The organism is Flavobacterium sp. CFS9 (assembly GCF_041154745.1).
Lineage (GTDB): Bacteria > Bacteroidota > Bacteroidia > Flavobacteriales > Flavobacteriaceae > Flavobacterium.
The window spans coordinates 2,650,888-3,573,633 of the sequence record NZ_AP031573.1 but is presented as its reverse complement, the minus strand read 5'-3'; the positions used below and the strand labels follow the sequence as shown (position 1 = coordinate 3,573,633).

At 35.4% G+C, this 922,746-nt stretch carries 712 protein-coding genes, 17 tRNA genes, 3 rRNA genes and 5 pseudogenes (1 of these 737 only partly in view); 363 read left to right on the top strand and 374 right to left on the bottom strand.

Annotated elements, in window-relative coordinates:
• Positions 1 to 489 precede the first annotated feature (489 nt).
• Both ACAM30_RS15080 and ACAM30_RS15075 read left to right on the top strand, forming a co-directional pair.
• Positions 490 to 897 (top strand): T9SS type A sorting domain-containing protein, encoded by a 408-nt coding sequence (locus tag ACAM30_RS15080; RefSeq protein WP_369615422.1) that lies wholly within the window; start codon positions 490 to 492, stop codon positions 895 to 897.
• 361 nt (positions 898 to 1,258) lie between these two features.
• Positions 1,259 to 1,645 (top strand): T9SS type A sorting domain-containing protein, encoded by a 387-nt coding sequence (locus ACAM30_RS15075; RefSeq protein ID WP_369615421.1) that lies wholly within the window; start codon positions 1,259 to 1,261, stop codon positions 1,643 to 1,645.
• 51 nt (positions 1,646 to 1,696) lie between these two features.
• On the opposite strand, the gene ACAM30_RS15070 is transcribed toward ACAM30_RS15075, so the two are convergent.
• The gene (locus ACAM30_RS15070) at positions 1,697 to 2,164 is read right to left on the bottom strand and encodes a type ISP restriction/modification enzyme (protein ID WP_369615420.1); all 468 of its coding nucleotides are present in this window, start codon (positions 2,162 to 2,164) and stop codon (positions 1,697 to 1,699) included.
• 296 nt (positions 2,165 to 2,460) lie between these two features.
• Between ACAM30_RS15070 and ACAM30_RS15065 the strand changes: the two genes are divergently transcribed.
• Positions 2,461 to 2,847 carry a flagellar motor protein MotB gene (locus tag ACAM30_RS15065; RefSeq protein WP_369615419.1) on the top strand — a complete coding sequence of 129 codons (387 nt, stop codon included), beginning with the start codon at positions 2,461 to 2,463 and terminating at the stop codon, positions 2,845 to 2,847.
• A 627-nt stretch (positions 2,848 to 3,474) separates the two neighbouring features.
• Here the strand turns inward: ACAM30_RS15065 and ACAM30_RS15060 are convergent.
• Both ACAM30_RS15060 and ACAM30_RS15055 read right to left on the bottom strand, forming a co-directional pair.
• Positions 3,475 to 4,431, bottom strand: coding sequence for a hypothetical protein (locus ACAM30_RS15060; protein ID WP_369615418.1), 957 nt, complete (start codon positions 4,429 to 4,431; stop codon positions 3,475 to 3,477).
• Positions 4,432 to 4,443: 12 nt separating this feature from the next.
• Positions 4,444 to 7,902 carry a methylmalonyl-CoA mutase family protein gene (locus ACAM30_RS15055; RefSeq protein WP_369615417.1) on the bottom strand — a complete coding sequence of 1,153 codons (3,459 nt, stop codon included), beginning with the start codon at positions 7,900 to 7,902 and terminating at the stop codon, positions 4,444 to 4,446.
• A gap of 303 nt (positions 7,903 to 8,205) precedes the next feature.
• On the opposite strand from ACAM30_RS15055, the gene ACAM30_RS15050 reads away from it, so the two are divergent.
• The 5 genes from ACAM30_RS15050 to purU all read left to right on the top strand — a co-directional run bounded on the left by ACAM30_RS15050 (position 8,206) and on the right by purU (position 12,944).
• Positions 8,206 to 9,780: a L,D-transpeptidase family protein gene (locus ACAM30_RS15050; RefSeq protein ID WP_369615416.1), complete on the top strand. Its 1,575-nt coding sequence runs from the start codon at positions 8,206 to 8,208 to the stop codon at positions 9,778 to 9,780.
• A 153-nt stretch (positions 9,781 to 9,933) separates the two neighbouring features.
• A complete protein-coding gene (locus ACAM30_RS15045) occupies positions 9,934 to 10,353 on the top strand; it encodes a cytochrome c oxidase assembly factor Coa1 family protein (protein WP_369615415.1) in 420 nt (139 codons plus the stop codon).
• Positions 10,354 to 10,405: 52 nt separating this feature from the next.
• A complete protein-coding gene (locus ACAM30_RS15040) occupies positions 10,406 to 11,026 on the top strand; it encodes a hypothetical protein (protein WP_369615414.1) in 621 nt (206 codons plus the stop codon).
• A 249-nt stretch (positions 11,027 to 11,275) separates the two neighbouring features.
• Positions 11,276 to 12,001 (top strand): DUF4197 domain-containing protein, encoded by a 726-nt coding sequence (locus ACAM30_RS15035; RefSeq protein ID WP_369615413.1) that lies wholly within the window; start codon positions 11,276 to 11,278, stop codon positions 11,999 to 12,001.
• A gap of 88 nt (positions 12,002 to 12,089) precedes the next feature.
• Entirely contained in the window at positions 12,090 to 12,944 is an 855-nt protein-coding gene (gene purU, locus ACAM30_RS15030; RefSeq protein WP_369615412.1) for a formyltetrahydrofolate deformylase, read from the top strand.
• A gap of 129 nt (positions 12,945 to 13,073) precedes the next feature.
• On the opposite strand, the gene katG is transcribed toward purU, so the two are convergent.
• The 4 genes from katG to ACAM30_RS15010 all read right to left on the bottom strand — a co-directional run bounded on the left by katG (position 13,074) and on the right by ACAM30_RS15010 (position 19,970).
• The gene (gene katG / locus ACAM30_RS15025; protein ID WP_369615411.1) at positions 13,074 to 15,275 is read right to left on the bottom strand and encodes a catalase/peroxidase HPI; all 2,202 of its coding nucleotides are present in this window, start codon (positions 15,273 to 15,275) and stop codon (positions 13,074 to 13,076) included.
• A gap of 674 nt (positions 15,276 to 15,949) precedes the next feature.
• Positions 15,950 to 16,750, bottom strand: coding sequence for an ABC transporter substrate-binding protein (locus ACAM30_RS15020; protein ID WP_369615410.1), 801 nt, complete (start codon positions 16,748 to 16,750; stop codon positions 15,950 to 15,952).
• 102 nt (positions 16,751 to 16,852) lie between these two features.
• Positions 16,853 to 17,671, bottom strand: coding sequence for an orotidine-5'-phosphate decarboxylase (gene pyrF, locus ACAM30_RS15015; protein WP_369615409.1), 819 nt, complete (start codon positions 17,669 to 17,671; stop codon positions 16,853 to 16,855).
• Positions 17,672 to 17,786: 115 nt separating this feature from the next.
• Positions 17,787 to 19,970: a DUF5723 family protein gene (locus ACAM30_RS15010; RefSeq protein WP_369615408.1), complete on the bottom strand. Its 2,184-nt coding sequence runs from the start codon at positions 19,968 to 19,970 to the stop codon at positions 17,787 to 17,789.
• Between the two features lie 324 nt (positions 19,971 to 20,294).
• On the opposite strand from ACAM30_RS15010, the gene ACAM30_RS15005 reads away from it, so the two are divergent.
• The 10 genes from ACAM30_RS15005 (at position 20,295) to ACAM30_RS14960 (ending at position 26,141) form a co-directional block, all read left to right on the top strand.
• Positions 20,295 to 20,441 (top strand): general stress protein CsbD, encoded by a 147-nt coding sequence (locus tag ACAM30_RS15005; RefSeq protein WP_369615407.1) that lies wholly within the window; start codon positions 20,295 to 20,297, stop codon positions 20,439 to 20,441.
• Between the two features lie 201 nt (positions 20,442 to 20,642).
• On the top strand, positions 20,643 to 21,194 hold the full coding sequence (locus tag ACAM30_RS15000) for an AraC family transcriptional regulator (protein ID WP_017498551.1): 552 nt from the start codon (positions 20,643 to 20,645) through the stop codon (positions 21,192 to 21,194).
• A gap of 21 nt (positions 21,195 to 21,215) precedes the next feature.
• Positions 21,216 to 21,665 (top strand): response regulator, encoded by a 450-nt coding sequence (locus ACAM30_RS14995; protein WP_369615406.1) that lies wholly within the window; start codon positions 21,216 to 21,218, stop codon positions 21,663 to 21,665.
• A gap of 10 nt (positions 21,666 to 21,675) precedes the next feature.
• Positions 21,676 to 23,460: a CHASE3 domain-containing protein gene (locus tag ACAM30_RS14990; protein WP_369615405.1), complete on the top strand. Its 1,785-nt coding sequence runs from the start codon at positions 21,676 to 21,678 to the stop codon at positions 23,458 to 23,460.
• 143 nt (positions 23,461 to 23,603) lie between these two features.
• A complete protein-coding gene (locus ACAM30_RS14985; RefSeq protein WP_369615404.1) occupies positions 23,604 to 24,170 on the top strand; it encodes a DUF4142 domain-containing protein in 567 nt (188 codons plus the stop codon).
• Positions 24,171 to 24,208: 38 nt separating this feature from the next.
• Entirely contained in the window at positions 24,209 to 24,850 is a 642-nt protein-coding gene (locus ACAM30_RS14980; RefSeq protein WP_369615403.1) for a porin family protein, read from the top strand.
• A gap of 34 nt (positions 24,851 to 24,884) precedes the next feature.
• Positions 24,885 to 25,037 carry a lmo0937 family membrane protein gene (locus ACAM30_RS14975; protein ID WP_123923494.1) on the top strand — a complete coding sequence of 51 codons (153 nt, stop codon included), beginning with the start codon at positions 24,885 to 24,887 and terminating at the stop codon, positions 25,035 to 25,037.
• Between the two features lie 50 nt (positions 25,038 to 25,087).
• Positions 25,088 to 25,372 (top strand): YtxH domain-containing protein, encoded by a 285-nt coding sequence (locus tag ACAM30_RS14970; protein WP_369615402.1) that lies wholly within the window; start codon positions 25,088 to 25,090, stop codon positions 25,370 to 25,372.
• A 35-nt stretch (positions 25,373 to 25,407) separates the two neighbouring features.
• Positions 25,408 to 25,800, top strand: coding sequence for a hypothetical protein (locus tag ACAM30_RS14965; protein ID WP_369615401.1), 393 nt, complete (start codon positions 25,408 to 25,410; stop codon positions 25,798 to 25,800).
• A gap of 11 nt (positions 25,801 to 25,811) precedes the next feature.
• Positions 25,812 to 26,141, top strand: a complete 330-nt coding sequence (locus tag ACAM30_RS14960) for a hypothetical protein (RefSeq protein ID WP_369615400.1) — start codon at positions 25,812 to 25,814, stop codon at positions 26,139 to 26,141.
• A 308-nt stretch (positions 26,142 to 26,449) separates the two neighbouring features.
• Here ACAM30_RS14960 and prfA read toward each other — a convergent pair whose 3' ends face one another.
• Positions 26,450 to 27,526, bottom strand: a complete 1,077-nt coding sequence (gene prfA, locus ACAM30_RS14955) for a peptide chain release factor 1 (RefSeq protein ID WP_369615399.1) — start codon at positions 27,524 to 27,526, stop codon at positions 26,450 to 26,452.
• A 385-nt stretch (positions 27,527 to 27,911) separates the two neighbouring features.
• Between prfA and ACAM30_RS14950 the strand changes: the two genes are divergently transcribed.
• The 3 genes from ACAM30_RS14950 to ACAM30_RS14940 all read left to right on the top strand — a co-directional run bounded on the left by ACAM30_RS14950 (position 27,912) and on the right by ACAM30_RS14940 (position 32,989).
• Positions 27,912 to 28,532 carry a hypothetical protein gene (locus tag ACAM30_RS14950; RefSeq protein WP_369615398.1) on the top strand — a complete coding sequence of 207 codons (621 nt, stop codon included), beginning with the start codon at positions 27,912 to 27,914 and terminating at the stop codon, positions 28,530 to 28,532.
• Between the two features lie 30 nt (positions 28,533 to 28,562).
• Positions 28,563 to 32,411, top strand: coding sequence for a hypothetical protein (locus ACAM30_RS14945; RefSeq protein ID WP_369615397.1), 3,849 nt, complete (start codon positions 28,563 to 28,565; stop codon positions 32,409 to 32,411).
• 143 nt (positions 32,412 to 32,554) lie between these two features.
• A complete protein-coding gene (locus tag ACAM30_RS14940; RefSeq protein ID WP_369615396.1) occupies positions 32,555 to 32,989 on the top strand; it encodes a RidA family protein in 435 nt (144 codons plus the stop codon).
• 1,068 nt (positions 32,990 to 34,057) lie between these two features.
• Here ACAM30_RS14940 and ACAM30_RS14935 read toward each other — a convergent pair.
• Entirely contained in the window at positions 34,058 to 34,471 is a 414-nt protein-coding gene (locus ACAM30_RS14935; RefSeq protein ID WP_369615395.1) for a helix-turn-helix domain-containing protein, read from the bottom strand.
• 164 nt (positions 34,472 to 34,635) lie between these two features.
• Here ACAM30_RS14935 and ACAM30_RS14930 point away from each other — a divergent pair, with 164 nt between their 5' ends.
• The 5 genes from ACAM30_RS14930 (at position 34,636) to ACAM30_RS14910 (ending at position 38,727) form a co-directional block, all read left to right on the top strand.
• Positions 34,636 to 34,932 (top strand): hypothetical protein, encoded by a 297-nt coding sequence (locus ACAM30_RS14930; RefSeq protein ID WP_369615394.1) that lies wholly within the window; start codon positions 34,636 to 34,638, stop codon positions 34,930 to 34,932.
• Between the two features lie 337 nt (positions 34,933 to 35,269).
• Positions 35,270 to 36,259 carry a hypothetical protein gene (locus tag ACAM30_RS14925; RefSeq protein WP_369615393.1) on the top strand — a complete coding sequence of 330 codons (990 nt, stop codon included), beginning with the start codon at positions 35,270 to 35,272 and terminating at the stop codon, positions 36,257 to 36,259.
• Positions 36,260 to 36,646: 387 nt separating this feature from the next.
• Positions 36,647 to 37,132 carry a hypothetical protein gene (locus tag ACAM30_RS14920; RefSeq protein ID WP_369615392.1) on the top strand — a complete coding sequence of 162 codons (486 nt, stop codon included), beginning with the start codon at positions 36,647 to 36,649 and terminating at the stop codon, positions 37,130 to 37,132.
• Between the two features lie 92 nt (positions 37,133 to 37,224).
• Positions 37,225 to 38,133 (top strand): hypothetical protein, encoded by a 909-nt coding sequence (locus ACAM30_RS14915; RefSeq protein ID WP_369615391.1) that lies wholly within the window; start codon positions 37,225 to 37,227, stop codon positions 38,131 to 38,133.
• Positions 38,134 to 38,181: 48 nt separating this feature from the next.
• Entirely contained in the window at positions 38,182 to 38,727 is a 546-nt protein-coding gene (locus tag ACAM30_RS14910) for a hypothetical protein (RefSeq protein WP_369615390.1), read from the top strand.
• Between the two features lie 233 nt (positions 38,728 to 38,960).
• Here ACAM30_RS14910 and ACAM30_RS14905 read toward each other — a convergent pair whose 3' ends face one another.
• Positions 38,961 to 39,083 (bottom strand): hypothetical protein, encoded by a 123-nt coding sequence (locus tag ACAM30_RS14905; RefSeq protein ID WP_369615389.1) that lies wholly within the window; start codon positions 39,081 to 39,083, stop codon positions 38,961 to 38,963.
• A gap of 274 nt (positions 39,084 to 39,357) precedes the next feature.
• On the opposite strand from ACAM30_RS14905, the gene ACAM30_RS14900 reads away from it, so the two are divergent.
• The gene (locus ACAM30_RS14900) at positions 39,358 to 41,046 is read left to right on the top strand and encodes a right-handed parallel beta-helix repeat-containing protein (protein WP_369615388.1); all 1,689 of its coding nucleotides are present in this window, start codon (positions 39,358 to 39,360) and stop codon (positions 41,044 to 41,046) included.
• A gap of 491 nt (positions 41,047 to 41,537) precedes the next feature.
• On the top strand, positions 41,538 to 41,762 hold the full coding sequence (locus ACAM30_RS14895; RefSeq protein ID WP_369615387.1) for a hypothetical protein: 225 nt from the start codon (positions 41,538 to 41,540) through the stop codon (positions 41,760 to 41,762).
• Between the two features lie 107 nt (positions 41,763 to 41,869).
• Here ACAM30_RS14895 and ACAM30_RS14890 read toward each other — a convergent pair whose 3' ends face one another.
• On the bottom strand, positions 41,870 to 42,661 hold the full coding sequence (locus ACAM30_RS14890) for a DUF5995 family protein (protein ID WP_369615386.1): 792 nt from the start codon (positions 42,659 to 42,661) through the stop codon (positions 41,870 to 41,872).
• A gap of 322 nt (positions 42,662 to 42,983) precedes the next feature.
• Here ACAM30_RS14890 and ACAM30_RS14885 point away from each other — a divergent pair, with 322 nt between their 5' ends.
• The 3 genes from ACAM30_RS14885 to ACAM30_RS14875 all read left to right on the top strand — a co-directional run bounded on the left by ACAM30_RS14885 (position 42,984) and on the right by ACAM30_RS14875 (position 47,676).
• Positions 42,984 to 44,426, top strand: a complete 1,443-nt coding sequence (locus tag ACAM30_RS14885; RefSeq protein WP_369615385.1) for a hypothetical protein — start codon at positions 42,984 to 42,986, stop codon at positions 44,424 to 44,426.
• 329 nt (positions 44,427 to 44,755) lie between these two features.
• A complete protein-coding gene (locus tag ACAM30_RS14880) occupies positions 44,756 to 47,059 on the top strand; it encodes a DNA topoisomerase 3 (protein WP_369615384.1) in 2,304 nt (767 codons plus the stop codon).
• A gap of 137 nt (positions 47,060 to 47,196) precedes the next feature.
• Positions 47,197 to 47,676, top strand: coding sequence for a DUF6265 family protein (locus ACAM30_RS14875; protein WP_369615383.1), 480 nt, complete (start codon positions 47,197 to 47,199; stop codon positions 47,674 to 47,676).
• Positions 47,677 to 47,915: 239 nt separating this feature from the next.
• Here ACAM30_RS14875 and ACAM30_RS14870 read toward each other — a convergent pair whose 3' ends face one another.
• Positions 47,916 to 49,076 (bottom strand): MFS transporter, encoded by a 1,161-nt coding sequence (locus tag ACAM30_RS14870; protein ID WP_369615382.1) that lies wholly within the window; start codon positions 49,074 to 49,076, stop codon positions 47,916 to 47,918.
• Positions 49,077 to 49,322: 246 nt separating this feature from the next.
• Here ACAM30_RS14870 and ACAM30_RS14865 point away from each other — a divergent pair, with 246 nt between their 5' ends.
• From ACAM30_RS14865 to ACAM30_RS14850, 4 genes are all read left to right on the top strand, one after another.
• Positions 49,323 to 50,048, top strand: a complete 726-nt coding sequence (locus tag ACAM30_RS14865; protein WP_369615381.1) for a hypothetical protein — start codon at positions 49,323 to 49,325, stop codon at positions 50,046 to 50,048.
• A 255-nt stretch (positions 50,049 to 50,303) separates the two neighbouring features.
• A complete protein-coding gene (locus ACAM30_RS14860) occupies positions 50,304 to 52,646 on the top strand; it encodes a TonB-dependent siderophore receptor (protein ID WP_369615380.1) in 2,343 nt (780 codons plus the stop codon).
• A 186-nt stretch (positions 52,647 to 52,832) separates the two neighbouring features.
• On the top strand, positions 52,833 to 54,146 hold the full coding sequence (locus tag ACAM30_RS14855) for an APC family permease (protein WP_369615379.1): 1,314 nt from the start codon (positions 52,833 to 52,835) through the stop codon (positions 54,144 to 54,146).
• 161 nt (positions 54,147 to 54,307) lie between these two features.
• Positions 54,308 to 54,931, top strand: a complete 624-nt coding sequence (locus ACAM30_RS14850; RefSeq protein WP_369615378.1) for a GyrI-like domain-containing protein — start codon at positions 54,308 to 54,310, stop codon at positions 54,929 to 54,931.
• Between the two features lie 154 nt (positions 54,932 to 55,085).
• On the opposite strand, the gene ACAM30_RS14845 is transcribed toward ACAM30_RS14850, so the two are convergent.
• A complete protein-coding gene (locus ACAM30_RS14845; protein ID WP_369615377.1) occupies positions 55,086 to 57,719 on the bottom strand; it encodes a valine--tRNA ligase in 2,634 nt (877 codons plus the stop codon).
• Between the two features lie 251 nt (positions 57,720 to 57,970).
• On the opposite strand from ACAM30_RS14845, the gene ACAM30_RS14840 reads away from it, so the two are divergent.
• Positions 57,971 to 58,351 (top strand): DUF1573 domain-containing protein, encoded by a 381-nt coding sequence (locus ACAM30_RS14840; protein ID WP_264529430.1) that lies wholly within the window; start codon positions 57,971 to 57,973, stop codon positions 58,349 to 58,351.
• A gap of 121 nt (positions 58,352 to 58,472) precedes the next feature.
• Here the strand turns inward: ACAM30_RS14840 and ACAM30_RS14835 are convergent, their stop codons facing one another.
• From ACAM30_RS14835 to ACAM30_RS14815, 5 genes are all read right to left on the bottom strand, one after another.
• Complete coding sequence (locus ACAM30_RS14835) at positions 58,473 to 58,961, bottom strand: hypothetical protein (RefSeq protein WP_369615376.1); 489 nt, start codon at positions 58,959 to 58,961, stop codon at positions 58,473 to 58,475.
• A 139-nt stretch (positions 58,962 to 59,100) separates the two neighbouring features.
• A complete protein-coding gene (locus tag ACAM30_RS14830) occupies positions 59,101 to 61,275 on the bottom strand; it encodes an OmpA family protein (RefSeq protein WP_369615375.1) in 2,175 nt (724 codons plus the stop codon).
• Between the two features lies 1 nt (position 61,276).
• Positions 61,277 to 62,212: a type IX secretion system membrane protein PorP/SprF gene (locus ACAM30_RS14825; protein WP_369615374.1), complete on the bottom strand. Its 936-nt coding sequence runs from the start codon at positions 62,210 to 62,212 to the stop codon at positions 61,277 to 61,279.
• Between the two features lie 32 nt (positions 62,213 to 62,244).
• Positions 62,245 to 64,884: a gliding motility-associated C-terminal domain-containing protein gene (locus tag ACAM30_RS14820; protein ID WP_369615373.1), complete on the bottom strand. Its 2,640-nt coding sequence runs from the start codon at positions 64,882 to 64,884 to the stop codon at positions 62,245 to 62,247.
• A gap of 121 nt (positions 64,885 to 65,005) precedes the next feature.
• Positions 65,006 to 66,331 (bottom strand): PDZ domain-containing protein, encoded by a 1,326-nt coding sequence (locus tag ACAM30_RS14815; RefSeq protein ID WP_369615372.1) that lies wholly within the window; start codon positions 66,329 to 66,331, stop codon positions 65,006 to 65,008.
• A 123-nt stretch (positions 66,332 to 66,454) separates the two neighbouring features.
• Between ACAM30_RS14815 and ACAM30_RS14810 the strand changes: the two genes are divergently transcribed.
• From ACAM30_RS14810 to lgt, 6 genes are all read left to right on the top strand, one after another.
• Entirely contained in the window at positions 66,455 to 67,651 is a 1,197-nt protein-coding gene (locus ACAM30_RS14810) for a pyridoxal phosphate-dependent aminotransferase (RefSeq protein WP_369615371.1), read from the top strand.
• 202 nt (positions 67,652 to 67,853) lie between these two features.
• Positions 67,854 to 68,525 carry a GTP cyclohydrolase I FolE gene (folE, locus tag ACAM30_RS14805; RefSeq protein WP_369615370.1) on the top strand — a complete coding sequence of 224 codons (672 nt, stop codon included), beginning with the start codon at positions 67,854 to 67,856 and terminating at the stop codon, positions 68,523 to 68,525.
• A gap of 36 nt (positions 68,526 to 68,561) precedes the next feature.
• The gene (locus ACAM30_RS14800) at positions 68,562 to 68,951 is read left to right on the top strand and encodes a four helix bundle protein (RefSeq protein WP_369615369.1); all 390 of its coding nucleotides are present in this window, start codon (positions 68,562 to 68,564) and stop codon (positions 68,949 to 68,951) included.
• Between the two features lie 55 nt (positions 68,952 to 69,006).
• Positions 69,007 to 70,485, top strand: coding sequence for a cysteine--tRNA ligase (gene cysS, locus ACAM30_RS14795; protein ID WP_369615368.1), 1,479 nt, complete (start codon positions 69,007 to 69,009; stop codon positions 70,483 to 70,485).
• Positions 70,486 to 70,507: 22 nt separating this feature from the next.
• Complete coding sequence (gene yidD / locus ACAM30_RS14790; protein WP_369615367.1) at positions 70,508 to 70,747, top strand: membrane protein insertion efficiency factor YidD; 240 nt, start codon at positions 70,508 to 70,510, stop codon at positions 70,745 to 70,747.
• 66 nt (positions 70,748 to 70,813) lie between these two features.
• Positions 70,814 to 71,746, top strand: a complete 933-nt coding sequence (gene lgt / locus ACAM30_RS14785; protein WP_369615366.1) for a prolipoprotein diacylglyceryl transferase — start codon at positions 70,814 to 70,816, stop codon at positions 71,744 to 71,746.
• 384 nt (positions 71,747 to 72,130) lie between these two features.
• On the opposite strand, the gene ACAM30_RS14780 is transcribed toward lgt, so the two are convergent.
• From ACAM30_RS14780 to ACAM30_RS14710, 15 genes are all read right to left on the bottom strand, one after another.
• A complete protein-coding gene (locus tag ACAM30_RS14780) occupies positions 72,131 to 72,745 on the bottom strand; it encodes an acyloxyacyl hydrolase (RefSeq protein ID WP_369615365.1) in 615 nt (204 codons plus the stop codon).
• Positions 72,746 to 73,003: 258 nt separating this feature from the next.
• The gene (locus ACAM30_RS14775; protein ID WP_369615364.1) at positions 73,004 to 73,153 is read right to left on the bottom strand and encodes a hypothetical protein; all 150 of its coding nucleotides are present in this window, start codon (positions 73,151 to 73,153) and stop codon (positions 73,004 to 73,006) included.
• 15 nt (positions 73,154 to 73,168) lie between these two features.
• Positions 73,169 to 73,339 (bottom strand): hypothetical protein, encoded by a 171-nt coding sequence (locus tag ACAM30_RS14770; protein ID WP_369615363.1) that lies wholly within the window; start codon positions 73,337 to 73,339, stop codon positions 73,169 to 73,171.
• Between the two features lie 266 nt (positions 73,340 to 73,605).
• Positions 73,606 to 76,584, bottom strand: a complete 2,979-nt coding sequence (secDF, locus tag ACAM30_RS14765) for a protein translocase subunit SecDF (RefSeq protein WP_369615362.1) — start codon at positions 76,582 to 76,584, stop codon at positions 73,606 to 73,608.
• 227 nt (positions 76,585 to 76,811) lie between these two features.
• Complete coding sequence (gene mdh / locus ACAM30_RS14760) at positions 76,812 to 77,747, bottom strand: malate dehydrogenase (protein ID WP_017495355.1); 936 nt, start codon at positions 77,745 to 77,747, stop codon at positions 76,812 to 76,814.
• Positions 77,748 to 77,856: 109 nt separating this feature from the next.
• Positions 77,857 to 79,797, bottom strand: a complete 1,941-nt coding sequence (gene gyrB / locus ACAM30_RS14755; protein ID WP_369615361.1) for a DNA topoisomerase (ATP-hydrolyzing) subunit B — start codon at positions 79,795 to 79,797, stop codon at positions 77,857 to 77,859.
• Between the two features lie 361 nt (positions 79,798 to 80,158).
• Entirely contained in the window at positions 80,159 to 82,894 is a 2,736-nt protein-coding gene (locus ACAM30_RS14750) for a M16 family metallopeptidase (protein WP_369615360.1), read from the bottom strand.
• Positions 82,895 to 83,232: 338 nt separating this feature from the next.
• Complete coding sequence (gene asnB, locus ACAM30_RS14745; protein WP_369615359.1) at positions 83,233 to 84,849, bottom strand: asparagine synthase B; 1,617 nt, start codon at positions 84,847 to 84,849, stop codon at positions 83,233 to 83,235.
• A 312-nt stretch (positions 84,850 to 85,161) separates the two neighbouring features.
• Positions 85,162 to 86,838 (bottom strand): asparagine synthase B, encoded by a 1,677-nt coding sequence (gene asnB, locus ACAM30_RS14740; RefSeq protein ID WP_070906979.1) that lies wholly within the window; start codon positions 86,836 to 86,838, stop codon positions 85,162 to 85,164.
• Between the two features lie 795 nt (positions 86,839 to 87,633).
• Positions 87,634 to 88,083 (bottom strand): hypothetical protein, encoded by a 450-nt coding sequence (locus tag ACAM30_RS14735; protein WP_369615358.1) that lies wholly within the window; start codon positions 88,081 to 88,083, stop codon positions 87,634 to 87,636.
• A gap of 218 nt (positions 88,084 to 88,301) precedes the next feature.
• Positions 88,302 to 88,649 (bottom strand): SH3 domain-containing protein, encoded by a 348-nt coding sequence (locus tag ACAM30_RS14730; protein ID WP_369615357.1) that lies wholly within the window; start codon positions 88,647 to 88,649, stop codon positions 88,302 to 88,304.
• Positions 88,650 to 88,739: 90 nt separating this feature from the next.
• Positions 88,740 to 89,270, bottom strand: a complete 531-nt coding sequence (locus ACAM30_RS14725; RefSeq protein WP_369615356.1) for a GNAT family N-acetyltransferase — start codon at positions 89,268 to 89,270, stop codon at positions 88,740 to 88,742.
• A gap of 173 nt (positions 89,271 to 89,443) precedes the next feature.
• On the bottom strand, positions 89,444 to 91,195 hold the full coding sequence (locus tag ACAM30_RS14720) for a TonB-dependent receptor (RefSeq protein ID WP_369615355.1): 1,752 nt from the start codon (positions 91,193 to 91,195) through the stop codon (positions 89,444 to 89,446).
• Positions 91,196 to 91,313: 118 nt separating this feature from the next.
• Positions 91,314 to 92,177 (bottom strand): PhzF family phenazine biosynthesis protein, encoded by an 864-nt coding sequence (locus tag ACAM30_RS14715; RefSeq protein ID WP_369615354.1) that lies wholly within the window; start codon positions 92,175 to 92,177, stop codon positions 91,314 to 91,316.
• A gap of 306 nt (positions 92,178 to 92,483) precedes the next feature.
• Positions 92,484 to 95,498, bottom strand: a complete 3,015-nt coding sequence (locus ACAM30_RS14710; RefSeq protein ID WP_369615353.1) for a tetratricopeptide repeat protein — start codon at positions 95,496 to 95,498, stop codon at positions 92,484 to 92,486.
• A 361-nt stretch (positions 95,499 to 95,859) separates the two neighbouring features.
• Here ACAM30_RS14710 and ACAM30_RS14705 point away from each other — a divergent pair, with 361 nt between their 5' ends.
• Complete coding sequence (locus ACAM30_RS14705) at positions 95,860 to 96,543, top strand: cell division ATP-binding protein FtsE (protein WP_026109865.1); 684 nt, start codon at positions 95,860 to 95,862, stop codon at positions 96,541 to 96,543.
• The gene (locus tag ACAM30_RS14700; protein WP_369615352.1) at positions 96,543 to 97,424 is read left to right on the top strand and encodes a glycosyltransferase family 2 protein; all 882 of its coding nucleotides are present in this window, start codon (positions 96,543 to 96,545) and stop codon (positions 97,422 to 97,424) included. The genes ACAM30_RS14705 and ACAM30_RS14700 overlap by 1 nt, the downstream gene beginning before the upstream one ends.
• On the opposite strand, the gene ACAM30_RS14695 is transcribed toward ACAM30_RS14700, so the two are convergent.
• Both ACAM30_RS14695 and ACAM30_RS14690 read right to left on the bottom strand, forming a co-directional pair.
• Entirely contained in the window at positions 97,421 to 98,512 is a 1,092-nt protein-coding gene (locus ACAM30_RS14695; RefSeq protein WP_369615351.1) for a glycosyltransferase family 4 protein, read from the bottom strand. The two genes, ACAM30_RS14700 and ACAM30_RS14695, sit on opposite strands and share 4 nt — an antisense overlap.
• Entirely contained in the window at positions 98,509 to 98,901 is a 393-nt protein-coding gene (locus ACAM30_RS14690) for an FdtA/QdtA family cupin domain-containing protein (RefSeq protein ID WP_369615350.1), read from the bottom strand. The genes ACAM30_RS14695 and ACAM30_RS14690 overlap by 4 nt, the downstream gene beginning before the upstream one ends.
• 86 nt (positions 98,902 to 98,987) lie before the next feature.
• On the opposite strand from ACAM30_RS14690, the gene ACAM30_RS14685 reads away from it, so the two are divergent.
• Positions 98,988 to 99,893: a glycosyltransferase gene (locus ACAM30_RS14685; protein WP_369615349.1), complete on the top strand. Its 906-nt coding sequence runs from the start codon at positions 98,988 to 98,990 to the stop codon at positions 99,891 to 99,893.
• A gap of 261 nt (positions 99,894 to 100,154) precedes the next feature.
• On the opposite strand, the gene ACAM30_RS14680 is transcribed toward ACAM30_RS14685, so the two are convergent.
• The 12 genes from ACAM30_RS14680 to ACAM30_RS14625 all read right to left on the bottom strand — a co-directional run bounded on the left by ACAM30_RS14680 (position 100,155) and on the right by ACAM30_RS14625 (position 117,708).
• The gene (locus tag ACAM30_RS14680) at positions 100,155 to 100,670 is read right to left on the bottom strand and encodes a hypothetical protein (RefSeq protein ID WP_369615348.1); all 516 of its coding nucleotides are present in this window, start codon (positions 100,668 to 100,670) and stop codon (positions 100,155 to 100,157) included.
• A 137-nt stretch (positions 100,671 to 100,807) separates the two neighbouring features.
• Positions 100,808 to 101,470, bottom strand: a complete 663-nt coding sequence (locus tag ACAM30_RS14675; protein WP_369615347.1) for a hypothetical protein — start codon at positions 101,468 to 101,470, stop codon at positions 100,808 to 100,810.
• A gap of 10 nt (positions 101,471 to 101,480) precedes the next feature.
• A complete protein-coding gene (locus ACAM30_RS14670; RefSeq protein WP_369615346.1) occupies positions 101,481 to 108,284 on the bottom strand; it encodes an RHS repeat-associated core domain-containing protein in 6,804 nt (2,267 codons plus the stop codon).
• Positions 108,285 to 108,291: 7 nt separating this feature from the next.
• On the bottom strand, positions 108,292 to 108,738 hold the full coding sequence (locus ACAM30_RS14665) for a T9SS type A sorting domain-containing protein (protein ID WP_369615345.1): 447 nt from the start codon (positions 108,736 to 108,738) through the stop codon (positions 108,292 to 108,294).
• A 29-nt stretch (positions 108,739 to 108,767) separates the two neighbouring features.
• Positions 108,768 to 109,763, bottom strand: coding sequence for a hypothetical protein (locus ACAM30_RS14660; RefSeq protein WP_369615344.1), 996 nt, complete (start codon positions 109,761 to 109,763; stop codon positions 108,768 to 108,770).
• A 314-nt stretch (positions 109,764 to 110,077) separates the two neighbouring features.
• Positions 110,078 to 111,535, bottom strand: coding sequence for a lipopolysaccharide biosynthesis protein (locus ACAM30_RS14655; protein WP_369615343.1), 1,458 nt, complete (start codon positions 111,533 to 111,535; stop codon positions 110,078 to 110,080).
• Between the two features lie 37 nt (positions 111,536 to 111,572).
• Positions 111,573 to 112,886, bottom strand: coding sequence for a CDP-glycerol glycerophosphotransferase family protein (locus tag ACAM30_RS14650; protein WP_369615342.1), 1,314 nt, complete (start codon positions 112,884 to 112,886; stop codon positions 111,573 to 111,575).
• A 17-nt stretch (positions 112,887 to 112,903) separates the two neighbouring features.
• A complete protein-coding gene (locus tag ACAM30_RS14645; RefSeq protein ID WP_369615341.1) occupies positions 112,904 to 114,058 on the bottom strand; it encodes a DegT/DnrJ/EryC1/StrS family aminotransferase in 1,155 nt (384 codons plus the stop codon).
• Positions 114,059 to 114,073: 15 nt separating this feature from the next.
• The gene (locus ACAM30_RS14640) at positions 114,074 to 115,045 is read right to left on the bottom strand and encodes a GNAT family N-acetyltransferase (RefSeq protein WP_369615340.1); all 972 of its coding nucleotides are present in this window, start codon (positions 115,043 to 115,045) and stop codon (positions 114,074 to 114,076) included.
• A gap of 171 nt (positions 115,046 to 115,216) precedes the next feature.
• Positions 115,217 to 115,819, bottom strand: a complete 603-nt coding sequence (locus ACAM30_RS14635) for a trimeric intracellular cation channel family protein (RefSeq protein WP_369615339.1) — start codon at positions 115,817 to 115,819, stop codon at positions 115,217 to 115,219.
• A gap of 92 nt (positions 115,820 to 115,911) precedes the next feature.
• Positions 115,912 to 116,775, bottom strand: a complete 864-nt coding sequence (locus tag ACAM30_RS14630) for a hypothetical protein (RefSeq protein ID WP_369615338.1) — start codon at positions 116,773 to 116,775, stop codon at positions 115,912 to 115,914.
• A gap of 189 nt (positions 116,776 to 116,964) precedes the next feature.
• On the bottom strand, positions 116,965 to 117,708 hold the full coding sequence (locus ACAM30_RS14625; protein WP_369615337.1) for an RDD family protein: 744 nt from the start codon (positions 117,706 to 117,708) through the stop codon (positions 116,965 to 116,967).
• Between the two features lie 20 nt (positions 117,709 to 117,728).
• Between ACAM30_RS14625 and ACAM30_RS14620 the strand changes: the two genes are divergently transcribed.
• The 18 genes from ACAM30_RS14620 (at position 117,729) to ACAM30_RS14535 (ending at position 139,045) form a co-directional block, all read left to right on the top strand.
• Positions 117,729 to 118,694 (top strand): stage II sporulation protein M, encoded by a 966-nt coding sequence (locus ACAM30_RS14620; protein WP_369615336.1) that lies wholly within the window; start codon positions 117,729 to 117,731, stop codon positions 118,692 to 118,694.
• The gene (locus ACAM30_RS14615; RefSeq protein ID WP_369615335.1) at positions 118,694 to 119,644 is read left to right on the top strand and encodes a hypothetical protein; all 951 of its coding nucleotides are present in this window, start codon (positions 118,694 to 118,696) and stop codon (positions 119,642 to 119,644) included. The genes ACAM30_RS14620 and ACAM30_RS14615 overlap by 1 nt, the downstream gene beginning before the upstream one ends.
• Positions 119,637 to 120,413, top strand: a complete 777-nt coding sequence (locus tag ACAM30_RS14610) for a DUF4129 domain-containing protein (RefSeq protein ID WP_369615334.1) — start codon at positions 119,637 to 119,639, stop codon at positions 120,411 to 120,413. Before ACAM30_RS14615 ends, ACAM30_RS14610 begins: the two co-directional genes overlap by 8 nt.
• A complete protein-coding gene (locus tag ACAM30_RS14605; protein ID WP_369615333.1) occupies positions 120,406 to 121,617 on the top strand; it encodes a DUF4350 domain-containing protein in 1,212 nt (403 codons plus the stop codon). Before ACAM30_RS14610 ends, ACAM30_RS14605 begins: the two co-directional genes overlap by 8 nt.
• Positions 121,618 to 121,686: 69 nt before the next feature.
• Positions 121,687 to 122,697, top strand: coding sequence for an AAA family ATPase (locus ACAM30_RS14600; RefSeq protein WP_369615332.1), 1,011 nt, complete (start codon positions 121,687 to 121,689; stop codon positions 122,695 to 122,697).
• A 56-nt stretch (positions 122,698 to 122,753) separates the two neighbouring features.
• Positions 122,754 to 123,368, top strand: coding sequence for a hypothetical protein (locus ACAM30_RS14595; RefSeq protein WP_369615331.1), 615 nt, complete (start codon positions 122,754 to 122,756; stop codon positions 123,366 to 123,368).
• Positions 123,369 to 123,399: 31 nt separating this feature from the next.
• Positions 123,400 to 124,731, top strand: coding sequence for a DUF58 domain-containing protein (locus ACAM30_RS14590; protein WP_369615330.1), 1,332 nt, complete (start codon positions 123,400 to 123,402; stop codon positions 124,729 to 124,731).
• Positions 124,732 to 125,002: 271 nt separating this feature from the next.
• Positions 125,003 to 126,088 carry a phosphoglyceromutase gene (locus ACAM30_RS14585; RefSeq protein WP_369615329.1) on the top strand — a complete coding sequence of 362 codons (1,086 nt, stop codon included), beginning with the start codon at positions 125,003 to 125,005 and terminating at the stop codon, positions 126,086 to 126,088.
• 293 nt (positions 126,089 to 126,381) lie between these two features.
• The gene (locus ACAM30_RS14580; protein ID WP_369615328.1) at positions 126,382 to 127,173 is read left to right on the top strand and encodes a TrmH family RNA methyltransferase; all 792 of its coding nucleotides are present in this window, start codon (positions 126,382 to 126,384) and stop codon (positions 127,171 to 127,173) included.
• A 16-nt stretch (positions 127,174 to 127,189) separates the two neighbouring features.
• Positions 127,190 to 128,728: a serine hydrolase gene (locus ACAM30_RS14575; RefSeq protein ID WP_369615327.1), complete on the top strand. Its 1,539-nt coding sequence runs from the start codon at positions 127,190 to 127,192 to the stop codon at positions 128,726 to 128,728.
• Between the two features lie 269 nt (positions 128,729 to 128,997).
• Complete coding sequence (locus ACAM30_RS14570) at positions 128,998 to 131,220, top strand: bifunctional (p)ppGpp synthetase/guanosine-3',5'-bis(diphosphate) 3'-pyrophosphohydrolase (RefSeq protein WP_369615326.1); 2,223 nt, start codon at positions 128,998 to 129,000, stop codon at positions 131,218 to 131,220.
• 188 nt (positions 131,221 to 131,408) lie between these two features.
• Positions 131,409 to 131,867, top strand: a complete 459-nt coding sequence (locus tag ACAM30_RS14565; RefSeq protein WP_017495397.1) for a Fur family transcriptional regulator — start codon at positions 131,409 to 131,411, stop codon at positions 131,865 to 131,867.
• 95 nt (positions 131,868 to 131,962) lie between these two features.
• Positions 131,963 to 133,234 carry an adenylosuccinate synthase gene (locus tag ACAM30_RS14560; RefSeq protein WP_017495398.1) on the top strand — a complete coding sequence of 424 codons (1,272 nt, stop codon included), beginning with the start codon at positions 131,963 to 131,965 and terminating at the stop codon, positions 133,232 to 133,234.
• 56 nt (positions 133,235 to 133,290) lie between these two features.
• Positions 133,291 to 133,872: an NUDIX domain-containing protein gene (locus tag ACAM30_RS14555; protein ID WP_369618655.1), complete on the top strand. Its 582-nt coding sequence runs from the start codon at positions 133,291 to 133,293 to the stop codon at positions 133,870 to 133,872.
• 39 nt (positions 133,873 to 133,911) lie between these two features.
• Positions 133,912 to 135,405, top strand: coding sequence for a S41 family peptidase (locus ACAM30_RS14550; protein WP_369615325.1), 1,494 nt, complete (start codon positions 133,912 to 133,914; stop codon positions 135,403 to 135,405).
• 86 nt (positions 135,406 to 135,491) lie between these two features.
• Positions 135,492 to 136,367, top strand: a complete 876-nt coding sequence (locus ACAM30_RS14545) for a L,D-transpeptidase (RefSeq protein WP_369615324.1) — start codon at positions 135,492 to 135,494, stop codon at positions 136,365 to 136,367.
• Between the two features lie 219 nt (positions 136,368 to 136,586).
• Positions 136,587 to 137,729 (top strand): FAD-dependent oxidoreductase, encoded by a 1,143-nt coding sequence (locus ACAM30_RS14540; RefSeq protein ID WP_369615323.1) that lies wholly within the window; start codon positions 136,587 to 136,589, stop codon positions 137,727 to 137,729.
• A 116-nt stretch (positions 137,730 to 137,845) separates the two neighbouring features.
• Positions 137,846 to 139,045: a hypothetical protein gene (locus ACAM30_RS14535; protein ID WP_369615322.1), complete on the top strand. Its 1,200-nt coding sequence runs from the start codon at positions 137,846 to 137,848 to the stop codon at positions 139,043 to 139,045.
• 73 nt (positions 139,046 to 139,118) lie between these two features.
• Here the strand turns inward: ACAM30_RS14535 and guaB are convergent, their stop codons facing one another.
• The 4 genes from guaB to ACAM30_RS14515 all read right to left on the bottom strand — a co-directional run bounded on the left by guaB (position 139,119) and on the right by ACAM30_RS14515 (position 143,707).
• Positions 139,119 to 140,591 carry an IMP dehydrogenase gene (guaB, locus tag ACAM30_RS14530; protein WP_264529384.1) on the bottom strand — a complete coding sequence of 491 codons (1,473 nt, stop codon included), beginning with the start codon at positions 140,589 to 140,591 and terminating at the stop codon, positions 139,119 to 139,121.
• Between the two features lie 216 nt (positions 140,592 to 140,807).
• Entirely contained in the window at positions 140,808 to 142,211 is a 1,404-nt protein-coding gene (locus ACAM30_RS14525; protein WP_369615321.1) for a DUF5723 family protein, read from the bottom strand.
• Positions 142,208 to 142,762 carry a hypothetical protein gene (locus tag ACAM30_RS14520; protein ID WP_369615320.1) on the bottom strand — a complete coding sequence of 185 codons (555 nt, stop codon included), beginning with the start codon at positions 142,760 to 142,762 and terminating at the stop codon, positions 142,208 to 142,210. Before ACAM30_RS14520 ends, ACAM30_RS14525 begins: the two co-directional genes overlap by 4 nt.
• Positions 142,763 to 142,840: 78 nt before the next feature.
• Positions 142,841 to 143,707 (bottom strand): hydroxymethylglutaryl-CoA lyase, encoded by an 867-nt coding sequence (locus tag ACAM30_RS14515; RefSeq protein WP_369615319.1) that lies wholly within the window; start codon positions 143,705 to 143,707, stop codon positions 142,841 to 142,843.
• Between the two features lie 208 nt (positions 143,708 to 143,915).
• On the opposite strand from ACAM30_RS14515, the gene ACAM30_RS14510 reads away from it, so the two are divergent.
• Together ACAM30_RS14510 and ACAM30_RS14505 are read left to right on the top strand one after the other, a co-directional pair.
• Complete coding sequence (locus ACAM30_RS14510) at positions 143,916 to 144,530, top strand: SatD family protein (RefSeq protein ID WP_369615318.1); 615 nt, start codon at positions 143,916 to 143,918, stop codon at positions 144,528 to 144,530.
• On the top strand, positions 144,527 to 145,243 hold the full coding sequence (locus ACAM30_RS14505; protein WP_369615317.1) for a DUF3307 domain-containing protein: 717 nt from the start codon (positions 144,527 to 144,529) through the stop codon (positions 145,241 to 145,243). The genes ACAM30_RS14510 and ACAM30_RS14505 overlap by 4 nt, the downstream gene beginning before the upstream one ends.
• Here ACAM30_RS14505 and ACAM30_RS14500 read toward each other — a convergent pair.
• Positions 145,229 to 146,263, bottom strand: a complete 1,035-nt coding sequence (locus ACAM30_RS14500) for a quinone-dependent dihydroorotate dehydrogenase (protein WP_369615316.1) — start codon at positions 146,261 to 146,263, stop codon at positions 145,229 to 145,231. The two genes, ACAM30_RS14505 and ACAM30_RS14500, sit on opposite strands and share 15 nt — an antisense overlap.
• Positions 146,264 to 146,629: 366 nt before the next feature.
• On the opposite strand from ACAM30_RS14500, the gene ACAM30_RS14495 reads away from it, so the two are divergent.
• The 3 genes and pseudogenes from ACAM30_RS14495 to ACAM30_RS14485 all read left to right on the top strand — a co-directional run bounded on the left by ACAM30_RS14495 (position 146,630) and on the right by ACAM30_RS14485 (position 149,842).
• The gene (locus tag ACAM30_RS14495) at positions 146,630 to 147,760 is read left to right on the top strand and encodes a formylglycine-generating enzyme family protein (RefSeq protein ID WP_369615315.1); all 1,131 of its coding nucleotides are present in this window, start codon (positions 146,630 to 146,632) and stop codon (positions 147,758 to 147,760) included.
• A gap of 212 nt (positions 147,761 to 147,972) precedes the next feature.
• The gene (pepT, locus tag ACAM30_RS14490) at positions 147,973 to 149,250 is read left to right on the top strand and encodes a peptidase T (protein WP_369615314.1); all 1,278 of its coding nucleotides are present in this window, start codon (positions 147,973 to 147,975) and stop codon (positions 149,248 to 149,250) included.
• Positions 149,251 to 149,264: 14 nt separating this feature from the next.
• Positions 149,265 to 149,842: pseudogene (locus tag ACAM30_RS14485) on the top strand (YdeI family protein).
• Positions 149,843 to 150,168: 326 nt separating this feature from the next.
• Here ACAM30_RS14485 and yajC read toward each other — a convergent pair.
• The 3 genes from yajC to ACAM30_RS14470 all read right to left on the bottom strand — a co-directional run bounded on the left by yajC (position 150,169) and on the right by ACAM30_RS14470 (position 152,811).
• Entirely contained in the window at positions 150,169 to 150,444 is a 276-nt protein-coding gene (gene yajC, locus ACAM30_RS14480) for a preprotein translocase subunit YajC (RefSeq protein WP_369615313.1), read from the bottom strand.
• Between the two features lie 113 nt (positions 150,445 to 150,557).
• Positions 150,558 to 151,469, bottom strand: coding sequence for a transcription antitermination factor NusB (gene nusB / locus ACAM30_RS14475; protein WP_369615312.1), 912 nt, complete (start codon positions 151,467 to 151,469; stop codon positions 150,558 to 150,560).
• Positions 151,470 to 151,701: 232 nt separating this feature from the next.
• On the bottom strand, positions 151,702 to 152,811 hold the full coding sequence (locus tag ACAM30_RS14470) for a Glu/Leu/Phe/Val dehydrogenase (protein ID WP_369615311.1): 1,110 nt from the start codon (positions 152,809 to 152,811) through the stop codon (positions 151,702 to 151,704).
• Positions 152,812 to 153,016: 205 nt separating this feature from the next.
• On the opposite strand from ACAM30_RS14470, the gene ACAM30_RS14465 reads away from it, so the two are divergent.
• From ACAM30_RS14465 to ACAM30_RS14455, 3 genes are all read left to right on the top strand, one after another.
• On the top strand, positions 153,017 to 154,795 hold the full coding sequence (locus ACAM30_RS14465; protein ID WP_369615310.1) for an ABC transporter ATP-binding protein: 1,779 nt from the start codon (positions 153,017 to 153,019) through the stop codon (positions 154,793 to 154,795).
• A 68-nt stretch (positions 154,796 to 154,863) separates the two neighbouring features.
• Complete coding sequence (locus ACAM30_RS14460; RefSeq protein WP_017495419.1) at positions 154,864 to 155,232, top strand: PUR family DNA/RNA-binding protein; 369 nt, start codon at positions 154,864 to 154,866, stop codon at positions 155,230 to 155,232.
• 145 nt (positions 155,233 to 155,377) lie between these two features.
• Positions 155,378 to 155,923 carry an RBBP9/YdeN family alpha/beta hydrolase gene (locus tag ACAM30_RS14455; RefSeq protein WP_369615309.1) on the top strand — a complete coding sequence of 182 codons (546 nt, stop codon included), beginning with the start codon at positions 155,378 to 155,380 and terminating at the stop codon, positions 155,921 to 155,923.
• 74 nt (positions 155,924 to 155,997) lie between these two features.
• On the opposite strand, the gene ACAM30_RS14450 is transcribed toward ACAM30_RS14455, so the two are convergent.
• The gene (locus ACAM30_RS14450; RefSeq protein WP_369615308.1) at positions 155,998 to 156,333 is read right to left on the bottom strand and encodes a tRNA-binding protein; all 336 of its coding nucleotides are present in this window, start codon (positions 156,331 to 156,333) and stop codon (positions 155,998 to 156,000) included.
• 216 nt (positions 156,334 to 156,549) lie between these two features.
• Between ACAM30_RS14450 and ACAM30_RS14445 the strand changes: the two genes are divergently transcribed.
• Complete coding sequence (locus ACAM30_RS14445) at positions 156,550 to 157,113, top strand: thioredoxin family protein (RefSeq protein ID WP_369615307.1); 564 nt, start codon at positions 156,550 to 156,552, stop codon at positions 157,111 to 157,113.
• Positions 157,114 to 157,444: 331 nt separating this feature from the next.
• Positions 157,445 to 157,840, top strand: a complete 396-nt coding sequence (locus tag ACAM30_RS14440; protein ID WP_369615306.1) for a GreA/GreB family elongation factor — start codon at positions 157,445 to 157,447, stop codon at positions 157,838 to 157,840.
• A gap of 110 nt (positions 157,841 to 157,950) precedes the next feature.
• On the opposite strand, the gene ACAM30_RS14435 is transcribed toward ACAM30_RS14440, so the two are convergent.
• From ACAM30_RS14435 to ACAM30_RS14415, 5 genes are all read right to left on the bottom strand, one after another.
• Positions 157,951 to 158,265: a cytochrome c gene (locus ACAM30_RS14435; protein WP_369615305.1), complete on the bottom strand. Its 315-nt coding sequence runs from the start codon at positions 158,263 to 158,265 to the stop codon at positions 157,951 to 157,953.
• Between the two features lie 92 nt (positions 158,266 to 158,357).
• Positions 158,358 to 159,290 carry a peptidylprolyl isomerase gene (locus ACAM30_RS14430; protein WP_369615304.1) on the bottom strand — a complete coding sequence of 311 codons (933 nt, stop codon included), beginning with the start codon at positions 159,288 to 159,290 and terminating at the stop codon, positions 158,358 to 158,360.
• A 51-nt stretch (positions 159,291 to 159,341) separates the two neighbouring features.
• Positions 159,342 to 160,517: an MFS transporter gene (locus ACAM30_RS14425; protein ID WP_369615303.1), complete on the bottom strand. Its 1,176-nt coding sequence runs from the start codon at positions 160,515 to 160,517 to the stop codon at positions 159,342 to 159,344.
• Between the two features lie 115 nt (positions 160,518 to 160,632).
• Complete coding sequence (locus tag ACAM30_RS14420; protein ID WP_369615302.1) at positions 160,633 to 160,971, bottom strand: cupin domain-containing protein; 339 nt, start codon at positions 160,969 to 160,971, stop codon at positions 160,633 to 160,635.
• A gap of 212 nt (positions 160,972 to 161,183) precedes the next feature.
• Positions 161,184 to 161,513 carry a hypothetical protein gene (locus tag ACAM30_RS14415; protein WP_369615301.1) on the bottom strand — a complete coding sequence of 110 codons (330 nt, stop codon included), beginning with the start codon at positions 161,511 to 161,513 and terminating at the stop codon, positions 161,184 to 161,186.
• Between the two features lie 259 nt (positions 161,514 to 161,772).
• On the opposite strand from ACAM30_RS14415, the gene trmD reads away from it, so the two are divergent.
• From trmD to rplS, 4 genes are all read left to right on the top strand, one after another.
• Positions 161,773 to 162,453 (top strand): tRNA (guanosine(37)-N1)-methyltransferase TrmD, encoded by a 681-nt coding sequence (trmD, locus tag ACAM30_RS14410; RefSeq protein WP_017495431.1) that lies wholly within the window; start codon positions 161,773 to 161,775, stop codon positions 162,451 to 162,453.
• Positions 162,454 to 162,555: 102 nt separating this feature from the next.
• A complete protein-coding gene (locus ACAM30_RS14405) occupies positions 162,556 to 163,380 on the top strand; it encodes a GyrI-like domain-containing protein (protein ID WP_369615300.1) in 825 nt (274 codons plus the stop codon).
• A gap of 114 nt (positions 163,381 to 163,494) precedes the next feature.
• Positions 163,495 to 164,625, top strand: coding sequence for an agmatine/peptidylarginine deiminase (locus ACAM30_RS14400; RefSeq protein WP_369615299.1), 1,131 nt, complete (start codon positions 163,495 to 163,497; stop codon positions 164,623 to 164,625).
• A gap of 302 nt (positions 164,626 to 164,927) precedes the next feature.
• Entirely contained in the window at positions 164,928 to 165,278 is a 351-nt protein-coding gene (gene rplS / locus ACAM30_RS14395) for a 50S ribosomal protein L19 (RefSeq protein WP_017495434.1), read from the top strand.
• A 715-nt stretch (positions 165,279 to 165,993) separates the two neighbouring features.
• On the opposite strand, the gene ACAM30_RS14390 is transcribed toward rplS, so the two are convergent.
• Positions 165,994 to 166,404: a helix-turn-helix domain-containing protein gene (locus ACAM30_RS14390; RefSeq protein ID WP_369615298.1), complete on the bottom strand. Its 411-nt coding sequence runs from the start codon at positions 166,402 to 166,404 to the stop codon at positions 165,994 to 165,996.
• 399 nt (positions 166,405 to 166,803) lie between these two features.
• Here ACAM30_RS14390 and ACAM30_RS14385 point away from each other — a divergent pair, with 399 nt between their 5' ends.
• The 12 genes from ACAM30_RS14385 to ACAM30_RS14330 all read left to right on the top strand — a co-directional run bounded on the left by ACAM30_RS14385 (position 166,804) and on the right by ACAM30_RS14330 (position 185,921).
• Positions 166,804 to 169,026, top strand: a complete 2,223-nt coding sequence (locus ACAM30_RS14385; protein WP_369615297.1) for an NADP-dependent isocitrate dehydrogenase — start codon at positions 166,804 to 166,806, stop codon at positions 169,024 to 169,026.
• Positions 169,027 to 169,241: 215 nt separating this feature from the next.
• Positions 169,242 to 171,623 (top strand): TonB-dependent receptor, encoded by a 2,382-nt coding sequence (locus tag ACAM30_RS14380; RefSeq protein ID WP_369615296.1) that lies wholly within the window; start codon positions 169,242 to 169,244, stop codon positions 171,621 to 171,623.
• 38 nt (positions 171,624 to 171,661) lie between these two features.
• Positions 171,662 to 172,483 carry a DUF4249 domain-containing protein gene (locus ACAM30_RS14375; RefSeq protein ID WP_369615295.1) on the top strand — a complete coding sequence of 274 codons (822 nt, stop codon included), beginning with the start codon at positions 171,662 to 171,664 and terminating at the stop codon, positions 172,481 to 172,483.
• A gap of 10 nt (positions 172,484 to 172,493) precedes the next feature.
• Positions 172,494 to 172,976, top strand: coding sequence for a GyrI-like domain-containing protein (locus ACAM30_RS14370; RefSeq protein WP_369615294.1), 483 nt, complete (start codon positions 172,494 to 172,496; stop codon positions 172,974 to 172,976).
• Positions 172,977 to 172,980: 4 nt separating this feature from the next.
• Positions 172,981 to 173,421 carry a DinB family protein gene (locus tag ACAM30_RS14365; RefSeq protein WP_369615293.1) on the top strand — a complete coding sequence of 147 codons (441 nt, stop codon included), beginning with the start codon at positions 172,981 to 172,983 and terminating at the stop codon, positions 173,419 to 173,421.
• Positions 173,422 to 173,517: 96 nt separating this feature from the next.
• Positions 173,518 to 176,061 (top strand): T9SS type A sorting domain-containing protein, encoded by a 2,544-nt coding sequence (locus ACAM30_RS14360; protein WP_369615292.1) that lies wholly within the window; start codon positions 173,518 to 173,520, stop codon positions 176,059 to 176,061.
• Between the two features lie 141 nt (positions 176,062 to 176,202).
• Positions 176,203 to 176,865: a thiamine diphosphokinase gene (locus tag ACAM30_RS14355; RefSeq protein ID WP_369615291.1), complete on the top strand. Its 663-nt coding sequence runs from the start codon at positions 176,203 to 176,205 to the stop codon at positions 176,863 to 176,865.
• A gap of 112 nt (positions 176,866 to 176,977) precedes the next feature.
• Entirely contained in the window at positions 176,978 to 177,937 is a 960-nt protein-coding gene (gene rlmF / locus ACAM30_RS14350) for a 23S rRNA (adenine(1618)-N(6))-methyltransferase RlmF (protein ID WP_369615290.1), read from the top strand.
• Between the two features lie 89 nt (positions 177,938 to 178,026).
• Positions 178,027 to 178,989 (top strand): alpha/beta fold hydrolase, encoded by a 963-nt coding sequence (locus ACAM30_RS14345; RefSeq protein ID WP_369615289.1) that lies wholly within the window; start codon positions 178,027 to 178,029, stop codon positions 178,987 to 178,989.
• A gap of 340 nt (positions 178,990 to 179,329) precedes the next feature.
• On the top strand, positions 179,330 to 182,449 hold the full coding sequence (locus tag ACAM30_RS14340) for a TonB-dependent receptor (RefSeq protein ID WP_369615288.1): 3,120 nt from the start codon (positions 179,330 to 179,332) through the stop codon (positions 182,447 to 182,449).
• A gap of 124 nt (positions 182,450 to 182,573) precedes the next feature.
• Positions 182,574 to 184,568, top strand: coding sequence for an excinuclease ABC subunit UvrB (gene uvrB, locus ACAM30_RS14335; protein WP_369615287.1), 1,995 nt, complete (start codon positions 182,574 to 182,576; stop codon positions 184,566 to 184,568).
• A gap of 123 nt (positions 184,569 to 184,691) precedes the next feature.
• Positions 184,692 to 185,921: a hypothetical protein gene (locus ACAM30_RS14330; protein WP_369615286.1), complete on the top strand. Its 1,230-nt coding sequence runs from the start codon at positions 184,692 to 184,694 to the stop codon at positions 185,919 to 185,921.
• A 24-nt stretch (positions 185,922 to 185,945) separates the two neighbouring features.
• Here the strand turns inward: ACAM30_RS14330 and ACAM30_RS14325 are convergent, their stop codons facing one another.
• Entirely contained in the window at positions 185,946 to 186,347 is a 402-nt protein-coding gene (locus tag ACAM30_RS14325) for an excinuclease ABC subunit B (protein WP_369615285.1), read from the bottom strand.
• 56 nt (positions 186,348 to 186,403) lie between these two features.
• On the opposite strand from ACAM30_RS14325, the gene ACAM30_RS14320 reads away from it, so the two are divergent.
• From ACAM30_RS14320 to ACAM30_RS14310, 3 genes are read left to right on the top strand one after another with little or no spacing between them, the layout of a single operon-like run.
• Positions 186,404 to 187,207 carry an alpha/beta hydrolase gene (locus ACAM30_RS14320; protein WP_369615284.1) on the top strand — a complete coding sequence of 268 codons (804 nt, stop codon included), beginning with the start codon at positions 186,404 to 186,406 and terminating at the stop codon, positions 187,205 to 187,207.
• Positions 187,208 to 187,222: 15 nt separating this feature from the next.
• Positions 187,223 to 188,233, top strand: coding sequence for a dipeptide epimerase (locus tag ACAM30_RS14315; protein WP_369615283.1), 1,011 nt, complete (start codon positions 187,223 to 187,225; stop codon positions 188,231 to 188,233).
• A gap of 5 nt (positions 188,234 to 188,238) precedes the next feature.
• Positions 188,239 to 189,270: an aminotransferase class I/II-fold pyridoxal phosphate-dependent enzyme gene (locus ACAM30_RS14310; RefSeq protein ID WP_369615282.1), complete on the top strand. Its 1,032-nt coding sequence runs from the start codon at positions 188,239 to 188,241 to the stop codon at positions 189,268 to 189,270.
• A 39-nt stretch (positions 189,271 to 189,309) separates the two neighbouring features.
• Here the strand turns inward: ACAM30_RS14310 and ACAM30_RS14305 are convergent, their stop codons facing one another.
• A complete protein-coding gene (locus ACAM30_RS14305) occupies positions 189,310 to 190,842 on the bottom strand; it encodes a SusD/RagB family nutrient-binding outer membrane lipoprotein (protein ID WP_369615281.1) in 1,533 nt (510 codons plus the stop codon).
• Between the two features lie 10 nt (positions 190,843 to 190,852).
• Positions 190,853 to 193,984, bottom strand: a complete 3,132-nt coding sequence (locus tag ACAM30_RS14300) for a SusC/RagA family TonB-linked outer membrane protein (RefSeq protein ID WP_369615280.1) — start codon at positions 193,982 to 193,984, stop codon at positions 190,853 to 190,855.
• A 517-nt stretch (positions 193,985 to 194,501) separates the two neighbouring features.
• On the opposite strand from ACAM30_RS14300, the gene ACAM30_RS14295 reads away from it, so the two are divergent.
• Positions 194,502 to 194,966, top strand: a complete 465-nt coding sequence (locus ACAM30_RS14295; protein WP_369615279.1) for a DUF1456 family protein — start codon at positions 194,502 to 194,504, stop codon at positions 194,964 to 194,966.
• A gap of 400 nt (positions 194,967 to 195,366) precedes the next feature.
• Here the strand turns inward: ACAM30_RS14295 and ACAM30_RS14290 are convergent, their stop codons facing one another.
• A complete protein-coding gene (locus tag ACAM30_RS14290; RefSeq protein ID WP_369615278.1) occupies positions 195,367 to 196,071 on the bottom strand; it encodes a LytR/AlgR family response regulator transcription factor in 705 nt (234 codons plus the stop codon).
• A gap of 1 nt (position 196,072) precedes the next feature.
• The gene (locus ACAM30_RS14285; protein WP_369615277.1) at positions 196,073 to 197,113 is read right to left on the bottom strand and encodes a sensor histidine kinase; all 1,041 of its coding nucleotides are present in this window, start codon (positions 197,111 to 197,113) and stop codon (positions 196,073 to 196,075) included.
• 221 nt (positions 197,114 to 197,334) lie between these two features.
• Here ACAM30_RS14285 and ACAM30_RS14280 point away from each other — a divergent pair, with 221 nt between their 5' ends.
• Positions 197,335 to 198,138 (top strand): DUF5694 domain-containing protein, encoded by an 804-nt coding sequence (locus ACAM30_RS14280; RefSeq protein ID WP_369615276.1) that lies wholly within the window; start codon positions 197,335 to 197,337, stop codon positions 198,136 to 198,138.
• Between the two features lie 273 nt (positions 198,139 to 198,411).
• Here the strand turns inward: ACAM30_RS14280 and sucC are convergent, their stop codons facing one another.
• Entirely contained in the window at positions 198,412 to 199,605 is a 1,194-nt protein-coding gene (gene sucC / locus ACAM30_RS14275) for an ADP-forming succinate--CoA ligase subunit beta (RefSeq protein ID WP_369615275.1), read from the bottom strand.
• Between the two features lie 415 nt (positions 199,606 to 200,020).
• Here sucC and gltB point away from each other — a divergent pair, with 415 nt between their 5' ends.
• Together gltB and ACAM30_RS14265 are read left to right on the top strand one after the other, a co-directional pair.
• Positions 200,021 to 204,538, top strand: a complete 4,518-nt coding sequence (gltB, locus tag ACAM30_RS14270) for a glutamate synthase large subunit (protein WP_369615274.1) — start codon at positions 200,021 to 200,023, stop codon at positions 204,536 to 204,538.
• A 129-nt stretch (positions 204,539 to 204,667) separates the two neighbouring features.
• On the top strand, positions 204,668 to 206,122 hold the full coding sequence (locus ACAM30_RS14265; protein WP_369615273.1) for a glutamate synthase subunit beta: 1,455 nt from the start codon (positions 204,668 to 204,670) through the stop codon (positions 206,120 to 206,122).
• Positions 206,123 to 206,513: 391 nt separating this feature from the next.
• On the opposite strand, the gene ACAM30_RS14260 is transcribed toward ACAM30_RS14265, so the two are convergent.
• On the bottom strand, positions 206,514 to 208,646 hold the full coding sequence (locus tag ACAM30_RS14260; protein ID WP_369615272.1) for a TonB-dependent receptor: 2,133 nt from the start codon (positions 208,644 to 208,646) through the stop codon (positions 206,514 to 206,516).
• Between the two features lie 122 nt (positions 208,647 to 208,768).
• Between ACAM30_RS14260 and lysA the strand changes: the two genes are divergently transcribed.
• The 15 genes from lysA (at position 208,769) to ACAM30_RS14185 (ending at position 221,256) form a co-directional block, all read left to right on the top strand.
• Positions 208,769 to 210,061, top strand: a complete 1,293-nt coding sequence (gene lysA, locus ACAM30_RS14255; RefSeq protein WP_369615271.1) for a diaminopimelate decarboxylase — start codon at positions 208,769 to 208,771, stop codon at positions 210,059 to 210,061.
• 265 nt (positions 210,062 to 210,326) lie between these two features.
• Positions 210,327 to 210,641: a GIY-YIG nuclease family protein gene (locus ACAM30_RS14250; RefSeq protein ID WP_369615270.1), complete on the top strand. Its 315-nt coding sequence runs from the start codon at positions 210,327 to 210,329 to the stop codon at positions 210,639 to 210,641.
• A gap of 270 nt (positions 210,642 to 210,911) precedes the next feature.
• Positions 210,912 to 211,361, top strand: a complete 450-nt coding sequence (locus ACAM30_RS14245; RefSeq protein WP_369615269.1) for a hypothetical protein — start codon at positions 210,912 to 210,914, stop codon at positions 211,359 to 211,361.
• Between the two features lie 21 nt (positions 211,362 to 211,382).
• Complete coding sequence (locus ACAM30_RS14240; RefSeq protein WP_369615268.1) at positions 211,383 to 211,859, top strand: DinB family protein; 477 nt, start codon at positions 211,383 to 211,385, stop codon at positions 211,857 to 211,859.
• 46 nt (positions 211,860 to 211,905) lie between these two features.
• Complete coding sequence (locus ACAM30_RS14235) at positions 211,906 to 212,289, top strand: VOC family protein (protein WP_369615267.1); 384 nt, start codon at positions 211,906 to 211,908, stop codon at positions 212,287 to 212,289.
• Positions 212,290 to 212,354: 65 nt separating this feature from the next.
• Positions 212,355 to 212,714 carry a hypothetical protein gene (locus ACAM30_RS14230; RefSeq protein WP_249967322.1) on the top strand — a complete coding sequence of 120 codons (360 nt, stop codon included), beginning with the start codon at positions 212,355 to 212,357 and terminating at the stop codon, positions 212,712 to 212,714.
• A gap of 93 nt (positions 212,715 to 212,807) precedes the next feature.
• Positions 212,808 to 213,362 carry a hypothetical protein gene (locus ACAM30_RS14225; protein ID WP_369615266.1) on the top strand — a complete coding sequence of 185 codons (555 nt, stop codon included), beginning with the start codon at positions 212,808 to 212,810 and terminating at the stop codon, positions 213,360 to 213,362.
• A gap of 34 nt (positions 213,363 to 213,396) precedes the next feature.
• On the top strand, positions 213,397 to 213,864 hold the full coding sequence (locus ACAM30_RS14220) for a DUF1572 domain-containing protein (protein ID WP_369615265.1): 468 nt from the start codon (positions 213,397 to 213,399) through the stop codon (positions 213,862 to 213,864).
• 106 nt (positions 213,865 to 213,970) lie between these two features.
• Entirely contained in the window at positions 213,971 to 215,158 is a 1,188-nt protein-coding gene (locus tag ACAM30_RS14215; protein WP_369615264.1) for a hypothetical protein, read from the top strand.
• 69 nt (positions 215,159 to 215,227) lie between these two features.
• Positions 215,228 to 215,824 carry a rhodanese-like domain-containing protein gene (locus ACAM30_RS14210; RefSeq protein WP_369615263.1) on the top strand — a complete coding sequence of 199 codons (597 nt, stop codon included), beginning with the start codon at positions 215,228 to 215,230 and terminating at the stop codon, positions 215,822 to 215,824.
• Between the two features lie 229 nt (positions 215,825 to 216,053).
• Positions 216,054 to 217,283 (top strand): outer membrane beta-barrel protein, encoded by a 1,230-nt coding sequence (locus ACAM30_RS14205; protein ID WP_369615262.1) that lies wholly within the window; start codon positions 216,054 to 216,056, stop codon positions 217,281 to 217,283.
• A 196-nt stretch (positions 217,284 to 217,479) separates the two neighbouring features.
• On the top strand, positions 217,480 to 218,349 hold the full coding sequence (locus ACAM30_RS14200; RefSeq protein ID WP_369615261.1) for an alpha/beta hydrolase: 870 nt from the start codon (positions 217,480 to 217,482) through the stop codon (positions 218,347 to 218,349).
• 47 nt (positions 218,350 to 218,396) lie between these two features.
• Positions 218,397 to 219,083 (top strand): GNAT family N-acetyltransferase, encoded by a 687-nt coding sequence (locus tag ACAM30_RS14195; protein ID WP_369615260.1) that lies wholly within the window; start codon positions 218,397 to 218,399, stop codon positions 219,081 to 219,083.
• Between the two features lie 62 nt (positions 219,084 to 219,145).
• Positions 219,146 to 219,514, top strand: a complete 369-nt coding sequence (locus ACAM30_RS14190) for a nuclear transport factor 2 family protein (protein WP_369615259.1) — start codon at positions 219,146 to 219,148, stop codon at positions 219,512 to 219,514.
• Positions 219,515 to 219,666: 152 nt separating this feature from the next.
• On the top strand, positions 219,667 to 221,256 hold the full coding sequence (locus ACAM30_RS14185; RefSeq protein ID WP_369615258.1) for an ABC-F family ATP-binding cassette domain-containing protein: 1,590 nt from the start codon (positions 219,667 to 219,669) through the stop codon (positions 221,254 to 221,256).
• A 47-nt stretch (positions 221,257 to 221,303) separates the two neighbouring features.
• On the opposite strand, the pseudogene ACAM30_RS14180 reads toward ACAM30_RS14185, so the two are convergent.
• Positions 221,304 to 221,414, bottom strand: a pseudogene (locus tag ACAM30_RS14180) (ATP-binding protein); the annotation flags it as partial.
• 63 nt (positions 221,415 to 221,477) lie between these two features.
• On the opposite strand from ACAM30_RS14180, the gene ACAM30_RS14175 reads away from it, so the two are divergent.
• Complete coding sequence (locus ACAM30_RS14175; RefSeq protein WP_369615257.1) at positions 221,478 to 222,986, top strand: recombinase family protein; 1,509 nt, start codon at positions 221,478 to 221,480, stop codon at positions 222,984 to 222,986.
• A 106-nt stretch (positions 222,987 to 223,092) separates the two neighbouring features.
• Here the strand turns inward: ACAM30_RS14175 and ACAM30_RS14170 are convergent, their stop codons facing one another.
• A complete protein-coding gene (locus ACAM30_RS14170) occupies positions 223,093 to 223,353 on the bottom strand; it encodes a helix-turn-helix domain-containing protein (RefSeq protein ID WP_369615256.1) in 261 nt (86 codons plus the stop codon).
• Between the two features lie 131 nt (positions 223,354 to 223,484).
• On the opposite strand from ACAM30_RS14170, the gene ACAM30_RS14165 reads away from it, so the two are divergent.
• Positions 223,485 to 223,943 (top strand): hypothetical protein, encoded by a 459-nt coding sequence (locus ACAM30_RS14165; RefSeq protein WP_369615255.1) that lies wholly within the window; start codon positions 223,485 to 223,487, stop codon positions 223,941 to 223,943.
• Positions 223,944 to 224,144: 201 nt separating this feature from the next.
• On the opposite strand, the gene ACAM30_RS14160 is transcribed toward ACAM30_RS14165, so the two are convergent.
• The 10 genes and pseudogenes from ACAM30_RS14160 to ACAM30_RS14115 all read right to left on the bottom strand — a co-directional run.
• On the bottom strand, positions 224,145 to 224,843 hold the full coding sequence (locus ACAM30_RS14160; protein ID WP_369615254.1) for a hypothetical protein: 699 nt from the start codon (positions 224,841 to 224,843) through the stop codon (positions 224,145 to 224,147).
• 78 nt (positions 224,844 to 224,921) lie between these two features.
• Entirely contained in the window at positions 224,922 to 225,365 is a 444-nt protein-coding gene (locus tag ACAM30_RS14155; RefSeq protein ID WP_369615253.1) for a hypothetical protein, read from the bottom strand.
• A 46-nt stretch (positions 225,366 to 225,411) separates the two neighbouring features.
• Positions 225,412 to 225,720 (bottom strand): hypothetical protein, encoded by a 309-nt coding sequence (locus ACAM30_RS14150; RefSeq protein ID WP_369615252.1) that lies wholly within the window; start codon positions 225,718 to 225,720, stop codon positions 225,412 to 225,414.
• 241 nt (positions 225,721 to 225,961) lie between these two features.
• The gene (locus ACAM30_RS14145) at positions 225,962 to 226,360 is read right to left on the bottom strand and encodes a recombinase family protein (protein ID WP_369615251.1); all 399 of its coding nucleotides are present in this window, start codon (positions 226,358 to 226,360) and stop codon (positions 225,962 to 225,964) included.
• A gap of 425 nt (positions 226,361 to 226,785) precedes the next feature.
• Positions 226,786 to 227,439 carry a hypothetical protein gene (locus tag ACAM30_RS14140; protein ID WP_369615250.1) on the bottom strand — a complete coding sequence of 218 codons (654 nt, stop codon included), beginning with the start codon at positions 227,437 to 227,439 and terminating at the stop codon, positions 226,786 to 226,788.
• Positions 227,440 to 227,452: 13 nt separating this feature from the next.
• Positions 227,453 to 231,577, bottom strand: coding sequence for a DUF6531 domain-containing protein (locus tag ACAM30_RS14135; protein WP_369615249.1), 4,125 nt, complete (start codon positions 231,575 to 231,577; stop codon positions 227,453 to 227,455).
• Between the two features lie 478 nt (positions 231,578 to 232,055).
• Entirely contained in the window at positions 232,056 to 233,384 is a 1,329-nt protein-coding gene (locus tag ACAM30_RS14130) for a hypothetical protein (RefSeq protein ID WP_369615248.1), read from the bottom strand.
• 504 nt (positions 233,385 to 233,888) lie between these two features.
• On the bottom strand, positions 233,889 to 235,049 hold the full coding sequence (locus tag ACAM30_RS14125; protein WP_369615247.1) for an IS3 family transposase: 1,161 nt from the start codon (positions 235,047 to 235,049) through the stop codon (positions 233,889 to 233,891).
• A gap of 35 nt (positions 235,050 to 235,084) precedes the next feature.
• On the bottom strand, positions 235,085 to 236,227 hold the full coding sequence (locus ACAM30_RS14120) for an IS3 family transposase (protein ID WP_369615246.1): 1,143 nt from the start codon (positions 236,225 to 236,227) through the stop codon (positions 235,085 to 235,087).
• 169 nt (positions 236,228 to 236,396) lie between these two features.
• Positions 236,397 to 236,969, bottom strand: a pseudogene (locus ACAM30_RS14115) (ATP-binding protein); the annotation flags it as partial.
• A gap of 114 nt (positions 236,970 to 237,083) precedes the next feature.
• Between ACAM30_RS14115 and ACAM30_RS14110 the strand changes: the two are divergent.
• The 4 genes from ACAM30_RS14110 to ACAM30_RS14095 are packed head-to-tail and all read left to right on the top strand — an operon-like array spanning position 237,084 to position 241,434.
• The gene (locus ACAM30_RS14110; protein ID WP_369615245.1) at positions 237,084 to 237,737 is read left to right on the top strand and encodes a TnsA endonuclease N-terminal domain-containing protein; all 654 of its coding nucleotides are present in this window, start codon (positions 237,084 to 237,086) and stop codon (positions 237,735 to 237,737) included.
• A gap of 1 nt (position 237,738) precedes the next feature.
• The gene (locus ACAM30_RS14105) at positions 237,739 to 239,562 is read left to right on the top strand and encodes a Mu transposase C-terminal domain-containing protein (RefSeq protein WP_369615244.1); all 1,824 of its coding nucleotides are present in this window, start codon (positions 237,739 to 237,741) and stop codon (positions 239,560 to 239,562) included.
• Positions 239,562 to 240,446 carry a TniB family NTP-binding protein gene (locus ACAM30_RS14100; RefSeq protein ID WP_369615243.1) on the top strand — a complete coding sequence of 295 codons (885 nt, stop codon included), beginning with the start codon at positions 239,562 to 239,564 and terminating at the stop codon, positions 240,444 to 240,446. The genes ACAM30_RS14105 and ACAM30_RS14100 overlap by 1 nt, the downstream gene beginning before the upstream one ends.
• Before the next feature lie 7 nt (positions 240,447 to 240,453).
• Entirely contained in the window at positions 240,454 to 241,434 is a 981-nt protein-coding gene (locus ACAM30_RS14095; protein ID WP_369615242.1) for a TniQ family protein, read from the top strand.
• Here ACAM30_RS14095 and ACAM30_RS14090 read toward each other — a convergent pair.
• Complete coding sequence (locus ACAM30_RS14090) at positions 241,427 to 243,181, bottom strand: hypothetical protein (protein ID WP_369615241.1); 1,755 nt, start codon at positions 243,179 to 243,181, stop codon at positions 241,427 to 241,429. The two genes, ACAM30_RS14095 and ACAM30_RS14090, sit on opposite strands and share 8 nt — an antisense overlap.
• A gap of 205 nt (positions 243,182 to 243,386) precedes the next feature.
• On the opposite strand from ACAM30_RS14090, the gene ACAM30_RS14085 reads away from it, so the two are divergent.
• Positions 243,387 to 243,989 carry a recombinase family protein gene (locus ACAM30_RS14085; protein ID WP_369615240.1) on the top strand — a complete coding sequence of 201 codons (603 nt, stop codon included), beginning with the start codon at positions 243,387 to 243,389 and terminating at the stop codon, positions 243,987 to 243,989.
• Positions 243,990 to 244,029: 40 nt separating this feature from the next.
• Positions 244,030 to 244,524, top strand: a complete 495-nt coding sequence (locus tag ACAM30_RS14080) for a hypothetical protein (RefSeq protein ID WP_369615239.1) — start codon at positions 244,030 to 244,032, stop codon at positions 244,522 to 244,524.
• 137 nt (positions 244,525 to 244,661) lie between these two features.
• Here the strand turns inward: ACAM30_RS14080 and ACAM30_RS14075 are convergent, their stop codons facing one another.
• Genes ACAM30_RS14075 through ACAM30_RS14060 form a run of 4 tightly spaced genes read right to left on the bottom strand, consistent with a single transcriptional unit; the run spans position 244,662 to position 246,990 of the window.
• Positions 244,662 to 244,808 (bottom strand): DUF2188 domain-containing protein, encoded by a 147-nt coding sequence (locus ACAM30_RS14075; protein WP_369615238.1) that lies wholly within the window; start codon positions 244,806 to 244,808, stop codon positions 244,662 to 244,664.
• Positions 244,809 to 244,826: 18 nt separating this feature from the next.
• Positions 244,827 to 245,501 (bottom strand): YecA family protein, encoded by a 675-nt coding sequence (locus ACAM30_RS14070; RefSeq protein WP_369615237.1) that lies wholly within the window; start codon positions 245,499 to 245,501, stop codon positions 244,827 to 244,829.
• Positions 245,479 to 246,486: an adenylate/guanylate cyclase domain-containing protein gene (locus tag ACAM30_RS14065; RefSeq protein ID WP_369615236.1), complete on the bottom strand. Its 1,008-nt coding sequence runs from the start codon at positions 246,484 to 246,486 to the stop codon at positions 245,479 to 245,481. The genes ACAM30_RS14070 and ACAM30_RS14065 overlap by 23 nt, the downstream gene beginning before the upstream one ends.
• 3 nt (positions 246,487 to 246,489) lie before the next feature.
• Positions 246,490 to 246,990, bottom strand: coding sequence for a Pycsar system effector family protein (locus ACAM30_RS14060; protein ID WP_369615235.1), 501 nt, complete (start codon positions 246,988 to 246,990; stop codon positions 246,490 to 246,492).
• 119 nt (positions 246,991 to 247,109) lie between these two features.
• Here ACAM30_RS14060 and ACAM30_RS14055 point away from each other — a divergent pair, with 119 nt between their 5' ends.
• The 6 genes from ACAM30_RS14055 to ACAM30_RS14030 all read left to right on the top strand — a co-directional run bounded on the left by ACAM30_RS14055 (position 247,110) and on the right by ACAM30_RS14030 (position 251,759).
• Positions 247,110 to 247,796 (top strand): RNA polymerase subunit sigma, encoded by a 687-nt coding sequence (locus tag ACAM30_RS14055; RefSeq protein ID WP_369615234.1) that lies wholly within the window; start codon positions 247,110 to 247,112, stop codon positions 247,794 to 247,796.
• Positions 247,783 to 248,118 carry a hypothetical protein gene (locus tag ACAM30_RS14050; protein ID WP_369615233.1) on the top strand — a complete coding sequence of 112 codons (336 nt, stop codon included), beginning with the start codon at positions 247,783 to 247,785 and terminating at the stop codon, positions 248,116 to 248,118. Before ACAM30_RS14055 ends, ACAM30_RS14050 begins: the two co-directional genes overlap by 14 nt.
• Complete coding sequence (locus ACAM30_RS14045; protein WP_369615232.1) at positions 248,081 to 248,896, top strand: ImmA/IrrE family metallo-endopeptidase; 816 nt, start codon at positions 248,081 to 248,083, stop codon at positions 248,894 to 248,896. Before ACAM30_RS14050 ends, ACAM30_RS14045 begins: the two co-directional genes overlap by 38 nt.
• Before the next feature lie 195 nt (positions 248,897 to 249,091).
• Complete coding sequence (locus ACAM30_RS14040; protein WP_369615231.1) at positions 249,092 to 249,304, top strand: antitoxin Xre/MbcA/ParS toxin-binding domain-containing protein; 213 nt, start codon at positions 249,092 to 249,094, stop codon at positions 249,302 to 249,304.
• A gap of 159 nt (positions 249,305 to 249,463) precedes the next feature.
• Positions 249,464 to 250,561, top strand: a complete 1,098-nt coding sequence (locus tag ACAM30_RS14035; RefSeq protein WP_369615230.1) for an IS3 family transposase — start codon at positions 249,464 to 249,466, stop codon at positions 250,559 to 250,561.
• Positions 250,562 to 250,598: 37 nt separating this feature from the next.
• Positions 250,599 to 251,759, top strand: coding sequence for an IS3 family transposase (locus ACAM30_RS14030; RefSeq protein ID WP_369615229.1), 1,161 nt, complete (start codon positions 250,599 to 250,601; stop codon positions 251,757 to 251,759).
• Positions 251,760 to 251,832: 73 nt separating this feature from the next.
• On the opposite strand, the pseudogene ACAM30_RS14025 reads toward ACAM30_RS14030, so the two are convergent.
• Positions 251,833 to 252,597: pseudogene (locus ACAM30_RS14025) on the bottom strand (YifB family Mg chelatase-like AAA ATPase); the annotation flags it as partial.
• A 398-nt stretch (positions 252,598 to 252,995) separates the two neighbouring features.
• Here ACAM30_RS14025 and ACAM30_RS14020 point away from each other — a divergent pair.
• The 3 genes from ACAM30_RS14020 (at position 252,996) to ACAM30_RS14010 (ending at position 258,984) form a co-directional block, all read left to right on the top strand.
• Entirely contained in the window at positions 252,996 to 255,992 is a 2,997-nt protein-coding gene (locus tag ACAM30_RS14020) for an amidohydrolase family protein (RefSeq protein WP_369615228.1), read from the top strand.
• Positions 255,993 to 256,032: 40 nt separating this feature from the next.
• Positions 256,033 to 257,340 (top strand): amidohydrolase family protein, encoded by a 1,308-nt coding sequence (locus ACAM30_RS14015; protein WP_369615227.1) that lies wholly within the window; start codon positions 256,033 to 256,035, stop codon positions 257,338 to 257,340.
• A gap of 327 nt (positions 257,341 to 257,667) precedes the next feature.
• Entirely contained in the window at positions 257,668 to 258,984 is a 1,317-nt protein-coding gene (locus ACAM30_RS14010; RefSeq protein WP_369615226.1) for an ammonium transporter, read from the top strand.
• A 191-nt stretch (positions 258,985 to 259,175) separates the two neighbouring features.
• Here the strand turns inward: ACAM30_RS14010 and ACAM30_RS14005 are convergent, their stop codons facing one another.
• From ACAM30_RS14005 to ACAM30_RS13995, 3 genes are all read right to left on the bottom strand, one after another.
• Positions 259,176 to 261,278: a cytochrome c biogenesis protein CcdA gene (locus ACAM30_RS14005; RefSeq protein ID WP_369615225.1), complete on the bottom strand. Its 2,103-nt coding sequence runs from the start codon at positions 261,276 to 261,278 to the stop codon at positions 259,176 to 259,178.
• Positions 261,278 to 262,588: a tRNA lysidine(34) synthetase TilS gene (gene tilS, locus ACAM30_RS14000; protein ID WP_369615224.1), complete on the bottom strand. Its 1,311-nt coding sequence runs from the start codon at positions 262,586 to 262,588 to the stop codon at positions 261,278 to 261,280. The genes ACAM30_RS14005 and tilS overlap by 1 nt, the downstream gene beginning before the upstream one ends.
• Before the next feature lie 158 nt (positions 262,589 to 262,746).
• Positions 262,747 to 264,033: an anthranilate synthase component I family protein gene (locus tag ACAM30_RS13995; RefSeq protein WP_369615223.1), complete on the bottom strand. Its 1,287-nt coding sequence runs from the start codon at positions 264,031 to 264,033 to the stop codon at positions 262,747 to 262,749.
• Positions 264,034 to 264,309: 276 nt separating this feature from the next.
• Between ACAM30_RS13995 and ACAM30_RS13990 the strand changes: the two genes are divergently transcribed.
• The 3 genes from ACAM30_RS13990 to ACAM30_RS13980 all read left to right on the top strand — a co-directional run bounded on the left by ACAM30_RS13990 (position 264,310) and on the right by ACAM30_RS13980 (position 267,026).
• A complete protein-coding gene (locus tag ACAM30_RS13990; RefSeq protein ID WP_369615222.1) occupies positions 264,310 to 265,206 on the top strand; it encodes a DUF4349 domain-containing protein in 897 nt (298 codons plus the stop codon).
• A gap of 207 nt (positions 265,207 to 265,413) precedes the next feature.
• Positions 265,414 to 265,788: a DoxX family membrane protein gene (locus ACAM30_RS13985; protein WP_369615221.1), complete on the top strand. Its 375-nt coding sequence runs from the start codon at positions 265,414 to 265,416 to the stop codon at positions 265,786 to 265,788.
• 584 nt (positions 265,789 to 266,372) lie between these two features.
• Positions 266,373 to 267,026, top strand: a complete 654-nt coding sequence (locus ACAM30_RS13980; RefSeq protein ID WP_369615220.1) for a hypothetical protein — start codon at positions 266,373 to 266,375, stop codon at positions 267,024 to 267,026.
• Positions 267,027 to 267,078: 52 nt separating this feature from the next.
• Here ACAM30_RS13980 and lpdA read toward each other — a convergent pair whose 3' ends face one another.
• The 3 genes from lpdA to ACAM30_RS13965 all read right to left on the bottom strand — a co-directional run bounded on the left by lpdA (position 267,079) and on the right by ACAM30_RS13965 (position 269,209).
• Entirely contained in the window at positions 267,079 to 268,482 is a 1,404-nt protein-coding gene (lpdA, locus tag ACAM30_RS13975) for a dihydrolipoyl dehydrogenase (RefSeq protein ID WP_369615219.1), read from the bottom strand.
• Positions 268,483 to 268,677: 195 nt separating this feature from the next.
• Entirely contained in the window at positions 268,678 to 268,932 is a 255-nt protein-coding gene (locus ACAM30_RS13970; RefSeq protein ID WP_369618654.1) for a type II toxin-antitoxin system RelE/ParE family toxin, read from the bottom strand.
• A 31-nt stretch (positions 268,933 to 268,963) separates the two neighbouring features.
• On the bottom strand, positions 268,964 to 269,209 hold the full coding sequence (locus tag ACAM30_RS13965) for a hypothetical protein (RefSeq protein WP_369615218.1): 246 nt from the start codon (positions 269,207 to 269,209) through the stop codon (positions 268,964 to 268,966).
• Between the two features lie 233 nt (positions 269,210 to 269,442).
• Between ACAM30_RS13965 and ACAM30_RS13960 the strand changes: the two genes are divergently transcribed.
• Complete coding sequence (locus ACAM30_RS13960) at positions 269,443 to 269,901, top strand: SRPBCC domain-containing protein (RefSeq protein WP_369615217.1); 459 nt, start codon at positions 269,443 to 269,445, stop codon at positions 269,899 to 269,901.
• 53 nt (positions 269,902 to 269,954) lie between these two features.
• Here ACAM30_RS13960 and ACAM30_RS13955 read toward each other — a convergent pair whose 3' ends face one another.
• The gene (locus tag ACAM30_RS13955; RefSeq protein ID WP_369615216.1) at positions 269,955 to 270,413 is read right to left on the bottom strand and encodes an Lrp/AsnC family transcriptional regulator; all 459 of its coding nucleotides are present in this window, start codon (positions 270,411 to 270,413) and stop codon (positions 269,955 to 269,957) included.
• A gap of 316 nt (positions 270,414 to 270,729) precedes the next feature.
• Here ACAM30_RS13955 and ACAM30_RS13950 point away from each other — a divergent pair, with 316 nt between their 5' ends.
• Positions 270,730 to 271,956: an aminotransferase class I/II-fold pyridoxal phosphate-dependent enzyme gene (locus ACAM30_RS13950; protein ID WP_369615215.1), complete on the top strand. Its 1,227-nt coding sequence runs from the start codon at positions 270,730 to 270,732 to the stop codon at positions 271,954 to 271,956.
• Positions 271,957 to 272,342: 386 nt separating this feature from the next.
• Here ACAM30_RS13950 and ACAM30_RS13945 read toward each other — a convergent pair whose 3' ends face one another.
• From ACAM30_RS13945 to ACAM30_RS13925, 5 genes are all read right to left on the bottom strand, one after another.
• Positions 272,343 to 274,283, bottom strand: a complete 1,941-nt coding sequence (locus tag ACAM30_RS13945) for an amino acid permease (protein ID WP_369615214.1) — start codon at positions 274,281 to 274,283, stop codon at positions 272,343 to 272,345.
• 282 nt (positions 274,284 to 274,565) lie between these two features.
• Positions 274,566 to 277,472 carry an FAD-binding and (Fe-S)-binding domain-containing protein gene (locus tag ACAM30_RS13940; RefSeq protein WP_369615213.1) on the bottom strand — a complete coding sequence of 969 codons (2,907 nt, stop codon included), beginning with the start codon at positions 277,470 to 277,472 and terminating at the stop codon, positions 274,566 to 274,568.
• Positions 277,473 to 277,914: 442 nt separating this feature from the next.
• Positions 277,915 to 278,289 carry a hypothetical protein gene (locus ACAM30_RS13935; RefSeq protein WP_369615212.1) on the bottom strand — a complete coding sequence of 125 codons (375 nt, stop codon included), beginning with the start codon at positions 278,287 to 278,289 and terminating at the stop codon, positions 277,915 to 277,917.
• Positions 278,290 to 278,333: 44 nt separating this feature from the next.
• Positions 278,334 to 278,771, bottom strand: a complete 438-nt coding sequence (locus ACAM30_RS13930; RefSeq protein ID WP_369615211.1) for a hypothetical protein — start codon at positions 278,769 to 278,771, stop codon at positions 278,334 to 278,336.
• Between the two features lie 74 nt (positions 278,772 to 278,845).
• The gene (locus ACAM30_RS13925; protein ID WP_070907075.1) at positions 278,846 to 279,082 is read right to left on the bottom strand and encodes a helix-turn-helix domain-containing protein; all 237 of its coding nucleotides are present in this window, start codon (positions 279,080 to 279,082) and stop codon (positions 278,846 to 278,848) included.
• Between the two features lie 152 nt (positions 279,083 to 279,234).
• Here ACAM30_RS13925 and ACAM30_RS13920 point away from each other — a divergent pair, with 152 nt between their 5' ends.
• Positions 279,235 to 279,468 (top strand): hypothetical protein, encoded by a 234-nt coding sequence (locus ACAM30_RS13920; protein ID WP_369615210.1) that lies wholly within the window; start codon positions 279,235 to 279,237, stop codon positions 279,466 to 279,468.
• A 79-nt stretch (positions 279,469 to 279,547) separates the two neighbouring features.
• On the opposite strand, the gene ACAM30_RS13915 is transcribed toward ACAM30_RS13920, so the two are convergent.
• From ACAM30_RS13915 to ACAM30_RS13905, 3 genes are all read right to left on the bottom strand, one after another.
• Positions 279,548 to 280,111, bottom strand: coding sequence for a hypothetical protein (locus tag ACAM30_RS13915; protein ID WP_369615209.1), 564 nt, complete (start codon positions 280,109 to 280,111; stop codon positions 279,548 to 279,550).
• A 21-nt stretch (positions 280,112 to 280,132) separates the two neighbouring features.
• Positions 280,133 to 282,313, bottom strand: coding sequence for a hypothetical protein (locus ACAM30_RS13910; protein WP_369615208.1), 2,181 nt, complete (start codon positions 282,311 to 282,313; stop codon positions 280,133 to 280,135).
• Between the two features lie 226 nt (positions 282,314 to 282,539).
• Positions 282,540 to 283,289, bottom strand: coding sequence for a DeoR/GlpR family DNA-binding transcription regulator (locus ACAM30_RS13905; protein ID WP_369615207.1), 750 nt, complete (start codon positions 283,287 to 283,289; stop codon positions 282,540 to 282,542).
• Positions 283,290 to 283,514: 225 nt separating this feature from the next.
• Between ACAM30_RS13905 and ACAM30_RS13900 the strand changes: the two genes are divergently transcribed.
• Positions 283,515 to 286,574 carry a SusC/RagA family TonB-linked outer membrane protein gene (locus tag ACAM30_RS13900; protein WP_369615206.1) on the top strand — a complete coding sequence of 1,020 codons (3,060 nt, stop codon included), beginning with the start codon at positions 283,515 to 283,517 and terminating at the stop codon, positions 286,572 to 286,574.
• 15 nt (positions 286,575 to 286,589) lie between these two features.
• Positions 286,590 to 287,867, top strand: a complete 1,278-nt coding sequence (locus tag ACAM30_RS13895) for a carbohydrate-binding protein SusD (RefSeq protein ID WP_369615205.1) — start codon at positions 286,590 to 286,592, stop codon at positions 287,865 to 287,867.
• Positions 287,868 to 287,939: 72 nt separating this feature from the next.
• Here the strand turns inward: ACAM30_RS13895 and ACAM30_RS13890 are convergent, their stop codons facing one another.
• Entirely contained in the window at positions 287,940 to 288,122 is a 183-nt protein-coding gene (locus tag ACAM30_RS13890) for a hypothetical protein (protein WP_369615204.1), read from the bottom strand.
• Positions 288,123 to 288,232: 110 nt separating this feature from the next.
• On the opposite strand from ACAM30_RS13890, the gene murQ reads away from it, so the two are divergent.
• The 21 genes from murQ to ACAM30_RS13785 all read left to right on the top strand — a co-directional run bounded on the left by murQ (position 288,233) and on the right by ACAM30_RS13785 (position 310,262).
• On the top strand, positions 288,233 to 289,054 hold the full coding sequence (murQ, locus tag ACAM30_RS13885) for an N-acetylmuramic acid 6-phosphate etherase (protein WP_369615203.1): 822 nt from the start codon (positions 288,233 to 288,235) through the stop codon (positions 289,052 to 289,054).
• A gap of 245 nt (positions 289,055 to 289,299) precedes the next feature.
• Positions 289,300 to 290,805, top strand: coding sequence for a sodium:solute symporter (locus tag ACAM30_RS13880; RefSeq protein WP_369615202.1), 1,506 nt, complete (start codon positions 289,300 to 289,302; stop codon positions 290,803 to 290,805).
• 228 nt (positions 290,806 to 291,033) lie between these two features.
• Complete coding sequence (locus ACAM30_RS13875; RefSeq protein ID WP_369615201.1) at positions 291,034 to 292,242, top strand: anhydro-N-acetylmuramic acid kinase; 1,209 nt, start codon at positions 291,034 to 291,036, stop codon at positions 292,240 to 292,242.
• A gap of 18 nt (positions 292,243 to 292,260) precedes the next feature.
• Complete coding sequence (locus ACAM30_RS13870) at positions 292,261 to 293,529, top strand: acyltransferase family protein (protein WP_369615200.1); 1,269 nt, start codon at positions 292,261 to 292,263, stop codon at positions 293,527 to 293,529.
• Between the two features lie 389 nt (positions 293,530 to 293,918).
• Positions 293,919 to 295,490: a glycoside hydrolase family 10 protein gene (locus ACAM30_RS13865; protein WP_369615199.1), complete on the top strand. Its 1,572-nt coding sequence runs from the start codon at positions 293,919 to 293,921 to the stop codon at positions 295,488 to 295,490.
• Positions 295,477 to 296,799 carry an MFS transporter gene (locus ACAM30_RS13860; RefSeq protein ID WP_369615198.1) on the top strand — a complete coding sequence of 441 codons (1,323 nt, stop codon included), beginning with the start codon at positions 295,477 to 295,479 and terminating at the stop codon, positions 296,797 to 296,799. The genes ACAM30_RS13865 and ACAM30_RS13860 overlap by 14 nt, the downstream gene beginning before the upstream one ends.
• A 22-nt stretch (positions 296,800 to 296,821) precedes the next feature.
• Positions 296,822 to 297,163, top strand: a complete 342-nt coding sequence (locus ACAM30_RS13855) for a hypothetical protein (RefSeq protein ID WP_369615197.1) — start codon at positions 296,822 to 296,824, stop codon at positions 297,161 to 297,163.
• Between the two features lie 145 nt (positions 297,164 to 297,308).
• The gene (locus ACAM30_RS13850; RefSeq protein WP_369615196.1) at positions 297,309 to 297,758 is read left to right on the top strand and encodes a GNAT family N-acetyltransferase; all 450 of its coding nucleotides are present in this window, start codon (positions 297,309 to 297,311) and stop codon (positions 297,756 to 297,758) included.
• Positions 297,759 to 297,866: 108 nt separating this feature from the next.
• Positions 297,867 to 299,480 (top strand): glycoside hydrolase family 3 protein, encoded by a 1,614-nt coding sequence (locus tag ACAM30_RS13845; RefSeq protein WP_369615195.1) that lies wholly within the window; start codon positions 297,867 to 297,869, stop codon positions 299,478 to 299,480.
• A 137-nt stretch (positions 299,481 to 299,617) separates the two neighbouring features.
• Positions 299,618 to 300,256, top strand: a complete 639-nt coding sequence (locus tag ACAM30_RS13840; RefSeq protein WP_369615194.1) for a peroxiredoxin — start codon at positions 299,618 to 299,620, stop codon at positions 300,254 to 300,256.
• A gap of 228 nt (positions 300,257 to 300,484) precedes the next feature.
• Positions 300,485 to 300,793 carry a co-chaperone YbbN gene (locus ACAM30_RS13835; RefSeq protein ID WP_007805605.1) on the top strand — a complete coding sequence of 103 codons (309 nt, stop codon included), beginning with the start codon at positions 300,485 to 300,487 and terminating at the stop codon, positions 300,791 to 300,793.
• A gap of 84 nt (positions 300,794 to 300,877) precedes the next feature.
• Positions 300,878 to 301,135, top strand: coding sequence for a hypothetical protein (locus ACAM30_RS13830; RefSeq protein ID WP_017495510.1), 258 nt, complete (start codon positions 300,878 to 300,880; stop codon positions 301,133 to 301,135).
• 347 nt (positions 301,136 to 301,482) lie between these two features.
• Entirely contained in the window at positions 301,483 to 301,980 is a 498-nt protein-coding gene (gene tpx / locus ACAM30_RS13825; RefSeq protein ID WP_369615193.1) for a thiol peroxidase, read from the top strand.
• Between the two features lie 9 nt (positions 301,981 to 301,989).
• Positions 301,990 to 302,364, top strand: coding sequence for a diacylglycerol kinase family protein (locus ACAM30_RS13820; RefSeq protein WP_369615192.1), 375 nt, complete (start codon positions 301,990 to 301,992; stop codon positions 302,362 to 302,364).
• A gap of 18 nt (positions 302,365 to 302,382) precedes the next feature.
• Complete coding sequence (locus ACAM30_RS13815) at positions 302,383 to 304,836, top strand: DNA translocase FtsK 4TM domain-containing protein (RefSeq protein WP_369615191.1); 2,454 nt, start codon at positions 302,383 to 302,385, stop codon at positions 304,834 to 304,836.
• 7 nt (positions 304,837 to 304,843) lie between these two features.
• On the top strand, positions 304,844 to 305,536 hold the full coding sequence (locus ACAM30_RS13810) for an outer membrane lipoprotein carrier protein LolA (RefSeq protein ID WP_369615190.1): 693 nt from the start codon (positions 304,844 to 304,846) through the stop codon (positions 305,534 to 305,536).
• 8 nt (positions 305,537 to 305,544) lie between these two features.
• On the top strand, positions 305,545 to 307,002 hold the full coding sequence (locus tag ACAM30_RS13805; RefSeq protein ID WP_369615189.1) for an LptF/LptG family permease: 1,458 nt from the start codon (positions 305,545 to 305,547) through the stop codon (positions 307,000 to 307,002).
• A gap of 2 nt (positions 307,003 to 307,004) precedes the next feature.
• Positions 307,005 to 308,138 (top strand): 3,4-dihydroxy-2-butanone-4-phosphate synthase, encoded by a 1,134-nt coding sequence (gene ribB / locus ACAM30_RS13800; RefSeq protein ID WP_369615188.1) that lies wholly within the window; start codon positions 307,005 to 307,007, stop codon positions 308,136 to 308,138.
• A gap of 3 nt (positions 308,139 to 308,141) precedes the next feature.
• Complete coding sequence (locus tag ACAM30_RS13795; protein WP_017495517.1) at positions 308,142 to 308,540, top strand: acyl-CoA thioesterase; 399 nt, start codon at positions 308,142 to 308,144, stop codon at positions 308,538 to 308,540.
• A gap of 151 nt (positions 308,541 to 308,691) precedes the next feature.
• Positions 308,692 to 308,779: transfer RNA gene (locus tag ACAM30_RS13790), tRNA-Ser, on the top strand.
• Positions 308,780 to 309,038: 259 nt separating this feature from the next.
• Positions 309,039 to 310,262, top strand: coding sequence for a phage integrase SAM-like domain-containing protein (locus ACAM30_RS13785; protein ID WP_369615187.1), 1,224 nt, complete (start codon positions 309,039 to 309,041; stop codon positions 310,260 to 310,262).
• Between the two features lie 475 nt (positions 310,263 to 310,737).
• Here the strand turns inward: ACAM30_RS13785 and ACAM30_RS13780 are convergent, their stop codons facing one another.
• The 3 genes from ACAM30_RS13780 to ACAM30_RS13770 all read right to left on the bottom strand — a co-directional run bounded on the left by ACAM30_RS13780 (position 310,738) and on the right by ACAM30_RS13770 (position 318,102).
• Positions 310,738 to 311,760, bottom strand: coding sequence for a YhcG family protein (locus ACAM30_RS13780; protein WP_369615186.1), 1,023 nt, complete (start codon positions 311,758 to 311,760; stop codon positions 310,738 to 310,740).
• 782 nt (positions 311,761 to 312,542) lie between these two features.
• On the bottom strand, positions 312,543 to 313,721 hold the full coding sequence (locus tag ACAM30_RS13775) for an HNH endonuclease (protein WP_369615185.1): 1,179 nt from the start codon (positions 313,719 to 313,721) through the stop codon (positions 312,543 to 312,545).
• Positions 313,722 to 313,782: 61 nt separating this feature from the next.
• Positions 313,783 to 318,102, bottom strand: coding sequence for a hypothetical protein (locus ACAM30_RS13770; protein ID WP_369615184.1), 4,320 nt, complete (start codon positions 318,100 to 318,102; stop codon positions 313,783 to 313,785).
• Positions 318,103 to 319,108: 1,006 nt separating this feature from the next.
• On the opposite strand from ACAM30_RS13770, the gene ACAM30_RS13765 reads away from it, so the two are divergent.
• Both ACAM30_RS13765 and ACAM30_RS13760 read left to right on the top strand, forming a co-directional pair.
• Positions 319,109 to 322,444 (top strand): hypothetical protein, encoded by a 3,336-nt coding sequence (locus ACAM30_RS13765; RefSeq protein ID WP_369615183.1) that lies wholly within the window; start codon positions 319,109 to 319,111, stop codon positions 322,442 to 322,444.
• A complete protein-coding gene (locus ACAM30_RS13760) occupies positions 322,444 to 323,592 on the top strand; it encodes a serine protease (RefSeq protein ID WP_369615182.1) in 1,149 nt (382 codons plus the stop codon). Before ACAM30_RS13765 ends, ACAM30_RS13760 begins: the two co-directional genes overlap by 1 nt.
• Here the strand turns inward: ACAM30_RS13760 and ACAM30_RS13755 are convergent.
• Positions 323,573 to 324,376, bottom strand: coding sequence for a M43 family zinc metalloprotease (locus ACAM30_RS13755; RefSeq protein ID WP_369615181.1), 804 nt, complete (start codon positions 324,374 to 324,376; stop codon positions 323,573 to 323,575). The genes ACAM30_RS13760 and ACAM30_RS13755 overlap by 20 nt on opposite strands.
• A 373-nt stretch (positions 324,377 to 324,749) precedes the next feature.
• Here ACAM30_RS13755 and ACAM30_RS13750 point away from each other — a divergent pair.
• A tRNA-Ser gene (locus ACAM30_RS13750) sits at positions 324,750 to 324,837 on the top strand.
• A 161-nt stretch (positions 324,838 to 324,998) separates the two neighbouring features.
• Here ACAM30_RS13750 and ACAM30_RS13745 read toward each other — a convergent pair.
• From ACAM30_RS13745 to ACAM30_RS13725, 5 genes are all read right to left on the bottom strand, one after another.
• Positions 324,999 to 325,289: a DNA-binding protein gene (locus tag ACAM30_RS13745; RefSeq protein WP_369615180.1), complete on the bottom strand. Its 291-nt coding sequence runs from the start codon at positions 325,287 to 325,289 to the stop codon at positions 324,999 to 325,001.
• A 44-nt stretch (positions 325,290 to 325,333) separates the two neighbouring features.
• On the bottom strand, positions 325,334 to 325,762 hold the full coding sequence (locus ACAM30_RS13740; RefSeq protein WP_369615179.1) for a hypothetical protein: 429 nt from the start codon (positions 325,760 to 325,762) through the stop codon (positions 325,334 to 325,336).
• A gap of 682 nt (positions 325,763 to 326,444) precedes the next feature.
• A complete protein-coding gene (locus tag ACAM30_RS13735; protein WP_369615178.1) occupies positions 326,445 to 326,735 on the bottom strand; it encodes a hypothetical protein in 291 nt (96 codons plus the stop codon).
• Positions 326,722 to 327,558 carry a hypothetical protein gene (locus tag ACAM30_RS13730; RefSeq protein WP_369615177.1) on the bottom strand — a complete coding sequence of 279 codons (837 nt, stop codon included), beginning with the start codon at positions 327,556 to 327,558 and terminating at the stop codon, positions 326,722 to 326,724. Before ACAM30_RS13730 ends, ACAM30_RS13735 begins: the two co-directional genes overlap by 14 nt.
• Before the next feature lie 11 nt (positions 327,559 to 327,569).
• Positions 327,570 to 329,294, bottom strand: coding sequence for a hypothetical protein (locus ACAM30_RS13725; RefSeq protein WP_369615176.1), 1,725 nt, complete (start codon positions 329,292 to 329,294; stop codon positions 327,570 to 327,572).
• 173 nt (positions 329,295 to 329,467) lie between these two features.
• On the opposite strand from ACAM30_RS13725, the gene ACAM30_RS13720 reads away from it, so the two are divergent.
• Entirely contained in the window at positions 329,468 to 329,875 is a 408-nt protein-coding gene (locus ACAM30_RS13720) for a helix-turn-helix domain-containing protein (RefSeq protein WP_369615175.1), read from the top strand.
• Positions 329,876 to 329,990: 115 nt separating this feature from the next.
• Here the strand turns inward: ACAM30_RS13720 and ACAM30_RS13715 are convergent, their stop codons facing one another.
• The gene (locus tag ACAM30_RS13715; RefSeq protein WP_369615174.1) at positions 329,991 to 330,668 is read right to left on the bottom strand and encodes a hypothetical protein; all 678 of its coding nucleotides are present in this window, start codon (positions 330,666 to 330,668) and stop codon (positions 329,991 to 329,993) included.
• 605 nt (positions 330,669 to 331,273) lie between these two features.
• Here ACAM30_RS13715 and mobC point away from each other — a divergent pair.
• From mobC to ACAM30_RS13660, 11 genes are all read left to right on the top strand, one after another.
• Entirely contained in the window at positions 331,274 to 331,666 is a 393-nt protein-coding gene (gene mobC, locus ACAM30_RS13710) for a plasmid mobilization relaxosome protein MobC (protein ID WP_369615173.1), read from the top strand.
• The gene (locus ACAM30_RS13705; protein ID WP_369615172.1) at positions 331,654 to 332,898 is read left to right on the top strand and encodes a relaxase/mobilization nuclease domain-containing protein; all 1,245 of its coding nucleotides are present in this window, start codon (positions 331,654 to 331,656) and stop codon (positions 332,896 to 332,898) included. Before mobC ends, ACAM30_RS13705 begins: the two co-directional genes overlap by 13 nt.
• A gap of 341 nt (positions 332,899 to 333,239) precedes the next feature.
• Positions 333,240 to 334,235 (top strand): type IV toxin-antitoxin system AbiEi family antitoxin, encoded by a 996-nt coding sequence (locus tag ACAM30_RS13700; RefSeq protein WP_369615171.1) that lies wholly within the window; start codon positions 333,240 to 333,242, stop codon positions 334,233 to 334,235.
• On the top strand, positions 334,225 to 335,073 hold the full coding sequence (locus ACAM30_RS13695; RefSeq protein ID WP_369615170.1) for a nucleotidyl transferase AbiEii/AbiGii toxin family protein: 849 nt from the start codon (positions 334,225 to 334,227) through the stop codon (positions 335,071 to 335,073). Before ACAM30_RS13700 ends, ACAM30_RS13695 begins: the two co-directional genes overlap by 11 nt.
• Before the next feature lie 11 nt (positions 335,074 to 335,084).
• On the top strand, positions 335,085 to 337,088 hold the full coding sequence (locus ACAM30_RS13690; protein WP_369615169.1) for a class I SAM-dependent DNA methyltransferase: 2,004 nt from the start codon (positions 335,085 to 335,087) through the stop codon (positions 337,086 to 337,088).
• Between the two features lie 5 nt (positions 337,089 to 337,093).
• A complete protein-coding gene (locus ACAM30_RS13685) occupies positions 337,094 to 338,503 on the top strand; it encodes a restriction endonuclease subunit S (RefSeq protein WP_369615168.1) in 1,410 nt (469 codons plus the stop codon).
• Positions 338,494 to 342,966: a protein kinase gene (locus ACAM30_RS13680; RefSeq protein ID WP_369615167.1), complete on the top strand. Its 4,473-nt coding sequence runs from the start codon at positions 338,494 to 338,496 to the stop codon at positions 342,964 to 342,966. The genes ACAM30_RS13685 and ACAM30_RS13680 overlap by 10 nt, the downstream gene beginning before the upstream one ends.
• A 2-nt stretch (positions 342,967 to 342,968) precedes the next feature.
• Complete coding sequence (locus ACAM30_RS13675) at positions 342,969 to 344,525, top strand: hypothetical protein (RefSeq protein WP_369615166.1); 1,557 nt, start codon at positions 342,969 to 342,971, stop codon at positions 344,523 to 344,525.
• 11 nt (positions 344,526 to 344,536) lie between these two features.
• Positions 344,537 to 350,011 carry an ATP-binding protein gene (locus tag ACAM30_RS13670; RefSeq protein WP_369615165.1) on the top strand — a complete coding sequence of 1,825 codons (5,475 nt, stop codon included), beginning with the start codon at positions 344,537 to 344,539 and terminating at the stop codon, positions 350,009 to 350,011.
• Positions 350,004 to 350,681: a PP2C family serine/threonine-protein phosphatase gene (locus ACAM30_RS13665; protein WP_369615164.1), complete on the top strand. Its 678-nt coding sequence runs from the start codon at positions 350,004 to 350,006 to the stop codon at positions 350,679 to 350,681. The genes ACAM30_RS13670 and ACAM30_RS13665 overlap by 8 nt, the downstream gene beginning before the upstream one ends.
• A gap of 400 nt (positions 350,682 to 351,081) precedes the next feature.
• Entirely contained in the window at positions 351,082 to 351,546 is a 465-nt protein-coding gene (locus ACAM30_RS13660) for a RadC family protein (protein WP_369615163.1), read from the top strand.
• Positions 351,547 to 351,553: 7 nt separating this feature from the next.
• On the opposite strand, the gene ACAM30_RS13655 is transcribed toward ACAM30_RS13660, so the two are convergent.
• Complete coding sequence (locus ACAM30_RS13655) at positions 351,554 to 352,645, bottom strand: hypothetical protein (protein WP_369615162.1); 1,092 nt, start codon at positions 352,643 to 352,645, stop codon at positions 351,554 to 351,556.
• Between the two features lie 538 nt (positions 352,646 to 353,183).
• Here ACAM30_RS13655 and ACAM30_RS13650 point away from each other — a divergent pair.
• Together ACAM30_RS13650 and ACAM30_RS13645 are read left to right on the top strand one after the other, a co-directional pair.
• Complete coding sequence (locus ACAM30_RS13650) at positions 353,184 to 354,176, top strand: HNH endonuclease signature motif containing protein (protein ID WP_369615161.1); 993 nt, start codon at positions 353,184 to 353,186, stop codon at positions 354,174 to 354,176.
• 136 nt (positions 354,177 to 354,312) lie between these two features.
• On the top strand, positions 354,313 to 355,449 hold the full coding sequence (locus ACAM30_RS13645) for a hypothetical protein (RefSeq protein WP_369615160.1): 1,137 nt from the start codon (positions 354,313 to 354,315) through the stop codon (positions 355,447 to 355,449).
• Between the two features lie 921 nt (positions 355,450 to 356,370).
• Here the strand turns inward: ACAM30_RS13645 and ACAM30_RS13640 are convergent.
• From ACAM30_RS13640 to ACAM30_RS13615, 6 genes are all read right to left on the bottom strand, one after another.
• Entirely contained in the window at positions 356,371 to 357,423 is a 1,053-nt protein-coding gene (locus ACAM30_RS13640) for a serine hydrolase domain-containing protein (RefSeq protein ID WP_369615159.1), read from the bottom strand.
• 199 nt (positions 357,424 to 357,622) lie between these two features.
• Positions 357,623 to 358,756, bottom strand: coding sequence for a nuclear transport factor 2 family protein (locus tag ACAM30_RS13635; RefSeq protein WP_369615158.1), 1,134 nt, complete (start codon positions 358,754 to 358,756; stop codon positions 357,623 to 357,625).
• Between the two features lie 43 nt (positions 358,757 to 358,799).
• Entirely contained in the window at positions 358,800 to 359,261 is a 462-nt protein-coding gene (locus tag ACAM30_RS13630) for a nuclear transport factor 2 family protein (RefSeq protein ID WP_369615157.1), read from the bottom strand.
• Between the two features lie 104 nt (positions 359,262 to 359,365).
• Positions 359,366 to 360,397, bottom strand: coding sequence for a helix-turn-helix domain-containing protein (locus ACAM30_RS13625; RefSeq protein WP_369615156.1), 1,032 nt, complete (start codon positions 360,395 to 360,397; stop codon positions 359,366 to 359,368).
• A gap of 397 nt (positions 360,398 to 360,794) precedes the next feature.
• Complete coding sequence (ccrA, locus tag ACAM30_RS13620) at positions 360,795 to 362,045, bottom strand: crotonyl-CoA carboxylase/reductase (RefSeq protein WP_369615155.1); 1,251 nt, start codon at positions 362,043 to 362,045, stop codon at positions 360,795 to 360,797.
• A gap of 115 nt (positions 362,046 to 362,160) precedes the next feature.
• Positions 362,161 to 362,862 carry a 4'-phosphopantetheinyl transferase superfamily protein gene (locus tag ACAM30_RS13615; protein ID WP_369615154.1) on the bottom strand — a complete coding sequence of 234 codons (702 nt, stop codon included), beginning with the start codon at positions 362,860 to 362,862 and terminating at the stop codon, positions 362,161 to 362,163.
• A gap of 243 nt (positions 362,863 to 363,105) precedes the next feature.
• Between ACAM30_RS13615 and ACAM30_RS13610 the strand changes: the two genes are divergently transcribed.
• Positions 363,106 to 363,357 (top strand): hypothetical protein, encoded by a 252-nt coding sequence (locus tag ACAM30_RS13610; protein WP_369615153.1) that lies wholly within the window; start codon positions 363,106 to 363,108, stop codon positions 363,355 to 363,357.
• Between the two features lie 199 nt (positions 363,358 to 363,556).
• Here ACAM30_RS13610 and ACAM30_RS13605 read toward each other — a convergent pair whose 3' ends face one another.
• From ACAM30_RS13605 to ACAM30_RS13535, 15 genes are all read right to left on the bottom strand, one after another.
• A complete protein-coding gene (locus ACAM30_RS13605) occupies positions 363,557 to 363,928 on the bottom strand; it encodes a hypothetical protein (protein WP_369615152.1) in 372 nt (123 codons plus the stop codon).
• Positions 363,928 to 366,303 carry a penicillin acylase family protein gene (locus ACAM30_RS13600; RefSeq protein ID WP_369615151.1) on the bottom strand — a complete coding sequence of 792 codons (2,376 nt, stop codon included), beginning with the start codon at positions 366,301 to 366,303 and terminating at the stop codon, positions 363,928 to 363,930. The genes ACAM30_RS13605 and ACAM30_RS13600 overlap by 1 nt, the downstream gene beginning before the upstream one ends.
• 165 nt (positions 366,304 to 366,468) lie before the next feature.
• Positions 366,469 to 368,121: a cyclic peptide export ABC transporter gene (locus ACAM30_RS13595; protein WP_369615150.1), complete on the bottom strand. Its 1,653-nt coding sequence runs from the start codon at positions 368,119 to 368,121 to the stop codon at positions 366,469 to 366,471.
• Between the two features lie 177 nt (positions 368,122 to 368,298).
• Entirely contained in the window at positions 368,299 to 369,021 is a 723-nt protein-coding gene (locus tag ACAM30_RS13590; protein ID WP_369615149.1) for a thioesterase II family protein, read from the bottom strand.
• A gap of 36 nt (positions 369,022 to 369,057) precedes the next feature.
• On the bottom strand, positions 369,058 to 371,433 hold the full coding sequence (locus ACAM30_RS13585) for a TonB-dependent receptor (protein WP_369615148.1): 2,376 nt from the start codon (positions 371,431 to 371,433) through the stop codon (positions 369,058 to 369,060).
• Positions 371,434 to 371,491: 58 nt separating this feature from the next.
• Positions 371,492 to 373,117 (bottom strand): MBL fold metallo-hydrolase, encoded by a 1,626-nt coding sequence (locus ACAM30_RS13580; protein WP_369615147.1) that lies wholly within the window; start codon positions 373,115 to 373,117, stop codon positions 371,492 to 371,494.
• Between the two features lie 152 nt (positions 373,118 to 373,269).
• A complete protein-coding gene (locus ACAM30_RS13575; protein WP_369615146.1) occupies positions 373,270 to 379,203 on the bottom strand; it encodes an amino acid adenylation domain-containing protein in 5,934 nt (1,977 codons plus the stop codon).
• 100 nt (positions 379,204 to 379,303) lie between these two features.
• Complete coding sequence (locus ACAM30_RS13570) at positions 379,304 to 382,366, bottom strand: beta-ketoacyl synthase N-terminal-like domain-containing protein (protein WP_369615145.1); 3,063 nt, start codon at positions 382,364 to 382,366, stop codon at positions 379,304 to 379,306.
• A 20-nt stretch (positions 382,367 to 382,386) separates the two neighbouring features.
• Positions 382,387 to 388,680, bottom strand: a complete 6,294-nt coding sequence (locus ACAM30_RS13565) for an amino acid adenylation domain-containing protein (protein WP_369615144.1) — start codon at positions 388,678 to 388,680, stop codon at positions 382,387 to 382,389.
• Between the two features lie 87 nt (positions 388,681 to 388,767).
• Complete coding sequence (locus tag ACAM30_RS13560; RefSeq protein ID WP_035746294.1) at positions 388,768 to 389,760, bottom strand: TauD/TfdA family dioxygenase; 993 nt, start codon at positions 389,758 to 389,760, stop codon at positions 388,768 to 388,770.
• Between the two features lie 178 nt (positions 389,761 to 389,938).
• Positions 389,939 to 394,729, bottom strand: coding sequence for an amino acid adenylation domain-containing protein (locus ACAM30_RS13555; RefSeq protein ID WP_369615143.1), 4,791 nt, complete (start codon positions 394,727 to 394,729; stop codon positions 389,939 to 389,941).
• 79 nt (positions 394,730 to 394,808) lie between these two features.
• On the bottom strand, positions 394,809 to 396,074 hold the full coding sequence (locus tag ACAM30_RS13550; RefSeq protein ID WP_369615142.1) for a condensation domain-containing protein: 1,266 nt from the start codon (positions 396,072 to 396,074) through the stop codon (positions 394,809 to 394,811).
• Positions 396,075 to 396,119: 45 nt separating this feature from the next.
• Positions 396,120 to 407,240, bottom strand: a complete 11,121-nt coding sequence (locus ACAM30_RS13545) for an amino acid adenylation domain-containing protein (RefSeq protein WP_369615141.1) — start codon at positions 407,238 to 407,240, stop codon at positions 396,120 to 396,122.
• 260 nt (positions 407,241 to 407,500) lie between these two features.
• Positions 407,501 to 408,034 (bottom strand): UpxY family transcription antiterminator, encoded by a 534-nt coding sequence (locus ACAM30_RS13540; RefSeq protein ID WP_369615140.1) that lies wholly within the window; start codon positions 408,032 to 408,034, stop codon positions 407,501 to 407,503.
• Between the two features lie 250 nt (positions 408,035 to 408,284).
• A complete protein-coding gene (locus ACAM30_RS13535) occupies positions 408,285 to 408,971 on the bottom strand; it encodes a hypothetical protein (RefSeq protein WP_369615139.1) in 687 nt (228 codons plus the stop codon).
• A gap of 253 nt (positions 408,972 to 409,224) precedes the next feature.
• On the opposite strand from ACAM30_RS13535, the gene ACAM30_RS13530 reads away from it, so the two are divergent.
• Positions 409,225 to 409,983: a response regulator transcription factor gene (locus ACAM30_RS13530; RefSeq protein WP_369615132.1), complete on the top strand. Its 759-nt coding sequence runs from the start codon at positions 409,225 to 409,227 to the stop codon at positions 409,981 to 409,983.
• A 427-nt stretch (positions 409,984 to 410,410) separates the two neighbouring features.
• Here ACAM30_RS13530 and ACAM30_RS13525 read toward each other — a convergent pair whose 3' ends face one another.
• From ACAM30_RS13525 to ACAM30_RS13500, 6 genes are all read right to left on the bottom strand, one after another.
• On the bottom strand, positions 410,411 to 411,172 hold the full coding sequence (locus tag ACAM30_RS13525) for a ThiF family adenylyltransferase (RefSeq protein ID WP_369615138.1): 762 nt from the start codon (positions 411,170 to 411,172) through the stop codon (positions 410,411 to 410,413).
• Positions 411,173 to 411,468: 296 nt separating this feature from the next.
• Positions 411,469 to 414,777, bottom strand: a complete 3,309-nt coding sequence (locus ACAM30_RS13520) for an amino acid adenylation domain-containing protein (protein WP_369615137.1) — start codon at positions 414,775 to 414,777, stop codon at positions 411,469 to 411,471.
• 106 nt (positions 414,778 to 414,883) lie between these two features.
• Entirely contained in the window at positions 414,884 to 418,192 is a 3,309-nt protein-coding gene (locus ACAM30_RS13515; RefSeq protein ID WP_369615136.1) for an amino acid adenylation domain-containing protein, read from the bottom strand.
• A gap of 170 nt (positions 418,193 to 418,362) precedes the next feature.
• Positions 418,363 to 427,701: an amino acid adenylation domain-containing protein gene (locus ACAM30_RS13510; protein WP_369615135.1), complete on the bottom strand. Its 9,339-nt coding sequence runs from the start codon at positions 427,699 to 427,701 to the stop codon at positions 418,363 to 418,365.
• A 177-nt stretch (positions 427,702 to 427,878) separates the two neighbouring features.
• Complete coding sequence (locus tag ACAM30_RS13505) at positions 427,879 to 428,412, bottom strand: UpxY family transcription antiterminator (protein ID WP_369615134.1); 534 nt, start codon at positions 428,410 to 428,412, stop codon at positions 427,879 to 427,881.
• Positions 428,413 to 428,662: 250 nt separating this feature from the next.
• Positions 428,663 to 429,349, bottom strand: a complete 687-nt coding sequence (locus ACAM30_RS13500; RefSeq protein WP_369615133.1) for a hypothetical protein — start codon at positions 429,347 to 429,349, stop codon at positions 428,663 to 428,665.
• Positions 429,350 to 429,601: 252 nt separating this feature from the next.
• On the opposite strand from ACAM30_RS13500, the gene ACAM30_RS13495 reads away from it, so the two are divergent.
• Positions 429,602 to 430,360, top strand: coding sequence for a response regulator transcription factor (locus ACAM30_RS13495; protein WP_369615132.1), 759 nt, complete (start codon positions 429,602 to 429,604; stop codon positions 430,358 to 430,360).
• Positions 430,361 to 430,656: 296 nt separating this feature from the next.
• Here ACAM30_RS13495 and ACAM30_RS13490 read toward each other — a convergent pair whose 3' ends face one another.
• Together ACAM30_RS13490 and ACAM30_RS13485 are read right to left on the bottom strand one after the other, a co-directional pair.
• On the bottom strand, positions 430,657 to 431,202 hold the full coding sequence (locus ACAM30_RS13490) for a YbhB/YbcL family Raf kinase inhibitor-like protein (RefSeq protein WP_369615131.1): 546 nt from the start codon (positions 431,200 to 431,202) through the stop codon (positions 430,657 to 430,659).
• Positions 431,203 to 431,289: 87 nt separating this feature from the next.
• Complete coding sequence (locus ACAM30_RS13485; RefSeq protein WP_369615130.1) at positions 431,290 to 432,126, bottom strand: helix-turn-helix domain-containing protein; 837 nt, start codon at positions 432,124 to 432,126, stop codon at positions 431,290 to 431,292.
• 261 nt (positions 432,127 to 432,387) lie between these two features.
• Between ACAM30_RS13485 and ACAM30_RS13480 the strand changes: the two genes are divergently transcribed.
• Positions 432,388 to 433,410, top strand: a complete 1,023-nt coding sequence (locus ACAM30_RS13480) for a proline-specific peptidase family protein (protein ID WP_369615129.1) — start codon at positions 432,388 to 432,390, stop codon at positions 433,408 to 433,410.
• Between the two features lie 639 nt (positions 433,411 to 434,049).
• On the opposite strand, the gene rrf is transcribed toward ACAM30_RS13480, so the two are convergent.
• The 6 genes from rrf to ACAM30_RS13450 form a co-directional block, all read right to left on the bottom strand.
• Positions 434,050 to 434,159 (bottom strand): 5S ribosomal RNA (gene rrf, locus ACAM30_RS13475).
• 175 nt (positions 434,160 to 434,334) lie between these two features.
• A 23S ribosomal RNA gene (locus tag ACAM30_RS13470) occupies positions 434,335 to 437,216 on the bottom strand.
• 187 nt (positions 437,217 to 437,403) lie between these two features.
• Positions 437,404 to 437,477 (bottom strand) — tRNA-Ala (locus ACAM30_RS13465).
• Between the two features lie 142 nt (positions 437,478 to 437,619).
• Positions 437,620 to 437,693 (bottom strand) — tRNA-Ile (locus ACAM30_RS13460).
• Positions 437,694 to 437,821: 128 nt separating this feature from the next.
• Positions 437,822 to 439,335: ribosomal RNA gene (locus ACAM30_RS13455) — 16S ribosomal RNA — on the bottom strand.
• Together the 16S, 23S and 5S rRNA genes with 2 tRNA genes alongside form the textbook arrangement of a ribosomal RNA operon.
• Positions 439,336 to 440,187: 852 nt before the next feature.
• Positions 440,188 to 441,189 (bottom strand): LLM class flavin-dependent oxidoreductase, encoded by a 1,002-nt coding sequence (locus ACAM30_RS13450; protein WP_369615128.1) that lies wholly within the window; start codon positions 441,187 to 441,189, stop codon positions 440,188 to 440,190.
• Between the two features lie 325 nt (positions 441,190 to 441,514).
• Here ACAM30_RS13450 and ACAM30_RS13445 point away from each other — a divergent pair, with 325 nt between their 5' ends.
• From ACAM30_RS13445 to ACAM30_RS13400, 10 genes are all read left to right on the top strand, one after another.
• A complete protein-coding gene (locus tag ACAM30_RS13445) occupies positions 441,515 to 442,858 on the top strand; it encodes a sigma-54-dependent transcriptional regulator (RefSeq protein ID WP_369615127.1) in 1,344 nt (447 codons plus the stop codon).
• Positions 442,859 to 443,141: 283 nt separating this feature from the next.
• On the top strand, positions 443,142 to 443,423 hold the full coding sequence (locus ACAM30_RS13440) for a hypothetical protein (RefSeq protein WP_369615126.1): 282 nt from the start codon (positions 443,142 to 443,144) through the stop codon (positions 443,421 to 443,423).
• A gap of 224 nt (positions 443,424 to 443,647) precedes the next feature.
• Entirely contained in the window at positions 443,648 to 443,725 is a 78-nt protein-coding gene (kdpF, locus tag ACAM30_RS13435; protein ID WP_072975519.1) for a K(+)-transporting ATPase subunit F, read from the top strand.
• 217 nt (positions 443,726 to 443,942) lie between these two features.
• On the top strand, positions 443,943 to 445,661 hold the full coding sequence (gene kdpA / locus ACAM30_RS13430) for a potassium-transporting ATPase subunit KdpA (RefSeq protein WP_369615125.1): 1,719 nt from the start codon (positions 443,943 to 443,945) through the stop codon (positions 445,659 to 445,661).
• 113 nt (positions 445,662 to 445,774) lie between these two features.
• Positions 445,775 to 447,808, top strand: coding sequence for a potassium-transporting ATPase subunit KdpB (kdpB, locus tag ACAM30_RS13425; RefSeq protein WP_369615124.1), 2,034 nt, complete (start codon positions 445,775 to 445,777; stop codon positions 447,806 to 447,808).
• A gap of 95 nt (positions 447,809 to 447,903) precedes the next feature.
• Entirely contained in the window at positions 447,904 to 448,455 is a 552-nt protein-coding gene (locus tag ACAM30_RS13420) for a K(+)-transporting ATPase subunit C (protein ID WP_369615123.1), read from the top strand.
• A 385-nt stretch (positions 448,456 to 448,840) separates the two neighbouring features.
• The gene (locus tag ACAM30_RS13415) at positions 448,841 to 449,917 is read left to right on the top strand and encodes a porin (RefSeq protein WP_369615122.1); all 1,077 of its coding nucleotides are present in this window, start codon (positions 448,841 to 448,843) and stop codon (positions 449,915 to 449,917) included.
• Between the two features lie 71 nt (positions 449,918 to 449,988).
• Entirely contained in the window at positions 449,989 to 451,110 is a 1,122-nt protein-coding gene (locus tag ACAM30_RS13410) for a sensor protein KdpD (RefSeq protein ID WP_369615121.1), read from the top strand.
• An 88-nt stretch (positions 451,111 to 451,198) separates the two neighbouring features.
• Complete coding sequence (locus tag ACAM30_RS13405) at positions 451,199 to 452,920, top strand: ATP-binding protein (protein WP_369615120.1); 1,722 nt, start codon at positions 451,199 to 451,201, stop codon at positions 452,918 to 452,920.
• A 382-nt stretch (positions 452,921 to 453,302) separates the two neighbouring features.
• Entirely contained in the window at positions 453,303 to 454,064 is a 762-nt protein-coding gene (locus ACAM30_RS13400; protein ID WP_369615119.1) for a phosphatase PAP2 family protein, read from the top strand.
• 466 nt (positions 454,065 to 454,530) lie between these two features.
• On the opposite strand, the gene ACAM30_RS13395 is transcribed toward ACAM30_RS13400, so the two are convergent.
• Positions 454,531 to 455,304 (bottom strand): LexA family transcriptional regulator, encoded by a 774-nt coding sequence (locus ACAM30_RS13395; protein WP_026110019.1) that lies wholly within the window; start codon positions 455,302 to 455,304, stop codon positions 454,531 to 454,533.
• Positions 455,305 to 455,389: 85 nt separating this feature from the next.
• Here ACAM30_RS13395 and dinB point away from each other — a divergent pair, with 85 nt between their 5' ends.
• From dinB to ACAM30_RS13370, 5 genes are all read left to right on the top strand, one after another.
• Complete coding sequence (gene dinB, locus ACAM30_RS13390; protein WP_369615118.1) at positions 455,390 to 456,571, top strand: DNA polymerase IV; 1,182 nt, start codon at positions 455,390 to 455,392, stop codon at positions 456,569 to 456,571.
• Positions 456,571 to 459,624 (top strand): DNA polymerase III subunit alpha, encoded by a 3,054-nt coding sequence (locus ACAM30_RS13385; RefSeq protein WP_369615117.1) that lies wholly within the window; start codon positions 456,571 to 456,573, stop codon positions 459,622 to 459,624. The genes dinB and ACAM30_RS13385 overlap by 1 nt, the downstream gene beginning before the upstream one ends.
• A gap of 102 nt (positions 459,625 to 459,726) precedes the next feature.
• A complete protein-coding gene (locus tag ACAM30_RS13380; RefSeq protein WP_369615116.1) occupies positions 459,727 to 461,115 on the top strand; it encodes an exonuclease domain-containing protein in 1,389 nt (462 codons plus the stop codon).
• Between the two features lie 49 nt (positions 461,116 to 461,164).
• Positions 461,165 to 461,791, top strand: a complete 627-nt coding sequence (locus ACAM30_RS13375) for an alpha-ketoglutarate-dependent dioxygenase AlkB (protein ID WP_369615115.1) — start codon at positions 461,165 to 461,167, stop codon at positions 461,789 to 461,791.
• Positions 461,792 to 461,965: 174 nt separating this feature from the next.
• Complete coding sequence (locus tag ACAM30_RS13370; protein WP_369615114.1) at positions 461,966 to 462,427, top strand: DUF1810 domain-containing protein; 462 nt, start codon at positions 461,966 to 461,968, stop codon at positions 462,425 to 462,427.
• A gap of 467 nt (positions 462,428 to 462,894) precedes the next feature.
• Here ACAM30_RS13370 and ACAM30_RS13365 read toward each other — a convergent pair whose 3' ends face one another.
• The gene (locus ACAM30_RS13365; protein ID WP_369615113.1) at positions 462,895 to 464,307 is read right to left on the bottom strand and encodes an APC family permease; all 1,413 of its coding nucleotides are present in this window, start codon (positions 464,305 to 464,307) and stop codon (positions 462,895 to 462,897) included.
• Positions 464,308 to 464,776: 469 nt separating this feature from the next.
• Here ACAM30_RS13365 and ACAM30_RS13360 point away from each other — a divergent pair, with 469 nt between their 5' ends.
• The 4 genes from ACAM30_RS13360 to ACAM30_RS13345 all read left to right on the top strand — a co-directional run bounded on the left by ACAM30_RS13360 (position 464,777) and on the right by ACAM30_RS13345 (position 468,044).
• On the top strand, positions 464,777 to 465,190 hold the full coding sequence (locus ACAM30_RS13360; protein WP_369615112.1) for a hypothetical protein: 414 nt from the start codon (positions 464,777 to 464,779) through the stop codon (positions 465,188 to 465,190).
• A gap of 160 nt (positions 465,191 to 465,350) precedes the next feature.
• Entirely contained in the window at positions 465,351 to 465,752 is a 402-nt protein-coding gene (locus ACAM30_RS13355) for a DUF5958 family protein (RefSeq protein ID WP_369615111.1), read from the top strand.
• Between the two features lie 488 nt (positions 465,753 to 466,240).
• The gene (locus tag ACAM30_RS13350; RefSeq protein ID WP_369615110.1) at positions 466,241 to 467,665 is read left to right on the top strand and encodes a sensor histidine kinase; all 1,425 of its coding nucleotides are present in this window, start codon (positions 466,241 to 466,243) and stop codon (positions 467,663 to 467,665) included.
• The gene (locus ACAM30_RS13345) at positions 467,655 to 468,044 is read left to right on the top strand and encodes a response regulator (protein ID WP_369615109.1); all 390 of its coding nucleotides are present in this window, start codon (positions 467,655 to 467,657) and stop codon (positions 468,042 to 468,044) included. Before ACAM30_RS13350 ends, ACAM30_RS13345 begins: the two co-directional genes overlap by 11 nt.
• Before the next feature lie 3 nt (positions 468,045 to 468,047).
• Here ACAM30_RS13345 and ACAM30_RS13340 read toward each other — a convergent pair whose 3' ends face one another.
• On the bottom strand, positions 468,048 to 469,199 hold the full coding sequence (locus ACAM30_RS13340; protein WP_369615108.1) for an NlpC/P60 family protein: 1,152 nt from the start codon (positions 469,197 to 469,199) through the stop codon (positions 468,048 to 468,050).
• A gap of 254 nt (positions 469,200 to 469,453) precedes the next feature.
• Here ACAM30_RS13340 and ACAM30_RS13335 point away from each other — a divergent pair, with 254 nt between their 5' ends.
• On the top strand, positions 469,454 to 470,833 hold the full coding sequence (locus tag ACAM30_RS13335) for a carboxypeptidase-like regulatory domain-containing protein (protein ID WP_369615107.1): 1,380 nt from the start codon (positions 469,454 to 469,456) through the stop codon (positions 470,831 to 470,833).
• Positions 470,834 to 471,081: 248 nt separating this feature from the next.
• Here ACAM30_RS13335 and ACAM30_RS13330 read toward each other — a convergent pair whose 3' ends face one another.
• Complete coding sequence (locus tag ACAM30_RS13330; RefSeq protein ID WP_369615106.1) at positions 471,082 to 473,346, bottom strand: aconitate hydratase; 2,265 nt, start codon at positions 473,344 to 473,346, stop codon at positions 471,082 to 471,084.
• Positions 473,347 to 473,473: 127 nt separating this feature from the next.
• Complete coding sequence (locus tag ACAM30_RS13325; protein WP_369615105.1) at positions 473,474 to 476,245, bottom strand: bifunctional aconitate hydratase 2/2-methylisocitrate dehydratase; 2,772 nt, start codon at positions 476,243 to 476,245, stop codon at positions 473,474 to 473,476.
• 443 nt (positions 476,246 to 476,688) lie between these two features.
• Here ACAM30_RS13325 and ACAM30_RS13320 point away from each other — a divergent pair, with 443 nt between their 5' ends.
• Together ACAM30_RS13320 and xrtN are read left to right on the top strand one after the other, a co-directional pair.
• Positions 476,689 to 479,187 (top strand): XrtN system VIT domain-containing protein, encoded by a 2,499-nt coding sequence (locus ACAM30_RS13320; RefSeq protein WP_369615104.1) that lies wholly within the window; start codon positions 476,689 to 476,691, stop codon positions 479,185 to 479,187.
• Entirely contained in the window at positions 479,187 to 480,422 is a 1,236-nt protein-coding gene (gene xrtN, locus ACAM30_RS13315) for an exosortase N (protein ID WP_369615103.1), read from the top strand. Before ACAM30_RS13320 ends, xrtN begins: the two co-directional genes overlap by 1 nt.
• A 60-nt stretch (positions 480,423 to 480,482) precedes the next feature.
• Here the strand turns inward: xrtN and ACAM30_RS13310 are convergent, their stop codons facing one another.
• Both ACAM30_RS13310 and ACAM30_RS13305 read right to left on the bottom strand, forming a co-directional pair.
• Entirely contained in the window at positions 480,483 to 481,436 is a 954-nt protein-coding gene (locus tag ACAM30_RS13310; RefSeq protein ID WP_369615102.1) for an AAA family ATPase, read from the bottom strand.
• Between the two features lie 78 nt (positions 481,437 to 481,514).
• Positions 481,515 to 482,948, bottom strand: coding sequence for a peptidylprolyl isomerase (locus tag ACAM30_RS13305; RefSeq protein ID WP_369615101.1), 1,434 nt, complete (start codon positions 482,946 to 482,948; stop codon positions 481,515 to 481,517).
• Positions 482,949 to 483,487: 539 nt separating this feature from the next.
• Between ACAM30_RS13305 and ACAM30_RS13300 the strand changes: the two genes are divergently transcribed.
• Together ACAM30_RS13300 and ACAM30_RS13295 are read left to right on the top strand one after the other, a co-directional pair.
• Positions 483,488 to 484,930, top strand: a complete 1,443-nt coding sequence (locus ACAM30_RS13300) for an alpha-amylase (RefSeq protein ID WP_369615100.1) — start codon at positions 483,488 to 483,490, stop codon at positions 484,928 to 484,930.
• Positions 484,931 to 485,327: 397 nt separating this feature from the next.
• Positions 485,328 to 486,920 carry a peptide chain release factor 3 gene (locus ACAM30_RS13295; protein ID WP_369615099.1) on the top strand — a complete coding sequence of 531 codons (1,593 nt, stop codon included), beginning with the start codon at positions 485,328 to 485,330 and terminating at the stop codon, positions 486,918 to 486,920.
• A gap of 332 nt (positions 486,921 to 487,252) precedes the next feature.
• On the opposite strand, the gene ACAM30_RS13290 is transcribed toward ACAM30_RS13295, so the two are convergent.
• From ACAM30_RS13290 to ACAM30_RS13200, 19 genes are all read right to left on the bottom strand, one after another.
• A complete protein-coding gene (locus tag ACAM30_RS13290; RefSeq protein ID WP_017496730.1) occupies positions 487,253 to 487,564 on the bottom strand; it encodes a DUF3467 domain-containing protein in 312 nt (103 codons plus the stop codon).
• Positions 487,565 to 487,576: 12 nt separating this feature from the next.
• Entirely contained in the window at positions 487,577 to 491,884 is a 4,308-nt protein-coding gene (gene rpoC, locus ACAM30_RS13285; RefSeq protein ID WP_026110014.1) for a DNA-directed RNA polymerase subunit beta', read from the bottom strand.
• 285 nt (positions 491,885 to 492,169) lie between these two features.
• Positions 492,170 to 495,982: a DNA-directed RNA polymerase subunit beta gene (gene rpoB, locus ACAM30_RS13280; protein ID WP_369615098.1), complete on the bottom strand. Its 3,813-nt coding sequence runs from the start codon at positions 495,980 to 495,982 to the stop codon at positions 492,170 to 492,172.
• A 264-nt stretch (positions 495,983 to 496,246) separates the two neighbouring features.
• Entirely contained in the window at positions 496,247 to 496,618 is a 372-nt protein-coding gene (rplL, locus tag ACAM30_RS13275) for a 50S ribosomal protein L7/L12 (RefSeq protein WP_223710056.1), read from the bottom strand.
• A gap of 92 nt (positions 496,619 to 496,710) precedes the next feature.
• Entirely contained in the window at positions 496,711 to 497,217 is a 507-nt protein-coding gene (gene rplJ, locus ACAM30_RS13270; protein WP_369615097.1) for a 50S ribosomal protein L10, read from the bottom strand.
• 22 nt (positions 497,218 to 497,239) lie between these two features.
• Positions 497,240 to 497,929, bottom strand: a complete 690-nt coding sequence (gene rplA / locus ACAM30_RS13265) for a 50S ribosomal protein L1 (protein WP_369615096.1) — start codon at positions 497,927 to 497,929, stop codon at positions 497,240 to 497,242.
• A 13-nt stretch (positions 497,930 to 497,942) separates the two neighbouring features.
• Complete coding sequence (gene rplK / locus ACAM30_RS13260) at positions 497,943 to 498,380, bottom strand: 50S ribosomal protein L11 (protein WP_008466923.1); 438 nt, start codon at positions 498,378 to 498,380, stop codon at positions 497,943 to 497,945.
• A 67-nt stretch (positions 498,381 to 498,447) separates the two neighbouring features.
• Positions 498,448 to 498,999 (bottom strand): transcription termination/antitermination protein NusG, encoded by a 552-nt coding sequence (nusG, locus tag ACAM30_RS13255; RefSeq protein ID WP_369615095.1) that lies wholly within the window; start codon positions 498,997 to 498,999, stop codon positions 498,448 to 498,450.
• Between the two features lie 10 nt (positions 499,000 to 499,009).
• The gene (secE, locus tag ACAM30_RS13250) at positions 499,010 to 499,207 is read right to left on the bottom strand and encodes a preprotein translocase subunit SecE (protein ID WP_008466927.1); all 198 of its coding nucleotides are present in this window, start codon (positions 499,205 to 499,207) and stop codon (positions 499,010 to 499,012) included.
• Positions 499,208 to 499,226: 19 nt separating this feature from the next.
• A tRNA-Trp gene (locus ACAM30_RS13245) sits at positions 499,227 to 499,297 on the bottom strand.
• 60 nt (positions 499,298 to 499,357) lie between these two features.
• Complete coding sequence (tuf, locus tag ACAM30_RS13240) at positions 499,358 to 500,545, bottom strand: elongation factor Tu (RefSeq protein ID WP_369615094.1); 1,188 nt, start codon at positions 500,543 to 500,545, stop codon at positions 499,358 to 499,360.
• Between the two features lie 55 nt (positions 500,546 to 500,600).
• Positions 500,601 to 500,672: transfer RNA gene (locus tag ACAM30_RS13235), tRNA-Thr, on the bottom strand.
• A gap of 82 nt (positions 500,673 to 500,754) precedes the next feature.
• Positions 500,755 to 500,835: transfer RNA gene (locus tag ACAM30_RS13230), tRNA-Tyr, on the bottom strand.
• A 121-nt stretch (positions 500,836 to 500,956) separates the two neighbouring features.
• Positions 500,957 to 501,030, bottom strand: a tRNA-Thr gene (locus ACAM30_RS13225).
• 90 nt (positions 501,031 to 501,120) lie between these two features.
• Positions 501,121 to 501,423: a ribosome-associated translation inhibitor RaiA gene (gene raiA / locus ACAM30_RS13220; protein WP_017496722.1), complete on the bottom strand. Its 303-nt coding sequence runs from the start codon at positions 501,421 to 501,423 to the stop codon at positions 501,121 to 501,123.
• A gap of 31 nt (positions 501,424 to 501,454) precedes the next feature.
• Complete coding sequence (locus ACAM30_RS13215; protein WP_369615093.1) at positions 501,455 to 502,351, bottom strand: tyrosine-type recombinase/integrase; 897 nt, start codon at positions 502,349 to 502,351, stop codon at positions 501,455 to 501,457.
• Between the two features lie 138 nt (positions 502,352 to 502,489).
• Complete coding sequence (gene rpsU / locus ACAM30_RS13210) at positions 502,490 to 502,684, bottom strand: 30S ribosomal protein S21 (RefSeq protein WP_070905495.1); 195 nt, start codon at positions 502,682 to 502,684, stop codon at positions 502,490 to 502,492.
• 164 nt (positions 502,685 to 502,848) lie between these two features.
• Entirely contained in the window at positions 502,849 to 503,991 is a 1,143-nt protein-coding gene (locus ACAM30_RS13205; RefSeq protein ID WP_369615092.1) for an acyl-CoA dehydrogenase family protein, read from the bottom strand.
• A 17-nt stretch (positions 503,992 to 504,008) separates the two neighbouring features.
• Positions 504,009 to 504,896, bottom strand: a complete 888-nt coding sequence (locus ACAM30_RS13200; protein ID WP_369615091.1) for a ComEA family DNA-binding protein — start codon at positions 504,894 to 504,896, stop codon at positions 504,009 to 504,011.
• A gap of 273 nt (positions 504,897 to 505,169) precedes the next feature.
• Between ACAM30_RS13200 and ACAM30_RS13195 the strand changes: the two genes are divergently transcribed.
• Positions 505,170 to 506,636 carry an APC family permease gene (locus ACAM30_RS13195; protein ID WP_369615090.1) on the top strand — a complete coding sequence of 489 codons (1,467 nt, stop codon included), beginning with the start codon at positions 505,170 to 505,172 and terminating at the stop codon, positions 506,634 to 506,636.
• Between the two features lie 53 nt (positions 506,637 to 506,689).
• Here ACAM30_RS13195 and ACAM30_RS13190 read toward each other — a convergent pair whose 3' ends face one another.
• The 6 genes from ACAM30_RS13190 to ACAM30_RS13165 form a co-directional block, all read right to left on the bottom strand.
• Positions 506,690 to 506,917: a PspC family transcriptional regulator gene (locus ACAM30_RS13190; protein WP_026985787.1), complete on the bottom strand. Its 228-nt coding sequence runs from the start codon at positions 506,915 to 506,917 to the stop codon at positions 506,690 to 506,692.
• A gap of 106 nt (positions 506,918 to 507,023) precedes the next feature.
• On the bottom strand, positions 507,024 to 508,292 hold the full coding sequence (locus ACAM30_RS13185; protein ID WP_369615089.1) for a DUF2851 family protein: 1,269 nt from the start codon (positions 508,290 to 508,292) through the stop codon (positions 507,024 to 507,026).
• A 190-nt stretch (positions 508,293 to 508,482) separates the two neighbouring features.
• Complete coding sequence (locus ACAM30_RS13180) at positions 508,483 to 509,844, bottom strand: pyridoxal-phosphate dependent enzyme (RefSeq protein WP_369615088.1); 1,362 nt, start codon at positions 509,842 to 509,844, stop codon at positions 508,483 to 508,485.
• 49 nt (positions 509,845 to 509,893) lie between these two features.
• Entirely contained in the window at positions 509,894 to 511,864 is a 1,971-nt protein-coding gene (locus ACAM30_RS13175; RefSeq protein WP_369615087.1) for a putative porin, read from the bottom strand.
• Positions 511,865 to 512,041: 177 nt separating this feature from the next.
• Entirely contained in the window at positions 512,042 to 513,643 is a 1,602-nt protein-coding gene (locus ACAM30_RS13170; protein ID WP_369615086.1) for a RagB/SusD family nutrient uptake outer membrane protein, read from the bottom strand.
• A 9-nt stretch (positions 513,644 to 513,652) separates the two neighbouring features.
• On the bottom strand, positions 513,653 to 516,757 hold the full coding sequence (locus tag ACAM30_RS13165) for a SusC/RagA family TonB-linked outer membrane protein (RefSeq protein ID WP_369615085.1): 3,105 nt from the start codon (positions 516,755 to 516,757) through the stop codon (positions 513,653 to 513,655).
• A gap of 385 nt (positions 516,758 to 517,142) precedes the next feature.
• Here ACAM30_RS13165 and ACAM30_RS13160 point away from each other — a divergent pair, with 385 nt between their 5' ends.
• Entirely contained in the window at positions 517,143 to 517,799 is a 657-nt protein-coding gene (locus ACAM30_RS13160; RefSeq protein WP_369615084.1) for a ribonuclease HII, read from the top strand.
• A gap of 128 nt (positions 517,800 to 517,927) precedes the next feature.
• Positions 517,928 to 518,938, top strand: coding sequence for an OmpA family protein (locus ACAM30_RS13155; protein WP_369615083.1), 1,011 nt, complete (start codon positions 517,928 to 517,930; stop codon positions 518,936 to 518,938).
• Between the two features lie 106 nt (positions 518,939 to 519,044).
• On the opposite strand, the gene ACAM30_RS13150 is transcribed toward ACAM30_RS13155, so the two are convergent.
• The 6 genes from ACAM30_RS13150 to ACAM30_RS13125 all read right to left on the bottom strand — a co-directional run bounded on the left by ACAM30_RS13150 (position 519,045) and on the right by ACAM30_RS13125 (position 525,146).
• Positions 519,045 to 521,420, bottom strand: a complete 2,376-nt coding sequence (locus ACAM30_RS13150; RefSeq protein WP_369615082.1) for a carboxypeptidase-like regulatory domain-containing protein — start codon at positions 521,418 to 521,420, stop codon at positions 519,045 to 519,047.
• Positions 521,421 to 521,487: 67 nt separating this feature from the next.
• Entirely contained in the window at positions 521,488 to 522,069 is a 582-nt protein-coding gene (locus ACAM30_RS13145; RefSeq protein ID WP_369615081.1) for a Crp/Fnr family transcriptional regulator, read from the bottom strand.
• Between the two features lie 94 nt (positions 522,070 to 522,163).
• Positions 522,164 to 522,754 carry an NAD(P)H-dependent oxidoreductase gene (locus ACAM30_RS13140; protein ID WP_369615080.1) on the bottom strand — a complete coding sequence of 197 codons (591 nt, stop codon included), beginning with the start codon at positions 522,752 to 522,754 and terminating at the stop codon, positions 522,164 to 522,166.
• 82 nt (positions 522,755 to 522,836) lie between these two features.
• Positions 522,837 to 523,658, bottom strand: coding sequence for an AraC family transcriptional regulator (locus ACAM30_RS13135; protein ID WP_369615079.1), 822 nt, complete (start codon positions 523,656 to 523,658; stop codon positions 522,837 to 522,839).
• Between the two features lie 28 nt (positions 523,659 to 523,686).
• A complete protein-coding gene (gene lipB, locus ACAM30_RS13130) occupies positions 523,687 to 524,385 on the bottom strand; it encodes a lipoyl(octanoyl) transferase LipB (RefSeq protein ID WP_369615078.1) in 699 nt (232 codons plus the stop codon).
• A 5-nt stretch (positions 524,386 to 524,390) separates the two neighbouring features.
• Entirely contained in the window at positions 524,391 to 525,146 is a 756-nt protein-coding gene (locus tag ACAM30_RS13125; protein WP_369615077.1) for a hypothetical protein, read from the bottom strand.
• Between the two features lie 271 nt (positions 525,147 to 525,417).
• Between ACAM30_RS13125 and lysS the strand changes: the two genes are divergently transcribed.
• Positions 525,418 to 527,121, top strand: a complete 1,704-nt coding sequence (gene lysS, locus ACAM30_RS13120) for a lysine--tRNA ligase (protein ID WP_369615076.1) — start codon at positions 525,418 to 525,420, stop codon at positions 527,119 to 527,121.
• 110 nt (positions 527,122 to 527,231) lie between these two features.
• On the opposite strand, the gene ACAM30_RS13115 is transcribed toward lysS, so the two are convergent.
• From ACAM30_RS13115 to ACAM30_RS13105, 3 genes are all read right to left on the bottom strand, one after another.
• Entirely contained in the window at positions 527,232 to 527,834 is a 603-nt protein-coding gene (locus ACAM30_RS13115; protein WP_369615075.1) for a hypothetical protein, read from the bottom strand.
• A gap of 74 nt (positions 527,835 to 527,908) precedes the next feature.
• The gene (locus ACAM30_RS13110; RefSeq protein ID WP_369615074.1) at positions 527,909 to 528,934 is read right to left on the bottom strand and encodes a 2-hydroxyacid dehydrogenase; all 1,026 of its coding nucleotides are present in this window, start codon (positions 528,932 to 528,934) and stop codon (positions 527,909 to 527,911) included.
• A gap of 97 nt (positions 528,935 to 529,031) precedes the next feature.
• A complete protein-coding gene (locus ACAM30_RS13105; RefSeq protein ID WP_369615073.1) occupies positions 529,032 to 529,955 on the bottom strand; it encodes a DUF4274 domain-containing protein in 924 nt (307 codons plus the stop codon).
• A gap of 243 nt (positions 529,956 to 530,198) precedes the next feature.
• Between ACAM30_RS13105 and ACAM30_RS13100 the strand changes: the two genes are divergently transcribed.
• Positions 530,199 to 530,633 (top strand): hypothetical protein, encoded by a 435-nt coding sequence (locus ACAM30_RS13100; protein WP_369615072.1) that lies wholly within the window; start codon positions 530,199 to 530,201, stop codon positions 530,631 to 530,633.
• 48 nt (positions 530,634 to 530,681) lie between these two features.
• On the opposite strand, the gene ACAM30_RS13095 is transcribed toward ACAM30_RS13100, so the two are convergent.
• The 5 genes from ACAM30_RS13095 to ACAM30_RS13075 form a co-directional block, all read right to left on the bottom strand.
• Entirely contained in the window at positions 530,682 to 533,156 is a 2,475-nt protein-coding gene (locus ACAM30_RS13095) for a zinc-dependent metalloprotease (protein WP_369615071.1), read from the bottom strand.
• 308 nt (positions 533,157 to 533,464) lie between these two features.
• The gene (gene hemL / locus ACAM30_RS13090) at positions 533,465 to 534,751 is read right to left on the bottom strand and encodes a glutamate-1-semialdehyde 2,1-aminomutase (RefSeq protein ID WP_369615070.1); all 1,287 of its coding nucleotides are present in this window, start codon (positions 534,749 to 534,751) and stop codon (positions 533,465 to 533,467) included.
• An 81-nt stretch (positions 534,752 to 534,832) separates the two neighbouring features.
• The gene (locus ACAM30_RS13085; RefSeq protein ID WP_369615069.1) at positions 534,833 to 535,729 is read right to left on the bottom strand and encodes a glucosaminidase domain-containing protein; all 897 of its coding nucleotides are present in this window, start codon (positions 535,727 to 535,729) and stop codon (positions 534,833 to 534,835) included.
• Entirely contained in the window at positions 535,722 to 536,618 is an 897-nt protein-coding gene (locus tag ACAM30_RS13080; RefSeq protein WP_369615068.1) for a 1-aminocyclopropane-1-carboxylate deaminase/D-cysteine desulfhydrase, read from the bottom strand. The genes ACAM30_RS13085 and ACAM30_RS13080 overlap by 8 nt, the downstream gene beginning before the upstream one ends.
• Positions 536,619 to 536,621: 3 nt before the next feature.
• Complete coding sequence (locus tag ACAM30_RS13075; protein ID WP_369615067.1) at positions 536,622 to 536,963, bottom strand: hypothetical protein; 342 nt, start codon at positions 536,961 to 536,963, stop codon at positions 536,622 to 536,624.
• A gap of 112 nt (positions 536,964 to 537,075) precedes the next feature.
• On the opposite strand from ACAM30_RS13075, the gene ACAM30_RS13070 reads away from it, so the two are divergent.
• From ACAM30_RS13070 to ilvA, 5 genes are all read left to right on the top strand, one after another.
• On the top strand, positions 537,076 to 537,252 hold the full coding sequence (locus ACAM30_RS13070) for a DUF5522 domain-containing protein (RefSeq protein ID WP_369615066.1): 177 nt from the start codon (positions 537,076 to 537,078) through the stop codon (positions 537,250 to 537,252).
• Between the two features lie 287 nt (positions 537,253 to 537,539).
• Complete coding sequence (locus ACAM30_RS13065) at positions 537,540 to 537,686, top strand: hypothetical protein (RefSeq protein ID WP_369615065.1); 147 nt, start codon at positions 537,540 to 537,542, stop codon at positions 537,684 to 537,686.
• Between the two features lie 133 nt (positions 537,687 to 537,819).
• Positions 537,820 to 539,796 (top strand): urocanate hydratase, encoded by a 1,977-nt coding sequence (locus ACAM30_RS13060; protein WP_369615064.1) that lies wholly within the window; start codon positions 537,820 to 537,822, stop codon positions 539,794 to 539,796.
• Between the two features lie 174 nt (positions 539,797 to 539,970).
• Complete coding sequence (locus ACAM30_RS13055) at positions 539,971 to 540,510, top strand: DUF4136 domain-containing protein (protein WP_369615063.1); 540 nt, start codon at positions 539,971 to 539,973, stop codon at positions 540,508 to 540,510.
• 287 nt (positions 540,511 to 540,797) lie between these two features.
• Positions 540,798 to 542,042 carry a threonine ammonia-lyase IlvA gene (gene ilvA / locus ACAM30_RS13050; RefSeq protein WP_369615062.1) on the top strand — a complete coding sequence of 415 codons (1,245 nt, stop codon included), beginning with the start codon at positions 540,798 to 540,800 and terminating at the stop codon, positions 542,040 to 542,042.
• A 264-nt stretch (positions 542,043 to 542,306) separates the two neighbouring features.
• On the opposite strand, the gene ACAM30_RS13045 is transcribed toward ilvA, so the two are convergent.
• A complete protein-coding gene (locus ACAM30_RS13045) occupies positions 542,307 to 542,474 on the bottom strand; it encodes a hypothetical protein (RefSeq protein ID WP_369615061.1) in 168 nt (55 codons plus the stop codon).
• Positions 542,475 to 542,533: 59 nt separating this feature from the next.
• A complete protein-coding gene (locus ACAM30_RS13040; RefSeq protein ID WP_369615060.1) occupies positions 542,534 to 544,117 on the bottom strand; it encodes a vitamin K epoxide reductase family protein in 1,584 nt (527 codons plus the stop codon).
• A 350-nt stretch (positions 544,118 to 544,467) separates the two neighbouring features.
• On the opposite strand from ACAM30_RS13040, the gene ACAM30_RS13035 reads away from it, so the two are divergent.
• The 3 genes from ACAM30_RS13035 to ACAM30_RS13025 all read left to right on the top strand — a co-directional run bounded on the left by ACAM30_RS13035 (position 544,468) and on the right by ACAM30_RS13025 (position 547,300).
• The gene (locus tag ACAM30_RS13035; protein ID WP_369615059.1) at positions 544,468 to 544,854 is read left to right on the top strand and encodes a group III truncated hemoglobin; all 387 of its coding nucleotides are present in this window, start codon (positions 544,468 to 544,470) and stop codon (positions 544,852 to 544,854) included.
• Positions 544,855 to 544,961: 107 nt separating this feature from the next.
• Positions 544,962 to 545,402 (top strand): hypothetical protein, encoded by a 441-nt coding sequence (locus ACAM30_RS13030; protein ID WP_369615058.1) that lies wholly within the window; start codon positions 544,962 to 544,964, stop codon positions 545,400 to 545,402.
• Between the two features lie 140 nt (positions 545,403 to 545,542).
• Positions 545,543 to 547,300, top strand: a complete 1,758-nt coding sequence (locus ACAM30_RS13025) for an aromatic amino acid hydroxylase (RefSeq protein WP_369615057.1) — start codon at positions 545,543 to 545,545, stop codon at positions 547,298 to 547,300.
• Positions 547,301 to 547,551: 251 nt separating this feature from the next.
• Here ACAM30_RS13025 and ACAM30_RS13020 read toward each other — a convergent pair whose 3' ends face one another.
• Positions 547,552 to 548,181 carry a DUF4230 domain-containing protein gene (locus tag ACAM30_RS13020; protein ID WP_369615056.1) on the bottom strand — a complete coding sequence of 210 codons (630 nt, stop codon included), beginning with the start codon at positions 548,179 to 548,181 and terminating at the stop codon, positions 547,552 to 547,554.
• Between the two features lie 547 nt (positions 548,182 to 548,728).
• On the opposite strand from ACAM30_RS13020, the gene ACAM30_RS13015 reads away from it, so the two are divergent.
• From ACAM30_RS13015 to ACAM30_RS13005, 3 genes are read left to right on the top strand one after another with little or no spacing between them, the layout of a single operon-like run.
• Positions 548,729 to 553,777 (top strand): gliding motility-associated C-terminal domain-containing protein, encoded by a 5,049-nt coding sequence (locus tag ACAM30_RS13015; RefSeq protein WP_369615055.1) that lies wholly within the window; start codon positions 548,729 to 548,731, stop codon positions 553,775 to 553,777.
• 59 nt (positions 553,778 to 553,836) lie between these two features.
• On the top strand, positions 553,837 to 554,760 hold the full coding sequence (locus ACAM30_RS13010) for a type IX secretion system membrane protein PorP/SprF (protein WP_369615054.1): 924 nt from the start codon (positions 553,837 to 553,839) through the stop codon (positions 554,758 to 554,760).
• Between the two features lie 11 nt (positions 554,761 to 554,771).
• The gene (locus ACAM30_RS13005; RefSeq protein WP_369615053.1) at positions 554,772 to 556,709 is read left to right on the top strand and encodes an OmpA family protein; all 1,938 of its coding nucleotides are present in this window, start codon (positions 554,772 to 554,774) and stop codon (positions 556,707 to 556,709) included.
• An 82-nt stretch (positions 556,710 to 556,791) separates the two neighbouring features.
• Here ACAM30_RS13005 and ACAM30_RS13000 read toward each other — a convergent pair whose 3' ends face one another.
• The 4 genes from ACAM30_RS13000 to ACAM30_RS12985 all read right to left on the bottom strand — a co-directional run bounded on the left by ACAM30_RS13000 (position 556,792) and on the right by ACAM30_RS12985 (position 566,783).
• The gene (locus ACAM30_RS13000) at positions 556,792 to 559,107 is read right to left on the bottom strand and encodes a BamA/TamA family outer membrane protein (protein WP_369615052.1); all 2,316 of its coding nucleotides are present in this window, start codon (positions 559,105 to 559,107) and stop codon (positions 556,792 to 556,794) included.
• A complete protein-coding gene (locus ACAM30_RS12995; RefSeq protein WP_369615051.1) occupies positions 559,091 to 564,181 on the bottom strand; it encodes a translocation/assembly module TamB domain-containing protein in 5,091 nt (1,696 codons plus the stop codon). The genes ACAM30_RS13000 and ACAM30_RS12995 overlap by 17 nt, the downstream gene beginning before the upstream one ends.
• A gap of 251 nt (positions 564,182 to 564,432) precedes the next feature.
• Positions 564,433 to 565,389 (bottom strand): GSCFA domain-containing protein, encoded by a 957-nt coding sequence (locus ACAM30_RS12990; protein WP_369615050.1) that lies wholly within the window; start codon positions 565,387 to 565,389, stop codon positions 564,433 to 564,435.
• A 638-nt stretch (positions 565,390 to 566,027) separates the two neighbouring features.
• Positions 566,028 to 566,783 (bottom strand): hypothetical protein, encoded by a 756-nt coding sequence (locus ACAM30_RS12985; RefSeq protein WP_369615049.1) that lies wholly within the window; start codon positions 566,781 to 566,783, stop codon positions 566,028 to 566,030.
• A gap of 377 nt (positions 566,784 to 567,160) precedes the next feature.
• On the opposite strand from ACAM30_RS12985, the gene ACAM30_RS12980 reads away from it, so the two are divergent.
• Complete coding sequence (locus tag ACAM30_RS12980) at positions 567,161 to 568,906, top strand: ABC transporter ATP-binding protein (RefSeq protein ID WP_369615048.1); 1,746 nt, start codon at positions 567,161 to 567,163, stop codon at positions 568,904 to 568,906.
• 215 nt (positions 568,907 to 569,121) lie between these two features.
• On the opposite strand, the gene ACAM30_RS12975 is transcribed toward ACAM30_RS12980, so the two are convergent.
• Together ACAM30_RS12975 and alaS are read right to left on the bottom strand one after the other, a co-directional pair.
• Positions 569,122 to 569,874, bottom strand: a complete 753-nt coding sequence (locus tag ACAM30_RS12975) for a hypothetical protein (protein ID WP_369615047.1) — start codon at positions 569,872 to 569,874, stop codon at positions 569,122 to 569,124.
• Between the two features lie 275 nt (positions 569,875 to 570,149).
• Positions 570,150 to 572,786: an alanine--tRNA ligase gene (gene alaS / locus ACAM30_RS12970; RefSeq protein WP_369615046.1), complete on the bottom strand. Its 2,637-nt coding sequence runs from the start codon at positions 572,784 to 572,786 to the stop codon at positions 570,150 to 570,152.
• Between the two features lie 263 nt (positions 572,787 to 573,049).
• On the opposite strand from alaS, the gene ACAM30_RS12965 reads away from it, so the two are divergent.
• The 8 genes from ACAM30_RS12965 to ACAM30_RS12930 all read left to right on the top strand — a co-directional run bounded on the left by ACAM30_RS12965 (position 573,050) and on the right by ACAM30_RS12930 (position 580,767).
• A complete protein-coding gene (locus ACAM30_RS12965) occupies positions 573,050 to 574,027 on the top strand; it encodes a M23 family metallopeptidase (RefSeq protein ID WP_369615045.1) in 978 nt (325 codons plus the stop codon).
• A gap of 49 nt (positions 574,028 to 574,076) precedes the next feature.
• Entirely contained in the window at positions 574,077 to 574,409 is a 333-nt protein-coding gene (locus ACAM30_RS12960) for a MerR family transcriptional regulator (protein WP_369615044.1), read from the top strand.
• A 41-nt stretch (positions 574,410 to 574,450) separates the two neighbouring features.
• Positions 574,451 to 575,035 (top strand): LemA family protein, encoded by a 585-nt coding sequence (locus ACAM30_RS12955; RefSeq protein ID WP_369615043.1) that lies wholly within the window; start codon positions 574,451 to 574,453, stop codon positions 575,033 to 575,035.
• A 56-nt stretch (positions 575,036 to 575,091) separates the two neighbouring features.
• Positions 575,092 to 575,529 (top strand): TPM domain-containing protein, encoded by a 438-nt coding sequence (locus tag ACAM30_RS12950; protein ID WP_369615042.1) that lies wholly within the window; start codon positions 575,092 to 575,094, stop codon positions 575,527 to 575,529.
• A gap of 3 nt (positions 575,530 to 575,532) precedes the next feature.
• Positions 575,533 to 576,360 (top strand): YgcG family protein, encoded by an 828-nt coding sequence (locus ACAM30_RS12945; protein WP_369615041.1) that lies wholly within the window; start codon positions 575,533 to 575,535, stop codon positions 576,358 to 576,360.
• Positions 576,361 to 576,631: 271 nt separating this feature from the next.
• On the top strand, positions 576,632 to 577,045 hold the full coding sequence (locus tag ACAM30_RS12940; protein WP_070908800.1) for an Rrf2 family transcriptional regulator: 414 nt from the start codon (positions 576,632 to 576,634) through the stop codon (positions 577,043 to 577,045).
• Between the two features lie 252 nt (positions 577,046 to 577,297).
• Entirely contained in the window at positions 577,298 to 579,844 is a 2,547-nt protein-coding gene (locus ACAM30_RS12935) for a TonB-dependent receptor (protein ID WP_369615040.1), read from the top strand.
• A 179-nt stretch (positions 579,845 to 580,023) separates the two neighbouring features.
• Positions 580,024 to 580,767 carry a DUF2490 domain-containing protein gene (locus tag ACAM30_RS12930; protein WP_369615039.1) on the top strand — a complete coding sequence of 248 codons (744 nt, stop codon included), beginning with the start codon at positions 580,024 to 580,026 and terminating at the stop codon, positions 580,765 to 580,767.
• 70 nt (positions 580,768 to 580,837) lie between these two features.
• Here the strand turns inward: ACAM30_RS12930 and ACAM30_RS12925 are convergent, their stop codons facing one another.
• From ACAM30_RS12925 to era, 3 genes are all read right to left on the bottom strand, one after another.
• A complete protein-coding gene (locus tag ACAM30_RS12925) occupies positions 580,838 to 583,588 on the bottom strand; it encodes an outer membrane beta-barrel protein (protein WP_369615038.1) in 2,751 nt (916 codons plus the stop codon).
• A 147-nt stretch (positions 583,589 to 583,735) separates the two neighbouring features.
• Entirely contained in the window at positions 583,736 to 585,043 is a 1,308-nt protein-coding gene (gene der, locus ACAM30_RS12920) for a ribosome biogenesis GTPase Der (RefSeq protein ID WP_369615037.1), read from the bottom strand.
• 317 nt (positions 585,044 to 585,360) lie between these two features.
• Entirely contained in the window at positions 585,361 to 586,242 is an 882-nt protein-coding gene (gene era, locus ACAM30_RS12915) for a GTPase Era (RefSeq protein WP_369615036.1), read from the bottom strand.
• 149 nt (positions 586,243 to 586,391) lie between these two features.
• On the opposite strand from era, the gene ACAM30_RS12910 reads away from it, so the two are divergent.
• Both ACAM30_RS12910 and ACAM30_RS12905 read left to right on the top strand, forming a co-directional pair.
• Positions 586,392 to 586,464 (top strand) — tRNA-Met (locus tag ACAM30_RS12910).
• Between the two features lie 57 nt (positions 586,465 to 586,521).
• Entirely contained in the window at positions 586,522 to 586,776 is a 255-nt protein-coding gene (locus tag ACAM30_RS12905) for a GIY-YIG nuclease family protein (protein ID WP_369615035.1), read from the top strand.
• 137 nt (positions 586,777 to 586,913) lie between these two features.
• On the opposite strand, the gene ACAM30_RS12900 is transcribed toward ACAM30_RS12905, so the two are convergent.
• The 6 genes from ACAM30_RS12900 to ACAM30_RS12875 all read right to left on the bottom strand — a co-directional run bounded on the left by ACAM30_RS12900 (position 586,914) and on the right by ACAM30_RS12875 (position 591,201).
• On the bottom strand, positions 586,914 to 587,477 hold the full coding sequence (locus ACAM30_RS12900; RefSeq protein WP_369615034.1) for a hypothetical protein: 564 nt from the start codon (positions 587,475 to 587,477) through the stop codon (positions 586,914 to 586,916).
• A 347-nt stretch (positions 587,478 to 587,824) separates the two neighbouring features.
• Positions 587,825 to 588,145 (bottom strand): DUF1493 family protein, encoded by a 321-nt coding sequence (locus tag ACAM30_RS12895; protein WP_369615033.1) that lies wholly within the window; start codon positions 588,143 to 588,145, stop codon positions 587,825 to 587,827.
• 384 nt (positions 588,146 to 588,529) lie between these two features.
• Positions 588,530 to 589,132 carry a hypothetical protein gene (locus tag ACAM30_RS12890; RefSeq protein ID WP_369615032.1) on the bottom strand — a complete coding sequence of 201 codons (603 nt, stop codon included), beginning with the start codon at positions 589,130 to 589,132 and terminating at the stop codon, positions 588,530 to 588,532.
• The gene (locus tag ACAM30_RS12885) at positions 589,129 to 589,476 is read right to left on the bottom strand and encodes a hypothetical protein (RefSeq protein WP_369615031.1); all 348 of its coding nucleotides are present in this window, start codon (positions 589,474 to 589,476) and stop codon (positions 589,129 to 589,131) included. The genes ACAM30_RS12890 and ACAM30_RS12885 overlap by 4 nt, the downstream gene beginning before the upstream one ends.
• A gap of 458 nt (positions 589,477 to 589,934) precedes the next feature.
• A complete protein-coding gene (locus ACAM30_RS12880; RefSeq protein WP_369615030.1) occupies positions 589,935 to 590,543 on the bottom strand; it encodes a hypothetical protein in 609 nt (202 codons plus the stop codon).
• A 178-nt stretch (positions 590,544 to 590,721) separates the two neighbouring features.
• Complete coding sequence (locus ACAM30_RS12875) at positions 590,722 to 591,201, bottom strand: hypothetical protein (RefSeq protein WP_369615029.1); 480 nt, start codon at positions 591,199 to 591,201, stop codon at positions 590,722 to 590,724.
• A gap of 407 nt (positions 591,202 to 591,608) precedes the next feature.
• Here ACAM30_RS12875 and ACAM30_RS12870 point away from each other — a divergent pair, with 407 nt between their 5' ends.
• Both ACAM30_RS12870 and ACAM30_RS12865 read left to right on the top strand, forming a co-directional pair.
• Positions 591,609 to 592,109, top strand: coding sequence for a GNAT family N-acetyltransferase (locus ACAM30_RS12870; RefSeq protein ID WP_369615028.1), 501 nt, complete (start codon positions 591,609 to 591,611; stop codon positions 592,107 to 592,109).
• A 170-nt stretch (positions 592,110 to 592,279) separates the two neighbouring features.
• The gene (locus ACAM30_RS12865; protein WP_369615027.1) at positions 592,280 to 593,593 is read left to right on the top strand and encodes a M20/M25/M40 family metallo-hydrolase; all 1,314 of its coding nucleotides are present in this window, start codon (positions 592,280 to 592,282) and stop codon (positions 593,591 to 593,593) included.
• Between the two features lie 166 nt (positions 593,594 to 593,759).
• Here the strand turns inward: ACAM30_RS12865 and ACAM30_RS12860 are convergent, their stop codons facing one another.
• Both ACAM30_RS12860 and ACAM30_RS12855 read right to left on the bottom strand, forming a co-directional pair.
• On the bottom strand, positions 593,760 to 594,254 hold the full coding sequence (locus tag ACAM30_RS12860; protein ID WP_369615026.1) for a hypothetical protein: 495 nt from the start codon (positions 594,252 to 594,254) through the stop codon (positions 593,760 to 593,762).
• Between the two features lie 25 nt (positions 594,255 to 594,279).
• Complete coding sequence (locus tag ACAM30_RS12855) at positions 594,280 to 594,657, bottom strand: hypothetical protein (RefSeq protein WP_369615025.1); 378 nt, start codon at positions 594,655 to 594,657, stop codon at positions 594,280 to 594,282.
• A gap of 18 nt (positions 594,658 to 594,675) precedes the next feature.
• Between ACAM30_RS12855 and ACAM30_RS12850 the strand changes: the two genes are divergently transcribed.
• The 6 genes from ACAM30_RS12850 (at position 594,676) to ACAM30_RS12825 (ending at position 599,958) form a co-directional block, all read left to right on the top strand.
• On the top strand, positions 594,676 to 594,843 hold the full coding sequence (locus ACAM30_RS12850; protein WP_369615024.1) for a hypothetical protein: 168 nt from the start codon (positions 594,676 to 594,678) through the stop codon (positions 594,841 to 594,843).
• Between the two features lie 145 nt (positions 594,844 to 594,988).
• A complete protein-coding gene (locus tag ACAM30_RS12845; RefSeq protein WP_369615023.1) occupies positions 594,989 to 595,441 on the top strand; it encodes a hypothetical protein in 453 nt (150 codons plus the stop codon).
• 403 nt (positions 595,442 to 595,844) lie between these two features.
• A complete protein-coding gene (locus ACAM30_RS12840) occupies positions 595,845 to 597,524 on the top strand; it encodes a T6SS effector amidase Tae4 family protein (RefSeq protein WP_369615022.1) in 1,680 nt (559 codons plus the stop codon).
• A gap of 11 nt (positions 597,525 to 597,535) precedes the next feature.
• Positions 597,536 to 598,015: a hypothetical protein gene (locus tag ACAM30_RS12835; RefSeq protein WP_369615021.1), complete on the top strand. Its 480-nt coding sequence runs from the start codon at positions 597,536 to 597,538 to the stop codon at positions 598,013 to 598,015.
• Positions 598,016 to 598,991: 976 nt separating this feature from the next.
• On the top strand, positions 598,992 to 599,372 hold the full coding sequence (locus ACAM30_RS12830; protein WP_369618653.1) for an AHH domain-containing protein: 381 nt from the start codon (positions 598,992 to 598,994) through the stop codon (positions 599,370 to 599,372).
• Positions 599,338 to 599,958 carry a hypothetical protein gene (locus ACAM30_RS12825; protein WP_369615020.1) on the top strand — a complete coding sequence of 207 codons (621 nt, stop codon included), beginning with the start codon at positions 599,338 to 599,340 and terminating at the stop codon, positions 599,956 to 599,958. The genes ACAM30_RS12830 and ACAM30_RS12825 overlap by 35 nt, the downstream gene beginning before the upstream one ends.
• A gap of 337 nt (positions 599,959 to 600,295) precedes the next feature.
• Here ACAM30_RS12825 and ACAM30_RS12820 read toward each other — a convergent pair whose 3' ends face one another.
• Complete coding sequence (locus ACAM30_RS12820) at positions 600,296 to 601,456, bottom strand: histidine decarboxylase (RefSeq protein ID WP_369615019.1); 1,161 nt, start codon at positions 601,454 to 601,456, stop codon at positions 600,296 to 600,298.
• A gap of 152 nt (positions 601,457 to 601,608) precedes the next feature.
• On the opposite strand from ACAM30_RS12820, the gene ACAM30_RS12815 reads away from it, so the two are divergent.
• The 3 genes from ACAM30_RS12815 to ACAM30_RS12805 all read left to right on the top strand — a co-directional run bounded on the left by ACAM30_RS12815 (position 601,609) and on the right by ACAM30_RS12805 (position 604,719).
• Positions 601,609 to 602,061, top strand: coding sequence for an Lrp/AsnC family transcriptional regulator (locus tag ACAM30_RS12815; protein WP_369615018.1), 453 nt, complete (start codon positions 601,609 to 601,611; stop codon positions 602,059 to 602,061).
• Positions 602,062 to 602,471: 410 nt separating this feature from the next.
• Positions 602,472 to 602,543, top strand: a tRNA-Glu gene (locus ACAM30_RS12810).
• A gap of 619 nt (positions 602,544 to 603,162) precedes the next feature.
• Positions 603,163 to 604,719, top strand: a complete 1,557-nt coding sequence (locus ACAM30_RS12805; RefSeq protein ID WP_369615017.1) for a S41 family peptidase — start codon at positions 603,163 to 603,165, stop codon at positions 604,717 to 604,719.
• Positions 604,720 to 605,043: 324 nt separating this feature from the next.
• On the opposite strand, the gene ACAM30_RS12800 is transcribed toward ACAM30_RS12805, so the two are convergent.
• Positions 605,044 to 607,038 carry a hypothetical protein gene (locus ACAM30_RS12800; protein WP_369615016.1) on the bottom strand — a complete coding sequence of 665 codons (1,995 nt, stop codon included), beginning with the start codon at positions 607,036 to 607,038 and terminating at the stop codon, positions 605,044 to 605,046.
• Between the two features lie 44 nt (positions 607,039 to 607,082).
• Positions 607,083 to 608,801, bottom strand: a complete 1,719-nt coding sequence (locus tag ACAM30_RS12795; protein ID WP_369615015.1) for an alpha-keto acid decarboxylase family protein — start codon at positions 608,799 to 608,801, stop codon at positions 607,083 to 607,085.
• A gap of 750 nt (positions 608,802 to 609,551) precedes the next feature.
• Between ACAM30_RS12795 and ACAM30_RS12790 the strand changes: the two genes are divergently transcribed.
• The 22 genes from ACAM30_RS12790 to ACAM30_RS12685 all read left to right on the top strand — a co-directional run bounded on the left by ACAM30_RS12790 (position 609,552) and on the right by ACAM30_RS12685 (position 642,076).
• Positions 609,552 to 610,154, top strand: a complete 603-nt coding sequence (locus ACAM30_RS12790) for a DUF4255 domain-containing protein (protein WP_369615014.1) — start codon at positions 609,552 to 609,554, stop codon at positions 610,152 to 610,154.
• Positions 610,151 to 610,993 (top strand): hypothetical protein, encoded by an 843-nt coding sequence (locus tag ACAM30_RS12785; RefSeq protein ID WP_369615013.1) that lies wholly within the window; start codon positions 610,151 to 610,153, stop codon positions 610,991 to 610,993. The genes ACAM30_RS12790 and ACAM30_RS12785 overlap by 4 nt, the downstream gene beginning before the upstream one ends.
• Before the next feature lie 19 nt (positions 610,994 to 611,012).
• Positions 611,013 to 613,109 (top strand): phage tail sheath C-terminal domain-containing protein, encoded by a 2,097-nt coding sequence (locus tag ACAM30_RS12780; RefSeq protein WP_369615012.1) that lies wholly within the window; start codon positions 611,013 to 611,015, stop codon positions 613,107 to 613,109.
• Positions 613,110 to 613,139: 30 nt separating this feature from the next.
• On the top strand, positions 613,140 to 613,568 hold the full coding sequence (locus ACAM30_RS12775; RefSeq protein ID WP_202702187.1) for a phage tail protein: 429 nt from the start codon (positions 613,140 to 613,142) through the stop codon (positions 613,566 to 613,568).
• Between the two features lie 2 nt (positions 613,569 to 613,570).
• Positions 613,571 to 614,017, top strand: coding sequence for a phage tail protein (locus tag ACAM30_RS12770; RefSeq protein ID WP_017497867.1), 447 nt, complete (start codon positions 613,571 to 613,573; stop codon positions 614,015 to 614,017).
• A 2-nt stretch (positions 614,018 to 614,019) separates the two neighbouring features.
• Positions 614,020 to 614,178: a DUF5908 family protein gene (locus ACAM30_RS12765; RefSeq protein WP_369615011.1), complete on the top strand. Its 159-nt coding sequence runs from the start codon at positions 614,020 to 614,022 to the stop codon at positions 614,176 to 614,178.
• A gap of 2 nt (positions 614,179 to 614,180) precedes the next feature.
• Positions 614,181 to 614,864, top strand: coding sequence for a LysM peptidoglycan-binding domain-containing protein (locus ACAM30_RS12760; protein ID WP_369615010.1), 684 nt, complete (start codon positions 614,181 to 614,183; stop codon positions 614,862 to 614,864).
• Positions 614,864 to 616,609, top strand: coding sequence for a type VI secretion system tip protein VgrG (gene vgrG, locus ACAM30_RS12755; protein WP_369615009.1), 1,746 nt, complete (start codon positions 614,864 to 614,866; stop codon positions 616,607 to 616,609). Before ACAM30_RS12760 ends, vgrG begins: the two co-directional genes overlap by 1 nt.
• Before the next feature lie 4 nt (positions 616,610 to 616,613).
• Positions 616,614 to 616,904: a PAAR domain-containing protein gene (locus ACAM30_RS12750; protein WP_017497863.1), complete on the top strand. Its 291-nt coding sequence runs from the start codon at positions 616,614 to 616,616 to the stop codon at positions 616,902 to 616,904.
• 2 nt (positions 616,905 to 616,906) lie between these two features.
• A complete protein-coding gene (locus tag ACAM30_RS12745) occupies positions 616,907 to 617,317 on the top strand; it encodes a GPW/gp25 family protein (protein WP_369615008.1) in 411 nt (136 codons plus the stop codon).
• 114 nt (positions 617,318 to 617,431) lie between these two features.
• Positions 617,432 to 620,770 (top strand): baseplate J/gp47 family protein, encoded by a 3,339-nt coding sequence (locus tag ACAM30_RS12740; RefSeq protein ID WP_369615007.1) that lies wholly within the window; start codon positions 617,432 to 617,434, stop codon positions 620,768 to 620,770.
• Positions 620,758 to 623,460 carry a hypothetical protein gene (locus tag ACAM30_RS12735; protein WP_369615006.1) on the top strand — a complete coding sequence of 901 codons (2,703 nt, stop codon included), beginning with the start codon at positions 620,758 to 620,760 and terminating at the stop codon, positions 623,458 to 623,460. The genes ACAM30_RS12740 and ACAM30_RS12735 overlap by 13 nt, the downstream gene beginning before the upstream one ends.
• 12 nt (positions 623,461 to 623,472) lie before the next feature.
• The gene (locus tag ACAM30_RS12730) at positions 623,473 to 626,931 is read left to right on the top strand and encodes a PKD domain-containing protein (RefSeq protein ID WP_369615005.1); all 3,459 of its coding nucleotides are present in this window, start codon (positions 623,473 to 623,475) and stop codon (positions 626,929 to 626,931) included.
• Positions 626,932 to 628,743 carry a contractile injection system tape measure protein gene (locus tag ACAM30_RS12725; protein ID WP_369615004.1) on the top strand — a complete coding sequence of 604 codons (1,812 nt, stop codon included), beginning with the start codon at positions 626,932 to 626,934 and terminating at the stop codon, positions 628,741 to 628,743.
• 11 nt (positions 628,744 to 628,754) lie between these two features.
• Positions 628,755 to 629,342, top strand: coding sequence for a hypothetical protein (locus ACAM30_RS12720; RefSeq protein ID WP_369615003.1), 588 nt, complete (start codon positions 628,755 to 628,757; stop codon positions 629,340 to 629,342).
• Entirely contained in the window at positions 629,324 to 630,199 is an 876-nt protein-coding gene (locus tag ACAM30_RS12715) for a DUF6734 family protein (RefSeq protein ID WP_369615002.1), read from the top strand. The genes ACAM30_RS12720 and ACAM30_RS12715 overlap by 19 nt, the downstream gene beginning before the upstream one ends.
• Positions 630,200 to 630,277: 78 nt before the next feature.
• On the top strand, positions 630,278 to 631,798 hold the full coding sequence (locus ACAM30_RS12710) for a DUF4157 domain-containing protein (protein WP_369615001.1): 1,521 nt from the start codon (positions 630,278 to 630,280) through the stop codon (positions 631,796 to 631,798).
• Between the two features lie 18 nt (positions 631,799 to 631,816).
• Positions 631,817 to 634,681: a DUF4157 domain-containing protein gene (locus ACAM30_RS12705; protein ID WP_369615000.1), complete on the top strand. Its 2,865-nt coding sequence runs from the start codon at positions 631,817 to 631,819 to the stop codon at positions 634,679 to 634,681.
• Between the two features lie 3 nt (positions 634,682 to 634,684).
• The gene (locus tag ACAM30_RS12700) at positions 634,685 to 635,170 is read left to right on the top strand and encodes an ankyrin repeat domain-containing protein (RefSeq protein ID WP_369614999.1); all 486 of its coding nucleotides are present in this window, start codon (positions 634,685 to 634,687) and stop codon (positions 635,168 to 635,170) included.
• A 91-nt stretch (positions 635,171 to 635,261) separates the two neighbouring features.
• Positions 635,262 to 639,488: a DUF4157 domain-containing protein gene (locus ACAM30_RS12695; protein ID WP_369614998.1), complete on the top strand. Its 4,227-nt coding sequence runs from the start codon at positions 635,262 to 635,264 to the stop codon at positions 639,486 to 639,488.
• 3 nt (positions 639,489 to 639,491) lie between these two features.
• Positions 639,492 to 640,718, top strand: coding sequence for a hypothetical protein (locus ACAM30_RS12690; RefSeq protein WP_369614997.1), 1,227 nt, complete (start codon positions 639,492 to 639,494; stop codon positions 640,716 to 640,718).
• A 53-nt stretch (positions 640,719 to 640,771) separates the two neighbouring features.
• Positions 640,772 to 642,076 (top strand): ATP-binding protein, encoded by a 1,305-nt coding sequence (locus ACAM30_RS12685; protein ID WP_369614996.1) that lies wholly within the window; start codon positions 640,772 to 640,774, stop codon positions 642,074 to 642,076.
• A 38-nt stretch (positions 642,077 to 642,114) separates the two neighbouring features.
• On the opposite strand, the gene ACAM30_RS12680 is transcribed toward ACAM30_RS12685, so the two are convergent.
• Positions 642,115 to 642,804, bottom strand: a complete 690-nt coding sequence (locus tag ACAM30_RS12680; protein WP_369614995.1) for a LytR/AlgR family response regulator transcription factor — start codon at positions 642,802 to 642,804, stop codon at positions 642,115 to 642,117.
• Entirely contained in the window at positions 642,801 to 643,823 is a 1,023-nt protein-coding gene (locus ACAM30_RS12675) for a sensor histidine kinase (protein WP_369614994.1), read from the bottom strand. The genes ACAM30_RS12680 and ACAM30_RS12675 overlap by 4 nt, the downstream gene beginning before the upstream one ends.
• Positions 643,824 to 643,963: 140 nt before the next feature.
• Here ACAM30_RS12675 and ACAM30_RS12670 point away from each other — a divergent pair, with 140 nt between their 5' ends.
• A complete protein-coding gene (locus tag ACAM30_RS12670) occupies positions 643,964 to 646,354 on the top strand; it encodes a TonB-dependent receptor (RefSeq protein WP_369614993.1) in 2,391 nt (796 codons plus the stop codon).
• Between the two features lie 76 nt (positions 646,355 to 646,430).
• On the opposite strand, the gene gwsS is transcribed toward ACAM30_RS12670, so the two are convergent.
• The 6 genes from gwsS to ACAM30_RS12640 form a co-directional block, all read right to left on the bottom strand.
• On the bottom strand, positions 646,431 to 647,504 hold the full coding sequence (gene gwsS / locus ACAM30_RS12665; protein WP_369614992.1) for a grasp-with-spasm system SPASM domain peptide maturase: 1,074 nt from the start codon (positions 647,502 to 647,504) through the stop codon (positions 646,431 to 646,433).
• Positions 647,505 to 647,662: 158 nt separating this feature from the next.
• Complete coding sequence (locus tag ACAM30_RS12660; RefSeq protein ID WP_369614991.1) at positions 647,663 to 648,589, bottom strand: hypothetical protein; 927 nt, start codon at positions 648,587 to 648,589, stop codon at positions 647,663 to 647,665.
• Positions 648,590 to 648,594: 5 nt separating this feature from the next.
• A complete protein-coding gene (locus tag ACAM30_RS12655; RefSeq protein ID WP_369614990.1) occupies positions 648,595 to 650,355 on the bottom strand; it encodes a hypothetical protein in 1,761 nt (586 codons plus the stop codon).
• Between the two features lie 88 nt (positions 650,356 to 650,443).
• Positions 650,444 to 650,719: a hypothetical protein gene (locus ACAM30_RS12650; protein ID WP_369614989.1), complete on the bottom strand. Its 276-nt coding sequence runs from the start codon at positions 650,717 to 650,719 to the stop codon at positions 650,444 to 650,446.
• A gap of 142 nt (positions 650,720 to 650,861) precedes the next feature.
• A complete protein-coding gene (locus tag ACAM30_RS12645; protein ID WP_369614988.1) occupies positions 650,862 to 652,610 on the bottom strand; it encodes a hypothetical protein in 1,749 nt (582 codons plus the stop codon).
• A gap of 109 nt (positions 652,611 to 652,719) precedes the next feature.
• Complete coding sequence (locus tag ACAM30_RS12640; protein WP_369614987.1) at positions 652,720 to 652,977, bottom strand: hypothetical protein; 258 nt, start codon at positions 652,975 to 652,977, stop codon at positions 652,720 to 652,722.
• A gap of 207 nt (positions 652,978 to 653,184) precedes the next feature.
• Between ACAM30_RS12640 and ACAM30_RS12635 the strand changes: the two genes are divergently transcribed.
• The 5 genes from ACAM30_RS12635 (at position 653,185) to ACAM30_RS12615 (ending at position 656,230) form a co-directional block, all read left to right on the top strand.
• Entirely contained in the window at positions 653,185 to 654,711 is a 1,527-nt protein-coding gene (locus tag ACAM30_RS12635) for an ArnT family glycosyltransferase (RefSeq protein ID WP_369614986.1), read from the top strand.
• Positions 654,708 to 655,232: a DUF4269 domain-containing protein gene (locus ACAM30_RS12630; RefSeq protein WP_369614985.1), complete on the top strand. Its 525-nt coding sequence runs from the start codon at positions 654,708 to 654,710 to the stop codon at positions 655,230 to 655,232. The genes ACAM30_RS12635 and ACAM30_RS12630 overlap by 4 nt, the downstream gene beginning before the upstream one ends.
• Positions 655,233 to 655,359: 127 nt before the next feature.
• A tRNA-Met gene (locus tag ACAM30_RS12625) sits at positions 655,360 to 655,432 on the top strand.
• 168 nt (positions 655,433 to 655,600) lie between these two features.
• Complete coding sequence (locus ACAM30_RS12620) at positions 655,601 to 655,855, top strand: GIY-YIG nuclease family protein (RefSeq protein ID WP_369614984.1); 255 nt, start codon at positions 655,601 to 655,603, stop codon at positions 655,853 to 655,855.
• Between the two features lie 120 nt (positions 655,856 to 655,975).
• Complete coding sequence (locus ACAM30_RS12615; RefSeq protein ID WP_369614984.1) at positions 655,976 to 656,230, top strand: GIY-YIG nuclease family protein; 255 nt, start codon at positions 655,976 to 655,978, stop codon at positions 656,228 to 656,230.
• Positions 656,231 to 656,444: 214 nt separating this feature from the next.
• Here the strand turns inward: ACAM30_RS12615 and ACAM30_RS12610 are convergent, their stop codons facing one another.
• The 5 genes from ACAM30_RS12610 to ACAM30_RS12590 form a co-directional block, all read right to left on the bottom strand.
• A complete protein-coding gene (locus ACAM30_RS12610; protein WP_369614983.1) occupies positions 656,445 to 656,918 on the bottom strand; it encodes a hypothetical protein in 474 nt (157 codons plus the stop codon).
• A gap of 1 nt (position 656,919) precedes the next feature.
• Positions 656,920 to 657,747 carry a GDSL-type esterase/lipase family protein gene (locus ACAM30_RS12605; protein WP_369614982.1) on the bottom strand — a complete coding sequence of 276 codons (828 nt, stop codon included), beginning with the start codon at positions 657,745 to 657,747 and terminating at the stop codon, positions 656,920 to 656,922.
• Between the two features lie 150 nt (positions 657,748 to 657,897).
• Positions 657,898 to 658,191, bottom strand: a complete 294-nt coding sequence (locus ACAM30_RS12600) for a transcriptional regulator (protein ID WP_017497826.1) — start codon at positions 658,189 to 658,191, stop codon at positions 657,898 to 657,900.
• Positions 658,192 to 658,195: 4 nt separating this feature from the next.
• The gene (locus tag ACAM30_RS12595) at positions 658,196 to 658,759 is read right to left on the bottom strand and encodes a hypothetical protein (protein ID WP_369614981.1); all 564 of its coding nucleotides are present in this window, start codon (positions 658,757 to 658,759) and stop codon (positions 658,196 to 658,198) included.
• Between the two features lie 514 nt (positions 658,760 to 659,273).
• Positions 659,274 to 659,822: a hypothetical protein gene (locus ACAM30_RS12590; RefSeq protein ID WP_369614980.1), complete on the bottom strand. Its 549-nt coding sequence runs from the start codon at positions 659,820 to 659,822 to the stop codon at positions 659,274 to 659,276.
• A gap of 137 nt (positions 659,823 to 659,959) precedes the next feature.
• On the opposite strand from ACAM30_RS12590, the gene ACAM30_RS12585 reads away from it, so the two are divergent.
• Both ACAM30_RS12585 and ACAM30_RS12580 read left to right on the top strand, forming a co-directional pair.
• Positions 659,960 to 660,850 carry a winged helix-turn-helix domain-containing protein gene (locus ACAM30_RS12585; protein WP_369614979.1) on the top strand — a complete coding sequence of 297 codons (891 nt, stop codon included), beginning with the start codon at positions 659,960 to 659,962 and terminating at the stop codon, positions 660,848 to 660,850.
• A gap of 117 nt (positions 660,851 to 660,967) precedes the next feature.
• Entirely contained in the window at positions 660,968 to 661,372 is a 405-nt protein-coding gene (locus tag ACAM30_RS12580; protein ID WP_369614978.1) for an XRE family transcriptional regulator, read from the top strand.
• Positions 661,373 to 661,533: 161 nt separating this feature from the next.
• On the opposite strand, the gene ACAM30_RS12575 is transcribed toward ACAM30_RS12580, so the two are convergent.
• The 4 genes from ACAM30_RS12575 to ACAM30_RS12560 form a co-directional block, all read right to left on the bottom strand.
• A complete protein-coding gene (locus ACAM30_RS12575) occupies positions 661,534 to 662,469 on the bottom strand; it encodes a hypothetical protein (RefSeq protein ID WP_369614977.1) in 936 nt (311 codons plus the stop codon).
• 119 nt (positions 662,470 to 662,588) lie between these two features.
• The gene (locus ACAM30_RS12570; protein ID WP_369614976.1) at positions 662,589 to 663,062 is read right to left on the bottom strand and encodes a hypothetical protein; all 474 of its coding nucleotides are present in this window, start codon (positions 663,060 to 663,062) and stop codon (positions 662,589 to 662,591) included.
• A 268-nt stretch (positions 663,063 to 663,330) separates the two neighbouring features.
• Positions 663,331 to 665,343 (bottom strand): M13 family metallopeptidase, encoded by a 2,013-nt coding sequence (locus tag ACAM30_RS12565; RefSeq protein WP_369614975.1) that lies wholly within the window; start codon positions 665,341 to 665,343, stop codon positions 663,331 to 663,333.
• 196 nt (positions 665,344 to 665,539) lie between these two features.
• Positions 665,540 to 666,274 (bottom strand): class I SAM-dependent methyltransferase, encoded by a 735-nt coding sequence (locus ACAM30_RS12560; RefSeq protein WP_369614974.1) that lies wholly within the window; start codon positions 666,272 to 666,274, stop codon positions 665,540 to 665,542.
• A 520-nt stretch (positions 666,275 to 666,794) separates the two neighbouring features.
• Between ACAM30_RS12560 and ACAM30_RS12555 the strand changes: the two genes are divergently transcribed.
• Positions 666,795 to 667,892, top strand: coding sequence for an exopolyphosphatase (locus tag ACAM30_RS12555; RefSeq protein ID WP_369614973.1), 1,098 nt, complete (start codon positions 666,795 to 666,797; stop codon positions 667,890 to 667,892).
• Between the two features lie 100 nt (positions 667,893 to 667,992).
• Here ACAM30_RS12555 and ACAM30_RS12550 read toward each other — a convergent pair whose 3' ends face one another.
• Positions 667,993 to 669,942 carry an outer membrane beta-barrel protein gene (locus ACAM30_RS12550; protein ID WP_369614972.1) on the bottom strand — a complete coding sequence of 650 codons (1,950 nt, stop codon included), beginning with the start codon at positions 669,940 to 669,942 and terminating at the stop codon, positions 667,993 to 667,995.
• A gap of 329 nt (positions 669,943 to 670,271) precedes the next feature.
• The gene (locus ACAM30_RS12545) at positions 670,272 to 671,978 is read right to left on the bottom strand and encodes a hypothetical protein (RefSeq protein ID WP_369614971.1); all 1,707 of its coding nucleotides are present in this window, start codon (positions 671,976 to 671,978) and stop codon (positions 670,272 to 670,274) included.
• A gap of 254 nt (positions 671,979 to 672,232) precedes the next feature.
• Here ACAM30_RS12545 and ACAM30_RS12540 point away from each other — a divergent pair, with 254 nt between their 5' ends.
• Positions 672,233 to 672,949 carry a helix-turn-helix transcriptional regulator gene (locus ACAM30_RS12540; RefSeq protein WP_369614970.1) on the top strand — a complete coding sequence of 239 codons (717 nt, stop codon included), beginning with the start codon at positions 672,233 to 672,235 and terminating at the stop codon, positions 672,947 to 672,949.
• Between the two features lie 124 nt (positions 672,950 to 673,073).
• Positions 673,074 to 673,622 carry a DUF4494 domain-containing protein gene (locus tag ACAM30_RS12535; RefSeq protein WP_264532406.1) on the top strand — a complete coding sequence of 183 codons (549 nt, stop codon included), beginning with the start codon at positions 673,074 to 673,076 and terminating at the stop codon, positions 673,620 to 673,622.
• A 149-nt stretch (positions 673,623 to 673,771) separates the two neighbouring features.
• On the opposite strand, the gene ACAM30_RS12530 is transcribed toward ACAM30_RS12535, so the two are convergent.
• The 13 genes from ACAM30_RS12530 to ACAM30_RS12470 form a co-directional block, all read right to left on the bottom strand.
• A complete protein-coding gene (locus ACAM30_RS12530; RefSeq protein WP_369614969.1) occupies positions 673,772 to 674,776 on the bottom strand; it encodes an isoaspartyl peptidase/L-asparaginase family protein in 1,005 nt (334 codons plus the stop codon).
• Positions 674,777 to 674,885: 109 nt separating this feature from the next.
• A complete protein-coding gene (locus ACAM30_RS12525; protein WP_369614968.1) occupies positions 674,886 to 675,788 on the bottom strand; it encodes an ROK family protein in 903 nt (300 codons plus the stop codon).
• A 159-nt stretch (positions 675,789 to 675,947) separates the two neighbouring features.
• Entirely contained in the window at positions 675,948 to 677,408 is a 1,461-nt protein-coding gene (locus ACAM30_RS12520) for a glycoside hydrolase family 125 protein (protein ID WP_089077755.1), read from the bottom strand.
• A 4-nt stretch (positions 677,409 to 677,412) separates the two neighbouring features.
• Positions 677,413 to 679,698, bottom strand: coding sequence for a GH92 family glycosyl hydrolase (locus ACAM30_RS12515; RefSeq protein WP_369614967.1), 2,286 nt, complete (start codon positions 679,696 to 679,698; stop codon positions 677,413 to 677,415).
• 75 nt (positions 679,699 to 679,773) lie between these two features.
• Entirely contained in the window at positions 679,774 to 682,050 is a 2,277-nt protein-coding gene (locus tag ACAM30_RS12510) for a GH92 family glycosyl hydrolase (RefSeq protein WP_369614966.1), read from the bottom strand.
• A gap of 174 nt (positions 682,051 to 682,224) precedes the next feature.
• Complete coding sequence (locus ACAM30_RS12505; protein WP_369614965.1) at positions 682,225 to 684,213, bottom strand: glycoside hydrolase family 2 protein; 1,989 nt, start codon at positions 684,211 to 684,213, stop codon at positions 682,225 to 682,227.
• Positions 684,214 to 684,762: 549 nt separating this feature from the next.
• The gene (locus ACAM30_RS12500) at positions 684,763 to 686,280 is read right to left on the bottom strand and encodes a SusD/RagB family nutrient-binding outer membrane lipoprotein (protein ID WP_369614964.1); all 1,518 of its coding nucleotides are present in this window, start codon (positions 686,278 to 686,280) and stop codon (positions 684,763 to 684,765) included.
• 15 nt (positions 686,281 to 686,295) lie between these two features.
• Complete coding sequence (locus ACAM30_RS12495) at positions 686,296 to 689,385, bottom strand: SusC/RagA family TonB-linked outer membrane protein (RefSeq protein WP_369614963.1); 3,090 nt, start codon at positions 689,383 to 689,385, stop codon at positions 686,296 to 686,298.
• 311 nt (positions 689,386 to 689,696) lie between these two features.
• Positions 689,697 to 690,707, bottom strand: a complete 1,011-nt coding sequence (locus tag ACAM30_RS12490) for a LacI family DNA-binding transcriptional regulator (RefSeq protein ID WP_369614962.1) — start codon at positions 690,705 to 690,707, stop codon at positions 689,697 to 689,699.
• 311 nt (positions 690,708 to 691,018) lie between these two features.
• Positions 691,019 to 691,987, bottom strand: coding sequence for a type I phosphomannose isomerase catalytic subunit (locus ACAM30_RS12485; RefSeq protein WP_369614961.1), 969 nt, complete (start codon positions 691,985 to 691,987; stop codon positions 691,019 to 691,021).
• Positions 691,988 to 692,214: 227 nt separating this feature from the next.
• On the bottom strand, positions 692,215 to 694,317 hold the full coding sequence (locus tag ACAM30_RS12480) for a glycoside hydrolase family 97 protein (RefSeq protein ID WP_369614960.1): 2,103 nt from the start codon (positions 694,315 to 694,317) through the stop codon (positions 692,215 to 692,217).
• 188 nt (positions 694,318 to 694,505) lie between these two features.
• Positions 694,506 to 694,811, bottom strand: a complete 306-nt coding sequence (locus ACAM30_RS12475) for a hypothetical protein (protein ID WP_369614959.1) — start codon at positions 694,809 to 694,811, stop codon at positions 694,506 to 694,508.
• Between the two features lie 246 nt (positions 694,812 to 695,057).
• Complete coding sequence (locus ACAM30_RS12470; protein WP_369614958.1) at positions 695,058 to 695,771, bottom strand: Two component regulator three Y domain protein; 714 nt, start codon at positions 695,769 to 695,771, stop codon at positions 695,058 to 695,060.
• A 179-nt stretch (positions 695,772 to 695,950) separates the two neighbouring features.
• On the opposite strand from ACAM30_RS12470, the gene ACAM30_RS12465 reads away from it, so the two are divergent.
• Positions 695,951 to 696,439, top strand: a complete 489-nt coding sequence (locus ACAM30_RS12465) for a DUF1761 domain-containing protein (protein WP_230000036.1) — start codon at positions 695,951 to 695,953, stop codon at positions 696,437 to 696,439.
• Positions 696,440 to 696,556: 117 nt separating this feature from the next.
• Positions 696,557 to 697,702, top strand: coding sequence for a peptidogalycan biosysnthesis protein (locus ACAM30_RS12460; RefSeq protein ID WP_369614957.1), 1,146 nt, complete (start codon positions 696,557 to 696,559; stop codon positions 697,700 to 697,702).
• A gap of 176 nt (positions 697,703 to 697,878) precedes the next feature.
• On the opposite strand, the gene ACAM30_RS12455 is transcribed toward ACAM30_RS12460, so the two are convergent.
• On the bottom strand, positions 697,879 to 698,748 hold the full coding sequence (locus tag ACAM30_RS12455) for a diacylglycerol kinase family protein (protein WP_369614956.1): 870 nt from the start codon (positions 698,746 to 698,748) through the stop codon (positions 697,879 to 697,881).
• A gap of 62 nt (positions 698,749 to 698,810) precedes the next feature.
• Here ACAM30_RS12455 and ACAM30_RS12450 point away from each other — a divergent pair, with 62 nt between their 5' ends.
• The gene (locus tag ACAM30_RS12450; protein ID WP_369614955.1) at positions 698,811 to 699,773 is read left to right on the top strand and encodes an App1 family protein; all 963 of its coding nucleotides are present in this window, start codon (positions 698,811 to 698,813) and stop codon (positions 699,771 to 699,773) included.
• 167 nt (positions 699,774 to 699,940) lie between these two features.
• Here the strand turns inward: ACAM30_RS12450 and ACAM30_RS12445 are convergent, their stop codons facing one another.
• The 10 genes from ACAM30_RS12445 to ACAM30_RS12400 form a co-directional block, all read right to left on the bottom strand.
• On the bottom strand, positions 699,941 to 701,854 hold the full coding sequence (locus tag ACAM30_RS12445) for an ABC-F family ATP-binding cassette domain-containing protein (protein ID WP_369614954.1): 1,914 nt from the start codon (positions 701,852 to 701,854) through the stop codon (positions 699,941 to 699,943).
• A 251-nt stretch (positions 701,855 to 702,105) separates the two neighbouring features.
• Positions 702,106 to 703,104: a TerC/Alx family metal homeostasis membrane protein gene (locus tag ACAM30_RS12440; RefSeq protein ID WP_369614953.1), complete on the bottom strand. Its 999-nt coding sequence runs from the start codon at positions 703,102 to 703,104 to the stop codon at positions 702,106 to 702,108.
• 409 nt (positions 703,105 to 703,513) lie between these two features.
• A complete protein-coding gene (locus ACAM30_RS12435) occupies positions 703,514 to 704,173 on the bottom strand; it encodes a TerD family protein (RefSeq protein WP_369614952.1) in 660 nt (219 codons plus the stop codon).
• 13 nt (positions 704,174 to 704,186) lie between these two features.
• Entirely contained in the window at positions 704,187 to 704,738 is a 552-nt protein-coding gene (locus ACAM30_RS12430; protein ID WP_369614951.1) for a TerD family protein, read from the bottom strand.
• An 11-nt stretch (positions 704,739 to 704,749) separates the two neighbouring features.
• Positions 704,750 to 705,715: a hypothetical protein gene (locus ACAM30_RS12425; RefSeq protein ID WP_369614950.1), complete on the bottom strand. Its 966-nt coding sequence runs from the start codon at positions 705,713 to 705,715 to the stop codon at positions 704,750 to 704,752.
• A 19-nt stretch (positions 705,716 to 705,734) separates the two neighbouring features.
• Positions 705,735 to 706,823 carry a toxic anion resistance protein gene (locus ACAM30_RS12420; RefSeq protein ID WP_369614949.1) on the bottom strand — a complete coding sequence of 363 codons (1,089 nt, stop codon included), beginning with the start codon at positions 706,821 to 706,823 and terminating at the stop codon, positions 705,735 to 705,737.
• A 7-nt stretch (positions 706,824 to 706,830) separates the two neighbouring features.
• Positions 706,831 to 707,439: a TerD family protein gene (locus ACAM30_RS12415; protein WP_369614948.1), complete on the bottom strand. Its 609-nt coding sequence runs from the start codon at positions 707,437 to 707,439 to the stop codon at positions 706,831 to 706,833.
• Positions 707,440 to 707,444: 5 nt separating this feature from the next.
• Positions 707,445 to 707,999 carry a TerD family protein gene (locus ACAM30_RS12410; protein ID WP_369614947.1) on the bottom strand — a complete coding sequence of 185 codons (555 nt, stop codon included), beginning with the start codon at positions 707,997 to 707,999 and terminating at the stop codon, positions 707,445 to 707,447.
• Positions 708,000 to 708,003: 4 nt separating this feature from the next.
• The gene (locus tag ACAM30_RS12405; RefSeq protein WP_369614946.1) at positions 708,004 to 708,810 is read right to left on the bottom strand and encodes a phosphoribosyltransferase family protein; all 807 of its coding nucleotides are present in this window, start codon (positions 708,808 to 708,810) and stop codon (positions 708,004 to 708,006) included.
• A 2-nt stretch (positions 708,811 to 708,812) separates the two neighbouring features.
• Entirely contained in the window at positions 708,813 to 709,478 is a 666-nt protein-coding gene (locus tag ACAM30_RS12400) for an HAD family hydrolase (protein WP_369614945.1), read from the bottom strand.
• 300 nt (positions 709,479 to 709,778) lie between these two features.
• Between ACAM30_RS12400 and ACAM30_RS12395 the strand changes: the two genes are divergently transcribed.
• On the top strand, positions 709,779 to 710,162 hold the full coding sequence (locus ACAM30_RS12395; RefSeq protein ID WP_369614944.1) for a DUF983 domain-containing protein: 384 nt from the start codon (positions 709,779 to 709,781) through the stop codon (positions 710,160 to 710,162).
• A gap of 2 nt (positions 710,163 to 710,164) precedes the next feature.
• Here the strand turns inward: ACAM30_RS12395 and ACAM30_RS12390 are convergent, their stop codons facing one another.
• The 8 genes from ACAM30_RS12390 to topA form a co-directional block, all read right to left on the bottom strand.
• Positions 710,165 to 711,214: an NAD(P)/FAD-dependent oxidoreductase gene (locus ACAM30_RS12390; RefSeq protein ID WP_369614943.1), complete on the bottom strand. Its 1,050-nt coding sequence runs from the start codon at positions 711,212 to 711,214 to the stop codon at positions 710,165 to 710,167.
• Between the two features lie 72 nt (positions 711,215 to 711,286).
• Positions 711,287 to 712,276, bottom strand: coding sequence for a gliding motility protein GldN (gene gldN, locus ACAM30_RS12385; RefSeq protein WP_369614942.1), 990 nt, complete (start codon positions 712,274 to 712,276; stop codon positions 711,287 to 711,289).
• Positions 712,277 to 712,493: 217 nt separating this feature from the next.
• The gene (gldN, locus tag ACAM30_RS12380; RefSeq protein ID WP_017496989.1) at positions 712,494 to 713,483 is read right to left on the bottom strand and encodes a gliding motility protein GldN; all 990 of its coding nucleotides are present in this window, start codon (positions 713,481 to 713,483) and stop codon (positions 712,494 to 712,496) included.
• A gap of 43 nt (positions 713,484 to 713,526) precedes the next feature.
• Complete coding sequence (gldM, locus tag ACAM30_RS12375) at positions 713,527 to 715,068, bottom strand: gliding motility protein GldM (RefSeq protein WP_369614941.1); 1,542 nt, start codon at positions 715,066 to 715,068, stop codon at positions 713,527 to 713,529.
• A gap of 51 nt (positions 715,069 to 715,119) precedes the next feature.
• Positions 715,120 to 715,767 carry a gliding motility protein GldL gene (gene gldL / locus ACAM30_RS12370; protein WP_369614940.1) on the bottom strand — a complete coding sequence of 216 codons (648 nt, stop codon included), beginning with the start codon at positions 715,765 to 715,767 and terminating at the stop codon, positions 715,120 to 715,122.
• A 78-nt stretch (positions 715,768 to 715,845) separates the two neighbouring features.
• Entirely contained in the window at positions 715,846 to 717,249 is a 1,404-nt protein-coding gene (gene gldK, locus ACAM30_RS12365; RefSeq protein WP_369614939.1) for a gliding motility lipoprotein GldK, read from the bottom strand.
• Between the two features lie 263 nt (positions 717,250 to 717,512).
• Positions 717,513 to 718,664: a formimidoylglutamase gene (locus ACAM30_RS12360; protein WP_369614938.1), complete on the bottom strand. Its 1,152-nt coding sequence runs from the start codon at positions 718,662 to 718,664 to the stop codon at positions 717,513 to 717,515.
• 3 nt (positions 718,665 to 718,667) lie between these two features.
• Positions 718,668 to 721,202: a type I DNA topoisomerase gene (gene topA, locus ACAM30_RS12355; RefSeq protein WP_369614937.1), complete on the bottom strand. Its 2,535-nt coding sequence runs from the start codon at positions 721,200 to 721,202 to the stop codon at positions 718,668 to 718,670.
• Positions 721,203 to 721,540: 338 nt separating this feature from the next.
• On the opposite strand from topA, the gene miaB reads away from it, so the two are divergent.
• The 8 genes from miaB to ACAM30_RS12315 all read left to right on the top strand — a co-directional run bounded on the left by miaB (position 721,541) and on the right by ACAM30_RS12315 (position 730,442).
• Positions 721,541 to 722,986, top strand: coding sequence for a tRNA (N6-isopentenyl adenosine(37)-C2)-methylthiotransferase MiaB (gene miaB, locus ACAM30_RS12350; protein ID WP_017496995.1), 1,446 nt, complete (start codon positions 721,541 to 721,543; stop codon positions 722,984 to 722,986).
• Between the two features lie 101 nt (positions 722,987 to 723,087).
• Positions 723,088 to 724,341, top strand: coding sequence for a sigma-54 interaction domain-containing protein (locus tag ACAM30_RS12345; protein WP_369614936.1), 1,254 nt, complete (start codon positions 723,088 to 723,090; stop codon positions 724,339 to 724,341).
• Positions 724,342 to 724,526: 185 nt separating this feature from the next.
• Entirely contained in the window at positions 724,527 to 725,030 is a 504-nt protein-coding gene (locus tag ACAM30_RS12340; RefSeq protein ID WP_369614935.1) for an LptE family protein, read from the top strand.
• 89 nt (positions 725,031 to 725,119) lie between these two features.
• On the top strand, positions 725,120 to 726,466 hold the full coding sequence (locus tag ACAM30_RS12335; protein ID WP_369614934.1) for a hypothetical protein: 1,347 nt from the start codon (positions 725,120 to 725,122) through the stop codon (positions 726,464 to 726,466).
• Between the two features lie 3 nt (positions 726,467 to 726,469).
• Entirely contained in the window at positions 726,470 to 726,808 is a 339-nt protein-coding gene (gene secG, locus ACAM30_RS12330; protein WP_026110045.1) for a preprotein translocase subunit SecG, read from the top strand.
• A gap of 144 nt (positions 726,809 to 726,952) precedes the next feature.
• Entirely contained in the window at positions 726,953 to 727,228 is a 276-nt protein-coding gene (gene groES, locus ACAM30_RS12325; RefSeq protein WP_012023920.1) for a co-chaperone GroES, read from the top strand.
• 89 nt (positions 727,229 to 727,317) lie between these two features.
• Entirely contained in the window at positions 727,318 to 728,949 is a 1,632-nt protein-coding gene (gene groL / locus ACAM30_RS12320) for a chaperonin GroEL (protein ID WP_369614933.1), read from the top strand.
• A 293-nt stretch (positions 728,950 to 729,242) separates the two neighbouring features.
• A complete protein-coding gene (locus ACAM30_RS12315) occupies positions 729,243 to 730,442 on the top strand; it encodes an ectonucleotide pyrophosphatase/phosphodiesterase (protein WP_369614932.1) in 1,200 nt (399 codons plus the stop codon).
• A gap of 24 nt (positions 730,443 to 730,466) precedes the next feature.
• On the opposite strand, the gene ACAM30_RS12310 is transcribed toward ACAM30_RS12315, so the two are convergent.
• Positions 730,467 to 731,996 (bottom strand): SulP family inorganic anion transporter, encoded by a 1,530-nt coding sequence (locus ACAM30_RS12310; protein WP_369614931.1) that lies wholly within the window; start codon positions 731,994 to 731,996, stop codon positions 730,467 to 730,469.
• 126 nt (positions 731,997 to 732,122) lie between these two features.
• On the bottom strand, positions 732,123 to 732,335 hold the full coding sequence (locus ACAM30_RS12305; protein ID WP_369614930.1) for a hypothetical protein: 213 nt from the start codon (positions 732,333 to 732,335) through the stop codon (positions 732,123 to 732,125).
• A 565-nt stretch (positions 732,336 to 732,900) separates the two neighbouring features.
• Between ACAM30_RS12305 and ACAM30_RS12300 the strand changes: the two genes are divergently transcribed.
• Positions 732,901 to 733,368 (top strand): hypothetical protein, encoded by a 468-nt coding sequence (locus tag ACAM30_RS12300; protein ID WP_369614929.1) that lies wholly within the window; start codon positions 732,901 to 732,903, stop codon positions 733,366 to 733,368.
• A 407-nt stretch (positions 733,369 to 733,775) separates the two neighbouring features.
• Entirely contained in the window at positions 733,776 to 735,026 is a 1,251-nt protein-coding gene (locus ACAM30_RS12295; protein WP_369614928.1) for a TMEM143 family protein, read from the top strand.
• Here the strand turns inward: ACAM30_RS12295 and ACAM30_RS12290 are convergent.
• On the bottom strand, positions 734,996 to 735,259 hold the full coding sequence (locus ACAM30_RS12290) for a hypothetical protein (RefSeq protein ID WP_369614927.1): 264 nt from the start codon (positions 735,257 to 735,259) through the stop codon (positions 734,996 to 734,998). The two genes, ACAM30_RS12295 and ACAM30_RS12290, sit on opposite strands and share 31 nt — an antisense overlap.
• A 326-nt stretch (positions 735,260 to 735,585) precedes the next feature.
• Here ACAM30_RS12290 and ACAM30_RS12285 point away from each other — a divergent pair, with 326 nt between their 5' ends.
• From ACAM30_RS12285 to ACAM30_RS12275, 3 genes are all read left to right on the top strand, one after another.
• Positions 735,586 to 736,050 carry a DUF962 domain-containing protein gene (locus tag ACAM30_RS12285; RefSeq protein ID WP_369614926.1) on the top strand — a complete coding sequence of 155 codons (465 nt, stop codon included), beginning with the start codon at positions 735,586 to 735,588 and terminating at the stop codon, positions 736,048 to 736,050.
• 305 nt (positions 736,051 to 736,355) lie between these two features.
• Positions 736,356 to 737,072 carry a DUF3667 domain-containing protein gene (locus ACAM30_RS12280; protein ID WP_369614925.1) on the top strand — a complete coding sequence of 239 codons (717 nt, stop codon included), beginning with the start codon at positions 736,356 to 736,358 and terminating at the stop codon, positions 737,070 to 737,072.
• A gap of 4 nt (positions 737,073 to 737,076) precedes the next feature.
• On the top strand, positions 737,077 to 737,268 hold the full coding sequence (locus ACAM30_RS12275; protein ID WP_369614924.1) for a hypothetical protein: 192 nt from the start codon (positions 737,077 to 737,079) through the stop codon (positions 737,266 to 737,268).
• A 274-nt stretch (positions 737,269 to 737,542) separates the two neighbouring features.
• Here ACAM30_RS12275 and ACAM30_RS12270 read toward each other — a convergent pair whose 3' ends face one another.
• Entirely contained in the window at positions 737,543 to 738,484 is a 942-nt protein-coding gene (locus tag ACAM30_RS12270) for a GyrI-like domain-containing protein (RefSeq protein WP_369614923.1), read from the bottom strand.
• Between the two features lie 155 nt (positions 738,485 to 738,639).
• On the opposite strand from ACAM30_RS12270, the gene ACAM30_RS12265 reads away from it, so the two are divergent.
• From ACAM30_RS12265 to ACAM30_RS12255, 3 genes are all read left to right on the top strand, one after another.
• Positions 738,640 to 739,380: a hypothetical protein gene (locus tag ACAM30_RS12265; protein ID WP_369614922.1), complete on the top strand. Its 741-nt coding sequence runs from the start codon at positions 738,640 to 738,642 to the stop codon at positions 739,378 to 739,380.
• Positions 739,381 to 739,548: 168 nt separating this feature from the next.
• Positions 739,549 to 740,103 (top strand): hypothetical protein, encoded by a 555-nt coding sequence (locus tag ACAM30_RS12260; RefSeq protein WP_369614921.1) that lies wholly within the window; start codon positions 739,549 to 739,551, stop codon positions 740,101 to 740,103.
• Positions 740,104 to 740,303: 200 nt separating this feature from the next.
• The gene (locus ACAM30_RS12255) at positions 740,304 to 741,305 is read left to right on the top strand and encodes a phosphotransferase (RefSeq protein ID WP_369614920.1); all 1,002 of its coding nucleotides are present in this window, start codon (positions 740,304 to 740,306) and stop codon (positions 741,303 to 741,305) included.
• Positions 741,306 to 741,666: 361 nt separating this feature from the next.
• Here ACAM30_RS12255 and ACAM30_RS12250 read toward each other — a convergent pair.
• From ACAM30_RS12250 to mraZ, 15 genes are all read right to left on the bottom strand, one after another.
• Positions 741,667 to 741,740: transfer RNA gene (locus ACAM30_RS12250), tRNA-Arg, on the bottom strand.
• A gap of 83 nt (positions 741,741 to 741,823) precedes the next feature.
• Positions 741,824 to 742,273: a GatB/YqeY domain-containing protein gene (locus tag ACAM30_RS12245; RefSeq protein WP_369614919.1), complete on the bottom strand. Its 450-nt coding sequence runs from the start codon at positions 742,271 to 742,273 to the stop codon at positions 741,824 to 741,826.
• Between the two features lie 205 nt (positions 742,274 to 742,478).
• Positions 742,479 to 744,491, bottom strand: coding sequence for a cell division protein FtsZ (ftsZ, locus tag ACAM30_RS12240; RefSeq protein WP_369614918.1), 2,013 nt, complete (start codon positions 744,489 to 744,491; stop codon positions 742,479 to 742,481).
• Positions 744,492 to 744,575: 84 nt separating this feature from the next.
• Complete coding sequence (gene ftsA, locus ACAM30_RS12235; protein WP_369614917.1) at positions 744,576 to 746,009, bottom strand: cell division protein FtsA; 1,434 nt, start codon at positions 746,007 to 746,009, stop codon at positions 744,576 to 744,578.
• 6 nt (positions 746,010 to 746,015) lie between these two features.
• The gene (locus ACAM30_RS12230) at positions 746,016 to 746,738 is read right to left on the bottom strand and encodes a cell division protein FtsQ/DivIB (protein ID WP_369614916.1); all 723 of its coding nucleotides are present in this window, start codon (positions 746,736 to 746,738) and stop codon (positions 746,016 to 746,018) included.
• Entirely contained in the window at positions 746,725 to 748,074 is a 1,350-nt protein-coding gene (murC, locus tag ACAM30_RS12225; protein WP_369614915.1) for a UDP-N-acetylmuramate--L-alanine ligase, read from the bottom strand. The genes ACAM30_RS12230 and murC overlap by 14 nt, the downstream gene beginning before the upstream one ends.
• Positions 748,075 to 748,215: 141 nt before the next feature.
• On the bottom strand, positions 748,216 to 749,301 hold the full coding sequence (gene murG, locus ACAM30_RS12220) for an undecaprenyldiphospho-muramoylpentapeptide beta-N-acetylglucosaminyltransferase (RefSeq protein ID WP_369614914.1): 1,086 nt from the start codon (positions 749,299 to 749,301) through the stop codon (positions 748,216 to 748,218).
• A 125-nt stretch (positions 749,302 to 749,426) separates the two neighbouring features.
• Positions 749,427 to 750,740 (bottom strand): FtsW/RodA/SpoVE family cell cycle protein, encoded by a 1,314-nt coding sequence (locus ACAM30_RS12215; protein WP_369614913.1) that lies wholly within the window; start codon positions 750,738 to 750,740, stop codon positions 749,427 to 749,429.
• 87 nt (positions 750,741 to 750,827) lie between these two features.
• Positions 750,828 to 752,159: a UDP-N-acetylmuramoyl-L-alanine--D-glutamate ligase gene (gene murD / locus ACAM30_RS12210; RefSeq protein WP_369614912.1), complete on the bottom strand. Its 1,332-nt coding sequence runs from the start codon at positions 752,157 to 752,159 to the stop codon at positions 750,828 to 750,830.
• A gap of 92 nt (positions 752,160 to 752,251) precedes the next feature.
• On the bottom strand, positions 752,252 to 753,487 hold the full coding sequence (gene mraY, locus ACAM30_RS12205; RefSeq protein ID WP_202703053.1) for a phospho-N-acetylmuramoyl-pentapeptide-transferase: 1,236 nt from the start codon (positions 753,485 to 753,487) through the stop codon (positions 752,252 to 752,254).
• Between the two features lie 100 nt (positions 753,488 to 753,587).
• Positions 753,588 to 755,051 carry a UDP-N-acetylmuramoyl-L-alanyl-D-glutamate--2,6-diaminopimelate ligase gene (locus tag ACAM30_RS12200; RefSeq protein WP_369614911.1) on the bottom strand — a complete coding sequence of 488 codons (1,464 nt, stop codon included), beginning with the start codon at positions 755,049 to 755,051 and terminating at the stop codon, positions 753,588 to 753,590.
• Entirely contained in the window at positions 755,048 to 757,057 is a 2,010-nt protein-coding gene (locus ACAM30_RS12195; RefSeq protein ID WP_369614910.1) for a penicillin-binding protein, read from the bottom strand. Before ACAM30_RS12195 ends, ACAM30_RS12200 begins: the two co-directional genes overlap by 4 nt.
• A complete protein-coding gene (locus tag ACAM30_RS12190) occupies positions 757,048 to 757,395 on the bottom strand; it encodes an FtsL-like putative cell division protein (RefSeq protein ID WP_369614909.1) in 348 nt (115 codons plus the stop codon). The genes ACAM30_RS12195 and ACAM30_RS12190 overlap by 10 nt, the downstream gene beginning before the upstream one ends.
• 115 nt (positions 757,396 to 757,510) lie before the next feature.
• A complete protein-coding gene (rsmH, locus tag ACAM30_RS12185) occupies positions 757,511 to 758,419 on the bottom strand; it encodes a 16S rRNA (cytosine(1402)-N(4))-methyltransferase RsmH (protein WP_369614908.1) in 909 nt (302 codons plus the stop codon).
• Entirely contained in the window at positions 758,394 to 758,867 is a 474-nt protein-coding gene (gene mraZ, locus ACAM30_RS12180; protein WP_017497025.1) for a division/cell wall cluster transcriptional repressor MraZ, read from the bottom strand. Before mraZ ends, rsmH begins: the two co-directional genes overlap by 26 nt.
• A 377-nt stretch (positions 758,868 to 759,244) precedes the next feature.
• Here mraZ and ACAM30_RS12175 point away from each other — a divergent pair, with 377 nt between their 5' ends.
• Both ACAM30_RS12175 and yihA read left to right on the top strand, forming a co-directional pair.
• Positions 759,245 to 760,009, top strand: a complete 765-nt coding sequence (locus tag ACAM30_RS12175; RefSeq protein WP_369614907.1) for an alpha/beta fold hydrolase — start codon at positions 759,245 to 759,247, stop codon at positions 760,007 to 760,009.
• 42 nt (positions 760,010 to 760,051) lie between these two features.
• Complete coding sequence (gene yihA / locus ACAM30_RS12170; protein WP_369614906.1) at positions 760,052 to 760,672, top strand: ribosome biogenesis GTP-binding protein YihA/YsxC; 621 nt, start codon at positions 760,052 to 760,054, stop codon at positions 760,670 to 760,672.
• Positions 760,673 to 760,787: 115 nt separating this feature from the next.
• Here yihA and gldC read toward each other — a convergent pair whose 3' ends face one another.
• Complete coding sequence (gene gldC, locus ACAM30_RS12165) at positions 760,788 to 761,123, bottom strand: gliding motility protein GldC (protein WP_017497028.1); 336 nt, start codon at positions 761,121 to 761,123, stop codon at positions 760,788 to 760,790.
• Complete coding sequence (gene gldB, locus ACAM30_RS12160; protein WP_369614905.1) at positions 761,123 to 762,079, bottom strand: gliding motility lipoprotein GldB; 957 nt, start codon at positions 762,077 to 762,079, stop codon at positions 761,123 to 761,125. Before gldB ends, gldC begins: the two co-directional genes overlap by 1 nt.
• Positions 762,080 to 762,177: 98 nt before the next feature.
• On the opposite strand from gldB, the gene nadE reads away from it, so the two are divergent.
• Together nadE and ACAM30_RS12150 are read left to right on the top strand one after the other, a co-directional pair.
• Entirely contained in the window at positions 762,178 to 762,984 is an 807-nt protein-coding gene (gene nadE, locus ACAM30_RS12155; protein WP_369614904.1) for an NAD(+) synthase, read from the top strand.
• Positions 762,985 to 763,077: 93 nt separating this feature from the next.
• Positions 763,078 to 763,707 (top strand): response regulator transcription factor, encoded by a 630-nt coding sequence (locus ACAM30_RS12150; protein ID WP_017497031.1) that lies wholly within the window; start codon positions 763,078 to 763,080, stop codon positions 763,705 to 763,707.
• Here the strand turns inward: ACAM30_RS12150 and dnaG are convergent.
• From dnaG to ACAM30_RS12125, 5 genes are all read right to left on the bottom strand, one after another.
• Positions 763,704 to 765,770, bottom strand: a complete 2,067-nt coding sequence (dnaG, locus tag ACAM30_RS12145) for a DNA primase (protein ID WP_369614903.1) — start codon at positions 765,768 to 765,770, stop codon at positions 763,704 to 763,706. The two genes, ACAM30_RS12150 and dnaG, sit on opposite strands and share 4 nt — an antisense overlap.
• Before the next feature lie 127 nt (positions 765,771 to 765,897).
• The gene (locus ACAM30_RS12140; protein WP_369614902.1) at positions 765,898 to 766,953 is read right to left on the bottom strand and encodes a hypothetical protein; all 1,056 of its coding nucleotides are present in this window, start codon (positions 766,951 to 766,953) and stop codon (positions 765,898 to 765,900) included.
• A gap of 230 nt (positions 766,954 to 767,183) precedes the next feature.
• Positions 767,184 to 767,921, bottom strand: coding sequence for a hypothetical protein (locus ACAM30_RS12135; protein WP_369614901.1), 738 nt, complete (start codon positions 767,919 to 767,921; stop codon positions 767,184 to 767,186).
• The gene (locus ACAM30_RS12130) at positions 767,908 to 768,468 is read right to left on the bottom strand and encodes an RNA polymerase sigma factor (RefSeq protein WP_017497035.1); all 561 of its coding nucleotides are present in this window, start codon (positions 768,466 to 768,468) and stop codon (positions 767,908 to 767,910) included. The genes ACAM30_RS12135 and ACAM30_RS12130 overlap by 14 nt, the downstream gene beginning before the upstream one ends.
• Positions 768,469 to 768,667: 199 nt before the next feature.
• On the bottom strand, positions 768,668 to 769,645 hold the full coding sequence (locus tag ACAM30_RS12125; protein ID WP_369614900.1) for a polyprenyl synthetase family protein: 978 nt from the start codon (positions 769,643 to 769,645) through the stop codon (positions 768,668 to 768,670).
• 163 nt (positions 769,646 to 769,808) lie between these two features.
• On the opposite strand from ACAM30_RS12125, the gene ACAM30_RS12120 reads away from it, so the two are divergent.
• Positions 769,809 to 770,669 carry a hypothetical protein gene (locus tag ACAM30_RS12120; RefSeq protein WP_369614899.1) on the top strand — a complete coding sequence of 287 codons (861 nt, stop codon included), beginning with the start codon at positions 769,809 to 769,811 and terminating at the stop codon, positions 770,667 to 770,669.
• 247 nt (positions 770,670 to 770,916) lie between these two features.
• Here ACAM30_RS12120 and rlmN read toward each other — a convergent pair whose 3' ends face one another.
• Positions 770,917 to 771,960, bottom strand: a complete 1,044-nt coding sequence (gene rlmN, locus ACAM30_RS12115; RefSeq protein WP_369614898.1) for a 23S rRNA (adenine(2503)-C(2))-methyltransferase RlmN — start codon at positions 771,958 to 771,960, stop codon at positions 770,917 to 770,919.
• 211 nt (positions 771,961 to 772,171) lie between these two features.
• Between rlmN and ACAM30_RS12110 the strand changes: the two genes are divergently transcribed.
• The 3 genes from ACAM30_RS12110 (at position 772,172) to ACAM30_RS12100 (ending at position 774,082) form a co-directional block, all read left to right on the top strand.
• Entirely contained in the window at positions 772,172 to 772,765 is a 594-nt protein-coding gene (locus ACAM30_RS12110) for a YceI family protein (protein WP_369614897.1), read from the top strand.
• A gap of 227 nt (positions 772,766 to 772,992) precedes the next feature.
• Entirely contained in the window at positions 772,993 to 773,325 is a 333-nt protein-coding gene (locus tag ACAM30_RS12105) for a hypothetical protein (RefSeq protein WP_017497039.1), read from the top strand.
• Between the two features lie 115 nt (positions 773,326 to 773,440).
• On the top strand, positions 773,441 to 774,082 hold the full coding sequence (locus ACAM30_RS12100) for an O-methyltransferase (RefSeq protein WP_369614896.1): 642 nt from the start codon (positions 773,441 to 773,443) through the stop codon (positions 774,080 to 774,082).
• Between the two features lie 116 nt (positions 774,083 to 774,198).
• On the opposite strand, the gene ACAM30_RS12095 is transcribed toward ACAM30_RS12100, so the two are convergent.
• Both ACAM30_RS12095 and ACAM30_RS12090 read right to left on the bottom strand, forming a co-directional pair.
• On the bottom strand, positions 774,199 to 775,995 hold the full coding sequence (locus tag ACAM30_RS12095; protein ID WP_369614895.1) for a zinc-dependent metalloprotease: 1,797 nt from the start codon (positions 775,993 to 775,995) through the stop codon (positions 774,199 to 774,201).
• A gap of 90 nt (positions 775,996 to 776,085) precedes the next feature.
• Positions 776,086 to 777,108 carry a hypothetical protein gene (locus tag ACAM30_RS12090; protein WP_369614894.1) on the bottom strand — a complete coding sequence of 341 codons (1,023 nt, stop codon included), beginning with the start codon at positions 777,106 to 777,108 and terminating at the stop codon, positions 776,086 to 776,088.
• Positions 777,109 to 777,506: 398 nt separating this feature from the next.
• On the opposite strand from ACAM30_RS12090, the pseudogene ACAM30_RS12085 reads away from it, so the two are divergent.
• Positions 777,507 to 777,724, top strand: a pseudogene (locus tag ACAM30_RS12085) (O-methyltransferase); the annotation flags it as partial.
• A gap of 281 nt (positions 777,725 to 778,005) precedes the next feature.
• Here ACAM30_RS12085 and ACAM30_RS12080 read toward each other — a convergent pair.
• The 7 genes from ACAM30_RS12080 to ACAM30_RS12050 all read right to left on the bottom strand — a co-directional run bounded on the left by ACAM30_RS12080 (position 778,006) and on the right by ACAM30_RS12050 (position 784,203).
• Complete coding sequence (locus ACAM30_RS12080) at positions 778,006 to 778,569, bottom strand: phosphatase PAP2 family protein (protein WP_369614893.1); 564 nt, start codon at positions 778,567 to 778,569, stop codon at positions 778,006 to 778,008.
• Between the two features lies 1 nt (position 778,570).
• The gene (locus ACAM30_RS12075; RefSeq protein ID WP_369614892.1) at positions 778,571 to 778,918 is read right to left on the bottom strand and encodes a twin-arginine translocase TatA/TatE family subunit; all 348 of its coding nucleotides are present in this window, start codon (positions 778,916 to 778,918) and stop codon (positions 778,571 to 778,573) included.
• 253 nt (positions 778,919 to 779,171) lie between these two features.
• Positions 779,172 to 781,412 (bottom strand): M1 family metallopeptidase, encoded by a 2,241-nt coding sequence (locus ACAM30_RS12070; protein ID WP_369614891.1) that lies wholly within the window; start codon positions 781,410 to 781,412, stop codon positions 779,172 to 779,174.
• A 66-nt stretch (positions 781,413 to 781,478) separates the two neighbouring features.
• Positions 781,479 to 781,985: a DUF6702 family protein gene (locus ACAM30_RS12065; protein WP_369614890.1), complete on the bottom strand. Its 507-nt coding sequence runs from the start codon at positions 781,983 to 781,985 to the stop codon at positions 781,479 to 781,481.
• On the bottom strand, positions 781,985 to 782,734 hold the full coding sequence (locus ACAM30_RS12060; protein ID WP_369614889.1) for a hypothetical protein: 750 nt from the start codon (positions 782,732 to 782,734) through the stop codon (positions 781,985 to 781,987). The genes ACAM30_RS12065 and ACAM30_RS12060 overlap by 1 nt, the downstream gene beginning before the upstream one ends.
• Positions 782,724 to 783,452 (bottom strand): carboxypeptidase-like regulatory domain-containing protein, encoded by a 729-nt coding sequence (locus ACAM30_RS12055; RefSeq protein WP_369614888.1) that lies wholly within the window; start codon positions 783,450 to 783,452, stop codon positions 782,724 to 782,726. The genes ACAM30_RS12060 and ACAM30_RS12055 overlap by 11 nt, the downstream gene beginning before the upstream one ends.
• The gene (locus ACAM30_RS12050) at positions 783,439 to 784,203 is read right to left on the bottom strand and encodes a hypothetical protein (RefSeq protein ID WP_369614887.1); all 765 of its coding nucleotides are present in this window, start codon (positions 784,201 to 784,203) and stop codon (positions 783,439 to 783,441) included. Before ACAM30_RS12050 ends, ACAM30_RS12055 begins: the two co-directional genes overlap by 14 nt.
• 166 nt (positions 784,204 to 784,369) lie before the next feature.
• On the opposite strand from ACAM30_RS12050, the gene pepE reads away from it, so the two are divergent.
• Positions 784,370 to 785,077: a dipeptidase PepE gene (gene pepE / locus ACAM30_RS12045; protein WP_369614886.1), complete on the top strand. Its 708-nt coding sequence runs from the start codon at positions 784,370 to 784,372 to the stop codon at positions 785,075 to 785,077.
• Positions 785,078 to 785,473: 396 nt separating this feature from the next.
• Here the strand turns inward: pepE and ACAM30_RS12040 are convergent.
• From ACAM30_RS12040 to ACAM30_RS12030, 3 genes are all read right to left on the bottom strand, one after another.
• Positions 785,474 to 785,546: transfer RNA gene (locus ACAM30_RS12040), tRNA-Gly, on the bottom strand.
• Between the two features lie 88 nt (positions 785,547 to 785,634).
• Positions 785,635 to 785,707: transfer RNA gene (locus tag ACAM30_RS12035), tRNA-Gly, on the bottom strand.
• 106 nt (positions 785,708 to 785,813) lie between these two features.
• Positions 785,814 to 785,886, bottom strand: a tRNA-Gly gene (locus ACAM30_RS12030).
• 721 nt (positions 785,887 to 786,607) lie between these two features.
• Here ACAM30_RS12030 and ACAM30_RS12025 point away from each other — a divergent pair.
• Positions 786,608 to 788,191, top strand: a complete 1,584-nt coding sequence (locus tag ACAM30_RS12025; RefSeq protein ID WP_369614885.1) for a murein L,D-transpeptidase — start codon at positions 786,608 to 786,610, stop codon at positions 788,189 to 788,191.
• On the opposite strand, the gene ACAM30_RS12020 is transcribed toward ACAM30_RS12025, so the two are convergent.
• Positions 788,180 to 788,902 carry a murein L,D-transpeptidase catalytic domain family protein gene (locus ACAM30_RS12020; RefSeq protein ID WP_369614884.1) on the bottom strand — a complete coding sequence of 241 codons (723 nt, stop codon included), beginning with the start codon at positions 788,900 to 788,902 and terminating at the stop codon, positions 788,180 to 788,182. The two genes, ACAM30_RS12025 and ACAM30_RS12020, sit on opposite strands and share 12 nt — an antisense overlap.
• Before the next feature lie 317 nt (positions 788,903 to 789,219).
• On the opposite strand from ACAM30_RS12020, the gene ACAM30_RS12015 reads away from it, so the two are divergent.
• From ACAM30_RS12015 to ACAM30_RS11990, 6 genes are all read left to right on the top strand, one after another.
• Positions 789,220 to 791,646, top strand: a complete 2,427-nt coding sequence (locus ACAM30_RS12015; RefSeq protein ID WP_369614883.1) for a DUF5916 domain-containing protein — start codon at positions 789,220 to 789,222, stop codon at positions 791,644 to 791,646.
• Positions 791,647 to 791,785: 139 nt separating this feature from the next.
• Positions 791,786 to 793,303, top strand: a complete 1,518-nt coding sequence (gene gpmI, locus ACAM30_RS12010) for a 2,3-bisphosphoglycerate-independent phosphoglycerate mutase (protein WP_369614882.1) — start codon at positions 791,786 to 791,788, stop codon at positions 793,301 to 793,303.
• A 257-nt stretch (positions 793,304 to 793,560) separates the two neighbouring features.
• Complete coding sequence (locus tag ACAM30_RS12005) at positions 793,561 to 794,232, top strand: TetR/AcrR family transcriptional regulator (protein ID WP_369614881.1); 672 nt, start codon at positions 793,561 to 793,563, stop codon at positions 794,230 to 794,232.
• Between the two features lie 16 nt (positions 794,233 to 794,248).
• The gene (locus tag ACAM30_RS12000; protein ID WP_369614880.1) at positions 794,249 to 795,916 is read left to right on the top strand and encodes a peptidase domain-containing ABC transporter; all 1,668 of its coding nucleotides are present in this window, start codon (positions 794,249 to 794,251) and stop codon (positions 795,914 to 795,916) included.
• Positions 795,917 to 795,919: 3 nt separating this feature from the next.
• Positions 795,920 to 797,266: an HlyD family secretion protein gene (locus ACAM30_RS11995; protein ID WP_369614879.1), complete on the top strand. Its 1,347-nt coding sequence runs from the start codon at positions 795,920 to 795,922 to the stop codon at positions 797,264 to 797,266.
• Positions 797,266 to 798,654, top strand: coding sequence for a TolC family protein (locus tag ACAM30_RS11990; RefSeq protein ID WP_369614878.1), 1,389 nt, complete (start codon positions 797,266 to 797,268; stop codon positions 798,652 to 798,654). The genes ACAM30_RS11995 and ACAM30_RS11990 overlap by 1 nt, the downstream gene beginning before the upstream one ends.
• Positions 798,655 to 798,967: 313 nt before the next feature.
• Here the strand turns inward: ACAM30_RS11990 and ACAM30_RS11985 are convergent, their stop codons facing one another.
• Positions 798,968 to 800,224, bottom strand: a complete 1,257-nt coding sequence (locus ACAM30_RS11985; protein ID WP_369614877.1) for a DUF445 domain-containing protein — start codon at positions 800,222 to 800,224, stop codon at positions 798,968 to 798,970.
• Between the two features lie 256 nt (positions 800,225 to 800,480).
• Here ACAM30_RS11985 and map point away from each other — a divergent pair, with 256 nt between their 5' ends.
• The 7 genes from map to pruA all read left to right on the top strand — a co-directional run bounded on the left by map (position 800,481) and on the right by pruA (position 809,248).
• Positions 800,481 to 801,299, top strand: a complete 819-nt coding sequence (gene map, locus ACAM30_RS11980; protein WP_369614876.1) for a type I methionyl aminopeptidase — start codon at positions 800,481 to 800,483, stop codon at positions 801,297 to 801,299.
• Positions 801,300 to 801,363: 64 nt separating this feature from the next.
• Complete coding sequence (locus ACAM30_RS11975) at positions 801,364 to 801,696, top strand: GxxExxY protein (protein ID WP_369614875.1); 333 nt, start codon at positions 801,364 to 801,366, stop codon at positions 801,694 to 801,696.
• Positions 801,697 to 801,822: 126 nt separating this feature from the next.
• Positions 801,823 to 802,596, top strand: a complete 774-nt coding sequence (locus ACAM30_RS11970; RefSeq protein ID WP_369614874.1) for a class I SAM-dependent methyltransferase — start codon at positions 801,823 to 801,825, stop codon at positions 802,594 to 802,596.
• A 154-nt stretch (positions 802,597 to 802,750) separates the two neighbouring features.
• Positions 802,751 to 805,657, top strand: coding sequence for a DEAD/DEAH box helicase (locus ACAM30_RS11965; RefSeq protein ID WP_369614873.1), 2,907 nt, complete (start codon positions 802,751 to 802,753; stop codon positions 805,655 to 805,657).
• A gap of 82 nt (positions 805,658 to 805,739) precedes the next feature.
• Positions 805,740 to 807,002, top strand: a complete 1,263-nt coding sequence (locus ACAM30_RS11960) for a DUF5103 domain-containing protein (protein WP_369614872.1) — start codon at positions 805,740 to 805,742, stop codon at positions 807,000 to 807,002.
• 79 nt (positions 807,003 to 807,081) lie between these two features.
• Positions 807,082 to 807,468, top strand: a complete 387-nt coding sequence (gene apaG, locus ACAM30_RS11955; protein WP_041517556.1) for a Co2+/Mg2+ efflux protein ApaG — start codon at positions 807,082 to 807,084, stop codon at positions 807,466 to 807,468.
• Positions 807,469 to 807,622: 154 nt separating this feature from the next.
• Positions 807,623 to 809,248 (top strand): L-glutamate gamma-semialdehyde dehydrogenase, encoded by a 1,626-nt coding sequence (pruA, locus tag ACAM30_RS11950; protein ID WP_369614871.1) that lies wholly within the window; start codon positions 807,623 to 807,625, stop codon positions 809,246 to 809,248.
• A gap of 106 nt (positions 809,249 to 809,354) precedes the next feature.
• Here pruA and ACAM30_RS11945 read toward each other — a convergent pair whose 3' ends face one another.
• A complete protein-coding gene (locus ACAM30_RS11945) occupies positions 809,355 to 810,428 on the bottom strand; it encodes a hypothetical protein (protein WP_369614870.1) in 1,074 nt (357 codons plus the stop codon).
• A gap of 307 nt (positions 810,429 to 810,735) precedes the next feature.
• On the opposite strand from ACAM30_RS11945, the gene ACAM30_RS11940 reads away from it, so the two are divergent.
• Both ACAM30_RS11940 and ACAM30_RS11935 read left to right on the top strand, forming a co-directional pair.
• On the top strand, positions 810,736 to 811,788 hold the full coding sequence (locus tag ACAM30_RS11940) for a sensor histidine kinase (RefSeq protein ID WP_369614869.1): 1,053 nt from the start codon (positions 810,736 to 810,738) through the stop codon (positions 811,786 to 811,788).
• A gap of 101 nt (positions 811,789 to 811,889) precedes the next feature.
• On the top strand, positions 811,890 to 812,594 hold the full coding sequence (locus ACAM30_RS11935) for a LytR/AlgR family response regulator transcription factor (RefSeq protein ID WP_369614868.1): 705 nt from the start codon (positions 811,890 to 811,892) through the stop codon (positions 812,592 to 812,594).
• Positions 812,595 to 812,635: 41 nt separating this feature from the next.
• On the opposite strand, the gene ACAM30_RS11930 is transcribed toward ACAM30_RS11935, so the two are convergent.
• From ACAM30_RS11930 to ACAM30_RS11920, 3 genes are all read right to left on the bottom strand, one after another.
• Entirely contained in the window at positions 812,636 to 814,384 is a 1,749-nt protein-coding gene (locus ACAM30_RS11930; protein WP_369614867.1) for a CocE/NonD family hydrolase, read from the bottom strand.
• Between the two features lie 210 nt (positions 814,385 to 814,594).
• Positions 814,595 to 815,314, bottom strand: coding sequence for a LytR/AlgR family response regulator transcription factor (locus tag ACAM30_RS11925; protein ID WP_369614866.1), 720 nt, complete (start codon positions 815,312 to 815,314; stop codon positions 814,595 to 814,597).
• On the bottom strand, positions 815,311 to 816,366 hold the full coding sequence (locus ACAM30_RS11920; protein WP_369614865.1) for a sensor histidine kinase: 1,056 nt from the start codon (positions 816,364 to 816,366) through the stop codon (positions 815,311 to 815,313). Before ACAM30_RS11920 ends, ACAM30_RS11925 begins: the two co-directional genes overlap by 4 nt.
• 488 nt (positions 816,367 to 816,854) lie before the next feature.
• On the opposite strand from ACAM30_RS11920, the gene ACAM30_RS11915 reads away from it, so the two are divergent.
• Positions 816,855 to 817,586 (top strand): hypothetical protein, encoded by a 732-nt coding sequence (locus ACAM30_RS11915; RefSeq protein ID WP_369614864.1) that lies wholly within the window; start codon positions 816,855 to 816,857, stop codon positions 817,584 to 817,586.
• Positions 817,587 to 817,672: 86 nt separating this feature from the next.
• On the opposite strand, the gene rsmG is transcribed toward ACAM30_RS11915, so the two are convergent.
• Positions 817,673 to 818,302 carry a 16S rRNA (guanine(527)-N(7))-methyltransferase RsmG gene (gene rsmG / locus ACAM30_RS11910; RefSeq protein WP_369614863.1) on the bottom strand — a complete coding sequence of 210 codons (630 nt, stop codon included), beginning with the start codon at positions 818,300 to 818,302 and terminating at the stop codon, positions 817,673 to 817,675.
• 107 nt (positions 818,303 to 818,409) lie between these two features.
• On the opposite strand from rsmG, the gene ACAM30_RS11905 reads away from it, so the two are divergent.
• Complete coding sequence (locus tag ACAM30_RS11905) at positions 818,410 to 819,504, top strand: fatty acid desaturase (protein WP_369614862.1); 1,095 nt, start codon at positions 818,410 to 818,412, stop codon at positions 819,502 to 819,504.
• A 69-nt stretch (positions 819,505 to 819,573) separates the two neighbouring features.
• Positions 819,574 to 820,764: a pyridoxal phosphate-dependent aminotransferase gene (locus ACAM30_RS11900; protein ID WP_369614861.1), complete on the top strand. Its 1,191-nt coding sequence runs from the start codon at positions 819,574 to 819,576 to the stop codon at positions 820,762 to 820,764.
• A 56-nt stretch (positions 820,765 to 820,820) separates the two neighbouring features.
• Here the strand turns inward: ACAM30_RS11900 and ACAM30_RS11895 are convergent, their stop codons facing one another.
• Entirely contained in the window at positions 820,821 to 821,879 is a 1,059-nt protein-coding gene (locus ACAM30_RS11895) for a serine hydrolase domain-containing protein (protein ID WP_369614860.1), read from the bottom strand.
• A 174-nt stretch (positions 821,880 to 822,053) separates the two neighbouring features.
• Here ACAM30_RS11895 and ACAM30_RS11890 point away from each other — a divergent pair, with 174 nt between their 5' ends.
• From ACAM30_RS11890 to ACAM30_RS11870, 5 genes are all read left to right on the top strand, one after another.
• Positions 822,054 to 822,599: a dihydrofolate reductase family protein gene (locus ACAM30_RS11890; protein WP_369614859.1), complete on the top strand. Its 546-nt coding sequence runs from the start codon at positions 822,054 to 822,056 to the stop codon at positions 822,597 to 822,599.
• Positions 822,600 to 822,734: 135 nt separating this feature from the next.
• Positions 822,735 to 824,609 carry a U32 family peptidase gene (locus ACAM30_RS11885; RefSeq protein WP_369614858.1) on the top strand — a complete coding sequence of 625 codons (1,875 nt, stop codon included), beginning with the start codon at positions 822,735 to 822,737 and terminating at the stop codon, positions 824,607 to 824,609.
• Positions 824,610 to 824,794: 185 nt separating this feature from the next.
• Positions 824,795 to 825,955, top strand: a complete 1,161-nt coding sequence (gene purT / locus ACAM30_RS11880; RefSeq protein WP_369614857.1) for a formate-dependent phosphoribosylglycinamide formyltransferase — start codon at positions 824,795 to 824,797, stop codon at positions 825,953 to 825,955.
• A 3-nt stretch (positions 825,956 to 825,958) separates the two neighbouring features.
• On the top strand, positions 825,959 to 826,276 hold the full coding sequence (locus ACAM30_RS11875; protein ID WP_369614856.1) for a DUF6370 family protein: 318 nt from the start codon (positions 825,959 to 825,961) through the stop codon (positions 826,274 to 826,276).
• Positions 826,276 to 826,851, top strand: a complete 576-nt coding sequence (locus tag ACAM30_RS11870) for a Crp/Fnr family transcriptional regulator (RefSeq protein ID WP_017497778.1) — start codon at positions 826,276 to 826,278, stop codon at positions 826,849 to 826,851. Before ACAM30_RS11875 ends, ACAM30_RS11870 begins: the two co-directional genes overlap by 1 nt.
• A gap of 108 nt (positions 826,852 to 826,959) precedes the next feature.
• On the opposite strand, the gene aceA is transcribed toward ACAM30_RS11870, so the two are convergent.
• Both aceA and aceB read right to left on the bottom strand, forming a co-directional pair.
• On the bottom strand, positions 826,960 to 828,240 hold the full coding sequence (aceA, locus tag ACAM30_RS11865) for an isocitrate lyase (RefSeq protein WP_369614855.1): 1,281 nt from the start codon (positions 828,238 to 828,240) through the stop codon (positions 826,960 to 826,962).
• A gap of 123 nt (positions 828,241 to 828,363) precedes the next feature.
• On the bottom strand, positions 828,364 to 829,965 hold the full coding sequence (aceB, locus tag ACAM30_RS11860; protein ID WP_369614854.1) for a malate synthase A: 1,602 nt from the start codon (positions 829,963 to 829,965) through the stop codon (positions 828,364 to 828,366).
• 197 nt (positions 829,966 to 830,162) lie between these two features.
• Here aceB and ACAM30_RS11855 point away from each other — a divergent pair, with 197 nt between their 5' ends.
• From ACAM30_RS11855 to ACAM30_RS11840, 4 genes are all read left to right on the top strand, one after another.
• Entirely contained in the window at positions 830,163 to 831,644 is a 1,482-nt protein-coding gene (locus ACAM30_RS11855; RefSeq protein ID WP_369614853.1) for a helix-turn-helix domain-containing protein, read from the top strand.
• Between the two features lie 299 nt (positions 831,645 to 831,943).
• The gene (locus ACAM30_RS11850) at positions 831,944 to 832,660 is read left to right on the top strand and encodes a pirin family protein (protein WP_369614852.1); all 717 of its coding nucleotides are present in this window, start codon (positions 831,944 to 831,946) and stop codon (positions 832,658 to 832,660) included.
• Between the two features lie 170 nt (positions 832,661 to 832,830).
• Positions 832,831 to 833,061 carry a (4Fe-4S)-binding protein gene (locus ACAM30_RS11845; RefSeq protein WP_369614851.1) on the top strand — a complete coding sequence of 77 codons (231 nt, stop codon included), beginning with the start codon at positions 832,831 to 832,833 and terminating at the stop codon, positions 833,059 to 833,061.
• A 237-nt stretch (positions 833,062 to 833,298) separates the two neighbouring features.
• Positions 833,299 to 833,832, top strand: a complete 534-nt coding sequence (locus tag ACAM30_RS11840) for a YceI family protein (protein ID WP_369614850.1) — start codon at positions 833,299 to 833,301, stop codon at positions 833,830 to 833,832.
• Positions 833,833 to 833,968: 136 nt separating this feature from the next.
• Here ACAM30_RS11840 and ACAM30_RS11835 read toward each other — a convergent pair whose 3' ends face one another.
• A complete protein-coding gene (locus tag ACAM30_RS11835; protein ID WP_369614849.1) occupies positions 833,969 to 834,832 on the bottom strand; it encodes a helix-turn-helix domain-containing protein in 864 nt (287 codons plus the stop codon).
• A 173-nt stretch (positions 834,833 to 835,005) separates the two neighbouring features.
• Between ACAM30_RS11835 and ACAM30_RS11830 the strand changes: the two genes are divergently transcribed.
• Together ACAM30_RS11830 and fabD are read left to right on the top strand one after the other, a co-directional pair.
• Complete coding sequence (locus ACAM30_RS11830; RefSeq protein WP_369614848.1) at positions 835,006 to 835,368, top strand: DUF983 domain-containing protein; 363 nt, start codon at positions 835,006 to 835,008, stop codon at positions 835,366 to 835,368.
• Positions 835,369 to 835,439: 71 nt separating this feature from the next.
• A complete protein-coding gene (gene fabD / locus ACAM30_RS11825) occupies positions 835,440 to 836,315 on the top strand; it encodes an ACP S-malonyltransferase (RefSeq protein WP_369614847.1) in 876 nt (291 codons plus the stop codon).
• A 105-nt stretch (positions 836,316 to 836,420) separates the two neighbouring features.
• Here the strand turns inward: fabD and ACAM30_RS11820 are convergent, their stop codons facing one another.
• The 3 genes from ACAM30_RS11820 to ACAM30_RS11810 all read right to left on the bottom strand — a co-directional run bounded on the left by ACAM30_RS11820 (position 836,421) and on the right by ACAM30_RS11810 (position 839,006).
• Positions 836,421 to 836,618, bottom strand: coding sequence for a hypothetical protein (locus tag ACAM30_RS11820; RefSeq protein ID WP_369614846.1), 198 nt, complete (start codon positions 836,616 to 836,618; stop codon positions 836,421 to 836,423).
• 197 nt (positions 836,619 to 836,815) lie between these two features.
• Positions 836,816 to 837,829, bottom strand: coding sequence for a UDP-glucose 4-epimerase GalE (gene galE / locus ACAM30_RS11815; RefSeq protein ID WP_369614845.1), 1,014 nt, complete (start codon positions 837,827 to 837,829; stop codon positions 836,816 to 836,818).
• Positions 837,830 to 837,872: 43 nt separating this feature from the next.
• The gene (locus ACAM30_RS11810; RefSeq protein WP_369614844.1) at positions 837,873 to 839,006 is read right to left on the bottom strand and encodes a DegT/DnrJ/EryC1/StrS family aminotransferase; all 1,134 of its coding nucleotides are present in this window, start codon (positions 839,004 to 839,006) and stop codon (positions 837,873 to 837,875) included.
• A 135-nt stretch (positions 839,007 to 839,141) separates the two neighbouring features.
• On the opposite strand from ACAM30_RS11810, the gene ACAM30_RS11805 reads away from it, so the two are divergent.
• Both ACAM30_RS11805 and ACAM30_RS11800 read left to right on the top strand, forming a co-directional pair.
• The gene (locus ACAM30_RS11805) at positions 839,142 to 840,371 is read left to right on the top strand and encodes a 3-deoxy-D-manno-octulosonic acid transferase (protein ID WP_369614843.1); all 1,230 of its coding nucleotides are present in this window, start codon (positions 839,142 to 839,144) and stop codon (positions 840,369 to 840,371) included.
• 347 nt (positions 840,372 to 840,718) lie between these two features.
• A complete protein-coding gene (locus ACAM30_RS11800; protein ID WP_166920555.1) occupies positions 840,719 to 840,943 on the top strand; it encodes a hypothetical protein in 225 nt (74 codons plus the stop codon).
• A 181-nt stretch (positions 840,944 to 841,124) separates the two neighbouring features.
• On the opposite strand, the gene ACAM30_RS11795 is transcribed toward ACAM30_RS11800, so the two are convergent.
• From ACAM30_RS11795 to mutS, 4 genes are all read right to left on the bottom strand, one after another.
• Positions 841,125 to 841,505 (bottom strand): DUF1508 domain-containing protein, encoded by a 381-nt coding sequence (locus ACAM30_RS11795; protein WP_369614842.1) that lies wholly within the window; start codon positions 841,503 to 841,505, stop codon positions 841,125 to 841,127.
• A 148-nt stretch (positions 841,506 to 841,653) separates the two neighbouring features.
• A tRNA-Leu gene (locus ACAM30_RS11790) sits at positions 841,654 to 841,739 on the bottom strand.
• A 14-nt stretch (positions 841,740 to 841,753) separates the two neighbouring features.
• A tRNA-Gly gene (locus ACAM30_RS11785) sits at positions 841,754 to 841,826 on the bottom strand.
• A 151-nt stretch (positions 841,827 to 841,977) separates the two neighbouring features.
• A complete protein-coding gene (mutS, locus tag ACAM30_RS11780; RefSeq protein ID WP_369614841.1) occupies positions 841,978 to 844,584 on the bottom strand; it encodes a DNA mismatch repair protein MutS in 2,607 nt (868 codons plus the stop codon).
• Positions 844,585 to 844,742: 158 nt separating this feature from the next.
• On the opposite strand from mutS, the gene ACAM30_RS11775 reads away from it, so the two are divergent.
• Together ACAM30_RS11775 and ACAM30_RS11770 are read left to right on the top strand one after the other, a co-directional pair.
• On the top strand, positions 844,743 to 845,165 hold the full coding sequence (locus ACAM30_RS11775; RefSeq protein ID WP_369614840.1) for a DUF1573 domain-containing protein: 423 nt from the start codon (positions 844,743 to 844,745) through the stop codon (positions 845,163 to 845,165).
• Between the two features lie 76 nt (positions 845,166 to 845,241).
• Complete coding sequence (locus ACAM30_RS11770; RefSeq protein WP_229999898.1) at positions 845,242 to 845,778, top strand: RNA methyltransferase; 537 nt, start codon at positions 845,242 to 845,244, stop codon at positions 845,776 to 845,778.
• Positions 845,779 to 845,872: 94 nt separating this feature from the next.
• Here ACAM30_RS11770 and folK read toward each other — a convergent pair whose 3' ends face one another.
• Positions 845,873 to 847,009 carry a 2-amino-4-hydroxy-6-hydroxymethyldihydropteridine diphosphokinase gene (folK, locus tag ACAM30_RS11765; RefSeq protein WP_369614839.1) on the bottom strand — a complete coding sequence of 379 codons (1,137 nt, stop codon included), beginning with the start codon at positions 847,007 to 847,009 and terminating at the stop codon, positions 845,873 to 845,875.
• A 58-nt stretch (positions 847,010 to 847,067) separates the two neighbouring features.
• Positions 847,068 to 848,255 carry a carboxypeptidase-like regulatory domain-containing protein gene (locus tag ACAM30_RS11760; protein WP_369614838.1) on the bottom strand — a complete coding sequence of 396 codons (1,188 nt, stop codon included), beginning with the start codon at positions 848,253 to 848,255 and terminating at the stop codon, positions 847,068 to 847,070.
• A 204-nt stretch (positions 848,256 to 848,459) separates the two neighbouring features.
• Here ACAM30_RS11760 and sppA point away from each other — a divergent pair, with 204 nt between their 5' ends.
• The 3 genes from sppA to ACAM30_RS11745 all read left to right on the top strand — a co-directional run bounded on the left by sppA (position 848,460) and on the right by ACAM30_RS11745 (position 853,948).
• Entirely contained in the window at positions 848,460 to 850,217 is a 1,758-nt protein-coding gene (sppA, locus tag ACAM30_RS11755) for a signal peptide peptidase SppA (protein ID WP_369614837.1), read from the top strand.
• 13 nt (positions 850,218 to 850,230) lie between these two features.
• The gene (locus ACAM30_RS11750; protein WP_369614836.1) at positions 850,231 to 851,178 is read left to right on the top strand and encodes an alpha/beta hydrolase; all 948 of its coding nucleotides are present in this window, start codon (positions 850,231 to 850,233) and stop codon (positions 851,176 to 851,178) included.
• Positions 851,179 to 851,353: 175 nt separating this feature from the next.
• Entirely contained in the window at positions 851,354 to 853,948 is a 2,595-nt protein-coding gene (locus ACAM30_RS11745; protein WP_369614835.1) for an AsmA-like C-terminal region-containing protein, read from the top strand.
• Positions 853,949 to 853,993: 45 nt separating this feature from the next.
• Here ACAM30_RS11745 and ACAM30_RS11740 read toward each other — a convergent pair whose 3' ends face one another.
• Both ACAM30_RS11740 and ACAM30_RS11735 read right to left on the bottom strand, forming a co-directional pair.
• Complete coding sequence (locus tag ACAM30_RS11740) at positions 853,994 to 855,073, bottom strand: glycosyltransferase family 9 protein (RefSeq protein WP_369614834.1); 1,080 nt, start codon at positions 855,071 to 855,073, stop codon at positions 853,994 to 853,996.
• Between the two features lie 242 nt (positions 855,074 to 855,315).
• The gene (locus ACAM30_RS11735) at positions 855,316 to 856,110 is read right to left on the bottom strand and encodes a DUF2797 domain-containing protein (protein WP_369614833.1); all 795 of its coding nucleotides are present in this window, start codon (positions 856,108 to 856,110) and stop codon (positions 855,316 to 855,318) included.
• A gap of 249 nt (positions 856,111 to 856,359) precedes the next feature.
• Here ACAM30_RS11735 and ACAM30_RS11730 point away from each other — a divergent pair, with 249 nt between their 5' ends.
• From ACAM30_RS11730 to ACAM30_RS11715, 4 genes are read left to right on the top strand one after another with little or no spacing between them, the layout of a single operon-like run.
• The gene (locus tag ACAM30_RS11730) at positions 856,360 to 857,868 is read left to right on the top strand and encodes a GH3 auxin-responsive promoter family protein (protein WP_249967040.1); all 1,509 of its coding nucleotides are present in this window, start codon (positions 856,360 to 856,362) and stop codon (positions 857,866 to 857,868) included.
• Positions 857,869 to 857,907: 39 nt separating this feature from the next.
• A complete protein-coding gene (locus tag ACAM30_RS11725; RefSeq protein WP_369614832.1) occupies positions 857,908 to 858,513 on the top strand; it encodes a hypothetical protein in 606 nt (201 codons plus the stop codon).
• Positions 858,510 to 859,100, top strand: coding sequence for a Zn-dependent protease (locus ACAM30_RS11720; protein ID WP_369614831.1), 591 nt, complete (start codon positions 858,510 to 858,512; stop codon positions 859,098 to 859,100). The genes ACAM30_RS11725 and ACAM30_RS11720 overlap by 4 nt, the downstream gene beginning before the upstream one ends.
• Positions 859,101 to 859,142: 42 nt before the next feature.
• On the top strand, positions 859,143 to 859,394 hold the full coding sequence (locus ACAM30_RS11715) for a redox-active disulfide protein 2 (protein WP_369614830.1): 252 nt from the start codon (positions 859,143 to 859,145) through the stop codon (positions 859,392 to 859,394).
• Between the two features lie 225 nt (positions 859,395 to 859,619).
• Here ACAM30_RS11715 and serB read toward each other — a convergent pair whose 3' ends face one another.
• The 5 genes from serB to ACAM30_RS11690 all read right to left on the bottom strand — a co-directional run bounded on the left by serB (position 859,620) and on the right by ACAM30_RS11690 (position 862,958).
• The gene (gene serB / locus ACAM30_RS11710; protein ID WP_369614829.1) at positions 859,620 to 860,849 is read right to left on the bottom strand and encodes a phosphoserine phosphatase SerB; all 1,230 of its coding nucleotides are present in this window, start codon (positions 860,847 to 860,849) and stop codon (positions 859,620 to 859,622) included.
• Positions 860,850 to 861,101: 252 nt separating this feature from the next.
• Positions 861,102 to 861,545, bottom strand: coding sequence for a VOC family protein (locus ACAM30_RS11705; RefSeq protein ID WP_369614828.1), 444 nt, complete (start codon positions 861,543 to 861,545; stop codon positions 861,102 to 861,104).
• Between the two features lie 31 nt (positions 861,546 to 861,576).
• Positions 861,577 to 862,014, bottom strand: coding sequence for an SRPBCC domain-containing protein (locus tag ACAM30_RS11700; protein WP_369614827.1), 438 nt, complete (start codon positions 862,012 to 862,014; stop codon positions 861,577 to 861,579).
• 2 nt (positions 862,015 to 862,016) lie between these two features.
• Positions 862,017 to 862,424, bottom strand: a complete 408-nt coding sequence (locus ACAM30_RS11695) for a VOC family protein (protein ID WP_369614826.1) — start codon at positions 862,422 to 862,424, stop codon at positions 862,017 to 862,019.
• Positions 862,425 to 862,553: 129 nt separating this feature from the next.
• On the bottom strand, positions 862,554 to 862,958 hold the full coding sequence (locus ACAM30_RS11690) for an SRPBCC family protein (protein ID WP_369614825.1): 405 nt from the start codon (positions 862,956 to 862,958) through the stop codon (positions 862,554 to 862,556).
• Between the two features lie 207 nt (positions 862,959 to 863,165).
• On the opposite strand from ACAM30_RS11690, the gene ACAM30_RS11685 reads away from it, so the two are divergent.
• Positions 863,166 to 864,131: a GlxA family transcriptional regulator gene (locus tag ACAM30_RS11685; protein ID WP_369614824.1), complete on the top strand. Its 966-nt coding sequence runs from the start codon at positions 863,166 to 863,168 to the stop codon at positions 864,129 to 864,131.
• 63 nt (positions 864,132 to 864,194) lie between these two features.
• On the opposite strand, the gene ACAM30_RS11680 is transcribed toward ACAM30_RS11685, so the two are convergent.
• From ACAM30_RS11680 to ACAM30_RS11630, 11 genes are all read right to left on the bottom strand, one after another.
• The gene (locus ACAM30_RS11680; RefSeq protein ID WP_369614823.1) at positions 864,195 to 864,377 is read right to left on the bottom strand and encodes a hypothetical protein; all 183 of its coding nucleotides are present in this window, start codon (positions 864,375 to 864,377) and stop codon (positions 864,195 to 864,197) included.
• Between the two features lie 328 nt (positions 864,378 to 864,705).
• A complete protein-coding gene (locus ACAM30_RS11675) occupies positions 864,706 to 865,281 on the bottom strand; it encodes a hypothetical protein (protein ID WP_369614822.1) in 576 nt (191 codons plus the stop codon).
• A 361-nt stretch (positions 865,282 to 865,642) separates the two neighbouring features.
• Positions 865,643 to 865,963 carry a hypothetical protein gene (locus tag ACAM30_RS11670; protein ID WP_369614821.1) on the bottom strand — a complete coding sequence of 107 codons (321 nt, stop codon included), beginning with the start codon at positions 865,961 to 865,963 and terminating at the stop codon, positions 865,643 to 865,645.
• A 336-nt stretch (positions 865,964 to 866,299) separates the two neighbouring features.
• Positions 866,300 to 866,893: a hypothetical protein gene (locus ACAM30_RS11665; protein WP_369614820.1), complete on the bottom strand. Its 594-nt coding sequence runs from the start codon at positions 866,891 to 866,893 to the stop codon at positions 866,300 to 866,302.
• Between the two features lie 18 nt (positions 866,894 to 866,911).
• Positions 866,912 to 868,099: a hypothetical protein gene (locus tag ACAM30_RS11660; protein ID WP_369614819.1), complete on the bottom strand. Its 1,188-nt coding sequence runs from the start codon at positions 868,097 to 868,099 to the stop codon at positions 866,912 to 866,914.
• Between the two features lie 134 nt (positions 868,100 to 868,233).
• Positions 868,234 to 869,466 carry an ATP-dependent Clp protease ATP-binding subunit ClpX gene (gene clpX / locus ACAM30_RS11655; protein ID WP_369614818.1) on the bottom strand — a complete coding sequence of 411 codons (1,233 nt, stop codon included), beginning with the start codon at positions 869,464 to 869,466 and terminating at the stop codon, positions 868,234 to 868,236.
• A gap of 170 nt (positions 869,467 to 869,636) precedes the next feature.
• Positions 869,637 to 870,311 (bottom strand): ATP-dependent Clp endopeptidase proteolytic subunit ClpP, encoded by a 675-nt coding sequence (gene clpP / locus ACAM30_RS11650; RefSeq protein ID WP_264522764.1) that lies wholly within the window; start codon positions 870,309 to 870,311, stop codon positions 869,637 to 869,639.
• A gap of 241 nt (positions 870,312 to 870,552) precedes the next feature.
• On the bottom strand, positions 870,553 to 871,875 hold the full coding sequence (locus ACAM30_RS11645) for a trigger factor (RefSeq protein ID WP_369614817.1): 1,323 nt from the start codon (positions 871,873 to 871,875) through the stop codon (positions 870,553 to 870,555).
• 120 nt (positions 871,876 to 871,995) lie between these two features.
• Entirely contained in the window at positions 871,996 to 872,340 is a 345-nt protein-coding gene (locus ACAM30_RS11640) for a phage holin family protein (RefSeq protein ID WP_369614816.1), read from the bottom strand.
• Between the two features lie 40 nt (positions 872,341 to 872,380).
• The gene (locus tag ACAM30_RS11635; protein ID WP_369614815.1) at positions 872,381 to 872,869 is read right to left on the bottom strand and encodes a YdcF family protein; all 489 of its coding nucleotides are present in this window, start codon (positions 872,867 to 872,869) and stop codon (positions 872,381 to 872,383) included.
• Between the two features lie 39 nt (positions 872,870 to 872,908).
• Positions 872,909 to 873,673: an alpha/beta fold hydrolase gene (locus tag ACAM30_RS11630; RefSeq protein ID WP_369614814.1), complete on the bottom strand. Its 765-nt coding sequence runs from the start codon at positions 873,671 to 873,673 to the stop codon at positions 872,909 to 872,911.
• A 197-nt stretch (positions 873,674 to 873,870) separates the two neighbouring features.
• On the opposite strand from ACAM30_RS11630, the gene ACAM30_RS11625 reads away from it, so the two are divergent.
• Positions 873,871 to 875,247 (top strand): hypothetical protein, encoded by a 1,377-nt coding sequence (locus ACAM30_RS11625; RefSeq protein ID WP_369614813.1) that lies wholly within the window; start codon positions 873,871 to 873,873, stop codon positions 875,245 to 875,247.
• Between the two features lie 42 nt (positions 875,248 to 875,289).
• Here the strand turns inward: ACAM30_RS11625 and ACAM30_RS11620 are convergent, their stop codons facing one another.
• From ACAM30_RS11620 to ACAM30_RS11610, 3 genes are all read right to left on the bottom strand, one after another.
• Positions 875,290 to 876,150, bottom strand: coding sequence for a DUF4249 domain-containing protein (locus ACAM30_RS11620; RefSeq protein WP_369614812.1), 861 nt, complete (start codon positions 876,148 to 876,150; stop codon positions 875,290 to 875,292).
• Positions 876,151 to 876,154: 4 nt separating this feature from the next.
• A complete protein-coding gene (locus tag ACAM30_RS11615; RefSeq protein WP_369614811.1) occupies positions 876,155 to 878,434 on the bottom strand; it encodes a TonB-dependent receptor plug domain-containing protein in 2,280 nt (759 codons plus the stop codon).
• Positions 878,435 to 878,687: 253 nt separating this feature from the next.
• The gene (locus tag ACAM30_RS11610) at positions 878,688 to 879,401 is read right to left on the bottom strand and encodes a pyridoxine 5'-phosphate synthase (protein ID WP_369614810.1); all 714 of its coding nucleotides are present in this window, start codon (positions 879,399 to 879,401) and stop codon (positions 878,688 to 878,690) included.
• A 116-nt stretch (positions 879,402 to 879,517) separates the two neighbouring features.
• On the opposite strand from ACAM30_RS11610, the gene ACAM30_RS11605 reads away from it, so the two are divergent.
• The 8 genes from ACAM30_RS11605 to murI all read left to right on the top strand — a co-directional run bounded on the left by ACAM30_RS11605 (position 879,518) and on the right by murI (position 888,230).
• On the top strand, positions 879,518 to 880,177 hold the full coding sequence (locus ACAM30_RS11605) for a CBS domain-containing protein (protein ID WP_369614809.1): 660 nt from the start codon (positions 879,518 to 879,520) through the stop codon (positions 880,175 to 880,177).
• 82 nt (positions 880,178 to 880,259) lie between these two features.
• Positions 880,260 to 881,147, top strand: a complete 888-nt coding sequence (locus tag ACAM30_RS11600; protein ID WP_017497923.1) for an NAD kinase — start codon at positions 880,260 to 880,262, stop codon at positions 881,145 to 881,147.
• 173 nt (positions 881,148 to 881,320) lie between these two features.
• Complete coding sequence (locus tag ACAM30_RS11595; protein ID WP_369614808.1) at positions 881,321 to 882,010, top strand: DUF6089 family protein; 690 nt, start codon at positions 881,321 to 881,323, stop codon at positions 882,008 to 882,010.
• A gap of 5 nt (positions 882,011 to 882,015) precedes the next feature.
• Positions 882,016 to 882,756, top strand: coding sequence for an isoprenyl transferase (locus ACAM30_RS11590; RefSeq protein WP_369614807.1), 741 nt, complete (start codon positions 882,016 to 882,018; stop codon positions 882,754 to 882,756).
• Positions 882,689 to 885,436, top strand: a complete 2,748-nt coding sequence (locus ACAM30_RS11585; protein WP_369614806.1) for an outer membrane protein assembly factor — start codon at positions 882,689 to 882,691, stop codon at positions 885,434 to 885,436. Before ACAM30_RS11590 ends, ACAM30_RS11585 begins: the two co-directional genes overlap by 68 nt.
• 42 nt (positions 885,437 to 885,478) lie before the next feature.
• On the top strand, positions 885,479 to 886,492 hold the full coding sequence (locus tag ACAM30_RS11580) for an OmpH family outer membrane protein (RefSeq protein WP_369614805.1): 1,014 nt from the start codon (positions 885,479 to 885,481) through the stop codon (positions 886,490 to 886,492).
• Positions 886,493 to 886,507: 15 nt separating this feature from the next.
• Entirely contained in the window at positions 886,508 to 887,011 is a 504-nt protein-coding gene (locus ACAM30_RS11575; protein ID WP_017497918.1) for an OmpH family outer membrane protein, read from the top strand.
• Between the two features lie 442 nt (positions 887,012 to 887,453).
• Positions 887,454 to 888,230, top strand: coding sequence for a glutamate racemase (gene murI / locus ACAM30_RS11570; protein ID WP_369614804.1), 777 nt, complete (start codon positions 887,454 to 887,456; stop codon positions 888,228 to 888,230).
• 4 nt (positions 888,231 to 888,234) lie between these two features.
• Here the strand turns inward: murI and ACAM30_RS11565 are convergent, their stop codons facing one another.
• Entirely contained in the window at positions 888,235 to 889,470 is a 1,236-nt protein-coding gene (locus ACAM30_RS11565; RefSeq protein ID WP_369618629.1) for an aromatic hydrocarbon degradation protein, read from the bottom strand.
• Positions 889,471 to 890,799, bottom strand: a complete 1,329-nt coding sequence (locus ACAM30_RS11560) for a DUF4270 family protein (RefSeq protein WP_369618628.1) — start codon at positions 890,797 to 890,799, stop codon at positions 889,471 to 889,473.
• Between the two features lie 231 nt (positions 890,800 to 891,030).
• Between ACAM30_RS11560 and ACAM30_RS11555 the strand changes: the two genes are divergently transcribed.
• The 5 genes from ACAM30_RS11555 to ACAM30_RS11535 all read left to right on the top strand — a co-directional run bounded on the left by ACAM30_RS11555 (position 891,031) and on the right by ACAM30_RS11535 (position 895,177).
• The gene (locus ACAM30_RS11555; RefSeq protein ID WP_369618627.1) at positions 891,031 to 891,873 is read left to right on the top strand and encodes a DUF6268 family outer membrane beta-barrel protein; all 843 of its coding nucleotides are present in this window, start codon (positions 891,031 to 891,033) and stop codon (positions 891,871 to 891,873) included.
• Positions 891,874 to 891,889: 16 nt separating this feature from the next.
• Positions 891,890 to 892,894, top strand: coding sequence for a Kelch repeat-containing protein (locus ACAM30_RS11550; protein WP_369618626.1), 1,005 nt, complete (start codon positions 891,890 to 891,892; stop codon positions 892,892 to 892,894).
• Complete coding sequence (locus ACAM30_RS11545; RefSeq protein WP_369618625.1) at positions 892,884 to 893,216, top strand: DUF4907 domain-containing protein; 333 nt, start codon at positions 892,884 to 892,886, stop codon at positions 893,214 to 893,216. The genes ACAM30_RS11550 and ACAM30_RS11545 overlap by 11 nt, the downstream gene beginning before the upstream one ends.
• Complete coding sequence (locus ACAM30_RS11540) at positions 893,217 to 894,323, top strand: sensor histidine kinase (protein ID WP_369618624.1); 1,107 nt, start codon at positions 893,217 to 893,219, stop codon at positions 894,321 to 894,323. It begins immediately after the preceding gene.
• A 137-nt stretch (positions 894,324 to 894,460) separates the two neighbouring features.
• Complete coding sequence (locus ACAM30_RS11535; RefSeq protein ID WP_369618623.1) at positions 894,461 to 895,177, top strand: LytR/AlgR family response regulator transcription factor; 717 nt, start codon at positions 894,461 to 894,463, stop codon at positions 895,175 to 895,177.
• Between the two features lie 76 nt (positions 895,178 to 895,253).
• On the opposite strand, the gene ACAM30_RS11530 is transcribed toward ACAM30_RS11535, so the two are convergent.
• Both ACAM30_RS11530 and ACAM30_RS11525 read right to left on the bottom strand, forming a co-directional pair.
• On the bottom strand, positions 895,254 to 895,778 hold the full coding sequence (locus ACAM30_RS11530) for a gamma carbonic anhydrase family protein (protein WP_369618622.1): 525 nt from the start codon (positions 895,776 to 895,778) through the stop codon (positions 895,254 to 895,256).
• A 9-nt stretch (positions 895,779 to 895,787) separates the two neighbouring features.
• The gene (locus tag ACAM30_RS11525) at positions 895,788 to 896,777 is read right to left on the bottom strand and encodes a type IX secretion system membrane protein PorP/SprF (RefSeq protein WP_369618621.1); all 990 of its coding nucleotides are present in this window, start codon (positions 896,775 to 896,777) and stop codon (positions 895,788 to 895,790) included.
• Positions 896,778 to 896,921: 144 nt separating this feature from the next.
• Between ACAM30_RS11525 and ACAM30_RS11520 the strand changes: the two genes are divergently transcribed.
• The 3 genes from ACAM30_RS11520 to ACAM30_RS11510 all read left to right on the top strand — a co-directional run bounded on the left by ACAM30_RS11520 (position 896,922) and on the right by ACAM30_RS11510 (position 899,290).
• Entirely contained in the window at positions 896,922 to 897,821 is a 900-nt protein-coding gene (locus ACAM30_RS11520; protein WP_369618620.1) for a NifU family protein, read from the top strand.
• A gap of 160 nt (positions 897,822 to 897,981) precedes the next feature.
• Positions 897,982 to 898,389, top strand: a complete 408-nt coding sequence (locus tag ACAM30_RS11515; protein WP_369618619.1) for a YtxH domain-containing protein — start codon at positions 897,982 to 897,984, stop codon at positions 898,387 to 898,389.
• 88 nt (positions 898,390 to 898,477) lie between these two features.
• Positions 898,478 to 899,290: a mechanosensitive ion channel family protein gene (locus ACAM30_RS11510; protein ID WP_369618618.1), complete on the top strand. Its 813-nt coding sequence runs from the start codon at positions 898,478 to 898,480 to the stop codon at positions 899,288 to 899,290.
• 6 nt (positions 899,291 to 899,296) lie between these two features.
• Here ACAM30_RS11510 and tsaB read toward each other — a convergent pair whose 3' ends face one another.
• The 8 genes from tsaB to ACAM30_RS11470 all read right to left on the bottom strand — a co-directional run bounded on the left by tsaB (position 899,297) and on the right by ACAM30_RS11470 (position 907,391).
• A complete protein-coding gene (gene tsaB / locus ACAM30_RS11505) occupies positions 899,297 to 899,971 on the bottom strand; it encodes a tRNA (adenosine(37)-N6)-threonylcarbamoyltransferase complex dimerization subunit type 1 TsaB (RefSeq protein ID WP_369618617.1) in 675 nt (224 codons plus the stop codon).
• Between the two features lie 22 nt (positions 899,972 to 899,993).
• Positions 899,994 to 900,266: a hypothetical protein gene (locus ACAM30_RS11500; protein ID WP_369618616.1), complete on the bottom strand. Its 273-nt coding sequence runs from the start codon at positions 900,264 to 900,266 to the stop codon at positions 899,994 to 899,996.
• Between the two features lie 10 nt (positions 900,267 to 900,276).
• A complete protein-coding gene (locus tag ACAM30_RS11495; protein ID WP_369618615.1) occupies positions 900,277 to 901,569 on the bottom strand; it encodes an efflux RND transporter periplasmic adaptor subunit in 1,293 nt (430 codons plus the stop codon).
• Positions 901,570 to 901,575: 6 nt separating this feature from the next.
• The gene (locus ACAM30_RS11490; RefSeq protein ID WP_369618614.1) at positions 901,576 to 902,949 is read right to left on the bottom strand and encodes a TolC family protein; all 1,374 of its coding nucleotides are present in this window, start codon (positions 902,947 to 902,949) and stop codon (positions 901,576 to 901,578) included.
• Positions 902,950 to 903,028: 79 nt separating this feature from the next.
• Complete coding sequence (locus ACAM30_RS11485; RefSeq protein ID WP_369618613.1) at positions 903,029 to 904,144, bottom strand: efflux RND transporter periplasmic adaptor subunit; 1,116 nt, start codon at positions 904,142 to 904,144, stop codon at positions 903,029 to 903,031.
• A gap of 40 nt (positions 904,145 to 904,184) precedes the next feature.
• The gene (locus ACAM30_RS11480) at positions 904,185 to 905,450 is read right to left on the bottom strand and encodes an ABC transporter permease (RefSeq protein ID WP_369618612.1); all 1,266 of its coding nucleotides are present in this window, start codon (positions 905,448 to 905,450) and stop codon (positions 904,185 to 904,187) included.
• 2 nt (positions 905,451 to 905,452) lie between these two features.
• Entirely contained in the window at positions 905,453 to 906,697 is a 1,245-nt protein-coding gene (locus ACAM30_RS11475; protein ID WP_369618611.1) for an ABC transporter permease, read from the bottom strand.
• A complete protein-coding gene (locus ACAM30_RS11470) occupies positions 906,690 to 907,391 on the bottom strand; it encodes an ABC transporter ATP-binding protein (protein WP_135223155.1) in 702 nt (233 codons plus the stop codon). The genes ACAM30_RS11475 and ACAM30_RS11470 overlap by 8 nt, the downstream gene beginning before the upstream one ends.
• Before the next feature lie 179 nt (positions 907,392 to 907,570).
• On the opposite strand from ACAM30_RS11470, the gene ACAM30_RS11465 reads away from it, so the two are divergent.
• Entirely contained in the window at positions 907,571 to 908,977 is a 1,407-nt protein-coding gene (locus ACAM30_RS11465) for a DUF4403 family protein (protein ID WP_369618610.1), read from the top strand.
• An 88-nt stretch (positions 908,978 to 909,065) separates the two neighbouring features.
• On the opposite strand, the gene ACAM30_RS11460 is transcribed toward ACAM30_RS11465, so the two are convergent.
• From ACAM30_RS11460 to sprA, 13 genes are all read right to left on the bottom strand, one after another.
• Positions 909,066 to 909,368: a hypothetical protein gene (locus ACAM30_RS11460; protein ID WP_369618609.1), complete on the bottom strand. Its 303-nt coding sequence runs from the start codon at positions 909,366 to 909,368 to the stop codon at positions 909,066 to 909,068.
• Positions 909,361 to 909,900 carry a DUF420 domain-containing protein gene (locus tag ACAM30_RS11455; RefSeq protein WP_369618608.1) on the bottom strand — a complete coding sequence of 180 codons (540 nt, stop codon included), beginning with the start codon at positions 909,898 to 909,900 and terminating at the stop codon, positions 909,361 to 909,363. The genes ACAM30_RS11460 and ACAM30_RS11455 overlap by 8 nt, the downstream gene beginning before the upstream one ends.
• 2 nt (positions 909,901 to 909,902) lie before the next feature.
• On the bottom strand, positions 909,903 to 910,592 hold the full coding sequence (locus ACAM30_RS11450) for an SCO family protein (RefSeq protein WP_369618607.1): 690 nt from the start codon (positions 910,590 to 910,592) through the stop codon (positions 909,903 to 909,905).
• A gap of 10 nt (positions 910,593 to 910,602) precedes the next feature.
• Positions 910,603 to 911,244, bottom strand: a complete 642-nt coding sequence (locus tag ACAM30_RS11445; RefSeq protein ID WP_369618606.1) for a hypothetical protein — start codon at positions 911,242 to 911,244, stop codon at positions 910,603 to 910,605.
• 78 nt (positions 911,245 to 911,322) lie between these two features.
• On the bottom strand, positions 911,323 to 911,673 hold the full coding sequence (locus ACAM30_RS11440) for a cytochrome C oxidase subunit IV family protein (protein WP_369618605.1): 351 nt from the start codon (positions 911,671 to 911,673) through the stop codon (positions 911,323 to 911,325).
• An 18-nt stretch (positions 911,674 to 911,691) separates the two neighbouring features.
• Positions 911,692 to 912,678 carry a cytochrome c oxidase subunit 3 gene (locus tag ACAM30_RS11435; RefSeq protein WP_369618604.1) on the bottom strand — a complete coding sequence of 329 codons (987 nt, stop codon included), beginning with the start codon at positions 912,676 to 912,678 and terminating at the stop codon, positions 911,692 to 911,694.
• A gap of 42 nt (positions 912,679 to 912,720) precedes the next feature.
• Positions 912,721 to 913,320, bottom strand: coding sequence for a heme-copper oxidase subunit III (locus ACAM30_RS11430; RefSeq protein WP_369618603.1), 600 nt, complete (start codon positions 913,318 to 913,320; stop codon positions 912,721 to 912,723).
• A 2-nt stretch (positions 913,321 to 913,322) separates the two neighbouring features.
• Positions 913,323 to 914,225: a heme o synthase gene (cyoE, locus tag ACAM30_RS11425; RefSeq protein WP_369618602.1), complete on the bottom strand. Its 903-nt coding sequence runs from the start codon at positions 914,223 to 914,225 to the stop codon at positions 913,323 to 913,325.
• 159 nt (positions 914,226 to 914,384) lie between these two features.
• Positions 914,385 to 916,508 carry an energy transducer TonB gene (locus ACAM30_RS11420; RefSeq protein ID WP_369618601.1) on the bottom strand — a complete coding sequence of 708 codons (2,124 nt, stop codon included), beginning with the start codon at positions 916,506 to 916,508 and terminating at the stop codon, positions 914,385 to 914,387.
• 18 nt (positions 916,509 to 916,526) lie between these two features.
• A complete protein-coding gene (deoC, locus tag ACAM30_RS11415) occupies positions 916,527 to 917,270 on the bottom strand; it encodes a deoxyribose-phosphate aldolase (protein WP_369618600.1) in 744 nt (247 codons plus the stop codon).
• A 283-nt stretch (positions 917,271 to 917,553) separates the two neighbouring features.
• The gene (locus ACAM30_RS11410; protein ID WP_369618599.1) at positions 917,554 to 917,925 is read right to left on the bottom strand and encodes a VanZ family protein; all 372 of its coding nucleotides are present in this window, start codon (positions 917,923 to 917,925) and stop codon (positions 917,554 to 917,556) included.
• 4 nt (positions 917,926 to 917,929) lie between these two features.
• Positions 917,930 to 918,310: a glycine cleavage system protein GcvH gene (gene gcvH / locus ACAM30_RS11405; protein WP_369618598.1), complete on the bottom strand. Its 381-nt coding sequence runs from the start codon at positions 918,308 to 918,310 to the stop codon at positions 917,930 to 917,932.
• 88 nt (positions 918,311 to 918,398) lie between these two features.
• On the bottom strand, positions 918,399 to 922,746 hold the 3' portion of the coding sequence (gene sprA, locus ACAM30_RS11400; protein WP_369618597.1) for a cell surface protein SprA. The gene runs 2,876 nt beyond the window's last position; the window shows 4,348 of its 7,224 coding nt (coding positions 2,877-7,224); the start codon falls outside the window, past its right edge — the gene reads right to left on this strand; the stop codon is at positions 918,399 to 918,401.

Below are 922,746 nucleotides of genomic sequence, written 5' to 3'. Positions count from 1 at the left end.
TTTCATAAAGTATAAAAATGAGGTTAGATAGTTAGTAAAGTTAAAAACGTGATTGTTTTAAAACAGCTCTTTGTGGTTATTGAGCTGTTTTTTTTGTTTGTAAACTAATGGTTTAACTGCAAGGTGCGCAAGGTTTTTTATCAAAGATTATTTTTAACTATCGCAAAGTACGCAAAGGTTTATCAATATTTAGCCTTGCGTACTTTGCGGTTACTACACGTAATGTATAATAAAAAAAACCTTGCGCGCCTTGCGGTTATTTTTTTGTAAGAAACACAACTAAATCAACATTATCACAATTTAAGCAAACATTAAAAAATCACAATCAAATTAACAATAGCACTGGATAAAATCTAAATTTTAACCTATAACGGTTTCGTAAATGAGAATATAGCATAGAAATAAGAAAACAGAGTTGTGAGAAAATCACCATGCACTAAGTAATTTAGCATCAGATAATTAGAACTATTAATCTAAAAACTAAAAGTCATGAAAAAGATTTTAAAATTAAGTTTAGTATGTGCAGTACTTTTCACAGGAATGAGTACCTATGCAATTGACGGGAATGAAGATTTTAATCTTCATGTATTAAAAGCCAACGGAAAGCTAATTTCATTTGCCCTTAACAAAGTGCAAAAAGCAAACCTGGCAATTTATGATAAAGACGGCAGCACACTTTACACTGAAAATGCTTCAGGTAAAGATGGAATATTGAGAACTTTTAATCTGGAAGAACTCCCAGCAGGAACCTACTTTCTGGAAGTTGAGGATAACATCAAAAAAGTAAGACATGAAATTACCATAACCGATGCTACAACAGTATTGTCCAGAAAAGCAATTTCATCGAGTTATAAAGCAGGTTTTTCTGCCAAAAAATCAAGTGTCGCAGCACGTTAAAATTTTACCCCTTTACCCAAAAAAGCGAATTTATTTAGTTAGTGAAAATAGTACGTTTTAAACAGCTCTTTGTCGTTATTGAGCTGTTTTTTTGTGTCCTTCCCTCATCTCAAACAACTGATTTTTATATTTTTAGAAAAATATTCTTAATAATTATAAAAGAGTAATTTACACACTCAAAAAAAAACTCAAAATAAAAACATCCGTTATCCCAGTAAATACGTACATAGTTCACGTAAAACACAGAAACATCTTTAATTCAGCAATTTAGGCATTGAAAAAAGTGAGTTTTTTGTATAAAATTAAATTTCTATTTGTAGTTTTACGCGTTTCGAAAATAGTAATAAACAATTAAAAAAAAATGACAAATTTAACGAAGGTGGGCTTAGTTGTTGCCGTATTTTTAACAACAATCTTTACGTATGCAATTGATGGAAAAGGAGATTATATTTTAAATATAAAAACCGGAAATGGAAAAGTAGTTAGTTTTACTTTAAACTCTGTTGAGAAATCAGTTTTTACTATCTATGACGAAAACAATAATTTGGTTTACACAGGAGAAACTTCTTCAAACCAGTTAGAAACGTCAAAAACTTTAAGTTTAGAGGCATATCCTGCCGGAACTTACATCCTGGAAGTAAAAGAAAATGGTAAAGTTGCCAAACATGAAATTACGGTTTCTGCTAAGAAATCAAAAACTGTAAAGATGGACGAATCAGTGAACAAAAGCCCTGCTTTCCGTCGCTAATTGTTTTTACTTGAAATTGAAAAGCATCAGCGGGGCTGATGCTTTTTTTGTTTATTCCTTTTCTTTCCCTCGTAATTCCTCTCCTATTTGAACTAGTTTCCAAAATACAGCAACATCTTGTGGTATAGGAATTTTTAGTTCGCCTACTTTTAAATCTTCGCTATAAAGTGACGAATGCAAAATAGCATAACTTAAATCTAAAACATCAATTGCCGTAAAGCTTTGTTTAAACTCAGGTCGTAATTCCGGACTGTGCACAAAACAAACATTTCCGGTTTCTTTCTCATCCATAAACAGCAAACCGTAACAATTGGCAATAAATTGAAAAATTTCAGGATTTAATGTCACACTAGTATTGTCTGCTTTTTGAAAAAGCATCTCCAGCCTGAAATAGCTTTGACTACTCTCTAACGCTGTTTTTAAAATAAGCTCTTCCAACTCAGCATTAACACGAAGCCCAACTCTATTTTCTACAAGAAGCAAATTATTTATTTTATTTAAATAGTCTTCCATTCTCATACTGCCGTCTTCTAAATCTTTATAAAGTTAGATTATTTTTTATCGCAACTAAAATAATTTCAAGCCTTAAACGTTTTTATATCCATAAGAAATTATTTACCAGACAAGATTTTACTATTGTTTTCGACTCTAATTTTATCGATAAAGTCAAAAAAACATCGTCAAAATGCATGTTATATTACTGATTTAGATATATTTGCAAAAAACACAATCAGCTAATATTAAATAATTCTCTTGCTTTTAAATTGTTCCAAAAAAATAAAAATAATATCAAGTCCCCATTTAAATCTATTTGCATGAAAGAAAAATTAGCTATTGTAATGCTATTGACTCTGTTTTCTATTCGTGTCTCCGCTCAAAGTGAAAAATTGTATCAAACCGATAAAGTAAGTGACAAATATGCCTACGTTGATGTGATGAAAACTTACGAAAGGGTTGCAGCAAAAGGCTATAAATCTGTTGATTTATTTCAAAAACTGGGAAATTCCTGCTATGCCAAATGTAATCTTGATAAAGCAGCCAAATGGTACCGCGAACTTTTCGCCCTCACCACCGATTTAGAACCCGAATATTATTACCGATACGCAGAATCGCTGCGATCGCTTTCCCTAAATCAGGAAGCAGATGATCTTATAGCAAAATTACAGCAGAAGAGCAAAATACCAGTAAAAACAAAAGCTTAACAGAACTTAAATCGATACAAATAAACCTCTCATTTTTGGGAGGTTTTCTTTTTTACCTTTTATAAGATTCTGCACAATCTTGTCATTTCGACGGAGGAGAAAGTTCTAACCTCAGAATCTCGCAAAGACGCTAAGTCGCAAAGTTTTTACGCAATCTTGTCATTTCGACGGAGGAGAAATCCTCGCAAGTAGCTTCCCAACAGTGCGTGCTCACCGTACGAAGATTTCTCCTTACGTCGAAATGACAAACAGAGCAAGGCAGGGATGCAAAGGAGAAAGTTCAAACCTAGAATCTCGCAAAGGAGCTAAATCGCAAAGTTTTTACGCAATCTTGTCATTTCGACGGAGGAGAAATCTTCACCAGTAGCTCCCCAACATTGCGTGCTCAGCGTACGAAGATTTCTCCTTCCAGTCGAAATGACAAACAGGGGAAGACAGGGATGCAAAGGAGAAAGTTCAAACCTAGAATCTCGCAAAGACGCTAAGTCGCAAAGTTTTTACGCAATCTTATCATTTCGACGCAAGGAGAAATCTTAGCAAGTAGCTCCCCAACAGTGCGTGTTCAGCGTACGAAGATTTCTCCTTGCGTCGAAATGACAAACTGTATGAGATCCTTATTGTTTAATACTAATTCACTACTATATTCCCTTGCGTATCATAAACAAATGTCCAGCTCGTTTTTTTCGTTGAAACCTCCCCATAGTGATCAATAGTCTCGCTATATTTTCTAAAATTATTTCTGGAAAGCGAACGATAAAAATATTCTTCCAATAATTGCATTCTCTTATATGGATTATAAGAAGTATCATAATCTTCAAAAGTCCTTACGATTTTTTCTCCCTCGCTCTTTCCATTGTGCAACTCTGTACTTTCTGTCTTTGTCAAATTATTATTGGCATCATAATAAAATTTCTCCGAGAATGTCAATACAAAATCAGTAGGATCATTTGCATAGTATTTCATATTGGGATAACTCGTTATGATCTCAGTAAGTTTCCCATCTGAATATTTATAAACTAACTTTCTTGAATTATTAGCAATCGTATTGGGTATTTCTTTTTCTACAATCAGATTTGCACTGTTTAAAGTATAATAAAGGGTACTTTTTGCAACTGTATAAATATCTGAATCATAAAAATTCTCAACAGTAACCTTATTATCATTATAAACCAATGATGTACATACCTTATCTGAAAAATATCTGTCATAACCTGTAGTAGGAGCGACTGCTAAATAACCTCCTACTTTTTTGATTAATCTTTTGCTATTGTCATATTCGAAATTAAATTTTATCTCACTTGGATAAACGGGCAAACCTGTAAAATTAGCTCCTTCAAAATTTATTTGTTTTACCAACGGATCATTATTATTATTTGATGAGTCCTCATCGGCATTACTACAGGAAACCAAAGAAATTCCGGCAATTAAAATTGTAAATAAATGTTTCAATCTTTTTAACATATGGGCTATTATTTTTAGCAAGGTAACAATTAGCTCCATAAATATGCTTTGTAAAAACAAAAAAACCTCCCAAAAATCTTGAGAGGTTTCAATATTGCTTAAACGTCCGATAATTTCGGACATTTGAAATGTTTTTTACATATTCCTTCTATACTGTCCGCCAACTTCAAACAAGGCCGAAGTAATCTGCCCCAGCGAACAAACCTTAGTCGCTTCCATTAAATGGGCGAATAAGTTTTCGTTTTTAATGGCGGCTTCCTGTAGTTGGCGCAAGTGCTCGCTTACTTTTGTTTCGTGGAACTGGTGTAAGTTATCCAGCATCGTAATTTGATATTGTTTTTCTTCTTCGGTGGCACGAATTACCTCAGCCGGAATTACCGTTGGCGAACCTTTTGAACTTAAGAAGGTGTTTACCCCCACAATTGGGAAATCTCCGTTGTGTTTCAAGGTTTCGTAATACAGACTTTCTTCCTGAATTTTAGAACGCTGGTACATCGTTTCCATTGCACCTAATACTCCGCCACGCTCTGTGATTCGGTCGAATTCCTGTAAAACGGCTTCTTCTACCAAATCGGTTAATTCTTCGATGATGAACGATCCCTGGATTGGGTTTTCGTTTTTCGCCAGACCTAATTCTTTATTGATAATCAACTGAATCGCCATGGCTCTACGCACTGATTCTTCGGTTGGTGTGGTAATCGCTTCGTCATAAGCATTGGTATGCAATGAATTACAGTTGTCGTAAATCGCATACAAAGCCTGTAATGTGGTACGAATATCATTGAAATCAATCTCCTGAGCGTGTAACGAACGTCCGGAAGTTTGAATATGGTATTTCAACATCTGTGCTCTTTCGTTGGCTCCGTATTTGTTTTTCATGGCTTTTGCCCAAATTTTACGTGCCACACGTCCAATTACCGAATATTCAGGATCTACTCCGTTCGAGAAGAAGAACGACAAGTTTGGTCCAAAATCGTTGATGTTCATGCCACGGCTTAAGTAATATTCCACGTAAGTGAAACCATTTGAAAGCGTGAAAGCCAATTGGGTAATTGGGTTTGCTCCAGCCTCGGCAATATGATATCCTGAAATCGAAACAGAATAGAAATTACGAACGTTTTGCGTAATAAAATATTCCTGAACGTCACCCATTAATCGCAGTGCAAACTCCGTAGAGAAAATACAGGTGTTTTGTGCCTGATCTTCTTTTAAAATATCGGCCTGAACGGTTCCACGAACTTGCGATAAGGTTTTTACTTTGATATCGTTATAAACCTCCAAAGGTAAAACCTGATCTCCGGTAACACCCAAAAGCATTAATCCCAGACCGTTGTTTCCTGCCGGAAGATCGCCCTGATATTTCGGACGTTCTGTTCCTTTTTCTTTGTATATTTTATTGATTTTAGCTTCAACTTCTTTTTCTAAATCATTGGCTTTAATGTACAATTCACATTGCTGATCGATAGCCGCATTCATAAAGAAACCTAACAGCATCGGCGCCGGTCCGTTGATGGTCATACTTACCGAAGTCAGGGCATGAACCAAATCAAAACCTGAGTACAGTTTTTTCGCATCGTCCAGACAACAGATCGAAACTCCGGCATTACCAATTTTTCCATAAATATCAGGACGTAAATCCGGATCGTTTCCGTATAAAGTCACACTATCAAAGGCAGTTGAAAGTCGTTTTGCCGGTAATCCCGCACTTACGTAGTGAAAACGCTTGTTGGTTCTTTCCGGTCCACCCTCGCCCGCAAACATTCTTGACGGATCTTCGCCCTCACGTTTGAACGGATACAATCCTGACGCAAACGGAAATTCTCCCGGAACGTTTTCCTGTAAATTCCAACGTAAAACATCGCCCCAAGCTTCGTACTTAGGTAAAGCAATTTTTGGAATTTGCAAATGCGACAAACTTTCAGAATGGGTCGCGATTTTAATTTCTTTATCACGCACCTTAAACGAGTAAACCGGATTTTTATATTTGGCTACTTTTTCGTCCCAATTCAAAATAATTTCCCAGTTGTATGGATCTAAATCCATTTTTACCTTATCAAACTGATTGAGTAACAGGTTTAAAAAGATTCTGTTTTCGTCGTGCGTTTCGGCTGCTTTCAGTCCTTCGACTCCGCTCAGGAAGACACTTGTGTCATCTATTCCGGCTTTATTGATTTGCGGAGTTTTCCCTGAAACCGATTCGATGGTTTTAAAAATTCCGTATAATTTTTGAGCTACTTTTTGCTGTGAAGCTGCGATTTCATCATAAGATCTGTTATTCTCTGCGATTTCAGATAAATAACGGGTTCTGTGTGGCGGAATCACGAAGATTTTCTCGCTCATTTCTTTCGTAATTTCAAAAGTCGATTTCAGCTCCGATTGTGTTTTCTCTACAATCTTGTCCATGATCGCTTTATAAAGCGTATTCATTCCCGGATCGTTAAACTGAGAAGCGATAGTTCCGAAAACCGGCATTTCATCAGGATTTTTATCCCACAGATTATGATTGCGCTGGTATTGTTTTTTAACGTCACGAATAGCGTCTAATGCTCCTCTTTTGTCAAACTTGTTCAAAGCTACCAAATCGGCAAAATCAAGCATGTCGATTTTCTCCAATTGTGTTGCAGCACCAAATTCCGGTGTCATTACATATAAAGACACATCCGAATGATCCATAATCTCGGTGTCGGATTGTCCGATTCCTGAAGTTTCCAGAATGATCAAATCGTATTTTGCTGCTTTTAAAACCTGAATGGCTTCGGCAACATATTTGGATAAGGCCAAATTCGACTGACGTGTTGCCAGCGAACGCATATAAACACGAGGATTATTGATCGCATTCATACGGATTCTGTCTCCCAGTAATGCTCCTCCCGTTTTTCTTTTTGACGGATCGACAGAAATCAATCCGATAGTTTTTTCAGGAAAATCAATTAAAAAGCGACGAACCAGTTCATCTACTAAAGATGATTTTCCGGCTCCACCTGTTCCGGTAATTCCAAGTACAGGAATTTTAGAATCGGTGTTGCTTTCGTGAATTTTATCAAAAACCGGTTTTGCAATTTCAGGGAAGTTTTCTGCTGCTGAAATCAAACGTGCAATTGCGGTTGGAATTTTATTTTCGATATGATCGATTTCTCCGTTTAACTGATCTCCAATAGGATAATCTGAACGTTGAACCAAATCATTAATCATTCCCTGTAAACCTAAAGAACGACCATCATCCGGAGAATAAATTCTTGTAATACCATATTCATGTAATTCTGAAATTTCGCTTGGAAGAATTACTCCGCCTCCGCCTCCAAAAATTCTAATGTGCCCCGCTCCCTTTTCTTTCAGCAGGTCATACATGTATTTAAAATATTCATTATGCCCTCCCTGATACGATGTCATAGCAATCGCATTCGCATCTTCCTGAATAGCGGTATTGACCACTTCCTCAACACTACGGTCGTGCCCAAGGTGAATTACCTCAACTCCGGTTGACTGAATAATACGACGCATAATGTTTATCGCTGCATCATGTCCGTCAAAAAGAGACGCTGCGGTTACAATTCTTACTTTATTTTTAGGAATATATGGTATTTGTTGTTCCATTTTATGAATATGATAATTTTAAGGGAGCAATTTACAAAATATTACAACATTCGATCATGCTAATATCTTTTTGTTAACAAAAAAAAAGAATCTTTTTTTATTCGGAGGGGTAACAATTTGAATACTAAGTTGATTTATCCTATATAAGTCTTATAAAAATGTTAACAACATGGAAATCTTGAAATATTTAAACAAAATACAAGAACCTGTAAATCAATACCATAAAGTAATTTAGTAGTACAAAAAATCCCCAAATTTTTACCTAAAACTACCTACAAAAGTAAAAACGTAAAAATTTAAAAAATGAAAACATTATATCCACTCAGCCTAATTATAGTACTAAGTTTTTTTGTTTCTTCTTTTGCCAAAACTGATCATAAGAACGTTTCTTATAAAAAAACTTCAACTGTCGCACCCGTTTACAAGAATTCAGGTTCTGATAATGTAAACGAAATTTCAAATGACTTCTTTAAAAGATATTCTGATTTGAAAAAATATAAATCTGACGTCATGTCATTATACAAAAACAGAACTCCGGGAACTATTTGGTTTGATGAAGATACTATCAATGAGTTTGGCTCTGCATTATATCAAAAAGCTAAAAAAACGAATGATTTGATTGTTCCTTATCAAAAAGAAATCGATGCTCTTTTTTCTTCTTCAGCAACAAAGCTGTCTAAAACAGATGCAGATATGCTTTTGAGTTCTTTATATATTGCTTACGCCAAAAAAACGAATGCCGATGCCGGGAAAAAAATCTCGTATGATGCTATGCTGAAAGATTTTTTAAATTACAGCACTATTGAAGAAGCTACTACTTCGTCCACTGAAAATATTAAAGTAGCATATGATCAATATTACAAATTACAGGACGTTCTGAAAAAATATAAAAAACTAGACCGTTCTAATAAATGGAAGCCTATTGTTCCGGAAGAAACACCTTATAAAGATTTACGTCCGGATGCTGTTTCAAATACTATCGCCCAAGTCAGAACGCGTTTATACTTATTAGGAGATTTAAAAAATGATTCTAAAAGTAACGTTTACGACCGTGAATTAATGGATGCTGTAATGAAGTATAAAGTTCGTAACGGTTTCAAACCTAACTATATTTTAGCAGAAGAACACATTAAAGAAATGAATGTTCCTCTGGCCGATAAAATAGAGACCCTAAAACTTAACATGGAGAGATGTCGTACTATTTCGGATCAGATGGCCGGTTGCGATGAGTATGTTTTAGTCAACGTTCCTTCCTACGAATTGATTTATGTAAAAAATGGGAAGGTGCAACTGTCTTCGAGTGTCTTTGTTGGAGCACCATTAACTAAAACAACCATTTTTAATGGCGAAATTGAAAGAATCGTTTTTAGCCCTTACTGGACCGTTCCGCAAAGTATTGTAAACAATGAGTTGAAAAGTAAAATCGCTGAGGATAAAAATTATTTAGCCAAAAAGAATATGGAAATAGTAAATGGTCAGGTGAGACAAAAACCGGGTCCTGAAAACTCATTAGGATTAGTAAAATTTATGTTTCCGAACCCTGATGACATCTATATGCATGATACTCCATCTAAAACTTTATTCGATTTTGAAAAAAGAACGTTCAGCCATGGTTGTATAAACGTAAAAATGGCTAAAGAATTAGCTACTGCCATGCTTAAAGATTATCCTGAATGGACACCCGATAAAATAGATAAAGCTATGGCGGGCAAAGTAGAAAACAGTTTTAAACTAACTAAAAAAGTACCTATTTATATTACTTATTTTACCTCGCTGGTCAATGAAAATGGAGAAATTGGTTTCTTTCAGGATGTTTATGAGCGAGATGCTGAATTAAACAAAACGGTTTCTCCTCAGACGGGAGTAGTATCTAACTAAAAAGAACGCTAATTATAACTTTAAAAAAGGGTTGAGGGGAATATTATTTAATTGGGGAATTTCAGATTGGGTAATTTTAGATTTGAATTTAGAGTTTAGAAGAATAATACTATCTTTATTAACTCAAATGCAACTCTAAAATTACCCTTTTTTATGGAAGACGATTATACTGAAGTTCGAAAAAGCTGGTGGGACAGAAACTGGAAATGGTTTGTTCCAACCGGATGTTTAAGTCTTGTGGTGCTGTTTGGCTTATTTATAGCCGCACTTGTCTTTGGAGTTACCACCATGCTCAAAGAATCTGATTCTTATAAATCTGCCATGAACGAAGCGCAGCATAATGCAATAGTGCTGGAGAAACTGGGTAGTCCTATTGAAGACAACGGAGTTGCCTCAGGCAGTGTTAATTCAAGCAATAGTGTAGAGCATTGCAACTTGCAAATTCCAATCAGAGGCTCAAAAAGCAGGGGAACTTTATTTGTAGTGGGAACCAAAAACGGAACATGGAAATACGACGAAATGAGTCTTTATGTAGAAGACACTAAAGAAAAAATTGATTTGCTAAAAAAATAAAATACTCTTACAAAATACTTTCCTCCCTTATACTTTTTTACACTATCGCACTATGAGCCTACGTTTGCTTTTTTTAACCTTAGCTTTAAGTTTCAATTATTCCGTTTTCTCACAAACTAACGAACCTCACAATATAAACCAAAAACCTGATAACAAAACCGTTCCGCCCCAAACTGATTATATCAAAATACTTTGGTTAAATAAGCAAGGTGTTCTTCAGCTTAACGAAGACTACATTAAAACTTTAACCGATCCACAGCGGGCTGCACTTGGATTTGTTACTACTGGTGTCGACCATGACTGTTACTGGGATGGTGATAAAAAAAAAGACGAAAGCAACTTAAAATGTAAGTTCCTTTGGGCTCTGAATCTGGGATATCAGTGCTCTGAAACACATTTGATTTTTTTAAAAAAATGGTTTAAAGAAGATCCCGAAGTTTTAGACAGACTGCAATATTGTTCTAAAAATGAGACTACACCCAAAAATAAGGAATTCTTTCTTTGGCTGAAAATGGCTACCACCGACAATAACATCAAAATTATCTACTCGGCAGCTGGCATAGACAGTGATACTAATTCCAATTGGAAATGGACGGAAGCATCCAGCTATTCTTATACCAATACCGGAATTAAACAAATATCCCGAAAAAATCTTGATGGAGGTTTTTTCTAGAAAAAATACTGAAGCTCTGAAATCCTGAGTTACTAAGGTGCTAAGTTTTATTTTTAGAAGAAATAGTTTGATTCTAAAAAACTACCTAGAACCATTATTCAATTCAAATAAAACCTTTGCATCTCTGCACCTTAGAACCTCCCAAAAAACTGTTAAGTATCCAACAAATTGGTTTCTTCTCCAAAAATAAAATTGTGGCTTTATTTTTGAATAAGTAGTATTTTTGAAAACTTATAAAATTACACTTTAATGAAAAAGATTCTACTTCTGTTACTTACGCTTACATTTTCTTTCACTTCTAATGCTCAGATCCAAAAAACTTTAGATCAGCTATCGCAATTGTCGTCAAAGATTAATGGCACCGGAAATGTTGATATTGCTTCGGGATTAAAGGAAGCTTTGAACAAAGGAATTACACAGCAAGTAAGCAAACTAACCGCTGTTGACGGCTTCTATAAAAATGAAGCGGTAAAAATCCTAATGCCGGAAGAATTACAAAAGGTTGACGCTACTTTACGAAGAGTAGGATTATCCTCTCTTGCCGATGAAGGTATAAAAGCTATGAATCGTGCTGCTGAAGATGCTGTTAAAGAAGCTACACCAATTTTTGTTTCTGCGGTTAAAAACATGTCGTTTACCGATGCCAAAAATATTTTGTTGGGCAACGAAAGTGCGGCAACCAGTTATTTACAAAACAGTACGACAACCGCTTTGTACAGTAAATTCAATCCGGTAATCAAAACTTCTTTTGAAAAAGTAGGCGCTGATGTAATCTGGACACAAATCATTAAGAAATACAACACCATTCCTTTAGTTAGAAAAGTAAACCCGGATCTAACTGATTACACAACCAATCAGGCTCTGGCAGGTGTATTTAAAATGATTGCCGTAGAAGAAAAAGACATCCGTACTAACATTAATGCAAGAACATCTCCTTTATTGAAGAAAGTATTTGCGATGCAGGACAAAAAATAGCTTTTATTGTTTAATTGTTGATTTGTTAAATCGTTTAATAGAATTAAGGAATCAACAATTAACCGATTAACCAATAACCTAAACCAAAATGCAAAAAATAACCATTCTGATGCACTGCAAAGATCAAAAAGGAATCATTGCCGCAGTGACCACTTTTATTGCTAAAGTAGAAGGAAATATTACCTATATTGATCAGCATGTTGATGTAGAGCAAAATGTCTTTTTTATGCGACTGGAATGCGAACTTACCAATCAGCATGTGAGTGCCGAATCGATAAAAGAAAATTTTTCAAAAACGATTGCCACCGACTTTAATATGTCGTGGGAATTGTATAATCAGGAACATAAACCTAAAATGGCTTTGTTTGTCTCTAAATACGATCACTGTCTGTTTGACATTCTTGGTCGCTACAGTGCCAACGAATTAAATATAGAAATCCCTGTCATCATCAGCAATCATAACGATTTGCGATCAGTTGCTGAACGATTTAATATTCCTTTTCACTGTATTCCATTTACAAAAGACAATAAAGAAGAAGGCGAAGCCAAACAAATTGAACTGTTAAAAAAATACCAGATTAACTTCATTGTCCTGGCGCGTTATATGCAGATTGTCACACCTAATTTGATTTCGCTTTACGAGAATAAAATCATTAATATCCATCATTCGTTTTTACCGGCCTTCCCGGGTGCCAAACCGTATCACTCGGCTTTTAAGCGAGGGGTGAAAATTATTGGAGCAACCAGCCACTACGTGACAGAACAACTGGATGAAGGACCAATCATTGAACAGGATATTACAAGAGTTTCACACATACATTCTGTTGAGGATTTTATTATGAAAGGGCGTGATTTAGAACGTATCGTTTTAGCCAGAGCGATAAAATTACATGCCGAAAGAAAAACAATAGTTTACAGTAACAAAACCGTTGTTTTTTCTTAGGTACAAAGAGACAGAGGTTCAAAGGGACAAAGTTTTCAACCTATATTTTAAAAAAGTAAACCCGACAGGTTTTTGAAATCTGTCGGGTTTGTTCGTATAAAAGAGAAACCTTTGTCCCTCAGAACCTTTTTACACATCAAAACGGTCCAGATTCATTACTTTAGTCCATGCTGAAACAAAATCTTTAACAAATTTCCCTTTGGCATCACTGCTTGCGTAAACCTCAGCTAAAGCACGAAGTTCAGAATTAGAACCAAATATAAGATCGGCACGGGTTGCGGTCCATTTTACTTCTCCCGTAGTACGATTACGTCCTTCAAAAACTTCACCGGTTTCATCACTGGCTTTCCAGGCTGTTCTCAAATCTAATAAATTCACAAAGAAATCATTACTCAATGTTTCTTTATTTACGGTAAACACACCATGTTTAGAACCGTCATAATTCGCATTCAACACTCTCAGACCACCCACTAACACTGTCATTTCAGGTGCAGACAGGGTTAACAATTGTGCTTTGTCTATTAAAAGTTCTTCGGTAATCGCTCCCGTTTTGGCACTTTTATAGTTTCGGAATCCATCTGCTTTTGGCTCTAATACCTGAAACGAATGTACATCCGTTTGCTCTAAAGTAGCATCACCTCTTCCCTGAGTAAAAGGAACATCAACAGATAAACCTGCATTTGATGCCGCTTTTTCAATAGCTGCAGATCCTCCTAAAACAATTAAATCGGCAATCGATACTGATTTTCCGGAATTAGCAAAATCATTTTGTATGGCTTCTAAAGCAGCCAATACCTTTTTTACCTGTCCTCCTCCATTCACTTCCCAGCTAATTTGAGGTTCAAAACGAATACGGGCGCCATTAGCTCCTCCTCGTTTATCAGAACCACGGAATGTAGAAGCTGATGCCCAGGCCGTATTTACCAATTCTGAAATCGAAAGTCCGCTGGAAAGAATTTTATCTTTTAAAGCGGCAATATCATTATAACTCAACTCGCTTTGAGCTGCAGGAATCGGGTCTTGCCAAATCAATATTTCACTTGGAACTTCTGGCCCCAGATAACGTGAAACAGGTCCCAAATCTCTGTGTGTTAATTTGTACCATGCTCTCGCAAAAGCATCGGCAAACTTGTCGAAATTCTCGTAATAGTCTCTTGAAATTGGTTCGTAAATAGGATCTAATTTCAATGCCATATCGGCTGTTGTCATCATCGGAGCATGTCGTTTGGACGGATCGTGAGCATCTACTACAGTTGTAGCAGCGCTTTCATCTGTTGGTGTCCATTGATGTGCTCCTGCAGGACTTTTGCTCAGTTTCCAATCGTACTTAAACAAAGTTTCAAAAAAACCATTATCCCAGGTAGTCGGATTCGGTTTCCAGGCTCCTTCAATTCCACTGGTAATAGCGTCTCCACCTACTCCGGTACCGAAACTGCTTTTCCATCCCATTCCCATTTGTTCTATGCTGGCACCTTCCGGCTCAGCTCCTACTAATGCTGCATCACCGGCACCATGCGCTTTTCCGAAAGTATGACCTCCCGCAACCAGAGCAACCGTTTCCGCATCATCCATCGCCATTCTTGCAAAAGTCTCTCTAATATCTCTACCGGAACCTAGTGGATCAGGATTACCATCCGGGCCTTCAGGATTTACATATATTAACCCCATTTGCACAGCAGCAAGCGGATTCTCAAGATTTCTGTCACCAGTATATCTGCTAAATGGTTTATCGCTGGTAGCCAGCCATTCTATTTCCGAACCCCAGTTCACATCCTGTTCCGGTTCCCAAACATCTTCTCTTCCGCCAGCAAATCCAAAAGTCTTGAATCCCATAGATTCTAAAGCGCAGTTACCTGCCAGGATCATCAAATCGGCCCAGGAGATTTTGTTACCATATTTCTGTTTGATTGGCCAAAGTAAAAAACGTGCTTTATCTAAATTCCCATTGTCCGGCCAGCTGTTAAGAGGAGCAAAACGCTGATTCCCCGAACTTGCACCTCCACGACCGTCTGAGATACGATACGTTCCGGCACTGTGCCACGCCATACGAATAAATAAAGGACCATAATGACCATAATCTGCTGGCCACCAATCCTGCGAATCTTTCATCAGATCAAAAAGATCTTTTTTGACCGCATTCAGATCTAAAGTTTTAAATGCCTCAGCATAGTTAAAATCTTTTTCCATTGGATCCGACAAACTAGAATGCTGGCGTAATATGTTTAAATTTAAACGATTTGGCCACCAATCTTTATTAGAGGTTCCTGTACCAGCAGTTTCTTTCATTTGTCCGTTATGAAAAGGACATTTACTTACGTTTGAATCACTCATTGTTTTCTGTTTTTTTTGATTAGAATTAACTGTTTTATATCAAATGCTAATTTTTTTAAGAAATCACACCTCATTGATATCTAACACTTTATCAAATATACAAACTTATCTTTGCGATATTAATAAACAAAATTGATTGTTTTTATATTTTAATAATCAAAAATTATTTAACACCACAGAAAGCTCAAAACAGCAGTTTGAAGAATCTTAACTTATGTCCAACAAAGTAATAACAAAACCTTAACAGCAAAACATCCATATAAGTTGGATCTTTGTAGTGTAATAAACTGGTTATTTATTATTTTGGTTTTGGTTAGTTAAATGATGCCGGCGTCTTCGAGATGCCGGCATTTTTTTTGGACTAAATTCTAATACTTTTTGAATAAATTCCAATAAAAAAAATCCAAATTCCAATTTACATCGAACTTGGAATTTGGATTTTGGATTTTATTTTTTTGTTGTTTTGTTTTAGGTTATCAGATTGTGTATCTAACCGCAAAGTCCGCAAAGATTTTTCGCAAAGTTCGCAAAGTTTTTATATTGATAAAGCTTTGTGAACTTTGCACTTTTTATAAAACCATGTACAAAAAACTTTTGCGGACTTTGCGGTTAAATTATGTTCAAAACATAGCAACCTGAAACTTGAAACCTGAAACAAAAAAAGAAAAGAAAAACTAATTCTTCAATCTTTCATGCAGCAATTTAAAGTATGGAAAAGCCTTTAATAATCGGCTTCCGTGCCAGGAGAACATTTCGCCATCGACGAAAATAGTCTTGGCATGATGCGTAAAACGTCCTATTTCAAAAGCATCTTCTTCTTTGAACGGATAAGGCTCTGAAGAAAGAAAAACCAAATCAGGATCGCCTTCCAGACGCATTTTTCTAAGTTCTATTTCGGGATAACGGCCTTTATCACCATAAATATTCTTAAAGTGATTCAGTTTTAACAACTCATTAATATAAGTATTATTTCCTGCTACCATATAAGGATTCTTCCAAATAAAGTAAGCCGTTTTTTTCTCAGGAATGTCCTGAACATATTTTTTAAAATCGTCTAAAGCAAAAAGCAGTTTATTGTTCCATTTCTGAGCTTCGGTTCTGCAATTGAAAAGCTGTCCGAAATCAGAAATCATTTGAAAATTATCCTCAATTGAAACAATATTGGTCACCCAAACGGGACAAACAGCACTTAACTGTGCTACAATTTCGGGAGTATTTTCTTCTTTGTTACAAATGATAATATCGGGTTGGAGCAGTTTTATTTTTTCAAAATGAATCTTCTTGGTTCCTCCGACCATTTTTTTAGTCGACTTAAAATGATACGGATGCACGCAGAACTTGGTTATCCCAACTATTTTTTCTTCTAAACCTAAATCGTATAGTAATTCGGTCTGAGAAGGAACTAACGAAATAATTCGCTTTGGAGCTGTTTCGAAAGTATGTAAAGTACCGATCTGGTCTACTATTTGTTTCATTTTTTTGGATTCGAGATTCTAATTTTCAGTCGCAGTCGCAGTATTCAATCACAATAAGCACCGAGACTGTAAACTGTACACTGCGACTGTAAACTTAAAACTTTATTTATCACCTAAAATTACTGCCATTTCTTTTTGAACTTTCAAAGCTTCTTCTCTCGCTTTTTCAGCGAAGTCTGTTCCTTTTGAAGCGTAGATAATGACTCTTGCCGAATTGACTAACAAGCCTACTTTATCGTTCATTCCGTATTTGCAAACTTCAGATAAACTTCCGCCCTGAGCTCCAATTCCAGGAACCAACAAGAAACTGTCCGGAACAATTTTTCTGATTTCGGTAAAGTATTCTGCTTTTGTAGCGCCAACAACATACATAAGGTTGTGGCTATTTTTCCAGGTTTTAGACGTTTCCAAAACTTGCTTGTATAATTCCTTTCCGTTTGTCGTCAAAGTTTGAAAATCAAATGCTCCTTCGTTTGACGTTAAGGCTAACATTATGGTATGTTTGTTTTCAAAAGCCAAAAAAGGTTCTACAGAATCTTTCCCCATATAAGGAGCAACGGTTACACTGTCGAAATTCAAATCTTCAAAAAAAGCTTTGGCATACATACTTGATGTATTACCAATGTCTCCACGTTTTGCATCGGCAATGGTAAACATTTCCGGAAAATTCTCGTTGATGTAGTTAATGGTTTTCTGAAGCGAAAGCCATCCCTTTAATCCGTAAGCCTCAAAAAAAGCAGTATTTGGCTTGAATCCTACCGCTAAATCGTGCGTGGCATCAATTATTGCTTTATTAAACTCAAAAATAGGATCTTCGGTTTCTAATAAATGTGGCGGAATTTTAGTCAGATCAGGATCTAATCCAACGCATAAAAATGATTTTTTTAAAAGAATTTGTTCGTGTAGTTGTTGTGTTGTCATTCTTGATTTTTTAGTTCTCCAAACAGAGTAGAAATAATTCTATTTTAGAAGTATGCAAAAATAAAAAAAGCCATTCAATTACGAATGGCTTTTTGGTTTTATATTCTATGCAGGTTTACAAATTACCTAAATATACAATTTCTGTTCTTCTGTTTTCTGCTCTTCCTTTAGCTGTTTTATTAGACTGCACCGGTTTTGCAGATCCAAATCCTTGTGAACTTAAGTTAGCCGGATTTACTCCTTTTTCAATCAAAGCATCCATTACTACTTTTGCTCTGGCTTCAGATAATTTCTTGTTAGCTTTTGGATTCCCGGTGTTATCCGTATGTCCGTTGATTGCAAACTTAGCATTTGGATAGTTTTTCAGAATCTCTTTGATAGCTTCTAATCTACCTGAGTTCTCTCCTTTTTTAGCATCGCTTAAAGTTGCTTTTCCACTTGTAAAGAAGATCGATTTCGCTTCTACTTTCAATTGTGCTAATGTTTCTTTTGTAACTTTAGGACAACCGTTATTTTCGGCAGGACCATAAACTAACGGACAAGCATCATCTTTATCCAAAACTCCGTCTTTATCAGCATCTAAAACAGGGCATCCTTTATTTTCTGCAGGACCAGCAACATCCGGACAAGCGTCGTCTTTGTCTAAAATTCCATCTTTATCTGTATCCGGCCAAGGACAACCTTTATTTTCTACCGGACCGGCAACTGCAGGACAAGCATCTACATTGTCTAATAAAGTATCGCCATCGCTATCTTTCCAAGGACATCCTTTATTTTCTACGGGACCTGCAACACTTGGACAAACATCGTCTTTATCAAAAACTTTGTCTCCATCTGTATCCGGCCACGGACAACCGTTATTTTCTGCAGGACCTGCAACTTTTCTACAAGAGTCTTCTTTATCGATTACTCCGTCTTCATCCGTATCTTTGAATTTCTTCTGATAAACCGGAATTTTTACCCCAAGGTGAAAATCAGCCGCTTTGGATTCTTTTGAAACCAGATTCGTCAAAACAGAACCTGAACCAATAAAGAATGCTCCTAAACGAATTCCTGATCCTACCTGCATTCCGCTGTATTCCATCCAGGTCATTGGCACATAAAAACTAAACCATCTGCTTTCGTAACGAGGCGTTAAACTCACACGATTAGCAATACTGCTTCCGTTTAATTTAGAGTCACTCACCATAATGATGTCTCCATTTAAATTCAAATAGAACTTTTTGTACATGTTCCAGTCTACATCAGCATGAATTGCTGTTGGTAAATTGGTTCTAACTCCTTTTGAAGTCGAAACTTTTGTATAATGCTCGTTTAGGAAATCATACAAGTTATCGGCATCGTTGATCATTTTCTCTGTTACCACTCCGGTAACATTATAGGTGTCTAATTTTGAGTTCTTATAATTGATTGAACCAATATCGGTAACCGATAAACCAAAACGTAACTTGTATTTATTCAAATTACGAAAGTTATTGTCTGCTTTCGTTGCTTTGTTTACATCGTACTTTTCGTATTCAGGCCTCCATTCGTAAACAAGTCCGAAATCAAAACCAAAACCATTTGAATTAGCATCAAACTTATAATCTTCATTTGCTTCAAAGTCCTGACTCGCTCCTACGGTTACTTCTCCCTCAGAAAAAAGTGTACTGGCTCTAGGATTCGCTTTGTTTTCTACAAATGCTACTTTCACACCTCTACCCTGAGCATAACCGTTTACACCTCCCTGAAGATACTTTACTGTTAAACCTCCTTTTAAGAAATGCTGATTATTTTGCCATAAAACGGCAGCATACGAAACACCAAGCTCTCCCCATGAATGCGAAACTGCATTTGGATTACCTAAGTTAAAATTAAAGTTACTGGCATGATCTAAACCATCTTTCACTTCATTTACAAGGCTACCATTAACATTATAAGCATTAGTAACAGATCTCGCTCTTGTAAAAACAGCAATGGTATGTTTTGGAGCAATATTAAACATAAAAGAAGGCCCCATGATATCAAAATTAATCAAACCATTGTTTGAGTTAGCCGGTGTCATGATCGACTGCTTGTCAAAATCATATCCTTTTTTATACACGTCAAAAAGGCGCACACCGTAAAGATCATTTGCTACTGTTCCACTGATTGAAAACAGATTCACATCGGTTTTAAAACGAGAATCGGCAATAGAAGCCGGATTAAAAAGAACACTTTGAACACCTGCATAATTATCATGCGTATATCCCAAATAAGACTGAGATTTGGCTGAAAAAGTAATCGCAATAAGTAATAAACTGAGTAAAGTTTTTTTCATTAAAATTTGTTTTGTTTTAGGTAAATTCGGCGGCAAAACTACACTATTTGAATTACAAACAGGTTACGTAAACATTGATTTCCCGTAACTTTTTTAACATTTTTTTTACATGAATCTAAAGACTTTCTACTCGCTTTTCATAAGTACCATTTAATCAAATAATTATAACATTATAGATCAAATTCCTTTATCAGGCATAAAAATCCAAAATGTGAATTATGCAATACTTCATTAAATGGATGTAACAGAAAACCAACCAATAATTTGCAATTTTACATTATTATTACTGCTTAATGATTTTGCAGGAATAGCACAAAAAAAGGAATGAGTTTAAGAAGGAATACTGAAGCAAAATACGCAACTCTGAAACATGATGATTTGGTGTTTGCCGGAGATAAAATGGATAGTAATCTTCAGCAAAAGCAGGGAAAAGTAGAAGAAGAATTTCATCAAATCTTTTCAGATTTGTAACCCTTTCTGGCTCAATCGGGATACCGTCTAGTAATACTTATTAGACGGTATTTTTTTTACTAAAAACTATGTTTCTGTGTGTCGAAAATTATTTTTCCGAATTACACTCAACGGGTTACTGTAAATATTAGTAAATTTCTAACAATTGTTAAACGATATAACCAAAATTAAATTAAGTATCTTTAACCAAATTTCCATTAAATGAAGCTATTTATAAAGTTCGACATTAACACCATTTGTTCGCTTTTTTTAAAACACAATCTGGACCAGCACAATGTAAGCTTTACCACTTTGGGTTTTGGCGAAATTGAGCTTAATAACAACCTTGATGCTGAGGCACTCGAGGCCTTAAAAGAAAAACTGAGCCCTTGTGGTTTTGAAGTGGTAGAAAACCAAAAAAGTGTTTTGGTACAGAAAATAAAGGATGCTATTATTGAACTTGTCTTTATGGAAGACAGTAACAATTACAAAAGTTCTGTATTTTTGGCCGAAAAACTCAATCATAGCTATGGGTATCTGTCGAATGTATTTTCGGAAGTAACTTATTCGTCTATCGAGAATTTTATTATTTTACAAAAAATTGAAAGAGCAAAACAATTAATTATCATCAACGAAATGAGCCTGACCGAAATTGCTTTTTTACTCAACTATTCAAGTGTAGCACACCTGAGTACACAGTTTAAAAACACGACCGGAATTACGCCATCGGCCTTTCAGCGAATTATTAAGAAACGAAGAGAGAATTTAAAATAAAATACAAATACCTATATTAAAATGCAAAAAAACGCATTACACATTTTATTGGCTGACGATGATGAGGACGATCGCCTTTTTTTTAAAGATGCTTTTGAAGAGATAAAGATTCAGACTAAAGTAGAATTTGCGCATGACGGAATGCAATTAATGGACCATTTGATGAATCCTGAGAATGCTTTACCTGATATTTTATTTCTGGATTTGAACATGCCGAAAAAAACCGGAAAAGAATGCCTGATCGAGATTAAAAAAACAGAGCGTTTAAAAGATATTATTATCGCCATCTACTCTACTTCCTCTTCCGAAGAAGATATTGAAGATACTTTTATTCAGGGCGCCAATATTTACATTAAAAAACCAAGTGATTTTAACAATCTGAAAAAAATAATTAATGAAGTCGTTACGGTAAACTGGCACTATCATACCTCAGGGTTAAATCGTGATAATTTTCTGTTGCGGCTAAAATAGTAGGAAATCAATGAAGTGGATCCCAAATTTTAATTCCTCAAACTCATTGAGAGTTATTTTTGTAATCGCTGTTTTCATTCTGTTATTTCTTTCTTCTATTGCTCACAAGCACAATCAGGACCTTAATGAGTCCAGTAAGCTGGTGATGCATACGTATGAAATTAACATTCAGTTAGAACGGTTAATGTCGGCTATTAAAGATGCCGAAACGGGGCAGCGCGGCTATATCATAACCCGCAATGCCCGTTTCCTGACTCCTTACATCTATTCGCGCGACAAGGTAAACACTTCCTTCATTAATTTAAAAAAGCTAACAAAAGACAACCCGCGACAGCAGAAAAATCTTCAAAACTTATTCAAGCTCATCATTCAGCGTTTTGTTTCGTTTGAAAATTGCCTTAAATACAGCGATCCTAAAACCTACGACAAACGAAAACTCGACAATCATTTGTTTGGAGGACGAATTTTGATGGAAAACATTCGTTTTAAAGTAGACGAAATGAATGACATCGAAAAAACGGATCTGGCCAAAAGACTAAAAATCTACGATGCCGAAATTTCCCTGAGCCCGCTTTTTTCTATTTCACTGTTTCTGGTTGCTTTAAGCTTTATTCTTTTGGCTTACCGACAAATTAGTCGTGATTTCGAACGTCTGAAAATCTTCAACAAACAGCTTTTGATTTCCGGAAAACTGATGGCCGAATCTGAAACTATTGGTAAATTTAGTACCTGGCAATGGGATTTAGACACCAACAAAATAGACTATTCCGACAATCAATTTCGTTTGTTGGGCTATGAACCCAATGCTTTTGTTCCCGAAAAAGGTACCTTTCTAAGCTTTGTTCATCCCGATGATAAAGAAATAGTCGCAAAGTCGATGAGAGGAATTCTGGATTATAAACAATTGCCTTTTGTTTACTATAAAATTATACTTCCGACACAAGAAGTAAGGCATTTTAAAACCACAGGAAAATTATTGACTGACGAGCAGGGAAGCAAAATTTTACTGGGAATCAACTTTGACATTACCGACGAGCATTTACTCAACATAGAACTTCAGGCACGTAACGTCGAACTGGAAAACAGTAATAAAGAACTGGCTTCTTTCAACCACGTTGCGAGTCACGATTTACAGGAACCTCTTCGAAAAATTCAGACTTTTATCTCCCGAATTTCAGATGCCGACAAAGCAGCTATGTCTCAGAACGCCAATGATTATATTGCAAAAATTGAGATTTCGGCCAAAAGAATGCGCGTTCTAATTGATGATTTATTGTTGTTCTCCAGAACCAATACCACCAAAAAAGAATTCATTAAATCAAATTTAAATGAATTGCTTAAAAATGCCGAAGCGGAATTAACCGAAATGATCGACGAGAAAAAAGCGGTGATTACGTCTACAAAATTGCCTAAACTGGCCGTTATTCCGTATCAAATCGAACAGCTTTTTATCAATCTTATTGGAAATTCTTTAAAGTACAACCGTCCGGATGTGGCTCCTGAAATTAACATTGAAAGTCAAAAAGTATTTTCGGTAGATTATCGCGAACTATTAGACCAGAATGTAAAAAAATACCACAAAATAACTTTTACAGATAACGGAATGGGCTTTGACCCTCAATTTAAGGAAACTATTTTTGTATTGTTTCAGCGCTTACATTCTAAAACCGATTATCCGGGAACAGGAATTGGCCTGGCCATCTGCAAAAAAATTGTCGACAATCACAAAGGATATATCATGGCCGACAGTCAGCCTGATCAGGGTTCCGTATTTACCATTTTTCTTCCGGATTAACCCCTCAAAAAAATCTTTAAAATCCACATAACAAACGTTATATAAATCTTTTATGGGAATTATATAACGTTTCTTTTTTTTGTTGTAAAGCAAAATCTGCCATTCGTTGCCATCTTTGTAAAGTAATACTTTATGAAGTAATAATGAAAACAATTCCCCGAGTAAAAGCTTTTTTTTTAAGAACGATATTTCTATTGTGTGTAATAGTTTTTGTCTCCTCCTGTAAAAAAAACTATCCAATAGCCACTTCTTTAAAAAATGAAACTTTTACAAAGAATGAAAAAGAAGAAATTGAAGCCTTTTTTTTTATCGCGGCGGCAAATGTAAGTCAAACCATTATTTCTAAAAGTCAAATTGCACAGCAAAAAAGTTCTGACAACAATATACTGGAAGTAAGCAAACAAATCGAAATCAATCAAAATCAGCTGTTACAGGAAATTACAAATCTGGCGAATAAAAAGCTGATCATTATTACCGAAATCAATGCCACCCATAAGCGGGATTTATACGATTTAATTGATGCCAGCGAAACCAATTTCAACGCGGCTTATCTGGATTCGATGAATGCCTCTTTAGAAGAACAAATCCGATTACTCGAATCGATTTCAAAGGAAACGAACGATCAGATTATTTTAGAAATGGTGCTACAATACCTGCCAAAACAATATGAGTTTGTCAGAGAAATTCAAAAATCAAGAATAGTAATCTAAACGCCTATATACGCTATTATTAACTAAACTATTTAACTATGAAAATGTACCCAAATTTTTTATGCGCCTTAGCCCTTTTCTTAACAGCATCGTTTGGAATGCTGAACGCTCAGAACAATAATGTAAATCCCGAGTACGGAATCAAAGGAGGATTCAATATGTCGAATTTGTACTCTAGTGATGCCAATGACGAAAACGTATTATACGGTTTCAATGCTGGTCTTTACGCCACTTTACCAATCTCAGATTTCATAGCCATTCAGCCTGAAATCCTGTTCACGACAAAAGGAGCCAAACTGGAATACAATAATGTTTTTGCCAGCGGAGATTCAAAATTCAGACTCAACTACATCGAAGTTCCTTTACTGGTTAGAGTAAATATCACCCCTAACTTTAACGTTCATGCCGGTGGTTATGCTTCTTATTTGGTAAGCTCAAAAGTAACCGGCAGAGGTGACTTTAACTTCGAGCAGGAAATCGACACTGATGATCTGAACAAGTTTGACGCCGGTTTATCAGCAGGTGTTGGAGTCGATTTTGATCCAGTAAGCATCGGATTACGTTACAACTACGGACTAACTACTATTGGAAAAGAAAGGACTGTAGCCGGAACAACATACACTTTTCCGGATGCAAAAAACAGCAACCTTACTTTATACCTTTCGTATAAGTTAAACTAAGAAAAAGATTCAATTAAACCTAAATACAAAAATCATGTCAAATCTACTATACACAATCGCGTTGGTACTGGTCATTCTTTGGGCATTGGGCTTTTTTGTTTACAGCCTCGGAAGTATCATTCATATTTTACTGGTCATTGCAGTTATTGCCATATTATTAAGGCTCATTAAAGGCCGTGAAATTTAAAAAGAAGAAACACTATTAAGCACTATATATTAATTACTAAATCGAATATTATGAAAACGAGCACCACAATTTTAGGAATATTAGGAGCCGCAGCAGCGGGAGCAGTTTTAGGAGTTTTATTTGCACCGGACAAAGGATCAAATACCAGAAAAAAAATATCAGACAAGTCTAAAGATTACGGAGATAATATAAAAACCAAGTTCAACGGAGTCGTTAGCACCATTAAGTCAAACGGAAAAGAAATTATCGAAGAGGGAAAAGCAAAATTCAGTCAGGCAAAAGAGGACTTCAACACCCTTAAGGATGAAGCCAAAGCTGTAAAATCCAACTATTAAAAAGGTGAATTTTAAAACCTAAATACCCCTCTATTATGGAATCAAATGCAACAACAAACGAGAACTTAAATCTTTACGAGAAAGCAGAGAACTATACCAAAACGAGTTTAGAATTAATCAAACTCAAAACAGTATCAGCATCGGCAGATGTTTTATCAACATTGACCTCCAGGATCGCGGTTGGCGCTGTTGTTGCATTTTTTACTTTGTTCCTTAATATTGGAATCAGTTTATGGATTGGAAAAAAACTTGGCGAAAACTATTACGGTTTTTTTATACTGGCCCTGTTTTACTTAATTGTTGCCATTGTACTGCACAAATCGCATCACAAACTCATTAAAACCCCTATCGGAAACATGATTGTTTCCAGCATATTGAAAGAAACTAAAGCAGAAGCTCATTGTGACTCAAGTCAATCAAAAAACTAAAAAAGACTGTTATGGAAACTATTTATACCCTTGATTCACTAGACCGGAAAATTCAGCTTTTAGAAAACCAACAAAATGCCGAATGGTGCGCCATTAAAGACGAAATCGATGAAATTAAAGAGCATCTAAAACCTCTTAACCTGATTCGCAGCACCGTTGAAGAAATCAACGAAACGGTTGGATTTAAGAGCGATCTCGCACAGTCGGCTATTAGTATCGGAATTGGTTATCTCGCCAAAAGATTTGTAGTGGGCAAAAGCACCTCGACTTTCAAAAATATTTTCGGGTCTGTGTTACAGCTTTTTGTGACCAATGTGGTTTCGAAATCGGGGAATTCCTAAGATACTGAGGTTCTGAGATGCTAAGATGCTAAGATCTGTGACCTATAATTTTAGATCCAAAGGAACAAAGGTTTTTTGGATGTGTTTGCATCCTTCACGAAAAATGCTGAGAGATTTAGAAAACCTAATTTTTAGCTAAATTCCACAAATTATTTCATTTTACAGCAACCGTTTTTTCAGCTGTAATCCATATAAACAATAAAAAAAGGAGTGTTTCAAACAATGAAACACTCCTTTTTCATATATCTATTTTCAGAAATCTTTGAACCTAAACTCTCAGAACCTCAGTACCTAAGAACCTTAGCAACTTAAAAAACCTCCGACGCTTCCTTCAATTTCTCCATATTGTTTACCAATTGAAGCTCGGCAACAATTTTCTGAATATCACCATTCATGATGTTTCCTAAATCGTATAACGTTAATCCCACACGGTGATCGGTTACACGACCTTGTGCGTAGTTGTACGTACGAATCTTAGCCGAACGGTCACCCGAACTTACCTGAGAACTACGTTTTGTAGCGTCTTCCTCTTGTTTTTTAGCCAATTCCATTTCGTACAAACGAGAACGTAAAACCGTTAACGCTTTATCTTTATTTTTATGCTGCGATTTCTGATCCTGACACTGTGCCACCAATCCCGTAGGAATGTGCGTTAAACGTACAGCCGATTTCGTTGTATTTACCGACTGTCCTCCAGGTCCTGACGAACAGAAGAAATCTACACGAACATCGTTCATATCGATTTGTACATCAAACTCTTCCGCTTCCGGTAAAACCATTACCGTTGCTGCCGAAGTATGCACACGACCTTGAGTTTCGGTTTGCGGAACACGCTGTACACGATGCACACCTGCTTCAAATTTCAGGGTTCCGTACACATCTTCTCCGGTAACTTCAAAAATAACCTCTTTGAAACCTCCCGAAGTACCTTCGTTCATATCCACCACAGAAGTTCTCCAACCTTGTGACTCACAGTATTTCGTATACATTCTGAACAAATCCCCTGCAAAAATACTCGCTTCGTCCCCACCCGTTCCGGCACGGATCTCCACCATGACATTTTTAGCATCTTCAGGATCTTTAGGAATCAACATAAATTTGATTTCCTCCTCCAGTTGCGGCAAGCGTTCTTTTGCTTCTTCCAGCTGCATTTTGGCCATTTCAACCATATCTGCATCGCTTCCGTCAGCAATAATTTCGTTTGCTTCGTCAATATTTGCTAAAACAAGAATGTATTCTTCTCTTTTTTCAACCAAAGCTTTGATGCTTTTATATTCCTGGTTGAGTTGCACATAACGCTTTTGATCCGCAATAACATCCGGCTGAATAATCAAATCCGAAATCTCATCAAAACGCTGCTTTACATATTGAAGTCTATCTAACATTTTCTAATTCCTTTTATTGGAGGGCAAAATTACAAAAATTTTACCGAAAATTCTAGTGTTGTTTTTTTGTGTTTTTTGAGATCAAAATTTAGCCGAACTATAATAAGTTTTAGGAGCTTGTTCCTGCTATCCACTCTATCTTTTTAGGCAGAAGTTTTACGGTTTAATATTCATCTTTCCGTTTGCCTAAAAAGGATGCCGCTGCTATCAGGGCTAGGGGTCTTGGTCTTTTTATTAGCTTTTATGGATTTCCGTAAAATCAGTCACTTAAAAGAATCTACTTTTATCAAAAATCAGGTGTTTTTACGTGGTTGTAAATTTAAATTAAAGACGATGTTTGTTACAGTAAAAACAATAATTAATTATAAAACTACAATCATCTCATATGAAAAACGGTCCAATCTACTTTATTTTTAACATCTTTATAGAAGGCTTAAAATATATCTCATTAGTTGAATTTTTTAAATTTTTAGCTGTTTATTTTTTTTACCGTAATGATAGTGATGATAAAAAAAGTATAGCTAGAAGATGGGCAGTAGATTTTTTCATTTTAGCTAAATGGATATTAATTATTTATGCAATGAATATTAGTTTAACAAATACTTACTTCACAATATTAATCTGGTATTTAATTTTCACGAACCTCTATACTTATTTTTATTATCATATTTGGCATAAAAATGCGATGAATACAGAATCTTTTCTAATAGATAGAGTACGTCGTAGATTCATAACATTAATACTTTCAATTGGTTTTTCCAATCTTTGTTTTGCCTACTTCATACGTTATCCATACAATACAGATTTTGTATGGACTGACAAAAAACTTAGTACTATTCAAGCAATTTGTTTTAGTTGTGCTAATTCATTAACTGCTGACTATCCTAAAATTAATGCTTCAACAAATATTGGTTTCCAAATAACCATAGTACAATTAATAATTAGTTTTGTGTTTTTAACCTTAATTCTCGGCAAAACTTTACCTCAAACGACTTCAACAACATAATCTATTAGGTTTTAATTTCACTATAAAAAAATGCAAATAAAAATTTTTTTTTCTTGGCAACTCACCACTCAAGCAAAATATAATAAAGATTTCATATTGGCATCCTTAAATGAGGCAATCACTGAACTACATATTAGAGAAGACTTCAAAAATATTGAATACATAATTGAAGAAGGTACAAATGGAATCCCTGGTTCGCCATCTATTCCTCATAAAATAATGGATGAGAGAATCCCTAATTGCGATATTTTTATTGCAGATTTATCAATTGTTAATCATACTTCTAGATTTGTAAAATTTATAAAACGAACATTTGAAAATCAAAAGCATAAACCAGCACATAATGACAATGTGTTAATTGAATATGGAGTAGCTTATGATTCAATTGGAACGGAAAGAATTATAGGAATTTTAAATTCTTATTATGGATCACCAAATGAGGACAACTCAAATATTACATTTGATATTAGGCATTTGAAATTTCCTATTGAATATTCTTACAGCAAGAAAAACAAGGATAGTAATAAAATTAAAAGTCAGTTAGTAGGAGCAATTACGAACAAAATTGAAGAAGCCACTTTATATATATTAAAAAATCAAAAGGATAAATATAGACCTTTTAAAAATTGGAATACATGGAATTTAGAATTTGATAGCTCCCAAAGATTTCATCATAACAACTTTATCGATAATCTCTCAAATACTATAACTAATTCCATAAATCAAAAAAAAGAAAGCATAAGACTAATTGGTCTTTCAGGGCTTGGAAAAACAAGAATTTTGTTCGAAATTTTTAAACCCATAGAAGAAAACCATGAAAGCTTGTTATTATCAAGTCGTATTCTTTATTATGATTTTAAAGAAAAATCTCCATTAGATTTAATACAATTTATCATAAATCTTCAAAACAAAAATGAAGATAAAATAATTATATTAGACAACTGCGATATATCTGATCATAGAATGTTGTTAAAATACTTAAATAAACCAAACAATAAACTTTTTCTAGTAACAATTGATTCCAATCCTGAAGAATTAGATTCAAGTAAACATGCAAATATAAATTATTTACACATTAAGCAGGAAAACTTAGCTGATGTGGTTAAAGAAATAATTGAAGAAGACTTTTCATATTTAAGTAATGAAGATACCGAAAAAATAAAAGAATTCTCACAAGGAATTCCATTAATGGTTACACTTTTAACTGATAGTGCTAAGCAAGGAAATCCAATGACTGGTAAATTAGATGACAAAGAATTATTGGATAAATTATTAGGAGCACAGGGAAATGATGGTGTAAATAGAAATATTCTTCGATCTTGCTCATTGTTTAACCACATAGGTTTTGAAGATGAATTTAGGAAAGAACTAGAATACATTGCAAAAAATAGAAATTTAACAAGTGTTGATATCCAGAATAATGATGTGCTTGTTAATACATTTACTCAAACTTGCAATCACTTTTTAAAAAGGGAAATTTTTGAAAGGAGAGGTAGATACATCAGTATGAGGCCATTTCCCTTAGCTATGCAATTAGCCAGCGAATGGCTTGAAACATGTACTTCTGAAAAAATGTCTGATATAATTGATTATATTTCTAACATTGAAGAAGATATACATAAAAAAAATATTTCTGATTCATTTGCAAAACGAATGAAATACTTAAATTTTAATGCAAAAGCAGTGCAAATTACAGATAAATTAGTAGACAAATTCGGCCCTTTTCATGATGCGAAAGTTTTAAATACAGAATTGGGTTCACGCCTCTTTCGCTCATTTGTAGAAGTGAACCCTGTAGCTACAGCTAATGCCCTTTGGGATATTTTCGGCAAAATGCCTAAAAGTGAATTATTAAAAATTAATGAAGGTAGAAGAAATTTAGTTTGGTCTCTAGAAAAATTATGCTTTGACAATCGAGCGTTTCAACAGAGTGCAAAAACATTATTTTTGTTTGCTCGTGCTGAAAATGAAAGTTGGTCAAACAATGCAACAGGAGTATTTATACATCTATTTAAAATTTTGCTACCTGGAACAGAAGCGAATTTAATAGATCGATTTGATGTACTAAAATGGTGTTTCGCCTTCGAAGATGAGCATTCTAAGAATCTAGCTTTAGCTGGCATTAAATCAGCTTTAGATGCATCTCACTTTTCAAGAATGATGGGGTCTGAACAACAAGGTCAGATCAAACTAGAAGATTATAATCCATCTCCTCAGGAAATATCTACTTATTGGAAAGAGATATTGAATTTAATAATTATACCGATACTCAATAATAACTTAATAGCTGATACTTGTATAAATATAATCTTAGATTCATTACGTTCAATAACTAGATTTGGAGAGTTTGATATATTAAAAAGCTATTTAGAAATAATCTTTGAAGTTAAAAATTGGGATTTTGATAAAGGTCTTTTAGCTTTAAAACAAGTAAGAAAGTATGATCAACAGTTTCTTTCGACAGATAATTTAGAAGAGATTGATAGTTTTATAAAAAAAATATCAAAGGATGATTTTAAAAGTAGATTTTTAAATGCCGATAATCATTTTTATTTAGATAATATTGATTTTGGAAGTGATTCATTTGAAAAATACCGAAAGCATTTCGAGAATTTAGCTACTGAATTTATAAAAGACAATTATTCTTGGGAAGAATATTTACCAATATTTTATTCTACTAAACCAGAATATACATATTATTTTGGTCGCAAAATATCTGAATTATTAAAATTGAAGGAAGATAGAAAAAGAAAATTTATTAATTTATCAATAAAAGTTCTAGAAGAAATCAATGAGAAAAAAAGAAATTACACATTGCTTGCCGGCTTTATAAGTTGCTCTAATAAAATTGATAAGGAATTGGTTTATGAAAAAATAAATCAAAATTTTACTCTTCAAAAATCATTATTTTACTTTATAAGCAATGATTCTGATGGTAGCAATTATTTTGAATACTTATATAATATCTTAGATAAAAATCCAGAAGATATTAATGTTCTATTTAAATACACATATAATCAAGCGATCTTAAGCACATCAATTGACAAGAAATTAGAATTTTATAAAAATATTTTAGCAAGAAACAGAAACTCATATCAATTTATTATTGAGTCAATTTTTAGTAATACATATAACAGTGAAATTTTAGATTTTAAACTAATAAACTATACTAAAAATCTAGTTATTGAATTTGGGTCAGAATTTAATTTTAGCGATTACAAAATTTCACAACTATTAATAAAAATATTAAATTATGATAATGATATTGAGTTAGCTCAAATCATAAATCGGACTATAATTGCAAAAATTTCTTGGGGGAATAGTTATCATTTAGATAATCAAGTACAGAAAATTTATGAAATTTTAATTGAAAAATATTTTGATGCAATTTGGGATGAATTAAGCGTTAATTTAATCGCAATAAATGACAATTATAGTAAATTTCAAGGATTAAAATACATATTAGGCTCACATATTGGTGGTGTTGGTAGAACAACTGGCTTACTATTTAATGGAAATATTGATATCATTTTCGATTGGGCACAACAAAACAAAGATATCGCTCCTGAAAGATTAGCTCAATTAATACCAATCTATGCAGATGACAATACTAATTACAATAGTCTAAATCCATTGGCAATAAAATTACTTGATAATTTTGGTAATATTGAGCAAGTTATAAGAAGTTTTAGTTCAAATATGGGTTCTTATTCATGGACTGGTTCAATCGTTCCTCTTTTAAAAGCTAAAAAAGAAATTTTCATGTATTTATCCAACCATAAATTTGAAACTGTTAGGTCTTGGGCAAATATGAGATTAAGTTACATTGATAAAGAAATAGAGAATGAAAAGAATAGAGATGAGGAAATGTACTTATAATTTAGCCCCTCCGCTAGCGCGAACGTCACGCTCGTGCATCCAAATTCAGATAAAACTAACAATAAAACCACCACGATTGAGACACTCGTTCTGACAAGAAAAATAAAGCCTTAAAACCAACTTCAATTAAATAACAAATCCTTATGAAACATTTCCTTTTACTTACTTTTTTATTCGTTTTCAATATCAATTTTGCACAAGAAACCAAAATAAAAAAGGAAAAATGGCATTGGAACAATGGCCCCAAACAAGATACCGTTATTGGTTATGCGCAGGTTTTAAAAGTCGACAATGTACTTTACATTTCGGGTGCTGTAACAACGGAATTAACTCCGGCAGGAATCACAACGGTCTATAACGATTTAAAAGCGTCACTAGCGAGTTATGGTGCCACATTTGCAAATGTGGTAAAAGAAAATTTATACACAACAGATATTGAGACCATGAAAAAGTACAACAACGTTAGAAAAAAATTCTATAATGGTGACTTTCCTGCCGCTACATGGGTGCAAATAGTACAATTATACATGCCAACCGCAAAATTAGAGGTGGAATTGGTTGCTCATTTACCAAAATAATTGGATGCAATTGGGTATAACCACAAAGCTTGTCATTTCGACCGAAGGGAGAAAACTCACGCGGGATTCGACAAAGATTGGCGACATTCTGTGTCGAGTTTCTAATGTGATTTCTCCCTTCGGTCGAAATGACATAAAATGAGAAAAAAATCTTTGTACACTTTGCGTACTTTCTTTTCTAGTCTTCTCTTGAAAAGAGTTTGCTTCTTTACACTTCATCCTAAAAAGATTTACAAGGAAATTTTTGCTGTGACAAAATGAAAACAAAAAATTATTTTGTCACACTTTCTGTAACAAAATAAAAATAAATCAAAATTTGTTACAACTTCTGTAACAAAATGAAAATAAATTAAAATTTGTTACAACTTTTGTGGCAAAACAAAAATAAAAATCAAATTTGCCTCAAGAATATAATAGGGCTTTCCTGCGGCTACATGGGTATAAATAGCACAATTATACCTGCCAACCGGAAAATTAGAGGTTGAATTGGTCGCACATCTGCCTAAATAATTGGGATCAATTGGCTATAACCACAAAGCTTGTCATTTCGACGTGAGGAGGCTCGAGCGATAGCGAACAGGCGAAGCAAATCGCATTAGAAACTTGACACAGAATATCGCCAATCTTTGTCGAATCTCGCGTGTGATTTCTCCCTTCGGTCGAAATGACATAAAATGAGAAAAAAATCTTTGGACACTTTAAGTACTTTCTTTTCTAGTCTTCTCTTGAAAAGTGTTTGCTTCTTTACACTTCATCCTAAAAAGATTTACAAGGATTTTTTTGCTGTGACAAAATGAAAACAAAAAATTATTTTGTCACACTTTCTGTAACAAAATAAAAATAAATTCAAATTTGTTACAGCTTTTGTAACAAAATGAAAATAAATTAAAAATTGTTACAACTTTTGTGGCAAAACAAAAATAAAAATCAAATTTGCCACAAGAATTTAATATGCTTCTTCTCGACAAAGTGAGTACAAAAGTAACTGGCTATTAAAACAAAAAATGCTCAAATGTCTAAACAAGACATTTGAGCATTTTTATTATAAAAACTCTCTCTGTGAGACTGTTACTTTTCTTTCAGTACTTTTTCTAAATACTCTACTTTTTCTTTTTCGGCCTTCACCAATTCTTTTTCAGCCAGTACCAATCGTTCGTAAAGTTCAACTACTTTATCTAAAGGGTTGAAAGTACAAGTACTTTGAGGACCAAAATTACTATTCGAAACTGTTTCATTAAAAGTATTGAAATAATTAAAAACTGCTTCTTCCGAAAAATTTTTAATCGCTTCTACACTTACTTCAAGCGCTTTTGCAATTTCTACCAGTTTACTTTCCTCCACATTTTCACTGGCTTCAAGATTAGAAACTGTTTGTTGGGTTACTCCAATTGCCATAGCCAAAGCTTCTTGTTTCATTCCTTTTAGCTCTCTAATTCGGCTAATGTTTCTTCCTATATGTTTTGGTTTTGCTGTTGTACTCATAAATCAAAGATATTTAAAATTTGTAAAGAAAAATAGGTTTTTGTAAAAAACAAAGTGCATTTGTCGCTTACAAACCTGAATATTTTTATATCATGCCATCTCTGGCGTACTTGCCAAATATTTCTCAAAAGTAAGATTTTTACATCAATTTAAAACTATTCACCATGAAAGAAGATCGTACAGTACAAGCAATCCAACTTTTAAACCTAGTCTCTAAAATGAACTTTTTTACAAGTCTGAAATCCGAACAGCAGAATGATTCGGTTACGTCTCATCTGAAAATAGCCAGTTACAACGAACTCAATCTAACTATTTCGTCTTTACTGCGAACCTGTATTCAAACGCTCAAAAATGACCCATCGGAGACTGACATCGATATCATAAACTTACTCGAAATCGCATTACAGCTATTACCTACTGACGAAATGGAATTGCTGGATGAGCTACATAAAATTCTATAAACTAAATCCCACTCTGTGAAGTATTAACGCATAAAAGTACGGTTTGGAACCTATAAAAACGACAAATATGTGCCGTTCCTATGGAACTCTGGAAACACAAAATCATTCTTTTCAACTGATTAAAATCCGTTGCTACAAAATATTTCATTCCTAGCGGAATTAAAAACTAGTATTTTTTTATAAGAAATTAGAAAAAGAATAATTCCCCCCTTTGCTTATTGATATTAATTTATATTCTTTGCATACACAAATAGGGATGCTCAAACCAAAGCTCTCAATAGAATTTCCGCATTATAAATCCTAATAGTAAACAGTTAATACAATCAATAAAATAAACATGAAAAAAGAAATTTTAACCAGTCTAGCTCTATTTAGTTTCATTTTGACAGCTAACGCACAATGGAGCGGAATAAGTCCTCTTTCTACAGATGCTTCTGTGGGTATTGGAACAAGTTCTGTCACTTCTCCTTTAACAATTAGTAAACCGACATGGAATTTAATCCCTACGGTTGAAATAAAACACATTTCCGGGAATCTGGGTTGCGACGGCTGTTTAAATGTAGCACAAAAAATTTCAGTTTTAGACGATCAGGGAAGTAACAAAAGTAATATTGGGCTTTGGGTTACTGCTAAAAATGCATTAAATAATTATGCCGCAATATTCGAAAATGGATCTGTTGGAATCGGGACAACTGCCCCTACCGCAAAACTGCATATAAACAACGGTGCCAATACAGATGCTGCTGTATTAGCAACCAGTTCAGAAAATAATAAATTGGTAGTTAGTAGTGGTGTGACCCAACCTATAAACGTACCAACCTTTACCATAACTCAAGAGTTTGCAAACAATCGAAGTAATGGCTATATCAGTTTTCATAGAGGGCATTCTGTAAATGGTGGCTTTTTAACATTTGGCTCTTCTGGGCAAGAGAGGCTGCGAATAGACAGTGACGGGAACGTAGGAATTGGAATAGCAGTACCTGGATACAGATTAGATGTTTGTGGAACAATAAGAGCAAAAGAAGTAAAAGTTGATTTACAAGGAACTTGTGTTCCTGATTTTGTATTCAAAAAAGATTATAAATTAATGAACTTAAACGAACTTGAAAAATTTGTAACAACCAACCAACACCTTCCTGAGATCGCACCTGAAAAAGAAATGCTTGAAAATGGGCTCGATATGAAAGATTTTCAAATGAAATTGCTACAAAAAATGGAAGAAATGACACTCTATATTATCGACCAAAATAAAAAGAATGAGAAGCAGGAACAAGAAATAAAATTACTTAAAGCCGAAATTAAGAAAATAAAAACAGCTAAAAAGTAACTGCTATTATTCAACAAACTCACTCTGCGAAATCTTAATTCATTAAAGTCAGAAGACTTCGCAAAGCGAATAATAACTTGCAGCTTTCTAAAACAATATCGTTTTACCCAATTTGGATAGGTCGTTTATAAAAAAGAATCATCAGTTCAAAATCAATAAAAACGACAAAAATGTGCCGTTCCTACGGAACTTTACAAACGAAAATCCTTTTTTCAACGGATTGAAATCCGTTGCTACAAAATATTCCATTCCTGGCGGAATTAAATTGATACAAGAGCGAGGGTGCGATGTTTAAATCGTAAGAGAAAAACTTAAATAGACGGAAAAAAAAATTTCATTGTGGAATACTTTTTGTCTAATCAATTGAAATATCAATTTAAAAGAACCATGGAAAATAAAATAACTGTACCAAAACCTTGTAATGAAAACTGGAACTCAATGTCACCCCATAAAAACGGGAGATTTTGTAGTTCGTGTAGTAAAACTGTAGTTGATTTTACAAAAATGACTACCACTGAAATTCAGAGCTATTTTGTCGAAAATTCAGGTAAAGAAAGTATCTGTGGGCATTTTAAATCTACTCAAATAGAAACTGAAAAAGATACTAAATACGATCACTTAAAAAATCGATTTAACCGAATTAGAATCAAACCAATTAAAAAAATGGCTCTTTTTTCTTTGAGTTTAGTTTTCTCCTTAACCAGTTGCATGGGAAAAGCCATGGTAGAAGGTGAACCTGCGATAATCAATAATGACACAATAAATGAATCCGAAGTAACTAAGCTGGAAGACACCATAAAACAAAAAGATTCTATAAAATCTGGAAACAATAGGTTAAAAGAAAAAAACAATACCTCTTCAACAAATCAATAGTTTGATACAATTAAAAATTTAATTAACATTTTTGATTGAGATCCTTTTTACAAAAAGCAATTGTAATATATTACTTTTGGAAGAAACTACAAATGAGAATATTCTTCTTTATACTTACCTCTTTTGTTTTACAGAAAATGTATGCTGATCAACCAAGGACCAGATACTCTTTTAAAAGTCTAAACTCTAGATATGAATTAAAGCCTTCTGACACTCTATTTTCGGATAATAAAATTTATACAGACTCTATTTATGATAGTGAGACTGAAACGTATTATAAAACTTCTTATTCCTATCCTGATAGGTATTATTGGGGGTTGTATGATACACAAACGAAACAAAAACTTTATACGATAAAAAATGATAGTTTATTCATCGAATTTAAAACCGCAGTAATCTCAGATGATGGACAAAACATAGTCATTGTTGATGATTATAGCGCAGGATTTGGTTATAAAAGATTTGAAGTTATGACATTTTATGAAAAAGATAAACTAATAAAGCGTCTTAAACTTGGTGACATAATTCAAAATATGTGCGCTTTGAGTTATTCTGTAAGCCATATGACTTGGTGTTCAACTGATTTTGATTTCAATGATAGGAATGAAATAAAAATAAAAACACATGAGTTTTATAATTATACATTCAACAAAAATGGAGAGCTACTTAATAAAGAGAGTGACGAATTGATTCAACGAAATGATATACTGACTGTTGGAAAAATAAAAAGAAAAAGCCGAAATAAATACTTAGTCGAAATTAAATTTTGCATCAGAGGAAATTTAAAAGCCAGTGAAATTCTAGAATTAAAATGCAAGGACAGTCAAATGAAGAAAGTTTACGGACACCTATATGGCTTCCTAAAATCAAAAAAGAAGGCAATGAAAAAGGAGTTTACCCGAACTATTTTGATACGAAATTCTAAAATTCATAATATAAATTTTGCAATACCAATTTATAATTCTGACGAAAGTTGTAATGATCTAAATTTAATAGAATAAGCAAAACTGTCAGCTGAAAAATAGCTTTCCCGAACAAAATACATGATCATGCATTTGAATATAAATAAGAACATTGAAGAGCAGATAGAAAATCTAACAATAAGATTACTTGAGATGGTAAATCTTTATTGTTGGAATGATATATCAGAAAATCTCGTTTATATTCTTTCAGATATTTCAAAAGTAGAAAGCGAAAACTTTTTTATTCAACGCAGGAATAGAAATAAACTCAATAAAAAGAAAAGACCTAAAAGTTTTAACGAAGCCATTTCAGATCTTGAAGAAATTTACGATTCAATTTATGACATTAATCTATATGTTTATAAATCAGAAAAACATCAAACAATTATTGACATCAGGTACTTTCTTAAAAGTGATCTTGGATCTGAATTTGACAAAACAATAGCTAACAACCCGCCAATGTTACATTGCAAAATAACATTGCCTCCTTATCGCAAAAATGATAAAAGTAAATTTGATATTAACTGGGAATTAGGCGGTTTCAGATACAACTGGAATATGTTTTGGTGGAAAACAGTCTACAGATACAATCGTCTCACCTATTCCATTGTTAAACATAGAATTAATTCCTAACGGAATTAAAAACACATCATCAAAATAAAGAGCCAGAGGCTCGATCAATATTCTAGGATTGGATTTTAATCCAATTTGAACATATGCGATTACAATAAAGAACCAGCGGTTCTACACCTATAAAAACGACAAATATGTACCATTCCTATGGAACTTTGGGAACCCAAAATCTTTCTTTTTCAACGGATTAAAATCCGTTGCTACAAAATATTTCATTCCTAGCGAAATTAAAATTATAAAAAATGCAGGCGCAAAATTCCTGCCATCAAAGGAATTAAAAAAACACCACTCTCTCTCTTTTTATCAAAACTTAGCTCAAAAGTATTTTCTACTCTAAAATTATAATGTTTTTGCATTATCATCTCAATTAGGGATTTCCGTTAAATGAGTCACGTAAAAGCCTTGAGTTTTGAATAACTAATTTTTACACGATTTCTGATACCGATTCCTATACACCAAATCGATAATGACCAATTTTAATGAAATAAACAAAACTATCATGTCTGTTTCAGATACATTAGGGCCGTAAATAGTCTTTCAAAATATTCAAAACAAGCTGTTTTTTTATTTTATCTCTCTAATTATACATATATTTGATGAAGTTTACTACAAATTAATCCAAAACCATTTATGATTAAAAAATTACCTCTTCTATTTTTTTCTTTCTTATTTGTCTTTCTTAGTGGAAACATTCTAAATGCAAAAGCAATTAAAATTGTTGCAGGCCCAACTCCGGATGCAGAGGGTATTTTATATGTAAAAACAGGAGGCACCGGCGATGGCTCTTCGTGGAATAATGCGCTGGGAGAATTTAGAACCGCAATAGAAAGTACCAATCCTGCAATTTTTCAGATTTGGGTAGGGGCCGGAACTTATACTCCAATGTACGGCAAAACTTTTGTTTTAAAAAGAGATGTAAAAATTTATGGTGGCTTTAAAGGAACCGAAAATAATATTCAGCAACGTGATCTGAAAACCAACATCAGCATTTTAAAAGGCCTCTCGAACACAATAATTAAAACCGAGAGATTAACCGAAGACTCCGTTTTAGATGGTTTCACGATGATCGACGGATTTACAGACTCTAACACAAATGGTACATCGGGATTTGGTGGCGCAATTAATAATCTTAGCTCCTCTCTTACGATATCAAATTGTATTTTTAAAGATAATAAAGCATCGTTTGGCGCAGGAATCTATAGTTTTAGTGGTTATCCAAAAATTAAAAACTGTACTTTCGTTAATAATAAAAGTAATGCTATTTACAATTCTTCAAATTCAGCTTTAATAACAGATTGTACTTTTGATAAAAATGTGTCCCTAAGCAGTGCAATCGAAAACAACCAATCTGAAGTTGTAATAACCAATTGCAATTTTACAGAAAACAAAGGTGAAGATGGTGGTGCAGTTTACAATGAAAGATCAACGGTTACATTTACCAATTGCAATTTTTCTAATAATATATCTTCTTACGGAAGTAGTGGAAATAATGGTGGAGGTGCGATTTTTAACATCTGGAACAGCAAAATAAAAATCTATAATTGCAGCTTTGTAAAAAATACTGCTTCACGTCATGGTGGTGCTATGGTAAGCAATAATTATTGCAATGTACTTATTGTAAACAGTCTTTTTGCTAATAATTCGGCTAAAACAACGGCAAACGAAATTTACAGTACCTACAACAACACGCTTAATATCATCAACAGTACTTTTGTTAATGTCGGTGAAGATGCAATCACTCTGGACAGTGGAAGTGTGAATTTTTCAAATTGCATTGTTTGGACAGATATCAACATTGCTCATAGTTCTACTTACACTTCAAAAAATTCAATAATTTTTGGCAAAATAGATAATACTAATGGAAATCTTGATGCGACAGGAATTATTGATACTCAAATTTTTAAAAATCCTTCTGCAGAAAACTATACACCTCTCGAAGCAGGAATTGCCATAAATAAAGGTAACAATGCATTGTACGATTCTTCAATCTACGGTACATCAGACTTAGCCGGAAAGTCCCGAATTAACGAAACGGTTATTGATTTGGGAGCTTATGAATCTTTAAACGGTTCACTGGGTATCGAACGTGCAGCCAAACCAACTTTTATAGCGTATCCAAATCCTGTAAAAGACGGTATTTTTTCGATCGAAAATTCCACCAAAGATGGAGTCGCAGTACTTTATGACATCTCAGGAAAACAGGTGAAAATGGTAAAAATAGAGAATGGAAAAGCTGAGGTTAATGTAACTAATTTGCCTGGTGGAACCTATTTACTCCAAGCTTTTGATGGAAAAGTTTTCAAAATTGTAGTGGAATAAAAATTCTTTTTTTGATTAAAAAAACCGATCACACAGAGTTTTACAAAGAATCGCTGCGCGAACTTACAACCTGTTTCGTGAAATCGGCTAAAAAGTAAGCCTCCTCATTCAGCAACTTTATTTCCGGCTCTGCGAAGTCTTAAATTATCAAAGCCACGTGACTTCGCAAAGCAAATATAAACTCGTAGACTACAAACAACATAATTTTAATACAATTTAAATAGATACGTTTATAAAAAAATCATCGGTTCAAAATCCATAAAGACAATAAATATGTACCGTTCCTATGGAACTTTGGAAACCCAAAATCTTTTCTTCAACGGATTAAAATCCGTTGCTACAAAATATTCTATTCCTGGCGGAATTAAATTGATATAATAGCAAGAGCGAAATGTGCACATCGCAAGAGAAAAAACCTAAAGAGGCGGAAAAACATTCTCATTCTGGAATAATTTTTGTCTACCCAATTGAAATATCAATTTAAAACAACCATGGAAAATAAAATAACTGTACCAAAACCCTGTAATGAAAACTGGAACTCAATGTCGCCCAATAAAAATGGTAGATTTTGTGGTTCGTGTAGTAAAACTGTAGTTGATTTCACAAAAATGACTACAACTGAAATTCAGAACTATTTTGTCGAAAATTCAGGTAAAGAAAATATCTGTGGGCATTTTAAATCTACTCAAATAGAAACTGAGATTCGGAATGTATAAATATGGCAAATAAATGTCATTTCTATTGAACTTCTCGAACCTAAAATCTTTTTCAACGGATTAAAATCCGTTGCTGTAAAAATGGGGTATTCCTAACGGAATTACTATTATGCAACAGCACATTGCATACTTTTTTGTTCAACGATCTGCATGTCAATTATTTTTTGAGCAACTGTTCCTCTTTCAAACAAACGAATAAATTTGAAAACAGCACTCACAAAATAACCCGGGTTTGAAACTAAGCGGGCGATTTCTGTTATTCTTACGTCTCTTTCATGGGTACAGGTTTCTCTTTTATCCTCGGGAACCGCTACAAATTCATTGGCAAATTTCCAGGCACCATCTCTGGCGGTTTCCATGCTAAAGTCAATAAAAAAGGTGTCTGCTTTACCAGTTAATTTTAATATCCAGGTAAGCGTTGGCCAAATTTTAATCAAACATTTTTCTACGCTTCCTACGAGACTGCTTAAAATGGTATTTATTTTGTCGAAATCAGCTTTTAAACTCTCTATATCTTCTACTGTACTAATTTCGGCAGCAGCTATACCCAAGTCCAGATTGATATGAGCATTCATTCCGAGTAGTAAATGTTGCAGCACTATTGGCCAAAACTTTTCGGCTTGTTCGAAGGCAAAACCCCAGCATTCTGATGGTTTTTCTTTGGCTTTATATTCGTAATAGGCCTTTAAGTAGCGATTAGCAAAAATAACATCCAGTTTCTCCATTCGCTCTCCGTTTTGAAAAGCTCCATTTTGAATGCCTTCCTTTACCTTTACCGTAACTTCACGATAGAGCATTGCAAATAAACCTATATTGCTCTGTTCTATTTTTGATAACTCGATTATTTCATCTAATAGCTGAATGACTTCACCTATAGTTGCAGCTTGTTTCACACTCATGGTAGTTGTCTTTGGTTGAATTAGTTACAAGCGAATATAATTATTTTAATCGTTAAAAAAAGAATATTTTGAAGTAATTATCTTGTTATTTTTTTTGTAATTTAGTCTCAGAAAAAAAATAATCTGTAAAACTTTGTTCAGAAACTCTCTGGCAAGTCACCCGAACCATAATGGCTGTACTATTTTATTAATGCAGCTTTTTCCTGGCTTTATACCTAAATATAGAAGCCTTAAGACATTTTTTAAGAAGCCGGTTTCTTAATTACCTACTTTCAACCATTCAAAAAGAAATAACTACAAAAACGAACTAAAGACCCCAACTATGAAAACTACAAAAAAAGTATTGCTTTTAGTCACCCTGATCGCACTCTGTGCCTGTAAAAAGGATCCAAAGACCGAAAAAGACAGTTACACAACTGTCAATAAAAGTGCCGCTGCTTCTACCTGTTTAGCTCCTGCTAATTGGTTTACCATGGTAAACAACACTCGTCAGACTCCTCCGCCAAATGAGGGCCCAACAAGCGCTTTTGCTAATAATGCAACCGTAACGAATTGTGACTTTCATCAATGGTCGTGGCAAAAGTTTCTTTGGCTCACCAATGACGTCAATGGACTGCCATTATTTATGCGTAAATTAATTCAGGTGACTGCGGAAGGTAAAAGAGTAGATACAAGTGAAGGAATTGTTGTTCTAAGAGATACCGCTCAGGCAAGTTCTAAACTTGATATTTTAAAAACTCCAAAGTATACATCAGGTGTTCCTAAACCTACTACGGTTTATTATTCTATTTTCATGGACAACCTTATGTACTCCACCATGCTAAAATATGGGCCACTAGCAAAAAATGATCCTGCTAAAATAAAAGACATCACTTTTCCTGTAGGCTCATTAGAACTTAAAACCTCCTGGATTGATGCGAGTGCTCTTAAAGATCCTTCTTCTTATTTTATTACTCAGGGTACAATCAATGGAGTAAAAAAAAGAGTAGCACTTTTAGGAATGCATGTCGTTGGAGTTGTACAAAATCACCCCGAATTTGTATGGGCTACATTTGAACATGAAAATCTTGCACCTGCTTACGATTGGTCTAAAGCTACACCAACCACTGATGCACCGGTGACCAGCACAGTTGACTATCCATTTTTTAATAAAAGCAGCACCGCAACGGTTAAAAATATAACTACACAAAACGGAATTTATACCGATATCTTTTCTCTTTACAAATATGGTGTTCCTGTTGAAAAAGTAATGAAAGGTTCTCATAATGTTCAGGTTTATATGAAAACGAGTCAAAATGGCTCACAAAACTTCAATAATATTCGTACTATCAATCAAAGTGTTAAAACACAGCTGAAAGGTATCTGGAACAATTATTTTTACAATGGTTCATTATGGATTAATACAGAAGGATACGATACTACTCAGGCTCAAGCGGCCTTATTAAACACGTTAGCTGATACGCTTTCAGATTCTAACCCTGGAAAATTAACCAGAGGTTCCGTTGCAGCCTACAATATTACAATGGAAACCTATGTACAGGCAGGATTTAGTCCAACAGCAATAAACAAAACTTCTGTGAACGATCTTGTTAATTGCTTCTTTTGCCATAATACATCTCATAAAGGAGTTGTTTCTCCCCTTAATATAAGCCATGTTTTTACAGGATATGTAGGCAGTCTGAAGGGGCTTAACAGACAACAAATCAAACAAGAACATGTTAATGAATTTTTGCGAGAATCCAATTTGCGTCTAAAATTAAAATAACCCAATAACAAGTCTTTTGCTTTAAGGCAAAGCTGAAATTTATAATTACAAAAACCACAAGCTTCTGTTTGTGGTTTTTATGTTTTACAAACGGACAATAAGATTAAAAATATCAAAAGCTTTTTCATGCAGATTCCACAGATTAAAGCAGATTCAACATAATTTCTATAAATTACTCTGAATAAGTCTGCTCAAATACCTTCTGAATCTATGGAAAACAAAAAACCTTTGTCACTTTGCAACTTTGTGCCTTTGCAACTTTGCTACATTATAATTTCAATACCACTTTTTAAATTCTTAATTTCGCTTTTCGAATAAGAAAGAGAAAAATGAAGGTCTGTATTGCTGAGAAACCAAGTGTCGCACGTGAAATCGCATCCGTTTTGGGAGCCAATACCAAACACGATGGTTATTTTGAAGGCAATGGTTATGCTGTAACCTACACTTTCGGGCATTTATGTACCTTAAAAGAACCCAACGATTACAAACCGCACTGGAAAAGCTGGGATTTGAACAACTTACCCATGCTTCCTGAGAAATTTGAAACCAAAGTAGTTCAAAATTCAGGAATTGAAAAGCAATTTAAAATCGTAAAAAGTCTGTTCGACAAAGCCGAAGTAGTCATTAACTGCGGGGATGCCGGACAAGAAGGAGAACTCATCCAGCGTTGGGTGATGAATGAGGCACATTACAAAGGCGAAGTGCAGCGCTTATGGATTTCGTCGTTAACTACCGAAGCCATCAAAGAAGGTTTTGAAAATCTGAAACCCTCTGAAAACTACGACAATTTATTCTATGCCGGATTCTCAAGAGCCATTGGCGACTGGTTACTCGGAATGAATGCTACTCGTTTGTATACCGTAAAACATGGCGGTTACAAACAAGTATTGTCTATCGGACGTGTACAAACACCTACATTGGCCATGGTAGTGGACCGATTTAAAGAAATCGAAAACTTCAAACCTCAGCCGTATTGGGAATTACAGACTTTATACCGAGAAACTCTTTTTAGTTATGAAGAAGGACGTTTCCTGAAAAAAGAAGACGGAGAACTTCTGGCCAATAAAGTCAAAGAAAGCGAATTCGAAATTGTTTCGGTTGAAAAAAAGAATGGAAACGAATACGCTCCAAAACTATTTGACTTAACAGGTCTGCAAGTATACTGCAATACCAAGTTTGGATTTTCGGCAGATGAAACGCTTAAAATCGTACAAACTTTATACGAACAAAAAGTAGTCACGTATCCCAGAGTTGATACCACCTTTTTACCAAATGATATTTATCCAAAAGTACCCGGAATTCTGCAAAAATTAACCAAATATGCCGAATTGACCCAACCTCTTTTAGAGAAAAAAATAAAAAAATCGCCAAAGGTTTTCAACGATAAAAAAGTTACAGATCACCATGCGATTATCCCAACCGGAATAGAAGCTCATTTGCAATTCAACCAGCAACAGGTCTATGACATTATTACCAGACGTTTCATCGCTGTATTTTATGATGATTGTCTGGTAGCCAATACCACCGTGATTGGTAAAGCAGCTGACGTAACTTTCAGAACCACCGGAAAAGAAATCTTAAAAAAAGGTTTTCGCATCGTTTTTGAAGATCCAAATGCTAAAGAAAAAGAGGCTGATTTACTGCCAAGTTTTGTGGTGGGAGAAAAAGGTCCGCATGAACCATCTTTTCTGCAAAAAGAAACCAAACCACCCAACCAGTTCACCGAAGCGACTTTACTCCGTGCTATGGAAACTGCCGGAAAACAAGTTGATGATGAAGATTTACGTGAACTCATGAAGGAAAACGGTATCGGTCGTCCGTCAACAAGGGCGAATATTATCGAAACGCTTTTCAAACGTCAGTACATCGTTCGAAACAAAAAACAGGTTTTGCCAACCCTTACTGGAATTCAGCTTATTGATACGATTCAGAACGAACTTATCAAATCGGCTGAGCTAACTGGTTCCTGGGAAAAGCAGCTGAAAGATATTGAGAAAGGAACTTATACTGCCGGAGCTTTTATTAAAAACATGAAACGCATGGTCGAAGCTTTAGTTACCGAAGTACGAAGCGAAACCAGACATGCTAACATTTCACATGCCGCAACGGTTGAAAAACCAGTGGTAAAAGCGGAGAAAAAGAAAGCTGCGGGAATTTTAGCCGAAACCTGTCCGAAATGCCAAAAAGCAACTTTGATAAAAGGAAAATCTGCTTTTGGATGTGGTAACTATAAATCGGGCTGTGATTTTCTGTTGCCTTATACTTTTGCGGAGAAAAAAATATCAGAAAACCAATATTTAAGATTGGTTCAGAAAGGATCTACCGTAAATATAAAGGGGTTTAAAACCGAAAAAGGAACTGTTGAAGGTTTGATTCGCTTTGAAGAAAATTACAAACTTAAATTGGAACCAAAGAAAACCGAACCAAAAAAAGCTAAACAAGAAACATCAGATTCCTTAACGTGTCCGAAATGTAAAAAAGGAACCATCCTCAAAGGAAAAACAGCCTATGGCTGCAGTGAATATAAATCAGGCTGTGATTTTAAAGTTACTTTTGACGATGTCCGAGCCAAATTAAACGATCAGAAACCAACGAAAGAATTAGTGTACTCGATACTTTGTGAATTTTGTTAGATGTGGGACGTTAAATATGAGATGCGTTACCATTTTACTTTTTACAACTTACATTCTACATTTTACATTTCCCAATTCACAACCAACCATTCTTTTTCATACTTTAGCTTTTCCATTTAACACCAAAACTTATACCTATGTTTCAAAAAATTACCCTTTCAGTACTTTTAATTGCCGCTGTTTCCTGTCAGAAGAAAAACTCGGTTGAGAAAGATAAAATCAAAGTTGCAGACTGGTTAATCGGAAACTGGGAAAATAAATCTGCAGACGGTGTTCTGACTGAAAACTGGCAAAAACTAAATGACAGTACTTTTAGTGGGGCTTCTTATTTTATTAAAGAAAAAGATACCATTCATTTCGAAAACATCGTATTATCTCAAAAAGAAGAAACTTTAACTTATTTTGCTACCGTAAAAGGTCAGAATGATGATAAACCGGTCGCTTTTCAATCAATTGCTGAATCAGACAAACAATTAGTTTTTGAAAATCCTAAACACGATTATCCACAAAAAATAACGTATACAAAAGGAGCGAACAATACTTTAACTGCTGAGATTTCCGGAAATTTAAACGGAAAACCAAGTTCGGAGAAATTTGTGATGACGAAGAAAAAATAATCATTGTAAGATAGGCCGTTCCGACGGATCTTGTTATTTATCCATTGCATTAAATTTCAACGGATTAAAATCCGTTGCTACAACATATTTCATTCCTACGGAATTTACAACGTTGTGTTTTATTTTTTTCAAAGTAAAATTTAATACTTTATAAATTTTGAATCTTGATCATATAACAAAAAATTAAAATTTAAAACCTTCTCAACAAATACCTCAGTACCTTAGCCCCTCAAAAAGAATCACTCCTCCTCCCCGATCTTATTGACCATAAAAATCATCAATACTCCCAAAAGTGCCATTACTAAAAATGCCCATTTCATGCTTAAATAATCAGAGATAAAACCCACCATAGGCGGAACCAATAAAAATCCAAGATAACCAATAGTAGAGATAGAGGTTAAAGCTGAACCACTACTTAATTTGGATGATCTTCCGGCAATACTAAATACAAGGGGAACCACACAGGAAACTCCAAATCCAATCAGGACATAACCAAAAATTGTTGAATAAGCATACGGCAGGGCAAAACAAATTGCAAAGCCCGATGTGATTAAAACCCCGCTGTAAAACAGAATTCGTTTTGTACCAAATTTCATTACGCCATAATCCCCAAACAGACGTCCTAAGGTTACTGCTGTTGCAAAAAACACAAAGGCGGCGCTGGTTAGTTTTGGAGAAGCTTTTAGTATGTTTTTGAAATAAATACCACTCCAATCGTACATGGTATTTTCACAAGCCATAGACACAAAACAGATCAGGGCAAACTTGACCAGATTTTTTTCGGGCATCGAAAAGAACTTCTTTTTAACCGGTACAGGCTCATTGTGAATACTCATCGGATAAAAACAAGCTGTAAGCGCCATCATAAAAACACTTACCCCGAGTAAATGATGAATCGGTGCAATATGTTGTGTCACCATTACATAACCCAAACCTGCTCCCGAAAAAACGGCTATACTCCAAACGGCATGAAAACGCGTTATTATTGATTTTGGATACAATTTCTGCACCTCCAGTGATTGTGCATTAATCGATAAATTGAAAATATTTCTTGAAGCTCCAAAAATTAAAAGTATGACCACCAACTGCCATACAAAAGCTGCTAAACCTGGTAATGCCAGAGCAATATTAAACATGATGGCTCCCAACAACATAACATAACGGCTGCTGTATTTATTTAACAGCATCCCTGTAAAAGGCATGGTCAGCATCAGGCCAATCGGAAAGGCGAATAAAACAGCTCCAAACTCAGCTTCAGACAGATGCAATTGCGCTTGTATATGTGGAATACGGGAAACCCAGGAAGAATATCCAAATCCCGAAAGGAAAAAAAATACAGTATTGGCCAAACGGAATCCCTTAGGAGAATGCTGCAGTTTTTTCAAAAAAGGTAAAATCATGAGGAGGGTTTCAATTTTGGATACAAAAATAGGCTATTCAAAATGTAATTTCTGTCTTATATCATTTTTTTACTGACATTGAGGGTTTAACTAAAAAAACACTGGTCTTATTTTTTTGAAACATTTATCAATTTAAAAACAGTCCTTGTAAAAATATTATTCATAATTATTCTAAATAAATATTGTCAGACTAATATTAAACTTTACATTTGCTATACGAAATTATTAACTCATTAATTGCATATTATGAAATCTAAAACTTTACAATCAATAACATTTTTACTTTTAATGTTAATAGCCAGCCCTGCTCTATTTGCTCATGCCTTGTGGATCGAAACTAAAGCGGTGGGAACTAAAGGAAAAGCTCAGGAAATATCTGTTTTCTTTGGAGAATTTTCAGATAATGATATTACAGCTTCAGCAAAATGGTTTTCAGATTTAAAAGATTTTTCACTGATCGTAATTAGTCCGTCAAAAAAAGAAACAAAACTTACTGCTACAGCCTTAGAAAATAAATATCAGGCCTTTTTTACACCGGATGAGGATGGTGTTTATACGGTAGTGATGCATCACACCGTAAAAGATGTGTACGGAACTATGAAATTAGATTACAACTCAAGCGCGACGGTTACCGTTGGGAATGCTTCAAAAGGAAATGATGCTGCCGCGAATACAAACATCATTAGTGTTTTCGCTAAAGAAGTGACCGCTGCCAAACAAAAAACAGTACTAAACATTAATGCTTTGTACGAAGGGGTTGCGGCTAAAAAACAAAAAATAAAAGTAATCGCGCCAAATGGCTGGGAAAAAGAATTATGGAGCAATGACAAAGGAGAAATCTCTTTTACACCACTTTGGTCAGGAAATTATATGGTAGAATTTGCTTATACCGAAAAAGCTGCCGGAGAGCATAATGGTAAAAATTACAACGAAATCTGGAAGATGGCAACTTATTTAATTGCCGTTAAATAATATGTCCATTCATTATTTGATCATTTTATAGTTAGTTAAGGCCTTGTTCGTAATGAACAAGGCTTTTTTTAACCCAAAATCTCGTTTACACCCTCTGATCTTTACTTAATAAAATTCAAAAAAGCAAAATCTTAAGCAAATCTTAAGACTATTCTAATGAAATTTTAATTTAGAAAAACTCTAAAAACTTTGTTAAGACCGTATCTCGATATTACATTTGCAAAAATTTATTTTTATTAAATCTAAATAAGCAACATGAAATATAATTTACTACTTGCATTATCCTTTATAAGTTTTGCTTCTTACAGTCAGAACTATTCAAGTGATGAGGCAGCCTCAACTGCCAATGACACGGTAAAAAACAAAAAAGGAGAAATACTAAATGAAGTATTAATCAAAACCAATAGAGAGCCTAAACCGGTTACTGCTGTTCGTTCAGGATTAAAACCAATGGACAATCCGCAAAGTATACAGGTTATTAGTTCTGATGTAATCGAACAACAACAAGCCATTCGTTTAAGTGAAGTTATTAAAAATGCTAATGGTGTTTATGTAAGTTCTGCTCGTGGTGGTGCACAGGAGTCTTTTTTCTCAAGAGGATATGACATGTCTGCCAACAATATGTTTAAAAACGGATTTCGTTACAATTCAGGTTCCATTCCTGATGTTTCCGGTCTGGAAAAAGTTGAATTCTTAAAAGGAGGTTCGGCTTTATTGTTCGGAAACGTTGCACCGGGAGGTATCTTAAACCTGGTAACCAAAACGCCTTCATTTAAATCAGGCGGTGAGGTATCGATGCAAATTGGAAGTTATGCGTTCTATAAACCTGCTTTCGATTTTTATGGTCCTCTTAGCAAGTCAATTGCTTTCAGAATAAACGGTTCTTACGAGAACTCTGAAAGCTTTAGAGATGTAGTAAAAAACGAACGTGTATACGTAAACCCGTCTTTACTTTTTATCATTAATCCAAAAACACAAATTACGGTACAAGGAGATTATTTAACAGCAGACTGGACTCCTGATTTTGGAACAGGACTTATCGGAAAACAAATTCTTGACCTGCCTCGTAATGCATTCTACGGATCACTTTGGTCTAATGGTACTACAAAATCAGCGAGTGCTTCGGTTTTATTAAACCATGATTTCAATAAAAACTGGAAACTTAACTTCAATAGTTCTTACCAAACCTATGATAGAGGTCAAAAATCGACTGCTCAAATGTCAGGTTTAGATGACACTAAATTATACCCAATTCCTGGCTTCTGGAACAGAGGATTGACTCAAACTAAAAACCTGGAGCAAATATTGGGAGACCAATTAAGCCTACAAGGAAATTTCAATACCGGATCAGTAAAACATCAAATATACACAGGTGTTGATTGGGAAAACTCTTTTGCAACGGGATACACTTTTGCTTTTAACGAAAAGAAATTTGTAACAAGCAAAAACCCTGACGGAAGTCCAAAAACATACGATCCAAATATTTACGATACTATCAATCTTTTCAACTTTGATCCTTCAACGCAAAGAAATGATATTCCTAATGCCAGAGCGACTCAAATTGCAAAAACAGAAACCAATCGTTTTGGTGCCTACTTTCAGGATTTAATTTCGGTTACAGAAAAAATCAAAGTATTAGCCGGTATCCGTTGGTCTTGGCAAGAAGGTGAAGCTACTACTTATAAAGAAACTTACGACACCGCTAAGGAAACTCAGACTGTCGCTCCAAAAAATGCAAAAGCTGAAGTTGGTTCTAAAAAGTTAGACAATGCTTTCTCTCCAAAAGTAGGCCTTATCTACCAACCAACAAAAAGCATGTCATTATTCGCCAGCTACTCGAACTCGTTTACACCAAATACCGGGTTTACTGTTGATGGACAAACTATCGAAGCATCGATCATTGACCAATACGAGGCAGGTATTAAAAAAGAATTCTTTGATGGTTTGCTAAGCACGAACTTAACGGTTTACCAAATCTCAAACAGCAATTTAGCTCAAACTGCACCATTCCTAGCGGACGGTGTTACTGAAAATGTGAATTCAAACATTAAAGTACTAGGTGGAGCTACTAAAAGTAAAGGAATTGAAATTGACGTTACTGCAACACCTGTTGAAGGACTTAATATTATTGCCGGTTATAGCTATAATGATATGCGTTATACTAAAACTTCCGGAACAAGTGGAAGTTTTGTAGCAGGAGATCAGGTGGTGAGAACACCAAAAAATACAGCCAACCTAAGCTTCTTCTATAAGGTACCGGAAGGAATATTTAAAGGAGTTTCATTTGGAGCAATCGCTAACTATATTGGTAACCGTTTAGGAGGTTGGAACGATGATTATCTATGGACAGCTGTTAAACCTACTCCTACCAATCCAAAACCAAATCCTGCTTATATTGTTACAATAAGAGACAGAGATATTCCGATTGAAGGTTACACTACTATTGATGCTTCTATAGGTTACGAGTGGAGAAAATTCTCAGTTCTATGTAAATTATCTAATATTACAAACGAATTGAACTATACTGTTCACGAAAATTACAGTATTAACCCAATTGCACCTCGTCAGGTTATGACAAGCTTAAAATATAAATTCTAAATTTTGAATTAGATTTTTACCCTCCAAACTTTTGCTGTATTTCCATAACGAAAACAAAAAAAGTTTGGTTTTAAACAGAAAACCTCATCTCACAACAGATGAGGTTTTTTGTTTTCACTAAAGAAAGTAATCCGATTGTATTACTTTTGTTCCACAAAAATTATCACCAAAACAAAACTCCGATATATGTCAGATTCCAAAAAAAATAAATTGCAAAAAAGTCTTGGCTTAAGTTTTAATATTGCTGTATTAATCGGAGGAACGATTGGCGTTGGAATTCTTCGCACACCCGGTAGCATTGCTTCCTTGCTCGATAATTATTGGTTTATTATTGCTTCATGGCTCTTTGGAGGCTTTTATGTTTTGTTAGGAGCCAACTCCTATGCAGAATTGGCTACAATGTTACCCAAAGCAGGAGGTTCTTACAACTATATTAAAAGAGCATTTGGCGAATACGCAGGCTTCCTTTCCGGTTGGTTTGATTTTATTGTCAATGTTACCCCTCCGGCTTTTTATTGCATCGTAATTAGTGAGTATATCATTATTTTGTTTCCTGTACTCTCAAACTATTCTACTGTGATGGCAATTTCATTATTACTTGCTTTTGTACTCATTCATTTAAGTGGTGTAAAAAACGGAAGCATCATTCAGCAAATTACCAGTTTCTTAAAAGTAATCTGTTTTGTAGCCTTGGTCATAGCCTGTTTTATGTACACAGGCACTGAAGTTCCTAAAATTGAAACAGACAATTCTTTCTTTCAAATTGGACTAATCTTTGGCTTTTTCAAATCATTGCAGTTGATCATCGGGACTTATAACGGCTGGAACAGCGTTTGCTTTTTTGCTGAAGAAAACGATAACCCCAACAAAAATATTCCCAAATCATTGTACAGCGGTGTCTTTTTGGTTGTCGCTATTTATGTTTTGGTGAACGCTGCCTTCTTTCATGTTCTGCCAATTGAAACTTTAGCAAAATCAAATTTAGCGGCAGCTGATGTGGCCAAGATTCTGTTTGGAGAAAACGGAGCTATTGTAGTAACGGTAATTTCTATTTTTTCATTAATCAGTATACTCAATGCTTTTATGATGATTCCGCCAAGAATTCTTTACGGATTAAGCCGTGACGGGTTCTTTTTCAAACAAGGGACAAATGTTAATAAGGGCGGTACACCAATCGTAGCGCTTTTAGTTTCATCACTTTTCAGTTTGTTTTTAATTTGTATCGGCTCTTTTGAAGTATTATTCTCTTTCGCAGCCTTTATCTCTATTATCGTTTGGGGATTGGCTTATCTTTCTCTCTTAAAATTAAGAGCTACCGAACCTAATTTACCACGCCCCTACCATTCCTTTTGGTATCCGTGGACTACAATATTTGCCTTTGCAGCCTCAATTGCTTTGTTAATAGGATTTATTTTCAGCGATCCAAAAGGTTTCGCCATAATCGTTGTTCTCACTTTGATTTCGTATCCAGTATTTTTGATTTTGAGAAAGAAAAAGTAATGACTTATTTTTAATAGCCACGAATGCACGAATTTTATTTTTTTACTATCTGTGAAAACACATAATTCGTGAATTCGGGGCGATTTTTTTTAGATGCAATCTACTTCTGCTGACATACCGTTGTCACCTTCTGTGATTTAATTTGCAACAAAACTAAAAAGATGAGCAAACTAGATTTAACAAAAACCGATAAAGTATACTACACTGCTAAAATTAATCCCAAAATAGTGTACATTGAAAAAACAAATTACATATCGATTACAGGAAAAGGTGATCCTTCGGGACAAGAATTCTCAGAAAACATACAGGCCATGTATGCCACTGCTTATGCCATTAAATTCATGCAGAAAGCCGTAAATAATGATTTTGTTGTTCCCAAACTGGAAGCCTTATGGAGTTTTGATGCTGAAAAATACAAAGACATTTCTATGGATGAAGCTCCGCTAAAAATACCCCGAAGTGAATGGGATTACAGAATTATGATCAGAATGCCGGATTTCGTAACTAAAGAACAAACAGAAGAAGCCATTCAAAATACTGCCACTAAAAAACAAATAGAACGCGCGAAATCAATTGAATTCTATGAAATGGCTGAAGGCAAAGTGATACAGGTTCTTCATATCGGGCCTTTTGAAAATGAACCGCAAACGCTGAAAAAAATACAGGAGTTTTCTACAACACACCAACTGCAACAAAATGGTCTACACCATGAAATTTATTTATCAGACTTTCGAAAAACAGCTTCTGAGAAATTGAGAACAATACTTAGAGAACCTGTAAAATAGAATATTTTTAATCACCACGAATTCTCGAATTTTATTTTTTACTATCTGTAAGCAAAGGAGTAATTTGAGAATTCGTGGCCAAAAAAACTAATCACAAAAAAACCGACAGACTTTCAAAAATCTGTCGGTTTTAAATATATAATCGTAAAGCTGATTATTTCAAACCAGCAATACTCTGCTCGATTGTAGCGATTTTTGCTAATGCATCAGCTTCTTTTTGCTTTTCATTAGCCAAAACTTTCTCAGGTGCTCCGGCAACAAATTTTTCGTTAGATAATTTTGCCTGAACCGATTTTAAGAAACCTTGGGTGTATACCAACTCTGCAGTCAGTTTAGCGATTTCTTCTTCGACATTGATGTTTCCTGAAATCGGAATGAAATACTCATTTGATTTTACGCGGAAAGACAATGCTCCGTCCACTTTAGTGGTAACATATTCAAAAGCTGAAATGTTCCCTAACTTCGTAACAATAGAGTCAAAATACGTCGTGATATTCTCACTGTTGATGGCTTTTAATTCAATAGCATCTTTAAACGGAATATTTTTATCCTTACGAATCGTTCTGATTCCTGAAATCACTTCAATAGTACTTTCAAAATCTGAAATTAAATTAGCATTGAAAGGTTTTAATTCCGGCCAGGTCGAAACGATTAAAGCTTCTTCCGGAGTTCTGTCAGCAAGTAAATGCCAAATTTCTTCGGTTAAGAAAGGCATAAACGGATGTAGCAATTTCAGATTACTTTCTAACATTTCGATCGCTTTATCAAACGTCGCCTTATCAATTGGCTGCTGATAGGCCGGTTTAATCATTTCTAAGAACCATGAACAGAAGTCATCCCAAACCAATTTGTAAATGGCCATCAATGAATCTGAAATTCTGTATTTTTCGAAGTTATCCTCAATATCAACTAAAGTTTGCTGTAATTTTGCTTCATACCATTCGATGGCTACTTTTGAAGATTCCGGCTGTGGAATAGTTTCAGAAACTTCCCATCCCTTAATCAATTTAAAGGCATTCCAGATTTTATTCGAAAATGCTTTCCCCTGATTACACAATTCTTCATCAAACATAATATCGTTTCCGGCAGAAGCACTCAAAAGCAATCCTACACGAACTCCGTCTGCACTAAATTTATCGATTAAATCTAAAGGATCTGGTGAATTTCCTAGCGATTTAGACATTTTACGACGTTGTTTATCACGAACTAAACCGGTTAAATACACATTCGTAAATGGTTTTTCGCCTGCGTACTCATAACCTGCAATGATCATTCTGGCTACCCAGAAAAATAAAATATCCGGACCTGTTACCAAGTCATTTGTTGGATAGTAATATTTATAATCTGCACTTTCCGGATCCATTATTCCACCAAAAACTGACATTGGCCATAACCAGGAAGAAAACCAGGTATCTAGAGCGTCAACATCCTGTTTTAAGTCAGATGTTGTAAGCGAGTTGTTAGCTGTTTTCTCTTTAGCTAAAACTAAAGCATCTTCAATATTTTCTGCTACTACGAAATCTTCTTTTCCGTCTCCATAATAATAAGCCGGAATTTGCTGTCCCCACCATAATTGACGTGAGATATTCCAATCACGGATGTTATTTAGCCAGTGCGCATAAGTGTTTTCAAAACGTTTTGGGTGCAATTTAATGTCTCCCGTTTCTAAAACTGACTCAATTGCCGGTTTTACCAACTCTTCCATTTTCAAAAACCATTGATCAGATAATCTTGGTTCGATTACCGCTTTGGTTCTTTCAGAAGTTCCCACTTTATTCAAATGGATTTCGGTTTTAGCCAAAGCTCCGATTTCTTCTAACTCTTTTGCGATTTCAGCACGAACTACGAAACGGTCTTTGCCCTGATAATGCAATCCGAAACTATTTAATGTAGCATCTTCATTAAAAATATCAACGATTTCAAGATTGTGCTTCTCTCCTAACGTTTTATCGTTCATATCGTGTGCCGGAGTCACTTTCAAACATCCGGTTCCGAATTCAACATCTACATATTCGTCTTCAATAATCGGAATAACTCTTCCACAGATTGGAACGATAGCTTTTTTTCCTTTTAAATGTGCAAAACGCTCATCATTCGGGTTGATACAGATTGCAGTGTCTCCAAAAATAGTTTCAGGACGCGTAGTTGCGATCGTAAGAAAATCTTCCGAACCTTCAATTTTATACTTTAAGAAAAACAATTTCCCTTGTTGTTCTTCGTAGATTACTTCTTCGTCAGAAAGCGTTGTTTTTGCTTCCGGATCCCAGTTTACCATTCGGTATCCTCTGTAAATTAATCCTTTATTGTACAAATCTACAAACGAGCGAATTACAGATGCTGACATATCAGGATCCATTGTAAATTTAGTTCTTTCCCAATCGCAGGAAGCTCCTAATTTTTTAAGCTGTTCAAGGATTGTCCCGCCATATTTATCAGTCCATTCCCAGGCATGCTTAAGGAATTCCTCACGGGTTAAATCATTCTTGTTGATTCCTTCCGCTTTTAATTTCTGTACTACTTTTGCCTCTGTCGCGATAGAAGCATGATCCGTTCCCGGAACCCAGCAGGCGTTAAAGCCTTTAAGACGCGCTCTACGAATTAAAACATCCTGAATAGTATTGTTCAGCATATGCCCCATGTGAAGGACTCCTGTGACGTTTGGTGGCGGAATTACAATTGTATACGGTGTTCTGTGATCAGGTTCTGAATGAAAATAGTTGTTCTTCATCCAGTAATCATACCATTTGCTCTCGATCGTCTTAGCGTCAAATTGTGCTGGAATTGTCATTTACTAGGGTTGTTTAATCGTTAATTTGTTTATTTGTCTAATCGTTTGGTTACTGTAATTACAGCTTTTGCTAATCATCAATCGATGAAGCAGATACACGGTCAAACAATTAAACAGAAAAACTGGTTCAATTTTTGTACTAATTATTGACAGCAAAAGTAAATAATTAAGTACACTATAAAAAGCGAATTAATAATTTGTGTGTTAATTAAAAGAATGTATATTTACTTACAACTTAAAAAAAATTTGAAATGAAAAATGTAGCCTCTTTTATTGCAGTCGTATTGTTTAGTACAATAAGTTATGCACAAAACGGCCCAAAAATTGAATTTGAAGCCCAAGACAATACAATTGATTATGGAAAAATTTCGAAAAGTGACAATGGAGTTCGCTCTTTTGAATTTACCAATACAGGTGATGCCCCGCTTTTGATTACTGGTGCTGAATCTACCGTAAGTTCTATAGTTGTTACCAAACCCGCAGCAGCAATTATGCCAGGAAAAAAAGGTAAAATTGACGTAAAATATAACATGGTTTCCGGTCCGATTCGTAAAACAATTACTGTTGAAACTAATGCCGTAAACTACCCTGACGGCAGAGTAGCCTTAAAAATCAAAGGTGAAGTTTTATAACGAATAAAAATCTAAAAAATAGCAAAGCCGCTTCTTACTCAAGGAGCGGCTTTTTTTATCTGTATTTTCAATCTAATCCGACAGATTTAAAAAACCTGTCGGATTTGTTTTTTAGAGGTTATTATTTAGACTTCTCAGTACATTCGACAGCATCAAATTTATATTTTACACGGTCAAAATCGATTGGTTTGTCTTTTACCAGATAAGTAACTCCCATAGTGGTCTGCATCGTCCCGTTGCCTAAAATAAGTCTTTTGTCTTTTTTTAAGAATGCCATTGGGTTTTTAAAAGTTTTATTCTTATTGGTTACCTCTTGAAAAGTATAATCGGCAAATAAGGTGTCTCCGTGAAATTCTCCTGCTAATTCTCCCACTCTTTCTGTTGCTGCGGAAACTTTCATCGTCATGTTACCACTTATCTTTCCATTTTTTAGTGTGTTTAGTTTTAAATCGATAATATCTTTTTCATATATAGCTTTATAACATTCTGTACTTACGATGGTCTCAGCATCTGCTTTAGCTGCTTCAGCCGCCTTCTGATCTTCATTATTTTTACAGCTTTGAAGTCCGATACACGTCACAAGCAAGCAGGATACAACTAGGTTTTTCATAATTATTTTTTTTTTAAAATCGTTGTTATTTTATAAAATTAAATAAAAAAGAAGCCATAAAAAAGGCTTCTATACTATTTTTTTAAAACATCAAACCCAACAGATTTTAAAAATCTATTGGGTTGACCCACATTCGTGTTTATAAATCCTTAATTACAAATTCACTTCTTCTGTTCAATTCATGTTCTTCTTCAGAACAGGCTTCATCTGGGTTGCATTTTACTATAGGTACTGATTCCCCATATCCTTTTGCCGTAACTCTTTTAGCATTAATACCAGATTCTAATATAAAATCTCTGGTTGAACTGGCTCTTTTCTGAGATAAATTGGCATTAAACTTTTCATTTCCTCTTGAATCGGTATGTGATCCAATTTCGATTACCATGTCAGGATATTTCTGCATTAATTCCACCACACGTCCCAATACTACTTTGGATTCTTTTCGGATGTACCATAAATTATAATCAAAGTAAATCGGATCGGTTTTAATGATTAACCTCCCTTTATTGTCTTTTATTACATCTTTCTCCTGCGCAAGAATCTGAGTTGTTTTCTCTTTCTTTCTAATTTCTTTTGCTATAATTTCGTCTGCCTTTGCTTTTTTATCTGCTTCTTTTAAAGCAATAGCAGCCAATGCTTCTCTTTCTTTTCTTCGTTTCGTATCAATTTCTTCTTCCTGCCTTTTCTTTTCTGCAAGCTGCTGCTCTTCCTGTCTTTTCTTTTCAGCTGTTTGTAACTCTTCTTGTTTTATAACCTCCAAAGATCTTAGTGCCATCGAAGCATCATGGCTTGCATCTCTGGTTTTTCCGGAAGATATGACTCTCGATGCGCTTGTATACTTTTCTTTGGAACTTAAAACAGTAAACAAACTTTCGCAATCAACAGTAAAACTGAACTTTCCATCTGCTGAAGTAATAATTGAGTTTAGCACCTTTTGATCTGAATTCTGTAAAGTCACTGTCGCATTTTCTAAAGGCAGCTTGGTATCGACATCTGTAATAATTCCTGCAATGAATTGTTTACAGTCTTCTACAATTAGATCTTTGATTTCTTTAATCTGATAAATATCATCACTTCCTTTTCCGCCCTCTCTATTGGAAGCAAAATAACCTTCTTTGGTATCAGCATCGATATTGAAAGAGAAATCATCTCCATTTGAATTCAAAGGTTGTCCCACATTCACAGGTTTGCTGTATTCGTTTCCTTTAATATCTGAAACAAAAACATCAAGCGATCCATAACCCAAATGTCCGTCAGAAGAAAAATAAAGTTTTTGATCTGTTGAGACAAAAGGAAACTGCTCTCTTTTGTCGGTATTAATGGTTGGTCCTAAATTTCGGGGTGTATCAAATGCTCCTTTATTGATGTTAACTGAATAGATATCAAACGAACCCAAAGTTCCGGGCATATCTGATGCAAAGTACAACACTTTTTCATCCGGACTCAATGCAGGATGTTCGACTGAATATTCTGAACTGTTAAACGGAAGTGACGTTACATTTTTCCATTTCCCTTCGACCAGTTCGGCTTTAAAGATCTGAAGATTCGAAATTTTCTGCTCGTTTGTTTTCTTGCTTTTATTTTTGGAATTATTACGCGTAAAATAAATCGTTTTACCGTCTTTCGTAAAAACCGCGTTTGCCTCGTGCATCCCGCTTTTTAACTCTTTGGCAAAATAATGAACTATAGAATCCGCGGAATTACTGTTTTTAAGAGGAATCGTCACTAAATTCAAATATGTTTTATTGTCCCATTTGAATTTCTTATCCAATAATCCGGGTTTTAATTTTACTCCTGCAAAAACCAGATTTTCATTGTATTTTACTGCTCCAAACTCTGAATTAGGGGTGTTGATTGCCAAATTTTTAAGTTCATATCGTTTCCCAATTGCCGAAACATTCTCCAAAGTTTTCAACTCTTTCTCAAAATTAGAAACCGCATCACTATTATCTGATTTTGAATAATACTCTTTTAAGGCTGCATTGGCGTCGTCATAACTATTGCTTGCTTTTAAAGTCTGTGCATATCTGAAATAATAATTCCGGTCTAAATCATTGCCATAATTTTGAATCAAAAGTCGGTAATATCGCTGGGCTTTTATCAGATCGTTGGTATAAAAATAAGAATCCGCCAGATTTTTAATTACTTCCTGCGATGGCTTATTTTCTGCTAATTTTTCATATAAAGTAATGGCTTCAGCATAATGCGTTTTATCAAAAAAACGCTTGGCTCTGGCCAATTCAAAATCCTGAGCCTGCAAAAACTGTATTAAAAATACGAATACAATAACGAGTAGTTTTTTCCTATTTTTCATTTTAAAAGAATCTTGGGGATTTATCGTATCCTTTTCCTAATAAGTCTAAATCAAAAAGCAGCATAATTTCGTGTGTTCCGGAATTAAACCTGCCCATATTCGATAGCGTATGATCGTAAGCATAGCCTACTCTTAAAGTTGGCGTTACATTTATATTCATTAAAGCACTCACGGCATCGTTTACTCTATAGGCTGCCCCAAATTCGAATTTATTATTGTACAAAACATTGGCTGTCAGGTCTAAATTAACCGGCGCTCCCGGAACAAATCTTGACATAATAGCAGGTTTTAGTTTAACCTTATCATTGAGTTGAAAAACATATCCTGCCGTTAAAAAAGTATGAATGGCTTCTGATCCGTAAGCGTTGATTCCGGATTTTTCTTCGATATGTTTGGTGCTCAACAAATTTGGTACGGATAAACCAACATAAAAATTGTCTCTGAAATAATAGGCCCCCACCCCAATATTAGGTTTGGTGACGTTTACATTTTGGGCGAAAGCCAAATCACTGGCTGCATCTCCACTTTCTAATTTAAACCCGTTGAAATTACTTTGAAGCGAGGTATAACCAGCTTTTAGTCCAAGTGAAAGTTTATTTTTTCTACCCAGATTTAAGACATAGGCAAAATCAGCGTAGAAATTATTTTCTTTTTTGGCTCCGTCACCAATATCATCTGAAACCAATGAAAGCCCAACCTCTATTTTATCACTTAAAGCTGTATGTCCGAAAAAGGTGAAAGTTTTAGGTGCTCCAACGGCTCCAACCCATTGCGTTCTGTACAATCCTCCAAAATTCATCATCGCGGGAACTCCTGTCGCATAAGCAGGATTAACTACACTCATGTTGTACATATAATGGGTGTACTCAGGATCCTGTTGGGCCGAAGCTGATGTGATACAAAAGAGGAAACTTATAAAAAGTAGTACTTTTTTCATTTGAAACTTATCTTAAATGCTATAAAAGAAAATTATCTGTTCAGGTAAAGTCGGCCTTGTTGCGGACGTCTGTTATTTTTATTAAAATTGATCACATAAAAATAGACTCCATTTGCCGCAATTCCGTCACCAAAACCGACTGATTCAGAATTTCTTCCATCCCAATTGGGTTTATTTCTATCTCCTTTAAACATCACATTTCCATATCTGTTGAAAATTTCAAGAGTATAATCCGGGTACAAAAATTCTATATCCGGAATTCTGAAAGTATCGTTTACGTTATCTCCGTTTGGTGAAAATCCGTCCGGAATAAAAAAGGCATATTCATCCGGATTACAATCGAATAAAGAAACTGTAACTCCTAAATAATTATCAGAAATACAACTGGTTACAACCGAAAGATCGAAACCGTAATAAGTTGCCTTATCTCGAAGCAAAGTTGTTGAAGTCAACAAATTGCCATCATTCTCGGCATCATACCAGGCAACTGTCGAAGATACATTGGTCGCTTTGGATAAATCTCCAATGGTAGGATTTTTTAAACCGCAAAAATTCTCCCCTCCAGAATTCAGAGTTGGAGCCGGTGTATCGTTTACCACCACCGAAACCTGAGTTGGTGCAGAACTACAATTTGCAGCAGAAACTTCTCTCACATAAAGCTGCTCTGTTTTTAAAACATACGTATCAGCAAGTGGTGCTGTTGCCGTTGCCGAACTATACCATTTGTACTGAGCTCCACGCGGTGTTAGATTTGTAATTACCGCTCCTTCCACTTTACAAAAAATCTGCGGGCTAGCCGCAAGCGGAGCGCCAGGAATTGAATTTATTATAAAAGTATCCGACACATTAACCAAATCAATATCACAGGATGTCACATTGTTTTTCACATTTAGAACCTTAATTCTTGTCGAACCTGTATTTAAAAGCAGTTCTGCAGGAATAACAAAAGCAACTTTTCCGTTTGTAACCGCTAAAACAACGGTCTGTAATGCAGATGAGTTACTGTCAGAAAGCGTGTAAGAGAGTGTAATGTCCGTTAAATTTCCTAATCCGGAAACCGCAACAGGAACTGGCTCTCCAAAACAAAAATTTTCGACCTGTACCACAACAGTTGTTCCATCCGGCAAAGGATTGATAACCTGGTTTCCTTTTACATTGGCCGCATTCGAACATTGGGGAGACGGATTTGTAATGTTTGTGATACCAGTTATTGTAATTGCTGACGATCCGCTTTTTACATTTAAACTCGCCGGAATTACAAAGTTTGCACTGCCGCCGGAAACTGCAATATTTGCTGTTCTACCGGTAACAACATTATCACCCGTCAGATTATACGTAATTCTGTAAGTTCCATTAGCCAACAACGAAGCATTTGAAATTTGAACTACTGCTGCCTCATTTTGACAAACTGGAATAGTTGTTAAAACGGCTCCGTCTAAACGCGGCAAAGGACTAATAATTAAATCGTCTGATAAATTATTAATTATATTGGTACACAATCTTTTACTGGATGTGGCTATAATGCTGGTAACAGTAAGCGTAAATGTACCTATTTGTTTAAAATAATTAGAATTAAGCGGAAATATCAATACCCCATTAGTAAAATTAGCCTTTACAGTTGCTGATGCAACGGTAGGCCCTGTAATAGTATACTGAACTTCATATTCTCCGTCCGGGATAGCTTGAGCCCCTCGCGTAATTCGTGCGGTATACGATGCTGTTGCCATTTTATCTTCACAAATATCCGAGTTAACCACCAGCTTTGCGCCGGTAAAATCTAATCTCTTTTCCAGTGTAATTTTTATCGTTTCAACATCATTTTCACAGATATTCTGATCCGGAACCGCAAAAACAGTGTAGGTATAAATGTACTCTCCTGGTCCGGATGTAGCAAACAATGTCTGAAGATTAACGGTATAGCCTGTTGACGCGATAATACCGGGACCACTCCACTTACCTCCCATATCTTCCCCTGAAAGCAGGTCGTGCAGGTCAAAATTAGCATAAGGTCCCAAATCAGTCGTACCGCATAATTCTTTATCTGTTGGATCTCCGGCTTCCGGCTTCCTTACAACCGTTATCTTCACTGCCGAGGTAAGTGGTACCGATTCGCATGCCAGTACAGGCGGCACTGTGTAAGTAAAATTATAAGTGGTCTTCACTTGTACCTTTGGTACCGTGAACGTAGATCTTACAATCCTACCGCTACTATCCCTCCATGTTCCGTTGGAATGCGGTCCCATAATAACACTATTAAATGCTGTAAAAAGATTATACTCTCCTCTGTCATTACAGATTGTAGCTTCAGTTCCAATTCCTGAATATGCGCCAATAGTTAAGGTTACGGTCGCTTTATTTACAACACATCCCGGCGTTGTTACAGTATAGGTGTATTGGTAAGTTCCCCCACTTGAAATAAGCTGTGCGTTTAACATTCCTGTAGAAGTATCTAAGCCTCTTAAATTATTATTATCCGTCCACGTTCCTCCGGGAGCCGGGGTACCTCCCAATAACGAAAACAAAGAGATTGATTGATTGACCGGATCTTCAATATCACAAATTATTTTTTGCGCATCAGTTCCCGCACACTGCGCCTGAAGTTTTGAAGCACTAACCAATAAGACCATAAAAAACAATGCGAATTGCAAGAAACTAGTGTAATTTTTCACCATAGACTTCCGGTTATTTTTTTACAAACATAACGAAATAATAATGTTTATTAAACAATTAAAGCTTACTTTAATAATTAAATTTTTACAAAAAAATTATACAAAAAAATAACGTTAAAGCCTACTACAACTCATCTTCCAGTTTAAATCTAAATTTTAAAAGAAGACTATTTCTTTCTACTTCTAAATCTATCCAAACATCTTCTTCCGACTTTAAAAGTGAATTAATTTGCTGTAAGGTATATTTGTACGGAAGCGTATGATTAATTCGAACAATGACATCTCCTGTTTTCAATCCACAACGTTCTGCGGCTGAGTTTTTACGGATATTTACAATTTCATAAATTGGTTTTAGTGAAAACTTATATCTGAAATTGTTATCTTTTTTAGCAGTATAACCCGCTTCCTGAACTGAATTAACAACCTGCACAGTCTCCAAATGAACCGTCTCCTGAACCCATTGAAGCCCGTTGTGCTGCACAGTAATTCCACTCTTATTATAAGTAAAAGGCTCTGAAAATTTACTGTTTTTCCTGAGATACAATGTTTTATCCGCATAATCCAGTACAACTGTAAATCGTTTTAAAACTTCTCCACCGACAGAACCAATTCGTCCCGGCACCATCTTCACATTTCGAATCGAAGTTGAATCCGGAAAAGCCACGATAGGGTTATTAAAATCAAACTCACCTATAGAAAACTTTTCAATTTTGGCACGATGTCCTTCTATATCACCACTGAAACCTTTCCCTAAAAAATCGGGAAAATTTTTATTCGGAAGTTTTATAATATCATTCTTAAAAATCCAAAAAGCATCACTATTACCAATATCAATTAACATTTTTGCGGGAACAGCAGCATTGTCTACAAATGCGGTTGTGTACAGATACGGTTTAGATCTTTCGATCGTAATAGGAACTGCTTTAAATTTTTTATTCAGTCTTTTAAGAGTCTCTTCATTATTCTGATGAACAACAATCTTCTTCTTTTGATAGTTTAACTCAACGAGGTTGTTTTTGAAAAATTTATATCCGATAATACCATTCACCGGAATTCCAATGTGCGATGACAGATTAAAAGTTTGATCCAGAATAACATAAAGCAAATGGTTGCTTGATTTTAAACCATGAGTTTCTAAAACATTATTGGTCGATTTCAAACCTTCAATTTCGTTGTCACTTCCTAAACCTCTCAGCTTAATTTTCTGAACATTTTTAAAACTAACTTCCTGCATTTCTTCCATACTGAACAAAATGGTTTCTTCAACACCAGAATCCAGTAAGAAATTCAGTTCTACTCCATTTACTTTTATAGGAATAAAAACCAGATTGTTAATTAATGTAAAAGGTATCGTAACCTTAGAGGCACGATTTCCTATTTGAAAATCTTCCTGCGCCTGAAGTGTAAAAGCTGTGAAAAGCCCAAGAAACAACATGAAATGTTTTCTCATTGATAAAATTTTAAGATAAAATTACTAAAAATATCGATAATTACTACAAATTAATAAGTACCTGTAATGTTTACGTTAAATTCGAAAAAAAAATGCAAATTTGCACTTCAATAAAATAAAACCATGCCAACAATCTCACACAAAGGCAGAAACATGCCCGAATCACCGATACGTAAACTTGCTCCTTTTGCTGATTTAGCAAAGAAAAAAGGACACAAAGTGTATCATTTAAACATTGGTCAACCGGATATCAAGACACCCGAAGTGGCCATCGAGGCGGTAAAAAATATTGACTTAACCCTTATAGAATATAGTCCGTCAGCCGGATATGAAAGCTATAGAAAAAAATTAGCTCAATTTTACCAGCGTCAAAATGTAAACGTTAACACAGAAGACATCATTGTTACAACCGGTGGTTCTGAAGCCTTACTATTTGCGCTGGCCACAATTACAGATCCGGGAGATGAAATCATCATTCCGGAACCTTTTTATGCTAATTACCATGCATTTGCATCTTCAACAAGTGCAACTGTTGTTCCTTTGGTTTCTACTATTGAAACTGCATTTGCTTTACCAAGTATTGAAGAAGTTGAAAAACTCATTACTACAAAAACAAAAGCCATATTAATCTGTAATCCCGGAAATCCAACCGGATATTTATACTCTGAAGAAGAAATCAGACAACTGGCAGCCTTAATCAAAAAACACGATTTATACCTGATTGCTGACGAAGTCTATCGCGAGTTTTTATACGACGGAGACGACAAACATTTTTCTGTAATGAATCTGGAAGATGTTCAGCAAAACGTAATCATGGTCGATTCGGTTTCTAAACGTTATAGCATGTGTGGCGCCAGAATTGGATGTCTGGTAACCAAAAATAAAGAAGTACTGGCCACTGTAATGAAATTTGCACAGGCACGTCTGAGCCCCCCTACAATCGAGCAGATTGCATGTGAAGCAGCAATAGATACTCCGCAAAGTTATTTTGACGAGGTAATTTCCGAATACAAAGAACGTCGTGATACTTTAATTGCCGAATTAAATAAAATTGAAGGCGTTATTGTAACGAAACCAAAAGGAGCATTTTACTGCATCGCACAATTACCTATAGAGAATTCTGAAGATTTTGCGCAATGGCTTTTAGAAAGTTACGACCTCAATGGTGAAACGGTTATGGTTGCTCCTGCTGCCGGATTTTACTCAACACCAAGAATGGGACTGAATCAGGTTCGAATTGCCTATGTTTTAAACAAAAAAGATTTAATAACTGCCGTAAACATTTTAAAAGAAGCACTTTTGACTTACAATAAAAAATAAGGTCAGTATTTACAATATTTCTAGAGACAATAACATACCGTGTTATTGTCTTTTGCTTTTAAAAGAAATCTCATTTTACCCGCAATTTGCATTTTATGACAAAAGCCGCAATTAAATAGTAAAAACCATAGAAAAGGTTTACCATTTATTAATTATCTTTACCGCCTTAAAAAGAAATACCCATACTAATAGTAAGTTTTTAATGATAAATAACGAAGATTTTTTAGACGAAATAGGAGACAATCACTTTAGCAGTAACGCAAAAAATCCTTTAAGAGCGGATGCTTTTGACTTAAGTGACGACGAAAAAATAGAAAAAATAAAAAAAGATGTTGAAAACATCCTTCAAACTCTGGGAATGGATTTGACGGATGACAGCATCAAAGGTACTCCAAACCGAGTAGCCAAAATGTTTGTAAAAGAAATTTTTGGAGGTCTTAATCCTTCAAAACAGCCAAAAGCTTCTACTTTTGACAACAACTACAAATACGGTGAAATGCTGGTAGAAAAAAACATTACGGTTTATTCTACTTGTGAGCACCATTTACTGCCAATTATTGGAAGAGCTCACGTAGCATATATCTCTAACGGAAGAGTTATTGGTTTATCCAAAATGAACCGTATTGTAGAATATTATGCTAAAAGACCTCAGGTTCAGGAGCGTCTAACCATGCAAATTGTTCAGGAATTACAAAAAGCCCTTGGAACCGAAGACGTAGCCTGCGTGATTGACGCGAAACACCTTTGCGTAAATTCAAGAGGAATCAAAGATATCGAAAGCAGTACGGTAACCTCTGAATTTGGCGGCAGATTTAAAGATCCGCAAATTAAAAGAGAACTTTTGGATTATATTAAATTGGATACGCCGTTTTAAAAGTTTGTTGTTTTTGGTTGATAGTTTGTTGTTTTTATGGCAAAAATAGAGAAATTTGAAGATCTGGAAATCTGGAGACTTGCCAGAGAAATTTGTCAGCAAATTGAGTATTTAATTCAAAACACCAACTTAAAAACTAATTATTCACTAACAAACCAAATTGACAGAAGCTCAGGTTCAATCATGGATAATATTACCGAAGGTTTTGAACGAAATGGAAACAGAGAATTCATCATTTTTTTAAGTATCGCAAAAGGTTCAGCCGGAGAAGTAAAATCACAATCCTATAGAGCGTTCGACAAAAAACTGATTACTGAAGAACAGTATTTAGAACTAAATGAAAAAGTTGAACTGGTAAAAAATAAAATTGGGGCCATGATGAATTATTTAAATAAATGTGAAATCAAAGGCCTCAAATTCAAATAACATTTTTTCACCAAACAACAAACAATAAACAAATAAACGATTAAACGACAAAAAAATGCCTTTATACACAGCTCAACATCTAAAAATATACAATTCACTTTCGGGTGAAAAAGAAAGTTTCAACCCTATACATGAAGGAAACGTTGGAATGTATGTTTGCGGACCTACGGTTTATAGCAATGTACACTTAGGAAATGTTAGAACTTTCATGTCTTTTGACATGATATTCAGGTATTTTTTACATCTTGATTACAAAGTGCGCTATGTACGTAACATTACCGATGTGGGACATATTGTAGACGATATTGATGAAGGTGAAGATAAGATTGCTAAAAAAGCACGATTGGAACAATTAGAACCTATGGAAATCGTTCAGCGCTATACCGTTGATTTTCATAACATATTGAAATCCTTCAACTTCTTACCGCCAAGTATTGAACCAACTGCTACCGGACACATTATTGAGCAGATCGAAATCGTCAAAAAAATTATCGATACCGGAATTGGCTACGAAGCTAACGGATCGGTTTATTTTGACGTTGTGAAATACAACGAAACTAATAATTACGGAATTTTAAGTGGTAGAAATATCGAAGATATGCTGGCGAATACCCGCGATCTTGACGGACAATCTGACAAAAGAAACCCTCAGGATTTCGCACTTTGGAAAAAAGCAGAACCGGAACACATTATGAGATGGCCTTCGCCATGGAGCGATGGCTTCCCGGGCTGGCATTTAGAATGTACTGCCATGAGTACCAAATATCTTGGAAATCATTTTGACATTCACGGAGGTGGAATGGATCTCAAGTTCCCACACCACGAATGTGAAATCGCGCAAAACGAAGCATGTACAGGTCAGTCTCCGGTAAACTACTGGATGCACACCAATATGCTGACTTTAAACGGAAAGAAAATGGCAAAATCGACCGGAAATAACATTTTACCGGGAGAAATTTTAAGCGGAGACAACAACATTCTAAGCAAAGCTTTTTCAGCATCTGTAACGCGTTTTTTCATGTTACAGGCACATTACCGAAGCATTCTGGATTTTTCTGATGATGCCATTGTGGCTGCCGAAAAAGGCTTTAAAAGATTGATGGAAGCTGTAGAAGGATTACCAACAATTGCAGCAAGTACAACAAGTTCTATAAACATTGCATCATGGAAACAATTGTGCTACGATGCTATGAACGACGACTTCAACACGCCAATTCTGATTGCACAATTGTTTGAAGCGGTTCGTTACATCAATTTATTAAAAGAAGGAAAAGAAACCCTTACAGCTGAGGATTTACACACTTTTACAACTGCAGTTAACGTTTTTGTTTTTGATGTTTTAGGTTTAGTCAATGACAAAGCTGCCGATGGAAACAGCGACAAGCTGGAAGGAACTGTGAACATGCTTATCGCTATGAGAAATCAGGCCAGAGCCGATAAAAACTTTGCCCTTTCAGATCAGATTCGCGATCAGTTGATTGGCTTGGGAATTCAGTTGAAAGATGGAAAAGAAGGAACAAGCTTCTCTATATAAATCACTCATTTTCTAATAAATCATGAAAGTAATCACTCCATTTGTTTTATTAGTCCGCTTTTATCAATCTGCAATATCGCCTTTTACTCCGGCGAGTTGCAGATTCGAACCTACCTGCTCCACTTACATGATTCAGGCCCTGCAGACTCATGGTTTGTTTTATGGCGGATATCTGGGTGTGAAAAGAATCTTAAGCTGTCACCCCTGGGGAAGAACCGGTTATGATCCTGTTCCTGAGAAGAAATGTTCACACAAACATTAACTTTTTATAAAGAGCAACACTATTTTAAATTTCTATTTTTACAAAATACAAAAAAAACAACTGCACATGACACAGCCCTTAAATATCGTTTGGAATCCTTCAGAAGGAATCGATCTAGGATTTTTTATGATTCGTTATTACAGCTTAATGTTCGTAATTGCTTTCGGACTAGGATGGTTTTTAATGAAAAAGATCTTCGAACGTGAAAATGAATCTATCGACAAGCTAGATTCTTTATTTGTCTGGACTGTTTTAGCTACCTTAATAGGTGCCCGATTAGGACATGTTTTATTTTACGATTGGGAATATTTCAGAAATCATTTACTTGAGATATTCTTACCGGTTAGATTCGAACCTAAATTTGAATTTACCGGATTCCAGGGATTAGCGAGTCATGGTGCAGCTATTGCCATCATCGTTGCCATGTATTATTACAGCAAAATGATCCTAAAACGTCCTTTATTATGGATTTTAGATCGTGTTGTAATTCCGGTTGCCAGCGGTGCTATTTTTGTTCGTTTAGGAAACTTTTTCAATTCTGAGATTATCGGACATGAAACAAAATCTGCCTTTGGAATTCGTTTTTTACACGATCAATTCAGTAAAAATGAAGCGGTAAACGCAACTCAAATTGCAGATCCAAAAGCAGCGTACACTGCTATCGCAACAGATCCTAAATTTGCCGATTTACTAGCTCAGGTTCCGGCAAAACACCCAACACAATTGTACGAAGCGATCAGTTATGTATTTGTTTTTGCGATTTTGTTTTTCTTATACTGGAAAACGAACGCAAGACTAAAATCAGGATTATTATTCGGACTGTTTCTGGTACTTTTATTTGCAGTACGTTTTGTGGTAGAATTTGTAAAAGAAAGTCAGGGTGGATTTGAAAACGAGCTAGGCCTTTTCTCTACGGGACAATGGCTAAGTATTCCGTTTATCATTATTGGACTTTTCTTTGTCATCAGAGCTCAAAAAAATCCTTTGGCAGAATCTTAGTTCATTCGATAAAAAACTATAAAAAAGCGTCCGATAATTCAATTTATCGGACGCTTTTTTTTGGATAACGAACAAAAGTTGGAAAAGAAAAGGACTGAAAGTCCAAAAAACAACAGCATAGTGCCAGGCACTGTGAGCTGGATTAAGGTATAAAATTGCCCTGAAAGGGCAAAAGCAATTTTCGTCTCTAAATCTCAACAAAAAAAATATTCACACTCTTAGAGAATCACACACAAAATATGCCGGATGCCTTTCTTTGCTCTCAGGCTTTTGCCTTTTCAGGGCCGTAACCCATAATGGCCATTATCATTCATAGTGCTACGCACTATACTATTGCCAGAGTTCTTTCAGAGCATAATCCAATTTCATAGATTCGTTTTTTATTTACAGGAAATACGAAATACCTAATTCAATATTTCTGGTGTTATATCCCGCATTTTCGCTATTTAGCCCTCCATTTGAAACGTGCCGAATGTTACCGCGAGCATCCAACTGTAAGCGATCTATTTTAACCGAAAAGCCCATCGCAAAAACATCTGCAAAAGCAAAACCTTTCGACATTCTTTCTGTTTCTGTATCTGTAATCATAGGCCCAATACTTCCTAAAGCATAAACAGAGAAAACTTTACCAATTGGTTTCCTGACCAAAAAACCAAGATTCAACACATACTCATGTACATCCTTCAATCTTGTATATTCTTCTCTCTTTTCAAGATAATCAGGTTCGTCCGGCTTTACAAAATAAAAATTCATCAATTGATGTCTTCCAAAATTAACTTCCGGCTGGACTAAAACCTCATAATTAAAATGCTTTGATTCCTTAACCCGGTAACGCAATTCTATCTTATAAAAATGATTGGTAAAGGTGTAGTTTCTATTGTTAAATTCGCTCCCAAAACCATAATTGATTCCTATGGCCAGCTTTTCATTTTTAACCTGCCCTAAGGCTTTAAATGTGCAAGAAATAACCATTAGGGTCAATAGTAATTTTCTCCTCATAAATACTTTTTTGATTACTCTAAATATAACAAAAAAAAGATCCAGCTTTCACTGAATCTTTTTTCAAATATTAATTACATTTTACAATAATTTTCTTCTATAACAAAATTTAATCCTTTAGAATTGAACCACCTGACTTGTTAACCTTAATTTGCAGGTCATGTTTAGCACATCTCCCTCCTAAATAAAAAGCTACCGAAATACAAAAAAGTACCAGAATAAATAATCGTATAATTTTTTTTCTTCCATTTTAACAATTTATAAATTATGCCTTGCATCATATGCAGCACAAGCAGCTTCAAGTTCATAACAACACCATACAGCGGCTAAACCAAGTGATAGAATCCCACTGATTCCTCCATTAATATCCTTTACTTCTTCATCTGATAATTCTATTACATTTTCCATAATCCAATTTCTTTTTTATGAATTTAAATGATATCCTAACATAAATACGCCTAAACCAAATGGACCACATACCAAATAACATCCTAACCCAACTAAATAAGTTGTTTTAGACACCCCTCCTTCAATTTCATTCATTTCCTGAACATTGAGCACTACTACCGCTAAATTTTCTAATTGTTTTTCCATGATTTCATTTTTTTCAAATTAATAAATTTTTCAACAAAAACATCCTATCGAAATCTTTTTCTTACAACAAATTTAACCAACTTCCGTCCAATAACCTTGGACGGAAGTCTTGCTCATTTACTTTTAACAAATATTTTATTAAAAAAATACAGTCTTCCTACAGACAAATCTAACTGCTCTTAAAACTCTAATACAACTTACCCATTTTAATGCAAAAAAAAAGATCCAGCTTTCACTGGATCTTTTCTATATCTTAAGCATTTTGATTATGCTGCTTTATTGTGCTTGTCTTCGATGGTGTGTTTATCATCACTTGAAATCGTATCAACCAATACCGGTGTAGCAATAAATAATGATGAATAAGTTCCTACCACAATACCAATTAACATGGCAAAGATAAATCCTCTGATAGATTCTCCACCAAAGATAAACATCGTTAATAATACAATGATCATCATTAATGAAGTATTCAACGTTCTTGATAATGTAGTATTAATAGAAGCATTTACGATATCTTCAAAACTTCCCTTACGGTTTCCGATAATGAACTCTCTAATTCTGTCGAATACAATTACAGTATCGTTCATAGAGTAACCAATTACGGTAAGGATAGCCGCAATAAAGTGCTGATCCATTTCCATGTGGAAAGGCATGAATTTGTAGCATAAAGAGTAGATTCCTAATACAAAGATAACGTCGTGCGCTACTGCTGCAATCGCACCTAATGAATATTGCCATTTACGGAAAGAGATCATTAAGTATAAGAAAATAACTGCCATTGCACCTAATACAGCCCAGTAAGAGTTCGTTTTGATATCTTCAGAAATAGAAGCTCCAACTTTAGATTGCTGTACAACACCAATCTTTTTACCATCAAATGAGTTGATGAATTTTTCGTAAGAAGTGTTAGGGAAATATTTCGTTAACGACTTGTACAATATTTGGTTCACTTCTTCATCGATAGCTACACCGTCTTCTTTAATTTTGTATTTAGTAGTGATTTTCAACTGATCGTCATCTCCTAAAATTTTAGCTTCAACCGGAGTACCGAAAGCAGCAGACAATTCATCTGAAACTACAGTAGCATCAACAGGTTTTTCAAATTTCACCTGGAATGTTCTTCCTCCAACAAAATCAACACCTTCGTCTAATCCGTTTACGAAGAAGATAGAAACTAAGCTCACAACAACTACAATTGAAGAGAAGATGTATGTGAATTTTTTGATTTTGATAAAGTCAAAGTGGAAGTTTGTAAACCAGTTTTTAGTAATATTTGTAGAGAAAGTTAAATCTCCTTTTCCGGCAATGTTTCTGTCAATAAAAATTCTTGCGATAAAGATTGATGTAAACAATGATGTTACGATACCAATCAATAATGTTAATGCGAAACCTTTGATTGGTCCTGTACCAAAGATAAACAAGATCGCTCCGGTTAAAACGTGCGTTACGTTTGCATCAATAATAGAACGCATTGCTCCGTGCCATCCGTAAGAAGCTACAACCGCCTCAGACAATGATTTACCTTCACGTAATTCCTCTTTTGCTCTTTCATAAATAATAATGTTCGCATCTACCGCAGTACCTAATGTTAATACGATACCAGCAATACCCGGTAATGTTAATACAAAACCAAAACTTGCCATAATTCCGAAAAGGAAAAGTAAGTTCAATAATAACGCTAAGTTAGCATACCAACCCGCTTTACCATAATAGAATACCATCCATAAACAAACCAATAAAAATCCTAATACAGAAGAAATCGTACCTGCATCAATCGCTGCCTGACCTAAAGATGGCCCTACTACTGTTGATTGAATAATATCAGCAGAAGCCGGTAATTTACCTGCATTTAATACGTTAGCTAAATCTTTAGTTTCAGCAACATCAAAAGATCCGGTGATCTCAGATCTACCTCCTGCAATTGGTCCGCTTGTAACACCAGGTGCAGAGTAAACAATATTATCCAAAACGATAGCAATGTATCCTTTTTGAGAGAAAGCTCTTCCTGTTAATTCTTCCCAAACTTTAGCTCCCTGGCTGTTCATTTGCATAGAAACAGCTGGTTTCCCTAATTGATCAAAAGTATCTTTTGCATCTGTAACAACTCCACCGCTCATCGCAGGAACGTTGTCTCTGTTTCCTTTTAAAGCATATAATTCAACTGCTTCAATATCTTTCCCTTTTGCATCTTTAATTGTAGTTGGTTTACTCCAAACAAATTTTGCATTGTGTTGGTCAGCACCCAATAAAACTCTGATATCTGCTCTTTTAAAGTAAGCATTTACAGCAGCAGTATCTTTAGGAGCAAAATATCCTAAAACCGGTCCACCACCCTGACCTAACATTTTGTCAAATAATGGGTTGTTTCCTTTTTTAGTATCAACTGAATCTTTAGCATTATCCGTTAATAAAGCATTCAATGAATCTTTAGCAACAGCTTTAGTTTCTGTTTTTTTGATTTCAGTCTTTTTCAAAGCCTCGTTAGAAGCTACTAAGAAGTTACCAATTTCTTCGATTTTAAAAGTTTCCCAAAACTCTAATTGAGCTTTTCCACCTAATAATTTCTTAATTCTGTCTACATCCTTAGCACCCGGAAGCTCCACTAAGATTCTTCCTGTTTCTCCTAATTTTTGGATGTTTGGCTGAGTTACACCAAATTTGTCGATACGCTCTCTCAATACTTTGTAAGCACTTTCGATAGATTCGTCAACTTTTTTCTTAATTACTTTTTGAACTTGCGCATCAGACATTTGAAAATCTACACCACCTTCTCCTTGTAAACTTCTGTTTGCAAAAATATCAGGTGAAGCTAATTTTACTGATCCTTTTGAGTTAGCCTCAAAAGCTTCAAAGAACTTATTTAAATAGGTTTTGTTTCCTTCTAAATTTGCAGTTGCATCAGCTAACGATTTATTAAATACCGGATTTTTAGAATTGTTTGCTAATCCTTTCAAAACGTCTTTAACAGAAATTTGAAGAATCACGTTGATTCCTCCTTCTAAGTCAAGACCTTTATTAAGTTGCTTGTTTTTTACTTCGTTATAAGTAAAATCAGTAAAACCAAGGTTCAACACTTTTTCTTTTCCAATAGAATCTAAGTATTTTAATTCTTTGTCAGGATTATCTCCTGCAAAAGCTTTAGCTTCACTTTTGACGCTATTGGCCACAAAAGTGAACGAGAGTTGGTAAATACTTACCAATGCAAATAGAATTGCGAAAAATTTAATAAGTCCTTTATTCTGCATTATTACTAAAAATTAATTATTTTTTATTGTTTGTTTTTGTTTTAAAGTCCCATAGAATAAGCCCTGATATGATTTTTTAGCACTAAAAAATCAAGATCACGAATTACAACATTTTTTTTAACCCGAGCAAATATATAATTAACGAAAAGATTAACCAATTTATTTATTAATTAATCTCAAAAAAAAGACTGCAAAAGTGCAGCCTTTTCCTCTTTTTACGAAAATCGTTATACTAAAATCGATTTTAAAGCGTCATTCATGCTTCTCACCGCATCTGCACTTTTTGCAAATAAGGCTTTTTCATGATCGTTTAACTGAATGTCTAGTATTTCTTCCACTCCGTTTTTACCAATTATACAAGGTACACCTATACAGATATCATTTTGCCCATACTCTCCTTCAACAAAAACAGAGCAGGCGATCATTTTTTTCTGATCATTCAAAATACTATCTACCAGATAAGCCACTGAAGCCCCTGGTGCATACCATGCTGATGTTCCCAAAAGACCTGTAAGCGTTGCACCGCCCACCATCGTGTCTGCAGCTACTTTTTGCAATACCTCTTCTGAAAGAAATTCAGTTACCGGAATCCCGTTATAAGATGCCAGACGGGTTAACGGAATCATAGTAGTATCACCATGCCCTCCAATAACCATTGCTGAGATATCGTTTGCCGGTTTATCTAAAGCTAATGAAAGATAGGTTCTGAAACGAGAGCTGTCTAACGCTCCACCCATACCAATAATTCTGTTTTTTGGCACTCCGGTAGATTTCAAAGCCAAATACGTCATCGTATCCATTGGATTAGAAACTACTACTATTATAGTGTCCGGAGAATATTTCAGTACGTTTTCGGCAACTGTTTTTACAATTCCTGCATTTATACCTATTAATTCTTCACGGGTCATTCCTGGCTTTCTTGGAATTCCGGATGTAATAACAACTACATCACTTCCGGCAGTTTTAGAATAATCATTGGTCACCCCAGATACTTTGGTATTAAAACCTGTATTTGTGGCACATTGCATAATATCCAACGCTTTCCCTTCGGCAAAACCTTCTTTAATATCCAACAACACTACTTCGCTTGCAATTCCTCTATAAGAAATAACATCTGCACAGGTAGCTCCAACATTTCCTGCTCCTACAATGGTAACTTTCATATTTTATACTTTATCGGTTATTAATTAATTTGTTTGTTTGATAAATCGACAATTCGTTTAATCGTTTAAGTAAATTTAAACAATTAAACGAATTGATGATTAAAATTTATTACGCATCGATATTAGCGTAAACTGCATTTTTCTCGATAAATTCACGACGTGGTGGCACCTCATCTCCCATCAGCATTGAGAACACTCTATCTGCTTCAGCCAAACTATCAATGGTTACCTGACGTAAAGTTCTAAATTCCGGATCCATCGTTGTTTCCCACAACTGCTCCGCGTTCATCTCTCCAAGACCTTTATAACGCTGAATGTTAGCACTTCCTCCCATTCTCTCGTTGGCCTGATCGCGCTGAACATCATTCCACGCATATTCTTTTTTATTTCCTTTTTTAACTAAGTACAAAGGCGGTGCAGCGATATAAACGTGACCTTCTTCGATCAATTCTTTCATGAAGCGGAAGAAGAACGTTAATATTAAGGTAGAAATGTGACTACCATCGACATCCGCATCACACATGATGATTACTTTGTGGTATCTTAATTTTTCAATATTTAAAGCTTTGCTGTCTTCTGCGGTACCAACTGTAACTCCTAAAGCGGTAAAGATATTTCGAATCTCTTCGTTTTCGAATACTTTATGATGCATCGCTTTCTCCACATTCAGAATCTTACCACGCAAGGGTAAAATTGCCTGAAAATTTCTGTCACGACCTTGTTTGGCAGTTCCACCCGCCGAGTCTCCCTCGACAAGGTAAACTTCACATCTTGCAGGATCCTGCTCTGAACAATCTGAAAGTTTTCCCGGTAATCCTCCACCGCCCATAACGGTTTTACGCTGCACCATTTCACGGGCTTTTTTAGCCGCGTGACGTGCCTGAGCTGCCAAAATTACTTTTTGAATAATGACTCTGGCATCATTTGGATTTTCTTCCAAATAATTCTCCAACATCTCTCCAACAGCCTGAGAAACCGGAGAAACTACTTCCCTGTTTCCTAGTTTTGTTTTGGTCTGACCTTCGAATTGAGGCTCAGCCACTTTTACCGAGATAATAGCGGTTAATCCCTCACGGAAATCATCTCCCGCAATTTCGAATTTCAATTTATCCAACATTCCGGATGCATCAGCATATTTTTTAAGGGTTCTTGTCAAACCACTTCTAAAACCTTGTAAATGCGTTCCTCCTTCATGTGTATTGATGTTATTTACGTAAGAAAAAATATTCTCTGTGTAACTGGTATTGTAAATCAACGCTACCTCAACAGGAATTTCTCCTTTATCATGATCCATACTGATTACATGCGAAACAATTGGCTCACGGTTACCATCTAAGTAACGAATATATTCTTTTAATCCTTCTGTAGAATGAAAAACTTCGCTTCTGAACTCTCCTTTATCATCTACTTCTCTTTTGTCCGTAAAAGTGATTGTAATTCCTTTGTTCAGGAAAGAAAGCTCACGCATACGAGCAGACAAAGTATCATATGAAAACTCTGTAGTCTGTGTAAAGATCGTATTATCAGGGTAAAAAGTCTGACGCGTACCTCTTTTTTCTGTTTCTCCAATTTGTTTTACCGGATATAATGATTTCCCTCTTTCGTACTCTTGTTCGTAGATTTTTCCTTCTCTAAAAACAGTAGATTTCATATGAACAGAAAGGGCATTTACAACCGAAACCCCTACTCCGTGCAAACCTCCGGAAACTTTATAAGAATCTTTATCAAATTTACCTCCGGCTCCAATTTTAGTCATTACAACTTCAAGTGCCGAAACGCCTTCTTTTTTATGTAAATCAACCGGAATACCACGGCCATTATCCTCAACTGTTACTGATCCGTCTTCGTTTATTGCAACACTGATAGCATCACAATGTCCTCCCATTGCCTCATCAATAGAGTTATCTACAACTTCATAAACCAAATGATGAAGCCCTCGAACTCCCACATCACCAATATACATCGATGGACGCATTCTTACGTGCTCCATTCCTTCTAATGCCTGAATACTATCTGCTGAATAATTGTTCTTCTTGATTTCTTCGCTCATATAATTTATTCTAAAAAATGTATTTATTGTCTAACACGCAAATATATAAAAACGCAAATTATATACCCATAAAATTCCAATTTAAAGCACTTAAGTTATCAACACAATTGTCTGAAAAACCTAAAAATACATCTAAAAGAAGACTTAAATTCCAATTTTCTTAAATTCCAAATTGCAAAAATTCAGAATGAAGTAAAAAAACAATTAATTTTATAAAGCCTAAATTGTAAAACCCTTATTTTTTTAAACGGCATAAAAAAACCGAAATAACATTATAAAAATGCATTTCGGTTTCTATCAATTTAAAACTCCTTAAATTGGAATTTGGGTTTTAGAACTTTTATACTAATTTTTCTAAATTTTATTGTTTTTTATTAAAATCTCCGGCATAAATAGAAGTCATTTTATCTAAGCTCAGATACTTTTTCACTACTGCATTTACCTCTTCAATTTTTAAGGCTTTCACTTTAGTTTCAAGAGTATCAAAATCTTCCAAAGGAACTCCATATTGCAGGTAAGTATTTGTCAATTCCATTAAAGTTCCGTCATCACCCAGTCGGGTTTTTCTTTCATTAAGCCAGCTCACAAGATTTGATTTTAACTCTTCTGCTGTAAAACCGTCTTTTAATGCTTTTGCAATTTCTTCTTTTGCAGCAATCTCAACGGCATTTTTCTTCGTTGGATTTAAAAATGCATAATAAGCCCAGTACGCCACATCATTGGTAATGGGTATATTAACAAATGATCCCGCTCCATAGCTGATTCCTTCTTTTTCTCTCAATCGCATTGGTATTCTTGCACTTAAAAAACCTCCGCTTCCCAACATTTCATTGGCCATCACAAAAGCAGGATAATCTGCATCTTTCTGAGTCATTTTAAAGCTGATTTTACCTACCGCAACGGCATTTTCTTTATCAGGGGTAATGTACTCTTTATCGGCTTTCTGTGTTTCAAAATAAGTCGGTATTGCTCTTTCATATTTTGATTTGGAATTCCATTTACCAAAAGTACTCTCTAAAATCTGAGCTGTAGATTTAGCATCTAAATCCCCCACTACAGTTCCCACTCCATTATTTCCTCCTAAGATATTTTTATAGAAATCAACAATTTCGGGCTGTTTTATCTTTTTGTAAGCATCTATTTGCTCCTGAACGGTCGCAGTGTAGAAAATACTCTCTTTTGGATATTTAGAGGTTTGTTTGGAAAGCTCGATAAATGCCAGAGAATTAGGATCATTTAAATTCGATTCTAAGTAGGTATTATACTCACTGATGGTTTTGGTTAACTCATTTTGCGGAAAAGTAGCATTAGTCAATAAATCTCCTAAAATTTCCATTACTTCCTTAAAACTCTCTTTGTAAGTACTAACATTCACCGTTAAGATTTGCCCTGAAAAACCAAATGATACACTTGATTTCAGAAGATCTAAACGATCACTAATTTGTTCTTTCGTACGTGTAGTTGTACCGGTCTTTAACAATTGAGCCAAAATAGCCCCAACATCTGATTTTCCGGATAAATCCTTCTCATTACTTACCGGAAATTTAAACGCTGCCTGAACTTTTCCTCCTTTGATTTCTTTTTTAATCAAACCGTATTTCGCACCATTGCTTAACTTTCCTTCTACAAAATTTTGTTTCAGATTTTTAATAGAAGCTTCAAACGGAGCCGCTTCTTTTTCAAGTGCTTTTCCCTTGTAATCTTTAGTAAAAGCTACTAACTGCTCATCCGTATATTCTGTCGGCCTAACTCTTTGTTCGTCTTTTGAAGGAATAAATACTCCGACAGTTCTATTGTTGCTTTTAAAATACTTTTCCGCAACTCTTTGTATGTCTTCTTTTGTCAGTTTTTCAATTGCATCTCTATACAGGAAACCTAATCTGTAATCACCCGCGCCAATGATTTCGGTAAGATTTATAGCAAACGAAATAGTATTATTTTTAATCCCATCAATTTGCTTGATAATTTTGGCTTTAGCCCTGCTTACATCTTCATCCGTGTACTTGGTTGATCCAATTTTATCCAACTCAGTTCTTACCAGTTCTTTTGTTGCTATTACATCTTTATCATTAGGAACAGCTACTCCGAAATACACAAAACTGGCATCTCTTGTGGTTGGCTGCCAATAATAAACACTGGAAACTTTTTGTGTTTCTACCAATGATTTATACAAATAACCTGATGGATCGGCTGTTAAAATTTCGCCCAGAGCATCAATTGCTGCGTAATCTTTATCGGCATAAGCCGCTGTGTGATACAATGCCCCTATATTTTTACTGTCTCCGGCTCTTTTCAACTCTACATACTTCTCACCATCCTGTGCCGGCTCTATTGTATACGTTTTATCCAAAACTCTTTTAGGCCTTGGAATGGTTCCAAAATATTGACCTACATATTGTAATGCTTTTTTCTCATCAAATTTTCCGGCAATGATTAAGGTCGAATTGTCCGGCTGATAATACTTTTCATAGAAAACTCTTAGCGTTTTTGCTTTTACGCGTTCAATATCTTCTTTACTTCCAATGGTACTTTTTCCATAATTGTGCCACAAATAGGCTGCAGAAAGAACTCTTTCCTGCAAAACACCGTCAGGATTGTTTTCTCCAATTTCGAACTCGTTTCTAACTACTGAGAACTCTTTGTCTAAATCGGTTTGTAAAATAGTTGCATTGATCATACGATCGGCCTCCATTTCAATACTCCATTTTAGATTCTCATCATTCGATGGAAAAACTTCATAATAATTGGTACGATCCAGCCAGGTAGTTCCATTAGCAGATCCTCCTTTTTCAGAGAGCATTTTTTTGATATCCCCTAAGTTTTTGGTACTTTTAAAAAGCATATGCTCTAATAAATGAGCCATTCCTTTTTCTCCGTAACCTTCGTTTCTGGAACCCACATTATAGACAATATTTACCACCATATTACTTTGGGAAGCGTCCGGAATCAAAAGCACTTTCAATCCGTTATTCAGGGAATATTCTTTTACTCCTTCAACATTTTTAATATATTTTGGCACATCAGTTTTTTGTGCGTACACAGGATTTAACGAAGCTAGTGAGCAGCACAAAACACTGCTAAGCAATAAGTTTTTCATAAATAAAGTTTAAAATGGTTAGTTGTTAATGGTAACCAAATATAATATTTTTCTTAAACAAGGTGAGCGACAATTAACTTAGTTTTTAGAAATGTTCAAGAATTCAAATCTTAATTTTCAAATTCTAAATTCTAAATTCTAAATTCCAAAACCTGAAACCTGAAACTTGGAATTTGGAATTTGAATTTTAGCTTTTAGGTTTTAGCAACTAAAAGTTTTTCTTCTTTTAAATCATAAAAAAATCCGGAACTACATTTGACATGTCTTTCCGGATTTTTTTTAACTTATTTTCAATTATAATCCTGTTCCCTCTATCAAGAAGCAACGCTCCTTATATTTTAAGCAATGATTCCTGCTTTCGAAGCCTCAACCCCTGCTTTGACGTGCGCTGCATTAGCTCTCCCGCTTGGATCCTGATTTTCCTGCCATTTCGGTATCCATTTTCTAACGGTTTGTGCTGAACTAACTTCCGGATAGAACTTATGAAAAATTGATCTGTACAGATAAGCTTCCTTGGTTGTCGGTGAATTGTATGGAAATTCAGTACTTGCTCCTGCAAGCTGTTCGTCTGAAACCTGTCCGGCGCAGAATTCAATCAATTCATCTACCCAGTTGTATCCCACTCCATCCGAAAACTGCTCTTTCTGTCTCCATAAAACTTCCTCCGGCAAATAAGGATCTTCCGGTGTATCAAACGCTTTTCTTAAAATGTATTTTTCAATTCCATCGTATGTTTTGGGCTGCTTTTCTATGGTTTTAATTCGGATTGACGCTTCTAAAAACTCTTTGTCCAAAAATGGAATCCTTGCTTCTAATCCATGCGCCATTGGTATTTTATCGGCACGCAGTAAATCGGCGGTAAACAATTTTTGCACTCTTTCGATCGTTTCATCTTGAAATTCCTCTGCTGATGGTGCATTTCTAAAATACAAATGTCCCCCAAAAACCTCATCGGCACCTTCACCGGAAAGAATTACTTTTATTCCTTTATCAGCAATTACCTTTGACAACAAATACAATGGCACTCCTGATCGTACCGAGATAATATCGTAAGTTTCGATATGGTAGATTACTTTTTCTAAAACTTCGATCCCTTCTTCTACTGTAAAATAGATTTCGTGATGCTCTGTCCCTAAAAATGCTGCCGCAGCTCTTGCCGCTTTATTATCAGGTGCATCGGCATCTAATCCGATCGAAAACGAATGCAGTTTTTCTCCGCTCTCTTTCAATAATCGAGCAGCAATTGCTGACGTTAATGAAGAATCTAGTCCTCCTGAGAGCAATACCCCCACAGGAACTTCGCTCATTAAACGTTTACGGGTTGCTTCAATTAAAGTATTACGAATTAAATCTAAATCTAATTTTTGATTGGCTTTGGCGTGGTCTTCATACTCAGGATTGTAATATTTTACAAAACCGGTTTTACCTGTATAGTAATGCCCCGGAGGAAAAGTTGAAAAAGATTTACACTGATCTGAAATAGATTTCATTTCTGACGAAAAGTAAATTCTCCCTCTCTCATCTAGTCCATAATACAACGGTTTTACACCAACTGCATCTCTGGCTGCTATATAATTATCTCCATCCACAATTACAAAAGCAAAGTCTCCATCCAGCATATGACAAAACTTATGTCCAAATTCTTCGTACAGATGCACGATAACTTCTGAATCTGATTTTGTTCGGAAGGTATGTTCTTTTAAAACTGTATCTTTTAGTTCCTGATAATTGTAAATCTCTCCGTCATGCACCATCCAGGCCTTATTAGTTCCCTGAATAGGCTGCTTACCTGATTTTAAATCAATAATCGACAAACTTTCATGGCACATGATACTGCCATTTTCCATAATATGCAAATCACTTTCATCAGGACCACGATGCGACATTCTTGCAGAAAGCTCTTTTACGAGTTGTGGGTCTTTACCTTTACCTATAACAGCTAATAATCCGGACATACTGTTCTTTATTTTTTATTATTCTCTTTATTTTTCAATATTAAATACGTTAATCCAACATTTAATATTTTTCTAATGTTTGGCTAAGCTAAATATTATTTCTGAATTTTATGTACTTATTCAGCTACATTTTCAGTTCTTATCATTTTTATTTCAGCAAATGTCAAATATAAAAAAGTAAAATCAGATCATTGCCTGAAAAAACTTTTAACTAACTGAAATAATACAATTTAACATTCTAAGACAAGAAAAACGTTCCCAGTACTGAGAACGTCTTTCGGAAATATATATACTAATTCTAAAAATACTTTTTTATGCTTTCGCGTATGCATCATCATGGACACTCGCTACAGCTCTTCCTGAAGGATCATTCATGTTTTTGAAAGCCTCATCCCATTCTAACGCAATTTTTGTACTACAAGCGACACTAGCTTCCTGAGGTACGCATAATGCAGCGGCGTCACTTGGAAAATGTTCTGCAAAAATGGAACGATAATAATATTCTTCTTTAGACGTCGGTGTCTGCAATGGGAATTTATATTTTGCATTCGCCAATTGTTCGTCTGAAACTTCCTGGGCTACCACTTCTTTCAAAGTGTCAATCCAGCTGTATCCAACACCGTCTGAAAATTGTTCTTTTTGTCTCCAGGCAACACTTTCAGGCAGCATGTCTTCAAATGCTTTACGAACTACCCATTTTTCCATTGGATGCTCTTTGTTGATCATTTTATCCTGTGGGTTAATTCTCATGGCAACATCCATAAATTCTTTATCCAAAAACGGAACACGTCCTTCAATTCCCCAGGCTGCTAAGCTCTTATTGGCACGTAAACAGTCGTACATGTGTAATTTACCTAATTTACGAACGTTTTCTTCGTGGAATTCTCTCGCATTTGGTGCTTTATGGAAATACAAATACCCTCCGAACAGCTCGTCTGCACCTTCTCCTGACAATACCATTTTGATTCCCATTGACTTGATCACTCTTGCCATTAACCACATTGGTGTCGAGGCTCTAACAGTTGTTACATCATAAGTTTCCAAGTTATAAATCACGTCACGAACGGCGTCCAGTCCTTCCTGAATGGTAAATTTAATTTCATGGTGAATGGTTCCGATGTGTTTTGCTACAACCTGCGCTGCTGCTAAATCAGGTGATCCTTCTAAACCAACTGAAAAAGAGTGCAATTGTGGGTACCAAGCATCTGTGGTATCATCTGACTCGATACGTTTTTGTGCAAATTTTTTGGCTACAGCCGAAGTAATAGACGAGTCTAAACCTCCAGAAAGCAAAACCCCGTAAGGAACATCACTCATTAATTGTCTGTGAACTGCTGCTTCAAGTGCTTTTTTGATTTCAGGAATACTGGTTTCATTATCTTTTACAGCTTCATATTCTGTCCAGTCTCTTTTGTACCATTGTACAAATTCGCCATCTTTACTAGTCATATAATGTCCCGGAGGAAACAACTGAATTTTTGTACAGTATCCTTCAAGAGCTTTTAATTCCGAAGCAACATAGAATGTTCCGTGTTGATCCCAGCCAATGTACAGTGGAATAATCCCCATGTGATCACGAGCTATAAAATACTCATCTTTCTCTACATCATAAATTGCAAATCCAAAGATTCCATTCATCTCATCTACAAAATGAGGCCCCTTTTCTCTGTAAAGTGCTAAGATTACTTCGCAGTCACTTTCAGTCTGAAAGTTGTATTTTCCCTGAAATTGTTTGCGTAATTCTCTGTGGTTGTAAATTTCACCATTTGCAGCTAAAACCAGTTTTTTATCCTCGGTAAATAATGGCTGTTTTCCTGAAGCCGGATCTACAATTGCCAGACGCTCGTGTGATAAAATTGCTTTATCATTACTATATATTCCACTCCAGTCCGGTCCGCGGTGACGGATAATTTTAGACATTTCCAAAACCTGAGGTCTTAGAGTTTCAGCTTTTTGTTTTAGGTCGAAGGCACATACAATTCCACACATAACTATATATTTTAAATTACATTATTTTAATTTGATGAAGCAAAGATGCGATATCAGTTATAATTGAAAAACACATAACCAATTTTTAGTTATAATTTAAAACCAAAAATTGATTTTTACATGTAAAACATAAAATTTAAGTATAAAAAAAAGGTCTCAACTTAAAATTTTTAATTTCGGACTTAAACTATGGAGAAAATGCAATATTCTAAACGAATAGTTTGTATTAAAAATGGAATTACATTAAAAATGATACAAAATTCACAACAAGAAGTACAAAGACTTTTCCTAAATTGTTCTTTTTATCAATACTGGTATTTTGGAGACTAAGAGAATTATTCAAACGGCAGATTATTTACCAAAAAAATGGGTAAATTTTACAGGTATCGTTCCTAAGGAACTTTGTATGGCGTCTTTGCTCAATTTTCGACGGATTAAAATCCGTTGCTACAATATATGGCGAGCCTAAGGCTCTTTTAAAAAATTCCAAAGGAATATCTATTTTGTAAAAACGGATTTTAATCCATTGATGAGATCACGATTATCAAAACATAGTCCGGAGGAATGAAACATTTTAATGAAAAAATATTAAGGAAAAGCTTTGAAAAAATAACCTAATCCAATCATAATGATCATTACTATTATCATCCAATTTTTAAAAGACTGAAAATTAATCTGAAATTTATATTGATCCTTTTTTTCAATTGCATCCTTTAACCAAAGCTTGTGAAGTTTATAAAAAGCAAAAGCAGCTCCAAATAGAGAAAAGCTGCATATTAAACTTAAATAATCCATTTAACTAATTTCCTGAATTAGGTATTTTGTACTGTTAACTTCAAAAGTAAATCCTACTTTATTACCCATCAAATGTGCTCCCAAAGGAGATTGAGGCGAAAGAGCAATAACATTTGTGCCTTCAATATTAATTTTAGGAAGCGCCACACTTACATACAAAAAGATTCCATTGGCTTTTACCAAACTTCCTGAAATGATATTTTCGGTTGTTTTCAAAGCGTCAATTTTGTCTAAAATTGCTTTTTGAGTCATTGCTTCTTTCAATTTATTCGTCAATTTCTCCTGCTCGATATGCATCATCGACAAAGCGGTTTCGTGCTTGTCTCCGGCAGAACCCTTTGCATCGTTTTTAGAATCTTCGGTCAGAGTCGAAATCATGTCTCTAAAAACATCTATTCGATCCTGAACCATCTGCTGGTAATGTGTGTGTATTTTTTGTTTGAAAGTCATTTTTTTGGAGATACTGAGGTTCTTAGTTGCAAAGATGCAAAGGTTTTATACAGTCTCAAAAAAGATAGCCACAAATTCATAAAAAATATTCGTGCATTTGTGGCTTAAAAACTTTATATCCTTTTATCCCCCGAATCTTTTCTAAAAACCAAACTTACGGTTTCCCTCAACTACTAAAGATTCTGAGAGGCAAAGGTTAAAAGAAAAAAAAAGTACTTTCAACCTATTATTTCATCGGGAATCCATCCTTCATCATCACTTATAATTTTCCTTACCCATGTCCAACCGTTTAAACTTTTAATTTTAAAAATCTCATCCCCCTTATCAACGTCGAGCTCTTTGGCGGTGTAATACTCTAAAACTTTAGCTTCTTTGTTATCCTCAGAAATTTCAAGTATCTGAATGGGCACCCAGCCTTTATTAATTCCGTTTTCTGCCCAGATCCACCCTTTCCATTTTTCTTCCGTTTCTTCTTCTCCTAATTTTATAATCTCACCCTTATCGAGAGTAATAGGATTTTCATATTGTGTTTTATAGGTTCCAAGAATTTTAAATACTTCTGTCATTATACAGCTCTTTTAATGAAATGAGTTTTTTTGGAGGTACTGAGGTTCTGAGATGCTAAGGTGCTAAGTTTTTTCTCTTTGTCTAATTTTTTATTCAAAGAAAGCAGTCGGATAAACTACTTTTCCGTTTACTCCTGATAATCCATTTTCAGTTAAAGCAATCACCATGCAATTTTCTGCCGGAACATCGAAAGGCATTTCGATATTGTATTTTTTACAAAGTTCATAACCAAATCTAGGGTAATAATCATGATGTCCTAATAAGATAACTGATTTATATCCTAATTCTTTCGCTATTTCATGAGCGTGCACGATAAGTTTTGAACCAATTCCCTTTCCCTGAAATTTTGGTAATACCGAAACGGGAGCCAATGCCAAAGATTCAAAAGATTCTGTATCGTTTTTAATTTCTAATTTCGTCAATAAGATATGTCCTGCGATTTCATTCTCCACTTCGGCAACAATAGATAATTCCGGAATAAAAGCAGCTGATTTTCTTAACCTTTCAACCAAAAACTGTTCTTTATGATCGCTGTATTCTTCCTTTTCAAAAGCTTTTTCAATTAAGTCAAAAACACTTTTGTGGTCCTTTTCATTTTCTTGTCTGAGTTTAATTTTCATTTTTTTTAAGGTACTGAGGTTCTGAGATGCAAAGATGCAAAGGTTTTTATCATGAATCGCGCTTAGCAACCGCAAAGTTCGCAAAGCTTTATGTTGAAATAGCTTTGCGAACTTTGTATTTTATCTGCGTAACGCAAAATAAAAAACTTTTGCGTGCTTTGCGGTTAAAAAACTTAAAAATCGAATTTGTAGTTTGCTCCAACTACTACCTGGAATCCTTGTACCGGGTAGTTCATCCATTTTTCGTAGGCTTGATTCCCTATATTATTCAATTTCAGGAAACAGGTCAAACGCTCGTTGTATTTATAACCTAAATGTGCATTGGCGTCAAAATAGCTTTTTAGAGTTGTAATCACCGGATCGGTTCCTAAGTTTAGATTCGACTGCATATCTTTTCGTTCTCCCACAAAGAAAACATTTAGTCCCGCATACCATTGTTTGGTAATATTTACATCCAGATTAGAACTCAATTTCATAGACGGTAAATTCCACGCTTCTATACCATCATATTTATAACTATTGAAGGTTCCATTGATTCCGAAAGAAACATTTTGCGAAAAATCAGCTTTTAATTCTCCATAAAAACGGAAGGTTCTGATATCGTCATAAATCACTCCGAAAGAGTTTCCAAAACCATAATTCTGATTAGAGAAGTCTTCTGTATAATCATTGCTTCTGTACAAGGCTTTATCCTTCTCATTTAAATAAGAACCGGTAAGATTATAACTAACATTGTTAGCCAATTTCCCTTTTAAACCTGCAAAAACAGTGTATTGATTATTGGTTGGTTTCACTAAAAGTGTTGGAGATAAAAACGGATTTTCAGTCACAAAATCAGCATAGGAATTTTGATTTAAACCTCCATTCACTCCTGTATAAAAAATCATCAAATCACCTACCAGTTTATAGGATGCGTTTACTTTTGGATAAATATAAAACTTGTTTCCGCTGTTTTCAGAATCCAAACCATAAAACAAGCCCGCTCCCAACTCCAGGGTCCAGTCATTTTCTAACATTACAAAGCTTGGTTCAATTCCAAAATTAGTCAGACTGTATTTCAAGGGCTTTGTATTATCATACGCATAATTATGTTCGAAAGAGCCGCTTACGTGGTCAACGATGATATTAGTATTGATAGCCTGGTCCATTATATCTACCTTAAAAGTAGGTTTTACATAAAAACGATTTTCTGATGACGAAAAACTATCCGAAAAATGCGTAAACTTTGTCGAAATCTTACTGAAAACACCTTCTGTAAAAGCTACGTTACCGCCTAAAGAAATGGTATTATAGGAATGATTTGGATTAATTCCTCTTATTAAATCATCACGCATTTGTCCAGCCAGAGTTGACCCAAAATCAGCCGGTAAACCGTACCAGTTGTACAATTGATTCTGATAACCAAGATCGACATTCCATGACATATCACGATTGTTTACGCCATATCCTACATTCAATGCTGTATCGTAAAACTCATCGTTTAATTCTACGCCTTTAATTCCTCCCTGAGAAGAATGGTGACGAAACATACCCGCCACATAATCGTTGTTTCCTAAATCCTGATTGACAAACAATTCGGCATTAAGAGTTCCATAATTCCCTACTCCTAAAGTGGCATAATTGTTAAATAATTTTTCTTTTTTAGATTTCTCAACGCCTTCTGCTTTTCCTTTTGAAGGTGTAAAGGTTGAGGCTACAGGAACGGATAAAATACTATACTTTATGGTTTCTTTCGGCTGATTTCCGCTATCGTCAAGCGAAGGAGTTTCCTTTACTTTAAAAGCATCTGAAATCGTTGGCGAATAGGGTTTTACTACGTTTACTGTCTCTGTACCGATTGTTTCGTTCTTCTTTTGCGCAAACGAAAGCTGGACGACAAACATTACTAGTAAGATGATAATTTTATTTTGGCAATTCATTTTCATATCTTTTTTTTGAGAGGAAAGAGAATAGAATAAAGAGTACAGACTTCCCTCCTTTTCTTAATTTTCTTTTTACTCTATAATTCTACCTTCTTTATTCTATTCTCTTTACTCTATTTTCTTAAACTTCCCACTCTCCTTTTGCGACAAACTGGGCTTTCCCTCCTATTTTGATGTCAAATTGATTTTCGGCTAATTTCCCTTTAAAATAAATTTGAGACGGACGATTGATATAATCTCCCTGATGATTTATCAACTCAATTTCCGGAGCATGATATTTTAGAAGATAAGCCTGCAAACAAGTACTCGCACTTCCGGTTGCCGCATCTTCCACCAGTTGATTGTGTTCAACGCACAGCATTCTGCTAAACAATTTTGAATCTTCCAGATAATAAAAATACAAGGCTCTATGATCGGTTTTGCAATGCTTTTTAAGCCACCCGTCTGTTTTATCTTTATCTAAAACCAAATTCTCCAAAGCTCGTTTACTGTTTAGTGGTACCATCACAAAAGCACTTCCTGTCGTAACTTCCTGAATAAGATACTGATTATCAAAATCATCAATGGTCAGATTACTGAAAGACGGAAAATCTTCTTTGGCAAAAACATCCCAAAATTTCGGCTGTGCCGCTTTTAACCAAATTAAATCTTCTGTTTTATGAATTGCAATTGGTCCAATAGGAACTTCTAATGTGATATTCTCAGGGGAATGATCAAATATTTTGTTGATCAAAACCCAGGAAGTTCCAATTATGGGATGTCCCGCAAACTGCATTTCATGAGCAGGGGTAAATATTCTGATCTCTGCTTTATTTTTTTCTCTGTCAAGCTTGGTTATAAAGGTGCTTTCTGCAAAATTAATCTCGCGCGCCATCTGCTGCATTTCTTCGGTACTTAGATTCCCTGCTTCCGTAAAAACGGCTAACTGATTTCCGGTATATTTTTTATCTGCAAAAACATCAACTATATAAAATGGTAAACTCATAACTTGTAAAATGTGATTTGTTAAATATGAAATGTGAGATGTTTTTTGTAAAATGTGAAATGTATTTTCTATAAATTCCATTTCGCAGATAACATCTTACTTTTCACTAAATAAATTAAATTGTAAAATGTGTTTTGTGAGACGTAAAATGTATTTTGTGTTATTTGTATTTCACAGATAACATCTCAATTCTCACTAAATAAATTAAATTGTAAAATGTGCTTTGTGAAATGTAAAATGTATTTTCAGTAATTTGCATTTCACAGATAACATCTCACATTTCACAAATAACATTTCAGATAAAAACTACTTACTAATAGACGAATTCGTTTTCGATTCTTCTAATTTTATGGCATTTAATTCTTTCTTCGCTTCTTCAACAACATCCGGATAATCGGTAAAATTGTTAATGACGTTGTCTAAAATATAAGTCGCCTGATAACTGTCTTTTAATCCGTAAAAATTCTTTGCCATTAGCACTAAACTTTTCGCTCCATAATATTTATAAGCCGAATAATTTTTAGCCAGCTTTTGCACTGAAACATTCGAAGCATCAAATTTTCCTTCTTTGGTTTTAAAATAAGCATCATAATACAATGCTTCCGCTGCCAATTCTCCTTTCGAAGTTGCCGATAATTTAGCATAGGCCGTTTTAGCTTTGTCTTCATTTCCGGTTTGCATTGCTGCACGAGCCACGATAATCTGTGCATCGGCTTTTACATTGGCATCGGCTTTTGCGTTTTGCAATACTTTATCAGCGTACACTACAGCATTGTCATACTCTTTTTTGTCGTAGTAACATTTCATCAGGTTGGCCTGCGCAAAGTTTTTATTCTGAGGGAAATCAGCCTCATTTTCTAAACGTACTAAAACCGGAACCGACTGATCACAATCTTTTGCTTTAAGGAAAATCTGTGCGAGTCTGCTTAACGATTGCTCTGTAAATTCACTTCTTGGCTGATCAATAACATATTGGTAATTTGCCACTGATTTAGTTTCTGATCCTTCAGCAAAATACAATTGCGCTAAATAAAAGTTAGCTTCCAGTGCATGCATTCCTTTCGAAAATTTATTCACATAACCTGTAAACCCAGTTATAGCTTGCTTACTGTTGTTCTGACTGTATTGTTTGAAAGCCGCATCATAAGTATCATTATCCAATTCGGCATCGGTAACCGCCACAAAATCTAATGTACGTACCCAGGTCGCATATTCATCCACCTTTCCTGAGTCTACATAAATCAATCTGGCTGTTGAAACGGCTTCTAAAGCTTCGGGAGTTTTAGGAAACTCCGCTGCTACTTTCTTAAACTTCACCAAAGCCTGATCATCACGATCTGAATTGTAATAAATCAATCCTTGTTTTAAAATTGCTTTCGAAGTAAACGACCCGTTTTTAAATTCTGAAATCAACTGATCATAGGTTTTAAGCGCCTGATCGTTCTTTTTCTCTGTTACATAAGTATTCCCTAATTCGTATAAAGCATCGTCTCGATAAGAGGACTTTTTATACATCTGAAGGAAATGGCTCAACTCATCGGCTTTCTTATCGTTTTTGGACATAAATCCATAAGAAATTGCTTTTTGGAATTGTGCATAATCAGCGTCAACACCTTTTGCTTCAATCGCTTTGGAGTAGGCTTCATTTGCCGCACTGTACTTTGAACTCACAAATCGGCAATCGCCTAAACGCAAATATGAATCGTTTAAACGCACTTTATCTTCTTTCGAATTATCAATTTGCGCCTGAAAAGAATTACCAGCCTGATCGTATTCTTTTTGTTTAAAATAAGCATAACCAATATTGTAATTGATGTTTTTATACTCATTAGTAGTTTTTGCTGCAGCTAATCCTGCAAATTGTTTATAGGTAAGTAAAGCATTCTGAAAATCATCAGTCATATATTCTGTTTCGGCTTTCCAGAATGTCGCACGGGCTGTAAATTCAGGAGTTTTTTGTTCGCTGACAGCACTTTTGAACATTTTCCCGGCTTCCTGATAATTAGATTCATTGTACAATTCTACACCTCTGTAAAAAAGTACTTTTTGGTAAGCAGCTTTATTCTCAGCCGATCTGTTTTTTTCTAATAATGAAAGCGCTTCTTTGTAGTTTTTAGAAGAAATATAAGAATCAACCAATAATTTTTCTACTTCAGATCTGCTTGAATTGTTTGGATATTTCTTTAAAAAATCAAGTAAAATTCCAGGTACCGTTTGATAGGCATTACCTATCTCATAACTCAGTTTTGCATAATTCAACGCAGCATCTTCCTGAATTTGCGCATTAAAATCCATTTCAGAAGCATTTTTAAACGCATTTAAAGCTTCCTGTTTTTTACCTGTGTTTAAATACGCTAAACCTAAATGATAATACGCATTCTGAGCTACAAAGTCCTTTCCTTCTATAATTTTATTGAATTGGGAAATTGCTTTTTCATACTCTTTTTGTTCGTAATAGGCATATCCTAACTGATAGAAATCGGTATTATTCCACTTCCCTTTTTTACCCGCGTATTGTTCTAAAAACGGAATCGCTTTACCATATTGCTTTAAATTGAAATAACTTTCTCCAATAATTTTGTTCAGCTCTGACTTTTCCAAATCATTAGATTTACTCATAGCTTTTTGCCCCAAATCAATTGCTTTTTGAAAGCTTCCCAACTTAAAATTCATGTCGGCTTGATAATACGAAAGCTTTTCTTTGTATTTTTCTTCGCCTGAAACTTCATCAAAATATTTCGTTGCTTCTTTATAATCGTCCCCTTCATACGCCATAAATCCAAGGTAATATTTGGCCTGAGAACCAAAATCAGGAGAATTCACCACTTTGTTAAAATAAGTAGTTGCTTCTTTTTTCTTTTTAGCGCTGAAATAACTGTATCCTTTCTGAAAATTAAATTTATCCGAGTCTGATTTGCTCATGTAACTTTCGTCCACTTTATCAAACCATTGTAATGCTTTCGGGTAATTTCCCTGTTCAAAAAAATACTGAGCAACTTCAATATACGCCTGATTTTGTTTTGTACTTGTCGGATAATCGTGTACAAATTTTTCCATCAGCGCATCGGCATTTACTTTATTCGTTCGAATGGCGCAATTGGCAATATAATAGGCACAATCCGACTGAACTTCTTCTGTCGTGGCATTATTTTTTACATATTCGAAAATAAGTTGAGCCGAAGCATATTGTTTGTCATTGTATAAAGCCAGTGCTTTGTCGAAATCCTTTAAGTCGTAAGTATAAATAGCTGATTTTTGTGCCGAAACTATGGTTGAGAAAAGGATTATAGGGAGTAAAAAGAACCAGGGAAGTTTACGCATTTTAATTATATTTAGTATTCAAATGTATCATTTTATACCGTTTATAACGAAACGTTTCTTGAATTTATTATAACTGAATATTTTAATCACAATTATTAAACCGTATAATAAACGCCAAAAGATTGGTTCTCAAACTTTACCAAAATATTTTTCTGTTTTACATTTAAAAGTACAATTCTACTATGCTTGCCACAGATTTCGGAGATTCTCACAGATTGAAAATAAACTTTTGCAAAAAGAATAAAATCATTCTAATTCTTTAATCTGTGGCTATTTTTTGAAATTCCTCACAGAAATGATTAAAATTTATTTTGAATCCAAGCGTTATCTTATTACTTTTACCATTCAAATTAATTTTATTATGTCGCAAACCGTACTGTCTCTTAAAGAAGTCACTATATATCAGGAAGGAAAGAAAATTTTATCTCACATTAATTTAGATGTTCAGCACGGTGAATTCATCTACATCATTGGAAAGACAGGTTCCGGAAAGAGTAGTTTCATGAAAACACTTTATGGTGATTTGCCTTTAACGGAGGGTGAAGGACATATCGTTGAATTTGATCTTGCGACTTTAAAAGAAAGCGAAATCCCTTATTTGAGACGTAAAATCGGAATTGTGTTTCAGGATTTTAAGTTACTTCCGGATCGTTCCGTAAAAGACAATATGCTTTTTGTTTTAAAAGCCACCGGCTGGTCTGAAAAAGAAGCCATGGAGCATAAAATTGATGAAGTTCTGGATAAGGTAGGTATGAAAGAGTTCTTAAACAAGATGCCACACCAACTTTCGGGAGGTGAACAGCAGCGTGTTGCCATTGCAAGAGCGTTACTGAATGATCCTGAATTTATCTTAGCCGATGAGCCAACCGGAAATCTTGATCCGCAAACCAGCTCAGAGGTTCTTGAAGTACTTAAAAAAATCAATGCCAACGGTAAAACAGTAATCATGGTAACTCACGATTATGCTTTACTGATGAAATTCCCGTCTAAAACCCTAAAATGTGAAGACGAAAGAATTTTTGAAGTGGTACAACGCAGCGTATAGTGCTTTCTATTTTAATTCCGGTTTATAATTATGATGTTGTTTCATTAGTTAAAAAACTTCATGAACAAGCCTTGGAGTTAAATATCACTTTTGAAATTATCTGTATGGATGATGCTTCAAATCTTTTTACAAATGAAAACCAACAAATTAATCAATTTAAAAATAGTTCATTTGTAATACTTAAGAAAAACATTGGACGAAGTGCCATCCGAAATTTGTTAGCAGAGAAAGCCGCTTATCAAAACTTACTATTTCTCGATGCTGATACATTTCCTGTTCATGAAAATTTTCTTTTGAACTATATTTCAAAAATAGATAATCGTGAAAAAATCATTTATGGAGGTATTTTGTATGAAAAATCAAAACCATCCAAAGACCAAATTCTACGATGGGTTTATGGCACAAAAAGAGAAGCCTTAAGTGTTTCTGACCGGGATAAAAATGTGCATCTCTCTTTCCTGACTTTAAACTTTTTAATTCAAAAAAGTATCTTTTCCAAAGTCAATTTTAACGAAAGCATCCCCAATCTAAGACATGAAGATACGCTGTTTTCGTATGAATTAATGCAAAACAAAATTGAAATAACACATTTAGAAAATCCGGTTTACCATTTAGGGATTGAAGACAGTAAAACATTTTTAAAAAAATCTGAAGAAGCCGTTTTAGGATTAAAAAATCTAGTAGATTCAGATTTAATTTCCAAAGATTACGTTAAGCTTTCTTACTATTTTGTAATCATAAAAAAAATCCGCCTTCGATCTTTAGTTTCTTTTGGTTTTAAAATCTTAAAACCTTTATTCAAAAAGCAGTTGTTGAGTAAAAATCCTTCTCTTTTTCTTTTTGACCTTTATCGATTAGGGTATTATTGCAGTATAAATTAAACTTTTACAATTGAGTCAAATAATTCTTTCCACTGTGTCATAATAGAATGTAAATTATACTTTTCTACACTTTTTATTGCTTCCTCACTCATTCTCGAACGTAAGTCTTTATCTTCTATCAAAAGACTTAACTTTTCAATATAAGAGCCCTGATTACCATCTTCTATAAGAAATCCGTTTTTATTGTTTTTTATAATTGCTTTTGGTCCAACCGGGCAATCATACGCTATACAAGGCAAGCCACAAGCCATTGCTTCAATCAATACCATAGGCAATGCTTCGTTTCTGGAAGTCATTACAAGTATTGATGCTTCTGTATATTTTCGCTGTATATTTTCTACCGGATTACAAAAAACTACACGCTCTTCGATTTTTAACTTTCTTGCTAAATTTCGCAAGCCTAAAGCTTCATTTTCTTTGCCATAAATTTCCAATATCCAATCCGAATGTTTTTCTACTATGGATTTCCATATTTGAAGTAATCTGTCAATCCCCTTTTCATGTGAATGCCGTGCTACAGCAATAACTTTTTTTGCTTCTAAATCTGAAAAAGATTTTCTTTCAATCCATAACGGATTAGAAATTACATGACTGTTTTTAACTGACCATTCACTCAAACTTTCTTCAGATAATGCTATAAAAAGCGCAAACCGAGAAGCACAATAATTTCGATAATTGTATTTAAACTTGCTGCTAAATCTAAAAAGACCAGCACTCTTGTATTCATTAAATCTTGAACCATGTGCTTCAAAAACAATAGGGACTTTTGTGCTTATGAGTAATGGAATTGAAAATGATTTTAAGGCAAAATCACAAACAATAATACAATCGGGCTGTATTCTTTTTATATACTCTTCTAATTTTCTTTTATATTGAAGCAGGTTAAATCCTTTGTTACTTTTTAATGATATATCGTAAAAATCAATTCGTTTATTAAACTCAAAAAAAAGATTTTCATTCCCTTCATTTTGAGTAACAATACTAACTTCATAATCAAATTTTTCAATCAAATAATTAGTTTTTACCGCAAGTACTCTTTGTACTCCTCCTTCTTCGTCTGCTCTTTGTGTAATATAGAGTAATTTCATTTTTTTGATATCAAAAAATCATCGTAATTCCTTATATAATCCTCTTCTTCAAAAACTTCCGATGCTAAAACCAAACATACAGCTCCGGACGAAAAATTTTCGAGCTCACGCCATATATTATTCTTAATCAACAAACCTTTATCCGGTTTATTTAAAACTACTGTTTTTTCAATTTCGCCATCTTTTAAGACTACATCAAAACTCCCTGAAATTGCGATTAAGATTTGCTGCAGCTTTTTATGAGAATGACCTCCTCTTGTAGAAGAACTTGGAATATCGTATAAATAATAAACTCTTTTTATCTCGAAAGGAATTGTATTCTTTTCAATTACTGCAATATTACCTAAGATATTTTCAATTTTTGGAAAATCAATCATTACTATATCCATACTCTAACTATCAGCTTTATATTTTATTAGGTAATATCATTATCGATTTCTTATTTTCGTATCAAATATATAACTCTTTAAAAACAATGCAAGATAAATTATTAGTCACTGTTATTTGCTTGTGCTATAACCACGAAAATTTTGTGGTAGAGAGTTTATTTTCCGTGATACAACAAGATTATCCGTTTATCGAATTGATAATCATCGATGATTGCAGTACTGATAATTCAAAAAGTGTAATTAAAAGGTGGCTCCCGGATTACCCTGAAGTTAAATTTCTTATTAATGAAAGTAACTTAGGAATCACCAAATCATTTAATAAGGCTCTAAAATTGGCTAAAGGAGATTATATCATTGATTTGGCTGCAGATGACGTTTTAGTCCCTAATTGTGTTTCTTTGCAAATTGAAACTTTTAAGAAAAGTACCTTTACAAATCTTGGTGTTGTATACGGAAATGCTGAACTGATTACAGAAAAAGGTGAATTTGATTCTTATTATTTCCCTGTAGATCATAATCATAAAACTATCAAGAAAAAACAAAATGGTGATATTTATAAGAGCGTCCTCTCAGGTTTAGACAGCATTTGTTCCGTTTCTTCCATGACAAAAAAAACTGTTTATGATGCATTAAATGGGTATGATGAAACACTTGCTTATGAAGATTTAGATTTTTGGATTAGAGCCTCTCGTGTCTATGAATTTGACTTTATTGACGAAATTTTGGTTAAAAAAAGAATTTCCGATAATTCATTAACTTCTAGTTTCTACGACAATAAAAAGTTAACGTTTCGGAAAATGAATTTATCAACTTATTTAATTCTTAAAAAAGCCATTCATTTAAACCAAACTAAAAAAGAAGATCTTGCAATTCAGAAAAGAGTGCATCATGAGATTGTACATACTTTTCAAATCAAAGATTATAATTTATTTTTTAAAAACGTCGGCTTACGATTCTGGTTGCTCTGGAGGACTACTTTTAAAAAGTATTAGAAACTATTTTCGCTTCCACTGCTACTTAATATCAAAAACATCTCTGTTTAAAAATTGACATAAACTAGTTTTTCAGTTAAAATAACCGTGTCCTAAGTTTATTTTTGATAATTAATTACAGCTGTCCTAAATACTCTTGTTTCATAAACACCTGTAGCCGTTGTTTCAGGTTTATTAATTTGATGTACAAAATGATTCTATCCGAAAACTACAGGTCCTGTAACTGCCCCTTGCCAGAAATTGTCTTCTATAAAAAAACCTTTAAAATTCAATTCTAACTCCTATTTGATTACCACTTGCTACTAAAGTGGTTTTAGTCCCTGGTTTATAATTTTCTACCAGACCTTCATTATATTTCGCAATGGCAGATTTAATCTTTCTGGTATACCCTATTTTAATGGGGATAGAGGCGATAATCATGGCTCCTCCAATAATCGCAGCTGTAAAACTGGTAGGTTCAGACTTAACTGTAGGTCCGTAACCATTACTCGCATAGGACACCGTGGTATTATCCTGAGTTAAACCCACTATTAAATTGGCAACCACAAGGCCGCTACCTCCATAGAAAAGTACATTGCCCCATGTTTTTTTGTTACGCCCCGCATTATAAAGTGACAATGCTTCCGCATTAGTGTCCAAATAGGCACGAACCACATTGGATGATAGCTTTTTGTTTTCAGTCTCGTTGTAAACAACTCCTCCGCTTCTGTAACTGAGTTGTTGCGAGAACACTGATACGGATACTACTAAAAATAAGGTGGTAATTATTGATTTCATGATTCTAGATTCTACTATTTATTATTACTTTTTTGTCCCAATATGGCAAACATATAAAAACATCCTTAAACAAAAACTGTCACATGTTAGACATTACATGTGATACAAAATGATTCCCCCATTTAAACCTGTCACATCTATTCTAAAACCTTTACTGGAACACTATTTTTACTTTCAATTATTCCATGATAAACCTTATAACCATTTTCTCTAATTGTTTTAAGTATTGGCCTAGACAAGATTTTTCTAAAATTAGTACTATCACTATAAATCAACATTTTAAAAAAATATTTTTTATTCTTATCAAGATTTACTGATGAATAATTAGATTCTGGAAAATAGTATAGAATCTCAAAATATTTAGATTCGCCTTGTTTAAGGAAAAAATTATTTTTATCAATCAATTTTTTATAATCCGGAGAAATTGAATAATTTAATTCCTTTATCTCCTTCTCTTCCATTGTATAATTTATTTGTTTACAAGTACTAAATTCTTCAGTAGGTAAATATTCCTTGCTATTGTATTCAGCATGATTACCATTTTTATCTAAAATTTGAAAGAAAACATTACTAGGTTGTAAACCTTTTATCTTCCATGTTAACTTTGAAAGACTGTATGAATTAAAATAATAATCAGACAAGGTATTATTAGTAATTTTATAGGTAATAATATTTTTCATTCTACCGTTTTCAAGTTTTGAAAACTCTATTTTAGTAGAAATTATTTCTAATTCAATATTATCTTTACTTCCAGAGCAAGAATAAATAAACAAAACAAAAAGAATAAAATATGTTTTCATATTATTAAAATTATTTACCTTCAAAATATTTTTTCATTAAATCTCTTTGTCCAAAAATAAAACCATCAACTTCACCACCAACATTTATTTGATAATTGTACGCATCCCATTCTATTAAAGCTCTTAGTTTAGAATACACCCCTTCTGGTCCTAATGGTCCATAAATATTCTGAGCTCTCGAATAAAAATGAGTAACGATTTGGTAAGCATGTCTATACTCATGAAATAATGAACTCACTAAACGATATATACTCTTAGCGTTTTTTTCATATATGGTTATTCTGTTAGTACTTGACAAATTATGTTCAGCTACATTCTCACTTGTTCCATCAGAAAATATAAAACTTGGTTTACCGCCAGCCTCATACGAGGTTTGAAGTCCTTCTACTTTTGGATTCAATGTTTCAGTGATAAATTCCGATGTCATTTCCGGTTTAGCATCGGGATTTAGTCCACCATTTTCAATCTTTTGTCGCAAACTTGTACTTTCTTTAATCTCATGCACAAAATGATTCAGCCCACTAACCACTAACCCTGTTACAGCCCCTTGCCAGAAATTGCCTCCTGTAAGTGCTGCACCAGTTCCTCCTGAAACAGTTCCAAAAGCAATCATACCCAATCCCGAATTTGCAAAACTTCCTCCAAGGCCGCTCATTCCGGTATTCGCTACTGCAGCACCATTTTTACCTACTTCACTCATACTTGATCCTCCACTCCAAAGGCTAGAAGCAACACTACTTAGGGCTCCGGCAGCAAAACCACTCCAGAATTTACCTCCTGAAATTGCGGTCATGCTTCCCTGAAAGGTACCATGAGCTACTGCCTGAAATGCCGCTCGTGAAAAGAAGTTAGTAAACAATTCTGTTGAAGCACTACCAATTCCAAAGGTCACTGCTGCACTTGCCGCACCAATAAAAGTAGACTTAACCAAACCTCCTACGCTAAATGGCACATCGGCTAGCAAGGCTGTTAAAGTGTAAGTTACGGCTGCTATAGCTGCCCCAATACCTACTGCCGCTAAAAATCCTATTTCAGCATATTCTCCACTCGGATCTGTATACTTCAATGGGTTATTGAGTACATAACCATAACGATTGTAGTTTTGGGTATTGGATGGATCCTGTATAAAATTATCCGGCTGTAGGAAACGATGCAATTTTGGATCGTACAAACGACCGTTCATATTGATAATCCCTATGCTCTGCAAATGCTCATGCCCAGTATATCCACGATCTAAAACAGTCAACAATCCTAAATCTGTACCAACTCCGTTTTGCACTTTCAAAATGGCTCCCCAGGCATCAAAGAGTCGCTTTTCGATTATTGTTCCACTGTTATCGGTTACTGCCAAGATAGTGCCCTGATAATCTCTATGTAAATATAAATAATTTTGTGCTGTGCCATCACTTTTTACTACAAGGGGAGCACTATAACCATCACCCCCTATGTAGGTTACAAATTCTATAACACCGGTAGTTCTGTTTTCTTTGATTTCCATAGTCCCGTCACCCGAGTAATGTTTTCTAAGCGGGCGAAACAATTTATCTTCTTGCCCTCCTCCATAAAACATCGTACTGCGATCGTTACCATCATTATACGTGAAACTAAGATACTCGATATAATTTCCATCACGTCCACGTTCCTTAATTGTTGCAGGGCTCTTAAATGTATTATAAGCAATATCTAAATCAAGCTTTGGAGCTGAATTGGCTCCTGTACCTCTGTTTTTATAATAATCTAATGCCTGAGTAGATAATGTAATCGAGTTGTTTTGATATGTTTTTCCGGTTACAGTATAATTATAAGTCCCCAAATTGTTTTGGGTAATTTTACCTTTTGCATCGTAAGTCTGTGTTTCTTGCTGACCCTGTGCATTATTATAGGTCAGTAATCGGTCTAATTCATCATATGTAAAGTTTTCATTCCAATTAAACAGGTTATTCGTTCTATTGGTCAGATTCCCTCTTTTAGGTTCAAAAGCGGTTGTCAGAGTCATTACGTTCCCCGGATTGGTAACCGTTCTATCCCACTTAAACTGTGAGGCATAACCATATTGATCGTAATTGTTATTTACGGCAATTCCGTTTCCTAAACTTGCATTTGTTAACTGCCCTCTTTCGTTTAGCGAATTGGTCTGCCACAATACCTGTTGCGTAGCGTCGTCTACAATTTGCCATGGAAAGCTATTCTGATAGGTATGTTTTAACTTCTTTGAACTTGATTTACCTCCTATAGCTGCTGTTGCTGTTTCTTTATCTGCACGTCCAAATGTATCATAAGTAATTTCTTTGGTGAAAGTAGCATAAGGGGTATTTTCTATTGTTTTACTGACTCTTTTATAACTATCATATTCAAATGAATTGGTAATCGAATTGCCCTCCAGATTATTAACAAAAGTGCTTGTCGTTATTAAATTGGTAGCCGGATTATAAGCATAAGTCGTCTTACTGTTGGTATTATTCCCAACTATTGTTTTTTCAATTGTTTTTCCTGCGGTATCATACACGTAAGCAGTTGTTCCATTAGGTGTGGTCTCCGTTTTAATTTGTCCGAAAGCATCATAAGAGTAGGTATACGTTCCGGCACTTGGATCAGTCATGCCAACTTTATTACCCCAGCCGTCTATCGATATTGATACTTTGTTGCCCTGATAGTCTGACTCCTTTAATTGCCCGTTGGCGTAATATATAAAATTGACAGCTCCACCCGGATCTGTAGTCTGTGTTTTATTCCCTAAAGCATCAACTGTAATGGTTGTTACCTTACCATCATCGTTACTAGTTGTTGTTAATCCTGAATAGGATAAACTTTGAACTTTTCCGGTAGGTGATGTTATTTTTTCTGGACGCATTAAATAGTCATACTCATAAACTGTCCATTGACCTGGGGATGAAAAATAAGGTTCACTTTCTTTGGTTTTTCTGCCTAATCCATCATAAACAACCTGCTTCGAAACCATAGTACCTACTGCAAAGCCTTTAGTTGTTGTAACCACAGCCCTGCCTAATACATCATACTGTGTTATGGTTTTACCATCAGTATTAGTTGTAGTAGTGGTGGTATAACCGCCGTCAGACAACTTGGTATAAACTATAGCACTCGTTAAAGGTGTTGCTGCTGTATTTTGTGTAGTCGTGTTAGTTACTTTCCCCCAGTTGTCGTAGATGTAATCGTTGACAACTCCTAAATAATCTGTTGATTTAGTAACCTGCCCTAATGCATTGTATTCAAAATTCGTTACAAAGCCCTGATGGTCTGTTTTTTTGACTACAAATCGTTTCGTACTTTCGTATTCATCTGTAATAGTTCTTGCTGCCGGTGGAGACGGTGCTCCCGGAGCACTTACTGTTTTTGTCAATAAATTCCCCAATGAATCATAACTCATATCCTCTATAATTGGATAGGTATTATGTCCTTTCTTTTCAGTTCTTGTTAAGTTTGATCCGGTGTAAGTATACTTTTCCTCAGAGGTACGATTATCACCTGTATAAACCGTCTTCGAAGAATTGATCTTTTTAGGACGTCCTACGTAATAAGCATTGCCAACTCCTGTAGGATTATTATCGTATTCGGTATCCACCGTAGTAGTTCCCTGCAAAGTGGCCCCGCTATACTGCTTTGAAACATTTCTAACTTCTAAACCAAAGTAATTCGTACTTTGAACTGTTCCGTCATAAGTAAAAGAAGTTTCATTCTTCACCCCTGTCAAATGATCAACAGTAGTTTGTTTGGTAAGCAAAACATTATAAACACTCCCGTTTGAATTTGGAGCACTTCCACCCTGAGAAGCAGCCACAGGAGAAGCTGTAAACTTGTTGTTATTATTGGCACTGGCAATAAATCCAGGTTTTAGGATTATTTCAGGTGCCTGATAAACAACTGCTACATCATCATTTACTTTTGACAAGGCAATTATAGAACCGCTGGCTTTATAAGTCTGCCCGACGGTAACAGGATCTTGTATCGTAATTGTATTTGGAATGGTACGCGACGAGACAGCATCGCCGCCACCTTCTGTATAAACTGCGAATTCATTTGTCTTTGTACTCAGTAAATTACTTGGTGCACTATTAAACACAGTGCTTCCGTCAGTACTAGTCCAGGTAATGGTATTGGCTCCCTTTAGAGCAACATCATTAAACTGTGTCGTCCATATTTTGGCATCGCCGCTATTTAAGTACCAGCTGCTTCTGGTGGTTTTAACAAAACCAACTGTTCCAAAATTGAAATTAGACACATATCCTCTATACCTAAAATCCTGATACTTCGATACACCATTGATCTTTGCCGTAAGTTTAGAAACCAAATAAGCTCCCGGATTTCTTATAATTTCGATATTAGGATAGGTCACTCCATTCTCTGAAGAATAAAAATCAGTTGAAGAATTTCCTAAGCCGCTGTCTGCAGCCTCCATTGGTTTGTATTCGATGGTCTGTTTTATGTTTCCATTTGATTCTGTTACGCTTATTAATCTGTTTTCGGCATCAACATTTTTATTGAATTGATAATATTCAATTTTATTGTAATGCCCTCTGACAAAAACAAGATCTGTGTTGGCTCCGTTGTATTTAAAATTAGAATTAATAGGAATTGGAACATCCGGAGAATTTGAATGTATTACACCAGAATCATACGTTAAATTAAAAACTGTACCGTTTACCGTACCAATATTATTAGCAAAGCCGGTAACCTGCCATTCGGTATCATGATTATTTATAGTCCAGGATTCCTTATAAAACTTTCTCCACACTCTAACAAGATCAGACTTCCCATCTTTATTGATATCCATTGCATAATAATTACTCCAATGTCTTTGAGTATTATAATGCGTTTTTGTATCCGGCCAGTATTCTACAATATTTAAATTTTCCTTTGTGAAAAACTCTCCTCCAGAAGTATTTCCATTACTATAATAAATATTCCAATTTATATCACCAGAACCACCTTCACTGGTAGGAAGCATGACATCAACTTTACCGTCTCCATTAAAATCTCCCAAAGGCATTTGTTTTGTATCACTAAACTGATCCAAATTTCCCGTACCAATTACTTCAACAGCTGCCCAAGGTGCAACCGTTAATTGACGAATAGAAACAATACGATAATTCTTAGTTGTCTTATTAACGATTAAAATATCCGCTTTCCCATCTCCATTAAAGTCTCCGATAAATCGCTTTTCAGTCTCATTACAAAAAGTAAATTCCGGTAAAGAGACAAAATCTTTTGTATTAAACTCTGTTGAAGCGTTTGGATTTAAATTTACAAAATAAGCTCTGCTAATACAACTGCCTATACTTGTGCTTTTCAAAATACAATTACAATTCAAAGCTTCTCCACCAGGCCCAATACAAGGGCTATCCATTCCATAATGGTCAACTTGGTGAAATTGAAGAACTATAACATCTGAAATTCCATCACCGTTAAAGTCTCCTTCAATGTACTGATTGTTTAAATTAACCAGCGTTGGGAATTCAGTAGTTGTATTACTACTTTTGCTCATTCGACTTGTTTCTCCTCCGCCGCCTCCTGTACTGCACTGAATTTCATTGATTACAATATTCGAAATTGCAACTGATTTAGAATGAACCAAATTTACTGAACCACCAACAAGATTATAATATTTAAAAGTCACATAATCGAGATTTTCTTCAGGATCGATTATGCTGTTAAACTGATTTATTTTATTATCAGTTAAGGTAGTAGCGGCAAATGTTTTTCCAGATGATGCATAAAAAGGCATTGTTATAGGTGTATTTCCACTATTCCCTTCAAACAATTTAGTAAACATTTTTCGATCTACAATAAAATCCAATCTGCCATCCCCATCAAAATCCCCCGCTAAATCTGTTTTATCAAATTCCAGATTATTCGTGTATTCTTTTTCTGTTCTCTCTTGATTTACCGGACTGGAATCGTACTTGAACTCTACCGGATTCGATTCTTCATTCTGTGCATTTATTTCTTTTATGCTTGATACTCGTTCATACCCCAATTGTCCATCTTCTGTATGAGTAAGTTTGTATGTTCTAAAAATACCATTGTTTGCATAAACTTGTATATTATCAAGTATTTGAGTTGCATAAACTGGAACTCCCTTTAGATAATCCCTCTCAATACGCTTCGAATTTCTATAATTAAAACTGATTTTATTCTGTGCAGCAATTCCTGCAGCTGTATTTCCACTAAAAGCTATATTGTCAATGTACAATTGATTGGAACTATTATAAGTAACTGTTTTATAATTATAGTCAATAAAATTGCCGTTTACATCTTCAAAGTGAACAATATACCAGGCGTTTAACGAAACTGAATTTTGCAAACTCCCGGAACTTTTAGAACCATACCAGCTTCGTGATCCGTCAGGAGCTGTCACAATAAAATAAGTAATTGAACCTTCTATTTTTAGTTCAATTTTTGTATTGTTTTTATACTCCGTCTCATAAGTAGAACCATTTGCCCAATATGTTCCTGTTTTTATCAATAAACGCTGTCCGTCTAATGCTAATTTGTCATTATCATCGAAATCAACTCCATCAACAAAACCATCAATGTCACGTCGTGTAGCTATACGGCTAATGGCCGAAATGCTGTTTATACTCCACCCTTGTCCTGCAATACCTCCTCTAATACCGCTGCTATAAGTAAGATTAATTATAGGGGCAACGCTTTTTATACTTGGTGGTGTAGCAATAGGTAAAGTGTAAATGGCTGTTCCTGATGCAGAAATTTGTAATTCTCCTTTGGTATCTGTGAAATTTTGAGAAAAAGTTAAATTCGTAATTATAATTAAAATGAAAAGGTAAAATTGCCTCATATGATTTTTATTGCTTGATGATTTTAATCGATTTCTCTCCTCCGTCTTTATAGGAAAGCAAAACAAGATAAACGCCTCCAGGGTAATTCTGAAAAGGAATATTTAAACTATTTGTTCTCTCGTTAGTACTATAGTTTTGTAAAACCTGGCCCGATATTGAATAAATCGCAACCGATGTTACATAATTATTGTTGGTTAATTGCCATTGTAGATACAGCTCTTCTTTTACTGGATTGGGATAATATGAAATTACATCCTCCGGTGAAAATTTAAGCAGGTCGCCTTCCACCAACTCATCGATTTCTTTTACCTGCTTTGCAGATTGTGAACAACCTGACAAACACAATTCTCTAAGAATTTGATTCCCTGCAGCATCATAATTAAATTGTATTTTTGTTTGTGCCTGAGACAGAAAAGAAAGCCCCAGTAGTAATAATGTAATGTAATATTTCATAAACGGGATTGTATTAAGAAGCGAGTTGGCTACTGTTTTTTTGTTGCCAGTAATAGTTTTACCTGAGATTTTAGTTCTTCTATTTCCTTATTTTGCTGAATCATGTAAAGAGTAAGTTCCTCTATTTTTTCCTGCTGAATTTTTGACATTTCACCAAGTTCAAGCCCCTTTTCTGTAATTTCTTTAGCAGAAGGTACATTGGGTAAATGACCATTTTTTACAATATAATTTTCAACTTCTTTTAAACTTGGCAGTATATAAGTTGGTGCAAAAACATAATCCGCCCAGGTATTGTACACTTTAACCTCTTCGGCTCTAATTTTTCCTTTTACGGAGAGTTTATAAGTAGCTGCTCCATCTGTAAAATTTGAAGTTCCTATGCCAATATTAGAATCCGTTAAGATATTCCCTTCTATTTTTGCACTTCCTGAAACTACAAATTTATGTTCCGGCAAATAATTACCCCAATTTCCAATAACAACTCTAGAATTGGCTTTAGGAAAATGTACAAATACATTTTCATTCCCATCGTCATAAATTTTCATTATCTCCGCTTTGCTTTTGTCAGATACTAACATTTGTGTAAAGCCACCAGTTATAGCAGAGAATCTATACCTCTCATTATTGGCCCTATCATTAATAACTAAATATAAAAGAGACTTTGCATCCAAATTTGATTGCGGAAAATCATAAAAACGAAACATTCTAATATTTGAATTGGGATTTCCATCTAGTGAACCTCCCCCGGAAAACACTAAACTCTTTTCACTTCTCTCATCGTAAGAAGAAAAAATTGATCCATTTGGCATACTATTAGTAAATACTCCTGCTTTAGCTTTAATATTACCATTAACTTCTAATGCCGATGTTGGATTAGTCGTTCCAATCCCTACATTCGTATTTGAAGTTGGGTTATTGGGTAATATACTCACAGCCCCTCCTGCACCTGTACTAATTTGTGCATGAGCAGCTAATACAATTAAAAAACAAAATACTGAATACGTTTTTCTTTTATTATTTTTCATTATATTTTTTTAGAAAGTTAATCTATAGCTTTCAAATATAAATAAAACATTACAAAAAAAACATCAATGTTGTTAAAAAAAAGTTAACAGTAATAATGAATAAACTGATGAAATAAATCCAGGGAGCAAAATATTTAATATATGAAGCATAGCTCTTTGTGTGTAAAAAAAAACACATTTATCCTTTACAATACTATAGACTATATATAAAAAGAAAACTCTTATTTTTCAATTAGAAAATTTATCGCTTTTACAATCTAAGAAGGATCATTTTTACGAATTATACCTAAGGGTCTATAGACTAATATCACTAATCAGAATTTTAGAATCTTACTTTTCAAACTCAAAAATAACTGTAAAACTTCCTTTAGTTCCTCCAACTTTAACAACCAACAAGTAAATAAATAAGTTGCAGTTCCAAAGACAACTCCAAGAAGCAATTGTAATATTAGATTATTCACAAAATATGTTATGGTAAATACCAAAATTGCCATTCCGAGAGCTGCTAAAAAAAAAGAGGACATGTCTTTCAGTTGTTTTATTGCTCCGTATCCATAAAATTTGCCCGGTAAGTAGGCATTTATAATGAACGATAATCCCGAAGTAATAACGTGACCAATTATAATAGCTTTTACACCTAATGGAATTGTAATTATCATCGCTAATATCGTTAAAGGTAATTTTGACAAATCAACTTTTAAGAATAAATCTGAACGACCTACTGCGTTTAATAAGTTCATATTAATTGCGCTCATCGGAAGAAAAATACGGGCAAAAACCATCCACTGCAAAAGCGGGATCAGAGAAATCCATTTTTCAGTAAGCAATACTATCACAATTGGTTTTGCCAGTAAAGCAATAAGTGTCATTAGCGGAATAATAAAAAAAGCTGACATACGAATCATTCTGCTATAAATAGAAACCAATCTTTCTCTGTCATTTTGAACCGTGGTAAGGACAGGAAACGTGGCTTGCTGAACGATGCTAACAATAGTTCCTGCTGATAAATCGGCAAAACTTTTAGCTCTTGTATAATATCCTAATGATGCAGGAGAATAAAATTTTCCCAGACAAATATTATAGGTATTATTAAGAATTTGAGCATACAGACCTGCCATTAACAAGCTTGAACCATAACCAAATAATGACCTGAATGATTTTTTTGAAAAGGAAACAGAAGGCACCCAATTACTTAAAAACCATAAAGATAAAGACGTACTAAAAGTCCCTAAAAGCATTTGGATAACCAATGACCAGACTCCATAACCGTTTATGGCTGCTGCTACTCCACAAACTCCTCCAATAATCATACCTATTACATTGCTTTTGGCTATGGATTTGAAATCAATTGCAATTGTCAATTTTGTTCGCTGAACTACTGCAAAAGCATTTAAAATTAGAGTTAAACCGAATACTCGTAGTAAATTAATTAATTGCGGCTGATTAAAAAATGTCGATATATAAGGCGCTGAAAAAAATAACAATGCATAGAAAAAACAACTAATCACTAAATTAAAAACAAATACAGTCGAAAAATCAAGATCTGTTCTATCCTGACGCTGAATTAAACCTGTTCCCAAACCACTTTCTACAAAAGTCTGTGACAGGGCTATAAAAATGGCTAACATTCCAATTACTCCAAAATCTTCCGGCAATAAAATTCGGGCAAGCAATATACCTACAATAAATTGCCCAAACTGAATGGCAAACTTATCAACTGCCGACCAAAAGATTCCTTTTATTGCGGTTGATTTTAAAGAGGAGTTGTGCATTTATAAAAATAAATTTTAATTATGTTTCAATTCAAAATTATTCAAAAATTTGATTTTCAAGGTATTTCAGAATATTTTCAGATGCACTTGAATTGTTTTTCGGAATTAAAGTATTTTGAACAAAATCGCAACGTTTATCTTTCATCCAATCATTCCCCTTAAGAACAACATTCTCAATGAAGTCAATTATTTGTTTTTTGTTTCTCGACTGATAATGTCCTGCCATCGCTTGATCACCAAAAGTATTCCAATAGTCCATAATTGATTCATCCCGAATCATAAAAAGAGAGGGCTTTCCTGTAATAAGATATTCTGCCATAAACGAACCACTATCATGTATTAGTGCGTCTGATGTCAAAAAAAGATCGATATAATAACCATCTCCAAACTGACCATTTTCAAGATTTATCCATTTATCGAAGTAAGTATCGGTTTTTTCTTTGCCCCAATTTGGGTCATTTTCCAATTTAACTCTTAATAAAGGATGCGGATTGAATGTAATTTGCAATTTATCCTTATAATTAACCGCCAATTCTAAAAAAAAATCGTAATACTCTAAAAAATTAGACACTTTACTTAATTCATTCATTAAATGATGTGGTGACCATATAATTTTTTTTAAGGCAGGATTCTTATTTTTCCAAACTTCTTTTGGCTGTTTATTTATCAAAAGCGGGTCGAATCCGGGATATCCGGTTACAATTCTATTTATGGCTTTATTCCTTTGTTTTTCAGACGCCATTTTTTGATGAATATCCGTTTCTGAAAAAATTTTCCAAACTAAATTATGAAAATTCAGATTATAGGTAAAGTTATAACTAACCGTTGGAATACTATAAGGCACATAACAGGTTAAAGTTTTTGAAAACTCTTTTATGTAGTATCTATAATCCACTAAACCTTCATAAGGGTTAGTAAAAAAAACAAGATCGGGTGAAAATGTCTTTTTTATATCTAAATATTCGTCTGTAGCGGTATCATAAGTTCTAACAACATCATACCCTCTATTCTTAAAGGCATTATAAGCTTTATCCATTTCGAAAAGCATATTTTCTTTTCCAAAGTTCACTATGGGGCAAACAAATATTTGAGGCTCAAATCGGGGATGCTGGAGCATTAAATCAAATAACAGATCATATTTCCAAACCGATTCATGAGTCAGAAAAAAAGCCACTTTAACCTTTTCTTTCTTCCTCACGATCTCAAGTGCTTTTTGATGTTTTTTAGGTGCCTGTCTAATTCTATACTCATCCCGTAGTGCGCGTAATTTTGCAAAATTATACACTTTAATCAGCGACATCCAAATTTTCTCAGGAACGTAGGGTTTAATAGCTAATTTTAATTCTCTCATTTCTATCGCAATTAAAACTAAAACCTATTTAAAACCTCAACAATAAAATCAACCTCAGTCTCCGTCAAAACAGGACTGATTGGCAAGCTTAAAACTTCCTGATGAATCTTTTCTGTAACAGGCAATGACAAATTATTCCATTCAGGAAGTGCTTTTTGCTGATGTGGCGGAATTGGATAATGAATTACAGTTTGTATGCTGTTTTGGACTAAATAAGCCTGTAGCGCTTCACGATTTGACGTACGTATCACAAACAAATGAAAAACGTGGTTATTTGAAAAATCCCAAAACGGAAGTACTATTTTTTCATTTTTTATTTCTGTCAAATATCGTTTGGCAATTTTGCGTCGCCTATCGTTATCGGCATCTAAATGAGGTAATTTCAGACTTAAAAAAGCGGCCTGAAGTTCATCTAATCTTGAGTTCACCCCAATATAATCATTGTGATATTTTACTTCTGAACCATAATTGCGAAGTGCAAAAAGTACTTTGGCCAGCTCTGCATCATTTGTTGTAATCGCACCGCCGTCACCTAAAGCACCAAGATTCTTTCCGGGATAAAAACTATACGCTGCACTTGATTTCAGATTGTTGATTTTAGATTTTAAACTGATGATCGATCCGTCTCCCGAATCTGGAATTTGGAATTTAGAATTATTGGAATTTTCAAATGCACCATGCGATTGGGCTGCATCTTCAACAAGTAATAGATTATTACGATTTGCAATTTCCTTTATTTGGTCCATTTCGGCCAGTTGTCCGTAAAGATGAACGGCTAAAATAGCTTTAGTTTTCGGAGTGATTTTTTCCTCAATTAAATCGGGATTGAGATTGTATGTTTCCAATCTTGGTTCCACTAAAACCGGAACTAAATCTGCCTGCAATACAGCGAGAATACTAGCAATATAAGTATTGGCAGGAACGATCACCTCATCTCCTTTTTGCAGTTTCCCTAACGCTATATAGCCCTTAAAAATCAAAGTTAAAGCATCCAGACCATTTCCTGTTCCGATGCAGTAATCGGCTTTGCAGTATTTTGCAAAAGCGGTTTCAAATGTTTCTACTTCTTTCCCTAAAATGTACCAGCCATTCTCTAAAACCGTTTTCAGTTTTTCCTGAAAAGCGGTTTCATAAGGTTTGTTTATTTTCTTCAGGTCCAGAAATGATATCATTTTCTTTTTTTCTATTTAAACAAAAATACCATTTAACTTCTTATAATTTGCCGTTTCCAGTTCGTAGAAGTCATGAACTATCGTGCCCGCTCCAAAACTTTCTTTCCAGTACGACAAACCTTCATTCAGGTTCTTTCCCTGATTTTCATTCGAAATTCCAAAATCAAAAAATCGCTTTTGTGCAAATCGTTTCTGAATCAGATAATGATATAAATAATCCAGGCTTCCTAAGTCTTCCTTTTCATTCTTCGAAATATACTGACAATGCACTGTCGTTTCAGTTTCAAAAATGGTGGTTCCGGCCACAATTTTATCTTCTAAATAAACATTAAACTGATGAATATTTTGAGGAAAATGTCTCTGCAGATCATACATTTCTTCTGCTGAGTGCACCGGATTTGCATTGTGTCTTTTATTCAAATTGGGAATTAAAACTTCATCCCAAAACACTTCAAAATCAACCTCTTCTTTGATGATCAATTGATTCGAAACTCCTTTTTGATAACCTCTTTTCCTAATTTTTGATACCACATTTTCCTGCGATAAATCGATTACCGAAAGTGAATCACGGCGTACCAGTTTTGCATCAGCCAAAAACAGAGCATACAAAATTTCTTCTGCAGGTTTTAGACGATAAATAGAAGGAAGGGTTTTATAATGCAGTTTCAGAATTTCATTCTCGTTCAGAAAGAACAAAACTGCCTGAAAAATTTCAATAACGTCAGCTTGTTTTGTTTTTTCGCTATAGACCAAGCCTCCGTAAGTCAATCCTTGATGTGAGTAAACCAAATTTCCGACTTTGTTCGCTGGTAAAATTGCTTTTAATTTATCATCCTTGAAAACCAAAAGTGAGAAATCTTTAAATCGGTCTTCGTGGTACTCCATAAAATCACGGTAAAACAGGAATGTTGCATTTTTAGCCTGCGCCACAAATGCATTCCATATTTCGTAATCGTTTTTATGATAATTCCTTACGGTATATTTCATTCCGCTTTCTGTAGTAATTTTATAGTTCTCTTTTGAGTTCTGTTGAAACAAACTTATAAAAAAGTTTACCGCGAATTCACAAATTTAATTTTTATTGTCTAACAAAAATTTAAATTCTGTTTGTGAATTCGCGGCTCTTAATTTTTCAACACACTGCTATTGTTTAAAATCTTACTTGTGTTCAAATGCTGGTAAATACCATTTGTATTTTACGGCTAATAAACGTGTAACAATCATTACGACCGAAGTTACTAAATACAAAACATCGTCTTCTAAATTCAGTTTTTTCAGGATAAAAAATACGATTCCTCCAAAAATACAGATGGTTGCATAAATCTCTCTTCTAAAAATGGTTGGAATTTCGTTACACAAAATATCCCGAATCACACCGCCAAAACAAGCCGTCATGGTCCCTAATGCAATACAAATAACCGGATGCAAACCAATCAGAATTCCTTTCTCGAGTCCAATTAAGGTAAAAACACCTAATCCGATCGTATCAAACAAGAACAGCGAAGTACGCAGTCTGTCGAACTTTTTTCTGAAAAGAATGGCAAATCCAAACCCGAGGATGATTACATATACATATTGCAAATCCAGCATCCATCCTACAGGTGTTCTGCCAATCAGCACATCACGAAGCGTTCCTCCACCAACAGCCGTCACAAAAGCAATGATAAAAACACCAAACGGATCCAGCTTTTTATGCATCGCTGTTAAAGCACCCGACATGGCAAAAGCCATTGTACCAATAATATCTAATAAATGAAACATTTTTTATTTTTTAGCTGCAAAGATGCAGAGGCGCAAAGATACAAAGGTTGAAGCTGTTTTTCTTTATGCTAACTTTCCTTCTTTTCCGTAATTTATTTTTTTACATAAATCGGACTTCTTTTCAACAAATAAGAAACAGAATCCATCCAACTGTCTTTTATGTTCAGGAATGGCTTACGGGTTTGTGAGTAAATCTTCGTTCCGTTTTTGTACATATCAAAATAAACCATGTAATTGTAGTAGGTTTGTGTACTTGACGTTGTAGTCGAAATATCGTTTGTTTTAACTTTTTTATTGTTGTCACTCACTTTAGCGTTTCCGCTGTTATAAGTTGAAGCTACTGAACCCTCAGTTACAGTATACGACACTTTTGTTGCGATGACGTTATCCACTCCTAAAATTTGCTGAAGATCTTCGATTGGAGTTTCATCGATATTTTTATAGTCTATACCTGCTTTGTGCAATAAACTGTTGGTTACTCTTAGATCCTGAACGGTTAACGGAAAAATATTTGACGATTTATCCAGTAATTTATTGTACAAATCATTCTGGGCAAATTTTGCCATTTCTTCTGAACTTTCTAAAGTGCCTGAGTTTACATAAGGCACCGGCAGCACAGCTATAGTATTGGGTTTCATTCCTGCGGCAGCAATCACCTGTCCTGAATTACCTGAACTCGTATTGTTTGACACTACAGTATTGGCAGATACATCAAAAGTTTGAGAACGCCCGCTGGCAAAATCAATTCTCGCAATCTGAGATACATCAAGTGAAATTTGCAGTGTTTCTCCCGGTAAGGAATACTCGACCGTTTTATCCGACATTTTTGCAATGGTACATTCAATAATCTGGTAATCTCTCTTTATAATTTTATCCAGTTTCTTGCTTCCGGTCTGAGCAAAGTTAGTAACGGATATAAGTAACATTATAATTGCAAAAATCTTTGTAATTTTCATAATTTCAATAATTTAAATGATCCTACTCTGGAGGCTTTTCGGTAACGCCTTTCTAAAATCAATAACTACCACGATAATACAACTTAAAAACCAATACTACGGTAAGTTGATTTTAGTATTAGTAAAACTACAAAAATTATAAACTTGATAAAATGACATTTATCATCATTTTTTTAGCCCATTTAAATGCTACATATTCTGTGTATAAAAATTATAATCCTTGAGGATAACCCTCAAAAAGTCACTATTATTACCCGACTGATTTTTAATTCCGGTAACACTCTCTATTTTGGCAACCAGCTTATAAATGATTTCATGATCGTTTTTGGCCAATGCACTTTGAAAAGTCTCTTTGATAATTCTCATATCGTTGTCCGATAATTTAATCACCAAAGGATAAGTCGGGACATAAGCATCACCAATTTCCTCCAGAATAGTGTGGCTGATGTTGATTTTATTTTTTAACGTAATCACAGCTGTTCCGGCAACCATATCACCCAATCGCTGTCCTTTTTGACTCGAAATTATGGAGATCAGTCCCACGATTCCTCCAAGTACGGAAATATCAACTAATCTGAAAAACCATCGCATTAAATAATCACCGAATCCCGCCTGATAACCGTCAATTTTTACCACTTTTATTTTTACTAATTTCTTGCCAATTGTCTGTCCTTCAAAAATGCTTTCTAAGGTTATGGTATAAATGATAAATGGAAAATACATTAATAAAATTATAGACATTCTCGACCAGTTGTCTAAGGTGTTCAGCACTTTATCGAAATTTAATCCGTAAAAAAATATCAGAGAAATTACAGTCACATAAGCCACTTTAATAGCTAAATCAATGAAATAAGAACCTATTCTTTCTCCTATCGTTGCGGCGATAAAATTTATTTTGACATTTTGTGTCGTATTTATAGATAATTCTGACATATTTTATATTTTAGCCTGCAATGAGAGAAGTCGCCTTCATAAAACAAAATAAAGAAAAATGGCTGGAATTTGAGCTAGCTATTTTTGGTAAAGCTAAAAAAAATCCTGACGAGTTAGCTAATTTGTACATTCAAATGATGAATGATTTGTCGTATGCCCAAACGTATTATCCGAAGAGCAAAACCGTTATTTACCTCAATCATCTCGCTTCACAAATTTATCAGAAAATTTATAAAACAAAACGAACGGAAAAAAATAAGTTTCTGGAATTCTTTGTTACTGAAGTTCCCTTGCTGATGTACGAATACAAACGCTATTTACTGTATGCTTTTGCGCTGTTTTTTCTGACGGTGGGAATTGGAGTTGTTTCTGCCCGATACGATCAGGATTTTGTTCGTCTTATTCTGGGTGATTCTTATGTGAACATGACTTTGGAAAATATCAAAAAAGGAAATCCAATGGCTGTATACGGCTCCGGAAGTAACTGGGGAAGTTTTATTGGCATTACCATGAACAACCTTTATGTAGGTGCGAGATGTTACATTTATGGAATTTTTGGAGGTCTGGGTACCTTTTACATTTTCCTTCAAAACTGTATCATGCTGGGCTCTTTTCAGTATTTCTTTTACGAACAGGGTGTTTTCTGGAAAAGTGTACGTGGTATCTGGATTCACGGTTCCATGGAGATTTTTACGATTGTAATCGAAACAACTGCGGGCTTTATTTTGGGGGCTTCGATCCTGTTTCCTAAAACTTTCTCGAGAATGAGTTCTTTTAAAATAGGCTTCAAAAATAGTTTCAAAATATTCCTGAGTACTTTTCCGTTTACCATCAGTGCGGGTTTTCTCGAAGGGTTTATCACACGATATTCCATTGACATGCCCAATTGGCTAAGCAGTTTTATCATTTTACTTACTTTAGCTATAATTTCATTTTATTATTTGATTTACCCTTTTATTGTTCACAAAAAAACAACTTTATCCTAATGTTTGAACTTTACAAAAAACGACAGCTGGGCGATTACATCATCGATACTTTTTCCTTTTTTAAAACTTTCGGGAAACACTTTTTTAAGATCTTTTTCCTCATCAACGGGGCCTTTCTTCTCATCGTAGGGGCTTTGGTCTTTTTCTTTTTAAAAAGTAATTTTCAGGCGGTATTTAATGACAGTCTAGATCATCCGAATTCCGACAACCTTGCTGCGTATTTTAATGATAATTTTGGTCTTTTAATAGGCTTTATCGTTGTCTTTTTTATTGCTGTGATTGTGTTGTCGCTCTTCAATTCGACTTATCCTATCCTGTATTTAAAACTGATCGGACAAAAAAATACCAATAATTTTAAAACCGAAGATATTGTAGCGATCTTTAGACAGAACCTCTGGAAAATCATCAAATTTTGTATTGGACTTACATTTCTGGTTGTTCCGGTATTGTTAATCGTTATCATTATACTCTTCTTTTTATGCTTTCTGATTGTTGGGATTCCCCTTCTGCTGATTGCCATCCCTGCATTATTTACCTGGGTAAATTTTAGTTTTTATGCTTATCTGACAGAAGATAAAAGCTTCTTTCAATCCTTAAACCATGCTTATCTTTTGATGAAAGAAGATTTCTGGACTTCAATTGGAGCTACTTTTTTAGTCATCATCATGATTCAGATGATTCAGGGGTCGATTACCATGTTTTTCTATTTCGTCGGAATATTTATGTTTTTCCTGACGGCTATGGGAAGTTCCAATTATAACCCGGAAGCTATGAGTGATTCCCCGCTCTTACTACTATTTCTAACGCTGATTTTCATTCTCATATTTACCCTGAGTAATATTTTCAACAACATGATTATGATCAATCAGGGAATTATGTACTACAGTCTGGGAGCAAAAGATAAAATTTCAAATCGCGACATTGATTTAATCGGAACCGATAATGAATAAAATCTTCCTATTCCTTTTATCTTTTTTTATTTTCTCCGGCATTGTTCAGGCGCAGGATACTTTGGCTACAGCCGAACCTCCGAAAATAACAGCTGTAAAATACACTGAAAAAGATATTCGGGTAGATTCCGGTACCATAGAAATTAAGACTTTCCCTAAAAATTTCAAAAAAAGGTATACCGGTTCCAGTTTTGTTTATGAATTTAAAGCTCCTGAAAAAGGTTTGTGGCAGCGTTTTAAGGAATGGCTGGCCAGTGTTTTAGGAGACTGGTTCGATTTTGAAACCCCGGAAAGCTCCATTAATTTTGTTTCGGTTCTGATAAAAGTAATCGCCGTTCTCATCATCATTTTTGTCATCTATTTAATTGTAAAAGCCATCATTAATAAAGAAGGACAATGGATTTTTGGAAAGAACTCTAAGAAAAAAAACATTATCTATTCTGAAATCGAAAAAAACATTCACCTTTTAGATTTTGATAAACTGATTAGAGAAAGCATACAATCCGGTGAAAAAAGAGCTGCCGTCAGATACTACTATCTATGGCTTTTGAAGGTTATGGCACAGAATAATTATATCGAATGGGACATCGAAAAAACCAACTCCGATTATTTATACGAACTTCAAAAACCTGCACACAAAGAAGAGTTTACTTACTTGTCTTATCTGTACAATTACATCTGGTATGGTGAGTTTGAAATTGATGAAACCACTTTCAGAAAAGCCGAAAACCGATTCAAGAATGCCTTAAAAACCTTTAGCAATGAGTAAAACACTTAAAATTTATATTGCTGTACTGGTTCTTATTCTGGCTTTAATTCTGATCGCAGATCGGGAACAGCCAAAACCTATTGACTGGACACCCACCTATTCTGTCAATGACAAAATCCCTTTCGGGCTTTACGTTTTCAACAACGAAATCAATGATTTTTTTAAGAATCATATTGTAGAACGAATTTCAGACCTAACTCCTTATGAGTATCTGAACTCCAAATATGACAATGACAGTCTCGTAGAAAATTACAAAATAAAAGGAACTTTTCTAAACATCTCCGAATCCAATACCATTGATGAAGAATCTGTAAACGAACTTCTTTATTTTGTATCGCGTGGAAACAATGCTTTTTTGAGCATGAAAGAATTTCCTCAATATCTGTTAGACAGTTTAAAAGTAGATGTAAATGCTGATTATCTCAATTCAGGCAGCACCACTGTTTGGCTGGCTAATCCACAACTGAAGAACAAAAAATATGAATTTGTACAGACCTTAGAAGGTTATTTTTCTAAAATTGATACCGCCAAAACCACGGTGCTGGGTTATCAGATCTCTTCGGTCAAGAAAGCAAAAAAGCATATCAATTTTATAAAAATTCCTTATTATCAAGGGCATTTTTACCTGCACACTCAGCCTGTCGCTTTTACAAACTACAACTTACTGAAGGGAGACCATTTTCAATATACAGAAAATGTGTTATCCTGTTTACCTGAAGGAGATATTTTTTGGTACACCAAAGGGCAAAACAACGAGCGTATTTCCGAATCGCCTTTGCGGTTCATTTTAAGTCAGCCCGGTTTAAAATGGGCCTGGTATTTCTTTCTGTTTGGAATGCTGATTTTTATTATTTTTAATGCCAAGCGTAAACAGCGAATTGTTCCGATACTAAAACCTTTGCCTAATTTAACCGTTGATTTCACGAAGACTATTGGAAACTTATATTATCAGGAAGGCGATCACGCTAACATTATTGATAAAAAGATCATTTACTTTTTAGAGAAAATCAGGAATGAATATTTAATCGATACCACGAAACTGGACGATCATTTTATTCAAAAACTGCATCATAAAACAGGTAAAAATGTAACGGATATTCAGGAACTCGTATTTTTGATTAACGAACATCGAAAGAGTTATCACGGCAGTCTTGAAGAAGATCTGATCCGAATTAACAATGCCATAGAAAAGATTTTACATTAGAAATAAATACAATTTCTTGTCAGAAATGACAAAAAAAGTAGCCAAACCATAAAAGAAAAACTGACCATCATGGACGATATCAATACAACATCTCAAATCACCAATGAAAATGTGAATTTTGAAACCAGAATAAACTTAGCGCCTCTTTTAGATCACGTTAGCGCAATCAAAAAAGAACTCGAAACTGTAATTGTCGGACAGCACAAAATGGTCGATCAGCTTTTGGTGGCTATTTTATCCAACGGACATGTTTTACTGGAAGGAGTTCCGGGTGTTGCCAAAACCATTACCGCCAAACTATTGTCTAAAACCCTGAACATTGGCTTTAGCCGAATACAATTCACACCGGATTTAATGCCATCTGATATCTTAGGAACCTCGATTTTTAATTTAAAAACATCCGAATTTGAATTCAAACAAGGTCCGATTTTCTCCAATTTAATCTTAATCGACGAAATAAATCGTGCCCCTGCCAAAACACAGGCCGCACTTTTTGAAGTAATGGAAGAACGTCAGATTACCATTGACGGATCGGCTTATCAGCTTGAAACTCCATTTCTGGTCATTGCCACTCAAAACCCAATTGAACAGGAAGGAACCTATCGTTTGCCGGAGGCACAATTGGATCGTTTTTTATTCAAAATCACCATCGATTATCCAAAACTCGATGAAGAAATTTTAATCATTCAAAGAGAACATTTACTACAAAATCACGGAAAATTAGAAGCTGTTAAAACAATACTTTCTGCTAAGGAAATAAAAGAATACCAGGCTTTGGTAAAACAAATCAGAGTCGAGCAAAATCTGTTGGAATACATTGCACGAATTGTAGTCAATACCCGTGAAAATGCGTTCTTATATCTGGGAGCCTCTCCACGTGCTTCAATTGCCATTTTGAATGCCGCCAAAGGTTTTGCTGCCATCCGCGGACGTGATTTTGTTACTCCTGAAGACATTAAAGATGCTGCCATTCCGGTTTTACAGCATCGTGTAATTGTAGCTCCTGAGCGTGAAATGGAAGGCATCACAAGTTCAGAAATCATCAGACAAATTATTGAAACTGTCGAAATTCCAAGATAATTTTCAGTCGCAGTACACAGTTTTCAATACTATGCTTAATAACAAACCCCTTTTTAATGAAATTTTCTAAAGTATTCTTTTTATCCTTTGTATGCCTTTCGTTGGTAAGTTTTAAATCAATGCATGCTAAGCCTTTGAAAAATACCAATAGGTCTGTTTATTTTTTAACGGACAAACAACAAATTGAAACGTTAATAAGAAAAACCTATGAATGGATCGAAACCAAAAAAACAGAAGGCGACTTTGATGTTATCGAAAATAAAAAGGGAGATAAATATGTAGCATTAAATACAAAAGCGCATAATAAAATAATAACCGAGCTTAAAAACTCTACTTTTTTTGCACAGCAATTTATCGACAATTATAACAAAATTGCGCTGAAAATTGGGGAGAATCTTAAAAGCGGTAAGATTGAATATTGGGTTGGAGAATTACCTCCATACGGTAACGATAGCAACCCCTGGTGTGATTGTCAGGATAATCCGGAATCTTATTGGAAAACATTAAAAGTAAACGACTTAAAAATCCAAAACAACAAAGCAACATTTTACTGGACCTGGACAGAATGGAAAGATAGTCCAAAATATAAAGTAACAGCAGTGAAAGAAAATGGAATCTGGAAAATAGCCACCTTAGACGGTTTTGATTATAAAAGCTTTACTAAAATATAGTAAAAAACCTTTAACCCTAATTTTATTAAAATTGAAATTCATCAAAAGCTTATATCTCAATAACTTTTTCTTCTATGTGCTTTTAGGCATTATTGGAGCATTTGTCTGTGCTTTTATTTTTCCTAATTTGTACAATGCGGTTTGGTTTGTAGTTTTAATTTTAATTACTTTTTCAGGGCTTGACATACTTCTTTTATATCTAAGTAAAACAGGCATTGAAGCAGAAAGAACCACACCGGAAAAACTTTCAAACGGAGATTTGAATCCTGTAACGATCACAATTAAAAACCATTATACCTTTAAAATTTCAATTAAGATCATCGACGAAATTCCGTTTCAGTTTCAGGTACGTGATTTCAAAATTATAAAAACCGTTAAAGCTGCTGAGCAAAAAGAAATTGGCTACGAATTACGACCTACAGAACGTGGCGAATATTACTTTGGCTATCTGAACGTTTATGTTTCGTCACCGCTAAGATTAATTTCCAGAAGATTTTCTTTCGATAAAGACAAAATGGTTCCCACCTATCCGTCTTATATTCAGCTGCGAAAATACGATCTATTGGCTTTTTCAAATAATTTGTACCAGTACGGAATCAAAAAAATCCGTAGAATTGGTCATACCATGGAATTCGAGCAAATTAAAGAATATGTTCAGGGTGACGACCTTCGAACTTTAAACTGGAAAGCCACAGCCAAGAAAAATGCTTTAATGGTCAATCAGTTTCAGGACGAAAAATCACAGGCCGTTTACATGGCAATCGATAAAGGCCGTTCCATGCAAATGCCTTTTAACGGATTGAGTTTACTGGATTATGCCATAAATTCGACCCTGGTTTTATCGAACGTTATTCTGAAAAAACAGGACAAAGCAGGGATTTTTTCATTCTCCAAAAAAGTAGAAAACCGTGTTTTTGCCGAAAAAAGGGCTTCTCAAATGCAAAAAATTCTCGAGACCTTATACAATATCAAAACCGATTTTTTCGAAAGCGACTACAGCCGTTTGTATGTCGACATCAAAAAAAACATCAATCAAAGAAGTTTAATCATTTTGTACACTAACTTTGAAACGATGGACGGTTTAAACCGACAATTGCCTTATTTAAAAGGAATTGCAAAAAGTCATTTACTGGTAGTTGTCTTTTTCAGTAATACCGAACTAAATGCCATCATCAACAAAAAAACAGACACCATTCAGGAGATTTACGACAAAGTGATCGCTGAAAAATTCATGTTCGAAAAACGTTTAATTGCCAACGAACTCAAAAAATACGGAATACACTCTGTTCTAACACAGCCCGAAAATCTGACGCTCGATGCGATCAATAAATATCTGGAAATTAAAGCCCGAGGGATTTTGTAGAAGTGAGAAATATTTTTTTTTTTGTAAAAAGTGATTTGTGAGAAGTGAAATGCCACAAACTACTTTTTTCAAAATATTATACCATTTTTATTTATATTTCATCCAAATTCTTTTGGTATAATACCGATGTAATATGAAAATAGGACAATGCAATTGACTATATTGAATATACAATCGGTGTTATTAAAACATCAAGTTCTTTATAAAAATTAAGATTAGTCAAAAAATCGTTGAACCTTTGTTCTTTTGAACCTTTGTAATTTCTAAGAAAATGAAAAAACTACTTGTACTTGTATTCGTTTTTACAAGCTTTATGTCTCATGCACAAAAAACCGAGAACATTATTATCATTACCACAGACGGCTTTAGATGGCAGGAAGTGTTTAAAGGAATGGACCCTGCTATTGCCAATGATAAAAAATTCAATCAGGGAGACAGTACCTATATTTACAAGAATTATGCAAGTGCTGATTCCAAGGAAAGCCGAAAAAAAATCATGCCTTTTTTATGGTCAGAAATTGCTTCGAAAGGACAAATTTATGGCAATCGTGACTTAGGAAGCAAAGTTGATGTTTCCAACCCGTACTGGTTCAGTTATCCCGGATACAGCGAAATTATGACCGGAAATGTTGACGTTGCCATTAACTCCAATCATTACAAAAACAACCCAAATGTAAATGTTCTGGAATTTTTAAACCAGCAATCCAAACTAAAAGGAAAAGTGGCCGCTTTTGGCGCCTGGGATGCTTTTGATCGAATCTTGAATGAGAAAAGAAGCGGTTTTCCCGTAATTTCTGCCTTCGATAATGTGGGAGGAGACAAACCGACAGAAACTCATAAGTTATTGAATGAAATGCGCAATAACTCGTTTAAACCTTTTCATCAGGATGAGTGTTTGGATGTTTTTACACACTATCAGGCTTTAAACGAACTTAAAACCAAAAAGCCAAAAGTACTTTACATCGCCTACGGAGAAACCGATGAATGGGCACATGCCGGGCACTACAGATCGTACCTTGACGCTGCAAATCAGGTAGACAAATGGATTAAAGAAATCTGGAATTTTGTACAAAATGATCCGCAATACAAAAACAAAACTACTTTGGTAATCACTGTAGATCACGGTCGTGGTGACAAAACAAAAGCACAATGGACAGACCATGGTGCTGACGTTGAAGGTGCCTCCCAAATTTGGTTTGCTGCAATGGGCCCTGAAATTGCACCAAAAGGAGAAATCAAAACAGATTCTCAACTGTATCAAAAACAGATAGCGCAAACCATCGCAAAAATCATGGGATATACTTTCACCGCTCCACATCCGGTAGCGAACGAAATTTCAGAAGTACTTCAGAAATAAGAATATTTTTTTTTTGCCACAGATTAAAGGATTAAAAAGATTATAATCCTTTAATCTGTGGCAAACTCTTTTTACGATTCTAAAGCCTAAATACCTCCAGGAAAAAACCTCTGAACCTTTGTAGCTCTGAACCTTTGCAACTTTTCAAAAAAATATCAGCACCTTAGTCCCTCAGAACCTAAGTACCTTCAAAAAAACGTCAGAACCTTAGCACCTCCAAAAAAAAGCCTTTGCAACTTTTAAAAAAAATCTCAGTACCTTAGCCCCTCAGAACCTAAGTACCTTTAAAAAAAATGAAACAAATTACTTCAGTACAAAATCCGTTTATAAAATCACTTGTTTTACTACAGGAAAAGGCCAAAGCCCGCAAACAAACCGGAACATTTTTGATTGAAGGCTTACGTGAAATTTCACTGGCAATAAAAGGAGGTTACGAAATCGAAACTGTTTTATTTTTACCCGAATTGGTTACTGAAAATCAGATTCATAAATTGGTCAACAGTACCGTTCAACTTATTGAAATCAATAAAGAAGTTTATCAGAAACTGGCTTATCGTGATACCACCGAAGGCGTTCTGGCCATCGCTAAAACCAAATCAATGCTTTTATCAGATCTAAAACTATCTGATAATCCTTTAATTATAGTTGCCGAAGCACCTGAAAAACCGGGAAACATTGGCGCTCTTTTACGAACAGCAGATGCTGCCAATCTTGACGCCGTATTGATTGCCAATCCAAAAAGCGATTTATACAATCCGAATATTGTGCGCTCCAGTGTTGGCTGTTTGTTCACCAATCAGATTGCAACAGGAACGACGGCTGAAATCATAGCCTTTTTAAAAGAAAAGAAGATCGATTTTTACTGTGCAACACTACAAAACTCTACTTCGTATCATACGCAGGACTTCACCACCCCAACTGCTCTGGTTGTGGGTACAGAAGCTACCGGCTTAACACAAGACTGGCGAGATGCTGCCACTCAGAATATCATCATTCCGATGCAGGGCGAAATCGACAGCATGAATGTCTCGGTGGCCGCCGCAATTTTAATTTTCGAAGCCAAACGTCAACGCGGATTTAACTAAACCAAAACATACCGTCATGAACTACAAATTATCACTTTTAGCCTTATTATTTAGCTTTACCCTTTCAGCACAAATAACCAATCCGGAAGTAGATGATCTGGTCAACCGTACCCTAAAAGCATTTGATGTGCCCGGAATTGCAGTTGCCATTGTAAAAGACGGAAAAGTAGTTTTGGCAAAAGGTTATGGTGTAAAATCAATCGCAACACAGCAAAAAGTGGATGCCAATACCCTTTTCGGGATTGCCTCCAACAGTAAAGCTTTTACTTCGGGAGCACTGGCGATGCTGGTTGACGAAGGTAAAATAAAATGGGACGACAGAGTGGTAAAATACCTTCCCGATTTTAAAATGTACGACGATTATGTAACCCGTGAATTCACGATCCGTGACCTGTTAACCCACAGAAGCGGACTTGGACTTGGAGCCGGTGATTTGATGATCTGGCCGGATGGAAGCGATTTCAAAGCGCAGGATATTATTCACAATCTAAGGTATTTAAAACCTGTTTCCGATTTTAGAACCAAATACGATTACGACAACTTACTATACATCGTTGCAGGTGAAATTGTACACGTAGTAAGTGGTAAAACCTGGGCTGAATTTGTGGAAGAACGCATGATGAAACCTCTTGAAATGAACAATAGTGTCGCTTCAGTAAAACGTTTAAAAGATACCACAAATGTCATCACACCTCATGTTCCGGTTGACGGAAAACTCAAAACCATAAAACGTTATGAAAATCCGCTTTTTGACGGAGCAGCCGGAATTTATTCCAGTGTAAACGATTTGAGTAAATGGGCTATACTGCAACTGAATAACGGAAAATACGCCGATAATAAACAGCTGTTTTCAGAAAAAGAACACAATGAAATGTGGCAATTGCAAACCATTATTCCGGCAAAAACAAGACCACCGTACAACACTCATTTCTCCGGCTATGGTTTAGGCTGGTTCCTGAGTGACGTAAAAGGATACAAACAGGTTTCCCATACAGGAGGACTGGAAGGAAATGTAACTCAAACCACTTTGATTCCGGAATTAGAATTAGGTATTATTGTTTTAACCAATCAGCAGTCAGGAGCAGCATTTAGCGCAATTACCAATACGATAAAAGACAGTTATTTGGGCATTAAATCAGATGACTATGTAACGATTTACAGCAGCCGAATGAAAGACAGCGAAGCATCGGCCGATAAAGTAACTGATGAAGTTTGGGCAACGGTTGCCAAAAACAAAAAAGACAAACTAAAAACTGATTTTTCTAAAATCACCGGAACTTACAAAGACAACTGGTTTGGTGAAATTACCATTACCGAGAAAAAAGGAAAGGTATATTTTGCTTCTAAGCGCTCGCCTCAACTGGCCGGAGAAGTATTTTTCTATAAAGACGGAAATTACGTTGTGAAATGGAACAATGCCTTCTTTCATGCTGATGCCCATCTGCTTTTTAAATACGACGAAAATGGCAAAGTCCTTAACTTAAAAATGCTTCCAATTTCTGAATTAACTGACTTTAGTTATGATTTCCAGGATCTGGATTTTTCTAAAGAATAGTTTTTTTCAGTTTTCAGTCGCAGTCGCAGTTTACAATTTGGATAATGAAACAAGAACTGAAAAACTAATCTTTGTCTGATTGAGCGAAGCCGAAGTCAGACTAAGCGAAGCCGAAGTCCTTTTTTATTACAAAAAAATCTCGACTCCGCTCGATTTGACCTCTCAAAATCTACAGCATAAAATCAAAAATCTACAATCCAAAATCAACCCTTCATTCCCTTGCGTATATTCAAACTTATTCTTATTTTTAGTACTTGAACTATGCCGTTATGATAGAAATAGATATTGAAAAAGAAAATAAAGCGATTGCACAAGAGTATAAAGAATTACTTCGAATCAGTTATCAGACTTTAAGTCCAGCCGACAAAAAACTTATCCGCCATGCATTTGATGTTGCTGTTGATGCACACAAAGAACAAAGACGTAAATCCGGAGAAGCGTATATCTTTCATCCTATTGCAGTTGCGAAAATTGTTGCCTCCGAAATTGGTTTGGGAGCGACCTCTATCGCTGCGGCCCTGTTGCATGATGTTGTTGAAGATACTCCGATAACCGTAGAAGATATTGAACGTTTGTTCAATCCGAAAGTTGCACAATTAGTAGAAGGTCTAACTAAGATTTCATTGGTTCAGAGGGATTTAAATGCCTCTATGCAGGCCGAAAATTTCCGAAAAATGATCCTGACACTGAACGATGACGTTCGTGTTATTTTGATCAAACTTGCCGATCGTCTGCACAATATGCAAACGATGGATTCGATGGCGGAATACAAACAGACCAAAATCGCCTCAGAAACGCTTTACATCTACGCTCCTCTTGCCCACCGTTTGGGACTTTACAATATCAAAACCAAACTAGAGGATTTAGGATTAAAATATACAGAACCGGCAGTTTACAACGACATTGTAAGCAAAATCAGAGAGACAAAAGAAGAACAGGATGCTTATATCAAAGACATTTCAGATGTTTTAAAGAAATCTTTAGACAGTGAAGGCGTCGATTATGTCATCAAAGGACGTCCGAAATCTATTTACTCGATTCGTCGAAAAATGCGTGCTCAAAATGTGAGTTTTGACGAAGTGTATGACAAATTTGCCTTAAGAATTGTCTACAAATCAGATCAGCATGATGAGAAATTTATAGCCTGGAAAATCTATTCCATCGTTACAGATCATTACAGACCAAGCCCGAGTCGTTTGCGCGACTGGATTTCCTCACCAAAATCAACCGGTTACGAAGCCCTGCACATTACTGTTATGGGACCAAAAGGCCGCTGGGTTGAAGTACAAGTTCGAAGCGAACGTATGGATGAAATTGCCGAAAAAGGATATGCAGCCCATTACAAATACAAAAACGGTGCAACCGAAGAAAGCGGTTTGGATGTATGGCTGAATTTACTTCGTGAAGCATTAGAAAATCAGGAAACCAATGCTGTAGATTTTGTCGAAGATTTTAAAATGAATTTATATTCCAAAGAAATCTTCGTCTTTACACCAAAAGGAGAAATCAAATCACTGCCAAAAGGAGCCACATCGCTTGATTTTGCCTTTAGCATCCACTCCGAAATTGGAATAAAAACCAGAGGAACACGCGTCAATGGACGATTAGTTCCTTTAAATCACGAATTGAAAAGCGGCGATCAGGTAGAAGTTATCACCTCTCCTAATCAAAAACCAACTGTAAACTGGTTGGAATATGTGACAACTTCGCGTGCGAAAACCAAAATTAAAAATGTTCTGAACGAGAACACTAAAAAAATCGCCGAAGAAGGAAAAGAACTCCTTACCCGAAAATTAAAACATCTTAAAATCACCATTAACGAACAAGTTATCAATGAGTTGGTAAACTTTTTCAAACTTAAAACGAGTTTAGATTTATTTTACAGAGTGGGTATTGGCGCGATCGAAAATCAACAATTAAAAGATTATGCGGCGCAAAAAAGCAATACGTTTATCAATTTCTTCAAAAATAAAATCAAGCGAAACAAAGAGAATACCGCTTCAGAAGACATTCACAAACCAATCATCAGCAGTAACTACGACATGCTGGTTTTTGGAACGGAACATGACAAACTTGATTATAAACTCTCCCCATGCTGTAACCCCATTCCGGGAGATGATGTTTTTGGATTTGTAACCATCAATGAAGGAATTAAAGTCCATAAAAAAGACTGTCCGAATGCAATTGGCATGCAGTCGAACTATGCTTACCGAATCATGAGTGCCAAATGGATTGACTCTTCTCAGGAAGAATTCAAAGCCATTATCAACATAACAGGAATGGACGTTTTAGGACTTACCAATCAATTGACCAGAGTAATTTCGAACAATATGAGCGTGAATATCCAAAGCATTTCGTTAAGCACTGATGCCGGAATTTTTCATGGACAAATTGCTGTAATCGTTCAAAACAATACCATTTTGAAGAAAATGATCAATGCCATTAAAAAAATCGACGGAGTTGATAAAGTAACAAGGGAGTACAGAACTTAAAAATTGTTTATAGTTTATGGCTTGTTGTTTCAGGTTTCAAGTTTCAGATTCACGAAGTTCAAAAGCCAAAACCAACAACTAACAACTCATAACTCATAACTTTTTTAACCTATCTATAAGGGTTTTATAACTAAACTTTAAACCCGAAACTTTTATTCATTAAAAATAAAAAATTATCTTTGCCGGATATGACACTCATTTCAACTGACAACACTAGAAATCAAGAAATTGTAAAAAATGTATTTACACTGTATCTTGAGCAAAAAGGGCATCGCAAAACTCCTGAGCGTTATGCTATACTTCAGGAAATTTACGATAGCGAAGAACATTTTGATATTGAAAACTTATACATCAAAATGAAAAACAAGAACTATCGTGTGAGTAGAGCTACATTGTACAACACGATTGAGCTTTTGTTAGACTGCGCTTTGGTTAGAAAACATCAATTTGGGCAAAATCAGGCTTACTACGAAAAATCATATTTTGATAAACAGCATGACCATATTATCATGACTGATTCCGGTGAGGTAATTGAATTTTGCGATCCAAGAATTCAGACCATCAAAAAAACAATCGAAGAAATATTTGATATCGAAATTACAAATCATTCGTTGTATTTCTACGGAAACAAAAAGCAAAAACAATAATTCCGAAAGGTATTATTCAGAAAATATAAAAAAGAAAATTAACTACATTAATCAGTGGGGCAACACGGATTGCCTCAACGCAAATTAAAAAGAGAATGACCGTAGATTTATTACTAGGATTACAATGGGGAGATGAAGGTAAAGGAAAAATTGTAGACGTACTTACCTCAAATTATGATATTATTGCACGTTTTCAAGGGGGACCAAACGCAGGACATACATTAGAATTTGACGGAATTAAACACGTACTTAGAACCATTCCTTCCGGAATTTTTCATAAAAAATCAGTAAACATCATTGGTAATGGTGTAGTAATAGACCCGGTGGTTTTCCAAAAAGAAATCGAAGGTTTAGAGAAATTTAACCTTGATATCAAAAGCAAACTGATCATTTCAAGAAAAGCACATTTAATTTTACCAACACACCGTTTATTAGACGCTGCTTCCGAAGCCTCTAAAGGAAAAGCAAAAATCGGATCTACTCTTAAAGGAATTGGACCAACTTACATGGACAAAACCGGAAGAAACGGATTGCGTGTTGGAGACATCGAACTGGAAGACTTTAAAGAGCGTTACAGAGCATTAGCTGACAAACATGAAGCTATGATTGCTTTTTATGATGTAGCGATTCAATACAATTTAGCTGAACTTGAAAAAGAGTTTTTTGAAGCGATTGAAGAATTAAAGAAATTAGATTTTATTGATAGTGAAGAATACATGTACCAGGCTCAAAAAGCTGGTAAATCAATCTTATGTGAAGGAGCTCAGGGTTCTTTATTAGATGTTGATTTTGGAACTTATCCATTTGTAACTTCTTCAAACACTACAGCTGCCGGAGCTTGTACCGGTTTAGGAATTGCTCCGAACAAAATCAAAGAAGTATACGGAATTTTCAAAGCTTATGTTACACGTGTAGGTAGCGGTCCATTCCCTACTGAACTTTTTGACGAAGTAGGTGCAACAATGGCAAAAGTTGGAAACGAATTTGGATCGGTTACAGGAAGACAAAGACGTTGTGGATGGCTGGATTTAGTAGCTTTAAAATATGCCGTTCAGGTAAATGGAGTTACTCAGTTGATGATGATGAAAGGTGATGTACTTTCGGGATTTGAAACTCTAAAAGTTTGTACTGCATACAACTACAAAGGAGAAAATATCTCTCACTTTCCTTACAACATCGAGCCTGAAAACGTAACTCCTGTTTACAAAGAGTTTAAAGGATGGCAAGCTGACTTAACAGGAATGACAACTTACGATCAATTACCGGTTGAGCTAAAAGAATATATTGAGTTTATTGAAGCAGAAGTTGGAGTACCGATCAAAATTGTATCGGTTGGACCAGACAGAAAGCAAACGATAACAAAATAACACCTCTAAACGCTCTGATAATCAGAGCGTTTTTTTTATACCAAGCATTTCTAATGATGAAAAATCCAAAAATTAAAGTTACCGAAACTCAATTACTATCAGACAATTGGTACCTGCTGAACAAGGTAACTTTTGATTACGAAATGAAAGATGGCAAAATAGAATCTCATATCCGTGAAGTGTATGACCGTGGAAATGGAGCTGCCATTTTATTGTACAATACCTCTAAAAAAACCGTTATTCTAACCCGACAATTTCGTCTGCCTACCTATCTAAACGGAAATAAAACCGGAATGCTGATTGAAGTTTGCGCAGGACTTTTAGATCAGGACAATCCGGAACAGGCAATTATTCGCGAAACGGAAGAAGAAACCGGTTATCGCCTGCAAAAAGTGCAAAAGGTTGTCGAAACCTATATGTCACCGGGATCAGTAACCGAAATTTTATACCTTTTTGTGGGAGAATATGACGAGACCATGAAAGTAAACGATGGTGGCGGACTAGACGCTGAACAAGAAAACATAGAGGTTCTGGAATATACTTTTGACGAAGCTTATGCCATGATTGAATCCGGCGAAATCACAGATGCAAAAACGATTTTATTATTGCAGCATGCCAAAATAAAAGGTTTAATTTAAGATTTTTTGAGTATTTTAGATAAAACTAAAATCTATTAAATGCTCCATTTTAAAACATTCTTTTTTCTGTTTTTTCCGTTTTTTCTCTTTTCACAAAATGAAAAATGGCCTGCCGCAAAACTAAAACAGGATTTATCGACTTTTAAGGAAATTAGAGAAAAAGCCAATTCAGGGGTTTATAAATACCGCACCAAAAAGCAGATCGACAGTATTTATTCGTGGGCGTTTTTAGAATTAAAAAAGCCTAAATCACTACTGGATTTCTACAAAATAGTCCTCAAAATCACTGACTTCGAAGGCAGTGTGCACAACAATACAACTCTTCCTGATGAATTTCTAAAAAAATATACATCAGGAAAAGTTTTCTTTCCGTATCCTGTAAAACTACTTGATAATAAAATAATTGTCAATTTTAAGAATTCCGAAATTCCTATTGGATCTCAAATTCATAAAATCAACGGCATTAAAATCGAGAAAATAATCTCTCGTTTCTATAAATATTACACGACGGACGGTTATAATCTTTCTGGCAAATCAATCGGAATCAGCGCTTCATTTGGAAGGTATTTCGAACTGGAATACGGTCCGAAAGATCATTTTTTGGTCGAATATTCACTTCCTGATCAAACTCAAAAACAATCCAAAAAAGTTCTTGCTGTTTCAAACGAGACAAGAAAAGAAAACTTTAAAAACCGACATTCTTTACCTATTGATAGCCTGTATTATGGAGAAATTAAAAACAAATACACTTTCAAACTCGCAACTCCTAAAACGGCATTACTTTCTATACCTACTTTTGCAATTGGCATGAATGCAGAGGACAAAGAGCATTTAGTCTATAAAAAATACCTGGACAGCTGCTTTCAGTTTCTCTCGCTTCATCCCGAAATTAAAAACTTAATTGCAGACGTTCGTAGTAATGGCGGTGGAAGCGATCCTAACGACCTTGTCGCTTTTTCTTATCTGACACAAAAACCGTATCAGGAAAACACATCGGCATTTATTAATTTTCAAAAAATTCCGTACCCGCAGTATTTTGTGTATCAAGAAACAGAACCTCAAAAAAAGGTCGAAGAACTCCATGAATTTGAAGCTGAACTTAAAGAAGAATACCCGGAATTGAAAGGCAAAATATATCTGCAAGATCCCAAATTCAATCGTTTATTACAGCCAGACAAAAATAATTTTAAAGGGCAGATTTATTTATTAATTAGTCCCAGAATCGCATCGGCGGGATCACTCTTTGCTTCTTTAGTTGCAGGCCATACCAATGCCATAATCATTGGAGAAGAGACAATGGGAGGTTACTATGGCCATAACGGACATACACCTATTGAATACGAACTCCCAAATACAAAAATAAAAACGCAATTTTCGATTGTCAACTTAGAACAGGATGCTCCTACGAAACTCAATCAGCTTTTTGGAAGGGGCGTAATTCCCGATCATGAAGTCAAACAAACAATTGACGATTTTGTACAAAATAAGGATACGCAGTTTGAATATACTTTGAAATTAATTGAGCAGAAATAAAATGAAAATCCAATAAACTATTCAGGTAATTGTATAAACGATTTGACTAGTAATCAAATAACTTTACTAGTATAAAAAATGCAATTATGAGAAAGTTACGCTACACCTCAGGTATTTTATTATTCATTATTCTGGCTTTAACCGCATCTTGCAAAAAGAACGAAACAGTTGAATCTAAGGCTAAATCCAAAAAAAAGATCGAGTATAAAAAACCAAAATCGATCTCTTATCACTTTGAAAACACCAAAGAATGGCTTAAAACTAATGCATCCGACAGCAGTAAACTTCGCATTGCCTACGCTCTAAACCGAACCGATCAGAAAAATTTCGTAAAAATGGATTCGGTTATACTTCCTGCCGATTTCACTGGTGATTTGGTGTATTATCTTCCGTTTCCTCTGCATGTTACCGCTTTAGAAGAGGTTTCAAAAGTGATTCTTTTTTCCTATCCTTCTCAGGTATTTGCCGCTTATGAAAATGGAGAACTCCTCTACACAGGCCCTACTAATATGGGAAGGAAAAAAGATCCTACTCCAACCGGATTATTCTTTACCAATTGGAAAGCCGAAAAAACAACCAGTACTTTCAATGACGAATGGGACTTAAAATGGAATTTTAACATCGAAAACAAACTGGGGGTGGGATTTCACCAGTATGATTTACCAGGATATCCTGCATCACATTCTTGTTTGAGATTACAGGAAAACGACGCTAAAAATCTTTACAAATGGGCCGATGAATGGATCTTAAAAGACCGCGAAAACATAAAAGTAAAAGGAACTCCGGTGATCGTTTTTGGAAGCTACCCTTTTGATGCGGCAAAACCCTGGCTGGCATTAGTAAAAAATCCTAAAGCATTAGATCTCTCTGAATCCCAAATTGAAACACAAATACAGCCTTTTTTAAAAGAAATTCTGGAAAATCAAAAACTTAGAGAGGCTGAACCAGCCGCTACCCCATAAATAAGATTTTTAATTAAACACAAACAATACAAATCAGTTAGAATCATTAAGAAATGGTTTTAACTGATTTTTTTATTTCACAAAACTTCTCCCTTCCCGCACCTTTGAACCTTTGGACCTTTACAATCTTCAATTTAAACTTTTTTTAATAAATGAATAAACGTTCATTTATTATTTATATATTTGCAACATTATTAAACCAACTTACACAAATAAGACATGAACCATTCCCTTATAAAAAACAAAAAGATTGCCATTATTGGCGGTGGACCTGTTGGCTTAACAACAGCCCGAATTCTACAAATTAATGGTGCTGAAGTAAGAGTATTCGAAAGAGATCTGAACGCCCAGGCCAGAACTTCCGGCGGAACACTTGACATTCATTCTGATTCCGGTCAGAAAGCAATTGACAAAGCAGATTTAATGGACGCATTCTACAAATATGCCCGTCCGACCGGCGAAAAAATGGCTGACATGCACGGTAACATTACTTCTACTGAAATGCCTACTGAAGAAAACGCCTATTCACGTCCTGAAATCGACCGCAATGATTTACGAAAAATCATGCTGGAAAATCTAACAGAAAACACAGTAGTTTGGGACAGTCATTTAACCCATATCGAGAAAACCGGAGCGCAATATCATTTAGAATTTAAGAATGGGGCTACTGCGACCGCTGATTTTGTAATTGTGGCCAATGGCGGAAGATCGAACGCCCGAAAATTTGTAACCAATCTGGAACCTCAACTTTCAGGAACGTACATCATTCAGGGAGAAATTGCTCATCCGGATCGTGATTATCCGGAATTCAAACCTAAATATGGAGACGGAAATGTAATGGCAATGGGAGAACACAAAATGTTTTACACTCATACCTTACGTGATGGTTCGGTGCATTTTGGAGTTTCTTTCAAAGCAGATGAAAATTGGGTTTTAAACAACGGAATTGATTTTGAAGATCTCACCGCAGTTAGAGCTTTTTTGAACGAAACTTTTAAAAACTGGAGCGACGATTATAAAAAATTCTTTAATGCCGCAACCGATTTTTCAGGACTGCCTTTACGTTTGTTCTCCTTAAAAGATTCCTGGAAAGAACACTCCAATATTACTCTTGTTGGTGATGCAGCGCATTTAATGCCTCCTTTTGCAGGTGAAGGTGTTAATATGGGATTATTTGATGCTTATCATTTAACGGAAAATTTAACCAACGGAAAGTTTGAAACCATTCAGGAAGCTATTACTGATTACGAGAAAAAAATGTTCAAATACGCTTTAGAAGCACAGTGTGAAACCTCCAAAATGGAAATTTTACTGCATTCTGACAACACAACAGAAGACATATTAAATAGCAGGATTGGCTAAAAAATCGAGTAATTAAAACTAAAAAAGGCATAAGACACTAAATCTTATGTCTTTTTTGTTGGTAAAAACTTATATTTCTCTATTTTTAGTATTCCAAAATTCTTTACTGTAAATCCATGAAATTACTTTTCCTTTCAACACTTTTATCTTTTTCTGTGTTAATAACAGTACATTCTCAAGCAAAAAAAGAAATCTATCAATTCTCTAAAGATATCGATTCAAAGATTGAAAAAGATAGTGTAAAATGGAAATACCAAACCGGAGCAACTGACTATTCTGTGGGCGGCTATTACAAAAAAGCACTTGAAACCTGGGATAAAAATGGGGCAACTATACCTGTATTAACCAAAGAAGATAGTTTGTACCTAACAAAATTTCATCCTGAAAATGCAAAAAACTACATCGTTAACCGATCGAAAAAGGAAAAAGTCATTATCCTAAATGAAGCGCACAACAATGCCAGACACCGGGTATTTACAACTTCATTATTACAGGGACTTTACGATAATGGTTTTCGCTTTCTGGGTCTTGAAGCTCTTTCCGATTCTTTAGTAAATAAGCGAAAATTTCCTGTTTTAGAGAGCGGATACTATACCAAAGAATCTCAATTTGGCAATTTAATTGATACCGCTCTAAAAATAGGTTTCACCGTATTTGGTTATGAAGACTTCGAAACTCCAAATTTAAGCGGAAAAGACCGTGAAATTAAACAAGCACAAAACATTGCCAAGTGGATCAACAACAACCCTGACGGAAAATTTTTAATTCATTGCGGATACGATCATATTATCGAAGGCACACCATCAATTAAATCCTGGGAAAAAGCAATGGCCGGAAGACTAACAGAAATTACAGGAATAAATCCATTTACTATTGGTCAGGTTCGGTACTCAGAAAGAGGAGATCCAAAATTAAACCAGCCTTATATTCAAATCACGAATGTAGCGTATCCGGCAATACTGATCGATACTGATGGTAATGCCTTCAACGGCCCCATGAACAACACCCAGAAGGTAGACTGTGCCATCATACACCCCATTACTAAATACAAGAACGAAAGGCCAGACTGGCTGGATTTATCAGGAAATCGAAAAAATTACACTATTCCAAACTCAAAAATAAAAGAATTTCCGGCATTAGTTTTGGCCTATCGAATTAATGAATTTGAGAATGAAGGAATCCCTGCTGATGTTATAGAAATCTTAGATAACAGTAAAAAAGGGAACTTAATACTTACTCCCGGAAATTATAAAATCATTGTCAAAAACAAGGATTATAAAATAACAAACGAGTTTTTACTCGCTGTAAAAAAATAGCCCTATATAAAAAATCAAAAAAGGCATAAGAAATTCATTCTTATGCCTTTTGTTTTATAGAAAAAACTAAAAATTATCTGGAATAATTTGGAGCTTCTTTTGTAATGGTTACGTTATGCGGGTGACTTTCAGTGATTCCGCTTGAAGTAATTCTAACAAAACGTCCTGATTCTTGCAACGTTGGAATATCTTTTGAACCACAGTATCCCATTCCGGCACGAAGACCGCCAATGAACTGAAGCATACTTTCGTTTAATTCTCCTTTATAAGGAACACGTCCCACAATTCCTTCCGGAACTAATTTTTTAACATCGTCCTCAACATCCTGGAAATAACGATCTTTAGATCCACCCTGCATCGCTTCAACAGAACCCATTCCACGATACGATTTGAATTTTCTTCCTTCGAAGATAATTGTTTCTCCCGGAGATTCTTTTGTTCCTGCCAGTAACGAACCTAACATTACACAATCAGCTCCTGCAGCAATTGCTTTAGGGATATCTCCTGTGTAACGAATTCCACCATCGGCAATTACCGGAACACCGCTTCCTTTGATAGCCGCAGCTACTTCAAGAACTGCTGAGAACTGAGGGAAACCAACACCGGCAACGATACGGGTTGTACAGATAGAACCAGGTCCGATACCCACTTTTACACCGTCAGCACCGCTTTCTACTAAATATTTAGCCGCTTCCGGAGTAGCAATGTTTCCAACTACTACGTCTATTTGAGGGAATTTTGATTTTACTTCTTTTAATACATTTACCACACCTTCAGTATGTCCGTGAGCAGTATCGATGATAATGGCATCAACACCTGCTGCCACTAAAGCTTCCGCTCTTTGAACAGCATCACCGGTTACTCCAATTGCCGCTGCAACTCTCAAACGTCCGTAAACATCTTTGTTAGCGATTGGTTTTTGAGTCAGTTTTGTGATATCTCTAAAAGTGATTAAACCTACTAATTCATTATTAGCATTTACCACCGGTAATTTTTCGATTTTATGTCCTTGTAAAACTACTTCAGCCTGCTCTAAAGAAGTTCCTTCAGCAACAGTTACTAAGTTTGTACTGGTCATTACCTCAGCAATTGGTCTTGCTCCGTTTTTCTCGAAACGCAAATCACGGTTGGTAACGATTCCTTTTAGTATTTTATTTTCGTCAACGATTGGAATACCACCAATTCCGAATTCTTTCATTGCATTTTTAGCATCTGCAATAGTTGAATTTGTTGGTAAAGTTACCGGATCGATAATCATTCCTGATTCTGCACGTTTTACTCTTCTAACTTTCGCAGCTTGTTGCTCGATCGTCATATTTTTATGTAAAACACCAATTCCGCCCTCCTGAGCCATAGCAATTGCCATAGAACTTTCGGTAACGGTATCCATAGCAGCTGATACTATAGGAACATTTAGCGTTATATTTCGTGAAAACTTTGATTTAATACTCACTTCGCGGGGAAGCACATTCGAGTAGTTAGGTACTAATAATACATCGTCGTAAGTTAAACCTTCGCCGATAATCTTGGAGTTGTGTGCTATCATGGTGCAATTTCTAGTTGAATTGCGTGCAAATATAGTAAATAAATTGCTAACTTGAATGCTAAGTTATTCTTAAATTTATAGTTAAGGAATTAATCTTACAAATGAACAGTATGATAAATTCCAAGTTTTGAAATTCCAAATTCCAATTGTTAGAACCTGAAACTTGAAACCTGAAACTTGAAACCTGGAATTTGGAATTTGGAATTTTTAAAACCACTATTCTTCCGAATTGTCGTTAAAAACAAAATTAAATCCGAACTGGAACGCCATACTGTTGGCTTTTGAAACATCTTTTAGTTCTAAGAGGTTATTGACCAGAAGATACATATTCAGTTTTCCAACTGTACCTGCAAGTCCTAAACCAATATTTTTACTTGAATAAGAATCAACTGTATAAGTAGCCTTTACATCTAATTTTTCAAAAATACTGCGTCTGTAAAAAGCGGTTAATGCCACAAAAGGTTCTACAGGCATAGACATTGCAAACAGCTGTCCTCCTACACCGTTGACATATTTTCGGGTGACTTTTCCATGGCAATTACAATCTTCATCCGAACGTGATTCACCAAAAGAATACTGAAGGGAAGAATAGAATTTTGTTGGTCTGAAGGTGGTGTACTTATTATAAAGTGTGTCACGTGGTATGGCTTTATCAAAATCATCAAAGATATTCTTCGGTTCATTTGAATTATCAAAATTTGGATTTACACCTTCGTAATGATACGTTCCTTTATAGGTTAAGGTTTCTACATCTTTAGACTGTCTCACAAAACCCAAATCAACAATACTTGCAGTAAGCTGAAGATTATCCTTAAAATAATAGGTAAAACCGGCATCAAGTCCTAAACCTAAACTTCCGTTAAAAAAAGTATTGTGCGCAATATCTCTCGGAATATCTCCTTCATATTCATCTTTTGTAAATGCAGCAATACCTGAAGTCTTTATCTCTAAGTTAGACGAAATCGTCTGGGTGTATAAATTAGGTGTTCCAGCAGCCTGTCCGGTATAAATATATCCTGAATTTCGGGTTGATGTTGCATTTGCTCCGCTCGAATAGATTTTGGCACGACCTCCCAAAACCAGTTTCTCGCTTACTTTTTTATGAAATCCAACATGAAGCACAGAAAGTACTTCGGCTCTTAAATTTAAATCGGATAAATTGAATGACTTACCTATATAATCTTTATTCCCGTCTAATGCCAATATAGCGGGATCCTTCGGAACATACATTAAAAAATCAAATTCCTGATAAGCCCCGAAAGAAACATACGACTGGCTGTCTTTTCCTCCTACTCTGAAACCACCTGAAAACAGTTCAAGCTGCTGGTTGATCTGCGTTTTATCTCTACTGGATGATTTATTAATAACATTTCGAACCTTATCGTTGAAATTCACCCCGTTATTCGCAAATAAATCATAAGCCGAAAAGCTGCTTGACCCTAAATTTGCTGAAATTCCGGATAAAACAGGAACTCCAAAATAGTATTTATAAGCTACATCTGCTCCCGGATTTACAAGTGAAGATTGCGGAATGGCGGTAAAATTATACAGTAATTCTTTATTTTGAGCAAAGCAAGAAAACTGAAACACGACTATCAGAACTAAGTATAATTTTCTCATTGAATTACCATATAAGCGGTTGCACTTGAGCGTAATTTTAAACTTCCTGTACTGCTTCCGTTTAAAGGCGGACCTGGTGCCATAACCACTACAAAGCCAAGTTTACGGGTCTGTTTCAATAAATCTAATCGTTGATTTTCGAATACTTCGGTAGGATATTTTATAACATTTGTTCCTCCTGAGTAAGCAGGAACTGCCAGTGTTATGGTTTGAAGAATTTGATCGCTGGCACTGAGAAGTAATACATTGAGTGTAAAAGCTCTATTGATGGTATTCTCCATTTCAAAATTAAACTCGGCTTTAACGAGATGATCGTTGAAGTATTTTTCTTTGAAAATATCAAATTCCTGAACATCAAATGCTATTTGCTGCTCTGTACCGTTATCGACAAAGGAAGCTGCCGGAACATTAAAATAAGCCAGATTCGCTACAAGAGCAGGTTCCAGCTTAAAATCTTTAGTCTGATCAAAATCCAGATCACTGGAACATGATGAAAATAGGACAGATAGAAATAGTATCTGAGAAATTCTCTTTATGAAATTTGGTCTCATAGTATTTTCCTAAATACTAGCAACGTTAATTTGCTATTACTTACTTATTTGTTTTTGGTAAGTAAATATAAGCTTTTTCTAGTGAAATTTTCCAAATAATTTTGATGCTTCATTGTACGCACTCTCAAAACTTAGAGAATTCAAACCTGTCACTTTTTTATTGGAGGTAAAATACGAAATCAGCTTTTCGGTCGGCATATTACCTGTCAGCTTATCGGTTGCCATCGGACAGCCTCCAAACCCCTGAATAGCACCGTCAAAACGGGTACAGCCTGCGTTCGAAGCTGCCTCTATTTTCTCAAACCAACTGTTTGGCGTGGTATGCAGGTGTGCTCCGAATTCAATTTGCGGATATTTCGGAATTAAATTGGAAAAAAGATACGTGATTACTTCCGGTGTAGAACTACCAACGGTATCTGAAAGTGATAGAATCTTAACTCCCATTCCCGCCAATTTTTCTGTCCATTCGCCCACGATCTCCACATTCCACGGATCCCCGTAAGGATTTCCGAACCCCATCGAAAGATAGGTCACTACTTCTTTATTTTTCTGATCGGCGATTTCAAGAATTTCTTCGAGCGTGATTAAAGATTCAGCGATTGTTTTATGGGTGTTTCGCATCTGAAAATTTTCAGATATCGAAAAAGGAAATCCCAGATATTGAATAGGTTGATGTGCTGCGGCCAGCGCTGCCCCCTGTGTATTGGCAATAATCGCTAACAATTTGCTTGTTGTCTGCGACAAATCAAGCTGAGCCAGAACTTCGGCAGTATCCTGCATTTGAGGAATTGCCTTTGGAGACACAAAACTTCCAAAATCGATAGTATCAAAACCCACTCTCAGTAAAGACTGTATATAGGAAACCTTATTTTTAGTAGGTATAAAAGTTTTGATGCCTTGCATAGCATCACGTGGACATTCGATAATCTTGATTTCTTTATTCAAAGCTTATTCTTTTATGCAGGCTAAGTTAACTTCTTTTTTAAAGAAATAAAAGTTATAATTTTCTTTAATTGTATTACACGATAAGGTAACACTTTAATATGTTACATAAAAACGTAACAATTTACAATGTTACACAAAAACGTAACATTGAAAAATATTAGCTACATTTGTAATACTATTATTATTCTTTTTATTTATATTTGAAACTATGACTAGTGTAATCACAGGGGATATAATCGATTCCAGAAAGCAAAAATCAAAAGACTGGGTAGAATCTTTAAAGAGAATCTTATCTCCTTTTGGAGATACGCCTCTTCAATGGGAAATATACAGAGGGGATGAATTTCAAATTGAAATAAAGAATCCCGAAGAAGCTTTATTGGCAGCCATCCTTATTAAAGCACATTTAAAAGCTTTAAAACTGGACGCCCGAATGAGCATTGGTATTGGAGATAAAACACATGATGCTGAAAAGGTCTCTGAAAGCAATGGTTCTGCCTTTATACACTCAGGTGAACTTTTTGAGACTTTAAAGAAACTAAAAGTAAATTTAGCATTACGAACCGGCGATACGGCTATCGATGAAAAAATGAATTTAATGCTTCAGCTTGCTCTTACTTTTATGGACAACTGGCCTGCTCAATCTGCCGAATTTGTGGCAATTGCGATAGAAAATCCAAATTTGTCGCAAGAAGAATTAGCTCCGAAATTAGGCATCAAAAGAGCTGCCGTAAGCCGAAGACAAAAACGGGCACAGTTTGATTTAATATTGAGTTTAGACCGCTATTTCAGAACACAAATAAACCAACTTACAACGCTATGATTTTATTTATAAAACTACTTTTAGCACATTTACTGGGTGATTTCACTGCACAACCTAACTCCTGGGTAGTCGATAAAGAAGCCAAAAAACACAAAAGTATTTATTTATATCTTCATATTCTTTTACATGGAATTCTGGCAGCAATTTTAGTCGGAGAAATTCAATTTCTTCCTTATGCTTTGCTAATTGCCGTATCGCATGGTGTTATCGATTTAATCAAACTCCATTTCCAGAAAAATAAAACAAAACGCAGTTGGTTTGTAGCAGATCAGGTACTGCATCTTTTAGTTTTAATTGGCGTTGCTTTTCTCTATAATGGTAAAACGGTTCATTTTCTATGGCTCAACAATCAATTTTGGATTTTAGCCACAGGAATTTTATTCATTACAAAACCAACTTCTATTCTGATTAAAACCATTATATCGATCTGGAATCCCGAAAGTCAAAGCAGTCACAATGAAAACTCACTCTCCAAAGCCGGAAACTACATTGGCATATTAGAAAGATTATTTGTTTTCTGTTTTATTCTAACGGGACATTTCGAGGCCATTGGTTTCCTGTTAGCCGCAAAATCTATTTTTAGATTTGGCGATCTAAAAGAAGCCAAAGACCGAAAACTAACCGAATATGTTTTAATTGGTACGTTAATTAGTTTTGGAAGCGCTATTGCTACAGGACTAATCGTTCAGGTACTGCTTTTACAATTGCTTTAAAACCTTTTTATTGATTGCTTTTATCAAAGCCGGTCCTTCATAAATAAAACCGGTATACAATTGTACCAGGCTCGCTCCTGCATTCAATTTCTCGATTGCATCATCGGCAGTATGAATTCCACCTACTCCAATAATCGGGAAGGCTTTGTTGCTTTTTTCCGAAAGAAAACGAATGACTTCCGTCGAGCGTTTTGTTAGTGGCTTCCCTGACAATCCACCCGTTTCTACTTTATTGGCAGATTGCAATCCGTCACGTGAAATTGTAGTATTGGTCGCTATCACACCCGCAATCTGAGTTGTTTTTACAATATCAATAATGTCTAATAACTGCTCATCTGTAAGATCCGGAGCAATTTTCAGTAAAATTGGTTTTATCTTTTGAGTACTTGTTTTTTGTTTCTCTGTATTCCTGTTTTGAAGCGTTTGCAACAGATCCGTCAGAGGTTCTTTGTCTTGTAATGCACGTAAATTAGGTGTATTTGGCGAACTTACATTGACCACAAAATAATCTACGTGATCAAACAGGGCATCAAAACAAATGATATAATCGTCTACTGCATTTTCATTTGGCGTTACCTTGTTCTTTCCGATATTTCCACCAATTAAAACTCCGGAATTCTTTTTCAAACGTTCTACAGCTTCCAGAACTCCGCCATTATTGAATCCCATTCGGTTGACGATTGCCTGGTCTTCTTTTAGTCGAAACAATCGTTTTTTAGGGTTTCCTTCCTGTCCGACAGGAGTTACGGTTCCAATTTCGATAAATCCGAATCCGAAATCTGATAATTCTTTGTACAGCTTGGCGTCTTTGTCAAATCCTGCCGCCAAACCTACGGGATTTTTGAATTTAATTCCAAAAACTTCACGCTCCAGACGACTGTCTTTTACTTCGTAAATTGATCTGATAATTGATGAAACCCCGGGGATTTTTGAAATGAATTTAACGAATGAAAAAGTAAAGTAATGGACTTCTTCAGGATCAAACCCAAAAAGTATCGGGCGAATTATCGATTTATACATAGTAGTGTGTTGTTGTTGTTGTTGTTGTTGTTGTTTTTTCGGGTGCAAATTTAATTATAATACTTTGAAAATGGCTTCTTTTTGCGAAAACAAATTACATAAGGTTTTGACCCTATATTTCTTTGTTCAAATGATTTTTGCCGCAATCAAAAATCCTCTTTTTCATAATTTCATTACAACAATTTAAACAGAAAACGAAATCCTTAAACATCACAACCACAAAACTAACTACAACTACATCAATACTTAACAAGCAAAAAACAATAATACTATTAACTTTATAAAATAAATAGAGTTTAAAAAGAACACTTTATAAACTTTATTCTTAAATTTACCCGCAACTACTATTCGATAAAAACATTCGTCATGAAAAATAAAACGTATTGGATTTTTGCCCTTCTAACCATCTCCCTTATTACAATTACTTACGGCTATACTAAACTTAGAGAACCGAAACAAAAGTTAACGGCGATGTATTGTGACGAAATTCCAAATACCACAGAGGAATCATTGTTTCAACCCACAATCGAAAATAAAAACAAACCTATTGGTAAAACTCCTGCAGGAATGGTATGGATTCCGGGTGGAGAATTCTCAATGGGAAGTAATGTTGAAGATGAAAGTTTATGCAGCATAAAAGGAGTTACCAAAGACGCCGCACCCATACACCGCGTTTATGTAGATGGATTTTTCATGGATAAAACTGAAGTCACCAACGACCAATTTGAAGCTTTTGTAAAAGCAACTGGTTATGTTACTTTAGCGGAAATAAAACCTACTCATGAAGAATATCCCGATGTTCCATTAGAAAACCTCGTTGCCGGATCGGCCGTATTTACCCCTACTCCTGCCAAAGTTGATCTCAACAACTATATGCAATGGTGGACTTATGTGCATGGCGCTGACTGGAGACATCCTGAAGGAGCAGGAAGTTCTATAAAAGGAAAAGGCAGCTATCCCGTTGTTCAGATTTCTTATGACGATGCCGCCGTTTATGCCAAATGGGCCGGAAAAAGACTGCCAACCGAAGCGGAATGGGAATTTGCTGCCCGTGGCGGAAAATCAGGTCAGTTATATGCCTGGGGAAACTCCTTAAAACCAAAAGGAAAATTTCAGGCCAACATTTATCAGGGACACTTTCCTGTTGAAAAAGGAGACACGGGTGAAGACGGTTATATTGGGATTGCCCCCACCGCAAAATTTGCCCCTAACCCTTATGGTCTTTATGATATTGGAGGAAATGTATGGGAATGGACCAATGACTGGTATACCGCAGACTATTACAAAATAATCAGTAAAAAGGATCAGGTTATCAAAAACCCTCAGGGCCCTGAATCTTCTTATGATCCTTCAGAACCGGGGCTGCCGAAAAAAGTACAGCGTGGCGGATCTTTTTTATGTACCGATCAGTATTGTACCCGCTATATGGTAGGCACCAGAGGAAAAGGAGATTACAAATCACCAGCCAATCATATCGGTTTCAGATGTGTTCAATAAGATTTTTTTATCTACTAATAATCTTTGTCATACTACTTATAAATCCAATTTCTTGAGTTTAAATTCATGAAATTGGATTTTAACTTTCTATCATTAGCGCAAATCAATGAAATTTGTGTCAACCTTTTTCAGCCTAATTTATAGTTTTCATAATTTATGGCTTTACAACCCCTAACTATTTACTTATATTTGCCTAAAAATAAAATAAAAAAATGCAACATATCATAGATCGTTTTGTTAGTTATGTAACTATTGACACTGAGTCAGATCCAAATTCAAAAACAACTCCAAGTACAGAAAAACAATGGAATCTTGCCAATAAATTAGTAGAGGAATTAAAGACAATTGGCCTATCAGATGTTACCATAGACGACAAAGCTTACATTATGGCTACCTTGCCTTCTAATGTTGATCATGAAGTTCCAACCATTGGTTTTGTATCTCATTTTGATACTTCTCCTGATTTTAGCGGAGCAAATGTAAAACCTCAGATTGTTGAAAACTATGACGGAAAAGACATCGTTTTAAATGCTGAGAAAAACATCATTTTATCTCCCAACTATTTTAAAGATTTATTACAATACAAAGGACAAACCATTATTACAACTGATGGAACAACCTTATTAGGGGCCGATGACAAAGCAGGAATTACTGAAATCGTCTCTGCTATGGAATACTTAATTCAGCATCCGGAAATTAAACACGGAAAAATTAGAATTGGTTTTACTCCTGACGAAGAAATTGGCCGTGGTGCACATCATTTTGATGTGAAAAAATTTGGCGCCGCATGGGCTTACACTATGGACGGAAGCCAGATTGGTGAATTAGAATATGAAAACTTTAATGCAGCCGGAGCCAAAATCACTTTTAAAGGAAAGAGCGTTCATCCGGGTTACGCCAAAGGAAAAATGATCAATTCAATGTTGATTGCCAACGATTTCATCAACGAACTTCCAAAAGGAGAAACGCCACAGGAAACTAAAGGTTACGAAGGATTTTTCCACGTTCACCACCTCACCGGAAGCATTGAAGAAACTGTTTTAGAATTGATTATCCGCGATCACAACAAGAAAAAGTTTGAAAAACGCAAAGATTTAATTGCTAAAATTGCAAAAAAAATCAATAAGAAATTTGCGAAAAAATTCGGAGAGGATATTGTAATTGCCGAAGTAAAAGATCAGTACTATAATATGAAAGAAAAAGTACTTCCTGTTAAACACATCGTTAATATCGCCGAAAAAGCAATGAAAGAATTAGGCATCAAACCTATCATCAAACCTATTCGTGGCGGAACAGACGGATCGCAATTATCTTTCATGGGACTTCCTTGCCCGAATATATTTGCAGGTGGTCATAACTTTCACGGAAAATACGAATATGTTCCTGCCGAAAGCATGCAAAAAGCAACTGATGTTATTGTAAAGATTGCTGAATTAACGGCAATTCCGGGTATTTTTGACACTCCTGAGAAACCGAAAAGAAAAAAATAACGAAAAGGAAAAGCATGTCCGATAAAAAACACGTTTGGGATAAAGTCAACAATTGGGAAGAAGAACTCCTTTTCCTGAAATCTATTATTGATAAAACCGAACTGGTTGAAACCGTAAAATGGGGCGGTCCCGTTTATGTATACAACAAAAAAATGTTATCGGCATAGGAGGCTTTAAAGAGTATTTCACAATTTGGTTCTTCAACGGTGTTTTCCTGAAAGATAAAAAAAAGAGATTGATCAATGCTCAGGAAGACAAAACAAAATCTTTGCGTCAATGGCGTTTTACCTCAAAAGATCAGGTAAACGAGGCAGAAGTTTTGACCTACATTTCAGAAGCCATTGAAAACGAAAAACAAGGAAAAGTCATTAGACCTGCAAAAAAGGAAGCTATTGTTTCTGAGTTTTTTCAGAAAGAACTGGATCAGGATCCCGATTTGGCAGAAGCATTTCAAAAATTCAGCCCGTACAAGCAACATGAGTTTCTGGAGTACATAGAAACTGCCAAGCAGGAAAAAACCAAACTTTCGAGAATTGAAAAAATAATTCCGATGATATTAGAAAACATCGGATTGAATGATAAATACAGGTAAACGGAATTTCAAATTTTAAAAATTCCAAATACCAACCCATACAAAACCTTTGTTCGAAGTTTAAAACTTTAAACAAAGGTTTTTTTTATTTACACAAAGTACTTTCATTTCGAGAAACAAGACTCGGGAGATAACAAACAGGCAAAGCAAATCACATTAGCAATTCCACCCCAATCGTCACCAATCTTTGTCGAATTACTTGTGTGATCACTCGTTCCTCGAAATGACAAGATTGAGGCAAACTTCTTTTAAACCAAAAAAAAATCCCAAACTCCATTTGGAATTTGGGATTTACTATTTTGAAGTTTCTTTTTTCGAAGAAAAAATTAAGCTTTTTTATTCAAAGCAGAACTCATTTCCATAGAAATCGCTGAACGCTCAATTTTCAATTTCCCGGACATTGTTTCGATCACCGCACTAGTTTCAGCAAGCTCAACGATTTTCCCGTGAAAACCACTTTTAGTAATTATTTTATCACCTACTTTTAGGCTGCTTTCAAATTCTTTTTCGTTTTTAACTCTTTTTTGTTGTGGTCGGATCATAAAAAAATATAACACGACAAACATTAGTAAATAAGGCGCAAATTTCATTAAATCTTGCATAGTATTCAGTTTTTATTTTTGTTATTAATATTTGTTTTTCCGGCTCTTAGGCAGTACTCAGAACGACAACTCAATTGGGATTTGGAATTTAAAAAATTGGAAATTCTTCTCAATTACATTAAACCACGGCCTACTTTGATCATCTTTTTATTCGCTGTAAGCTCTTTAACCAGATTATCTAAAATTCCGTTGATAAAAATACTACTTTTTGGAGTAGAATACTCTTTTGCAATTTCTAAATATTCGTTAAGAGTTACTTTTACCGGAATAGAAGGGAATTTTAAAAATTCGCAGATCGCCATTTTTAAAATAATAGTATCAATTTCCGCAATCCTTTCGCTGTCCCAGTTTGGCGTTTTATCATCGTATTCTTTTGCAAAAACCGATTCGTTTAAAACTGTTCTTCTGAACAAATCTTTAGCAAAATCCTTATCCTCAACATCTTTGTACAATCTAGGCACTCTGAAATCGTCCGGATCTTCCGTTTTAATCGCTTTTAATTGTTTAATGATGTGTGTATTTACAACCGGAATATCATCAACCCAGGTTAACTTATCATCTTCTAAATACTCATATAATTTTTCATTTGGAACAATTACTTCAGCAAACAAATCAATCACAAATTGTCTGTCTTCTTCAAAAGTATTGGTTGTAGTACTCATGTATTTTGCATACAAAGCACTTGACTTAATATCATTTAAAAGTAAAATAATATAATCGTCGTTCAGGTTCCAGTTGTTAATTTTACGATTTTCTAAAGCAATACTAAGTGAATTACTTTCGGCCAGAAGTTGAAAAATTTTGTTTTTTATGAATTTTTCATTCGGATTACGTTCTGCAGCGGTTGCAAGATGTTTTTTACTTGAAAGATGTAAAAAAACAGACTCTTTTTTGCAAATTTCAATCAATGAAGAAAGCATTATAAGATATAGATCCTGAATATTGTCAATACTGTAAAAAAGAAACTTCTCTTCTTTTTCCATATTATCAGAACCGCTTTGATGCATTGCATAAATGGATTGCATTACTTTAACGCGTATGTGTCTTCTATTTACCACCTTGTAAGAACATTTTAAAAATTAGTCTGCAAAAGTAAGTATTTAACTCTTTATAATAAAATTAATTTGTAAAAAAGTCACAGTGTTCAGTTGCAGTTTTCAGTATTGTTTAAACCTTATAAAAAATCCCAGTACTCAGTCACAATTTTCACGCATGAAACTGAGACTGAATACCGGGACTGAGACTACAAACTAAAAATTACTTCTTAGCTGCGTTTTCAATTTTTCTCAAATCGATACGATTTTGAGCAATTGTAAGAGCCGCTTTATGCGTTGTCATTCCGTTTTTCACAGCATACTCGATAATCTCTAAAGTTGTATTATAGATATTTTCGGTTTTTGTCATGATTTCAGCTTTACCGTAGTGCTCTAATTCAGCATATACGTTGATGATTCCACCAGCGTTGATTAAGAAATCAGGAGCGTATAAAATTCCTCTTTCCTGTAATCTTGCTCCGTGAACATTCTCGTCAGCCAACTGATTGTTAGCTGCTCCGGCAATAACTTTAGCTTTAATTTTATCTACAGTTGCATCGTTGATGATCGCTCCCATTGCACATGGTGCATAGATATCAACATCAGCAGTATATAAATCTTCACCAGAATAGATTGAAGCATTGTATTTTGAAGCTACCTGAAATAATTTCTCTTCATTGATATCAGTAATGGTAACGATTGCTCCTTCTTTAGTTAAATACTCAACCAAAGCTTCACCTACGTGACCAATTCCCTGAACTAAAACTTTTTTACCTTCTAAAACATCAGTACCAAACTTACTTTTAGCGGCAGCTTTCATTCCTAAATAAACACCGTAAGCAGTTATTGGAGAAGGATTTCCTGAACCACCTCTTTCTTCAGAGATACCTGTAACATAAGGTGTTACATCTCTAACAGTGTCCATGTCTTTTGTTTCCATTCCAACATCTTCAGCAGTAATATATCTACCGCTTAAAGAGTGAACAAATTCACCAAACTTACGCATTAATTCAGGTGTTTTTTGCGTTTTAGCATCACCAATAATTACTGCTTTACCTCCACCGATATTCAATCCGGTAATGGCTGATTTATAGGTCATACCTCTTGAAAGACGCAAAACATCGTTTAATGCTTCCCATTCAGTATTATAATTCCACATTCTAGTACCTCCCAAAGCTGGTCCCATAACCGAATTATGAATACCAATAATTGCTTTTAAACCTGTATCTTTGTCATTGCAAAATACAATTTGTTCGTGATCGTCAAAAGACAATTGACCAAAAACAGGATCCATTTTCTGAAGTTCTTTTCCAGTTGCGAAAGTTGCATCCATAGCGCTACTATATTATTTTGTTAAAATTATGAATATGTCAAAAAGACTTCTCAAATTTATATAAAAAATATACATGTGCTAATTTATTATCTTTAAAATAACAATCTAACAATCGTTTTGTTTTGATAAAATTATATATTGCATTAATTTTTATTCATAATATTTCACCAAATCAAAACATTTTAACATTGAATCTCTTAAAAAAATGAAAGAATTAAGTTATTTAAACAAATATTTCATCAAATATAAATATAGTTTTTCTTTAGGTATTTTAATCACCATAATCGCACAAATATTCTCTCTGTTTACTCCAAAGCTCATTAGCAAGTCGTTAAACGCCATTGAAAAATTTGACAAACTGCCTCAAGCCGATCAGACATCTCAAATTGTCATCGATAATTACCGCGAAGGATTAATTCATAACGTACTGCTAATCATAGCCACTACCATTGTAGCAGGATTTCTAACGTTTTTAATGCGTCAGACTTTGATCGTAATGTCGCGCCATATCGAGTTTGATTTAAAAAATGAGGTTTTCAAACAATATGAGAGACTCTCACAAAACTTTTACAAACAAAACCGCACCGGAGATTTGATGAACCGTATTAGCGAAGATGTTTCAAAAGTTCGTATGTATGTAGGGCCTGCGGTAATGTATACGATCAATACATTTATTCGCTTTGCCATTGTCATTATATATATGTACAATGTCTCACCACTATTGACAATGTACACTATTTTACCTTTACCTATTCTTTCCTATTGCATTTTCAAACTAAGCTCAGAAATCAATAAAAGAAGCACCACTTTTCAGCAATATTTATCTAAAGTTTCCAGTTTTACACAGGAAATCTTTTCCGGTATTCGTGTTATAAAAGCCAATTCATTAGAAAATCAGCATCAGAACAACATGATCGCTCTGGCGCACGAAAGCAAGAAAAAGAGTTTGGATTTAGCCAAAGTACAGTCCTTATTTGGTCCTTTGATGATTGCTTTAATCGGAATCAGTAACCTTGTAGTGATTTACTTTGGAGGTGTGATGTACATCAACGGAACAATTCCGAATATTGGAACGATTGCCGAGTTTATTTTATATGTGAATATGTTAACCTGGCCAGTAGCATCATTAGGATGGGTTTCATCGATGGTACAGGAAGCTGAAGCCTCTCAGAAACGTTTGAATGAATTTTTAAAAATTGAGCCTGAAATAAAAAACAATAACGAAAATCGTTCTGATATTGAGGGTACCATTTCTTTTGAAAACGTAAGCTATACGTACGAAGACACCAATATTGAAGCACTTAAAAATGTAACTTTTACCGTCAAAAAAGGAGAGACATTAGCCATTTTAGGAAAAACCGGTTCAGGGAAGTCCACAATATTATCATTGATCTCTCGTTTATATGAGGTAACCGAAGGAAAAATCACTATTGATGAAAACGAAATTAGCGGTCTGAATCTATATGATTTGCGAAATAATGTTGGAATTGTGCCTCAGGACGCTTTTCTATTCTCGGACACTATTAAAAATAATATAAAATTCGGTAATCAGAACGCTACAGATGAAGAAGTAATCGAAGCGGCCAAAAATGCAGTAGTTCATGATAATATTGTCGCTTTTAACAAACAATATGATACTGTTTTAGGAGAAAGGGGAATCACTCTCTCAGGCGGACAAAAGCAGCGTGTGTCTATTGCGCGCGCCATTATTAAAAATCCGGCGATTTTACTTTTCGACGATTGTTTGTCGGCAGTAGATACAGAAACAGAAGAAACGATCCTTAGCAATTTATTTGAAATTTGCAAGGATAAAACTACAATAATAGTAAGTCATAGGGTATCATCTGCAAAAAACGCCGATAAAATAATCATTCTGGAAGACGGGAAGATCATTCAACAAGGCTCTCATAATCAATTAATAAATCAGGAGGGATATTACGCGTCGTTATATTTAAAACAACTTTCAGAAAAAGAATTACTTTAATTGTTGCGTAATCGATAATTTTTTATGATTTTTGAGTACTATTAATTCCAAAAATGATAGAACGTATTATGAGAGAAAATGACATGTTAGAAAAAGAAGAGATTTTTTCTAAAGTATTACGAGCAGGAAGAAGAACTTATTTCTTTGATGTGAGAGCTACTAAAGCTGATGATTATTATATCACAATTACCGAAAGTAAAAAATTTACTGAGGAGGACGGTTCCTTTCATTTTAAAAAACACAAGATCTACTTGTACAAAGAAGACTTTAGTGCTTTTGCCGAGATACTTGAAGAAATGACTTCCTATGTCCTGAACCACAAGGGCGAAGAAGTAATCTCTGAAAGACATCAAAAAGATTTCAAAAAAGAATATGGTTCTGATAAACCTGAAGGACAAAGAACCAGTTTTACAGATATAGATTTTGACGATATTTAGTCGACGGAAGGCTTTTTTTAAAGTATAAGTCCATAGTGTTTTGCATTTTGGACTTTTTTTAAACACTTAAACTCTACTAATTTAGTCGATATTTGTTTGTGGTTTTAAAATAGAGATTTCAAATATCTTTATAAAAAAAGTAAAAATGGAAGTACAGTTATTAATTCTGCCAGGTCTTGGAAACTCCGGAAACAAACACTGGCAAACGTTTTGGCATAAGAAATTCAAAAATTCAACCCGCATCGTTCATGACGAATGGGACGAACCTATTCGCGCAGAATGGCTGAAACGTTTAGAAGAAGAAATTTCCAGGCTTAATGGCCCAACAATACTGGTAGCACATAGTTTAGCGGTTTCACTTGTCCTGCACTGGGCGCAGGCAAACAACAATCCAAACATAGCGGGTGCCTTACTGGTTGCTCCTGCCGATGTAGATTCACCCGCACATACACCGGAGTGTATCCGAAACTTTTCGCCTATGCCAACTTCAAAACTGCCTTTCCCTTCTATTGTCGTAGCAAGCGAAAACGATCCTTACGCGACTTTTGAACGAAAAAAATACTTTGCTGAAATGTGGGGAAGCGATCTGGTGAATGTAGGACAAAAAGGACACATCAACTCTGATTCGGATTTAAAGTATTGGGAAGAAGGGCAATTGATTTTGGAACAATTGATCGAGAAAATAAAATAGTTTTCAGTCGCAGTTTACAGTCGCAGCCTACATACTGAAAACTGTGACTGAATACTGCGACTATACACTACAAACTAACCTATACGCAGTCCATTTTCTATTTTAAAATCGGGAGCCAGTAAAACAACATCTCCCTCCTTTCCTATTGCGCCGAGAACCAGGCATTCGCTCATAAATTTTCCTATTTGCTTTCGGGGAAAGTTTATGACTGATATAATTTGTCGGCTTAACAAATCTTCTTTTTTATAATGTGCCGTTATTTGGGCAGATGATTTACGGATTCCTATTTCGGGACCAAAATCAATTGTAAGCTGATAGGCCGGTTTTCTGGCTTCGGGAAAATCATTTACTTCTATAATTGTTCCGACACGCATATCGGTTCTTTCAAACTCACTCCAGGTTAAATCCATTTTTATTTTACTATTTGATGTTTTACAAACCTATTAATTTTACCTTTACAACCATTAATTCTACAGCTATTTTTTGAACTATTTCTCTCATTTTGGAAATCCGATGATTGTTCCGATCTCAAAAAAATAAAATATACTCTTAAAATCAAAAACAAGTCCATATCCTTTCTTTTACAGAAATTTAAAGTTATTTTTGAGAAACTTATTTCTACAAAAATGGCACGAACTCCTTCGAATATGATTCCTCTTGGAACAATTGCTCCAGGTTTCAAATTAAGAGACACCAATTCTAATAATGAGTATTCATTTGACGATTTGAGAGGTTCAAAAGGCACTTTGGTCATGTTTATCTGCAACCATTGTCCGTTTGTAGTTCATGTTATTAAAGAGGTAGTTATGATTGCCAATGATTATCGGGTACAGGGAATCAGCATTGTTGCCATTTCAAGCAACGATGTTGAAAAATATCCGCAAGATGCTCCTGAGTTAATGACCGACTTTGCTTTTCAGAACAAGATCGATTTCCCGTATTTGTACGACGAAAGCCAGGAAGTCGCCAAAGCTTATGAAGCGGCTTGTACTCCTGATTTTTATTTATTTGACAATCAGGACCGATTGTTTTATCGCGGCCAACTGGACGATTCAAGACCCGGAAACGGAATTCCGTTAAGCGGAAGCGATCTTCGCAGTGCGATTGATGCTCTTATTTACAACAGAAGTCTGAAAGATCCGCAAAAACCAAGTATTGGCTGCAACATCAAATGGAAAACATCACTTTAGTGTTTTCAAAAAGTTTGCTTATCTTTACAAATCAAATTAATTATTTCCACAGTGACTACTATAAATCTATTTACAGTTTCTCCGGTATCGCTTTCTCTTGTGAGAAGAGCGCACTCGGCTGTATTTATTTCACATAGTAAGGCCTTTATCAATTAGGCCTCCGTCTATTTCAATTTCTTCTCTCAGACGGAGGATTTTTTTTTTTTAGTTTTCAGTTTACAATTTTCAGTTTTCAGCAGCAGTCTTTATTTACAGACCGCTAGAAATAACTGTAGCTATAATTTGTTTCTGAAAATTCTACACAGTCAACCCACAATAAATTAGAATAGATATGAAACCAACACCTACATTCTGTAAGTCAGATTATCAATTTTTAAGAGAATTGATTTTAAAAAGTAAAAATGCCACCAATGCCAAAGAAATCGGGCAGCTTTCACACGAACTGGACCGCGCTGTAATCCGTAAAGAAAGTGAATTAGACAGCAGTACTATACGCATCAATTCGCATGTTATTATTGAAGATGTAAAAGCAAAAAAACAAATGAAGATTCAGATTGTTCTGCCTTCATTTGCGGATGTAAAAGAAGGTAAAATATCAATATTAGCGCCCCTAAGTGTTGCTATTATTGGCTTTAAAAAAGACGATGTTGTCGATTGGGAATTACCGGCCGGAATAAAAACTTTAAAAATAGCTGCGGTTGACAATTCTTCTGAAAGCGCTTCATAATTTTCTAAACACCTACCCCGTGAAGGTGTTTTTTTATGCTCAGTTTGAAGCAAAAAAAAAACTATCCAAATAAATATGAATAGTTTTTATACTTTTTAAATTCCAATTCCTTACAATTGAGAAGTTATATAGTTTGATATTGAAGTCATCTGAGTATCATCTAACTTCGCTTTTTTCTGCATTCTTACCAGAATTGGCTTCCAGTCTTCCTGACTAAATTTCTTCGGATCATATAATTTATGACATCTTGCACAACTGTTTTCGTACAAGTTTTTACCTTCTGCCAGTGCAGGAGATAATTCTGTTGCTTTTGCAACTTCAGTGGCTGCCGGAGTGGTCGCAACAGCAACGGGAGCAGCTTTTTTTGTACCGCACGAAACGATAAGCAACGTCACAGCGGTTAAAGTTAAGATCCTTAATTTCATTGTTCTTGTTTTTTAAAGTAAATATAAAAAAAATCCCATTCGGCTAGCGAATGGGATTGCTATTTAAAACAATACTAAATTGTTGTAAAGTCTTATTTTACGTCCATTAATTCAACGTCAAAAATCAAAGTTGCGTGTGGTGGAATAACTCCTCCTGCACCTGAAGCTCCATAAGCTAAATCAGATGGAATTACGAAACGAGCTTTGTCACCTACTTGTAATAAAGCAATACCTTCGTCCCATCCTTCGATAACCTGACCCTGACCTAATCTAAATTCGATTGGTTTTTTACGTGGGTAAGAAGAATCAAATACTTTTCCGTTTTCTAAAGAACCTTCGTAATGTACTGCAACAGTTTTACCTGCTTCCGCTTTTTTACCGTCTCCTTTTTGAATCATTTTATAACGTAATCCGCTATCTGTTTTATCAAAACCTGCAGCCAATTGCTCCATCTTTGCTTCTGATTCCGCTTTTAAAGCAGCATCGCGCTTCAAACGAGCTCCTTTTAAAGCAATAAAAGCTTCAATTGCATTCCATTTTTGAGCTTCTTCGCCTACTCTGATGATTTCTACTGAATCAAGATTATCTCCCTGAGCCACTGCATCAACAACATCCTGTCCTTCGATTACATGACCAAAAACAGTATGTTTTCCGTCTAACCATGAAGTTGGAACGTGAGTAATGTAAAATTGAGAACCGTTACTAGCCGGACCTGAATTTGCCATTGCTAAAACTCCCGGACGATCGTGTTTCAAGCTAGGGTGAAACTCATCGTCAAATTTGTATCCAGGATCTCCGGTTCCGGTTCCTTTCGGACATCCTCCCTGAATCATAAAATCAGCAATTACTCTATGAAAAGTTAATCCGTCATAGAATTTTTGTCCTTGAGGCTTTACTTTATTTTCCATATTTCCTTCTGCAAGAGCTACAAAATTTCCTACGGTTCCAGGTGTTAAATCGTGTGTAAGTTTTACTAAAATCGAACCTTTACCAGTGTTGAATTTAGCGTATATTCCGTTTTCCATTGTTGTTATTTTTTATTTGATTGCAAATTTACAAATTAATTTTATACCAATTTATGCTTTCTGTCTTTTAGACTTTGATTTGTAAGTAAGGCCGTAAACTGTAAATGCCAGTGCTGATAATCCAACACAGCCAAGGGTTACGGCATGCCATCCGCCCAGTTTCCATAACAGTAATCCGTAAGCAGATCCAGCTGCTGTTCCCAAGAAACTAAACGACATAAATACGGTATTCAATCGGTTTCTGGCTTCCGGAAGTAAGGAATACACGCGGGTTTGGTTTGAAATATGTACTCCCTGAATTCCGATATCAATAAATACAATTCCAATCGCAATTCCGATCACACTTTCGATAGAGAAATAAAAAACCAGAAAACTAATCAGAATTAATAAACAGCCATAACCTACTGCAATTCTTGAATTCCCTTTGTCACCCATTTTTCCAACTAACGGCGCTGCCAAAGCTCCCGAAGCTCCAACAATACCGAATAATCCAATAGTAGCACTGTTAAAATCAAATGGTTTTCCCGAAAGCAGCAAAACCATAGTGGTCCAGAAAGCTCCAAACTGTGCAAAACTAAATACATTAATCAGTGTCGCTTCACGCAGAACCGGCTGTGTTTTTATAAGTGTAAAAAGCGATTGAATCAGCTGTCCGTAAGTTCCCTGAAATTGAGGTTTATTTACTGGGAATTTATTCTGAATCACAAAAAAGATCAATAAACAGATTCCGGCAGCAATATAAAACATAGACCTCCAACCCAATACCTGGCCGATAAATCCGCTTAAAGTTCTGGAAAGCAATATCCCCACCAGCAAACCACTCATGATGGTTCCGACTACTTTTCCGCGCTGTTCAGGAGCGCTTAAAGATGCTGCCAATGGTAAAATTAACTGTGGTACGATTGAAGTAACTCCAATTAATAAAGAAGCTACCTGTAAAAGGAAAAAACTTTTAGCCGTAGCTGCCATAATCAATGCAATTACAGAAGCAAAAGTGGTTATTAAAATTTGTTTTTTACGTTCGATTTTATCTCCCAGCGGAACCATAAAAAACAGTCCTATAGCATAACCCGCCTGGGTTAGATAGGTTATTGTTCCCGCACTGGCTTCAGGAATTTTAAATTCGTTGGCAATTAAAACAATTAAAGGCTGGCAGTAATACAGATTTGCAACGATAAGTCCGGTGCAGGCTGCCATAAACAAGACATTCGTTTTGGATAAATTCATTTTGCAAAAATACCAATCTAATTATTACCAAAACTTTAAAAAAATTATAATTTTTAAAGGTTTCTAAGCCAATCCGGTTCTTGTTTTAAAGCTTGTTGATAATTCTAAACTGTTATCATGACATAAAATCTTCGCGCATTGGACTAAAAACATCCGTCAAAAGTCCGCTTTCTAAACAAACCACTCCATGAACTGCATGAGGCGGAATGTAAAAACTATCTCCTTCTTTTAACGTTTGGGTGACTCCGTTAATGGTCACATCAAATTTACCACTGGAAACATAGGTAACCTGCGAATGATAGTGCTCGTGTAAAACTCCAATTCCGCCTTTCTCAAAATGCACATTTACCAACATCACTCTTTCATCAAAAGCCAGAATTTTACGTTTGATTCTTTCTCCGACTACTTCCCATTCGATTTCATCTCCTTTTATAAACTCCTGACTCGCTTTCAAATGCTGTTTTTTTTTACGGTGTTTAATTTGCTTTTTTCGCTTCTCGCAGATTTTCCGGTTTTTTCATCACAATCTCGCCCAAGCTTTTACCAAAAACAAATCTATTTCTTTTATCACTTCATATTCTATCGTCTACTTCGTAAATATACTAAAATGACTTTCAAGGTAATCGTAAATTCACTCTATTTTCTGATCAAAAATAATCAGTCAACTTATTTTACAGCAATTGTTTGTGGCGGCTGCTGCTGTTTATCCGTTTTATACAAATAAATTTTTCCGTCTTTACGGGTGTATATGTAAGTATAATTCCAATAATTTGGACCGGCAATTCTGGTACCTTCATTTGTATCTGCATTTGCATATACTTGTTCTGCATAAATTAATATTTCTCCATGATCCGGGTGATTTAAAGTACGTACGGGCGGTCCCCATGCCTTGATAAGATTCTTTTTAGATTGACCAATCCATTGATCGTTTGGATTTTTAGCTGTTGCACATGCCTGTAAAATCAATATAATTGTTAATAAGAGTAGCTTTTTCATGGGATTTTGTTTTTGATGATTGAACGGTAATATTACTTAAAATTATGCATCTTTTTTTTACATTTAGATCCTTTTATGTTACAAAATCATCAACTATTTAACTGTAATACAAACACTTAAACACAATACACTCAATAATACATTTGATAAGTAACTCATTCTCAAAAACCTCCTAATTATTTTATCTCATTTTCAAATCTTGAAAATTCACAAAAATTAACTTTGTATCTTTGCATCTTAGAACTATTGAAGAAAAAAAATGCGAATTGACATTATAACGATTTTACCTGAATTATTAAAGAGTCCGTTTGAGGCTTCGATTATGAAACGTGCCATAGACAAAGGCTTAGTAGAAGTTCATTTTCATAATTTGCGTGATTACACTACAAACAGGCAAAAAAGTGTTGACGATTATCCATTTGGCGGAGGTGCCGGAATGGTTATGACGGTTCAGCCTATTGATGACTGTATCACGCATTTAAAAAGCCAGCGTGAGTATGATGAAATTATTTATATGTCGCCTGATGGAGAAACTTTAAATCAAAAAATGGCCAATACAATGTCGATGTATGAAAACATTATCATTCTCTGCGGACATTATAAAGGGGTAGATCAACGTGTTCGTGACCATTTTATTACCAAAGAAATTTCAATTGGCGATTATGTACTATCCGGTGGAGAATTAGGCGCTTTAGTATTATCTGATGCTTTGATCCGATTGATTCCCGGTGTTTTGAGCGATGAAACTTCAGCATTGACTGACAGTTTTCAGGACAATCTGCTTTCTGGTCCTATATACACAAGACCTGCCGATTATAAAGGCTGGAAAGTTCCTGAAGTACTGACTAGCGGACATTTTGCTAAAATTGACAAATGGCGTGAGGATATGGCCTACGAACATACTAAAAACAGACGTCCGGATTTATTGGAAGAAAAATAAAAAATATTCCCCCCTCATTTATTTTTAGTGATTCTTCTTAATCATACTTGAAAGCAGTAATTATCGTTATCTTTTTTGTTACCACTTTCTAAAAGCTAAAAAATGAGTGATTTCAATCTGAAACCTATTTATAATACACGGAATTATATTGAGATGAATTACAATCAAATCATCTCAATAAATTCTCTGGAGGACATTTCGTGTTACTCCTACAGAAATTTGCAACGGATTTTTTATTCTTTATTCAACGAAACCATAGGCGCTTATCAGACCCGGTTGAAGGTAGAAAACGGGTACAAAAAACTGATCTACTCGAACAAACAAATCTCAGAAATTGCACTCGAAGTTGGTTTTGCCGATGTGCAGTCATTCTCAAAGACCTTCAAAAAGCATTTCGACTGCGCTCCTTCACTAGCCCGCAATCAAAAAGAACTTTTATTAAACGATACGGGGATTCTTCAATCTTTTACCTCTGTTTTAACACCTGAAATACTCGTAATTCCGGAAACAACGGTTTATTACCTTAGTTCTAAAACCCATTATATTAATCCGGAGATAGAAGATCTTTGGGACACTCTATTAAAAAATGAATTCCCTGAAACGGATGCTCACTTTTTCGGAGTCATCACGGACGACATTTTAATTACTGAAAAAATAAATTGTACTTACGAAGCCTGCATTGCCACCACTGCTGTCCTTAAAAATCTTCCAAAGAAGAAAATTTTTGGCGGTAAATATGCTCGTTTTTTTCATCATGGAAGTTACAATACTCTCGAAGAAACGTATAGTCAAATCTTTGGAGGCTGGTTTCTCACTCATGATTATGAACTTTCACATTTGCCTGTTATTGAACAATACCTGAAAACCAGTGACAATTGTGATAACGAATCTGACTATCTCACAGCGATTTTCATTCCGCTTATTTGATTTGTCCATTTTGGACAACTAACCGTTTATCGTTTGAGAATATCTTTGCATCGTCAAAATACTAGTAACACAATGACGCTAAACAATTAAAGATCACAACAAACTTCAATTAAGATGAAAAAATTATTTTTACCTATAGTACTATTTCCTTTGTTCACTTCCTGCCAGGAAGACGGAATGATTCCAACACCAAACGAACCAACTGAATCCATTAAAAGCGAGATTATGTATACCATGCCCGAAGAATCTGCTCCGCATGAAGGAACCTGGCTGCAATGGCCACACCAATATCAATATGGTATGAACTATAGAGATGATCTTGATGCTACATGGGTTGCCATGACAAAATCATTGTCGACAAGTGAAAAGGTACATATCGTTGCTTACGATACCAACGAAAAGAACAGAATTACAACTTTATTACAAAATGCAGGAGTTTCTCTTTCTGCCGTTGATTTTAAAATCTATAAAACAGATGATGTTTGGGTACGAGATAATGGTCCTATTTATGTAAAAGACAAAAACAACCAATTGGTAATTCAGGATTGGGGCTTTAATGGCTGGGGAGAAAAAGCTGATTTTAAAAATTGCAACACTATCCCTGCACAAATTGCCGCAGATCAAAAAACAACAGTTGTAGATTTAAATGCGATCATGATCAATGAAGGGGGAGCCGTAGAAATAGACGGAAAAGGAACTCTTTTAGCTACCAAAAGTTCTATTCTAAACCCAAATCGTAATCCCGGAATGAGCCAGGCACAAGCCGAAGCCATTTTTAAAAAATATTTAGGAGTGTCTAACTTCATCTGGCTGAACGGAAAAGCAGGAAAAGAAATTACTGACATGCACATTGACGGGTTTGCACGATTTGGTAATGACAACACCATCGTGACGATGAGTGAAGATGATTTACTGTACTGGGAAGTACCTGAAGGAGACATTCCTACTTTGTACAATGCAAAAGATTTAAAAGGTAAAAATTACAATTTCCTAAAACTGCCTTTGACTCAAAACAAAGTGGTAACGGCTTATGGAAAAAAATTAGGTTACAAAGGTTCTTATGTTAATTACTACATTGGAAACACGGTGGTATTGGTTCCGAATTACAACGATCCAAATGATGCAGTTGCCAATCAATTGATTCAAAGCTTGTATCCGAACAGAAAGGTAATTGGTATCGACGTTCGTAATTTGTATGCTAATGGAGGAATGATCCACTGTGTGACGCAGCAGCAGCCGAAATAAGTATTCAGTCGCAGTTTTCAGTGTTCAGTCGCGGTTTTCAGCTTTCAGTCTCAGTCATCAGTGTTCAGTAGCAATCATAATAAGCAATAATCAGCACAATAAAACTGCGACTGAATACTGTGACTGAATACTGCCACTGAATACTGCGACTAAAAACTAACCTTCAATTTATCAGCAACTTAAAATAATTTATAATTTATAATTCATAATTTACAATTATTTTCTACATTTGCACCCGAATTAGACTAACCTCTGGCGAAATACGTGAATGTTACTCTAAATAAACAATAATAAAAATTATCATGGCAGATTTATTAAAGTTCGTTCAAAACGAATTCGTTGCTAAAAAAGATTTCCCTGTTTTCGGAGCTGGAGATACTATCACAGTTTACTACGAAATTAAAGAGGGTGAAAAAACAAGAACTCAGTTTTTTAAAGGAGTTGTTATTCAAAGAAGAGGTTCTGGTAACACAGAAACTTTCACTATTCGTAAAATGTCTGGAGCTATCGGAGTTGAGCGTATCTTCCCAGTAAACTTACCAGCTTTACAAAAAATTGAAATCAACAAAAAAGGAGCTGTACGTAGAGCTAGAATTTTCTACTTCAGAGAACTTACTGGTAAAAAAGCTAAGATTAAAGATAAAAGAAGATAATCATTTATCTATTGGTTATAAAAAACTCGTTTCAAATGAAACGAGTTTTTTTTTGCCTGTTTTTTAAAATTTTCAGGAGCTAATCCCGCTATCCGTTTCAATCTTTTGCTTTTTAAAGAAAAAAGCAAAAGGATTTCCACTGCTATCGGGGCTAAGACAATCATTGTCACAACAATATTTTCATTTAGTTTGTCATTTCGACGGAGGAGAAATCTTCGCAAGAAACTCTACAAAGTATTAACGACAATTTTGAACACGGATGACGCGGATTCGCTTTGCGAAAACACAGATTAAAAACGGATTTCATCAGTCTTGCCATTTCGATAGAAGGGAGAAATCACACTAGAAACTCCGTTCCTAAAATCGCCAATCGTTGTCGAGTTTCTTGCGAAGATTTCTCCTCCGTCGAAATGACAAACTATACGGATTACTGTTGAGCTTCGGGTCGCAATCAAAATCGTCAATCTTTGCCGAATCCCGCGTGTGATTTCTCCTCCGTCGAAATGACAAGATTGCGGAGATAATTACACTTAATAAACAAAAAGTTCTTGTTTTACGGTTTGCGTGAGGGATAGAAGTGGAAAGCCCACAGCCTGACGAAGGAAGTGCGAGGACTTGAAGCGGATAGCCCGACCCGCCTTTTTCGGCGGGACACGCCAAAAAAAAAACCGACACTCCTAAAGCATCAGTTTGTATTTTAATGAAAAATTGGTATCTATTTTTTCAATAGATTTTCCAAATATTCGATTTTATCTTTTTCAGCTTGCAGCAAACGCTCGTAAAGCTTTTCTTTTTCATGGAAAGTTTCAATTAATTTATCCAATGGATTAAAAGTACAATGATTTGCATTGAATGCTCCATTTGTAAAACTGTTATCATGGAAACTATTAAAATAATTAATCATATTGTCTTCCAAGAAATTTTTAATTGCTTCAACAGTTACACCAAGTGCTTTTGCAACTTCTTTAAGCCTTTCATCATCTATCGTTTCACTGTTTTCAATAGCGGAAACAGTTTGCTGATTGGTTCCTAAAGCCTGCGCCAAAGCTTCTTGTTTCATATCTCGAAGTTCACGAATACGGCTAATTTTTCGCCCTATATGATTTTGTTTTGTAAGTGTGCTCATAATTCAAAGATAATAATTAAGTTTTATAACAAACAATAAGTAAAAAACATATTAAACAATGTAGCTTACACTTTATTACTCATTCATTCATTAAATCAAAACTACAATTTTTCGGACAAAAATACATTGCTTAACTAATTTTATGCAACTAAAAAGGTTTACCTATTCAGAAATCATCCACTTTTCTCCGTGATCCATCAAAACCGTAATTTTTTAATACCAAAATCGTCGATTTGACAATTTAAAGACCTCGAAATAACAATCTGATAATTTCGGCATTTCTCCTGAAAACTACACCGTTTTCGGACTGTTTTTATTATATTTGCTCCGCTCATTCTGAGCCGACTATACCTTTTACATTGCCATTCTCTGGCGATACGATTATAAAAAAAAAAAAAAATGACACAGAATTCGAAAATCTATTACACCTTAACTGATGAGGCGCCATTGTTAGCGACTTATTCTTTTTTACCTATTGTTCAAGCATTTACGGGTACTGCTGGTATCGCTATTGAAACCAGAGATATTTCTTTGGCTGGCAGAATTTTATCTAATTTTCCTGAGCTTTTAACTGATGCTCAAAAAACCGGAGATGCTTTGGCTGAATTAGGTCAGTTGGCAACACAGCCTGATGCTAATATTATCAAATTACCAAACATTTCTGCATCGGTACCGCAATTAAAAGCGGCTATTGCTGAGTTACAGTCACATGGTTACGCAATTCCAAATTACCCTGAAGATCCGCAAAATGATGCTGAAAAGGAAATTAAAGCAAAATATGCTAAAGTTTTAGGTTCTGCTGTAAATCCGGTTTTACGTGAAGGAAACTCTGATCGTAGAGCACCAAGAGCAGTTAAGAACTTTGCAAAATCAAATCCGCACTCTATGGGTGCATGGTCTGCTGATTCTAAAACAAAAGTAGCTTCAATGCCAAACGGTGATTTCTACGGAAGTGAAAAATCACTTACCGTTGCAGAAGCTAATGACGTAAAAATCGAATTCGTTGCAAAAGACGGTACAACTACTGTATTAAAAGCTAGTACCCCTCTTAAAGCAGGTGAGATCATTGACAGTTCTGTTTTAAGTGTAAAAAAATTAAAAGCTTTTGCTGCTGATGCTATCGCTGACGCTAAAAAAGAAGGTGTTTTACTTTCGGTACACTTAAAAGCAACTATGATGAAAGTATCAGATCCAATTATCTTCGGAGCTATCGTTGAAGTATACTTTGCTGATCTTTTCAAAAAATATGAAACTTTATTTGCAGAATTAAACATTGACACCCGAAATGGTTTAGGTGACATCTATGCAAAAATTGCAGGAAGACCTGAACAAGCGGAAGTGGAAGCTGACATTACTAAAGCAATCGAAAACGGTCCTGCTTTGGCAATGGTGAATTCTGATAAAGGAATTACAAACTTACACGTTCCTTCGGATGTAATTGTTGATGCTTCTATGCCGGCAATGATTCGTACTTCAGGACAGATGTACAATAAAGAAGGAAAACAACAAGATACTATTGCAGTTATTCCGGATCGCTCTTATGCCGGAGTTTACACGGCTACTATCGATTTCTGTAAAAAACACGGTGCTTTTGATCCTAAAACAATGGGAAGTGTTCCTAACGTAGGTTTGATGGCTCAAAAAGCAGAAGAATACGGATCTCATGACAAAACATTCCAAATAAAAGCTGACGGAGTTGTTCGTGTAACAGACAACAAAGGAACTGTTTTAATGGAGCAAAACGTTGAAACAAATGATATTTTCAGAATGTGTCAGGCCAAAGATGCTCCAATTCAGGACTGGGTTAAACTAGCTGTAAACAGAGCTCGTTTATCTGATACTCCTGCTGTCTTCTGGTTAGACGAAAACAGAGCGCATGACAGAGAATTAATTGCAAAAGTTCAAAAATATTTAAAAGATCACAATACTGTAAATCTGGATATCCGCATCTTAAACCCGGTTGCTGCTACAGAATTTACTTTAGACAGAATCATCAAAGGTTTAGATACCATCTCAGTAACCGGAAACGTTTTACGTGATTATTTAACGGATTTATTCCCAATTTTAGAATTAGGAACTTCAGCTAAAATGTTATCTATCGTTCCTTTAATGAACGGTGGCGGATTGTTTGAAACGGGTGCCGGAGGTTCTGCTCCAAAACACGTAGAGCAATTTACAGAAGAAGGATATTTACGTTGGGATTCATTAGGAGAATTTTTAGCGCTTGGAGCTTCTTTAGAGCATTTAGGACAAACTTTAGACAATTCTAAAGCAATTGTTTTATCTGAAACTTTAGACCAGGCAAATGATAAATTCCTTGCCAATGATAAATCTCCTGCCCGTAAAGTAGGTCAGATTGACAACCGTGGTTCTCATTTTTACCTTGCATACTACTGGGCTCAGGCTTTGGCTGCTCAAAACAAAGATGCTGAGTTGAAGGCGATCTTCACTCCAATTGCTGCTGAATTTGAAGCTAACGAAGCTAAAATCGATGCTGAATTAATTGGTGCACAAGGAAAACCTCAAACGATTGGTGGCTATTATCAGCCAACTCCGGAGTTAGTAAGCAAAGCAATGCGACCAAGCGAAACATTCAACTCCATTATCGCCCAAATAAAATAGTATAATGAAATGATAGAGATATAAAACGTATCTCCCCTAAAAAGACAACTTTCAACAGTTGTCTTTTTTTATGAGTTAAACTAAAAAAACTCTGAACCTTTGAACTCCTACACCTTTGAACCTCAGAAAAAGCCCCATTCTTAACTAATGTTTAACAAACGTTCTGCAGAAATATTTAACAAGAATCATTAACTATGTAACTCAAAACCAAGATAATGACCACCAAAAAAAATACCACTTTTTTGTTTTTTCTATTTACCATTTTAACATCATTTTCTCAGGAAAAATTCACACTGAGCGGAACCATCACCGACTTTAAAAACAATGAAACTTTAATCGGTGTAAACCTCTATATTCCGGCCTTAAAAATGGGTACCACCACCAATGAATATGGGTTTTATTCACTAACCGTTCCACAGGGCGAATATGAAATTGAAATTAGTTATGTTGGTTATCAGACGCTTCAAAAGACCATAACTTTAAATCAAAACACTAAAAGTAATTTTGCCATTACCGAAAGCGGTGAAGAACTTAAAGAGATCATAATTACTGATAATAAAGGCAAAATCAACATCAAATCGCCTGAGATGAGTGCCAATAAACTCTCCATTGCCACCATCAAAAGAATGCCGGTTGTTTTAGGTGAAGTCGATGTCTTAAAATCAATTTTACTGCTCCCGGGAGTTACCAATGCAGGTGAAGGCGCCTCGGGGTTCAATGTACGCGGCGGAGGTGCCGATCAGAATTTGATTTTACTGGATGAAGCTACCATCTTTAATTCTTCTCACGTATTTGGTTTCTTCTCCGTTTTTAATCCGGATGCCATCAAAGATTTAAAATTATATAAAGGTGGAATTCCGGCTCGCTATGGCGGAAGAGCCTCTTCTGTTTTAGACATTTATCAAAAAGACGGAAACAGTAAAGAATTTCATGTCAATGGCGGAATAGGATTAATTTCAAGCCGAATTTTAGCCGAAGGTCCGCTAGTGAAAGACAGAGGTTCTTTCCTGATTGGAGGAAGAGCTTCTTACGCTCATTTATTTCTAAAATTATCCGAAGATCAAAAAAATAACGCTGCTTATTTCTATGATTTGAATACCAAACTGAGTTATAAGTTAAACGAAAACAACAGTTTGTATTTATCGGGTTATTTTGGCCGTGATGTTTTTAGTCTGAACAAAAGCTTTACCAATATTTACGGAAATTCAACACTAAACCTGCGTTGGAACCACTTGTACTCTGATAAGTTATTTGCTAATTTATCTCTGATTTACAGCGATTACTATTATGGTCTTGACTTAGATTATGTAGGCTTTAAGTGGGACTCAGGAATTAAAAATTACAACATCAAATACGATTTCAAAAACTATATATCAGATAAATTCAAACTGAACTACGGTTTAAATGGAATTTACTATGAATTTAATCCCGGAACCATTAAACCAAGTAATGAAAAATCCGGAATCAACCCGGACCAGCTGGATAAAAAATATGCTTTTGAACCTTCTGTTTATATCGAAGCCGAGAATCAGCTTTCAAAAAAACTCACACTAGCTTACGGCTTGCGTTACAGTCTATTTTATCGTTTAGGTACTTCTACAATTAATTACTACAACAACAATGAGGCTGTCACCTTCAATAATAATATGCAGATTTACGAAAAAGGAATCCCGACCTCAACAAAATACTTCGGTAAAAACAAGATCATTCAGGATTACAATAATTTCGAACCACGACTTTCGGTTTCTTATCAGTTAAACGACGATCAGGCTATTAAAGCAAGCTATAACCGCATGGCGCAGTATCTTCAATTGATTTCGAATACCTCATCACCTACTCCGCTTGATGTCTGGATGCCAAGTGATAACTACATCAAACCTCAGATTGCAGATCAGGTTGCTTTGGGCTATTTTAGAAATATTAATAATGGCGCCTATACTGTTGAAGTCGAAACGTATTACAAAAAGATTCAAAACCGACTCGATTATATCGATGGTGCCGATTTGATTGCAAATAATGCGATCGAACAAATAGTGCTAAACGGAAGAATGAGAGCTTATGGTGTCGAATTTATGCTTAAGAAAAACGAAGGCAAATTCAACGGATGGATTTCGTACACTTTATCCAAATCACAGCAGCAGACTCCGGGAAGAACTCCCGAAGAGACCGGTATCAACAACGGACAATGGTACAGTTCGGCCTATGATAAAACGCATAATTTAGCCGTGACATCAGCCTATAACCTGAACGAAAAATGGTCTTTTGGAGCTAATTTTGCACTGCAATCCGGACAGCCTGTTACCTATCCGAATGGACAATATCAATATTTAGGAATTACAGTTCCTAATTATGGGTTAAGAAACGACAATCGTTTGCCGGCCTATCATCATTTAGATGTTTCGGCAACTTTGACTCCCCGAAAAAACAAAGACAGGAAATGGAAAGCAGAATGGGTTTTTAGTATTTACAATTTATACAACCGCCAGAATGCGGCCTCTATCAATTTCCGTCAGAATACCGACACTGCAGCAAACGAAGCTGTAAAAACTTCCATTTTCGGAATTGTTCCTGCCGTTAGCTATAATTTTAAATTTTAAGACCAACTTTCCCTTCAAAGAAAAATAAAAGACAGATCATGAAAAAAGCAACTCTTTTAATTGTCCTTTTTATATCCATTTTCTTCGCCGGTTGTGAAGAAGTTGTAGATGTTAATCTGGATAATGCTCCGCCAAAATTAGTTATCGAAGCGGCTATAAACTGGCAAAAAGGAACCACAGGAAAGCAACAAACCATAAAACTGACCACCACTACCGGTTATTTTCAAAATGTTATTCCAACTGTTTCGGGCGCAACCGTATTTATCACGAACAGCCAGAACATAAAGTTCAATTTTAGTGAAGTTCCTAAAACCGGACGATATGTTTGCTCGAATTTCATTCCGGTAATTGATGAGACCTATACCTTAACCGTGATTTCCGGCGGAATTACTTATACTGCCACTGAAACCATGAAATCAGTCGCTCCCATCACCCGTGTTGAGCAAAACAATCAGGGTGGTTTTTCAGGAAAAGAAGTTGAAACGCGTGCTTACTTTAACGATCCTGCCGATGCCGATAATTTTTATCTTTTTAAATATGTATATTCGACGAAAATTACCTCAACTTACTACGTTACCGAAGACAAATTTTTTCAGGGAAATGAATATTTCAGCACCTCGGATGATGACGATTTAAAAGTTGGAAATGAAGTCGAAATGACACATTACGGCATCTCTAAACAATATTACAATTACATGAACATTCTGGTGAGTATTGCCGGAAACAATGTTGGCGGACCTTTTCAGTCTCCTCCTGCAACCGTAAGAGGAAATATTATCAATACGGCTGATAAAGCCAATTTTCCGTTAGGTTATTTTTCGCTTAGTGAAACCGATTACAAAAAATACAAAATTCAATAATCAATAAAGAATGGAAGCCAGAATTCAGATTTTATCCGAAAAAAAACTAATTGGGAAATTCATAACAATGTCATTTTTAGAAAACAAAACCTATGAATTGTGGAGTTCATTTATGCCGAAGCGTAAAGAAATTAAGAATGTGATTGATACCAACCTGTATTCTCTGGAAGTTTTTCCAAAGGCACATTTTGACAATTTCGATCCCGGAAATACCTTCGAAAAATGGGCCGCAGTCGAAGTCTCTGCATTTGGTAACGTACCACAGGAAATGAAATCTTTGGTAATTCCAGAGGGATTGTATGCTGTTTTTGTTCATAAAGGCCCTCAAAGCGAAGGCCACAAAACGTATCGTGAAATTTTTGTAGACTGGCTCCCAAATTCAGCTTATATGGTAGATGAAAGACCACACTTTGCCGTAATGGGTGAAAAATACAAAAAAGAAGATCCGGATTCTGAAGAAGAAATCTGGATTCCAATAACCCAAAAAGCTTAAAACCATGTTGATCGATACCTTAAAAATTCTTTTTAACAGAGACCTGAACAAATTAAAAATTGAAATTGAGTCCTATGAAAACGAAGCTCAGATTTGGGCAATTGCACCGGATATTTCCAATTCAGCCGGAAATCTTTGTTTGCATCTTATGGGAAACATAAATACCTATATTGGCGCTGAATTAGGAAAAACAGATTATGTCCGTAATCGTCCATTAGAGTTTTCTCTTAAAGATATTCCAAGATCAGAGCTCATCAGTAAAATTGAGCATACTATTTTGGTAGTAAATAACACCCTTGACAGCTTAACGGAAGCCGACTTAGAACTTATCTATCCACAAATTGTTTTCGAAAAAGAAATGACAACGGGTTTCTTTTTAGTGCATCTTTCTACACATTTAGCGTATCATTTGGGACAGATCAATTACCACAGAAGATTATTATAACTTAAACTTTAAGACTACAAAAAATAAGAAGAAACAAATGCTTTTTTGTATGTACAAATAAAATATTAACAATATATTTGATACAAAAAATCATTTATGAAAAAACACTACTTCTTATTATTTCTTTTTTTTATATCATTATGGAGCAATGCTCAGGTTTCTTCAAATATTGACCCGGATTTTGACACAAAAGATCACCTTCCCAATTTAACTTTATTTAGCAAAGAGTTTGCTTTACAACCTGATGGAAAAATAGTTTTGGTTGGAAATTCCAGTTCATATAAATTGTACAATGACAAAAATGCGGTAAAAGGTAACAACATTTTGAGGTTAAATAAAGATTTGTCTCTTGATGAAACGTTCAAAACTGGTTTAGGTTTTAGTTCTTCACCATCAGGTCTTGCAATACAATCTGATGGAAAAATTCTGGTTAGCGGCTCTTTTACAACTTACGACGGCAAGCCGGTAACTAAAATAATCAGGTTAAATGCTGATGGTACTATTGACAATACATTTAATCTTTCTGATAAAGGATTCAATTCTTTTACGATTACAACTATACGCTCTATAAAAATACAACCGGATGGAAAAATACTAATAGCGGGAGTTTTCGATGTTACTATTTATCAAAAGTTTACTGGCCGCAATATGCTTCGCTTAAATGCTGACGGTACTGTAGATAAAACTTTTCAACCGGGCACCGGTTACCCTTACAATATTTTCAAATTTGAACTACAAACTGATGGTAAAGTAGTGAGAGTCTATGAGAATACCTACAACAAAGAAACAAGTTATAGAATTGACCGTTTAAATTCTGATGGTACTTTAGATTCAGGATTCACCGCTATAGAAGGATTTGGAGGAATTTGTTCCAACAATACTGTTGGATATGATAGTATGTTCGATTGTAAACTAGGCATTCAAAAAGATGGAAAAATATTATTTGGCGGTTGCTACACTACATTCAAATATGTTGGAACCACCGGTTTTATGAGGTTCAACACCGACGGATCGAAAGATACATCCTTTAAATACGTTGTGCCCGGATTCCCAATGGCAACAGTAAAAGATTTTATTTTTCTTTCGAATGATAAAATACTAAAAAGCGATTTGACGCTCATTAATAATGATGGCTCTATTGATAATACAGTTGTAGCAAAATTAGACGCAAACACAAATTCAAATAAAATTCTGCTGTGCCCGGATAATAAATTATTAGTTTGCACGGAGAATATTGTAAACTTTACAGGAGGAAGTACCTCTTTTAACCGATTTATTAAATTAGATTTAACTACTTCTGAAATTAACGCACAAGAACAACCAGGTACTTTTTATGCAGGAAATGATATTTTAGAAAAACCGAATGGTGACATTCTTGTTTTAGGAAATAGTAAAAGTACCTTTAATACAAAATATCATGATGGTATAAAATTGCTAAACAAAAATGGCAAGCTTTCTCAAAATAAAAATTTATACCAAAACTTATTTACATCACCTAAAAGTGAAAAAAACATCTTTAGAAAAGGAATTGTTCAGCCAGATGGTAAAGTTATTTTAAATAAAATTGAATCTACAGGCGTAAGTAGTTTGGTTAGATACAACGACGATTTTACCATAGATGCTTCTTTTTCGGCCCCTATTTATCTTGGGCGCATATACAATTTAATATTACTGTCCGATGGAAAAATCTTAGTTACTTCAGATGGCCAGGATAGTCTTACGAGACTAAATAGTGATGGTTCCAAAGATCTTAGCTTCGCCTCAGTCAGAGGATTTAACAATCTCTGCTACACATCAGCAGTGCAAAAAGACGGAAAAATAATTGTAGCTGGTAATTTCACTGCTTTTAACGAAACAAAAATCAATCGAATTGCGAGATTTAATAGTGATGGAACCTTTGATAATACTTTCCGCCCTGATGAAAACCTAACCGGATTTATCTACACTACAGGTATACAATCTGATGGAAAAATCATCATCGCGGGTCAGCTAAATTTTAATTCTATAACAGAAAAGAGTTGTGTTCTAAAACGCTTAAATACGGATGGTTCTACAGATGTATCATTTACAGAATACAATTCTACTTATGTAGCGCATCTTGTAAGAGGCATGGAAATACAATCCAATGATCAAATTATACTTTTCACTAATCGCAACAGCACCACTGATTATCAGATAAATGATTTTAAACGATTAGAAAAAAATGGAGAAATTGACACCACATTTGATTCAGGTGAAGGATTTGATGGTAACATCAGTGCCATTAAAATTCAAAAAGACGGAAAACTTTTAGTGACAGGCAGTTTTGTAAAATACAAAAACAACTGGTCTAATGGAACAATCCGCTTACTTGGTACCGAAACTACATTAGATACTCCAGATTATTTCTTAAACAATAATGACAATTCCAATCTTGTTTTATTTCCTAATCCGGTTAAAGATGTACTGAACATTTCATCAGATGAAAATCTATCTATAAAATCAATACAAATTTATAACACACTTGGACAATCTGTATTAGATACCAAAAACATAAAAAACTTCTCAAACATCAATGTTTCGGAATTGAATAAAGGGATTTACTTTGTTAAAATAAGTTCAAACAAAGGAACAACAACAAACAAATTTTTAAAAAATTAGCAAAATGCTCTCTTAATTGAGAGCATTTTTTTGTCCCTTATTCCTTTAAAATCTCCACTGCAGCTAATTTAGTGATTTGCCAGATCTTTTGCAGCTCATAACTTTTGTACATTTGCAGCACATTTCAAATCAAAAAATTAAATGTCTTCACACCATATCGTACGCGACGACCAGGAACCCGCTTTAATTATCGCCAACGGAGCAGCATGCAATCCCGAATTATTAGGACAATTATTGGAATGGTCCCCTCTGGTTATCGTACTCGATTCAGCCATTGAAAGAGTAATTGAACTGGGCATCAAAGTCGATGTGCTATTGGGTGATTTCGACCGTGGTTTTGATCCTGAAATATACAAGACAACACAATACCCTATCGAAATTGTTCATACACCCGATCAGGACAAAACCGATCTGGAGAAAGCTTTTGATTATTTAATCGATCGCAAAATACCTGCTGTAAATGTGGTCTGGGCCACCGGAAAACGTGCAGATCACACCATAACCAATATCACCAATATTGCCCGCTACCGCAATTTGCTTAAAATTGTGATACTGGACGATCATTCGAAAGTATTCTTACTGCCTCATAAATTTGAGAAGTGGTACACGGCGAAAACTCCAATCTCTCTGATTCCGATTGGAGTGGTTAACGGAATTTATTCGACCAACTTACAATATCCCCTTGAAAACGATACCTTAACGATTGGCTACAGAACCGGAAGCAGCAATTCGGTTCTTCAGGACGGATTAGTGACTATTACTCATACGGAAGGTGATTTATTGCTCATGGAATGTATGGATTAAATACCGTCTTCTTATACAAAATCGAAAAACACTCTAAAACAAAAACAGCTCGTTTTTCATTAGAATGCAATCCCAAAAAAGGAATAACTATCTTTGCTCCCAAATTCACAAAATGAAAACAACAGATCCTTCCGAAAAAAACAATTTACATCCCCGAAATCAGCACCGTTCACGTTATGATTTCGAACTTCTTATTGCAAATTGTCCTGAATTAAAAGCGCAGGTGGCAGTAAATAGTCACGGAATTGAAACTATTGATTTCAGTAATCCTCTTTCGGTAAAACTGCTCAACAAAGCTTTACTGGAAACTTATTACGGCATACAAAACTGGGATATCCCTAAAAACTACCTTTGCCCGCCTATTCCGGGAAGAACGGATTACATCCATTATTTGGCCGATCTGTTAGCCGAAACCAATAACGGAACTATTCCTCAGGGATCTTCCGTGTTAGGTTTAGATGTAGGTACGGGTGCTAACTGCATTTATCCTATTTTAGGAAATGCCATTTACGGCTGGGATTTTGTTGGAACAGATATCGATCGAAAAGCAATCGAAAACTGCAGTACAATTATTGAAGCAAATCCAAAACTGATTGAAGCCATTAGCCTTCAGCAACAGACAGAATCGCGTTTTATTTTTAAAAACATCATTACTCCCGAAGATCGTTTTACGTTCACGATGTGTAATCCGCCTTTTCATGCTTCGGCAGAAGAAGCCAATAAAAGTACGGTTCGTAAAGTTTCCAATTTAAACCCAAAGGACAAAAAGAAAGCAAACCCTGTTTTAAACTTTGGAGGTCAAAATGCTGAATTATGGTGCGATGGAGGTGAGATTCGTTTTATCACTCAAATGATTTATGAAAGCGTTAAATATGCTTCACAATGTCTTTGGTTCACCACTTTAGTATCCAAAAGAGATAATCTTTACAACATTTACAAAACATTAAACAAAGTAAATACAGCTGATATTCAAACCATTGATATGGCTCAGGGCCAAAAAACAAGCCGAATCGTAGCCTGGACTTTTTTAAATGAAGAGCAGCAAAAGGCCTGGAATTCTGAAAAAGTCTGAGATTGAAATTCTACTAGTTTAAAATAAAATTCTGTTACTTTTTAGAGTGATCCTTTTCGTACCTTTAAAGTAATTTGAATTTTATCCCCATGGCAAAAATTTTCTTTAAAGTATCGTTGTTGCTTTTACTGGCAGGTTGTGCGGCTTCTAAAAAGGCAAAATTTGACGATTATGTTTTTAAAACAAAAAGCGAAAAGCAAGTTTATATAAATTCATACGACCAAGCACTGAAGCTTTGGGACATTCCATATACCGAGGAAAATATACAAACAACGTACGGAACAGTCCATGTAATTATTAGCGGTTTAAAAAACGGAAAAGATTTAGTGCTGCTCCATGGCATGGATGCGAGTTCTGTCATGTGGTACCCCAACATAAAAGCATTGTCCAAAACACACCGTATTTATGCTATTGATTTTATAATGGAACCAGGAAAGTCTATTTTGACTTCTAAACCGCTCACTTCAGAAGAAATAGTCCTTTTGTACAATGAAATTTTCGATCATTACAAATTAAAAAAGATTGATCTTATAGGAGCCTCCCGTGGTGGCTGGATGGCAACATTGTTAGCCACTCAAAAAGAAAATTCAATCGATAAAATAGTGCTGTTGAGTCCCGCACAAACCTTAAAATCCATTGATAAAATGCGAAAAATGACTCCAGCCTTACTATTGAAGCTTTTCCCAAATGAAAAGAAATTCGAAAAAACATTAAAAATATTTTCTACTCATCCTGAAAAAATCAGTCCGGTCTATAAAAGACAATTTTATTTGGCCAACAAATATGCAAAGTCAAATTCCAGCATGCTGAAAATGCGTCCTTTCTCAGATGACGAACTGAAATTCATCACCAATCCGGTTCTGATTTTAATTGGAGATCATGATGTTATCAATTCAGAAGAAAGTCTTGAGCGTGCTCAAAAACTTTTAGTAAACGGTACAACAAAAACGATTCATGATGCGGGTCATTTTTTAAGCATAGATCAATCTAAAGCTGTAAATGAAGAAATAATTGAGTTTTTAAATCCTAAGAAAACAATCTCGAACCCTTAAAGAAAAGTGTTTTTCGCAACATAAATCAAAAATAAATATCAAAAGTTTAAAAAACAACTTATAAATCAACCCAATCAATAGTTTTAACTTAAAATTATATATATTTACAATTACAGCAAAACTATTTTAAAAAATATAGTCAAAATAGAGCGAACCATACCCTTCAATCTACTGGACCAGTCATAAATTAAAAAAGTGACAATAACCATTTGGTTCAGAAATTTATTGAATAAAAATTCCAAAACAAATTCAATTTCAAAATAATTTATAGCAGACCCGTTTGTTATTTATTTTTTTGCTTTCATATTAATTTAAACCAAACTAATATAAAACCAGAATTATGAAGAAGAATCTATTCAAAAACCAAATGTATTTACGACTCCAAAAAGTGTTACTCACACCTTTTGCATTCACTATTCTTTTAGCAAACGGCAACAATCTTACTGCTGCTGAAAATACGAAAAACCGAAAAAACATTATTCAGACCAATCAAAACAAACAAACCGATCTTGTCAAAGGAAAAGTTGTCGATGAAACAGGAGCCTCTTTACCGGGAGTTACTGTTTTGGTCATCGGTACCAAAAAAGGAGCTGTTACTGATATTGACGGAAACTATACTATTGAAGCTAAAGTTGGCGACGTTCTGCAATTTTCATATGTAGGGTTACAAACCAAAACCGTAACGGTTAACGGATCAACTGTAAATGTTACGCTATCGGGAGGCAGTGGTGAAAGCCTGGAGAATGTAGTGATTATTGGTTCGCGTAACCCTACCCGAACTGTTACAGAATCAGCAGTTCCTATAGATGTTATTGCAATGAAGGATATTGCAACACAAGGCGCACAAACCAACCTGAATCAGATTTTGAACATGGTAGCTCCTTCCTTTACTTCAAATACCCAAACGGTAGCTGACGGAACGGATCACCTAGATCCGGCGCAATTAAGAGGTTTAGGCCCTGATCAGGTATTGGTTTTAGTAAATGGTAAAAGAAGACATACCTCCTCTTTAGTTAACATAAACGGAACTCCGGGAAGAGGATCAGTAGGAACCGATTTGAATGCAATTCCCGCTTTCGCTCTTGAAAAAATAGAAGTACTGAGAGATGGTGCTTCTGCTCAATATGGCTCAGACGCTATAGCAGGGGTAATTAATCTTAACATAAAAAAAGACACTAAAAAAATAGATATTAATCTCTTCTCAGGAAGTAATTTTTCACGAAATGCTAACGATCACAGGGGAGGAAACGATGGTAACAATTACCAGATGGACGTTAATTACGGAACTAATTTAGGCAAAGAAAAGAGTTTTATTAATTTAACGGGGAGCTTGCAATTAAGAGATGCCACAAGCAGAGCTAATGATGCCACAGGCACTATCTATAACGCCTATAATGCGATTGAACAAAGAGCTTCAGAAGACGGAATAAATATAAATTCTCTGTACGGAAACATTACCAATACTTCTAATTCTGCTCAAATTATAAGCTTAATAAAAAACTATGCTCCCAAAGTAAGTTATTTTACCGGGGCACAACAAACGAATATCAGTAATGCCACAACTATTTCGCAATTACAAACGGCCCTCAATTTTGATGCCACAGACGGAGAACTGGCTTACCGAAAACTTGAAAGAAGAAACTTTAATATGAGAATAGGGCAATCTGAATTTAAAAGTGTTCAGTTCTTTTTGAATGCCGCCTATCCCATAAATGATAAATTAGAAGTTTATGTTTTTGGTGGAACCAGTTATAGAAATGGTGAATCTGCCGGCTTTTTCAGAAGACCTAATCAATCAAGATCTTATACCGGTTTATACTTAAATGGTTTTTTACCCGAAATTCATTCTACCATTAATGACCTTTCTGCTGCAACAGGACTTAGAGGTACTATTTTTAAAGACTGGCATTTTGATTTGAGCAATACATACGGCCGAAATTCCTTTGATTATAATATCGAAAACACTGTAAATGCAACTTTAAGAGAAGGCTCCCCTACTGAATTTGATGCCGGAGGTTTGCGTTTTGCTCAAAACACAACTAATTTTGATATGAGCAAAAAAATCAATACCCTGAACATCGCTTTTGGTGCCGAATATCGCTACGAACAGTACGGCATCAATGCCGGGGTTCCTGATTCTTACAGTCAATACGATATCAACGGAAATGTAGTTACCGGTACAACACCTGCCAACATAAGAGTGACTGATTTTTATGGTGCCGCGAGACCAGGTGGAGCACAGGTTTTTCCGGGTTACAGAGCTGAAAATGCAAAAACCGAAAAAAGAAACAGTATGGCTCTCTATGCCGATTTAGAGTTAGATGTAACCGAAAAATGGTTATTAAACGGAGCTGTTCGCTTTGAAAATTATTCTGATTTTGGAAGCACTACTAATTTTAAAATTGCCACCCGCTATAAACTCACAGACAACATCAATTTACGAGGTGCTTTCTCAACAGGATTCAGAGCTCCATCCTTACACCAAATTTATTATGAATCCACTGCAACACAATTTACCGGAGGAGTCCCTTTTGAAGTAGGAACTTTTAGCAATGATTCTGAAATCGCAAAATTACTTGGAATTCCGAAATTAAAACAAGAAGAATCAACCAGTGTAAGTGCCGGATTTACAGCTAAAATTCCATCAGCCAACCTTACCATAACTGCAGACGCTTATTACATCAAAATAAACGACAGAGTAGTACTTACCGATCAGTTTACACCAACTCCGCTGACTCAGCCTTTATATGATCAGGCTGGCGCAAATGCGGCAACTTTCTTCGCCAATGCCATTGATACCGAATCTAAAGGAATTGATGTGGTACTTACCAACAAAATGAACCTAAATGAAAATCTGACTTTAAAAAATGACTTGTCCGGTACCTTTTCAAAAACACGTAAAATAGGAAACATCCATGCCTCTCCTATACTGGAAGCGGCAGGTCAGGTAAATACTTATTTTTCAGAATCCTCAAGAATTTATTTAGAAGAAGCAGTACCCCGGGTAAAAGTAAATCTGACAAACGGCCTTACCTACAAAAAATTCGATTTCTTTTTAAGAAACGTTTACTTTGGAGAAGTAACAGATCCAAACGTTGCTGACGTAAACGGTGATGGTTTTGTAGGCGCCACAATTGTAAATGGAAAAGCGGTAGAAAACGAACATCCTGTTTGGGGAGGAAGAGTGATTACCGATATGTCTGTAGGTTTTAAAATTAGCCCTATTGCTAAAATCATAATCGGTGCTAACAATATTTTTGATATTTATCCGGACAAAAACCTTGGACCGCAAACAGCAAGAAGAGCCAATGGTGTTGATGCAAATGGAAATATAACCTATGCCGCTACTCCAACTGCTATTGATTTATCCAACCAAAATCAATTTGTGTATTCCAGAAATGTATCACAATTTGGTCAAAACGGACGTTTTGTTTTTGCAAGATTAAGCCTTAGCTTTTAAATCATTCCCAACTATAAAAAACCGTCAACATGAAATTTGTTGACGGTTTTTTTTTGAATTATACTTTCAGAAAAAAAGAAATCAAACTCGTATCTTTACGACACTAATCTTTCATCGTCCAAAAATGAATTTCCAGGTATCCTCTGAATACAGTCCAAAAGGTGATCAGCCGCAAGCAATTGAAAAACTTTCACAAGGCATTATAGACGGTGAAAAATACCAAACTTTATTAGGAGTTACCGGTTCGGGAAAAACTTTTACGGTAGCCAATGTTATTCAGGAAGTACAGAGACCTACTTTGGTTTTGGCGCACAACAAAACACTGGCAGCACAATTGTATTCTGAGTTTAAACAATTCTTTCCGAATAATGCTGTGGAATATTTCGTTTCTTACTACGACTATTACCAACCGGAAGCTTTTATGCCGGTTACAGGAGTATTTATCGAAAAGGATCTATCCATCAATGAGGAACTGGAAAAAATGCGTCTGAGCACTACTTCTTCCCTGCTTTCGGGACGTCGTGATGTATTGGTTGTCGCTTCGGTTTCCTGTTTGTATGGTATTGGAAACCCAGTTGAATTTCAGAAAAATGTCATCGAAATAGCAAGAGATCAGGTCATTTCCCGAACGAAATTACTGCACAGCCTGGTTCAGAGTTTATATTCCCGAACGGAAGCAGATTTTACTCCCGGAAACTTCAGAATCAAAGGAGATACGGTGGAAGTATACCCAAGTTATGCTGACGATGCCTATAGAATCCACTTTTTTGGTGATGAAATAGAAGAAATAGAATCCTTTGATGCCAAGACCTCACAAGTCATTGAAAAATTCACCAGACTGACCATTTATCCGGCCAATATGTTTGTAACTTCGCCTGATGTTTTACAAAATGCTATTTGGGAAATCCAACAGGATTTAGTCAAACAAGTCGATTATTTTAAAGAAATCGGTAAACATCTGGAAGCAAAACGTCTGGAAGAACGTACGAATTTTGATTTAGAAATGATTCGCGAATTAGGATATTGTTCCGGAATTGAAAATTATTCGAGATATCTTGACGGCAGAGATGCCGGAACCCGTCCTTTCTGTTTACTAGACTATTTCCCAAAGGATTATTTGATGGTGGTAGACGAGAGTCACGTGACCGTATCACAGGTTCATGCCATGTACGGAGGCGACCGCAGCCGAAAAGAAAATCTGGTTGAATATGGTTTCCGTCTGCCTGCCGCAATGGACAACCGACCGTTGAAATTTGAGGAGTTCGAAGCCATGCAAAATCAGGTTATTTACGTGTCAGCAACACCTGCCGATTATGAACTTCAGAAAACAGACGGGGTTTATGTGGAGCAGATTATTCGTCCGACAGGATTATTAGACCCAATTATTGAGATACGCCCAAGTTTGAATCAGATTGATGATCTGATCGAAGAAATTCAGGTTCGCTGCGAATTAGACGAAAGGGTTCTGGTGACCACTCTGACCAAAAGAATGGCCGAAGAATTAGCCAAGTATTTAACTAAAGTCAACATTCGTTGTCGTTATATTCACTCCGACGTGGATACTCTCGAGCGTATCGAAATTATGCAGGACTTACGTAAAGGAATTTTTGATGTTTTGATCGGGGTAAACTTACTTCGTGAAGGTCTGGATTTACCTGAAGTTTCCCTTGTTGCTATTTTAGATGCCGACAAAGAAGGCTTTTTAAGAAATCACAGATCATTGACCCAAACTATAGGTCGTGCGGCAAGGAATCTTAACGGGAAAGCGATTATGTATGCGGATAAGATCACGGCCAGTATGCAAAAAACAATCGATGAAACCAGTTACCGCAGAACCAAACAAATTAATTTTAATACTCAAAATAATATTGTTCCCCAGGCTCTAAACAAGAAAATTGACAGCGCCTTTACTAAAAACCCTCTGGTAGAATACGAATTAGGACATACCATTCCGGCAGCTGCGGCAGAACCGGAAACAGCTTATTTATCGAAATCGGAACTGGAAAAAATGATTCGTGAAAAAAGAAAATCAATGGAAAAAGCAGCAAAAGAACTGGACTTTTTACAGGCAGCAAAACTGCGTGATGACATTAAAAAACTGCAGGAACAATTGCCTTAAACACACGATTTTAAAACAATTCATTTCAAAAATAAAAAAGAGATTTATTGTTAATATTATGGGAGAAATATTTTAGAAGGAATTTCAAATTCATTAGTTTTAACAAAATTTTAAAACACTGAAATGAAATACCACATTTTCCTTTCTTTCTTTTTTATTTTCAGCGCTTCTGTCATAGCACAATCTGAAAATAACGATTTTTGGAATAAAGAAATAGAAAATTCTTCGGATATCATCAAACCGAATATTCTTTCCAATCACCCATTTGGAATTTATATTTCGAGATTGAATCATAATTTCAATGTTCGCTCTCCTGATAAATACTCTTTTTCGTTTGAATTTTCAAGCGGTAATGTTGTCCTTCCTTATGTGAAATCATATGAATTAACAGATCCCAACGATCAAAAGGCGGCAGAAAATATGCCCTGGCATGTTCGGGAGTATGCTTTTGACTTCAATAAAGTTCCACACAATACTAAAGAATTCACCGCCGATGGTGTGATTCGATCGTATCGGTTTAATTTCACACTGCCTATTACCGTAAATCACGAACTTAATTTCGGTTTACGAATAAATTCTCTGGATGGCGGAAAATATCCTTATTCTATTTTTACTTCCGATGAAACAATCGAATGGTTTCACAGCAATATTGCCGGCGGAGAAGATCCTTTCTCAAGACGTTACTATGGTTTAAATAAAGCCGGAATATCTTATAAAGATGAAAATAATAGAGTTCTCACAATGCATAACGGTAATTTTACCATTCCCGGAATTGACATCAACTACAACTATTATCCAAAACTAGAAATGAATGAAAAACATCATATCTATTTGAATTTTGGAACACAACTCGGAATCAATACCTCTAAATACAATCCTGTAGCCGATTTTGGAATTTCTTCTTCTATCCTAAAAAAGAAGATCATTAAAAACAAAAACATTCTGACTTTTGGTGCCAGCGCAGGAGTTTTGCGTCAGCATTTTTTAGAATATGGGGATCGTGTAAATATCAGCAGTCGGGATTTCTTCTATAGTTTTGAAGGTCTTATTGATTATAAGGTAAAACTGAAGAACAGCAATCGTATTTCGTATGCGATCAATTACAATTTTCAGAGCTCTTACAATAAGAAAACGGAAAAAGATCATACCGTTCTGACCGGACAAAGAATCAATACGCATTGGCAAAAAACGATTTCACATTTATACGAAGACTTAGAGGGATGGAATTTCATCTGCACCTACTCCACCAAACGTTTTTCTTACTTTGTGTATTTCAGAGAAGATTTAAATCTGGACAATGCTCCTGATTTTCAAACCGGTATCGGTCTAAAAATGTCTATAAAGAAAAAATAATTATTTATTCAGAAGCTTAAAAAATTAATTGTGCTGTTCCTGAAATACTTTTAATAAAAGCTTAGGATCAATTATAGCATTTGGTGCTTTTTTCATTAAATCGAGAACACGTCGCGTTGCAATGGGATTCAAACCCATTTCGATCGCGATTTGCTGTATAGCTTTGGCTTCTTTTTCATGCAAGATGCCATCGCAATACATAATCAATGCCAGTCGGTAAAATTGCTGAATGCGCTGAAACTCCGATTTTATAACTGAGCCGGCACTTTCCTGATGAAACAAATCGCGAAAAATATCCTGACGAATATTTAATTCCTGCGCTACCAGCCACAAAAATTCATACTCTCTCTTATGCAACTGCCCGTCAACGGTAGAGAAAGCAATCATTTCTAAAAGTAAACTTATCTTTTCGGCTTCGGTATTCATCAATTTATTATTTTTAGCTAAATTATTGTTTTTAACTCTAAAACGCAATAGGGCAAATGGTTCGGGAATTTTTCTTTTTTATTTTCTTATGGGTAACCGCTGTCGCAAGCGCGCAAAAAAGTACTGCTTCAAAAAATGTATTCCCCTTTACAATCGAAGCTCCTCAGCTAAAAACAACCAAAAAAATATGGATTTATCTTCCTGAAGGATATTCTGCTTCGAGTAAAAAAAGATACAGTGTGATTTATATGCACGATGCCCAAAATTTGTTTGATGCCAAAACCTCGTATGCGGGCGAATGGAATGTAGATGAAAAACTGGATAGTCTGAAAGCACAGGTAATCGTAGTAGGGATTGAACATGGAAACGACAAACGTTTGAACGAATTAACTCCGTACAAGAATGAAAAATACGGCGGTGGTGATGCCGATAATTACCTTGATTTTATTGTAAAAACGCTAAAACCTTATATCGACCAAAATTACAGAACCAAAACCAAGGCAAAAAACACCCTTATTATAGGAAGTTCATTGGGCGGATTGGTTTCGTATTATGCCGTGTTAAAATATCCCGAAATCTTTGGGAAAGCAGGTGTATTCTCACCATCCTTCTGGTTTTCAAACAACATTTATACGTTGACTGAACAAACTCCTAAAGTCAAAACTAAAATTTACTTTTTATACGGAGACAAAGAGAGTGACGATATGGTAAAAGATATGACAAAAATGGAACGCCTTCTGGATACCAAGCGTTGCTATTGCCTTCATCTCACCCAATCTAAAATTGTAAAAGGTGGCGAACATAATGAAAAGCTTTGGCGCGATGGCTTTGCAAAAGCTATAATCTGGCTGGGCTATTAAATAAAAAACAGACTTATGGAATTAATTTTAAGAGAATACAATTTAAAGCTCAAACATACTTTTACCATTTCCAGAGAATCGATTGATTTTCAGCCTTCACTGATTGTGGAGCTTAAAAGTGATAGCCTTTCAGGTTTTGGAGAAGCAACTTCAAATCCCTATTACAACACGACTGTTCCGATGATGATTCAGGATTTAGAAAAAATCAGATCCATTATCGAAAGTACAACCACTGAAACCCCAGAAGTTTTCTGGTCCAAAATCTATCCGTACTTAAAAGATGATATGTTTGCTTTATGTGCTTTAGATATGGCTTATAATGACTTGTACGCACGCAAAAAAGGCAAGAAACTATATGAATTATGGAATTTCTCCACCGAAAAAAATCCGCTTACGGATTACACCATTGGCATTGCCTCTATCGAAAAAATGGTTTCAAAAATGCAGGAGCTGCCCTGGCCTATTTACAAAATTAAACTCGGCACCAAAGAAGACATTGCTATTGTCAAAGAACTTCGAAAACATACCGATGCTATTTTCAGAATCGATGCCAATTGCGGCTGGGAGGTTGAAGAGACCATAAACAATGCGATTGAACTCAAAAAACTAGGTGTAGAATTTCTCGAGCAGCCCATGAAAGCCGGTGACTGGGAAGCCCATAAGGAAGTTTTTAAGCATTCGGTCTTACCTGTAATAGCCGATGAAAGCTGTATTATCGAAGAAGATGTCGCAAAATGTTTCAATCATTTTCATGGCGTAAATGTAAAACTCGTAAAATGCGGAGGTCTGACTCCCGGAAAACGCATGATCGAAGAAGCCAAAAAATTAGGTCTTAAAACGATGGTAGGCTGTATGACCGAATCGACTGTGGGAATCTCGGCTATTGCTCATTTGCTCCCTCAGCTGGATTATGTGGATATGGACGGAGCCTTACTTCTAGCCCAGGATATTGCCACCGGAGTAACCATAAAAAAGGGTGTAATTCATTATTCTGATCTTAACGGCACGGGAGTAACCTTAATCTAATTTTTATGAACGTAGACCAATTTCCGGACAGAACTATTGAAATCAATCAGGAGCAATACTTGTATTTTGGCGGAACTGCTTATTTGGGATTGCCCACCAATAAGGCTTTTCAGGAATTGGTCATTCAAAATATACGTAAATGGGGAACTACTTACGGAAGTTCCCGCAATGCCAATATAAAACTAACGGCTTATGAAAATGGTGAGGCTTTTCTCGCCCGTCATATACAGGCCGAAAGTGCCGTTACAGTGTCTTCAGGAATGCTGGCCGGAAAATTAGTTACAGAACAATTGACTAAAACCACCGATTGTTTCTTTCATTTTTCAGATTTGCATACCGCAATTAAAACACCAAACAGTTTACCAATATTTTTGAACCATCAAATACATCCACGTCTGACAGATTCTAAAGCAGAGAAAATCACTATTCTCACGGACGGAGTTCCTTCCTATCAGACCAAAGCTATTGATTTATCTGTTTTAAAGGAAATTCCAAGTCATAAAGAAGTCACTTTAGTTATCGATGAATCCCATTCGTTTGGAATTTTAGGAAAAAATGGCTGTGGAATTTATTCCGGTATCAACCTTCCCATTAAGCGTAAAATTATGGTTTCGTCGCTAGGGAAAGCGTTTGGCTTAAATGGCGGTGTTATTGCCAGTGATGCTTCTTTCATCGACCAGATCAAAAATACGGATACTTTTATATCAGCAGCCGGAATGAATCCCGCTTTTACTCAGACACTGGCTGATGCATCGGATATTTATCGTGTTCAGCATCAAAAATTAATGGAGAATCTCCATTATCTGGACACAAAACTTATCAAAAACGAGCATATAAAATTTGACAAAACGTACCCCTTAATTTACATTGAAATGGAACGTATAACGGATATTCTGAATGCAAATAAAATTATTATCGCCAATTTCAGGTATCAAAAAAATTCGAGAGATATTAATCGAATTGTAATTACGGCCAATCACACTAAAGATGATTTAGACCAGGTAATTGAAATTTTGAATCAAAGCAAAAGTGTATAAAAAAACAGCTCTGATCAAAAATCAGAGCCGCTTTAGTTTTTATTTATCCCACCAAACCGGTGTGACCATTGATTTAAAGTTTAATTCATAATTTGCTTTATTCGCGTTTCTTTCGTTGGTTGAATAAATAAATCTTCTTATCCATTTTCCTCCATTAGCAGGATCAACAGCTTTTGGCAGGGCTAATCCCGGAAAAACGTTTGTAGAAAAATCATATCTTCTGTAATCATTAAATGTTTCGCAGTTCAAATAAAGTACTATATTTTTTTGCCTCATAATATCTTTCAACTGCAAACTGGCGGCACCTTTGTTTATAGAAACATCTCCCAAATAAGCATTTTTATCCGGAGCGGAAACTCCCAATTTATCCATATTTGCACCAATAGCATCCATATAGGCGCTATACCCTATTGCATTTGTTCCGGTACTTGTCGCATTACCTCCATTTAAAATAAATTGTGCTTCAGCCTGCATTAGTTTAACTTCAGAAAAGGATAAAATAACAACTGGCGAATCTATTTTTGAATAATAAGAATACAGCCCTATTTTAGCATTAGGTGCCGGTGTTCCTTTTGATCCCTGGCCAGGTTCTCCACCAATATAATTCCCCGGAACATTAGGATTTGGATCTTTAGGATTCACAACCCCATCTGTTACAGGATAACTCCTAAGATCAATCAGTAATGGCATTCTGGGATCCATCGTTACTGTTTTAAAAGCAAACGTGTTTCCGTTCATAAAACCAATAAATTGCTTGGTTATCAAATAAGATGCATTTCCGGTATTAAGTCCTAATTGATTATTATACCACGGATTGGTCTGTACTTTATTGTAAATCAATTGAAAGTCATCAGCATTAGATGTAATTCCATTTGCTAAATAAGAAACTACCGTACTGGCAGCAGTTGTCGCATTAATTTTTGATAAGTGCAGCGCATATCTCGCTTTAAAGGTATAAGCTGCTTTTATCCATTTTTTTACATCTCCGCCATAAACAAGGTCTTCTTTTCCCGGAGCAAAAGAGGATGTGTTAGGAGCCGATAAATTGGCTATTGCCTGATCTAACAGGTTGGTTATACCTTTGTAGACCTCTTCCTGACTGTCATATTCCGGCTTAAAATTCTGTGATGCCAACGACGCCTGCGAAAAAGGTATATCTCCGTACAGATCCGTCAACAATCCAAAATTTACTGCTTGTAAAATTTGAACAATGCCCTTGTAATGTGATGATTTTGTTTCATCGGCTTTATCGGCTACTTCTTTCAGGTTTCCTAAAGCTTTTACATACGCAGAAGACCAATAACTATCTAAAGATTCTTCGTAATGATTGTCTACCCCTACTGACGAATTAAGTGCAGAGGAAGTATATTGCGTTAGTAAAGAAACTCTGGTTGCAGCAGTATACTGAGCATCAAATGTGTAATAAATTGCAGGACCTAATAAATCTTTTAGATTCTTATTGGCATCAGGTATTACATTTCCCGGTGTATTTACATCAAAATAATCATCGCTACAGCTATAAGTTGTCAGGGCAATGATTATGATCAAGAATATTTTGAGTATATTTTTCATCTTTTATAAATTAAAATCCTAGATTAATACTAAATGAATAGGTTTGCGTAAGCGGAGTCGTCAAACCCGTAAATCCGTAAACATTGGTACCGGCACTGTAGCTGGAACCTTCCGGATCAAAACCATCAAAGGGTGTCCAAATCAGGAAATTACTACCCGATACCGTAAAAGACAAATTAGAAACACCAATGATTTTTAATGCTTCTTTGGTCATATTATAAGTAACCGACACATTTCTAAGCTTAAACCAGGAGGCATCCTGTATAAGAGCATCTGCCGCTGTATTGTAAATCGTATTGTTATAATAATTGTTTCGTAACGACTTATTTATAGGGATGTCGTTCGGTACATATCCTCCCGCTCCATCCGATTTTACACCGTCTAAAACAGCAGTTTCGCTTCTGTCAGCAGTAACTCCCAAAACACCATTTCTAATTCCGTTTCTTCTGGCTGTATCATACGCATCTCCGCCTTTTTTATATTCCAGCAAAAAACCGATATCAAAATTTTTAATTTTAAAGGTATTGTTTAGCGTAGCTACCCAGTCCGGAAAAGCCTCACCAATCTTACCTATTGCTATGGCTCCCGTACTTGTTTTATTAAAAACAGGCAATCCGTTTGCACCAATCACTACTTTACCGTCTACTCGTTGCCAGGACTGGCCGTAAAGTGTTCCCGCTGCATCGCCCAAACGTACTTGTGAAGTTATATTGGTAGCCTGAGAGTCATATCCGAAAATAATATTTTCAAAAGGCAATGCTGTAACTTTAGTTTTGTATTGTGTAAAATTTAGCGTAGAGGTCCAGCTGAACTTTGGATTTTTAAACCAATCTACACCTAAAGTCAATTCGTTTCCGGTTGTTTTTAAAGATCCGCCGTTGTCCCAGAATGCCGTAATTGAAGAGGATTGTGGCACAATTCTTTGAATAATCTGATCCTCACTAACCCTGTTAAAATAAGTGTATTCCAGTCGGATCCTGTCTCTAAAAAAACGTAAATCCGTACCTATTTCCCAAGTCGATATAATTTCGGCTTTCAAATTTGGATTGGCATCCACAGATGTGGCAGATACTCCTCCAACTCCGTTGAATGGAAAATTTACATCTTTTATATTTTTTCTAAAGATCGCAAACGGGGGCGTTTTTCCGCTTTGTGCCCAGGACGTCCTTAATTTTCCATAAGACAAAATAGATTTGTTCTGGTCAATCAGGTCTCCAAAAAGAAAAGACAAATTAGCAGAATAATAATCAAATTTATTATTCTTTACCGGCAAAGTAGACACCTGATCGTATCGCCCCGTAACCCCCAGATAAATAATTTCTTTATAATCTGCTTTTGCTTCAAAAAAGTTACCCACGTTTCTTACACGCTCTTCACCCGTATTATAAGCAAACAAATTGGTCGCATTAGAAATATTATTAAAATCTGTAATAAAAATTCCTTCCCCTCTCACATTTGAATACGTATTTTTGGTGTCCAAAATTTGATTTCCTAAGGTAAGGGTAGTATTAAAATTTCCAAATTTTTTATTGGCAGTGACCACAAAACTAGAATTGAGTCCCGTAAAACCAATATTTTCATCCAGAATAAAACCATTTACTGCTGTTCCCACATCGAGATTAGCAGGAACATATCGGTTTCTCGTTTCAGAATAATTATCTACACTAGCTCTATAAACAAAGTTTAACCATGAAGTTGCCTGATAATTAAAATCGGCCGAAGCAATAATACGATTTACATCATCTTTTAAATTACTTACAGAGGTAAAATATCTTGGCTGATCGATAATACCATTTGTATAATCTTTTTCTTTACCTGCAGCGGTAAGATAATCATTTACATCAATAGAGGGTGACCAATATGCCAGAGAACTCATCACCGATTTGTCTCCATTATTAGATCTTATACCTCCGGATTTTGTATAAGCAAAAGAGGACCCAATTTTAAATTTTTCAGAAATCTGATACCCTCCATTTGCTTTGAAAGTTTTTCTTTGGTAAGAAGTATTTGGTACAATGCCTTCATCTTTACTGGTAGAAGCAGACACAAAATAATTGATTTTCTCTGTTCCTCCGCTTACACTCACGCCTAAGTTTTGAGTCACACCAGTTTTAAAGAAATCCTTATAATAATTTCTGTATTTAATTCCTGCACCATCTGAACTGGAATATTCCGGTCCAAAACTCCAGAACCCTCCCGGGCTTGCAGGATTTACCCATTCAAAACCACTAGCGCTATCCGATACGGTACTTTTTACATAAGAAGCTCCGTTTAGACCTTCTCTGTATTTGGATTGTAGCTCCGGATAATGATTTACCTCACTAAAAGTAATGCTGGAATTGATATTAATTTTCGGTTTTCCTTCTTTCCCTCTTTTGGTAGTGATAATAATCACACCATTACCAGCCAAAATACCATACAATGCTGTAGCACCGGCTCCTTTAAGAACAGTGTAACTTTCTATATCTTCCGGATTGATATCTATTGCTCTGTTGGAAAATGAAAACTGTTCTCCGCTACTCACAGAATTAGAACCTTTGGAAGGAGCTACATTTCCTATAGCTGTAGCGTTATTTACAGGATTACCATCAATAATAATCAAAGGCTGATTATTATTAGACGGATCTAAAGAAGAGACACCGCGAATAACAATGTCTACACCAGCACCAACTCCTCCGGAAGTTTTACTTATGGTTACTCCTGCTACTCCTCCCTGCAAACTTTCAAGAGCATTTAATTGGCCCGGTCTTTCTATATCTGAGGCCTTCAAAGTCTGGCTGGCATAACCCAAAGATTTTGTTTTATTTTTTATGCCAAAAGCGGTTACCGTCACTGCATCCAACTCTTTAGAATCCGGATTCATTTTTACATTCAAAATACTTCGGGTTACAGTAGCTTCATTCATTTTGTACCCAACGAACGAAAATAACAAGACTGATCCTTTATTTACGCTAATGGCAAAATCCCCGTCTAAACCTGAAGTAGTAGTATTGGATGTTCCTTTTTCCTGGATATTTACACCTGGCATTGAAACACCCCTCTCATCTGTTACGCTTCCCTTTACCGTTATTTTTTGTGCAAACAGTATGCCTGAAGCAAGCAAGAACAGAACGAAGGAAAAGGTGAAATTCTTTTGTTTCATAAATTTTAGTTAATAATGGTTAATAATTTGGTTTGTTAGACCTGTAATTTACAGACTTTATTTTACTAAAATTCGTTTTTACATCAAAATTTAAAGATATTTCTTATAAATATATTTTACTTTATTTAGAAGATGAAAATCCAATCGAAACATTAAAAGCAAATAAAATTATTATCGCCAGTTCCAAATAGATAAAAAACATAGCTTCTCTAAATCGAATTGTAATTACAGCCCAACACTTAAAATCCGATTTAGACCAATTAATAAATATCTTAAACAATTGTAATTTTAAATAAAAGCGAAAGAACGAGTTACGAATACACTAATTTTCACTAGTTATATTGCGTTCCAATTTTAATTCTTACAATACGTTGTAAAAAAAAAATTAAAACAGCCTGTATCATAATAATTACTTTTAAAACGTACCTTTGTAAAAAATTAAGTGTACAGTTTGTGATTCCTATGAGGATTGTGGGAACTTGAAACTAAAAACAAACTTGAAACTAAAAAACAAAAAATGACAAACAACGATATCCTAAAAAAACTTCGCGTGGCTTTGATGCTCCGTGACGACCAAATAGTAGAAATTTTAGAATTAGTAGATTTCAGAATTTCAAAATCAGAATTGGGCGCTTTTTTTAGAGCGGAAGATCACCCAAATTATATGGAATGCGGCGATCAGGTTTTGCGTAATTTCTTAAACGGACTGGTAATTCATTTAAGAGGAACGAAAGAAAACCCTAAAAACCCAAATGATGTTTTAGCCAGACACAAAGCTCAGATTCCCAAAAAAGACAGTACGAAGGACAGACCTGAATTTAAAGCTGCTCCTAAAGATTCTGAAAGAGCAAGAGGCGATCAAAGTCCATCAAGAACAAGTTCCGCTGCCAAAAGACCTAAGAAGAAAGAATTTCCAAAAGGTAATGGAAAACCGGTAGTGGTAGAAAAAGTAGTTTATAAAAACGGTAAGAATAAAAAGTAATTTATTTTAACCGCAAAGGGTGCTAAATTTTTCTCCTGGATTACGCATAATAACCGCAAAGAGCGCAAAGATTTTCCCTTAGATTGTGCTTAATAAACACAAAGTTCGCAAAGCTTAATCTATAGCTTTGCGAACTTTGCGGTTTTATTTAAAACCTTTATAAAAAACTAGCGCCCTTTGTGGTTCATATATAAGTCGCAGAATAAAAAATCTTTGCGCTCTTTGCAGTTAAATATTATTCTCCTCAATCTTTTCAAAAAAAGTTAACCGCAAAGAGCGCAAAGATTTTCCCCTGGATTGTGCTTAATAAATATAAAGTTCGCAAAGCTTAATCTATAGCTTTGCGAACTTTGCGGTTTATATATAAGTCCCAGAATAAAAAAACTGGTGCCCCTTGCGGTTAAATCTTATTCCCCTCAATCTTTTCAAAAAAGGAATCTTTAAAAGTAGCCCCAATCGGAAGCTCTTTACCATTTACAAAAACGGAGAAATTATCTGTTGACTCAATATGTTTTAAAGCTACCACATACGATTTATGAATTTGAACAAAACCTTTTTCCGGCAGCGATTCAATAACATTTTTCAGGGACGAATGTGTAATAATCTGCTGATTCGACGTATGAATGCAAACATAATTCTGAAGACTTTCCACAAACAAAATCTCCTCTAAAAGCAGCTTTTTAAATTTGTTTTTTCCGTCTGTTTTAACAAAAATAAAATCTGTTGAACTACTCGATACCAATTCTGTTTTTGAATCTGTATTGAGTTTGGAAACTGCCTGATAAAATCGTTCAAAAGCGATTGGTTTTAGTAAATAATCTACAGCATTCAATTCAAATCCTTCTAAAGCAAAATCGGGATAAGCCGTTGTAAAAATTACTTTTATGTCTTTAGAAATGATTCTCGAAAGCTGTAAACCCGTTAGCTGCGGCATCTGAATATCCAGAAAAATAACATCAACTCTATGTGTATTTAGAAATTCCAATACTTTCAACGCATCATTGAAAACAGCTGTTTTTTCCAAAAAAGATACTTTCCCGATATAATTTTCCAGAATACGCGTTGCGGGCGGTTCATCATCAACAATGATACACTTCAATTTCATATTACTTTTTTAATGGTATTTTTAAATAGGTTTTAAAGGTATTCTTTTCTGCTATTTTTTCGAGTGTAAACTCACCTTTATAAGCATGCTCCAAACGTTTGCAAAGATTATCAAAACCGATTCCGGTTGAAGAATAATTTTCACCTGCACCATTATAGTTAAAGGTTGACAGCTCTAAAAAATTTTCTTTTATTACGATAACAATAACCGCTTTCTCCTCTTCTTTATTCAATTTTCCATGTTTGAAAACGTTCTCCATAAAATGTACCAGCACCGACGGAAGAATCTTTTCTGTTGAATAATTTCCTTCAATTACAAAGTCCAGGTAAAGCTGATCTTCAAATCTTTTTTTCTGCAAATGAATGTAGTTTTCTACAAACTGAATTTCTTTAGAAAGCAATACCTCATCTTTCTCCGTTTCTGTAATCACATAACGCAGCAAATCCGAAAGTACCAAAATATCCGAAGCCATTTCATCCTCTCTCAAAACCAGCTGACTGTAAAAGAAATTTAAGGTGTTAAACAAAAAATGCGGACTCACCTGCGATTTCAACATTTGGAGTTCTGCCTTTTTATTTTCTAATACTAATTCCTGATTTTGTTTTTGCGTTTCCTGAAAATGAAAAAACAGATAAGCCAGACTGCTTAAAACAACAGCAGGCAGGCCAAAGAAAAAATTGTCCTTAATATAATAGCTGATCTCTCTGGTTTCTTTTGCATAATTATGAATTCCTGTGAGCTCATATAGTATCACTTCCTGAACAAAATAACGTATCGCAGCAAAAATCAACAAGGAGACAGGAATGCTAATCACAAACAAAAGAATTTTCTTTTTGTTTAAAAACCATTTACAAAAAGTGTGAAAATTCAAAAAGTAGACAATAAAGATTACCACTATAAAACTAATGTTAAACATAAAGGAAATCCTGTTGAATACAAGATCCAGATCCCGATTGTTTATCCCAATTTCCCAAAGATTAAAGGTGATATACAATCCCAGAAAAAGAAAGATATGATAAGACAATGGTATTTTCAGCTTCATAATAATGTTGTTGTCCTTTCAAAAATACAACTATGACTTCATATGAATACTATATTTATACAAAACCTCTCTTTTGGGTGACGAACCATCAAAAACGATACACCAAATTTTTAAACCGTAAATTCCACGAGTTTACCAATTGAAATTTGACGTTCATCAAAAACTAAAATTTCACCTGAAAAGCTATGCTACATTTGTCCTGAATTTAAAAACCAATCATCATGAAAAAAATCATCTTACTATTACTTGCTGTTATCGCATTTAATACCGTTTCCGGACAGTCAAAGAAAAAACAAATACTCTTACTTGGAACTTTCCATTTTGAAAACCCGGGACTTGACGTTGCCAAAATCAACAGTTTTAATGTCATGTCAGACAAAAGCCAAAAGGAACTGGAGAACATTGCCAATAAAATTAAAAAGTTTGGTCCTAACAAGATTTTCGTAGAATGGAATTATCAAAAACAGGACAAACTGGACAAATTCTACAATAGAAATACGGACAGTCTGCTTCAAAAAAGAGCGGATGAAATTGTACAAGTCGCTTTAAGATCAGCTAAAAAATTAGGTCATAAAAAGTTATATGGCATTGATTACAACAACGCCGACTTTCCATATGATAGCCTCGTAAAAGGAATGGCAGCTGCCGGTCAGTTTGATTTGATCAAAAAGAATGAAGAAACTATGAAATATTATGAAAAGAGTCAAAATGAAAAAATTGCCAAATATTCACTTACCGAATTACTTCTAGACATCAATACCAAAAAATCAAATGAAGACAATATTGGCTGGTACGTTCAAACGGCAACTAAAGGGGGTAAAACAGATGATTTTGTGGGGGCTTATTTAGTTTCGGAGTGGTACAGAAGAAACCTTTATATGTATGCTTTAATTCAAAAGCTAACCGAAAGCAAAGACGACAAAATAATGGTTCTGTTAGGTGCCGGACATACTGCCCTAATTAGAGATTTTGTTCTACACAATCCTGATTTTGAAATTGTAGAACTGGCAACGATTTTAAAATAGGTCAGAGATCATTTAACCGCAAAGGGCGCTAAGAATTACGCAAGGTTCGCAAAGTTTTTTAGCCACGAATTCACTAATTATTCTTTATATTCTTTGAGAATAAAAATTCGTGAATTCGTGGCTATTTTAAACCAATAGCTTTGCGAACTTTGCGTTTATATAAAATCCCCATAAGTAAAAAACCTTTGCGTTCTTTGCGGTTAAATTGACCTCAAAAAAAAAAATCCCTCCGAATGAACGGAAGGATTCTTATATAATTGATTCCTTATTGGATTAAGATAATGCAGCTTTAACTTGGTCAGCAGCTTCCTGAAATTGAACAGCTGATAAAATTGGCATTCCAGAGTTGTCAATTAATTCTTTTGCAATTTCAGCATTTGTTCCTTGCAAACGAACGATAATTGGCACATTGATAGCATCACCCATGTTTTTGTAAGCATCAACAACACCTTGAGCAACACGGTCACAACGAACGATTCCTCCGAAGATATTAATCAAGATCGCTTTTACGTTTGGATCTTTTAAGATGATACGGAAAGCCGTTTCAACACGTTTAGCATCAGCAGTTCCACCAACGTCTAAGAAGTTAGCAGGCTCAAAACCAGCGTATTTAATTAAATCCATAGTTGCCATTGCAAGACCAGCTCCGTTTACCATACAACCTACAGTACCGTCAAGATCTACATAGTTCAAACCTACTTCTTTAGCTTCAACTTCGATTGGATTCTCCTCACGGATATCTCTCATCTCAGCATATTTTGGTTGTCTGTATAAAGCGTTATCGTCGATATTTACTTTAGCATCTACAGCAAGAATTTTGTTATCTGAAGTTTTCAAAACCGGGTTGATTTCAAACATAGATGCATCAGAACCAACGTAAGCGTTGTATAAAGCATCGATGAATTTCACCATTTCTTTAAAAGCATTTCCAGTAACACCTAAGTTAAAAGCAATTCTTCTTGCCTGAAAACCTTGTAATCCAACAGTTGGATCAATTTCTTCAGTAAAGATTAAGTGTGGTGTATGCTCAGCAACTTCTTCGATATCCATTCCACCTTCGGTAGAATACATAATCATGTTACGTCCTGTACCTCTATTCAATAAAACAGAAACATAAAACTCAGAAGTTTCGCTTTCACCAGGATAGTAAACATCTTCAGCAACTAAAACTTTGTTTACTTTTTTACCCTCAGCAGAAGTTTGAGGAGTAATCAATTGCATTCCGATGATTTGTTCAGCAAGTTCTTCAACTTGTTGCAAGTTTTTAGCCAACTTCACTCCACCACCTTTTCCACGTCCACCTGCGTGAATTTGTGCTTTTATCACATGCCATCCTGTACCAGTTTCGGCAGTTAATTGTTTTGCAGCAGCCACAGCTTCAACCGCATTGTTAGCCACAATTCCGCGTTGAATGCGTACTCCGTAACTTGCTAAAATTTCTTTTCCTTGATATTCGTGTATGTTCATAATATAGAATTTGTCTGGTTCTGAATTTATTTCAGAATAAAAGTGCGACAAAAGTAGCAAAAATCAACTTAATAGTAAAATCTTTTTCAATTAAAAAACGAGAGTGATATGCACGAAACGTTTATTCTTTTTGAAAGCAAAGAAAAGGTTAAATAAATAATTTGTTAATATTAACTAGAAACCACTAAAACGTTTGATATTTAACAAAAAGACCACCGTATTTAGCAGCCATACAGCGATTTTTTATACTATATTTTAGTCTGTATTGTCATTTTAATAATTCGCAATGGCTAAAAAAACATTATTATCAATTAAGAAGTCTTTTTCTAATATTACAACAAAAATCAAAGCAAAACAGCCATTTCAATACATTATATTTAACGAAATCTTTATTTTTGTAAAAAAAATATCAAGAATGAAAGTTAAAGAACAAGGGCTTTATTTGCCTGAATTTGAACACGACAATTGTGGTGCAGGATTTATTTGTAATCTGAATGGTATTAAATCAAATGATATTATTCACAAAGCATTGGATATCTTAATAAAATTGGAACATCGTGGTGCAGTTAGTTCTGATGGAAGAACTGGAGACGGAGCTGGAATTTTATTCGACATCCCACATGATTTTTTTAAAAAAGTATGTGATTTTGAAATCCCTGAAACACGTGAGTATGCAGTAGGAATGGTTTTTTTACCAAAAAGCAAAAACCAGGTTTCTTTTTGTATGAACACTTTCGAATCAACTGTTAAGGATCAAAATTTAAAGATTCTGGGTTGGAGAGATGTGCCGGTTGAAGTGGAAAATTTAGGGCAAATCGCCGCAGAAAAAGAACCAACAGTTAAACAGGTTTTTGTTAGTAAAAATGGTCAGGATTTAACTGAAAATGAATTTAATGCAAAACTTTTTGCAGCTAGAAAAATTGCTGAACATGCCATCAGAGGATCTAAAACCTCTGAAAGCCATATGTTTTATTTCTCTAGTTTATCGACCACTACCATAATATATAAAGGTCTCTTGATGCCGGAAGACATCAGCCGCTATTATGTTGACTTAAAAGATCCCGATTTAGTGACTCGTCTGGCCTTAGTGCACCAGCGTTTCTCTACCAATACATTCCCATCCTGGGACTTAGCACAGCCGTTTCGATACATGTGTCACAACGGTGAAATCAACACGCTTCGCGGAAACGTCAGCCGCATGCGTGCCCGTGAAGAATTTATGCAAAGCAAAATTTTTGGCGATGATATCAAAAAACTATTTCCAATTATCTTAGAAGGAAAATCAGATTCTGCTTCTATGGATATGGTAGTAGAACTTTTATTAATGACAGGACGTTCCTTACCGGAAGCCATGATGATGGTAGTTCCTGAAGCCTGGGAAAAACACCAGACCATGTCTCCGGAGAAAAAAGCCTTCTATGAGTTTAATGCTTGTATTATGGAGCCTTGGGATGGTCCTGCTTCTATTCCGTTTACTGACGGTAATGTGATTGGTGCGCTATTAGACCGTAACGGATTACGTCCGTCACGTTATACCTTAACCAAAAGCGGTTTCGTAATCATGTCATCAGAAATTGGTGTTTTGGATATCGATCCGGAAGATGTGATTCAGCACGGTCGTCTTGAGCCGGGAAAAATGTTCCTGGTAGACATGAACGAAGGCCGTATTATCGAAGACGACGAGGTAAAAAAATCGATCGTTACCAAACGTCCTTACAAAGAATGGGTCGATACAAACTTATTGCCTTTATCTAAAATTCCTTATACCAACAACCCTACTCCGGTGGAGAAACTGGATTTCCTGACCCGACAAAAGTTGTTTGGTTACACGATTGAAGATCTAAAAACCATCATTAACCCCATGGGTGGTCAGGGTGCTGAAGCCATCAGTTCTATGGGAAACGATACTCCACTGGCCGTTTTGTCAGACCAGCCACAATTGCTGTACAACTACTTCAAGCAATTGTTTGCGCAGGTAACTAATCCCCCTTTAGATGGTATTCGTGAAGAAATTATTACCGATATCAGTTTAGCCATTGGAGGTGATTTCAATATTTTTGAAATTGAATCCAAACAATGTAAAAAGCTAAAAATCCAAAATCCGGTTATTTCTAACGAGGATTTGGACAAAATAAGAAACATTGACCACGCAGATTTCAAATCGGCTACTATTTCTACCTTATACAAAATAGAAAAAGGAGTTAACGGACTGGAGCGCGCACTTGAAAAATGTGTTGAGGCAACCTTCAAAGCCGTTTCTGAAGGATGTAATATCATTATTTTATCAGACCGAGGCGTAAGCGAAGAACTTGCTCCAATACCGATGTTACTGGCTTGTTCGTACATTCATCACTCTTTGAATATCCTGCAGGTTCGTTCAAAATTCGGAATCATAATCGAATCTGCGGAACCTCGTGAACCTCATCATTTTGCTTTATTGTTCGGATACGGGGCCAGCGCCATCAATCCGTACATGGTAAATGAGATCATTCACGATCAGGTGAATCAGGGCTTCATCAAAGGTGTAAAAGCAGATTATGCGATTGTCAATTACAACAAAGCCATTGCAAAAGGAATCGTTAAAATCATGAACAAAATTGGTATCTCTACTTTACATTCGTACAGAGCTGCACAAATTTTCGAGATTTTAGGATTAAACAAAACTTTTACTTCAAAATATTTCCCATACACTCCGTCAAGAATTGAAGGAATTGGTTTGATGGAAGTTGAAAAAGAAGTGAAAAAACGTTTCCAAAAAGCGTTTCCAAATTCCAAAATTGCCAACTTACTTTCTCTCGAAATTGGAGGTATTTACAGATGGAGACGCGGTGGAGAGAAACACATGTTCAACCCGACGACTATTTCTAAATTACAACAGGCCGTTCGTCTGAACAGTCCTGAAAGCTATAAAGAATACTCCAACATGGTCAACGAGCAAAGCTCAAATCTAATGACCATCAGAGGTTTATTTGAATTCAACAATTTAGACCCGATTTCTATTGATGAAGTAGAATCATGGACTGAAATTGTGAAAAAATTTAAAACCGGAGCCATGTCTTATGGTTCGATCAGTCAGGAAGCACACGAGAATTTAGCGATTGCCATGAACAGAATTGGCGGAAAAAGTAATTCCGGAGAAGGCGGAGAAGATCCGAAACGTTTCCAGAAAGAAATTAACGGAGATTCAAGAAACAGTGCGATCAAACAAGTAGCTTCGGGACGTTTTGGGGTTTCGATCAACTACCTGACCAACGCTAAAGAAATCCAGATTAAAATGGCTCAGGGAGCGAAACCTGGTGAAGGAGGACAGCTTCCGGGAGAAAAAGTAGTACCATGGATTGCTGAAACCAGAAACTCTACGCCGTATGTAGGTTTGATTTCACCTCCTCCACACCATGACATTTACTCGATTGAAGATTTATCTCAGTTGATTTACGATTTGAAAAATGCAAACCGTGAAGCCCGTGTCAATGTAAAACTAGTTTCTGAAGTTGGAGTTGGAACCATCGCAGCCGGTGTTGCCAAAGCAAAAGCTGACGTGATCCTGATTTCAGGTTATGACGGAGGAACCGGTGCTGCACCATTAACCTCTTTACAACACACGGGAATTCCGTGGGAATTAGGTTTGGCCGAAGCACAGCAAACTCTAATCTTAAACGATTTAAGAAGCCGTGTCGTTTTAGAATGTGACGGACAGTTAAAAACAGGTCGTGACGTTGCTATTGCTGCATTATTGGGAGCAGAAGAATTTGGTTTTGCCACTGCACCGCTTGTAGCTTCCGGATGTATTATGATGAGAGCCTGTCACCTGAATACCTGCCCGGTGGGTATTGCGACTCAGGATCCTGAATTGAGAAGAAACTTCAAAGGAACTCCGGAGCACGTCATCAACTTCATGTATTTTATTGCTGAAGAACTAAGAGAAATCATGGCACAACTAGGTTTCAGAACTTTAAAAGAAATGGTGGGTCAATCACAAAAATTAAATGTAGACAAAGCGATCAAGCATTACAAAGCCAATGGTTTAGACCTTTCATCGATTCTGTACAAACCGGAAAAAGCCAAAACGGTTCCCAATCACAATACAACACAACAAGATCACCAGCTTGAAAATGTATTGGATTTTGATATCATTAAAGAAGCAATTCCATCGATTTACAGAAAAGAAAAAACCAGAGTTACCTTTAAGATTAAAAATACAGACCGTTCTGTAGGTGCCATTTTGAGTAATGAAATCTCAAAAATTTATGGCGCACAAGGATTACCTGATGATACTATTTTAGTTGATTTTGAAGGTTCTGCCGGACAAAGTTTTGGTGCTTTTGCCACCAACGGATTGTCGTTTAAAATTCACGGAAACTGTAATGATTATTTAGGAAAAGGTCTTTCGGGAGGAAAATTAATTGTAAAAGTCCCTCCTACTGCCACTTTCAAACCTGAAGACAACATCATTATCGGAAACGTTGCCCTTTACGGAGCTATTACCGGAGAGGCTTATATTAATGGAATTGCCGGAGAGCGTTTCTGTGTTCGAAATTCCGGAGCGACTGCCGTTGTGGAAGGAATTGGAGATCACGGATGCGAGTACATGACGGGAGGTACAGTGGTTGTTTTAGGAAAAACAGGACGAAACTTCGCTGCAGGTATGAGCGGTGGTGTTGCTTATGTGTACGACCCGAATCAACAATTCGATACAAGGGTATGCAACATGGAAATGGTTGCTTTTGATCCTATCGAAGACGAAGACGTGAGAAAACTAAGAAAGCTGATCAAAAACCACTCTCTGTACACCAACAGTCCATTAGCCAAAAGAATTTTAGCAGACTGGGAAAATGAACAGCAAAATTTCGTAAAAGTAATGCCAACAGATTACAAAAAAGCACTACAACGAATTGCAGAAGAGAAAAAAATAGAAGAATTAATAGCGGGGTAAAATCAATTTCAAAAATCAAAAATCAAAAATCAATTTCAATGACAATGTTTTCCTGAGCGAAGTCGAAGGAAGCGAAGTCAAAGGATTGGAATTTGGAATTTAAGAAATTGGAATTTAATTTAAAATGTCATGGGTAAAATAGGCGGATTTAAAGAATATAACAGAGCCGACGAAAGTAATATAGCCGTTGCAGAACGTGTTACGAACTACAACGAATTTACGATTCCGTTAGCAAAAGATAAAATAAAAGAACAAGGTTCAAGATGTATGGATTGTGGTATTCCTTTTTGCCACAGTTCGTGTCCGTTAGGGAATTTAATTCCTGATTTCAACGATATGGTGCATCAGGAAGAATGGCAGGGAGCTTTAGAGATTTTACAGTCTACGAATAACTTTCCGGAATTCACAGGCCGCTTATGCCCTGCTCCATGTGAAAAATCATGTGTATTAGGAATTATTAAAGAACCTGTTGCCATTGAAAACATAGAGAAAAACATCATCGAAAGAGGGTTTGCTGAAGGCTGGATCAAACCGCAGGCACCAAAAATCAGAACCGGAAAAACAGTTGCTGTTATTGGTTCAGGACCTGCAGGATTAGCCGCTGCTCAGCAATTAAACAGAGCCGGACATACCGTAACTGTTTTTGAAAGAGACAATGCAATTGGAGGTTTGCTGCGTTACGGAATTCCGAATTTTAAATTAGAAAAAGGAATTATCGACCGACGTGTAGCCATTCTTGAAGCAGAAGGAATCACTTTTAAAACCAATGTAAATGTTGGCGTTAACTATAGCGTAGACGAATTAAACTCTTTCGATTCTATCGTATTGTGTGGTGGTGCAACCGAAAGAAGAAGTTTGCCAACGAAAGGTATCGAAAGCAAAGGCGTTGTTCAGGCAATGGATTTCCTGACTCAGCAGACTAAAGTTTTGTTTGGAGAATCAATTCAGGATCAGGTGATGGCTACCGGTAAAGATGTAATCGTAATTGGTGGTGGAGATACTGGTTCTGACTGTATTGGAACTTCAAACAGACATGGAGCTAAATCAGTAACCAACTTTGAGATTTTGCCAAAACCTCCGGTGGGAAGAAGCGAAACAACTCCTTGGCCTTTCTGGCCGTTACAATTAAAAACCTCATCTTCTCACGAAGAAGGCTGCGACAGAAACTGGCTGATCAATACCAAAGAATTCTTATCCAACGACAAAGGAGAACTGGTAGGACTAAAAACCGTTGAAGTACAATGGAAAATGACTCCGGGGCAACGTCCTGAATTAATCGAAAAAGAAGGTTCAGAAAAAATCTGGCCTTGTGATTTGGCTTTATTGGCTTTAGGATTTACAGGTCCGGAAAAAACTTTAAGCGAGCAATTAGGTCTGGAAATCGATATGAGAAACAACTATAAAGCCAAAAATTACCAGACAAATGTACCGCACATTTTCACTGCCGGTGATATGCGAAGAGGGCAGTCGTTAATTGTATGGGCTATTTCAGAAGGTCGTGAAGCAGCGAGAGAAGTCGATTTGTTCCTGATGGGTTATACCAATTTACCAACCAAAGGAAATGGAGATTTGCCAAGTTTGTAAGCCGCAGACTCATTTCACCTTTATAAAAATAAAAGAGGCTGTTCTAAAAGTAAGGACAGCCTCTTTTTATAAATAATTTAGATTGAATTATAATCCAAAAGCATTTATTTGGTCAGCAATAATTAAAAGTCTTAATTCAACGCTGATTTGACGGATTCGCTATCGCGAAGACGCTGATAAAAACGGATTCAAAAAATTAAAAAAACTTTTAAATGAGGAAAAAAATCTGTTTTTATTCGCGTTTTTACGACGTAAATCTGTTTTATCCGCGTCGAACTAAAGTAGCCATTTAAAACAATAACATAAATAAGAGGAAGTTCATACTTTTCGGAAAGCTTCTTTATTATGAAATTATAAAATTACACTTCAAATTAGAACGATTCTTCTAAACTTAAAAATTGTACTGAAGTTGTAAAGTCGCGCGTCTTCCCGGAGCATTCACAAAATCTTTATCTCTTGCCTGCCACCAGGCAATATTAGGTGAGTAATCTTTATTAAACAAGTTCTCCACTCCTAATCCTAATCTAAATGATTTATTGATCAAATAAGAACTGCTTAAATTAAAGACCGTATATTTTTTTACCGGACCTTCGTTAAAACTATACAAATTGGTTGTCGGATTTGGATCAAATCGGTCTCTTTTGAAGTTGTGCAAAGTACTTAATTCAATATCTAGATTTTTCAACGGACGAATCTGAATATAAGTAGTAAGTTTTGGAGCCATTATTCGGGATCCGTTAATATACTTTTCGTATGATCCATTGTTGTCATTATCTACCTTCCCTTCTATCCAGGCAAAAGCACCTCCAAAACTTAAAATCTCTATTGGATTAAAGCCTACAACAGCCTCATAACCCCAGATGTTTTCAGGAGCGCGCTGCATCGCAAAAGAGCCATCAGCTGATTGAATCGAGGTAGCCCCTAATTCTGAAGTACTCCAAAAACTGGTTACCTCATAGTTGAACCACTTTTTAATCGCTCCGGCCACACCCATTTCGTAATTGTTTACAATGATAGGATCAGTTGGTAACTTCGAGATCACACTTTCTGTAGACGTTCTTAAGATACGTCCCACCTCATTGATCGAAAAAGATTGAGAATAACTTGTAAAAACATTTACCTCCGGCATAATGTTGTATCTCAATCCGATATTTCCAACAAGGGCGTTGTAATCTAACTCACCTCCCTGAACAAAAATACTTTTGGTGTACGTATTGTTTTTGGCATTTAATACCGGTAATGTATTAAAGTCATCCGCCTTAACCTTAATGTTTTCATATCGCGCTCCTGCTTTTAAAGTAAATTTACCCCAGGCATCAAATTTAATCAACGCAAAAGGCGCTGTATTCAGCATTTTCATTTGAGGAGTCCAAAAACGACCGTCCTCTAACTTTTGAACTGTTTTATCCTGAAGCAAATCCAGACCGTAAATTATTTCTGCTTTATAGGTATCATTGGCAAAAAGACGAGAATCAAAATTGACGCGAAGCCCTTTCTTTTGCGAAGCCACATTCGACTGCCCTCCATTTAAAAACTGATCTCTGTCGTACGAATAAACCGTTCTGAAATCCTGTGCATAAACATTAACATCCAAAGAAGTATTGTTCCATATCTCCGAATTCGAGTACGCCACTCTGAAATTATGGTTTCTCGGAGTTCCCTCAGGCGTCCCCAAACGTCCACCAGCTTCTACTCCTATCGTTGGAATTTCTCCCCATTTACCAATCTTAACATCCTGATCTAAAAATGACTTTGAAGCATACCCCATATACGAGAATTCAAGTCTTTGCTTATCAGTTAGTGCGTATCCAATTTTAAACAATCCATTGTAGGTGTTTAAATTCGATAAACTGTAAAACGGTGAAAGGTTCACTCCATTAGCATCTGTCGCAACACCAGATCTTTCTTGTGTAAATCCAACTACATAATCCAGTTTCTTTAGCTTTCCTGCTAATGAAAGTGAAGCTCTGTAGCCAAATGATTCTGAAAAAGTTTTAGGCTGTGTGATCAAACCTAATTGTACTGCACCAGAAATTTTTTCTTCAGAATGGTTTTTCTTTGTAATATAGTTGATGATCCCACCATCGGCACCATTACCATAAATTGACGTCGCACCTTTAATAACTTCGACTCTCTCGATAGACGAAGGATCAATTACCTGAAGATCTCTACCTCCATTTCTTAAAGGTGTAGATTGCGGTATTCCATCAATCATAACCAAAAATGGTCTTCCTCTTAAAGTCTGACCGAAATTTGAAGTTTGGTTACTCGCGGTCGCTAAACCCGGAACTGTATATTGCAAAATATTACCGATATTGGAATTCACCATCGTCTGGCTTTGGATTTTTTTAGCTCCAACAATCGTAATAGAAGAAACAACCTCTTTTATACTCTCTTTTTTTCGGCTTGCAGTTACAATAATGTCATCTAAATTATTAGTCTGCAAACTGTCTTTTGATTTTTCCTGAGCAAATCCTACCAAAGCTGTAAGGATAATCAAGCAAAATGTAATAATCTTTTTCATAAATAATCTCTAATAATGTAATTTTGGGGCAAATATAATTTTTATTCACTCTAAATAAGAATTAGAAACCATTAAAAGTTAAAAAATCTTTAAATGTTCATTTTATAACAATTTGTTACAATTTGTTATTTTTCAATTTAAAATTTGTCAATCGGCAAAAGAGTAATAAGTTTGCTGAAAATAGTTTAAAGATGCAAGCAAAAGATTTACTGCAGTTAGCAGACCAATTTGGAAGTCCATTATATGTATATGATGCCGAAAAAATCCAATCTCAGTACAACAGGTTAACTAAAGCTTTCTCTAAGGTAGAAAACTTAAGAGTTAATTATGCCATGAAGGCATTGTCTAACGTTGCCATTCTTCAGCTATTAAAGAACATGGGATCTGGCTTAGATACTGTATCGATTCAGGAAGTTCAATTAGGGCTTCATGCCGGCTATGATCCTGACAAAATTTTCTTTACACCAAACGGAGTTTCTTTAGAAGAAATCGAAGAAGTAGCCGCAATGGGTGTACAGATCAACATCGACAATTTATCTATTTTAGAGCAATTCGGAACCAAACATCCTAATATACCGGTGTGTATTCGTATCAATCCACACGTAATGGCGGGTGGAAATGCTAATATTTCCGTTGGACATATCGATAGTAAATTCGGAATCTCTGTTCACCAGATACCACATATTTTGCGTATTGTTGAAAACACAAAAATGCATATTGTGGGGATTCACATGCACACAGGATCAGATATTTTAGATATCGAAGTATTCTTGTATGCCGCTGAAATCTTATTTGATACGGCTAAACATTTCAAAGAGTTACAATTCTTAGATTTCGGAAGCGGATTCAAAGTACCTTACAAAAAAGACGATATCGAAACAGATATTGAAGAATTAGGTAAAAAATTATCTAAAAGATTCAACTCTTTCTGTACAGAATACGGCAGAGATTTAACATTGATTTTCGAGCCCGGGAAATTCCTGGTGAGCGAAGCAGGTTTCTTCTTAGCCAAAGTAAACGTAGTAAAACAAACTACATCGACAGTTTTCGCAGGGGTTGACAGTGGTTTCAATCACTTAATCCGTCCGATGTTTTACGGTTCACAGCACCATATTGAAAACATCTCCAACCCAAAAGGAAAAGAGCGTTTTTACTCGGTAGTTGGTTACATCTGTGAAACAGATACTTTCGCCAACAACCGCAGAATCTCAGAAATTACCGAAGGTGACATCTTAGCGTTCAGAAATGCAGGGGCTTATTGTTTCTCGATGTCTTCGAACTACAATTCAAGATACAAACCAGCCGAAGTTTTATGGATGAACGGTCAGGGAATCCTGATTCGTGCTCACGAAACTTTCGAAGATTTACTTAAAAATCAAATTCCGTTGCCACAGGAAGCTGCTGCAACAGTTTAAAAATAAAAAAAAAGAGAATATCACTTAGTCCCGTTTCTTCATTGAGGCGGGATTTTTTTTTCTTTAGATTTTTAAACTTCTTAGATAACAGACTTCTTAGATCTTTTCGAACATTTCGTCAGGCTAAATGAAGTCGAAGCATACGCAAAATAATCATCACGTTTGTCATTTCGACGTAAGGAGAAATCTTCGCAAGAAACTTTACAAAGAAGAGAAATTATAAAAAGAAAGAAAATTCTTTAAAAAAACTTATTTTTACAAAAAAATGCAATTTCAAGAAGGTTATCATACTTACTACGTGTACATCATAACAAACAAATCAAAAACCGTTTTTTATACCGGAGTTACAAATAATTTAAGAGTTCGTTTAAGCCAACACAAAGAAAACAATGCAAACGAAAAGAAAACCTTTGCATCAAAATACAACGTTACATACTTACTATATTATGAAAAGTTTACCTGGATTCAGGAAGCAATCGCTCGCGAAAAAGTAGTTAAAGACTGGCGTAGAGAAAAGAAAATAGAATTGATAAAAACGATTAACCCGGATTTGGATTTTTTAGATTATTTATTCTTATGATTTGCAATCTCAATTCCAAGTTAATTTCTTTCTCTTTGCGGAGTTTCTTGCGAAGATTTCTCCTTCGTCGAAATGACACACTTTGGGTTAGACCCTCCTTAAAACTTCCCATGCTAATACATGAGCATCATGCTTTTGAACAAAAGCATGAAAAACAAAAACACCTTGTATACACAACCAAAAGCTTTTCACCATACAAAAGCTTTTGTTCCTTTCTCAAAATTCAAATATAACTACTATTTTAGCATAGCAAATCAAACCCCAAAATCCATGAAACCTACAATTCTGCTATCAACACTTATCCTGCTATTTACAACCAATTTATTCAGTCAAACCATCGCCGATTTAAAATTAAAACCCAAAGAAATTCCAAAAGGTTACACTTTAAACGATGGTAATATTTGTATTACTCCACAAGCCTGTACTTTTTATAATGATATTGAAACCTACGCTAGCATTGTGGGAACCTTAAAAAGTAAATCGATTCAAAATTTTAAAAGTAAAACCGATCGTGGATCTGTAATGTATTTTGAATTTGAACACACTTTTAAAGGCGATCGATTTCTGCAAGGATTACTTTGGGGAAAAGACGGTCAGCCATCTGATGAACATCCGGAAGAATATCTTGCAAAAGGAAAATTTTTGATCATTTGGAATTTTCATCCTAACAGTGTCCTCAAAGAAAAATCAGAAACTAAAATAGAAGCTCTTTTGCAATAAGAGAAAATCAACAAATACACAATGAACAGACCAGGAGCCGTTGGAGCATTGCTTGATATCTACGAACAGGCAATAACAGATCTTCAGAATGTTATTCAAACTATTCCGGATAATGTTTTAACAGACATCATCGATGAAAAAACAACAAACGAAGATTGTAAATCCATACAAGCCATTCTGTCTCACGTTGTAAGTGCCGGTTATAGCTATGCCATCAGTATCCATAACGGGAAAGGACATGTGATGGAGCGTCCCAACAGAATTTTTCATGTCACCATTGCTGAATATCTGAATGACTTAACGAATGTTTTCCTCTTTACTGAAAATGTTTTCAGAGAAATTAAAGACGATGAATTAGAACAATATGACGATTCCTTAAAAATAAAAACGGGCTGGGGACAATTGTACGACATCGAACAGCTTACAGAACATGCTATTGTACATATCCTTCGGCACAAACGACAGATTGAAAAAATAAAATCCGGCAAATTGAACTAAAATTTTCTCTAACTTCGCTTACACTATTTTTTTAGCAACCAACAAAATGAAAAACAAGTCAAACCCCGTTGTTTATTTTGAAATTCCGGTAACCAACATCGAAAGAGCCATACAATTTTATTCGGCAGTTTTTGATTTTGAATTTGAACGTGATCGTATTCATGACAACGAAATGGCATTCTTTCCGCTTATCGAGGGCAATAATGGCATATCGGGAGCTTTAGCACAAGGTGAAATATACAAGCCAACGATAGATGGAACTCTTGTTTACCTGAATACCGAAAATATTGAAGAAACTATCAATCTGGCCGTAAAAAATGGCGCTGAGATTTTATTTCCGATTACCTCAAACGGCGAATTTGGCTGGGTAGCAGAATTTAAAGACTGTGAAGGAAACAGAATTGCGTTGCACATGAGCCAAAAGGAATAATTTAAAATTGAGAACAAATCTAAATCTATAAAACCTCTTTTCCGTTTTATTTAAAAAACATCAAAATGAAAATTCAAACACGAACCCTTTTTTATGCAATCCTTTTCTTTTTATATCTTACCGCAACTTCTCCTTTACTGCAGTTGGGTGAGAAATTAGGAACAGATCCCTACATTACTTTGGGCTGTGGTTTTGCTGTTTTCAACATTATTTATTCTTTCTTAGGTTTAAAGTGGAAACCGGTATTAAATGTGATCTGCTCTGTTGCAATTGCCGCTTTGTCCTTATTTTTAGCCGTACAGTTTGCCAACTTACATCTGCTTACCAAATACGATCCTTATTTAGTTAAAACTGCCATATTCACCAATGCTATTCTATCAATCCTATTTTGGGAAATTGTGTATCAGGTGAAAATTAGGAAATAATAAAATTCTAAATACAACCCGTTTACAATAAAGTTTCCAATCATTTATATTTTGATAATTTCAAATCTTACCAAAAAAGTCTCACTCAAAAACATGAAATTTAAAATTCTACTTCTTTCTGCCTTTGTTTTTATCTCTTGCAAAAAAGAATCCAAAACCGAGGTCACAACAATTTCAACTCCAGCAAAAAACAGTGTTGAAACCACTGAGAAAAAAGAAACACAAAATAGCTCCGATACCATTGTGATTTCGACCAAACACAAAACAAATAAAATCGTATGCGAACTGGACGGTGACGGAAAAAGTGAAACGGTTGAAATTGTAAGAAGTACAAAAAGTGATAAAAGCGGTTTACGAATCATTTTCGGAAACGGAAACCGAACAGATTATTTCGGAATGGGAAATACTATTCTCTATCAGGGTTTTGAAGAAATCGACTGGGCCGGAATATTCGAAAAAGCCCCAAAAGGGGAAATTGTCTGGAACAATGTAAACGATCAGGGAGAAATCTTGGGCGATGACGAAATAAAAGAAGAAGACAAAATCAAACTGCCAAATGACGGTATCTTTATTCATGCCGAAGAAAGCTGCGGAGGCGGGATTATTTACCTTAAAGATGGAAAATACGAGTGGATTCAACAGGAATAAGTCTGCTAGAAAATAAATCTAAAATACTCAAAAAATGGAAAATACATTAGAAATTGCCAATCGTTTTAGAGAAACTATTCTTAACGGAACCTGGATTGCCAACACCAATTACAAAGACCAACTGCAAAATCTGGATTGGAAAATCGCCGTAACTCCTGTCAAAAACCTCAATACTATCTCGCTTTTGGCACAGCATGTTCATTATTATATTAGCGGAATAAATAATGTTTTTAAAGGGGGATCACTGGATATAAAAGACAAATTCAGCTTTGACTTCCCTCCTATCCAGTCACAAGTAGAATGGCAGGCTTTTCTAATTAAATTCTGGGACTCTGCTGAAGAATTTGCCTCTTTTGTGGAAGAAATGCCCAACGAAAAACTGGATCAAGTCTTTTTCGACGAAAAATACGGAACCTGCAAAAGAAATATCGAAGCCATGATTGAGCACAGTTATTATCATCTGGGACAAATTGTTCTGATCAAAAAACTATTAACAGAATAATATTAAACATGGCTCTCTCCTTATTTACCCGTCGAAATAATTTTAAAAAAGGCATAGTTGTTGAAAGTTAAAAAAGATATATTTACACCTTCAATTAAAAAATATCATGCAAAAAATTACGCTTCTATTTTCAATATTATTTTTAGCACTGTCGTCTTGTGGTGTAAAAACGACTCAATCCATGCTAAGCGATGGAAATTATGATGGAGCCATAGACCGCGCCGTTGAAGCTTTAAGAACGAAAAAAGATTCTAAAGGAAAACAAGATTACGTGTATTTGCTGGAAGAGGCTTTTGCAAAAGCCAAAGACAGAGATTTACGTAGCCTGGAATTAATGATAAAAGAAGCCAATCCGGTAAATGCCGAACGCACTTACAATACCTACATGCAGTTGAACAATCGCCAGGAAAAAATCAGACCTTTATTACCTCTGCAACTGTTGAAACAAGGAAGAACTGCCACATTCCAGTTTGATAATTATACGAATCAGATCATAAGCAGTAAAATTGCATTGACGAGATATTTGTATGAGAATGCTTCTGCCCTTTTAAAATCAAATAATAAACTGGATTTTAGAAAAGCCTACGATGATTTTTCTTATTTGGAAAGCATTAGTCCAAACTACAAAAACACCAAAAAACTGATGGAAGATGCACAGTTTAAAGGAACCGATTTTGTAGATGTTTATGCCAAAAACGAGACCAATATGGTCATTCCGAAACCACTTCAGGATGACTTACTCGATTTTAAAACCTATGGATTAAATGATAAATGGACGGTTTACCACAGTCTGAGACAAAAAGGCATCGTTTACGATTATAGTCTGATTGTAAACTTTGTGCAAATCAATATTTCGCCTGAGCAGGTAAAAGAAAAAGAATTCATCAAAGAAAGACAAATTAAAGACGGTGTCAAAACACTTCTGGACAGCAGAGGAAGACCGGTTAAAGACAGTTTGGGCAGAGACATAAAAGTAGACAATTACAGAATGCTTCGTGCCAATGTATACGAATTCAGACAATTTAAATCCTGCCAGATCACAGCAAATGTGGATTATGTAGATTTAAAAACCAATCAGTTACTGCAATCTTTTCCGGTAAGCAGTGAGTTTATTTTTGAGAATATTTACTCTACCTATAAAGGAGACAGAAGTGCCTGTGAAGACAATTATATCAGTTATTTCAACAAACGAGCTGTGCCTTTTCCAAACAATGAACAAATGGTTTTTGATACAGGAGAAGACCTGAAAGCGAGATTAAAAGATATTATTGTGAGGAATAAATTCAGGAGGTAAGTCCAACGTTTTACTAAAAGCGGTGGGGTCTGATGAAAAAATAAATTTGAACTATAAAACTGACATCAAATGAAAAGCATAACCATTCTATTTTTAGTATCATTTTGTTTCACAGGCTGTGTTACACAATCTCAAACGGCCAAAACCTCTACCGCAATGACAAACCAGCAGCAATATCCAAAAGCACTAGTCGATTACGATGATTTTAAAAACCTGGTTACCGAAGTCGAAAAAGCAAGAGCAAATCATTTAGTGAATCTCGATCTTTTTCTTAAAATGAGTCAGGAAGAGAATACTGTTATTTTAGACACGCGCTCTGATTTTCGTTACAACCGAAAACATTTAAAAGGAGCTATTCATCTTGATTTTACCGATTTTACGCAGGAAAACCTTCATCAGCTAATTCCTGATCCTAACACCAGAATACTGATTTACTGCAATAACAATTTTAATGGCGATCCGATAGATTTCGCTTCAAAAATGGCTCTTCCAAAAAGTGCACCCGAGTCTCAGATTTTAGCCAACAGAAAACCGGTTATGCTGGCTTTGAACATTCCTACACATATTAATCTGTACGGGTACGGCTATAAAAACATCTACGAACTTGACGAATTGGTTCACGTAAATGACAACAGAATAAAGTTCGAAGGAACGGAAGTGAAGTAATTTCTGCTATCTATTTTTAAACTTTTAAGGGCATTTTTTTAGGCAATTAAAACAAAAATCTGCTTAAAAAACGCTTCGCTTGTCCTAACATTTACGAACGACAGGGCAAATACCACTACTAAATTTTCCTAATAACAAATCGAGGGCTTTACGGTTTTACGTAATGTTATGCCGATTCTGTACATTACATTTACACTCAAACCAAATAATAAACGACAACCAAAACTTAATGAAAAAACAGGCCTTATTTCTTGTATTAACTCTTATAATAAACATTAGCAGTTATTCTCAAATCCTTTTCGAACACGGTTACATTATTAACCAAAACGATCAAAAAATAGAGTGTCAAATTGAAAATCTGGATTGGAAAAGTACTCCTACCAGCTTTAGATACCAACTTTCTGACAATACGAATATCATTACGGCTGATATAAAAACTGTAAAAGAATTTGCAATCACCGGACAAAGTAAATACATCAGATCTTTGGTTAAAATAGACCGCTCCTCAAAAAACATAGAAAATATGAGTACGGATAAAAATCCTGATCTAAAAGAAGAAACTCTATTCTTAAAAGTACTTATTGAAGGAAAAGCATCTCTTTATTTATACAGTGATGGAAACTTAAGACGTTTCTTCTATAAAATGGATAATACCGAAATAAAGCAATTAATTCACAAAAGCTATTTGATAGACCAAAATTCTACAATTGCGAAAAATAATTACTTCAGAGAACAGCTTTTTATTGATCTAAAATGTGAAAATATCCTTCAAAAAGAATACGAAATTTTAGACTACAGCACCAATAAACTGTTAAAATTTTTCATCAAGTACAACAAATGCAGTGATACTAATTTTGCCACTTTTGAGTCTAAAGAAAAGAAAGATCTCTTTAATTTAACCTTAAGACCAAGGCTAAACAGCAGCTCTTTATCAATAAGCAACTCGCCACTTGATTATTACGACTTTAAATTTGATTCTAAAACAAATCTTAGTCTGGGTATTGAAGCAGAATTTATTTTCCCCTTTAATAAAAATAAGTGGGCAGTGATCGTAGAACCAACTTATCAATACTATAGTAGTGAAAAATCCAAACAAACCTCCAATTTGTCAGGTGGTGAAGTAAACGCAAAAGTAGATTATAAATCAATAGAACTGCCAATAGGAATTAGACATTACTTTTTCCTTAAAAATAACTCCAAGATATTTGTAAATGCATCTTTCTTAATTGATTTTGATTCGAATTCGAAAATAGAAGTCTCCAGAAAAGACGGTTCGGTTGTAAGTAAATTAGATGTTAGTTCCCGTAACTCCCTGGTATTTGGAATTGGTGGAAAATTTCGTGACAGATACTGTATAGAGTTTAGATACTTGGCTGGCAGAACTATTCTAAGCAATTATCAAACCTGGAACTCCTCATTTTCAACGACATCTGTCATATTAGGTTATTCCTTTTTTTAAGAGAATTCAATAACATTAAACACTTAACGAATCCCTTTCATTGTTTGATGAAAGGGATTTATTTTATAGTCGATTTTTGAGTTTTTTTTCGTTTCAATTAAGATTTTAGAATGTCAAAAATTTGTATTTTAGTTCTATATAATTTTCCTGTTTCACATCATAATATTTTACCCCATTGTTACTAAATACTGCAAAAATGAACAAATTATTTTCCCTTGTCTTTTTATTCCTTTCTACCACTTTTATCTTTTGCCAAACCAATAAAACCAAACCAAAAGAAACCGCAAAGCCATTTGTATTAGGAGTTATCGATGAAATTCAATCGAAGGAATTAGGAGAAAAAAGGATTCTGAATATTTATCTTCCGGAAGGTTACAAAGCCGAAGAGGCAACAAAATATCCCGTAATTTATTTATTGGACGGTTCGGCTGATGAAGATTTTATTCATATCGCCGGTCTGGTGCAGTTTAATAGTTTCGAATGGATCAATCAGGTTCCTAAATCAATTGTTGTGGGAATTGCCACTGTCGACAGAAGAAGAGATTTTACATTCCCGACAACTATCGAAAAAGATCAAAAAAGGTTTCCAACTTCGGGTCATTCTGATAAATTCATTTCTTTTATTGAAAAAGAATTACAGCCTTTTATCGAAAAAAAATACAACGCCAATAACTCTAAAACCCTTATGGGACAATCATTGGGAGGATTACTGGGAACTGAAATTCTATTAACAAAACCAACGCTTTTTAATAAATATGTTATTGTAAGCCCAAGCATTTGGTGGAATAATGGTTCCATACTCAATCTTGACAGCGCCATTTTGCAGGAAAATTTCAGTCAGCAGACCGATATTTATATTGCAGTTGGTAAAGAAGGGCTTACACCAACAGAAATCCCGAGAGTGATGGAAGTCGATGCTAATTTACTAACTGAAAAAATTAAAGCTTCAAAAAGCAAAAATATAAAAGTGTATTTCGATTATTTCCCGCTTGAAAATCACGGTACGATTTTACATCCGGCAGCATCGAATTCATTTCGATTTTTCTATCCTATAAAAGAGAAATAATAAAAGTCGAATATAGTACGATCCTAAAAAATTATTCTTTTAAAATAATGACAAATAAAGAAGACCATAAACTAGATAATCCGGTTTGGTATGCATTATCCGAAAACCATTCCGAATTAGCCCTTGAGTATGCTGGTACTAAATTTTACAATCCGGATTATTGTCCTTTTGGAAGTTTTATAGTATCGGAAAGCACTTTAACGGCCACAGAACAATATGGGTTGTTAACGAATTCTTTTTTTATAGTGGGTGAAAAACCTGAAATAGACGATTCTTTGATAATCATCAAAGAATTGATTTGTCTGCAAATGATTATCCAGGACAAAATTCAACTTGCGATCGATACTGAAATTGTCAAACTTACTGAAAGTCATAATCCCGAATTATTACAACTGGTTAATTTGGTACAGCCGGGATATTTTAAAACCAAAACTCCTTTATTGGGCAATTATTATGGAATATTTAAAGAAGCCCAATTGATAGCTGTCGCAGGTGAACGTATGAAAATGAATGACTTTACAGAAGTGAGTGCTATTATCACACATCCCGATCACACCGGAAAAGGTTATGCCAAACAATTGATTTCGCATGTTGTCAATAGCATCTTAGACGAAAGTAAAACTCCTTTTTTACATGTTGTTGAAAATAATGTTGGTGCCATTGGCCTATATGAAAAACTAGGTTTTGTAACGAGACGAAAAATCAGCTTTTGGAATGTTTCTAAAAAACAGTAATTTTATACTACACCTAAATATAGTCGTTCAAAAATCAGTTTTAACATCATAACCTTTAAGACATGACACCTAATAAACAAACCGTAACCGAATATATGGAAGCTTTTATGGTAAGCGATCATAAACGAATTTTAGATTGCCTTACTAATGATGTGATTTGGGAAATGCCCGGAATTTATCAGCACGCAGGAAAAGAAGCTTTTGATAAAGAAATTGAAAACGACAATTTTACAGGCAGTCCCACGATTCAGATTATCAAGATGATCGAAGAAAATGACATCGTTATTGCCGAAGGTGCCGTACAGGGAAATATGAAAAATGGTCATAAACTGGATGCCGTTTTCTGTGATGTTTTTGAAATGGAAAAAGGAAAAATTAAAAAACTTACTTCCTATTTAATGTCTAAAAATGCCAGTTTAAAATTTGAATAAGTTGAAATTCAAATCTTAAAAACTATTTTTTGTATCTTTGCAGCAATAAATAAACCGCAGCATCTCAATGTGAATAAAAATTTCTTTCGGACAATTTTAAGGTAAGCTATAAAATGGCTTGCCCATTTGTTTATTCCCTAAAGAAAGAAATTATGGTTATTTTACAGAATATCTCATACTTACATTCAAACAAAGATCTGTTGTTTGATAAAATTACTTTTACAGTTAACCATCACGAAAAAATTGCTTTAATTGGTAACAACGGTGTTGGAAAATCAACATTACTAAAAATTATTGCAAGCGAATTAGAACCTGCAGACGGTATAATAAAAACAGATTCGAAACCCTTCTATCTGCCTCAAATTTTCGGACAGTTTAATCAATTTACGATTGCTCAAGCTCTTCAGGTTGAAAATAAACTGAATGCCTTGCACGAAATTCTTAACGGAAAGGTTTCCGAAGAAAATCTCAACATTTTAAACGACGACTGGACAATTGAAGAGCGTTGCAATGAAGCATTGCAATACTGGCAGCTACAAGATTTAGACTGGAACCAAAAACTTGAAACATTGAGTGGCGGACAAAAAACAAAAGTTTTCCTGGCCGGAATTTCAATTCATGAACCAAAACTGATTTTACTCGATGAACCGAGTAATCATTTGGATATTTCAGGAAGAGAATTATTATATGAATTCATAAAAAATACCTCTTCAACTTTGATTGTAGTAAGTCACGATCGGAAATTATTGAATTTGCTACATTCTGTGTTTGAATTATCAGGACATGGAATTACAGTTTATGGTGGTAATTACGATTTTTATACTGAACAAAAACAGATTGAAAACAATGCTTTAAATCACGATATTCAAAGCAAAGAGAAGGCTTTACGCAAAGCAAAAGAAAAAGAACGCGAAACATTGGAACGCCAAAACAAACTGGATTCCCGTGGTGAAAAGAAGCAGAAAAAAGCCGGAGTTTCAAGAATTATGATGAATACTTTGCGAAACAATGCCGAAAACAGTACGGCCAGAACAAAAGGTGTTCATACTGAAAAAATTGGAGGTATTTCTAAGGATCTACAGGAATTGCGATCAACATTACCGGATATTGATCAAATAAAATTTGGTTTTGATAAAACAAATCTTCATAAAGGAAAAATACTTTTCAAAGCATCTGAAATTAATCACAGTTATGATGATCAATTGCTGTGGAAAAATCAACTTGATTTTCAAATCGTAAGCGGGCAGCGTATCGCCCTGAAAGGTTTAAATGGCTCCGGAAAAACGACTTTGATAAAAATAATCATGGGCGAATTGCAACCCAAAACAGGAAATGTCTACAAAGCCAATTCTAAATTAATTTACATTGATCAGGATTATTCACTTATTGAAAATCAAATTTCGGTTTATGAACAAGCCCAAAAATTTAATGCTTCCGGTTTACAGGAACACGATATAAAAATGAAGCTGAATAAGTTTCTGTTTTCAAAAAATGACTGGAGCAAACCTTGTTTCGCTTTAAGCGGAGGTGAAAAAATGCGCCTGATGCTTTGCTGTTTAACCATCAACAGTGAGGCTCCTGATGTGATTATTCTGGATGAGCCAACAAATAATCTTGATATTCAAAATATCAAAATTCTGACTTCAGCTATAAATGAGTATCAGGGAACTTTAATTGTGGTTTCACATGATGTACATTTTTTAGGTGAAATTCATATTGAGGATTTTATAGAATTGAGTTAAGTTTTCACCACATCATATTAAAATTTCAAACCAAAAATTTAAAATTTTTAGCCCAGCCAGCCGTCTCGATCCAGACTTCTGTACTGAATGGCTTCGGCAATATGAGATGAAATAATATTTTCGGAATGATCCAAATCACTGATAGTTCGGGCTACTTTAATAATTAATTATAACATATAGTTCAATATTCTTTTATACTTTTACAGAAAAATTTCGTGTAAATGAAAGCAGTTGCATATCTCAGAGTGAGTACTCAAGAACAATCTCTAGAAAGACAGTATGATGATATTGAAAGTTTTGCTTCTAAAAAAAACTTAACTCTGGTAAAAATATTTGAAGACAAAATAAGTGGTACAAAAACAAAATCTGACGAGAGAATTGGATTTAATCAAATGAAAAAATACCTTGAACTAAACCAAGATGTTAAAAATATTTTAGTTTTAGAAATTTCTAGGCTTGGGCGAAAAAATAATGATATCCAAAATATAGTTGAGGAGTATATAGAAAAAGGAATTAATATTCACATCAAAGATTTAAATGTATCAACTCTTGACGATTACGGCAAAAGATCCTTTGCTTCGGAAATGATGATTTCTATGCTGGGTGTAATGTCATCTAATGAAGGACGATTACTTGGTTCAAGAATAAGTTCGGGAAAAATGTCAAGAGCAAAAAAAAATTTAGCTTTTGGTGGAAAAATTATTGGATATAAAAAAGGAGAAGATGGTACCCCTGTAATTGATGAGACAGAAGCGCCAATGATTAGAAAGATATTCGAACTTGCATCAAAAGACCTTGGTATGCGAAATATATCCGCATTGATTGAATCTGAATTTGGGCGAAAAATAGCTATTGGAACACTCAGTGGCATAATAAGAAATACCTTCCATAAGGGGGAAAGAAAATATAATAATCTGGATCTCAATGTTCCGGCAATTGTTTCGGGAGAATTATGGCAAAAAGCAAATGATTCTATCGATACTAGAAGCAAATTTGGAAGTAGAACATATGTACATACTAATATCATTCATGGAAAAATCACTTGTGTCTGTGGCAATGTAATGCATCAAAAAGTAATAGTACAAGGAGGAATTAATTGTTTTATCTGTAAAGATGAAAAATGTAAAAATTCAATTAATAGACCTTGGTTATTTAGAATGATACGTAAAGCAGTAATAAAACACGCACAGAAAACAAAAGAGGAACAAATTCGTGAAAACTTCAAACTACAAATATTAGCTTTTAAGGCTAAAATTGATTTAAATAGTAGGGAAGTTGAAAAACTTAAAAACAGACAAAAAAAAGTAAGAGATCTGTATCTTGATTCGGAATTCACAAATGAAGAATACAACGAAATTAAAGCCGAAATAGCCACCAAAATAGAAGAATACAACAGAACTAACAACAAACTCAGAGATGTCATTAAAACGGCTGAAAATGCACTAGAAATAGATATTCAATATTTTAGTGAAGATCTTGAATTATTTAAAAATGAAATTAAAGAAATTATTAATTACGTCATTATAGATAAAAAGCGAGTTCTAATAAACATATTTGGATGGCAAGAATACGACCTCAACAAACCCAATCCGATCAAACTCGGCTGGGAAGCAAGAAAACCATTAAATGAAAGATATCTTAATGAAGAACTTCCTTCACGACATCCTATTAGCGATGAAGATTTAGAAATGATGGTTGATGACTATCTGTCTAATAATTCCCCCAATTAACATTGAAAGCTTTTCTTATAGCACTATAGAATTAGTCAATATTAAAGAACCTGTTGAAAATGTCTTTAATTAGAACTATTTAAATATTTAACATCTACTTTTAATCTTATAATTTAAAATCAAAAAGTACCTTTAAATCTACTTCAAGTGCTAAAGAAAGTTTTATAGAAGTAGTTAAGGTTATATTTGTTCGCCCATTTTCAATTCTAGAAATTGTTGTCTTATCAATAAACGACTCAGAACTCAAATCATTCATCGCAGTTGCTAGATCGAGCTGGGTCATATTTTTTGATTGTCTGATTTCCTTCAAATTGATTCCGAATTGCTTAACGAAAAAATTGATTTTTTTTATTGACTCTGTTGACATGATTGTCAATAATACTTTATATATTTGTCTCGGAAGTAAACACATATGTCAACTTGCGATATAAACTATGATGTAAGACATTTAAATACTTAAAATTTAAATCACTAAATATTAACTAAATCAAAAAAAAAATGAAAAAATTATTATTACTATTTGTTACCTTATTATACACATCTTTAGTTGATGCTCAAATTATTGACAATAAAACATTAGAACCAAAATTGATTACAAAAGCATCAATAATGGGAGCTACACTTATAGAAGCTAACTGGTATGATAATTATACTTCATTTATATTTCAAGATTCTAAATATCAAATTTTAAATGTTCAAGCTAAATTTATATTGACCCCAGAAGAGATAGATTCTTTTTATAGCGAGGTTAAAAATCGCTTTAATAAAGATGAATATAAAGATAATGAAGGATTTATTTTTCAAACTAAAGAAGGAACTGCAGTTCATGCAAACTTTAAAAAATCTATGGGAACCAAGTCTCTATATATTGCAATATCAAAAAACAATATAGTTTCATTAGGAATGTATTTAACTAAAAAACAGACTAAAAAACTCTTTAATGACCAATCAAACTAGTAATATTAAGAAGATACCTCAATCGTAAATAAAGCCACTCTATAAAGAGTGGCTTTTCATTTGTAGACAGGGCGTTGAACTTACAAACTCAGGGTTATAGATCCTAATAAACATCCCTAATTATAATTGTAGCTGAAGAGCTTAAAAGTCTTTTAGGCTGTTTCGGGGCTTTCGTCAGTTCTGATTTCAAATTCAAATATTTTATTTTACTATTTTGCATTCAAAAGCCATTTCAACAATCTCATCAAATTTTGATTCATTGTCAGAAAGCTTATAACTTTCAATATTAGTCTTTTTAACGAATTCCTTTAACCAGTACATAAAATATAATGAAATGAATGCATGTTTTTCATAGCAATACAAACTAGCTTTATTGTAAAAGGGAAATAAGCTTGGTTCAATTTTTCCTTCTGCAGTTTTGAAACTTATGAAATTCCCTACTTCTATTGAAGAAAAATGTGCAATTTCTGATAATATTGGATATAATGGTTTTCCTGCATTACCAAAAAGATTTAAAACATTTGGAGTTTTCTTTAATAATTTAGCTATAGGTTTTTTATCTAGTTCATGAAGACGTGTTAAAGTTTCCATTTGTTTTCTAATTAATATATGTGCTTCAATTAAATCAGATTTAAAAATTAGGTCACTAATAACAAAATAAGTTCTAATAAATGAGTATAATAAATTGTATTGATAAGTTAAGGTTTCATTTGAGGATTTACTTTCTTCTTCAAGATGCTTAGCAATACTTAAAAGTAAGGTGTCAGAATTTAATCTAAAAATACTATATTTTTCTGGCTCATTTTTTAAATATTCCTTTTTTATTCTTTCTCTTTCCTTTATTGATTTAGTAACAAAACTAAATAGATTTTCAAATGAGTCGTTATTTGAATTTGTCATTCTAATTTTTCTTAAATTGTAAACTTAAATAGAAAGGAATCCGAATAATAATGTGATTTATCCATGTAAAAAATGATTTTATTTGTTTAATTTTACAAAGAACGATACTGTTTCATATTTATCATTTATTCCTATTCTCATATTACCGTTTTCATAGAATTTTGTCTCCTTATTAGTATATGCGTAAGTAAAATCCACGTTTATCAGCATTATTTCCTTCAAGGATAAATAAAAATCTGACACAGGGCTGTAAACGATACTTAAAAGCTCATCATTATTGAAGATACTTATTTTTTGCAAACCATAATTATCTGTTTTGTAATATGAATATTCCGTCATATTTGGTTCGCTCCTTTTATTATTGAACTTAAAGCCAAGTTTTATTAAATCTTTTTCAATTTGATTTTGATTTTGAATTTCAAGATAATGCAAAACTTTAGTAACAGTTACTGATTGAGCTCTTATTCCAGTTGATAAACTGAAAAATAATATTGTGACTGCAATAACATAGTTTTTTCCCATTTTATAGTTTTTAGATAATGGTATTTATGACATGATATCCGCATTATTATAAAGCTATTTTGAAATTATAGTGATTCAGTATTTGAAGAATCCACCAAAAGCTAAAACTTATGAGTAGAACAGTTTTAATTTGATTATCACTAAGTCTTTTCTTAAACAATCGGGTAATTAAATATACAAGGGCAAAGAATACTAAACCTCCAACAATTGAACCAAAACTGTTAGTAATGACGTTGTAAGTTGATGATTTATCTTTATATAGTATAACCGGAAAAATGAAGCTAATAATAAAAGAGGATAATAAAATTTTGAACCACCAATTTTTATTGTTTGTGATATGATTACTAATGTCCATAAATTGTATTTTTAAATCGTAATTTATTAACTTATTCTTTGTTATTCAACTTTGCCTAATATTTTCTTAATCTTAACGATTGTATTGTTTGATAAATTTGTAATAGATGCGAGTTTTCTAATTGAGTAATTTTTGTCTTTGATTAATTCTAAATGTGATTGATTGTATTTTGCGAGGAATTGTTGAGGTGTTTCGACAGTATTTAACTGTCTACCTTTGTATGTTCCTTTTGCTTTCGCAATTAAAATACCTTCTTTTGTCTTTCTAGTAATGATGTTCTTTCCATTTCTGCAACGTTGCTTAAAACATCAGTAATCATCTTAAATATAGAATTGGGTTTGTTCTCAATCATAGAATACAGACCAATGTTTTCTACATATACATTTATGTTAAGAGTGCTTAATAAATTTAAGGTCGTTTGAATATCAAAAGCATTTCTTCCTAGTCTATCTATGGAATGAACGACTAAGGCATCAATCTTTTTGTCAGCAATATCATTTAATAACTTTATAGCAGTAGGACGTTCATTGAACGGAATCGAACCACTACACTTGTCAATATATTGTTTATAATTAACCGTTAATTGTCTATCAATGCTTTGCTCTGTTGTACTAACTCTAATATATTTTGCAGTTTTCATAATCTTCACCTTTGTTGAAACAAAGATAAAGAAATCCCTTTAACTGTATCGTTTTTAGAGTAGTTATTTTTGACACGTTTTAAACTCAGTAAAACTGCTTAGATTTTGATTAAAATTGTATTTACGATATGGCATACTCTAAAATAGATACGCCTTTTTGTTTATTTACTATTAAAAGACATACTCAATGGGGAAGAACACAATGTAACTTTTGATAAAAATAATTGAATACATGAGAGATATTCAAAATTTAGATAATGAAACATCCTTTACAATCTAACTAATACTCACCTATAAAATTATAAAACTAAAAAAGTGTTCTTTCATAAAACGATAAAACCCGCGAATAGCATATCGCGTTTTATCGTTTTATTATTTATCAACTTTCTCTTTCTATGTCTTTATGAACAAAATATGCACACCGATTAGAAGTCAAGTTCTGTATCACAAATCTGAAATCCTACTACATCTTCTTGTCTTAACTTTTCTACCAATTCGTTTGAAAAAAACAAACCTTTAATTTGACTATAAATAATATTACTACTAGTTTTTCTTCTTAATTTTAACTTCTTTACTTTTATATCATATCTCTTTACATCATATTCTTCATATGATTCAATTAAATTTCGATTTCCCAAAGAATCTAAAAAAAAAGATTCTGGAAAATCTAAAAAATCATAATTAGTAATGGGAAAACCAATTGTATAGAAATTATTTTTAAACCCCTCAATTTTAGTTGGTATCTTTATAAATTCACATAAATTAAAACTCTCAAATATATCAAGAACTTTTTGAGAAATTATAAAATTCAAACCCATTTCGTTTGGCGAAAAACTTACAAAATCAGTTTCTTTTGCTTTTTTTAATGGAAAATACGTTAATATGGTAACTTTGTTTTTTTCAATGTTTTTAAAATTATCTATTGAAAATGAATTGAAATTTCCATCAAAATAATTTTCATAATTTTTTTTTTCTTCTTTGTTTACGAATGACTTTCTATCATTCAATTCTACTTGATAAACACCATTATTGACTCCTATAATTTTAGGATCTGATTCTGTTCTAATGTTCTTATACATACTTCTTTTACTATTATAGATTAGCAAAAAAATCATTTAGATTTAACCCTGATTTTTGTGCTTCCGCAATTTTATCCCTTAAATGATTTTGCAACTTTGATATATTATCTAAATCAAATTTTTGTTGCAATTTTAAATCTTCCAACTTACTTGTTACATACTCATTATACTTTGGATGATTTCCATGAAAAGGAGTATCTAAATCAATTAAATTATTCCTGTTTTTCGCTAATCTGTGGTTTACAGCTTGAGAATAACCTTTTATTTTCTTAAAGTCTTTTTTAAACTGTTTGTAAACTGCCTGAGGTATTAAGTGATGAACCTGACAATCCAGTCCAAACAAATCAAATTCAAAATTTGAATTGAATACATACGCATAGAAATTTGGATTATTTCCTTCAATTCCAATCGGGTCCTGAGATAAATACAATCCGGTCTCAGGATTATAGTATCGAAAGCGGTTATAGTATAGTCCTGTTTCTACATCTTCATACTGCCCTAACTGTCTAAATGGAATAAAATTTCTATCGCCTGTTAGATTGAATAAATCCCCATAAATATCATACTCTGCCTCCCAAACTAATTCACCTGTATTATTGTAAGCTTGTACTGGGCGATCAACATAATCGTTAATAATTGAAAACTTTTCTTCTCCAACAATCTTAGCACATGGAACAAAAGAACCACCTTGATATACCCAAGTTATAAGGTTTTCAATTGATTCCGTTTTATCATAGACTAAATCATCCTCAGCGGCTATTAATTTAGGGCGATCTTTTACATCGTATTCCCATTCATGGATAAGAACGTCTCGATCCCAAACATAGCGATTTATTTTTTGGTTTGCAATTTTTGCAGTACGTCTGCCCAAAGCATCGTACTCAAATTGTACTGTTTTTCCATCAGGATTGGTTACGCTTTCCAGCATTCCATTCGCCAACCAGCTATAAGTGGTATCTCCGTTCTGCCATTTTTGATGTTCCTTCTGTAATATTGTTTCTTCGGTTTTGTTGCCCGCCAGTTTGTCGATCCAGTTAGTTGGTTTTTCAAACTTTAGCTCCTCATTGATTTTTCTTGTGCTTTTGTGTATCAAATTACCGAGCTCATCGTATCTGTAATGGTACTTTTCGTCCTGTAGCAGTTTACCGCCTTTACCGTATTTACGATCACTACGATCGGGAGTTTTGTATAAGTTACCTACTGCATCCGGAGTTTTATAGAGCTCTTCAGTGCCATTATAGCTTTTAGCTAAATTGCCAAAGTCATCATAGTCAAAGTAGGTAATACTTGAATTCATTTGGTTTACAACACTGCGCAATTGCTGGTTGGTGTCCCAATTGTAAAAACGTGATCCGGTACGTTTGCCATTCGTAAATACTTCCTGCTCTTTTTGTTTTCCGCTGTTGTTGTAACTGGTTTTAATGTGCAGTCCCCCTGTGGCAAATCGCTCTATTTCACGTCCTAATTCATCTCGTTTCAGTGTGGTTTCCCATTTCTGATGCTGTTCTTTAAGTTCGTTGCTTTGGGCTTCTATTCGCTCCAGCTGTCCTTTTTGGTTGTAATGGGTATTAATATCGGCTCCAAGACTGGTGCTGATATTGATACGTTGTCCTAAAGCGTTATAGGTTGATAAGAGCGTTATGCCATTTTGGGTGGCATCGAGCTGTTGTTTTTGAGTTTCTTGTATGATACGCCCTATAGCATCTCGTTCAAAATAAATGCTTACGTTTTGGTTGGTAGCTTCAATGAGCTGTCCATTTTTGTTGTAACTGTACGTTTCCCAAGTACCGTCGTGATAATCCACTCTGGTAATGCGTCCCAGTGCATCTTGTTCGTATTCTGTAAATTTTCCGTTGCCATGATCTATTCCGGTCACTTCACCTGCCAAATTACGCTGGTACTTTTTCACCATACCATCAAAAGCTACTTCTTTTATTATATGTCCTGCTTTATTTCTATCAAAATAGTAGACTTCATTGTCTTCGTTTTTGATGCCTTTCAATTGCTCCATCTTGTCGTAATCAAAACGCACTTTTACGCCATTCTGCTCTCGAGTAGCAAGGCTTCCCATTGGGGTATAACTGAACTTAATACTATTTTTATTGTCTTTTAGGGCTATTACTTCGTCATAGTTGTTGTAGGTGAACTGTATGACATTACTGTCTTTCTCTACAATCTGTCTTACCCGATCCAGTGCATCATAACTAAAGTAATCAGCCATTTGCATCGGAGTGTAGATCGCCTGTACGCGCCCACGATAGTCATACTCCCATGACTTTAACTTTTCGCTATTCTCACGCCACTCAATAAGGTTGAATTGATCGTCATAAATCAGTTCTAGTTTGTTGTTGTTTTTGGCAACTGTCGCTAATAATCCGTTATCATGATAACTAAAATGGGTAGTAGTTTTATCAGGAGCAATAATTGTTTTGAGCTGATCCTCCCTATCTTCTTTGTACAGATAGACCGTTTTATTGCCTTCGGGATCTATGGCAATTGATGGACGATTCTCCTCATCATAAATCATGATTTCTTCTGTACCATCGGGGTAAACTGTACTGGTTTTGTTTCCTCTTTCATCATAATTAAAGCCCAAGATGCGTCCTTCGGGATCAATCTCGCGATAGAGTTCCATAAACTCTGTGTAGTCATAAAAAGTACTGTTACCCATAGGATCTTTTACCTGTGTGACCAACTGACTTGGCTCGTAATAATAGGTGGTTACAGCTCCGTTGGCGTCAGTAACTAAGTTATAGCCTTCTTCCGTATGATAGTCCACCCAACCTTCCTGCCAACCGCCATCACCCCAAGTGTGGGTACAACGGTTTTGGGTGTCGTACTCCCAATAAAAAGTCTGACCGTTACGATCTGTTTTTTTGACCATCAAATGGTTTTCATATTCAATGGTGGTTGGCTTTTGAAGTGCATCAATAATGGCACTTATGTTACCCTCCTGATCGTATTCATACGCTACCAAAAGTTCGTCCTGCTCAGGGCTAACGAGTTCTAACTTTTGAATAAGTCCTTCCTTCGTACTTACTTTGATGGCTCTGCCTGCTGAATCAATGATTCTGTTCAGGATATATCCTTTAAATTCAAAAATGATAGAAAGTCCCGCATGATTGGTAATCTGAGTGAGCTGGTATTTCTTGCCATCAAAAAGTGTGAAATCATAAAACAGTTTGTTTGTATGATCGTATGCCTGATAACCGCCTTCAGTCCTTTTCAGAGTTGTTTTTTCTTCACGGAGATAAAATTCTTCTTCAGGCATGAGAGTAGGAAAAACAACCAATCTTCCATCCTCCATACGAAGTCCTACCGCATCGTCTTCAGGGTATAACTCTACTGCTCTGTCGTATACACAATGTACACCATGACCCAACCAGCCTACATAATTAGAATCGGAGTACCAAGTACGTTGCCAGTTTAAAGAAATTGGACTGGCAATATCAAAATCGCTCCCTTCATAAATTACAGCACCATTAATTAAGTTTATAGGTTCAAAGCCAAATCTACACAGGATTCTTTTGAGACCTGCTGGGCATTTACCACTCGTATTGATTTTTTTAATAAGACCTCTCGTTTTCTTCAATAACGTGCTAAAACCAATACTGGCAACCAATCCGGTAAGCATACCGCCCCAATCGGGCGGATAAGGTCCGCCAACCATCACAGGTTTTCCTGTTGGGATAGGCAATGAAAATGAGGTTGGGGCAAAAAGCGTTGGAGCAAACGGTAACATTTTTTTGCCCACTTTGGTTTTCCCCAATGACATCGAGAGTGGAATCCCAATATCATTGCAAGTCATCAGCATATGTCCTTTAGGACTCATTCGCGTACCGTCTGAAAATACCGTTTGCGAAGCAAAGAAGTTCATACTCTCATGCCCAATAATAGGCATCATTAGCCAAGGTGGCGTAAAAAGCGGAATATGCTGTAGTGGAATGATTATTCCTCCTGTATCAGAATTCCCACGTTTAAAACCATTTACATGTACCGAAGTGCCTAAAAAAGGAATGTAATCAGCAGGATCAATAACAATACCTATATAAGGATGAAAAGGATTGAATGGTGGTAAAGTAGTAAAGTGGATGTCTATCCCCACCACAACAGTTAAATGATTATCGGTTAATAACATAATTAATTTTGAGTGTTGCTTAATTCATATTCCTATTCCTATTGTCACTTGTTAATCAGGCAATAAACAAACTGATCCCTTCAAATATATTACAAATAATACTTACAAAAAAATATTTTTTGTAATATTTTTACCAATAAAAAGCGAATTAAAAAAGTCTTTCCGGATCTTTTCTTGAGGACTACAAAATAGAACCGAAACTAGGAAAGAGCCTAAAAAAAGGTAAAATCTAAAATCTTACAACATACTAGACCAAACAATAAAAAATAATTAAGAAATATCAAATTTTTTCATTCTAATTCAAGCAATTGATTTGTATTTTAAAAAATTCCCTATAACAGTTTTTTACTCAAATTTGATATATAAAACAATTAATAGATCATTGCTTGACAAACCTGTATTAACCACTATTTCTATAAAAAGCAATATAAAATCAAGACTTTCAAAACCAAACACTTACAAAATAAAGACTATTTTTTTAACCAACATTAGTATAAATTCCCATTTCAGAAACGACCTGATTCATTGTATATTCGACAGCTTTTTGATTGCTACATTTAACCAAAAGAGCATCAAAGACGTACAAAACGTCTATTCCTACCTTGTTTAATCTGTTAATACATTCGGTCATTATTTTGACTTCTAAATCAAACATTTTTTGACTCGTAATTTTGTAATTATTTTTATTCTTGTCAGCTATAATATTTTTTAACATCGTTGGCTCATTTGTTTTATAATAAGAATATAATACACTTTGTTTCATCTGTTGAGTCTTTTTATTAAAAAAACTTAAATGCTCTTCCTTTACAATATTTAACTCCATTTCTAACTTATCCTTTATCAGCTCATGAGTAATATATTTTTTGGTACCTCCATATAACCTTACAGCTAAATTTGGATGTAAACATTTGAAATCAATATCAATAGTTTTCTCATTATCAATTTTAATAAGGTTACGAATAAATCTAGGCATCATATTTATTGAATCATACACCCTCCCCCCAGATCTTTCTCCAGATATTGAGGGATATTTAAATCCATTCTCAGTTAAATATCTAAACAATTTTAAACTGTCTTCTAAATAAATTCGTTGCTGATCCACTAGATCGGTCTTCTTTCTCCCATTTAAAATTGTCAATTTTTTCCCCTTGCCATTCCTGTATTTCATCTTTACTAACCTTTTAGCCTCTGCTAATATTTCGTTTTCTACAGGAAGGGTTAACTTGGGATATATATTCAAAAGATTTGTTACAATCAAATTATTCTTCGATTCTATTATTTTTGTGAGATAGATATCTAATCTTTTTTTCTTATGATAAGAATTTGATATTTTATATATTTCAACTTTATTACTAAAAAACAAGCTAGAGAGTCTATACTGCTTTGACCTTGCCCCTACTTCGTATGTTTCAGTCTCTCTGTCGTTTAGTTTAACTTCTATCAAAGGACTAAATGAAAATATTGGGTCAAGTAAAAATTCTATAACCTTTTTATAAGTCCCATCAGATCCTGGAATCTGCTCTCTCAAAACCTTACTAGACAACGATTTCCACTTCTCATTATTACTGATAAATTCTATATGTACGAGATTCGACAAGAAAACCAAACAATATTCTACAGCCAAAAGCTTATCTGAACTAATTTTTAGCAATCTTTTTTCAATTTTCTTTGCACTTAACAATCTAACTGAACGTTTTGGCACTGTAAGAGTATTAATGTCTTTTAATAATTTTTGACAATTCAAAAATTCTTTATAGTTACAATCTTTTTCATTAAAATATTGAAATTCTTCATTAATACTAAGCATGCGATTTTTATTATTATTTATTATTTTTTTTTTTATTTTTTTTTTTTTATATATATTTTATATGAATATATATTATTCATTATGTGTCCTTAAAAATTATTAACTGCGATGTACAATTTGAGTATTAATCAATAAGCTTCAAAAAAGGTACTTTTACAGAGCTATTCTATTTTTTTTTGAAACAAAAATCGAGTTTTTAGTATATTAAATCAATAATTTATCTAATAAACTTAGTACTAACTAAAGGAATTTTTAGAGTGTCAATCTCAAAAATGTGCTACATATTAAAAAGTTAATTGTAACTATCAGACTCTTTACCCGTTATAAAAAGTAGTTTTATTTTATTGATTTAGAAGAGTAATGCAAATACCATTTTTCAATTAGACAGGAAAAAATATTGAAGCATGAGAAAGATTATATTTAAGTGCTTTTTAGCCATTATCTAATAAAAGACAACATTGTTACTTCTTTACACTTAATATCGCTTTAAAACAACTCAAAAAATCAGAGTAAATTATTAATTCTATCAAATTCTTCGATTTTCCTATAGCCTAAATATGAATGCCTCCTCTTTTTATTATACCAATTTTCAATATATTCGTATATTTCTGCTATCATCTGTTTTCTCGGCAGAAGTTTGTTCTTATTAATTAATTCTCTTTTAAAACAACTGAAAAAACTTTCACAAACAGCATTATCAGTATGATTATCTCTACGACTCATACTGCGTCTGACGCAATTATAAGAGTCTAAAGTTTTTGTGAAAACTTTATTAGCATATTGAGAACCTCTATCGGAATGGAAAATTAACGCTTTATCAATTTTCCTATTGCTAACTGCCATTTCCCAAGCTGGTAAAGTTGTCGTTTTTGTGCCCATTGTATCACTTAAACTCCATCCTATTATTTTTCTATCAAATAAATCTATAATAATGGTAAGATATAGAAAGCCTCTCTTTGTCTGTAAATATGTAATGTCTGAAACCCAAACTTGGGAAGGGTCAGTAACTTTAAACTCTCTATTTAAAACATTTGAAGACACATAATGATTATGAAATGAATCAGTTGTAGCTTTAAATTTTCTTTTGGCTTTTCTACGTAGTCCTAATGCTTTCATATAAATATTTACTTGTGAACTACATAATATATATCCTCTCTTTTCAAGTTCTTTAGCAATTTTTGGACCTCCATATGTTTGCTTAAATTCATAAAATATAGCTGTAATTTGCTCTTTTAATAAATTTATTCGGATTTCTGTGCCTGAAAGTTCTTGTTTCTTTCTTAAATAATAGGTCGTTCTAGATACTTCTAATGAGTTGCACATTTTTAGAATTGAAAATTTATGTTTATTGTTTTCAATGAACTCTTTCGTCATTACCTTTCCTTGAGCAACATATTTACTTCCACTTTTTAAAATCTCAAGTGTAAGTTCTGAATTTTTAATTTTTTTCTCAAGGTTAGTAATTGTTTTCTGTTCAGGAGTTAATTTTAAGTAGCCGGTTCCGCAAAAACTTCCTGTTCCAAATTTTTCAAAGTCTTGTCGCCATCGATACAAACAACTTGCAGTTATTCCTAACTCCCTTTCAATACTTGCAATTTGTCCTTTACCTCTCTCATAGCTTAATTTGACTGCATTTACTTTAAAAGCACGATCATAATTTTTCATAACATAAAGTTTATAATATTTCTACTTTAACATTTTTAGAGCCTGTTTTCAAAATATTCAGATATTTTTTCTTCCATTTGTTTTTTAGTCATAAGAATATTCAAATATGTTAGTTCAGATTTAAAGGAAGTAAAAAAACTTTTAGGCATAGGATTGTCCAAATGATTCGCTGTTTCACTCATACTTCGTTTAATATGTTTATATGAGTTTAATTTACGAGTAAAAATCTTATTAGCGTATTGAGGTGATCTATCAGAATGAAATATCAATCCCTTCTTTGTCGTACGATTCTGAACAGCAATTTCCCAAGCCGGCATCGAAGTTTCCTTTATTGTCAGACCTGTACTCAAATTCCATCCAATAATTTTTCTATCAAATAAATCGATAATAATTGTTAGAAACAACATTCCTTCTGATGTTTCTAAGCTTGTTATTCCCGATACCCAAATCTGTGACGGTTCGTCAGCTTTAAACTGACGATTTAGAACATTAGGAAAAATACAAGGGTTATGAGGAACAAAAATAGAACCAGATTTCACTTTATGTCTAGTGCTAAGCTTACTGACAAGACCTAGTCTATTCATGTAGCGAGTTACCGAGGGAGGTGATAATCTAATACCTCGACTTCTCAATTCTGTTGAAATTTTGATATTACCATATCTCTCTTTGTATTCGTAAAATATAGACATTATTTCTTCTTCTAATAAGATTGTCTCACGCTTTCTTGGAGAAACCATTTTATCTCTCCATTGATAATATGTAGTCTCTCTTATACCTAAAACTTCACACATACCACAAATTGAATATTTATCTAAATTGTTTTCAATAAAATAAAAAATCATTGGTTTTCCTTTCAGGATATATTTTCTTGCATTCTTAAAAATTTCAACTTGACGTTCTACTTTTTGTAGCTTTTTTGTGAGTGTCATTTTAAGTATTGCAAGCCTTTTTTGCTCGGGGTTTCTTTCCCATATAGAAGCTCTTTTTTGTTCGGGGTCTCTAAAATGACCTCTTCCACAAAAGCTATCCTTATCATATTTTTGAAGTTCAGCTTGCCATCTATAGATGTTCGTAGTTGGAATACCAAGTTCTTTTGCGGCTCTAAAACGATTCTTTTCAAGTGCCAATTTTACTGCATTCACTTTAAAATCGCGGTCGTAAATTTTACATTTCTCCATTTCTTAAAGTTTAAATTACGTTTCTAGGTGAATTTAAGAAATATAAATCATATCAATCGAAAATATATTCTCACAAAACGCACATAAAAAACATAAGTTCTTCTTAAACAAAAATTTACACAACAAAACACACTCCGTTAATGAACTATATACTAAAAAGTTTATTATTCAGAATTCTGTCGTAGGCTCTCGCAGACAGATTCAATCGTTCCATTGCCGTTTTAAGCAATTCTTTTGACGGATGGTCAAGAATACAAAACTCCCGAATGAGTTTACTGCTCATTTGTGCATTGTAATGTACGTTTTCGATGGTTTCAAAACGTTTGGTTTGAATTTCTCTTGCGGCTGTAACCCGTTTGCGGATTTCAACACTGCTCTCGGCTTTTCTATCATCGGCCAGTTTTTCAAAAGGAACCGGAGTCACTTCGATATGAATGTCAATCCGATCCAGCAACGGTCCTGATATTTTGCTCAAATAACGCTGCATCTCGTGTGGTGAAGAAGTATTGGGCATAGCAGGGTCGTTAAAAAAACCACTCGGACTTGGATTCATACTCGCCACGAGCATAAACGAAGAAGGATAAGTTACGGTGAATTTAGCACGTGAAATGGTCACTTCCCGATCTTCCAGCGGTTGGCGCATCACTTCAAGAACATCGCGCTTAAACTCCGGTAATTCGTCTAAAAACAAAACACCATTATGAGCCATCGAAATTTCTCCGGGCTGAGGATAACTTCCTCCTCTGTGAATTACCCCCATATATGAGAATAAAGCATTAAATCTCTTATGTTTTTACATCATTAGATGAGAATATCGATTGCATAAAAAAATATTAACATAATAATACAATGGAAGATGATAACAAGTTTCAAAAGAATAAGAAAAATTTTACCTAACAATTTTTCAGTAACGGGTCATATATGTAGTATTAAAAACAATGAGCACATAGAATTTGAATCTTCTTTAGAAAGAGATTTTATATACCTTTTAGAATATAATCTCGAAGTGAAAAGATACTATGAACAACCTATAAAAATTAATTATCTCGATAAAAATATCGAGAAATACTATGTTCCTGACTTTTTTGTTGAATATTGGGATGGTACAAAAGAATTAGTTGAAGTTAAATATGCTCAGGAGCTAGAAGAAAAACATAATGAATTATCTACAAAGTTTAAAGCAGCTGAACTTTTTTGTACTAAAAATAATATCACTTTCAAAATATATAATGAACATTTAATTCGAACACCACTAGGTTGGAATGCGAAGTTTTTAAACTATTATCGATATCCTAAATTTGATTTAAATTTTGATGAAATTACAATGATACGAAATAGACTGGAAGAGTTAAATAATTCAACTCCTGCAAAGTTAATAAAGGATATGGCAAATGATGAATCAAAACAAGCAGAACTTTTGTATCTATTATGGTATCTTATCGCAAATTATTCAATAACTTTCGATAATGATAAAAAACTCAGTATGAACACCTTAATTTGGGTTAAATAAAATGGATAGATTATTAATTAATATTGGTGAGAAGGTAATCTTTAAAGAAAAAGAGTGCATCATTATAAAAATTATAGATATCAATACAGTATCTATCGAGGAAATTTTCACAAACATAATTCATACTGTAACAAATAATTCAATTAGTCCATTTAATTCAATTAGAAATTATCATGATATACAAAATTTATCTGAAGATAAATGGCAAAAGGCATTAAAGAGATTTGAAATTATAAAACCAATTCTTTTGGAAAGACGGAATGTTGACTTGGTAAAAAATGTTGCTTCTCAAAATCACATTAGTATAGCAACTTTATATCGATGGGTAAAAGAATATACTGAATCTGGATTAGTCTCTTCTTTGGTAGGGAAAAACAAAGGAGTTAATGTTGGAAAAAGTAAACTTCCTAAAATTTTAGATAATATTATAAATGACAAATTACATTCTGTTTACTTATCCAATTCAAGACATTCAATCATAAAAACCATTCGCGAAATTGAAATGGCTTGTAAGGACATGGGAATTAAAGCTCCTCATTCTAATACAATAAGGAATAGAATTAAAAATATTTCAGAAGAAGAAAGAATTAGAAAACGCTATGGAAATAAGGCTGCTCGAGAAATTTTCGAACCAATAAAAGGGAATTTCCCTGGTGCAAATTATCCTCTTTCAGTTGTACAAATCGACCATACACCTGTCGATATAATCCTAGTTGATAATCATTTTCGACAGCCATATCATAGACCCTATCTTACTCTGGCTATAGATATCTATTCTAGAGCCATACTTGGATTTTATTTATCCTTCGATCCTCCAAGCTCTCTAAGTGTAGGAATGTGCATATGCCATAGTATTTTACCAAAAGAAAATTGGTTGGAATCAATAGATGTAAATACTGATTGGGATTGTTGGGGAATAATGGATTCTATACATGTTGACAATGCTAAGGAATTTCATGGAAATATGCTTAGAAAAGCAACTCAAGAATATGGAATTGATTTAAATTTTAGACCAATTGCTACACCGCATTTTGGAGGACACATCGAAAGAACATTAGGTACTTTTTCAAAAGAAATCCATGACCTACCTGGAACTACTTTTTCATCAATCAAAGATCGTGATAATTATGATTCTAAAAAAAATGCCTCTTTTACTTTAGAAGAGTTCGAAAGATGGCTAACTATTTATATCACAAAGATCTATCACAAAAGAATCCACTCCTCAATAAATGAGACCCCAATAAATAAATTTAAGAAAGGTATTTTAGGTGATAATACAACCATTGGTAAAGGAATACCTCCTAGAATTTTTAATGAACGGAAAGTAAGGCTTGATTTCATGCCCTTTGTAGAAAGAACCATTCAGGAATATGGCATCGTGCTCAATCACATATATTACTATGATGATGTATTGAGGTCATACATTAATTCAAAAGATGAAAAAGGTAACAAAATAAAATATATCTTCAGAACAGATCCTAGAGATATTAGTATTGTGTATTTTTTTGACCCATTTTTAAAAGAATATTTTGAAATTCCATATAAAAACACCTCCTTCCCTCCTATGTCAATTTGGGAACATCGCGATATTATTAGAAAGTTAAAAAAGAATAATATAGGAATTATTAATGAGGATGCCATATTCTCCGCCTATCGAGAATTAGAAGAAATTGAACGAACTGCTGTATCTCTTACAAAAAAAGAAAAAAGAAAAGACCGAAGGGAAATCATACCACAAACAGAAAAAGTTTTGAGTCCAAATAAAATAATTGTTGATTCTATTAAAAATGAAATTATAATCGAACCTTTTGAAGACATAGAATAATGAACCATTTAAACGACAAAACAAGAGAAATAGTAATAAACTCTTCACCAGAAGAAAGAATTGCTAACACAAAAAAATTTAGTTGGATTGGTTACACACAATCTATAAGTATTTTTAAAAAACTAGACGATTTAAAAAACTACCCTAAAGTCTACAGAATGCCAAATCTTCTCCTAATTGGCGAATCAAACAACGGCAAAACTGCAATCCTAAGAAAATATGATGAACGAAATGAAGCTTATGTTAGAGAAAGTGATTTGCAAGTCATAAACCCAGTTCTGTATGTTCAAGCTCCACCTGAGCCTGATGAAAAAAGATTCTATAATATCATTCTTGACAGTTTGTTTGCTCCTTCTAAAACTACTGAAAAAATAGATTCTAGACAACAAAGGGTTTTACATTTACTAAAACGAATGGAAACTAAAATATTAATGATTGACGAAATACATCACGTTTTAGCTGGTTCTAGCAGAAAACAAAGAACCTTTTTAAATGTTATAAAATTTCTATCTAATGAACTTCAAATACCAATTGTTTGTGCGGGTACAAAAGATGCATTTAATGCTATTCAAACCGACCCCCAATTATCAAATCGTTTTGAACCTAAAATTTTACCTCGATGGACTAATGATACCGAATATAAACGGTTGTTGCTAAGTTTTGAAAAGATACTACCTTTAAAAAAGGAATCTAACTTAATTGAAAATTCGATAGCAGATAACATCTTAAATAAAAGTGACGGATTAATTGGAGAAATTTCTAAAATCTTAGAATTAAGTTGTATTCAAGCCATAGAAACTGGAAAAGAAAGAATAGATAATCAAATCATTAATTCTATAGATTATATTCCTCCAACCAAAAGGCGAAAACAAATTTTATATTGATTTTTTAATGGTTCTTATCAAGAATAAAAATATCTGGCCCGCATACATTCATCCGCAAAAAGATGAATTGTTTTCATCTTGGTTATGCAGATTATCTGCCGAGCATCAAATTAAAGTATATAGTTTTCTTAAAATCTATTTTAAAAGTTCAAATCATTTTCTAGCAAGAAATGTTGATTTAATCAAACCAAATGAAATTATAAATGGAATAGTTAACCATTCCCTTTTAAACAAGCGAGAAGCTGACAATCTTTTTTTGACATCCTATGAAGGAATTATTTTTGAGAAAGCAAATTGTAAAACTTATACAATTGGATTATTACCACTTGGCATATCCAATCAAAAAAGAAAAAATTTTGGAACCCTATATTGCCCATCCTGCTTGAACAAGAAAATTCCATATTTCAAAAAGCAATGGCGATTATCAATTTCCCTAGTTTGTCTAGATTGCAACATAAGATTAAAAGAAAAATGTGATAATTGTAATAATCCAATAACATATCATTTAACAAATCTATCCAAAAATACCAGTGATGTAATACATCCCCTCTCTCTTAAATATTGTCTATGTGGATATGATTTATCCCAAACAAACATTAAAGATGAACTACCAACAGCAATAGAAATTGAATATCAAAAATTTATCAATCAAACCATAAGTGATGGCTACAATAGTATTTCATCATTTTCTTTTCTCTTTTTCGAAGGTTTTATTATGCTTCTTACTAAATATTTATCTTCGTCAAAAAACAATCGATTTAGGTCAGGTTTACTATTACATTACAAAAAAAATAATATCCCTTCAGTGAAAAAAGATTTTGGGCTTTGGTCAATTGAAAAAAGAAGAATTGCAATTATCGATGTATTTCCTTTATTTGAAAATTATCCGACTACTTTGAATACCTTTCTAAAAAAACATAGAATTTATAAATCATACATCCGAAATGATAATAATTATCCATACTGGTTTTTGAGTAATTTTACTTAATATCATTTAGAATTCTTTTTTTTATTTTTCCTGCAAGTCTAGCTGCCAAAAAATCAATGATTTCATTTTCCGTCTTTTTTTCTTCACCTTTACGAAGTAATTCACATTTCTTTCTCTCATGCTCTATCGGTCTGAGTATTTTTATATTACTTTCTTTCTGAAAATTAGAATTTTCTTTTTCATTTACTTTAGACCAATTATAATTATGTTTATTAATAACCTTTTCTAAAAAATCTTTGATTCTAATTTCACAAATTGAATTAAACTTATAATTATTTGTACAAGCAAACATTCCTATATAGTGATTTTCTCCCGCTTCAATAACAGTGTAATTATATCCGCCTATTTCAATTTGACAAATACTAGCTACTAAAGACATAAGGTTTTTTCTAACTTTTACTCCAGATGGAACGATAGTCAATCTAGGATTTAAGCCTTTATTATCAAGCAGTAAATAGCTAGCAGTATAGCCTTCATTTTTTAAGAATTCTATAGCCTTAAAAAAAACTCTAAAAAATAAAGATTCAGTTTTACTTTCAATGGCCTGATATCTAGCAGTGTCACTAAGACTACTTTCCTCAGTGTAATTAAATCCTACTTTATTATTTTCCTTTAAAACAGTTTTATTTGTAATATACTTTTTTAACTGGTCAATTCTATCTAGTTTTTTAAATTCCGGGGCAATACTAAATTTATTATTTTTAATTGTTTCATTCGTCACTAGTGGCAATGAATTATTAACTGAATCATTTGACAATTCCTCATTCTCTTCGTAATTTTCTTTAATTATTCGATTTACACTCCGATCACGTTGTACAACCTCTTTCTCATCTCTTAAACCCGTACTCCTCTTGTCATTTAAATCAAGATAAAATATTTCATCTTGCTCAAAAAAGGGTTTTCTTTCATCTACCGGTTTTGCCTCTTCAATTGCAAACACTAAAAAAAATTTATCTTTTGAATCTTTATCAGTTAAGTAAATTCCAATTACAGATAAGTATGTTTTTATTCCAAATGGCAAATTTGTGGTTATATATGCTTTGCGATCTAAATTGTTTTTAGCCTGATTTAACCATTCTTTTTCATGCGCATGAATTCTCTTTAAAGCTCGATATCCATCGTTATATTTTGTAAAAAAATATTTTCCTATTTTTTTTGCTGAGTCCTGATTAATAAGAGTACTTGGATATAATAAAATATTTGGAATAATCTTTTCTAATTTTTCTACAGCTGAAAAATTATTTACCAAAATATTTGTTGTATAAGTATCGGTATAAAAGAAAAAGTCTAAAATTACATGTACAGGTATAATAAATATCGTGTTTTTTTCCTCTCTTTTTTTATAATAACAGGGTACTCCATGAATAAACTCTGTATCAAAAATTTCATCCTTGTCAAAAGGTTGAACAAAATCGTTATATGGATCTATTAAAATACTGTTTTTATAGACATAATTTTTAATTGAACTTTCAATTGGTACCATTAATAAATTCCCTGAGCAATCAAAAATTGATCCTAGTGGAAAATTCACTGTTCTTATTTCTTCTATTTCTAGAATTATTCTAGGATTATCTTTTCTAAAAATATTATCCTTAAGATAATTCAATTTCTCAATATTAATTAATACTGCTTCTTTAAAAGTTTGTGTTCCCTGTACAGACCTTCTATAAGAAATCAAGATCCAATACTTAAAGCTCTTTCCATTTATGTATTTAGCAATTTCTTTAAGTTGTTTATCCTCAATCATATTTATTCTTAAGTATTGCGTTTTTATTACAAACAAATATGAGAATATTTTTTTTATAGTCGTAAAAATATTACAAATTTAACTAACACCATTTTTAGATTATAATCTAATATTAATCTAGATTTTGTATTTTTATGTTACAGAATTATTGGAGTAAACACATACCAAATATACCTACCCTAAATTTGGTCTAATTAAGACAAAAATGAAAGCACGTTATGTTAGAGTATCAACATTAAATCAAAAAACTGAAAGACAGATTGTAAAACAATATCCAGATGAAGGAATTTACATTGACAAAGTAAGTGGCTCAATCCCATTTTCAAAAAGACCGGAAGCTCTTAAATTAATGAAAGATATTATTGAAAAGAAAATTAACTATGTAAGTATATCAAGTATTGATCGATTAGACAGGAATACATTAGATGTACTGCAAACTATTGAGCAATTACACTCAATGAATATTTGCTTAAAAGTTGACAACTTAGGATTGGAAAGTTTAACAAATAGGAAAGAAAATCCAACTTTTAAATTAATTGTAAGTGTGTTGGCTAATATTAGCGAAATGGAAAGAGATTCTATTTTAGAAAGACAGCGTGAAGGTATTGCTATAGCAAAAGCGAAAGGTATATATAAAGGTAGAATAAAAAATACTTCTGAATCAACAGAAAAATTCCTTGAAAAATATCCAAATGTAGTTTCTTATTTAAAGAGAAAAAACCCTCCAACTTTATTGGAAATAGCAAAACTTACAGACTGCTCGAAGAATACGGTTCAAAAAATTAAAAGAAAACTAAATAAAGATTGATCAATATAATAGCATTTTATTAAATATTTTAATTCAGATTATGACAAATCATTGGAAACAACAAGGTATTCCACATAAAGGCTGGAGTTTAAACGATGTAATTGATGTAAGACAAGATGGCGAATCGGAAGACGATACCGATTATGAAACTTGTATGATGTGTGGAAACGAGAAAATAAGATACGTACATCTTGTAGAACACCCTGAAGTTGAAGATGAATTTCGTGTAGGTTGTGTCTGTGCTGAAAATATGACCAATGATTATTACAATCCTGGAAAAAGAGAAAAGGAATTAAGAAATAGAGCTAATCGATTAAAAAACTGGCATAATCGAAAGTGGAAATTAAGTCAAAAAGGCAATTTTTATTTAAAAATTGAAAATCATATACTAGTAATATTTAAAGACAAATTTACACGAAAATTTAAGGTCATGATTGACAGAACAACTGGCAGTAAAGTATTTGAAAATCTTGAAAAAGCAAAAATTGCAGCTTTCAAAGGAATTGAATATTTTAAAAAATCCGGGAAATGGTGATAACTGAATGATTAGTAAATCTAATCACTCAGTTATTCTTAATACTTTATATCCTTGCTTAATGCCGGATCATTACCAGGCTTTACTGTATCACTGTCCCTAATTGGCCCTGCATTTGGCCTGTGAATTTTTACCTCTCAACCTCCTGAATTTGCTAAAAATTGCTTAGCTAATTTTTCATCCTCCTTTTGTGTAGATGTAATTGCTGATGCTCTTTGTCCATTTGCTTTTCGAACATTCCATCCCTCCTGCCCTTTTTTCCGAGTAACTTGATAATTTGGCATCGTATATATATTAAAATTTTATAATTCTTCTTCTTTTATTTTCTTACTCATTTTTTTGACTAAACTCCGTAATTCAAACAAATCAGTTTCTCTTCTTTTTTTTGATAAGCCTTTAAACACTTGATAAGCATCCTCATGACATCTCTTAAGCTTTTTACCACTACCACAAAAACAAACATCATTTCTATAAAGTTTTGTGACATTAAAAAGAGCTAAAAACTCGATAACCTCAGTAACATTTCCTAATTTTAAAAGTTCACTGTAATACTGAAAAATTCCCATATCTCCATGATCAAAATCTCCATTTGCCCACCTGCCCTGAGAATCAAAATACAATTGATTAGCCAGATAAGGTAAAACATACTTTAGAAAAAAATTCTTTATAGTCATTCCTCTTTGAGCTACCAAATTTTCTTCCTGGAGTGAGCATACACAACAAGATCCGTCTTCACTTACATGCCTGTCTGGAACATGTTCAAATTTATTTCCTATTTCAAATAGTCGGGGAAACTGATACGGATATCTTGGCGGAACTATTACTTTTATATTGAAACTTTCCACATAAATATTTGCGCTGTCAAATATGTCCACTTCCCCGGAAAGAACTTTAAACTTATTCTCTACTGTTAGCTTCATTTTCGGAAACATTTCCAGAACCTCTTCTAAATCGTTATCTATTTTTGATCTTTGCATATGGTTTGTTTTCTCCAACTGCTTCTCTTAAAAAAGCAATATTTGGAACATTTGATATCTGAGGCTTAATTGTAATATCACCTGAAACTGATGTCGCTATATATGGGGATGATTTAAGATATTTAATCCAGTCAAAAACATACTGAGTATAAAAAAAGCTATTTTCAGGATCGGAAAATATATAACGTTTCTCCACTACAACAGAATAAAATTTATCCTCAAATTGCGCTTTATCTTTTACATTTTGTCCCACAATTATCTCATTACTACCTGCATAAGCCTGCATTTTAGCTGCTAAACTGGTATGTAAACTATAGGTAGCAATTTCACTGGTCTGATCTGTACCAGCAACGCCCCATAACACCTTATCGTCATTTCCGAAATCAATTCCGATCTTTGTATATATCCTTTCAATTCCGTGTTGTTCAAATATTCTTTTTAAGTCATTTTTTACAAAATAACTAAACAAACTAAGAGCTGTAAGACAATGCTGAGTTGCTTTATTCTTATCGATATTTTTACCTCCAAAATAAACAAACAACCCATCTCCCTGTATTCTTTGGACAAATCCTCCAAAAACCTGACAAACATTTATGGCCGCCAACTGAATAGTGTTGGTAATGATCATATTGGTTTCCTCATCATATTTCTTAAAAAGATTGGTCGACCCCTTTATATCAATAAATGATGAAATAATATAATGTTTCTCAGTATTAGATGTCCCTTTTAAATACATAAAGTCCGGATGATGGCCGATTACTTGATTACTTCGGGGAATTGCGCCCATATTTTTTGCAATTGCTGCTAAATCGGTTGAAAGAGATAATTGTGACCGATTTGAGATATAATCACTCATGGTATATTTCCCTAAAACTGCAGCTCTGGATTGGTCTGAAAATGTAATTGATTCATTTAAGCTCTTGCGAATCTCGTTTCTGTTAAGAGCTTTCTCGATAATGTTTTGATATTCTAAAAATGGTTCCATAAATTATATAATGTTCGTTACTAGTGTTATTGCATAAACTAATAGAAGAATAAATTCAATTATGATTAATCTTCCGGCATAAAAAAGTTTTTTATATTTTGATTGTAGCCCTCCTGCTAAACTATATGCCTGGCAAGAAAGATCCTTTAGGAAATTCTTATCTGACATATCCTTAATTCTATCCACATATTCATCAAACGTGGTGTTCCTTACATCCTGAAAAAAAATAACCGACTCGCTCTTTTCTGACGCGCTTACTAAATAAGGAGTAATGGCAATAAGTGTTATTGTAATACTTGCGACAGCAAGAAATGCTATGCTTCCTAATACAAATACTGAAAAAGAAGTAACGTCTTGAGGTTTACTGGAAGCAGCCAAAGTAATAATACCTCCAAGTATGGCTGTATTTAGCGCAAGATATAGATTGCTTTTAGTTTGGGTACTTTCCATGTAGGTATCAAAACGATTAATTATAAATTTCACATGTTCTATTTTTTCTTTCATTTTTATTTAAATTGTTTTTAAGTTGTCTTAATATTTAACTTACAAATCATATATTTGATTTGATATATGAGTCCCTCACTCATATACCAAATCCGTTACTAACGCTTTCAGGTATATAGATGGAAACCACACTAAATGATACAATAGATTTCGAGAAAATATGCAGTTCTGAATTACTGGATTATATTTCTTTTAAAGCAGAATATCCAAAGGAAGCTGAACTAGCTTTTGCAGAATTTTGCAGACGTTTTGAAAAAGATATACTTCAAAAGGCGGAAGTATACTGCTCAAAATTTGGTTACAATGAAATTGTTGCCTTGGATGTTGCACATTGTGCCTTTGCACGTGTATGGAAGTATCCCACATTTAATGTAGAAAAATTAAAAGGTAAAAGCATTGATAAAGGGATTTTATTATGGCTTTATCCTATAATGTATACACAAATACTAAAATTTGAGCATGCAACAACATGTGCAGATCCAAATGAAGAAGAAGCTTTAGAAATAATTACCAATTTAGATGATCTAACTGAAAAATTGTGCGATAGTGACGATATAGAAGATAAAAAAATATTACGCAAAAAACTGCAAATAATGGATGGTGCTTTTTTAGGACTAACTGAAAAACACAAGATTATTTATCTGACCTACAAAGCATATGAAAGAGAGGGGAAAAATATACCGCGATCAATCAGTAAAAAACTCCAGGAGACTCTAGAGCTTGTTCCTGTAACTATAAGAATCTATAAAAGAGATGCAAATCTTCATGTTCAAAAATATTTAAACGAAAGTCATGCAAGAAAATAATAACCCAATAATTAATTTAGAAAATCTAGACTATCATCTAGGAGCGCTGGGGTTTCTTTATCCAGTTAGCGAAGCTCAATTAGATATATTCAATATTGTTTATGCTGACTTTGATTTTAAATTAAAAGAAGTCCATATTGATGTAAACTCAATCATAAATAATAAGATAATAAAAAAATCGGTCATTCAGCTTAATAATTATAGTACCTCCGAAATAAATGATTTAAAGATGGCCGCCAGAAATGGTAATGAAAATTTATCAAAGGATATTATTGACAAAATGTATGAAAAGCACCGAAAAAAGCGAGATAATGAAGACTAGTTCTTTACTTGGAATTAAAGATTTAGCTGAAACTATAGCTTTAGACTATCCTGAAATCATAACTCCTTTAGAGCGTATTATTTCGGAAGAAGATTTGGAGCTGTACTATGATAATTATGGCGATGCTTTTGACGGAATGACAATTTACGATGATTCTCAGTTTTTTATACATATAAATATATTTAAAGGCAATCAGCCAGGAAGCTTCAGATCACGCTTTAGTATAGCTCACGAACTCGGCCATTACTTTATTGACAATCATAGAGTTGGACTAAAAAAAGGGCTATTATCACCACATCCTTCAAAAAATAATGAAAATACTCACTTTAGAATAGAAAGTGAAGCAGACTATTTTGCTTCATGTCTATTAATGCCAGAAGAAAGATTTAAAAAGTACGTTCTGAGAAAAAAATTTGATTTTTCAATTATAAAAACCTTGTCAGAGTTATTTCATACCAGTATCACGGCAACTGCGATACGATTTGCAGATCTAGGAAATCATCCAATTATGATCGTCTTTGGAGAAAATGGGAAAATAAAATGGAAGCACTGCAGTAAAGATTTTCCTTTTCAATATTTATTGTACAGCTCTAAAATCCCTGAAGATTCTGTAATGGGTGAATATTTTTACAAAAACAGAATTCCTGCAAGTTCAGAAGATGTTTGGCCAATGGATTGGTTTGAATATGTTAATGATAGAAATAGCCAAAGAAAGTTTAAAGAACACTGTATTCCTCATAAAAACCTAGCTTTTAGTATAATATGGGAAGCCCAATAATGTTTTATGGAAAATCATAAAATTTGCTTTTTTGACATTTTAAATATTACTTTAAAACACATATAAATGCATTCTCATTTATTATTTTAATTCACACCTTCACTGAGTAAAATATTACTACATTTATAATCAACAACTTAAACTATTTTAATCATTTCAAAATCTAACTTTAAATAGCACTTTTGCACCAATATAATGGAATCAGAAAAATTAATTACTAAGGCAATAGATGCTTTATATCAGCACGCAGAATCTCTTTTTGACAGCAAAGGAGATTTTGATAGATGGCTAGACACTCCCAATTTCTTCACAGATAAGCATCCACCTCGGGAATTATTAAACAATATTGAAGGTATTAATTTTATCGAAAGCCGTCTAACCGCTATGGAATATGGTGATAACATTTAAGAAAGATAATAATATATCCAGTGTAGCAAACATAAATTTTCAATACATTTAGGAAATTACTCAAGATAATGATATATACTCTATGCCATTATCTTTTTTTATTTACATATCTACGTCATTATTTCTTAAATTCACGTAATAGAACATGAGCTTAAGGAAATGAAAGAACGAAGAATTTATGACCGTAATTTCAGGGTAAATGCAGTTAAACTAGGCCTTGAAACAAATCTTTCTAAAGTTGCAAAAGAACTTGGCATAGCTCCGACCAATATCTATAGATGGCAAAAAGAACTTCAAAAATATGGGAAAGAAAGTTTTTGTGGACCAGGTCGTTTTAGGAATCCTGAACAAAAAAGATTTTCCGAACTTAAAAGAACACTTAAACAAAAACTTAAAGAGACTCAGCTTGAAATTGAAATTTTTAAGAAATCAAGTAAATATATTTCTGAGGGAAAACCAATGATTTTTCATTTTATTGAAAACAATTTGAATACATATCCGCTTTGGAGAATGTGTAAAGTTTTAGGTATAAGAGATTATACGTATTATAGGTGGAAGAATCATGTAATATCTCCAAGACAACATCAAACAATCTTATTAGAAGAAGAAATAACTTCTATATTTCATGAATATAAAGGGATATATGGTAATGTAAAGATTTCAGCAGAATTGCAAAGTCGGGGTTTCAAATTATCACGTGCTCAAGTTACTCTCTATATGAAAAAATTAGGCCTTACGAGCAAGGTTAGAAGAAGAGATAAAGCTACCTCTAGTAAATTTTATAATCCTTATGTTTTTCCCAATGTTCTCAATCGACAATTTAAAGCTGAAGAACCTTCTCAGGTTTGGGTTTCGGGTATAACCATTATAGAAACAGCGACTGGATTTTTGTTCCTAACAATTATTATAGATTTATTTGACAAAAAAATTATAGGATGGAGTTTGAGTAATGGATCAACAATAAAAGAAACTTCTATCCCTTCCTGGGAAATGGCGGTTCATAATCGAAAAATAAAGAAGGGGTTAATATTTCATTCTGATCGATCACCTCAATACGCCAATAAATTGTTTACTCATAAATTAAACTCTTATAAAGAGGTCAGACAAAGCATGAGCCGAACAAGGAATCATTTAGATAATATTATTCCTAAAAACTTTTTTACTTCTTTTAGATCTGAATTAATGGCTTCAAATATACTTCCGACTAAAAAACAAATAGAAGAAAAGATATTTGAACATGTTGAAAATAGGCATTAAAAAAGTCATCTTTTTATAAATAATTAAACTTCAGAATATGAGAAAATATGAACGTACTTTCAAAGAATATGCAGTAAAATTAAGTTATGGCAGAGGAAAGGGGCAAATTGAAAATCTTGAAAAAGAGCTGGGGACAACTCGAGGCTGTCTAAATAGATGGCGGAAAGACTTTAAAAAATTTGGAAAAGGAAGTTTTTGTGGAGGTGGCTACTTAAAATTAACTCCCGAACAAGCCTTAATTACTAACCTTGAAAAGAAACTCAAAGAATCACAGCATACACTGGAAATTTTAAAAAGTGGAAGTAAATACGTTTCTCAAGGAAAAGCAATGATTAAACAATTCATTGAAAACAATAAATCTAAATTCTCAATTTTAAAGATATGTACCGTGTTAGAAGTGTCGAGAAGTACATATTACTGGAGAAAAAAACATGAACCTACAAATACGAAAATTCGAGTAAATTTATTAAAAGAAGAAATTACAGCTATATTTTATGAATTTAAACATACGTATGGTTGCATAAAAATTACTAAAGAGCTTGAAAAGAGGGGATTTAAAATACACAGCTCGCGAGTATCACTATATATGAAAATGCTGGGCCTTCGAAGAAAAGTCAAAAGAAAATATAAGGTCACAACTGATTCAACTCATAATCATTATGTGTCTCCAAATGTATTAAATAGAGAATTTAGAGTTAATGAACCTTCTAAAGCTTGGGTTTCCGATATTACACACATACAAACAACGAATGGCTTTCTATACCTTACCATTGTTATGGATTTATTTGACAGGAAAATCATTGGATGGAGTTTAGGTGATCGATTGAGCACTAAACAAACTACCTTACCTGCTTGGGAAATGGCAATTAAAAACAGGAAAATTGCTAAAGACTTAATTTTCCATTCTGATAGAGGTGTTCAATATGCCAATAAAATTTTTACCAGTACGTTAGACTCCTATAAATGCGTTCGGCGTAGTATGAGTCGGAGACAAAGTCATTATGATAATGCCGTTTCTGAAAGTTTTTTCAATTCTTTTAAAGCTGAGTTAATTAATGGAAATAAACTCCTACCGAGGAATCAAATGAAAGTTAAAGTATATGAATACATTGAAAATTGGTATAATAAAAAGAGAAGACATTCATTCTTAGGTTACAAGACAATCGAAGAATTTGATAAAATTAATAATTTAGTCTAAAAATATACTTTCATTTACTTATGTAAAATTATCATTTACTTGTGTACTTTATCATTTATTAATGTAATTGACAAACACTGTGAATTTTAGTGGTTTCAAGAGCTTCACGCAAAGTCATCGGCGGTAAAATACTTGGTACTCTTTTAGCCAACATGGTTTTTCCTGCACCTGGCGGACCAATCAAAATGATGTTATGACCTCCCGCAGCCGCAATTTCCATGCATCGTTTTATACTTTCCTGTCCGCGTACATCCGAAAAATCAAATTCCGGAAACTCTAAGCTCTTATAAAATTCAGCTCTGGTATCAATAACGGTAGGCACAAGCACTCCTTTCCCTTTAAAAAAATCAATAACGTCCTGAAGATTTTCTACACCATAGACGTCTAGTCCAGTCACTATTGCGGCTTCCTTCACATTCTGAACAGGCAGAAAGAAACCTTTATAACCTTCTTCCTTTGCTTTAATTGCGATAGGTAGTGCTCCTCGAATGGGCTGTAAACTTCCGTCTAAAGAAAGCTCACCCATAATAATATAGTTTTCAATCTCCGGTGCTTTTACCTGATCCGAAGCTACCAAAATTCCCATCGCCAAAGTTAAGTCGTACGCAGAGCCTTCCTTTCGTAAATCTGCCGGTGCCATATTAATGGTTATTTTCTTACCCGGAAAATTGAATCCATTATTCTTAAGCGCAGCGGCAATTCGATAACTACTTTCCTTGATGGCATTATCCGGCAATCCTACTAAATGATACCCAATCCCTTTATCCATATGAACTTCAATCGTAATCGTTGTTGCTTCTACTCCAAAAACAGCACTTCCGTAAACTTTTACTAACATAATTTCTGAAATGACTCTAAATCTAACAAAAATACAAAAGTAGTCTTTTTATTACAATTTTTACACTTTTATTTGGGGACCAATAATTTTGACCTTACAACTATCTCCGTAATGCAGGAATATTTTTTGTTTAGCTTCTTCTTTTATTTTGTTAGAGAAACATTCATCAGAAATCCCAAAATATAAGTTTTGTTTGTATTAAAATTAATTACACCAAATAAATACCCAAAACAAAAAAATCTAGTAACAACATTCAAAAAACAATGCATAACACCAAATTCTGAAGAATTACTAAATCGTTTTTGGTGCTTAACGCGGAATATAAAAAATTAATTTTCATTAAAACTTGCTCAAGTATTAATATTTCCTATTTTTAATGAAAATTTTATTAATTATCCATGAAAAGAAAACTACTACTACTGTTTTTGAGTGTTTTTTTAACAAAAACGTACGCTCAAGATTACTTTCCCGTTAATGAAAGTGTCCACAACAAAAACAACAATTACACTGTTTTTACCAATGCTACGATTTATGTAACCCCAACACAAAAAATCGAAAAAGGAACCTTACTAGTTCAGGATGGCAAAGTGGTTGGCGTTGGAAACAACATCACCATTCCTAAAAATAGTGTTGCCATTGATCTTACAGGAAAAACGATTTATCCTTCGTTTATTGATATCTACACCAGCTTTGGGGTTGAAAAACCAAAAAGTGCTCCGGGACGCGGACGTGACCGCAGCCCGTTATACGACACCAAAAAAGTAGGTTACTACTGGAACGAAAGCGTTCGTCCGGAAGTAAATACTTATGAAACTTTTAAATACGATCAGTCGAAAGCCGAAGAATTATTAAAAGCCGGTTTTGGAGTAGTAGGAACGCATATTGCTGACGGAGTTGCTCAGGGAACCGGAATTTTAGTGGCGCTGAACAATACCGAAAACAGCAAACAAATTATCGCCAATAAAATCACCAACCATTTTGCTTTTACAAGAAGTGCGCTGACCAATCAGGCTTACCCAAGTTCGTTAATGGGTATGACGGCTTTGTTACGTCAAATGTACCTGGACTTAGACTGGTACAAAAAAGGGAATTCAGAAACCAAAGATTTGTCATTAGAAGCTTTAGCTGATAACGAAAAACTGGTTCAGATTTTTGCTACAGAAGACAAACTAAACAGCTTAAGAGCAGCGAAAATTGCCAAAGAATTTGGATTAAACTATATTCTGAAAGGAAGCGGAAATGAGTTTGAAAGAATTGAAGAAATTAAAGCTACCAATGCCAAATACATCATTCCAATCAGTTTCCCTGAGGCGTATGATGTTTCTAACCCTTATTTGTCCAATCAAATCGAATTGGCCGATATGCGTTTCTGGAATCAGGCACCAACAAACCTAAAAGTGCTTTCAGAGAATGGAGTTGTTTTTGCTTTAACAACTGACAAATTAAAAAAGACTGAAGATTTTAAAACTAATTTATTAAAAGCCATTAAATATGGTTTCGATAAAACAAAAGCTCTGGAAGCTCTAACCACAGTTCCTGCAGCTATTTTAGGAAAAAGTAATGAAGTAGGAAGTTTGAAAACAGGAGCTTTTGCCAACTTTATCATTACTTCAGGTGAAATTTTTGACGAAAAAACTGTTTTATACGAAAACTGGGTTCAGGGAACGAAATACGTTGTGAACGATGTTAACGCAAAAGACATTCGTGGTAATTACGACTTAACGGTTGGAAAAGATACTTACAAATGGAAAATCGAAGGAACGGTTGATACTCCAAAATCTGAAATTACAACTGCAGACACAAAGAAAGTAAGCAGCACTTTTGCTGTTTCTAAAAACTGGATTACTCTTTTAATTAAACCAACTGATTCAATCAAATCAAATTTTACACGTTTGACCGGATTGATCGAAAAACCGGAAAACTTATCCGGAAAAGCGGTATTGGCAAACGGAACGGAATTGTTCTGGACTGCTACAAGAACAAGCCCTTTTGTTGCTGTAAAAGATTCGACCAAAGTTGAAAAACTAAACCCAATTATCCCGACAACTTATCCAAATATTGCTTTCGGTGACTCCAAAAGACTAACGGCTCAAACTTTACTATTCAAAAATGCTACAGTTTGGACCAATGAAAAAGAAGGTATTTTAACTGAAACTGACGTTTTAATTAAAAATGGAAAAATTGCCGCTGTAGGTAAAAATCTTTCAGATGCTTCAGCTACTGTTATTGATGCTAAAGGCAAACACATTACCAGCGGAATTATTGACGAACACTCTCATATCGCCATTTCTAAAGGGGTGAACGAAATGGGACATAACTCGACTGCCGAAGTTACGATTCAGGATGTTGTAAACTCTGAAGACATCAACATCTATAGAGACTTAGCAGGAGGTGTAACTACTTCCCAATTATTACACGGATCTGCCAACCCAATTGGAGGACGTTCTGCCATTGTAAAATGGAAATGGGGTGCTGCACCGGAGGAAATGCTATACAAAAACCAGCCAAAGTTCATCAAATTTGCTTTGGGAGAAAATGTAAAACAAGCAAATTGGGGAATTGATAATCCTACTCGTTTTCCACAAACAAGAATGGGAGTTGAACAGGTTTTTACTGATTATTTCCAACGTGCAAAAGAATATGATGAAAGCTGGAAAAAATTCAACGCAGGTTCTAAAAAAGGAAAAGCACCAAGAGTTGACTTAGAACTGCAAACAATCGCTGAGATCCTAAACAAAGAACGTTTTATTACCTGTCACTCTTATGTAGAATCTGAGATCTTAATGTTGATGAATGTTACAGAGAAATTCAATTTCAAAGTGAACACTTTTACACACATTCTGGAAGGATATAAAGTTGCTGATAAAATGAAAGAGCACGGTGTTGGAGCTTCTACATTCTCTGACTGGTGGGCTTATAAATTTGAAGTAAATGATGCAATTCCGTTTAACGGACCAATCATGCACAATCAGGGATTAGTGGTTGCTTACAACTCAGATGATGCCGAAATGTCTAGAAGACTGAATCAGGAAGCTGCAAAAGCAGTAAAATACGGAAACATCTCTGAAGAAGAAGCGTGGAAATTTGTAACACTGAACCCTGCCAAATTATTACACATTGACGATAAGGTAGGAAGTGTAAAAGTTGGTAAAGACGCTGACGTTGTATTGTGGAGCGAAAACCCGTTGTCTATTTATGCTAAAGTTGAAAAAACAATGATTGAAGGTGTAGTGTATTTTGACCTTGAAAAAGATGCTGAAAAACAACAGGCTATTGCTAAAGAAAGAAGTTTATTGATTGGACAGATGTTACAGGAAAAAAACAAAGGAATGAGCACACAGCCGCCAACCAAAAAAGAGAAGAAAGAATATCACTGTGATACTTTAGAACAATAATAACGGCTTTATAAAATTCATAAAGATAAAAACAGATAACATGATTAATAAAAACATATATATAGGTCTGCTTGCTTTTTGTGCCTCATTGCAAATAAAAGCACAGCAAATACCGGCACCACAACAAACCAAATCGGTTTTGATTTTAAATGCTACTGCGCATTTAGGTAACGGAAGCGTTATTCAAAACAGTGCCGTAGGATTTAAAGACGGAAAGTTAACCTTGGTAGCAGATGCAACGACCGTGAGAATTGCTGCCGATGCATACGACACAACCATTGACGCCAGCGGAAAACACATTTACCCAGGATTTATCGTAGCTAATGCAACATTAGGTTTGGTAGAAATTGATGCCGTGAAATCGTCAGACGATCAGGAAGAAATTGGAACTTTTAATCCAAACGTAAGAAGTATTATCGCTTACAATTCTGAATCGAAAGTAGTAGAAACCGTTCGTCCGAATGGGATTTTAATGGCTCAGATCACTCCTCGCGGGGGTAGAATTTCCGGAACTTCTTCTGTGGTGCAATTAGATGCCTGGAGCTGGAAAGATGCCATTATAAAGGAGAATGACGGAATTCACCTTGACTTCCCTTCTAATTTCAGAAGATCGGGATCATGGTTTGAACCGGGAGTTATTGAAGCCAACAAAGATTATCCAAAACAAGTAGAAGAAATCGCTGCTTTCTGGGGTAATGCAAAAGCTTACAATCAGGCTGCTTCAAAAGAAAGAAACATTGTTTTTGAAGCTACAAAAGGTCTTTTTGACGGAACTCAGACGCTATACATCCATGCCGACGAAGAAAAACAAATCGTTGATGCTATTCAGTTAGCGGCAAGCAATCAGATCAAAAAAATAGTTGTTGTAGGTGGTTTTGAAGCCTATAAAGCTGCTGATGTACTGCAAAAATATAATGTTGGTGTATTCTTAAGACGTGTTCATGACATGCCTACAAGTGACGACGAAGATGTAAATCTGCCTTATAAAATGGCCAAAATACTTACCGATAAAGGCATTGTGGTAGGACTTGAAAACAGTGGTGATCACGAGCGTATGAGCGTGCGAAACCTGCCGTTTTTAGCAGGAACCTGCGCAGCATATGGCTTAGACAGAGAAAAAGCATTACAGCTTATTACTTCAAATACGGCAAAATTATTAGGCATTGACGCTACTTGCGGTACTTTGGAAACGGGTAAAGATGCCACTTTATTTATCTCTGAAGGTGATGCACTTGACATGAGAACAAATAAGTTAACCACTGCTTTCATTCAGGGAAGAAAGATTAACTTAGAAACTTTTCAAACAAAACTGAACGATAAATTCAAAACAAAGTTCAATCAGAAATAAGCAATAGTATTTTATAACAAAAGGCGTCATTTGAAAATTCATATGGCGCCTTTTTTATTCACAATTCACAACAATAAAGCAAATTAAGCGTATATCAACCTAAAAATAATCAAAAACACTCTATATAATCCAGTTTTTTAGTTAATAAACCAACAAAAACACAAACCAATTTTGCCAAATCACAAATTTAAAGTTAATATTATTCAGTTGATACAAAATAAAGGGGGGCAAAATAAAAAATTAACAAAAATAAATCACATACCCCTATTTTTTACATGGTTATCAGTTGATTTTATACATTTATAAAAAATTTAAAACTAAATAACTATGCGAAAAATTATTTTAAGTGTGATCCTTATCACGATTTTAGTACTCACCTTTTTATCCAACTTTATACTATCTGATAATCCAATTCCGGCAGAAGCTGTAAAGTTTGACACAGGAGATACAGCCTGGATGATCGTAGCTACTGCTTTTGTTTTGCTTATGACACCGGGACTAGGATTTTTCTACGGAGGAATGGTAGGTAAGAAAAACGTTATCAGTACCATGCTGCAAAGTTTTATGGCAATGGTAATTGTTACTATCTTATGGGTTATTGTCGCTTTCGGATTAGCATTTGGCCCTACTATTGGCGGAATCATTGGAGATCCAACTTCCAATTTATTCTTTCAGAATGTAGGCACCAGCACTGCCTGGAGCCTTGCCCCAACCATACCTTTTATGTTATTCGCATTGTTTCAGGCAAAATTCGCCATTATTACACCTGCATTAATCACCGGTGCATTTGCAGAACGTGTGCGTTTTTGGGCTTATTTATTATTCATGGTTTTATTCATCCTATTCATATATTCTCCTTTAGCCCATATGACATGGCATCCTGACGGAGTATTCTTTAAAATGGGAGTATTAGATTTCGCGGGCGGAACAGTTGTGCACATGAGTGCCGGATGGGCCGCTTTAGCCGGAGCAATGTTCTTAGGAAAAAGAAAAGTTCAAAAAGTAAATCCGGCCAGAATTACTTATGTTTTACTAGGAACAGGTTTATTATGGTTTGGATGGTTTGGTTTCAATGCCGGTTCTGCATTAGGTGCTAACGGATTAGCTGTCCAGGCCTTAGGAACGACAACTGTTGCTGCCGCAGCTGCTGCAATGGCTTGGGTTTTCCTGGATAAAATCTTAGGACACAAATTATCTGCTCTTGGTGCGTGTATAGGAGCAGTTGTAGGACTGGTTGCTATTACTCCGGCCGCAGGTTTCGTAAGCATCTCACATGCTATTTTCATTGGAGCATTTTCTGCCATCGTTAGTAATTTGGTAGTAAGCAAATTTCCTAAAGGAAAAATCGATGATGCGTTAGACGTTTTCGCCTGTCATGGTGTTGGCGGTATGGTAGGAATGCTGCTAACCGGTGTTTTTGCCTCGAAAGCCATCAACCCGGCTGTCGGAGACAATCAAGGTTTAATTTTTGGAACTCCAACATTGTTCATCAATCAGTTAACGGCTTTGGTAATCGTTTCAATTTTCGCATTTGTCGCTTCCTATATCTTGTTCTTCATTGTAAACAAAATTACTCCGCTAAGAGTTACTGAAGAGAAAGAAGAATTAGGATTGGATATTTCTCAACACGGGGAATTCTTATAAAAAACAAATTTCCTTCTTTGCCCATAAAAAATCCCTCTAAAGCTAAGCCTTAGAGGGATTTTTGTTTTGAATTAACTTCACCTTTTTTTATTATAGATTGTAGACTTTAGATTGTAGATTGTAGATTGTAGATTGTAGATTGTACACTTTACTCTATATTCTTTACTCTATTCTCTATGTTCTTAAAAAAACTACTTAAAATTAGAAATTCCTTCTTTCAGCCATTGCAAATATTCTTCTGCGCTTACATAACTGATAGTAGGTTTTGAAGGATTTAAATTCTTCCCTTCTAAATCTGTAATCACATATAATGGCTGTGTATTGGTTTTATATTTTGAAATCATAAAATCGGTCCATTTATCTCCCACAGTTTCGATTTTATCTCCTTTTGCTGTAACATACTGCTCTTCTTTTGGTAAATCACGTTTATCATCCACATAAAGAGAAATCAAGACAACATCATTTTTCAGGATTGGAAGAATCATTGGTTCCGACCATACATTGTTTTCCATTTTTCTGCAATTCACACAAGCATAACCTGTAAAATCCAGCATAATCGGTTTGTTGATTGATTTTGCATACGCTAAACCATCTTCATAATCATGAAAAACCATGATACCATGAGGTCCCAACTCCGCTCCTGCCGGCATGCCTGAGACAATTTCAACGCTGCTGTTCCCCGAAGCAGAGGATCCTCCTACTCCAAATGGACTTTCACTATATTGTGGTGGTGGCGGGAATGCACTGATTAATTTTAAAGGCGCTCCCCAAAGCCCCGGAATCAGATATACCGTAAACACTAATGTAAGCAATCCTAAATACAATCTTCCAACCGAAATATGATTTAGAGGACTATCATGAGGCAATGTAATTTTCCCAAATAAATACAACGTCAGAGCTGCAAAAATAGCGATCCAGATGGCGATGAAAACTTCTCTTTCCAAAAAGTGCAGCTGAAGTACCAAATCAGCATTTGATAAAAATTTAAAGGCTAAAGCCAATTCCAGGAATCCTAAAACTACTTTTACGGTATTCAGCCATCCACCCGATTTTGGCAGCGAATTCAACCAGCCCGGGAACATCGCAAAGAACATAAATGGCAGTGCTAATGCAAGTGAGAATCCTAACATTCCAACAACTGGAGCAATTCCACCATTTGAAGCGGCTTCGACTAATAAGGTTCCAACAATAGGTCCGGTACAAGAAAACGATACAATAGCTAAAGCCAACGCCATAAACAATATCCCAATTAACCCTCCTCTGTCTGCTTGCTGATCCGCTTTATTGGCCCAGGAATTAGGCAGCATTATTTCGAAAGCTCCTAAAAATGAAGTAGCAAAAATGATCAGGATCACAAAGAAAATCAGGTTAAACCAAACATCCGTAGACAATGCATTCAACGCATCTGCGCCAAAAATCTTGGTCACAATCAAACCTAATATTACATAAATAGCAATAATAGAAAAACCATAAATGATTGCATTTCGTATTCCTTTTGCCCTGCTTTTACTTTGTTTCGTAAAAAAACTTACCGTCATAGGAATCATCGGAAAAACACAAGGGGTCAGTAAAGCTGCAAATCCTGAAATAAAAGCGATAAAAAAGATCGACCATAAACTTCTGGAGGAAGCAGGTAAAGACATATTATCTTTAGCCGGAGTTTCGGCAGTCTGCACTTTTACAGGATCAGCTTTAGCAGTCTCAACAGCTGTTTTTGTAGTATCTACAGCCAAACCATCCACTTTAGTTTCAGGAGTTTTTGAGTCTGTTACTGCCGCAACAGCATCCATTTTAAAGTTTGATGGAATCGCAATTGAAAACTTTTTACTGGAATTGATACAAACTTCTTTACAAACCTGAAAGTCAAAATCAACCTCGACCGTTTTTAAATCCGGATTGATGATTGTGATCTCTTGTTCGATATGTGCTTTGCCTTCAAAGAAAGTTTCATTTACACCAAAAACATCATTAAAAGCTGTTTTGGTTTTTCCTTCTTTAGCCTTTCCAACCAAATTGTAATTTCCTTTCTGATTTTTAAAAGTAATTTCCAAAGCAAGCGGCCCGCCATCCGGTGTAAACTGCGAATACATGTGCCACTCTTTTTCAATGGTTCCGTCAAAAATCAAAACAGCATTATTTCCGGCTCGCTTTTCAATTTTTGAAGTCCATTTTACCGGTTCGAGAATTTGAGCATTGCCTTTTGCAAATGCAAAAAGAAAAAACAGCAAAAAAACAATGGATTTATTCCAGATACTTTTTGGTGTTATTGTTTGTTGGTAGTAGTTAGGGTTCATTATAATAATTCTATTTTAATTATTTTGTTTGTTGTATTCTCAATTTTAAAGCGTTCATCCTGTCTCATTCCGATTACCCACACAATCCGATTGTCTGAACATAAAATCCAAATTTTCTCCTTTTCAATCAGCGATAATTTTTCATCTTTAAAAAGTTTGCTTAGCTTTTTAGATTTTCCATTCATTCCAAAAGGATGAAAAACATCTCCCTCCTTCCATTTACGCAAAATGAGTGGAAAACGGATTTTTTCAGCGTCCACAAATATAGCTTTATTTGAATCTATTGTAATGTCGTCTACCTGACAAAGCCTCAATTTTAAGGGAAAATTAACGTCTGTCTCGGCTGCCCCAATTTCGAATACTTCATTTTCTTCTAATTCAGAAATTGGACTCAAAATCAAAATATCTCTGTTTTTTAACAATCGAAAATCAGCTGAAAAAACCTGTTTACCGGATTGCCCCTCTACTAAATCATAAATATCATTCCAGGCCACGAAACCAAATTCATTTAACCATTGATACAAGTACGATTTATAATTGGGTAATTTCTTAAGCTGATTCAAATCAAAGTGAATATCTTCTCCCTCCTCTTTTGCTACTTGCTGGTAAATCATAATCGAGGCGTCCTCAACCATTTCCTGAGATTCCTGCAAATATCCTTGCGTTTTCTGAAAAGCATTTAAAAAATTAGGATTGATTTCTTTCAAGATCGGAACAAGATCGTGACGGATTTTATTTCGCAGGTATTTATTTGACGCGTTACTGCTGTCTTCCCGCCATTGAATATTGTTTAGCTTTGCATATTCTAAAATTTCCTCTCTGGAAAAAGGCAAAAGCGGACGAACAATTTTATCATTTTGCTCCGGAATCCCGGTCAGCCCTTCTAATCCTGTACCACGGGTTAGATTGATAATGAAAGTTTCGAGATTGTCGTCGGCATGATGAGCCGTTAAAATATAATCGAAATTTTCGGTTTCCAAAAGTTCGTAAAACCAGTTATAGCGCAGTTCCCGAGCCGCAACCTGAGTGGATAGTTTGTAATCTTTGGCGAAAGCTTCGGTATCAAATTGGGTGCTAAAAATTGGAACAGCGTTCTCGCTGCAATACTTTTGGATAAAATCCTGATCTCCAAAACTTTCCAATCCACGTAATTGAAAATTACAGTGCAAAACAGCGATTTCAAACGGTAATTGCTGAAACAAATGCAGTAAAACCATGCTATCCAATCCTCCGCTTACCGCCAGAAACAGCTTTTTATCCTCCAGAAATGGAAATCGTACAGCGAGATGATTTTGAAATTTTGAAAGCATTTATAAATGTAAAAATTTAATTCTAAATTATGGAGAAAGTTTTTTGAATCTTGAAATTGTACGAATTTACACTATATTTGTAAACTACAAATAAAACTGCACGAATTTTATCTAATTTAACTTTTTCGCATGCAATACTTTAATCTAAAATATATGAGTTATTGCAAAACCTCGTGCATTGCTTTTGCCTTCAACAGACATTCTTCGTACTCTTTTTCAGGAATCGATTGAGAAGTAATCGCACTTCCAACCGAAAACGAAACATACTTATTTTCCTGATTGTACAAGATACTTCTTATCACCACATTAAAATCAAAATCACCTTCAGGCGTGAAATAACCAACCGCACCACTGTACAGACCTCGTTTGGTTTCTTCGACATTTTCGATAATCTTCATAACCGAAATTTTTGGTGCTCCCGTCATGCTCCCCATGGGAAAAGTGGTTCTTAAAACATCTATAGGTGAGTACTGTGGATCTAATTTGGAAGTGATAGTTGAGATCATCTGATGCACCTGCAAAAACGAATAGATTTTACAAAGTTCCGTTACTTCAACAGAACCTTTCTGTGCCGTATGCGACAAATCATTTCGCACCAAATCGGTAATCATAATGTTCTCTGCACGTTCTTTAGGATCTGATGCTAAAAATTGTTTTGATTTTTCGTCTTCAACCGGATCTGGAAATCGTTTTGAAGTTCCTTTTATCGGCTGAGAAATCAACGTTTCACCACCTTTTTTCAGATATCGTTCCGGAGAAGCGGAAAGCAGGTATTGTTTGTGATTTTTAAAAAATACCGAAAACGGAGCTTGCGATATTGCGTCTAATTTCCGGAATTTTTCCAAAGGATTAATTTCGGTATTCTCAGCAAAAAACTCCATGCAAAAATTAGCCTCATACATATCACCTATATGAATGTGCTCCAGCATTTTGTTGACTTTTTCAACGTAAGCTTCTTTCGAAATACGTTGTTGGACATCAATCGCGCTTACCGTTTCAAAAGGATCGTATTGACTGTTAACGATCTCTTCATAGTCCTCTTCCAACTCATCATCGCAAAGCAGCAGGTATTGTATTTCGAGTTTATTCCCTTTTAATGTGAATATTTTTTTGGGCTGGAAGAAAAACAAATCCGGAAAATCTAAACCGTCAAAATTTGACGACACAAGGTCTTCTGTATCATTCTTTAAATCATAAGAAAGGTATCCAAAAAGCCAGTCTTTAGTCGTTTGCTGATATTGTTTCAGATCTTCAAAAGCATTATGAAAATCTGTTTTTAAAGAGGTAAAAGCATCCACCGCCAAAACAAAATCAAAGCTCGAATATTCCTGTGGATACGAATTACTATCCAAAAAAACTACCTCTCGAAATTGTTGTGACCAGCTTAAAAGCTGTTGTTTAAAATGCTCTGGATCTGAAATGTTTTTGTTAACGGTAACTCTCAAAAATAGGTAAATTTTAGGCCTCAAAATTACAACAAAAAAAATCCTTCAATAAAATATTAAACAAAAAATATTGGCACACTTTTTAGTATATCGAATTAACAAGAATACTCAAACTTTTTCTGCCTATTGATCAAAGACACTTCTAAAAAACACAGCCAATAAAGACCAGTATCAAATGGATTCGACGGATCAAAAAATCGACACGAATCTCTCTGGTCTCCTCCTGAAAACAGAAACTTAAAATTATTACTCAACCAATTAAATCTAAAAACCTTTATGAAAACAATTGCCAACCTTGGATTGACTTCCTTAGCGATTATCACCTTAGTCTGTTCCTGCAAAAAATACGATCCTGCTACAGCAGAAGACATTTCAAATCAACAAACTACAGCAGACAGCACTCCAATTTCCTCATCGGCAGCAGTGGAAAAAAAAGACAGTAAGCAAAAATTCATTCGTACCGCCGATATTAAATTTAAGGTAAAAAACGTCGTCAAGTCAACTTATGCAATTGAAAACACTACTCAAAAGTTCGGAGGTTTTGTAACCTACACCAACTTACAAAGCAACATTCGCGATCAGTTTAAAACTAAAATCAGTCAGGATAGCACTCTCGAAACCACCAAATATACAGTAGAGAATCAAATTACGATACGCGTCCCTAATAGACAACTGGACACCGTTATCAAAACTATAGCCAAACAAATTGATTTTCTTGACTACAGACTTATCAAAGCCGATGATGTTTCTTTAAAGTTATTATCCAATCAGCTTTCACAAAAAAGAAGTGCCTCTACACAGAAAAGAGTCGAAAAAGCAATTGATACTAAGGGTAAAAAAATCAATGATGTTATGGAAGCCGAAAATGCGTTGGCGAATCAGAAAGAAGCCAATGACAACAGCATTATTGAGAATTTATCCTTAGAGGATCAAATCAACTTCAGTACCATAACTTTACAGCTGTATCAAAACGAAACGATAAAACAGGAGCTAATTGCCGGTGAAAAAGACAGTGATGCTTACAAACCAAACCTGGGTATTCAAATCATCGATTCACTAAAAAATGGCTGGTATATTCTTGAAACGATCTTTGTTTTTCTAATTAATTTGTGGCCATTTCTTTTGATTGGTTTTGGAGGATTTTTCCTTTATAAAAAATACTATAAGAAATAAGAAAACTGTTAAAAAACAACAATTTCATAAGAAAAAAATCGTTATATTTGATATAGCATTCTATTTATCTCAAAATAGAGCGATAATGACTGTCAAATTCTCAATATAAAAGTCATGAAAATTGCTTTTTATCATTTGTGAGTTCAGATTATAACGTTTTCCAAAAATAAATTAGACTTTTTTAACCCATTAAAAATCTTACGTATTATGAAAATTGCTACCATTATTGTCCGTGTTTTAATTGGCCTTTTGTTATTGTTCGCTTCTCTTAGTTTTTTCTTCAAACTGGCTCCGGAGCCAGAAACTACCGGTGATTTTAAAGCTTTTAATATGGGACTTGTTGCCTCAACTTATTTATTGCCATTAGCTAAATCAATCGAACTACTTTGCGGAATTGCGTTTGTAACAGGACGATATGTAACACTAGCCAATATACTGATCTTACCCATTACGGTAAACATTTTATTTATTAATTACTTTCTAAATCCAAATGGTTTACCACTGGCAATTTTATTATTTCTTGCCAATCTGTTTTTAATTTACAGATATTGGGATAATTACAAAAGCGTTTTCACCAGATAATCTATTTTTCACTTTAGATTTAAAAAACAAACCCGACAGATTTAAAAAACCTGTCGGGTTTGCTCTTTTTAATACTTACACTATTTTGCTTTACAACCGGAATAAAAAGGACCAAAAAATGAAACCTTAAGCATACCAATATCATCTTTTCTGACAAAGCTGGCTTTTCCCGATACTTTCCTCTCACTTGTCTTTTATGACATTATAGCCCCTGTTATTTACTTTTATCTCTTTATTGCTACTCAAAAAAAATACCAACAACCATTATTTAGAATCTGCTCTGACAACTTCAACTTATTTACTAAAAATTTTAGCTGTTCAAAACTAAGTTTTTTGAATTCTTCAGTGCTTTCAGAATACGGTATCTCTACAATTTATCAGCTTCTGCAAAATTAAAACTACAAACATGATTATCAGATAATTAAACTCTGAATCACTACAAATACAACCTCAGAATCATACCTCTAATTTACGAAATTTTTCCTGAACTTATTCATTTTTAGACTCAAATATTACAAGAATAAAATTCATTTCTCCAAATACTTTTACTAAACAATTATATTTGATGAAAATTTACATTTTGCATGAAAAAATATTTACTTGTCTTCTTATTATTGTTTGTCCATTTCTCGAGGTCGCAATCTATAAAATCTATAGATTCGCTAACGACTGAAATCTGTAAATCATTAGTTCAAAATCAGGCTTTGGACAATGAAATCAGAATTAATACGATCAACAATTCTCATATTACTCCTTACCTGACAAAATTTAAGGATAGTATTGTTCAAAGAAGAGTATTTGAGCAGTTATTTTTCAGGTTGCATAAAAACTGTAACGAATTTGTAGCGCTTTTTCCAAACGAATCTGAGAAAAGCAGCTGGTCGATGCAGAATGAAAAGCCTCTTGACGAAATATCCAGAGAGGAATGCAATCATTTTGATAAAGCTTCAAAGTATTATTACATAGAAAATAGCGGCGCTAAAGTAGAAGTAACTTTAAGTGATCATTTATGGACAGAAAACTTTAGTGATGGTACGTTCTCAAAATTGCATTACAAAAAGAAAGGCAGTTGTGAATTTGAACTGGAATTTATTGAAAGTAACAATATGTCGCGAAAAAATTTAAGTATTAAAGGCGATAAATATTTGTATCATTTGTACAAAGAAGAAAATGGGACTTATAATGTCTACTTAAAGAATAAAGAAACATATTATATTTTCACAATTCTAAAGCAATAAAAAACCCGTCAGAAACAATTCTGACGGGTTTTTAAGATCTATTTTACGTAAATTATACGTGTATTGCTCTGTTCTCAGTAGCAGCTAAAGCCGCTTCTTTTATTGCTTCAGCAAAAGTTGGATGCGCATGGCTCATTCTTGAAATATCTTCAGCAGAAGCTTTAAATTCCATAGCTGTAACAGCTTCGGCGATTAAATCTGCTGTACGGGCTCCAATCATGTGAACTCCTAAAACTTCATCTGTTTTTTCATCAGCAAGGATTTTTACGAATCCATCTAAGTCAGCACTTGCTCTTGCACGTCCTAAAGCTTTGAATGGGAAACTTCCTGATTTGTATTTAACTCCTGCCGCTTTCAATTGCTCTTCAGTTTGTCCAACTGCTGCAACTTCAGGCCAAGTGTAAACAACACCTGGAATTAAGTTATAATCGATATGTGGTTTTTGTCCTGCTAAGATTTCAGCAACCATAGTTCCTTCTTCTTCCGCTTTGTGCGCTAACATTGCTCCACGAACAACATCACCGATAGCATAGATATTTGGAACGTTAGTTTGTAAATGATCGTTTACTTCTACTTGTCCTCTCTCAGAAATTTTAACTCCTGCATTTTCAGCGTTCAATCCGTCTGTGTACGGACGACGTCCAACAGAAACTAATGAGTAATCTCCTTCTAAAGTGATTGTTTCTCCTTTAGCATTTTCAGCCTGAACAACAACAGCATCACCGTTTCTTTCTACTGATTTTACTTTGTGAGAAACATAGAATTTCATTCCTTGTTTTTTCAATACTTTAGTCAATTCTTTAGACAAAGAACTATCCATACCCGGAATGATTCTGTCCATGAATTCAACTACAGAAACCTGAGCACCTAAACGAAGATACACTTGTCCAAGTTCGATTCCAATTACTCCACCACCAATAATTACTAAATGTTTTGGAACTTCTTTTAAAGCCAAAGCCTCAGTAGAAGTGATGATTCTTTCTTTGTCAATTTTAATGAAAGGCAAAGAAGATGGTTTTGAACCTGTAGCAATTATAGTATATTTTGCTTCAATAGTTTCAGCTGTTCCGTCAGCTTTTGTCACAGCAATGTGCGTTGCATCTACGAAAGAACCTAAACCATTAAAAACAGTAACTTTATTTTTATCCATCAAGTAGTTAACTCCACCTGCAGTTTGATCTACAACAGCTTGCTTGCGCGCGATCATTTTCTCTAAATTAATTTTCACATCACCTGAAACTTCGATTCCGTGATCTGCAAAATGTGCAATTTCCGCATAATGGTGAGAAGATGATAATAATGCTTTTGAAGGAATACAACCTACGTTAAGGCAAGTTCCACCTAAAGAGTTATACTTTTCTACAATTGCAGTTTTAAATCCCAATTGTGCGCAACGAATTGCTGATACATATCCGCCAGGACCTGAACCTATAATGACTACGTCAAATGAACTCATAGTTTGTCTATTTTATTTTTAGCGTTACAAAATTAAGGAATAAAGTTTTGTTTGAAGTTTAATTTTCAATGTTTTTTGGGTGAAATTTCAGATGGAGTTTTAACCGCTAAGAGCGCTAAGGTTTATACAAAATTCAGAAAGATTTTTCCTTTTCGCATTATATAATTTTACAAGAAAAAGATAAAGTCCTTAAGCTTAAAAATTACGCTTTCGTCCAGGATTTCTCGAAGTATGAAATACAGAATAAATAGTTATTTTGTTATCTATAATTTCATAAATAATTACAAATGGAAATTTAACCAAAGTCATTTCTCTGTAACCTGGTTCTCTTTTTATTTCAAATAATTCGGGATTGGTTTTTAAAACTTTGAGATATGATTTTAAATAAGTTAAAAATCGCTTCCCTAAACCTTTACTTTTGCTTTCGTAAAACTCAATAGATTCATCGATTTCTTTCTATGCTAATGGTAAAATACTGACTTTAAAAACCATACTTCAAATTCAAACGACGCTCTGTCTCTTCCCATGAATCTCCCTCAACTTCTCCCGACAAATATTTTGCTCGTTCTTCAGCAACCAAATTATAATGCGAATCCGGAACAATCGAATCTTTTTCGTCATGATTTATAGCATCGAAAACACTTTCTAATATTTCTAATTTAGAATCATCATCTATAAATTTACCAAAATCCTGAATAAGCTTACGTCTTAACTCCTTCGTTTCCATTTTTATCTTATTTAAACTCAAATTTAAGTTTTTTACTTATTGTACAGTGTTAATTAACTTATGTTTTTTTCCTTTAGCAAAACTAAGAATTACCAAAGATTAGCTATTTTTTGTTTTGTGATGAATCTTGTTTTTACATGTTATAAAAAAACAAAAACACTGATAATCAAACAACAAAAAACATAAGCCAAAAATAAAATGTAAATTTGAAGTCTAATCAATCCTAATTGAAAATGGAAAAACTACAATTCAAAATAGAGATAAATGCAACGGCTCAAAAAGTTTATGAGGCGATGCTGGGTTTGAAAGATAAAAATACCTATGAACATTGGACAGCAGCATTTAATCCAACTTCTACTTATGAAGGAAGCTGGGAAAAAGGCAGTAAAATCTATTTTGTAGGTCTGGATGAAAACGGAAAGAAGGGTGGAATGGTTTCTGAAATTATAGAAAACCAACCAGCCAAATTTGTATCTATCAGACATTACGGTTTCCTGGATGGCGAAACTGAAGTTACTACAGGGGAACAAGTTGAAAAATGGACTGGCGGACATGAAAATTATTCCTATAAGGAAAATAACGGTATAACTACTGTCACTGTTGATCTGGATACAGTAGACGAATACTTAGATTATTTTAAAAATACTTATCCGACGGCATTAAATAAACTAAAAGAAATTTCTGAGCGATAATTACTTTAAAATAATACTAGTTAAAAAACTTAGACCCTCAAAACCTTAGTACCTTAAAAAGAAATCACCGTTGAGTTTTTCACTTCGCTAATCATAAACATACTTTGCGTACTGCCTATATGTTGAAGCGAAGTGAGTTTTGTCACCAAAAATTCGCGATAGGCTTCCATGTCTTTCACCAAAACTTTTAAGATATAATCATAATCACCGCTTACGTGGTGGCATTCCAAAACTTCAGTTAGCTTGGTGACTTCGCTTTCGAATTTGGTTAAAAATTCCTTAGTATGCTGAATGAGTTTTAGATGACAGAAAACCACAAATCCTTTTTCTATTTTAGATTTATTCACCAGAGCGACATAGTTTTTAATGATGCCTTCGCGTTCCAGCTTTTTAATTCTCTCATAAACCGCAGTCACAGAGAGATTGAGTTTTAAGGACAATTCTTTGTTTGTTTTTTTACTGTCGGTTTGTAATAAAACCAGGAGTTTTTTATCTGTGGCATCTAAGGTCATGGCTACTGTTTATAGTTTATAGTTGATAGTTGATAGTTGATGGTTTGTTGTTCTTTGTCGTTTGTAGCTATTTGTTTGTGGTTATTTGCTTGTTGTTGTAAAATGAAAGAAAATCTATTAATCGATCTTACATTGATCAAATTTAGATTAAAAATCAGGATAAATACATTTTTATAGTTTTAAAATCTAATTATTTATTTCTCGATTGATTAATTTTCCAATTAGCTCTTATTTTGAAAAAGATTTCTTGCAAAAAAGAACATATAAGGTTCTCATTAGAAATAAAAATCGCAAAAGCAACCAAAAACTACCAACTATGAACCACTTTAACCCGGCAGACAAAATTCAGGATTTACAATACTTTGGTGAATTTGGTGGTGTAAATCCATCGATTTCTGATTCTTCTACTTATACTTTTCTTTCAGCCAAAACCATGTTCGATACTTTTGAAGGAAATATGGAGGGATGCTATTTGTATTCACGTCATTCCTCTCCTAGTAACTTGTATCTGGATCAGGCGTTGGCAGCGATGGAGGGAACGGAAACTGCCAATGTTTCGGCTTCCGGAATGGGGGCTATCACTCCTACTCTTTTACAACTTTGCAGTGCGGGCGATCATATTGTTTCAAGCAGAACTATTTATGGCGGAACATATGCTTTCCTGAAGAATTTTATTCCTCGCTTTGGAATCGAAACGAGCTTTGTGGACATTACCAAACTTGATGTTGTAGAAGCTGCGATTACCTCTAAAACTAAGATTCTATATTGTGAAACCGTTAGCAATCCATTGTTGGAAGTAGCTGATATTGCAGGTCTGGCTAAAATTGCCAAAAAATACAATCTAAAACTGGTTGTGGACAATACATTTTCACCTTTATCAGTTTCTCCTGCAAAACTAGGGGCCGACATTGTAATTCACAGTTTAACCAAATATATAAACGGAAGCAGTGATACTGTTGGCGGTGTAACCTGTGCTTCAAAAGAGTTTATCAATTCGCTAAAAAATGTAAACTCGGGTGCCAGTATGCTGTTAGGTCCTACGATGGACAGTCTGCGTTCGGCTTCTGTGATGAAAAACCTTCGTACGCTTCATATTCGTATCAAGCAGCACAGTCATAATGCACACGTTCTAGCCGACAAATTTGAAAAAGACGGTTTAAAAACAGTATATCCGGGATTAAAAAGTCATCCGAGTCATGAATTGTACAAAACAATGATGAATCCGGAATATGGTTTTGGAGGAATGCTGACCATAGACGTAGGTTCTTTGGAAAAAGCCAACGAATTAATGGAATTGATGCAAACCCGAAACTTAGGTTATCTGGCGGTGAGTTTAGGATTTTACAAAACATTATTCAGCGCACCGGGAACTTCTACTTCAAGTGAAATTCCGTTAGAAGAGCAAGCTGAAATGGGGCTAACGGATGGCTTAATCCGTTTCTCTATCGGTCTGGACAATGATATCGAACGTACATACGAAATGATGAAAGCCTGCATGACAGAGCTTGGCATCCTGCAAAATAAAACAATTCTTTATAAATAAATTTGCACGATTTTTTTTTAGTTTGTTTAAATCCGCTGAAGGTTTTTCTTTTGGCGGATTTTTTTTGAATACGAATTTGCACTAGAGTTTTTCTTGGCCACAAATTACACGAATTTACACAGATTATCTACTGCTACGAATTGTATAAATTTTACTCAGATCGTAATTTAGAACTCCCCCTTGCTGCAATTCGCGCAAAAAATAAAATCTCTCAAATCAAAGTAACTTACAAGCACCCAAAAGAAGAATTCGTGCAAATTCGTGGCAACAAAAAAGCCGCTCTGAATCTCAGAACGGCTTATCATCTATATCTTTTTATATCTCAATGGACGGATTAAAATCCATCCCTACAATATTATTTCGTTCCTATGGAACTCTTATAACGTTTAACTTATAACATTCTCCGTGTTTAACTTGCTATTTTTTCGGCTAAAACCAAAATAGATACAAAGGCCTATAATTAACCAGACCGTAAAATAAATCCAGTTCCAAACACTTAATTCGGCCATCATGTACAAACAGCAGATTAAACCTAAAAGTGGAATTAAGGATAGATTCTGTTTGAAAGCCCAAACCGTTAAACCAATCAATACCAATAAGAAGATCCACATTGGAATTTTATGTTTGAACAGACTCAATCCGCTTTCGAATTTTGCAGCATCTTTAATCGGTAAACCTTTTACAACTTCAGCATATTTTGCTTCGTCGTCCTGATACTGGCTTAGTAAATGCTCTAAATCGGCTGTTTCTGAAGTTTTATTCTGAACGTCGATACTTTTTAGATAATTGAAAACTTTCTCAGAATCGGTTTTATCCAATGACGTAATAATATCTGCCGGGCTATTAACCTGGGTCTCATTGGTGATAAAACTCATGGTGGCTTTTTTATTGTAACCAAAGGCAAAAACTAATCCTATGATCAATAAAGCAGGCATTATATATTTTGAATTGATATAAGGTGTTTTAAACTTCCCTCTTGGAATCTCCGGCTTATTTTGCAATACCAAAACTCCGGCGCAAACCAATACAAATGCAAATAATGTCCCAATACTGCATAAATCCGTTACCATGGTAAGATTTAAGAATAACGCAGGTACTGCTACCACAAAACCAGTCACAACTGTGGCATACGATGGTGTTTTAAATTTTGGATGTACTCTTGAAAAACGTTTTGGCAATAATCCGTCACGGCTCATACTCATCCAGATACGTGGCTGTCCCATTTGAAAAACCAATAAAACACTGGCCATCGCTACTACGGCACTCACTGCAATGATTCCGGACATCCATTTTAAATCTAATTTCTCAAATACAAACGCTAGCGGATCGCCTACATTCAATTCGTTATAGCGCACCATTCCGGTTAAAACCAAAGCAATAGCAATATATAAAAGCGTACAAAGAATAATTGCCCACATCATTCCACGTGGCAAATCCCTTTGTGGATCCTTACATTCTTCAGCTGTAGTCGAAATAGCATCAAAACCAATGTAAGCGAAAAATACTGCCGATACTCCTTTTAAAACCCCACTTATGCCATTTGGCGCAAACGGGTCCCAATTAGTTGTATCTACATAAAATATACCAACCGCAATTACCAAAAGTACAATACAAAGTTTTACCACTACCATAATATTACTTGCATTACGGGATTCTTTCATTCCGCGGTAAATCAATGCTGTAATTAAGATGATGATCAATAAAGCCGGTAAATCGGCAACAAAATGAAAAGACCCAAATAAAACCGGAGAAGTAGTCCAGGCCGTATAGGCAGACTGGAGAGCAGGTTCTAAATTTTCGAAAGCTTTTCCGCTATGCATTAAAGCTGTTGCATTATTAAATCCGTTTGAAGCGGTTAAGTAATCCATCTGAACCCACTGCGGGAGATGAATCCCTCCACTGGCGAGAAGTCCCGTAAAATAATCACTCCACGATATCGCAACGGTTATATTTCCAACGGAATACTCCATGATTAAGGCCCAGCCAATTACCCAGGCTATAATTTCTCCAAAAGCAACATAAGAATAGGTATAAGCACTTCCTGAAACAGGTACCATTGAAGCAAATTCTGCGTAAGCAAAAGCCGCAAAACTACAAGCTACTGCTGTAAATAAAAACAAAAATATAACGGCCGGTCCGCCATCTGCACTGGCTTTTCCGATCGTACTAAAAATTCCGGCTCCAACAATAGCTGCGATTCCGAAGGCAGTTAAATCTCTGGCAGTTAAGTGTTTTCCTAATGCGTTATGACCGTCCGCATCGTTTTTTGCAACTTGTTTCAGAATATCTTGTACCGTTTTCTTTCGGAATAAACCTGATAATGCCATATGTAATTTTGCTTTTAAAATTAATTTAATTCGGTCTTTGTGGTTTTATTTTGCAAATAATGCAAAAATTATCTTGATTTCAAATATATAAAACGATTTTGTTTTTACAGTCTTTTTTTAGCCACGAATTACACGAATTCACACAAATTGTTTTTTTATCTGCACTTAATTTTTTTTCACGCAGATAATGCAGATTCTACTATCTAAGATTACGAGGATTAAAATGATTCAAAAAAATCAGCTCAATCTGCAATCGGCGTGAGAAAAATCTAAAATCTAAAATTATTTCAGGCAGTTTCTTAAAATACTTACCGGGTGCTGGGCTTCTCTGCTGGTCCCGTCATAAATCTGATGACGGCAGCTGGTTCCGGCGGCAGCGATTTTCACCTCCTGAGCAGTGGCTCTTACTTTTGGGAATAGAGTATCTTCTCCCATTTGCATGCTTACCTGATAATGTTCTTTTTCATAACCGAATGATCCTGCCATTCCACAACAACCTGAATTGTAAATGGTAACCACATTATTTGTTGGTAAATTCAGCATCGCAAATGTCGCTTCAACCGAACTTAGTGATTTCTGATGACAATGTCCGTGAATTTTAATTTCTTTCTTTTCTGCCGAAAAAGAATCAGCTGTGATCTTACCATCGACAATTTCTCTTTTGAAGAATTCTTCTATCGTAAAGGCATTTTTTGCCACTTTTTCAGCTGCTTCTTTGTTCGTTGCCAGACGCAGATATTCGTCTCTGAACGTTAATATTGCCGAAGGTTCAATTCCGATTAAAGGTGTTTCAGCAGCAATTAAATCCTTGAAGATCTCCACATTGATATCTGCTATTTTCTTGGCTTCTTCTAAAAATCCTTTGGACAAATAAGTTCTTCCGCTTTCTTCATGATTCACGATCAATACTTCGTAGCCTAATTGGGTTAACAGTTCAAAAGCGTCGATTCCGATAGTAACATCGTAATAATTAGTGAACTCATCATTAAACAAATACACTTGTCCGTTCGGAAAATCTCTTTGTGCTGGTTTATTTTTTTCATACCATTTTTGAAACGTCTTTTTCGCCAATAACGGAACTTGTCTTTCCGGCGCAATTCCCATGCTTTTTTTCACGAGAGACTGATTGGAAATAAAATTCGTAATCGACGGAAACAAACTTCCCATTTTATTCAGTTTGGCGTTGTGCGCGAAAATTTTGTTTCGGGTCGAAAACCCGTTTGCTTTTTGGTATTGATATAAAAATTCTGCTTTCAGCGTTGCTACGTCTACATTACTCGGACATTCGCTGGCACAGGCTTTACAACTCACACACAATTCAAAAACTTCATAAAGTTCTTTCTGGTCGAATTTATTTTCTTTCTCTGAATAGGTCAGATATTCGCGTAAAGCGTTGGCTCTTGCACGAGTGGTTTCTTTTTCGTTTTTGGTGGCTCGGTAACTCGGACACATTGCTCCTCCTGCTGATGGCAATTTTCTACAATCTCCGGAACCGTTGCATTTTTCAGCAGCGCGCAATACTCCTAAACTATCAGAGAAATCCTGAAACGTCTTAATATCCGGTTCCACCCTGCCCGAAACGACACGATGGTTTTCGTCCATTTTTAAGGCATTGACAATCTTACCAATATTCAAAGCCGAGTTTGGATCAAACGCCAGCTTGATTCTTTTCAGCAATTCATAATTGGATTCTCCAATCATATAAGGGATAAACTCACCGCGTACGATTCCGTCACCATGTTCTCCACTTAGAGACCCTCTGTATTTTTTAACCAAATGCGCTACCTCGGTCGCAATAGTTCGGAATAATTTTAAGTCGGATGTTTTTTTCAAATTCAAAACCGGACGCAAATGCAGTTCTCCTGCTCCGGCATGTGCGTAATAAATTGCCTCTTGTCCGTGACGCTTCATCATCGCCGAAAATTCAGCAATATAAGCGGGTAAATCGCTCAATTCAACGGCAGTATCTTCGATTGAATCGGCTGCCTTATCATCACCAACGATACTTCCTAAAAGTCCCAGACCGGCTTTTCTCAGTTCATTGGCTTTATCAATATCATTCCCGTAAATTTTTACCCGTGCATAACCAAAATTGTTTTTTTCCAAATCAGCAATCAAAGCATCGGCTTGTCTTTCAGCATCTTCTAAAGTGTGCGATGCGACTTCAAACAACATGATGGCTTTGGGCTCTCCCACCAAAAAGAAACGGTTTTTAATGTGTTCCCGATTCGTTTTAGTGCAATCTAAAATCGTATCATCAATCATTTCTGCCGTGTACAAATGATGCTTCATCGCCACGACAACCGATTCTAATGATTCCTGAATCGTGTGATAATGTCCCACAACCATAATACTGTGAGGTGGAGGCAGATCGTCTACTTTCAGCGTTACTTCGGTTGTAAAAGCCAGTGTTCCTTCGCTTCCGCAAAGCAGTTTCCCTAAATTGATAGTGGGTTCAGTTCCGCCAAACAAATCCGATTTCAATAAAATATCAACAGCATAACCTGTGTTCCTTCTATGAATTTCGGGTTTCGGAAACTCTTTTATAATTTCTTCCTGTGTGGCTGTAACAGAAAGCTCGTCGTAAATGGTTTTGTATATTTTATTTTCAAGAGTATCGCCTTTGGTTTTTTCGATAAATTCAGCGGAAGTCAGATCTGTAAAAACCACTTCCGAACCGTCGCTTAAAAGCGCTTTTACCTCAGCAATTTTATCACGAGTCACTCCGTATCGAATCGAAGTTGTTCCTGAAGAGTTATTCCCCACCATACCGCCAATCATTGCGCGGTTTGAGGTTGATGTAATCGGAGCAAAAAATACGCCATGAGGTTTTAAAAACAGATTCAGTTCGTCGCGAATTACACCAGGCTGAACCGTTACGGTTTTCTTTTCTGCATCGTACGAAATAATTTTGGTAAAATGTTTCGACACATCCACCACCAATCCGTCTCCCACTGCCTGTCCTGCCAACGAAGTTCCGGCCGTTCTCGGGGTAATCGACATTTGATGCTGTCCCGCAAACTTTATCAGCTTGACAATATCGTCAATTGTTTTGGGTATAGCAACCGCATTGGGTTTAATTCGATAAACCGAAGCATCGGTCGAATAAAGTGTTTTATGAAGATCATCGTATAAAAGGGTTCCTTCTAATGATGCTGATAATTGTTCTAACTCTTTAATTATTGACATTATAACTTGGTTTATAAACTAAAACGGATTCCGTGAATTACAAAAATAGTTTTTTTTTAAGGTTCTGAGAGGCTAAGAGGCTAAGGTTCTAAGTTTTTTTCTGTAACTGTGCCTTTTTGAATTGGAATTTGGATTTTTCGAGTTAGAATTTCCCCCCAATGGTCACCCTGAGTGGAGTCGAAGGCTTATGAAACTTTGAGGTTCTAAGAGACTAAGGTTCTATGTTTTTTCTTTGATTACGTCTTTTTGAATTGGAATTTGGATCTTTTTTATTTGATTTTTCAGAAGCTAATCCTACTGTCCTTCCAATCTTTTGTGTCCGGCGCGGCGGACACAAAAGGATTTTCCCTCCCATCAGGGCTAGGACTTTTGGTGTCATAAGAAAAACATTAATTAATAAGAAAAGGCGGTTCTTGAATATTTTCGAAACAATACCGTTAATTTATACCAAATCCTTCATTGAAATATTCGATAAATTTTCTTCAGACTTTAAAAGCAATTCATCAATATTCTCTGCGATAAAAATAAAGTCTTTTTGATCTACTAATATTTCAATCCATTTTGGTCTTGCAATTGAGAAGCCATCGTCGTAAATAGCAATATTTACAAAATTCCAAATATTTGAATTTACTCCATTTACTTCAAAATTTGGTTGAATTATAATTGCTTTCATTATATCATTTTCTATCCAATCAATCCTTCGCTCTTCAAATGTTCTTAATACTTCCGGATAATCAGGTCGATCTTTAGTCAATCTTCCATTAAGCTTACTTGCTAAATCAATCAGCTTTGAATCTATGCTTTTAAATCTACTCATTTTTTACTCAGTTTTATGAACCATAAAATTTCTATTAAAAAAAATTAATTAATAAGAAAAGACGGTTCCTGAATGACCCTGTAAGACTTAAAAACACACCCAAAAGGAGGTTTTTCTGTATTCTTAACAATCACCCAACCTAATATTCCTTTATTGATAAGCTGATACAATTCATGTTCAATAAAATCATCACTATAATTTAGTTTCTGATACTCCGGATGCGTTCTAACAAACTCTGAAAATTTCCATTGCGAAAACTTAATTTCATTTATAGAAATATCATAGTCATAAATAACACCGTCTTTATTGACTGTGCAGCCACTTCCGTGAAACCAATATTCAATTCCTTCGATAGTTCCTTTTCTTTCAAAAAAAGTGCTCGAAAACGAACATGGATTTACATCCTGTTTATATTTCTTTTTTAATAAAGTTTCAAATGTTCTTATAAAACTGATATACTCTGCTACTATTTTTTCAATCATAATTATGCCAAAATTAAATTGAAAATACGGGATTCGCAACCCTCTCCCCGAGCGTGGGGGAGAGCAATTATGTTTTATAAGTCTTTAATTAAATCACTTGGATCTACTTTTAAAGATTGAGCAATTTTGAACAAAGTACTTATTTTCATTTCCTGAGAGCCTTTGATGTATTTCCTTAAATTTTCCACATCCATTTCAGCATCATGAGCAACCTCCCTTTGTTTCAACTGTTGCTCTTCTATGATATCTTTTATCCTGATTCCTAATTGTTTGACAACTTCCGGAACTTCACTTTTTCTTGTCCTTTTCATGGGAATGAATTTACAAGTAGCAGATTGTTTTTGTATGATTGCAAACAATCGGTTGTTTTCAACTGTTTATTTCATATATTTGTTTTCAGCTAATTAAGCATAGCTCAATAACGGAAGTTGCAAACATGCATATTCCCCTAAAATTTCAGATTATGAGTACAACCAATCTTTCACAAGAAACCGAAACCAGGCTAACCAATTTCTTCAACAACACTATTAACCCAAAAGAAATGGCGAAAGCCATAAGACAAGTCAATTACATCCTTGCCTTAGGAGTTTTAAGAGAACATGAAACGCTTAAAAATGAAGTAAGCAACATCGAAAACAGCTTTTACTGGCTCAATGAATTAGCCGAAGTTTTAAATCCTTATTTGGATGAGGAATAATAACTATTTTTAAAATTAACAATGAAACCTCGGTCTCTTTATGAGCGAGGTTTTATCACTAATTTTAAGTATTACTACTTCAATTTTTAGAAGAACTAGAAGCAATAATATATTCAGGTGTTAAATTAGGGTAGTTTTTTGAATCACTGATTTCTATATACATTTTCTTTGGTTTTTCTACTAGAGGACCAACAATAACCTCATCAATATTTCCATTTCTTGTGATCTCAATTATTCGATGACCTTCAAATTTTTCTGTTTCAAATATTGTATCGTTTTCATCTCCAATAAAACCCCACCGATTATGATATTTTCCATATAAGTAAGTATTCCCATAATTTAATAATTCTGTTTTGGAGAATGTGTTTGATTCGGTCAAACTTGCCAAAAGATTATTATCAATTTTAGCTTTTACAAAATATGCATTTTCTTTTTTAAAACTAATACCATCATGCCAATTACTTTGGTAATAAGAACAACAGTATTCTAATTGCTGTTTTTGTTGATTACTTAAATCTTTAAAAGTTAGAATTTCCGCACTTTTTATCACATTTTCAACTTCGATTACAGCGTTTTTTTCTTTACCACAACTCACTGAAAATACAATAAATAAGATTACTGCTTTTAAAATTATACTTTTCATTAATTTATTTGATTAAAAAAATTAATTCAAATTACTAATATCTTTATAAAGATCTTTCAAGTGATATACAGACATATCTATTAATGGTTCAAACATAAAAGCATTAATATGTATATTTTCAGGAGTCATTAAATTAACACGATCCAACAAATCTATTGCTGCACTATCAAAATATTTCTCTCTATATTTTGCAAATAGAAAACTTGTTTGATTAACTGTAACTTCTTCTAAATTCAATTCCGGTAATTTTTTTATTAGATATTCTTCAGCCTTAAGCCGAATAGCTATAGCAAGGCAAATTTTATTCTCCAAATGAACTTCATTTATATTTTCCTCTTCGCAAATTAAATCTACAGTAGAAACTATGAAATTTAAAAAATTATCATCCTCATTATCAATATCTTTACCTACAAGTTTTACTAATCTAGTTCTATAAATACTAAAAACATCTTTAATTTTTAGTGATTGAGAAACTGTTTTTAAGTGTAAACAACTCGTTAAAATTACATAATCATCACAACTATTAGATTCTGTATATTCAATTATATTTCTAACAAATGCTATTAAGCTTATAAAAATTTTAGGCTTATCATAATTCTTAACAAAATAAGTAAATACATCATTTCTATATTGTCCATTTTGAAGCTTAACAGTTCTTTCTTCTGATTTTGTTGCCATGTAAACCACTTTTGGAGGCAAACTTAATCTGGATGCAATTGTGCGATAAAAATCAAAATTGTGTGTTAAAATAATCATTCTAAAAGTATTAGAAAGATGTAAATCCTTTATATATTCTATGATTGCAAATTTATTTTTGTAATCAAATGAATCTGCAATGTCATCAAAAATAATAATGTTGTTTGCTGCATTGTATTTTCGTGATTCAATTTCAAATAAAAACTGAAGAATAAAATAAGCTCTTTGCTCTCCCTTACTTAATATACTTAACAGATTATCTCTCTTATGTCGCACTGGTTCTTCATTTCTAATAACATAGTCAAACTCAAGTGTAGCCGTTTCTTGTTTTAAAATTACATCATCGTGATTTGTCAACACCACTTTAAATGGCACATAAAATCTAGAATTGAAAGTTTTTATTATATTGTTCCACAATAAGAATTCCTTCTTAGCCTCCTTAATTATTTTTTCTAGTGCAACTTTTTTTTCTTTATAGTATTCAGCTAATTCTTCCGATTCGTTTTTAATTTGGGACAAATAATTGATCCAAACTTTTTTTTGAAAACCTTCATAATCTTCTAATTCTACCAGAATAAGATTATCCTTTTCAATTACTTTTTTAAATGAACGTAGTTCAACATTAGCACCAATAGCTTTATCAATTTTATCAAATGACTGTTTTAACTTTGCATCATTAATAATTTTATCTATTTCCGCCTCAACAATCACTTTTAGAGACTCTGAATTATTAATTTCTGTACCATCTTCTAATACAAATTTATGTCCTGCTTCAAAAAACGAATTGTCTTCAATTGATTTTAAGATTTCATTCGCTTGATAAGTTCCAAATGAATTATTCCCAGTCAGTTTAAAGAAACTTGATTCAGAAAGTAATTTTTTATAATCAGAAATATATTGATCTAATATTGGTTGATTTTTCTCTAAGAACTTTCTAACATTGCTTTTCTTATCAAAAACATCGTTATACTTAAAGTTATATTTCTCAATCTTTGGTTTAAGATTACCTTTTTCTTTTAGAATAACTTCAAAAAATGTATACTCTGATTTTTCTGAAAAACTATTAACTAACTCACTTTCACAATCAGTGCTTTGCGAAACAGTTTTTAATTTTTTTAAATATTCACTCTTTTGATTGTTTAGATCTGAATATATTTCATCATATTGTTTCTTTAGATCTTTACTAGCCAAAAAACTACTTACTTTGTTTGAGGCATCAAAACTATTGTCTTCAGCATTTAATACAAGTATGTTTTCTTGATTTATAATTGAATCATCCACAAGGATTTGATACTTTGAATTTTTATCAGTGTAAACCCTATCACAAGGTCTTTTTTTGGCATCATTCTTAGAAATCACATCAAAAGTTCTTGCAAAAGAGGTTTTCATGGTTCCATTTGGTGCATAAATTAAAAATGTATTTGATTTCAAATCATCAAATTTAAATTCATGACTTAATTTTCCAATACCAAAACAATTTTCAAAATCAATAGTAAGTCTTTTCATTGTACGATAGTTTATTAGGTTCTAAAACAAAATTGATTCTTTAAAACTTGAGTTTTTTACGGAAAACCATATTCCGTATATTACTCCCCTATCAAAAATATCGATTACCCTATCTAAACAACCAAGTACAAATACCTGTTTATCCTTCAAAAAAAATGCTGCACAATTCCAACACTAATTAGAATCACACAGCAGTACAAAATCCCGCATAAAAACGCAATTTTACCTAAACAACCCTTACCCCGGCCTCCACGAAGCTTTTAATCTTAGCACTCTTTGGATTCAGCTCGGTAACAATAGCATCTACTTTATCAAGGCCACAAACCTGATGTGGCATTTTACCATTAATTTTATCAGAAGTCGCGAGCACAATTACCTTATCGGAAGCTTTAATCATTTCTTTTTTAATGATCGAAACTTCGTAACCCATTTCGGTAAGCCCCTGATTGACATCTAAACTACTCACTCCCAAGAAACAAACATCGGCTTTGATTTTAGACAGTACCTGTACCACATCGATACCCACGGTTACCATGGCTTTTTTCTGCAGTTTTCCTCCAATAAAAATCAGTTCGATATTGGGATGCTGAGACAACTGCATGGCTATCGGCAGACTGTACGTATATATGGTAGCCGAAAAATCAATTGGAATGAGTTTGCAAAAAGACAAATTGGTAGTTCCTCCCGTCATGATAATCACCTGACCTTCATTCAGAAACGACAAAGCTTTCTGTCCTACTATTCTCTTTTTGTCTTCATTGATTATAGTGATATCAAAAACGTTATTGGATTTCTCTTTTACGGGAAAAGCGGCACCATACACCTTATTAATCAAACCTTTATTGTGCAATTCGTTAAAATCTCTGCGTATCGTATCCTCAGAGATACTGAGCTCTGTGGCAAGATCGATCGTGTTTATCTTTTCGACACTCTTGAATTTATCCATGATAAACTGATGTCTCTCTTTCTTAAGCATTTTAACTTTTTTGAACAAATATAAAAATATATTGCATGATTATGCACGATTATAACACAATTATTTCAAAAACACTCTACAAAGACCTTTCCGTGCTTAAAAAATTACAATTTAATGCGTTTTTATGCATTTTTTAATATTTTAATTAAATATGTTGCAAAAAATTGCATTTATAAAAATTAATTTTCTACATTTAAAATCTCTAACCAAACAAATATTTTAAAAATGAAAAAACTATTCTTTTTATTTGGAATTATTTTGTTTGCGCAGCCCATTTTTGCGCAGTCAAAAACCGTAACCGGTACCATAACCAGTACTACCGACGGACTTTCTCTACCGGGAGTATCCGTTTTGATTGAGGGTACTTCTAAAAGCACTACAACTGATCTGGACGGAAAATTCAGCATCACTGCAAATGAAAACGAGACGCTCGTTTTTAGTTTTGTAGGATTTGCTACGAAGAAAATTAAGGTCTCAGCAAACATGACTACAATCAACCTTAAAATGGCCGAAGAAACAAACGCTCTTTCTGAGGTTGTTGTACTGGGTTCCACCGTACGCGCTACCCGTAAAGAACTCGGGAATGCCGTAACCAGTTTAAAAGGAGAAGATTTAGTTAAAGCACAGCCCGGAGGTCTTTCTACGGCCCTGCAAGGAAAAATTGCCGGTGCTCAGGTTTCTCAAAACTCAGGAGATCCGGCAGGAGGTTTCAGCATCAAGCTTAGAGGAACTTCTTCTATACTAGGTTCTTCTGATCCTTTATATGTTATTGACGGTGTGGTTTTAAACAATGCCACTACCAACGTAACCAACCTAAACGTGACTACCGGAAACTCTAACATGCAAATTGGTCAGAACCGATCTTCAGACATTAACCCAAACGATATCCAAAGCGTCGAAGTCTTAAACGGAGGTGCTGCCGCAGCCATTTACGGATCGAGAGCTGCCAATGGTGTGGTTTTAATCACAACTAAAAAAGGGGTTGCGGGAGAAACCAGATATACATTTTCAACCAGCGTGACTTCTAACCAAATTCGCAAAAAACTGGATATGAATATGTCTGACAAGCAGTTTGTAAGCACTTCACCTGCTCTGTTCCCAATTCAGGGAAATCCTGCAAGTCCAACTACGGTAACCGTTTTAGGCAGAAATTTGGAGACCAGAACGACTAACGTACAGCGATACGATTATCAGGATGATATTTTTACTACGGGCGTAGGAACAGATACGTACTTCTCCTTACAAGGCGGAGACGAGAAAACGAAATATTTTGCTTCTCTTGGTTATCTGGTAAACGAAGGAATCATAAAAAATACCGATTTTAAAAGAGCCGGCGCTAAAGTGAGATTGAAACATGACTTCAACTCAAAATTATCTGCTACAGTGGGATTAAATTATGTAAACTCCAGTTCGAATGAAAAACCGGATGGTAACGTGTTCTGGAGTCCGATTAACGCCATCAATATCACCAATAACATCTACGATATCAACCAAAGAGATGTAAACGGCAATCTGTTAGCTGTTGATCCAAACAGAGTCAATCCGCTTTCAATTATCGAAACTTTCAAAATCAAACAAAATACAGATCGTATTATTTCGGATTTGCAATTAAACTATACACCGTTTAAAAATTTCAATGCCGATTTGATTTTTGGTATCGACAACTACAACCAAAGAGGAAATGTATTCATTCCGAGATACCCTTATGTGGTGAATCCGGCTTACTACAACGACGGTTATGTTTCTGAAGCGACTAACAGAGTGGTACAATTCAACAACGACCTGAATTTAAGATACCTTTGGAATATTAATGACAAATGGAAAGCTACTACTTACGGAGGTTACAACGTACAGACGTATCGCGATAATTTTGCTGCGGTTGAAGGACGCAACTTAAAACCATTTATCGAAACTATCAATGCTTTTAATACTTTGATTCCGGGCTCGCCAAGTTCCAGTCAGTCCAGATACAATTTATGGGGGTATTATCTTCAGGAAACTGTTGGCTACAAAGACAAACTATACCTGACCGTTGCAGGAAGACAGGATGCTTCGACTATTTTTTCGAGTGCCAACCGCTCTCAGTTTTACCCTAAAGCAAGTGTGAGTTATGTATTTTCAGATGAACCCTTCATGCAAAACATTCACGATGCTGTAAGCTCAGTACGTTTTAGAGCTTCATGGGGAAAATCAGGAAGTTTAACTGCAATTAAACCTTATGCGCGTTTTACCAATTATTCTACCGGAACGCTTTTAGGAAACAGTGCTTTTACCATCGAAGGATTCAAACAGGGAAATTTAGATTTAAAACCGGAACAGAGTGTTACTTATGAAATTGGAGGAGATTTTGGTTTCATCAAAGACCGTCTGAATTTATCTTTCAGCTATTATAATGCCGACATTGACGACTTGTTATTACCGGTTCAGCTCGCGGCTTCCGAAGGGGCTACGAATACGATTAAAAACATCGGACAAATGAACAACAAAGGATTCGAAGTCAATTTGAAATACGATCTGATCAAAAAAGAAAACCTGCACCTTGATGTCTTTGTAAACTACAGCAGCAACAGAAACAAAGTGACAGGATTACCACAAACTCGTTTCAAACTGGACAGTAACTTAGCAGGAGCTCCCGTTTTTGTGGAGATGGACAAACCTATCGGAATTTTCTACGGAACTTATTTTGCCCGAAATCCTGACGGCAGTTTATTGTTAACTCCAAGCGGATATCCACAAACTGAAAAGGGAGATGTCAATACCGGAGCACCACAAAGAGATGCTTCAGGACAGCCAACCGGAACTATTTTAAACAAACAAATTGGCAATCCAAATCCGGATTATATCATTTCATTCGGAGCCAATCTGAATTACAAAAAATTTGGTCTTTCTATATTGTTTGACGGTGTGCAGGGCGTAGATGTTTTTGATGCCGATTACAGAACCAGACAGGGTGTGGGATCAGGAACAATCGTAGCTCAGGAACTTAACGGAGAATTGCCTCGCGGATACATCTGGTCGGTTTACAATGTTGAAGAGTTCAGAGTTGTAGACGGAAGCTATTTGAAATTAAGAGAAGTTTCGTTGAATTATTCTTTCGGAAAATTAAACAATTTCTTCGATGATTTGACGATCACTGCCAGTGGAAGAAACCTGATCTCCTGGGATAATTTCACCAGTTTCGATCCGGAAACCAACTCAGGCGGACAGTCTTCTGTAGCGAAATACAATTTTGGAACCGTGCCAATTCCAAGTTCTTATTCCTTGGCGGTAAAAGTTCAATTCTAACCCAATTAAAACATCATGAAAAAAATATTCATCCCTATAGTAACCCTTACATTGCTTTTAACAAGCTGTAACGAAGATTATTTAGATCCTACCAAGCCCTCTCAGGAATTAGTTTTTGGAACCCGGGAGGGTGTTATCGGTGCTGCCAACGGACTACAACTGCTTTGGAGCGTTGACCGAACAAGCCCTGTTTACAACACCATTACCGGTAACGGTTTCACTACAAAAGAACTGAGATTGCTAAACGCCGGAAATGTCGACGAAGGTGAACTTTCTGTGGGCGGCGGTGTACTTTCGACCAAAAATCAGGTGGTAAACAATTTGTGGTCACAATGCCTTGTCATTAAATCGGAATCGCAAAAAGTAATCGATAATGTTGGCGTATTAACCTCAGATACTGAAAAAGCTAGCATTCTTGTTCACGCCTCTATTTTTAAGGCAATGGCACTTACCACTCTTGTGCAGTATTTTCAAAGTGTACCACTAAAGACGAGTAAAAATGCCTCTTTTGATTCCAGAGCTGATGTATTAACAGAAGCCATTAAAATTTTAAAACAAGCAGAACCATTACTCGACAAAGCTACGGGAGTGACGGGTTTAGTGAATAGCATCAATTATAAAAATACGGTTTACGCCCTATTAGCCAGAACATATCTGATGACCGGAGATTACGACAACGCCATTACCTATGCCGATAAGGTTGACCTGTCTGTAAAATCAGTTTTTGCTTTTGATCAGATTAGTGCCAATCCTATCGCTTATATCTCAATCACAACCAACAATGTTTTTCAGCCTGTTGATCTGACTTTGGGATTGCCTGCTGCTTTAGCCCCTTCAAACTCTGACGGAAGGTTGAATTTTTACATCAAACCGGGTTCAAATCCAACTGTTGCTACAGGATTCTTTGATTCGAATACCAAATCGATCCCATTGTATTTACCGGGTGAAATGATCCTGATAAAAGCTGAAGGTTATGCCAGAAAAGACAATTTACCGCAAGCCCTTGTCGAGCTGAATAAAGTTCTAACCAAAACCGCCGGAGCAGATGCTTATGGCATTGGAGCGAACCTTCCTCCATACGCAGGAACTGTAACCAAAACGGCTATTCTAACCGAAATTTACCGCAACCGCTGTATCGAAATGTACATGTCAAGCCTAAAACTGGAAGACAGCAGAAGATTTGACCGTCCGGGAGCAGGAACAACCGGGGCTGAAAGAAACCGTAACTGGTACCCTTATCCAGATTCTGAAAGGAACAACAATACTAATACTCCTGCTGATCCGGCTATCTAAAAAGTTATGAGTTTATTGAGTTGTGAGTTATAAATTATTGGTTGTGGGTTATGAGTTGTGGGGTTTAGTTTGTTAGTATTTTATATTTTGAACTAAAACCCCAGGACTTAGTTTGCAATCCATAACTTTTGTCCAGCTGAGCGGAATAGAAGCATTGTCAGTCTGAGCGGAGCCGAAGTATTGTCCGGCTGAGCGAAGTTGAAGCCCCCAAGTCCTTATTGACCAGTCTTCGACTCCGCTCAGACTGACATTCATTATTAATTTTCTTTGATTTCCAAACAACAAACAACAAACCATAAACAACAAACCATAAGCAGCTAAACGATTAAACCAACAAACGATTAAACACCACCACAGCATGTATTATGAAAAATAAAAATCCCGAAACCGAACAAGAGTCCCTTTATAAAAACCTGGATCAGATGAGCACCAAAGAGCTGCTGATCAACATGAATACAGAAGATCAAAAAGTACCTCATATTGTTGAAAAGCAAATTCCCAAAATCGAAAAATTAGTCAAAGCCATCGTAAAAAAAATGCAGCTGGGCGGACGATTGTTTTATATTGGTGCCGGAACTTCAGGGCGTATTGGAATTTTAGATGCTTCTGAATGCCCTCCTACTTTTGGAGTACCGCATGATATGATTATTGGAATTATTGCCGGAGGTGATACCGCCATTCGAAAAGCAGTAGAAAATGCCGAAGACGATACCGAGCAGGCCTGGAAAGATTTATCGAAACACCAGATCTCGAGTCTGGATTTTGTTATCGGGATAGCCGCTTCCGGAAACACTCCCTATGTACTGGGCGGACTCAAAAAAGCCAAAGAAAACAATATTAAAACGGGAAGTATTTCCTGTATCAGTAAGGGACTCATCGCCGAAGTCGCCGATTATCCGATCGAAGTCGTGGTTGGTCCCGAATTCCTGACCGGAAGTACCCGCATGAAAGCAGGAACGGCACAAAAACTGACTCTAAATATGATTTCAACTTCGGTTATGATCAAATTGGGAAGAATTAAAGGCAACAAAATGGTCGATATGCAATTGTCTAACGAAAAATTAGTCAAAAGAGCCATTAAAATGATCGTAGAAGAACTCCAAATTGAACACGATCAGGCTGCCGAACTGTTAGAGAAACACAAAAGCGTCAGAGCCGTTTTACAGGCAAATAATAGCAAAGACTGAACTCGATAATACTATGATAAATAATTTTCAGCAAAGTTTTTGTCATTTCGACCAGAGGGAGAAATCGTACTATTAATTTGACAAAGATTGTCGATTTTCTATGCGGAGTTTCTTCTATGATTTACTGCGTCAGTCACTATCGCTCAAATCTCCTTCATCGAAATAACAATATTGCGATTAACCAACTTATTATCATCACGATTAAACGAGTTACAAAATAATCTCACCACTAATCCAAAACCAAAATGTCTTCAAGCACCATCTTAATCTTCATCATCGTATATTTTGGCATACTATTACTGATTTCTCAAATCATCAGCAAAAAAGGACAGGACAACGATTCGTTTTTCAAGGCCAATAAAAACTCCAAATGGTTTTTAGTTGCTTTTGGAATGATCGGTACTTCACTGTCCGGACTAACATTTATCTCTGTTCCGGGCGAAGTGGGATCACCAAACGGAGAGCAGTTTAAATACTTCCAGTTTATATTGGGACAGGCCTTAGGGCTTATCGTTATTGCAAAAGTGCTGCTTCCTTTGTATTACAGAATGAACCTTACCTCGATATACAGCTATATCGAAAAAAGAATGGGAACCAACAGCTACAAAACGGCCGCTTCTATTTTTTTGGTAAGCCGTACCGTAGGCTCCGCTTTACGTTTTTATTTAGTTATACTCGTATTGCAACGTTATGTTTTTGATTACTATCATGTTCCGTTTCCCCTCACGGTATTTTTAGGTCTTACATTTGTCTTCTTATATACGTACAGAAGCGGTCTTAAAGCCATTATCATCACAGACACCCTGCAAACTTTCTTTCTGGTATCCTCCGTTTTTATCACCATTTATTTTGTTTTAAACAGTTTAGACTTGACCGTTTTCGAATCGGTTTCAGCAATTCGAAACAGCAATTATTCTAAAACCTTTTTCTTTGATGATTTCCTGACCAATAAATATCATTTTGCCAAGCAATTTTTAGGAGGATTACTAATCATGATTGCGATGGTGGGGCTGGATCAGGATTTAATGCAAAAAAACATCAGCTGCAAAAACATCAAGGAAGCACAGAAAAACATGTACACTTTCACCGTTATTTTTGTCACCATCAGTCTTCTTTTTTTAAGTCTCGGAGCTTTACTGTATATGTATGCTGCAAAAAACAACATTTCCGTACCGCTGGATTTAGTCACCAACAAACCCAGAACGGATCTTCTTTTTCCGGAGATTGCACTGAATCATTTGGCAACTGTCCCTGCTCTGGTATTTTTGCTGGGAATCATTGCAGCCACTTTTGCTACAACCGATTCTGCTTTAACGGCTCTGACTACTTCTTTTTGCGTTGATTTTCTTGGCATGGATAAAAGCGAAAACATTTCAAATCCCAAAAATGTAAAACGAAGACATTTAGTGCACCTCGCCTTTTCGTTTCTGTTCTTTTTGGTAATTATCGTTCTTAATTCTTTTAATGACAGCTCCGTTGTCGCTTTAGTTTTCAAAGCAGCTTCTTACACTTATGGACCGCTTTTAGGATTGTATGCTTTTGGTTTACTTCAAAAAAACAGAATTGTAACCGACAAACTGGTGCCTTGGTTTTGTATCATAGCTCCTATTTTAACTTATCTGCTAAGCGAAAATTCGAAAGCTCTTTTCGGTTATGTCTTTGATAATGAATTGATCCTTATAAATGCACTGATTACCTATACAGGCCTTTATTTTACCAGTAAAAAAACCGATGAAAAAATATACTTTTAAGCCGATTACTGCCAAAATACTCTAATTTTAACCCGTTAAGAAAAAAATGATGCCTCTTTTAAATATGATTTGTGAATAAAAAATTTCGCCACAAATTCACGAATTATTATAAAGCAATAATTCGTGAATTTGTGGCGGAAAACAAATCTATGTGTTAAAACAATTATATCCAACGAGTTAATCTTATCACTTTTATAATTCAAATCGTCTTTGTAAAATTCAATTTTCATGAATAAAAATATAAACGCACTGTACCAAATAGCTCAAAAAGAAACCCGCAGCATTATCGGGTTAATGTCAGGAACTTCACTTGACGGGCTCGATATTGCTTTATGCGAAATTTCAGGTTCGGGTCAGAATACTGCTGTCAGAATCGCTCAATTTGAAACCATCGATTATTCGGAAGAAATTAAAATCGAAATCCGTAAAGTTTTTGCAAAAAAAGAAATTGATTTTCAACATTTAGTGATGCTCAACGAATGGATTGGAATTTTGCATGCCGAAATGATCAATGATTTTCTCAAAAAACGAAATATTCCCGCTGCCGAAATCGATTTGATTGCTTCACACGGACAAACGGTTCTGCATGCTCCTAAGTTCTTACATCAGCACGAAAAATTTCCAAATGCCACGCTGCAAATTGGCGATGGCGACCACATAGCCGTAAAAACAGGTATCATTACCCTTTCTGACTTCAGGCAAAAACACATTGCAGCAGGTGGCGAAGGCGCTCCGTTAGCCGTTTACGGAGATTATTTTTTATTTGGAAAAAAGGGTGAAAACCGCATTATGCTCAATATGGGCGGTATTGCTAATTTTACCTTTTTACCCGCTTCATTACATCCCGAAGAAACATTCGTCACCGATACCGGAACCGGAAATACCCTGATCGATCTTTTTACGAAACAATATTATCCTGAAAAAAGTTACGACAAAGACGCCGAAATAGCCCGACAAGGGACTGTAAATCAGTTATTGCTCGATCATTTAAAAGACGATGCTTTTTTCCGTCAGGAATTCCCAAAAACAATTGGCCCGGAGCTTTTTAGTGCCGAATATGTAAAAGCAGCTTTGGCTAAAAGTACTTCTGAAACCATTTCTGCTCCCGATTTACTCGCCACTTTAACCCGTTTTAGTGCCGAGACTATCGCCGAAGCCATTCATTACGCCGTAAACAGCTCAGCCGATAAACTCGAAGATTTCAAAATTTACCTGTCCGGAGGAGGCATGCACAATCCTTTATTGGTGCAATGGCTTAAAGATTTACTGCCTTGTACTTTTCACAAAACAGATGAACTGGGCATTTCGGGCGATGCCAAAGAAGCCGTTCTATTTGCCATTCTCGCCAATCAAACCATAGCCGGAGAAGATTTTAATTTTGGCTCACACAAAGGAATCCCATCCGTAACCATGGGAAAAATTTCGTTACCTGATTAAATAACACAAAAAAAAAAAATGAAAGACCGTATCATTTCCGTTGATGTTTTAAGAGGCCTTACCGTCTTATTAATGACCGTCGTAAACAATCCGGGAAGCTGGGATTATGTTTACCCCATTCTCGATCACGCAAAATGGAACGGCTGTACTTTAGCCGATCTGGTTTTCCCGTTTTTTATACTCGTAGTCGGAATCGCAATTCCTTTGGCCATGCCCATTAAACAGGACAAACCCGAAAATATCTTAAAAATAATCACCCGTTCCCTGCGCATCATTTGCCTTGGATTTTTTCTGTACTTTTTCAACAGTATTTATTTTCTGGGACTTGACGGATTTCCACTTCTTATCGTACGTTTAATTCTCACCATTTTAGTTGGATATGCTTTAATTGGAAACTTCAGTCTTAAAATGAAAACCATTTTAGCAGTTGGTCTTTTCATTATTTTCCTCACTTTAGCTTATGGCGGACATGAAAACTTTAACGATGTCAGACTTCCCGGAGTATTACAGCGTATTGGGGTTGTTTATCTGCTGGTTTCACTCGTCTATTTAAAAACAAACATAAAAACCCAAGCCATTCTAAGTGCTATTATTCTATTTGGATATTGGGCGATCATGACACTCATTCCAGTTCCCGGAATTGGTCCTGCCAATCTGGAGCCGGGTACCAATTTAGCGTCATGGCTCGATAGTATTTTACTCGAAAATCACATGTACATCGCTACCAAAACCTGGGACCCGGAAGGTATTCTAAGTACTGTACCCACTATAGCAAACGGATTAATCGGATTGCTAATAGGTCAATTGCTTCTAAACCCCATACCCAAAACCGAAATTGCTAAAAAAATGGGAATCCTTAGTATTGCTCTGATTATCTCAGGATTGCTGTGGTCTCTATTTTTTCCTATAAATAAAGCACTTTGGAGCAGCTCTTATGTTTTATTTACTGCCGGGATTGGCTTGTTTTTACTCACTTTAATCTATTATGTAGTAGATATACTCAACCACAAAAAATGGACAACCTTTTTACTGAGCTGGGGCGTAAATCCAATGATTGTATTCTTTGTTTCCGGCATACTGCCTCGGGCACTTGCGATGATCAAAACTCAGGATCCTCAAAATATTTCCGAAACTATAAGCGTTAGAGACTATGCGTACCAATATTGGATCAGCCTTCTTTTTGAAAATCAATTGTTATCGTCCCTTACCTATTCTGTATTGTATGTGCTATTGTGGAGTTGTGTTTTAGGGTATTTTTATAAGAAGAAGCTCATTTTTAAGGTATAACCGATTTAAGATTTAAGATTTGTGATTAACGATTACTGATTTATGATTTATGATGTGCAAAATAAAAAATCAATCTGTTCCTAATGTCAGGCTGAGCGAAGTCGAAGCCCCTCTCGTTCCCGTTGACCTGTCTTCGACTCCGCTCAGACGGACAATATTGATTTACCAACTATGACTAACAACAAACAAACAAACAAACAAACAAACAAACAAACAACCATAAACCATAAACTATAAACAACAACCAATTTCATTCAGTTTATCAACCTACAATTAAACGAATAAACAATTAAACAATTAAACATCCCCCCTTCATCACTATTCTAAAATTATAATTTCTTATACTCATCTAAAAAAACTATTTTTGGTTTCTGTTAAAAAAGATTGAAATGCATAAAAATCAGCAACTATTATTCTCTATTCTATTTTTATTTTTCTTCGGATGGAAATCCGACGCACAGGAAAAAACACTTTACCCTAAAAACGAATTTAGAGGGGTCTGGATTGCAACTGTCGTAAATATTGATTGGCCTAAAACTGCCAAAGACACCGTAGAAAAAGAAAAAGCGGACTATCTTGAAATTTTAGAAGCTTATAAAAAATTAAACTACAACGCCGTAATAGTTCAGATTCGAAGCGTTGGAGATGCTTTATATCCAACAGAACTCGCGCCATGGTCCCGTTTCCTGACCGGGAAAGAAGGACAGGCTCCCAATCCGTATTACGATACCCTGGCCTGGATGATTGAAGAAGCCCATAAAAGAGGTTTTGAATTTCACGCCTGGCTGAATCCGTACCGCGCTACTTTTGACCTGAACAAACAACAGCTAAGTCCCGATCACGATATTTTTAAACATCCGGAATGGATGATTGAATACGCCGGAAAAATATATTACGATCCTGCACTACCAGAAGTTCAGGAACATTTAACCAAAGTAGTAAAAGAAGTAGTCGACAAATACGATATCGATGCCATTCATTTTGATGACTATTTTTACCCTTATACTGTCCCGGGAAAAACCTTTAACGATACCGCTTCATACAAAAAATACGGAGCTGGCTTAAATCTTGGCGATTGGCGTCGTGCCAATGTGAGCAATTTTGTGCACACCATTTCAACCATGATTAAAACCAGTAAACCATGGGTACAATTCGGAATCAGTCCGTTTGGAGTATGGCGTAATAAATCTCAGGATCCAAAAGGTTCTGAAACCCAGTCAACTTCCAATTACGATGATTTGTACGCCGATCCTGTTCTATGGATGGACCAAAAATGGATCGATTACATCCTGCCTCAATTGTACTGGAGTATGAACAACCCGAGAGCTTCTTATGCAAAACTGGTAAAATGGTGGTCGGAAAACTCTAACAATACGGCACTTTATATCGGACACGCCTCTTATAAAATCAGAGGAGACAATGATAAAAGCTGGAATTTTGCCAGCGAAATCCCAAATCAGATTGATTATGCGAGAAGCTTTAAAAAAGTAAGCGGAAGTGCGTATTTCAGTTCTAAATGGTTCATGAACAAAAACTTTGATATTGTGCGTCTTTTAGAAGAAAATCAATATAAATATCCAGCACTTCCGGCTCCGGTACCCAATTTAAAACACATTATCATCGATACACCGGTTTTCAATGAATATTCAAGAGACAGCAGTAAATACACATTCACCATCAAAAGTCCGCTGAATACAAAAGTCCGCTACATCGTAATTTATGGCGGAGATCATGTTTCGAAAGTGGACATTAATGACGCTACAAAAATTATCGATAAAATTACCGTTTACGAAACAAACGGAGTAATTTCATTCAGCATTCCTGCCGAAAAAATAAATCAATACAAAGCCTGCGCTATAACCTTTATTGATTATTATGCCAATGAAAGCACACCCGCAGCTATCGACCTGAAAAAACCATTTAAACCTTATACCCCTGCCCAGCCAAATGAAAACAGATAATAAACCATGGTTCTGGATTCCGTTTCTAAATTTCGCATCTGGATTGCCTTATGCCATAATTATCTCTGTTTCGGTAATTATGTACAAAAATCTGGGAATATCAAACGAAGATATTGGCGTCTACACCAGTTTATTATACCTTCCCTGGGTAATAAAACCACTTTGGAGCCCATTGATTGAATTAATCGGTACCAAAAGAAAATGGTTTCTATCCATGCAATTGCTTATTTCCATTGCTTTTTTGATCGTTGGATTCACCATTCCAACGAGTGGCTTTTTCATGATGACATTAGCCATATTCTGGGTTGCCGCTTTTGCATCAGCCTCCAATGATATTGCCAGTGATGGTTTTTATTTATTGGTTTTACCCAAAGAACAGCAGTCTTTTTTCTTAGGAATCAGAAGTACCTTTTACCGACTTTCGATGCTTGCCGGAAATGGATTAATTGTTTTACTCGCAGGTTACTTAGAACATAAATATGGTGACAATACCAAAGCCTGGTCTTATACCATGATTATTGTGGGTTTATTAATGACCTTTATTACCCTTTACAATTTCATTTTTACACCAAAAGAAGAAATAAACGCTTTAGAAAGTACTGATAAAACGCATCATCAAAACTTTGCCACTATATTTACAAGTTTCTTTCAAAAAAAACAAATTGGAATAATTCTCGCTTTTATCCTTGTCTTCAGACTTGGTGAATCTCAACTACTTAAAATGTTAAGCCCTTTTTTACTTGACGGAAGGGAGTTAGGCGGAATGGGATTAGATACGGAAGCTGTTGGAATAATTTATGGAACTCTGGGAATTTTTGCTTTGACTGTTGGTGGAATTTTAGGCGGAATTGCACTTTCGAAACATGGTCTTACCAAATGGATGTTTCCTATGTTCCTTATTATGCACCTGCCTATTCTTGGTTTTATCGGATTGGCACATTTTCAACCGGAAGCAATTTTCCATCTTCATATCAATTTATATTTTTTCGAAATTAACTCTCCTTTAAATCTCTATACCTGCATTACTGTTATTCTGGAACAATTTGGATACGGTTTTGGTTTCACAGGCTTTATGATGTACTTAATTCATGTTGCGGAAGGAGAATCAAAAACGGCACATTATGCGCTTGCAACCGGTTTTATGGCATTAGGAATGATGTTACCGGGGATGCTAAGCGGCTTTATACAAAAATATTTAGGTTATGAAAACTTCTTTATCTGGGTAATAATAGCCACAATCCCGGGTCTTATTTTATCCCGTTTTTTAATATTCCCAAAAGATTTTGGAAAAAAGTCTGAAGAAGTTTAACCCCAAATCGAACATCTAACCTATGGAAATCAATGAAAATTTACAGGCCGAACGAAATCTGAAAGCAATTGAATTGGAAAAAGAAGGAGAAATTGAGAAAGCAATTGCACTATACGAACAAAATATTAACGAAGGTTTCAAAGGAAATCACCCTTACGACCGATTGGCAACCTTATACAAAAACCAGATCGATCTCGATAATGAGATCCGGGTTTTAGAAAAAGCCATTGTTGTTTACGAAGAAATTACACTTGAAGACCGACTCGAAGGTTTGCCGAAACTTTTCCGTTTTAAAAACCGACTGGAAAAAGCAATTGAAACTAAAAAACAATTAGGCAAACAAAAAAAAGCAAAACTGAAATAAATAAATATTTTAAAATTAAGCTTAATTTTCTTTTCACCATTAAGAGATTAAGTATATTAAGCCAAACTGAGCTTTACTATCTTAATCTCTTTATGGTAGAAAAATAAGAGCAACTTGGTTTTATTTTTCTTAACTTTTTTGAATCATGATCAAACTAAAACGAACCAACTCAGACGATACTGATTTTAAAAATCTGGTCATTTTACTCGATCAGGATTTAAAAATCAGAGACGGAGATGACCATGACTTTTACAATCAGTTTAACAAAACCGATCTCATCAAACATGTTGTCGTTTTCTATGAAAATGATAGAGCAGTTGGCTGTGGTGCTTTCAGAGAAAAAGAGAAAGATACAGTCGAAATCAAACGCATGTTTGTGCACCCTGATTTCCGAAAAAGAGGAATTGCTTCTCAGGTTCTGGCAGAACTCGAACGTTGGGCAAAAGAAATCGAATACCGCTATACAATACTCGAAACTGGTAAAAATCAACCGGAAGCCATCAGCTTATACCAAAAATTAGGATACACTATCATTCCAAACTATCCGCCTTATGAGAAAATGGACAATAGTGTTTGCATGAAAATGACTTTATAATACCGATTGTATATTCAATATAATCCAATTGCATTGTACTATTTTCATATTACATCGGCATTATATCAGAAAACACTGGAATAAAATGTAAGTAAAATTGATACAATAATGAAAATGACAGCACAGGCATTAAGACAAAAAGTGGGACAATTCTTTTTCCCAGCAGTTTTTATAAACGATACCGAAGAAAACATTCAGGAAACTGAACGTTTAATAAAAGAACACAACATTGGCGGACTTACCTTTTTTCACAGCCGTGCCAGTGCTGCAACCAACTACGAGAGCAAGAAAAAAGTTGTTTTTAATGACGACAGCTATCAAAAAATAAAAGACCTGATTGTCCGTTACCAAAAAGCTGCCACTACCCCTCTCCTAATCAGCATTGATGCCGAATGGGGATTGGCCATGCGTATCGAAAAAACACCGCAGTACCCTTACGCCATTACATTAGGCGCTTTACCGGAAAGTAAATCAAACCTGGTTTATGAAGTGGGAAAACAAATTGGTTTAGATTTGAAAGCTGCCGGAATTCATTACAACTTATCACCTTTGGCTGACATCAACAACAACCCGAATAATCCTGTAATTGGCTATCGCTCCTTTGGTGAAAACAAAGAAAAAGTAGCCCATTTTGCTGTCGAATACCTTAAAGGAATGTCGGATGTTGGAATTTTAGGCTGTCTGAAACACTTTCCCGGACACGGAAATACCAATGTCGATTCTCATTTAGGGCTGCCGATTTTAAACGAGACTTTAGAAGAATTACTTGAAAACGAATTGTATCCGTTTATTAAAGGAATTGAACACGATGTTGATTCTATAATGATCGGACATTTAGCAGTTCCAAGTTTGAACGAAGGGAAAAATACTTCGGCAACTTTATCAAAACCCATTATCGAAACACTTTTACGAGAACAATTGGGTTACGATGGATTGGTCATTTCTGATGCGCTGAATATGCATAGTGTTTCAAAATTATATGAAACCAAAGGAGAATTGGAATGGGAAGCCTTTAATGCCGGTAACGACGTTTTATGTTTTGCCGAAAATGTACCCGAAGGAATCGAAGCCATTCTTAAAAATGCTTCTCCGGAACGTATTGAAGAAAGCTTCAACAGAATTATGAAAGCCAAGCAAAAAGTTGGAATCCTAGCGGAAAATCACTTTACTTCGGGTGAACTAAATTTCGAAAAAGCATCAGCTTTAAACCTTGAAATTGCTCAAAATACCATCACAAAAATTGTTGATAATTTCAATATTGAACAAATTTCCGAGGCACAAAAAAACAATCAGTTAGCGAAGCTAAGTTTATACAAAAACACGGAAAATCCATTTTTTCAGGCTCTAAACACAGCTCTAAATTCAGCAGAATTTGCTTTCGAGAATGCAGGAGATTCATCCATTTCAGAAATCAAAAAAGGTCTCGAGCCATTCGAAACCGTTATTATTTCTTTGTTTGTCCCTAAAGCAAAACCAATGAATAATTTCGAAATCGATGATGAAGTTTTAGAATTACTTTCTGACCTTCTTCAAACCAAAAAGTGCCTCCTTTACGTTTTCGGAAACCCTTATGTTTTACCAATAATTCCGAATCTATCTAAAGCTTCCCGAATTATTCAGGTGTATCAGGATTTCGAAGAATTTCAAAAAAATGCAGGAATTCAATTTCTTGAAAATAATACTTGCAAAGGAAACCTACCTGTAAATATTGAAATCCAATAACTTACAAAAACCAAACAGTAACTCATAATCAAAAACTATCACATAATAAATATTAATAATTACTTCTTATTATAAGAATACGCACTTATGCCCTACTTTTGCACCAGAAATAAATTTTTAACTTTAAAACGAAAAATATGTCTTTAGTAGGAAAAAAATTCCCAAGTATTGCAGTTGATGCTATCTCTGAAATGGGTGATAATTTAAAAATCAACATTTTTGAAGAAGCAGTAAACAACAACAAAAAAGTATTATTGTTTTGGTACCCAAAAGATTTCACTTTTGTTTGCCCAACTGAATTACACGCCTTCCAAGCTGCTTTACCAGAATTTGAAAAAAGAAATACTATCGTAATCGGAGCTTCATGTGATACAAACGAAGTACACTTTGCATGGTTAAACACACCAAAAAACAACGGTGGAATCGAAGGTGTTACTTACCCAATCTTAGCAGATACAAACCGTAACTTAGCTAACATTTTAGGCATTCTTGATATTGAATCTACAAGCTATAGCGAAGAAACTGATTCAGTTATCATCGAAGGTTCAAACGTACCATACAGAGCTACTTACTTAATTGACGAAACTGGAAAAATTTTCCACGAAAGTGTTAACGATATGCCATTAGGACGTAACGTAAACGAATATTTAAGAATGGTGGATGCTTACACTCACATTCAAACTAAAGGTGAAGTTTGTCCTGCAAACTGGGAAGCCGGAAAAGAAGCAATGTCTGCTGACAGACTTAGTACTGCTGAGTATTTAAGCGCTAATTAAGCTGCTAAGATACTAAGGTTCTAAGATGCTAAGTTTTTTAACTTCACTTTTGAATCTTATATACATACAATTCTACAATAAAAGTCGAGAGATTCTAAGACTAAACTTAGATCTTAGAATCTCAATGACTTAAAAAAACACCAAATAAATCCACACGAAGTTATTCGGTTCGAGAGCAAACTTAGCATCTTAGAACCTTAGCAACTTAGTGTCTTAAAAATAAAAACTATGTTAATCGACTTAAACGAAGATACGTTAGCAGATTTAGTTGCTAAAAACGAAAAAGTAGTAGTGCAATACTCCGCTTCATGGTGTGGAAATTGCCGTATTATGAAACCAAAATTCAAAAAATTAGCCACAGAAAACGAAGCTATCACTTTTGTTTTGGTTGATGCTGAAAATTCACCGGAATCAAGAAAGTTAGCTAATGTAAGCAACTTGCCTACCTTTGCAACCTTTGTAAACGGACAATTGGTTGGAGAAACTCAAACCAACAAACAAGAAGTTCTAATCGACTTGGTAAACGCTATCGCGTAAACAGATTATTAGATTTTTAGACGGTTAGATTTTTTGAACCTTATCTAAAAATCCAATAATCGAATAATCTAAAAATCCAGAAAAATGAAATTACCCGTAATAAAGCAGTTAACCCAATTTATCGAAGAAAACGATCAGGATTATATCATTGAAACTATCGAAGTTTTAGAAGCGATGACTGAAATTCCATCTTTAAAAGATGAAGAATTAGATGTAATTGGTGAATTAATTTCGAATATGTATGGTGCGCTTGAAGTACACAAAATGGTAGTTCAGGGCACTGATAAAAAAGAAGCTCTAAATGCGTTTATGAAACGTGTTTTAGGTTCCATCGATAAATAATCGAGCATACAAATAAAAAAAACATGACAAGGGGGAAGCGTTTCAATTTTGGAGCGCTTTTTTTTTAGTTTGCAGTCTCAGTTTTCTAGTCTCAGTTTTCTAGTCTCAGTTTTCTAGTCTCAGTTTACAGTCTCAGTTTACAGTCTCAGTTTGCAGTCGTGGTCGTTGCTTGAGCCACGCGTGTCCTCCTGAGCGAAGTCGAAGGACTTTGCGATAAATCCAAAATAATTTGTGAATTCATGACTATTAAAACACCCCCCTTAATCTCTCCTTAAACCCATCAACAAATACTTTTAGATTCGAATATTAATCCTTACTTTTGAACCTCATTAATTTAAATAAAAATCATGGCTTCAATAACATTGGGAGGAAATCCTATTCATACTTCAGGCGAATTACCAACAGTTGGATCACAACTAGCTGATTTCAAACTAGTACAAAACGATTTATCAGTTGTTTCTTTAAGCAATTTTGCCGGAAAAAAACTGGTTTTAAACATTTTTCCAAGTATCGATACCGGAACTTGTGCGACATCTGTTAGAAAATTCAACGAAAGTGCCAGCAGCTTAGAAAACACAACTGTATTGTGTATTTCTAGAGATTTACCATTTGCGCAAAAACGTTTTTGTGGTGCTGAAGGATTAGAAAATGTAGTTAATTTATCAGATTTCCAGACAGGAGATTTTGGAAAAACAAACGGTTTAGAAATTGTTGACGGTCCTTTGACTGGTTTACACTCAAGAGTAATCATTGTTGTTGATGCTGATGGAAAAGTAACGCACACTGAACAAGTAGCTGAAATTGCAAACGAACCAAATTACGAAGCAGCTTTAGCAGCACTATAAGATCTTTAAATGGAATTTCAAAAAGACAATACCTTTGTTACCGGCCGACTAAAAAGTATGACTTATGCTTTTAACGGAGCGGTAAAATTAATCAAAACAGAACACAGCATAATGGTTCAATTCTCTCTGGGAATTATCATGACCATTGCCGGGTTTTATTTTCACATATCACAAACCGAATGGCTGTGTCAAACATTAGCCATAGGCCTTGTATTAGGTATCGAAGGCTTGAATACAGCGGTAGAAAAAATTGCCGATTTTATTCACCCAGATTACAGCAAGCGAATCGGTTTTATTAAAGATATTGCGGCCGGAGCGGTATTTTTTGCCGCGATGACAGCAATCGCAATAGGCTTAATCATTTACATCCCAAAATTTATATAGGCAACAGGAAACGCAAGAATGGCAAAAACAACCAAAAAGGAAACTTTAGACAAAAAAAACGAATCAAAGACTGAAAAGATAAGGTATGGTAACCTTTCCAAACAACAAAAATTTGTTTTGGGATGTCTTCTGATACTCTTTTCTGTGGCACTATTAGTTGCCTTTATTTCTTTTTATGTCAACGGACAATGGCAATCTGACCAAAGTGCGGTAAGCCAGCTTGGCGATCGTACCGAAATTGTAGAAAACTGGCTCGGAAAATTTGGGGCATTCCTAGCCGATCTTATTGTATACAGAGGTTTCGGTATTGCTTCTTTTATATTCGTCCGTTTATTTTTCCTTACCGGAATGTTTCTTGCTTTGGAACTTTCTACCAAAAAATTAAAAAACACCTGGTTTTGGGATCTTTTTGCCCTTATTATTGTCTCTGTACTATTTGGATTTTTCGCTACATCAGCACCTGAACTGGGCGGAACAATTGGATACGAACTCAATCTGTTTTTACAAGATTACATCGGAAAAACCGGAACTTTGCTTACGCTGCTTTTCGGATTAATCGTGTACCTGATTTTTAAAATCAAATTATCCCCTGAAAAAATTCAGTCGTATTTTGATTCTACTAAAAAAGAATTCAACTCAGAATTGGCTTCTATAAAAAAACCTGAGGAAGCAGAAAGTGCTTATAATTTAGAAGAATTTGCTATCGACGAAGAAGATCCTGAATTAGACAACATTCATCTAAAATCCAATATCAGCCAATTCGAAATCAACAAGGAAGCCTTAAAACCAACTATTTCTAACGCATCAGAAATTGATTTGAATCCGGTTTTGAAACCAGTCCAAATGGATATTAATCCTGTAACTGTAAAAACTCCCGTTCACACCGAAGAATTTGTAATTGAAAAAGCGGAGGAAGAAGATATTATCGAAGAAAATCTGGCTTCCCGATTGGTAGCTGATTTTGGTTTATTCGATCCAACTTTAGACTTATCCAATTACAAATTTCCAACGCTTGACATATTAAAAGAATATTCGACTGGAGGAATTACGATCAATCAGGAAGAATTAGAAGAAAACAAAAACAAAATTGTTGATACACTGCGCAATTACAAAATTGAAATTGCGCAAATCAAAGCCACCGTTGGTCCATCTGTAACCTTATACGAAATTGTACCGGAGGCCGGAATCAGAATTTCTAAAATTAAAAGTTTAGAGGACGATATTGCATTATCACTTTCTGCATTAGGAATTCGTATTATCGCCCCTATTCCGGGAAAAGGAACTATTGGTATTGAGGTTCCAAACAAGAACCCTACAATGGTTTCGATGAAAAGTGTTATTGGATCAGCGAAATTTCAGGAAGCTGAAATGGAACTCCCAATTGCTTTAGGAAAAACGATTTCAAACGAAACTTTCGTGGTCGATCTGGCTAAAATGCCTCACTTACTGATGGCGGGAGCAACCGGACAAGGAAAATCGGTAGGTTTGAACGCTGTTTTAACCTCTCTTTTATATAAGAAACATCCGGCCGAAGTTAAATTTGTACTGGTAGACCCGAAAAAAGTAGAGCTGACACTTTTCAATAAAATTGAAAGACACTATTTAGCCAAACTTCCGGATACCGAAGATGCTATCATTACCGACAATGCAAAAGTAGTCAACACGCTGAACTCACTTTGTGTTGAAATGGACAATCGTTACTCTTTACTAAAAGACGCGATGGTTCGTAATATTAAGGAGTATAACGAAAAATTCAGGGCACGAAAACTAAATCCCGAAGCGGGCCACCGATTTTTACCTTACATCGTTCTGGTAGTCGACGAGTTTGCCGATTTAATTATGACTGCCGGAAAAGAAGTCGAAGTTCCTATTGCCCGTTTGGCTCAATTGGCTCGTGCTATTGGTATTCACTTGATTATTGCTACACAAAGACCATCGGTAAATGTGATTACAGGTTTAATTAAAGCCAATTTCCCTGCAAGAATTGCTTTCAGAGTAACTTCGAAGATTGATTCCAGAACCATTTTGGACACTCAGGGAGCTGACCAGTTAATTGGACGAGGAGATTTATTATACACCAACGGAAATGATGTGATACGTGTACAATGCGCCTTCATAGACACTCCCGAGGTAGAAAAAATTACGGATTTTATCGGTTCGCAGAAAGCTTACGCCACAGCTTATTTGCTTCCGGAGTTTGTTGGAGAAGAAAATGGCATCAATCTTGATGTGGATATTTCCGAAAGAGACACTTTATTTAGAGAAGCTGCAGAGATTATTGTCAATGCACAACAAGGTTCAGCTTCATTACTGCAAAGAAAATTAAAATTAGGTTACAACAGAGCCGGTCGTTTGATCGATCAGCTGGAAGCAGCTGGTATTGTTGGTCCGTTTGAAGGCAGTAAAGCAAGAACTGTAAACATCACTGACTTAAGTGCTCTTGACCAATTTTTTAATAATGAACAAAATTAATCCCATCATGAAAACAAAAATTCAGGAAATCCAAAACAATTCTATTACTAAGATGACTAAAAAGTGCATTCAAATGGCGGTTTTATTGCTTTTGAGCTTCACTTCTATTCAGGCTCAGGATAAAAAAGCCAAAGATTTATTGAATGAAGTAACTTCAAAAATAAAAAGCTACAACAATATTGTTATTGACTTCAAATACACTCTGAATAACGCTAAAGAGAACATCAACCAGGACAGTAAAGGAAATGTGACCATGAAAGGCAATCAATATGTATTAAATTTTATGGGAGTGACAAAAATATTTGATGGCCAGAAAACCTACACTATCGTTCCCGAAGACGAAGAAGTTACCATTTCTAAAGTAAACGAAAAGGACGATAACGCGATTACACCTTCAAAAATGCTGACTTTTTTCAATTCTGGTTATAAATACAACATGGATATTGTACAAAATGTAAAAGGAAGAAAAATACAATACATCAAATTAGCTCCTACAAGTTCTAAAGACCAAAGAAAAGAGATCCTGTTAGGTATTGACGTTCAGACTAAACACATTTATAATTTGATCGAAACCGGAAAAAATGGAACAAAAACCACTTTAACCGTTAATTCTTTTAAAACCAATCAGCCTTTATCAAAAAATCAATTTACATTTGTAGCGAGCAAATATCCAAAATACTACATCAATAAATTAGATTAATTACAAGGTTGAAAATTTTAGACAAATACTTACTAAAAACATTCCTGATTACATTTACTACGGTATTTGTAATCCTTTTTTTTATCTTCATACTTCAAACCGTATGGCTCTTTATTTCTGAACTTGCAGGTAAAGATCTCGATTTGATCCTGGTTGTGAAATTCCTTTTGTTCTCAATGCCCCGAATCATTCCGCTGGTTTTACCCCTATCGGTTTTACTGGCCTCTATTATGACTTTCGGAAATCTGGCTGAGAATTATGAATTCGCAGCGATGAAATCATCGGGGATATCACTTCAGAGAGCAATGCGAGGTTTGATCGTATTTATCTTTGTTTTAAGTATTGTCGCTTTCTGGTTCGCCAATAATGTAATTCCGTATGCAGAATATAAATTCATCAATTTCCGAAAAAATATAGCACAGGCTAAACCTGCCATGGCAATTGCTGAAGGACAGTTTAATGATGTTGGATTTTACAACATTAAAGTCAACAAAAAATCCGGTGAAAACGGAAACATTTTAACCGGTGTTACCATTCACGAAAAACCAACCAATACCGGCGAAAACAAAACCGTTATTAAAGCCAAGGATGGTGAATTGATGAGTAACGAAAAATCCAGTATTTTAAAATTAGTTTTAAATGACGGATATTACTATCAGGATGTTACTCCGAAAAAATATGAGGATCGCGCTAAACTGCCTTTCATAAAAAGTGCCTTCAAAAAACAGATCATCAATATTGATTTATCCGAATTAAACAAAACCGATGACGATAAAGAAAATATAAGCAACACCAACGGAATGCTGAATATTAGCGAACTTCGTTATACACTGGATTCCCTGAACAAAAATCTGGATAATGAAATCATCTCCTTTTCAGAAAATATCAATCAGCGTGTGGGTATTACCAAATCAGCCGTACCATCTGTAAAAACAACCATCAAGAAAAAAAATCTGCCCAATGATCTTTTATCGCGCTACACCAATAAAGAGAAGGCTGATGTGATAAGAATGGCAAGCAGTAATGTGACAAGCAATGTCTATTCTATTGAGTCAACACAAAACGATTTAAAAGAAAAACAAAGAGATATCAACCAACATTTAACAGCCTTATACGAAAAGTTTGTAATCGCTTTTGCCTGTTTCTTAATGTTTTTTATTGGCGCACCATTAGGAGCTATCATCCGCAAAGGAGGACTTGGTCTGCCTATTGTATTTGCCGTTTTAATTTTTATTACGTTCCATTTCATCAATACTTTCGGAAAAAGACTTTCACAGGAAGGCGCAATGAATCCGTTTTTAGGATCATGGATGTCCTCTTTTATACTATCACCATTAGCTGTATTATTAACGTATCGTGCTACTAACGACAACGGATTAATCAACTTTGATGCAATTACAACCCCAATCTCACAACTATTTCAAAAAATTTCAGAGCGGTTCTTTCCGGCTCAAAATAAAGAATAACTATGTCAACAACAAAAATACAACTAAACACCATTGAGGAAGCTATTGAAGACATTCGTCAGGGTAAAGTAATCATTGTAGTCGATGATGAAGATCGTGAAAATGAAGGTGATTTTCTGGCTGCAGCCGAAAAAGTAACTCCGGAAATGATCAATTTCATGGCTACTCACGGACGTGGATTAATTTGTGCTCCATTGACAGAAAGCCGTTGCAAGGAATTGGACCTAAGACCAATGGTAACCAACAATACCGATCATATGGAAACTGCTTTTACGGTTTCTGTAGATTTAAAAGGTCATGGTGTAACCACAGGAATTTCGGCAGCTGACCGCTCTAAAACGGTAATAGCTCTAACCGATTCAAATGTTAAGCCACATGAATTGGCACGTCCCGGACATATTTTCCCTTTGGTAGCCAAACAAGGCGGAGTTTTAAGAAGAACCGGACATACAGAAGCAGCGATAGATTTTGCCCGATTAGCAGGATTTAAACCAGCTGGTGTTATTTGCGAAATTTTGAATGAAGACGGTACCATGTCTCGTTTACCGGAATTGGCAAAAGTTGCTAAAAAATTCAATTTAAAATTAGTTTCGATTGAAGATTTGGTAGCTTACAGAATGCAACATGATAGTCTGATTATAAAAAAAGAGGATTTTGATATTGAAACCCGCTTCGGAACTTTCAGATTAAGAGCATACGAGCAAACTACCAACAAACAAATTCATATTGCCTTAACAAAAGGAACCTGGAATCTTGGCGATGCGATCTTAACGAGAATCAATTCTTCACAGGTAAACAATGATTTACTGGGCACTTTAACTAATAATGCCGAGCAGCAATTAGACGATATGTTTAAAGTGATTAATGAAAATGGCAAAGGAGCCGTGTTATTCATCAATCAGGATATGACAGCGGTGAATCTGTTGAACAGAATTTCGGAACTTAAAACGTTACAGGCAGAAGGAACAATGAAAGCACCAAAAGTAATCATTGACAGCAAAGATTACGGAATTGGCGCTCAAATTTTACACGATATCGACATTTCAAAAATCAGACTGGTTTCTAACACGGAACAAACCAAACGTGTGGGAATGATTGGATATGGACTTGAAATTACCGAATACGTAAGTTATTAATATATGGGAACAGTAGAAGAAAGAATTATAAAATCGGAAACACGAATTTTTAAAGCGGTTTTCCCGAGTACAACAAACCATTACGACACTTTGTTTGGAGGAACAGCACTCCATGTTATGGACGAAGTTGCTTTTATTTGTGCGACAAGATTCAGCAGAAAAAAAGTAGTTACAATTTCAACCGGTCAAATCGATTTTAAAAAAGCCATTCCGGCAGGAACTTTAATCGAATTAGTAGCCAAAGTGATCAGTGTTGGAAGAACGAGTTGTAAAATTCACGTTGATATTTTTATGGAACAAATGTATTCCGAGCTTCGCGAAACCGTAGTTTCAGGAACATTTTCGTTTGTTGCAGTGGATGAAAACAAAAAACCGGTGCCTATTTTGGACGATCTAAACTAATTTTATCAAAAATCTACTTTTCATAAATACTGATAATTAGATACTTGAAAATTATTTCAAAAAAGTCTTAAAAAAAGGCCAGAAAAAGTTTTGAGAACCGAAAAAGCGTCTTATATTTGCACTCGCAATCAGCAAATGGTCGCAACATACTGGAGAAATGGCAGAGCGGTCGAATGCGGCAGTCTTGAAAACTGTTGACTGTAACAGGTCCGGGGGTTCGAATCCCTCTTTCTCCGCCAGTAGAAGTTTCAAAAGAAACTTTAAAAGTCAAAAGCCTTTAAACACTAGTGTTTAAAGGCTTTTTCTTTTTGCATACTTTTCAAAAAGCACATGTTTTATCAAAGGATAGTGGCACAATTAGTGACCCACTTTTTTTGAGATCGTTTTTCTCAAAAATGGACCACCAAAACAAAAGAATTCCCCGGGAATTCCCTGCTGTTAATGGGCTCTCTTAAAATTTTTAATTCAATTTGATTATTAATTTTAAAACTAGATAACATGTTAAAAACAATTTTTCTGCTAAAATCCGGCAGAGTTAACCGAGACGGAGAATGCTCTATTATCCTTAGACTTTCTTATAAAAACAAAAAGATTACAATCGGCTCTGGAAAATTCATCTCGAAAGAAAGATGGATCCAGACCAACCACCTGAAAAATACATTGAAGGCAGAAAAAGAGAAGGTAATTAAAAGCTCTCTTGATCTTATGCAGCTTAATGCCGAAAAGAAGTTTACAGAACTTTTCCGAATTGATCCTGACGTTGATCTGGAATTGCTAAAAGCTGAACTTACAGGAAAAGTCCAAATCGGCCAGCCTCAAGGTTCTTCCATAATTGAAATTATGGAAACATACAATATATTCTTCACCAAAAGAGTTAATTCTGGAGAACGCGCAGCGGCTTCACTGCAGAAGTACAAAAGAGCGAGGGATTTACTTTTGGATTTCATCACCAGTACCTACAAAAATGAAGATATGCCCGCATCTGAAATATCAAGCTCCTTTGTCTTTAAACTGGAGCAGTTCCTTAAATACGAGAGCAGTTTCAAAGACCAGACAGGAATCAAAAACAATTCGGTGGTAAAATACATGAAAATGTATAAAACCGCCTGCAATTACGCCATTAAAATGGACTTGATCATAAAAAATCCATTCAACGTTTATGACGGAAGGCTTAGTGTAAAAGATGCTGTTTTCCTAACCCAGCTGGAACTGAATACGATCGAGAATAAAATATTTTCAACGCCCCGTCTGGAAAAGGTCAAGGATATATTTCTTTTCAGCTGTTATACAGGATATGCGCCCGTCGATGCAATGGATCTGTCCGAAAGAAACTTATCTGAAGATTCAAATGGAAACTTATGGATTATGACCAACAGAGCTAAAACTGCCATTAGAGCCAATGTTCCAGTATTGCCTACTATTGAGAAAATTATTTCTAAATATAAAAACCAGCAGAAAGGTCTTATCCCGAAAATATCTAACCAGAAAATGAATGCTTATCTAAAAGAAATTGCTGACGCCTGCAGCATAGACAAACACCTTACATGGTATGTTGCCAGACATACCTTTGCCACCACTGTCACTTTAGGGAATGGAGTAAGACTTGAAAACGTATCAGCCATGATGGGGCATACCAATACCAAGCAGACACAGCATTATGCAAAGGTTTTAGATGTTAATATAATGAAAGATATGGAAAAACTTAAATCTAAGTTTAAGTAATATTTTTTTTTAGAAAGAGATCCCTTAAATTAGACTGCACCCAAAAGTTTAGACAAATTTATAACAAAAAATCAAAGCACTATTTGTCGGACATATAAATAAAATGAAACGAAGCCTACAAAAACATTTCAAATTGTGTCCGCACTGCGGACACAATTGACATGGACAAAAAAGTTATACTCCTTTTATTTTTTTAGTGAATAAAGATTATCCAAATCTCTCAACAGTGTTGAGAGATTTCAGCTAAACAGAGATTTTTAATTTGCAGGTTGAAGGATATAGATTTTGGCTCGGAAACGATAATCTCCACATTTAACAGCAATCTACAAATTGAATAAATCTATTATTTCTAGACATTTCTAATTGCGTCCGCACTGCGGACGTAAATAGAAACAAATAAAATTGCTTTATTTCCCAATTAATTATTTTTTAATTTCAATTGTGTCTACAGTGTAGACATAATTGGATTTGAAATTTATTCAGAAAGGTATTTTCTTTCTATTTTTTCTTTTGCTTCAGTTAATAACGAATGAATTTTTTCTTCAAACTGTTTTTTAGGAGGCAAATCGGTCCAGTACTCAGCAACTATTATTCCATCTTTATGCATTTCAAGTAATTCAATTTGTTCACGGCTGCTTTCCGCGCACAGTATTAATCCAATTGGTGTTTTTTCGCCTTCCTGCTTTTCATACTTATCCAGCCATCTCAAATACAACTCCATTTGTCCTTTATGTTTAGCCTGGAATTTCCCTAATTTTAATTCAATTGCCACTAGTCGCTTTAATTTACGATGATAAAAAAGCAAATCTAAATTGAAATCTTCGCCATCTATGATCATTCGTTTCTGACGCTCCACAAATGTAAATCCTTTTCCAAGCTCAAGAATGAATTTTTCTAACTCATATAATATTGCCTGTTCTAAATCCTTTTCTAAATAACCATTCCTTAAATTTAAGAAATCCAGTAAATATGGATCTTTGAAATTATATTGTAAATTCTTATCAGAGGCAGGTATCTGTATGTTTGCTATTTCTGTACGTTCAAAAGTTTTCTTTTCTATTTGTTTTCGCAACTCCCTTACACTCATTAATTGACTGTTAACCTGATTTGCATAAAAAATCATGGCATCATGATTTTTTATGGGTAATAATTCAATAAAGTGTGACCAGCTTAATTTTTGTGAAAATGCTATCACCATTTGCTGATCAGAAAATTGTTCTGCAAAACGAAGCATTCGTCTCAAATTTTTTTCAGTAAAACTTCTGCCATATTTAGTTTCTAATTGTGCCGACAGTGTCGGCACAATTTGTTTTCCATATTCAGCGCGCTTATTTTGAAGTATCGTTTCATTAATTCTAAAACCTATCTGCCAAAAAAGCAATGTCAAGGTAGCATTATTTTGAACGATAACCTGCTTTTGACTTTGCTCTACAAGTTGAGATAATTCATTAAGTAAATCAATTTCAATAAGTGTTATATTATTTTCTTTATTCGCCATGATGCAATTATTAATAATAAGTGACGTAGAATGTTTCTTACGAAAACAAAAATACTAAAACTAAATTACCCCAGATATAAATGTAATTTCAAATTTTACTTTAAGACCACCACAATCATTTAAAAATGTAAAAGGAACAATGTCATTTAGAACATAATTAACATATGAGAAATCAAAAACGTTTTTAATAGAGTTGCTACCTTTTTTGCGACTAAAAATCAAGTCGTTTTAAAAAGGCTTTGCACCTGAGAAAATCAAAAATTAAACTTGGAGTTGATACGTTACTTGCTACTAAAAGTTTTGGACTCGATACTATTCCTACCGCAAACAGTAAGGTGAATATTGTCGTTTTTTTCATCGAGATAAGTTTTGTGGCAGAATCGTGGCACTTGCAGTTTTAGGAAACAAGAAATCCAATAAAAACAATACTTAAGAGGCTTAGATTCGAAACTGTATACGTCATAAATGGGTTTTCGGCAGGCTAATTTTTTGAAAAATTCAGTCCTTTGAAGTTTTATGGCAGAATCGGGGCATTTTGTTTCACTGCAAACAAAACTTTCTATTTATCAACATCTTAAAGGTCCAGGTTCGAAACTGTAGGTCATCGCTTCTAGCAAACAAATAAATAAGCTTCTACTTTGCTGCAAACAGAGATGAAGTTTCAGTATACCCTATTACAAAAACGGCATTCCTATGGAGATAAAAACACCTACGGATTAAAACTGAACACAATAGGGCTGCGTGGAGTTTCTATATTTACCAAACTTTTTTCGTGAGCTGCTCTATTTATTAAATGATTTAAAAAAAGCATTATAGTCTTCAAATGTATTTTTTTGATCTTTATACTCCACTGTAAATCTATAAAATTTACCGACCAAAGTAAGAGACAGAGCGTCAAGGAAAAATGAAAATGCAAAAACTCCGCTAAACAAACTTAATCTTACGTGTACTTCATTCTCCATCTGATAAAGAAAAATGGTATGAGCATCCCTGATTGAATCGATAATATCACTGCGATCAGTGAACTGAATGCTTGGCCTATGTGTTGCTTTCATCACAAAACCTATATAACGTTCAAGAGTTAAATTTACTTTCAAGTCAGGGAAGTAATAAAGAAGAACGTTTACTGTAATTTTAACCAGAGCCTGTTCCAATTTTAGCTGATCATAGTTGTGGACAATCGAAACAGTAGAAGGAATATCACCAAAATAGGGATAGTCTTTAACAGACACTCCTTTAATTTTCTTATGAAGGAATTCAAGAAAGAATAAAATAACCTGCTCTTCTGTATTACTCCTTGCTCTTAATTTTCTTTCATCGTTGAGATACACTCTGGCTTTTAATATTCTGTAATTTGGATCATTCTCAGAGAGTATGTCTACGATAATTTCCTCTCTTATTTTAAGCTCTCCCGTGAGAATGGTATAGCTGTAATGATTTCCATCTCTTACAAACTCTACATATTTTGCTGCATCACCTTTATATTTTGGCAACTCAAGAACTACTCGCAGATTATTCTCCGCCCAGTGTTTTAATTTTAGAAGCAGCTGCTCCATACCGGGACTTTCTTTACCAGCCTGGCCATACAACTGTCCATCAACTTCAAACAATTGAGGACGTATAAAAACATTCATTTTTCCGTACTGTCCTACTTCGTAAAGTATATCATTTTCAACATCATGACTAAGAAGAGAAGAAGCTTTTAAAAAGGCCTTCTGGCTTTTTTTATATCCTTTTACTTCTTCAACACTTCGCGCCAAGGCTATGGGTGATTTCTGATACAATTCTCTCTCTAAGCCCGAAAAATAATTATTGCAGGCAGAGCAGACACAGTTCATAAAAATATTCTCCCCTCCTAATCCCAAAGGAAATACATGTTCTGAATCCTCAAAATATTTATTTTTACAGTAAGCACAAATTTTCATATCCGATGCAGCATTTCCCTCTAATAGTTGTTCCATAAAATGCGTTTCCCGTTTGTTTTAATTTAGCTTATTTTTTTGATACAATCTTATCATGTATTTAATTTGAATATTTATCATCCCAATATTTTATATTTTTAATTTCACCATTTTCATTATAGATAAAATATTTTCTACATTTCTGCTGATAAACTGAACTTTCAATAGAAGGATTTAAAGGGTTTTTTCGAGATAGGTGTTCAACAAACCATACCAATTCATAGTTATTTTTATCGAGCTGCTCTAAAAGAGTATCCTTTTCCAAAAGAAGTATTTCCTGCTTTTGATAATTCACTCCAGTTATTGCGTTCGTAAAACCTACGATATTACCGCTGCGGCCTATAAAATAATTCCCATCCATAGACGCAATTCCAACCAATTCGCGTACAAGTTTAGAGGGAATAAAAACCTCTTTTTCTCCCTCTGGACTGTTGTGCGTTACCTTGGCAATGCCATAATACATGTTCTTTTCATCTCCTTCATTATTAAAATAAATCGCTGAGTGTTCCCTTTCACCAATCCAATGCATCCAAACGATATCTGATGGATTACTATAAATTTCAGTTTTTGGAGAAGAGTACAATTCATCGATATGCTGGGCAGTTCCCAAAATGTCCCTTCTTGTTAAAAGCATATTCCTTATTAAAGCAGAGTCTCCTTTTTTTATTATACAAGCATGGATTTCAATCCCTGTTTTAAAGTATTGTTGAGAATCTACTAGTGAAGTATAATTATATAATGCTATTAAATTCCTATCCTCCAATTCCTGGGAAAAGTCACTCATTGGGTATGATATCCATCTTTCAAAATTAAGATTTGGTTCTTTGGCTATTTCATTACTTATTTGTTCATCGAAATTAATCGTTGATTTAGCCTCCGGAACCAGATTTTCTGGTATTACCCAATGCGGTTGAAAATCTGCATCCATTTGCGATTTTACATACTCTGCTGGATTGGGAATATCCACTATTTGACTATAATCCTCCAAAGATTCACCGTCTTTATCCAAAGGAAGATGATCTGAAAGATAGCCTTTAATATAATGGACTGCCAACCAAGTATATTTTTCCTCTAAAGTAAAAATCTCACTTTTACTTCCATGGGAAGCCTGTGTCATCCCATTGCCTTTTTCTCTATTGAATCCCAGGCTTTTGATGTAACTAATAGCTGCAGCCATTGCCCATCGATGCGGAGCCAGGTCAACTTTGCTGGTGCCCATACGCATTTTTAGAAATGTACCTCTAGCGCTATTCTCACCTGGATTATAACCGATACTATAGAAATCCTCATAAGCACCCTTTACGACATACCAAGCGAGATCATGCACAATAGGGTATATTTGCTCTTTGGAAATCTGCAAAGCATCTACATCCAGTATTAGTGGCTCATCATCTAAAACTATTCTCGGCCTCGCCAAAACTACTAAATCCTCGCCTATTAAGCCATTTGCAAAGGCTTTTTCAACAATACCTCTAAAGCCTTGACGTATAATGACACTCCTATGGATGTTCCAATTTTTAAATACATTTTGTATTGTCCATAAAGCAAGATTTTTGATCGTGGTCTTATCCTTAATTTTTGTAGTTACTCCCAGAGCGATTGATGCCAAATCTTCCTTTATCTGCGGATCGTTACATCTAAATAATTTTTCTAAAAGCAATACAAATTCGTCTGGCTGCTCAATTGCCCATTTCATTAAACCGATTCTTAAATTGTGTCTCAGATTTTGATCTAATGTAGACAATGACCATCCATATAATAAAGGCATTTCATTATGAAGCGCTAATGGTGATAAAGATATAACTTCATCAATGCCGTTTGGATTTATAGCAACTTGAAGATTATAAAGTGGGTAATTATTTTGATCTCTACCATCAAGATTACTTATCTGGAATGCATCCCAGCCTAGCCAAATCATGTCACGTGAAAATGCATTTGGCTCTTTCATTAGGATTTCGTGCAGGAACTCTGCTCCAAAAAAACTGCCGGGCTGTGCAGCAGCAGGAAGAATTAAATTTTTAAATATTGAATATCTGCTCTTATAATCTTTCAAAAATAAACTTACAATTGATTCCTTGTATCTAACAGCATGCTCTAGTGGTGCTTTAATGAGAGCTTCAATCTTAAGGCTAAAAATCTGTTCTTCATCAAGTCCCGCTGTTAGAAATCCGTTCTCCCCGATAAGCTTTCCATAGTCTTCAAACATGGTGCTGATAATATTCTGAACAATCTTTCGGCTGACCAGCACGTGAACATTATGTTCGCTATCATCTTCAAAAACTGCTTTTTCCAGTAAAAACGGTGGTATACCTGCTAGTTCACCATTGGCAATTGCCCTCGCATATTTATCTGCCATAATTCGCTCCATAATTGACTGATATGGGAGCTCATAAACAACAGCAACATCCCCTAAAATGTCATCTTCAATCGGCCGTTCACTCTTTATTAAAAATCCATTATCTGATAAATATTTTATCAGGATATCAATCTTTTGAGCCCCTAAATAGTGGCCGACTTTATCATTTAATCTTTGAAATAATACTTCGTGGCTTATCAAGGCGTCACTGTAAAAACAATCTGCTATAACTTGCAACGCATCAATTACTGGTCTTCGTGCTCCTCCTGCCGAGTCATGAAGTACTGAAAACTCGTCACTTACTCGTCCCACTTTTAATTTTAATAAAGCTTTTTCCACAACCTTTATATCGTCAGCAGCTGTTAGTCTCTGATTTTTATAAAGTTCGCAAAAAAGCCTGAGGGCATAAAGACTGTCGATTCCTCTAATAAGTGTTCTGGGTTCAATCGAAATATTATAATGTTCCTTGCTGAAATAATGATCAATAACATCCAAGATACGGACATCACCTTCTCGAGGCAGCTCAATAACCTCAAAACCTTCCGAACATGCAAGTTTGTTTTTGTTGAGAAAATAACTTCTTGCTGTAAAAACAAACTTCAATCTTGGAAAGTCTTTCATTAGAACGATGCTTTGATTTATAAGATCATGCCATTCAGGCCAATGCTTAATATCTTCCTCAAGTCCGTCAATGCATATAACTATTTTAGTATCTTCCGTGGAGGATGTTCCTGCTTTTAAACTACCAACAAATCTATGATTATTTCGAATTGCCAGTGTATCTAAGGCGGTAAGAATTTGGTAAGTATCCCATCCGATGAGATCAAGACTATTTGAAAGGACTGATGTCCAGTTTTGGCTTGGTGTGCCTTTGGCTCTAATGATAATTGCCGGTGATTTACTTTGTAGTTGTGTTTCAACCGTGTGGCTCATACCTTGTGTCTTGCCAGTACCTGCATCTCCTAAAAATATTTTTCCGTTTTGGTTGGCCTCAGTGACAACCGAAGTAAAAATATTGGCAACATCAATTTCATTAACTTTAACCAGTGCATCCAATAAAGGTTTCTTTGACATGTATTTGTTGCTTTCAGGCATTCTTTCAAAAGCCTCAAGCGTTTCCCTTTCTATCTTCTTTTGTTTTGAGGCAGGAATAACAATAGTATTATCACCTGCACTTATGCTTTTAACAAGCTGGTTGGCAGTACTTAAATCCTCGCGCGTCATCATTAGAATATCCTGTAACTGATCTCTAAATAGCGGGCTATTATCCAAATTGTCAATGAATTTTGTCAACAGTCTGTCAACCATTTGCAACGTGGACAAGTTTGACTCCAGTTTTTTGCACAAACGATCACGAAATGATTTATTATAAAGCAATTGCTGAATATTGTCATAAATAACTCCTTTTCCGTTTAATTCAGGAATGTAGCGGTCATGCAGCCAGCTAGCTTTTTCCAAATTAAATTGCTTTACTAAGCGTTGAAAAGAAACGACTTCCCCTTGGAACCAGAACTTATGAATTCCTTCATTTTCTTCATACATAATCTGAGACTCAATATCCTGCTCGAACCACCAACTAATACTTAATTTAGGATACAGTTGTTCCATTTCATCTGTAAACAGATCAACAGTTTTTTCCTCATGGTTTTGTATAGGCTGTTTACTTAAACCCTTTTTTCCACGACCAAATTTTAAGGAACTTACAGCACGTGGGACGCAGATTAAATATTCAGTTATTTGCGGCCTTAGATCCATTGCGGTCGTCACTGATTTCCTAATCTGGGAGATTTCAGATGGGCCGAGAGTCTGTCTAAACCACTTTGCCTGAATTGCTATAATATTTCCATTGTCCAAGAGTCCATAAGCTTCTATACCGCCATCACCACCTGCACCATTAATTACATTAAATTTCAGCAGTTTTTCTTTGTACTCCCTGCGAAGTTTACGCTCAAATAAGTGATTGCAAAGAGTCTCGAAGGCTTGATTGTAACCATCTCCATATGTTGTAAAACTTGTCCAATTCATTCCAGTAATATTAAGATTTTAAAATAATTATAAATTTAAAAAATTGGTTTTCATCTTTTCATATGAAATTTCATAATGAAATGGACAAAAATTGCCTAGCCATTTTAATACCACGTAAATGATCAAGCAATATTAAAATGGAAATTTTTAAATATATTTCAGGTATAAATATTATAAAAAAAAAGGGTTATTTGATGGATTACCTTTGTTAATTTTATCATCAGTTATTAATGATGTACTTACAATTACGAAGAATCCTTTTCTTAGTTAAAAAATAGGACATATGTTAACTTTTAAAAGAAACATTTACAATTTCATCTATCCTTTCAGTTTGTGTCGATTTGAGCCTAACTAGTCTTCTGAGTTGATAACTTAGTTGAAACATAAGTTAAGACGCTTTAGTATAACATTACAACAACTATAATGTTTGACATCTTGTAGTAATATCGTTGGAGATAATATTTGCGGAAGCCCCCTTTTACGACAAAAAATTAAGGTGTTTTTTTAGAAATATTTCATAATTCCAAGTTTTATGGCAGAATCGGGGCATTCTGTTTCACTGTAAGCAAAACCTTCTATTTACCAGCACATTAACAGCCTAGGTTCGAAAGGTGGGTACAAAACAGAAGCCTGCAGAAAATCTGCAGGCTTTCTATAATCCAGTTTTTCTGCTGAATCTATTAAGGTAATTCGTCAAGTCATCTTTATGTTGTGGAGTCTGAAGTTCCGTAATAAATACTTGAAATAATAATCTATATACGGCTAACAATAAATCGTAAAGATTGTATTAGAATTTCAAAAATTTATTTTGCTATAATGAAATATAATAACTCATTTAAATTCATTATTTAAAACAAAACTTAAAATTACGCATTTATACGTATTCTTAATTGCTTTTATTTCATTTCCTTTATAATGTGATTGATTTATATAAAGTTATATATAAAATAACGATCTCTGAAAAGTTATATTTAGACTTTGTAATATTTTTTTTAAACAAATGCCTATGAAAAAAATTACCTTGTTATTTTTGTTATTTTTTACAATCTATGGGACAGCACAAAAATCTGCACCTGTGGCCGGCGATATAATTACGCTTTTGGATCTTCTAACAAAAGATTACACTATAAATCCAGAAAATTTGGATGAAAATGTAATTACTGATCGGGCAAAAGTTTTAGCTATTCTAAAAGCTTATGTTCCCGATTTCTCTTCCTCAGTATTATTTATCTCATCACATAAAGATATAGAAAAAATAAAAAACTATGAAGAGGCTCTTCGATCTTTCTCTTCATCGGGAGTTTCTGTCAACGAAAAATATACAGTTAATAAAGCCGTAGAGGAATATGTTGCAAAATATGATAGCTTAAAAGAACTTAAACGAGACTATTACACATCTAGATTTGATTATGATAATAATCAGCTGTTACAGCTTAGCGTTAAACTTAAAGAGAACAACCCCTATCTTGCAGTAATGGTTCAAGCCTTTTCCACTAAGTACGATGCTATCAATCGTGGGGATTATGACAAATACAGTAAAAGAAGTAATTCTATCTCAGTCAATAAAGGATTTCCAATTGCAGGAGGCTTAGGGTTGGAGGTAATTATAGATGAACTGGCAAAATTTATAGCTGAAGGTATAAAAAAAGAACTTACTCTTTATGCAGTTGAGAAAATCAGGAATTATTTAACATATCCGGAACCTGATAATTATGCTTACGAACTATTGGCAATTATGCCGGAAACTACAGAATATTTAAAAAGTTTTACGGCTGATCAACTGGTAAATATCAATGACCAACTGAAACAGCATATTGAAAACGATCTTAACAGCATTCTTAAAAATATGGCTAACCTCCGCCATACACCAAAAGTTACGGCATTAATTTCGAAATACCCTGATCTTGATTTTGCCTTTGAAGGACTCGAATTACTTCCCAGGCTAAAAGAGATTAAAAATCCGGTAGATTACTTTGGAATTTTGGAGAACAGCAGAATGCTTAATACATGGTCTATTAGTCCCAATACGACAAAATACAATATAGCACAAGGTATAAAACTATTGTCAATGATGGCGTATAGCCTGACTGTCATCGAAAGTGGCGAACAAAGGTTTCTGACTGTAGATGCACTTACTACTTATGCTTCGGATAAAAACTTTTACCTTCTCTATATTGGATTACTCCATCAGCAAAATAGGAATTATTACAATGTAAATTTTAAAAATAATGCTGGAGTTAAACAAGAAATCAATTTTCGCAAAATAATGAGCGTTGTTCCAGCGGATAATTTATTCCTGCTTGAACAGAAAAAAGAAGTTTTTCAACGAGTTTTGGTTCCGGTCCTTGAAAATGCGGAAAAGATTTATAATCTTTCACAGGAGCTAAAGCAACATAAAACAAGCGAAACCAAAAGCTATGAAAATGTATATTCATTTGTTGACTCTTTTATAAATATCACTGATGAACTTGGAAGATCTTTAGATATCCTCGCTCATGAAGGTATTTTTGGATCTGAACACTTAAGTTTTTCTATAAGTTCAAAATTAAAGCCCTACACAAAGGCTTCACGTTTTGCAAATCTGATTGTTCTTGACCTCCAACAAAAAAAATATTCAGCTGCATTAACAACCGCCCTGAAGCTGCCATTGGCCTTAACAGAAAAAAACGATTCCCAAAATGAACTATTGAAAATTGAATCAGTCATTAGAGACAAAGTGACAAGTTATAACCTTATTTCAGCATTTACAATTGACATGTCTGCTTATGATGCCCAAATTATGTCGGTGATCAAAGCTGAAACTGATAAGTTGCTGATTCTCTACCAATATCTCCCAACAGAAGGTTATAGTAAAGCAGAAAATAGTTTGGAATCATTAATAAGCCTCTCGGATGCAATGTCTGTATCTTTTAACAAAAATTTGGCTCAAAATGCCATACAACAGATGAAGACTGAATTAAGTCAAAAAAAACTTAAGCTGGCTCAAATGCCTGGTCTAGAAAAGTTGTTTACCGCAGACATAAGAAATATGAACAAAAAGAAAGTGAATGAACTTTTGAATTCAGCAAATTCTTATCTCTTATCATTTCAGCTATATATACCACCAATTTATGCAACCTTACATGATGAAATCAATTCTTTCAGAACCTATGTTTTATCATTAAGGGAGGACTTTCAATTGGCCGACGTTCAACGTGAGGTTGATTCTCTAAAAAATAACTTAATGTCTTCTAATCTAGAAGTTGATTTGGCAAAAACCACATTGGCAGAAGAGATATTAGCAATAGATTTCTCATCGGCTGATCAAGCGATTATTGATGCTGCGAAATTTGCCTCTGAAGAATTTAACCACTTTGGCAGTACGTTGCCTTCAGACTTCAGTCAGTTGAAACTTGATATTTCAACTTTCAAAAGTAATGTGGAGACATTGGCCAGAGTTGCGCCTTTAGATAGAGCCACCCTAGTTTTGTATATTAATTCGCTTAAATCTAGTGTCGAGCGTGACAAAATTAAACTGCTTAATTACCTTATTCTGGACGCTGTAAAAAACAGCAAAGCATATCTTAAGTTAAAAGGCGATTATAAATATGCATCAATAATTTCTATGATTGATAACGATCTGCAAAATTATGCCGAAGCGTATTTCGACTATTTTGTTTTTAACGAGCCTCTTCAAGTTGACATTGAAAAGGACTTGTACGCTAAACTTAAAATAATACTACCACAGTTGACAGAAAATACAAATATTAAAGATGATGTAGCTCTAAGGCTTTTGGGTTTTTTAAACGATATGGCAATTTCTAAAAATAGTGAAGACGTCAAGACAGCCATTCAAAACTTTGCAGAGCCCACAGGCACTTCATCACTTAAAGAGTACTCAAAATTTAACATCAGCCTTAATACTTACCCAGGTATTCTGGCAGGCTGGGAATACAGTGACCCTAAAAGTGAAGCAAATTTTGTAGGCATAACCGCACCTGTTGGGTTATATGCACAATTTTTCCCAATGGAAAAGTGGGGCTCCATCGGTATTTTTATTCCAATTATCGATATTGGTGCGCCAGTTAGGGTACGCTTAGACTCTGACCGAGATACGGAAAGCTTGCCTGAGTTTGACTTCGCTGACATCTTCAGTCCTGGTTTGTATATTAGCTACGGATTTCCAAAATCACCTTTTGCTGTTAATTTTGGAGTTCAATACGGTCCAAAACTTCGAAATATACCTGAAGCTGATAATGGCAGTGGGACTCAAAGCTTTACTTCATTGGAATCTTATAGAATTGGTTTTGGCTTTCTCATAGATATACCTATACTCACTATATTCAATAAAGCAAAGTTCTAATGAGACTTTTATTGTTTTTGTTTCTGCCCGCTGTGATTTATGCACAGCAAGACTCTATTCACCACGTAAAGGATAATATGGTCCGTTATGAGAATTTTTATCAAGATCTTAATGTCAAGGCACGATCTCAGGAATTGTATAATGTTATTATCCAACAGGCAAAATCTGAACCAGAAATACAAGATATGATAATTAAAACTGAAGATAATTTAATATTGGAGGCCGGCAAAAAGGGCGTCAAAGTCGATAAATTTGAAATGGCAGTTAATGTACAGGCAAAAATAATTGATGACCTCCTTGAAAGTGGAAAAAAATATCAAGATTCCGAAGATATAAAAGTAAAGGGCACACGGCTAAAAGGTAAAACACAATTTGATAGCCGCATAGAAATGCATCAATTGAACCCTTTAGTTCCATGGCAGTCTGCAATACTTAAGAGTTGTGAATCGGTTGGTATTATAGTAGAAAAAAACAAAATAAAAAAGCTAACTGATCACTATTATTATCTGGATACAAATACTACTCTTGGTAAGTTTTTCAATCTTTGCGAAGATGAACCCTTTTATAATCAACCAGTATTAGGTGGAGGAACAGGATTTATAATCTCAGATAATTCTATGATTACTGCCAGACATGTGTTTGTAAAACCGTTATCAGAATACGTTATTATATTTGGGTATCGCCTGCTTTATTCTAACGGTATCGTTGAGAATTTTTTTTCTAAAGACAATATTTACATACCAGTAGCAATTAAAAATAATTTTTATGGTATCGACGCTGTTGAATTCAAGGTTGATCGAAGGCTTGAAAGCCCCCCCCTTAAACTTAGTGAATCCCAATCAGTTAAAATCGGTGATGAAATTTACATGATTGGACATTCTTGTGGTCTTCCTCTTAAAGTCGCAGTTAATGCTTCAATTTCTGACGCAGACTCAGCGCAATATTTCTATACTACCTTGGACAGTTTTATGGGCAATTCCGGTTCACCCGTATTTGATTCTAAAACCCATTCAGTAATAGGGGTTCTGGTATCTGGAGAGGTAGATTTTCAATTCAATGGTAACTGCTATTACAGTCCTGTGTGTAAGTTACCTGAATGCAGCGGTGAAAAAGTTGTACGCATAGATGCTATAAAGCAGCAACGTTGAACATGTTTGGACGATATTGTTTCAAATTACTACGCATAAGCTCACATTGTCCTTTGGTAAACATATATCTACAATTAGAATAATCCATAAAATTATTATACATGGCTGGGAGTAAAGGATCGCATGTATTTTCAAATGAATTAAGTACATAACAACCAGATTTATCTCCAGATGCTTTTTTTTGCCAAGGAGTATCTACAATGCCGTCGTCGTACTTTGCCTTGCATCGATTACGGTCCTGAAAGATGTGAAGAAGGCCTAACCAATGTCCAGCTTCATGGGTAAGCAGTCTTTCTCCTTTTCCAATATTGCTATAATTTAAAAATATTGCATCTGATTCTGGTCTTGCCCAAGGTGTGGAAGAATAAACCACACCAACTGTCTTGAACAGGTTATAAATATTACCGATATAAACATTTAAGTATCTCTCGGGGCTTATAACCGGACTCGACTTATAGAACCTGCCTTTTTTTGTCTTTTTAATAAATATAATTCCTCCACTAGGGTGGTCTGCAGCAAGTATAAATTTGATACGAGGATTACCAATTAATTTTATAAAAATTGGTTCAACGTTTATTACATCCCTATTTAGCATCATAAAATCATCGTGCAGATCATTTAATTCTTTTTTTATTAAATCTGTATTAATGTTTTTTTGCTCGTCATTCTCGAAAACCACGTGAAAGAGTACTGGTATTGTAATAATATCATTAGTTTCTTGACCAGATGATAGGTTACTTATTACCAAACAGATTGCAGATAAAATAAAACGGCTAAATTTCATAAAATAATTTTATTTCTAAATTTACGCAAAATTTTATTATCGTGTTATATAACAATACAATTAACCTTCAAAGTTATTTTATTCGATATATATTTTAAATGCGTATCTTGAAATTCTGTTTAATAAGAATTTTAAGCTTTGAAAATCATTGTCTCCGCCCATTAATTTTGCTTATTTTTAATTCTCTTCAATAAAAATCTTTATTTTACTCCTCATATGACAGAAGGTTTTGAACCTTAAATCCTATATTTATAGCAATTTTCTCACTTATAACTTTAGAAAATATTTCTTTGTAAATAGCATCAAAAAAAATTTCACTAATCAAAAAAATATTCTATCTTTGCACCCGCAATCAGAAATGATTGTATATACTGGAGGAATGGCAGAGCGGTCGAATGCGGCAGTCTTGAAAACTGTTGACTGTAACAGGTCCGGGGGTTCGAATCCCTCTTCCTCCGCCAGATAAAGTCCAAAGAGTGACTTTTAAAAAGCAAAAAGCCTTTAAACAATGATGTTTAAAGGCTTTTTCACTTAAAATGGTATCGAACCCTGCCCCAAAAACAGTTCCTATTTCAGTCACCCACTCTATTTTAAGCTGTTTTTTTTTAATCTGGGTAACTAATTAAATTTTGAGTGATCCATTGCTTCTCAATATTTTATCAATCTTACCACTATCATATAAAAAAATATCTCCTAGCTTAGTGTAAGGCAAAATTCCCGTCTGCCTGTACTTTATTATTGTATTATTTGACAATCCGAACATCTTTTTTAAATCTTCATTTCTATAATATTCAGGCCTCAAACCTTTCCCCTGGCTGATTTTTAAATCAATTGTTTCCATTCTTGCCACCACTGGCTCTATCAACTCCTTCACTTTCATCACATAAGATTGCCACTTTTCTTTCTTCATCATTGGTGAGTTTTTTACTTATTATTAATTTTTTCCTCCTTTCCATTCTACCAGCTCTCCAGTCTTCTCTTGCGCTCCTGCAATACTGTAATAAATTCATTTAAAAATTTAATCTGTTTCACTTTATAAGTATAGCCTTTACATTCGGAAAACTGTCTATTTATTGCACTTATCATCTTCTGGCCTCCTTCATTATCATTATAAGTAAAATTTTCACTTATAAATTCCTGAAAACTGGTTCGGTTTTTTTTCGCATCATTTGAATCAAAATATAAAATGCGTTCATCCATTAAAATATAAAAAAGATTTGCAAGCTCGATTTTATTATAAGAACATTTGCATTTATTACAAGATGATAAAACTTTATTCTGAGTATTCTCAGATTCATTTAAGAGTACTAAGTTTTCTATATTTTTTAACCTCATATCGAGATTAAAAAAATGATCTATCATTTCATATGTTTTAGCTCTTTTCATTTATTTTTTTATTCCTGATTCCTAATGAAAGCAAATATTACTATGCTTTGTACACCATGTCGCTTTTTTTTAAAAAAAATTGAATAACTACTCCAAAATTGCAATGTGTGTAATTACTGATTTGAAAATACTGTTCTCTTGATCTATAATGAATTTGAAAGAGATTTTGATTCATGCTTTTAAATATTTTTTGACTTTGTACTATTCAAAGTAACTATTTAATCAATCGCTCTGCAAGTACAACTTTTGTTGTACCCCAGTTGTACCTCTCATTCATTAAAAACCCAAAATGCACAAGAGTAAATTTTCAGCTTTGAAAAGCCTTACAAAATGCTTGTTTATCTGGTATTAATTTTAGTTTTAAGGAATATTGAGAAAAGAACACATCACTCTAAAATAAAAAAGCCAACAGATAGGATATTAGACGCAACCAGAAAAGTGCGCATAATTGCCCTTCTCGTTCTTCGCTTCGCAATCCTTCAGAATTAATAGCAATAAAGCTTATTTGTAATAAACTTACACTCTCTTTAGCTTTTACAAAGATAAGATGCTTTTTGGTAATAATCCTGGACATAATATGTATATGAAAGCGGTAGAAAACAACTTTCTCACGGATCAGAATCCGTATTAATTTTATCTATCTGCTGATTATCTTTAGCAGGATATAAATAACTAATTTCATTTAAAAGTTCAAATTCATCAATAGGAAATAGCTGAAGGGCAATTCCAAATATAAGCCCACATCAATTTTCTGATTTCTTATCGTTATGGGAACTTCGGCAGAGTCGTCATCAAGTGCTACAATACATAATTTTATCAGGTTTCTGATAACCGAAGCCAGTTCATAATAATCATACATTCTTATCTCGGCGGTATGAACCCCGTTGTTATCATCGGAAGGTTTCAACGTGCTGAAGCAGTTTGATACCAGTCTTTTTATAGTTTCTAAGTTTTTTATTTCATCTGTTTCCATAACTTTCAAATATTAACTTTGTTTTTTCTGCGTACTGCTGAAATAATGTCCTTACTTCATTTTTCATCCATTCCAATTTTTCGAATGCCGATGCGACCACTTCAGCATCTATAGGCTCTATTTCCTTACCCCATTGAAAAGCTTCGCGTGCTCGATCAAGCTTTTTTAAAACCGTCCATTCTTCTTTACGCTCTGGATCAAATGCTTTACCTAACGAGTTATGAAACATCTTCACATGCTTCTGCTGTTCCTTGATACTATCACTAAATATCCATTCTCCTGTTAGTAATTCAGAAACATTTATAAACACATAACGGAGCTGTTGTTGTATGACATATAATGCCATTAAATGATTTTCACACTTTTGATAGTATTTTAAGTCCCTTCCGATAATATCATTCTCTGACGTCCACATTTTATATCTTTCACTGGTCTTTCTTAGAAGCTTTTTCAGCTTTATTTCTTTTACATCTAAAACAAGTTTATGGTTGACTTCACTATAGACAAGCATACTTTGGTTACAATACAGAACAAAAAATAAATTTCCTTTCTTAAGCTCACGCTTAATCCAGTCTCTATCGAAAATGCAGAATGAAAATTCATTGTGATTTTTAATGACTTTCCATAAGTGCTCGCGAATTTCATCATAATACTGAGGGCTTTTTTTACTTATAATCACTGTAAGAATACCAAGGTTTGATTCTTCATCAGATTTCGAAAAGTAAATACTGTCAATCTCCACAAACTCCAAAAGTAGTTTCACGATCTTCTTTACAGCACGATATTCCGGTTGATCCTTCTGAGTTAAAATGTTATGATACATGATCTTTATTTTTAAGTTTCAACATTATTCAAATTTTCAATGCGCTGAACTTCATTGTTTCCAATCTGTTCTGCCAATTCAAAGAATTTCTCACACTTACTAAAAAGAAGGTCACTATCTTCTGCATTCTCACGCTTTAAATCCTTATACATGATCATATCCATGTTGGCTGAAAGCAATTGATAGAGAAATCTTTCTTTTTCATTGTTTAAATCAAATGGAAGTTCAATAATATCCAAATAGTAAAGCAGAGAAAATAGGTAGCTTATAGAATATTTATTGGGATGGTATCCTAAAAACAAATCAATAAGTCCCACTACAGCCTGTTTAATGGATTGTTGAAGAATTGAATTTATAATTAGAGGTACTTCAGGTTCATTGGAATCCTGAACAAGAATCAGAAAATGTTCTGATGCCAAAATGCGGTTCTGCCAATAGTTTTTGGAAAACTCAAAATCTCTCACCACTCCAAAGTTTTTACAGTATATTGGATGTAATGGGTTATTATATATCAAAAGTCCATTTGTTGTTACAGCATCAAAAAAACATCTTTGATTTTGGTTTTGTTTACGCAGATATTGTGCTCTATGATTTAGAATAGTGATTTTATATTTATCTGCAAATTTTTCACGGATAAGGGATTGTAGTAATGATATTGCATTTTCCTTATGCTCTATATTAAGTACTAACAAGTAAAAATGATATCGTGGGAGCCTTTTTCTAAAATATTTGCTGTTTTCCGCTCCTGATTGGTCATGAATTACATGGTAACCAAAACAATAAATTGCACGGGTTCTGAAAAAATCTGCAATCAAAGCACTTATTTGCTGTAGTGCCAAATCCAATATAAAATTGGATTGGATTTTATCGGTAAAAATGGATTTGCCCAGAAAACGCAAATTACTGAATCCAGTCATTTTTTGTTTGCAGTATTCTGTGTATTCTAAGAACTGTCTTTCAAGTTCATTGTCCAGTAGCTCAAACTTTTGCTTTGCTCTTTCAAGGACAACCATGTTCACATCCGCCATAACAGTTTTTAAATTCTTACAGCTATGGGCGGTCATAAGCGATATTATAATTTCCTTGTCTTCTGATATTTCGCAATCGAATATCTCTTTTAAATGAGGAACAAATACAATGATTCTTTTATAATCCTCCAATATGTTGCTAAAGCCAATGTCCTCTCCAAATTCTCCAATAAAAAATCCTAAATAACAGCTAAAAAGCGAACAATACGCATGATGCATTTCTATGGCTGCTTCAATATTCTCATTGTTTTTTATATGGGTCAATGCAGAGCGAAAATCCTCCAAGGTAGCTTCTTTATTTTCCCTGAAACTAATTCCGGCTCTTTTTATAAGTTCTTCTGAATCGGGATTTACAGGAAAGAAAACTTTGTTATCAGGCTCATAATAAACCAGTTCATTTATTGCACAATGACGGATAAGATAAGGTGCTCCATTTTCAAATCCGTGTGATGCATGAGTAGCATTAATAAATCTGAAAATAAAACTTGGGTAGGACTTTAATACTTTCTTTGAAATCTGCTCCATTTCATAACTATCTTGTCCACAATTTTTTTTCAGAATAAAAGTGATGATAATTAACATACTGTATTGTTTATCAAAACTTATGTAAATAGTCCCTGCCTCAACAAAGACCAAAAGGTCAATAATAGCCTTTTCCAACTGCTCCCGCATTGGGTATGACTCCGGAATTCTTAATTGATAATTCATAATTTCATTTATTTTAATTGATACTTGTCCGAAAAATTGTATTTTTGTTCAATACACTGGCAAATAAACAATTACTAGTACCGTACGGTATCAAATTTTCCCGTACCATACATGAAATTTTTTGTATCATACATAAATCACACTTTTTTATTCTTAATCATTATCTTTGAACTATGAGTACATTAACAAAACCAAATCACATAGGGCGTAAAATCAGCCGTATCCGTGAACTGAAAGACATGAAGCAGGAAGCGCTGGCTCAGGCTATGGGAACAAACCAGCAGACTGTTTCGATATTAGAAAATAGTGAAGATATCGATGATGAAAGGCTAGCAGAAGTGGCAAAAGCCTTAGGAGTTACTGTAGAGGCAATTAAGAATTTCTCGGAAGAAGCTGTTTTAAATATTATTGGCAATACATATCATGTGGATAATTCTTCTGCAGTACATTATGGATGCACATTCAATCCATTAGATAAATTAATAGAAGCCCATGAACAGCAAATCAAACTATATGAACGTTTGGTCCAAGCCGAAAAAGACAAAGTCGAATATTTGGAAAAATTACTGAAAACCAAATAAGCTTTTTATATCAGATATGTTAATTTACAAAAAAAGAGACCTTCAAGTCTCTTTTTCGTTTTTTATCGATTCTCTTCACTCAGCATATCGTTTATACCACCTATAAATATTCTTTTTACCATTTCAAATTTTCATAGTCAAAATCATCATCATTTATTTCAAGTTCAAATATTTCACAGTTAAGCTTCTTAGCCTCTGCTTCTAAAAAGGTTAGATAATTTTTATATTCTTCCGTGTAAAAAACACCTCTTTTTAACAAATCAGGTAATTTTCTGAAAGCTCGTTTTCCACCGCCTAAAAGAAAGAAATCAAGGTTAACACTTCTCATACATTGATATATATAATCATTACCTCCATAAAGTCCATCCTCTATAAAACCAATTAAGTTTTTAGCTCCAATTTCGTCATAGTCACTCATTGCTTTTTCAAGCCAAAATTCAATTAAAAGAATTTGTGAAATGTCAAGTTTATTAGTCTCACTATATCTCATGTTAAATTTCAATGAAGTCAGTGAAAATAAAAAATGAACCCAAGATATTTGAGCACCATAATGAGTTTGCTGAGTAAATGAAAAATGGCTGTTATCACGTTTTAATCTATCTCCATCTTTTGCTTTACGTATTTCATAAGAAAAGCCACTAATTAACTCATCTCTATTCTTAAATCCTTTTTTATTCAGTTTGTTTTCATCATTCCAAAACTTGCTCATAACTTCATAGAAATTATTTAAATCTTCAGATGTTCCCCAAATTTCTACTCCTAAACCTCCTTTTGTTGGAATTATATATATCATTACTCTAATTTTTAAAATTGTTGCTTACTTCTTTTATAATAATATGAGCATTAAAATAGCCTAACGGCACAATACTAAACAAAAAATATAAAAAAATTGTACGGTTTCCCATAAAATTAAAAATGTTTTCTAAAGATCAAAATTAAGCGTGACGGTCACTTCTTTAAAATATATTCAAGCTATACCTTTTGTTAACTAACAACTATATAAAAGAAAAAAAGGAAAGCAAGGTATTGGACACAGCCAGAGAAGTGCGCATAACGTCTTTTTTTCGTTCCTCAAAAAAGTCGCTCTTCGGGACTTATAGCACTTCAACTGTCTGCTTGTCCAATTTCAGACTGCTTTCTTTTTTCCCTTTTTCTTTTTTTAGATATTTATTTAGCCTAACCATCTACAGCCATCATGAGTAAATTATGTCTATGAAACTTTAAAATATTCTTTTTAAATTAGTTGCTTGCTTTTAAAAATCTCTAAAGATTGCCACGTTCCTGCAATCGGCAAGATGAACGGTTGTTTAACAACCGCCTATCTTGCCACCCATTGCCTCGGAACTCGGCGGTGGAGAAACTTAAAAGCAAAGAGTTTGATAATAATGAAAATGAAAGATGATGAAAAGAGAAAATTCAAACAGAACACGAATCGTGGGACTGCGATTCACTCCTTTGGAGTATGCCGAGCTGGAAAAAAGATTCAGAGCAAGCACCTGCCGAAAATTAAGTGACCACATCAGAAGCCACTTATTCAACAAACCAATTGTAGCCACTTACAGAAACCAGTCTTTAGACGATCTGATGGAAGAGACAGCTCTGCTTACTTCCGAATTACGGGCAATCGGCAATAATATCAATCAGATTGCCAGAAAGATAAACACGCTCAGCACAGTTCCCGATTTCAAAGGGCATCTTTATCTGTTCGAAATCCAGAGAAAAAGGCTTTTTGATAAAATGGAAGAGGTCTCAGGCCACACCCAGAAAATAGCAGAAAAATGGTTGCAGTGATAAAAACAAGCTCGTCCATAAGAGGTATTCTGAATTACAACGAAAATAAAGTTGAGATTGGAAAAGCGGAATGCATAAGTGCTGTGAATTATCCGCTTGAACTGGAAAAACTGAGTTTCACTTCAAAATTAAACCGCTTTCTAAAACTGGCAGAACTCAATACCAATGCGAAGCGGAATACGGTGCATATCTCGCTAAACTTTGATCCTTCTGAAAATCATTCGAAAGAAAAACTGGCTGAAATTGCAGACACTTATATGGAAAAACTGGGATTTGGCAGACAGCCTTATCTGGTATACCAGCATTTCGATGCGGGGCATCCGCACTGCCATATCGTGACAAACAACATCCAGAGAGACGGAAAAAGAATCGATCTGCATTTACTGGGAGTCAGAAAATCAGAACCTGCCCGAAAAGAAATTGAAGAAATGTTCGGGCTTGTAAAAGCCGAGGGAAGAAAACAGAAAGAGCACTTTTCGTTTAATCCGATAGATGTCGGCAGAATCCAATACGGAAAAGCAGAGTCCAAAAAGGCAATCAATTCAGTTTTAGATAAGGTTTTATTTGATTATAAATATTCAAGCCTGCCTGAACTCAATGCGGTTTTAAACCTCTATAACGTTCATGCTGACAGAGGAAGCGAGGAATCGAGAGTTTTTAAAAATAATGGACTGCTTTACAAGATACTTGACCAGAATTCAAAACCGATTGGCGTGCCGATAAAAGCCAGCGAATTCTACAGCAGACCTACCTTAAAATTTCTGGAGGAAAAATTCAGGGTAAACGAAACAAAAAAGCAATACGGCAAAAGCCACGTTAAAAATGCTTTGACACAGGCTTTTTTTGATGAAAGAATTACCTCTGTTGAGAGATTATCTCAAAGGCTCAAAGATGAAGCCATTCATACTGTACTAAGAAAAAGCAGTGAAGGGAAACTTTATGGAATTACTTTTATAGACTTTAAAACACAGACCGTTGTCAATGGAAGCAGTATAGGAAAAGAATTCAGTGCAAAAGGAATTCAGGAGAGCTGTGCCATGAACATTCTTGCTCTCGAAAGAAAGCATCAAAACTCTATTCCAATAAGTTCAGAGAAATTTCAAGATCTCAAATCACGAGAGTATGTAAAAGAAAACTTGGCAGATATACTACTTCGCGGGGAAAAAGTAAATGATTATGTTTCGAAACAATTTAAACAAAAAAAGAAAAACAGACTTTTTAAAAGGATATAGAAAATGATTCTGGTTAAAAAAAGCATCCTTAACCTTTTTCCACTTTTCAAAAGAACAGCATTTTATTTTCATGACCTACTTTGAAACATTAAGATAATGCAAAAGCATTTTAAGGTTTATTAAAAAAACAAAGAGGCTAATTACTGGTAGTCTCTCTTTTGATTCAACAACCAATACATAACACTATTTATCAATTAGTTCCTAAATCACCTTATAAAAACACCTAATCTGTAACATCACTAATTTACCTATACAAAAAATCAATTTTTAGTTGTATACTTATTTTTTGTTCATTATATTTGATTGTTCATTGTCAATGAACGCTTTAAAATAATGAACACATGTACAAAGGGAATGACTTTATTTATGAGGCTTTTTCAAATCTGCAGGAATTATTAAAAACAGAAATTTCAGTAGATAGCAACAGAGAACCATATGATGCCGTAATACAAATTAACGGTACAACTTTTTACTGTCATGCAAAAAAAGATGCAAGAAACTCTAATTCAGGGATTATTTTTAATCAAGTAAATCAATTCAAAAATTTCATCAATAAAGATAGAAATCTGCTATTTGTTGGTGAGTACATTGCAAAGGATGTCGCAGAATCTTTAATTGCGAATGATATCAATTTTCTTGATGTAGCAGGTAACTGCTATATCAATACCAATCATTTAAAAATTATAATTGAAGGAAGAAAACAAAAAAAGCCACAAAACATTAATCAAGCTAGAGCATTTCAAGAAGCAGGCCTTAAACTAATTCTTTTATTAATCTCTCAAGAGCATGCTTTAGAGTTTTCTTATAGAGCATTGGCAGAGAAAGCAGGTATTGCTTTAGGTTCTGTAAGTCAGATAATGAAGGAACTAGAAGAAAGCAATTTTATCCTAAAAACGAATGATAAAAGGATCATTAAAAATCGGGAAGAATTAATTGAAAGATGGGTTCTAGCTTACAATGAAGTATTGAAGCCACGTTTATTTAGAAAAACTTACAAAGCAATTAATCTTGATTATTTACGTAAAATAGTAAGTAATAATAAAACCAAATTTTTATTTTTCGGAGGAGAACCTGCTGCAGAAATAATGACTAGTTTTCTTAAACCTTTGGATTATATCATCTACTCAGACGATGAATTGAGTATTATTGGCAAAGAACTAATGTTGGTACCTGATAATAATGGAAATATTAAAATTTACAATACTTGTTGGACAGATAGTTTAAACAACGAAAATCTAAATATAGCCCCATCATTAGTGGTTTATGCAGATTTAATAGGTAGTGGAAACAATAGAAATATAGAAACAGCTAAAATGATTTTAGAAAATGAGTTATAAAATAGATAGTGCTAAAATCGAGCATCCGCTTTTAAAACCTTTATTAGCCGATTTAATTCCCTTTTTCGAAGAAAAACAAATAAAATTCTTTGTGATTGGTGCAACTGCAAGGGATATCATTTTAGAAATAAACGGTCAAAAATCAGGCCGTAGAACCCAAGATATCGATATTGCAATCTGTATCGATAAATGGGAACAATTTGAAGAAATTGCAAAAGACCTTGTTGAGTTGGATAATTTTTCAAAAGATAAGCAACAACAGCAACGGTTTTTATACTTACAAGATTTTCAATTGGACATCGTTCCGTTTGGCAGTATAATGGACGAACAGGATAAAATATACTGGCCACCAGATCAAACTTTTGCAATGAACGTTCTAGGTTTTGAAGAAGCTGAAAAACAGACCCAATCAATAATTCTAGATGAAGAAATTCAATTTGAAATAGTAAACTTAATCAGCATTTTTCTTTTAAAAATTGTGGCTTGGAAAGATCGCCACCACAAAGGAAACAAAGATGCGGATGATATCGCTTTCATCATGCAAAATTATCTCAACATTAATGATGAAAGAGCAGCCACAGAACATTATGACGAAGTATATGGAATAGATAATTATACCGAACTAAAAGCATCAGCTTCTTTGATAGGTATAGATTTACGCAATTTAGTAAGTGATAATCCTAAGCTAAGAGAATATCTATTAGCCGTTTTAAACAAAGATATTGAAAGACAAGAAGCAAGTATTCTTATCAATCAAATCATAGAAACACATAAAACAATACAATTCGATGATGTTCTAGAAAGCATCAAAATAATTGTAGAACAACTGAGCAAATAATAAAATAGAGAATGACAACAGAAGATATAATCATAGAAGACAACCAATTAGTTTGTGTGTTGACCGACAAACCTAAGAAAGCGACTTCTCAAGAAAAAAACATACAATCCATTATTCTTATGTTAAGTGAAGAATATGGTTTTGATTTAAAAAATATTGCTCGTGATGTAAACATTGTATTTGTCGATCCAGATACTGGTAAATCTAAAAAACAGAAAGTCGAAGTGGTTGTTTACAAAGATAATGCTGAGCAAAATCAAGAAAACATTCTTAGAATAGCAGCTATTCAAGACGAAAAAATAAAAGAAAACGATAAAAAGAAAGGAGTTACTATCACTCTTGAAAATGCGCTTGCCGCTTTAGATAATTGTGATTTTGGTCTTTGGACTAATGGCAACGATTTAAAATACCTACAAAAAGAAGACGATGATTATAATTTTGATTTCAAATTCACAGATATTTCAGATTTCCCTGGGAATGGTGAAACTATTGAAGACATAGATCGTGCCGACCGTTCACACAGTAGAAAACCTGCCAATGACTCCCTAATTAAAGTTTTCAAACGTTCTCACGACTACATTTATGGTAACGAAGGAAGAAAAAAAGATGCCTTTTGGCAGCTCTTATATTTAATTTTCTGCAAACTATACGATGAAAAACGTAGATTCAAATGTATAGAAACAGGAGAATCCTATCGTAAAAAGTTCTGGGTAGGTATTAAAGAAAAAAATACAGATGAAGGACGAAGAGCTGTTGCCAAACGCATCAAAGATATTTTCGAAGAACTAAAACAAGACGGAACATTTTCAGATGTTTTTGATGGAAATGAAGCCATTGCACTTACCGATAAAGGTCTTGCTTTTATTGCCAGCGAATTGGCAAAATACTCCTTCCTGGATGCAACTGTCGATGTAAAAGGATTGGCTTATGAAACCATTGTAAGCAACACTTTAAAACAAGAAGCTGGGCAATTCTTTACACCACGTAATATTGTTCGGGCTATGGTGGAAATGTTGAATCCAAATGAAAATAGTCGTGTTTTAGATCCAGCCTGTGGTTCGGGAGGATTTTTAGTAATGGTACTGGAACACGTGCGTAAACAAATTGCTAAAGAACTATACCCTGATTTAGACGATGTAATATTAGTTGAAAAGTTTAATACCTACGAAGTAAACGAACGTGTGCGTCAATATGCGGAGACTAATATTTACGGTTTCGATTTTGATCCGGACTTAAAAAAGGCAGCTCGTATGAATATGGTAATGGCCGGTGATGGACATGCCAACATATTTCACGTAAACTCATTAGATTACCCGGATTGGGAAGATCCTACCGAATTAAACAAAATCAAGGTTTCCATAAAACTAAGCTTAGAGCGCATGGCAGATATCGATAATAATTACACCGATGATGCACGAGGTAAGTTTGATATGATTTTTACCAATCCTCCATTTGGAGCAAAAGTAAAAGTCGAAAAAGAAATTGCTGACAAGTATTTCCTTTCTAAATACTCAGATGCTCCTGAAGTATTATTTATTGAGGCTTGTTACAACTTATTAAAACAGGGAGGTAAAATGGCAATCGTATTACCCGATGGTATTTTAGGAAATCCAAATACTTTACCAGTAAGAGAATGGATTTTAGAAAACTTTAAAATCCTTGCATCTGTAGATTTAGCTATAGAAGCCTTTTTACCCCAAGTAGGAGTACAAGCATCCTTATTGTTTTTACAAAAGAAAACTGATAACGAGAAAAGCATTGCTCGCGAAACCGTTGAAGATTATGAAGTATTTATGGCAATTGCCGAGAAACTGGGCAAAGACCGTAGAGGAAACCCTATTTATGTTCGTGATGAAGACGGTGCAGAAATCTTATTTACGGTTGATAACAAATATGTGGTAACCAACAAAGATAACGGGCTTGAACTAAGAATACGTCGCGAAAAACAAAAAATGCTCGACGACGATTTGCCGAAAATTGTAGAAGAGTTTATCAAATTTTCAAATATTCTTTAGCCAATATGAAAGTCTTAAATATCAAAAAATCAATATTTGGTAGCAACGCTTATAGATTGGACGCTAAACCATATTTAAGCTCTGGTAATATTGTCTTAAGTAAATTACAAAAATCAAAATATGAACTAACTAATATTTCCTATTTTGCTGAAGACATATTTTATGGTGGTCGTGATAAGAGATATTATGTAAATAATGTCATAAATGGAATACCTTTCATGGGTATCTCAGATATGTTGAAAAATAATTTATTCAGCTTGAAATTAATATCAAAGAAACTTACTAGAAACTTAGAAAACTATCTTTTAGATACTGGATGGATACTTATCTCAAGGTCTGGTACTATAGGTAACACTATTTACTCAAATGAATTTCACAAAGGTAAGGCTGCAAGTGAACATATTATAAGAATCAAGCCAAAAAAAAATGTATACTCAGGTTATTTATATGCTTACTTGTCCAGCAAGTATGGATATAATTTATTAACGAAAGGTACTTTCGGTGCGGTAATTCAACATATAGAACCCGATTTCGTGAAAGATATACCCATTCCTCTCTTTCCAGAAACAGAACAACAAAAAATTCATGGATTAATTATGGAAGCCGCTGATTTGCGTGTGGAAGCAAATAAATTATTAAAAGGTGCTAATAAGTATTTATATGATTTATTGAATTTAGAAGAACTTACAAATGATGACTACGAATATTTTGGCAATCATGTTGCTAATAGGGAAGTTTCAACATATAGTATTTCCATTAAAGAAATAAATGCTAACACAATCAATGCTTTTAATTATTCTAGAAGAATAAAAAGGATCACTAATATTATTACATCAAAATCGTATCTAAATCTCAAAGACTGCTTGTTAGATAACGGATATTTTTCTACCGGTTCATTCAAAAGACTAGAAGTAAACAGCGATAATGGTATTAAATTATTAAACCAATCGGATATTTTTAATTCTATAAAGGTTGGTAAAAACCTTTCTAAAAGGGCTGTAGGTAATGTAAAATTAGTAGAATATGGTGAGGTTTTAATTGCAGGTGTAGGCACATTAGGAGAAGGAGAAACTTTTTGCCGAACAATATTTGCTAACGAAGAATTGGAGAAGCAATTAGTTTCTGGGGAATTCATTAGATTAAAAACAAACGAGTCAGTACCATCTGGTTATCTATACTGCTGGCTTGCTTCAGATTATGGTTTTAGACTAATTCGTTCAACCCAATCTGGAACAAAACTTTGTAGACCAATTCCTAATCTTTTGAAGGAAATTCCTGTTCCAGTTTTAGAAAGTGACCAAATGCTAAAAATTGATACGGAAATAAAAACTGCATACACTAATCTCTACTTAGCAACAACAAAAGAAAACCAAGCAATAGACCTAATTGAAAAAGAAATAGACGCATGGCAATAATTGTAAAACCCACCTATTTTGATGCGGTAGTAAACGCAGGTGAACAAAAGTTATTGGACTTTTTAAATGTCAACCTCCCAGATGACTTTTGCCTAATTCCAAACATCGAATTAGTTTCTACCAATCCCAAAAACAACCAAACTCAATATTGGGAATACGATCTTATAGTAGTGGCTCCCCATGCCATTTTCAATATAGAAAACAAAGATTGGCGTGGGCGTATTGAAGGAGACGAAAATACCTGGTATCTCAACGATCAACCTCGTCGCAATCCATTAAGAACCAACCGACAAAAAACGGCCATTTTGGCTTCAAAACTAAAAGAGCAAAACAGCTATTGGGGAAAGGCATGGATTCAAAATACACTGACATTATCTTATGATAATTACAGTCCGCCTATTATTTCTCCTGAGGATGATAAATTAACCTTTCAATTAAACAAAAGATTAATTAACTTCCTTACCGATGCAACAGAATTAAATAAGTCGGAAGATGCGATAGAAGATATTCAAAATGATATTGTTAATTTCTTAACCGGACAACAAGCACAAAAAAGAGCCATAGACAAAAAACAAATCTATGAGTTCGAAATCGTTAAAATTCTACATCAAGAAAACAATCTGGTTGAATATTTAGCCAAACCTATTGGGGCTACTTCTTCTCATAGAAGAATAAAAGAATATGCCTTACAAGTTGTTGGTTTATCACCCGAAGAACTAAAAAACAGGGAAAACAAAATTAAAAACCAATACAATGCTTTAAATAAACTAAAAACCAAACCTTTTATTTTAAATGTAGAATTTAGAATAGACAACGTAAACCATCTTTTCTATGAAATTTCCGATTTCTTAGATGAAAATTCGTTACGATCTGAAGCAAGAATCAAAACCTTTACCTTCAAAGAAAAAGTAGAGATTATCAAAAATATCATGGTTGCTCTCAAAGAAGCGCATAAAGAAAATATTTTCCATCGTGATATCAATCCCGATAATATTTATTTAAGCAGCGGTTATGCCTATTTAGGTAATTTTGGTAAATCGTATTTTGTAGACCATTCCGAGGAAGGCTATACCGTAATGCCAACCATCAACCAAAGCAATGCAACAGCTTATCATCCGTTAGAATTAACAATTGGTGATGCCTCAATTGCTTCCGATATTTACTCGTTAGGAGTCTTAATTTATTGGCTATTTTCAGAAAAAGAACCTTTCGCAACACCATTCGAATTAAACAATTTAGGAGGTAAACTTCCGGAAAGCTTACTACCATCTAAAGTCAATGCCAATCTTCCAAAATGGATCGATGATATCTGTCAAAAATCGATTATTACTGATGAATTTCAACGAATTGAAAGTATCGAAAAATTATTAGAGATTATCGATACGGCTTTAGCACAAAATACAAATAATATTAAAAATGAAAACAGCCTTCCTACTACGGTAAAAAACATCCCTTTTGAAGAAATAAAAGAAGGAGATACGATTGGCGATTATGCCATTCATAAAGTATTAGGTAAAGGAGGTTATTCAAAAGTTTTTAAAGTAAAACATCGTTTACAAGATAAATTTTATACCCTTAAATTATTTAATGAAAGTGTATTTGTCAATTCAGTTAAAGACGAATACCTGGCTTTAATTGAACTACATCACAATAATATTGTAAAATTTAGCTGGAATGGCGAAACGCCCAATGGTCAGTTTTATACTGTAATGGAATATTTGGAGGGTGAAAACCTGCGTCAATATACCGCTACCGATATAAGTATGCCCATTCATCAAGTATACAATGTAGGTATCGATATTTTAGCTGCTTTAGTAGAAATGCAGCAAAAAGAAAGACCAATCATTCATCGTGACATTAAACCACAAAATATCATCTGGGACAAAGGTGAACGCTTCGTTTTAATAGATTTTAATGTCGCTTCAACTAACCATGAAAATAAAGATTTTGTAGGTACAAACCCTTATTTAGCTCCTGATCTAATTGAAAGCAATTACAAAGTAAATTGGGATTTCACTGCCGATTTGTTCGCACTTGGGGTTACTATGTTTGAATTAATTTGCAAACAATATCCTTGGCATCCAAATAAAATGCCAATGAGAGACCGAGTAGCAAATACACCTAAAACCATTGAGCCAAGAATATCTATTGTATTTTCAAATTTCATTTTAAAAGCAATTGAAACCAACAAAAATAACAGATTTCAATCGGCCCAAGAAATGCTTAATGCACTAAGAGCAATTGAAAATGATATCCTAGAAAACATTGAAAGTACGGCTACTGAAGTAAGTTCAAGAAATAAATTATACCATACTCAAATATCCATCATTCAAGGACATGCTTTCAATCTAAAACTATTCAACAGCAACAATACCTATGTCAATTTACACGATGCAATTGGTAAAGCCTTAGGGAAGTTTAAAGAAAATATCGAAAAGTATAAAACCTCAATTGACTTAGGAGAAAAAATCAAATTAGTCTTAAAAGTTGATGATGAAATAATCATAAACAATACGTTTTGGCAAGGTGGTGCTCGCAATTTTAATCCTGGTAATATTGACCGAGTTTATAACGCTATGAAGGAATTGTTTGAACAAAACAAAGACAAAATTAAAGCTCATAAAATTTCGGTCGAAGGGATCAATATGGTCGATTATGTAAATTCATTATACAGTCAATCCAAGCACGGAAATTTTGGTACCAGAGTCAATACTAATACAAGCGATTTAGACAAGCAAACTTATACCCCAACAAAACTTGATAAAACTTTACTTCCTGCTATTATTGATGGTAAATACAAATTAATAATTATTACAGGTAATGCTGGTGATGGTAAAACAGCTTTTGTAAAAAAGATTGAAGAAAGTCCTTCTGTAAAAAACATTCAACATTTTGCACATAATAACGGAGCTCGATTCCAAATTAATGGCGAATATTATGAAAGTAATTATGATGGTTCCCAAGATGAAAAAGATACGGAAAACACAGCGGTTCTAGATAATTTCTTTGCCCCTTTTGAAAATCAATCGAATTATAACAGAGCGGAAGAAGGTAGAATTATTGCCATCAACGAAGGTCGTCTCGTTGAATTTTTAACTACTTCAACCAAACATAAAAAATTAGCAAAAAACATAGAAGATTACTTCTACGAAGAAGGGAATTTTACACTACCCGATGGAGTTTTAATTATCAATCTTAATTTAAGGTCGGTGGTGGCTGCTAGCTACGAAGAAAACAGCTTATTCAAAAAACAAATAGAACAGTTAACTCGTAAGGAACTTTGGAAGAATTGTGAGGGCTGCGATTTGGCAAACTCATGTTTTATTAATTACAATGTCAAAACGTTTAGCGATAAGGTTTCAGGTGATGCAGTTATCAAAAGATTAGAATGGGTTCTAAGAACGGTAAGCTTAAAACGTGAATTGCACATTACAATGCGTGATATTCGTTCTTTCATCGCTTTTTTATTAACCCGTGATTTTGCTTGTGAAGAAATTCCAGGTCTAATGGAAGAATCAAATGGGAATATCGAAAATTTTTGGAACCTCTTTTATTTCAATATTTCGAACCCTAAAAATGATGATTCAGGCGCTAAAGACCGTCTTATCAATTTAATTAGAGAAACAGACATTGGTGAAGTAGCGATTCCAAAATTAGATAGAGAATTATTCTTTAACAAACACGCTGTAAAAGACTATTTGAGTTTTGAAGATAGAGAATACAATTTTATCAATATTTTCAATGAAATAAAATCATTTTCTCCTGCCTACGAACAAAACCAAGAGTATATAAACGCTATCCGTGAAAGACAGAAAGTGTTTATTCGCCATCAATATTTCGAAGGTAAACTATTAGCAAATATCAATACTATTATTGCCAAAAACGACAATCAGGACAAAACCCTTGAAATAGGTAAACCTTCATATTTATTGCGTTTGCCTTATAAATCAGTTTTTGATTTTGTAAATATATTAAGTACTGAATTACTGGAAGCTAATATTAAAAAAACGATTTCACGTGCCGTTTCATTAAATGAAGGATGTAACAATAAAGAACTCGATGAGAAAAATTTAGTCTTAGCTTCTACTGAGATTAAAGACCCTTACGGCAAATCGTTCAAACTTTTTGCTTTGGAGGAATTCGATTTATTTGTAAATAAGGCGGAACATCTAACTAAGTATATAGAATACGAAGCGGATAGTTTAATTTTTAGACACAAAAAACACAAACACATCTCCTTAACCATTTCATTAGATTTATTCGAAATGCTGTATTTCATTCAAAAAGGATTTAGTCCTTCGTTAAATGACCTAAAAGGAAAGTTTGTGGAATTAATTGTTTTTAAAAATCTACTAGAGAACTTAAAATATGATGAAATTGTTGTTACTCCTAACAATAGAGAGTTCTATTCAATTAAAAAAACCGGCTCTAGTAAAATAATTATTAACAAGTTAAATATCTAATTATGGCTATTAATTTGAATAAAGATGAAGGGGTTTTTCGTAACGAATTAATCTTTACCCCAGATGCTAAAGTAAATAATATTGATAGCACATTGGTTAACTTGTTTATGCTACTCAAACATAATGGTTCGAGACCCAAACAAAGAACCCGTAAAGGGGAGAATGTTTTTATCGAATTAGGTAAACTAAAAGAAATTTTCTTAAAACTAGAGCAAGAAGGTAATCTTTCCGGTTTTACTGAAAATCCTGAAGCAGTAGAACTATGGTTACGAAGTAATTTAACAAACTTGGTAAATAGAGGAAATTCGCAAAAGGAAAAAGTGTCTTCACTAAGACCGATACATTTAGAAAGTTATCGTGTGAGAAACGCTCCAAATACGAGAGATTATTTTAGCGCCGATCAAATATATTTAATGCTGGGGCAAAAACCTGCAGTTAAAACAGAATTAAAAAACTTTTTACAAGATGGTTGGGACACCAATCAAGGACAGTTTCTTAATGGAAATTCACTAGACGTAGATAGTTTAGGTATTCTTCATCTAATAAAAAATGTAAATCCAGGCTATTTGGAAAGTAATTCTGAGTTAAATAAAATAAGACCATTATTAAAAAAGCAAGCAGAATTATACTGTGATGACATTCATAAACTATTGGTTTATAAAAATGAAATCCCAAGAAATGTTTTAATCGATTACCTAAAAACAATAACTTCCTTTCACCTTTCGCTTTACATCAGTAAAGTAATTCATTTATTACCAAAAATGATTGAAGAAGGTACAATTGAGGTTACGGATAATTGGTATATTGTGGTAGATGTAACCGATAATTTTGAAAGTAAAATTTCATCACTCGCCATTGAAGATGCAACAAAAAATTATAACGCGCTTTACAATTACATAAAAGCAACTTTTCAAGTAAATGCAGTAAGCTCTAAATATAAATTGGACAAAGGAGACTCAAATTCTTTAATTGAAATTTTGAAAATTCTAAAAAATAAAGATGAAAATTTTGAGCTCAAATTTGAAACCCACTGGGATTATATCTACGGTAACTTTGATAAAGATGATAAGCTTTTAGTGAACGATATGGTCAAGTACGAAGCAACATATTTTGATAAATATGTCGAATTATTGATGAAGATAAAAGGACCGTATCAATTAAAATATTATCCGCAATTTATGGATAGCGTTGCTCAAAAGAATAATGAAAGAGGTTATTTAGCGCAAGGCAGAAGCAAAAAACATCCTCGTAGATATGTATTAGGGACAAGGTTACTAGAAGCATTGGTGCAAATTCAAGTCTTAGACCTAAATAATGAAAAGTTTACAACCAAGAGTCTTTCAATCGAAGAATTAATCAAAAATTTACGAGACAGATATGGTCTTGTTATAAATGGTTTAAGTGAAGACCGTTTTAACAATGCTGATGTAAATACAATTGCAGCTTTCAAAGAAAATGTAGAAGCGTTCAAACTTAAATTAAGGCAAATTGGTTTTTATAACGATTTAAGTGATGCATATATTCTGCAAAAAGTAAGACCTAGATACCAAATGGATTAAACTCAGAGAAAATGAAAAGTAATTTTAAACAAATATATTATTCAAAAATCGTTGAATTGATTACCAAAATTCATCGTAATGAATTCCAGAATGCCAAACCAGGTCATTGTATGAAAATTACTGGTTTAGGTGCTCATCAATTAGTTGTGCTTTGGGAAGAACTCAAAAAACAATTCTCAAACATTGATGTGTTTATCATTAGTGAAATGGAGGAAGAGGAGTGTTATATTTCAGCAACCAAATTAATTGAATTTAGAAACAACCAACAAAGACCTTTATTGATTCTTATTCCAGCAAATAACAGAACAGCTGCTGAAGACTCATATGGTAACGCTACATTTAAAGAAATTGCGTTAGACAACATTGAACAAGAATTACTAAAAAATTTGATTAATGAAATACCTTCCGAATTTAGAGTGGTTACAAAGGCTTTTGACGATATCGTAAAACCTGCTAAAAAAAACAAATTTAACTATATACTCTATTTAATTGGTTTAACCGAAAATAATTTTGAAAAAGAGTATTTCGGTAAGCTATTGCATTTTCTAGAATTACTACCTGATTTAAACCTACTTCAAGAAGTAAATCAAATCCGTTCCCGACTAACTTTAAATCAAGACAGTTGTAGTTTATTGGGCGCTTTCAATAAAACTTTATACGATAGAGTCGACAATTTAAAAATAGAAAAAGATACAATTCAAAAAGATATTGTGAATCTTTTCAAAAAAGAAACCGATATCAAAACGATTGCAGATTTAGTGAATACTATTGCCGAAAACCAATCCAACTTATGGTTTAACAATTGGAAAATTCCTCTCTTAAATTTTGAAGAAATTAAACTAGAGATTCTTGAAATCAGATCTACTGATTTTGTTGAAGAAGAAGGAAGAAAAATTTTAAAAGCAAAAGAGAACGCAAACTCTAATGTAGTGATTCGTTTCAAAACAACTCCTCCTCCGAATCAAGTGGATGATTTAAAATTCTTCAGAGTAGTCTTAATGGCGGTAGATGGTTATGCGGGCATCGAAATTAATACATTGAGAAAATTAAGCAACACTACGGCTAAACAAGAATATAGAGAAGCTAAAATTGAACTAAATCCTAATAATTTAGAAGAAGGTTCCTATTTCTTTAAAATCATTGCTGAAGACCAAAATGGTGCAATTCTAAACCACAATGACAATTTTCAAAGTATTCAAATTCAAGAAGCTTGGGAAAAGGAAGGAAAAACGAAAGAAGCTAAAGACTATTTAAATTTCAAATTAACTTGTGATACCGAAGATTTTGAATACGAAATAACTGAAAATCCAGAGAAAGAAGAAAATCAAAGAAAAGATAAACTAAACAATGTACTGCAAGGTCATTTTAAATTCAATATCGATTTATTGAAAAATGGTGTCGAAGCAGACTTCCCTCTTCCTAGCGAATCTTCAAATATTTGGTTAAATGATGATAAACCGAAGGTTAATTCCGTATTTCATATTAATTATAATAGCAAGCACAATTACCAAGTTATTATTTCATCCAAGCTTAGATTGATCCAAAATGAATTATTAAAGCAAGCGTATAATATCGGATATGTCAATGTTAAACTAAGTAATAATTACACGAAATTAGGATTCGAGAATATAGAATTCATAACGAGCACTTTAAATGATATTGTCCCTAAGAAAATGGTAAGTGCACGCGATAATGTTTTCAAAAAAATCATTGCTTCTAATATAACTAACAACGGGATTTTTGAAACGGCTAATATTGCCGAATTTAAAGAAGACATTAAAGAATATTTAGATCTTTATAACAAGTGGCTTAGTGAGTTAAATAAAAAAATTAGCAAAACAGATATTGATACTTCCGAACAGGATAAACTAAAATTAGTATACGCAGAAATTCAATTTTTAGATCTTGTTAAGGTTAAAACGAAACTTCCGAATAACGAATCGATAAATGCCGTGCTTTTATCACCTTTACATCCTTTACGATTAGCATGGTTTTACAACTTAATTGAAGTATTTGATGACTGGCAGGAAAAAACAATGCGCTATAAAGATCATCTTAAAGAATGGGCTAAATTACAAGAATTATTCTTAGGCAAAGTACATCCATCCAATAACCCCTTTGTTATTGTTGATCCTTTTAATTTCGATAATTATGAATACGCTGGCGAGCTTACTTTGGGCTGGGGTATTTACTTTAATGCTGATTACTTAAAAGGGAATGATAATTTAGTGCCTGTAACACATCAATTAAAACAGTACTACAAGTCATTATTAAATATTACAAAAGACAATTACTCTGACAATGAAGTGAGTAAATCGTTACTAGTAAAGCACTTGAAGAACTTTTTAATACAACACCCCTATACCGATAAATTAGTAATTAATTTATTCAATGTGGGAGATGCTGATAAATTTGCAGAGGCCTTTGTTGAGATAGGAAAAACTTCGGAATATCAAGATGTAAAATTTGAAGTTCGAATTTTTGTGGGTAATATTTCTTTAATTGAACCTGGTAATGCTTTAAAAGAATTAATTAATCCAGAAACAAATATTTCAGAAGAAGCGGAATTATTTTCTCAAGCTTCTGAAAATAGATTGTTTCCGAAATTAAGATTTTCCATAAACGAAATAGGCGATTTCTTAGTAGCTCCTGAAGAATATAATGCACATATTAGCTTTTTAGTAAATCCTTTTAATTCTAAAATTACCCTTATTAAACCAAGTAATGAGTACAAATCTGATTGCTTAAATGGGATTTTAATAAGTAACTCTACCGAAGTGAACATTGACAAAGAAAAGGATTTAATGAGGTGGATCAATTATATTGATGTGAACAAGGCCAAATCTGCTATTTCAACAAATTTATTTACAAATTTTCAAAAAAATATTGCATGTACTTTAGCCTCTCATAACACAACTTCACTACCTGCTATTCAATTAGAACTTAATGATCGTGACAAAGTCTTAATTTCTCATTTACACGAATATTCAGATTGGGTAGTAACATTTGATAAAAATTTAGGCCCTCAAATCTTTGACCAGCCTTCCACAGATACCGAAATACCATTCTTACTTGATTATATACCTAGTGAGGATGTTACAGGTATTTCTTCTTACCTTACAACTAAACCATCTTCAGAAATAATTGGATTATTGAGTCCTCATTTTGAAGAATTTGGTCTTGATACGAATACCGAAGAAGGGGTCTTGTGTATCAAAACATTATTAGAAGATGTTCGAGCTATCAGTAGTTCACTCGTACTTCAACTCAACTCTTCAAAAAATAAAGCTTTTGAAGTAATTGGTTCCGCTTTTTCTAAAAGAGTACTCCAAAAAAAAGGTTTATTAGATAATGCCTTTATTGTTCCTATCGATTTACATCAAGAATTATTTGAAAACTTAAGCTCTGATTCAAAAAGTAGAGCCGATAATTTAATTGTGACAATTGATGCACAAACTCGAACGATTAATATTGCAGTATTAGAAATAAAATGCAGATCATTCATTAATCATGTCGAACGAGAGGAGTTGAAAGCTAAAATAATAAGCCAAATTGAAAATACAATCTTAGCGTTAAAAACTCATTTTGATCGTAATGATTTTAAATCTGAAGACAGACTCGATCGTGAAATTAAAAATTTAGATTTGAAGCGCATTTTTCAGTTTTATATTGAAAGAGCAAAACGTTACCAATACCTATCTGAAAACGCATATCATTCCTATATCAACTTCATGCAAACATTAAATGAAGGTTTTAAATTGAGTTTTAATAAAATTGGTTTCATTTTCGACTTTTCCTTTGATAAAAGGCATCTTAAAAAAGTAGACGATGATAATACAACCTTTTTTACATTTGGTCATTCTTTAATCAAAGAAATTTTAGACGCTAACTCTGATTTAAATACTACAAGACTTGAAGATAATGAGCTGTCAAATGAATTAGCAAATAGCATTAATGTAAAGGATAAATTAAAACCATTTCTAAAGAAATTTGAACCAAAGTTAAAACCAAGTCAGTCAGAAGCTCCAGTTAATCCTAAAATTTATGAAAATGAGAAAAAAGAACTCGCTTTTGCAAGTGAAGCAATCAAGGATGAAGATAGTTCTTATACTATTGATAATGCAAATATAGTTCAAACTACAATTCATTTAAATGGGAATCATTCTGAAGTTAGTAATTTAGAACCATCAATTGAAATAGATTCAACTTCGCCTAGCACGGTACAGTCAAATTCAACTACTACTGAAACGAGAACAGTAACCGAAATCATAGCTCCTAAATTTGACATTATGATTGGTAAATCATCGCCATCAAATCAGTACGGTTTAATTGGAACATCAATTCATAGTAAAAAAATTGCTATTGATTTATCTGAAACCAATACTATAAGTTTGTTTGGTGTTCAAGGTGGTGGTAAAAGTTACACTATAGGAACAGTTTCTGAAATGGTCCTCAAAGAAGTGCAAAATGTAAATATTTTAAAGAGCCCTCTTGCCGGTGTAATTTTTCATTATAGTGAAAGTATGGATTATGAACCTGAGTTTACCTCAATGATATACGAGAACAATGAAGAATATGAATTGGCAATTTTAAAGGAAAAATACGGTGCAAATCCTGCCTCCATTAAAGACATAGTACTTTTAACCCCTACTGATAAATTAGAAGAGCGTAAACGAGAATTCCCTTCTATCGAAATAAAACCAATAGCATTCAATTCTCAAGAATTGAATGTACAAGATTGGATGTTTTTGTTAGGAGCAATCGGTAATGATTCGGCTTATATAAGACAACTAAAAATGATTATGAGGTCCCAAAGAAATAATCTTTCTTTGAATGGTCTTAGAGAAAGTGTCGAAGAATCAGAATTATTAACGTCATCTCAGAAAGCATTAGCGCGTCAAAAACTAAATTTTGCTCAAGAATATATTGATGATACTATTTTTATGCGGGATAATATTAAACCTGGCAGATTAATCATAGTCGATTTAAGAGATGAATTCATTGTTAAAGACGAAGCCCTTGGTCTGTTTGTCATTATGCTTAATATCTTTTCAAGTGTGAAAGAGTATAACCATATCCCTTTCAATAAGTTCATTGTATTCGACGAGGCACATAAATACATGGACAATAAAGATTTAACGAATAATATCGTAACTGCCATAAGAGAGATGCGTCACAAAGGGGTAAATATCATGATAGCAAGTCAAGATCCTCCAAGCTTACCAAACGAAATTATTGAATTAAGTTCAGTCGTATTGGTTCACAAATTTAATTCACCTCAATGGCTAAAGCACATTCAAAAATCCATTAACCAGTTGAGTACATTAACTCCTAATGATTTGAGTATGTTAAAACCAGGTGAAGGTTTTATTTGGGCTTCAAAAGCAACAGAAAACAGTATTACCAATACTCCGGTAAAGATTAACACAAGACCTCGTTTTACTAAACACGGTGGAGCAACATTAAAAGCTGATCGAAGTGAATAATGTAATAGTACATACTGGAATAGGTAAAAGAAAAGAAAATCAGGATATAATTTTAAATGAAGTATTATATCCTGATACTTTTTTGTATTTAATAGTTGACGGTATGGGTGGATATGACAAAGGTAAAGAAGCTGCCATACTAATCGCCAATTCTATATTTCATTATTTGTCTAATTCCCACGAAATAAATTTTTTAAAATTAGATGAAGCTATTAAAAAAGCCAATTTAGAAGTCAAACATTTTAATGTCGAGCACAACATTAAATCAGGTGGTACACTAGCAGGTATAATTAAATCAAATGAGATTAGTTATTTATTTTGGGTTGGCGATGTATCAATTTTTCTTTTTAAAGAGAAGAATGTGATTTTCAAATCAAAATCTCATACATTAATTAATGATATGGCTGAAAAGCAAATGTCAATCTCTCCACAAATTATAGAGAAATACAAACACATAGTGTCTAGCTCTATTTCCGGTAAGAGAGAAATTGTAACTAAAGGCATTTATGCTCTGGATAACCATACTTATGATTCTTTTTTAATTTGCTCTGACGGTGTTACAGATACCGTTACTCCTAGTGATTTTATGAATATCAAGCTAGAAGATTTGAACATTTTATTGAGCAAAAATTCGAAAGATAATTACTCTTACATTTTTGATCATAAATAAAACCAATTTTTGGAGTTGTAAGAAAGTTAACAGTTAATAATAGTTTACCAATTAAATTAAAAAAAATTAACGGTTATACTCCAAATGGTATGAACTCTGTACCGCCATGATCACATTTAATAACAAAAGTCTACCGTTATTAAATTTGTAGATTTTTCAATTTCTAGTGACTGTGGAGAGGTTCTAACCATAGTTATATTGAATTTATTTTTTGACTGCACAAAAGGTACATTATTATATCTCATTTAATTTCGTCACAAAGTTCGGGAATCATCTGCGGGCGCTTGCAAAAAATTCCCCCATAAATGCAGGATAATAATCCTGCTTTATTGCGTTGCTTTTTGCGCTTGCTAGATGAATCCCGATTGATGTTCCATAATTAATTTAAAATTTAGAAATTATGGAAACTTTAAATCAAAACTGGCAGATTGTATCGGAAATTGAATTAGTATACAAATCAAAGATAAAAATCTCTGAAAGACCTCAGATCAAATCCTCTCAGGACGCTTATCATCTTTTGAAATTCTCATGGAATAAGGGTAAAATTGATTACTTTGAACAGTTCAAGATATTGTTTCTGAACCATTCATTCAAGGTCTTAGGTCTTTACGAAATGTCCTCAGGAGGAATCACGGGAACTATAGTAGATCTTCGAATGATATTCTCGGCAGCCCTGAAAGCAAATGCTACAAACATTATGATTGCACATAATCATCCATCAGGCAATACAAGCCCCTCAGAAGCAGACAAACATATGACTGCAAAAATAAGACAGGCCGGCGAAGTGCTTGATATAAAACTACTGGATCACCTAATCATAACCTCGGAGACATATTATTCCTTTGCGGATAAAGGCGCCTTATAGGCGCCCTTTACCATTTTTTATACTGTTTTAAGTCATGTTTTGTAAAGATGTCATCAGGGGCACATATGAGAGGATCTATCCAGTTGATCTTTTTTTCAGCCCAAATTATCCATTGCTGAGTCTGTTCATCTAATGGATCGGTCTGCTTTTGAACAGCTTTTACATAATTCCGTAGTTTAGTCACCTCATCAAATCTTTGTGCGTCCTCAAGCAAGACTTTGAAATTCTGCACTTCCTTATGTTTTCTCTCGACTGCTTCCCTTTCAATAGCCTCCTGTTTTTCCCTTTCTATTTGTCGTAGTCGGCTTTCTTCCTGCCATTTCCTTTCCTTCTCGGACATGATTTCCAGCTTCGCAACAATCCTTGCCAGCATTCCTTCCAAGAGTATCGCTCCATCACGCCATTCTTTCTGGTCGGAATACTTTCCCACCTGAAAAACAAACTTACCAGTTGGTATTAGTTCAGTTGTGCTGTATCCTTGTTTTGAAGGCACCCGTTTATTTGCTTCCCGAAGTTGCACCTCGATTTCAATGCCACCCACAACTGCTACCGTGTAACCATACTGGTTCTTCCTTAATTCATGTCCACGGTACTCAAGAAGTTTAATGAATGCATCCATGAAACAAAATGCTCTAGTCATAAGCGCATCAGCTACATGCAGATATAGACCTTCCCTATCTGGCTCCCAGTATCTTTTGCTTTTGTCGCGTTTGTTCCAGCTGTCTTTAGTAATCTGTATGAGCTTATGAGGCTTATTTAGTTTTTCCCCAACTCCAAGCGGAGCTTTCGGATCTTTTTCGATTTCTCTTGTAAGTATTACTATAGGCGATGGAACCGGTATGTGTTTTTCCGTTTCATACTTCTTTTTCAGGATCTCCACTGTCTGGGATCCTGTATAATTTTGCGGTAATTTAGTCTTCCATTCCCTGCCGTACCTAACCTGTACCCAGTAGCTGGCATAAGGGAGGGGAACCTGCATTTCTGCACAGGCTGTACGGAGATTGTAACTGGATATGTCATAGAGTCTTGTGATCTGCTCAATGGTCTTTTTCCACACTAGTTCGCATAACTCCTCGCGTGTAAACGTGATTGTTTTCATAAGCACTTTGTTTTACACCCAAAACGGCAGGAATGTAGTTCATATTTTATAATAATAAATTAAAGTCTTGATAAATATCAGATCTCGCTAAATTACAAAACTCTTTATGACTCAAACTGCAAGATTTTAGAGGAAACCAAATATAATTTATCAGATCCCGAAGAAAAATGGTTCAAGAAATTGGCATTTTAAATAGGAATTTCAATTTTCTCTGAATCTTTTGCTTTTCAAATGTGTTCTTTGGAGAAAGTGTTGCATATTGCAGTTATTGCTTTCTATGCAATTGAGCTTAAAATTGATTAATTCCGTATTAAAACTACCAAAATTTGTATCCATGTTACTATTAAAAGCATTCTACAAATCAAAGTCTTTCTGATGATTTATAAGTTTATTATTATATATTTGATAATAAATAAACCCTGATGTTTATCAGACATATCTACCCAATTTAAACGAGATAAATCTGATGTTGTCAGTAATACATACTAGTTAGAGGTCAGGATAAGAAAGTCCGTCGTTAAAAACATGATAAGACATTATGGTTAACTTGGAAAACTTTAAACAAGAAAGCGAATGCATTTATAAAAATGAGCGCTACCGTGTTCGTGATAACGGAGCGGTGTTTCGTTATCCAATAGAAGGAAAACGACCAAGACCTACAGACAGCAATTGGAGTTTTGGTAAATTAAACAGCAAAACGGGATATTTAGAAATTGTATCTGTCGTAATTCATCGCATAGTTGCAACCGCATTTCATGGCGAACCGCCAACAAAAGAACATGTTGTTGACCATATTGATACAAACAAACAGAATAATCGACCCGAGAATCTACGTTGGGTAACTAGATTAGAAAACATTTTGCTTAATCCAATAACAGCAAAACGTATAGCCTACATTTGTGGTAGCGTAGAAGCATTTCTAGCTAATCCAGCGCAATTTCAAGATAAATTTCAAAATCCGGATTATAAATGGATGGCAACAGTTAGTATTGAAGAGGCACAGGCAAGTAAAGAAAGATTATTGGCTTGGGCAAAAAGCGATAAACCATCGCATGGCGGTTCATTAGGTGAATGGATTTATAATCGAAGTCTGTCAAATCAATTCGTTGATTACGTTGAAACTGAAGTGGAATTCATAAATTCTCTAACTCCATATGCTGTTCAAAAAGCTAGGAATTGGAAAACACCGACTGAATTTCCTTGTTGTCCACAGGAAAAAAACGAAAATTCGATAACCGCGTATGCTACAAATCTAAATTTAGGAAATGTATTTTCCCTAAACCAGTACACTAGTTCAATTATTGAACGTTTTGCAATTTCTAATGACAAAACCACATTGTGGATCATGTGCAAAAGCGGTGATGAAAATCCAATAAAGCCTTATTCATTGGCAGAAATAACTTTTCAAAACGACGTTTTCATACACAATAGTCTTGGAACTTTTTTTGAAGAAAATGGAGCTGAAAAGCAATTTATACTTGCGCAAGGATTGGAATGGACAGGTGGAGATTCTATAGATGATTATTGTTAAATATTATGCCGAACCACTAACAGCCTGATTTGACAAATCCGAAGAATGGCTTGATTCCCCAAACCCGCTGTAGTGCCATAGCGTTAGTGGCAATGTTACAACTACATCTCGATTTACAACTAAAATAATAAAATAAATGGATGCTTCTTTATCACTTAGACGACCAAATAATTGGCAAGACTTCGAGACACTATGTAAAAAATTGTGGGGAGAAATTTGGGATTGTCCTGAAATAAAAAAGAACGGGCGTACAGGACAAACCCAACATGGAGTTGACGTTTATGGAATTCCATTTGGCGAAGACAAATATTATGGCATCCAATGCAAAGGAAAAGATGAATACACTAATAAACAGTTCAGTGAAGAAGAAATACAAGAAGAAATTGAAAAAGCTAAATTATTTCAACCTCCATTAAAGAAACTATACTTTGCAACAACAGCAGTTAAAGATGCTGGAATAGAAGAATTTATTCGAAAACAAAATATTGAAAATATAACCTATGGACTTTTTGAAGTTCACATATTTTCTTGGGAAGATATTGTTGATTTAATTGACGAAAATAAGCGTACTCACGACTTTTACGTAAAAAGCCAAAACTTCAAAACGAACAAAAGTGTTGCTGTGACATTCAAAGACAGTTTAACTGAAATTACTCTGACACCAAGATACAAAAAGACCATTACTCATTACAAGCAAAAAATTGTTCCAGCACACCCTTACAACAATCCGTTTGCACATATACTCGCACAACAAGAGAAGTTTAATAAGCCCTTAAGCGGATTTATTGTTCCCACTTCAATATCAGGGACAAAAATCAATCTCAGTTATTGCAAAATATTCTTCGAAATTCACAATACAGGACTTGACCCGATTGAAGAATACAAATTGTTTTTCAGTTTTGATGGTGAAGTTCTTGACTTGAAAGAAAGTAATGAAGAAAATTATGGAATAGCAATGATTTCAGCACATCAGTATGTAACAGACGTGTATCTATGGACAGAATCTATGTCAGGGAAAGTGGTTCCTAAAAAAACAATCTTAGTTGGAGACGATACATTTATTTCTGACGATATTTTCATTAAACCCGTACCAAATGAATATGAAATAATTGTTAATTGGAAACTAATCTCAAAAGACTTCAAAGACGAAGGGCAACTTAAAATTTTAGTAAAACCAGATTTTGAAAGAGTATATCAAGAATTTTTAGTTGAAGACCCTTTGAAAGTAGAAACAAAAGAAAGTGATTTTGAAGAAATGATAATTGATAAATAAGACGATAAGTAAAGGCAGTCACCGATAAACTAGTACAACAGGTGTTATCAATTGACTTTATAGAAAAATTGGCTTGTATTTGAATGATTTACCAAATTCGAAGAATGGGCTCAATTTATGTACAAACTCGCAGTTTAGAACGTTTCATAAAACTAAATTAAGACACAAAAATTTCTTAATCATAAAAAAGTCTAAGAATCTAAAATCTCTATTTTTTTATTTTCTGGTGACCTTGATAGAATTGGAATACTTGATTTATATAAACTCTAAAATAGCATTTTAAGATGCGAATGCAAAAATCGCATAATAATCTGCAATAATCTGGTTAGATAATTGAATGCTTCCCGCTCAGAAATATCTCTCGGAACTATGCTTTTAATGTAATAAAAAATGTTTTATATGTACTTTAAATATATTTATCATTTTGTAGCGGGAACAGGACTCGAACCATAGCTTTAAATTTGCTTGAAATCTTTACATAAACACACTAAGAGATAATTTTTAACAACCCGAAATTTATATAAAAAACATATAATATTTTTATCTGTATGTATCTTTTTCCAGCTTGTTGACATTTTTTTTTAGAAGAAGTTATAAAAGTAAATCAACATGAATCAATAACAAAACACACAATTTCTTTCCAAACTTTAAGAATCACATATTCATTTTCTTGAAATTCTCCAGTTGTTTCTCGATTTTTTTTCCTACATTTACGGAGGTTAATAAACCCAAGAATTTCAAGAGTGCCCTATTAGTGCCCCTTCATTTTTGAAAAAATATAACACCCAGTGTTTGCTGGGGCTTACGATACAGGTGGCGGAGCCTCTTTCTCCGCTGAAGACAAAACCCTCAACATTGTTGAGGGTTTTCTTTTTTAATAGCATAAAATTGATCCATACAAAATCTGTATAAACTTAAAAATTATAGAGAAGACATATCAGCAATCTTGTTTACCACTTCATTTATTCCGTTTAACTTGTCGGTGGGTATAAACATTCCGTTTGCCAGAAGAATTATGGTCAGTTTTTTGTTGGGGAATTTCCTAAAAGCAGTGGACACGCCACCGGAAAAGCCATACGACACTTCTCCTTTAACTTTTATTAAGTCCAATCCATAAGTGAAATCTCTTTTAATTTCGTAATCAAAGGGTTTTAACAATTGAACTTTCGTTTGCTCTGAAATAAATTTGTTGTTGTCCAGTTTCCTATCCCATTCTACAAATGCATCAAGTGTTAAATTAAGGGCAGCGGCTCCATATTCATATTCCGGAAAATTCCAGTTCCTTTTTAAAATCTGCTCATTATTTGCTGTATTGACATAGCCATAGGTTAAATTTTCAACAACTTTTAAATTATTACCTTCAAAGACTGCTTCTTTTTCTGATGAAGGAAACTGAGTTTCTATGATATATTCACTTAACTTTTTTCCTGTTACTTTTTGAACTATGCGGTTTAAAAGCCAAAAGTTGGTTTGGTTGTAATCGAATTGGTTTCCCGGGCTGAACTTTATGACATCCCTATATACTTTTTGTTTTGCATCTTCTTCTTTCAAGTCCGTGTACTCAACGATATCCGGTAATCCCGATGAATGTGTCAGTAGATTTTTAATTTTTACCTTTTTCCAGCTATCGGGTAGATCTTCTATAAAATCCGATATGGGACTCTCCAATGACAGCTTGTTTTGTTCGATCAATTGATAAACTGCTACAACTGACATTACTTTTGTAGTCGAGAATAAGGGAAACAGCGTTTTATCTGTTACCGGAACTCTCATTTCGATATTGGCCAGTCCGTAATTTTTTTTATGTATTATTTCTCCATTTTTAATTACCGCCAAGGCCAGGCCCGGGATCTGGTACTGCTTTTTAATTTCTACTATATAGGCGTCAATCTTTTTGTTGCTTTTGACTTGTGCCTTTGTATTTATTGCCCAAAATGAACCTAAAATTATGGTCAATAAAAATCTGATTATCATAGGATTTAATTAATTTTAGTTGTTTTTTGAAATATTTTCTGTGCTATTACATAATACTTCCCACTAGTTGCAGTTTGTCCAAATAACGATTTTCAGGATATTTGACTTTAATTTACCCCAATACATTAATAAAAAATTCCTGATTTTTTCATTGATTTCGTTATTTGGTCAAACTGCTGTTAGCGAATGTTTTTAGGATTTATTCTTTTTTAGGGAGTGCTATCCAACTGTAGCTTTTATGCACTATTTTCCAGTTTCCTCCATATTTGAGCAATAGGAAATAATCTGTAAAAGTGCGCCAATTGGGTACTTTAATCTCTACTTTCGCGATTGCGGCATCTTTCTCTATATCAATTGCTAGAATGCGTCCGATTCGGTTTAATTTTTCGCCTGTTTTTATGTTAGCAATATATTGTTTACCAGAACGTTTCCACAGCGTATCATTGGTTACTGTGTACAAGTTAAAATCGGGATGGAAGGCTTTTCGGAGTCTTTCGGGCTGTCCTTCTGCCGTACCTTCAATATAGTCTAACAGAACTTCAGTGATTTGATCAAAGTCGTTTTTTGCAGTATTATTGCCTTGCTCTTTATCGTTTTCCCTAATTAATCTTACCACTTCATTAGCCACTTTTGTACCTGAAGTAGGATCCTGCCCCGTTACAAACCTGCCATCTGTTATATAAAAAGCGTCTCTTCCTTTGTCTGAATACACAAAATTACCTTTATTGTCAATAATTGCTTTATTTATAGCAAAAGGGTATGTTTTGTAATAAGGCATCTCTTTGTTCTCAAATTCATCCGGAAAACCGGTGATCTTTCTTCCCGCATAGAGTGAAACTCCCTTCTCGTCTTTCAAATAAGCAATTCCCGCCGTTCCGTGACAAATCGTGGAGATAATTCCATTCTTTTTATAGATGGCTGCTGCTAATTTCTGAATGGTTTTGTTTTCGGCTACGCCAAACATTGCGGCACCTCCACCCGTATAGAATATTGCGGAATAATCATTGGCCAAAACTTCCTCAGGCTTTCTGGTATGTTTTAATTTGCTCATGAACCAGCTGTCGTACAAATATGTTTTTTGAATACTGTCTGAAGAATTAAAATACCCTATCGGAACTGCTCCTCCATTCGGACTTATAAAATCAACTTTGTAGCCTGCCTTTGTAAATATATCGTAAGGAATTACAATTTCTTCAAAATGATTGGATGTACTTATCTTTGTATTACCATAAAATTCCTGATTTGAGGTGACAAACAATATATTTTTCTGTGCATGGGTACATTGAGGATACAGCCCCGTAAAAGCTAGTGATAAAACGATTATTTTCAACATTTTCCTGGTGATTATCGGTTTTAGTTTGAAAAAAAGTACTGAATTACCCTTTTGTTTTTGCTTCTACTTCAACCGTTTTATGAGGAGTACGGGTTGAAATTTTATCTACAATAAACCAACCCTGATCTGTTTTCAGAAGATGGAAATAGTCCACAAACAATAGCTTTGCAGTACTTATTTCTACTTTGGCGCTGGCAGCATTATTGGTAAAATCAATAGAAACGACACGACCCGACCAATAATCCGGTTTAACATCACGTTTTTTGTATCCTACCAGATACTTCGATTTGGGAACGACTACAAATTCTTTTTCTCTGAAGCCTTTCAACTGCCAGGAGCTGTGAAATGACTGACCTACTTTAACAGAGTCACTGGTGGCCTGACCATCCAGGTAGAGATTTAGTGTTTTTTGAATCAAACTCCAGTCATCAGTAGCATTTTGACTTTGGGCATTTGATTTAAAAAACAACAGACTTAATCCGATAAACAAAAACACTTTTTTCATTTTTAAAATTTTTAGGTTATTAATAATGAGTGCAAATGTCCGGTATCGTCTTAATTTACTGGGTTTAGATTATAAAGCTGAAGTCCCATTCTATAAATTAGAACTCATTTGGAGTACAATTTTTGATATTCGGTGGGGGTCAATCCGGTTTGTTTTTTGAAGGCGGTGAAAAAAGTTGATTTTGAATTGAAACCGCTATCATAACCCAAACTTTCGATAGTATAGTTTTTTTCGGTTTCTAATAGCTCTTTTGCTTTCTCGATTCTGTATTCTTTAATAAGATTGCTGAAGGATTTGCCCAACACTTCATTTACATATTGTGATAAAATATGTTTGGTTACTTTTAGTTCTTTTGCGGCTTCTTCCAAAGTGAAATTGGAATTCAGAAAAAGCTCTTTTTCTACTATAACAGAAAATTTTTGACTAATCAGATCTAATGTCTCTTTATCAATAGTTTTGTTTTTGTATCTCTCTTTTTCCTGAAAAAAAGTGGTTTCCTGACTATTTCCGTAAATTAAAAGTAAAATGATCAGGTATAAAATGAAGGTGAACGATAATGCTCCAACGATATAAGAAGTGTAGGCTGCAAAAGTATAGGCAATCCATACCAATGCAACTCCAAAATAGATGCTAAGGAACCATACTTCTAACTTTTTTAAGCTCTCCTTCTCTTTTATTTTCTGAAGAATTGGCTGAATGTATTTAAAAGAAAAACCGATATAAACCAGCCATTGAAAATATATGGCTTTTACAATCCACCCGCGCCAGATTTGAGGATGCTCTACATAAGAATAAAGGCTTCCCAGAATTGCCATGATTACCAGATAAGGTATTGTATGTGTAATCCAGACTGATTTGGAATAGGGACTATAAGATCTGAGGTATAAAAATAGAAAAGGACCAATAAGAATGCAGGCCGAAAGCCCGATTTGAATAAAAGTATTCGATAAGTGCGGATTAAAATAAAAAAAAACCGATTTTATAATTCTGATGCTTAATACCAGTAATAGCAAGGATAAAAAATAGTTTGCAAAAATTTTCTTTTTGGCATTTACCGCAAAATATAAGGAAAGCAGGAAACCATTAAAAGCTCCTAAGGCACTAAAAAAGAATAACAATTCATGTGATGTTAACATTCTTATCTGTTTTTGGGTACGGTTTATTGGTTGATGATCTCTGATTCTAATGTATCTTCCAGGCTCTGTTATTGGCCGGATTTACAGAAGAAATATACTTTATTTTCTCTGCCAAGATAAAGTTTTTTTTATGAAGAAAAAATGCAATCGCAGTAAAAACGGACAATTTAAAAGGGGTACTTTTTTTTGACTATTATGTCTTTTGAATGGTAATGAAAACTCTTTTTTTTGTTCTAAACAATTACTGTTACCATAATCGCTTCCAACTAAAACAGATCACATCCAAAAATTGTTACCGCGCATAAAAAAACCTCCAGAATCATATGATTTTGGAGGTTTCGATTTATTTTTGTTTTAGATGTTTGTTTTGGTATAAAAATAACTTTGTGCTGTTTTATCAGGAAGCAAGACTGATTACAATGTTTCCATATTCAACACTATTATCAAGCATTTTTTGATGTGCTAAAGGCAGCTCGTCCCAGGTAAACACATCAGATATAACAGGATGGAATTTTTTCTGTAAAATCAATTGATTGGCGTGATACAATTCAGACAGGGATGCAAAATGAGATCCTTGTATTCTTTTTTGTCGCATCCAGACAAATGAGGCATCAAAAGACATATTAAATCCTGATGTAGCACCGCAGAAAACAACCATACCTCCTGATTTTACCACATAGGTACTTACAGGAAGGGTTTGTGAGCCAATATGATCGATGACAATATCAGGATTGACTTTTTTACCTAATATGTCCCAAATGGCGCTTCCAAATTTCCTGACTTCTTTTAAGTATTCTTTGTATTCTTCTTTATTACCAATGTCAGGTAGAGCTCCCCAGCAATTGAACTTTTTTCGATTGATATAACCTACAGCTCCAAGCTCGAGACATTTTTCTCCGCGCTCATCGCTTGAAGTAACGGCTACTGCATTTGCTCCTGCCAATTTAATTAACTGAATGGCGGAAGCTCCCAATCCTCCACTTCCACCCCATACCAGTACATTGGTTCCGGGCTTCAAATCGTTTGGAGCAAATCCGTAGAGCATTCTCCAAACTGTGGCATAAGTTAACATATAACCTCCTGCTTCTGCCCATGTTAGGTGTTTGGGCTTTTGTAATAATTGTTGTGCACGAACTTTGGTATACTGTGCAAAGGAACCGTAAGGGGTTTCGTAACCCCATATTTTCTGGGATTCGCAAAGCATCGGATTACCACCATTACATTCCTGGCATATGCCACAGGTTTGTCCGCAGTGTACGATGACTTCATCTCCAACTTTAAATTTAAATTCCGGATTATTCTTTAGCCCTTCTCCAATTTCCCATACTATTCCGGATGCATCACTTCCTGCAATGTGAAAATCTTTGCCGTGAAATGCAGTAGGCGAAGCTGGCTCCCCTAATCCGGCCCAAAGACCATTGTAATTTACTCCGGCAGCCATCACTTTAACAAGAACTTCGTTAAATCCTAATTTAGGGGTTTTAACCACTTCCTGCTGAAACGCCTGATAAGGAGTTCCATGATTTTCCGGTCGGATGACATAGGCATGCATTAAAGCGGGGGTATGTCCTAATGGCGGACATTCATCCATTTCATATAAGTCTTTTAAAAGTATATCTCTTTCGAGTTCAAGTAATAATTTCTCCATAATTAGGTTCGTTTTTATTTTTAATTATTTTCTTGCTGTAGTAGTTGTGCAGCCTTAAATCCCTTCTGCGACGACTGCCTGCAGTTCGCAGAAGGTCAATTCTATTTAAAGGCTGCTAAAAAAGGACATGGGTTTGTCTGGATTTTATTTGATCGTACTTTGTGGTAATCGAACAAAACTTATTATCAATTTTAAAGCTTTTTGTATACCAGGTATCTTCACCGTAGGTTACATGACCTTTATTGATCTCAATTTCCGTAAGTGGAATAGACATTCCTTTTCCTATTGCCTTGATTACTGATTCTTTTCTGGTCCAGAATTCATAAAACTTATCCAATCCTTCACGATTGATTTCTGCAAATTCCTGAGTGGAAAATACATTTTCGAATAAGGAATAATTGATTTCATTGATTTCTTCAATGTCAACTCCTATTTCCTGTTTGCTAAAAACACATACAACTGTATTGCCGCTATGTGAAATATTAAAATTAAAACTGCTGTCTAACATATAAGGTTTCCCATAAATGTCCTTAACAATTTTATCGAATTCAAATGTGTTGTTTCCCAGTATGTGAGATCCCATACAAACCATTAGTTTTCCAAACAAACAGTTGTATCTGTCATCCCATCTTCTGTATTTAAGTACTTCCTGTCTAAATTTTTGAGGTAAAAATTCCAGATAGTATTTTAAAATACCCTGATCCAGATTACTATCACTTGAATACTGAAATAAGTAATATTCATCTTCTTTTAAATCTATTTTAGGAATGGATTCAAAATCATTAAAGGCTAAGTAATGTGTCGAATTTTGCATCATACTATTAAGGTGTATAAAAATTTACAATGAGGTTTCTCGCTGTATATTTTGCATTAGACTTTACCAATATTTTATATTTTTTTAGTTTCAATGATACATCAGTATAATTGAAATACTGCTCTCAGTACTGATTACAATGCCATCAGTTGTTACTTGCAACAATGACATTATTTTAACTGTTTCATATCCTCATGGAATATCTACGGATCTGATAAATCAAACTATTTTTAAATCTCCAAACGGTTGTTTACAAATAATTTATTCCGTTTTAATTACCCTCTTCAAGGTCATATGCCGGCTGAAGAAGCAGGACTGAATATTGCTGCTTTTAAAGGACAAACTGCTTTATTTTTTGCCGTAGTGTCAGTTGCTGATACGCCTTGTTTGATTAAACTCAACTTAAGCGCGCACATTACTCCATTTTTAGCGCAGTTACATTTTGGCTTACTATCTTTCATCTTTTTGGTGTTTTGGGTCGTTAATAATGTTTTTTAAAACTTAAAAGCTTGATTTTGTCGGTTTAGGTAAATTTTGCCAGCTTTCAAAAATCTTACTCCAATAGACCGCCGTCTCTTTTAGAAAGAGACGGTCTGTATCTATCAGAACTGTAATCTTAAATAAAAAACTATCCGGTGTTACGGTGCTCTTCAGCCCTTATCCGGCTTGTCTAAATTTTTAAAACTTCATTGAAAACTTACGCCTGAAGGGCTCTCTTAAGTTTTCTTTCTAAAATCAGTGTACCAATTTTATAACCAAAAAAGAAAAGAATTGCGGTGTTTAAAGCATTAAACAGTGGGAAAAGAACGTAGATAAAAAGGCTGGATAATCCGATATTTACAAGAAGTTCTTTTACATATTCTACTCTTGATTCATAAATAAGGAATACGGTCGTAGATACCACGAGTCCAATTAAAAAACACTTTAGAAAAACGCTTTTGTTTTCAATTTTAAAACCTGCAATAAAACCTGTTACAATGGTAAGGATCAATATTACGGTATAGTTGTTTATTAAAAATTGTGCTAGTAATACAACTATATAAGGCAAGTAATTCAGTATATTTTTCATTAGTTAAATTTTAAAGTGGTTATAATGTTTTCCAGTTTCGCAGGGTTCGCAACAAATTGGCTTTTTTTGTACTGGCCTTTTCTCCAGGATTCGATTTGATCTTTGTAATGTGTAGAATTTATCAAACCGCTCTGACCTCCGGCTAAAATCGTATGTGCCTGTATGTTTCCGTTTTTCACTTCATATACGGCACGGAAGACCGGATGAAACTTTTCTGTATTGATATTAATGGTATTGACATTACCTCCGATATTATCAATTTTTTCTCCCAATCCCGGGATAAACATCATATTGTTGATATCAAACTTAGACATCTTTTTGTAGGTCACTTTTTTCCATTGATCGCCGTAGCTTTGCGTTAGGGTATCAAGTGTTCTCTTGAAAATAGCGTCTACGATTTTTTGTTTGTCATCACCTCCCGGAAGGGTGTATTTTTTATCGTTTAAATACTTTAAGAAGTTTTGCAACGACGGCTCTTGTTTTACCTGTAATTTGTTCTTTGCAAATTGCTTAGCTTCTTTTATGGAAACTTTTCGCAGCATTTCAAAAACTAATCCCTGATTTCCGTCGCCTTTCATATTTCCATCCCAGTTTTTTAACTCTTTCACAATGCTATTGTATTTCTCTTTTTGCGGATAGTTGTTCATTAATGTTTTAAAATCATTAAGGGAAATATCAACGACATCACTTTGCATTTTCTGAATTTCAGGAACCGACCAGTCTTTCTTTTCTTCCAATACCGAGTAAATACGTTTGGCTCTGTAATCGTCTTTTGAACCGTGTGCTCCAAAATAAACATTGTTTTGGATTGGCTGCTGGTTTGCTGAAAACAAAAATCCGTTATCTGGATTGTAAGCCGACCAGAAAGCATCTAAAGGTTTCACCGGAGTATACTTTTTACTACCATCTAATACCTGGCCTATGTAATCGCTGCTTCTTGCCGGTAATTCACCCGCACATACAATTCCAATATTATTGTTAACATCGCTGTAAGCAAAGTTTTGTGGAGGATAGCTGTAGTCTTTTAAAGCTGTTGAGAAACCATCCCAATTTTTACTTTTCATGACTTCATACATTGCTTTTACAGAGTTGCTTTTTTCTGCAGCGTACCAATGCTGTGCATAATACTGCCCATTTTCTTCTTTTATGACTTTTCCTTGTACTGTACTTCTGTACTTTTCGATATAATCCGGTTTTCCTTTTACTTTGATCGTGTAATTTTTAATCTGGAAAGGAATCCATTTTCCTTCATATAAATACAGACTGTCATTTTTTACCTGAAGTTTGTATCTGTCTACCAGATCCCATTCTCCATTCGTAATTCCCCATGAAATTTTATCATTGTGACCGCTCGCTATCACCGGAACACCAGGAATTGTGAAACCATATGCTTTAAAACTTCCTGTTACAATGTGAGCTTCATAAAAAGCTTCCGGAAGGGTCAAATACAGGTGAGGGTCATTTGCCAGAATATTATTTTTACTTTTTGTTTTGGTATTGTTTACCACCCAGTTGTTACTTCCTACGCCCTGATAGAACTTATGATTGGTCATCAATTTTGCTCCCAGATCAAATAACGACGGTTCTTTTTGAGTGGTCTCTACTGAGGCTGTTTCTAAAGAATGAGCTCCTAAACGCGGCAGGTTAGTACTTGAAGGCAGTAAACCGGAAGGCAAAATAGTATTTATTCCTTTTGGCTGTAAAGGATAAAAATAAGTGATCTCCTGACCCGGTAGTTTCTCTAAAATTTCCTGCTGATCAATATGGTGATCAAAATAAGTCAGAGTATAACTCATATACCAGGTGAATAGTAATGAATACTCGGTTTTCCATTTTCTAGGCGCTGTACCTAACGCTTTATACAAAGGATCTGTATTCTCACTATTGTTTAAATAGGCATTTACACCATCAGAATAAGCTTGTAAATAAGCATAAAATTCCGGGTTCTCTTTTTTATAAGTCGCCAGTATCTCTTCTGATTTTCTTTCAAACTCATACGGTTTCCAGAATTTATCCGATTTTAAGGTTCCGGCCCATAAAAACTCTGATAATCTTCCCTGTACGATTCTTGAGATCATCTCCATCTGAAAATACCTGTCTTTTGCATGCATGTACCCCAGTCCGTAGGCCGCTGCTGTTTTTGTAGCTCCATAAATATGCGGAATTCCAACATTGTCTACATAGATGTCTAATTTTTGATCACTTTTTATCTTTTGAATTCCATCACTTTGTAAAGGCACAGACAACAGACCTGTTTTATAGGTTGTTAATTTTCCCAGGGAGCCAAATGGACCCAAATTAAAGGTTGTGATAAATATCCAAACTAGGGACAATAACACAAAAAGCACTACTTTGATTGTTTTGTTTCTTTTCATTTTTTTCAAGATTATATCTTTAGATAATAGATTTTATACGTTTAGTGGGTCTGTTCCTAATTTTTTCATTTTGCAAAGCATATAAGGCCCCTCTCTCTTTACCGGAAAATAAAAAGAGAGCTGTACGGGGCCAAAAAGGAAATTATTAGGTTATTTTAAACTGTTCTAAAAGATTTCGGCAAGTTCAGAAATGTTTGTTTTTTCTAATTTACCATACTCCATTTTAAGTAAAGTATCTGCAGTATTGTAATATTTGTCATCGTGTGTGATGGCTATGATTGTTTTATCTTCATCGCGAACCAGTGTGGCAATAATTTCGGTATAAAATTTATGTCTGAAATGCGGATCCTGATCTGCAGCCCACTCGTCCAGTACAATTATAGGTCTGTCTTCTAAAAGTGTATTGATTAAAGCGATTCGTTTGCGTTGTCCGGTAGACAAGTGAGTGGTCGAAAAATAACCGTCTTTTATGTGCACTTTTCCTTCTAACTCAAACAATTTCAAATATTTATTTATTTTATCATAATCCACATTTGTTATTCCGTAGAATTCATCAAACAAATAAAAATCACTAAAAACAGGAGCAAAAAGGTTTTTTATTTTCTCTAATTCTTTTAGCGGAACTAATTCCCCGTCGATATAAGCTTCTCCATTATCTAAATCGTAGAGATTTAAGACAGTGTTAATAAAAGTTGTTTTTCCTTCTCCGTTTCCTCCGTATACAAAGACAATCTCGTTTCTTTTAATGTCGAAGTTAATTGGCCCGACTGAGAATTGATTTTCTCCAAAAGAAAAGGCATAGTTTCGTATTTTTAAATTTGAAAAATCTTTGTATTCTTCTTTATCATCAACCTCTTTCAATTTTTCAAGTTCGGTAAGTTCTTTTTTTAGCTTTTCCATTTTTTTCAGGGATACCAAAGCTCTGTTCATTACCGGAATAATTGACATTACACTTACAATAGGTCCCATTAAATACAATAAAACAAAAATGAAGTTTATTTTGATTGCTGTAGGCGTTTGAAAAACTGATCCAGCAAACACCAGAATAAATGTAATGAGGCTATAAAATAATAACTGACTTATTATCTCGCTATTTAGATACTTTAAAAGTGCCGTAACATATTTTTCTTCGCCGGTTGTGGCAATTTTCATTACTTTCTGATCGTAAATCTGAGTTCCTTTATCGCTATTGATGTTAATTTCTTTGGCTCCGTTCAGAATGCTGTTAAAAATTCCGATAAAGACTTTTTCCAGCTCCCTTACTTCTTTTATTTGTCGATTACTGGTTTTTGCCCTCAGCGTATATATGCATACTCCTACTGCAATAACAGCAAGACTGACTGCGAATAGTTTTAAAGACAAAAATGCCATATAAACCAAACAGGCGAGTATTAAAATAATCGAAGAAAAAAAGGTAATAATCATTAAGGAAGCATTTGAAATATGATTTACGTCTGTCGCCAATGTCGTATATACTTCCTCTTTGTATTCCTGAAGTTTTCTGTAAGGTGCTTTAAGAATTAATTTTATTACATCTTTTCTAATGTCCCAGTATATTTTTTGAGACAATCGAATAATGCCTTCTGATAACCATCTGCGCGAAACAAAAAATACAGCAATAGTTCCTGCAAAAAGGTACAGATAATTTTGCATGGATACTGTTTCGGTTGAGGTTATAGAGTTGCTTATAATTTTATTAATTATGGTGATAAATGCAAATCCCGACAATCCTGAAACTATAGCCAGTAAAGAGTATCCTATCAAGGGTCTTAAAGGTATGAGTTTAAAGTCGCTAATTTCTGATATATTGTTTTTCATAGCTGTTTTTTAATAAAATGGTAAATAGTCCCCGGCCCCACTACGCAGGAGTTTCTATTTTACTGATTTAGTTTCCGGTGGGATGATTTAGCTTTCGCGAAAACAGAACAATAAGTGCATATTCTCTTTTGAAGATTACAAATACACACTTATCTTTTGGCTTTTACCTGGCTTCTGTTAGGTACACACTGCTGAATAAGCAGCGCATTCACTAATAATTTTCGCCAATGTTTTTACCTGACTGTGAATAAAGAAATGATTTCCGGGCAGTACCTGATAGTCAAATTTTCCACTGGTATATAGTTCCCAGTTCTGAATGTCTTTGGCCGTTTCTTCCTGATCTCCCATCACGGCAAAAATTGGAGTATTAATTACAAGACCTACTTCGGAAAGTTTGTTTTTTTCCAAAATTTCAAAATCGGCTCTCATGATAGGACTGAAATAATTGTAGAGATCTTCATCTTCGAGTATTTCCTCCGGAACTCCTCCCAGGGATCTCAACTCTTCTTTAAATTCAGAATCGCCTAAGGAATGTCTCACTTTATCATTATAAGAAGCACCTGGCCCCGGGTTACCCGAAACAATTAATATATGGGGCGGATCCAGCTGCTCTTCCATTTTTTTTGCAACCGACAATCCTAAAGTTGCCCCCATACTATGACCATAGATAATATAGGGTTGGTTAGTGTTTCTCAATCTTTTAATTTGTGACACATAATCGTCTATGGCATCTGTTTTTTTATGAAGATGTCTTTCGAGATTTCTTTTTCCTCTGCCCGGAAGTTCTAAGGCATGATATTCAAAACTATTCTGAATATAGTTCTTCAGGAAATCAAAAGAGTAGCAACTTCCTCCTGCAAAATGCAGTAAAAATATCTGTATTTTCTGAATTGAATACATAGTTTGTTTTTTTAAGATGTAGCAATGGTAAAGGTGTTATTCTCTGTTACTTTTATGTTCTTTTCTACTTTTAGCTTTATTAAATCTATAGTTGAAATTAAGGTTCCATCTCGCTGCATTAAAATTGGTCATCTGGTTTACAACAAAATCACTTCCAACGGTTGTTTCTCTTGTTTTTCGGGTATTAAAAATATTACTCACTCCCAGTGTTAATGTTCCATTATTATTAAACAGCGACTTTCCTAAAGCCATATTCAGATAGTAAAATGACTTGGTTCTTGTCTGAGCATCACTTACCGGTGCCTGATATTCGAATTTACTTTGTAATGTAAAATTTTTAGGAAACTTAACCTGGCCTAATAAAGTTGCAGTCCAGGTTTCATTAGAATAATCCAGATTCGTTGTTCCTACACTTCCTTTCTGATCAAAACTATAAGCGTTAATTACTGCATTTAAAGACAGCCATTTTGCCGGAGCATACTGTGCTGAAAGTTCTACTCCAAATCGTGATTCTTCATCAAGATTGATTAAAACGGTTTCAAAAACATCGTCTTCATTTTGCGAAGTGAAATATTGAAAATTGTTTTTGGTCTTCGAGTAATACACAGATGGATTAAGTACCCATTTTTTGGTTTTGCTTAAAATACCTAATTCGATACCATCTGTTATAGAAGGTACAAGTCTGATGTTTCCAAAAATACGCGAGTTAAAGTCCTGAAGTTCCGGAAAAGGGTTCAACTGAAATAAATTAGGTCTGTTGATACGCTGGCTGTAATTTAACTGAGCTGTTGTTTTGTCTGAAAGACCATAGCTTAAATTTACAGATGGAAATAGTCTTGTATAGGTACTATCGATCAAAATATTTCTTGTGTTTTGATCTTTAATCTCAATACTGGTATACTCTGTTCTTAGTCCTAACTGATAACTGAATTTGTTTATCTTATTTCCATACTGAACATACGCCCCAAGAATTTGCTCTTGGTAGTCTAATCCATTATTAAAACCATCTATCGGCTCTAAAGTTCCGTTAACTTCTTCATCAGCGGCAAAGTCTGTAGTAATTAATCTGTGCTCTACTTTTACTCCTGCTTCAAGATTTGCAGTTTCGCTTAAAGGGGTTACAAAATCAGATTGGATTACAATATCGTCATTTCCTCTGTTGGATTTTGTATTGATGAGAGAACGGTCTCCGTTATTAGGTGTAATCGTTCTTCTCTCAATGTTAAAGTCTTTTGTACTGTTCCAAAAATCATACTGAGCGTCTATGGTAAATTTCCTTCCCGGATTCTTGAAAGTTTTGGTATAGTTAAATTCCAACTGATTGTAACTTCTTTTTTCTTGTGAATCAGCGATGGTTTGAATGTGTGAATTACCAACTCCGTCTCCTGAAAGATAATAGTTAAAAGTATTGGTATCTTTATCTTTAGTCTGATTTCGGTAAAATGCTGCTGTAATCGAATTGTTATCATTTATAGCGTAATCAAGTCCCAAATATACCAATCCACCATCGTCATGTCTGTCCTGATCTTCGCGCTGGCTTAAGAAGAGATTCTTTCCGTCTGCAGTAGTCACCTGATCTCTGGTGTTAAGTCCAACGTAATCGGAATAACGAACTCCAAAGTTAGAAAACAAATTAAATTTTCCTTTTTTGTAATTAAGGCTTCCCAATATTCTGTGATCTGCCGGTGTTCCGGTTGACAGGGTCATGCTTCCGCTCAAGTCTTGCTTATTGTTCTTTTTTAGAATAATATTGATAATTCCGGCTGATCCGGCTGCATCATAACGTGAGGAAGGATTGGTAATAAGCTCGATCGATTTTATGGATTCTGCCGGAATTTGTTCCAATCCCTGAATCGATGTTAGTCCAGATTTTCTTCCGTTAATAAGGATAAGCACATTATTATTGCCTCTCAAACTGACAGAACCGGAAGGGTCTACTCTAACGGAGGGTACATTGTCAAGCACCTGTGTTGCAGATCCTCCTTTTGAAATCAGATCTTTCCCTACATCGAATACTTTTTTATCCAGTTTTAATGCCAACTGAGAAGTCTCAGCTGTAACAACAACTTCGTTCAGAGAGGTTACATTCGACTTCAATTTAATAGTTCCAAGATTAATATGGGATTTAGAACCGTCTACATCGAGTGTTATTGTAGTAGTCTCAAAGCTAAGAAATTGAAATTCGACGGTGTACTTTCCTATTTTCATCCCTTCAACTTTAAAATCTCCTTTATCATTGGTAATCACCGTTTCGACAATCGATGCATCCTTTTTTATGATAACAGAAGCATAAGCCAACTTTTCATTAGGATCCTCTCCTGTTATTGTTCCTGATAATTGGGTCAAAGATTGGGCAGATACAGAACACATACATAACAATACTAGTGCATATATGAATATTGATTTTATCATGATATTAATTATTATTTGGTTTGTTGATTTAAGAGCCTTTATTAAGCTATCCTGATTTTTAACTCAGGACAAGATCATTTTTGTATTCGATAATTTTCTCTCCATAAAGTCTTTCCGGATCTATATCATTGGCAAGACAGTATTCTAACAGTTTGTTCGACTCTACAATTGGAATAGATTCGTCAGTGTATTTGATTGAACTGATGTACTTAAGCCAAGGTTCCATTCCCATTGCGTATACAAATACTTCACTAGGTTTAAAAACATCTACCATTGCTTTCGCCTGCTCGAAATTACATCCGGCCAATCGTCTGGATTCGTCTTTATCTCGTGCTAAAGTTTCCGGCATCAGAGGGCCGTATAACCAGGATAATGGTGCTCCTTCACATTCCATTCCTAAGAAAATAACATTGATGTCTCCCATTACTTTGTGAATGCGCTCGTATAGTTTTGGAGATACGTTGCAGGAATCTGCAGCAAACAATATTTTTAATCCGTCTTTATAAGCAACATGGTGACATAATTTACTTCTTACATCCAAATCACAATGTTCTCCAACAAATGGTAATCCTGTAATAGAACAGTCGTCAAAATGAATGGTTTCCATTTCTCCCAGCTCTATAATGTTTTTGAATCCGATTCTTTCAAACATTAATTTCAGGTTTGGATCCTGAAGAAAACCTCCGTTGCTTTTTGGAACGATGATATTTTTGATCTTACGTCGCAGTCTCAGTAAGGTTTCAAAAAGAATATGATCCTGGTGGTTGTGTGTTACCAATACATAATCGATAGATTCCGGCAAATCATCATAAGAATAACGTGATATATCCGATTCATAACCGTAACTCACTAAAGGATCTGCAAGGATTGTTGTACTCTTGGTTTCGGTAAGAATACAGGCATGTCCAAAATATCTTGTTAGAACCCCGTCTCCGCTATAACGCTCGTATTTTTTAGATTTTTCTTTTGTGAAAAACGATTTAAACAAAGGAAGGTCTTCTGCCTCAACTTCAAATATTCTGGCAATTTCTCCAAACGTTTTTGGGTGGTCTTCCATTTCAAAAAGCTGATCTATTTTCTCGCTTTTCAAAGGCAGGTTTACTCTTAAAATATCTGCTCCCGGCAATTTTGGCGTGCTTAATACAAATGACCTTGAATCATCGTCATGTACTAAAAATAAATTGAAACTTTGAAGCGACTCATTGTAAAACTCTGTTTCATATAACAACGATTCAAAAAAGCGAAATGACGGATTGTTATTGATATCATATACCAATTCTACAAGACCTTGTAAACTCTCCGGTATTTTATTGTACAATTCTGTAAGCGCATATCCTTTTGCCTCTTTTTTAAGCATATCGTTAAGAGCGAATACATCCTCTCTTAATTTCAGAAGATCTGCACATTGTTCTTTGGTATTGTCAATAAGTCCTTTGATTTCATCTACTCTTTTTCCATCATAATCGATGAAAGGTCCGCCTAACATTTTAGGGGTTTTAACCGCCGCCGCGTGAATCATTGGATTCTGAACATAAGAAGTCATAATTTTCAAATGTCTGTCTTTAATGTTCATTGCGGCCGTAGCCGGTGATATTAAGTGAGGCCATGCATACCAGTTGTCTACTAAAGGTTCGATAGCCAAATTTCTTTTAATGTATACTAAATCGTCATTTTGAATTTCCATTTTTTCCGGTTTTATTTAATTAATTATTGTTGTTATTTGATTAAAAATGTGCATAAGGTTCCGGGAATAGTATAAAGTGAACCTACTGGTACTGTAGATGCTTTATATATTCCGATTAAGTAAAAAGTAATGTGAAGTCTTTTCTGATCTTCTTAAATTAATTCTTGAGAAAGCTCAAACAGGTACTTTTTAAAATTAAAATCTTCAGAAAACAAAGTATTGTATTTTTCTAAGGAGCAGGACATGCTTATTTCAACTGCGTTTGGATAGCTACTGCAGATTAAGTCTATACCCTGAGTAAAATCATTGACCGAATGTTTTTTGCTGTTTTCAGTCACTGCGGCATCCAGTTGTTTTTCGCTTTCACTGCTAATAAAATTTAACATACCTCCTATTTCGCTTTTTACCGAAACCTCATAAATACGCTCCACATCTTCGCAGATCACCTCATAAGGAATCTGCTGATGCATAAGTGTTTCCATATAGAGACTATAAACTTCTTTAACATAACTGTCTTTTGTGGTTTTTGAAGGTTTCAAAACCGGTAAAGGCAGAAAATTATTTACAACTCCCAGTACTTTATGGCTTTCGATATCATTAGTTCCTAATTCTCTTGCCTTTACCAAAATCAGCTGTAAAGCTTTGTCAGTATGTTTACTAAGTATTAACTGGTGTAACGCTGTAAAGAAAGCCGAAGGAGTCAGACCGGTTGCATTTATGATTTTCGAAAACGCAGCAAAATCATCGGCTGTTATCGTGGCCGTTTGCTGTACACAGTCGATCAATCCGGCAGGGCTTTCCTCGATCTGCTCTTTTTTTACAACATCTTTTAAGGTTTCCAGCCAGTACTTTCTATGCTCATTTGCTTCTGCGGAGTGCAAATATGATTTTTGCCAGGCCGCAAACTCATAATACAAAGTATGATTGATTTCTAAAGGCTGATCATTAAAATAAGCTCTCAGATTTTTAAGCAAAATCATGTTGGTAAAAGCATCCGTAAGTGCGTGATGTATGCTTATAAAAATGTAAGAGTTTTGATCTGACACAGTATTTATAAGTACTTTTACTAATGCCCCTTCTATTACGTCAAAAGGCTTAGACAATAAAGCTGTAACCTGTTCTTTGTTTACTTTTGTTTCATAATAAACTTCAATTGGGACTTCTGATGAAGGCAACATTCGTTGTTTTACAAGTTCATCTTCTTTATAAAACTGAGTTCTCAAAATTGGGAACAGCTCCATAAACGATTTAAACCTTTTTAAGAAATCCTCTTTTGAATCTAATTTAGAAGTGACTATTGGACCTATAATCCCCTGAGACATGGTCTTACTCAATATAAAATTCTGATTCGGCGTTATCTGAAAATCTGCTGCTGTATTGGTTTCAACATCCTCGTTCTGATGTGCCTGACTTTCACTTAATAAGTTTAAATGATTTACCAGCGTAACCAAATGATTTTTAAAGGCACTGGACAATTCATCCATTGTTTCTTTTTCAAATAACAAAGAAGAATAGCCTATATTCATTTTGAGTTCTCCCAGTGAGATCATCCCTACAACACTAAATCCTAAATTATTATGATTGGCTGCACTTGAGTTTCCACCGATACTTTCCCGTCCGTACCTGAACACCGAATCATTCTCTGATGAGACCTCATATCCAAAATCACCCAGGTAATTGTACTCCAAATCAAAGGTAGTACCGAGGTCAACGTCATCATTTAGAAAATGTAAGACACTGTATCCTATACCTTTGTTCGGAATTTTTAGCAAATCTTCTTTTACTTTAACTAAATTTTCCAATACATCATGCTTTGACACATTTAATACAAAAGGATAAAACGATGTAAAGTATCCTACAGTGCGGCTTATGTCTACGGTATCGATGATTTCTTCTCTTCCGTGACCTTCCATCTGTACGGTCACTCTGTCTCTGTGTAAGGTATCTTTAATAGCCAGTCCAAGACAGGTTAAAATTATATCATCGATTTGTGTGTTCAGCAAAGCATGCGCTGAGGTCTGCAAAAGTGTTGTGGTTTCTTTATCTAAAACCATTGCAGTGGTGGTATCGCAATTGAGTTTGTAAGCTTCATTTTCTTTCAACTCACATAAAGGGGTACCGCGCTGCATACATATTTCCTGCCAATACGAAAGTTCTTCGGTTGTTTTTAGCTCTTGTGCATGTGCTTTCAGCTCTTTTGCCCACGTTTGATACGAAGTGGTTTTATAAGGAAGCTTATATTCGTTTCCTTCTTTACTATTCGCGTACAAATCGGCAAAATCCTGTAATAAAATCCTCCAGGAAACTCCATCTACAACTAAGTGATGAATAATAAAAGCGATACGATCACCATCTTTTAATCTAAAATGAGCGATTCTTACCAAAGGCCCGGTTGCCAGGTTGAAAGAAGACTGTAATGCTATTCCGGTATTTCTGATTGTGGTCAGATGATCCTCATCTTCCCTTAAATCGTAAAAATGGATGGTATAACTTTCTTCCGTACTGCTTTTATTGTATTGCTTTCTGATATTATTTTCTTCCGGAAAAGCCATTCTAAGTACATCATGGTGTTGTACCAGCTGACCGATACATGACTCTAAAACCTGCGGATCAACCTCATCCTGAGTCTGAAGTAAAACAGTGTGATTGTAATATTCAGGCGCATTAAAAATTTTGTTTCTCACTTTACTGAAGAAAAATTCCTGAATAGGAGTCAAAATCACTTCTCCAGTTACTTCTGACTGATCGAGTATCTGATCATTCTTTTGTAATAACGGCACAAGGTCTTCCAGTTTAGGTTTTGATATGATATCCCCGGCTTTAAGTGCAAATCCGTGCTGTTTGAGTTTTGAAACAATCTGAATCGATTTAATTGAATCTCCTCCTACGGTAAAGAAGTTGTCCTTAATTCCGATTCCTTCTTTCTTTAACACTTCTTCCCAAACACTTACCAGTAGTTTTTCTTCAAAAGTTGTGGCGGCCACAAAAGTATGATTATCGTCAAATACTGTATTGTTATGCAGTGCAGGCAATGCCTTTTTATCGATCTTTCCGTTAATCGTAAGCGGCATCTGTTCGAGCTGCACATACTTTTGTGGAATCATATATTCCGGAAGAATTTTAGAAAGGAAGGATCTTATGTTTCCGGGATTAATGGTTTCTGATGCTACAATATAAGCGACAAGCTCCTTTGCTCCTTCGTATCCTTCTTCCACCCCTACGACAGCTTCAAGTATCTGATCGTCAGTTAACAGCTGTTGTTCTATGGCAGAAAGTTCGATGCGATAGCCTCTTATTTTTACTTGTTCATCATTACGTCCTTCGTAGATGATATTCCCTTCTTTTGTCCACTTGCCCAAATCTCCTGTTCTGTACAGGTTCCCTTTCTCAGCAAATGGATTTTTAATAAACTTACTGTTTGTTAATTCTTCGCGGTTTAAATACCCTCTGGCGACTCCTGTCCCTCCGATGCATATTTCTCCTACTACTCCTACCGGAACCAGATTGTTGTGGTGGTCCAGGATATGTATTTTAGCATTCGAAATTGGTTTTCCAATTGGAATATTGCGGTAGGCCTCTGTATTGCTTTCGGGCATTTTAAAAACGGTTCCGCAAACACTGGCTTCTGTTGGACCATAAGCATTGTAATAGGTTCCGTATTTAAAATATGGTTTCATGATTTCATAATCCGGTGCCTCTCCTGCTGTGATGAGTGTTTCTAATGTTTTTAAATCATCTATGTCAACCAGGGCAATATAGGAAGGGGGTAATGTCGCAATATTAATTTCATTTTCTTTTATGAAAGCAGTAAGGGTATTGGCATCTTTTCGCTGCTCATCATTTGCCATATAAAGACTTCCTCCTGATAAAAGAATCATAAATGTTTCCCATACTGATGCATCAAAAGAGAAAGGAGCAAACTGCAATCCTTTGTTGTTCTCATCCAATTTAAAATAATCAATTTGCGAAAGGATGGTATTTACAATCTGACCGTGTTCAATCATTACTCCTTTCGGAAGCCCTGTTGATCCCGAGGTATAAATTACATACGCCAGATCAGAAGGGGTTACTTCAATTGCTATCGAATCGCAGTCACTTACATCAAAACCTAAATCTACTGCTATTAAAGCTCCGGTATAAAATTCCAGATCAAACATATAAGAGGTTGTGGTAATGAGTAATTCCAGCTGTGTATCTGAAATGATATGCTCTTTTACCTGATTAGGCATTTCAGGAGCAATCGGAACATAAGCACATCCCTGTTTTAAGATCGCAAGTATAGAAATGATGTTCCATTCATTACGGTCTAACTGTATTCCTATGAGTTTTCCTTTTTGAATTTTATAATGTGTCTGAATGTAACGTGCCAGATCATCTGAAGCCTTATCAATGTCGGCATAGGTAAACTTATTTTTACCGGCTACAAGGGCTACTCCGTTGGGAGTTTGTTTTACTTGTTTTTCAAATAATGACAACAAGGTTTCCTCTTTAGAATAATCCAGTGTGATGTCGTTGAAATCCAGTACCAGTTCTTTTCTTTCTTCGGCAGACAAGTAATCAATTTCCTGAAGAGGAATATCGGGCTGTAAAACAATTTTTTCCAGTAATTGTTTGAAATGTGTCATCAAACCCGATACAAATTCAGCTTCAAAAACGTCTGTATTGTATACCAGATGGCAGCATAAATGCTCTCCTTCTTCCATAAAATTGATGTCTAAGTCTGTCAGCACTGAAGTTTCCCCCAACTGTTTTATAGTGTCAATCTGACTTTCATCTACCTTGAATTGGTGACTGTTATCAATCGCATTCTGCAATAGAATCATCACATCAAACAGAGGTGATCTTGACATGTTTTTATTATAGTTGATGAGTTTCAGTACATGATCAAAAGGATAGAACTGACAATCTAAGGCTGATAATGTATTTTCTTTTACGGTGTCAAAAAACGTATTGAATGTCTGTTCGGGATCGATCTGATTGCGCAATGGCAGCGAATTGATATAACATCCTATCTGTGCTTTTAAATCGGCATGATCGCGTCCGCCAACTGCTGTTCCTATAATAATATCCCTGCTATTGGTGTATTTGTAAACCAGTACATTCCAGACAGCAAGCAATCCCATAAATATACTCCCTTTTTTATCTGAACAAAGCTTTTTAAATTCTGCTGTTGTTTGTTTCGAAAGGTAGCTTTTAAGTGCAAAGCCGTTGACTGTTTTAATCGCCGGTCTGCTTTTATTATTTGTAAAGTTAATTATGGGTAATTCTCCTGAAAATGTGTCTTTAAAATAAGCCTCCTGATTTTTAAAGAAACCACTGGCAAGCTGTTCATTTTGCCAGACCGCATAGTCTTTGTACTGAACATTCAGTTCCGGAAGTTCGTGAGGAAGTCCCAGTGAAAATGAGGTATAAAAAGCAAAAATGTCTTTAAACAGTATTTCAAGAGACCAGGAGTCGCTTATCACGTGATGAATGTTGCAGTAAAAGATAAATTCACTTTCTGCTAACTGAAACAAATAGACTCTGATCAAAGGACCATTCTGAATATCAAATGGTTCGTTTACATCTTCTCTTGTGAAATTTTTTACCTCTTCTTTCCCCTTATGTGAATTTCTAAAGTCAAAAAATTCAATTGTAAAATCTATTTCGTCTTTTTCCAGAATATGCTGTCTGATTTCTCCTTCTTCACTAATTCTGAAAACGGTACGCAAGGACTCGTGTCGCTCTATAGTGCTTAATACCGCACGTTTAAAGTGGGCAACATTAATATCCTGTTTGAGATAAACCGAATTTGGAACTGCATAATTGAATCCTTTTGCATCTGTATCTAAAAGTATAGAAGATAACATTCTAAGCTGGCTTGACGAAACTTCGTAGCTGTTTTGTTTCTCCGCTTTGGGAATACTGTTGTGTTTGTTTACAGAGGAGTATTTGGTAAGGTATGAGACAATTTCCTGTTTGTTATCTTTTATCTTTTTAATAAGCACCTCATCTATAACGTCATTCTTAAAACCAAGTTTAAGATCTGTACCTTCTAATGATATTGTAATATTATTTTCATATATCTCATTTAATAAATTGACCATTTCATTTCGTTTTTGGTTTTACATGATGTTTGTTTACAAATAATAATGTGTTTCAATCTTCTTTTGTTTTGGTTCGTACAAAAAAAAAATCAGGTGTTTTTTAGATTGTCATTACCGATTTATAGGTGCTCTCTTCCTGAAGTGTCACAAGCTTTAATCCCATATCTATTTCTGCGGCCAGTTCTTTGATGGTCGATTTTTGGTAGAAATCTTTAATTTTGATTTCGATGTCAAATCGTTTCTGAATTAGTTTAAGCATGGTAACGCCTTTTAAAGAATTGCCTCCTAAGGCGAAGAAATCATGTAAAACTCCAATTTCGTCTTTACTAAAAAATGATTTCCACATTTCAACAAGCTTTTCCTCAGTTTCATTGGATGGCGGTACATAGTTTACAAAAGACACCACATTATCTTCTAAATCCTCCTGGAAGGCTTCACTGTCATCATAATATTCTGTAGTGAGCGGTGCGGCAATAGCGCCTCCTTCTGATCCTGAGAAATTAAGAAGTGCGAAAGGATTCACTTTTACAGGCAGTTTGGTTTTATTAAATACATAACCCGGCATAGACACTCTGTATGGTTTTTGCACTCCGTAATAAGTTTCCCAGTTAATGTCGATACCATTCATCCACAATTCTCCTAATTTTTGACAAAGATGCTCCTGATCATTAATTTCCTGTTTTGGATGTCTGACCAAATTTATAGCGGTATTATTGGAAGTTTCATCGTGCTTTTGCTGCTGAAACAAAGTGGTTAAGGTATTTCCTGGTCCGACTTCAATAAAAATGCTATCCGAATCTTTTAACAATGTGGCTAATCCGTCTGAGAATCGTACTGTATGACGCAAATGATCAACCCAATATTGCGTTGATACCGCTTCTTCCGAATTGATCAGTTGTCCTGTAAGATTGGATACAAAAGGAATTTTTGGTGCCGAGAATTCGACTTTTTCTAACTCCTGTCTGAACTCTTCTAAAACTGAATCCATTAAAAACGAATGTCCTCCTAATGAAATTCTTAATTTTGAACATAAAATTTCTTCGGTTTCCAATATTTCTATTAGCGCCTCAATAGCTGAATCAGTTCCTGATAAAACACAAGATTCCGGAGAATTAACCACGGCTAAACTCACATTGTCATTTAGGTAGGCTTTTATTTTTTCTTCAGAAAGCGATACGCTTAACATGCTTCCTCCAGGTGTTTTGTTCATCAATAAGGCACGTTTGGCCACCAATTTTACACCGGTTTCAAAAGAAAACACTTCGCTTAAACAAGCGGCAACATATTCTCCCGTACTGTGTCCTATTAATTTGTCGGGAGTAATTCCCCAACGCATCATTAATTTGGCTAAAGCATATTCAAAAACAAATACGATAGGCTGCGTGAATTCATTTTTATTAATGTCTGTATTTTTTTCCGGATCTGCATTTTCTCCGTACAAAACCTTTGTGACATCTACTCCGGTTAACTCTTTGATAATCGAAAATCCTTTGTCGATGAGCTCTTTAAAATAAGGTTCCTTTTCATAAAGGTCCTTACCCATGTTGAGGTATTGTGCTCCGGATCCTGTACACATGAAAACGACCTTTCTCTTTTGGCTTAGTTTACCGGAATAAACCGACTTGCTTAAAGGATCTTTTAACGTTTCAATGGCTTTTTCTCTGGAGTTGCTTACCAGAAAGCGATTGTACTTAAACTGATTTCTGCCGACCTGCAAAGTATAGGCCATATCCTGAAAATTACCTTTCTCATTTTCTTCAAGAAACGAAGTTAACTTTTCCTGATAGGCATTTAAAGCTCCTGCAGATTGTGCAGAAAAACGCAATAACTTATACGAATTGTTCTCTGCGGTTTCTTCTTTCACCGGTGCTTCCTGTAATATCACATGGGCATTATTTCCGCCTATCCCAAAACTGCTGACACCGGCTCTCAAAGGCTGGTTGTCTTTCGATGTCCAGGCCGATAATTCTGTCTGTACTTTAAAAGGTCCGGATTTAAAATTAATTTCCGGATTTGGATTTTTAAAATGTAAAGACGGCGGAAGCATTTTATTTTTTAATGCCAGTGTTGTTTTAAGAAATCCTGTAATTCCTGCTGCACTGTCCAGATGCCCTATATTGGTTTTTACCGATCCTAAAGCGCAGTGGTGATTGGTATTGTATTCAAAAGATTTATTGAGTGCTTCTACTTCTATCGGATCGCCCAATTTTGTACCGGTACCATGTGCTTCAATATAGGTTATCGATTCCGGTGTAGCATCTGCAATCTGCTGTGCCTGTTTGATGCATTCATACTGCCCGCTGATACTTGGAGCGGTGTACCCTACTTTTCGGTTTCCATCATTGTTTACTACCGAAGCTCGTATTACGGCATAAATCTGATCTTTATCGGCTATGGCATCTTCCAGTCTTTTCAGAACGGCTACTCCGGCTCCTTCTCCGGATACAATACCGGACGAATCTTCATCAAAAGCTTTGCAGTGACCGTCTTTAGAATTGGTCATTCCTTCCTGATACTGGTGTCCTTTGTATGCTTTTGAATATACTCTTACTCCTCCGGCAATTGCAATCGAACATTCTCTCATCAATAAGGAACGACAAGCCTGATGAATTCCGACCAATGAACTTGAACAGGCTGTATCTACATAATAACTGGGACCTCTCAGGTTCATATTATAAGAGATCAGAGTACTTATGAAGTTTTTATTGGAGATTTGATTCAGGTAAAATGAATTGACGTTATCGTTATTGGTGATCATGGTATAGGCTCTCCAATTCATATTGTCTGAAGCAGACAAATACAGTCCGATTTTATCTTTGTATGTTTTAGGATTGTACCCGGCATCTTCCAGACCAAGCCAAACCAGTTCGTGCATCATGCGTACCTGCGGGTCCATTGACATTGCTTCTTGTCTGGTGTATCCAAAAAAAGAATAATCAAAACTATTTGGGTCTTCCAGAGAGGCTTGTGCTTTTATCAAATCCGGATTAGCAAGTTCTTTTTCCGTTACTCCTGCCGCTCTTAATTCATCATCGCTGTAAAAATGAACTAATTCTTCTCCGTTCATTAAATGTTTCCAGAACTCATTAATATTATCTGACTTGGGATATTTACCTGAAATTCCAACAATAGCAATATCTTTTTTTCTAATATTATTTTCCATAGTAATTAAATTGCATCGTATTACATTAAGTTTATAAATTCATCCAGAGCTTCTGATATATCTTCCGGAACTTGTTCGGTTTGTTTTTCCTGTGAATCAACAGCATCTAAGTATTGAAGAAACTCCTCTACGTTAGGGTTTTCAAATAAGGATACGACCTTGATATCAAGCCCTAATTGCTTATTAATTTCGTTAAGTATTTTGACAATCTTTATGGAATTGGCTCCCAGATCAAAGAAATTGTCCTGCAGACTTACTCTTCCTGCTTCTTTCCCCAATACTTCTGCAATGATTCCGGTAATCAGTTTTTCTTTCTCTGTTTCGGGCGCTACATATTGTTTTTCACTGGCTATTTTAATTCCCGGTGTATTCCCCAGTTCTTTTTTATCGATCTTTCCGTTTATGGTAATCGGCAGCTGTTTTAAGGCTATAAACTCTGAAGGAATGCTGTAATTCGGAATTAAGTTTTTCAGGAATGCTCTTAGCTGTTCTAACGACAATGTATCATCGGATACCACTATATAAGCAATTAAACTTTTGATATTAAACTGATTGATCTCTACCATTACAACGGCTTCGTCAATTTGATTGTGGGCCAGTAAAGCTTGCTCTACTTCTCCGAGTTCAATTCGATATCCCGAAATTTTAACCTGGTCGTCTTTTCTTCCCAGAAATTCGATGTTACCATCAGGCAGCCATTTTCCTAAATCTCCTGTTTTGTACAGGCGTTCGTTCTCTGCATACGGATGTTCAATAAATTTCTCTGCTGTAAGTTCCGGTCTGTTTAAATAACCTTTGGCCAATCCGGCTCCTCCTATGCAGATTTCACCAATAACTCCAACAGGTACTATCTTGTGATCCTTATCCAGAATAAAGGTTTGGGTATTGGCTATAGGTTTTCCTATTGGTATATTCCCTAAGGGTAGATCCTCTCCTTTAAGCAGGCCATACATCGCCGAACAAATACTGGTTTCTGTAGGACCATAGGCGTTATAGTAATTTCCTAACTCCAAATATTCTTTTACCTTACTATAAACAGGAGCTTCACCAGCTGTGATTAAAGTTTTTAATCTTCTTAAAGAATTTACATCCATCAGACTCAAATAAGAAGGCGGTATTGTCGCTACAGCGATTTTATTCTCGATAATGTATTTCTCCAGCATTTTTGGATCCTCACGGTGTTCTCTGTCGATTACAGATAAACAGGCTCCTGATAAAAGTGCTGTGAATATCTCAGATATCGAAGCATCAAATGAGAATGAAGCAAACTGCAATCCGTTATCATTATTGGTAATATCGAAAAGTTCGATTTGAGCGAAAATGGTGTTTACAATTCCTTTATGCTCAATCATCACTCCTTTAGGATTTCCGGTAGAGCCCGACGTATAAATGATATAGGCTAAATCATCTGTTGTAAGTTTTACATCTTCCAGATCTTCACTATAATTGTCCGGCTCAAAATCGGTAACCATATCAAACAAGGTTCCTTTAAAGTCATCACTGATCGTAATATGAGATTTATCTGCAATGAGTAACTTTATGTTGGTATCGTCATAGATGTATGCCTTTCGGGATTCCGGATGTGCTGTGTCTATCGGAATATAAACCCCACCAGCTTTCATAATTCCTAAAATCGAAATAATGACAGATGCATCTCTTTCTAACTGTACTCCTATAAAATCTCCTTTTACAATATGGTGATCCTGTCTTAAACAATTGGCCAAACGATTCGAAAGTTGGTCCAGTTCCTGATAAGTATACTTTTTATTTTTAAATGATAATGCTGTATTTTCAGGAGTTTTAGCAGCCTGAAGTGCAAACAAATCGATTAAGGTTTGGTCTGTCGGATAGGATACTGCATTGGCATTAAAATCAACGATAAGCTCTTGTTTTTCTTCTTTCGACAGGTAATCTATATTTTTGATCTGCTGGTTTGGATCTTGTACCAGTACTTCCAGCAATTGTTTGTAATGGTTTATGATACATGATACTGCTTTCTGCGAATACAGGTCGGTATTGTAAGTGATGTTAAAAGCGAGATAATCTCCCTGTTCCTGAAACGCAATGTCCATATCAAACTTAGATACTTTATAGCCCTTATCTTCTATCGTATAAAAAGCCGTCTGCTCCAGATTTTTGTTTTCAGCAACATCTCTCATGTTTTGTAACATCAGCATCACGTCAAACACAGCACTTCTGCTGGTATCGTTTCGGAGATCAAGATCGTCTGCCAAATTATCGAAAGGATACATCTGATGTTCATAAGACGAGAGCGTGTTTTCTTTTACCGCTTGGTAAAAAGACTCAAAACTCTGCTCCGGATCTACTGCATTTCGCAACGGAAGTGTATTGATATAAAAACCAATCTGATCATTTAAATCGGCATGCTCTCTGCCTGCGACAGGCGTTCCGATAATGATATCCTTTTCAGCGGTATATTTGTGAAACAGGACATTCCAGGCAGCCAGTAATCCTATAAATAAACTTCCTCCCTGATTTTGTCCGTACTTTTTAAGTCCGTTTGTAACTTCCGGAGTGATATAAGTTCTTAGGCTGTTCCCCGCATAAGTCTTAACGGTCGGTCTTGCTTTTTGATACGGCAGATCTAAAGTAGGAAGTTCTCCTGTCAGCGTTTTTAACCAATATTCTTTATGAACATTGTTTTGTTCCTGCTGTAATTGTTCCTGCTGCCAGACTGCATAATCTCTGTACTGGATTTTTAGTGCCGGTAATTCCGGTTCTTTCTCTTCCAGAAGCTGTTCGTATAACGCCAGGACATCTTTTGCCAGAACATTCATTGACCAGCCGTCGCAAACAATGTGATGTATGTTATAATAAAAGATATACTCCTCATCTGAAAGCTGTAAGATACTGGCTCTTACCAACGGTCCGTTGGTCAGGTCAAATGCCGCATAGGTGTCTTCTTTTATGTACTGGGCTACGTTGGTATCCTGATGCAGATCGGTTGTGTAATCCATATAATTTACACTGAACCCCAGTTCTTCTATTGTTTTGACTACCTGTCTTACCTCTCCTTCAGCATTGATTTTAAATACCGTTCGCAAAGCTTCGTGTCTGCTTATAGTAGCTTCTATTGCTTTTGAAAAACATTTTACATCATAAGCACCTTTTAAAGTCAGATGAAAAGGCATGTTGTACACTCCGGCACTTCCTGTAAACTGACTCAACACCCATAATCTGCGTTGTCCTGCTGAAACCGGATAATCTTCCGCATCCTGAACTTTTTGTATCGAGCTGTGTTTTTTTACTTCTGAGTTTCCAATCAAATTAGCATGTGCCTTAATGGTAGTACTTGAAAATACTTCTTTTAATCCCAGTTTTACTTCAAAAGCTTTATGGTATTGGTTGATCAGTTGTGTCGCTTTAAGACTGTGGCCTCCTAACTCAAAAAAGTCATCTTCAGTCCCTACAGTGTCTAATTGAAGTACTTCTTGCCAAATGGCTGTAATTTGTGTTTCAAGTTCATTTACCGGAGCCACATACGCTACGCTTGATGATCTGCCTTTATTTAACGTTAGTAAATATTTTTTATCCACTTTTCCGTTTACGGTTAACGGAATGGCATCTGTTTCTATAATCAAAGAAGGAACCATATATGCGGGTAGTTTGCGCTCCAGATATCTTTTAATTTCTTTTGATTCTTCTTTTTGAGAACAAACAATAAAAGCAACAATCTCTTTTTCGTTCTCACTTTTACTGTCTACTAATACAACTGCCTGATGGATCCCGGGATACTGCAGCAGCTGCTGTTCGATTTCACTTAATTCTATTCGGTAACCTCTTACTTTGACCTGGTCGTCTCTTCTCTGTTTGTAAATGATCTCTCCGTTGTCCATCCATCTGGCAATGTCTCCTGTTTTATAAGATAATGAACCCTTTTCTGTTGCGATAAAACGTTCTGCATTAAGTTCCGGACGGTTTAAATAGCCTTTTGCAACTCCTGCACCCGAAATTATAATTTCACCGTACATTCCAATATCGCAAGGATTCCCCTGTTGATCTACAATCGCTATGGTCGTGTTGGCAATAGGTTTCCCAATGCGCACCTCAGCCTGATCGCTTGTCATTTCTTTTACGATACAGCCTACAGTGGTTTCAGTTGGCCCGTATTCATTAAATATGCGGATGTCTTTATTAATGTCCCATACATTCTGCAATTGATTCTGAGTTAATTGTTCACCGCCGCAAATAATTATTTTAACGTTTGTTTTATCGATATTCAGCTCTTTCAGTAACGAAAGGTGTGAAGGCGTTAATTTTAAAGTATCAATATTTGGGTTGGTAAAACTTTCTATAAGCAATTCGTTTATTGATTTTTCATCCGATCCGATCCACAATTGCTTCCCTCTGGTTAAACTTGTAAAAAGAGACGTTATGGTAAGATCAAACGAAATAGACGTAATCAATCCCCAGTTTCCTGTTTCTACATCAGTAAAATAATAGTCATTCGACCATTGTATGTAGTTTAAAAGATTTGCATGTGTGATCAGGCATCCTTTTGGATTTCCGGTAGATCCTGAAGTGTAAATGCAATAGGCAATATCTTCCGGAGTGGCTTTATTAAATAGTGATGTATCGCCTTGTGTTTGAAATATCTCTTCTTTAGACGGATCAAGAACGGTTAAATCAGCATAAATTTCTTCCCCAATTATAGCCGGTGTACTGATAAGTAGTTTACAGGCTGCATCTTCCAGAACAAATTGAATTCGGTCTTTGGGATAAGCCGTGTCCATTGGAATATAGTAAGCTCCGGCTTTCAGAATTCCTAAAACACTAATCATAAAATAAGGCGAACGATCCAGTAAAACCGCAACAGGGTCTGCTTTTTGAATGCCACAATTCTGAATTAAATAGTGAGCGAACTGATTTGATTTTTCGTCTAACTCCTGATAAGAAATGGTAACATCATTATAAGACAGAGCCGTGTTATTTCCCTGTAATGCTGCCTGCTCGTTAAAGATTGCCAAAATAGAATCAAATGATGCATACTCTTTAGCAGTATCATTTGACGCCTCTATAATGGCCTGACCTGCTAAAACATCATTCTGATTGGTAAAAACTCCCTTAAGCTGAGAAGCCATTAAAACTGCTGCCGCATCGGAGTACAAAGCTGTATCGTAATACAAATCTATGGTTAGTCTGTCACCAAAATCTACAGCGTTAATTTTTACTTCAAAAACATCCGTTACGCTAAACAGGTCTCTTATTTTTAAAGTATCTGAAGAATAATTATCATTCAGCTCTGCGTACTCAAACACATAGTTGAAGGTTGTAGCTTCAGTAACTTTCTTGTCATGAATTCTGTTTACATAGAAATAATCCGACCACATTCCGATTTCGGCTACTGATTTCTTTACCAATGCAATGGCTTCTTTTTCAGATAATGATGCAAATTCATTCAGACCTACCGGAAGTATTTTTGCTACTAAACCAAATGTATTTTCAAGTTCGTTATAATATCTTTTAAACGGAAGATATCCGATTGTAAAGGAGTCTTCGTCAAATTTTGACAGATAAGCCGCGAATTGAGATAATAGTAAATGTTCTGCTGAACTCTCTTCCTGAGCCATTTTAGCTTTTAGTTCGGTATAAGCATCTCCGTCAATGGTGCAGATGTTTTTCCTTTGAGGACTGAATGTCTCGTTTTTACGATTCTTAAACGGTACAATATCTTTGGTTAAATCTGTTGGATAGTTTTTCCAGAAATTCACTCCTTCTTCTTCCGGATCACTGAACAGCTGTTGCTGCCAGGCCGAAAAATCCTGATATTCTACCACTTCTCTCTCTTCTTTTTCATATGAAGCTTCGTCGAAGAGGACTTTGGACAATTCGCTGCATAAAAAGGCGGTACTGTAACTGTCTGCCCAAAGTGAAAACAAACGCACTGCCAATACCTGATTTCCTTGCGAATCTTTCAGCAGACAAAAACGTATCGCACTATCTCTTAAAGGGTCATACCCGTATCCTAAACTTTCCTGAACAGTTGCTGTAATCGTAAACTGATCCAATGATTGAACCGTTCTTTCGACTATTTCTGTCTGCTTTAATTCAGATACTGCCTGAACCGGGAAACCAACATTTGGCGCCTCGTTCATTTTAAACAATAAGGTTTCATTTTTACTTATTACGAGTGCTAATCCGCGTTTTAACTTTTCTATAGTCACATCGCTTTTCAGATCAATAACTACCTGATTAAAATAGTTTTGTATGTTTTTTTCAGCTACACTCCATAAGTTCATTTGATTTATTGAAAGCTGATATCCTTCAACGTTATTTATTGTTTCTTTTTCCATGATTTTAGTATCTGATTAATTAGGTATTCAAACTGTTCCGACAGAACGCGAACAGTACTTTGTTTTTGGATTAGGTAGGTTTAGAAATTAAAATAAGGAGGCTATAATTTGTCTGCTGCCTTCATAAGGGCTTCTTCCGTGTGACATCAACATGTTGTCCAGGAACAATACATCTCCTTTTTCCCAAGGGAATAAAACAGTTGCTTTTTGATAGGCTTCCCTGATTTCTTCGATTTCTTCTTTCGAGATTTCGGTTCCGTCTCCGTAGAAGGTGTTATTTGGAAGCTGGTCTTCTGAGTTTACCAAATCAAAAAAGGAGGCTTCCAAGGCGTATTTGTTAAAAAAGTAAGCGTGATTGAACCAAACTGAATCTCCTGTAGCCGGGTGTTCCCAAATTGCTTTTTTAGTCCAGGTTAAAACTAAGTTGGTATCGCTTTTCCATTCAAACGAAATGCCTTGTTCGTTACAGGTTTTCTCTACTTCTTTTTGATCTTCGGTCTGAAAAACTTCTTTCCAGGACAAACCATAAGCTTCGTTGAGGTTTCTCACGTATTTCACTCCTTTTTCCAAAAACTTGGTTCTTGTTTTTTCGCTTAAATACTCCAGTACTTTTTTGTTATCGGCTATCGGAGTTTCGCCTTGTTTGTCAGCCGGATCGATGCAGCAGAACACAATATTGCTCGGGTGAACAGGCGCATACGAGCTTTCGCTGTGCATTTCGATCGAATATTCTTTAGGATAAGTGGTCGTGTGATACACATTTTTTCCAACTGAATATCGAGGGGATGATCTTAAATTATATTCAAGAGGTGTATCAGCATATAATTTGCTGAAGTTCTCAAATTTTTCAACGGTATTAATGTGAAATCCTCTAAAAAGTATGGCTCCGTAAGTATTCACTTTTTCCTGAAATTCAGCTCTGTTCTGAGCTACCCAGTCGTTTAACTGCATCCCCACTGCCGATGGTTTAACTACCAATGGAAATCCTGCCTGACCCGGCCATACTGAATAGTCAACCTGTGCAACATCGGTTACTTTTTGAGCTTTAATCCCTTTTAATTTTTGTATACTATTGATCATAATTTTATTTTTTAGAATACAGCTTTTGACTGTAGTGTTTGTAATCAAAATATTTAGTTCGTAAGATTCAGAGCTTTACCAATCAGATTGGACCTAAAATGATCCAACCTGATTCGCGGCTCTGCACTCTAATTTGAAAAAGAATTTTATCGCTGTGAATGCGATAAGCTAAAGGCTTTTATTTTTTAACCAGTTTAAATTTATTGGCATTAAGGCTTCTTAGGATTTGCTTGGTTTCTTTCTGGAAATCAATATCATCTATCCTTTCCGTTTTGTTTTCTAAAAGCTGCGACAATAAATACTTAAAGTCGTTCATCAGGATTTCGATAAAACTTTGATTGTACAAATCGGTGTTGTAATTAATGTTGTAATACAGGTGATTTCCTATTTCTTTAACATTAATAAGCATGTCCAGTTTTGATCCTTTTTGATCCTGAACCACAATCTGATCAGTCTCTTCCTGTGTAAGCAGTAAATCTTTATTGTTTTCTGCTGCTCCGGTATTGTGATAGGATATCATAATATCATACAGAGGATTACGGCTGGTATCACCTTTTATGGTTAAATCGTCCAGCAAGTTATCGAACGGATACATTTGATGTTTCATATTCTCAAACATGGCTTCTTTTACCTTATCAAATATCTGATCAAAATTGTCCTCCGGATTGATTTGATTGCGAATCACAATATTGTTAAAGTAAAGTCCGATTTGATTTTCAAGATCGACATGATCTCTGCCCATAACCGGTGACCCGATGCTAATATCTTTCTGATTGGTATATCTGTAAAACAATATGTTCCAAACCGCTACTACTCCAGTAAATAAGGTTCCTCCTTTTGTTTTACAGTACGTTTCAAATTTTTTGGTAACCGTATCCGAAAGAAAGGTTCTTAACGTTTGTCCATTATTGGTCATCACTTTTGGTCTTGCTTTCTGACTAGGAAAATCTAATACCCCTCTGTCTCCGGAAAGCGTTTGCAGCCAATATTTTTTGTGGGGATCAAAAGCATTGTTTTCCAACTGCTGCTTTTGCCATACCGCAAAATCTTTGTACTGGATAGACAGAACCGGAAGCGAAGGCACCGTGTTATTTTTGAATGCATTGTAAAATGCCAGTACGTCTCTCTTTAAGATGTTTATGGAAACTCCGTCTCCGATAATGTGATGCATGTTATAATAAAAAACATGTTTCTGATCTGACACCTGCAGTAATGCTATTCTTAACAAAGGTCCTTCTGCAAGGTTAAAAGGCTGTAAAGTATCCTGCAGTATATAATCTGCTACAGCATTTTCAATATTTGCCTCTCCTCTGAAATCCTGTTCCTGGATGGTAAAGTCAATTTCCGAAGGAGTAATGATCCATTGTCTGACCTCAGCATTTTCTCCTTCTTTGAATACGGTACGCAATGTTTCATGACGCTCGATAACAGCATCAATGGCTTTCTTTAAAATCGGAATATCGTATCCTTCCAAAGTAAGGTTCGCAGGCATATTATAGGAAGTATTATTTTCTCCCGACTGACTCAACACCCACATGCGATACTGACCGCTTGAAAGTGGATAATTCGCTTGTTTTGCAACAGGGGTAATTTTTTCGATTTCATTGCTTTCAGCAGAAGCACCGAACAATAGTGGACAATGTTCCTCGATTGTTTTATTGACAAATAAATCTCTAAGTTCCAACTTGATTCCGTACTCTTTATGGTATCGGGTAATAAGTCTTGTGAGTTTTAAACTGTGTCCTCCAAACTCGAAGAAATTATCGGTAACTCCTATTCTTTCTCTGTCTAAAATTTCTTTCCAGATGGTTACCAGCTGCTCTTCATGATTATTGCGCGGCGCAACATAACCGCTGGCATCTGTTCCTTGTGATGCCAGTTTTGGTAAAGCTTTTTTATTTACTTTTCCATTTGAGGTAAGCGGCATTTCATCCAGAGGGATGCACAAAGTAGGCACCATATATTTAGGAAGACTTTCTAAAAGATATCCTTTAAAATCTTCCAGTGTATAATTGTCTTTAAGTACTACATATGCGACTAATTCTTTAGAATAAAACTGATCTTCGTGTACAATAACCGCGGCATGATTGGCATACGGACAGATGTTTAAAGCGGCTTCTACTTCTCCAAGCTCGATTCTGAATCCTCTGATTTTTATTTGTTTATCGTTTCTTCCCAAGTATTCTATATCTCCGCTTGAAAGTCGTTTGGCAACGTCTCCGGTTTTATATAGACGTTCTCCCGGATTGAATGGATTGGTCATGAATCGTTCTTTTGAAAGTTCAGGACGATTTAAATACCCTCTTGAAACTCCGGCTCCTGAAACAAACAATTCTCCGGCAACTCCCATGGGTACTAATTCCATATTTTCATCCAGAATATAGCAGCTCATGGTTGGGATAGGTCTTCCGATATCACTTACATTAAGGTTAATTTCACGTGTTCCGATCTCTTTAAAGGTTACGTGCACCGTGGTTTCGGTAATACCGTACATGTTGATCAGGGCACAATCCGGATATTGAGCCGCCCATGGCTTAAGAACTCCCGGTGTAAGCGCCTCACCTCCAAATATTACATAACGTACTTTCAAAGGATGTTTTTTGTCGATTACCTGCTCCTGTAAAGCATTGAATGCAGAAGGTGTCTGATTCAATACGGTTACTTCCTGCTCTGCTAAAAGATCTGCAAATGCTTCCGTATCTTTTGCAACCAGTTCAGGAACAATTACCAATCTGCCTCCGTATAACAAGGCACCAAATATTTCCCAAACCGAAAAGTCAAAACTATAAGAATGGAACAGGCACCATACATCTTTTTCGTCAAAATCAAACAAAGGTTTTTCTGTAAAGAAAAGTCGTACCACGTTGCCGTGCTCGATCATTACCCCTTTAGGCACTCCGGTAGTTCCTGACGTATAAATGACATAAGCCAAATTATCGAAAGGTAAATCCAACTCTAAATTGGTCGTTTCATAAGCGGAAAGAAATGTATCTGCCTGATCTAAATTTACCAGCTGAACAGGGATATCCAGTTTTACGGTTTCACTGCTTTTTGTGCTTACCAATACAATATTTGATTTGATATCGTTCAGTATAAAACTGATACGCTCCGCCGGGTATTCAGGATCAATAGGCACATAAGCCCCACCTGCTTTTAAGATTCCAAGTATTCCGATGATCATCTCAAAAGAACGGTTGATACACATTCCTACCATGACTTCCGGACCTACACCCTGCTCTTGCAAGTATCTGGAAAGCTGATTTGCTTTTTCGTTCAGTACTTTATAAGTCATGTGTTTGCCGTCTATAGTCAAAGCAACAGCATCGGGAGTGTTTGCTGCTTTTTCTTCAAAAATCTCCACCATATTCTGATCTGCCGGATAATCTACTTCAGAGGCGTTGTAGGCTTTGGTAAGCACTTCAATTTCTGCTGCACCCAGCATATTGAAATCTCCTATAGTAGTAAACTGCTCTTCGGCCATTTGACACAAGGCTGTTCTGAAATGTTCTGTAATCATCTGAACAAAAGCAGCCTCCATTATCGAACTGTTGAATGTGAAATCGATAACCAGTCTGTCTTTCAGCATAGGCTGAATCGAAAGTAAATAGTTGTTGTTTTCTTTTACATTTACACTCTCTATTTCTAAAACCGGTTTTTGCTTGCTGTCACTGCTTTTAGACGGATAATTGGTAAACGACAATAAAGTATCAAAACAATCTCCTTTTATTTCGTTCCATTGCTGAATTTTATTAAGAGACGTATGTTGGAAATTCCTAGCCGTTACTGACGTTTTCTGAAGCATTGCCAGGAAATCAGTAATCGTTTGATTCTGATCTATTTTTGCTCTTAACGGAATGGTATTGATATACAATCCTACTTTGCTGTCGTAATTGAGTTCAGCCGGACGTCCGGAAACGGTAACACCGTACACAATATCTTTAAAACCAGTGTATTTTGACAATAAAATGGCCCAAACCGCCTGTGTTAAAGTATTAGGTGTAACATGCTGTGCTTTAGAAAAATCATTTATTTTTTGCGTTAATTCGGCATCAAAATCAATGGTAATACGCTCGTATTTTCCTTTTCCTTTGTTACGTTCGTGTAATGCTTTACAGAAAGGCAGTAATGAAGGTTCGTTAAAATCCTTCATATAAGTCTGCCAGAATTCTTTTTCTTCAAAGGCGTCTATCGCTTTGATATAATTGATGAAATCTTCGTATCGGTCTTCTTCCTGTGCCTCAGGTTCTACACCGTGCATTAGGTTGGTGTATGCACGTATCACTTCCTGAATGATCACTTGTCCGGACCATCCGTCCCATAATACGTGATGTTTCGTCCATATCATTTTATAAGTACTCTCTCCAAACTTAGCCAGCGTGATACGCATTAAAGGCGGATTTGTAAAACTGAAATCTTCAAATCGGTCTTCGTCTTTTAGTTTTTTAAAGGTAATATCCTTCTCCTCATCGGTACTGTTGGTTAAATCAATCAATCGCAAAGGAACTTCTACTTCTTTGTTTACGAACTGAATCGGAATATTTACTTTGTCGTAAATAAAACCGGTTCTCAGAATGGTATGATTGTTAATGACATGCTGCCAGGCTTTTTTAAAGCGAACTACATCCAATTTAGACGAAAAAGTAACGTCAAACTGGGTATGATAAGTGGTATTTTCTTTGGCTCCGGTACTGTACAGGTAGGTACTGTGAAATAAAATCCCTTCCTGAACAGGACTTAATCCGTACATCGAAGAAATGTTTTTTCGGTCCAGTTTAAAATCTTCTTTCTTTAAATAAGCAACCAGATCGGCTTTGTTTTCTTTAATGAATGAAGTTATGTCCTGACGTTCGGTGATAATCTTAATATCAGAAGGTGTAAGTTTTCCTTCTTTTCCCAGTAGCACTAAATCCTGCCCGTTAATTTTAAGCTGAAACCCAAGGTCTTTTAAGTTTTTTATGAATTTTTCCATGATTTAAAAAATGTTTTCTTGTAACGTAGTCACTCTTTACTGTTAATATGAAATCATACGATGCGTTATCGAATGGTAATCAGAATACGGCAATTCCTCTTAAGGTATCTTCGTATTCTGTAGCCGTTGTAAGGATACTTTCTATACTTTCTAAAAAGGAAGTGATGGTTTCAGCTTTAAAATAAAGATCATTGTAGGTGAGTATAAAATCAAAACTGTTTTCTCTTTCCTGTACTAAAAGATTAAGATCGTATTTTCCTAATCCCTGATTTTTATAGTTAAAAGGCTCTCCTTCTTCTTCGGTAACGGCATCGTATCGGTCGTACAAATACAAAACATCAAAAAGTGCTGTTCTGCTCATATCCTTTTTAGGATTGATTTCTACAACCAGCTTGTCAAATGGAATTTCTTTATTGTTGTTTGCCGTCTCCCAGGTATTGGCAACGACTGTGCAGGCATCTTCAAGTGTTCCATTTTTGTCCAGTACAGATCGTAACACTACCAGATTTTCTATGGGTCCCACCGTTGATTCTGTAAGATGGTTGCGCATGTTCATCAAGGTACCGATCACAATATCCGAAAGCCCTGAAAACTGGGACAAAGCCATCTTATAGGCAGCTAAAGTCACCATTTGCGGGGTAGTACCATTAACTGCTGCAAAGGATTGTAAACCATCTTTACTAAAAGAAAAAGAGCTCGTTGCAGTTTGATAAATATGAACCGGAACACGTTCTGAATCGGTAGGAAGATACAGCACCTGATTATCGGTTAACTGTTTTCTCCAAAAAGCAACCAGGGTTTCTGTTTCGTAAGGATCAACAGCCTGTTCCCATTCTGAAAAATCTTTGTATTGCATGGTAAATCCAAGTGAATCTTCGGGACGCGAAACAAAACTTAAAAAATCTTCTTTGAGAATCTTAAGACTATAACGGTCTGCCACTACATGATGAAGTACAAATAGTATCCTGATATGATTTTCCAAACGTTCGAAATAGGCTTTTACCAATACTCCATTTTCAAAATCAAAGGATATTTTGCGTAATTCTTCCTGATTTTCTTTCAGATCAGGCTGTTCTTTTAGCAGCTTTTTTATATCCGTTTCTTCAGGGCTTGTAATGACCTGAAAAATCTGATCACCCTCTCTTACGATTTTGGTTCTTAAAATATCATGACGGTTGATCAATTGTGTAAAAGCACGATAAATTTCTTCGGTACTTACCTCTTTTTCTATTGTAAAACTCAATGGTATATTATGGTAAACAGGTCCTCCTTCGTAGAGATAATCTCTTTCGAAATGGTCGATGAACCACATCCTTTGCTGGTGATAGGATACAGGTAATTTCATATGTTATGGTATTAATAGTGATAGTTATTAGGGTTCGTTATGAGTTTAGAATCTTAGCACACTTTCATCCTGAGATTCTTCGGCAACTTCAGATTCAAACAGAGCATCAAACTCTTTAAAATCTAATGAATCGCTTAATCCAAAATCGGAAGGAGTTAGTTCTCGGTCTTCTTTACGAATACAGTGTTCTATAAGCTGGGTTAAATATTCTACATACTTATCAGCCAGATTCTGAACGGTTTCTGATTGGTATTGTGCTTCGGAGTAATCCCAGGAAATTCTAAGTTCATTGGCCACAATAATTGCTTTTACAATAAATTTCTCTTCCAGTATAGAAGTGGGGCTGATATGATCTCCCCCATATTCCGGAGCTGATGAAAAGACTGCACTTTGATTCAGAACATTATCAATTTGTCCCAAATAATTAAAGACAACATCCCATCCGCAATCTTTTAAAGAATGGCGTATTTCTTCAGACGAGTGTAAATAACGCAAACAGCCGTACCCCATTCCTTTGGTTGGAATTCTGCGCAATGCTTCTTTTACCGATTTAACAATATCGCCTTCCGTTGTAGCTTCTTCTTTTGACAAGATCACCGGATACTTATTGGTAAACCATCCTGTAGTACCGCTAACATCGATGTCTTTCAGTACATTTTCTCTTCCGTGGCCTTCAAATCCTAATGCCAGTCGTTTTGTTCCCAGAACATCTTCAAAAGTCATTTGCAATGCGCTTAACATCAAATCGTTGATTTCTGTATTATAAGCTGAATTGGCATCTTTCAACAGGTGTTTGGTATATTCCTGATTTAGAATTCCGACCTGAGTTTTCTTCGTTTCTCTGGTAGGTTTGTTGGCCGAAAAATCGGTTGGAAGCGGTGTATAGTCGCTATTAATTTGCTGCCAGTACTCTAACTGAGATTCTATTTCTTCGGTCTCTGCAAAGTTTTTCAACTTATTGATCCAGTCTCTGAACGAATTGTTTTTATTTTCCAGATACAGCTTTTCGTCCGTTGTTTCTTCTGTCAGCAGTGTTTCCAGATCATCGATGATAAACCTCCAGGAAACTCCGTCTACCGCTAAGTGGTGCGATACCATGAAAAATCGGTTGTATGGTACAGCGTCCGGCATTTCAATCAAAACAAAACGCGCCAGATCTCCTTTTTCAATATCCAATGATTGCTGGTATTTTGCACAAATTGCCGTCACAGCTTCTGCAACATCCTTTTCGTCATCGATCGTTTCTGTTCGATAGAAATTAATTGATTCTCCGTAAAACTGCTTCCATTCTTCCTGTCCGTGAACGGTTTCTTTTTGGTATTTTGATCGAAGCGAATCGTGGCGTTTGGCTATTAATTCAACTGTTTTTTCCAGTTTTTCTTTCGAAATCTTTTTATCGATGCTCAATAAAACGGCCTGATTGAAATGTGACAATGCGGCTTCATTTCTTTCAAAAAACCATTGCTGAATTGGGGATAGAGGTACTTCTCCTTCTAAAATTCCCTGCTCGGCTGTACTAAACTCCTTGCTGTTTCGTTCTGCAGCAACCGCCAGTTCTGCGATCGTTTGATAATCAAATAAATCCTGAACCTGAACCTGATAACCTTTTTTCTTGGCACGGCTTACGACCTGAATAACAATGATAGAATCCCCTCCGAGTTCAAAGAAATTATCCGTCACTCCTATTTCGTCAACATTAAGCAGGTTTTGCCAAATGGTAACCAAATCCTCTTCTGCTTTTGTGGTTGGTGCAACATAAGCACGTCCCGTGGCAGCTGTTGGCTCCGGCAATGCTTTTCTGTCGATTTTTCCGTTTGAAGTAAGCGGCATCTGATCCAGTACCACATATACCTGAGGCACCATATAATCCGGAACAACTCCTGAAAGATAGGTTTTCAAATCAGCCTCTGAATAGCCCTCTTCAACCACCAGGTAACTTACCAATCGTTTGACTCCTGTAGCATCTTCTCTAAAAGAAACTTCATTCTGTACAACACCAGGATAATCTTGTATCACACGACTGATTTCTTTTAACTCTACACGGTATCCACGAATTTTCACCTGATCGTCTACACGTCCTAAAAATTCAATCTCTCCTAATGCATTTCTGCGTACTAAGTCTCCCGTTCTATATAAAACAGCGCTTTTACCTGCTGCAAATGGATTGGTGATAAATTTCTCCTGAGTTAAATCTTCACGATTCAGATAACCTTTCGAAATTCCTTTACCTCCCAGTAATAATTCTCCTGAAACTCCAATCGGGCATAACGACATATCGCTGCTTACAATATAAGCTTCACTGTCTGAGAACAACTTCCCAACCGGAATGGTCACGTAATCAAAAGCAGGATCAACCTGATGCAATAATTTTCCAATCGTACTTTCGGTAGGACCGTAATGGTTTACAATCATCACATTTGAATCTTGCGCTGCGATCCCTTTTACATAAGACACCTGAAGTACGTCTCCTCCAAATATTATAGTACGTACCGGCAATAACAAATCAGTATCGATGCGTAAAGCCTGCCAGTGGCTTGGTACTATTTTGATACAGTCGATTGGGTTGGCGTTAAAATACGCTTGCAACTTAACTCCATCCATTAAAGTATCTTTATTGAATAAGTGCAAACATCCTCCACTTAATAAAGAACCGTACAATACGGTATTTCCTAAATCGGCAGAAAGTGAAGACATTAATCCGAAGCTTTTATTAGCACTAATCGAAATCTTAGCTTCCAGTCCTTCGTAATAGTCAACCAAATTCTTGTGACTTACCTGAACTCCTTTTGGCTGACCTGTGGTTCCTGAAGTGTACACCACATAAGCCGTAGTATCTTCTGTTGCCAATGTTGAGAAGGCAACGTCCTCCGGAAGTGCCGGAGTATCGGCATATTGAATATCGATAGAAAATATCGGAACTGAAAAATCAATTACGTCAAATAAACTGCCGGACTCAATCAACAAACATTTTACATTGGCTTCCTGTACCATGTACAACTGACGCTCTTTTGGTAAGGAAAGATCAATCGGAACATAACCTGCTCCTGATTTTAAAATAGACACTATCGCCAGTAAAGACCAGTTTGAAGTATCCATCATCATGGCGATCAAATCACCCTGTTTTAAATCATACGTTTGTTGATAGTAATACGCCAATCTGGTAGAAGCTTCATCCAGCTCCTTGTACGTCATACGGCTATCATTATAAACAAATGCCAGAGCATCCGGAGTTTTGGCTACCTGTGCTTCAAAATGAGACAATACAGTTCCTTTTCCTGATAATGTATATTCAGGGGTGTTGTAATCTACTAAAAGTGTCTGCTCTTCTTCGGCGCTAAGCATGGCCAGATTTCCTATCGATGAGGTATCGTCTGCTAAAATAGTGTCCAGCAAATTCTCGTAATGAGATCGGAATCCTGTAATGGTAGACGAATTGAAAAGTGCGCTGCAATAGTTGAATGAGAAAGAAATTCCTTCCGGACTGTCTTCTGCAAAAATGGTCAGATCGAACTTCGAAATGTCGTAATCCATTGGTACAGATTCAATCGTAATATCACTGAATTCAGCAATTTTAGACTCAGGATTGTTGTTTAAAACGAATAATACCTGAAATAAAGAACTTCTGCTTTTGTCTCTGGCTTTCTCTACACGATCGACTACTTTTTCAAACGGAACTGCGATATGATTGTACGCTTCTAAAGTAGTTTGTTTTACCGATTTCAACACTTCATTGAATGTTGGATTACCGGATAGATCAGTACGCAGTGCCAAAGTATTGACAAAGAATCCGATCATCGATTCTAATTCCTGCTGCGGACGATTGGCTACCGTAGTTCCCACACAAATATCAGACTGACCGCTGTAACGGTACAATGCTACTTTGTAAACACTCAGCAGTAACATGAATAAAGTTACGCCCTCTTCTTTGGCATAAGCACGTAAAGCCTCACTGCGATCGCGATCTAATTTAAAGTTGATGTAGTCTCCTACACTGCTTTGAACAGCCGGTCTTGCATAGTCTGTTGGAAGTGCAGAAGGTGCTACTCCCGTTAATTTAGATTCCCAGTACTCTAATTTCTCCGCTAAATATTCTCCGGAAACCTCAGAACGCTGCCAAACGGAATAGTCGGTATATTGGAAACTAAGAGCTGGTAAATTAGCCTCTTTTCCTTCTGCATAAGAAGCATATAATGTTTTAAATTCGTTAACGATAAGCGATGTCGACCATCCGTCTGTTGCGATATGATGACGAACCAATAATAAAATATGCTCTTCGGCTGATACTTTGATAATTGTAGCACGCAGCATATAATCTTTAGACAGATCAAAAGAACGGCTTATTTCTTCTTTGATAAAAGCTTTCTGATCGGCTACAGCAGTAAGAACAGTAAGATTCCAATGCTCTGAAGGCTGAACTTTTTGATACGCTATTCCTTCTTTCTCTAAGTAAACTGTACGCAGCGCTTCATGACGCTCCACAATTGTTTTTAAAGCTTGTGAAAGATAGTCTGTATTCAGAGGTCCTTTTAAATTTAATAATACCGGTACGTGATAATTCTCACTTCCTTTTAATTTATCAATAAACCATAAACGTTCCTGAGCATAAGACAACGGAATGTCTGCAGGCAAGTCTTGTTTGACAACCAACGGAAGTGCAAGAGTATTGTCCTGACTATCGATAAAAGAAGCCAAAGCGGCAATATTAGTATGATCGAATATGTCAGTAATATTGATGGCAACATTAAGTGTCGTTTTAATAGCGGATAATAAACGAACGGCAAGCAAAGAATGTCCTCCCAATTCAAAGAAATCATCTGTAACTCCTATCTGCTCTACATTTAATAAATCCTGCCAGATGGCAACCAGACCTTTTTCTGTTTCTGTTTCAGGGGCAACATATACACGTCCTTCTGTAACGGTAGGCTCCGGCAGTGCTTTTCTATCGATTTTTCCGTTTGAAGTAAGCGGCATCTGATCCAGTACCACATACACCTGAGGCACCATATAATCCGGAACAACTCCTGAAAGGTACGATTTCAAATCAGCCTCTGAATAGACTTCTTCAACCACCAGGTAACTTACTAAACGCTTAACTCCTGTAGCGTCTTCTTTGAATAAAACCTCATTCTGTACAATTCCGGAATACCCCTGAATCACACGACTGATTTCTTTTAGCTCTACACGGTATCCACGAATCTTCACCTGATCGTCTACACGTCCTAAAAATTCAATCTCTCCTAATGCATTTCTGCGAACTAAGTCTCCAGTTCTATATAAAACCTTGCTTTTACCTGCTGCAAATGGATTGGTGATAAATTTCTCCTGAGTTAAATCTTCACGATTCAGATAACCTTTCGAAATTCCTTTACCTCCCAGTAATAATTCTCCTGAAACTCCAATCGGGCACAACGACATATCGCTGCTTACAATATAAGCTTCACTGTCTGAGAACAACTTCCCAACCGGAATGGTCACGTAATCAAAAGCAGGATCAACCTGATGCAATAATTTTCCAATCGTACTCTCGGTAGGACCGTAATGGTTTACGATCGCTACATTTGAATCTTGCGCTGCAATTTCTTTAACATAAGATACCTGAAGTACGTCGCCTCCAAATATTAAAGTGCGTACCGGTAACAATAACGTATTATTGATGCTCAGCGCCTGCCAGTGGCTTGGTACTATTTTGATACAATCAATTGGGTTGGCGTTAAAATATGCTTGTAATTTCACGCCATCCATTAAAGTATCTTTATTGAATAAGTGCAAACATCCTCCGCTTAATAAAGAACCGTACAATACGGTATTTCCTAAATCGGCAGAAAGTGAAGACATTAATCCGAAGCTTTTATTAGCACTAATCGAAATCTTAGCCTCCAGCCCTTCGTAATAGTCTACTAAATTTTTATGACTCACCTGAACGCCTTTTGGCTGGCCTGTGGTTCCTGAAGTATATACTACATAAGCTGTAGTATCTTCTGTTGCCAATGTTGAAAAGGTAACCTCCTGCGGAAGTGCCGGAATATCGGAATACTGAATATCAATAGAAAATACAGGAACTGAAAAATCAATTACATCAAATAAACTCGAAGATTCAATAAGCAAACACTTCACATTGGCTTCCTGTACCATGTACAACTGACGCTCTTTCGGTAAAGAAAGATCAATTGGAACATAACCTGCTCCTGATTTTAGAATAGATACCATTGCCAGTAAAGACCAGTTTGAAGTATCCATCATCATGGCGATCAAATCACCTTGTTTTAAATCATACGTTTGTTGATAGTAATATGCCAATCTGGTAGAAGCTTCATCCAGCTCCTTGTACGTCATACGGCTATCATTATAAACAAATGCAATCGCATCCGGAGTTTTGGCTACTTGTGCTTCAAAGTGAGACAATACAGTTCCTTTTCCTGATAATGTATACTCAGGGGTGTTATACTCTACTAAAAGTGCCTGCTCTTCTTCAGCGCTAAGCATAGCCAGGTTTCCTATCGATGAGGTACCATTTTCTAAAACAGCAGTCAATAAATTCTCGTAATGTGATCTTAAGCCTGATACTGTTGCCGCACTGAAAAGATCTGTACAATAGTTGAATGAAAAAGAGATTCCTTCCGCGCTGTCTTCTGCAAAAATGGTCAGATCGTATTTGGCAATATTATAATTCATTGCCATTGGTTCGATCGTAATATCACTGAATTCAGCAACTTTAGCCTCCGGGTTGTTGTTTAAAACAAACAATACCTGGAATAAAGAACTTCTGCTTTTATCTCTTGTTTTTTCTACACGATCTACTACTTTTTCAAACGGAACAGCGATATGATTATATGCTTCTAAAGTGGTTTGCTTTACCGATTTCAAAACTTCATTAAACGACGGATTACCGGATAAATCAGTACGAAGGGCTAAAGCGTTCACAAAGAATCCAATCATCGATTCTAATTCCTGCTGCGGGCGATTGGCCACTGTGGTTCCGATACAAATATCAGACTGACCGCTGTAACGGTATAACAATACTTTGTAAACACTCGATAACAACATGAATAAAGTTACGCCCTGCTCTTTCGCATAAGCTCTCAAAGCCTCACTCTGATCGCTGTCTAGCTTTAAACTGATATGGTTTCCGCGACTGCTTTGAACAGCTGGTCTTACATAATCTGTTGGAAGTGCAGAAGGTGCTACTCCTGTTAATTTAGACTCCCAATACTCTAATTTTTCTGCCAGAACTTCTTCAGATAACTCTGTACGCTGCCAAACGGAATAGTCTGTATATTGAAAGTTAAGGGCTGGTAAATTGGCCTCTTTTCCTTCTGCATAAGAAGCGTATAATTCTTTGAATTCTTTAACGATTATAGATTCAGACCATCCGTCTGTTGCAATATGATGACGTACCAATACTAAAATATGCTCTGCTTCTGATACCTTAATAATCGAAGCACGTAACATATAATCTTTCGATAAATCAAATGGTTTGTTTATCTCTTCGGCTGTAAATTCTTTATAATCTACGACTCCTGAAATAACATTCAATTCCCAACGGTCTGAGGACTGTACCACCTGATACGGAACGCCTTCTTTTTCTACAAATACGGTACGTAATGCCTCATGACGCTCTACAATTGTTTTTAACGCTTGCGAAAGATAATCGGTATTAAGAGTTCCTTTTAGCGTTAATACTGTAGGCATATGATAATGTTCACTGCCTTTTAATTTATCTATAAACCATAAACGTTCCTGAGCATAAGACAATGGAATAGCTGCAGGTAAATCTTGTTTACTTACCAAAGAAAATGTTGAGGCAGTATCTTGTTTTTCTATAAAAGAAGCCAGATCTGAGATCGTTGGATTCCCAAATACGTTTGTAATGGTAACGCCAACATTCATTGCTTTCTTTATGGCCGATATTAAACGTACTGCTAATAAAGAATGTCCTCCCAGTTCAAAGAAATTATCGGTAATACCAACTTGCTCCACATTAAGGAGATTCTGCCAGATGGTAACCAATTCTTCTTCTGTTTTTGTTCCTGGTGCTACATATTCGTATGCTCTGCTGAATGTTGGATCCGGTAGTGCTTTTCTGTTTACTTTACCATTTGATGTCAATGGAATTTCATCCAATTGTACCATTATTCCCGGAATCATATAGCCTGGAATGTGCTCTTTTAAATAAGCAATAAGATCTTCTTTTGTTTTATTTTCTTTAAAAACGACATAGGCTACCAATTCATTTACTCCGTAAGCATCTTCTTTGGCAATAACAACTCCCTGATGTATAAACGGACAACTGTTGATAACGGTATCCAATTCTCCCAATTCAATTCTGTACCCTCTGATTTTTACCTGGCTGTCTTCTCTTCCCAAATATTCTATAGTACCATCCTGAAGCCATTTTGCATTATCACCGGTTCTGTATAATTTTCCTTCCCCAAAAGGATTTTGTACAAATCGGTAAGCATTAAGTTCCGGAAGATTGATGTACTCTCTGGCTACCTGAACACCACCTATGTACAGTTCTCCTGTAACCCCTTTAGGCTGTATGTTCATTTCGCTATCCAGAATATAAATCTGAGTGTTTGCCACCGGAGTTCCTATCGTAACACGTTTTAAATCTACCGCATTAAAAGGAACAATCCAGCTTGTTACGTCGATCGAAGCCTCTGTTGGCCCGTATAAATTGCTCAAAACAACATTGGGCAATACTTTTTGAAAATCTTCTACCTGGCTTATTTTTAAAGCCTCTCCACTACATACCACATTTTTCAGACTGCTGCATTTCGAAACATCAATGTCCAATAAAAATGCACTTAACATAGAAGGTACAAAGTGAATCATTGTTACCCCGTGTGCCGAGATCAATTCTCTTAAATAATCGCTGTCTTTATGTCCTTCCGGTTTTGGAATTACTAATTTACATCCTGCCAATAATGGAAGAAAGAACTCCCAAACCGATACATCAAAACAAAAAGTAGTTTTTTGTATCAATACATCATTAGCCGTTAAATTATAATATTCTTTGGCCCATAATAAACGATTCACCAAACCTCTTTGTTCGTTCACCACTCCTTTAGGATTTCCTGTAGATCCTGAAGTGTAAATTACATAAGCCGCATTGGTAACCGGTATTGCTACAGCAGGATTAGTTTTGGACTGATTGACAAGTACTGAATCCTGTTGATCAAGATTAAGTATCGTAGTACCTTCCAGAAAATTAACTTTGTTGATACTGTCGTTATTTACCAATACAACTTCTGCCTTAGTATCTTTTACAATGAACTCAATTCTTTCGACCGGGTAATGAGGATCAATAGGTGCATAAGCTCCTCCTGATTTCATAATACCCAACATTCCAATAACCATTTCAAAAGAACGTTCCATACACAATCCTACTATAGATTCTGTTGTAACATTGATGCTGCGTAAATAATGAGCAACCTGATTGGCTTTTTCATTTAAAACAGCATAAGTCATTTCTTCTCCTTCAAAAGCCAAAGCAACTCCCTCCGGATTATGAACAACTTGTTCTTCAATTAAGTCTATAAGCGTAACATCAACAGGATAATTCGTTGCCGTAGTATTAAAATCCTGTACTAATTCTTTTTCTTCTTCCTGACTGATGTAGGTTAGTTTTCCAATAGGAGTTTCCGGTTGAAATAATACTTCTTCCAGGATTTGTTTATAGTGTCGTATCAATCCTTCGATCATTTGATATTCGTACACCTCTGTATTATAAGCAACATCTAAAACCAGGTGCTCTCCGGCTTCTCTGAAATTAAGCTCTACATCAAATTTTGAAACTGTCTCTCCTAAATCAACAATTGCATCGGTTTTTGATGCAGGTATTTCGATCGCCGCCTCATTTGCTGCTGTATTCTGAAGCACTAACAAAACATCAAATACACTGCTTCTTCCCGCATCTCTTTTGATGTTTAAGTTTTCTACTAAACTGTCAAAAGGATACATCTGATGGTTAAAAGCCTCCAGTGTCTGCTCTTTAATTCGCTTGTAAATAGAAGTAAAATTCTCCTCCGCAGTTACAGTATTACGCAAGGCAAGAGTATTTACATAAAAACCAATCTGATTGGCTAAATCGGCATGGTCACGTCCTGCTACCGGGCTGCCTATAATAATATCTGTATCTGAGGTATATTTATGAAACAGAACATTGATAGTAGTTAATAAACTAATAAAAGTACTGCCATTGTTCTCTTTTGTAAAATGCTGAAGCATGGCTGTTGTTTCCTTAGAAATATAAGCTCTTAAACTTCTTCCTTTATGTGTTTTCACAGATGGACGGCGTTTTTCTGAAGGAAGATCCAGGATTGGTAACTCTCCTGCAAGACTTTCCATCCAATAAGTTTTATCCTTAGTAGAAACCGCTGAGTTTATCTGTACTGCCTGCCAGTTTGCATAATCTTTATATTGAATAGCAAGTGGTGCAAGATCAGGAGCAATCCCTTTTACAAAAGACTCATAAAATGCAAATACATCTTTTGACAATACATTCATAGACCAGCCATCACCTATAATGTGGTGCATGTTGTAATAGAAAACATAAGTATCCTCTTCCGTCTGTAATAAACTTAGACGAAATAACGGTCCTTTTTCTAAATCAAACGGAACGAATGAATCTTCTTTGATATAACCGGATACACTGGCATCTTTATCTGCAACATTTCTGAAATCAACATAAGACAACTCAAAGTTTACCTCTGTTATTGGCTTCACGTACTGTCTCACCTCACCGTTTTCATCCATTCTGAAAGTAGTACGCAAAATCTCATGACGCTCTATGGTGGCGATTATCGCTTTTTGAAAGTATCCAATATCATAATTACCTTTTAAAATGGTACGCATAGGCATATTGTACACCTGAGATCCTCCTTCGAACTGGCTTAAAGTCCAAAGACGGCGCTGTCCGGCCGATACTTCGTAACTTTCAGATTCAGAAACCGCAGAAATTGACTCAAAATTAAATTTTGCGCTGTTTTTACTGCTTTTAAGCAAAGCGATAAGACGATCTTTATTGGTTGAAATATCATTTTTATCCTCTGCAGTAAGAGCTGCTGTATTTCCTGTTACTCTTAAATTTTCTTCTGAATCATCCAGAAAAATTTGTACTTCTTTATGGGATAAGCCGGTAATTATTGATTTGATATCTTTCATCGTAATAGTGTTTTCTAAATGCTTTATTTTTGAATTAATAACTGATATATTTAAAATAACCTACGTATAACACCAAACACATTGTTCTAAAAGACAATGTGCTGTGGTGATTTTACCAGGTAGTAAAAACTAGATTTTGATGTAGTAAAAAAGGATTGAGATAAGAGATTTTTACTCTTTATGACAAGTACAAAAATCACTTTAATGATGCGCTCCATTACATTGGAGGCGATAATCTAATGGAAAAGAAAATCTAAAACCTACGCTTTGGCGAAGACGTTTTCTTCTGAATTGGATAAATACGACAAAGGTATTACGGCTGATATATTCTGGCGTAATGAACTTAATCGTACGCTGATTCTGTGCTGATTATCGACTCTGAAAACTTCACATTCCAAACCTGATAGTTCTCCATGTTTGATTGTAAGTTTATCACCTATTTTTGGCAGTGCCGATTCAACCTGAACATCGGTGATGTCTTTTCCCTGGGTGAAGAGTTTGATGTAAGCAATTTCTTCTTCGGAAACTTTGCCGTATTCTTTGCCGAAAGACAAATATGAACAACCGCTCTCTACATTTAAAGCATCATGAAAGTCTTTGTTGTTTTTAATGTTTACAAAAACATAACTGGGAAATAACGGAATTTCAATTTTCTTGGTTCGGTCACTCCACTGTCTGATACTGGTGGCCATGGGTAAAAAAGCTTCTAATTTTTTTTCCGTTAATTCTTTGTAGACTTTACTTTCATGCCTGTACTTGACGTAAAGAACATGCCAACCTTGTTTTCGATCCATATTATTTGGTTTTTTCGTCACCGGGCATAGCTGCGCTATTACCAGTCACATGGTTATTTTTTTTAGATACGTTTTTTGGTTTAATAGCTTTACCTTTTTTACCCGAAAGTAATTTTGGTAATCATGTTTTTGTTGGAACTCTCCAGGTAAATTTTGGTGCCTTTTGAGTGTGTTGTAAAAATCTGAAAGTTGCTAATCCAACTACTTATTTTTACTGAAGTAAATTTACAATACAGGTTTTCAAATTCTACTACACCAAAGTGTAGTTCAGCTTGTTAGCATTAAATACTACCTTATTGGGTAGTTTATAGTTTACAGAAGAAAGCTCAAAATCTTCCGGTGTAACTAAATGTTTGTTCTCGTTGTAGAAAGTAATAAGACCATTATAAGACATCGATACAGGAATGGTTTCTGATCCCAGATATTCGATTGATTTGCCTACAATTTTTGCTTTGATGCCCATTAGGGTTAATACGCGTAATAGTTTAGCATCGATTTCGGCAAAGGCCATATTGTCTTTGTGTTTGCAAACCGGTGCGATGGCACAAACCAATAGTTTTTTTAGAAGGTTTACATCACGAACCCCTTTTTTAATGGCAAAACGGCCAATATGCCACATTTCATTGATGGCATCTCCTTCGGCACATAAGAAAGGATTGATCCCAAACATTTTTTGAATTGGAAGCGGAGTAATGAAGTCCCATTTTAGAACTCTGATCGTACCGGTAAAATCTCCAAACTCGTTTTTGAATGCGAAAATTTTAGAGTTTTCAAGGTAGTTCATTTCTTCTTTGTAAACGGCATCAATATCTTTTTGATAGTGGCCCGGAAAAACTTCATTAGAGTGGTGATTGAAGTTTTCTGTGACTACAAATTTTGACATACGGAAGATGTCATTTTGACTAATTGCGGTGTGGTGGTTTTTGGCGAGTTTCATAGTATTTGTTTTCTCCAAAACTATCACCACAATTTACGCCTTTCGCTACACAAAATACTAGTTACCAAGATCTTAAACAAAAACCACCCTTTAGTGTAGTTTTTTAGCAAGCATTCCGCTATGAGAAAAAAGCATCAAAAAAGGAGCTGTTTATTCCTTTGTACGTTAAAAATTTATAAGTTAAATATTAAAATTTTTAATATCATATTCACAATTTTCCTATATTCACGTCCTGTTAAAAAAACCTTAAAACATGGTAATTGAAAACGACTTTTTTTCCTCTAACAACACCGTTCAGAAGATCTCTGAAGATGAAAAAGGCAGACTGGGAAATTATTTAGAACTGGTCAAAGCATTTGCCAGAACAACTTACAGTAGTATTTATATTATTGATTACGAAAAAAAGGGGTTTGAGTATGTATCCGAAAATCCATTATTCTTGTGTGATCACACTCCGGCAGAAGTTCAGGAACTTGGATATGCCTTTTATTTCAAATATGTGGTTAAAGAAGATCTGGATTTATTATTGAAGATTAATACAATCGGATTTGACTTTTACCAAAACATTCCCGTGGAAGAACGTATACATCATACGATCTCTTATGACTTCCGCTTGAAGAATCCTAATGGAAAGACTTTTTTGGTGAATCAAAAACTAACTCCCGTTTTCCTGACCAATGATGGTAAAATCTGGAAATCGATTTGTATTATCTCGCTTTCTTCTGAATTGCAGTCGGGAAATATTAAAATTTACAAAAAGGGGGAAAATAAGATCTTCAGTTATGATCTTGAGGGAGATTTTTGGAAGGTGAATAAAAAAATAGAACTCACCAGTCGAGAAAAGGAGGTTTTGCAGTATTCTATCAGGGGCTTTACCATTGCCAACATGGCTGATAGTATGTTTGTATCGGCTGATACAATTAAGTTTCACAAAAGGAAGTTGTTCACCAAACTAGGTGTTGGAAATATTGCTGAGGCTATTGCTTACGCAACCAGTAATAAACTGATTTAATGTTCCTTTCTTGCTTATAAAAATTATGTTTCTGTGCGTGGAGTATTTTCACTCAGATTTTTTCTGTTGGATCTTTTCTGTGGCTATGGTTTAAACACATAGAAACATAGACTTTTACAGCCTAAAATAAGGCGTTTCACTTTTAATAAAACACAGAGCGTTATAATAGAGAAATGTGTTTCTATGAGACACTCTTTACTCTTTTCACATCTCTTAAAATCTATCTCCTTATGCGATCCTTTTTTTCACGCAGATTTGACAGATTTTTGAAATCCTTATACTCTGTGGCTATGCCTTAAACACATAGAAACATAGATTCTCCGGATAAAATTAAGACGTTTCACATTTTATATTTCACATCTAACACTCCATAAAATCTATGTCCCTACACAGTAAATTGTCATTGCTAAAAGCCCAAAAAGGGATTCTATAAATCCTCATCAATAATTGCAGACAAATAAAACTCAGGGAATTTTTTGAACTTTTTACCGGTTGCAATATTAAAAAGCAAATGAGTACATAAAGCCGCTACTGACCATGATGCAATAGCCATTTGAGGTGGTGACTGACAGCCTTTTTCGATTTTGTACTTTTCAATTATACTGTCCATCCATTTTTGTGGATTTCCCCAAAATCTCAAATAACTTGAAGCATATTCCATCATGGTCGCTTCATTGAATTCTTCCTCTCCATTTGCCAATGCGTTTAAAAGAAGTCCGTCTCTGGCAATAACCGTTACCAGACTCCCCCATCCAATATTATAAGGATGCAGTACCGGAATATCTAACTTTTGACAAGCGGTATCAAATATAAGTGGTACGGGAGAAGAAAAATCCAGCGTATTAATCGCTGCTTTATGACCTTTTATATGATCTCCGATGTTTTCGACAGTCAGAAAAAAATCGATACAATTGATTTCTGCATTTTTATTGATTGATTTCAATCGTTTTGCCAAAGCATCTACTTTGTTAGAATCGATATCATCTTCTGTATAATTCTGTCTGCTCAAATTAGACCGTTCTACCTGGTCACCGTCTACAATAGTGATTTTTTCAAAACCAAAGCGCAGCGCACATTCTGCAATTACGCTTCCAATACCGCTTCCTGCCAGCAAAATTGGAAAATCTTTTATAATCTCTTGTTCTTCATCGCTTAGATAAAGTTTATTCTTTGAATAACGATCATCCATAGTATTATTTTTTTATTCAAAATTAAACAGAAACAGCCTGTACCCTTTTAACCTAAAGGGTAGTTTTTAGCGTTTGAACCCGCAGTATTACTGATTTTACCAACTAAAAAACCATTACAAACTGTAAATCAATACACTAGACACAAAACAGAAAAAACAAATAAATCACTTCACTCAAAAAAACAACTGAAATACAGCAAATTACAATAGCTTTAAAACAAAAAAAACAGTTACAAGAATACTCCTGTAACTGTTTTTTTAATAATATTTCCTCTTTTTTAAAATGAGCTGTAACTCTAAAAAACCAACTCTTCTCCAACAACAGAAGGAATTAACTGTTGTTTGTTTAAAATTTGTATCGATTCAATATAACCGGCCAAATTGGTAATGGTAGGCTCTTTGTACAATTCCTTAAGTTCAATTTTAATATTAAATTCTTTCTGAATCTTAGAAATTACCTGAGTGGCTTTGAGACTGTGTCCGCCAAGGGCAAAAAAGATATCACTTACCCCTATTTTAGTTTTTTGCAAAACTTCCTCCCAGATGGCAACGAGCTTTTCTTCAATTTCATTCGAAGGAGCCACATATTCCTGCTGGATGACATCGTCTGTACTTACCGATGGCAAGGCTTTTTTGTCGATCTTGCCGTTTGGTGTTAAAGGGAATTTATCCAGGAAAACATAATAACTTGGCAGCATATATTCGGGTAATTCTCTTGAAAGTGACTGGCGAAGCTGTTGTTTGTCAATAGTTGCGGTACTTACCAGATAACTTACAATCACTGGATCGCCATTTACGGTTGCTGTGATGACCACACACTGATCGATATTTTCCTGAGACTGCAATACCTGCTCGATCTCTCCGAGTTCGATACGATGTCCTCTGATCTTCACCTGACTGTCTTTTCGGCCGATGTAAGCGATGGTACCATCAGGCAACCATTTGCCTAAATCGCCTGTTTTATAAAGTTTGCTGTCTTCTTTGAAAGGGTTCTCTATAAACTTCTCTGCTGTAAGTTGCGGTTGATACAAATACCCTCTGGACAAACCGTCTCCTGAGATACAGATTTCTCCAATAACCCCTACGGGCTGCAATGCCAGCTCTTCTGAGAGTACATAAAATTGGGTATTGTCCAGTGCTTTTCCAATAGGCACCGAGCTTTCATAAGTACCTTCTACTCTGTAATAACTGCTGTAGGTGGTGTCTTCTGATGGGCCGTACAGATTTCTAATGGCAATGCCGGAGGCTGCAAAATGATTGGCAATGCTCACCGGAAAGGCTTCTCCGGCAAGGTTGATTCCAACCGCATTTTCAAAGGTGGTTCCTTTCTCAATCAGGGTATGGATTACTGAAGGCACGGTATTAAGAAGTACTTTTTTGTCATTTTGGATATAATCTGCTATCGATAATCCATTGGCCAGTAAACGGATTTGTTTTCCGATACTTAACGGATAGAAAAATTCGTAAACGGACAGATCAAAACAATGTGAAGTTACGGCATATAAAATGTCAAAATCGGTATCGCTAAATTCTCTTTGTGACCAGCATAACATGGCTACCGCGTTCTGATGGGTGATCATGACTCCTTTTGGTTTTCCTGTGGATCCTGAAGTGTAAATGATATAAGCCAGCTGCTGCGAACTGAAAGTGATCTGCGGCAATGATTTTGATATGGATTCTGCCTCTCTGAAACTTGCTATAAAACTATCGTCTATGGTGATTTTACATTTACTGTCTTGCTCGATGTATTCAATTCTTTGCGCCGGATAGTTGGGATCGATTGGAACATAAGCACATCCTGATTTTAAAACGGCCAAAAGTGCAATAGGCAGCCACTCGCTGCGATCCAGTTTTACCCCTACTAAATCTTCTACGGCTAAGTTGTAATTACTCAACAGGTAATGTGAAAGCTCGTTAGAGATTTCGTCGAGTTCTTTGTAGGTAAAACTTTTGGCATCGGTTACTAAAGCGATCTGTTCCGGGGTTTTCTTTGCCTGAGTTACAAATAAATCAACCATGGTATGATCCTTAGGATACTCTACCGCTGTGTCGTTAAAATCCTGTAACAATTGTGTTGTCTCGGCTTCGCTCAGATAGTGGAGTGTCGCTACTTTTTGCTCCGGATTTTGGATGGCTTTGATTAAAAAAGTATCTAAATGAGCCGCCAATCGTGCTACAAATTCTGATTCATAAATATCTGTATTGTATTCGATGTGTAGGCTCAGTTCTCCCTGATATTCTGCAAAAGCAAAGGTTAAATCAAATTTACTGAAGGGCCTTTTCAACTGCTTGTAGGATGTTATTTCAACCCCGTTTAAGGTTAGGTTTTCAGACGCTAATAATTCACGTTGATTTTGAAATACCACTAAAACATCAAACAAAACCGAACGGCTTAAATCTCTTTTAAGATCTAGCGCTTCTACCAAACTATCAAAAGGATAATCCTCATGAGAATAGGCTTTTAGTAAAGTTTCTTTTTGTATCTTCAGTAATTCTTCAAAACTTGTTTTTTCTTCAAAAGCGGTTCGAATGGCCAGCGTATTTAAGTACAATCCAACCTGGTTTTCCAGATCACTGTGTTTTCTTCCCGCTATAGGTGTTCCCAAAATGATATCCCTGTTGTTGGTATATCTGGACAGTAATCCGTTTATACCCGCCATTAAAAGCATGAAAAGTGTTACCCCGTTTTGCTGTGCATGTGCATTAAACTGAGTAGTCATTTCTTTTGAAAAAGTATGCTTTACCCCCGATCCGTTATAGGTTTTAAGCTTCGGTCTTGTTTTATTGGAAGGCAGTTCCAAAACCGGCAAATCTCCTGAAAAGGTCTCTAGCCATACCGCTTTAGATTTTTCCATTACTGCTTGCCTGGACGGACTATTTTGCCATTCTGAATAATCTTTGTACTGAATAGGCAAGTCAGATAACACGATCTCATTTCCTGTAATCAATCCATTGTAAATTGTTATAAATTCTTTACTCAATATTCCCATCGACCAGCCATCACCAATAATGTGATGCATGTTAAGCATCAAAATATGATCATCTGCAGCTGTCTTTACGATCTCTCCTATAAAAAGAGGTCCTTTTTCTAAATCAAAAGCATGTCTTTGAAGGGCATTGGCATGATTGCTCAAAACTTCAGCGGTGGCATTACTTAAATCTGTAAACTGTAAAGCTCCACTGTATTGAGCCATCGAAACAATATACTGTCCCAGATTACCCTGATCATCTTCTTTAAAAATGGTACGCAAGCTCTCATGTCTCTTCACTAAAACTTGAAAGGCTTCGGCTAATTTTTCAAATTCCAATACTCCTTTAAACTCAAAGGCATTAAATAAGTTATAAGCTGAATTACCCGTCTCAAACTGACTTAAGGTCCACAAACGGTGCTGAGACGAGGTAAGCGCATAAAATTCTTTTATTGCAGCTTTTGGAATAGACTCTGAAGAAGAAAGTAATTTGATCAACTCATTTTTACAGGCTTTAATGTCTTCAATAATTTCAGGAGTCAAAGTCCCCTTCGGAGCATTAATTTTCAAATCTCCATTTTCAACCCGAAGTCTGATATTCAAGGATTGTAACGTATGTAGTAAATTTTTTATCACGATATAATTTTTTAAATAAATTAAAGCATCTCTGTTTTTCAGAATCATTATATTCTCCTCTCACTAGTTAGCATCAAAAAATACTATCGGTTGAATTGAGATCCGTTTATATCATAATTTCATCCAAATCATCAACCGACTCTCCGGCCAATTCATTCTGAAACACAATAAATTTCAGTTTTTCCGAAACTCCAATAACATCCTGGGTTTCATACAAATCTTCAATAGAAAATCTCGTATCAAAAGCCTTGTTTATTCTGTTGATTAGAACAGTAGCTTTTAAACTGTTTCCTCCCAATTCAAAGAAATTATCGGTGATGCCAATTTTCTCTAGTTTTAGAATGTCCTGCCATATTGCTGCTAGTTTTTCTTCGATTTCATTGGTTGGAGCCACATATTCCTGCTGGATGACATCGTCTGTGCTTACTGATGGCAAAGCTTTTTTGTCGATCTTACCGTTTGGTGTTAGGGGAAATTTATCCAAGAAAACATAATAACTTGGCAGCATGTATTCGGGTAATTCTCTTGAGAGTGATTGACGAAGCTTTTGTTTGTCAATAGTTGCAGTGCTTACCAGATAACTTACAATCACCGGATCTCCATTTACGGTTGCTGTGATGACCACACACTGATCGATCTCTTCCTGAGACTGCAATACCTGCTCGATTTCACCCAATTCGATACGATGTCCTCTGATCTTCACCTGACTGTCTTTTCGGCCAATGTAAGCGATGGTGCCATCAGGCAGCCATTTACCTAAATCGCCTGTTTTGTACAACTTAGTCGTATCGTTAAATGGATTAACGATAAACTTTTCTGCGGTAAGTTCCGGCTGATACAAGTACCCTCTGGACAAACCGTCTCCCGAGATACAGATTTCTCCAATAACCCCTACAGGTTGTAGTGCCAGCTCTTCTGAGAGTACATAAAACTGGGTGTTGTCCAAAGCTTTTCCAATAGGCACGGAATTTTCGTAAGTGCCTTCTACTCGGTAATAACTGCTGTAGGTGGTATCTTCTGATGGGCCGTACAGGTTTCTAATGGCAATGCCTGAATTGGTAAAATGATTGGCAATACTCACCGGAAAGGCTTCTCCGGCAAGGTTGATTCCAACCGCATTTTCAAAGGTGGTACCTTTCTCAATCAGGGTATGGATTACAGAAGGCACGGTATTGATCAATACGTTTTTGTCATTTTGGATATAATCTGCTATCGACAATCCATTGGCCAGTAAACGGATTTGTTTTCCAATACTTAACGGATAGAAAAATTCATAAACAGACAGATCAAAACAGTGTGAGGTTACGGCGTATAAAATATCAAAATCGGTATCACTAAATTCTCTTTGCGACCAGCACAACATGGCTACCGCATTCTGGTGGGTGATCATAACTCCTTTTGGTTTTCCAGTGGAGCCTGAGGTATAAATGATATAAGCCAATTGCTGTGCACTAAAAGTAATCTGCGGCAATGATTTTGATATGGATTCTGCCTCTCTGAAACTTGCTATAAAACTATCGTCTATGGTGATTTTACATTTACTGTCTTGCTCGATATATTCAATTCTTTGTGCCGGATAGTTGGGATCGATCGGTACATAAGCGCATCCTGATTTTAAAACGGCTAATAAAGCGATAGGCAGCCACTCACTGCGCCCCAATTTTACCCCTACTAAATCTTCTACGGCTAAGTTGTAATTACTCAGCAGATAGTGTGATAATTCATTCGAAATCTCATCGAGTTCTTTGTAGGTAAAGCTTTTGGTATCGGTCACTAAAGCGATCTTCTCCGGAGTTTTATTCGCCTGATTCACAAACAAATCAACCATAGAGTAATCCTTCGGATACGCTACTGCTGTGCCGTTAAAATCCTGTAGCAATTGCGTTGTCTCGGCTTTGCTCAGATAGTTGAGTGTCGCTACTTTTTGCTCCGGATTTTGAATGGCTTTGGTTAAAAAGTTTTCTAAATGTGCCGCCAATCGCGCTACAAATTCTGATTCATAAATATCAGTATTGTATTCGAAATCTAAAGTCATTTCTCCCTGATATTCTGAAAAAGCAAAGGTTAAGTCAAATTTGCTAAAGGACTTTTTCAGATTTTTATAAGGTTTTATTTCAACACCGTTTATGGTTAAACTTTCAGACGCTAACAATTCCTGCTGATTCTGAAATACCACTAAAACATCAAACAAAACCGATCGGCTTAAATCTCTTTTAAGATCAAGCGCCTCTACCAAACTGTCTAAAGGATAATCCTGATGCGAATAGGCATTGAGCAGGGTTTCTTTTTGTAGGGCCAGTAACTCTTCAAAACTTGCTGTTGCTTCAAATGTGGTTCGAATCGCCAGCGTGTTTAAGTACAACCCAACCTGATTTTCCAAATCACTGTGTTCTCTTCCGGCTACGGGAGTACCTAAAATAATGTCTCTGCTGTTGGTATATCTGGACAGTAATCCGTTTATCCCTGCCATTAAAACCATAAAAGGTGTTACTCCATTTTGCTGTGCATAGGTATTAAGTGCGGCGGTACTCTCTTTTGAGAAGGAGTGTTTTATCCCCGCACCGTTATACGTTTTAAATTTGGGTCTTACTTTATTGGAAGGCAGTTCCAAAACCGGCAAATCTCCCGAGAATGTCTCTAACCATAAAGCTTTGGATTTTTCCAGCACTGCTTGTCGGGAAGGACTGCTTTGCCATTCTGAATAATCTTTGTACTGAATAGGCAAGTCCGGTAATACGATCTCATTTCCTATAACCAAATCATTATAAATGGTTACAAATTCTTTACTCAATACCCCCATCGACCAGCCATCGCCAATAATGTGGTGCATGTTAAGCATTAGAATATGATAATCTGCAGCTGTCTTTACAATCTCTCCTATAAAAAGAGGTCCTTTTTCTAAATCAAAAGTATGTCTTTGAAGTGCATTGGTATGATTGCTCAGGACTTCAGCTGTGGCATTGCTTAAATCTGTAAACTGTAAAGCTCCACTGTACTGAGCCGCCGAAACTATATACTGTCCCAGATTTCCCTGTTCGTCTTCTTTGAAAACGGTACGCAGACTCTCATGTCTTTCTACCAGAATTTGAAAGGCTTCCGCTAATTTTTCAAATTCCATCGCTCCCTTAAACTCAAATGCAGCAAATAAGTTATAAGCCGAGTTACCGCTCTCAAATTGACTTAAAGTCCACAAACGGTATTGTGAAGAAGTAAGTGCATAAGATTCTTTTATCGCAGCTTTTGGAATTGATTCTGAAGATGATAACAAGGTAATAAATCTATTTTTATGCAGCTTAATGTCCGCAATAATTTCAGGAGTCAAAGTCCCTTTTGGAGCATTAATTTTTAAGTCCCCGTTTTCTACCCGAAGTCTGATATTTAAGGTTTCTAGTGTCTGTATTAAGTTCTCTATCATGGTATTATTTTTAAAGTAAACTTTTGCAGTGCATCCTCCATTTTTAGAATGACGGCACAATTGTATTGGCAAAATGATGATTAGTGATCATTTATTTTATTCTGTAAACTCTGATTCATTTCGCTTTTAGTGAGGTAACATGGCTATAAAATGAAACTCGCGATTAAATTTTATATCAATACCTCATCCAGATCATCGGTTGATTCTACGACTAATTCATTTTGAAACAGAATAAATTTTAATTTTCTGGAAACTCCTGTGATTTCCTGAGTCTCGTATAAATCCTGAATAGAAAGTCTTGTATCAAAAGCTCTGTTTATTCTGTTGATTAGAACAGTAGCTTTTAAACTGTTTCCTCCCAGTTCAAAGAAATTATTAGTTATTCCTATTTTCTCTCTTTTTAGAATGTCCTGCCATATTGCTACCAGCTTCTCCTCTATTTCATTGGTTGGAGCCACATATTCCTGTTGGATAACATCGTCTGTACTGACTGATGGTAAGGCTTTTTTGTCGATCTTGCCGTTGGGTGTCAGTGGAAATTTATCCAGGAAAACATAATAACTTGGCAGCATGTATTCGGGTAATTCTCTTGAAAGTGAATGACGAAGCTGTTGTTTGTCAATAGTTGCGGTACTTACCAGATAACTTACAATCACCGGATCGCCATTTACTGTTGCTGTGATGACCACACACTGATCGATCTCTTCCTGAGACTGCAATACCTGCTCGATTTCACCCAATTCGATACGATGCCCTCTGATCTTTACCTGACTGTCTTTTCGGCCGATGTAAGCGATGGTACCATCAGGCAACCATTTGCCTAAATCGCCTGTTTTATAAAGTTTACTGTCTTCTTTGAAAGGGTTCTCTATAAACTTCTCTGCTGTAAGTTGCGGCTGATACAAATACCCTCTGGACAAACCGTCGCCTGAGATACAGATTTCTCCAATTACCCCCACAGGCTGCAATGCCAGCTCTTCTGAGAGTACATAAAACTGGGTATTATCCAAAGCTTTTCCAATAGGCACAGAGCTTTCATAAGTCCCTTCTACTCGATAGTAACTGCTGTAGGTGGTGTCTTCTGATGGGCCGTACAGGTTTCTAATGGCAATATCTGAATTGGTAAAATGATTGGCAATACTCACCGGAAATGCTTCTCCCGCAAGATTGATTCCAACCGCATTTTCAAAGGTGGTTCCTTTCTCAATCAGGGTATGGATTACAGAAGGTACAGTATTGATCAGTACCTTTTTATCGTTTTGGATATAATCTGCTATCGACAATCCATTGGCCAGTAAACGGATTTGTTTTCCGATACTTAACGGATAGAAAAACTCATAAACAGACAGATCAAAACAATGTGAGGTTACAGCGTATAAAATGTCAAAATCGGTATCGCTAAATTCTCTTTGTGACCAGCATAACATGGCTACCGCGTTCTGATGGGTGATCATGACTCCTTTTGGTTTTCCTGTGGATCCTGAAGTGTAAATGATATAAGCCAATTGCTGTGCACTAAAAGTAATCTGCGGCAATGATTTTGATATGGATTCTGCCTCTCTGAAACTTGCTATAAAACTATCGTCTATGGTGATTTTACATTTACTGTCTTGCTCGATATATTCAATTCTTTGTGTCGGATAGTTCGGATCGATCGGTACATAAGCGCATCCTGATTTTAAAACGGCTAATAAAGCGATAGGCAGCCACTCACTGCGCCCCAGTTTTACCCCTACTAAATCTTCTACGGCTAAGTTGTAATTACTCAGCAGATAGTGTGAAAGCTCGTTAGAGATTTCGTCGAGTTCTTTGTAGGTAAAGCTTTTGGTATCGGTCACTAAAGCGATCTGCTCCGGAGTTTTATTCGCCTGATTCACAAACAAATCAATCATAGTGTGATCCTTCGGATACGCTACTGCTGTGTCGTTAAAATCCTGTAACAATTGTGTTGTCTCGGCTTCGCTCAGATAGTGGAGTGTGGCTACTTTTTGCTCCGGATTTTGGATGGCTTTGGTTAAAAAAGTATCCAAATGATTGGCTAAACGAGCTACAAATTCCGGCTGATAAATGTCGGTGTTGTATTCGATGTGAAGGTTCAGTTCTTCTTGTTGTTCTGAGAAAATGAAGCTTAAATCAAATTGGCTTACTTTTCTTGGATTGGCTTTGTATGGTTTTAAGGTTAAACTTTCGATTTCTGTATTTGATCCAAACAAATCTTGTTGATTTTGCAAAACGACCAGTACATCAAAGAGTGCAGATCGGCTTGTATCGCGTCCTAATCCTAGTTGTTCCACCAAATTGTCCAGCGGATATTCCTGATGAGAATAGGCATCGAGCAGGGTTTCTTTTTGTATTTGCAGCAGGGTTTCAAAATCTGCTGTTTCTTCAAAACGGGTTCGGATGGCCAGGGTGTTGAGATACAATCCGATTTGATTTTCCAGATCACTGTGTTCTCTTCCTGCAATCGGTGTCCCTAAAATAAGATCTCTGGTGTTGGTGTATCTGGAAAGTAATCCGTTTAATCCTGCCATCAGGGTCATAAAGAGGCTGCTGTTGTGTTGCTCTGAAAATGTTTTCAAGTTAACACTTGCTTCTTTGCTGAAACTGTGAGTGATGGAATCTCCGGCATACGTTTTTATTCTTGGTCGTACTTTCTCTGTCGGAAGCTCCAGTACAGGAAGGTTACCGCTAAAGGTATCCAGCCAGTAGGCTTCTGATTTTTTTAGTTTGGTGATTTGTTCTTCACTTCGCATCCAGGTGGCATAGTCTTTATATTGTATGCTGAGCTCCGGAAGATTTATAGTTTTATTTTGCGTTAAATGATCGTAAATGGTGATGAGTTCCTGGCTTAAAATTCCCATAGACCAGCCATCGCTGATAATATGATGCATATTAAAAAGCAACAGGTGTTTGTTTTCTGATCGTCTGATGAGTTTCAGATTGACCAAAGGAGCTTTCTCTAAATCAAACTGATGCTGATAGCTTTGGGCAACGCTGTGTTCCAGTGCTTCTTCTTGGTTTTCAACTTTAGTAAAATCTTCATAATCTACTTTAAAATCAATGTCTTCGGCATCGATTACAAATTGACGCACTTCTCCCTGATCGTCTCTTTTGAAATAGGTTCTTAGGGTTTCGTGTCTGCTCATAAGCAGGTTGAAAGCTTCTGCTAATTGTGCTGTATTTAAATTTCCTTCTAATTCAAACGAACCGGGAATGTTGTAAGCCTGACTGCCGCCTTCAAACTGACTCAGAATCCATAGTCGGTGCTGAGAGGAGCTTAAAACGTAGCTTTCCTGCTGCTCTGCTTTGGGTATGGCCGTGAAGGTTCCTTGCTCAAGTTTACTGATTATCCCTGAAATGGTTGGATTCAAAAAGACGTCTTTTACGCTGATCTGATAACCTAATTGTCTATTGATTTTGTTGGCTACCAAAATTACTTTCAGACTGTGTCCGCCCAGTTCAAAGAAATTATCTGTGGTTCCAATGTTGTTTATGCCCAGTATTTCTTCCCAGATTGCAACTAATTGTTTCTCTAAAACGGTCACCGGAGCGGTATATTCCTGCTGAATCTTGTCGTTTGCATCCACTTTAGGCAATGCTTTCAGATCGACTTTACCGTGGGAGGTTAATGCAATAGCTTCTAATTGTACATAATAACCCGGAAGCATATAATCTGGTAAATATTGGCTCAATTGGATGCGAAGTTCTTGTTTGTCAAGCTCTTTTTCTCCCACTACATAGGCTACTATTTCAGGTTCTGTCTCTATGTTTTGTACGGTTACCACACACTGGCTGATACTGTCTTGTGTTAATAAGGCATGTTCGATTTCTCCGAGTTCTATTCGGTGGCCTCTTACTTTTACCTGTTGGTCTTTTCGGCCCATGAGTTCAATGCTGCCATCCGGTAGCCATCTTCCCAAATCGCCTGTTTTGTAGAGCCTGGCTCCTGCAATAAAAGGATGAGCGATAAATTTCTCTTCCGTAAGTTCAGGGTTGTTCAGATATCCTCTGGACAGGCTGTTTCCGGAGATGCAAAGCTCTCCAAATACACCAATAGGCTGTAAAGCCAGGTCATCGGATAAGATATAAAGCTGACTGTCTTTTAAGGGTTTACCAATTGACACAAGGTTTCTTTGCAGATCGCTTTGCTCTACTCTTCCCATCACAGCACTGATGGTGGCTTCTGTTGGGCCGTACTTGTTGTAGAAGTCGGCTATTTTGATCATTTTTTCAGCCAAGCTTTTTGGGCATACTTCTCCTGCTGCAACAATTCTTTTCAGGGTCTTGCAGGTGGAAAGGTTCTCTAAATGGGACAAATAACCCGGCGTGGCATGCAGGTGGGTTACGCTGTGTTCTTTTAACAGGTTTATAAAATCGGACGGATCGATGATACGCTCTTTTGAAGCGCCTATCAATGTAGCTCCTGTTAGCAAAGCTAAAAAGATCTGCTCCATTGAGGCGTCGAAGGCGTTGTTGGAGAATTGTACGATACGATCGGACGCACCAAACCCGAATTCTTCTTTTTGGTTTAAAATGTAGTTTACTAAACTTTTGTGCTCGATCATTACTCCTTTGGGCTGGCCTGTAGAACCTGATGTATAGATAACATACATAAGGTTCTCCGGAGTCAAAGAAACGACTGGTAATGTGGTTGGATAGTTGCTCTGACTCGATATGAAATTCGCCAATAACTTCTCGTCAATAACAACTTTACATTTACTGTCTTGCTCGATATAAGCAATTCTTTGCTCCGGATAACCCGGATCTATAGGAACATAAACACCGCCGGTTTTCAGTACGGCTAAAAGTGAAATGTAAATCCACTCGCTGCGTTCTAATTTTACAGCGATCAGATCTTCTGTTTTTATGTCATAATTATTGAATAAATAATGCGCCAGCTGATTGGAAAGCGCATCGAGTTCTCTGTACGTCAACGAGGTATTTTCAAAAACTACTGCTACGGCATCAGGGGTTTTCCCGACTTGCTCTTCGAACATTTCAACGGCTGTAGCTTCTACTATCTCTTCTGATTTTGAAGTGCTAAAATCTCCCAGAAGGATTGCTTTTTCTGAACTTGAAATGTAATCCAGACTGGCTAGAGATTGTGCAGGGTTTTCAACAAGAGCCTCTAAAACTTTAAGGTATGCTTTCAGCACACGTTTCATTGTCGCGTACTTAAAAATTCCGGCATTGTAATCCCATTCTACCGAAATTCTTCTGTCCGGTTTATTATCTGTTAAAGAATCAATTTGTTCGTATACAGTATTTACGACAACACTAATATCAAAGCGGGATGTTTTATTGTGTCCGTTCAGAATTTCGATGTCCGCATCCAGCAAAGACATGCTTTGTACCGGAACGTTCACAAAACTAAACATGTATTGAAACAGCGGATGCAGATTTAAACTCCTCTCCGGATTTATTCTTTCTACTACTTTCCCAAAAGGGGTATCATCGTAAGAATAAGCATCCAGACAAGTTTCTTTCACCTCGTTAAGCACCTCTGTTAAGGAATTTTCATTGCTAAACGTAGTACGTAATGCAATGGTATTTACAATCATACCTAAAACTTCCTGAAATTCTTTATAACGTCTGTTGGCAACTGCAGTCCCTACAGAAATATCGGTTTGATTGCTAAATTTATGCAGCACTATCTTAAAGGCTGCGAGCATTGTGATAAACAACGACACATCTTGTTTTTCGGAAAACTGACGTAACTTTTCTGAAAAATCCAATGAAAACACATGTTCTATGGTGCCGCCTTTTTTCACGGCAATTTCATCTCTTTCAAAATCTAAAGGCAATAACAATCCGTTAGAAAAACCTTCAAATTTGTTTTCCCAATAATCCAGTTTTTCGCTGATAACATCTTCGTTTAGACTATTTCTTTCCCAATACGCATAATCTTTAAAAGTAATTTCAGGTTTCTCTGCTTCAAAATCAGGATCTCTTTTTAATTCATTATAAATATCAACGAAATCTCTAAACAAGATTCCCTGCGTCCATCCGTCTAAAATTAAATGGTGCTCACAAAATACAAGTACACTTTCCTGATCGGAGAATTTTAATAATTCTATTCTAAAAAGCGGGCCCTCTTCAATTTGAAAGGCACGGCTCTCTATTCTTTCCAGACTATCGGCAATTACTTTTTCTTTGTTTTCTTTATTTTTTATTCCCGTATAATCAATTACCGGAATGGTATACCCAAATGGAGGCAGTATTTTTTGATATGGCTTACCTTCCTGATTCACAAAAACAGTTCTTAAAATCTCATGTTTTTTGATCAGTTTTGCAAACGTTTCTTCGAGTGCAGTAACCTCCACAAAGCCTTTTAATTTCATGGCTCTCGATACGTGATAAGAAGTATCGGCAGTATTCAGCTGATTCAAAAACCATAACCTTTCTTGTGAAAAAGACAACGGGTACAACTCCTGCTCAGGCGCTTTAATATTTTGAGTTTCTTTTTTGTTTAAAGTAGGAACCAGTTCACTGATTTCTTTGATGGTAGGAGATTTGTAAAAATCTCTTAGCGACAATTCAATTCCTTTTTGATCACGTAAACTGCTAATAAACTGATTGGCCAATAAAGAGTGTCCTCCTAATTCGAAAAAACTCACGTTTACATCCACCTGATCCAGACGTAATAATTCCTGCCAGATAGAAGCAATCTCTTTTTCTTCTTGCGTTTCAGGCAATTGAACTGCTTCTGCAATATTTACGGTTTTAGGTTCCGGTAAACTCTTAATATCGATTTTTCCGTTAGGAATTAAGGGAATAGCATCTAAGATTACAAAATGTGTCGGAATCATAAATTCCGGCAAATGAGCTTTTAAATCAATTACTAAAGAAGATATATTGATAAAAGACTCGTTGGCTACTAAATAGGCAATCAAAATAGGCATTCCGCCCACTTCGTTAATACACACATAGCTATCTACTATATATGCATTTACTTTTTGCAGAGCCAATTCTATTTCTCCTACTTCAATACGATATCCTTTGTAACTAAGCTGACTGTCTTTTCTTCCATAAAAAATTAAATTATTGTCTGTGCTCCACTTTCCTAAATCTCCGGTTTTGTAGATACGTTCTCCATTTATGTTGATGAAGGCATTATCGGTCAGTTCTTTTTTATTGAGATAAGAAACTGCCAAACCTAAACCGGAAAGTCCAATTTCTCCAATAGCTCCTTTCGGTAATATTTTTGTTCCGTCTAACAAATACACTCCTCTATTGGTAATTGGTTTCCCGATAGGAAATGAAGTGTCTGTTTCATTCACTTTATAATAGGTCGCACAGACTGTACTTTCTGTAGGACCATAGGTGTTATAGATATCATAAATAGCTGTAAGCTGATCGATCTGGTGTGGTTTTAACGTATCGCCTCCGCTAATAATCGTTTTAAAATTAAAATTGTAATTTTTATGGTTGTCATTAAGGTATTGCAGTACAAAAGGATTGGTACTCAATAAAGTAATTCCAAAACGCTCACAATCTTTCAATAATTCATTAAAATCTTTTGTATCATGAGCAATCACTAAATTCCCTCCTACTGATAAAATCGGGAAAATTTCTTCTACAGAAGTATCAAAAGCAGTAGAAGCCTGCTGTAATACAATATCTTCTTCCGTAAGATTAAAATAAGTGCCAAATGTAAGCACATAATCGTATAGAGAAGCGTGATTGATAACGACACCTTTAGCATCTCCTGTTGAACCGGAAGTATAAATAATATAAGCCTCGTCTTCAGGTTTCAAAGCAACAGGAATATAATTTTCCGATACTTTATGTTCTTCCAGTATACGATCTATATTGTATTCTCTCTCTTCTGAAATAGAATTGGAGAATGAATCTGTTAAGATAAAACCTAAGCCGGCATCTTTTATAATATAGTGTTTTCTTTCTTCCGGATAAGCATTATCAATAGGAACGTAAACAGCACCTGTTTTTAAGGCTGCCAAAATTCCAATAATACTTTTCTCAGATCTCGAAAGCATCACTCCTACCTTGTCTCCTTTTTTAACGCCGCTGGACTGTAAATAGGAAGCTATGATAGTAGCACTCGCATCAAGGGTTTCATAAGTTAAAAAATTCGTTTGACAAGAAACCGCTGTTTTTGAACCATAGCCCGCTACGGATGCATTCCAAAGATTTAAGAAAGTCTGTTCCGGTCTTTTTACAACCGGACCTTTTGAAATCGCTTGTATCTCTTCTAACTGTTCTTTGCTCGAAATCTGAATTTCGGCAATAGCAGTATGGTTGGTTTCATGTAATTCTGTCAATACTTTTCTGAAAGAGGCAATCAGCTGATTGGCCTCAAATTTTGACACATATTTTTCATTGATATCAAATCTGAAACTAAGATCTCCGTTGATCCCTTCAAAGACGTGAATAGAAATAGGATCTTCTTCACTGTCATTAGACAATGGATGTATGCTCGCTTTATTCCCCGAAAATTCAGATTCGTATTGCATGCGCTCGTATGACAATCGTACGTCATAAAGCTTTGAAGTTTCCTGAGGCAGATTTCGCAGGATATCGGCCTGCTGAAAACGCTGATGTCTGTAGCACATAAAAAGTGTGCTTTTAATCTCTTTGATAAAATCACTTACGGTTGCTGTTGTTTCCAACGAAAGTTTTAATGGTAACATGCTAAGAAATGGACCAAATGTATTTTTCTCAGCAGCATTTTTTCGATTTAAAATAGGCATCCCTAAATTAATTTCTTCTCTATTGTAATATTTAGACAATACGATAGAGAAACACCCGATCAACAAGTGAAAAATGCTTAGCTTTTCTGCTTTTACAAATGCCCATAAAGCTTCATTTTCTGCTTCGCTAAGCGTAATTTCAATATTACTGTGACTTGCCGATTTATTGGTACCGGTATAGATCAAAGAAGGTAAATTTTCATAACGTTCCAACCAAAACTTTCTGTCATTCGAAAAATCATCCGAAGCTCTGTAAGCATTGTCTAAGGCTATAAAAGACTCGTAAGACATTTTATTTTTCCCGATACATGCCTCATCATAAACAACAGCTGTACCTAATTGTTCGTAAATTCTTTTCACTTTATTGAACAACAGCTGAAACGAAAATCCATCTGCTATAATGTGATGAAGTTTCGAATACCAGATGTACGTTTCAGGAGCCGTTTGAATCAGCCACATTTTATAAAGCTGTTTGTCCTTCTCTATATCAAAAGGCACTATAAAATCTTTCTCTATCATTTGAATCGCTTTTGATTCATCTGACTCTTCTATACAGGTTAATGCCAAATCACTGTTGGTTTCCTGAAGTGTATATACAGGAAAACCACTCTTTTCTTCAAAAACAAAAGAAAAAATATCGTTCTCTTTAATCAGAATGTTGAATGCAGTTTTAAAACGCTCCACGTCAACACTTCCGTTAATAAATGCATAACCGCCAATATTGTATTTTGGCGATTCATTGTCAAGTATCTGATCAAGCCAGATATATTTCTGAACATTTGTGACATTATTTTTCATACGTCTGCTTTTTATAATTTGAATAAATACCGAAAACGCAATGTTATCGTACCATTTTGATTTGTAGTATGGATAAAAAACAACCACCCCCTGATTGCACTACAGAGGGTAATTGATAGTATAGTAAGATTTATAGGGTGTTTTCCTTTGAAAGCAAGGAAATGAGGAGTCTAAAAACTACGCTTTGGCGAAGACGTTTTCTTCTGGATTGGATAAATACGACAAAGGTATTACGGCTGATATATTCTGGCGTAATGAACTTAATCGTACGCTGATTCTGTGTTGATTATCGACTCTGAAAACTTCACATTCCAAACCTGATAGTTCTCCATGTTTGATTGTAAGTTTATCACCTATTTTTGGCAGTGCCGATTCAACCTGAACATCGGTGATGTCTTTTCCCTGGGTGAAGAGTTTGATGTAAGCAATTTCTTCTTCGGAAACTTTGCCGTATTCTTTGCCGAAAGACAAATATGAACAACCGCTCTCTACATTTAAAGCATCATGAAAGTCTTTGTTGTTTTTAATGTTTACAAAAACATAACTGGGAAATAACGGAATTTCAATTTTCTTGGTTCGGTCACTCCACTGTCTGATACTGGTGGCCATGGGTAAAAAAGCTTCTAATTTTTTTTCCGTTAATTCTTTGTAGACTTTACTTTCATGCCTGTACTTGACGTAAAGAACATGCCAACCTTGTTTTCGATCCATATTATTTGGTTTTTTCGTCACCGGGCATAGCTGCGCTATTACCAGTCACATGGTTATTTTTTTTAGATACGTTTTTTGGTTTAATAGCTTTACCTTTTTTACCCGAAAGTAATTTTGGTAATCATGTTTTTGTTGGAACTCTCCAGGTAAATTTTGGTGCCTTTTGAGTGTGTTGTAAAAATCTGAAAGTTGCTAATCCAACTACTTATTTTTACTGAAGTAAATTTACAATACAGGTTTTCAAATTCTACTACACCAAAGTGTAGTTCAGCTTGTTAGCATTAAATACTACCTTATTGGGTAGTTTATAGTTTACAGAAGAAAGCTCAAAATCTTCCGGTGTAACTAAATGTTTGTTCTCGTTGTAAAAAGCAATAAGACCATTATAAGACATCGATACAGGAATGGTTTCTGATCCCAGATATTCGATTGATTTGCCTACAATTTTTGCTTTGATGCCCATTAGGGTTAATACGCGTAATAGTTTCGCATCGATTTCGGCAAAGGCCATATTGTCTTTGTGTTTGCAAACCGGTGCGATGGCACAAACCAATAGTTTTTTTAGAAGGTTTACATCACGAACCCCTTTTTTAATGGCAAAACGGCCAATGTGCCAGATTTCATTGATAGCATCTCCCTCTGCACATAAGAAAGGATTGATCCCAAACATTTTTTGAATTGGAAGCGGAGTAATGAAGTCCCATTTTAGAACTCTGATCGTTCCGGTAAAATCTCCAAACTCGTTTTTGAATGCGAAAATTTTAGAGTTTTCAAGGTAGTTCATTTCTTCTTTGTAAACGGCATCAATATCTTTTTGATAGTGGCCCGGAAAAACTTCATTAGAGTGGTGATTGAAGTTTTCTGTGACTACAAATTTTGACATACGGAAGATGTCATTTTGACTAATTGCGGTGTGGTGGTTTTTGGCGAGTTTCATAGTATTTGTTTTCTCCAAAACTATCACCACAATTTACGCCTTTCGCTACACAAAATACTAGTTACCAAGATCTTAAACGAAAACCACCCTTTAGTGTAGTTTTTAAAAACAAACTTTAGAAGAAAAAAAACGACCAAAAACCCAAATATCATTCTTATTGAAATGAAGTTAAATTCGTATAGAAATAAAAATAATTTAACATCATATCTCCAATTTTTCCTATATTCACAACCTGTTAAAAACTATTAAAATATGGTAATTGAAAACGACTTTTTTTCCTCTAACAACACCGTTCAGAAGATCTCTGAAGATGAAAAAGGCAGACTGGGAAATTATTTAGAACTGGTCAAAGCATTTGCCAGAACAACTTACAGTAGTATTTATATTATTGATTACGAAAAAAAGGGGTTTGAGTATGTATCCGAAAATCCATTATTCTTGTGTGATCACACTCCGGCAGAAGTTCAGGAACTTGGATATGCCTTTTATTTCAAATATGTGGTTAAAGAAGATCTGGATTTATTATTGAAGATTAATACAATCGGATTTGACTTTTACCAAAACATTCCCGTGGAAGAACGTATACATCATACGATCTCTTATGACTTCCGCTTGAAGAATCCTAATGGAAAGACTTTTTTGGTGAATCAAAAACTAACTCCCGTTTTCCTGACCAATGATGGTAAAATCTGGAAGTCAATTTGTATTATCTCGCTTTCTTCTGAATTGCAGTCGGGAAATATTAAAATTTATAAAAAGGGGGAAAATAAGATCTTCAGTTATGATCTTGAGGGAGATTTTTGGAAGGTGAATAAAAAAATAGAACTCACCAGTCGAGAAAAGGAGGTTTTGCAGTATTCTATCAGGGGCTTTACCATTGCCAACATGGCTGATAGTATGTTTGTATCGGCTGATACGATTAAGTTTCACAAAAGGAAGTTGTTCACCAAACTAGGTGTTGGAAATATTGCTGAGGCTATTGCTTACGCAACCAGTAATAAACTGATTTAATATTCCTTTCTTGCTTATAAAAATTATGTTTCTGTGTGTGGAGTATTTTCACTCAGATCTTGCAGATTCTACTGATTTATTAATCTTTTTAATCCGTTAATCTGTGGCTATGATTTTTAAACACATAGAGAAATAGACTTTCTCCCTATTAAAGAATCTATACCTCTATGTGTTGAATGTTTTTCACGCAGATTGCTTCGCCTGTTTGCTATCGCTCGGGTCTGCAGATTGGCTATTTTTTTTAATTCGTTAATCTGTGGCTATGATTTTTAAGCGCGTAGAAACATAGATTTAAATCATCTTTTATAATAAGCAACAATACTCGCTTTTGCCAAAGTTTGATTCCATAAATTAAACCCTACGATAGCCGGATTGGTATTTTCATTAAGTCCTAACTTATCTATTTTAAGGGCATAAACTGTAATGATATATTGATGGAATCCATGGCCTTCCGGCGGACAAGGACCACCAAATCCTTTTATTCCATAATCTGTGATACTTTGAACAGCACCTTTTATCGAAAAGTTATCTTTAGCACCTGCATTAGTTACCAGTTCGTTTACATCTGAAGGAATATCAAATACAATCCAATGCCAAAATCCGCTTCCCGTTGGCGCATCAGGATCATACATTGTCACAGCGAAGCTTTTTGTTCCGGCTGGGGCATTTTTCCAAAGCAGTTGAGGAGATTGATTCTCTCCGGTACAGCCAAATCCTTTAAATTCCTGTACTTTCGTAAGCTCACCTCCCAAGTCTTTACTAGTTAGTGTAAAAGTCTTCTGTCCGAAAATTGCTGTTGTGAAAATTAAGGACATTATCAAAATTGCATTTACTTTTTTCATTTTTCTATGGTTTAAAATTTTAAACAAATTTAACCCTGAAAATAAAAAGTAAATGGAGCCAAAAGCTCAAAAACTATAGCCAAAAGCTCACTTTTTCTGTGCCTGCTTGGGCGTCACCCCATATTTTGACTTATAAGCCTGAGTAAAACTTGATAAACTTTCGTAACCTGCTTCAAAACAAACTTCTGAAGGACTTCTTTGCTCCTGATGAAGTAAATGATGAGCAAACTCCAATCTTTTATGTTGAAACCATTTTATAGGTGATTCTGAATAGTGCTTCTCAAATTCTCTTTTGAACGTCGAAACACTCATATTACATAAAAAAGATAATTCTTTCAAAGACAACTTACTAAGATGACTGCTTTCAATAATCTGAAAAAACTTCTGTGAAGAATCATCACTGTTAACCGTTAAAGAATGCAGAAACTCCGTGCCATATACTCCGATTAAATAAAGCATTAATTCCTCAAACTTGACCTCCAGCAACTTGCTTTTAATCTCAATCGGAAGTTTTGAAATATCTACCAAACTATCTACAAACCGCTTAAGAAATACATCATATTCAAAAGCGCGCACGGATTTACATTCTTCTCCTGCTCCCCCTCTCCATTCCATTTTTCTAATAAATCGCAACAGAATTTCATTCGAAAAAAATAAAACAACACTTCTATAATTAGACAAACTTGAGAGCTTTTCTGTCATTAAACAATGTCCCGATTTCATAATAAGAAACTTCGAAGCATCAATCGATACAGCCGAATTATCAAAAACAACTTCCTTCGTACCTTCCATCAAAAAACTAAATACATTCTGATTCAGAATGATTTGCTGTTTGGAGATCCTTTTCGAACTGGTATAATCATAGACGTGAATTAAACTTGATTTCTTAAAATTTAACTCGTCAGGAAGTGTTAGTACATTCATAATAACAAAAAAAGAATTGAATTTTAATTTTACGGTTAACTAATTCCGCATGATTGCCGAATAAGAAATTTGAATTCTTACGGCAATTACAAAACAAGGTGTAAATATAAACTTTTTCAACACTTTCATTCCTTTAATGAGCTAAGAGTTTATTAGTAAGCTCTCAATCAATCTTATACCATTTTCTGCATGAGCCCAATCAAAAATAAATTCGTATTTTTAAATGACAAACGAATGTTCTAAATCACTAATTCTAAAATTATGCGTCATAGTATTGCCATTCTTACCTTTTTACTGCTGATTTCTTGCAAAAATGAATCTAAAAGCGACTCTCTTTCCAACTACTTTACTTACAATCAAGAGTCAAATGTAGAATCAGCAGGCGTCAGAATGATACCGATAAAAACACCTGTTGGAGAATTTAAAGTTTGGACAAAACGTTTTGGAAACAATTCAAGAATAAAAGTGTTATTACTTCATGGAGGTCCGGCAATGACACACGAGTATATGGAATGCTTTGAGACATTCTTTCAACGCGAAGGCTTTGAGTTTTATGAGTACGATCAGTTAGGATCTTACTATAGCGATCAGCCCAAAGACAGCAGCTTATGGACTACAAAACGTTTTGTAGAAGAAGTAGAACAAGTGCGTAAAGCCATTGGAGCCGATAAAAATAATTTTTACATCATAGGGAACTCATGGGGTGGAATTTTAGCCATGGAATACGCTCTTAAATATCAACAAAACATGAAAGGTTTACTCGTATCCAACATGATGGCCAGTGCCCCCGATTACGGAAAATATGCAGATGAAGTACTTTCAAAACAAATGAAACCGGAAGTACTAACAGAAATCAGAGCTCTTGAAGCCAAAAAAGATTTCAACAACCCGCGATACATGGAATTACTCCTTCCAAATTTTTATCAAAAACACTTATGCAGACTAAAAGAATGGCCAGACGGTCTCAATCGTGCCAGCAAACATATTAATAGTGAAATTTATACCTTAATGCAAGGTCCAAGTGAATTTGGCATTAGTGGCCGTTTAGCCAAATGGGATATTAAAAATCGCTTGCATGAAATTACAATCCCAACCTTAATGATTGGTGCAAAATATGACACTATGGATCCAAAAGCAATGGAAGAACAAAGCAAATTAGTCCAAAAAGGGCGTTATCTCTATTGCCCCAACGGAAGTCACCTCGCCATGTGGGACGATCAAAAAATCTTCATGCATGGAGTAATTCAGTTTATAAATGATGTCGACACCAAAGTTTTTAAATAACAAACTAAATTACAGGTTAATACAAATAACAATTATTATGGCGTTCCCCTCCGGGTCGGGCTGTCCGCTAAATCTTTTGCAATAGAAGCTTCAGGGGAATTTTTAAGAGCACGGTTATCGCAAAAGGATACCGCTCCCATCCCTAACGCGGCCTTCGATAAAAAGAAAATTACAAGAAAAAAATCAATTCAAAGACATTCAAAAAACATTTCAAGAAAAGGGCTGAAAGCCCGAAAGACATCAGCATGGTGCGTAGCGCTATGACTGATAATACCTAGTGTAAAACCGCCCTGAAAGGGCAAAAGCCATTCTCACTCCTGTAAATCAAAAAAACCGTTTGATCTGTGGACTATTTTTAACCGCAAAGTCCACGAAGGTTTACGCAAAGAACGCAAAGTAAAAGGGCTGAAAGCCCGAAAGACATCAGCATGGTGCGTAGCGCTATGACTGATAATACCTAGTGTAAAACCGCCCTGAAAGGGCAAAAGCCATTCTCACTCCTGTAAATCAAAAAAAACGTTTGATCTGTGGACTATTTCTAACCGCGACGAGCGCGAGGATTTACACAAAGGACGCAAGGATTTCTCAAAAAGATATAAAAACAAAAAACCCTATCCGATTTGGATAGGGTTTTCAAAAGAAAGGCGACGACATACTCTCCCACATAACTGCAGTACCATCTGCGCAGGCGGGCTTAACTTCTCTGTTCGGGATGGGAAGAGGTGAGCCCCGCCGCAATAACCACCTTAAGATTATTGTTGGCGGTTGTTGGTTTATGGTTGTTGGTGTTTCCATCAACTACCAACCTTCAACTTTCAACTGCAGCTTCGCTGCAAATATTTTAACATACTGAGATAAAGAAACAAATAAGTATTTTAAGTTTTAGAAAGTTTCCTCCCTCCGATTGCTCGGAGGGAAAAGTGCGTACATAAGCTTACGGATTATTAGTACTACTCGACTATGACATTACTGCCTTTACATCTATAGCCTATCAACGTGGTCATCTTCCACGATCCTTAAAAGAAATCTCATCTTGTGGTGGGTTTCGCGCTTATATGCTTTCAGCGCTTATCCCTTCCAAACGTAGCTACTCTGCGGTGCCCCTGGCGGGACAACAGATACACTAGAGGTTTGTCCAATTCGGTCCTCTCGTACTAGAATCAGATCCACTCAAATTTCTAACGCCCACAGTAGATAGAGACCGAACTGTCTCACGACGTTCTGAACCCAGCTCGCGTGCCACTTTAATGGGCGAACAGCCCAACCCTTGGGACCTTCTCCAGCCCCAGGATGTGACGAGCCGACATCGAGGTGCCAAACCCCCCCGTCGATATGAGCTCTTGGGGGAGATCAGCCTGTTATCCCCGGCGTACCTTTTATCCTTTGAGCGATGGCCCTTCCATGCGGAACCACCGGATCACTATGCTCTACTTTCGTACCTGATCGACCTGTATGTCTCTCAGTCAAGCTCCCTTATGCCATTGCACTCTACGCACGGTTACCAAGCGTACTGAGGGAACCTTTAGAAGCCTCCGTTACTCTTTTGGAGGCGACCACCCCAGTCAAACTACCCACCAAGCACTGTCCCCCGCAACACGGGGTTAGGCCTCAGATAAACAAAGGGTTGTATTTCAACAATGACTCCACAACGCCTGGCGACGCCACTTCACAGTCTCCAACCTATCCTACACATCATTTATCCAAGGTCAATACTAAGCTATAGTAAAGGTGCACAGGGTCTTTTCGTCCCACTGCGGGTAAACGGCATCTTCACCGTTACTACAATTTCACCGAGCTCATGGCTGAGACAGTGTCCAGATCGTTACACCATTCGTGCAGGTCGGAACTTACCCGACAAGGAATTTCGCTACCTTAGGACCGTTATAGTTACGGCCGCCGTTTACTGGGGCTTCAATTCAATGCTTCTCCGAAGATAACATCTCCTCTTAACCTTCCAGCACCGGGCAGGTGTCAGGCCCTATACGTCATCTTACGATTTTGCAGAGCCCTGTGTTTTTGATAAACAGTCGCCTGGACCTCTTCACTGCGGCCCCGATTGCTCGGGGCGACCTTTCTCCCGAAGTTACAGGTCTATTTTGCCTAATTCCTTAGCCATGAATCTCTCGAGCACCTTAGGATTCTCTCCTCAACTACCTGTGTCGGTTTACGGTACTGGTACTAATTACCTGAAGTTTAGAGGTTTTTCTTGGAAGCCCTTAGGCGCACTATCTCTTTGTCCGAAGACTCCGAGTACTATCGTATTTCACCATTCTCTACGGATTTGCCTATAGAGAATATAGCTAGGTACTTCAACGAACTATTCCGTCAGTTCGCGGCGCTTTCATCACTCCGTCACCCCATCACAGTAATTAGTAGTACGGGAATATTAACCCGTTGGCCATCGACTGTCCCTTTCGGGTTCGCCTTAGGACCAGACTAACCCACAGCTGATTAGCATAGCTGTGGAAACCTTAGTTTTTCGGTGTGCGGGTTTCTCGCCCGCATTATCGTTACTTATGCCTACATTTTCTTTTCCAGCCAGTCCAGCATACCTTACGATACACCTTCAACCCTGCTGGAATGCTCCCCTACCACTTTGCATTGCTGCAAAATCCATAGCTTCGGTAATATGCTTATGCCCGATTATTATCCATGCTCGTCCGCTCGACTAGTGAGCTGTTACGCACTCTTTAAATGAATGGCTGCTTCCAAGCCAACATCCTAGCTGTCTGGGCAGACAAACCTCGTTCTTTCAACTTAGCATATATTTGGGGACCTTAGCTGATGGTCTGGGTTCTTTCCCTCTCGGACTTGGACCTTAGCACCCAAGCCCTCACTGCTGTAAAACATTATATAGCATTCGGAGTTTGTCAGGAATTGGTAGGCGGTGAAGCCCCCGCATCCAATCAGTAGCTCTACCTCTATATAACTATTATCAGCGCTGCACCTAAATGCATTTCGGGGAGTACGAGCTATTTCCGAGTTTGATTGGCCTTTCACCCCTACCCACAGGTCATCCGAAGACTTTTCAACGTCAACCGGTTCGGACCTCCACACTGTGTTACCAGCGCTTCATCCTGCCCATGGGTAGATCACACGGTTTCGCGTCTAACACTACTGACTAAAGCGCCCTATTCAGACTCGCTTTCGCTACGGATCCGTGACTTAATCACTTAACCTTGCCAGCAACGTTAACTCGTAGGCTCATTATGCAAAAGGCACGCCGTCACCCCACTAAAGGGCTCCGACCGCTTGTAAGCGTATGGTTTCAGGATCTATTTCACTCCGTTATTCACGGTTCTTTTCACCTTTCCCTCACGGTACTGGTTCACTATCGGTCTCTCAGGAGTATTTAGCCTTAGCGGATGGTCCCGCCAAATTCAGACAGGGTTTCACGTGCCCCGCCCTACTCAGGATACCACTATCCATTATACTTGTTACCCATACGAGGCTATCACTCTCTATGGCTCGACTTTCCAGTCAATTCCGGTTCCTTGTACATGAAATGTCGTGGTCCTACAACCCCAACAATGCCGTAACATCATTGGTTTGGGCTAATCCGCGTTCGCTCGCCACTACTTACGGAATCACTTTTGTTTTCTTCTCCTCCGCCTACTTAGATGTTTCAGTTCAGCGGGTTTGCCCACCTATCGGTGTACTATGTCTTCAACATAGTGGGTTGCCCCATTCGGATATCTACGGATCAATCGATGTGTGCTCGTCCCCGTAGCTTTTCGCAGCTTATCACGTCCTTCTTCGCCTCTGAGAGCCTAGGCATCCCCCATACGCCCTTATTTTGCTTATTGTACCAATCTTGTTATTTAAAACAAGACCGTTTTTTTTGTTTCTTATTATTGCTAATAAAAAACGCTTTCTACTTTCTTATTATTTTCTTATCTCAATATGTCAATGAACTTTGTTTCGCTTTAGGCTTTAAGCAATACACTTTAAGCTTTCTTAGCCTTTGCCTATAGCTTAAAGCTTTAGGCCTTGTGGAGAATAACGGAGTCGAACCGTTGACCTCCTGCGTGCAAGGCAGGCGCTCTAGCCAGCTGAGCTAATCCCCCATTTTTTAGTTGTCAGTTAACAGTTTTCAGTTAACACTACTTAAAACGGTTACTCAACCTCTAAAATTTCCTTTTAAATCAAGTTTTTCAGCCTTTTTAAACTTATAACTTATAATTCATAACTTATAACTCTTTAAAAAAGTAGTCCCGGGCAGACTCGAACTGCCGACCCCTACATTATCAGTGTAGTACTCTAACCAGCTGAGCTACGAGACTCTGTTTTTACTTAATTCTTTTTTCATTTTTTAAATTAACAGCAAGAGTAATACAATCTTCAATTCAGAATCCTATAAATAATCATCTTTTTTCCTTAGCGTGTCCGAAAACTAACACTAAGGCTCTAGAAAGGAGGTGTTCCAGCCGCACCTTCCGGTACGGCTACCTTGTTACGACTTAGCCCTAGTTACCAGTTTTACCCTAGGCAGCTCCTTGCGGTCACCGACTTCAGGCACCCCCAGCTTCCATGGCTTGACGGGCGGTGTGTACAAGGCCCGGGAACGTATTCACCGGATCATGGCTGATATCCGATTACTAGCGATTCCAGCTTCACGGAGTCGAGTTGCAGACTCCGATCCGAACTATGACCGGCTTTATAGATTCGCTCCTGCTCACACAGTGGCTGCTCTCTGTACCGGCCATTGTAGCACGTGTGTAGCCCAAGGCGTAAGGGCCGTGATGATTTGACGTCATCCCCACCTTCCTCACAGTTTGCACTGGCAGTCTTGTTAGAGTTCCCGACACTACTCGCTGGCAACTAACAACAGGGGTTGCGCTCGTTATAGGACTTAACCTGACACCTCACGGCACGAGCTGACGACAACCATGCAGCACCTTGTAATTTGTCTTGCGAAAGATCTGTTTCCAAATCGGTCAAACTACATTTAAGCCTTGGTAAGGTTCCTCGCGTATCATCGAATTAAACCACATGCTCCACCGCTTGTGCGGGCCCCCGTCAATTCCTTTGAGTTTCATTCTTGCGAACGTACTCCCCAGGTGGGATACTTATCACTTTCGCTTAGCCACTGAAATTGCTCCCAACAGCTAGTATCCATCGTTTACGGCGTGGACTACCAGGGTATCTAATCCTGTTCGCTACCCACGCTTTCGTCCATCAGCGTCAATCCATTAGTAGTAACCTGCCTTCGCAATTGGTATTCCATGTAATCTCTAAGCATTTCACCGCTACACTACATATTCTAGTTACTTCCTAATAATTCAAGTTCAGCAGTATCAATGGCCGTTCCACCGTTGAGCGATGGGCTTTCACCACTGACTTACTAAACCGCCTACGGACCCTTTAAACCCAATGATTCCGGATAACGCTTGGATCCTCCGTATTACCGCGGCTGCTGGCACGGAGTTAGCCGATCCTTATTCTTACGATACCGTCAAGCCTCTACACGTAGAGGTGTTTCTTCTCGTACAAAAGCAGTTTACAATCCATAGGACCGTCATCCTGCACGCGGCATGGCTGGATCAGGCTTGCGCCCATTGTCCAATATTCCTCACTGCTGCCTCCCGTAGGAGTCTGGTCCGTGTCTCAGTACCAGTGTGGGGGATCTCCCTCTCAGGACCCCTACCCATCGTAGCCTTGGTAAGCCGTTACCTTACCAACTAGCTAATGGGACGCATGCTCATCTTTTACCGTTGTGACTTTAATAACTCAATCATGCGATTGTGTTATACTATGAGGTATTAATCCAAATTTCTCTGGGCTATCCCTCTGTAAAAGGTAGATTGCATACGCGTTACGCACCCGTGCGCCGGTCTCTATATCCGAAGACATATACCCCTCGACTTGCATGTGTTAAGCCTGCCGCTAGCGTTCATCCTGAGCCAGGATCAAACTCTTCATCGTATATTTTTTATATTATATCGCGACGAATATCTATCGGTTCTTTTCGAATCTTACGACTCTATTACTCTTATTCTTTTGTCCCGATTAATCGGGACGGCTGTCAATTCAATATGTCTACGAACGTATTCTTTTTTCTTATCATCGCTTGTTTCTCAAAGCGGGTGCAAAAGTAGAAAACTTATTTCAAACTGGCAAAAGATTTTTGAAGTTTTTTTTAGAAAATTTCTTTTCCTTTTCAACCTCTCTCCTTACCAATTTTTCAATGAACTTCCCATGTTTTGCGGGGTGCAAACTTAAAACTTTCTTTCTTTACTCACAAGCTTTTTGGAATCTTTTTTGAAAATAAATTTTCGTTTTGATTCGTTTTACTTATCAGTATTTCTGTGAACGTTTATCGCTGTTGCGGGTGCAAAAGTAGCCACTTTATCCGCTTTTACAAGCTTTTTCTACACTTATTTTTAAAGTTTTTCTTAAATGGCTGGTTTGGCGTTTTTTACAAACAATCTTTTTTTTGTTGTTGTAAATAGTAAACCCGACAGGTTCTGAAAAACTGTCGGGTTTGACTCTTTATCATAACCTCACCTCCTAGCCCCGATAGAAGTGGGCATCCTTTTGTGGCGGGGTTCGACACAAAAGATACAAACGGATAGCGGGATAAAGCTCCCCAATACTTAAATTACAAACCTGAAGGCTTCGACTTCGCTCAGCCGGACATTCACCTCAGCCGGGCATTCACCTCAGCCGAGCATTTGTCTCTATTAGACAAAAACTACTCTTATATCATAGAATAGGTAAAAGCAAACCCGACAGGTTCTGAAAAACTGTCGGGTTGTATCTATAATATGTAGCCACTTAATTTAGGCTATCGATAACTTCTTTTGTTATTTGAATACTTTTAAGTTTAGCCTGACGATCGAATATCGGACTGGTGATCATTAACTCGTCGATCTGTGCATAATTGATAAACTTTTTAAGGTCTGTCTCCAACTGTATTTTATCCCCTGTAAAAGTACAGGCCGTCATTTGGTTGACATGAAAGCGTTCTTCTTCACTCATAATAGCATCAAGAGAATCTACAGGTGGTTGCAGTCCTTTGCGATCGTTTCGAATTAAGTTTAAAAACATTTGATACAAACTTGTAGACAATCTTTCGGCTTCTTCATTGGTATCTGCAGCAACGATATTGACGCATGCCATCGTTTTGGGTTTATCCAATGTATCTGATGGCTGGAAATTTTCACGATAGAATTCAAACGCCTGCATCATTTGTCTTGGAGCAAAATGTCCTGCAAACGCATAAGGCAATCCGTAAGCAGCAGCAAGGGCAGCACTATCCATACTTGAACCTAAAATCCAGATAGGAACATTTGTTCCTTCGGCCGGAAATGCCCGCACTTTTGCTGTTGCATTTTCTATCGAAAAGTAATCCTGAAGTTTGCTTACGTTTTGCGGAAACCGCTGTGCCTGCTCAAAGAAATCTTTTCGAATGGCTTCGGCTGTTGGCTGATCTGTACCGGGTGCTCTTCCTAAACCTAAATCAATTCTGCCCGGATAAAGTATTTCTAAGGTTCCGAATTGCTCCGCTACTATTAAAGGAGAGTGATTGGGCAGCATGATTCCGCCGGAACCTACCCGAATATTTTGAGTCTGACTGGCAATGTAACCAATTAACACCACTGTAGCCGAACTGGCGACATGAGCCATATTGTGATGTTCTGCAAGCCAGAATCGCTTGTATCCTAAATTATCTGCTAATTGTGCTATTTCTTTTGTTTTTTGAAATGTTTCTTTGGCATTGCTATCCTGAGTGATGATAGCGAGCTCTAATAATGAGACTGAAATTGGGTTTTTCATATAAAAAAATGCTAGAATACAAAACTACTTCATTTACATGGATACCTTTTGATTTCTGTTGTTAATAGATTTATAATATTTCTTTTGCAAGAACAGAACACTGGTAAATACAATTTTTAAGAATCTGTCGGGCAACTACATTTGCTATAAACATTTTGCTCCGCTGGAACAAATTCAGGAAAAAACAGGAGGCTTTCTTTTTTTTAAACCCGAACTTATACCTCAGTTTTTTTTCCTGAAATTTATTTCGTAATCCATAAGTCAAAAGATTTAAAGAGTAAATTTGTATCTCGAAATTAACTTCCCTCCTTAACAATATCCCCAAATGACACATAAAATTTTAATTATAGACGACGAAGAAAAACTAAGAAGTCTTCTGGCCCGCATTATCAAATCGGAAGGATTTGAAGTGATTGAAGCCAAAGATTTAAAATCGGGTTTCAAAAAACTTGAACAAACCGATATTGATGTCGTTTTATGTGATGTAAAATTACCTGACGGAAATGGCGTTGACTTTTTGCAAAATATAAAAAACAGCTTTCCTTTAATCGAAGTGATTTTACTTACCGCTTTCGGGAATATTCCGGATGGTGTTCAGGCCATGAAAAATGGTGCTTTCGATTATATTGTAAAGGGTGACGATAATGATAAAATTATTCCACTACTCTATAAAGCTGTCGAAAAAGTCCATTTGCAAAAAAAGGTAAAACAGCTTGAAAAACGTATTGGAGATAAATATTCTTTCAGTACCATCATAGGAAAATCAAAGGGCATTGAGCAGGTTATCGATTTAGCCCAAAAAGTAGCCAAAACGGACTCGACTGTTTTGCTAACGGGAGAAACCGGTACCGGGAAAGAGGTTTTTGCACAGGCAATCCACGAAAACAGTAATCGTGCAGGCAAATCTTTTGTGGCTCTAAACTGCAGTACTTTCGGTAAAGAAATTTTGGAAAGTGAACTCTTCGGACATAAACAAGGTGCTTTTACCGGAGCTTTAAAAGATAAAAAAGGTTTTATTGAGGAGGCCAATGGCGGCACTTTATTTCTGGATGAGATTGGGGAAATGCCTATTGAACTACAAGCCAAATTATTGCGTGTTTTAGAAACCAGCGAGTACATTCCGCTTGGAGAGACCACACCAAAAAAATCAAATTTCAGACTGATTGCCGCAACAAACAGAGATTTAAAAGTAGAAAGCGAAGAACACCGTTTTCGTTCAGATTTGTATTTCCGTCTGAATATTTTTGAGATTACACTTCCACCTTTGCGCGAAAGGGTAAAAGACATCGCGCTTTTAACACATACTTTTGTTAAACAATTCTCTGAGAAAACAAATAAAAAGACACTACAAATAAGTGATGATTTTATCCAAAAATTAGAACATTATTCCTGGCCGGGAAATATTCGTGAACTTAAAAACATTATCGAAAGGTCGGTTATTCTAAGCAGTGACGACACCCTTACTTCAGATGTTTTACCTTACGAAATGCAGCAGGAAACAGAGAAAAATGCTAAACAAATGTCGGCCTTTTCGATGCAGAGTATTGAAAAACTGCACATTCAGAAGGTTTTAAATTATACGAAAGGCAATAAGGCAGAAACTGCCCGTTTACTCGAAATTGGCATTGCAACTTTGTACCGAAAATTAGACGAGTATGGGATCCATTAATTTGTAATTTGTGAAATGTAATTTGTGAGATGTCAGATGTGAAATGTGAAATTCTGACTTTTTACTTTTTACATTTTACCTTCTACATTTTACATCTCACAATTCACAAGCAACTTAAAACTACCTTATCATTTCAATAAAAGCTTATCATTTTGATAGGCTTTTTTTATGCCCGTTTTTTGGCACAAACCTGCAATTCGTTTATCAGCAACGCCTTACCTCTTATTTTACAATTTAGGTCTGACTTTTGGCATAAGAGGGAAGAACACAAAAATTCATTCTGATGAAAAATCAAGTCACTTCAATCTACAAACAAGCAGAACGCTTTGCTGAAATCACTAAAAAATCAATCATATCCGGCAATATTGTTCGGGCAAAAAAATGTCTGGCTCTTGCTGAACGCCTATTCATCACCGGAAGTATAGAAACTAAAAACGCCATTTCAAATGTGTATGTTTTCTCTGTTTCTTCTTTTATGGAAATGCGTCACTGCAATATCTCACATCTTTTTCCGCAAACGCTTAAAGCAGAATATATCAGACAAATTAATACTTCAGGAGTCTGATTTCAGTAAAATGTAAATTGTAAAAGGTGAGATGTAAAATGTAGAAGGTGAAATATAAAATGAAATCATACTCGCAACTAACATTTCACAAATAACAAATCTAATAATCCAACAATCTAATAATCCAATAATCTATGTTAATCACCTTTCTTTTACTTGCACTGGGTGCCCTGCTCTTTGGCATCTGTTTTAAATCAGTTGAATTTTTTGAAAAAATTTAAATCATGACAGCACTATTTATTATTTCGATCGCCGTTTTTGGCTATTTGGTTTACGTATTAATCAAACCTGAAAAGTTTTAATGATGTTACAAGTTATAAGTGAGATGTAAGATGTTATACGTCGATCTCCTTTTACAAATTACCTCTAACATTTCACTAAATTTTAAAAACATGAAAAAGTCACAATCCAAAAAAATATTTCTGGTATCCGTTTACATGGCTTGGACATTAGCCTTTATCATACTAATCATGTATCTGTAAAAGCTTAAACTTTAATTTAATTTCTAACAAACAAAATATGAATACAGAATTATTAGGTGTCATTGGTATTTTTATCATCACAATAGTTTTAGCCATTCCAATAGGAAAATATATTGCTAAAGTTTATTTGGGTGACAAAACACTTTTTGACCCGATTTTCAATCCAATTGAAAAAATTATCTTTAAAATCAGTGGTATCAATTCCACTGAAGAAATGAACTGGAAGCAACACTTAAAAGCTCTTTTAGGTATTAACATGATTTGGTTCTTTCTTTGCTTTTTTGTTTTATTGTTCCAGGGATCATTGTTTTTAAATCCTGATAACAACCCCTCGATGAGTCCGGATCTGGCTTTTAATACTGCCATTTCATTTGTTGTCAATTGTAATTTACAGCATTATTCCGGAGAAAGCGGTGTTTCTTATCTGTCTCAAATGGTACTGATGTTCCTTCAGTTTGTTTCTGCCGGTGTGGGATTGGCTGCTGCTGCAATGGTTTTCACTGCAATGAAGGAGAGAACAACCGAAAAACTGGGTAACTTTTACAATTATTTTGTTAAAAGCTGTACACGTATTTTATTACCACTTTCTGCTATTGTAGCCGTTGCTCTATTATTTAACGGAACTCCTATGACTTTTGAAGGAAAGGACGCTATTACAACTTTACAAGGTGATCATGTAGAAGTTTCCCGTGGACCTGCTGCTGCCTTTATTGCTATCAAACATATCGGTACAAATGGTGGTGGTTTTTTTGGAGCCAATTCGGCACATCCATTAGAAAACCCAACTTATTTTAGTAATGCGGTTGAATTATGGGCGCAATTGATTGTTCCTTTTGCTATGATTTTCGCTCTGGGTTACTATCTGAAAAAAAGAAAATTATCTTATGTGATTTTTGGCGTAATGACAGTTGGATTCCTGTTACTGGTTATCCCAACAGTTATCAGCGAAATGAATGGGAATCCTGCCATCCAAAAAATGGGAATCTCACAGGCAACCGGAGCTATGGAAGGAAAAGAAGCTCGTCTTGGGCCAGCTATTTCAGGTTTCTGGAGCATTGCTACAACGGTAATTTCTACAGGTTCTGTAAATAGTATGCACGATAGTTCAATGCCGGTTTCAGGAGCTATGGAATTGCTTGCCATGATGGTAAATGCATTCTATGGAGGTTGCGGTGTTGGTATTCTGAACTTCTATATCTTCATTATTCTTGCTGTATTTATTTCGGGATTAATGGTAGGACGAACACCTGAATTTTTAGGGAAGAAAATCGAAGCCCGTGAAGTTAAGATTGCTGCTTTTATTGCTATTCTTCACCCATTATTGATCTTATCCGGAACAGCTTTAGCTTCTTATTTTGCGGCAAATGATACGGCAATGGGATGGTGGTTCAGCGGAAATGCAACAGGATGGCTTAACAACCCCGGAAATCACGGATTCTCGGAAATGTTATACGAGTATACTTCAAGTGCAGCCAACAACGGTTCTGGTTTTGAAGGTTTAGGAGATAATAATCCGTTTTGGAATATCACTACAGGTATTGTTTTATTGTTAAGCCGTTTTATTCCAATCGTTGGCCCATTATCTATCGCAGGTTTACTGGCAGGTAAAAAATACATCCCTGAAAGTGCAGGAACTTTAAAAACGGATACTACAATTTTTGGAATAATGGTTTTTGCCGTAATCGCAATTATCGCCGCATTATCTTTCTTCCCGGCATTGGCTTTAGGTCCATTGGCAGAATACTTTACAATGTGAAAAATGTAAAATGTGAGGTGTGAAATGAAATCGTATTCACAATTATCATCTTACATCTCACAAATAACATCTCACAGATAACATTTCACAAATAACATTTTACACAAAGAAAAATGACTCATAATAAATCCACTTCATTGTTTGAAAGTAAGCAGGTAAAAGAAGCCTTAGTGCAGTCTTTTGTAAAGCTTAATCCAAAATTGATGATCAAAAATCCGGTAATGTTTACCGTGGAAATAGGAACCGCCATTATGTTTGCTGTTTGTGTTTCCATTTTAATGGGAGCTGCAGATCAGGGTAGTTTCATTTACAACTTAATTGTATTTTTAATTTTACTGGCTACACTTTTGTTTGCTAATTTTGCTGAGGCAATTGCCGAAGCCAGAGGAAAAGCACAAGCCGACAGTTTAAGAAAAACACGTGAGGAAACTCCGGCCAGACAAATTTTACCTAACGGAGAAATCAAAAATATCAGTTCTTCTGAATTGAAAAAAGGAGACGTCTTCATTTGTGAATCAGGCGATTTAATTGCCACTGACGGTGAAATTATCGAAGGATTGGCTACCATTGACGAAAGTGCCATTACCGGAGAAAGTGCCCCTGTAATTAGAGAAGCCGGAGGTGATAAATCCTCTGTAACCGGCGGAACAAAAGTATTATCAGACAAAATCAAAGTAATTGTAACGTCTGAACCGGGTGAAAGCTTCCTGGACAAAATGATTGCTTTGGTTGAAGGTGCAAGCCGTCAGAAAACACCAAACGAAATTGCATTAACCATTTTATTAGCTGCATTTACTTTAATCTTCGTGATTGTGTGCGTTACGCTAAAACCGTTTGCCGACTATGCAAATGCACCCATCACGATTGCAGCTTTCATCTCTTTATTTGTATGTTTAATTCCAACGACAATTGGAGGTCTGCTTTCAGCTATTGGTATCGCGGGTATGGACAGAGCGTTGCGTGCTAACGTTATTACAAAATCAGGAAAAGCAGTTGAAACTGCCGGAGATATTGACGTTTTACTTTTAGATAAAACCGGAACCATCACCATTGGAAACAGAAAAGCAACTAATTTTTATCCTGCAAAAGGAGTTACTCAGGAAGACTTTATAAAATCGGCCGTGCTAAGTTCATTGGCAGATGACACTCCGGAAGGGAAAAGTATCGTAGAATTGGCAGGAGCAGATATTGCCAGTAAATTATCTATTGAAGGTGCTACTTTAATCAAATTTACCGCAGAAACCCGAACTTCCGGAGTTGTTTTAAAAGACGGAACCAATATTAGAAAAGGAGCTCAGGATGCTGCAAAAAACATAGCACTTCAGGCTGGAAACTCTTTCCCGGAAGATATTGCTCAAAAGGTTATTGATATTTCTTCTAAAGGAGGAACGCCATTAGTTGTAATTAAGAACAATGAGGTACAAGGTGTAATCGAATTACAGGATATTATTAAAACGGGAATGAAAGAACGTTTTGACCGTTTGAGAAAAATGGGAGTTAAAACGGTGATGGTAACCGGAGATAATCCGCTTACTGCGAAGTTTATTGCCGAGGCTGCCGGTGTTGATGATTTCATCGCCGAAGCAAAACCTGAGGACAAAATGAACTACATTAAAAACGAGCAAAATCTGGGTAAACTGGTAGCCATGATGGGTGACGGAACTAATGATGCTCCTGCTCTTGCACAAGCTAACGTAGGTGTTGCCATGAACAGTGGAACCCAGGCCGCTAAAGAAGCCGGAAACATGGTGGATCTTGATAACGATCCAACAAAATTAATCGAGATTATCGAAATTGGTAAGCAGTTATTAATGACCCGAGGAACTTTAACCACTTTCTCTATTGCCAATGACGTAGCGAAATATTTTGCTATTGTCCCTGCCCTTTTCATCACGGCAATCCCGGCTTTGGAAGGTTTAAATATCATGCGTCTGCACAGTCCGGAAAGTGCCATTTTATCGGCTGTAATTTTTAACGCGGTGATTATTCCTATATTGATTCCATTAGCCTTAAGAGGTGTTGATTATAAACCAATCGGAGCAAGTGCGATCTTAAAAAGAAACTTATTGATCTATGGTTTAGGCGGACTGCTTGTGCCTTTTATCGGAATTAAGTTAATTGATATAGTTGTTGCTCTATTTATGTAAACATGAAGTTACTAAGGAACTAAGCTGCTAAGATTCTGAGTTTTCCCTTAGCATCTTAGAGACTTAGCGTCTCAGAAACTCAAAAAATAAAAAAAATGAAAAATATACTTTCACTATTAAAACTTACACTGATTACCGTAATTCTGTTTGCCGTTATTTATCCTCTGGCCATCTACGGAATTGCACAGTTTGCTCCAAATCAAGGAAAAGGAGAAACCATTTCGGTTAACGGAAAAGTTGTAGGATACCAAAAAATTGGTCAGAAATTCGATAAATCCAATTATTTCTGGGGAAGACCTTCGGCTGTAGATTATAATGCTGCGGGAAGTGCGGGAAGCAATAAAGGACCAAGCAATGCCGAATATCTGGCTTTGGTTCAAAAAAGAGTAGATACTTTCCTAATCGTTCATCCTTACCTGAAAAAATCTGAGATCCCTGCCGATATGGTAACAGCTTCAGGAAGCGGTTTAGACCCGAATATCTCTCCCCAAGGTGCTTTAATTCAGGTAAAACGTATTGCCAAAGAAAGAAAACTAGACGAGGCTAACGTGAAAGCTTTGGTAGAATCTAAAATCAATACCGCTGTTGTAGGACCGGCAACGGTTAATGTTCTGGAACTGAACATTGCCCTTGATCAATTGAAATAATACATTTTTAAATCTGACAGGTTTCAAAAACCTGTCAGATTTGACAAAGATTGATATTCATTACGGAACTTCTTGCGAAGATTTGCTTCGCCTGTTCGCTATCGCTCGAGTCTCCTTACGTCGAAATGACAAACAGAACGTAAAATCAGAATAGAAAATAATTTTAAAAAATACCTAACAGGTTTTAGAAACTTATTAGGATATAAAATCGATTATAATACCCCCCCTTTTTGCCCCAAATACCCTAGCCCCGATAGAAACGGAAATCCTTTTGTGTCCGCCGCGGAGGACACAAAAGATTGCAGTGGATAGCGGGATTAGCTCCTAAAAAATCTACTAAATAAATTAATACCTGAGGACACTGTTTCCTCACAATAGAAACAAAATGAAAAAAACAATACTTACTGCTCTAATCGCTTTTGGTTTTAGCAATTTACATGCTCAGGAAGAATCTAAAAGTCCCTTTACATTTTCAGGGTATGTAGACGTTTATTACAGCTATGATTTCGCAAAACCGGATAATCATACTCGTCCGGGTTTTATTTACAATTACAATAAAAGTAATGAAATGAACATCAATTTAGGATTGGCAAAAGTAAACTACAGCAAAGGGAATGTTCGCGGAAATTTTGCGCTGATGGCCGGAACTTATGCCGAATACAACCTGGCAGCCGAACAGGGTTTACTAAAAAATGTATATGAAGCCAATGTGGGAGTGAAGATTTCTTCTTCTCATAATTTATGGGTCGATGCGGGAATTATGCCTTCGCATCTTGGTTTTGAAAGTGCTATTGGAAAAGATTGTCAAAATCTAACCAGAGGAATTTTGGCTGAAAACTCTCCTTATTATGAAACAGGAGTTAAAATTGGTTACACTTCTGAATCCGGAGAATGGTACTTAGCCGGTATGTATTTGAATGGCTGGCAGCGTATCCAAAAAGTTGAAGGCAATCAAACTCCTGCATTTGGAACTCAGGTTACCTACAAACCAACAGACAAAGTGGTTTTAAACTGGAGCACTTATGTTGGAAATGAGCAACCGGATATCGACAAAAAATGGCGTTACTTTAATAATTTCTACGGACAATTTAAAGTAACGGATAAAACCAATATTACAGCTGGTTTTGATATTGGGTCACAACAGTCGGCTAAAAACAGTAACAAATACGACACCTGGTTTTCTCCAATTTTGATCGTACAATACAAACCTACTGATAAAATCCAGCTTGCAGCCCGAGGCGAATATTATAGCGATGAAAAAGGAGTAATTATTGCCACAGAAACTCCAAATGGCTTTAAAACTTACGGATTTTCAGCTAACTTTGATTACTTAGTAACTGACAATGTAATGTTTAGAATAGAAGCAAGAAATCTTTCCAGTAAAGATGAAATATTTACAAAGAATAATCTTCCAACGGATACCAATACATTTGTAACCACTTCGCTGGCGATTTCATTTTAGCTTTAGGCTTTAGGCAGTAAGCTCTTGTGCTGCTGCCTAAAGCTTATTCCTTAAAGCTTAAAGCAAAAAACATGGAAAAAGAAAATAATGCACAGCACTTTCTCGATTTAATCCAGAAATCACGAAAGGGAAAATTCAAAATCTACATTGGAATGAGTGCCGGTGTGGGTAAAACCTATCGGATGCTGCAGGAAGCACATTCGTTATTAAGAAACGGAATTGATGTAAAAATTGGTTACATCGAAACGCACATGCGAAAAGAAACGCATGAGCTTTTGTCTGGTTTGCCTGTGATTCCACGGCGAACCATTTTCTATAAAGGGAAGGAGCTGGAAGAACTCGATGTACAGGCGATTATCAATCTTAGACCCGAAGTTGTAATTGTCGATGAACTTGCACATACCAACGTTGAAGGAAGTAAAAATGAAAAACGCTGGCAGGATGTTTTGGAAATTCTGGAAGCCGGAATCAATGTGATATCGGCAGTAAATATTCAACATATTGAAAGTTTAAATGAAGACGTTAAACGCATCACCAATATTGATGTTCAGGAACGCATTCCGGACAATGTTTTGCGATTGGCCGATGAAGTCGTAAACATCGATTTAACCTCTGAAGATTTGATTGCGCGTTTGAAAGAAGGTAAAATTTATACGGCAGATAAAATTCAGACCGCTTTGTCTAATTTTTTCAAATCAGAACAAATTTTACAATTGCGTGAATTGGCTTTGAAAGAAGTAGCCAGTCAGGTTGTTCGAAAAGTAGAAAATGAAGTACCTCAACTGCATGCTTTACGACACGAAAAATTACTGGCCTGTATTAGCAGCAACGATAAAACAGCCAAAATTGTAATCCGAAAAGCAGCACGTCTGGCCAGTTATTATAACGGTTCCTGGTATGTTTTGTATGTAGAAACGCCCAAAGAAAGCAGCACCAAAATTGCTTTAGACAAACAGCGTTATCTAATTAATAATTTTAAACTGGCCGTACAGCTGGGTGCCGAAGTGATTAAAGTAGAGAACAAAAATATCGCAGATGCTATCTTAATGACTGTTGAAGAAAAACAAATCACAACGGTTTGTATTGGAAAACCACATTTAAATTTATTTAAAGTAATTTTGTCTACAACCATTTTCAGACGCTTGTTAAATAGTCTGTCTTTATCAAATGTGGATCTTGTTATATTATCCTGAAATGTTTTATGTAAAATGTGAGATATGAGATGTTTTGTGAAATACATTTTACATTTCACAACCAACTTTTTACTAGAAAAAATAAAATATGAGAATTAAAACCAAATTGAATCTGGGAGTCGGATTGTTATTCTTAATGATTATTATACTCTCATTAGTGAGCGGATACGCTGTGTTTTTGATAAAAGCAGATACCGAGAATATTCTGAAAGCAAATTACAATACGCTGGAATATTCCAGAAATATGATTTTGTCTCTGGATGAAATCAAAGTGAATAGTGACAGTACAATTCATATTTTTAAGGAATATCTTGAGAAACAAACCCGCAATGTTACAGAACCCGGAGAAAAAGAAGCCACTGCCAAACTCGAAAGTGATTTTGCCCTTTTAGAAAAAAACGGTTCTAACGAAACGGTGAAAGCACAAATCAGGCAGGATATTTTTTCGATTATGAAACTCAATCTGGATGCCATCAAACAAAAAAGCGATATTGCCAAACATACCGCCGAAAATGCCAATTTATGGATTGCCATTGTAGGCACGCTCTGCTTTCTGATCGCCTTTAATTTACTGGTTAATCTGCCCAATAATATCGCCAATCCAATTAAGGAACTGACCCAGAGTATTAAAGAAATTGCCAATAAAAATTATTCCGAACGGGTACATTTTACCAATCACAATGAATATGGTGATCTGGCAAAATCCTTTAATACCATGGCGCAAAAACTTCAGGAATACAACAATAGTAATTTGTACAAATTATTCTTTGAGAAAAAACGTCTGGAAACTTTAATCAACAACATGCACGATCCTATTATTGGTTTAGACCATGAAGGTGTCATTTTGTTTGTAAATGATGAAGCTCTGAAAATTATCGGAATGAAACTCGAAGAGGTTATTGGTCAATCTGCTTCTGCTTTGGCAGTTTCCAATGATTTGATTCGCTCTTTAATTATGAAAGAACCGGCAAATGATGCTCAGAAAAAACAGCCGATGAAGATTTTTGCCCATGGAAAAGAAAGTTATTTCGATAAAGAAACCATCAATATTACCATAACTCCAACAGGCGAAGAAAAGGAAATCAATATTGGAGATGTTATCATTCTACGAAATATTACCTTATTTAAAGAACTAGATTTTGCAAAAACTAATTTTATTGCAACCGTTTCACACGAATTAAAAACACCGATTGCGTCTATAAAACTGAGCCTTCAATTGCTTCAGAATAATAAAACGGGAGAAATGAACGACGATCAGAAACAACTGGTCGAAAGTATCAAAGAAGACAGTCAGCGTTTATTGAAGATCACAGGTGAATTGCTTAATTTATCTCAATTAGAGACTGGGAATATCCAGTTAAACATCGAAAAAAGCAATCCGTACGCCATTGTAAATTATGCTACCGAAGCGGTAAAAATTCAGGCAGAGCAAAAGAAAATAAAACTCGTAGTGGAAGCCAATGAACAGCTGCAAAATGTAAAAGCCGACAGTGAAAAAACAGGTTGGGTTTTGATTAATTATTTATCGAATGCTATCACCTACTCGTCTGAAAAAAGTACCATTATCATTCGGTTAAAAGAAGAAAACGATCAGATTACATTTCAGGTTATTGATACAGGAAAAGGAATTGATGCCCGTTATAAAGACAAAGTTTTTGATAAATATTTTCAAATTCCCGGAAGTCAGAAATCAGGAACGGGATTGGGGCTCGCCATCAGTAAAGAATTTATCGAAGCTCAAAACGGAACAATTGGTGTTGAAAGTAATTTAGGACTGGGAAGTACTTTTTGGTTTTCCTTGAAAGTTTAAATAAATCCAATTTAATAACTATCCGTTACTTGTACTAATTTTAAAATGGCACGCAGATGACACTGATTTAAACCGATGAAAACGGATTTTTTTATTTATATTCGATGAAAATCTATTTCATCTGTATCATTATTCCGTTTAGCGGACAGTCAAATTCAATTTTATTACATTTGTCAGTCTGAGCGAAGTCGAAGACCTTTTCTATTATAAAGTCCTTCAATTTCGCTCAGGGCGATCACTTAAAACGGTATAATATTTAGTCAATCTTAATTCAATTATTTATTTTAAAGCCAGCAGGTTAATATTCGCTTAAGGTTCGATTAAAGCAAAAATACTTCATGTATACATACGTTAATATTGCAACTTTTAACAATAACGAAAGATGTTTTACAAAACGATTTCTCTGGTATTTTTATTTGTTTTTTTGGGTGCCCAGGCACAGCAAAATGATTCGATCACGAAAGTTGACAGTACTTCACATCAATTAAAATTCAATTACAAGCAACTAATCATTCCGGGAGTACTAATTGGCTACGGAGTTATTGGGCTTGAAAGTGACCAGTTGCTGAGTTTCAATTCGCAGATTAAAAAAGAGGTTACGGAGGATATTGACAAAAAAATCACAATTGATGATTTCTCGCAATATGCGCCTGCAGCTTCGGTTTATGCCCTGAATGCTTTTGGTGTGGAGGGAAAAAATAATATACGTGACCGCTCTGTCATTTTTGTAACTTCATATGTTATTATGGCTTCGACTGTTTTGGGTTTAAAATCGATTACCCATGAAGAGAGGCCAGATGGCAGTTCAAAAAACTCCTTCCCTTCAGGACATACGGCAACTGCTTTTGCCGGAGCAGAGTTTTTATGGCAGGAATACAAAGACAAATCAATTTGGTACGGAATTGCGGGTTATGCCGTAGCCACCGGAACAGGGCTTTTCAGAATTTACAACAACCGCCATTGGCTAACAGATGTTGCTGCCGGAGCTGGAATTGGGATTTTGAGTACTAAAATTGCCTATTGGCTGAATCCGTATATCACTAAAAAACTTTTTAAATCATCTTCTGAAAACAAATCAACTTCTATGGTAATGCCATTTTATAATGGCAAACAATATGGATTGGGCTTTGTGAAGGTTTTTTAGATTTTTATTTTAGCAATAGTCTCCCTGAGCGGAGTCGAAGGGCTCTCTGGCACAAAAGGTCTTCGACTCCGCTCAGACTGACAGACGGTTAATCAATTATAAATCGGGTTCAGAACTTAAATAAAATTCGTGAATGACTTTGTTTAGGTTTTCCACCACGACCCAAGCGATAGCAAACGGACGAAGTAATTCACGAATTTTGATTAAGAATAATTCGTGAATTCGTGGCGAAAAAAAAATGTCAATTGATCATGGTCTCCCTGAGCGAAGTCGAAGGGCTTTCTGGCACAAAAGGTCTTCGACTCCGCTCAGACTGACAGACGGTTAATCAATTATAAATCGGGTTCAGAACTTAAATAAGATTGTTGATTAACGATTTTTAATTTCAGATATTTAAAGCAATATAAAATACACATTAACAACAAAAAATCAGAAATCAAAAATCACTAATCGTTATTCTGAAATCTTATGTATTCGAAGTATTATTCTTAATCTCCATTACCTCTCTCTTGACCTGAAGAAGCAGTTCTTTCATACTTTCAGTTTCTGATAATTGCTGTTTTTTGTCCGAACGGCCAATGTTGCACTCGTATTCCCAAATCTCCAGAATATCAGAAGCTTTCACCTCATAATTGGGATAAAAACTATTATCCGATTCTAAAACCAGACTATTTTTTTTGTTCTTGTTCAGACGCTTGTACACCATTCCTTCATTTTTAGTAATCAGGATATACGTTTTACCGTCCATCACCTCTCCCAGCCTTTCCACATAACGTCCAATGATAATCGATCCGTCTTCATGTGGCGGCATCGAATCACCTTCGACCGGAAATCCGCGATGTTTACCTGGACCTAAAAACGGAAGCGAAACCTGCTGTAGGCTTTCAATATATTCCGGATCAGCGTATCCGTTCAGATAACCGGCTTTTGCTCTTTGGGATACAATTTCGATATAATTCTCTCCAAAATTATCAACCTGAATAGGCAGAATAAGCCGATTTCCTTCGAGTTTTATCAAATTTTCGATGTTTATTTTCCGAATATCGACCGACAGTAACAAATCGATACTGGTATGAAAATACAAGGCGATTTTCTTTAAAATATCATACGGTGCTTCCGAAGTTCCGTCTTCGTATTTCACGTATCTTCCTCTTGTAATACTCAGGTTTTCAGCTAATTTCTCCTGCGATATTTTATGCTTAACCCTTAGTGCTCTGATGTTGTCTGAAAATAAGGACATAATTAATTTGTTATAATTTGGAACAGCAAATATATGAAAAATGTTATTATCTGTACTAATTTTGTTTATTCCAAAAAACAAGAAAATGGCAAGGGCAATTGTACACATGGATCTGGATACTTTTTTTGTATCCTGTGAAAGGTTAACCAACTCACAATTAAAGGGATTACCTCTGATTATTGGAGGTGGTGATCGTGGTGTTGTTGCCTCTTGTTCTTATGAAGCCCGTAAATTTGGAGTACGTTCCGCCATGCCAATTCGTATGGCATTAAAACTCTGTCCTGATGCAAAAGTCATGAAAGGCGATATGGAATTGTATTCGCAATTATCGCATGATGTTACACAAATTCTTCAGGAAAAAGCACCTGTTTTAGAAAAAGCGAGTATCGATGAATTTTATCTCGACATTACCGGAATGGATAAATTTCACGGCAGTTATAAATGGACCAATGAGCTGGCCCAATCTGTAATGAAAGAAACCGGACTGCCTATTAGTTTTTCATTATCGATTAATAAAACGGTTTCTAAAATTGCAACCGGAGAGGGAAAACCGGTAGGAAATCTCGAAATTCCGGAACAAAATGTACAGGACTTTTTAAATCCTTTATCAATTCAGAAAATTCCAATGGTAGGAGCCGTTACTTTTCAGCTTCTATCCAGAATTGGCGTTCGCAAAATTCAGACGCTGGCCGAAATGCCTGCCGAAGTTCTACAGCAAATGATTGGTAAAAATGGATTGGAACTTTGGAAGAAAGCACACGGAATCGACCACACTCCTGTTGAACCTTATACGGAAAGAAAATCAATATCTACCGAGACTACTTTCTCTCAGGACACAATTGATATTGCAAAACTTAAAAGAATACTTTTAGGAATGGTCGAAAAACTGGCCTATCAGCTTCGCGCCGAACAATGGCTGACCTCGACGATTACGGTTAAAATACGTTACGCCAACTTTGATACCGAAACCAAACAATCTAAAATTGCCTATACCTCTGCAGATCATATTCTGACCAAAAATGTGACAGAACTATTTGATAAGGTTTACCAACGTCGGATGAGACTTCGCCTGATTGGTATTCGCTTTAGCGGACTTGTGCGGGGAACGTATCAAATTGATCTTTTTGAAGATACCCAGGAAATGTTATCACTCTATGCTGCTATGGACCGAATAAAAAACCGTTATGGCTATGATGCTGTAATGCGCTGTGCAGGGGCTTCATTTAAACCCAATATTAAAGACGAAATTTTAAAACGTACCAAATAATGTATCTTAATTGTCATTCTTTCCATTCATTACGTTATGGCACAATTCCGCTTAAAGAATTGGTGAGCCAGGCCGTCTCTTGTGGGCTAAAAGCAATGGCACTTACAGATATTAATACGGTTACCGGAATTTATGATTTTATAAGAGCCTGTCAGGAAAAAGGAATTAAACCTTTAGTGGGAATGGAATTTCGATGCCGTCATCAATTCCGATATATTGGTTTGGCACAAAATGCAGAAGGTTTGGGCGAAATGAATCGCTTCTTAACAGCCCATAATTTCAGCGGAGAACTTTTGCCTTCAATTGCTCCTGAATTTAAATCCGTTTTCGTGATTTATACTTTAGAAAATGCTCCGGAAGTACTTCGCAAAAATGAATTTATCGGTATTCGTCCTGAAGAAGTTTCCAGACTTCTTACATCGGAACACAAAAATAAAATGGATCAGATGGTTGTTTTACAGCCTGTCACTTTTAGAACTAAAACGGAATACAATCTCCATAAAATTCTTCGGGCAATTGATACTAATATTATTTTATCCAAACTAACTGAAGCTGATTACTGCAAAACTTCTGAAGTTCTGCAGCCTTTGGAATCTCTTTTGCCTTTTTATGAAAAATACCCTGAAATTATAAGCAATACTCAGAGAATAATTGATTACTGTAAATTTGAATATGATTTTGAAGTTCCTAAAAATAAAAGATTCTACACCAAAAGCCGTCAGGAAGATTTAGAAAAACTAACTGATCTGGCCTGGAAAGGATTCAAAAACCGTTATGAAAGCGAAAATCAGGAAGCCAAAAAACGTGTCGAAAAAGAACTGAAAGTTATTGATGAATTAGAGTTCAGCGGCTATTTCTTAATTACCTGGGACATTATTGAATACAGCAACAGTCAGGGCTTTATGCATATTGGCCGTGGAAGCGGTGCCAACAGCATTATTGCCTATTGTCTCGGAATCACCGATATCTGCCCTATTGAACTGGATTTATATTTTGAACGCTTTTTAAACCTCAACCGCAAAACTCCTCCTGATTTTGATATTGACTGGAGCTGGAAAGAACGCAACATAATTTTAGAGTATATCTTCAACAAATACGGTCGTGACCATGTGGCTTTCTGTGGCGTTAATGTTGAATTCAAATACCGATCGATTTTTAGAGAAGTTGGAAAAGTATTTGGTCTTCCGAAAGAAGAACTGGACATGCTGGCCAAAAATCCAATGGCGCTGCACGACACCAATTCGATTGTAAAATTGGTTCAGCAATATGGCATGTTGCTCGAAAAATACCCCAATCAACGCAGTATGCATGCCTGTGGTATTTTGATTTCCGAAGAACCTATTACGAATTACACCCCATTAGAAATGCCTCCAAAAGGCTTTCCTATCGTGCTTTTCGACATGCACATTGCTGAAGAGATCGGTTTTGAAAAATTCGACATTTTAAGTCAGCGTGGTATTGGTCATATTGACGACAGTGTAAAACTCATCGAAAAAAACAGGGGTGTAAAAGTCGATATTCGCAATACTTCGATTTCTAAAGACGAGGCTTTATGTAACGTTTATCTGGCGCAGGGTCGTACTATTGGCTGTTTTTATATCGAAAGTCCTGCCATGCGCGGTTTATTACGCCGACTAAATTGCGACAATTATAAAATTCTGGTAGCCGCTTCTTCTATCATTCGCCCCGGTGTAGCACAGTCCGGAATGATGAAAGAATATATTTTTCGCCATAATAACCCCAATCAGTTTCAATATTTCCATGACGTTTTTAAGGAACAGCTTGGCGAAACTTACGGCATTATGGTGTATCAGGAAGATGTGATCAAAATAGCACAGCATTATGGAGGCCTTCCCGCTGCAGACGGTGATATCCTGCGTCGGGCGATGTCCGGAAAAGGAAGATCCCTGGAAGCTTTGCAGAAAGTAAAAGACAACTTTTTTGCCTGCTGTGCTCAAAAAGGACATCCGGAAATGTTAAGTCAGGAGATTTACCGTCAAATTGAATCTTTTGCGGGATATTCATTCTGCAAAGCACACTCAGCCTCTTATGCCGTGGAAAGCTATCAGAGTTTGTTTCTGAAAGTTTATTATCCTGTCGAATTTATGACGGCGGTAATCAACAATCAGGGTGGATTTTACCGAACCGAAGTTTATGTACACGAAGCGCGTATGTCAGGAGGAAGCATTCACAACCCCTGCGTGAATAAAAGCGAATATCAGACTACTCTATACGGTACAGACATTTATCTTGGCTTTATGCATTTGCAGAGCCTGGAATCCAAAACAGCCCATTTAATCGTATCGGAGCGGGAGAAAAAAGGTCCCTTTCTTTCTTTGGAGGATTTTATCAACAGAATTCCTATTGGGATTGAAAACATGAAAATTCTAATCTTTATTGACGCTTTTCGTTTTACGGGAAAAACCAAAAATCAGCTCTTAGTGGTTGCAAGTTTACTTCTGAACAATTTCAAACCTGAAAACAGAAATCTGAGGCTGCTGCAGGAACCGGTAAAAGAATACAAACTTCCTACTCTGGAACGTTCTTTATACGAAGATGCCTTTGATGAAATTGAACTCTTAAGTTTTCCTGTATCCTGTACTGTTTTTGATCTTTTACAAACCAAATATCGTGGTGATATTATGGCCCGGGATTTAACAGCCTGCCATAAAAAACAAGTTCGTATGCTCGCTTATCTAATTTCAAGAAAACAGGTTCCAACCAAAAAAGGAACCATGTATTTTGGCACCTGGATTGATCATGAGGGAAGTTATTTTGACACTGCACATTTTCCGGACAGTCTCGCAAATTATCCTTTTCAGGGCGGCGGCTGTTATCTTTTGTTAGGAAATGTCGAAGTCGATTATCATTTTCCAACCATTACCATAACCAAAATGGCTAAAATGCCTTTTATTCCCGATCCGCGTTATATGGATGCTAAAGATCAATTTAAAACACAGCGCCTGATTAAAGAAGACGTTAGTCCGACACATCGGGAACCTTATCCGCAAGGACATGAAATTAATTTACCCCGACACCGAATGAAGTTTTAGTTTTCAGCCAAATAAACACTCATTAAAAGGTACACTGAGACTGTGACCGAAACCTGAGACTGAAAACTAAAAAAAAGATGAATTTACGTTATATAAATTAAGATGAAAAAGCAGGAATATACCATAGTCGATATTGAAACCACAGGCGGTAACGCCAGTGGCAGCTGCATTACAGAAATTGCCATTGTCATTCACGACGGCAAAAATGTAATGGAACGCTTTGAAACACTCGTAAATCCGCAAAAGGAAATACCGCTTCCTATTTTTGCCTTAACGGGTATCAACAATGAAATGGTAGCCAATGCTCCTATTTTTGATGATATTGCCGAAAAGGTAATGGAATTGCTAAACGACCGGATCTTTGTGGCTCATAATGTCAACTTCGATTATTCGTTTGTTCGTCACCAGCTTGAGGCCTCCGGATTCAAATGGACAGCCAGAAAGTTATGCACCGTTCGCGCAGCCAGAAAAATCAGACCGGGTTTCCCCTCTTATAGCTTAGGAAAACTTTGCAATTCGCTCGACATCCCTTTAGAGAACAGGCATCGTGCCGGAGGCGACGCAGAAGCTACTGCTATATTGTTTACACGATTACTTGAATGGGACGATGAAGGTCATATTGAAAAAATGATCAAAAACACAGCACAGGATCAGCGCTTACCTCCTAACCTTCCCCCGGAAGATTTTAATAATTTACCCGAAAAACCAGGTGTATATTATTTTTATAATGAGGTAAAAAAAGTAATCTACGTGGGAAAAGCGGTCAATATCAAAAAACGTGTTGCTTCTCATTTCAGCGGTCATAATATCAATCCGCAAAGACAGCATTTCTTACGCGATATTTATTCCATTTCCTATGAAGTTTGTGGCAATGAGTTAATGGCACTCCTATTAGAATGTACTGAAATCAAACATCTTTGGCCAACTTATAATAGAGCTTTAAAGCGATTTGAACCAAAATTTGGATTGTATCAATATGAAGCCCGTAATGGATATAAGTATCTGGCTATTGGCAAACTCAATAAATTTCAGTCGTGTATTGAGCACTTCAGCAGTTTACATGAAGCAACCAATATACTGCGGGGTTTAGCAGAACGATTTGAAATTGATTATAGATTTTGCAAATATTCAAAACCTGAAGAAGGAGAACTATTTCAGAATAATGATATCACAGATTTTCCGGAAGCTTCCTTTCACAATGAGCAAGTCGACAATGCTATTGATTTTTTATTAAATAACAGACCCACTTTTGCCATTATAGAAAAAGGACGAACAGCGCACGAACGCAGCTGTATTTGGATAGAAAACGGTCATTTTTATGGTATGGGATATATTCCGCTGGATGTTGCCATTACGGATCCTTCAGAAGTAAAAAATTATGCAACGCCTTATAAAAGCAATCAATACATTGTACAGTTGATTTTTGCTTATGCAGAGAAGAACCCCCGAAAAGTTTTTTTCAATAAAAATCTGCTAACCTCAAGAATATAAAAACTAACCTAAATTTTAAAATAGAGCTATAAACTTAAAGTATTGACTTATGACACTATTTAGCGATACCGAATTATTTGCTACAGGTTTGAAAGGAAAAAAAATATTCGATTTACCTGATGCAGAACTTATTTTGATCGACAACTTTTTTACCAAAGAAGAATCCGATCGTTTTTATGAAAAATTACTTCGTCAAACCAAATGGAGAGAATATGAAATGGAAATGTATGATAAGATTGTTACAGCTCCCCGAATGATTTCATGGTACGAAGACAAAGATAATGTTGGAGCAGATCCAAATGGCCCTGACTGGACTTATGACTTATTAACGATCAGAGGCCGTGTCGAAAGAGAAACACAGCTTGAATTTAATAGTCTCCTGCTTAATTTATATCGAAATGGCAATGATGGTGTTTCCTGGCACAGTGACAAAGAACATAACTCCGGACCCAACCCAATTATAGCTTCGGTCACTTTTGGAGAAACCCGAATGTTCCGATTACGTCATAAATTCAGGAAAGAAATCCCACAGGTGGAAATTCCGCTCCATCATGGTTCCTTTCTGTTAATGTCAGGAACAACCAATAGTTTTTGGCAACATCAGGTTCCAAAAACCGCACGAGATGTTTTACCAAGAATCAACTTAACCTTTAGGAGAACGAACAGAAAAAGCTGATTTTGTAAAACTTGTACTGAAATATAATAACCAAAAAGGCGTTATTTCTATTCTAAAATAGTGTAGAAAATTCCTCCTCAAAAAGTTAAAATCCTCAGTGTATGAACCTTTTACTAGGAAAACCCTATCTTTTTTACTACTTTTGCAACCTTTTTTTACATATACATTACCACAATGGCTTATTCAAACAATGATTTAATGCGTTTTTTAGATGCACAAAACAAACTTTATCTTACTGCTCTTTCCGAAATCAAAAAAGGAAAAAAGGAGACACACTGGATGTGGTTCATTTTTCCTCAGATAAAAGGATTGGGTAAGAGTGATACAGCAAATTATTACGCCATTAACGATCTAAAAGAAGCAACCGAATTTTTAGAACACCCTATTTTAGGAAAACATCTGATCGAAATTTCTGAACTGTTTTTAACTTTTAAAAGAAAATCAGCTGATGGAATTTTAGGAGATTTAGACGCCCGCAAATTACGTTCGTCTATGACACTTTTCTCTTTGGCAGAGAATACAAATCCTGTATTTCAGGAAATTTTGGATGCTTTTTTCTCAGGAGAAACAGATCCACTAACTTTATCTATTATTAATTCAACGATAGAATCAACTGTTGAAGCCGAAATCGCTTAATTTACACAAGCCCGCTTCCAGGATTATTTACATTCAAAACACTACTTTTTGCTTTTGCAGATTAAGTAGTGTTTTTTTTTATTACTCAAGAGCACCCAAAAAGAGCTTTCTCAAAAATTTCTATTCCGCTCCGTTGGAGCTTTTGATCTTGCGAAATCACATTCTTTATAAATATTTTGCTCCTCTGGAGCAATTTCAGAAAAATACCTCTAGTCTCTTTTAAGAAAAACTTCATATAAAAAAGGGTTTCGACTACGCTCAGCCAGACATACCACATAAAGAAGTTTCATTTTTTTTTCTGCACGCAGATCCGGGAGATTTTTGGAGATACTAAATTTTGTGGCAAAAAAAATGCCTTGTCATTGACAAGGCATTTATATTTTGAAGTGAACATCAAAATTGAGAGGAAATTACAACCAAATTTAACCTTTGAACCTTTACCTCTCTGAACCTTTGCACCCTTATACTTATTCTTCCTTCGGTTTATTCAGGTAGTACACCGGTATTCCCGTCAACATAATCAAGACTCCCCAGCCACAAGTTGAGAATTTGGTAATTAACAGCGAAATACAAATTGCAGTCGCAATTACAATATACAACATAGGTAAAAACGGATATCCAAAAGCTTTATAAGGTCTTTCAATATTTGGCATTTTTTTTCTCAAAATAAAAATACCGTAAATCGTTAAAATGTAGAAAATCAATACAATGATAATTACAAAATCCAGTAAATCTCCATACTTTCCTGTCAAACACAAAGCCGAAGCCCAGAAACACTGTGCCCACAAAGCCCATCCGGGAACACTGGATTCGTTTAAAACGGCTGCTTTTTTAAAGAAAACGCCATCTTTCGCCATCGTATAATACACTCTCGCACCTGCCATAATTAATCCGTTGTTACAGGCAAAAGTCGAAATCATAATCATGATCGCTATAATCAATGTACCAATATTGCCAAAAATATAATGCGAAGCCACTACCGCTACTCGGTCTGACTTAGCTGTAGCAATCTCTTCAAACGGAACTACCGCCAAATACATCAAATTGGTCAACACATAAATAATCGTTACAATGAAAGTTCCTAAAAACAAGCTTAAACCAACATTGCGTTTTGGATTCTTTATTTCTCCTGCAATAAAGGTAACTCCATTCCAGGCATCACTTGAAAATAATGATCCCACCATTGCAGCTGAAATTCCGGTAATCAAAGTGGTTCCACTAATAGGCAGCCATGAACCGCTTTCAGCATTATAGTTGCGTGTCACCCAGCCATCAGTCCAATTGGCATCCCAGATTGAAGCTTTTGCGCCTAAGGTTAGTCCAAAAACAATTAATCCTAACAATGACAAAATTTTGATAATGGTTAGAACGGTTTGCAAAATTTTTCCGTTTTTCACTCCTCTACTATTAATGAACGTCAATACAATAATTGTAAAAATCGAAACCAACTGAGCGGCGTTGAGTTTAAAGAAACCTAATTCATAAAGTATATTCTCATCGCTCAATGGTTCGTACAAATAAGCTGCAAATTTTGAGAAAGCCACTCCAACAGCAGCAATTGTTCCGGTCTGAATTACAGCAAAAAAGCTCCATCCGTACAAAAAGGCAATTAGCTTATTGTAAGCTTCCTTTAAATACACGTATTGTCCTCCTGCTTTTGGAAACATCGCGCTAAGTTCACCATAACTTACTGCGGCTATAACCGTAATCAGTCCGGAGAGCAGCCAGATTAAAGTTAGCCATCCTGCCGAGCCCACTTGTCTGGCGATATCGGCACTCACAATAAATATTCCTGATCCAATCATAGAACCAACCACAAGCATGGTTCCGTCTAATAATCCAAGTTCTCTTTTAAAATGTTCCTGGTCGTTTTCTTGCATAATTTTAGTTTTTCGGTTGGTTAAAGATATACTTTTTTATCAAATTTTAGATTCCAATTTTTAAATCCCAAAATTCAAATTCCAAATTCCAAAAATCTAAAATAAATTGGACGCATCCTTCCATGGCAAGCTTCCGACCCTATTTTTTGCCCTGTTCCTCTTTGTTAAAGTAGGCCACTTCTCTACTTCACAACAACATTGTTTTTATCCGATCATTTTAAATGATAATTGCGCTTACGGATTTCCATAAAATAATACTTTTTCACCTACTTAAATTTGACACATTATAAAGCGTATTAATCTAACCTTATATAAATGAAAATTAAAGCTTTCTTTTCTTTTACAAATTTGAATTCCTCATTATTTAATACTGATTAATACCATTGATTTTTTGTCCACATACAATTTGTACATTCTTTTATCCCTAGAAAAAAATTAAACAAACAATAACAACTTTAATCAAATAATCATGAAAAAAATCTCACTGATCTTATTATTATTTATCCTTAACTCTTGCGCTTCCAATTATTATTTTGTCAACGTAGATGAAGATACTCCGATTTTCACTTCTAAAAATGGAAAAGAATCAGTTACAATAATTCCAAAAGGGTCCGGCGCATATATCACCAGAAGTGATAAAAAAGCAAGAAAAATAAAATGGAAAAACTTTAAAGGATGGGCTATAAATCCTTTATATAGCAATCCCATATTTAGCAATCCAACTCTATCTGCAAATTCAAGTAATAACAATTCTACAGACAATAATTACACTAAATCCTCAATAAGAACCTCATCAGGAGGCTCTGTTCAGGTTAAAGGTTATACAAGAAAAAACGGAACTTATGTTGCTCCACATACGAGAAGTGCTCCAAGAAGACGATAAATCCAACGATTTCCTAAAATTATCTAAATCAAAAAGGGAATATAAAAAACACATAACTCCTAACAATTGCAAGAGTAATTTTATATTTTAGTGCTAATTAAAATTCAATATTTTAAGGTAACATTCCATAAAATGGAATCAAAAATATTCTTTCCAACAAATGTCTAAAGAAGAGATAATAATCAATAAGATTGCCCAAGATAAAATAGACTTTAATCTTGGGGTACAGCTTTTATTAGAAGATTCTGAATATAATTTTGAAAGGCTTTTTACAACTTTAAAAAATTATATCTTCAACTCTATTCCCGAAAAAACGCATTACAATACAGAAACTTATCAAAATGCCATTCATACAATTCCATTAAAATCAACGTATACTCCTATTTTACTTTTAAAAAGTTTCCCAACCCGAATTGCTTTTTACAAACTAGCGGAACTTCCTAAAAACGAAAACAAAAAAGTTCTAACCTCACTACTTTGGATTTTTAAAATAACAGACACTGAACGAAGAAATACAGAGTGTAAAAATGGCTGTGGGCATTATTGGCATGAATTAAAATAAAATATACCTACAACCCTATCTGTAAATATTTAGAAACTGCAACTCAGCTAAAAGTTGTAGTTTTTTTGATACTCCATAAGAAAAACTTCCGTTTAACTCATCAAAGAATTGTTAAACAAAAACTTTTCTGTTTAACCCTTTTTCAGTTTGTCCCTACACATTAAATTTCAAAATTGTTTTTCTTTTCTTAGCCTTACTAATTTAAAAGAAGAGCCTTCACAGCATACATTTTATTTTTTTACTACAAAACAGGAACAAAAAATAATTATCCCGTAAGAAAAAAAACACTAATTCTAAAATTCTGTTCTTTTTTTACTAAATTTATGCATGCATAAAACAATCTTGGAAAATTATTTTTTTATTAACAATTGTTTATTTTAAAACCGTCAAAAGACAACACTCTCAGTAACCTGATTTTTTTAAAAGACTCCTTCAACAATAAGCGCTCTTAACAGAAAAAGCAGTATTAACCTCCAAATCTGAAAACTATGTCTAAGAGTTCGTTTTTTAAAAATATACGCTTCCCGAATGTTTTCATTCTATTGATAATTGTATTTATTTCCTGCGCTTTACTTATTTGTATCAACTTTTTTACAATCAAAATATTATCTGCAAACAGGGCTTATGTTCATGGTGAATCACATTATTCAAAAGGACAAAAGGACGCTGCACGTTATCTCATTATGTATCTTTTTACCAAAGATACCAACCAATGGAAACTCTTTTCTCAGGAATTGAAAGTCCCTCAGGGTGATGGTATTGCCAGGAGATCGCTTTTGAAATATGGAGACAACGAAATTGCCCGAAGAGGATTTCTAACAGGACGAAACCATAAAGATGACCTGGATGATATTGTCTGGCTGTTTGTAAACTTCAAAGATGTGTCTTTTTTGGCAAAAGCGATTCACGAATGGGGTCAGGGTGACGAATTAATCGCTAAATTATCCAAGCTGGGCCAGCAAGTCGATGCAGAGATCAAACAAAACCTACTGACACCGGACAGTCAGCAAAAATTTCTTAACGAAATTAGTACCATCAGCGATAAACTGACTATTAACGAACGTAATTTTTTAAATACTCTGGGAGAAGGAACCCGAAAAATCAAAAGCCTTCTTATCATCACCAATATTATTTTTATCCTGATCATCGTAATAAGTGTATGTACTTATTATTCGATTATGGTAAAACGTTTAGTCATCTCCAAAAAAGAAATTGAAGAAAAAAATGAAAATTTAATCCATGTAAATCATGAACTGGACCGATTTGTCTATAGTGCATCACACGATTTAAGATCACCGATAACATCACTAAAAGGATTAATCGAAATTACCCAGCTGGAGGATGATATCGAACAAGTCAGAGACTATTTAACACTCATGCACAAAAGCCTTGTCAAACAAGACCAATTTATCGTTGACATTATAGATTATTCCAAAAACAAACGAAAACAAGTTATTATAGAACCTGTCAGTTTAAAAGAATTATTTGACGAATCCATTTCACAGTTGATGCATATTGAAAATGCCAATAAAATAAAATTTACGAAAGAACTATTAATCGATACCATTCAAAGCGACGACTTGCGCCTGAGAATCATTATCTCGAATTTACTCTCGAATGCTATAAAATATGCCGACATTAATAAAGAGGAAATGTTTATTTCAATTAAAACTTATACAGAAGAGGGTTACAACAAAATTGAAATAACAGATAACGGTATCGGAATTAAAGATGAGTTTAAAAACAATATTTTTGAAATGTATTTTGGTACGAACAAAAACAAAGGTTCGGGATTGGGTCTTTACATTGTAAAAGAAGCTGTAGAAAACATCAAAGGAAGTATTTCTGTTTTCTCTGAAAACACTATCGGAAGTAAATTTATTGTAGCAATTCCAAATTATCATGGAAATTAAGCCCATATTCCTGATCATTGAAGACAATTTGATTGATCAGCTTGTCATCAAACAACTACTGACAAAAGTCCTTGATATCGATCAGATCATCATTGCGAATAATGGCAGAGAAGGAATTCAGTGGCTTGTTACTAAAAACAATGACCGCCCGCTTATCATTTTACTGGACATTCAAATGCCAATAATGAATGGTTTTGAATTCCTGGAAGAATTTCACAAATTAAAAAAAGGAATAAAAAAAGGAATTCAGATTTACATTCTTTCATCGACTTTAGATCCTGACGAAATTGCTGCAATTACGGCAAATAAGTATGTAAGTGCTTTTTTAAACAAACCGTTTCCAATAGATGAATTTAAAACAATACTGCTTAACTATTAAAAACTATTGAAGAACACGGTTTACCTGAGAAAAACTTCTTTGGTAATAAGGCTCTTTTGTAGATGAAATCATTACCCCGCCGTGTGTAGAAGAATGCACAAATTTAATCTCTCCTTCGGTTACCTCAACGACCATTCCAACATGATTGATACGGCGTCTTCCATTAGTTTTAAAGAAAATTAAATCTCCTTTTTGCGCCTCATCGGTGTCAACTCTAACTCCAACTCTGGATTGTTCGATCGAACTTCTAGGCAGTTTAATATCAAAATTATTAAAGGTACAAATCATTAATCCTGAGCAGTCAAAACCAGCTTTTGTAGTTCCGCCGGACCGGTAACGCGTCCCGATATTCTCTGTTGCATTTACAATCAATTGTTCAATAAGCTCCGAATTATTGTTTATGCCTCTAACAAATGTGGAATCTTTTTTCACAACCGTTTCCTCAGCAATTTGTATGGATGGTGTTGATGTGGTGGTTTCGATAGGTTTTACTTCTTGTAAGGCTGCAGCTTTTTCCGGTGAAACATTAATCTTAAGCAGATACCCCACCTTTAACCTCTTTTTAATTGCTGGATTTTGTTTTTCCAGTTCTTTAACGGTTATCCCAAACTCCTTTGCTATCGCATATTTCGTTTCTTTTGACAAAACTTCTCTGGTTACCTCAACCAGTGCAGGCTCCTGAGCTTTCTCTGCTACCGGTACAGCTGCTACAGTTGTATTAGTTGTATTATTAGACGGAATATTAATTTGCTGTCCGATTTTCAACCCTTCACTTTCCAGAAGCGGATTGGCTTTCTTTAAATCATCAACCGAAACATTGTATTTTTTGGAAATTCCCCAAAGCGTTTCTTTGGCAGCAACTTCATGAGAGCCCGGAGTAGTTTCCGGAGTAACATTTGCTATAATTTCTTCAGGCTTTTTGACAGCTGTTTTTGCAACTGTTTTATTGCGATTTGGGATTAACAGAACCGAATTTAACTTTAGAATTTTAGGTGCATTAGGATTCGCCTCTGCAATATCTTTTGGTTTTACTCCGTATTTTTTAGCAATTACAGTTAGATTTTCTCCTTGTGAGATTTTATGTTTAATATACTTTTCTTGTGAGAAAGCACCAACACTGAAAAAAAACAAAATTGCTATTAACCTGAAAACCATTATTGTTACATTTACATCTATTATTATACGCTCTGAATGCAATTACTTTCGAAAATTTAGGCTCCAAAAAAGTAATTATTTTACCCGATAAGCGAATTTAACTTTTTAAAGTAAAAAAAGCACCTTTTTTAACAACTTATTTTATTGAAATTAACAAACTCGGCATAAAAATTGATCCAAACCCCTGAAATAATGCCTTTTATAACGCGTATTATTTTCAAGCCAACTAAATCCAATCTTTAACTGAAAACCGTGTGAAAAAATTACTTTTAATTTCTTTCTTTTTGCCGCTATTATCTATTGCTCAAAACATCAATGGCGTAGTAATTTCTCAAAAAGATAATCTTCCGCTCGAAAACACCAATATTCATGCGCTCTCCAGTAATGTTGGAACAATCACTGACGAAAATGGTAAATTTTCTATAAAACTTCTTTCGAAATACGACAAAGAGGAAGTATTAGAATTTTCACATTTGGGGTATGCCACTAAAAGAATGTCTTTAAGCTATCTGACAAAGCAAAATTTTATTGTTTTACTTGAAGAAAATACTGAAAACTTATCCGGAGTAACGATCGCTTCCAATTCAAAATTAAAAACCAAGATTTCATTCAACAGTTTAGCACCTTTAAAATATCCAATTTTCTCATTCGGATCTTTTTTAAAAGAGGATAAAATTTATGTTAGCGGCGGAGATGCGTATTCCGAAATAGATCAACTGGCAAAAGTACGTGCGAAAAAAGCCGATCCAAATTTTCAGGATTATATAGCCGAAGCCCAAAACGCAGGAAAACGTCATTATAAAAAGTACCTCGCTATTTATGACATCAAAAACAATACTTGGGAAACTCAGGACTTAAAACTGCAGCCCAGAGCGTATCACAACATTCACTTCTACAACAATCTGATTTATGTTTTGGGAGGAAAAAAAATATTAGTTAACAAGATCAGCAGTTGGGAATACTTGCAAGATAAGATTGAAGTTGTAGATCTTGACAAAAAAAGTATTAAAACAGATAAGACAAATCCGCATCAGGCTGCTGATTTTGCTTCCTTTAGTTATAACGACAATATCATTGTAGCCGGAGGATCGGTAAAGAGGGATGAAAACGATAAAAAAGATTTTACTGATAAAATGCATTTGTACAATATTACATCAGGGTACTGGTACGAACTACCCAGTATGCTAACAGCTAAAGAAACTACCGGAATATTAATTGACAACAAAATTTACTTCATTGGCGGATACAATGGAAAACCTTTGTCGCAAATCGAAACTTTTGATTTGACAACAGAAAAATGGGGATTTCCCGGCGAATTATTCACTCCCTTAGAAAGGCCTGCTATTGCCTATAACAACAATATAATTTACTTTTTTGAGGATCGAAAAATATACACTTATGAATTAAAAACAAAGCAGTTAAAGGAATTTGAAATTGAGTTGGAGTCAAAACGTGCCGCCATGTATTACAATAACAACAAATTATATATTTTAGGAGGGCGTATTGACAACAGCTACTCACAAGTGCCGTCGTCTAAAGTATACAGCGTGGACATCAATGAGTTTGAAACCACAAAACCGAATAAAATTAAGTCTTTATCGCAAGAAGTAACGGCAGTCAAACCAATTGAATAGTAAAAATAAATTTATTGGGTTTGAATTTGAAAATCTACATAAATAATGGACTGCCTCAAAAAAATCGCGTTTCGCTCCGCTGGAGCTTTTTGATACTGAAAAATTATATTTTCTATAAAGATTTTGCTCCTCTGGAGCAGTTTCAAAAAGGGCAAGAGTAATTCTCTGAAAAAAAATATTTTATGCAAAAAATGGGGCTGGTTCAAAAGTGAACCAGCCCCATTTTTAACATGAATGAATCTTAAAGATTATGCTTTTCCGGCAGCAATTAAATTTAAAGCTGAACCAGCAACAAACCAACCAATCTGACCTTGATTATAAGTATGATTCGCCAGAATGATATCTTTGGTACCATCAGCGTGAACAAACTCTAATGTTAATGGTTTTCCGGGAGCAAACTCTGTTAAATCAGTAAAATTAATCGTATCATCCTCTTTGATTTTATCGTAATCGGCTTCATTAGCAAAAGTCAATCCTAAAAGACCCTGTTTTTTAAGGTTGGTTTCGTGGATACGGGCAAAAGATTTTACCAACACTGCTTTAACTCCTAAAAAGCGAGGCTCCATAGCGGCATGCTCACGCGAAGAACCTTCTCCATAATTGTGATCTCCCACAACAATAGATGGAACTCCGGCAGCTTTATAGGCACGTGCTACAGCAGGAACAGCATCATATTGCCCCGTTAATTGATTTTTAACCGAATTGGTTTTCTGGTTGAAAGCATTTACAGCACCAATCAGCATATTGTTCGAAATATTATCTAAATGTCCACGGAAACGCAGCCACGGTCCTGCCATAGAAATGTGGTCGGTCGTACATTTTCCAAATGCTTTGATCAACAATTTAGCACCCGTAATGTTTTTACCGTCCCAGGCGTCAAAAGGCGCTAATAATTGTAAACGTTCTGATGTTGGGTTTACCACAACCTGAACTCCTGAACCGTCTGCTGCGGGAGCCTGAAATCCCGGATCTTCGGCATAGAAACCTTTTGAAGGAAGTTCATCTCCTGTTGGAGCATCCAACATCACTTCTTCTCCTTCTTCGTTGATTAATTTATCTGTTAACGGATTGAATCCTAAATCACCCGCAATAGCCATAGCCGTTACTAATTCCGGAGAACCTACAAAAGCTAAAGTATTTGGATTTCCATCTGCACGTTTGGAGAAGTTACGATTGAAAGAGTGAACGATAGTATTTCTTTCTTCTTTTTCTGCTCCTTCTCTGTCCCACATACCAATACATGGTCCGCAGGCATTTGCAAAAACGGTTGCTCCAATTTTATGGAATGTATCAATAAATCCGTCTCTTTCAATAGTGGAACGCACTACTTCTGAACCCGGAGTTATCGTAAACTCTGCTTTTGTTTTTAAATTCTTATCGGCAACTTGTCTTGCTAATGAAGCTGCACGCGAAATATCTTCGTAAGAGGAATTTGTACAAGAACCAATTAACCCTACCTGAATTTGTAATGGCCAGTTGTTTTTAATTGCTTCTTCTTTCATTTTAGAAATTGGAGTCGCCAAATCCGGCGTGAAAGGACCGTTTAAATGCGGCTCTAACTCAGACAGATTAATTTCGATAACCTGATCAAAATATTGTTCAGGATTAGCATATACTTCAGGATCTCCAGTCAAATAAGAAGCAATTTTATCGGCAGCATCGGCAACATCAGCTCTGTTTGTAGAACGCAGGTAACGCCCCATAGAAGCATCATAACCAAAAGTTGAAGTGGTAGCTCCAATTTCTGCTCCCATGTTACAAATAGTCCCTTTTCCGGTACAAGACATAGAGGTTGCTCCTTCTCCAAAATATTCTACAATAGCCCCTGTACCACCTTTTACAGTAAGTATCCCGGCTACTTTAAGAATAACATCTTTTGGAGCTGTCCATCCTGATAATTTACCGGTTAGTTTTACTCCGATTAACTTTGGAAACTTCAATTCCCAGGCCATCCCGGACATTACATCTACGGCATCAGCTCCACCAACACCAATAGCAACCATTCCTAAACCACCTGCATTAACGGTATGTGAATCGGTACCAATCATCATTCCGCCAGGGAAAGCATAATTCTCCAGTACCACCTGATGAATAATTCCTGCTCCCGGTTTCCAGAAACCAATTCCGTATTTATTAGAAACTGATGAAAGGAAATCAAAAACCTCGTTACTTTGTGTCTTTGCTCTTGCCAAATCAGTTGCAGCATCTACTTTTGCCTGAATCAGGTGATCGCAGTGTACTGTTGTCGGTACGGCTACTTTAGATTTTCCGGCATGCATAAACTGCAATAATGCCATCTGTGCTGTTGCATCCTGACAGGCTACACGATCCGGGGCAAAATCAACATAATCTACTCCTCTTTTAAACACCTGAGACGGCGCTCCGTCCCAAAGGTGATTGTATAAAATTTTCTCTGTTAACGTAAGTGGACGACCAACAAGCTCTCGTGCTTTATCAACACGACCGGGCATGTTCTCATACACTTTTTTAATCATTTCAATATCAAAAGCCATAAGTATAATTGTTTTTGTGTTTTTTTTTGAACATCCCAAGTTACAAAAAATAGAGGAGTTAATAAAGAAAAAGCCCGAGTTTATCACTCGGGCTCTCTATATATAATGATTATAACTAATCGTAAGATTACATCACTAACTGTTTGTTTGAAGGAGCAAACTTAGTTAAATTGATTCCTTCAACCGCAGTAGTATACTCCTCTAATGTTGGAGTCCTACCTAAAATTGTAGACAATACAACAACCGGTGTAGAAGAAAGTAAAGACTCTCCTTTTTTACCTTCAGTATCTTCCACAACTCTTCCCTGGAAAAGACGCGTAGAAGTTGCCATTACAGTATCTCCTTTTGCTGCTTTTTCCTGGTTCCCCATACAAAGGTTACATCCCGGACGCTCTAAATACAACATGTTTTCGTATTCTGTACGTGCTGCACCTTTTGGAGCATTATCATCAAATTCAAAACCGGAATATCTTTGTAAAACTTCCCAGTCACCTTCAGCTTTCAATTCGTCTACGATATTGTAAGTAGGCGGAGCAACAACCAAAGGTGCATTAAACTCAACTTTACCTTTTTGTGACTCTACGTTTTTCAACATCTGAGCAAGGATTTTCATATCTCCTTTGTGAACCATACAAGATCCGATAAATCCTAAGTCTACTTTTTTCTCTCCACCGTAGAAAGATAAAGGTCTGATGGTATCGTGAGTGTATCGTTTAGAAACATCAGCATTGTTTACGTCCGGATCAGCGATCATTGGTTCAGCAATCTGATCCAAATCAACTACCACTTCAGCGTAGTACTTAGCATTTGCATCCGGTGTTAAAGCTGGTTTTTCAGAAGTTCTAATCTCTTCAATTCGCTTATTTGCTTTATTGATCAATCCCTGAAGTACGTGTTTCTCATTATCCATTCCTTTGTCGATCATGATCTGGATTCTGCCTTTTGCAATTTCCAATGATTCGATTAAAGTATCGTCTTCAGAAATACAGATAGAAGCTTTTGCTTTCATCTCTGCTGTCCAGTCTGTAAAGGTAAACGCCTGGTCAGCTGTAAGAGTTCCGATATGAACCTCGATAATTCTCCCCTGGAATACGTTCTCTCCTCCAAACTGATGCAACATCTGAGCCTGAGTAGCATGAACTACATCACGGAAATCCATATATCCTTTCATATCTCCTTTGAAAGTTACTTTTACAGATTCCGGGATTGGCATAGAAGCTTCTCCTGTCGCTAATGCAAGAGCTACTGTTCCTGAATCTGCACCAAAAGCAACCCCTTTTGACATCCTTGTATGAGAGTCACCACCAATAATAATCGCCCACTCATCAATAGTGATATCGTTTAATACTTTGTGGATTACGTCTGTCATTGAATGATAAACTCCTTTTGGGTCACGAGCTGTGATTAAACCAAAATCATTCATAAATTTCATCAGCTTAGGAATATTTGCCTGTGCTTTTTTATCCCAAACTGAAGCGGTGTGACATCCTGACTGATAAGCACCATCAACGATTGGTGAAATTACAGTTGCCGCCATAGATTCTAATTCCTGAGCTGTCATCAAACCAGTCGTATCCTGAGAACCTACAATATTTACTTCAACACGAACATCAGATCCGGCGTGTAGCACTTTTCCAGGTGTAGAACCTACAGCATTTCTGTTGAAGATTTTCTCTACTGCCGTAAGACCTTGTCCGTCATGAGAAATTTCTTTTGAAGGAGCAAATACAACCGGAGCTGTAACACCTAAAGTTTTTGCTGCAAATGTTTGCAATTTTTTACCAAATACGATAGCATATGAACCACCGGCTTTGATAAATTCCATTTTTTGAGGAGTAAATGCTTTAGAAATATCGATCAGTTCCTGATCTCCATTGTAAAGTTTTTTCTCTTTAATATTAATGGTCAGAACAGTTCCTGTAGCTACAGAATAAGTTTGCTCTAAGACTGGTTCGTCATTTTCGTTACGCACAACATTACCTGCTGCATCAAGCTTTTTAACCCAGTTTTTAAGGTCAAGACCAATACCACCGGTAACATCAACTGTAGTTAAGAAAATTGGAGAAATACCATTTGTACCTCCTACAATTGGAGCAATATTTACGAATGGAATATACGGGCTTGATTGTTTTCCTGTCCAAAGTGCTACGTTATTCACACCAGACATTCTTGAAGAACCAACTCCCATTGTTCCTTTTTCAGCAATTAACATTACGCTTTTATCAGGGTGTTGTGCCTGTAAAGCTCTAATTTCCTGCTGCGCTTGCGGCGTAATCATACATTGTCCGTGAAGCTCACGATCTGAACGCGAGTGCGCCTGATTACCCGGAGAAAGCAAATCTGTTGAGATATCTCCTTCACCAGCGATAAAAGTAACTACTTTAATTTCGTCTGCTACTTCCGGAAGTTTTGTAAAGAATTCTGCTTGTGCGTAGCTTTCCAGAATTTCTTTCGCAACTTCATTATTATTTTTGAATGCCTCTACTAAACGATCCGTATCTGCTTCGTAAAGGAAAACCTGTGTTTTAAGAACTTTTGCAGCATCTTTTGCAATAGCAGTATCATTACCTAAAGCTAAATCCAGAAGGACCTTGATAGAAGGACCACCTTTCATGTGAGATAACAATTCAAATGCAAAAGCAGGAGTAATTTCACTTACTACAGCTTCACCAAGAATAATCTCTTTTAAAAACTCAGCTTTTTCACCTGCAGCGCTTGTAGTACCCGGCAAAGTATTATAAATAAAAAATTTAAGCGAATCTTCTCTATACGGATTGTTAACATCCTTAATCTGTGAAATAATTTCGCTTGCTAATTCTGCACCATCGATTGGCTTTGGATGAAGACCCTGGCCTTTTCTTTCCTCGATTTCTTTAATGTAATCTTGATAAGTATTCATAATATTATAGAAGTCTTTTTATTTTTTGTTTGCAAATTTAGCTATTAAAGCCGAGAATTAAAAAAAATATAACAGAACTCGCCTTTTCAAAAATTATTATTGCTAAAAAACAATTTTCGTTGCTTATTTTTGTCAAAATTTCAATTTTGTATTAAAAAAATGAATTATTACCATTTTAAAATCCTTTCTTTAGCAAAGTCGAAATTTGATACAATAAATGAAGTGAGATTTTACCTCAACTTTAGCAAAGAACCTTTCTAAATAAACAATTATAACGTTATAGTAATCGATTTGTCTTCTCTAATCAGTCTCTTCCAAAACTAAAAAATCATTAAGAATATTTAAAGAAATCTTTAAATTAAAAAAACGAAACAAAAAGTTCATTTTTCAATTATTATCATAACTTTGCAATTCAAAGTTCTTTTAATTAAAAAATACTTTCTATGAATACAACCAGAATAAACTCTTTTTTAAATGACCAAATTGGAGTAAAAATCAGCCTTATTATTACACTATTCAGCACAACAATGCTGGCACTTTCTTTATTGGGAAGTAAATCAGATTACGAAAGCTTTGAAATGCTTTCTGTACTCAATATCATTATTCTGCTCCCGTATGGTGCTATCCTTACTTACAATCTATTAAGAAACAAAAAGAACTACCTTCATTTACTTCCTTTCTTATTTCTCAATTGGTTTATCGGATGTTTCTCTACAAATGTTTATGTAAATGTTTTCGAAAATTTACCTATTTGGGTGTATTGCACTACGTTTCTGTTTTGCTTTTCAAACTTTGTAATTTACAATCGTGCAATAACAAATCGCAACATTACCCTAATCTCTTATTTCATCAACGGCTGTTCTTATCTCTTAATCTTATATTATGTTGTGTTCCTGATACCAATAAGCATGCTTTCTATAATAGGAATTCTTGCCTTAGGATTAGGTTTTTATGGATTAGTGCCCGGAATTGTACTTACAATTCACACTTACATCCTGTCTAAAGTTCTTTTTGAAGAAAAAAACAACACCTATGCGTTCCTCTCAGGTATCGGAATCATTTTAACCAGCCTGATGGTGTTTACTTTTTTATTAAACAGGGAAAGCCTAAAAATAAATCAATATGGCATTACCAAAACATTTGAAGAGAATACCGATTTACCAACTTATATTAAAGTTTCTCAAAATCTTAAACCCAATTTTTTCAATGAAATTCTGCTGAAGAAAAACATTGTGTACATTGCAACAGAAGACTTCTTTGAATTAAATGACTTTGGCAGATTCAATAACAATGTTCAGTATCACGAAAGAAAGACTCACAATCCTTTTTTAAATATCGCTTACCATTTTGCAGAAAACATCAATTTAAGTGATGATGACAAAGTCAATATTCTAAAAGCTAATTTTGATAAAAGACTTGAATCTGAGGAGCAATTATGGAGCGGACGAGATCTTATTACCAAAAACATTAAGGAAGATGTGAAGATTTATCCGAATGACAGACTTGCTTACACCGAGATTACAATGGATGTTGTCTGCGAAGAAGATAGCGAAGGTCAAAAAGAAGCTATTTATTCCTTTCAGCTTCCTGAAGGCTCTGTTGCAACTTCTTTGTCATTGTGGGTGAATGGAATAGAAAGAAAAGGTGTTTTAACTACCAAAGAAAAAGCGAAAGAAGCGTACCATCAGGTTGTGGGTATTGAGGCAAGAGACCCTTCCTTAATGCAATGGAAAGAAGGCAACAGAGTTACAGTTCGCGTATTTCCAATTACAAGCGAATTACCACGAACTTTTAAATGCGGCTTCACAACACCTTTAAAAGTTACAGACGATAAACTGATCTATCAAAGTTTGACGATAAAAGGCCCAAATATCAATAATGCTGCGACTATTTCGAGATTTCAGGTGAATGGAAATACCGAGTTTAAAACTTCAAAAGATTTTGACTTTGCGGGTAATTACCACATAAATGAATCTAAAGGTTTGGACAAATGGGAAGCTGAATTTCCTTTAAACAAAAAACCTTTGAGCAGTGCATTTGTCTGGAAGAATAAAAGTTATGAAACAAAACCTCTTATTAAAGAAAGGATTGCTTTTACGCCAAGCGAAATTACCCTTGATCTCAACAACAACTGGAAAATAGAAGAACTTGAATCGATACTCAGCCTTTCTCAAAACAAATATTTTGTTCTTATAAATGATACGAAACAAGAAATCAATGCTTCTAATTACGAGAGTATTTGGGGCCAATTTAATGGATTGAATTATTCTCTTCTACCACTTTTTGATTTACAGGAAAACACTTTGATTATCACAAAATGCGGTACATTTTCTTCAAACTTTGAAGAATTAGAATCTTCAAAATATTTAGAAAAAATAAGACAACGAACAAAAAATAAAAACTTAAAAGTTATCAATATTTCAAATGAAATAAATCCGTTCTGGCAGACCGTAAAGGAACAGAAATATGTAAGTTTTATACAAACAAATCTTAATACTTGTACAGATCTTATCAGCAAAAAACATTTCATAAAATTTCAGACTAATGAAAACAGTGTCAATTTAGAAACTGCCGGAATCTCAATTCATGAAAATTCAGAAATTCAGAAAACAGCAAATACAGGTTCAAATCATTTGTACAGAATGTTCTGTTTTGGAAAAGTTTTAAACGATCAGGTCGAAATTCAAGCCGATACTTTAAAACAAAACAAATATGTTGACCTGGCAAAAGACGCCAATATTGTTACCCCTATTTCATCTTTAATCGTTTTGGAAACGGATGAAGATTATAAAAATAACGGGATTGAGAAAAACATTAATACTTTAGGAAATGCCTCTATCAATAATGACGGAGCCGTACCTGAACCACACGAATGGGCACTATTATTCATCGTTTTATCTGCCATTTTATTCCGTTATAGAAAACAAAAATTAACGAATTAATGAAGAATTTAATTCTACAGAAAAAACCAATACTTGCTGTTTTTGCAATCTTATTACTTTTTGCCATAAACAGCAAGATATTGCTTTTAAATCTAAACAACGATTTCCTTGGAATTCTGGGCTCTCTTTGTCTTTTTATTATTGGCGGAAGAAAAACAAATTTCAGAATTAATTATTTTTTAATTCTAAGCATTCTATTGCTAGAATTCATCAGCTGGCGTTTAAACACCAAATCGGTTCATTTTCTGTCTGCACTATTATTTCTGTGTTTGGTTTTTCATTATTTCACCGGGAAATTTTCCTTTATTGCTTTCATTTGCCTTATTTTATTTTCGACGCTTTTTAGTGCTTTTTTTGCACACTTAACCTCAGAAATAAAACAAAGCCTCTGTTATGTAGTCTATCTGACACTAAAGAGTTTTCTGCCTATAAATAAAATCGAAGGTGTTAATTTTTACATCAATAATGCAAAAATCACCATCGACACTGCCTGCATGGGATTGTCAATGTTTAAAACCGGCTTGTTGTTTGGCGCAATTTTAATGACTCTGGAAGAAAGAAGACTTAAACAATATTACGGCGTTTTGCAAATAGTCTCTTTCTGTTTCGTCATAATAACACTCAATATTATATCAAATTATTTTAGAATCGTAACCTTAATTTTTTTCAATTGTACTCAGGAAAACTTTTTGCATCACGCCATTGGTTTAATCTGTTTTACCGTTTATCAAATTATACCGATGCTATTCATTAGTAAATATATAAAACCAAAAATCGAAAACAATAATTCAACCAAAATCAAACCTGAAACACTTATTGTATCCCTATCCTTTACAATCATTTTAGCCACCAGCATAAAAATCAAAAATGAAACAGAAACTAATTTTCGCCAGGAAGTTAGTTCTGAATACCCTATAAAAAAAGGCTCTTGGGTAAACAAGGAAGTTTTTAAAATTGAAACTGTCAAAAAATTGACTTATATAAAAACACCCTCTCATAATCCGATGGTTTGCTGGACTGGCTCCGGATACAAAATTATTGAATCTAAAAAAATCCTGGTAAACCAAGAAGAAATATGGTTTAACAAAATGGAGAAAGACAACCAAAAGTATAAATCATATTGGTGGTATGAATCTAATGGCAAAAAATACAGTTCACTAATTGAAGTTTTACTCCTAAAACTGATTTATGGCAAACCCATTTTTTTAATCAACGAAACCTTAAAATCAAACTAAATAAAAAACCCAAACCAGAAATCATTACTAGTTTGGGTTTTAATATTTTTAATAAATCTATTACATTAGTTTTTTAATAATAACTTCTTCTGTTATTCCTTCGGCATCTGCTTTATAGTTTTTAATGATTCTGTGTCTTAAAATGCCGGTTGCAACTGCTTTTACATCTTCAATATCGGGAGAGAATTTTCCATTGAATGCAGCGTGAGCTTTTGCAGCCAAAATTAAATTCTGCGAAGCTCTTGGTCCCGCTCCCCAATCTAAATAATTCTTAACAAAATCATTCGACAAAGCATTATCAGGGCGAGTTTTGCTCACTAAAGTTACTGCATATTCGATTACATTATCGGCTACAGGAATTCTGCGGATCAAATGCTGAAATTCAATAATTTCCTCTGCGCTGAACAATGGATTAATAGCTGTCTTAGCATCAGAAGTTGTACGCTTCACTACCTGAACTTCTTCTTCGAAAGTTGGGTATTCCAGCTTAATAGCGAACATGAAACGGTCTAACTGTGCTTCCGGTAACGGATAGGTCCCTTCCTGCTCGATTGGGTTTTGAGTCGCCAATACAAAATAAGGTAAATCTAACTTATAGTTTTGCCCCGCAATGGTAACGGAACGTTCCTGCATGGCTTCCAGTAAAGCTGCCTGTGTTTTTGGCGGAGTTCTATTGATCTCATCCGCCAAAATGATATTGGAAAAAATAGGTCCTTTAATGAATTTAAAATGTCTGTTTTCATCCAAAATTTCACTTCCTAAAATATCCGAAGGCATTAAATCGGGTGTAAACTGAATTCTTTTAAAATCTAAACCTAAAGCCTGAGACAAAGTATTAATCATTAAAGTTTTTGCCAAACCCGGAACACCAATCAAAAGAGCATGACCACCTGAAAATATACACAGTAAAATTTGGTCTACAACGGCATCCTGGCCCACAATAATTTTTGCTATTTCGTTTTTTAATTCATTTCGTTTCTGAACCAAATTATGAATTGCTGTTACGTCAGACATTTAGATATGTTTTTAAAATTAAAAAGAGTTAGTATTATGAATTCATAAAACTAACTCTTTTTCTTTATTTAATAAAAATTATTTTTTTAACCAGTTGTAGACAAAATTACAATCTCTGTACTCTCCAAGAATTTTGATATAAGTATCTTTTATTTTAGAATCAAACCATTTCGAGATTGTTGTGATTTGTTTTTCTTTCAATGCTAATTCTTTAATTTTAGTATAATCCTTAGCATAATCAGCAACGTGTTGTTCAATTCTGTTGGTAACAGTGATTATCTTATACGTTTTTTTCCCTTTATCATCTGTATTTAAAAGCGGCTGCGAAATTTCGTCGTCTTTCAAATTTGAAACCTGTCCGTATAAAGTCGGATCCATTTTAGTCAATTCGAAACGGGTATCCTGAGTATTTGGATTTACCAGTGTTCCTCCGTTTGCTCTTGTTTCTTTTTCATCAGACTCTGTTCTTGCAGCTTCTGCGAAAGTAATCTCTTTATTAACAATTTTGTTTCTTATGTTAGTGATTCTTTCTTTTGCCTCTTTCAATGCATTTTCAGAAACTGTTGGCGGAATTAAAATATGTCGCAATTCAATTTCCTGTCCTTTAATTTTTTCAACCATGATAATATGGTATCCGAAAGTAGTTTTAAAAGGTTCGGAAATCTCTCCCTGTGCTAAACTAAAAGCTACATCTTTAAATTCCTTCACAAAAGGAGTCTTTCGGGTCATTTTATAAAAACCACCGGTTGGTGCAGATCCCGGATCTTGTGAGTACAATACTGCTTTTGTTGCAAAACTGGATCCCTCGAGAACATCTTTTCTTATTGAATTCAGCCTGTCAATTACCTTTTGCTCGTCTTCTTTTGAAACCTTTGGCTCGACAACAATCTGTGCTACTTCCATCTCAGCTCCAAAAGTTGGCAATTCATCTTTAGGAATCTTTTTAAAGAAGTTACGCACTTCCTCAGGAGTTATTTCTACAGCATCAACAATTTTCTTTGTCATTTCTGATGCTAATTTTTGCTCTTTTAAGATATCTGCAAAATAGGTTTTAAATTCCTCTACAGAATTCTTTTTATAATAAGCTACAACTTTATTAATATCACCTACTTGCTGTACCATATAATTCAATCGCTCGTCCATCATGCTTCTTACTTCGGCATCACTCACTACGATACTATCCTGAATTGCCTGATGTGCGTAAAGTTTATCTTCTAAAAGCTTCCCTAACATCTGACATCTTGTAATATCTTTTGTAGATCCGCCCTGTGCTGTAATTTCTAAAAATGCTTTATCAATATCTGAATCTAAAACAATATAATCTCCAACTGTAGCAATAATACCATCAACTTTTAGTTTCTGTCCGGCAGTCATCGTAATAGCCGGTTTACTGACTACTGTATCCTTAATAACTTCTTGTGCCGAAATAATTGAGTTGAAAAAAAATAAAAAACACATTGTCAACACGTATCGGAAATCAATTGTTTTTAGCGCTAATTTTTTTAATAACATTATTTAAAATTTAATTTGAATGTAAAGATCCTGCTTTAGAATTTGTCATAAACTAAGATCATTTTTAAAATACCGCAGAAGTATAATTCCTGAAATATGAAACAATTAAGATCTAGTTCCTTTTGACTTATAACGAACAAAAATAACAATTCAATTACATAATACAACTATCGGCTATACTATTAACAAAAAATTATAGAGATGTCCCTTAATTTGCTTCGAAACGAACTTCTCAACCTCATTAAACTATAAGGAGAAAACGATCCTAAGTTATCCGTAAACCACTAAATAACAGCCACAAGAAACATACAATACTAAATTTCAAGCTGTTAAACATACGGACAATTAAAAAAGTTATTAATACTACAACGTTTTCGTTGGATAACTAATTTCCTGCAAAATCAAATGAGATCAAAAAACACATACTTTAGTTATGTAATTGATAATTTAAAGAGGAAAAACTGCGAATAAAACACTCTTTTCCCCTCGCTAAAATGCAATTACAAACTTTATTAACTTTTTTAACCAAACCGAAAATCATGAAAAAACCAATTGTACAACTTTACCTGATTGCAGCGATTACTGCATTCTTAGGTTCGTGCTCGCAAAATGAAACCATTGAAACAGATTCCAGAGCTCAGAGCGAACAATTTGAAATTATTAACGTTACACATCATGACGGAAGGCCCTTTAGTACAGGAGCTTCCAATTCTTCCTCAACCGGAAAATATGTAGACAATCCCGGGGGCGGAGTTATGATGCAGGCCTTTTACTGGGATGTTCCTTCGGGAGGAACCTGGTGGAATACAGTAAGCAGCAAGGTAACCGCCTGGTCTAACGCAGGAATTGGTTCAATATGGCTTCCTCCCGCTTCTAAAGCACAAAACGGGGCTTTCTCTATGGGATATGACCCTACAGATTATTTTGATTTTGGAGATTACAACCAAAATGGCTCTGTAGAAACCCGTTTTGGTTCAAAAACCGAGCTGGTTAACTTAATTACGAACGCACATGCCGAGAATTTAAAAGTATACGCAGACATCGTGATCAATCACAATAGCGGCGGGCAATCGGAAGCGAATCCTTTTACCGGAACAAACACCTGGACTAATTTTAGCGGAGTAGCTTCAGGAAAATTTACTCGTAATTATAACGATTTCTACAAAAACAGCTACGGCAATAATGATGAAGGTGCTTTTGGAGGCTTTCCTGATTTATGCCATGCCAGCCCGTATGTGCAGGACTGGTTGTGGATAAGAGCTGACGGAGTGGGTAAATACTACAAAAACACCATGAAGTTTGACGGCTGGAGATTCGATTATGTAAAAGGTTTTGGCGCTTGGGTCGTAAACTCATGGAATGCGAATGTAGGAGGGTTTTCTGTTGGTGAATTATGGGACTCTAATGTAAATACTCTGAATGATTGGGCAAACAATGCTAACAGTTCTGTATTCGATTTCGCCTGTTACTATAAAATGAATGATGCTTTTGACGGAAATAATCTGGCACTTTTGAATGATGACATGATGTGGAAAAGAAATCCGTACAAAGCAGTGACCTTCGTAACCAATCATGATACCGATGAAATCTGGAGCAAATTACTTGCTTATTCTTATATCCTGACACATGAAGGTTACCCGACTATTTTTTACAGGGATTATGAAGAATGGCTGGACAAGAACAAACTTAACAACCTAATCTGGATTCACAACAATAAAGCGACCGGAACAACTTCTATTTTATACGCTGACAATGACGAATACATCGCCAGAAGAAATGGTTACAACGGAAATCCCGGATTGGTTGTCTACATTAACAATTCTGACACCTGGCAGGAAAGATGGATCCAGACGAATTGGGCCAATACTCAAATTAAAGATTTCACCGGAAATTCAAGCTGGTACCCTACAACTCAAGGAGATAAATGGGTAAAAATACAATGCCCGCCAAAAGGATATTCCATTTGGTCAATTAATCAATAATTTAAACTTAAAATAACGATCAGGCTGTCTTAAATCAAGACAGCCTTTTTTTAATGCACCCCGGAAGGGCGCAATTTTGATAACAAAACACCCTGTACTTTAAAAAAAACCTCCAGGATAAGATATATCGCTCCTACGGAGCTTTTTTCTGTCTACGATTCTGTTTGCTATAAAGATTTTGCTCCGCTGGAGCTAAGATATCAAATTTAAATAAGGCATCACCATCCATTTATCTTCAAAAGCCTTTTTAATTAAGAAAAGCGACTATTTTCCTTTTGAAAGAGTACCCTATTTTATCTTAAAACATCTTTTTAAAAGAAAGTCTTCCAAATTTAAGAACTGAATATTTTTATAAAGCTGTATTTAATAGTACTTTTGCAACCTATTTATACGAAATATGAGCTTTTTAAAAGAAATACAACGCAGAAGAACATTTGGAATTATATCGCATCCTGATGCCGGTAAAACAACTTTAACTGAAAAATTATTGTTGTTTGGAGGGGCTATTCAGGAAGCGGGAGCTGTAAAAAATAATAAAATCAAAAAAGGAGCAACGAGTGATTTCATGGAAATCGAACGCCAAAGAGGTATTTCGGTTTCAACCTCTGTACTTGCTTTTAATTATAAAGACAAAAAAATCAATATTCTTGATACTCCGGGACACAAGGATTTTGCCGAAGATACTTTTAGAACTTTAACTGCTGTAGACAGTGTTATTGTTGTAATTGACGTTGCAAAAGGGGTTGAGGAACAAACGGAGAAGTTGGTAGCGGTTTGTAGAATGCGTAACATTCCGATGATTGTTTTCATCAACAAATTAGACCGTGAAGGAAAAGATGCTTTTGATTTGATGGACGAGGTAGAACAAAAACTTGGACTTACGGTTACACCTTTGAGTTTCCCGATTGGCATGGGGTATGATTTTCAGGGAATTTATAATCTTTGGGAAGAAAACATCAATCTTTTTAGTGGAGACAGCCGTAAAAATATCGAAGAAACAATTGCTTTCTCTGATGTTCAGAACAATCCGGAACTAGACAAAATTGTAGGTCAAAAAGCAGCTGAAAAACTTCGTGAAGAATTAGAACTGATTGATGAAGTGTATCCAAAATTTGATCGTCAGGATTATTTAGACGGAAAAATCCAGCCAGTATTTTTTGGTTCTGCATTAAACAACTTTGGAGTTCGTGAATTGTTAGATTGTTTCGTTACCATTGCTCCGTCTCCAAGACCAAAAGATTCTGAAACCCGTTTGGTTGATCCGAAAGAAGAAAAAATGTCAGGTTTTGTGTTCAAAATCCACGCGAATATGGATCCTAAACACAGAGACCGTCTGGCTTTTATTAAAATTGTTTCGGGAACTTTCGAAAGAAACAAACCTTATTACCATGTTCGTCAAAAGAAAAATTTAAAATTCTCAAGTCCGAATGCCTTCTTTGCCGAGAAAAAAGAAATTGTAGACATTTCTTATCCTGGAGATATTGTAGGTTTACACGATACAGGAAATTTCAAAATTGGAGATACCTTAACGGAAGGTGAAATCATGAGTTTCAAAGGAATTCCAAGTTTCTCTCCTGAACATTTCCGATACATCAACAATGCCGATCCTATGAAAGCTAAGCAATTGGACAAAGGTGTGGATCAGTTAATGGATGAAGGTGTTGCGCAGTTGTTTACCCTTGAAATGAACAATCGTAAAGTAATTGGTACCGTTGGAGCGCTTCAATACGAGGTAATTCAGTATCGTTTAGAGCACGAATATGGTGCAAAATGTACTTATGAAAACTTTCCTGTACACAAAGCTTGCTGGGTAAAACCAGATGACGCTAAAAATGAGGAATTCAAAGAATTTAAACGTATTAAACAAAAATTCCTTGCACATGATAAATACGGTCAGTTGGTATTCCTTGCCGATTCAGACTTTACAATACAAATGACACAAAGCAAATATCCAAGTGTGAAACTGTACTTCACTTCAGAATTTGACTAAGAAATTTTAAAATTTCAACTATAAAAAAAGCGCTAATTATAAAAATTAGCGCTTTTTTTTAATTTGAATTAATCCAACCTTAATTAGTTTTTATACTCCAAAAATTAATCTCTTTTTATATAAGCGGTCGCAAGCTAGTACAATTCATTTGCAATAAAAAATTTTGTCGACGAAAGTGAAAATAAATCCGTTGAACCGCATTGCTTATTTACCACAAATCAAAATTTGCAAACGTTTGCAAAAATGATATAAATCTTCATTGTACAGCTTTAAAAGCTATTACAGATTCCTTCTACTAATAAAAAAAGCCCCATTACTGGGGCTTTTAAAATTTATGCTTGTCCCGCAGGACCAAAATTAAGCGGTATTGGAGCTTGTTCTGTCTCTTTGATTTCGCCATGGGCGACTTCAAAACGATGAATATTTTCACCAATTGCTTTTAATAATCTTTTAGCATGTTGTGGCGTCAGGACAATTCTTGACTTTACTTTGGCTTTAGGAATACCAGGCATAATACTCACAAAATCTAAAACAAATTCTGATGATGAGTGATTGATAATTGCAAGATTAGAATAAATTCCTTCTGCAATAGTTTCATCTAACTCGATATTAATCTGTTCTTGCTGTTGGTTCGGATTACTCATAGGTTCCTAATATTAATAAATATATTCTTCTTTATTAGCCATCATTTCATTGTAATCGTCTTTAGATCCTACAATAGTATTATCGTATTCTCTCATACCAGTTCCCGCAGGAATTCTGTGTCCAACAATTACATTTTCTTTCAATCCTTCTAAATCATCTACTTTACCAGCTACAGCAGCTTCGTTAAGTACTTTCGTTGTCTCCTGGAATGAAGCCGCAGAAATGAATGATTTAGTTTGTAGCGAAGCTCTTGTAATACCTTGTAAAACTGGCGTTGCAGTTGCAGTAATTACATCTCTGGCTACAACCAGATTTTTATCATTTCGTTTCAACAATGAGTTTTCATCACGTAATTCACGAGGAGTAATGATCTGACCTGGTTTCAACACAGCAGAATCACCAGCATCTTCAACTACTTTCATACCGTATAATTTATCGTTTTGAACGATAAAATCTTTAGTATGAATCAATTGATCCTCTAAGAATAAAGTATCACCCGGATCCTGAACTCTTACTTTACGCATCATTTGACGAATAACTACCTCAAAGTGCTTGTCATTAATTTTTACTCCCTGAAGACGGTATACCTCCTGAATTTCATTTACCAAGTACTGTTGAACAGCAGCTGGCCCTTGAATTCTTAAGATGTCATCTGGTGTAATTGCACCGTCAGACAATGGTACTCCTGCTCTTACGAAGTCATTTTCCTGAACTAAGATCTGGCTTGAAAGTTTAACCAAGTACTTCTTGATCTCACCAAATTTAGATTCGATAACGATCTCACGGTTACCTCTTTTGATTTTACCGAAAGAAACAACACCGTCGATCTCAGAAACAACTGCCGGGTTTGAAGGGTTACGAGCCTCAAGCAACTCCGTAATTCTTGGAAGACCTCCTGTAATATCGCCTGCTTTAGAAGAACGACGAGGGATTTTCACTAATACTTTACCTGCTTTAATTTTCTCACCATTCTCAACCATTAAGTGTGCACCTACCGGTAAGTTGTACGAACGAATCAATTCACCTTCTTTACCGTAAACCAATAAAGTTGGGATTAATTTTTTGTTTCTTGCCTCAGAAATTACTTTCTCCTGGAATCCTGTCTGCTCATCAATTTCAACCATGTACGATTGCCCTTGCTCTAAATCTTCGTAAGCAATCTTACCAGTAAATTCAGAAACAATTACACCGTTATATGGATCCCACTTACAGATTACAGTTCCTTTAGCTACAGCTTCACCATCTTTAACAAAGATACTAGAACCGTAAGGAATATTATGTGTATTTAAAACGATTCCAGTTTTCTCATCAACTAATTTTAACTCAGTTGAACGTGATACTACGATATCTACCGCATTACCTTCGCTGTCCTCACCTTTAACCGTTTTTAAATCTTCAATCTCAAGTCTACCTGCGAATCTTGTAACAATACTAGACTCTTCGGAGATACCTCCTGCAACCCCTCCAACGTGGAACGTACGGAGTGTTAACTGTGTACCTGGCTCTCCAATAGACTGAGCTGCAATAACTCCGACAGCTTCTCCTCTTTGTGTCATTTTTCCGGTAGCTAAGTTTCTACCGTAACATTTAGCACAAATACCTTTTAAAGCTTCACAAGTTAATGGAGATCTAACTTCTACTCTTTCAATAGGAGAAGCTTCGATAGTCTTCATGATAGCCTCTGTAATCTGGTGACCTGACTGAACTAATACTTCATTAGTTAAAGGATTAATCACATCTTGCAATGCAACACGTCCTAAAATTCTTTCTCCTAATGATTCAACGATTTCCTCATTTTTCTTCAATGCAGAAACTTCAACACCTCTTAAAGTTCCACAATCCTCAATGTTAACAATAACATCCTGAGAAACGTCATGAAGCCTTCTTGTTAAGTAACCAGCATCCGCCGTTTTAAGAGCGGTATCCGCAAGACCTTTACGAGCACCGTGAGTAGAAATGAAGTACTCCAAAATCGAAAGACCTTCCTTAAAGTTAGAAAGAATCGGGTTTTCAATAATCTCACCACCACCGGCAGTAGATTTTTTAGGCTTAGCCATCAAACCACGCATACCTGTTAACTGACGAATCTGCTCCTTAGAACCCCTCGCCCCAGAGTCAAGCATCATATATACAGAGTTGAAACCTTGTTGGTCTTCTCTAATATTTTTCATTGCTAATTCTGTTAACTGAGCATTTGCTGAAGTCCATACGTCAATAACCTGGTTGTAACGCTCGTTATTTGTGATAAGACCCATGTTATAGTTAGTTGAGATACCTTCAACTTGCTCTCTGGCATCTGCAATTAACTTCGTTTTTTGTTCCGGGATTCTAATATCACCTAAAGAGAATGATAAACCTCCTCTAAATGCGAATTTATACCCCATATCTTTCATATTATCCAAGAAAGCTGCCGTTGTAGGTACATCAGTCACACTTAAAATGTGTCCGATAATATCTCTAAGATTTTTCTTAGTCAATACGTCGTTGATATATCCGGCTGCTTCAGGTACTACTTCGTTAAATAATACACGTCCTGCAGTTGTTTGAATAATTTGGTACACTAATTCTCCGGCGTCATTAAAATCTTTAGCTCTAATTTTCACACGAGCATTCAATTCTAATCTTCCTTCGTTTAATGCAATGTTTACTTCTTCAGCAGAATAGAAAGTCAAATCCTGACCAATAATTTTGTGATCTTCCGTAGAAATACGCTCTTTGGTCATATAGTATAGACCCAAGACCATGTCCTGAGAAGGTACAGTAATTGGAGCACCATTTGCAGGGTTCAAGATATTGTGAGAAGCCAACATTAATAATTGCGCCTCTAAAATAGCCTCTGGTCCTAATGGTAAGTGAACTGCCATCTGGTCACCATCAAAATCCGCGTTAAACGCCGTACATACTAATGGGTGTAGCTGAATCGCTTTTCCTTCAATTAATTTTGGCTGGAATGCCTGGATACCTAATCTGTGCAAAGTAGGAGCACGGTTTAGCAATACCGGGTGTCCTTTAATTACGTTTTCAAGGATATCCCAAACTACCGGCTCTTTTTTGTCGATTATTTTCTTAGCAGATTTTACTGTCTTCACAATACCTCTTTCGATCAACTTACGGATCACGAAAGGTTTGTATAATTCAGAAGCCATATCTTTTGGCAATCCACACTCGTATAATTTCAACTCTGGACCAACAACAATTACCGAACGAGCAGAATAATCCACACGTTTTCCAAGTAAGTTTTGACGGAAACGTCCTTGCTTACCTTTTAAGGAATCAGATAATGATTTTAATGGTCTGTTTGATTCTGTTTTAACAGCAGAAGCTTTACGTGTGTTATCGAATAATGAATCTACAGATTCCTGTAACATACGTTTCTCGTTTCTTAAGATCACTTCTGGAGCTTTAATCTCCATTAATCTTTTCAAACGGTTGTTACGGATGATTACACGACGATATAAATCGTTCAAATCTGAAGTTGCAAAACGACCTCCATCAAGTGGTACAAGCGGACGTAATTCCGGCGGGATAACTGGAACCACTTTCATAATCATCCATTCCGGACGGTTTTCGCGGTTTTCGTTAGACTCACGGAAAGATTCTACAACTTGTAATCTTTTTAAAGCTTCAGTTTTTCTTTGTTTAGAAGTCTCGTTGTTAGCGCTGTGTCTTAATTCATAAGATAAAGCATCTAAGTCAATACGAGCCAATAAATCCATAATACACTCCGCTCCCATTTTAGCAACGAATTTGTTTGGATCTAAATCATCTAAATATTGATTCTCTTGTGGAAGAGTATCTAAAATGTTTAAGTATTCTTCTTCAGTTAAGAAATCTAATCTTTGTAGAGATTCTCCATCTGCATTTTTAGCAATACCTGCTTGAATTACTACGTATCTTTCGTAGTAAATGATCATATCTAATTTCTTAGATGGAAGACCAAGGATATAACCAATTTTGTTTGGAAGAGAACGGAAGTACCAGATGTGAGCAATTGGCACAACAAGGTTGATGTGTCCTACTCTGTCACGACGTACTTTTTTCTCTGTAACTTCTACACCACAACGGTCGCAAATGATACCTTTGTAACGAATTCTTTTATACTTACCACAAGCACATTCGAAATCTTTTACTGGTCCGAAGATTCTTTCGCAGAAAAGTCCGTCACGCTCTGGTTTGTGAGTTCTGTAGTTAATTGTTTCCGGCTTTAAAACCTCTCCTCTTGATTCTTTCAGGATAGATTCTGGTGAAGCCAATCCAATAGAAATTTTGTTAAATCTTTTTACTGGATTTTTGTCTTTATTGTTTCTGTTATTCATCATAGTTTTTACTATTGATTTATTTTGCAATTAAAAAATTGAATTTAGATTTATAATCTACTCTTTAAAAAATTCAAAGAGTTAATCATTCAGCTACTACCTCGGGTTACTTCTCTAAACTTCAAAATTTAATTTGAAGCGCTAGTTATATAATGCCTTGCATTACTATAAAAAATCGGAACGGGTTACGGGTATAAATCTTTAAAAACTTCTAACATTTAGTAAACAGTTTCAGTCCCAGTTTTCAGTGCGGGACTGAATACTGAGACTGTAACTGAAAACTTTTATTTATTCTTCCAAACGAAGATCTAAACCTAGACCTTTCAATTCGTGCATTAATACATTGAATGATTCTGGTAAACCTGGTTCTGGCATAGTTTCACCCTTAACGATAGCTTCGTAAGTTTTAGCTCTACCAATAACGTCATCAGACTTAACCGTTAAGATTTCACGTAGTGTACTAGAAGCTCCATAAGCCTCAAGTGCCCAAACCTCCATCTCTCCAAAACGCTGACCTCCAAATTGAGCTTTACCTCCAAGTGGCTGTTGCGTAATCAATGAGTATGGTCCGATAGAACGTGCGTGCATCTTATCATCAACCATGTGTCCTAATTTAAGCATGTAAATTACACCCACAGTTGCTTTTTGTGCAAAACGCTCTCCAGTACCACCATCATAAAGGTGAGTATGTCCGAAACGTGGTACTCCGGCTTCATCTGTCAAAGCATTGATTTGGTCTAAAGAAGCACCGTCAAAAATTGGAGTAGCAAATTTTCTACCCAAGTTCATACCGGCCCATCCAAGAACAGTTTCATAAATCTGACCAATGTTCATACGAGATGGTACCCCAAGTGGATTCAATACGATATCTACCGGTGTTCCGTCTTCTAAGAATGGCATATCTTCATGACGAACGATTCTTGCAACAATACCTTTGTTACCGTGACGTCCTGCCATTTTATCACCTACTTTTAACTTACGTTTTTTAGCGATATAGATTTTAGCCAATTTCAAGATTCCAGATGGCAATTCGTCTCCAACTGTAATAGTGAATTTCTCTCTTCTTAAAGATCCTTGTAAGTCGTTCAGCTTAATTTTATAGTTATGAATTAAATCATTAACCATTTTATTAGTAGCGTCATCAGCAACCCATTGACCTTTGCTTAAGTGAGCAAAATCCTCTACTGCGTAAAGCATTTTTTGAGTATATTTTTTACCTTTTGGTAAAACTTCTTCACCCAAATCGTTCATTACACCCTGAGATGTTTTTCCGTTAACGATCAGGAATAATTTCTCAACCAATCTGTCTTTTAATTCAACAAATTTAGTTTCGAATTCCATTTCTAAAGCGCCTAAAGCATCTTTATCCTGAGTACGTTTACGTTTATCTTTAACGGCTCTTGCAAATAATTTTTTGTCAAGAACTACACCATGTAAAGATGGAGAAGCTTTCAATGAAGCATCTTTTACATCACCTGCTTTATCCCCGAAGATTGCACGAAGCAATTTCTCTTCCGGAGTAGGATCTGATTCTCCTTTTGGCGTAATTTTTCCGATCAAAATGTCGCCAGGCTTAACCTCTGCTCCAATTCTGATCATACCGTTTTCATCTAAATCTTTAGTAGCTTCTTCAGAAACGTTAGGAATATCGTTTGTTAACTCTTCATTTCCTAACTTCGTATCTCTAACCTCTAATGAATAATCATCAACGTGGATAGAAGTAAAAATATCATCACGAACTACTTTTTCAGAAATTACAATCGCATCCTCAAAGTTATACCCTTTCCATGGCATGAACGCAACTTTTAGGTTTCTACCTAAAGCTAATTCACCATTTTGAGTAGCATATCCTTCTGATAATACCTGTCCAAGAACCACTCTGTCACCTTTTCTTACGATTGGCTTCAAGTTGATACTTGTTCCCTGATTGGTTTTTCTAAATTTAATTAAGTTGTATGTTTTCTCATCAGCATCAAAACTAACCATTCTTTCATCTTCAGTACGGTCGTATTTGATAGTAATAATATTTGCATCAACGTATTCTACAGTTCCATCTCCTTCAGCATTAATCAATACTCTCGAATCTGAAGCTACCTGACGCTCTAAACCTGTACCAACAATCGGAGCTTCAGGACGGATCAAAGGAACCGCCTGACGCATCATGTTAGATCCCATCAACGCACGGTTCGCATCATCATGCTCCAGGAAAGGAATTAACGAAGCCGAAATCGAAGCAATCTGGTTAGGTGCAACGTCAGTATAATGTACAACTGAAGGTTCAACAACCGGGAAGTCACCTTCCTCACGAGCAATAACATTGCTTGCTGTAATTTTACCAGTCTCATCCATTTCAATGTTTGCCTGAGCAATCATTTTTCCTTCTTCTTCTTCAGCGCTTAAGTAAATTGGAGTACTTTCTAAATCAACTACACCATTAGTTACTTTACGGTATGGAGTTTCGATGAATCCCATTCCGTTTACTTTTGCATAAACACCAAGAGATGAAATCAAACCAATGTTTGGTCCCTCTGGAGTTTCAATCGGACATAAACGACCATAGTGCGTATAGTGAACGTCACGAACCTCGAAACCAGCTCTTTCTCTCGAAAGTCCACCTGGTCCAAGTGCAGAAAGTCTTCTTTTGTGTGTAATCTCAGCTAATGGATTTGTTTGATCCATAAATTGAGACAACTGGTTTGTACCAAAGAAAGAGTTGATAACTGATGATAATGTTTTAGCATTAATCAAATCAATTGGTGTAAACACCTCGTTATCTCTAACGTTCATTCTCTCACGAATAGTTCTTGCCATACGTGCTAAACCAACACCGAATTGTTGAGACAATTGTTCTCCAACTGTTCTAACACGACGGTTTGATAAGTGATCAATATCATCAATCTCAGCTTTTGAGTTGATCAATTCGATCAAATATTTCACGATTGTAATGATATCTTCTTTGGTAAGCACCTGCTTGTCCATAGGGATATCTAAATCTAACTTTTTGTTCATTCTGTAACGACCAACTTCACCTAAGTTATAACGTTGATCAGAGAAGAACAATTTATCAATAATACCACGAGCAGTTTCTTCATCAGGCGGTTCTGCATTACGCAATTGTCTGTAGATATGCTCAACAGCTTCTTTTTCAGAGTTTGTTGGATCTTTTTGTAATGTGTTGTGGATAATAGCATAATCTGCCTGGTTATTATCCTCTTTGTGTAACAAAATAGATTTAACGTTAGAATCGATGATCTCTTCCACATTATCTTTGTCGATAATAGTATCACGATCAAGGATGATTTCGTTACGTTCGATAGAAACTACCTCTCCGGTATCTTCATCAACGAAATCCTCGTGCCAAGTGTTCAATACACGCGCAGCAAGTCTTCTTCCAATATACTTTTTGATACCTGTTTTAGAAACTTTAATTTCTTCAGCTAAGTCGAAAATTTCAAGGATGTCTTTATCTCTTTCGAAACCTATAGCACGGAATAAAGTTGTTACCGGTAATTTTTTCTTTCTATCGATATACGCGTACATAACGCTGTTAATATCTGTAGAAAATTCTATCCAGGATCCTTTAAAAGGAATTACTCTGGCAGAATATAATTTTGTTCCATTTGCGTGGAATGATTGTCCAAAGAAAACCCCAGGAGAACGGTGTAGCTGAGATACTACTACACGCTCAGCACCATTAATTACAAAGGTACCACTTGGCGTCATGTAAGGAATTGTTCCAAGATAAACATCTTGTACAATAGTTTCAAAATCTTCGTGTTCTGGGTCTGTACAGTATAGTTTTAACCTGGCTTTTAAAGGCACACTATAGGTAAGTCCTCTCTCTATACATTCTTGAATTGTATAACGTGGCGGGTCTACAAAATAATCCAGGAACTCCAATACAAAGTTGTTTCTTGTATCTGTAATTGGAAAGTTTTCCATGAAGGTGTTGTATAGACCTTCGTTGCCTCTTTCGTCAGATTTAGTTTCTAATTGGAAAAAATCTTTAAAAGATTTAACCTGAACATCTAGAAAATCCGGATAGTCAGGAATATTTTTTGTAGAGGCAAAATTCAATCTTTCAGTCTGATTTGTTATCATCAATGAACAAAATTTTGATTAAAAAAAAGTAGTTTTTTGTGTAAAACACATTGTTTAGTTTATACTTTCTTTTTAGAATCAATACATCTTTAAAAATAAACCGGATAAATCAAGCTCTATTTTTTTTCTTCGTATTGATCAAAAACTCTTCCGTATTTTAAACTATTTGATAATAAAATTTAATGTATTTTATTATACGAAAAATGGTTTAGGCCTTTGAGTGTTAGCTCAGGACCTAAACCTAGTTCTTAAAACTGAGTTAAATTATTTAAGCTCAACTACAGCTCCAGCTTCTTCTAATGATTTTTTAAGACCTTCAGCCTCTTCTTTAGAAACACCTTCTTTAACGTTACTTGGAGCACCGTCAACTACATCTTTAGCTTCTTTAAGACCTAAACCTGTAAGTTCTTTTACTAATTTCACAACTGCTAATTTAGAAGCTCCAGCTTCTTTCAATACAACTGTAAATTCAGTTTGTGCTTCTTCAGCAGCACCATCTCCACCACCAGCAGCAACTACTACAGCTGCAGCAGCAGGCTCGATACCATACTCGTCTTTTAATATTGTTGCTAATTCGTTAACTTCTTTAACTGTTAGGTTAACTAATTGTTCTGCGAATTGTTTCAAATCTGCCATTTTTTCTATCGTTTAAAATGATTTGTAAAATTATATTTTGTTTATTGTGCGCTAATTAAGCAGCAAGGAAGCATTCCTCCTTACATTTAAAATTACTCCGCTCCTTCTTCTCCTTCGCTTCCTGCGAATTTGTTTTGTAAAGCAGAAATAATTCTTTGAGCTGGAGATTGTAATAATCCAATGATTTCTCCGATAAGCTCTTCTTTAGATTTAATAGTTGCTAATGCATCTAATTGATTATCTCCAATGTAAATTTCATTGTTGATGAAAGCACCTTTTAAAACTGGTTTATCAGATTTCTTACGGAAATCTTTGATAATTTTTCCAGGAGCATTCGCTACATCAGAAATAAATATAGCACTGTTACCAGTTAAAACTGTTGGTAAATCACCATAATCATTAGCAGAAGCTTCCATTGCTTTTGCAAGCAAAGTGTTCTTTACAACTTCTAATTTGATTCCAGCTTTAAAACAAGCTCTACGTAAGTTTGAAGTTGTCTCTGCGTTTAAACCAGAAATATCAGATACATAAATGATATTTGTACCAGCTAACTGCGCAGTTAAATTTTCAATCGCGATTGATTTTTCTTCTCTAGTCATACTAAAAATTTTTAACTACCAATTATACTGCTTTTGGGTCTAATGCAATAGCAGGACTCATAGTGCTTGTAAGGTGAATACCTTTAATGTAGGTACCTTTAGCAGCAGTTGGTTTAAGTTTTATTAATGTTTGAATAATTTCGTGTGCGTTCTCAACAATTTGCTCAGCTCCAAAAGAAACTTTACCAATTCCTGCGTGAACGATACCAGTTTTATCAACTTTAAAGTCAATTTTACCAGCTTTAACCTCTGCAACAGCTTTTGCAACATCCATAGTTACAGTACCTGTTTTAGGGTTTGGCATTAAACCTCTAGGTCCTAAAATACGACCTAATGGACCTAATTTACCCATAACAGCCGGCATAGTGATGATTACATCAACATCAGTCCAACCATCTTTAATTTTTTGTAAGTAATCGTCAAGACCTACGTGATCTGCTCCAGCTTCTCTTGCTTCAGCCTCTTTATCTGGAGTAACCAACGCTAATACTTTAACGTCTTTTCCTGTTCCGTGAGGTAATGTAACTACACCTCTTACCATTTGATTCGCTTTTCTAGGATCTACACCCAAACGAACTGCGATATCAACAGACTCATCAAATTTTGCAGAAGCAACAACTTTCAATAATGCCGCAGCATCTTTTAGAGAGTATAATTTGTTCTTTTCAATTTTTGAAGCAGCCTCTTTTTGCTTTTTTGTTAATTTTGCCATGTCTTTTTCTTAATTAAAAAGGAGCATCTCCTGATACAGTTATACCCATAGATCTAGCTGTTCCAGCAACCATACTCATAGCTTTCTCAATTGTGAAAGCGTTTAAGTCCGGCATTTTGTCTTCAGCAATAGTTCTAATTTGTTCCCAAGTAACGCTAGCTACTTTTTTACGATTAGGCTCACCAGAACCAGATTTTAGCTTTGCAGCTTCCATTAACTGAACTGCTGCTGGAGGAGTCTTAACGACAAAATCAAATGATTTGTCTTTATACACAGTGATTTGCACTGGGCAAATTTTGCCAGGTTTATCCTGAGTTCTAGCATTAAATTGCTTACAGAACTCCATGATGTTAACCCCAGCAGCTCCTAAAGCAGGTCCAACCGGTGGCGACGGGTTCGCAGCACCTCCCTTAACTTGTAGTTTAACTACCTTACTAATTTCTTTAGCCATTTTTAAAAAATTTATCATTGTAATCAATGGAAGCGATTACAATGGTTTATTATAGTGTAACAAAAAATTATACTTTTTCAACTTGCATAAAACTTAATTCTAATGGTGTTTTTCTTCCGAAAATCTTAACCATAACTTCAAGTTTACGCTTTTCTTCATTAATTTTTTCAACCGAACCGTTAAACCCGTTAAAAGGACCATCGATCACTTTTACAGTTTCACCAAGGCTGAAAGGAATAGAGCGAGTATCTGTGTTAACTGCCAACTCATCTACTTTACCTAACATTCTATTTACTTCAGAAAGTCTCAAAGGAACTGGTTCCCCACCTTTGATCTCACCTAGAAACCCAATTACACTGGTAATTGACTTAATAATATGAGGTATCTCACCAACTAAATTGGCTTCGATCATAACATATCCAGGGAAATAAACTTTATCCTTAGATGATTTCTTCCCATCTTTTACCGTAACTACTTTTTCAGTAGGCACTAAAACCTGGGAAACATAATCCTCCATCCCTAGTCTGGCAATCTCAGTTTCGATGTAAGCTTTGACTTTATTCTCTTGTCCGCTTACAGCTCTAACCACATACCATTTTTTCACATTATTATCTGCCATCACAAAAAAATTATCCTTTTAACCAGTTAAAAAATCCAGCCAAAGCTTTTGCAAAAAATTCGTCTACTCCCCATGTTGCCAAAGCGAACAGAATCGAAAATACAGCCACAACAATTGTCAATTTTTGAACCTCAGCCCAAGCTGGCCAAGTAACATTTGACTTTAACTCTTCGAAAGCCTCTGATAAATAATTAGTAACTTTTGTCATTTGATATATTTTTTTATTGCACGGGCGGAGGGATTCGAACCCCCATCAACGGTTTTGGAGACCGCTATTCTACCCTTGAACTACGCCCGTAATTAAAAGCCAGTGATTTCAATTAGAAACCAGCTGGCTTTTGTTTTTATTATTATAGAATTACTCTACGATTTCAGTAACCTGTCCAGCACCTACTGTTCTACCACCTTCACGGATAGCAAAACGTAAACCTACGTTCATAGCGATTGGGCTTAACAAAGCAACATTGATAGTCAAGTTGTCTCCTGGCATTACCATCTCTACTCCTTCTGGTAAAGTAATAACTCCTGTTACGTCAGTTGTACGTACGTAGAACTGCGGACGGTAGTTATTGTGGAATGGAGTGTGACGTCCACCTTCTTCTTTTTTCAAGATATAAACCTCAGCTTTGAATTGAGAGTGTGGTTTTACTGAACCTGGCTTAATAATAACCATACCTCTTTTGATATCAGCTTTATCAATACCTCTTAACAATAAACCTACGTTATCTCCAGCTTCACCTCTGTCAAGGATTTTACGGAACATCTCAACTCCTGTAATAGTAGAAGTTAATTTTTCAGCTCCCATACCAATGATTTCAACAGGATCTCCAGTGTTAGCAACTCCAGTTTCGATACGACCTGTAGCAACAGTTCCACGACCTGTAATTGTAAATACGTCCTCAACTGGCATCAAGAATGGCTTAGCTACGTCACGTACCGGCTCTTCGATCCAAGCATCAACAGCTTCCATTAATTCAATAATTTTAGGAACCCAGTTTGGATCATTGTTCAATCCTCCTAAAGCAGAACCTTGAACTACAGGACCATTATCTCCATCATATTCGTAGAAAGATAATAAATCTCTAATTTCCATCTCAACAAGCTCTAATAACTCAGCATCATCAACCATATCCACTTTGTTCATGAAAACAACGATTCTTGGAATACCAACCTGACGACCTAAAAGGATGTGCTCACGAGTTTGTGGCATTGGACCATCTGTAGCAGCAACTACTAAGATAGCTCCGTCCATTTGAGCAGCACCAGTAACCATGTTCTTTACGTAATCCGCGTGACCTGGACAGTCAACGTGAGCGTAGTGACGGTTAGCTGTTTCATACTCTACGTGTGATGTATTAATAGTAATACCTCTTTCTTTCTCCTCTGGAGCGTTATCGATTTGATCAAACGATTTTGCTTGACAGTAACCAGCATCAGACAATACTTTTGTAATTGCTGCAGTTAATGTAGTTTTTCCGTGATCCACGTGTCCAATTGTACCTATGTTTAAGTGCGGTTTGGAACGATTAAAATTCTCCTTTGCCATTTTACTTAATTTTTAATCTTAGTTATATATTAATTTTCAATTTCCTACTTACTTGAGCCAACTACGGGATTTGAACCCGTGACCTCTTCCTTACCAAGGAAGCACTCTACCCCTGAGCTAAGTCGGCAGAGAGTTCTTACTTTTGAATTTAGATTCCGGATGAAACACCTGAAAACCATAGCCCAAAACCTAAACTACTTCTTTATTTGTGGGGAGAGCAGGATTCGAACCTGCGAAGTTCACACAGCAGATTTACAGTCTGCCCTCGTTGGCCGCTTGAGTATCTCCCCTTAACAATTTATGATTTGAGAATTCTGATTTTAAATTTAATCTAAAAACTTCACCCACTAACCACAAACCTTTTCAATAATTTTAAAGAACCTATTTCAAATCGCATTTGAAATATTTTTGAGCCGATAGAGGGACTCGAACCCACGACCTGCTGATTACAAATCAGCTGCTCTAGCCAGCTGAGCTACATCGGCAATTACATTAAAAAAGTCCGCTATTTCTAACGGACTGCAAATGTAGCTATTTTATCTTTGAATCAAAACATTTTTTAAAAAAAATTTCAATTATATATGCGCTCTTATTTTTTCTTTCCTTTTGACAAGCAATCTTTCTAAAGATTCTGCTGAAAGCTCAACCGCCTCTTCAAATGTCTTACACTGCTTTTTAACCAAAAAATCATCCCCCGGTACATTAATCTTAATCTCTACTGCCTTATTCTCTTTATCACTTGTTCTTTCAACTTTTAAAAAAACATCTGCCGAAACAACACGATCATAATATTTCTCCAATTTATCCATTCTCTCCTGAATAAAATCTACCAATTTTCTGTCAACAGTAAAGTTAACTGCATGAACATCTACCTTCATAATACAAATTTTAGGGTTAAACATTTCAGAACTATTGTTTATTCCTAGGATGCGCATTTGCATACACTTTTTTAAGCTCCGCTAAACTATTGTGAGTATAAACCTGTGTAGACGCTAAACTCGAATGCCCCAATAATTCCTTAACTGAATTTAAATCCGCTCCGTTATTTAATAAATGAGTTGCAAAAGTATGCCGGAGCACATGCGGACTCTTTTTTACCTTTTCAGAGACCCTACTAAAGTAAGAATTTATTAAACGATACACAAAAGATTCACTCAATTTTAACCCTCTGCCTGAAATAAAAAAATAATCATCATCTACTATCTTCTCTACCAAAGCCCTTTCCTGCAAATACAACTTCATCTGTCCCGCAATTATTGGCAACATCGGAACAATACGCTCTTTATTTCTCTTACCCAAAACCTTCAACAATCCGGAAGACAAATCAACATCATGTTTCTTCAAATGAATCAACTCAGCCCGTCTTATTCCCGTAGCATAAAAAAGATCTACAATAAGCCTATCCCGAACCTCTTCAAACCCACAAGGATCACCAACCTCCAGCAACAAATCTGTCAACTCTTTTTCAGAAAAAGGAATCTGAATAATCTTAGGCGTTTTCAATGCTTTATGCTTTAACATCGGATTCACTTCAATTTGCTTTGTTTTCAAAAGAAACCGATAAAAAGCTTTCAAAGCCGACATTTTTCGATTGACAGAAACATTAGAAACACCTTCATCTACCAAAGAAACCACCCAACTTCTAATCTGACTATAATTCACCCCCTCAATACCCTCCTGTTCAAAATTAACACTATTAAACTCTTTAAAAGACAAAACATCATTCAAATAAGCCGTAACAGTATGAACCGAATACTTCTTCTCCAACTCCAGATAATCACGAAACGCCTCTATATTTGATTTCATAAAAACACAATCCTTACAACACCTGTTAGCCGATTAAAAAAAACTAACCCAGCTTAAAATTAAACACAAAAAAAACCGTTAGTACCAAAATTAATTCATTTTGATGACTAACGGTAATTATTTTAACAAAAGCTGCTATTAACTCTCTAAACTATCTTTCAATGTTTGAATGTAAGCCGCTTTTTGAATTTGAGCTCTTTTGATAACAGAAGGCTTAATAAAAGCAGTACGTGCTCTTAATTGACGAACAGTTCCTGTTTTATCAAATTTTCTTTTATAGCGCTTTAATGCTCTATCGATATTTTCTCCGTCTTTAATTGGTATAATTAACATAATATTGACACCTCCTCTCGTTAAGGCTGCAAAAGTATGTATTAATTATGAATTATGAGTTATAAATTACGATTTTTTTTGTAAAATATGAAAATGTAAAAAGTAAACTGCTACTTTACATATCTAACTCACTGCACATCTCACATTCTCACATCTAACAAAACCTATTCTTTCAACAAATTTCTGGAAATAACCACTTTTTGAATTTCAGTTGTTCCTTCTCCAATGGTACACAGTTTAGAATCTCTGTAAAATTTCTCTACCGGGAAATCTTTCGTATAACCATAACCTCCATGAATCTGAACCGCCTCATTGGCAATTTTCACACAAGCTTCGGAAGCATACATCTTCGCCATAGCTCCTAATGTTGTAACTGGCTTATGCTGCTGCTTTAAATAGGCTGCCTTATGCAATAACAATTCCGACGCTTCTATTTCAGTAGCCATATCAGCCAATTTGAAGGATATACCCTGAAAATTACTGATCGGCTGACCAAATTGATATCTCTCTTTGGAATATTTCAAAGCGGCTTCATATGCTCCTTTTGAAATTCCCAGAGATAAAGCTCCAATTGAAATTCGTCCCCCGTCTAATATTTTCATCGCCTGAACAAATCCTTGTCCTACTTCTCCTAATCTGTTTGCATCCGGAACACGACAGCCGTCAAAAACCAACTCGGCAGTTTCACTGGCACGCATTCCTAGTTTATTTTCTTTTTTGCCTGAACTAAATCCTTTCATTCCTTTCTCCAAAACAAAAGCTGTCATTCCTTTTGAATCTCCTTTTTCACCGGTGCGAACTATTACTACCGCAATATCTCCAGAAATAGCGTGTGTAATGAAGTTTTTCGCTCCGTTTATAATCCATTCATCACCATCTTTAACTGCGGTCGTATTCATTCCGCCCGCATCTGAACCGGTATTATGCTCAGTTAATCCCCAGGCTCCAATATGTTCCGCAGTTGCCAATTTTGGCAGCCATTTTTTCTTTTGTTCTTCGTTACCGAAAGTTAAAATATGATTGGTGCATAATGAATTATGAGCCGCAACAGATAAACCAATTGAAGGATCAACTTTTGCGATCTCTTCTACAACGGTGATATATTCGTGGTATCCTAAACCGGAACCTCCGTATTCTTCGGGAACCAAAACTCCCATAAAACCCATTTCTCCCAATTGCTTAAAAAGGGAAACCGGGAAAATTTGAGATTCATCCCATTCCATGATATTTGGACGGATATTCTTCTCAGCAAAATCTTTTATTGATTGCGCAATCATCAATTGCGTTTCATTATATTGAAAATCCATTGTAATTCTGTTTTTTTTTAGAACTCCAAATATAAACTAATTATTTTTGCTTTTTCAATAGGAAAACCTTTAATTTTTGACAAATCCTCAATATTATTAATATTTCCATTCATACTTCGGTACGTTACAATTTCTTTGGCCAATGCATATCGGAAGTAAGGAAACTTTGCTAACTCTTTTAAAGAAGCTTCGTTTATGGGGATTTTTTTTAAAGAGGAAGGAATTACCACTTTAAAATGAGCGTCCAATTCTTTTACAACCTCTGATGAGAGTCCCCAAACCTCATTGATTTGTTCCATCGAAACAAAACCTCCCAAAACTTCTCTTTGCTTAAGTATCCTTAGCGATAATGCTTCTCCTATGCCATAGATCTTTACCAGATCTTCCTGAGTAGCACTATTAATATCCAGAACTACAATTTTCTCCTTTTTACAAGCAGGTTCTTTTACAAACTCGTTTCTTTCCTCCTTATGACTTGATTTATTCTTAACCCAGTCCGGAAATTTAAAAAGTGGAGAAATTACATCTAGTAAAGAATCTGAGATTTTTGTGACTTCCTGAAATTCTTTTGCTGAATTTACATATTTGTTCTCTTTTCGAAACGCCAACAGACGATCTATCTCCTGGACAGACATTCCTAATTTGTACGCTTTGTAATCAGTAATGAAATTTGGATTAAAAGCATAGACCTTTCTCTTCTCTTCAGACTTTAAAAACTTTAAAGAATCTATTTCAGACTGCAAAGTCATCCATTGCTTTTCCTCTGGAACAATCTTCTCCGAAATATCAAAATCAACAAGAAAGTAAACTGCCTGCAGCAGAGCTATAATAACAAAAAGTACAAAAACTCCTTTACGCTGTTCTTTTGTAAACTTTAAAAGAACTTCAAAACACCCTATATTCATTTTATTAAAAATTTTCTTTCATTTTAAAAATTGCTAAAATAAGAAAAAACCGAAGCTTTATTAAGAAAATTAGCAAAAATATTGCGTTTTAAAAAATTACATTTTTCATTATTTATATCTTATTAATTTAATGAATCTCAGCCCGGAAACATTGATAAACGGAGGTTTTGTCAAAATATTTAATATTTTACAACTAAAAATGAGATAATTGTTTTTATTTTTTACAAAAAACGATACATTTGGTGCTTAGTAACAAATAAACCAATATAATATATGTCAATTTGGAGAGTTAAACCTATATCAGCCTTTGAGGCCGATATGAAAAAAAGTGATTTAAAAAGAGTTTTAGGAAAATGGAGCCTTACAGCCATTGGTGTTGGCGCCATTATTGGAGGAGGAATTTTTGTACTTACAGGTACCGGAGCTTATTACCACGCTGGTCCGGCCTTAGCTGTTTCCTTCATCATTGCAGGGATTGCCTGTGTTTTCGCAGCTCTTTGTTATTCTGAGTTTGCCTCTATTTTGCCTGTTGAAGGTTCTGCTTATGCCTACGCATATGGAACAATTGGGGAAATTTTCGCCTGGATTATCGGCTGGGGACTTATTCTCGAATACGCAATGGGATCGATGACCGTCGCCGTTTCCTGGTCCGGATATTTCAACAAACTGCTTAAAATGTTTCACATTCATTTACCCGAATGGCTGACAACAGACCCTGCCAGTTACTCCGGAGAGGGTTTTTCTATGAACCTTCCGGCTTTTTTAATTGTCGTTTTGGTTATTTCTTTACTTATTAAAGGAACTAAAAGTGCTGCAAAAGCAAACAATTTTATTGTAATTCTTAAAGTTTCTGCTGTAATATTTGTAATTATCGCCGGACTTTTCTTTATCAATACTGCAAACTGGAGTCCGTTTATTCCGGCGGCTACCCAGATTATAGAAAAAGAGACCACTCATAATGCTTATGGTATTGGAGGAATTGTTTCCGGTGCTGCTGCAATTTTCTTTGCTTATGTAGGTTTCGATGCTGTTTCAACTCAGGCAGGAGAAGCTGTAAACCCTAAAAAAGATGTTCCGTTTGCCATTATTGCTTCTTTATTAATCTGTACTACCTTATATATTCTTGTTTCTTTAGTACTAACAGGAATGATGAACTACAAAGATTTTAACCCACTAGGAAAATATCCGGACGCTATTAAAGCTCCTGTTGCGTATGCATTTGATATTGCCGGACAAGGATGGGCTGGTTTTATCATCACAATTGCTGCAACAGTAGGTCTTGTTTCGGTATTAATGGTAATGATTATGGGACAATCCCGAATTTTCCTTGGTATGTCGAAAGATGGATTAATTCCTGCGGTGTTTTCTAAAGTAAACCCTCTTTCAGGAACTCCAAAAACCAACCTAATCATCTTAGGTGGTATTATTGCTACAGTTGCTGCTTTTACACCTATTAATAAATTAGCCGATATGACAAGTTTTGGAACGTTGTTTGCTTTTACAATGGTTTGTATCGCGGTTTGGATTTTAAGGGTAAAACAACCTCAATTAACAAGAACTTTTAAGGTACCTGCTTTACCGATCATTGCGGTTTTAGGTATCGCTATCAATACTTACTTAATGATCAATTTAAGCCATGATGCTCAACTACTTTCACTTGGCTGGTTGGCAGTTGGTATTTTGGTTTATTTCGGATACAGTAAGAAGAGATCAAGACTTAACAATAACGAAACAGAATAACTATTATTCTATCAAATTAAAAAAGCTCCAAATTTTAAAATTTGGAGCTTTTTTTATAAATCAAATACTGAAGTGCGCTTTGCACGAATCAGATCTTTTAAACGAATCCAAAAAGCCAGAGTAAGGTAAATTCCGAATCCAAGCCCGGCGGTAACAAATGAAATGTAAATAAAAAACAATCTCACACTTGTCACACGCATCCCAAGTTTATCAGCTAATCTTGAAGATACATGAAAACCATATTTTTCAAAAAAGAATTTAAGTTTTAAAATAGCGGACATACTTTTGATTTTTGATTGTAGATTTTTGATTGTAGAATTTAGACCAAACTATCCTCACAAAAATATAAAATTATCTCATTTCCACATTCTCAAATTATCTAATTCTCTAATTATTCTTGAGTAACTCAACTCCTAATGCACATCTTAAACATGCTTTCTGATTACAATATTCTTTTTTAAGTTCTAAAAGCGCCTGAGTTTCAAAAGCATTTTCAGCCTTTACTCCAAAGAATTCAAATTTGCTAACAATCGCATTTTTCTCTGGTGCAACCTGATTCATAAAGGAAATTAACTCCTCAGAGATTGATTCATCTCTTGTTGTCGCATAGGCAAACTGAAGTGGAATGATCGTATTTATAATCAGTAAATCTATAAATGCGTGAGATAAAGCCTTTGGTTTCCTGGAACTTTCTTTATCAAACTGATAATGATTCTGCCAATACGGATTTGCCGATACTATTAACAGCTTACGCACTTCCTCCACTGATTTTGCAGCAATTACTTTTGAAAACAGATTTTGCTTTTGATATAAATTAGCCAATTGTGAGAGCCGAATGGTTGGGAAATTATCCGGACGATGCTTATAAAACTGAATGGGATCTATAGGATGTCTTTTTAACTGGTATTTGTTCAACAGATAATAATACCTTATTTTTAAATCGGCAAAATACACATCTTCTTTCTCGGAGTCTAATAATCCAATGGTGCCAAAAAACAGCGCTTCGAGATTTTCAACTTCAAAACTTTCCTTTCTGACAATCGAAAACGGAAGGGATTTTGCCATTTGCAGAAAAGAATTTCCATTGGTATTCAATCCAAAATTCCTTGCGAACAAGGAGAATAAAACTGCTTCCCAATCCTGCTTGTATTCCTCCAGCAAATCGTAAATAAATGTTGCTTTGCGCTCTAAACGCTCAAAGAATAGTCTTTCCTGCCAGATTTTAAAAACAAACTCGTCAATTTCAGTGATACTTTTTTCGCAAAATATCCATGATTTGGGTGCTATAAGAGCATTGTAATTAGTGACCATTTCTTTAGATGTATACTCTTTTAAAACCAAAACCGGAATCTCAGTATTATTCTTTTCAAAAATCTCTGTATCGTGTTCCCAAACCACATGCAGAATTACATTGTCATAAGCGGTATCTTTTTCGTGACCGTGTACATACCAATCTGAAGACTTGAGATGTATTTCGACATTGCCGGCCCATTTTTGATTTCCTATTATAATTTGAGCATTGAAGAAATCCGGTCCGGAAAGTTCCAGATAATCACCCGTTTTAATAATGATGAGCGGTTCATTTTGAGTAGTTCTAAGGTCCAGAGTTTCAAACTTTTTGAATCTCCACAGGTAATGAAGAAAATCTTCTTTCATAATTCAGGCTTGTACAATGATTACACTGTCCTAAATTAATAAATTTTACTAATATTCTTACAAAAAATATTTTTCATCTACTTAAAATCTATACTGAAACACCTAATCTGATTTATATGCATACAAAAAATCCACAAATCCAGTCACTTAAAACTAGATTTATGGATTTAAAAAAGGTATAAAAAGGATCTTATTTTATTGACCCGATGATATCATACTTTGTAATAATATGATAGCTTCCGTTTCCAAGATCTACTAAAACGGCGTCATTTTCTTTCGTGAACAGCTTCGAAACTTCTTCGATTGGAGTTCCTAGTTTTACAATTGGAAAAGGTTTACCCATTACTTCTTTAATCGGTTTTTCAGCAACGTTTTTATCTGCAACGTAACTTCTGAACAAATCCGTTTCGTCAACAGAACCAACAAATCCATTGATATCTACAACCGGAATTTGGGAAATTTTATACTTACGCATACGTTCGATGGCGTGAGAAACCAATTCTTCGGTACGAACAACAATTAATTGTTTATCGATATGATCTTTAATAACGTCTTCTGCTTTTGTAACATTTTCTTCCAGGAAACCACGTTCGCGCATCCAGTCGTCATTAAACATTTTACCTACATAACGGCTTCCAGAGTCATGAAATAATACTACGACAACATCATCCGGTTTGAAATGCTCTTTTAACTGCAACAATCCTTTTATACAGGCTCCTGCCGAATTTCCAACAAAAATGGCTTCTTCTAATGCAATTTTTCTGGTGTAGACCGCTGCATCTTTATCCGTTACTTTGGTAAATCCGTCAATTAAAGAGAAATCTACGTTTTTAGGCAGAATATCTTCCCCAATTCCTTCTGTGATATAAGAATAGATTTCATTCTCGTCGAAAATTCCTGTTTCATGGTATTTTTTAAAAACAGAACCATAGGTATCAATTCCCCAGATCTTAATATTTGGATTTTGCTCTTTTAAGTATTTTCCAACTCCCGAAATGGTTCCTCCTGTTCCTACTCCCACTACAAAATGAGTAATCTTTCCCTCAGTCTGTTTCCAAATTTCCGGTCCGGTTTGCTCATAATGCGCCAATGCATTAGACAAGTTATCGTATTGATTTACATACCATGAATTCGGTGTTTCACTAGCCAGACGTTTTGAAACCGAGTAGTAAGAACGTGGATCGGTAGGCTCTACATCGGTAGGACAAACTACCACTTTAGCTCCTACTGCACGTAAGATATCCATTTTTTCTTTCGACTGTTTGTCAGACATTACACAGATCAGTTTGTAACCTTTGATGATTGCTACAAGTGCTAATCCCATTCCTGTATTTCCCGAAGTACCTTCAATAATAGTTCCTCCCGGTTTTAATCGGCCATCTGCCTCTGCATCTTCAATCATTTTCACAGCCATTCTGTCTTTAACAGAATTTCCGGGATTAAATGTTTCGACTTTTGCCAATACCAGTGCATCTATTTCAGCAACAATTTTGTTGAGTTTTACCAATGGTGTATTACCTATTGTTTCTAAAATGTTTTTTGAAAAGTCCATTTCTATTTGAATTTTAATATTTGGTTTTTAATCTATGAAGCGCCTAATCTTATTGGAAGAAATTCCAAACCAAACCAAATCGGATTACGAAATCACGATATGGATTATTAGGTGCTGAATAATAATCGCTTTTTGAGAATAAAGCGTTTATATGTTCTGCTTTAAAATAAAATCGGGTCTGACGAATTCTGGCATTTAGAAAAAGATCGAATAACGGATAACCGCCAATCTTTTTATCATTCTGAACAAAGAACTCTCCTATTACCGGATTATAGTCATTCCCGTAATATTTTGTAAAATAATTGAATACAACTCCGGATTGCATGTACAATGCTTTCTTAAAAAAGTAACCCGAGTAATAGAACGTGTTTCTGGTCACAAAATCTGGTACATTAAGAATCAAATCCGATTGACCTACTTTTTGATATAAAAGTGTGTTATCTAATGCAAATCGGCCAAATTTAAACTCACGGCTTGCTTTAATCTCCAGATAATTAATCGCATTCCCATATTGAGCCGGCTCAATTATCTGAATATGTGCAGCTGCCTGAGCATCAGTAGATTTATCTCTGAAATAAAGATGATCATTTAAAACGGTATATTGAACTTCTGCATTTAGCCAAGGTGTTGAAACATTGGCACTAAGCGAATTAATTTTTTCATTTTTGAAATTATGCGACCAGTTGTATTCCGTGTAACTGCTTTGGTATAAATTGAAATTGTTGTTTGGCAATTTATTGATGTTACGATATCTGAAATCAAACTGAATTTTATCAGTCATATCGTATCTCAGTTTCGCATCTAAGTTAGAAAGTGACTGATTTGTAATCGATCTTGAATATAAAAAACGACCGTTCCATTTATTTTTTTGGTATTCGTACTGACCTCCGAAATTATTAATTTGCACAAATAAATTATCCGGGACAACTGACTTGTCTGCTCTCACAATAATTCTCCCATACTCGTAATTGGATCTGTAATCGTCTACAAAAAAATTAAATTTTCCCAGAAGAGAGTTTTCGTAAGCTAGTCCTGCCTTATTGTAAAGCCTTTCGTATTTCGTTTTATCGTTAATACCGCTTGTGACATATGAATCTCCAAAGCGCTGAAACGTCGTCCCATTACCAACAGTTGAAGTTAATGTTGCCTGATTGTACTCAAAAAGTTTATTTTCGTAATTAAACTGGTGTGTTACATATAAATTGTTGTTTCCGTTCTTTGGATTTACTCTGAATGCATGATCAAAAAACAAACGTCTTCCTTTTAAAAAGGATTTGGCATCTGTAAGATACACTTGTAATCGCTGACGGTTCTTATAATCCTTGTTATCACTTTCAAAATCTGTAGGGGTCGTAATCCCTCCATTCTCTTCATTAGAAATATCCTGATACGTATAATGTGCATTTATAGCATATCTTTTATCCGTTGTAGCATAACTGGTTGTAAACCTAAAATTTCCGGCACTTACCAGCTGATTGATATAATCTCCTTCTGAGCGGAGACCTTTGTATGCAATCGAGAAATTAAGATTTTTTGAGGTGTTCAAGGTAATAAAGGAGTCTACGTTTTGTCCTTTATTAATAGTAGTATTAAAGAACAATTCTGTTAAAGGAGTAGCCGCCGAATAATAATTAATCTGATCGGCCTGCATATAATTAAAATGTTTACCACTAAAACCAATTTCAGGATAAGGAGAAAAACTGGTCAGACTGTATTGTAATGTATTAAATGTCTGTCCGATATTCGAGAAAGCCAAAAGTCCGAAATCGTCTTTTCTAAGGTGATTTTGTTTGTAAGCACTCTTTAAAGTTAGCGAGGTATCAACATAGGTTGTATCGTGTTCCAATGTGATAATCTGATACTGATCTATGGTAGCAATTTTAGATTTTTTCTTTTTTACTGTATCTGTTATACTTGAGTATTTGGTGTTCATGTCTAAATTACTTTTAGGAATCTTCTTTTCCTGCGAAAACATAAAAGCCGGTACTAGTAAAAGATATAGAAAAATGAATATTCTCATTTGATTGTTTTATAGGTAATTATTTGGATAAAATTTATCAAGCAAAGGTAAAAGATAAAAACGTATAAAAAAACAAATCATTGTTATCTGGATTCTTTTTCAATCCAAATTATGAAAACAAAAACCCCCAATCAAAAAAATGATTGGGGGCTTTCAAAAAAAATCAAAATATTTATCTTAATTCCATCCTGGATTTTGTCCTAGTCCTGGATTAGTATTCATTTCAATTTGAGGTATTGGCCACAAAAATCTAAAGTCATCATATGGTATCGCAGCAACAGGAGTTGTAATCGCAAAACTATTACCTAAAACAAATGCAGCTGTAGGAGGTGTAGCAGCACTAGCCACTTTAGCAGGAACTCCGTTGGTCGCAACACTTGCAATTGGATCTTTTTGTAATCTATGAATATCGGTCCATCTTCGGCCTTCCTGTAAAAATTCGATTCTTCTTTCTTTTAGAATCGCTTTAACCAAATCAGCATCTGTAGCAAATGAAGCGGCTGTATAAGCCTGCCCAACTGGGTTTCCTGCAGTTGGAAAAGGATTAGCTAAAGATCTGTTTCTTACAGAGTTCAACAAAGTTAGAGCTGGTGCTGAATTTGACAAACGTGCCTGAGCTTCAGCCATATTCAATACTACTTCAGCATATCTGATAACCGGTGCAGCATCTGTACGGTTAGTAACATCTGTATATTTATTCGTGTATTTAATACCTGCTGCAGTATAGATAAATTTTCCTTCTTCTCTTCGTTTATCATCAGTCTTCCAATCGGCATCTCTCCATATAATAGGGCTAATACAAACCAGAGCTCTGTCTTTTAACATACTGGCTAATGCAGCATTTACACCTGGATTAGAAGTAGCAGCATGCTGAATAGAGAAAATAGACTCAGAGTTACTTGTATTACGACCAGTAGTATTTTGAAATGGAGCATAAGGATCTGCTGTTAATGCAAAAGCTCCAGTTAGCTTATTCCCTTCCACAATTACATTTGCCCAGTCTCTTTTTTGAAGATACAATCTCGTTTTGAAAGCAATTGCTGCCCACTTAGAAGCTCTACCCACAACTCTTGATGCAAATGCAGTTGAATTACCTGTAGTAATTAAAGTTTCTGCATCATTTAAATCAGCCAAAATTTTGGTATAACAATCAGCTACCGTATTTCTAGGTTTTACTGTTTCTGAGTCAATTTCAGCTTGTGTATTAACCCCAACTACTCTATAAGGGATACCTGCGTGAGTTGCCCCTGGGGTATCATTATATGGTCTTGCAAAATAAGTAAGCAATTCTAAATGTGTAATTGCTCTTAAAAATTTACACTGACCAATATAATCGTCTCCAGCTGCTTTAGTGATGATCCCTTTCGCAACAGCATCTGTTGTACCCTCAATCATAAGGTTACATCTGTTAATTAATCTGTAACCATCCACCCAATAGTAAACATTGTTTGCTGAAGTTGCATCAAAAGTCGAGCTATATGTCAAATCATAAAATGTAGCCATATTAACAACATCTTCACCTCTACATTCTCCCTGCTCTACATACGCAGCTCCCCAAACATAACCTCTACCTCCGTTTGCACCGGTAGAGTTGTATTGACCAATAGCTGCCGCATTGTAAACACCGTTCATATAACTCTCAATCAAAGTTGGTGTTGTAAAAGCATCAGGACTTAAAATGTTATTTACTGGTTTTAAATCCAATATCTTGTCTTCTGAACATGAACTCATCCCGAGCACAGCTACAGAAAGTAAAATTGTTTTTATTATATTTTTCATATGTATTTATTATAAACTTACATTTAATCCAACTGAAATTACTTTAGAACGCGGAGTTCCGTTAACATCTACTCCAGATGTTTCCATTTCAGGATTTAAACCTTTGTAATCTGAAATCAGCCAGATATTTTGTGCCTGAACAAATAGTCTGAAGTTATCTACTTTAATTTTATCTAACAACATTTTAGGTAATGTATAACCAATACTTATGTTATCAAGTGAGATAAAATCAGCTTTTTCAACAAAACGAGTAGATGCACTTCCGCTAAGGTTTGTAGTAGTATTAGTACCTGAATACAATCTTGGTGTCCATCCATCTCCTGGATTATCAACACTTTGCCATCTTCCTAAAATTTCTGTTCCATTGTTGTTAAAGTTTTGGTTCATTAACTCTCTTCTGGTAGCATTGAAAATTTTGTTACCGCCGCTAAATCTGAACATAAAACCAAAATCAAGATTTTTATATTTCATGTTAGAGCTAACAGATCCGTAATAAGTTGGTAATGTATTTCCTAAAATAGTTCTGTCTGAAGCAGTTAATGATGCTGTTGCACCTGCTGCTGCCGGATTATTTGGATCAAAAACAGAATAAGTCGCACCTGGAAGGTTTCCTTGTACTAAACTACCATCTGCTTTGTAATAAACAGGGTTACCATTTGCTTTATTAACTCCCCAGTATCTAAATCCATATAAAGAGTTAATTGATTCTCCCTGTTGAATAATAATATTTGGAGCAATACTTGTATCTGTAGACGATCCGCCTATGATTGGCTGTCCTTGGTATAAAGCCGTAACTTTATTTTTAGTAAGTGTTAAATTAGAAGAGACATCCCATTTAAAGTTTTCATTATTAATTGCCTTAAAAGTAGCCGCAAACTCATATCCCTGATTGTACATCTTACCAACATTCTGATTGACTACGTTATTAGGAATACCGATGGATGGAGGTTGTGGTGCCGCCAAAACTAAATTATCGATATTGTTCTTAAAATAATCAAATGATAATGTCAAACGATTGTTAAACAATCCTAAATCTAAACCAAAATCAACTTTAGTTGAAGTTTCCCATTCCAATAAAGGGTTACTAAATTGCCAATACCCAATACCATTAGAAGAACCGTATGGAGAACCAATTGTAAGATCTTTTGAAGGATAAGAAGCACCACCTAAAACCTCAACGTTACCAACCTGAGAATAAGATCCTCTTAATTTCAAATCAGAAAGCGTATTACTGATTGGCTGCATAAAATTTTCCTTAGAAACTGTCCAACCTGCAGAAACTCCAGGGAAATTATGGTATCTAACATCTGATTCGAATTGAGAAATTCCGTCACGTCTAAGAGATCCCTGAATAAAATACTTCTCTTTGTAGTTATAAGTAACACGTCCTAAATAAGATATAATTCCTTTTTCAGTAACACCACCACCGGAATCTCTGGTATTATAAGTATTACTCACTAAGTTTTTATTAAAGAAATCACCAATAATATCACTTCCAGATCCCCAGAAAATCTTAGTTCTTGATTTTTGATATTCAGCAACACCGGTTACTCCCAGATTGTGATCTTCAGCAAAAGTATGTTTGTAATTCAAAATATTCTGCCAGTTCCATCTCAAAAGCCCTGTATTGTCCTGATAAACACTACCATTCGATGAACGTCCGTCTCCGTGTACAGGATTCCAGAATTGGTATCCATCTGTTGAAGCATTATCTGCACTTACCTGTAATTTATAACTTAAATCAGAAGTAATTTTTGCATTTGCAAAAAGGCTTGCAATAATTCTCGTTGTTGTTGACTCGTATTTATTATTCTTTAATACATAAATAATATTGGTAATATTATCTCCTACCGGAGCTAAGTTATCCCATTGACCAACCGTTGCATTATTTGGCGAAAGATTATAACCTGTTGGATCAAGAGCATCATAAATAGGAGTATTTGGCAACTGTCTGATAGTATTAAAAAAGTTACCAGATAAACTATTTGCACCACTATTCAATCCATTATATTCTGTTCTGTTTACACTTAAATTTGTACCAAAACTTAACCATCTGTTGATATCCTGATCAATATTAGCTCTAATTGAATATTTCTTCATATTATTAGCTAAATTGATACCTTCTAAATCAGTATATCCTAAAGATAAATAGTATTTTGTTTTATCAGAACCTCCACTGAAATTAAGATTATGCGTCATTTGAGGTGCATTTCTTAAAACAGCACCTTGCCAGTCTGTATTGTAAGTATTTCCAACAGCCCAAGGAGATAACCCTCTGTTAGTTCTTTTTTCATTAGAAATTACCAGAAAATCAGGAGTTTCTAACAAATCATATTTCTTAGCAGCACTTGCAACACCAAAAACACTTGAGTAAGAAACTTTAAGAGTCCCTTTCTTTCCGCTCTTAGTAGTAATCAAAACAACTCCGTTCGCAGCTCTGGATCCATAAATCGCAGTTGCAGCACCATCTTTTAAAATATCAAAAGATTCAATATCGTCCGGATTGATATCTGCCAAACCATTTGTAGGAGCAACCCCTCCAATATCACCAGAATAAATTGGAATACCATCAACAACAATTAACGGCTCTGTACTACCTGAGATAGATCCGATACCTCTAATTCTAATTCTTGGAGCAGCTCCAATAAGTCCGGTGTTAGTTACAACCTGAACCCCAGTTGCTCTACCTGCTAATACTCCTTCGAAACTCGGAGTTACAAGATTAGAGATGTCACTTCCGGCAATTTTAGAGATCGAACCAGTTACTTCCTTTCTCTTTTGTACACCGTAACCTACCACTACAACCTCATTCATTAATTGAGCTTCTGACTCCAGCACTACATTCACTGAATTTGAAGAACCAACAGTTACTTGTTTGTTATTCATACCAACATACGAATAAACTAAAACATCACCTGTCTTTGCCTTTATGGAATAACTTCCGTCAAAATCAGTTTGAGTACTTACTTTAGACCCTTTCACAAGAACATTTACTCCCGGAATTACCCCTGTTTTATCAGAGACTTTTCCAGTAACAGTTCTCTCCTGAGCAAAAGAAAACTGCATAGACAACGCCACAACCAGCGTAAAAATCCATTTAAATTTTAATTTCATTTTAATTTATTTTGAATTAGTATGGCGCAAACATCTTAATTATTTCTTAAAACACCAAAATTTTTTAACTTATTTTTAGCCTAAATTCCTAAACATATAACAAGATCTATCATAATTTATTTAGATTCTATTCTTTTTAGTAGCAATATTCCTTAATTTATGCCAAAAACATAAATTTATGTGAATTTAACACTTAACATGGTTTTAACACTTGAACCCGCGAAAAAGCAAGCCTCTTAAAAAACAAGGGGGGCTTTTATGAACCCTATAAAAATTGAATCTTTTATTTTCTTTTTCGCAAATCCAAGCTATTATTTAAAAAAGTTTTCTAGCACTCTTAAAAAAATTTACAATATTTGTGACCTTGAATATAAAAACTCAGAAAATGCTTCAAAAAAACTTCTCAGGATACCTTTTAGAAACCGGAACTGATGAAGCAGGCCGGGGATGTCTGGCTGGTCCGGTAACTGCAGCGGCCGTAATTCTACCTGCCAATTTTGAAAACCAAATTTTGAACGACAGCAAACAATTGTCTGAAAAAGCACGATTCTTATTAAGACCTATTATAGAAGAGCAGGCCATCTGTTTTGCCGTTACACATTTACTGCCTGATGAGATTGATGAAATAAACATTCTGAATGCTTCAATGAAAGGAATGCAGGAATGTGTATTAAAGCTAAGCCCTGCTCCTGAATTTATTATTGTTGACGGAAACCGATCGCTGAATGCCAAACTAGGATTAAGAAATACGGTTGGCAAACAATTCTCTTCAACTGAAATTGAATTACTAAAATCAATCCCTAATCAAAGTATCATAAAAGGTGATGCTAAATTTTTAAGTATTGCGGCGGCTTCGGTTCTTGCTAAAACCTATCGTGATGAATACATGGATAAAATTCATGAAGAATTCCCAATGTACAACTGGAAAAAAAACAAAGGCTATCCCACAACGGAACATCGCGAAGCCATTAAAAAATACGGTACAACCAAATATCATCGAATGTCTTTTAAATTACTCCCTACTCAGTTAGAGCTATTCTAAAAACGCAGAACAAACATTAAACATCACTTTTTCAAAACATTACAATCAAAAAAATCGATTAAATTGAATCTTTTTCTTTGTTAAAATCTCTTCGCTTTGTTATCTTTGATTCTCTAAAAACTAACCTCATGAAAATCAAATCCTTAACATTGCTTCTAATTGCATGCATCATCCTGGCATGCAATTCCAACAAAAAACAGAATGATGTGACAGATAACACAGATTCTCTTGTATCGCCTCAAACGACCGAAACCACTTCCGAATCGTCATCGGCTAAAAATTTCAATATCAATTCGATTCCGGTTTCAGACAAACCTCTGGGTGCATTTCCTTATTTTAATCTACCCGAAAACTACGAAGACACTTCAAAAAACAATATTGCTGATTACGACGTTGCTTATTTTTGGGTAAAAGATCATTTCGAAAAACCGGAAGGAAAAATTTTCTACTCCAGAATTAAAGCAAAAGAAGGGAAATCATACAGTGAACTTGAAGTAACACGCAATCTGGATGAATTAATTAAAAGTGTGGACGGAGTAAAAATCTCTGAAATGAAAGTCCCGGCAGATTCTTCTCATACAATCCCGGACAACAATCGTGTAAAATATATGAATGGTTATGGTTTTATGGCCAATGCCATCACGACAACCTATTTGATCCGACGTGCAGACCGAAACATCTGGATTCAGCTTACTCCTTATGATGATGCTGTTTCGACAGGATGGATGGTTTTAGAAACAAAACCTTTTAAGATGACTGCTTCTCTCATTAAAGCGGATGCCATAAAAAAAGAACTTGATACTAAAGGACACATCGCTTTGTATATTAATTTCGATACTGATAAGGCTACTATAAAAACAGAATCTTCACCTATAATTGATGAGATTCAGAAATTGTTAACGGCCAATTCTAACCTTAAAATTGCTATTGAGGGTCATACAGACAATAGCGGTGATGCAGCCCACAACAAAAAACTTTCGGAACAAAGAGCAAATGCCGTAAAAGCTTCACTAACTTCTAAAGGGATAAATGCCTCGAGGCTGCAAACAAAAGGCTGGGGTTCTGACAAACCAATTGTTGACAATACAAGCGAAGAGAACAAAGCAAAAAACCGCAGGGTAGAAATTGTAAAAGTATAATCTCTGTCCAATTCCCGTTTAAATTTGAAATGAATCTTAAACATAAAAATGCAGGCAATGGATGATCTTTTGTCTGCATTTTTATACTTACTAAACTCTTAGTATTCTAAAATTGAAATTTATATCCAAAATCAGGAGAGAAACCAATCTGATCTTTCTGATTTACACTATTCGTTAAACGATTGTATTCTTTGGTAAAAATATTGGTATGATTGGTCACATTTTGAAAATCAATATAAAACTGATGAAATCTCTTTTTCCTTTTACTGTTAAACTTGATTCCAAACTTTACATCCAACCTTAAATAAGGATCATATTGCTTACTAAATGCATTGGCATCGTCTCTTATTTCATAACCTGCATTATTGGAAGCAACCAAATCGACCGGAGTGTAATAACGCCCTCCTGCAGTGGTAAATTTGGTGTCAATCGAAAAGACATTTTTCTTCGCCTTCCCTATTCTAAATTCTTTTCCTCCCAACAGATTGATAACATATCCATTATTAAAAGGTGAATTACGTTCTATACCATCACTCCCTTTATACTTACTTTCAAAAAGCGAGGTAGTAAACAAAGCATAATATCCTTCACTAAAGAATTTCTCAACGGTAAATTCAATTCCCTGATTGTACCCGCTTCCCTTACTTATTAAAGAAGTTTTATCGATCGAATAACCAAAATCAGCACCCTCTGTTAAGGTTGAATAACTGCTTGGAAAAGACTGAACTCCTGCCTTACTAATATCCTGATAGTAAATTTCTACTTTTCCCCTCCATTTTCTGGCCAATCGTACATCATAACCCAAAACATAATGCTGGCTTTGAACCAAATCCAAATTCTTGTTCGTCTGAACCTGATTTCCGTTCACCCACTCATTCAGAAATAATATGGGAGCTGCAACACTTTGATGATGCAATCCATAACCAAAACTAATAGTATTCCTTTGGTTTACCGCATAAGCCAAAGCAGCTCTGGGTTCGAAAGCAAACTCTTTGTTTATCGAAAAATACTGCCCGTGAATACCGGCATTAAAGGTTAGTTTTTCGGTCAGACGAAATTGTCCCTGGGCAAACGGTTGAATCACATTGTAATTTCCGTTATTATTTATGAGCTGTACAAAGTCCGGATAACCATCGCCATTATTGTCCTGCTGTCGGTCACGGGTAGCCATTTTAGCATCGAGTGTATAATTCTCAAAAAGCAATCCTGCTCTGAAAGTTGTTTTTTTATTGATTTTAGAATTGAACAAAGTCGAGAAAGTAACTCTGTTTTCATTGTTACTGATATCCGTAAAAGGCAAACGATTTACATCGGGCGTATTGAAATTATAATAGCGGAAATTCTCATAAGAATTGCTCGAATTTGAAAAACCAACAATTGTTTTCAAATAGGATTTTGTTCCAATTTCGAGATTGTGTTTTAATCCAAAAGAAGCAAAACCCGATTTAACATAAGCATCCTCATCCTGAGCCGCAAAAGGATCTTCCTTATCTATTTTATCTCCTAAAAAATCAATGTCTGATGTTCCGTAGATTCCAAAAAGCGAGAAGTTCCCGATTTTACTTTTTCCTAAATCTACATTAAAACTAATATCTCTGTAATTGGGCTGCGCATCTGTACCCGCTAAACCTAAAACCCCAACAAAGCCATATCGTGCCGATGCGACAAAAGAACCTCCTTGTTTACCAAGCGGACCTTCGGCCATAAATTCGACACCCGGATAAGCTCCGGCACTGAGCATGAATTCATAATCATCGGGATTTCCTTTTCGGAAACTCAGGTCAAAAACACCTCCAATAGCATTTCCATATTCCGCCGGAAAAGCAGAAGTTAAAAAATCAGAATTAGCTAACAGATTTGGATTCAGAGCCGAAATTGGGCCTCCTGTTGTTCCCAAGGTCGAAAAATGATTGGGACTCGGAACCGGCATTCCCTCTATTCTCCACAACATTCCCGATGGTGAATTTCCACGTACTACAATATCGTTTCGACTATCATCTCCGGTAGAAACTCCGGCAAAATTAGAAACCAAACGTGCCACATCGCTCCTTCCTCCGGCATATCGATTGACTTCTTCTGTCGTAAATTGTTTGGTCGATACCAATGCCATTTTATTAATGGGTTTGGCTTTACTTAAACCTGAAGTCACTACAATTTCATCCAGTGTGTTGAACTTTTCCATCATCGAAACTGTCAGCAGGTTGTCTTTCCCTGTGTTGATGTCAAGATCAGAAACTGAAGTATTTTCATAACCTTCAAAGCTAAAACTCAAACTCTGTCGGCCAACCGGAACATTTGTTAATTTAAAACTACCCTCAGCATCTGAAATGGCATTTTTTTTCTCATCGCCAATTAATACTATAGCAACTCCGATAAGTGGTTTTTCAGATTGTTTGTCGATTATTTTTCCTTTTACCGTACCCGTTTGAGCATAGGTAATCCACCCAAAAAGACTTATAATAATCAAGAATATTCTTTTCATTTTTATTTTGCTTTACAGTTATAAAAGCAAAAATAAAGAGCCGAATTTTCTTAAAAATTGACTTGGGTTAAGATTTACTGTTCAATGTAATTCTGGTTCTAATTCGGCTTAAACTTTCGGGCTGGATTCCCAGATAACTGGCAATATATTTTAATGAAACTCTTTCCACCACTTTAGGACAGTACTTTAAAAAACGTAAATAACGTTCTTCATGTGACAATAAAGACATTGCCATATTTCTGCCGGTTAGACCTTTGATGGTTCTTTCCATCATAATTCGTAAAAAGGAATTGAATACAGGATATTCAGCAACCAGTTTTTCAAAATCATGTTTGTACGCCAGATACAAAACACAATCTTCCAAAGCTTCTATATTGAGCAATGAAGGCTTTCCGTAAAGAAAACTCTCAAAATCAGAATACCAGTCATTTTCAAAGAAGAAGTTTCCGGTAGACTCTACTCCATCAAGCGAGTAATAGTAACGAATACAACCTTCCGCAATAAAAACTCCAAAATTACAAACCTCACCTTCAACTAAAAGATGCTCATTTTTTTTGATTTTCTTTAATCTAAGTATGCTTTTAAAAGCTATACTTTCCGCTTCATTAAATTGCATAAATCGCGACAGATCAGTAATTACGTTTTGCATGATTGGTGAGGTTTTAGAAAAAAATGGTTTTATAAATAACTTCAACAATTCAAAAAAATTGCCTTAAACAGCTATAAAGCAGAAATATAACAAATTAACTACATAAAACCTTTCCCTGAAACACTTCTTTAATCTGACTGCTCCATTTTGAAATGTTCTCGTCAGAAACTCTGTCTGCCTTATCAAAATAAAAATGCTTTTGAACCTCCAGTCCGCAATAATTAAAAATTCCGATGTCTGACGTTAGCGCTAATGCTTTACCCATTCCTATTGATTCGTACTCTGCATTTGATTTCCCATGCGAATTGATTATGACTGCCTTTTTCCCTGTCAATAGACCTTTCTGAATTCCCTGATCGTATCGATAAGCAAATCCATAACTAAAAACACGGTCAATGTATCCTTTCATAATCGCAGGCATTCCTGTCCACCAAATCGGATAAATAAAAACAATACGGTCAGCCCATGCGATAAAATCCTGTTCGGTTTTGACCTCCCCGGCAATTTCACCTACTCTTTGCCCGTTCATATCCTCCAAAGATAAAACAGGATTAAAATGGATTGCGTTTAAATCTCGCACGATAACTTCCTGTCCTGATTCCTCAAGACTTTCCGTAATAATTTGTTTGAAAAAGTGATTTAAACTTCCTGTGTTTGGATGTGCGTAAACGATTAAATTTTTCATGTTTTCTGTTTTTTAAGATTGAACATGACAAATGTAAATCCGAGAGCCTGATCACAATTGTAAGAAAACGAAAAGTAGATTTCTAAACCTTCTTTGAACTACAGATATCGCTTTGAAATTTCAGAAATTTGGTTGGAGAGATATTCATATAATATTTAAAATCATGAATCAATTGACTCTGATCGTAGTAACCGCATTGCTCTACAATAGCAAGCCAATCTGTTTTAGAGTCCTTTAAAATATCTTTCTGAATGGCTTCAACGGCTTTAAAAAAACGCTCGTAACGACTAATCTCTTTAATCGTATAGCCAAAAAACTTCTTTTGATTGAGCTGAACATTTCGCTCTGATTGATTAGTTTCAGCTGCGACTGCCTTTATAGGGTCTATGTTTTTTTCTCTAAAATCGGTTAAAAGAGAGGTCATAACATGCTGTTCTCGCAAATAAGGCTTGCAAAATTCCAAAATATAGTCTACACGTTCTTTTGGATCAGAGCGTTCGTTAAGTTCTTCCCATAAAAGGGCAAAACAATTTTCAGCAAGTAAAGTATCCGGATTGATGGGTAAAGAATGAGTAAGAAGGGCACTTCCAAAGAATCTGTAAAATGCGTCTTCTTTAAAATTGGCAACCAAAATCTCCGAATCAGGATTTAAGGTGTATTCAAAAGCTTGCTTTATTGGACCTAAAACAACACATTTCTGTACTTCAAGAGTTGTATTTTGCTGTGATTTTAAAGAAGCACCTTCTCCAAAAATAAAGACCAAAATGGTCTGAAAAGTAGGCAATAATGTTTTCGTTACCGGAATATTGGTTTTATTCTCTGCAAAATAAAAATGTGAAAAAACAGTATCAAATGCTGAAGGAACAGCAATTCTATAATTGTTATTTTCTTCAGCATGTATCATACTATTTTATATTTCAAAAGCTCTTTTTTTAAACAAACTCCGCTTCAAACAAATGAGTTAAATGTTTGATGATTTTCGCTTTTACTTCTTCTTCATCAACTTTTTCGACGCCAAGCTCTACCTGTAAGGAAGTCACTCCTTTACCACGGATTCCACATGGAATAATGTTATCAAAGTAACCCAAATCGACATTTACATTTAAAGCAAATCCGTGCATGGTTACCCAGCGTGACGCCCGAACGCCAAGCGCACAAATTTTTCTGGCAAACGGAGTTCCAACGTCCAGCCATACTCCTGTTTCACCGTCACTTCGTCCGGACTTTAAACCATATTCTTCCAAAGTCAGAATAATAGATTCTTCGAGAAAACGTAAGTACTTATGAATATCAGTAAAGAAATTTTCGAGATCCAAAATGGGGTATCCTACAATTTGTCCCGGTCCGTGATACGTAATATCACCACCGCGATTGATTTTATAAAAGGTAGCTCCTTTGGCCTCAAGCTGTTTTTCGTTCAGGAGCAAATTTTCAAAATCCCCGCTTTTGCCTAGTGTATACACGTGCGGATGCTCTACAAACAACAAATAATTGGGAGTTTCCAGATCGAGCTCTTCCCTTCTGTTTCTGATCTTTAGGTCGACTATATCTTTGAAAAGTTCTTCCTGATATTCCCAGGTCGATTTATAGTCTTTGTTTCCTAAATCCTGAAGTTGAATTTTTTTATTCATCTTAATTATTTTTCAAACTCAACATCAAAGTTAAGTTTGTCCGGATTCTCCATATAATCCGTGAAAGGGTATTGAATTGTAACTGTTTTTCGGTCTTCACTAAACAAAGCAGTCGGATTTGACACTTTTTTAATGCGTTTTGGAAAATGATATTTTAAAACATAAGTAGAAGATGCAAAAACCATTTTTGACATTTCGGCTGTCGAATCTTTTACTTTTTCAGCTTGCTTTTGTTTATCGACTGTTGCTTTACGGGTAAATTTCTTTCCATCGTAATTAAAACTTACCGTACTATGATTATCTCCCAAACCTCCTGCAAAAGGTGTCGAAGCATCTGCTCCTCCCACCAGCTTTTGAAGTGTATTCACCGATTGCAGAATATCATGCAGATCATTCACTTTTTTAAAGTCTTCAGAAAACGTCATCAGGAATTCTTTTTTCTCATCATTTACTTTAACATTAACCACAAGATCTTCCAGTTTTTTGATCTCACTTTGAACTTCCGGAGCTAATTTTGAAATACTTTCTCCCTTATCCGCCAACAGCTGTTTGAAGGTAAAAGTAGAATCCATATTTTTTTTGTTATTAGCTCCCATTTGATCTCCAATCTGATCTCCTGCCATTGCCATTAAAGCAGAACCATCCATATCTAAAGAAAACTTTCCGGTCCCGTTATCACTTACATAAATATTTTCGGTAAAAGTACAGCTTGCCAGAGTGGCGAATAAAAAAGAAAAACTGAGTAACTTATATAATTTCATTGTGGTTAATTTTTCCTCAAAGATACGAAGTTTCGTGGATTGTTTAATTGGTGATTTGTTTTATCGCTTAACTGTTTAATCGTTTAACCGTTTTGTTGGATCCTTAGATTCTCAGAACCTCATAATCTTAGAACCTTAGAAAAGATGCAAGCGTATAGCGGGACAAAACCACCTTGAAAACCAAAAAAGTAATGCTTCAAAAAATCTAAAATCAGCATTCTGAAATCTACATTCTTTTCTTTATCTTTGCACACTTAAAAAAGAGCACAAAATGGCATTATCAGAACAAGAAATCATCCGAAGAGAAAAACTTCAAAACTTACGCAACTTAGGAATCAATCCTTATCCGGCTAATCTTTTTCCTGTAAATCATACTTCAAAGCAGATAAAGGAATCTTTTGAGGAAGGTAAGAAGGTTATTGTTGCCGGACGTTTGATGAGTGTGAGAGATCAGGGGAAAGCTTGTTTTGCTGAATTACAGGATAGCGAAGGACGTATTCAATTGTACGTGAATCGTGATGTTTTGTGTGAAGGTGATGATAAAACGTTGTACAATCAGGTATTTAAAAAATTAACTGATTTAGGTGACTTTATTGGTATTGAAGGAGAATTATTCACTACAAAAGTTGGAGCGCAATGTATTCGCGTTGATGCATTTACTTTTTTAAGTAAAACATTACGTCCGCTTCCGCTGCCAAAAGTTGATGAAGAAGGAAATGTACACGATGCGTTTAACGATGCTGAATTGCGTTACAGAATGCGTTATGTAGATTTAACCGTAAATCCTCAGGTTAAAGAAACTTTTATCAAGCGTACCAAGCTATTTACAGCAATGCGTGGTTATTTTAACAATGCAGGATATCTTGAAGTTGATACTCCCGTTTTACAATCAATTCCGGGTGGTGCTTCGGCAAGACCTTTTATTACACACCACAACTCGCTTGACATTCCGCTTTACATGCGTATTGCAAACGAATTGTATTTAAAAAGATTAATTGTGGGTGGATTTGAAGGGGTTTATGAATTCTCCCGAAACTTCCGTAACGAAGGGATGGACAGAACGCATAATCCTGAGTTTACAGCCATGGAAATATATGTAGCCTACAAAGACTACAACTGGATGATGGAATTTGCAGAGGGCTTACTTGAGCACTGTGCGATTGCGGTAAACGGAACAAGTGAAGTTACTTTTGGCGAGCACAAAATCAACTTTAAAGCACCTTACGCTCGTGTTACGATGACCGACTCTATTAAACATTTTACCGGATTTGATATTTCCGGAAAAACAGAGCAGGAATTGTTTGAAGCTGCCAGAGGAATGGGAATTGAGGTTGACGAAACTATGGGGAAAGGAAAACTAATCGATGAGATTTTTGGCGCAAAATGTGAAGGAAACTACATTCAGCCTACTTTCATTACTGATTATCCAAAAGAAATGTCTCCTTTATGTAAAGAACACCGTGACAATCCGGCTCTTACGGAGCGTTTTGAACTAATGGTTTGCGGTAAGGAAATTGCAAATGCTTACTCAGAATTAAATGACCCGATTGACCAGCGCGAGCGTTTTGAAGATCAAATGCGTTTGGCCGCAAAAGGTGATGATGAAGCAAACGGAATTATCGATGAGGATTTCTTAAGAGCACTTGAATATGGTATGCCTCCAACATCAGGAATGGGAATTGGAATGGACCGTTTGATCATGTATTTAACCAATAATGCCTCAATCCAGGAAGTTTTATTGTTCCCGCAAATGCGTCCGGAGAAAAAACAGGCTCAGATAGAACTTTCTGATGAAGAAAAATTCATCATCGATTTACTTCAGAAAAGTGAAAATAAAATGGATCTTCAGCAATTAAAAATTACAGCTAATTTAAGCGGTAAAAAATGGGATGCTTCCATGAAAAATTTATCTAAACATGGCCTGACTAAAGTAGCGGTTGAAGGTGAGTTTAAATTTGTGGAATTGGTAGGATAATTTTATAAAAAAGTCAATTCTGGGAATTCAAAATTCTAATATTGACATCTTAATATTCAAACCCGACAGGTTTTAAAAACCTGTCGGGTTTATTTTTTAATACAATTTGATTAAAACGAGTACTTCTCCAACTTCTTCCCATCAATATCCAAAACCTTTGCATTTTCTCTTGTAGCCTCCTCTTTGACAACTTCCTGAACAGATGGATTTGACGGATATTTTCCGTTTTTCAGTTTTAGAAGATGAAATTTCCCTCCACTTACAGCTATTAGATTATAAAATTTTTCAGATACTGAAGTGGTTACATAAATTGGGAAATCAGTTACTGTAAAAGAATTAATCAGACTTCCGTCATTATTTAAAATGTATCCGGAGCAGCCACCACTTCCACAAAAATAGGAATTAGAGAAGCCTACAAAATACTCCTCTTTCTGATCATTATTTAAATCAAATGCATCATAATAAAAAAACCTATCGTCTTTTGTCAAAGCCGGTAAATCCTTTTTTAGCAAAACCAGAAGCTGCTTTCTGATTAACTCTACCGTTTTATCGTCTTTTACAGGAACATCACTTACATCCGCAGTTCCGACTGCTGTTTTTGTCATGGTGTCAGTTGCCATTGCTTCGATAACATTTTCTTTTTCTGTTTTTTCTTTATTCTGGCACGAAATCATTCCTAAAACTATAAATGCCATTAAAATTTTTCTTTTCATATTTTCACTTTTTTTAATTTTTACGATTCCGTTTCTAAACCGGTTTTTAAAACCTGTCGGGTTTGTAATTTCATTTAAACTAACAAAGCTGCTTTATTTTCGATATCATTCTGATCCAGCAAAGACTTAATGTTATTAAAAGTCACCAAAGCGATCTGCGTTAAAGCTTCATTCGTAAAAAAGGCCTGATGTGCGGTCACCAGTACATTTGGAAAACTCATCAAACGCTGAATCGCATCGTCCTGAATAATATCAGCTGAAAGATCTCTAAAAAATAATTTCTCCTCCTGTTCGTAAACATCAATTCCCAAATACCCTATTTTACCTTCTTTCAGACCTTCAATAACAGCCGCTGTTTCAATCAAAGCTCCACGACTGGTATTGATGATCATCACGCTGTCTTTCATTAAAAGAATAGACTCCTTGTTAACAATATGTTTCGTTTGGTCGTTTAAGGGACAATGCAAAGAGATAATATCACTGGATTTGAAGATTTCTTCCAGCGAAACAAACTGCACCCCGTCTTTTTCCATTTCTACACTGGTTACGATATCATACGCCAGAACTTTACAGCCAAATCCTATCGCAATCTTTGCAAAGGCCTTCCCAATATTTCCAGTTCCAATGATTCCGACAGTCTTCCCAAACAAATCGAATCCTAATAAACCATTCAGTGCAAAATTTTGTTCCCTAACCCTGTTGTAAGCTTTATGCGTTTTTCTATTCAAGGTCAGAATCATCGCCATAGCATGCTCTGCAACAGCCTGAGGCGAATAAGCAGGAACACGGCAAACTTTCAAATTGTACTTTTTAGCGGCATCCAAATCAACATTATTAAAACCTGCACAACGCAAAGCAATAATTTTCACTCCTTTTTCAGCCAATTGCTTCAATACTGCTTCGTTGACAATATCGTTCACAAAAACACAAACAATCAATGCTTTTTCAATCAATGCAGCTGTTTGAGGATTCAATTGTGTTTCAAAGAAATCCAATTCAAAACCAAACGAATCATTATATTTATTAAAGAAGGTTTTATCGTAAGGCTGTGTTGAAAAAAAAGCTATTTTATTCTTATTAACTGTATTGTTTAAACTCATCTTGTCTTTATTTTTTAAAGTTTTTAGCTTCTGTTTTTTACTAAATTAAACAATTCTTCTAAAGTTAATTTGCTGCAGTTAGAAAAATTAGCACCTATTAGTTTCTGAATTTCATATGATCGGTACTAAAAAGTAACCCAATCCCGCTGTAAAGATCTCTTTTTAAATCATAAAAATTATTCACTCCTTCTAAGTCCTTGTACAAATCACTAATTATCGAAGTTGACTGAAATCCGTCTATGGTATGATTGATAATGGTATCTGCCAAACAGGTTAGCTCTTTGGTAACATTTGTTACCCCCAGATTATTTCCGGTTTCCCAATCCCAGACAATCCAGTCCCAATTGTGTTTTTTATGCATACAATCCATCCATAAATACGACAGATTTTTAATTTTGATCTTCCCTAACTCATTCACTTTCCAGTATCCTACACTGTCGACAATGGCACTTACTGCTGTATCTGAATTATCGTAAACAAAATCAGGTTTTGAAATCTGAATAATCTTCACGGCATCTGCAATGCGGCTGGCGATCGTTTTCAGCTCTTTTTCGTTCGGATTTCTTAAAAAAGCAAATTCAATATCCAGTCGTTCGAAAGCTACTCCTTTTGTCTTAATCAGCATTTCAGCTGGAATGCATTTTAAACCGGAATTTTCATCTGCAAAACTTTCTTTGGGATCAAAGGAAAAATTTTCGTCCTGATAAAAGCCTGCTGTATATCTTTCTTCGATTTCTTTCAACAATTTATATTGCCCGAAATGCAAATCTTCTCTTGCCTCGTCTTCACTTTTAAACCTGCAAAAATAATCGGGCTGCAACAGCCAATACAAACAAAGAACAGTTCCTTTATCAAGTGTTTTTTGTTTGACAATCCACTCAAACGGTTCAATCCCATCATCATAATTCCAGTTTTGAACAAACTGATGCCATTCTGCTGCAGTTAACTTCTGATAGGACATCTCTCCATTTACCGCTTTTAAAACCCTGTTTTTATTTTTTTTATTAAATACCTCTTCCATTTTTTGATTCTGATGATAACTATTCCTTATTCCTAATATTAAGAACAAATTTAATTAACCTTTTCTTATAAAAACATGACAAAAAACATAGACCGACAAAACCATTATTAAAACACTAAAAACCAATCAGATAAACTGGTTTCACATCTGATTTTGTTAAATAAACTATAATTCTGACGATCTCGTTAAACCTCTTTCCTCCGATAAAGTCTAAACGCTATAAACAATTAAAAAACGTACCTCATGAAAAAATTAATTATTGCAGCTTTGTTATTCGTTGGGATAGCAGGTTTTGCACAAGAAGCGGATCAGTCTGCTCAACCACAAAGAGAGCGACTAACTCCCGAACAACGCAATGACAGACAATTAAAGAAACTTACTTCTGAACTAAATCTGGATGCCAATCAGCAAACTCAGATCAAACAGCTTCTGGCTGACAGAAGTGCCAACGCTGAAAAGTTTAGAGAAGACCGTAAAAACAGAAAAGATAGTGGTACAAAACTCACTACAGAGCAGAAAGCAGCTTTTAAACAACAAATGGCAGATGAAAAAACGGCTAATGATGCCAAAATGAAATCGATCCTGAATGACGACCAATACAAAAAATGGACTGCCATCAAAGACGAGAACAGGGAGAAAGCAAAAGAAAAAATGAAAGACAGAAAAGATAACAATTAATCTTATTCACAAAAAAAGAGGCCCTAAAGCCTCTTTTTTTATAAATTCTTATTTCGGATTAAGAATTAAGTCAATTCTTTTAATACAATCCTCGTAATGGTATTTGGTTTCTGCATTTACGGGTCTTGCTTTTGCTGCTAAAAGTGTACCTCTTAACGCATTCAGTTCTCCACGAACCAAGGCTCTGACATCAGATTGCCCCACATTATAATATACCGTTGATCGGTCAGATGGCTTAATTTCTTCTGTCATTAAGGCTCCCATTCGATCAATATAGCCACGCTGCAAGTTTCTTCTGTAAATCGTAACATTTCCTGGTGTTGCGGCTTCTTTCCAGATTCCTTTTCGGGTATCTCTCAATAAATCCAGCGCTTTGTAAGTATCTGCCCCCAGAATTTCATTGTCTACCAATCTGCCGATACGTCCAATACTAAGCAAGCTGTTCAGCTGTCTCACCTGTAAACTTCTGAATTTTTCTGCATAACCTGCAAAATCGGTATTCTTTAAAGTCGTGACATTTACAATCCATGTTGGTGATGCAAAAGCATTTGCCTGAAGCCAGTTCATTGCTTCAATTTGTTTCGCTTTCGGTACTACCTCATAAACACTTCCTGCCTGATTTGGTTTCTTTGTATTTTCATAAACCCCACCAACATTTGTCACCACATGCCCAACATATCGGCTCCAAACGTCTAACATTTCTTTGTACAATTCATCCAGATCTTCGTAGTTATTGGTCACATTACTGGTCCATTCGTTCAGGTGGGCTGCTACATATTCCAGGTTTTTAAGCCCGTAAGTACTTGCTTTCATTGAATTATTTCCAATATCTTCGGTTTGAGAAGTAGGGTCAAAAGCACTGCTTTGTTTTCCAAATTTATACAAAGGATTTCCGGCTTTGTCCAAAATCCATTTGTCCAGAGTTGCTGTTTCGTCCTGAGGAGATTTTGCATTCGGAATCACTCTGTATCCCCAGTTCAGAGCATAGTGATCGTAAGCTCCCATTTTACGAATAAAACGAATATTTTTATCTCCCGGCTGTGCAATATAATTGTATCTCGCATAGTCCATAATACTGGCAGAAATTCCGTTTTGCTGTGTAAAATCACCATTTCGGTAACTTTCTACATCATAGGCACAGCTTGCCCCCATATTATGCGGAAAACCTAAAGCATGACCTACTTCATGAGCAATTACCATACGCATCATCTCTCCCATTTCTTCATCACCGGTTTGTAATGTTCTGGCTGATGGGTTTGCCGCTCCGGTTTCTAATAAATATCGGTTTCTGTAAGAACGTAAATGATTGTGGTACCAGATCACATCGCTTTCGATTATTTCACCGCTTCTAGGGTCGGAAACACTCGGACCAACTGCATTTCGAGTAGTACTCGCCACATAACGAACAACAGAATATCGAACATCTTCCGGACTAAAGTCAGGATCTTCTTCTTTTGTCGGGGCATCTTTTGCGATAATGGCATTCTTAAATCCTGCCGTCTCAAAAGGCTTCTGCCATTCTTCGATTCCTTGTTTAATATACTTGCGTAATTTTTCAGGAGTCGCAGGGTCTAAATAGTAAACGATAGGTTTTACCGGTTCAACTAGTTCTCCTCTTGCATACGCTTCCGGATCTTTCGGTTCCAATCTCCAACGGCGAATGTAAGTTTTAAGGTCAGATTTCAATTCATTGCTTCCATAATCGTACTGGCTTATGGTAAACCAGCCTACTCTTGGATCTGCCAATCTTGGTTTCATTGGTACTTCAGGCAATAAAATCATCGATTGGTTCATTTGAATGCTAATTGATTCTGTATCTTCCAGCATCGATGGTTTTGAAGCATTATAGGTCATATCCTGAATCACCTCGATATTCATCGGAAAACTTTTGATCGTATTAATAAAACTTCTTGAATCGTCAAGTCCTTTTACTTTATACGTCTCACGCATTTCTGCCGATATCCCACTAATGGCTTTCACATCGGTGCTGTAAAATTTAGTAACATCTACTACCGTGTTAGCCGAATCTTTACTAAAAGCCACAATGTCAAAAGCAAATAAAGTAGGTTCGTAGTTATTTGATTTTACCGAAATACTGATCGGTAAAGTATCGTTGGCAACTGCATTGTATGATTTTGATTTGATTAGAATTTTATCCTGAAAACGCTGCCAGACAATTAGTTGCTCATTGGTTTCTGATCCTGCGTTTACATAACCGCCACCCAAATTAGCCGGCAGTTTAGACAGCCTGCTTACTAAAAGCATGTCTTTGTTCAGGTATTTATTGGGAATCTCGAAATAGTATTTTTTATCGACTTTATGTACTTTAAAAAGTCCATCATCTGAAATAGCGTCCTTGGTGATTACCTTGCTATAGTCTTTAATTGATGACTCCGGTTTTTTCTCCGGTGGAGCAGCTGCCGATTCGTCTTTTTTAGATTTTTTCTTATTTGATTGTGCAAATTGAGAAGTGGGAAATAGCACAAATGCTGCTATTGTAGTTAAAATGAGAAATTTCTTCATTTATTGCAGGTTTAATGGTTATGTAATAAACAAAAATAATTTTTATCCTGAATATATGATAACAAAGTCATTTATTAACTTTTCATTAACTACTTGTCGATTACTTGTCGATTTTAGTGTTTAAACTGTAAATCGAGACTGAATTGTGTGAAATGTGAAATGTGAAATGTGAAATGTAAACTGTGACTGAACACTGTAACTGAACACTGCGACTAAACACCGCGACTACAAAACAAAAAAAAGACCCAGCTTTACTAAAAAAACTGAGTCTTCGATTGAAAAAAAATATATACTTTAATTTCTAAGATTTAAAAAGTTTTCGAAACTTTATCTATCGCATTGATTGTAAAATCAAGATCTTCATAAGTTAGCGCATCGGTAATAAACCAGGTTTCGTAAGCCGATGGTGCAATATAAACCCCTTCTTGCAACAAGCCGTGGAAGAATTTTTTAAACGTTTCATTATCGCCTTTCGCAGCAGTTTGAAAATCAACAACCGGATTTGCATCAAAATGAACTGAAATCATCGATCCTACTCTATTGATTGTAAAAATCACATTATTGGCTTTTAAAACTCTATCGATTCCGGCTTCTAAGTAAGCTGTTTTTTCTTCTAAACGGGTAAAGATTGCCGGATCATTATTCAGTGCCTGTAACATTGCCAAACCTGCAGCCATTGCCAACGGATTCCCTGATAATGTTCCTGCCTGATATACCGGACCAAGCGGTGCTAGATAATTCATGATTTCTTCACGGGCTGCAAAAGCACCTACAGGTAAACCTCCACCAATTACTTTTCCGAAAGTTACGATATCCGCATTGATGTTGTACAATTCCTGAACTCCACCACGAGCCAAACGGAAACCAGTCATAACCTCATCAAAAATCAGTAAAATTCCGTTTGCCGTACACAATTCTCTTAAGCCTTCCAGAAAACCTTTTTGTGGCGGGATACACCCCATATTTCCTGCAACAGCTTCGATGATAATCGCAGCAATTTCACCTTTATTAGCGTCGATTAAAGTTTTTACATTCTCTAGATCATTGTATTTTGCCAATAAAGTATCTTTTGCAGTTCCTTCTGTAACACCAGGGCTGTTTGGCGATCCGAAAGTTACGGCACCACTTCCCGCCTGAATCAAAAATGAATCTGAATGTCCGTGGTAACAGCCTGCAAACTTGATGATTTTATCTCTTTTTGTAAATCCACGAGCCAAACGAATGGCACTCATGCAAGCCTCTGTACCTGAATTTACAAATCTTATTTTATCAATATTCGGAACCATCGAAACCGCTAAAGCTGCAATTTCAGTTTCTAATTCCGTTGGCATTCCAAAAGAAGTTCCCAGTTTTGCTTTTTCGATTACCGCATCCACAACTGGCTGGTAAGCATGTCCCAGGACCATTGGCCCCCATGAATTGATATAATCGATTAATTTATTTCCGTCTTCATCATACAAATAAGCACCCTTGGCGCTCTTTACAAAAATTGGAGTTCCACCAACCGCTTTAAATGCTCTTACCGGTGAATTTACTCCTCCCGGAATTACTTTTTCTGCTTCAGCAAAAAGCTGACTACTTCTTTTATAAATCATTATGATTTTAGATTTTAGATTTCTGAATTTAGATTTTAATGAATTCGAACCAACACTGAAAACCGAGACTGAGACTGAAAACTATTTCACTCTCAACTTCTGTCCTATCGAAATCGCGTTATCCGAAAGATTATTTTTTTGTTTTAAATCGTCAACCAATACGTTGAATTTTTTTGAAATCGAATACAAGGTATCTCCCTTTTGAACTTCATATAAATTTGGATCATTGGAATTAGAAGATGACGGAGTGTTGGAAGAAGCCGAAGAACTTCTCACCGGAGCTGATTTTTCAAAAGGTTTATAGCTTTTTCCAGTAACCTGACAATCGTATTGATGTAAATTGTATCGTTCGATATAGCTAATTAATTTATCCGGATAATTGGGATCTGTCGCATAACCTGCCGCTCTTAATCCCTTTGCCCAAGATTTATAATCGTCTTTTTCGTAAGTAAATAAAGTTGCATATCTGTTTTTTCCAACCAAAAATAAAGCGTGATCTCTGTACGATTCAGATGCTTCTGTATATTTTCTGAAACATTCCTGAGCAGAATCATCATCGTGACGAACACTTTCTCCCAGCCAATCCTTATGACATTTAATCCCAAAATGATTATTGGCTTCCAGGGCCAGATCTCCTTTTCCTGCACCGGATTCTAAAATTCCCTGTGCCAGAATGATACTTGCCGGAATGCCGTACTTCTGCATATTGCCTATTGCAATATCTTTGTACTGTAAAATATAATTATTGATTAAATCGCTGGTTACAACTGTTTTTGAAGTAGACTGAATAACCTCAGTTGTATTATTTGTAGAAGGGTATTTTTTGCCAATTGGTTTGGTATAAGTTGGCTTTTTGGTTGTTGCCACTCTGGGCCTCTGGACTTCTGCCGCTTTTTTGGTCGTCGCGATAGTAGGTTTACTGGAAGAGCAGCCTACTACAGTTGCCAGAATTAAAAGTGCTAATATTTTTTTAACCATTGCTTTTAAGTATTGGTAATTTTTTCTGCTTCAATTTAATATTCATTCCTTCAATGCCCTGCAGTCCGCCGGTGTGAAGGAGTAAAATTTTTGAATGTTCAGGAAAATAGTTTTTATGTATTAAGTCTATAACGCCAAAAACCATCTTTCCCGTATAAATTGGATCTAAAGGCACTTTATTTTCTTCCAAAAAAGCGTTGATAAATTCAATTAATTCCAAATTTACCTTCCCATAACCTCCAAAATGATAGTCAGAAATTAAATCCCAGTTATCTTTCTTTGCAAAAATACGAATTTCATCGGTTAAAAAGTCACCTTTTAACGCTGGAAATCCCAAAATTTTCTGATGCGGCAACGCACTATTAATCAATCCCGATATTGTTCCGCCCGTTCCTACCGCACAGCAAACAAAATCAAAATGAGCATCTTCTCTGGTCAAAATCTCTTCACATCCTCTCACGGCCAGTTCATTTGTTCCGCCTTCGGGTACTAAATAGAAATCACCAAATTTATCTTTTAGTTTTTCTATAAAGGAATCTTCATTTTTATGTCGGTACTCTTCCCGCGTCGCAAACTCAAACTCCATTCCGTTTTCCTGAGCAAATTTTAATGTAGGATTCTCTTCAATTTTATTAAAAAGCTCCTCGCCTCTAATCACTCCAATTGTTCTCAAACCCTGCTCTTTTCCAGCATAAGCAACTGCTGCAATATGATTGGAAAAAGCTCCACCAAAAGTCAACAGCGTCTTCTTGTCTTCGGTTTTCGCCTGAAGTAAATTGTATTTAAGTTTCCTGAATTTATTTCCTGAAACAAACGGATGAATCAAATCTTCCCGTTTTATAGTCAGCGAAATACCCTTCGGAAAAGTAATATGAATTTCCTGATTCAAAATCTAATGGTGTTTTAAAGTTAAGTAATTCAAAAAGCCAAAAAAAGATCGGTTTTTCAAATAATTTAGTTGAGTTTCATTGGCGTAAGCTTCCCTCTCAAAACTTATATTCCGATACGCCAGCTCTTTGTCTTTATATTGTATCAGCCGAATTGCATATTCAAAAACATAAAAAATATAAAACAGAAGTATCAATAATTCCATTTGTTGTCGAAGATGAATTTTTTCATGATTGACAAAAACAGCATTTGCTTTATCTGCATCATATTTCAAAATCACAAACGGAAACACAGCCATTCCCCGATACCCTTTTGGAATTAAATATTTAGCAACAATCAGAAACATTAGCTGTAAAATTTATAAATTTGTAGATGAAAATTGTCCAATTTCATTAAAGTCACAATCTATTAATTATTTTTGATTTTAAAAAAGAGGAACACGAACGCAATGCAGATTTATGAAGGAGCAAAGTAATGAAAATAAATTAACTGAAGGGGAAGATTTTTACTATACCCCCGAAGGTTATAAATGCTTTACTGAAAAACACCATCTAAAACGTGGTTATTGCTGTAAAAGCGGCTGTCGTCATTGTCCGTATGGATTTGACAAACGAACAGGGGAAATAAGGAAATAATTCTTTAGACTTCTTAGATCGTTAGATTTTTAGACTACTTAGATTATCCTAATCATCTTCATCTAAGAATGACAAGAAGTCAATAAAATAAATAACAATTGTAAAATTACAAGACTTAGATTCACTTTAAAGAAATCTAACAATCTAAGCAAGTCTAACAATCTAAAAATCTATAAATGGATATTCTGTTTCGAAAATTTAGGATTACCATCCACAAATCCTATCACAGGTCGGATATCCGTTATCCTTAGTTATTTTTTTTAAATTGAAAATGTGCCAATTTGAAAATGAGATCATTATTTTTTGAATCGAGTATTCATTGGCCATATTTCGCTCCTCTGGGGCTTTTACCAAATGATCGCATTGTTTTCTATTATAAATATGTCGCCTTTTCAGGACTTAGAATAACTCCATTAGGAATGTACTATTTGTAAAAGTAAAATTATCGATCAGAAATTCAACTCAGGCGGAGCGACATAATCTAAAAAAACAAAAAATTAATCTGTTGTTAATCTTGCTAAATTATCTTAGCAACTTTGAATCTTAGCAACTAAGTACCTTAAAAAAATGACTTTTCAAGAACAAATACAACAAGGAATACCTGCCATATTACCTCCAAAAGCAACTTACGATTTAGCGATTAACCATGCGCCAAAGCGAAAAGAAATCCTGTCAGCTGAAGAAAAAAAGCTGGCTTTAAAAAATGCATTGCGTTATTTTGATGCCAAGCACCATGCGGAATTAATTCAGGAGTTTTCGGAAGAATTAGAAACTTACGGACGTATTTATATGTACCGTTTTCGTCCGGAGTACAGAATGTATGCTCGTCCAATTGATGAATATCCGGGAAAATCATTGCAGGCAAAAGCCATCATGCACATGATTCAGAACAATTTGGATTATGCTGTAGCACAACATCCGCATGAATTAATTACTTATGGTGGAAATGGAGCTGTTTTTCAAAACTGGGCACAATATTTACTGACGATGCAATATCTGTCTGAAATGACAGACGAGCAAACATTGACCATGTACTCAGGACATCCAATGGGATTGTTTCCGTCGCATGCAGAAGCTCCAAGAGTTGTCGTAACAAATGGAATGGTTATCCCAAATTATTCAAAACCGGATGATTGGGAGAAAATGAATGCTTTAGGAGTTTCGCAATACGGACAAATGACTGCAGGAAGTTATATGTACATCGGGCCTCAGGGAATTGTGCACGGAACAACGATTACTGTTTTGAACGGTTTCAGAAAAATCAAACAAAATCCGGAAGGAAATCTTTTTGTAACTTCAGGGCTTGGCGGAATGTCGGGCGCACAGCCAAAAGCCGGAAATATTGCCGGCTGTATCACGGTTTGTGCCGAAGTAAATCCAAAAATAACTAAGATTCGTCACGAACAGGGCTGGATCAATGAAATTGTAACTTCGACAGAAGAACTGGTAAAAAGAGTCCTAACCGCAAAAGCCAATAAAGAAGTAGTATCCATCGCTTACTTAGGAAATGTGGTGGACGTTTGGGAATGCTTCGACAAAGAAAACATCAAAATTGATCTGGGTTCAGATCAGACTTCTCTCCATAATCCCTGGGCAGGAGGTTATTATCCTGTTGGAATTTCTTTTGAAGGAGCTAACGAAATGATGGCTAATAATCCTGAATTATTCAAAGAGAAAGTACAGGAATCATTACGCCGTCAGGCAAAAGCCATTAACAAACACACTGCAAAAGGGACTTACTTTTTTGATTACGGAAATGCCTTTTTATTAGAAGCTTCACGCGCAGGTGCTGATGTAATGGCCGAAAATAATATTGATTTTAAGTACCCAAGTTATGTTCAGGACATTATGGGACCTATGTGTTTTGATTACGGTTTTGGTCCGTTTAGATGGGTTTGTACTTCGGGGAAACCGGAAGATTTACAGAAAACAGATGCTATTGCCAGTCAGGTTTTAGAAGAAATGGCCCAAACAGCTCCAAATGAAATTCAGCAGCAAATGCAGGATAATATTAAATGGATCAAAGGTGCACAGGAGAACAAACTGGTTGTAGGTTCACAAGCCAGAATTCTATATGCCGATGCTGAAGGCCGAATTAAAATTGCCGAGGCTTTCAATCAGGCGATTGCCAAAGGTGAAATTGGAGCAGTTGTTTTAGGACGCGATCATCATGACGTTTCGGGAACAGATTCTCCGTATAGAGAAACCTCTAACATCTACGATGGCTCACGCTTTACAGCCGATATGGCCATCCAAAACGTGATTGGAGACAGCTTTAGAGGGGCAACCTGGGTTTCTATACATAATGGCGGCGGAGTTGGCTGGGGAGAGGTTATAAATGGTGGCTTTGGTATGGTTCTTGATGGATCCAAAGAGGCTTCAAAGCGTTTAGCCTCAATGCTTTTTTGGGATGTTAACAACGGAATTTCAAGAAGAAGCTGGGCGCGAAATGACGAAGCAATTTTTGCTATCAAAAGAGCAATGGAAGTTCAGCCTTTATTAAAAGTAACTTTGCCTAATATTGTAGATGAAAATCTATTTTAGACAAAAATATTAAGCTGAGCGGGGTTGAAAAAATGAGGACTTCGGCTTCGCTCAGTCTGACACAGGGCTTCGCTCAGTCAAACAGGGCTAGGCTCAGTTTGAAGCGGCTATATTCAGTCAGACTGAGCGTAGTCGAAGTCTGGCAGATCAAAGAGAACATTAAATTTTAAACATATGAAAACATTCAAATTAGTACCCGTTTTTTTGCTTTTAATACTAGCGTCATGCAGCACGGTTAGCGTTTACTCTGATTACGACAAAAACGTAAATTTTGGCTCTTACAAAACGTATGCTTTCTTCAAGCCCGGAATTGATAAGGTTGAAATCTCTGATTTGGATAAAAGACGTATTTTACGTGCCATCGATGATCAAATGCAAGCCAAAGGTTTTACCAAAAGCGAAAACCCTGATTTATTAGTTAATATTTTTACTAAAGCAAGAGAACAAGTCAATGTAAATCAATTTAGCGCCGGCTGGGGTTATGGTTGGGGATGGGGATGGAATCCTTACATGATGTACGGAGGAAACCAGACTACCGTTTCTACTTCTACCGAAGGAACTCTATTCATTGATTTGATTGATGCTAAGAAAAAAGAAATGATCTGGCAAGGAGAAGGTGTTGGAACGCTAACCAAAAACGTTGCTAAAAAAGACGAAAAGGTTGCCGAATTTGTATCTAAAATTCTGGCACAATACCCTCCGGTTAAAAAGTAGTTTTCAGTCTCTGTTTTCAGTTTTTTACAAAAACTAAAAAAAGTTATTGAAATCTTCTCAAAATAATTAATACATTTGCGATTCAATTATCTGAAATGAAAAACTTAAATAACATTATTATCTCTATTACTATTATTGCAATTCAGCAATAATGGCGAGGTAATATATAAATAAGTAAACAAAATACAATTTATAAAACCTCCCAGATCGGGAGGTTTTTTTATTTAAATTATTTTGTCACAGATTAAAAATCTTTTGAATCTGTGGCAAAAAATAAAACAAACAATATGAATTTATTTAACGAAGTACTTGCTGCTCAAAAGCAACTTGAAAATGTGGTTGCCGCTACTCCACTCACCCAAAATTTAAATCTTTCGGAAGAGTTTAAATCTACTATTTTATTAAAAAGAGAAGATTTACAAATTGTACGATCGTATAAAATCAGAGGAGCTTACAACAAGATTTCTTCGTTAACCGAAACCGAAAAAGCAAGCGGAATTGTATGTGCCAGCGCAGGAAATCATGCACAAGGCGTGGCTTACTCCTGTCATCTTTTACAAATAAAAGGCAAAATCTACATGCCCAAAACCACTCCAAAACAAAAAGTTAAACAGGTACAATTGTTCGGAAAATCATTTGTTGAAATTGTACTTACCGGAGATACTTTCGATGATGCCTATGCCTCAGCTACAGCAGATGCAACCGAAAATCAAAAAACATTCATCCATCCTTTTGACGATGACAAAGTTATTGCCGGTCAGGGAACTGTAGGATTAGAAATTCTGGACAGCTGCAAGGAACCTATTGATTATGTTTTTGTTCCGATAGGCGGCGGTGGACTGGCTTCAGGTTTGTCTGAAGTTTTTAAACAATTAAGCCCTAATACAAAAATTATTGGAGTGGAGCCTAAAGGAGCTCCTTCGATGAAAAACTCTATCGAAGCAAATAAAAACACGGCTTTAAAAACAATTGACAAATTTGTGGATGGTGCCGCTGTCAAACAAGTGGGCGACAAAACTTTCGAAATCTGCCGTACTAATTTAGACGATATTGTTCTGGTACCGGAAGGAAAAGTTTGTACTACAATTTTGCGTTTGTACAACGAAGAAGCCATGGTGGTAGAGCCTGCAGGAGCTCTCACTATTGCCGCTTTAGATTTTTATAAGGATAAGATAAAAGGTAAAAAAGTAGTCTGTGTGGTTAGTGGCAGTAACAATGATATTGAAAGAACAGCCGAAATAAAAGAGCGCTCTTTATTGTATGAAGGTCTGATGCACTATTTCATGATTCAATTTCCACAGCGTCCGGGGGCTTTAAAAGAATTTGTAAACAATATTTTAGGCCCTGATGATGATATTACTTATTTCCAATTTGCTAAGAAAAACAGCCGGGAAGTAGGTTCTGTTGTCGTTGGCTTAGAACTAAAAAACAAGAAGGATATACTGGCTATTAAAATGAACATGACCCAAAGCGGATTTGAGTTTCAATACTTAAATGACCGTCAGGATTTGTTTACACAACTGATCGGATAAAACAAAGCTTATAATTACCAAAGTCAATATGTATTGGCTATTATAAGGAACTTCGTTTGATGTTTTTGAAAACGGAGTTTCTAGCCCTGATGGAAGCGGCATCCTTTTTAGGCAATCGAAAAAATTCTCGCTTTACGTAAATTCTCTGCCTTAAAAGATACAGCGTACAGCAGGAAATAGCTACTAATTATTATTCTTAAAGGCTTAGAACCTGCTTAAAATTGAAACAGGTTCTAAGTTTATATACTCACTTTAAGTAGTTTATTACATATCTGTTCTTGCCGCACAAAATCCGTTCACGCACTTTGTACTTCCTAGAGGAAGACATCTAGGTCCACCTTCAACGCATCTTTCTCCCAGACCACCATTGATTGCTTTCAATGCATTTTTACCTAAAACTACAATTCCTTTTAAATCTTTTAACTTTTTCATGGTTATTTTTTTTGATATAATTAATACTTCAATCGTTTTAAGACAGTCGAAGCTTCTGTCTACTCTTGCGCAAGAATATTTTGAGGTCCTATTATTTTTTCTAAATTTTCACTTTCTTCTGCAAATTCATTCAGAAAATATTTTAGTTCACTTATATCGTACTCATTTGGATGCAACCTGCCGTTTACAATGGTAACCGGAGTATAATTAAATTCATTCTTGAAACACCAATCATACTGTTTCTGAATCTCATAATTTACCATCATTGTTACCAAATTGACATTCCACTTTTCTGTCCACTGTTTTAAATCTAAGTTTTTAATGTGCCAATCCGAAATTGCTTCCGTGATTTTAGACGGTTCCGTTTTATTGATCGTCAACAATCTTTCAACGACAACTTTGTATGGGTTATCGTTGTTTTCGGGATTTACATTAAATAAAACTCGCAAAAAAACGCGCTCGGGAAATTTAGAAACTAAAGCAAAAGATTCCTGAAATGCCTTATGACAATGTCCACAACTTGGGCTAACAATTATCGACAATTGCAAATCCGCATCTTTATTCCCAAAGTTTAAACTTTTTAAATCTTCGAAACCATCTAATACGGGAACCTCTTTTGATAGAAAATTAAAAAGAGAATAGCTTCGCTTAAATTTTTTCATCTGTTTTAAACCATGCCCGGCTTCGATACTATCTTTAATAAATGGTTTTATCAATTTCCAAATAGAATAAATGGAGACTAACAAAACGAAGAATAAAACAAAAATATCAGGAGAAAAACTTAAAGTAAATTCATTTTGAAAAAACCATACAACTCCTTGAATTGCTATTAAAAATGAAGTTACCAAGCATAAAATACACCATTTTTGAATTTGAAATTTTTGAATCCAAAATGAAAATAGCAGTACCGGAAACGAGAGCACGCTTAAAAAACCGAGAAAAACACTTGACATTGAAGGCTTAAGTAATAAAGAAAGTAAACTTGTACTAAAGAAGATCAATGGTAGCTCAGGAAAATTAATTCCTTTAATAAAATTATTTTTTTCTGATTTTATAACCGAATCACAGGAAACATTTGCTCCTATTGTACACAACTTAGAAACAACTGTATTTTTTATTCCAAAATTTTCCTGAGCAATAAAAACACTTACTATTAATCCAGCTATTGTAGTTCCAAGAAAAATATAATCAAATAAGGTATAGTAATTCATAAAAACAGACAACAAAACCAGGAATAATAAAGGGAATATGTACTTTAGTCCATTCAGATCATAATTTTTATTTTTTATTATTTTACTTTCATTAGGTTCTATTGCAACAATTATCCCGTTCCAGTCTGAAGTAAATTCATCAAATAAAAGTGTTTGTTTAACTTCGTCCTGGTCAACAATTTTTATATTTTTTTCGCTTTTAGACACCAACACCAGCTTTTCTTTATAAAGAGCTAAAAAAGACTCCGGTAGCTCTAACAATTGATCCTTTGGAACATTTGCAGCGATATTTTCTACAGCTAGTAAATCTAGTGTATCTGTTATTGCAAATAAACTTGGGTAATTTGGATGAGAGAGAAAGATTTCTTCGAATTCATTTTTTAATTTATCATAATTATTTAATTCAAGTAATTTTTCTATCAATCTTATCATGTTGTTTTTGAAAGTGATTTTGTTATAAAGTAAATACAGCCCAAACGTGCTTATATTTTCTAAAAATACAAGTTTTATCTTACTAACACATAAAAAATCACAATATTTTGCTTTTAAAAACAAAATTTAACATTCTGACAAAAAGTAAAACAATATTTTAAAAAAAGATGTGTTCGGCCAATTTGAGAAAACCCTCCTGCAATTCATAGCAAAAATTATTAGAATTTAGGAATAGAAATTTCATAAGAACAACCTTTCCGGCAGAAAAAGATAAATTGACTGAAAATGACAAATATCATCGATCACAACTGAGTTAATCGTACTTTTGTCTTTCATTTATAGTAAAAAACATGGCAACGCTTAAAGACATTTCAAACATAGAAGATATAAAATTAATGGTCGATACCTTTTATGGTAAAGTGCGAAAAGACAATTTACTGGGACCGATTTTCAATGCTAAATTACAGGATCGATGGTCGGAGCATTTAGAAAAAATGTACGGTTTTTGGCAAACTATTTTATTTGATGTGCGTGCCTATTCAGGAAGTCCTTTTCCTCCACACAAACAATTACCGGTAGATAAAACCCATTTCGATCGTTGGGTACTGATTTTTAACACTTCTATCGACGGACTTTTCTCAGGAACTATTACCGAAGAAGCAAAAATGCGGGCAGCCAACATGGCTTATATGTTCAATTACAAAATTGAGTATTTCAGAAATCCTGAAAATCATTAATTTTTTAATTGATACTTAGCTGATTTTACTGTTTGCCTTAACTAAAATATACAGTACTTTTAAACCCACATAAAATTATTCTAACCAATCTACTTTTGCGTTTACACATGAAAAAAATAGTACTCTCTTTTTTGTTCTCTCTTTTATTTTTAAATTTTACAAAAGCACAATCATCAAAAAATACTTTATACAAGGGAACAATCGATGGAAAGACAAATGTCACTTTTTATATAAAAGCAGAAGAAAATCCCTGTACAGCCGACCTCATGTACACTTCAATCTATCGTTATGACAAATCAGGAGGGTGGATTCAGCTGAATATTACGCAAAACACAAAAAACGAAAATCAGTTCGCCCTTGTAGAACATGGCTTTTCCGGCATGATGATTTTAACGAAGGAAGGAACCAATTTTAGTGGTTTATGGATAAGTCCCGACACTAAAAAACAATTAAAAGTAGTACTAAAAGAAATCAGTATGTCTAAAAAAGACATTGAATCATACGAAAAGAAACTGGAGAAAGTTAACTACGAAAACAATGATTGCTAAAAGATAAGCTTCCTTTTCTTATTGGGAAAAGTCACGAAAAATGCAATTAAAAATCATTTCGGATAAAAAAAATGCTATAAATAGCAAAAATTAGCACCGTAAATCCGTAATTTTACATTCTAATCTACAACGTTTTCGAAATGAATGCCAATATTGAAACAAACCCGTTACTAGAGCGATTGCCTAAACATTTAAAGCAATTTATTAAACCTCAGGATTATGGTGATTACACACCAATTAATCAAGCTGTTTGGCGCTATGTAATGCGTAAAAATGTAGATTATCTTTCAAGAGTTGCCCATCATTCGTACCTGGATGGGTTGAAAAAAACCGGAATCGAAATTGACTCTATTCCAAGTATGTACGGAATGAATCGAATTCTGACTGAAATAGGCTGGGCAGCTGTTGCGGTGGACGGATTTATTCCGCCAAATGCCTTTATGGAATTTCAGGCATATAATGTTTTGGTTATTGCTTCAGATATTCGTCAACTGGAACATATCGAATATACTCCGGCACCGGATATTATTCATGAAGGTGCAGGACATGCTCCTATTATTGCTAATCCGGAATATGCAGAATACTTAAGACGTTTTGGAGAAATTGGCTGTAAAGCGATTTCATCTCATAAAGATTATCAAATGTATGAGGCTATTCGACTGCTTTCTATTTTGAAAGAAGCCGAAGATACACCACAGGAAAAAATTGACGAAGCCGAAAAAGCCGTAGCTGATTTACAAAACAATATGGGCGAATTGTCTGAAATGGCACAAATTCGAAACCTGCATTGGTGGACGGTAGAATATGGTTTAATCGGCACGGTTGATAATCCGAAAATATATGGTGCGGGCTTACTGTCCTCTATTGGAGAGAGTGCCTGGTGCATGACGGAGAATGTAAAGAAGATCCCTTATAACATCTCTGCTGCCAATCAAAATTTTGATATTACACAGTTACAGCCTCAACTTTTTGTAACACCAAATTTTTCCTATTTGAGTTTGGTTTTAGAAGAATTTGCCAATAAAATGGCTTTGAGAACGGGAGGCCTTTCGGGTATACAAAAACTAATTCACTCTAATGCTTTAGGAACAATTGAGTTGAGTACCGGTTTACAGATTTCAGGTGTTTTTACTAATGTTCTGGAAGATGAAGGAAAACCTATCTATATTCAGACTACCGGAAAAACGGCTTTATCCTACCGTGAAAAAGAATTAGTTGGTCACGGAACGCTAACGCATCCTCATGGATTTGGAAGCCCAATTGGGAAACTGAAAGGCTTCAATTTAGCAATCGAAGACATGAGCCCTAAAGATTTACAAGCCTATTCTATCGTAGAAAATGAAACTGTTCGATTAGAATTTGAAGGTGACGTTATTGTAGAAGGTGAAATCATTACCGGTTCAAGAAATTTACACGGCGAAATCATTTTAATTAGTTTTAGAAATTGCACCGTAACTCATGGCGAAACGATTTTGTTTCAGCCTGAATGGGGTAATTATGATATGGCGATTGGTAAAAAAGTGGTTTCGGCTTTTTCCGGCCCTGCCGATGTGAATAGTTTTGACCTGATCAATACGGTTCCAAAAACAACTACTATTAAAGCACAACATACTGCCGAACGAGATGATTTAGAAGTACTTTATCAAACTGTTCGTATGACCAGAGAAAATAAAGGTGCCGTAACTGAATTAAAGGCTATATTTCATAAACTGAAAGAAAACCATCCTAATGATTGGTTATTGGCTGTGGAAATCGTCGAGCTTTTAGAACATTCAAATGAGAAACAACTTTTACAGGAAGTTCTCGTTCATTTAGATCAATTAAAAGAAAAACGCCCTGAAGTGGCACATTTGATTTCTGGAGGCTTAGATCTGATTTTTGATAAAGAAGCGGTTTAAGTTTTTTTAGAGGTACTAAGGTACTAAGGTTCTGAGGTTTTTCAATCTTGTCATTTCGATTGAAAGGAGAAATCACAAGAGAAACTCCGTCCCAATTGTAATCAATCTTTGTCGAATTACGAATGTAATTTCTCCCTTCGCTCGAAATACTATAAAAACACAAAATCCGACAGGTTTTTAAAACCTGTCGGATTTAATATAATTGTTTTAAAACCTCAGAACCTTAGCCTCTTAGTACCTCTAAAAAAAAACTAAAGCTTCAAATCCTCGCTAAACTCTTTTTCAGACTGAATTGTTTTTCCGTTGTATTGCAGTTTCCATCCCATTGAATTGGTTAGAATTAGAATCTTTGACAGTTCACTGATCAATCGGTTTTGAGCATTTGTTTTTAAGGTAGACTTTTCTATTTTTTTAGCCAGATTGGCTTTTACCGATTTATTGATCTTGTTGTAATCGTCACCCGTAAATGGATTCAATTTACTTTGTTCAACATCATAAAACTGTATATCAGGGTTGATGGTGATTTCTTCTTTTGGAATATTTAAAATGGTAATCGTCTTGTTCTTTTCATCGATATCATATTTCACTTTATGCAAATCGTAAGCTACGGTGACATTTGCATTTACGACCACAAGCGCTTTCTTCTCAAAAGATACCATGTCCATTAAATACTTCTGCTGGTTTTTATAAGTAATGACTTCCGAAAAATGACCTTCGGTAACGACCAGTTTTCCAACATTTAAAATTTGCTGCTGAATCAGATTGGTATTATAATCAATCGTTGAATCGTCATCCTTTTTGAATTCACAATATTTGAAAGCCAGCACTATAACAAGTACGGCAATAGCTAAAACTATTATTCTCTTTATTAGATTTTGCATTCTATCCATTTATTAAACCAAATTACTTCTTTTTTTCGCAAAAGCAGCCTATTGGGGTAATGTTTTTTTCTTCTTATTCATTGACTTAATACTTCTTAAAGCTAATTTCTCAAAAACGAATCTTTTTTTATTTTGGGTTTTAATGTTCTTTTAGGACTTATGCTCTGAATACGATTTCAATCTTCCTCCAAAAAATTCACACGTACCATCTGTAGATCAATTATTTTGTAATCTTTAACTTATATCTGTTTTTTATTCCTCCCAAAATCTAAAACACGGGAATTTTTAGCCGATCAACTGTTACATAAAACAACCAGTTATATCATTGACAATCCGATTATTAAATCCGAACCACTTGTCTCAATTGTCCTAAATACCTTTGCATTAAGTTAAGATGAAGTATAGAAGATGACGTTTACCAATTCAGCTTTGAAAGCACTACTTATTTCATTATTGAGTTAAAAGAAATTTTAGTGCTTTCTTCTGAATTGTCATCCTTCCACACTTAACTGCCCCAAATTCCAAAAACACAATTAACGCACCTACTATGAGGCCACTAAAATTATTTGTTGCGCTATTTTATTTACTCCCTTTTGCCGCAATTGCTCAGGCAGAAATTTCTGCTGTTGCAACTGATGCGTCCTGTACCGGTAACGGTAGAGCAGATGGTACTATTACCATCACGGTTAAAAATGTTTCTGCACCTTTGGTTTATGCCGTTGCAAAATCTCCTTATGATCCGGCAAATATCATTGCGTCTACGGCTTCTCTTATTACACATTTAGAGCCTGGAGATTATTTCTACGGCTATTACGAAAACAATACTTTTATAAAAACTGCAACTACCATAAAAGTAGGCAGTACCTATTCTTCAAGCTCACCCAGTATTACATCTTTTTATGCCGAAAATTACACCTATTGCGCATCTGATCCTAATCCGTTAGGCACAATAAATATTGTTATAGAAAAAGGTAACCCTCCATACACCATTAACTTACTTAATGCTTCCGACAATAGTATCGTACAAAGTATACAAACGTCGGGGGGCTTTTCGTCGCTAAAAAATATGCCCAGCGGATCTTACAAAGTTAGAGCCATGGATAATTGCGGTACCCTTATTTCGCCTCCAACCATAGTAAATCTGGCACCTAATGTAACCCTGAAGGCCGATGATATTATTTTTGACAAAGGAGTCATCAATAGCGTTGACCTTGTCTATACTATTCCCGGAAATATATGTTCAGGTATTAGCAGTGCTTCGCTTCCTAATGGTTTACTGGCTGTTGCTGCTAGTCAGGCTCATGTTAACCCTTATCTCACACCTCGTTTTTCAGGAAATCAAAGTTTTATCTATAAACTTGAAATTCAGAATGGCTCAAACTGGAATGTTTACGATAATTTGACGTATAATCAGGTCACTAAATCTTTTCCGCTGCCTTCTGACCGCTCTAAGTGGGGAATTGTCCGCCTGAGTGCTACTTATTGTAATCTGACAAAAACCGTTGAATTGGATTATGGTGCATCTTCTATTGGAATTCCAAGACCACTTACTGATTTTGAATTTAGTATAGAAGATGATCCTCTAAACACCAATTGTAATGACACAGGACGGGTTTTATTAAATAATGTTCCTAAAGATCAGGGGGGATGTCTTCCTTATACGGTAGAAGTAACAGAAAATGGAACCGGTATCAAAAACACCTACACCATTACCTCTATAAATAGTCTGACCATTTGTAAACTGGGTATTGGTAAAACGTACACCGTAAGAGTAATTGATAATACAGGAACTGCAGTAAAGAATTACACGTTCACAAACAATACTTCAAACACTTCTTCGGAAAAACCAGCTCTTACTGATTCAAAAAATGTATTTATTGATGCCAATTACTTTTCTCCAGATAAAAATATAAGAGCTAAAATACAATTTTTCACAGGACCAAGTGGTAAATTCTTTGGTAAATGTGCACTGGCGGTGTACCCTCCTATGGCTACTCCCGGTTATGTAGGTTTACAAGGAGATGTTACCATAAGCCTTGTAAGTGGTCCCTCTGCGTTGGATATAACAAAAGATTCTGTCATTGGACTGGGAAACCAATTACTGCCTGGGAACTATAAAATAAGAATTCAAGATTCCGCTTGTTTTGACGAGGTCTTTGATGTTGTCTTAGACAGTTATTTTACTAAAATTGAAATTACTAAGGTTAGCTCTATACCGTCATCTACTGTATGCGATCGCTATATCAAGAATGTAACGGTTCAGGTTTCCGGTGTTGGTAAAACGGCAATGGACAATAATTTGAGAAAACTCTACGGAATTGACTTTATCGATCTGGGATTTCTTGTTGTACCTCCTGGTGCCAATCATTTAAACATTCCTGGTAACGCTGTTACTTTAAAAACCGGAATTTATAACTTTTCTTTTGAACCTGATGTAGCCGGAAATTATGAAATCAGTTTATCGCGAAGTTTTGTAACGGGCATTTTGAACAGAAATCAATTATGGGAAAATACTTCGACCAGCATTTTAAATGTTACTCCTAACTTTCCTGTTTTTAATTTATCTAAATCCGGCGGAATTGTCTGTTCAGGAAATACAACGGGGGATCTTTATACCCAGGTAGATCAGGTCACTGAAACGGTCACTTACTTTATAAAAAAAGAAACGGATTCCGATTTCCCAACAACAGGACAATCAAGTCCTATATTTAAAGGATTGACCGCAGGAAATTATATCGTAAAAGCAAAAACAGTCTGCTATGAAGTCTTGCAGCCTCTGATTTTAAGAAGTTCCTTTTCACAATTAATAAATGGTGGAGACAGAGCTGTTTGTATCGGAAGTGATATCAAATTGTCTATAATACAAATGGGACCGGTAAATTCGATAAAATGGACCTTGCCAGATGGTACGCAAATTAGTACCCCTGAATTAAATATCAATAATATAACGGCTGCACAAATTGGCACTTACAAAGTAGAAATTAATTCTTTCGGAGGATGTTATTTTACAGAATCTGTCAACATTACACTTGGAGGCTTATCAACCCCAACAGGAAACACTACCCAGCAATTCTGTGCTGCTGCTAAGGCTACAGTAGCTGATTTAATTACCTCTGAAACTGATGTTGTCTGGTATGATGCAGCTATGGCTGGAAATATAATTTCATCCACAACACTATTAATTGATGGTAAAACCTATTATGCAGCAGCAAAGACAAGTACATGTGAGAGTACAAATCGTTTAGCTGTAACCGTTAGCATTAGTGATCCAAAAACACCAACCGGTGCTGCTACACAACAATTCTGTACAGCAACAAAAGCGACAGTAGCGGACTTGGCTACCTCCGGAACCGGTATTATCTGGTACGATGCACTTACAGGAGGAAATATAATTCCGTCCTCAACATTATTAATTGATAGTAAAACTTATTACGGAACGGCAAAAGCGGGTACATGTGAGAGTACAAATCGTTTAGCTGTAACCGTTAGCATTAGTGATCCAAAAACACCAACCGGCGCTGCTACACAACAATTCTGTGCAGTAACCAAGGCTACAGTAGCAGACTTAGCAGCTTCCGGAACCGGTATTATCTGGTACGATGCACTTACAGGAGGAAATATAATTCCGTCCTCAACACTATTAATTGATGGTAAAACTTATTATGCAGCAGCAAAGACAAGTACATGTGAAAGCACAAATCGTTTAGCTGTAATCGTTAGCATTAGTGATCCAAAAACGCCAACCGGTGCTGCTACACAACAATTCTGTGCAGCTGCCAAGGCTACAGTAGCAGACTTAGCAGCCTCCGGAACCGGTATTATCTGGTACGATGCACTTACAGGAGGAAATATAATTCCGTCCTCAACACTATTAATTGATGGTAAAACTTATTATGCAGCAGCAAAGACAAGTACATGTGAAAGCACAAATCGTTTAGCTGTAATCGTTAGCATTAGTGATCCAAAAACGCCAACCGGTGCTGCTACACAACAATTCTGTGCAGCTGCCAAGGCTACAGTAGCAGACTTAGCAGCCTCCGGAACCGGTGTTATCTGCTACGATGCCTTAACAGGAGGAAGTATAATTCCGTCCGCAACACTATTAATTGATGGTAAAACCTATTACGGAGCGGCAAAAGCGGGTACATGTGAGAGTACAAACCGTTTAGCTATAACCGTTAGCATTAGTGACCCAAAAACACCAACTGGTGCTGCTACACAACAATTCTGTCCAGCTGCCAAGGCTACAGTAGCAGACTTAGCAGCCTCCGGAACCGGTGTTATCTGGTACGATGCCTTAACAGGAGGGAATATAATTCCGTCCGCAACACTATTAATTGATGGTAAAACCTATTACGGAGCGGCAAAAGCGGGTACATGTGAGAGTACAAACCGTTTAGCTATAACCGTTAGCATTAGTGACCCAAAAACGCCAACGGGTGCTGCTACACAACAATTCTGTGCAGCTGCCAAGGCTACAGTAGCAGACTTAGCAGCTTCCGGAACCGGTGTTATCTGGTACGATGCCTTAACAGGAGGAAGTATAATTCCGTCCGCAACACTATTAATTGATGGTAAAACCTATTATGCAACAGCAAAAACGGGTACATGTGAGAGTACAAATCGCTTGGCTGTTATCGTAATTGTTAAAAATGATGTTCCTAATGACAATCCTGACTGGCTTACGTCAGCCTGTATTTCAGAAAAAATAACCTATACTACTGCGGCTGGAATGTCCTCTTACAATTGGCTCGTTTCAAATGAAGGTACTATCGTAAATGGAGGGCAACAATCGGACAATTTTGTAACAGTTTTGTGGAACAATATCGGAAAAGGGACTGTAGAAGTCAATTATATTGATGAAACCAAATGTAATCCTCTTGTAAGTATTAATTTTTCTCTAGACATCCAATCGTGTTTAAAACCTAATGAGGATACTGATATTGAGATAAGAAAAACAATAGATAATTCCGTTGCAAACATTGGTCAACCGGTCATGTTTACCATATCGGCTGAAAATCTGGGAGGGGCTACTTTCAAAGATGTTCAAATTAAAGATATACTTCCATCAGGATATATGTATACCTCATCTAAAACTTCGTCTGGAGATTATAATATCACAACCGGACTTTGGAATTTACCCGAACTGTTACCCTATAAAACAGAAACATTGATCCTAACAGCAAAAGTAAAAACAAAAGGGGATTATCTGAACATTGCTTTTCTGGAAAATTCAACTCCGCAAGATTATAATCCGCTTAATAATAAAGCTCAGGCGGGTATTACAAATCCGGATGTAATTGTTTTCAATATGGTTTCTCCAAATGGAGACGGCAAAAATGATTACTTCGAAATTAGAGGTCTAGAACGGTTTCCAAATAACACTGTAACCATATATAATTCCTGGGGAGTCATCGTATTTGAAACTAATAATTATGGTGCAAACAATAATTATTTCCGCGGAATTTCTGAAGGGAGAGCAACCGTAAACCAAAGTGTGGGATTACCACCCGGAACCTATTTTTATGTGCTTTCTTACGGAAACGGAACGCTCATGACTGAAAAAAGCGGATACTTACATCTTACTTTTAGATAAAAACACAGAGAATTTCATAATCTTTTCGCACAGAAGTTTCACTAAAAACAACTATACAAATGAAAAAGAGTTTAATTTTTTTAAAATTCTTATTGCTTTTCAATGTAATAAATATAGCAGCTCAGCAAAATGCTCAATACACACAGTACATGTACAATACCATAAATATTAATCCTGCTTATGCCGGATCAAGAGGTACGACGAGTATTTTTGGATTGTATCGTGCACAATGGGTAGGTCTTGAAGGGGCTCCTAAAACCAGCGCTTTTTCAATTAATACTCCTATAAACGACACTAATTTAGGTATTGGTGTTTCTCTTGTAAATGACAAAATTGGCGCCACAGATAAAAACTCTCTATCAACTGATTTTTCTTATACGGTTCAGACTTCAGATAATTTTAAACTTTCATTTGGTCTTAAAGGTACTGTAAGTCTTTTTAATCTAGACACCAGTAGACTTAATCCCGCAGATTTGGACGATCCTCATTTACAAAATTTAAAAAATGTCATATCTCCAAATATAGGAGCCGGGGTCTATTGGCATTCTGACAAAGCTTACATCGGTTTGTCGGTACCGGATTTTATAGTGACCAATTATTATGACGATAATGAAGTAGCCATATTCAAAAATAAAATTAACTACTATTTAATGGGAGGATATGTATTCAATTTAAGTACTTACAATAATATAAAATTCAAACCCGCAATGCTCACAAAAATAACACAAGGTGCGCCGTTGCAGGTGGATGTCTCAGGTAATTTTTTGTTCAACAATAAATTTATGGTTGGAATCGCTTACCGATGGGATGCCGCATTCAGCACCATGGCCGGTTTTCAGATTTCAGATGGTATGTACATTGGTTACGGTTATGATCTTGAATCCTCAAAACTAAACAATTACAGTAATGGTTCGCATGAAGTATTCCTGCGTTTTGAGTTTATTAGAAAACAAAGCAGAATGACAACCCCTCGTTTCTCTTAAAATTATTTACTATGAAGAATTATATACCATTTTATCTATTAATACTAAGCTTTTTTTCACTTCATACTTATTCTCAAAAGAATAAAATAGCTACGGCAGACAGACAATATGCCAACTACGCTTATGTTAATGCAATTGAAACCTATGAAAGAGTAGCTTCAAAAGGCTACAAGTCTGCAGATATGTTCAAAAAACTGGGTAACTCTTTTTACTTTAATGCTGAATTTGATAAAGCGACAAAATGGTATGATGAATTATTCGCTATGACTAATGATGTGGAACCGGAATATTATTACCGATATGCACAATCCTTAAAATCAACAGGTCGTACAGAAAAAGCCAATCAGATGCTTGATCTATTCTTTCAGCATTCGAAAAATGATACAAGAGGTAAACTGTACAAAAAAAACGAAAACTATCTGGATTTGATTAAAGCCAATTCCGGACGTTATACGATTGAAGATTCAGGAATAAACAGTAAATTTTCGGATTACGGAACAACATTTTTCGGGAATAAAATTGTTTTTACCACAGCAAGAGATACGGGAGGATTGGGACAACAAAGACATAAATGGACGGGAGAAAGTTTCACCAACCTTTATGAAGCTGCCCTGGATGAAAATTTCAATCCAGGCACACCTAAAAAAATAAAATCAAAAATCAATAGTAAGTTTCACGAATCCACTCCCACTTTTACAAAAGACGGAACAACTGTTTATTTTACTCGCAATAATTATATTGATGGTAAAAAAGGGAAAAACGAACAAAAAACCACATTCATAAAAATATACAAAGCCACTCTTAATCAAAAGAAGGAGTGGGATAATATTGTAGAATTACCTTTTAACAGTAATGATTACAGTACGGCACATCCTGTTCTGAGTCCGGATGAAAAGACTTTATACTTTGCTTCGGATATGCCTGGAACAATAGGACAATCTGATATTTACAAGGTCAAAATACTGAGTACAGGGGGATACAGTTCTCCTCAAAATTTAGGCCCCGGAATCAACACTGAAGGAAAAGAAACATTTCCCTATGTAACCGATGAAAATGAAATTTATTTCGCCTCAGACGGACATCCGGGACTTGGCGGCTTAGATGTTTTTGTTGGAAAATTAACTGATACAGGAGTTCGTAATATTCAAAATTTAGGAGCGGATGTCAATTCTCCTAATGATGATTTTGCTTATATTATTGACATCAAATCACGAAGAGGCTTTTTTTCATCCAACAGAAAAGGCGGACAAGGATCGGATGATATTTATAAATTTTTAGAGACACAAAAACTAAACACTGACTACCAATTATATGGAGTTGTGACTGATCTGGACACGAATGAAATTTTACCAAATGCCAAAATCACCTTGTACGATCAGGAAATGAAGGTAAAAGATTCTACCATCTCCGATGACAAAGGAAATTATAGTTTCATTTTAGATCCTGAAACTCCTTATTATATCAGAGCCGAAAAAGAAAACTACACCACCTGGGAACAAAAAATACTGGTATCAAAAGACCGTCCAAAAGCCTATTTACCGATTCCTCTTGAAAAATCCAGCTACCAGGTAACCATTGGAGATAATTTAGGTAAAGTTTTTGGTATCAAAATGATCTACTTTGATTTGGACAAATCCAATATTGGTAAAGAAGCTGCTTTAGATCTGGAAAAAATCCTGGATGTACTGACCCTTTATCCAAAAATGAAATTAGATATTCGTTCTCATACAGACAGCCGTCAGACGCATAAATACAATCAGCTCTTGTCTGATAAAAGAGCTAAATCTACTATCGACTGGCTGATCAAACATGGTGTTGATAAAAACAGGTTAACCGGTAAAGGTTACGGTGAAACACAGCTTGTAAATCATTGCTCTGATAACGAAAATTGTACGGAAGAAGAGCATCAAATGAACAGAAGAAGCGAATTTATTATTTCCGGATTGTAAAAATAACGCTCTTAAACAGCAGGAATAGAAGTTTAAAGGAAGCTTTCTATTCCTGCTATTTTATTTCATTCAAAACATAAAATCAGAATGGATATCCAATGGCGATGTTTAAAATCAAATTCTCTTTTCTCCAGGGACCGCTTCCGAAATTAATATCATCAATTACCCATCTCTGACCTTGCGGCAAATAGGGTTTTCTCAACGGAAATGCCAAATCGGTTCTTAAAACCAAAAAAGACAAATCAAAACGCAGTCCGGCTCCGGCTCCTACGGCAATATCTTTCATAAAATCTTTGGTAATTTCTCCTCCGGCCTTATTGGGATCGGCATTTAAAAGCCAGACGTTTCCTGCATCTACAAATACGGCTCCGCGAACAATACTAAAAAGTTTGGCCCTGTATTCGGTACTAAACTCCAGTTTCAAATCGCCTGACTGATCGGGAAGAAAATCATTAGTCGTTTGTGTATTGAGATAGCTTCCCGGCCCCAGCGACCTGGCTCTGAAGGCTCGAATACTGTTGGTTCCTCCTACCACAAATTGTTTAGACGTTGGTAAAGCTCCTGAATTTCCATACGGAATCCCTACTCCTAAAATAATTCTGCTGGCCAATTCACTTTCTTTACCCAATTTTAAGTAATGCCTGAAATCTCCTCTCATTTTTACATACTGACTGAACGGAACATTAAATAATTTTATAGTATCGTTCTTTTTGACATTCGCTCCGGTCACCAGACCTGTAATATTTCCCGCCAGATCGAGATCACCGCTAAAGTAAAATGTACTCTTCTTACGCTTTTGCATCGTATTAGTGTAGGTATACGTATAGGTTGGCCCAAAAATCAATTGTTTTTCAATTACCTTTCCTAATGACGGATCTTCTTTAATATCTTCTAAATATTCGGGGGTCACGTGATTCGGGCTCACGTAAGTAATATCCACAACGTTTAACTGATGCTCTTTACGAATGTTTTCTTTCCACAAATAACCAAATGATGTTTTAAAAGAATTCAGAGCATACAATTGTGTTCTGTTTTGATACTCGTACCTCAGGGTTGCTTTCGTTCTGGGAACAAATTCAATAGGCCCTTCAATACGAAAGGGCGTTATAAGTCTTGGCCAGGTCAGACTGGTTTCAGTTCCAAGTTTATAAATATTTTTTCCGTTATTGGCTCCTGACAACTGAAAATCGGCTCCGCCAAAAACCGATACGGTGAATAATTCTGCTCCTTTAAACAAATTTCGGTTGTTCCAGTTTATATTAATTTCGCTGCCGGTATAACTGGCCGAATTTGTTTTCCCTAAAACTTCTACCCGAATAAACTTTTTAGGCAAAAGCGTCAGATAGTAATACGAATCCAGCATATTATCTAAACTGTCTGAAGGTTTAAACTCGTTTTTCACAAAACTAAATGTGCCCAGATTCACAAAACGATTTAGGGTCAGATTGTGGTCTTTTCGATTGTAAAAATCTCCTTTTTTGAAACGGATTGTACGGTCAAAAACTCTTGGTTTGAAAGTATTAGCCGTATCAATAATCGTAAAGTCTTTATATTGAGTAACGTCTTTCGGCTGGTATTTTACACTGTCTTTTGAAAGCGTAAAATTAGGGTAGACCACGATTTTATTAATCTTATAGGCTGTAAGAGCTTTCGGCGGAGTATCGACTTTAATGATCATTTTAATTTTTACTTCATGATCCCCTTTACTGCTGTCTACCTGTGCTAAAAGATAATCCGGATTAAAATAATAATACCCTTTTTCTTTAAGTCTGGCATCGATACGTTCCCGTTCGGCTTTAATAACATCCAAATCATATGGCTGCCCTGCTTTTAAGAGACTTCTTCGGCTTGACCTTCCTATTATTCTGGACATTGCCAGAGAATCATCAGGAAAAGTCACACTCTTTATGATGTATCGTTTTTTAGGTATGAGTGTGTATTCTGCCGTAACTCTTTTGTCGTGAACGGTGGAATCAGCACTGACACGGGTTTTAAAATACCCTCTGTTTTCGGTAAAATTGCGAAGGACAGATGCATTATATTCTAAATCAACTTTACTAAAAAGCACAGGAGGCTCTCCCACTTTAGTACGCAGCCAATATCGGATTCCTTTTTGTTTTTTAGGCTCTCCGGCAATATTATAAAACCATAATTTAGGACGCAAGCCAAGGAATTTTTTGTTGGGTTTAGGGCGTAGTAAATCATTCAGTTCATTTTCCAGTTCTTTTCGTTCTTTCTTTTTTAGAATAGAATCTTTTACGGTTACCGAACCTCCGGTGTATAACAAATCTCCCTCCGGCAAATATTTTGTGTTACTGCATCCAAAAACAAAAAATAAGGACAGCACAACAAAATATCTGATATATTCCATTCTTATATGGTTACGTTTTTTGCTCATTCCCTTCTATTTGATTTTCCTTTTTTTGCTTCTCCTCTTTCTCTTTCAGTTTCTTTTTTTCGTTACGCAATTTTTCTTCTCTGATCATTTCTTTTTCGGCTGCACTGCGATGAAAAAGTTCACGGAATTTATTGTAACTCATTGTGATGATAAAAGCAACACCGGTTTCAATTACCTGACCTTCGACCGCTACCTGATATTCATTTTTTCGATAGGCACGAACCATATAACGACCGTCTTTGGTTAATTGATAATCTAATGCCACGTCTCCAGCAATATTGGCACTTTGCTCGTTCGCACGTTCCTGACCTTCAACGGCAAAACTGCTTCCTACGGTAACTTTCAACCGATCGTTTAACAACTTTTTAGAAACCCCAACATTCAGGTCGGTTCTGTTTTCTCTTGTTCCTGAAGTATAATCGTCTGTAGATTCTAAATCAAACTCCAGTTGAACTCCCGTAATTAACTCTCCGGCAAGATCGTTTAACTGCTGCGACAAAATTTTGCTCACACTTTGTCGTGCCATAGACTCTGCACTCGTTCCACCGCTTTCACTTGCAAATGGGTTTTCACCTATAAACCGATTCAACAATAAAAGAGCAAAAACCTGTTTGTTTAACTCTGCAGGTTCTTGTCTTAACTGCTGGAGTTTGTTTTTTGTACGTGTTACAACATCCCCTGAAACATCGTTATTCCCTTCCGGAAGCACAATATCAAAAGTGATCTCCGGTTTCAAAAGTTCTCCATTCATTTTCAAAAGGGTCTCAAACGGAATTTTCTGTTTGTAAGTGTTTCTCTCAGTAGGATTATTGGTTGGCAATTGACTTCCTACCAAATCTATTGGTGCCGTATTTACTTTATAAATAGCCGTAATGTTCAAATTAGCCATAGTTGGCTCCCCATTCCAAATGATATAACTTCCTTTCTGAATATCAAATTTTCGTCGGATCATATTGAAATTCATTTCATACGCTCCGCCTGAGAATTCATACTTACCGGTTAATGTTGTTTTCCCGGACGGGTCGATTCCCCCTGTCAGCTCTGCCTCTCCTTTTAGATTCAAATAATCACCGTTTCCTTTATCGATAACCAATGTAAGTTCTGCCTCTTTGTTGATGGCAATAGCCACACTCACGTCCATACCCACTAAGCGCGACTGATTGAGTTTTTGCTCCATCGCAACAGTCTGTTTCAGATATTGATTGTCTTCGTTTACAAATTCAACTATCCCTTCCCGATCAGCGATCGAAGGATCTGATTGCGGCATCACAACTGTAAACTTCGTGTCTTTGTTTATTTTAATATTCCCGCCAACTACAGGATTTTCAAGTGTTCCTTTAATGTTCAGCTTGCTGTCTAACACCAAATCTCCATAAAACAAATCATTGTCTTTTTCTTGAGAATGTATTGCTCTGAAATTATCTGCAACCACAGTTAAACCAAAGTCAAATTTGGTATAATCTGTTGCTTTAATAGTTCCGTTTACAATCAGTTCATTGTCGTTTTCATCATGAAAAGTAAAGGTATCAAAAGTGATAATGTCGTCCTGAAGTGTTATTTTTTCGTCAGTTGTTCTGTAATAGGAATTAAATTTTGTTACTCTGAAACCTGTCTCTTTAAATTCCAGTGCTCCGTTTACTTTTGGTGCAGCAGCATTTCCGGTAATTTTAAAATTCCCTGCTAAAAAACCTGTTCCCTCAGTCAGATTGCCCATGCTGAATCCCTGAATACTTTTGATGTTTAATTTGTTCAGATCCAGATTGAAATCCAGATTTCCATCGTCGATTTTATAATTTCCGGTCAGGTTTACGTCGTTTCCTTCTCCGCTAAGTGTGATGTTAGCTGCGAGCAAATTATCGGTTTTATTATCTACTTTTACCGCAATATCCCCGACAGGTTCTCCTTTGAAAGCAAATTGATCTACTTTTATATCCGAAGTAAAAGTGGGTTTTGTCATTACATTTTCGACCAATGCATTTCCATTAATCAAGCCCTGCATTAACAATTGATCTTTTTTGACGATGTTCATAATCGTCTCTATTTTGAAATTTACAAAATCGACTTGTAAAGGTGCATTATCCTGATCTCCCTGCGATTGAACTTTTAATTCGTTTCCTGTATTTTCTAAATAAAATTTATTGACATACAATCTTTTGCCTCCAAACTCAACTAAATTTTCCGGATTGATATTCCATTTATCATAATTCAGCACAAAATTTTCCGCATTAATCCTGAAGCTGTTTTTCGAATCCTGATGGTGTAAGTTTCCGGCAATAAAATACTGCTGTTTCTCTTTGGCGTCTTTTACTTCAAGTGCATAGTCCAAAATGTTATTTTCAATTTTTCCGGATAAGCTTGTAAATGGAATTTTTAATGAACTGTTTTCAATTGTTCCAAAAGAAGCATTGTATGCTAAACCATTTTCTTTGGCTTCGATATCAATTTTCCCGTCGGCAATGGTATTAGCGGCATATACAATTCTCGGAATACTTCCTTTTATTTCCAGAGAATCTGATACGTTATTGTATTTTCCTGATAAAGTAATGGGTTCCAACCCTGTTAATTCAGGAAGCAATTTCAGTAACATGGGATCGTTATCAATCTTGACCGTAAAAGCCAGTCGTTGCTCATCCGTTTCTCCTTTTACTTTTGGATTTTTTAAATCGATGTACTTTGACAGTGATTTTTTTAAGGCTGCTGTTAACGTCGTCAGCTTGTATTTCCCATCCATCTCCGCATTTAAAAACTGGGAAGAAACTCTGATATTGTTTCGATTTTGATCGGCAAAAGCAATCAATCTGATGGAATCAAGAACGATAGGTTCTGCTGTCTGAGCAATCTGAATGTTTGAAAGAAATACTTTTCCGTTCAAAAAATCAGGATTACTGTTGGCAATATCAGCGTCAACATTTCCACGCAGCTTCATTGGACCGGCATGCAGATTTAATTTTTCCAAATCGGCAATATCCAGGTTCAATTTTAACTGAATGGAGGGGTATTTCTCTTTGGTATTTCCACTGGCCGTTAAATCAAAATGCAGATTCGGATCCTTCATTCCTGAATTTACTGCAAAAGATCCTTTCTCGATATTGCCTTTTAAAGCCAAATCTTTATAGGTATATTTATTGAAAACGGCCTTCTGAACCAATCCGTCAAATTCTGCCTGTGCTGTTTTTGGATCTAAACCTTTCCCTTTTACTTTTGCTTTAAGCGTAATTCTTCCTATTGAATCGTTTTTAATCCATTTACCTAAATCAAAATCCAGTAAATAAACGGTCGCATCGTATTTTTCTTTTTTCTTCAGTCGCTGATCCAATAAAGCATCAACTTTTGCATTTCCGAAACTGCTGCTGAAAACCAGATTCGTTTTAAAATTTTCAACGGAACCTTTGAACTTCCCTTGTAAATTCAACTGTGAAGGCAATTGAATATTCTTCGGAACAGTCCCCGCAGGCACAAACGAGTAAATGTCTTTTGACGTGCTTGAAAGTTTTCTGATGTCCAAATCGTAATAGGCTTTTTGTGCATCAGGCATCCCTTTTATCTTTCCCGAAACAGCCACTTTTGTAGCTCCGATTCCGCTCATTTCGAACTGTGCAATAGTCAGATCTTTTATCTTCCCGCTCACACGTGCGTTGACATTCAAAACAGCGTTTGGAGTACTCTTGAACGGATTAGTTTTCTGTAAATCGGGAGCAAAAAGCAGGATATCCTTGAAACCGATTTTGGACTGATTTAAATTGGCCTCTAAAGTAAGATTACCCAAATCTTTGGAAATGGATGCGATGGAAGAATATCCAACTTTAACACCATTCTGAAAAAGCGTTTGAGGAGTCTTTAAATACAAATCACTCAGGTACGCGTTCTTTGGTCCGTAGAAAAAATTGGTTTTTAAAGCCTGAAGCTGCAAGCCGCTTTTATCATTTAGAGTCAAAGCTTTTATATTTCCTGAAATTGTATCGTTCCCATAATACAGCTTCTCTGCTTTAAAATTAACCCGATTCAAATCCATGTGACTGTAATCAATTCCTTTCGAAATTGGTTTCGACTGCATATCATCAAATTTGAACGCTATATTTTGGATGTCAATAACGTTCAGCTTTACTTTCCATCCGGCCTGTTTTATGGCGGTGGTATCTAAATCGGGCGTTTGAAGCTGCTTGTCTTTTGCGCCAAAACGTAGATTCCCTTTTAAATTTTTAAGTTCTAAAGCTTCAAAATCCAATAATTGACGGTTCAAATCGATTTTGTTTACTGCTACATTTAATTGATCCAGTTTTATTCCGGAATCTAATTTGGAATCTTTGTTGTCGTAAACAATATCAATTTTGGCTAATCTGATATTTCCTAACTTCAAATTGAAATCCGATCTTTTCGAAACGGTATCGATCGTTTGCACAGATGCTTCAGCGATCTTCTCGACCACATCCTGATTCAAAACTACCTTTAATCCGCTTAGATTAATATTCGGAATATTGAAATTCATTTTGTCCAAATCGAATTCCTTGAATTTGGTATCAAAATGCGTAAGTTTTACGCGAGTATCATTTTTAGAAAAATCATCTTTAAAATCAAACCTGACGTTGTCCAGATTTATTTTTACAACCGAAATTTTAAAAGGTTTGCTGTTCGGATCTTCAACCTTTGGTTCTTTAGACTCGAATGCTTTAATAATGTAATCAAAATTAAAAGCTCCTTTTTTGTCCCTTGAAATACGGGCAGTGGTATTTTGCAGTGAAACCGAATTAATCTCCAATTCACTATCGACCAATTTAAACAAATCAACATCTAACTCCAGACGTTTTCCGCTTAACAAGGTATCTCTTTTTTGATCTTCAAAGTAAAATCCTTCCAAAACAATATCCGTCGGAAATTTTATCGAAATATGATCTAACGAAACTTTGGTTTTTATCTTTTTATGCAGATAAGTAATGGCCTTATCTTTTACAAAGTTCTGTACAGACGGAACCTGAATTAATACAATAAGAAGCAGTAAAAGTGTAATTACAGAAGCGACGCACCAAAGCAGTACACGAAGTGTTTTTTTTAGAAAATGAATGGTTTTCTTATTCATACGTCAATAAAACACATTTTAGATTAAAGTTTGCTTTGGACAAATCTGCTAAAAACAAATTTGTAAAATTTAAACTCAAACAATTTACATAATTACCTGTAATTATTCTAAAATTTAGCAACAAATAATTATTTTCTTACGTTTGACATTCTGATTATTAAGCGCAATCGTAAAGAATTCTGCTCTGTTGAAATTGCAGTGAACATTTACAATGCTCTGAATATCAAAACGTACTAAAAACCAAGAAGGTTCTAAAACTTAATATGCGGCCACTTGTCTTCTACAGCTTTTATTTTTTGGCGAAGTTTGGCTAAAAATTTCTGATGCTGTTCAGATTCCGGATTAAAGCTTCGATGGTGCAGACTTTTTTGAATTTCTTCTACTTCCTGCAAGGTCGAAATGCTATTCTCCGCAATATAATTTTCACTGAATCTCTGCCAGATATAGTCAATTGCTACAGCATTCGGATGCAGCATATCTTCGGCATAAAAACGATAATCACGAAGTTCGTCCATCATAATTTCGTAAGAAGGAAAATATTCTAATTGTTGATTATTGATTTTAGATTGCAGATTCTGGTGAAACCCCGAAAACAAATGCGACTTGCTCAATTGATTTTCTACAAAACCGTCTTTGATATGGCGTACCGGTGAAATGGTGAAAATGAAACTTACATTCGGATTTAAACCATGAATTAAACCGATTGTATTCTGAATGCTTTTCTGAATTACATCAACAGTCAATAATTCCTTTGTGAATTGTTTTTGCGGTACTTTATGACAATTGGCGACTACTTCGTTACTTTCAATATTTCTGTAAATCCACGAGGTTCCATAGGTTACTATGATGTGAGTCGCCTCTTTGATTTGTTTGTTTGTCTCAGTTATTGTTTCGTTAAGTGTTTGCAGCAGCTCCTGTCGATCGGAATGGCTCAAATCTGAATGTACTTCAAAACAATGCCAGCGTTCGTTATGAAAAAAAACATCTTTCTCTGTAAAAAACTCCTGTTGAACCACTCTCTGAATCACTTTCTCAATAGAAACCGGATTGAAGATAATTCCAAATGGATTGGTTTCGTTCTGAAACTTAAAATAATCAAATTTCCCTGCCATGTTTTCCGCAAAACAAGACCCCATAGAAATAATCTTCGAATGATAATCGATTGGATTGCTGCTTTTTGAAATTGGAATCTGAGTTCTGAATTGCATGAAGATGTTTTGTGTAAATTTCGGTTATTTTTCACAAACAAAAAAGCCGAAAACAAAATGCTCCCGACTTTTCGCCCCCAAATTTTAAACTTTCTATTACTAGAAATGCTCAGATGTATATTTTAATCCTTCAACATTATCAATGCTTCTTTCAGGATATCCTACTGTATTATATGCATAACTATAGGTAGACCATACGATCTTTCCTAAAGTATCTGAAATTCATTGTGAAAAACTCCGCTTCCTTCTCCATCCATCAAAGAAATTTTATCAAACTCTAAAATATTTTTAGCAGTATTATTTTCAACATCATAAACTTAATACATCTCAAAATCAAAACCTTACGGGATTCCACATTGAAAACTGACCAGCTAACCCAAAACAAACGTAAAGCATTGATAATGAAAAACATAAAACAATGTGTGTTTCAGAAAAAAAATAAAATAAAAAACAAAAAAGAGTATAAATACCTAGCTGTTTTCTTGTATTTGCTTATTTCTCACAGTTAAAAAAAATTGGAATTTGGGTTCTGAACTACATGACGTTTAATCTGAACACGAATTTTACCCGTTTTGGCCCAAAAAAAAAACCAAATACAAGAGTATTTGGTTTTTCGTGTAAAGTTGATAAGTTTACTTTTAGTATGTAATTTGAGCTGTCTCCGTTAACGTTCCCTTGTCATTAAATTGTTTTTTCTCAGTTGGAAAATTATTGTTATTGTAAACATAAGAGAAAGTATTTACATAAGATGAAGTCGCTGAAGTGCCTGTTATTTTAACAACATTGTTAACTGAAGCACTCTCTTCCATACCCGTTAAAAGTTTAACCCCAGCAATATTAGTATTAGGATTCTTTTTTGAATCATACTCATACGTATACGTAGTATTTGGTTTACCATAATAAGAACTTTCATACTTCACTAAGTTACCGTCTTTGTACGTATATTTTCCAATTTTTCCACCTTCTTCTTCAACTCCTGTTGCAGCATTAACATAAAACTCTGCAAAAGAAATAGTCCCATCACCATTTTGGGTATATTTCGTTTTGTAAAATTTAGTTTCACCTGCATTTTTTACAGTTTCAGAAGCTAGCTTTCCTGCAGAATAACTATATTCCGTAGTAGATTTAAGTGTCTTATCTATCCCGTATTGCTCTGTTTTTGAGATTAAATCACCAACATAAAAATGCTTAAGTGTGTAACCGTCATTATCTATTTCACTTACTAGTTTGCTTCCCTCATAGTTCATGTCTGTATAATAATTCTCCGTAGGATCAGAATAAGAATAAGCAATTTTTGATGGTTTTACTGAAGCTGATGCATCTGCGGCATCATCACTTGAACAAGAAGAAACTACTAGAGCCAAAGCACTAAAAAGGCATAAAATTTTTTTCATTTTGATTTGGTTAAATTTATTTTGCCGCAAACTTAAGACAACCCAAAACTAAAACCTTACGGGATTCCACATTTAAAAACATACCACGACCCAAGACATCCTAAAACACATTAATAACAAGCAAGATATATTAAATCCATTAATGATAAAATTTAATCAAAAACTAAAATGCGATATCAAAACCTAGCTTTTTTCTTAAAGTTTCATTCAGCTCTCCTATAAAAAAAGATGTTTTGCAGAAAATTAAAACACGCTACTCTTAAAAAACACCGGCAATTTCATCTGTAAAAAAAATTACATTTTTAATAACAAAAATCAACTTAACAGTGTTAAACAATTCACTACTTTTACATCCTCCATAAATTCAAACTCACTTTATGAAATTACTATATTCTTATATAATCAAACATAAAATGTTACTGTTTTTTGCTTTGATTATGGCTTCGATCAACATTTGTTTCAGTTTATCGGACTCTATTATTACCGGTAAATTAATGCAGGATTGTGGTGTTGGTTTACATAAATACGACGGAAACGCAGTCGGTTTTATCAAATCATTAGCCTTCTGGTTAGGACTTTCGCTTGGTGCTGCAATGGTATCGAGAATTACCAAAAACTTTCAGGACTATTTTACCAATGTTGTCATTCAGCGTACCGGAGCACAAATGTATACAGATGGAATTAAAAAATCACTTGACCTGCCGTTTGCTGAATTTGAAGACCAACGAAGCGGCGAAACTTTAAGCAAACTTACCAAAGTACGCTCTGATTCTGAAAAATTAATCACACTATCAATTTCTTTAATCTTCCAGACTGTGATTGGTTTTGTATTTGTGATTGTTTATGTTGCCCGAATCGATTATCGTATTTCGATTATCTTTTTGATCACGGCGCCAATTATTGCTCTGGTTAGTTCGTATCTGGGCAAAAAAATCAAAATTGTCTCTAAAAAAATCGTAAATCAAACCAATGCTCTAGCCGGTTCGACCACCGAAAGTTTAAGAAATATCGAACTTGTAAAAAGTCTTGGATTGACCTATCAGGAAGAAAAACGTCTGAACCTAAATACGTTTAAAATTCTACAGCTTGAACTTCAAAAAATCCGTTTCATAAGGAGTTTGAGTTTTATTCAGGGTACAACTGTACACTTTTTGAGAACTTGTGTGGTTTTCACTTTGTATTATTTCTTATTTGGAGGAAAAATTATTGTGGGTGATTTGCTGACGATGGTTTTCTTTACTTTTTTCATTTTCGGTCCGCTTCAGGAACTTGGAAACTTCATTATTGCCTTAAATGAAACTAAGGTTTCGATGGAGAATTTTAAGACCTTATTGAGTGCTCCGAAAGAATTTCGTCCGAAAAACCCAAAGCATGTCGGAGCGATTCAGTCTTTACTCTTTTCCAATGTAAGTTTTCAACACAAAACCGCTAAATTTAAAGCGGTTGAGAATATCAATTTCGAAATTAAACAGGGACAAACCGTTGCATTTGTAGGCCCGTCAGGATCAGGAAAAACAACTTTGGTTAAATTACTGGTTGGATTGTACACCCCAGCGGAAGGTCAGGTATTCTACAACGACATCGATTCTACCGAAATTGATTTACTGGACTTAAGAAAACAATTAGGATTCGTTACTCAGGACGCACAGTTATTCTCGGGAACAATCCGCGAGAATTTATTGTTCGTAAGGCCTAGTGCAACCGATGAAGACTTATACGATGCCTTGAAAAGAGCAAGCTGCGAAAAACTGCTGCAACGTGCCGAAGACGGTTTAAACACGACAATTGGAGAAGGTGGGATTAAAGTTTCCGGTGGTGAAAAACAGCGTTTGTCGATTGCCCGTGCTATTTTAAGAAACCCGAATTTATTGATTTTTGATGAAGCCACTTCTGCCCTGGATTCTATTACCGAAGAAGAAATCAACACCACTATTCGAAATATATCCGACAAAAACAGAATCACGGTTCTGATTGCGCACCGTCTGTCAACCGTAATGCATGCCGACAAAATATTCGTACTGGAACAGGGAAAAATCATCGAACAAGGAAAACACGAAGATTTGATTTTTGAAAAAGGGCTTTATTACGCGATGTGGCGCCAGCAGATTGGAGAGCGTAAATAGTTTAATTAAGATTCTAAGGCTCTAAGTTGCTAAGATTCTGAGTTTCTTTAAATATTATTAAAGAACACTATTTGTCATTACGAGCGAAGGTTTCTCCCTTCGCTCGTAATGACAAAAATATAAAATCCGACAGATTTTAAAATCTGTCGGATTTACTTTTTTCTAACCGGAGCTAGTTTGTTTTCAATTAAGCTTGTGAAAGTAATTCTATTTTTTTAATACGTGTACTCTTTTGTTTCACTGCCGTTTACCGATTTAATTAAATAATTATCACTATTGTAGGTATTGACATAAGTGTTTATATCCTGACTGCCATCGCCAGATATATCAGTCACTTTTGTCAGGTTATTTGAAGAGTTAGCATCCTGATCAAAAACATCGGAGTCCAGCAACGAACTATATCCTAATATACTTTTGAAAGGACTGTTTTTAGTATCATATTCTACTACAGTCGTAAAACCATCCGATTCTTGTTTAATGATGTTACCATTAGCATCTAAAGTAAGAATACTGGTTGAATCTTCTGTTTCTTCCAAAGTTACAGGATTAATTAAAATGGTAACTGTAGAAATTGTTCCGTCTGGATTGTAGGTATAAGTTCTTTTTTTATGCAAAGAATTTCCCGAATTAACTTTTAATGTAGATTTAAGTTTATCATTTTCATATGTAAAAGTCGTAGTACTTGTGTGAGTTGCACCTTCATAAGTTTCTGTGTATACTGCTTTTGTGATTAAATTACCGGTATACGTAAATAGTACTGCAGAACCATTGTCGTATGTTAAACTGGTAATTTTGTTTCCATCATAAGCATAGGTCACAGTACTGCTATCTTCCGGATAAGAGGCATTTGTGTATTTTTCTGTCGTGGGCAAAAGTATATTTTCTGCATTGACAGCACTTTCAACATTACTGGAGCAAGAAGTTAAAATAAGTGATAAAATACTAACGAAACATAGAATTCTTTTCATGCTGGATAAATTTATTTGTTTAACAATCCTACAAATAAAGTAAAACAAAACTTAAAAACCTATCTCTTTTATCCGACAAAAAAACCTCTTTACTCTTAATTTGCTAATCTCGCAAAGGCGCAGAGACATAAAGTTTTTTTCGCAAAATCACAGAAAAAACCTACTAATTAAAACAAGCGAAGAAATAGAAATATTAAAAAATCGCTAAGACACTAAGCTTTTTATAACTTGGCGTCTTAGCGACTTTGCGAGAACTATATATTTAGAACTTGAATTTACTTCACAAAATCAATTGCTTTAGCCAGTGCCTCAGCAATTCCAGAAGCATTTTTTCCTTTTCCGGAAGCGAAGAAAGGCTGCCCTCCTCCATTTCCTTCAATATATTTTCCTAATTCTTTGATTACTGCATTTGCATTTAAGCTTTTTGAAGCCACAAGTTCTTTTGCAATATAACAATGAATATTTGGAAGACCGTCTTCAACAGAAGCCAAAAACACAAATGAATCAGGTTTTGAACTTCCTAATGCCGAAGCTAAATCTTTAGTCGAAGCCATGCTTAAATCAACCTGCTTCGCAAGGAAATTTACGCCGCTTACTTCCTGAAAATCTTTCTCCAATTCCGTTTTTAAAGAACCTACTTTTTCTTTAAGCAATTGTTCCACTTGTTTTTTCAGTTTCGCATTATCATCCTGAAGTGAAGCAACCGATTTTAAAATATCCTGCGGATTTTTAAGTGTTTCTTTTATTTCTGCTAATGTGTTTTCCTGGTTTACATAGAAATTCTTCACAGCATCACCCGTAATTGCTTCAATACGACGAATTCCCGCTGCAACAGCCCCTTCAGAAATAATTTTGAAATGCCAGATCTCAGCCGTATTTTTTACGTGAATACCACCACAAAGTTCTTTACTTTCTCCAAACTCGATCATACGAACATTATCTCCGTATTTTTCGCCAAATAAAGCCATTGCACCTTTATCTAAAGCTTCTTTAATCGGAATGTTTCTGTGTTCCACCAATTGTAGCTGCGCTTCAATTTGAGCATTTACAGAAGCTTCAACCTGTTTAATTTCTTCGTCAGAAACTTTGCTGAAATGAGAAAAGTCAAAACGCAAGTAATTTGGATTTACCAACGACCCTTTTTGCTCTACATGCGTTCCTAAAATACTTCTCAAAGCCAAATGCATTAAATGCGTAGCCGAGTGATTCTTTGAAGTTGATGTTCTTAAATCTGTATTTACTTTTGCTGCAAAACCTGCTTCTACATTTTCCGGAAGCTGTTTTGCAAAATGCAGGATTAAGTTATTCTCTTTCTTCGTGTCGATAATTTCGATTGTTTCGTTTGCAGAAACCAATACTCCTTTATCTCCAACTTGTCCTCCTCCTTCCGGATAAAACGGTGTATGGTCTAAAACGATTTGGTACAAAATACCGTCTTTTTTAGAATCTACTTTTCTGATACGAGTAATTTTTACTTCGTTTTCAGTTTTATCATAACCAACGAAAGTTTCAACATTTCCGGGAATTAAAACATTCCAGTCTTCGGTAGAAACTTCAGAAGCGGCACGAGAACGTGCTTTTTGCTTTTGCAATTCAGCTTCAAATTCTTCTTCGTTATAAGAGAACCCTTTTTCTTTTAAAATCAAAGCTGTTAAATCTTTTGGAAAACCAAAAGTATCGTATAACTCAAATACTTTAGATCCTGAAACTTCTTTTCCGGATGTTTCAGCCACTACGTTTTCTAACAACTGCAAGCCCTGATCTAAAGTTCTTAAGAATGAAGCTTCTTCTTCACGAATTACATTGGTAACCAATTGTTGCTGTGATTTGATTTCCGGGAAAAATTCTCCCATTTGATTAGCCAGAACTTCCACCAATTTATTAATAAAAGGTTCTTTTGTTCCCAGGAATGTAAATCCGTAACGAATTGCACGACGCAAAATTCTACGAATTACATAACCAGCACCAGTGTTAGATGGTAACTGCCCATCAGCAATGGCGAAAGCGACCGCACGCACGTGGTCTACCACAACGCGAATTGCAATATTGGTTTTATTTTGTTCCTCTGAGATATTTTTTACCTCGTCAGACGTATATTTTAATCCTGTAATTTGTTCTACTTTCTCAATAAGCGGTGTAAAAACATCTGTATCATAGTTAGACGTTTTGCCTTGAAGTGCCATACACAAACGCTCAAATCCCATTCCGGTATCAACGTGTTGTGCCGGAAGTTTTTCCAGAGATCCATCTGCTTTACGGTTGAATTCCATAAATACATTATTCCAGATTTCAACTACTTGCGGGTGGTCATTGTTTACCAGACTTTTTCCTGTAACCAATGCTTTTTCAGATTCTGGACGTAAATCAACGTGAATTTCAGAACAAGGCCCGCATGGTCCCTGATCTCCCATTTCCCAGAAGTTGTCTTTTTTATTCCCCAGAATAATGCGGTCTTCATCGATTAATTCTTTCCAGATATCCCAGGCTTCCTGATCAAAAGGCACATTATCTTCTTTACTTCCTTCAAAAACAGAAACGTATAAATTTTCTTTTGGAATTTTATACACTTCCGTCAAAAGTTGCCAGGCCCAATTGATAGCTTCTCTTTTAAAATAATCTCCAAAAGACCAGTTACCCAACATCTCAAACATAGTATGGTGATAGGTATCAAAACCTACATCTTCTAAATCATTATGTTTTCCTGAAACACGAAGACATTTTTGCGTATCGGCTATTCTTGGACTTTTTGGCGTTCCGTTTCCTAAGAAAAATTCTTTAAACTGGGCCATCCCCGAGTTGTTGAACATTAGGGTTGGATCGTCTTTAAGCACAATTGGAGCAGATGGAACGATTAAGTGTCCATTGCTCTTAAAAAAGTCTAGAAATTGTTTACGTACGTCTTGTGATTTCATGTTATAATTAGAAAATGTGTCAATTTTGAAAATGTGATAATTTGAAAATGTGCCAATTTGATAATGAGAGCATTAGAAAATTATAATTTTAAAACTTATTGTTCACTGCAATAAATCGTCTAATGGATGCATTATCTAATTATCTAATTGTTCAAATTATCTAATTGTTTTTATTGTTGAAAAAGTCCCGAACATCTGAAACATTTACTAAATTTGTTCGACTAACTTATTTTACAAGCTGCAAAAATAGGGTATTTTAAAATATGGCGAAAGTAAAATATTATTACGACTCAGAAAATCTGGCTTATACAAAAATAAAGACCCGAAAAAGGGCTAAAGTTGGCTACGCATTACTGTTTTTATTGGCTTCTGCATTATTTGGCTTTTTAGTTTTTATACTTTTAATCAATACTCCCTATTTTGAAACACCGAAAGATCGTTTACAGGCACGCGAAATTGAAAATCTGAAATTACAATATGCCATTCTGAACAGAAAAATGGATGAAATCGATGCTGTAGCCGAGACATTGGAAAACAGAGACAATAACATTTACAGAGTTTATTTTAACAAAGCCGAAATTCCGGATTCTATTCGAAAAGCAGGTTTCAGAGATTCCAGAAAATATAAAGATTTAGAGGGTTACAACAATTCTCAATTGGTTTTAAACACCACAAAACGAATAGATCGCCTCTCTAAAGAATTAGCGATTCAGTCTCGATCGTTAGATGAAATTTTAAAATTAGCCAGTACGAAAGGTAATTTACTGCTTGCAATTCCGGCCATTCAGCCTGTGCGAAATGAGAATCTAATTCGTATGGCCTCCGGTTTTGGGTACAGAACCGACCCGTTCACCAAAGTGCGAAAAATGCATAACGGAATGGATTTCACCGCCAAAACAGGCACTGCCGTTTATGCTACCGGAGATGGCGTTGTAGAGCGCGCTGATAATTCAGCATCAGGATTTGGGAATCATGTGGTCATCAGGCACGGTTTTGGCTACGAAAGTTTGTATGCGCATTTAAGCAAATACAATTGCAGACCCGGACAACGTGTAAAACGAGGCGATGTTATTGGTTATGTGGGAAGCACAGGAAGATCTGAAGGACCGCATTGTCATTATGAAGTACACAAAGACGGCAAAGTCGTAAATCCGCTGAACTTTTATTACGGTAATATTTCGGCTGTCGAATATGTGGCTATTTCACAAATGGCAAACCAGGAAAATCAGTCATTAGATTAATACTGCAAAAAGTAGTATTTTTGGAATAAATTATAGAAAATTAAGAACCATGCATATTGAGCTTTCAAAAGATAAACGATATTACAGCATTGGCGAAGTGGCCAAAGCTTTTAATGTCAATGCATCACTGATTCGGTTTTGGGACAGCGAATTTGACATTTTGAAACCAAAAAAGAATGCCAAAGGCAATCGAATGTTTACGCCCGATGATATTACGAACTTGCAATTGATCTATCATTTGGTGAAAGAAAGAGGTTTTACACTTGAAGGTGCCAAAACACATTTGAAAGAAGGACAAAAGAAAACATTAGATAAATTCGAAATAATACGTAAATTAGAGACCATCAAAACACAATTAATCGATATTAAGAACGAATTATAACACATTTATTAAATCAGAAACAAACTTAAATCAAAACAGATATGAAAAAATGGTTAATCCCAGTAGGAATTATTGTTGTACTAATTGCTATTATTGCTTTTTGGTCAATTGGAATTAAAAATAATGGTTTAAAATACAGCCAGGCAGTGAATAAAGAATGGGGAAATGTACAAACAGCTTACCAAAGACGTAATGACCTTATTGGAAATTTAGTAAATACTGTAAAAGGTGCGGCCGATTTTGAAAAATCGACTTTAACGGCTGTTATTGAAGCCCGTGCTAAAGCAACATCGGTAACAATTGATCCAAGTAACGTTACTCCTGAACAATTAGCGCAATTCAATCAAGCTCAAAGCGGTGTATCTTCTTCTTTATCAAAATTATTGGTTTCTGTTGAGCAATATCCAACTTTAAAAGCGAATGAAAATTTTCTTAAATTACAGGATGAGCTGGCAAGTACTGAAAATCAAATTCTGACTGCCAGAACCCGTTTCAACGAATCTGTACAGGAATACAACGGATACATTCTTTCAATTCCAAACAAATGGTTCTTGGGTGAATACAAAGAAAAACCATATTTTGAAGCATCTACAGGTGCAGACAAACCGGTTGAAGTAAAATTCTAAAACCTTTTTTTAGATCATCATCTAAAATCAACAATCTAAACTCTAAAATTATTTCAATGTCAAAAGTAGAAGATTTTTTATCCAAAGAAGAAGAGCTGGAAATTGTAGAAGCAATTCGCGTGGCCGAAAAAAATACTTCTGGCGAAATTAGAGTTCATATAGAACAAACGACTTCTAAAGCTCCTTACGAAAGGGCTTTAGAAGTTTTTCATGAATTAAAAATGCACGAAACCCAGCTTCAAAATGGGGTTTTGTTTTACTTTGCCGTTGCTGATAAAACTTTTGCAATTTGCGGAGACAAAGGCATAAACGACGTGGTTGCCACTGATTTTTGGGACTGCACTAAAGATGCCCTAGTTCAACAATTTAAATCCGGAAATTTTAAACAAGGTATTGTTGACGGTATTTTGAATGCGGGTGAACAATTGAAAAAATACTTTCCGTGGTCTGAAGGTGACAGTAATGAATTATCAAACGAAATATCAAAAGGATAAATAATGAAAATTTCCAAATATAAAATCTCAAATTCCAACAGAATTTTTCAGTTTACTCTTTTGTTTATCGCGCTTGTTACCTGTAACAGTATTTTTGCACAATTTACAATACCGGAAAAACCAAGTTTACAAACTTCGGTTTACGATTATGCCAACATTCTAAATGCATCTGAAAAATCTCAGCTGGAACAAAAACTAATTCGTTATTCCGACTCCACTACTACTCAAATTGTAGTGATTACAGTCGAAAGTTTAAAAGGCGAAGATGTAAGTCAGTTAGCAACCAAATGGGGACAAACCTGGGGTATTGGAGGAACGGCAAAAGACGATAATGGTGTTATTATCCTTTTGGCAAAAAAGGAGAAAAAAATTGCCATAAATCCCGGTTACGGTCTTGAAGACCGATTGACTGCCGGAATTGGCGGAACAATCATCCGAAATATAATTATTCCGGAGTTCAAAGCCGGAAGTTTTTACAACGGACTTGACAAAGGAACAGATGCGATCATTGATGTTTTTAAAGGAAAATTCAAAGGTGAACGCAAACAAACCAAAGGAAAAGATTTTCCAATCCTCCCTTTTATTATAATTGTCGTAATTGTATTAATTTTACTGTCCCGAAATAAAAGAGGCGGCGGAGGTAATTCAGGCAATAACAGCGGAGGCGGTGGTCCTAGCCTGCTCGATGTCATCATTCTAAGCAATCTTGGAAGAAGCGGCGGAGGCGGATTTGGAGGCTTCGGCGGAGGATCATCCGGAGGCGGAGGAGGCTTTGGCGGAGGTTTTGGCGGTGGAGGCTTCTCTGGAGGAGGTTCTAGCGGAGGCTGGTAAATAGTTTCAGGTTTCAGGTTTCAGGTTTCAGGTTTCAGGTTTCAGGTTTCAGGTTTCAGGTTTCAGGTTTCAGGTTTCAGGTTTCAGGTTTCAGGTTTCAGGTTTCAGGTTTCAGGTTTCAGGTTTCAGGTTTCAGGTTTCAGGTTTCAGGTTTCAGGTTTCAGGTTTCAGGTTTCCCCTTAAACTTAAATTTTAAAATAAAATTTAAGTTTAACTACTCAAAACCTATAACTCATAACTCACAATTTATAATTCATAATTAAAATAAAAGATGTTATCACATAAAGCAAAATACGCCCTTAAGGCCTTACTTTATTTAGCAGAACAAGAAGAAAATCACATTTCAAGAACTATTGAAATCGCTGATGGAGCCAATATTCCTAAAAAGTTCCTGGAGCAGATTTTATTAGACCTGAAACGAGGACGTTTGGTAAGCAGTAAGCAGGGAAAATTTGGCGGATATTATCTGATACGCTCCAAAAATGACATCACTCTGGCAGAAATTCATCGTTTATTTGACGGTGCAATTGCCTTATTACCTTGTGCATCATTAAACTTCTACGAACCATGCTCTGATTGTAAAACCGAGGAAGAATGCAGCTTAAGACATGGTTTAATGATCATTCGCGACGAGACTCTTAAAGCGATGCAAGGCATCACAATCGCCTCTCTCATCAAGAAATAAAAAAATATTTTTTAATTCCTAGTAAATCGATAGAATTTATATATATATTTGCAAAAAAATAATTAACAAATCATTTACTAAAGTTTTAACTATGAGAGTACATTCACAACCAATCGATGTATCGAAAAATCTTTTGCAAAGAAATTATATTATTCCATTCACAACTGTGAAAAACTATTCTTCTACTATGTGTATGTGTTGGTAAAAAAAATTTATTTTAAATTCTACTAATCACATATACTTAATATAAAAATGAAAAATTCGACAAAAAATATACTTACAATATTATCTTTTTTAACTTTCTCCATATCATTTGCACAAAACATTGAAGGTGTTGTTAAAACAGGCGAAAACATCCCTTTAGAAGCAGCAAACATTGTTATAAAAGGGACAACCTCAAATACTACTTCCGATCAAAACGGAAAGTTCAGCATCGACAGCAGAGGAAAACTTCCGTTAACCTTATTAGTTCAATACGTAGGTTATAAAACTACAGAGATTGAACTTGCCGATTTACCAATAGCACCGCTTCAGATAACCATTAAAGAAGAAAACGAACTTATTGAAGTAGTGGTTTCTTCACGACGCAGAATCGAAAAAGTTCAGGACGTGCCCATCGCTGTATCGGTAATTACCGGTAAACAGGCAGAACAAACCGGAGCTTTTAATGTTAACCGAATTAAAGAACTCGTTCCTTCTGTACAATTATACTCTTCAAATCCAAGAAATACGGGAATTAATATTCGTAGTCTTGGTTCTCCTTTCGGACTTACGAATGACGGAATTGATCCGGGTGTTGGTTTTTATGTAGACGGGGTTTATTATGCCCGTCCGGCAGCCACTACCCTAGATTTTATTGACGTCGAACAAATTGAAGTACTACGTGGACCACAAGGATCATTATTTGGAAAAAATACTACCTCTGGTGCCTTTAACATTACCACTCGCAAACCAAGTTTTACTTCAGGTGCTGATTTTGAAGTGAGTTATGGAAATTATGCATTTCTTCAGGCAAAAGCATCCGTTACAGGAGCTTTGGGTAAAAAAGTAGCGGGTCGTATCTCCTTTTCAGGTACACAACGCGATGGTTTGATCGACAATGTAGCAACCGGAAGACCAACAAACAGTTTAAACAATCAGGGAATCAGAGGACAATTGCTTTTTACTCCTTCAGAAAATACTAATATTATTTTGGCAGCCGATATCACAACGCAACGTCCGGACGGATACGCACAGGTTGTGGCTGGTGTCGCGCCCACACAAAGAGCTGCTTACAGACAATTTGATGCTATCATTAAAGATTTAAACTATCAGCTTCCAAGTCAAAATGCTTTTGATCGAAAAATCGATCACGATACTCCATGGCGTTCAGGACAGGACATGGGAGGTATTTCTCTTAATATTGATACTAAGATTGGAACAGGAACACTTACTTCAACAACTGCGTGGCGTTTTTGGAACTGGGATCCGTCAAATGACAGAGACTTTACAGGATTACAAGTTTTGGCTAAATCTCAAAACCCAACCAGACAGACTCAATTTACACAGGAAGTACGTTACGCAGGTCAGCTGACTTCTAAACTTAGCGGTGTTGTTGGTGCCTTCTTTATTGATCAGACTTCGCAGACTGACGGAACAGAAGAATCCGGTAATGCACAGTGGAGATTCTCACAAAGCAGTACCAGTCCTTTATGGAAAACTCCGGGTCTTTTTGAAGGATACGGGATTAAAACAGATGCCAGAATCAGAGCTTCCAGTGCCGCTGTTTTTGGCCAGGTTGACTGGGCAATTACCGAGCGTTTACATGTATTACCGGGTGTAAGATACAACTTCGACAAAAAAGATGCTCAATACAGCCGTACTACTTACGGTGGTCTTCAAACTACTGATCCGGCTTTACTGGCACTTAAAAAATCAGTTTACTCTGACCAGTCTTTTGCTTCGAATACAGACAATACCGATTTCTCAGGAAACATAACCGTATCTTATAAAGCATCTGATAAAATCAACGCTTATGCTACTTACGCTAAAAGCTACAAACCTGTGGGTGTGAATGTTGCAGGACTTCCAACAGATTCTAAAGGACTACCGTTATTGGATCTGGCAGTAATCAAACCTGAAAAAGTAAATCATTATGAAGTTGGAGTAAAAACTTCTCCGTTCAAGAATTCTATATTTAACCTGACTTTCTTTAATACAGAAATCAAAGACTTTCAAACGAATGTTCAGGCTGCCGAACTTGGTGTAAACCGCGGTTACCTTGCCAATGCCGATAAAGTACGTGTAAGAGGTGTTGAACTTGATGCCAGCTTTGTTTTTAGCCAGCACCTGACTGTAAATGCAGCCGCCACTTATACTGATGGAAAATATGTTAAGTTTACCAATGCACCACTTCCGTTAGAAGAGACAGGAGCTCCTGTAGCTTTTAAAGATGTTTCGGGATCAACTTTACCTGGTGCTTCAAAATGGGCAGGATCTTTAGGAGGTGAGCTTTCTGACAATGCGAAATTCTTTGGAAATAAAGGGAAAATTTTCCTTGCCGTTGATTCTTATGCACGTTCTGAATTTTCATCAAGTCCTTCTGCTTCAAAATACTTAGTGGTTCCGGGGTATGCTATTTTTAATGCTCGTTTAGGGTTTCGTGCATCAGACGGATTATCTATTCATTTCTGGGGCCGTAACTTATTAAACAAAGATTATTATGAGCAATTGCTGCCTGCCGGTGGAAATGCAGGACAATACGCCGCTGTACTTGGTGATCAAAGAACCTATGGTATCACTTTAAAATATTCATTATAACCAATTAGTTAATTTTAAACTAAACGAGGCAGGTTTTTAAAACTTACCTCGTTTTTTTTATATCCAACACATTCAAAAAATCACAAAATCGAATTCAAATCCAATTTAAAAATCAAGCCTTTACCAACTGTAATTATCTCAATTTGTATATATTCGCGCCTTGAATTGATACAAACTGGATGAAAGTTCTCAGATTACTATTCTGTTTTGGTTTGGTAAGCCCATTTTTAATGGCTCAGAACCTGACAAAAACAGACCACCAAACCTTAACCTGGATCAGGTATTATAACATTTTACCTATCAGTGAAAAGTGGGCGGTTCATTCTGAAATTGACAACAGAAGTTTTGTCAATCCTATTCATGAAAATTTATTTGTTATAAGACTTCAGGGAAGATATCGAATTCATAAAAACATCGATTTGGGAGCCGGTTTTGCTTATTTCAATGTAAATACGCAGGATCCAAAGCTTGATCCGGATTTTTCAATTCCGGAATATCGAATGCAGCAGGATGTCACTTTTATTCATGATGCTGCTAGAATTACCTTTCACAACCGTTTCCAACTGGAAGAACGATTCTTTCAAAAAGCAACCAAAACAGAACTACTAAACGATTTTTCTTTTGCTTACCGATTCCGCTATAGATTACAAGCCACATTTGATCTCTGGAAAAAAGAAAAACAGAGTTTAAAAGCTACTCTTTCGGACGAAATCATGTTTAATTTCGGCAAAGACAACAAACGAAATACCTTTGACCAAAACAGAATTTATACTGCTTTACGTTATCATTTCAATCCTAATGTTGGTTTGGAATTAGGCTACCTGAAAAACTTCCAAAGACGAGCCAGCGGAGTCGATTTTTATGACAGGGATATTATCCGATTTACTTTCTATCACAGAATTAATCGTAAACCCAGGATTTAAATTTTCAAATAGCAGGCTCTAAATTCCAAATTCCAAAAATCTAGAAGCCCATCACTCCTTCAGCAGGAAATTAAAAGTCCTCTCTTTGCCTTTTCTTTTTCCCTTTTTCAGCAGCAAAATTACCTATTTTATAACTTACTGAGAACATAATATAGCGTTTCAAAACAGTGTTTTCTTCATCACGGATTGATGTCGTCGAAATCGTCCTTACTGCGCTTTGATTTTGGTTTAAAACGTCATAAACTTTTACTTTGGCGTACACTTTTTTATCAAAGAAACCATAGGCCAGACTTGTATTCCACAGATAAAAATCTTTTTTGAAATTACCCGAAATACTCGAATTATAAGTGTAGCCAAAATCATTTCCAAAAATCAGATTTTCGGGCCAGTAACTTGTCGTCTGCAAATTGATTTTGTGCACCACGTTTGAACTGGCATCTCTTGAAGAATTCTCGTACTTGGTTTCGTTATAAGACAAACTATAAGATGGTGAAATGATTAACAGCTCACCATACTCATAGCTTAAATTAACTTTTGGAGTAATCGCTGTTGATTTCGCATTATACATGATGGCATTGGTAAATCCTTTATCAAAAGAATAACTTCCATTCAATCCCAAACCATATCTAAAAAGGTGAGCATCTCTTTTTACTGACTGATTCCAGTTTCCACCAATCGAAGTTGTGTAAGTTCCTGAGATATTAGTATAGGTAGTAGTTCTCTTTCCACTTTCATCATAAATTGAAGTCGAAACCACATCGTTGTTATAATAATCTCCTTTTACAAACAAACTGTAACCGGAACGCGTACGGAAATCATAGTTTCTAAAACTAAAATTAGCACTGTTTTTTTCAATAGGCTTCAAATCAGGATTTCCGGTAATTGTATTTAACGGATTCGTTAAATCTAAAACCGGCATTAATTGAACCGCTGTAGGAAGCGCATTGGAATAATCGTATTTGAATGACAAATTTTTCGAACGGCTAAATTTGTATCGAACCTGAAAATCCCCATAAGGCAAAAGATATCGTTTGTTCAAATCGGTAGCATTATTAAGGTATAAGGAATGATTGTCAAACTCTACAATTGCAGTTCTGCTGTTTAAATTAACAGTAAATTTTCGCTTTTGCCAGGTCATCCCAACTTTCGGACTGAAGGAATTTTGCTTTGAAGTGGTATAATTCGTTAACGATTCATTCAAACTTGAATACGATTGTGTTGCGTTGTCGAAATCGAATGTTTTTGCATCTTTGATCTCTTTATTCCAGGCAAAATTTGATCCGAATCTTAATCTTAAAGAATCTGTCACCGGCTCTGTATATTCAAGTTCGAGAGAATAAACATCACTTTTATTGTTGTTTAGGCTTTTCTGATTTCTATCGTCATTAGGTTTGTTGTCCTGATAAAAAATAGTCTGCGAAAGATTCCTGGCTTCGCTGTCTGTACTGGTGTTATTGCTGTCAAAAGAAAGATTAAAATTGCGATAGTCCTTCTTGAAAGCTTTATTAAAATTGATGGTATTCCCCAAACTTGTATTCGTACTTTCCGAGTAGGATTTAGCAGTACTTTCATTCAGAGAATTTCCATTTTCATCTTCCGAAAAACTCGATGAAGATGAGTTATTATTCGAACGGGACTGATTGACTTTTGGCGTTATGACCAATCGGGTTGTGGGATCAATTTTATATTCTAACTCAAAATTCGCGTTGTTTCCGGTATTTTCATTTCTGGTTTTAGAATCGGCCGAAGTAGCAATATTTCCAGTAGGTAAAAAACTCACCTGATCGGATTTACTGTCATTATTAGTAACGGAATTCGAAAAATTATAACTTCCCATTCCCGACCAGCTTTTCGACCAGTCATCGGAGTAATTAAGTCCTACTAAATTAGACTGTGTAATTCCTTTGCCACTGCCCGAACTGCTATTTCCTTTACTATTTCGTCCGCCTCCCATCGTATCAAAAACCTCATCCATCGCAAAACTTGTGGAATTAATATTGTTGGAAGAAGCCAAAAGACTAATTTTCTGTTTGTTATTAAAAAAGTTCAAGATCAGACTGCTTTCATAACGATCGTCGGAGCCATAACCTCCCAATATTTTTCCAAAGTACCCCTTGTTCTTCTTTTCGTCAATTGTAATGTTGATACTTGAAAAATCCGAAGTTGATTCCTGCCTGGAGAGCTCTTCTTTCTTCGTTTTAAAATCAGACACCTGAACCTTTTTAATTATTTCCGCAGGCAGATTTTTTAACGCAATCGCACCGTCTTTACCAAAGAAAGTTTTCCCGTTCACCAGAACCTGATTGACTTCTCTACCGTTTACCGTCACCTTTCCATCTGTTCCCACATCAAAACCCGGTAATTGTTTCAATAAAGTCTCTACATTGGAGTCCGGACGGACTTTATAGGAAGCCGCATTAAATTCTAAAGTGTCTTTTTTAATGGTAATTGGCGGTGCTTCACTTTTTATCACGACATTTTTTAAGGCGTTTACATTTTCAAGCAAATACAACTTCCCGAAATCCTTACTCTCCTGAAGGCTCTTTTCTTCCTCAAAATAAGGCTGATATCCCATATAATTAACCTTAAGAAAAACAGGTTTATCATACTTTTTAGTGGTAATGCTAAAAGCCCCATTTTTATCGGTTGTTGCATATTCGATTACGGTAGAATCTTTAACCGTGGTAAAATAAACCGTTGCCAGCTCAAGCGGCAATTGTGTATTGATATCTACTACGGTTCCTTTAATAACAATATCATTTTGGGCACTCGCCGCATAACAAAAAAGGAAAGTAATCAGGAAATATAAATATTTGGTCATGAAAATGGTTCGTTTGAGACAGTAAGACTCCATAAGAGCTAAAAGGTTTATTATGAACGAAACATTCGGTCAAATAGTATGATTGCAAAAATAGTTTGAATTAACAACAAGGCATAAAAAAAGTCCTCTTTAGGAGGACTTTTACTTTTATTTCTCTCTGATATAAATATCAATTGGCACTCCTGCGAAATCCCAATTTTCTCTAATTTTATTTTCCAGGTAACGTTTGTAAGGTTCTTTAACGTATTGTGGCATGTTGGCAAAAAACACAAACTGAGGCGTTTGCGTTGGCAACTGCATACAATATTTAATTTTCACATACTTTCCTTTTGTTGCCGGAGGCGGGTAAGCTTCAATTACTTTCAACATGTATTCGTTGAATTTTGAAGTAGCAATTCTTTGTTTTCTGTTTTCAAAAACCTGAACTGTAGCTTCTAATGCTTTCAACAAACGTTGTTTGGTTAAAGCCGAAACGAATAAAATTGGCACATCAGTAAAAGGCATTAATTCTTTTTTGATTTTCTCTTCGTAATCACGAGTCGACATGGTATCTTTTTCTACCAAATCCCACTTGTTTACCAAGATTACAACTCCTTTACGGTTTTTCTCAGCCAGCCAGAAAATACTCTGATCCTGCCCTTCAAATCCACGGGTTGCGTCGATAACCAATATACAGATATCTGCATGCTCGATGGCACGAACCGAACGCATTACAGAATAAAACTCTAAATCTTCTTTCACTTTAGCTTTACGACGGATTCCCGCAGTATCTACTAAATTAAATTCAAAACCAAAACGGTCAAATTTTGTATCAATTGCATCACGGGTAGTTCCTGCAATATCGGTTACTATATAACGATCCTGTCCGATCAAAGCGTTTATAAAACTTGATTTACCAGCATTCGGACGTCCTACAACTGCAAAACGTGGTAAATCTTCTTTAACCTCAACAACCGGTTTCTCAGGAAATGCGTCAATTAAAGCATCTAATAAATCTCCTGTTCCGCTTCCTGAAATACTAGCGAAAGTAAAATAATCTCCAAGACCAAGATTGTAAAATTCAACTGCGTCTTTCTCACGCATCGCGTTGTCTACTTTGTTTACCGCTAACAAAACAGGCTTTGTTACTTTACGCAACAATTTGGCCACTGTTTCATCCATTGGTGTAATACCTTCTTCAACATCCACTACAAAAATAATAACATCGGCTTCGTCGATAGCCAGTTCTACCTGTTTACGGATTTCACCTTCAAATACGTCATCAGATCCGCGAACGTATCCACCCGTATCAATTACAGAAAACTCTTTTCCGTTCCACTCGCTTTTACCATAGTTTCTATCACGGGTAACCCCGGATACTGAATCTACAATAGCTTCTCTTCTTTGTATCAGCCTATTAAACAGGGTTGATTTCCCCACGTTAGGTCTTCCTACTATCGCAACAATGTTATTCATTTGTGTAAATTTTAGATTTTAGATTTTAGATTTTAGATTTTTAGGTTCTTAAAAATCTATCACTTATAATCTAAAATGCTTTGTTTAATTTTTTTGCAAAGGTAGTTAAAAAAGTGACTAAGTCGCTAAGTTTCTAAGTACCTAAGATTTTTGTTCTTTTTTCTTGAGATTTGTTAAATGTAAAATGTGATATGTGAAACGGATAAATAAGAAATTGTTCCGAAAAAACACATCGCTTCAATTTTACATCTCACATCTCACATTTCACGTATCACATCTCACAAACCTGAAAACTGCAACTGAAAACTGAAAACTCTTTATTGATTATACCCGAATCGTTTCAGCATATTGGCATTACTTCGCCAGTTTTTATTCACTTTTACGTACAATTCGATATGAATTTGTTTTCCGAAGAATTTCTCTAAATCTATTCTGGCATCCATTCCCACTTTTTTCAGAGCGGCACCTTTATGTCCGATAATGATTCCTTTTTGTGTATCGCGCTCTACCATAATTACCGAACGGATACGGATAATATTATCGTCTTCCAGAAACTCTTCTGTTACGATTTCAACCGCATACGGAATCTCTTTGCTGTAGTTCAATAAGATTTTCTCACGAATAGTCTCGTTCACAAAAAAACGTTCCGGTTTGTCTGTCAATTGATCTTTCGGATAATAAGCAGGTGATTCCGGTAACAATTCGATAATTCGGCTAAAAACTTCCGGCACATTAAAATTCTGTAAAGCCGAGATCGGGAAAATTTCAGCATTTGGCACTTTCTCTTTCCAAAAAGCAACCTGCTCTTCTAATTGTTCCTGATTGGAGTTGTCGATTTTATTCAACAATAGCAAAACCGGAATTTTAGCATAGATGATTTTATTAAAGAAAGCTTCATCTTTTAAGTCCTGCTCCCCTATTTCGACCATATAAATCAAAATATCTGCATCTTCAAAAGCCGATTTTACAAAGTTCATCATCGACTCCTGCATTTCATAAGCCGGTTTTATAATTCCGGGCGTATCTGAAAGTACCAACTGAAAATCTTCGCCATTTACGATTCCTAAGATTCTATGACGTGTTGTTTGTGCTTTTGAAGTAATGATCGATAATCTTTCTCCAACAAAGGCGTTCATCAATGTTGATTTTCCAACGTTTGGATTCCCGATGATGTTTACAAAACCTGCTTTATGTGACATTTGTGTATGATTTAATTGTACTGAGGACCATTTGACCTAAAGGTCTCGGGTGCAAAGGTAGTCATATCAACTCAATACAGAAAATAAAACATTTTTTAATGTTTTCGTTGGATTTCTCAAAAAACGGCGTATCTTTGCACCCGAAACATCGCGGGATAGAGCAGTAGGCAGCTCGTCGGGCTCATAACCCGAAGGTCACAGGTTCGAGTCCTGTTCCCGCTACTAAGTAAAACACCACTTCAACAAGTGGTGTTTTTTTGTTTATAACAATTTCATATTATGGAAGAATTCGTTGTTTACATTCTGTATTCAGAAAAGTTCAATAAAACCTATACCGGTTTTGCTTCTAATTTAATTGAAAGATTCAAATCTCACAATCTTCTTGAAACAAAAGGTTATACCCTAAAATTCAGACCATGGAAAGTAATTCATGTAGAATTTTTTAATTCTAAATCTGAGGCAATGAAAAGAGAGAAATATCTAAAAACCGGAATCGGAAGAGAATTTATCAAAGATCTTATTCAAAAATTATAGCTCTTCGGCTCATATCCGCCGCGGCGGACACAGGTTCGAGTCCTGCTTTCGCTACAAGTAAAAAAACCTCAGAGAAATCTGAAGCTTTGTCTGTTTAAAACAAATAACAAATTAAATTTAAATAAATCCTTTTCTTGTCATTCAATAAAAAGTGTGTCATTGAAGTATTCTTTAGCAAAGTCCATTGAAAGAATTTCAATAGTTTCAATTTTAAAGTCAGGTATAACTTTGCCCTCAATTGTAGCATTATAGATCTTATCAACAAGTTCTACAGGTGCATATATTACCAATCCGTCAAAGGGACTTCTTACAAAAAAACTATGATCGAGATCAAAACCAAAATTACTGTCAGCTTTTATAATTTCACTAATTCTCGAACCAATCCCAAAACCATTTAATAGTTTTCCTCGATAACCCTGTTCACAGACCATAGAACATATTTTACCTGTGAATATGTCTATCTCAATCTTAAACTCGTTGTTACATGTTTTTAGTGTAAGATATAAGTGCTCATTGTCTAATGTATGATCAATAACTTTATGAATATTTCTGTCCAAAAGAGTATTTGTTAAGACATATTCAAAGTCAGCTAATATATTTACAAAAGTCACGCCACCTGCACCAACCTTAGGAATGATATCGCCGGTTATATCAAATTGAGTTATTCCTGTTGCCTTTTCTATTCGCTTTCGTGCTTTCATAAAGTATAATGACTTATTGATGTGTGCAACAAAAATACGCATAACCTCGAAATTTAAGATACATATCCCATAATACAATAATAGTATCTAAATCGGTTAGGGATTTAAATACTTCCCGTTACTAGAACAACGCTTCAGAGAAATCTAAAGCATTATTGTTTATGTTAGAATTTCGATTACAAGTGCAAAATCAGGGACATTTGTGCAGCTTCTCACAAAGAACTTTTCGAAGAACGAGATTGCCCAAAAATCATTAAACATTTTAAAAAATGAGAAGTTTTCCCTAGTTAAGTGACATTTGCATAGCTTTTTTATAAGAGGCTCTTTGTAGAGCGGGAACGGTATACTTAGAGATCAGGTTCAAACCATTCCCCTTTATTTATAATTGATAACAAATGTTCCACAGTTAATGATTTCTTTTCTTTTTTAGTTCTAAAGATTCTCCTAAAAATTGAAATCAATATAAATTCATCTTCATCAAAATATTCATAATAATTAAAAGTATTCATGTCTATTTTAAATTTGGTCTTAAATAAAACTATAAACCGATCATTATCTTCTGATACTGTTTGGAGTTTATTTACTACTGTGTCCAAATTGATATTATCTATCCCAAAAACTTCATTTACCAACAACTTAAGCTGAATCAAATCATAACCATCATTCATAACGCTATTTTTTTTGAAAATGTTGTAATTGTCCAAAACCTATGATACGCCCCTCTGGCACTATATAATTCCTGTTATAAAATATTACTCATTCAATAATACCTCGCTCTTCGAAATATTCTCATAAATAAAACCCAAATATCTCCGGCTTTGCATAACTTCTTAAAAAAAATCTAATATAAAAAACGAAAACGTCATAAAACCTCTGACTTTAACTCAAATTCGAAATAAACTGTATTTTCTAAAACCAGTATTTATTTCTATACATTTACGATTGAGATTTTTAGAAAAACTACATTTTACAGTATCAAAAAAAACTACGCAAAGTCAAAGACATTTGCGCAATTTTTCATAAGTAACTCTTTGTAGAGCTATTTGTTTCAATCAACTGGATTTAAGCCCCCTAAAAACAAAAAAGACCACAAGAATAATTATCGATCCTAGAATCAATTTTAACAATTCTATTCGATTTTCTAGACTCTCACAACTGCTTCTAAGAACTATTAATTCGTTTTGTCTTTTATTTTCTCTCAAATTTAATATATCTAATCTTAGTTGCAATGAAGCAATTTTAAAATAGTTTTTTTCATTTAATTCATTCAAAGAAACAGAGCTATCAAATAATGGTGGTGGTGGCAAATTTGCATCATTTAAAATGAATGGTTTTGAAAAGCTTCTTGAATTTCCACAAGTACTAATAAAAAACGCATTTTTATCATTTTTTTTTGAATATAAAAGCCATATTTCTCCTTTATGCGGATGAATACCACAATCACTTATATAAGATTTAATCTTTTTTATTGTTTTCCCTTTATAAACTTCTAATGTTTTTATTTCGAAAAACTTATCGTTAACAGTAATAATTTTTCCTAAAAAAATTAAATCAGAATTAATATATTCTTCTTCTTTAGAAATAGTTTTACAATCGCAACAATATGAATCAATTGATACTATCAATAATAATAGCGTTAATAACTGTTTTATCATCTTCTTTTAATATATTTATCATATTCTATCATATATTTCTCTCGCATCCTTTGATTACCTACTTCATTGTAGAAATATGACCACATTTTCTGAACTTGATTATGCTTGAATTCATAGGTCGTTGTCTCCCAATATTTACTGTCTATTGTTGCCGTATATGCTCGATAATGATTTTTCTTATCGTCTCCGTAGTTTATATCTCCATGACCATATGCTTCATGAATTGTTAAAGCACGTACATTTGATTTTGTAACTTCAAAATCTGTTATATCAAAATTGATATGATACTTTCCGTTTTTGTATCCAAAATATTCTGCATTTGCATTACTTGGTTTAAATGTCAACGCAAAATCTTTTCTGTGTTTTATTGCCCCATCATTAAACTGTATTCCATCTAAAGCATTATAATAAAAAGCTGCATTATTTTGTACTGTTTTTCCAATAGATTCATTTTGAACAACTCCAGAAATATGATTTTTAGAATTATCATAACCGAAATCGGTCTTTACAGTCGTACCAAAACTTATTCCTGCATTATTTGATGCAGCATTCCAGTCTCCGGTTTTAGTATACTCAGCATAGGCAGCACCCCGCTACGCAAAGTCTCCTGACTTTGCATTTTTAACCTTTAGTTCTCATAGACCTTAAACCCGTATAAGTCTCCCGACTTTTCTTAATTCTAATTAGATTAATAGTCGTTTTCAAATTACATCTTCTACAAGAAAACTTAGTCACTTTGCGGATGCGAAGTCAGAGACATTCGCACAGCGTTACAGATGAAAACTTCGCATAGAGGGGCGTTTTATTTTAATTTTAAAAGTTTCCAGAGATCAAACTTTCCCTTTTTTTCAACTTTTATTTTGTCGTTTGACTTTTCTAATGGGTTTTCAAATGTGATTATTTCAACTTTATCTGGTCTATTTTTTACTACAGTTCCGTAATGATTTGGCCAGTTTGAATTAATTTTCTCAAACTTACCAATGGATAACATCGTCTCTAGTATCGTTTTACCATCTTTGTAATTATCATTTATCACTAGTGGGATTGGAAAATATCCAGAAGTCGATTTTATGTATTGAGTGAAGAAATAAGGGTCTAGGTCACCAAATTCTAATCCAAAGACAATAGGAACTTCAATATATTGATTTGTAACAACATTTTCAAAGCTACAGTGAAAACCATGAAAAAAGAATTTCCAGTTATTCATTTTTCCACTTTGTCCATTTTTCTGCCAATATTTGACAAAAGCTAAATAGGGAATTTCATTTGAAATGTCAATCTTTAAAAGCCCTGCTAACTCAAAGATTAGTTGGGTCGCAAGTTCTCGATGCTCTAAAGCACATTTCTCAAAGAAAACTTGATTTACTTCAACTTCTTCTGGAGTTATTAATTTTTTGTTTGAATTGTCCAATTTCTTTCTTAAGTGAATACGTGTGAATGTCGCCTAACGTCCCGCTACTACAGGGGAGTTGGAACTAAATTAAGTCCTATTTTCAGATTTACCAAATCACCCCAAATACAAAACCAACTTTCCATTAAGCCTATTGCCCAAATCCGTTGTAGTAGTTATTAGTAGCTGGACTTTCTATTTACATTAAGTCAGCTTCTAATTCTTTATCAATTGTCCAAGGAATTTCAGTTTCAAATTCAATTTGCACAAGATTTTTTCCGTCTTCAAAAAATGACAAAGCATTATCGTTGCGAAATCCAATACTAAAATTTTCTTCAATTTTAGTTAACTCAAATGTAAAGCTATTTTCTCGTACAGGAACTTCGCAGTTTTTACCGATAAATTCTCCTTTAAAATGAAACCAACCACCATAAAGATGTAATCCGTTATTCTGCTTACAATATCTGGTTACTTCACTTTCTTTCCTATAGTTAATTCCAATTTCTATAAACAGATTTTTAATTTCTTCGGGGAAGGCATTTTCACGATAATTTGAATAGTTTTTACATTCATTACAAACACAACTGTCAGCATTGCCAATTTCAACCTTTTCATAAGTTAATTTAGTCAATTCGTCATTTACAATAAGTTCCCAATTTCTGAATTTTATTGTTTTCATCCCTGTGTTAAAAAAATGTGTTTGATTATTTATTCTTCCGCAGCCTAGCCACTAATTTGTATATATCTCTTACCATATCAGTTTTATCTACCCTAAATTGAGCCGATGTCTGGTAAATATCAGTTTTTATTTGTTCTCAAAAATAGGTTTTTTATTTCATAAATCATCAAATCGGCTTTTTACCTGTTGAATACTTTTCGTACCAACATGAGTGCAAAATCAGGGACATTTGTGCAGCTTCTCACAAAGAACTTTTCGAAGAACGAGATTGCCCAAAAATCATTAAACATTTTAAAAAGCGAAAAGTTTTCTCTATTTATTTTCTGTAAATTTGACTGTATTTACAAAAACAAATCTGCTCATAATTTTAGCTAACAACTTCTAATTTTTTTATCTTACTATAACCAATGTCTACTCTTTATCAAAGCCCAAGAATTATTATTCGAGAATTTTTACCTCAAGAGCAACAAACATTTTTAAATCTTTTTAAAGACAATCAAGTTACACAGTACCTTCCTGATACTTCACCGGAAAGATATGTAGAGATGTTTAATGAATTGCTTGAAAACTATGAAAAGAAAAATCTTAGTCGATGGGCGATATTTGACGCTACAAACAATAATTTCATAGGAATGTGTGTTGCTCGTATTTTTATACACAACATAAACCAAATAGAGATTGGGTATGTACTCAGCAGGGAATATTGGGGAAAAGGCATTGCTACAGAAGTATGCAAAGCAATAACACAATATAGTTTTGCAAATACTAATACAAAAGAAGTTGTAGCCATAACAGATCTCCATAACACCGGATCACAAAATGTACTGCAAAAAGCCGGATTTGAACGATTAAATAATCTGATCAGAAATGAAGAAGAGCTGGCTTATTTTAAGATAGGACGATTATAATCTTGCAGGTGCGAAGTCAGAGACATTCGCACAGCGTTGCAGATGAACACTTCGCATAACGGGTAATGTTTTCAGTTTTTTTTTAAATTAAAAACTTTTACCAGCGTTACATTTTGCAAATAAATAACATACTTTTGAATTAACTAAAACCTTATTTATAAAACTAAAATATGAGAAAAATTATTGTAAGTATGTTTGTTCTAAGTCAATGTTTTAATGTACATGGACAATCGATAGATAAAATTATTACGAACAAAGAAGTAAGTCGCATAGAGAAAATACTTTCGGCTGATGATATGCAAGGCAGAAGAACTTTTACTCCCGGTATTGAAAAAGCATCCGCCTTTATAGAATCTGAGTTTAAGAAAATTGGTTTGCAAACTTTCAATTCAGCACCAAATTACAGACAAGAATTTTCGATGACTGCCTCTAAAGCCGTTTCTTCAAAAATTACTATTGATGGTAAAGAAATAAATAACAATCAGGTTGTAACCTTCTCCTACCTCCCTCAAGTTTCTTTAACGGAAAAAAGCGATGTTTCCATTGTAAAAATCAATAAAGGAGACAGCTTTGGCGAGAAATTTAATGAATATTATAAAAGTGCAAAAAATCTTTTGGTCTTAGTTGACTCTTCATTTGATAAGATTTTACCAAATATTCAACATATTGATCGAATAACTGCTAATCCGGGAAACAATACGGTTGTGTTTGTTTTTGGAACCACAGAAGCGACCACTTTTTCTGTTGAACAAACGAATACAATCTCTAAAAAAGCATTGAATAATGTTGTTGGAATATTACCCGGAAAAACGAAACCAAATGAGTATGTGATTTTTTCAGGGCATTATGATCATATTGGTGTAGGCTCTCCTGAAGAAGGTGCTCCGCATCCTGCAACGGATTCTATTTATAATGGAGCTAATGATGATGCTGCCGGAACAACAGCAGTAATTATGCTTGCGAAATATTTTAAAAAACAAAACAACAACGAGCGTACTATTATTTTTACCACATTTACAGCGGAAGAATTAGGTGGTTATGGAGCCAAATATTTTTCTAAACAGCTTGCGCCGGAACAAGTGATTGCGATGTTCAATATTGAAATGATAGGAACAGAATCGAAATGGGGCAAAAACTCTGCTTACATTACAGGCTTCGAAAAGTCGAATATGGGGCAGATTTTACAAACTAATTTAACTGGAACAAGCTTTAATTTTTATGCAGACCCTTATCCGGATCAACAATTATTCTACCGCTCAGACAATGCTACTTTAGCCAGACTTGGAGTTCCTGCTCACACCATTTCTACTTCAAAAATGGATAATGAGCCAACATATCACACTGCCGATGATGAATTTGAAACCTTAGATATTGATAACATGACTCAAATCATAAAATCAATTGCACTAAGTTCTTCTTCGATTATTAGCGGAAAAGATACGCCAACAAGAGTCAATACTACGCAATTAAAACAAAGCAAGTAAATCATTACACAGGTTCGAGTCTTCGTCGCGACGAACTATTAAGACAAAAGCTTCAGAGAGATCTGAAGCTTTTTTTGTTTTGACCGTCTCTGAAGAAACTTTACGTTCACGAGCGGAACAGTGGTGCTAACCGGAGAGATAGAGCTAAATTTTCATTTCTGAACATTTATTCATTTTTTATCTGAGTTAAAAGATCATCATTAAAATACTTAAACAATAAAAAAAACTCAATGCCATTATTTGTTATTATAAAACATTCTTTTTGAAGTTTAACTTTTTTATTATTTACAGGATATTCACTCTTTATAAATTTAAAAGCCGGCAAATCTACTACAATTTCTTTTTCCTTAATTCTGTATAATGCAAACAATTTATAAGAAAAAGTAGAAAAAACAATCTCAGAATCTGTAAATGATATCTCTCTGATTGTTTTATTTGTTAGAGCACCAGAATTCAAATAAGCATACAAAAAGAAAACAATTATTAAAACCAATCCTCCCGAGCCAAAAATAAATTTGTTATCAATTTCCTTTTGTCCATCAAAGAAAAAACCAACTCCTGCTAAACATGCGAAAATTATTAAAAGTATGGTAATTTTTAGATTTTGTCTCTCATATCGCTTAAACCAAGTTACCAATTCATTATTTGAGTAGTATTTCATAATTTATATTTTTTTCTAAAATTCTTTATTTTTTAGGGTTTGCAGGTATGTAAGAAATTATAGTGTACCAATTAGAAACAATTGCACCTCCATAATAAATAGTATCATACCCATAAAAAGTACTAAGTTCCAAAAATGATGCATATGCCTGACCATTTCCACCAGTTACTAAAAATGATGCCATATCGTTTGCAGCGCCAAGTCCCTTCTGCCATGAGCCTGTTTCACCAAATTTCCCACCATTCATCCCATCAATTACTGATCCTATTAACGCTCCTCCACTACTTGGTAACGCATCACCCATCTTGTTTTCTCCATATAAATACATCCCTAACCTTGCTGAATTCGTTCCAATTCTATATACACCGTCAATGATTAAAGCCGTACTTAATCCCCTGCTCACACTATTTCTACTTCAAAAATGGATAATGAGCCTACGTATCACACGGCCGATGATGAATTTGAAACGTTAGATATTGATAACATGACTCAAATCATAAAATCAATTGCAGTAAGTTCTTCTTCGATTATTAGCGGAAAAGATACGCCAACAAGAGTAGACTCTACTCAATTAAAACAAAGTAAGTAAATCTCTATACGTATTCAAGTCTTCACCAAGACGGACTACAAAGACAAAAGCTTCAGAGAAATCTGGAGCTTTTTGTTTATATTAGTTCAATAATTAACCATTATTAATAACTATATTTTTATATAACATTATCTAAATCTCAAAAATGAACTTTCTTTTATTCTCTGGTCCTTCTGGCTCTGGTAAAACTCCTTCCATAACTCGTTATAAAGATTATCTCATATCAACTGGTTATAAAATTAGCAATTTCACGAAGATTGATCCGACTGACTTTTCCTGTATTTTAATTAAAAATGATCGAAAAATTATTTTTTGGTCTGCAACTGATACTCGCAATTTAATTGATGAATTGGTCACATTCATTTCAGTTCATCCTGATGCAGAAGCAGTTGTCACATCATGCAAAAGCTACAATGTGTCCACACGACAATATCAGTTTCAGCAACTGCAACTCAATGACCCACTTAATACTTTTATGGAAATACCACTGGGACGTCAGGTAACTGGAAATAATAGACGTAAGAGCCTTGGCTGGTACTTAGCCTCAATATTAAAAATAGCAATCATAGCTGGCAATCAAACACCATTCAAATTCTAACATACAAATGTAAAACTGGCACATTACAATTATAAAATCTTGTCAAAAACTAAAGACAGTTTAAACAGATGTAACTTCACTAAGATCTTCAACAAACTAGTTATATACATCAACGTTTTCCATTACTAAAACAAAGCTTCAGAGAAATCTGGAGCTTTTTTATTGTAAACTATTCTGAAACAGCTTTATATTCATGAGTGGAATATGCTTAAAGATTCATGTTCACAATATTTACTTTCCAAAATCAAAAAAGTTATTCCAAAGCTACACAATAAAATAAATATAAAATTTTTCTGTCTTTTTCACAAAAAAGTAAGTTTATTTTTATAAATTTAAATACTTTGCAAAAACAAACTTATCAAGCTATATACCCCGGTTTACTAACTATTAAAAGCCAATAATCATGAAAAAGCTATTTAAGTACGCCTTAGCGTTTGTTTTTCTTGCCTTGACAAGTTGCGAAAAAGATTCAAATGAACCACATCAAACCAAAACAGAATCATCGGTTCCTTTTGAAAAGAAACTCATTAATGCCAATGAACTTCCGGCAGACATTCAGCAATACATCAACACTGATGAAACAAAAAACAGTTCAAAATCCGGTAATACTGAAACTCTAAACGAGCCAATATTTATGATGTATGATATTGTAAGTATGACTGACGATAAGAGCGTCACCAATTACAGTATTAGCTTCTTTTATCCAGACACTCCTGAAAATGTGTATTACAATCTGGTTATAAATGTACTGCCAACGGGAGAAAGTAAAAAATACGTTTTTAAATATATTTGTAATCCAGAGGATTATGAAAATTTTAAAGCACACCATTTTAATTTCAAATATTTTGATGGTACTACCGAGATAAGTCAGGTTAGTTACAATACTACTGGAAAATTTACCTCGAAGTCCAGTGCAGGAGACGATCCATGTGCTAAAATCTTTATTCCTTCATCATCAGATCCAAAGAGTAATCCAGCAGCAGGTGGAGGAAGCGGAGGTGGCGGAAATCTCCCATCAGGAGGATTCAACACAAGTGTTCCGGGGTACAACTCTCCTCCAAGCAGCGGCGGTTACAAAGGCGGTGGTGATGGCAGTTCCGGTCACGATCATTCTAACTGTTATGGCAGCAACGGACAATATTGGTATTATGCCGGTGATGTTCGCCCACCGCATCCCCATACTTCAAAAAGTGCTGCACCTTGTCCTGAAGTAACTCCTCCAACCGGATACGTACCGGTAAATACAATGCCGTTGATTAAAACTTTAGGCACTCAATTAAGTTTATCGAAAGATCAAATTGCTTTTTTAAGAAATCGTCCTGACACTATGAATATAATAGGTAGTTATTTGAATTCAAATAACTTTTCTGATGAAGCTAAAAGTTTTTGTAATTGGGCAATAAATTATCTAATGCAGAACCCTAATGTAACGATACATCAATTTAAAAATTGGTTTATGGGAACTTCCGAAGGGCAAGATGGAGAATACATCGATCCGAATTTAATTTATTACGAAACTCCCCTAACGAAACAAGAATTACCATCTTTAAGCCAATGGCTTACTAACTTCCCAAAAATAGAATTAAATGGCTATTGGTATTCTATGAGTTCTGCCGAAGTTTACAAATTAGTAGGTGGCTCTCTTTATAACAGTTCCATAAATGAACAAACAAAAAATCAATATACAAATGCTTGTGCAATAAGGGGATCGAGAGCATTATTGTATTCAGGAATAACAATACCAGTGCTAAAATACGGAAAACCACCATTACAAGTAACGCAAAAAGGAGGTGATAACTTGAATTATATTTTGTCCGCAAGTAGCTTTAATAAATTTATGATTGATAAATTTGGAGAAACTAAAGACAAACTTGAAGGGGATAATGCAAATGATGCCACAAAGGTGGCTAATTTACTTCAAGGAAAGTCAGGCATATACGTAATTATCAATAAAAACCCTGGGAAAAATGGTGCTGGTTATTCAGGTCATGTAGATGCAATAGTAAACGGTATGTGCATCTCTAACGCATATACTCAGCCTAAAGGAGGTGTTCAATCAATAAGAATTTGGAGTTTAAACTAAAATCTAAAAAAATGAAAAAAATACTAATCATCCTATTTATATTTTTCTACAATCTAGTTTCTTCACAGATAGTATACGGAGAAGAAACCTACTACTCTTTAACAAATGGAGAAAAAAAACATTCCAAATATCATTTTATAAAAAGTGAATACAGCTTAAGATCATATCAAATTTTTATAACAAACTCTAAAAATTTTGAAAAAATCAAATCTAAAATTCCTAGAATATTTTCAAAAAAAACTAAACAAGATTATACAGACATCTATCTTTTGGGCATATCTAATTTTGATGAAAAACAAATATCTGAAAATGATAAAAAAATAATTGATGATTATATCGATGAAATCAATAGATATAGAGTTTTTTACAATTTATCAATTATAAAAGACCGGAATTTTCTAGTTAAAAACATAATTCGATATATAAACAATGAAAACGATTTATGCTTGTACCTCTTATGCCCTGCTAAAAACAAAAAAGTGATCGAATGAATTTTTTTAATAAGCAATAATTGTTATTAAAAACAATCCCGGAGTACATATTAATCAATTAAATTTTTAAATCATGAATTATTACTCTATTGAGCATTCAATGAATAAAAAAATATTAGGTCATTATCCTCAGATAAAAAAAATCATTCATCATTGTGCTGTTTGAGAAGATCCGTGTTTTATTGATCGATACAATTTTGAAAAGATTAATATCAATCCAATCATCTCTAATCCGATTTTATATCAAAATTCTAACTTAACGGACTTAATAGATGTTAGAGGAGAGATTGGTTTTTTATCCAAAATTCTAATAAGTGGCAAACTAAAATCTATATTAGAAAAAAAAAGGGCTACTGGTTTCGATTTTTTTAAAATACCAATCTTCTATCAAGAAAAAATCATTGAAGATTATTATATTCTAAATATGTATGAAGACAATAATAATTTCGTTGATATCAAGAAGTGTAGAGTTCAATATGATAAAAAAACTGATGATTATAAGTTTACTTACAATACAAATACTGAATATTTAACATTCGAAAATTTTGACAGTTTTAATTCTCTTCTAGATATAGCTACTAAGAATAATGAATCTTTTTTTTTGATAAAATCATTTTAAGAGATCGCATAAATGAAGATTTTTTTCTATTACGATATGTTGAAAGTGGAGTAAAATATGTAGTTTCTGAAAAGTTAAAGCAAGAAATAGAAAATGCAGGCTGTACAGGTATAGAATTCCAACCTGTAGAATTATCAACATTTGAATGGCTTCATGGCGGAGAAAGAGAAAAAATATACGGTAAAGCCTGATAACACAAATAATATCAAATAAGAGCGCAATTAAATAGAATTTTTTGGTGTTTTAAAACTGCTTTTTCAGATAGTTATTACACTGGACGAAGTCAGAAGACTTCGTCCAGTGTAGCCTTTAATAATATTTTTAAGTCCTTGAAAATCACACAGAGCAAAAAAAGTTCTGAATATTACTGATTCAAGTATTCAGGCACATCATATAATACCATGGGCAAAGAGTATTCACCCTGTAATCCAAAAAGCCGCAAATTGCAAACAAGCATTTCACATGAATGATGCTCTAAATGGTACTCCTTTAAGTACCGCTATTCATAATGGTAGTCATACGCATTATGATAATTTAGTTGAAGGAAGACTTCAAAGCATTATAAAGCAATATGGTCCAAACATGACTCCTGATCAAGCATATAAAGGATTGACGGATTTAATCAGCGATATTAAAACAGCTATTCAAAACAGCTATTCAAAACAATCCAAACATACCGATAAACCAGTTAAATTTTTAACCTATGAAATATTATTTTATAAACAATTCGTTAAATAATAAAATTGTAGGCGACTACAATCAAGTTTCAGAGGCTCAGCATCATTGTAACATTTGGAAAGATCCAAATTTTATTGATAAAATTGATTTTATTAAGATCGATTTTCAACCAATTGTGTCGAACGCAATTCTTAGTAGAAAAGCAAAATTAACAGATTTAATAAATGCTCAAACCACGGGGTTTAGCCTAAGATTGCTTATTAGTGGTAAATTAAAAGATATACTTGAAAAATATTCTAAAGAAAAAGGTCATTTTTTTAGATCCCCTGTTATATATCAAAATAAAAAAATAGATGACTATTGGATTTTTCACCCTTACTTCTTTGAATCAAATTCTATAGATTATTTAGGCTCAAAAATTTTAATTAGAAAAAGAAAGCCGGAGGAAGGTACATTTCTAGAAAAGATTAAATTAGAAAGTGACGACGATTTTAAAATTGAAAATCTCATAAAAAATGAAGATGATTTTATTTATATATCTAAATTAAAAATAAAAAAAGATTTTCTTTCTGATTTTTTCCTTTTATTAAACACGGAAGGTGGTATTGGATACATTGTTTCCGAAAAACTAAAAAAAAAAAAATAGAAGACGCAGGTTGTACTGGTATAGAATTTCAGCCAGCAGAATTATCCACAACAGAATGGCTGCATGAAGGAGAGCGAGAAAAAATATATGGTAAAGCGTGACAACATAAATAATATCAAATAAGAGAGCAAACTAACTAGAACTTCCAGGTGTTTCAAAACTGCCTTTTCTGATAATTATTGTGCTGGACAAAGTCAGAGATATTTTGCGTATTTTTTCATAAAACTTTATACAGTTCAGGATAAGCAACAATACTCATCCTGAACTTTTTTTGTTAATAATTGTTCTTTTTCAACGCATTACCGACATAAAACCTCCTTCAACTAATTCTAAAACACTACCAATTGAATTCTGCCATTTCTTCCGGGGTTTCAATACAGTTTTCTACATCGTTTATAAACAGATCGATTTGTTCTTTGGTTACATTTGGCATGCAAATGATATGAGAGATATCACCCTCAGTTGCTAATTGCCATTTTGACTTCACTTCTTCGGCTATTTTTGGAAAAACTACGGTGATCGAATTTGGATTTCTCCAGGCCGCAATTCCCATGTCTTTTAATCGCTGCTCGCAGTATTCTGCTACTTCCAGACTGTGTAAATAACGTTTTTTTAATCCTTCAATCCCCAGTTTTTTCAGGGTAAACCATAAAAACAATGGAGAGTGTCCATTTCTGGATCCAGTAATGGTAGTATCTAAGGAACCAATATAGGATATCCCTTTTGAGATTCGATCTCTGTTAGAGCGCTTCGTGATAATAACACCGGTTGGAATAGGCGAACCAATAAATTTATGCCCGCTGATGGAAATGCTGTCGGCTCCATCCATAAAATCAAAGGGAAGTCGCGGTTCCATAAAGGCACCATAACTTCCGGATAGAGCTGCATCACAATGAATGTAGCTGTCTTGTATGGCTAATGCTTTTAGAATATTCTTAATTTTTGAGACGTCATCTTTGGCTTCTTTCATGGTGGTACCAAAAGTAGTCAGTACAATAGCCGGTTTATGACGATTCAGTTTTAACGTGTTTTCAAAATCTTCATAATCGATTTCACCATTTTCCTGTGAACGAATAACAATACTCGGAATATTAAGCAAATGAATGTTTTTACGCACGCTGTAATGGGTGGATTCCGAATAATACACCATTGCTTTTGGATATAATTCTCTTGCAAGATACAGGCCATATAAATTACTTTCAGAGCCGCCATTGGTCACATAACCCCAATAATCTTTTGGATTGGCTCGGAATAATTTGGCAAAAAAGCCCACCACTTCCCTTTCCAGTTCGTGTGTTTGTACTTTGTAGGTGCAGTCTTCAAAAGGATCTCCAAGATTATTGATCGGGTACTTTAAAAAATGATTGATTTCCGAATAATCAAAATCTTTGGATACCGGATAGCCTAAGAAATTATCTCTGGCATTTTCGATGTATCGATTCAAGTCGACTAAACGTTGATTGTCTTGTATGGATAATGATTCTGAGATCGGTGTCATAACATTTGTTTTTCTGCAAATGTACTTTTTATGGTTTAATATTCTTTATTCATAACAAAACTCGAAATATAATTCTATATTTGAGCTATATTTAAGTTTTTTAATATTGAATTTACTATTTCTTTTTTCTGAAACCATATAATTATTCTGAGATGGACGCTATAGACAAAAAAATATTGATGCTTTTACAGCAAGATGCGAAGCAAAATACAAAAGAAATTGCCGAAAAAATAGGCTTATCAGTCTCGCCTACTTTTGAGAGAATTAAGAAGCTGGAGCAAAAGCAGTATATCAAAAGCTATGTTGCTTTGCTGGATGCCGAGAAAATTGGAAAATCAATCAGTGTGTATTGTCAGGTTACTTTGGCGGTACATTCACGGGAATTGATTGATGCTTTTAAACAGCATATTCTGGTATTGCCCGAAATAACCGGCTGCTTTCACGTGTCCGGGAATTATGATTTTCTGCTGAAAGTGGCTGTCAATGATATGAACGAATATCAAAAGTTTGTTATCGATAAATTATCGGTTATCAAAGGGATTTCAAATGTGCAAAGTTCTTTTGTGATGGAAGAAATAAAAAATGATTTTGCCTATAATCTATAAAACCGGAATTTCATCCCAATGAACATAATCATTTATGGGAAGGGAAGCTCATTAAGCACAGAAAAATTATAAAGTTTTTCAGGAAACTCCTCGAAGATTTGAAAAAAGAAGAATAAAATCCTCAAACAAATCGTTTGAATTTTCTTTCAAAACCAATAATTCAAAAAATATTTTTCATTTTTTTTGAAAGTTATCTTTTCATTAAAACAAAAGAAAAATCTTATTTTACATTTTCTACATCAAAAACAACCAATTCTGAATCAAATAAGTACAACCACACTAACTTTAATCCATTTGTGATGGGTTATTTCTAAAGGCACTGTTTCGGGAATAAGCCTGAAAAAATTTTTTAAAATTTTTATTGTGTATTCTAAAAACAGTTGTATTTTTGCACCCGCAAGAACAAAGCAGGTCCGTTCGTCTATCGGTTAGGACGCCAGGTTTTCATCCTGGTAAGGGGGGTTCGATTCCCCCACGGACTACTTATCAAAACAAAAGCTTCAGAGAAATCTGGAGCTTTTTTGTTTATAGGCATTTCTACAATTTCCATACAAAAGGGAATCAGGGATCAGATATAAAATATCGAAATAGGGTAAAAAGATTAGATAATTTGTATAGAAAGAAATCTAATTGGATTATAGCACACAGATCTTACTGATTCGCCATGCGAAAACGCAAATTTGCATGGATTTTTTATGGGGATTTGAAGGCGGTAAAAATTGCTTTTGCCCTTTCCGGGCAATTCTATACCTTAATCTAATTCATTCATAGTGCTACGCGCCATGCTGGTGCTTTTCGGGCTTTCAGCCCTTTTTTCTTCGACTTTTGTTCCTGATCCCAAAAAATAGTAGTTTTACGAGTGAATAGATGTAACTCATGAACGATATTTTTATAATAATGGGATGCGCGTTAGGGATGGCAGCGATATCCTTTTGCGATATCCTAAATTTTTTTCATCCCTTTAACCTCTTATCGCAAAAGATTTAGCGTACAGCCCGACCCGGAGGGAAACGCCATTATTAAAATCAGCATTACTAAAATGATATTTATTTGAAAATAGAATATACTCACTAATCCATTAACCTATAACCAACCTAATTTATGAATAACAAAACCCCATTATTACTTTTTACGTTCTTATCCCTGATTCTTTTTTCTGCTACAATTCAGGCGCAGAACCTTCAGAAAACCATGAAGGATAGTTTAGCGCTTTACAACAAGATGCTTTCGGCAAAAGAGTTACAGGAAGATCTTAAAATACTCCGTACAATAAATGACAAAGCGAATTCCGGTTTGTATCAATATCATTCGAAAAAACAGGTAGACAGTATTTACAACAGTGCTTTTAAGAGCATTCAAAAACCGATGAGGGTTATCGACTTTTACAAAATAATGCTTCGTCTGTCGGATTATGAAGGAAGTTTACACAACTATACCATTCCTGATCTCGATCTGATCAATTTTCTGAACAGACAGAAGTCTTTTTTCCCTTTTCCTCTGGTCTATATTAACGGACAGATTATTTTTGACGGTCAAGCATCGGATATACCTCCCGGCTCAAGGATAAAAAGTATAAACGGAATAAGTGACACAAAATTAATGCGCTCTTTCTACAAATATTATACGACAGATGGCCATCATGTTGCCCAAAAATTATCGGCCAGTGTAAATAAATCCTTTGGATTAAATTACCTGCTCGAATATGGTCTTTGTGATGAATTTATGGTAGAATACAGTACCCCAAAATCTGAGTCTCTTCAAAAAACAGTACTTCGTGCAGTAACGCTGAAAGAAAGGACAGCCAACCTTAAAAATAGGTTTAGTGCTCCGGTTACTGATTTACTGGATTATAAAAAGCAATCTCCGTACAGCTTTCGTATGATTAACCCTGCTACAGGTTTGTTGAATCTTAGATTTTTTGGTATGGCTTATGGAGCAGACGATCCTAAGTTTAAACCTTATGTTCGATTTTTAGATAGCATTTTTACCCAACTGGACAAAAACAAAGTGGCTAATCTGATCATTGATGTTCGAAATAATCCGGGAGGCAGTGATCCTAACTTTGAACAGCCTGTAATGTACCTGACCGATAAATCCTTCAAGGAAAATGAGAAGGCTACTATAATTTTCGATCCTGGTGTTTTACCTCTCGAAAAGTATTTTTGGGGTATCTCTACTTCAGAACGAATGGATAGTACTGCTCTAAAAGCGGGAAAAGAATATCTAAAGTCACTGTATCCGGTATTCAAAAACAACATCAGTATTCAGGATCAGAAATACAATCCGGTTTATCATCCTAAATCACCGCTCTTTAAAGGCAAGCTTTATCTTTTGATTAATGAAAATGTGGCATCTGCTGCTTCGCATTTTGCCTCTCTGGTAAAAGGATTTGTGGATAATGTTACTATCGTAGGTGTCGAAACTGTTGGGGGATACTACGTCCATAACGGCCATTCTCCTCTGATTTATGAGCTTCCCAACTCAAAAGTAAAAACACAATTTTCAATTGTAAATGTCGTACAGGATGCTCCTAAAAAAAAGAACCAGCCGGAAGGCCGCGGTATCATGCCTGATTATGAAGTATGGCCTACTCTGGATGACTTTTTTAAACAGAAGGATACGCAAATGGAATTTACGCTTAAGCTTATTGCCAAATAGTTAATGTGGGTTTGAAAGAATGTCGTGGTATCGTACGCGGATTAGACGGATTCACCAAGGCGAAAACGCGGATTAATACGGATATTTTTCTTTGCTTCTGATTGTAGAAAATAAGAATATCGTATTTCTGCTCCTTTATAAAACTATTGAGTTATTCAAATAAATAAACAGGCAATTACGTTGGATTTTGTATCTATTCCAACATAGTTGCCTGTTTTGTTGTTTCTTTTAACCTATTGGTTGTATGCAGATTTCACAGATTTTTCATCCGTTCTTATGGCTGCTTTGCGTAGATCTTTGCAATCTTAGCGGTTATAAAATCTATTACTCCGGACAAATAAACGGATAGTATTTTTCGTCTATAATAGGTTCTATTCCAAAGAAATCATTCAGAACCGACTCGGCTGTACAGAAGGCACCTTCTACCCAGGCCTGATCGTTTGAATAGGTTTCACCCACGATAAAAATATCGCAGTCTGCTTTTGGAACAAGTTGTGAAGGTTTTCTAATTTTTCTTTGTACGTCTCCTAAATTATAGTGCGATTTATAGGCGTGGTATCCTGCATTAAAAGGAGGCAATGACCAGTCCATATATCTCGTTTCTAAAGGTTCAGGCACCGCTGAATAATCCGTCTGTGGTCCAAAATGTAATGCTGCCAGTTGCGAGCGAAGCATTTTAACCATTACCGGAGTGGCTAAGCGAGGTCCTTCAAGTGTCTGGCAATCTCTGGACTCCGGAATTTCACGTGTTCCATGAGGGCCAAGTTCTAAAGCTTTCCAAAATGTGGTGTACTGAATGTCGTCATAACTGGCCAAAATACCATATACTTTTTCTCCTTTTTGATTGATGGCGTTATCCCCAAAATAGACCACTTGTCGGATCGGCATATCGGTAATACTTGGACCAATGGTATCTAATTCGGCTATAGCTGAGATTTGCTTTTCTTCTTTAAAAGTCAGACGTTCCTGAATTGCATTTTCTACTGCAGCTATAAAACTGGCCTTATCGTTAAACGATGTCGCAATAATAACCGGATTTTTTGCTGCTTCTATTGCTTTCAGATAATTAGAAGGGAATTTTTCTTTTTTCAGTTTAGCAATTCCTTCCTGCGTTAAAAAATAACTGGTTAGTTTGGCAGGATAAGTCGGGCTTCCGGCTTCGGTGGTTCTCCACCATGGCGTAGTGAAAAACATTCCTATTTTATAAGAAGGTTCCATTATTACAGATTCCAGATAAAGCTGTACGTCTTCATGGTTTAATATGTCCTGACCTTCATCGTCTGAATAACGTGTCGCCTGAGCTACCAGTTCAATGGATGCGCGAGGCATGGCCAAAAATGCAGCATCACATATTTTACTTTCGGCAAGTTTATCAGGAGTTGCACGTTTTGCAGTAGTAAAACGAATCCCTGCCTTAGTATGCAGAATCGAACGCAATCGGGTATCCGGAAAGTAATTCAGCGTAATTCCTTTTTGTTTGGCCAGTTTTTCCACTTCATCGAATAAGGCAACAAATAAACTGGAATATCCTTTTACCAGCGTTTTATATTCGGTTCCAGGTGTAAACTCGTCATTCACATTAAACGACTGGGCACTATGACTGTTTACTACATTGGAGCTATAACCGTTACCATCTGCCAGATAGCCAAATCCTTCTTGTCCAAGTCTGTCATAGGCAAGATTCCAATATCCAATATCTTTTAGTAAATCTCCTTTTTGAAAGATCGAACTTTCCGGCATATCAATATTGATTCTTCCTTCTTCATAAAACTTACACCATTCTCTACGGGTAACAGGGCCTGATGTTGCGGTGATTGCTACAGATTGTATGGTGGTAAATCCATCATCCGGCGGAGCATCTTCTGCGTAATTATTAGCAAAATAAGGAGCCGGCTGGTTCGAATTAACATCTGAGACATACATGTTTTTGGAACGTAAAGACATTAAAGGATCAGCAGATTCGTTAAATTCAACGGAATCTTTCTTTAAATCCAGTTCTTCTATCGTTTTTGTGACTAAACGATGTCCTGCCCCTTTAGGCGTACCGTCCCAATACGAATAGCGCATACCGCCCAATTCCAGATACGAATTGTCTTTGTTGTCTTTATAGTGCCAAGTACAAACGCGTGCTCCGGCCTCTCTGGTACCGGGATTTTTTTTAGAAAAATCATATTTCCCCCAGTCGTAGAGTTCTAGTACATCGCCTTTAACCAGCATTTTTTCATTTTTGTCGCGTTTGGATTTTCCATCAAGTAGTCTCCACGCTGTATAGAGTCCGGCTGCACCGGCTCCAAAAATAGAGTATGTTTTCTTGCTCATGATATTATATTTTTAATTTTTTTTTATTGCTTTTGGTGGTTGTTTTATTCGTTCCCCAGCCTTTCCATTTGCTGTGCCAGGTCTTTTTGAGGGATTATAATTTCTACCAGAGTGGGCAGATTTGTTTTTTCTTTTAGTTTAAGAAGTACCTCGTCTAATTCTTTAACGGTTTCAGCACGGTAACTCTTTGCTCCAAATGCTTTAGCCAATGCGGGATAGTCCCATTTTGGAAGAATATCAAATTCATCAAACTTATGAGACGGGCCTGCTTTAAACGAATCCATATCTACATATACCTGCTCGATAGCATATACTCCATTGCTCATCACAAAGATTACGGAGTTGATATTGTATTTTACCAGGGTCGAAAGTGCTTGTGCAACCATCATAAAACCACCGTCACCTGCGATAGTCCAGGCTTGTTTACCGCTTCCTAACTGAGCTCCGGAAGCCGCACCGGTTTCAAAACCGATACACTGCCAGGCCGCAGAAGAAATAAAAGCATTCTTGGATAATCCGTACATATTGGTGGCTACATACATGGATGAACTCACCCCAAAAGTGAACACAATATCGTCCAGCATTTTTTGTTTTTCCAGAAAATAAGTGGCTCTCTCAAAAAAGCGGTTAAAGGTTATTATTTCGGGAATCTTATCATATTTCGGATCGGAGTTGGATCGCCATGGTTCGGGAAATTTTGGCTGAGCCGGAGCTACTGCTTTTAAAGGATATCCTGAAGCTTTTTTGAATCGTTCGGTTAAGGCTTCGATGAAATCTTTTAAGGTTACATTTTCATAAGTAAAATAACCTACCCTCATTTCCTGCGTGGTTGCCTGAATCATGGCTGAAAATTTATTTTCTACCAGCCATAAATAATCATCGGTAATAATCGTTCCTAAAGATAAAATACAGTCTGAAGCTTCCACTATCTTAATGACTTCGGGTATCGAAGCCTGATCAGAGTACGTTCCTATAAACTTATCTCCTTTCTCATCCAGGACTGTTTTTCCGAGTGACGTTGTAGTGTACAGCATTCCACTTGCTTTGATAAGCTCTTCTAACTGCTTTGTTAAATTGTGTCGTAAAAGCTCTACTCCTGCAAAAATCAGCGGTTTTTTGGACTGACTGATTTGTGTCCAGGCTTGCGAAACTGCATTCTCCAATTCAGCTGCTTCGCTTTTTATGATCTGAGGTTCTAATTTTTTATTGGAAGGTTTAGGACAAGGTTCGCCCCACACCTCTTTGTAACAGGCTATATAAACCGGACGCTGATGTGTAAGTGCTGCGATGATTAAGTTATCGATTTTTTCGGGAGCATCGACAGAACTGCTTAGGGTTTCGGCCGCAACGGTTACTCTTTCAAAAATTTCCTGATCGGCATTAAGATTGCCTGTAGAATGGTGATAAAGTACATTGTACATATTTCCAATTTGCCTTGCATCAGCTCCGGGTGTCGCACTAATTACAACCACAGGACTTCGTTCTACATAAGCACCTGCAATAGCATTCAATGCGCTGTAAGTACTTACCCCATATTGCAACGATACTGCTCCTAAACCTCGTGTACGGGCATAGGCATCTGCTGCATACGAAGCATCCAGTTCGTTTGAAGTTCCAATAGTTTTAATACCGTTAAAGTCTTCGAGAGCTTGTGTAAAATGTTTTACATAATCTCCCGGAATCTGAAAGACCTCGGTAACATTTAATTGTTTGAGTCGGGTAAGCAGATAATCTGCCACTGTAAATTCTTTTGTAGGTTTCATTGTTTGGCGGTTCTAAATTAGGAGTCTTGTTTTTGTTTTGGACAGCAGATCTCTTCACTGGTATTCTTTTGAAGCGATCTCCTGATTTGAATTTCATTATAAAATTACCAGTCTGTCTGAACTCAAATTGAAAAAAAGGCATGAGTGCCGATTTTTTATCCATGAGAAACCCAAATAACAGCATGAGGTCAGTTTTTGCATTTTAGAACAAAGGCCGGTCTCTTTATCATAGTCTTTTCCTTTTTTTTAGGCTAAAAATGACTCCTCAACCGCCGAACAAAAACATATCCATCTGTATAACAAACAAATAGACCTAAAAAAACAACCGTTTTACGCTTTTCCGTAATAGTTTTTTGATGTTATGCGGAAATTCTGACGTTATTTTTTTCTAAAAATATAAATCAAAAACACCAATTAACACATAAGTAACTGAAAATTAATATTTTACAAATATGAAGATTATTAAAAAAAGGGTATTTTTACGCTGTCCTGATGTCCCTAAGTTTTTCTAATTTAGATATTCTATAAGCCCAAGTTTTTATTACAAATCCAAATTTAAGCCGGGAAACACTTCTTTTTATTTTTGAATCTGCGCCTTAGAGCTACTTCTTTTTTAGCCTATTTACATCGTATTACTACAAGCGGAATATCACAAAAACAAGCCTAAAATACCCCCATTGCTTTAAAAAAGGCAGAGATTTGAATTGCCTTTTCTTAAAGAATATCAGAATATTAAAACTTTTTCACCAGATGATTTTTGAAGTTATTCAGATAATTACAGAACAAGTCAACAACTACCTCGACGAAATTGGGTTGGAAAAAACGGTTGTGCCTGAAAACATAGCTTTTCTGGAGTCGCAGAATGAAACTGTATCCGGAAATCTGGAAGATAAGGTAGCACTTACTCTCATCAATCTGGATGAAGAAGCAACTTTGAAAAACTTTCCCAATCACATGGTTCAAGGCAGTAAAACAATCTACAAAAACAGTGTCATCAACTTAAATCTGTACTTGCTTTTTAGCGCCAACAGAACCATATACATCAACTCTTTAAATGATATTTCGAAAATCATTACTTTTTTTCAGGGGAAAAAACTTTTTACACAATCCGATACTATTTACAACCGAAATAATGTGGCAATGGCCAATATCGACAACTTCAAATTTACCGTCGAGCTTTACACGCCCACTTTTGAAGAACTGAACTACATCTGGGGAACTTTGGGCGGCAAGCAGCTTCCATCGGCCTTGTACAAGGTGAGCATGATACAAATTGAACGCAATATTGCTCAAAGCGAAGGACCACTGATCAGCAGAATTAAGGGTATAACGAAAACAAGAAAACAGTCATGAGTTACAGTATCACATACGGATTGTTATTGGAAGTAACTCTTTTGCACAATTATTTCCTGAATAACGGTGAAGAGACCTTTGCAAGTATGTCGAATGATGATAAAGAAAAAATGCTGCAAAAATTCAATACTGACGTTTTCACCACGATCACACCAACACTGGAGACCTACACCATACTCCAAAACTATAAAATGGTATTCAAAGAAAGTAAAACGGGTTTCAAGATTTATATTAAAGTCAAAGAAGCTGACGAAACAGATCCGTTTATCAAGGTTCCTTCCGATCTGAACCTGAACTTTCTAATCACTATCCACGACTATCAATTTGAAAATTATACCAATTTAGAATTTACTCCTAACCGGGTATTTCTGTTTAGTAACGTGAGACCTCCTAAAGAACCGGTTACTTTCAAATATCTTCCAAAAATTAATGACAACAAGTTAATATCAAGTGCCTATTTAGTATCCGAAGAAACCACTGCTGATCTAATTTCGACACTACATTCATCAGAGACACAAGATCTATTTGGAATTACTTCACTGACGATGCAAGGCGATAATAATCCTGAAAAAATTTTGGACGATGATGGTAAATTGAACAGTCCAAACTTCAAAATCCATTTTGACAACCGAAAAACGCTTTGGAAATACATCAACCGGAAAGCGGCTACCGAAATTGAAACCAACTCGACAAAACCTTTAACGCGTTCCGGCTTTGTTGAAATTGATCCGCTAACCGATTTTGATATACCACAGCCGGTGAGCAGCAGCTATCCTAATCCATCTGTAAAATCAATAACAAAAGACAATGGTGATTACTATTCTGAAATATTTATTTAATAATTAAAAACAATTAATCATGGCAACAACTTACAAAACACCCGGGGTATATGTGGAGGAAATCGTAAAATTCCCTCCTTCTGTTGCCCAGGTAGAAACAGCAATTCCCGCTTTTATTGGCTATACTGAAAAAGCTACAAACAAGATTAATGGAGATTTGAAATTAAAACCAACCCGAATAACATCTCTCTTAGAATACGAACGTTTTTTCGGCTCTGCAAAACCGGAAACAACCATTAGTGTTACCATCAATGATGTTTCTACTGATAATGGTGACGTCAGATCTATTATTGTAGATCAGCCTACTTCAAAGCAGCCTTTCCTGATGTATTATTCGCTGCAATTGTTTTTTGCCAATGGCGGTGGTCCTTGCTACATTGTTTCAGTAGGACGTTATGGCAATGATTTAGATGACGCAGATTCTCCTGTTACTACCATCAACAATAGCAATGCGCTGAAAAGCGGACTAGCAGAAATCGAAAAAGTAGATGAACCGACGTTGTTATTGTTTCCGGACGCCACAAAAGTTTCGGGAATTACGATTACGGACTACTACGGGTTATACAACGATGCACTGACTCAATGCCAAAATCTTCAGGACAGATTTACCTTGATTGATACACTGAATTATGATGAATCAAGCCCTACAGATACGAATATAGACGATTTACGAAATAAAGTTAGTTCTGAAAAAGATACGATTAAATACGGAGCAGCTTATTATCCTCACTTAGAGACCATACTTGATTATGCTTTTGATGCGAGTAAAATTGTTTTAAAACACTATTCTTATACGGCAAAAGCTTACGATAAAATTGCTGAGGGATTAGTACCCATTGAAGATCCTGCTACCGGAATTACGGCTACAGTGACCAAATTGGTAAGTGAACCAGTGGCTGGCGATATTGCCGGACAAATTAGTGATCTGTTGTTACAAATGTACAGTAATAATGCCACCGGTTTTGATTTAGGCGGAACCTTTGCGAGCAGCCCTGCAAAAAAAACGGCTTTCTTAAATAAACTGAACCCTTTACTGACTACTTTGGAAGCTTTGTCTATATTAAAGAGTTCATTAAACGATGAAGCCAATGCTGCCATCAGTACCATCTCAGACGAGGATCCCGGAATTGCAAATACCATCACCTCAACCCTGAATACTTTCAATTTAATTTTTACGGCTCCGGGTAAAATCGATGCTGTCTATAAAAATTTAAAAGCGTTAAAGAAAAAAATACAGGATGAAAACACAGATCCTAAACTGAAAAAAATTCTGCTAACCGATACTTTAAATTTTGACACCGAATTAAAAAAACTGGTAACCTATACTCCTCTGAATGCTCAAACGGGAATTAGCGGACTAGTCAATAATTTCTCAGGCATTGCTGCCGCTCTTACCGCGCTTCTAGCTGCTATTAAATCGGTTAACGGAAAAGATTTAAATAATGGAGCATTAAACGGAAGAAAACTAAGTGCTCTGGAAGCAGTTGACAATGCTACTTACAATAAAATCCTTACCGAAATTTACAACCTGCCGATAACACTTCCGCCAAGCTCTGCTATTGCCGGAGTTTATGCGAGAGTTGACAAAGACAGAGGGGTTTGGAAAGCGCCTGCAAATGTAAGTCTGAACTATGTCATAAAACCTACCGTAAAAATCACCAACAACATTCAGGACGGTTTAAATGTCGATACCGTTGCCGGAAAATCAATCAATGCCATCAGAAGCTTCACCGGTAAAGGAACTTTGGTTTGGGGCTCCCGAACATTAGCCGGAAACGATAACGAATGGCGCTATGTACCAGTGAGACGTTTCTTTAATATGGCCGAAGAATCCATCAAAAAAGCGACCGAACAATTTGTGTTTGAACCTAACGATGCCAACACCTGGATACGCGTGCGAGCCATGATCGAGAATTTCCTTATTCTGCAGTGGAGAGCCGGAGCGTTGGCCGGAGCTAAACCGGAACAGGCTTTTTATGTCAGAATCGGATTGGGACAAACTATGTCGGCTATAGACATTCTCGAAGGGCGTTTAATTGTCGAAATTGGAATGGCAGTGGTTCGTCCGGCAGAATTTATCATACTTCGCTTCTCTCACAAAATGCAGGAATCTTAATTAAAACACTAACACTAAAAAATATAGATCATGAGTTATCCGCTATCAAAGTTTCATTTCTCAGTTGACTGGGGTGGAACAAAAATAGGATTTACAGAAGTTTCGGGATTAGATGTCGAAACTGAGGTTATTGAATACCGTCAGGGAGCAAGTCCCGAGTACAGCAAGATCAAAATGCCGGGCATGCAGAAATTCTCCAACATCACACTGAAGAGAGGAACTTTTAAAAGTGATAACGAGTATTATGCGTGGTGGAATACGGTAAAATTAAATACCATAGAAAGAAGAGATATTACCATCAAATTACTGGACGAAGAACACAATCCTGTAATCACCTGGAAAGTAAAAAATGCCTGGCCTACCAAAATTCAGTCCACTGATTTAAAAGCCGACGGAAACGAAGTCGCAATCGAATCTATGGAATTGGTTCACGAAGGTTTATCGATTCAAAATGACTAATCATGGCTAATTATTATCCACCTGTCGGTTTTCACTTTTTAGTAGAATTTCAGGGTCTTGGTACGAAAGAAAAAGACCATCAGTTCCAATCGGTTTCCGGCTTGTCTGTTGATATCGAGACAGAAGAAATTGCCGAGGGTGGAGAAAACAGATTCAAACACAAACTCCCTGTAAAGACAAAATATCCAAACCTGACTTTAAAGAGAGGAATACTGATTGATTCTGATGTCATTGACTGGTGCAGAAAAGCTATTGAAAATTTTTCTTTTGAACCTGTAAACCTGACCGTTAAACTACTCAATCAGGAGCATCAGCCTTTGGTTTCCTGGAATGTGGTTCACGCCTACCCTGTAAAATGGTCGGTTGAAGACTTTAACGCAGAAGAAAGCAAGCTCGTTGTCGAAAACATTGAGCTTACTTACAATTATTTCACCTTAATGAAAAGTTAGTCATGCCAATAGAAATTAAAGAACTACACATTAAAATAAATGTGAGTGAAGGATCGAAACCGGCTGCTTCTCCAAATTCTCCGAAAGGTAAAGAGGAAGAACCCGTTGCCGAATGCGTAGATCAGGTAATGAAAATTATCGAACGTAAAAAAGAACGCTAATCATGGCAGGAGAATTAGAAAAACTGAAAATCGTAGCTTATAGTGACCCGCAGTTTAATAACAAAATTGCCGATGGTAAGTTTTCTACGCTTATGAATCCGGAGAAATATACCTATCACTATAAAATTGAGACTGATGACACTCAGGCCTCAGGAACGAGTACGGTATCTCCCAAGTTCAACAAAAAACTGCCGGAGGATTTGGAACTTGATTTTGTTTTCGACCGATCGGGAGTGATCAACGGTTACAAAAGTACGGATGACGGTATTATAGATGACATCGAGAAATTTAAAAAGGTCATTCTGGATTACAACGGTGACGAACACAAACCCAACTATCTTATGATTTCATGGGGAACCTTACTTTTTAAAGGGGCTCTAACCGAGATGGAAATAGAATTTAAGCTCTTTAAACCGGACGGAACTCCGATCAGGGCTATCGCCAAAGCGAAATTTCAGGGTTTTGTGGAAGACAACCTCAGAGCAGCCAGAGAAAATAATAAATCGCCGGATTTAACGCATTACAGAATTGTAAAAGAAGGCGATACTTTACCCTTGATGACCTATCATATTTACGGTGATTCTAAGTATTATCTCGAAGTCGCAAAAGTCAATAACATTATCAATTTCAGAAAATTAAAAACAGGGCAAAAACTTTTTTTCCCACCCTTACAAAAACAATCCTGATGAACAACAGCGGAGTCATACAAACCAGTCAAAGTGCCGATTTAGTAACATACAAAATTTTAATTGAAGGTGAAGAATTGTCTAAAACCTATCAGGTAAAAAGTATTGTAGTGCAAAATGAGGTAAACCGGATTCCTATGGCTCAAATTGTTCTCACAGACGGAGAAGCTTCTGAAAGAGATTTTAAACTGAGTAATGAGGATTTGTTGATTCCGGGGAAAAAAATTGAAATCAATGCCGGTTATCACAATGATGAGGAGGCCATTTACAAAGGAGTCATCATCAAACATTCGATTAAAATAAAGAGCGGTGCTTCTTTGCTGATTATTGAATGCAAAGACGAAGCGGTAAAACTAACCATCGGCAGAAAGAGCAAGTATTTTTATGATGTAAAAGACAGTGACGCTTTTGAGGAAATTATAGGCACATACGGACTGGAAAAAGACGTTGAAGCCACTAATTTCAGCCATAAAGAACTGGTTCAGTACAATACTTCCGACTGGGATTTTATCGTTTCAAGAGCGCAGGCTAACGGAAAACTTTGTTTTGTTGAGAACGGAAAAATCACCATCAGTAAACCCGATTTGAGTTCAGCAGCTATTGAAACCATTACTTTCGGAGCAACTTTACTCGATTTTGATGCCGAAATTGATGCCCGAAATCAATTTGCCAAAGTGTCTTCGTACAGTTGGGATTATACCAATCAGGAATTAGTAGAAATCGAAGCCAGTGATCCCGGTGTAAGTCTCAATGGGAATTTATCGGCTTCTGATTTATCTGAAACTATCGAACTGGAAAATCTGGAACTGCGTCACGGCGGTACGATTACCAAAACAGAATTACAGGACTGGGCCGATGCCAAATTACTGTTTCAGCAATTGTCCAAAGTCCGCGGAAGAGTCAAATTTCAGGGAATCCCTGCCGTAAAGCCCAACACCATCATTACACTGGAAGGCGTGGGCGACCGATTCAACGGAAGTGCTTACGTCACAGGAGTTTTTCACGAACTGACGGAAGGAAACTGGACGATCGATGCCCAATTCGGATTAAATCCTGAATGGTTCTCTGAAACTTATGACATTCACACGCCAACAGGTTCCGGAATCATTCCGGCCATTAAAGGTCTTCACGCCGGAATTGTAACACAACTGGAAGGCGATCCCAATGGCGAAGATCGTATTCTGGTCAAAATTCCGATCATCAACAATGAAGAACAGGGTATTTGGTGCCGCGTGGCTTCGCCCGATGCAGGAGAAAACAGAGGTATTTTTTTCAGACCTGAAATAGAAGATGAAGTGATTATTGGTTTTGTCAGCGAAGACCCTAACAACGCCATTGTTCTGGGTATGCTTCACAGCAGTGGAAAGCCTGCTCCTATTACCGCTTTAGACGACAATCACCAAAAAGGAATCGTCACCCGAAGTGAAATGAAGGTCCTATTTGACGACGATAAAAAATCGATAGGAATTGAAACTCCTGCAGGCAAAAAAATAACACTCGACGAAGACCAGGGAGTAATTGTTATTGAAGATGAAAATTCGAATGTCATTACCATAGACAGTAATGGTATAAAAATGGAAAGCGCCGGAAACATTGAGATAGTCGCATCAGGTGACGTTAAAATTGAAGGAACCAACGTATCCTTAAAAGCCAAAGCGCAGTTTAAAGCCGAAGGAAGTGCGGGAGCTGAAATGTCTTCCAGCGCAGTGGCTATTGTAAAAGGAAGTATCGTACAAATAAATTAAAATTATGGGAGCACCAGCCGCCAGAATTACAGATATGCACGTTTGCCCAATGGTTACCGGAACCGTTCCGCATGTGGGAGGACCCATTTTACCTGCCGGTTCGCCAACCGTATTAATTGGCGGAGTTCCAGCCGCCTGTGTTGGAGATATGGCTACCTGCACAGGACCTCCTGATACCATCGCTGCAGGTTCGGCAACCGTTTTAATCGGGGGAAAACCCGCAGCACGTATGGGGGATTCAACCGCACACGGAGGCACAATAGTAGCCGGATTAGCAACCGTTTTAATTGGTTAATTATGGAAACAGAACAAGCTTTTTTAGGAACCGGATGGAGTTTTCCTCCCGAATTTAAGAAAACAACCAAAGCTGCTGTAATGATTTCTGATGAAGAAGACATTAAAAGCAGTCTGGAGATTCTATTGTCAACCAAAATAGGAGAACGTATTATGGTCCCTAAATATGGCTGTAATATAGACGAACTTATTTTTGAGCCGTTGACCAGAACCTTAAAAACGTATGTGTCTGAACTCATCAGAACCGCCATTTTATACCACGAACCGCGAATTGATGTAGAGAAAATCGACATCAGTCAGGGAGATGATTTAAATGGAGAATTATTAGTGGCTTTGGATTACAGAATCAGAGCGACCAATTCCAGAACTAATATGGTATATCCTTTCTACAAACAAGAAGGAACTAATATTTAATACCGATTGTATCTTCAATATAGTCCAATTGCATTGTACTATTTTCATATTACATCGGCATTATATCAGAAAGTATTGGACTAAAAGATAAGTAAAATTGATACAAAAAGCATTATGTGTAACAACAGCGACCATACCAACGATACCTTATTTAAAAGAAATGGCACAGATCAGGGCGACCGCGTGAATAGTATTCTCGATCCCCACAATTTGGAGCTCCATGACTTTGATAGGGAAGACTGGTTTCTTTTTACCTATAATTTTGCCAAACAGGTTAACTTTTTTGACACCACCAACAGCAAAAAAGCTTCCGGAAACTGGCAGGAAATTTTTGATCATTTTGGCTATTCGGAAGAAAACATTCCCAACAGAAAAGACAAAGATTATACGATTCTGAAACAAACTATTTCAGAAACACTTCAAGATATTGAATTCGAAGGCACATTAACGCCTCACATGACACTTTTTATCTGTTTCCTGAAATTATTGGAACTGTCTAAAGAGCGCTTTAACCGAATTACCAAAAAACACCTCGATTTCTTTTATAAGGATATTTTACAAATCGAAAAACTCGCTGCAAAACCGGATCAGGTGCATGTTATTTTCGAACTGGCCAAAAAAAGTACCGAAGAACGAATCGAAGCACAAACGCAATTAGATGCCGGAAAAGATGCTTTGGGTAACAAACTCATCTATAAAACAACCGAAGAATTAATTGCCAACAAAGCTCAGATTACGGCGCTAAAAAGTGTTTATAATGATACTAAACTAGGCGAGATCAAATGCAGTCAGGTGGCCAATTCTCTTGACGGAAAGGGAGAAAGTCTTAAGGAGGGGTCAAAATATTGGCTGCCGTTTGGATATACTTCTAATGAAGAAAAATATACAGAACTGGAAGCTGCCCGGCTTGGCTTTACCATTGCTTCGCCCCTATTGCAATTAAAAGAAGGTGAAAGAAATATCGATATTACCATTACCTTCAATGAGGCCTTTACTTATGATACCGAACCATTTAAAGAACCTATTACCGTCAATGATCTTGTTGACAACATTAGCATTTTCTGCAGTGGTGAAAAAGAATGGCTTGGCCCTTTTAAACTTATTGGAACAGCTGCCACTTCGGGTATTGCAGGAAAGGAATTGCGATTGGTGTTTCAAATTCCAAAAGACACCCCCTCCATTGTAAACTATAACCAAAAGAAACTGGGAGAGCATTTCTCTACTACAGAACCTGCTATCCGATTCTTAATTCGTACAGAAGACAAAAAAGGACATTATTTATTTAGAAATCTGGTGACCAAAACCATCAGCAGCATCGGTATCAAAGTAGACGTAAAAGATGTAAAGTCACTAGTACTCGAAAGCGACACGGGGCTGCTAAATGCCGAAAAACCGTTTTATCCTTTTACCACGCAGCCTACCAGCGGTTCGTCATTTCTTATTGATTATCCGGAAACGTTTTCAAAAAAATGGAAGAATATCAACGTTTCTATAAAATGGAAAAACACACCCAAATCTTTTAAGACACATTATCAGGCCTACAAAAAGAAATATCTGGATACCACGATAAGCCAGACTCTTTTTTATAACGCAATGTTTCTGGAAGAAATTATAAAAGACAAAGCTGTAAATCAGCCAGAAGACCCTCAGCCTAAAATAGATGTAATTGCTGTAAACATTCCGGAAAGAAGTAAGTTGGTACTCAACACAAACGACACCGATCTTATTGTAAACTCCGATGCTTATTTTAAAGGTAATGTCTCTCTCTTAAATAAAGAAAACTGGGACCCAAAAATTAAGGATGTTGTTTTGTTTACTTCAAAAGACGGAGGGTATGTAACCGAATTTCCTTTAACCGGAGGCAATTATGACATTGACAAAAGCGGCCCAATCCGATTGACTCTTAACCAATCGCTGCTGCATTCTTTGTATCCAAAAATATATACACTCGCCGTCATGAGTAAAATTGAGGATACTTTGATTCCAAATGAAGCGTATACCCCATTTGTCGAAACCATTAGTTTAGATTATACGGCAGAAGAAACAGTCAGTTTTACCCATCAAACTGAAGTAGAATATCAATCAGAAAGAATCAGATTATTTCATGAAGCTCCTTTTGGGCAGAGTGAAGAACATTCTTATTTAAAAAATATCGCCAGACAAAAAGGAGTTCTGGATGCTAATAGCGCTCTTACAAGCCGTCTCGTTCCGGATTACTGCAAAGGAGGTGAATTTTACATTGGTTTGGATGAAGCCGAAATTTTACAACAGGTGGCTTTATTGGTTCAGATACTCGAAGGAAGCGAAAACCCACAGGTGGACTCTTTTACAGGGAGACAAAAAATAGAATGGTTTATTCTTTGCGACAATCAATGGAAAAATATCGAAAATGAAATTTTAGCCAATTCGACCGATAATTTTTTAAAGTCGGGGATTCTGAAATTTGCCATTCCAAAACAGGCTACCAAGACCAATACTTTATTTCCGGACAACCTTATCTGGGTAAGAGGAAAAATGCATAAAGCTTATGATGCCGTCTGCAAAGTAATCGATATTAAAACACAGGTGGTTACAGCCGAATTTTATAATCACAATAACGAACTGTCTCATTTAGAAAAAGGATTGCCCGCCGAAACGATTTCTAAACTCATTACCCGCATCACACAGGTAAAAAGTGTGGCACAGCCTTTTAATTCTTTTAACGGAAAAGCACAGGAATCAGACGAAACCTATTACAAACGTGTAAGTGAGCGTCTTCGTCACAAAAACAGAGCAATAACACTTTGGGATTATGAACATCTTATCCTTCAGGAATTTCCGGAAGTTTTCAGAGTAAAATGCCTGAACCATACCAATAATGAAAAGGAATCCTTTCTTTCACCCGGAGATATCACGCTTATAGTGGTTCCCGATATTATAAACAAAAATGTATTTGATCTTTATGAGCCAAGAGTCAATACGGCTACCCTAAATAAAATTCGAAATTACATCAGCAATCTCAACAGTATGCATGTCGAAGTCGCTGTAATTAATCCGGAATACGAGAAAGTGATCATCAAACTCAAGGTGCAGTTTTATGCGCAATACGATGAAAACTTTTATAAAAAACAGCTCAATGAAGATATCACCAAATTCTTGTCGCCGTGGGCATTTGACACCACTCAGGACATCCTTTTCGGAATTGAATTGCACCGAAGTACCATCATTGACTATATCGAAAAATTATACTATGTAGATTATTTGGCAGAGTTAGAAATGGCGAAACTCAAAGACAATACCGAATCAGAAAATCCAAATGACAGTGCTTATCAGGCAACACTGGATTTCTTGCCGGTACTGTCACCGTCTAACCCAAAACGCATACTGGTATCGGTAAAAAACCATATCATTTCTACAAAAATCGACAGTTGTACAAAACCTAATTTCCAATCCGAAGAGTCATGTCAATATTAAATCCACATAATACAATTCCAAAAAAGGTTGCGACCGAAGATGACTTGGATTTTTTCTATCTCAGAAAAAAAGGCATTGAGTATATCGAACAGCTGGGCGGTAAATTATGGACTGATTTTAATTCGCATGATCCCGGTATCACGATGCTGGAAATGCTTTGTTATGCCATAACCGATCTCGGGATGAGAACCGATTTGCCGATCGAGAACCTCCTTGCTTCTGATGTAAAAGAAAAAGATATTCCGAATCAGTTTTTTAAGGCTTCCGAAGTATTGACTACAAGTCCTGTAACTGCTCTGGATTACAGAAAACTGTTTATCGATATTGACGGCGTTAAAAACTGCTGGCCGGCCAAGCACTACAAAACCGTTTATGTGAATTGCAAAGACGAGCAATTATCGTATAATTATCAGGATTTTAGCGAACTCCCAAGCCGCCTTAAAAAACAATTTCAACTCAAAGGTTTATACGATCTTTATGTCGATTTTGAGAGCAATAAACTTTCTGACATTAACAGCGTCAAAGACCTCATCAGAAAAAAATTCCATGCCAACAGAAACCTGTGTGAAGATCTGATTAACATTATAAAAGTCGATGAATATCCTATAAAAATATGTGCCAGCATTGAGATCGATACTCAAGCCGACGAAGAAATGGTTCATGCCCTGGTATTAACTGCATTGGATGGTTATTTATCGACCACCGTTAATTTTTATTCGGTTAAGCAAATGCTCGATAAGGGTTACACCTCCTTAGAAATTTTTGACGGGCCAGTTTTGGAACATGGTTTTATTGATACCAAAGAATTAATCGAAGCCGAACTGACCAGTGAGGTACGATTATCGGATATTATCAAACTGATTATGAATGTGCCGGGAGTGCTGACCATTAAAGATATCTCTCTTGGGAATTGCGGCGATGATGAAGCAGTGGCCAATCAGTGGCTGCTTTGTCTTGAAGAATACCAAAAACCGGTAATCTGTACTAAAAGTGTTTTCAACTACAATAAAGGCGTACTCCCTTTGAACATCAATAAAACTCAGGTGGATCTTTATCTGAAGGAAATTAATGACGTAAAAGATAAAGCCACCGATTATTCCAGCAAACACAAAGAACTGAAAATACCAAAAGGCACTTATTTAAACCCAAACAGTTATACCACCATACAAAACGATTTTCCGGATACTTACGGAATCGGAGAAGTCGGTTTACCGTCAGGAGCCACAGTAGCCCGACAATCGCAGGCCAAACAGCTTAAAGCCTATCTTTTATTCTTTGATCAGATTCTGGCCAGTTATTTTAAACATTTGGGAAAGGTTAACGAAATACTTTCGGTAAGCGGCAATCTCACTAAAACATTTTTTACTCAGGCGGTAAAAGACATTAAAGGCTTTAGCGAACTGGTAAAGGACTATCCTGAAAGCAATGACGATTATCTGACCGAAATTCTTTTTAAAGAGCTGGACAACAATATTGAAAGACGAAATGCTATTCTGGATCATCTTTTAGGGCGCTTTGCAGAACGTTTCTCTGAATATGTTTTCATTAACAAAAGTATCTATGGCAGTGCTACGGATGAGGTGGTACTGAAAAACAAAGAAGACTTTTTAAAAGATTATAAAATTGTAAGCAAAAACCGCGGCAGTTCTTTTAACTATTACCGACAGCCCAACAGTAATCTGTGGGATACGGATAATGTCTCGGGGGTAAAAAAGAGAATTGCAAGGCTTTTGGGAATCAAGAACTACAACAGAAGACATCTTTCGGATTCCTTTGTTGATCTCTATCATTTTATTGATTCCGACAATCAGCTGGTCTACCGATGGAGAATCAGGGATGATAAAAACAAAATTGTACTCTCTGCCACAACTGAGTATTACGACACCTCTATTGCCAATCGGGAAATGTATTTTGCTATTTTACAAATCATTCAAACCCGCGAATACAATGTCGAAGAAGCCTTTAAAAAAGGAATCACAGATCCGCAGGTCATCGATAACATCCAGATACACCGGTCTCCTTCCGGAAAGTATTCGTACGACATCATTAATCCGTTGATTGAAGACGTACATCATAAGGACAGAATCATTGCCAAACGATATACGTATTACAGTTCTTTGGCTAAAGTAAAGCAGTCAATTCTCGATTTAATACATTTTATGAAAGAAGTGTTTACCGAGGAAGGTTTGTTTATTGTCGAACACATGATGCTTCGCCCGGATGTGAACCAGACTATTGTAAATCCGGCAACCTTTTTACCGATCTGTACTGATGAGTGCAAGAGCTGTGAGCCTCTGGACCCTTACTCCTATCGCGTAAGTATTATTCTGCCCGGATATACTTTGCGTTTTGCCAACATCGATTTCAGAAATTATATCGAAAAAGTAATTAAGGAAGAATTACCGGCGCACGTTCTGGCAAAAATCTGCTGGATCGGCCATCGGAAAAATGAAATTCAAAATCCGGCAGAAAACGAACTTTTGCGGTTTGAGAACTCTTACAAGGATTATTTACTTGCCAAAACCCTATTGAATCAGAATCAGCCGGAGACAGAACTGATAAAGCTTATCACGTCGCTGTCACACCTTAGCAATTTATATCCTACAGGAAGGTTATTTGACTGCAACGACGAAAACGAAAATCAATTCGAGAAAATAATACTGGGAAAAACAAATTTAGGATCACTATAAATACCATTCAAAATGTTAGTAAAACTTTCAACCATAACAACGCTGTACCGAAGATTCACCAAAAATCAGGTACTAACAGAAGGACATCTTAACGAGATTGTAGATTATTTTGATGATCAGGATCGTATTTCCAGAATTGGTCTTAGTGGTGTCGGCATCATTTGCGGATTTAAGGTTTCGTACAGCCCCGTTTCAAAAGACATTACCATAACACAAGGCAGCGGTATCACGACCGACGGTGATCTTATACAACTGTACCAATCTACTCCAAACGGCGGAAAAATTATTGATTTTGAAAGTAAACAATACACGCACTATAAAGTATACGACAACAAAAAAGCAGCCTACAAACCTTATTTTTACGACGGTTCAAAACAGCTTGAAATCTTCGAACTTTTAACTGCCGAACAGCAGCTTATCGAAAATGCCAATACTTATCCGATACATTATCTTAAAAAAAATACCGGATTAGAAGTAACAGATGCCGTGGCTCTTCTGTATATCGAATCTTATGAAAAAGATTCCGATCTCTGTGTCAGTCTTTCCTGTGACAATCAGGGGTTGGAAATCATCGGCAATCACAAAGCCTTACTGGTAAGTAAAACCGTTGCTGATAAGATAAACAGTTATGATAAAATCATTAGTAAAATCAAATTCTCTAACCTGTATTACAAACTTCCGGAACTGGTTTCTAACCGCATTGTATTGCAGCCTGAAGATTTTAGCAGTTATTATGAAATCAAAAGAAAATTCACCAATGGTCTGTTCCGAAACAATGTAGTAGTCAGACTGCGAGACGGTTTTGAGATTCTATTGACCGCCTTAGAAATGCCAAACATACTGGATTCTATTAAAAAGAATCTGGCTGCCTTGTACAGTTTTGATGAAAAAAATGTACCTCCTGATTTTCAGTACCGATACGATCTGCTCAATGATTTAATTGATACTTACAATGAAATCAGACTTTTGTTGTCTAATATGGACTATGATTTTTGCTTTCCCGACATCAAATCCTTCCCCAAACACTTAATGCTGGGAGAAGTGCAAAAAAGCGGCCCTTGTTTTGAATACCGACATTCATTTTACAAATCCCCTTTGCTTACAGGACAAAACCTAAGCACCTGTAACGATTGCCTGCCTTTTGACACGCTTAACGAACCCGGGAAGAAAGACACCATTAATGAGTTTATTGTCGATTTAGAGGGTAAAGAAATTACAATCTGTTATGGAAAAAATACAGATTTACAGAAATTATACAGTCTGATCAAACGCTGCGTACAATTATTAGCCAATTACAATGTAAACTATACGTATATCAAAATCACTCCTAGTTTTGAATTGGGTTCGCTTGGTAAAAAAGCAATTCCGTTTTACAATAACGTGGGCGATCATCTTATTGAACTTTGGGATTACGAAAAAACCACTATCGGACAACAGCGCAACAACCGAAGCTATCACGATAACTTATTGAATACAAAATGGCCCAACGAAATTGTTTCAGATCACAACTTCTACAGAATCGAAGGCCATCAGGGTACAGACTATAAAAAAGCACTAAAAACAATTCAGGCCATCAGACGTCAGTACGGGTTAGGATTCAATGTTGTGGTACTCGGAGTAAAAGCCTCTGACGCGAAAAAAATGGTCGAAAATTATACGTCCTATTATCTGAACAAAAACCACGGATACGAGCACAAATCCGGTGTAGCCCCCGGCGGTACATTTGTCATGATCTATATTGAAGGAGAGTACAGTCAATATCCTTATTACTATGGCTATGGTTATCCGTACGAATATCCGCGCGGAAATTCGCTCGCAGGTGATTTTGAAAAAGAAAGCGATAAAAAAGAACCCGGAGAATCCATTGTACTAAATCCGGTAATAGCCGATTTTACTCTGCCGTATTTATGCTGCGATGATAATTTCATCACACTGTCCTTGCCTGTAAACCATATCTGTTTTGATGAAACAACGCCTTACTTCCCGTTTCACGTAACGCCAACCGGAGGTTTTGTAAAAGCCGATGTAGACGAAGATTTGAATGGCGGAGTGACCAAAAATCAATATGGAGAATTTGTTTTTGATCCAAAACTGGTCAGTGAAGAACTCATTGGAAAACCGATAACTTTTACCGTAAATAATTTTGAAACCAACTGTCAAATAACCATTTTCAGAAAGCCGAAATTTGATTTCACTTTTGTTTTCCCGAAATCGCTTAATAAGGATGGTGTTGTGGTTGATTTCAGTATTAGCGGTGAGAACCAGAAAGGCATGAAATATGTTTGGGATTTTGGTGATGGCAGCGAACCTGTCGCTACTACTGAAACAACAATTCAGCATATTTATGCTTACGAAGTACCGGCTAAAGAAAGCTATACTTTTCAGGTGAAAGTTACAGGTGAAAACGGAAACTGTAATGCTCAGGCGCAGCATCCGGTGACCTACGAAATTCCTGTCGTTGTAGGCATCGACACCAGAAACATCTGCAAAAACGATATTAAACCACATGTTTTAACCATGGAACCAAATAGCAAGAAAAATGTCCTATCTGGTCTCGGTGTTTCTCAAAATGATGCCGGTCAGTACATTTTTATCGGTAATAATGTTCCTAAAGATGTTATTCAGGTTTTTGTACAGATCAACGGTAAACCTTCGAATCTTATCATTACAATGGTGAACCCGCCTGTAGCTTTATTTAGTTTTACCATCAGAAACAGTCAGCTTGTATTGGCAAACAACTCTACGGATGCCATAAAATACATCTGGAACATTGACGGAGAGGTTGTAGAAACAGACTCTGTTGAACCTATCACACGACCAATTTCTCTATATAAAAATGATGTGATCAAAGTATCTCTTACAGCATTGAATAAAAGATGCGGTGAATCAATAGACGGTCCGAGAGATATCCGCATTCGTGAAAAACCGACTGAGAATCCATGTCTGACAAATGCAGTAGAATTCGTCAAAAAAACAAACCTGACTTTTGAAAAAATCAACCAGCAGCCTGAATTACAAAAATTCAGTAAAGAGACTCTTTCGCTGATTACTGAAATTCAGAAACAATTTACAAGTGTTGAAAAAGAAACCAATGCTTATATCAATGGAGATTTTAATAATGTATTAATCGAAATGTTTACAGACGGCATTTACAGTAATTTGTTGCTGGCTCCAAAAAATGCAAGAATGGAAGAGGAAAAAACAGTACTGAGTTTCCTTACCGAAAGTCATATTTCGCTTTTCTATACCATTATAAAATGTCAGCCTGCAGAACTGATAAACAAATTCGAAAAACCATTTACAACCATTACGGCACGTATAGACAGCTTGTTACAAGGTTTTGTGAAAAATCAGTATAAGACCGATCCTAAAGGAACCTTAAAGGCTTTCTTAACCGATCAGAAGATTCCGTTTAAGGACATCAAATTTATTCTGGAAGCCATCGACTCACAACTAAAAAGTTTAAACTAAATGCAGCACCTTGGCAGCCATCTTATCAACAAGCTGTTTCTGGAGGTCAATACCCAATCTAAAGAGAAGGCGTATTACCTCAAAGATCATCTGGATACGTTTCTAAAAGAAGAACTCCTTCCTCTTTTAGAAACCTATTTTGATACGCTCCATACCCAAATACCGCTGTACAGTATTCAGATCGAGAAATTAGACCTAAACCTTTCTGTCTCTCCCGAACTTAATTTTAATGCTCTAAAGCTGGAAATTTTAAATCAGATTCAAAAACAAATTGACGATCAGATTCAAAAAGGTTTTCCCGATACCGAACGTTACAAATTAATGAACCGCGAAGAAAAAAACAGTGATGAATTCTTCATTTTTCTGGAAACGGGAACCAGTCCCTGGTGGGTGATTACCAGTGACCATAACTATGGTAACGGCAATGGGAAGAGCAATGTTAATACTCCCCCTGGTCCGAAAGAGGGTCCTCAATTACAAAAAAATATTGGAGACAAAACTTTCGGCTCGAAATTGCGAAATGCATTGAAAAACTCCCAAATCAGAACCCGTTTCATCAAACAATTATCAGACGCACAGATTTATGATATCCTTAAAAAAACACTTCTTTTGACCGCCGATGATAAAGAAACAGCCACCAAAATGATTGAGAAGATCCATCGCAATATGCGCAAACTTGTTTCGAAATCGAAACAGGGCTTAAATCAGCGCAATCTAATTTGGGAGATCGTCTTTTCACAATTATTACAGCATGATGAGGGGCTGACAAAAGAAAAATTAGTGCAGCTAATTGCTTCTTTTGTTTCTATAAGTCAGGAAAACCTGAAAATCATCTTGGAACAAATCAGGCAAAATGTATCCGATAAATCAGTACTCTCCGTACTAAGCAATCTTGCTCCCGAAATAGCCAATATAAAAGCTCTTTCTGAACAAATCGCTTCCGAAATTCTTCCGGAAAGCGATAAAGAAGAATTCTTAAAATTAAAATTTTCAGAAACTGACAGATCTCCTGAAGTTGCTAACGAAACTCATCCTGATACTAAAATGGAAACTCAAAATAGGGAAGCTCGAGATTTAAAATCTGGAAATAAGAAGGAGGAAAAAAATCGTAAAGTTGGTGATCCTGATAAAAAGAAGAAAACCGAAGAAAATCGGAATCCTTATTCAAAATCTCCGAAAACCGATGCTACAGAAATGGCAGAAATTAATGCTCTTTTGAATCGTAACAAGGAAATCGAAGGCAAAAATGAAGAACCCAAGGATCCGGAAGACTGGCATTCGGCATTATTCCCTGCTGACGGAGCAACTTCGGATGTTCCTTCTTCACACTATGTAAACAATGCGGGACTAATACTGGTGCATCCTTTTTTGAAACATCTTTTCGGGAATTGCGGTTTACTCCGTAAAGACAATACGATAAACGATCCCGAAACTGCCGCCCATCTGCTGCACTATATTGCGACAGACCGGGAGCAGGATTATGAATCTCAAATGCTGTTCGAAAAAATATTGTGCAACATCCCCATAAACAGACCTATAAACCGAAACATTATACTCGAGGAAGAATTTAAAGATCAGGGCAAAGAAATGCTGCAAGCCGTTTTAGACAACTGGCCGATTATGAAAAATTCTTCTATAGCCCTATTACAAAATGAGTATTTACAAAGACCCGGTAAAATAATTCTTAGTGAAGACAATCCGAAAGTCATTGTCGAAAGAAAAACACAGGACATCTTATTGGATAAAATCAATTGGAATCTCGGAATTGTAAAACTCGCATGGAAAGACAAGATCATTTTTGTGGACTGGTAATACTATAAAATATGGAAACCGAAAAAAACACATTTCTAAAAGAGGATGAGCAAAATATTTTCTATGAGCAAAAACAAGCTCTCAAAAATATTTTTGAAAACCTCGATATCACAAAGATTGCCTTTGTAGGCGGAATTGCGGATTACATTAACCTCCGTGCTTATTATGATATGCCCATAAATGATATTGATATTATTTATGAAAATGAAGACGATTTATCACTCATTAAAGAAAATGAAGGGATCACTCGTTTTTTCAACCGCTTCTATGATCTGCAGGGAGAAGTTTTGGTTTCAGAATACCTGATCAACGATAAAAATGTCCATACGGATTATTACAAAAGAGATTTCTCTAAAATAGGCCTGACACAATCCTATTTATTAGGTGAAATGGTATGGCACGCCACCTTTGATGAAATGAAAACATTTCATAATGACCAGATTCCGAAATTGACCTCAGACGCAACGGGTGAAAAATACGAATGGAAAAGACTCTATAAACACAGTAAAAAAGCTTCGTTATACAACAACGTCTGCTATCTGGATGAAAAACAACAGCTGCAAACCTTAAGCGATATTTTATGGAAGAACCAAGAATAATATACAGCCTGAACGCTTTTCCTCTGATCAATAATCGTTGGCAAATGGGCAATAAACTTAAGGAAACCGTTTACATGACTGCTTTGAGTATTTTGTACAGTCATCTTTGGTACAAAGACATTGAGCTTTATGCAGACGAAACTGCCTATAACTTTTTGTATATGCTGCCCTGCAGAATCACAAAAATGGACAAGGAGCACAATAAAGAATTGTGGATGAAATCAAAAATTCATGCCATCGAAAAGCAAACTAAACCGTTTGTTCACCTCGATACGGATGTATTTATAAAAAAGAAAATCAATTTCAATTTCGACTCCATTATTCTCGAACGCAGAGAATGCGGTTATGAAGCACACTATAAAAAGCAAATCGATTTCTTTAATCAATATACTCAGGATCTTCCTTACTGGCATCCTGATTTAGGTCTTTCCTACAGCTGCGGTATACTGGGATTTAATGACCTTACACTGCGGGATAAATTTATAAAGGCCTATTATGATCTGGAAAAAATCTATACCACAAACCGTAAGGAATTCGAGCCATTAAAACAACAGGGGTTTGAGCCCTGTATTGTGATCGAGCAATACAATCTGGCTTCTGTATTAGACTATAACAATATTACTCCTACCCTGCTTCTTAAAGGAAAAAATATAACCGAACAGAGTAAACACGCTAATGAAATAAGCTACAGTCATCTCTTTGGTATTAAAAAGTACAAAAAAGACATTACGGAAGAAATTGAATATCGATTGTTTAAAATATTTCCATACTGGTATGCACAAATAAAGATCGAGCTGGAAAAACATCAGATCATACCAAAAGAAGAAATCAGCTCTCCAACGATGCTCGCATCGTAGCACCTTTTTATTCAGGAAAATTAATCCGTCAAGAATAAAGAGATAATTATTGGTTTCAAATAATAAAACAATGAAGTGATGAGAACGCTAGAAAATAAAAAACCAATTCCTCAATCCTCCTCTTCCGCTTTTTTTGGGCCTAAAATCCAGAAAAAGCTAAAAACCGGTACAGTCGGTGATCAGTTTGAGGTTGAGGCAGACCGGGTTGCCGATAAAGTAGTCAATAATAATTCGTCAGGCGGAAGTCTGCTGCAGTCGAAAGAAAACATACAGCAAAAACCAATTGCAGAGACCATCTCTTCTGTTCAGAAAAAATCCGACAAGAAAGAAGAAGAAAAACCAGTACAAAAGAAATCCGATAAGAAAGAGGAAGAGAAACCGGTTCAGAAGAAATCAAATAAAAAAGAAGAGGAAAAGCCGGTACAGAAGAAATCGGATAAAAAAGAAGAAGAAAAACCCGTTCAAAAAAAATCCGACAAGAAGGAAGAAGAGAAACCGGTACAAAAGAAATGCGCCGATTGTGAAAAAGAAGAAAAAGTACAGTCTAAAGAGCAAAAAGAAGAAGACAAGGCCGTACAAAAGAAAGAGCAAAATCCCGATGCCGAAATCGAGAATAACGAACTCGAAGGAAAACTGGACCACTCAAAAGGCGGCGGAAATGGCTTAGACAAAAAAACCAAAAAAGAAATGGAATCGGGTTTTGGAGCTGATTTCAGCAATGTAAAAATTCACACTGATACTAATGCTGTCCAAATGAGTCAGGAACTGGGAGCGCAAGCTTTCACCAATGGCAACGATGTCTATTTTAACAAAGGAAAATACAATCCGGATTCCCGGGAAGGGAAACATTTGCTGGCACATGAATTAACCCATACCATTCAGCAAACCGGAGCCAAACAAAAATCAGCAACCGTTCAGAAATCATCTATTGAAAACCATCCCGAGGATTTGCGGGCGGAAAAACCCGAAAATCCTCAATTTAAAGGTAATAATCCGCTGGAGAAAACCAATGACGATGAAATGTTAATCTCAAAAGGACAAAAAGGTCAGTACATTACAGCATTACAAGAAGGGCTATTAGAAACTGGTCAGAGTTTACCCAAATACGGAGCCGACGGAGATTTTGGAAATGAAACCCGCAATGCTGTAATTGACTTTCAAAGTAAGAATCAACTAGATGTTGACGGTATAGTGGGGCCTCAAACCATTGGTGCTCTCGACAACAAACTGGTAGAACAAAAAGGAGGAAAAAAAGGCGGATGCGAAGATACCGTTAATTTTCAAAAAGGACCTTTTCTGAGCGAAGAAAGTGCGGGGTTTTTCAGTACGGCACAATGTCCAAAAGTTACTATTACAATAGACGCTACGGCTCAAATTGTAAACTTTCACAATTGTGCTACACTCGAAATCAGCATCGATCATGTTTCAAGAACTAAGAGAACCATACAAATCAATAATGCAGGAAAAGGACATCTGACTGAAACCTTCAAACTGAAACATCACGATGATATCCATAAATTATTTTTCACCATGCCTTCCGACTGTAAAGGAATGGGCGATACATTCACGGTAACAGGAAGTATTCATCGTCATTCATAAATTTAGCTTTTTATTCAAATGTCAGCCTTTGCTCAAAAATCAAAATCAGCTCCTTCCGGTATATCTGCCTTTAACTCCAGGCGGGGTGACGATTTTTTTGGTGTACAGGCAAAACTCAACATTGGAAAATCGAATGACAAATACGAAGTTGAAGCTGACAGAGCAGCGGATCAAATCATCGCTAAAACTGCTAAAAATAATCATGAAAATTTCTTTAGTCCGTCAACGATAGTTCAGAACAAATCAGATGAGATACAGAAAAAAGAAGAAAGTCTTTCTCAAAAATCAATAGCAGAAAGCCTTTCCCCTGTAATTCAGCTTAAAGAAAAAAAAGAAACTGCTCATGTGGAAAAAAACACTGTAAAAGAAAAGGTTCAACATAAAACAGACGCTACTCCTACTAAAATAAATAAAACCTCCGAAAACAATTTCTTCCCGAAACCGGTTATTCAGCAAAAGAAAAGCGAAGAAGAAATTCAGACCAAAGAGAAAGAAGAAATTCAGACCAAAGAAGGCGAAAAAGAACTTCAGATGAACGCGGCTGCTGATGCCAATCCTGTCGACGATTCGAATCTCGAGCACCATTTAAACCGCAGCAGAGGTGGTGGTTCTCCTCTTTCTGAAAACACCAGAACAGAGATGGAATCCAGTTTTGGAGCTGACTTTAGCAGTGTAAAAATTCATAACGACTCCAGCGCTGTTCAGATGAACAAACAACTGGGCTCGCAGGCCTTTGCGAGCGGCAATGACATTTATTTTAACCAAGGCAAATACAATCCTGATTCAACAGCCGGCAAACATCTTTTGGCACACGAGTTGACACATACCATACAGCAAGGCGCCTCAAAAAATATCCAGACAAAAAAGTTTCCAACACTAAACTACTTAGGACAAAACTTTGGAGTCCTGCAAAAATCCTCATCAGACCATCAGGAAAACATTAACAACTTTTACCGGACGGGAGATGCATCGGTTATTCAGCAATTTAACCCGTTTGACCTGACAGATTCTTTAACCGATCTCTCTCAATACCTAAATATCTCTTTACCCGAAGGCCCTATAGAAGCTTTGGAGCTTTTAATTTCCACAATGGAAAATGATAATGTAAGACTTGTTTTTTCTCTTGTTCCCGGTTACTATGGTGCTCTTTTTGCACTAAAAAGCGCCCTTCAGGTGATAAAAGCAATAGAATATATCCTTGAAAACAAAGAAAAAATCATTCAGGAAATTATGTCTTATATTGAAGGAAAACTAGATGAGGTTCAGGGTACTGTTCGGGAAAAGCTCGAGGAAGTCATGGGAGTACTAGACGACAGACATTTTTCTATTATCTGGAATGTTCATATGCTTCCAATGCTGGTACACCTAAAAGACAATTGGCAAGAAACCATAACCAATACATTTTGGGAACAAATTTGGCCTTTTGGAGGCTTAACCTCTGTTTTAGATCCTGAACCTGTTGGACTGGGTAAAAACCTTGCTGCAATCTGGACTCATATCTCCGGTGCTTTTACTAATTTAAAAAATGTAGAATTAAGCAGTGCACTTGATGATATACTAATGATCGGAAAAGAGCTGACTGCCCTGGCTAACCGATTCTATGGCTGGGTCGCCATCTATATTATTGCCTCCGAAACTATTATAGGTGCAGGAGGAATTGGCGCTATTACAGGCGGTACGGGAACCCTTGCCGGTGCAGCAGTAGGATTTGGAGCTGGTGTAGCCTCAGCAGGAAGTATTGGAATGGTACTCTTGGGGGCAACTCTGGGTTTTGATTTGGCTATTATTCTAAAAAGTATTGCCAGCCTTAATGATATTGACAGCATGCTGGTCAACGAAGACAAAATGAGAGAAAATAATATCTATTATGGCAGAATTGCTCAAAGTACAATATCAACAGCTTTACTACTGGCATTTTTAGGTTTAGCCTATATAGCGGGCGAAATTGCCAGTGCCTTTGTGGCCAGAATTTCAAGATTTCTTCCTAAAGGACTTCTGGAAATTCTTGAACATGTCAAGACCGGCATGAGAGGTGAAAAACCAGGCAGTGCAAACTCAGATCCTCCTAACGTAAGAGAAACTCCTCCTGAATTAAATGCTGAAATTAATACGCTAAGAGAAAAAATCAATAACCCTGAAAATATTCGCAGGGTCGGTGATTCCGAACTTGCTTCAAAATACGATGTGGAAGTTTCTGTTGGTGAACATGTCTACAGAAGACGAATTTTGGATGGTAAATGGTGTCGTTTCTCAACACCTGTCTGTGGTTTAGAAATAGAGGGAGTCAATGCAAAAATTGATGAAAATTTACCGGATCCTATACTGGATGTTCCTGTTGAGATTCAGGTAGGCGAACAGTTAACCGTTCCGATTCAGGGAGCCAGAAGAGCTCAGGTCGTATCGATCAGAAGAGAAGTCATTGGTGGCAGAGAATTTACAATGTATGAATTAAGAATTGCAAAAGATTCGAGAACAGGCTTTGATAACGGATCGACAGTGAGAGTGACTGATGTTACTTTAAGAGAATGGTTCGCCGAAGGGAGAGCTATTCGATGGACTCAGGAAAGAGCCCGTTTAATGAGAACCAGACCTGATTATGAGAAAGGTTTGGTCGATAGGGTATGGGAAGCTTCAAAAGGGCCTGACGGCAAGGTTAGAGATCCTCATAATTCTGAAATTGAACTTCATTGGGACAAAAACAAAAACAGATTCGATCAATGGCATATGGGACATAAACCGGGGCATGAATATTCTAAACTTGTGGATCGGTATGTAGAAGGTCAAATTTCCTGGGATCAGTTTATAGCAGAGTACAATAATCCTAATTTTTATCATGCTGAAGACCCTGTCGGAAATATGGGACATGGCCATGAAATTCGTTAAATTATGGAAGAAACAAAGAAAATATATTTTAGCATAAAAGAGAATAATCTGACGGAACTAGATCGTTTGCTTAAAAAGCAAAAAGATTTTTTTTCGGTAAAACCCTACGATCAAAGCCTCTTAACGCATGCCTGTTTTGAAAACAACATTGAAATTGCAGAATACCTCATTAAAAAAGGGTTTGATGTAAACGAAAAAGATCTTAATGGTTACGCTCCGCTTCACGCGTGTGCTGAATATAATTTTGCCTTTTTAGCCGAATTGTTACTCAAAAACGGAGCAAATCCGGACATAAAGGATAGGTTTGGAAACACACCGCTTATGAAAGCAACTTTACATTGGGATAAAAATATGGAAGTTATAAAAGTATTATTAAACCATAGCAGCAATACAGACGAAAAAAACAACTTTGGCAGCAGTCCCGGAAGTTTAGCTGATAAAATGGAAGCAAATTCATTAATCAACCTGTTCAATCTCAAAAAAAAATAAACAATACAACCTATTATATCATCTAAAAGTCATTAACAAAAGAAACGAAGTCTTATTATTTTATTATAAACTAAAAATATTTGAACTAATTATGACTGCTTTTACTAAAAAATCTGCTCATTCCCAGAATCATGCTGCTTCAGCAAATGAGAAGGGTAATGATGCTTTTTTTGGTGTACAGGCAAAACTCAGCATCGGCAAATCAAATGATAAATATGAAGCAGAAGCCGACAAAGCTGCAGATCAGATAGTCGCTAAGGCTCCTAAAAATAATCCTGAACCGTTTTTCAGCCCATCACCCATAGTTCAAAATAAATTAGAGGAGGTACAAAAAAAGGAGGAAGCCGCTCCCCAAAAATCAATAGCTGAAAACATCTCTCCTGTTGTTCAGCTAAAACCTGAAACAGAAGAAAAAGAAACTGTCGTACAGGAAAAAGCAACTACAGAAGAAGCTATTCCGACTAAAACTGAAATACAAAAAAAAGAAACTGCCAAAACTACTGAAAATGTACTGACCCCAAAACCGGTTGTTCAGGCTAAAAAAGCCGAAGAAGAAGTTCAAACTAAAGAAGAAGAAGAAGAGGAAATCCAATCCAAAGAAGACGAAAAAGAACTTCAGATGAGTGCCAGTGCCGATGCTAATCCTTCTGATGATTCGAATTTGGAAGACAATTTAAGCCGTAGTAAAGGCGGCGGCTCACCACTTTCTGAAAACATCAGAACAGAGATGGAATCCGGTTTCGGGGCTGATTTTGGCAAGGTAAAAGTCCACAACGATTCAAATGCCGTTCAAATGAACAAAGAATTAGGATCCCAGGCATTTGCAAGCGGAAATAACATTTACTTTAACGAAGGTAAATACAATACCAATTCAACCGCCGGAAAGCATCTTTTAGCACACGAGTTGACACACACCTTACAGCAAGGTGCCAGTACCGTCCAGCCTAAAATGATTCAGAAAACGCCAACTGCCACAACTCCGGTTGCTACAGCATCAGCCAGTAGTGAACGTATTTCTTTGCAGACCCCAACATTTACGCCACCAGAAGCAATTGCCACTCAGATTGAAGCGGCGGGAAGCAGAGGCGCTGAGGTCGATGTGACCTTTGGTCAATGGGCGTCAGGCACAATCAAAATGAAAAAAAATACAGACGGCACCTACAATACAAAAGACAATAGACAAAGCATAAATCTTAATATTAGCTATTTAAGTCCGCTTACAAGTATAAATATTACCCCGGTTTTAGCCATTCAAATAGATAATAATAACATAAATGGTTATATTACCGTAAAAACAGGAGATCGGTTAGTTGGAAACCCGGCCGGACTGATTAATGCCATTAAAGACAATAGCGAAGCTTTTGGTTGGATTGGAATTGATGTAACAAGTGTTCCAAACGTGCAAAACAGCATTGAAGGCGGAAATCTGACGTTAACCGCAAATGGAATTCCTGTTCAACTGGGAGGGTTTGTGAATGCAACTCTTGACTTTGGAATTCAGGGCGAAGCTATCACATTTAGAGCCAGTGGAAGTATTGAAGTTCCAAACCTGGATCCAACTCAAATTACAATTGAACGTAATGCCGAAGGAAATATAACCGGTGAAATTGATTTGGCTGTAAATATGGCCAATTTTAACGGTAGCATCCACGCTGCTTTTTTAAATGGAACCTTTGACATTAGAGGTACTGTAGGCTATCAAACCGAAAAAATAAGTGGTCAGGTCACTTTGTTAGTGACTGATGCGGCAACAGCCAGAAATGCTGCTTTAAGCCAGCTCGATCCTGCTCAAATTGATGAAAGTGCGAGAGAAACAAATGGAATTCCTGAAGCAAACAGTGGACCAACACCTGGCCCCAGAGCTATGGCAGGCTGGGGTGAAGTTGATTTTAGCTTTACCGAATGGATGACAGGCAGAGCGATGGTTATTATTGATAATGAAGGTCATGTTACTATTCATGGAGAAATAACGCCACCTGCCGAAGTAGAATTATTTGCCCAACGAGATTATATTAGAGAAATCTTTACGGTTGAAGTCCGTACCATGTATGGAGTTCCGTTAGTCGGTAATGTTTTCTTGTTTGCTAATATTGGTTTAGAAGCTTTGGCTAAAATTGGTCCGGCTAAAATTTATAACATCAGAGCTGTGGGAACCTATTCTACGGATCCTGCGGTATTTAATGATTTCAGTCTTTCCGCCTCTTTCAACATGTCCATGTTTGCTGGACTGCGACTACGAGCAGAAGGAGGACTAGGGGTTGAATTACTGGGACATGATATAAAAGTAGGTGTTGGCGTTAATGCATTAGCCGGAATTAGAGGATATGTTGATGCCACACCAACGATAGGTTACAGAGAAACGGCATCTCCTGAAGCCGGAAGACAAGGAGAGTTTTACATACATGGACATGCCGAAATGGCGGCACAGCCTTTCTTAGCATTAGGCGGTGATCTTTTTGTCGAACTAGACAGTCCGTGGTGGTCTCCCGCGCCAGATGATAAATGGACCTGGCCTTTAGGTGAATTAGAATATCCTTTGCCGGGAGAGTTTGGTATTGGCGCTGATGTAGATTACGTTTTAGGTTCTGACGAATTACCTGAAGTTGAATTCGCACCCGTTGATTTTAACTCAGATAAATTCATGACCGATTTAATGAATGACCACGTCCCTCCTGCTCAATCCACAGATACAGAGCACCCGGCAGAATTCCAGGAAGGAGCAGCCGGAGGAGAAGGAAGTGCGACTCCTCAGGTCACAGACTCAACAGGAAACCCTAATGCCGGAACAACCGGAACGCCGCCAGGGGCAGATGCTCCGCCTAATCCACCAACACCCGAAGTTCTGGCACATTGGGGTGATGGATTACAAGCATTACGAGCCTTGGCTACTACATCAGAAAACCACCCTTTAACACAAGCTCAAATTACAGCCGAATTAAACCCAATCAGAACCAGACATCATTTCACTCATTTAACAGCAAGAAGAAACGGCGAAAATTGGAATATTGATGCAGAAATGCCAAATATCAACAATCACAATACCCCAATTTTAGTAAAAGGAATAAGAGGGGCTGGTGAAGAAGAAAATGGAGAAGTGAATGGAGAAACTAATGCAGTAAAAGGTGAGATACTACAAATAGAAAGACCTTTTGATGAGACGGACGGAGACAGACACACTTTGCGATTTAGAGACAATCATAATGCGATTCAGCTAATGGTTCATAGTGATCCTAAAGATATCTTTGAATATTTACATTCTGATGAAGTCGATCAAAACGATAGTACCGTAAGAGATGCTATAAGACTGGCCACAGAAATAAGAACTATGGCAAATAATGCTGCAAATACTAGTGGCGTCATTCCTAACCTCAACTCAAAAATGAGAGAACTCAGTGAGATGATGAGTCATATCAGAGGTAATCTTAGAAGATATTTACCTGCAAATCCGGTATATAATTACCAGCCACAAGGCAACAAAGCACATAAGGCAGAGGTAACTTTACTATCCGCAAACAGATCGGGTGGTACAGAGCCCGGAGGTTCATTTGTACAAGGCTGGGAAGCCATTCAAACCGGAGGTCTCACGAGAGGTGCCGGTCATTGGAAAAGACTCCATCTTATCAATCAGGGTTTTGGAGGATTTGGAATTCCTGAAAATCTAACTCCGGGAACAACATCAAACAATTCTTCTTACGATAATAGATTTGATGACCCTGTAAAAAACTTAATAGGAAGTCGCCCCAATGATCCGACAAAACAAGGTGTAGTAAAAATTGTTGCTGAAGTAGACAGTTATTACAGCGGACTATTTCCGGCTAATGTTAGTGCTCCCTTAGGCGGACCTTTAGACGTTAAAGATCCTGCTAACAGAGTCACAAGAGATAATTACGCTCAGCATATAAAATTTGAAGCCTGGGAGTACAATTACGTCAATAGAAGCTGGGAATTAGGAAATAAATTTGTGGATGCCGGTTTGGATATTGATTTGCCCGATTGGAATTCAGTTAACCCTCCTGTAATCGGAGTGGGTACCAGAAGTGAAATTGTACGGGCCTACAACTCTCTCCAACCAAGAGATAAATATAGAGTTGACTCACAACTTAGCTCATCATTTGAAAGTATTCTAACGGATACCGTAATGGATATAATAAGAAGCAGAACATACAGTAATGTTACTGATTTTAGAAATGCTATAACAGCTGAAGTAAGTGCTCCATCAACTCCGTCAGGTCGCAGAACACCAGAAACCATAACCAGATTAAATGAAGTAAAAAACATCATCCCAATTATGGTCAATGCTAATGTATTAAAATTCTAAACCATGGAAAATATACTTCTTGAAATAAAAGAACTTTCTGACTTAATGCTAAAGAAGGATCACTCTCATACTGTAAAACTAAGTCCTCCTCTGGCCGACAGTAAATTAAAAAAACTGGCTGCTGAAGTAAATCTAAACGACTCTTTATTATCATTTTATAAAACTACAAATGGGCTTTTTATATCATGGTTTTCTGATGTTGATATTTTGTGTTTTGGTAAACTTAATATTCCCAAATTAGAAACATTGTCCGATTATTTGACAAAAGTAGAGAAGACAGACCTAAAAGAATATTCAACCTTCATACAAAAAGGATACATCCCTTTTGATGTCGACATCATTAACAAATTTGTAACTTTCATAAAGCCAATAAAGGAAAACTACGAAATCATAAGAATGAGCCCCGATTTTAACGAAGTTACCTTAAATTGTACTTTAGAATCTTACCTGAATTTAGGAATTAAGACAGGTGGACTTTACCACTGGCAGAATTATATCTCAAAGGAGGTTTTCAATCACTTCACCAAATACAATAATGATTTCTTTTACTACTTAGTCAACACAAAGTTGAAACCTGAGATACTTGAGTCGTTCTTTAGTGATTCAGACACCAAAACAAAATCATTCCCTTCTATTGGAGGTGCTAAATTTAAAATACCTGAAAATCACAAAATTACAATACATAAAGAAAACCTTGGATGCTCCAACATTGAAATTAGAAGAGCCGAAATCGCAATAAAAGACAAACTAAACTCCAATTTTGTTTTATATCATTATCGAAGAAACGGCCTCGAAATTAGCTGGCAATCTGAAACCTGCTTCGCCAATTTTCAAATGCTGCCAATTGAAACCATTTTTGGAGGAGTTCTTCATGCTCAGGAAAGAATTTGGGAGAATAACTACTTTAAGTTCATTAATGCGGATAAAAGTTTTGAAAAAAAACTGAGTAAGTTTTATCCTTTAATAATTGAAGAGACCGGAGATACTGTTTTCTCTGTTGAAAATGAAAAAATTAGTCTTTATATTATTTCTTCTTCTTTTGAACCTCAAAAAATAAACCTTTCTTTCGAGGCATTCATAGAAAAACTATACAGTTGTGGAGGGATTAGCGGATGGCAAAACTTATTTATTGATGAATACACTGAAAAAAATCCCTTGTATAAAGATATTTTAAAAGGAATCGAACACTGTTTTCCTGCTCTTAATCTAATCGATTTTCTTAAAAATTAAAAAAATAAAGTCCTGCTTATAAATTCAATAACAATAGTCAAAACAAAAAGACCATGGAACTTATACTTCAGTTTCTTAAAACCCAATTTCAATTTCAGCTTGATACCCTTTTTCAAGCCGAAAACCCAACTGCAAAACCTGTTTTAATTCAACTGGATTCCAACGGGTTTATCAACGAATTTATCCTTGAAAATAACCTCACCCAAACGGATACACTCTTATTGGGATTAGCTCTTGTTCACCATATCAAACCTGATTTTTTAAGTTCGATTATTGCAGAATATTTACCCAACGGAGGAGAATTACCCGAATTTGGAGGTGTAAAGTCAAAAAACCACCGCGGTATTTTACCAACAGGCGAGACGGCTCAGTTTCTAATAGCCGGAAATGATCTTGACGCCCGAATTTCTTTCTATAACTACCTGCACAATCAGTCCTTTCTTTATCAAAAAAGAATCATTAAAATAGAATCTGTTCCAAATGGCGAACCTAAACTAAGCGGTTTACTGATTCTTGAAGACGAATACATCGAGAAATTCATCACCGGAAAAATCCTTAAACCTCAGCTTAGCAGCATTTTTCCTGCTCAGCTCATTGAAACCGCGCTAGACTGGGACGATCTGGTACTCAATTCTTCCACTTTAAATCAAATTAAAGAAATTGAAACCTGGCTTAAATTTAATGAGATTCTGCTACACGAATGGAACATGAAAGCCACTATTAAACCAGGCTTCAGAGTAATGTTTTATGGTGCACCCGGAACAGGAAAAACCCTTACAGCTTCACTTCTTGGAAAATATACACAGAGAGATGTTTATAGAATTGACTTGTCTATGGTTATTTCGAAATACATTGGCGAAACCGAAAAAAATCTGTCCTCTCTTTTTGACAAAGCAGCCGATAAAGACTGGATTCTCTTTTTTGACGAAGCCGATGCCGTTTTCGGAAAAAGAACCAATGTAAGAGATGCTCATGATAAATACGCCAATCAGGAAGTTTCATACCTGTTGCAGCGTATCGAGAATCATCCCGGTTTAGTTATTCTGGCTTCTAATTTTAAAACCAATATTGACACAGCCTTTACCCGAAGATTTCAATCTATCATCGAATTCGAAGTACCTTCTTCCCGTGAACGTTTACAGCTTTGGGAGAACAATCTGCCCAAAGGAATCAAAATTGCTGAAGATGTTAACCTCAACGAAATTTCAAAAAAATACGAGATTACTGGTGCTAATATTGTCAACATTATTCAATATGCCTGTCTCCGAACATTAGAAGATCAAAACGAAAACATTAATCTTCACCATCTTCTTCAAGGCATTAAAAAAGAATATGTCAAAGAAGGGAAAATGATGTAATCTAACCTTCTCTCTTTACGAAATAAATTATTAATCTATTAATTAAGCCAGTCACTCACCAGTTTCCGGTAAGTTTCCCCAATAGGAAGCTGTTCCCCGCTGGTTAACTGTATTTGGTTTCCCTCAATCACTTTTATTTTTCTTTTTGGAATGATATACGAACGATGTATACGAACAAATTGATTTAGGGGAAGTTTTTCGAGTATATCTTTCATGTTTTCCAAAACCATAATTTTTTCGCCTTTGGTGTGAATCCTGATGTAGTCTTTGAGTCCTTCAATGTAAAGAATATTTTCGGTAGCTATTTTATGATGCTTTCTGTCGGCTTTTACAAACAGAAAATCATCGGTTTGCTGGTTTTGCATGGTTTCCTGCCAACGGATAAATTTCTCAACACTCTGATAAAAACGATTAAAAACAATTGGCTTGAGTAAATAATCTATAACGTGAAACTGAAAAACATCCAAAGCATAATCCGGATAGGCAGATGTGATGATAAAATTGTGCTTCTGATTGAACATTTGCATCAACTCAATCCCAGTTAATTGTGGCATCTGAATGTCGATAAACACCAAATCAACCACTTCATTGTTTAAGATTTCAATGGCTTTAAAAACATCTGAATCGGCATATAAAACATTTAATCTCGGTACTTTAGAAGCATAATCAGCCATTAGTTTTACTGCAAACGGTTCGTCGTCTAATATGATACAATTTATTTTTTTCATTTTAATTCTATTTCAAGTTCAGCTGTAAACTGGTTGTTTTGATTGACTACTTTTATCTGATGTTTCTGCGGATAATGAATTTCCAGTCTCATTTTCAAATTACTTAATCCAATACCCCCCAACTTGTCTTTCTTTTGCACCGCAATATCATTGACTACTTTAAAATTAAGCTTCTTATCTTTTAAGCGTAACTCAATTACAATTGGTTTTTCATTGGAGGTTACACCATGTTTTAAAGCATTTTCAATTAAAGGCGACAGAATATAAGGCGGAATTTCTTCAGAAATATTTTGAGTTTCAATTCTGAAATCAATAAAAGCGTTTTCCTGATGTCTTAATTGCTCAAGCTCAATATAAGCTTTTATATAATCGATTTCATCTGCCAGTTTTATCTTTTCTTTTTGAGATTCATAGGTGGTAAAACGCATGATCTGGCTTAATTTTTCGATTGCCATCAATGATTTATCAGATTGAAAATACACCATCGAATAGATATTATTCAGGGTATTAAAAATAAAATGCGGATTGATTTGCGCTTTCAGAAATTTAATCTCGGTGTTTTTACTTTCTTCCAGAATAACCTGGTTGTACTCCAGCAAACGAATAAAATAAATCACAAACCAAAGCAGTGAACTTAAAATGACTGACATACTGCTATAGTGCAGATTGTCTTCCATATAATTAAAGAAGGTTGGATTGATATAATTAATTCTATGAAATAAAACGTCACTTATCTCCTGCTCCAACAGCCATCGCAAGGCTGTAAAAAACAAGTATGAAACCAATACTCCTGCAAAAAATCTCTTCCATTGAAAGGATTTAAAAACCAGTTTCATCACCACAAAATAATGAAAATAGAAGGTTAGTACAAACACAATCATATACGTAGACAGGAACAGATCCGGAGTGTAGTTTTTGGCCTGGATTAGATTTTTGACAAAGGTGAAATACCCCATCAAAAGCCAATATATGAGATGAATGAATACTTCTACTTTTTTGGATAAGGTTCCTTTATACATCTTTTTGTTTTTTTTTCAAAGATATGCATTCATCAAAAAGTCCAAAACAGGGTTTGTAGATTAATGACGGGGGTTTGTCGATAAAAGTAGTTTAGGGTCTTTTTTCGGCGCAGTTTTGCAGGGTAATTAATTTAAAAACCATGAAAAATAGTAGCCTTTTAGTACTTGTCTTTTTATTTCAAACCTTTTCTTTTGCTCAACAATATGAACTTAAGGGAAAAGTGATCAACCAAAATAAATCAGCTGTTGAATTCATCATCGGCAGTTTGTTCAACCCTCAAAAGGCTTTAGCCGCTCAGGCTTCAACCGACAGTTTAGGAAGTTTTGTTGTGAAAGTTCCAAAAGGGAATTACCGTTTGGTACTGGAACAATTTGGTACCGAATATATGAACCGCGAAATTACAATTGATCACAATATAGATCTGGGTATCATTGAAATTAAGGAATCGGTACAATTGGAGGGAGTTACGCTGCAATCAAGAAAAAAACTGATCGAACAAAAAGTGGACCGACTTGTTTTTAATGTCGAAAACTCTGTAACGGCAACTGGAGGAACGGCTTTAGATGCTTTAAAAGCGACACCAACTGTAAGGGTTCAAAATGAGGTTGTTTCGATTGTAGGTAAAGGTGAAATTTTAGTGATGATTGACGATCGCTTGCAAAGAATGCCTCAGGAAGATCTGGCAGCATTCCTGAAATCAATTCCGTCTGACAATATTAAAAGCATTGAAGTGATTACCACACCTCCGGCAAAATATGATGCGGAAGGCAACAGCGGTCTTATTAATATTAAACTGAAAACGGCAAAAGCAAACTCGTGGAATGCTAATGTTGGGACTTCATACACTCAAAAAACATACGCAGGCGGCAATGTGAACGGATTGTTTACGTACAATCATGATAGACTTTCTGCTCAGGCTTCGGTAAGCAAAGGAAAACAAAAATTACTGACGACTTCTGAAAGTACTATTTTTTACAAGGACCAAACCTGGAAACAGGAAGTTCAAAACAAATCGACAGCAGATGTTTTAAGCTTAGGTCTTGGTCTTGATTATAAAGTAACCGAAAAATGGAGCACCGGACTTAAATACCTTGGCAGTTTTACAGATAAAGTAAATGCAAACAATCCTTTTACCACTATTTATGATAATACCAACGGAATGGCGGATTCTTATATTACTTCGAATGCCAATGCTAAAAATAATCCAAAAATGAATGCCGTTAACTTTCATAATTCGGTTGCATTAGACAGTTTAGGAAAAAACATTTCGATGGACTTGGATTATTTCGATTACAATAAAAAAGATTATCGTTTCTTTTCTGGAAATGAACTGGACAGTAATCAAAGCACTATTCCCGGAGGTTTCTTTTCTTCGACAAATTCAAATGTCAATGCCATCAAAAATTACTCGGCCAATATTGACGTTTCTTTACCATACGACTGGGCAAATCTTAGTTTTGGAGCGAAAACTTTCCATACCAATACCAACAACAATCTGATCGTGTACGATAACGAAACAGGAGCTCCGGTTCTCAACACCAATCAGTCCAATGTTTTTAATTATAAAGAGTACAATCAGGCTTTGTATTTCTCCGGAAGCAAAAAAATAAATTCAAAATGGGAGACTCAAATTGGTTTACGAATCGAGGCAACACAAACCAAAGGGTATTCTGAAAATCTGAATCAAACCAACACTAACAATTACATCAAATTATTCCCAACGGCTTATCTGACTTATGTTCCAAACGAAAACAATTCTTTTTCGCTAAACTACAGCAGAAGAATCCGCAGACCCGATTTTGACTATCTGAATCCTTTTGTCATTAAAACAAATCCTTATTTTTATTCCGAAGGGAATCCGTATTTAAAGCCTTCATTAATTGATAATTTTGAATTTTCGTTTATCCGAAATCAGAAATGGGTAAATTCTGTTTACTTCTCTCAGGTTTCCGATTTTGGACAAGAATTATCGATTATTGATCCTGGTACCAACATCACCAGAAACACACCTTTAAACTATGCAAATACTTACCAAATTGGACTTTCGACTTCTTATAATTTCAATAAATGGTCGTGGTGGAACAGCTTTACCGGATTCAATTTAAACTATCAAAATGTAAAATCAAAAACAGACTTTATTCAGTCAATCGATGGATATAACGGATACCTTTACAGCAATAATGATTTTACCATCAACAGCAACAAAACCTTATTTCTTGGTTTAAATTATGGTTTACAGCTGCCTGGCCGTTATCAAATTTTTAATATCTCGACTTTGAATATTCTTGACATTTCGGTTAAGCTGTTAACGTTCAATAAAAATCTTTCGGTTACCATCATTGGCGAGGATTTACTGAACGCACAAAAACCATTAATTTCTTATGATTCCAACCATATTAAAACCAATGTAAAAAGCTATTCAGACACGAGAGGTTTCAGAATTTCATTGAGCTATAAATTCGGGAACCAAAATATCAAGTCAAAACAACGTGATTTTGGTAATGAAGAAGAAAGAAACAGAGCAAACTAATCGATCTTTTTAATGGAATACAAAGCTTCAGAGAAATCTGAGGCTTTTTTTGTTAGTTTAAATTTCGATTATCGAATCATACTTTCATACCATAAAAATCAATACCTTTTTGTTTTAAAGGATTAGTACTCCACTCCGACCATTTATTACTGTAAGGATCATAACCACACTTTAACGGTTTTGAGTACATATTATCAGGCTCTTCGATATAGGCACGACAATCTGTACAAATATGTCTAAACTCACAATCTTTGCAAACCGCTATTTGGTCTTTGGTAATATTCCAGTATTTTTTAAAGTTTTTGTGATGTAATGCTTTCTTTAACATTGTGTCTTTTATATTACCAAAACTTAATGACATTGAAGGACAATTTTTTATGTTACCCTCTTTATCGATAGAGAGTTTTTTGTTTAAGCAAGTGTTATAGTGCTGTGATTCGCTAAAAAGTTTAATGTTTGAATAGAAATATTCGTTATTTATTATTCCGCAATGTTTTTCATTCATTACATTTCTTTTTACCAGCGTTAAATAACCCATTTTTCGATTCAGGGAATTGTAACTTTTATCATATGGCGAATTAAAAATGATAATCGAATGTATTCTTCTATTTTCTAAAAGCATTTTATTTACTTCATCGAAATCAAAACTTTCACAATAGGGCACTATAAAGTCAATTGAAACAATTCGGGATTTTTCCTTCCTTACGGTTTCAACAATACCTTTTATACAGGCAAGACTCACATGTTTATAAAATCGTAGCTGAATATAAGAACATTTTAAGGTTTCAAATTGAGGAACCAGAGTATTAAAGTCATGAATAATGTCATCATAATCTATAATGATATTGGTTATAAGAGAAGGAGAATCCCAATGGGTACTCATTTTAGGAAATAAGTCCGGATTTGAGCTAAAAAAGATAAGTTTGTTAGCAATCAAAAAATCAAAATAGTCGTCAATTATTTCATCATATTGATGTTTAAAATCGTTTTTTATTTTTTCAATCGTTCTACCATTATAGGCTTCCAAAATATCATATAAACCATTTGGAATAAAATAAAAATTGTTATTCTTAGTGTCACAAATAATACTTCTGCTGCTTCCTTTGACAGGAATACAATCTGCAAAAAGAACAAAATTAGTGGGTTTCAAATTAGATTATTTTAGAGATGGGTTTGACGAAAGGTTTAGAAATATTCTTGGAGTTTTGGTAAGCCTGAATAGTAATCAGATTATTTTTAAGCCCCGTTTGTGGTTGAGTTTCTCTCTCCACTTTCGATTTTAAACCGTTAAAAATATTGATAGGCTTTTTATTTTTCATTCTTCAAAATATCTGCTAGTTTGCTCTCTAAGTAATAGTTACAGGCATTATTGATAAAACTTATCTGTCCTGTTGGGTTTATCTCAAGAAAGTAGTATTCATCTTTACCATACATCAGATCGGCCGAACCATAATTTAGATTGAATTTTTCAAAAACCTTTGCAAGTTTTTCTTCAATGTCGGCAGGCAATTTAAATGGAACCATTCTAATATTATCCATTTCTACAAATTTAGTTCTGATGTCTATGGCATGGTCAAAATTGTAAATCGCGGTAGAATAAAAGTTACCTTCTATGTAAATAACTCTAATTTCAAAATCGGCTATAATCCTTTCCTGAAAAAATGAGATCGTAAATTCATCAGGCGTTTTGTCCAGAATTTCAGCTGTTATTTGAAAAGTTACATTAAAATTATACAAAAACTCTTCGTCCTGATAATAAAGTATATCCAGGATTCTTTTTGAAATTATACCATTTTTAGTATCAAATGCAGCATAAAAATCTTTTAGTTTTTCTTTGCTTCCGCTAATTAAAGTATGCGGAATTTTGAGCCCTTGTGCTTTTGCTTCGAGCATCATATCAAGGCGATTGGTTTCAAAATCAGCTATTCTTTTTCCAATTTTTTTCACTGGCTTTTGTAACAAAAAGGCATCATTGAAAACTTCATAACATTTATTTTCGTAGTCGCTCTCCCCAGAATTGATGCCCCCACCATTAAACCAGATACTTTGAACTTCTTCTAATTCTATATTTTCTAAATAAGGCGTTTTTAAAATGTAAGAACTTTTTTCATTACTAAAATTCATGCTTTCAATCACAACTTTATCAGATTCTCCTATTCTTACAAAATCCTGATCCAAACAGTCTATCACATTGTTTACAAAATCATCTACATCTTTACTGTATATCAAAATCATATTTTTTATTTCTCGTAGAACTCCCAGTCATCCGTAAGTTTCATGATTAAATTGTAATTTTTTTTATAATCCTCATCAACCAACTTTTGATCTTTGGAATCATGTGCTTCAATTACATAATTGCCATAGTCCATTATAAAATTGTTTGGATTGTTAAATTTGAAACTTATTTTCCTAACTTCTAAATCATTTTTTCCAATACATAACTTTGAGTTATATAAATTCCCCTTGTAAATACGAAAACAAGAATCATATCCTAAAGTATTATTAAAACTTCTTTTTTGGTCATATAGCAATCTTTCAGCATTTTTATCTAGAAGCTCATTCAGAACCGCAAGATTTTTGGGTACTTGTTGTATTGCATGAAGAATTAAAACATTAAAATCAGGAAAAGATATCAAAACAGTATCTCTAATTACAAGGCTACCAATTCTTTCTTCGGATGGAAAGCCTTCCCTTTTTAATAAATCGATCAGTTTACCAGTAACTCGTTCGGTGGTTTCATAGAGTACTTTTGAGTTCTTTCGATTTTCCAATCCATAATCGGCTTGATCTTCCTCAAGTAAATCATTTAATTCCTTTTTTAACTGTAGATTCCAAGTGTCTTTTGTTGCTTTACAAATTGAATCATATTTAGAACTAAAACTTTTCCATTCGTGATTTTTACGCATCCCTTCAAAAATTTTGGCATTAAAATATGGAAGGTCAATACCTTTATGAGCCAATTTTTCACTCCACCAAAAAGCTCTTTTTAAATCTCTTGATAAAACAGCACAGCGAATAGCATTATGAATATCCCTCGAAAATAAAACGGGATAATTTTGTCCCAACAAATTGTACTGTTCTTTAGCCTTTCCGAACTGACGACTCAAAACATAATTTTCAGCGTTCTTTGTATACGTATAATATGTAATTTCCTGTTTCTCTCCTTCTTTTTTAATATCTGCTACTAATTTATTTGAAGTAATTATAGGGATGCAATCATAATTTTCCCTTCGAATTATTTTTTTCTTTAAGTTCTTCTCAGGGCTATAAATCATTGACCCCAAATCAAAAATTTCTGAATACGATGTATGTGAACCAAATGCCAATAAAGTATGTTTGTTAACTTTTCCACGTATCTTGAAAGAGAATCTTTTTTTGTCAGGAATTGTTTTATAATGTGAATATCTCTTGAAATAAAACGCTGGAAAAGTATCCAAAACCGTAAACACATTAGTTTCTCTGTTATTTAATTTAACTTCAACAGAGTCTCTATTAACTGTTTTTCCTAAATAACAGATTCGTATAGTATCTGTTTTTTCACCAAGAAATACGTCAATCGTGCTTTTTTCTATTTTGCGCTTAATAAACTGATTATTTCCCCAATCCCAATTACCGCTAATAAAACCTTCAATATCTATAATACTATCTTTTGACGTAAAAGTACATTTACTTATCTCCACTTTTAAAAAGCACATTGATAAGCTTTCAATAAAATGAAAATTTTTAAATGTTCTACTGCGGAATGTTACTCCATAATTAGAAATTCCTTTATAATTTCTAGTATCTACGAAGTAAGCCTCTTTTAAGCTATTCCCAGTACTTGAAAACCAATTTTGCCTATCTTCCCTACCCCAAAAACTATACACCTCATTAAATACTTTATTTTTTTCAAAATCATTTTCTTTATAAATTATAACCTTAGACTGATTTTGCCCCAAAGATGAATTGAGGAAAAAAATATTTATAAAAATGAATAGAGCTTTTGAAAATATTTTAGTCAAAATGATAATTTGTTTTTTATAAAAAGTTCGTAAAATAAAAAGTCTGGACTACAATTTAAATTGTAATCCAAACTTGAAAAATGTTTAGTTAAGGAAGTGCTGTAAATACAATATCAGGTTCACCAGCGGCGACAAATCCATTATCACAAATATCTCGAACTTCACTTCGATCATGAAAGGTGATGACTCCATTTCTATTACTATCATACCCATAATTAAAATTCATTACCTTTTGTGATTGCCCATGAGGAGCGCAAATATTTCCTGCGCCCGAATAAATACCTCCACCATTTAATACAAACAATTGTTCTCTTTTTAAAGCTCTGTCTTTAAACTTGTCTAGTTTCAAACTTTCGAGTTCCATAATTAATAGATTTTAGTTCATAATAATTCATTAATGCAATTCAACCATTTTGCAAGCATAATCTCAACCTGTTATCGGTAATTATATTATTCTATTCTAGAAGAATTCTGATGGAACAAATCTTACTAGACAATCGTTCATATTAATATTTCTCATAAAACTCCCAGTCATCCGTAAGTTTCATGATTAAATTGTATTTCTGTTCGTAATAATCATCTACTTCCTTTGGATATTTGGAATCGTGTGCTTCAATTACAAAATTTCCATAATCCATGATAAAACCCTTCGGATTACTAAACATGAAACTTATTTTTCTAATTTCCAATTCATTACCTCCACATGATTTCGAGTTATAAAGATTGCCTTTGTAGATACGAAGGCAAGACCCCTCGCCAAGCATATTCTTAACACGCCTCTTACCATCATATTCAAGAGCATTACTGCTTTTATCAAGGAGTTCATTTAAGATGGAAAGATTATCCGGCTTTTGTTGTAAAGCATGCATAATCAAAACATTAAAAGAAGGAAAAGGAACTAAAACAGTATCCCTTACTACAAGACTGCCAATCTTTTCTTCGGAGGGGTAGCCCTCTTTTTTTAATAAATCGATCAGTTTACCGGTAACCCTTTCAGTGGTTTCATGCAATATTCTTGCACTTTTTCGGTTCTCTCGTCCATACTCCGCCTGGTCCTCATTAAGTAAATCTGTTAATTCTTTTTTTAGGTTTAAGTTCCATTTGTGCTGCGCATTTTTAGAAACGGAATCGTATTTGACACTAAAACTCTTCCATTCCGGATTTTTCCTCAGAACGGCAAAAATTTTAGAATTAAAATACGGCAATTCAATGCCTTTTAATGCTAATTTTTCTCCCCACCAAAAGGCATTTTTATAATCTCTTGATAGTATAGCACAACGCATAGCGTTATGAATGTCTCTTGCAAATAGTATGGGATATTTTTGAGCGAGAAAATTGTACTGCTCTTTGGCTCTGCCATACTGCCTGGCCAGAATATAGCTCTCGGCATTCTTAGTATAAGTATAATAATTGATTTCCTGTTTTTGGACTTTTTCCCTCTCAATGTCGGCTATCAATTCATTAGCATGAATTAAAGGTCTGCAATCCAATTCTTCTTTTTTTACTATTTTTTTCCGGTCATTCTTTTTCGGATCAAAAATCATAGCTCCCAGATCAAAAATCTCAGAATAAGTTTCACCTGAACCAAAAACGAGCAGTGTCTTGGATGTAACTTTTCCACTTATTTTAAAAGGAAGTCTTTTTCCGAGAATCGTTCGATAATGTGAATATTTTTTAAAATAAAAAGCGGGAAACTTGTCCAGAACTGTAAATTCATTCGTTTCTTTGTTGTTCAATTTTACTTCTATACTATCTTTGTTTACAATTTTTCCTAAATAACAGTTTCTTAAAGTATCTGTTTTTTCTCCAAGAAATATATCGACATACTTTTTTTCTTTTTTCCCTTTTATGAGCACATTCCAACCCCAATCGTCATTCCCACTGACAAAACCTTCAATACTTAATACATTATCTTTTGGATTATAATCACACTTCGTCACCTCCACCTTTAAAAAACACATGGATAAATGTTCTACAAAATTAAAATTCCTATAATTCTTACTGCGAAAGGTTACTCCATAATTGATAATTCCTTTATAATTTCGGTCGTCAACAAAATATGATATACTATCCTTTAAGGCTGAAAACCAATTACTCTTACCAATCCATAAATTATATATCTCATCAGACACTTTATTCTTTTCAAAATTGCCTTGATTATAGGTTTTATATTTTATCTGGTTTTGTCCCAACGTCACATTGATAAAAACAATATTTATCAGAATAATTAAGGATACTAAAACTGCTTTTCTCAAAATAATACTTTACTAAATTAAACCATTTTGCACGTATCAAAACGAGCCTGAATTGTACTTAAAAGATTCAGACTTGTTCAGATACAGAATTCATTTTATCGAAAGAAAATCATGGCAATGCATAAAAATCCTCTCCGGTCTTTGTAAGAACCGGATCACATGGACGTACATTACTTCTGTTATGAAATGTAAGATATCCCCCTCTCTCACTATCATAACCATAATCGAATTTTTGTAGCTTACCGCCATGCCAGTCACAAATAGTTCCTGCAGGGCTTTTAACGCCATCACCATTTAGCACAAACAATTGTTCTCTTTTCAAAGTACAGTCCTTAAACTTGTCTAGTTTCAAACTTTCCAGTTCCATAATTAATAGCATTTTAGTTTATAAATAATTCACTAATGCAAGCTAATTAATTTGTAAGTATAATCTCAACCTGTTATCGGGTATTTTTATTCAATTTCAGAAAGATTACAATTAAAAAAATCTTACCACAAAACCCAAAATAAACTTATATTAGCTTTAATTTTAAACCATTATCAAAAACGACCACTTCAAAAACCAAAAACCACCATGTCCAAAAAAACTGCCATTCTACTCGGGTTTATCGCTTTAAAATTTATATTACAATACCTTTTAATAAGCCCCGAATATGATTTGCAGCGTGACGAATACCTGCATCTGGATCAGGCGCATCATTTGGCATGGGGATATTTATCGGTTCCTCCGGTTACGTCCTGGATTTCTTACCTCATCCTTTTACTTGGAAATTCGGTTTTCTGGGTAAAATTTTTCCCAGTGCTTTTTGGAGTTTTAACGCTTTTGATGGTTTGGAAAACGATTGAGGCTTTAAAAGGAAATTTATACGCCCTGATTTTAGGAGCAACCTGCATTACGTTTTCAACCTTGTTACGAATCAATATCTTATACCAGCCTAACTCATTGGACATCTTGTGCTGGACCACTTTTTATTATGTACTTGTGCAATACACGACCACCGAAAACAAAAAATGGTTTTACATGGGCACCGTTGTCTTTGCTTTTGGCTTTCTGAACAAATACAACATTCTGTTTCTAATCATAGGTCTACTGCCTGCTCTTCTCCTATCCGGTCAAAGGAAGATATTTACAGAAAAAAATCTCTATTGGGCATTGCTTTTAGGGTTAATTCTGATTCTACCAAATATTCTATGGCAGTACAACAACCATTTCCCAATTGTACATCACATGAAAGAGTTGGCCGAAACACAACTCGTTAATGTAGATCGAATGGAGTTTTTAGAAAAACAATTGTTATTTTTCATCGGTTCGCTCTTTGTTATTCTTTCCGCTTTGTATGCATTGCTTTTCTACAAACCATTCGAAAAATACCGATTCTTTTTTGCTTCGATGATTTTTACACTGGCAGTCTTTCTGTATTTCAAAGCCAAAGCTTATTATGCCATCGGTTTGTACCCTGTTTATATTGCTTTTGGAGCTGTTTTTCTTTCTCAGGTACTCCAAACAGGCTGGAAACGTTATCTAAAACCTGTTTTCATCATCCTTCCATTGTTGTTTTTTATTCCCATGTACGATTTAGCCTTCCCTAATAAAAGTCCGGAGTACATCGTGAAAAATCCGGAAGCTTATCAAAAACTGGGCATGCTGCGTTGGGAAGATGGAAAAGACCACGAATTACCGCAGGATTTTGCCGATATGCTGGGCTGGAAAGAACTCGCCCGAAAAACCGATTCTGTTTATGCCCTAATTCCAAATCCCGAAACAACACTGGTACTCTGCGATAATTACGGACAAGCTGGTGCGATAAATTATTACTCTAAAAAAGGAATCAAAGCAGTCTCTTTCAACGCCGATTATCTCAATTGGTTTGTGCTTGATGTACCCTACAAAAACGTCATCAGAGTTAAAAACTCCTGGGAAAGAACTGCTGAACTTAAGGAAACCAGTCCTTTCTTTGAATCTTCCCGCATTGCAGGCGAGATCACCAACAAATATGCAAGGGAGCATGGTGCCACGATTTTTGTTTTCACCAATGCCAAAATCGACGTCAACAAAAGACTCAAAGATGAAATTGAAGAAGAAACTAATTATAGTAAATGATCGATTTTACCACTATTGATTATCTAAAAAATGGAAACGGCAAACAGATTCAGGCTTATGAAGTCCTGACTCAGCATCATATTTTGTCTGATATTGTTGAATTTGAACCTCTTTTTGCAGGCACTATCCCTATTGCGATCGATATTGAAAGTAGTGATTTGGACATCATTTGTTACTGGAAAAACAAAACTGAATTTATCAAAAAACTTCATGTTACTTTCGGAAACAAAGACAATTATACGATTCGGGAAACGGTGATTGATAACAGAGAATCGATTATTGCGAGTTTTAAAATAGACCCTTTTGAATTTGAAATCTTTGGGCAAAATCTTCCAACCAAAGAGCAGAACGCTTATCGCCACATGGTTATCGAGCATGAAATTCTGCAATCGAAAGACGAAAATTTTCGATCTGAAATTATCAAACTCAAACAAAAAGGTTACAAAACTGAACCTGCTTTTGCTTTTTTATTAGGTCTAAATGGAGATCCGTATGCTGAATTACTGAAATATAAAATTTGAACCTTTTTTACACAAAACACAACAAGCTATACATCAATAATTTACATCAAAAACTAAAGTATTTAAAAATATTTCCATTTTTTGCTTGCATAACCGTATTTAGTGTGTATCTTTGCACCCGAAACATCGCGGGATAGAGCAGTAGGCAGCTCGTCGGGCTCATAACCCGAAGGTCACAGGTTCGAGTCCTGTTCCCGCTACTAAGTAAAACACCACTTCAACAAGTGGTGTTTTTTTGTTTCAAAATGAAAACTGTCGGGCCTATATCCGCCGCGGCGGACACAGGTTCGAGTCCTGTTCCCGCTACTAAGTAAAACACCATTTGAAAAAGCTGGTGTGTGTGTGTGTGTTTATAACAATTTTATATTATGGAAGAGTTCGTTGTTTACATTCTTTATTCAGAAAAATTCAATAAAAATTATACCGGCTTTACTTCTAATCTAATTGAAAGATTTAAATCACATAATCGCCTTGAGGCAAAAGGGTACACATTAAAATTCAGACCTTGGAAAGTAATTCATTTAGAATTTTTTAATTCTAAATCTGAAGCAATGAAAAGAGAAAAATATTTAAAAACCGGAATTGGAAGAGAATTTATCAAAGATCTTATCCAAAAGTTATAGCTGATCGGACTCATATCCGCCGCGGCGGACACAGGTTCGAGTCTTCGCCACGATGAGCTACTAAGTAAAACACCATTTGAAAAAGCTGGTGTGTGTGTGTGTTTATAACAATTTTATATTATGGAAGAGTTCGTTGTTTACATTCTTTATTCAGAAAAATTCAATAAAAATTATACCGGCTTTACTTCTAATCTAATTGAAAGATTTAAATCACATAATCGCCTTGAGGCAAAAGGGTACACATTAAAATTCAGACCTTGGAAAGTAATTCATTTAGAATTTTTTAATTCTAAATCTGAAGCAATGAAAAGAGAAAAATATTTAAAAACCGGAATTGGAAGAGAATTTATCAAAGATCTTATCCAAAAGTTATAGCTGATCGGACTCATATCCGCCGCGGCGGACACAGGTTCGAGTCCTGTTCCCGCTACTAAGTAAAACACCACTTCAACAAGTGGTGTTTTTTTTTGTTTATAACACTTTGTAATCATGGATGAATTTGTTGTTTATATTCTTTTTTCTGAAAAATTTAGCACTTGTACCCCAATTTTACAAAACCCTATTTAACAGTTCTTTGCACCTCGTTCCCTTACCCTACTTGTTTGTATAATACAGGACGTGAAAGTGCTATCAGCAATAGTATTTCAATTATTATCATCAAAATTGGTCTGTGCCACGAAACTGTTATCCAAAGATCTGTTTGCTTTTGAAAGTCAATGTTGTCTGTCATATTTTTAAATATTTCCAATTTTTTCGCAAAGAATATGCTTATTATTGTGATATACATATAGCTGATGAATGCTGACAGGATTAATTTTTTTCGGGCTGGGATTTTCCAATTAAAAATTAATGATAACACGATTGTAAGTAAGATCAAAAGATGAACGGGGATCCAAAATTTTACAGCTTGTCCCAATTGGTTATTACTTTTGGTTATCATTGTTGACGGATTTTTTAGCATTTCCGGAATACCAAATAAATGTTCGTAAAGCCCTGCTGATGCACTTATACTTAAAAAGATAATGCAGGCAATTAAAATCGGATTTGTCAATTTCGTTTTCATACTATTTTATGTTTGATAATTTATTGATTAAAGATTTCACTATTGCTTTTTGCCCATCAATAGTAAGATGTATACCATCATACTGAACGAATTCAGGATTTACAGGATTCCCAAATTCTTCTGTTAAATCAATTACAGATTCTGACCGGGCTTTCAAATATTTACTAATCTCATTTAAATCTGAATTTTTTAAACTCAATTGTTGAGTTTTGAATGGCTGAAAATTTTCTGCTTTTTTCTCGTCAATTGGTACTGGTGTAAGCCAAACCATATTTGCTTTTGTGTTTTTATTAATTAGCTCTTTTATAGTATTGAGATTTGCAATCGTCTCTGCTAAAGAAACGGTTGTTTTTTGGTTTCCATAACGCATACAATCATTTGTGCCCAAATGACAAATCACCCAATCGGGACTTAATTTTACTTGTGTCGTTATTTTTCGAAGTGCTTCTGTTGTAGTTTGTCCTGAAATCGCAGCATTAATGATACGAATATTGTCTTGTGGCCGCCTTTGATTTAAAAGATATTGCATAATATAAACCCAGGAGTTTAAAGCATCTGCTGTACTTTCACCAATTACTAAAACAGTCTGATTTTTCCTGAAAGGGAGTTTATCAATTTTAAATGCAAAGTCTGAATTTGTCAAAAGTTCTGATGCTGTATTTTGGGCCTGATCCTCATAAACTTTTTTAGCCAATAAATACTCTTCTATTGACATACCGTATAAATGTGCAATTTGCTCATCATTTAAATTTGGTAAAAAATTCAAAAACTTTTCCGGGTGCATATGAAGCAATATCTTGTCTGCATATGCTATTTTTTTTGTTTCCATTTTATTAATTGTTTTTTCTTGTGCGTTTACGTTTCCTATGCTATTTAAAAAGAGCAGCGTGAGAAATACTTGGTTCATTGTTTTCATAATGGCTAAATTTTAGTTTGTAAATAATTCTAGTTTGCAATACAAACTAAAAAAGCAAAAAAATTAGAGATGCAGATATTTTTTTATTGTTTCTACATAACTTTCAAAGGCAATTTTCCCTGTTTTTGTTAGTTTACAAATTGTTTGCGGATAGTTTCCTTTAAATGTTTTTTCTATTTCAATATATTTTGCTTCATTTAGTTTCTTTATCTGATGGCTTAAATTGCCTTGTGTTGTTTTGGTTATCTCTTGCAAATAACCAAAATCAGCTTGTTTCATTTTAACAAGTGCAGAAACAATAGCCAAACGAACTGGTGCATTCAAAACAGGATCTAGTTCCTCAAAAGTCTCCGCCATTCTATTATAATTTTGAATTTTTAAGTATGTATCCCGGAATTAAATAACCTACAACAATTGCAAAACCGTGAAGCAAAACTTTGAATTCGTCTGTAATAAAAACACAACAAATAGATGCAATAAGGAAACAAACACCACCAAACATCAACGGTTTAAATTTCATTGCCATCCCCGAAACTGTTGTGCCAATTGCAGCTAATATCAATGTATAAGTAAAGGGTTCAATTTTTTGATAAACACTTACAAATACAATGGTAATAAAGCCAAAAGCCAAAGCCATCCAAAGTTTTTTAAGAAAAAAATTCAAATGAGTTTCTGATGTTTTATTTCGGTTGTAATTAATTGTTACGATCAATGCAATAGCTACTAAAATAGGGAATGGCAAAAAATAGTATTTAAAATCAGTTTTCGTTCGAATCAAAAATTGAAAAATACTTGCCGAAGCCAAAGTCCAACCCCAAAGCAAAAATATAAAGCTATGTGCCTTGATGTTTTCTTTTGTTTGATTAATTACTTCTGTAATAAGCTTCAAACTCTGTTCCGGTGTCAATTTGATTTCTTTTTCCATAAAGAAGATATTAATTTACTCTGTAAATGTAAAGTAGTTTGCAATACAAACCAAATTTTACAGCAAAATTTTCAACTCGTTTGTATCTGTGTTTCAGAGCATAACCCTGTAATAATTGCTAACTTGTATATATTTCCGAGAAATATCAGTGTTTATTTATTGAATATTTTTCGCATTAATAAAAGGGTAATTTCAGCAGTCTTGCTGTTTTAATTACCTAATAGAACCAAATGAAACCCATCTTTGCTTTCAGCCGTGTCCGGAAGATCCCAAAGTATCAAAGTCTGACCCCATCCAGAATCCTTCAGTTTTTTTACTCTAGCGATCAATTCGGGATTTTTTCAAACATACTATCATGATCTTTCATAATTAGAATGAACACACTCATTATAAACACTATAATAATCCGCAATAAACTGATAATACAACAGCTTCAGATTTCTCTGAAGCTGTTGTTTTCCAAATTGACACTCACAACAAAGCGCAAATTTGAGCGTCATTCGTAATTTATTTACTAGCAGCCGTCTTTAGGAATTACACGTTTATAAACTACTTTACCATCTCGTTCTACATAATCACCCGATAGTATTGGATAAGAATACTTGGGAGCATGTGACACACTATGGCTTTTTATAATTATTCTGTCGTTAACTTTTAGACTATGTAATTGCCAAAATTGATCCTCATTAAAGTTCTCCGGCCCGAAACTAACGATATAATCCTCTCCGTTAATTCTTACCATCACCCCGAAACCTAATCTCGAGTCCGGCGGAAGAGAAATTGAAGTTATAATTCCATCCATATTGGTAAAATCACTAATGGACTTCCTTATTTTAGCTTCACTGGCATACACTTTTTTACCTGCCGGAGACTCTTCCCAGTTCTTGTACACAATACTATCCGGGGTAGCCTTCCATTTCTTCAATGCGATTTTCCTCTCGACAGCAGGAATTGGTTTTTGAGTTAGTTTTTTAGAAATTCCACTTTCAATTTCAGAATTCGCAAATACCAGTCCGCTTACCACAACCAGCGATAAGATCAGCGCATAAGTAATTTTTTTCATAGTTTTTTTGGTTTAATTAATAACACAGTTAAATCTCCCTTTAAAGTTTATACCGCAAAATTACTTTGACATTTTTCGATTTATTAGATTTAAATTGTAAATAAAAATGTAAACTTTGTAAATAAAACATTGACAATATGGCTGATAGCCCAAAACTTCTTTATGGAAAACGCAGATACCTGTTTACACTAATAGTACTCTTGTCTATTTCTGTAATCTGTGTGGCTTTTGATATGGGAGATGGTAATGATTTTGATATTTCAAGAAGAGAAGTTTTGCTCCGCAGAATCGGCCATGAACTACTTTTACAGTCGGGTGACAGTACATCGAAAGTACTTCCTGTAAAAAAGATTGCCGAAAATGAATATCAAATCAATTTTGAGAATGACTTTACTTTTCAGCCAGATTCGCTAATAAATATTACCGGCCGTTTTTTGGACAAAGCTCCCGGAGCAAGTAATTATATTGTTAATGTTCTCAATTGTGGCAATGGCAGTGTAACTTATGGATATGTGATCTCAAAAAATAAGAAAGACGATATTGTAGCCTGTATCGGAAGAAAACAGCCCAAAACATGTTACAGGATTAACATTAAATTTAAACCAACGGGCATTATTACAGCAAAAAACGGCTATCTTCTTGGAGGGCTTTCATTTTTAGCGTTTGTTGGATTTATTTTTTTGAAATCAGTTAAACCACAAAAACATATACCCGAAAGTCAACCTACTAATACATTCACTTTGGGTTCAGTATTGTTCAATGCGAATGATCGTAAGCTTATCATCAATGAAGAAACAATAGACCTGACTGTTACAGAAACCCGTGTATTGCTCATTTTTGCATTCTCACCCAACAAGACCATAGAGAGAAGCCGCCTGCAAAAAGAGATATGGGAAGATGAAGGCGTTATTGTAGGCCGTAGTCTCGATATGTTCATATCAAAACTTAGAAAAAAAATGGAAAATGATCCGAACATCAAAATAGTTGTGGTACGCGGCAAAGGATATAAACTTGATATCCCTTTCTAATTTGAGCATAATATCTGACAAAAAAGACATTTCTATGAGATGTTTTTTTATCTTTGAAATTAGAGCTTTTAGTCCAGATAACTTTATCTTTGAACCTTCAGAAAAATAACATTCATTATGGAACAGAAAATTCATCAGGGAAGAAACGTAAAACGTTTTAGAGAAATGCTTGGCATCAAACAGGAAGCACTTGCTTATGATCTGGGAGAAGACTGGAACCAAAAGAAAATTTCCATGCTGGAACAGAAAGATGTTATTGAAGATAACCTATTGAAACAAATCTCAAACTCATTAAGAATTCCGGTTGAAGCTTTTCAGAATTTCAATGAAGAACAAGCATTAAATTTTATATCCAATACTTTTAATGATCAATCTAACGGATACAATTATTATCCAACTTTCAATATAAACCCAATAGAAAAATGGATAGAAGCTTTGGAAGAAATTAAGAGGCTAAATTTAGAACTTTTGAAAGCCAAGGATGAGCAGATTAAGGCTTTAGAGAAATTAATCAATAAATAGTTTCGGAATAAATCATTTATAAAAAATATCAAAATAAAGCTTCAGGGGAAATCTGAAGCTTTATTTTTTTTAACTATCTCTTTTTTGTTAACATTTCGTTGCATTCACGAGCGGAACGCTCGCGCCAGCAGGGGGGGGGGTAATAGCAGCTGTAAACCGTTTTATTTCCCTTTACGCCAATCATCCAATGTCATTACAGTTTTAGTTTTTGGATTGAAATATTTTATTTCAAAAGTTTCTTGGTCTACATAATAATTTAATTCTTTCTTCCCGACTTCTACTCTAATCCAATAATAACTTTTTCCAGTATCATATGGAGATTCTAAAATGGTAGTTGAAGACCAATCTAGATTTTCAGGTATTTGCATCAATAATTGCGTAATCTTTTCTCGTTTTTTATTGTCCACATTACAAATCTCACAAATTTCAAAACTTGGATTTCCAGTAGGAAAAAAAATTCCATTGAGCAAAGGTTTATTTTTTTCAAGCTCTTCAACCCTTTTTTTAGTCCACACGTAATAAATAAAATGTTTTCTCGATTTGTCTTCTTCAAGGTTATATTTATATGTTTTAAGAGCCGAGATTTTGTCTCCTATACTTTCATAATAATTTCCGAGCGCATAATAGTTACCATTCCAATTACCAATACTGTCAATAAATGATTTAGCAGTCTTAAAGTCTTTTAATTTAACATAGTTTGCAGCATAAGCGATAGCTGCATCTCCGGTTTTATCACCTTCGATATTTAGTTCACTGATTGATTCTTTGTATTTGCCAATATTATAAAACAACTCTGCTTTAAAACTATGTAGGCTTCGGTCAATATTAGGTTTAATTTGTGATATATATCTATCTTTTTCGTTCTTGTTTGCGAGCAATAAACTGTCTACTTTTCTAAGAACTTTATCTGGTCTTTTTTCAGATTCAGCATATAGTTTAATTAAAAGATTGTCAAAATTTGTAAATGCTTCTGAAATTTTTTTTTCCTCTTGATGCATTTTTTCATGTTCCTTGTCAAAAGATAAATCCGGTTTATCATTCTTACAAGAGACAAGAAGTAAAAAAAATAAAAATACTATTTTTTGCAGTTTTTTCATAAAATATCACATAACGCTCTAGTACTACATCAGATTTAAAACTAAACTAGGCCCTATTTTTCAATTTTGCCAAATCAAACCAAATACATAACCAACGTTTCATCAAGCCAATTGTTTATCTAATTAGCATTTTTAAAGACTCTATCGTAATTGCCGCTCCAAGAAGTCACATAATATGTAATACAATCATAATCAAATCTTTCAAGTTTCTTCCCGCTTTCAATAATATTGATTTCTTCATTTGTTAATAAAGTTGTAGCTCCACCACCCGCGCAAACAACAAAAAGTTCTTCATTTAATATCTTATAAAAAAAATCCAATGCAATTTTCATTTCTTCTTCAAAATCTTGTTCACTAAAACTATCAAAATGACAATGGTAGTTGTCAAATCCAACGGTTAATTGATTGTCTTCGGAACTTAAGAATAAATTTGAAACACTATTTTCGTTTTTAGTTACGAGTTCTATAAAAATGTGATTTTTTCCAAAATCAGAAGGTTGCAATGATATATTTTCAAGTAATTTGCTATCATTCTTTTTTAAATATTCATAGATTTTATTTGAATAATCATTTAATGCATTCGAATTAATCATAACATATGCTTTAGTTTTTAATTTTTGGGTTTAGTCTTTTAAGATTATGCCCTTAATTATATTAGGTAACAAAACCATCCAAGTTTGGGTAAATATGTATGATAAATTTCACACAATTATTTATTTTCAAATATATCTTTTTCATTACAAATTATCAAAATAAGAGCCTTTTATAAATTTTACAATCTCTAAAAAGCCAAAAAAAATGCGCAAAGTTCACAGAGACCTTTGCGCATTTTTTTTATAGAAACACTTCAGAGAAGGTGTATTACCAAATTGTTATTCTGTCCTTCTTCGGTAAAAACATTTTATCTTTAGGTTGTACGTTAAATGCGTTGTAAAAAGGTGTCGTATTCATTAGAGGACCATTCACACGCCAGTTTGGTGGAGAATGCGGGTTATTGTTTATCCACAAACGCAGGAATTCGTCTTTCATTTTTACTCTCCATATTTTAGCTATAGAAATAAAGAAGCGTTGATCCGGAGTGAAGCCGTCAATTTTTGTGTTCCCTTTTCCTTGTTCGGTCATTTTAAAAGCGTCGTAAGCAACTGCTATTCCGGCAATATCCGCTGTATTTTCACCAACTGTCATGGCGCCATTAATGTGCAGATCACCTAAAACCGTATAGGTACTGTACAAATTGATAACCTGCTGTATTCTTGACTTAAACTCTGCGTAATCCTCTTTGGTCCACCAGTTTTTCAGGTTACCGTCCTTGTCATATTGAGCACCCTGATCGTCAAAAGTATGGGTTATTTCGTGACCTATAACCATTCCGATACCTCCGTAGTTAAGGGCATCATCTGCATCATTATCGAAATAGGGAGCTTGTAGAATACCTGCCGGAAAAACAATTTCATTTGCCGTAGGGTTATTATAGGCCGTAACCGTTGGAACTGTAGTATACCATTCTGATCGATCAACCGGTTTACCCAATTTTGCCAATTGAAATTGATAGGCCGCTGTACTGGCCGAAACCATATTCTCAAAATAGGTATCTCTGGCAATTTTTACCTTGCTATAATCTCTCCATTTGTCCGGATAACCAATTTTCTTCGTCATGGCGGCCAATTTTTCTTTCGCCTTTTGTTTCGTAACAGGACTCATCCATTCCAAATTATCAATTCTTTTGGCGTAGGCTTTTTGCAAGTTATTCACGAGAACTAACATACGCTTTTTAGCCTCTTCCGAAAAATATTTCTTTACATACAATTCGCCCAATGCTTCTCCTAAGTAAGTATCTAAAACACTGGCCATTTTTTCGCCACGTGATTTTTGAACCGCCTGACCCGAAAGCACTTTGGTATACTCAAATGAGGCATCAACAAAAGGCTTGCTTAAATCGTCGGCATATCTTTCTAAAGAATTTGCTTTCAGGTAAATTTTCCAATTAGCAATAGGAATGGTTTTTAAAAGCTTATTAAGGGCATCATAATAGGCAGGCTGGCCTACATTAATAAAATCGGTTTTAGCCCCTAAATTATTTAAAAAAGTAGTCCAGTCAATGTTGGGATGTTTTTTAACGAGCTCTGTCACAGCTGTTTTATTGTAATTGGCCTGCACATCGCGAAGTTCAACTTTTGTTTTATGCGAGGCGGCGAGTTGTTTGTCGATATCGTAAACCAAATCGGCATTCTTTTTTGCCTCATCAGCATTGCTGCCTGTTTGTTGAAATAATGTAACCAGGTATTTTTTGTACGCTTCCTGTATGGCCGCAGTGGGTGCATCTGATTTGAAATAATAATCTCTGTCAGGTAAACCAATACCCGTTTGATAAAGTTGAGCAATGTTCATACTGCTGTTTTTATCATCGGTTGACACTCCAAAACCTATAATAGAAGAATTGCCCACTTTTAGTTCGTTGACCACAAAATTCATTAAAGATGGTAAGTCGTTAATGGCTTCAATTTTAGCAAGCAGGGGTTTGATAGGTGTATAACCGCGTTTGTCAATAGTTACCGTATCCATACCAGATGCATAAAAGTCTCCTACCTTTTGCGCTATACTTCCTGCTGAATTCTCGCTTTTTGAAATACTGTCTAATATTCCCTGCAGACGCATTCGCTGCGGATAATTCATAAACATATACACCCCTACTCCGGCTTGAGATGCTGGTATTGATACTGAATCGTACCATTTTCCATTTACATATCTAAAAAAGTCATCTCCAGGCCGCAATGTGGAATCTATTCCGGTGATAGCGATATCTTTTTTCCCTTGATGTTTTGAACACGCTGTAAAAGCTAAGAACGCAGCGAAAAGCGCTAATGATTTTTTCATAGTCTAAATAATTTCTATTAAAATGAACTGAAAAATGTTTGAAAGCAGGTATTCTAAAATCTATATGACTGACATGTTTGACTTTAGCAGAACAATATACGAATTCAGTTTTTAATTTTAAAGCTCATGTTAGAAATACTACTTAAAAAAATCTGAATTATAAGCCGTAATTTATTAGTACTACATAATCATCGGTTTATGATTTACCGGCAGCAATCATGATAAAAATGGGTCTTCTTAATTCGTCTGTCATTTCCGGGTATTTTTCAATAATTTCATCCGACGGTTTAGGCTCGGATATTTGTGTAATATTAAAACCTGAATGAATTACAGCATTTAAAATACTTGCTACAGTTCGATGGTATTTCACTACTTTATGACCTAAGAAATTGGTTTGTCGCTCGCCTTCGTTCTGGTAATGATCGACCGGCCAATGCAGTCGGTTTTCATTCTCATCTTTATACCAATCCTGCTCCGCTTTAGCAGTAAAAACAGGATGCTCCATAGAGAAAACAAAACTTCCTCCTCTTTTTAAATATTGATTTATTTTACGAAAAAGAACTTCCAAATCTTGTATGTAATGAAACGTAAGCGAACTGAAAATAATATCAAACTGCTCGTTTTCAAATTGAATATCTTCAATTGGTTTTTGATAATATTCTATTGATAGTCCTTTAGAATTTTCCTTTGCTTTATCAGTCATTTTCTTTGACAAATCAACTCCAATTACATTCTCCGCTCCCTGTTCTTTTGCATAAATACAATGCCAGCCATAACCACAGCCAAGATCAAGAACATTTTTCCCTTGAAAATCAGGCAGCATATTTTTTAAAACATGCCACTCTCCTGCTGCATTTAGACCTTCTATCGAACGCGGCATTTTACCATAGTTCTCAAAAAAATCAATATCATCATAAATATTTTGTTTCATCTCTTATTCTTTTTTATTGAACCTAAACAGCACAATAATAAATATCTTATCTCTATCAATCTCATCATTTTGCACTAAAATCGGAACACACAAAAGTACAAAACTTAAGAAAATTATGCATCCAACTCAAAATACCTGCACCGCTTAACAATTAAATAATATGTTTTCTTAATAACTGGGGCTGTATTCGTAATTGTTTTTATAAATTTGCGCCCTAAAATATTTAGTAGTTTTTTAGCGCGCTGTTTTTCAGGCCTGATAAAGAATTACACCTTAATTTAGTCATTTACACATTAACAATTATGAAGTCCTTTTTACTTTTTAAAGTGATTCCAAAAACCTCTTAATCACTCTTAAAAAATTCACTTTTCGGTTTTGCTTTTTTACATCAAAACTATCATTTTCAATTTAACTCTTTAATTTTCAAACAACAACAACAACAACAACAACAACAACAACAACAACAACAACCTACAGTTTTTATCAACAATAAATTATATTACAATCATAACTAAATACAATGCTTAAAAAACACAACCCCAAAGTTCTAGTTTTTATACTTTTCAGTTTATTTTTCTCCATTAGTACTCTTGCTCAAAAAAATATTTTCGCCGGAATTGAAATCGGCCGCAGAACGATAAAAGTTTCTGTTCTTGATGTAAGTAACATTAAAAAAGCTGATTACAAAATCATCTATTATTCCAATGACGAAGGTCTGAGTTTCGCCAAACATATCACCGCTACCGGTGAGCTTACTCAGGAAGATATCAACAAAGCCGGTTTAATTGTTTTTACTCAATTGACCAAAATTAGAGCACAATTTAAGATTCCGGAAGAGAACATCTTTTTAGTAGCTTCTTCTGTTTTTGGATCTGCACGTAACGTTGATGCTTTAAAAAACAAAATCAGTACGCTAACTAACAAAGAGCTTGATATTATCAATGTTGACGAGGAAGCTAAAATACTGGTTAAAGGTTCTATACCACCTGTTGATTATGCTAACGCTCTGCACCTTGATATTGGTGCTGCAAGTACAAAAGGTGGATACATTGACGAACTTCAGGATGGTAAATTAGAGTTTATGCCTTTAGAACTTGATTTTGGTACGATGTCACTTACTGATGCCGTAAAAAAAACGGTTGCAAACCAAAGTCAGGCCAGCGATATGGCCGTGTATCAGGAAAAATCTTTTGATTTTAATCCGATTGTTCGTAAAAAGATAAAGGATATGCTTGATGCAAATCCGCTTTTATTAAAAAAGGAAAAAATCTATCTGTCCGGTGGAGCTGTATGGGCTTTTACAACCTTGTATTACAATGAAAATACAAAAGACCATTATCTGCCAATAAAACTGGAAGACGTTATCGATTACGATGCGATTCTAAAGAATAATTTCAACAAGTTTAACACCCTTGCTAAAACCAACGCCGAAGCTGCAAGAGTATTAAATATATACGACCAGAAATACCTTATTTCGGCAAATAACATCCTACAAGCTTGTGTGGAGAGTATCCCTAATTTAGAGAAGAAAAAAATATATTTTGTAAAAGAAGGCCCAATAACCTGGCTTATCTCTTACATTGCAGACCGTTCTAAAAAGGTAAACACCAATTTTTAAGAACCTCATCATCAAGACAAAGCTTCAGAGAAATCTGAAGCTTTTTTTTATCTATGAAGCACCTAATAAAATTAAAAATAACATGAATCTTTACACCAGTTTACAGCTTCATATCCGAGTTAATATTGCGAATGTATTTGCGATTTACTTTAAATGTTTTTCCGAAATTGTAGGATGCATTTACTAAAATCATATGAGATGTATTCCTGTTGTCTAACGCATAATAATTGGTATTATTTGTAAATCGCAACATTCTGTTTGCATCAGTATTCAAAATATTTCTATACTCCAGATTGATATTTAATCTGTCTTTTAAGAAATTTCGGGATAGACTGAACGAGATATCCGGTTTCACTGAACGGTACAAATTAAAATCGTAAAACCTGTCGATATAATAAGAGTTGATTGAATACATGGTGCTTTTATCTATATTCCCGCTAACCGATAAATCGAGATAATTTACAAAACCTTCATAGATCTCATTCTCCTTCTTCATTTTTAATTTGGTATAACTATAGTTCAAATTAAATCTGGATTCTTTATAAAATTTAAATGAGACTGAAGTACCAACAGAACTACTATTATAAGAATCCAGATTTGTATTTTCAGAGATCATTTTGTAGTCATTTAGTTCATTAACAACAGAAATATTGTTAGATGATGTTAAGTAACCGAAGTTTAGAGTTATATCTACTTTCTTTATATTCTTCACCAAATCGAGAGAAAACGAATTATTGATTTCCGGCTCTAAGTAAGAAGGATTGACAATTGAATTATTATTAAAGTCCTGATACGTGAAATTAGAAATTGATCTTATACTTGGTCTGACAACGTACCGCTTATAATTGAACTCCAAATCTACTATCGAATCAAATTTCGAAAAATAGGTGAAATTTGGCAGATAAAAATTATGATCAAAAACAGCTTCATGGTTTACTTTATCCTGAGAGAACTGAAATCTGTTGCCAAACGATAATGAATTATTAGGGTTTAAATCGTAACTAAAACTAATAAAAGGGGTAACTATATTTTGCTTCACCTCACTCCTGTTTGTTACATTGTCGAAAACATAATTGCGACAGGTCAATACCAGTGCCGATTGAATATAAAGCTTATCAATTGACTTTGAAACCGAAGAACTAAACGTCCATTCTGTAAATTTTTGATTCGACTTATTGGACGTATTCTCAATTTTATTATTGTTACTTACATAATCTAAATTGAGTTTATACTCTAAATTATTTTCTGTCTTCTTCTCGTACCTCAAATTTGTGTTATAATCCCGGATAAGAAAAAAATAAGATGCCTCTGATAAATCCGGAAAAATACTCCTTCTGTTTTCATCTACTATGGAGTATTTGTTTCGCAGCGAAAGACTGCTTGACTTATCGATCTCAAAAATAGTAAGCATTGAAAAATTTGACTGATACAAAACCCTATGATTGGAATAGTTTAAAGTTTTATCATTGAACATTTCTTCTGAACTGTTATCGGAAACATTTTTAAGATTAGAAATATTCAGAATTGTCGAAAATTTATTTTTTTTATAAAACAGATTCAACCCTAAAAAATTGAACTCCTGCAAGAGCCCCAGCGTTCCATCAACTGTACCTTTTATATTATCAACATTACCATTATTGTCCTTTACTTTTATAACAAGTTCGGTCTCGCCATTGGACAAATTAAAATAATTCTCAACAATCTGAAAGGAAACAATGTTCTCAGACAATAACTTGAAAAATTCTTCCTGAGTGATTACTTTGTCATTATAAATATAGTTTTTGATTTTTTTTCCTTTAAAATAAACTGTCTTGCTATTATCCAAAGTAATGTTCTCAACCCGTCGCAACGTTTTACCCATGTTTTCATTTTTCAAAATTTCTTTGGGCAAATGAAGTTTATAGATTCCTGCTTTTCTCCTATTTTTAATAATTTTTATCTCTTGAAGGGTTTCAACTTTTGAGGAGTCGGCCCATTCATTTTTAACTGTTTCCTGGGAGAAAACCAAAAATGATTTTATAACAAATAGTAGCGTAATTTTTTTTTTCATTCTGATACTTGGCAACGATAGCGGTTAAATTTTCAACTTATAAAGGCAAAATTTGGCGCAAATAAAACAAAATAAAAAAACTCAATTCCACTATTTTTATAAAAAAAGTACCACAAGAAGCCTATCGGATAAGATACTATCAGGTCGGGATAATATGAGTCAGATTTTAAAAGTTTTCTGTTTCTGAAGTTATACTCTGATCTCTTATTTATTTCAAAAGCATAGGATACTTTCAGAAAGTTCCTCTTTATAAACCAAAAAAATTGCACCAAGTCAAAAAGACTTTGTGCAATTTTAAAATAGAACTCTTTACCAAGTTCAGTAATCAACTAAAAGTATATTGGCTTCTTAAAGTCTAATTTTATGGCTTCTTTCGTAACCTGATCTTTTGCATGTTTTAAAAATAAGATACATCTGTTTTCGATCAATTTATCGTAATCACTATTGTTATCTTGTGCTTCTTTATTTATAGATACTACCGCTGTTTCAAACAGGTATTGTAAAATCTTAGCTTCTTTTTCATTTTCATGATCAAAAGGAAGCTCGATTCTCTGAATGTACTTTAATAATGAAAATAAACTGTTCATCGATAATTTATCTGAAAGATATCCCAAATGCAAATAAATGAGTCCTAAACCAATTTGCTCGATCACTCTTCTAAAAAGCACCCTTTTAACAGTAACATTATTATCACTCAAATAATGCTCAGCATCAGCAAAAAGCTGTCCTGCTATTAGAACTCTTTCTTTCTCATATTTCTCTTTAAATTCAGTTTCCCAACTTCGACGATACTTTTTAAGATAAACAGAATAGTAAGGAGCATTGTAAATTAAAAGCCCGTGTGTTTTGACATCTTCAAAAAAACACTTCTGGTATGCTTTTTTCTTACGGATCAATTCTGCCGAATGGCTAAGAACGGTTGCCTGATGCCTGCCCTCAAATTTTTCCAGAATAAGTTCCTCCATTGGGGCGATTTCATATTGAGCTTGATCCAAATTGATAATAAGCAAATAAAAATGATACCCGGGAAGTTTAGCAGAGTAATTTTTGGACTTATTTTCCTGATCGTGAAGTATGATATAACCAAAACAGTAGACACATCTTATATTTGAATTAACAATCATCAAATCATTAATACTTTTCAAAGCATCGTCTACAAAATAGTTAGATGGAATCTTTTCGTTGAAAATGTACTTTCCGGTGCATTCTTGCCTACACAATTTTCGCATCTTTTCCTTACAAAATGTTTTATACTCCAAAAACAATCTGTTCAATTCTTTCTGCATCAACTCAACTTTTATTTTTGCCTTAATCAGCAGCTCCGGATCTATATCCCCCATCTCTTCGTTTTTCATGGCACAGGAGTAGGCTTTATTAAGCATCTCAACTATCTCATTATGAAGCGCTGTATTCTTATTCAATACTTTTTTAAATGAAGGCGCATATTTGATGATATAGTCATATTGTTGAAACAAGCAGGTATTACTAATAAATACAGCAGTGAAAAATTCTGAGGCACAGATATAAATGTATCGCAGGGTCTGATACAAGGCAAATACGGCTTCTTCATTTTTATTTTTTCCGCTGTAAACAGATACATTTCTAAAAGATACCACTGCGGCTTCCATATCAAGAGAAAACCTCTTTTTTGCTTTTTTAAGCAGCTTTTTAGAGGTATCTTCACGAGGGTAAAAAACTTTAGCTCCCGGTTCAAAATAAATTAACTCTTTTAACGTACAATGCTGAACAAAGTAAGGTTTCCCATTTTTAAAGCCCTTTTTAGCACAGTCAGAATCCATAAATCTAAAAATAAATTCTGGATAGGTACTTGTAACTTTGTCCTGTATTTCCTCCAAAACCTCTTCCTCCTCATCAGTCTCTTTTTTCAGAATAAAAGTGATGACTGTTACTTTATTGCTTTTATTAAAAGACAGATAAACGGCTTCTGCGTCAACGAAAGGAAGCAGGTTTACAATAGCTTTTTCTAATCGTTCCTTATATGGGTTTTTCGGGTCTATTCGGAGTATATAATTCATCTTGTATTCTTTTTATGTTAAACCTCATCGATCGATCTGTCTTTTACTTTCATTTTATAACTTAAAGAACGCCTGATCATACTAGTTTTATTTTTCTTCTAAAATTTTGACGACCTTACCCTTTAGTAGTGTATTTTATCTTTTTTTTCGTACGTTTGTTCAAAACATCATTTTTGTGCTTTTTTACTTACAAATATATAGATTTTATCCTATAAAAAGCAATAAAAATATGTTATAATCTAAAAATAATTGCAATGATCGTAAACAGAATCTTACAAATTATTGACTATAAAGGAATTAATAGAAGAAAATTTTATATCGAAACGGGTCTTTCTAACGGCTTTTTGGATAAGGTTAAAGATGTTGGTGCATCAAAAATAGAGCAGATACTTCGCATTTATCCTGAAATTAATCCGGAATGGCTTCTGACAGGAAAAGGGCATATGCTTGAAAATGCGGCCTTTTTTGAGTACGAATGGGGAATTAAAATGAGTCAGATTGAGGAACCTTCTACTATTTACGAAGTCACGACCACAAAAACACTGAAGAAGCAATTTGTACCGGTTTATGATGTTGAGAATGCTGACGGGGCAGTTTCCTTATTTAAAGAATCGGAAGAAAAACCAATTGACTACGTCTCGGTTCCCAACTTACCCAAATGCGATGGCGCTATTTATGTAAGTGGAGATCGCATGTATCCTTTTTTAAAGAGCGGTGACCTTATCATTTATAAAAAAATGAGCCGCAGGATCGAACATATTATTTGGGGAGAAATGTATTTGATTTCTGTAGTAACTGATGAACCGGAAGAATTTCTCCTGATCCGATGGGTACAAAAATCTGACAAAGGAGAAGATTGGATTAAACTGGTTAGCGAAAACAGCCGTTATGAATCGAAGGATATTCTTCTTGAAAATGTTGAAGGATTAGCTTTAGTAAAAGCGACAATTCGAATCAATTCCAACTTTTAACATTAAGTCTTAAAAATCAAAAACTTACCTTAAATCTTCTAAAATTGTGAATATCTATTTCATAATTTTAGGAGATTTTTTTTCGGTAAAATCTATCTTTGGCATCCTTAAAAAAATAATAAAGATGAGCGCAACTTGGTACGAATGCAAGGTAAAATATAGAAAAACGGACGAAACCGGAGGGCAAAAAGTTTTAACAGAGCCTTATTTGGTAGATGCTTTGTCTTATACAGAAGCTGAAAGAAGAATTAATGAAGAGATGTCGGCTTATATCAGTGAAGAATTTAAAATCACCAATATAAAAGTGGCCAATTACGCCGAAATTCACCCATTTGAAAATACAGACCGTTGGTTTAAATCCAAGGTTTCTTTATTGGCTTATGATGAAGAAAGCGGTAAAGAAAGAAAGTCTAATATGTACATGCTGGTTCAGGCCAATGATGTGAGGGAGGCTTACGACAACACGCTGCATGTGATGCAAAGCACTATGGGAGAATATTCTATCCCGGCGGTTTCTGAGTCACCTATTATGGATGTTTTCCCTTATTTCAGCGGTGAAGAAGGAGAAGCAGAACAACTGGAAAGATTCAATAGACTAAAAGCTTCTAAACCTGCACAGGCAGCCGCAGAAGTTATTGATCATATGGAATTTGAGACTGCATTGGAGGAATAGTGTACACGGATCCGGCAGATTCGCTAAAGCGAAAACGCAGATTTAGACAGATTTCTTTTTTTAGATTTCTCTTTAAAATTATAAAAAAGCAAAAGCTTCGGATTTCTCCGAAGCTTTTGCTTTTTACTCTTATATACAAAGTTATTTTCCTACTTCAGGAAAAAATCGGCATCGATTAAACGGTTTCCGGTATCGTCATAAACGGCATAGTTGAAACCTCCCTGAATGCAATACGAACCATATTCTCCTGCTTTGTTCAGGGCAATAAAACCTACCTGAATGTCTTTTAAATCTTTGTTTCGGTTCTTGGTTAGTTTTACGATGCGGGCAACGGCTTCTTCACAGGCTTTTTGAGGTGATTTGCCTTGTCGCATTAATTCCACCACAAGGTGGCAGCCCGAAATTCTTACGACTTCTTCACCATGCCCCGTAGCGGTTGCGGCCCCTATTTCATTGTCGACATATAAACCGGCTCCGATAATTGGCGAATCACCAACACGGCCGTGCATTTTAAATGCCATTCCGCTTGTGGTACAGGCTCCGGAAAGATTACCGTTGGCATCCAAAGCGATCATCCCAATGGTGTCGTGGTTCTCGATATTGGCAATGGGTTTGTATTTGCTGTCTTTGAGCCATTCTTTCCATTCCTTTTCAGATTCCTCTGTCAGCAGGTTTTCTTTTTTGAAACCTTGTGCTACTGCAAATTGCAAGGCTCCATCACCCACCAGCATCACATGAGGTGTTTTTTCCATGACTGCTCTTGCAACCGATATGGGATGTTTGATATATTCTAAAGCAGCAACTGATCCTATATTGGCGTTTTCATCCATAATACAGGCGTCCAACGTTACACGACCATCTCTGTCCGGGCGTCCGCCATACCCAACACTTCTTTCTTTGGGATCGCCTTCGGGAATTTTAACTCCGGCTTCAACAGCGTCTAAAGCGGTTCCTTTGCTTTTTAGAACTTCCCAGGCGGCTTCATTGGCCTGAATTCCAAATCTCCAGGTGGAAAGCACAATAGGCTTTTTTCCTTTTTTAGAAACTGTGCTTTTTTCTTCTTCTTCCGAGTTGGAATGAAAAGATTGCAAGGCTATAGCTGCTGAAGCTATAGCTGCTGTTTTTATAAAATTCCTGCGATTTGAATTTGTCATATCTAATGTTTTATGGACCACTATTTTTTTTGCTACAGATTATAAGGATTCAAAGGATTTCTTAATCTGTGTAAATCTTTTTACTCTGTGGCCTCTAATATAATCAAAACTATGCTGTGTAAAGCAAACTTGTTGCTCCTAATAAAGCTGCTTTTTCGTTGTCTGTAGAAACAGCAACACTGATGGTGCTTCCGGCTTCTTTTATTTTTTTATTGAATACTGGTAGAAAAAATTCACTGGCATTGGCAATTTTTCCGCCAATGATAAAACTATCCGCAGCGAATTTTTCTAACCATGGCGCTACGATGGCTGCCAAATCTTCTCCTAACTGCTCAAATGCTTTCACGGCCAACGCATCTCCGGCTGTTGCCAGATTAAAAAGTTCTAAACCATTGTTCAGTTTTTTTCCGCTTAAAGCGAAATACCCGCCCAAAAGTCCGCGTACTGAAGCATAGTCTTCGGCTATGCCTTCTTTGTAGGGAAGGTCATAAATTTCACCGTCTTTTGGTACCGCATTTCCTGTACTTATAGAGGTTCCTTTGTCTATAAAACAAGCTCCAAGTCCTGTCCCTAATGTGATGGCCATTACTTTTTTAGAAAGGTTTTCAGCATCTTTAAAGACTTCTCCTTTACCAAAACAAACGGCATCGTTTTCAAACAATATCGGAAAATCACCCGACAGTTTCAATTGATTCTGAAACAAATCCCGAACATTGAGTCCATAAAAATGCTCGTATTTTGATTGTCCTTTTATCCAACAAACCCCATTCTCATAGTCAAACGGACCGGGCATACAAACAGCCAACCCTGTGGTATTTTCTACTTTTGAGTTTTCGATTGCGATACGAATTGCTTTTTCCCAAATGGCCATTACTTCTTCTACAGGCAAATTCGAATCGAAAGATTCTTTGTGCAGTGAAGAATCGATCACTTTCATATCTACAATATCAATAATCGCTGCAGTGATATGTGTACCTCCAATGTCTAATCCAACGGCATATTCTTTATTCATTCTTTTGTATTTTGGATTTGAACCGATATAAGGATTAGGAAAAATTTAGTTTTTTTCACCATTAAGAAATTAAGCTGATTCAATCTAACTGCTTAATTTCTTAATGGGGAATATTTTTATCTCCAGTCTTACTAATTCCTTAATGGCAAATATTTTAGTTTAAATGTTTTTGTCTTTTAAAATTTGAGGATAATGAATGCTGGTATGTACTATCATTTCTCCAAATAAGGTATTGGCCCATGCAAACCATTTTCGGGTAAATTTGGCTACATCGTCTTTATGGAATGACTCGTGCATGAAACCGGTATCGGCATTGGTTTTAATCAGGTTGCTGATACATTGTTTGATCTCCTGCTCGTCTACACTGGTAATGGCTCTCAAAACAATACTCATCGGCCAAATGGTGTCTGTCCCGGTATGTGGCCCGCCAATTCCTTCTCCTGCTTTTCCTTTGTAGAAAAACGGATTGTTTTCTGAAAGTACCACTTTTCGGGTATTCAGATACAATGGACTGTCAGGTGCTATTGCTCCCAAATAAGGTAATGACAATAAAGAAGGAACATTCGCATCGTCCATCATGTGGAAACTGCCGTAACCATTAACCTCGAAAGCGATGATTTTTCCGAATTTAGGATGTTCGATGATTCCGTTTTCTTCCAGTCCTTTTTGAACCTGTCCGCGCAATTCTTTGGCTTTAGCGACCAAATTATCGTCTTTTAAAGCCGGTAAAGAGAAAATTTCGATCAAATACCCCAATACTTCAATCGCGAACATATTACTCGGAATTAAATAGCCAAATAAAGTACTGTCGTCACTTGGTCTGAAAGTCGAAACGATTAATCCGCATGGTTTTACCGGATAACCGTAACCGCTTAAAGGCACTCCGTCTGTTGCCCAGGCTGTAACTCTCTGGAAATTGTAAGGCCCTTTGTCATGCATTCTTTGCTGTTCTTTGAACGTCTGCAATACCAAAAGCATGGCTTCTTTCCACTTGCTGTCGAACAAACTGATGTCTCCGGTTTCTTTCCAGTATCCGTGCGCCAATCGTATCGGGTAACATAAACTGTCAATCTCCCATTTGCGCTCGTGAATTCCGGGCTGCATCTTGGTCATGTCGTTTTTCCACTCGCTCACTTGCGCAAAATCTTTGTAGAAAGCATTCGCATAAGGATCAAGCAAAATACATTTGGTCTGACGGTTGATGACTCCTTTTACTAATTCTGCCAGCTTTTTATCTTCTTTTACAAACGGAATATAAGGCCAGATCTGCGCTGTACTGTCACGCAGCCACATGGCATCGATATCTCCTGTAATGACATAAGTATCCGGTTTTCCGTCGATAATTTCAAAATCGACAGTGGTATCTAAGGTGTTCGGAAAACAGTTTTCAAACAGCCATGCCAGTTCCGGATTGGCAATTTGTTTTTTGATTCTTACAATGGCAGCTTCAATTGCTTTACTGGTAAATTTTCGCTCTGCCAAGGGAGGTCTTTTACTTACAAAATCTTTGATCGAAAAATTAAATGCATCCGACTGCATTCCGAAAACATCCGTTTGAAGCGCTAATAATCCTGCTGAAAAAATCCCTGTATTTTTTATAAATTTTCTACGTGACTGCATAGTATTATTTTGAAGTTGAATAAGAATATGGATAGGCACTTGAAGAAGTTCCTCTTTGTACATTTGGTTTACTGCTCATGTCGAAATTGAATTCCCCTCCTTTTAATACTTCAAAGTGATTGATGAAGTTTTTGGTATGGATGGTGTTGTTCCACTTTAATTCCTGAACATATTTGTTGTCGGCTGAATTGTTTGGAGCATTGATGATCAATTGTTTTCCATTTTCAAGTTCGAGCGTAATTTTTTTGAACAAAGGTGCTCCAAGCACATACTCGTCGGTTCCCGGGCAAACCGGATAAAATCCCATGGCAGAGAAAATATACCAGGCCGAAGTTTGTCCGTTATCCTCATCTCCGCAATAACCGTCGGGAGTTGGTTTGTACAAACGGTTCATCACTTCTCTTGACCAATATTGTGTTTTCCACGGCTCTCCGGCGTAATTGTACAAATAAATCATGTGTTGAATCGGCTGATTGCCATGAGCGTATTGTCCCATATTCATAATCTGCATTTCGCGAATTTCATGAATAACAGCTCCGTAATAGCTGTCATCAAAAACCGGAGGAGTCGTAAAAACGGCATCTAATTTGGCGGTGAATTTTTTCTCTCCTCCCATTAAATCGATTAAACCTTGTACATCATGAAAGACACTCCAGCTATAATGCAAAGCATTTCCTTCTGTAAAAGCATCTCCCCATTTAAGTGGATTAAAATTTTTCGGGAAACTTCCGTCTTTATTTTTACCGCTCATCCATCCGATTTCAGGATTATAAAGGTTCTTATAATTCATCATTCTTTTTTCGAACAAATCGATTTCTTTTTTCGGACGGTTTAATGCTTTAGCTAATTTCCAAATCGCAAAATCATCATAGGCATATTCTAATGTTCGTGCCGCATTTTCATTAATTTTTACATCATAAGGAACATAACCTAAAGTATTGTAATACGACACTCCTTTTCGTCCTACTGCTTCTAAAGGTCCTTCGTTATTTGCTCCATGTACTAAGGCTTCGTACAATTTATTGATGTCATAACCGCGTAATCCTTTCATGTAAGCATCTGAAACTACCGAAGCTGAATTGTTTCCTACCATCACATCTCTAAATCCCGGACTTGACCATTCCGGCAGAAAACCACCCTCTTTGTAGTCGTTGATAAGTCCTTCCTGCATTTCTTTGTTGATCGAAGGATAAACCAGATTTAACAGAGGATACAAGGCGCGGAACGTATCCCAAAAACCTGTTCCTGCATACATATAACCCGGTAATACTTTACCGTTATACGGACTGTAATGTACTGTTTCTCCTTTTGCATTGATCTCATATTGTTTTTGCGGAAAACAAACAGTACGATATAAGCAGGAATAGAATGTTTTTAGCTGTTCTTCGCTTCCACCTTCTGCGGTTAATTTTCCTAAAACTTTGTTCCATTCTTGTTTGGATTGTGCTACGGTTTCCCTAAACGATGCCATGCCTAATTCGTTCTTTAAATTCAATTCGGCTTGTTCGAAACTAATAAATGAAGAGGAAACTTTTACGTTTACGATTTCTCCTTTTTTAGTTTTAAATCCAATAACAGCACCTACATGATTGTCTTTTAATTCGAGTTTGTCTTTTTCTAAAGTTTTCCCGTGCCAGCCAGCAGTAGTGGCAAAAGGCTTGTCGAATTGCAACACAAAATAGTTTTTGAAATTCTCCGGAACTCCACCACTATTGCGGGTGGTATAACCAATAATTTTATTTTCGGACGGAATTATTTTGATGTAAGATCCTTTGTCAAAAGCATCAATTACGATAGAAGACTGTTCGTTTTCCGGAAATGTAATCTGAAAATGTGCCGCTCTTTCGGTAGTGGTAATTTCTGTGGTTACATCATAATCGGCTAAGTAAACGCTGTAATAATATGGTTTTGAAACCTCAGCTTTATGACTGAACCAGCTTGCTCTCTCGTCTTCGGTAAAAGCCAGTTTACCAGTTACCGGCATGATCGAAAACTGTCCGTAATCGTTCATCCAAGGTGATGGCTGATGGGTTTGTTTGAATCCTCTGATCTTATCAGCAGTGTAAATATAGGCCCAACCGTCACCCATTTTTCCCGTTTGCGGTGTCCAGAAATTCATTCCCCAGGGTCTGCAAATCGCCGGATAGGTATTTCCGTTCGAAAGACTGTGCAAAGATTGTGTTCCCATTAACGGATTTACATACTCTACAGCATCTACTGCTTTGATCTGTGCATTGACAAAACCGAAGCATTGCAATAGTCCTAAAAAAAGTAAACTCTTTATTTTCATTTTATGTGAGATGTGAATTGTGAAATGTTAGATGTAAAATGCAACTGAAAACTGCGACTGAAAACTGAAGACTTCTTAAAAAGGTCTATCTGCTTTACTAACTCCAAAAGTTGTCGATGGTTTGCTTCCCATAAACAGTTTCAGTTCTCCTCCTTTTACAATCATATCATGTGTGATATAGGATTTTGTATAAGGTTTTCCGTTATACTCCGCTTTTTGGATATAGATGTTTGTCTTGTTATTATCGATAGCTTTCAATGTAAACGAGATACCTTCTTTATGATGTATCGTTGCCGTATTGACTAACGGACTTCCTAATACATAAATTCCGTTGGCTGGATTAACCGAATAGAATCCCATAGAAGAGAAAACGTACCAAGCCGACATTTGCCCCAAATCTTCGTTTCCACATAATCCATCGGGTTTTGTCGAATAGAATTTATCGTCGATTTCACGGATTAGTTTTGCCGTTTTCCAAGGCTGCCCTGCATAAACGTACAGATACGGAATATGATGATTGGGTTCGTTTCCTTGTGCGTACTGACCAATTAAGCCGCTAATATCCGGAGAGATTTCTTCACCTTCTACTTTGTCTGTGATTAAGAAAAGAGAATCTAATTTAGCCAGAAATTTTTCTTCACTTCCGAACAAATCAATCAAACCATAAGGATCCTGCGGAACTAACCAGGTGTACTGCCAGGCATTTCCTTCTACATAATCGTCTTTTCGGTGTGCTGATGAAAGTGGATTGAATGGCGTTCTCCAGTTTCCATCCGTCAATTTACCTCTCATAAAAGTGGTTTCTTTGTCGAAGTACAATTTGTATAAATTGGCTCTTTTGGAGAAATAATTATAATCGTCGGTTTTGTTCAGATCTTTTGCCATTAGTGCTACACAATAATCGTCGATAGCATATTCTAAAGCGTTCCCAACAGATTCGAGCATTTTATCAGCCGGGATGTATTGCAGTTTTTGTACATAATCCATTCCGTCACGGGTTTGCATGGCCGTTTTTTTGATGGCTTCATAAGCCAAAGCAACATCATATCCTCGGTAGCCTTTCATGTAAGCATCAACAATAACCGCTATGGAGTGATTTCCGTTCATGGTATTGGTTTCATTCCCCATTAAATGCCAAACCGGTAATCTTCCCTGCTGTTCGTAGATGGCCAAAAACGATTTTACAATATCATTGATTTTGTCGGGCTGTGTAAGGGTATACAACGGATGCAGTCCGCGATACGTATCCCAAAGTGAAAAGGTTGTGTAATTGGTGAAATTTGCTTTTTCGTATACTTTTTTATCGGTACCTCTGTAATCTCCGTTAACATCATTAAAGATAGAAGGTGCAAACATGGTGTGGTACATCGCAGTGTAAAAAACTTTCATGGTTTTATCATCTGCTTTGATCTGAATTTTGTTGAGTTCTTTGTTCCATTTTGAAGTCGCTTCTTTGGCTACAGCCTCAAAATTCCAACCCGGAATTTCGGCTTTAATGTTTGCCGAAGCATTCTCATAACTTACCGGAGATATTCCGACTTTTACTAAGATCTGTTTGTCTTTTAAGGTTTTAAAATCTAAAACCGCTTTCATTTTTACGGCTTCTCCCTCGCTTCCTGCAACTGCAGTAGTAGCATCATACAAGGCCATCGCAGCAATTGGTTCAGAAAATTCCATAGTGAAAAAAATACGCTGATCTGCAGCCCAGCCCGCCGAGTATCTATAACCAACAAGCGTAGTTGCATTTATTTTTTTGATATACGTTTTAACCGGCTTGTCCCAGCCAATTCCGTCTGCAAGATCCAGTAAAACGTGATTGTCTGTGGCGGAATTAAAAGTATATTTATGAAAACCAACTCTTTCGCTGGCGGTCAGTTCTGCTTTAATTTTATATTTGTCTAAGAAAACGCTGTAATATCCGGCTTTACTCACTTCGTTCTGATGGGAGAAATAAGAACCATAACCGGTAGTCATATCTTCTTTTGTTCCTTTGGTAAGCGGCACCTTTCCGGATACCGGTAACAGCAAAATATCATTAAGATCTCCAATTCCTGTTCCGCTTAAATGAGTGTGGGTAAAACCTAAAATAGTATTACTGGCATAGTTGTACCCACTGCACCAATCCCAGCCTTCAAAGACATTAACGGGCCCTAATTGTACTGCTCCAAATGGAACGTTAGCCCCCACAAATACGTGTCCGTGACCCGCAGAACCTATAAACGGATTGACATATTGTGTATAATCTGAATTGGTCTGTTTTGCCTTCTTTTGCTGTGAAACAACCGGATTGGCAAAAAATAGATTTAAAGCTAAAATACCGCTAAAAGCTATTTTGTTATATTTTGTAAACATATTATTATTTTATTTTGAACATAAAACTTAACCGCAAAGTGCGCAAGGATTTACGCAAAGGACACAAAGTACAAGCACTATCATGCTCCTCTACAAAATACCTATGTCTCTTTGAACCTTTGTACCTTTGCAACTAAAAATCTAAGAACCTCAGCACCTTAGAACCTTAGTAACTTAGTACCTTTTTAAAACATCATATAAAGAATAAACTCTAATGACCGGCTTTGCTATTGCACCTTCAAACGTAATGGTTTTCTCTTCTCCTGCTTTCAGATCGAAATAGTTGTCGCTCCATTTTCCGGTATATCCTTTTATGGAAACGTTGACGTATTTAGCAAATTTTGAAGCTTTTAAAGTCAGTTTATTTCCTTTTACCTGCCAGCTGATTTTTGGGTCTTCCAATTTTAGATTGATCGGACGGGTTAAATCAATTTCTGGTGTTTTATCATCGCGATAAGCTTCTTTCATGGCGTACCAGGCTGCTTTAGGCTGTCTGTCGTAATAATCGGTAACACTCCAGCTTGCTACCGGCCAGCAATCGTTAAGCTGCCAAACCAATGTTCCCATATTGTAAGGTGCTTTTGAACGGTGGATTCCGATAATATTTTTAAGGGAATAATACTGTAAACACTGTGTCAGATAGGTATAATCCTCAACATTCATTTTCTTGATTTTGGTCGAATCAATAAAATATCGGTTCAGATACGAATCTAATTTCATGAATCCTTTTCCTGCTTTTTGATGGGCCTGCAAAATATCCGAATACAAATAGCGGTCTTCAGGTACAGTGAATTTTTCTATAGAAGAATAATTTGGCATGGCCTGCATTCCGTATTCGCTCACAAAACGTCCTGTTTTATTCTGCACGGCTTCCACATCTTCCAATCCCCACCAGGTTCCCCAATAATGACTGTCGCCTTCGGTTAGACTTTTTGCTTTCGACCAGTGAAATGATGGTGAAGAACTAATATATGGCCGTTTATCGTCTACTTCTTTTACCCATTTTGGGATACTGTCCTGAAACAAACGAACGTAGTCTTTCCATAAACGAATAGAATCCTGTTTGGGCATTTTCATGCTTTTTTGCCATCCCCAATCTTTAAAAGCTTCGTCGATTTCGTTATTGCCGCACCACAAAACAATACTCTTGTGATGGCGTAAACGTTTCACCTGATACTGAACTTCTTTTTTTACATTGGCGAAAAAAGCATCATCTCCCGGTACCATTGTTCCTGCAAACATAAAATCCTGCCACACATAGATGCCGTTTTTATCGCATAAATCATAAAAATAATCGTCTTCATAAATACCACCTCCCCATACGCGAAGCATATTCATATTAGCCTCTTTGGCCCTGCCAATTACTTTTTCATATTCTTTTTTGGTCACTCTGGAAAGAAATGCATCCGACGGAATATAATTGGCTCCTTTCATATAAACCGGTTTTCCATCGATTTTAAAATAGAACGTTTTCCCCACCTTATCCGGCTCCTGAACCAATTCGATTTTACGATCTAACACATACGGCTTCTCTCCTTCTTTTTTATCGTAAGCTTCTAAACGCGGAGTTTTCCAAATTCCGCAAGTGGTGAATTTTGGCCCCCAGTCCCAGCCAAAATGGTATTGCGCTTTACGTACATACGCACGTGGATTGTCGGGAATTACAAAAGGTAAATCTTTCTTAGCTAGGGAATCTACTACATTTTGCGCCGATTTAAACACAATAACCAGATTGTTATTCCCTGATTTCAGTACTTTTTTTACGTCTACACGCCACTGCAGGAACATATTGTCTGCTTTCAAAACCATCTGATTGTTCAGATATACGGTGGCGTAGGTATCCAGTCCGTCAAAAACCAGTTCTGTATGTTTTTTAGCGAGTGTTGCCGGGCTTACCTGAAAAGTGGTTTTATACTCCCAGTCTTTCTTTTCAATCCAGGTTAGTTTTTTTTCATTGTCCCGGTAAAATGGATCCGGTATGGTTTTATTGTTCAGCAAATCGGTATGTATTTCTCCCGGAACTGTTGCAGGATACCATTTTTCGGTTTTAGTTTCCCGATATTGCCAGCTGGTTTTTAAATCTTTATTTTGAGCATTTGCCGCCAATGAAAAATTGGCGAGACAAACGCCGACAAACCAATAAAATCTTTTTTTATACTCCATTTTATACCAATTATAATTATGTATCTAGTCTTCTGTTTTCTGGTATAATGCCGATATAGTATGAAAATAGTCGAATTTTTATGAGACTATATTGAATACAGAATCGGTATTAGCTGAATAATAAATTATTGTATTTTTTCAATGCTGTCGCCGGCAGTTGGAGAAGGATAAATCTTTTTCAATTATTTCCTTCTCGCTTTAGGTTTTTATTACGGAATAAAAGCAACTAACAAAATATTCTGAAATCATTTCCTTTTTTTTACGGCTGCCCAGCTTTAACTATTCTTAGATTGTTGATTTTAAACTCTCGATTTCTGATTTTCGATTTCTTAAAAGTCTGTCCTAATTATGATGTTCTTTGGATGATAATTCCATCTTTTTCAGCAGAAGCTCTTTTCTTTTGCGAAAAAAAGGGATTACAATTTATCGAACTTTTTTTGGATACAACTCCTCTAATTTAGTGAAAATCAAACAGAAAATAAAAAATAAGCCGGGAGGTACAGGTATCCCTACCCGGCTTAACTCAACTAACTCACCTAACGCATAAATTTATTGCTTGTCCCACCAGATTCTGGTTGTCATTAAATCCAACCCCTGGCGTGCTACCGATTCTCTATAATTAGCCGAATTGGTAATCAATTCTGACTGATCGTAAATTAATCTTCTTGGTATGGTTCCTTTTGTTTCTCCTGTTGGATCATTTACCGGAACTAAAACCGGATATCCTGTTCTTCTGTATTCTGAAAATGCTTCAAAACCATTGAATAGTAATACAATCCATTTTTGAGAGATAATCTGCTCGATTTTTTGAGCCTCAGTTCCTGCTGCTTTAAATGGATTTGCTGTCATATAAGCCGTGTATTCTGCAGGTGTAACTGCCGGTACTTTGTCTCCGAAAATAGTAAGCACTTCCATAGCTGCTTTTACACCGTCTTCGTAAAACTTTTGTGCATTTCCTCCAACACTCCATCCTTTTACTGCGGCTTCTGCCAATATAAACTGAACCTCAGCGTAAGACATGATTAAAGTAGGAGCATCTAAACGCAATACTGTAGAAGTGTTAGGATCTGAGAATTTTTTCTTGTCCCCACCCGGAAATTCTTTAGCATCATTGGCAAGACCTTGCTGACTTGCAGGATTGTTGTCTCCTGTAGCTTCCAGTTTAGCGTAAATTCTTAAACGCGGATCATTACTATTTTTCAATGCATCAATAAATGTTTTACTGAATTTGATGTTCGCATCTCCTTTGTTCAGATCATTTCTAACCCATGAAGAAGTAATTGGATTGGTTTTAACTCCAACCGGACCTGAATCATGCTTTAAAACAAGACTATCATCATTAGAAGTAAAAACTCCTTTAGATACCGCCTTTTCTACATATTGTTTTGCTTTAGCAGGGTTTACTTTAGACAAACGCATTGCTACTCTCAACATTAAAGAATTAGCCAGTTTTTTCCATTTTGCCACATTACTTTGGTAATACAAATCAGCATTACCTACAAATGGTTTATTAGCATCTAAAGCATCACCTGCTTCATCTAATTCTTTCAAAAGATCATTATAAATGGCTTCCTGGGTGTCATATTTCGGAGCAAAAACATTTCCATTGTACCCTTTTCCTGCTTCGAAATAAGGAACTTCTCCGTAAGTATCCGTCAATTTTTGAAACATAAACACCTTCATGATTCTGCAAGCCTGAATCATATTGGAGTTTTCCGGTGCGTCTTTTAGAACTGACATCAATTGAAAAATCTGATTCAATCCTTTACCATAAGACTCACTAAAAAGTGCCGCAGAATACTCAGACGAATAGCTATATTTTGAACCTGGTCCACTTAATGAAGAAAATTGCTGAACAATTTGAGCTGCATAGATGTTGTTCCCTCTGGTATTGGAGAAATCTTGTCCGTCAACATAGATCTCAGCAAGTGTAAACATCGATTTTACAGCCGGATCTGTCAAAGCATTTGGATTCTTGTTTAACTCTTCGAATCCTTTATCGCATGAAGTAAGCGTCATGGCTCCTACAATTGCGATACAAAATATTTTGATATATTTATTTTTCATCTTTCAGTTTGATTATTAAAATTTCACATTAAGTGTCAGTCCATAATTTCTGGTCAAAGGCATAGAAGCTCTTTCAAGACCTTGAGCATTACTATTAGAATAGTTTGATTCAGGGTCAATGTTTGGAACTTTATCATAAATCGTCAATAAATTATGCGCTGAAAACGCTAAGCTAATCGCTTGGAATGGCGTTTTAGATAAATAGGCTTTTGGGAAATTATAGCTAAAAGAGATGGCTCTTAGTTTCACAAAATCGGCATCGTAAACAAAGTTTGAAGTTACATCACTATAGCTTCTCCAGTAATCATAAGCTGAAACTGTTGTGTTTACCGGATTCCCGTTAACATCTGTTCCTTTTACTGCAACTCCTCCTTCACGGCCTGGAAGAGTTTGCTCTGTTAATCCGTAACGGGTTCCTAATTGGTTGGTAGCAGAATAAATCTCTCCTCCGAATTTAGCATCTACAAAAACAGAAAGCGTAAAGTTTTTATACTGGAAATCATTTGAAAGTCCCATTGAAGTTGGCGCAACACCTTGTCCTGCAATAATCAGGTTTCCTCTCAGGAATTTACCGTTGGTATCAAGTACAATATTTCCGTTAGCATCTCTTAAATAATCATAAGCTTTAATTACTCCAAAAGGCTGTCCTTTTTCTAACACTACAGAAGCTCTTCCATCTCTGTTTCCTTCCAATGATTTGGTCGTAATTTTATCCGAAAGCTTAAGAACCTCACTATTATTGTAAGCAAAATTATATCCTACGCTCCAAGAGAAGTTTGGTGTTTTAACTGCTTTTACATTGATCGCAAATTCAACCCCTTTGTTCAGAATCTCTCCTACGTTAATTTTCGTTGTTCTATACCCTGAAGCCTGAGAAACATCAGCGTCGGTAATATCGTTTGTTGTTTTCTTGCTATAAAAAGTCAAATCGGTACTCACTCTGTTATTGAAGAATGTATTTTCGAAACCAAATTCGATGGTACTTACATTATAAGGCTTCAAAGTTCTGTTCGGAATCGTTTCTCCGTTCACTCCTAAAATTGGCTGCCCTAAAGAATCCGTTTGCCCGTCCGGAGAAGTATAAGTCAAGGCTAAAGCATAAGCATCCGGTAAAGCACCTCCTACGTTACCCCAGCCTGCTCTTAACTTTCCGTAAGACATCCATTTTGGTAAATCAATTACTTCTGAGTAAATAAAACTTGAACTTACAGATGGATAAAATGTACTGTTGTTAGATGGATCTAAAGTAGAAAACCAGTCTTCACGACCTGTTAAACTTAAATATAAGAAATCTTTATATCCTAAATCGGCTGAGTAGAAAAGAGAATTTACTTCGCTTTCTGAGAATAACTTCTCACTTTGGGCAGGTTGCGTATTTCCGTAGAAATATTGGAACGGAACGATAAAGTTGTTCCCTTTCATTTTAATTCCGCTAAATCTGTTGTGTTGACGGTTAGCTCCAATGAAAGCATCTAAAGATAAATTTTTAACGATATCCCCTTTGTATCCTAAATAAGCCGAAGCATTATACTCTGAACGGTTCTCTACTCTGTTCTCATAAGATCCACCAGGGCTGTAATTGATACCCGTAGGTTCAATTTCAGTATATTCATAATTAATATCATCTACACCAAGAACACCTTTTGCGTAAATTTTATCCGTGATGTTGTAGTTTACTTTTGCAGAACCAATAAAACGTTTTCTAAGGTCATCATTTAAAGGTGATTGTGTGGCAAAATATGGGTTCGTGTGATAGTTATTTGTTCCAAAATAATCCGCCTCACCACCATTTTCATCAAAACCATTACTGATCCATCTGATATCGGTACCAGGTGTTAAGAAAGTAGTCGGGAAAGAAGGATTTCTAGGTGAATCATTCAAATAAGGTCGGTTATGACTTTTCTCTGTGATGTACTGAGCGTTAGTCTCGATGCTTATTTTTTTATTTACTGCAGAATTTAAACTTAAAGCAATGTTATTTCTGCCAAAGTTTGTTCCCGGCAAGATCGATTCATCTTTTGTATTTCCGAAAGACAATCTGAAATTAGTCGTTTCGCTTCCTCCTGAAATTGCTAAAGTATTACTGGAAGAAAATCCGGTTCTGTAGAAATTTTCAACATTATCTTTTCCGTAAGCCTGATAAGGTCTGGTTGTTCCGTCAATACCTAAAGAAGGTGTACCGTCGTATTTGTCTCCCCAGGCAAAATAGTAAGAATCTCTAAGTTCCTGTAGGTTTTTAAATCTTGTAGCCACTCCGTTTACCGGTGCTCCCGCTCCGTATTGATCTTGCCAGTTCAATAAACTTGCAGGTGTGTTGAATGTAGCATTAGTGCTAAAATCTACTCCAATTCCTGTTCCGCTCTTTCCTTTTTTGGTTGTAATTAAGATTACACCATTTGATCCTCTGTATCCGTAAAGAGCTGAAGCCGCACTACCTTTTAATACCGACATAGAAGCGATATCATCAGGGTTGAAAGACGACATACCGTCTCCTTTATCGGCACCTCCCCACATTCCTGCATTTCCTTGCTGGCTGTTATCAATCGGAATACCGTCGACAACATACAAAGGCTGGTTAAGTCCCGAAGCCGAAGTGGCTCCACGAATTACCACACGGCTTGACCCTGAAGGTCCCGTAACCGGCGCAGAAACGTTAACTCCGGCAATTTTTCCCTGAAGGGCATTTCCTAAGTTAATTTCCTTATTCTTTGTCAGTTCATCGCCTTTCAGTTCTCCAACTGCATAACCTAAACTTTTCTTTTGTTTCTTAACTCCAAATGAAGTTACTACTACATCTTTTAATTCCTGAGTATTTTCTACTAATACAACTGAAATTTTATTTTGGTTTTGCTGCAACACTACTGATTGCGGTTTAAAACCTATAGAGGATACATTTAAAGTAACCGGTCCTTCGGGCACATTCATTTTAAATCGGCCTTCCGCGTCAGTGATTGCACTATACGGTTTTCCCTGAACCTCAATCGATGCAGCAACAATTCCCTTGTTCTCTGCATCAGCTACTATGCCTGTTATCAATCGGTTTTGCGCCACAGCTCCTAAGCTGCTTAACAATACCATTCCTAACACTGCCAATATTCGTTTCATAAGCATTTTTTTTTGGTTATTTGTTTGTTTTGATTTTTGTGATTGTTTCTAATTTGATTGTTTTAAATAATTAATAAAAAATTTGAACTCCTTTTTAATTAGGATACTTATAAGGCTTGCACCTTATAAATATCCCGGCCTTATTTATAGTCATGTTTATAAGCACTCCATTAAGAAATCGATATCGTAAACTGATCAAAAAAAGAACTGATTTCTGCTTTTGTTCCTCTAAAATTTACTAAAACGATTTAGTAAAACGGTTAAAAAAAAACGAACCGTTTCTTTTCTTTTATATTTTTTTTCTCAAAATTTTAAACCGATTCTCTAATAATCAATTTTCCTTTTTTAAGACTTTTTTCTACTTCAAACTTCTCCATATCAGTCATCTGACTCATTAACAATTGTATGGATTTTACAGCGATATCTTCTATCGGCTGTTCAATAACACTAATGGTTGGCGTATGCAGTTTAAAACTGTCATGATCATCAAAACTAATTACCGAAATATCTTCCGGAATTCTGATTCCCATTCTTCTGAAAGCCTGAAGTCCCGCAAGCCCCATATAGTTTGCCAAAAATAAAACGGCGTCAATCTGAGGATTTTTTTTAAAAAAACTCATTATTTCACCAATTCGCGTTTCTTCATTGGTACGATAATCCATATGAAGAACAAGCGACGGGTTGTACATTTCTGCTTCTTTCAAAGCGTCTCTGTACCCATCTTCACGCAGTTTCATCTGAATCATTTCGGAGGTAATATTTACCACTGCTATATTCTTGCGCCCTTTATTGATCAGAAATTTTGCTGCCGAATTAGAGGCTTCATAATTATCCATCACCACATGGCTCACTCGTTGTCCCGGAAAATACCTGTCGATCAATACAACCGGTTTTTTTAACTTTAAAAGAAGATCAATACTATTTTCCAGATTCTGAGTCGGCGTTACAATAAAACCATCCACATTGGCCTGTAATAAACTGTGTATTAACTCTTCAGAACGTTCATCATCTCCTCCTGTACTGCAATAAAAAACTCTGTAATCAATACTTTTCGCTTCATCTTCGATAACTCTGGCAAGATCAGCAAAAAACTGATTCGAAATATCTTCAACAATAAGTCCTATAGACCTGGTTTTCCCTGTTCTAAGACTGGTAGCAATCATACTGGGTCTGTAGTTAAGCTTTTCGGCCACTTCCTGTACCTTTTTGATCACTGCCGGACTGATGCCCATTTTCTCCCCCTTACCATTGATAACAAAAGATACCGTAGATATGGATACCTGAGCCTCTGTCGCAATATCCTTAATCGTAATCTTTTTCATCAATGAGTTAATTTTTTATTAAGCAGTTATTAATTATATCACAAATATATATAAAAACAGTTACTAAAACGATTTTGTAATTCTTTTTTTTATACAAATCATTATTTTAAAGTTAATTAAACATATAATCATCAGTATTTACAGGTGTTTTCTCTATTAATCATTTTTTCATATTCCAAACAAACGCTATTGTTTTAATATGAATTCTCTTCGATTAGCTGTTTTAACAAAAGAATAAAGCTATTATGGATCTATTTAAAACTTGTCACAAAACAAAAATCAAGGATAAAAATAACTATAAAAAGCTATTTTCAGGAAATATAAACTTCTAAAATTGAAGCGGTTCCTTTTAAGCTATAACCGTGCATTCCTGCAGGAATCAAAACAGTATCGCCCTGTTTGTATTGATAATTTACGTTTTGACAGGCTATTTCAAAATTGCCTTCCGTACACATATAAACCGTAAAGCTTTCTCCTTTTTTACTTACTTCAAGGATTCCGTCAAGCGGAAGAAAATTAGTGGTGAAATAAGGACAATCTACCACCCCATTGGATTGGTTTAAGGTCGTTTCATACTTTTTCTGCGTATCAACTTTCTTGTAATTGATGGCATCTAATGCTAAATCAACATGCAGCTCTCTTTTGTTGCCCTGAGCATCTGTTCTGTCAAAATCATACAAGCGATACGTAATATCTGATGTTTGCTGAATTTCTGCCACAACCAGACCAGCACCTATGGCATGAACGGTTCCGGTCTCTAAAAAGAAAACATCCCCGGCTTTGGCTTTTACATCATCCAATATTGAAACCAAAGTGTTGTTATTTAGGTTCTCTAAATATTCTTCTTTACTGGAATCTTCTTTAAAACCAACAATAATTCTTGCCTCTGCATCTGCCTGCATTACATACCACATTTCGGTTTTACCAAAAGAATTGTGACGTTCTCTGGCTAACTCATCGTTTGGATGAACTTGTATCGATAAGTCTTCTCTGGCGTCCAGATATTTAAAAAGCAAAGGAAACTGATTCCCAAATCGTTCGTAAACTGCCGTTCCTAAAATCTCATTTGGCGATTGATCTATTAAATCTGTTAAGGATTGTCCTTTTAATGCTCCGTTTGCCACAATACTCACATCCCCTTCTATAGTAGACAATTCCCAGCTTTCTCCGGTAATTTTTGATGTAATTGGTTTATTCAGAATTGTTTTCAGCTTTTCACCTCCCCAGATTCTTTCTTTCAGGATTGGATCAAATTGCAAAGGATAAAATTTAGTATTCATTTTTATATCATTGCGAGGAACAGATTAAACTCGTCCTCTGGTTATTGTATTTTTTATTTTGCCACAGATTAAGAAGATTAAAAAAAGATTCTTTATGCAGCTTTCTTTTAATTGTTGTTTGTTTCTCGCTATGGCTAAGCTTTTCCTCACTCAGATTAGGCTCTTTTTTATTCGCAAATATCCGAAAAAAAAATCGGCGTCATCTGTGTCTTGTTTCTGACACTTTTCTACTTTATAGAAATAGCAAAACCACCGCTTGCAGCTAATTTTTGTTTTAACTTCGTTTTACTGTTTACAGACACTTTTCGAATGTTGTACGATTGTGGGTTGCTCTTATAATCGGCTGTTTTTCCGTCTTCATAAATCGTTGCCGTAAATGATTTCCCAACAGGCAAAAAACTTAAATCAACGAAAGCAGTACGTGGGTTTTCATCCGTAATCCCGCCTACAAACCATTCTTGTTTTCCTTTAGTTTTTCTGGCTATTGTGATATAATCTCCTGGTTCTGCCTCAAGAATATAGGTGTCATCCCAGTCTAATGAAACATCTTTTATAAATTGAAACGCATCTTTGAAACGCATATAGTTTTCAGGCAGATCGGCAGCCATTTGTAACGGACTGTACATCGTCACATAAAGTGCCAGTTGCTTTGCCAGTGTTGTACTCAACTTATTTTTCTTTGCCCCGTAAACCGATAAGTCTCCTTGAAAAATTCCCGGTGTATAATCCATCGGCCCTCCCATAAGACGTGTAAAGGGTAAAATCGTCGTGTGGTCGGGATGAATTCCTTCCATAGCCTCAAACTCAGTTCCTCTGGCTGATTCCTGCGCAAACCAGTTGGGATAAGTACGATGTAATCCCGTTGGGCGAACCGCTTCATGGGAATCTACCATAATTTTATGCTTTGCTGCTTCTTTGGCGACATATGTATAATGGTTGACCATTTGCTGTCCGTCATGGTGTTCTCCTCTCGGAATAATTGGTCCTACATAACCTGTCTTCACAGCATTATAGTTATTATCACCCATAAATTTTAAGGCATCCGGAAGCTGTCTTTCATATTCTGAAGCTGAAGATGTTGTTTCATGATGCATGATGATTTTCACCCCTTTCTGCCTGGCGTAAGCACTTAAATCTTTCACATCAAAATCCGGATAAGGCTTGGTAAAACTATAAATGCGTTCCTTTTTAAAAGCAGTATTATCCTCCCAGCCTTCATTCCATCCTTCCACCAGAACAGCGTCGAAACCATTTGCCGAAGCAAAATCAATATATTCTTTTACATGTTTCGTATTAGCTCCATGTGTTCCATTAGGCTTCAATTTAGAAAAATCAGTAGCTCCAATTACTACATCCTGATTGTTAGAATACGCCCAGGTAGAACCTCCTCCGGTAAAGTATTCCCACCAAACCCCAACATATTTCACCGGTTTAATCCATGAAGTGTCTTCGAAAGCACAGGGTTCATTCAGATTTAAGATCATTTTTGAAGCCAGAATATTTCGCGCATCATCACTCACCACAATCGTTCTCCACGGCGTCAAACTTCCGGTTTGAATGTATCCTTTATTTCCAACAGCATCGGGAACCAAATGCGAACTCAGCGAATAAGTCTTATCATCAATATTAAGACACATTGCCGGATAATTTTTCAAAGCTGCTTCATGAATATTAATATAAAGTCCGTCATTGGTCTTCATCATCAAAGGCGTCTGCGCGGCCAAATTTTTAATCGTTGTTTGTGCCGCCATCGAAACGTGAGAAGCATTGTACATCAAAGATTGCATCTCCGAAATTTTTGAAGTCGTATAGCTGTACTCGTTTGTATCATAATCTCCTGGAATCCAGAAAAGTTTATGATCTCCGGTTAAATTAAACTCGGTGGTTTCTTCCTGAATCACAAAATGACGCAGATTATCCTGTACCGGAAATTCATATCGAAACCCTAAACCATCATTGAACAGACGGAAATAAATGGATATCTTTCGTTTGCTCTTTTCCTGTATCAAATCAGCTTTCAATTCATTGTACTGATTTCTGATTTTTTTCTGCTCTCCCAATACCGGTTCCCAGAAATTGTCTTCTGATTGTTTTTGTGTCCCGACAATCTGAAAACCTTTATTCATTTTAATATCGGACTTTAAAATAAAGCCCAATCTGCTTCCTTTGATTACTTCTTTTTTCTTGTAGGCTAAAGAATAAACCGGAGCACCCTCGGCATTTAAAGTAAAAGTCAACGCTAAATTCCCATCAGGAGACTTTAGTTCCTGAGCATTGATCCATCCATTTGAAACGATAATAAAAAAGCAGGCTAAAAGAATTTTCTTCATAAACAAAAGGGTTCTGTGTATTGCTAAATCGATTTAGCAAACATAATAAAATTTATGAAACAGAAATACCTGAAAGGAAAAAATCTAAAATTTTAATTAAAAAAACGAAAAGATAAAGTTTAGCCGTACAAAAAAAGACTACCTGTAAAAGCAGTCTTTCTAAATTGTTGCAATAAACAAAGTACGGCTTATGCCATAAACAATGCATATTTATTGTAATTGTATAAAACCAGGTCATATGGAACTAAAAGAGGTGCTACTTTTTCTGACGAAGCTTCAAATGTAATCCCATGATGCTTTCTGAATAAATAGATCTCTTTTAAGCAATTGGACAAACTCTGGTGAATTCCCGTAGTAAAAGTTGGCAGTTTTTTATCCCCAACCAATAAATCAATCTGGTAATTCGAACTGCTTTTAGACAGATTGTTTCCTATGATTCTTATTGTAAATGTTGTTGCTTCTCCGTATTGTTGTCCTTGATATTGTACTACCATAATTTTATAATTAAAAAGGTTAGATTATCTTTTATGTTCTAAAATGCTTTCTGCTGCAAATTGAAGAATTAAAGTTATGAAAAAAAAGCAATGAATAAAAAAATGCACTCAATTAAATGTAATTTTCAATTCCAAAATAGTAAATCCCAGACGTAAAAAAACCGTAACGAATTACGGCTTTTAAACAATTAACTAAATATATTTAATCAACTTTTTAACGAATGTAAAATTCATTCATAAGCATGATTAATTTCTGGTAACCATTGTAGTTTCTTTTCTGGCGGCGATTTCTAATAAAAAAGGATTTCCTTCTTCATCAAACATCGTCATATTTAAGGCGTCCAATAAAATCAAATTTTTCGAAACGCCTCCTTTAAATTTATTATAAGAAAGATTCAATTCAGACAAATGACCTAGTTTTTCTAATTCATTTGGAATTTCCCCTTCAAAATTATTATCAAACAAACTCAGGTTTTCCAAAGCACTAAAGTTGATTACTTCTTTACTCAAACTCCCTGACAGCTGATTCTGATTTAAAAGCAAAACTTTCAAAGTCTTTATCGCATAAATTGACCCCGGCAACTGCCCCTGAATTTCATTATTAAACAAAGCAAGAGTTTCTAACTGGTTTAATTTTCCAATCTCCAAAGGAAGCTGGCCCTGAATTTTATTGTCGTGCAGATCAATCGTAACCAAATTAACCAAAGTCAACAATTCTACAGGCAGATTTCCCTGCAAATTATTATTTGCCAAATAGAGCCCGACAACTTTACCATTTTCAACTTTTACACCATGCCAGGTAGCTACCGAAAGTGATAAATCCCACTTTACTGTCCACTCCGATCCGTTTGTCGCCTCATACAATTTGATAAGCGCCTCTTTCTCTTTATCTGAAACTGTATCAGCAAAAATAACAGGCGAAAAAATAAAAGCCAGAAAAAACAGGACTAAGCTTTTCATTACAAGATTGGGGATTTATTGAGGCCATAAAATTATACATTTCATAGTTATAAAGCGCAAAATGTCGATAAAGTGTTGATAAAAATTAATTTAACCTTAATTTTACTACTTTATATAAAGATGCATTTTGTGAGATTTTTTATTTAAATTTGAGCAACTAATCCTAAAAACCTCATATTATGGAATTTAACCCTGTTGCATTATTCTTATCAGCAATCGTAACACTGGCTGTTGGTTTTATCTGGTACAACCCTAAAGTGTTCGGAACCATCTGGATGAGAGAGAACAATCTCACTCCCGAAGACTTACAAAAAGGAAATATGCTGAAAATATTCGGTCTTACGTATCTTTTCTCGTTAATGATTACCGTCATTTTAATGTCTCTGACCATTCATCAGACAGGTGCTTTGGGAATGGTGGGCGGACCTCCTTTGGTAGCCAGTGCTAAACCCTCATTTGCTGCTTTTATGAATGACTACGGAACAGCGTACCGCACCTTTAAACATGGAACTCTTCACGGATTTATGTCTGCATTATTTTTTGTCTTCCCCATAATTGGAATCAATGGTCTATTCGAAAGAAAATCATGGAAATATATCTTTATTCATGCAGGCTACTGGGCAGTTTGCCTCACTTTGATGGGCGGAATTATCTGTGCATTTGCCTAACTCCAAAAAATACAAACCCGTTTGAAATTAAATCTCAAACGGGTTTTCTTAATAATAACTTAAACCAGTTGAGTTCTTATAAATATTCTCTAATTTTGAAGAAATTAGCTCCCTCTTTTGACTACAACTTATTCTTTCGAAATATACAATAGTGCATCGCTACTGCCCTTGGAATGGAATTCTCTGGCGGCAACTAATATTTTTTTGACTAAAGAATACCTGGAAGTCCTGGAAAACTCCTGTCCGGTAAATATGATATGCCATTTTATTGGAATTTTCAACAATAACAAACTCGTCGGAATTGTTCTGACTCAATTTTTATTTACAGAGAAACTGGAATCGTTTGGTGAACGTGATCAATGTTTGAAAACTTCGGTAAGAAATTTTGCTTTTAAGAATTTTGCCTCTCATGTACTATTTGTCGGGAACAATATGCTTACCGGACAAAATGCGTTTGTATTTGCCTCAGACATCAAACAATCAATAGCGCTAAAAACGCTGCACAAAGCCATTAATCAGCTTAAAAAAAACCTGAAAGCGAATGGAAAAAAGGTGCACATTACCAGTATAAAAGATTTTACAGCAACCGAAATTATTCCTTTACAAAACGAATTTAAAAACAATTACACATTTTCAACCCAGCCTAATATGGTTTTTGAAATCCATAAAGACTGGGCATCTGAGCAGGATTATATTGACGCTTTGTCAAAAAAATACCGGGATCAGTACAAACGCGCCCGCAAAAAAGCAGATGGAATTGTAAAGCAAAAAATGTCTTTGGCCGACATTAAAAAATATGAAGATGTTATTTATGATTTGTATTTTCATGTGGCTAAAAATGCCCCTTTTAATACTTTTTTCTTAGCCCGAAATCATTTTAGTTTTTTCAAAGAAATCATGAAAGATGACTTTCTGTTTTATGGCTACTTTTTAGAAGAAAAGCTAGTTGGATTCAACACATTAATTAAAAACGGAAGCGCGATGGATACCTACTTTTTAGGATACGACGAAACCATTCAACGCGAAAAAATGTTATATCTAAACATGCTTTACGATATGATTGCCTACTCTATCAATCACGGTTTTAAAGAAGTGGTATTTGCCAGAACGGCTCTCGAAATCAAAAGTTCTGTTGGGGCGAAACCTGTTAAAATGTATGGGTTAATTACACACAGCAATACGCTGATCAACCACAATATTGGCCGATTATTTAGTTATCTGGAACCCAAAACCGACTGGCAGGAACGAAACCCGTTTAAATAAATACTGATTTTAGATTGTAGATTAACGATTTTTGATTTCTGATTTGATACTGGTAAATACTATCAATTTTTACAGGTTTTACACATCTGAAATCAAAAATCGTTAGTCAAAAATCAGCAATCACTCTGACTACTTTTCCTTAATTTAATAACATCTTACAAGCAGTTTCCGACACACTAAGGGATCGCTATTTTCATCTGTTTGTGTAAAATGTGAATGTCGAGAGAACTTTGTGCTCCACAATACTCCCCGTCAATTTGAAAATTTACAGGATAGTCTGTTTTTATCATGGCTTTATCTGTAGAAATAATCACAATATCTTCAGAATCAATAGGCATGTTTCCGGTGATAATTTTTCCGATCAGCAGTAAATCGAGGCTTTTTAAAATGACCAATTCGAACTTCCCGTCATTCATTGCGCCATTTGGATTGATAATCACCCCGGTTCCGTATTTCTGAGAATTAGCAATCACAATCATTCTTGCGGTATGTTCGACGGTTTCATTATTTGCCGAGATTGTAGCCACAAAAGGTTCTTCCGATTCTTTTAAAGCCGAATATGCCTGCAAGGCGTACCCCCACAAACCTCGTAAATTACTTTCTTCGTAATTTTTTACCAGATTTGCGTTTACACCAATATCACTCAAATGAATACTTTTTTTACCATTGATAGAAATCATATCCATTTCGATATAATGATGCAAAAAAGCAATCTTAAGGTTTTCCTCGAGTGTATCCGGCAGGTTTAAATCGACTGATAATCCATTTGCTGAACCAGCAGGCAAAATCCCAATAATGACATCAAACTGCTCCATAGCTTCAGCTACCATTTTTATGGTTCCGTCTCCACCGGCCACTATAATACGTTCAGGATGATACTGATTGTAAATGCTCTGTATTTCTTTCTGATCATGCTGCCCGGTGGTCTCATAAACTTCCAGATCAAAATGATGAGCAGCAGCAAACTCCTGTACAGCTTCTATTACATCGGATTTATCCAGATCTCCCGAAATCGGGTTGACAACAAATAAGATATTCTTTTTCAAAGTTTTATTTTTAAAATCAATTAAAATAATTAATTTACATCATCTATAAATATACATAATTAATGAAACCAATCTTACAATTATATCGCGGTTATGCCAATGAAGAAGAATTAATTGTAATGGGACATGTTTTCAAAAGAACGTATGAGTATGATTACCAGAAAAAAAACTTCAAAAATGCAACTTCAATCATCAATCAGTTCCGAATAAAAACCATTAAAAATTTTGATGTTTATCTAAAATGCGGCAATCAGGAAATTCACACTAAAACCCTGGATGATGGTTACTTCAAGTTCTGTATTCCACTCGAAAAAGAAACTCCCTTTGGATGGATTGAATACGAAGTCAGCATAAAACATAAGACTGAAAAAATAACTGAAAAAGGCAGTTTTATAAGGCCACACAAAGGCAAACTGGGTATTATCTCTGATATTGACGATACTTTTTTAATCTCACACACCGGTAATTTCTTCCGAAAAATATATGTTCTTTTATTTAAAAATGTGAACGACCGTAAAGTTTTTAAAGGTGTTGTACCGCATTATCAGGCTTTGAGTTCAGCCGGACGAAATAATAAGGAAGAAGAAAATGCCTTTTTTTATGTGTCGAGCAGCGAATGGAATTTGTATCGATTTATCGTCAAATTTACCAAAATACATCAGCTGCCAAGAGCCGTAATTTTATTGAAAGACATCAAAAGAGGAGTCGCTGATTTTTTCATGAGCGGACGGGGAAACCACGATCATAAATTCGACAAAATAAAACACGTTTTAGAATTTTATCCCAATCTTAAGTATGTTTTACTGGGAGACGATTCGCAGCACGACCCCATCCTGTACGAGCGAATCTGTAAAATCTTTCCTGTAACCGTAAAAGCAGTTTACATCAGACAGACTGGTAAACATAAAAAAGAAGCTACCAAAACAATTATGAAAAACCTCGAAAACTTAGAAGTTTCTGTTTGTTACTATAAGGACAGCAGTGAGGCTATTATGCATTCTAAATCTATTGGTCTTATTTCGTGAGATGTGGTTTGTGAAATGTAAGATGTGAGATGTAGTTTATCTTCTATTTTTTTGGGGATGATAAACTTCAGATATAAAAAAACTTTGTCAAAGTTCAAACCTTTGACAAAGTTCTATATTCATTTCAAAACTGAAAACTGAGACTGCGACCGAAAACTAAAAAATAACTAAGCGTTAAAATTATCAATCTCTTCCTGAACAATTTCCCAGTCCAACAATAATTGGTCTAAATCTTCTTTCTTTTTGTTGTACGCGGTAAAAAACGAAGCATCTTCAATATGTTTGTCATAATTAGAAGCCAGCATTTTATCATCGTGCTGAATGTCTTTTTCTAATTGTTTGATTTGACTCTCCACTTTACTCAATCGGTTTTGAAGTGCTTTTCCTTTTTTCTGATCTTCGTATGACGTTTTCTTAGATTCTTTTGGAGCAACTTCTTTTACAACATCTTTTTTCTCGACCTCACGCATATTTTCCAAATTGCGCTGCTCTAAGAAGAAATTAATATCTCCTAAATATTCTCTGATCTTTTGATCTTTGAATTCATAAACAATATTTGACATTCCCTGAAGAAAATCTCTATCGTGAGAAACCAATAACAAAGTTCCTCCAAATTTTTGAAGGGCAGCTTTTAAAACGTTCTTAGATTTAATATCCAGGTGATTCGTAGGCTCATCCATCAGCAAAACATTGATTGGCTGTAACAACAATTTACAAAGTGCCAAACGGTTACGTTCACCTCCTGAAAGTACTTTTACTTTTTTCTCGACATCGTCTCCACGGAACAAAAATGATCCTAACATATCACGAACTTTTGAACGGTTAGTGTCTGTTGCAGCATCTTCCATAGTCTGTAACAACGTGATTTCTCCATCAAGGTATTCTGCCTGATTTTGCGCGAAATAACCCAACTGTACGTTGTGTCCTAATTTGATGTTCCCTTTGTATTCAAATTCGTTTACAATGGCTTTAATAAAAGTAGATTTTCCCTGACCGTTTTGCCCCACAAAAGCAATTTTACTTCCGCGTTCTACCAACAAATCAATATCTTTTAGAATCACTTTATCACCGTAAGCTTTTGTAACGTTTTCGGCTTCGATTACAACTTTACCTGGCTCTTTTGAAACCGGGAACGAAATATTCATAACCGAATTGTCGTCTTCATCTACTTCGATTCTTTCTACTTTATCTAACTTTTTAATTAACGATTGCGCCATCGAAGCTTTTGAAGCTTTTGCACGGAACTTTTCGATTAATTTTTCTGTTTCTTCAATTTTCTTTGCCTGATTCTTTTGAGTAGCCAATTGCTTTTCACGAATCTCATGACGCAATTCTAAATATTGCGTATAAGGTTTATTAAAATCGTATGCTTTTCCTAAAGAAATTTCGATGGTACGGTTGGTTACATTATCCAAAAACATTTTATCGTGCGAAACGATTACCACGACTCCGGGATAGTTACGAAGGAAATTTTCTAACCAAATGATACTCTCAATATCCAGGTGATTCGTAGGCTCATCCAGAAGCAATACATCATTGGATTGCAATAACAGTTTTGCTAACTCGATACGCATTCTCCAACCTCCTGAAAATGTTTCCGTCTGATTATTGAAAACTTCTCTTTTGAAACCTAATCCTAAAAGAATCTTCTCAGTATCCCCTACATAATTGTAACCTCCAAGAAGATCAAAACGATGAGTATAATCAGATAAAGCTTCAATGATCTGACCGTATTCTTCACTTTCATAATCGGTTCTGGTCACCAATTGATGATTGATTTCTTCTAGTTTTTTCTCAACAATTTTAATTTCAGTAAAAGCCTCATAAGCTTCCTCTAACACCGTTCTTCCACGTTCAAAATCAATATCCTGACGCAAAAAACCCATTCGGATATCTTTCTCCTGAGAAATAACCCCTGAATCGGGAGCAAAATCTCTTGCCAACATTTTAAGCATTGTAGATTTACCCGCTCCGTTTTTACCAACAAGACCCACGCGGTCACCGGCACCCAAACGAAAGGTAACTTCTTCAAATAAATATGTTCCTCCAAAAGAAACCGAAAGATTGTGTATATTAAGCATAATGTGTAACTATTATAACAAGGAGTAAAGGCTTTAAGTGCCTTATTTACTTTACTTTTTGAAAGTGCAAAAGTATGACAATTAATTTAAGTTTCGACTGTCGTTTTAAAAACAAATAGTATAAGGCTTTTTTACTGCGAAAATTACTTTTAAACCTTAAGTATATTTATTCTAATCACGAAAATCATAAAAAAAACGGATAACAATCTTTAGATAGCTATCCGTTTTTAGTAAATACTTTATTTTATCCCTTATGCCTCTTTTGGCTCCGGAAGCATTATTGAAGCTAGTACGGAAATTGCCAGAATTCCTCCAATTACAAGTAAGGAATACAGAGATTCGATATGATAAAATGGAGAAATAATCATCTTAACGCCAATAAACGAAAGAATAATAGCTAAGCCATACTGTAATTTACTGAACAAGTGAATGAAGTTATCCAATAAGAAAAACAAAGCTCTAAGTCCTAAAATTGCAAAAATATTAGAAGTATAAAGGATAAAAGGATCACTGGAAATTGCAAAAATTGCCGGTATAGAATCAACTGCGAATAATAAATCGGTAAATTCAATTACCGCTACTACTACTAAAAGCGGAGTTGCCAGTTTTTTTCCATTTTCGATAGTAAAGAATTTATCTCCGTCGTATTTATCGCTAACACTAAAAAACTTTCTAATTAATCTTGCTCCTTTGGTATTGTTGTAATCTTCTTCATCGTCCTCATCACCGGCAGACCATGATTTTACTCCTGCGTACACAAGGAACAATCCGAAAGCTGTCATGATTAAATTGATATCGTATTTGAAACCTTCTACTCCAATCAAACTTAAAAGCTTGTTTAAATAAGTCAGTTCGATTAGGAACGCTCCTGAGAAAATAAAAATAGCTCTTAAAACCAATGCTCCGATAATTCCCCAAAACAATACTTTATGTTTATTGTGATTGGCTACGTCAAAAAATTTGAAGACCAATATAAAAACAAAAAGATTGTCGACTGAAAGTGCTTTTTCAATCCAATACGCCGATTGAAATTCATAAAATTTTGCCGATCCGGCGAAGTAATAAACCAAACCACTAAAAATCATCGCTAAACTAATCCATACTAATGACCAGGTTACTGCTTCTTTATTACTTACGACATGGCTTTTTTTGTTGAAGATTCCCAAATCCAACAACAGCATGATCACTACTGCAATGGCGAAGACGATTATTAATCCCGGATGTTCTGAAAAAATAGGGTGTTGATTCATTTTTGAATATTAATTATGTTAATTTAAATTTTATTTATTGGCTATTACAAGATGACAACTCAGCGTTCTTTTACTATGAAGTTACTTTTTTATTGCGGGCAATATTACGATTTACCAGCTATTGAAACAAGCACAGATTATTACAAACCATAAACTATTATTCTCAGATTTTCACACTGATATCTAAAGCTTATGGCAAGGCTCTAAAACCAACTCGTCTCAATTTGAAAAATCTTAGAGAAATAACAATGAGTACCATTAAATATATTTTCGTCATTTCTTTAAAAAAAAATACATTTAATGGTATCTGGTGCAAACTTTCTGTATTCTGGATTGCAATAAAATTACCTGTTTGCTGAATACTAACTCCAATTTAAAAAACTCAAGATACGTCTACATTTTAAATTGTTTATACGTAAGACTGAACTATTTTTTGGATAGTCTGCCCTAAAAAAGTATCAGTAGTAGGATCTCCAATTGCACTGAATTTCCATTCTCCGTTATGTTTGTATAATTTCCCCATAATGATAGAACGTCTGTTTACATATTGAGAATCAGCAGAAACGTTATAAGAAGCAAATTCTGAAACCACATTGGTTGGAGTACCTTCGTACATTCTGATTTTTGCATAAGGAATTTGAGAGAAATCTTCTTTTCCTGCATTGTTTAAAAAGAAAAAGATCTGGTTAACTTTGGCATCAACCTTAGAAAGATCAACTGTGATAATCTCATTATCTAAACCATCATCTCCGCCAGTATCACCTGCAAGATCATCACCAGTATGTTTTAAGGCTCCGTCAACACTTAGCAATTTACCTTTTGAAAGACCAAATTGCTGTAACACTTCTAATTTGTATAATGGAGAATACAAATGGTCGTGAAGTTTATTCTGATCATCAATCAATACACAGCTCAAATCCAGATCGACTTCTACTACGTTTTTTGATAATCCTAAAAAACCTTTCGTTTCAATCGCTCCCCAGTTTACACCCACACAAAAATTGGTTAATGATTCGCCACTTGATTTTCTTAAATCAATTTTCTGACCTTTGATTAAGTTAATAGCCATCGTTTTTAAGGTATTAATTATATTTATTCAAATAGTCTTGTAAGCCGCCTTTCATCCCTATTCCCACAGCTTCAAACTTCCATTCGTTGTTTCTTTTGTAAATTCTTCCGAATTCAACAGCAGTCTCAATAGAAAAATCCTCATCAAGCTCGTACTTTACTAATTCTGTATTAGTCTGATCAATGATTCGAATAAATGAATTTCTAATCTGTCCAAAATTTTGCCTTCTGGTATCTGCATGATGAATTGTTACCACAAAGCAAATTTCATTTACCTCCGGAGATATTGTAGACAAATCGATTTGAATTTTCTCATCATCCCCGTCTCCTGCACCGGTTAAATTGTCCCCAGTATGCGTTACAGCTCCGTCTGGCGATTTTAAATTATTATAATAAACAAAATGATTGTCATTTGGAATTTTTCCATTTGCACCAACTAAAAAAACTGAAGCATCAAGATCAAATCCCTCTCCCGTACTGCTTGAATTACTATCCCAGCCAAGTCCAACAATAAATTTTGGAGCTTCGATACTCTGTCTCTGACCTTTTTCTAAATTAATTGCCATTTTATTTTTCTTTATTTAATATTAATATTTAACATAGTTCTTAAAATATTGGTTTGTTCATCTACATTTTGAAGATCTTCTACAAAATCTACAGATGAAATCTTATCCAAATATTCTTTTAATACTTCATCTACATTTTCAGGAAATGATGTTTTTATTGTACTTAATTCAAAGGTTAAAGCTTCATTTTTTTCTTTCAATTGTGTAATAATCTCTCCTTTGACGGAGTCATTTTTAGCAATATTAATTTCTTTTGCCAACACATCATCCAAAAAATAAAATGCTTTCTCATTAGCAACAAAAATAAACTTATCGTTAGAATCTCTAAATTCGAATACTTCAATAACTTCATTATTGCAAACCAGTCCACACAAAAACTTAATTTTAAATTTCAGTATATTTAGTCTTCCCAGAAGTTTCTTTTCAAATTTTACATGTTTATTTTCATAAAGCTTCTTACTCAAAAAGTCTATTTTTTCATATTCTTCAATAGTAATATCCCGAAAATATTCCTGTTTAACATGGTCGGAAAAACTTATAATCTCGTTCCAACTAAAAAAATCTGCATTTTCATTGACAAACATATTGTAAAGTTCTTCAATCTTTCGAGACATGTTTCTCGCATGTAATTTTGCTTTTTCTGCAAATCCGGATTCGTCAATTTCTGATTTTAATTTGGTTATGATATCCTCATTAATATAAATCTCATCCGAAATCAAAAGATACTGCTGCTCTTTCGCTTTTTTTAGTTTTTGAAACAATTCAATAAAACTACTTGTAAACTGTACATGAAAGAGTTCTAACTTATTTATGTCTAATGCTTTATTGTTTTCAAAAAGAGTATGAATGATTCTTGTTTTTATTAAAACCCCAACAAAATCCTTGTGACTAAAGAAATTGGATAACAATTCTAAAATCACAAGTTTTCTATTACTGTCTTTTATTATTTGAACAAACCGTTCCTCTTCCTCTTGCATTTAACTGATTTCTATTCAATTAACTTATCACTCCTTTTTTTAATTCAACTTCAAGACTTTGCAGTCCGGCATCAAGTTGTCTTCTGGTTTCGGTACCCTGCTCGTGAATTTGTTTTACTTCTGTCAGCGTATCAATTAATGATTTCGTTGTCATTTTCAAAGTTTCAAGAGACACCACTGTGTTTTCATTTTCTTTTGCTACTTCAATACTGTTTTGTTTTAACATTTCAGCATTTTTCTGCAAAATAGTATTTGTCGTTTCAGACACTCTTCGCTGTACTTCAATATTTTGCTTTTGTCTTTGCAAAGCAACCGCGAGTGTTAATTGATTCTTCCAAACCGGCATAGTTGTAGTCAGGATCGATTGTGCTTTCTCTGCAATTGAAGTGTTATTATTTTGTACGACACGAATTTGCGCCAGGGACTGCAGCATAATAAAACGAACAATTTTCATATCAGCCAAACGCTTGTCCAGACGATTAATGAAGTTTCTTTTGTCCGAAATTTGGTAATCCTGATATTGAGCCGGATTCCCTTCCATTACCGCAAGCTCCTCACCCAATTCTTTAAATCGGATTTGTCCTGCTATAATGTGTTTTTCCATTTCTTTAATAAGATTCACATTACCATCAAACATCGTTTGAAGGGCACTGTTATCTTTTACAGAATTAATCATTCCTGCCTTTACTTTGTTACTGATTTTATCAATATTTACAGTAATCTTATCGTATTGCTGGAACAACTTTTTTACATCTATTACTAATTTATTCAGCAAAGGAATTTTGGACAGAAATCGCTTAAATGGCCCCTGATCCAACTGATCCACATCGACATAATTTAACTCTGTAAGCAAATCATTGATTAGTGTACCAACTTCACCCGAATTGTAAGTTCTGACATTAGATAAAAAAGTATCACTCTGCTTCGCAATCGAATTCTGGATTTCAGCTCCATAGTTCAAAATTGAATTAGTATCATTTTCATTTAACTGATTTGAAATCGACTTGTAATTGTTAACTTCCGCCTCTGTAATTGAAGTTAAGTTTACATTTCCATCCTTATCAATCAACGCGGTATTCTCCTGAGCAACCAATTGATTTTCTAGCATAATTTATTTATAGATGGTTTTGTTGAATGGTAACGATAGTTTGTTCCAACTTTTTATCATTTGTCGGAGTTCCGATTGCACTAAATTTCCAATCTCCATTTCTTTTATAAAAAACTCCTAAAACCATAGAAACATTTCCAGCGAAAGAAGCATCATTTGCAACATCATAACGTGCAAATTCCTGGCTTACTTTTGTTGGAGTTCCCTCGTAAATTCTGATAGACGCAAAAGGGATGTCTTTAAAATCCTGTCCTCTAAAGCTATTTATAAAAAAGGCAACGTGATTGGCAGCTGGTGATATTTGTGAAAAATCCAATGTAATTACCTCATTATCCAAACCGTCATCTCCATTTAAATCACCTGTTAGATCGTCACCACTGTGCTTAATTGCACGATCATTTGATATTAGTTTTCTAAAATTTACGGAATCAATATGATTTTTTTGGTCGTCATAAATAGCGCAACTGGCATCTAAATCTACTGCCTCTTTTTTGGTCCCAAAAAATCCCTTTTTCTCAATTGCTCCCCAGTTTACACCAACACAAATGTTTTGTAATTTAGTACCATTACTTTTTTCAAGGTTGATACGTTGTCCTTTTTCTAAATTAATTGCCATATCTATTAATTGTATTTGTTTAAATAATCTTCTAATCCACCTTTCATTCCAACGCCAATAGCTTCAAATTTCCATTGCCCGTCTTTGTTATAAATTCTTCCGAACTCTACTGCTGTTTCTATTGAAAAATCTTCTTCCAATTCGTATTTAAGCACCTCATTATTATTGCTCTCGTCTACAACTCGAATGAAAGAATTTCTAACCTGACCAAAATTTTGTTTTCTATTCACAGCATCATGAATGGTTACAACTACACAAATTTCTTTTACTGCCGAATTAACTTTAGTCAAATCAATTTTTACCTGCTCATCATCTCCGTCTCCATCTCCTGTTAAATTATCACCCGTATGTATTACCGCATCATCCGGTGATTTCAGATTGTTATAAAAAACAAAATGAGAATCTGATATTATCTTTCTGTTATCGCCTAAAATAAAAACTGATGCATCAAGATCAAAGCCCGATCCAGTACTGCTGCTGTTTGTATCCCATCCTAAACCAATAGTAAATTTGGGTGCATTTATGTTTTCACGTTGTCCTTTCTGTAAATTGATAGCCATAGTTTTAATCTATTTTTATTACATTAATGTTTGATTTATACTCTAAAATCTGATGATAATTATTACTTATTGCCAAATGAAATAAGTCATTTGTTTTTTCAATGGAAATATTTTCTACTAAATAGCCAAATTGCTCTTCATTTAAGCTTAAAATAAATTTGACAATTCTGGTATTATACTGAAAAGAAGGACTGTTAATTATGTCAACAATATCTTCGACATTTTTAACAGCGAAGTAGTTAAAATGATTCTCAATTTTAGGATGAATGTCCTTATTTATTAATTCTGCAAAATACACAAAAACAAAATTTCCATTCACATTATATTGATTTAGAATCTTATTCACAGTATGTTCATGACTACCTGTAATTTTAATGTCATCAACAAAAATACAAAGCTTTCCGTCTATAAAATTACGATCTATATAGTAAGTATCGTTCGAAATTAATTTCACTCTTTCTTCAAAATCCAAATTTCCATAGTCTGTAACATAGGTTTGGTTTCTGTAAATTTTAGATTCTATACTGGTCTTTTTACCATTTTTAAATAAGAAACTATTCAGCTCTTTTTTAAAATACGAACACAAAAAATTTGAGGCTGTTGGTATAGATAAGAATGGACTTGGCAGAATAACAATTTCTTGTTCCGACAACAACAATTCTCCAAATTCTGATACGAAACCTTCAAATAATTCCTTTGCAAACTTCTCTGCAAATGATTTGTCGCCAAATTTAAATTTACTGTATTCTTCTTCTTTAAACGGACAATTATCTTGGTCCAATATCTTATGTAAACTGTAACTTTTATTCACTTTTATATTTTTAATAAATGGGCATCAAATCCAAAATTAATGGCTCCATTATAATCTGCAACACTATTATCTCCGACATGTAATATCTGTTTTTTTTCCGTGCTTTTAAAGGTGTTAATCTCATCAAAAACCAATTGAAAAATTTCATTGTTTGGTTTCGAAAATCCAACTTCGTCGGAATAAATCTGAAATTTGAAAAAATCTGTCAATTCATAATACGCCAATAGTTTTCTTAAGGTTCTGCCTTTAATAAAAGCTGTATTACTAAGGATATTAATAGTTTTATCTTCATTTGTTATTTCCTGAAACAATTTCTTCGTATCCGGAAAAATTAATTCAGGCTTATAGTTCATAAATAAAGAATCTGTTTCTTCATAAAACTGACTTAACTTACTTGTATCAAATTCATTAATATCAACTTCGAGTGCGCTTAAAATTAGATAATAAATTTCATACGTATCAATATTCAATCCTGTTTTTTCGTTAATATTATTGCACAAAACATCATAATATCTCACTACTTCATTTACTTTATCGATCGTACAATCAACTTCAAAGAAATTTTTAAACAATAAATTTCTCTTCTTCTTAAACTCCGGATTGGACTTTATTAATGTCAGCCATAAATCGAAAGAAATATGGGTGTGTTTTTTGTAATTTATTTCCAAATGAATTCTTTTAAAAAAAATTAAACCGTACAATGATACAAAAAAGCAAACTAAGTAAAATGTGGGTTTCCGTAAAATCGATAATATTTATTAACAAATTAAAATCCATTATCAAAAACATCAACCTACCCTCTATAACAAGTCATACTACCCCGAATACAAAAAATACAAACTAAAATAGTATCTTTGTTCTACTCTTCTCCGTAAGATAAATTTTAAATATTTTTATCAGAATCAAATGTTTTACTTTAAAACAAAAATTGATTCTCTACAACTCCAACAATTAATTGAATTGCAGCCATGTTAAAAAAAGGATCCAAACTAAGAAGTATACTAACCGGAAGCTGTCCAAGATGCCAGAAAGAAAGCATGTATTCAGATCGAAATCCACTTCATTTAACTAAGGTTCTTAAAATGAACGAAAATTGCAGTCACTGTGGATTAAGATACCAGATCGAACCATCGTTTTTTTATGGTGCGATGTATGTTAGTTATGGCTTAAATGTTGCCGTTGGAATTGCAGCTTTTATCGTTTCGTTTGTGTTTTTCAAAACCTCAGTCGAAGAGTCTTTTCTGATCATTGTTGCGACGTTGATTCTATTATTTCCATTTGTCTTAAGACTTTCAAGAAACTTGTACATCAACATGTTTGTTTCTTACGATCCGGAAGCAGCAAAAAAATAAGATTATTTTCTTTTTTTGTAAAAACGATGTAAATCAACTGTAGGATCGAGAGGTTTCTTGTTTTCGATATAATCATACAAATCTTTAGCCATTGCCGGACCAAGCATTACACCACGTGTTCCTAATCCGTTTAAAAGATGAAGCCGTTCGTATTGATTATGTGTGCCAATAAGCGGTCTTCGGTCACGTACCGTTGGTCTCACACCGGCAAAATGTGAAACAATTTCAAAATCACAATTGATAATTTCCTTTATACGATCAACCAGCTCTGTTCGCCCTTCTTCTGTTGGTGCATCGGTTTTATCTTTCGGATTATAAGTCGCTCCAACTTTAAACAGGCTATTCCCTAAAGGCAAAATAAACATACTGGTATTTACTATTACGTCTAATTCTAGATCAGGCGCTTTAATAATAAAAAGCTCGCCCTTCGTACCATCTAATGGTAAATCCAGAAAATAAGGGTTTGCGTGTAACCCGAAACCTTCTGCAAAAATAATATGCTTAGCCTCGTATCCTTTATACTGCACACAATCTTCCTTAATAATCAATTTGGAATGATCGAACGATTGTTCAAGCAGTAATTTATTCTGACGTAAATATTGATGATAGCTATCTAACAAAAGAACAGTATCAACATAACCTGTATGCAGAACCTCACCATAATCAAATGGAGAATCGATATGATTGTATTTTTTGAAAACTAATTTAGTCGAAAGAAATGGAGACAAGAATGGCTTATCGGAAGCTGCGAACCAATTATTCTGCTCTTCTACAGAGAAAAATTTTCTTAGAATAGGAAGTTTGAAATTTACCTTTACCTGAAGTTTATCCTCAATTGTCTTGTAAAACTGAGCCATCACAGACAACTGTTCTTCTGCATTCCAAACCTCGCTAAAACGCTTTAAAATTACCGGATTATAGAGTCCTCCGGCAATCCTTGATGATTTTTGAGACTCATCACTTATAACTATTATTGATTTATTATTTTTAAGTGCAATTTCAGCAAATGAAATTCCGGCCAATCCGGATCCGACAATTATATAATCCAACATCTGTAAAGGGGTAAAATAAAAAACTCTTACCACAAATGTAATAAGAGTTTTTGGTATAATGCTACTAATTTCTTAGTAGGTCCACATATCCTGTTCGAAGTCACGAATCTTTTCTTTTACTCGTTCAGATTCTAACAACTGCTTCTGTGCATTGTCCTTCATATAGTCTTTGATTTCACGATCTCCATATACGTTTTCTTCCTTATAAATAATAGAATTAAAACGTCTCGAATTTAATATCTGATCGAACGAAATAGAACGTGCGGAATTAGCATCGTTAAAGGCTTTTGCTTCATTTAACACTTCCCTTGCATTAGGAAAAAATACCCAAAAAAGTTCTATATAATCTTTTTCATCACTATTCATGGTATAAACATCAGGCGTTACCGGACAAATTCCGAGTAAACGGTATTTCAATTCACTCTCTCTTTTGTCAAAATACCAATATCCTTTAAGTTTGTATTGTGTAACATCTGCCGCAGTTAAATCCTGTTTCAAAATATACTCAGCAGGTACCGTTCTGGTCGGACCAACTGTTTCATCAACATAAGTAACGACTTTTTTCTTGCCAGTACCGGTCACTACTTTTTTCTTCACCACACGTGTTTTATAGTCGTCCGGATATTGGTTAATTAGTTCCCTTCCTGCATCTGTTGTATCAATACGAGACAATCCACCCTGAATGTCTTTTAAAGATTTCTTAGTATTAAAATAGCTGTCCGCATATACTTCTGTAATTCTCCCCTGCTTAATTCCTCTGATCAAAACATCATAAAGAGAACGCCTATCCGAACCAATATTGGCAGTATCTACCGGAAAATATAATGGAAAATTGATTTTCTCATTCAGATCAATAATTTCCCAGGTCGTTTTTCCCATTAAAACATCCCTGTCGTCTACATAACCATAAGCCATTGGCTTATCGTTATCAGCACGTAATTGAGCAGGATTTTTTATCCCAATTTGATCTGCTGTTTTCGCATTAAGCAAATTAGATTGAGCTTTAATACTAAGGTTACTGATAACAAAAATAATAACGATAAAACAAATCTTTACTTTCATGATACTACAATTAAAACCTATTGAACGTAAATACACAGCATTTATTGTGTTTTTTCTCACACAACCCGAAAACATCATAATGACAACTACTCTAATCGGAATCAACTCCAAATAGCGTAACAAATTCACTAACAAAACTAATTCTCAAGGTAATGAGCAAAAAAAAACTCTTACTACAAAGGTAGTAAGAGTTTTTGATATATTGTTATTCAGATACTTAGTAGTTCCACATATCTTGTTCGAAGTTACGAATCTTCTCTTTTACTCTTTCAGATTCTAACAATTGATTTTGTGCGTTATCTTTCATGTAGTCTTTAATCTCACGATCTCCGTACAAGTTTTCTTCTTTATAGACAACCGCATTAAAACGTCTTGAATTTAAAATCTGATCGAATGAAATTGGAAGCGCAGAGTTATTATCGTTGAATGCTTTTGCTTCATGTAGCGCCTCTCTGGCGTTAGGGAAGAAGACCCAAAACAACTCAATATAATCCTTTTCGTCACTATTCATTGTGTAAACATCCGGAGTTACTGGACAAATTCCAAGCAAACGATATTTCAATTCACTTTGACGTTTGTCAAAATACCAGTATCCTTTAATTTTATATTGTGTAACATCTGCAGCAGTTAAATCTTGTTTCAGGATGTACTCAGCTGGTACCGTTCTTGTTGGACCAACAGTTTCATCAACATAAGAAACTACTTTTTTCTTACCAGTACCAGTAACCACTTTTTTCTTCACAACACGTGTTTTGTAGTCGTCCGGATATTGGTTGATTAACTCTCTACCTGCATCTGTTGTATCAATACGTGATAATGCACCCTGAATGTCTTTCAAAGATTTTTTAGTATTGAAATAACTGTCGCTGTATACTTCAGTTATTTTGCCGCTTTTAACAGCTTTCGTCAAAACATCATAAAGTGAACGTCTGTCAGAACCAATATTAGCCGTATCAACCGGAAAGTACATTGGAAAATTGATTTTTTCATTCAAATCAATAATCTCCCAAGTAGTTTTTCCCATCAAGATATCTCTATCATCTACATAACCGTAAGCCAAAGGCTTGTCGTTATCAGAAATAAGTTGCGCAGGAGTCTTAAGACCAATCTGAGCCGGTGTTTTTGCATTAAGCAAATTCGATTGCGCATAGGAAGAAAATCCTCCAGCGATAGAAACAATAGCTATTAAAAAATTTCTTACTTTCATCATGATATCATTATAAGATATTGAAGTAGTTTTACCTACTATATTATTGTATTTCGTAAATTACCGGAGCAGTTCTTGGTAATAAATAACTACCAGCTCCAACAAGTTTAGTTTTAATTTCAGAAATAGTAACCTGGTCTCCTTTTCCGGCTCTTGCAAGAACTGATTTACATTGTGCATTTAATCTGTTACCGTTAACAACCACTGTAGGCTGTCCAGCAATTTTTAAATTAAATCCAACAACATCTAAACCAACTTCGAAATCGAAATCAAGTAATTTAGCACCAATTGTAGCAATTTCTAAGTTAGATTTAGGCCCTTTAACAACACCCATTTCACCTCTAATTGTACCTGTTGGTCCAGGAATACCTTTAATTCTGAATGTTTTCTTATCTGTAACTTTATCTCCGTTTGGCAATGTACCTGTAACAGAAATAGTAGTTTCAGTACCTGAACCAGGGTTCATGTTATATTTTCCAGGTTTTCCGGCAGATGCTAATCCCGGAGCACTTGCAACAATTTTGTTTGCATCAACACCAGCGAATGATACAGAGATTGGATTCACAACTCCTCTATATACTACGTTCATTTTATCAGCAGAAATTGTAGCAGAGTTTGGTCTTGGTACTACAACGTATTTTCCAGCAAATTTAAGTGGAATGTTTTTACCGTCTTCTAAGAATGTAAATTGTCCATTAATGTTTTGCTCTCCAACACCACCTGCAGTTAATGAGATAACCGCTTGTCCGTTAACAATTTGTCCAGGACCTTGGAATGAAGTTGGTTTTGTGTTTTCGTCATAACGACCTAAAACTACCTTACCAGTAACTTTTTCACCTTGGAAGTAAGCGTTTTTGTCTAAAACAACAATCGCTTGATAATTGCTGTAAGAAGCAGCAGCGACAGCCGCTTTTCCTAAAGCACTATTGTAAACATCTGTTTCCACTTTTGTAACGTCATTTTGCCATGCTGAAAGCTTAGCAGCCGATGCAATTGCCGGGAAACCTTTGAAATGATAAGCTAAGTATTTTTCTTTTATACCGTCTTTATTTTTTACGTCAGAAACATCAAACTTTTGATTTACTTCTGCAATAATGTTAGCGTATTTTTTATCTGATCCTAAAGTAGCTTTAATATCTGCTTTATACTTCTCGATTCTTGCTATGATCTCTTTACCTTTAGCAGTATAACCGTCTCCTGTAAACCAGTTGTCGATATTATCACCTCTGTCCATAGATTCATAAGGTAACTTACCTGTTTCTTTATCAGCTACAAAACCTTTAACAGACTGCTCTTTTAAAGTTCCAATATAAGCGTAAAAATCTTTCGAAATTGCTTCGATTTTATGAGCTGTTTCTGCAGCGATAGCAAATTCTCCTTTTGCCTCAGCTGCTTTTTGATCTAAAGCAGTTAATAAAGAGGTATTATTTGTAATTGCTGTTGTATTAGAAGCCTCAAATTTTTCGTTAAATAAACCAAAACCTGAAATTACTTCTTTTGATACGTTCATTGCTAACATTGCGATGAAAACCAGATACATCAGGTTAATCATCTTCTGTCTAGGGGTTAATTTTCCTCCTGCCATTTTTTCTAATTAGTTCTTATTAATAATTTTAATATAATAGTCAAAAACTAATTATCCTTTGTTACTCATTGCAGAAAGCATACCACCGTAAACACTGTTTAATGAAGCAATGTTTGCAGTCATAGATTGCATTTGTTCTTTTAATTTAGAAGCATTTTCAGCAATTTCGCTGTTTGCCTGTGCATTTCTTGAAGCACTTTCTAATTGAACTTTGTATAAACTGTTTAATGATTCCATTTGTGCAGCAGCCATAGACATTTCCTCAGCATATTTCTTTTGTCCTGCAATTGAATCAACTGTTGGAGAAATAGCTTTAGCAGCTCCTTCGAAGTTTTTGATGCTGTTTCCTAAGCTTGCCATTAACTCACCGTCAATTTTAGCATCTTTCAACATTGCATCTAATTTTTGAGACAATAATCCTTGGGCGTCAGATGGTGTCTCAACTTTGTCAGCTTTTTTTCTAGCCTGACCATTCGCTAATTCCGGGTAAACAAGAGTCCAGTCTAATTCGTCTTCAACTGGTTCGAAAGCAGAAAGAGCAAAGATTAACGCCTCAGTTACCAATCCAATCGATAACATAACAGTCCCTGTTAATGGTCCAATCTCAAAGTGAGTAATTTTGAATAATGCTCCAATAATTACTACTGCCGCTCCCATACCATAAGCGAAATTCATTGCTTTTTTACTTAATAATGCCATAATACTTTTTTTTAGGTTTTAATTTAAAATAGATTTGTTGATTTGGTTTATTTATTTGATTTTAATTAATTAAAGTAATTACTTTTTCTTCTTACCGCCTCCAGTTGCCTGAGTTCCCATGTAATCTTGTACAGTTCTGAAACCAATATAACTTCTTGCAGAATCAGCATATTCGTGATCACGTGTGCTTACCTGTAGGAAATAAGCAACGTCTTTCCAAGAACCTCCACGAACTACTTTTCTTTGATTGTTTCCATCAATTACGTTAGGGTTCATTGTAGAAACATATTCGTATGCATTTGGGTTATAAGCTGAATCTGTCCACTCAGAAACGTTTCCTGCCATGTTATATAAACCATAACCGTTAACTTCATAAGATTTAGCTTCAACAGTGTATAACGCTTCGTCAGCAGCATAATCTCCTCTGCTTGGTTTGAAGTTTGCTAAGAAACAACCTCTGTCGCTTTTCGTATAAGGACCTCCCCAAGGATAAGTAGCTGATTCCAGACCTCCTCTTGCAGCATACTCCCACTCTGCCTCCGTTGGCAATCTGAAAGCATTTACTAAGTCACGTCCTTTTTTCTTAGATTTGATATAACCGTTTTTGTTCAAAGTTCTCCATGCACAGAATGCTTTTGCCTGTTTCCAGGTTACACCCACCACAGGATAGTCTCCATAAGCTTTATGCCAGAAATAATCATTGTGCATTGGCTCATTATAAGAGTAAGCAAAATCTTTAATCCAAACTGTTGTGTCAGGATAAACACTAACTTGTTCCGTTTTAACGAAGTCTTTTCTTTTTCCAACTTTAGCTTTCGCTGCAGCCTGAATATCCATCCAAGAATAACGGAATTTCAATTTATTCACATCAATTGTTCTTAAACCATTGTAAGACTCTTCAATTGGTAAATACATAGAATCCATTACCTCAGTATAATACTCATCCGGGTAAGCTTTTGTATCTTTAATTAATTTTACTTTTTTGTTTAATTTTCTACCTGCATAAGGATCATCTTTTGTTCCTACACTATAGTAGTTATCATACATATATTTATCATATGCAGTCATTTTTTCCGGATCTGAATCATTAAATGCAAAATCAGCAATACTTCCGCCTTTTTTACCTTTAGAATCACCAGCAGGTTTTTGACCAGTTTCATCAGCCAAAATTGCCAAACGAACTCTCATTGTAGAGTCTTTTACCCACTCCACAAATTGACGGTACTCACTATTGGTAATCTCTGTTTCATCCATATAAAATGAACGAACTGTCACCGTTCTAGTAGGAGCATCCTCTACATTAGCTAAATCAGCATCTGATTTACCCATAATAAAAGATCCACCAGGAACCAATGTCATTCCATAAGGCTTCTCAGGATGCCATTTCCCTCCTGTAACACCAACTAACTCACCTTTGTCACCTGACTTACCACAGCCAATTACCAGTGTTAACATTGTTGCAAATGCAATAAACTTCTTCATATAAATTTGGGATTATCTATTCATTATTATAAGTCCGTAAACGTATTTATTATTTATCTAAAAAACAATACTAGTTGCGAAATTTATTTTATCGGACAAAACTAATGTTAAATAAAATAAAAAAAAAATATTTCATCGATAAACTAACGTAAAAAATCGACGTAGGACGTTATTTATTAAGCCTTGTACTACTTAACCTACTAATATTATTTAACACTATTTATGAAATACAAAAAAAACAAAATTTCTACTAAAATTTCATTTTACAAAGCGTTTTTTCGTTGTGCTTTCCACCATCTTTCAGGCAATTCCTGATTACAAGCACTCAGATACTCATCATAAGAACACGGTAATAACGTATTTCTCTTTAATTTATTGTGACCATTTGACTCAAACGGAATTTCAATCCACCAACGGTCTGTTTTATCACTTTTATAAAAGATCAATTCTTCGTCTTCAAGAGGAACAATATATTTTAAATACGATGCTCTACTACCAAATGGATATTCCTTAGACCTGTAATGATATCCTTCAATAAAATACCATACGATTTGCGCGATGACACTAGCTTCAGGCACTGTACTGTTATGATTAAAAATTCCAAAACTGGAAACTTTATCACTTATTCCGGCATACCTTGCCAGCGAGCATATTTCTTTTCCATTGAAACCGTTTGGCTCAAATGAAACCATATTTCCGGAAGCTGAAGATTTTACAGAATTCAAATCGATACTCACTAAATCTGCATCTCTAAAAACCGGTTCTGCCAATGTAATCTTATTGGAGATTTCACCTAAACGATAAGCATCAAAAAACAGTTTTTCAATCAGGTCGATTTCTTCTTGTGAGTTGTAATAAGTCTGATAACCAATATTGCAGTAATTAAACAGATTATTAGGCTCATCGATAATAATTTTAGTCAAGTAAGAATTAGCCGAAACCGTTTCGTTTTCTTTTCCAAAATCAAACTTATTATCTACAGCAACCATATTCACCATTTGCTCTAAATCGTCATAGGCACGATACAAAGCATAGGTTAAATCCTGTGAACCCCCAAGAACTATAGGAATTACTTTGTTCTTAATTAAAGTAGAGGTCACTCGCTTTAAAGCAAAATAAGTATCTTCTACAGAATTTCCTGCAAGAATGTCTCCCAAATCGGCAATCGAAGCATCCCAGTTTCCCGGAAACATACCGTAAAGTTTTTTACGAACGGCATTCAAATTAACAATATTGATGGAATCTTCATTACGACGATCTTCTAAAACACCAATAATCGCAATATTAATTTTACTGATATCCGGAAACTGATCCTGAGTATGTAAAACTATCTTACTTCCCAACTCCTGCGAAGACAACGAACTAATAAATTTTAAAATCCCGTCGTTAAGTGGCTCTAAAAAATCAAATTCCATTCTTTATTTCTTTTTTGCAGCTGGTTTTTTAGCAGGTGCTTTTTTAGCAGTTGCTGCTTTCTTTGCGGTTGCAGCTTTTTTAGCCGGTGTTTTTTTAGCCGGAGTTTTTTTGGCAATCATTTCCTGAACTTCTTCCAATGTTAATTTCGTAGCATCAACCTCTTTACTCAGTTCAATTTTGATTTTTCCTTTTGTGATTACAGAACGGCCCCAACGTGCCTTTTCAACCAAAATTCCTTCTTCTTCCCAGTTGTGAAGCACTTTATCAATGTTCTTCTGTAATTTATCTTCAATTAATTCCTCAACATCTGCCTGTGATAAATTATCAAAATTATACTTCTTGCTTACGTTCACAAAAAGACCATTCCATTTAATGAACGGACCAAAACGTCCCACTCCTTTTTGAACAGGTTCTCCTTTATATGTCGCAATTGGCGCATCTGCAAGCGCTTTTTCATCGATCAGTTCCTGCGCTCTTTCTTTTGAAACACTTAAAGGATCTTCTCCTCTTGGCAACGAAATAAAAACACTTCCATGACGGACATAAGGACCGTAACGACCGTTATTCACTTCTACTTCTTCTCCTTTGTATTCTCCTAAACTTTTAGGAAGTAAAAACAAATTCAAAGCATCTTCCAGTGTAATACTTCCGATATTCTGATCGGCCATTAAACTGGCGAATTTTTTATCTTCATCATCCGCTTCTCCAATTTGAGCCATTGGACCAAATTTTCCTAAACGAACTGAAACTTGTCTTCCGTCAGCATCTTTTCCTAAAATTCTCTCTCCGCTTTCACGCTCAGCATTCGCTTCAACTTCTTTTACATTTGGATGGAATTTATTGTAGAATTCCTGCATCATGATTGCCCAGTCGATATTTCCTTCGGCAATCTCATCAAAATCCTGCTCTACCTTTGCTGTAAAGTTATAATCCAGAATATTTCCGAAGTTTTTCACTAAGAAATCAGTAACGATGGTTCCGATATCTGTTGGAACCAGTTTCCCCTTGTCGGAACCTGTATTTTCTTTTAACAGCTTCTCTCCCACTTTACTATTTTGCAAAGTCAGCTGCGTATAATTACGTTCCTGCCCTTCCAGAGTTCCTTTTTCAACATAGTTTCTGTTGATGATGGTAGAAATTGTTGGTGCATAGGTAGACGGACGACCGATTCCTAATTCCTCTAATTTCTTTACCAGAGAAGCCTCTGTGTAACGCGCCGGAGGTCTTGAATACCTTTCGGTTGCTGTAATATAATTGTTTGCTAATTTTTCGTTTACTTTTAAAGCCGGCAACATTCCTTCTTGCTCTTCCTCATCATCATCATGTCCTTCTAAGTACACTTTTAAGAATCCTTCAAAAAGCAAAACTTCTCCTGAAGCTGTAAAAATCTCATCATGATTGTCTGCTTCGATTTTCACATTGGTTCTTTCCAATTGCGCATCACTCATTTGCGAAGCCAAAGTTCTTTTCCAGATCAAATCATACAAACGAGCCTGATCGCGGTCTATATTTACCGTATGACGAGACATATCAGTAGGACGAATTGCCTCGTGCGCTTCCTGAGCTCCTTTATTTTTGTTGGCAAAAGTTCTCGGCTTAGAAAATTCTTTTCCGTATGATTTTATGATTTCAGCTTCAGCAGCACTCATGGCCTCGGCAGAAAGATTCACACTATCCGTTCTCATATAGGTAATCAATCCGGCCTCGTACAAACGTTGCGCTAACTGCATGGTGATTCCAACCGGCAAATACAATTTTCTCGCCGCTTCCTGTTGTAGAGTCGAAGTGGTAAAAGGTGCTGTTGGTGATTTTTTGGTAGGCTTCGTTTCTAAATCGGCTACCTGATATTGAGATCCGATATTTTTATTTAAAAAATCTTCGGCTTCTTTTTTAGTATTAAAGTTCTTTGGCAATTTTGCTTTAAAAGCCTTCCCTGCCTCATTTACAAATTCTGCAACAATGGAGTAAGTTGCCACTGCATTAAAACTCTGAATCTCGCGCTCACGCTCTACAATCAAACGTACAGAAACGGATTGCACACGACCGGCAGATAAACCTCCCTTAATTTTTCTCCACAAAACCGGAGACAATTCATAACCTACTAAACGGTCCAAAACACGGCGAGCCTGTTGTGCATTTACCAGATTATAGTCAATTTCTCTTGGATTGTCGATTGCTTTAAGAATCGCAGTCTTTGTAATCTCATGAAAAACAATTCTTTTGGTTTTTTTAGTATCCAGTTTCAATTCTTCCGCCAGGTGCCATGAAATAGCCTCCCCCTCGCGGTCCTCATCGCTCGCTAACCAAACCATATCGGCATTCTTAGATAGTGTTTTCAGCTTGCTTACCAGGGCTTTTTTATCCGAAGAGACTTCATATTTAGGTTTAAAACCATTCTCAACATCCACTCCTATTTCCTTTGATGGTAAGTCCGCTATGTGACCGTAACTCGACTCTACCTGAAAATCACTTCCTAAAAATTTCTCTATCGTTTTCGCCTTTGCAGGTGACTCCACTATTACTAAATTCTTTGCCATTGCTCTATTTTTCTGCAACAAAAGTATCTATTTTTTTTAAATATCAACTGCGCGAACTCATTTTTGATTTATTTTAGTATTATGTTTCCTAAAATTGCAGATTTATCTGTAATCTTACTTTATACATATATAGGTGTAGATTTTAGATTTTAGATTGCAGATTTTTGATTTTTGATTTTTGATTTTACTACTCTTATGAATTACTATTGATTTGGAGTCCACAATCAGCAATCGTTATTCTACAATCTAAAATCTTAACTCTAAAATCAAAAATCTTTCCTCTGCCATCTTGTCATATTCCCCCCATTTACATTATCTTTGCACTTTGAAATTATACAATGGAAAAGATTATTGAGGAAAGCAAGCAAGGCGAAAGTCTCGTTTTGGAAAATAAACCTGAGAATACTAAAAAACTTTTTATTGAAAGTTACGGTTGTGCGATGAATTTTTCGGACAGTGAAATTGTAGCTTCCATTTTATCTGAAAACGGATTCAACACCACACAAACTCTTGAAGACGCTGATTTGGTTCTGGTAAATACCTGCTCGATTCGAGACAAGGCAGAACAGACTATTCGCAAACGTCTGGAAAAATATAATGCTGTAAAGCGTATCAATCCGAAAATGAAAGTGGGCGTTCTGGGCTGTATGGCCGAGCGTTTGAAAAGTCAGTTTTTGGAGGAAGAGAAAATAGTCGATCTTGTTGTTGGACCTGATGCTTACAAAGATCTGCCGAATTTATTAGCTGAAGTTGACGAAGGACGCGACGCCATCAATGTAATTTTATCAAAAGAAGAAACTTACGGAGACATTTCACCTGTTCGTTTGATGAGTAATGGTATTACAGCTTTAGTTTCGATTACCCGAGGCTGCGATAATATGTGTACCTTTTGCGTTGTACCTTTTACACGCGGACGTGAACGCAGCCGTGAGCCACAAAGTATCATGAATGAAATTCAGGATTTATGGAGTAAAGGTTTTAAAGAAATTACACTTTTAGGCCAAAATGTAGACAGTTATCTTTGGTACGGTGGCGGATTAAAGAAAGACTTCGTAAATGCCTCTGAAATGCAAAAAGCAACAGCAGTTGATTTCGATCAGTTACTGGAAATGGTGGCCGTTGGTTTTCCTAAAATGCGTATTCGTTTTTCGACTTCAAATCCACAGGACATGCACGAGAGTGTATTACATGTTATTGCTAAACACCCTAATATCTGCAAACACATTCACTTACCGGTTCAATCGGGAAGTAACAGAATTTTAAAAGAAATGAATCGTCTGCACACTCGTGAAGAATACATGACTCTGATTGACAAAATCAGAGCGATCATTCCGAATGCATCGATTTCACAAGATATGATTGCCGGTTTCCCAACAGAAACCGAACAAGATCACCAGGATACTATGAGTTTAATGGAATATGTGAAATATAATTTCGGTTATATGTATTCCTACTCTGAGCGTCCCGGAACTTTGGCTGGAAGAAAAATGGAAGACGATGTTGCTGAAGAAACCAAAGCCAGAAGATTACAGGAAATTGTTGACTTACAGCAAAAACATGCCTGGTTCCGCAGTGAGGAATTCGTAGGACAAACGGTTGAAGTTTTAGTCGAAAAAGTCTCTAAAAAATCAACTGAAGAGTTCTCGGGAAGAAATTCGCAAAGTATCACAGTAGTTTTCCCTAAAGAAGATTATAAAATTGGGGACTTTGTAAATGTAAAAATTGAAAGCTGCACCTCAGGTACCTTAAAAGGAAAAGCTGTTGGATATTCAGAAATGAATTAAAGAGTTATTCAAGTTTCAGGTTTCAAGTTTCAAGTTCTTTGCGTAACTTGAAACTTGAAACCTGAAACCTGAAACAAACAAAACTTGAAACAAAAACAAAAATGGAAACAGTTCAAGCAATAAAACAACGATTTGAGATTATCGGAAATGATCCGAAACTAAACCGTGCTATTGAAAAAGCCATTCAGGTTGCGCCTACTGATATTTCGGTAATGGTAACCGGGGAAAGTGGTGTAGGTAAAGAAAATATTCCAAGAATCATCCATTCGCTTTCACACAGAAAACATGGAAAATATATTGCTGTAAACTGTGGTGCAATTCCGGAAGGAACCATTGACAGTGAACTTTTCGGTCACGAAAAAGGAGCTTTTACAGGCGCCACAAGTACCCGCGAAGGTTATTTTGAAGTAGCAGACGGAGGAACTATTTTTTTGGATGAAGTTGGAGAATTACCTTTAACTACTCAGGTTCGTTTGCTTCGTGTACTTGAGAATGGTGAGTTTATTAAAGTAGGTTCGTCACAAGTTCAGAAAACGAATGTTAGAATTGTAGCCGCTACAAACGTGAACCTATTCAATGCCATCGAAAAAGGAAAATTCCGTGAAGATTTATACTATCGTTTAACGACTGTCGAAATTACTTTACCTCCATTGCGCGAAAGAAACGACGACATTCATTTGTTGTTCCGAAAATTTGTAGCCGACTTTGCGCATAAATATAAAATGCCTCCATTAAAATTAGACGATGATGCTGTACAGCTTCTTCAAAAATTCAGATGGAACGGAAACATTCGTCAATTACGAAATGTGGCCGAGCAGATTTCGGTTTTGGAAACCAATCGCGATATTTCATCGGCTACTCTACAATCATATTTACCTACCGAGGGAAGCAATTTGCCTTCTGTTATTAGCGACAGCAAAAAAGAAAGTGATTTCAGCACCGAAAGAGACATCTTGTACAAAGTGCTTTTTGATATGAAAAGTGATCTGAACGATTTGAAGAAACTCACTTTAGAACTGATGAAAAATGGCACAAAAGTGCAGGACATTAATCCGAATTTGATTCAGAAAATATATGGTTCTCAAGAAAATGAAAGTGAAATAGACTTTGAAGAAGAACCAAGAACCGCTGTAATGACACCTACTCCACGCGAGGAGAATTATCAGATGCAGGACGACAATTATCTGTTTGCAGAAACTATTGAAGAAGAAGAGATCCTTCGTTTAGAACAAAAAGAAATCGAAATGATCAAAAAGTCACTAGAAAAAAACAAAGGAAAACGAAAAGCTGCAGCGGACGAATTAGGCATTTCTGAACGAACTTTATATAGAAAAATTAAACAATTCGATTTATAAAAATAAATAAATCCCAATATTGCAAATTCCAATTTTAAAAAGCTAAATCTAAAAAATAAATTCCAAATTGCTTGCCCGATCCGCTAGCGCTCGAGTCCAAATTGTTATATTTGAAAAAAAATATAAGATCCCTCAGGAATTGGAATTCGGGATTTAAAATATTGAAATTTACCCCGATTGATATTATGAAAAAAATATATTCTTTATTAGCCTTAATGAGCTTGTTCATGTTAAGCGGTTGTTCTGTTTACAACTTTACAGGAACAGGAAACATCGATGCCAAAACTTTTCAGGTTAACTTTTTTCAGAATAATGCTGATTTAATTGAACCGGGAATTGACAGAACTTTCACATTGACCTTGCAGGATTTAATTCAGAATCAAACCAATTTAAATCTGGTAAGTAATAGTGGTGATTTAGTTTACGAAGGAGAAATTGTAGATTACAGAACTACACCAATGACGGCAACTGCCGATCAGGGAGCTTTTCAAAACCGTTTGAGTATTCGTGTAAATGTGAGGTTTACGAATAAAAAGAAGGAAAAAGATAATTTCGAAAAAACATTTGAATTTTACTATGATTTCCCAGGACAAGGATTACCTACAGGAGCTACACTAAATACCGCTATTCAGGTTATTTTCGAAAGAATCACACAAGATATTTTTAACGAATCACTAGCAAAATGGTAATTTGTTTATTTGTTGAATCGTTAAAAACGTTTAACCGTTTAGTCGATTCAACAGATAAATAAAACAATAAACAATTAAACAAAAGATAAATGAACGTTACCGATTATACCTACTTAATGAACAAGCCTGATGCTATTACCGAAAAGCAGGCAGAAGCATTGGGAAGCGTTTTGAATGAGTTTCCTTATTTTCAAAGTGCAAGAGCCTTGCGCTTAAAAGGACTTTACGATCAAAACAGTTTTAAGTATAATTATGCGTTAAAAGTAACAGCAGCTCATACTACGGATCGTACCGTTTTATTTGATTTTATTACTTCTGAATCTTTCACTTCAATTCAGAGTGAATATTACGATAAGAAACTTAGAGACCTTATGGAAATTAAAGTTTTTGACAGTGAGATCGTATCTTTTGAAGAAGTCAAAAAAGCACCGGAAGTACGAGTTAATCCAATTGAACAATCTATTTTGGATTCTATAAAAGAAGCTACAACAGTAACTTTTGAAGAACCTGTAAAAGTAGAAGAAAAACCTGTTCATGTATTTATTGAACAATCCATACTGGATTCCGCACAAGAAGCAGCAACTGTAACTTTTGAAGAACCGATAAAAACAACAGAAAAAGCTATCGAATCTGTTACAGAACAATTTATTGCTGCCGAGCCTATAGAAGTTACTCCGATCATTTTGGAAGAACCTGTAAAAATCGAGCAGCCGGAAGCGGAGTTCATCGAGCAACAACCTGTATTGTCTCCTGTCAAAGAACCAACACCAACTTTCTTTGATGAAATCGTTGAGGAAGAAATTCCGGAAGTTAAATCAGAAATTAAAGACGCAGAAGTAAAAGCTACCTCTGTTGAGCAATCCATATTAAATTCTATAAAAGAGGCTGCAACAGTTGTTTCCGAACAATCTGAATTAATCGAGGAACCAAAAGAAGCCGAAGTTCCTGAGAGTGTAAAAGCAGCAGAAGAAAATCTGGAAATAGGACAACCTTTAGATTTTTCTGTTAACGAAAAACATTCTTTTCAGGAATGGCTGCAATTAGCAAGAACGGAACCAATTGACAGAACAAAAGAAGCTTCGCAGGAAATAAAACAGTCTGAAAATGTAACTGAACCTAAAACTGCAGCTGAAGTAGTTGACGAAGAGAAAAAGAAAAAAGCAGAATTGATCGATAAATTCATCGAAACCAATCCGAAGATCTCTCCTATCAAACAAACTGCAATTACGCAGACTGTACAATCAGACACAAACAGTGAGGATAATTCCTACTTAATGACTGAAACTTTAGCCAGAGTATATTTGGAACAAAAAAAATACACCAAAGCAATACAAGCATATGAAATATTAATTTTGAAATATCCAGAAAAAATTAGTTTCTTTGCAGACCGTATTTCGGATATAAAGATTTTACAACAAAATAACAATAATATTTAAACAATGAGTACATTTTCAATTTTCTTAGTTTTAATCACAATAGTTTGTTTTCTATTGATCGTAGTAATCATGGTTCAAAACCCTAAAGGAGGTGGATTGTCTTCTACAATCAGCGGAACTCAAATGTTAGGTGGAGTGCAAAAAACAACTGACTTTTTAGACAAAAGTACTTGGACATTGGCTACTATTTTGATTGCTTTAATTTTACTTTCAAGCTTAAGCTTTACAGGATCATTAAGTGACAGTGACTCTAAAATCATTGAAAAAACTGAAGCACCTGCTGCTACACCAGCTGCTCCTGCTCAACAAACACCTGCTCCGGCAACGCCTGCAGCTAAATAATACATTTCGATATCACTATAAAATGCCAGCCTGTCAAAAGCTGGCATTTTTTTTAAGAAATAATGTCAGTTTTACCAGCATGGCATAGTTTCTGAAAGTTTCTAGAACATTAAAAAAACGTATAACCTAATAATATAATAAATCATGGCTTTAAACATAAAACCGCTTTCAGACCGCGTACTTATTGAGCCTGTTGCAGCTGAAACTAAAACTGCATCAGGAATCTTTATTCCAGATACTGCCAAAGAGAAACCACAAAAAGGAACTGTAGTTGCAGTAGGAAACGGATCTAAAGATCACACTATGACTGTAAAAGTGGGCGACACTGTTCTATACGGTAAATATGCAGGAACAGAATTAAAACTGGAAGGGACTGATTATTTGATCATGCGTGAAGATGATATCCTTGCAATTATCTAAAAAAAACTATAATGTATTAAGTACGAAGTATTAAGAATTCAGAACTTCGTTAACTTGAAACCATACAAACTTTAAACAAAAAATTTAAAATGGCAAAAGATATAAAATTTGATATTGAAGCACGTGACGGATTAAAACGTGGTGTTGATGCATTGGCAAATGCTGTAAAAGTAACTCTTGGACCAAAAGGTCGTAACGTAATTATCGGAAAATCATTTGGCGGACCAACGGTTACTAAAGATGGTGTTTCGGTTGCAAAAGAAATCGAATTAAAAGACCCATTAGAAAATATGGGCGCGCAAATGGTTAAAGAAGTAGCTTCTAAAACTAATGATTTAGCGGGTGACGGAACTACAACTGCTACAGTTTTAGCTCAGGCAATCGTAAAAGAAGGTTTGAAAAACGTTGCTGCAGGAGCAAATCCAATGGATTTGAAACGCGGTATCGACAAAGCGGTTGAATCAATCGTAGCTGACCTTGCAAAACAAGCTAAAGTAGTTGGAAGTGATTCTGATAAAATCAAACAAATTGCTTCTATCTCTGCTAACAATGATGAAGTGATTGGAGAACTAATCGCTACTGCATTTGCAAAAGTAGGTAAAGAAGGTGTTATTACTGTTGAAGAAGCTAAAGGAACTGACACATTTGTAGACGTTGTTGAAGGTATGCAGTTCGACAGAGGATATCTTTCTCCTTACTTCGTAACAAATCCTGAGAAAATGGAAGTTGAATTAGACGCTCCATACATTTTATTATACGACAAAAAAGTATCTTCTTTAAAAGAATTACTACCTGTTTTAGAGCCGGTTGCTCAATCCGGAAAACCATTATTGATCATCGCTGAAGATGTTGACGGTGAAGCTTTATCTACATTGGTAGTAAACAAACTACGTGGAGCTTTAAAAATCGCTGCTGTTAAAGCACCTGGTTTTGGAGACAGAAGAAAAGCAATGTTAGAAGATATCGCAATCTTAACTGGTGGAACTGTAATCTCTGAAGAAAGAGGTTATACTTTAGAAAACACTACTATTGACATGTTAGGAAACGCAAAAAGAGTTTCTATCGACAAAGACAATACTACAATTGTAAGCGGTGCAGGTGAAGCAGATATCATCAAAAACAGAGTAAACCAAATTAAAGGTCAGATGGAAACTACAACTTCTGATTATGATAAAGAAAAATTACAGGAGCGTTTGGCTAAATTAGCCGGTGGTGTCGCTGTTCTTTATGTTGGTGCTGCTTCTGAAGTAGAAATGAAAGAGAAAAAAGACAGAGTTGACGATGCATTACACGCAACTCGCGCTGCTGTTGAAGAAGGAATCGTTGCAGGTGGTGGTGTTGCTTTATTAAGAGCTAAAGCTGCTTTAGCTGACTTAAAAGCGGACAATGCTGACGAAGCAACCGGAATTCAAATTGTATCTCGTGCTGTTGAATCTCCATTAAGAACTATTGTTGAAAATGCAGGTCTTGAAGGCTCTGTAGTAGTAGCAAAAGTTGGTGAAGGTTCTGGTGACTTTGGCTACAATGCTAAAACTGACGAATATGTAGACATGCTTAAAGCCGGTATTATCGATCCTAAAAAAGTAACTCGTGTAGCGTTAGAAAATGCTGCTTCGGTTTCAGGAATGATCTTAACTACTGAGTGTGCATTAATCGATATTAAAGAAGAGAATGCCGGAGGCGGAATGCCAATGGGAGGCGGTATGCCAGGAATGATGTAATCGTTCTTTTCTTCAAAACTCAAAACGCCGGATTTCGATCTGGCGTTTTTTTTTCGCCACGAATTCACTAATTATACAAATACAAAGACTAAAATAACCCGTTGAATGTAATTAATTTCAACACATAGATTCTACGTTAGATATTATTCTTATTTTTCGAATTACGCTTATGGATTAAAATACTTCATTCGTGAATTCGTGGCGAATCTTTTTATTTTAAAATTGTTTAACATTCTCTTTTTCATTAAAGATCCTGTTATTAATATCTTTACCGTTCTGTTTAAAATTTCAAAATGAGAAAATTTACCATTTACTTCTTGCCTTTTACATTCTTACTTCTTACGTTTCTTTCCAATGCGCAAACCCAAAAAGATGCTTATGTGGTTCTAGTTTCTATGGATGGATTTCGTTGGGATTATGCGAAACATTTCAAACTTCAAAACCTGGCCCAAATAGCAAAAGAAGGGGTTCATGCCAAATCAATGCGGCCTTCTTATCCCAGTAAAACCTTTCCCAACCATTACGCAATAGTAACCGGGCTATATCCCGATCATCATGGAATCATTAATAATGTTTTTTACGATGCAGCATTAAACGAATCTTTTTCATTGTCTTCAAAAGCCAAAAATGATTCCCGTTTTTACGGTGGAAATCCCATTTGGAACGTTGCTGAACAACAGGGAGTAAAAGCTGCTTCTTTTTTCTGGCCGGGATCAGATACGGATCAAAAAAGACCTGGTATCTATAAAGAGTACGACAACAAAATTCCTTACGAAACCCGCATTGATACCGTAATCAAATGGCTTCAGCTACCTGAAAAACAACGTCCTCATTTTATCACACTTTATTTTGATGAACCTGATCATACCGGTCATTCATTTGGTCCGCTTTCTCCTGAAAACGAAAAAGTAATCCGAAGAATGGATACGCTTATGGGTCGGTTATCTTCTAAACTGAATCAATTATCCATTGGAAAACAGATCAATTTAATTATCGTTTCAGATCATGGGATGGCGAATATTAGTAATGATAAAAAAGTGGCTGTTCTGGATTATCTAAAACCCGAATGGCTTGGTTATAATGCTGTCATCAACCCAATCATGAGCCTTCAGGCAAAACCCGGTTTCCAGGATTCAATCGCAACTGCGTTAAAAAAAGTACCGCATATTAAGTTCTGGAGATCCAAAGAGGTCCCTAAAAGATTACATTTCGGAACTAATCCACGAGTTCAAGATTTTGTCATCGAAGCCGATAAAGGCTACAGTCTGGTAAAAGAAAAATCGACACATGTAAGCGGAGGCACACACGGATACGACAACAAAGAAAAAGACATGCAGGCTATTTTTTATGCTAAAGGCCCCGCTTTTAAAGTAAACAAGACAGTCCGATCGTTTCAGAATGTTTCGGTATATCCTCTAATTGCTCATATTCTAGGCTTACAAATTGACGAAATAGACGGGAAATTCAGCGAAGTCAGTAACATGCTTAGATAATGTGCTAATTAGAAAATGTGTCAATTAAGAAACAACTTTGTAGGTTGGGTCTTCAATTACATTTACAGCAATAACAGCTTCGGCATTTTTAAGTAAAACAATACAGTCTTTGCTTAAATGTTTCAATTCAATCACCTTATTTAACTGACTGTATTTTTTCGTCAAATTATTCAATGCTTCAATGGCTGACATATCTGCGATGCGGCTTTCTTTAAAATCAATGATCACATGATCAGGATCGTTTACAGGATCGAATTTTTCTATAAAAGCAACAGTAGAGCCAAAAAATAATGGCCCATAGATTTCGTAATGTTTTGTCCCTTTCTCATCAATATAATGTCTGGCACGAATTCTTTTAGCACTTTCCCAGGCAAAAACCAGAGCAGAAATAATCACTCCAATCAGAACCGCCAACGCCAGATTGTGCAACAAAATGGTAACAACTGCCACCAAAACACCCACAAAAATATCATGTGCCGGCATTTTGTTAATAATTCTGAAACTCGCCCATTCAAAAGTAGTGATGGCAACCATCATCATAACTCCTACTAAAGCGGCCATTGGCAATTTACCAATTACAGGAGCTCCAAAAAGGATAATCAATAAAATCGTTAATGAAGCGATTATTCCCGAAAGTCGTGCTCTCGAACCGGCAGAAAGATTAACCAGTGTTTGTGCAATCATTGGACATCCTCCCATCCCAAAGAAGAAACCGTTCAAAATATTTGAACTTCCCTGAGCAATACATTCTCTGTTGCTATTACCTCTTGTACCTGTTATTTCATCGACAAGATTCAACGTCAGTAAACCCTCTGTTAAGCCCACTGCCGCAACAATTACCGAATATGGAAATATGATTTTAATTGTTTCAAAAGACAACGGAATATTTGGAATATGAAAAGGCGGAAATCCCCCCTGAACTGAGGCAATATCCTGAACCGTTTTTGTATCAATATTAAATAGCAATACGATGGCAAATACGACTATAATTGCCACTAAAGAAGCCGGAACTGCTTTTGTAATCTTTGAAAAAAGCAATACAATACCAATTGTAAGCGCTACTAAGACCAGCATAATGTACAATTGTGATCCTTGCAACCAAGCAGTTTGCCCGTTCACAACAATTTTAAACTGCTCCAGCTGCGACATAAAAATAACCACGGCGAGTCCGTTTACAAAGCCATACATAACAGGCTGTGGCACCAATCTGATAAATTTTCCGAGTTTAAAAAGTCCGATACAAATCTGGACGATGCCTCCAAGCGCTACGGCTGCAAAAACATATTCGATGCCGTGCGATTTCATTAAAGCAATTAAAACAATAACAGTGGCTCCCGCTCCACCCGAAATCATCCCGGGTCTGCCTCCAAAAACCGAGGTTACCAAACCCGCAATAAAAGCAGCATATAAACCAACCAAAGGTGGAAAACCAGCCAAAATTGCAAACGATAACGATTCTGGAATCATTGTCATAGCAACTGTTAATCCCGCTAAAATTTCGTTTTTATAGTTGACCTTTTGAGTAAAGTCAAAAAGAGGAGTCCTTTTTTTCATAAGCACACAAATTTAAAAAATAATGTGTACATACTTAAAAGAAAGCTTTCTTATACTAAAACTTAATTTAAAAACTGTTTTACCAACAGTAAAAAACAAAAAACAATAAAATTTATCATATTCTAATTATTCTAATTTTACACAAGTATATCCTAAACAATTTACATAATCGATAATATTATCAGGCTCTAAATCAATGCCTTCTATACGCAATATTTTATCGCAATCTTCTAAATCAAAGTTGATTTTATAATCGGGAAACTGGCTTTGAATAACGGCAATGACATAATTTTTATCTGCCTCTTTTTGCACATTTGTTTTAAAAACTTCAACAACCATATCTTTCTGCTTTAATGATACATAAAATGTTCAACGAATTACGAAATCAAGCTGAATTATAAACCTACTCTAAAATGAATCATGGAAAATACCCAATCTAAAACCCGGTAGTTTCCTGACAATTACAAATAACTTAGACGTTCGTTCTTAATTTCTGTTACACGCGCATCTAAATTTTCTAAACTCTTACTGATAAAAAACGAATAGCTGAGACATAATGCTCACTTTACAGGCGATTTCAGATTTAAATCTGATGCCTTAACTTGTAGATTTTCTTGAGATTTGAGGTGTATAAATGTAAGCAAAAACTTTCTGAATTAGATCCTGCAGCCAAAGAAATTATTCTTTTTTTCATAAAAAGGTAAAAAACAAAATAGCTAAACAAGATTCCGGTCAAATACCTGATACAGAAACATCTTTTATATTTAAACGATAAAAAACAAATGCTTTATCGCGATAAAATTCCCTCAAATTATCAAAAAAACAATCTGCTTTAAAAATAATTTTCTTACATAAAAAAATTATCTTCGCAGGGCTAAACAACTTTAACCTAAATTTCCGGAAAATGCCACTTTTTAATTTTCTATTTAAAAAATCAAACTCAGGATGCCCAAGATGTCTTGGAAAAGGTTTTGTAAACCGGGAAGATATACGACGCCTGAACAAACAATTAAAGTGGGCTCCGGGTCCTTGTGCTTATTGTAATGCTTCCGGAAAAGCTACTGAAGAAATGCTTTCAAATGTGGCTGTAGATACGACTTACCTCACTATTGATTTACCGGAATCTGAAATAGAGAAAATAAAGAATCGCGACGAAGAAACTATAGAAAAAGGCAGACTACGGGAACTTTTTGTAGAAAGCATTATTAAATATACCGAATATCATTACACGAACAAAAACATGGATGCGCAAAGTATTGCAGATTTATACCTGAATACAGAAGATGAAAATGCACCATTTTCGGTAGAAAAAGAAAATCTGATACAATACATCCAAAAAATAATAGAATTAAAAAACTCTGAGCTGAATTAATTTCAACTAAAATGATACTTTAAATACCCTTTTAGTATTTGAATTCCCATAGCAAAAAATGCAAAAACAGGTATAAATACGTGTTGTCAAAACTTTCTTAAGTGGTAGTTTTGCCGAAAATAATTTTTATTTTAAACTGTAGTTTTCCTAAGAGAAAATTATTAGATATTGTCATTTTTTTTGGAACAATTAAGTGGGGTTTTTAATCGATGCCAACGATTAAAAGTCTCGCTTTTTTTTATTACAGTTTTCAATTGACGAGAAAACACCCATTACTTCCTATCGAAAACATCTGCAAAGATTTCTTTCCTGATGATCATCGAACAAATTTCAAAAGCCTGTTGTGATCAAAACAAAATCACTTTGTATCTTTGAGCCTAAAAAAAATATAGCCCCTGAATATCTCCATGACACGAGAACATTATATTCCCTTCAATAAGGAATTTCTACTGGAACAACAACTAATCGCCTTTGCCGAAGATTCAAAGAAAACTGATGATTTCAGGAAATTGTTTGATATTATCGAACACTATTTCCATTACGAAGCTTTTAATCTTAATCGAAATCTGAAGCAAAACTACGCCTTGTTTGATCCAGATTTAAGTCTGAAAGAACGCGAAAATTTTATAGGCAAAAGTGATTTCAACGTTTTCAAAGAAACATTACTTACGGTATTAGAACAGGGGAATTATCGTCGGATAGATCAGGAAACACTGGACAAAGCTTTTGAAGATTCGGACTTAATCGGTTTGAAGCTTTCCATTGATTTCAACGCCTTTAAAGACTTCGAATTATACGTTCGGGGGCATCATAAGGCAAAAGAAAAGATTCGAAAATATTTTTTCTGGAAGAAAGAAATCGAAATTGAATATTATGATCGTGTCCTGATTTATCTTCATTACAGCGAAGCCGATTATATTAAAGAAAAAAAAGTAAAACTGGGGAAAATGCCTATCGAACCGGGTTCAGTTGCTTTAAAGATCTTTAAACGTGTTCCAAAAAATGATCTTGAAACTATATTCCCAAATGCCATTCCGAGAATGTCTACCAAAGATAAGCTGTTCTTTTGGGTTCCGGGAATCGGAGGCGGAATTTCACTTTTAAGTACAACCGTAATTCCTGCTTTGATTGGTATGTATGCTGCATATCAATCGGGAGAAACTATCGATTTATTAAACAGTAAAGCTTCTTTAAATCAAGGCTTAATTGCATTGGGCATTTTATCCCTTTATTTATTCCGCCAATACAGCAACTTTGTCAATAAAAAAATTAAATACTCTAAAATCCTTTCGGACAGCCTTTACTTTAAAAATCTAGGAAACAATAGTGGAGCTTTCTACTCACTGCTAAATTCCTCTGAAGAAGAAGTACTGAAAGAAACGATACTGGCTTATACTTTTTTATACAAAAACGAATATGCCGTCTCAGCCGAGGAACTCGATACTCAGATTGAATCCTGGTTTACAACAGCACTAAATACAAATCTGGATTTTGATGTACAGGATGCCTTACTGAAATTAAAAACTATGAGGTTAGCTGTTGAATCCAATGGTAAATGGAATATCGTACCGCTAAATCAGGCATTGATAACCATTGACAACTTATGGGATAATGTTTTTGACTACAATCAAAAAGAAGAAGCTCCTGAATTTAATTGATCAGAGAATTTAACGATCAACAATGCTATAAATGAAAAGAAAAAAGCAAGGACAAGAAGTATACTAAAAACTAGTTTAGCAATTTCAACTCGGTTTTCTGATAAATCATTTTGAATCCAAGTATTGTTATATAGTTGCAAATCGTCTACTATTGTTTGACCATCATTTTCTTTTTCATGATTGATTACGTAAATCTTTACTGTCTCTTCTTCTTTGTTTTCTATTTGATACATAACTAATTGTTTAATGGGTTATTTTATTGTCAACAAAATTAAAAACGAAAAAAAAGACGGCGCACCTAATAAAGCCATAAAACTATCATAATAAGACAAATACGTCACTTTTTGAGTATTTAATCTAAAATTTATCGTTTTTTTCATTATTTTTTCTCGAAAACGAAGTACTTCGTTAGCTCTAAATTGTAAGCAGATCTAAACGGTCTGTAATTCAATTCATATCTGTATCCTCTTAGAAATTAAGCTTATCTATCTTTAAGAATAGTGTAAACTGATAAAACTAAGTGTTTTTTTATTAGATTTACGACACTAAACCCAAAACAATGAGAACATTAGAACAATGGTTTGATGAATACGCAGTAAGTCATCAGAACCCAAAGAATAAGGCGATTCATTATATTTGTGTACCAGCGATCTACTTTTCGATAGTTGGACTGTTAATGAGTATTCCAAGTGATTTTATCTCCAATATCTTAAAACTGAACGCTCCTGTTCTGGAAAACTGGGCTGCTATTGTTTTAATTTTTGTACTTCTTTTTTACATTCGTCTGTCAGTAACCATGGCTTTGAAGATTGCTGTTTTTTCAGCAATTTGTCTGGTTGTCAATTACTATATCGGACAAGTTTTTCCATTGTGGATATTTTCTATTGGCGTATTTGTAGTTGCCTGGATCGGTCAATTTTACGGACATAATATCGAAGGAAAAAAGCCTTCTTTTTTGAAAGATCTTCAATTTCTAATGATTGGCCCCGCCTGGGTTGTAGAGAATTTATTTTCCAAAAAATAATTCAGGACACTGCATAAAATACTACTTGCACTATTAAGACATAAGGCTTAACGACTTTGCTGAACCAATGAACGCTTTGGCTTTTCAGAACCTTTTTATGAAATATTTCCTGTTAGAATAAAAGAAAAAATTCATAAAATAATCCCTCATTATTTCCTATATTCGCCGAAAGGAAGTTAAATTCCCGTCAAAAAAGCACTTATTAAACCAAGCATCCTGTATTATTTAATAGTTCACCTAAATTAGTTTTCAACCGTTTTACTGAATCTATTTTTATAAATGAATTAACCAAACCACCAAAATAAATGAATTGTAAAAACTGTAATAATGAACTAAGTCTGAACTTTTGTTCCAACTGCGGACAACCTTCAAAAATTAAACGTATTGACAGTCATTATATCATTCACGAGATCGAACATGTCTTGCATTTTGAGAGAGGCATTCTTTATACCGTAAAAGAATTAGTAACCAAGCCTGGGCAGTGTGTAAAAGAATTCATTACAGAAAACAGAGCCCGGCTTGTTAAACCCATCATTTTTATAATTATCACCTCTTTGATTTATTCAATTATAAATCACTTTTTTCATATTGAGGAAGAGTATGCAAAAGAGTACCCCATTACCGGAACAACGACAATTTCTATCTTTAAATGGATGCAAAGCCACTATGGCTATGCCAATATAATACAAGGATCGTTTATCGCTGTCTGGTTACGATTATTTTTTAGAAAATATGCCTATAATTTCTTTGAAATTCTAATCCTGCTTTGCTTTGTAATGGGAATTGGCATGCTTATTTCTGCCTTTTTTCTATTGGTTCAGGGTTTGACTCACTTTGACTTACTTTTAATTGCAAATATTCTGGGCATCGCTTATTGCAGCTGGGCCATTGGGCAATTTTTTGATAAAACTAAACCCTCTAATTATTTAAAAGCATTTATATCCTATATGCTTGGAATATTAACTTCCGGAATATTTTTGGTTTTAATAGGAACACTAATTGACTTACTTATAAAACATTAAAAAAATGGAAAACAAAAAAGCATCATCATTTGTCTTTGCGATTATTGCAATCATCTTAGGGACGACCTTGTACAAACAATTTGACTTTGAAAAACTAACTTTTGAAAAACCGGCTCTAGCCGCACTTTATATCATTGTCTTTTTATTTTCTATTTTCGTTTTGATTAGAAATGCAAAAAAAGGGTCTGCTAAATAAAAGAAGCAAAATTTCGTGTCTTAGATGTCGAATGAATTAATGAAAAAAGCCTGAGAATATAAATTCTCAGGCTTTTTTTGCAGAAAACAAAAGGCTTTAAAATAATATTTAATGCCTTTAATATATTTATTTCAGCAAGATCTTAATTCAAATACCTGATATAGTACTCATTAGAAATAATTTATTCTAAAATTAAAATGCAGACCATTATCTGTAACAGAAAATGAGACAATAAATGACAGTTTCATAAATTCTAGTTTAGAAGTTTTTATTCCTACAGTAATTTTATAGGTATATAGATATCAATAATATGAAGGTTCTCCGGATGCAATTTAGGATCATTTAAATGGCTTAAAAAGAAATTTCTATTATCGGGCTGATAACCATTTTCCTCAAACCAAACTTCGTATATATAATTCCAGGTTTTAAAGCATTCTGACATTGGTCCTTCTTTATGAAAAATGGCATATAACCCTCCACTTATTGTTGTATTACCTATTATACCTTCTCCTACTATTTTCTCAGGAACAGACAAACAAACGTCAGCCTGAAGCATTCCTGATAAATTAGCATTACTTCTATAAACCGTTAATGCTTTAGTTTCAGGGAAATTCACTAAATTTCTTGGAGTAGCCCAGCTAAAAAGCTTTTTAAACATCTCTTCAAATGTTTCACTATCATGACGGTGGATATTGAGATTTCTGATGTAAATAACATTAAATGCCTCAAGGTTTTTAACTTCAAAATCAAGTTTCGTAATTTCACTCATTTCAATATTTTTTAAATTATTTAATTTGAGTGCAAGGTAGCTTTCGATTTCAGACTGCATTTTTCCAATATTGCTATCTGTTATACGAATATTGCTATTTTTATACTGTTCCCGCCATTCGCTTGGTGTCATCTGTCTGACTTCACGAAAACTTCTTGAAAAAGAGGAAACACTCAAAAAACCACAATCATTGGCTATTTCACTAATTGTCATTGACGGATTATTCATCAGGAAAAACAGTGCCCTCTCTATCTTTGCATTTTTAATAAATTCATTGATTGTTATTCCTGTAACGGACTTAAAAATTCTATGAAAATGAAACTTTGAAAAGCTGGAAAGAGCGGCCAGTTTTTCTAAAGAAAGTTCTTCATGAAGATTTTCTTTAATATAATCTATACTTTTATTAATTCTGAAATAATACTCTTTAATAGACTCTTCCTTTGTCATGCTTTTAATCTATAGTATAAATGTTAAATATCATTTACAAATGCAAACTAATATGAATACAAAGTTATGGATGTATTAGAGATTTTTTTATTCTTTTAAAGCCCTTTTCGAAAGCAAAATTATTAATACATTTATCGAACAGTAAAGATGAAAAAATGGCTGACAGAATATTAAAAGACATACGCTTTTATGAAAGTGAAAAAGAAAATATTGCAGGACAAAGCATTCCTCGAGACCCGGGTAAACTTTTCGTACCAACAAAAGACACAAACTTTATAGGACAACGAATTGCCAGAAAATTAAACGAACTAAAATTCACTTATGGAGAATTTGATCATATCTATATCAATTTAACAACTGTACTAAAAGAAAATGAAATCATAGTTTCTAATAGAAACGTTGACAAAACAATTAAATATATAGATTTTGGAATTAACACTGAAAAATTACAATCGCTTTCCGATAGTGAAAAAAACAGCCTGATTAAATCAATAACATTCCAGGTGCTGCGAAAAATAAGCAATGGCTTAAATTTAGTCCTGATAGATCAAACTGAGAAACTTATTGATGAGTTGGATACAGAAATAAAAATTCATTTTAAAACAAAGGAAACCAAGTCTTTTAAAATTGATATTTATTATCAAATTGAAGTCAAAGAAATTGGAACAATGGCTGTAATTGAATACAGGGATAAGAAAACTAATTTTTACGGTTCAATAAGCTATAAACTTCAATTCTATGAGGATATTTATACCTTGATTGATACAATTAGTTATACGAAGGGCTTAATAACTTTAAAGCCAAAAAAATCTTTTAGAGCTGACATATATAATAAAAGATATGAAACACCAATACAATTAGAATTGAAAGATTTTGAGGAAATTATCTGCATGTAAATGGTTTTGCAAAAACTAAAACTGTAATGACATTAGAAAACTGGCGAAAGATAAACTAAAAACTATTACAACGAATCTGGACAATTGACTTAATAAAAAGATGGTTTTGTTTTTGAATCATTTTGTAAATCCGAAGAATCGGCTTAATTCAATCCAAACCATACAGAGATGAAAAATAAAATGAGAATGAGAAGTGTAATATTTATTGGTTTGATAGTAATCTTATTTGTAAAGACAGGTTATGGACAAACAAAAAGTGAAACAACAATTAATGAGTTTTTACATTGGAAATTGAACCCAAAGCAATCTACTGAAAACAACGTAGCTCAAGAGAATCTTCCTATTGAATCAATTTCTTATAAGGTAATACCAGTTGATGTGTTAAGTAGTCAGACAATTAAATTGTACAAAATCGACAAATTGTTGACAAAGGCTGATATTATAACTATGAATCAGCAAATAAAATACTGGAATAATACAAAAAAATGGGACTCAAAAAAATATAAATTTCCATTTATAAATCCAGATACTTTAACCGATTCTGCAACGCCATTTTTAGAATTATCCATCCCAATATTTTCAAAAAACAAACAAATTTGCTTATTCAGATCCAATATCAGCTGTCATCAAAATTATTGTCATGACGAAATGATTGCCATTTATCAGAAAAAAAATATCGGGGACTGGAAAATAATTAAAGTGATACATCATGTAACTTTTTAGTACATAACTTTTTAAATTTGACATCAGAACAATGAAAACTACTTGACAAATAGACGACAAAAAAGAAAACCGACTGCGTACCGCAAAATTTATATTTTTTGTTGATTTGTAAGTTTATTAACATATATTTGAATAATCTATTAAGTTTAATTAGCTAATATTCATTGCAAAGCCCAAAAAAACAAAGAAACGAAGAATTGATGACAGATAAATTTCCAACAATAAATAGCACATTATCACCGAATGATCTTGGAAAACTTATTCGACAAAAATATGAAGTGAGCAAGAACACTGAATGTAGCATATTTCGAATTGCAATGAACCATTTATACATTGTTCACGATGACGAAATAAAATACGTTTTTAGAGTATACACATGTAATTGGCGTACAAAATTAGAAATTGAAGAAGAGTTGAGACTTTTACTTCACTTAAAGGGAACCGACCGACAAGTTGCTTATCCAATTGCAGATAAATTCAGCGAATACATTCAAGAAATTGAAGCACCTGAAGGAAAAAGATTTGGTGTTTTATTTTCATATGCCAAAGGAGCAAAGACAGCTAAGTTTTCACATCAAACAAGTTTTCTAATTGGACAAGCATTAGCAAAAGTTCATCTATCTACAGAAAATTTCAAACTAAATAGAATATCTTACAATACTAACAACTTGCTTGTGATACCTATTCTTAGAATAAAAAAGTTCTTTAATAAAAACATTAATGAAATTGAATTTTTAGAAAAACTATCTGCATTTTTAATGCTAAAAATCGGTAGTATTGAGAAACAAAAAACGAGATATGGAAGTGTTCATCTTGACGTTTGGTTTGACAATTTGCACATTGACGATGAAAAAGAAATAACATTTTTTGACTTTGACTTTTGTGGCAACGGTTATCTATGTTTCGACATTTCTTATTTTCTTTTTCAGCTACTTGCAACTAATTTGAACGAAGAAGAATACCAGATAAAAGCAGAAAGCTTTTTAAAGGGTTACGAAACTGTAACAGAAATTACCGCCGAAGAAAAAAAGTTTTTGCCTTTTGCTTGTTTAGCAATTATGACATACTACATTAGTATTCAATGTGACAGATTTGAATATTGGACAAATATATTCTTGAATGAAGACCATTTGAAAAGAATGGTTGGAAATCTGAAACGATGGATTACTTATAACAAAATTGAAATAGATAGCGATTGTTAAAACAACGATCCGCTAATAGCTAGTACAACAGATTTGAGCAATTAGCTTAATGAAATGATATTTTTTTTAATGACCTAGCAAATACGAAAAATGGGTTTTATCTTATCCCAACTCTTGTCGTAATATCAGAATACTATGTGTCGTTTTACCAGGATGAAAAAAGAAAAAACATTACGGGAATTAATTTACATGCTTTATATACTAAAAAAAGAATCGTAAATCTTTACAGATCCATGATGGGTTTCGAACCAAAATTTCCTTTAATTACAGGTGTTTTTAAAATCTGGAATAAAATCTTAAATTTTTTGAAGCACAAAAAAGCCTGCAAAATATACACTTTGCAGGCTTTTTATTTTTTTAGTGATCGCGGAGGGGTTCGAACCCCCAACCCTCAGAGCCGAAATCTGATATTCTATCCAGTTGAACTACGCGATCAAGATATTTTAAATTTTCAATTTTTTGAGACTCCAAATTCCACTTTTAAAATTGGAATTTGGAATTTCTATATTGGAATTTAACTACGAAAGTAATTTTTTTACAATAGTAGAAATGGTTTTTCCTTCAGCTGTTCCGCCTAATTGTGCAGAAGCCAATCCCATTACTTTACCCATTGAAGCAATTCCTGAAGCTCCGGTTTCAGCAATGATTTTTGCTATTACAGCTTCTACTTCTTCTTCGCTTAACTGAGCCGGTAAAAACTTCTCAATTACAGCAACCTGAGCCAATTCAGGCTCTGCTAAATCAGGACGGTTTTGCTCAGTAAAAATTCTGGCGCTTTCTTTACGGGTTTTCACCAATCTCTGAAGCAATTTAATTTCTTCGTCTTCTGTTAAATCTTCTTTAGATCCTGAAGCTGTTGAAGCCAATAATAATTCAGATTTAACTGCTCTTAATGCTTCTAAAGCTACTGTATCTTTTGCTTTCATGGCGGTTTTAATTTCGTCCATGATTAGTGTTTGTAAACTCATTTTTTATTTTTATTTAAATAAGCCAGGCTTATCAGTTGACAGATTACCTATAAAATTATATTTCCTCCTTCACTTAAACTCATCAATAAGATTCACTTTAAAAACCTGTTTAGGAAGTCAAATTTTAAATTCTGTGCGAAGATAAAAAAAATAACCCGAAAATTAAATCCAATTTTCGGGTTATCCAATTATTATGATTTTAAAACTAGTCTACGTTATCGTGCAAAAACGAATTGTTTGAACGCAATTGCAAATCGTTGTTACTGTCTGTTCCAACCGAAATTCTTGAATTTGTGTTGTTTGCTTGTGAATTAGACAAATCGATACCTAATCTTTTGTAGGCAGGCTCTTTCTCCAATTCATCAATTCTGGACACATTATTATGGAATTTATAATTAAATTCTTTTAATTTTTTTCTTCTTTCTTCGGCTCTTAAACGCAAAGTCTCTTCAATTGTCAATTCCATTGGAGAAACGTTAGCTGTTGTAGAGTAATCCGGTTCAACAGCGAAATCAGGTCTTGGTTTCATGGTGATATTTAATTCCGCCGGAATTACTTCTTCTGCCACTTTTTCAACCGGTTTCGACTTCATTAAATCGTTTTCAACTTCCATGTACTCCTCTAAAGAATACTTGATAACTCCTTTATCAGAAAGCTCAGTAACCGGTACAAATGAAACCGGATCATTTACTTTAATATTACGGGTTTCGTTTGTTAATTCGAATAAAACTTTATTCTCTTCTACAACCGGCTCTCTTTTAACTTCAGGCTCTGATCTGAAAATTGGCAAATCAAAAGAGAATGTAGTTTGTTCTTCTCTTTCGAATGTTCTTTGCTGCACTTGCTGAACAGGTTTTATGTCCTGAAAAGCTTCTGCCTGCGGATTTGTAATCGTAAAATCGATATCTGTTATCGGTGAAACGATTTCAAACGTAACATCCAGATTTTTGATAAACTCAGACATCACTACCAATTCTTCCTGATTCATAGTTGGAGTAGCTGCCACCGGAGCAACTTCAAATGGTACAACCGGAGCAGAAGTTACGGGAGCAACCGTATCTTCATCGTCCATTAAATCAAAAACAATTTTCTCTTCTGATTTGCTGGTTGGCGTATCAATTGTTAAATCAAAGGAAGTAACTGATTTATTGGTTAGATTATGAACACTTCTTTGCTCATCTTCTAAAGTATGAATGATCTTTTTAGGTTCTGTATTAACGATGTCATTTTGCTGTTCAACGTCAAAACCTGTTGCAATAATCGTTACGGCAATAGCCTCACCAAGAGCTTCGTCTTCACCAACTCCCATGATAATATTTGCGTTGTAACCTGCTTCAGCCTGAATATGATCGTTGATTTCCCCAATTTCATCCAAAGTAATTTCATTAGATCCAGAAACGATAAGCAACAATACGTTTTTGGCTCCTGTAATTTTATTATCGTTCAACAACGGAGAGTCCAATGCAGCGATAATAGCTTCCTTAGCTCTGTTCTCACCCTCTGCAACAGAAGATCCCATGATCGCTGTTCCACTGTTCGAAAGAACAGTTTTAGCATCACGTAAATCGATATTTTGAGTATAGTGGTGCGTAATTACTTCGGCAATACCTCTTGAGGCTGTTGCCAAAACTTCATCCGCTTTTGAGAATCCGGCTTTAAAACCAAGATTTCCGTATACTTCTCTTAATTTATTATTGTTGATCACGATTAATGAATCGACCTGCTTACGCAATTTCTCAATTCCTAAAAGTGCCTGCTCCTGACGTACTTTCCCTTCAAACTGAAAAGGAATAGTCACAATACCAACAGTCAGGATTTCTCTTTCTTTTGCTAACTGTGCAATTACCGGAGCTGCACCTGTACCTGTTCCACCACCCATACCAGCGGTAATAAATACCATCTTAGTACCACGGTCTAACATTTTTTCGATATCAGCGATACTTTCTATAGCAGATTGCTGTCCTACATCAGGATTTGCTCCTGCTCCAAGACCTTCTGTTAAGTTCATTCCTAACTGAATCTTATTAGGTACCGAACTGTTCTGCAGTGCCTGTGAATCGGTATTACAAACGATAAAATCTACGCCTTTAATACCTTGTTTAAACATATGGTTGATAGCATTACTACCACCTCCACCTACACCTATTACTTTGATTACATTTGACTGGTTTTTTGGTAAATCAAATGAAATGCTTCCAAATTCTGAGTTGCTCATCATCTTTTTGGTTTTTGAAATTCTTATTTAGTACATTTTTTACTTCTTGACTTGGGGCCAATAAAGTAATCCTTTTCTTTTATTATCTTATTCTGCGTTGTCTAAAAAATCTTTGATTTTATCGACATATCGGTCAAAAAATGATCTTCTGATTTTTGTTTCTGTAGATTCTTCTTTAGAGACGCTGTTTCTAACTTCTCTGGTTTCTTCGATAGTTTCTACTCTTTCAACGTAGTTTTCTTCAACTTCGTATCGCTGTTGTACCGGTTGTTGTATCTGTTGTTGTACCGGCGGCGGTACGTTTCTGTAAACCACTTTTGGCTGATCGTTTACAATCTCCATTCTAACAGCACTTTGCGTACTATTTTCGATACTGTTCATTACTAAACCAACTGCGGTTGCAAATAACGGACTGGAGATTTCTTCGCTGGAATTTCCTGCCAGGTGTTCGTTTGGATATCCAATTCTGGTATCCATACCAGTAATGTACTCTACTAACTGCTTGATGTGTTTTAGTTGAGCGCCTCCGCCTGTAAGCACAATACCGGCAATCAATTTTTTACGCGGATCCTCATGTCCGTAAGCCTTGATTTCTGCAAAAACCTGCTCTACAATCTCCACCACACGGGCATGAATAATTTTAGATAAGTTTTTAAGCGAAATTTCTTTTGGCTCTCTTCCTCTTAATCCCGGAATCGAAACAATTTCGTTGTCTTTATTCTCTCCCGGCCAGGCTGATCCGAATTTTATTTTTAAAAGCTCTGCTTGTTTTTCGATAATCGAACAGCCTTCTTTGATATCATCTGTAATTACATTTCCACCAAAAGGAATTACCGCTGTGTGACGGATAATACCATCTTTAAAAATAGCCAAATCTGTTGTTCCACCACCAATATCAATCAGCGCTACTCCGGCTTCTTTTTCTTCCTGACTTAAAACCGCATCAGCAGAAGCTAAAGGCTCTAAAGTTAATCCTGACAATTCAATTCCTGAACTCTGGATACATCTTCCCACATTTCTGATGGAAGAAGCCTGCCCCACTACAACGTGAAAACTGGATTCCAACCTTCCGCCATACATTCCGATTGGCTCTTTAATCTCAGACTGCCCGTCGATTTTAAACTCTTGTGGCAAAACGTGAATAATTTCCTCCCCCGGTAACATCGCCAGTTTATTTACCTGATCGATTAAAAGCTGGATGTCTTTCTCGCCAATTACTTCTTCCGGATTATTACGGCTGATGTAATCGGTATGCTGTATACTTCTGATGTGCTGTCCGGCAATCCCTACCACCACATCTTTAATTTTATAACCTGAATTATTTTCGGCTTCAAGTATTGCTTGCTGGATGGATTGAATCGTTTGCGTGATGTTGTTTACAACTCCTCTCGCCACTCCCAAACTTTTGGATTTACCAATACCCAAAATTTCCAGTTTACCATACTCATTTTTCTTGCCTATCATGGCAACTATTTTGGTTGTTCCAATATCTAGACCTACTGCAATGTTATCTTTTTCCATTTTCTATTATTTTGTGCAAACTACTTGTTCCGTAAACCTAAGGTCAATTTTATTGTATTTGTATAACGAACTATCTAAAACTGCTTTTTGAAAAAAGGCTTTATAGTTATTAAATTTCTTATCAACATTCATCGTTCTGCCAAAATCGATGAAGTAATTATAGTTTCTATTAAACATTTTTAAGCTGCCATTAGGCATAATTTGTATTGCAATGATGTTTTTTTTCAAAAACGCATCGTCATAAATTGTGCGAAATAAAGCAGCTAAATCTTCGTTATTTTTTTTATTAATTGCCCCCGAAACAAGAGGAACTCTTGCAGTATAATTGTCCGACAAGGGCATTTTATTCCCCTCATAGTCAATATAAAAAGATCGATCACCATCATAAACTCTTGCTATTGGTGTCTTCTGTTTTACTACTGCTTTTAGAACGCCATCGATACTTACAAAAACATCTGACTTTTCAATCATGTCTTGTTCGTTGAGGGTTTTCTCTATCTTATTCAAATCTAACTCATCTTTTCTAATACTGGAAGCGTCTCTTTTATTTTCTATCAACAATTTATTAACCGTTTCCGGCTTCACAAAAAGCGTATTTTCTCCTACAAAAACGACCATGGATTTTTTTAATTTTCGATCCCCATTTCGATGTTGAGCGAAGGAATATAAAAAAATAACCAGCGCCAAAATGAGTATCAAACGAATATTTGTCCAATTAAATAGTTTCATTCAGCATTTTTTTAATTGAAGGAACCATCTCACCAAGATCACCAGCTCCTATTGTCACAATTATTGGCGCATCACTGGCTTTGATCTCCGCTAATAAATCCTCTTTTGCAACAATTTTTTTGTTCGAATTTGTCATTTTTCCCAACAGCCATTCCGATGTAATTCCTTCCATCGGTAATTCACGTGCCGGATAAATATCCATCAAAAACACTTCATCAAATGCCGATAAGCTCTCCGCAAATCCATCTGCAAAATCTCTGGTTCTGCTGAACAAATGCGGCTGGAAAATGGCCAGTACTTTACGTCCCGGATACAACTCCCTAACTGCCTGATGCACTGCATTTATCTCAGTTGGATGATGTGCATAATCGTCTATATAAACTAAATTTTCAGATTTAATCTGATAAGAAAAACGTCTTCTGATTCCGTTGAATGAAGCAATGGCCTTTGCAATGGAGTCGGTCGGGGTGCCGAACGTTTTGGCCATTGCAATAGCCATCAGTCCATTCATTAAATTGTGTTTCCCCGGCAATCCGAAACGCAGGTCTGTTATCACTTCTGATGGTGTCTGCACATCAAAAACATAGCTTCCGTTGTCGATACGAACATTAAAGGCCTTATATACCGCTTCTTCGTTTATAGCGCACTGAACTCCTTCAAGAGGTAATTCTTTGGTTATAAAGAGCTTATTTTTATCTTCTACTTTTGATGCAAATTCCACAAATGAAGCCTCAATTGCATCACTGGTTCCGTAAATATCCAAATGATCTGCATCCATTGAAGTGATACAGGCAATATTAGGGTGCAGGTGCAAGAACGAACGGTCGAATTCATCTGCTTCCACTACGGTAACCGTTTTCCCTTCTCCAATTAAATTCGAATTGTAATTCTCTACAATCCCTCCCACAAAAGCGGTTACATCTGCTCCGCTTTCATACAGTATATGCCCCAAAATACTTGAGGTTGTGGTTTTTCCATGTGTTCCCGCCACAGCAAAACAAAACGTATCTTTAGTGATAATCCCTAAAACTTCAGCACGTTTCTTAACCACATAATCTCTTTCTGTAAAATAATTCCACTCAGAATGTGTTTTGGGTACAGCCGGTGTAATAATCACCAGTGTATTCTCGGTATAATAATCCTTTGGAATTAAACCAATATTATCTTCAAAATGAATATCAATACCGCTTTCAATCAACTCGCTTGTCAGCATAGATGGTGTCTTATCGTAACCGGAAACCTGTTTCCCAATATTTTTAAAATAGCGGGCCAGGGCACTCATTCCGATACCTCCAATACCAATAAAATAAACGTTCTGTATTTGATTTAAATTCATTTCTTTTCTCGCTTTAAGCAATAGGCTTTAGGCTTTAAGCCTCCTGCTTTTATCTTTATTTTTTATTCTCTTATTATTTTAAACACTTAAGCCGCTTTGCTTCACACAACAGACCTATAGCCTATCGCTTACAGCCTACAGCTAAATCAGCTTCACAATCTCAGCTACGATATCTTGTGTTGCTTTTGGTTTTGCCAGTTTTTTAATATTCGTACTTAATTGCTTCTGCTTCCCATCATCTTTAAGTAAGGCTTCAAAAACAATACTAAATTCATTATCCAGTTCTGACTCTTTCAGTAAAATAGCTCCTTTTGCATCTACAATCGCCTGTGCATTTTTTGTCTGATGATCTTCGGCAACATTAGGCGACGGAATAAATATAACCGGTTTCCCTACGATACACAATTCGGAAACCGATGAGGCTCCGGCACGTGAAATAATTACATTAGCAGCAGCATATACAAAATCCATTCTTTCAATAAAATCAACCACCTTAACATTTTGCTGATTGTATTTTTTATATTCTTCAAAATACAACTTTCCGCATTGCCAAATTATCTGAACGTCCTGCGAAAGAAAATTGGGCAATTCTTTTTCGATTAACTGATTGATTCTTCTCGCTCCTAAACTCCCTCCTAAAACCAGCAATATTTTTTTATTCGGATCTAATCCATAAAAAGCAACCGCTTCGTCATGTTTGCTGTCAATATCAATGAGATCCTGGCGAACCGGATTTCCGGTTAAAACAATTTTCTCTTTTGGAAAAAAACGCTCCAAATTATCATAAGCTACACAAATTGCATTGGCTTTTTTGCTTAGCAATTTATTTGTAATTCCCGGAAACGAATTCTGCTCCTGAATGACTGTTGGAATTCCGGCCGAACCTGCCGCCTTTAATAATGGCCCACTTGCAAAACCTCCGGTACCAATTACCACATTCGGCTTGAACTGTTTTATGATTCGTCGTGACTCCAGCAAACTTTTTGCCAATTTTAATGGAAACATTAAATTTTGCAGTGTAAGTTTTCTTTGCAATCCCGCAATCCAAAGTCCTTTGATTTCATAACCCGCCTGAGGCACTTTCTGCATCTCCATTTTATCTTTGGCACCTACGAAAAGAAACTCAGCGTCAGGAAATTGTAATTTTAATTCATTTGCAATAGCAATTGCAGGATAGATATGCCCTCCTGTACCGCCACCACTTAATATGAATTTATATTTTGCCATCTTTTTTATCATTATGAGTTGTCAGTTATGAATCATGAGTTTCCCCAATAACTTATCAACCTATTTCTCTATCCTCTTTCTTCTATTCTCTTTCTTCTATTACCCCAGCTGCTCTTGCTCTATACTTACTTATTTAAAACCGCATTCATCGGATTTCTGGAATTATCCTGAATCGAGTACATTCCCTCTTCTTCGTATATCTTTTCATCAGCAGGCAGATCTTCTTCTGCTAATTCTTTATCAATTAATCTTTGAAGAGCTTCTCTTCGTCTTTCTTTTTCCTCCTGTTCTTCAGCAATTTCTTCTTCTTTTTTCGTCACACTAATGATAATTCCAAGGGAGAAACAGGTCATCCAAATCGAACTACCTCCACTACTAATCAACGGAAGGGTCTGTCCTGTTACCGGCAATAATTCGACTGCAACAGCCATATTGATCATCGCCTGGAAGATCATCGGAAACCCGAGTCCGACGACGACGAGCTTTCCAAATAACGTATTGGCCTTGTGTGAGGCGATCACAAATCGGAACAACAACAATAAGTACAAAATCAATATTGCTACCCCTCCTACTAAACCATATTCCTCTACAATAATCGCATAAATAAAATCGGAAGAAGACTGTGGCAAAAAGTTCTTCTGAACACTTTTCCCCGGACCTACTCCCCCTAATCTCCCTGAAGCGATTGCAATTTTTGCTTTCTCAATCTGATAATCATCTTCATCCGGTTTATCAGTAGTAAAGTTCTCTATACGGCTTCCCCAGGTACTAACCCTGCTAAAGAATCTGGAATCCGGGAATGCTTTTGCTACCAAAAGGAAGAACGCAAACATGGCAATTCCTGAACCGATAATGAAACCAATATATTTTAACGGATACCTGCCAATAAACGTCAACATAATTACCATCGCAAAAATCAACGCTGTAGTTGAAAAGTTCGCCGGTAAAATAAGTGCCAGTGTTATAAAAACAGGCAGCCAAAGCTGTATCAGCGATACCTGAAAAGGCTCATTTTCTTCTTTGGTTTTCGACAGATAACGCGCCACAAATATGAATAATATACTGGCCGCCAGAGTCGACGTTTGAAACGTGATTCCGATAAAAGGAACCTGAATCCAACGACTCGCATTTGCACCTGCAATAACAGTTCCCTTCAACAAGGTATAAAGCAGCAAAAACCACACAATAGGCAGTGCAATTTTCGAAATCGCCCTGAAATAGTGATACGGCACGCGATGTACCCAGTAAATAATTAAAAAACCAATACAAACGTGAGCCAGATGCTTCACTAAATACCCTAATGTATTTCCGGTTCCGTGACCTATATACGCCAGATTACTACTCGCACTAAAAACAGGCATAAATGAAAACAACGCCAATAAAGCCACGAATGACCATATTACTCTGTCTCCTTTTAATTTGTTCACCAGCTCTTTCATAATCTTTTATTTCAGGTTTCTTTTGTTTCAGGTTTCATGTTTAAGTTTCAGGCTTCGAACTTGAAACATGAAACTTTAAACTATTTTCTACAAGTTGTGTACCGCTTGCTTAAACTGTCTTCCTCTGTCTTCGTAGCTTTCAAATAAATCGAAACTTGCGCAGGCCGGAGACAATAAAACAGCATCCCCTTTTTCACTTAAACGCTGTGCTGTTTTTACAGCATCGTTCATGTTATTTACTTCGACCATAATGTCAACCACATTTCCGAAGGCACTGATAATTTTATGATTGTCAATTCCAAGACAAATGATCGCTTTTACTTTTTCGCGAACTAATGACATCAGTTCGTTGTAATCGTTTCCTTTATCTACTCCACCAACAATCCATACGGTTGGAACATTCATACTGTCTAAAGCAAAGAAAGTCGCATTAACATTTGTTGCTTTTGAATCGTTGATATATTGTACATTCTGAATTTTAAGTACTTTTTCTAAACGGTGTTCAACACCCTGAAAATTAGATAAACTTTCGCGGATTGTTGCATTTCTAATTTGCATCAATTTCGCTACGGAGCTTGCTGCCATTGCGTTTTTCATGTTATGTTTTCCTTCTAACGCAATGTGTTCTGTGTCCATTGTAAACTCTTCTTGGTTGATCTTTATTTCCATTTTGTTGTTATTTATAGAAGCTCCTTCTTCAAATGCTTTCGTCAATGAGAAAGGAATTAATTTTGCTTTTGTTTTGTTGTTTTTTAACCATACTGTACTTGCTTCATCATCTGCATCGTAAATGAGATAATCGCTTTCGGTCTGGTTCATCGTTATTCGGAATTTCGAATTGATATAATTTTCATATTTATATTCATATCTGTCGAGATGATCAGGACTAATATTGGTTATAATTGCAATATCCGGTCTGTAATCTATTATTCCGTCTAACTGAAAACTGCTTAATTCAAGAACGTATGCATCGTATTTATTCTCGGCTACCTGCCAGGCAAAACTCTTTCCTATATTCCCTCCCAAACCTACATTCAAGCCTGCTGATTTTAATAAATAATGTGTCAGCATAGTGGTAGTCGTTTTTCCGTTACTACCTGTAATTCCAATAGTCAACGCTTCTGTAAAAGGTTTTGCAAATTCTATTTCCGAAATCACTTTTACTCCTGCTGCTACCAACTTCTTTACGATTGGTGACTTATCAGGAATCCCCGGACTCTTCATGACCACATCAGCATTTAAAATCAGATCTTCGGTATGCTGCTCCTCTTCCCAGGGAATTTTATTAATGATAAGAACTTCCTTGTAACTCTCTTTTATCTTTCCAAAATCTGATACAAAAACATCGTATCCTTTTTTCTTTCCAAGAATAGCAGTACCTACACCGCTTTCTCCTCCGCCAAGAACAACTAATCTCATAGTTTATATTTTTATTGTTAGATGTGAACTGTAAGATGTAAGAGACAATTCAAAGTTTTTCACATCCAACATATAACATTTTACATTTAACATTATCTTAGTTTTAAAGTAACGATTGACAATATGGCTAACATTACGGCAACAATCCAGAAACGGGTCACAATCTTACTTTCATGATATCCCTTTTTCTGATAATGATGATGCAGCGGTGACATCAGGAAAATTCTTCGTCCTTCTCCGAAACGTTTTTTCGTATATTTAAAATAGGTAACCTGAATAATTACGGAAGCACTTTCAGCAAGGAAAATTCCGCAGAATAAAACAATCAGTATTTCTTTACGAACGGCAATCGCTAAAACGGCAATAATTCCACCAATAGTCAAACTTCCTGTATCTCCCATAAACACAGATGCCGGAAATGAATTGTACCATAAAAATCCAATTAAAGCTCCCACAAATGCGGATATAAACACAGTCATTTCTCCCGAATTGGGGATATACATTATATTCAGATAGTTGGAAAAAATAATATTCCCGGAAACGAATGTAAATATTCCGAGAGCGAGTACAGAAACCGCCGAAGTTCCGGCCGCGAGTCCGTCAATACCATCCGTTAAATTCGCTCCATTAGAAACAGCCGTGATGATAAAAATAACCACGGGAATAAAAATCAACCAAGCCCATTTTTCATATCCTTCACCAGTCCATGCCAAAACTTCGGCATAGTCAAATTCATTATTTTTCACAAAAGGAATTGTCGTTGCAGTAGATTTTTCTTCTACCGGTGCCGGTAAAACTATAGTTGAATTGTTTGTTGCTGTTTTAAAAACATCCGTTCTGCCCGTATCAGTTCGAACCGTTACCGCCGGATTAAAATACAGAACTGATCCCACAATGATTCCAAGACCAACTTGTCCAATCACTTTAAAAATTCCTTTAAGTCCTTGTTTGTCTTTTTTGAATATTTTGATATAATCGTCCACAAAACCAATACTACCCATCCAAAGCGTCGTTACAATAAGCAATACGATATAGATGTTATGCAAACGAGCGAATAACAAAACCGGTACAAGGGTCGCAAAAATGATAATCAGTCCTCCCATTGTTGGAGTTCCTGCTTTTTCATTCTGACCTGCAAGACCTAACTCACGAACCGTTTCACCCACTTGCTGATTACGTAAAAAGTTTATAATTCTTTTTCCGTAAATCGTTGACAAAAGCAACGAAAGCATGAATGCTAAAGCCGATCTGAAAGTGATGTACTGAAAAACTCCCGTTCCCGGTACATCTAATGTTTTGTCTAAATATTCAAATAAATAGTATAGCATGTTTTTCTATTTTTTAAATTCCAATTTCGAATTAAATTCCAATTCTTAAATCCCAAATCCCAATCCTGATTGGTTTTTGGAATTTGGAATTTCCATTTTATTATTTTTCTAGTTGTTCTAAAATTTCCTTTACCGTTTCCATATCATCAAAATGATGACGTACCCCGTTTATCTCCTGATACGTTTCATGTCCTTTTCCTGCAATTAGTATGATATCATTGGGCTGAGCCAATTGACAAGCCGTTTTAATTGCTTGTTTTCTATCTGAAATTCTTAATATCTTTTTATAATTGTGAGCTTCAACGCCTTTCTCCATTTCATCTAAAATCACTTCAGGATCTTCATTTCTTGGATTATCTGACGTTAAAATTGCTTTATCGCTCAAATCTGTAGCGATTTTTGCCATTATAGGCCTTTTGGTTTTATCTCTGTTTCCTCCACAACCTACAACTGTTAACAACTGTTCATTTTTGGTACGGATATCATTAATGGTTTTTAAAACATTGTCTAAGGCATCCGGAGTATGTGCATAATCAACGATTGCTGTAATGTTTCCTTCTGAAACAATGTACTGAAAACGTCCCGAAACACTTTCTAAATCAGACAGTAAGCGTAACGCTTCAAGACTATCCATTCCTAACTGCACGGCTGTTCCATAAATTGCCAAAACGTTATAAGCATTAAACGTTCCGATTAATTTTACCCAAACTTCATTGTCGTTAACTTTCAATAATAAACCTGATAACTGACTCTCCAAAATCTGCGCTTTAAAGTCGGCATACGTTTTTAAAGCGTAAGTAAACTTTCTGGCTACTGTATTTTGAAGCATTACCGCTCCGTTTTTATCATCGATGTTGGATAAAACGAAGGCTGTTTTCGGTAAAGAATCGAAAAACGATTTTTTCACATCTCTGTATTCCGCAAAAGTTGGGTGATAATCTAAATGATCGTGTGATAAATTCGTGAAAATCCCTCCAACAAAATGCAGTGCTTCTGTTCGTTTTTGGTGAATTCCATGCGAACTCACTTCCATAAAACAATGCGTAACACCCGCTTCGATCATTTCATTCAGATAATGATTGATTGTAATCGAATCCGGAGTGGTGTGTGTTGCAGGAAATTCAGTTTCATCGATCCTAATTTTTACGGTCGACAATAAGCCAACTTTAAAACCTGCTTTTTGAAACAACTGAAACAATAATGATGCAATGGTTGTTTTTCCGTTTGTACCGGTAACTCCCACCAACTTTAACTTTTCGGATGGATTTCCGAAATAATTAGCCGCCATAAAAGCCAGAGCTGTATTAGTATCTTTTACTTTTATGTAGGTTATTCCTTTTTCAATATTTTCAGGTAACGTATCGCAAATAATTGCAATTGCCCCTAATTGGATTGCTTTTTCAATATAATCATGACCATCTGAAAGTGATCCGCGAATAGCCACAAAAACATCATTTGCCTCAATTTTTCTTGAATCAAAATCAATTTTATGTATATCGATTTCTGTTGAACCTGTTACAGATTCAATCGCTACTTTGTATAATATGTCTTTCAGTATTTTCACGATAATTCTAATACTATTGTTGATTTCTTAATAATGTTTTGTCCTGCCTGAATGGATTGTTTTTTCACTTTTCCAACTCCAATTACTTTTACTTTCAAATCCAGATTCTCTAATAAAGCAACGGCATCCATTCCCGGCATTCCTTTTAAATCCGGAATCTGATTTAATTTTTTATTAGCTTCTGCTGTGTACTTATTAAAACTATTTTCCTGTTTTGGAATTCTTGAATCCAGTCTTTTTATCCTATTCGTTGACGGCGCATCTGTAAATATCTTTTGAGCGATTCTTTTAAAAACCGGTCCGGCAACATCTGCTCCGTAATAATTGTTTCTTGACGTATTGGGCTTATGCACTACTACTATACAAGAATATTTAGGATGATCGGCAGGAAAATATCCCACAAAAGAAGAGGCGTAATACAAGCCTGACTTTCCTTCTTTCCCTCCATAATTAACCTGTGCTGTTCCTGTTTTTCCTGCCATCGAAAAATCTTTCGAATACAGCTTAGAACCCGTTCCTTTTTTAACCACATTAAGTAATACTGCTCTCACCTTATCGATGGTTTCCTGTGAACATACTTTCGGATTGATCACTTCTACATCAAATTTCTTAATGGTCTTGTTCCACTCTTTTATTTCCGAAACAAACTGTGGTTTAACCATCACTCCATTATTTGCAACCGCATTGTACAATGCCAGTGTCTGCATTGGTGTTACCGAAACTCCGTAACCAAAAGCCATCCACGGAAGCGAAACTCCTGACCAGTTTTTATCTCCAGGACGCGGAATAATAGCTCTTCCTTCACCCTTAAAGTGTAATCCTAATGTTCTGTGCAACCCAAAACTCTTAATATGATCCACAAATTTTGACGGATTGCTTTTGTAACTTTCATAAACTGCCTGAACCATCACTGTATTGGATGAAAGCTCAAAACCACGCGCTAACGAAATTTTACCATACCCTCCTCTGTGCGAATCGCGAACGGCTCTTCCGTAATATCTGATCTCTCCGCCTTTACTGTCATAAACTGTACTGGTATCTGCCACTTTATCTTCTAAAATCGCCATTAAATCTACCAATTTGAAAGTCGATCCCGGCTCATGAGACTCGGCTATAGCGTAATTGGTGGTTTCATAATAAGATCCGTCTTCTGATCTTCCCAAATTTGAAATCGCTTTTACGTGACCAGTTTCCGTCTCCATCACCACTACACAACCATGATCGGCTTCGTAATCTTCCAATTGCTTTAATAAAGCATGATGTGCAATGTCCTGAATGAAAACATCAATCGTCGAAATCACATCGTATCCATCTATCGGATCTACTTCATTTAAATCGCGGATAGGTTTCCATTGTCCTTTTGCAATTTTCTGCTTTAAAATTTTTCCGTCTTTTCCGTTCAGATAACTTTTAAAAGCCCATTCGATTCCTTTACCCACTTCGATTCCGGTTGCAGGGTCAATACGATCGTATCCAATTGTTCTTTCTGCGATTTTACCGATCGGATGTTTTCTAACGGTTTCCTGCTCCACAATTATCCCTCCTTTAAAAGCTCCTAAACTGAACAAAGGGAATCCTTTAATTTTCACATATTCGGTATAACTCAAATTGCGGGCAATCAGATAATAACGATTTTTATTAGCTCTGGCTTTTCTTAATTCCTGCTCGTAATAACCTCCCGGTCTGTCTAAAACGGTAGCCAATGAATCGGATAATGCTTTTACATATTTTTCAAAAGTCTCCGTTTTTGGCGCTTTCGCATCGAAACGAATTTCATAATTCGGAATAGACGTAGCCAGTAAACTTCCGTCAGCCGAATAAATATTCCCTTTGTTAGCCGGAATTACAAAATTTCTAACGGTACGCTGCTTCGCCAGTTTTCTGTAATAATCACCTTCAACCCACTGAATATTGGTTAACTTAACAACAATAGCAATTGCCATCACAAAGATGAAAACTGCTACGAGGTAAATTCTGTAGGATATATGTTTATCTTCTACTGCCATATTCTTTTAAAGAAACTTTTTTCTTCTTCTTTTTTTACTTCTATTTTAATCGGAGGAACTGTGGATGGAAAAATTTTCTTCTCCAGCATTTTATCCGATATCGTGGATTCCATTTTTAACTTCATTAACTCTGAACGGCGGTCTACAAACTCAGATCGCAATTCTTTTACTTCGTTGTTCAGTTTTGCGATTTCAAATACCTTCTGTTCGTAACGCTGTGTATTGGCGATCATCAAAATGGCAAGCAGAATGATAAAAACAATGAAACGCCAGTTTTTTATAGCATCATCATGAATCAGAAACCTCGCTTTTAATATATCAAATACACCACTTTTCATTTTTTCTACCTATATATTATAGTAACCCGTTTGACTGTTTATTGTTAATAGTTTGTTGTTTATGGTTTCAAACTCACGTCTCACATTTTACATCTCACAACCAACATCTCACAAACTATATCTTCTCCGCAATTCTTAATTTAGCACTTCTTGCTCTGTTGTTGATTTTAATCTCAGCCTCATCCGGCACAATCAGTTTCCCTATTGTTTTAAACGGAACTGAAAAATTTCCGTAAAAATCTCTTTCAGGTTCTCCTTCAAACATTCCGTTTTTGATGAATCTTTTCACTAATCTGTCTTCTAAAGAATGATAAGAGATTACCGAAAATCTTCCGCCTGGTTTTAAAACTTCCAGAGACTGTTCAATAAACTCTTTTAAAACATCCATTTCCTGATTCACTTCGATTCGAATCGCCTGATAAATCTGAGCCAATATTTTGTTTCGAACTTTTTCCGGCAGGTATTTCTTCAGAACTTCTTTCAGTTCATCTGTTGTTTTGATTGGATAGCCTTGTCTTGCTTCTACAATTGTTCTTGCCAAAACCGGTGCATTCTTCAACTCCCCATAATCAAAAAAAACACGACGTAAATCCTGTTCTTCATATTCGTTAACCACCCGATAAGCATTTAAATCATTTTTCTGACTCATCCGCATATCCAGTCCGGCATCAAATCTTGTTGAGAAACCTCTCTCCGGAACGTCAAACTGATGTGATGAAACCCCCAGGTCAGCCAAAATTCCATCTACTCCTTTAACACCATGAAAACGCAAAAACCTTTTTATGAATCTGAAATTCTCATTAATTAAGGTAAACCGTTCATCCGGTAGTGCATTTGCCAGCGCATCTTCGTCCTGATCAAAAGCAAATAATTTTCCGTTTGGCCCTAATCGTCTCAAAATTTCTTTTGAATGCCCTCCACCGCCAAACGTAACATCCACATAAATACCGTCAGGTTTAATATTTAAACCATCAACTGTAGGATGAAGCAAAACCGGATTATGATATTCCATTGTCGTCGTCATTAATATTTCCCATTACTTCTTCGGCTAGATCTGCAAAATCCATATCTTCGCCGCTTATTGATTTTTCATATAAATCCTTATCCCAAATCTCCACAATATTAACCGCAGATGAAAAAACCACATCTTTAGAAATACCCGAAAAGGTCACCAAATCTTTTGGAACCAACAATCGCCCCAATGCATCAATCTCTACCACTTTCACACCTGCAGTAAATCTTCGAATGAAATCATTGTTCTTTTTTACAAAGCGATTCAGCTTGTTGATCTTTTGCATCATCAGATCCCACTCACTCATTGGATACAATTCTAAACACTGTTGAAAAACCGAACGCTTCAAAACAAATCCGTTCTGAAGAGAGGAAGTCAATTGCTTTTTCAAAGGCGCAGGCAGCATCAGCCTCCCTTTAGCATCGACTTTACACTCATATGTTCCAACAATTGTGTTCAAGAAAATTCATTAATATGTTATAGGACAAAAATATAAAAAATATTACCACATTTTACCACAATGTACCACTTTGTTAATAAGTTTAACCACTTACACCCCACTTTACATAATCAATAGAATATCAATACATTAACTTATTATTAACGAATTATCAATAACACTAATCATTCAAAAAAATTACGCGCTATTTTTCTTAAAAATTTAGCTATTCTACCGATTTCTTAACATTTAGAAAATCAATAAAAAACTCCACTTCATACTGATTTCTAATCAGTTAGAAATTATACTAAAATTATCTAGTTAAAAAAGGGCGGCAAAAATCCATATTTATTTATTAAACCCTATATTTGTCCAAATTGAAATTGGCATTAAATTAAATGGACAAACACTACAAAAAAGAAGGCAAATACAGCTATTATGAAGCTGGAGAAGGAACTCCTATCGTTATTTTACACGGCTTAATGGGAGGCCTTAGTAACTTTGATGCTGTAGCCGGATATTTTCCAACAAAAGGATACAAAGTTGTGATCCCGGATTTGCCAATCTATACTCAAAGCATTTTAAAAACAAACGTAAAAAGCTTTGCCAAGTACGTAAAAGACTTTATCACTTTTAAAGGATTTGATCAGGTTATACTACTGGGTAACTCTTTAGGCGGTCACATTGCACTGTACCATACAAAGCTATATCCTGAAAAAGTTGCCGGACTGGTAATCACAGGAAGTTCAGGGCTTTACGAAAGCGCAATGGGTGACAGCTATCCAAAAAGAGGCGATTACGAATACATCAAAAAGAAAGCTGAAGATGTTTTTTACGATCCTGCAATTGCGACACCGGAACTTATTGACGAAGTGTATGCAACCGTTAATGACCGTATCAAACTCATCAAAACTTTGACGATTGCCAAAAGTGCTATTCGTCACAATATGGCCAAAGATTTACCAAATATGACTACAGAAACTTGTATCATCTGGGGTAAAAACGACGCCGTTACTCCCCCAAATGTTGCCGAAGAATTTGATAAATTATTGCCTAATTCAACTTTGTACTGGATAGACAAATGTGGACACGCTGCTATGATGGAGCATCCTCAGGAATTCAACAAAATCCTGGAAGAATGGCTCGTTGAAAAGAATTTATAGCATCTAACTTTCGACTTTTAGGAGGTTTTAAAAACAAAAAACATGAAAATTAATACCGCCGAATTCATAGTAAGTAATTCTGAAGTATCAAAATGCCCGAAGGATTTTTTACCGGAATATGCTTTTATCGGAAGATCAAACGTAGGTAAATCCTCTTTGATCAACATGCTTACCAATCACAAGAATTTAGCAAAAACATCCGGACGTCCCGGAAAAACACAGTTAATCAATCATTTCAAAATCAACAACAATTGGTTTTTGGTCGATTTACCAGGGTATGGTTACGCTAAAGTATCTAAGAAAACAAAATCAGTTTTCCAGCAATTTATCACGGATTATTTTGAAACCCGAGAACAATTGGTTTGCGCTTTTGTTCTGATTGACATTCGACATGAAGCACAAAAAATAGACATTGAATTTATGTCTTACATGGGAGAAAGCGAAATTCCGTTTTGCATCATTTTTACCAAAGCCGACAAAATCAGTAAAGTAAAAATCGATTCTCATATCGCCGCTTACAAAAAGCAAATGTATGCCAATAACTGGTCTGAAATGCCACAATACTTTGTAACCTCATCTACTGAAGCTATCGGAAAGGAAGAATTACTTTCTTACATCGATGAAGTAAATCAGGAAGTATTTAAGAACAATAGTGAGTTTTAAATCCCAGTCTGGGAAATTCCAATAAAAAAATCCCAAATTCCAATTTTAAGGTTGGAATTTGGGATTTTTTTATTGGAATTTTTTTGACGTTGGAATTTCAAATATTGAAATTTAATTACTTCGTCAGCTCCAGTTTCTCTGCAAAATAATCACAAAAGTCTTTCATTGTATCTGACATTTTTTCGTCGTCTGTAGCACGTTTAAATGTATCTGCCATCGCTACCAAAGTCTGGTGGAAGAAAATCTTCATTTCATCTACCGGCATATCTTTTGTCCACAAATCAATACGCATGCTTTCTTTAGCTTTACTGTCCCAAATGGACAACATAATTGCTTTTGCTTCTTCTGCTTCTACTCCGCCATCCTTAGCTGTCCATGACAGTCTTTCCGGAACACGGTTTTCATCTAATTCTATATTGAATTTAATTTCTGATTTTATTGTATTTGACATTATTTCTTAGGTTTATATTTTGACTTTTCAAAGATTACCTTTGCTTCTGTTTTTAATAATTCCGGCAAAGTTACGTTATTATTCTTCATATACGATCGTACAATTTGCCATCCTAACCAAGCTCCAATTCGTCCAGGCGAATCGTTGTCGATTTCCAAGTAAAATTTAGAAAACGGAGCAGGCACCATGAATCGGGTAGTTAGCTTCGGATCGTCACTGTACAGCATTTCATTTTCAATAAAATAACGCCACATATAAGCTTCGTTTTCCTCACACCATTTTACTTGTTCAGGTGTGTAACCCATTTTTTCAGCATCGGTATAATTGGGCAGCAACAGATCTTTTGCATACAACTGTTTCCCTTCAAAGATCATTTGAGAAACTAAATTTTTATCCGGAAATACCGGAATTTTTCGATACGCAAAACTCGAAACCACATCAGGCATAATTTGTTTCTCTTCAAAATTCTGCTTCAGATAATTGGGAAATTCATAAAATTTATGATCTTTTCCCAAATACAATTCCAACGCTACAATGACCAGACTGTCTGCATATATAGCCTTAGCATTATAATCCATTTCTCCAATTACGGTAATCACTTTTGGCGTTTTCGTTTTAGGAAAGTAATATTTTACATGCTGAAAAAGCGCATTGAATTCTTCACGTACAGGTTCAAAATTGCTGTATTTTTTCTGAACCTCTGTATAAACTTCTTTCCAGATTGGATCCTGCATTTTTTTAAGCCAGACACTATCATCATTTCCTGCCGGAAAAAAGAAAGGATACTGTTTTTTTACTTTAGCCAAATCCTCCGGTTTGGTCTCAAAAAACACCTTATCAAAACGCTCTACTTTAATGTCTACCGGGATTTCTTCTACTGCTTTTTCGACTTTAGTTTTCTGGTCACAAGACAAAAAAAACAAGCACAGAACCACTGCTAAGCGATATATTTTCATTTTATTTTAATTAGATTTGTGTTGCACATTTTGAAACAAACTATGCTTAAAAATATTTGTGCAAATATACATCCCTGTATCTTAAATCTTGAACTATTATGGCTAAAAAAAGCACTATTCAGACAGAAAAAGTAAACACCCACATTGTAGAGTGGTTAAAAAATTATGCTACCCGGGCAAAAGTTAATGGTTTTGTAATTGGAATTTCAGGTGGAGTTGACTCTGCAGTAACTTCTACCTTGTGCGCACAAACCGGCTTAACCGTTTTATGTGTCGAAATGCCAATTCATCAGGCTGCAAATCAGGTTTCAAGAGGAAGAGAACATATTGAGCAGTTAAAGAAACGTTTTCCAAATGTTTCAAGCGTAGAAACAGATTTGACCGCTACTTTTGAAGCTTTCAAAAGCGCTGTACCTCAAACAGATGACGAAACAAAAGTAAATTTATCACTAGCCAATACACGTGCCCGTTTAAGAATGACCTCTTTATATTATTTAGCAGGAATTCATGGTTTGCTTGTAGCAGGAACGGGAAATAAAGTAGAAGATTTTGGAGTAGGTTTTTACACCAAATATGGAGACGGCGGAGTCGATTTAAGTCCAATTGCCGACTTAATGAAATCAGATGTATACGCTTTAGGAGCATTTTTAACAATTCCGGAGTCTATTTTAACCGCAGCACCTACAGATGGATTATTTGGTGATAATCGTACTGATGAGGATCAATTAGGCGCCAGTTATGACGAACTCGAATGGGCAATGCTAGCCTCGGAGTCAGGAAATACGGGGACTGACTTTACCGAAAGAGAAAAAATTGTCTTCGAAATTTATAAAAGATTAAACACCAGCAACAAGCATAAAATGGATCCAATTCCGGTCTGCATCATCCCTAAAACGTTAAAATAATACTTTTTAACATTTGTCTGCAATTAATTACAGAATTTATTTATTAATTTTACAGCTCCAAAAACATGAACAATTCTAAAAAAGGTAAAAATTATGATTAAAGTATGTCTTGCAGACAATCATCCTGTGACTCACTTTGGCGTTAAGTCTTATTTTAAAGACCACGATCAAATTTCAATTGTTGCCAACGTAGGCAATTTTTCAATGGTTAGAGATATCCTTCAGACGAAAGAAATCGATATCCTGATTCTAGACCTAGAACTGGAAGGACTTTCAAGTATCTTCGAAGTAAAATCCATCCTGAAGAATTTCCCAAAAACAAAAATTGTAATTTTTAGTGACCTCGCTGAACAAATGTATGCTCCAAATGCTATTAAAGCAGGAGTTTCCGGTTATGTACACAAAACAGAAAAACTTGAAACTTTAGGTATTTCTATTATTAAAGTACACGAAGGGAAAATTATCATCAACGAAACCGTACGTAAAAACATGGCACTTATCGCTAAACAAAGCAAAAGTGAGCGTTTGTACAGAAAACTTTCAAATCGTGAGATCGAAGTTTTACGTTACTTAAGTGATGGTAAAAAGAATAATGAAATCTCTAAAATCTTAAACCTGAACGAAAAAACAATCAGTACTTACAAATTAAGATTATTGACTAAATTAAATGTTACTAATTTAGTTGACTTAGTAAACAAAGCTAAGACTTTAGAAATTATTTAATGGTATCGCGACATTACTCTTCCTAGTTTTTTCGCGAATGAATTAACTAATTTCGAGTAATCGACAACCATAGACAAAAGCTCTGTATTATCTGAATTATCAGGTTTTATAGAGCTTTTTAATTCATCAATGATTTTACCCACCAAAAACCAACGCATTGACATAATCGTTTCGGTAACATACTGCGCGATCGTTTCATGCTTCATTTTTGAAAAGATATTCTGCCCTTCCCAATCGTGAAGAGTCAATCTTTCATCTTCCATTAAAATATCGGTAACTTCCTGAGCAAAATCAGGCTGTAAACGCATTAAATATTGTTCGAGACTGAATTTTTCATGCTGGTTGTAAAATCCGATTAAATCGGTAAAAATATCACGGAATAAATTATTAGAAAGCTCTACCTCATCTTCCTGTAAACTCAAATAAATACGCTGATATACTTTATAATTTTTCATTTCAGAGACCATTATTACATCGCCCTCTTCATTCGTTTTTAAAAGCACATCTTCAAACTCCTCCGTCTTATCACCATAAAGCAATAAGATCTCAATTACTTTACGTTCTAAACGATATAAGATATCAACTTTTTCTGCCGGCTCTTGTGCATACCCCGGTTCTCCTCCCGGATAATAATCTTCAGGTGGTCCTGTTCTTGGATCTTCAGGATCTCCTCCTAAAAAACCGGTTTGTTTCGCAGGCTGATTCCTGTGCACTTCAAAAGGTCTTTGCTCCTGCTTTTGTTTTTTGCCCGCTTCTGCAAGATCTTTTTGAATTAATTGCGCCAGGGTACTCACCAATACCTGCTCCGAAATATCCATGATTCGGGCACATTCCTGAGTATAGATTTCACGCTGAATACGGTCCGGAATCTTCGAGATACTATTGACCATATCCCGAATTAAATCGGCTTTTTTTATAGGATCGTTTTTCGCTTCTTTCATTAAGAGAGAGGCCTTAAACTGTATAAAATCTTTACTGTTTTCTTCTAAATAGGCAACCAGATCATCGTGCGAATTTTTTCGTGCAAAACTGTCCGGATCTTCTCCGTCGGGAAAAGCACAAACTCTTACATTCATTCCTTCTTCCAGAATCAAATCGATTCCTCGAACAGAAGCTCGTAATCCCGCAGCATCTCCGTCAAACAAAACGGTTATGTTTCTCGTCAATCGGTTGATCAGACGAATCTGATCCGGTGTTAAAGCGGTTCCTGATGAAGCCACCACATTCTCGATTCCGGCCTGATGAAACTGAATTACATCGGTATATCCTTCCACCAGGTAACAATTGTTTTGTTTCGCAATTGCTTGTTTGGCCTGAAAAATTCCGTAAAGTACTTTACTTTTATGGTAGATATCACTTTCAGGCGAGTTTAAGTATTTAGCCGCTTTTTTATCATTGGTAAGAATACGCCCTCCAAAACCCAAAACACGTCCCGACATACTTTCAATAGGAAACATCACACGCCCCTTGAAACGGTCAAACGGACGATCTTCTCTTGGAATGGTCAAACCGGTACTTTCCAGAAACTCCAGTTTGTATCCTTTACCCAGAGCTTCTTTGGTAAGAGCATCCCAGGTTTCAGGCGAATATCCTAAACTAAATTTTTTGATGGTTTCATTAGTAAAACCTCTTTCTTTAAAATAAGAAAGTCCAATTGCTTTTCCTTCTTCTGAATTTAAAAGGGTTTTATGAAAATAGTCTTTGGCAAATTCCGAAACCAGATACATACTTTCACGAACATCAGTCATTGCTTTTTCAGCATCTGTCTGCTCTGTTTCTTCAATTTCTATATTGTATTTTCTAGCCAGATAACGAATCGCCTCGGGATAAGTAAACTGTGAATGTTCGATCAGAAACTTAACTGAATTACCTCCTTTTCCTGTACTAAAATCTTTCCAGATTCCTTTTGCAGGTGAAACCATGAACGACGGAGAGCGCTCATCTGAGAATGGACTTAATCCTTTAAAGTTACTTCCGGCTCGTTTTAAATTAACAAAATCACCAATAACCTCCTCTACCCGAGCAGCATCAAAAACAGCATCAATCGTACTTTGTGAAATCAAAACGTAAAATATTTTATAAATTTGAAGGATGTAAAATTACACAAATCCCCCATGAAATTGGGCAATTTTAAATAAAAAAAAGCGCCTCTTTCGAAGCACTCTTTCCACTAACTAATCAATTGTATTCTTAATTAAAATCAAATCTTAATCCCATTGAAATATTATTTTCTTTTACGGCATTATTCCTAAACAATGGATTCAAATCATATTTCAAATACAGACTCATTTCTTTATAACCAATGTAAGAACTCAATCCGTAAATGAAATTATTCACATTATAATCTCCTTTTATAGTGGTCTTATAATCTAAATCGTCCTGATCGTATTTTAAAATTTGTTTGGATTTTACATTGACTCCTGCATACCCCCCAATTCCAAAGCGAAAACTATTATGTGTTCTAAAATACGTTTTTCCGTTACTCACTTTTGGTCTCGAAAAATCAAACTCTAAATGAACCGGCACTGCGATGTATACATTTCTAAAACGGGATTCATCTAAATGGATCGCATTGGTTTGCAATTCTGTCTGATTTCCATTGACTACAAAATATTTATTATCTCTCGGACGAATATTATTATACATTAAAGACAATCCGTATTTAGCATGTAATAAATTATCGTTTTTCATTAACCTGGTGTTATAGGTAAGTCCCCATTCGTAAAAATGCGATCCTGTAAAACCATACTTAGAATCCTGCAATTTGCCATCAACCATCATATTATTCAAACCTGCTGCAAATACAAATTGCGATGTTGTTCTTCTTTCTCCACGTATAGAATCTTTCCTTTTTTTATTATCATCCATCCATTTTATATCATTCCAATGAACGATCAAAGCACGTCCGCTTTTATAATTTCCTTCCTTGATTTTTCCGTCTACTTTTTGCTGTACTAAATCATTGAGTTCATTTTGTGCCTGGGCTACTTTTTCTTCAATAATAACCGCTCTGGCTTCTGCTAATTCTTTTTTACGCTTGTCTGCTTTTTCCTGAGTAATTTTTCCTTCAGACAACTGAACATTTATAGCTTCAACTTCTTCTTTTAAAGCTTCTTTTTCCTCTTTGGTAACTTTCTCTATTTTGTTGGCAATTTTTCTCGCTTTTGATTCAAAAGTTTCCTGTCCCATAACTTTACTTACAAATAAGAAGACAAGGATAACGAGGTGAATGGTAAAATTTTTCATGATTGTTTTTTTTTAAAAAATTGATTGTTGATTGATGTTTTTTCTAATTGTGAGATGTAAAATGTTAGATGTAAAATATTAGATGTGAATGGCAAACTTTTTTTAATCCTCAATTTTTAATTCGATGAGAATTGGCACTAAAAACCTGCCCGACAACTATCGGAATTATTTTTTTGATCTTTAATTTTTGATTTTCTCCAACAGCACGTTCCTGATTGGAGTTAGAAACTTTATTCCTGCTGATTTCTATTTGCCAAAGCTACTTTTACCGTTTGGTAATTTTTATTGACTTTTGTGATTACTTTTTCGCGAAACGACAGTTCCAATTCGCCGTCAACCTGTTGAAGTAAATCATTCGCATTAATTTTTACTTTTGCTTTTGGTTTGACAGCATTCTCAGCGATAACTGCTTTTTCAGCTGTTTCCAGCAGCTGATCTACCGTTTCTTTTTCAGGGTTTTTAGCCATTAAAGGCTGTGGATTGATGGATTGTTTTTCAGGATTGTTTTTGATGATGATTGAAGACTCCGCTATTGCATTGGATTTATTGGCAATGATTTTATTCGATTTTGATTCTTGATGTTTTTCTTGTTCAACTGACTTTTTAATTGTTTTCTCTTCTAAAACTGCTACAGCTTCTTCAACAGCTATATTCGTATCTAAAGTTGGTTTTACAACCGAATCTTTCTTTGTATCTTCTTTAACAACGATTATCTCTTTTGGTGTTACCTCCGGATTCTTCTTTTGGTTAAAAAAGAATGTTCCCACCAACAAAAAACCAACTATGCTTGCAGCAACATACAACCATTTTTTATTCTTTGCTTTTCGTGAACCGAGAACAACTATAGTTTTCTTTTCTTCAGCAACGCTCAACATCGCATCCAATCGATCCCAGGCTTTATCACTTGGTTCAATTTTACGTTGATTTAGTTTTTCACGGAAATCCTTTTCAAAATTATTCGGTTCCATTATCTTGTTTTTTTAGACTATTAATTTGTGTTTGCAGCATTTTCCTCGCATGCGATAATTGCGATTTCGATGTTCCTTCGTTAATCCCTAACATCTTGGCAATTTCATTGTGTTTGTATCCTTCTATGGCGTATAAGTTAAAAACCATTCTGTAACCTTCCGGTAAAGCATCAATTAAGAACTGAATCTGATCGATCGAAAACTGACTGTCGATAGCATTGAAACTCTCTTCGATATAAATTTCTTCTTCACTAAACTTTACTTTTTTATGAACCCGCAAATAAGAAATACATTCATTTACCATAATCCGCCTGACCCAACCTTCAAAACTTCCTTTGTGCTCAAATCTGCTTAAATTGGTAAACACTTTCATAAAGGCAGTTATCATCACATCTTCGGCCAATTGAATGTCTTTTATATACTGTCGGCAAACACTTAACATTTTTGAAGAAAACCGACTATAAATTTGTTGTTGCGCTTGCCGGTTATTTTCGACAGCCAACTTTATAATTTCGGTTTCTTCCTGATGTAAATGAATAATTTTCATTAATAAGCGGTTGTTTTTTGGTTTAGTAACAGACTTCTATTAGCATAGACGATTGTCAATTCGAAATGGTTGCATGAGAATGGAAAAAAAATCAATAAAAAAAATACAAATTCCAAAAAACACAATTAAACCATTCATTTACAACAAAGTAAATCAATTACCTAATCGACAAATTTTCTAATTATCTAATTTAAAAAAACTATTTTTTTCTTTCAATAACGTAGTTTACCATTAAAACAAGGGCATCTTTAAACTCAGAATCTGAAAAATTATCCAGTAACGAAAGTGCTTCCTGCTGAAATTGCACCATTTTTTGTTCGGCGTAAGCCAATCCATTATTGCTTTTTACAAATGCGATAACTTCTTTGACACGTTTTTTGTCTTTATTGTGGTTTTTGATGGAGTTTATCAACCACTTTTTTTCTTGCGGGGTACAAGTATTTAAAACATGAATTAAAGGCAAAGTCATTTTTTGCTCTTTAATATCGATTCCGGTTGGTTTACCGATCGCTTCTTCGCTGTAATCAAATAAATCATCTTTGATTTGGAAAGCCATTCCGATCAGCTCACCAAATTTCCTCATATTTTCGACCTGAGTATCATCTTCAATTACCGATTTTGCACCAAGCGCGCAGCAGGCAGCAATAAGCGTTGCTGTTTTCTTTCTGATGATTTCGTAATATACTTCTTCGGTAATATCCAGTCTTCTGGCCTTCTCAATTTGAAGCAATTCACCTTCACTCATCTCACGAACTGCTACGGAAATGATACGGAGCAAATCAAAATCGCCATTATCTATAGAAAGCAACAGTCCTTTTGACAACAAATAGTCACCTACCAAAACGGCAATCTTATTTTTCCAAAGTGCATTGATGGAGAAAAATCCGCGTCGGCGATTGCTATCATCAACCACGTCATCGTGCACCAAAGTAGCGGTATGAATAAGTTCGATTACAGAAGCTCCGCGATAAGTTCTTTCATTTACAATACCTTCAGAAACCATTTTAGCCGTTAGAAAAACAAACATCGGACGCATTTGTTTTCCTTTTCGGTTTACGATATAATAGGTAATACGATTCAATAAAGCCACCTTTGAGGTCATCGATTCATGGAACTTTTTTTCAAAAAGTTCCATCTCGTTAAAGATAGGCTGTTTTATTTGAGAGGTAATATTCATTTCGATCCCAAATATACTATTTTAAATAAAAAAACGTTATCTATTTTACATTACTATACCAATAATTTATGCATTAATTAAGAAACCTCTGCCAAGAACATTTTTTTTAAAGCCTGATTTGAATTCATTACTTAAAAGTAAAACCATTAAACTATTATTTACTATGAAAACAAATTCTTTATTTATTGGAACATTAATCGCTTTCACTTTTTTCATTAGCTGTAATTCTGATGAAAAAACGAATAGCGGGACAACCACGGCAATTTCGAACGATGAAATTATTACAAATGCAAAGATTGATGCCTCTATAGAAGATGTAACTAATATTGCCGAAGATCAATTTAACGCACAACAAAATACAACCAGTAAACCGGGAGATCCCGCAAAAAGTTTTTTACCTGCTTGTGCTACTATAACAACAACCTTTACCAATAATACCTGGACGAAAACAATTGACTTTGGTGTTGATGGCTGTACACTGGGCAATGGAAATATCGTAAAAGGTAAAATGGTCGTTTCATTTGGCAACAACTTTGCAGCTTCGACACAAACAATCAGTTATTCGTTTGATGGTTTTTATCACAATGGCAAAAAACTTCAGGGCAGCAAAAGTATTGTAAGGACTGTCAAAACAACGGATCTTTTTGCTACAACACATCCGGTTTTGACTGCAACAATCGATATGACGGTTACTTTTGACGACGGAAAGATTTACATCCGAAAAGGTTCTCTGGTAAAAGAAATGGTGGAAGGTTATGATACCTGGTTCAATTGGGAAGACAATGTTTTTCTTGTAACCGGAAGCGGGTCAACTACTTTTCCTAACGGAGACACCTACACTGCAGAAATCACTACTCCCCTTCAATTTAAAGCAGCTTGTAAAAGTGCTTATCCGGTAAAAGGAGTTCTTTCTATTACCAAAAACGGAGCTACTGCCGTTATTGATTATGGAAACGGAGATTGTGATTCCCTTGTCAAAATAACAAAAAATGGGGTCACCGAAGAAGTTAATTTAAAAAAGTAAGCGCCTTTTTGTCCATAAAAAAAGCATTAAGAACAAGGTTATTTCTCGTTTTTAATGCTTTTTTATTATTTTGAGATTAAGAGCCTGTTTAAAATTTATTTGTTGGTTTTCTTATTATGATTTTCGGCTGCAACTTCGTTAAATTTTTATACAGTAGCGTTGCTATTCTATAAAAATTTGCCTTGTTTCGCTCGAAAATCCTTTGATAATAAACCTCAAAAATAAATTTTAAACAGGCTCTAAAAAATTATCCTTCTTTATTGGCCAATTGCCCGCAAGCAGCATCAATATCTTTTCCACGGCTTCGGCGTACTTTTACCACTACTCCTATATTTTCTAAAGCTTTTATATAAGCGAGAATTGATTCTTCTGAAGCTTGTTGAAACTCGCCATCATCAATTGGATTGTATTCAATTAAATTGACTTTACACGGAACATATTTACAAAATTTCACCAAAGCATCAATCGAAGCTTTGTCATCATTGATTCCTTTCCAGACTACATATTCGTACGAGATTTTACTTTTAGTTTTTCTGTACCAGTATTCCAAAGCTTCACGCAGATCTTTTAACGGAAAATTTTTACTGAAAGGCATGATTCGCGCACGGGTTTCGTCTATAGCGGAGTGTAATGAAACTGCCAGTTTAAATTTCACCTCATCATCGGCCATTTTTTTAATCATCTTCGGAATTCCGGAAGTCGAAACCATAATACGTTTTGGTGACATTCCTAATCCTTCCGGCGAGGTAACCATGTCAATAGCTTTGATGACGTTGTTGTAATTCATCAAAGGCTCACCCATTCCCATAAAAACAATATTTGAAAGTGGGTGATTGTGATACAATCGGCTCTCTTTGTCTATCGCAATAATCTGATCGTAGATTTCTCCCGGTTCCAGGTTTCGCATTCTCTTTAATCGTGAAGTGGCACAGAAATTACAATCCAGACTGCACCCAACCTGACTTGAGACACAAGCTGTTGTTCTCGTTTCTGTTGGAATCAATACGGACTCTACCACTAAACCGTCATGCAGACGAACGGCATTTTTTACAGTTCCGTCACTGCTGCGCTGCATGGTATCTACCTTGATATGATTGATTACAAAATTTTCCTCCAGCATCGTACGGGTAGTTTTGGCAACATTAGTCATGTCTTCAAAACTGTGTGCTCCTTTGCTCCATAACCATTCGTAGACTTGATTTCCACGAAAGGCTTTATCATTATTAGCGACAAAAAAATCGCGAAGCTGATCTTTTGTTAAGGCTCTTATGTCTTTTTTCTCCATTTGCATGCTGCAAAGTTAATCACTTTTTAAAACATTTCTCAGAAAATGTATTTTCTCTCTATTATACGCTTTAAATAAATACTCAACCATGATTTTTATCAGGTCTTTTGCTATTCGTTCGTGATAAATTTGACATAAGAAAAAAGACAGGAACTCACTATCAAAACCAAGTCGGGCCATAAACTGATTTTAAATTTTAAACAAATACCACATACAGATGAAAACGATTCAATCAATTTTATTAGCAGTAGTACTAATGTTATCTTTACAAGTAAACTCACAAAAAAGATATAGCTTATCAAAATCAGCCTTTGAAGTTTCAGGAACTTCCAATATACACGATTGGACAATGAAATCTTCAGACGGAGTGGGAAGCGCTTTTTTAACTGTTACAGATTCGAAAATTACAGATATAAAAAACCTGACGGTATCCTTATCAGCAGAAAGCTTAAAAAGCGGCAAAGGCAGTATGGATGATGTTGCTTATAAAGCTTTGGAAACCGATGACCATAAAAACATAAAATACGCGCTAAAATCTGCCGAAAAAGTAAACGAAAATACCTGGAATTTTACAGGAACCTATACTATAGCAGGTGTTAGCAAAGATTTTAAAACCCAAATAAGAGTAACAGCCTATAAAGACGGTACTTTTGCGCTGCAAGGCTCTAACCGAATGACTTTTAGTGATTTTGAAATGACAACGCCTTCAGCGGCACTTGGAGTTGTTAGAGCCGGGAAAGAATTAACGGTGATCTTTAATATCACTTTGACTGATTTTGCAAAAAATGATAACATTTTAGTGATTAAATAACGATTTAAAAGCAGCGAAATAAAAGTATGCAACAATAAATACTTTTCTATTCTAAAAATGAATAAAAAAATTGCCCCGCATTTCAAAACTCAAAACTTTGGCACGAGAATTGTCTTGCACTCAAAAGGAAAATAATCTTACAAAGAGCTCAATCATTTTAAAATGTGTATCTTTATTTTTCAGCTTTATAACTTTTAAATTTAATCAATCTAAAAAATCAATTTCTTATGAAAAAACAAATCTTAAGTCTGGCTGTTATCGCTTTATTAGCATTCGCTGTTCAATCTTGCGAAAAGAAGGAACCAAAACCTGCAGAGGAAGAACTAACTCTTGGAAACAAAGTTGACTCTTTAACTACCGATATTAAAGAAGTAAAAGACAGCGCAGTAAGCAAAACTGAAAGTGCTGCCGAGGATGTAAAAGAAGCTACCAAAAAAGCAGCAGAAGATGTGAAAGACGCCACTAAAAAAGGTGCTGAAAAAGTAGAAAATGCTGCTAAAGCTGCTAAAGACGGTACGGTAAAAACAGCTAAAGAAGTTAATGAGGCTTTGAAAAAATAGTCTCTTCGCTTTATGAAACTAAAACCATTCGCTACAACGAATGGTTTTTTTATACCCAAAAAAAGGAGCCACTATTTTTCGTATTTTTACACTCAAAATTAGAAGATACTACAAGATGCATTTTATTTCTCAAGAACTGGAAGATTATATCGAGCAACATTCTGAAAACGAACCGGAATTACTAGCTAAACTAAATAAGGAAACGTACCAAAAAATACTACTCCCAAGAATGCTCAGCGGGCATTTTCAGGGTCGTGTTTTAAGCATGCTCTCCAAATTGATCCGTCCTGTGAACATACTCGAAATTGGCACTTATACAGGCTATGCAGCACTGTGCCTGTGTGAAGGAATGCAGGAAAACGGGCAACTGCACACTATTGACATTAAAGAAGAATTAGTTGATTTTCAACGTAAATATTTCGATGTATCTCCTTGGGGAAAACAAATTTTTCAGCATTTAGGAGAAGCTGTTGAAATCATTCCAACTTTAGATGTCAAGTTTGATTTGGTTTTTATCGATGCCGATAAAGAAAACTATATCAATTATTGGGAAATGATCGTTCCGAAGATGAACAAAGGCGGTATTATCTTATCGGATAATGTTTTGTGGAGCGGAAAAATACTGGAACCGGTTCATCCAAATGACGTTAGCACCAAAGTCCTTTTGGAGTACAATCTACTCTTGAAAAATGACCCCAGAGTCGAAACGGTTTTACTGCCTATCCGTGATGGACTGACTGTGAGCCGTGTTCTTTAGTTTACTTTTTTAGCTCTCTGAGCTTTGGATCTAGTTCTGGCAAAACAGTTGACAGCGAACTTTTAAAAAACAATGAGGCTATTTTAGCAATAAGCAATAGCCCCATTGTCATTTCATTACTCTTTAATAAAACGTTTGTTAGTATTTTTTATTTTGATAATATACATTCCTTCTGGTAAAGTTCCAACATTAATCTGTCCTTTCTGAGTTCTGCCGGATAGCACCTCCTGCCCACTGATATTAAAGATCTTGTATTCTTCATTTTCGACATTGTAAACATTCAATATCTCTTTTACAGGATTAGGGTATATATTAATAGTTTGAGACTTTTCCGTCTCTTCTTCAATAGTGCTTCTCCGTGCTGTTTTAGCTGGTCTCAAATCTCTCACAGTAAAATTAGGAACTATATTAATCTTTCCATCTACCGCCATTTTACCAGTATATAAATCAGGAGAATCAGTCCTGATCGTATTCCTGATTACCCGAACCTGACCTGGAGTAAACATAAAATCGCAGTCACTATAATCCATAATATTCTCTATTAACCTTCTTTTGCCTCCGCATTGAAAAGGAGCAACACAGTTTTCATAAACCTGTATATTATCTATCACATCCTCTGCAGGGGGAGTATCACTAATTCTGTCATTTGGCCCGATACAACCACCTTCAAAAGTATGCTCCAAACCGAAATAATGTCCCAGTTCATGTGCAAGTGTATTGACCCAAAAAGGATCATTCTCTTCTTTTTTGTAACTTAACAGAATCAGTTTTTTTCCAAAAGGAGTATCTTTTTTTCCAAAAGTAATTCCTGCTGTGTAACTTATATCTTCATCAAATTTTTCCGATTCTTCAGTAAGTTTAGATACATATTTAATAAATAATTCTCCATCAGCTATTGTCGCTAAATCAATCTCTCTATCTTTTCCTTCATTTTCAATTTTACTTATCCGATAGTCGTTTGATCCTTTGCGTATAAGAATATCAACATCTTTAAACACTACTCTCGAATTGCCTATTTTTGCACCGGAATTTAGTGCTGCTTCCGATAAAAATCTGTTTGTCCTGTCAGTATATACTTTACTGGTCCAATCGAACGCTTCTCTTATCATCTTTTCGTAGGCAGCGGCACTGTTATTATCTCCAGGCGCTTCTAAAACCTCTACATTTACCTTATTGATTACAAGATAAGGATACTCTTTTCCGATAATGCTCTTCAGATTCTTGTTTTCTTCCACTGCAGGAACCCGTACGTCCATCAAAGTAGCATCTTTTATCGTAATTTTGACCACTACAGGCTGATTTTCTAACTGTATGAGTAAATCCTTATCTATTTCCAAAGAACAGGAAGAACTTACAAGACTGAAAGCCCGGAGCCAGTCCCAGGCCCAGTTTCCACAATTCAATGTAACTGCATTCAATGATTTGGCACCCAGTATTTTTATATCATCCGAAAAAATCCTACCAAGCTGAAGGCCATGATCCCAGTATTGATAATTCAGTTCTTTTGTTGTTTTAGAAAATGCATTTTCGGAGCTTTGAGTAATCTCAACTCCATAGATAGGCTTGGTTACAAATGTCTTCTCATCATCTGTCAATAGCTGCAACCCTCCCGCTCTCTTGCTGTCGTAAGCATGCACCTCGATTTTGATGTAACCTCCGGGTTTATCTATGATTCCCTTAATACCGCTCAGATAGGCGTTACGACGATTATAAAGTCCTTTATAGTAAACTGTTAACAAATCAGTCTCACTACTATTATCTGTTTTGGGATTTGCGGACCAGAAAATTTTTTCTCCAACTACCCTTACGTTATTATCCGGATAGCTGACAATACCATTTCCTTCTGTCTGCTGAGCATGCATACAACCAGAAAGACAAAATATAAAACTCAAAATAATATACTTTTTTTTCATAATTATCTCTTGTTAAATTTCAAAATCTATACGAATTGAACGAGATTTTCACTATTCAGGATAAAAATTGAATCGTGAAGAAAATGTATATTATTTATGCTGACTACTCTGGCTTTCCAAGACTTCTATCTTTCTAGTCAATACTTCAATTTTTTTACTCAATGCTTCATTTTTTTTATTTTGGTCAATGATATGAAGTAGCAGTTCTTCAACATTTTGCAGAAGACCTGTATTAAAAGCATGTATTTTATATCCTTTTTCCTTTACCTCTTTTTCCGAAACTATCCCGGGAAGGTGTTTGTTCTCTTTAACATAACCCTCCAAAGTATCTAAATCCATTTTCTTATAATCACTTTCAAAAACAGAGTCCATCCAATATTGTTTAGGAATAATATTTAAATCTGATGCCAAAATTTGTTTTTCGACAAACAAAGAGCAATCCTCTTTAAGATCATTTGATATTCCGGGGTTAGATTCAATACTTTTGGAGTTGCCAATGTAAGTCATTCCCCCTACTGTTAAAGCGGCTCCATTTACCGGATTACCAGCATTTATGGCAACCTGTGCCAAATCATTAGTTCCGCCGTAATCCAGAATGAGCTTCTTAGAATTAATTGCCACCTCATCATTTCCATCTCCCAGAGATATTTTATTGCCCGTATTGGAGGAAATAAATAAACCATCTTCGTCACCACTACTTTTTATGTGCGATGCAACACCATCTACATACATCGTCAAATTATCCCAATCTGCCCATCTGCTATTTTTATTCTTTACTGTTAGATATCCATCTATTTTTAGTTCATATGTTTTTCTGTAATCTTCATCATTGATTGTATTTCTTTTACTAAGACTCATCATTAAATCATTGATATCACGACCTCCATTTGCAAACCAGCTAAAAGCTCCCGGGCCATCTTGATCACTAACATCATCATCAATTGAGAAAACCCAATTATTTGCCCTTGTGTAATCATCTTTAGCATCTGTAAACAATTCCGTATAGCTTTGACTATAGCTCAAAGTTGTAGATAATAGTACTGCTGCAAAAAGAATAAATTTGATCCCTGACAGTTTTTTACAATTTCCTAATACATAATTTACATTTTTCATAATCATCTTAATTTTAATTAAACATCTTTCTATAAATTGTCTATCGTTTTATTCGTTAAACAATCTTTAACTTATATTTTTATTAAAATTAACAAAAATTAACTTACAGCATACTAGTTTTTATCTTGTAAATTATAACCACACCTAAAACAGTATCACAAAAAAAACATTCAACACTAAATCAACTTGTTACACAACAATTCCACTATTTTCAATCATTATCCTTTTGATCAAATAACAGGTAATTTTGCCTCATCATCTGGCCTATTACCCTCTCTCTACCATATATTTATCAAGAAGTTCTTCAAAAAAGCCTTTTCCCCTACAAATGCCGAGTCTGTATTTTCAAAATCCTGTCAAAAAATATTGCATAAAATAATTTTCTACTAAATGCTTATGAAATTGGCACTTATACCGATTATACTGCTCTGTGTTTATGTGAAGGAATGCAGGAAAAGGGACAACTTCATACTATTGACATCAAAGAAGAATTAGTTGGTTTTCATTGATGCCGACAAAGAAAACTACAATCAATTATTAGGAAATGATTGTTCTAAAAATGAATAAAGGCGGTATTATTTTATTGGATAATGTTTTGCGGAGTGGAAAAGTTCTTTTGGGGTGCTTTGAGAAAGGTTCTGAGGTGCTAAGGTGCTAAGTTTTTTTGGTTGATTGAATTGAGCTGAAGGATAACATTGAAAAAAGGCTTTAACCAAATTAAACCGCAAGATATTTTGGCTAAAGTATCTTTGCATTTCTTAAAATAATAGTTCTCCAGCAAAAGCGAGAGACAATTCAACTAAACAATTAAAAACTAAACAAATAAGGTTCTAAGTTTTCTCTAACAAAAAAACTTAGAACCTTAGTATCTTAACCCCTCAGAACTTACCAAAAAAACTATCCCGGAAAGTATTGTGGTTTTAACCTGCGATATACCAGATAAAGTAATGATCCGAAAAGCGCTCCAGCGAAATAACCGGTTAAGATATCTCCCGGATAATGCAATCCTAAATAAATTCGGCTATAAGCGAAGATTAAAGGCCATAGGAATATAAATCCTAAAAACTTAATACGATGTCTTAAAACGAAATATAAAAAGGTTGCTACCGCCATAGTGTTTGCTGCATGTCCGGAAAAAAAGCTAAATGATTGTCTGACTTGTACCACACGAATAATGGTATTGATTTCAGGATTATTACATGGTCGTAGTCGTTGAACGGTATACTTTATCAAATTAGTAACCTGATCTGTAAAAGCGATTAGTACGGCAATAAAAAGTATCACATACAAAGTTTGTTTTCCCCCTATCTTTTTATACATCAAATAAAAAAACAACAGAAAAAGCGGCGTCCAATTTAACTGACTGGTAATAATCAGCCAAAATTTATCGTATGTTTCAGAACCTAAACCGTTAAGATACACCAATAATTCGGTGTCTAATTTTTGTATTTTTTCAAGCATATTATCTTTGGCGTTTTACAGGTCCTGAGATTGAATCGATGTCTTCTTTTACTTTGTCTATTTCTGTAGCAGTATCTCCCAATAAATTAGCAGAGTCTCCCATTATATTACTTTTGGCGTCATTAATTTGTGCATTGATGTTACCCGTTATATCCGTAAGTGATTTTGAATCAAGACCATTGGCCTCAGCTCCTTTTTGAATTTCACTTTTAATATCGTTAGTAGCATTTTTTAACTGCGCCATAGCCTTACCCATTGTACGGGCAATTTCAGGCACTTTATCTGAACCAAAAAGCATTAGTACTATAAACAGTATAAAAACTAATTCTCCTCCTCCTATACCAAACATATCTTTTATTTTTGTGCTGACAAAGATATTAAATTTTACAACGGACGGTTTTAAAATTTACTTAAAAAAAGGGCTCCTCAAAAGAATTACGCTCCTCCGGAGCTTCTTAAAACTGGTAAATTGTATTTGCTATAAACATTTTGCTCCGCTGGAGCAATTTCAGAAAAGAAAATAACTTTTTACGTAGATTTCAAATTATAAAAAAAACAGGGCCGTCTCAAAAATGAAACAGCCCTGTTTTCAGGTTTATTTGTTAATCAAATTTTGATTTTTCTTCTACTTTCGGCCAGCTATTGTTGGTTACATCAATATCGGCAGTCATTAATTTCGGATCTATCTGAATGCTCTTGATCGCTTTTTCGGTTGCATACACTTTCTTAGCGGTGTCGTTATTCTTTCTCCAGATTTGAGCCGGATACTTGTAATCCTCCTTTGTTCCGTCTTCGTAAGTAATCTCAACCAAAATTGGCATAATCATTCCTCCAGGTTTGCTAAACTCTACTTCATAGAAATATTTAGGTGATTTCAGACTTGCTTTTTCTTCTGCTGTAAAGGTTTGACTCACATAATCTGACAATAGTTTTACATCTTCAACCTTTAATGGTTTCTTAGTCGAAGCACTTACTTCGGCATTATCCCCAGCAACTAAATATACAAAAGGTCCCTTTTCAACTCCAAAACGTCCTTTTTTCACTTTAATATCTTTGATATCAGCGGTAGGAGTTTCAGAAACATAATATTGCTTTACGTCTTTAATTCCGATATCTACAAAATCTGTAGAATAAAACCATCCTCTGAAAAACCAGTCTAAATCAACTGCCGAAGCATCTTCCATCGTTCTAAAGAAATCCTCTGGGGTTGGATGTTTGAATTTCCATCTGTTGGCATAGGTTTTAAAAGCATAGTCAAACAGTTCTTTTCCCATTACCACTTCTCTTAAAATATTAAGACCCGTAGCCGGTTTTCCATACGCGTTATTTCCAAACTGATGAATGGTTTCAGAATTGGACATAATTGGCTCTAAAAACTTCTGATCTCCACTCATATAGGGAACGATATTTTTCGCAGGTCCGCGTCTTGAAGGAAAGTTCGAATCCAGTTCCTGCTCTGCCATATATTGTAAAAAAGAGTTCAAACCTTCGTCCATCCAGCTCCATTGACGTTCGTCTGAGTTTACAATCATTGGAAAAAAGGTATGCCCCACTTCGTGAATTACCACACCGATCATTCCGTTTTTAACCTCTTTGCTGGTCACCCCATTTTCATCCGGACGACCATAATTCCAGCAAATCATTGGATATTCCATCCCCTGATCTTCGGCTGAAACCGATACTGCTTTTGGATAAGGGTAATCAAAAGTATGTGCTGAATAGCTTTTTAAAGTATGCGCTACCACCATTGTGGAAGTTTCTCCCCATAGCGGATTTGATTCTTTCGGATAAACAGATTCAGCCATTACTACTCTGTTTCCTATCTTTACAGCCATCGCATCGTAAATGAATTTTCTTGAAGAAGCAATTCCGAAATCACGTACATTTTTGGCACTGAATCTCCAGGTTTTCTTCTTTTCCGAAAACCCTTTTTCTGCTGCTTCTGCCTCAGCCTGAGTTACGATTACAACTGGTTTGTCAAATGATTTCTGAGCCTGCTCGTAACGTTTTACCTGCTCTGGTGTAAAAACTTCTGCTCTGTTGGTTAATTCTCCTGTAGCATCAATGATGTGATCTGCAGGAACTGTAATGTTTACATCAAAATTACCGAAAGGCAATGCAAACTCCCCACTTCCCCAGAACTGCATATTCTGCCAGCCTTCCACATCATTGTAAACGGCCATTCTTGGGTAAAACTGAGCAATTACGTATAATTTATTTCCGTCTTTATCGAATGATTCATAACCGGAACGTCCGCCGCCTTCTTTTCTGTAGTTGTTAACATTGTACCACCATTTGATGGTCAATGAAATTTTTTCACCCGGCTTTAATGGTGCTGCCAAATTAATACGCATCATGGTTTCATTGATAATATAGGACATTGGGTTTCCTTTTATATCTTTTACCTGTTCAATATTAAAACCGCGCTCTAAATCTTTTTTTAGATATTTACTTGAGAAACCATCTAAAGGCAAAACTGGGCTTATTTTTTCGCTTTCCGCCAAAGAAGTCTGTGTTTTGGCTCTCGCCTGATTCTGATCTAACTGTATCCATAAATACTCCAGAACATCAGGAGAATTATTGGTATAGGTTATCACTTCAGAACCGTCTATTCTTGATTTTTTATCGTCTAATTCAATATCGATTTTATAATCGGCCTGTTGTTGGTAGTAAGCAGGACCCGGTGCTCCCGAAGCGGTACGAAACATATTTGGAGTCGCCAACAGGTCATACATCTGGCTGAATTTGTTTGTATCGTACTTCCCTTGCTGCTTTGGAGCAACTGTTTTTTCCTGAGCGATAAGCATTGCAGGAAAAATCAACAATAATGAAAGTTTTTTCATAAAATAGTAATGGTAATTTTGTCAGGGTGTGAAAATAACAATTAAATCAATAATTTTATCGATTCTTTAGTACTTTAACAATTCTTTCCTGGTCGACTCGGTAAAGAGAACACTTTTCTTACTTCCAAACGCGGTAATATGTGTAATGTTCTGCTGTTCAGAATTCCAGTCTACTAAAATAGTGTTAGAAATCTCAATAGCTTTAAACTTATCGATGTCTTTTATTCGGGAATAACAAACCAAAACGTCTCCGGCTTCTATCTCTTTAGATAAAAAAGTGATGGGTTTTGACTGGCCATTTATTTTAATGATAAAGTTTTCTGCAAGGTATTTTTTTAGCAGCTCTACATCTGCTTCGGTTTCTTTATCGGTTCCTACGAATGTTTTCTTATGGTATTTTTTCTCCATACCATTATTAAGATCATCAATAAAAATGCGGGAAGTAATCTGAATCATCTTTTTTTCGGCGGCATAATTGACCTGAAAAACACCCACATAAAACTTGTGGAATGCGAAAGCAGAAAGCGATAAAAACAATATTCCTATTAAAGGATAGATTACTTTATTTTTCATTACTGAGAAACTTTCACTTTTTTAAACTCCTTGTTTTTATTAACCAGGAAATCAATCAATTCAAATTTCTGGTCTGGACCCAAATGTTTTCTGGATTCCGGATCATTAGAACAATACAATAAGAACAATTCTATATCATCTTCTTTTAAACCCAAAGTACCGGTAAAGAAATTAGGCTTGAAATTGGCTCTGGAATATTCAATAAAAGCAAGATCCGTAATGACTTCTTCTTTATCATCATCATCTTTAGAAAGCAGCTTTTTAACATCTTTGAAAATTCTGACAAAGTTCATACCATATTTAATCGTCTGATCAGAGTACATTGTAATATTTTTAGCTGTAGACTGCTTATCATCTTCAAACTGCATGTCGACATATTGCTGTGAACCTCCGCCAAGCGATTTTACTTTTAGATCTTTATGCACCAAAACTTCTTTCAGCTCATTGCTTATTAGATCTAATGGCACCGAAAGCAGAACTCCGGCACAGTCTTTTTCTGTCAGCACAATTTTTTTGGACTGAAACGCCAATCCTGTAAACAACAAGGTATCCTTAGGTTTTGCCATGATATCAAACAATCCGCCTGAACCAATAAAGGTTCTCACATTGGCATTTACATTCATCACAAAACCACTTTCAACGGCGAGCGATTTATTGGTAACTTGTCCGCGGATGGGTTTTCTTGAATTTTGTCCTAGTGTAATTTGACAAATCAGGCTTATAAGCAATAAGGTTAGGCTATTTTTCATTTTCGAGAATTATTAGATATTTTCTGGCTAGATCGGTTAACAAAAACATACTCATTGTTTTGTTTTTAGTATTCAAAGATACGGCAAAATCAGCATCATCCACACAATATAACTGAAATCCTTTAATATCTGCTACCGGTATTCGTAATCTTTCTGTATAATAATTTTCCTCGAAAAGATATTCCATTTTTCTAAAGAGCGCCTCTTTCTTCTCTACATTAACCTCTTTTTTAAGCATGGCTGTTCTTCCGGAAATTTTATTAAGGAGCTTGTCTACAGAGGTCGAAGTCGCCGTATAAACCTTTCGCTCTGCGGGAGTATATTTTTTCTGTCCGTACGGAATGATCCCTAAATTTTCAGCTGTTATATTCGCATTTTCATTCACCACTACCTCTTTCAACTCGACTTCTTTGGCTGTCATTTTAATCTTAAGTAGACCTCCATTCATATCTTCGGCTGTGATTCGTCTTTTATACCCTTCCAGATTTACTGCAGAAAAGACCAAAACATCTCCTTCTTTTGCTACAATCGAAAATCCTCCGTTTGCATCTGAAACAGCCGTTACCTGAGTCGTATTATTAATGATATTCACAGACTCAACTGAAGTAGACTGCTCGAAAATCTGTCCCGAAATTTCTTTCGCAACCTTATTTTGTCCAAAACCCAACTGAACGAACAGTATCAAAAGGCTCACATATATGATTTTATTTATTTTCACTTGCAATTATTTCTTTATACTTAACCGCTAATTCTGCTAACAAAAATTCTGTAGAAGTCTTATTTTTAGAGTTTAGAATCACTGTAAATCTATCATTATCTACGACGTAATACTCGAATCCTTTTACATATTCTAAAGGAATTTTCAAATGATCTACAAAATGCTCGAGTGTAAACATTTTTTCCAACAGCTTCATAAAAGCTTCTTTTTTCTCTACCACTGCCTCTTTTTTAAGCATAGCCGTGCGTCCTGAAAAAAAATTCAGCATCGGATCTGCAGAAACAGAACCACCAACCATACCTCCACCATTTGCCTTTGCATTTAGATCTGTCGCGGTTCGCAATTTCCGTTCAGCTTCTGTGTATGTTTTTTGCCCGCTCGGTATAATCCCCAAAGAAACAGCATTTACATTATTGTAATTTTTCACAATAACTTCCTGCAACTGATGCATGACCACATTAAGTTTTACGGTAAAGTTGATATCTGAGAAATTTTCTGCTGTTAACACCACTCTGTTTTCTTTGAATTGTATCGAAGAAAAAACAAGCTCATCACCCACTTTAGCAGCGATTGAAAATGCTCCTGAAGAAGCTGTTGTGGTCATCACCTCTGTTCGGGCATTGATTACATACACCCCTTCCAAATCAGCAATATTTGCAGCTATTCGTCCGTTTAAAACAGTCTTGTCCTGAGCCTGAGACCATCCGGTCGGCCCTAAAACAAGAATCAGAAAACATACGAACCTGTGCATGGCGACAAAATTTTAAAGATTTCCTTAAAGCTGTAAAAATATCTTAATGTTCTCCAAATTTAATACTAAGGAGTTGGTAAAAATATGTTAATTAAACCCCATAAGAAAGCATTCCAAAGAGAGTTTTTTAATACCTTTAACCGATTCAATCTGAGTTTAAACCATTATGAAAAGCATTATCATCGCCAGCACTTCTACTCTTCACGAAGGCAGCTATTTAGAGTATCTACTCCCTACTTTACAATATCATTTTAAAAATTGTAAAAGCATTTTATTTATTCCGTTTGCCAGACCCGGAGGTATTTCACACGACGACTATACAGCAAAGGTTTCTGAAGCTTTTGCTTCGATCGGTATTTCTGTCAAAGGAATTCATGAATTTGAAAATGCAGCCGACGCCATAAAAAATGCAGAAGGAATATTTACAGGTGGTGGAAATACCTTTTTATTAGTGACACAGCTTTACAAACACAATATCATGCAGCTTCTTTCTGAGACGGTAAAAAACGGAACTCCTTATTTAGGAACAAGTGCCGGAAGTAACATTTGCGGCCTTTCGATGCAAACGACTAATGATATGCCGATTATTTATCCTCCAAGTTTCCAAACCTTAGGGCTGATTCCTTTTAACCTGAACCCGCATTATTTAGATCCAGACTTACAATCTAAACATATGGGCGAAACAAGGGAAACCAGAATCAAAGAATTCCATGCATTCAATGCAATCCCGGTTTTAGGCTTAAGAGAAGGCAGCTGGCTGGAAGTAAAAGGCAACAAAATTACTTTGAAAGGAAATTTGCAGGCTCGTTTGTTTCTGCAAAACGAAACTCCGACAGAACTGGAAACAGGCAGCGATCTGAGCAATCTGAAATAAAATACAATTTTTAAAATTTCAAATCACACATTCCAAATTCCATTTTATTAGCCAAATTGGAATTTGGATTTTTTTTGAAGAATCAAGAAGAAAAGGGCTAAAAACCCTAAAGAAGCTTTTTTTTCGCGGTTACAAATCCCGATCAAAAAAAAATCACATTTCTTAGAGAATCTCACAAAAAACATTCTGGATTCCTGTCTGCCCGATCAGGCTTTTACCCTTTCAGGGCACAACTCATAACTATCATCATAGTACATGGTGCTGCGCACCATGCTAATACCAAAGCTCTTTCAGAGTAAATCTCAAACTTCATTTTTTTTTGTATCAATCCTAAACAACACCCTTTTAATCCAAAACAAAAAAATCCCCAAACAAATGTTTGAGGATTTTTTAAAGAGCGAAAGACGAGGCTCGAACTCGCGACAACCAGCTTGGAAGGCTGGAGCTCTACCAACTGAGCTACTTTCGCATTAATATGGTCAAATATAAAAAACTAAATTCTATAATTTTTTATTTTTGTTTAAAAAACCGAAACGATTAAATCTCAGTTTTTTTAGAGCGAAAGACGAGGCTCGAACTCGCGACAACCAGCTTGGAAGGCTGGAGCTCTACCAACTGAGCTACTTTCGCATTAACAGGGTGCAAATATAAAAAATTAAATCATTAAAAAAACAAAATTCAATAATTTTTTATTTTTGTTAAAAAGACCGAAACGATTAAATCTCAGTTTTTTTAGAGCGAAAGACGAGGCTCGAACTCGCGACAACCAGCTTGGAAGGCTGGAGCTCTACCAACTGAGCTACTTTCGCATTGGTGGTGCAAATATAAGGCATAAGTTCAGTTAAATCTAAATTTTTCTTCAAAAAAATTAATAAAAAATCACATTTTAAGATAACTGATTTAAAATTAAAAAGTTATAAAATCAATTATTTCTCATAAAATAGAGTTCGTATGAAAGAAACTACATCAAAAGGAATTTATCGCGATCATCTATCCCTGCTTTGAAAAGAAAAATCAGCCGAAAATCGTATCTTTGAAGGAGAAGCTTCAAAAAGGATATCAGTGAACAGTGTTTGTTTCATAATACATAGTGAGGATATGAGATGTGAGATGAGAAAAGAATATCTAAAAAAAATACATTTTGGAGATGTGTTTAAATGAGATGAAATGTCTGTGTTATAAATACGGATCTGCACCAATAGATATTAAAACGGATTAAATCTGCATCGATTCTTTCATAATAAAAAATTAATAAGAATTATTTCATTTTTTGAAAAAATCAGACCTATATTTGCGGGGAAAATCAAATTTAAATCCGGAAAATCTTTGCAGAAAAGCTTCAAAAGAGTAAAGAATCTGAGAAGGCCATAATCCAACGTTGCAAAATCTACTGCAACACAGACAAAGCCAATTTGATTTAACACCAAAACGCTATTGTAATTTAGAAAAAGAACAAACTTCCATCCCCAGGTTATTTAGTTCAATTTAAAAACTGTAGCGCGTATTATTTTATATTTAAAAGAATATTGAATGAAGAATTTTTACTTTTTATTTATAATATGTTTATTCATTAGCTGCAAAAAGGAAGCGCCAAAAGTTATTCCGGCGGTAAAAAAAGCTGCCCCGGCTATTATACTTACTGACGAAAGAAAGGTCTCAATTGATACCGCTCTAATCGGCACTTTTAAAAGTGAAACACTTAAATTGTTTTACAACTCATCAGAAAACATGACCGTTTGGGGAAATCTGAAAAAAAGAACTTATGTTTTGTCGCAATTGGCTGATGCCGAGCAATTGGGTCTGGATCCTGAGGATTACAAAGCTTCGAAACTAAAAAAATTCGAAAGTAAAATCAGTTCGTTAAATGATTCCGATCTGGCAACGTACGATGTTTTACTGACTTATAATTTTGAAAAATACCTCAGCCATCTTTACAAAGGAAAACTGGATCCTAAAAAACTATATACTGATTGGGATTTGGAAGAAAAAACATTTGACGTAAACAATGTACTAATAAAAGCCTTCAATAAAAACAAACTGGACAGCATTGTAAACGGTATTCAATCCAAAGCATCTCCTTACAAACAATTATTAAAAGCACTGGAAATTGTCAATACATTTCCGGACGACAACATCGAAAAAATTGAATCTGTCAATAAAATTGTCTTAAACGATACCAATGCCGCTTTGATCAACATCAAAAAAAGGCTCTTGTACTGGAAAGACATGACCGGAAAGGACAGTCTAACTTCTATTTACGACCACAAAACTTTCGAATCGGTTAAAAAATTTCAGGAAAGACATGGCCTAGCTGCTGATGGTGTTATTGGAGTTGGAACGATTAGCGCCTTAAACTATTCGAAAGAGAAAAGGAAACATCAAATCATCGCCAACTTAGAGCGCTGGAGATGGTATACTACGGATTTAGCCGAAGACTACTTTATTATCAACATTCCGGATTATAAATTAAACGTTGTTGAAAGTCAGGATACAACTCTGGTGCGTAACGTTGTGGTAGGAACAAGCAAGCGAAAAACTCCAATCATTACTTCAAAATTAAGGACAGTGGTTTTTAATCCAACGTGGACGGTACCACCCACTATTTTAAAAGAAGACGTGGTTCCGGCAATGAAGCGCAATCGAAATTATCTGGCCAATAAAAACATCACTATTTATGATACCGCCGGAAAGGTAGTCTCTCCTACTGCCTGGAACGAAAATAAACCGGGAAATTACCGTTATGTGCAAAGTCCGGGTTATAATAACGCTTTGGGATTAATGAAAATTTTGTTTCCAAACAATCATAGTGTTTACCTGCATGATACCAACCATCGCAATAATTTTGGGCGAAACAACCGTTCATTAAGTTCAGGATGTGTGCGTGTGGAGAATCCGCTTGCGCTGGCAGAACATATTTTGGGAGACTCTACAAATTGGTCTAAAGATAAAATTGATACTATTATAGCTTCTAAGAAAACAACCAGCGTTCGAATCACAAAAAAATATGCTTTATACCAATGGTACTGGACGGCATGGAGCAAAAAAAATCAGCTCATTTTCAGAACTGATATTTATAATCTGGATTCGGATTTGTATGCTAAATTAAGAAATTAGCCTCTCTTCCATCGCGAAACTTCTTGATGGATGGTAGATATACAAAAGCGATTTATCTTTTATGACTTCAATGATTTCATTGGTAAGCTTCATTGGAATTGCCGGACATCCCTGACTTCTGCCTAATCGTTTGTTGTTTCTGATAAAGGATTCCGAAACATAATCGGCTCCATGCATAACAACTCCACGTTCGCGGGCATTGTCATTCACTCCGTTCTCTAATCCGTCTAAACGTAAAGAAACTCCATGTTTACCTTTATATACTTCGCCTGTAGCATAAAATCCTAAACTGCTTTTGAAAGAGGAATTGGCATTTGAAAAGTTAGACGCAAATTCTTCTCCGGTATTTCTGCCATGAGCGACTAAAGAATTAAATAAAACAGTATTGGTAGCCAAATCAATTACCCACAAACGTTTGGTGTTTGACGACAGGCTAAAATCGATAAGTGTCAGAATGTCTTTTTGGATTACACCTCTTTCTTTCAATAAGTAGAATCCTTTTAAGGCTTCGGAGAAAGTTCTAAGCTCAGGGAGTGAAAAATGATTGGGATTCAAGGTATTGTAAATACTCTCAATTTTCGAATCAACTGTAAGCGTTTCTATTTTAGCAATAGTTTTTACAGCTGCTTTTTTAACTTCGGAGGTGTTGTTTGAATCTTTACCAAAAGATAACAGCAAAAACACCAATAATGGATAAATCTTGTAAATCATTGAATTCCTTTAGGTTAAACAGAGGTTTGGGTTTGGCAAAAGTATAAAAAAAATATACCTGGCAAAATTTAAGGCTGAAAATCAGCCTCTTTTTGGTGAAACTTTAACAGAATCAGCTTAACAAATTAGTATTTGGTTCAAAAAACAAATATTTTTGTAGGAGGTTTACTCAATGATGAAGAAAAAATTGCTTTTTCGTACTTTTCCTGCAAAAAAGACAGAAAAATCATTAATTTCAACTAAAACTGTAACATTTGAAAAAAAACAGGGTCTGTTAACCAAAGCGTAATATCTATTCTTCTATTTTTTAAAATATTATGAAAAAATTAGTTTTTATCGGTTTGTTATTCTTTACTTTTTGGGGTCATGCCCAAAAGAAAACACTGCAGGCTGAACTGACTAAGGAAAACATTTTAATTGATGGAAAACTGGACGAACCTACATGGAAAAATGTTCCGCCTGCTACAGATTTTGTAATGTACCAGCCTGATAACGGCAAGCCTATTCCGGACAATCAAAAAACAGAAGTTAAGGTTTTATACAACAATGATGCAATCTATATTGCCGCAACACTTCATGACGACCCTTCCAAAATTTTAAAAGAAATTTCGCAGCGTGACAATTTCGGAACTTCTGATATGTTTGGTGTCTTTATCAATGGCTTTAACGATGGCCAGCAAAATTTTCAGTTTTTTGTATCAGCAGCCGATGTTCAGGGTGACTGCATTATGACAGATGAAAATGGTGAAGACTATTCCTGGGATGCAGTATGGCTCAGTAAAGCGGTATTGAATGACAAAGGATGGGTTGTGGAAATGAAAATTCCCTATGCTGCTTTACGCTTTTCAGGCGGAGACAAACAAACCTGGGGTATTAATTTTTTTAGAGAGATCAGGAGGGAACGCAAAAAATATACGTGGAATTTAATCGATACCAAAATTGGTACATTCACACAACAAAATGGTAATCTGGAAGGAATCGTGAATATAAAACCTCCTACCCGATTGTTTTTCATGCCTTATGCTTCTTATTATTTAAATGCTTCGGACGGTCAAAAAACGTATGCCACTATAAAAGGAGGTATGGATATTAAATACGGAATTAACGATGCTTTTACGCTTGACGCCATTTTGATTCCGGATTTTGGACAAACTAAATACGACGATCAGATTTTGAATTTAGGTCCGTTTGAGCAGCAATTCAACGAAAACAGAGCCTTTTTTACAGAAGGAACCGATTTGTTCAACAAGGGAGGTTTGTTTTATTCGAGAAGAATTGGAGGTAAACCTTCCATAGACCTTACTTTAAATGATAACGAAAAAATAGTTGAAGAAGTTCAGAATGTAAACCTCATCAATGCTTTAAAAATTTCAGGAAGAACCCAAAAAGGATTAGGGATTGGGATTTTGAATGCAGTTACCGAAAAAACGTTTGCTACTATAAAAGATACTCTTTCCGGCGAAACAAGACGTGTGGTGGCTGAACCTCTTACGAATTATAATGTATTGATTTTAGACCAGCGCTTTCGTAAAAATTCGTCTGTAACTCTTATCAACACCAATGTTACCCGAAACGGGCATTACAGGGATGCCAACGTAACGGCACTGGCCTGGGATTTAAGAACCAAAGCCAATACCTACAGCTTATCCGGTAATGTAAAATACAGTCTGATTAACGATACTGAGGACAAAAATGGTGTTTTCAGTACGATTCGTTTTGCCGAAACGAGCGGAAATTACCGCTATAGTATTGGTTCCGATTTTGTTTCTAAAGATTTTGATCCCAACGATATGGGGATTAATTTTTACACCAATTATTACAATCTTTATGGAAATGCCAACTACCGTATCCTCAACCCTACCAAGCTCTTTAATACTTTCAGGATTGACTATGATATGTATACTGAATTCAATAAAAAATCGGGAAAAGTACAGGATAACCGAATTAGCACAGAAGTCAATCTTTCTACCCTGAAAAATAATTTTTACGGTGCCGGGATTGATCTTTTCCCTCTAAATTCGCATGATTATTATGAGCCAAGAGCCGAAAACCGCTATGTTATTATTCCAAGAAAAATAGAAATCTGGGGAAGTGTTTCGACTAATTACAACAAGAAATTTGCTTTGGACTTAAATCCATTTATAATCTTTGCGGACGAAGCAGGAAGAAAGGCTTACGGTGTTGATGTTGGACCACGATACCGTTTTAGCGATAAACTTTTACTGACTTATACTTTTAGCTTTCTGCGAAGAAATAACAACAAAGGTTATATCGACGATTTTGACGATGATAATGACGACAGCACTCCTGAAACGATTGTTTTTGCAAATCGAAATGTTATTACTTATTCGAACACTTTAAACGGTAAATATGCCATAAACAGTGCAATGACACTTAATCTGGCCGTGAGACAATATTGGTCTTATGCCGAAAATAAAGATATCCTTGAACTTCAGCAAAACGGAACTCTAACACCTTATCCACAATACACCAAGAATAAAAATTCAAGCTTTTATTCCTGGAACACTGATCTATCGTATTCCTGGTGGTTTGCTCCGGGCAGTCAGCTTTCGATTTTGTATCGCAACAATGGTGTTAATTTTGAACGCATTATCAACAAAGACTTTAAACACAACATCACCGATTTACTGAACAATCAGGCCTTAAAACATATCTTTTCAGTAAGTGTGAAATATTTTATAGACTATAATGCGGTCAAAAATAAGATCCGAAGGAGAGCCTAGCGTGAATTAATTTTAAAATTTTTAGGGTTCTGCAACCAAATTGGTATTTTTTACTACGCTTCATTTTATTAAACATAATTGTCACCCCGCTTTTTTGTCGACTTTAGAAATGACTTATCTTTGTAAAAAACGAAAACTAATGAACAAGAAAGTAATCCTTATGATTTTAGACGGTTGGGGAAAATCTCCTGACCCTAAAGTATCTGCAATAGACAATGCAAATGTTCCTTTTATAAACAGCCTTTACAAAAATTACCCAAGCGCTCAGCTTCGTACTGACGGATTAAACGTTGGTTTGCCTGAGGGTCAGATGGGAAACAGCGAAGTAGGTCACATGAATCTTGGTGCCGGAAGAATTGTATATCAGGATTTAGCCAAAATAAACTTAGCTGTAGCGCACAAAACACTTGCTAAAGAACAGGTACTTATTGATGCTTTTACTTATGCTAAAGAAAACAATAAAAAAGTTCACTTTTTAGGATTGGTTTCCGACGGAGGTGTTCACTCTCATACTTCGCACTTACGCGGATTAATTGATGCTTCGCAGGAATACGGACTTGATAATGTTTTTGTTCATGCGTTTACAGACGGTCGTGATGTTGACCCTAAATCAGGAGCAAAATACATTCAGGATTTAGAAGAGCACATTAAAAATACTCCTGTAAAAATTGCTTCAATCGTGGGACGTTATTACGCAATGGATCGTGACAAACGATGGGAGCGCGTAAAACTGGCTTATGATTTAGTCGTAAACGGTATCGGAACTCCTTCTAAAAATGCTGTTTCAAGTATTCTTGACAGTTATGCTCATGATATAACCGATGAGTTTATCGCTCCAATCGTAATGGTGGACGAGCAGGAAAAACCATTGGCAACCATCACTGAGGATGATGTAGTAATCTTTTTCAACTTCAGAACCGACAGGGGCCGTGAACTTACCGAAGCGCTTTCACAGCAAGACTTCCACGAGCAAAACATGCACAAATTAAACTTGTATTATGTAACGCTTACCAACTACGACGAAACGTATCAAAACGTAAAAGTCGTTTACAATAAAGATAATATTACTGAAACTCTGGGTGAGGTTTTGGAGAAAGCAGGTAAAAAACAAATTCGTATTGCCGAAACAGAAAAATATCCACACGTGACCTTTTTCTTTTCGGGAGGAAGAGAAACTCCATTTGAAGGAGAATCGCGTATTTTAAGAAACTCCCCAAAAGTTGCCACTTACGATTTACAACCAGAAATGAGTGCCTATGAACTGAAAGACGCTTTGGTTCCTGAATTGAATAAAGGTGAAGTAGATTTTGTCTGTCTTAATTTTGCCAACGGTGACATGGTAGGTCATACCGGAATCATGAGTGCAGCAATTAAAGCTTGTGAAGCCGTAGATGCCTGCGTAAAAGAAGTGGTAGAAGCAGCTCTTGCCAACGATTACACAACGATTGTTATTGCCGATCACGGAAATTGCGAAACAATGATTAACCCTGACGGAAGTCCAAATACAGCACACACCACTAATCCGGTGCCGATTATTTTAGTCGATAAAGAGCTGAAAAATATTCAGGATGGTGTTCTGGGTGACATTGCTCCTACTATTCTGGAACTAATGGGGGTACCTCAGCCAAATGCGATGACTTGTCATTCGTTGTTGTAGTATTTAGTTTTTTTAGTCGCAGTTTTCGGTCGCAGTTTTCAGTCTGAGTCGCGATAGTACTAAATCCTCAAAATAATTAAACCCGACAGTTTTTTTAAAATCTGTCGGGTTTGCTGTTTTATAACGAAAACAAAACTGAATACTGAGACTGCGACTAAAAACTGAGACTGAATACTGAAAAAAAACAAACATAAATAATAGTTAAAATTTCTTAATTAATAGCTTTACTATTATATTTGCAAAAAAAATGTTTTTTCATGCAAATTATACTATCAAATATAAAAATGCAGATCAACGAAAAGATCTATGTGAAAGATCCGGAAACATCTGCGTTGGGAAAAAAAATAATTGAGCAGAGCATTCTTCTGATTGACGATATTGGTTTTGATAATTTTACCTTTAAAAAATTAGGTGAAAAAATAGGCTCAAACGAAAGTTCGATCTATCGTTATTTCGAAAACAAACACAAACTGCTGGTATACCTGTCTTCATGGTACTGGAGCTGGATGGAATACAAATTGGTTTTTACTACGACGAACATCTCAGACAAAAAAGAAAAACTAAACAAAGCCATCACCATTGTCACGGAAAAAATAACAGAAGACACTTCCGGTGAGCACATTAATGAAGCTATTTTAAACAAAATAATTATTGCCGAGTTTACGAAAACGCTCCACACAAAAGAAGTTGATCAGGAAAACAAAGAAGGTTTCTTTCTGATTTACAAAAGAGTAATCAACCGAATTGTTTCGATAGTAAAAGAAGTAAATCCCGATTATCCTTATGCTAAATCACTGGTTTCAACCATTGTTGAAGGAAGTTTGCATCAGCATTTCCTAACAGACCATTTAAAAACAATTACAGATTGTAATGAAACGGTTACAACCACTCAATTTTATCTAAACCTTGCAGAAAACGTTTTGCGCTAATTATAATAAAAACAGTATGACTCCTTTAAAAAGATTTTACCATTTACTTGAACTGGACAAAAAAGACATTTACCAGATTTTTTTCTATGCCATTTTTGCCGGGTTAGTCAGTTTATCGCTTCCACTGGGAATTCAGGCCATCATTACTTTTATACAATCCGGAAGAGTTAGTGTTTCCTGGATTGTACTTATTATACTTGTAGTGGGTGGTGTGGCTCTTGTTGGAGTGCTTTCGTTTATGCAGCTGCGTATCACGGAGAACTTACAGCAAAAAATATTCGTACGTGCTTCTTTTGAATTTGCAGCCCGTCTGCCTAAAATAAAATCAGAAGAATTGTATGGCACCTATCCACCGGAATTAACCAATCGTTTTTTTGATACCCTAACGATTCAAAAAGGAACTTCAAAATTATTAACCGATTTTTCTGCCGCTTTACTGCAGATTACTTTCGGAATTATTCTGTTATCCTTATATCATCCCTATTTTATTGTGTTCGGACTTTTACTGTTCCTTCTTTTGTACTTTATTTTTAAATTCTCATACAAATCGGGTTTAGAAACGAGTTTAAAAGAATCTAAATTCAAATACAAAGTAGCCGGCTGGTTACAGGAAATGGCCCGTAATAACTTTAGTTTCCGAAACGAACTGAATTATGATTTTGCGCTTCAAAAAAACAACTCAATCGTAGCGGGTTACCTGAATTACAGAGAAAAACACTTTAGCGTAATCAAGAAACAATTTACACAACTGATTATTTTTAAAGTCATTATTACAGCGAGTTTGCTATCTATCGGGGGATATTTGGTACTAAGTCAGGAAATGAATATTGGACAGTTTGTTGCTGCGGAAATCATTATTCTATTGGTGATTACGTCGGTAGAAAAAATCATTCTGGGGCTTGAAAGTTTCTATGATGTTTTAACTTCTGTTGAGAAAATCGGACAGGTGACGGACTTAGCTTTAGAGGAAAACTCTGAGTCTGATTCTCTAAACGATCACTGTTACAACAGCATCTCTTTAGAAACAGAAAACTTAAAATTCAAATTCCCGGATTCTCCAACGTATGCCCTGGATTCTATTACGATAAAAATCGATCAGGGTGAAAAAATTGTTATTGAAGGTGAGAACGGATCAGGAAAAACAACGCTTATCCGATTGTTATCCGGTTTATTAAGACAAAGTTCGGGAGCTTTTTACATCAACGACGATACTTTTAGAAAAATAAATCTGAAACAATACCGCTCACAAATTGGCAGTATCATTCACAACGAAACGCCCTTTGAAGGAACTATTTTAGAGAACATCACCTTTAATGATCCGATGATCAGTACCGAAGATTTGAAATGGGCATTGGACGGAGTTCAGCTTAGTCCGTTGATTAAACTCCTGCCTAAAGGTCTGAATACTCATATTCACCCGGAAGGGAAACAGTTATCGTCTTCTAATGCTCAAAAAATCCTGTTGGCCAGAAGTATTATCCACAAGCCAAAAGTGCTCTTTTACGAAGATCCAACTGACACTATGGACGAAAAAGTTGCGAATGAAATAATAGATTTTATTACTTCGGATAAAAACAAATGGACGATTATCGTTTCTTCCAAAAATCCATATTGGAAAACCAAAACGACACGAAAAATTACAATGCAAAACGGTCAAATTATACTGGATCAAAAAAAACAATAAGCCATGTTAAATATCTCTGACAATAAAACAAAATTACAGCCGCTTGATCACTATGAGACTGTAAAAAACCTAAGCAACAGGCCACATTATAAAATTTTAAACCGAATCATAATCGCGTCTTCCATTTTAGGAATTATTGCACTTTTACTGCCATGGACTCAAAATATTTCGGGTTCGGGAGCCGTAACCACTTTAAAACCCAATCAGAGGCCACAATCGATTCAGAGTGTGATTTCGGGGCGTATTGAAAAATGGTACGTACAGGAAGGTGACTTTGTTAAAAAAGGAGACACAATTCTGTTTATCTCTGAGATTAAAGAAGATTATATGGATCCTAATTTGGTTGAAAACACCAAAAATCAGGTCGATGCCAAGAAAAACTCTTTAGAATCGTATGGCGAAAAAGTAACCACGCTTTCCGGACAGATTCAGGCAATTGAAAATGAGAGAAAACTGAAACTGGAACAAGCCAGAAACAAAGTCAAACAATCGCTTTTAAAGATAAAAAGCGACAGTATGGATCTTATTGCTGTAAAAACACAGCTGCGAATTGCCAATACACAGTACAATCGTTCGGTACAATTAAACAAAGAAGGCTTGAAACCGCTTACGGATGTCGAGGAAAAACGTCTGAAATTGCAGGATGTTGATGCTAAAATCATCACGCAGGAAAACAAATACCTCACCAGCAAAAACGAATACATCAATGCCAGAGTTGAGATTAACAGAATTACAGCTGAGTATGGTGAAAAAGTAGCCAAAGCAAGAAGTGATCAGTTTACAACCCTGAGCAATAAATTTGATACCGAAGCACAAGTGAGCAAACTGGAGAATCAATATGCCAATTACAGCCTGCGTAATGGAATGTACTACATCAGAGCGGTACAGGACGGTTATATCAACCGTGCTCTTCAGGCCGGTTTAGGCGAAACGGTAAAAGAAGGAACTCCAATTGCAACGATAATGCCTGCTCATTACGATATCGCAGTAGAAACTTATATCAACCCAATTGATCTGCCTTTGATCAGAAAAGGAGAAAAGGTACGTGTGTGGTTTGACGGATGGCCAACCATTGTATTTTCAGGATGGCCTGACATGTCGTATGGAACTTTTGGAGGAACGGTGGTAGCGATAGAAAACTTCATTAGCGATAATGGAAAATACAGAATCTTAATTGCTCCGGACCCTGATGAAACGAAATGGCCAAAACAATTAAGTATTGGATCAGGCGCTCAGACTATTGCCCTTTTAGACACGGTACCTATTTGGTTCGAAATCTGGAGAACTCTAAACGGATTCCCTCCTAATTATTATAAAAGTACCCAAAAAGTAACTAAAGAAAAAAAATAATGAAACCCATACTTATCGCTTTTCTTTTTCTGAGCTGTACCGTTTTTGGCCAGCAGCCCATCTCAAAAGAGCTCACGTACAATGAGTTTTTGGGATATGTAAAGAAATACCACCCATTGGTTAAAAATGCCAATTTAGAAGTCAGCAAAGCGCAGGCCAATCTGATGATGGCTCGTGGAGGTTTTGATCCAAAAATTGAAGTCGATTTTAGCCAGAAAAAATTTAAAGACAAAGAATACTATTCGATCCTGAACAGCAGTTTTAAGATTCCTACCTGGTACGGAATTGAACTGAAAGCCGGATTCGACAATAACGAAGGTGTTTATCTGAATCCTGAAAACACTACCCCCAATCAGGGTTTAACTTCTTTTGGAATCAGTGTTCCGGTTGGACAGGGATTGTTCATCAACCAGAGAATGGCAGATGTACGAAAAGCTAAAATTCAGATCAAACTAAGTCAGGCCGAACGAAAACTTCAGGCAGTTGGCATTTTGTATGATGCATCGCTTGCCTATTTTAACTGGAAAAAGAATTTTGAAGAAATGAAGCTTTACGAAATGTACAGCAAGAATGCCGAAGTTCGTCTGGAAGGAATCAAATCGCTCATTAAACAGGGAGACAAACCGGCAATAGACAGTATTGAAGCCGGAATTATTGTACGCAACAGGGCCTTAAGTCTTGAAGATTCTAAATTAAAATTAACCAAAGCCAAACTCGAATTATCGAATTATATGTGGCTGGAAAATAATATTCCTTTGGAAATTTCAGATGAATTAATGCCGGAAACCGCACTTGAATCAACTTTACAGGAAACCTTAAAAACTAACGATCTCCTACAAGGCGATACAAACCTGGAGACACATCCTAAACTGAATGCACTGCAAAGTAAAATAGACATCCTGAAGGTTGAAAAAGACCTGAAACAAAACATGCTGCTGCCTAAGATAAATGTCGGTTATTCCTATTTGTCTGATCCGAGATATATCGACAATTATAAATTTGACGATTACAAGGTTGGTTTAGAATTTTACTTCCCTTTGTTTCTTCGAAAAGAACGCGGAAGTCTGAAACTGGCCAAATACAAACTTCAGGAAAACGAATTCGCTCTTGCTTTGGAACGAACACAGCTGACCAATAAAATAAGTGCTCAAAAAGTAGAAATCAATTCGCTGACCAGACAAAAAAAACTTGCTAAAGATTTAGTAGACAATAATACCACTATGTTAAACTCAGAAGAACGATTGTTTTCTTTGGGGGAAAGTTCCTTGTTTCTGATCAATACAAGAGAAAATAACCTTGTTAGTGCAAAATTGGCTTCGATCGCTCTGGAAAACCGATTCTACATCTCAAATTCGGAGTTATTCAAAATCATGGCCAATCCGGATTAAAGTTTTTAGTGTATACACTACTATTTAAACCATATAAGTAATTTAAGTTCATTAAGCCTGCATTTGCAAAAACGCTCTGCCCAAAATGAACTTAAATTACTTATATGATTTACTTTATTCAAAAATTAACCCACTTATTTAAGCGAATTCAGAAGCAAGAGCCAAAAAACTTAGTCAACATTTACTTTAATCTGGAAACAACTGTCAGGCTGAGCGGAGTCGAAGCTCTCTTCAGCTCTATAAGCCTTCGACTCCGCTCAGGGTGACATCATGATCATTATTGACTTTACTTTATTCTCAACGCCTCGATCGACTAAACTGCAAAATAATGAAACGTCCATTCGACCGCATAAATTACAAGTCCAATGAGACCTCCTACCAAGGTTCCGTTGATTCGGATATACTGCAGATCTTTCCCTATTTCCAGTTCTAATTTTTCCGAAACCTCCTTCCCATCCCAGCTTTTCACGGTAGAAGAAATCAAATCTCCAATTACTTTTTTATTGTTTAACAGCATCGAAAGCAAATCGTTCTTGATGAAATTATTGATCTTGTCGATCATAACAGTATCTTCTTTTAATCCATTTCCAAATCCCTGAATCAAACCCGAAATATTGTTTTGAATCGAGGATTCCTCACCCTTTTCCAAATCAGCTGAAATCGATCTTTTTATTTCATCCCAAATTCCGTTAACGTAATCCTGAACCTCTTTTTTTCCGGCAAAATTCAAAATCACAGTATTGATCTTCTCCCGCATCTCTTCGGAATGCTTTACCTTGTCCAGAAAATTGTATACATACTCATCAATTTTAAGTCTGATCGCACTTCCGGGATGTTTGGCCTCGTTTAAAAAATCGGCAAGTCCATTAAAAACGCCCTCGGTAATGCTTTTATCTGCCAAACCAAAACTCAAAAACGGAGTCGATGCTTTTACTTTTTTCCGAATCAGATCTTTATTGTTAGCAAGCTCTGTACTCATCACATTCAGTACGTTGGTCAGCAGCTCATCTTTCACATTCCCTTTTTGCAAAGGTTCTAACGCCAACGCTACCCAGTCTCCAAAGTTGATCGCTTCCAGTTTTTCTTTGAACTGAACCTGAATGAATCGTTTTACATCTTCGTCTTTTATCGTTTTTAAAATTCCCGGAATGATATTAACCGCCACAACAGTCGCAATTTTATTCGCATTTTCCTCCTGCGAAAGCCATTCGGCTGCTTTCGTAGCAAAATTAAATTCTTCGATTTTTATTTCCAGTTTCTCCCGATTCAGAAATTCTTCCGAAACAAAATTCCCTAAGTTTTCACCAATTTCATTTTTCTTAGTCGGAATAATAGCCGTATGCCAAATCGGAATTCCTAACGGATGGCGAAACAATGCCACCACCGCAAACCAGTCAGCAATACCGCCCACCATCGCAGCTTCACTAAAAGCCTGAAGCATCGGGATCTTAAAATAAACCGCTACCACAAACAAAAGCACTGCAATGCCTAAAAGCCCCAATGCATTATTCTGCATTCGTTTCAGGGCTTTCTTCTTTACTATATTTTCATGATCTACAGACGTTTCCATAATTTAATTCATTTCAATGATTACTAATTTACGTTTTTTCTGTGAACTGCTAATTCTTATTAATGATCTGTTCGCCACAAATTCACGAATTTTTCTTTATAAATTTTACGCTTAAAGATTCATTTACTAAATCCATATACTCAAGCACAATCTAATTGATTTGAATTCGTGAATTCGTGGCGGAAAATTTTAAACTTATCAACATAAAAAAAATAATATTAAAATTTGTACTTTTGCGAACTGAAAATCCGAAATTATGATTATTGTAAAATCACGTGAAGAAATCGAATTAATGCGCGAAAGTGCTTTGATCGTATCTAAAACATTAGGAATGATTGCTTCTGAAATTAAAGAAGGAGTAACTACATTATACCTGGACAAACTGGCTGAAGAATTTATCCGTGATCACGGTGCAGTTCCAAGCTTCTTAGGACTGTATGATTTCCCGAATTCACTTTGTATGAGTCCAAACTCTCAGGTTGTACACGGAATTCCGAACAATATACCTTTAAAAAATGGTGACGTTATTTCAGTAGATTGTGGTGCATTCAAAAATGGATATCACGGTGATCATGCCTATAGTTTCGAAATTGGAGAAGTTGCTCCGGAAGTAAAAAAACTTTTGAAAGTAACTAAAGAATCTCTTTACGTAGGAATCAGAGAATTTAAAGCCGGAAATCGCGTGGAAGATGTTGGAAATGCGATCCAGAAATATACAGAAGCTCACGGATACGGAGTGGTTCGCGAATTGGTAGGACACGGTTTAGGGCAGAAAATGCACGAAGAACCTGAAATGCCAAACTACGGAAAACGCGGCCGCGGAAAACTGTTTGTTGAAGGAATGGTTGTAGCAATCGAGCCTATGATCAATCTTGGAACCCGAAATATCAAACAACACAAAGACGGCTGGACAATCACTACCGCAGACGGAAAAGCAAGTGCTCATTTCGAACACGACGTAGCTTTAGTTGACGGTAAACCAGAAATCTTATCGACTTTTCAATACATCTACAAAGCGCTTGGAATCGAAAGCAACGAAGAAGACGAATTCAGAAAAGTGCCGTTAGTTTTATAACACAAATTTCACTAATTAACACGAAATATTGTTTTTGCTGAAATTACACCGATTGAAAGACTGAATGATGAGTGATTTATATTTAAAAGAGGAATCTTATAAAATTATAGAAATCTGCATGGAAGTCCATAAAATTTTAGGAAAGGGACATAGTGAAAAGGTTTATGGTGATGCTTTAGAATATGAATTTCGAAAAAACAACATCCCTTACAATCGGGAACTAAAATATAATATTGTTTATAAAGACATCATATTGCCTAGTTACTATTTTGCAGACTTTGTTATTTTTGACGAAATTATTCTGGAACTTAAAGCAATTACAGCTCTAACAACAAGTGAAATAAAACAAACATTAAATTATCTGGCCGCATCACAAAACACAAACTGGGCTTACTAGTTAATTTTGGAGAAGACAGCCTTAAATATAAAAGAATAATACTTTAACCCAAATCAAGGTTCGTGAAATTTCACCACAACATTAATCCGTGTTAATTAGTGAAATTCGTGTTCAAATACATTTACCGTGAAGAAACTTTTTAAATTAGTACTTAATACAATACCCCGTCCAATATTAATTCGCTTAAGTTATGTGGCGCGCCCTGTTTTAGCTTTATCATTAAGAGGAAGCAGATATACTGATCCGATTGACGGGAAAAGTTTTAGAAGTTTTTTACCTTATGGATACGGGAAACAGCGTAACAATGTGCTTTCACCAAGTACCCTTTCATTAGAGAGACACCGTTTACTGTGGCTGTATTTAAACGATCAGACTGATTTTTTTACAGCACCTAAAAAAGTATTGCATTTTGCTCCGGAACAGGCTTTTTACAAAAGATTCCGCAAGCAGAAAAACCTGGATTATACTACAACCGATTTGTTTTCGCCTTTAGCAGATGTAAAAGCAGACATTTGTAATTTACCTTTTAAAGACAACGAATACGATGTTATTCTATGCAACCACGTTTTAGAACATATTCCGGATGACACCAAAGCTATGCAGGAGTTATTTCGCGTTTTAAAACCAGGTGGAATGGCGATTCTTCAAATCCCACAAGACTTATCAAGAGCCGTTACTTTTGCTGACGATACCATCACCGATCAAAAAGAACGTGCGAGAATATTTGGTCAGTACGATCACGTACGTATTTATGGCCGTGATTATTTTGACAAGTTAAGAAGCATCGGTTTTATCGTAATCGAAGAAGACTACACCCATAAAATTGCTCCGGAACTGGTAGAAAAATATTGTTTGGCAAAAGGTGAAATCATCCCGCTTTGCTTTAAACAGGAAAACTAAAGAATTCCTTTTTTCATAAAATATTAAACGATAGCAATTCGTTTAACACCCTTTCAAACAGTACTCTGAAAATAAGATTTTTCTATTTTCGAAGTACTGTTTAGCTATTGCTTTTCAGTTCAACTAATCTCTAACTTCCAACAGCCCCTTAATCTTGGAACTTTCAAAATCATTTCAATTTTGTTTTGACGTCAGTTTTGAAAAAAATCTGAATGTCTATCTCCCAACCGCCTATATTATTGAGAACACCGATGATATCAAATACCTGGACAAAAAAGCAACTACAGAAGTACTTGAAAGTTTAGGAATTACTTCAGAGCATTTAAATCTCAGTACTCAAAAAATACTGACGGTTTGCGAATCTTTAAAAACTGAATTCATATTTAAAAAATTCAGCAAAAAAATCAAATCGGCAAAAACGATTGCTGACTTACAAAAAGATTCCAAAATTGAATTTGCTATTCGTCAGCATTTGCAGCTGAATTTAGGCTCCTTTTACAATTTGCTTGTAAAAGAGGAATTCCCGTTGTCCATCAATATGGGACTGGAAAAAGATTTTTATCGCTCGAGAGTCAACATCAAACTTCATGAATTTGAACCTCAGATTCAGTTTGATAAACATAACGAAGGAATTACTTATACTTTGTCTTTAAAAGAAGATCAAACCAGCTTTCTGCCTATGAACAGCAATGTTGAAATTCTTTTGGACGAACCAAGCTGGCTGATTATCGACAAAAAACTGGGACAGTTAAAAGAACTTAATTCTAAAAAACTGCTTCCTTTTTTAAAGAAGAAATCAATCGAAATACCATCAAAATTAGTTGACAATTACTTCAAGAACTTCATCCCGGAAATAGCAAAAAAAATCGACATCGAATCCACCGGTTTTGAAATTGAGCTTCGCGACACCATTGTCTCCTGTACGATTCAGCCTGTTTTTGATTTCTTTAAAAACTGTTATTACCTCAACCTTTATTTTGACTATAACGGCTATACGTTTGATGCGGGTAAAACCAAAAAGACACACTCTTTTGTTGATTTTAGTGTTGCAAACGAACCTAAAATTATTCAGTTCAAACGAAGCGCTGATGAGGCTTTCTATACAGACAAACTACTCAGTCTTGGTTTAACAAAAATCAAAAATGAATTATTCGGATTAAGTTCAGATGCTGAAACTTCTGATCCATATGTCAATATTCAATTCATTATTGACCATAAAGAACAACTCGAAAGTCTGGGTTTCACCATTCAGAATCTCAAACTCGAAAGTAAAGAAATCATTACCGAAAGCAACACCATTTCAATTGCTAAAGAAACAAAAGCCGATTGGTTCGACATTAAAATAATCATTACAATTGGCCCTTATAAAATCAATTTCAGCGAAATAATTCCAAACATAAAAAGCAAGGAAAGACTTTTTATGCTGCCTGACGGAAATTACTTTTTGATTCCGCTGGAATGGTTTAGCAAATACGGCTCTCTGGCAAAATTGGCAAAAACAGAAAATGGTGCCGTTTTACTGCGTAAAAGTAATTTTACAGCTTTAGACGGAATTTCAGAAATTGATAATGATCCGGATCAGATTCATAAAGCCGAATTTACAGCTTCCGATTTACTAAAAGCGACCTTAAGACCGTATCAGATTGACGGTGTAAAATGGCTTTTGGGTCACTTTAATGCTAATCTTGGCGCGTGTCTGGCCGATGATATGGGACTTGGAAAAACGCTTCAGACTTTAGCGGTTTTAGTGGCGGTACAGGAGCAGTTGGGCTTTACAACCAAGACGACCAATTTTGATTTATTCTCTAACGATACAACTATCGAAAGAGAACCATTAAAAGCTTTGATTGTACTTCCCTCTTCTTTGGTTTTCAACTGGTACAATGAAGCCGGAAAGTTTACGCCTCATTTTTCGAAAATACAATACGTGGGCAATGACCGAAAATTGCTGGCAAGTCGATTAAATTCAACCGATTTAATTTTTACGAGTTACAGCATTGTTCATCGTGATATTTCCATCTTAGAAAAATATGATTTCCGTTATTTGATTTTAGACGAAAGTCAATACATTAAAAACAAAGATTCTAAGATTTTTAAAGCCATCAATAAAATCAGCACGGGGCATAAAATTGCTTTGAGTGGTACACCCATCGAAAATTCGCTTGATGATCTATGGTCGCAGATGCAGTTTATAAATCCGGATATTTTGGGGAGTTATGCTTTTTTCATGGAGAATTTCAAAAATCCAATCGAGAAAAAACAAAACGAAGAAGTTTTAAATGAATTAAAAAACCTCATCCAGCCTTATATTTTAAGAAGAACCAAAGAACAGGTTTTAAAAGATTTACCTGAATTGACAGAGCAGGTTTATTACTGTAACATGGATGCTGAACAGGAAAAACTATACGAAAAAGAGAAATCAAAAGCACGTAACTTTTTACTGAAAACGGACGGTTCCGGCCCGGATAAAATCAGTATTATCAACACTTTGATGAAATTGAGACAGCTGAGCAATCATCCCAAAATGGTCGATCAGGATTCTGAAGTTGATTCCGGAAAATATATTGCCGTTACGAATTATCTGAAAAACTTAGTCAAAGGAAAACAAAAAGTCATCATTTTCAGCTCCTTTGTGACCAATTTGAATTTTTACACGGATTGGTGCAAAGAAAACCAAATAGAATATTGTGAGATTACCGGCGAAACTCCTTCACAAAAAAGAGAACAGCAGGTAAAACGATTTCAGGAGAAAGAAAACCCTTTGTTATTCTTTATTTCGCTTAAAGCAGGTGGAGTTGGTCTGAACATTACCAAGGCTTCTTATGTGCTGTTCTTAGATCCATGGTGGAATCCTTTTGCAGAAAAACAGGGAGTGGGAAGAGCACATCGCATCGGACAATTGAACAAAGTAAACGTGATTCGCTTTATTTCGAAGAATACAGTCGAAGAAAAAATTATCAAGTTACAGGAAAACAAAAAACTATTGTCGGATTCACTTTTGGAAGAAAGTCATATCAGCCACGAAATTGAAGCTAATCTGGAATACCTGCTGGGTTCCTGATAAATTGTTTTCAAAACCTGTAAAACAGCATCTTATTAGGTTCTATAAAATTGTTATATTTACAATCTTACAACTTAATAAGATGCCAAAAAAAATAGTTAGAAACCTCCTTATATTTTTCATTTTTGCTTCAGCTGCTGCTCAGGAAGTACAAACCGAAGTAAATCCGCCATACAATATTAAAACTGTCTCTTTTGTTCAGAACGGTGCTAATGTGGTTCCGATCTTTGAATTGGGGGAAGCATTTCAATTTCAATTTGACGATTTATTTGGCAATGAAGCCAATTATTATTTTGATGTGATACACTGCGATTACAACTGGAGACCAACTGATATTCCGAAGACAGACTATATCAGCGGTTTTGACAATCAGCGAATTACAGATTATTCAAATTCGTTTAATACCCTTCAAATCTATTCCCATTACCGACTTCCTTTCCCGAATCAGTTTACCAGTCAGCTGCGTCTTTCCGGCAATTATATGCTTCGTATTTTAAATGAGGACAAAGAAGTGGTGCTATCAAGAAAGTTTATTTTATTTGAAAACCGCTGTACTGTAGCGACTCAGGTAAAAAGAAGCCGGGATTTGTCTAACATAGAACACAAACAAAATCTGGATTTTAACATCAGCTCTAATGACATTGTTTTTCAGACTCCGCTACAAAATGTAAAAGTACTGCTCTTTCAGAATGGCAACTTTAACACCTCGATTAAAAATATTGTACCGCAATACACTCTGGGAAATCAACTGGTATACAAATACGATAAAGAAACTCAGTTTTGGGGCGGGAATGAGTTTTTGTATTTTGAAAACAAAGACATCCGCGCAGCAAGTACCAATGTAGCTAAGGTAGGAACCAGCGGCGACATCTATAACTCTTATTTGTTTACCAATCTGGCAAGAGCCAATCAGATTTACTCGAACAATCAGGATGTAAACGGAAATTTCGTAGTGAAGAATATCAATGCTTCCAACAATGAAATCGAAGCTGATTATGCCTGGGTATATTTCAGCCTGTCCGCTCCTACATTCAGGTCTTCTAATAAGGATATTTATATCAGCGGGATGTTCAACAATTACAGCTTAGCTCCGGAATATAAGATGGATTATAATTCAGAGAAAGGTATTTTTGAAAAAGCAATTGTGATCAAACAGGGTTTTACTGCTTTTCAATACACGGTTGCCGATAAAAAAGGAGTGATTGATTATGAAAATGCCATAGACGGAAACTTTTATCAGACTGAAAATGAATACACCATCCTGGTATATTACAGAGAAAGCACAGATCGATACCAGAGAGTGATTGGTAAAGGAAATGCAAACTCAATAAACATCATAAATTAAAACATTGTTAAGGATTTAGGCAGAAAGATTTTTTTTCGTAGCTTTGCACCTATAACGCACACATATATACTACTTTAGTATGGTTTCTCAGATAACAAGAGGCATAAAAATATCTGTTTTGACTAGTTTTGAAGGTACTTACTTCAAAAACTATAAGATTCACTTTGCTTTTAGCTATGTCGTTACAATCGAAAATCACAGCAAAGATTCTGTTCAGTTAACTTCCCGTCACTGGGAAATTTTCGACTCATTAAACGACCTTGAGATTGTTGACGGTGAAGGTGTTATTGGAAAAAAACCGGTTTTAAAACCTGGTGAAAATCACACTTACAGTTCAGGCTGTTTATTGTCGTCTCCTTATGGTGCGATGAAAGGTCATTTTAATATGATCAACTTTACCACTACCAAAACATTCAAAGTAATTGTTCCTACTTTCAGAATGTGTGCTCCTTTTGCTTTAAACTAAAAATTCGGTTTAAAACTGCCTTTTTTATCGTTATCTTAATCACAAATTTGTCAAATTATTAATTTATCCTTTGTACTTTTGTGCAGCGTTAGATTATTCGTAACAATCAAATCGTCTAATTCTTAAATTGTCTAATTATCTAATTTTAAATAACATGCTAAAAGGATTCTTTCACGTACCAAAAGCGGTAAACGAACCGGTAAAAGGATACGCACCTAACTCACCAGAAAAAGCAGCAGTACAGGCGGCTTACACTACTTTGTGGAACTCTAAAATCGACGTGCCATTATATATCGGAAGCGAAGAAATCAGAACTGGAAATACAAGAACAATATCAGCTCCTCACGATCACAAACATATCGTAGGAACCTACCACTTAGCTGAAAAACAACATATCGAAAAAGCAATTGCCAATGCACTTGAATCAAGAAAAGCATGGGCAGATATGGCATGGGAACAACGTGCCGCCATTTTCTTAAAAGCTGCTGAACTTATTGCTGGTCCATACAGAGCCCGCATTAATGCAGCAACAATGATCGGTCAGTCTAAAAATATTCACCAGGCAGAAATTGATGCTGCTTGCGAGCTAATCGACTTTTTACGTTACAACGTAGAATTCATGACTCAGATTTACGGAGATCAGCCAAAATCAGATTCTTCTACCTGGAACCGTCTGGAATACAGACCTCTTGAAGGTTTTGTTTACGCTATTACTCCTTTCAACTTTACTGCTATCGCTGCCAATCTTCCTGCAAGTGCTGCTATGATGGGTAACGTTGTGGTTTGGAAACCAAGCGACAGCCAGGTTTTCTCTGCAAAAATCATTATCGATATTTTCAAAGAAGCAGGTGTTCCTGACGGGGTTATCAATGTTGTTTTTGGTGATGCTTTAATGATTACGGATACTGTATTAGCAAGCCGTGATTTTGCAGGAGTTCACTTTACAGGATCAACTCATGTATTCAAAGACATCTGGGCTAAAATTGGTGCTAACATTCACCATTACAAAACTTACCCAAGAATCGTTGGAGAAACTGGTGGTAAAGATTTTATCATTGCACACCCAAGCGCTAACGTAAAACAAGTAGCTACAGGAATTGCTCGTGGGGCATTTGAATTTCAGGGACAAAAATGTTCTGCAGCTTCAAGAGCTTATATTCCGCAAAGTTTATGGCCAGCGGTTAAAGAACAATTAGTTGCAGATGTAAAATCAATGAAAATGGGTTCTCCGGAAGATTTCGGAAACTTTATTACAGCGGTTATCCACGAAGGTTCTTTCGATAAATTGGCGAGCTACATCGACCAGGCTAAAAAAGATGCTGATGCTGAAATCATTGTTGGAGGAAACTACGATAAATCAGTTGGATACTTTATTGAGCCAACGGTTATTGTAACTACAAACCCAAAATACACTACAATGGAAACCGAATTATTCGGACCTGTAATCACTATTTATGTTTACGAAGATGCTAAATGGGAAGAGACTTTAGAATTAGTAGATACTACTTCTGAGTATGCTTTAACAGGAGCGGTATTTAGCCAGGATCGTTATGCAATTGAAGTGGCTACAGTAAAATTACGAAATGCTGCAGGTAACTTCTACATCAACGATAAACCAACAGGAGCTGTTGTAGGAATGCAGCCATTTGGTGGAGCAAGAGCTTCAGGAACTAACGATAAAGCGGGTTCTGCATTGAACTTATTGCGTTGGGTATCTCCTAGAACAATCAAAGAAACGTTTGTAACTCCTGAAGATTACAGATATCCTTTCTTAGGTTAATTTTTAGTTTCAAGTTTCAAAGTTTCAGGTTAGAAACTTTGTCAATATAAAAAAGCCAAATCTAAAAATTTAGATTTGGCTTTTATTTTTTATTTCTGAACAGGATTTATAATTCAAAACTGGAAATAGTATGAAAACGATCTGCTTCTTTGTTTTTTTCTCCTTTAAAAGTATCATAGTTTACAACTAACAGTTTTCCTTTATAGACAATAGTCTCACAAGGATTATCCAATTGACCGTCAGAACCGTCAGCATTATCATTTTCCCAAATTAAGGAAATCGTATTGGTATCTAAATTTAATTCGTGTACACTATTATTTTCATAATTGGCAATAAAAATAGAGTTGCGCTTTTTGTCATAAAAAAAGCCATCGCAGCATTTTAATTTATCCGAATCAAAAACAACCTTTTTAGATTTTACTTTTCCATCGCTATAGAATTCTATTTTGGTAATCACTCCATCACCAAAATTTCCGGCATACAGATTTCCCTTTTTATCAAAAGCAATTCCATCAATCCCAATGGTACTCTTGATAACTTCAGGTTTTAAGATAAAAGTTGCAATCAGATAATTTTTCTTATTGGATGAATCCAGGACAATCTTTTTCTGATTTAATTCCTCTAAAGAAAAACTATAAATTCCGCTTTCTCTTCTATTTTCAAATAAAGCATCTGTAATATAAATTCGATTTTTAAACCATCTTACGGCTTCTCCAAAATTAAATCCTTCGGCTAAAACCTCAGCTTTTATTGGCTTGCCGTCTTTCACGATAATTCTTAGTAATCTGGAGAAATTCTCTCTACTCGCAAAAAACTGATTGTCCATAATATATAGATTCCCATCAGGGCCAAACTCCATTCCCATCGGATGTACTTTTTGTGTAACGGGGTGCAATGGTAATTTGTCGAACCAGGTTATCGGTTTATCATTTTCATCGAAAGTTAAAATTCTACTGCCGTACTTTTCAAACGAAATTGCATTTGTAATCGAAAGAAATAAATTTCCTTTCTTATCAAGAGCCATTCCGTCCGGAGTTTGGCAGGTTTCACCTAAGTCTGCAAACAAAACAGGTTTGATTACTTTAGAAGTCTCGTTGTATTTAATTTCTTGTTTTTTTTCTTGCGAGAATAAGTTTAAGGAACTTATTAAAATCAGAATACCAATTGTGTGTTTAATCATTTTTTTCATTTCGTTTTAGGTCCGTTTACTATTTTAAAGAAGTTTTACTTCAGCATATCACTTAGAAATAAAATCAATACAAGAATAAATTTGATCATAATTATTTTTAAGCGAATATAATTGTAAGAACTTCTGACAATTACAGACGCAGTTGAAAAGGCTGTTTTAGCAATCAAATAATGAATAATTCAATTCTGTGGCGTTCGTATGCTGAAATACTGTTATTGAAGGCAAAAGCTTATTATTTATAGTCCTAAACAAAGCTTATTTCTATATTTTGTTATCTTGCTCCTATTTAAAATATGCTATGAATTTCTTCAGACAAATTGATCTAAAAAGAGCGGCACTTCATTGTTTCTACTGGATTTTCTTTTTATTTTTTTATTTTTCGAATAAAGCTGACAACGAAAATTCTTATGCTTTTCTGTTTATATATTCCTGGAAAATTGTAGCACAGGCAGCTGTTGGGTATGGTCTGATTTATTGGATTATTCCTCAGACACTAAATAAAAAGAAATATTTACTTTTTATAATTTCCGCATTAGGCTGGCTCTATTTCGTTTTTACCCTTTTAATGATTTTAAAGTTTTATTATCTCGAACCAAAATTTCCGGGTTTCTTTGATTACTGGCCTGGTCATAAAATGACTGTTATTGAAAGATTAACTTCGGCTAAATTGATGCTGAGAGAATTCTCATTCCTTACCTATCCTGTTATTATTTTAGGTTTTATCAGTTTTAACCGCAAACAACAACGGCTTTTAAAATTAGAAGAAGAAAAAAAATCAATGGAACTGAAGATTCTAAAAAATCAACTGAATCCGCATTTTCTCTTTAATACATTGAATAATCTCTACACTTTAACCTTAAAAAAAGATAATAAAGCACCTGAAGTTATCGCTAAATTATCTGAAATTTTAGATTTTGTGTTATATCGCTGTAACGAAGATTATGTATCGATCGAAAAAGAAATTGCCTTAATTGAAAATTATATTGGTCTGGAAAAATTGCGCTACAGCGAAAACAGACTGACTATTTCATTTACTAAAGACATTGAAGTGAGCAACAAGATATCGCCCTTAATTCTGTTAACTTTTATCGAAAATGCTTTTAAACATGGTGTGACTAACGAAACTGAGAAAGCAATAATTTCTTTGCATTTAGAAAGTAAAAAACAACAAATCATTTTTAGCATTAACAATACAAAACCTAAAAACGATTTTAATCAAATCCCGAGTAAATCTAAAATCGGGTTAGTCAATGTTCGCAAACAATTGGATTTATTATATCCCAAAAAACATCAATTAGAAATTGAAGAAACGCAACTTACTTATGCTGTTAAACTTTATTTCAACATTTAATTTTAAGATCATAAAATAAAAACTCTTAAGATTTTTCAGGGTATAACTAAAACTGACTCAAAACCCTTAAATTAGATTTTCTAAAAAATATTCTTTTTTGAATGAAATACAAATGCATCATCATTGACGACGAACCTTTGGCAAGAGAATTAATTGCTTCTCATTTAGTGAATTTTGAAAATTTCGAACTAATCGATTCTTTCGAAAATGCACTTAAAGCTTATACTTTTTTAGAAACAAATACAGTCGATTTGATTTTTTTAGATATAGAAATGCCACTCTTAAAAGGCAATGAATTTTTAAAGAAATTAAAAAATCCACCTAAGGTCATTTTTACGACCGCTTATCGGGAATATGCAATAGAAGGTTATGAACTTAATGTCATTGATTATCTCTTAAAACCTATAACTTTTGATCGTTTTTTTGTCTCTATAGAAAAATTCAAACAATTACAGCCTTTAAAAAAGGAAACAAAATCAGACTCTGAAAATCATACTTTTGTAACCAGCGGAAGCAGAAATATTAAAATTGTATTTGATGATATCTTATTTGTTGAAAGTCTGAAAGATTACATTACCATTCATCTCGAAAATGGAAAATCACATCATATTAAGCAGAATATTTCTGTTTTTGAAAAACAATTAGACTCTAATTTTGTACGTGTTCACCGTTCTTATATCATCCAGATCAAAAAACTAACTGCTTATTCTAAGAATGAAGTTGAAATAAATACTGTTGAAATACCAATAGGAAACAGCTATAAAGAAAATTGGTTACATCATTTAGATACAGCTTTACTGAAATAAAAAAACCAATCTTAAAACGAATAAGATTGGGATTTTTAGTTTTACTTCCAAATTGGAATCTGTACAAAACTATTGTTGTACCATTTGATTTTTAAAGGCACTTTAGCATCTTTAATAGTCTCGCTGCTGACTTCCTTCCCTGTTCCATAATTCAATTCCGAAAAAGCATTTTTGTTTACATTCAAAGTAATTAATAATCGGCTTCCTTTACCCAATTGTTTACTTACCAAGCGGGTATTGGAAAAAGGAATACTTTCTATTTTATTGGGCTGTAGCAAATTTCTTTTGGTGATATTCTTCGCATAACTTGCCCTGCCTATAAAATAAGACAGCTCAAAATATTTTCCTTCCGGCGTTACTTCAAACAAAGTAACTCCAATATCCATATCTTTTTTATTGATACTCGCTTTTATCTCCCCTAAAAATGCTCCATTTACCACTATCGGCTGACTAAAAGGTTCGCTTATAAAAACATACCCATTGGACGTATCTACTTCGTTATCAATAATGGGATCGGGATAATAATCGTTGTTAATGGTTTGTCGGTCAGCAAAATCAACTTCCTGCGGCAAATAGCTTTTTTTATTGGGTTTTACAGTATTCAACGAATAAAACTTCCCTTTTTCTACGGGCTTATTGGTCAGATACAGCGTTAATAAACTGTTACTCATTTTAGCAATAGATGGAGCGCTCCTCCACTCATTCGCCCCCATTACTTCATAATTGACTCTGTCTTTTAAGATTGCCGGTTTGGGTTTACCCTTCAAAATATAATCAAACCATTGGTAAGTAATTTTATAGGTATTGATTAGAGCCACCTCATCCACTTTATAACCATTCAGAACAGCATCACCCCCTACTTGCGCGCCAAAATGACCGTACGGACCAATGATTAAATAAGAGTCGGCTTTCGTATTGTATTTCTCCAATTCTCTCAAATAATACAATCCTGAATTTTGAGAATCATTGTAATATCCGTCAATTGCCAGGATCGGAATATTTATCTGTGAAAATTCTTTTCCGTATGGTGCCATTTTCTGCCAGTATTCGTCAAATGACGGATGTTTGATCCACCTTTGAAAAAATCGGTTCGGACTGCCGTCAATACTATCCATTTTTTTGTAAGCCACGCCGGTTTCCCACCATTTAAACTGCATATTTCTGAAGCGCTGTCTGTCGTTTCCCGCAACCGTATCCAGATATTTGTTGTTTCCAACGTAAAACGCCCATTCGTAATTAGGATTTATAAAAACGTTATTCTCCATAGGCAAGCCCATCCCAGGTCTGGAAGCAACATACGGAACTATCGTTTTAAGTGCAGGATGCATTTTTTTACACGCTGCCCATTGCGTAAACCCGTTATAACTTCCGCCATACATCCCGACACTCCCATTACACCACTCTTGTTTACTAATCCAATCGATGACATCGTAAGTATCAGTAGTCTCATTTTCATACGGCGTTATTTCATCAGGACTAAATCGTTTCCCACGCGAATACGACATGACTCCAATATAGTCCTTATCTGCTGCAGATTTTAAAGATTTAAGATCTCTGCCTCTTTCTCTGGCATAAATGGTATGCTGGTAGATAACCGGCTTGGGAGTTAAATCCCCTTTTTTCCGAACCACCATTGCTGATATCAAAGCACCATCTCTGGTTTTAATCATGACACTATCCTGAATATTATAAGCGCTCTCCGGATCTTTTGATCGTGTCGCACTGGTCTGTTGCGAAAATGTATGGATTACCGAACAGACAAAAAGTACAAAACTTAGAATTAATTTCATTACGTTATTTTGTTTAAATAGGTTTATTAAAATTTTAAAAGAATTCAAAAGAGAAGCAATCATGCGGTATCTAAATTTATTTTCCGGAATTTTATTCCAAATACAACACACTGTGTCCGGCTGCTTTTGATACATCCAAAAACGGCCTGATTTATTATGACTTCTTCTTTTAGTTAAAACGGTTAAAAAAAACGGACATCTCTTTTTAAGTTAAATCCCATTGAGATTCTTAAATTTCACGGCCTGACGGTTTGAAACTTCTAAGAGTTCTCCCGTTTTTAACGTTACTTCCAGTTTGCCGCTAGCGGTTCTGTTAACTTCCCGAATGTGATTAAGGTTTATAATTTCGGTTCTGTTTATTCTAAAAAAAACAGTCTCATCCAGCATTTCTTCCCATTGGCGAAGGGAGCGCCTCTGAAGCGCTTTTTTATCCTGAAAAAAAAGTCTGGTGTAATTTTCCAGAGATTCAATCAAATAAATTTCATCCAGCTGAATAAAGAATCTTTTCTCCCCATCTTTAATGAAAATCTTACGGTCTTTTGCTGCAACATCTCCCAAAGAATACTTTCCGGATAAAGTATTTCTAATTTTATCAATTGCTTTTACAAAACGTTCTTCCCTAATCGGTTTCATTAAATAATCTAAAGCATTTACTTCGAAAGCCCGTACAGCATATTCATTATAAGCCGTTGTAAATAGTACTGCCGGTGCATTATCGAGAGATTCCAGTAAATCAAAACCGGATTTTTCAGGCATCTGAATATCCAAAAAGATCAGATCTGGCATTTTGGCTTCAATCAGACTTTTGGCCTCATCAGCATTTCCTGCTTCTCCAACAAGAACAAAATCTTCATGCGGTTTTAATGCCCTTTTTAGCTCTTCTCTGGACAAACGTTCATCGTCTACTATTATAACTTTTATCTTTCTCATTCTGATGGGAATAAAATAGTTGCCAAAACGGTTTCGCTCTCCATTTCTTTAATTTCAAAAGAAGCTCTTCCTTTGTATTGCAACAGCAATCTCTCTTTCAGATTACTCAATCCAATACCTGAAAAATCTTTAATCTCTTTATTAAGCTTTCCTGAATTTTGAACGCTGATTTTTATAAAATTATCCTCCTGCACTATTTTTACGATAACAGCTCCTCCTTCCTTTCTTTTTTCAATTCCATGTTTTATTGCATTCTCCACCAGCGTCTGAATACTTAAAGGTAAAACTAAATGATCAGACAGATTTCTATCTACTTCAATTTGTACCTGTAGACGTTCTTCAAATCGTATTTTTTCCAACTCTAAATAATCCCTAACCAAACTTATTTCATCGTTTAAGGCTACTAAATTTCCTATATTATTGTTTAAAGAATTCCGAAGCAGATCAGATAAAAGGTCAATCGCCCGTCGCGCCGAATGCGGATCTTCTAACACCAAGAATTTAATACTGTTCAGTGAATTAAAAAAGAAATGCGGATTAAGCTGTGCACTCAGATTATTCAATTGCGCTTCTTTTACTATTAAAGATAATCTGGCATTTTCTTTTACGGTTTCAATCTCCAATCTTGAATAATGATACAGATGATAAGCCAGCACCCAAATAGACATTAGTCTCGTACCTGTAATGAAAACCTGCAGCTGTGTGGATTGCAAAAACGAAATAAATGAAATTGAAGTGTTTTTTAAAACAAATAGCCGTACAAGGTAAAGTTTCCCTACAATCAAAAACATGTACAACACAGAAAGTATAAGAACACTCAACACGATTCTTGGAACCAGTTTTTTCAAACTGAATTTATTCCAACCTCTTTTCAAGGCAAAATTCCTGTAAAGATGAGTCAATGAAATACCGATAAACACATCTAATACAAAATCAGCTATTCCAATTGTCCACATAAAACTACTTCCAAAGAAGGCTGAAATTCCCCAATACAAAGAGGTAGCCATCCAACCAATGAACTGAATTTTCCAATATGCAGATAATTTTACCATTATTCTCAAGCCAAAAGTTGTTATGCTGTAGTAAAGATATTCCACTAACAGAGATTGAGCAAATAAAAGTACATAAGCGAAAGATAACTGCGGACGAATGACTTTCTTTCCTGAATTAACACATAAAACAAACAAAAACCGGATCTTAAATCAGACCTGACTTTTATCCTGACTTCTTTTTAATCTTATAAAAAAGCAGATCAAAAACAAAATACATGTTTTTACTTACAAAATATAGTGTAAAAACATTAAACTATACATTTTTTCTTTCAATATTATTTGGAATTATTATAAATTAGTTTTTTGTCTTATCATGTTATTTATATGTCCTGTCGTTACATCAAAAAAGAAAAACCCAATATAAATTTGCAGCATAACCTCAAGGAAAGACATAATTATTAACCACAAAAAAAACCGAGAAATAAACTTCATAAACAATTACTAAATCCAGTTTCAACAAAGGAATCAACTAAAAAAACAATTGACTTATGAAAAGCCTGAAAAATGCTCCGCAAATTATTCTAAACTCAAAACATATTGGGCATCCAATTGATTTCAAATGGAATAAAAAGAAGATGGAAAAGTTCTTAGACCCTCTGGATGAATACAAAGAACTCGAAACTACATTGTTAAATATCAATCATAAAGCAACGGTAGGACTTAGTGCTGCTTTATTGGAATGGATCCACTGGCGTTTTATAGGCCATAATACCAGTATCACTGATACCGAAAAACGCATCGAAGCACTTTGGTGCTCAATTAAAGATCCGGAGTTATCAAGCCCTCTATTATTTGACACTAATTTTGACATCCCGGCTTCAGGCCCTATAAACGGTCCATTATGGGTAGCCCACATGACCGTGAGAATGATCGATGTAAGATATAGAAAAGGATCTTACTTTTTACAAAATGAAATTACAGGACTGGTATTGCTTGCCCGCCATATAACACCTAAGAAAAACGTTTTTGACCATTGGTTCAATAACATCATTATACAATTAGCTTATCTCTATCCGTGTCCATACACAAATGAAGAGCTTGATGAAACAGACGAAAAGGTATACGACTCTCGTAACGAATCGGTAATCTGCCGCGATTTTTTCTTTAATCCTAAATTTCGATATACTATTATGGCATCAGAAAAAGCGGTGAATAAATACATCCAAAATTCAGATCAAAAGACTAATCCGTTCCTTCAGATATCACAAAAAGTTTCCTAGTTATGATTTACTAATACTATTTTAAATACAAAACCCAATAATGTACTGAAAACAGATAAACACTATTGGGTTCTTTTTTACAGCTGCTAAACGGTAAACTTTAAAGGCAAATGCACCACTTTTTTAGTTTCAAAAAATTCGTCCTCAAAAATAGTTGACAAATCATATAAAGTAACTTTTGGAAAAGCTGCCAATTCTTCTGTTAAATCTCCTCCTTTTAAATATAGAATTCCATTTTTTAAGGTATGCTTATGCTGCTTCTTTATTTTACCTTTTACCCAGGAAACAAAATCCGGCATATTGGTTACGGCACGACTCACAATAAAGTCAAAATCGCCTTTTACCAGCTCAGCGCGTTTCTGCTCTGCTTTCACATTTTTCAATTCTAATGCATCTACAACTCCCTGAACCACCTTAATTTTCTTTGCTATGACATCAATCAGATAAAAACGCGTTTCAGGAAAAAGAATGGCCAACGGAATTCCCGGGAACCCACCGCCGGTACCAACATCCAAAACAGTTGCCCCCGGTTCAAACTTCATAATTTTAGCAATTCCAAGCGAGTGCAAAATGTGTTTTGTATATAAGGCATCAATGTCTTTTCTTGAAATAACATTGATTTTTTCATTCCAGTCGTGGTATAAAAAGTCTAACTTTTGAAATTGCTGGATTTGAAGTTCAGTCAAATCCGGAAAATATTTCAATATCTCATCCATTGCTCTAATTTTTTAACAAAAGTAGTACTTTACGATTGAAATATTTAACTCAATTTTGCAAATTGAAAATTTATAATAATTACCTTTGAAACCTATTTAAATTAATTATGAATAACACCGCGCCTACATTTGCGAAGCAAGACAATCTGAAGTTCTTCAGAACGCTTAACTCACGAGTAAACAATTACTTCAAAGAGAACAATATTCAGAAAACTGGAAACTGGAAGCTGCATTTAAAAGCCGTTATTCTTTTCGCCGTTTTCTTAACACCATACTTTTTAATACTAACGCTTAACATGCCTTTCTGGGCACAATTACTGCTAAATATCCTTATGGGAGTTGGTATGGCCGGAATTGGAATGAATGTCATGCACGATGGAAATCACGGGTCGTACTCTTCTAAATCATGGATCAATAAAATCATGGGAGGAAGCATTTATATCTTAGCCGGAAACGTTCATAACTGGCAGGTTCAGCATAATGTGCTTCATCATACCTATACTAATATTCATGGTCACGATGAAGACCTTGATGCCGGAAGAATTATTCGTTTTACACAAAACGCAGAATGGCGTCGTTTTCATAAATTTCAACATTATTATTCATTTTTCTTATACGGATTATTGACTTTCAATTGGGCCTTAACAACCGATTTCAAGCAAATGAAAGACTATATCAAAAGAAAATTATCTTACGGAGCGCCGCAAAGTCCAACCAAATTATGGACCGTCCTGGTGATCACCAAAATAATTTACATTTTAATCTGGATTGCTTTACCAATGATTTTGGGGGTAATCTGGTGGAAAGTTGTGATTGGTTTTTTCGTAATGCATTACACCGCCGGATTAATTTTAAGTATCGTTTTTCAGTTGGCACACGTAGTAGAGGAAACTTCAAATCCTGTTCCGAATGAAGATGGAGAAATAGAAAACACCTGGGCCATTCACCAGTTATACACAACCGCCAATTTTGCGCCAAAAAACAAGGTGGTTAACTGGTTTACAGGAGGATTAAACCACCAGATCGAGCACCACATTTTCCCAAATATCAGTCATATTCACTACGGAAAAATTGCCGAAATTGTAAAACAGACTGCTATCGAATGCAACTTACCTTATCACGAATTCAAAACGATGAGAGGAGCTGTATTAGCACATTACAGACATTTAAGAGATCTTGGAATAAAACCCGAGCTAGCATAAAATAAGAAACTATTAATCATTAACCGTCTTTAATTAAAGTTGAAATTAAAGACATTCAAAAATTTTATAATGAATCATATTCTTTCAGACAGAATCAACAACTTAGCGACATCACAAACTTTAGCAATGGCTGCTTTAGCACGCGAATTAAAAGCACAGGGAAAAGACATTATCAGTTTAAGTTTAGGAGAACCGGATTTCAATACGCCGGATTTCATTAAAGAAGCAGTTAAAAAAGCGGTAGACGAAAACTACAGTACTTATTCTCCGGTAGAAGGTTATTTAGAATTGAGAGAAGCAATCTGCAAAAAATTCAAAAGAGACAATGCACTAGAATATAAACCATCTCAAATTGTGGTTTCTACAGGTGCAAAACAATCTTTATACAATATTGCCCAAGTAATGTTAAACGACGGTGACGAGGTTATTTTACCGGCACCTTACTGGGTTTCTTACTTTGAAATCGTAAAACTTTCAGGTGGAGTTCCTGTTGAAGTTCCTACTTCTGTAGATACTGATTTCAAAATGACGCCTGAGCAATTAGAAGCTGCCATCACACCAAAAACAAAAATGATGTGGTTCTCTTCTCCTTGTAATCCTTCAGGATCTGTATACAGCAGAGAAGAATTAACAGCGCTTGCAAAAGTATTAGAAAAGCATCCAAATATCTATGTAGTTTCAGACGAAATTTATGAGCACATCAATTTCTCAGGAACTTTCTGCAGCATCGGATCAATTCCGGGAATGTTGGAAAAAACGATCACGGTAAATGGAGTTGCAAAAGCATTTGCTATGACCGGATACAGAATTGGTTATATCGGAGCTCCTGAATTCATTGCAAAAGCCTGCGTAAAAATTCAGGGACAAGTAACTTCTGGTGCAAACTCTGTAGCACAACGCGCTACCATTACTGCAGTAGAAGCCGATCCAAGTGTATTAAACCACATGGTCCAGGCTTTCCATACTCGTAGAGATTTAGTTGTTGGATTGCTTAAAGAAATTCCAGGCGTGAAAATCAATGTTCCGGAAGGAGCTTTCTACGTTTTCCCTGATGTATCTTCTTTCTTCGGAAAAACATTAAGAGGAACCGAAATTAAAGATGCAAACGATGTTTCTATGTATTTGTTAGCTGAGGCTAATGTAGCAACTGTAACAGGTGATGCCTTTGGAAACCCAAATTGTATCCGTTTCTCTTATGCTACAAGCGACGATATTTTAAAAGAAGCTTTACGCAGAATCAAAGAAGCTTTAACTGTATAATACCATACAAACAGTAACTAAAAGGGTGTTTTCTTTCGAAAACACCCTTTTTTTATCTAGTCGATTAAAAGTGAAGCAATCTCTTTTGTAATGGCAGTCGGCGAATTGCAATCGCAATTACTCAGCCCCACCACATAAATCTGTTCTGTCGGTTCGTAAACTCCCATTGATTTAAATCCAAAAATACTTCCGCCGTGTTCGTAAACTGCTTTATTTTTTACTTTTTCTAAATGCCAGCCATAGCCGTAATCTATATTCGTTTTGTTGTTCAACTGATAATTCGTAAAAGCTTTTACTGTGAAAGCAGGACTTAATAACGCATTACTGCTTACTGCATTTTGCCACTTCAACAAATCATCAACATTTGACATAATCGATCCCGAAGCATACGGAATAGAGAAACTGATATAATTGGCATTAACAAAACCTTCTCTGTCCCGATAACCGGAAGCTCTGTTTTTAATAATCATATCATGGCTCGCATAAAAAGTATTATTCATTCCAATTTTCTTAAATATATGCTGCGTTACAAATTCTTCATAAGTCTGACCTGATACCATTTCAATGATATACCCCAAAAGAGCATAACCGGAATTGCAATACTTATACTGTTCCCCGGGTTTAAAATCGACAGGTTCATTCTTAAAAAAATCAACCAATTCTTTTGGCGACAAATCTCGTCGGGCAATATCTTTTATCGCTTTCATACCGGTAAAATCCTTAATTCCGGAAGTATGTGTTAACAAATGATGCAGGGTAATCTTATTTCCATTGGTTGGATAATCGGGAATAAATTTCGTGATTTCATCATCAGGTTTAAGCTTCCCCTGCTCTGCAAGCATCAAAACAGCAACAGCCGTAAATTGTTTGGTCATCGATCCGATTTCAAAAACCGATTCGGGCTTCATTTGAACATTCATTTCTAAATTGGCCATTCCAAAAACTTTTCGGTATACTACTTTTCCTTTCTTAACCGCCAGAAAAACGGCACCCGGAGTTTCAGGTTTAAATTTTGAAGTAATTAAATGATCTATTTTAGTTTCTAAATTCTGAGCGAAAACAAAAGAATGAAAAAGCAGAAAGGTGACAATAAAAATTCTAAAAATTACTCTCATATGATAATCCGATTAATGGTTGATTCTTCTTTTGACGACATCATTCCACTTTAGGTTACACAACAAAAAACAGCAGTACAAATTTTATGATATCTTTTTATGATATCTTTTTTCGAACAAACATTCTTTTTTACATTATTTTTACAGCTACTCTTAACAAAAAAACATCCCTAAATGAAAAAAATAATTTTAGACCTGGCAGTAACTTTAGACGGTTTTATTGAAGGTCCCAACGGAGAAACTGATTGGTGTATCATGGACGATGATATGGATTTTGATGGATTCTTATCCAGTATAGACACTATTTTTTATGGCCGGGTGAGTTATGATATGTGGGGAAATTATCAGCCTGATGAAAATGCAAGTCTCGCTGAAAAGTCACTTTGGAAAGAAGTTCACGCAAAGAACAAATTTGTTTTCTCCAGTCAAAACAGAGAAGACAACAATGCCACGTTTATCGATTCTGACCTCGCAACTAAGGCAAACGAAATTAAAAAGCAATCGGGAAAAGATATCTGGTTATATGGCGGGGCGGGTCTTATTAAAACCTTTATTCAATTAAATCTTATTGATACCTATAGAATATCCGTTCATCCAATTGCGTTGGGAAGCGGAAAACCATTATTTGAAGACTTAAAAGAAAGATTAGAATTAAAGTTACTTACAACCAATGCTTTTAAATCTGGTGTAGTACAACTTATCTACGAACCCGCTAAATAAAAACTTCATTTATCATCATTCCATATAACCTAACTATTTCAAAAAAAGTCACTTCAGCATTAGCAAACTCAAAATATTTATAAGAACTTTGCAAACTTTTTTCCGTGAATACCACAAAAGCCTAAAGTACTTAAAATGAAGAAGAAGATTGAAATATTAGCTCCTGCCAGGGATTTAATTGGAGGAATGGCAGCCATAAACAGTGGAGCTGATGCCGTTTATATTGGTGCACCACAATTTGGAGCACGTTCAAATGCCAACAATTCTATCGAAGACGTAGCCGCACTGGTACAATATGCACACCTGTTTAATGCACAGGTTTTTGTGGTTATGAATACCATTTTGTACGACAACGAACTGGAAACTTGTCGTAAAATGATCTGGGAATTGTACGACATTGGTGTTGATGCCCTGATCATTCAGGACATGGCGATCATGGAAATGGACATCCCTCCAATCGTACTTCACGCCAGCACACAAGCCAACAACCGTGATGCCGATAAAATTAAATTCCTAAAAGATGCCGGAATCAAACGTGTGGTTTTAGCCCGTGAATTGAACCTGCATCAAATTAAAACAATATACGACGAAGCCGATGTTGAATTAGAATTTTTCGTAACCGGTGCATTATGTGTATCCTTTAGCGGAAACTGTTATATGAGTGTAGCCAATGGAGAACGCAGTGCCAATCGTGGTTCCTGCGCGCAAAACTGCCGTTTACCCTACAACTTAATTGACGGAAACGGAGAAACCCTAATCAGAAACAGTCACTTGCTTTCGATTAAAGATTTAGATATTTCAGATCAGATTCCGAATCTAATTGAAGCCGGAATCGTTTCTTTCAAAATCGAAGGCCGTTTAAAAGATGTGGTTTACGTTAAGAACAACGTTTCTTACTTACGTCAAAAACTAGACAGCTATTTAGAAGGCGCAGGAAGTGATAAGTATATGAAAGCATCATCAGGAACCTGTACCTATACTTTTGATTCTTCTTTAAGCAGAACTTTCAACCGTGGTTATACGGATTATTTCGTAAACGAAAGACACAGTTCTATTGGTTCCTGGGAAAGCCCAAAATCAAAAGGTCAATATATTGGTAAATTAATCCGAACAGTTGGAAACGCTTACGAAATCGAAAACGGCGAATTACTAAACAACGGTGACGGGCTTTGTTTCATCAACGAAAACAATGAAGCTGACGGAATCTATGTAAACAAAGCTGAAAACGGAAAAATTTATCCAAACGTTTTAAAAGAAGTAAAAGACGGAACTTTTATTTACAGAAATAATGACGCCGCTTTCATCAAAATTGTAGAAAGAGAAGACAGTGCTGTTCGTAAATTGAGCACTACTTTATTACTTACAGAAACAGCAACAGGTTTCGAACTTATCGCTACCGATGAAGACGGGTATGTGAGCACTGTAACCCTGGAACATGCAAAAGAGCAGACTAAAACGGGTGAATCTATCGAAGAAAACATTAAAACTCAATTGGCAAAAACAGGTTTTACGCCTTACACTGCCGATGAAATCAATATTATGTTTTCTCAAAACTGGTTCCTTCCTATTTCAAAAATCAACGAAATGAGAAGAACCGTTTACGATCAGTTGACCGAAATTCGTTTGGCAAATTACAAACGTGAAGAACACCAACTGGTTAAAACATCTCATCCTTATCCGGAAACTAAATTGGATTTCATGTACAATGTTTCCAATAAAACGGCCCGTAAATTCTACGAGCGTCATGGTGTTACCGAAATTGAAAAAGCATTTGAATTACAGTGGGATCCCGGAAAATCGCGTGTGATGACCACTAAATATTGCATCAAATACGAATTAAAAAAATGCCCGATACACCAAAAAGATATCGTAGGTGTTAAAGTAAAAGAGCCTCTGGTTTTAAAACAAGGCGAATTAGAATACAAACTGAAATTCAACTGCAAACCCTGTGAAATGGAAATCTGGGAAAAAGATGCAGAATTTGAAATAGAAGAAGATCATTTTCATTAGAATTTTAGCCGCAAAGAGCACAAAGGATTACGCAAGGCTCGCAAAGATTTTTTTTAATCTTTGCGAGCCTTTTCTTTTAACTAGACATTAGAAGTTTTGCGTTCTTATCGTAATTCCTTGCGAACTTTGCGGTTAAACTCTTTTTTCGCTACTTTTACTTCTCCAACAACACAATTTAATCCAAAATGAAAATACTACTCCTGGGTTCGGGTGAACTGGGCAAAGAATTTGTCATTGCCGCTCAACGAATCGGACAAACTGTAATTGCTGTCGATAATTACGAAAATGCTCCTGCCATGCAGGTCGCACACAGCTTTGAAGTCATTAACATGCTCGACGGCGAAGCACTGGACCAAATCGTAGCCAAACACCAGCCCGATTTTATCGTTCCTGAAATAGAAGCTATCCGAACAGAACGCTTTTACGATTACGAAAAACAAGGTATTACTGTTGTTCCATCTGCAAAAGCAGCCAACTTTACCATGAATCGAAAAGCGATTCGCGATCTCGCTTCGAAAGAACTGGGATTAAAAACCGCAAAATACCAATACGCAACTTCGGCAGAAGAACTTCAAAAAGCCGTTCAGGAAGTTGGAATTCCCTGCGTAGTAAAACCTTTAATGTCTTCTTCCGGAAAAGGACAATCCACTATCAAAACAGAAAGCGATATTGAAAAAGCCTGGCAATATGCCGTTGCAGGTTCACGTGGTGATGTCATCGAAGTTATCGTAGAAGCTTTTGTAGATTTCAATTCTGAGATTACACTTTTAACCATTACTCAAAATAACAATCCAACACTTTTTTGTGCTCCAATCGGACACCGTCAGGAACGTGGTGATTATCAGGAGAGCTGGCAGCCCGCAAAAATTTCTGATGCTGATCTATACGAAGCGCAGGACATGGCCGAAAAAATTACCGAAGCACTGGGAGGCGCAGGCCTTTTTGGTGTTGAATTTTTCTTAACCAACGATGGAGTTTATTTCTCAGAACTTTCCCCTCGCCCACACGATACCGGAATGGTAACTCTTGCCGGAACACAAAATTTTAACGAATTCGAATTGCATTTACGAGCAATTTTAAGTTTGCCAATCTTCGAAATCACTCTCGAAAAAGCTGGTGCAAGTGCCGTGATTCTGGCCTCAGAAGATTCGACAAATCCAACTTTTACCGGAATTGAAAAAGTAGCCGCTTTACCCAAAACTGATTTCAGAATTTTCGGAAAGCCAACTTCAAGACCTTACCGCCGAATGGGAGTTGTTTTAAGTCATGACGCTCTCACAACACCAATCGATGAAATTACAGAACGCGCCAAAACAACTTCAAAACTAATAACCGTAAACTCTTAAAAAATGAAAAACGCATTATTTGCACTGTTCCTGCTTGCCGGAATTTCAACTCAGGCTCAGGATAAGAAAACAAACGAAAAACCTGTAATCGTTGAAACCGCTTGTGGCGAATGCCAATTTGGAATGAAAGGCAAAAGCTGCGATTTAGCTGTTCGCATTGACGGTAAAACGTATTTTGTAGACGGAACAACAATTGACGAGCATGGTGACGCACATGCAAAAGATGGCTTTTGTAATGCTGTTCGCAAAGCTTCAGTTTTCGGAAAAGTAGAGAATGATCGCTTTAAAGTAAGCTCTTTCACACTGATAAAAGAAAAATAATGGCTTTAATTCTTGAAAATATAGCCAAACACGTTTCATTGACTCCTGAAGAGCAGGCTCATTTTTTATCCAAAACAGAAACTCATTTTTACAAGGCGAAAACCATTTTACTAAATGCCGGTGAAGTGTGTACGCATTCGTATTTTGTAAATTCGGGAATCTTGAGAAGCTTCAACATCAACGATAATATTGTCGAGCATGTTCTGGCATTCGCTTGTCAAGGCTGGTGGATGAGTGACATGTACAGCTATTTTTCACAGAAACCGGGAGAACTTTTTATAGAAGTTTTAGAAGATGCAGAGGTCGTTTCTTTATCCAAAGAAAATCAGGAGCAATTGTATCTTGACATTCCTAAATTAGAACGTTTTTTCAGAATTTTAATTGAAAATTCTCTGGTAGCCAATCAACAGCGTCTTATGGATAATTTAAGCCTGACAGCAGAAGAACGCTTTGAAAAATTTTGTGCTAAATATGGAACATTGGTTCATAAAGTTCCTCAAAAACAAATTGCTTCTTTTATCGGTGTTACCCCTGAATTTTTCAGCAAAATGAAAGCACGGCTTTTAAAAAAGTAAAATTAAACCATTAAGATATTAAGACACATTAAGCCAGGCTCAATCTTTCTTATTTTTTAAGGATATAAAGCTTAATTTTCTTAATATCTTAATGGTAAAAACAAAGAATTAAAACTGCTCAACCTCTGTTGAATGTTTCATTGCTGTAGTTGAAGACCTTCCTATCGTTACTGTATTTTGAACTGCATCGAAATAAGACGTCCCCACAAAAGCCTGATGTTTTACTGCTCTGAATCCGTTTTGCTGCAAGGCAAATTCTCTTTCCTGCAATTCAGAATATCCTGCCATACCGCGTTCTTTGTACGCTTTAGACAATTCGAACATACTGGTATTCAAAGCATGGAATCCCGCCAGCGTAATGAACTGAAATTTATACCCCATTGCCGCCAGATCTTCTCTGAAAGTTTCCATTTCTGTCACTGAAAGTTTTGCCGCCCAGTTGAAAGAAGGAGAACAATTGTAAGCCAGCATTTTACCCGGAAATTCTTTTTTCAAAGCATCGGCAAATTTCTTAGCATAAGCCAAATCGGGATTACTGGTTTCCATCCAGATCAAATCGGCATAAGGCGCATAACTCAACCCTCTTGCAATTCCCTGATCGATTCCGCTGTTTACATAGAAAAAGCCTTCATTGGTTTTTTCACCCGTAATAAATTTTGCATCTCTTGGATCAGCATCGCTAGTCAGTAAATTAGCCGCATCTGCATCTGTTCTGGCAACAATTAACGTCGAAACCCCCATAACATCAGCAGCCAAACGAGCAGCAATCAGTTTATTGATCGCTTCCTGAGTAGGCACCAAAACCTTACCTCCTAAATGTCCGCATTTTTTAGCAGAACTTAACTGATCTTCAAAATGGACGCCTGAAGCCCCCGCTTCGATCATCGACTTCATCAATTCGAAAGCATTTAAATTTCCGCCAAAACCGGCTTCTGCATCGGCCACAATCGGAACCAAATAATCTTTTTTATCTTCAACCTGGTTTACCACCTGAATCTGATCAGCTCTCAACAAGGCACTATTAATTTTCTTTACCACCATTGGCACGCTATTTACCGGATAAAGCGATTGGTCAGGATACATTTCTCCTGCCAGATTTGCATCGGCAGCCACTTGCCAGCCACTCAAATAAATCGCTTCTAAACCAGCATCAACTTCCTGAATCGCCTGATTTCCTGTTAAAGCACCTAAACCAGCAACATAATCCTGATTTTTTAACTTTCTCCATAATTTCTCCGCCCCCATTTTCGCAATAGAATGCTCAATATGATAAGAGCCCTGAAGCGTCACCACCTCAGTAGCGGTATACGGACGTTCAACACCTTTCCATCTTGGGTTTGTGATCCAATCGTTAATCAATTCCTGAATTCTGTCTTCTGTTGTTTTCATAAAAGTATAAGTTAAGTTGGTTAGTAAGTAAATAGTTTGCAGTCACAGTTTGCAATTTTAACTGAGACCTATAAAAGGTTTATTTTTTTTCACGCAGATTTTTAATGATCAGCGCAGCGTTTTTTATAAATATTTGTAACATGGAAGGGTTAAAAAATCAACGAAATCGGGATTTACAACCAGTCTTTCCAAAACTTTCTCCGCTAACGGGAATTGACGGTCTTCGTAATTTTCCTCTCCCAGCTCGTCTTTAATTTTTTTGAATTCATCTAAAGCCAACTCATGATAATACGCCAGATTCAGTATTTGTCCGTTATCCAAAGTCACCTTATTCTGAAGCCACTGCCACAATTGCGATCTTGAAATCTCTGCCGTAGCAGCATCCTCCATCAGATTGTGCAAGGCTGCAGCACCTTGTCCGTTCAGCCATGAAGCCAAATACAAAACCCCAACATTAATGTTTTTGCGAACCCCATTTTCTGTTATAATTCCAATTGGCGGCTCTATCAAATCTGCTTCTGTTATTTTGCGATATTCTTTTTTAACATGAATTTGATTGGGAGTTGGCATTCCGGCATCGAAAATATTTTTAGCCAGAGCAACCAAATCCGGATGCGCTACCCACGTTCCATCGTGACCATTTTTTACTTCGCGTTCTTTATCGGTTTTTACCTTTGCGAAAGCAATTGCATTTGCCTCCTCATTATTTTTAATCGGAATTTGAGCGGCCATCCCTCCGATAGCATGAATACCACGTTTGTGACATCTTTGAATTACCAGATTCGAATAAGCATTCATAAAAGGCGAAGTCATATTGACCTGATCGCGATCCGGAACAATAAACTTGGAATGCTTGCGGAATTTCTTAATATAAGAGAAAATATAATCCCAACGTCCGCAGTTCAATCCTACGATATGTTCCTTCAATTCGTAAATAATCTCGTCTAGCTGAAAACTTGCTGTGATGGTTTCAATTAAAACAGTAACCTTTATCGTTCCTCTTTCTAACTTCAAATAATCTTCGGTAAAATCAATCACGGTATTCCACCAGCGTGCTTCCAGATAATGTTCTAATTTTGGAATATAGAAATAAGGCCCGGACTTGTTTTCTAAAAGTCTCTTATGATTGTGAAAAACAAACAATCCAAAATCTACCAAAGAACCTGAAACCGCATTCCCATCAATCGAAAGATGTTTTTCCGGTAAATGCAATCCACGTGGACGTACTATCAATGTCGCAATCTTTTCATTCAGGTGATACGATTTATGCTTGACCAAATCGGTATAAGAAATCGTCTTATTAACCGCATCAATCAAATTCACTTGTCCGTCCATTAAATTTTGCCAGGTCGGAGAAGTACTGTCTTCAAAATCCGCCATAAAAGTTTTGGCTCCCGAATTCAACGCATTGATAATCATTTTGCGATCAACCGGTCCCGTAATTTCAACTCTGCGGTCCTGTAAATCTTTTGGAATTTCTCCAGCCACCCAATTACTTTCTCTGACGGTTTTGGTTTCTGAAGGAAAAGACGGCATGACGCCCTGATCAAAAGCGGTTTGTTTTTGTTCGCGTTGCAGTAACAATAATTTTCGCTGTGAATCAAATTTTCGATGCAGTTCGGTTATAAAAACAATTGCCTCTTCTGTCCAGATCTTTGGATAAGAAAGCTTCTTTTCGGCCAAAAATTCCATTGCCGTCTCGGTAATCTCTAATTGGTTTTTCATCGCTGTTGCTTTTGATTAGTTCTCCATTATTCGTCATTTTTTTGCTAATAAAAATATTTTATATTATAACAATCTGACCTTTAATATTTTCTACACCACAATATTAGAAAAAAGTTTTTTACAAAACAAGCGAACGTTCGCTAAATTTAGAAAAAACTTTTTTGGCGATTATTTTTAGATTACTTACATTTGATATTATGGATATCGAAAAAGACTATATAAAGCTAATTTTTGGGCTAAAACTCAAGCAGGTTCGCACTCAGAAAAACCTCTCTCTTTTTGGCTTGGCTAAACTGACCAATCTTTCAAAATCGTATTTAAACGAGATTGAAAAAGGAAAGAAATATCCAAAAACAGATAAAATTTTGCTTTTGTGCGAACATTTGGACGTTACGTATGACCAAATGGTCTCTTTAAAGCTGGACAACAACCTCGCTCCGATTGGAGAGATTCTGAAATCAGGAATTTTAAAAGAAATTCCTCTCGAGCTTTTTGGTATTCAGGAAGCAGATTTGATCGATATAATTGCTAACGCACCTGCCAAAGTCAATGCATTTATCAGCACCATCATTGAAATTGCCCAGCATTACAATCTGAGCCGCGAAAGTTTTTTCCTGGCAGCCTTACGCTCCTATCAGGAGGCGCACAGCAATTATTTTGAAGATCTGGAAGATAAGGTAATTGCTTTCTCTAAGTCCTTTCAGATTAATTTAGATTCAAAAATCACTATTAAAGAACTGGAAGCCATTCTTAAAGAGGAGTTTGACTACACCATAAAAGAAATTGCCTTCACTGATCAGGAAGCCTTAGAAGATCTACGTTCGATATACGTCCCAAAAAGCAAAACCCTGCTGCTTTCAACTGAAATTGATGACCCGCAAAAAGCTTTTATTCTAGCCAAAGAAATCGCTTATAATTATCTGAACTTATCCGATCGTTTACTGACGTTCAGCTGGATCAAATTCGAAAACTTTGATCAGGTATTACACAATTTCTATGCTTCTTATTTCGCAGGTGCTTTACTATTGCCGAGACAATTGTTAGTAAACAGAATCAATGACTTTTTAAATAACGAAAAGCCAAATCCGGAAGAATTTGTAACACTTATTGAAAGTTTTGAAGTTTCTCCCGAATCTTTTTATCAGAGACTGACCAATTTACTCCCTAAAGATTTCCATCTAAAGAATTTATTTTTTTTAAGAATGTCGCATAAAACGGGTTCTGACATTTATCAAATCAAGAAAGAACTGCACATTACCAACCAGCAGGAACCACATGCAAACGAAACTAATGAGCATTATTGCAGGAGATGGGTTTCGGTAAAAACCATAGATGAAGCCATCAAACAAAACAAGCCTCACTTTTTTGATGCTCAGATTTCGAGTTATGTTCATAGCGGAAATGAATACTTGGTTTTTTCATCTGCCACAAAAGATCCTTTTATCAAAGACAACATAAGAAGTATTTCGGTTGGTATTTTAATCAATCCAACAATGAAAAAGAAATTCAAATTCATTGAAGGAAAACCACTTGTCAAACGAATTGTAGGGGTCACCTGTGAGACCTGCGATGTAAAAGACTGCCTCGAAAGAGCCGCCCCCCCAATCGCATTGGAAAAGAAAAAACGCCACGAGAATACCGATGCTGTTGTGCAACAGTTTATTTCACAATACAGTTAGATTTTCTTAGATCTTTAGATTGTTGGATTGCTGGATTATTAGACTATTCGATTATTGGAATTTACCATTTTTATTCTAAGAATAAGTTAGATCCTAAACCGAAGTCCTAGTAAACTTATTCCTCTGAAAAAGAAAAAGAAAAAAACCTTTACGCCTTTGCATCTTTGAACCTTTGCACCTAAAAAAACTAAGAACCTTATCCACTCAGAACCTCAAAACCTTTCTTAATCTACATTAAGTGCTTTTCGCCTGCGTTGATTGTAAATTTGTACTATAAAAATAACAAAACAATTATCATCATGGAAAACATAATATTGCACAAAGCAGAAACAAGAGGAAATGCAAATCATGGCTGGCTTAATGCTTACCACAGTTTTAGTTTTGCAAGCTGGTACAATCCGGAAAGAATTCAGTTTGGAGCACTTCGCGTTCTGAATGACGACACTATTGCAGGTGGAATGGGTTTTGGAACTCATCCTCACGATAACATGGAGATCATTACCATTCCGTTAGAAGGTGATTTAGCTCACAAAGACAGCATGGGAAATACTGAAATCATTAAAAATGGTGACATTCAGGTGATGAGTGCCGGAACCGGAATTCAGCATAGTGAATTCAATCCAAATGCAGATCAACAGACTAAGTTATTGCAAATCTGGCTGTTTCCTAATAAAAGAAATGTAACGCCACGTTACCAGCAGATCACTCTGGATGTTGCGGACAGACACAATAAACTATCTCAGGTTTTATCTCCAAATGCTGATGATGAAGGAGTTTGGATCCATCAGGATGCCTGGTTTCATATGGGAAATTTCGACGCCGGAATCGCTACAACCTATAAATTAAAAAAAGAAGGAAACGGAGTCTACGTTTTTATCTTAAAAGGAAATGTAACGATTAACGGTCAGGAATTGAACACTCGTGATGCTATAGGAATCACTGATTTTGAAGCTTTAAACATCAAAGCCAATACTGAGGCCGAATTCCTGCTAATGGAAATTCCTATGAATTACTAATTCATAAAAAACATCTTACAGCCTTTTAAAAGAAACGATAACAATACTGTATAACAGAATGTTATCGTTTCTTTTTTTTTTCTAAAAACACCAAAAAGCCAAAAAGAAGTATTAAATTTATGAATAGAAAATTGGTCTGAATTTAAAATTAACCGCTAAAATTTTCAATCATGAATCCAAATGACCTTACGAAAGAATACAGCAATGGAGAAGTAACCATTGTCTGGCAGTCCGGAAAATGCATTCACTCTGCCAATTGCGTAAAAAACAATCCCGATGTTTTTCACCCAAAAGAAAAACCCTGGATTCGCCCTGAACAATCCACAACAGAAAAAATAATCTCAACCATTCACAAATGTCCTTCAGGAGCATTGAGCTTTTACATGAATGACAAAAGCTAATTTCCTTGCCTCTGATAGATTAATTTTTTTTCTGAATTAACAAATATCCTTTAAGCTGTAGCAAAAAAGCCAAGACTCTTCCCTCTAATTGGGATCTCTCAGAGCAACAATAAAAAGATGCGATACTCAAAAAGTAATCGCATTTTTTATTTCTTAATCTAGGTTAAGTCCCTTACGCTCACTACCACCGTAACTTTGTCCTATCAAAATGAAATTAATTATTTAAAAGATAAAATTATGGCAACTACAAAATGGTCAATTGACCCAACACATTCAGAAATTGGTTTTAAAGTTAAACACATGATGTTCACCAATGTTTCAGGTAAATTCGGAACTTACGATGCAACCATTAGCACAGACGAAGACAATTTCGAAAATGCTGCAATCGAATTCTCAGGCGACATTACTTCTATTGACACGGCAAATACAGACAGAGACAATCACTTAAGAAGTGGTGATTTTTTTGACGCTGAAAATCATCCAAAATTAACTTTCAAAGGTTCTTCATTCAAAAAAATCAATGAAGGAAGCTATGAATTAACCGGAGATCTAAACATCAAAGGCATCTCAAAATCAGTAACGTTTCCGGTAGAGTTTAGCGGAACTATGACTGATCCATGGGGAAATACAAAAGTAGGATTAAATATCGAAGGAAAAATAAACCGTAAGGATTGGGGACTAAACTGGAACTCAGCTCTTGAAACCGGAGGTGTTCTTGTTGGAGAGGAAGTAAAACTAAACATTGAATTACAGTTTGCAAAACAAGCTTAATCAAACATTCTCAGATTTAATTGGCTGGTTATTAAGCCCTGCATATGCAGGGTTTTGTTTTTTAGATACTAATTCACGAATTTTTATGCTCAAAATCCTGAAAAAAATAATTCGCGAATTAGTGGCTAAAAAAATCTTATCGCAATGTATTCCTAAATTCCGTTGGCGACACCCCTGTTTGTTTTTTGAAGAATCTCGAGAAATACGAGTAATCTTCATAACCTACTTTAAATGCCACTTCATTAACCGCTAATTGTTTGTCAATCAACATTCTTTTAATTTCAAGAATCACACGATCCGTAATCACTTCTGTGGCTGTTTTTTGCAGAATTTCATTGCAGATACGGTTCAAATGTTTTAAAGTAATGCTTAACTTTTCGGCATAAAAAGACGGCAATTTTTCCTGTTTGAAATACTGCTCCAAAAGCATTTCGAACTTATCAATTTTAATGTTATACGAATGCGTCTGATGCGAATAAGTTTCATTGTATTTGCGGGCTATTTCAATATGAATACAATCCAGTAAATTCAACATTTTATCCAGTTGATACCGCCCCTCCTGAATACTTTCCTGAATTAATAAATCAAAATAAGGCCGGATTTTAGCGATTCCTTTTTCTTCAAAAACCATTTCCGGCCGATTGTGAATCGAATGGTAAAAATTATATTCGTTGATCTTTTTCTGCCCGAAATACAAATTATACAATTCCTGCGAAAAAATAATCACAAAGCCTTCAATGTCTTCGGATAAACTCCAATGATGCATTTGTCCCGGCTGTAGCACAAACAGACTTCCTTTTTTAATCTCAAACTGATCAAAATCAACTTCGTGCTGTCCCGAGCCTTTCGTAAAAAACACCATCAAATACGAATCATGACGATGCGGTTCTTCTACAAAACTGTGACTTTTTAGATGCTCTTTGAATGTATTGACATAAAAATCACGATGAATATCATTACAGCTAAAATTCTGAACACTATAAACCGGGTATTTTTTCATATCTATAGAATTTATTTTTTATTGGTCCTATATGCGATCTCCCAATCATGTTTTTCGATTAAGGTAGGCAATGTCATAATAAATGTCTTTATTGTGCTACAAGTAGCGAAGATATAAAAAAGACTTTAATCCTGTTCTGAATTACCTTTGTATAAATAAAAAACAACAAGATCATGTCAAATGCATTAACTCATATTTTAAGCAACGAATGTCCTATTTGTCATAAAGGAAAAGTTTTTACAGATAAAAATATTTTTTTCACTTTTGGTCTTCCAAAGATGAACGAATATTGCGATCACTGTAATTATAAATTTCAAAAAGAACCTGGTTACTTCTTTGGCGCCATGTATGTAAACTACGGATTAACAGTCGCTCAGGGAATTGCAACGTACTGTATTGCACAATTTTTCTTCGAGAAGAACTTCGATTTAAGGATCATTCCGATTATCGCGGTCGTAATTACTCTGCTCACTTCTTTTAATCTTAGATTTTCGAGATTAGCGTGGATTTATATGTTTAAGGATTATACGAAGTAAAAAAATGCTATTTTTGCCTTTCAATTGAAACGAATTTTCAATTCAAAAAATTCAATCTTTAAATTAGACAAATGAAAGCATACGTATTTCCGGGTCAGGGCGCACAATTTACAGGAATGGGCAAGGACTTATATGAAACATCGGCTTTAGCCAAAGAATTATTCGAAAAAGCCAATGAAATTTTAGGTTTTAGAATTACAGATATCATGTTCGAAGGTACTGCCGAAGAACTAAAAGAAACTAAAGTTACACAGCCTGCGGTATTTTTACACTCCGTTATTTTAGCTAAAACTTTAGGTGAGGATTTTAAACCAGAAATGGTTGCAGGACATTCTTTAGGAGAATTTTCAGCATTGGTTGCCAACGGAACTTTGTCTTTTGAAGACGGTCTTAAATTAGTTTCTCAACGTGCTTTGGCTATGCAAAAAGCCTGCGAAATCACTCCATCAACAATGGCTGCGGTTTTAGGTTTAGCCGATAATATTGTGGAAGAAGTTTGTTCTTCTATCGACGGAATCGTTGTTGCAGCAAACTACAACTGTCCTGGACAATTGGTAATTTCAGGAGAAACTTCGGCGGTTGAAAAAGCCTGTGAAGCAATGAAAGCTGCCGGTGCAAAACGTGCTTTAATTTTACCGGTTGGAGGAGCATTTCACTCTCCAATGATGGAACCTGCAAGAGAGGAACTAGCTGCTGCAATTGAAGCCACTACATTCTCAACTCCTATTTGTCCGGTTTACCAAAATGTGACAGCAAATGCTGTTTCTGATGCAAACGAAATCAAAAAGAACCTTATCATACAATTGACTGCTCCGGTAAAATGGACACAATCTGTTCAACAAATGATCGCTGACGGCGCTACTTTATTTACTGAAGTTGGTCCGGGGAAAGTGTTAGCCGGTTTGATCAACAAAATTGACAAAGAAGCGGTTACTGCTAATGCATAAAAGCCAGTATTCAGCCTCAAGTAACAGTTTTCAGTTACTCACTCGATAAAAAAAAATCCTCATGAACAGATTGTTTATGAGGATTTTACTTTTTTTGTTTTATTCTTAGGATTTATTCCTCCAAGGATAAGCTTTTATTCTTTTAGACATTTCATCCTTAAATTCTTGAGAAGTTAAACCTTTCGCAAATTCAGCATCAAAATCAAAAGTCTCGCGATCGATTCCTGATTTTTGAATTTTATCTTTTCCCCACCATTCTCTGATTCTTCTAATTGATTCCGCTTTTGCTTCCTCTAGTCTCAATCCTTTTGCAAACTCTGCATCAAAATCAAAACTCTTTTTTTTTATTTTCTTCTTTCAAACTCATAATTCCTACAATTTCACCTTACAAAATTACGAAATAAATTCAATGAAAATAAAAATCCCAAATGATTCTCATTTGGGATTTTAACACTTCGTTTTTCAACCGAATACCGAGACTGAACGCTGAATACTAAAAATTAAGAACGAACTTTCTGCTCCCATTTCCAGGCACTAGCCATTGCTTCGTCTAAACTTAATTCTGCTTTCCAGCCTAAAACATTATTTGCTTTATCCGTATTGGCATAAGCCTCTGTAATATCGCCTTCACGGCGAGGCATAATTTTATAAGGTAATTTTTTATCGCTTACTTTTTCGAAGCTATGAATTACTTCTAAAACCGAACTTCCTTTTCCGGTTCCTAAATTGAACGTTTCTACTTTTTGTAAATTCTTTTTAGCAAACAAACGCTGCAAGGCAATTACGTGCGCTTTTGCCAAATCTACAACGTGAATATAATCACGAACTGCTGTACCATCTGGAGTTGGATAATCATCTCCAAAAACGGATAATTCCTGACGCAATCCTACTCCTGTTTGCGTGATGAAAGGCACTAAATTTTGAGGAACCCCAATTGGCAACTCACCAATTTCAGTTGTTGCATGGGCTCCAACCGGATTAAAATAACGCAATAAAATGGCACTGATATTGGTTACTTTAGCAGTATCCGTAATAATCTCTTCCCCTATCTGCTTAGTGTTTCCGTAAGGAGAAATTGCCGCCTGTACCGGAGCATCTTCTGTAATTGGCATTTTTTCGGCCTGACCATAAACCGTACAAGACGAACTAAAAATAAAACTCGCTTCCGGTTTTTGCTGCAATTCCTGCAATAAATACACTAATGAAGCAATGTTGTTTTCGTAATACAACAATGGATTTTCAACACTTTCACCAACTGCTTTTGAAGCTGCAAAATGAATTACTCCGGTAACATCGTCATGCTTTTTAAAAAATTCCCGAACTGACGCTTTTTCTCTTAAATCTAATTTTTCGAATAAAGGTGTTTTTCCTGTAATGGCTGTAATCCCTTTTAAAACATCTTCTGTAGAATTGGAAAGGTTATCAATAATGACTACTTCAAAACCTTCATTTTGCAATTCTACAACCGTGTGAGAACCAATAAATCCTAATCCTCCTGTTACTAATACTTTCATTTTGTGGTTATTTTGTGCTGTTGTTTATTTGGTTTAATCTTTATTATTTATTCAAAAATTCCAAAACCGAATCGGTTATAAATTTGATTTGCTCATCATCCAGTTCTGTATGCATTGGCAAAGCAATTACTTCTTTTACTAATTGGTTAGTTACCGGGAACTGCTCTTCTTTGTAACGAGAATCTGCATAAGCTTTTTGTGAATGCAACGGAATTGGGTAGTAAATCGCACACGGAATTCCTTTATCCAATAAATGCTGCATCAAAGCATTACGATCTGCATCAATAATTCTCAATACATACTGATGGAAAACATGATCATTTTGGCTTGCATCAAATTCCGGCGTAATAATATGTGTATTTCCAGCAAAAGCTGCATTGTATTTTGTTGCCGCTAAACGACGTGCTGCATTGTACTCATCTAATAATGGCAATTTCGCATTTAAAACTCCGGCCTGAATACTATCCAAACGTGAATTCACTCCCACAACATCATGATGGTAACGCTCGTACATTCCGTGATTTACGATTCCGCGGATGATGTGCGCTAATTCATCATCGTTTGTAAAAATTGCTCCTCCATCTCCATAACAGCCTAAATTTTTAGACGGAAAAAATGAAGTTGCCGCTACATGACCAATTACCCCAACTTTGCTTTTCGTTCCTGATTTAGAAATATAATCTGCTCCAATTGCCTGCGCATTGTCTTCGATTACATATAAATTATGTTCGGCAGCAATTTCCATAATAGCATCCATGTTGGCTGCGCGTCCAAATAAATGTACCGGAACAATTGCTTTTGTTTTTGGCGTAATCGCTTTTTTAAGCGCTTCAATATCGATGTTCATATTTACAACATCAACATCCACTAAAACCGGCGTCAATTGCAGTAAAGCAATCACCTCAACAGTAGCTGCAAAAGTAAAATCAGCCGTAATTACCTCATCACCCGGTTTCAAATCCAATCCCATCATTGCAATTTGCAAAGCATCTGTTCCGTTTGCACACGGAATCACATGTTTTGCTCCCAGATAATCTTCCAGATTCTTTTGAAACTGGTGTACTAAAGGACCATTTATGTAAGTATTGGTATCCAAAACCTCCTGAATAGAGGCATCAACTGTAGTTTTTATTTTTTCGTATTGACTTTTTAGGTCAACCATTTGAATTTTTTTCATTTTCAATATAATTTAAAATTAAAGACTTGCATTTCATTCAGCGTCTCTAAAAGGAGGAACAAAAATAGTTATTTAATACCTTCAAACCAATGAAAATAATCGAAAGAACCGTAATTTAGCCACAAAAACAAACAGATGCTTTTTCTCTATAATTTAGTTATTTCTATTGCTGGCTTTTTTCTGAAAATTGTAGCGCTTTTTAGTCCGAAAATTAAGCTTTTTGTCGAAGGTCGTAAAAATGTTTTTGCCATTCTGGAAGAAAAGATAAAACCTTCAGATAAAACCATCTGGTTTCATTCAGCCTCACTTGGCGAATACGAACAAGGCCTTCCGGTGATTGAAAAAATCAAAGAAAAATACCCTGCACACAAAATCATTGTTACCTTTTTCTCTCCCTCAGGATACGAAGTTCGAAAAAACAATACTATCGCAGATGTTACACTGTACCTTCCATTGGACACTAAAAGCAATGCCAAGAAATTCTTAAAGCTAACCCATCCTGAATTGGCATTTTTTATAAAATATGAATTTTGGCTGAATTACTTAAATGAATTAGAGAAAAGCCAAACTCCGACCTATTTAATTTCCGGAATTTTCAGAGACAATCAGATGTTTTTTAAATGGTATGGCGGTTTTTACAGAAAAGCACTAAAAGCATTCACTTACTTTTTTGTTCAGAACGAAAGTTCAAAAGAAAAAATAAAGAATATCGGTTTTGACAATGTTATTGTTTCAGGAGATACTCGTTTCGATCGTGTAAATGCTATTTTAGAAAGAGATAATACTTTGGATTTTATCGAAAAATTCAAAAACAACACTCCAACCATCATTATAGGCAGCTCGTGGCCTAAAGACGAAGCATTAGTAGCAGAATACATCAATCAGGCATCCGAAGATGTAAAATTCATTATTGCACCTCACAACATTAAGAGCGATCAGATCGCAAGCCTGAAAGCGCAAATTACCAAATCAACTGTATTATTCTCCGAAAAAGAAAATACTGATTTATCTAATTACAATGTTTTTATTATAGACACTATAGGATTACTGACTAAAATTTACAGTTACGGAACAATTGCTTATGTCGGGGGTGGATTTGGAAATCCGGGTATCCATAATATATTAGAACCGGCCACTTTTGGAATTCCGATTGTAATCGGCCCCAACTACTCGAATTTTGCCGAAGCACTTGAACTGGTAGCTCTCAAAGGATGCCTTGTAATCTCAAACAGTCAGGAATTAAAGCAAAATCTTGATCGTTTGCTTCAGGACAAAGCCTTTTTAGAAGAAAAGAGTCAAATTTGTAAATCGTATATTCAGAACAATAAAGGAGCCACAGATCGTATCATGAATATCGTCGCGTAACCTTTTTACACGAATCGCAAGTGATTCGGAAGCAACATTACACACAAAAGGGCTTATTGAAGCTCTTTTGCTTTTTCCAGCATAACCTAATATTCCAAAAAGACAAAATAAACCGCAACTAAGAGTATAAAAACCCTCAATTCTCTTATTGAATCTTCAACAAAAAATAATTTAGACAAAATATACCATAATTTAACATATTTTTATTAATTTGGCACATTGTTTGATAAATAAGATAATCGTGAGCAATGAAAATATTTTAAAAAAAAAATAAAAAAATATTTTACATATTAAAAAATTTATATCTTTGCCACGAATTAATAATTAACCTTTTATAATAAAGTAAGATGAAAAAAGTATTTTTAAGTTTAGCTGTTGTTGCTGTTTTAACTGTTGTATCTTGTAAAAAAGCTGACGCTGCAGCTACTGAAGCTGTAGATTCTACTGCTGTTGCTGTTGATTCTGCTGCTGCTGTAGTTGATTCTGCTGCTACAACTGTTGATTCTGCTGCTGCAAAAGTTGACTCTGCTGCTGCAAAAGTTGAAGAAGCTGCTGCTCCTGCTAAAAAGTAATTCTAAATTACTCAAAAAAAATAAAAAGCTATCTTTCGATAGCTTTTTTTTATACCTTATACCCAACAAAGAAAACCACAACACACCCTCTATAAAAAAAACTGATAAGTCTTCAAAACTTACCAGGCCTTAATACAATTATCAAAATTCACAAGAAACAAAAAAGACACTCTTTCACCTCCTAATCCTCTACCTCCACTTCCTCACCCACAACTTCATCTTCAAAAATAGATTCACTCGAAGAAAAATCCAAAATCTCAGCCCTCGAAGCATAAGTCACAATTTCCTTAATTCCTTTCTGCAAAAGCAATTCTGTCGTGTATTTTCGGCTTGTAGCAAAATGAAGCTCCCCTAACATCAATTTAAAAAAATACTTCCCTCCAGCCCCCTTAAACTTTAAAAACCGAGCCATCTCAATATTCTCCTTAAACTTCTCCACATCCTCTTCGCATTCAAACTTCAACTCATAACTAAGACTTGTAAAGATCACCTTGCCCTTTCTCGAAGTAAACACGAATTTATACTCATCATTAAACCACTTACTAATTACAAAGGCACCCATATTATTATTTTAGATTTTAGATTATTGATTTCAGATTCTTAGATTCTTAGATTCTTAGATTCTCTAAAATAAATTTGCTTCGCAAATTTATTTTAAACTACCTGGCTTTACACCATAAAAAAAGCCTCTTCAAAAGAAGAGGCTTTAGTACTCAGAGCGGGACTTGAACCCGCACGAACATTGCTGTTCACTGGATTTTAAGTCCAGCGTGTCTACCAATTTCACCATCCGAGCATTAGATGATATAGAGCGAAAAACGGGGCTCGAACCCGCGACCTCGACCTTGGCAAGGTCGCGCTCTACCAACTGAGCTATTTTCGCATTTCAAATTCTAATTAAGAACTGCAACACCTGATTTGTTTCGTATTGCGAGTGCAAATTTAGGACATTTATTCAATTACACAAGCGTTTTTTGAAAAAAAAATCCACTTATTTTATAACTTTCTGATAACCTAAACTTTAAATATGAAATTTATTTTCGTACCAACATTCTTTTAATCTCATTGAGTTTCATCAACGCTTCAACGGGTGTGATTGCATTAATATCAAGCCCCAGAATTTCTTCTTTTATCTCTTCCAGCAAAGGATCGTCTAAATTAAAGAAACTCATCTGCATTTCATCATTTTCAGACTTTACACCATTTAACGCTTCACTTGAGTGATTTTTTTCGAGTTTTTTCAACATCTTTTGCGCTTTCAAAATTACAATCTGAGGCATTCCGGCCATTTTTGCGACATGAATTCCAAAACTATGAGCACTTCCTCCTTTTACCAGTTTACGAATGAAAAGTACATTGTCTTTTAACTCTTTTACCGCAACATTATAATTTTGAATTCTGGACAACGATTCTGTCATTTCATTCAATTCATGATAATGCGTTGCAAACAAAGTCTTAGGTCTTCCCGGATGTTCGTGTAAAAATTCGGCAATCGCCCAGGCAATCGAAATCCCATCATACGTACTGGTCCCTCTTCCAATTTCATCCAGAAGCACTAAACTTCGATCTGAGATGTTATTCAGAATAGAAGCTGTTTCATTCATCTCCACCATAAAAGTTGATTCTCCCATCGAAATATTATCCGATGCTCCTACTCTGGTAAAAATCTTATCTACAATTCCCATTCTTACACTATCAGCAGGAACAAAACTTCCCATTTGAGCCAACAGTACAATTAAAGCCGTTTGTCTCAAAATAGCAGACTTACCGGACATGTTAGGCCCCGTAATCATGATCAGCTGCTGCGTCTCTCTGTCCAAATAAACATCATTAGCAATATAAGGCGTTCCGACCGGTAATTGTTTCTCAATAACGGGATGACGTCCGTTTTTGATATCCAATTCAAAAGTTTCATCAATCTCCGGACACACATATTGATTCTCTATAGCCAATTGTGTAAACGAACACAAACAATCCAGCTGCGCCACCAAATTAGCATTCATTTGCACTGGCTTAATATAAGTTCCAATCCAAATCACCAATTGCTCAAAAAGCTCTGCTTCTATTTTATAAATCTTCTCTTCTGCTCCCAGAATTTTAGTTTCATATTCTTTTAATTCCTCGGTAATATAACGTTCCGCGCTGACCAGTGTCTGCTTGCGAATCCACTCTTCAGGAACTTTATCTTTGTGTGTGTTTCTAACTTCAATATAATAACCAAAAACATTATTAAACGAAATCTTAAGCGAAGAGATTCCGGTACGCTCTGATTCTCTTTTTTCAATTCCCTCCAAATATTCTTTTCCGGAAGTAGAAATAGCACGTAAGTCATCCAGTTCTTCACTGATTCCTTTTGCAATAACATTTCCTTTCGCCACCGCAACAGGCGCATCCTGATTTAAAGTATTTTTAATTTTTTCCCTTAACAAATCACAGGCATGCAGACTATCTCCAATCACCTTCACCGCTTCCTGCGGACTTTCGAGTGCCAGGGTTTTAATTGGAATAATCGCATCCAAAGATTCTTTCAAATACACAATCTCACGCGGCGAAACTTTTCCTGTAGCAATTTTAGAAATCAAACGCTCTAAATCTGAGATTTGTTTGATTTGATATTGAATACTCTGTAAAACTTCCGAATTGGCTTTTAAATAAGAAACTACCTCATGACGGCTTTTTATTCTACCACTGTCCTTCAAAGGCAAAGCTAGCCAGCGCTTCAGTAAACGCCCACCCATTGGCGAAAGCGTTCTGTCAATCACATCCAAAAGAGTTACCGCATTTGGATTATAACTGTGATACAATTCTAGGTTTCTGATGGTAAAACGATCCATCCAGACATAAGCATCTTCGGCAATACGCTGAATCGCCGTAATGTGCTGTACACGATTGTGCTGCGTTTCCGACAGGTAGTACAAAATTGCCCCGGAAGCAATAATTCCTTCTTTTAATTCTTCTACTCCAAAACCTTTTAAAGAAACCGTCTGAAAATGTTTCGTTAGCGTTTCCAGAGCATAATCTTCCTTATAAATCCAGTCTTCTAAATAAAAACTATGAAAATCATCTCCAAAAGCATCTTTAAAATCGCTTTTATTCTGTTTCGGAACCAAAACCTCACTCGGGTTGAAGTTTTGCAGCAATTTGTCGATGTACTCTGCATTTCCCTGAGCCGTTAAAAACTCTCCTGTAGAAACATCCAGAAAGGAAACTCCGATATTCTTGTTAGCGAAATAAACTGATGCTAAAAAGTTATTTGATTTGGACTGTAAAACTTCGTCGTTCAGAGAAACTCCGGGAGTTACCAGTTCAGTTACGCCTCGTTTCACAATAGTTTTAGTCATTTTTGGATCCTCTAACTGATCACAGATCGCTACACGAAGTCCGGCTTTGACTAATTTTGGTAAATACGTATTGACAGAATGATGTGGAAAACCAGCCAAAGCAGTTTCTGTATCAGAACCCGCGCCTCTTTTGGTTAATGTTATTCCCAGAATTTTTGAGGCTCTAATAGCATCTTCTCCAAAGGTTTCATAAAAGTCTCCTACTCTAAAAAGCAAACAGGCATCAGGATATTTTCTCTTGATTTCATTGTATTGTTTCATTAAAGGTGTCTCTTTAACCACTTTCTCTTTCGCTGCCAAATTATTGTATTTTAAATGAAAAAATTAAGACAGCGAATTTATGACATTTTGAAGGAATATCGAAGTGGTACAAAAATTAAAATATTTTAAGCTTTTTTTAAGCTGAGATATAAGAATTTTACCTAGATTTGTCTTAATTAAAAAAGACTCTAAAAAAGATGAAAAAAATAATTTTAATCGCTATGTTAGCTGTAGTTGGAATTACAGCTTCTAATGCTCAAAGCACTAAAAAAGGTAAAATTGCCAAAGTTGAAGGTGCAGGGATGGCTTTCGAAACAGAAACCATTGATTATGGAACTATTGCTCATAATGCAGATGGGAAACGTGAGTTTGTTTTTGTAAACAATGGAACTAAACCTCTTATCATCACAAACACAACAGGATCTTGTGGTTGTACAGTACCAACAACTCCAAAAGAGCCAATCGCTCCGGGTGCAAAAGGTATTATTGGTGTAAAATATGCTACTGACAGAGTTGGTGCTTTTACAAAAACTGTAACTGTAACTTCTAATGCTGAAGGACAACCAACAAAAGTGCTTACTATTAAAGGTATTGTTTTACCAGATCCGGTAAAAAGCTAATCTGAAAAGTAAAATAGAATAATTCAAAAAGCTTCCTTAACTTTGGAAGCTTTTTTTATGACCTGAATACAAACCTATGAGAAAACTTGAAAATAGCGAACTGGACCGTAAATCGATTGAAGATTTTAAAAAATCAGATAAAACTCCTTTAATTTTAGTCTTAGATGATATTCGCAGTCTGCATAATATTGGATCTGTGTTCAGGACTGCTGATGCTTTTTTAATTGAAAAAATAATACTGTGCGGTATTACTGCCACTCCTCCCAATAAGGAAATTCACAAAACGGCTCTTGGTGCTACCGAAACTGTTGCCTGGGAACATCATGAAAATGTATTGGAGGTAATCGAAAATCTAAAAAAAGAAAATATCCTGACACTTGCCATCGAACAAGTTGAAAGTTCTATTTTTCTTCAGGATTTTAAAACTGAAAAAAATCAGAAATATGCATTAGTTTTTGGTAATGAAGTTTATGGGGTTGCTCAGGAAGCAGTTGCTCTTTGTGACGGTTGTATCGAAATTCCGCAATTAGGTACCAAACACTCTTTAAATATTGCCGTAAGCGCCGGAATTGTTGTCTGGGATTTATTTCAGAAACTAAACTGGCCGAAATAATGTAGCAATGAGTCAATGAGAGAATATGATAATTAGATAATTGTTTTAGAAGAGTGAGTATAATTATTATCTAATTGACACATTATCCAATTATCTAATTAAAAATCTTCTTCTGGATTTCTTCCAAAATAAAAAGATAGTCTTTATGATTTTTTACGAAATCACGATCAGAAACATCAATAATCAAGACATTTAAATCAGTTTGAGATTTGATGTATTCTAAATAGCCATTATTGATCTTATCAAGATAACCTGCCTCAATATTCTGTTCGTAGTTGCGTCCGCGTTTCTTGATGTTTTGCAGCAGTCTTTCTGAATTCTGATACAAATAAACATACAAATCAGGTTTTGGCATCTCTTTGTAGATAATATCAAACAAGTTTCGATACAATCGATACTCATCTTCGGCAAGGGTAATTTTAGCAAAAATCAGAGATTTAAAGATGTGATAATCGGCCACAATAAAATCTTTGAACAAATCAAATTGCGCCAGATCATCTGATAACTGCTGATAACGGTCTGCCAGAAAAGACATTTCTAATGGAAAAGCGTACCTATTCTGATCTTTATAAAATTTTGGCAAAAAAGGATTGTCGGCAAAACGCTCTAAAACCATTTTTGCATTAAAATCCTCCGCTATTTTTTGCACCAAAGTGGTTTTCCCTGCCCCGATATTTCCTTCGAAAGCAATGTAGTTGAAGTTCTCCAGAGCAATTTCCCGTATAGGATTTTTCAGTTCCTGAACCACTTCACAAACACTATCGTCAGGCGAGATTGCAATTAATTCAGTAATCGTTTTTTGAAAAACAGGATGTTTCCAGTGTAAATCTAAATCCTGCATCGGAAGCAGCACAAACTTTCTGTTTTGCATTAAAGGATGTGGGATCTGTAATTTTTCAGACTTGATAATTTCATCATCGTAAGTAATCAGATCAATATCGATAATTCGGGACTGATACCCTTGTTCATCAGATCTGATTCGGCCTAATTTTTTTTCTACTTTCAGCACCTGACTTAATACTTTTTGCGCCGATAAATAGGTATGCATAACCAATGCACAATTATAAAAAGCATCACTTTCAAACCCCCAGGCAGGAGTTTCATACAGCTTTGAAACCCTGATTACAGTCCCCACTTCTTTATGTATCAAATCGATACACGTTTCGATGTTTGTTAACCTGTTTCCCTGATTGCTGCCTATTGATAAAACGATTTGATGCTGTGACTTCATAATTAATGCAAATTAACTAAAACTATTTTAGAATTAACTACATTATTTGATTCAAGAATTAGAAGTTTCCAACTATTTCAAACTCTTTCTTGTTCTCTTTGTTTTCTGAAACCTTCTTCAAAAATGCGTTTAAATCGCTTGTTAAAGGTAGTTGGTTCTGACTTTTCCAAAATTGTTCCGAGTAAGGAAATTTCACTTTAAAAATATCCTTATTCATCGATAAATTCGACTTTGCTTTTTCGGTAATAAAACTATTGGTTACAAAAAAATTGGTGCTGTAATCATAAAGAGCTTTTACATTTTTCTCACTTACAAGCAATTCTACCCTAACATCCGATTTTGCATTATTCAAATAATACTTGTTCGTGCTGGCACTCTTCTTATAATTTGAAGTGGTTTTAAAACTAGTAGTTCGATATTCTACTTTGTCCTTTTTTTGAAATGGTACTTTTTCTCCATTATCATAAAGATCGAAATAGGTTTCTACAATAGCATAGTCATTCTTATTAATTATAAAATAGCCACTGGTTTTTTGTTCAATTGCATTAACTGCTTTTTTGATAAAACTAATTTTAAAAAAATCGCCTGCTACATTTTTTTCCTTAGTAAGTTCGAAATCTTCCATTTTGATAGAGATCATAGCACTTATATCAAATAATTTTTCGAAGCTCTGAAATTCAAAATATACAAAATCCTCCTTGTCCTTAATCCCAACTTTCCTCATATTCAAAATCTCAACTTCACATTTATTGTCGGGTTGCGTTTTGGTTTTAAAAATGCTTTTTCTGGATACTTTACCATAAATATCCTGCAATCTTTCCAATTCTTCATTTCGCTTGAGGACACATCGCAAAAAGAAGTTCTCATTATAAGGTTCGAATATATAATTCTCTTTCATTTTGGCATATACTTTTTTCATTATAGCCATTTCTTCTCCCACCACTACTTCATCCAGTTCAATTGTTTTGCTTTGCAAAAAGATCGTATCCCGTTTGTTTATTTCCTCAAAACTGAGTTTCAGATTTTCATATCCAATCAAACTAAAATTCAATTCATCCTGATCGGAAATAAAAGAAAAAACACCTTCCTCATTCGTTAGTGAATTGTCCTTTTGATTGTAAATGTTTACTTTTTCCAGAGGAAGTTTTGTCAGTTTATCGACTACCACTTTTTTAGTTTGTATTTTTTGAGCCCCGGCATAAAAGCCAAAGAAAAAAAGACTCCACAGAATTATTTTATCTTTCATATTTAAGCATTTGGTTTCCTCAAATATAAAATATTCCAAACTCAAACTATATTTATCTTACAAAATACCTTACCTTTAATTCAATGCGTTAAAAATGCAGAAACCACAACCATTTCATCCAATTTGCTATTCGAATTAATTTGTTTTTAGATTACTTTTGTAACAAACCAACCTTTTTCGATACTTATTAAAAAAAATATACTTATGAAGTTTTTAGGAAATGTAATTGCCACTGTTATTGGTATTTTTGTATTTATTATCCTCTTCTTTTTTGGGGTCATTCTTATTGGAGCAATTTTTGGAGGAGACGACGCTGTTTCTGTCAAAAGTGATTCTGTTATAGAATTAAATTTAAAACAAATTCAAAACGATTATGCCGGAAAATACAAAGACCCGTGGGTAACTGTTTTCTCGGATAAAAAAGGCATCGGCTTAACAGATGTAATCAATGCGATTGAAGCAGCGAAAACAGATGACAACATTAAAGGAATCTCTATTTTAAATGACGAATCTTCTTTAGGTCTGGCACAATACAAAGATTTGAGAAATGCGCTTGAAAGCTTCAAAAAATCAGGAAAGTTTGTTTGGGCTTATGCCAATACGTACTCGCAAAAAGAATATTATCTAAATTCTGTAGCCAATACTATTTATTTGAATCCTGCCGGTGATTTAGACTTTAAAGGTCTTTCGTCTGAGGTGATGTTTTTCAAAGATTTTCAGGAAAAATCAGGCATTCACATGGAAGTAATTCGTCATGGAAAATACAAAAGTGCTGTTGAACCTTTTCTGGAAAATAAAATGAGTGATGCTAACAGAGAGCAGGTAACCGCTCTTTTAAACTCAATCTGGACTACGGTTACGACTGATATTTCAAAAAGCAGAAATATTCCGTTGGCGAAACTAAATGAAATTGCTAATGGATTACTGGCCAGAACTCCGGAAATGGCAAAAGCACAAAAACTGGTGGATGTTATTGCTTATGAAGATGTTTACCATAACGCGATCAAAAAAGCATTAAAAGTAACGGGAGACGATGATTACAATAAAATCTCGATTCTGGATTATACCCAAAATAACATTACAACTGCCTTGACCAATACGGCTACTGACCAAATTGCTATTATTTATGCACAAGGTGAAATACAAGGCGGCGAAGGAGATGTTAACGTAATTGGGGAAGGTTCTATGCGACGTTCTTTACAGGAGGCCCGCAAAAATGAAGACGTAAAAGCAATTGTTCTGAGAATAGACAGTCCGGGAGGAAGTGCTTTGACTTCTGACCTGATCTGGAGAGAAATCGAGATAACTAAAAAAGTAAAACCGGTTGTGGTTTCTATGGGGAATTATGCCGCATCAGGCGGTTACTACATTGCCTGCAACGCTAACAAAATTTTTGCAGAAAGCAATACGATTACGGGTTCTATAGGTGTTTTTGGAGTGCTGCCTAACTTTACTCCTTTAGCTCACAAATTAGGCATCAATACAGAGCAGGTAAAAACACATGAAAATTCTGCAAATTACAGTCCGTTTGTACCTGTTGATGAGAAATTTAAAGCCTTTACTTTAGAAGGAGTAGAACATATTTACAAAACCTTTGTAACGCACGTTGCGGAAGGCCGAAAAATGACTTTTGCTCAGGTAGATTCGATCGCACAAGGAAGAGTCTGGTCAGGAAGTGAAGCTTTAAAAATTGGATTAGTAGATCAGATTGGAGGTTTGAATGATGCTATTGCTAAAGCGGCAAAAATTGCAAAAATCAAAACCTACAGTACACAAAACTACCCTGAATACGAAAAAACATTCAACGACCTTATTTCTACGCTGCCTTTTGCTCAATCAAAAGAAGCCTTTATCAAGGAAGAAATTGGAGAAGAAAATTATATGCTTATCGAGCAGGTAAAAAGACTTCAAAAACAAAAAGGAGTTCAGGCCATGCTTCCATTCGGAATAAACATTAAATAGTTTCCTTTTGAAAATGAAGAATTTATTTATCCTCATTGCTATTCTGTTTCTGAGTTTTGTACATGCTCAAAATAAAACGGACGCTGCTTTTACAGAAACTCCCATTGTTTTAAAAATCAACATCGATCAGCTTTTTGGCACGCTGACCACTCCGAATTTAGAAAAAAGATGCCCGGTAGCTTTGCTTATTTCAGGTTCGGGGCCCACGGATCGCAACGGAAATAATCCGATGATGAAAAACAATTCTCTGAAAATGCTGGCGGAAGCACTGGCAAAAAACGGAATTGCATCATTGCGCTACGACAAAAGAGGAATTGCAGAAAGTAAACCGGCCGCTATCTCGGAACAAACTCTGGTATTTGAGAATTACACCGAAGATGCCAAAAGCTGGATCAATCTGTTAAAGCAAGACAATCGCTTCTCTGAAGTAGTTGTAATTGGCCACAGCGAAGGTTCTCTGATCGGAATGATTGCGGGAACAAAAGCCAATAAGTTTATCTCGATCGCAGGTGCGGGAGAATCTGCCGACCAATTGATCAAATCGCAAATTGCTTCTAAATCAAACAAACAAGTAGAGGAATTAACCTTCCCGATTATTGACAGTCTGAAAAGCGGATTTACGGTAAAGAAAGTAGATCCGATGCTTAATGCTCTTTTCAGACCCAGCATTCAGCCGTATTTAATTTCCTGGTTCAAATACAATCCGCAAAACGAAATCAAAAAACTAAACATCCCTATCTTGATCGTTCAGGGAAATAAGGATTTGCAAGTGACTGTAAAAGATGCAGAGCTCTTATCAAAGGCCAATAAAAATGCTGAACTTCTGATCGTTGATAAAATGAATCATATCATGAAAATCATCGACGGAGATCATCAGGCCAATCTGGAAAGTTATAAAAATGAAAGTCTGCCTGTCTCCGAAATCATGACCAATAAGATTATTTCTTTCATTAAAAAATAATCAGCAATCATAAAAACCTTAAAAATCCGTTTGAACTTATATTCAGGCGGATTTTTTTTTTGAAACAAACCGAAGTATATTCTTAGGTTTAACAAAAACTTTATTTATGAACTCCATCAAAAAAAACTATTTTTGCAGCAATCAGTTAGCAATTTAACCCCTCAAATTTATTTATATGGTAAAGAAAATTTTAAAAATAACAGCCATAGTTCTTGTGGTCCTTGTAGCGGCCTTATTTGCCATTCCATACTTTTTTAAAGATCAAATAAAAGCCAAAATTTCAGAAGCCATCAACAAAAGTGTTGATGCCAAGGTAAGCTTTACAGATGCCGATTTAAGTTTGTTTAGAAACTTTCCGAATGCCACTGTGGGAATCGAAAAACTGGTGATCATCAACAAAGCTCCATTTGAAGGAGATACTTTGGTTTCATTAGGTGAACTGAATTTAAAAATGAGCATTAAGGAACTTTTCAAAGGAAAAGAAGAACCTTTAAACATACAGGGAATCAGCTCTACAAATGGTCTGGTGAATATTATTTTCAACAAAGACGGTGTTGGTAATTTTGATATTGCCCTAAAAGACAAAGAAAAGGACGTGAAAGACGACAAAAGCAAACCGCTTTCGCTGAAGATTCAAAATTATAAAATCGAAAATTTCACTTTCAGATACATCGATCAGGGGTCTAAAATAAAAATGGTAATTGACAGTTTGCACCATGAAGGAACGGGCGATTTTACCAATTCAAAATTAGATTTAACAACAAAATCTGTTGCTAATGTTTCTTTGGATATGGATAAGATCAATTACATGAAAAATGTAAAACTGACTTTAGACGCTGTATTAGGAATTGACCTTGAAAAAAGCAAATATACCTTTAAGGAAAATAAAGCTTTAATCAATCAATTGCCTTTAGAATTTGACGGATTTATTCAGATGGTGGATGCCGGACAAATTTATGATCTGAAGTTTAAGACGCCTACTTCCTCCTTTACGAATTTCTTAGGACTTATTCCTTCTGCTTATGCTTCAAGTCTGGACGGTGTAAAAACCACAGGAGACTTTACGGTAGCCGGTTTTGCTAAAGGTGAATTAACTGAGACTACTGTACCTAAGTTTAATGTGGCGATTGCTTCCAATAATGCTTCGTTTCAATATCCGAACCTCCCAAAATCGGTTCAGAATATTGTAATTGACACTAAAATTATCAACGAAACGGGAATACTGAATGATACCTACGTTAATCTGGACAAACTTTCTTTCCGAATTGATCAGGATGTTTTTAACGCGAAAGCTAATATCAAAAACATCACGCAAAATCCTATGGTGAATGCCGCTTTGAAAGGAACCATCAATCTGGCGAATCTTTCTAAGGCTTATCCAATTAAAATGGACAAACCTCTTGCCGGTATTTTAAAAGCAGATGTGACTACACAATTTGATATGGCATCTGTTGAAAAAAGTCAATACCAAAATATCAAAAATGCCGGAACTATGAGTCTGTCCGGATTTAAATATACGGACGAAAACAATAAGTCGATGAACATCAGTACGGCATTGGTAGAGTTTAATCCGAGTACCATAAACCTGAAAAAATTTGATGCTACAACCGGAAAAAGTGATTTAAGCATTAACGGAGTACTGGAAAATTTCTATGGTTTCATGTTCAAAAAGCAAGAGTTAAGAGGAAACTTCAACATGAGTTCAAATCAATTGGCAGTGGATGATTTTATGACTTCAGGGACTCCTGCTACAGAAAAAGCAGCCGCAAAACCTACTGAAGCGATGAAGATCCCGGCGTTTTTAAATTGTACTTTAAATGCTAAAGCTACAACGGTTTTATACGACAATCTGAAACTAAAAGACGTTTCGGGCCGATTAATCGTTAAGGACGAAAAAGCTACTTTAGAAAACTTTAAAACTTCTATTTTTGGAGGAACAATTGGCCTTAACGGAGCTGTTTCTACCAAAGCAAAAGTGCCGACTTTTGATATGAATTTAGGCTTTAATCAGGTGGATATTGCGCAGACTTTTACGCAATTGGACATGATGAAAAAAATTGCTCCTTTGGCAGGAATCATCAACGGAAAATTAAATTCGACCATAAAATTAAACGGAAACTTAGACGATAAAGAATTGACTCCGGATCTAAAATCAATCTCGGGAGATCTTTTAGGGCAGCTGCTTTCAACTACTGTAAATTCTAAAAATTCAACGGTTATCAATGCCTTAACTTCTAATCTGAAGTTTATTGATCCTAATAAAATAAATCTGAATGATATTAAAGCGGCTCTAACATTTGATAACGGAAAAGTGAGCGTAAAACCATTTGACATCAAATATCAGGACATTAAAATTACAATTGGCGGAACTCACGGTTTCGATCAAACGATGAACTATAATTTAAAATTAGATGTTCCGGCAAAATATTTAGGAAATGAAGCCAATGCCTTCCTGGCTAAAATGTCTCCGGCAGATGCTGCAAAACTGCAAAACATTCCAATAAATGCTGTGCTTACCGGTAATTTTTCGCATCCAAAAGTATCGACTGATATGAAAAGCGCCGTGACCAGTCTGGCTGCACAGGTTGCAAATCAGCAAAGAGACAAACTGACTCAAAAAGGAACTTCAGCTCTTAATGATTTTATCAATAAAAACACAAAAGCTAAAGATACCACCAAAGCTGCTGCTACCGAAAAAGAGCAGAAAACTCAAGAGGTTACGAAAAAAGCCAGTGACTTAATCAATGGCTTGTTTAAGAAGAAAAACTAAACAAAAAAAGGCATCCATGGATGCCTTTTTTTGTTTTCATATGGTTTAAATTGCCTGCCTTATACTATTAATTTTTCCGTTATTCAGGATCGAATTTATAATTTTTGAGTAATCCTTTTTAGTGTATAAATTAACATCTACTCCGATGCTGCAATTGTCGTAAGGCTCGTATTTTTTAAGGTTTGAGACTGAAAAAAGCCCAATAGTAGGGGTCTGAACGGCACTGGCTAAATGCATAATCCCGCTATCAGCTCCAATAAACAAATCGGTATTGGCAATTACAGCCCCTATTTCGCGAATATCTTTGCTGTAAAATGCAGGTGCCTGAAATGCGATTTGCGAAACATTTTCTACAGGCAGAATCTCAATAATATTATACTCTGTATATTCCTCTTTAAGTTGCCTGTAAAAGTTCTCCCACCACTCTTCCGACAAGCATTTTGCTCCCGTCGCATACGTAAAAATACAGATGGTTCTTTTAGAATTAGGTACTAAGTCATTTAAAATTTTCTTTCCGTTAGCAATTTCAGAAGAAGATAGTTTAAGGTCAATCGGGGCTATTATTTTATTGCTTTTTGCTAATCCAAGTTTCGTTAAATAATTTCGGAAGTTATAAACGGGATATTTTGCAATATGATCGTAGTCTTTTTTTAGAAGTTGAGATTCATCATTTAAATCTCCGTAAAATTTGTACTTAGCATTAGAGAACTGGACTGCTAAACGTCCTGAAGAAGAGTTTTGATCTACGTTGATCGCCACATCATATTTTTGTGTTTTTATTGAAATCCAGACATTCAGATATTCCAATAAGCTTTTGAACGGTTTTTTAGGCAAACCAATTACCTTATTGATGTTTTGATAATTTCCAAAAATCACCAGAGCTAAAGCTCCCTTAACAAACAAATCGACTTTACAATTTGGAAACATATCGTTGACTTCCTGAACCAGCGGCGTAACCAATAATAAGTTTCCGAGTCTGGCATTTGGTCTGCAAATTAGAACCCGCCTGATTTCAGTTTTATCTACTAAAACAATATGCTGCTCAGATCTTGGCTTTCCAATGTTCTTAGTGAGACGGTGCATTACGCTGCGCCTGACCACATTTATTCGTTTTAAAACACTCATCTTTATAATTCATTAATTGATTAAAATATATGTCTTTGGAAATCCAAAAAAACTTTCATTTCGCTTTTTGCTAAACTAGGCTCTCTTTAGACTTAAAATTAAAATCTTCTAATAAATAATTATTATAAAATTGTAACCAAATGTTTCAACATTCAGATTACAATTTTACTAAAACCAGTGTTACAAATACACTAAAACACTAACCAACAACATATTGGAATGCATTTATTTTTAGTAAAATATTAAACCGCTATACTAACCACATAACCCTCCGAACCTCTTACATTAAAAACGGTTCCATTCTCAAAGATTAAATATTGTCCTTTGATTCCGGTCAATTTTCCCTGAAATGACGGAGTTTTATCCAGATTCAGGCTGGTTACTTTAGTCGGATAATTTAAAACGGGATACTGCAGTTCGTACAGATCATTTTTTTGGGTATAAAAATATTCCTGTACTTCTGCCGGAATCAAACTTTCCACTTTTGCTTTTTCAGTCAGCAGGTCGAAATTTTCACCTGTATTTTGAAGCATCTTTCTCCAGTTTGTTTTGTCGGTATAGTGGTCTTTTAATGCCACCTCTGTAATTCCGGCTAAATATCGGTTTGGAACCTCAACGATCGCAATAGCCTGGGTAGCTCCTTGGTCGATCCAACGCGTTGGAACCTGAGTTTTACGGGTTACCCCAACTTTTACTTCACTTGCCAAAGCCAGATATACAATATGAGGTTGAAGCTGTACTTTTTGTTCGTACTCCAAATCACGGTCTGCAATTCCTAAATGTGCAGTACTAAGTTCTGGCCGCATAATCCAATCCCCAACAGCAGGGCTTGAGTAAAAACACTCATAACAGAATCCCTGGCGGTAAATCTTTTTCTTCTTATGACAATTCAGACATTCAAATCCAACGAAATTAATTTCGATCTCTTTGTTCAGTAATTGATTCATGTTTAAAAAACTGTCTTCAAACACCAAATAATACTGAATTGGAGCTCCCATTTCAGTTTGCATTTTTGTAAGTACGCCTTGATATGTCATTAGAATTTAGATTGCGGATTGTATATTTTAGATTTGTCGGTCTGAATTCTGAATTTTAAGAGTTAAAATTCGGCCGAACCGGAATGTTTAATAAAAATAGCATGTTATTTTTTACAAAAAAACACTATTTTTGATACAACGGCAAAGTTACTATTTGTCTTTCGATATTCAAATTTTAAGGTTCCTGATTTTACGCGAATTGTAAAATCTAAAATCTACAATCAGCAATCTAAAATATAAATTTCACCCATGCCCTTATCAATAATCAACTCTTTCGCTTCGTGGGTCCTAAAACAAAGGATACATCAGATAGAACTTTTTCTAAAATATCCGAATGAAGTTCAGGAGGAGCTGTTGCACAATTTACTGACCGCTTCAGAAAATACTATTATAGGGAAACAGTATGATTTTGAATCGATTAATTCTTATCAGACTTTTGCTGAAAGGGTACCGATTGCTACTTATGAGGAGCTTCAGCCATTGATTGAACGTACGCGTCAGGGGGAACAGAATGTATTTTGGGAAACGCCAATAAAATGGTTTGCTAAATCAAGCGGAACTACGAATGCTAAAAGTAAATTCATTCCTGTGAGTAATGAAGCTTTAGAAGATTGTCATTATAAAGGAAGTAAAGATTTACTTTGTCTGTACCTCAACAACAATGAGGATTCGGAATTGTTCCTTGGGAAAAGTCTCCGTCTGGGCGGAAGTTCTCAAATCTACGAGAACAATAATACGTTCTTTGGCGACTTATCGGCTATTCTGATTGAAAACATGCCGATCTGGGCTGAGTTTAGCAGTACTCCAAGCAGTAAAACTTCTTTGATGAGTGAATGGGAATCGAAAATTGCTGCGATTATAAATGAAACAAAAAACGAAAATGTAACCAGTTTTGCAGGCGTTCCGTCATGGATGCTGGTTTTAATGAATAAAGTTTTAGAAAATACAGGAAAAGAAAGTCTTCTTGATATCTGGCCTAATCTGGAAGTTTATTTCCACGGTGGAGTAAGTTTCTCTCCTTATAAAGAGCAATACAAAAATATTTTACCAAGCAAAGATTTCAGGTATTACGAAATATACAATGCTTCTGAAGGCTTTTTTGCTATTCAGGATTTAAACAATTCAAGTGATTTATTGCTGATGCTGGATTATGGCATTTTCTATGAATTCATATCGATGGATACGTTTGGAACTCCAAATCAAAAAGTAATTCGTCTGGCTGATGTTGAGTTAAACAAAAACTATGCGATTGTCATTACAACCAACTCCGGCTTATGGCGTTATTTGATTGGAGATACGGTTCGTTTTACATCTTTAAACCCTTACAGAATCAGGGTAACAGGTAGAACGAAACATCATATTAATGTGTTCGGCGAAGAATTAATGGTCGAAAATACCGATCAGGCGATTGCCAAAGCCTGTCAGCTTACTCATACTGAAGTGATCGACTACACCGTGGCTCCTATTTTCATGCAGGACAAGGAAAAAGGTGCTCACGAATGGATGATCGAATTCAAGAAAAAACCTGCCGATGTGGGGCTTTTCCAAAAAGTACTGGATGACACTTTGCAAACTCTAAATTCTGATTACGAAGCCAAACGTCACAATAATATGACTTTAAATCCTTTAGTGATTAATGTGGCACGTGAAAACTTATTCTACGACTGGTTAAAAGAACGCGATAAATTAGGCGGACAGCATAAAATCCCAAGACTTTCCAATCAAAGGGATTATTTGGAGCAGCTGAAAGAGATGTAGTTTTACAAAAACCTTAATCAAAAACCACGTTAATTTAGAATGAAATTAATAGAAAAAATCCAAAATTTAATTCCGTTAGGTTATCTTTTTCTAGTCATACTGGGAATTCTAAAAGAATGTGTTTTCTTTTTCCAACTGAAGATAAACATTCTGAAGTATTCAACCATTATGGATATTCTCATCAGTCCTGTTGCTGATTTAACCGCAAATCCAATTGTCTTATTAAGTTTAATTGTTTTCGCTGCTATTGTCATACTTGTTTTAAGTTTATGCTATAGTCATCGCAACAAAAACTGGGCAAAAAAAGTAATAGGAACAAATCTAAACGGGGAAAAATTCTCAGATGCTGAAATCAAAAACAAACTGAAACAAAAATTTTTAGTTTGCGTTGGAGCCGGATTACTAAGTTTTTTTATTGGTTTAGGAATTGGCGGAGGTTATAAAATTGCAGAGAAGATCAGAACAAATGAATTGAAATACAAACAAAAAATCACCTTTAACACAGGAGAAACTGAGGCAGTTTTTTTAATAGATGTTAATAGTGCTTATTACTTTTACCTGACTCCAAAAAATAATGCGATCAAAATTGCTCCTCTCGGATCTATTAAAAGTGTTGAATTAACAAACTTAGGATCGGCGAAATGAGAAATTACATTTTGATTTTAATATTTTTTTTCATCTCCTGTACCCAGAAACAGCATCCAAAAATAATTGTCCTTCAGCCTTTGGGGAGTTTCAAAACGGAGCAGGCAAAAGAGGTTTATCATAAAATACAAACGATTAACCCTAATGTTGTTTTAAGAGCCAACATTCCTTTTCCGGAAAGTGCATTTTACGAACCCCGAAACAGGTATCGAGCTGACAGTATTATTAAAACGATCAAAAACAATATTGGTACAGATTCTGTAATTATAGGTTTATCAAACCGTGACATTAGTGTGACCAAAGAAAAAACGAAAGACTGGGGAGTTATGGGACTAGGCTATCATCCTGGTAAATCCTGTGTGGTCTCTGACTTTAGATTAAGCAAACAAAATAAAAGCGCTCAATTTTACAAAGTGGTACTGCATGAATTGGGACATACCGAAGGACTACCTCATTGTGCTGTAAAAAACTGTTTAATGAGAGATGCAGAAGGAAAAAATCATCTGGATGAAGAAACTGATTTTTGTTTCAAATGCAAAAAACACTTAATTGGAAAAGGCTGGAAATTAAACAATCTTGCAAGCTGATAACTTGCAGTAAAAAATCAAATTAACCAAAACCATAATAAAATGAAAAACGAAAAGTTTAGCAAAATGACCACCGAAGAATTGCTTAAAAGCCAAAAAATGTCAAAATCAGCTACATATGCATTTGCTGTAATTTTAGCACTATTATTTATCGTGAACATCTATCTTGTTTTAAAGAAAGGATTTAGCGCTTCTCAGGTTGTTCCTATTGCTTTACTGCCTTTACTTATTTTAAATTTTAAGACTTTAAAAGACATTAAAGAGGAATTGAAATCCCGAGAAAGTCAAAAGTAATAATTCTAACAGAGGAATAGAAGTAGAAATCCTTTTTGTCCGCAGTGGCGGACAAAAAGATTACTTCGTCAGTTCGCTTCGCTTGTGCGGAACGGATAGCCCGACCCGCTTTTTCAGCGGGGCATGCTCATAGCTTCGACTTCGCTCAGCCTGACTAAAATGAGCGAAATCAAAGTTCTTTTTGACATTGAAAAGGGCTTCGACTTCGCTCAGCCCGACAATAATTTACATCATATCAATGTATCTGTCGTGGTATCCTAATAAATACAAAACTCCGTCAAGACCCAGACTTGAAATTGACGTTGCCGCATTTTCTTTTACTTTGGGTTTGGCATGAAAAGCAATTCCCAGACCTGCTAAATTGATCATTGGCAAATCATTGGCACCATCTCCAACCGCAATCGTTTGGTTAATGTGAATTCCTTCTTTGTCGGCGATTGCTTTTAGGTATTCGGCTTTCTTTTGACCGTCTACAATATCACCTATATATTTACCGGTAAGTTTACCGTCTTTTATCTCTAACTTATTGGCATGGACGTAATCGATACCCAATTCTTTTTGCAGATACTCTCCAAAATAGGTAAATCCTCCGGACAAAATTGCGGTTTTGTATCCGTAATATTTCAGGGCTTTCATTAAGCGATGCGCTCCTTTTGTAATGGGTAAATTAACCGCTACCTTCTGCAAAACATCTTCACTCAATCCTTCAAGCAATGCCATACGCTGTTTGAAACTTTCGTTGAAGTCAATCTCGCCATTCATTGCTGATTCTGTGATAGCTCTAACCTGATCTCCTACGCCGTTCAGCTCAGCCAGTTCGTCGATTACTTCGGTCTGAATTAAAGTAGAATCCATATCGAAGCAAACCAAACGTCTGTTTCGTCTATAAATATTGTCTTCCTGGAATGAAATATCAACATTTAACGTTCTGGAAATTTCCATAAAACTTGCTGTCATGTCAATTTTATTTACAATGTCTCCGGTCACGGATAATTGTATGCAGGAACGAGGATATTCTTCTAAATCCACAATAGAAGTTCTTCCTGTTAATCTTATAATAGAATCAATATTCAGATTTTGGGCTGACATTATTTTGGTTACGGCAGCCAATTGAGAAGCGGCCAGTTTTTCGCCCAAAATATTGATGATATAACGTTGTTTGGATTGTGATTTTACCCACTTTTCGTAATCGTCTATAGAAATTGGAATAAATTTTACTTTAATTGCCAATTCATAAGCTTTGAACAATAAATCTTTTAAAACGGGGCCAGAAGAGGAACCTGCCTGAATTTCGAATAAAATCCCCAGAGAAAGCGTATCATGAATATCGGCCTGACCAATATCTAAAATATTTGCATCGTAAGTTGCCAATACAGCGGTTAACCCTGCTGTCACTCCTATTTTATCATGTCCCGAAACCTTTAATAAAATAATCTCTTTATCTTCTGTAGCCATTTTATCTTTATTGATTTTATGAAGCGACAAAAATCGACAATCTAATATTGATAAAAAAGGATATTGATTGTTTTTTAAAAAGAAAAAGCACCTAATACTGTGCTTTTTGGAGTAATTTAACAATAATGTTCAGGGATTAAAATAACCTAACTTTTTCAATCTCTGGATTGTTTTTTTATCATAGATTTCAAGGATTAAAATGGTGAATCCCTGAAATCTATTAGTATTGTGATAAAATATAAAAAATTGTTTTTAACCTGCCTGGTTTTCATCAAAGTTTACCATCCAGCTTACATCAAACTTATCTTTAAACATTCCAAAATAAGCTCCCCAAAAGGTTTTCGCCATCGGCATATAAACAGTCCCACCTGCCGAAAGTCCGTTAAAAATACGGTCTCCTTCTGCTGCACTGTCCACATTTATAGAGATAGAGAAATTTCCACCAAACGTTACGTCTCCAGATTGCTCGCTGCTGTCACTTCCCATTAAGATAGTGTTTCCAATTGGCAATGAAACGTGCATGATTCGGTTAGCATCTTTTTCGGATACCGGAGCACCGCATCCTTCTTCACCTTCCGGCATTTCATTGAATCTTCCAAGATACGGAAATTCTCCTCCAAAAACAGATTGATAAAACAGAAATGCTTCTTCGCAATTTCCGTTAAAAATTAAATAAGGGTTTACTGCTGTTGCCATGATATTTGTTTTTTTGTTTGTTGTTTGTTTTTTATTTTTCTGAGAGTTCTTTAGCGGTCTCCAGTCCTTTTGGAAATGCTTTTTTAAAATAATCGATGTATTTCTCAACTACATCTACCTGCGCTACCAAATCAGTAAATTCGTCATTGGCTGTCAATCGATACGTTTCCATGCAACCTGACCACTTTTTGGTTTCTTCATCAAGAGGTAATTCTTTAAAGTCTTTGATTTCGCCGATATGTTTAAAAGCCATATACTCATTTGGAATTTTCGTTTCAATGACACTATTCATTCCTTCTCCGTTTGGAGACAAGAAATGTATTTTGTCGCCCTGATTCCAATCGCTTATGGCATATGACCCTTCGCAAAAAGATCCTGTCCATTTCTTATACGTTTCTTCGTTCCATAAAACTGCCCAGACTTTTTGTACCGGCGCTTTAATTCTAATTTTAAATTCTAATGTTTCCATACTCATGATAGTTTACTAAAATCCATAAATAAAATATTCCAGCGATGACCGTCTAAATCTGCAAAGCCACAGCCATACATCCATCCCTGACTTTCTGAAGGTGGCGTAAAAACAGTTCCTCCGGCCTCTTTAACTTTCCTTGCCAGTTCATCCACTTCGGCAGTACTTTCAGCATCAATCGAAATCAAAACTTCCGTACTTGTTTTAGTATCTGTCAGTTGATTATGAGAAAAACTGGCAAACAATTTTTCTTCAAAAAGCATTACTACAAATTTTCCTTCTCCAATCACCATACAAGTTGACTTTGGTGTGTCGTGTTCTTCATTAAAAGAGAATCCTATTTCCGAAAAAAAAGCTTTTGATTTTGCCACCTCTTTTACCGGCAAATTCAGCCAAATTTGTTTTGTCATTCTTACTGCTTTTTAAATTAAACCTATGTTTACACTCTATCTCACAAAAACTCTTCAGACTTGGTATTATTTTCGAAAAACACCAAAACCCTTCCTCTTTGTTACTTTGCCACTTTGAACCTTAAAAGATTAATTGCTTTCGGTATAACTTTTAAAATTATCCATGATGGCTTGCCAGCCCCCACGCTGCATTTCTTCCGGGTTTTCTGTTTCAGGATCAAATTTTTCAATTACTTCCACTCCGTTTGGTGTTTCTTTAAAAGTAATTTCAACTTTTCTTCCATCTCCTAAAACATATTCAATAACCTTATTTTTTTCTACCAGAGTATACTCCCCTCCAAAATCAAAACTCATACTGCCGTCTTTCGCAGCCATAGTAGATTTAAACTTTCCTCCTTCTCTTAAATCATTTTCTGCATAAGGTGTGTGCCAATCCGGAGAAGCAAAATTCCATTTTGTAATGTGTTCCGGTGCTGTCCAAAATTCCCAAACTTTGTCTACTGATGCATTAATCGTGTTTTGTACTGTTATCATTTTGTTTCTGTTTTAGTTATATACTTTAAATTAGTTATTACTTAATTATTAAAATCAAATATGTTTCTTTATAAAATTACAAATTATTTAAAGCAAATTTAGTTTTTTAGCATTAGCTTTAAGTTACATTAAAAGTCATTTTTAGGGTCATTTAAGACAAAATACTTACTTTTGTTACCTATCATTTTTCCAAAAACCAATGCAGTCATGACTAAGAAAGTAGGATTAATTGTTCCGCACGACTATAAATTACTAAGTATAGCCGCTATTTTAGAAGTTTTTGAAACCGCCAACAAACTTGCTAAAGAAAACGAAAAACCTTTTGAAATTATGGTATTTCAATTGGCAGAACAGATTAAGGAAGCGCATTTATTCGGCTATAAAGTAAATCCGATTGAAGATTCTACAGTAACCCTCGAACTTATCCTGATTCCGGCTTTTACTACCGATAATATGAGCGAAATGATCGCAAAGAACAAAAACTTTATCCCATGGCTGAAAAAACATCATCAATCCGGTGCTGAACTGGCCAGTTTTTGTACGGGTGCCTTTTTATTTGCGGCATCCGGTTTGCTTAACGAAAAATTAGCCACCACACACGTTGATGCCTGCAGTGCTTTTACCAAAGCGTTCCCACTCGTAAAATTGAAGCCCGAGGAAACCTTAACAGCCGATGGCAGTTTGTATACCAGCGGAGGTTCTACCTCAACGTTTCACCTGTTGATTCTTTTGGTTCAGAAATACTGTGGAAATGAGATTGCAGTTCAGATTGCAAAGATTTTTTCGATCGACCTAAACCGATACAAGCAAAGTTATTTCAGCACCTTTAGACCCAACCATTTGCACAATGATGCCTTAGTTGCCATGTTGCAGCAAAAAATAGAAAGTCAGTACCATACAATCGAAAAACTGGAAGAAATCACCAAAGACATTCCTACCAGCACCCGTAATATGACGCGACGTTTCAAACAGGTTACCGGCATCCCGCCTATTGAATACCTGCAAAATATAAGAGTCGAAAGTTCGAAGAAATATCTGGAACAAACACAGCTTTCGATTTCTGAAATTATTGAGAAAACAGGCTATAATGATCCGAAAGCCTTTAGGAAAGTTTTTTATAAAATGGTAGGCATGAAACCTATTGAGTATCGGGAGAAGTTTAGGGTACAGTAATTATTTCAGATTTATTTTTGAAAGTTTTCCTGATGTGCTATTATCCCAATGATAATCCTGTCTTCAAAATAAAGAATCCATTTTTGCTGTTGACTGATACTGTTCCAGCCAGACTTTTTCTTTATCAATAGCAATAGATTTCTCTATTTTTTTCTTTTCTTTCTTTTTTATTAAAAGCCAATGAGTGACCAGCATTGGAAGTCCTAAAACAATTATAACAATGGCAAATTTTTTAATATCCTTCACACAAATCTATTTTTACAAATGTAGGAAAAAAATTACAATAAATAAATTAACTTAGAAAGTTATTTTCTTCGCAAAAAAACCTGTTCAGATTAATGAACAGGTTTTTTACTATTTTCCTACATTCAACTTCTTCTTTTTCTAAATTGGAGCAATCTAAGAAAATAAAGGATAGTACCAATAAGCAAAAAAAGAATAACAAAATAAAAATAACTTATAAGATAATAAGTATCATAGAGGCAAATTGTATAGAAATACTCAGAAAAGTAGGAACAGATCAATAACAAAACGCACAAAGCTAAAAAAATCAAATAGTTTCTAGTTATTCTTTTCATCGACGATTATTAAAAAAAGCATTATACATTTTAAAATGACCTAAATATATATCCTGAAAACTAATATCTTCAATAACACCATGAATTAATGTTTCTGGAAATTCTTGATACAGTAGTTTGGTTTCAACAATTGATTTAATGTCCAAAACCAAATCTTTCATTTTTCTCGGATCTAAATTTTCTTTCTCCAATTCTTCGATCCTAGATTTCGAAATTATCATTTGGTTCTTATGAATTACCGTCTCAATCACATAATAAGGAATCAAGATACTTAAATGCAAAGTAATCGAGCACAATTCACCTCCTTCAACAATATTCAAAAAAAAGGTATAACATCGATCTTCCCAATCCAGTCTGGAAAAATCTTGAAAATCACTTAAGACTAAATCTTTATCAAATTCAACTCTAATACTATTTCGTAGTTTCTGATTTTCCTCAGAATCAAAATATTCAATTAATGCTTTCAATCTTTCATACTCCATAGTTTCTAAATACAATTCCTTTTGAGTCCATGGACATATATTCTTAGGATAATATAAATATGCTAAATTCATTAAAATTTTTCCAATCATAAATATCAATTATCGGCAATCAGTTGAAAATATGGTAGTCGTTTTGTGCTCAGTTGCTGGTAAAGCAGTAGTTGAGTTAAATTGTACTCTTGCCCCGTGTATTCTTAAAGGTACTTCTTTTTTCAATTGTAACTTATTGTTAACTATACCTCTTAGTTTATAAATTACCGTACTTTTTTATATAAAAAATGTACCATATAAAGTAACAAAGAAAACAATAATACAGCTGTTGCTACTGGCCTGTAGCTAAACACATAATAGGAATCATGAATGTTGAAATCCAGACAATATTCAGTTGGATAAATATAACCATACACCAATAATCCTATACCAAAAATTAAAAAAATGTAAATAACGTATTTCATAATCTTGTATAATATTCATCTAAAAAGAATGCGTTGAAAAATGTAAATTCTCCAAAAGGTATAAATCCTCTACTAATTTCCGGAAGTCTATAACTTAATAATTCTGGCGGAAATTTTGTAATCCCATACTTTTCACTTAATGCAACAATTTTATTAATTTCACTGGCATAAACGATCTCTAAATCTTCATTTTTATTAGGTCTTTTGATCCATTTTACATTTTCTAAGTCAACTAATATATCCAGAACATAACATGTGAAATATGGAGACAAAACACTAATGTTTAAACAAATCGAATGAAGGCGGTTTCCACTCATTTTAGTTAGCTGTAAGTTGAAAGCTCTATTTGGTTTATTACCTCATAATCTTCGTTATCAACTTTGCTGCTTGTTTGACCAGTAGCAACATTGGCGAATAAAGAGAAAAACAAAAAAATGAAGTATGCTCTCGTATTTTTAAATTTGTTTTTTTAGTTTCTCTTCTTTTTTATAAACTTTATCAAATAATATACAACCCCTAATAGAAACACTAATAAAACAGGGAAAAAATAACTTACAAGATAAAATGTATTGGAAATACAAAAATTAAAATTGTACTCGAAGAAGTAAAGAAAAATTAACAATAAGCCGGTAATTGTCAGAAATATTAAAAAATCACTTTTCATTTTCTTTGATAATTACATTATTAAAAAAAGCAATAAACATCGTAAAACAGCCAAACTCTGTATCTTGAAAACTAATATCTTCAACAACTGAATTAAGTATTTCTTTTGGAAATTTTTTGTACAAAAATTTATCCTCAATTACTGTTTCAATATCCATAACTAATTCATTTACAGCTCTTATTTCTATATTTTTTTCTTCTAAATTTGTTACTTCTGATTTGGAGAAATACAAGTCAATTATATTTTTTTGAACTTTAATTACATAATATGGGACTATAATGCTAATAAATAATGATATTGTATATAACTCACCATCTTCGATTACACTCACATTAAAAGTCATACATCTATCCCCTAAATCAAACAAGGTGTGGTCATTTAATTTATTTAATGTGTAATCATGTTCAAACTCTGCAACAATTCTCTTCCTAAAGACTTTCCCCTCTTCATTATTAAAATCATTTATTATTTGAAGTAATCTCTTATACTCCTCGGAAATAAAATAAATGTCTTTTTCTTTAAAGGCACATATATTTCGCGGATAGAATAAATAAACTACATTTTTTAAAACCTTTTCAATCATATTAATCGATTTAAATAGTTAATTACAGTTTCCTGAAGTCCATGTATTTGTTTTATAATTAGTCGCGGGAAGTTTTTCAGTTGAATTAAAATTTATCCTGCCTCCACTAACGTAAAGAGGATAATTGTGTACTAATCTCTCTCTAAAATATCGATCAAGTATCAAATCTGACACGTCTGTTCCTCCATATTTATCTATTACGTCCTGCATTGATTGTTGAAGTGCCCGAGCAGAAACATTTGCCGCAATTCCTGGTGTCATATCTGTATTACCCACCTGTATATTTGTTGGCGTACCAAAATATATTGCTTGTGGATAACTAAGAACATGCAATATTTCAATTCCTTTTGGACTCAATCCTATAACTCTAAAATTAATATTTTTGACCATCGCTACTTGCCAATTAGCCCCTTTTTTCGACGTAAAATTAAAACTCTCACAACTAGGCGGAATAACTTTAGTTACCGTTGATCCTGTAGAACTTCCACTTCCACCACCTCCCGGAGACTTCACATATCCCTTTGGACTATTACCTTTCGATCCTGATTTTAGACTGCCTCCATAAGCTCCTCCTCCATATTCCTGCTTATTCTCGGATTTTTCTCTGCGAATGATCACTTCATCCAATTCAAAAGGATCTGAATCTGACTTAGCAGTCGATTTATTGAGGCGCTCAAATTCCTCCGGAGAGATTACTCTAAGTCCTGTTAGTGCTCCTGTAGTATTGGAGTTTTCAAATTTTGCCCCATTTACAAATCCCTTTTCTAAATCCCAGGCAATGATATACCCATTAAAGTTAACTAAATCTCCTGAAGTTTTTATTTTTTCTAAAGATTCTGATAAAGGGAGTATCTCATATAATGTAGCCGAAAATTCCTTTTTATTTTCTAAAGGATATAAATACAATAATTTTTGTCCTTTATAGGCGTCACTCAGGTTTCTATCTTTAACAGTGACCACAATTGCCTCAGATCCATTTTCAAACTTTTCTACAGCTGCACTATTCCAATCATAAACCTGATTATTAAACGACGAGTCAATTTCTGCCTTCGATTGATACTGTTCAAACCAAACCTTCGCTTCACTAACATGAATAGATTGCTCTATTTTTTGTTCACTTCCTGCTTCATCTGAAACACAACGACCTGTTAACACCGCAACTCCTAAAACCATTAAGAGGATCGCTAATTTTTTAATATTTTTCATACAAATTAATTTTCATAAATATAAGAAAAATATTATATTATGCGATTTAAAATATAGGTTTTATTTTACAAAAAAAAGCCTGTTCGAATTAACGAACAGGCTTTTTATAAATTATTTAATCTTATTACGGAAACTTACGAAGCGATTTCCATACGCTTCAATAGATTTTTATTCAGAGTATGTTTTGCGTAATCCTTATCGATGGTTAAAACTTTATCGTCTGAACTTGGCAGTTCGTACATGGCATCGGTTAAGATTGCTTCGCATAACGAACGCAATCCACGTGCTCCTAATTTATACTCTAATGCTTTGTCTACAATAAAATCTAATGCTTCATCTGTAATGGTGAATTCAACTTCATCCATTAAGAATAGTTTTTGGTATTGTTTTACCAAAGCATTTTTAGGCTGTGTCAAAATTGCACGCAGAGTTTCTTTGTCTAAAGGATCCATGTGCGTCAAAACCGGTAAACGCCCGATAATTTCAGGGATCAAACCAAAATCTTTGATATCTTTTGGAATAATATACTGCAATAAATTGTCTTTATCGATATTGTCTACGTTTTTAGAAGTTGAATATCCAACAGCCTGACGGTTCAAACGTTTAGAAATAATACGTTCAACACCATCAAAAGCACCTCCTGCAATAAACAGGATGTTTTGGGTATTTACTTCCACAAATTTCTGGTCCGGGTGTTTACGTCCTCCTTTTGGCGGTACGTTTACAATTGTCCCTTCAAGAAGTTTTAATAAAGCCTGTTGTACTCCTTCACCGGAAACGTCACGTGTAATAGACGGATTATCACTCTTACGGGCGATTTTATCAATCTCGTCAATAAAAACGATTCCTCTTTCGGCTTTGGTTACATCATAATCGGCAGCCTGCAGCAAACGTGTTAAAATACTTTCAACATCCTCTCCTACATAACCTGCTTCGGTAAGTACGGTCGCATCAACGATAGCCAAAGGAACATCTAACATTTTGGCAATCGTTTTTGCCACTAATGTTTTTCCTGTTCCGGTTTGTCCCACCATGATGATGTTACTTTTTTCAATCTCAACCTCATCGTCTAATTGCTGTTGCATCAAACGTTTGTAGTGATTGTAAACGGCAACCGACATTACTTTTTTAGTCTGATCCTGGCCAATAACATATTGATCTAAGAAAGCTCTGATTTCTTTTGGTTTCTTTAAAATTAAATCCCCAACCAGTTTTGAGCTTCCACTTGATTTTAACTCTTCTAATACAATTCCATGTGCCTGTTCGATACACTTATCACAGATATGTGCATTGATACCTGCAATCAATAAATTAGTTTCTGGCTTTTTTCTTCCACAAAACGAACATTCTAATACTACTTTTGCCATTCTTTATTTAAGTTACTAAGCTGCAAAGATACTAAGTTTCTAAGCTTTTCAACTAAAACTTTAAAACTTAACCCCTTACAGCTTAATATTTTTATTTTTTATTTAAAATTTTAAATCACAAAGAACACTTAGAATCTTAGCGTCTTAGCAACTTAGAATCTTTTAAAAATTTATCCTCTTCTTAATACTTCATCAATCATTCCGTATTCTTTTGCTTCGTCGGCAATCATCCAGTAATCACGCTCACTGTCTTTGTGCACTTTGTCAAAAGTTTGCCCTGAATGTTGAGAAATAATATGATACAATTCATCTTTCAATTTCAACATTTCACGTAAGTTGATTTCCATATCTGTTGCAACTCCCTGAGCTCCTCCTGATGGCTGATGAATCATTACTCTTGAATGTGGTAAAGCCGAACGTTTTCCTGCTGCTCCTGCACATAATAATACAGCTCCCATAGAGGCTGCCATACCTGTACAAATTGTCGCTACATCCGGTTTGATATATTGCATGGTATCATAGATTCCTAATCCTGCATAAACACTTCCTCCAGGAGAATTCAGATAAATCTGAATGTCTTTTGAAGCATCAGCACTTTCTAAAAATAATAACTGTGCCTGAACAATGTTCGCGATCTGGTCGTCGATACCTGTTCCTAAAAAGATAATTCTGTCCATCATTAATCTTGAAAAAACATCTAATTGAGAAATATTCAACTGACGCTCTTCAATAATATATGGAGTCATATTCGTTGGGTTCATCGCCGCTATAATTTTGTCATAGTACATGGCATTTACTCCCTGGTGCTTTGTAGCAAATTTTTTGAATTCTTTACCGTAGTTCATATTTTTAGTTTAAAGTTTGAAAATCTAAAGTCTTTAAGCGACTTAAGCAGGTAAAAACAAAGTTCGTACCTTTTTATACAATAATGTCAATTTGTCTTACTTTTCTGTTTCAGGTTTCAAGTTTCACGTTACTTAAATTCCGATCAAACGAAAACCTGAGATCCGAAACAAAACAAATTTAAAACAAAAAAGAGCGTCAGAAAAATCTCCTGACGCTCAAATATACTTATTTTTTTAGAAATTATTCTCCGTATGAAGCAGCAATAAATTCTTCGTAAGTTACTTCTTTTGTAGTTGGATTTGCTTTTTCTTTAAAGATTTCCAATAACTTCTCAGCTACTACCTGCTCAGAAAGTCTTTTCACTTCTTCCTGGTTAGATAAAACTCTTGCTACAATTGTCTGAACTTCTTCGTCAGAAGGATTTAACTGTCCAAATTGAGCCATTTGTTGTTTGATCGCATTTGTTGTGAAACCTTTCAAATCTTCAAATGTAATTTGGATGTTGCTTTGTGCTAAAGCTTTTCCTTCGATTAATTGAAAACGTAATCCTTTTTCAGATCTTGCGTATTCAACTTCAGCTTCTTCTGCAGAAAGTTTTTTCTCTCCAACAGTTTGTAACCATTTTTTAAGGAATTCAGCCGGTAAATCAAATTTTGTGCTTTCGATTAGGAACTCCTGAACGTCTAATAATAATTTCTGGTCTGCTTGCTGCGCAAATTGAGCTTCAGCATCTTCTTTAATTTTAGATTTCAATTCCTCTAAAGAAGCTACTTTTCCTTCACCGAAAAGTTTATCAAATAACTCCTGGTTCAATTCTGCCAATTCAGCTCCGTTGATAGCCTCGATAGTAAAGTTTACTTCGATATCTAAACCGTGAACATTATCATGACCTACTTTTAGGTAATCCATTAATTGGTGATCGTCTTCAAATAAACCTTTTGTGCTTACTGTTACAACATCTCCAACTTTTTTACCGATGAATTTATCTCCGGCAGCTTTGCTGAAAGTAGCTACAGCAATTGTAGTTGTATTGTTGATTCCGTTTTCTTCGTTAGTAAAAGTTCCTGTCAAATCAGAATCAGCTACTACCACTTCTTGTGGAATTGCTTTTCCAAATTGTTTTTGGATACGCTCTACCTGACCGTCGATTAATTTATCATCAGCAGTCACGATATATTTTACGATATTGTTTTTAGCTTCTAAATCAATTTCGAAGTTTGGCACTAAACCAATTTCGTACTCGAATGTTAATTCTTCTGCATCCCAATCAAAGTTTTCGTTTACTTTAGCTAGTGGAGTTCCTAAAAGATTTAATCTTTCAGATTGAACAAAACGCTCTAAAGCCAAATCAACTACTTTTTTTACTTCTTCCTGCTTAATTGCTTTTCCGTATTGTTTCTCAACAAGGTCTTTAGGAACTTGTCCTTTTCTAAAACCTTTTACAGTAGCCAATGGCATTTTTTCGTTTATTCTTTTTGCTACCTGACCTTTATAATCCATGTGAACAACTGTCATTACAATTGTTTCATTCACAGCGTCTGTTGCTACTCTTTTAATATCCATTTTCTTCTTTGATTTACATAATAAAATTGGGTCGCAAAATTATAAAATTTTTGCAACCCAACCAAGTTTTTAATCTATTGTATTTGAATACGTTTTAATCACGCTTTCTATAAATTTATTTTATTTGTCGTCTCCTATAATTTTATACGTGATGGACTGAAGAATAGACAAGATGACACTAAAAAACAAGGCTGTCCAAAACGAATCGACAGCAAAACCTCCAACAATATTGGTACAAAACAAAATAATGATTGCATTAATTACTAACAGAAACAAGCCTAAAGTAATAAGTGTAACCGGTAATGTCAGCACTACCAATATTGGTTTTATAAAAACATTTAACAACCCTAGAACAATCGCAACAATTACCGCAGTGGTAAAACTGGCAACATGAACACCAGGTAAAAAGTGGGCAATTAACAAAACTAAACCTGCCGTAACAAGAAGTCTGAGTAGTAAATTCATAATGGTATGATTTTAAAAATTTATTTAAAAGTAGTAAAATTTAATAATATAAGCCTTTGCTTAAAATTCCATTGATTGCTTTTTTTTCATGCTCCAGTAATTTCTCCTTTTCTGTATCCGAAATATCATGTGTTACTCCGGCATATTCAATCTGATCAAATCCTAAAATTTCATCAAAAATAAGCTTCACCCTTTCAACATGATAGTCAGAAGTAATGATCACAACCGAATTTAAGTTATGATGAACCAATATCTTTTTTGATAAAACCGCATCTTCTACGGTGTTGGCAGATAAGGCAGGTTCCAGAAAATTTTCAGCACTAAGTCCGTTCTCTATTAAGTATTTCATGGCATAATCGGCATGCGGAAGTGGCGCTGTATTAAAGTGTTCTCCAAAACCTCCTGTACAAATAATGCAATTGTCCTTTGATTCAAAAATATCTAAACAATACTTTAACCTGTCCAGAGCTACTTGTTCCAAATTTCCTGTTTCTGAATTTGGGGAACCCAGTACTATTAAAACTTTCATCTTTTAAACTCAATTGAATTAGTGTTCTTTGATCAAAAATTATACTTTTAAGAATCCTGCTGTCAGTTCAAAAAACAATTTTGGATTTTCGGCATGCAACCAGTGCCCTGCATTGGGAATGGTTTCAAATTTAGCTTTAGGAAAATGTTCGCGTATTGCATCAAAATCTGTATCTAAAATATAACCGGAATCCCCTCCTCTTATAAACAAGGTATCTTTATCGAAAACCAAACCATCTGCCAGTGCTTTTCCGATAGCATCCAGATTATTATTAAAAACTGCCAGATTGAATCTGAAAGCCAGCTGTCCCGGTTCTCTCCAATATAAATTCTTCAATAAAAATTGTCTTGTACCAAAATCGGAAACATATTGCGCAACAATTGCTTCAACATCATTTCGGCTTGGTTTTACCGAAAAATCAACGGCATTTAATCCTGCCAAAATATCCTGATGGTGCTGTTTGTAAAATCGAGGACCAATATCGGCTACAATTAATTTATCGACTATTTCAGGATGTGTAGTCGCAAAAAGCATAGCCACTTTACCTCCCATCGAATGTCCTAACAAATCTATTTTATTTAACTGATTGGCCTGGCAATACTCAAACACATCTTGTACCATTGCTTCATAAGACCATTCGTCTGAATGAAAGCTACGACCGTGATTTCTTAAATCCAGAAGATGAACCTGGAACCCTGCATCGACATATTGACCAGCAAGTGTTTTCCAGTTGTCTGACATTCCTAAAAATCCGTGCATGATTACGAAAGGTTTTCCTTCTCCTTCTATTTTCGAATATAACATTTGTATTAGGTTTTAAAAACTGCCCACAAAGGTAAAGAAAGTTATGCTCGAATTCTTAAACTAATTACCCCCTACAAAGCTACTTTATTAAAAAACTTCGCGTCTTTACGGCTTTCCGTAAAGAAAGCACAAATACAAACTGTAACTTGCGCCTTTAAAAATCAAAATAAAATTTTTATTTAATTTAAACCTAAACCATGATTAAAAAATTATTTTTAGTATCCTTAGTTGCTTCTCAACTTATGGTTTCCTGTTCTAGCGAAGACAGTAAAGAAGAACCTACAAAGGAACAAACTCTGGCAGAACAAATTGAAAATCTTAGCAAACAACCTTATTCAAAACTAACTCCGGCTGAACAAAAAGTAAAATTGGAAGCAGAAGCTAATGAAATGTTGCTTCAATTAGACAAATCAAAAGGTTCCGGCGCTATTGAAGCGATACAAAACCTAGGCCGATTATTAGGCCTTAGAAAGGTTGATATTTTCAACGGAAAAAATGACAACACAATCGAAGACATTTTAAATGTTTCCGGAGTTTATGGTATTTACACCTGGGACAATACTGCAAAAATCTGGGTTAAAACAGCTTCTACAACTGAATTAAAGTTTGTTTTCCCTGCAAAAGCATCACAAACAGCAAACAACGCAATATTCTCTGCTAAAAGTACTTCATCTGATATCAAAGTAAAAAAAATCGATACTTATGGAAACTGGACGTATGACCCTAACAAACAGCAATACATCCAAAATCCATCTGTATACGACTATTTCTTTTTACCAGCAACTGCAGATGCTACTTTAACAATCGATAATGCAACAGCGGCTACTTTTACTCAAACTGCAAAGTACTCTAACAAAAAAGAAATCCCGGATGAGTTTGCTTACAAAATGACTTTAAGCGATGGATATGCCTGGGAAATGAGTGGTAAAAAAGCGCTGGAAAGCAGCTCAAAAGCTACTTTCACTTTTAACGGAAAAACATTAGTTGATTTCAACGCCGGAAGTACAGCAAACATCGATGGCTTACTTGAAAATGACAAACTTGTTCAGTACAGAGGAAAAGCAAATGGTGTAATTAAATTAATGGACAATTTTATTATTGTTGCTAATATGGATTTAGCTACTGAAGCAGCTGATGATATCGCCTTAGACAAAAGTATCGTTCGCCCTTCTTATTTAACTGATAACACCAACCCTAAAAATGATTACAAGGCCTATTACACAGCTTTAAATGCATACGAGAAAAAATACTCTGAAGGTTTGGTTGCTCTTTTCAATAAAAACAGAAAACTGATCTTAGTTTCTAAGAAAGACGGTACTAAAATAGCGGATATTATTCAACGTTCAGAAGCAAGAGGCAACTATACTTTCAATCTGCCTGTTTGGAATGAACAAAACAAATACTGGTCATGGAATACTGCACAAGGCGAATCTTTTTCACAACCTTACATGGAAGAAATCTACTATCTAAAATTCAGTGACAACACTGAAGTAGAAATGAGTACTTATTTCTCAGAAGGTTTCACAGCACTTGAAACTAAATTCGAGAATTTCGTAAAAGCATTCAAAAGATAATTACTCTTAAAATATAAACTTAAAGCCGTTTTGAAAATATTTTCAAAACGGCTTTGTTTTTTCCAGAGCCTTTACCATAAAAGTACTTTGACCATAGCCTGCCCAAATTCCTATTCCGCCTTTTATATTGGATTTCAAACTAGTGTTTGCAGGATAAATAGGATTCCTGCTGTTTACAATTTCATTTTGCCAGCTGTTCCAAAAATCTAACGATTCTTTGTTTTGTGTTCTTAATTTTACCTGTATTACATCTCCATCTGTAAAATAAGGTGTAAACTTGGTTTTAGGAAAAAGTAAAACTCCTCTGTTAACTTGTACAGATACCGCCGAAGTGCTAAAGTTTTTATCGTCCAAATTGCCGTAAAATGCAGGAACAAAAATGGGTTCTTCTCCTTCTATTCTGGTGGCAATCTGATAATAATTTTTTTCATTCACCGGATCATCAAACTTTACAAAAACATAGCCGGTCGTATCAGTATCAACCTTCTTTATATACTCTGCACTTTTTATAGGTACCGATTTTGGAATCTTGGTTACCGCTTCAACCACCCGGTTTAGATACTCTATTTTCAACGAATATTCTTTCCCTGCCTCTCCTTTCAAAGTTGAACCGTAATACACAAACGGCGGCACTCTGTTTTTATCATTCTTAACCCTTAAAACCTCTGAGGTCACACCATCTGAAATTGTAATTTTTGCAGAACGTATGACATGATTCAGGACATTTGTCGAATCAATTGTATTGGTAACCGGAATACTGCTTGATAACAAAACCTGAGCATAATCGCCTTCTTCAATCCAGCCTTCTACTACAATTTTAGATTCTGTACCTGACTGACTAAAATCATCTTTGGAACAGCTTGTCACTATCATAACAGCAAGCAACAATAAATACTTCTTCATCTTTTTAAAATTTAAACCTCCAGCTTACAGAAGGTAATATGCGATACAAAACCTTTTCTTCCTGTTTTACAATTACACTGTTTTTATCTTTATTCTCTTTAACACTGAGCACCACATAAATCGGATTCTTAATATTAAATGTATTGTAAATGGAGAAATTCAGAGCGCTTTCTTTTTTATTCGTTTTCAGGAAAAAATAATTCACCGAAAGATCGGTTCGGATATAATTGGGCATCTGCGCATTGTTATAACCTGAATACTCTTTAACCGGATTATTATTGATGAAATACCAGGATGTTGGCATCGTAAAACGATTTCCGGAACCAAACAATTGTGTAATTCCGAAATTCCATTTAGCATTCAGGTCATACATTCCAACAATTGACAGATTATGTCGTCTGTCGTATTTGGCGAAATACGTTTTTCCATTGTTGAGTTCCTCAAAATTTCGATCAGACCAACTCAATGTATAACTCAGCCAGCCTGTAAACTTCCCATTGCTTTTGCGAAGCATTACTTCCAATCCGTATGCTTTTCCTTTTCCTGTCAACAAATCGTTTTTGAATGTCGTAACCTCATTAAACTGTGTGATGCCATACGGATACTCAAGCAGATCCTTCATCGAACGATAAAAACCTCCCAAAGAAATGCTAAAATTTTTCGAAATACTCTGGTTAGAACCAATCGAAAACTCGTCTGATGATTGCGGCTTTATACCGTCTGAACTGGCAATCCAAAAATCAGTAGGAAGTCCAACACTTGATGTCGTTATCAGACTCAGATATTGATATTGTCTGTTATAAGATCCGTAAAAAGAATATTTTTCGTTTAACTGATAATTCAATAAAACCCTGGGCTGAAAATGCAAATAAGAATCACGGGAACCTGAAGTATAGTAATTAACCCGAACACCCAATTCAGCACTTAACCGATCCGTAAACCTTGGTCTTATAGTTGTAAAAACAGCCGCCTCATTGGCATTGATTGTGCTATTTTGAAAAGTATTATTAGCATCTGTCAAATTCTCGACATTCACTTTCTGAGGCTGTAAATTATGATGTACATATTGTATTCCGGATTCTACAGGAACATTTTTTATCTGATATTTAAAAGCATTACTAAATCCAAAATCTTTTACATACGACGAAACCCCAAACTCAATTGTTGCCTGTTCCATATTCAGCTTATTAGAATATTGACTGAAATATAATGCATTTGACATGCTTACATTTGGTAAAATTGCAGTAACCAAAGTGGGAGAAACAGTGATGTTACTCCATTTTAAACTGGTATTTAAAGCGAGATTTCCATCTTTGATCTTCAACTCATCACCACTAACAAAAGCATCGACTGAAAATAGGTTATTTTTAGAAAGCTGAGAAATAAAAGTCAAATTTCCGTCTGAGAAACCATATTTCATATTCTGAACATCATTGTTTTCCGAACCGGAACGCAATAATGGCGCAACAATTTCATCAATATAGGTTTTCCTTCCTGAAATGTACAAACCTGAGCTTTTACCCAAAGGAGCAGTTAATGTAAGCTGTGAGGCTAAAATTCCAACATTTCCCTGAATCCCCAATTCTGAAGGTATTTTTTTATTCGGAATTAAAAGTGTGGTTGAACTCAAACGTCCTCCATATTTTGCATTCGAACTTGATTTATCAAACTCGACACCTTTTATATGATCGGTATTATAAAAAGGAAAAATCCCCAACAAGTGTGACATTCCATAGACAGGAGCTCCATCGTACAAAATGGCATTATGCCCCGGATCCCCACCTCTAACATACAGATATCCGTTTGCATCTCCTGAATTTTGCACTCCTGGTGTCAGCTGTAAAAGTTTTATAATATCAGTAGTTCCTAAAACAGTCGGAACGGAAGACAATTCTTTTAAATTAAAGACTAATTTCCCTCCGGATAAAGCCGTTATTGGGCTTTTTTTATCATTGCTCACTATAACTTCCTTCAGATGTGATATATCCTTGTCCAACACTATTGAAAGTATCGTATCTTTTTCGAAGTGAAGATTAATGATTTTCGTAAGATAACCTAATTGACTGATGGCAATTTCTACACGTCCAAGTGGTAACTGTTGCGAAAAATTACCAATAGAGTCAGATAACTTATAATACTGTTGATTCTCTGTTTTTAAAGAGATACTTGCTCCAACGAGATTCTCGCGTTCAGAAGATTTTAGATTTCCACTTATACTGGCTTTAGACTGCGCAAATACATTGGAAAAACAGAACAAAAAAAGGAGGATAATTGGTTTCGGCACTTGATTTTAATAAGAAAAGTGCGAAAATAAACAATTACAAAGTGTTTTCTATGAGTAATCATAGTTTTATTTTCCGAATTTGACACAATAACAACCTTTAACATGTTCTTCTCAATTCGTGACGAAATGCGTCACGAATTGGAAAATCTTTATAAAAAGCGCATATTTCTCAGATTACTATCATCAATCCCCTTTCCAAACTCAAGTGTTAGCTGACTAGCAAGATTCTTTAAAATAGCTTTAAGATAAAAGCTTACTTCAATTTATTCAGATACATATTTACTACGTTATCCAAACCTAAGTAAAGAGCTTCTGAAATCAAAGCATGGCCAATAGAAACTTCTAACAGCCCCGGTATGTTTTGCTTGAAGAACTGAATATTATCCAAACTTAAATCATGGCCCGCATTGATTCCTAAGTTCAACTCATTAGCCAGTTTTGCTGCTTCAACATAAGGATCGATTCCGTTTTTATTTCCTAGACTGTATTGATGTGCAAAAGCTTCCGTATACAACTCAATACGATCTGTTCCTGTTTTTTTTGCTCCTTCAATAATTTCCAGCACCGGATCAACAAAAATCGAAGTTCTGATTCCGTTACGCTGAAACTCCTGAATAACTTCTGTTAGATACGATTGATTGGCTACCGTATCCCAACCTGCAGACGAGGTAATAGCCCCAATTGCATCAGGGACAAGAGTCACCTGTGTTGGTTTACATTCTAAAACCAAATCGATAAAATTATGCTGAGGATTTCCTTCAATATTATATTCGGTATATACAATTGCTTTTAAATCGCGTGCATCCTGATAGCGAATATGACGCTCGTCCGGACGTGGATGGATCGTGATTCCCTGGCTTCCGAAATTCTGAATATCGGTTGCAACTTTTAATAAATCAGGAACATTTCCGCCGCGTGCATTTCGCAACGTTGCAATTTTATTGATATTTACACTTAACTTTGTCATATAAATAGATAATTAATTCTGGTAGCACTATATTTGTTACGACAAAAATACAAAGTAAAACGTAGCGTTTTTTGCTATTTTTTGATTATTTTGCATGAAATATCCTCAATAGATTTATGACAGAAATTACAAACTATATCACCAATGATTTCAGAGCGATTGATAGTCAGGAAACGATAGCATCGGTTCAGGACTTTTTTGCTGATTTGAATTTTTCGCATTTTCCGGTTTTAGAAAATGGGATTTTTATTGGAAGTATCGCCGCCGATGATGTCGAAACTTTTGACACAGATAAAAAAGCCATTGACTACAAATATACCCTGGAACGTTTTTTTGCCCGAAAATCTATGATTTGGCTTGACGTTCTGGAAGTATTTGCTAAAAATCATACTAATACAATCCCGGTTCTTGACGAAAGCAATACCTATATTGGTTATTATGAAATGGAGGACATCATGAAGTTTTTTCAGGAAACTCCTTTTTTAAAAGAGCAAGGCGGTATTATCATTGTTCAAAAAGGACTTTTGGATTACTCCATGGGACAGATTACTCAAATTATAGAAAGTAATAACGGTAAAATCCTTGGCTGTTTTGTCTCTGAAGCTGACTTAGAAAATGTTCAGATCACCATAAAAATTGGCGTAGGTCCTATGAACGAAATCATTCAGACTTTTAGACGATACAATTACGAAATCATATCCGAACACCAGGAAGACGCTTATATCAACAGCTTAAAAGAGCGTTCTGATTATCTGGACAAATATCTTAATATATAGTTTATATGTTGAATCGGTTAATTGTTTAATCGTTTTGACGAAGAAAATTAACGATTAAACAAAAAAATCGATCAAACATCAGATGAAAGTAGCCATTTACGGGCAGTATTATCAAAACAGTACAGGCCCCATTATTAAAGACATTTTTATTTTTTTCAATTCCAATAATGTCGAAATGGTAATTGAAGAAGACTTTCTGAAAATGCTCTACGAAAAAGAACTCGTTAAAAAGGAATACAAAACCTTTTCTTCTTCTACTTCGTTAGACGACAGTTATGAAATGCTCATTAGTATTGGTGGCGACGGAACGATTTTAAGAGCCGCAACGCTGGTTCGCAACTCAGGAATTCCAATATTAGGAATCAACGCCGGAAGATTAGGATTTCTGGCAACAGTTCCCAGAGAAAGTATCGATAATTTTTTACAATACATCATCGACAAAAATTACACGATCTCCGAAAGAACTTTATTAAGCTTAACCTGCGATCCTAAAAACGAAGCCATCGAAGACGACTTAAACTTTGCAATGAATGAAGTCACTGTAAGCCGAAAAGACACCACGTCTATGATCACAGTTGAAACCTATTTAAACAACGAATATTTAAATTCATACTGGGCAGACGGTCTGATAATTTCAACGCCAACCGGCTCGACAGGTTATTCATTAAGCTGCGGCGGTCCTATTCTGACCCCAAATGTCGAAAGCTTAGTGATCACCCCTATTGCACCGCACAATTTAAACGCAAGACCGTTGGTCATTCCGGACAATACCGAAATCAAACTTCGTGTTACCGGAAGAGAAGACCAGTATTTAGTTTCATTAGATTCCAGAATCACGTCTGTAAAAAATGACTCCGTTCTAAAAATTAAAAAAACCGATTTCAAAATAAAAATGGTGGAAATACCGGGCGAAACTTTCCTTAAAACATTGAGAAAAAAACTGCTCTGGGGAGAAGACAAAAGAAATTAAGCTCTTTTCTGAATTGCCACTATACGATAACACTACATTTTCCCGTTCTGCATATAGCGAATCATCACCAAATAGCTCAAAATCATATTGTAAATTGAAAAAAAAGCACATTTAGCTAAACAAACTTTGATTCGAATCGATAATTATTATATTTGCACGCAATTTTGAATTAAATGAAGAAAATTTTTAATTTATTGTTATGTTTTTTCCCCTTTATCACACTAAATGCTCAAATCAATGAGATTGGTGTTTTTTTAGGTGGAAGTAACTTTGTAGGAGATGTAGGCAAAACCACCTATATTGCACCGGAAAAACTGGCTTTTGGTGTCTTGTACAAATGGAATAAAAGTCCGCGTCACTCCTATCGTTTCTCGTATACACAATCAACCGTTACAGGAAACGATTTCGATTCATCTGAAACAGGAAGAAACAGAAGAGGCTATAGCTTTAAAAACAATGTAAAAGAGCTTTCGGCTGGTCTGGAATTCAATTTTTTCGACTTCAATCTGCATGATTATCACAGAAAAATAACTCCGTATATCTTCTCCGGACTTAACTTTTTTATGTACGACAAATTGTACCGCTTTACATCAAGTCCAACCGTAACACAATCTATAAGTTCAAATTCGTTTGCTATACCTATTATATTGGGTATAAAATCAAACATCACTCCAAGTATTGTTCTGGGAGCCGAAGTTGGAGCACGATATACTTTTACAGATGCTATGGATTCCAGTAATCCAAATACAAAAAACACAAACATATTACAGTTTGGAAATTTAAATAATAATGATTGGTATGTCTTCTCTGGTATTACTTTAACTTATACCTTTGGAGAAAAACCTTGCTATTGCGCAGAATAATAAAAATGAATTTACTAGAATCAATAGATAAAACAAATTTACCTCAACACCTGGCCATTATTATGGACGGGAATGGCCGTTGGGCAAAACAACAAGGTTTTTTAAGAGCATTTGGTCACGAAAACGGAACAAAATCTGTAAAAAACACCATAAAAACATGTGCAAAACTTGGTATTGAATACCTGACACTATACGCCTTTTCGACAGAAAACTGGAATCGTCCAAAACTGGAAGTCGAAGCACTGATGAAAATTTTGATCAATTCTTTAAAAAAAGAACTTGGAACCCTGCAGGAAAACAACATCAAACTTAATGCTATCGGGAACCTTGAAAAATTACCAAAATCAGCTCAAAAAGAGCTGCTGGATGTAATGGAAAAGACCAAAAACAATACCCGCCTAACTTTAACTTTAGCATTAAGTTACGGATCAAGAGAAGAATTGGTTCAGGCTGTTAGAGCCATCAGTGATAAAGTTAAAAATAATATAATTTCAATAGACTCTATTGACGATTCAATTATAAATGAGCATCTTTACACGCAAAATTTACCTGACGTAGATTTATTAATAAGAACAAGTGGAGAGCATAGAATAAGTAATTTTTTGCTATGGCAGATCGCCTATGCAGAACTATATTTTACTAATGTCTTATGGCCAGACTTTAAAGACCAAGATTTATATGAGGCTATTATTAGTTATCAAAAAAGAGAACGTAGATTTGGAAAAACCAGTGAACAAATTAAATAATTTTTTAGTGTTGCAAAAAAGAATACAAATAGTCTTTACCCTACTTCTTTTGGGTAGTTTTTCACAAATTAAAGCGCAGGAAAGAGTTCCTTTTGATCAGGGGAAAAAATATATTCTTGCCAAAGTTTCTGTTGTTGGTAAAATAAGCTTTAACGAACAAACAGTTGTTACTTTCTCCGGTCTTCAAAAAGGACAGGAAATTGCTGTTCCGGGTGAAGAAATCAGTGGCGCTATTAAAAAATTAGGCAAACTTGGCCTTTTTGACGAAATCTCCTTTTATGTAAACAAAATCGACAACGACAGTATCTATCTGGACCTGAACATTGTCGAACTCCCTAAATTAAATGAAGTTAAATTCGTTGGTATCAAAAAAAATAAAATTGAAGGGCTAATTAAGGACAACAATCTGACTAAAAACAAAATTGTCAACGAAAACTTAATCACGACAACTAAAAATTATATTGAAAATAAATATAAAAAAGAAGGTTTTTACAACACTAAAGTTACCATTACCAATACTCCTGACAGTACAGCGGGCAATCATGTAAACATGCTTGTACGGGTAGACAAAGGAGATAAGGTCAAGATTAGCAGTATCGATTTCACTGGAAACAAACAGCTTAGCGGAAATCAGTTGCGAGCTGCTATGAAAGACACTAAACAAAAGAACGTACTTCGTATCTTAAAATCTTCTAAATTCATTCCTGAAAAATACAAAACTGACTTAGAAAAAGTCGTTGCTGCCTATAAAGAAAAAGGATATCGTGATGCCCGTATTATTTCTGATTCTGTTAAATACGACAAGAAGAAAAATATGCTGGCCATCAAAATTAATGTAGAAGAAGGAAACAAATACTACTTCGGAAATATTAAATTCTTAGGAAATACGGTCTATTCAGATCAATTATTAAGCCGTTATTTAGGAATCAAAAAAGGTGAAACTTACAACGGTGTTTTACTGGAAAAACGTATTGCCGACAAGACAAAACCTGACGCTGAAGACATCACCAACTTATACCAAAACAATGGTTATTTATTCTCTAACATCAATGCTGTAGAGGTAAAAACAGTAAACGATACCATCGATTTTGAGATTAGAGTTACAGAAGGTCCGATCGCATATTTCAACAAAATATCGGTTGTAGGAAATGACAAAACAAACGACCACGTAATTTATCGTGAATTAAGAACTAAACCTGGAGAAAAATACAGTAAAGAGCAGTTAGTACGAACCATTCGTGAAATTGGACAATTAGGATTCTTTGATCCTGAAGCCATCGATCCAAAATTCAAAAATGTTGATGCTGCAGCAGGAACTGTTGATATTGAATACCATGTTGTAGAAAAAGGATCCAGCCAGGTAGAACTCCAGGGAGGTTACGGTGGTGGAGGTTTCATTGGTACCCTTGGATTATCGTTTAACAACTTCTCAGCAAGAAACCTGTTCAATAAAGAATCATACAAGCCATTACCAATGGGAGATGGTCAAAAAGTAGCACTTCGTTTACAGGGAAGTACTTATTTCCAAACCTATAGTGTATCATTTTCAGAACCATGGTTTGGAGGAAAAAAACCAGTACAATTTAGTTCTTCTATATCCTACAGTAAACAATTCCTAAACAATTTCCAGACTAGGAATGTAGATAAAAGCAAGAGTTTCAACATCCTGACTTTACAGGTTGGTTTGGCCAAAAGGCTTACTGTGCCGGACGATTACTTCGTTTTATCACAATCTATAAGTTACCAACATTATGATTTGAACAATTATAACACAGGATTGTTTACCTTTGGTAACGGAGCGTCGAGAAACTTAGCGTATACTATTGGGCTTTCCAGAAGCAATAAAGGGGTTAACCCAATATTCCCAACTTATGGTTCAGACTTTAGTATTTCTGCAAAAATAACTCCTCCTTATTCCTTGTTTAACGGAATTGATTACGGCGATTTGCAAAATCAAAAAGAATACAAAACACAATACACAGGAGCTCCAAAATCTGGTGCAGATGGCAAGCCATTGAATACCGGAGATTATACCAAAACGGAAATCATAAACGGGCAATCGGGAGTTGTAAGTGTGGGTTCTGATTACGCAAGTGCAGATGTTGACCAGGGGAAAGTGGATCAAAAAAGATACAATTGGCTGGAATATTATAAAATTAAGTTTAGAGGTGAGTGGTTTACCAAACTTTATGGTAAATTAGTACTGCGAACTCTGACAGAATTTGGATTCATGGGAGCCTACAATCAGGCGAGAGGTCTTGTCCCTTTTGAGCGTTTCTATTTAGGTGGAGACGGAATGGCAAACTACTCGATGGACGGTAGAGAAACAGTACAATTGAGAGGTTATGAAAACAATTCTTTGACTCCGGTAAATGCAAGAGGAGAACAGATTGGAGCAACAATCTATAACAAATTCTCTATGGAGTTACGTTATCCGATTACATTAAAAGCTTCTGCATCGATTTATGCATTAGCATTTTTAGAAGCTGGTTCATCATACCCAACTTTTAAAGCTTATAACCCATTTGATCTGAACCGTTCTGCGGGTGTTGGTTTACGTGTATTCATGCCGGCATTTGGATTATTGGGTATTGACTGGGGTTACGGTTTCGATCCTCAACCGGGAGAAACTAAGGCACATGGTAAAGAGATTCACTTTATCATCGGGCAACAATTCTAAAAAAACAATAGTTGGTTAAAAATTTTCAAATAAAGTAATGTTATGAGAAGACAATTTTTATTTATATTTTTAGCCCTGATTGTAGCAAATACAAGTCAGGCTCAAACAAGAACGACAAGGATTGGCTACATCGATATGGAGTATATTTTGGAAAATGTTTCCGATTACAAAGAAGCTAAAGCTCAATTAGAGTTAAAGGCTCAAAAGTGGAAACAGGAAATAGAAGCCAAAAAACTGGACATCAATAATCTTAAAGAAAGCCTTAAAGCCGAAAGAGCTTTACTGACAAAAGAGCTTATTGACGAGAAAGAAACCGAGATTAAATTTCTCGAAACTGAAATGATGGATTATCAGCAAAAGCAATTTGGTGTTGACGGAAATCTGATGCATCAAAAAGCAGGTTTGGCAAAGCCTATACAAGACCAGGTTTTTACTGCGGTTCAGGATATTGCCGAAGCAAAAAATTATGACTTTGTCTTTGACAAATCATCTGATTTGACAATGCTTTTTAGTAATAAAAAATTTGACATCAGCGATCAGGTAATCCGTATTTTAAACCGTACGGACAAACGTGAACAACTGACTAAAAAACAATTAAAAGATCAGGAAGCCAAAGAAAAACTGGAAAATGCAATTGACGAAAATCCGGCAATGGCAGACCGACAAAAAGCTCTTGATGACAAAAAAGCCGCCAGAGCAAAATTAATTGAGGACAGAAGACTTGAGCAGGAAGCCAAGAAAAAAGAATACGAAGACAGAAGAAAAGCATTAGCCGCTGAAAGGGATGCCAAAAAAAATGGCACGGTTTCTGAACCTGCCAAAACAGAACCAGCTAAAACGGATGGTACAACAGCTAAACCTGCTACCACTGTTACGCCAACTGAAGGAACAGCACCGGCTCAGCCTGCAGTAAATAAAGCTGAAGAAAGACAAAAGCTTTACGAACAGCGCAAAAAAGAATTAGAAGAAAGAAGAAAGAAAATTTTAGAAGAAAGAGAAGCGGCGAAAAAAGCAAAAGAAGCCGAAACACAAAAATCAAATACGACCAATAATTAATTAATATTTTTAAAAATGATGAAACAAATCAAAACTTTACTAATTGCTGCAATACTAGTTTTAGGAGCAAGTAACACGATGAACGCGCAAGCTAAGGTAGCTCACGTTGATGTTAGCGAGATTATGTCGAAAATGCCTGCAATGCTAGACGCTCAAAACCAACTGCAAAAATTAAGTGGTACATATGATGCTGAATACAAAAAAATGGTTGACGAATATCAAGTAAAAATCAAAAAATACGAAGGAGAAGCTGCAACTGTAACTGACGCTGTAAACGGAGAACGTTCTAAAGAAGTTCAGGACATGCAAAAAAGAATTGTTGACTACAGAGACAACGCTCAAAAAGAATTACAACAAAAAGAAACTGACATCGTAAAACCATTAATGGAAAAAGTAAAAGCTTCTATCCAAAAAGTTGGAAAAGCTAAAGGTTTCCAATACATTTTAGACGGTTCTACTTTATTGTTAGCTGATGGTCCAAACATTACTGCTGATGTAAAAAAAGATTTAGGATTCTAATAAGAATTTCTTATAAAAAAAACGGTCCGTACGCTTTAAAGTACGGACCGTTTTTTTTATGCATTTCACTAGAACCGGGTAAATAATTTTGTTCTCAATTAAGCTTTAGCCCTTTCAGGGCTTTTACAAGGATCATCCATATTCATAGTGTGTTGCACCATGTTATTGCCTAGGCTCTTTCAGAGCAATAAGTTTCGAATAATTCAATCTGAGAGTCAAACCGTAAACCAAATACTTGTGGACAAAGGACTCTAGAAAATATCCCTTTACAATTACTCCAGATCTGCAAAAATATAGCTAACCTTACCGAACTCTTCGCGTTCTTTGTGGTTAAACCGCCAAAATTCTCCTCGAGTTAAAACACCGTTAAAAAACAAAAACATTCAAAGATTTCCTTTCAATTGGGAGATGCATTTATATCAAAAAATATTAAATTTGTCCTATGACAAACAACAATCCTATAGGCGTTTTTGATTCCGGTATTGGAGGAACTTCCATCTGGAATGCCATTCATGATCTGCTTCCTAACGAGAAGACTATTTATTTAGCCGACAGCAAAAATGCTCCTTACGGTCAAAGAACAAAAGAAGAGATTGTTGCTCTAAGTAAAAAAAATGTAGATTTTTTACTGGAACAAAACTGTAAACTAATCGTGGTTGCCTGCAATACTGCTACGACCAATGCTATTCGTGAGCTTCGCGCTGATTATGACATTCCCTTTATAGGAATTGAGCCAGCAATTAAACCGGCTGCCAACAATTCAAAAACGCAGGTTATTGGAATATTAGCCACGCAAGGAACGTTAAACAGCGAACTGTTCAATAAAACTGCCGAAATGTTTCAGCATACGACCATTATTGAGCAAGTGGGTCACGGACTTGTTCAGCTTATTGAAGACGGGAACTTATATTCTCCGGAAATGACTCAATTACTGGAATCTTATTTACGACCAATGATTGATGCTAATATCGATTATCTTGTTCTGGGATGCAGTCATTACCCCTACTTGATTCCACAAATCAAAAAGATTCTTCCGGAACACATTCACATTATTGATTCGGGAGAAGCAGTTGCCAGACAAACACAAAATATCCTGCGCGAGAAAGTTGGTTTTTCTACCAGTCCAAAAAGCGAACCTGTGTTTTATGTCAATTCAAATCCCGAAGTTTTAAAATCAATTTTGAACTATAAATACCCTGTTATCGAAAAGGATTTTTAATTCGTTATTCAAATTTTCGCTTAACGAACCAAATTCCGTCCAGAGATAAACTAAGGGATATTTTATGATAATTTTCTTTGATCAGATTATCTGAAACTCTTCCTCTTTGTCCGTACGAATAGGAAATATTTAACGACGAATAGGTATTTTCAAGAGGCAAATTAAGCCCTATTGAAATTGCGGCATTATTAACTCTTTTACCATCAATTTCGAGATAACCGGTGTCAAAGTTTACACCTGCGGCATACTGAACCCTATCCCAATATTTACGGATATTTTTCCTTCCACTGTATGTAAATCCCAGGGCGAATCGATCCTGATTTACGAAATTGCCATACAATTCAGATTGATTGGTATTGCCCCACAAGCTTTTTTCGTAATCCAGCGTTATGTTTAAGTTGTTCTTAAAACGTTTACTGATCCCAATACCCATTTCTAAAGGCATATAATAATCGTCTGTGTCTGAAGCCACGTCAGACTCTATGGTTGTAACAACATCATCGGCAATAGTTTGAACCGTCTGTACTTTGGATGCTTTAATCTGACTTGGTACTTTAAATGTTGTAGCAACAGTAAGAGTGGAATCAATTTGATACTGCGCACCTAATGTTGCCCGAAGACCATTGTAATTTGTGTTTTTCTGAATACTTGTAATAGAATTCATAATTAAGAAACTCCTGCTGTCTTTTGTATTTCCAAACAGGACAGACGCTGAAGCTCCAACGGACAATTTCTTACCAAATCGGTAGCCGTAAGACAAATCCAGATTATTTAATCCTCCGGAGCCGGTTGCCGTTAAATAGTAAAAATCCTGACTGTTTTCGATAGGTAATTTTAAATTCGAGATTTTAAAAGCAGCACTCGAATATGGACGTATCGCAATACTAAATCCTGAGTTTTTAGTCACCGGAAAAGCAAAAGCCAAATGAGAGAACTGAAAATTATTACGGCTTTCGCTTTTTGAACTGCTTTGATAAGTAGTCGAAATAGATTTTCCTCCTACATCAAACATAAAATGATTCTGTGGCAAATATCCCAGTGATGCCGGATTTAAATTGTTGATAAAAGTGGCAGAAGGCAAAGCAATTCCCGAAGCTCCTATGGAGGGAATGATTCCAAAATTAGAATCGTATACACTTCCTACACCATACAACGAGTAAGGAGAACTTGAAATACTTTGAGAAAACGACGCTAACGACATCAAAATGAAGCAGCTTAGACAGGCAATTTTACTTTTCATTTAATAAGAGATATAATAAATTTTAAGCTGGAGTTTATTGTTCACATGTTTCTGATCCCCTAAAACAATACGGTTAACTGTCTTAGAAATCCCTGGCAAAGTGAGGATAAGAGAAGATCTGGAATTAGATTGTTTCAACATTTCTTTCTGCAGAAAATAACCAATCGGGATTGTGTATCCAACATTCTCATTGAATTCATCACTCTTCTTGTTCAGAATACCATATACTGCACCCCTTTTTGAATTGACCAAAGAAGTACTGATTCGGTTTAAATTATCGCTTACATAAACTTGTAGAGAATCCTCTAACGGGTATTTTTCTGAATACGTATTGTTAACCGGTTTTAAAAACAATTGCGCATCTACAATTGCCCCATTAGCCGAGATTCGTTTCAGTTGTTTGATATTCGGAAAATCAATCCTACAGGCAACTCCGGTACCGGACTGAATAAATCCCTGGCGATTGGTTAATGTACTCGACAGCTTACTATTCGAAGCTGGCAGATTTTGAATTATAGTTCCAGTTTTATCTAACGAAACTGCATTAAACTGCTTTTGCGCATCCGAAATCTTGAAATCTATGATATAGGGAACTTCTTCAGTGTTTGCCTGATATTTGGAATAATACAGCCGTACTTTACTCGACGCGACATGAAAACCAACGACGTTTGCTGAATTTGAAACAGAAGGAACCAGAACAAGTCCTTTTAAATATTCGCTGAAACTATCAAAATCTGTAATTTCTCTCTTTTTGATTTTCTGAAAAAGAGCCGCTCCAAAAGTACTGCTCATTTTAATATTAATAGAATCCTTCCCGGCTGGTCTGGGTTTATACGAAATGGTCCCCAGACTCTCATCACTATAATTTAAAACCGAATTATTGTAGAAGCTTTTATCATCTGTATTAGGCTTTACTTTCTCTGTTAAGCGATGAATATTAAATGTCTGAACTTTTGTGGTATCTCCGTAATAATATTTATCATATTTCAGAATCATCGAAATAGAATCAAAAACATAATTGGTCGATTCTGTATCAGATCCGTCATTTTTTAAAGAATAAGAATCGGAAGCCAATTGAAAATAACTGTTTGATTTTACCTTCCCATAAATAGGATCTTCATAATTTCCAATCATAATTCGATTTTTACCGGAAGTAACCAAAGAGTCAAAATTTATGGTTGACATCTCTACCGTCATCGTATCAATCATAATAACTTTATTGCCCACGGCCAGATAATCAGATCCCACTACAAACTCACCGGCATCTGAGTCGGTTCCGCATGAAAACAGGGTCATCGCCAAAAATAACATTCCTATATACTTGTGCATATTCTAATTTTTTGAACAAATATAAATGGCCCTCTTTCGCGCCGCATCATAACATATACCGTCATGCATTTTTACACTATAAACAGCCAAAAAACATCTATAGTAGACCTACGGCATCGAATACCTCATTCGACTTTGAAATTGGCTATTTAGTCTATCAAAAATCGTCATACATATATCTTCTTTTTTTTAAAACAACCAGCCTCCTACTTTTGAACCAATAAATAAGTAATGAAAATAAGAATACTAATTTGTTCCTTTTTTTTGATTTTGTTTTTCAGTATGGAAGCTCAGGAGACCATTGACATTCACCTGAATTTAAAAACAGAACCAACCGCTAAAATTGATTTCACTGAAACCAGTATTGGCCTATCCTACAGCAAAAAAACGGGCACTAAAAACAAAATAAAAAACACATTAGAGTATTCCAATTTAAATGTGAATTATGATCTGGGGAGTTATAAAACACAGGAAAATCAGGAATACTTCAATCAGATTAAAAACAATTTTGAAATTTCACATGATTTCACCAATACATTCAATATGAGTTTTTCGATTGTTCCCACTTTAAATTTTCAGGGCAATCCGGGACTAAATGATTTTTCTCTTTTGGCCAGTCTGGAAATGAATCGGCAGTTCAATTCTAAAACGAGTCTTAAAATTGGAATTTCCAGATCAGCTATACTAGGCGATGTTAAGTTCTTACCTGTAGTGTCTTTCAACTATAAATTCAGCAATGAAAGCAGTTTGCTAATAGGCTTCCCGAATTCAAAGATTTCGTACTCCAATAATATTCGCAACACTTTTAATCTGACCAATAGCTTCAATGGTAATTTTTATCATCTGGACGAGACAAAACAATCAATTGACAATGCAACGAAAGCTACGCTGTCGCAAATGACTACTGCATTCGAATATGAAAGAAATGTCGATAAAAACTGGTTTCTGAATTTTAAGGCCGGTTATGATTTTGACAGGAAATACAGTCTAACCGACAAAGACAATCATAAAGTCTATGATTTTAATACCGGTAATGGTTATGTCTTAGGAATTGGCATCAAATACAAACAATAAATAAACTTAATACATTATGAATAATTTAAAAAAAGGAATACTATTCGTGACGCTGTTTTCAGGTCTCTTTTTCATAAGCTGCAGCAATGACAGCAGTGAGGAGCTAATAGGAAACTGGGTTAAAAAATCGGCATTCGACGGACCTGCACGATCCAGCGCAACCAGTTTTGTCATTGGCGATTATGCTTATGTCGCAACAGGTTATACCGGAGATGTTTATTTGAAAGATTTATGGTCGTATAATTCAAATGGAGATTACTGGGAGCAAAAAGCGGATCTTCCGGGTATCGGAAGAAGTTCTGCCTCGGCTTTTGCCTTAAATCAAAAGGGATATATTGGTTTAGGTTATGACGGAACTAATAAATTAAAAGATTTTTATCAGTACGATCCAAGCAACAATACATGGACTCAAAAAACTGATTTTGCCGGAACCGGACGTTACGCAGCGGTAGGTTTTCAGGCAGGTGGAAAAGCCTATTTTGGAACCGGTTATGATGGAAATTATCTAAAAGATTTCTATCAGTACAACGATCAGGCTAATAACTGGACTCTTGTAAATGGTTTTAGCGGAAATAAAAGACGTAATGCCACTGTTTTTGTAATTGCTGACAAAGTGTATTTGGGAACAGGAATTAACAACGGAGTGTATCAGGAGGATTTTTGGGAATTTGATCCCGCAACTGAGGCATGGACGAGAAAACGTGACATTGATAAAGATACGGATGATGACAGCTCTTACAATGATGATTATGCCGTTGTTCGTTCAAATGCTTCCGCTTTTGCCATGAATGGTTTGGGATATGTTGTGGGAGGAGATAATATCAAAACCATCTGGGAATATAACCCAACCACCGATTTATGGGCAGAAAAAACCCCAACGGAAGGTGCAACCCGAACAGATGCCGTAGGCTTTGCCATTAACAATCGCGGCTTTTATATGCTGGGAAGAACAGGTTCAACCTATTTTGATGATGCATGGGAATTTAAACCGTTAGAAGAGCAAACAAGTAATGACAACTAAAATAAAAAAGCCATTCTTCCGGACTAACACCCGGAAGACTATCTTACTTATCGTACTTACTTTACAATTTTTAGCCTGTGCGAAAAATGAAACTTTTACGATCGAAGCCTTCAAAACTACGTCAGGTTGGGGTTATTCGATTGCTTTAAAGAACAAAATCATTATCAAGCAGGCTATTATTCCAGTCATAAACGACTCTAAAAGCTTTAGTACAAAAAATGATGCTCTAAAAGTGGCTCAGCTGGTAGTAACCAGACTCAATCAAAATAGATCGCCCACAATAACCAAAAATGACTTAATTTTATTAAAAATAAAATTATAAATGATATTAGATACGATCAAAAATACCAGTTCAAACAAAATTTTATTTCACGGTATCATTTGGATTTTCTTTATTCTGACTTCATTAATTCAGTTTTATGAAAGTCCGTTCAAAGTCAGTCCTGATTTTTATGTACAATGGGGTACCGGAATTATTCTGTTTTATCTGAACTATTTTTATCTGGTTCCCGTTTTGCTTTTGGAAAAAAAATACTGGCTGTATTTTGTGTTTGTATCTGCCCTGATTTTAATTTTCATGGTTGTCAGACTCAATTATTTTATTCCTGATTTTGCGCAGACACGAGTAGTAAAAGCTTTACCTCCTCCGGAAGTTCTTAAATTACTCCATAAAGGCGGGAGACTGAAGACTTTTGTGGCTACAAAACAACCATTATTTTTTAAAATCGGCCCCTCTTTTTTTTATATTTTGATTATTACCATAAGTGCGGTTATCCGAACACTGACCGAATTTTACAACAATCAGCAAAACAAATTAATCGCCGAAACACACCGAACCAACACAGAACTGATCTATCTGCGCAAGCAAACGAATCCGCATTTTTTATTCAATTCATTAAATAGTATCTATTCTCTGGCACACAAAAAATCAGATTTAGTTCCGGATGCCATCGTGACCTTATCAGAATTGATGCGCTATATGCTGTATGAAACCGATAACAAAACGGTCGATTTGGAAAAAGAAATCAATTACATCCAGAACTACATCGAATTGCAAAAACTGAGATTAAACAATATTGAAGACATCGTAATCAATGTTCATGGCGACACCAGAAACAAGTTTATTGAACCTTTACTATTAATTTCGTTTGTCGAAAATGCGTTCAAATACGGAACCGATTACAAAGGTGCGGCTCACGTGAAAATTAAAATATTCATTCTAAACAGCAGTCTGGATTTCTGGATCGGAAATACGATTGAAGACTATAGTAAAGATCCTGACAACTCAGGAATCGGATTGGTCAACATTCAAAACCGACTAGATTTACTTTATCCCAATGCACATAAACTTGATATCACACAAGATGACGAGTTCTTTCGTGTACATTTGAATTTGGAATTGGATAAAATTCAGACCGCGATAGATTAGACCTTTTACATAAGGCCAATTTACTATAAAGGCCGAAAAGTTCTTCTATATATTTTTATGATAATTTTAAAACTTATTTTATTGGTTTAAAAGTACTTTTGACGCTAAACAAAACTTTAAAATTAAAACTTCAACAGATGAAATGTGTAATTATAGACGATGAACCTTTAGCAGTTGAATTACTGGAAGATTTTGTTCAAAAAGTAGATGCTCTCGAATTGATCCATACTTTTAACAATGCCATTGATGCCATTTCTTTCATCAATCAGAATAATGTTGATTTGATTTTTCTGGACATCCAGATGCCGCATTTTTCAGGGATCGATTTCCTGAATACAATCGAGAAAAAACCGTTGGTTATTTTCACAACTGCTTTTTCTGATTATGCCGTCGAAGGTTTTAACCTTGGAGCAGTGGATTATTTAGTCAAACCTATTCCGTTTCACCGGTTCTTGAAATCGGTTGTACGGGCACAGCAAGTATTAAATCCGGCCACAACAGTTCAGACTATTTCAGAACACACTACCCCGCCGGAACTGGAACAGGATTTTATGTTCGTAAGAGCGGAATACGAAAATGTAAAAATGAATTTCTCTGATATTCTATTTATTGAAGGACTGAAAGATTATGTAAAAATTTATACTATTGATAACAAATTTACTCTCACACTAATCAGTTTGATTAAACTTGAAAATCTGCTTTCAAACAAAGGATTTTCCCGAATTCACCGCTCGTATATCATCAATATAAAACACGTAAAATCCATTCAGAAGAACAAAGTTTTGATTAGCGATAAACGCATTCCAATCAGTGAAAGCTATAAGACTTCTTTCTTCGAAAGAATCAACCTTTAGGTTAAATTCCAAAAATAGAAATTCCAAATTCCAAGGTTTAATACTTTTGGAATTTGGAATTTCTATTTTTAATATTTTATTTTTCGTTTTCGTTTTTAAACCAGCCGGAATACATCACGTAATTATTCGAAATACGCTCAATTTCACCTGCAAAATCGGATTGATCAATGTCTTTTACTTTTTTAGCCGGAACACCTGCATAAATACTTCCTGAGGTTATGACCGTATTCTGAGTAACAACCGCACCGGCTGCAATAATCGAGTTGCTTTCAACCACACAATTGTCCATAACAATAGCACCCATTCCGATTAGAACATTATCATGAATCGTGCAGCCGTGAACAATCGCATTGTGACCTATCGAAACATTGTTTCCAATAACAGTAGGGTGTTTTTGATACGTACAATGGATGATCGCACCATCCTGAATGTTCACCTTATTTCCGATCGTGATAAAGTTAACATCACCACGAATAACGGTGTTGAACCAGACACTACAGGAATCTCCAAAAGTCACATCGCCCACAATTGTAGCATTTTCGGCTACATAACAATCCTCTGGAATCAGAGGTGTTTTTCCGTTTACAGATTTAATCAGCATACTATTTTTTTAATTAATTGCAGGACAATTACAGTCGTAACGTTCCTTTTTACAAAATAAATTAATCCCGAGGGTAATTTGGTGGTACCCGCCCGTATCAAATTTCACATCACCAGTAACCTGAGAATAGGTATAAGCGAACATAAAATTTTTATAGTTCACACCAATGATTGGCGTAATATATTGCAGTTTTTGAGCAGCTACTCCACTTGACGTACCATATTGCGTACCATTAAAACCTTTTCGATAAGATAAGGCAGCCCACAGACTTCCAAAATCCATATTTTTATAAGCCTTAAGGTTTAAATCGATGGTTTTTTCTTTGGTTTTATCGAACACCTGAAACAATACAGATGGCTCCCAGGTTACTGTATTTCTTTTTCCAAAAACATACCCCGCACTTAAAAGAAACTTTCTAAGATTATTACTCTCATATTCGGTGTATAATTCTCTTCGTGTTTCCAGCAAGCCCTGAACTGTTGCGTGGGCATAAAAATCAAGATAATTGTAGGATGCCCCGACATCAACATTAAAATAAGAATCTTTTTGAATAGAGCCGAAGACGATAGGATCAAAATTGGTTCCAAATTTAGTTTCATCCAATTGACTCTGAATTACTCCCCCACTAATACCAAATGACAACTGATTCAAATCAAGCTCATCTCTGGAAAACAAGATATGATGTGCATAGGTAAGTTTTAATCCTTTTTGAGAATGGTAACCGTTTTTATCATTAAAAATAATAATTCCGGCTCCTGACCGCTCCCCTATTCTGCCATTAAAAGTTAACGTTTGCAAAGACGGAGCATCTTCCTGACCAAACCACTGTTTTCTGGCAGTCAGTCTTATCTTGGCACAATTCGCCGCTCCAGCCATCGACGGATGGATCAGATAATAATTATCAGACAAATAATCGGAATAAACCGGTATCCCTTCTTGTGAGTAAGAGTAAGTTGATACAATTAAAAAAAACAATAAAACCCTGATTCTAAACTTCATAAAACAACACATTGATCAACTAATTTAAGGCGCCACAAATTTAATAAGATTTATTGGAAAAGAGTCTTAATTCTTTTATTAAAAAATCAAATAGTAGGTATCCGCAAAAAATAACTTTAGTAAATTTGTAAAAAATTACAAATCATGACGAAAATCACCATAAAAGAAACTCAAAATCCAACGATATTAAAGTTTGAATTTGAAGATTTTATAACTCAGAATCAAAGCTTCGAATTTAAAAATATTGACGAAGCACAAGCTTCTCCTTTAGCACAACAATTATTCTATTTACCGTTTGTAAAAACCGTTTATATTTCAGGAAACTTTATTGCCATCGAAAGATATAGTATTGTTGAATGGGACGATGTAAAAGATGCGGTTGCGGAACAGATTACTTCATTTGTAGACAAGGGAGGCGTAATCATTAAAGTTGAAGAAACCCAAACTAAAAAACAACCTATTACGGTTTATGGAGAAACAACTCCTAATCCTGCGGCCCTGAAATTCGTAGTGAGCAGAATGCTGACGAGAAACGCTGTTGAGTATAAAAATATCGATCAGACTGCCTCTTCTCCATTGGCCAAAGAATTATTCAAATTTCCTTATGTGAAAGAAGTATTTATCGATGAAAACTACATTTCGGTAACCAAATACGACATCAATGACTGGCAGGAAATCACACTTGAAGTGCGAACTTTTATCAAGCAGTTTATTGAAAACGGAGGAACTGTTTTAGATGAAAGTCTGATTGAAACAGCTGCTAAAAACGACATCACAAAAGACGAAGCATTTGACAAACTGGATGTTACTTCACAGCAAATCATTAACATTTTGGAAGAATACGTAAAACCGGCAGTTGCTGCTGACGGTGGAAATATTGCTTTTGACTCTTATAATGAAGAAGACAAAACAGTAAAAGTAATTCTACAAGGAGCCTGCAGTGGATGCCCATCCTCGACTTTTACTTTAAAAAGCGGAATCGAAAATATGCTAAAAAGCATGTTAAACGACGAAGCCATTAAAGTAGAGGCTGTAAACGCTTAATTTTTTCCTTTATAAAATACAGAAAGCGTCCGCCATTGGCAGGCGCTTTTTTAGTTTAAAAAACATATCTCACTAATTATCAGTAAATTATTACCCAAATAACGTCTTGGTATTTTAAAAATAGTTAATATTGTATTCTAAACCAATCAATATCAAGACTATGGGATTATCTTCATTCTTTAAGAACTTATTTGGGACAGCCAAAGATTCTGCTACTGATCTGACACACCAGGCCGAAACCACTTTTGAACAAGCCAAAGAAGCCGCTGCTCCTTATATCGAAAAAGCAGAAACCTTCGCCGAAGAAACTTTTGCAAAAGCCAAAGAAGCATCAGAACCACTGATCGAAACCGCAACTGACTATGCACATCAGGCAAAGGACATTGTGAGCGAATATGTTGAAAAAGCATCTGATTCTATAAGTGACGTAATTGATTCTGTAAAAGAAAAAACTAGCGAGCTAACCGGAGAAACTAAAGCAGTTGTTTCAGAAACCGTAGCGGATATCAGCGAAAAAGCAGTTACTAAAGCTGACGACGTTATTGATGAGGCTGCAGATAAGGAATAAAACTCTCTTTTTCTATCCCGGGAAATATCTTTATATTTGCAAAAACTAATATACCTTCTCTTTGGGAAGGTTTTTTTATTCTAAAAATATGTACAATTCAGAACAGATTAGCAATTATGCTACTAAATTTATTAACGTATTAATCGATTATTCTCCAAAATTAATCTCAGCATTCATCATTTTATTTGTCGGAATCTACGCCATCCGATTAATCAGCAGAATCATCACAAAAATAATGATCCAAAGAAATCTGGATCCCACATTGACCCGATTCCTCTCTGACATCCTGATTTGGGCACTCCGAATTTTACTATTTGTGACTTTTATCTCAAAGCTTGGTATTGAAACATCATCCTTTGTTGCCATATTAGGAGCCATGGGTCTTGCCGTAGGTTTGTCTTTACAGGGCTCACTATCCAATTTTGCAGGAGGAATGCTGATTATCGTATTCAAACCTTTCAAAGTAGGCGATACGATCGAAACCGCGGGAGGAGTTGTTGCAACCGTGGTAGAAATTCAGATTTTTGTAACAAAGATGTTAACGGCTAACAATCAAACTGTTTTTGTACCTAACGGAGCTTTATCAAACGGTACCATTATCAATTATTCGATGCAGGGAGAACGAAGAGCTGATTTGACTTTTGCGATTTCGTATGACTCTGATATCAAAAAAGCAAAAGATATCCTTTTGAACGTTTTAAACAACAATCCAAAAGTACTAAAAAAACCTGCTCCGGAAGTTTTTGTCAAAAACTTAACTGCAAGTTCTGTAGAGTTTGCCGTACGTCCGTGGGCAAAAAATGCTAATTATGGAGCTGTTTTTTCTGAGACTTTAGAGAACTGCAAAGCAGCATTAGACGAAGCCGGAATTTCGGTTCAGCCGTACACTCTTCAAAAATAAAAAGGTTTATGCTTTTTTTGATGGAGGAGCCATCATAAAATCTTTTAAATAATAAGGTTCAAAATAAGCGACATCAACAGTGTCGCTTTTTTGATATTTATCGAAACTGATTTTACTCATCGCTGCTGCCGAAGGATATTTGATCTCTTCTAAAAACACAAAATTCGGCAGGGTTAAAACTGTTTTACATTTTTCAGCACAATCTCCAACAAAATACACAGTCTCTGTATATTCCTTAAAAGAATTCTCAGTGATAATTTCAGCCTGAATCGCTCTTTCGATTTTTAAATCAGCCGAAAATATTTCGCTATAAACTTCCATTCTTCTGGCATCCAGCATCGGAATAATTTTCCCTTCGGAAACTTTAGCCTGTGAAGCTAATGTCTGCAAAGTATCAACTGCAATCAATGGAATATTTAAGGCAAAACACAATCCTTTAGCAGCCGAAACCCCAATGCGCAGACCAGTATAAGAACCCGGCCCCTGGCTCACAGCAACTGCCACTAAATCCTCAACCGCTACACCTGCTTCGGCGATTACCTCTTCGATAAAAACATGCAGTTTTTCGGCATGTGAATAACCTTCTTCGGCAATTTCTCTGCATATAATGGTTTCTCCGTTTTTAGCAATGGATACGGAGCAATTTTTGGTAGCTGTTTCAATATTGAGAATAAAAGACAAGGTGTATGTTTTTTTAGTGTTATTAAAAGTTTTTAATGACGTAGCTTGAAATTCCAGCAAATATCAGTGCAAAAATAAAAAATAACAAATAAGCTACACAAAGATTAACAATAAGAAAACCAATATAAAGAAAGAACTTTCTGCCTGATGAAAAATATACATATTCCTCATTATAGTATTCACTTTTATATACCTTATAGTGAGTTAAAATAAAATACAGGAATGCCAAAACAAATCCTCCACTTATACCATAAATCATTTCTTCATACAAACCACCATGTAATGCAACAGTCATAAACTTGTTTTTATTTCCTGGCAGTATCTGCTTTTTTGAGTTTTACTTTATCTCCGGAATTCAAATCTTTAGAGACAGTGGTATAAGGCCCTGTGATGACAACATCTCCTGCTTTCAATCCTGACATTACTTCGATATTCGTATCGTCCTGTATACCTGTTTTAATAATTTTGATTTTGGCTTTGTTCCCTACTTTTACAAAAACGCATTCAAACTTTTTATCGCTTTTAGGAGCTGCTTTTTTATCTTCGTTTGGATCTTCAACTTTAAAATCTTTTACTGCAGCAGTATCCGACTTAACCACAACTGAACTGATTGGCACCGCTAAAACGTTGTTTTTAGTTTTGGTACGAATGTCTACGGTAGCCGTCATTCCTGGTCTGAAAGGAGAATAAGTACTTGGTTGTCCTTCCAGTAAATCCTGATAAGATTCTTTCAGGATACGAACTTTAACTTTAAAATTTGTTACCTGATCAGAAGTTAGTGCTGTACTGGCCGAATTAGAGATACTGGTTACAATACCTTTAAATTTCTTTTTCAGATAAGCGTCGACTTCAACGTTTGCTTCGTCGCCAATTTTTACTTTAACAATATCATTTTCGTTTACGTCAACTTCAACTTCCATATTATTTAGGTTGGCTACACGCAAAAGTTCTGTCCCCGCCATTTGCTGCGTTCCTAAAACACGCTCTCCCAGTTCCACATTTAAAACTGAAATGGTTCCGTCAGCAGGAGCATAAATTAACGTACGTCCTAAGTTATCTCTGGCCTCTGTAACCGATGCCGTAGCACTTTTAACATTGTAATACGCATTTTGCTTGGTAGCTTTGGCTACTTCATAAGTCGAAATTGCCTTATCCCAATCTGATTTTGAAATTACTCCTTTTTCGTATAACGTTTTGTTACGGTCGTAATTGGCTTTCGCTTCATTATAACTCGCCTCAGACTGTGTTAAACCGGCCTTAGTTCCTGACAGATTAGCTACGGAACGATCTAAACCTGAGGTATACAAATCGGGATTTATTTTTACCAATAAATCTCCTTTTTTAACCACCTGGCCTTCTTTTACATTCAACGCAATAATTTCTCCCGAAACCATTGACGAAAGCTTCACTTCAATTTCAGGCTGAATTTTTCCTGTTGCCGAAACTGTTTCAACAATTGTTGAAGCTATTACTTTTGAAATTTCTACTTCTGTTCCTTCATCCTTATTCCCAATAACACCTGCTTTCGAAAGACCAACTAAAACTGCAATAAGTGCTACTGCGCCACCTACTAAAAGATAAATCGTTTTTTTAGACATAATAAATTATTTTGTAACAATTGGAATTCCAAAGTAGAATTCTAATATTTTTATTTTAAATATGTAATCGTATTTTGTTCTGATCACATCAGACTGCGCATTGGTTAACAACGTTTGTGCCTGAGTAAAATCAAAAGAATTCATTAAACCTACATCATACTTTTCTTTAGCATAGTTGTAGGCCTGCTGTCTTGCTTCTAATGTTACAGTAGACGATTCGTAAGTATTTAAAGCTCCTTTTGCATCTGTAAAAGCAGTATAAACATTACGCTGCAAATCTAAACTTTTTTGCTCTAAATCTATTTTAGATTTCTCTAAACTTACTTTAGTACGCTCTACATTATTTCGAACAGAAAAACCGTTAAAAATTGGCACGTCTAACTGAAAACCAAAACTATGTCCCTTATTGTCACTGAACTGTTGAAATATTGGATCCGGCCCTACTATGTATGGTTTGTTATTTGCGTCCAGTTTTGTCCTGTCACTATAACTTGCTCTTGTATTAAAACCATAGAAACCTCTAAGCGTTGGCTGATAAGCTCCTTTTGCGATAGCTACATTTTTCTGAGCAATTTCAAGATTGGTCTGAGCCAGTTTTAATTCTGTTCGCAGTTCTTTTGCTTTATTATAAATATCACCCGGAGTTTGTCCCATGATGTTATTCTCATCTTTCGCATTGGTATTATCGATTACATCGAACTCTGTAAATTCTTTTAATTGCAAAAGCTGTGCTAAACTCAATTTTGAGATTAATAAATTATTCTCAGCGACAATAATTCCTTGTTTATCTGTAGCTACTGTTGCTTTCAAATCAAATAAATCTCCACGAGGAATTGTTCCTGCACTCACCATCTCTTCAGAACGTGCCAGACGTTTTTCGTCAATAGCCAATTGTTCTGTTTTTACTTTTAAATTCTCTTTATTAAAAAGTATCTGCAAAAAAGCATTGGCTACATTCAGCGAAATATCTTCCTGCATTTTAAGCAATTGATACTTTGACGCCACCATCGAAAGATTGGCTTTTCGAAGTGTGTTTTGGTTTTGCAAACCTTTGTAAATATCAACCCCCGCATTTAAACCTACGGCTGAGTACTGAGTAGTCTGATTACGCAAAACCCCTGTTGTAAGATCCTGGTTCAAACCAATGTTCCAGGAGTGTGAAGCATTGGCACTAACACTAGGCAGGTAATTACCGATTGCTGCTTTTTTATCGATGGCCGTATTTTTAATATCCAGTTCCGAATTTTTAATCGTGATATTATTTTCTAAGGCATAACGAACACATTCTTCCAATGTCCATTTTTTTGTCTGTGCCTGACCAGACAAGCCAAAACCGAATAACATCGCAAAAACCAGGCTATTATATTTATTTATCTTCATATATTTTGAATGAAAACGTAGTAATCCTACTACGCAAATTTAACATTTTTTAAAAACCAAAATTCTTTATTTGCTCAAATTACTTTTTTTCTCCTTCACTGATTAAACCCTGATTCCAGATTTTAATTTTATCCGAAGCTTTGATTCCGCTTTTCACCTGAACGTAAATTCCATCACTTACTCCTAAAACTAAGTCTTTTCTTTGAAATTTCTGAGGATTAGTTTCGATCTCAACGTAAGGCTTTTGCGTTTTTTTATCAAACTGTACCAGTGATTCTTTTATCGCCAAAACTTTATCTGCTTTTTCTAAAATAATCGAGGCGTTTGCACTTAAACCAGCTCTGATAAATGTAGCATCTCTATTTACCAAAGCTGCTTTAATTTCAAACTGAATTGCTCCGTTTTCTACAACTCCTTTAGGCGCAATATCGGTCAGAGCAGCTTCAAACTTTTTATTCTCGATCGCCCCAACAGTGATTTCAATTGGCATTTTTTCTTTGATTTTCCCTACTTCAGATTCATCAATTTTTCCAATAAAAATCATCCTTCCCACATCTGCTACGCTGGCAATAGTAGTTCCTTCATTAAAATTGTTACTCTCAATAACCTGATTTCCTACTTTAACAGGAACTGCCAGTACCATTCCGTTTACTGTTGAACGGATTAAAGTGTTGGCATAATTTCCAAGTGATGTTGTTGTTCCGGTTTTAACAATATCTAAACTTTGCTTTGCTGCCAGATAATTTTGTTTCGCTTGTTTGTACGCCAACTGCGCTGCATCAAAATCATTTGCTGAAATTACGTCTTTATCAAACAATGTTTTTTGTCTTTGATAAATTTTTTCCTGATTGTCTAAAGCTATTTTGGCAGTCTGTACCTGATTCTGGGTACTGCTTACGTTAGAAACATTGGCTACAACTCTGATTTTGGCAATCATATCGCCGGCTTTAATTTTCTCTCCCGCTTTGATATACACTTCTTCGATAATACCTGAGATGTTTGGTTTGATTAGGACCTCTTCATTAGGCTGAATATTACCGGTTGCGATAGTATTTTTAACGATGGTTTTAATCTCTGCTTTCTCCGTTTTAAATACAATTGGAGACTCTTGATTCTTAGCGTACAGGTAATACAGTGCGCCAAAGAAAACTATAGCAATAAAGATTAAAATGGTTACGGTTACTCCTTTTTTCATTGTGTTTTCAGTTTAATTCGATTATATTCTGATTGATAATTTATTCTGTTCGTAAAGCATCTACAGGCTTCACATTAATTGCGGTTTGTGCGGGAATAAATCCTGCCAGCAAACCAGATCCTACTAATATTATTAAAGCGACAAATACGACTCTCAAATCGACACTTGGATTTGCAAACATGGTGTCGCTATCCGGCGGCATTGAAGCTAATGCCATGTTTAAAAGCGCAATAATTCCGGTCGCCACGGCAATACCCAGCATTCCTGAAATGATGGTCAAAAATATAGACTCTGCTAAAATTTGTCCGCGAATGGCTGCAGGCGTAGCCCCTAAAGCCCTGCGAATACCAATTTCTTTGGTACGTTCTTTCACTACAATAAGCATGATATTTGAAATACCAATTACTCCCGAAATCAACACTAAAGTTCCAACGAAATAAGCAATGATCTTTAAAATACTAAACAAACTCTGTACTTTATTGAACTGTTCGTACAAATCAAAATTACCAACAGCACGTTCATCTGTTGGATTTATAGAATGCAGTTTTTTAATGATCTCCAGAATTTTTGGTTTTAGATCCGTGATAGACGTCTCATCTTTTGCGGTAAGTGCCATCCATCCCACTTTATCTCCGTAATTAAAAGCTTGTTGAAAAGTGGTAAACGGAATAAATATATTTTTTTGTTCCTGCTCTGCATTTCCTCCTTGCTGTTTTGATTTGTAAACTCCTACCACCATAAAATTGATTCCGTTGATTTTCACATAAGTTCCAATCGCTTCTTCCTCTTTTCCGTAAAGTTCACTGATAACTCCTTTACCAATCACGGCAACTTTTCGTTTTTCAAGGATATCCTGCTGATTTACAAATCGTCCTTTGATAATATCCATCGGCTGTTGTTTGATCAGCTCCGGATAATCTCCGTAAATGGTAAATGCCGAAGTTTTGGTACCTCGAACCACATTATTCGTTCCGTTAAAATCCCCCAGCTGATTTCGCGGCGACACGTACAATAAATCCGGCAAAGCCGCTTTTAAAGCACCTACATCACTGTTTCTAAATTCATACTGACGTGTTTTAGGCAAACCTTTGTATGCTTTTGAAGTGGTCTGACTCCACATAAACATCGTATTTGTAGCAATTCCGTCAAAACCTTTCTTAACTCCGTTCTCCAGACCGTTTCCGGCAGCCAGTAATATCACCAAAATAAAGATACCCCAAAACACCCCAAACGCCGTTAGGATTGTTCTGAAAACGTTGGCAGTTAAAGCCTGTAAAATCTCGTCCCAATTATCTTTTTTAAACATAATTATTCGTCTCTAAGTGCTACAATAGGTCTAATTTTTGCTGCATGGTAAGCCGGAAAAAATCCTGCCAGAGCACCTGCAAATATGAGCAGCGCCAGTGTAGTTAATGCCACACTAAAATCGACTTCAGGATTTCTAAAATACTCACTTTGCACCATCGGCCCAACAAATTCCAATAACGCTAAACTAGCCAGCAAGCCAGTAAACCCAGCAATAGTGGTGATAAAAATAGATTCATGAAGGATCATCGAAATGATTGAAAACGGAGAGGCTCCGAGTGCTTTTCGTATTCCGATTTCCTTTGTTCTTTCTTTTACAATGATCAACATGATGTTACTTACCCCAACCACTCCGGCAATAATGGTACAAATACCTACCCACCAAAAGAACAATCGTATGTATAAATTCAAATCATAAAACTGTTTGGCATCTTTAACGGAATTGTAAGCCCCAACTCCACTGTCATCATTAGGAGCAATTACATTTTTGCTTTTTAGAAGATCCTTCAAATCTTGTGTGAATTTTTCAGATTGTGCCAAAGCCTCGTCGTAATTATTCGTTTTCTTTAACGTAAAAAACAGGTTACTGATTTTATCTCCACCACCGTAAGCTCTCTGAACAGTAGTTCTAGGCAGATAAGCGCGGGTTTCTTCTCTTTCTCCTCCCGGATCAGTAAAAACTCCTACTACTTTAAAATTGATATTATTGATTGAAATTTCTTTTCCCAAAGGATCTTTGTCTTTAAACAAATCTGTTTTGACTTTCATTCCAATACAGGCTACTTTTTCGTTATTCGCCAAATCATTACTGTTTATATATCTCCCCTGAACAACAGTAAGATTCTCTATTCCTGAATAATCCGGATCAACTCCTCTGTATTGATAACTACCGGATTCTTTTCCATAAGTAAAGGTTCCTCCCCAGTAGTTTTGTGTTGAAGCCTGCAGTTCCAGTTTATCATTAAATTTCTGCACCGATTGTGAGTAATCACTATTTCTAAACTGAATTTGTCTCCCCGGATTCAGACCTTTATATTCTTTTGTGGTTGTTCCCGACCAAACCTCGATAATTCCGGCAGCATCACGTTCAAATTGTTTCTCAATTCCGTTTTGAAGCCCTTTCCCTGCACCAAGCAAAATCACTAAAATAAAAATCCCTGACGCTACAGAAACTCCGGTAAGAAATGTTCTCAACCGGTTTTTAGAGATTGCCTCAAATATTTCCTGCCAACGCTCAATATTAAACATAAGATGAAGCTCTAACTTGTTCTACCTTTTTATCATCGATAATTAATCCGTCTTTCAGGACTACATTTCTTTTGCACATTGCGGCAATATCAGGTTCGTGGGTTACGATCAGGATTGTTTTTCCTTCATCGTTAATCCCCTGAATCAATTCCATAACTTCATAAGAGGTTTTAGTATCCAATGCTCCTGTCGGCTCGTCTGCCAATAAAACTTTTGGATTTGAAGCCAAAGCTCTTGCAATGGCAACACGCTGTTTCTGACCTCCGGAGAGCTCATTGGGTAAGTGATGAGAATGCGAACCAAGTCCAACTTTCTCTAAATATTTCATAGCGATGTCGTAACGCTCCTTTCTCTTAACTCCCTGATAATACAAAGGCATTGCAACATTATCGAGAGCCGTTTTATAATTGATCAGATTGAAAGACTGAAATACGAATCCTAAAAATTTATTACGGTATTTAGACGCTATTGTTTCGTTTAACTTTTTGATCGGGGTTTTATCTAAGATATAACTACCGGAATCAGCCTCGTCCAGAATTCCTAAAATATTCAAAAGTGTTGATTTCCCTGATCCCGATGATCCCATAATTGCAACCAGCTCACCTTCTTCAATATTAAAATTAATTCCCTTTAACACGTGCAACTCCGAACTGCCCATTTTATAGGACTTATGCAAATCTTTGATCTCGATCATGGTGGTATTTGTTAAATTTTAAAACAATAATAACATTTTTCTTAACTTTTTTATGGTAAGAAAACGTTAATAATTATCCCTTCTTCTTTGAATAAGACTCACTTTCTTGCTAATTGTTACACATTTTTACAATAATATAATTGTTTTATTAATTTTGTCAGACTAAAAAAATAATACCGATGAAGTTTTCTTCCATTATCTCCTCAATCACACTACTTGCAGTACTTACAGGATGCTCTACGGCTCAAAAGCTGGAAACCCTAAAACCGGAACCGGATGACGCAAGTCCGTTAGTTTACGAAGCAAACCCTTCCTTTATCAATTTACCTATTACGGTTAAGCTTAGTGATATTGAAAATCAAACCAATGCCCTTTTAAACGGGTTGATTTATGAAGACAATACAATCGACGACGACGATATCGAAATGAAAATCTGGAAGCAGGCTCCTATAAAAATTCAAAATGATCCTGCAAACCCGGACAAGAAGATAAAAACAATCCTGCCTTTAAAAGCGACTATCAAATACCGAATTGGCACCAAGAAATTAGGCGTTGAACTTTACGACACGAGAGAATTTAATCTGAATGGCGTCATTACCCTTTCCAGTGAAGTAGCACTGACCAACTGGAAATTAAATACTAAAACGGAGTTTAAATCATTAGACTGGAGCGAAAGTCCAACCATGCAGATATTTGGAAAGAGCATGCCTATTACGTATCTGGTAAATCCTGCAATTTCTATTTTTAAATCAAAAATTGAAAAGAAAATAGATGAAGCTATCGAAAAATCGATGGATTTTAAACCAAATGTTTTAACTGCTTTAGAGAAGATCTGCACTCCCTTTCAACTGAGTGACACTTATGAAAGCTGGCTTAGAATTGTTCCTGTTGAAGTATATTCGACAAATGCAAAACTAAAGAATGATCAGTTTTTACTGGACATGGGAATGAAATGCAATATGGAAACCATCGTAGGCAAACAACCCGAATCTAAATTCAGTGCCAATAAAATCATATTGAAACCTGTGGCTAAAATTCCCAATCAGATTTCGGCAAATATAGCTGCGATATCGACCTATGTTGACGCTTCAAAGATTATGACGAAGAATTTTGCGGGTCAGGAATTTGGTTCGGGCAGTAAAAAAGTAACGGTAAAAAATGTATCCATCTGGCATAAAAACGGAAAGATGGTTATTGCTCTGGATGTTTTAGGATCTGTAAACGGAACGCTTTACTTAAACGGATTTCCACAATACAATCCACAAACCAAAGAAATTTACTTTGAAAAACTGGATTACGTTCTAGACACCAAAAGCAGGTTAATGCGTACCGCAAGCTGGCTGGGTCAGGGTTATATTTTAAGAAAAATGGAAGAGAGCTGTCGTTATTCGATACAACCCAATTTAGAGGAAGGCAAGAAAAACATGGCGGCTTATCTTAAAAACTATTCTCCAATGCCGGGTGTTTTTGTCAATGGAAAAATGGAAGACATACAATTTGATAAAATTCAACTGACCAATCAGGCTATTATTGCTTTTATCAAAATAAACGGTACTGTAAACGTCTCGGTAAACGGATTAAAATAGTAATTAGATAATGTGTCAATTAGATAATGTGTCAATTAGATAATTAGACAATTAAAAGAATTATCTAATTGATACATTTCCTAATTTTCTAATTATCAGACTTTTTCTTTTTTGACTGGTACATTCTGTAAATCAGAACACCTATTACTGCTACCAATAAATATGGAATAACCATTAAATAAACGATTCCATTATTTACTGCTTCTGCTTTTTTAACATTTGAATCTCCGCCTAGCGCTGCACGACACATCGCACATTGTGCATTCGCGTTTAGAGAAAAGAGAATAGACGCAAGAATATAGAAGCATTTCATTGATAAAAAATTCACAAACCTACTTCTATTTGCTTTTCTATTTTCTTTATTCTTTAATCTATTTTCCATTTTAAGCATAATAAGGAGAAATCATTAAGTAAACTATAACACCGGTAACCGCAACATACAACCAAAGCGGGAATGTTATTTTAGCGATTTTTTTATGTCTGTCGAAACGTTTCGCCAATGCTCGTACATACGTAATCAAAACCAATGGAATAATAGCAATCGACAATAAAATATGAGTTACCAGAATAAAGAAATAGATATAACGAATTGCTCCTTCGCCACCAAATTTAGTAGAATCAGAGGTCATGTGATAGGCCACATACATTACTAAAAAGGCTACTGAAAGTCCAATTGCAAAAGTCATTAAACGCTCATGAAGTTTACGTTTTCCGTTTTTAATGGCTAATACTGCCCAAACCAAAACTACAGCGGTAATACCATTTGTTGTTGCGTAAATTGGAGGGAGAAAAGAAAGTGGCTCAACCTGAATTCCAAAGTCTTTCAATTTTACACCAAATAAAATCGCTACCACAAGTGGAATTACAATTGAAACCGCAACAATAAACTTACTGAATTTTTTCTCTAATGAATGATCTTCCATTTCTATTCTTCTAATAATATTTTAATATCTTCCTGTATATCTCTAACTCCTTTTTTATCCAATCCGTCATAATAGATGTTTGGATTTCCGAATTCATCTTTCCTGCAACGGATATTCCCTTCTTTATCAATTAAAGCGAACAAACCTGAGTGTTCAAAACCACCGCTCACTTTTTCATTTTCTCCCGCATATAAATTGAATCCTTTATTAGACAAATCCATGATCGTATTTTTATCCCCAGTTAAGAAATTCCAGGTCGAAGATTTTACTCCTAATAACTTGGCATGATCTTTTAAAACCTGTGGTGTATCATGTTTAGGATCGATTGTAATGGATACGATTCCGAAATTTGGATTCCCGAAAAAAGTCTTTTCGATTTCCAACATGCTTAAATTCATTTTCGGGCAAATCGACGGGCAGGTTGTAAAGAAAAATTCTAATACATACACTTTTCCTTTGTACGTATCATTCGAAACTTTAGCATTGTCCTGATTGGTTAATTCAAATTTAGGAGCTGGTCCAATCTTCATTAATTTACCATCCGATTTTGAAGTTTTCACTCCTACATTATCCAGACGGTTTCCTTTTACAATGTCACCATTTTTTACTCTGTCGACAATTTTAGGAACGGCATAAATTCCAAAAATTAAAATGATAAATGAAATACCGATATATGATTTATTCTTAAACATGATAGAAAGATTAAAGTTGCTTAGTTGCGTTGTGATTCTTTTTTAGAGCAGCACGGTATTCGTATAAAATGATTTTAAAATCATCCAGCATTTCATTGCTTAGCTCTGAAGGATGAAAAGTATCATACCCTTCTTTATACTCCTCCTTATTTTTTCTTCCTCTAAGATTTCTTTCTTTGTCGACAATAAAAACATTCGGAGTTCCAAGATTCTGATCTAATTTTCCTTTTAACTTTAGCTGATTGTAAAATGTTTGAATTTCTTCCGGCGAAGCAAAAACAAAATTCCAACCCTGCACATCTGTAAAAGGTTTAAGAGCGTCCACTACTTTCTGTGCATCAGCTTCAGTTCCTAACGGACAAAGCACCACAAACTGCAGATCTTCAAAACCGTTATAGCGCTTGTAAATTTTTTCGTTTAAGTTAAAGTAGTTTCCTCGATTACTTAAAATTTCAGATCCTGAAAAACCGAGAACCGTGATCTTTTTATCCAACAAAACTTTCTTTCCATTCAGCGATTTCCAATCACCGAAATCTTTAATTTTTGGAGTTATAACAGGAAGTGTAGTAAAGCTGTTGACACCTGAAGCAAAAAACAAATAGGCAACAATTGGCAATACAAAAAGTGAAAAGAGAACTATATTTTTTTTCATTATTTCTGCAGAAGTTATTGAGGTACAAAAATAAAAAAATCCCGATGTTATCGGGACTCTTTTCGAATTAATATCATGTTAAAAATTCCATTTTATAGTAGAATCTTTAAAAACCCCATAAATATAATGTCCTTCTGTTAACAGAATAAACAATAGATATAATACCAGGAAAATAACAGGTGCTACAACAGACCATCTAAGGCTGCTTTTTTCACCTTCCATGTGCATAAATGCCCATACTATATAATATGCCTTAAATATTGTAAGGATGTAAAAAATCCAGTTCAATAAATTCAAGCCAACAAAATGAGTAAACTCTAATGATGCAGGTTTGTAGATCCCTAAAATAACCTCTACTGTAGTTACTACTGATAGTAATGCAAAAACAAACCAGATTCTTTTTGTATTTGATACGTGTTCGTGTGACATAATAATTAAAATCTAAAATTAAACTAAGTAGAAAACTGTAAATACAAATACCCAAACTAAATCGACAAAGTGCCAGTATAAACCAACTTTCTCTACCATTTCGTAGCTTCTTCTTTTTTCGTAAGTACCTAATAATACATTAAAGAAGATAATGATATTAATGATAACTCCTGAAAATACGTGGAATCCGTGGAAACCTGTGATGAAGAAAAAGAAATCAGCAAATAATTTATTTCCGTATTCGTTTCTAATCAAATTAGCACCTTCTACTACATATTTAGCACTTGCTAAACGAGCTTCAGACTCTTCTCTCGATAAAACTGTTTTTTTCTTTTTGTCTGTAAGATGTTCTGTTCTGATTAAAACTTCAGGATGAGCTTTAAAACCTGCCTGAACTTCTGCAACTGTAAAGGTTGGCTGTGCCTGAGCATCTTCCATAAACCAAGTAGAGTGACTTCTTGTTAAAGCTTCTCTTTGTTCCGGTAATTTAACCGCAAAATCAGCCAAAGCTACTCTTTTACCGTCTTTATCAACAAACTGTAATAAACTTCCACCTGCTGTTTCAACTGCTCCGTATTCTCCTTTAATGAAGTTTTTCCACTCCCAGGCCTGAGAACCCACGAAGATTAAACCTCCAATAATAGTTAAGAACATATAAATTGCAACCTTTGTTTTTTTCAATTGGTGACCTGCATCAACAGCCAAAACCATTGTTACAGATGAGAAAATCAAAATAAAAGTCATTAAGGCTACATAATACATTGGTGCCGCAACGCCATGCATAAAAGGAAAGTGAGTAAACACTTCATCAGCCAAAGGCCAGGTTTCAATAAATTTAAATCTTGAAAAACCATAAGCAGCAAGGAATCCCGAGAATGTTAAGGCATCTGATACGATAAAAAACCACATCATCATTTTACCATAACTTGCTCCTAATGGCTGGATCTCATGACCGCCTCCCCAAGTTTTTTCGTCGTTGTTTGCAGTAGTAACTGTCGCTCCCATAAAAGATATTCGTTAAAAAGTTCCCAAATTTACGTTTTTTTCTTATTTAAAGAAATATAAAAATAAAAATAAATACAACCATAATAAATCCAAAAAGTGCCAATACATCGCACCTAGTTCTATACCAAGAGTTTGAGTCGAATTGTATTTTTGTTTAAAATGATTATAAATTATAATTAAAAGTGAAATTAATCCTCCAGCCAAGTGTAACAAGTGTGTCACGGTTACTACGTACAAAAATGTTGTAGTAATTGAACTACCTTCTCCGGTAAAATAATACCCGCTTTCTACGATTTGTCCAAAACCTGCAAATTGCAGCACCACGAACAAAATCCCTAACGCCAAAGTTCCTAAAAGCAAAGCTGTAACTGCACTTCTATTGTCTTTCTGAATGGCTTTTTTAGCCAGGTAAAAAGTAACACTGCAAGCCAGAATAACTGCTGTACTATAATAAAACGCTGTTGGCAATTCAAAGTTTTTCAACCAGTCGGCTCTTGATTTACTAACCACAAAAGCACTTGTAAGTCCGGCAAACATCATGGTCATACTTACCATTGCAAACAAGAGGATAAGTTTTGCCGATTTGGCTTTCCTTAGTTTCTCTTCAGCTGCCGTTTCTGTTTTTGTTATTGTCATTTCCATAACTATCTTAAAAATTTATCTACTATAAATACGATTTGCAGCAACGAGATATACGAAACACTTACCAGCATTAAAGTTCTTGCTGCTTTTGGTGTTCTTAACTGATACAGACGTACTGCATAAAACAACATCCACAAACCTAACAAAAACACTAAAATTGCTGCTATTGGCGAAATAAACAATTGCCCTGTATATCCTAAAACGGGTAGTAACGAAGCAACAATCAGCCAAACTGTATATAAAATAACCTGCAAAGCGGTTCCTTTATCTTTTTTTCCGGTTGGCAACATGAAAATTCCAGCCTTCTCATAATCTTCATACAAAAACCAGCCAATTGCCCAAAAGTGAGGAAATTGCCAGAAAAACTGAATCAAAAACAGTGTTCCGGCTTCTATACCAAATTCTCCTGTAGCGGCAACCCAGCCTAACATGAAAGGAATTGCGCCAGGAAAAGCACCCACAAAAACAGACAATGAAGTTACCGTTTTCAAAGGGGTATAAATACTGGTGTATAAGAATATGGAGATTGCGGCAAACATGGCCGACTTAGCATTTATCGTGTAAAGCAGGGCAATACCAATAATAGTAAGCAAACTTGCTACAAACAAAGCCATTTTGGGAGACATGCGTCCTGAAGGAACCGGTCGATTTTTGGTTCGGTCCATCAAAGCATCGATATCTTTTTCAATCACCTGATTAAATGCATTTGAAGCTCCAACCATGCAATAGCCACCGATTGCCAAAACTGCCAAAACACTCCATTCAAAAGGATGTTCCTCATTAACTCCCAATAAATATCCGGCTACGGAAGAGAACAATACACTGATTGCTAAACCAGCTTTGGTTATCTCTTTGAAATCGGTAAATATTGATTTTAGTGAAAATGTATTTTTAGTCGCGTTCAATACAGTAATTATTTGTATGTTTTTTTTGAGTGGTGCAAATGTACAAATTAGATTGTAGAATTTAGACCTATAAAATTAGATTTTTTTCAATAAAACCTTTACAAAATAAGGACTTGCAAATCTTTAACAGTATTATATCAAAAAATCTTATTAAAAATACTAATAATCAAAATACCAATTGAAGATATCGGAACGGAATCCAATAGAAAACCAGGTCGTGCTTTGCTTAAAAGTTGCTGATGTATTTTTCGAAGGATCAAAATTTCGATATAAAAAACTTCCAAACAGCTTCAGATTCGTCATCGGATTGATCAAGTAACCTCCTTGTATATCAGCTATAAAGACATTTGTTTTATTTCCCTGCCCTACTTTTACACCTTTATCATACGGACGTTTATCATCGTAATTTTTATAAATATTACTTCCGTAATTAAACCCATCTTCAGCGGTATCAAAGTCTAAGCCTCTTTTTCCAACGGTAAATTTCGCATCAGCAAAATAACGTCCTTTATGATAACGTCCGATTGCAACCAGTTCCGAAAAATTTCCTCCCCATTGGTGCCCAATACTTTGATTGTTGTGCCCATAATTCGTAATCACCGCACTGTGCGCATACACATACGGACGCACATGATTGTATTCCAGCTGCAATAACAAATCTTTTACTTCAAAAGCATTGAAATATTTTGCTCCCAATTGGTATCCAAATTTATTTTTCCAGCTGCCGTCCCCACTTTTCACATCTCCCAATGAGAATTCATCCAGTAAAAACTGTGCATACAAATTAACATTATTGCTCCACTTGTACTTAGACGTTACTCCTAAAAGCGCATTTCCACTTCTTGATGACGATGCAAACTCGACAGAACGATAGAAAATGATCGGATTCACAAAGTTAATATCAAAACCTCTGTTGTTATTATCTGTCCAGACTACCGATTCAAAAAAGCCTAAGTTCAGTTTGTTAGATACGTTCCAGCTTAAATAATGATTGGCCATGAATTTTGTAGCATAGGTTTTCTCCAAGGTTACATCCGGACGGACATCTTTGAGCCACATATACGTATTGGTATACTTTATTTTCCAAAAGGTGGTATTGATTTTAAAATATGGGTACGGACTTGCTCCGTCGCCTTCCAATAACGAGCGGTATCCATCACCAATAAAATTCCTTCCATAGCCCAATTGCAGATCAAAAAATTTACTTGGCGCATAAGTTATATTGGCTTCTGCCAAAGGAAAATCATAAGAATCCGTTTTGAATCGTTTCGCAATTCCCATTCCCGGAATTATGGCCGGATTTCCTCCTGATGGCTTTAATGTCTCGGAATAATCATTGTAATACCCTGCAAATCGTCCCTGACTTTCAAAAATAGTTGTGGTAAAATTGATTTGTTTTCCTAATCCCCCTCTGAAATTTAAGGCCCTTGTATTTACGTAGGTATAGGAAGCATCCAGATCTGAGGCTTTTCCCATTTGCAAATCCACAATAGGATTTAATGACAGCCAATAATCTTCTCCCTGGATCTGAACCATATTTTCATTCCAGAATTTTCTCCCCAACCAGGTCGAAACATTTTTTTGAAGAGACTGATTTACCGCTTTTAAATTGTAGTATTTTGAAACTTCTGCATAAGTATAAGGCTTTGATGCGGTATGATTATTACTTCCCACCTGATTCATTGCTTTATCAAACTGTGCATAATAACTGTGTGAAAATGGAATATTCAAATGACTTTCAAATTCCGGATTGTTGTATTTTTTATATACAATACTGTCCAGTTCTGTCATTGGTTTCTCGACAGGTTTTAAAATTTGAGCAGCAGCCAGCGCTTCCTGAGCAATCTGATCGGCACTTTTTAATGGGATATCTATTGAAATTGTGTACTTAGAATAAGTTGGTTTTCCATTATAGGTTGATGGTTTTATTTTTGGAAACTTCTTAAAAACGCGTTTAGCTTCTTCTGATAAAGCATCATTTAACGCATTTACATAAATTACTTTAAACTCGCCATTCGCATCTACTTCGAACAATACTTTTACTTCTCCTTTGTAGTTAGCCTGTTTTAAATTTTCGGGTACCTGATAATTTTGAAATACAAAATCCTGCACTTCTTTATAAAAACAATTTTCGAGTTGTTTGGATTGAAGGTTTTCACAGTTGGGAAAAACCGGAAACTGTTCTGCAGTAAAACCAGGTTTGATTGAAGTATTGTTACTTTCCTGCGAAAAGGAAAACAAAGCGGTTAAGGTTAAAATTAAAGACAGGGCAATCTTATTCACGTAAATTTAGGTTTTTGTTTAATATTGATTTGGGGTGTTCCCTCCATCCGCAATTGTTTTTGCAGCAGAGGTTCCGATTCGTTTTACACCTAAGCGAATCATTTCTATCGCATCCTGATAAGACCGAACTCCTCCGGCAGCTTTAACAGGCAAAGGCGAAGCATTTTCTAACATCATTATAATTGTTGGAAGGGTCGCTCCGTTTGGCAAATCGTTTTCGGTTTTATAAAATCCTGTGGACGATTTCACGAAAACTGAACTGTAGTTTTCTTCTTTAAAATGAGATATTACTACATTTTTGATCAATGCCGAAAGCTGAATTATTTGGGTATCATTTAAAGCGGCAACTTCAATAATCCATTTTACTGTTTTATTGTTTGCAAGACCAATTTGTGTTCCCATTAAAACCTCCTGTTTAACCAGATCAACATCACCTTCTTTGAATGCTTTATAATTGCAAACAAAATCCAGATCATCTGCTTCGTCTTCTATTGCTTTGTTGGCTTCTTTTAATTTAGACTCTAAATCTGAGTCTCCCTCAGGAAAGTCAATAACAGTACCTATCAGCAAAGTCGAATTGGCTTTATGAATCATTTCTTTTGCCAAAACCACATGTTCCGGCCGAATCATGATTAACTTAAAACCTTCACGAATTGCCTCTCCAATAGCATTTTTAACCACAAGGGTATTTTCTGCTTCCGAAAGTCCTGCCTGAGAGGCTGTTTTTAAATAAGTAGAGTCTAGATATTGCTTAACATTCATGATTTGTGCGTGTTCTGAGAATTCTGCAAAAATACATTTAAAATTAGAATGAAATACAAAGTCGACAAAGGTTTATTTTAAAACAATATGACAGAGCAATCATTAAATTATATGATTTTTGAATGAAGATTAACGATTGCTGATTTTTGATCTAATCCCGCTTAACACTTCAATTGTCGATTTTATACAGTGTTAAACATCTGAAATTAGAAATCGTTATTCAAAAATCTGACCTCTTTAAGATCAAACCACAAAAAAACCCACCGAAGTGGGTTTTATATTTTTAAATTCTATCGATTTGTTTTTTAAAAACTATAGCGGCAAAGATGCCAAAAATAGCTCCAAGTGCATTGGCTAAAACATCTGTTACATCTGATGCTCGTGTAACCGTTAAAACACTTTGCAGAATTTCGATTGTAATTCCGAAAAAAACAGAAAATATAAATGAAATTAAATAGGCTTTGTAATCGTCTGGTGCTTTCCCTTTCAGCTCTTTTTTGAAAAACAAAATCCAGGAAATTGTAAATCCAAAATGAAAACAAAAATGGACAATCTTATCTATACTCGGAAAATTGACCGCCGGAATATTACTGGAATCTGTTAAACAAAAATAGGTAATAATTCCTGAGCAGATAATTGCCCAGATTAAGAGCAATTGTTTAGGCACCTATAAGTTCTTTATAAGCGTCAGCAGACAATAATGAATCAATTTCTGATGCATCAGCAATTTTAACTTTAATCATCCATCCGTCTCCATAAGGATCAGAATTCACAGTTTCAGGCTCGCTTTCAAGGTTTTCATTGAAGGCAATGATTTCTCCTGTTAATGGTAAAAACAAATCTGAAACTGTTTTTACAGCTTCAACTGTTCCAAAAACCTCATCTCTCTCAAGTTTTTGATCTAAAGTTTCTACTTCAACATACACGATATCTCCTAACTCTTTTTGTGCAAAATGAGTAATTCCTACTGTTGCAACATCTCCTTCGATGCTAACCCATTCGTGATCTTTTGTGTACTTTAAATTTGCTGGTATGCTCATAATAGTTGTGTGTTTGAAAATTGATAGTTTAATAATTGAGGCACAAATGTAATAATCTTCTAATAAAATCCTCTTTAGAAATTAAAAATTAATTCCCAAAATTATATCTAAGTGTAAATCCTGATCTAATATTGGTTAAAGGAAATGCTGTCGAGATTACAGCTTTTGAGAACGAATGATCGTAATAGAATATCGCTGTCAGGTTTTTACTGAAAGCATAATCTGCCGTAAGTTTTAACGACCATATATTTTGTCCTGCTGCCAATTGATTGTTATCATAATCTAAATAACGCACTAAGGTTTCATTATTTCGATACGAGAAGTCGGCCTTAATATTGATATCACTTTTTATGATTCCCGTTGGCGAATCAGCAAGTCTTGAAGAGAAAATTACATCTTTAAAACGATAGCCAAGACCTACCACATATTCCATTCCTTTTACTTCGGTCAGCAAATTATTGTCAAAACTCATAGACAAAGCTCTGTCTTTTTTAATCTCTGTCAATACACGTAGTGAGCTTTTCAATTCAAAATCCATTCGGATTAACGGACTGAATTGCTCTACAAGATTGATATTAGACATGATCGTTTTGTTAAAGAAATTAGTATTCACGTCCTGTCCGTTAGGTTTCTCTATATAGTCAAAATTCGATCTGAACTGGTTGATGGTATATGATGCTCTGTAATTATGCTGTAAAGAAAAACGCTTGAATTTATCTTTAAAATATTTATAACGCATTAAACCGTTGTACTTAATACTCCAGTTCGGAATTGGAAAACTTCTGAAAATATCTGTTGAACTGCTCGATGCATTACTTCCTGTATAAGCTGCTAAAAATGCAGGCAACAAAACGGCCTGGTTACTTTTGGTAAATCCTATCGGATAGCCTTCATTTGCTGTATATACTTTATAGTTTGGATCTGTTGGAGCCGGAATTGGATTATTTGCATCACCGTATCTCGGGATCGGCGCTCCTGCACCATAACGTTCCTCTGCCAGACGGTTTGCTATAATCATACGGTTGTTTCTGAAATCATCAAATGCGGCAGACTCTGTTGCGGTACTCGTCGAAAATGCTGTTTTTATTAGCACTGTTGAAATAGAGAACATTCCATAATTATACGGTGACATAGCCTTATAATCTAAATCTCCGGTCACATTATTTTTAACAACATTATATTGCTCTGAATTATTTTCAGAATAATTACGATCCATGTTCAGATCAATTTTCAGATCAGGTAATAAATCGATGTTTGCCGTTACTTTCAAAAGCTTATTGGTTACCTGAGTAAAATTTTGATTAAAATCCTGATAAGTGGTTAGCCATCCTCTCTTTGCCGCTTCAAAACGAATATCATCCTGACTTCCGAAAACAAATCCTAAAGTAGGTCTCGATGTTCCGAAGAAACCAACACCCGGGGTATATCCCGGTAAAACGGTTCCATTATTCACGGTATAATTTACCTGAACATTTTTTATACTGGTCAGTATACCAATCATACCATCATAAAACGGACTGCTAGTGGTAGCAGGTTTTGCCGTATTTACAATCTTCTCCCCTGGTTTTGGCGGTGCAGTAGCTTTAGGTTTTGCTCCTGTTTTGGAACCCGGAGTTAATCCTAAATACTTGTACAGCATGTTCATGTTAAGCGTTGTCGTTAACGTATTCGAATTGGCATTCTGAATAGTATTTCCTAAATCAAACATGTTTCCCGTAACAGGATCAACATATTCAGACAATGCTGTCGAAGCACGCTGCCAGCTATAATCGGCAGTATACGAATAATTTGCTTTGATGAAGCTTAAAACCGGAATTTTATTAATTGGAATATCATAATTCAACACTAACTGCTGTACGTGCTGATTTGGTGTTCCGATATCAAAATAATCGTCCCAGATGTTAAAATCCTGTTTCGGTGTGTTGTCATCGTTTAGAAAATTCCTTACGATGTTATTGGATGCTGCTGTATAGTTAATTTTTAAAGATTTCGTTAAATTGAAACCAAAACCGTACTGGTAATTAAAGGCAAAGTTTCGTCTGTACAACGGATCAAGACCAATTCCCTGCACTTCAACTTCTCTGAATTGCTGGCGGTTACTTTGTCTTAAAATATTTGTATTAAAGGAAACATTTGAAGGCAGATAATTAAAATTAAAATCACTCAACAATTTCCAATATTCACTTTTCTTCATGAATTTAGTCTGCTTGAACGGAACCACTTCTTTTGGCTGAAAGGTGTACGCATAGTTCACGGCACTATTCGATTGCTCGTCTACATAATCTGCTACTTCATAATCGTGGCGTTCCACCTGATTGTACGATTGCGAAAAAGTAAAGTTTTCCACGTCATAAACGTGCGGTTTCTGCTCCGGTGCTCTGTCTTTTCTTACTCCGATAAAGTTGATACTTCTTCTTTTGGTGTAATCAACAGCTCTGGTTCTGATGTTTTCTTTCTCTGCCTCATCGGTCGTTTCTCTAATCAGCTGTTTTAATTTTATGTCCTGATTGAACGGATCGTATTCCGGTGTAATAACTTCTTCTCCAATTGCGTAATTAAACGGCAAATTGATTCCCCATCTTTGTGGCAATAATTTCCCTAAATTCAAATTGGTCACAATATTGTACTGTTGAATATCTTCACGACTTCTTTCGTTTGCTCCTTGTTCTAAAGATCCAAAACCAATAGTACTCTTTTTACCGGTAGCCGATACGGTAGCAAAATCAGCCATATTGGTATCAATATTTAAGATAGCTGCCATACCGCCTTTGTTCTCCAGGTCAGCCATTCGAAGCTCGTTGAACCAAATCTCTCCTTTAATGGTTTTATGATCTGCCCTACTCTTAACCCCTACCATTAAGGTTCGGACTAAACCAAAATTAGGGTTTCCTTTTATTCCTAATCTTAATCTGCTGTCTCCATCACCTCCGCTAACACTTAGATCATCATCCGGATAGTAAACTCCGTTAATATCTCTTTTATCAGAATTAATATCGATATTCATCCCCTTAATTTTCATTCGGGTCAGTAACTCCAATGCCAGATCAATATTGTTCTCTTCCATCCATACCTGATCCGGGCTTATACTACAAGACCCTCCGGTTCTCGTCACTTTTAACGGAACCTCGACCTGATAGAAGTTTTGTGTAAAGTCATTTCCAAAACGGATAAAACCTACCATTTCATCATCAAGTAATGTATTTTCGTTTGGCAATGATTCTGCATGCAAAAACATTTTCAGTTTTTTGTACTGACGCATGTCTACACTTACATTTTTAAAAACAGCTCTTGAATCCTGATATTGTAATCCTGAGCCGCCTACTCTAACCGCTAAGGCCTGCTCATTTTGATTGATAATGGTATTATTGTTATACAGCTGTTCTCTGCGAACGCCCGGTGGCACCACGTAGTTCACAGGACACTTTGTACCATTCTCCTGAATGTTTACAGCCGCAACATCAAACTCTGTTCCGTCGTCTGCCGGGTTTGTATCGTTGGCATCAAGTGTACCGGTATATCTTCTCCATTCTCCTCTCACTAAATCCAAAGCTCCAAAACGAACAGTCATCTGATCATTAAAGCCGGTCATGAACATACGCATGAAACGAATCGATCTGAAATCTGTAATATTTCCGATCGTATTTTGCGGCTGGGAAACGGGAATTTTAAACTGAATCCATCTTGCATTTGTTGTACCTCCATTTGGCAATTCAACATTGCTTACTTCACGAATGTCCGTAACAAAATTCTGTCCGACCTGCATTCCCGGTTTTACATCGATGCTGTATTCATAATACGCATTGATGGTACTCATGGTGTTGTCACGGTTGATATCTTCAACGTCCGGTAAAGTTGTTGATCCACGGTTTGGAGAATCAATACTTACCGGAGAGTTTCCGTCTGTACCGTTGTATTTTTTATAGCGATCTAAAACTCCTCCATTCGTATTTAAATAATAGGTGTAATCATCGGCCGCAGGATCTTCTTCTCCTCCGTAATTAGTATAAACCGAAGCTTCTTTCGCATTGGATAAACCGTCTAAACCAACATCCTGATTGCTACGATTACCGGCATTATTATCGAAGGCATAAATTAAAGACTGCGATGCCGGAACATCTCCCCAAAGCGGTCTCGGATTCACCATAATCTGATCCGGGCCTAATCCGTTTTCGTATTGTTTTCTTCCGTCTTTTAGAACGTCTTCTGAGATTTCTCCTAAATTGAAATAAATTTTTCCGGTATTATTAACTGCTGCTTCTCCATTCCCTACATAAGGATCCATTACCCAAAACTGAATGTACTCGACATTTCCCTGTTCGAAGTTGGTCGAATTCAAAGCACGCATGATTCCTCCAAAATTAGAACTGGCAGGACCTGCTCCAAAGTTCGGATTGTTATTATAAGGTCCGCGGCTGGAAGGGTAATAGGTTAAGTCT

Excerpts from the sequence above, each read along its gene's own strand:
- ACAM30_RS13165 (WP_369615085.1), bottom strand. The coding sequence starts at position 516,757 with ATGAAATTAAAATTTAAATGGATTTTTACGCTGGTTGTGGCGTTGTCT.
- ACAM30_RS11990 (WP_369614878.1), top strand. The coding sequence starts at position 797,266 with ATGAAACCCATACTTATCGCTTTTCTTTTTCTGAGCTGTACCGTTTTT.
- mraY (WP_202703053.1), bottom strand. The coding sequence starts at position 753,487 with ATGCTATACTATTTATTTGAATATTTAGACAAAACATTAGATGTACCG.
- ACAM30_RS14875 (WP_369615383.1), top strand. The coding sequence starts at position 47,197 with ATGTTTCAAAAAATTACCCTTTCAGTACTTTTAATTGCCGCTGTTTCC.
- ACAM30_RS12480 (WP_369614960.1), bottom strand. The coding sequence starts at position 694,317 with ATGAAGAAAATTCTTTTAGCCTGCTTTTTTATTATCGTTTCAAATGGA.
- ACAM30_RS12095 (WP_369614895.1), bottom strand. The coding sequence starts at position 775,995 with ATGAAAAAAAAGTATATTATTTTGAGTTTTATATTTTGTCTTTCTGGT.
- ACAM30_RS12785 (WP_369615013.1), top strand. The coding sequence starts at position 610,151 with ATGAGTTACAGTATCACATACGGATTGTTATTGGAAGTAACTCTTTTG.
- ACAM30_RS14120 (WP_369615246.1), bottom strand. The coding sequence starts at position 236,227 with ATGGAGAAATGTAAAATTTACGACCGCGATTTTAAAGTGAATGCAGTA.
- ACAM30_RS12685 (WP_369614996.1), top strand. The coding sequence starts at position 640,772 with ATGGAACTTATACTTCAGTTTCTTAAAACCCAATTTCAATTTCAGCTT.
- ACAM30_RS11845 (WP_369614851.1), top strand. The coding sequence starts at position 832,831 with ATGAATCCAAATGACCTTACGAAAGAATACAGCAATGGAGAAGTAACC.
- ACAM30_RS13005 (WP_369615053.1), top strand. The coding sequence starts at position 554,772 with ATGAAGAATTATATACCATTTTATCTATTAATACTAAGCTTTTTTTCA.
- ACAM30_RS13845 (WP_369615195.1), top strand. The coding sequence starts at position 297,867 with ATGAAAATGACAGCACAGGCATTAAGACAAAAAGTGGGACAATTCTTT.
- ACAM30_RS12075 (WP_369614892.1), bottom strand. The coding sequence starts at position 778,918 with ATGTTTGGTATAGGAGGAGGAGAATTAGTTTTTATACTGTTTATAGTA.
- folE (WP_369615370.1), top strand. The coding sequence starts at position 67,854 with ATGATAAATAACGAAGATTTTTTAGACGAAATAGGAGACAATCACTTT.
- ACAM30_RS14625 (WP_369615337.1), bottom strand. The coding sequence starts at position 117,708 with ATGTCAGAATTATCTATAAATACGACACAAAATGTCAAAATAAATTTT.
- ACAM30_RS12610 (WP_369614983.1), bottom strand. The coding sequence starts at position 656,918 with ATGAAAACGAAATTGACAAATCCGATTTTAATTGCCTGCATTATCTTT.
- ACAM30_RS11665 (WP_369614820.1), bottom strand. The coding sequence starts at position 866,893 with ATGATTGAAAAGGTTTTAAAAAATGTAGTTTATTTATTCTATCCGCGA.
- ACAM30_RS14750 (WP_369615360.1), bottom strand. The coding sequence starts at position 82,894 with ATGAAAAACTTATTGCTTAGCAGTGTTTTGTGCTGCTCACTAGCTTCG.
- ACAM30_RS15045 (WP_369615415.1), top strand. The coding sequence starts at position 9,934 with ATGGAAGACGATTATACTGAAGTTCGAAAAAGCTGGTGGGACAGAAAC.
- ACAM30_RS14550 (WP_369615325.1), top strand. The coding sequence starts at position 133,912 with ATGCTCCATTTTAAAACATTCTTTTTTCTGTTTTTTCCGTTTTTTCTC.
- ACAM30_RS13635 (WP_369615158.1), bottom strand. The coding sequence starts at position 358,756 with ATGTTGAAAATAATCGTTTTATCACTAGCTTTTACGGGGCTGTATCCT.
- murQ (WP_369615203.1), top strand. The coding sequence starts at position 288,233 with ATGAAAAATAAAAATCCCGAAACCGAACAAGAGTCCCTTTATAAAAAC.
- ACAM30_RS12360 (WP_369614938.1), bottom strand. The coding sequence starts at position 718,664 with ATGGAATTTGATTTTTTAGAGCCACTTAACGACGGGATTTTAAAATTT.
- secG (WP_026110045.1), top strand. The coding sequence starts at position 726,470 with ATGAGTACATTTTCAATTTTCTTAGTTTTAATCACAATAGTTTGTTTT.
- ACAM30_RS14085 (WP_369615240.1), top strand. The coding sequence starts at position 243,387 with ATGAAAGCACGTTATGTTAGAGTATCAACATTAAATCAAAAAACTGAA.
- lipB (WP_369615078.1), bottom strand. The coding sequence starts at position 524,385 with ATGAATAAAAAAATTCAACTTCAGGATTTAGGAAACAAAGACTATAAA.
- ACAM30_RS14250 (WP_369615270.1), top strand. The coding sequence starts at position 210,327 with ATGCAATTTCAAGAAGGTTATCATACTTACTACGTGTACATCATAACA.
- ACAM30_RS13820 (WP_369615192.1), top strand. The coding sequence starts at position 301,990 with ATGGAATTTCAAAAAGACAATACCTTTGTTACCGGCCGACTAAAAAGT.
- folK (WP_369614839.1), bottom strand. The coding sequence starts at position 847,009 with ATGAAGTCACAGCATCAAATCGTTTTATCAATAGGCAGCAATCAGGGA.
- ACAM30_RS13015 (WP_369615055.1), top strand. The coding sequence starts at position 548,729 with ATGAGGCCACTAAAATTATTTGTTGCGCTATTTTATTTACTCCCTTTT.
- ACAM30_RS13145 (WP_369615081.1), bottom strand. The coding sequence starts at position 522,069 with ATGCAAAACGTAATTACTGATCTGTCGCGATTTATGCAATTTAATGAA.
- ACAM30_RS13775 (WP_369615185.1), bottom strand. The coding sequence starts at position 313,721 with ATGGAACAACTATTAGAGGGAAATGCTGCATCGGATATGAAAATTTGT.
- ACAM30_RS13760 (WP_369615182.1), top strand. The coding sequence starts at position 322,444 with ATGAGACTTTTATTGTTTTTGTTTCTGCCCGCTGTGATTTATGCACAG.
- ACAM30_RS13645 (WP_369615160.1), top strand. The coding sequence starts at position 354,313 with ATGGATGCTTCTTTATCACTTAGACGACCAAATAATTGGCAAGACTTC.
- ACAM30_RS12715 (WP_369615002.1), top strand. The coding sequence starts at position 629,324 with ATGGAAGAACCAAGAATAATATACAGCCTGAACGCTTTTCCTCTGATC.
- ACAM30_RS12960 (WP_369615044.1), top strand. The coding sequence starts at position 574,077 with ATGCATATTGAGCTTTCAAAAGATAAACGATATTACAGCATTGGCGAA.
- ACAM30_RS13530 (WP_369615132.1), top strand. The coding sequence starts at position 409,225 with ATGGTAATTGAAAACGACTTTTTTTCCTCTAACAACACCGTTCAGAAG.
- ACAM30_RS14870 (WP_369615382.1), bottom strand. The coding sequence starts at position 49,076 with ATGATTTTACCTTTTTTGAAAAAACTGCAGCATTCTCCTAAGGGATTC.
- murI (WP_369614804.1), top strand. The coding sequence starts at position 887,454 with ATGACAAACAACAATCCTATAGGCGTTTTTGATTCCGGTATTGGAGGA.
- ACAM30_RS13605 (WP_369615152.1), bottom strand. The coding sequence starts at position 363,928 with ATGAAAAATATACTGAATTACTTGCCTTATATAGTTGTATTACTAGCA.
- ACAM30_RS12295 (WP_369614928.1), top strand. The coding sequence starts at position 733,776 with ATGACACGAGAACATTATATTCCCTTCAATAAGGAATTTCTACTGGAA.
- ACAM30_RS12565 (WP_369614975.1), bottom strand. The coding sequence starts at position 665,343 with ATGAAAAAATCATTAGCGCTTTTCGCTGCGTTCTTAGCTTTTACAGCG.
- ACAM30_RS12060 (WP_369614889.1), bottom strand. The coding sequence starts at position 782,734 with ATGAAAAATAGCCTAACCTTATTGCTTATAAGCCTGATTTGTCAAATT.
- ACAM30_RS14075 (WP_369615238.1), bottom strand. The coding sequence starts at position 244,808 with ATGCCAAATTATCAAGTTACTCGGAAAAAAGGGCAGGAGGGATGGAAT.
- ACAM30_RS14080 (WP_369615239.1), top strand. The coding sequence starts at position 244,030 with ATGACAAATCATTGGAAACAACAAGGTATTCCACATAAAGGCTGGAGT.
- ACAM30_RS12935 (WP_369615040.1), top strand. The coding sequence starts at position 577,298 with ATGAAAAATTCGACAAAAAATATACTTACAATATTATCTTTTTTAACT.
- ACAM30_RS12550 (WP_369614972.1), bottom strand. The coding sequence starts at position 669,942 with ATGAAAAAAAAAATTACGCTACTATTTGTTATAAAATCATTTTTGGTT.
- deoC (WP_369618600.1), bottom strand. The coding sequence starts at position 917,270 with ATGAATGTTAAGCAATATCTAGACTCTACTTATTTAAAAACAGCCTCT.
- ACAM30_RS13505 (WP_369615134.1), bottom strand. The coding sequence starts at position 428,412 with ATGGATCGAAAACAAGGTTGGCATGTTCTTTACGTCAAGTACAGGCAT.
- ACAM30_RS14035 (WP_369615230.1), top strand. The coding sequence starts at position 249,464 with ATGAAAGAACGAAGAATTTATGACCGTAATTTCAGGGTAAATGCAGTT.
- ACAM30_RS13385 (WP_369615117.1), top strand. The coding sequence starts at position 456,571 with ATGTATCTTAATTGTCATTCTTTCCATTCATTACGTTATGGCACAATT.
- ACAM30_RS15065 (WP_369615419.1), top strand. The coding sequence starts at position 2,461 with ATGAAAGAAAAATTAGCTATTGTAATGCTATTGACTCTGTTTTCTATT.
- ACAM30_RS12000 (WP_369614880.1), top strand. The coding sequence starts at position 794,249 with ATGACTCCTTTAAAAAGATTTTACCATTTACTTGAACTGGACAAAAAA.
- ACAM30_RS14850 (WP_369615378.1), top strand. The coding sequence starts at position 54,308 with ATGAGCAAACTAGATTTAACAAAAACCGATAAAGTATACTACACTGCT.
- ACAM30_RS14825 (WP_369615374.1), bottom strand. The coding sequence starts at position 62,212 with ATGAAAAAAGTACTACTTTTTATAAGTTTCCTCTTTTGTATCACATCA.
- ACAM30_RS12985 (WP_369615049.1), bottom strand. The coding sequence starts at position 566,783 with ATGAAAAAAATTTTATGCCTTTTTAGTGCTTTGGCTCTAGTAGTTTCT.
- ACAM30_RS14600 (WP_369615332.1), top strand. The coding sequence starts at position 121,687 with ATGGACGATATCAATACAACATCTCAAATCACCAATGAAAATGTGAAT.
- ACAM30_RS12555 (WP_369614973.1), top strand. The coding sequence starts at position 666,795 with ATGCTTAAAAAACACAACCCCAAAGTTCTAGTTTTTATACTTTTCAGT.
- ACAM30_RS14835 (WP_369615376.1), bottom strand. The coding sequence starts at position 58,961 with ATGAAAAACCTAGTTGTATCCTGCTTGCTTGTGACGTGTATCGGACTT.
- ACAM30_RS12280 (WP_369614925.1), top strand. The coding sequence starts at position 736,356 with ATGAATTGTAAAAACTGTAATAATGAACTAAGTCTGAACTTTTGTTCC.
- rsmG (WP_369614863.1), bottom strand. The coding sequence starts at position 818,302 with ATGGATGAGATATTGAAATATTTTCCGGATTTGACTGAACTTCAAATC.
- vgrG (WP_369615009.1), top strand. The coding sequence starts at position 614,864 with ATGAACAACAGCGGAGTCATACAAACCAGTCAAAGTGCCGATTTAGTA.
- ACAM30_RS14940 (WP_369615396.1), top strand. The coding sequence starts at position 32,555 with ATGAAACATTTCCTTTTACTTACTTTTTTATTCGTTTTCAATATCAAT.
- ACAM30_RS12535 (WP_264532406.1), top strand. The coding sequence starts at position 673,074 with ATGAGCGCAACTTGGTACGAATGCAAGGTAAAATATAGAAAAACGGAC.
- ACAM30_RS12725 (WP_369615004.1), top strand. The coding sequence starts at position 626,932 with ATGCAGCACCTTGGCAGCCATCTTATCAACAAGCTGTTTCTGGAGGTC.
- ACAM30_RS14975 (WP_123923494.1), top strand. The coding sequence starts at position 24,885 with ATGTCAAATCTACTATACACAATCGCGTTGGTACTGGTCATTCTTTGG.
- guaB (WP_264529384.1), bottom strand. The coding sequence starts at position 140,591 with ATGATAGCACACAACTCCAAGATTATCGGCGAAGGTTTAACTTACGAC.
- raiA (WP_017496722.1), bottom strand. The coding sequence starts at position 501,423 with ATGAAGGTAGATGTTCATGCAGTTAACTTTACTGTTGACAGAAAATTG.
- ACAM30_RS14960 (WP_369615400.1), top strand. The coding sequence starts at position 25,812 with ATGGAAACTATTTATACCCTTGATTCACTAGACCGGAAAATTCAGCTT.
- ACAM30_RS11775 (WP_369614840.1), top strand. The coding sequence starts at position 844,743 with ATGAAAAAAATAATTTTAATCGCTATGTTAGCTGTAGTTGGAATTACA.
- ACAM30_RS14345 (WP_369615289.1), top strand. The coding sequence starts at position 178,027 with ATGGCAAAAATTTTCTTTAAAGTATCGTTGTTGCTTTTACTGGCAGGT.
- ACAM30_RS14110 (WP_369615245.1), top strand. The coding sequence starts at position 237,084 with ATGATAACAAGTTTCAAAAGAATAAGAAAAATTTTACCTAACAATTTT.
- ACAM30_RS13055 (WP_369615063.1), top strand. The coding sequence starts at position 539,971 with ATGAAAACATTCAAATTAGTACCCGTTTTTTTGCTTTTAATACTAGCG.
- ACAM30_RS12925 (WP_369615038.1), bottom strand. The coding sequence starts at position 583,588 with ATGACCAAATATTTATATTTCCTGATTACTTTCCTTTTTTGTTATGCG.
- ACAM30_RS14380 (WP_369615296.1), top strand. The coding sequence starts at position 169,242 with ATGACCACCAAAAAAAATACCACTTTTTTGTTTTTTCTATTTACCATT.
- ACAM30_RS12515 (WP_369614967.1), bottom strand. The coding sequence starts at position 679,698 with ATGAAAATAAAGAGTTTACTTTTTTTAGGACTATTGCAATGCTTCGGT.
- ACAM30_RS14005 (WP_369615225.1), bottom strand. The coding sequence starts at position 261,278 with ATGAACCCTAACTACTACCAACAAACAATAACACCAAAAAGTATCTGG.
- rplK (WP_008466923.1), bottom strand. The coding sequence starts at position 498,380 with ATGGCTAAAGAAATTAGTAAGGTAGTTAAACTACAAGTTAAGGGAGGT.
- ACAM30_RS13915 (WP_369615209.1), bottom strand. The coding sequence starts at position 280,111 with ATGAAAAGTATAATTTTAAAAGCAGTAATCTTATTTATTGTATTTTCA.
- ACAM30_RS13570 (WP_369615145.1), bottom strand. The coding sequence starts at position 382,366 with ATGGAAAATAATATTAGAAAAAAAGATATTGCTATTGTTGGAATTTCA.
- ACAM30_RS12345 (WP_369614936.1), top strand. The coding sequence starts at position 723,088 with ATGGAAACAGTTCAAGCAATAAAACAACGATTTGAGATTATCGGAAAT.
- ACAM30_RS12860 (WP_369615026.1), bottom strand. The coding sequence starts at position 594,254 with ATGAAATACTACTCAAATAATGAATTGGTAACTTGGTTTAAGCGATAT.
- ACAM30_RS13065 (WP_369615065.1), top strand. The coding sequence starts at position 537,540 with ATGAGATCATTATTTTTTGAATCGAGTATTCATTGGCCATATTTCGCT.
- ACAM30_RS12675 (WP_369614994.1), bottom strand. The coding sequence starts at position 643,823 with ATGTATAAAGGAACCTTATCCAAAAAAGTAGAAGTATTCATTCATCTC.
- ACAM30_RS14205 (WP_369615262.1), top strand. The coding sequence starts at position 216,054 with ATGAAAAAACAGGCCTTATTTCTTGTATTAACTCTTATAATAAACATT.
- ACAM30_RS14215 (WP_369615264.1), top strand. The coding sequence starts at position 213,971 with ATGCAAAAAATTACGCTTCTATTTTCAATATTATTTTTAGCACTGTCG.
- ACAM30_RS13660 (WP_369615163.1), top strand. The coding sequence starts at position 351,082 with ATGGAAACTTTAAATCAAAACTGGCAGATTGTATCGGAAATTGAATTA.
- aceB (WP_369614854.1), bottom strand. The coding sequence starts at position 829,965 with ATGAAAAACCAATTAGAGATTACCGAGACGGCAATGGAATTTTTGGCC.
- rlmF (WP_369615290.1), top strand. The coding sequence starts at position 176,978 with ATGAAAACAACAGATCCTTCCGAAAAAAACAATTTACATCCCCGAAAT.
- serB (WP_369614829.1), bottom strand. The coding sequence starts at position 860,849 with ATGGCTACAGAAGATAAAGAGATTATTTTATTAAAGGTTTCGGGACAT.
- ACAM30_RS14445 (WP_369615307.1), top strand. The coding sequence starts at position 156,550 with ATGGCACGAACTCCTTCGAATATGATTCCTCTTGGAACAATTGCTCCA.
- ACAM30_RS11470 (WP_135223155.1), bottom strand. The coding sequence starts at position 907,391 with ATGATCGAGATCAAAGATTTGCATAAGTCCTATAAAATGGGCAGTTCG.
- ACAM30_RS13740 (WP_369615179.1), bottom strand. The coding sequence starts at position 325,762 with ATGAAAAGAGCTAAAACATATGAAATGATAGATCATTTTTTTAATCTC.
- ACAM30_RS11945 (WP_369614870.1), bottom strand. The coding sequence starts at position 810,428 with ATGATTAAACACACAATTGGTATTCTGATTTTAATAAGTTCCTTAAAC.
- ACAM30_RS13355 (WP_369615111.1), top strand. The coding sequence starts at position 465,351 with ATGTCTAAAGAAGAGATAATAATCAATAAGATTGCCCAAGATAAAATA.
- ACAM30_RS14690 (WP_369615350.1), bottom strand. The coding sequence starts at position 98,901 with ATGGATATAGTAATGATTGATTTTCCAAAAATTGAAAATATCTTAGGT.
- murC (WP_369614915.1), bottom strand. The coding sequence starts at position 748,074 with ATGAATTTAAATCAAATACAGAACGTTTATTTTATTGGTATTGGAGGT.
- ACAM30_RS12100 (WP_369614896.1), top strand. The coding sequence starts at position 773,441 with ATGCATTTTATTTCTCAAGAACTGGAAGATTATATCGAGCAACATTCT.
- ACAM30_RS14735 (WP_369615358.1), bottom strand. The coding sequence starts at position 88,083 with ATGACTTTCAAACAAAAAATACACACACATTACCAGCAGATGGTTCAG.
- ACAM30_RS13640 (WP_369615159.1), bottom strand. The coding sequence starts at position 357,423 with ATGATAATCAGATTTTTATTGACCATAATTTTAGGTTCATTTTGGGCA.
- ACAM30_RS11515 (WP_369618619.1), top strand. The coding sequence starts at position 897,982 with ATGGGATTATCTTCATTCTTTAAGAACTTATTTGGGACAGCCAAAGAT.
- ACAM30_RS13785 (WP_369615187.1), top strand. The coding sequence starts at position 309,039 with ATGTTAAAAACAATTTTTCTGCTAAAATCCGGCAGAGTTAACCGAGAC.
- ACAM30_RS11485 (WP_369618613.1), bottom strand. The coding sequence starts at position 904,144 with ATGAAAAAAGGAGTAACCGTAACCATTTTAATCTTTATTGCTATAGTT.
- ACAM30_RS12175 (WP_369614907.1), top strand. The coding sequence starts at position 759,245 with ATGGACAAACACTACAAAAAAGAAGGCAAATACAGCTATTATGAAGCT.
- ACAM30_RS11555 (WP_369618627.1), top strand. The coding sequence starts at position 891,031 with ATGAAAATAAGAATACTAATTTGTTCCTTTTTTTTGATTTTGTTTTTC.
- ACAM30_RS11735 (WP_369614833.1), bottom strand. The coding sequence starts at position 856,110 with ATGACATATCAAGGCGTACTTACAAAAATGCAAACTGAAATGGGAGCT.
- rpsU (WP_070905495.1), bottom strand. The coding sequence starts at position 502,684 with ATGTTAATTATACCAATTAAAGACGGAGAAAATATCGATAGAGCATTA.
- ACAM30_RS13670 (WP_369615165.1), top strand. The coding sequence starts at position 344,537 with ATGAAAAGTAATTTTAAACAAATATATTATTCAAAAATCGTTGAATTG.
- pepT (WP_369615314.1), top strand. The coding sequence starts at position 147,973 with ATGCAACATATCATAGATCGTTTTGTTAGTTATGTAACTATTGACACT.
- ACAM30_RS14260 (WP_369615272.1), bottom strand. The coding sequence starts at position 208,646 with ATGAAAAAGATTATTACATTTTGCTTGATTATCCTTACAGCTTTGGTA.
- ACAM30_RS13420 (WP_369615123.1), top strand. The coding sequence starts at position 447,904 with ATGAAAAATATACTTTCACTATTAAAACTTACACTGATTACCGTAATT.
- ACAM30_RS14145 (WP_369615251.1), bottom strand. The coding sequence starts at position 226,360 with ATGAAAACTGCAAAATATATTAGAGTTAGTACAACAGAGCAAAGCATT.
- ACAM30_RS13650 (WP_369615161.1), top strand. The coding sequence starts at position 353,184 with ATGGTTAACTTGGAAAACTTTAAACAAGAAAGCGAATGCATTTATAAA.
- ACAM30_RS14705 (WP_026109865.1), top strand. The coding sequence starts at position 95,860 with ATGTCGCAAACCGTACTGTCTCTTAAAGAAGTCACTATATATCAGGAA.
- ACAM30_RS13500 (WP_369615133.1), bottom strand. The coding sequence starts at position 429,349 with ATGAAACTCGCCAAAAACCACCACACCGCAATTAGTCAAAATGACATC.
- ACAM30_RS12015 (WP_369614883.1), top strand. The coding sequence starts at position 789,220 with ATGAAAAAATTAGTTTTTATCGGTTTGTTATTCTTTACTTTTTGGGGT.
- ACAM30_RS14100 (WP_369615243.1), top strand. The coding sequence starts at position 239,562 with ATGAACCATTTAAACGACAAAACAAGAGAAATAGTAATAAACTCTTCA.
- ACAM30_RS14685 (WP_369615349.1), top strand. The coding sequence starts at position 98,988 with ATGCAAGATAAATTATTAGTCACTGTTATTTGCTTGTGCTATAACCAC.
- ACAM30_RS15070 (WP_369615420.1), bottom strand. The coding sequence starts at position 2,164 with ATGAGAATGGAAGACTATTTAAATAAAATAAATAATTTGCTTCTTGTA.
- kdpB (WP_369615124.1), top strand. The coding sequence starts at position 445,775 with ATGACTCATAATAAATCCACTTCATTGTTTGAAAGTAAGCAGGTAAAA.
- ACAM30_RS11520 (WP_369618620.1), top strand. The coding sequence starts at position 896,922 with ATGACGAAAATCACCATAAAAGAAACTCAAAATCCAACGATATTAAAG.
- ACAM30_RS14635 (WP_369615339.1), bottom strand. The coding sequence starts at position 115,819 with ATGTTTCATTTATTAGATATTATTGGTACAATGGCTTTTGCCATGTCG.
- ACAM30_RS13690 (WP_369615169.1), top strand. The coding sequence starts at position 335,085 with ATGACAACAGAAGATATAATCATAGAAGACAACCAATTAGTTTGTGTG.
- ACAM30_RS14710 (WP_369615353.1), bottom strand. The coding sequence starts at position 95,498 with ATGCGTAAACTTCCCTGGTTCTTTTTACTCCCTATAATCCTTTTCTCA.
- ACAM30_RS13880 (WP_369615202.1), top strand. The coding sequence starts at position 289,300 with ATGTCTTCAAGCACCATCTTAATCTTCATCATCGTATATTTTGGCATA.
- ACAM30_RS14585 (WP_369615329.1), top strand. The coding sequence starts at position 125,003 with ATGAAAAAACTACTTGTACTTGTATTCGTTTTTACAAGCTTTATGTCT.
- ACAM30_RS11620 (WP_369614812.1), bottom strand. The coding sequence starts at position 876,150 with ATGAAGAAGTATTTATTGTTGCTTGCTGTTATGATAGTGACAAGCTGT.
- nusG (WP_369615095.1), bottom strand. The coding sequence starts at position 498,999 with ATGGCAGATAATAATGTGAAAAAATGGTATGTGGTTAGAGCTGTAAGC.
- ACAM30_RS14190 (WP_369615259.1), top strand. The coding sequence starts at position 219,146 with ATGACACCTAATAAACAAACCGTAACCGAATATATGGAAGCTTTTATG.
- ACAM30_RS14430 (WP_369615304.1), bottom strand. The coding sequence starts at position 159,290 with ATGGAAAACGGAATATACGCTAAATTCAACACTGGTAAAGGTTCGATT.
- ACAM30_RS13510 (WP_369615135.1), bottom strand. The coding sequence starts at position 427,701 with ATGAAAAATAATGTCACAAATGTTCAGAAATATATCTGGCTTGATCAG.
- ACAM30_RS11895 (WP_369614860.1), bottom strand. The coding sequence starts at position 821,879 with ATGAGAGTAATTTTTAGAATTTTTATTGTCACCTTTCTGCTTTTTCAT.
- ACAM30_RS13030 (WP_369615058.1), top strand. The coding sequence starts at position 544,962 with ATGAAAAAAATAGTACTCTCTTTTTTGTTCTCTCTTTTATTTTTAAAT.
- ACAM30_RS13330 (WP_369615106.1), bottom strand. The coding sequence starts at position 473,346 with ATGGCTTTTGATATTGAAATGATTAAAAAAGTGTATGAGAACATGCCC.
- ACAM30_RS13550 (WP_369615142.1), bottom strand. The coding sequence starts at position 396,074 with ATGAAATTACCTGTATCCTATCACCAGCAAAGGATGTGGTTCATCGAC.
- ACAM30_RS13060 (WP_369615064.1), top strand. The coding sequence starts at position 537,820 with ATGACTTTTCAAGAACAAATACAACAAGGAATACCTGCCATATTACCT.
- ACAM30_RS14900 (WP_369615388.1), top strand. The coding sequence starts at position 39,358 with ATGATTAAAAAATTACCTCTTCTATTTTTTTCTTTCTTATTTGTCTTT.
- ACAM30_RS13890 (WP_369615204.1), bottom strand. The coding sequence starts at position 288,122 with ATGAATGTCAGTCTGAGCGGAGTCGAAGACTGGTCAATAAGGACTTGG.
- ACAM30_RS13140 (WP_369615080.1), bottom strand. The coding sequence starts at position 522,754 with ATGAAAAATTTAATCGTTTACGCACATCCAAACACAGGAAGTTTAAAT.
- ACAM30_RS12780 (WP_369615012.1), top strand. The coding sequence starts at position 611,013 with ATGGCAACAACTTACAAAACACCCGGGGTATATGTGGAGGAAATCGTA.
- ACAM30_RS12770 (WP_017497867.1), top strand. The coding sequence starts at position 613,571 with ATGGCTAATTATTATCCACCTGTCGGTTTTCACTTTTTAGTAGAATTT.
- ACAM30_RS12395 (WP_369614944.1), top strand. The coding sequence starts at position 709,779 with ATGTTAAAAAAAGGATCCAAACTAAGAAGTATACTAACCGGAAGCTGT.
- secDF (WP_369615362.1), bottom strand. The coding sequence starts at position 76,584 with ATGCAGAATAAAGGACTTATTAAATTTTTCGCAATTCTATTTGCATTG.
- ACAM30_RS14465 (WP_369615310.1), top strand. The coding sequence starts at position 153,017 with ATGAAAGAATTAAGTTATTTAAACAAATATTTCATCAAATATAAATAT.
- ACAM30_RS14845 (WP_369615377.1), bottom strand. The coding sequence starts at position 57,719 with ATGACAATTCCAGCACAATTTGACGCTAAGACGATCGAGAGCAAATGG.
- miaB (WP_017496995.1), top strand. The coding sequence starts at position 721,541 with ATGGAAAAGATTATTGAGGAAAGCAAGCAAGGCGAAAGTCTCGTTTTG.
- ACAM30_RS13190 (WP_026985787.1), bottom strand. The coding sequence starts at position 506,917 with ATGTCCGCTATTTTAAAACTTAAATTCTTTTTTGAAAAATATGGTTTT.
- ACAM30_RS13695 (WP_369615170.1), top strand. The coding sequence starts at position 334,225 with ATGAGTTATAAAATAGATAGTGCTAAAATCGAGCATCCGCTTTTAAAA.
- ACAM30_RS11605 (WP_369614809.1), top strand. The coding sequence starts at position 879,518 with ATGACAGAAATTACAAACTATATCACCAATGATTTCAGAGCGATTGAT.
- ACAM30_RS14810 (WP_369615371.1), top strand. The coding sequence starts at position 66,455 with ATGCCAACAATCTCACACAAAGGCAGAAACATGCCCGAATCACCGATA.
- ACAM30_RS13560 (WP_035746294.1), bottom strand. The coding sequence starts at position 389,760 with ATGATCAATAGTATACAAAAATTAAAAGGGATTAAAGCTCAAAAAGTA.
- lpdA (WP_369615219.1), bottom strand. The coding sequence starts at position 268,482 with ATGAGTTCATTTGACGTAGTCATTATAGGTTCAGGTCCTGGCGGATAT.
- ACAM30_RS12510 (WP_369614966.1), bottom strand. The coding sequence starts at position 682,050 with ATGTTTACAAAATATAACAAAATAGCTTTTAGCGGTATTTTAGCTTTA.
- ACAM30_RS13575 (WP_369615146.1), bottom strand. The coding sequence starts at position 379,203 with ATGGTCAATTTATTAAATGAGATATATGAAAATAATATTACAATATCA.
- ACAM30_RS13725 (WP_369615176.1), bottom strand. The coding sequence starts at position 329,294 with ATGAATTATCAATTAAGAATTCCGGAGTCATACCCAATGCGGGAGCAG.
- ACAM30_RS13855 (WP_369615197.1), top strand. The coding sequence starts at position 296,822 with ATGGAAATCAATGAAAATTTACAGGCCGAACGAAATCTGAAAGCAATT.
- apaG (WP_041517556.1), top strand. The coding sequence starts at position 807,082 with ATGGTTTCTCAGATAACAAGAGGCATAAAAATATCTGTTTTGACTAGT.
- ACAM30_RS12130 (WP_017497035.1), bottom strand. The coding sequence starts at position 768,468 with ATGAAAATTATTCATTTACATCAGGAAGAAACCGAAATTATAAAGTTG.
- ACAM30_RS14915 (WP_369615391.1), top strand. The coding sequence starts at position 37,225 with ATGAGAATATTCTTCTTTATACTTACCTCTTTTGTTTTACAGAAAATG.
- ACAM30_RS14160 (WP_369615254.1), bottom strand. The coding sequence starts at position 224,843 with ATGACAAATTCAAATAACGACTCATTTGAAAATCTATTTAGTTTTGTT.
- ACAM30_RS13950 (WP_369615215.1), top strand. The coding sequence starts at position 270,730 with ATGAACCACTTTAACCCGGCAGACAAAATTCAGGATTTACAATACTTT.
- ACAM30_RS12990 (WP_369615050.1), bottom strand. The coding sequence starts at position 565,389 with ATGCAATTCAGAACTCAGATTCCAATTTCAAAAAGCAGCAATCCAATC.
- ACAM30_RS12630 (WP_369614985.1), top strand. The coding sequence starts at position 654,708 with ATGATCGATTTTACCACTATTGATTATCTAAAAAATGGAAACGGCAAA.
- ACAM30_RS12050 (WP_369614887.1), bottom strand. The coding sequence starts at position 784,203 with ATGCACAGGTTCGTATGTTTTCTGATTCTTGTTTTAGGGCCGACCGGA.
- ACAM30_RS13025 (WP_369615057.1), top strand. The coding sequence starts at position 545,543 with ATGAATGCCAATATTGAAACAAACCCGTTACTAGAGCGATTGCCTAAA.
- ACAM30_RS11595 (WP_369614808.1), top strand. The coding sequence starts at position 881,321 with ATGAAGAAAATTTTTAATTTATTGTTATGTTTTTTCCCCTTTATCACA.
- ACAM30_RS13150 (WP_369615082.1), bottom strand. The coding sequence starts at position 521,420 with ATGAAAAGAATATTCTTGATTATTATAAGTCTTTTTGGGTGGATTACC.
- ACAM30_RS13680 (WP_369615167.1), top strand. The coding sequence starts at position 338,494 with ATGGCAATAATTGTAAAACCCACCTATTTTGATGCGGTAGTAAACGCA.
- ACAM30_RS13195 (WP_369615090.1), top strand. The coding sequence starts at position 505,170 with ATGTCAATTTGGAGAGTTAAACCTATATCAGCCTTTGAGGCCGATATG.
- ACAM30_RS11625 (WP_369614813.1), top strand. The coding sequence starts at position 873,871 with ATGATTAAAAAATTATTTTTAGTATCCTTAGTTGCTTCTCAACTTATG.
- ACAM30_RS12435 (WP_369614952.1), bottom strand. The coding sequence starts at position 704,173 with ATGGCTATTAACTTAATCAAAGGTCAGAAAATTGATTTAAGAAAATCA.
- gpmI (WP_369614882.1), top strand. The coding sequence starts at position 791,786 with ATGAACAAGAAAGTAATCCTTATGATTTTAGACGGTTGGGGAAAATCT.
- ACAM30_RS12310 (WP_369614931.1), bottom strand. The coding sequence starts at position 731,996 with ATGAAAAAAAGGACTCCTCTTTTTGACTTTACTCAAAAGGTCAACTAT.
- ACAM30_RS14540 (WP_369615323.1), top strand. The coding sequence starts at position 136,587 with ATGAACCATTCCCTTATAAAAAACAAAAAGATTGCCATTATTGGCGGT.
- ACAM30_RS14330 (WP_369615286.1), top strand. The coding sequence starts at position 184,692 with ATGAAATACCACATTTTCCTTTCTTTCTTTTTTATTTTCAGCGCTTCT.
- ACAM30_RS14670 (WP_369615346.1), bottom strand. The coding sequence starts at position 108,284 with ATGAGGCAATTTTACCTTTTCATTTTAATTATAATTACGAATTTAACT.
- ACAM30_RS13615 (WP_369615154.1), bottom strand. The coding sequence starts at position 362,862 with ATGATGCAAAATTCGACACATTACTTAGCCTTTAATGATTTTGAATCC.
- ACAM30_RS14290 (WP_369615278.1), bottom strand. The coding sequence starts at position 196,071 with ATGAAATTGAAGTGTATCATTGTTGATGATGAACCGCCCGCAACGCGT.
- ACAM30_RS12190 (WP_369614909.1), bottom strand. The coding sequence starts at position 757,395 with ATGAAAAGTGGTGTATTTGATATATTAAAAGCGAGGTTTCTGATTCAT.
- ACAM30_RS13745 (WP_369615180.1), bottom strand. The coding sequence starts at position 325,289 with ATGATGAAGAAAGAAAAGTGGCAATCTTATGTGATGAAAGTGAAGGAG.
- ACAM30_RS14010 (WP_369615226.1), top strand. The coding sequence starts at position 257,668 with ATGCGAAAAATTATTTTAAGTGTGATCCTTATCACGATTTTAGTACTC.
- ACAM30_RS13115 (WP_369615075.1), bottom strand. The coding sequence starts at position 527,834 with ATGAAAAGAAAAATTTTAATGGCATTTATAGTTTTAGGAATGATTTCG.
- ACAM30_RS11565 (WP_369618629.1), bottom strand. The coding sequence starts at position 889,470 with ATGAAAAGTAAAATTGCCTGTCTAAGCTGCTTCATTTTGATGTCGTTA.
- ACAM30_RS13110 (WP_369615074.1), bottom strand. The coding sequence starts at position 528,934 with ATGAGTTTAAACAATACAGTTAATAAGAATAAAATAGCTTTTTTTTCA.
- ACAM30_RS14130 (WP_369615248.1), bottom strand. The coding sequence starts at position 233,384 with ATGCTTAGTATTAATGAAGAATTTCAATATTTTAATGAAAAAGATTGT.
- ACAM30_RS13205 (WP_369615092.1), bottom strand. The coding sequence starts at position 503,991 with ATGGATTTTCAATATAATGAAACGCAATTGATGATTGCGCAATCAATA.
- tpx (WP_369615193.1), top strand. The coding sequence starts at position 301,483 with ATGGCTTCAATAACATTGGGAGGAAATCCTATTCATACTTCAGGCGAA.
- ACAM30_RS13545 (WP_369615141.1), bottom strand. The coding sequence starts at position 407,240 with ATGAAAGATATCAAATCAATAATTACCGGCTTATCCCATAAAGAAGTA.
- ACAM30_RS13910 (WP_369615208.1), bottom strand. The coding sequence starts at position 282,313 with ATGAAAAGACTTACTATTGATTTTGAAAATTGTTTTGGTATTGGAAAA.
- ACAM30_RS14195 (WP_369615260.1), top strand. The coding sequence starts at position 218,397 with ATGACAAATAAAGAAGACCATAAACTAGATAATCCGGTTTGGTATGCA.
- ACAM30_RS14470 (WP_369615311.1), bottom strand. The coding sequence starts at position 152,811 with ATGGATGCAACTTTCGCAACTGGAAAAGAACTTCAGAAAATGGATCCT.
- ACAM30_RS12580 (WP_369614978.1), top strand. The coding sequence starts at position 660,968 with ATGGAACAGAAAATTCATCAGGGAAGAAACGTAAAACGTTTTAGAGAA.
- pepE (WP_369614886.1), top strand. The coding sequence starts at position 784,370 with ATGAAAAGCATTATCATCGCCAGCACTTCTACTCTTCACGAAGGCAGC.
- ACAM30_RS13595 (WP_369615150.1), bottom strand. The coding sequence starts at position 368,121 with ATGAAAAACAATATATCAGAAATTAGCGACTTTAAACTCATACCTTTA.
- ACAM30_RS14925 (WP_369615393.1), top strand. The coding sequence starts at position 35,270 with ATGAAAAAAGAAATTTTAACCAGTCTAGCTCTATTTAGTTTCATTTTG.
- ilvA (WP_369615062.1), top strand. The coding sequence starts at position 540,798 with ATGAATTTATTTAACGAAGTACTTGCTGCTCAAAAGCAACTTGAAAAT.
- ACAM30_RS12895 (WP_369615033.1), bottom strand. The coding sequence starts at position 588,145 with ATGAATGATGGTTATGATTTGATTCAGCTTAAGTTGTTGGTAAATGAA.
- ACAM30_RS13795 (WP_017495517.1), top strand. The coding sequence starts at position 308,142 with ATGGGAACAGTAGAAGAAAGAATTATAAAATCGGAAACACGAATTTTT.
- ACAM30_RS11760 (WP_369614838.1), bottom strand. The coding sequence starts at position 848,255 with ATGAAAGATAAAATAATTCTGTGGAGTCTTTTTTTCTTTGGCTTTTAT.
- ACAM30_RS11500 (WP_369618616.1), bottom strand. The coding sequence starts at position 900,266 with ATGACTGTTGCATTACATGGTGGTTTGTATGAAGAAATGATTTATGGT.
- ACAM30_RS12760 (WP_369615010.1), top strand. The coding sequence starts at position 614,181 with ATGGCAGGAGAATTAGAAAAACTGAAAATCGTAGCTTATAGTGACCCG.
- ACAM30_RS11885 (WP_369614858.1), top strand. The coding sequence starts at position 822,735 with ATGAAGAAGAAGATTGAAATATTAGCTCCTGCCAGGGATTTAATTGGA.
- ACAM30_RS14905 (WP_369615389.1), bottom strand. The coding sequence starts at position 39,083 with ATGCAAAAACATTATAATTTTAGAGTAGAAAATACTTTTGAGCTAAGT.
- ACAM30_RS14105 (WP_369615244.1), top strand. The coding sequence starts at position 237,739 with ATGGATAGATTATTAATTAATATTGGTGAGAAGGTAATCTTTAAAGAA.
- ACAM30_RS14605 (WP_369615333.1), top strand. The coding sequence starts at position 120,406 with ATGAGTAAAACACTTAAAATTTATATTGCTGTACTGGTTCTTATTCTG.
- ACAM30_RS13395 (WP_026110019.1), bottom strand. The coding sequence starts at position 455,304 with ATGTCCTTATTTTCAGACAACATCAGAGCACTAAGGGTTAAGCATAAA.
- rpoB (WP_369615098.1), bottom strand. The coding sequence starts at position 495,982 with ATGATAACAAATCAGACTGAAAGATTGAATTTTGCCTCTACAAAAAAT.
- ACAM30_RS13105 (WP_369615073.1), bottom strand. The coding sequence starts at position 529,955 with ATGGAAGAGGTATTTAATAAAAAAAATAAAAACAGGGTTTTAAAAGCG.
- ACAM30_RS11830 (WP_369614848.1), top strand. The coding sequence starts at position 835,006 with ATGTCAAATGCATTAACTCATATTTTAAGCAACGAATGTCCTATTTGT.
- ACAM30_RS13730 (WP_369615177.1), bottom strand. The coding sequence starts at position 327,558 with ATGTATCATAACATTTTAACTCAGAAGGATCAACCGGAATATCGTGCT.
- ACAM30_RS13925 (WP_070907075.1), bottom strand. The coding sequence starts at position 279,082 with ATGAAAAGGACAAGAAAAAGTGAAGTTCCGGAAGTTGTCAAACAATTA.
- ACAM30_RS12420 (WP_369614949.1), bottom strand. The coding sequence starts at position 706,823 with ATGCTAGAAAATCAATTGGTTGCTCAGGAGAATACCGCGTTGATTGAT.
- ACAM30_RS11835 (WP_369614849.1), bottom strand. The coding sequence starts at position 834,832 with ATGAAAAAATACCCGGTTTATAGTGTTCAGAATTTTAGCTGTAATGAT.
- ACAM30_RS14935 (WP_369615395.1), bottom strand. The coding sequence starts at position 34,471 with ATGAGTACAACAGCAAAACCAAAACATATAGGAAGAAACATTAGCCGA.
- ACAM30_RS11900 (WP_369614861.1), top strand. The coding sequence starts at position 819,574 with ATGAATCATATTCTTTCAGACAGAATCAACAACTTAGCGACATCACAA.
- ACAM30_RS14370 (WP_369615294.1), top strand. The coding sequence starts at position 172,494 with ATGGAAGCCAGAATTCAGATTTTATCCGAAAAAAAACTAATTGGGAAA.
- ACAM30_RS14500 (WP_369615316.1), bottom strand. The coding sequence starts at position 146,263 with ATGTATAAATCGATAATTCGCCCGATACTTTTTGGGTTTGATCCTGAA.
- ACAM30_RS14510 (WP_369615318.1), top strand. The coding sequence starts at position 143,916 with ATGACTAGTGTAATCACAGGGGATATAATCGATTCCAGAAAGCAAAAA.
- ACAM30_RS13170 (WP_369615086.1), bottom strand. The coding sequence starts at position 513,643 with ATGAAAAATATAATAAAAACAATTTTACTTTCTGTAGCTGTGCTCGGG.
- nusB (WP_369615312.1), bottom strand. The coding sequence starts at position 151,469 with ATGCAATCCATTTATGCAATGCATCAAAGCGGTTCTGATAATATGGAA.
- katG (WP_369615411.1), bottom strand. The coding sequence starts at position 15,275 with ATGAGTGATTCAAACGTAAGTAAATGTCCTTTTCATAACGGACAAATG.
- ACAM30_RS14640 (WP_369615340.1), bottom strand. The coding sequence starts at position 115,045 with ATGAAATATACCGTAAGGAATTATCATAAAAACGATTACGAAATATGG.
- ACAM30_RS12125 (WP_369614900.1), bottom strand. The coding sequence starts at position 769,645 with ATGAATATTACCTCTCAAATAAAACAGCCTATCTTTAACGAGATGGAA.
- ACAM30_RS11985 (WP_369614877.1), bottom strand. The coding sequence starts at position 800,224 with ATGGAAACGTCTGTAGATCATGAAAATATAGTAAAGAAGAAAGCCCTG.
- ACAM30_RS13990 (WP_369615222.1), top strand. The coding sequence starts at position 264,310 with ATGAAAACAATTGCCAACCTTGGATTGACTTCCTTAGCGATTATCACC.
- ACAM30_RS11575 (WP_017497918.1), top strand. The coding sequence starts at position 886,508 with ATGATGAAACAAATCAAAACTTTACTAATTGCTGCAATACTAGTTTTA.
- ACAM30_RS11610 (WP_369614810.1), bottom strand. The coding sequence starts at position 879,401 with ATGACAAAGTTAAGTGTAAATATCAATAAAATTGCAACGTTGCGAAAT.
- ACAM30_RS13365 (WP_369615113.1), bottom strand. The coding sequence starts at position 464,307 with ATGCAAGAAAACGACCAGGAACATTTTAAAAGAGAACTTGGATTATTA.
- tilS (WP_369615224.1), bottom strand. The coding sequence starts at position 262,588 with ATGCTTTCAAAATTTCAAAATCATCTCGCTGTACGATTTCCATTTCTG.
- ACAM30_RS14945 (WP_369615397.1), top strand. The coding sequence starts at position 28,563 with ATGCAAATAAAAATTTTTTTTTCTTGGCAACTCACCACTCAAGCAAAA.
- ACAM30_RS12600 (WP_017497826.1), bottom strand. The coding sequence starts at position 658,191 with ATGGCGGAGACTTTTGAGGAACTAGATCCTGTTTTGAATGCACCAGTT.
- ACAM30_RS13905 (WP_369615207.1), bottom strand. The coding sequence starts at position 283,289 with ATGCTTAAGAAAGAGAGACATCAGTTTATCATGGATAAATTCAAGAGT.
- ACAM30_RS13655 (WP_369615162.1), bottom strand. The coding sequence starts at position 352,645 with ATGAAAACAATCACGTTTACACGCGAGGAGTTATGCGAACTAGTGTGG.
- rplA (WP_369615096.1), bottom strand. The coding sequence starts at position 497,929 with ATGGCAAAATTAACAAAAAAGCAAAAAGAGGCTGCTTCAAAAATTGAA.
- ACAM30_RS11675 (WP_369614822.1), bottom strand. The coding sequence starts at position 865,281 with ATGATTGGAAAAATTTTAATGAATTTAGCATATTTATATTATCCTAAG.
- ACAM30_RS13415 (WP_369615122.1), top strand. The coding sequence starts at position 448,841 with ATGAAAAAAACAATACTTACTGCTCTAATCGCTTTTGGTTTTAGCAAT.
- ACAM30_RS14055 (WP_369615234.1), top strand. The coding sequence starts at position 247,110 with ATGGAAACCACACTAAATGATACAATAGATTTCGAGAAAATATGCAGT.
- ACAM30_RS11715 (WP_369614830.1), top strand. The coding sequence starts at position 859,143 with ATGAAAAACGAAAAGTTTAGCAAAATGACCACCGAAGAATTGCTTAAA.
- ACAM30_RS12255 (WP_369614920.1), top strand. The coding sequence starts at position 740,304 with ATGACAGATAAATTTCCAACAATAAATAGCACATTATCACCGAATGAT.
- map (WP_369614876.1), top strand. The coding sequence starts at position 800,481 with ATGATTATTGTAAAATCACGTGAAGAAATCGAATTAATGCGCGAAAGT.
- ACAM30_RS12620 (WP_369614984.1), top strand. The coding sequence starts at position 655,601 with ATGGAAGAGTTCGTTGTTTACATTCTTTATTCAGAAAAATTCAATAAA.
- ACAM30_RS11545 (WP_369618625.1), top strand. The coding sequence starts at position 892,884 with ATGACAACTAAAATAAAAAAGCCATTCTTCCGGACTAACACCCGGAAG.
- ACAM30_RS13985 (WP_369615221.1), top strand. The coding sequence starts at position 265,414 with ATGAAAATTGCTACCATTATTGTCCGTGTTTTAATTGGCCTTTTGTTA.
- ACAM30_RS12260 (WP_369614921.1), top strand. The coding sequence starts at position 739,549 with ATGAAAAATAAAATGAGAATGAGAAGTGTAATATTTATTGGTTTGATA.
- ACAM30_RS14045 (WP_369615232.1), top strand. The coding sequence starts at position 248,081 with ATGAAAAGCACCGAAAAAAGCGAGATAATGAAGACTAGTTCTTTACTT.
- ACAM30_RS13675 (WP_369615166.1), top strand. The coding sequence starts at position 342,969 with ATGGCTATTAATTTGAATAAAGATGAAGGGGTTTTTCGTAACGAATTA.
- ACAM30_RS14565 (WP_017495397.1), top strand. The coding sequence starts at position 131,409 with ATGACACTCATTTCAACTGACAACACTAGAAATCAAGAAATTGTAAAA.
- ACAM30_RS14015 (WP_369615227.1), top strand. The coding sequence starts at position 256,033 with ATGATTAATAAAAACATATATATAGGTCTGCTTGCTTTTTGTGCCTCA.
- ACAM30_RS13770 (WP_369615184.1), bottom strand. The coding sequence starts at position 318,102 with ATGAATTGGACAAGTTTTACAACATATGGAGATGGTTACAATCAAGCC.
- ACAM30_RS14775 (WP_369615364.1), bottom strand. The coding sequence starts at position 73,153 with ATGGAAAATGTAATAGAATTATCAGATGAAGAAGTAAAGGATATTAAT.
- ACAM30_RS14575 (WP_369615327.1), top strand. The coding sequence starts at position 127,190 with ATGAACTACAAATTATCACTTTTAGCCTTATTATTTAGCTTTACCCTT.
- ACAM30_RS13515 (WP_369615136.1), bottom strand. The coding sequence starts at position 418,192 with ATGATAGAGAACTTAATACAGACACTAGAAACCTTAAATATCAGACTT.
- ACAM30_RS13765 (WP_369615183.1), top strand. The coding sequence starts at position 319,109 with ATGAAAAAAATTACCTTGTTATTTTTGTTATTTTTTACAATCTATGGG.
- der (WP_369615037.1), bottom strand. The coding sequence starts at position 585,043 with ATGAATAACATTGTTGCGATAGTAGGAAGACCTAACGTGGGGAAATCA.
- ACAM30_RS14385 (WP_369615297.1), top strand. The coding sequence starts at position 166,804 with ATGACACAGAATTCGAAAATCTATTACACCTTAACTGATGAGGCGCCA.
- ACAM30_RS13955 (WP_369615216.1), bottom strand. The coding sequence starts at position 270,413 with ATGACCTTAGATGCCACAGATAAAAAACTCCTGGTTTTATTACAAACC.
- ACAM30_RS14695 (WP_369615351.1), bottom strand. The coding sequence starts at position 98,512 with ATGAAATTACTCTATATTACACAAAGAGCAGACGAAGAAGGAGGAGTA.
- ACAM30_RS13480 (WP_369615129.1), top strand. The coding sequence starts at position 432,388 with ATGCGTCATAGTATTGCCATTCTTACCTTTTTACTGCTGATTTCTTGC.
- era (WP_369615036.1), bottom strand. The coding sequence starts at position 586,242 with ATGTCACATAAAGCAGGTTTTGTAAACATCATCGGGAATCCAAACGTT.
- ACAM30_RS14340 (WP_369615288.1), top strand. The coding sequence starts at position 179,330 with ATGAAGAAGAATCTATTCAAAAACCAAATGTATTTACGACTCCAAAAA.
- ACAM30_RS12290 (WP_369614927.1), bottom strand. The coding sequence starts at position 735,259 with ATGTATCAAATAGAAAACAAAGAAGAAGAGACAGTAAAGATTTACGTA.
- ACAM30_RS12285 (WP_369614926.1), top strand. The coding sequence starts at position 735,586 with ATGAGAACATTAGAACAATGGTTTGATGAATACGCAGTAAGTCATCAG.
- cysS (WP_369615368.1), top strand. The coding sequence starts at position 69,007 with ATGCCTTTATACACAGCTCAACATCTAAAAATATACAATTCACTTTCG.
- ACAM30_RS14865 (WP_369615381.1), top strand. The coding sequence starts at position 49,323 with ATGAAATCTAAAACTTTACAATCAATAACATTTTTACTTTTAATGTTA.
- ACAM30_RS14225 (WP_369615266.1), top strand. The coding sequence starts at position 212,808 with ATGAAATTTAAAATTCTACTTCTTTCTGCCTTTGTTTTTATCTCTTGC.
- ACAM30_RS14815 (WP_369615372.1), bottom strand. The coding sequence starts at position 66,331 with ATGAGAAAACATTTCATGTTGTTTCTTGGGCTTTTCACAGCTTTTACA.
- ACAM30_RS12750 (WP_017497863.1), top strand. The coding sequence starts at position 616,614 with ATGGGAGCACCAGCCGCCAGAATTACAGATATGCACGTTTGCCCAATG.
- ACAM30_RS14415 (WP_369615301.1), bottom strand. The coding sequence starts at position 161,513 with ATGAAAAAGCTACTCTTATTAACAATTATATTGATTTTACAGGCATGT.
- ACAM30_RS14440 (WP_369615306.1), top strand. The coding sequence starts at position 157,445 with ATGAAACCAACACCTACATTCTGTAAGTCAGATTATCAATTTTTAAGA.
- ACAM30_RS11590 (WP_369614807.1), top strand. The coding sequence starts at position 882,016 with ATGAATTTACTAGAATCAATAGATAAAACAAATTTACCTCAACACCTG.
- ACAM30_RS12440 (WP_369614953.1), bottom strand. The coding sequence starts at position 703,104 with ATGAATCAACACCCTATTTTTTCAGAACATCCGGGATTAATAATCGTC.
- ACAM30_RS11645 (WP_369614817.1), bottom strand. The coding sequence starts at position 871,875 with ATGGATATTAAAAGAGTAGCAACAGACGCTGTGAATGAAACAATTGTA.
- ACAM30_RS13965 (WP_369615218.1), bottom strand. The coding sequence starts at position 269,209 with ATGGAAACGAAGGAGTTAAGACGTAAGCTTATTCAGGATTTTGGTAAA.
- ACAM30_RS12495 (WP_369614963.1), bottom strand. The coding sequence starts at position 689,385 with ATGAAACGAATATTGGCAGTGTTAGGAATGGTATTGTTAAGCAGCTTA.
- ACAM30_RS13930 (WP_369615211.1), bottom strand. The coding sequence starts at position 278,771 with ATGATTGAAAAAATAGTAGCAGAGTATATCAGTTTTATAAGAACATTT.
- ACAM30_RS12680 (WP_369614995.1), bottom strand. The coding sequence starts at position 642,804 with ATGAAAAAAATAAATTGTATCATATTAGACGACGAACCGTTTGCAGTA.
- ACAM30_RS13445 (WP_369615127.1), top strand. The coding sequence starts at position 441,515 with ATGACACATAAAATTTTAATTATAGACGACGAAGAAAAACTAAGAAGT.
- ACAM30_RS15040 (WP_369615414.1), top strand. The coding sequence starts at position 10,406 with ATGAGCCTACGTTTGCTTTTTTTAACCTTAGCTTTAAGTTTCAATTAT.
- ACAM30_RS14965 (WP_369615401.1), top strand. The coding sequence starts at position 25,408 with ATGGAATCAAATGCAACAACAAACGAGAACTTAAATCTTTACGAGAAA.
- ACAM30_RS12795 (WP_369615015.1), bottom strand. The coding sequence starts at position 608,801 with ATGAAACCTACAAAAGAATTTACAGTGGCAGATTATCTGCTTACCCGA.
- ACAM30_RS13980 (WP_369615220.1), top strand. The coding sequence starts at position 266,373 with ATGAAAAAATATTTACTTGTCTTCTTATTATTGTTTGTCCATTTCTCG.
- ACAM30_RS14595 (WP_369615331.1), top strand. The coding sequence starts at position 122,754 with ATGAAATTTTCTAAAGTATTCTTTTTATCCTTTGTATGCCTTTCGTTG.
- ACAM30_RS11750 (WP_369614836.1), top strand. The coding sequence starts at position 850,231 with ATGAAGAATTTATTTATCCTCATTGCTATTCTGTTTCTGAGTTTTGTA.
- gyrB (WP_369615361.1), bottom strand. The coding sequence starts at position 79,797 with ATGAGCGAAGAAATCAAGAAGAACAATTATTCAGCAGATAGTATTCAG.
- ACAM30_RS13375 (WP_369615115.1), top strand. The coding sequence starts at position 461,165 with ATGACACTATTTAGCGATACCGAATTATTTGCTACAGGTTTGAAAGGA.
- ACAM30_RS14305 (WP_369615281.1), bottom strand. The coding sequence starts at position 190,842 with ATGAAAAATATACTCAAAATATTCTTGATCATAATCATTGCCCTGACA.
- ACAM30_RS12490 (WP_369614962.1), bottom strand. The coding sequence starts at position 690,707 with ATGAAAAAGATTACGATTAAGGATATTGCGACAGAGGCTCAGGTATCC.
- ftsA (WP_369614917.1), bottom strand. The coding sequence starts at position 746,009 with ATGGAAAAAGATAACATTGCAGTAGGTCTAGATATTGGAACAACCAAA.
- ACAM30_RS14295 (WP_369615279.1), top strand. The coding sequence starts at position 194,502 with ATGACAAACAACGATATCCTAAAAAAACTTCGCGTGGCTTTGATGCTC.
- galE (WP_369614845.1), bottom strand. The coding sequence starts at position 837,829 with ATGAAAGTATTAGTAACAGGAGGATTAGGATTTATTGGTTCTCACACG.
- ACAM30_RS13450 (WP_369615128.1), bottom strand. The coding sequence starts at position 441,189 with ATGAAAAACCCAATTTCAGTCTCATTATTAGAGCTCGCTATCATCACT.
- mobC (WP_369615173.1), top strand. The coding sequence starts at position 331,274 with ATGATGAAAAGAGAAAATTCAAACAGAACACGAATCGTGGGACTGCGA.
- ACAM30_RS14320 (WP_369615284.1), top strand. The coding sequence starts at position 186,404 with ATGGTTCGGGAATTTTTCTTTTTTATTTTCTTATGGGTAACCGCTGTC.
- tuf (WP_369615094.1), bottom strand. The coding sequence starts at position 500,545 with ATGGCAAAGGAGAATTTTAATCGTTCCAAACCGCACTTAAACATAGGT.
- ACAM30_RS13070 (WP_369615066.1), top strand. The coding sequence starts at position 537,076 with ATGAAGGAGCAAAGTAATGAAAATAAATTAACTGAAGGGGAAGATTTT.
- ACAM30_RS14615 (WP_369615335.1), top strand. The coding sequence starts at position 118,694 with ATGTTTGAACTTTACAAAAAACGACAGCTGGGCGATTACATCATCGAT.
- ACAM30_RS13625 (WP_369615156.1), bottom strand. The coding sequence starts at position 360,397 with ATGTTAACATCACATGAATTGTTATTCTTTTTTAGTGCCTTAGGAGCT.
- ACAM30_RS14620 (WP_369615336.1), top strand. The coding sequence starts at position 117,729 with ATGAGAGAAGTCGCCTTCATAAAACAAAATAAAGAAAAATGGCTGGAA.
- ACAM30_RS14650 (WP_369615342.1), bottom strand. The coding sequence starts at position 112,886 with ATGAGAGAATTAAAATTAGCTATTAAACCCTACGTTCCTGAGAAAATT.
- ACAM30_RS15050 (WP_369615416.1), top strand. The coding sequence starts at position 8,206 with ATGAAAACATTATATCCACTCAGCCTAATTATAGTACTAAGTTTTTTT.
- ACAM30_RS12020 (WP_369614884.1), bottom strand. The coding sequence starts at position 788,902 with ATGATTTACAAGATTTATCCATTATTGGTGTTTTTGCTGTTATCTTTT.
- ACAM30_RS13160 (WP_369615084.1), top strand. The coding sequence starts at position 517,143 with ATGCTTCAAAAAAACTTCTCAGGATACCTTTTAGAAACCGGAACTGAT.
- gldL (WP_369614940.1), bottom strand. The coding sequence starts at position 715,767 with ATGGCATTATTAAGTAAAAAAGCAATGAATTTCGCTTATGGTATGGGA.
- clpX (WP_369614818.1), bottom strand. The coding sequence starts at position 869,466 with ATGGCAAAAGTAGTATTAGAATGTTCGTTTTGTGGAAGAAAAAAGCCA.
- ACAM30_RS11630 (WP_369614814.1), bottom strand. The coding sequence starts at position 873,673 with ATGTTATATTCGAAAATAGAAGGAGAAGGAAAACCTTTCGTAATCATG.
- dinB (WP_369615118.1), top strand. The coding sequence starts at position 455,390 with ATGGCAAGGGCAATTGTACACATGGATCTGGATACTTTTTTTGTATCC.
- ACAM30_RS12825 (WP_369615020.1), top strand. The coding sequence starts at position 599,338 with ATGAAATATTATTTTATAAACAATTCGTTAAATAATAAAATTGTAGGC.
- ACAM30_RS13405 (WP_369615120.1), top strand. The coding sequence starts at position 451,199 with ATGAGAATTAAAACCAAATTGAATCTGGGAGTCGGATTGTTATTCTTA.
- ACAM30_RS12875 (WP_369615029.1), bottom strand. The coding sequence starts at position 591,201 with ATGAAAACAATAAAATTCAGAAATTGGGAACTTATTGTAAATGACGAA.
- ACAM30_RS12690 (WP_369614997.1), top strand. The coding sequence starts at position 639,492 with ATGGAAAATATACTTCTTGAAATAAAAGAACTTTCTGACTTAATGCTA.
- ACAM30_RS12520 (WP_089077755.1), bottom strand. The coding sequence starts at position 677,408 with ATGCAGTCACGTAGAAAATTTATAAAAAATACAGGGATTTTTTCAGCA.
- ACAM30_RS12845 (WP_369615023.1), top strand. The coding sequence starts at position 594,989 with ATGAACTTTCTTTTATTCTCTGGTCCTTCTGGCTCTGGTAAAACTCCT.
- ACAM30_RS12710 (WP_369615001.1), top strand. The coding sequence starts at position 630,278 with ATGAGAACGCTAGAAAATAAAAAACCAATTCCTCAATCCTCCTCTTCC.
- ACAM30_RS11460 (WP_369618609.1), bottom strand. The coding sequence starts at position 909,368 with ATGCTTAAAATGGAAAATAGATTAAAGAATAAAGAAAATAGAAAAGCA.
- ACAM30_RS13535 (WP_369615139.1), bottom strand. The coding sequence starts at position 408,971 with ATGAAACTCGCCAAAAACCACCACACCGCAATTAGTCAAAATGACATC.
- ACAM30_RS11585 (WP_369614806.1), top strand. The coding sequence starts at position 882,689 with ATGAGGCTATTATTAGTTATCAAAAAAGAGAACGTAGATTTGGAAAAA.
- ACAM30_RS14325 (WP_369615285.1), bottom strand. The coding sequence starts at position 186,347 with ATGAATACCGAAGCCGAAAAGATAAGTTTACTTTTAGAAATGATTGCT.
- ACAM30_RS12570 (WP_369614976.1), bottom strand. The coding sequence starts at position 663,062 with ATGATTAATTCGAATGCATTAAATGATTATTCAAATAAAATCTATGAA.
- ACAM30_RS13720 (WP_369615175.1), top strand. The coding sequence starts at position 329,468 with ATGAGTACATTAACAAAACCAAATCACATAGGGCGTAAAATCAGCCGT.
- ACAM30_RS13000 (WP_369615052.1), bottom strand. The coding sequence starts at position 559,107 with ATGAGCAAAAAACGTAACCATATAAGAATGGAATATATCAGATATTTT.
- ACAM30_RS13040 (WP_369615060.1), bottom strand. The coding sequence starts at position 544,117 with ATGATAAGATTGATAGAAAAATTACTTGAATTAAATAATTATGATAAA.
- ACAM30_RS13485 (WP_369615130.1), bottom strand. The coding sequence starts at position 432,126 with ATGAATGTACTAACACTTCCTGACGAGTTAAATTTTAAGAAATCAAGT.
- ACAM30_RS12505 (WP_369614965.1), bottom strand. The coding sequence starts at position 684,213 with ATGGAGTATAAAAAAAGATTTTATTGGTTTGTCGGCGTTTGTCTCGCC.
- ACAM30_RS11450 (WP_369618607.1), bottom strand. The coding sequence starts at position 910,592 with ATGTTTAAGAATAAATCATATATCGGTATTTCATTTATCATTTTAATT.
- ACAM30_RS12485 (WP_369614961.1), bottom strand. The coding sequence starts at position 691,987 with ATGAATACTAAATTTTATCCTTTGCAATTTGATCCAATCCTGAAAGAA.
- ACAM30_RS12590 (WP_369614980.1), bottom strand. The coding sequence starts at position 659,822 with ATGAAAAAAATTACTTATGCGCTGATCTTATCGCTGGTTGTGGTAAGC.
- ACAM30_RS13295 (WP_369615099.1), top strand. The coding sequence starts at position 485,328 with ATGAGCTTTTTAAAAGAAATACAACGCAGAAGAACATTTGGAATTATA.
- ACAM30_RS13900 (WP_369615206.1), top strand. The coding sequence starts at position 283,515 with ATGAAAAAACTATTCTTTTTATTTGGAATTATTTTGTTTGCGCAGCCC.
- ACAM30_RS12965 (WP_369615045.1), top strand. The coding sequence starts at position 573,050 with ATGGCGAAAGTAAAATATTATTACGACTCAGAAAATCTGGCTTATACA.
- ACAM30_RS13945 (WP_369615214.1), bottom strand. The coding sequence starts at position 274,283 with ATGGCATTATCAGGTTTATTCCGAAAGAAAACGGTACAAGATATTCTG.
- ACAM30_RS14910 (WP_369615390.1), top strand. The coding sequence starts at position 38,182 with ATGCATTTGAATATAAATAAGAACATTGAAGAGCAGATAGAAAATCTA.
- ACAM30_RS11795 (WP_369614842.1), bottom strand. The coding sequence starts at position 841,505 with ATGGGTGCCTTTGTAATTAGTAAGTGGTTTAATGATGAGTATAAATTC.
- gcvH (WP_369618598.1), bottom strand. The coding sequence starts at position 918,310 with ATGAGCATACCAGCAAATTTAAAGTACACAAAAGATCACGAATGGGTT.
- ACAM30_RS11720 (WP_369614831.1), top strand. The coding sequence starts at position 858,510 with ATGAGAAATTACATTTTGATTTTAATATTTTTTTTCATCTCCTGTACC.
- ACAM30_RS14820 (WP_369615373.1), bottom strand. The coding sequence starts at position 64,884 with ATGGTGAAAAATTACACTAGTTTCTTGCAATTCGCATTGTTTTTTATG.
- ACAM30_RS14665 (WP_369615345.1), bottom strand. The coding sequence starts at position 108,738 with ATGAAATATTACATTACATTATTACTACTGGGGCTTTCTTTTCTGTCT.
- ACAM30_RS12275 (WP_369614924.1), top strand. The coding sequence starts at position 737,077 with ATGGAAAACAAAAAAGCATCATCATTTGTCTTTGCGATTATTGCAATC.
- mdh (WP_017495355.1), bottom strand. The coding sequence starts at position 77,747 with ATGAAAGTTACCATTGTAGGAGCAGGAAATGTTGGAGCTACCTGTGCA.
- ACAM30_RS12335 (WP_369614934.1), top strand. The coding sequence starts at position 725,120 with ATGAACGTTACCGATTATACCTACTTAATGAACAAGCCTGATGCTATT.
- ACAM30_RS11920 (WP_369614865.1), bottom strand. The coding sequence starts at position 816,366 with ATGGTAAAATTATCTGCATATTGGAAAATTCAGTTCATTGGTTGGATG.
- ACAM30_RS14505 (WP_369615317.1), top strand. The coding sequence starts at position 144,527 with ATGATTTTATTTATAAAACTACTTTTAGCACATTTACTGGGTGATTTC.
- ACAM30_RS14680 (WP_369615348.1), bottom strand. The coding sequence starts at position 100,670 with ATGAAATCAATAATTACCACCTTATTTTTAGTAGTATCCGTATCAGTG.
- ACAM30_RS12135 (WP_369614901.1), bottom strand. The coding sequence starts at position 767,921 with ATGGAACCGAATAATTTTGAAAAGGATTTCCGTGAAAAACTAAATCAA.
- ACAM30_RS13010 (WP_369615054.1), top strand. The coding sequence starts at position 553,837 with ATGAAAAAGAGTTTAATTTTTTTAAAATTCTTATTGCTTTTCAATGTA.
- ACAM30_RS13865 (WP_369615199.1), top strand. The coding sequence starts at position 293,919 with ATGCATAAAAATCAGCAACTATTATTCTCTATTCTATTTTTATTTTTC.
- ACAM30_RS13200 (WP_369615091.1), bottom strand. The coding sequence starts at position 504,896 with ATGAATATAGGGTGTTTTGAAGTTCTTTTAAAGTTTACAAAAGAACAG.
- ACAM30_RS14360 (WP_369615292.1), top strand. The coding sequence starts at position 173,518 with ATGAAAAAACACTACTTCTTATTATTTCTTTTTTTTATATCATTATGG.
- ACAM30_RS14555 (WP_369618655.1), top strand. The coding sequence starts at position 133,291 with ATGAAAAATCCAAAAATTAAAGTTACCGAAACTCAATTACTATCAGAC.
- ACAM30_RS12390 (WP_369614943.1), bottom strand. The coding sequence starts at position 711,214 with ATGTTGGATTATATAATTGTCGGATCCGGATTGGCCGGAATTTCATTT.
- ACAM30_RS14285 (WP_369615277.1), bottom strand. The coding sequence starts at position 197,113 with ATGAAGCTGAAAATACCATTGTCTTATCATATCTTTCTTTTTCTGGGA.
- ACAM30_RS12800 (WP_369615016.1), bottom strand. The coding sequence starts at position 607,038 with ATGAGCAAGAAAACATACTCTATTTTTGGAGCCGGTGCAGCCGGACTC.
- yajC (WP_369615313.1), bottom strand. The coding sequence starts at position 150,444 with ATGCAAGATTTAATGAAATTTGCGCCTTATTTACTAATGTTTGTCGTG.
- ACAM30_RS14980 (WP_369615403.1), top strand. The coding sequence starts at position 24,209 with ATGAAAATGTACCCAAATTTTTTATGCGCCTTAGCCCTTTTCTTAACA.
- ACAM30_RS12705 (WP_369615000.1), top strand. The coding sequence starts at position 631,817 with ATGTCAGCCTTTGCTCAAAAATCAAAATCAGCTCCTTCCGGTATATCT.
- ACAM30_RS11925 (WP_369614866.1), bottom strand. The coding sequence starts at position 815,314 with ATGAGAAAGATAAAAGTTATAATAGTAGACGATGAACGTTTGTCCAGA.
- ACAM30_RS12815 (WP_369615018.1), top strand. The coding sequence starts at position 601,609 with ATGGACGCTATAGACAAAAAAATATTGATGCTTTTACAGCAAGATGCG.
- ACAM30_RS11475 (WP_369618611.1), bottom strand. The coding sequence starts at position 906,697 with ATGTTTAATATTGAGCGTTGGCAGGAAATATTTGAGGCAATCTCTAAA.
- ACAM30_RS13440 (WP_369615126.1), top strand. The coding sequence starts at position 443,142 with ATGAAAAATCAAGTCACTTCAATCTACAAACAAGCAGAACGCTTTGCT.
- ACAM30_RS14060 (WP_369615235.1), bottom strand. The coding sequence starts at position 246,990 with ATGAAAGAAAAAATAGAACATGTGAAATTTATAATTAATCGTTTTGAT.
- ACAM30_RS11935 (WP_369614868.1), top strand. The coding sequence starts at position 811,890 with ATGAAATACAAATGCATCATCATTGACGACGAACCTTTGGCAAGAGAA.
- ACAM30_RS12215 (WP_369614913.1), bottom strand. The coding sequence starts at position 750,740 with ATGAAAGAGCTGGTGAACAAATTAAAAGGAGACAGAGTAATATGGTCA.
- ACAM30_RS13540 (WP_369615140.1), bottom strand. The coding sequence starts at position 408,034 with ATGGATCGAAAACAAGGTTGGCATGTTCTTTACGTCAAGTACAGGCAT.
- ACAM30_RS12415 (WP_369614948.1), bottom strand. The coding sequence starts at position 707,439 with ATGGCAATTAATTTAGAAAAAGGACAACGTATCAACCTTGAAAAAAGT.
- ccrA (WP_369615155.1), bottom strand. The coding sequence starts at position 362,045 with ATGGAGAAATTATTACTTGAACTCGAAAGAGATATACTTTTAAAAGAC.
- ACAM30_RS14155 (WP_369615253.1), bottom strand. The coding sequence starts at position 225,365 with ATGGGAAAAAACTATGTTATTGCAGTCACAATATTATTTTTCAGTTTA.
- ACAM30_RS12070 (WP_369614891.1), bottom strand. The coding sequence starts at position 781,412 with ATGAAAAAACTTTCATTATTGTTGATTTTTCCTGCAATGCTTATCGCT.
- ACAM30_RS13085 (WP_369615069.1), bottom strand. The coding sequence starts at position 535,729 with ATGGTTAAAAAAATATTAGCACTTTTAATTCTGGCAACTGTAGTAGGC.
- hemL (WP_369615070.1), bottom strand. The coding sequence starts at position 534,751 with ATGATTTATAAAAGAAGTAGTCAGCTTTTTGCTGAAGCAGAAAAAGTA.
- ACAM30_RS13600 (WP_369615151.1), bottom strand. The coding sequence starts at position 366,303 with ATGAAAAGAAACAAAACAATCAAAGTAGTGCTTTTTGTGTTATTGTCC.
- ACAM30_RS14995 (WP_369615406.1), top strand. The coding sequence starts at position 21,216 with ATGCAAAAAAACGCATTACACATTTTATTGGCTGACGATGATGAGGAC.
- ACAM30_RS14365 (WP_369615293.1), top strand. The coding sequence starts at position 172,981 with ATGTTGATCGATACCTTAAAAATTCTTTTTAACAGAGACCTGAACAAA.
- ACAM30_RS14580 (WP_369615328.1), top strand. The coding sequence starts at position 126,382 with ATGAAACAAATTACTTCAGTACAAAATCCGTTTATAAAATCACTTGTT.
- ACAM30_RS11430 (WP_369618603.1), bottom strand. The coding sequence starts at position 913,320 with ATGGAAATGACAATAACAAAAACAGAAACGGCAGCTGAAGAGAAACTA.
- groL (WP_369614933.1), top strand. The coding sequence starts at position 727,318 with ATGGCAAAAGATATAAAATTTGATATTGAAGCACGTGACGGATTAAAA.
- ACAM30_RS12640 (WP_369614987.1), bottom strand. The coding sequence starts at position 652,977 with ATGGAACTGGAAAGTTTGAAACTAGACAAGTTTAAGGACTGTACTTTG.
- ACAM30_RS11875 (WP_369614856.1), top strand. The coding sequence starts at position 825,959 with ATGAAAAACGCATTATTTGCACTGTTCCTGCTTGCCGGAATTTCAACT.
- fabD (WP_369614847.1), top strand. The coding sequence starts at position 835,440 with ATGAAAGCATACGTATTTCCGGGTCAGGGCGCACAATTTACAGGAATG.
- ACAM30_RS13920 (WP_369615210.1), top strand. The coding sequence starts at position 279,235 with ATGAGTACAACCAATCTTTCACAAGAAACCGAAACCAGGCTAACCAAT.
- ACAM30_RS12595 (WP_369614981.1), bottom strand. The coding sequence starts at position 658,759 with ATGGAAAAAGAAATCAAATTGACACCGGAACAGAGTTTGAAGCTTATT.
- ACAM30_RS12575 (WP_369614977.1), bottom strand. The coding sequence starts at position 662,469 with ATGAAAAAACTGCAAAAAATAGTATTTTTATTTTTTTTACTTCTTGTC.
- ACAM30_RS12905 (WP_369615035.1), top strand. The coding sequence starts at position 586,522 with ATGGAAGAATTCGTTGTTTACATTCTGTATTCAGAAAAGTTCAATAAA.
- ACAM30_RS14020 (WP_369615228.1), top strand. The coding sequence starts at position 252,996 with ATGAAAAGAAAACTACTACTACTGTTTTTGAGTGTTTTTTTAACAAAA.
- ACAM30_RS14135 (WP_369615249.1), bottom strand. The coding sequence starts at position 231,577 with ATGTTATTAACCGATAATCATTTAACTGTTGTGGTGGGGATAGACATC.
- ACAM30_RS12425 (WP_369614950.1), bottom strand. The coding sequence starts at position 705,715 with ATGCAAGAGGAAGAGGAACGGTTTGTTCAAATAATAAAAGACAGTAAT.
- ACAM30_RS11535 (WP_369618623.1), top strand. The coding sequence starts at position 894,461 with ATGAAATGTGTAATTATAGACGATGAACCTTTAGCAGTTGAATTACTG.
- ACAM30_RS14040 (WP_369615231.1), top strand. The coding sequence starts at position 249,092 with ATGGAATCAGAAAAATTAATTACTAAGGCAATAGATGCTTTATATCAG.
- ACAM30_RS11700 (WP_369614827.1), bottom strand. The coding sequence starts at position 862,014 with ATGGAAACATTAGAATTTAAAATTAGAATTAAAGCGCCGGTACAAAAA.
- ACAM30_RS11745 (WP_369614835.1), top strand. The coding sequence starts at position 851,354 with ATGGTAAAGAAAATTTTAAAAATAACAGCCATAGTTCTTGTGGTCCTT.
- ACAM30_RS13300 (WP_369615100.1), top strand. The coding sequence starts at position 483,488 with ATGAAAAAACCAATTGTACAACTTTACCTGATTGCAGCGATTACTGCA.
- ACAM30_RS13895 (WP_369615205.1), top strand. The coding sequence starts at position 286,590 with ATGAAAAAAATATTCATCCCTATAGTAACCCTTACATTGCTTTTAACA.
- ACAM30_RS14880 (WP_369615384.1), top strand. The coding sequence starts at position 44,756 with ATGAAGGTCTGTATTGCTGAGAAACCAAGTGTCGCACGTGAAATCGCA.
- ACAM30_RS12900 (WP_369615034.1), bottom strand. The coding sequence starts at position 587,477 with ATGAAAGCACGAAAGCGAATAGAAAAGGCAACAGGAATAACTCAATTT.
- gldN (WP_017496989.1), bottom strand. The coding sequence starts at position 713,483 with ATGAAAGTAAGAAATTTTTTAATAGCTATTGTTTCTATCGCTGGAGGA.
- ACAM30_RS11435 (WP_369618604.1), bottom strand. The coding sequence starts at position 912,678 with ATGGGAGCGACAGTTACTACTGCAAACAACGACGAAAAAACTTGGGGA.
- ACAM30_RS14400 (WP_369615299.1), top strand. The coding sequence starts at position 163,495 with ATGAAAAAATTATTTTTACCTATAGTACTATTTCCTTTGTTCACTTCC.
- ACAM30_RS12740 (WP_369615007.1), top strand. The coding sequence starts at position 617,432 with ATGTGTAACAACAGCGACCATACCAACGATACCTTATTTAAAAGAAAT.
- rlmN (WP_369614898.1), bottom strand. The coding sequence starts at position 771,960 with ATGCAAATGGAGAAAAAAGACATAAGAGCCTTAACAAAAGATCAGCTT.
- secE (WP_008466927.1), bottom strand. The coding sequence starts at position 499,207 with ATGACAAAAGTTACTAATTATTTATCAGAGGCTTTCGAAGAGTTAAAG.
- ACAM30_RS14985 (WP_369615404.1), top strand. The coding sequence starts at position 23,604 with ATGAAAACAATTCCCCGAGTAAAAGCTTTTTTTTTAAGAACGATATTT.
- ACAM30_RS12930 (WP_369615039.1), top strand. The coding sequence starts at position 580,024 with ATGAAAGTTCTCAGATTACTATTCTGTTTTGGTTTGGTAAGCCCATTT.
- ACAM30_RS13715 (WP_369615174.1), bottom strand. The coding sequence starts at position 330,668 with ATGATATATATAATTCCAACAAAAGGAGGTTTAGGAGTAGAAATTTGG.
- ACAM30_RS11905 (WP_369614862.1), top strand. The coding sequence starts at position 818,410 with ATGAATAACACCGCGCCTACATTTGCGAAGCAAGACAATCTGAAGTTC.
- ACAM30_RS11455 (WP_369618608.1), bottom strand. The coding sequence starts at position 909,900 with ATGGAAGATCATTCATTAGAGAAAAAATTCAGTAAGTTTATTGTTGCG.
- gldN (WP_369614942.1), bottom strand. The coding sequence starts at position 712,276 with ATGAAAGTAAAGATTTGTTTTATCGTTATTATTTTTGTTATCAGTAAC.
- ACAM30_RS13410 (WP_369615121.1), top strand. The coding sequence starts at position 449,989 with ATGGAAAAAGAAAATAATGCACAGCACTTTCTCGATTTAATCCAGAAA.
- ACAM30_RS13185 (WP_369615089.1), bottom strand. The coding sequence starts at position 508,292 with ATGAAAGAAGATTTTCTTCATTACCTGTGGAGATTCAAAAAGTTTGAA.
- ACAM30_RS12065 (WP_369614890.1), bottom strand. The coding sequence starts at position 781,985 with ATGAAAAATAAAGTAATCTATCCTTTAATAGGAATATTGTTTTTATCG.
- ACAM30_RS13155 (WP_369615083.1), top strand. The coding sequence starts at position 517,928 with ATGAAAATCAAATCCTTAACATTGCTTCTAATTGCATGCATCATCCTG.
- ACAM30_RS14950 (WP_369615398.1), top strand. The coding sequence starts at position 27,912 with ATGAAAAACGGTCCAATCTACTTTATTTTTAACATCTTTATAGAAGGC.
- ACAM30_RS14150 (WP_369615252.1), bottom strand. The coding sequence starts at position 225,720 with ATGGACATTAGTAATCATATCACAAACAATAAAAATTGGTGGTTCAAA.
- ACAM30_RS13310 (WP_369615102.1), bottom strand. The coding sequence starts at position 481,436 with ATGTCTGACGTAACAGCAATTCATAATTTGGTTCAGAAACGAAATGAA.
- ACAM30_RS14675 (WP_369615347.1), bottom strand. The coding sequence starts at position 101,470 with ATGAAAACATATTTTATTCTTTTTGTTTTGTTTATTTATTCTTGCTCT.
- gldC (WP_017497028.1), bottom strand. The coding sequence starts at position 761,123 with ATGTCAAATACAATAAAATCAGAAATTAAATTCAATATAGAATTAGAT.
- pruA (WP_369614871.1), top strand. The coding sequence starts at position 807,623 with ATGCTAAAAGGATTCTTTCACGTACCAAAAGCGGTAAACGAACCGGTA.
- sucC (WP_369615275.1), bottom strand. The coding sequence starts at position 199,605 with ATGAACATACACGAATATCAAGGAAAAGAAATTTTAGCAAGTTACGGA.
- trmD (WP_017495431.1), top strand. The coding sequence starts at position 161,773 with ATGCGAATTGACATTATAACGATTTTACCTGAATTATTAAAGAGTCCG.
- ACAM30_RS14140 (WP_369615250.1), bottom strand. The coding sequence starts at position 227,439 with ATGTATAAGAACATTAGAACAGAATCAGATCCTAAAATTATAGGAGTC.
- ACAM30_RS12140 (WP_369614902.1), bottom strand. The coding sequence starts at position 766,953 with ATGAAAAATTTTACCATTCACCTCGTTATCCTTGTCTTCTTATTTGTA.
- ACAM30_RS12090 (WP_369614894.1), bottom strand. The coding sequence starts at position 777,108 with ATGAAAAATGTAAATTATGTATTAGGAAATTGTAAAAAACTGTCAGGG.
- ACAM30_RS12950 (WP_369615042.1), top strand. The coding sequence starts at position 575,092 with ATGTCAAAAGTAGAAGATTTTTTATCCAAAGAAGAAGAGCTGGAAATT.
- ACAM30_RS12120 (WP_369614899.1), top strand. The coding sequence starts at position 769,809 with ATGAAAACAAATTCTTTATTTATTGGAACATTAATCGCTTTCACTTTT.
- ACAM30_RS13380 (WP_369615116.1), top strand. The coding sequence starts at position 459,727 with ATGAAAAAGCAGGAATATACCATAGTCGATATTGAAACCACAGGCGGT.
- ACAM30_RS14230 (WP_249967322.1), top strand. The coding sequence starts at position 212,355 with ATGAAAATTCAAACACGAACCCTTTTTTATGCAATCCTTTTCTTTTTA.
- ACAM30_RS14720 (WP_369615355.1), bottom strand. The coding sequence starts at position 91,195 with ATGAAAATGAATTGCCAAAATAAAATTATCATCTTACTAGTAATGTTT.
- ACAM30_RS14095 (WP_369615242.1), top strand. The coding sequence starts at position 240,454 with ATGGTTCTTATCAAGAATAAAAATATCTGGCCCGCATACATTCATCCG.
- ACAM30_RS11495 (WP_369618615.1), bottom strand. The coding sequence starts at position 901,569 with ATGTCTAAAAAAACGATTTATCTTTTAGTAGGTGGCGCAGTAGCACTT.
- ACAM30_RS12560 (WP_369614974.1), bottom strand. The coding sequence starts at position 666,274 with ATGAAACAAAATATTTATGATGATATTGATTTTTTTGAGAACTATGGT.
- ACAM30_RS11600 (WP_017497923.1), top strand. The coding sequence starts at position 880,260 with ATGAAAGTAGCCATTTACGGGCAGTATTATCAAAACAGTACAGGCCCC.
- ACAM30_RS13020 (WP_369615056.1), bottom strand. The coding sequence starts at position 548,181 with ATGCAAAATCTAATAAAGAGAATAATAGTTTTAGCTATTGCCGTACTT.
- ACAM30_RS12445 (WP_369614954.1), bottom strand. The coding sequence starts at position 701,854 with ATGCTTAATATACACAATCTTTCGGTTTCTTTTGGAGGAACATATTTA.
- ACAM30_RS12305 (WP_369614930.1), bottom strand. The coding sequence starts at position 732,335 with ATGGTTGTTGAAGTTTTTAAAACAAATGTGCAAAAAGAGGCAGATAAA.
- lysS (WP_369615076.1), top strand. The coding sequence starts at position 525,418 with ATGGCATTATCAGAACAAGAAATCATCCGAAGAGAAAAACTTCAAAAC.
- lgt (WP_369615366.1), top strand. The coding sequence starts at position 70,814 with ATGACACAGCCCTTAAATATCGTTTGGAATCCTTCAGAAGGAATCGAT.
- ACAM30_RS13830 (WP_017495510.1), top strand. The coding sequence starts at position 300,878 with ATGAAATTACCCGTAATAAAGCAGTTAACCCAATTTATCGAAGAAAAC.
- ACAM30_RS13350 (WP_369615110.1), top strand. The coding sequence starts at position 466,241 with ATGTCTAAGAGTTCGTTTTTTAAAAATATACGCTTCCCGAATGTTTTC.
- ACAM30_RS13340 (WP_369615108.1), bottom strand. The coding sequence starts at position 469,199 with ATGGTTTTCAGGTTAATAGCAATTTTGTTTTTTTTCAGTGTTGGTGCT.
- sppA (WP_369614837.1), top strand. The coding sequence starts at position 848,460 with ATGAAGTTTTTAGGAAATGTAATTGCCACTGTTATTGGTATTTTTGTA.
- ACAM30_RS13180 (WP_369615088.1), bottom strand. The coding sequence starts at position 509,844 with ATGGACTTTTCAAAAAACATTTTAGAAACAATAGGTAATACACCATTG.
- ACAM30_RS14210 (WP_369615263.1), top strand. The coding sequence starts at position 215,228 with ATGAAAAGCATAACCATTCTATTTTTAGTATCATTTTGTTTCACAGGC.
- ACAM30_RS14890 (WP_369615386.1), bottom strand. The coding sequence starts at position 42,661 with ATGAGTGTGAAACAAGCTGCAACTATAGGTGAAGTCATTCAGCTATTA.
- ACAM30_RS11695 (WP_369614826.1), bottom strand. The coding sequence starts at position 862,424 with ATGACAAAACAAATTTGGCTGAATTTGCCGGTAAAAGAGGTGGCAAAA.
- ACAM30_RS12615 (WP_369614984.1), top strand. The coding sequence starts at position 655,976 with ATGGAAGAGTTCGTTGTTTACATTCTTTATTCAGAAAAATTCAATAAA.
- ACAM30_RS11465 (WP_369618610.1), top strand. The coding sequence starts at position 907,571 with ATGAAGTTTTCTTCCATTATCTCCTCAATCACACTACTTGCAGTACTT.
- ACAM30_RS14165 (WP_369615255.1), top strand. The coding sequence starts at position 223,485 with ATGAAAAAATTATTATTACTATTTGTTACCTTATTATACACATCTTTA.
- ACAM30_RS11890 (WP_369614859.1), top strand. The coding sequence starts at position 822,054 with ATGAAAAAAATAATTTTAGACCTGGCAGTAACTTTAGACGGTTTTATT.
- ACAM30_RS14895 (WP_369615387.1), top strand. The coding sequence starts at position 41,538 with ATGGAAAATAAAATAACTGTACCAAAACCCTGTAATGAAAACTGGAAC.
- ACAM30_RS12945 (WP_369615041.1), top strand. The coding sequence starts at position 575,533 with ATGAAAATTTCCAAATATAAAATCTCAAATTCCAACAGAATTTTTCAG.
- ACAM30_RS14245 (WP_369615269.1), top strand. The coding sequence starts at position 210,912 with ATGAAACCTACAATTCTGCTATCAACACTTATCCTGCTATTTACAACC.
- ACAM30_RS11580 (WP_369614805.1), top strand. The coding sequence starts at position 885,479 with ATGAGAAGACAATTTTTATTTATATTTTTAGCCCTGATTGTAGCAAAT.
- ACAM30_RS14570 (WP_369615326.1), top strand. The coding sequence starts at position 128,998 with ATGATAGAAATAGATATTGAAAAAGAAAATAAAGCGATTGCACAAGAG.
- ACAM30_RS13135 (WP_369615079.1), bottom strand. The coding sequence starts at position 523,658 with ATGATACATGCTGAAGAAAATAACAATTATAGAATTGCTGTTCCTTCA.
- ACAM30_RS14235 (WP_369615267.1), top strand. The coding sequence starts at position 211,906 with ATGAAAAACAAGTCAAACCCCGTTGTTTATTTTGAAATTCCGGTAACC.
- ACAM30_RS13870 (WP_369615200.1), top strand. The coding sequence starts at position 292,261 with ATGAAAGACCGTATCATTTCCGTTGATGTTTTAAGAGGCCTTACCGTC.
- ACAM30_RS14050 (WP_369615233.1), top strand. The coding sequence starts at position 247,783 with ATGCAAGAAAATAATAACCCAATAATTAATTTAGAAAATCTAGACTAT.
- ACAM30_RS11670 (WP_369614821.1), bottom strand. The coding sequence starts at position 865,963 with ATGAGTGGAAACCGCCTTCATTCGATTTGTTTAAACATTAGTGTTTTG.
- ACAM30_RS11960 (WP_369614872.1), top strand. The coding sequence starts at position 805,740 with ATGCCAAAAAAAATAGTTAGAAACCTCCTTATATTTTTCATTTTTGCT.
- ACAM30_RS13705 (WP_369615172.1), top strand. The coding sequence starts at position 331,654 with ATGGTTGCAGTGATAAAAACAAGCTCGTCCATAAGAGGTATTCTGAAT.
- aceA (WP_369614855.1), bottom strand. The coding sequence starts at position 828,240 with ATGAAAACAACAGAAGACAGAATTCAGGAATTGATTAACGATTGGATC.
- ACAM30_RS12270 (WP_369614923.1), bottom strand. The coding sequence starts at position 738,484 with ATGACAAAGGAAGAGTCTATTAAAGAGTATTATTTCAGAATTAATAAA.
- ACAM30_RS15010 (WP_369615408.1), bottom strand. The coding sequence starts at position 19,970 with ATGAAAAAAACTTTACTCAGTTTATTACTTATTGCGATTACTTTTTCA.
- alaS (WP_369615046.1), bottom strand. The coding sequence starts at position 572,786 with ATGAAATCACAAGACGTACGTAAACAATTTCTAGACTTTTTTAAGAGC.
- ACAM30_RS13590 (WP_369615149.1), bottom strand. The coding sequence starts at position 369,021 with ATGTATTCAATTCAGAAAATACAGATATTTTTACTGCATTTTGCAGGA.
- ACAM30_RS12670 (WP_369614993.1), top strand. The coding sequence starts at position 643,964 with ATGAAAAATAGTAGCCTTTTAGTACTTGTCTTTTTATTTCAAACCTTT.
- ACAM30_RS11445 (WP_369618606.1), bottom strand. The coding sequence starts at position 911,244 with ATGAAAAAAAATATAGTTCTCTTTTCACTTTTTGTATTGCCAATTGTT.
- ACAM30_RS14240 (WP_369615268.1), top strand. The coding sequence starts at position 211,383 with ATGAACAGACCAGGAGCCGTTGGAGCATTGCTTGATATCTACGAACAG.
- ACAM30_RS14090 (WP_369615241.1), bottom strand. The coding sequence starts at position 243,181 with ATGATTGAGGATAAACAACTTAAAGAAATTGCTAAATACATAAATGGA.
- ACAM30_RS13840 (WP_369615194.1), top strand. The coding sequence starts at position 299,618 with ATGTCTTTAGTAGGAAAAAAATTCCCAAGTATTGCAGTTGATGCTATC.
- ACAM30_RS14170 (WP_369615256.1), bottom strand. The coding sequence starts at position 223,353 with ATGTCAACAGAGTCAATAAAAAAAATCAATTTTTTCGTTAAGCAATTC.
- ACAM30_RS12955 (WP_369615043.1), top strand. The coding sequence starts at position 574,451 with ATGAAAAAATGGTTAATCCCAGTAGGAATTATTGTTGTACTAATTGCT.
- ACAM30_RS13345 (WP_369615109.1), top strand. The coding sequence starts at position 467,655 with ATGGAAATTAAGCCCATATTCCTGATCATTGAAGACAATTTGATTGAT.
- ACAM30_RS12110 (WP_369614897.1), top strand. The coding sequence starts at position 772,172 with ATGAAAACGATTCAATCAATTTTATTAGCAGTAGTACTAATGTTATCT.
- ACAM30_RS13175 (WP_369615087.1), bottom strand. The coding sequence starts at position 511,864 with ATGAGAATATTCATTTTTCTATATCTTTTACTAGTACCGGCTTTTATG.
- ACAM30_RS13685 (WP_369615168.1), top strand. The coding sequence starts at position 337,094 with ATGAAAGTCTTAAATATCAAAAAATCAATATTTGGTAGCAACGCTTAT.
- ACAM30_RS13400 (WP_369615119.1), top strand. The coding sequence starts at position 453,303 with ATGTTTTACAAAACGATTTCTCTGGTATTTTTATTTGTTTTTTTGGGT.
- ACAM30_RS12995 (WP_369615051.1), bottom strand. The coding sequence starts at position 564,181 with ATGAATAAGAAAACCATTCATTTTCTAAAAAAAACACTTCGTGTACTG.
- ACAM30_RS14375 (WP_369615295.1), top strand. The coding sequence starts at position 171,662 with ATGAAAAAAGCAACTCTTTTAATTGTCCTTTTTATATCCATTTTCTTC.
- ACAM30_RS11525 (WP_369618621.1), bottom strand. The coding sequence starts at position 896,777 with ATGAAGTTTAGAATCAGGGTTTTATTGTTTTTTTTAATTGTATCAACT.
- ACAM30_RS11740 (WP_369614834.1), bottom strand. The coding sequence starts at position 855,073 with ATGAGTGTTTTAAAACGAATAAATGTGGTCAGGCGCAGCGTAATGCAC.
- rsmH (WP_369614908.1), bottom strand. The coding sequence starts at position 758,419 with ATGACGACGACAATGGAATATCATAATCCGGTTTTGCTTCATCCTACA.
- ACAM30_RS12850 (WP_369615024.1), top strand. The coding sequence starts at position 594,676 with ATGGATAATGAGCCTACGTATCACACGGCCGATGATGAATTTGAAACG.
- ACAM30_RS12730 (WP_369615005.1), top strand. The coding sequence starts at position 623,473 with ATGTTAGTAAAACTTTCAACCATAACAACGCTGTACCGAAGATTCACC.
- ACAM30_RS14185 (WP_369615258.1), top strand. The coding sequence starts at position 219,667 with ATGGTTATTTTACAGAATATCTCATACTTACATTCAAACAAAGATCTG.
- gltB (WP_369615274.1), top strand. The coding sequence starts at position 200,021 with ATGAAAGTTAAAGAACAAGGGCTTTATTTGCCTGAATTTGAACACGAC.
- ACAM30_RS14885 (WP_369615385.1), top strand. The coding sequence starts at position 42,984 with ATGAAAACTACAAAAAAAGTATTGCTTTTAGTCACCCTGATCGCACTC.
- ACAM30_RS14715 (WP_369615354.1), bottom strand. The coding sequence starts at position 92,177 with ATGAGTTTACCATTTTATATAGTTGATGTTTTTGCAGATAAAAAATAT.
- ACAM30_RS12835 (WP_369615021.1), top strand. The coding sequence starts at position 597,536 with ATGAAAAAAATACTAATCATCCTATTTATATTTTTCTACAATCTAGTT.
- ACAM30_RS13035 (WP_369615059.1), top strand. The coding sequence starts at position 544,468 with ATGGCAACGCTTAAAGACATTTCAAACATAGAAGATATAAAATTAATG.
- asnB (WP_070906979.1), bottom strand. The coding sequence starts at position 86,838 with ATGTGTGGAATTGTATGTGCCTTCGACCTAAAACAAAAAGCTGAAACT.
- ACAM30_RS12735 (WP_369615006.1), top strand. The coding sequence starts at position 620,758 with ATGTCAATATTAAATCCACATAATACAATTCCAAAAAAGGTTGCGACC.
- ACAM30_RS15055 (WP_369615417.1), bottom strand. The coding sequence starts at position 7,902 with ATGGAACAACAAATACCATATATTCCTAAAAATAAAGTAAGAATTGTA.
- ACAM30_RS13875 (WP_369615201.1), top strand. The coding sequence starts at position 291,034 with ATGAATAAAAATATAAACGCACTGTACCAAATAGCTCAAAAAGAAACC.
- ACAM30_RS11995 (WP_369614879.1), top strand. The coding sequence starts at position 795,920 with ATGTTAAATATCTCTGACAATAAAACAAAATTACAGCCGCTTGATCAC.
- ACAM30_RS12805 (WP_369615017.1), top strand. The coding sequence starts at position 603,163 with ATGAATAACAAAACCCCATTATTACTTTTTACGTTCTTATCCCTGATT.
- ACAM30_RS14930 (WP_369615394.1), top strand. The coding sequence starts at position 34,636 with ATGAAAGAAGATCGTACAGTACAAGCAATCCAACTTTTAAACCTAGTC.
- ACAM30_RS14460 (WP_017495419.1), top strand. The coding sequence starts at position 154,864 with ATGAGAGAAAATGACATGTTAGAAAAAGAAGAGATTTTTTCTAAAGTA.
- gldK (WP_369614939.1), bottom strand. The coding sequence starts at position 717,249 with ATGAAGAAGTTTATTGCATTTGCAACAATGTTAACACTGGTAATTGGC.
- ACAM30_RS12585 (WP_369614979.1), top strand. The coding sequence starts at position 659,960 with ATGGCTGATAGCCCAAAACTTCTTTATGGAAAACGCAGATACCTGTTT.
- gldM (WP_369614941.1), bottom strand. The coding sequence starts at position 715,068 with ATGGCAGGAGGAAAATTAACCCCTAGACAGAAGATGATTAACCTGATG.
- ACAM30_RS15080 (WP_369615422.1), top strand. The coding sequence starts at position 490 with ATGAAAAAGATTTTAAAATTAAGTTTAGTATGTGCAGTACTTTTCACA.
- ACAM30_RS14545 (WP_369615324.1), top strand. The coding sequence starts at position 135,492 with ATGAGAAAGTTACGCTACACCTCAGGTATTTTATTATTCATTATTCTG.
- ACAM30_RS14030 (WP_369615229.1), top strand. The coding sequence starts at position 250,599 with ATGAGAAAATATGAACGTACTTTCAAAGAATATGCAGTAAAATTAAGT.
- ACAM30_RS12465 (WP_230000036.1), top strand. The coding sequence starts at position 695,951 with ATGGAATTTAACCCTGTTGCATTATTCTTATCAGCAATCGTAACACTG.
- ACAM30_RS13555 (WP_369615143.1), bottom strand. The coding sequence starts at position 394,729 with ATGGAAAAATTCATAAAAAACTTAAAAGACCTTGGGTTTCAGCTTAAA.
- ACAM30_RS11540 (WP_369618624.1), top strand. The coding sequence starts at position 893,217 with ATGATATTAGATACGATCAAAAATACCAGTTCAAACAAAATTTTATTT.
- ACAM30_RS11725 (WP_369614832.1), top strand. The coding sequence starts at position 857,908 with ATGAAATTAATAGAAAAAATCCAAAATTTAATTCCGTTAGGTTATCTT.
- ACAM30_RS15035 (WP_369615413.1), top strand. The coding sequence starts at position 11,276 with ATGAAAAAGATTCTACTTCTGTTACTTACGCTTACATTTTCTTTCACT.
- ACAM30_RS12700 (WP_369614999.1), top strand. The coding sequence starts at position 634,685 with ATGGAAGAAACAAAGAAAATATATTTTAGCATAAAAGAGAATAATCTG.
- ACAM30_RS12980 (WP_369615048.1), top strand. The coding sequence starts at position 567,161 with ATGAAATTACTATATTCTTATATAATCAAACATAAAATGTTACTGTTT.
- ACAM30_RS14310 (WP_369615282.1), top strand. The coding sequence starts at position 188,239 with ATGAACGTAGACCAATTTCCGGACAGAACTATTGAAATCAATCAGGAG.
- ACAM30_RS14520 (WP_369615320.1), bottom strand. The coding sequence starts at position 142,762 with ATGAGACCAAATTTCATAAAGAGAATTTCTCAGATACTATTTCTATCT.
- ACAM30_RS14610 (WP_369615334.1), top strand. The coding sequence starts at position 119,637 with ATGAATAAAATCTTCCTATTCCTTTTATCTTTTTTTATTTTCTCCGGC.
- ACAM30_RS12870 (WP_369615028.1), top strand. The coding sequence starts at position 591,609 with ATGTCTACTCTTTATCAAAGCCCAAGAATTATTATTCGAGAATTTTTA.
- ACAM30_RS13815 (WP_369615191.1), top strand. The coding sequence starts at position 302,383 with ATGGCAAAAACAACCAAAAAGGAAACTTTAGACAAAAAAAACGAATCA.
- topA (WP_369614937.1), bottom strand. The coding sequence starts at position 721,202 with ATGGCAAAGAATTTAGTAATAGTGGAGTCACCTGCAAAGGCGAAAACG.
- gldB (WP_369614905.1), bottom strand. The coding sequence starts at position 762,079 with ATGAAAATATATCGCTTAGCAGTGGTTCTGTGCTTGTTTTTTTTGTCT.
- ACAM30_RS12865 (WP_369615027.1), top strand. The coding sequence starts at position 592,280 with ATGAGAAAAATTATTGTAAGTATGTTTGTTCTAAGTCAATGTTTTAAT.
- ACAM30_RS12890 (WP_369615032.1), bottom strand. The coding sequence starts at position 589,132 with ATGATAAAACAGTTATTAACGCTATTATTATTGATAGTATCAATTGAT.
- ACAM30_RS14770 (WP_369615363.1), bottom strand. The coding sequence starts at position 73,339 with ATGGAAAAACAATTAGAAAATTTAGCGGTAGTAGTGCTCAATGTTCAG.
- ACAM30_RS15075 (WP_369615421.1), top strand. The coding sequence starts at position 1,259 with ATGACAAATTTAACGAAGGTGGGCTTAGTTGTTGCCGTATTTTTAACA.
- ACAM30_RS13935 (WP_369615212.1), bottom strand. The coding sequence starts at position 278,289 with ATGAGTAGATTTAAAAGCATAGATTCAAAGCTGATTGATTTAGCAAGT.
- ACAM30_RS11770 (WP_229999898.1), top strand. The coding sequence starts at position 845,242 with ATGAGAAAACTTGAAAATAGCGAACTGGACCGTAAATCGATTGAAGAT.
- ACAM30_RS14390 (WP_369615298.1), bottom strand. The coding sequence starts at position 166,404 with ATGAGCACACTTACAAAACAAAATCATATAGGGCGAAAAATTAGCCGT.
- ACAM30_RS14300 (WP_369615280.1), bottom strand. The coding sequence starts at position 193,984 with ATGAAACAAAAGAATTTCACCTTTTCCTTCGTTCTGTTCTTGCTTGCT.
- ACAM30_RS12300 (WP_369614929.1), top strand. The coding sequence starts at position 732,901 with ATGCCACTTTTTAATTTTCTATTTAAAAAATCAAACTCAGGATGCCCA.
- ACAM30_RS14830 (WP_369615375.1), bottom strand. The coding sequence starts at position 61,275 with ATGAAAAATAGGAAAAAACTACTCGTTATTGTATTCGTATTTTTAATA.
- ACAM30_RS14435 (WP_369615305.1), bottom strand. The coding sequence starts at position 158,265 with ATGAAATTAAGGATCTTAACTTTAACCGCTGTGACGTTGCTTATCGTT.
- ACAM30_RS11690 (WP_369614825.1), bottom strand. The coding sequence starts at position 862,958 with ATGATAACAGTACAAAACACGATTAATGCATCAGTAGACAAAGTTTGG.
- ACAM30_RS13305 (WP_369615101.1), bottom strand. The coding sequence starts at position 482,948 with ATGTTATTAAAAAAATTAGCGCTAAAAACAATTGATTTCCGATACGTG.
- ACAM30_RS13045 (WP_369615061.1), bottom strand. The coding sequence starts at position 542,474 with ATGAAAAAGTTAAAAGATTTAAAAGGAATTGTAGTTTTAGGTAAAAAT.
- ACAM30_RS11660 (WP_369614819.1), bottom strand. The coding sequence starts at position 868,099 with ATGAAAAATATTAAAAAATTAGCGATCCTCTTAATGGTTTTAGGAGTT.
- ACAM30_RS12150 (WP_017497031.1), top strand. The coding sequence starts at position 763,078 with ATGATTAAAGTATGTCTTGCAGACAATCATCCTGTGACTCACTTTGGC.
- ACAM30_RS14405 (WP_369615300.1), top strand. The coding sequence starts at position 162,556 with ATGAGTGATTTCAATCTGAAACCTATTTATAATACACGGAATTATATT.
- ACAM30_RS12080 (WP_369614893.1), bottom strand. The coding sequence starts at position 778,569 with ATGCTTGAAAAAATACAAAAATTAGACACCGAATTATTGGTGTATCTT.
- ACAM30_RS11705 (WP_369614828.1), bottom strand. The coding sequence starts at position 861,545 with ATGGCAACAGCAGTAAACCCTTATTTAATTTTTAACGGAAATTGCGAA.
- ACAM30_RS13100 (WP_369615072.1), top strand. The coding sequence starts at position 530,199 with ATGAAAAAATTAATTATTGCAGCTTTGTTATTCGTTGGGATAGCAGGT.
- ACAM30_RS14070 (WP_369615237.1), bottom strand. The coding sequence starts at position 245,501 with ATGCAAAGATCAAAAATAGATAACGATTTAGAAGAGGTTCTGGAAATG.
- rplL (WP_223710056.1), bottom strand. The coding sequence starts at position 496,618 with ATGGCAGATTTGAAACAATTCGCAGAACAATTAGTTAACCTAACAGTT.
- ACAM30_RS14855 (WP_369615379.1), top strand. The coding sequence starts at position 52,833 with ATGTCAGATTCCAAAAAAAATAAATTGCAAAAAAGTCTTGGCTTAAGT.
- ACAM30_RS12940 (WP_070908800.1), top strand. The coding sequence starts at position 576,632 with ATGTTATCACATAAAGCAAAATACGCCCTTAAGGCCTTACTTTATTTA.
- ACAM30_RS12605 (WP_369614982.1), bottom strand. The coding sequence starts at position 657,747 with ATGGAAACAAAAAAAATAGCATATGCAGACAAGATATTGCTTCATATG.
- ACAM30_RS13735 (WP_369615178.1), bottom strand. The coding sequence starts at position 326,735 with ATGGAAACAGATGAAATAAAAAACTTAGAAACTATAAAAAGACTGGTA.
- ACAM30_RS11840 (WP_369614850.1), top strand. The coding sequence starts at position 833,299 with ATGGCAACTACAAAATGGTCAATTGACCCAACACATTCAGAAATTGGT.
- pyrF (WP_369615409.1), bottom strand. The coding sequence starts at position 17,671 with ATGACAACACAACAACTACACGAACAAATTCTTTTAAAAAAATCATTT.
- ACAM30_RS14355 (WP_369615291.1), top strand. The coding sequence starts at position 176,203 with ATGTCTTCACACCATATCGTACGCGACGACCAGGAACCCGCTTTAATT.
- ACAM30_RS14800 (WP_369615369.1), top strand. The coding sequence starts at position 68,562 with ATGGCAAAAATAGAGAAATTTGAAGATCTGGAAATCTGGAGACTTGCC.
- ACAM30_RS11805 (WP_369614843.1), top strand. The coding sequence starts at position 839,142 with ATGCTTTTTCTCTATAATTTAGTTATTTCTATTGCTGGCTTTTTTCTG.
- ACAM30_RS14315 (WP_369615283.1), top strand. The coding sequence starts at position 187,223 with ATGGAATTAATTTTAAGAGAATACAATTTAAAGCTCAAACATACTTTT.
- ACAM30_RS12025 (WP_369614885.1), top strand. The coding sequence starts at position 786,608 with ATGAAGAATTTTTACTTTTTATTTATAATATGTTTATTCATTAGCTGC.
- ACAM30_RS11975 (WP_369614875.1), top strand. The coding sequence starts at position 801,364 with ATGATGAGTGATTTATATTTAAAAGAGGAATCTTATAAAATTATAGAA.
- ACAM30_RS13755 (WP_369615181.1), bottom strand. The coding sequence starts at position 324,376 with ATGAAATTTAGCCGTTTTATTTTATCTGCAATCTGTTTGGTAATAAGT.
- ACAM30_RS11685 (WP_369614824.1), top strand. The coding sequence starts at position 863,166 with ATGACTAAGAAAGTAGGATTAATTGTTCCGCACGACTATAAATTACTA.
- ACAM30_RS13630 (WP_369615157.1), bottom strand. The coding sequence starts at position 359,261 with ATGAAAAAAGTGTTTTTGTTTATCGGATTAAGTCTGTTGTTTTTTAAA.
- clpP (WP_264522764.1), bottom strand. The coding sequence starts at position 870,311 with ATGAACTACGGTAAAGAATTCAAAAAATTTGCTACAAAGCACCAGGGA.
- ACAM30_RS12470 (WP_369614958.1), bottom strand. The coding sequence starts at position 695,771 with ATGAAAAGCTTAGTCCTGTTTTTTCTGGCTTTTATTTTTTCGCCTGTT.
- ACAM30_RS13370 (WP_369615114.1), top strand. The coding sequence starts at position 461,966 with ATGGCTTATTCAAACAATGATTTAATGCGTTTTTTAGATGCACAAAAC.
- ACAM30_RS12695 (WP_369614998.1), top strand. The coding sequence starts at position 635,262 with ATGACTGCTTTTACTAAAAAATCTGCTCATTCCCAGAATCATGCTGCT.
- yidD (WP_369615367.1), top strand. The coding sequence starts at position 70,508 with ATGAAAGTAATCACTCCATTTGTTTTATTAGTCCGCTTTTATCAATCT.
- ACAM30_RS12790 (WP_369615014.1), top strand. The coding sequence starts at position 609,552 with ATGATTTTTGAAGTTATTCAGATAATTACAGAACAAGTCAACAACTAC.
- ACAM30_RS12820 (WP_369615019.1), bottom strand. The coding sequence starts at position 601,456 with ATGACACCGATCTCAGAATCATTATCCATACAAGACAATCAACGTTTA.
- ACAM30_RS11440 (WP_369618605.1), bottom strand. The coding sequence starts at position 911,673 with ATGTCACACGAACACGTATCAAATACAAAAAGAATCTGGTTTGTTTTT.
- ACAM30_RS13360 (WP_369615112.1), top strand. The coding sequence starts at position 464,777 with ATGAAAAAAATCTCACTGATCTTATTATTATTTATCCTTAACTCTTGC.
- ACAM30_RS14630 (WP_369615338.1), bottom strand. The coding sequence starts at position 116,775 with ATGAAAATTACAAAGATTTTTGCAATTATAATGTTACTTATATCCGTT.
- ACAM30_RS14280 (WP_369615276.1), top strand. The coding sequence starts at position 197,335 with ATGAAAAAAATCATCTTACTATTACTTGCTGTTATCGCATTTAATACC.
- ACAM30_RS11530 (WP_369618622.1), bottom strand. The coding sequence starts at position 895,778 with ATGCTGATTAAATCTGTAAACGGAAAAACACCTCTGATTCCAGAGGAT.
- ribB (WP_369615188.1), top strand. The coding sequence starts at position 307,005 with ATGTCAACAACAAAAATACAACTAAACACCATTGAGGAAGCTATTGAA.
- ACAM30_RS14535 (WP_369615322.1), top strand. The coding sequence starts at position 137,846 with ATGAAATTACTTTTCCTTTCAACACTTTTATCTTTTTCTGTGTTAATA.
- ACAM30_RS11940 (WP_369614869.1), top strand. The coding sequence starts at position 810,736 with ATGAATTTCTTCAGACAAATTGATCTAAAAAGAGCGGCACTTCATTGT.
- ACAM30_RS11730 (WP_249967040.1), top strand. The coding sequence starts at position 856,360 with ATGCCCTTATCAATAATCAACTCTTTCGCTTCGTGGGTCCTAAAACAA.
- ACAM30_RS12545 (WP_369614971.1), bottom strand. The coding sequence starts at position 671,978 with ATGAATTATATACTCCGAATAGACCCGAAAAACCCATATAAGGAACGA.
- ACAM30_RS12720 (WP_369615003.1), top strand. The coding sequence starts at position 628,755 with ATGGAAACCGAAAAAAACACATTTCTAAAAGAGGATGAGCAAAATATT.
- ACAM30_RS12340 (WP_369614935.1), top strand. The coding sequence starts at position 724,527 with ATGAAAAAAATATATTCTTTATTAGCCTTAATGAGCTTGTTCATGTTA.
- ACAM30_RS11560 (WP_369618628.1), bottom strand. The coding sequence starts at position 890,799 with ATGCACAAGTATATAGGAATGTTATTTTTGGCGATGACCCTGTTTTCA.
- ACAM30_RS13960 (WP_369615217.1), top strand. The coding sequence starts at position 269,443 with ATGGAAAAACTACAATTCAAAATAGAGATAAATGCAACGGCTCAAAAA.
- ACAM30_RS14780 (WP_369615365.1), bottom strand. The coding sequence starts at position 72,745 with ATGAGGAGAAAATTACTATTGACCCTAATGGTTATTTCTTGCACATTT.
- ACAM30_RS12530 (WP_369614969.1), bottom strand. The coding sequence starts at position 674,776 with ATGACAAATTCAAATCGCAGGAATTTTATAAAAACAGCAGCTATAGCT.
- ACAM30_RS13495 (WP_369615132.1), top strand. The coding sequence starts at position 429,602 with ATGGTAATTGAAAACGACTTTTTTTCCTCTAACAACACCGTTCAGAAG.
- ACAM30_RS13700 (WP_369615171.1), top strand. The coding sequence starts at position 333,240 with ATGTACAAAGGGAATGACTTTATTTATGAGGCTTTTTCAAATCTGCAG.
- ACAM30_RS13525 (WP_369615138.1), bottom strand. The coding sequence starts at position 411,172 with ATGGATGATCGTTATTCAAAGAATAAACTTTATCTAAGCGATGAAGAA.
- ACAM30_RS14450 (WP_369615308.1), bottom strand. The coding sequence starts at position 156,333 with ATGGATTTAACCTGGAGTGAGTTTGAAAGAACCGATATGCGTGTCGGA.
- rplJ (WP_369615097.1), bottom strand. The coding sequence starts at position 497,217 with ATGACTAGAGAAGAAAAATCAATCGCGATTGAAAATTTAACTGCGCAG.
- ACAM30_RS11810 (WP_369614844.1), bottom strand. The coding sequence starts at position 839,006 with ATGAAAAAAATTCAAATGGTTGACCTAAAAAGTCAATACGAAAAAATA.
- ACAM30_RS12540 (WP_369614970.1), top strand. The coding sequence starts at position 672,233 with ATGATCGTAAACAGAATCTTACAAATTATTGACTATAAAGGAATTAAT.
- ACAM30_RS14970 (WP_369615402.1), top strand. The coding sequence starts at position 25,088 with ATGAAAACGAGCACCACAATTTTAGGAATATTAGGAGCCGCAGCAGCG.
- ACAM30_RS13850 (WP_369615196.1), top strand. The coding sequence starts at position 297,309 with ATGATCAAACTAAAACGAACCAACTCAGACGATACTGATTTTAAAAAT.
- ACAM30_RS14660 (WP_369615344.1), bottom strand. The coding sequence starts at position 109,763 with ATGAAAAATAATAAAAGAAAAACGTATTCAGTATTTTGTTTTTTAATT.
- uvrB (WP_369615287.1), top strand. The coding sequence starts at position 182,574 with ATGAATTTCCAGGTATCCTCTGAATACAGTCCAAAAGGTGATCAGCCG.
- ACAM30_RS13565 (WP_369615144.1), bottom strand. The coding sequence starts at position 388,680 with ATGGAAAAAGAAACAATAAATAACGTTGAAGGATATCAGCTTTCAATA.
- ACAM30_RS11550 (WP_369618626.1), top strand. The coding sequence starts at position 891,890 with ATGAATAATTTAAAAAAAGGAATACTATTCGTGACGCTGTTTTCAGGT.
- ACAM30_RS13290 (WP_017496730.1), bottom strand. The coding sequence starts at position 487,564 with ATGAGTAATCCGAACCAACAGCAAGAACAGATTAATATCGAGTTAGAT.
- rplS (WP_017495434.1), top strand. The coding sequence starts at position 164,928 with ATGGCAGATTTATTAAAGTTCGTTCAAAACGAATTCGTTGCTAAAAAA.
- ACAM30_RS11850 (WP_369614852.1), top strand. The coding sequence starts at position 831,944 with ATGGAAAACATAATATTGCACAAAGCAGAAACAAGAGGAAATGCAAAT.
- nadE (WP_369614904.1), top strand. The coding sequence starts at position 762,178 with ATGGCTAAAAAAAGCACTATTCAGACAGAAAAAGTAAACACCCACATT.
- murG (WP_369614914.1), bottom strand. The coding sequence starts at position 749,301 with ATGGCAAAATATAAATTCATATTAAGTGGTGGCGGTACAGGAGGGCAT.
- ACAM30_RS11640 (WP_369614816.1), bottom strand. The coding sequence starts at position 872,340 with ATGAATTTACTACTCAGACTTCTTGTTACGGCAGGTTTAGTTTTGTTA.
- ACAM30_RS11930 (WP_369614867.1), bottom strand. The coding sequence starts at position 814,384 with ATGAAATTAATTCTAAGTTTTGTACTTTTTGTCTGTTCGGTAATCCAT.
- ACAM30_RS14730 (WP_369615357.1), bottom strand. The coding sequence starts at position 88,649 with ATGACAGAAGTATTTAAAATTCTTGGAACCTATAAAACACAATATGAA.
- ACAM30_RS13580 (WP_369615147.1), bottom strand. The coding sequence starts at position 373,117 with ATGGAAATTCAAAATGACGATTTAGTATACATTAAAAGAAATTTGGCT.
- yihA (WP_369614906.1), top strand. The coding sequence starts at position 760,052 with ATGAAAATTAATACCGCCGAATTCATAGTAAGTAATTCTGAAGTATCA.
- ACAM30_RS14065 (WP_369615236.1), bottom strand. The coding sequence starts at position 246,486 with ATGGAACCATTTTTAGAATATCAAAACATTATCGAGAAAGCTCTTAAC.
- ACAM30_RS13215 (WP_369615093.1), bottom strand. The coding sequence starts at position 502,351 with ATGAAATCAAATATAGAGGCGTTTCGTGATTATCTGGAGTTGGAGAAG.
- ACAM30_RS11855 (WP_369614853.1), top strand. The coding sequence starts at position 830,163 with ATGGATATCGAAAAAGACTATATAAAGCTAATTTTTGGGCTAAAACTC.
- ACAM30_RS12195 (WP_369614910.1), bottom strand. The coding sequence starts at position 757,057 with ATGGCAGTAGAAGATAAACATATATCCTACAGAATTTACCTCGTAGCA.
- ACAM30_RS12315 (WP_369614932.1), top strand. The coding sequence starts at position 729,243 with ATGAGAAAATTTACCATTTACTTCTTGCCTTTTACATTCTTACTTCTT.
- murD (WP_369614912.1), bottom strand. The coding sequence starts at position 752,159 with ATGAGATTAGTTGTTCTTGGCGGAGGAGAAAGCGGTGTAGGTACTGCT.
- ACAM30_RS12410 (WP_369614947.1), bottom strand. The coding sequence starts at position 707,999 with ATGGCTATCAATTTACAGAAAGGACAACGTGAAAACATAAATGCACCC.
- ACAM30_RS12745 (WP_369615008.1), top strand. The coding sequence starts at position 616,907 with ATGGAAACAGAACAAGCTTTTTTAGGAACCGGATGGAGTTTTCCTCCC.
- ACAM30_RS11915 (WP_369614864.1), top strand. The coding sequence starts at position 816,855 with ATGAAAAGCCTGAAAAATGCTCCGCAAATTATTCTAAACTCAAAACAT.
- ACAM30_RS12265 (WP_369614922.1), top strand. The coding sequence starts at position 738,640 with ATGGCTGACAGAATATTAAAAGACATACGCTTTTATGAAAGTGAAAAA.
- ACAM30_RS13780 (WP_369615186.1), bottom strand. The coding sequence starts at position 311,760 with ATGGCGAATAAAGAAAATAATATAACACTTATTGAAATTGATTTACTT.
- xrtN (WP_369615103.1), top strand. The coding sequence starts at position 479,187 with ATGAAGAATTTAATTCTACAGAAAAAACCAATACTTGCTGTTTTTGCA.
- ACAM30_RS15005 (WP_369615407.1), top strand. The coding sequence starts at position 20,295 with ATGAGTTTAAGAAGGAATACTGAAGCAAAATACGCAACTCTGAAACAT.
- ACAM30_RS14655 (WP_369615343.1), bottom strand. The coding sequence starts at position 111,535 with ATGCACAACTCCTCTTTAAAATCAACCGCAATAAAAGGAATCTTTTGG.
- ACAM30_RS14990 (WP_369615405.1), top strand. The coding sequence starts at position 21,676 with ATGAAGTGGATCCCAAATTTTAATTCCTCAAACTCATTGAGAGTTATT.
- ACAM30_RS12500 (WP_369614964.1), bottom strand. The coding sequence starts at position 686,280 with ATGAAAAATAAATATATCAAAATATTTTGTATCGCAATTGTAGGAGCC.
- ACAM30_RS14200 (WP_369615261.1), top strand. The coding sequence starts at position 217,480 with ATGAACAAATTATTTTCCCTTGTCTTTTTATTCCTTTCTACCACTTTT.
- ACAM30_RS13320 (WP_369615104.1), top strand. The coding sequence starts at position 476,689 with ATGAATACAACCAGAATAAACTCTTTTTTAAATGACCAAATTGGAGTA.
- ACAM30_RS14525 (WP_369615321.1), bottom strand. The coding sequence starts at position 142,211 with ATGAGAAAATTATACTTAGTTCTGATAGTCGTGTTTCAGTTTTCTTGC.
- ACAM30_RS12975 (WP_369615047.1), bottom strand. The coding sequence starts at position 569,874 with ATGAAAAGAATTCTATGTTTCGTTAGTATTTTATCACTTATTTTAACT.
- ACAM30_RS15000 (WP_017498551.1), top strand. The coding sequence starts at position 20,643 with ATGAAGCTATTTATAAAGTTCGACATTAACACCATTTGTTCGCTTTTT.
- ACAM30_RS14425 (WP_369615303.1), bottom strand. The coding sequence starts at position 160,517 with ATGAATTTATCCAAAACGAATGTCTTGTTTATGGCAGCCTGCACCGGA.
- ACAM30_RS15060 (WP_369615418.1), bottom strand. The coding sequence starts at position 4,431 with ATGTCCGAAATTATCGGACGTTTAAGCAATATTGAAACCTCTCAAGAT.
- ACAM30_RS12765 (WP_369615011.1), top strand. The coding sequence starts at position 614,020 with ATGCCAATAGAAATTAAAGAACTACACATTAAAATAAATGTGAGTGAA.
- ACAM30_RS13860 (WP_369615198.1), top strand. The coding sequence starts at position 295,477 with ATGAAAACAGATAATAAACCATGGTTCTGGATTCCGTTTCTAAATTTC.
- ACAM30_RS12525 (WP_369614968.1), bottom strand. The coding sequence starts at position 675,788 with ATGAATAAAGAATATGCCGTTGGATTAGACATTGGAGGTACACATATC.
- ACAM30_RS13835 (WP_007805605.1), top strand. The coding sequence starts at position 300,485 with ATGTTAATCGACTTAAACGAAGATACGTTAGCAGATTTAGTTGCTAAA.
- ACAM30_RS13075 (WP_369615067.1), bottom strand. The coding sequence starts at position 536,963 with ATGTTTCTGATTGTTGCTAAATATTTAATTCCAAAAGGGTATCGGGGA.
- ACAM30_RS12635 (WP_369614986.1), top strand. The coding sequence starts at position 653,185 with ATGTCCAAAAAAACTGCCATTCTACTCGGGTTTATCGCTTTAAAATTT.
- asnB (WP_369615359.1), bottom strand. The coding sequence starts at position 84,849 with ATGTCCGGATTATTAGCTGTTATAGGTAAAGGTAAAGACCCACAACTC.
- ACAM30_RS14645 (WP_369615341.1), bottom strand. The coding sequence starts at position 114,058 with ATGATATCATTTCTGGACCTGAAGAAAATAAACAAACCTTATGAAACC.
- ACAM30_RS13940 (WP_369615213.1), bottom strand. The coding sequence starts at position 277,472 with ATGTCAATAATTAAAGAGTTAGAACAATTATCAGCATCATTAGAAGGA.
- kdpA (WP_369615125.1), top strand. The coding sequence starts at position 443,943 with ATGAATACAGAATTATTAGGTGTCATTGGTATTTTTATCATCACAATA.
- ACAM30_RS13325 (WP_369615105.1), bottom strand. The coding sequence starts at position 476,245 with ATGAATACTTATCAAGATTACATTAAAGAAATCGAGGAAAGAAAAGGC.
- ACAM30_RS14265 (WP_369615273.1), top strand. The coding sequence starts at position 204,668 with ATGGGTAAAATAGGCGGATTTAAAGAATATAACAGAGCCGACGAAAGT.
- purU (WP_369615412.1), top strand. The coding sequence starts at position 12,090 with ATGCAAAAAATAACCATTCTGATGCACTGCAAAGATCAAAAAGGAATC.
- ACAM30_RS14495 (WP_369615315.1), top strand. The coding sequence starts at position 146,630 with ATGAAAAATAAAACGTATTGGATTTTTGCCCTTCTAACCATCTCCCTT.
- ACAM30_RS11480 (WP_369618612.1), bottom strand. The coding sequence starts at position 905,450 with ATGTTTAAAAAAGATAATTGGGACGAGATTTTACAGGCTTTAACTGCC.
- ACAM30_RS14840 (WP_264529430.1), top strand. The coding sequence starts at position 57,971 with ATGAAAAATGTAGCCTCTTTTATTGCAGTCGTATTGTTTAGTACAATA.
- ACAM30_RS12775 (WP_202702187.1), top strand. The coding sequence starts at position 613,140 with ATGAGTTATCCGCTATCAAAGTTTCATTTCTCAGTTGACTGGGGTGGA.
- ACAM30_RS12230 (WP_369614916.1), bottom strand. The coding sequence starts at position 746,738 with ATGAAACTATTTAATTGGACAAATATTCGTTTGATACTCATTTTGGCG.
- ACAM30_RS14455 (WP_369615309.1), top strand. The coding sequence starts at position 155,378 with ATGGAAGTACAGTTATTAATTCTGCCAGGTCTTGGAAACTCCGGAAAC.
- ACAM30_RS12005 (WP_369614881.1), top strand. The coding sequence starts at position 793,561 with ATGCAAATTATACTATCAAATATAAAAATGCAGATCAACGAAAAGATC.
- ACAM30_RS14860 (WP_369615380.1), top strand. The coding sequence starts at position 50,304 with ATGAAATATAATTTACTACTTGCATTATCCTTTATAAGTTTTGCTTCT.
- purT (WP_369614857.1), top strand. The coding sequence starts at position 824,795 with ATGAAAATACTACTCCTGGGTTCGGGTGAACTGGGCAAAGAATTTGTC.
- ACAM30_RS11870 (WP_017497778.1), top strand. The coding sequence starts at position 826,276 with ATGGCTTTAATTCTTGAAAATATAGCCAAACACGTTTCATTGACTCCT.
- kdpF (WP_072975519.1), top strand. The coding sequence starts at position 443,648 with ATGACAGCACTATTTATTATTTCGATCGCCGTTTTTGGCTATTTGGTT.
- ACAM30_RS14725 (WP_369615356.1), bottom strand. The coding sequence starts at position 89,270 with ATGAAAATTAAACTCAGACAAGAAAATGAAAAGGACCACAAAAGTGTT.
- ACAM30_RS15020 (WP_369615410.1), bottom strand. The coding sequence starts at position 16,750 with ATGAAACAAATAGTAGACCAGATCGGTACTTTACATACTTTCGAAACA.
- ACAM30_RS14920 (WP_369615392.1), top strand. The coding sequence starts at position 36,647 with ATGGAAAATAAAATAACTGTACCAAAACCTTGTAATGAAAACTGGAAC.
- ACAM30_RS13125 (WP_369615077.1), bottom strand. The coding sequence starts at position 525,146 with ATGAAATTATATAAGTTACTCAGTTTTTCTTTTTTATTCGCCACTCTG.
- ACAM30_RS14220 (WP_369615265.1), top strand. The coding sequence starts at position 213,397 with ATGGAAAATACATTAGAAATTGCCAATCGTTTTAGAGAAACTATTCTT.
- ACAM30_RS13585 (WP_369615148.1), bottom strand. The coding sequence starts at position 371,433 with ATGATAAAATCAATATTCATATATGCACTAGTATTGTTATGTATGTGT.
- ACAM30_RS12245 (WP_369614919.1), bottom strand. The coding sequence starts at position 742,273 with ATGAGTTTACAAACACTAATCATGGACGAAATTAAAACCGCCATGAAA.
- ACAM30_RS12430 (WP_369614951.1), bottom strand. The coding sequence starts at position 704,738 with ATGGCAATTAATTTAGAAAAAGGTCAGAGACAGAGTATCGAAGCTCCA.
- ACAM30_RS13095 (WP_369615071.1), bottom strand. The coding sequence starts at position 533,156 with ATGAAGAAATTTCTCATTTTAACTACAATAGCAGCATTTGTGCTATTT.
- ACAM30_RS12840 (WP_369615022.1), top strand. The coding sequence starts at position 595,845 with ATGAAAAAGCTATTTAAGTACGCCTTAGCGTTTGTTTTTCTTGCCTTG.
- ACAM30_RS12450 (WP_369614955.1), top strand. The coding sequence starts at position 698,811 with ATGAAACCAATCTTACAATTATATCGCGGTTATGCCAATGAAGAAGAA.
- ACAM30_RS14560 (WP_017495398.1), top strand. The coding sequence starts at position 131,963 with ATGACCGTAGATTTATTACTAGGATTACAATGGGGAGATGAAGGTAAA.
- ACAM30_RS13490 (WP_369615131.1), bottom strand. The coding sequence starts at position 431,202 with ATGAAAAAAGTAAATGCAATTTTGATAATGTCCTTAATTTTCACAACA.
- ACAM30_RS13810 (WP_369615190.1), top strand. The coding sequence starts at position 304,844 with ATGAAAACAAAAATTCAGGAAATCCAAAACAATTCTATTACTAAGATG.
- rpoC (WP_026110014.1), bottom strand. The coding sequence starts at position 491,884 with ATGATGAATAACAGAAACAATAAAGACAAAAATCCAGTAAAAAGATTT.
- groES (WP_012023920.1), top strand. The coding sequence starts at position 726,953 with ATGGCTTTAAACATAAAACCGCTTTCAGACCGCGTACTTATTGAGCCT.
- ACAM30_RS11800 (WP_166920555.1), top strand. The coding sequence starts at position 840,719 with ATGAAAAAAGTATTTTTAAGTTTAGCTGTTGTTGCTGTTTTAACTGTT.
- ACAM30_RS11490 (WP_369618614.1), bottom strand. The coding sequence starts at position 902,949 with ATGAAGATAAATAAATATAATAGCCTGGTTTTTGCGATGTTATTCGGT.
- ACAM30_RS14125 (WP_369615247.1), bottom strand. The coding sequence starts at position 235,049 with ATGAAAAATTATGATCGTGCTTTTAAAGTAAATGCAGTCAAATTAAGC.
- ACAM30_RS12650 (WP_369614989.1), bottom strand. The coding sequence starts at position 650,719 with ATGGAACTCGAAAGTTTGAAACTAGACAAGTTTAAAGACAGAGCTTTA.
- ACAM30_RS12475 (WP_369614959.1), bottom strand. The coding sequence starts at position 694,811 with ATGGTAGTACAATATCAAGGACAACAATACGGAGAAGCAACAACATTT.
- ftsZ (WP_369614918.1), bottom strand. The coding sequence starts at position 744,491 with ATGATGAGCAACTCAGAATTTGGAAGCATTTCATTTGATTTACCAAAA.
- ACAM30_RS12660 (WP_369614991.1), bottom strand. The coding sequence starts at position 648,589 with ATGATTTTGATATACAGTAAAGATGTAGATGATTTTGTAAACAATGTG.
- ACAM30_RS14175 (WP_369615257.1), top strand. The coding sequence starts at position 221,478 with ATGAAAGCAGTTGCATATCTCAGAGTGAGTACTCAAGAACAATCTCTA.
- ACAM30_RS11635 (WP_369614815.1), bottom strand. The coding sequence starts at position 872,869 with ATGAAAGTTTTAATAGTACTGGGTTCCCCAAATTCAGAAACAGGAAAT.
- ACAM30_RS12105 (WP_017497039.1), top strand. The coding sequence starts at position 772,993 with ATGAAAAAACAAATCTTAAGTCTGGCTGTTATCGCTTTATTAGCATTC.
- ACAM30_RS11510 (WP_369618618.1), top strand. The coding sequence starts at position 898,478 with ATGTACAATTCAGAACAGATTAGCAATTATGCTACTAAATTTATTAAC.
- prfA (WP_369615399.1), bottom strand. The coding sequence starts at position 27,526 with ATGTTAGATAGACTTCAATATGTAAAGCAGCGTTTTGATGAGATTTCG.